The sequence below is a fragment of the Actinomycetospora cinnamomea genome, assembly GCF_003096675.1.
GTDB classification, from domain to species: domain Bacteria; phylum Actinomycetota; class Actinomycetes; order Mycobacteriales; family Pseudonocardiaceae; genus Actinomycetospora; species Actinomycetospora cinnamomea.
Genome location: NZ_QEKW01000001.1, coordinates 169,227 through 995,106 on the forward strand (window position 1 = coordinate 169,227; position 825,880 = coordinate 995,106).

The following is an 825,880-nucleotide window of genomic DNA, read 5'->3' on the forward strand; positions in this document are numbered from 1 at the left end:
CCGCGTCCACCCCGCCCACGCCCGCAAGGCGGTCGCCCGCCTGCGCGAGCAGGGCCACCGCGTCGAGTACTACGAGAACATCGAGGGCGGCCACGGCGGCGCGGCCGACAACGCCCAGCGCGCGTTCCAGTGGGCGCTCGTGTTCGAGTTCTGCTGGCGGCAGGTGGGCTGACTCGTATGTGCGTGATCTTCCGAGCTATAGCTCGGAAGATCACGCACATGGTCACCAGAGGTCGCGGGTGTACCAGTGGTGGGCGTAGGGGTTGGCGTTGTACGGCTCGGTCTCGACGAAGCCCTCGCGGGCGTAGAGCGCGCGGGCCTCGAGGAGGTCGTCGGCGGTGTCGAGGACGAGGCGCCGCAGCCCCGCCTCGCGGGCCAGGTCGGTCAGGTACGCGAGCAGCCGCGTACCCAGCCCCTGCCCGCGCACCTCCGGGTCGACCCACATGCGCTTGATCTCCCCCGCCCCGGGCGGCACGTCGGCGCCCTCGTAGCGCAGGCCCGCGCCCCCGACGACGCGGTCGCCCTGCTTGGCGACGACGAAGATGCCCGACGGCGGGGTCAGGGCCAGCGGGTCGTCGGCGAGGAACTCCTCGGTCCACGTCGGCGCGGGGGCCTTGTCGGGCCAGCGCCGGGCGAGCTCGCCGGCGTAGGCGCGCAGGGCGGCGAGCCCGTCGGGCGAGTCGGGACGCACGGCGGCCAGGGCGATCTCCACGCCCCCATCCTGCCGGGTGGCGTGATCATCCGTTCCAGTCCACCAACTGCACGATCACGCGGTTGGGGTCGCGGACCTGGAACGCGCGCTCGCCCCACGGCTCGGCGGTCAGGGGCATGGTGACCGTGACGCCCTCGGACTCGAGCCGCGCCAGCTCGCCCTCGAGGTCGTCGACCTCGAACGCGAGGATCAGCCCCGCGGCGTGCTCGTCACGCTGGTCGGGCGGTAGCGAGGGCAGGCCCGTACGCAGGAAGATCACCGACATCCCGGTGTCGGGCCGTCGCAGCGAGGCGAACCCGTCGGCGGCCATGGCCTGCTCGAAACCGAAGTGGTCGACGAGGAAGGCGGCCGACGCCTCGGGATCGGCGACGGTGAGGGAAACGGCGGACGCGGTGACCTTCATCGGAACCCTTTCTCCGTACGTCGTACATCGTACGTTGTACACGAATTTCTGAGACGATGGCGCCGATGAGCGCCGACCCCGCCCGCACGCTCGCGCTGCTGTGGCGCGAGCCCGATCGCGCCCGTTCCCGCGGACCTCGCCGCGGGCTCGACGTCGACACCGTGGTCGCGGCCACCACGGCGCTCCTCGACGCCCACGGCGCCGAGGCGCTGACCATGCGCCGGCTCGCCACCGAGCTCGGCGTGGCGCCGATGACGCTCTACACCTACGTCCCCGGACGCGAGGCCCTGCTCGACCTGGCCCTCGACGCCGCCTACGCCGCGATGCCGCGCACGAACACCGCGGGACGCCCGTGGCGCGAGCGACTGACCGCCGTGGCCGAGGACAACCGCGCCCTGCACCGGGCCCACCCGTGGACGGCGCACGCCGACCCGTCCCGGCCGGTCCTCGGGCCGGGCGAGACGGCCAAGTACGAGCACGAGCTGGCCGCCTGCGACGACCTCGCCGTGCTGGCGAGCCTCGACGACGTCGACCTTGACGCCGCGCTGACCTTCCTGCTCGACTTCTGCCGCGCCGCCGCCCGCGCCGAGCAGGACGCGGGGCCCGAGGACCCGCAGGCGTGGTGGTCGGCCCGCGAGCCGGTGCTGGCCCGCGTCCTCGACCCCGAGCGCTACCCCCGGGCCGTGCGCGTCGGCGCGGCCGCCGGCGCCGCGGCGGGAGCGGCGCGCGACCCGGAACGGGCGTGGCGCTTCGGCCTGGAGCGGGTGCTGGACGGCCTGGGAGCGCTCGTCAGCTGAGCACGTGCCGGTCGCGGCCGGCGCCGATGCCCATGAGCACGGTGGGCACGACGAGCACGGTCATCACCAGCAGCGGCACGGTCCAGCCGCCGGTGAGGTCGTGCAGCGCGCCGAGTCCCGACGGACCGACGGCAGCCAGCGTGTACCCGACGCCCTGGGCCATCGCCGAGAGCTCCGCGGTGTGGGCGGTGTCGGGCGAGCGCAGGGTGATCAGGAGCAGCCCCATCGCGATCATCGAGCCCTGGGCGACGCCGACCAGCACCATCCACAGTGCCGGGACGGTCGCGGGCGCGAGGATCAACCCGGCGTAGCCCGCGACGTAGAAGGCGCACAGGACCGTGATCAGGCCGCTCTGGCTGCGCCGGCGCATGGCCAGCGACGGCATGGTCGCGGAGAAGACCAGCCCGACGACGCCCGCGAGCGAGAGCAGCAGCCCGGCCTCGGCGGGGCTGCGGCCGGCGTCGACGTAGATGGTCGGGATCCAGGCCGACGTCGCGTAGAACTGCAGGGACTGCAGCCCCATGAACAGCGTCACCTGCCAGGCCAGCGGGTCGCGCACCATCGCCCGGCGCATCGCGGCGCCCTCCCCCGGTGGCTCCGGGGGCACCGTCCGCCGCCGGGCGCGGGGCACCCACACGACGAGCGTCACGAGGGTGAGCAGCCCCCACAGTCCGAGCGTGAGCCGCCAGTCCAGCCCCGTGACGCGTTGCAGCGGCACGGTGACGGCCGCCGCCAGCGCCCCGCCGCCGGTCAGCACCATCGAGTACGCGCCGGTCATCGCCCCCGTGCGGTGGGGGAAGTCCCGCTTGACCAGTGTCGGCAGCGACACGTTGCCCACCGCGATCGCCGTCCCGACCAGCACGCTGCCGGCGAGGATGACGGCGAGCACGTCGACCAGGCGCAGCGCGATGCCCGCGGCGAGCACGAGCATGGCGGTCACGAGCAGGCGCTCGAGGCCCCAGCGCCGGGCCAGCCGCGGGGCGACGGGCGCGAGCAGCCCGAAGCAGAGCACCGGCAGGCTCGTGAGCAGCCCGGCCACCCCGCTGGAGATGCCGAGGTCGGCCTGGGCCTGGTCGACCAGCGGCGCCACCCCGACCACCGGCGGGCGGAGGTTCGCCGCGAGCAGCAGCACCGCGAACGCGGCGAGGGCACCGCCGGGACGGACCGCGGCCGGTGCGCTGGAGGCCGGGGCGCTCACACCCAGCGCCGCGCGACCTCGTCGGCGGCGGCCCGTCCCTGCGCACGACCCGCGCGGGCCGAGGCCGGCATCGTCGACGGGTCCAGGACGTTCGTGCCGAAGGCCGCCACGGACTCCTCGTCCGCGACGATCGCCACCGCGTCGGTGTCCGGGTGCTGCTCCTGGCGGTGCTCGATCTCCTGGGCCACCGACCGGAACGGCCCGCCCGCGGGCGGATCGAGCGGCGCGACGACGAGCACGCGGTCGGCCGGGCCCCGGATCTCGAACCCGTCGTCGTCGGCACGCGCCACGTGCACCACCGACGCGACCCCGCCGTCCATGTAGCGCCGGCGGCCGGCCGTCATCGGCGGCCACACCCCGGGCACGGCGCAGCTCGCCGCCACGGCGTCGACCAGCGTGACCCGCGCGTCGCGGGTGAAGACGGCGAGCTCGCCGGTCTCCGCGTCGACGGCGGAGATCCGCAGGTCCGTCGCGGGCCACTCCTTGACGGGCAGCCGGACGTCGATGACGGCGCGCCGCTCGGACTCCGGCGGCGTCTCCGCCGAGAGCGCCCAGGTGCCCAGGCGCGCCCGCATCTCCCCGGCGTCGCGGGCGCCGGACATCGCGGCGGCGATCTCGGCGCCCAGGGCCTCCATGTCGAGAGCGGCGGGCCGCCCGGTGGTGTCGGCCGACCGCCCGTTGAGGTGCTCCTCGTGCACCGCCGCGAGGTCAACCCCCGTGGTCAGGAGGGCGCCGACGACGCTGCCGGCGGAGGTGCCCACGACGCGGTCGGCGAGCGAGAGGTTGACGCCGGCCTCGGCCAGCCCGACCAGCACGCCCACCTCCCACGCGATGCCGGCGAGGCCGCCCCCGCCGAGGACGAGGGCACGGACGGGTGACGAGGGAGCGTCGGCGGTCACCGCGCCACCTTCCTCCGCCATCCCGACGCCCGCACGGGCGGTGTCCGGGTTCGAGCGTGTGGCGTTGCGGACACTGGATGACAGCGATGGCCCACCGCTGACATCACAAACCCGGCGTGTCGCGCGCCCGGGCGTGGCGGGGCGGTCACGTCGTGCGGGACTCGGCCTCGGCGACGCGTTCGACGACGGTGAGGACGCTGTCGGGGTTGAGCGACATCGAGTCGATGCCCGCCTCGACGAGGAACTCCGCGAGGTCGGGGTGGTCGCTCGGGCCCTGGCCGCAGATGCCGACGTAGCGGCCCTTGGCGTGCGCGGCCTCGATCAGCATCGTGATCATCTTCTTGACGGCGGGGTTGCGCTCGTCGAACAGGTGGGTCAGGCGGTCGTCGTCGCGTCCGATGCCCAGGGTCAGCTGGGTCAGGTCGTTGGAGCCGATGGAGAACCCGTCGAAGCGGTCGGCGAACTCGTCGGCCTGCAGGATGTTCGACGGGATCTCCGCCATCACGTAGACCTGCAGGTCGTCGCGGCCCCGCTCCAGGCCGTACTGCGCCATCGTCTCCAGCACCCGGTCGGCCTCCTCCGGCGTGCGGCAGAACGGCACCATCACGACGACGTTGGTGAAGCCCATCGTCGTGCGCACGCGCTCGAGCGCCCGGCACTCCAACGCGAACGCCTCGCGGTAGTCGTCGCTGTCGTAGCGCGACGCCCCGCGCCAGCCCAGCATCGGGTTCTCCTCGTCGGGCTCGAACTGCGTCCCGCCGATGAGCCCCGCGTACTCGTTGGTCTTGAAGTCCGACAGCCGCACCACGACCGGCTCCGGGTACTGCGACGCCGCGATCGTCGCGATGCCGTGCGCCAGGTGGTCGACGAAGTACTCGCCCTTGTCCTCCCAGCCCGCGGTCAGCTCCTCGATCTGCCGGCGCGCGTCGGGGTCGGACACCTCGTCGAGGTGCAGCAGCGCCAGCGGGTGGGCCTGGATCACGTTGTTGACCAGGTACTCCATGCGCGCGAGCCCGATGCCGTGCGCGGGCAGGCGCCACCACTGCATCGCCGCGGCGGGGCTGCCGATGTTCATCATCACGCGCGTGCGGGTCTGCGGCACCGCCTCGAGGTCGAGCTCGCGCTCGGAGAACGCGAGGATGCCGTCGTAGACGTGCCCCTCGTCGCCCTCGACGCACGACAGCGTCACCTCGCGGCCGTCGGCGAGGACCTCGGTCGCGTCCTGGGTGCCGACCACCGCCGGCACCCCGAGCTCGCGGCTCACGATCGCTGCGTGCGACGTGCGCCCACCGCGGTCGGTGACGATGCCGGCGGCGCGCTTCATGATCGGCACCCAGTCGGGGTCGGTCATGCTCGTGACCAGGACCTTGCCGTCGGAGAAGCGGTCGGCGTCCTCGGCCGAGGAGATCATCTGGACCTCGCCGGCGGCCACCGCCTGCCCGATCGCGAGCCCGGAGACGAGCAGCTCGCCGGTCTCGTCGAGGCTGAACGTCGACAGCGTCCCGGCGCCCGCGCGCGACTGCACGGTCTCGGGACGCGCCTGGACCACGAACAGCTCGCCGGTGCGGCCGTCCTTGGCCCACTCGACGTCCATCGGGCGGTCGTAGTGGCGCTCGATCACCGCGCCCCACCGGGCGAGGTGGAGCACCTCGTCGTCGGTGAGGACGAGCGTGCGGCGCTCCTCTTCGGTGGTGTCGACGTTGACGGTGGGCGCGTCGCCGGAGTCGGTGTAGACGCGCTTGCGCTCCTTGGCCCCGACGGTGCGGGCCAGGATCGGGACGAGGCCCTCGGAGTCGAGGAACGGCTTGTAGACCGTCCACTGGTCCGGGGTCACCTCACCGCCGACGACGTTCTCGCCGAGCCCCCACGCGCCGTTGATGATCGCGGTGTCGGGGAAGCCGGTGTCGGTGTCGATGGTGAACATCACCCCGGCGCTCGCGAGATCGGAGCGCACCATCTTCTGCACCCCGATCGACAGCGCGACCTCATCGTGGTCGAACCCCTGCTCGACGCGGTAGCTGATCGCCCGGTCGGTGAACAGCGACGCGTAGCAGTCCTTGCACGCGGCGAGCAGCGCGTCGGCGCCCACGACGTTGAGGTAGGTGTCCTGCTGGCCGGCGAAGCTCGCCTCGGGGAGGTCCTCGGCGGTGGCGCTGCTGCGCACCGCGACGTCGACGTCGGTCGTGTCGTAGCGCTTGCCGAGCTCCTCGTAGGCCGCGCGGATCGCGTCCGCCGTGGCCTGCGGGAACTCGGCGGCGTCGAACAGGTCGCGGACGGCCTGCCCGGCGTCGGCGAGCTCGCGCCGCCCGTCGGCGAGCTCGCCCAGGATGCCGCGGATCTCCGCGTCCAGGCCGTTGGCCTCGACGAACGAGCGGAAGGCCGCCGCGGTGGTCGCGAACCCACCGGGTACCCGGATGCCCTGACCGGTCAGGTTGGCGATCATCTCGCCGAGCGAGGCGTTCTTGCCGCCCACCTCCTCGACGTCGCCCGCACCGACCGTCTCGAGCCATCGGACCTCGTCCGCCACCGCGTCCTCCTCCGTCGAGGCCGGGTGCACCGCCGCTGTCGCGACGGTTGCGCACGCCCGAACCACCGAGCGGTTTCCCCCATGTGGCACCCGGGGGAAACGCGGGAGCGATTCAGGAGGGCGGGCGCACCAACCGGGCGGCCAGGCGGTCGATCTCGGCGTCCGGGTCGGCGGTGAGCCCGGTGTGCACGGGGCCGGGCTGGAGGACGGTGCTGCGCGGTGCGGTCAGCCAGCGGAAGCGCTCGCCGGGCGAGAGCGCCCCGGCCGGTCCCTCGCCGCGCACCGCCCGCTCCCACGCGTCCAGGGCGTCGGTCAGGGCCTCGAGGTCGACGCCCGGGGCGAGCGCGCGCACGCGGTCGGCGTCGAGGTGGGCGCGAACGGCGAGATGCTCGCGATGGCGGCAGTACAGCAGCACCGCGACGTTGACGAGCTCCCCGCGCTCGATGTCGGGCACCACCCGCACCAGCGCGTACTCGAAGGTGTCCATCGCTGCGGTCACGTCGGCACCCACGCCTCCCGGGCGGCCAGCCGCGCGAGCAGGTGATCGACGTACGCCGCGCGGGTGGCGCCGGGCTCCTCGTCGAGCCACACCTCGGGGACGACGTCCACCACATCGGTGAGCAGGCCGCGGTCGACGCGCCCGGCCAGCTCGGCGTCGGCCTCGGCGCGGGCGGTCGCCACGGGCGCGAGGACGTGGTCGCCCGTGTCGTAGGGCCTGGCGACGACGGTCGCCGCCCGGGCCCAGGAGTGGTGGAAGTACAGGCAGGCACCGTGATCGATCAGCCAGAGGTCGCGGTGCCAGCGCAGCAGGTTGGGGTTGCGCCACGAGCGGTCGACGTTCTCGACGAACGCGTCGAACCACAGCACCCGCGACGCCTCGAGCGCGTCGACGCGGTGCGCGACCGGGTCGAACCCGATGGCGCCGGGCAGGAAGTCGAGGCCGAGGTTCTCCCCGCCGCTGCGCGCGAGGAGCTCCTGGACCTCCCAGTCGGGCTCGGACCGGGCGATGACGGGGTCGAGGTCGAGCACCACGAGCTCGGGCACCCGCAGGCCGAGCCGCCGCCCGAGCTCGCCCGCGACGATCTCGGCGACGAGCGCCTTCGGGCCCTGCCCCGCCCCGGTGAACTTGGCGACGTAGGTGCCCAGGTCGTCCGCCTCGACCAGCCCCGGCAGGGAGCCCCCCTCGCGCAGCGGCGTCACGTACCGGGTGGCCCTGACCCGGCGCAGCGCTGACACCGGTCCATCCTGGCGGGCCGTCCGCGCCCTCAGCGCTCCGGGGTGACCTCGTGCTCGACCGCGGGCGCGACCCCGATGCGGCGCAGCAGGAACAGGCACGCGACGGCGATGTCGTTCCACGCGGTGGCCGCCTCGGCCCGCGACCAGTCGATCTTCTCGCGCAACGCGCGCGCCGTCGGCAGCACCTTCGACAGGTCGCACGCGTGCTCGTTGAGCGCCGCCAGCTTGCCGATCAGCAGGTCGGTGGCGTCGAGGACCGGCATCTGCACCGACAGGACCTCCTGCTCGCCGGCCCGGGCGAGCAGCTCCTCGTCCACGGGCTCGCCGGCGAGGCGGAACAGCACGTCCACCAGCGCGCCGTCGCTGTAGACCTTGAACAGCCAGTCCTCGGGCGGCTGACGCACGTCCAGGCCGGCCTCGGCGAGCACCTCCGCGGCCCGCCCGGCCTCGGCCTCGGCGACGACGAAGTCGACGTCGTTCTCCGGCTCCGGCCCGCCGAGCGCCCACCCGGCGTAGCCGCCGGCCAGCGCGAACCCGACGCCGCCGTGACGCAGGGCCACCGCGACGCGTTTGAGCGCCTCGCGGCGTCCGTGCCCGTCCGGCGGGTGCTCGGCAGCGGCCAGGTCGCTCACCCCGAGGGCACTACCCCGGCTGATCGAGAGCGAACCGGGGCACCCTGGGCGGCGTGCGACTGGGGACCTGGAACGTGCTGCACGGCGCCGCGACGGCCACCGGCCCGGCCGACGTCGACGGCTTCGCCACCGCGGTCGGCGCGCTCGACGTCGACGTGCTGGGGCTGCAGGAGGTGGACCGTGCCCAGCCCCGGTCCGGCGGCGCCGACCTCACCGGGATCGCGGCCACGGCGATGGGGGCCGGCGAGCACCGGTTCGCCGCGACGCTGCTCGGCATGCCGGGCGACTGGGCGCCGTCCCCCGACAGCGAGCCCGGCGACACCCCGGCCTACGGGATCGCGCTCGTCTCGCGGCTGCCGGTGACCGATTGGCGGGTCCTGCCGCTGCCCCGCCTGCCCCGCCGGGTGCCGCTCCTGCTCGGGCGCCCGCGGCGCTGGGTGTGGGTCCGCGACGAGCCGCGCACGGCCGTGGCCGCCCGCGTGGTCGGCCCGCACGGGCCGGTCACCGTCGCGACCACCCACCTGTCGTTCATCCCGGGCTGGAACCTCGTCCAGTTGCGTCACCTCGCGCGCGCCCTGCGCGGTGACGGACCGGTGGTGCTCACCGGCGACCTCAACCTCGGGGTCCGGCGGGCCCGGCTCGCCAGCGGCCTGCGGGGGCTCGTGACCGGCCAGACGTTCCCTGCCCACGCGCCGGTCCGCCAGATCGACCACCTGCTCGGGCGCGGCGTCGTCGCCTCCGCCCCGCGCGTGCACCACCCGCCCCTCTCGGATCACCGCGCGCTGTCCGCCACCGTGGTGCCGGAGGGCTGAGACGGCACCGGCTGCGGGAGCGAGGGTCACCCTGGCTGCGTGGGGGACAGCGAAGGCGTCCCTCGGCTCCGCGACGTGGCGCCCGCGAGGGCCGCCGGTCAGACTCCGTCCTCGCGCGCGTCGCACAGACGGGAACGCAGGCCCGCGACCTCGGCACGCCAGTGCGGGGCGTCGAGGCGCTCGGCGAGGGCGTCGGCACGGTCGAGGGCGGCACCCGCCTCGCGGGGCTCGCCCGCGGCGAGCGCGGCGCGGGCGAGGACGAGGTCGACGGGCGCGAGGACGAGCTGGCCGTTCACGGTGTGCACCAGCCGGCCGCTCCACGGCGCGAGGTCGGCGCGGGTGCGGCGCAGGACGGCGCCGTCGCCGAGGCGGGCGGCGGCGAGGCACTGCAGCGCGGTGTCGAGCAACCACGTGCCCTCCCGCGGCCGCTGCGGCACCGGCCAGGCCGCCCGCGCGCGGTCCCCGAGGCCCGCATCGAGGCGGGCGTGCACGAGCAGCACCGCGACCCGCCGCGATCGCGGCCTCGCCGCCGAGCTCGGCCGCGGCGGTGCGGCTGGCGACCAGCCGGTCGATCTCGGCCGCGGCCCAGGGCTGGTCGGCGGACGCGGCGTAGGGCGGGCCGGTCCAGCGGGTCCGCGCGCGCTCGAGGTGGGCGAGGGCGGCGGCCGGGTCGCCCTCGGCGAGCGCGCGGCGGGCGGCCGCGACGAGGGCGACGTCGTGCCACGCGTCGACCGCCTCGACAGGGGAGATCGAGCCGGTAGCCCGGCGCCGCGCTGACCAGCACGGTCGCCGGTCGACGCGGTCCGCGGTCGGGTTCGAGCACCCACCGCAGGTGGGAGACGTAGGCCTGCAGCGCGCCCACCGGCCGCGGCGGCGGCTCGCCCGCCCACAGGTCCTCGACGAACCGCTCGGTCGGCACCACCGCTCCGCCGGCGGCCACGAGCAGCGCGAGCACCGCGCGCTGCCGGGGCCCGCCGAGGTCTAGACGCCGGCCGTCGAGGTGCGCACGCACCTCGCCCAGCACGCCGATCTCGAGCACGTCGCCAGGCTACGGCGATCATGCTCGCGGCCCGGGGTCAGGCGGGGGCGACCCGCTCCCAGAAGTCGGTGAACTCGACGGTGTCGAAGAACGCGATGACCTCGACGATCGCCTCGGTCTCCCGTGCGGGGTCGAAGCGCAGGTACCAGGTGTAGGTGTTGTCGTACGGCCGACCGTCGCGGGCGGTGGCGTGCGCGTCGAAGAGCACGACCACCCAGTCGCCGTCGGCGAGGAGGTGGCGCACCGTCGGCACCAGGCGCTCGGACATCCGCGCGTTGAACGGCTCGATGACGGTGCCGATGAAGTCGGCGCGGCTGGTGTAGGTCCGCGAGACGGGGCTCCGGCCGACGATCGTCCAGGTGGCGTCCTCGGCGAGGAGGGCGAACGGGCCGCCGGTGCCCGCGGCCCAGGCGTCGAACGCCTCGTGCACCTGGTCCTTGGCGGCCTGCTCGCGGGCAAGATCGCGGGAGACGGCGGTCATCTGCGGCCCTCCGGGGTCGTCCGAGGCGTGAGCCCGGAGTGTGACACCCCTGGCGCGAGGGGCGCCGCCGTCCGACGTGGACGGCAGCGCCCCTCGCGGAGCCGGGGAGCGGGCCCGGGTCAGCTGCAGCCGCTGGTGGAGCCGCAGCCCTCGCACACGTAGCAGGAGCCCGCGGGCCGCATCTTGGTGCCGCAGGTCAGGCACAGCGGCGCGTCGGCCGCCTTGCCCTGCTGCAGCTCCAGCAGCTCGGTGGAGCTGCCCACGGAAACGTCGGCCCGACGCTCCCGCGGCGACTCCCCGGGCTCGGACGTCGAGACGTCCACCGACGTGCGCAGCGACTCGACGTCGACCGGCTCGGCCGCCGGCGCCGCCGGTGCCGCAGCTGCGGCGCCGTAGTCGGTGGTCGCGACCTGGGCCGAACGCTCGTCCGCGGAGAAGATGCCCAGCTGGGCCCGCTTCTCGTAGGGCAGGTGGTCGAGCGCGATCCGGCGGAACAGGTAGTCGACAACGCTGGTGGCCATCCGGACGTCCGGGTCGTCGGTCATGCCGGCGGGCTCGAAGCGCATGTTGACGAACTTGGAGACGTAGGTCTCCAGCGGCACGCCGTACTGCAGAGCGATCGAGATGGCCATCGAGAACGCGTCCATGACACCGGCCAGGGTGGAGCCCTGCTTCGACATCTTGACGAAGATCTCGCCGAGCCCGTCGTCGGGGTACGAGCCCGCGGTCATGTAGCCCTCGGCACCGGCCACGGTGAACGACACCGTCTCGCTGGGGCGCTTCTTGGGCAGCCGCTTGCGCACCGGGCGGTGGTCCTGAGCGACCGCTGCGCCCCCGTCGCCGGTGGTCTTCTCCGCCGTCGTGCCGCCGGCCTTGCCGGTGGACAGCGGCTGACCGACCTTGCAGTTGTCGCGGTAGATCGCGAGCGCCTTGAGCCCCATCTTCCAGGACTCGAAGTAGATCTCCTCGACGTCGGCCACCGTCGCCTGCTCGGGCATGTTGACCGTCTTGGAAATGGCGCCGGAGATGAACGGCTGCACCGCGGCCATCATCCGCACGTGACCCATCGGGGCGATCGAGCGCTGGCCCATCGCGCAGTCGAACACCTCGTAGTGCTCGGGGCGCAGGCCCGGCGCGTCGACGACGTGGCCGTGCTCGGCGATGTACTCGACGATCGCCTCGCTGGTCTCGGCCGGGTAGCCCAGCGCCTCCAGAGCGCGCGGCACGGTCTGGTTGACGATCTGCATCGAGCCGCCGCCGACCAGCTTCTTGAACTTGACCAGCGAGAAGTCCGGCTCCACCCCGGTGGTGTCGCAGTCCATCATGAAGCCGATGGTGCCGGTGGGGGCGAGGACGCTGGCCTGGGCGTTGCGCCATCCGTCACGTCCGCCGACCTCGAGGCCGCGCTGCCACTCGTGGGTGGCGGCGTCGCGGATGCGGGCGTCCTCACGGTGCAGCGTGCGGATCGCGTCGTTGGCCGCCGCGTGCTTGCGCATCACCCGACGGTGGGCGTCCGCGTTGCGGGCGTAGCCGTCGTAGGGCGCGACGGCACCGGCGAGCTCGGCCGAGCGGCGGTACGCGGTGCCCGTCATCAGCGAAGTGATCGACGCGGCCAGCGCGCGGCCGCCCTCGGAGTCGTAGGCGTGGCCGGTGGCCATCAGCAGCGCCCCGAGGTTCGCGTAACCGATGCCCAGCTGGCGGAACGCGCGCGTGGTGTCGCCGATGGCCTGGGTGGGGAAGTCGGCGAAGCAGATCGAGATGTCCATCGCGGTGATGACCAGCTCGACCGACCGCACGAAGTCCTCGACACGGAACGCGCCGTCGTCGCCGAGGAACTTCATGAGGTTCAGCGAGGCGAGGTTGCAGCTGGAGTTGTCCAGGTGCAGGTACTCCGAGCACGGGTTGGACGCGGTGATGCGCCCCGACTCGGGCGAGGTGTGCCAGTCGTTGATCGTGTCGTCGTACTGCAGCCCCGGATCGGCGCACTCCCAGGCCGCCTCGGCCATCTCCTGGAACAGGGCCGTGGCGTCGACGGTGTCGATGACCTCACCCGTCGTGCGCGAGCGCAGGCCGAACTCGGTGCCCGACTGCACCGCGCGCATGAACTCGTCGGAGACCCGGACCGAGTTGTTGGCGTTCTGGTACTGCACCGAGGTGATGTCGGTGCCGCCGAGGTCCATGTCGAACCCCGCGTCGCGCAGCACCCGGATCTTGCGCTCCTCGTCGCGCTTGGTGGCGACGAAGGCGGCGACGTCGGGGTGGTCGACGTCGAGGACGACCATCTTGGCCGCCCGGCGGGTGGCGCCGCCGGACTTGATGGTGCCGGCGGAGGCGTCGGCCCCGCGCATGAACGACACCGGGCCCGACGCCGTGCCGCCGGAGGACAGCAGCTCCTTCGACGAGCGGATGCGCGAGAGGTTCAGGCCGGCGCCGGAGCCGCCCTTGAAGATCAGCCCCTCCTCGCGGTACCAGTTGAGGATCGACTCCATCGTGTCGTCGACCGACAGGATGAAGCAGGCGCTGACCTGCTGGGGCGAGGTGGTGCCGACGTTGAACCACACCGGCGAGTTGAAGCTGAAGTACTGGTGCAGCAGCATCCAGGCCAGCTCGTGGGAGAACACCTCGGCGTCGGCCGGCGTCGCGAAGTAGCCGTGACGGCGCCCCGCCTCGGTGTAGGTGTCCACCACCCGGTCGATGAGCTGGCGCAGGCTCGACTCGCGCCCGTCGGTGCCGAGCGCGCCGCGGAAGTACTTGCTGGTGACGATGTTGACGGCGTTGAGCGACCACGCCTGCGGGAACTCGACGCCACGCTGCTCGAAGTTGACCGAGCCGTCGCGCCAGTTCGTCATCACCACGTCACGGCGTTCCCAGGCCACCTCGTCGTAGGGGTGGACCCCCGGCGTGGTGTGGACACGCTCGATCGTCAGGCCCCGTCGCGGCGCGGCGGAATCCGACTCCTCGGACGTGGTGCCGACGGTCTCCGTCATCGGTGTCATCCCTTGTTCGTCGTTCTGACGGCCCGGCGACGCTTCCCCACGCTCCGACCCGCCACGATTTCCCCGACCGCTAGTCCCCGGCCGCGCTCGCCACCGCGTCCCCCGCACCGTCGTCCCCCGCAGTGTCGCCCCGACCCCCGACAGCGCCGACCGTGTCGACCGAGCCGGCCCGCACTCCGCGCAGGTCCGCGATCTCGGCCTCGAAGTCGGCCACCGACGAGAAGTTGCGGTAGACGCTGGCGAACCGCAGGTAGGCCACCTCGTCGAGCTCGCGCAACGGGCCGAGGATCGCCATGCCGACCTCCTGGCTGGGCACCTCCGCGGTGCCGCCGGCCCGCACGGTCTCCTCGACCCGGTGGGCGAGCCGGTCCAGGGCGTCCGGGTCGACCGGGCGTCCCTGGCAGGCCCGCGCCACACCGCGCACGACCTTGTCGCGGCGGAACGGCTCGGTGACCCCACTGCGCTTGACCACGGCGAGCACCGGCTCCTCGACCGTGGTGAAGCGCTTCCCGCACGACGAGCACGACCGGCGTCGCCGGATCGCCTGACCCTCGTCGGCCTCGCGCGAATCGACGACGCGGGAGTCCGCGTTCCGGCAGAACGGGCACCGCACGCGACCACCTCCTCCCCCGTGTGGACACCGGCCGGAGTTGTCCCCACCCCCGGGTGCCCGCACCCGGTCCCCGTCGCCCGCTGGGGACGGACCTGGGGATCGCCGGGCCCGGATCCGTGGATCGAGCGCCTCCGCCGGTGGACCACCACCGCCGACCGGTGGAGGACCCTGTGGAGGGGTCCGACCACCGTGTGCACAAGCTGTGGACTAACTACATCAGTGTAACCACTAGATGTTGGGGTGGGACGGTAGCGACGGGCCGACGCTCGATGCAACTCCACAGACGTGTGCCGGACACCCGCGCGCCGAACGGACGACGCGTCCGGGCCAGCGGCGCGCGCTCGCGACGAGGGGGACGGGCGGTGCCCGAGTGGGTGGCGAGCTCGGCGACGGTCCGCCCGCGGGGCGCTTCAGCCCGCGGCGGCGACCGGGACGACCAGGGGACGCCCGGGGGCCACGGCCGCATGCTCCAGGGTGTTGAGCTCGCGGATGCGGGCGACAACTGCACCCGTGTCGGCGCCGGGCGCCACGCGGGCGGCGACGTCGGAGAGCGACTCGCCGGCCTCGACGACCGCCACGGTGGTGCCCGCGGGGGCGGGCGCCGTCGCCGCCCCGACCGGGACCAGGAGGGCGACGAGCACGCCGAGCAGCACCCCGAGCACGACACCGAGGACCGCGGCGGCGAGGACCCGGCGCCGGCGCAGCACCGCGGGCGCGACCGCGGGGCGTGCGGGCCCGCCGGCCGGGCGGGGGTCGCGGCCCGCCGCGACGCGCGGGCGCACCGGCGGGAGGACCGCCGGGCCACGACGGCCGGCCGGACGCACCGGGCCGCGGACGTCGTCGGGACGCGCCGGACGGGAGCCGGCGGGCCGGGCCGGCGCCGGGCGCACGGGCGGCACCACCGCGTCCCCGTGCGGGCCCGCCACCTCGACGTCGCAGCGGCCCTGCGGACCTGTCGTCCCCACGGACATGTCGACCTCCTCGACTCGCACACGCGTTCGATCGAACGCGTGTGCGATGTCTAGCATCGACCCCCGACAACGTCGACGGATCGCCCGGCGTGTCGTTCGAACACGTGTTTGATCCCGTCGGTCCTCGGCGCTAACTTCGCGGCGTACCCCGTTCGCGGGCAGAGCCGCGTCCGGCGTCCGCGGGCGCCGGACGACGACGTCGGAAAGGACACGGTCATGGCACGCACGCCCCAGGGCCCGCGCAGCCCCGAGGACACCGGGGCGCCGCCGGCCGACGCCGTGGTGCCCGCTCGGGTGCACCCCTTCCCCGAGCCGGCGGACGCGGACGCCTCGCCCGGGCTCACCCCGCGGCAGCGCAGGGTGCTCGAGGTGATCCGCGACCACGTCGAGCGCAACGGCTACCCGCCGAGCGTCCGTGAGATCGGCGACGCGGTCGGGCTGACGTCGACGTCCTCGGTGTCCCACCAGATGCGCACGCTCGAGAAGAAGGGCTACCTGCGCCGCGACCCGAACCGGCCGCGCGCCCTGGACGTGCGCCTGCCCGAGGAGCTCGAGGGCGCGGAGACGCCCGACCACACCGAGGAGATCCGCGCCGACCGCCCCGCGCCCACGTTCGTCCCGGTCGTCGGCCGCATCGCGGCCGGCGGCCCGATCCTCGCCGAGCAGGCCGTCGAGGACGTCTTCCCCCTGCCGCGCGAGCTGGTCGGCGAGGGGTCGCTCTTCCTCCTGCGCGTCGCGGGCGACTCGATGGTCGAGGCCGCGATCACCGACGGCGACTGGGTGGTCGTGCGCCAGCAGCCCGTCGCCGACAACGGCGAGATCGTCGCCGCCATGATCGAGGGCGAGGCGACGGTCAAGACGTTCAAGCGCAAGGACGGGCGGGTCTGGCTGCTGCCCCAGAACCCCGACTACGAGCCGATCCCGGGCGAGGACGCCACCGTGCTGGGCAAGGTGGTCGCCGTCCTGCGCCGTCTCTGACGGCCCCGGCCGGCGACGGGACGTGCGCTCCTACCCGCCGCCGCGGCGCCGACCCCGACCCATCAGCGCGACGACCGCGGCGCCGACGGCGCCGGCGAGGAGCACCGCGCCGAGGGTCAGCAGCGGTCCGGGCAGCCCCACCCGCTCGGGCGTCGGCACGGCCATGGGTACGGCCATGGGTGCGGCCGTGGGTGCGGGTGACGGTGCGGGCGCCCCGCTGTCGACGAGCCCCGCGGCGCCGGGCACCACCCGCAGGGCGGCGGGCTCGCGGGCGGCCGGCGTCTCGCCGGCCGAGAGCAGGCTGCCGTCGGGCGTGAACGCGATCGCCTCGCCCTGGATCTCGCCGGGCAGCGGCACCCGCACGGGCGGGCCCTGCAGCGCGGCGACCACGTCCTCGGCGGACGCGGTGCCGTGCGGCGCCGCGTAGAGCCACGCGTCGGCGTAGGTGCGCAGGGCGACGACCCGCCCGTCGGACGAGATCGCTCCGCCGGTGTAGCTGCCCGCCCCGAGGTCGGTGAGCGCCTCGCCGGGCACCACGACCTCGCCGGCCCGCCGCAACGGGCGCGGCGTCAGCGCCGGCTCCTCCCCCACGGGATCGTCGGCGACGTAGATGCCGCTGCGCCCACCGAGGTCCTTGGTGACGATCACCGGGCGGTCGTCGCCCGGCATCAGCAGCGACTCCGCGTCGTGCCCCCCGTCGGGGTAGGCGAGGCGCGTGACGACCTCGCCGCCGTCGGGGTCGAGCCGCAGGACCGCCACCGAGCTGCGCCGGCGCCCGTTGTCGCCGATGTCGGCGATCCACAGCGTGCCGTCGGCCCGGCGCGCGAGGTCCTCGACGTCGCGCCCGTCGACCGGTACGGCACGCAGGCCCACCACCGCACAGGCGCCGTCGAGGCGGAAGACCGTGCTCGGGTTGCCGCTGTCGTTGACCACCTGCGGGCCCTCGGGGCCCTCGACGAGCCCCGAGACCTCGGCGAGCCGGGCGTCCTCCAGCGTGCAGCGCACCTGTGGGTCGGCCGACGCGGGCGTGGGCAGGAGCACCGGCAGGACGACCAGCAGGACGGTCACGCCCCGGAGGGCGGCGGTGCTCAGGACACGTGCGCCGGGTCGACGGCCGCGCGCCGCAGCGAGGCCGCGAGCTCCTCGGACACCCGGGCGTGCAGCACCGTGCCGTCCTCGGTGTGGCGCTCGGCGAGCACCTCGCCGTCGGAGTGGGTCCGCGCGACCAGCGCGCCCTCCGTGTAGGGCAGCAGCACCTCGAGCTCGACGTCGGGGTGCGGGAGCTCCTCGGCGAGACGCGCCCGCAGCCGGTCGAGACCCTCGCCCGTGCGCGCCGAGACGAACACCGCGCCGGGCAGCGCCGCGCGCAGCTGCGCGAGGGCCAGCGGCTCGGCCGCGTCGACCTTGTTCACCACGAGAAGCTCGTGCGGGGCGGACGACCCGGCCACCGAGGTCGAGCTCCGCGGCACGCCGTCTCCCGAGACCTCGGCGAGCACCTCGCGCACCGCCGCGATCTGGTCCTGCGCCGACGGGTCGGAGCCGTCGACGACGTGCAGGAGCAGGTCGGCGTCGGAGACCTCCTCGAGCGTGGAGCGGAACGCGTCGACCAGCTGGTGCGGCAGGTGGCGCACGAACCCGACGGTGTCGGTGAGCGTGACCTCGCGCCCGTCGGCGGTCTCCCACCGGCGCGTCGTCGGGTCGAGGGTCGCGAACAGCGCGTCCTGGACCAGCACGCCCGCGTCGGTGATGGCGTTGAGCAGGCTGGACTTGCCGGCGTTGGTGTAGCCCGCGATGGCCACCGACGGGACGGCCCGCTGCTGGCGGCGTCCGCGCTTGGTCTCGCGCACCGTCGACATGCCCTCGATCTCGCGCCGCAGCTTGGCGATGCGACGGTGGATGCGCCGGCGGTCGGTCTCGAGCTTGGTCTCGCCCGGCCCGCGGGTGCCCACGCCCCCGCCACCGGCGCCGCCACCACCGGCGCCACCGCCCTGCCGGGACAGCGACTCGCCCCAGCCGCGCAAGCGGGGCAGGAAGTAGCGGAGCTGGGCGAGCTCGACCTGGGCCTTGCCCTCCCGCGAGCGGGCGTGCTGGGCGAAGATGTCGAGGATCAGCGCGGTGCGGTCGACGACCTTGACCCGCAGCTTCTCCTCCAGCTGGCGCAGCTGGCCGGGCGAGAGCTCGCCGTCGGCGATGACCGTGTCGGCGCCCGTGGCCTGCACGGTCTCGCGCAGCTCGGCGAGCTTGCCCGAGCCGACGAACGTCGCCGGGTCGGGCGTCTGGCGGCGTTGGACGAGCCCGTCGAGCACCTCGGAGCCCGCGGTCTCGGCCAGGCGGGCCAGCTCGACCAGCGACGCGTCCGCCTCGCGGGCGGTGCCCTCGGTCCACACGCCGATGAGGACGACGCGCTCGAGACGCAGCTGCCGGTACTCGACCTCGGTGACGTCGGTGAGCTCGGTGGACGACCCCGCGAGCCCGGGCACGCGCCGCAACGAGGAGCGCTCCTCGAGGTCGAGGGCGCCGCCGGTGGGCTCGTCGTCGGGGCCGGGGTCGGACACCCCGGGGGTCGCGTCGAGCCGGATGTCGCTGCGGCGGTCGCGACGGCCGCTCACCGGGGCGGGCGCCGTCGTGGTGCGGGGGTCCTGCGCTGCGGGTCCTGTCATGTCACCTTCCATGGTTCCACGAGGCACAACGCGAAAACCACCGCGGCGCTTCCTCAGACCCCGATGGCCAGCGGCGCGCCCCAGGTGCCACGGGCCACGAGCTCGGCGGGCCCGGTGAGCGTGGTGGTGGCCCCGTCGACGCCGACCACGAGCGTGCCGCCGGGGGTGTGGACGGTGACCGCGCCCGTCCCGCGGCCCTCCGCGCCCAAGGCGGCGACCGCGCCGGCGACGGTCCCGGTGCCGCACGAGCGGGTCTCCCCCGAGCCGCGCTCGTGCACCCGCAGGCGCACGGCACCGTCGCGCAGCGGCGTCAGCACCTCGACATTGACCCCGTGCGGGAAGAGTGAGGTGTCGAACGCGGGTGGGCGGGCGAGGTCGAGGGCGTCCAGGTCGCGCAACGTCACGCAGGCCAGGTGCGGGTTGCCGACGTCCACGGCGACGCCCTCGAGCTCGACCCCGTCGACCACGGCGGTGGAGGCGGGACCGAGGACGGCAGCGCCCATGTCGACGGTGACCGGGCCGGTGTGGTCGACGGTCACCCAGCGGGTGCCGGCGCGGGTGGCGACGGGGTGGGTGCCGGGGCCGACGAGGCCCGCGTCGACGAGGTAGCGGGCGAACACCCGCACCCCGTTGCCGCACATCTCGGCGATCGAGCCGTCGGCGTTGCGGTAGTCCATGAACCACGTGGCCTCGGAGGCGTCGATCCCGGCCACGTCGGCCGGCGGCGCATCGGTGCGCACCACGCGCAGCACCCCGTCGGCACCGATCCCCCGTCTGCGGTGGCACAGCGCGCGCACCAGCGCCCCGTCGCCGTCGGCGAGGTCGATCTCCCCGTCGGGGTCGGGCAGGACGACGAAGTCGTTCTCGGTGCCGTGGCCCTTCACGAACTCCACGTGCCCCAGCGTATCGACGGGACGAAACCTGCGTGGTCCGCAGAACAGCCCGCTCCGCAAAAATGCAGACTCTGCAAGTTCGCGCGTAGGGTCGACGCCGTGACCACGGGACTGCGCGAGCGCAAGAAGCTGCGGACGCGGCGTGCCCTCGGCGCCGCCGCCCTGGAGCTCGCGGTCCGCCACGGGCTGGCCGAGGTCACCGTCGAGCAGATCGCCGAGGCCGCCGACGTCTCCCCGCGGACGTTCTTCAACTACTTCTCCTCGAAGGAGGAGGCCGTCGTCGCGGCGGACCTCGAGCGCGCCGGCGAGATGGTCGACCGGCTCGCGACGCGGCCCGCCGACGAGCCGGTGCTCGAGTCGGTCCGGGCGGTCACCCGCGCGATGCTCGGCGAGCCCGGCGCGCGCCGGAAGGAGTGGGTGCGGCAGGTCCGCCTCGTCCGCGCGAACCCGGCCCTGGTGCCCCACCAGCTGGCCGCCTACGCCGCGATCGAGCAACGCCTCGCGGCGGTCATCGCCGAGCGCGCGGGCATGGGCGCCGACGACCTCTACCCGGCGCTCACCGCCACCGCGGTCATGGCCGCGACCCGGGTCGCCACCACCCGCTGGCTCGACTCCGACGGCCGCACCGAGCTCGCGGACGGCATCGACGAGGCCCTGGACCTGCTCACGACCGGTCTCGGCCACCCGCCGTCGCGGGCGCCCTGACCCGCTCCCCCGTCCCGCGCGCCCCCGCCGCCCCCTCGCCTCCGGAGAGCCCACCCGTGTCCGCGCCCGCGACGTCGCCGTCCAGCCCGACCCCGACGTCCGCTCCCCCCACCACACGTCACGTCCTCGTGGCGCTGTCGGGCCTGCTCATGGCCCTCTTCGTGGCCATCCTGTCCTCGACGATCGTGTCGAACGCGCTGCCGCGGATCCTCGCCGACCTCGGCGGCACCCAGGCGCAGTACACGTGGGTGGTGACGGCGTCGCTGCTGGCGATGACCGCGTCCACGCCGATCTGGGGCAAGCTGGCCGACCTCTTCTCCAAGAAGCTGCTCGTCCAGATCGCCATCACGACGTTCATCGTCGGATCGATGCTCTGCGGCCTCACGACGGACACCGCCGAGCTCATCGGGTTCCGCGTGATCCAGGGCCTCGGGATGGGCGGGCTCATGGCGCTGGCCCAGGTCGTGATCGCCGCGATCATCCCGCCGCGCGAGCGCGGCCGGTACGCCGGCTACCTCGGCGCGATCATGGCCGTGGCGACCGTGGGCGGCCCGCTGATCGGCGGCGTCATCGTCGACACCATCGGATGGCGCTGGTGCTTCTACGTCACCGTCCCGATCGCCGTCGTGGCGCTCGTCGTGCTGCAGCGCACCCTGACGGTGCCGACGGTCAGGCGTGAGGTGCACATCGACTACCTCGGCGCCGTCCTCATCGCCGCGGGCGTCTCGGCCCTGCTCGTCTGGACCTCGCTCGCCGGCCACCAGTTCCCCTGGGGCTCGTGGGCCTCGGCGGCGTGGGTCGGCGGTGGCGTCGTGGCCCTCGTCCTCGCCGTGGTGGTGGAGTCGCGGGTGCGCGAGCCGATCGTGCCGCTGCACCTGTTCCGCAACCCCACGGTCGCGCTCGCGACGGTCGCCGGCCTGGCCGTCGGTGTCGCGATGTTCGGCTCGACGATCTACCTGAGCCAGTTCTTCCAGCTCGCCCGCGGGGCGACGGCCACCGAGGCCGGGCTGCTGACACTGCCGATGATCGGCGGCCTGTTCGTGTCGTCGACCGTCGTCGGCCAGCTGATCACACGCTACGGGCGGTGGAAGCCCTACCTCGTCGGCGGCGGCGTCCTGCTCACCGCCGGTCTCCTGCTCGAGGGCCTCTTCGTCAGCGCGACCGCGCCCTACCCGCTGCTCGCGGTGTTCATGGCCATGGTCGGCCTCGGTGTCGGCGCCACGCAGCAGAACCTCGTGCTCGCGGTGCAGAACCAGGTGGCGATGAGTGAGATGGGCGCGGCCAGCTCCGCGGTCGCGTTCTTCCGCTCGCTCGGCGGTGCCGCCGGCGTGGCCGCTCTCGGCGCCCTGCTGAGCTCGCACGTCACCGGCGCGATCAGCGACGGGCTGGCGAGGCTCGGCATCCCGGCCTCGGCCACCGCGTCCTCCGGCGGCCGGATCCCGGACCTGACCGCGTTGCCGGCCCCGGTCCGCGGCGTGGTCGAGAACGCCTACGGCGACTCCATCGCGCTGCTCTTCCTCGCGGCCGCGCCGGTCGCCGCGGTCGCCCTCCTCGCGATCCTCGGACTGCGCGAGGTCCCGCTGCGCCACACGATCGACCTCCCCGAGGAGGAGCCGGCGGCGGCGCCCCCGGTCGAGGACCCCGAGACCGCGCCGGCGACGTCGCCGCGACGACGCCCGTCCCTGTCGGGCACCGTCCGCCACGACGGCGCACCCGCCCCGGAGGCGGTGCTGACGGTGGTCGACACGGCCGGGCGCCAGCTGGGCCGCGCCGTCGCGGACCACGACGGGCGCTACGCGGTGCACGCGTCCGCGCCGGGGCGCCCGCACCTGCTCGTCGTGCAGTGGCGGGGCACGCCGCACGTCGAGGCGCTCGGCGGGTCCGCAGGGGCGCAGTACCGCGACGTCGTAATGGACGGAGCGGTCGACGCCGGGCGTCACGCCCGTCGGGACGGGGCGCCGGTCGCGGGCTCCTGACGATCCCACCGCCCGAGCACCACGGCGACGACGTCGGGGGCGGCGGCGTCGAGCCACCGGACGCGGTCGTCACGGCGGAACCACGAGCGCTGGCGGCGCACCAGCCGCCGGGTGGCGACGACGGTGCGCCGGCGGGCCTCGTCGAGGTCGAACGCGCCGTCGAGGTGGGCGAGCACCTCGCGGTAGCCGACGGCCCGCGAGGCGGTCACGCCCTCGCGCAGCCCGCGCTCCGCGAGCGCCCGCACCTCGTCGACCAGGCCCGCGGCCAGCATCCCGTCGACGCGGGCGGCGATCCGGTCGTCGAGCACGTCGGTGTCGCGGTCGAGGCCCACGAGCAGGGCGTCGTGCCGGGGCACGCCGGGGCGGGGCAGGCTCGCCGCGAACGGCCGGCCGGTGAGCTCGACGACCTCGAGGGCACGCACGATGCGCCGGCCGTTGCTGGCGAGGATGCCGCGGGCGGCGTCCGGGTCGCGGGCGGCGAGGCGGGCGTGCATCGCGGCCGGCCCGAGCGTCGCCAGGTCGTCGTCCAGCCGGGCGCGCAGCCTCGGGTCGGTGCCCGGGAACTCGAGGTCGTCGAGCACGGCCTGCACGTAGAGCCCCGAGCCGCCGACCACCAGCGGCACGCGTCCGCGGGCCCGCACCGCGTCCACGGCGGCGCGCGCGTCGCGCTGGTAGGCCGCGACCGTGGCGGTCTCGGTGACGTCGAGGACGTCGAGCAGGTGGTGCGGCACGCCGCGCCGCTGCCCGGGCGGCAGCTTGGCGGTGCCGATGTCCATCCCGCGATAGAGCTGCATCGCGTCGGCGTTGACGACCTCCGCATCCGCCCCGCGCCGGGCGAGCGCCTGGGCGAGGTCGAGCGCAAGGTCGGACTTCCCGGTGGCCGTGGGACCGACCAGGGCGATCGGGCGCACCGCTGCGCTGCCCGCCGCCATCAGCCCTCCCACAACGCCACGTGGTACGCGACACCGTAGGGCGCGGACGAGTGCACGAGGCGCGCCGACGACGGCCCGGGCAGGGCGCCGGCGAGCACCTGCCACGGCACCCGGCCCCCGACCAGCAGGGCGTCCGACAGTCCCGGGTCGAGACCGGCGAGCACGGCGGCGTCACCGGCGGCCAGGGCGTCGGCGACGGCCCGGTCGTAGCCGGCCGCGCGCTCGTCGAGCGCGCCCGGGGCTCTCGGGGTGTGGGTGGCCGCCCCGTCGGCGAGCACGAGCAGCACCGCGTCCCCGTGACCGTTGCTCGCGGCGAGCTCCTCCCCCGCCCGCCGCGCGTCCTGCGGCGCGGTGCCGGAGGGCAGGACGTGCGCGTCGATGCGCACCCGGTCGCCCGCCGAGCCGGCCTGCTCGCGCAGCCAGCCGGCCACGAGGACCGGTAGCGGCAGCTCCCGGTCGGGCTCGGCCGCGGGGTCGGCCCCGCCGAGCGCCACCCGCACGTCGACACCGAAGCCCGCGAACGTGCCGCAGGTGCCCGGCGGGTGGCGCGAGGCCGTGGGCGCGGCGCCCACGGCGATCCAGTGGTCGCCCGCGGCCGCGAGGTGCGCGGCGGCCTCGCGGCAGGCGTCGCGCAGGGCGGCCGTCTCCCGCGCCGCGGCGCCGGCGAGCTCGGCCACCAGCAGGGGCGGGTGGGGCACCACCGCCGCCGTCGCGATCACCGGACCGAGGCTAATCGGGGGCGGGGACCTCGGCACGGCTCGACCCGGTGGCGCCCGCGGCGGGAGACACCGCGGGGCGGAGCCGGACCCGAGGGCGGGGGAAGGGAGTTCCTGCGCGGTCGTCCCACCTGCTTGAATGCCCGGACCGTAGGAGCAGGAGGTGTCGGGGCCGATGACCGACGAGCAGGCTCCGGGCCTCGTGGACGGAGCCGACGGAGCCGGCGGGACGGTGTCCGGCGGCTCCGGCGACCACGCCCCAACGGGCCCGCCGGCCTCGACGACGCCGGAGCCGGGCCCGGCGGGCTCGCCGGCGCCGAGCTTCCCGTCCGTGGCGTCGGCGGCCGGCGAGCCCTGGCGCTGGGGGCGGGTGGACGACGACGGCACGGTCTACGTCCGCACCGCGGACGGCGAGCGAGCGGTCGGCTCGTGGCAGGCCGGCGACGCCCAGGAGGGCCTGGCCCACTTCGCCCTGCGGTTCGACGACCTGCGCACCGAGGTCGACCTGCTCGTCCGGCGCCTCACCACGGGTCGCGGTGACGCCCGGGCCGCGCTGCGCAGCGCGACGTCCCTGCGCGAACGCCTCGCCGACGCCGCCGTGGTCGGCGACGTCGTGGGGCTCGCCGCGCGGCTGGACGCCGTGGTGGCCGCCGCCGAGCGGGCCGAGGAGGCCGAGCGCGCGGCCCGTGCGGGCGCCCGCGACGACGCCGTGGCCCGCAAGGAGGCCCTCATCGCCGAGGCCGAGTCGCTGGCCGAGGAGACCACGCGCTGGAAGCACGCCGGCGACCGCTTCTCGGCGATGATCGAGGAGTGGAAGGCGGTCAAGGGCATCGACCGCAAGACCGACGACGCCCTGTGGAAGCGGTTCTCCCGCGCCCGCGAGACCTTCGCGCGCCGCCGCGGCGCGCACTTCGCCGAGCTCGACCGCGCCCGCTCGGCCGCGAAGGCCCGCAAGGAGGAGCTCGTCGTCGAGGCGGAGTCGCTCACCGACTCGACCGACTGGGGCCCGACCGCCGGGCGCTACAAGGAGCTCATGGCCGAGTGGAAGGCGGCCGGGCGCACCAGCAAGGACGCCGACGACGCGCTGTGGGCGCGGTTCCGGGGCGCGCAGGACACGTTCTTCTCCCGCCGCTCGGAGGCCTTCTCGGCCCGCGACGCGGAGTTCGAGGGCAACGCGCGCGCCAAGGAGGAGCTGCTCGCCGAGGCCGCGCGCATCGACGTGTCCGACGTCGACGCCGCGCGGGCGGCGCTGCGCGACGTGCAGGAGCGCTGGGACGCGATCGGGAAGGTGCCGCGCGAGCGGGTGCGGGAGCTCTCGGCGCGGCTCAAGGAGGTCGAGGACCGCGTCCGGGCCGCTGTCGACCGCCGCTGGCAGGCCACCGACCCCGAGACGGAGGCCCGGGTCGCGCAGTTCCGCGCCCGCGTCGAGGGGTTCGAGGCCCAGGCTGCCAAGGCCCACGCGGCCGGCGACACCCGCCGTGCGCGCGAGGCCGAGCGCCAGGCCGCGCAGTGGCGCGAGTGGCTCGCCGCGGCCGAGCAGGCGGCCCGGTAGGCGCGCGCCTACTGCCGGGAGAAGGCGTAGCCCGCCCAGCGGGCGGTGAGCACGAACATCGCCAGCAGGGCCAGGAACAGGCCCACGCCCGGGCCGTCGCCGGCGCTGGTGTTCTGTGACCACACGGCCCACAGGCCGGTGACCGAGGTGATCGCGCACCCCGCGGCCGTGACGAAGACGGCGGGCCAGCGCGCGGTGAGCAGCGTGACGGCGGTGCCGACCACGCCGAAGACCACCGCGAGCGTGCCGAACAGGCGCGGCAGCCCGGTGACGCCGGGACGGCCGAGCACGACCTCCCAGCCCGAGGCGCCCAGCCCCGTCCAGGGCAGGATCGCGGCGAGGAGCAGGACGAGCACGGCGACCGCGGCGAGGAGGACGCCGGGGCCGAAGTCGACGCGGGCGCCCGGGACCGGCCGGGTGTCGGTGTGTGGTTCGGTCATGACGAGACCTCCTGCAGGGCCGCCGAGCACCCGGCGGAGGGGACGCTCGCCGTGGCCTCGGGGGCGGGCGGGCCGAGGGCCGGCAGGCCGAGCCCGGTGGTGCGCGGGGTGGTCGGCCGCTGCCCGGCCTCGTGAGCGTCGCCGGCGCGCGTGCGGCGGTGGGACAGGACGGCACCGTCGGCGACCACGTGGTGCGGCGCGCCGTACGTCGCGCGGACGGTGACGACGTCTCCGGGACGCACGGTTCCCTCGACCGCGGGCCCGACCGGGGTGAAGTGCACGAGGCGCCCGTCGCGGGCGCGCCCGCTCATGCGCCGCGTCGCGGTGTCCTTGCGCCCCTCGCCCGTCGAGACGATGAGCTCGAGCTCGCGGCCGACCTGCTCCCGGTTGAGCTCCAGGGAGATCCCCTCCTGGAGCGCGACGAGGCGGTCGTAGCGGTCCTGCACGACGGCCTTGGGCACCTGGTCGGGCAGCGTCGCCGCGGGCGTCCCCGGCCTCGGCGAGTACTGGAAGGTGAAGGCCTGGCTGAAGCGCGAGGCCTCGACGACGCGCAGCGTCTCGGCGAAGTCCTCCTCGGTCTCGCCGGGGAAACCGACGATGATGTCGGTGGTCAGCGCCGCGTCGGGGAGGGCCCCGCGCACGTCGTCCACGATGTCGAGGTAGCGCCGCGCGCGGTAGGAGCGGCGCATCGCCCTGAGCACGCGGTCCGAGCCCGACTGCAGCGGCATGTGCAGCTGCGGGCAGACGTTCGGCGTCTCGGCCATGGCGGCGATGACGTCGGAGGTGAAGTCACGCGGGTGCGGGCTGGTGAACCGCACCCGCTCGAGGCCCTGGACGTGCCCGCAGGAGCGCAGCAGGTCGGCGAACGCGGTGCGCCCGCTGGCGCGGTCGTCGAACGAGACGCCGTAGGCGTTGACGTTCTGGCCCAGCAGCGTCACCTCGAGCACGCCCTCGGCGACCAGCGCCTCGACCTCCGCGAGGATCTCCCCGGGCCGCCGGTCGACCTCCTTGCCGCGCAGCGACGGCACGATGCAGAAGGAGCACGTGTTGTTGCAGCCCACCGAGATCGACACCCACCCCGAGTAGGAGGAGTCGCGGCGGGCCGGCAGGTGCGACGGGAAGGTCTCGAGCGCCTCGAGGATCTCGACCTGGGCCTCGCCGTTGTGGCGGGCGCGATCGAGCAGGGCCGGCAGGGACCCGGTGTTGTGGGTGCCGAAGACGACGTCGACCCACGGCGCCCTGCGCACCACCGTCTCGCGGTCCTTCTGCGCCAGGCAGCCCCCGACCGCGATCTGCATCCCCGGCCGGCGGGCCTTCTCCGGGGCGAGGCGTCCGAGCTGGCCGTAGAGCTTGTTGTCGGCGTTCTCGCGGACCGCGCAGGTGTTGAACACGACGAGATCGGCGCCGTCCGCGTCCGCGGTGTGCTCGTAGCCCGCCTCCTCGAGCACCCCGGCCAGGCGCTCGGAGTCGTGCACGTTCATCTGGCACCCGTGCGTGCGGATGTGGAAGCGGGGCGCTCCGTGTCCTGCGGTCATCGGGGTCCAGGGTAGGCGTCCGGGGTGCCACGATGCCGCGTGTGGTGCTCTCCCGGCGCGCGGTGCTCGGCAGTGCCCTCAGCGGTGTCCTGACGCTGGCCGGCGCGGCGGCCGCGGGCTGCGCCGGACCGGCCGCCGGGGAGGCGCCCGTCGTGGTGGCCACCGGGGGCCGGCAGGGCGTCTACCGGCGCCTCGGCGAGGCGCTGGCGGCGCTGTGGGCCGCCGACCCCGGGGTGGCGACGGGGGTGCTGGGCAGCGAGGGCTCGGTGGACAACGTCGGCATGCTCGTCTCCGGGCGCGCCCGGGTCGCGTTCTGCGCCGCCGACGTCGCGGTCGACGGGGCGGTCGACGGCGCGCGTCCCCGCCACCCGCTGCAGGCGCTGGCCCGTGTGCACGACGACGCGATCCACGTCGTGGTCCCCGCGGAGTCTCCGATCCGACGCCTCGCCGACCTCGCGGGCCGCCCGGGTATCGGTCGGCGCCCGCAACTCCGGGGTGCTCGTCATCGCCCCGCGCCTGCTCGCCACCGTGGGCCTGACCGCCGAGCGCGACATGAGTGCGGTGATGCTGGGGCTCGGCGACTCGGTGGCCGCCCTCGAGCGCGACGAGATCGACGCCTTCTTCTGGTCCGGCGGCGTCCCGACCGCGGGCGTCGACCGGATCGCCGCCACCCGCCCGGTGCGCCTGCTCGATCTCGGCGAGGAGACCGTGCGCCTGCGCACCCGCTACCCCGTCTACGACGTCACCACCGTCCCGGCCGGGACCTACGGGCTCGCCGACCCGGTGAGCACGGCCTCGGTGCGCAACGTCCTGCTGGTCACGGCGGACATGGCCCCGGCCCTGGCCGAGCCGCTGACCCGGGCCATGCTCGATCGCCGCGCGATCCTCGCCCAGGCGGATCCGGCCGGACGCAGCATCGATGCCCGCAGCGCCATCGGCACGCAACCCGTTGCCCTGCACGCCGGAGCGCGGGCCGCCTTCCGCGCCGCGAAAGGGTTGGCAGGTCCGTGAATGCTGACATGCTCGTGACGATCTGTGTGGCGCCCTTGATCCTGGGGTGTGAAACGTGCGTCACTCTGCGGTCATGTCCGATCTCGTCGCGTCCGTACCCACACCGGACGTCCTCGCATCCGCCGAGGGGGCCTCGTCCGGCGTCCTCGCCAGCATCGAGGACGCCATCGACGCCGTGTTCACGCCGATCTCCGACGGCCTGTCCGCCTTCGTCTTCGCCGAGGTCCCGCTCGGCGGCGACGCCTCCTTCCCCTGGATCGTGGCCTGGCTGATCGTCGCCGCGATCATCTTCACGATCTACTTCGCGGCCCCCCAGTTCCGGAACTTCCGGCTCGCCATCAAGATCGCCCGCGGGCGGTACACCGGCGACGACGAGCCCGGCGAGATCCCGCACTTCCAGGCGCTGACCTCGGCCGTCTCCGGCACGGTCGGGCTGGGCAACATCGCCGGCGTCGGCGTGGCCATGACCATCGGCGGCGCCGGGGCCACGTTCTGGATGATCATGGCCGGCCTGCTCGGCATGTGCACGAAGTTCGTCGAGTGCACGCTCGGCGTCCGCTATCGGGAGTACCACGCGGACGGCACGGTCTCCGGTGGCCCGATGCACTACCTGCGCAAGGGCCTGGCCGAGCGCATGCCCACGACCTTCGGACGCAACCTGGGCAAGGTCCTGGCCGTGCTCGCCGCGATCTTCATCCTGTTCTTCGGCGTGGCCGGCGGGAACATGTTCCAGGCCAACCAGACCTTCGCCCAGCTCACGGACGTCACCGGCGGCGAGACCGGCTTCCTGGGCGGGGACGGTGCCGCGCTGATCTTCGGGATCGTGCTCGCCGTGGTCGTCGGCTGGATCATCTTCGGTGGTGCGCGGTCGGTCGGGCGGGTCACCAGCCGCCTCGTGCCGGCCATGGCGATCATCTACGTCGCGGCGTGCCTCACCGTGATCATCGTGAACGCCCCGCTCATCCCGCAGGCGATCCAGGCGATCTTCGTGGGCGCCTTCACCAGTGCCGGGGTCGTCGGCGGTGCCATCGGCGCCCTGATCGTCGGCTTCCAGCGCGCCGCGTTCTCCAACGAGGCAGGCCTGGGCTCCGCGCCGATCGCGCACTCCGCGGTGAAGACCCGCAAGCCGGTGACCGAGGGCTACGTCGCGCTCCTCGAGCCCTTCATCGACACCGTCGTGATCTGCACCATGACCGCGCTGACGATCATCGTCGCGAACACGCCGTACTGGCGCGAGGCCCAGATCGCCTACGCCACCCAGGACGCCGACCCGGCCGGCGTCACCGTCACGTCCTCCGCGTTCGAGACCGTGCTGCCCTGGTTCCCGTACGTCCTCGCGCTGGCGGTCGCCCTCTTCGCGATCTCCACCATGATCACGTGGGGCTACTACGGGCTGAAGGCCTGGGGCTACCTCTTCGGCCGCAGCCCGCTCTCGGAGCGCACCTACTACGGCGTCTACTGCTTCTTCATCGTCGTCGGGTCGGTGCTCACCCTCGGTGCGGTCCTCGACTTCGCCGACTCGGTGCTCTTCCTGCTGGCCCTGGTCAACATCATCGGTCTGTACATCCTCGCCCCGGTGGTCAAGGAGGAGGTCAAGGCCTTCCGGGACGCGCGCCGCAGCGGCGAGCTCGTCGAGATGAGCCCGGCGGACCGCCGGGCGCTGGCCGCGCGCACGGGGGGCGGCGCGGACGCCGGTTCCGCCGGCTCCGCCACGGCGCCTTCCGAGTAGGACCGGCGAGCAGGACCGGCGAGCAGGACCGACGAGCAGGACCGACGAGCAGGACCGACGGCCGTGCCCTCCCGGGCGGCGCTCAGCCGCCCGGGAGGGGCTCGGCGGGCGGGCGCGCCGCGGCCGGCCCCGGGAAGCGCAGCACCACCCGCAGTCCGCCGTCGTCGGGGAGCTCGAGGGCGAGCTCGCCGCCGCCGCGTTCGGTGCCGCGCGCGGCGATGGCGAGGCCGAGACCGCTCCCCGTGTCGCTCGCCGTCGTGGCCCCGCGCCAGAACCGGTCGGTCGCCCGGGCGAGCTCGTCCGGGGCGAGGCCGGGGCCGTGGTCGCGCACCGCGATCTCCACCCGCCCGTCGACGCGCGCGGTGGTCATCACGACCTCGCCGCCCGGCGGCGAGTACTTGAGGGCGTTGTCGAGGACCGCGTCGAGCACCGTCGCGAGCAGCAGCGGATCGGAGCTGATGACCAGGCCGCCGGGCCCCCGCCGCGCGAGCGCCAGCCCGTCGTGCTCGGCGAGCACCCGCCAGGCCTCCAGCCGGTCGGCGAGCACGGGGTCGACGCGCACCGGTACGGGGTGGACGGGCCGGCCCTCGGCGCGCGCGAGGTCGAGCAACGCGTCGAGCACCCCGGCGAGCCGGTCGGTCTCCTCCAGCGCGGCCCCGTGCTCCTCGCGCAGGTCGTCGTCCACGCGGGCGTCGGGCGCGGCGAGCGCCGCCCCGACGTTCTGCAGCCGCAACCGCAGCGCGGTCAACGGGTTGCGCAGCTGGTGCCCGGCGTCGGCGACGAACGCGCGTTGCGACTCCAGCGCGTGCGTCACGCCGGCGGCCATCTGGTCGAAGTGCCGGCTGAGGCGCCGCAGCTCCGGGGGCCCGCGGCCGTCACCCACCGGCCGTGGCGCCCGGCCGGCGCGCACCGCGGCGGCGACCTGCGCGGTGCCCTCGTCGAGGCTCTCGACCGGCGCGAGGATCCAGCGCACCACCGGCACCGCGAGCGCCGCGGCGCCGCCGAGCGCCACGAGGCCCGCTCCGGCCAGCGCGGCCCACGCCCGCAGCGTCTCCGCGCGGGCTGGCGCGGTCGGTGAGACGGTGACCGCGGCGCCGCGGACCTCGCCGCCGACCAGGACGGGCTCGGCCAGCAGCAGCGGGTCCGCGTCCCACGGCCACACCGTGGCCGGCGTCTCCGAGCGCTGCCCCGCGAGCGCGAGCTCCACCCGGCGGACCGACGCCCCGGGCACCTCCGGGCGCGAGGCGGCCAGCACCCGGCCGTCGCGGTCGAGCACCACCGCGGCGATCCCGTAGAGCTCGTCGTAGCGCCCGAGTTCGGCGGCGAGCGCGCCCGGGTCGTCGTCGCTGACCGCCCGCTGCGCCAGCGCCGCGAAGCGCGTGGTGTCGCCGAGCCGGTCGGCGAACAGGCGCGACGTCGCCGCCGAGGCCGACGCCGCCGCCAGCGGCAGCCCGAGCCCCAGCAGGAGCAGCCCGGTCAGCACCGAGAACACGACGAGCAGCCGGGCGCGCACCGCTCACGTCCCCGTGCCGGCCGCCAGCCGGTAACCGACCCCGCGCACCGTCGCCACCATGCCGGGCCGACCGAGCTTGGTGCGCAGGGTGGCGACGTGCACGTCGAGCGTGCGATCGGCGCCGGGCCACCGCTGGCCCCACACCTCGGCCACGAGCCGGTCGCGGGTGCACACCGCCCCGTCCGCGTCGGCGAGCAGGGCGAGGACGGCGAACTCCTTGCGCGAGAGCGGCACCGCGGCACCGTCGACGGTGAGCACGTGGCGGGCGCGGTCCAGCACGACGCCCCCGCCGAGCTCGACGACGCCGTCGGCGGGCGTCGGGGCCACGGTCCCCCGGCGCCGGCGCACGGCGTGGATGCGGGCGACGAGCTCGCCGATGTCGTAGGGCTTGACGAGGTAGTCGTCGGCGCCGTGGTGCAGCCCGGCGATGCGCTCGTCCACCCGGCCCCGGGCGCTGACCACGATGACCGGGACGTCGCCCACCTCGCGGATGCGCCGACACACCTCGAGGCCGTCGACGTCGGGCAGGCCGAGGTCGAGCAGCACGACGTCGACCCCGGCGAGCCGGGGCAGCACGGCGAGGCCGTGGGCGACGCGCTCGACCTGGATCTCGTGCCGCGCGAGGGCGGCGTGCAGGGCCGCGGCGACGCGGTCGTCGTCCTCCACCACGAGCACCCGCACCCCTGACCCTCCTCCCGCCGGTGTCGGCCGCGTTGCGGAGCCGGGCGGCAACCCTAAGTCTTCCTCAAGAGCGTGGACGCCCAGCTCAGCGCACTGGCACCTTCCGCGGCACCGGACGGTGTCCGACGGAGCGGAGGGCCGGCGCAGATGAGCGACGAGACCGCGGGGGCCAGCAGCCCGCCGATGGTGCGCATGGCGGGGGTCGACAAGCACTTCGGTGACCTCCACGTCCTGCGCGACATCGACCTCGAGGTCGCCCGTGGCGAGGTGGTCGTCGTGCTCGGCCCGTCGGGGTCGGGCAAGTCGACGCTGTGCCGGGCGATCAACCGCCTCGAGCCGATCGACAGCGGCATCGTGGAGATCGACGGCGTGGCGCTGCCGGCCGAGGGGAGCGAGCTCGCGAAGGTGCGCGCCGACGTGGGCATGGTGTTCCAGCAGTTCAACCTCTTCGCCCACATGACGATCCTCGACAACATCACGCTCGCGCCGGTCCGCGTGCGCGGCGTGTCGAAGAGCGAGGCCCAGGAGCGCGCCCGCGCCCTGCTCGACCGGGTCGGCATCGGCGACCAGTCCGGCAAGTACCCGGCTCAGCTCTCCGGCGGCCAGCAGCAGCGCGTGGCCATCGCCCGCGCGCTGGCCATGCAGCCCAAGGTGATGCTCTTCGACGAGCCGACCTCGGCGCTCGACCCGGAGATGGTCGGCGAGGTCGTCGAGGTCATGTCCGACCTCGCGCGCGACGGGATGACCATGGTCGTGGTGACCCACGAGATGGGCTTCGCCCGGCGGGCGGCGCACCGCGTGGTGTTCATGGACGGCGGCGAGATCGTCGAGGACACGACGCCCGACAGCTTCTTCTCCCGGCCCGCCACCGAACGGGCCCGTGACTTCCTCGGGAAGATCCTCACCCACTAGTTCTCGGAAGGAGCCGTCATGAGACGCCTCGTCTCGCTCCGGTCCCTCGGCGTGCTCCTCGCGGTGCTCGCGATGGCGTTCGGCGCCGCGTGCGGCCGCGAGGGCAGCCCTGGCGCGCAGCCGGTCGCCGGTGTGCCGGTCGCCCAGAACGTCCAGGTGCCAGGCTCGCCGACGTTCGCCGCGATGCAGCAGCGGGGACGCGTGATCCTCGGGGTCAAGAACGACCAGCCGGGCCTGGGCCTGCAGGACCCGACCTCCGGTCAGTACACCGGGTTCGACGTCGAGATCGGCCGCATGGTCGCCGCCGGCCTGGGCTTCGCACCCGAGCAGATCGAGTACCGCGTCGTGCCGTCGGCGGCACGGGAGGACGCGATCTCGCGAGGCGACGTCGACATGTACGTCGGGACGTACACGATCAACGACAGCCGCAAGCAGCGCGTCGGCTTCGCCGGCCCGTACTTCGTCGCCGGCCAGGACCTCCTCGTCCGTGCCGACGACCAGTCGATCACCGGGCCGCAGACGCTGCAGGGCAAGCGGGTGTGCTCGGCCACCGGCTCCACGCCGATCCAGCGGGTGCGCGAGCAGAACCTGACCCAGAACGTGGTCGAGTTCCAGAACTACTCGCAGTGCGTCGACGCCCTGCGTTCCGGCCAGGTCGACGCCGTGACCACGGACAACGCCATCCTCGCCGGGTACGCCGCCCAGACCCCCGGCGAGCTGCGCGTCGTCGGGCAGGTGTTCTCCGAGGAGCCGTACGGCGTGGGCCTGCCCCGCGACGACGTCGCCCTGCGGAACAAGGTCAACGACATCCTCCAGACCGCCATCGACGACGGCACGTGGCAGCGGCTCTACGACCAGACGCTCGGCCAGTCCGGCACCCCGGCCCCCACGCCCCCGACCATCGAGCGCTACTAGGGGCGTTTGCGCTGCGCGCTCGTGAGTGCTTGTCCGTGCCCTGGCACGGACAAGCACTCACGGGGCCGACGAAGGAGGCCAACCGCATGGACGTCCTGCTCGACAACCTGAACCAGTTCCTGACCCGATTCGGCGGGACGATCGGGCTCTTCGTGCTCTCCGCGATCGCCTCGCTGGTGCTGGGCGTCCTGCTCGCCGCCCTGCGGGTCAGTCCCGTGCCGGCGATGCGGGCGGTCGGCACCGGCTACGTGACGCTGCTGCGGAACACCCCGTTGACCCTGGTCCTGTTCTTCTTCGCGCTCGGGTTCCCGCGCATCTTCTTCGACCTCCCGTTCTTCGTCCTCGCCGTCATCGGGCTCTCGCTCTACACCGCGGCGTTCGTGTGCGAGACCGTCCGGGGCGGGATCAGCACCGTGCCCGAGGGTCAGGCCGAGGCGGCGCGCGCGCTCGGCCTCGCCTTCCTGCCGACGCTGACCCTCGTGGTCCTGCCCCAGGCGGTCCGCACCGTGGTCCCCCCGCTCACCAGCGTCCAGATCGCGCTGCTGAAGAACACCACGGTCGCGGCCGGGTTCTCCGTGTTCGAGGCCGGCGGCTTCTACCGCGCCGTCAACGAGCAGGGCGGCTCCACCCTCGTCGCGCTGCTGTGGGTGGCGCTCGGGTTCGTCATCCTCGTCGTCCCCCTGACGGTGCTGCAGCGCCGGCTCGAGAAGCGCTGGAGCGTGGCCCGGTGAGCCTGCGAACGAGGGAGTCGACACCGTGAGCCTGCGAACGAGGGAGTCGGCACCGTGAGCCTGCGAACGAAGGAGTCGACACCGTGAGCGCCCCGACCGCGGTCCTGTTCGACGTCCCCGGCCCGCGGGCGCGGGCCCGCAACGCCGTCGCGGGCGTCGTCACCCTCGCCGTGGTCGCCGCCCTCGTGGTCTTCATCATCGTCCGCCTGGCCGTGACCGGGCAGTTCGACGCGGACGTGTGGGAGTGGGTGCTGTACGAGAACGTGCAGCTGGCCCTCCTCGACGGCCTGTGGAACACGCTGCGGGCGTTCGCGTCCGGCGCGGTGCTGGCGCTGGTGTTCGGCGCGGTGTTCGCCCTGGGGCGCCTCTCCGACCACGCCTGGCTGCGCCGGATCGCCACCTTCGTCGTCGAGGCCTTCCGCGCCGTCCCGCTGGTCGTGCTGATGTTCATCTTCTACTACGGCATGCCCTCGATCGGGGTCACCGTCACGACCTACGCCGCCGTGGTGCTGGGCCTGACCCTCTACAACGGGTCGGTGCTCGCCGAGGTGTTCCGGGCAGGGGTGCTCGCGGTGCCGCGGGGGCAGTCCGAGGCCGCCTACGCGCTCGGCCTGCGCAAGTCCGGGGTCATGCGCTTCGTGCTGCTGCCCCAGGGCGTGCGCTCGATGCTTCCCTCGATCGTCAGCCAGCTCGTGGTGCTGCTCAAGGACTCCGCGCTCGGCTTCCTCATCCTCTACCCCGAGCTGCTCTTCCAGGCCCAGTTCCTCGGCTCGAACGCGGCCCTCAACTCACCTCTGATCCCCGTGGCGATGGTGGTCGCGGTCATCTACATCGCGCTGTGCCTGATGCTCTCGGCCCTGGCGTCCTGGCTCGAGCGGCGCACCCGCCGCAGCCCGACCGCCATCGCCGTCGCCGCCGAGCGGCCCGACGACGCGTGAGCCGCGGCAGGATCCGTCCGGCCCGCCGCGACGAGGTCCCCGACCTGCAGGCGATCGAGGTCGCCGCGGGTGCCGCCTTCCGCGAGCTCGGGATGGATGCGGTCGCCGACGACCCGCCGCCGTCGGCGGAGGTGCTCGCCGGCGGGCGCGACCGCGGCGGCCTGTGGGTGCTCGAGGACGGCGGTGCCGTGGTGGCCTACCTCCTCGACGACGTCGTCGACGGCGACGCGCACCTCGAGCAGGTCTCCGTGCACCCGCGCGCGGCCCGCCGGGGCCACGGCGCGCAGCTGGTCGAGGACCTCGCCCGCCGCGCCCGCGAGGCCGGTCGTTCCGCGCTCACGCTGACCACCTACACCGACGTGCCGTGGAACGCGCCGTACTACGCGCGGCTGGGCTTCCGCCCGGTCGCGGACGACGAGCTCGGTCCGGAGCTGCGGGCCGTCCGTCGCACCGAGGTCGCCCGGGGCCTCGACCGCTGGCCGCGCACCGCGATGCGCCGCGACGTGGGGCCGGTCACGGGACGGCGCGGAGGCTGAAGGCGCGCCGGTAGCCCGTGGGCGTGGTGCCGGTCTCGCGCGTGAAGTGGTGGCGCAGCAGCTCCACCGAGGAGAACCCGCTGTGGCGCGCGACCTCGTCGATCGACAGCCGGTCCTGCTCGAGCAGCTGCTGGGCACGCAGGACGCGCTGGCGGACGAGCCAGCGGACCGGGGTCGTGCCCGTCGCCTCGGTGAAGCGGCGGGCGAAGGTCCGCGGGGAGAGGCGGGCGCGCCGGGCGAGGTCGGCGACCGTCATCGACGTGCCCAGGTGGGCCTCCATCCACTCCAGCAGCGGCGCGAGGTCGTCACCGACCCGCGCGCCGTCGGGGACGGGCAGACGGACGTACTGCGCCTGCCCGCCCTCGCGGTGCGGGGGCACGACCATGCGGCGCGCGATGCGGTTGGTGATGTCCGCCCCGAGCTCGCGGCGGACGACGTGCAGGCAGGCGTCGATGCCCGCTGCCGTCCCGGCGCTCGTGATGACCTGCCCGGTGTCGACGTAGAGCTCGTCCGGCCGCACCCGCAGCTGCGGGAACCGCCGCGCCAGCTGCGCGGCGTGGTGCCAGTGACAGGTCACCTCCCGGTCGGCGAGCAACCCCGCCACGGCGAGCAGGAAGACCCCGGAGCACACGCTCAGCAGCAGCGCTCCGCGGTCGAGGACGGCGTGGAGCGCCTCGGCCACCCCGGCGGGGAGCTCCGCGGCGTCGGTCTCCCACGCCGGCACCACGACCAGGTCCGCGGTCTGGAGGCGCTCGAGCCCGTGCGTGACCCGCAACGACGTCCCGCCCGGCCCGGGGAGCTCCGCGGCGGAGGCTCCGGCGACCGCGAAGTCGAACGGCGGCACGCCGTCGTCCGCCCGATCGATCCCGAAGACCTCGCTGACGACCCCGAGCTCGAACGGATGGATGCGGCCCTCGACGAGGGCGACGACGTCCCTGAGCACGTTGGCAGGATATCTCGCCGACCTGGCATCGCTGCCACTGTCGACGGGCCCGGACGCGGCGCAGGCTCGTCCCCGTCCTGCTCACGACCGCCATTCCGGTCCGCGCCCCGAGGAGGCCGCCATGGCCACCGCCTTCGCCAGCGTCCTGATGCTCGCTCTCGTCGTCGCCGCCCTCGCCGTGATCGGCCGCGGCGCGGTCCCCGATCGCGAGCGCCGTCCGATCGGCACCCGGACGCCGTCGGACCTCGCCATCGGGCTGGCCGTTGACGTCGTGCGCGGCCTGCGGGAGCTGGACCGCACCTCGCCCGTGGTCGCCCGCGTCGAGCGGGCCCTACCCCGGTAGCTGAGGACCGGGCGGCACCGGGCACGACCCGCCCCACGACGGTCGGCCGTGCCCGGCGTCGCGCTCAGGCCTGGGCGCTCCCCCGCGGCTCGACGTGCCCGATCTCGTCGGCGGGCAGTGCCGACCCGTTGTCCGGGCCGGGGTGATCGAGCGAGCGGGCACCGGTCGCGTCGCGCCGCTCGAGGTCCTGCCGCTTGAAGATCTTGCGCCCGAGCCACACCAGGGGGTCGTACTTGCGGTCGGCCACGCGCTCCTTCATCGGGATCAGCGCGTTGTCAGTGATCTTGATGTGCTCCGGGCACACCTCGGTGCAGCACTTGGTGATGTTGCAGTAGCCGAGGCCGTGGTCGTCCTGCGCGGCCTCCTGCCGATCACGCACGTCGAGCGGGTGCATCTCCAGCTCGGCGATCCGCATGAGATAGCGCGGGCCGGCGAACGGCTCCTTGTTCTCCTCGTGGTCGCGCACCACGTGGCAGACGTTCTGGCACAGGAAGCACTCGATGCACTTGCGGAACTCCTGCGAGCGGTCGACGTCGACCTGCGCCATCCGGTACTCGCCGGGCGCGAGGTCCTCCGGCGGCGCGAACGCCGGGACCTCGCGCGCCTTGTGATAGTTGAAGTCGACGTCGGTCACGAGGTCACGGATCACCGGGAACGTCCGGATCGGCGCCACCGTGATCGTCTCGTCCTCGGTGAAGGTCGACATGCGCGCCATGCACATCAACCGCGGGCGCCCGTTGACCTCGGCACTGCACGACCCGCACTTGCCGGCCTTGCAGTTCCACCGCACCGCCATGTCGCCGGCCTGGGTGGCCTGCAGCCGGTGCATGATGTCGAGGACGACCTCGCCCTCCTCGACCTCGACGCGGTAGTCGACGAAGTCGCCGCCGGTCGCGTCGCCGCGCCAGACCTTGAACTGCGCCTGGTAGCCCATGCCTACGCTCCCCCTCCGGTGATCTCGCCGCCCGGGTCGCCGCCGGCGCCCTCGGTGCCCCGCGACTGCCGGGGCGGGGCGTCCGACCGGTGCCCGCCCAGCTCGTCGCCGGTGTAGTACTTCTTCAGCTCGTCGAGCTCGAAGAGGTCGAACAGGTCCGAGCGCATGGCCGGCTGCCCCTGGTGCTCCAGGATCACCTCGCCGTCGCGCAGCGAGCAGACGAGCAGCTCGCGACGCCAGTTCTCGTCCATCGTCGGATAGTCGTCGCGGGTGTGGCCGCCACGGCTCTCCTGGCGCTCGAGCGCCGCCATCGCGATGCACTCGCTGACCATGAGCATGTTGCGCAGGTCGAGCGCGAGGTGCCAGCCCGGGTTGTAGGCCCGGCGCCCGTCCACGGCCACCCGCGGGATGCGGTCGCGCAGCTCGTGGAGCTTCTTGAGCGCCAGCTCCATCTCGTCGGCCTTGCGGATGATGCCGACGAGGTCGTTCATCGTCTGCTGCAGTTCCTGGTGCACCGTGTAGGCGTTCTCGCCGCCCGAGTTGTGGATCGGGCGCTCGACGTCCTCGCGAGCGGACTGCAGCGCCTCGTCGCTCACCGACGGCACACCGGTGAGCGTGTCGAGGTAGGCCGCCGCTCCCGCGCCGGCGCGGCAGCCGAAGACGAGCAGGTCGGACAGGGAGTTGCCGCCCAGCCGGTTGGACCCGTGCATCCCGCCCGCGACCTCGCCCGCGGCGAAGAGCCCCGGCACCGCGGACGCCGCGGTGTCCGGGTCGACCTCGACCCCGCCCATCACGTAGTGGCAGGTCGGCCCGACCTCCATCGGCCCGGCGGTGATGTCGACGTCGGCCAGCTCCTTGAACTGGTGGTACATCGACGGCAACCGCTTGGTGATCTCCTGGGCCGACATGCGGCTGGAGACGTCGAGGTAGACGCCGCCGGCCGGGGAGCCGCGGCCCTCCTTGACCTCGTTGTTGATGGCACGGGCGACCTCGTCGCGCGGCAGCAGCTCCGGCGGCCGGCGGTTGTTGTCCGCGTCGGTGTACCAGCGGTCGCCCTCGTCCTCGCTGGTGGCGTACTGCTCGCGGAACACCTCGGGGATGTAGTTGAACATGAAGCGCTCGCCCTCGGAGTTCTTGAGGACGCCGCCGTCTCCCCGGACCGACTCGGTCACGAGGATGCCCTTGACGCTGGGCGGCCAGACCATCCCCGTGGGGTGGAACTGGACGAACTCCATGTTCAGCAGCTTCGCGCCGGCCCGCAGGGCCAGCGCGTGGCCGTCGCCGGTGTACTCCCAGGAGTTGCTCGTGACCTTGAACGACTTGCCGACCCCGCCCGTGGCGAGAACGACCGCCGCGGAGTGGAAGCAGACGAGCTCGCCGGTGGGCCGGCGGTAGCCGAAGGCGCCGGCGATCCGGTCGACTCCATCCTTCCCGTCGCTCCGCTCGCCCGGGGCCTTGAGCAGCTCGGTGATCGTGTACTCGTGGAAGACCGCGAGGTCGGACTCGTAGTCGCCCGTGCGGGCGAAGTCCTCCTGCTGCAGCGAGACGATCTTCTGCTGCAGCGTGCGGATCAGCTCGAGACCCGTGCGGTCGCCGACGTGGGCCAGGCGCGGGAACTGGTGGCCGCCGAAGTTCCGCTGGCTGATCTTGCCCTCGGCGGTGCGGTCGAACAGCGCGCCGTAGGTCTCGAGCTCCCAGACGCGCTGCGGCGCCTCCTTGGCGTGCAGCTCGGCCATCCGCCAGTTGTTGAGGAACTTGCCCCCGCGCATGGTGTCGCGGAAGTGCACTTCCCAGTTGTCGTTCGGGTTCGCGTTGCCCATCGACGCCGCGATCCCGCCCTCGGCCATGACCGTGTGGGCCTTGCCGAACAGCGACTTGCAGATGATCGCGACCCGCTTGCCCCGCAACCGGGCCTCGATCGCGGCCCGCAGCCCGGCGCCGCCGGCCCCGATGACGAGGACGTCGTAGGTGTGGTGGGTGACCGGGGCGTCCACCGTGGTGCCCGCCTCGTGCGCGACGGCGTCGGACGCCATCGTCCCCTCGGCAGGGGACATCCCCTCGGTGCTCGGGTGTCCTGGGTTCGACACGGCGGCCTCCTCTCCGTGCTCTCGTGGCGCGTCCATCAGTTCAGGATCCGCAGATCGGAGATGGTCCCGCTGGCCACGAGCGCGATGTAGAGGTCGGTGGCGATGAGGGTGCCGATCGAGATCCACGCGTAGAGCATGTGCCGGGCGTTGAGCTTCGAGAGCTGGGTCCACATCCAGTACCGCGCCGGCGCCCGGGAGAAGTGCTTGAGCCGGCCTCCGGTGACGTGCCGGCAGGAGTGGCACGACAGGGTGTAGAGCCACAGAGCCACGACGTTGACCAGCAGGACGATGTTGCCCAGGCCCAGACCGAACGTCGCGGCGTCCCCGGTGCCGCTCTGGAACGCGATCACCATGTCGTAGGTGTTGATGATCGTGATGACGAACGCGATGTAGAAGAAGTACCGGTGCGCGTTCTGCAGGATCAGCGGGAAGCGCGTCTCTCCGGTGTACCGGCCGTGCGGCTCGGCGACGGCGCACGCGGGTGGCGACGCCCAGAACGCTCGGTAGTACGACTTCCGGTAGTAGTAGCAGGTCACACGGAACGCCAGCAGGAACGGCAGCGAAATGATCGCCAGCGGGATCCACGGCGGGAACTGCGGGAGGATCTGGCCGAAGTGGCTGGCGTCCTGGATGCACGACGCGCTCAGACACGGCGAGTAGAACGGCGACAGGTAGTGGTACTGCTCGACGTAGTACGCCGAGCCCCAGAACGACCGGATCGTCGCGTAGACGACGAACGTCGCGAGCCCCAGCGCGTTGGCCAGCGGCGGCAGCCACCAGCGGTCCTGGCGCAGCGTGCGCTGGCGGATGTCGGGGCGGCCCGGCGCCGGCGGCCGGTACGTCCCGGAGTCGTGTGTGGTGGTCACGGCACCCGGTCCTCGTCTGCGTCGACGGCGTCGCCGGCCGGGTGACGGCCACTGCGCCCGTGCTGGACGGCGACCGACGATCGGGACCCGGCAGGGCGACGCCCTGTGGTGCGCCGCACACTACGACGCGTCAAACCTCCGTGTCGCGCCGGTCACCCCCCTGTCGGCCCGTGATGATGGCCACTCCGGTGATCGTCCGGAAGGCGTGCCGGTGACGGGCTGACAGGACGGCCGGGAGGCGCGTCAGTCCTCCCGGTCGACCGCGTCGCGCAGGGCCTCCAGCGTGTCGTCGTCGCGGTCGGCGAGGGCCTCGCGGACCACGTCGTAGGCCACCGCGGCGCCGTAGCCCTTGCGTGCGAGCATCCCGACCAACCGCCGGGCGGCGACCGCGTCGTCGTGGCGGGCGAGGGAGGGCAGCCGGCGGTCCACCAGCGCCCGGGCGCGCGCCCGCTCGTCGTCACGGCCGATCTCGTCGACCGCCGCCGTCGCCGTCTCGCGGTCGACGCCCTTGCGGTGCAGTTCGTCGGCCAGCGCCCGCCGCCCCAGGCCCTGGTGGCGGTGCCGCGAGGACACCCACTGCTCGGCGAACGCGGCGTCGTCGACCAGGCCCACCGCGCCCAGCCGGTCGAGCACGCGCCCGGCGACGTCGTCCTCGACGCCCTTGCGAGCGAGCCCGTCGGCCAGCTCGGCGCGGGACCGGGCGCGGGTGGTGAGCAGGTTCAGGCAGATGGTGCGCGCGACCGACTCGGGATCGGCCTCGGGATCGGGCCCGGCGGCGTGCGTGCTGCCGGTGCCGTCGCGGTCGGGCGGCTCCGGCGCGCGCCCCCGCGGCGACCGGCGCCGCCCGGCCCCTTCGCGGACACCCACCCGGCTCAGAAGTCGACCGGCGCGGGCGCGGGCGCCTCGTCGTCGAGCTTGGGCCCGACGCCCAACTTCTCCTTGATGCGCTTCTCGATCTCGTCGGCGACGTCGGGGTTGTCGCGCAGGAACTTGCGGGCGTTCTCCTTGCCCTGCCCCAGCTGGTCGCCCTCGTAGGTGTACCAGGCCCCGGACTTGCGCACGATCGCCTGCTCGACACCCATGTCGATCAGCGACCCCTCCTTGGAGATGCCGTGACCGTAGATCATGTCGAACTCGGCCTGCTTGAACGGTGGGGCGCAGTTGTGCACGACCACGTCTTCTGCCACCAGGGTGTGGTGCTCCTCGATCTCCACGTCGAAGGTCCGGCGACGCTGCGCCGGGAGAACTTCAGCGACCGCGGCGTAGCCGACCTCCTCGGCCAGCACCTCACGCAGGAACGCGTCGTCGAGCGCGTCCGCGAGGCGGGCCAGACGGTCACGCCGGATGCGCCCGGCGCCGAGCACCTGCCGCATCCCTCCTCGCGGATCTCCGGCGCGCTCTCCGATGAGGGAGGCCGCGTCTCCGGCCGTGACACCGCGACGCGCGAGGTGCTCGAGCACCGGCGCGCTGTCCGCTCGGGAGAGGTAGACCGCTTGGGAACCGCGCTCGCGCGATGCGTCGTCCTCATCGAGGTGCTCGATCAGCACCTTTCCACGAGGACCCCACATCGGGATGTTCTGGGCGAACGCCCGCACGTTGTCTGAACCCGCAACGCGAACCTCCCAACACGGCCGACGACCGGAGATTCGGCGCCCATGGATGAGGCCGCCGCGCTGGACTCGAGGGTCACGCTTGCGGACGCTGCTCCCGATGCCCCACCGAAGCAGCAACCAATGCAGTTGATGGGCCAGCTGCTCAGACGTGGTCGCGTAGCCCAGCCGCAGGATCCCGGTCGATTCCCGGCCCACCCACCCGTCGGTCTCGAAGAGCCCGAACACGAGGTTCGCGGCCACCTCCGCCGACGTCTCGGGAGCGAAGAAGCAGGCCGGGATCTGCTTCTCCGGAGCTAGCTTCCCCCAGATTCCCGTCTTCTGACATAGTTCGAGCACGCCGTTCCGTTCGCCCTTGCGATGGGAGAAGGCGACTTCGAGTCCGCGGGATCGGCGTCGGGCCTCGCACCCGAGATCGGCCGCCAGAGCCGCGGCGTCGTCGTGCAGGGAAGGCTCGATGTTGATGAAGGAGACCGGGGTCCTCCCGCCGACATAGCCGTCCCCGATCAGGTAACCGAGCAGCCGGGCGTGCTCCGGAGGCATCGGCTCCTCCGTGCCGAACCCGGCGAACTCACGGGGCCTCGCCACACGGTCGCCGACACCGAGCTCGCCCGCCGGCCGCCAACCGTCTTCCGTGAGGACCTTGTGGTCCGGGGTCACCCACAGCTCCGGCCCTCCGCGGAGACGCAGGCCGATGACCTCCTGGTCCCCCTGATCGAACCATGAGACAACAGGACGCGGGTGGAGCCTCCGCGCCTTGTCGGACGCGACGACGTGCACCGGCAGTCGTCCATCGACGATGTCTTCGATCGCATGTGTGATCCCGGTGACCGGGTCGAAAACCTTCGTGCCCTCGGCAAGGCACTTGTTCTTCACGACCTTGACCCGAGTGCGGTTCCCGACTGCATCGGCACCGTCTTTCAGGGTTTCGATCCGGCGAATATCCAGCCGCACCGAAGAATAGAACTTCAATGCGCGGCCGCCCGTCGTCGTCTCAGGTGAACCGAACATGACTCCGACCTTCTCGCGCAGCTGGTTGATGAAGATCGCGGTGGTGCCCGAGGCGTTGAGCGCACCGGTGATCTTCCGCAGCGCCTGGCTCATGAGCCGCGCCTGGAGACCGACGTGGCTGTCGCCCATGTCGCCCTCGATCTCGGCGCGCGGCACGAGCGCGGCCACCGAGTCGACCACGATGACGTCCAGCGCGTTCGAGCGGATCAGCATGTCCATGATCTCGAGCGCCTGCTCGCCGGTGTCCGGTTGGGCCACCAGCAACGCGTCGGTGTCGACGCCGAGGGCCTTCGCGTAGTCCGGGTCGAGCGCGTGCTCGGCGTCGATGAACGCCGCGACGCCACCCTGGGCCTGGGCGTTCGCGACCGCGTGCAGCGTCACCGTCGTCTTGCCCGAGGACTCCGGGCCGTAGATCTCCACCACACGCCCGCGGGGCAGGCCGCCGACCCCGAGCGCCACGTCGAGCGCGATCGAGCCGGTGGGGATGACGTTGACCGGCGCCCGGCCCTCGTCCCCGAGGCGCATGACCGAGCCCTTGCCGAACTGCTTGTCGATCTGGGCGAGGGCGAGCTCGAGCGCCTTGTCGCGATCCGGTGCCTGTGCCATGGGTGTCACCTTGCTCGATGGTGGGGGTGTCAGGGCTCTGACTCTCGGCGCCGACGCTAGGCGGAGGGTCCGACAGCGCGGTGCCGGAGCCGGCCGCCCTGGGGACGGACGGGACGGTTGTGGACGGACGATGGCGACGCTGGGGCCGCACCGGGGCCGTACGGAGCAGCGTAGACGAACACGTGTTCGATACCGAGCCCCGGTCGCCGACCGGCGTGTCGCATCCGCGGACGGTCACCGGCGCTCGACCGGGACCTCGAACTCCGCACACACCGCCCGCCACACGTCGCGCGGCTCGTCCCCGTCCTCGAGGGCCTGCTCGACGGTGCGCCCGCCGAGCGCGCCGAAGACGTGGTCGCGCGCGATCGAGCCGGCGCGCACGGTGCCGAACTCGTCGTCCATGAGCCGGCGGAAGTGGGTCAGCCGCACGCGATCCAGCGTAGTGATCGCGCGGGGTCGCCCCGTCGGGCCCGTAGGCTCGGGGCGTGGACCCCCTCGCCCTCTCCGGCCTCGACCCGACCGGCGGCACCATCGGCACGGTCGTCGCGGTCCTCGGTCTGGTCGCGGCGCTGGTCGTCCTGCTGCGGTGGTGGTTCCAGAACCGGGGCCGCTGACCCGCGTCAACCGACGTCGAGGTGGCGCAGGGAGGGCCAGAAGCTCTCCCACGACACCAGTCGACCGGTGGCCAGCCACAGCCGCGCCCCGGGATCCCCCGCGTCGCCGACGTGGCCGACCGGCCGCACGTCGGCGAACCAGGGCCGCAGCTCGTCGGCGTCCGCGCCCACGTAGAGCACGGCGTGGACGTCGTCGGACGGCGGCGGGAACCAGCCGTAGCTGCGGTTGCTGCTCACCGCCGGCGGCAGCGTCCCCGCGGCCGCGTGCACGTCGAGGAACGCCGCGTAGATGTAGGACCCCGCCATCACGCCGGTGTGTGCGCGCTGCGCGGGGGGCAGCGCCTCGTACGCCTGCGTCGTCGCCGCGGCGACCTCGGCGCCCACGGTCGGGGCGGCCACGGGCACCGACAGCGCCAGGAACGGCACCGCCGCCGCGGCCGCCAGCACGCCGGCCGGCCACGCGGCCCGTCGCCGGCGGCCGTGGCCGGCCTCCCGCCGGTGCTGCAGGCCGACCGCGCCCACCGCGCCCAGCACCCCGTAGAGGCCGACCAGGTAGTAGGGCCGTCCCACGGTGACCACGAAGACCGCGTAGAGGACGATCGCGGTGACGCCGAGGTAGCGCAGGTCCCGCAGCCGGGCGTCCCGGAGGAGACGCAGGAGCCCGTGGAGGACCAGCGGGAGGCCCAGGACGCCGGCACTGCCCAGCAACCCGACCGCGACACCGAGCCGTCCCCCGTAGAGCGCCCCGGCCTCGGAGGCGACGACCGGCCCCATCCGCAGCTGCGGCCAGCCGTGGAGCGCCTGCCAGACGAGCGTCGGTGCGGCGATCGCCGCCGCGAGGCCCGCGCCGGTCCACAGGTGCGGGCGGCGCAGGAGCTCCCGCGGCCCGAGCGCGGCGACGGCGAGCAGCAGCACCGCCGCGAGCAGCAGGACCTGGAACTTCGTCTGCGCGCCGACGCCGACCACCACGCCGAGGGCGAGCAGCAGGCGGTCCTCGCGGACCCGCCACCAGCGGACCAGCAGCCAGCCCAGGGCCAGCCACGTGACCGGCTCGAGGGTGTAGGGCGTGAGCCAGTGCCCGCTGATCGCGGTCCAGATGCCGGTCGCCTGCGCGACCGCGGTCAGCGTCTGCGCCCGCGCGTCGCCCCCGAGCTCGCGGGCGATCAGCGCCGCCAGCACCACCCCCGCCGTCGTCGCCGCGATCGCGGGCAGCCGCAGGACGAGCACGTTCCCGGGCGCGAGGAGGTCCGTCGCCGCGGCGAGGAGCGGGGCCACGGGCGGCTGGTCGACCGAGCCCCAGTCGAGGTGGTGGCGCCCGATCGCCAGCATGAGGGCCTCGTCGAACCACCACCCCGGGATCCACGCCACCGCGAGGTGTGCCGCGGCGACGAGGCCCGCGACGACCCCGACGGGCCTGCGCGCGAGGCGGGGCACCGGGGGTGGCGCGGACGCGGTGGCGGGGGCGGCCGTGGCGGTCATGGCGGCGATGGTCGCGGCGCCGGGCCGCGGGGACCACGGCGCGACGGCCCGGGACCGATCACCGAAGGGAGCCGGGTCGATCGACCTTCGACCGAGGTCGGTCGTCGGACGGCGGCGCTAGCGTGCCCCCGTGCCGACCACCGGGCTCACGCCGCGCCTGTACGACGCGGGCGCGCTGGCCCTCGCCCTGCTCGGGGTCTACCTCGTGCTGTGGCCGGAGCGCCCGGTGCTGCCCGAGGAGGCGCCCGCGTGGTGGTGGATCGACCTGGTCGGCGGGGTCGTCGCCGCGCTGGTCCTCCTGGCCCGGCGGCGCGCCCCGGTCGCCTCGGCGCTCGTGGTCTACGGCCTCACGGTCCTCTGCACCTCGGCGTGGCTCGCCGGGGCCGTGGCCACCTTCTCGCTGGCGGTGCGCCGGCCGTGGCCCACCGCGGCCGCGCTCGGCGCCTTCTCCCTCGTCATCGGCCCGGTCCAGGGGCTCTTCCGTCTGCAGACCGAGGAGAGCACGTCATGGGGCAACCTCGCCTGGGTGGTCGCCATCACGGTGGCCCTCCTCGCGACCGGCGCCGCGATCCGGGCCCGGCACGAGCTGCTCGACTCCCTGATCGAGCGGGCCGAGCGGGCCGAGACCGAGGCGGCGCTGCGCGCCGAGGCCGCCCGCAGCGCCGAGCGCACGCGCATCGTCCGCGAGATGCACGACGTGCTCGCCCACCGCCTGTCGATGGTCTCCCTGCACGCCGGCGCGCTGGCGCACCGGCGCTCCGCCTCGCCGGACGAGGTCCGCGAGGCGCTCGAGGTCGTCCGGGCGGGCGCCCGCGACGCGCTGGTCGACCTGCGGACCATCCTGGGGGTGCTGCGCGACCCCGACGCCGACGGCCCCGAGGGCGGTGTCGACAGCGCCGCCCACCCGCCCCAGCCCACGCTCGCCGACCTCGGGCGCCTGCTCGACGGCGTCCGCTCGGCCGGCACGCCGGTCACGCTGCGGGACGAGCTCGCCGGTGCGGCCCTGCCCGACGAGGCCGGCCGCACGCTCTACCGGATCACCCAGGAGGCGCTGACCAATGCCGCACGGCACGCCCCGGGCCAGCCCGTCGAGGTCGTCCTGCGCGGCGCACCGGGTGCCGACGCCGAGCTGGAGGTCACCAACCCCCTGCCCGCCGTGGTGACCGCCGGAGCCCCGGGCAACGGTCTGCTCGGCATCGCCGAGCGGGTCGACCTCGCCGGGGGCCGCGTCCTCGCCCGCGGCCCCGAGAACCACCACTTCCGCGTGGCCGTCCGGGTGCCCTGGCCGGCGGCGGGACCCCGAGGAGCGCCCCGGTGAGCGCCCCCGTCCGCGTGCTCGTCGTCGACGACGACGCCCTCGTGCGCTCCGGCCTGCGCCTCATGCTCGGCGAGGCCGCCGACATCACGATCGTCGGCGAGGCCGCCGACGGCGAGGAGGTGCCGGCCGCCGTCGCGGAGCACCGCCCCGACGTCGTCCTCATGGACCTGCGGATGCCGCGGGTCGACGGTGTCCGGGCGACGGCCGACCTGATGGAGCGGGCCGACCCGCCCGCCGTCCTCGTGCTCACCACGTTCGACTCCGACCAGGACGTCCTCGCCGCCCTGCGCGCGGGGGCCACCGGCTACCTCGTCAAGGACACCCCGCCCGCCGACATCGAGGACGCGATCCGGCGGGTCGCGGCGGGCGGCACGAGCCTGTCCCCGTCGGTCACCCGCCGGTTGATCGCCGCCGCGACGGGACCGGGCCGGGGGCGTCCGGACGCCGCGGCCCGTCTCCGGGCCCTGTCCGAGCAGGAGCGGGCCGTCGCCGCGGCGGTGGGCCGCGGGTGGAGCAACGCGCGGATCAGCCGGGAGCTGCTGCTGTCGCTCTCCACGGTGAAGACCTACCTGTCGAGCGCACTGACCAAGCTCGACCTCGAGAACCGCACCCAGCTCGCGCTGCTGGCCCACGACGCGGGCCTCTCGGCGGACGGGGCCTGACTCACCCCAGCAGCCCGACGAGGCCCTTCGCGACGAGGTAGACCCCGACACCACCGACGAGCACCGCCCCGAGCACCCGCGCGTGGCGCGTGCCCCAGGCGTGGGCGGCCCGCACGACCTCCCGCGTGTGGTCGGGCCGCAGCACCACGAGGGCCAGCGCGGCCGCGGGGAGCGCGAAGCGCAGCAGGCCGTACACCAGCACCTGCACGATCCCGCCGACCGCGCTCGGGTGGGTCTGCAGGATGGCGACGAGGGCGGCGAGGAAGTACAGCCCGGGCAGGTTGGTCGCGACACCGGCGGCGGCGACCGTCGGCACGGTCGGGGCCCGGAGCCGGCGGTCGAGGGCGGCGGGGAGCACGCCCCGGCCCTCGGCGGACGGCCGGGCGCGGCGCCGCAGCGGGTCCCGACCGGCCAGGCGCAGGCCCGCCCAGGCGACCGCGACGGCCCCGAGTGCGAGGTCGAGCCCGAGGTGACCCGTCGTCGCGCCCGACGAGCGCGTGTCGGTGTGCAGCCACGTCACCACGACGATGCCGACGCCCAGGGTGACCGCCAGGCCGGCCGCGACGTAGGTGAGCAGCAGCCGGGCCGGGTGCGGGCTGAGCAGCAGGGCGTAGACGATCGCGAGCGGGACCCCGCGCACGGCGCTGAGCACGCCGAGGGCCAGCGCCTCGGCACTCACGCCGTGTCCTCGTCCACCGGTGCGAGGTGCAGGACGGCGGGGCGCTCGCCGGTGAACGCCACCGTGAGGACACCGGGGACGGGCGGGGCGTCCGGCGCGGGGCGCACGTGCACCCGCCAGGTGACCTGGTCGGCCACCAGCTCCTTGCGGGTGACGTCGCGGGCGACGAACGTGGCCAGCAGCGCCACGGCGTCGTCGCTCGTGATGCCGAACGCCTCGGCGCCGGTCACGAGCACGCCGCCGAGCAGCGCCCGCAGCGCGTCGGTTTCGCGGTCGTCCCAGGGCCGCTCGAGGCGCAGCGCGGCGAGGAAGACCTCGGCCTGCGCGGCGCCGCGGCGTCGCAGGTCGCGCAGGAACGCGACGTCCCGGTTGCTCTTCGACGCCGCGCCGAGGAACCCGGCGGCCGGCGAGCGCGCCAGCTCGAGGACCCGCACCGCGACCTGGCGGTAGCCGCTGTCGGGCCCGAGGGTGCCGTCGGCGAGGAGCCGGTCGATGCGCTCGACGGCGGCCAGCTCCTGGTACAGCGACAGGTTGCCGGCGAGCTCGTTGCGGCGGTCGGCGATGCCGACGGCGGTGCGCGGCTCGTCGTCGCGCCGCAGCGGGTTGATCTGCACCACCCACAGCTCGTCGGGGTCGTCGTCGAGCAGCGGGGCCACCGGCGGGTTCTGGGAGAACAGGCCGTCCCAGTAGGTCCCGCCGTCGATGTGCACGGCCCGGAAGAGGGTGGGGATCGCCGCGGAGGCGAGCACGGTGTCGGCGGTGATGCGGTCGCGGCGGCTGTCGAAGGCCCGGAAGGCGCCGGTGCGGACCTCGACGGCGCCGAGGACGAGGCGCGGGTGGCGGGCGTCGACGTCGACGTCCAGCGCGTCGAAGTCCACGTGGCGGCGCAGCAGCCGGCGGAACTCCGCCCGGCCGTCGAAGGGCGGGGGCACGAGGTAGGGGTTCAGCGGCGGCGCGAGGCCGAGGCTCTGGACGAACCCCGCGCCCACCAGCGCGGCGTTGCCGAGGCGCTCCAGGGGCGTGCTGGCCGCGTTGTCGTCCCAGAATGCCGCGAGCCGGTCGGGGATCGCCGACGGCCGGCCCTCGCGCAGCGCGGTCCAGGCCAGCAGCGCGTTGATCGCGCCGCCCGAGGTGCCGCTGACGGCCACGATCTCGTCGGCGTCGAACGCACCGCGCTCGACCCACCGCGCGACGACGCCCGCCGTGAACGCCGTGTGGCTGCCGCCGCCCTGGAACGCCAGCGCGATCCTCATCCGGCCACGCTATCCGGCCGCGCCATCCGGCCGCGCTGTCCGGCCGCGCTCGCCGGGACGCGGTCGCCGGGCCGCTGTCGGACCCCCGGGGCACCATGGACGCGTGACCCCGCCCGACGGCTCCGCGGCCCGCCCCACGGCCGGCTCCGCGTCCGTCCTCGACCGTTTCTCCCCCGCCACGCGCGGCTGGTTCACCGGCGCTTTCGCGGGCGCCACCCCCGCGCAGACGGGCGCCTGGGAGGCGGTCGCCGACGGCCAGCACGCGCTGGTCGTCGCGCCCACCGGGTCGGGCAAGACGCTGGCTGCGTTCCTCTGGGCGCTCGACCGGCTGGCCACCACGCCGCCGCCCGAGGAGCCCACCCGGCGTTGCCGCGTGCTCTACGTGTCGCCCATGAAAGCGCTCACGGTCGACGTCCAGCGCAACCTGCGCTCCCCGCTGGCCGGGCTGCGCCAGGCCGCCCACCGGCTGGGCCTGCCCGAGCCGGACGTCACCGTCGGCGCGCGCACCGGTGACACCCCCGCCGACGAGCGGCGGACGTTCCACCGCACGCCGCCCGACATCCTCGTCACCACGCCCGAGTCGCTGTTCCTGCTGCTCACCTCCGCGGCGCGCGAGTCGTTGCGCGGGGTCGACACGGTGATCGTCGACGAGGTGCACGCGGTGCTCGCGTCGAAGCGCGGGGCGCACCTCGCGCTCAGCCTCGAGCGCCTCGACGCCCTGCTCGACGCGCCGGCACAGCGCATCGGTCTGTCGGCCACCGTGCGCCCGATCGACGAGGTGTCGGCCTTCCTCGGGGGCGGGCGGCCCGTGCGGGTCGTGGCGCCGGGGTCGGCGAAGACGGTGCAGGTGCGCGTCGAGGTGCCGGTCGAGGACATGGCGGCGCTGGGGGCGGACGGCGCCTCGACGCCGGGGGGCGAGGAGGAGGTCGAGGGGTCGGCGGCCGGCGCCGCGCAGCGGGCGTCGATCTGGCCGGCGGTGCAGGAGCGCGTCCTCGACCTCGTCGGCGAGCACCGCTCGACCATCGTGTTCGCCAACTCCCGACGCCTGGCCGAGCGGCTCACCGCGCGCATCAACGAGCTCGCCACCGAGCGGGCGCACGCCGCGGCGGGGCGGGAGCCGGTCGAGCTGGACGCGGAACCGGTCGACGACGAGGCGGACGAGCTCGCGCCCGTCGTCGGGCCCTTCCCCGCCGAGGCGGTGGGCCAGTCCGGTGTGGCCGAGCCCGCCGAGGTGATCGTCGCCCGCGCCCACCACGGGTCGATGAGCCGCACGCAGCGCACGCAGGTCGAGGAGGCGCTGAAGTCCGGGCAGCTGCCGTGCGTGGTGGCCACGTCGAGCCTCGAGCTGGGCATCGACATGGGCGCGGTCGACCTCGTCGTGCAGGTCGAGGCACCGCCGTCGGTGGCCAGCGGGCTGCAGCGCGTCGGCCGCGCGGGCCACCAGGTGGGCGCGGTGAGCGAGGGCGTGGTCTTCCCGAAGTACCGCGGCGACCTCGTGTCCTGCGCGGTCGTGGCCGAGCGGATGGCGCACGGGGCCATCGAGGCGATGCGCTATCCCCGCAACCCCCTCGACGTCCTCGCCCAGCACGTCGTGGCCATGACGGCGATGGAGCCGTGGTCGGTCGACGAGCTGGCCGCGCTCGTGCGCCGCGCCGCGCCGTTCGCGGGCCTGCCCGACTCCGCGCTGGGCGCCGTGCTCGACATGCTCGCCGGGCGCTACCCCAGCGACGACTTCGGCGAGCTTCGCCCCCGCATCACCTGGGACCGCGTGACCGACCAGCTCGCCGGCCGGCCCGGCGCGCAGCGCCTCGCGGTCACCAGCGGGGGCACCATCCCCGACCGCGGTCTCTACACCGTCGTCACGCCAGGGGGTGGCGAGGGCGCCACCGGCGGCTCGCGGGTCGGCGAGCTCGACGAGGAGATGGTCTACGAATCCCGGGTCGGCGACACCTTCCTGCTCGGCTCCACCAGCTGGCGGGTTCTCGACATCACCCGCGACCGCGTGATCGCCGAGCCCGCGCCCGGCGTGCCCGCCCGCATGCCGTTCTGGAAGGGCGACGCGCCGGGCCGCCCGCTGGAGCTGGGGCGGGCGCTGGGGGCGTTCGTCCGCGAGGTCGCGGCCGCCGACGAGGAGGCCGCGCGGGGCCGCGCCGAGGCGGCCGGGCTCGACGGGTGGGCGGCGGACAACCTGCTGGCCTACCTGCGCGAGCAGAAGGAGTCGACGCGCCACGTCCCCAGCGACCGCACCATCGTCGTCGAGCGCTTCCGCGACGAGCTGGGCGACTGGCGCCTCGTCGTCCACTCCCCCTTCGGGGCCCAGGTCAACGCGCCGTGGGCGCTGGCCATCGCCGCGCGGTTCCGCGAGACCCGGGGCCTCGAGGTGTCCGCCGCGTCCGCCGACGACGGCATCGTGCTGCGCCTGCCCGACGCCCTCGACGACGCCGGCGAGGAGATCATGCCCACCGCCGAGGACGTGCTGCTCGACCCCGACGAGGTCGAGCAGGTGGTCACCGCAGAGGTCAGCAACTCGGCGCTGTTCGCCGCGCGGTTCCGCGAGTGCGCGGCGCGCTCGTTGCTGCTGCCGCGGCGCGACCCCACGCGGCGCACGCCGCTGTGGCAGCAGCGCCAGCGCGCGGCCCAGCTGCTCTCGGTCGCGAGCCGTTTCGAGCAGTTCCCGGTGGTGCTCGAGACGATGCGCGAGGTGCTGCAGGACGTCTACGACGTCCCGGGGCTGGCCGAGCTGATGCGCGACGTGCGCTCCCGGTCGGTGCAGGTGGTCGACGTGGCCACCGCGAGCGCCTCGCCGTTCGCGCGCACCCTGATGTTCGGCTACGTCGGGATGTTCCTCTACGAACTGGACGCGCCCCTGGCCGAGCGCCGGGCGGCGGCCCTGTCGCTCGACTCGACGCTGCTCGCGGAGCTGCTGGGCTCCGAGGCCATCCGCGAGCTGCTCGACGCCGACGTCCTGGCCGAGGTCGAGCGCCAGCTGCAGCGCACCGGTCCCGAGCGCCACGTCCGCGACGTCGAGGGCACCGCCGACCTGCTGCGCTTCGTCGGCGACCTCACCACCGCGGAGGCGCAGGCCCGGGGCGCGCGCGAGGAGTGGCTCACCGAGCTCGAGGCGGCGCGCCGGGCCATCCGGGTCCGGGTGGCCGGCGAGGAGCGGTGGATCGCCATCGAGGACGCCGGGCGGTTCCGCGACGCCCTGGGCGCCGGCCTGCCGGTCGGCGTACCGGAGGCGTTCACCGAGCCCGTGCCCGATCCGCTGGGCGACCTCCTCGCCCGCTTCGCCCGCACCCGGGGGCCGTTCCCGGTCGCGGCGGCGGCACACCGGTTCGGGCTGGGCGTCGCCGTGGTGAGCGGGGTGCTCGACCGGCTGGTGTCCTCGGGGCGTCTGGTGCGCGGGGAGCTGCGCCCGGACGGGGCGCCGCCGCTGCCCGGCGTGCCGGCCGACCTCGTGAGCACCGGGCAGGACGTCTGCGACGCCGAGGTCCTGCGCCGGCTGCGCCGCGGGTCGCTGGCGCGGCTGCGCGCCGAGGTCGAGCCGGTCGAGCCCGCGGCGCTCGGCCGGTTCCTGCCGGCCTGGCACGGTGTCGGTCGCCGCATCCGGCGCGCGCCGGGCGCCGACGACGTCCTCGGTGTGGTCGAGCAGCTGGCGGGCGCCCCGATCCCGGCCAGCGCGCTCGAGAGCCTGGTCCTGCCCGCCCGCCTGCCCGGGTACTCCCCCGCGCTGCTCGACGAGCTCACCAGCGCGGGCGAGGTCACCTGGACCGGCTGCGGCACGCTCGCCGGCGGCGACGGCTGGCTCGCGCTCGCGCCCACCGACCTCGCCGATCTCCTGCTGCCCGATCCGGAATCCGACCTCGTCGACACCCCGCTGCACCGGGCCCTGCTCGGTGTGCTCGACGCGGGCGGCGCCCTGTTCTTCCGCCGGCTCACCGAGCGCGCCCACGCCGCGCTGCGCGAAGACGGCACCGCCGAGGCCTCCCTGCCCGACGACGCCACCCTGGTCGCGGCGTTGTGGGACCTCGTCTGGGCCGGGCTCGCCACCAACGACACGCTGGCCCCGGTCCGGACCCTCGTCTCCGGCGGCTCCCGCGGTTCGGGCGGCTCCCGGGGCTCGTCGGGGGGAGCCCACCGCCAGCGGCGCACGGCCGCCCGCGGGCGGTACGCCCGCCTCGGCCGTGCGCCCATGCCCTCGCGCACCGGGCCCCCGACGGCCGCGGGCCGCTGGTCGGGCGTACCGGAGCGCGAGGCCGAGCCCACCCGGCGCGCCCAGGCCCGCACCGAGGCGTTCCTCGAGCGCCACGGCGTGCTCACCCGCGGGGCGCTCGACACCGAGCGCGTCACCGGCGGCTTCGCCGGCATCTATCCCGTGCTGCGCGCCATGGAGGAGTCCGGTCGCGCCCGCCGCGGCTACGTCATCGAGGGGCTGGGCGCGGCGCAGTTCGCCGTGCCCGGCGCCATCGACCGGCTGCGGGCGGAGTCGCGCGAGGACGACGGCCGGGGCGCGAACCGGGCCCTGGTGCTGGCGGCCACCGATCCCGCCCAGCCCTGGGGCGCGGCGCTGGAGTGGCCGCCGACGGTGGGTGGCCAGGACGGGAGCACCAGTTCGCACCGCCCGGGACGCAAGGCGGGCGCCCTCGTCGTGCTCACCGATGGGGAGCCCGCCATCTACGTCGAGCGCGGCGGCAGGTCGCTGCTGAGCTTCACCACCGACCAAGAGGTGCTCACCGCCGCCGCGTCGGCGCTGGCCACCGCGGTGCGCGAGGGCTGGCTGGGCAGCATCGCCGTGGCGAAGGCCGACGGCTCGGGAGCCCTCGACGGCGTGCTCGCCGAGGTGCTCACCGCGGCCGGGTTCCGCCACAGCCCGAAGGGCCTACGCCTGCGCGCCTGAACCCGGCGGCGGGGGCGTTCCCCACGGGCGGTCGAGGACGCCGCCGGGCCGTCCGGGGTCGCACCCGAGCTGGCGCAGCCGCGCCACCACGCCCCCGACCCCGCGCTCGACCTTCTCGGCGATCTCGCGGCAGAGGGCCTCGCGATCGGCGTCCGGCGCGGCCGCCACCCACGCCGCGCGCACGGTGCTCTCCTCCTCGGGCTCCCACGGCAGCCCGCTGCGGGCGGGGCCGGGACGCGGGGGCGGGAACGGGAACGGCACGACGCGGGGGTCGCGGAAGCCGTGCGGATCGCCGTCGCCGAGGTCGTCGGGCCACGGCTCGCCCAGCGGACCGAACCAGGCATCCTCCCGGTGCTCGCCGGACGGCCCGCCGTACCGGGGGACCAGCCGCAGGCCGTCCGCGCCGGTCTCCTCCGGGCCCGGTCACGCCAGGGCTCGAAGGACGGCGCGTCGTGTTCGTCCGCCCACGCCGCCCGCAGCGCCGCGACCAGGGCGCGGGCCGAGACCTCGACGGTCGGCGGCGGACCGGCGTCGTCGACGGTCGGATGGTGCAGGGCGAGGCGGGCGAGGTCGCCCACCACCTCGACGGTGAGGTCCAGCGGGTCGCCGCGCAGGTGCAGGGCTCGAGAGGTCATGGCGAGCAGCATCGGGCCCGGCGTGGCAGGACCGGGTGCGTTTCGGCGGGACTGGGGACGGTCCGGTCGCGGCGTGCGCCCGGCCGGCCCGGCCACCAGGGGCGGACGGCGGGCCGGGGGAACCGAGGAGCGCAGACGCCCGTCCCCAGTCGTGCCCCGGAGCGCGCCCGCGCGCCGCGCACGGCAGGGTGGGCGGCGACACCGAGCACCCGACGAGCAGGGAGTGCCATGGCGCTGGCGTGCCCGACGTGCGAGGAGACCGCGGCCGAGTACCTCGGCATGGCCGACGACGGCCGCAACATGATGCGTTGCACCAGCTGTGGGCACGAGTGGGTGCTCGGCGCCAAGCCGGTGTCGCCCCGGGCGGTCAGCCAGACCACGCGCCGCCGGAGCACGAGCGCCAGCACCAGCACCAGCACCAGCCGCTCGGTGTCGGGCACCCGGTCCCACGGCGCGCGCCGCCCGCCGGGCGTCGGCGCGACACGCGGCCCGCGCGTCGTCGAGGACGTCGAGACCGCACGACGACGCTTCCCCGGGGCCGACGCGGTGTCGCCCGCGACGTGGCGCCGGGTCGAGGCGCTGCGCGCCGAGTTCCTCGCCGAGGTCCCTCGCCCCGACCCGGAGGCCACGCGCTACCGCGACGTCTACCGCGAGGCGTTCAGCGCCGAGAACCTGCCGTACACGACGCCGAGCGCGCTCAAGGACTTCGCCAACAGCAAGGTCGTCGCCCGGCCCGGCAACATGAGCCGGTTCAACGACGAGTGGCGCGCGCTCGGCAGCCAGGCCGCCGCCGACGCCTTCCGCGGCGTCATCGAGCACCTCCTGCGCGGCGAGGACCCGCCGGCGCCGGAGGACCGCCTCACCGAGCTGATCACCTCCGACGAGCCGCCGGCGATGCCCGGCTTCCGCGAGGCGATGCTCACCCGCGTGCTGTGCATCGCCGAGCCGGAGCGCTTCCTGCCGATCCTGGTCTACACGAGCCCGGCGGGCGGCAAGCGCGAGCTCGCGCGGCGGATCTTCGGCCTGGAGCTCCCGGCCCCCGAGACGACCTCGCAGACGATCGGACGCCTCGCGTACTGGAGCAACGACCTGCTCGTGTCGCTGATCGGCGACCGCTTCGTCGACCTCGACCACGCGCGCGCGTTCCTGTGGTGGGCCAAGGACCACCCCGACCTCGGCTGACCCGGCCCGGTGCGGGCTACGACCGTGAGGCGGCCATGCACGGCGGACCGCCGACGGCGCCAGCCGCGACCGGGTGTCCGATCGACTTGCCCATGCGCACCAGCGGGATCCCGGCTCCGGTCACGTCCTCGACGACGTCCTCGATCGGGGCGAAGCCGGAGGAGCGGTACAGCCGGAGCCCGGACAGGGTCGCGAGCAGCTCGAGCGCCCGGAACCCCGCCGCGCGGGCCGCCGCCTCGGACAGCGAGAGGACGAGCCGCCCGACGCCCCGGCGCACGTGGTCGGGGTGGGTGTACATCGCACGGATCCGGGCCGGGTCGCGTGCCGGATCGAGCCGCGCCTGGTCCCTTCCCGCGCTGTGGTCGCCGCCGTACGTCGCGCGCCGCATGCTCCACCCGCCGCAACCGGCCAGCACCCCGTCGCGCTCGACGACGAAGTAGGTCCCGTCGGCCACGAGCCTGCTGTCGATGCCCATGATCTGCCGGCTGGCCACGACCTGCTCGGGGGTGAGGACGTCGCGCTGGAGGGTGTCGATCGCGAGACCGGCCAGCTCGCGAAGCTGCGGCAGGTCCTCCTCGCGCGCGAGACGGTGCGTCAGCAAAGGCCACCTCCGATCGCCGGCCCCCCGGACGCAGTGAAACACGTGTGTTTCATCGACGCAACAGTTATTATCGGACCGTGACGGCCACCCGCGACGCGATCGAGCCTCCCCTCCTGGACGCGGTGTCCCGGATTCTCGAGCGGGAGGGCCTGCGCGGACTGAACATCTCGGCGATCGCCGTCGAGGCCGGGGTCTCGCGGGTGACGCTGCACCGGCGCGGCGCGCGGCTCGACGACTACCTGGTGGCCGTGCTGGGCCGCGCGAGCGACGACCTGCGCGGGTCCCTGTGGCCGGTCCTCACCGGCACCGGTACCGCCCGCGAGCGCCTGGTCGCCGCAATGGCGGTCCTGTGCGACGTCTACGAGCGGCACGCCGGCATCGTCCGCGCGATGTACGGCGAGCCGGCCCGACCGCTGCCCGCGGCGCCCGGCGGCACCACCAGCCGGCAGTTCGTCGAGCCGTTCGAGCGACTGCTCGCCGACGGCCTCACCGACGGCTCCCTCACGTGCTCCGACCCTCGTGAGGACGCGCTCCTCCTCGCGAACACGGTCGCGTGGACGTTCCTGCACATGCGGCTCGCCCACCGGTGGCCGCGCGATCAGGCGGTCGCCCGTGTCGTGGACCTCGCCACGGCGCGCTTCCTGCCCGACCGGCCCGGGCCGGGCTGATCCTCAGCCCGAGGCACCCACCCAACCGAGGTGGGTCGAGAGGTCCTCGGCGGCAGCGCGCAGGTCGGGCACGATGGCCCGGGCGCGGCGCCGCGGCAGCCGGTAGGCCGGTCCGGCGGCGCTGAGCGCGGCGATGACCTCGTTGCCCGGCCCCCAGACGGGCACCGCGACCGCGTGCAGCCCGACCTCGAGCTCCTCGAACGAGCGGGCGTGGCCCTCGTCGACCACGCGGGCGAGCTCCTCGCGCAACGCGGCGGGCTCGGTGATCGTCGACTCGGTGAACCGCGGCAACCGCCGCCGCAGGATGGTGCGACGTTCGGCGTCACCCATGTACGCGAGCAGCACCTTGCCCGCCGAGGTCGCGTGCAGGGGCGTGCGCCGCCCGACCCAGTTACGGGTCGTCACCGAGGACGCGCCGAACTCCTGGGCGACGTTGATGGCCGCCTCGCCGTCGTGCACCGCGAGGTTGACGGTCTCGCCGACCTCCTCGGCGAGCTGCTGGCAGACCGGCTGGCCGAGGCGGGCGAGGTCCATGCTCCCGGTGGCGGCGGCGGCGAGGCGGACCACACCGAAGCCCAGCGCGATGCGCCCGCGGTCCCCCCGCTGCTCGAGCAGGCCCCGGCGCACGAGCGCCGCGACCAGGCGTGAGGCCGTCGACTTGTGGACTCCCAGCTCCTCGGAGAGCTCGGTGATGCCGATCTCGCCGCGGGCGGCGACCACCTCCAGCGCCGTCACGGCCCGGTCGACCGAGCGGACGAGCGCGGGTTCCTTGCCGCCGTCCTTGCTGCTGCTACCCCCGTCGCCGTCGGTGCGCGCCATCGCCGGCATCCTCTCCGACCGTCCGGGTCTCGTCCGAGCGGCGGGGGTCGGCCGTACCGCGCGGGCTGCGGGAGGGGCGACCCTATCGCTTGATCAGCGGGTCTGCCGCTGCTCGCGGGCTGGGACGCCGTTCGGCCCGCCGAGGTCCACCGCATAGGTGCCGACCGTGACGGCCAGCGCGTCGAGCATCCGGTCGAGGGCGACGCGGTCGATGTTGGCCGTGGTGTCGCAGGCCTGGTGATAGCAGCGGTCGTAGGGCACGCCCGCCTGGCCGCCCCACACCGCGGCCTGCTCCGGGGTCTTGACCTCCTCGGCGCCGGTGAAGAGCCCGCCCGCGGGGATGCCCGCCTCGATGAACGGCCCGTAGTCCGAGCGACCGTCGAAGTCGGTGCCGCGCGGGGGCACCCCCGTCGCGGTCAGGGCGCCGGCGAGGGTCCGCTCGATGCCGCCGGAACCGGCGGGGCCGGGCGGGGCGCCCTCGCGGTCGGAGTCGTCGCCGTCGTAGACGAGGTAGGCCGGGTTGGGCGAGCCGAGCATGTCGGAGTTGATCAGCAGGGCGATGTCCCGGCGGGCCTCGGGCGTCAGACCCTGCACGTAGGCGGTGGAGCCGAGCAGGCCGACCTCCTCGGCGCCCCACCAGGCGAAGCGCACGGCGTTGGTCACCGGCGGGGCCCCGCCGAGGCGCACCGCGAGCTCGAGCTGGGCGGCGGAGCCGGAGCCGTTGTCGTTGATGCCCGGTCCCTCGGCCACCGAGTCGAGGTGGGCGCCGCTCATGACGACCTCGTCGGTGCGCCCGGTGGTGGTCTGGGCGATGACGTTGCGCGTGGTCACGGTGGCCGACCGGGTGGCGAGGGTCAGCGTCACGGGTGTCCCGGCCCGCGCGAGCAGCGCGTCGAAGTCGCTCTGCAGCAGTCCGCCGGTGGGCAGCCGGCCCTCGGCCACCGAACCGAGCGTGCCGCCGAGCGGCCCCGGCGCGTTGTTGCCCACGAGGACCGCCGCAGCCCCGGCCTCCGCGGCCACCTGCTGCTTCTGGGTGAACGTGCAGGAGCCGCGCCGCACGAGCACCACCGCGCCCCGGGCGGGCAGGTTCGCGTAGTCGGTCGCCTCGCAGCCCGGGGTCGGGTCGCCCGGCGCGTCCGGGGCCACGACCAGCGGGGCGGTGACCCCGCCGGCCGGTGTGGCCGGCGAGTAGATCAGCGCGGTGACCGCCGGTCCGGGCGCCCCCGCGACGGCGAGCGCCTCGGTGTCGACCGCGAAGGTGTCGAACGGGAAGCTCGGGGTCTCGACGGTGAAGCCCGCGCGGCGGAGCTCGCCCGCGACGTACTCGACGCTCGCGTCGTAGCCCGGCTGCCCGGACGCGCGGTTGCCGCCGTTCGCGTCGGCGATGCGCTGGAACTCCTCCAGGCGGGCGAACGCCGCGTCTCCCGTGACCTGCTCGGCCAGCCGCCGGGCCAGCCCCGGGTCGCCCGGCGGCGCGGGAGCCGAGGGCGCGGCGGCGGCCGGCGAGGGGGTCGGGGCCGGCGCCGCAGCGCCGCCGCCGCAGGCCGCGAGCGTGAGGAGGGTGCCGAGGGCCGCCGCAGCGAGGGGACGCACGCCGCGTCGGGCCGGGATCATGCTCACGGACCGTAGCGGATCGGTCGGGGTGGCCGCGGCCGGATCGGCGCGGACCGGAACGGGCGAGCGACTCGAGAAGGGCGACGCGGGACACGTCCCCCGGTGCCGCCCCTCCCGGCTACAGTTGGTTGGCACAGCCAACGACCACGAGGAGGGCGCGTGCCGCACGCCGGTGTCCCGACGGCGCGGGACGCCGCACCCCGGCCCGCGCTGGTCGTCACCGTCCTGTCGTCGGTGGGCCTCGTCGCCTCGCTGTGCATGACGCTCGTCGTGCCCGTGGTGCCCCAACTGCCACAGCTGCTCGACACGTCCACCGCGACGGCGTCCTGGGTGATCACCGCGACGCTGCTCGCCGGCGCCGTGGCCACGCCGATCGCCGGCCGCCTCGGCGACATGGTCGGGAAGCGTCGCGTCCTGCTCGCCACGCTCGCGCTGCTCGTCGTCGGGTCCGTGCTCTGCGCCGTGACCTCGGCGCTGCTCCCGGTGCTGCTCGGCCGGGCGCTGCAGGGCGTGGCCGTGAGCGCGGTGCCGCTGGGGATCAGCCTCATGCGCGACACGCTGCCGCCCGCGCGGCTGGGTTCGGGCATCGCGCTGATGAGCGCCACGCTGGGCATCGGCGGCGGGCTGGGCCTGCCGCTCTCGGCGCTGATCGTCCAGGTGGCCGACTGGCACGCCCTGTTCTGGGTGGCGGGCGGGCTCGGCCTGGCGGGCCTGCTGCTCGTCGCCGTCGTCATCCCCGAGACGGCCACGCGCTCCGGGGGGCACTTCGACGCCGTCGGCGCCGTCGGGCTGTCGGTGGGCCTCATCGGGCTGCTCCTGGCCGTCTCCAAGGGCGGCGAGTGGGGCTGGACCAGCACGGCGACGCTCACCTCCGCCGGCGTCGCGGTGGTCGCGCTGCTCGCCTGGGGCGCCTACGAGATGCGGGTGACCGACCCCCTGGTCGACCTGCGGCTCAACGCCCGCCGCGCGGTGCTGCTGCCCAACCTCATCTCGATCCCGGTCGGCGTCGCCATGTTCACCGGCATGGTCGTCTTCCCGCAGCTGCTCTCCGCGCCGCTGGCCTCCGGCCACGGCCTGGGGCTGAGCCTGCTCGCGGCGGGTCTGACGCTGGCGCCCAACGGCCTGGTCATGATGCTGATGTCGCCGGTGACCGCGCGCATCTCGGCGAGGATGGGCCCGCGGACCTCCCTGCGCATCGGCCTCGTCGTGATCGCCGTCGCCTACGCCGCGAGCACGGTGCTGCTCTCCGCCGCCTGGCAGATCTCGGTGGTGATCTCGGTGATCGGCGCCGGCGTGGCCCTGTCCTACGGCGCCCTGCCCGCGCTGATCATGCGGGCGGTGCCCACCACCCGCACCGCCGCCGCCAACGGCCTGAACACCCTCATGCGCTCCATCGGCACCTCGACCGCCTCGGCGCTGGCCGCGGTCGTGCTCGCGGGCTCGACGATGCCGGTCGAGGGGACGCTCGTCCCCTCGCTCGGGGCGCTGCGCACGACGCTGCTCATCGCCGCAGGCTGCGCGGTCCTCGCGCTGCTGGTGAGCCTCGCGGTGCCGTCGCTGCCCGAGCCCGAGGTCGCCGCGGAGAGGGCCCAAGAGGAGGCCCCGGTGCCCGCCGGCGCCGGGACGGACGGGCACGAGGCGGACCGGCACGAGGCGGACCGGCACGAGGCGGACCGGCACGAGGCGGACCGGCACGAGGCGGACCGGCACGAGGCGGACCGGCACGAGGCGGACGGGCACGGACCCGCCGTGCTGCGCGGCCGGGTGCTGCACGACCACGGTGCGCCCGCGGCGGGTGCGCGCGTGACCCTCGTCGACCTCGACGGGCGGCAGCTGGCCGTGAGCCCGGTCGACGGCGACGGGGTGTTCGCCGCCGACCCCGGGCCGCACCGCCCCGTCCTGCTGATCGCCGGCCTCGCGGGCGCCCGTCCCGCGGCGGTCCACGTGGTCCCCGGGCAGGACACGCTCGACCGCCCCGTGGTGCTCTCGCCGCTGGCGCGCTGAGCCACCCGTCCCGTTTGGGTCGCCCGCCGGCGGTGGCATCCCCCGGGCACCGGCCGAGCCCAGGGAGGTGCGATGTCCGGCGACGACAACGCGGTCGTGGCCGTCCGCCAGGCCGTCTCGGCCCTGCGGGCGGGCACCGTGACCCGAAGTCCCGCCTCGGAGGACCACGCGGTGCTCGGCGCGGAGTCCCGGGCGCTGGTGGAGCAGCTGGTCGACCTGCTGCAGACCGTCGACCGCGCGACCACCGACCCGCGCGATCCGCACACCCGCGACCTGAGCACCCTGCGCGAGCGGCTGGCCACGGCGGTGGCGCCGGTGGACGTGGCCGGCGACCCGCGCGACCAGGTCACCGACCACGCGCCGCAGGCCCCGGCCCGGCCGGGCCAGCCCGACGACTGACGGGCCTCTCCCCCGCGCGTGCGGGACGATGGTCGCGTGCCCGAGGGTGACACCGTCTTCCTCGCCGGTCGGCGTCTCCACGACGCGCTGGCCGGCCGGGAGCTGACGCGCGGCGAGCTGCGCCACCCGCGGCTCGTCCAGCACGACCTCGCGGGTCGCTCCGTGCTGGAGGTCGTCAGCGTCGGCAAGCACCTGTTCACCCGCTTCGACGACGGCACGAGCCTGCACAGCCACTTCCGCATGGACGGCTCCTGGCACCTCTACCGGCCGGGCCGCCCGTGGCGCGGCCCCGACCACCAGGTGCGCGCGATCCTCGAGGTGCCCGACCGCGTGGCCGTCGGGTTCCGCCTGCACGACCTCGACCTGCTGCCGACCGAGCGCGAGGACACGTGGGTCGGGCACCTCGGCCCCGACCTGTTGGGCGACGGCTGGGGCTCCGCCGCGGCCGCCGAGGTCGAGCGGCGGCTGCGCGCCGACCCCGAGCGCGAGCTCGGCGCCGCCCTGCTCGACCAGCGGGTGGCGTGCGGGGTCGGGAACCTCTACAAGGCCGAGATCTGCTTCCTGCTCGGCGTCTCGCCGTGGACGCGGGTCGGCGACCTCACCGACCGGCAGGTCCACGACGCGGTCACCTGGGCCCACAAGCTGCTCGCCCGCAACGCCTGGCGTCCCGAGCAGTCCACCACCGGCGACCTCGGGGAGGGCGCCCAGCACTGGGTGTTCGAACGCGGCGGGCGCGGGTGCCGGCGCTGTCGTGACGTGGTGCGCACGGCGGGACAGGACGACGGCGGGGCCGACCGCGAGGACCGGATCGCCTACTTCTGCCCCACCTGCCAGCCGGGCCCCCACCCGCCCCCGGCCCGCCGCGGCGGCCGCCGACCGCAGCAGCAGTCGGGACGGCGCTCGCGCTACGGCTGAGCCACCTATGCGGGCCCCGACAGCGGCACACTGCCCTGATGGACGCCGTGCCGCCCGGGCGCGAGCACGAGACGGCGGTGCTCGTCTCGGCGCTGGACGACGCGTGCGCGGGTCAGGGCACCGCGGTACTCGTGGTCGGTGAAGCCGGGATCGGCAAGTCGACCCTGCTCGGGGCGCTGCTCGACGCGGCGGAGCACCGTGGGCTACCGGCACTGCTCGGGCGGGCCAGCCCCGACCTCGGCAGCCCCGCCTTCTGGCCCTGGACCCGCCTGCTGGGCAGCCCCGCCGCCCGCGATCGGGGCCTCGACCCGGCGGTGCTCGACCTCGCGGTGGCCGCCGAGGGCCCGGAAGCGAGCGACGCCCGGGCCCGCTTCCGCGCGGTCGCGGACACCGCCGACGCCCTCGCGGCGGCCGCCGACGCCGGGCTCGTGGTGGCCGTGGAGGACGTGCACGCCGCCGACGAGGCCTCCCTGACCCTGCTGCGCCACCTCGCCGGGGAGGTCGTCGCCACCCGGGGGCCCGCCCTGCTGCTGGTGGCCACGAGCCGCGAGCCCGTACCCGAGGGGCTCGACGAGGCCGTCCCCGTCGTGCTGCGCCCGGGACGTCTCGGGCGCGAGGCCGTCCGCGAGCTGCTGCGGCGGCGCGACGGGCACGAGCCCGACGAGGCGGGCGTCGACACCCTGCTCCACGTGAGCGCGGGGCACCCGCTGCACCTGCGGGAGCTCCTGCGGGCACCCGAGGTGCACGCCGGGGCGGTCGCATCCCTCGTGCGGCGTCGCGTCGCCGGGCTCTCCCCCGGCGCGACGGACCTGCTCGCGACGGCGGCCGTCGCCGGCGAGGAGGTGGAGCTCGGCCTCCTCGGCGCGCCCGAGCCCGCGGTCCTCGCCGAGGTGCTCGCGGCGGGCCTGCTGCACGCCGACCCGCGGGACGCGGGTCGGATGCGCTGGTCGCACGCGCTGCTGCGCGCCGCGTGCCGCGACGGGCTCCCGGCGGCCCGGCGCCGGGCCGAGCACGGCCGCCTCGCCGATGCCCTGCCGGCGACCCGGACGGGCGAGGTGGCGCGGCACCGTCTCGCCGCCGCCGTCTCGCCCGAGGGACGGGCCGCGGCCGCGGCCGCCTGCCGCGCGGCGGCGGAGTCGGCAACCGCCCGGCGGGCGCCCGACGACGCCGCCGGCTGGTACCGGCGCGCCCTGGACGTGACCGACGACCCGGAGCTCCGGACGGAGCTGCGCCTCGCGCTGGCCCGGGCACTCGTCCGCGCCGACCGCACCACCGACGCCATCGACGAGGCCGCCGCGGTACTCGACGCCGCCGAGCCCGCAGGTCGCGCCGACCTCGCGGCCGGCGCGGCCGTCGTCGTCCGCGGTATCGGCCCCGACCTCGTGGCCGGGCGGATCGAAGGGCTGGTGCAGCGCGCCGGCGCGCTGCTCGCCGGGGAGGACTCGGCCCGCCGAGCGCGTGTCCTCGCCCAGGAGGCCATGGTCGCGGCGGTGCGCGGCCGGCCGGACGAGGCGGCGGAGATCTCGGCCCGGGCGCTGGCGATGGCCGACCGGCACGAGCACGAGCCCGAGGGCGTCGACGCGGTCCTGCACGCGCTGCACGCCCGCTACGAGGTGTGCGGCGGGCCCGGGCACGTGGACGCCCGGCTCGCCGTCGGGCGGCGCACCATCGCCCTCGGCCAGGCCACGCAGCGTCCGGAGGCCCTGGTGTGGGGTCATGTGTGGCGCATCGACGACGCCTTCGAGCTCGGGGCGACGGACGTGGTCGACGTGGGTATCGAGGCCCTCGGGGCCGTCGCCGACCGGCTCGGCGGCAGCCTCGCCCGGTGGCACGAGCTGCGGGCGCGGGCCGCCCGAGCGCACCTCGTGGGCCGGTACGAGGACGCGTTCGTCCTGGCCGGACGTTTCCGGGACGTCGGCCGCCGCAGCCAGGACCCGACCGCCGAGCCCCTGTACGAGGCGTTCGTGAGCCTGCTCCACCGCGACCTGGGCAGCCTCGCGGCGTGGCGACCCGGCGGGGAGGCCTTCGCGCGCATGCGGCACCTCCCGATCTTCTGGGCCACCGCCGGCGTCGCGTACCTCGACCGCGGCGACGAGGAGCTGGCCCGCACGCTCTACGACGAGCTGCGCCCGCACCTGTTCGCCGTCCCGCACACCAACCGGTGGCGGCCGGTCGCCTGCTGCGGGAGCGAGCTGGCCGTCGCGTTCGGCGACACGGAGGTGGTGGGGGCGGTCCTCGCCCAGCTGCGCCCCCACACGGCGCTGCGCGGCGACAGCAGCACCGGCTGCCCCGGACCGGTGGCCCGCTTCGCCGCGGCTGCCGCCCGCCACGTCGGCGAGCACGACGAGGCCGTCCGGCTGGCCGAGCAGGCCGTGACCTCGGACCGGCGCCTCGGCGCGGTGCCGGGGCTGGCGCGCTCGGATCTGGAGCTGGGGCGCTCCCTCGCGTCGCGCGCCGGCACCGGTGATCGCGAGCGTGCCCGGGGGGTGCTCGACGAGGCGCGGACCGTGGCCCGCCGCCTGGGTCTGCGGCCGACGCTGGAGGGCGCGTCGGCGCTGCTCGCCGAGCTCACCGGGCTGGGACCGGGCGCGGGGTCGCTCACGGCACGCGAGCGCGAGACCGTCGCTCTCGTCGTCACCGGGCTGGCCAACCGCGAGGTCGCCGCCCGGCTGGTGATCAGCGAGCGGACGGTCGAGAGCCACGTCCGCCACGCGCTGGCCAAGCTGGGGCTGCACAACCGCACGCAGCTCGCCGCGTGGGCCGCCGACGCACTGTCCTGATCGTCCTGCCCGCCCCTCCTGCGTACCGCGTCCTGCGTACCAGCACGGAGGTCCGACCGCGCGCCGCGCGCCACGCTGGGCAGCGCTCATCACCCACCCGAGAGGACGTGGACGCCGTGTTCGCCCGATTCCAGACCGTGGCCACAGTGCCGCCCACCGACGACCCCGACGCCCGCCGCCGCGAGCTCACCGACATCCTGCGCCGCCATGCCGGGTACAGCGGGGCCTACTTCCTCGTGTCCGGGCCGACCGCGATGCGAGCGCTGGTGACCCTGTGGTCCACCGAGGAGGACGCCCGCGCCGCGTCGGACCGCACGCGCGCCGCCCAGGGAGGCGGACCGCGTCCGGTGACCCTCGACGAGGACACCGTCTACGAGGTCACCGACGACGAGCCCGGGGCCGCCGCCGACGGCGAGCCGGCGGTCGTGGCCGTCGCGGCGTTCGACGGGCCCTTCAGCGACGCCGGGCGGGCGGCGATCGACCGCGTCCACCGCCGGCAGGTCATCCCGGCCGCGCGGGCGGTGCCCGGCACGGTCCGGCTGCTGGTCCTGTGGGACCACCTGTCCCGCTCGATGCGCGCGCTGCTCCTGGCCACCGACGCGGCGTCGCTCCGCGCGGCCCACGAGGCGGTCGAGGCGACCGACCCCGCCGCGGAGGAGGACCCGGCCCTGGTCTCCCCACCGGACCGCGTGGATTCCTGGGAGGTGGCCGGCGCGGACGTCCCGGCCCGTCTCACGGGTGCATCCGCGCGCCCTTGACGATCTTGTCGACGGCGTTGCGCGGGCCGTGCCGCTCCGCAGGCCCCGGCCGAGGGCTCGGCCGTGGGCGGCCCGCAGCACCCCGGCGTCCGCCGCGAAGACCATCACCGGCCGGCCGAGCAATCGGCAGGTAGGCGGTGCCGTCGGCATCTTCCACGACCAGGCGCACCTCACGCGGCACTTCCGCCGTGTCGTCGGCACCACGCCGGCACGGTTCGCGCAGTGCGGCACCGTCCTGACACAGCGCGGCCGCCCGTCCCCGGGGGGCGACGGGCGGCCGCGGTGAGGAACTACTGGCGCGGCGCCTGCTGCTGGGTGGGCTGCTGCTGCGGCTGGGCCGGCTGGGGCTGGGCCTGCGGCTGGGCCGACTGGCCGGCCGGGATCTGCTGGGTGCCCTGGCCCATCGAGGCGCGGATCTGGTCGAGGCGGCTCTTGCCCGCGTAGTCGCGCGTGGCCTCCTCGACCTCGAGCATGCGGCCCTGCACGCTGTTCTGCGCGAGCTCGGCCTGGCCCAGCGCCGTCGAGTAGCGACGCTCGATCTTGTCGCGCACCTCGTCGAGCGACGGGGTGTTGCCCGGCGCGGCGACCTCGCTCATCTGGCGCAGGGACGCGGACACCTGCTCCTGCATCTTGGCCTGCTCGAGCTGGCTGAGGAGCTTCGTGCGCTCCGCGATCTTGGTCTGCAGGACCTGGGCGTTGCGCTCGACGGCCTGCTTGGCCTGCTGCGCCGCGCCGATCGCCTGGTCGTGCAGCGTCTTGAGGTCCTCGACGTTCTGCTCGGCGGTGACCAGCTGCGACGCGAACTGCTCCGCGCTCTGCTCGTAGCGCTGCGCGGACTCCTCGTCGCCCTTGGCCCGCGCGTCGTCGGCCATCACCAGCGCCTGGCGCGCCGAGGCCTGCAGCTTCTCGATGTCGGCGAGCTGGCGGTTCAGCTTCATCTCCAGCTGGCGCTGGTTGCCGATCACCGACGCGGCCTGCTGCGACAGCGACTGGTGCTGGCGCTGCGCGTCCTCGATGGCCTGCTGGATCTGCACCTTCGGGTCGGCGTGCTCGTCGATCTTCGAGGAGAACGCCGCCAGGAAGTACCGCCAGGCCTTGACGAAGGGGTTGGCCATCTGCTCCCGCCCAACTCGTGACGTCGATCCGGCTCAGGCCACGACATCCGCGCCTGGTCTCGCCGACCATGGTCTCACCTCCCTGCGGAGGCTTCCACCGACCCGCCGATCACGCCGCGGCGCGCACCACCGGGGCCGTGGGGCCGGGACCGGACGCCGCCGGCGGCAGGGTGACGAGGCCGACGAGCCGCGCCGGCGTCGCGCCCTCGACGGGCGCCACGACCTGCTCGCCGTCGTCGCGGGTGGGCGCGCCCTCGGGCTCGGGCAGCGCGACGGTGCGCGGCGCGGCCGGCTCCGCGGGCTCGGCCGGGGCGGGCAGGGAGGCCGACATGCTCGCCGACGCCGGGGACGCGGCCTCGTCGGACGCGGGCTCGAACGCCTCCTCCACCGCGGTGCGCAGCGCCTCGTCCATGCCCGGCTCGTCGCCTGCCCGACCGCGGGGCGCGGCGCCGACCCCCGCGGGCACGGGGCGCGGCGCGGGGCGCAGGGCGTCGGCGACCTCGTCGAGCAGCTCGGGCAGCGGCAGCTCGAGGGCCTCGCAGATGGCCGCCAGCAGCTCGCTGGACGGCTCCTTGCGGCCACGCTCGACCTCGGAGAGGTATCCGAGGCTCACGCGCGCCTCCCGTGAGACGTCGCGCAGCGTGCGGCGCCGCTCGGTCCGGGCCCGGCGGATGGTCCCGCCGATGGCCTCGCGCAACAGCAGCGTCATGCCGCACCTCCCAGCACCGGCCGTGGGTCCCGCTCGGGCGACGCCGCGGTCGGGGCGTCGACGACCATGTCGTTCCACCGTACCGACGGCGATCGTGCGGCGACGGGGACGCGGGCGCGGGGGCGTTCGCCGACGGCGAACCTCAGGTCGCGCGGGCCCGGGCGCGCAGGCGCAGGGCGCGGACCAGGTAGTCGACGCCGGTGACCACGGTCACGACCACCGCGGCGAGCATCAGCACGCCGACGCCGGGCGCGAAGAACGCCGGCAGCGGCATGATCGCGAGCCCCAGGGCCACGGTCTGCAGCACGGTCTTGATCTTGCCGCCGCGGCTGGCGGGGATGACGCCGTGGCGCAGCACCCAGAACCGCAGCAGGGTCACCCCCAGCTCGCGGACCGCGATCGTGATCGTCACCCACCAGGCCAGCTCGCCGAGCACCGAGAGCCCCACGAGCGCGGCGCCGGTCAGCGCCTTGTCCGCGATCGGGTCGGCGATCTTGCCGAAGTCGGTGACCAGCCCCCAGCGGCGGGCGAGGTCGCCGTCGAAGGTGTCGGTCAGCGACGCCACCGCGAACACCGCGAACGCCGCCCACCGCCACACGGGGCTCGACCCGCCGTCGACGAAGAGCACCACGAGGAACACCGGGACGAGCACCAGGCGCACGACGGTCAGACCGTTCGCGACGTTGACCAGCGGCACCGGCGGCACCACGGCGCTGGGGCCCGTGGCGGGCGCCGACCCGGGTCCCGGCCGGCGGCCCGGGCCGGAGGCCGTCACCGCGCTCCGGCGCCGACGGGCGCCCCGGCGGCGAGGTCGGCGGCACCGCCGTCCCCGGCGACCCCCAGCGCCTCGACGACCAGGTCGATGCCCTCGGCGTCCACGACGCGCCCGGTGACCACGACCCCCGGGGCGAGGCCGTCGAGCAGCGTCAGGTCGCCGACGAGACGGCACTCGCCGTCCACGTCGGGCCCCTGGTGGGCCGCGCGGCCCACCCAGCGCTCGTCGTCGGGCTCGTCGGCGTCCCACCGCTCCACGAGGACCTCGACGGTCCTGCCCACCCGCCGCGCGGCGCGGTCCTCGGCGACGTGCTCGGCGAGGCGGGTGATGCGCTCGACACGCGCGGCGACCTCGCCGGCGTCGACCTTGTCGGGCAGGCCGAGGGCCTCGGTGCCGTCCTCGTCGGAGTAGCCGAACACGCCGACGGCGTCCAGCTCGGCCTCGGCGAGGAACGCCTCGAGCTCGGCCAGGTCCTCCTCGGTCTCGCCGGGAAAGCCCACGATGACGTTGGAGCGGATGCCCGCCTCCGGGTCGAGCGCGCGGATCTCCCGGCAGAGCGCCAGGAACGTCTCCCGCGACCCGAAGCGCCGCATCCGGCGCAGCACGGGGGCGCTGGCGTGCTGGAACGACAGGTCGAAGTACGACGCGACACCCGGCGTGGTGGCGATCGCGCGCAGCAGCGGCGGGCGCACCTCGGCCGGCTGCAGGTACGACACGCGGACCCGGCGCAGGCCGGGCACGACGGTCAGCTCGCCGAGCAGGCGCTCCAGCGCCCCGCCCGCGGCCCCGCGGGCGTCGATGTCCTTGCCGTAGGACGTGGAGTTCTCGCTGACCAGCAGCACCTCGGCGACACCGTGGTCCGCGAGCCACGCGGCCTCGGCGACGACGTCACCCGGGTCGCGGGAGACGAAGGCGCCGCGGAAGGAGGGGATGGCGCAGAAGCTGCAACGCCGGTCGCACCCCGAAGCCAGCTTGAGCGGGGCGACCGGGGCGTCGTCGAGGCGCCGGCGCGGGACCGTCGGCACCCACTCGTGCCCGGGGATGCTCGTGTCACGCACCGCCTCGGGCCGCTTCACCGGGCTGATCGGCAGCAGCGTGCGGCGGTCGGTGGGGGTGTGCGACGCGAGCGGGCGGCCGGCCAGGACGTCGTCGAGGCGGGCGGGCAGGTCGCCGTAGTGGTCGAAGCCGAGCACCGCGGCCGCCTCCGGGAGCGCCTCGGCGAGCTCCGCGCCGTACCGCTCGGCCATGCAGCCCACGGCGACGACCTTCGCCCCGTCCGCAGAGCCGCCCCCGGCGGCCAGCACCGCGTCGACCGAGTCCTTCTTGGCCTGCTCGACGAACGTGCAGGTGTTGACGACGACGACGTCGGCGTCCCCGTCGTCGCCCGGGGCGACGTCCCAGCCCTCGGCGGCGAGCCGGCCGGCCAGCTCCTCGGAGTCCACGTCGTTGCGGGCGCACCCGAGCGTCACGAGGGCGACCCTCGGGTGCTCGCGGGCACGGGGAGAAGGGTCGGCCACCTCCCCAGCCTATCGGCCCGGGCGCTGGCCTACCCTCCGCTGGTGGTGAGCGCCCGGTGACCCCTGCGCACGACACCGCACCCGAGACGGCCGCGCCCGTGCTGCTGCGGCGGGCGCGCACGGCGGACGTCCGTGGGATCAAGACCCTGGTCGACTCGTTCGCCGACGACAACATCCTGCTGCGCAAGCCCCTGGTCACCCTGTACGAGACGGTGCAGGAGTTCCGCGTGGCCGTGCGCGGCCGCGACGTCGTGGGGTGCGGGGCCCTGCACGTGCTGTGGGAGGACCTCGCCGAGATCCGCACGATCGCCGTGCACCCGAGCATGCGGGGCGCCGGGATCGGCCACGGTCTGGTGCACGAGCTGCTCGCCCAGGCCCGGGCGCTGGGCCTGCGCAGCGTGTTCGTCCTCACCTTCGAGGTGGCGTTCTTCACCCGCCACGGCTTCCGCGAGATCGAGGGCTCGCCGGTGTCGCCCGAGGTCTACGCCGAGATGATGCAGTCGGCCGACGAGGGCGTCGCGGAGTTCCTCGACCTCGCCTACGTCAAGCCGAACACCCTCGGCAACACCCGGATGCTGCTGGATCTCTAGGTGCGCCGCGCGCACGTGGGTATCCGGCCGGGTGACCGCACCGACCTCCGCCCCCGCCCGTCCCTCGTCCGACACCTCCCGCGTGACGGTGGCCGTCACCGGCGCGACCGGCACGTTCGGCAGCAGCCTGCTGCCCCTGCTCGCCCTGGACCCGCGCGTCGCCGGTGTGGTCGGGGTGTCCCGGCACCCCGACAGCGGCACCGGCACCGACCGGCGCGCCGAGTTCCGCCGGGGCGACGTCCGCGACCAGGCGTCGCTGGAGAGCGCGTTCCGCGGAGCCGACGTCGTGGTGCACCTGGCCTACGACATCACCGGCACCACCAATCCCGGCGCGGTGGAGACGGTCAACGCCGAGGGGGCGCGCGCCGCGTTCCGCGCCGCCGTCGCGGCCGGCGCGCGCCGCTTCGTCTACGCCTCCTCGGTGGCGGCGTACGGCTTCTCCGACCGCAACCCGATCGGAATGCCCGAGAGCCACCCGCTGGGCGTCCACGACCGCTTCTTCTACGCCCGCGACAAGGCGCGCAGCGAGCAGCTGCTGGCCGCGGAGTCCGCCCACCACCCCGAGGTGGAGGTCCACGTGCTGCGCCCGTCCGGGGTCGTCGGGCCCGAGCTCGTCGGCGCCAAGCTCCCGCTGCCCGGACCGCTCGCGGCCCTCGGCGGTCCCCTGCTGGCCGCCGCCCGGCAGTACACGCGCCTGGGCCTGCCGCTGGCCGTGCCGGCGTTCCCGCTGCAGCTGGTGCACCAGGACGACGTCGGCGAGGCGCTGCGGCGCTGCGCGCTCGGCGACGGACCGGCCGGGCCGTACAACATCGCGGGTGACGGCGTCGTCACCCTGGCCGAGCTGGCCCGAGAGCTCGGCGCCCGCGTGCTGGAGCTGCCCGCCGAGGTGGCCGCGGTGCCCTCGCGGGCGGTGATGTCGCTGCCGCTGCCGCTGCCCTACCCGCTGCAGTGGATCGCGGCGGGCACCTACCCGGCGATCATGGACACGACGCGCGCGAAGGAGGAGCTGGGCTGGCGTCCGCGCTTCACCGGCCTGGGCGCGTGGCGCGACACCGTGCGCCGCTGACCCCGCGCCCACGACGTCGGCGCCGGCTCACTCCACCGTGACCGACTTCGCCAGGTTGCGCGGCCGGTCGACCTCGTGGCCGAGTCGCACGGTCACCTCCCGGGCGAACAGCTGCAGGGCCACCGCCGCCTCGAGCGGACCCCACGGCGGCTCCTCGGCGGGCAGGCACACCGGGAGGTCCGCGTCCTCACCGGACCCGACCAGTACGGTGCGCGCACCCCGGGCGGTGACCTCGGCGATCCCGACCGCGAGGCGCTCCCGGGGCTCGGCGCCCACCACGACGACGGGCGTGCCGGGCCCGAGCAGGGCGATCGGTCCGTGCTTGAGCTCGCCGGCCGGCAGGGCCTCCACCCAGCGGTAGGCGAGCTCCTCCAGCTTGAGCGCGCCCTCCTGGGCGTACGGCACCCCCGCGCCACGGGAGACGAAGACCGCTCCGGGCCGGTCGGCGAGCTCGTCGGCGAGCGCGGCTGCCGGCGCGGCGGCCAGCGCCGCCGAGGCGGCGAGGCGCGCCGGCAGCCCGTCCAGGACCTGCTCGAGCGCGGCGAGCCGGGCCGGCGCGAGCCGCCCGCTCGCCGACGCGATCGCCAGCGCCACCGCCACGCCCGCGATCACCTGCGCGGTGAACGTCTTGGTGGCCGCCACCCCGATCTCGGGCCCGCACCCGAGCCCGAGCACCGCATCCGCACGCCGGGCCAGGCTCGAGCGCGGGGCGTTGGTGAGCGCGAGCACCGGGTCGTCCCAGCGGTCGAGGGCGGCGAGCACGTCGGCGGTCTCGCCCGACTGGGACAGCGCCATGGTCAGCGTCCCCGGCTCGGGGACGGCGAGGTCGGCCTCGCTGGCGGTGACCACCCGTGACGGGACGCCACCCTCCACGGCGAGCACGCGGGCCACCACCTCGGCCGCGTGCCGGGAGGTGCCGCACGCGACGAGGCGGACGCGGTCGGGACGTGCGAGGCCCAGGTCGGTGAGCAGTCGGCCGTCGGCCAGACGCCCGAGCAGCCCGTCCAGGAGCCGGCGGGCCGCGGCGGGCTGCTCGTCGATCTCCTTGGCGGTGAAGTCGGGAGCGTCCCCGCGATCCGCGGTCGCGGCCCGCCCGGCCAGCGGCCACGGCAGGGGCGCCGGGACCGGCCGGGCGTCCGCGTCGAACCAGGTCACCTCGTCGCCGAGCGCGGCGAGGTGGCCCTCGGGGAGCTCGCGCGCCTCGGTCACCGCCGGGTCCAGGCCGAGCTCGTCGCTGGCCGCCATCCGCCGCCCCGGCGCGCTCCCCACGAGCAGCGGGGAGCCGCGTCGCGCCAGCACGACGCCGTCGACGCCCGCGACCAGCACCGCGAGGGCCCACGCGCCCCGCAGCCCCCGCACCGCCGCGGCGACCGCGGCCACCACGTCGGCCAGGGCCGGGACGAGCGGCAGGGCGTCCTCGATCCGGTGCGCGACGAGCTCGCTGTCCACCTCGGTGGCGACGAGGTGGCCCTGCGCGGCGAGCTCGGCGCGCAGACGGTTGGCGTCGGAGAGCGTGCCGTTGTGCACGAGGGCCACGCGCCCGGTGCAGTCGCGGTGCGGGTGCGCGTTGGCCGGCACCGGCGGGCCGTGGGTGGCCCACCGGGTGTGGCCGATGCCGGTCGTGGGCTCGTCGGCCTCCGGCGGCAGGGCGGCGACGAGGGCGGGCAAGCGTCCGGCGCTGCGGTGCACGTGCGGGGAGGCGCCGCCGCCGGGGTCGAGGGCGATGCCCACCGAGTCGTATCCGCGGTACTCGAGGCGGCCGAGGCCGTCGAGCAGCACGGGCAGGGCGGGACGGGTGCCGTGGTGGGCGACGATGCCGCACATCGGGTCCTCCGGGGTCGGGCGCGGATCAGGGCGCCGCGGTGGCGCCGGTCGAGGGTGCGGCGCCGCCCGGCCCCCGGGCGCTGGGGCGGACCCGCCGGTGAGCGGGGCGGTCCCGGGGGGACCACCCCGCGGCGGAGGTGGGGACAGCCCCCGCGGTCCGGGGGCCTGCACGATCGTCGGCGATCACGCCACGGCCGCAGGCTGGTGCCCGTTCGCAGGACACCCACCGCGCCCGCCGGGCCGGTCGGCACCCCGAGGAGCCACCGTGCACCCGTCCCCGCAGCCCACCCCGCCGGGGCGGGCCGTGCCGCGTCCGGTCCCGGGGACGGCCCCGGACGCCGGCACGTCGGTCATCCCGTGCTCGGGGCCGGCCGTGCCCCGACCCACCCCTCCGCCGGACCGTCCCCGGTCCCCCGGACCGGTGCCCCCGGGCCCGCCCGGGATCCGCCCCTGGCCGACCCACCCGGGGTCCTGGCCCCGTCCGGACCTCCGCCCGGGTCCGCGGCCGCACCCCCCGACCGGACCTCGTCGGCCGGACCCTGCGACGGGCCCCCGGTTCGCCGCGCCGCCCGTCACTCCGACCCCCGCCCGCCGGGCACCCGCGGCACTGCGCACTCCCCCGCCGGTCCCACCCCGGCGACCGGGACCGGGGGGCGCCCGCACGGCGGCCCGCTTCCTGCTGGGTCGACGCGACCCGGACGCCCAGCCCGTGTTCGTCGACGGCAGCGGCCGCCGCCGGCGCCTCGTGCGGCTCCTCGGCGCCGCCGTCGCCGCCGCCTGCCTCGCCTACGTCGTGCTCGTCGGGTGCGGCGCCGTCGCCGGCGCGCCGCAGCCCGCGGGCCCGGCCCCCGCTCCCGCACCCGGCTCGTCCGTCATCTCCACCGACACCCCCGGAGCCCCGTCGTGACCGCTCCCGCGCCCGGCGCCACCGAACCCGCCACCGAGCCCGCCACCGAGACCCCGGTCCGCTGGCGGCCGCGCCTGCCCGGCCCCGCGGTGTGGCTGGCCGTCCTGTTCTCGGTGATGCTCACGAGCGTCCTGGCGCTCAACGGCCTGACCAACGCCAAGGTGGCGGCGGACCAGGCGGCGGCCGAGCCCGCGGGCACGGCCACGGTCCCCGACACGCTCCTGAACGGCGGTCCGGTCATCTCGGCGGCGCCGGGCGGTCTGGAGTCGCGACGGCTGCCCGACCGGACGATCGCGCTCACGTTCGACGACGGGCCCGACCCCCGCTGGACGCCGGAGGTGCTGGCGGTCCTGCGCAAGCACAGGGTGCCGGCCACCTTCTTCGTCGTCGGCAGCGTCTCGGCCCAGCACCCGGAGCTGCTGCGGGCCATCCGCGACCAGGGCTCCGCGCTCGGGGTGCACAGCTTCACGCACCCCGACCTCACGACGGTCTCGGGCCTGCAGGCCGGGACCGAGCTCGGCGACACCCAGCTCGTCATCAACGGTGCGGTCCGGGAGTCGACCTACCTGCTCCGGCCGCCCTACTCGTCGACCCCGCGTGCGATCGACGACCCGCACTACGCGTCGCTGCGCGAGACCGCCGAGGACGGCTACACCACCGTGCTCACCGACTACGACAGCGAGGACTGGCGCCACCCCGGCATCGACGCCATCGTCGCGAACAGCACGCCGCCCGACGGCCGCGGCGGGGTCGTGCTCATGCACGACGCCGGCGGTGACCGCTCGGAGACCGTCGCCGCCCTCGACCGTCTGATCCCGACGTTGAAGGCGCAGGGTTACCGCTTCACCACGCCCACCGAGGCCGTGGGCCTCCCCGCGCCGGACCGGCCCGTCGGCCCCGTCCCGTACCTGCTCGGCCAGGGGCTCATGGTCGCCGTCGACACCGCCGGGATCGTCGTGTCGACCCTCACCTGGATGCTGCTGGTGCTCGGCGGCCTGGTGCTCTCCCGCCTCGTGCTGATGATGGTGGTGGCGGCCCGCCACCGCCGGAGGCGCGATCCGCGGCGCTTCCGCTGGGGTCCCCCCGTCACCGAGCCGGTCTCGGTGATCGTGCCGGCCTACAACGAGAAGGAGAACATCGCGGCCACGATCCGGTCGCTGGTCGCGAGCGACCACCCCGTCGAGGTCGTGGTGGTCGACGACGGCTCCGACGACGGCACCGCCGACATCGCCGAGGGCCTCGGGCTGCCGAACGTCCGGGTGGTCCGCCAGCCCAACGGCGGCAAGCCCTCGGCGCTGAACAACGGGATCGCCCACGCGCGGTACCGGCTCGTCGTGATGATCGACGGCGACACCGTGTTCGAGCGCGAGACCGTGCGGCGCCTGGTCCAGCCCTTCGCGGACCCGACGGTGGGCGCCGTCTCGGGCAACGCGAAGGTCGCCGCGAACGCCGCGGGGCGCCGCCGGCTCATCGCGAGCTGGCAGCACATCGAGTACGTCATCGGCTTCAACGTCGACCGGCGGGTCTACGACCTGCTCAGGTGCATGCCGACGATCCCCGGGGCCGTCGGCGCGTTCCGCCGCGACGTCCTGCTGGCCGTCGGCGGCGTCAGCGACGACACCCTGGCCGAGGACACCGACGTCACGATGGCCGTCTGCCGCCGGGGGTGGCGCGTCGTCTACGAGGAGACGGCGCGGGCCTGGACCGAGGCCCCGGCGACCCTCGGGCAGCTCTGGCGCCAGCGCTACCGCTGGAGCTACGGGACGATGCAGTCGATGTGGAAGCACCGCCGCGCGGTGTTCCACCGTGGCCCGTCGGGCCGCTTCGGGCGGATGGGCCTCGCACAGCTCGCGGCGTTCCAGATCGTGCTGCCGGTGCTCGCGCCGCTGGTCGACCTCTTCCTGGTCTACGGGCTGCTGTTCCTCGACCCCGTCAAGACCCTCGGCGCCTGGGGCGGCATGCTCGGGCTGCAGCTCTGCGGCGCGGTCTTCGCCTTCCGTCTCGAGCGCGAGAAGCTCGGTGTGCTGTGGCTGCTGCCGGTCCAGCAGCTGGTCTACCGCCAGCTCATGTACGCGGTGCTCATCCGGTCGGTGGTCACCGCCGTCGCCGGCATCCGCCTGCGCTGGCAGAAGCTGCGCCGCGTCGGCGGGCTGGACGAGCTGGTGGGCGGCGCCCCGGCCGATCTCCTGCCGCTCCCGCCCGCACGCGGCGTCCGGCCGGGAGCGTCCCCCGGCCGGCTCGGTCCCCCCGGCCCCGGCCGCCCCGGCCCCGGCGGCCCCGTCCCCGGCCGCCCCGGCACCGGCGGCCCCGGCACCGGCGGCCCCGTCCCCGGCGGCCCCGTCCCGCTCCGTCCCCCCGTGCCGGCCGTCGACGCCGGCCCGGTGCCCGCCCGGAGGCTCCCGTGAACCCCTACACCGACCCCACCGTCCGCCTGACGCTCGCCGTCCCGCCGCCCGGCCACCCGACGAGTCGTCCCGCCCCTCCCCCGGGGCGCCGGCTCCCGGCCCCGGCGGTGCACCCGATGACCGCGATGCCGCCCGGGCCGCGCCCGGGCCCGCGCCGGCCGGTCCCCGCTCCCGCGGCAGCGCCACGTCCGCCCGCGCCCGCGGGCGAGCCGGGGCACCCGCCTCCGTCCGCACCGCCGCCCCGCGGCGGGGACGAGCGACCGGGCGGGCGGGGCCGTCGCCTCGCGCTGCTGGCCGGCGGGTCCGCGCTGGTGGCGGTCCTGGCCGTCGTCGCCCTCCTGCTCACCGGTGTGATCCGGACCGGGCCGTCGGCGCCGCCGGTCCTCTCGGCCGGTCCCCTGCCGACCGAGCGGGTCACGCCGTACGCCGACATGAGCACCGCCACCCCGCCCGACCTCGCGGCGTACGTCCGCGACACGGGGCAGCGCGACGTCGTGCTGGCCTTCGTCCTCGCCGGCCCCGACGGGTGCGACCGGCCGGCCTGGGGTGGCACCGTCCCCGTCGGCGACCCGAAGGTCACGGAGCGCGTCGCGGCGCTGCGCGCGGCCGGCGGCTCCGTCGCCGTCGCCACCGGCGGCGCCCGGGCCCCGTACCTCGAGACCGCCTGCACCGACGCCGAGTCCCTGGCCCGGGCCTACCGGACCGCGCTCGACGTCGTGGGCAGCAACCACCTCGACGTCGACCTCGAGGCCGCGGTGGACAGCGACCTCGTGGCCGACGCCCTCGCCGCCCTGCAGCGCGAACGGGGCACCGCGATCACGCTGACGCTGCCGGTGGCCGGCCGGGAGTCGGCGCTGACCGCGGCCGGGCTGGAGATCCTGCGCGCGGTCGCCGACCGCGGCGTCGCGGTGCGCACCAACACCATGGCGATGAACTTCCCGCACACCGGGGACTGGCGCGGCGCCGTGCTCGGCTCGATGGACGCCGCCGCCCGCCAGCTCGGCGAGGTGTGGCCCACGGCGGACCCGGCCGAGCTGCGACGCCGCCTCGGTGTGACGGTGATGATCGGCCGCAACGACCAGGGCATGGTCACCACGCCCGAGGACGCCGCCGCCGTCGTCGACCGCGCCCGCGCATTGGGGCTCGGCTCGGTGGGCCTCTGGTCGGTGACCCGCGACGTGGGCTCCTGCCCCACCGCCGTCGAGGCCCGGCCGGACTGCAGCGGCGTCGCGCAGGGTCGGTACGCCTACACCGGCGTGCTCCAGGGCTTCGCCTGACCAATGATCAACGGGGACTCCGGACGCGTAGTAGCAGCGAACCGCCCGTTCGCTGCTACTGAGGCGGTGGGTCCCCGGCCCCGGCCCCGTCCCCGTCGCCGCCGTCGGTCGGCGGCGGGACGGGCGAGTCGGGGTCCGCGGCCGGTGCGGGCGCGGGCTCGCCGCGCAGCGACGCCAGCAGGTCGGGCAGCTCGTCGGGCTTGAACAGCACGTCGCGGGCCTTGGAGCCCTCCGACGGCCCGACGACCCCGCGGGTCTCGAGCAAATCCATGAGCCGCCCGGCCTTCGCGAACCCGACGCGCAGCTTGCGCTGCAGCATCGAGGTGGACCCGAACTGGCTGGTGACGATGAGCTCCGCGGCGGCGACCACCAGCTCCAGGTCGTCGCCGATGTCCGGGTCGATCTCCTTCTTCTCGCCCGCGGCCTCGGTGACGACGGCCTCGTCGTAGTCGGGGTCGGCCTGGGCCTTGCAGTGCTCGACGACCGCCGAGATCTCGTCGTCGCCGATGAACGCGCCCTGCAGGCGGTTGGTCTTGCCCGCGCCCATGGGCAGGAAGAGCGCGTCGCCCATGCCGATCAGCTTCTCGGCGCCGGGCTGGTCGAGGATGACCCGCGAGTCCGTCAGCGACGACGTGGCGAACGCGAGGCGCGACGGCACGTTGGTCTTGATCAGGCCGGTGACGACGTCGACCGAGGGGCGCTGGGTGGCGAGCACCAGGTGGATGCCGGCCGCGCGGGCCTTCTGCGTGATGCGGACGATCGCGTCCTCGACGTCGCGGGGCGCGGTCATCATGAGGTCGGCGAGCTCGTCGACGATCGCGAGGATGTACGGGTACGGGCGGTAGACCCGCTCGGACCCGGGCGGCGCGGTGATCTCACCCGACCGCACCTTGCGGTTGAAGTCGTCGATGTGGCGCACGCGGTTGGCCTGCATGTCCGCGTAGCGCTGCTCCATCTCCTCGACCAGCCACTGCAGCGCCGTGGCCGCCTTCTTCGGCGAGGTGATGATCGGCGTGATGAGGTGCGGGATGCCCTCGTAGGGCGTCAGCTCGACCATCTTGGGGTCGATGAGGATCATCCGGACCTCGTCCGGCGTGGCCCGCGTGAGCAGCGAGACCAGCATCGAGTTGACGAAGCTCGACTTGCCGGAGCCGGTGGAGCCGGCCACCAGCAGGTGGGGCATCTTCGCGAGGTTGGCCGTGACCATCCGGCCCTCGATGTCCTTGCCCAGCCCGATGACCATCGGGTGGGTCTCCTTGTGAGCCGTCGGGGAGTTGAGGACGTCGGCCAGGCGGACCATCTCGCGGTCGGTGTTGGGCACCTCGATGCCCACCGCCGACTTGCCGGGGATCGGCGCGAGCAGCAGCACCCGGTCGGTCGCCGCGGCGTAGGCCAGGTTGCGGTGCAGCGCGGTGATCTTCTCGACCTTGACCCCGTGGCCGAGCTCGACCTCGTAGCGCGTGACCGTCGGCCCGCGGGTGAACCCGGTGACCTCGGCGTCGACCTTGAACTGCTCGAGGACGCCACTGATGGCCTCGATCATCGCGTCGTTCGCCGCGCTGCGCGCCTTCGGCGGCTCGCCGGGCGTGAGCAGGTCCGGCGGGGGCAGCCGGTAGTCGCCCTCGACGCCGGTCTCGCGGTGCGAGCTGAACGACGTGGCGGCCTGCGGGTCGGTCTCGGTCTCGGCGGGCCCGGACGGCCCTGACGGGGAGGCCGGCGCGGGCTCGACCGGGGCGCGCCGGGCACGTCCACCTCCCTGCGGGGGAGGCGGGGCGGGCGGTCCCGCGGCCGGCGCGTCCGCGGCGGGTGTGCCGTCGGGCGGGGAGGTCAGGTCGGGCACGGCGGTCGCGCCGCGCTCGCGGTGGCGCGCCGGGTGGGCGGCGGCGTCCGGGTCGGCGGCCGGGTCGGTGTCGGCGTCCGGGTCCTCGCCGGTCGCGCGGCCGCGGCGGCGGCTCCGGCGCGGGATGGCCGTCGTCGGCGCGGTGCCGTCGTCGTCCGCGGCGTGCTCGTCGACGTCGACGTCGTCGGGCCCGCCCCACTCGTCGTCCGGGTGCTCACCGGTGACCAGGGCGCGCAGGCGGCTGCCGACCTCGCGCACCGGGGTGCCGGTGAGCACGAGCAGGCCGTAGAGCCCGACCAGCACGAGCACCAGTCCGGCGAGCCAGGGCGTGACGCCGCGGGCCAGCGGGTCGGCCAGCACCGCGCCGAGGACGCCGCCGCCCGCGCGCCGCCCCGGCAGGTCGGCGGGCGCGCCCACCACGAGGTGCCAGACGGCGAGCACGGCGAGGACGAGCAGCAGGGCGCCGACCACGGTGCGCGGGCGGGTCTCGGGCTCGGGGTCGGTGCGCAGGAGGATCACCGCGACGCCGAGCAGCACCACGGGCAGCACGAGCGCCGCGGCGCCGATCACCGTGCGCAGCCCGACGTCGAGCCCGGCGCCGACCGGGCCGCCCGCGCGCCACCACACCCCGGCGGCGGTCAGCAGCGCCAGGACGACGAGGGCGAGGGCGATCCCGTCGCGGCGGTGAGCGGCGTCGACGTCACGGGCGCGCCCGAGGGTGCGCACCAGGGAGCCGAGCCCGCGGGCCGTGAGCACCCAGCCGCCACGCAGCGTCCGGACGATCGGCCCGGGACCCGTGCGCCGGGCGGGCGCCCGTCCCCTGCCCGGGGAGCGCTTGCCTCCCCGCGCGGGCCGGCGCTGCTGCGGCGAGCGGGTGGTGGTGTCCGGGCCGGTGCCGTGGCGCCGCGGCGTGCGGCCCCCCGTGATCGGGCGGCTGCGCGACGCGCGCTTGTCTGCTGTCTCGGTCCGCCCGGCCATGGGGGTCACGGTATCCCGCGCGCCCCAGCGGTCCCGGCAGCCACACGCGCCCCGACGGGGTGTGTCAGCCGCGTCGCGGGGCCAGCTCGTCGCGCCACACCGAGGTCTTCGTGCGGTACTCCGGGGCCACGGTGACGTCGCGCTCGTCGAGCAGCTGCTCGAAGGCCTCGGCCGTCGCAGGCACCTCCTGCGGGTCGCACCGCGTGGACACCTCCAGCAGCTCGCGGCCGCTCGGGAAGCGGAAGTGCTCGAGGTCGGCCCGGCGCAGGCCCAGGCCGGTCGCCGCCACCTTGACCCGGCGGACCACCGCCGGCCCGTGCACCGCGAGCTCGCTGAGCCGCGCGTCGTCGAGGGTGTCGGCGCCCCCCGTGCACGCCCACGCGGACTGCGCGCCCGAGAGCAGCTCCCGCGCCTTGGTCGAGCCCGCGATCACGGCGGCCGCCGTCGAGGAGTCGATCTCGCGACGCACCTCGACGTCCTGCCAGACCGCGCCGGGGACGACGTCGAGCTCCACCCGCGCACCGCGCGGGACGGGCTGTTCCCGGTCGGTGCCGCGACGCTGCGCGGACACCGCGAGGTCGAACCGGCCCCGGGCACGACGCCGCAGACGGATCTCGACACCGACCCGGAGCAGGTCCATCTCGGGCGTGTCCAGCAGGTACGTCTGGCGCACGCTCCAGGTCGGCGCCCGCCGACCCGTCAGCGCCTCCGCCGCCGCTCCCGCCGGCGGCACGAGCAGCGTCTTCAGCTCGACGCTGTCGGCGTGGACCCCGCGCGCCGCCAGCCACGCGAGCGCCTCGGTCGACCCGAACCTGCCCACCTCCGAATCGACCTCCCACCGGGCGGGAGCCGGGCCCCGTCGCCGGCGTCCGCCCGGCCGGACCCTAGCCACGGTCCGTGATCCCCGACACCTCGCGGGCCGGAACCTGACCGGTCGGACAGGCCCCCGGTCGGACGGCCAGGGCGGTTCCGGCCGGGGCTTCGTTCCTCGGATCGGGTCACCGTCGATGACCACCGTGCGTCACAACCGCTGGTCGACCGGGTGACGAGACGCCGGCCTCGATGATCGAGTTCCGGAACCGTCGTCCGACCCCTTGCCGACGTCGGACCCGCTCCCTATGGTCGCCTGTGGCTCAGCACACACCGTTCGGCGGCCGGCGAGGTCCGGCCGCCGCCATGAACCGTGTGTCCTGCCGCCCAACGGTCGACGTCGTCGGCCGAACGGTCGAGTGGACCGGTGGCGGCACCCCCGCGCGGAGCCGCCGTGGCCCCTCGGTCGGACACGGCCAGGAGGAGCGCACGGGTGCCCGCATCGCGTGTCCCGACCGCGACTCCCGGCACCGACGGACGTCGACGAGCGACGGCACGCGGGCAGGAAGGGAATCCATGACGAGGAGGTACGGCTGATGACGTCCACGGACGATCGGGCGGACGAGCTGCACGCAGCGGGCCTGGACGGACAGAACAGGACCGCGCTGGGCCGTCTGCTCGGGACGGGCAAGGTCGGGCACGCCGAGGTGGGCGACGACGGGGTCATGCGGGCGACGGTCCGGATCCCGGAGGACGAGCTCATCTTCGAGCCCTCGATCCTCGTCTTCCCCCACGGCGGCTCGGTCGAGCTCACGCTCATCAACGACGACAAGAACACCCACTGCGCGGTGCTCCCCAGCAACGGTGACCCCAAGATCATCTGGCTGGTCAACCACTCCAAGGGGATCGCACGCCTCGAGCTGGGTGGCCCCGGCACCTACTACTACGGCTCCACGACCGGCAACGACGAGGGCCGCGGGCTGACCGCGGCGCTCGTGTTCGGCGGCGAGGTGCCGGACTCCGCGAAGCTCGACCGTCCCCCGCAGCCGCGCCCGTAAGGAGGAGCAACTCGATGACCGACTACGTGGACGCCGGCGAGGCCGTCCCCCACAAGACGCTCAGCGCCACCAAGGGCCAGGCGCCGCCGATCAACGACGTCAACTACGAGCGCATCCGGAACGCCCGCAACGAGCCGGCGAACTGGATGACCTACTACGGGACCTACGACGGTCAGCGCTACAGCACGCTGAACCAGATCAACAAGGACAACGTCAAGAACCTGGTGCCCGCCTGGGTGTTCCAGGCCGGGTCCGCCGGCCTGCACGCCGGCGCGTCGACCTACTCGTTCGAGGCGTCCCCGCTCGTCGTCGACGGCGTCATGTTCGTCTCCGGCCCCGACGGCAAGGTCTGGGCGATCGACCCCACCACGGGCGAGGAGCTCTGGCGCTACAAGCACGCCTCCCCCTACGACACCTCGCTGTGCTGCGGCAACGTCAACCGTGGTGTCGCCGTGGGCCACGGCAAGGTGTACATGTACACGCTGAACGCCCACCTCATCGCCCTGGACGCCCAGACCGGTGAGCTGGTGTTCGACACCGTCAACGGTGACGTGCGGGCCGGCGAGAGCGGCTCGGTCGCACCGCTGATCGTCAAGGACATGGTCGTCGTCGGCAGCGCCGGCGGCGAGTTCGGCACCCGCGGGCACATGGACGCCTTCGACGCCCAGACCGGTGAGCGGCGCTGGCGCTGCTACACGGTGCCGAAGCCCGGCGAGCCCGGCTCGGAGACCTGGGGCGACGAGAACGCCGAGGCGTGGCAGCGCGGCGGGGCGAACTGCTGGGTCACCGCGACGTACGACCCGGAGCTCGAGCTCCTGTACCAGGGCACCGGCAACCCGGCGCCCGACTTCGACGGCGAGGTCCGTCCGGGCGACAACCTCTACACCGACAGCGTCGTCGCGGTGGACGTGAACACCGGCGAGATCCGGTGGCACTACCAGTTCACGCCGCACGACCTGTGGGACTACGACTCCACGATGGAGAACCTGCTCTTCGACGCTCCGGACGGGCGCAAGCTGCTCGCCCACGCGGACAAGAACGGCTACTTCTTCGTGCTCGACCGCACCAACGGCGAGCTGGTCCGGGTGTTCCCCTTCGTCGACCGCATCACCTGGGGCGAGATCACGCCGGACGGCAAGGTCACGCCGAAGGTGTACCCGGACGAGGAGGGCGTCCCGGTGCACTTCTGGCCGGGTCCGGCCGGGGGCAAGGAATGGACGCACATGTCCTACAACCCCCAGACCGGGCTGATCTACGTGCCCGTCCAGGAGGTCGGGGCGACGGCCACCCGCCGTCGCCGCGAGTTCAAGGAGAGCATCCCCTACTGGGGTGCCGGCGTCGCGGTCGACCTCGACGACCACTACGGCTTCGTGGCCGCCATCGACCCGCTCACCGGCGAGGAGAAGTGGCGCTGGAACCACGAGTACCCGATGTGCGCGTCGACGCTGACCACGGCGGGCGGGCTCGTGTTCCAGGGCACGCCCACGGGTGAGTTCGTGGCCCTGGACGCCGAGACCGGCGAGAAGCTCTGGCAGTTCCAGTGCGGCAGCGGGCACCACAGCAGCCCGACCACCTACGAGGTCGACGGCCGGCAGTACATCGCCGTCCCGACCGGGTGGGGCGGCTGGGTGGAGGGCTTCCTGCCCGGCCTGCTCGGTGCCGCCGCGGGCGACGCGCTCTTCTGCTTCGCCCTTCCCCAGAGCTAGTCCGCACACCCCTTCGGAGAGGAGGACCGCATGGAGATGCACGTCTGGGAGACCCCGCAGTTCGAGGAGATCGGTGTCGCGCCCGAGGTGACGATGTACGTCGCCCAGATGGACGACTGACCGACGAGATCGCGAAGGGGCGCCGGGCCGAAGGCCCTCCGCCGACGTCGGTTCGGGCGCGACGAAGGAGCGACCGAGACGAAGTTCGGCTTGGAGGATCCAGGGATCCGGCGCCCCTTTGCGATGTCCGGCGCACACCCGGACGGAGTCACCCCCGAGGAGGCGATGTGACCGTCGAGCAGACTGAGGCGAGGCCCGAGGCCAAGCGCTGGCTCTGCGAAATGTGTGGCTTCATCTATGATCCCGAGGAGGGCGATCCCGACAGCGGCATCCCCCCCGGGACGCCCTTCGAGGACATCCCGGACGACTGGATGTGCCCGATCTGCGGAGCCGAGAAGTCGGACTTCCGCGCGCTGGAACCGGGCGAGTTCCCGGAGATGTGAGGTAGCGGAAAGAATGATCACCGGGTACGGCCACTTCGTCCAGCTCGCCGAGTCCCTCCAGTGGGACGAGACCGCCATCGACCTCACGGCCGACATCGAGGCCTGGCCCAAGCTCGAGCAGGAGGAGTCCGACCAGGTCCTGGGGCTGCTCGCGGGCTTCTGCATCGGCGAGACCTCCGTCGCCACCCACCTGACCTCGTTCCACGGCGCCGCGACCACGGACGACCGCATGGACCAGGTGTTCCAGGCCCAGGCCCGCGACGAGGCGCGTCACGCCCGGTTCTTCGACCGCGTCGTGCGGGAGGTCGTCGGGGTGCCCGGGGCGAACATGACCGAGCGCGTCGACGTCCTGCGCGACCGCGTCAGCCCCGACCTCGTCGAGCTGTTCGAGGAGCGCCTGCCGGCGGTCGCGGCCGACGTCGCCGAGGACAGCGACAACCTCACCGCCGCGGTCGGGCTGTACCACATGATCCTGGAGGGCGTGGTGCTCACGGCGGGGCAGCACGCCCTGCTCGAGACGCTCAAGGGCTGCTCGGTCGCCATGCCGGGGACGCACAAGGGAATGGAGCTGGTGCTCCGTGACGAGCGCTGGCACATCGGTTTCGGTTCCCGCGTGATCCAGAGTGCGGACATCGTGGACGACCAGATGGAAGAACTGCTGACCCAGGGCGTCAAGGCGGCGTCGGCGTGGGGTGACCTGATCTCCACCGACGACATCGGCAAGGTGGAGCACCTCCACCAGCGACGCCTCAAGTCCGTGGGGATCAAGTTCTGGTGATCTTCCGCTGCCGCGCTCGTGGCCGGCGGGTACGTTGTCGGTATCGGCGAAAGGAGGTGGCAGGAATCATGGAGTCGCTCTCCATCTGGGAGACCCCGGAGTTCGAGGAGTTCGGTGTCGCCCCCGAGGTGACGATGTACGTCGCTCAGCTCGACGACTGACGACATGCGCGACAGGGGCGCCGGAATGTGCTTTCCGGCGCCCCTGTCGCCGTCGCGGCCCTTTCTGCACGCGAGGAGGAACGGCGATGTGGGTGCGGGTGCTCGGCGCCGGCGCGGGCGGCGGCTTCCCCCAGTGGAACTGCGGGTGCCCGGGATGCCGCGCCGTCCGTGACGGCTCGCGGCCGGCCACGCCGCGCACGCAGTCGTCCGTCGCCGTCAGCGCCGACCGGGAGCGCTGGTACCTGGTCAACGCCTCCCCCGACCTGCGGGCCCAGATCGAGGCGAACCCCGCCCTGCACCCCCGTGCCGACCGCGACAGCCCGATCGCCGCGGTGCTGCTCACCGACGCCGAGCTCGACCACACCATGGGCCTGCTGCTCCTGCGCGAGGGTCCGGGCATCGAGCTGCACGCGACGCCGGCCACCGTCGAGACCCTCGTCGAGGGCACCGGGTTCCTGCCGACGCTCGAGCGCTACACCGCGGTCGACCGCCGCGAGGTGGTGCCCGGCAAGACGGTGTCGCTCGACGACCACCTGACCTACCGCGCGTTCGACGTGCCCACGGAGAAGCACGCTCGCTTCGGCGGCAGGGTCGACGAAGGGCGCGTGGTGGGCTACCGGTTCACCGACACCGCCACCGGCCGCTCGCTCGTGTACCTGCCCGGCGTCCAGACCGTGACGGCCGAGGTGCGCGCGGAGCTCGGCGACGCCGCCGTGGTGCTGGTCGACGGCACCTGCTGGCACGACGACGAGCTCGTGCGGCTCGGCCTGGGCCGCAAGACGGCCCGCGACATGGGCCACCTGGCGATGGCCGGTTCGGGCGGCAGCCTCGAGCTGCTCGCCGGCCTGCCCGCCGAGCGCAGGATCTACGTCCACATCAACAACACCAACCCGGTCCTGCTGGACGACTCCCCCGAGCGCGCCGAGGTCACGGCGGCCGGTGTGGAGGTCGCCACCGACGGGCTCGAGGTGGAGGTCTGACCCGGATGACCACGACGCACGCCACCAGCAACGAGGCCACGGGGACCAACGGCACCGGCCCGGTGAGCCCCGACGCGCTCGTCGAACGGCTCCGCGAGCAGGCCACCCGGTACCACAGCGAGCACGACTTCCACGTCCGGATGAACGCCGGCGAGCTCTCGCCCGACCAGATCCGGGGCTGGGTCGCCAACCGCTTCTGCTACCAGGAGGCGATCCCCCGCAAGGACGCGGCGATCCTCGGCAACTGCCCCGAGCGCGAGGTCCGGCGGCGCTGGATCCGGCGGATCACCGACCACGACGGGACCGAATCCACCGAGGGCGGCATCGAGGCCTGGTTGCGCCTCGGCGAGGCGTGCGGGCTCGAGCGCGCCGAGATGGAGGACGGCCGGCACATCGTGCCGGGGGTCCGCTTCGCCGTCGAGGCGTACGTGACCTTCACGCGCACCCGGCCCTGGGTGGAGGCGGTGGCGTCGTCGCTCACCGAGCTCTTCGCGCCGGGTCTCATGGCCGAGCGCCTGGCGGCGTTCGAGCGGCACTACACGTGGATCGACCGCGACGGCCTCGACTACTTCCGCAACCGCCTGCACCAGGCGCCGCGCGACTCCGAGCACGCGCTGGAGATCGTCAAGGAGCGCTGCCGGACCGTCGAGCAGCAGGACGCCGCCGTCGCCGCGCTCGCGTTCAAGAACGACGTCCTGTGGAGCATGATGGACGCCATCGACCGTGCTTACCCGGATGATCGGGCGTACCCCGCGTGAGGGGCACCGTGCCGCTCACGGGCCGGCCGACCCTCACCCGGGGCGCGAAGATGCGCTGGGACGCCACGCGCGAGCGCCACGTGCTGCTGGGCCCGGAGACGGTGGTGGTGCTCAACCCGACCGGCGCCGACATCCTCGGTCTCTGCGACGGCCACCGGTCCGTCGCGGACATCGTGGACGAGCTCGGCCGCCGCTACGACCGCGTCGTCGACGACGAGGTCTCGGGGTTCCTCGAGAAGCTCGTCGCCCGGCGCTGGGTGGTGATCAGCAGTGATTGACGGACCCCTCGGTCTCCTGGCCGAGCTGACCCACGCCTGTCCCCTGTCCTGCGCGTACTGCTCGAACCCCCTCGAGCTGACGAAGCGGTCAGCGGAGATCGGCACCGACGACTGGCGCCGCGTGCTCGACCAGGCCGCCGACCTCGGCGTGCTGCAGAGCCACTTCTCCGGCGGCGAGCCGTTGCTGCGGCGCGACGTCGTCGACCTCGTGGCCCACGCCGCCGGGCTCGGGATGTACACCAACCTCGTCACCAGCGCGATCGGGCTCTCCCGGCCGCGCGCGGAGGCCCTCCGAGACGCCGGTCTCGACCACGTGCAGGTCAGCATCCAGGCCGACGAGCCAGTGCTCTCGGACCGCCTCGCCGGCATCTCCTCGTTCGACAAGAAGATGGAGGCCGCGCGGCTGGTCAAGGAGCTGGGCTGGCCGCTGACGCTCAACGTCGTGCTGCACCGGCAGAACATCGACCGCATCGGCGCCATCCTCGACCGTGTCGAGGAGCTGGAGGCCGACCGCGTCGAGCTCGCCAACACCCAGTACTACGGCTGGGCCCTGCGCAACCGGTCGGCGCTGCTGCCCAGTCGGGCGCAGCTCGAGCACGCCGAGGAGGTCACGCGCTCCGCCCGCGAGCGCCTGCGGGGCCGCACCGACGTCATCTACGTCATCCCGGACTACTACGCGCGCTACCCCAAGCCCTGCATGGGCGGCTGGGGAGCCCGCCAGCTCGTCGTCGGACCCGAGGGCAACGCCTGGCCGTGCCTGTCGGCCCACGAGCTGCCGCTGCCCCGGGCCAACGTGCAGGAGCACGACCTGGCGTGGATATGGCGTTCGTCGCCGCTGTTCTCGGCGTTCCGCGGCACCGACTGGATGCCCGACCCGTGCCGCAGCTGCGAGCGCCGCGAGGTGGACCTCGGCGGCTGCCGGTGCCAGGCCTTCCAGCTCACCGGCGACATGACCCGCACCGACCCGGTGTGCCACCTCGCCCCCGACCGCGGGCTGGTCGACGCGGCGGTGGCCGAGGCGAACTCCGACGGCGGACCGTCCCGGTCCCCCCAGGAGCCCGCGCAGGAGCCCGTGCTCGTGCCGGTGCCCGCGCTCGTCTCCCGCCCGCACCGCGCCGACTAGAGATTCGCCCGGGCGGTGGCGGCCCGCCGGGGCGGGTCGCGGGACACTCGGGTCCCGACCCGCAGGGAGGTCCGCGATGTCGCGAGGCGAGATCGAGCAGAAGGCCAGGCTCTCGCGCCAGGAGGCCGCGCGCTGGCTCGGCGAGCTGGCGAGGGCCATCGGTGAGGGCGAGACCGTGGAGGTGGCGCTCTCCGGCGCCCCGGTGACACTGCACCTCGCCGACGAGCTCGAGTGCGAGCTGGAGCTCGAGCCCTACGGGGACGAGGTCGAGCTGGAGATCGAGCTCCGGTGGCGGGCGCCGCGCACCGCCCGGAGCACGGAGCCGGACCGGCCCTTCGCGCGCGCCGCGCGTCCCTGATCCCGGCGATACCCTCCTCGGGTCCTGAAGGTTGGTCCACGAGGAGGAATCCCGCATGTCCGGTGGCGGAGGAAAGATCGAACAACGGGTCGTCCTGACCCGCCAGGAGGCCGCACGCTGGCTCGGCGAGCTGGCGAAGGCCCTGGAGACCGGCGGCACGGCCGACGTCGCGCTCGTCGGGCCGACGGTGTCGCTGAACCTGCCCGACGAGTTCGAGTGCGAGCTGGAGCTCGAGCCCTACGGCGACAAGATCGAGCTCGAGATCGAGTTCATGTGGCCGAACACCCGCCGCGAGGCGTCGGCGGACCAGCCGCGGTCGACGGTCGCGGCGCCGCAAGCACTGCGCTGAGCAGGCGTTTCACCCGGCGCTTACACCCGTCCGTGCGAGCGCGTCAACCCGTTGCGCACGACGGGTGTTCCCGATCACCATCATCCCGCGATCACTCTGACGTCGGCGTGGTGAAGGAGCGGGGGCCTTGATCCCGATCATCGAGTTCGTACTGGGCATCGCCGTGCTGGTCTACAGCGCGGAGAAGCTCATCGGCTACCTGGTCGGCGTCGCCAGCCGCTGGGCGATCTCCCTGTTCCTCATCGCGGTCGTCTTCACCGGCATCGAGTTCGACGATCTCGCGTTCGGAATCGCCCTGAACCTCGAGGACCTCAGCGAGGTCGCCCTCGGCACCGTGGTCGGGACGACGATCGCGATGACCGGCATCGTGCTGGCCCTCATGGCGCTCATCGCGCCGGCCCCGGTGGACGTCCCCCGGAGCTACCTCGCGCTGTTCGTGGCCGCGCCGGTGGTGATGTACGCCCTCGCGCTCACCGGCGCGCTGACCCTCGTCACCGGCATCGTACTGCTGCTGCTGTTCGTCGCCTTCGTCGGCTGGATCGCCTACCGCGAGTACCGCGCCCGGCGCCCGGTGTGGCGCAACGCCGAGCTCTACGAGCAGCTCGAGAAGGCCGAGGTCGGCGCGGGGGGCGGCACGGCCACCCTGATCCGCGAGGGCGGGGGCGACGACACCCCCAGCCGCGGCGGCGGCACCGGCGCGGACGGCGGCGGCCACCGCGGTTTCGAGCTCCCGCCCGACCTGCGCGTCGACCAGGGCTTCCTCAAGGCGCGCCGCATGTCGCCGGGCGGCACGATTGCGCTCGCCGTGTTCGCCCTGGTCGGCCTCGTCGTCGGCGCCCTGGTCGCCGGGCAGGGCACCGAGGGGATCCTCGAGGAGTTCGCCATCGAGGGCACCGTCTTCGGCGTCACGATCGCGACCCTGGCCCTGACGTTGGAGGACATCTTCCTCAGCGTGGAGCCGTCCCGGCGCGGGGCGCCCGAGATCGGCATCGCCAACGTCGTCGGCAGCGTCGTGTTCTCGGTGACCGGCAAGCTCGGCATCATCCTGCTGGTCGGCGGGGCCATCACCGTCGACGACGACACGCTCGCCTGGCACATGCCGGTGCTGCTGGCGTTCACCGTGCTGTCCGCGATCTTCCTGGCCACCGGGCGGCTGCGCCGCTGGCACGGCGCCGTGCTGCTCGGTCTCTACGTCGCCTACTTCGTCGTGAGCCTGCTGGCCTTCGGCGAGGTCCCGGTCGACGACTGATCCCCGAGCCGCACGACCACGGAAGAGGTGATGTCGCCGTGCTGACGAAGGACCGCGTGGGGGCCGGCGCCGCGATCCTGGCCGCCGTCCTCGGCCTGGTGCTGGTGTTCAGCTTCCCCCAGTCCGAGGGCGGTGAGGACGACGACGACGCCCCGGGCGGCGCGCCGAGCAGCCAGGTCGAGCCGGCGCCGGGGCAGGTCGCTCCGGCGCCCGGTGGGCAGGTCCCGCCGGCTCCCGGGCAGGCCGAGCAGCCGGCGCCGGGTGGCGCCGACGGCGACGACGGCGACGACGGCGACGACGGCGACGACGGGGACGACTGACCGGCCCGGCCGCCGGGCCCCGACGTCCGTGACGGACGCCGGGGCCGGGCGGGGTCCGGTCAGGCCGCGATCGAGCCGTGCGGGTCGATGACGAACTTCTTCGCGACCCCGGAGTCGAACTGGGCGTAGCCCTGGGGGGCGTCGTCGAGGCCGATGACGCTGGCGTTGACCGCCTTCCCGATCTGCACCTTGTCGCGCAGGATCGCGTTCATCAGCTGGCGGTGGTAGCGCATCACCGGGCACTGCCCGGTGGTGAACGAGTGCGACTTCGCCCACCCCAGGCCGATGCGGATCGACAGGCTGCCCTGCTTGGCCGCCTCATCCGGTGCCCCGGGGTCGCCGGTGACGTAGAGCCCCGGGATCCCCAGCTTGCCGGCGGCGCGCGTGACTTCCATGATCGAGTTCAGCACCGTGGCGGGCTGCTCGTGGTCGGCGTCCTTGCCGTGCCCGCGGGCCTCGAACCCGACCGCGTCGACCGCCGCGTCGACGACCGGCTCCCCGACGATCTGCTCGATCTGCTCCGGCAGCGAGCCCTCCTGCGTGAGGTCGATCGTCTCGGCGCCGATGACGTCGCGGGCGTGCTGCAGCCGCTCGGCGTTCATGTCGCCGACGATCACCGCGGCGGCGCCGAGGAGCTGCGCCGAGGCGGCGGCGGCGAGGCCCACCGGGCCCGCGCCGGCGATGTAGACCGTCGAGCCGGTGGTGACGCCGGCGGTGACGCAGCCGTGGTAGCCGGTCGGGAAGATGTCCGACAGCATCGTCAGGTCGAGGATCTTCTCCATCGCCTGGTCACGGTCCGGGAACTTCAGCAGGTTCCAGTCGGCGTAGGGGACCATGACGTACTCGGCCTGCCCCCCTTGCCAGCCGCCCATGTCGACGTAGCCGTAGGCCGAGCCGGGGCGGTCGGGGTTGACGTTGAGGCAGACGCCGGTGTGCCCCTCCTTGCACATGCGGCAGCGCCCGCAGGCGATGTTGAACGGCGCGGACACCAGGTCGCCCTGCTGGATGAACTCGACGTCGCGGCCGACCTCGACGACCTCGCCGGTGATCTCGTGGCCGAGGATGAGCCCGGGCGGGGCGGTGGTGCGCCCGCGCACCATGTGCTGGTCGGAGCCGCAGATGTTGGTGGCGACCAGCTTGAGGATGACCCCGTGGGGGCACTGCCGCCCGACGTTGTCGGGATGCACCCCCGGCCCGTCCCGCAACTCCAGGCTCGGGTACTCGATGTCCTGGATCTCGACCTTCATGGGCTCGATGTAGGCGACGGCCTTCATGGGCGCTCCTCACTGGGTGGGCGCTGACCCCGGACGGCCCGGCAGGGCCGTCGCGGCGGTACTGACGTGGCGATTCTCCGATGCACGTCGGCGCATGTCATTCGTGCCGGGGAACCAAGGTGGTGGCAGTCAGCGGTGTCAGCGGACACCGGCCAGCAGGAGGACCGCGGTGCTCACCCCCGCGCCGACGACGAGGCCGGCGACCACCTGCGCGGCCGTGTGTGCCCGCAGCACGAGCCGCGCCCAGCCGACGAGGGGCACGGCCAGCCAGGACAACGCCCACCAGGAGCCGCCGAGCACCGTGAGGACGGCCGCCGCGGCCGCGACGACGGCGGTGTGGAAGCTGATCTTCCAGGCCAGCGTGATCGCCGTCGCGACCGCCACGGTGACCAGCACCGCCACCTGCAACGCGGTGATCTCCGGCGGCGCGCCGATCACCGCGAGCACGACGACACCGGTGGCGACCGACAGTGCCGCGAGCCCGAGGGGTACCGCGCGCTGCTCCCGCTCGCGCAGGTGGTGGTCGGTGTAGCGGCCGCGGCGCACCCCGTGGTCGACGATGAACGCGGGGATCGCCACCGCGAACAGCATCCCGACCAGCGACCACGCCACCCCCACCGGCCCGACCGCGAGCGCGCCCACCACCGGGTACAGCACCGCGAGCAGCAGGGTCGGCGACGTCGCGGTGGTCACGCGCACGGCGATCCGCCGGGCGGTGGGGGCGGGGGCGGCCACCCGACGGAGCCTAGGCGCGCCGGCCGGGGACGCAGCGCGGCGGAGCTCGATCCGCGGGCCCGGAGACGCAGCGGAGCAGTGCTCGACCCTCGTCGTGGTAGGAGGAACGCGTGAGTCGCGATGCGCAGCTCGTGCTGGCCGTGGTGACGGCACCGCCCGGGCGGGTCCTGCTCGTCCACCGGCCCGGCGAGGTGCCGCCGGCGGTGCTGCCGGGCGGGCGCCCGCAGGCCCGCGAGTCGCCGGGCGCCACCGCCGAGCGCGGGTGCCGCGAGGAGACCGGGATCGAGATCCGGGCCGGCCGCCAGCTCGGCCGGCTGCTGGACGACGGCATCGCGACGATCTACGTCGCCGCGACGCCGCGTCGCGACGTCGACCCCGAGGCCATCCCGCCGAGCGTGCGCGCGGGCTGGTACACGCTCGACCAGGTCGACCTCGTGCTCCCCGGCCTGTGGGCGCCGGTGCGGCACCACCTGTCCCAGACGATCCGGCTCCGCTGAGGGCCCGTCAGGAGCAGCGAACGCGCTGTTCGCGGCCTCTATGCGCACGAACGGCGCGTTCGCTGCGAGAAGCAGGGCTCAGACGGGCAGCACCGTCGGCACGATCATCGGCCGCCGGCGGTAGGTCTCGCCCACCCAGCGTCCGACGACGCGCCGCACCGCCTGGGCGATGCGGTGGGTGTCGGTGATGCCCTCGGCCTCGGTGCGCGAGAGCTCCATCTCCACGAGCGACACGACGTCCTCGAGCGCCTTGGGGTCGTCCGAGAAGCCCCGTCCCGAGATGCGCGGCGGCGCCACGGCCCGCCCGGTGGCGGCCTCCACGGCCACGGTGATGGAGATGAAGCCGCCCTCGCCGAGCACGAGGCGGTCCGAGAGCGTCGACTCGCCGACGTCGCCGACCTGGTTGCCGTCGACGTAGACGTGGCCGACCTCGACCCGCCCGGTGATCGCGGCGCGTCCCTCGACGAGGTCGACGACGACGCCGTCCTCGGCGATGACGACGTTCTCCACCCCGGTGCGCCGCGCGATCTCGGCGTTCGCCCGCAGGTGGCGCCACTCGCCGTGCACCGGCATCACGTTGCGCGGACGCAGCGCGTTGTAGAGGAAGAGCAGCTCGCCGGCCGACGCGTGCCCGGAGACGTGGACGCGCGCCACCCCGGAGTGCACGACCTCGGCGCCCAGCCGGGTCAGACCGTTGATCACGGCGAACACAGCGGTCTCGTTGCCCGGGATGAGGCTGGACAGCAGCACCACCGTGTCGCCGGGGGTGATCGTGATCTGGCGGTGGTCGCCGCGCGCCATGCGCCCGAGCGCCGACAGCGGCTCGCCCTGCGAGCCCGTCGACACGAGCACGACGTCGCGCTCGGGCATCGACAGCGCCTCGTCGAGGTCGACGAGCAGGCCCTCGGGCACGCGCAGCAGGCCGAGGTCGGTCGCGATGCCCATGTTGCGGACCATCGAGCGGCCGGTGAAGCAGACCTTCCGCCCGTGCTGGGCGGCCGCGTCGAGCACCTGCTGGACCCGGTGCACGTGGCTGGCGAAGCACGCGACGATCAGCCGGGTCGGCGCGTCCCGGAACACCTGGTCGATCACCGGGGCGATGTCGCGCTCCGGGGTCACGAAGCCGGGCACCTCGGCGTTGGTGGAGTCGCAGAGGAGCAGGTCGACCCCCTCGTCGCCGAGGCGGGAGAAGCCGGCCAGGTCGGTGAGCCGCCCGTCGAGGGGCAGCTGGTCGAGCTTGATGTCGCCGGTGTGCAGCACGGTCCCGCCCGGCGTGCGGACGGCGACGGCCAGCGCGTCGGGGATCGAGTGATTGACCGCGAAGAACTCGCAGTCGAACGAGCCGTGGTGGTTGCGCTCGCCCTCGCGCACCTCGAGCAGGTGCGGGGTGAGCTGGTGCTCGCGGCACTTGGCCGCGACGAGCGCGAGCGTGAACCGCGAGCCGACCACGAGCAGGTCGGGACGCTGGCGAAGCAGGAACGGCACCGCTCCGATGTGGTCCTCGTGCCCGTGGGTGAGGATCAGCGCGTCGACGTCGTCGAGACGGTCCTCGACCGCGCGGAAGTCGGGGAGGATCAGGTCGACGCCGGGCGAGTCCTCGGACGGGAACAGCACCCCGCAGTCGACGATCAGCAGGCGGCCGCCGTACTCGAGGACGGTCATGTTGCGGCCGATCTCGCCGATTCCTCCGAGGGCGACGACGCGCAGCGCGCCGTCGGCCAGAGGTGGGGGCGTGCCCTCGGACCCGGGGACCGACGAGGTCGGGACGCCGGAGCCGCGGGCGCAGTCGTGGTCGTGGGGGCTGCCGGACGTGCTGCCGGACGGGCTGCCGGACGGGCCCGCGGACGGGCTCCCGGACGGGCCGGAGCGGGGCGGTTCGGGACGGCGGGCGGTCGAGCGGCTCATCGAGCGGTCCCCGGGACGGGGCGCGACATGCGGGCGGTGATCGGTTCCTCCTGGTGCGGGCGGGCCGGGCGGTGCCGCGTCGGCCCGTGGTGCGGGTCTACAGACCGCGGTCGAGCGCCATCACCGCGGCCACGTCGGCGGGCTCGCCCTCGGGGTGCACGACGCACTCGTCGCGGCCCGCCGCGTGCAGCAGCAGCTCGCCCGGCTCCCCGGTGAGGATGACCGTGCGCGGGCCGGAGCGCACGGACTGCTCCGTGCCGTCCGGGCGCCGCAGCGTCACCGCCACCGGGCTCGACCGGTAGGTCAGGCGGCCGAGCAGGCCGGCCATCCGCCAGAGCACGCGGTCGCGCGCCTCGTCCGCGGGACGCGGCGACCAGCCGGGCTGCGCGCGGCGCACGTCCTCGTGGTGGATGAAGTACTCCTGGACGTCCACCGCGCGCAGCGGCGGCAGCGCCATCGGGCTCCAGAACGGGGGGCCGGAGCGCAACGTCGCGACCAGCTCGCCGAACTCGCCCTGCGCCACCTGGTCCTGCACGCGCTGCGTCCAGCCGGCCAGCGGCGGGATGAGGATGCCGGGCGCGGCGTCGAGCCGGCGCTCGCGGGTGATCAGGTGGGCGAGCAGGTCGCGCGTCGACCAGTCCCCGCACAGCGTGGGCTCGTCGGGGCCCAGGCGCAGGAACAGGTCGGCGAGATCGCGACGCTCGGCGTCGGCGATCTGTGCGGCGCTCATGGACTCTCCCTACCCGGACGTCGCCGGGATCAGCCCTCGGCGACGAAGGGGCTGCTGGCGACCTCGGAGCCGCCGGGCAGCCGGCGGATCTCGAAGTCGGCGAACACGTTGGGCACCTCGTCCTGCAGCACCCGCAGGCACGCGATGGCGAGGTCGCGGATCTCGACATCGGCGTGCTCGCTCGCGCGCATGGCGATGAAGTGCCGCCAGGCCCGGTAGTTGCCCGTGACGACGATGCGGGTCTCGGTGGCGTTGGGCAGCACGGCGCGGGCGGCCTGGCGGGCCTGCTTGCGGCGCAGGGTGCGGTTGGGCTCGTCGGCGAAGCGCTCCTCGAGGCCCGCGAGCAGCTTCTCGTAGGACGCCAGCGCGGCCTCGCTCGCCTCGGCGAAGAGCTGGTGCAGCTCGGGGTCCTCGGCGATCACCGCCGGCTCGACCATGGCGGCGTCGCGCTCGGGCACGTAGCGCTGGGAGAGCTGGGAGTACGAGAAGTGCCGGTGCCGGATGAGCTCGTGGGTGAGGCTGCGCGACATGCCGGTGAGGTAGAAGCTGACCGTCCCGTGCTCGAGCACCGAGAGGTGCCCGACCTCGAGGATGTGCCGCAGGTAGCCCGCGTTCGTGGCCGTCGCGGGGTTGGGCTTGCTCCACGACTGGTAGCAGGCCCGGCCGGCGAACTCGGCGAGCGCCTGGCCCCCGTCCGCGTCGGTCTCCCACGGCACCCCCGGCGGCGCGCGGAACTCGGTCTTCGCGATCAGCGTCACCTGCGGCGTCACGGTCTCCGGCACGGCCTCACGGTACGACAACCGGGTGCGGCCGCTGCGCTGCCGTTCGCCCGCAGCGAGAACGACACCATCGTGGTGGCGTCGGCGTCCTTCTGGTGTCACAGTGGTGTCATGGACCTGACACCATACGTCGCCGCACTGCGCGACGACCTCGCCGCGGCCGCCGCGGTCGGCGACGAGGCCACCAGCCGGGCGGGCACCTCGCTCGCCGCCGCGCTCGAGCCGGCCGTCCGGCTCGCGCTCATGAACGCCCTGTCCGACCTGGCCGGCGAGGTCTCCGACGCCCTCGGTGACCGCACGGTCTCCCTGCGCCTCTCGGGGCGCGAGGTGAAGGTCGTCGTCGACCGCGACACCGCGTCCGAGGAGGCGAGCAACGGGTTCTTCGCCGGCCCGGCGTCCTCCCCGTTCGCGGGCAGCCCCTCGGGCGGCTCCGGCGGCCCTGGCGGCCCGCACCGTCCGACTCCCCCGCCGCCGCCCGGCCCGGGTTACCCCGGCGGTGAGGGTCCCGGGTTCGGCGGTGGCTTCGGTGGTCAGGGCTTCGGTGGTCAGGGCTTCGGTGGTCAGGGCTTCGGTGGCCGGGGGGGCCCCGACGTCGGCGACATCTCGCGGATGACGCTGCGGCTCGTCGACCAGATCAAGGGGCAGGCCGAGCGCGCCGCCGCGGCCCAGGGCATGTCGCTCAACTCCTGGATCGCCCAGGCCGTGCAGGGCGCCCTGAACCAGCACGGCCGCCGTGGTGGCTGGGGCCGCTGGGAGGGCGGCTGGCCGCGCGGCGACCAGAGCTGGGGTGCCGGTGGGGGCTCCGGCGGGGAGACCGGTCGCCCCGACGGGCCGGCTGAGGACCGGCCGTCGGGAGCCGACACGCCCGAGCGGGGCGACGCCGCCGACACGGGCACGTCGGGCACCGACCAGGCCGCGGACCGGCCGGCCGACGGTGGGGACCGCGGGGACCGCGGGGACCGCGGGGACCGCGGCGACGAGGGCGGCGGCGTCGACGGCTGGGTGCGGGGATGACCGCCCCGGCACGGGAGGTCGCCGGGTCGGGCGCGGGCCCGGCGACCCTCGACCTCGCGCTCGACGCGGGCACCGTGCGCGTGCGCCTCGCCACGACGCCGGACACCGAGACCGTGCGGGCACGGGTCGATGCCGACCCCGACGCCCCGCTCGGATGGCTCCAGGGCCTGCAGGGACTCGCCGGGCTCACGGGTCTCGCGGGCCTGCTCGGCCTCGGCGACGACCGGGGCGCGCCCGCCGAGCCCGAGGAGCGGGCGGCCGCCGCGGTGGCGGCCACGACCCTCGACTGGGACGCCGACACCCGCCGGCTGACCGTCCGTGGCCCGCGCGACCTCGCGCTGCGCGGCGTCCCGCTCGCCGTCACCGTGCGCGCCCCCGAGGGCAGCGAGGTGCAGGTGCGCGCCGGTGCCGCCAGGGTCGTCGTCGACGGTTCGGCGGGCGAGGTCGCGGTGCGCGGGACCGGCGAGGTCACCCTCGATGAGGTCACCGGCCGCGCGGATCTGCGCTGCGGTGCAGGCGAGGTGCACGTCGCACGCCTCGCGGGGCCGCTGACGCTGCGCGGCGGCGCCGGTGGCGTGCGTCTGGACCGCGTGCTCGCGCCCGCCGAGATCACCACGGGTGCCGGGCGCATCCGGATCGGCGAGGTCCACGCCGACGTCGCGGTCCGGGCAGCTGCCGGGGACGTGGAGGTCGCCGACGCCGTGGCCGGCGACGTCGAGATCGGCACCGGCGTGGGCACGGTGTGGGTCGGCGTCCACGCGGGCGTCGACGCCCGGGTCGAGCTGCGGGCGGCGGTGGGCCGCGTGCACAGCGAGCTGCCGGTGCACCGCGAGCGACCGGCGGGCGAGCAGCCCGAGACCCGGCCCCTGCGCCTGCGCGCGCGCACCGGGGCCGGCGACGTCACCGTCGCCCCCGCCCGCCCGCGCCCGGCGCTCACGCCCTGAGCGGGTGCCTGGAGGAGCCCCGCGCGGACCAGCGAGGGACGCCCCCGCTGCGTCGCACGCACTCGGGGACGCCCTCGCTGCTCGGCGCCACGCAACCCCCGAAGCAGCGAGGGACGCCCCCGCTGCGTCCCACGCAGCCAGGGCGTCCCTCGCTCCCAACGATCGGGGCTGCGCGGGCCCTCAGTCCGAGCGCGCCCCCGCCAGGGTGGCGCCGAGGACGTCGTGGTTGAGCTGCGCGATCGACGCCAGCGGGATGCCCTTCGGGCAGACCTCGTGGCAGGCGCCGACGTTGGTGCAGCCGCCGAAGTCCAGCTCGTCCTGCTTGGCGAGCATGTTGATCGCGCGCGTCTGACGCTCCGGCTGGCCCTGCGGGAGCAGACCCAGGTGGGTCACCTTGGCCGCGGTGAACAGCATCGAGCTGCCGTTCGGGCAGGCCGCGACGCAGGCGCCGCAACCGATGCAGGTGGCCGCGTCGAACGCGTCGTCGGCGGAGACCTTGTCGACGGGGATCGCGTGCGCCTCGGGCGCGGACCCGGTGTTGACCGAGATGTAGCCGCCCGACTTGATGATCTCGTCGAAGGCGCTGCGGTCGACGACGAGGTCCTTCACGACGGGGAACGCCCTGGCCCGCCACGGCTCGATGTCGATCGTGTCGCCGTCGTTGAAGTGCCGCATGTGCAGCTGGCACGTCGTCGTGTACTGCTGCGGCCCGTGCGCGTTGCCGTTGATGACCATGCCGCACGAGCCGCAGATGCCCTCGCGGCAGTCGTGGTCGAACGACACCGGGTCCTTGCCGTCGAGGACCAGCTTCTCGTTGAGGACGTCGAGCATCTCGAGGAACGACATGTCCGGCTCGACGTCGTCGAGGGTGTAGGACTGCATCTTGCCCTTGGCCTCGGGCGAGGCCTGCCGCCAGATGCGCAGGGTGAGCTTCACGTCGTACTCCGCTACTTGTAGCTGCGCTGGGTCGGGTGCACGTAGGAGAACTCGAGGTCCTCCTTGTGCAGCACCGGAGGCTGGTTGTCGCCGGCGTACTCCCAGGCCGCGACGTACGAGAAGTTCTCGTCGTCGCGCTGGGCCTCGCCGTCCTCGGTCTGCGACTCCACGCGGAAGTGCCCGCCGCACGACTCCTCGCGGTGCAGCGCGTCGATGCACATGAGCTCGGCGAGCTCCATGAAGTCGGCGACCCGGTTGGCCTTCTCCAGCGACTGGTTGAACCCGTCGCCCGTGCCGACGATCTTGACGTCGCGCCAGAACTCGGCACGCAGCGACGGGATGCGGTCGAGGGCCTTCTCCAGGCCCTCCTTGCTGCGGGCCATGCCGCACTGGTCCCAGACGAGCTGGCCCAGCTCGCGGTGGAACGAGTCGACGGTGCGGTTGCCGTTGGCCGAGAGCAGCTTGTCGATCCGCGAGCGCGCCGCGTCGACGGCCTCCTGCACGGCCGGGTGGTCCTCGGGTACCTCGTCGAACGGTGCGTCGGCCAGGTAGTCGGCCACCGTCGTCGGCAGGACGAAGTAGCCGTCGGAGAGGCCCTGCATCAGCGCGGACGCGCCGAGGCGGTTCGCGCCGTGGTCGGAGAAGTTGGCCTCGCCGCCCACGAACAGGCCCGGGATCGTCGAGCGCAGGTCGTAGTCGACCCACAGCCCGCCCATCGTGTAGTGGATGGCCGGGTAGATGCGCATGGGGCGCTCGTACGGGTCGTCCCCGGTGATGCGCTCGTACATCTCGAACAGGTTGCCGTACTTGGCCTCGACCGCCGACCGGCCGAGACGCTCGATGGCGTCCTTGAAGTCCAGGTACACCCCGAGCCCGCCCGGGCCGACGCCGTGCCCGGCGTCGCACATGTTCTTCGCGGCGCGGGAGGCGATGTCGCGCGGCACCAGGTTGCCGAACGCCGGGTACTGGCGCTCCAGGTAGTAGTCGCGCTCGTCCTCTCCGATGTCGTTCGGGTTGCGGTCGTCCCCGCGCTCCTTCGGCACCCACACGCGGCCGTCGTTGCGCAGCGACTCCGACATCAGGGTCAGCTTCGACTGGTACTCGCCGCTGACCGGGATGCAGGTCGGGTGGATCTGCGTGTAGCAGGGGTTCGCGAACAGCGCCCCGCGCTTGTGCGCCCGCCACGCGGCGGTGACGTTCGAGCCCTTGGCGTTCGTCGAGAGGTAGTAGACGTTGCCGTAGCCGCCCGAGCAGAGGATCACCGCGTCGGCCAGGTGCACGTCGAGCCGGCCGGTGAACAGGTTGCGGGTGACGATGCCGCGCGCCTTGCCGTCCACGACGATCAGGTCGAGCATCTCCGTGCGCGGGTGGACCTCGACGGTGCCGGCGTGGACCTGCCGCTCGAGTGCCTGGTAGGCGCCCAGCAGCAGCTGCTGGCCCGTCTGGCCGCGCGCGTAGAACGTGCGCGAGACCTGCGTGCCGCCGAACGAGCGCGTGTCGAGCAGGCCCGAGTACTCGCGGGCGAACGGCACGCCCTGCGCGACGCACTGGTCGATGATGTTGAGGCTGACCTCGGCCAGGCGGTGCACGTTCGACTCGCGGGAGCGGAAGTCGCCGCCCTTCACCGTGTCGTAGAACAGCCGGTACACCGAGTCGCCGTCGTAGCGGTAGTTCTTCGCGGCGTTGATGCCGCCCTGGGCGGCGATCGAGTGCGCGCGCCGCGGGCTGTCCTGGTAGCAGAACGACTTCACGTGGTAGCCGGCCTCGCCCAGCGTGGCCGCCGCGGCACCGCCGGCGAGCCCCGTGCCGACGACGATGACGCTCATCTTGCGGCGGTTGGCGGGGTTGACCAGCCGCGCGGAGAACTTGCGGTCGCTCCACCGGTCGCCGATGGGGCTGTCGGGCGCCCGCGTGTCGGCGATCGGGTCGCCGAGGACGTAGCGGCCCTCGCCCTGCATGGCCGTCGGCTCCTGCTGCAATTCGGACACGGTCACCTCACCAACCCGGTCATCACGGCGAGCGGGACGATCGCGAAGCCGATCGTGATCACCGCCGCCACGACGAAGGCAAGAGTCTTGAGCGCGTTCTGCTTCAGCGCGCTGTTCGCACCGAAGGTCTGGATGGCCGACCAGAGGCCGTGCCGGATGTGGAAGCCCAGGGCCACCACCGCGAGGATGTAGAAGAGCGAGACGTACCAGCGGTCGAAGCTCGCCACGAGCTTCATGTAGGCGCTGGACTCGCCCGGCAGCGGGTTCACGGTCCCCGTGGTCAGGTCGAGGATGTGCCAGACGATGAAGAGGAAGATGATCACTCCGCCCCAGCGCATCGTCCGCGCGGCGTAGCTGCCCTCCCACCGCTGCCGGTGCTGGTAGCCCACCGGACGGGCCTTCTTCGCCTTGTACCAGAGCGAGAAGGCCGCCCACATGTGCAGCACCAGGCTGGTGAGCAGCACGACGCGGAGGATCCAGAGGACACCCTCGTAGCCGACGATCGCCTCGCCGATCTCGCGCAGGTGCTGCGCGTACGCGTCGAACGCCTGGATCCCGAAGAAGACCTTCAGGTTCCCGAGCATGTGGGCGATGACGTAGATCAGGAAGATCGCCCCGGTCACGGCGATGACCGACTTCTTCCCGACCGACGTGCCCCACGTCCTCGAGACGATGTTGCGCTGCGGGGTGATGACCACGTGAAAACGGTAAGCCGGGGACTCGCCAAGCGCTAATGCATGCAAGACGGGGATGGCATAGCTTCGAGCTATGGCGATGACCATCAAACAGCTCAGCTACTTCCTCGCTGTGGTGGACACCGGCCGGTTCACGCAGGCAGCGGCCCTGTGCCGGGTCGCGCAGCCCACGCTGAGCAAACAGATCCGCACGCTCGAGGAGGACCTGGGCGAGACGTTGCTCACGCGCGGTCACGACAACGTCACACCGACGGCAGCGGGGGAGGCCCTGCTCCCCCTCGCCCGGCGGATCGTCGCGGACTCCGAGACGGCGCGGATGGAGATCGCCGAGCTCGCCGGCCTGCGCCGGGGACGCCTGCGCCTCGGGGCGACGCCGAGCCTCTGCGTCAGCGTCGTGGCCGACGTGCTCGAGGTGTTCCACGGCCGCTACCCCGGCATCGCCCTGCAGATCGCCGAGGGCGGCTCGCAGGACCTCGTCGCCGACCTGCAGCGTGGCCAGCTCGACCTCGCGCTCGTCATCGACCGCGGCGAGACCGTGCGCGACCTCGCCCTCACGCCGGTGCTGCGCGAGGAGCTGGTGGTGGTCGCGGCGCGGGGCCGGCCGGACCTCGGCGAGCACATCGGCATCGTGGAGCTGGCCGCGCACCCGCTGGTGGTCAACCGCGAGGGCTACGAGCTGCGCGAGGTGACGCTCGCGGCCTGCGCCGCAGCCGGCGTGACCCCGCGGATCGCCGTCGAGGGGGGCGAGATGGACGCGGTGCTGCGGATGGTCGAGCGTGGCCTCGGCGTGGCGATCGTGCCCAGCCTCGTGCTGGCCGGGCACCCGACCCTGCGGGCGACCCGGCTCGACGAATCAGGGGAGCACGCCGACAGGGGCTGGAGCCACCGGACGATCTCGCTGGCCCACCGCACCGACGTCGCACCCACCCGCGCGGCCCAGGCCTTCCGCGAGGACCTGCTGAGCGTGCTGGCCCGGACCTCGCGCACGGGACACCTGCCCCCGGGCGTGCGCTACGTCCACCCGCCGACGCTGACGGCCTGAACGCCGGCGCGCGAGCCGACCGCGCGGTCCAGCGCCGGGGCGAGGTCGCCCCCGCCGTCGACGACGACGTCCTCGAGGTCGAGCCAGTGCGCCATCGTCACGAGCTCGGCGGCCAGCTCGGCGGCGACACGGGCCTCGCCCGCCCCGTCCTCGGCGAACGCCCCGGGGACCCGCAGCACCCCCGCCGCGCGGTCGGCCTTGAGGTCGACCCGGGCCACGAGCCGCCCGTCGAGCAGGAACGGGAAGACGTAGTAGCCGTGCGTGCGCTTCGCGGCGGGCGTGTAGATGCCGATGCGGTAGTGGAAGTCGAACAACCGCAGCGTGCGCGGCCGGAACCAGATCAGCGGGTCGAACGGCGCCAGCAGCGCGCGCCCCGTGACGCGTCGCGGCAGCCGCGCGTCGGGCGCCAGGTAGGCCGGCGAGGACCAGCCCTCGACGGCCACCGGCTCCAGCTCCCCCGCGTCGACCAGCTCGGCCACCGCGGCCTGGCACTCCGTCGCGGGCAGCCGGTAGTAGTCGCGCAGGTCGGCCTCGGTGGCCACACCCATCACCGCGGCGGCCTTGGCGACCAGCGCCCGCATCGCCTCGTCCCGCGCGGGCACCCGGGCGTACACCTCGGGCGGCAGGACGCGTTCGGGCAGCTCGTAGGCGCGTCGGAAGCCGCGGCGCGTGCCGGTGGTGAGCTCGCCGGTGGCGAAGAGGTGCTCGCACGCCACCTTGACGTCCGACCGCCGCCACCAGCCGCCGTGGGCACGGGCCCGCCGGTCGCCCGCGTCGCCGAGCACCTGCTCGACCTGCGCCGCCTCGAGCGGCCCGTGGGCGGCCACGGCGTCGCGCACGGCGTCGAGGACGTCGGGCCGGTGGTCGAGCGCGTTGCCGAGCCAGCGACTGTGCCGCGCCTCGTTGTCGCGCATGCGCCAGCGGAACAGCGGCCAGTCCTCCACGGGCAGCAGGCTCGCCTCGTGCGCCCAGTACTCCACCAGGGCACGGCGCCGGCGCTGCGCGGCCGTGCGCGGCCAGGCCAGCGCGTCGAGCGCGCCGCGGTCGTACGGACCGAGACGGGACCACAGCGGCGTGTAGTGCGCCCGGACCGCGACGTTCACCGAGTCGAGCTGGAGCAGCCCGAGGCGGTCGGCCGTCGCCTGCAGCGTGCCCCGCGAGGGCCGGGCCCGGCGGGCGGGGCCGGCCAGACCCTGGGCGGCCACGGCGGCCCGGCGCGCCTGCGCAGCGGACATCGTCTCCACGGTCGCCATCCTGCCGCAGGGGTCCGACAACGCCGGGGACGAACCCCGGAATCAACCAGGTCACACCGGCGTTGACCAGGGAAAAGAGGCTGAGGAGGGGCCATGGTCGGCGACCGTGTGGAGATCGTCGTGGACGCCGGGGGCACGACGCGGACATGGGAGGTCGAGGCCACCCGGGCCGGGCGACGCGTGGAGATCGCGCACGGCCGGGGCGTGGTGGAGGTCAGCGAGGTGACGCGCGGCGGAACGCCGGTGCGCACCGCGCGGTTCATGTCGTCGCGGGTGCTGGCGCTGGTCGAGCACCCGGCCCGCGCGACACGGCTCGCCGACGACGAGCCTCCGGCGCTGCCGCTGCCACGGCCCGCCATCGAGATGGGCGCTCACCTGCCGTAGGGACGCGGCCCCGGACAGCGATCGTGCTGGTCAGGGGCCTGCCGGTGGCCCAGGATCTCCCCGTGGCCTCCACGATCCCCGACATGATCGCCGCCGCGCGGCGTCCACCCGAGGCCGTCCTTGAGCACATCGGGCCGGACAGCAGGATCGTCGTCGGGGCGGCGAACGGGGAGCCGGCGACCCTGATCGACACCATCGAGGCCGCCGGCGACCGGTCCTCCGACGTCGAGCTGCACCAGATGCTCGCCCCGCGGCCCCGGCCGTCGATCGACGGCGGGGTGCCGGGCGTCCGGCACGTGTCGTGGTTCCTGTCCCCGTTCACCCGCGACGCGTTCCACGCCGGGCACTGCGACCTGGTGCCCAACACGTTCAGCGACGTGCCCCGGCTGTTGCGGCGCTCCGTCCGGCCCGACCTGGCCGTCGTCTCGGTGGCGCCCCCGGACGAGCACGGCTACTTCTCCCTCGGGACCAACGCCGACTACTCGGCGGCGTTCATCGGCGAGCTGCCGTTCTTCGTCGAGGTCAACGGGCGGATGCCGCGGACCTTCGGCGCCAACCAGCTCCACGTCGGCGACATCGTCGGGTGGTGCCCGGCGGACCGCCCGCTCGTTCCCCTGCCCCGGGCGGAGGTCACCGAGCGCGACCGAGCCATCGCGGCCCTGGTCGCCGAGCGCATCCCGCACGGGGCCACCCTGCAGGTGGGGATCGGCGCGGTGCCCGACATGGTGCTGGCCAACCTGCGTGACCACCGGGAGCTGGGGGCGCACACCGAGCTGCTGGTCAGCGGCTTCGCCGATCTTGTCGAGCAGGGGGTGCTCACGGGCACCCGGAAGGCGACGCACCGCGGCAAGATCGTCACGACCGCCGCGCACGGCGACGAGGCCCTCTTCGCGTTCGTGGGCGACAACCCCGGCGTCGAGTTCCACCCGGTGGACTACACGAACGACCCGTGGGTGATCGCGCGCGAGCCGATGCTGCGCGCCGTCAACGCGACCCTCGAGGTGGACTTCCTCGGCCAGTGCGCCTCGGAGTCGCTGGGCAGCCAGTACCTGTCCTCGTCCGGCGGCCAGCCCGACTTCGCCCGCGGCGCGGTGATGTCCGAGCACGGGGCGGCGTTCATCGTCCTGCACTCGGCCACCCACGACGACACGGTCTCCCGGATCGTCCCACAGCTGCAGCCCGGCGCCGCGGTGACGACCTTCAAGAACATCGTCGACAACGTCGTCACCGAGTACGGCGTCGCCGAGCTGCGCGGCGCGACGATCGCGGAGCGCACCCGCCGCCTCATCGCGATCGCGCACCCGCACTTCCGCGACGAGCTCACCGCGCAGGCCCGCACCCTGGGGTACCTGTGAGCCCGATCGACCCGGACTGCGTGCCACTCTCCGACGAGGACCGCGCCATCCTCGACCTCGAGTGCGCCACCGTCGTCGGGCACGTCCTGCACACCGTCCTGCTCCACGGACCCCCGCTGACGGCCGCCGCGCTGCGTGAGCGGATCGCGGCGCGCCTGTCCGCCGCGCCCGAGCTGCGGTACCGCCTGGCCGGCACCGCGGACGAGCCCGTGTGGATCGCGGACGCCGCGCTCGACCTCGCCCGTCACGTCACCGACGCGCCCGACGGGCCCTACGACGACCGCGGCCTGCGGGCCCTCGTCGCCGACCGGTTCGTCCGGCACCTCGACCGAGCGCGGCCGCTGTGGGCCATCGACGTGGCGCCCCTGGTCGGCGGCGGCACCGCGCTGCTCTGGCGGGTGCACCACGCGCTCGCCGACGGCGCCACCAACACGCGGCTGGCGCGCACCGTGCTCTACGACGAGGGCCCCGCCGACGGCACCGGCCGTCCCGCGACCGGTCCCGCCGTCTCCCCGCCGGCCACCGTCCACGCCGACCACCAGCGCCGCCGCGAGCACCTCATGGGCGTGCTCCGCCGGGAGTTCACGGTCGGGCCCGCCCGCTCCCCGTTCGACGGCGAGCTGTCCCTGCGGCGCGACGTCGCGTTCGTCGACACCGACCTGCCCGACCTGCACGCCGCGGCGCGGTCGGTCGGCGCGACGGTCAACGACGCGGTCCTCGCGGTGCTCGCCGGGTCCCTGCGCCGCTGGGTCGACCACCACGCCGGCCGGGTCACCGACCTGCGGGTGAGGGTCCCGGTGAGCCTGCCCCGCGACGACCCGTCGGCGGGCAACCGCGACTCCGCGTTCGACCTGCCGCTGCCCCTGCACCTGGCCGACCCGCTCGAGCGCCTGCGCGCCGTGCACGAGCTCACGAGCCGCCGCAAGGACGCCGGCGACGCGGCCCGGCTGGACACGCTGCTCCACCACCTCGCCGACGTCTCCCCGCCGCTGCGGCACGTCGTCGACCGGCTCCGCGCGACCGCTCGGGCGTTCGCCGTCAGCGTCTCGAACGTGCCGGGTCCGCGGACGCCCGTGGCCGTGCTCGAGCGCCGGGTGCGCACGATGTGGCCGCTCGCCGAGATCGGGTTCCACCACGCCCTGCGGGTCACGGCCGGGTCGACCGCGGACGTGCTGTCGTTCGGGCTGTGCGTCGACCCGGGCCTCGTCCCCGGCGTCGACGTGCTCGCCGACGGCCTGCGCACGGAGGCCGAGCTGCTGGTGTGCGCTGCGCGTACGTGAGCAGAACGACGTACTGGGGCACCTCTTTCTGCTCACGTGCCGACGGCACCCGCGAGACGCTGCGCGACCTCGCGGTAGCGGCTGACGGCCACGACGTGGACCCCGTCGACGCCGGCGTCGCGCAGGGCCAGCGCGTGCTCGCACGCCGCGTCGACGCCGGCGGTGCCGTCCTCGGCGAGCGCGTCGGTGAGCCCCGCGGGCAGCTCGAGGTCCATCCCCTCGGCGACGCGGCGGGCCATCCGCGGTCCCGTCGGCACGAGCACGCCGGCACGGACGGGCACGCCGAGGTCGGGGTGCCGGGCACGCCACTCCTCCACGGCGGGCACTGAGAACGTCGGCGCGAGCCAGACGACGTCGGCGTCGCGCTTCCACCGTGGGAGGTCGCGGCCCGGGGCGGCGACGACCCCGACCCGCAGCGCGGTGCCGTGCTCCTCGGCCAGCGCGCGGGCCTCGCGGAGCATCGCGCCGACGGTCAGCGGGCCGTCCTCCGCCTCGTCCTCGGGACGGTCGCCGCGCAACAGCAGCACCTCGTGCACCCCGAGGGCGAGCAACCCGAGCAGGTCGCGGTGCAGGCCGAGGGTGTTGCGGTCGCGCGCGTTGAGCACCGCCACCACCTCGTGGCCGCGGCCGCGGACCTCCGCGGCGACGACCAGGCCGGCGACCGCCGCACGCGCGGTGGCGTTGTCCGGCACGAGGAAGCGGGCGGCCACCGGCGCGAGCGCGTCCAGCTGGCGACCGATCGGCGCGAGGTCCGGGCGGTGCGGGACGTCGAGCTCGGCCGTGATGTCGAAGGGGACGTCGAGCGTCACGAGACCTCGGTGAGCGTGCCGCTGTCGACGTCGTAGACGAATCCCCGCACGGCGTCGGTGTGCAGCAGGAACGGACTCTCGCGCACCGCGGCCAGCGAGTCGCGGACGTCCTGCTCGGTGTCGGTGAACGTGCCCGGCGTCCAGGCCGGACGCTGCCCCGTGTCGGACTCGAGCTCCGCGACGAACTCGTCGTCGGTGAAGGTCGCCATGCCGCACTTCGTGTGGTGGACGAGGACGACCTCGCGGGTCTGCAGCTTGCGCTGGCTGACGGTGAGCGAACGCAGGACGTCGTCGGTGACGACGCCGCCGGCGTTGCGGATGACGTGGGCCTCGCCGTCGCCCAGGCCCAGCACGCGGTACACGTCGAGGCGCGCGTCCATGCAGGCCACGACGGCGACCCCGCGCGACGGCGGGCCGGGCAGGCCCGGCTTGTCGAAGCCCTGCGCGTAGATCTGGTTGGCCGCCAGCATGTCGTCGGTCGCGGTCATGTCCCCTCCGTCGTGTCGCGGCTGGGCGGTCGCCCGGGCTGCCATCCTGGCGGGCCGGCCCCCGCGGTGCACCGTGTGGTGATCGCGCCCACCGCGGGTGCCTAGGGTGCGGGCATGGCGCTCGCCTCGGTCCGCCCCGCCACCTCCGACGACGCGGCGGCGGTGGCACGCGTGCAGCGCGCGGTGTGGACGTCGGCCTACGCGGACCTGCTGCCGCCCGGCGCGGTGGAGGGGTTCGACGAGGACGCCGTCGCCCGGGGCTGGGCGGGACCGATCGCGGCGGGCGCGGTGTGGGTGGCCACCGAGGGGGACGCGCTGGTCGGCTTCTGCGCCGCCGCGCCCGCCTCGCCGGAGGACCTCGCCGACGCCGCGGGCGCGGTGCCCGAGGACGTCGGGGTGGTGGCGACGATCGCCGCGCTGCTCGTGGAGCCGCGGTGGGGGCGACGGGGCCACGGCGGGCGGCTCGTGGTCGAGACGGCGGCGGCGCTGCGGGCGGCGGGGGCGGTCCGGGGTGTGGCGTGGGTGCCCGAGCGCGACACCGCGTCACGCCGCTTCTGGGAACGCGCCGGGTGGGACCCCGACGGCACCGTGCGCACGCTCGACGCCGGCGGGCGGCCGCTGCGCGAGATCCGGGTGGCCGGGGCGCTGGACATGGAGTTCCGCCCCGAGCCGTCGCCCGGCGACCTGGACCTGCCGCTGCTGCCCTGAACCGTGCTCGAGGCGGGGACGAGCGTGAGCCCGGCGTGTCGTGTCGCGAGGATGTGGCGTTCCTGGCGTTGAACGCCAGGAAAGCCGCATTGCTGGCACACCCGTGTGCCACCTCCGTTGGCGGAGGTCGGCTGGGGCTAGTCGAGGTCGAGGAGGGCGTCGAGGCCGACGGTCACGCCCGGGTGGTCGGCCACGTGGCGGCAGGCCAGCAGGACGCCCGGCATGAACGAGCTGCGGTGCAGGGAGTCGTGGCGGATCGTGAAGGTCTCACCCTCGGAGCCCAGGAGCACCTCCTGGTGCGCGACGAGCCCGGCCATGCGCACCGCGTGCACCGGGACGCCGTCGATCCGGGCGCCGCGGGCGCCGTCGGGGTCGTGGGTGGTGGCGTCCGGTCCGGGGCCCAGCCCCGCCTCGGCGCGCGCGGCGGCGATCATCTGCGCGGTGCGCGTCGCCGTGCCCGACGGGGCGTCGGCCTTGCGCGGGTGGTGCAGCTCGACGACCTCGACGGAGTCGAAGAACCGGGCCGCCTGGGCCGCGAAACGCATCATCAGCACCGCGCCGATCCCGAAGTTCGGGACGACCAGCACGGCCTGGCCGGGCCGCAGGCGGCCGCGGACGTCGTCGAGGAGCTCCTCGCCCACCCCGCTCGTGCCGACCACCACGTGCAGGCCCGCGTCGACGCACCAGTGCAGGTTGTCGACCACCGCGGAGGGGTGGGTGAAGTCGACGACGACGTCGGCGCCGCGCAGGACGTCGCGGTCGTCGTCCATGTCCACGCGGGCGACGAGCTCCAGGTCGTCGGTGCCCTCGACGGCGGCGCACGCCTCCGAGCCCATGCGGCCCCGGGCGCCCAGCACGCCGACCCTGATACTCACTCCACCATCTCCCGCACCTCGCCCGGCAGCTCGTCGGCGTCACCGTAGGGGCCGACCACCGCGGCCACGCGGGGGCCCGTGAGCAGGGTCGACGCCAGCGCGGCGACGTCGGCGGCGCCGACGGCGTCGATGCGCTCCAGCGTGCCGGCGAGGTCTCCTCCGTGCTCGAGGCCACCGTGGTCGAGCTCGCGACGCCCGAGACGGTGCATGCGCGACGAGGTCTCCTCGAGACCCAGCACCAGCTCGCCGCGCAGCTGCCCCCGCGCGCGGGCCAGCTCGGCGTCGGTGATGCCGTGGGCGGCGAGGTCGCCGAGCTCGTCTCGCACCACCGCTGCCGCGGCGCCGAGACGCTCGGGCGCGCAGCCGAGGTAGACCGCGAGGGTGCCGGTGTCGCTGTAGCCGGTGGTCGCCGAGTACACCGAGTAGGCCAGCCCCCGCTGCTCGCGGACCTGCTGGAACAGCCGTGAGCTCATGCCCCCGCCCAGCACGGTCGAGAGCACCTGCAGCGCCGGCCACCGTGGGTCTGCGCGCCGCAGCGAGGGCACGCCGAGCATGAGGTGGGCCTGCTCGGTGTCCTCGTCGCGCACGGCGAGCCGGTCGGCGGGGCCGGCCGGCGCGTCGCCGGGGATGCGGTGCCACGCCTCGCCCGGCCCCGACGCCCGCGAGCCGTAGGCCGCGGCCACCGCGTCGAGGACCTCGGTGTGCGAGACGTTGCCCGCCACCGCGAGGACCGAGCGGGACGGGACGTAGTGGCGGGCGTGGAAGTCCGCGAGACGGTCGCGGGTCATGCCCACCACCGACTCCTCGGTGCCGATCACCGGCAGCCCGAGCGGGTGCGCGCCGAACAGCAGCGCGTCGAAGTCGTCGGCCAGCAGGTCCTCGGGGTCCTCGTCACGCCCGGCGATCTCGGAGAGCACGACGTCACGCTCGAGCTCGACGTCCTCGGCCGCCATGACCGCGTCGAGCACGACGTCGCCGAGCACGTCGACCGCGAGCGGCATGTCGCGGTCGAGCACGTGGGCGTAGAAGCACGTGTGCTCCTTGCCGGTGAACGCGTTGAGGTCGCCGCCGACGGCGTCGATCTCCTCCGCGATCGCCCGGGCCGAGCGGCGCCGCGTGCCCTTGAACAGCAGGTGCTCGAGGAAGTGCGCGGCGCCGTGCGTCCCGGCACCGACGGCCGGCTCGTCCCGCGAGCCGACCTCGACCCACAGGCCCACGGAGGCCGAGCGCGCCCCGGCGACGTGCTCGGTGACCACCCGCAGGCCCCCGGGCAGCACGGTGCGTGCCACTCCGGGGGCCGGGTGCTCGGTGACCTGCTCGCCGGGGCGCGGAGTGTCGAGAGCGGTCCCGATGGTCGAGCTCCGCTGCCCTGTCGGCGTGCTCCCCCTGTTGTCTCGCGTCACCCCTGCGACGCGCCCCCGATGGCGCCGGTGACGGCGCCGGTGGTGGCGGCCGGCCCGGTCGGGGCAGCCGGGGTGGACTGGGCCCCGTCGGCCGGGGCGTCGGAGCCGTCGCCGGCGGAGTCGGAGGGGGCCGAGGGGCCCGAGGGGCCCGAGGGGGCCGAGGAACCCGCCGAGCCGTTGCCGGCGGCGGCGTCCTCCTCCTTGACCGGAATCAGGCTGATCTTCCCGCGGTTGTCGATGTCGGTGATCTCGACGCGCAGCTTGTCGCCGACGTTGACGACGTCCTCGACCTTGCCGATGCGCTTGCCGCCGCCGAGCTTCGAGATGTGCACGAGCCCGTCGCGGCCCGGCAGCAGGGAGACGAAGGCGCCGAACGCGGCGGTCTTGACCACCGTACCCAGGAACCGCTCCCCGATCTTCGGCAGCTGCGGGTTGGCGATCGCGTTGATCTTGTCGATCGCGGCCTGGGCGCTCGGGCCGTCGGCCGCACCGACGTAGATCGTGCCGTCGTCCTCGATCGAGATGTCGGCGCCGGTCTCCTCGGTGATCGAGTTGATCATCTTGCCCTTCGGGCCGATGACCTCGCCGATCTTGTCGACCGGCACCTTCACCGTGGTGATGCGCGGCGCGAACTCGCTCATCTCGTCCGGGGTGTCGATGGCCTCGGCCATGACGTCGAGGATCGCCAGGCGGGCGCCGCGGGCCTGCGTGAGCGCCTTGCCCAGCACCTCGGACGGGATGCCGTCCAGCTTGGTGTCGAGCTGCAGCGCCGTCACGAAGTCCTTGGTGCCGGCGACCTTGAAGTCCATGTCGCCGAACGCGTCCTCGGCGCCGAGGATGTCGGTCAGCGCGACGAACCGCTGCTCGCCGTCGACCTCGCCGGACACGAGGCCCATGGCGATTCCCGCGACCGGCGCCTTCAGCGGCACACCGGCGTTGAGCAGCGACATCGTCGAGGCGCAGACCGACCCCATCGAGGTCGAGCCGTTGGAGCCCAGCGCCTCGGACACCTGCCGGATCGCGTAGGGGAACTCCTCGCGGGTCGGCAGCACCGGCACCAGCGCCCGCTCGGCGAGCGCGCCGTGGCCGATCTCGCGGCGCTTCGGCGAGCCCACGCGGCCCGTCTCGCCGGTGGAGAACGGCGGGAAGTTGTAGTGGTGCATGTAGCGCTTGGTCGACGTCGGCGTCAGCGAGTCGATCGACTGCTCCATGCGCAGCATGTTCAGGGTGGTGACGCCCAGGATCTGGGTCTCGCCGCGCTCGAACAGCGCCGAGCCGTGCGCCCGCGGGACGACCTCGACCTCGGCGGCCAGCGGCCGGATGTCGGTGGTGCCGCGGCCGTCGATGCGGAAGCCGTCACGCAGGATGCGCCGGCGGATCGCCTTCTTGGTCAGCGCGCGGAACGCCTCGCCGATCTCCTTCTCGCGGCCCTCGAACTTCTCGGCCAGCTCGGAGACCAGGCGGTCCTTGATGGCGTCCTGCGCGTCCTCGCGCTCGTGCTTGCCGGAGATCGAGAGGGCGCGGTCCAGCTCGTCTCCCACGGCCGACTCGACGGCGGCGTAGACGTCGTCCTGGTAGGCCGGGAAGGTCGGGTAGTCCTTGGTGACCGTCCCGACCGCCGTGTACAGCTCCTTCTGCGCGTCGCAGAGGGCGCGGATGAACGGCTTGGCCGCCTCCATCCCCGCGGCGACGACGTCCTCGGTGGGCGCCTGCGCGCCGTCACCGATGAGCTCGACGGCCCGGTCGGTGGCCTCGGCCTCGACCATCGCGATCGCGACGTCGCTGCCGTCGGAGGTCACCGAGCCCGCGATCACCATGTCGAACACGGCGCCCTCGAGCTGGTCCCAGGTGGGGAACGCGACCCACTGGGCGTCGCCGGTGGACTGCGGGATCAGCGCGACGCGGGTGGCGCCGATGGGGCCGTCGAAGGGCAGGCCCGAGATCTGGGTGGACGCGGACGCGGCGTTGATCGCCAGGACGTCGTAGGGGTCCTTCGGGTCCAGGCTCTGGATGGTGACGACGACCTGGACCTCGTTGCGCAGGCCCGAGGTGAACGTCGGGCGCAGCGGGCGGTCGATGAGACGCGCGCAGAGGATCGCGTCGGTGGACGGCCGGCCCTCGCGGCGGAAGAACGAGCCGGGGATGCGGCCCGCGGCGTACATGCGCTCCTCGACGTCCACCGTCAGCGGGAAGAAGTCGAAGTTGTCCTTCGGCCGCTTCGAGGCAGTGGTGGCGGACAGGAGCATGGTGTCGTCGTCGAGGTAGGCGACGACGGCGCCGGCCGCCTGGCGGGCCAGCCGGCCCGTCTCGAAGCGGACGGTGCGGGTGCCGAAGGCACCGTTGTCCAGGACCGCGGTGGTCTCGTGGACGGCCCCCTCGTTGGATGTGGCAGCGTTCTCGGTCATGGGTGGGTTCCTCCCTCAGGAGCCCCACCGGATCCCGTCCACGGCTCCCCCCAGCGACGCGGCGGACGACGAGCGGTCTTCGATCGAAGCCCACGGCAGTCCAGATCTCTCTGGGGTCGTCCGGGGGCCACTACCGAGGACCGGCCGACGCGCGGGCGCCCCGGGTTCGCGGGCGGTGACGGCGGGGCGGGGTGATGGTGGCTGCGGTGCGCACGCCGCCGCGCCGACCGGCGACTCGGCCGGTCGGCGCGGGGCGGGCGCGGGGTTCAGTGCGACTCCGTCGGCAGGGTCAGCGCCGCAGCCCCAGCCGCTCGATGAGCGAGCGGTAGCGGGCCACGTCGACGGAGGCGACGTACTTCAGCAGGCGCCGGCGGCGACCGACCAGCAGGAGCAGGCCGCGGCGCGAGTGGTGGTCGTGCTTGTGCATCTTGAGGTGCTCGGTGAGCCGCACGATGCGCTGCGTCAGCAGCGCGACCTGCGCCTCGGGCGACCCGGTGTCGGTCTCGTGGACCCCGTACTCGGCGAGGGTCGCCTTCTTCTGCTCGGTGGTCAGTGCCACGGGGGTGGTGCTCCTGTCTGTCTCATCGGTGCCGTGTCGACCGGCGGCGCTGGACGGGTCGCCCGTCACGGGCGTCGCACGTTCGCGGGGATCGAGATCACCCGCCGCCCGGCCGCCACGGACCGCAGCCAGGCACGTTCCCCCCGAGTGTACCGAGGCGTCGTCTGCCCCGATCAGCGGCCCGCGGCCCGACGCAGGAGGCTCGCCAGCGAGGGGAAGCCGCCGTCGAGCGTGTCCGCGGCCCGCGCCAGCTCGTCCGGGCCGGCGACGGTGCGCAGGAGGTCGTAGGAGCGGTCGTGGGACGTGCCGGGCGCGCGCGGCTCGGCGGCGCGCACCTCGGCGAGCAGGGCGGCGACGGTCGTCGGGTCCCGCGCCTCCCCCGCCGCGACCCGCTGTTCGAGCAGCACGAGGCGCCCGAGCACCGCCGGCGTGCCGATCTTCGCGCGCCGCCCGCTCATGAGCTGCGAGAGCATCGGCGGGCTGAGGCCGAGCGCGTCGGCCAGCACCGTCTGGGAGATCCCGAGGGCTCGCAGCAGGCGGCGCAGCCGGTCGCCGAGTGGCTCGCCGTAGAACCGGCGCTGCAGCTCCCGGTTCCGGCGCACCGCGTCGGCCTCCACGCACCCTCCCGGCGCCGTCGGGATCTCCCCGTCCGGCGGCGATGGTGGCACCCGCGCGTGCGGGGTGGGGCCGGTTCGGAGCAATGCGACCGGACGGCCGCGCGTGGTGCTCCCCGTGGCTGCTCAGAGGTCGAGGACCTCGCGGGTGCGCTCGACGTCGCGGTCCATCTGCTCGATCAGCTCGTCGACCGAGTCGAAGCGGTCCATGCCGCGCAGACGTTCGACGAAGTCCACCGCGACGCGGGCGCCGTAGAGGTCCTCGTCGGCATCCAGCACGAACGCCTCGACCGTACGCACGCGGCCCGAGAACGTCGGGTTGGTGCCCACGGAGACCGCCGCCGGACACGCCTGCCCGCGGTGGTGGAACCAGCAGGCGTACACCCCGTCGGCGGGGATGGCCGCGTGCTCGCCGCAGTCGACGTTCGCGGTGGGATAGCCGAGCTCACGACCGCGCTGGTCCCCGCGGACGACGACACCCTCGAGGCGGTGGGGGCGGCCCAGGGCCTCGGCCGCGGCGCGGACGTCACCGGCGCTGATGCAGGCGCGCACATAGGTCGACGAGAACGTCACCGTCGAACCCGCCGTCGCGGCGCCGAAGGGCTCGGTGACGAGGTCGACGCCCTCGGCGGCGAAGCCGAACCGCTGGCCCAGGCGCTCGAGCTCCGCGACGTCGCCGGCGGCGCGGTGGCCGAACGTGAAGTTCCGGCCGACCACGACCATCGCCGCGTGCAGGCGGTCCACCAGCAGCTCGTGGACGAACTCGTCGGGCGCCACCCGCGCGAGGTCGGTGGTGAACGGCAGCACCCAGAAGGCGTCGATGCCGAGCTCGGCGACCAGCTCGGCCCGCCGCGTCAGCGAGGTCAGGCGCGCCGGGTGGGTGCCCGGCCGCAGCACGGACGCCGGGTGGGGGTCGAACGTGATCAGCACCGTCGGCAGGCCGAGCTCGCGCCCGTACTCCACCGCCCGCCTGATCAGCTGCTGGTGGCCGCGGTGGACGCCGTCGAACACGCCGATCGTGACGACGCACCGACCCCAGCCCGACGGCACCCCGTCGAGTCCCCGCCAGCGTTGCACGCGGGGAGCCTACGGGCGGTGGCCGCGCGCCCGCCGATCGGTCATACGGGCGTCGGTCAGGCGGGCGCGAGCACCAGCACCGGGCGCGCGGCGCCGCGGTCGTCGGCGACCAGCCCGATGACGTGCCCGTCCGGGCCGAACACGCCGACCGTGCCCGCGGTGCCCGCCGCGGACAGGGGGCGGCCGTGGGCGAGCGCCGCGGCCTCGTCGGCGTCGGCGTCCCGGCGGGGGAACGCCGTGGCCACGGCGGCGTCGAGGTCCAGCGAGAGCGCCGCCCGGCCGTGCTCCTCCTGCTCGGCGGCGAGCGCGGCCAGGGTGCGCGCGTGAGCGAGCGTGAACGGCCCGACCCGCGTGCGCCGCAGCGCCGTCAGGTGCCCGCCGACGCCCAGCCCGGCGCCGAGGTCGCGGGCGAGCGCCCGGACGTAGGTGCCCGAGGAGCAGTCGACGAGCACGTCGAGGTCGCAGAACGGCCCCTCCGTGCGCGACGCGAGGACGTCGAACCGGCCGACCGTGACCGGACGCGCCTCGAGCCGGACCTCCTCGCCCGCCCGGGCCCGCTCGTAGGCGCGCCGGCCGTCGACCTTGATCGCCGAGACGCTGCTCGGGACCTGGGCGATCTCGCCGGTCAGTGCCGCGACGCCGGCGGCGATCGCCGGCTCGGTGACGTCGGCGGTGTCGGCTGGTTCGCCGAGCGGCTCGCCCTCGGCGTCGTCGGTGGTGGTGGCGAGCCCGAGCCGGATGGTCGCGAGGTAGCTCTTGGTGTCGAGCGCCAGGTGTCCGAGCAGCTTGGTGGCGCGTTCCACCCCGAGCACGAGCACCCCGGTGGCCATCGGGTCGAGCGTGCCCGCATGCCCGACCTTGCGCGTGCCCACCAGCCGGCGCACGCGCCCGACGACGTCGTGCGACGTCCACCCCGCGGGCTTGTCCACCACGAGCAGCCCCGGCGGTGGGGGCTCGCGCCGCTGTCGACCCTGCCGACCCTGCTGTCCCTGCCGACCTTCTCCGGACACGGCGGGCCATCATGCCCGCCGTCCCGGGGTCGGGCTCCGCCGCTCTCTGCAGCGTTCGGCGGTGCTCCGTCTCTCGTGATCGGGCCGCGCGCGGACGGAGCAGGCATCCTGGGGGCGTGAGCTCCCCGACGCGCACCGACGTCCTCGTCGTGGGCGCCGGCCCCGCCGGGTCGGCCGCCGCGGCCTGGGCCGCCGACGCCGGCCACGACGTCGTCCTCGCCGACGCCGCCGTCTTCCCCCGCGACAAGGCCTGCGGTGACGGGCTGACCCCGCGCGCGATCGCCGAGCTGGAGCACCTGGGCCTCGGCGACTGGGTGCGCGGGCGGGGCACGAACCGGGGGCTGCGCGCTGCCGGGTTCGGGCAGCTGCTGCAGCTGCCGTGGCCGGGCGGGTCGCTGCCCGCGTACGGCGGAGCGGTGGCACGCACCGAGCTCGACGCCCGGATCCGCACCGCGGCCCTCGAGCGGGGCGCGCAGCCCCTCGAGGGGGCCCGCGCCGTGGACGTCGTCCGTGACGGCGACCGGGTGTCCGGCGTCGTGTTCGCCACCGGCGACGAGACCACCACCCTCGCCTGCCGGCGTCTCGTCGTCGCCGACGGCGCCCGCTCCACGCTGGGGCGCGTGCTGGGGCGGGTGTGGCACCGGGACACCGCGTACGGGGTGGCCGCCCGGGGTTACGTGAGCTCGGGGCGCCACGACGACGAGTGGATTTCGTCGCACCTGGAGCTGCGGGGCGCCGGCGACGAGGTGCTCTCGGGCTACGGCTGGGTGTTCCCGCTGCACGACGGCCACGTCAACATCGGGGTCGGCACGCTGGCGACCGAGGCGCGGCCCGCGAACGTGCGGCTGCGGTCGTTGATCGAGCACTACGCGGCCCAGCGCCGCGAGGACTGGCAGCTCGAGGGCGAGGTCCGCGACGTCGCGTCGGCGCTGCTGCCGATGGGCGGTGCGGTCTCCGGCGTCGCCGGGCGCAACTGGGCGCTGGTGGGCGACGCCGCCGGCTGCGTCAACCCCCTCAACGGCGAGGGCATCGACTACGGCCTGGAGACCGGACGGACCGTCGCGGGCCTGCTCGGCAGCGACGACGACCTCTCCCTGGCCTGGCCCGCGACGCTGCGGGCGCACTACGGCTCGGCGTTCTCGATCGCCCGGCGCCTGGCCAAGCTGCTGACCGTGCCGCGCCTGCTGCCGCTGGCCGGGCCGGTGGGCATGCGCTCGCGGGCGCTGATGACGGTGGCCCTGCGGGTCATGGGCAACCTCGTCACCGAGGAGGACGCCGACGTCGTGGCCCGGGCCTGGCGGGCCGCCGGGCGGGCGTCCCTGGGGCGCGACGAGTTGCCCCCGTTCCCCGCCGCCGACCTGCGTCCCGCGGCCGCCGCGGGCTGACGGCCTCACCGGGGGCTCCGCTGGACGCGCTCCGGCGCCACGCGGGCCCGCGGGACGGCGATCAGGGGCTCCGGCGGGCGGGGCACGTCCTCGGGACCGTGGTGCCACACCTCGACCGCGGCGAGCCAGGGAGGCGTTCCCGGCGGGCCGGCGTAGGGCACGCCGAGCCAGCCCACCGTCGTCGCCCGGACCGGGTCGCCGCTCCACACGAGCACGAGGTGGTGCAGGCGGTCCGGGTCGTGGTCGGCGTCGCCGGGCACGAGGCCGGTCCACCACGTCTGGCCCGCCTGGTGCTCGAGGCGGGGCTCGTAGCGCGCGGCGTTGTCCAGCGCGGCGAGGCGGCGAACGTCGCTCTCTCCGTCCCAGCGCGTGCCCGTCCAGTCGAGCTCGCCGGGCCCCTCGGGATCGAGCCGGCGGTCGGGCGCCTTCATCAGCAGGACGCGACGCTTGCCGGCACGCAGGACCAGCGCCTGCTGCACCGACGTGATCAGCACGCCGCGGGAGGCCCAGGCGTCGACGTCCTCGCGCAGCAGGAGCGTGCGGATGTTCTCCGACGACGTGATGCCCAACGAGGTGGCGGTGTCGCCCGCGACGACGGGGTCGTACCGGTCGACGTTGCGCTCCCAGACCCGGGCCACCGTCTGCTCGACGAGCCCCGCCAGGCCGCTGGCGCGCAACGCCGCCAGCACGCCGTCGAGCCACCCCTCCACGTGCGCGTCCCACCGCATGGGGACAGGAGAGCACCGACCCCCGACAGTGGTGGCGCCGCTGCGTCAGCGCACGGCCACCACGCGGTCGCGAACCTCGGTCTCGGCCTCCGTTCAGGCCTCCCGATCGTCCGGGTGCCCCCGCGGCCGCTCGTTCCTTGATCGCGGCGTGCTCGGCGCGGAGGCACGGGTCGGCGCGGAGCCGGTCGCGGAGCAGCAGCTGGGCCTCCCAGCGGTCCTCACCGACCGGCAGCAGGTGCCGATGGGCGAGGCGTCCGCGCTGAGCGTCCGGCTGCACCAGGAAGTGACGCCACGGGCGACCGTCCAACGCCTGGGGCACGAGCACCCGGGCCGGCTCGTCAGTAGGGCGCCGGGTCGAGCAGCCCGAAGCCGTCGTCGTCGTACCCGTCGTGCTGTTCGCGCTCAGGCAGGGGCCGGGGGTGCGGGGCGGGGCGCGGCGCGGGCAGCGGCTGGAGGATCCGGGGTGGCTCGACGACGTGGCGGGCGCCGGCACGGGTGGTGATGTGGAACCGGCCCGGCGAGGGCTGGGTCACCCGCCAGCCTCCTTCGTGCTTCGCGAGGTGGTGACGGCGGCAGTACACGCCGGCGTTCCACGACACGCTCGGCCCGCCGCGGGCGTGGTCGACGGTGTGGTCGATATCGCCGGCGTGGGCCGGCCGCCGGCACCCCGGCACGACGCACTGGCGGTCGCGGACCCGCACCCACCGGTCGACCTCGGCGAGCAGACGCCGCCGCGCGGCCTGCTCAGCGGTGGCCGCCCGGTCGGGCGGGCCGCCGGATCCGACCGCCTCGACCAGGCGTCGTTGCAGCTCGCGCAACAGCCCGTCCCAGGCGCCGTGGTCGTCGGGAGCCAGAGCCGCCAGCAGCGTCGCCGGAGCCGCCAGCTCGACGATCGCCTGCCTGCCGCGCCCCCGCCGGTCGGTGTCCCGGCGGGGGCCGGGTGGTCGGGGGGGCGGTCGGGGTCGGCGACGCGCCAGCAGGACCCGCTGGAGCCGGCCGTTGTCGTCGGTGACCACGATCCGCCACTCGCCGTTGCGATAGCGCTCGAGCAGTTCGCGGGCGGTGCCGGCGAGCACCGTGCCCCATCCGGGCACCTGGGCGGGCAGATCGTCGAGCCCCAACGCGGTCGACAACCGCACCCGCACCTCGACCGTGCCCTCCCGGATCCCGCCCAGCCGCGGTGACGGGCACACGACCGGCTCGCTGTCGTCGTCCGCGTCCTGGGGCGAGGCATCGTTGGGAGCGTCCACGGCGCCGGCAGAGACTCCGCCTGCGTCCGCGTCGGCAGCATCCGAGTCGTCAGCGGGGTCACGAGCATCGGGGCCGCCGCCGTCGGGGCCGTCTTCGGGCCTCGCGCCATCGGGACCACCACCGTCGGGCCCACCACCGTCGGGCCCACCACCGTCGGGGCCGCCGAGGTCCGGGCCGCCGCCGTCCGGGCCCGGCGTCGGGCTGTCGGGTGGAGCGTCGTCCTCGTCGGGCGCCCCGAGGTCGGCGACGAGCAGCGGCACCAGGGCCTCGTCGGTCAGCCCGCGGCGAAACCGTCGAGCAGCCGCTCGTACACCCGCGTCGCAGCCAGTTCATCCGCCGCGTCACCCCACCCCGACGCACTGCCGCGGCCAGCGCGTCCACCCGCGCCATGATCGCCACTGCGCTGGTCATCGGCAGATCACAGCCCGCCACGTTCGCCGTCCCCGACGGGTTGCGCGAGGCCACCACCCGCGCTCGCCTCACCGCCGCCGCTCCCGCCGCGCCGCCCAGTCGGGATCGATCGACGCCGACACCTGCTGGATTCGCTCGATCAACGCCCCCACCGGCAACTCCTGCGCCTCGGGCAACACCTCGGCACACACCGCCCGCGCGTGATCGTCGGACAGGTCGCGCGTCCACTCCGAGAACACCCGCGCCTTGCCCTCGTCGAGCACCCCCGACGCCAACGCCGCCTGCACCTCGCTCAACCGCCGGTGCAGATCGTCGGCCAGCTCCAGCCACCGCCGCGCCATCGCCCACGACCAACCCAGCGCCAGCGCCACCTCGTCACCGGAGAACTCGTCCACCACCGCTCGACGCGTGCGCGTCCCGTCCTCCGCGCGCCCCACCTCGTGCACCGCGGTCAGGAACCGCGCCACCGCCCGGTTCCGCGCCCGCGCACACGCCCGCAGGTACTCGACCGACTCCGCGCCCTCCAACCCACCCGGGTCGATGCCCTCCAACGCCTCGACCAACACCGCCCCCGGCGCCAACCCCGCCAGATCGGCGACGTCCACCACGTCGCCGACCGGCAGGCCCTGGTCGATGCTCACCCAGGACGCTAGACCTGACCCCCGACAACCGATGTCGATCAAGGACGCGGGTGGAGCGAGGGCGTCCCCTACCGCCTCCTACGCAGCCAGGGCGTCCCTCGCTGCACAGCCGCCCCATCCGCCGACCCGCCGTCCCGTGCTCAGGGACCCCCGTCACGCCGCCCCCGTCACCGCCCATCCCTCGCCGCGCACGCGCCATCCGACGGCGACGGCGCGGGCGAGGATGAACAGGGTCAGGCCGGCCCAGATGCCCACGAGACCCCAGTCCAGGGCCAGGGAGAGCCAGATCATCGGCAGGAACGCGCCGATGGCCGAGCCCACGGTGATGAGTCGCAGGTAGGCCGCGTCCCCGGCGCCCAGCAGCACCCCGTCGAGCGCGAACACGTAGGCCGCGACCGGCTGCAGCGCCACGAAGAACCACCACGCCTGCGGGACGACGTCACGCACCGCCGGGTCGGGCGTGAACACCCCGGGCAGCACCCCGGCCGTCGCGGCGAACACCAGCCCGGCGACGACCCCGAGCACCAGGCCGTAGCGGGTCACGCGCCCGCTCACGCGCCGCGCCGAACCCACCGACGAGGCCCCGAGCGCCGCCCCCACCAGCGACTGCGCCGCGATGGCCAGCGCGTCGAGCACCGTGACCATGAACATCCAGAGCTGCAGGACGATCTGGTGCGCGGCCACCGACGGCGCGCCGAACCGCGCCGCCACCGCCGTCGCCGACAGGAAGCAGGCCTGGAACGCGAGGCTGCGCAGCAGCAGGTCACGCCCGAGGCCGAGCTGCGCGCGCATCCCGGCCGGGACGGGTCGCAGCGAGACCCCCTCACGCACCAGCGCCCCGACGAACAGCACCCCGACGATCGCCTGGGCGCCCACGTTCGCCACCGCCGAGCCCTCGAGTCCGAGCGCCGGCACCGGACCGGCGCCGTACACGAGCAGCGGGCACGCCAGCGCCGAGAGCCCGTTGCCCGCGAGCACGATGACGATCGGCCGGCGGGTGTCCTGCACCCCGCGCATCCAGCCGTGGCCGGCCAGGGCGACGAGGATGCCCGGCGCCCCGAACACCGCGATCCGCAGCCACCCCGTGGCGGCGTCGGCCACCGCTCCCCCACCGCCGAGCAGCGTCGCGAGCCACGGCGCCGTCAGCCACCCGGCGACCACCACGGCCGCGCCCACCAGCAACGCGATCCAGGTCGCGGCGACGCCCTCGGCGACGGCGGCGGGACGGTCGCCGGCGCCGTGGTGGCGCGCGGCGCGGGCCGTGGTGCCGTACGCGAGGAACGTGCCGAGGCTCGCGACCTGCGCCAGCACCACCCCGCCCACCGCGAGACCGGCGAGCGGCACGCCTGCCTGCGCTCCCGTCGCTCCGCCCGCCCCGTCGAGGTGCCCGACGACAGCCGTGTCCACGAGCAGGTAGAGCGGCTCGGCCACCAGCACGACGAGCGCCGACGACGCCAGTGCGAGGACCCGGCGAGCCCCCGGGTCGGCGTCGGCGTGCGATCGAGCGTGTGGCGTCACGGACACTCAGTGTCTGCGATGGCCCACCGCTGACAGACGCTCACCCCAGCAACGGGGCGTCGGCGAGGGCGCGGCGGAGGCGGTCGAGGATGGCCGGGGCGTCGCCGTCGACGGTGAAGCCCGCGGCCGCGCGGTGCCCGCCCCCGCCGAGCGCGGACGCCGCCGCGGCGACGTCGATGCGGCCCTTCGAGCGCAAGGACACGGTCCAGCGGCACTCGCCGACCTGCTTGAGGACGACGGCCACCTCGGCCTCGGCGGTGGTGCGCAACACGTCGATGACGCTCTCGACCTCCTCCTGGCGCCCGCCGTCGACGAGGTCACGGCGCACGAGGGCGTGCACCAGGCCCAGGCCGCGGGCCTCGTCGACCTCGAGGGTCGCCGTGGCCAGCACCGCGGAGAGCATCGAGAGCCAGGCGAACGGGTGGGTGTCGAGCAGCGGGCGCGTCACGGCCTCCGCGTCGACACCCGCCACGAGCAGGCGTGCGGCCATGGCGTGGGTGTCGGGTGACGCGGCCCGGAAGTTGCGGGTGTCGGTGACGAGCCCGGCGTAGAGGCACCGCGCGGTCGGGAGATCGACCGACGCGCCCATGGCGTCGAGCAGGTGCAGCACCATCACCGCGGTCGCCTCGGCCCGAGGATCGACGTAGTAGTGCGTGCCGAAACCGGAGTTCGAGACGTGGTGGTCGATGACCAGCGTCGTGCCCGCCGCGGCCGCCCGGTCGGCGAGGGGGCCGAGACGGTCGACGCTGCCGGTGTCGAGCACGACGAGCAGCTCGGGAACGTGCACCACCCGGTGCGCGGGCACGACGAGGCCGGCGACGTCGAGGTCACGCAGCGACTCGGCCGGACGCTCCGGGGCCCCGAACGACACCTGGACGTGCGCGCCGCGCCGGTGCAGCGCGAGCCCGAGGGCCAGCGCGCTGCCCAGCGCGTCGGCGTCCGGGTTGATGTGGGCGAGCAGCACCACCTGGCGGGCCGCGGTGAGCAGCTCCACCGCCTCGGCCAGGTCGACCGGACGGCTCACGACCTCCTCGCGCTGCTGCTCGGGCACCGCCATGTCCGGTGCGCTCCCCTCGTCCCGCGCCCTCTGTGGGCGTCGGCGTGACGGTACGGAGCAGTGGTCAGCGCGTCGACCGCGCCCCGTCACCGTCGACGGTGACGTCCGCGCGGTCGTCGCGCTCCGCCCCGTCCGCCTCGTCACCCACCGGCACCTCGTCGAGGTCGTCGTCCTCGCGAGGCTTGCGGTAGGGGTCCGCCTCGCCGGCGTAGGAGGCGCCGACCGCCAGGGTGGCGACCTCGGCGTCGGCGCGGCGGGCGCCCTCGAGCAGCTCGTCGAGGCGGGCGGCGCCCTCGGGCACCGCGTCCGGGACGAACTCGAGGGTGGGCGTGAACCGCACCCCGGTCTGGCGGCCGACGGCGGTGCGCAGCACCCCGCGGGCGCTCGCCAGCGCGGCGGCCGAGCCGGCACGTTCGGCTTCGCCGCCGTAGACGGTGTAGAAGACGGTCGCCTCACGCAGGTCGGCCGTGACGCGGGCGTCGGTGATCGTCACCATCGCCAGGCGCGGGTCCTTGACCTCGTGCTCCAGCGTGGAGGCGACGATCTGGGAGATCCGCTTGGCGAGCCTGCGGGCCCGTGGCGCGTCGGCCATGGCGGTGCTCCTTCGTGGGTTCGGCGCAGCGAACGTGGCGTTCGCTGCTTCTACGCGGACGAACTCCCCGTTCGCGCGGGCGGACGGGGCTCTCACTCGTCGTGCGGACCCAACCACCGGGTCCGCGCGGAGAGGAGCTGGAACTCGGGGTGGCCGGCCACGAGCCGCTCGCACCGCGCGAGCACGTCGGACACGTGCGCGGCGTCGGCGGCGACCGCGGCCACCCCGATGAGGGCGCGGCGGTGCAGGTCGAGGTGGCCGGCCTCGGCGACCGACACCCCGTACCGCTTGAGCTCCGCCACCACGGGGCGGACGACCGAGCGCTTCTGCTTGATCGAGCCGACGTCGCCGAGGAGCAGGTCGAGCTCGAGCGCACCTACGTACACCGTCGCCCTCTCGGGAGGTGTGAGTGCTCGCCCGTGCCGGGGCACGGGCGAGCACTCACGAGCGCGGAGCGCAAACGCCTACTCGCGCGGCTTCTCCCGCATCTCGTAGGTCATGACCTTGTCTTCGACCTTGATGTCGTTGAACGACCCGAGCGTCAGACCGCACTCGTAGCCGTCGCGGACCTCGGTGGCGTCGTCCTTGAACCTCTTGAGCGAGTTGATCGTGAGGTTCTCCGCCACCACGGCGCCGTCGCGGACCAGGCGCGCCTTGGCGTTGCGCCGGATGATCCCGTCGGTCACCAGGCAACCGGCGATCGTGCCCACCCGCGAGGAACGGAAGACCTCCCGCACCTCCGCGGTGCCGAGCTCGACCTCCTCGTAGATCGGCTTGAGCATGCCCTTGAGGGCCTGCTCGATCTCGTCGATCGCCTGGTAGATCACCGAGTAGTAGCGGATGTCGATGCCCTCGCGGGTGGCCAGCTCCGTGGCCTTGCCCTCGGCACGGACGTTGAAGCCCATGACGATGACGTTCGACGCGATCGCGAGGTTGATGTCGCCCTCGGTGATCGCACCGACCCCGCGGTGGAGGATCCGCAACTGGACCTCGTCGCCCACGTCGATCTTCGTGAGCGCGTCCTCCAGGGCCTCCACGGTCCCGGAGTTGTCGCCCTTGATGATCAGGTTGAGCTCGTTGGTCTCCTTGAGCGCCGCGTCGAGGTCCTCGAGCGAGACGCGCTTGCGGCGCGAGGCCAGCTCGGCGTTGCGCTCGCGGGCCCGACGGCGGTCGGCGATCTGGCGGGCCACACGGTCCTCGTCGACGACGAGGAAGGTGTCGCCGGCGCCGGGCACCGACGTGAAGCCGATGACCTGCACCGGGCGCGACGGCAGGGCCTCCTGCACGTCGTCGCCGTACTCGTCGAGCATCCGTCGCACCCGGCCCGAGGCGTCGCCGGCGACGACGGAGTCGCCGACGCGCAGCGTGCCGCGCTGGACCAGGACGGTGGCCACCGGGCCGCGGCCGCGGTCGAGATGTGCCTCGATCGCGACACCCTGGGCCTCCATGTCCGGGTTGGCCCGGAGGTCCAGCGAGGCGTCCGCGGTGAGCAGCACCGCCTCGAGCAGGCCGTCGATGTTGATGTTCTCGCGGGCGGAGATGTCCACGAACATCGTCTCGCCGCCGTACTCCTCGGCGACCAGGCCGTACTCGGTGAGCTGCTGGCGGATCTTCTGAGGGTTCGCGCCCTCCTTGTCGATCTTGTTGACCGCCACGACGATCGGCACGTCGGCCGCCTGGGCGTGGTTGATCGCCTCGACCGTCTGCGGCATCACGCCGTCGTCGGCCGCGACCACGATCACCGCGATGTCCGTGGACTTCGCACCACGGGCACGCATGGCGGTGAACGCCTCGTGACCCGGGGTGTCGATGAACGTGATCTTGCGGTCCTCACCGTCCAGCTCGGTGTCGACCTGGTACGCGCCGATGTGCTGGGTGATGCCGCCGGCCTCGCCCTCGGCCACCTTCGTCTTGCGGATGGTGTCCAGCAGGCGCGTCTTGCCGTGGTCGACGTGACCCATGACCGTGACGACCGGCGGGCGGGCCGCGAGGTCCTCCTCGCCGCCCTCGTCGGAGCCGTAGCTGATCGAGAACGACTCGAGCAGCTCGCGGTCCTCCTCCTCGGGGGACACGACCTGCACCGTGTAGTTCATCTCGGTGCCGAGCAGCTCGAGGACGTCGTCGGACACCGACTGGGTGGCCGTGACCATCTCACCGAGGTGGAACAGCACCTGCACCAGCGAGGCCGGGTTCGCGTCGATCTTCTCCGCGAAGTCGGTCAGCGAGGCGCCACGGGGCAGCCGGACGGTCTCGCCCTTGCCCTTGGGCAGGCGGACGCCGCCGACCGACGGCGCCTGCATGTTGTCGAACTCCTGGCGCTTCTGCCGCTTCGACTTGCGTCCACGACGCGCGGGACCACCCGGACGCCCGAAGGCACCCGCGGCACCACCGCCACGACCACGACCACCGGGACCGCCGGGACGGCCACCGCCGCCACCGCGGAACCCGCCGCCGCCCGCGGGAGCGCCGCCGCCACCGCCACCGGGGCGGAAGCCACCGCCGCCGGGACGACCGCCGCCGGGGCCACCACGGCCCGCACCGGGACCACCACGGCCACCACCGGGACCACCGGGACCACCGCGTCCGGGCGGGCCGGACGGGCGCGACGGCATCATGCCGGGGTTCGGACGCGGGGGCATGTTGCCCGGCGTCGCCGACGTCCCGGCACCACCGGTGCCGCCGGGACGGGGCATGCGGTCCGCCGCCGCCGGACGCTCGCCGTCACGCGGCGGGCGCGGCGCGGCGTTGGGGCCGGCCTCGCCGTCACGCGGCGGACGCGGGCCGCCCTGACCCGGCTGCGGACGCTGCGGGCGCGGCGGGGCGCCGGAGCCCACCCCGAAGGGGTTGTTGCCGACGCGCGGGGTCTTCGGCCCGGGCTTCGGGGCCTGCGGGCGCGGGGCGACCGTCGAGCCGTCACCGCCCTGGCCTGCGTCCGCCGCCGCGGCCGGACGCTGCTGCTGCTGACCGGGGCGCGGGGCCTGGCCGTCACGACCGTCCCGGCCGTCTCGACCTCCGCCCTGGCGCTGGTCGCCACCGCGCTCGGCGGGACGCTCGGCACCGGGCCGCGGCGCGCCACCCGGACGCGGGCGGTCGCCACCGGGACGGGGACGGTCCCCGCCGGGGCGCGGTGCGCTCGGCGCCTGGCCGCCGGTGGTGTCACCGGTCGCGGGAGCCTCCGGCGCCGCGGGGGCCGGGGACGCCGACGCCGCCGCGGGGGTCGCGCCGGGCTGGGCGCCGGGACGCGGGCCCGGGGTGGCGCCGGGACGGGGGCCGGGACGCGGGGCGCCGCTGGTGCCCGCGCCGTCGGCCGCGGGCGTCTGCCCGGGACGCGGGCCGGGGGTCGCACCGGGGCGGGGGGCGCCACCGGACGAGCCGCCGGACGGGCCCGGCTTGGGCGCGCCGCCGCCGGGCCGCGGACCCGGGGCCGCGCCGGGACGCGGCCGGCGGTTGCCGGCACCGCCGTTGCCGCCGCCGGACATGGAGTCGCGCAGCTTGCGCGCGACGGGGGCCTCCACCGTCGAGGACGCCGACTTGACGAACTCGCCGAGGGACTCGAGCTGGGTGAGTACTTGCTTGCTGGTGACGCCGAGCTCCTTCGCGAGCTCGTGCACCCGGGCCTTTCCTGCCACTGATCTCCTCATCTTCGAGGTCAGCGGGGGGCCCGCGACCTCGTGTCCTACGCCTGCGCCTTCATCGGGAGGGCTTCACGGCTGGCTCATGGGGGTCGACCTGCTTCCTGGTACGAGCGCGACGGTCGTCGCGCCTGTCGTGCGACCCGGTGGGCGTGGCGACGGGTTCCGGGTCGAGCAGTGCGTGCAGGGCACCGGTGTCCAGCGGCCCCGGGACACGTAGCGCCCGGGGGAACGCCGATCGGCGCTCCGCACGGTGGAGGCAGCCCGGATCGGGGTGCACCCACGCACCGCGACCGGGCGACCGACGCCGCGGATCGGGTCTCGCGACCCCGTCCGCGGCCACCACCCGCAGGAGTTCCGACGCCGAGGCCCGCGAACGGCAGCCGACGCAGGTGCGCACCGGGCCGGGATCGTCACCCCGACGACCACGATCCGGCGCCACCCCACGACCGGGCTCGCGGGTTCGGGCCACCGGTCACTCTACCGCGCCACTCGACGGCCGCTCGACCCCGCCACCGGGGACCCCGAGCGGGCCGGACGGATCACCGGTTCGGCCGCTTCCCTCGCCGGTGTCCCCACCGGTCTCGCCGCCGAGGTCCTCCGCGGGTGCCACCTCCGCGTCCGAGCGGATGTCGATGCGCCAGCCGGTGAGCCGCGCCGCGAGGCGAGCGTTCTGCCCCTCCTTGCCGATGGCCAGGGAGAGCTGGAAGTCGGGCACGACCACCCGGGCGGTGCGGGCGCGGGCGTCGACGACGGTCACCGAGACGACCTTCGACGGCGAGAGGGCGTTGCCGACGTAGGTGGCCGGGTCCTCCGCCCAGTCGATGATGTCGATCTTCTCGCCGTTGAGCTCGCTCATCACGCCGCGCACGCGCGCGCCCATCGGGCCGATGCACGCGCCCTTGGCGCCGAGCCCCGGGACCGTGGACCGCACCGCGATCTTCGACCGGTGCCCCGCCTCGCGGGCCACCGAGACGATCTCGACGGCCCCCGAGGCGATCTCGGGGACCTCGAAGGCGAACAGGCGCCGCACCAGGTTGGGGTGCGTGCGCGACAGCGTCACCTGCACCCCGCGCGGGCCCCGGTTGACCCCGACGACGTAGCAGCGGATCCGGGAGCCGTGCTCGTAGCGCTCGCCGGGCACCTGCTCCGCGGCGGGCAGCACGCCCTCGATCGACCCGATCTCGACCACGACGACGCCGCGGGCGTTGGCGCGGGCGTCGCGCTGGACCACCCCGGCGACGACCTCGCCCTCCTTCGCGGAGAACTCGCCGTAGGTGCGCTCGTGCTCGGCGTCGCGCAGCCGCTGCACCACGATCTGGCGCGCGGTCGCGGCGGCGATGCGACCGAAACCCTCGGGGGTGTCGTCGTATTCCCCGACGACCTCCCCGTCCTCGCTCGTCTCGGGCACGAGCACGGCCACGTCGCCGGTCTTGCGGTCGACCTCGACCCGGGCCTTCGGGTGCTCCCCGCCGTTCTGCTTGTAGGCGGTGAGCAGGGCGGTCTCGATCGCGGAGAGCACGGTCTCGAACGGGATCTCCTTGTCCCGCTCGATGGCGCGCAGCGCGGCGATGTCGACCTTCACGACCGTCCCTCCCGTCCCTCGGCGCCCGCCCCGTCGGTGGCGGTCGCGGCGGCGACCAGCGCCTCGACCTCGGCGGCCGGTGCCGGCTTGAACTCGACCTCGACCACGGCCTTGCGGACCTCGGCCAGCGGCAGCCGGTGCAGCACCGGCCCGCGCGGGGTGCCCTCCGCGAGCGTCACGGCCACCGCCTCCCCGGCTCCCGCGTCGTCGCCGCCCGGGTCGTCGCCGACCGGACCGACCCGCGCGGTGAGCGCCGAGCCGTCGGTACGGGTCACCGCCACGCGGCGCAGCCACGCCCGCCGCCAGTGATGCGGGCGGGTGAGCGGCCGGTCGGTACCCGGCGTCGTGACCTCGAGCGTGTACTCGCCCGCCGGAGCGGCGCCCTGATCGGCCTCGTCGTCCATCGCGTCGAGCACCCGTGAGAGCTCGCGGCTCACGCCGGCGACGGCGTCGAGGTCGGGGCCCGGCGCGGGCGGGTCGTGAGGGCCGGGGACCTCGGCGGTGTCCACCACGACGCGCACGACCTGGCGCCGCCCGGCCGGGCGCACCTCGAGGTCGTCCAGCACGAAGCCGGCCGCCTCGACGACGTCGACGACGGCCGGGCGCAACCGCGCGGCAGTCGGATCACGACTGTCGCCCGCGGGCGCGGGGGACGTCCCTCGGGACAACGGGGCTCCTCACGGGCGGGCCCGCCGTGGGGGCCGACGGCGTCGCGAGGGGGTCGCGACGACGGTCGGTGCGGGGCGGGCCGGGATGGTCGGCGGGGCGCGACGCGGTGGGCGTCGCGCAGTGGTCCAGCGTAGCGCTCGCCCCCGCGCGACCCCGGCGCGCGGCCGACGGCGGCGCGGGGGTCGGCTGGCACACTGGCCCGCCGTGGTCGCCGTGGAGAGCCCCGCCGCCGACGCCGCGCCGACGCCGGGGACCCCCCGGCGGACGGTGCTGCGGGGCGCGGGCACCGTCGCCCTGCTCGCGGGCCTCGCGGGCCTCGCCGGCGTCGGTTGCGCTCGCGCGCCGGAGGGTCCCGACGAGCTCGAGGCCCCGCTCGCCGCGGCCCGGGCGGACGTCGCCACCGCGGCCGCGGCCGTCGCCGCCTTCTCCGACCTCGCCGACCGCCTCACCCCGCTCGCCGACGCCCGCCGCGCCCACGCCGAGGCCCTCGCCGCCGAGATCCGGCGCGCCCGTCCCGAGCGGGCGCCCGCCGTCGACGCCGCCCCCGCCGCGCCCGCCGCACCGCCCGCGAGCGCCGCGGCCGCGGTCACCGCGCTGCGGGGCTCGCTCGCCGCGGCCCGCGACGGCGCCGGCGCACTCGCCCTGACCACCGAGCCCCATCGGTGCGGGCTGCTGATCTCGGTGGCGGCCGCGTGCGCCGGCTACGTGACGGTGCTCGCGTGACACCCCCGAGCCTCGACGACGACCTCCAGGACGCGGTTCTCGCCGCGCTGGGCACCGAGCACGCGGCGATCTGGTGCTACGGGCTGGTCTCGGCGTACCTGCCGACGGTCAGCGCCGCCGACCTCGCCGCCACCGCGCAGGCGCACCGGGAACGCAGGGACGCCGTCGTCGCGCTGCTCGCCCGTCGCGGGGTCACCGCGCCGCCCGCGGCCGCGGCCTACCGCCCGCCGTCGCCGGTCACCGACGCCACCTCCGCCGCGACACTCGCGATCGTGGCCGAGGACGACGTCGCGGCCGCATGGCGCGCCGTGGCGGAGCGCACGAGCGCCGACGAGGACGCCGAGCTGCGCCACCTCGCCCTCGACGCGGTCACCGCGGCGACGACCACGTCGGTGGTCTGGCGCCGCGTCGCCGGCCGGAGCCCGCTCGTGCCCGCGTTCCCGGGCGCCGGCGCGGGGGCGTAGCGCGGCTCAGCGCAGCGCGAGCCCCGCGCGCGAGATGCGGTCGAGCGCCTCGCCGTCGGTGAAGTCCGGGTCGATGCCGTCGGCCTCCGCGACGACCACGCGGTCGCCGAGCTGGGCCGAGGCGTAGCCCTGGCCGGACAGCGCTCGCGGGGCGCCGGGGTAGCCGCGCTGCTCGCGCAGCAGGTCGGAGATGTTGCCGGTGCCGTTGCTGTCGACCAGCGAGCGGAAGGCGCTCGCCGTCGTCGTGTCGGCCATCCGGACGGTGGCGACCGCGACCACGACCTCCTCGCCCTCGGCGACGCCGGACCACAGCGAGCGGTCGAGGTGCAGGCAGCCGCGCTCGCGCAGGAACGCGGCGGCCTGACCGTAGGCGTGCCCGTCACAGGACACGTCGGAGGTCGCGACCTGGCGGGTGAAGGTGACCCCGTCCACCGTGCGCGTCGCGCTCGGATCGGGCGTCGGCTCGCCGCCGCCGGTCGCCGCGCGGCCCACCAGGAACGCGAGGCCGAGGGCGAGGAGGAACGCGGCGATCGCGGCGACGGTCAGGCCCTGCCAGCCCCACACCCAGTCGGGCAGCGAGCCCCCGTAGCGGGCACGGGCGGCCCGTCCGGCACGGCGCGCCCGGCCGGGACCCGCGAGCAGTCCGATCGCCCCGCCCTGGGGTGGCCCGGACGACTCGGGCGCGTTCGCGGGGAGGCGGCCGGTCGGCGGGAGCCCGGGCACGGACGGGGACTGCTCCTGGACCGGGACCGGGGCCGTCCTCGGCGCCGCACCGGCGTGCACGGCCGGCGTCTCGGGGTCGAGGAACCCGGCGTCGGCGAGCTCGGCGGGCCCGGGCACGTGGTCGCCGAGCCGGAAGGCGGCGAGCAGGCGGCGCAGGTCCTCGACGTCCACCACGCGGAACGAGCCGACGGGCGCGACGAGGGCCTCCTCGGCGGTGGTGTCGTCGCGGCTGCCGAGGACCCGGCGCGGGGCGCTGCAGGCCGGGTCGGACAGGCCCAGGAGGCGGTCGAGCTCCTCGGTGGCCTCCCGCGCCGTCGGTCCGGTCACCCCGACGGCGGGCCGGGCCGTGCCCGTGGGCGGGGTGTCGAGACGACCGCCGCCGGCGGCGACCGCCTCGCGCGCCGCCTCCTGCTCGCCCGCGGGCAACGGCGCGAGGCCCAGCACCCCGTCGGGGCGCAGCACCACGGCGTCGAGCACGCCGTCGGGACCGCCGGGCAGCGCCACGACGACCCCCGGCACCGGGGCGCCCGCCGCCGCGTCGTCGAGGAGCGCGCGGACCCGCGCGACCCGCTCCGGAGCGATACCGAGGCGGGGATCGGGGGCGAGCACCAGCATCCGATCCTCCACGTTCGGGGGACAGGGACCGTGGTCAACGTAGCCGAGAGGGTCACGTTCCGATCACGACCCCCGGCCGGCAGGTCTAGCGGGAGAGGCGGCGCCGCTCGCCCACGCGGGCCACGATCGGCACCGCGAGGCGCGCCACGCCGGGCAGCGCGGCCGACGTGCGCTGCAGCGCCGCGCGCCACCCCGGCACCGTCCGCATCGCGCGGCGGGAGCCGAGGAGACCCATGCCGGCGTCGACGACCTCGTCGATCGAGAGCAGCCGGCTGCCGGTGAACAGCAGGGCGGCGCTGGGCCGGTGGGCGACGTTGCTCACCAGCGAGGTGTCGACGACGTCGGGGCACAGCGCGCGCACCCGCAGCGGCCGGCGCGCGGCGGCCAGCTCGATGTCCAGGGCCTGCGAGTAGCTCAGCGCGGCGGCCTTGCTCGCGCCGTACGCCGCGAACCCGGGCGTCGGGCCGAGGCCGGACAGCGAGACGACGTTGAGGATGTCGCCTCGGCGCATCACGTCGACCGCCGCACGGCTCCCGTGCACCAGCCCGAGGGTGTTGACCTCGAAGGTGGTGCTCACCTCGTCGTCTCCGGCCTCCCACGCGGCGGCCGTGGACAGCACCCCCGCGTTGTTGACCCACACCGTGACGTCGCCCAGCGCCGCCGCGGCCAGGGCCACCGCGCGGTGGGCCGAGGGGTCGCGCACGTCGAGGGGCATCGCCGTGGCGGGCCCGTCGAGGGTCTCGGCGGTCGCCTCCGCGGCGGCCGCGTCGACGTCGGTGACGACGAGGTGGTGCCCACGGGCCGAGAGCGCCGCGGCGAGGCCCGCCCCGATCCCCCGTCCGGCCCCGGTCACGACCGCGACGGCCACTCGTCCCTGTCCTGCTGCGGGCTGCACGGCGGGCATTCTGGACCCTCGCCCCGCGCGGTCCCCGCCTACCCTCGGTCGGCGTGTACAGCGAGGAGATCCAGGTCCGCACCGGCGACCACGAGACGGTCCGCGACATCACCGACGAGTGCGCGCGCTTCGTGCGCGGGGCGGGCTCCCCGGACGGGTTGCTGCACGTGTTCGTACCGCACGCCACGGCCGGGGTCGCGATCATCGAGACCGGGGCCGGCAGCGACGACGACCTGCTCACCCAGCTGCGCGAGCTGCTGCCCGCCGACGACCGGTGGGCGCACCGCCACGGCTCCCCCGGTCACGGGCGGGACCACGTGCTGCCCGCGCTCGTCGCCCCGTCGATGTCGGTGCCGGTGCTCGACGGGCGCCTGGCGCTCGGGACCTGGCAGTCGGTGTGCCTCGTCGACACCAACGGCGACAACCCGACCCGGAAGGTCCGCCTGAGCCTGCTCGCCGGTTGATCCCGCCCGTCAGTCCCCGCACAGCGCCGCGAGCCCCTCGGCGCTCGTCGCGTGGTCGAGGGCCAGCGCGGCCGCGCCGTGCAGCGCGCCGTCGTCGCCGTGCACCGCATCGAGGACGGGCACCGGCCGGTCACGGCGGAAGGCCATGAGCCCGCCGACGTAGGCGTCGTCGAAGCCCGGCGCCGCGCGCAGCGCGCGGGCCAGACCACCGAGCACGATGACGTCGGGGTCGTGGACGTGCACCACACCGGCGATGCCCCGGGCGAGGCACGCGGCGACGGCGCGGGTCGCCGCCACCGCGTTGTGCTCGCCCGCGGCGGCGCGCGCGAGGACCTCCTCCGCGCAGGAGCGCGGGTCGGCGGGCGGGGCGTCGCCCAGCCGGCGGGCCAGCGCGCGCCCGTCGACCTCGGGACCCCAGCAGCCGCTCGCGCCGCACGCGCAACGCCGGGCCGGGTCGCCGAAGGGCAGGTGCCCGTACTCCCCCGCCGCCCCGCGGGCGCCGAGGTGCGGGTGCCCGTCGAGCAGCATCGCGCCGCCGAGCCCGACCTCGACCGTGAGGTAGACCGCCGTGCCCGCCCCCGCCGCCGCCCCGGTGCGGGCCTCGGCGACCCCCGCGAGGGTGGCGTCGTTGCCCACGCGCAGCGGGACCCGGCCCAGGCCCGCGGTCACCGCGCCCAGGTCGACGGCGTCCCAGGCCAGCTCCCCGGCCTCCACCAGCCCGTCCGCCGACACCGGGGCGGGTGCCGCGAGGCCGACGGCGACGGCGCGGCGCCCGGCGGCCACGCGGGTCACGGCGTCGCGCAGGGCGACGGCCACCTGGTCGGGGTCGCCGTCGTGGCGGGCGCCGAGGACGCCGCCGACCTCGCCGTCGAGCCCGGCCAGGCCGACGCGCCAGTCCTCGTGACGCAGGTCGACCGCGACCACCTGCGGGCCGTCGGGGCACGGGACCAGCGAGGTCGTGGGACGTCCGCGCCCGTGCACGGGGGCCCGGTGCTCGTCCAGCCAGCCGGCCGTCCGCAGACGGGTGACGGTCTCGGTCACCGACGCGCTGGAGAGCGCGAGGCGGCGGGCGAGCTCGACGCGGGTCAGCCCGGGCTCGCGCCGGACCGCGTCGAGCACCTCCGCGCTGGTGCGCCAGCGGTCGACGCGGGCGCGACCGGGCTCACGTCCGGTCGGCGTTGACGTGCTCATGGGCGCGATTATGCTCGGAGAACGAGAATATTCGTCGTGCTGGGAGGCACCGTGACGCTGCACCCCGCGGTGCTGGACCGGCCGGACTCGTTCGCGGCCGTGTTGTTGGACATGGACGGCACCCTGGTGGACTCCGACGGCGCCGTCGAGCGCTCCTGGCGCACGTGGGCGCGGCGCTGGGGTGTCGACCCGCTCGCGGTGCTCGCCGTGATGACCGGACACCCCGCCGAGGCCACGGTGCGGCGCGTGCGCCCCGACCTCGACGAGGCGCTCGTCGCGATCGCGACGCGTGACCACCTGGAGCACGAGTACGTCGACCTCGACGACGTCGTCGCCGCGCCCGGCGCGGCAGAGCTCACCGCGGACCTGACCGCCACGTTCACCCCCTGGGCGGTCGTGACCAGCGCCGACACCCGCCTCGCCCGGGCCCGCCTCGGCACCGCCGGCCTCGAGTTCCCGGTGCTCGTCCCCCGCGACATGGTCGCGGCGGGCAAGCCGGACCCCGAGGGCTACCTCCGTGCCGCGGACTTCCTGGGCGTCGACCCCACCGACTGCCTCGTCGTCGAGGACACCCCGGTCGGGGTCGCCGCCGGCCGTGCCGCCGGGGCGACCGTCGCCGGGCTGCGCCGCTCGGCCGGCGGCGACGCCGACCTCGCGATCGACACCCTGCACGACGTCCTGACCCTGCTCTCCCGGGAGGTGACCGCGTGACCCCGCTGACCTCGACCGCTCCCGCGCCCGCGGCGGAGGCCCCGCGCCACAGCCCGGCCCGCGGCTCCCGCGTGCCCGCGGGCGTCAGCCTCGCCGCGCTCTCGCTCGGCGGGCTCGCCATCGGCACCACGGAGTTCGCGAGCATGGGCGTCCTGCCCGGTTTCGCCGCCGACCTCGGCGTCTCCGTGCCGGCCGCCGGCGCCGCGATCAGCGCCTACGCGCTCGGTGTGGTCGTCGGTGCCCCGCTCATCGCCCTCGTCGGCGCGCGCTGGCCGCGCAAGCACCTCGTGGTGGCGCTGGCGGTCTTCCTCGTCGTCGCCAACGCCCTGTCCGCACTGGCGCCGTCGTTCGTGCCGTTCGTCGCGCTACGCTTCCTCGCGGGCCTGCCGCACGGGGCGTACTTCGGCACCGCGGCCGTCCTCGGCGCGGCCCTCGTGCCCCCGGAACGGCGGGCACGCGCCCTCGCGACGGTGATGCTCGGGCTGACCATCGCCAACATCGTGGGCGTCCCCGCCGCGACCTGGCTCGGGGAGACGCTGGGCTGGCGCAGCGCCTACGTCGCGGTGACCGCGATCGCGCTGGTGACCGTGCTCGCCGTCGTCACCCTCGTGCCGAACCCGCGCGAGGCCGGCGGCGGCAGCATCCGCGGCGAGCTCACCGCGCTGACCCGCCCGCAGGTGTGGCTGACCCTCGGCGTGATCGCCGCCGGCTTCGGCGGGCTCTTCGCCGTCTACAGCTACATCAACCCGATCCTGACCAACCAGGCCGGCGTCGGGGCCACGACCGTGCCGCTCATGCTCGGCGCCCTCGGGGTCGGGATGACGATCGGCAACGTCGCGGGCGGCCGGTTCGCCGAGCGCGCCCCGCGGCGGACGATCGCCATCGCCCTCGCCGTGTACTCGATGGTGCTCGTGGCGTTCGTGTTCGCCGCGCACGACGCCCTGGCCGCCACCGTCGGCCTGTTCGCGCTCGGCTTCGTCGGCATGTCGGCGGGCCCGGCGCTCATGGGCCGGCTGATCGACTTCGCGGCCGAGGGCCCGTCGCTGGCCGCCGCCACCTTCCACTCGGCGTTCAACGTCGCCAACGCGGTCGGCGCCGCGCTCGGCGGGGTGGTGCTCGCCGCGGGGCTGGGCCTCGACGCCCCGGCCGCCGTCGGCGCCGCGCTGCCGCTGATCGGGCTCGTCGTGCTCGCGGTCTCGGTGGGGCTGGAGCGGCGCACCGCGCGCTGACCGGGCGCTCCCGCGGGGGTCCCGAGCCCGGTCGCACAACGCCCACGACCTCGTCGGCCAGGGGTGCGCGAGCCTCGCGCCCGTCGCCACCGCCCTCGGTGAGCCGGATCTCGACCTGGTCCTCGACGCGATGGCGTGCGCCGAGCCACTGGGGAGCACCGACGCCCCTGTGCTCCCGCGCGCGGTCGCCCGGATCTCGCTAACTCAGGGCCGCCACCACGTCCTCCAGCGGGACCTCGCGGCGCTCTCCGGACGCCCGGTCGGTGACCTCGACGACGCCGTGCGCCAGGCCCCGGCCCACGGTCACCAGGGTCGGCATCCCGAGCAGCTCGGCGTCGGCGAACTTGACCCCGGGCGAGGCCTTGCGGTCGTCGAGCAGGACCTCGAGGCCCGCCGCCGCGAGCCCGTCGGCGATCGTCGTGGCGGCCTCGGCCTGCGCCGGGTCCTTGCCCGCGATGACGATGTGCGCGGCGTACGGCGCGACCTCGACGGGCCAGACCAGGCCCTTCTCGTCCGCGTGCTGCTCGGTGATCGCCGCGACGGCCCGGGTGACGCCGACGCCGTAGGAGCCCATCGTCACGGTCACCGGCTTGCCGTCGGCGCCCAGCGCGGTGAGCCCGAGCGCCTCGGCGTACTTGCGGCCGAGCTGGAAGATGTGGCCCATCTCGATGCCGCGCGCGGCGACCAGCGGGCCGCCGCCGTCGGGCGAGGGGTCGCCCTCCCGGACCTCGGCGGCCTCGATCGTGCCGTCGGGGGTGAAGTCGCGGCCGGCGACGAGGTCGACGACGTGGCGGCCCTCCTCGTCGGCGCCGGTGACCCAGGCGGTGCCGGTGACGATCCGGGGGTCGACGAGGTAGCGCACCCCGTTCTTCGCCAGGCCGACCGGGCCGATGTAGCCCTTGGTCAGGAACGGGTTCGCGGCGAAGTCGGCGTCCTCGAGCAGCGCGACCTCCGCGGGTGCGACGGCGGCCTCGAGGCGCTTCATGTCCACCTCGCGGTCGCCGGGCACGCCCACGCCCAGCAGCGTCCACTCGCCCGCGCCGGGCAGCCGCGTCTTCACCATGACGTTCTTGAGGGTGTCGGCGGCGGTGAAGGTGCGCCCCAGCCCGAGGGTGTTGACGTGGTCGACGAGCGTCTCGATCGTCGGCGTGTCCGGGGTGTCGTGGACGACCGCCTCGGGCTTGTCATCCACCGGCTGCTCGGGCGGCGCCGGCGTCGTCACGGCCTCGACGTTGGCCGCGAAGCCGGTGGCGGGGCAGCGGACGTAGGTGTCCTCGCCGGCGTCGCAGGGCGCGAGGAACTCCTCCGACGCCGAGCCGCCCATCGCGCCCGACATCGCCGAGACGATCTGCACCTCGAGACCGAGGCGGGCGAAGATGCGCTGGTAGGCGACGCGGTGCGCGTCGTAGGAGTCCTTCAGGCCCTCGTCGGAGAGGTCGAACGAGTACGAGTCCTTCATCGTGAACTCGCGGCCGCGCAGGATGCCCGCTCGGGGCCGCTCCTCGTCGCGGTACTTCGTCTGCACCTGGTAGAGCGTCACCGGGAAGTCGCGGTAGGAGCTCGTCTCCCCCTTGACCATGAGGGTGAACAGCTCCTCGTGCGTGGGCCCGAGCAGGTAGTCGGCCTTCTTGCGGTCCTTGAGGCGGAACAGCGTGTCGCCGTACTCGGTCCAGCGTCCCGTCGCCTCGTAGGGCTCGCGGGGCAGCAGCGCCGGGAAGTGCACCTCCTGGGCCCCGATCGCGTCCATCTCCTCGCGGATCACGGCCTCGACGCGGCGCAGGACCTTCATGCCCAGCGGCAGCCACGAGTAGATGCCCGGCGCGACGCGGCGGACGTAGCCGGCGCGCACGAGGAGCTTGTGGCTGACGACCTCGGCGTCGGCCGGATCCTCGCGCAGCGTGCGCAGGAACAGACCCGACATCCGCGTGACGCCTCGTGCCATGTTCCGAGCGTAACGACGTGCCGGAAGCGGGTTGCCGGGCCGGTCCTCGTCCTGTTGCGGCGAACGCGCTCTCCGCTGCGTCCGGGCGCGCGAGGTCCGCGTTCACGGAGGCCGGAACCGCGTGATCGCTCCGGGTGCTCCGCCGAGCCGACGTGATCGGTCCGCGGGAGCACCGGGAGGGATCATCCACGCAGGAGGACGGCGTCCGGCTGCGCGGCGAGGACGTCACGGGGCTCGGCGTCGTCCGGTGGGACCACGACACCGCGCAGCACCGACGCCGGGGCCTCGGCCGCGCCGTGGACGACGAGGGCGACCTCGGCCGGCGCGGTCGCGCCGGCATCCGCGGCCGGGACGACGAGCAGCTTCTGCGGCAGGGCGGCCTGGCGGACGATCGCGGCGAGGCGGTCGGTCGTCGCGCCGACCTCCCCGGGCGGCAGCGGGGCGGGCGCATCGAGGGCGAGGCCGACGTCGGGCTCGTTCAGGAGGCGCTCCCAGGGGGCGATCGCGGCGACGACGCCGACGGGTCCGACCGGCACGGCGAGCAGCAGCACCTGCCGGTGGGCGCGGGTGACGGCGAGCCGCTGCCACGCGGCGGGCGCGTCGGCGGTGTCGCGCACGGGCAGCTCGAGGGCGGGCAGCACCGCACGGCCGGAGGCGGTGAACGGGGTGGCGGCGGCGTCGACGCGCTCCGCCGACTCCTCCGCGGGCGCCGCGGGGTCCACGCGGAGCGCGACGAGCCGCTGATCGGGCGCGATCGAGGTCCCGCCGCGCGGCAGCTCGGGGCGTGGCGCGTCCGGCGCCGCGGCGGCCGCCGCCGGGCTCTCGGTGGGCGGGTCGGGCTCAGAGGTCACCGCGCCACCGAGGGTGCTGACCAGCGCGAGCGCCAGGGCCACCAGGCGCGGGATGATCCACACCGCGGCCACGGCGACCACGGCCACGAGGAACGCCATCAGCACCCGGTGCCGCCGCCGCTTGCGGTCGGCCGCGGCGGCCTCCCGCGCCGCCGCCTCGCGCGCCGCCGCGTCCCGCGCCTGCGGGGGCGAGACGGCCTCGGCGCCCGGGACCGTGGTCACCCGGCTGAGCCGCTCGAGGCGCTCCCGCTCCTCCCGCTCGCGACGCTCCCGCTCGGCGCGCTCCTCCCGCTCACGACGGGCCTGCTCCTGACGGGCCGCGACACGACGCTCCTGCTCCGCGCGCTGCCGCTCCCGGCGCTCGCGGTGGATGCGCTCCTGCTCGGCCCTCTCTCGTTGCAGCCGCTCGACGCGCTCCCGTTCCGCGCGGTCGCGGTCCTCCTGCTCGCGCTGCTCCCGCTCCGCGCGTTCGCGTTCCTCGCGCTCCCGGCGTTCCTGCTCGGCCTGCTCCCGCTCGGCCCGTTCCCGCTCGGCCCGTTCCCGCTCGGCCCGTTCCCGCTCGGCCCGTTCCCGCTGCTCCTGTTCGGCGCGCTCCCGTTCCGCGCGCTCCCGCTCCTCGCGCTCCCGTTCGGCGCGCTCCCGCTCCTCGCGCTCGGCGCGCTCCCGCTCCCCCCGGGCCACGTCGCCCGCTGCGTCGCCCGCTCCGTTGCCCGCACCGTCGCCCTGACCGTCGCCCGGACCGTCCTCGAGAGCGCTGCGCGGCACGGGGGCGACCGTCACCTCGTCCGGTCCGCCCCAGACGTCCACACCGGTCTCGGTGTCCTCACGTCGCCACCACCGGGTCGCCACCCCCACGCGGCCACCTCCCCTCCGCCGCCGGGGCGTCACCCGGCCTCCCACGGCGCGCGGAGCCACGGTAGGGGGGCGACCAGCGGAAACCGGCGCGCCTCAGCCCGACACGCGGGAGGCGTTCGTCGCACCACCCGTACCACCCGCACCAGGGGCACCGGACGGATCAGGACAGTCCGAGCACCGCGAGCGCCGTCCGTGCCGCGTCTCCGCCGGAGTCCTCGGCGATCGCCAGCGCGCCCGGGACGTCGAGGTCGTCGAGCAGCCGCTCCATCACCGCACCCGCCGCGGCCCCGTCGAACGCGCCCACGTCGTGGCGGGCAGCCGCACCGTAGAGCCGTTCGAGCCGGGCCGCGGCGGCGTCCAGCGCGCCCCGCTCGACGTCCCAGGCCCGCGCCCACGGCCGGTCGAGCAGCAGCAGCCGCACGGCCGCCGCCGGGTGGGTCTCGAGCAGCTCGCCGACGAGCAGCAGGTTGCCCGCCGACTTCGCCATCTTCTGCCCGTCGACGCGCACCGTCCCGACGTGCAGCCGGGCCCGGGCGAAAGGCCGCACCCCCGTGAGGGCCTCGGCCATGGCGGCCTGGTGGGTGTGGTGGGGGTGGCGCAGGTCGGCGCCGCCGATGTGCAGGTCCACGGCCGGCCCGAGCACGGTCAGCGCCATCGCGGCGCACTCCGCGTGCCAGCCCGGCCGCCCGTCACCCCAGGGGCTGGGCCACGCGGCCTCCCCCGGCGTCGCCGGCCGCCAGACCAGCGCGTCGTCGGGGTGATCGGCCGCGGGCCAGGGCGCCTCGCTGGACGTCTCGTCCGGGTCGGCGGGCGCCTCCGGCGCCTCGATCTGGCCGGCGCGGAACAGCACCGCCCCGTCCCGTTCGTACGCCGCGCCCCGCTCGACCAGCGCCGACGCGAGGGCGACGACGCCATCGACGTGGTTGTGGGCGCGGGGCTCGTGGGTGGGGGCACGGACGCCGAGCGCGGCCATGTCCCGGTCGAAGCGGAACTGCCCGACCGCGGCGAAGCTGTCGAACCGGGCACCCGCCCGCTCGGCGGCGGCGTCGAGGACGTCGTCGACGTCGGTGACGTTGCGGCAGCTGACGACCTCGACCCCGACGCGGCGCAGCACGCGTGCCGCGACGTCGGCCCACACGAACGTCGCCGCGTGGCCGAGGTGGGTGGTGTCGTAGGGGGTGATGCCGCAGACGTAGGCCCGAGCCCGTCCGACGAGGGGCAGCGGCGCGCCGGCCAGGCGCAGCGAGGGGCTCACGAGCGGCCCCCACCGGTGCGACGGCCCGCCCGGCGCCACTGCATCATCCGTCCGAGGCCGGGGATGGCGAGCAGCAGCACCCCGGCGATCGCGGCGAACAGGAGCCAGATGCCCAGGGGCAGCGTGCCCTCGAGCCCGAGGAACACCACGCGGGCGGGCTCCAGGTTCTGCAGGATGAAGATCAGCAGGAACACGAGCACGACGGCTCCGAGGATGAGCCCGATCCACGTCCCGCCGATCCGTGTGCGCCCCGGCGACACCCGGGCCCGCGGGCGGGCGGCGGCCGCTCCGTCGGGGATCGTCGGCCGCTCGGCGGGTGGGGTCCGCTCGCCGGCGTCCGGGTCGGTCCGTGCCACCGCGCCGGTGCCGGGACTGGTGGGCCCGTCGGCGGGCGACGGCGCACCGTAGCGGGACTGCTCGCTCATGGGCACATCCTCCCGCGTCACGAGCCCGGACGTGAGTCCCATCGGGTCACGCCACGCCGCGGAGGGACCGGTCAGCGCGCCACCGCCACCGTGACACCCCGGCCGCGCTGCTTCGGGGTCACCAGCACGCCCTCGCCGACCTCGCGGGCGGCCAGGATCGCGGCCGCCTCGGCGACGCTGCCGGTGCCGGTGAGGCGGCGCACCACCGGGGAGGGGTGCGGGACGTCGACGGTGTCGAGCACGGCGGCCGGGTAGACCCGCAGGAGCCGGTCGCCGGCCAGGGCGGCGACCGCGGGTTCCCCGGCGCGGATGTCGATCGTGGCGACGACCGCGAACCCGTCGAGCCCCAGCGCGTCGACCGCGTCGGCCAGGTGGGCGAGCGGCGTGCCCGGCTCGATCCCCACGCCGAGGACCAGCATCTACGGCGTGGTGAGCGCGTCGAGGATCTCCGCCACGTGGTCCTGGATCGACAGGTGCCCGACGCCGGGCAGGCGGTGGATCCGCGCGACGCCGTCGGGGAGGCGGGACGCGATGTCCTCGGCGTGGTGCATCGGCACCATGCCGTCCTCCTCGCCCTGGAAGATCTCCACGGGTGTCGTCACCGCGGACCAGTCGAGGTGCCAGGCGCTCGCCCACAGCCGGTACTCGTCCATGACGCCCGCGGGACCCTGGCGCAGGGCCTCGACGAAGAACGCCATCTCCTCGCCCGGGGGCCGGCGGGCGAGGAACTCGCGGTCCGGCGCCGAGAGCTCGGAGGAGACCTGGTCGACCGCGGACGAGGGCGCGGCCTGCGTGGCCCACTTCTGGAAGCGCAGCAGGAGCGCCTCGCGGTGGGGGTGCTCCTCGACGAGACGGACCGCGTCGAGGTCGGACTTCGCGAGCCCCTCGCGGGCGCCGGGGCGGTCGTCGATCGGCCCGGCGCCGGCCATGAGCGCGGTGCCGGTGACGCGCGGGCCGCAGCCGGCGGCGCAGGACAGCGCGAACGGCCCGCCCGCGGAGTAGCCCAGCGTGGCGAACCGGTCGATCCCCAGCACGTCGGCCAGCGCGAGGATCTCCCCCGCGTAGCCGGCGACGGTGCGTCCGGGCAGGGGGTCGGAGGCGCCGATGCCGCCGCGGTCGGGGCAGAGGACCCGCAGGCCCCGCGCACGTGCCGGGGCGTCGGTGAACTCCTTGCCCACGCGGCTGTCGGGGGTGCCGTGGAACAGGAACACGGGTGCCCCGTCGGGGTCGCCGTGCTCGACGAGGGCGACGGTGCGTCCGTCGACGGTGACGCGGCGATCGGTCACGAGGGCCTCCGGCCAGGTGAGTGATCTGATTCACTGTGACGACCCGTACCACTCAGGTGGCGGAGCCATCGAGCGACACCCCCCGGACGCCCCGCGGGGTGGGTGTGCAGATAGGACGCGTGGACGCCGCCGGCGACGAAGCCCTCGGGGTCGGCGCCGTCCCAGCGCCAGGCGGCGGCACTCCCCGCCCGCGGCGAGGTCACCGTCCGGTGGAACTCGTGCCCGGTGACCGTCTCGCCCGCGGCGGCCAGCGGGGAGTCCGCGCAGGCGGTCGCCGTGCGGTAGCCCAGGGCCAGGCGGGAGCCCATCGCGGCGTCCGCGCCGAGCACCCCGCACATGGGCGCGCCGTCGAGCGACCGGGACAGGTACAGCAGCCCGCCGCACTCCGCGTGCACCGGCGCGCCCGACGCCGCGAGCGCCGCGACGGCCGCGCGCAGCGGGGCGTTGGCGCTCAGCGCGTCGGCGTGCTCCTCGGGAAAGCCGCCCGGCAGGACGAGGCCGGCGGTGCCCGGTGGCAGCGCCTCGTCGTGCACGGGGTCGACGGTGACGACGTCCGCGCCGGCGGCCGCCAGCAGTTCGCCGTGCTCGGGGTAGCCGAACGTGAACGCCGCCCCGCCGGCCACCGCGACCACGGGCGCGCCGGGGACGGGCTCGCCGACCGCGTGGACCGGGTCCCACGCGACCGCCGGGCTCGCGGGCGCCGCGCGGGCCAGGGCGGCGACGGCGTCGAGGTCGACGTGGGCGGCCACCAGCGCGGCCATCGCGTCGACCGCCGCCCGCGCCGCGCCCCCGTGCTCGGCGGCGGTGACCAGGCCCAGGTGACGCGACGGGACGGCCAGCTCCGCGCGGCGCGGCAGCACCCCGAGCACCGGCAGCCCGACCTCGTCGCACGCGGCCCGCAGCACCTGCTCGTGGCGGGCCGAGCCGACGCGGTTGAGCACCACCCCGCCCGGCCGCACGCGGGGGTCGAAGGCGCGGAACCCGGCCAGCAGCGCGGCCACCGATCGCGACTGGCCCCGCGCGTCGACGACCAGCACCACCGGCGCGTCGAGCAGGCGGGCGACGTGGGCGGTGGAGCCGTCGCGGTCGGGGTCGGCGTCGATCCGCCCGTCGAACAGGCCCATCACGCCCTCGACGACGGCGAGGTCCGCGCCGCGGGCACCGTGGACGACGAGGCCGGGCAGCGTCGCGGGGTCGACGAGGACGGGGTCGAGGTTGCGGCCGGGACGCCCGGCGGCGAGCGCGTGGTAGCCCGGGTCGACGTAGTCGGGGCCGACCTTGAACGGCGCGACGGCGGCGCCCCGGGCCGCGAGGGCTCCGAGCAGGCCGGTCGCGACCGTGGTCTTGCCGCTGCCCGACGACGGGGCGGCGATCACCACCCGGGGCGGGAGCGCTACCACTCGATCACCACTCGATGCCCTTCTGCCCCTTCTGCCCCGCGTCCATGGGGTGCTTGACCTTGGTCATTTCGGTGACCAGGTCGGCGGCGTCGACCAGCGCCGGCGGGGCGTCGCGGCCGGTGACGACGACGTGCTGGTAGCCGGGCCGCGCCCGGAACACCTCGACGACCTCGTCCGTGTCGATCCAGCCCCACTTCAGCGGGTAGGTGAACTCGTCGAGGACGTAGAAGTCGTGGGCCCCCGCCTCGAGCCGGCGCCGGATCTCCGCCCAGCCCTCGCGGGCCGCCGCCGCGTGGTCCTCCTCGGAGCCCTGCTTGCGCGACCACGACCAGCCCTCGCCCATCTTGTGCCACTCGACGGGCCCGCCCTGGCCGGTGTCGCGGTGGAGGTCGCCGAGGGCGCGCAGCGCGGTCTCCTCGCCCACCCGCCACTTCGCCGACTTGACGAACTGGAACACCGCGATCGACGACCCGGCGGTCCACTGGCGCAGCGCGAGCCCGAAGGCCGCGGTCGACTTGCCCTTGTTGACCCCGGTGTGCACGACGAGCAGCGGGCGACGCCGACGCTGCCGCGTCGTCAGCCCGTCCTGCGGGACCGTCGCCGGAACCCCCTGCGGCACGCTCTGCCTCCTTCGTCGGCACGTGCGCGATCTTCTGAGCTATAGCCCGGAAGATTGCTCACGAGGCCCGGAACTGCTCCACCACACCGGCGACCGACTCGCCGGTGAGGTCGTCGAGGGTGACCACCGTGCCCCCGGCCGTCGCGGCCAGGCGCCCGGCGAGGCACAGGCGCACGGGCCCGGACTCGCAGTCGACGACGACCGTGCTCATGCTCGCGCCCCGCCCTGCCGCGCCCGCGTCGCGCGCGAGCCCCCGCGCGGCGTCGAGGGCGGCGTCGAGGCCGCCGGACGCGGTCGCGCGCCCGTCGGTGAGGACGACGAGCAGCCCCCGCCGACGCGGGTCCCGGGTGCGCTCGGTGCGCAGCACGGCCCGCGCCGTGCGCAGCCCGTCGGCCAGCGGCGTGCGGCCACCCGTGCGCAGGTCGTGCAGGCGCGCGTGGGCCGTGTGCACCGAGGTCGTCGGCGGCAGGGCGACGGTCGCCGCCGACCCGCGGAACGTCACCACGCCCACCCGGTCACGCCGCTGGTAGGCGTCACGCAACAGGGCGGCGACGGCCCCGGTGACCGCGCTCATCCGCCGGCGCGCGGCCATCGAGCCCGACGCGTCGACGCAGAACAGCACGAGGTTGCCCTCCCGCCCCTCGCGCACGGCGTGGCGAAGGTCGGCCCGGCCCACCCGCGCGCCGCGCCCGGCGGCGGCCAGCACGGTGGCCGGGACGTGGAGCGTGGTCTCCTCGCGCGCCTCGGGCACCGTGCGCACCGTCCGGCCCCGCCGGCCCCGGGCCCGCGAGCGGCGCCCCGGGGCGCCCTCGCCCGTGCCGCGGACCTCGAAGCGCCGCGCGCGCAACCGCGTCCGCGCCGGCGCGCCCACCGGTACGCCGGCCGGCTCGGGCTCCTCGCGGCCGCCGCCCTCCGACGGGGTGCCGGTGTCGCCGTTCGTGCCCGCCGGCGAGCCCCCGGCGCCGTCGGTGGGCGGCGCGGCACCCCCGCCGGGGCCACCGTCGGGCCCGCCACCGTCGGGCCCGCCACCGTCGGGCCCGCCACCGTCGGGACCGCCGCCGTCGGGACCGCCGCCGTCACCCGGCCCGCCCTCGGGAGGCTCGGGTGGATCGGGCGGCTCCTCGGCCGCCTCCTCGTCGGCCCTCTCCATCGCCCGGTCGAGCTCGTCCTCGCCGAGGTGGGGCTCGTCGAACGGGTCACGGCGGCGCCGGTGCGGCAGGGCCAGCCGGGCGGCCGCACGCACGTCCGAGGCGTCGACGGCGTCGGCCCCGCGCCAGGCGGCGTGCGCGACGGCCGTCCGGGCGAGGACCACGTCGGCGCGCATCCCGTCCACCTCGACCTCGGCGCACAGCGCGGAGATCCGCACGAGCTCGGCGTCCGGCAGCGCCACGGACGCCAGGCGGGCGCGGGCGTCGACCAGCCGGGCGCGCAGCGCGTCGTCGTCGGTGGCGAAGCGGGCCGCGAACCGCTCGGGGTCGGCGTCGTGCGCCAGGCGCCGGCGCACGACCTCGGTGCGCTCGCCGACGTCCCGCGAGGCCGCGACGTGCACGGTGAGACCGAAGCGGTCGAGCAGCTGCGGGCGCAGCTCGCCCTCCTCCGGGTTCATGGTCCCGACCAGCAGGAACGCCGCCGGGTGGGTCAGCGAGACACCGTCGCGCTCGACGTGGGCACGCCCGGTGGCGGCGGCGTCGAGGAGGAGGTCGACGAGGTGGTCGTGCAGCAGGTTGACCTCGTCGACGTAGAGCACGCCCCGGTGCGCCGCGGCGAGCAGTCCGGGCCGCACCGTGGCCCGGCCGTGGGCGAGGACCTCCTCAAGGTCGAGCGACCCGATCACCCGGTCCTCCGAGGCGCCGACGGGCAGCTCGACCAGCCGCGCCGGGCGCCGCTCGCGGGGCGCGTCGGCGGGGAACGGGCCGTCGGGGCTCTGCTCGCCGGCATCCGCGTCGACCGAGAACCGGTCACCGACGACGACCTCGACCGGCGGCAGCAGCGTCGCGAGCGCGCGCACGACGGTCGTCTTCGCGGTGCCCTTCTCCCCGCGCACCAGTACGCCGCCGATGCCCGGGTCGACCGCGGTGAGCATGAGGGCCAGACGCAGGTCCTCGTGGCCGACCACGGCCGAGAACGGGAAGCCCAACAGGTGTCCTCACGGTTGGCGGCGACGGAGCGGAGCGGGACTCGATCCGTCGGCGGGTGCGGGGTCGGCCGACCCTAACCCACGACATCTGAGCGGTCGCTGAGATGAGCGCGACCTCAGACCCCCAGGACGAACACCCGGTCCGCCCGCCAGTGATCCGAACCGGGCGGTAGCTCCCGGAGATGGCGGCAGACGTACTCCCCCGAGCTGCCGTCGACCTCCACGGGACCACGGATCACCCACGAACGGTCCGGATACAGCCTCTCGGTGGAGTCCTGGTCCGAGAAGTCCGTGTCGGCCGTGTCCGGGAGCTCGTCGAGCACGAGGGCCTGGCAGGCGTTGCGCGCGGTCGAGCTCCGCGGGCTCGGGTCGTCCGCGAAGCCCGGGGAGACGTCGAACACGCCGGCGAGGTAGAGGATGACGAGGCCGATCAGCGCCGTGACCGAGGCGCCGACCATCACGTCGAACGCCCGGGTCCCGGGACGGCGGTGCCCTCGCTCACCCACCGAGGTAGCGCTCCACATCGGGACCCTCGCGCAGCCGGGCCCCGACCGGCAAACCCGCGAGCGAATCCAACATCGCTTTCACGGGCGGCGGGCCGTGGGTGCCGCCCGGCGCGCCACCGCGGTGCGGGACCCGGACCGGGGGCCTGGCCCGGGTCCCGCCACCGTCTCGCCGGACCGGCCTGCCCGCCGGTCCGTACGCCTCCCCGTGAGCTCACGTGAGCTGGGCCCGCAGCGCGTCGCTCACCGCAGCGATGCGGACGTAGTAGCCGGGCCGGCCGGCGCGGGCACAGCCGTCCCCGAAGGACGTCACCCCGATCAGCTTCCCGGCGGCCACGAGCGGGCCACCCGAGTCGCCCTGGCACGAGTCGACGCCGCCCCGGTCGAAACCCGCGCAGGTCAGACGACCCGCGTCGAAGGTCCGGTCGCCGGCCCGGCAGTACTCGTCGTCGCGCATCGGCACGGTCGCGGTCAACAGGTACCGCGAGGGCGCCCCGTTCTCCGCCGTCGCACCCCAGCCGTAGATCTGGGCCGCCCGCCCGTCGGCGTACAGCGCCTCGTCGCCCGGGCCGGCCAGCGGAAGCGGGGTGCGCGTGCTCGGGGTCGCCAGCGTCAGCACCGCGAGGTCCGTGCCCTGCCCCACGCCCTCGAACTCCGGGCTGATCCACGCCGAGGTGACCGCCGAGGTCTCCCCCGCCGTCGACTCCTTGTCGTCGCGCCCGGCCACCACCCGGACCTGCGACGCGGTCGTCGTCGCCATGCAGTGCGCGGCGGTGACGACCTTCGTCGGCGTGACGAGGGTGCCGCCGCAGAACTGGAAGCCCGCCGCGTCGGTGAGGAACACCGCCCACGGGTGCTCGTCGGTGGTGGTGCGCGCCCCGCCGACCACGCGGACCCCGGCCTCGACGACGAGCCCCTCACCCGACCCGCCGTCGGGACCGTCGCCCGTCCCCGGGGGCGTCACGACGACCGCCCACGCACCGGTCGCCCCGGCGAGCCCGAGCAGCAGCGCCACACCGGCGAGCACGAGGGTGCGTCCGGCCACGGTCAGCCCGCGCCGCGCGCTGTTCCTCATCCGTCCTGCCCCTCCGCTCGCCACCGTTCGGCGCCCTTCCCGAAGGGCCTTTCGGCCCAGCGGTCATCTGCCGTCGGCGGGAGACGACAGCAGCCGTCCGGACCTCGGACAAGGCGAGGAGGAGAAGGTTCGCCCCGCCGAGCGACGGTGAGCGGTCGACTTTCGTCGACAAACGTCACCATGGAGTGGTGCGGGGGCGGTGAGCGGTCCGGATCGGCCGACGAGTGGTCGATGACCGGACCGTTCGTCGCGGCGGGCGGCGAAGCTCCCGGGAGGGCGCCGTCGGCGTCCACGCCCCGCAGGCGCCACGGGCGCCGTCTACCGTGGACGGGTGCCCCACCACGACCTCGTCATCATCGGCACCGGCTCGGGCAACTCGATCCCGGACGAGCGGTACGCGGAGATGGACGTGGCGATCGTCGAGCACGGCGTGTTCGGCGGGACGTGCCTCAACGTGGGGTGCATCCCGACGAAGATGTACGTCTACGCCGCCGACGTGGCCGAGACGATCCGCCGCGCGAGCACCTACGGCCTGGACGCGAGCATCGACAAGGTCCGCTGGGCCGACATCCGTGACCGGGTGTTCGGGCGCATCGACCCGATCGCCGCGGGCGGGCAGCGCTACCGCCAGCACGAGCAGGCCAACACGACGGTCTACCTCGGCCACGCGCGCTTCACCGGCGAGCGGGCCCTCGAGGTCGCGCCCACCGACGGGGGCGCTCCCACGACGATCACCGGCGATCGCGTCGTCGTCGCGGCGGGCGCGCGCCCCGACGTCCCCGAGAGCATCGCCACCAGCGGGGTGCCGTACCACACCTCGGACACCGTGATGCGGCTCGACGAGGTCCCGCGGCGGCTGACGATCATCGGCGGGGGCTACATCGCGGCCGAGTTCGCCCACGTGTTCTCCGCGCTGGGCGCCGAGGTCACCATGGCCACCCGCGGCCCGGCGCTGCTGCGCGACCAGGACGAGGAGATCTCCGCGCGGTTCACCGCCCTGGCCCGGCAGCGCTGGAACGTCCTGCTCGAGGCCGCGCCCTCCGCCCCGCCGGAGCAGCGGGCCGACGGCACGATCGTCACCCACTCCCGCCACGGCGCGGTCGAGGCCGACGTCCTGCTCGTCGCCACCGGCCGCGTCCCCAACAGCGACACCCTCGACGCGGCCGCCGGCGGCCTGGCGCTGCACACCGACGGGCGGATCGCCGTCGACGAGCAGCAGCGCACCTCGGTGCCCGGTGTGTGGGCGCTGGGCGACATCAGCTCCGCCCACCAGCTCAAGCACGTCGCCAACCACGAGGCGGCGGTGGTGCGGCACAACCTGCTCCACCCCGAGGCCCCGCGGCGCACGGACAACGCCCACGTTCCCGCGGCGGTGTTCACCGACCCGCAGATCGCGACGATCGGGCTGCGCGAGCAGGACTGCCGCGCCCGCGGCATCCCCTACGTCACCAAGGTGCAGAACTACGGCGACGTCGCCTTCGGCTGGGCGATGGAAGACACCAGCGGCGTCTGCAAGGTCATCGCCCGTCCGGACGGCACCCTCCTCGGCGCCCACCTCATGGGCCCCGAGGCCTCGACGCTGGTGCAGCCGCTGATCCAGGCCATCACCTTCGGCCTCGACGCCCGGACCATGGCCGAGAAGCAGTACTGGATCCACCCGGCGTTGCCCGAGGTCATCGAGAACGCCCTGCTCGGCCTGCCGCTGGCGGCGGGCTGAGCCGGTCCGGCGGTCAGGGGAACAGCGGGTCGTCGGGCTGGCAGACGGTCCCCGGCGGCGGTGTCGCGAGGTCGACGAGATAGCGCACGCGCGCGGCGTCGACGCACGCGCTGGGGTCCTGGTAGGTCGGGTGGCCGTACCCCTCCGAGGTGAGCAGGACGGCGTTGCCCAGGGCGCGCTCGGTGGCCTGGGCGTTGCGGTACCCCGTCGCGGGGTCGTGCCGGTTGTTGATCAGCAGGATCGGCGCCTCGGTCCGGGCGTCCCACGGCCCGGAGTAGCGATCAGCGCCCTGGACCGGCCATCCGGAGGCGCACGGCGCCCACAGCCACCATCCGAGCACCGGCCCCCACAGCGTACTGCTGCGGGTGAACTCCGGGAGCACCGCGGGCCAGTCGGTGGAAGGCCGTCGGGCGGGACCGTCGAGGCAGGAGATGGCCGACGACGTGGTGGCGGAGCCGTAGGCCTCGGGCGTCGCCATCTGCCGTGCCGCGGTCTCCAGGCCGGAGGCGTCCCCGCCCGCGGCGGCGTCGAGGTCCGCCGCGAACTGCGGGTACTGCTCGGGGACCCGGATCGGGTTGAAGGTCGAGGTCAGCAGCTCGCCGTAGTGGAGCTCGCCGGGCGGATCCGCGTGCGGGGCGGGGATCGGCGCCCGGCGCGCCGCGTCGAAGAGCCGGGCCACGCGCTGGTCGACCGTCTCGGGGTGGCGCGCCAGCGCGCAGCGGGCGGGACCCGCGGCCTGGCACGCGGCGCGGAACGCGGCGAACACCTCGTCGGTGTGGGCGACACCCGCCACGGTCCGGGCCTCGGCGCTCGTGGTGTCCGCGGCGGCGTCCATGAGGCCGTCGAGCATCATCGCCCGCACCCGGTCGGGGAACAGGTTCGCGTAGGTCTGGCCGATGAGGGTCCCGTAGGACAGGCCGACGTAGGTCAGCTCCCGGTCGCCGACCGCGACCCGCAGTGCCTCGAGGTCGCGGGCGGTGTCCGCGGTGGAGATGTGGTCGAGCAGCTCCCCGCTCACCTCGCCGCACCGGCGCGCGAGATCGACGGTCCGCTGCTGGTAGGCCGCCGACTCCGCCTCGGTGCTCGGCACGGTGACCCCGCCCCAGAACTCCGCCGCGGCCGCACCGGAGGTGAAGCACTCCACCGGCGAGCTCGCGTTCGTACCGCGGGGATCCCAGCCCACGATGTCGAAGCGGCCACCGCCCCACCGGTCGAAGTCTGAGCCCCCGCCCTCCACCAGCTCGACGCCGCTCTGGCCCGGCCCACCCGGGTTGACCAGCATCGACCCGATCCGCTCCTGCGGCCTGCTCGCGAGGTGGCGGATGACTGCGAGGTCGATGCGCCGACCGCCGGGCCGGCTCCAGTCCAGCGGCACCGACACCGTGGCGCACTGCAGCTCCGGATCGTCGTCGTTCGGCGGCGCGCAGGCCCGCCAGGCGATGCCCGGAGGCGCCGTACCCGCCGGCGCGGTGCTCGCCGGCGCCGCCCCCGCCTGCTGCGTCGCCGGAACGCACGCCGCCGACACCAACGCGACGCACGCCACCGCCACCACCCACCGGACCGGACGCTGATGACGACGAAGATCGTCACTTTCGGTCATCGCGCACCACCCGATCGGGGGACAATGGCGCCAGTCTACGACAACTCAGCTACGTTCTGCGGCCTTCTTCTTCGCTGGGTGGCCGATCGGGGAACCGCGGCGGACGCCCGCGGGGCACGACCCCTACTCGGTGCGGCGGAACCGCACCACGGCGAGACCCAGCAGCGCGAGCGCGAACGCCACGGTGAGCAGCACCTGCACGCCCACCGGGACCGTCCAGCCGCCCCAGACGATGCCCGGGTCGAAGCGCGCGCGGGTGGCGGCGTCGACGTCGAGGTGGTCGAAGACGACCGACCGCAGGGGCTCGACGGCGTAGGTCATCGGGTTGATGTGGGTGAGCACGGTGAGCCAGGTCGGCAGGCCCGAGAGCGGGAACAGCGCCCCGGACAGGAACATCAGCGGCGTGATCACCAGCTGGACCAGCGGCATCGCCGACTGCACCTGACGCACCCGCGCGGCCAGCACCAGGCCCAGCGCCGTGATCATGAAGCCCATGAGGAAGATCAGGCCGATCATGGTCAGCAGCATCAGCGGGTCGTAGGGCACGCCGACCAGCCCGGCGAGGGCGAGCAGCACCAGGCACTGCAGCGTCGCCACCGTCGCGCCGCCGAGGGCCTTGCCGACCAGGATCGACGCCGTCGACACCGGGGCGACGAGCATCTCGCGCAGGAAGCCGAACTCGCGGTCCCAGACGATCGAGATGCCGGCGAACGCCGCGGTGAACAGCACGGAGATCGCCATGACGCCGGGGAACAGGAAGGTCTCGAAGCGCACCCCGCCCGCGGTCCCGCCGAGCAGCGAGCCCAGCCCGCTGCCGAGCACGAACAGGAACAGCAATGGTTGGGCCAGCGACGACAGGATGCGCGCCCGGTCCTTGACGAACCGGATCATCTCGCGCTCCCACACCACGGCGGCGGCACGCGCCTCGGTGGTGAGGCCGCTCTCGGGGACGCGGACGGCCTCGGTCCGCAACGTGGTGGTCATCAGCGTCCCCCTATCGGTGTGCTGTCCTCGATCGCAGCGCCATGGGGTGCATGCTCGGCCCCGCGCCCGCCTCCGCGTCGCGGATCGTCGTGCCGGTGTGGGCCAGGAAGACGTCGTCGAGGCTGGGCCGGGTGACCGTGACCGACCGGATGGCCACCCCGTGGCCGCCGAGTCGGTCGAACAGCCGCGGCACGAAGCCCGCGCCATCGGGCACGTTCACCGTCACCGCGCCCTCGCGCACCGCGCCCTCGAGCCCGAGCTCCGTCCGCAGGGCCCGTAGCGCCGCCTCGTCGTCATCGGTGGTGATCGCGACGCGGTCCGCCCCGACCTGGGCCTTGAGCGCATCCGGGGTGTCGAGGGCGACGATCCGCCCCTCGTTCATGATCGCGATCCGGTCGCAGTGCTCGGCCTCGTCCATGTAGTGGGTGGTGACGAAGACCGTGATCTCCTCGCTGCGGTGCAGCTCGGCCAGGTAGGCCCAGATCGAGCTGCGGGTCTGCGGGTCGAGCCCGATCGTCGGCTCGTCGAGGAAGAGGACCTGCGGGGAGTGCAGCAGGCCGCGGGCGATCTCGAGGCGCCGCCGCATCCCGCCGGAGTAGGTCGCGACGGGGTCGGCGCGGCGCTCCCACAGCCCGACGGTGCGCAGCACCTCCTCCCGCCGAGCGGCCGCGTGCCGGCGGTCGACGCCGTAGAGCTCCTGGTGGAAGCGCAGGTTCTGCTCGCCGGACATCGGGGCGTCGAGCGTGGGGTCCTGGAACACGAGCCCGATGCGCCGGCGCACCGCGGCGCGGTCACGGACGGCGTCGAGCCCGACGACGCGTGCCTCGCCGGCGGTCGGCTCGACGAGCGTGCAGAGGATGTTGATCGTGGTCGACTTCCCGGCGCCGTTCGGACCCAGGAAGCCGAACGTCTCCCCCCGCGCGACCTCGAGGTCGATCCCGCGCACGGCCTCCACGTCGCCGTAGCGCTTGACGAGGCCGCGGACCGCGACCGCCGGACTGTCCATGAGCCCTCCTCTAACAGCGTTAGGGACGCTACTCTCACACTGTTAGAGAGAGCAAGGAGGACCCATGGCGCTCACCCGCGACGCCGTCGTCGACGCCGCGGTGGACCTGCTGGGCGAGGTGGGCCTGGAGGGCCTGTCGCTGCGCCGCCTCGCCCGCGAGCTGGGTGTGAGCGCGCCGACGCTGTACTGGCACGTCGCGGACAAGCGCGCGCTGCTCGACCACGTCGCCGAGCGCCTGCTCGCCGACCAGTGGCGCGCACCCGGCCCCGCCGAGGGCCAGCCGTGGTGGGAGTGGCTGCACGAGCGCGCGCTGGCCCAGTACCGCGCGCTGGTCACCCACCGCGACGCCGCGCTCGTCGTCGCCGGCAACCGGCCCACCGAGGACGCGCTGCCGGTGGTGGAGGCGACGGTCGCGACACTCGTGGCGGCCGGCCTGAGCCCGCGGGAGGCGTTCTGGACGATCATGGCGATCGGCCACTTCGTCATCGGCTCGGCGGTCGAGTACCACGCCGAGCAGGACCGGGCCCGCACCGCGACGCCCCCGCCCCACTGTGACCACGAGCGGGGCCACGAGCGGGGCCACGAACGGAGCCACGAACGGGGCCACGACCCCGGCGCCCACCCGCACCTCGCCGCGCTCGCGGCCGACCTCGGCGCGGCGACGGGCGAGCGGCACGAGGAAGTGGTGAGCCACGGGCTCGACCTCATGATCGGCGGGCTGCGGGCGCGGTGGGGCTGAGCCGCTGACGGGCGACGGTCAGTCCCCCTCTGCCCGGTGGGTCCGGCGCTCGGTGGCCGCGAGCGACGGGGAGCCGCCGCCCGCCCGCTCGGCGTCGGCCTGCTCCTCGGCCTGCCGCTCGCGGTGCTCCGCGCCCGGCAGCGAGGGGCTCCCGGCGTCGGCGTCCTCGGCCGCCGCCCGGGCCCGCCGCTCGGCGGCGCCCAGTGAGGTGCCGGCGTCCTCGTCGGCCGAACGCTCCGTCGCGCGCTCCCGGCGCTCGGTCTCGGGCAGCGACGGCTCGTGCCCACGGTCCTGCTCGGCCATCTCCGGCTCCCTCGCGACGACTCCGCCGCCACCGTCGGGCTCCCCGGGCCGTCCGTCAAGCCTCAGGCCTCCGCGGGAAGCCCGACCGCCGTCGCCGCCTCGTCGGCGACGCGGTCGAGGAAGGCCTCGCGGTCGCGCACGACGTTCTGGTACTGGCCGAAGATCTCGAAGCCGACCGTGCCGAAGAGCTGGGTCCACGCAGCCACCGCCGGGATCGCGAGCGCGGGCGGGAGACCGGGCAGGACGTCGTCCTCGAGCACGTCGGCGTCACCGTCGTCGCCGTCGTCGTCGGGTGGCGTCCCGTGCTCCGCGATGATCGCGACCAGGACGAGGGCGGTCCGCCCCGCGGCGGGGATCGTCTCGGCGGGCGCGGCGTAGCCCGGCACCGGCGAGCCGTAGATCAGCGCGTACTCGCTGGGGTGCTCGAGCGCCCAGGTCCGCACCGCCCGCCAGACCGCCCGCCACTGCTCGCGGGGCGGGGCCGCCGGGTCGCGCGCGGCCTCGGCGCGCTCCCCCACGGCGTCGTAGGCCTCGATGATGAGGCGCGTCAGCAGCTCGTCGCGGCTGGCGACGTAGCGGTAGACCGCCGAGGACACCATCCCGACCTCGCGGGCCACCGACCGCAGCGAGAGCGCCGCCGCGCCGTGCTCGGCGAGCTGGCGGCGCGCCTCGTCGAGGATCGCGCGCGTGGTCTCGGCGCGGGCGCGGGCGCGGACTCCGTTCGGCACGCTCCGCATGGTGCCACACGGCGAGAGCAGTGCTCTTGACTCTGACCCCCACATCGTGAACACTGCTTCATATCGAGAGCAGTGCTCACAAAACGGAGGACACCATGGCCGCCGCTCACTACCGCGCCCCCGGCCGCCTCACCCGCAACGTGATGAACCCGCTGGTCGCCGGCCTGACGCGGCTCGGTGTGCCGCTCGCGGGCTCGGCGGTGCTCGGGGTACGCGGACGCACCAGCGGTGAGCTGCGCACCACGCCGGTGAACCCGCTGCGCCTCGACGGGCGTCGCTACCTGGTCGCCGCGCGCGGCCACACCCAGTGGGTGCGCAACCTGCGCGCCGCGGGCGAGGCCGAGCTGACCGTCGGCCGGCGCACCGAGACCGTCCGCGCGACCGAGCTCCCGGACGCCGAGAAGATCCCGGTGCTGCGCGCCTACCTGCGCGCATGGGCGTGGGAGGTCGGCGCGTTCTTCGACGGCGTGGACGCGGACTCCTCCGACGCCGACCTCGCCGCCATCGCCGACCGCCACCCGGTCTTCGCGATCACCCCCGTGTGAGCGGAACTCACGGCACGGCCGTGGATTCCGCCCACGTGGCGCGAACCTGCCGCGGCTCGGAGCCGCCGCTATCGTCGCCACATGTCCGATGATCGCGAGCACGAGCTGGTCCTGTTCGGCGCCACGAGCTTCGTCGGCGAGCTCACCGCCGCCTACCTCGCGCGGCACGCTCCGGCCGGGACGCGGATCGCGCTGGCGGGCCGGTCGCGCGAGCGGCTGGAGAAGGTCCGCGACCGGCTGCCGGCGCCGGGCGGGGACTGGCCGCTGATCATCGCCGACACCTCCGACGACGACGCGCTCGCCCGCATGGCCGCGTCGACCACCGCGCTCGCCACCACCGTCGGCCCCTACGCGAAGTACGGCCTGCCCGTCGTCGCGGCGTGCGCGCAGGCCGGCACCCACTACGCCGACCTCACCGGCGAGGTGCAGTTCGCCCGCGAGGCCATCGACCGCTACGACGAGACGGCCCGCGGCAGCGGCGCGCGCATCGTGCACTCCTGCGGCTACGACTCCATCCCCTCGGATCTCGCGGTGCTGCTGCTGCACAGCCGCGTGCAGGCCGACGGCGAGGGCGAGCTCACCGACGTCACCACGGTGGCCCGCATGCGCGGCGGGGTGTCGGGCGGCACGATCGACTCGATGCGGGGCCTCGCCGACGGCGCGCGGGCCGACCGCGCGGTGTTCCGGCTGATGCGCGATCCCTACGGCCTGAGCCCGCAGCGCGACGCGGAGCCCGACACCCGCCAGCCCAGCGACAACCCCGCCCCGCACCAGGTCGGCGGGCGCTGGGTCGCGCCGTTCGTCATGGCGTCCTACAACACCCGCATCGTGCGGCGGTCGAACGCGATCGCGGGCTACGCCTACGGCAAGGGCCTGCGCTACGGCGAGGTGATGGGTACCGGCAGCGGCCCCGTCGGCGCCGTCACCGCGGGCGCGGTCACCGCCGGGCTCGGCGCGGTGCTCGCGGGCCTGTCCACCCCGGGCGTGCGCCAGGTGCTCGACCGCGTCCTGCCCAAGCCCGGCGAGGGACCGAGCGAGAAGACGCGGGAGAACGGCTGGTTCCGCCACGACGTCGACGCGACCACCACCACCGGCGCCCGGTACACCGCGCGCGTCTCGGGCTCCGGCGACCCCGGCTACGCCGCCACCGCCGTCATGCTCGGCGAGAGCGCGCTGTGCCTGGCCCTCGACGGCGACCGGCTGCCGGACCGGGCGGGCTCACTCACGCCCGCCACGGCCATGGGTCCGGCGCTGGTCGAGCGCCTGCGCACCGCCGGCCACGTCTACGACGTCGCCCGCGCCTGACCGGTCGTCGTCCGGATGGCCGGCAGCCCCGCGGGTGCACCGTCGGTGATCAGCTGCTCCAGGGCCGCGGTGTCGAGGTGGCGCTCGACGAGGTCGCCGAGCAGGTCGAGCTGGGCGCCCCGCACGGCGGCGTAGGAGGTGTCGGGCGCCGGCGTGAAGTCCCGCCCGGCGGCCGCGGCGGCGCGGGTGAGCAAGCGCCGGCGGAAGGTGTCGTTCTCGAGCAGGCCGTGGGCGTGGGTGCCCAGCACGGCGCCGGCGTCGACGCCCTCGGCCGCGCCGTCGGCCAGCGTCACCAGCGGGGCGGGCCCCGGTCGCCCGACGCCGTCGCGCAGCTCGCGGCCGTGGTGGATCTCGTAGAACGCCACCGGCTCGCCCAGCGCGGTGCCCGTCGGCGTGCCCAGGTGCTTGGCGACGTCGAAGGTCACCTCGACGTCGAGCAGCCCGAGGCCCTCGACCGTCCCCGGCGCGGCCTCCACCCCGTGCGGGTCGTGGATGCGTCGGGAGAGCATCTGGTACCCGCCGCAGACGCCCAGCACCGGGCGCCCGGCGCGGGCGTGGGCGAGCACCGCGTCGGCGAGGCCCTGCGCGCGCAGCCAGGCCAGGTCGGCCACGGTGGCCTTGGAGCCGGGGAGCACGACGACGTCGGCGTCGGCGAGCCGCGAGGGGTCGGTCACCCAGCGGACCGCGACGCCCGGCTCCGCGCTCAGCGCGTCGACGTCCGTGCCGTTGGACACCCGCGGCAGGCGCACCACCGCGACCCGCAGCCACTCCCGCCCCCGCGGCGGCGCGGGCCGGCCGACGACACCGTCGGCGACGTGGCCCAGCGAGTCCTCCGCGTCGAGCCACAGCTCCGGGCTCCACGGCAGCACGCCCAGGGTGGGGCGGCTGGTGAGCGCGCGGAGCTGGTCGAGGCCCGGGGCGAGCAGGGCCGGGTCACCGCGGAACTTGTTGACCACCCAGCCCGCGACCAGCGCCTGGTCGGCGGGCTCGAGCACGGCGAGGGTGCCGAAGAGGTGCGCCAGCACCCCGCCGCGGTCGATGTCGCCGACCACGATCACGGGCAGGTCCGCGGCCCGCGCCAGGCCCATGTTGGCGATGTCGGTGGCCCGCAGATTGATCTCCGCGGGTGAGCCGGCGCCCTCGCAGATCACCACGTCGTGGTCGCGGCGCAGCTCGACGAGGGTCTCGACGACGACCTCGTGCAGCGCGGCCTTGCGCTCGCGGTAGCTCGCCGCCGACACCGTCCCGTCGACGACGCCGCGCACCACCACCTGCGAGGTACGGTCGCTGCCCGGCTTGAGCAGGACCGGGTTGAACCGCACGCTCGGCGCCAGCCCGCACGCGGCGGCCTGCAGGGCCTGCGCCCGCCCGATCTCGCCGCCGTCGAGGCACACCACGCTGTTGTTCGACATGTTCTGGGCCTTGAACGGCGCGACGTCGACCCCGCGGCGGTGCAGCCAGCGGCAGATCCCCGCGACGAGGACGCTCTTGCCCGCGTCCGACGTCGTGCCCGCGACGAGCAGCGCGCCCCTCACCACTCGGCCGTTCACCACTCCGGCAGCCCGGCGAGCCCCGGGAGGCCGTCGAGGGAGTGCTGGTTCTTCTCGGCGCGGTAGCCGCGCATCCACTCGGGGCTGTGGCGCTCGGCCCAGGAGTCGAGCAGCTCGCGGTCGCCCTCGAGCGTCATCCGTGGCACCGCGTACCCGCACGCGTCCGCGACCCGCGTGACGTCGACGGTGACGACGCCGCGGGCCTCCGTGCGCCGCGCGGCGAGGCCCATCACGAACGGCTCCAGCGCCTCGGAGAAGCCCGGCTCGCCATGGGTCACGACCCGCCCGCGCCCGTGGAGGCGCACGACGTTCGGGGTGCCGTCGAACGAGCAGAACATGACGCACACGCGCCCGTTCTCGCGCAGGTGGGCGATCGTCTCGACCCCGCTGGCGCTCATGTCGACGTAGGCGAAGGTGTGCTCGTCGAGCACCGCGAACGTGCCCCGCAGGCCCTTCGGGGAGACGTTGACCAGCCCGTCGCCGGACAGCGGCGCGGTGCCCACGAAGAACACGGGCTGCCGCTCGATCCAGCGGGCCAGCCGGGGCTCGATGCGCTCGTAGACCTTGGCCACGCCCGGCAATCTCGCACGCCGCCACCCCCCGGCGCACCGACGGTCACGTCACGCCCAGCTCGAGGTCGACGAGCACACCGCGGTCGCCGGCGTCGACGGCCTTCGGCACGGCCGAGAGGTCCCGGGTGGAGCAGGCGACGACGCGCTCGCCCGCTCCGTCCTCGCCCACGGTCTGCGTGACCAGGCGCAGGCGGTGGATGCGACCCGTCGTCGCCAGCCCGTCGAGGGGGTCGACGACCAGCTCCCCGCGCAGCCGCACCGGCCCGGAGACGGGGCGCGGCGCGTCCCACAGCGCGCGGAACCCGTCCCCGGCGAGCTCCGTGGGCCACGAGGGCCCGGCGCCGTCGTCCCGCGCCGTCGCCCCGGCCTCGACGACGTCGGACCACCCCGCCGGCCGCGCGAGGTCGTCGGGGACCTGCTCGACGAAGCGCAGCCGCCACGTGCGCACCTGGCGGATCGAGGCCAGCGGGCAGGCGCGGGCGTTGATCAGGGCGGCGGGCAGGAGGATCGGCAGCGAGCGCACGGGCGCCTCAGCGGTGCCGGTTGGGGCGGCGGGCCAGCTCGGTGAACTCGGGGCGCTCGACCACCGTGACGCCCGCGTCGGCCAGGCGCGCCACCCCCGAGGGCGCGCCGACGAACACGGGCGGCTCGCGCCACGCCATCACCACCCGCCCGATGCCGGCGTCGAGGATGTGCTGCGTGCAGGGCACCGGCCGCGAGGCCCGCTGGCCGCAGGGCTCGAGCGAGGTGTACATCGTCGCGCCGGCCAGCCGCGGGTCGTCGGGGTCGACGTCGCGCAGCGCCGCCTCCTCGGCGTGGTCGAGGACGTGATCGCGGCGGCTGTAGCCCGTCGCGAGCACGGTGCCGTCGGCGCCGACGACCACACAGCCCACCGAGAACGCCGACGGCGAGGGCGGGCAGCGCTCGGCGAGCGTGCAGGCCTCGGCGAGCCAGCGGCCGTCGGCGTCACCGAGGCGGTAGCGCAGCAGGACGTCCGCGCCGACGCGGCGGGTCTCCACGAGGTGGGCGTGGGCGGGGGCGCCGGTGAACCGCGGGCCGGCGCCGACCAGCCGCGGCGCGACCGCCAGCTGGATCTCGTCGACCACGGCCGCGGCGAGGAAGTCGTGGTGCACCGCGGCGCCGCCCTCGACCATGAGCCGCACGACGCCCTGGTCGGCGAGCCGGGCGAGGACCTCGTCGGGCGTGCCGCCCAGCACCACCGTGTCGGCCAGCTCGCGGCCCTCGGTGAACACCCGGGCGTGCGGATCCAGCGCGCCGGCCGACAGCACCACACGCAGCGGCGACGGGTCGAGGCCCCGGACGACGCGGTCGGCGCGCCGGCGCTCGGAGCGCACGAGCAGGCGCGGGTCGTCGGCGCGCACGGTGCCGGCCCCGACGAGGATCGCGTCGACGCCCGCCCGCTCGGCGTCGACGCGGTCGAGGTCGGCGGGACCGGAGAGCACGAGCCGGTCGGGGGTGTCGTCGTCGAGGAAGCCGTCGATCGACACCGCCGCGGACGCGAGCACGTGCGGGCGCTTCATCGGCGTGGCCGTCTGCAGAGCCTCACGGCAGCGTGAGGATCTCGCTGCCGGTGTCGGTGACGAGGACGGTGTGCTCGAACTGGGCGGTGTGCGACTTGTCCTTCGTCGTCACCGTCCACCCGTCGTCCCACACGTCGTAGTCGACGGTCCCGCGGGTGATCATCGGCTCGATCGTGAACGTCATGCCCGGCTCGAGCATCTCGTGGCGCGACGGGTCGTCGTAGTGCACGACGACCAGGCCGGAGTGGAACGCGCGGCCGATGCCGTGGCCGGTGAAGTCGCGGACGACGCCGTAGCCGAAGCGGTTGGCGTAGGACTCGATGACGCGGCCGACGACATTGAGCTCGCGGCCCGGCTTCACCGCCCGGATCGCGCGCAGCGTCGCCTCGTGGGTGCGCTCGACGAGCAGCCTGTCCTCCTCGTCGACGTCGCCGGCGAGGAAGGTGGCGTTGGTGTCGCCGTGGACGCCGCCGATGTAGGCGGTGACGTCGATGTTGACGATGTCCCCGTCCTCGATGATCGTCGAGTCGGGGATGCCGTGGCAGATGACCTCGTTGAGCGAGGTGCAGCACGACTTGGGGAAGCCGCGGTACCCCAGCGTCGACGGGTAGGCGTCGTGGTCGACGAGGAACTCGTGGACGACGCGGTCGACCTCGTCGGTGGTGCTCCCGGGCTTCACCGCCTCGCCCCCGGCCTGCAGGGCCTGCGCGGCGATGCGGCTCGCCACCCGCATCGCCTCGATCACCTCGGGGGTCTGCACCCAGGGCTCGGTGCTGCGGGCGGGCGCGGGCCTGCCGACGTACTCGGGACGGGTGATGTGCGGCGGCACCGGGCGCAGCGGGGTCTGCTGCCCGGGCCGCAGCGGGGCGCGGACCGGCATGACCCCAGCGTAGGCGTCCCGATCCCGGCGTGCCGCCGGCCTCGACCGGGATGCCGGGCCGTCTCAGCGGGTGACGCGGGTCCGCGCGGCGTGGCGGGCGAGCCGGACCACGGCCCGCCAGCCCAGCAGCAGGACGCCCAGGGCCACGGTCGCGACGATCGCGAACGACAGCGGGAGCCGTCCCGTGACCATCGCGCGCAGGACCAGCCCGACCACCACCGCGCCGCCCCAGACGAGGAGTCCCGAACGCCAGGACAGCGGATCGCGCCAGGAGCGGCCCACGAGCGTGCCGACGGCGGCCCCGGCCGCGAACGGCGCCGCGGTGAGCAGCGTGCCGGCGAGGTCCTCGGCGTGGCTCGCACGCCCGATCACGGCGAACGCCACCACCGCGGCGAGGTCGACCAGCAGCAGGACGGGCCGGCGCACTAGAACCCACCCATGATCAGAACAACACCGTCGCGAACGAGCCGACCTGCTCGAACCCGATGCGCTCGTAGGCGCGGCGGGCCGGGGTGTTGAACGCGTTGACGTACAGGCTGGCCACGCGCCGGGCCCGCACGAGGTGGGCGACGACGGCGGCCGTCCCGGTCTGACCGAGCCCCCGGCCCCGCCACTCCGGGTGCACCCACACCCCCTGGATCTGGCCCACGCGCGACGACAGCGCGCCGATCTCGGCCTTGAACACGACCTCGCCCTGCTCGAAGCGCACGAACGCCCGCCCGGCGCCGATCAGCTCCGCGACCCGCGCACGGTAGCCCGCGCCGCCGTCGCCGAGGCGCGGGTCGACCCCGACCTCCTCGAGGAACATCGCGATCGCCGCGGGCAGGTAGCGCTCGAGCTCGTCGGGGCGGGTCTGGCGCACCGCGGGGTCGGGCGCGATCGCCGGCGCGACGGCCGTGGCCATGAGCGGCTGGTCGGGCCGCACCTCGCGGGCGGGGTCCCAGTGCTCGCGGAGCTCGTCCCACAGCGGCAGCACGAGCTCGCGGCGCCCGACCAGCGACGAGCACGCGCGGCGCTGGCGGCGGGCGCGCTCGGCGAAGTGGCGCACCTCGGCGCGGTCGCCCCGCAGGGGGACGAGGTTGGCGCCGGAGAAGCAGAGGCCGTCGAGGCGGCCGCCGACGCCCCACAGCTCGCCGCCGAGACGCCAGGGCTCGACGCCCACGGTCTCGACCCGCGACGCGACCATGCACGAGGCCACCGGGTCGGCGTCGAGGGCGCTTCGCACCTTCGACCGGTCCCGGTCGTCGAGCAGCCGCGCACCGGCGGTACGGAGCACCCGTCCAGCCTGCCACGTCCGGGGACGCCGCGGGCAGCCGAGTCGCCCGTCTACACGAGTGCCGGCCGCTCCCACGGGCGACCGAGCACGTGGTGGTCGAGGAACGCCCACACCGTGCGGTACCAGAGCTTCGCGTCGCCGGGTCGGAGCACCCAGTGGTTCTCGTCGGGGAAGTACAGGAACTGGGACTCGACACCGCTGCGCTGCAGGTCGTACCAGAGCCGCAGGCCCTCCGAGATCGGCACGCGGTAGTCCTTGTCGCCGTGGATCACCAGCATCGGCGTGCGGATCGCGGCCACGTGCCGGTGCGGCGAGTGCGCGTCGTAGCGCTCGCGCTCGGTGAGCGGGTCGCCCCACTCGCGACGCCAGTGGAACGAGGCGTCGGTGGTGCCGACGAACCCGTCGAGGTGCCAGATGCTGGCGTGCGTGACGATCGCGGCGAAGCGATCGGTGTGCCCGGCGATCCAGTTGGCCATGTAGCCGCCGAACGAGCCGCCCATCGCCGCCACCCGCGAGGCGTCGACGTCCTCGCGGGCGAGCGCCGCGTCGGTGGTGGTCATGAGGTCGGTGTAGGGCAGCTCGCCCCACGCCCCGGTGGCCGGGTCGAGGAACTCCTGTCCGTAGCCGGTGGACAGCCGCGGGTCGGGCAGCAGCACCGCCCAGCCGCGCGCCGCCATCAGCCACGGGTTCCAGCGCCACGACCAGGCGTTCCAGCTCGACAGCGGGCCACCGTGGATCCAGAGCACGAGCGGGGCCGGGGACTCGGCCGACGCCCCGCCCGGCAGCACCAGCCACGCGCGCAAAGCGGTCCCGTCCGCCGCGGTGGCGGCCACCTCGGTCAGGGTGCCCGGCAGCGGGTCGATCGCGGTGACCCCACGCAACGGCAGCGGGTGCTGGTCGGCGGCGTCCGGGTCGAGCCGCACCGGGGTCGGCGGGGCGTCGACGGCCGAGCGCAGCGCGTAGAGCGCCGAGCCGTCGGAGGCGGCGACGACGTCGGTGTAGGCGCCGCTGTGGGTCAGGCGCCTGACGGTGCCGTCGGTGATCGAGACCCGCAGCACCGGCGCGTGCCCGGCCTCGTCGACCACGACGTAGACGACGTCGCCGCCGGGGGCGCCGGTGACGCCGCGGACCTGGTGGGCCTCCTCGGGCAGCACGTCGAGCTCGGGTCCCGAGACACCGTCGTCGAGTGAGCGCGCGCGCAGCGTGTGAGCCATCCCGCGACCGGGGCGGGGGTGGCGCTCGCGCACCCAGAGCAGCCACCGGCCGTCCGGGGTGAAGGTCGGGGACTCGTGGTCGGCGCCGGCCTCGTCGCCGACGACGACGCGGCCGGCGTCGGTGTGCAGCTCGAGCCGGCGGCGCCAGGAGGCGGGGTCCGCGGGGTCGGGCACGTCGACGACCACGGCGAGGGTGCGCCCGTCCGGGGCGATCGCGCTGCCCGCCAACCGCTCCTCCGCGCCGGGGGCGACGTGCTCGGGCTCGCCGTAGCCGGCCTCGGGGTCGGCGGGGTCCGGGGGCGCGCAGCGCTGCAGGTGCGCCCGGCCCGGCCCGAGGTCGTGGTCCCAGAACCGCACGGGGAACCGGGTGTGCAGCCGCGCGGACACGCCCTCCTTGTCCCGGGCCTCCCGCTGCTCCTCGGCCGGCTCCTTGCTGCCGACGGCCGGCTTCGGCGTGGTGAGCGCCAGCGTCCCGGCGTCGCGGGCGACGGCGAACGCGCTCACGCCGTCGGGGCGCTCGGCCACGGGCCGCGACTCGCCGCCCCCGGCGGGCAGGAGCCAGAGTGCGGTGCGGTCCTCGCTCGGTTTCTCGACCGCCGGGTCGGCCCGGCGCGACGTGAACAGCAGGTCGCCGGACGGGGTGAACGCCGCGGACGACTCCCCCGCCGACGACCGCGTCAGCCGCCGCGGCGCCCGCTCCCCCGCCGGGTCGATCTCCCACAGCGACGTGCCGTGGGACTTCCGGTCCGCGGAGAGCTCGGAGACGGTGGTGACGAGGCGCGTGCCGTCCGGGGACAGCGCGAGCCCGGCGCAGCGGCGGGTGGCGACGAAGGCGTCGAGGTCGTCGAACGTGCTCACGGGGTGCAAGCATGCACGTGGACACTTCGGAGTGCTCCGGCACTCCGACGTGCTCACACGGGCGTCAGCCCACCGTGACCGTCGGGGTGCCGCCGGCCTGGCCGCCCGCGAGCTCCTCCTCGCCGGCGTCCTCGGCGAGGCGCATGGCCTCCTCGATGAGGGTCTCGACGATCTGGGCCTCGGGCACGGTCTTGATGACCTCGCCCTTGACGAAGATCTGGCCCTTGCCGTTGCCGGACGCCACGCCCAGGTCGGCGTCGCGGGCCTCGCCGGGGCCGTTGACGACGCAGCCCATGACGGCCACGCGCAGCGGGACCTCCATGCCCTCGAGCCCGGCGGTGACCTCGTCGGCCAGCTTGTAGACGTCGACCTGCGCGCGCCCGCAGGACGGGCACGAGACGATCTCGAGCTTGCGCGGGCGCAGGTTGAGCGACTCGAGGATCGACAGCCCGACGCGGACCTCCTCGATCGGCGGCGCGGACAGCGACACGCGGATGGTGTCGCCGATGCCCTTCGACAGCAGGGCGCCGAACGCGGTGGCCGACTTGATCGTGCCCTGGAACGTCGGCCCGGCCTCGGTGACGCCGAGGTGCAGCGGGTAGTCGCACTGCTCGGCGAGCAGCTCATAGGCGCGCACCATCGTCACCGGGTCGTGGTGCTTCACCGAGATCTTGAGGTCGTGGAAGTCGTGCTCGGCGAAGAGCGACGCCTCCCACAACGCCGACTCGACCAGCGCCTCCGGCGTCGCCTTGCCGTGCTTCGCCATGATCGACGGTTCGAGCGAGCCCGCGTTGACGCCGATGCGGATCGGGGTGCCCGCGTCCTTCGCGGCGGCGGCGATCTCGCCGACCTTGTCGTCGAACTTCTTGATGTTGCCCGGGTTGACGCGCACCGCGGCGCAGCCGGCGTCGATCGCGGCGAAGACGTACTTGGGCTGGAAGTGGATGTCGGCGACCACCGGGATGTTCGACTTCGTCGCGATCGCGGGCAGCGCCGCGGCGTCGTCGGCCGACGGCACGGCGACGCGGACGATGTCGCAGCCGGCGGCGGTGAGCTCGGCGATCTGCTGCAGGGTGCCGTTGACGTCGGAGGTCAGCGTGGTGGTCATCGACTGCACCGACACCGGGTGGTCGCTGCCCACCCCGACCCCGCCGACGTCCAGCTGCCGGGTCCTGCGGCGCGGGGCGAGTACGGCGGGGGCTTCGGGCAGGCCGAGGTCGACGGTCATCTCTCTCCTCGACGAAGTGGACGCGTCGTCACCCAGTCTGCCGTAGCGCCCGCCGGCCCGCCGGTGTCCCCGGACACGCCGGTCAGAACGGCAGCGTGATCGGGTTGACGATGTCGGCCACGATCACCAGCAGGCCGTAGCCCATGATCAGCACCGCGAAGCCGACGCCGATCGGCATGAGCCGGGCCAGGTCGACCGGGCCGGGGTCGGGACGGCCGCGCAGCCGTGCGATGCGCTTCTTCACCGCCTCCCACAGCGCCGGCAGGATGTGTCCGCCGTCGAGCGGCAGGATCGGCAGGAGGTTGAGCAGGAACAGCGAGAGGTTCACCGCGGCGAGCAGGTTGAGGAAGGTCGCCACCTCGTCGAGCACGGCCTGGTCCCGCTCCAGCACCTGCCCGCCGAGCACCGACACGCCCACGACGCTGACCGGCCCCTCGACGTCCCGCTCCTCGCCGAGGAAGACCGCGCCGAACAGCCCCGGGATCTTCTCCGGCAGGCGGCCGACGGCCTCGGCGGTCCGCTGCAGCATGTAGCCGCCCGCGGTGACGACCGCGCCGGCGTCCTGGCGCTCGCGCGGGGTGATCGGCTCGATCCCCAGGAAGGAGGCGGTGACGTAGCGCCGCTCGGTCGACGACGCCCCCTCCGGCGGCGGGCCGAGGTCCGGCACCTGGTTGTCGATGAGGGTCGGCGTGAGCGGGATCCTCACCGGGCCCGTCGGCGTCTGCCGCTCGACGACGACCTGGACGGTGCCGCGGGCGTTGCGGATGGCGTCGACGAGCGGGGCCCACTCGGTGTACGGGCGGCCGTCGAAGCTGACGATGCGGTCACCCGGCTGGAACCCCGCCTGGGCGGCGGGGGTCGGGGGCGCTCCCGGCGGGCACTGCGCGGTCTGGGCCTGCGACGCGGGCAGCACGCAGGCGCTGACCGCCTTCACCACCGGCTGCGCGGTGGGCACGCCGATCGCCATCAGGACGATCGCGAACAGGACGATCGCCAGCACCAGGTTCATGAACGGCCCGGCGAGCATGACGATGATCCGCTTCCAGGGCTTGCGGGTCCAGAACTGGCGGTCCTCGTCACCCGGCTCGAAGTCGCGCACCGAGTCGGCGCGGACGTCGTCGACCATGCCCTGGAACGGGCCCGACCGGCGGCTGCGGCCGACCCTCTCTCCCGGTGCGGGCGGCACCATCCCGATCATGCGGATGAACCCGCCGAGCGGGATCGCCTTCACGCCGAAGCGGGTCTCGCCGATCTTGCGCGACAGCACCGTGGGCCCGAACCCCACCATGAACTCGGGCACGCGGATGCCGAACTTCCGGGCCGCGGTGTAGTGGCCGAGCTCGTGCCACGCGATCGAGAGCAGCAGCCCGAGCGCGAAGAGCACGATCCCCAGGACGAGCATCACGGACGACGACGGTAGCCCGCGCGGGATGAGCGACGCGTGGGGCCCACCGTCACCGCGTCAGGACGTCACGACCGGCCAGGCGCTCACGGGCGTGCCCGCGCGCCCACTCCTCGGCGGCGTGGACGTCGTCGACGTCGCGCGGGTCGGCCGCCCACTGACCGGCGTCGTCGAGGGCGGCGGCCAGCGTCTCGTCGATCCCGGTCCACGCACAGCGCCCGGCGAGGAAGGCCGCGACGGCCTCCTCGTTGGCGGCGTTGAACACCGCCGGGAGGCACCCGCCGGCGTTCCCCGCGGCGCGGGCGAGGTCGAGGGCGGGGAAGGTCGCCGTGTCGACGGGCTCGAAGGTCCAGCTCGTGGGGTCGGTGAAGGTCTCCGGGCGGCCCGCCCCGGCCAGGCGGTCCGGCCAGGCCAGGGCCAGGGCGATGGGCACGTGCATGTCGGGCGGGCTGACCTGGGCGAGGGTGGAGCCGTCGGTGAAGGTCACCATCGAGTGCACCATGGACTGCGGATGCACCACGGCGTCGATCCGCTCGTAGGGCACGCCGAACAGCAGGTGCGCCTCGATGAGCTCGAGCCCCTTGTTGACCAGCGTCGACGAGTTCAACGTCACCACCGGGCCCATCGCCCACGTGGGGTGCGCCAGCGCCTGCTCGACGGTGACCGCGGCCAGCTCCGCGCGCGTACGCCCCCGGAACGGGCCGCCCGAGGCGGTGAGCACCAGGCGCGCGACCTCCTCGGCCCGGCCCCCGCGCAGGCACTGCGCGAGCGCCGAGTGCTCCGAGTCCACCGGCACGATCTGCCCCGGTGTGGCCGTGCGCGTGACCAGCGGGCCCCCGGCGATCAGCGACTCCTTGTTGGCCAGCGCGAGCGTCGAGCCCGCTCCCAGCGCGGCCAGGGTCGGCGCGAGGCCCCGCGAGCCGTCCATGGCGTTGAGGACGAGGTCGGCGTCGCCGCCGGCCAGCTCGGCGGCCGCCCCGGGCCCGCCGAGCACGTCGACCCCCGCGCCGAGACGTCCGCGCAGGTCCTCCGTCGCGGCCGGTTCGGCGACCGCCACCGTCGGGACCCCGAACTCCACGGCCTGCTGGGCGAGCAGGTCGGGGCGGCCGCCGCCGGCGGCGAGGCCGGTCACGACGAAGCGGTCGGGGTGCGCGCGCACGAGGTCGAGGGCCTGGGTGCCGATCGATCCCGTCGACCCCAGCAGGACGAGCCGGCGCTGGTGGGGCTGCCCGGTGGGTGTGCTCATCGCGGCTCATCATCACGGGCGCGCGGGAGTCGCGGTAGGTTGGGCGCGCCCGTGACGACCGCGCACTCCAGGAGTCCCCCGTGGCCTCGAACAGCCCCGCCCGGCAGCACCGTGGTGGCGGCGACGTCGCCCACCGCGACGACGCCGCCGTGGTGGTCAACGGTGTGTCCTCGGACGACGAGCCGTCGGTCGAGTGGGGCTGGCACGGCCACTACCCCAAGGTGGCCCGCTTCGCCGGCTTCTTCGTGGCCGCGGTGATGCTGATCATGCTGTACGGCAACCACGAGGGCCAGCAGGAGGACGTCTGGCTCATCGTGCTGGCCGCCGGATTCTTCGCGCTCTCGCTCGGCGCCATCATCCGCTCCCGGACGTCCTGGCGGCGGTGACGGCCTGCGGCCTCGTCCCAGGCCCTCACACCGGTGAGGCCGGAATCTCGCCCTGGACCTCCTTGGCCGCCTTGCGGGCCGCGATGAGGACGGCGTCCCAGACCGGGGAGAACGGCGGGGCGTAGGAGAGGTCCATGAAGGTCATCTCCTCGACGGTCATGCCGTTCCAGATCGCGGTGGCGAAGACGTCGATGCGCTTGCCCGACCCGGTGCGTCCCACGATCTGCGCACCCAGGAGGCGCCCGGTGCGCTGCTCCGCGAGCACCTTGACCGTCATCTTCTCCGCCTCGGGCCAGTAGCCGGCGGTGGTCGTCGACTCGACGGTCGCGCAGACGTAGCCGTACCCCGCGGCGTCGGCGTCGACGGAGCCCAGACCGGTGCGCCCGATCTCGAGGTCGCACACCTTGCTGATCGCGGTGCCGATGACCCCGGGGAAGGCGCCGTACCCACCCGCGATGTTCGTCCCGATGATCCGGCCGTGCTTGTTCGCGTGGGTGCCCAGCGGGATGTGCACGTTCTTGCCCGACAGGCGGTGGTGCACCTCGACGCAGTCGCCACCGGCCCACACCCCCGGGACGGCCTGCATCCGCACGTCGGTGACGATCCCTCCGGACGCCCCGACCGTGAGGCCGGCGTCGGCGGCCAGCCCGGCATTCGGTCTGACCCCGAGGCCCATGATCACGATGTCCGCGGGCAGCACCGAGTTCCCCGCCCGGACCGCGCGGACCCGCCCGTCCTCGCCGACGTCGAAGCCGTCCACGGGAGTCCCGGTGAGCACGGAGATGCCCATGCCCTCCATGGCCTCCCGGATGATGGCGCCCATGTCCGGGTCGACCTGGGTGAACGGCTCCGGGGCCTGGTCGACGATCGTGGTCTCGAGCCCGCGCATCACCATCGCCTCGGCCATCTCGACGCCGATGTAGCCCGCGCCGACCACCACGGCCCTGCGCCGGTCGCCGTCGTTCTTCCCGTCGCTGCGCTCGCCCCGGACGAGATCCTCGACGATCTCCTCGCCCTGCTCCAGCGACTGCACCCCGAAGATGCCCTGCGCGTCGGAGCCCTCCAGTGGCGGCACCACCGGCATCGCACCGGTGGCGATGACCAGCTCGTCGTACGCGAGGTCGTAGGTCTCGCCGGTGTCGACGCCGCGGGCGCTGACCGTGCGGTTCTCCAGGTCGATGGCGGTGGCCTCGGTGCGCATCCGCACGTCGATCCCGGCCTCGCGGTGCTGCTCGGGCGAGCGCGCGATGAGCTGGTCGCCGTCGGCGACGTGCCCGGAGATCCAGTAGGGGATCCCGCACGCCGAGTACGAGGTGTAGTGGCCGCGCTCGAGGACGACGACCTCGATCTCACCCTCCCCCGCGTGGCGCAGGGCCGTCGAGGCCGCGGACATGCCGGTCGCGTCGCCGCCGAGGACGACCATCCGCTTGCTCATCTCGCTCCGTTCCGGGTCGGGGCAGGGCCGCCGCGGGAGTAGGTTGCCGGGTCGTGGCCGGCGACGCAGTGGAGATCGAGGTGGACGGCCGGACGGTCCGGCTCACCAACCCGGGCAGGGTGTACTTCTCGGCGCGGGGAGAAACCAAACTGGATCTGGCGTACTACTACCTCGCGGTCTCCGAGGGCATCGTGCGGGCCCTGCGCGAGCGGCCGTGCATGCTGCACCGTTTCCCCTCGGGAACCGACGGCGAGAAGGTGCACCAGAAGCGCCTGCCCAAGGGCGCGCCCGACTGGGTGCGCACGGTGCGGGTGCACTTCCCCCGCTTCAACCGCACCGCCGACGAACTGTGCGTCACCAGCCCCGCCGACGTCATCTGGGCGGTGCAGATGTCGACGGTCGAGTTCCACCCGTGGAACAGCCGCGCCGCCGACGTCGAGTCGCCCGACGAGTGGCGCATCGACCTCGACCCCATGCCCGGCGTCGAGTTCCCGACGGTGCGCCGGGTCGCCGCGGTCGCGCACGAGGTGCTCGACGAGCTCGGCGCCGTCGGCTTCCCCAAGACCTCGGGCGGCAAGGGCCTTCACGTCTACGTGCGCATCCGCCCCGAGCACTCGTTCGGTGAGGTCCGGCGGGCCGCGCTGGCGTTCGCCCGCGAGGTCGAGCGGCGCGCCCCGCACCTCGTCACCACGGCCTGGTGGCGCAAGGACCGCGAGCCGGGCACGGTCTTCCTCGACTGGAACCAGAACACCCGCGACCACACCATCGCCTCGGCCTACTCGGTGCGCGGCACACCGGAGGCGCGGGTCTCGGCGCCCGTGCGCTGGGACGAGATCGACGACGCCGAGCCCGGCGACTTCACCATCGCGACCATGCCGACCCGCTACGCGCAGGTGGGCGAGCTGCACGCGCGCATCGACGACGAGGTGTTCGACCTGGACGCGCTGCTCGCGTGGGCCGACCGCGACGACGGCGTGCCCGACGAGCCGCCGGAGGTGTGAGGGTGTGAGTGCGTGCCCGTGCCCTGGCACGGGCACGCACTCACCAGAGCGGAGCTCAAAAGCGGATCCCGTTCCAGGGCACGCTCGGAGCGGCGAACAGGCGCGCCAGACGGCCGGCGGCGCCGGGGGTGCGCTCCTCGAGGCGCCCGGCGCGGGCGAGCACGCGCGGGTCGACCCCGCCGAGGTACAGCGAGCCGAGGGCGGGGACGTCGAGCGCGACGTCGGGCTCGTCCCGGGTGGGTGAGGCCGCCGGGGCGACCGGGTCGGCCGTGTCGAGCGCCCACGTGCCCTCGGCGTGGCCCGCGGGGTCGTGAACGCGCAGCACGACCCGGTCGATCACGGGGTAGCGGCGGGCGGCCAGGGCCGCGGGGACGTCGAGGATCCGCAGCCAGAGCATCGCCCGGCTCGCGCCGAGGGCCAGCGGGCGCGGATCGTGCAGCAGCCACGGCAGCGGCTCGTCGACCGACGCCTCGGACCAGCTCACGGTGCCGACGAGGTCGAGCGAGGCGAGGTGGCGCCACAGCTCCCGGTAGGACTCCGGGGTGGTCGCCTGCAGGTCGAGCACGGCGACCTCGGCGGCGCCGGTCTCCGCCCAGCCCCGGGCGACGCGGTAGACGGCGTAGCCGCCCGGGCGCCCGGTCGCGTCCGACCACAGCACGGCGTGGCGGTGCCGGTCGGGAACCATGCCGGTCCACCCGGTCTCGCCGGTGAGCAGTGCGGTCCACGATCCCGCGTCGCGGTCCATCGAGCCCGGGTGGCGCCGACGGGCCCGGTCCTGCACCGGCGCGGCGGCCGAGGGCAGCGTCGCGACGTCGAGGGTGCGCAGCCGCCCGGTGGGGTCGGGCGCGCGGAAGCGGGCGGCCCGGGTCTCGAGGGAGACCGAGCGGGTCCACGTCGCGAGGCCGAAGCCGAAGCGCTCGTAGAGCGAGCCCTGGGTGGAGGTCAGCGCGGCCACCGGCGTGCCCGCGCGCACCGCCTCGGCGAGGTCGTCGACCAGCACCGCGCGCAGCAGCCCGCGCCGGCGGTGGGTGGACCGCACGCCGATCGACGAGATCGCGTCGACGGCGAGCTCCCCGCCCGGCACGGTCATCCGCGCGTCCCACGAGCGCAGGGTCGCGACCGGCGCGGGGTCGGCGGTCTCCCACACCCCGCGCAGTCGCTGGCCCGCGTACGCCGCCGCGGCCCGGGCCAGATCGCCCGCGTCCATCCGCGGGCCCAGGAACGCCGCCTGCATCGCGCGGGCCCACGTGACCGTGTCGGCGTCGGCCGTCCCGTCGGTGACGTGCGGGACGAGCCGGTGGACCTCGGGGGTCACGGGCAGCTCACGGGCGCGCGGTGGCGGCGAGCTGCCCGCAGGCCGCGGCGATCTCGCGGCCGCGGGTGTCGCGGACCGTGCACGCCACCCCGCCGTCGCGGACCCGCCGCACGAACTCGGCCTGCACGGGCGCCGGGCTCGCGTCCCACCGGCTGCCCGGCGTCGGGTTCAGCGGGATGAGGTTGACGTGCACCAGCCGCCCGAGGTGCTTGTGCGCGAGCTTCGCGAGCAGGTCCGCCCGCCACGGCTGGTCGTTGACGTCGCGGATCAGCGCGTACTCGATGGACACGCGGCGCCCGGTGACGTCGGCGTAGTGCCGGGCGGCGGCGAACACCTCGGCGACCGGCCAGCGGGTGTTGACCGGGACGAGGGTGTCGCGCAGCTCGTCGTCGGGGGTGTGCAGCGACACCGCGAGCGTGACCTGCAGCCCCTCGTCGGCGAGGCGGTGGATCGCCGGCACGAGGCCCACCGTCGAGACCGTCACCGAGCGCTGCGAGAGCCCGAGCCCGGCGGGCGGCGCATCGCAGAGCCGGTGCACCGCGTCGACGACACGCCGGTAGTTCGCCAGCGGCTCACCCATGCCCATGAACACGACGTTCGACAGGCGGTGCAGGTCCGGCCCCAGCCCACCGTCGCGCACGGCGGCCGCGGCGGAGCGGACCTGCTCGACGATCTCGGCGGTCGACAGGTTGCGCTCCAGGCCGTTCTGGCCGGTCGCGCAGAACGGGCACGCCATGCCGCACCCGGCCTGGCTGGAGATGCACACGGTGGCGCGGTCCGGGTAGCCCATCAGCACGCTCTCGACGAGCGCCCCGTCTCCCGCCCGCCACAGCGTCTTGCGGGTGGCACCGCCGTCGCACTCGACCACCGATGCCGGGGTGAGCAGCTCGGGCAGCAGCGCGGGCGCGATCGCCTCGCGGGCCGCCGCAGGCAGGTCGGTCATCGCCTCCGGGTCGCTCTCGAGCCGGGCGAAGTAGTGCCGCGAGAGCTGGTCGGCGCGGAACGCGGGCAGGCCGAGCTCGGCGACCGCGGCGCGACGGGCGTCGGGGTCGAGGTCGGCGAGGTGGCGCGCCGGGCGGGAGCGCCGGCTGCCCGCCGGCGAGAGGGAGAGCACGGGGCCGGGCGCGGCTGCCTCGGTGGCGGGCTCGGTGGCGGGCTCGGTGGCCGGTGCGGTGGCGGGCTCGGTCATCGCGTCCGGTCCCGCAGCATCTCCACGAGGCCGACGCGGTCGGCCGCGGACACCAGCACGAGCAGGCCGGCGAGGATCCCGAGCAGGCCCTGGGTGACGAAGCCGCCGGCGAGCATGGTGGACAGCAGCGCCGACAGCAGGCCCAGGCCGACGAACGCGAACCCGAGCCAGCGGGTCGGGCGCTGACCGGTCGCGCGGCTGAGCAGCGCGAACGCGGCCCCGGTGAGAACGAGCGCGAGCCCGGGCAGGAACGCCGAGCCGCTGAGCAGGCCGAGCGCGATCGAGGCGAGGACCACCAGCCCGATCACCCCGCCGGCGAGGCGCAGCACCTCGGTCGAACGGGTGGTGTCGAACGGGCGCGGCCCGCGGCGGCGGTTCTCCACGCCGATGCCGATGGCGACGGCGATGCCGACCGCGAGCAGCAGGGTGCCCGCGCCGTCGGCGCCGAGGCCGAGGGTGCCCACGGCGAGCCAGACGAGCCCGACCCCGAGCTCCACGAGCACGGGGTCGACGCGCACGGCCCGGCCGGGACGGCCGCGGCGGGGCGGCGGCCCGCCGTGACCGCCGTGACCGCCGGAGCCACCCGGGCCGCCGGGGCCGCCGAAACCGCGCCCGGGAGGCCCGGACGGCGGGCGGGGAGGGGGGTACGCCGACACGACCTCCACGGTAACCCTCCGTCCGGGTCGTCCCGGAGCGCGGCCCGGCAGGTGCTCACCGCCCGGAACGTCGCCGGAGCTCCTCCACCACGGCGGGCAGCACCTCGTGCACGTCGCCGATCACCGCCCACGTGGCGCGGGTGACCATCGGCGCCTCCGGGTCGGTGTTGATCGCCAGGATCGCCCGCGCGTTCATGCAGCCCACCCAGTGCTGGGTGGCCCCGCTGATGCCGCACGCCACGTAGAGGTCCGGGCTGATCCGGGTGCCCGTCAGCCCGACCTGGTCGCTGTGCGGGCGCCACCCGTTGTTCGTGGCGACCCGCGAGCACCCCACCGCGCCACCGATGAGGCCGGCCAGCTCCTCGAGCACCGCGTAGCCCTCGGCGCTGCCCACGCCCCGTCCGCCCGCGACCACCACCGGGGCGGTCGCCAGCGTCATGCCGGCCGCGCGCGGTTGCCGGTCCACCAGGCGCGCCCGGGGGACCGCGGCGTCCAGCTCCGGCACGACGACGTGCACCGTCACCTCGTCGGCCGCCGCCGTCTCGCTGGGCGACGGCGCCCCGGGGCGCAGCGTGGCGAAGCGGATCGGCGCGTCGAGCACCGCGTCCTCCAGGAGAATGCCGCCCGACCGTTCCCGGGTGACCTCCCACTCGTCGTCCCCGGAGCCCGGGCGGATCGCCGTGCACGCGGTGGCCAGCGGCACCCCGACCCGTGCGGCGGCCCAGGCCATCGCCTCGGTGCTGCGGTCGCTGTCGGCCGCGAGCACGGCCGTGGGCCGCAGGTCGGCCACGAGCCCGGCGAGGGCCTCGCCCGTGCACGCCGGCCCCCCGTCTGCGAGCAGCTCGTGCTGCAGCAGGTGCACCTGCGCGACGCCCTGCTTGGCGAGGTCCTCCGGGAGGTCCCCTGTCTCGCCCACCGCGACGGCGGCGACCGGGACGCCCAGCTCCTCGGCGAGGTCCCGCGCCGCGGCGAGGACCTCGGCCGACTCGGCGGTCAGCCGTCCCTCGCCGTCCCTCTCGACCACGGTCAGCACCATCACCGCACCACCCCCAGCTCGGCGAGGACGTCGGCCACGGCGGGCGCCGCCGCCGCGCCGCGCCCGAGCACGATCGTCTCCGCGTGCGCCTCGGACCGGTGGCGCAGCCGCAGGGTGCGCAGCCCCCCGACCGGCTGCGGAGCCTCGACGACCCGCACCACCGCCTTCTTCGCCCGCAGCCGCCCGCGGATCGTCGGGTAGCGCGGGAGGTTGAGGCCCTCGAGCACCGCGGCGACCGCGGGCAGCGGCGCCTCGTGGACCTCTGCGCCCTCCGGGGCCTCGCGGCGCAGCCGGACGCGGTCGGCGTCGACCTCGATCCCCTTCACCCCGCCGACCACGGGCCGGCGCAGCGCGCACGCCACCCGGAACCCGACCTGCGCGTGTCCCGCGTCGGCGGAGGCCTCGCCGAAGAGCACGAGGTCGTAGGGCGGGAGCTCCCGCAGCGCCGACGTGATCGCCGCCGCGGTGGCCTCCGGGTCGGGGTCGGCGACCGGAGCGTGCACCCGCACGGCGTGGTCGGCGCCCATCGACAGCGCGTAGCGCAGCTGCTCGTCGGCCTCGGGCGGGCCGACGGTGAGCACGCCCGCGGTCCCGCCCGCCCGTTCGACGAGGCGCACCGCCTCCTCGACGGCGCACTCCTCGTGCGGGCCGATCGTGAAGCCGAGGTGACGGGTGTCGATCGCCCTCGCATCGGCGGTCAGCAGGATCTCCGCGCCCACCGCGGGGACGCGTTTGACGCACACCAGGACGTCCAGCGGTCTCACCATGCCGGCTCACCCGCGCATCCGCGTGTCGTCGGGGTCGAACAGCGGCGTGCGCCCGGCCCGGGCGACCGTGACCGGGTACCGCTCCCCCAGGTACTCGACGAGCAGGCCCGCTCCCTCGGCGGCGTGCCACGGCGGGAGGTACGCCATCATGAGGTGCGTACCGAGCGAGGGCGCCCCGCCCGCGCTGGTCACATACGACGGCCGCCCGCGGCGGTCGGTGATGCGCCGCCCGTCCGGGGTGAGCACGGGCTCGCCGCCCTGCGGGCGTCGCCGCGTTCCGGGATCGAGCGTCAGCGTGCACAGCGTCGCCTCGGGCTCGCCCTCGCGCGCCTTGGTGTACGCGGCCTTGCCGACGAAGTCCTGCGCCTTGAGACCGGGCAGCGCGAGCCCGGCCTCGACGGGCCCGTGCTCGGCGTCCAGCTCGTGGCCCATGAGCCGGTAGCCCTTCTCCATCCGCGCCGTGGTGCCGTAGACACCGATGCCCGCGGGCACCAGGCCGTGCGGTCGGCCGGCCTCGGCGAGCGCGTCCCAGAGCGCCAGCCCGGACTCCGTCGCCGCGTGCAGCTCCCACCCGAGCTCGCCGACGTAGGACAGGCGCAGCGCGAGGACCGGCACCGAGCCGACGGTCAGCCACCGCGCGGTGGCGAACGGGAACGCCGCGTCGCCCAGGTCGTCCTCGGTGACCGCCGCCAGCACGTCCCGCGCCCGCGGGCCCCACAGCCCGAGGGTGCACACCGCCGAGGTGACGTCGTGCAGCGCCACCGACGCGTCGCCGGGCAGGTGGCGGCGGAACCACGCCAGGTCGCGCGCGCCGTCCGACCCGCCGGTGATCACGCGGAAGTGCTCGTCGTCGAGACGGACCACGGTCAGGTCGCTGCGGAACCCGCCGTCGGGGCCGAGAACGGGGGTGTAGATCACCCGCCCGACCGGCCGGTCCATCTGCGCGACCGTCAGGTGCTGGAGGTACGGGAGCGCGCCCGGGCCGCGGACGTCGAACTGCGAGAACGCGCTGAGGTCGATCATCGCGACGCCGCGGCGCATCGCGAGGTGCTCCGCGTCGATGATCGGCGACCACCAGCGCGCGTCCCACTCGTGCGGGCGGTCGGAGACCCCGAGCTCGTCGACGAGGTGCGCGTTCGACCGGTACCACTGCGGGCGTTCCCAGCCCGCGACCTCGAAGAACTCCGCGCCCAGCGCCTCCTCGCGCGGGTGGAAGGGCGAGCGCCGGACGCCGCGGTCGGAGGTCCACTGCTCGCGCGGGTGCGTGATGCCGTAGGTCTTGTTGAAGCCCTCGGCGGCGCGGGCGCGCACGTGCGCGCGGGTGCGCTCGTGCGGGGCGAACCGGGCGACGTCCGCTGCGTGCGGGTCGATCTCGGGGGCGCCGTCGGTCATCCACTCGGCGATCAGCCGGCCGACGCCCGGTCCCTCCTTGATCCACACGGCGGCGGCGGACCACAGGCCGCGCACCTCGGGGAGCTCGCCGAGCAGCGGGTGGCCGTCGGGCGTGAGGGAGAGCAGCCCGTTGATGGCGTGCCGGATGCCCGCGTCCGGTCGGTCGAGGACCTCGCCGAAGAGCTCGAGCGCCGCCTCCATCTGGGGGTCGAAGTCCTCGGCCGTGAACGGCAGCTGGGTCGGCGAGAGGGCCGCGGCCTGGAGCGACGGGATGTCGTCGGGGTCGACCAGGATGGGGCGGTGGGCGTAGGAGCCGATCTCGAGGTCGGGCCCGCTCTGCCGCTCGTACATCAACGGGTCCATGTCGCGGATGATCGGGAAGGCGATCTCCCGTCCGGTGGCCGCGAGCTCCGCGATCGGCCCGACGTCGATCATCTGGTGCACCGCGGGGGTGAGCGGGATCGTCGCCCCGGCCAGCGCCGCGATGCGCGGGCTCCACACGCCGCACGCGACCACGACGTACGCGGTGTCGACGTCGCCGCGGTCGGTGCGCACCCGCCGTACGCGGCCTCCGGACGTGTCGATGCCGAGGACCTCGGTCTGCGCCGAGACGGTCAGGGCGCCCGCCGCGGTGGCCCGCTCACGCATCAGCTCGCCCGCGCGCAGCGGGTCGACGACGGCCACCGACGGCGTCCAGAAGCCCGCGAGGACGACCGTCGGGTCGAGGAACGGGACCTTCTCCGACACCTCGGCCGGGCTGATCAGCTCGGCGTCGATGCCCCACGCGCGCGCCGAGGACATCCGTCGGTGCAGCTCCTGGACGCGCTCGGGGGTACGGGCCACCTCGATGCCCCCGCAGGTGGTCAGGGTCCCGAGCTCGGCGTACTGGCGCGTCGAGTCGCCGGTCAGCAGCGTGATCTCGCGCGAGTGGTCGACGGGGAAGACGAAGTTCGACGCGTGGCCGGTGGAGCCGCCCGGGTCGGGCAACGGCCCCTTGTCCACCAGCAGGATCTCGCGCCACCCCAGCTGCGCGAGGTGGTGCACGACGGCGTTGCCGACGATCCCGGCCCCGATCACGACGACCTGGGCCCGGTCAGGGAGTGGGCTCACGGCTCCTCCTCTCGGAGGTGCTCAGGCGGCCGCGCGGCGGGCCTGGGACAGCCACCGCACGGTCGGCTCGATCTGGTTGAACGTGTAGAGGTGCAGCTGCTCGAGGTCGCCGTCGCCCGCGGCGACGTGCCCGGCGAGCGCGCCGACGAGGGCGTCGGGGCGATGGCGGCCGGGTCGCAGGAGGGAGCCGGCGACCGCGCGGTGGGAGCGGGCGAAGCGCGCCGCGTCCGCGACGCCGATCCGCACGCTGATGCGCAGCAGCCGGGCGGTGTCGACGGCGCCGGGCACGCCGGCGACCACCGGCAGCGCGATCCCGCGCCGGCGGGCCTCGCCGACGAAGGCGGCGACGAGGTCGGCGTCGAAGCACAGCTGTGTCACCGTGTAGTCGGCGTGCGCCTGCTTGGCTGCGAGGTCCGCCCACAGCACGTCGGACGCGATCCGGTGGTGGCCGTCGGGGTACGACGGGACGCCGACGCGCGGCGGCCGGCCGAGATCCTCGATCGCGCGGAGCAGCGCGAGCCCGTCGGGAAAGGTCCCGGCGGGCTCGCGGGCGTCGCCGCCCACGACGAAGACGTCGCGGACGCCGGCCGCGGCGAGGCGGTCGAGGTGCTCGGCCAGCTCGCCGCGGTCGCGCAGGCTGCGCGCGGCGAGGTGGGGCACCGCGTCGAACCCCCGGGCGGCGAGGCCCTCGGCCACGGCCACGGTGCCCGCGACGCCCCGCGTCGGCGAGGCGGTCACGGGCACCGTGGCCCCGGCGGGGAGGTCCGGGACGGCGTCGAGCACGCCCCCCACCGGCGCCACCTCGAACCGCGGCCGCGCGAGCAGCGCGGCGAGGGCCCGGCGGGTGGCGGTCCCGGCAGCAGCGTCCAGGGGCTCCACGGCACGCCCCCTCGTCAGCCCTTGGGCGTCTGCTTGCGCGGGTCGACGAACGGCTTCTCCACCACGACGGCGTCCCGGACGTCGTCGAGGGTGGCGATCCGCAACGTCGTCCCGAGCGGCGTGGACGGGGTGGTCACCATCGCCAGCCCGATGTTGCGCTCGAGCCGCGGGGACCAGCAGGCGCTGGTCACCCGGCCGACGACCCGCCCCGCCTCGTCCCGGACCGTGAACGGCTCGATCATCGAGCCGTCGTTGAACGACCCGAGCGGCGCGCCGCCGATCTCGACCCCGACCATCGACCGCTCGAGGCCCCGCTCCTTGGCCCGGATCAGGGCCTCCTTGCCGACGAAGTCGGCCTCCTGGGCGAGGTCGACCATCCACGTGTAGTCGTAGCCCACCTCGAGCGGGTTGGTGTCGAGGGTGATGTCGCAGCCGTAGGCGAGCATCCCGCCCTCGATGCGTCGGATGTGGCACGGGCCGATGGGTCGCATGCCGTACGGCAGGCCCGCCTCCCACACCCGGTCCCACAGCCGGCCCGCGTCCCGGCTCGCGTGGTGCAGGTAGATCTCGTACCCGATCTCCGCGCTGTAGCCGGTGCGGCTGACCACGACCTCCATCCCGTCGATCACGGCGTGCCGCAGGTGGTAGTAGGGCATCTCGGCGACGTCGAGGCCGAACAGGTCCGTGATGACCGCCTTGGCCTTCGGCCCCTGGACCTGCACCGGAGCCACGTCGATCTCGCGGATGCGCACGTCCCACCGGCCGGCGTGGGCCAGGGCGAGCGCCCACAGCCCGACGTCGGAGTCGGCCAGGGAGAGCCAGAAGCGGTCCTCCTCGACGCGGAGCAGCACCGGGTCGTTGATGATCCCGCCGTCGGGCGCGGTGAGGAACACGTACTTGCACTGCCCGACCGCGCACTTGGTGAGGTCGCGCGGCACGAGCATGTTCGTGAACGCGAAGGCGTCCGGGCCGGTGATCTCGACCTGCCGCTCGACGCCGACGTCCCACAGGGTGACGTCCTCGAGCAACGCCCAGTACTCGGCGACGGGGTCGCCGTAGTGCCGCGGGTGATACGTGTGGTTGTAGACGCTGTACATGGCCACGCCGTGCGCCCGGGACTTCCAGAAGTACGGGGACTTCTTCAGGCGGGGGTAGAGCAGGACCGCCGGCGAGGGCACCGGCGCCGACGTGGGCACCGGCGCCGGCGCGGGGGCCGGCGGGCTGTGGAGGACGTCCGTCATCGCCACCTCATCTCGACTGCGTCCGCCGGCACCAGCGCTGAACCGCGTGGACGGGTGTTGCTTCATAGGCAACGGGTTGTCGTTGACGCAACGAGTCTGCGACGGTGACCGAGATCACGTCAAGGGAGGTGGGAAGCGCTCGCCGGTGGGCCGATCCCGGATCGGTCAAGGGCGCAGGAGGCCCGCCGGCTCGCGGCGGGTGTGCACCCGGTACGCCACCGACAGCGTCAGGCCGGGCGTCCCGTCGATCGCCCGCGCCGCGACGGCGGGGGTGAACTCGATGCGCAGCACGTCCGCGAGCGTGGCCCGGTCGGCGAACCGCCAGAGGGTGTCCACGCGGCGCAGCGCGAAGCCCTGGTCGGCGAAGAAGCGCTCGGCCGCGGCCGGGTCGTAGCGCGGCGCCGAGGCCCGCATCCAGGCGCCGTAGGAGTGGCGGGTGGCGTCGAGGTCGACGATCACGAGGACCCCACCGGGCCGTAGGACACGCGACGCCTCGGCCAGCCCGGGCTCGCAGCCGGGGCCGAAGAAGTAGGCGGTGCGGGCGTGCACGACGTCGGCGGCGTCGTCGGGCAGCGGCAGCGCGGTGGCGCTCCCCTGCTCCACGCGGCAAGCGGGCAGGCCCGCCGTGGCGGCGAGGCGCCGGCGGGCGCGGGCCACGAGCGGCGCGTGGGGCTCGACGCCGACCACCGAGCGGGCCCGCTGCGCGAAGCGCGGGAGGTGGTAGCCGTCGCCACAGCCGACGTCGACGACGTCGGCGCCGTCGTACGGGGCCAGCGCGGCGACCGTGTCCCACAGCGCGCCCGTCGCGTCCTGCGCGGAGTTCTCGCGCTCGTAGACCTCGGGCCAGCGCCAGATGTTGGGGGACTCGATCACGTCGCCGCGACGGAAGCGTGTCACCTCAGGTCGTCGGCACGAGGACGAGCAGCAGCAGCCACGCCATCGGGGCCGAGGTCACCAGCGAGTCCAGACGCTCCATCAGCCCACCGTGGCCGGGCAGCACCGAGCCCATGTCCTTGATGCCGAGATCGCGCTTGATCAGCGACTCGACGAGGTCGCCGGTCACCGCCGTGCCCACGAGCAGCGGGCCCACGATCAGGCCGTACCACCAGGGCGCGTCGAGCAGCAGCGCGAGGGACAGGCACGCGCCCAGCGAGCCGAAGAGGATCGAGCCGGCGAAGCCCTCCCAGGACTTCTTGGGGCTGACCTTGGGCGCCATCGGGTGCTTGCCGAACAGCGCGCCCAGCGCGTAGCCCCCGGTGTCCGAGCAGATGACGACGATGAGGAACGTCAGCACGCGCTGGGCGCCGTCGGCAGGGACGACCAGCATCGTCCCGAACGCCATGCACAGCGGGATCCAGCAGAGCACGAGCATCGAGGCGCCGACGTCGCGGACGAACCCGCCGGCCCCGAGCCGCATCCGCCAGAGGAAGCAGCCGAGCACCGTGACGAGCAGGGCGCCCAGGATGCCCTCCGTGCCGAACGGCCAGGCCAGCCAGATGATCGCCTGCCCACCGACGAGCACGGGCACGCGCGAGAGGCGGATGCCGGCGGCGCGGTGCAGCGCGCCGAAGAGCTCCCAGGTGCCGATCACCGCGCACACGGCGACGACGCCGATCCACGCCTGCCGCACGGTGAGCAGGGCGACGAGGACGACGCCGCCCATCGCGAGGCCGACCCCGATCGCCACGGGCAGGTTGCGGCCGGCGCGCGAGGTGCGGGGGGCCTCGCCGTTCCCCGCTCCGCTGCTCGCGGTGGCCACGCGGGTGTCGTCGGTGTCGTCGGTGCCCTCGGTCCGCGCCGGGTCCCCGTCACCCGAGGGGCCCGAGGGGGTGGCCGGCGTGGGCCGCCGGGGCCGTGACGCGGAGGAAGGCATGGGACCGGTGACCTCAGACCTCGAGGAGCTCGGCTTCCTTGTTCTTCACGAGCTCGTCGACCTGGGCGACGTAGCGGGCCGTCACGCTCTCGAGCTCCTTCTCCGCGCGCGCGGTCTCGTCCTCGCCGGCCTCGCCGTCCTTGACGATGCGCTGCAGCTCGTGCATGGCGGTGCGGCGCACGCTGCGGATCGAGACCTTGGCGTCCTCGCCCTTGCTGCGCGCGACCTTGACCATGTCGCGGCGGCGCTCCTCGGAGAGCTGCGGGAACACCACACGGATGATCTGCCCGTCGTTGCTCGGGTTGACGCCGAGGTCGGAGTCGCGGATCGCGCGCTCCATGTTGCCCAGCTGGCTGGCGTCGTAGGGCTTGATGACCGCCATGCGGGCCTCGGGGACCTGGACCGCGGCGAGCTGGTTCAGCGGGGTCCAGGCGCCGTAGTACTCGACGTTGATGCGGTTGAACATCGCCGGGCTCGCCCGCCCGGTGCGCACGCCGCCGAGGTCCTCCTTGGCGACGCTGACCGCCTTCTCCATCTTCTCCTCGGCGTCGAGGAGCGTCTCGTCGATCATGTGTCGCCTCTCCTCAGGGGCCGGAGGGGGTGTGGACCAGCGTGCCGATCCTCTCACCCCGCACCGCCCGCGCGATGTTCCCCTCGACCAGCAGGTTGAACACCATGATCGGCATGTTGTTGTCCATGCAGAGGCTGAAGGCCGTGGCGTCGGCGACCTTCAGCCCCTTCTCCAGCACCTCGCGGTGGGAGATCTCGTGGAACATCGTCGCCGTGGGGTCGAGCTTGGGGTCGGCGGTGTAGACGCCGTCGACGCCCTTGGCCATGAGCACGACCTCGCACTCGATCTCCAGCGCGCGCTGCGCGGCGGTGGTGTCGGTGGAGAAGTAGGGCATGCCCACCCCGGCGCCGAAGATGACCACGCGGCCCTTCTCGAGGTGGCGCATGGCGCGGCGCGGGATGTAGGACTCGGCGACCTGGCCCATGGTGATCGCGGTCTGCACCCGGGTGTCGATGTGGTGCTCGCGCTCGAGGAAGTCCTGCAGGGCCAGGCAGTTCATGACCGTGCCGAGCATGCCCATGTAGTCGGCGCGCTGGCGCTGCATGCCGTAGCGGTGCAGCTCCTCGCCGCGGAAGAAGTTGCCGCCGCCGATGACGACGGCGATCTGGACGCCGGAGCGCACGACGTCGGCGATCTGGCGGGCGACGGTCTGGACGACGACGGGGTCGACGCCCACCCCACCCCCGCCGAACATCTCGCCACCGAGCTTGAGCAGCACCCGCCGGTGACCGGAGCGGGCGTCGGGACCGGCGTCAGGCACGGTCTGGGGACTGGCCACGCTCTCCTCCACGGGAATGGGCGGGGGACTCGGCGGGGGAACCTCGGTGGGCCGCGTCACGCGGCCGGTGCCGGGACTCCCGGCACCGGCCACGCGGCGGACCTCAGGGCTGGCCGACCTCGAAGCGCGCGAAGGTGCGGACGCGGACGCCCGCCTCCTCCAGCACCTTGCCGACCGACTTCTTGTCCACCGACACCGAGTCCTGCTCGAGGAGCACGGTGTCCTTGTAGTAGCCGTTGAGGCGACCGTCGACGATCTTGTCGATGATCTTCTCGGGCTTGCCCTCCTCCCGGGCGGTGGCCTCGGCGACGCGGCGCTCGCCCTCCACCACGTCCGCGGGCACCTCGTCGCGGGTGGTGTAGAGCGGGCGGGCCGCCGCGACCTGCATCGCGGCGCCGCGGGCGGCCTCGGCCGCCTCGTCCCCGTCACCGGTGTAGGCGACGACGACGCCGATGGCCGGCGGCAGGTCCGAGGACCGGCGGTGCAGGTAGGTGGCGGTCGGCCCGTCGAGCACCGCGACGCGGCGCAGCTCGAGCTTCTCGCCGATGCGCGCCGAGAGCTCCTGGACCTTGTCCTCGACCGTGCCCTCACCGAGGGACGCGGCCTTGAGCGACTCGAGGTCCTTGGCGCCGGTGGACAGCGCGACGCCGAGGATGTCGTCGGCGAGCTGCACGAAGTCGGCGTTCTTGGCCACGAAGTCGGTCTCGGAGTTGAGCTCGATCATCGCGCCGTCACGGGCGGCCACCACGCCGTTGGCGGTGGTGCGGCCGGCCCGCTTGCCCACGTCCTTCGCGCCCTTGATGCGCAGGGCCTCGACGGCCTTGTCCATGTCGCCCTCGGACTCCTCGAGGGCCTTCTTGCAGTCCATCATCCCGGACCCGGTGAGGTCCCGGAGCTTCTTCACGTCCGCAGCGGTGTAGTTCGCCATGGTGCGGCTCTCGTCCGTCCCTGTCGATGTATGGGTCGTCGTCTCGTGTCGCTCGCGCGCCGGCCGCCAGGTGGCGGTCAGCCCGCCCCGCCCTGCGGGGTCGGGGTGCCGTTGGCCTGGCCGGCCTCCGGCGCCGCGGCGATCGCGTTGTCGTCGCTCTCGGAGTTCGCGTCGACGGTGCCGCCGGTGCGCTCGGGACGGCTGACCGGCGTGGTGTCGTCGCCGATCGCGTTCGTCGTCTCCTCCGCGGCCGGCGAGGCGACCGGCACGTCGCCCGGGGCGTCGACCGCGCTGCTGGTGCTGCCCTGCTCGAGGCCGGTCGGCGCCGCGGCGCCGTCGCCGCCCGCCGCCCCGCCGATCCCCGCGGCGAGCTCCTGCTCCCACTCGGCCAGCGGCTCGTCCTCGCCGCGCTCGGCGCCGTCGCGCTGGCCGCGGGCCTGGAGGCCGTCGGCGCAGGCCTGGGCGACCACACGGGTCAGCAGCGCCGCCGAGCGGATGGCGTCGTCGTTGCCCGGGATCGGGTAGTCGACCTCGTCGGGGTCGCAGTTGGTGTCGAGGATCGCCACGACCGGGATGCCCAGCTTGCGGGCCTCGCCGACGGCGATGTGCTCCTTCTTGGTGTCGACGACCCACACCGCGCTGGGCACGCGGCCCATGTCGCGGATACCGCCGAGCGTCTTCTCCAGCTTGTCGTGCTCGCGGGTGAGCATGAGGATCTCCTTCTTGGTGCGACCCTCGAAGCCCCCGCTCTGCTCCATGGCCTCCAGCTCCTTGAGGCGCTGGAGGCGCTTGTGCACGGTGGTGAAGTTGGTGAGCATGCCGCCCAGCCAGCGCTGGTTGACGAACGGCATGCCGACGCGCCGCGCCTGCTCGTCGATGGCCTCCTGGGCCTGCTTCTTCGTGCCGACGAAGAGCACCGTGCCGCCGTGGGCGACGGTCTGCTTGACGAACTCGTAGGCGCGGTCGACGTAGGACAGCGTCTGCTGCAGGTCGATGATGTAGATGCCGTTGCGCTCGGTGAAGATGAAACGGCGCATCTTGGGGTTCCAGCGGCGGGTCTGGTGTCCGAAGTGGACACCGGAGTCCAGCAGCTGTCGCATGGTCACGACGGCCATGGGGTGCTTCGACCTCGTCCTTCTCGTGGCCCGGCGTGCGGACACGTCCGGACCGGTGCGGTTGTCGCGACGGTCCCGGTCGGGCCGCCGCCCTGGTGCCCTCGTGACCGATCCGGAACCCGCTGACGCGGGACCGCCCGGACGCGGATCTGGCAGCGCCGCACGGGGCGGCGCTTGAGAAGGCACGCGAAGTCGGCCCGAGCGGCTCCCCGGGACGGGGAGACGACGGACCGCTGGTCAGGAGTGTACGCCGACCCCACCCCCGCCCTCCCCCGCACCCTTCCCCCGCCGGGGGTCCCGCACACGGGGTGTGCGAGCAATGCGGCTTTGCTGGCGTTCGACGCCAGGATCGCCACATCCTCGTCCGCGCGACACGCCGGGGTGGGCGTGCTCTCGGGTCGGCGTGGCCCGCCGTATCGAGGTCGAGGGAGCCGGCGGGGCCCCGGCTGCGTCCAACCCGGTGTGACCGTCTCCCGGACCCTGGCCGTCGCGCTGCTGGCCGGCGCGCTGCTGGCCGTCGCCCTGCCCGCCGTCGCCCTGCCCGCCGCCGCCCTGCCCGCCGGCGCTCTGCCCGCCGCGCGGTCCGCGCCCGCGCCCGACCCGCCGCTCGTGGTGTCCGCGGACGCGTTCGCGTGGCCGCTGGCGGGGGTGGACGGCACGGGCGCGCCGGAGCGGGCCGGGGAGACGGGGACGGCCACCCGGCTGTTCGATCCGCCGCCGCACTACTACGGGCGCGGGCACCGCGGGGTCGACCTGGCCGGACACCCCGGGCTCACCGTGCTCGCCGCCGGCGCGGGGACGGTGGTGTTCGCCGGGCGCGTGGCCGGGCGCGGGGTCGTCTCGGTGGAGCACGGCGCGGGCCTGCGCACGACCTACGAGCCCGTCACGGTCACCGTGGCCCTCGGTGCCGCGGTGCGCCGCGGCGACCCCCTCGGCGCCCTCGAACCCGGGCACCGCGGCTGCCCGGTCGCCGCCTGCCTGCACTGGGGCCTGCGCCGACCGTCCCCCACGCCCGCGGCGGACGCGCTGCAGTACCTCGACCCGCTCCTGCTGCTCGGCCTGGGGCGGGTGCGGCTCCTGCCCACCGACCCGTGAGCCCGTCAGGCGTGCTGGAGCTCGGCGAGCCGGGCGCGCAGCCGCATGACCGCGCGGGTGTGCAGCTGGCAGACCCGGGACTCGGTGACCCCCAGGACGCGGCCGATCTCGGCGAGCGTCAGGTTCTCGAAGTAGTAGAGGCCGACGACCGTGCGGTCGCGCTCGGCGAGCTGGCCGACCGCCTCGGCGAGCAGCCGCCGCGTCTCCTGGTCCTCCATCGCGGCGAGCGGGTCCTCGGCGCCGGTGTCGGGCAGCGAGTCGACCAACGAGGGCGTCCCGGTGCCGTCGGCCGACCCCGAGCCTCGGCCGGCGGCGACCAGCTCGTCGAGGGCGGCCACGCTGGTCATCGCGATCTGCCCGAACGTGGTCCGCAGGTCCTCGGTGGAGGTGTCGAGCTCGGCAGCGAGCTCGGCGTCGCTGCAGGAGCGCTGCTCGCGGCTCTCCAGGCGCTCGATGGCCCGCTCGATCTCGCGAGCACGCGAGCGCACCGACCGCGGCACCCAGTCCTGCGAGCGCAGCTCGTCGAGGATCGCGCCGCGGATGCGCTGCATCGCGTACACCTCGAACTTGCGGCCGCGGTCGGGCTCGAAGCGCTCGATGGCGTCGACGAGCCCGAAGATCCCGCACTGGATGAGGTCCGCGATGTCCACGTGGGCGGGCAGGCCGGTGCCGACCCGGCCGGCGACGTACTTGACCAGCGGCGCGTAGTGCAGCACCAGCCGGTCCTTGGTCGACTTCCGCGGATCGGCGGCGTACGTGGCCCAGAGCTCGGCGATGCCGGCCTCGACCAGCGCCTCCTCGTCGGCCGCGCCGGGGGCCACGGCGCCGAGGGTCGCGGGACCGGCGTGGGCGGGCGGCGGCTCGGCGTCGGGACCCTGCTCGTGGGCCGGGGCGGGCGCCGGCACGGGGGCGAGGGCCGTGGCGCCGTCGGTCGGTGCCGGGGCCGGGCGTCGCCGCCCTCGTCCCCCGGCCGTGCGCGAGGCCGTCTCGGCGGCCCGTACCGCGGTGTCGGCGTCGAGCCCGGGCAGGGCGGGCAGCGGCCCGGTGGGCGGGGCGTCCGCGCCGCCGGTCGCGCCGGCGGTCGCGGCGGCGGTGGCGGCGGCGGTGGCGGCGGCCAGCGTGGCCACCGGCGCACCGTCGCGCCGCGGGTCAGGCGCGGGGGTGGGCGGTGTCATGGATGGCCCTCAGGCGCTCGGCGGACACGTGGGTGTAGAGCTGCGTGGTCGCGGGCGATGCGTGCCCCAGCAGCTCCTGGACGCTCCTCAGATCCGCTCCCCCCTCGAGCAGGTGTGTGGCCGCCGAGTGCCGGAGGCCGTGCGGCGCGATGTCGGGTGCCCCCGGCACGGCGCCGGCCGCGTCGTGCACGACCGTCCGCGCGATCCGCGGATCGAGGCGCCCGCCGCGGGCGCCGAGCAGCAGGGCGGGCGGGGACGTCGGCACCGCCAGGTGCGGCCGCCCGTCCCGTCGCCACGCGTCGAGGGCGGCAGCCGCGGGCGTGCCGTAGACGACCGTGCGCTCCTTGCCGCCCTTGCCGAGCACGCGCAGCGTGCGCCGCGCGTCGTCCACGTCGTCCACATCGAGGCCGCAGAGCTCGGAGACGCGGACGCCGGTGGCGTAGAGCAGTTCGAGCAGCAGGTGGTCCCGCAGCGCCACCGGGTCGCCCTCGGCGGCTCCGAGAGCGGCCGCCCGCAGGGCTGCGGCGGCCTGGTCGGCGCGCAGCACCTCGGGCAGGCGCCGGTGGGCACGGGGCGACGCGAGCCGCGCGCCGGCGTCGGTGGGGGTGCGCCCGGTGCGGGCCGCCCAGGCGGTGAACGTGCGCGCGGCGGCCGCCCGGCGGGCCAGCGTCGTCCGGCTCGCCCCGCGGGCGCGGCCGGCGGAGAGCCAGGCGCGCAGGACACCGAGGTCGAGGCGCCCGAGGTCGGGCTCGGCGGCGCCGCCGTCCCCCGGGTCGCGCAGGTGCTCGAGCAGCGACGTCACGTCGCCCAGGTAGGCGCGCACGGTGTGCGGCGAGAGCGCCCGCTCGTAGCGCAGGTGCGCGGCGAAGGCGTCGAGGGGCGCGGACCAGGCGGCGTCGCTGGGGCGGGGCGCTGGCACGGCCGGCTCGGCGGCGTCGTCACGCGCAGCGTCCGCGCGGGGGCCGTCGGGGGCGGTCGAGCTCTCCGCGGCGGCCATCCTGGTGAATGCGGAGCGTGACGACGTGACCGGGTCGAAGGGGAACTCACGAGAGTCCCCTCGACCGGGTGACCGGGACGGCCCGGGCGGGCGTCCGGCCGAGCCGTCGGGAGAGAACGTGCCGGTCATCGCGGTGAAGACTCCCGATCCGGGCGCGACGGGTCAAGCACCGCCACGACGCGTGCGGTGACCGTGGGCCACCGTCGCGGAGCGGATCCGTTCGTCGCGCTCTGCAACCGTTCGTCGCGCTGTGCCTGTTCACCCGGGTCGGCGACGCCACCGCCCGCCCTCCTGGCCGACGAGCCCGCAGGCCTCGAGATCACTCAGGAGAGTGGCCACGACGGTCGGGTCGACGCCGCTGTCGTGGGCCAGACGTACGGCTGTGCGCGCCGCGTGGAGGGGCAGGGCCTCGTGCACACGGAGGGCATCCGGGTCAAGACCGTCCGTCCGACGCGTCGGGCTCCCCGGTGGAGCGGCGAGGCCGTCCCCCACTTCACTGACGCGCTCGACGACGTGGGCCACGCGCCCGGCCACGGTCACCTCCGGGCGCTGGGCGAGCTCGTGGCATCCCACCGAGAGCGCCGAGGTGACCGGCCCGGGCACCACCATCACCGCCCGCCCGAGGGCCTCGGCCACGAGCGCGGTGCGCGTCGCCCCGGACCGTGCCCCGGCCTCGACCACCACCGTGCCGGCGGACAGGGCGGCGACGAGGCGGTTGCGCACGAGGAAGCGGTGGCGCGCCGGCGTCGCGCCGGGCGGGTACTCGGTGACGACCAGGCCCCGGCGGCCCACGTGGTCGAGCAGCGTGGCGTGGGTGGGCGGGTAGGCCCGGTCGATGCCGCAGGCCAGCACGGCCACCGTGCGCCCCTCGACGGCGAGGGCCCCGCGGTGGGCCGCGCCGTCCACGCCGAGCGCCGCCCCGGACACCACGGTCTTCCCGCGGTCGGCGAGGTCGGCGCCCCAGTCGCGGGCGACCCAGAGGCCGTAGTCGCTCGCCGCCCGCGCGCCGACCATCGCGACCCACCCGCGCGGCGCCTCGGTGAGGCGGAGCGGTCCCCGGGCCCAGAGGGCCAACGGCACGGCGAGGCCGTCGCGGACCGACGCCCCCTCGAGCCCCAGCGTCCCGTCCACCCCCGCGGCGACGCCGAGACCGGCGAGCGCCATGGCGGGCCACTCGGGGTCCTCGGGCACCACCAGGCGCCCGCCGCGCGTGGCGAGCAGCGCGAGGTCGGCCTCGGCGCGGTCGGTGGCGCGCCGGGCGGCCGTCTCGCCCGCCACCGCCGGCGGAATCGCGCCGGGCCCGTGCACGGTGCCCTCGCGGACCCGGTGCGCGGCCTCGACCGGCCCGATCTCCTCGACCAGGGCAGCGAGAGCCGACGCCGGGGGCTCGGCGACGCGCGAGAGGTAGGCGCGAGCGAGCAGGACCTCCCGGGCCACGGGCGATGCCGCGCCCGTCACCGCCGGCGCCCTCACGCCACGTCCTCGTCGTCGCCCGCGGCGTCGCGCTCGCCGACGAACCCCTTGTACCCGACGGCTTCCACGACGTCGGGCAGCTCGGGACCTGTGGCGCCCCGGAGGTCCGCCAGCGTCCACGCGACGCGCAGCGCCCGGTCCGCGCCGCGGGCGGTCATGGTGCCGGTGCGCAGCTGGCCCTCGAGCACCGCCATGGCGTCACGCGGCAGGCGCCCTCGGCGGCGCAGCTCGGGGCCGGGCACCTCGGCGTTGGTGCGCCAGCCCGCGTCGCGCCACCGCTCGCGGGCCGCGGCCCGCGCCGCCAGCACGCGGGCCCGCACCGCCGCGGTGTCCTCGGTCACCGGCTCGAGCCCCTCGGTCGGGCCTCCCGCCCATGACAGCCCCTCGACCGCCTCCAGCGTCACCCGCAGGTCGACCCGGTCGAGCATCGGGCCCGACAGCCGCTGGGTGTATCGGCGCTTCTCGAGGCTCGAGCACGAGCAGTCGGTCTGCCGCGGCGGGGCGCAGGGGCACGGGTTGGCCGCCATGACCAGCTGGAAGCGCGCGGGGTAGCGGACGACGCCGTCGGTGCGCGCGAGGCGCACCTCGCCCTCCTCGAGCGGCGTGCGCAGCATCTCCAGCACGTGCGGGCCGAACTCGTAGATCTCGTCCAGGAACAGCACGCCGTGGTGGGCCAGGGAGACCGCGCCCGGCCGCGCCAGCCCGCTGCCCCCGCCCACCAGCGCGGCCGACGACACCGAGTGGTGCGGGGCGACGAAGGGCGGCGCGGCCGGCAGAGCCTCCTGCGGGTCCAGCGCCCCGGCCAGCGAGCGCACCGCGGCCACCTGCAGCGCACCGTCCACGTCGAGGTCGGGCAGCAGCCCGGTCATCCGGCGGGCGAGCATCGTCTTGCCCGACCCCGGCGGGCCGGTCATCAGCAGGTGGTGCCCGCCCGCCGCCGCGACCTCCACCGCCCGGCGCGCGGGACCCTGACCCACGACGTCGGCGAGGTCCTCCCGGGGGCCACCGCCCCGCGGGCGCGCCCGGCTCCGCACCGGCAGCAACCGGCCGCGGTCGCCGCGCAGCCAGCCCAGCACGTCGGACAGGTGCTCGGCACCGAGGACCTCCAGCCCCTCGACCAGGCCGGCCTCCACCGCCGCGGCGGCCGGGACGATCGCGCGCTCGACCCCGAGGCGACGGGCCGCGAGCAGCGCCGGCAGGACGCCGCGCACCCCGCGCACCCGCCCGTCGAGCGCGAGCTCGCCCACCAGCACGACACCCCGCAGCGCCGCGGCGGGCACCACCCGGGCCGCCGCCAGCACCGAGCAGGCCAGGGCCATGTCGTAGCCGCTGCCCTGCTTGGGCAGCGTCGCCGGGGACAGCGCGAGCGTGATGCGTCGCGCCGGCCACGACTCCCCCGAGTTGACCACCGCCGCGCGCACCCGGTCGCGCGACTCGGCCAGCGCCGCGTCCGGCAGCCCCACCAGCGAGACCCCGGGCAGGCCCTGCCCGATGTCGGCCTCGATCTCGACGACCTCGCCGTCGACCCCGCGCAGCCCGATCGACCACGCACACGCGAGCGCCACCTCAGAACGCCCCCTCGTAGTGCTCCACACGCGGCGGGGTGCCGGGCGCCAGCAGCACGGCCACGACGTCGAAACGGACCTCGTCGAACCCGGACCCGCCGGCCGCGTGGCGCGCGGCCAGCCACCGCTGCGCGAGCCGGCGGATGCGCCCGGCCTTCGCGGCCGTGACCGCCTCGGCGGGCAGGCCGTAGCCCGTGCCCGAGCGCGTCTTCACCTCCGCGACGACGAGGCGGTGCCCGTCGGCAGCGACGAGGTCGAGCTCGCCCTCGCGGCAACGCCAGTTGCGGTCGAGGACGACCAGGCCCCGGGCCGCGAGGTGCTCGACGGCGACGTCCTCGCCCCGTTGCCCCAGCGCCCGCCGGTCGGGCGTCCCGTGCGCGTGCGTCGGGTCGTGCGTGGTGGCCATGCCCGGCCCCCTCGTCCTCGCCGGGCCGTCGACCCGGGCCGGCCGGGCGGTCCGGCGGCGGGACCGAGCGTGCGCGGCGGGGCCGCCGCGGCGGGAGCGCCGCGTCGCGACCTGGGGACAGCCGGAGGGGGTGTGGACGGATCGCGGTCGCGCCGGGCGTGGTCAGCGGCCGCCCGGCGCAGCGTCAGCCGCTGAAGGGACCCTCGTCCAGGCGCAGGTCCGGCTTGTCGAGCTCCTCGACGTTGACGTCCTTGAACGTCACGACCCGCACGTTCTTGACGAACCGCGCCGGGCGGTACATGTCCCACACCCACGCGTCGGACATCGTGACCTCGAAGTAGACCTCGCCGTCGGCGTTGCGGACCTTCACGTCCACCGAGTTGGCCAGGTAGAAGCGGCGCTCGGTCTCCACCACGTAGGAGAACTGGGCGACGATGTCGCGGTACTCGCGGTAGAGCGAGAGCTCCATGTCGGTCTCGTACTTCTCGAGATCCTCCGCGCTCATCGCGGCTCTCCCCCCTCCGGCGCAGCGTCGATGTCGTCCGGGTCGCCGACCACCCCGGCGCCGGCGAGCTCGTCGGCCTCCTCGGCGTCCTGGGCGTCCTCGGGGCCCACCAGGTCGACCGTCACCGCCCCATTGTGTCGCACGCCGTGTGCCGGTCCGTCCTGGTCCCGCCCCCGAGCGGCCGCGGCCACGTTGACGAAGCTGAACCGGTGATCGGCGCTCGGGCCGTGCTCCGCGAGCGCTGCGCTGTGCGTCGGCGTGCAGTAGCCCTTGTGGACGTCGAAGCCGTACTCCGGGTGCTTCTCGTGGAGGGCCGTCATCAGACGGTCCCGAGTGGTCTTGGCGAGCACCGACGCCGCCGCGACGCATGCCGCCGCCAGATCGCCCTTGGGCACCGCCAGCGCGGGGACCCCGAACCCGGAGACCGCGAACCCGTCGGTCAGCACGTAGCCGGGACGCACCTCGAGGCGGGCGACGGCCCGGCGCATCCCGTCGATGTTGGCCGCGTGCACGCCACGACGGTCGACCTCGGGCGGATCGACGAGGACGACGTGCCAGTCCACGGCACGGCGGCGGATGAGGGCGGCGAAGCGCTCGCGCTCGTCGGCGGTGAGCAGCTTGGAGTCGGTCAGTCCCTCGAACCGCTTGGCGTCGCCCGGGCGCAGGATGCACGCGGCGACGGCCAGCGGGCCGGCGCACGCGCCGCGTCCCGCCTCGTCGACCCCGGCGACCGGGCCCAGCCCGTGGCGCTCGAGGGCCGATTGCAGGGCCCAGCTCTCGGTGCTGCGGCGGACGATCGCGCGCGGTGGCTGGACGCCTGTGCGCGGGGGCAGCGCCGCCCGGCGCCGGGGAGCTCGCCGACCGGCGCCGGCGACCCGGCGACGGCCGGCGTCGTGTCCGGCCGTCAACGGTCCGGGTCGCCGGGGGACGGTGGCGGCGCGGGACCGCCCTCGGCCGGGACGGGGCCGGTGGCGCCACGGTGCAGGGACCGCCGCCACCGCCGCGAAAGCACGACCAGCGGCGCCGCCCCGACGACCCCGGCGGCGAGCGGTGCCGCCGATGTCCAGGCGGGCGCGCCGAGCGCCGACGGTCGGGCCTGCGGGTCGGTGTCGGGCACACCGCCCCACCGACCCACGGGCAGCACGATGACCCGGGCCTTGCCGATCACGTCGTCGACGGCGATCGGGCCGTGCACGCGGGCGTCGGCGGAGTTGTTGCGGTTGTCGCCCATCACCCAGAGCTGGCCCTGCGGGACCTGCACGGGTGGGAAGTCGGCCTGGGTGCGGCCGAGGTTGGGCTGGAAGTAGAGGTAGGGCTCGTCGAGCGGCTGCCCGTCGACCGTCACCCGGTTCTGCGGGTCGCAGCACGCGACCGTCTGCCCGCCGACGGCGATGACGCGCTTGACGAAGTCCTTCTCGTCCGGCGGCGCGAGACCCACCAGCGACAGCCCGCTCTGCAGGCCGCGGACCAGCACGTTGTCCGAGCGCTGGCTGCCGGACACCTCGCCGTTGTCGCCCCACGCGGGTGGGCCGCGGAACACCACGACGTCGCCGGGCGCGGGGTCGGAGAAGCGGTAGGTCACCTTGTCGACGGCGACGCGGTCGTTGGCGCAGCCGTTGCAGCCGTGCAGCGTGCGCTCCATCGACGCCGACGGGATGACGTAGATGCGGGCGAGGAACGTCTGGATGACGAAGGTCAGCACGACCGCGACCACGATGAGCAGCGGCAGCTCGCGCCAGAACGAGCCCTTGCGCTTGCCCTTCCCCTTGCCCTTGCCGGCGCGACGGCCGGCGCCCCCGCCGGTGTCGTCGGCGTCCTCGGCGCCCTCCGGGGCGTCCTCGTCGTCGCGCCCGGGGCCGGTGCCCGCGCGGCGGTGCCGGCCCGGGCCGGTGCCCGCGCCGGAGGTCCGGGTGGTGCCGGTGGTGGTGGTGCTGGTCGTGGTGGTGCTCGTCGTCGCCGTGGCGGTGGACGTGTCGGGCGACGGGCGCGGGGGCCGGGAGGCGAAGCCGTCGGAGCCGGCCAGGCCACCGTCGTCGCTCCGCGACGGGGACGCCGGGGCCGACGCCGGGGATCCCGAGGACCCCGAGGACGCTGGAGACGCCGAGGACCCCGCGGTCGGTTCCGGCCGGGGGCCGGGACCGGGCCGCGACGAGCCGTCGGGTGGGGACGCGGCCGGGGACGCCGGTGGCCGGGCCGTCCCGTTCCCCGATCCGGGCGGGGACGGCGACCGGGCAGCGTCGGGTCGGGGCACGCCGAACGGCGGGGGCGGCGGGGACGCGGCCCACGGCGGGCCACCCCACCCCGGGCCGCCGGGGGGCACGGGCGCCGGAGCGCCGTGGGGACCGGGCCCGGACGGACCGGCGGTGGGAGCGCGCGAGCCGTGGCCGGGAGCGCCCTGCGACCCGCCGTACGGGGTCGCACCCCGGCGCCCGCCGTCGAGGGGACCCGGCGGCGCCGGCTCGTGACCGTCCGAGCCGCTCCAGCCGGACGCCCCGTAGGGCGCGCGCACCCCGTTGCCCGAGCCGTGGCCGGCGGGGGGCGGGGCCGGGACGTCGCCGTACGGGTCCTCGTCGTCCGGGCGGGCGTGCGCCGGGGCGCGTCCGCCGTAGCCGTCGGACCCGATCGGGCCCGGCGCGTCGGGACGGCTCGTCCCGCCCGGGCCGGTGGTCCGGAACGGGGGGACGGAGGGCTCCTGGGGGCGCACGCGACTCAGGTTAGGAGACCGGGGACGTCGGCTCAGGAAGCCGGCGTGGTCTCGCGCTTCTCGCGGATCTTCGCGGCCTTGCCCCGGCGCTCACGGAGGTAGTAGAGCTTCGCGCGCCGGACATCACCGCGCGTGACGACCTCGATGTGGTCGATGTTGGGCGAGTGGACCGGGAAGGTGCGCTCCACTCCGACGCCGAAGGACACCTTGCGGACGGTGAACGTCTCGCGGAGCCCGCCCCCGTGCCGGCGGATCACGACACCCTGGAAGACCTGTACACGGGAGCGTGAACCCTCGATCACCCGGACGTGCACCTTCACGGTGTCCCCGGCACGGAAGTCGGGGATGTCGGAGCGCAGCGACTTGGCGTCGAGCTCGTCCAGGGCGTTCATCGTCAGCGTCCTCGCGGGTCTCACGGGCCGGCGCGGAACCCGCGGTGGCGAGCTCCGGCGACCGGATCGGTTCTCGGGCGGCGGACGGCGCTCACCGACCCCGATCGGGCCGTGCGCCGTCCCCGGCAACCTCCCCAGTCTGCCATGCCGCCGCTCCTGCCCGTCCGGCCGGGTCGTACCCGCAGGCCGCGAGCACCTCGCGGTCCCGCGCGTCGAAGGCGTCCGGGCCGTGCCGGGCGACCAGCGCATCCAGCAGGTCGGGGCGCACGGCGGCGGTGCGCTCGAGCGAGCGGTCGCGGCGCCAGCGGGCCACGGCGCCGTGGTTGCCGCCGCGCAGGACCTCGGGCACGTCGAGCTCGCGCCAGCGCTCGGGGCGGGTGTAGGCAGGAGCCTCGAGCAGTCCGCCCGTCCCCTCCGCGAAGCTGTCGAGCTCGGCCGACGCCGGGTTGCCGAGCACCCCGGGTACGAGGCGCGACACCGCCTCGACGACGACGAGCGCGGCGACCTCGCCGCCGGCGAGCACGTAGTCGCCGAGCGAGACCTCCTCGACCGGCATCCGCCGCGCCGCGTCCTCGAGCACCCGCGCGTCGATGCCCTCGTAGCGCCCGCACGCGATCACCAGCCACGGCTCGACGGCCCAGGCCGCCACCCGTTGCTGGGTCAACGGCGGCCCGGCCGGCGTCGGCACGAGCAGCCGGGGGGCGCCCTCGCCCGAGGCCGTGACCTCGTCGAGGGCAGCACCCCACACCGGCGCGGTCATGAGCATCCCCGGCCCGCCGCCGTAGGGGGCGTCGTCGACGGCCTGGTGCACGCCGGTGGCCCAGCGGCGCAGGTCGTGCACCCGCAGGTCGAGCCGTCCCGCCCGCCGCGCCCGGCCGACGAGCGCGTCGTCGAGCGGGGCGAGGTAGCCCGGGAAGATCGTGACGACGTCGATGCGCATCGGGCACGATCCTGCCCCCGGCCGCGCACGGAGGGAGGCACCAGGGGTGGAGCAGTTCCTCTCGTACCCGCAGCAGTGGCGCCTGCTCGCGCCGCTGGGGCTGGCCCTGGTGCTGTGCACGCTCATCGGGCTCGAGCGCGAGCTGGCGGCCAAGAGCGCGGGGCTGCGCACGCACACGCTCGTCGGGGTGGGGTCGGCCGGCTTCATGCTGATCTCGAAGTACGGCTTCGACGACCTGCTCGCCTCCCCCGACATCACCCTCGACCCGTCCCGGCTCGCCGCCCAGATCGTGTCGGGGATCGGCTTCATCGGCGCGGGGCTGATCTTCGTGCGCCGCGACGCGGTGCGCGGACTCACCACGGCGGCGACGGTCTGGACGGCCGCCGCGGTCGGTACGGCGTGCGGCGCCGGGCTCCCGCTGCTGGCGGTGGCCGGCACCGCGGTCCACTACCTGGTCACGCGCGGGTACCGCCCGCTCGCCCGCTTCGTGACGCGTTCGTCGACCGTGCCGCGTGACGTGCACCTCTCCTACGCCGACGGGCGCGGGGTGCTGCGCGAGGTGCTGACGGTGTGCACCGCGCGCGGGTTCGCCGTGGCCGGCATGCACGTCGACCGCGAGGACGCGGTCGCCGACGACCCCGCCGGGCCACGGACGGCGTCGGTCACGCTGTCGCTGACCGGGCGCGGCGCGCTGGAGACGCTGTCGGGGGAGCTCTCCGAGCTCCCCGGGGTGCTGGCCGTGGGGGTTCCGGCCGAGGAGGAGTAGGCCCCTCAGACGTCGAGGAGGCCCTCGGGCGGGTCGAGGAGAACGCGTCCGCCGTCGAGGTCGACCTCGGGGACGATCGCGGTGACGAACGGGACGAGCGCCTCGTCGCCGCCGGGCCGGGCGACGGCGAGCAGCTCGCCCCCCACGCCGTGGACGACCGCGGTCACGGTGCCGACGGGGGTGCCGTCGAGGAGCACCGCGGCGAGGCCCTCGAGCTGGTGGTCGTGGAACTCGTCGGGGTCCTCGGGCTCCTCGGACAGGGCCGGGGCCGTGAGCTCGGCGGCGCGCAGGGCCTCCGCGCCGTCGCGGTCGGCGACCTCCTCGACCGCGACGAGCAGCCGGTCGCCGTGACGGCGCGCGGCGGTCACCGTCACCGTCGCGGGCGTGCGGCCCCGCACCGAGAGCACGGCACCCGGCGCGAACCGGGCGTCGACGTGGTCGGTGCGGGGCTCGACGACGAGCTCGCCGCGTAGGCCGTGCGCCTTGACGACGCGTCCGACGACACGGTCGTCCGCGGCGGGCGACGACACGGCGCTCAGCGGTCGGTGTCGACCACGTCGACGCGCACACCCCGCCCGCCGATGCCGCCCACGACGGTGCGCAGGGCGGTGGCGGTGCGCCCGTTGCGACCGATCACCTTGCCGAGGTCGTCGGGGTGGACCCGGACCTCGAGGGTGCGGCCGCGACGGTTGGTCACGAGGTCGACCGCGACGTCGTCGGGGTGGGCGACGATCCCCCGCACGAGGTGCTCGAGCGCCTCGGCGAGCTCGCTCACTCCGCGGAGCCGGTGACCTTGGCCAGCTCCTCGTTGAAGCGGGCCTGCTTGTCGACCTTCTCGGGCTGCGGCTGGAGCTTGCCCTCGGCGCCCGGGAGGCCCTTGAACTTCTGCCAGTCGCCGGTGACCTTCAGCAGGCCGTGCACCGGCTCGGTCGGGATCGCCCCGACGCCCAGCCAGTACTGCGCGCGCTCCGAGTCGATCTTGATGACGCTCGGCTGGTTCTTCGGGTGGTACTCGCCGATCGTCTCGATGACGCGCCCGTCACGACGGGTGCGCGCGTCGGCGACGACCACGCGGTAGTGGGGCTCGCGGATCTTGCCCATGCGGGCGAGCTTGATCTTGACGGCCACTGCTCTGTACTGCTCCTCGTCTCGGCATCGCGGGCCCCGGCGCCGGCCGCGGGGTGAGGCACCCGCGCCGTGCGCCGCTCGTGTTCAGGTCGCGACCTGGAGAGAGGGTGGCCACGACAACTTCCCGATTGTGCCAGACGTCGTTCGCGCTCCGCGCATGTGCGCCCTTGTCCGTCCTGGTGCACGGACAAGCGCTCACATCCGGATGAGCACACCGACAGGTCGTCAGGCAAAGGCCGCGAGGGTGACGCCGGCGTCCCGGAGGACCTCGGCGACGCGGCGGGCGGTGGCCACGGCGTCGGGGCTGTCCCCGTGGAGGCAGAGTGACGCGGCCTCGACGCGGATCGCGGTGCCGTCGACGGCCTCGATCACCCGCTCGGCGGCCAGGCGGCGGGCGCGCTCGACCACGGCGTCGGCGTCGGCCAGCAGCGCGCCGGGCTCGCGGCGCGGGACCAGCGTCCCCTCGGGGGTGTACCCGCGGTCGCCGAACGCCTCGGCGTGCGTCGCCACGCCGGCCTCGGCCGCCAGCGCCAGCAGTCGCGAGCCGGGCAGACCCAGGATCGGCAGCCCGGCCTGCTGCGCGGCGGCGACGACGGCGCCGGCGTGGTCGTCGTGGTGGACCACGGCGTTGTAGAGGGCCCCGTGCGGCTTGAGGTAGGCGACCTCGCCGCCGGCCGCGCGGGCGAACTCCCGCAGGGCCCCGACCTGGTAGAGCAGGTCGGCGGCGAGCTCGTCGGGGTCGGCGTCGACGAAGCGGCGTCCGAACCCGGCGAGGTCGCGGTAGGACACCTGCGCGCCGATCCGCACGCCGCGCTCGACGGCCAGGGTGCACACCCGGCGCATCGTGGCCGGGTCGCCCGCGTGGAACCCGCAGGCCACGTTGGCGGAGGTCACCACCTCGAGCAGGGCGTCGTCGTCGGTCAGCGACCAGGTGCCGAAGCCCTCGGCGAGGTCGGCGTTGAGGTCCAGCGTCGCGTCCACGATCCCGAGCCTAGGGCCGGCGCTACCACCCTCGGTTGACCTCGAGCGCACTCGAGGGCGCAGGCTGGTGGCATGACCGACCCCCGGCCGTCGACGGTCGAGCCCTCCCCGACCGTCGGTTCCCCGGAGGCCGCGCCGGTGCGCACCGGCCTGCTGCTCGGCGTGCTGCTGGTCGCGGTGGCCGTGGCCGTGCTCGCCAACAGCATGGTGCTCGTCCTCGTGCCGGAGATCGGACGGGACTACGCGGCCTCGCCGTCCGGTCTCGCCTGGGTGGTGACGGCGTTCTCCTTGTCCTTCGCCGTCGCCACACCCCTCTACGGGCGTATCGCCGACGTGTTCGGCGTCCGCCGCGTGTTCGCCGTGGGGCTCGCGATCTTCATCGTCGGCTCGCTCGTCGCCGGACTGGCGCCGGGGATCGGCGTGCACCTCGTCGGGCGCGTGCTGCAGGGTCTGGGCAGCGCCGCGGTCCCGGCGCTCGGGTCCGTCGCGGTGGCGCGCTCGCTCCCGCCGGGACGCCGCGGCTTCGGCTTCGGCGTGGTCGGCACCGGCGTCGGCGCCGGTCAGGCGCTCGGCCCGCCGCTCGCGGGGCTGGTCGCCGAGGTCGCCGGCTGGCGGTGGCCGTTCCTCGGCGCCGCGCTCCTCGTCGCCCCGCTACTGGTCGTCGCGCCGCGGGTGCTGCCCGACGGGCGCCCGGACGGCGGCGGGTCGTGGCGCCGGATCGACCTCGTGGGCGGGGTGCTGCTGGGCGGGGCCGTCGGTCTCGGCCTCTTCGGGCTCACGCGCGCCCAGCAGGTGGGCCTCGCGCCGTCGTCGTGGGGCGCGGTGGTCGCGGCGCTGGTGCTCGCCGCCGGGTTCGTCGTCCGTATCCGCACGACGCCGCGGCCGTTCGTGCCGCCGGCCCTGCTCACCCACGGCCCGTTCGTCGTCACCGTGGCCGTGGGGTTCCTGGCGATGTTCTGCTACCTCGGCACGATCCTGCTGGTGCCGCTGCTGGTGGCCACCGTGAACGGGCTCGGGGTCGGCCACGTGGGTCTCGTGCTGCTGCCGGGGGCGCTCGCCGTCGCGGTGCTCTCCTCGGTCGCCGGGCGCCTGTCCGACCGTCTCGGCCCGCGCACGCTCGTCGGCGTCGGGCTGGGCGTGCTGGGCCTGGCCGTCACGGCGCTGTCGACCCTGGCCGGCGGATCCGCGGTCGTCCTCGGGGCGATCACGCTGGCCGTCGGCGTCGGCCTGGCGACGATCACCTCGCCGCTGATCAACGCTGTGGCCGCGGCGGTGCCCGAGGAGCACGCGGGGGTGGGCCTGGGGCTCTACCAGGGCGCGTTCTTCCTCGGTGGCGGCACGGGCGCGGCGGTGCTCGGTACCGTCCTGGCCGCGCGCTCGGGCGCCGGCGGCGGGTCGTGGAACCCGCTGCACGACGGCGCCGGGGCCGCGTTCGCCGACGCGCTGCTGGTCATCGCCGCGGTGCTGGTCGTCGCGCTGCTGCTCTCGCGGCGGTTGCCCACGCGGACGTGACCCGCGTGCCGGCCTCCTCGAGTGGGCCGAGGGGACCTGCACGGCCACCGCTCACGGCAGCAGCCGCGTGCCCGCGCGCAGCACCAGCGCCGGCGCCCGCAGGGTGTCCGGGTCGACGCGGGGGTCGTCGGCGACGGCGATGAGGTCGGCGGGCGCGCCGTCGACGAGCCCGGGGCGTCGCAGCCACGCCCGCGCGTCGCCGCACGCCGCGGCGAGCGCCCGGGCCGACCCGAGCCCGACCCGCGCGAGCGCGGCGATCTCGTCGACGATCCGGCCGTGGACGATGCCGCCGCCGGCGTCGGTGCCGGCGAAGACGGGGACGCCGGCCTCGATCGCCGCCGCGATCGTCGCGGGTGCGCGGGCGTACAGCTCGCGCATGTGCGTGCCGTAGCGGGGGAACTTGTCGCCCGCCGCGTCGGCGAACTCCGGGAAGTTCTCGACGTTGATCAACGTCGGGACGAGGACCGTGCCGCGCTCGGCCATCATCGCGATGGTCGTGTCGGTCAGGCCCGTGCCGTGCTCGATGCCGTCGATCCCCGCCCCGATCAGGCCCGGCAGCGCGTCCTCGCCGAACACGTGGGCGGTGACCCGCGCGCCCTCGGCGTGCGCCGCGTCGATCGCGGCGCGCAGGACGTCGTCGGGCCACAGCGGGGCGAGGTCGCCCTCGCCGCGGTCGATCCAGTCGCCGACGAGCTTCACCCAGGGGTTCGCCCGCGCCTGCTCGGCCACGGCGGCGGGCAGCTCGTCGGGCTCGAGGTCGATCGGCAGGCCCCGGATGTAGCGCTTGGGACGCGCGAGGTGCCGCCCGGCCCGCACGATCTCGGGCATCCGCGGGTCGTCGTCGAGCGGGCGGGTGTCGACGGGGCTGCCGCAGTCGCGCACCAGCAGGGCGCCGGCGGCGGCGTCGGTGTGCCCCTGCTCGCGGGCGGTCTCGAGGTCGACCGCGCCCTCGGGTCCGATGCCGACGTGACAGTGCGCGTCGACCAGGCCGGGCAGGATCCAGGAGCCGTCGGCGACGGTCCGGGCGTCGGGCACCGGGTCGAGGCTGATGCGCCCGTCGGAGGTGACCCACAGCTCCCCGGTCCGCTCGCCCTCGGCGGTGCCGTCGAGCAGCACCCCGCGCAGGTGCAGCGCGCTCACCGGGCGGTCCCCGGGGCCGTCGGGGCGGGAGCGGGGTGCGTCGGCGGCATGCCGCGCAGGGTAGCCACGGGGTCGCCACCGGTGTCTACGCTCCGCCCGTGAGCGAGCCTGCGAGCGTCGCCGACGTCCACGCCCTGGCCCTGGCGATGCCCCACGTGACGCTCGTCCACGGGCCGAAGGGCAACGCGGTCTACCAGGTGGGCGGCAAGTCGTTCGTCTTCTTCCGGACCCCGCAGCCCGACGCCGCCGACCCCGTGACCGGCGAGCGCTACACCGACGTGATCATGTTCTGGGTGGAGTCCGAGGAGGACAAGGACGCCCTCGTGCGCGACCCGTCCACGCCGTTCTTCACCACGCCGCGCTTCGACGGGCACCTCTCGGTGCTGCTGCGGGGCGCGGACCTGGGACGTCTCTCCCGCGACGAGCTCGCCGAGATCGTCCAGGACGCCTGGCTCTCGCGGGCCTCGCACCGCCGCCGCGACCGGTGGCTGGCCGAGCACCCGGTGCGTTAGGCGCCGGGCGGGGTCAGGTTCGCCTCCAGCCGGTCGAGCACCCGCAGCACCGTCGCGCGTTCCTGCTCGTCCAGCCCGGCGACGGTGCGCTCCTCCAGCTCGGTCCACACCGCCTCCACGTCGTCGCGCAGGCCCCGGCTCGCGGGCGTCGCCGCGACCATCGTCACCCGGCCGTCGGTGGGGCTCGGGGTGCGGCGCACGAAGCCGGCGCGCTCGAGGCGCTGGATCGTCCGCGTGATCGTCGCCGAGTCCGCGTCCATCGCGGCGGCGAGGTCGGCCTGGCGCTGGGGCCCGGCCTCCCAGAGCCGCATCATCACCAGTTCCTGGTTCGGGTGCAGGCCCGTGCGGCGCAGCAGTTGCGCGGCGGTGAGCTTGTGCAGGCGCGCGAGCCGGAAGATCGCGTGGCTGACCGGTCCGCCGTGGGCCGCGGCGGGGGCGGGGACCGACGGCTCGCCCGGGTCCACGAGCACTCCTCTCACTGTTCGAGCAGTGTTCCCACCATCCTACTCATGACCAGCTATCTCGCACCCATGGAACACTCTTTGCTGTCCGGACAGTCACACCGGGGTCGACGCACTCGTCACGGCCGACGTATCACTGTTCGGACAGTAGATCGCCCCCGATCCCGGGAGGACCTCCCCGTGACCACCACCCTCGCCGTCCTCGGCGCCACCGGCCAGCAGGGCGGCGCCACCGCCCGCGCGCTGCTCGCCGCCGACCCCGCGGGCCCCGCCGACCTGACCGTTCGCGCCCTCGTCCGCGACCCCGCCTCGGGCGCCGCCCGCGCGCTCGCCGACGCCGGGGCCGAGCTCGGCCGGGCCGACCTCACCGACCAGGAGTCGCTGCGTGCCGCGTTCGCCGGCGTCGACGGCGTCTTCGCGATGACGACGTCGTTCACCCCCCGCGGGACCGACGGCGAGACCGCCGACGGCATCCGGATCGCGGACGCGGCGCTCGCCGCGGGCGTCCCGCACCTCGTCTACAGCCCCGTCGGCGGCGCCGAGCGGCACACGGGCATCCCGCACTTCGAGAGCAAGCGCCGGGTCGAGGAGCACATCGAGGGCCTCGACCTACCGGCCACGTTCGTGCGACCGGTGTTCTTCATGGAGAACCTCTCCCCGAGCAGCGAGGACGGCACGACGGTGCTGCGGCTGCCGCTGCCGGCCGGGGTGCCGGTGCAGATGGTCGCGGTGGAGGACATCGGGCGGGTGGCGGCCGCGGCGCTACGCGATCCCTCCCGCGTCCCGGAGGGTGCGATCGAGATCGGCGGCGACGAGGTGACCGGGGAGCAGGCCGCCGAGATCCTCGGGGGCCGCTACGAGGCCCTGCCGGTCACCGTGCTCGACGACCCGGACCTGAGGGCCATGTTCACGTGGTTCGCCGACGCCCGTCCGGCCTACCGGGCCGACTTCGCCCGCACCCGCGAGCTGGATCCGCAGGTGCTGGACCTGGCCGCCTGGGCGGCGACCAGACCGGCGACCGGGCCATCGACCTGAGCGATCACTTGCGCTTCTTCTTGTTGCCCTTCTTGCCGCCAGCGCCGTGCCCACCGCCGTGGCCGCCGTTGCCGCCGCCCCCACCGCCGGGGAAGGTCAGCGCGCCGGGGTCGAACCCGGGCGGGAGCTCGTTCATGCCGGCCAGGGCGGGCGGGAGCTGGTTGAGCCCCGGGGTCTGGTAGCTGCCGACCGATCGCTCGCCGCGGTCGCTCGCGCTCCCGGCGTTCTCCGCGGCGATGCCCGCGATCGCCGGCATCTGCTTGGGCCCCTTGCGGCCCTTGGCGGCCCCCTTGGCGGCCTTGGCCGCCTGGCGCTTGCCCTTGCGGCCGCCGCCCGCGCCGGGCAGCCCGAACTGACCCGCCATGTTCTTCATCATCTTGCGGGCCTCGAAGAACCGCTCCACCAGCTGGTTGACGTCGCTGACCCCGACACCCGAGCCGTTGGCGATGCGCAGCCGCCGGGACCCGTTGATGATCTTCGGGTCGGCCCGCTCGGCCGGGGTCATGCCCCGGATGATCGCCTGGACGCGGTCGAGGTGCTTCTCGTCGAGGCCGGCGAGCTGGTCCTTCATCTGGTTCGCCCCGGGCAGCATGCCGAGCACGTTGGCGATCGGGCCCATCTTGCGTACGGCCATCATCTGCTCGAGGAAGTCCTCGAGGGTCAGCTCGCCGGTGCCCATCTTGGCCGCGGCGGCCTCGGCCTGCCCCTCCTCGAAGGCCTGCTCGGCCTGCTCGATGAGGGTGAGCACGTCGCCCATGCCGAGGATGCGCGAGGCCATGCGGTCGGGGTGGAAGACGTCGAACTCGTCGAGCTTCTCGCCGTTGGAGGCGAAGAGGATCGGCTGGCCGGTGACCTCGCGGACCGAGAGCGCGGCGCCGCCGCGGGCGTCGCCGTCGAGCTTGGTGAGCACGACGCCGGAGAAGCCGACGCCGTCGCGGAACGCCTCGGCGGTGGTGACGGCGTCCTGGCCGACCATGGCGTCGAGCACGAACAGGATCTCGTCCGGCGACACCGCGTCGCGGATGTCCGCGGCCTGGCGCATCAGCTCCTCGTCGACGCCGAGGCGACCGGCGGTGTCGACCACGAGCACGTCGTACTGCCGGCTGCGCGCGTCGGCCACGGCGCGGCGGGCGACGTCCACGGGGTCGCCGACGCCGTTGCCGGGCTCCGGCGCGAACACCTCGACACCGGCACGCTCGCCGACGATCTGGAGCTGGTTCACCGCGTTGGGGCGCTGCAGGTCGCAGGCCGCGAGCATCGGGGTGTGCCCCTGGCCGCGCAGCCAGTGCGCGAGCTTGCCGGCCAGGGTGGTCTTCCCGGAGCCCTGCAGGCCGGCGAGCATGATGACCGTCGGTGGGGTCTTGGCCAGGCGCAGCCGCCGGGTCTCGCCGCCGAGGATGGCGACGAGCTCCTCGTTGACGATCTTGACGACCTGCTGGGCGGGGTTGAGCGCCTCGGAGACCTCGGCCCCGCGCGCCCGCTCCTTGACCTGCTTGACGAACGCCCGCACCACGGGCAGGGCGACATCGGCCTCGAGCAGCGCGATCCGGATCTCGCGGCACGTGGAGTCGATGTCCGTCTCCGACAGCCGGCCCTTGCCGCGCAGGTCGGAGAGGACCGACGTGAGACGGTCGGACAGGGTGTCGAACACGGTGGTCACTCCCGGAATGGCGCGCGCCGGGGCCCGATGTGCTCTGCATGTGCTCTGCCCGGCGTCCTCACCCAACCCTAACCGCCGGCCGATGGCGCTCCGCTCGCCGCCGAGCCGTGTCCGATCCGTGCCTTGCCGCACGGCGCCGCGGGAAGTGATAGTAACTCACACATGAGAGCCACTATCACGAGGAGGTCGTCGTGGAGAGCACGGACGTCGCGATCGTCGGAGCCGGGCCGACGGGGCTGGCGCTCGCCGCCGGCCTACGCGCGGCCGGGGCCGGCGTGCGGGTGCTGGACCGGGCGTCCGCCCCGGCGACGACCTCGCGCGCCCTCGGCCTGCAACCGCGCGGCGTGGAGGTGCTCGACCGGCTCGGCGCCCTCGGCGACCTGCCCGCGCGGTCCCTGCCCGTCGAGGAGGTCGCGGTCGCGGTGGACGGCGTGCCGCTCGCGCGGCTGGACCTGCGTCGCCCGACGCGGCTGGTCGACCGCCCGGGGATCCTCCTGTCGCAGGCCGAGGTGGAGGCCGCGCTGCGCGAGCGGCTCGAGGCCCTGGGCGGCGCGGTCACGTGGGGCTGGGAGCTGGCCACCCTGGCGCCGGACCCCGGGGGCGTGGTGCTCGGCGGGCCCGCGGGCCGGCTCCGCGCCGCCTTCGTGGTCGGCGCGGACGGGGCCCACAGCCGCGTGCGCGAGCTCGCCGGGATCGCCTTCCCCGGCGTGCCGCTGACCGAGCGCTTCGTGCTCGCCGACGTCCACGCCGACCTGCCGGTGCCCCGCACGGCGGTGAGCACGTTCCTGGACGGCGAGGAGATGCTCGCGCTCTTCCCGCTGCCCGGCGACGGACTCTGGCGCCTGCTCGCCGCCCGTCCCGGGACCGACACCCCGCCGTCCCACCCGGTCCCGGACCCCGACCGGGACGCGATCGTGGCCGCGCTGTCGGACGCCCTCGAGCGCACCGCCGGCCTGTCCGCCGCCGCGGTCCGCGACGTCGCGTGGGCCTCGTCGTTCCGCATCCACCGCCGGCTCGCCTCGTCCTACCGCGTCGGGCGGGTCCTGCTCGCCGGGGACGCCGCGCACGTGCACAGCCCCTTCGGCGGCCAGGGCATGAACACCGGGCTCGGCGACGCGGAGAACCTGGCCTGGAAGCTCGCGGCGGTGGTACACGGGCGGGCACGGCCCGCGCTGCTCGACACCTACGCCGCGGAACGCCGGCCCGTCGCCGCCGAGGTGCTGAGCTCGACCAGCGGGATGACCCGCCTGATGCTCGGCGGGACGCGCCCGTCGCGGCTGCTGCGCGACCACCTCGTCGTCCCGCTGATGGCCCGGCCGTTCGTGCAGCGACGGATCAAGGACGCCTCCTCCCAGCTCCGGGTGAGCTACCGGCGCGGGCCGCTCGGCGCCCGTCGGGTCCGGCCGGGACGCGCGCCGCAGCCGGGCGACCGGGTGCCCGACCGCCCGTGCCACCGCGAGGACGGCACCCCGACCCGTCTGTACGCCGAGCTCGGGGGCCGGTGGGCCCTGCTCGACGGGGACCTCGACGGGGACCTCGACGGGGACCTCGACGGGGACCTCGACGGGGACACTGCCGCCCTGCGCGCCGCCCGCCGGCGCCTCGGCGAGGAGGCCGTGGTCGCGCTCGCGACCGTTCGCGGCGGGTCCCCGTCGCCCGGGCTCGTGCGGCCCGACGGTCACCTGGCCTGCCGCCCGGACGCGGTCGACGCGTGGCTGGACCGCGCCCTCGGTGCGGCCGGCGCGGCCCCGGCGGACGCGCCTCCGCCGGCCCCGCGGGCGACACTGACCGGGTGACCGGGCTGCGGGAGCGGAAGAAGGCCGCGACACGCCGGGCGATCCAGGACCACGCCCTGCGCCTGTTCCTCGACCGCGGCTACGACCGCACCACCGTCGCCGACATCGCCGAGGCGGCCGGCGTGTCGCCGATGACGTTCTTCCGGTACTTCCCGACCAAGGAGGACGTCGTCGAGTACGACGAGTACGACCCGGTGCTCGCCGAGCTCGTGGTCGCCCGACCGGCCGAGGAGCACGCCCTCGCCGCGGTCGGGGCCGCCGTGGCCGCCGCCCTGGCCACCCTCGGTGAGGGCGAGCTGGCCACCGTCCTGGTCCGGACGCGCCTCGTCCTGCGCACCCCGGCGCTGCGCGCGCGCCGCAGTGCGGGCGAGGGGGCGACACGCGACCTCCTCGCCGGCGCCCTCGCCCGGCGCGAGGGGCGGGAGGACGCCACCCACGCGCACCGGGTCGCGGCCGCCGCCGCGGTCGCCGCCCTCACCACGGCCCTCGAGATCTGGGTCGACGAGGACGGGCGCCGGCACCTCGCCGCCGTCGTCGACGAGGCGTTCGGCGCGCTGCTCGACGGCGTCGGCCACCGGGCCCCCGGCGGCTGACCTCAGGGACCGGCGGCCGGGTCAGCGGGCGCCCCGGGCGGGGTGGTGGAGCCCGTGGCCGCGACGAGGACGGCCTCCTCGACGGCCCGTCGCCGCTCCGGCGGGAGGGCGGAGTGCTCGGCGGTCTCCAGGCAGAAGGCGTCGAGCACCGAGCTGCCCAGCGTCGACACCCGCGCCCAGCGCACGTCGAGCCCCTGGCCCTCCAGCGCGGCCGCGACCCGGTGGAGCAGGCCGATGCGGTTGCTCGTGCGCAGCTCGAGCACGACCGCACCGGTGGCCTCGTCGTCGAACCACACCACCCGGCTCGGCGCGGGGGCGGGGCCGGGACGGTCGTAGTCGCGCTCCTTGGCCGCGAGCCGGGCGGGCAGGTCGATCGAGCCGCGCAGCACGCGCACCAGGTCCTCGCGCAGCAGCGACGCCTCGGGCAGGCGCCCGAAGCGGGGCGACACCGAGAACGCGTCGACCGCGACGCCCTCGTGCTCGGAGAGGTCGGCGGTGTGCACCTGCAGCGAGTGCAGCGCGAGCACGCCCGCCGCCCGCGAGAGCAGCCCGGGCCGGTCGGGCGCGGCGACCGTCATCGTGATCTTGGTCAGGTCGCCCTCACCGGTGATCGCCACCTCGGGCTGCCCGTTCTCGGCCACCCGGCGGGCGAGGTCCACCGCCTCGTCCGACAGCGGCGACGGCCCGGGCGCCGGCCCGCCGGACATCACCACGCGGCAGCGGCGCACGAGGTCGCCCATGAGCGTCGCCCGCCACGGCGTCCACACCCCGGGCCCGGTGCCCAGCGAGTCCGCCTCGGCCAGCGCGTGCAGCAGCTCGAGCAGCACGGGGTCGGCGCCGAGGGTCTCGACGACGCGCTCGACGGTCGCGGGGTCCTCCGGGTCGCGCCGCGACGCGGTGTGGGGCAGCAGCAGGTGGTGGCGCACCATCGCCGCGAGCACCTCCACGTCGGCCGGCCACAGCCCCAGGCGCCGCCCGATGTGCCGGGCCAGGCGCTCGCCGACCTCCGAGTGGTCCTCGTCGCGGCCCTTGCCGATGTCGTGCACCAGCGCCCCGAGCAGCAGGAGGTCCGGGCGGGCCACCCGCGTCGTCAACGCCGCGGCGCGGCTCGTGACCTCGACGAGGTGGCGGTCGACGGTCCACACGTGCTGGCGGTCGCGCGGGGGCAGGTCGCGCACCGCGCCCCACTCGGGGAACAGCCGGCCCCACAGGCCCGTGCGGTCGAGCGCCTCGACGACGCCGACCATCCCCTCCCCCGTCCCGAGCAGGGCGAGCAGCTCGCTCAGGGCGGCGCGGGGCCACGGCTCGCGCAGCTCCGGAGCTGCTTCGGCGAGCCGGTGGAGGGTGCCCGCGGCGATCGGCAACCGTGTGCGCGCCGCGGTGGCGGCCAGGCGCAGCACCAGCGCCGGGTCCCGCGCCGGATGCGCGTCGCGGGCGAGCACCACCTCGCCGGCGTGCTCGACCACGCCGTCGTCGAGCGGCCGGCGCGCCGGGGCGCGGCGCAGCGCGGCGAGGCCCCGGCGCGGCAGGGCGTTGCGGGCCGAGCGCAGCGCGGTGTCGGTGGCGAAGACGACCGTGCGCGCGGCGCCGGAGACGGCCCGCGCGAGGTCGAACCGGTCGGTGACCCCCAGATCGGCGGCCGCCGCCGCGACGACCTCGTGGGCGTCCTCGGCCTGCAGCACGTCGCGGGCCCGCCCCGCGCGGCGGTGCAGCTCCACGCGCAGGTCGAGCATGAGCCGGCGGGCGTCCTGGACGTCGACGGTCGGGCGGTCCACCAGCTGCGCGGCGGCCAGCGCGTCGAGCAGCTGGATGTCGCGCAGCCCGCCGTGCCCGTTCTTGAGGTCGGGCTCGATGCGGTGGGCGACCTCGCCCGAGCGCTCCCAGCGCTCCCGGGTTGCGGCGACGAGGTCGTCGAACCGGCCGCGGATGCCGGCACGCCACGCCTGCCGCGCGGTCGCGGCCAGCCGTTCGCTGAGCTCCGGGTCGCCCGCGAGGTGGCGCACCTCCAGCAGGCCCAGGGCCACCCGCAGGTCGGTGGTGGCGACCTCGATGGCCTCCCCGACCGTGCGCACCGAGTGGTCGAGCCCGATCCCGGCGTTCCAGAGGGGGTACCAGAGGGCGTCCGCGACCTGGCCGATCTGCTCGCGGTCCCCGCGGCGCCCCTCGTGGACGAGCACGAGGTCGAGGTCGGAGTAGGGCGCCAGCTCCCGGCGGCCCAACGCCCCCACCGCGACCAGCGCCGAGCCCTCGCCCACCCCGACCGCCGCCGCCCGTGTCGAGAGCCAGAAGTCGTGCAGCTCCACCAGGGCCTCGCGCAGGGCCGCCGGCCCCAGGCGTCGGGCGCCCGGCGGAGGGTCCAGCAGCGCGGCGCGGGCCCGGACGAGGTCCACCGCGTCACCGTTGGTGGTTCCCCGCTCGTCGTCCAGGCTCGACGACACCGCGTCCCCGTCCCGAGGTCCGGCTCCGCTGCGCTGCGCGTCCGTGGCCATCCACCCGTCCTCTCGAGGCCTCGTCCCGACTGCTCGCGAGACGACGACGCCGGGCCCCGCGAGTGGAGCCCGGCGCCGTCGTCATCCGGTGGTGGCTACAGGGCGTCGGCCCCGCGCTCACCGGTGCGCACGCGCACCACGGTCTCGACCGGGGTCACCCAGACCTTCCCGTCACCGATCTTGCCGGTGCGGGCGGTCTCGGCGATGGCATCGACGACCTTGTCGGCCGCGGAGTCGTCGGTGACGACCTCGATGCGGACCTTCGGCACGAAGTCGACGGAGTACTCCGCGCCCCGGTAGACCTCGGTGTGGCCCTTCTGGCGGCCGTAGCCCTGGACCTCGCTGACGGTCATGCCCAGGACCCCCAGGCGCTCGAGGGCGCCCTTCACGTCCTCCAGCACGAACGGCTTGATGATGGCGGTGACCATCTTCATGGCGGTCAGCTCTCCTTTCCGGCGGTCGCGGACACCTGCGTCGGCGCGGACAGCGCCGAGTGCGACGACCCGAGGCTGCTCCCTCCGCGCAGGCTGGAGAAGTCGTAGCCCGACTCGGCGTGCTCACCCTCGTCGATGCCGGTGGCCTCGCTGTCGTCGTCGATCCGCAGGCCCATCGTGGCCTTGAGGATGCCGACGATGATCGCGGTGACCACCGCGCAGTAGACGATCACCGCGAGTGCCGCGATCGCCTGGATGCCCAGCTGGGAGAACCCGCCGCCGTAGAACAGCCCGTTCGCGCCGTCCGGCGCGACCTCGGTCGCCAGCAGACCGATCATCAGGGTGCCGATGACGCCACCGACGAGGTGGACGCCGACCACGTCGAACGAGTCGTCGAAGCCGAGCTTGAACTTCAGGCCCACCGCGTAGGCACACGCGACACCGGCGATGACCCCGATGATCATCGCGCCGATCGGCGACACGGACGCACAGGCGGGGGTGATGGCGACCAGGCCGGCCACGATGCCGGACGCGGCACCCAGGGAGGTCGGCTTGCCGTCGCGGATCTGCTCGACGATCAGCCAGCCCACGATCGCGGCCGCCGTCGCGGCGATCGTGTTCACGAAGGCGTAGGACGCCTCCCAGCCCGCGCTGCCCGCCGAGCCCGCGTTGAACCCGAACCAGCCGAACCACAGCATGCCGGCGCCGAGCATGACCATCGTGAGGTTGTGCGGGCGCATCGCCTCGCGGGGCCAGCCGCGGCGCTTGCCGAGGAAGATGCAGAGCACGAGAGCGGCGACGCCGGCGTTGATGTGGACGGCGGTACCACCGGCGAAGTCGAGGGCACCGAGACCGGCCGCGATCCAGCCGTTGTCGAGGTCGAAGACCCAGTGGGCGACCGGGAAGTACACCAACGTCGCCCAGAGCAGCGTGAAGACCATCCAGGTGTTGAACTTCATGCGGTCCGCCGCCGCACCGGCGATCAGTCCGGTGGTGAGGATGGCGAACATGCCCTGGAAGGCCACGAAGGCCAGGTCGGGCAGGCCGTCGGTCTGGGCCTCGGGGGTCAGCATGCTCGACAGGCCGAAGAACTCGACGGGGTTGCCCAGCAGTCCGGCGCCGACGTCCGTGCCGAACGCGACCGAGTAGCCGAAGAGCACCCAGAGGACGCCCACGGTCGCGAGGGTGCCGAACACCATCATCATCATGTTCAGCACGTTCTTCGAGCGGGCCTGGCCGCCGTAGAACAACGCCAGCCCCGGGGTCATGAGGAGGACCAGCGCCGCGCTGGTCAGGATCCAGGCGGTGTTACCGCTGTCCAGTTCTACGGGGGTCACGAGTTCCCTCCATCGCGGGTTCGACCGGAATCGGTGAGTGAGAATGGAGAGATCGTGTTTCGGTCGACGTCCTGCTCTGTTTCGCAGCAGTTAACAGGCCGCCCGGTGGTGTCACCATCATGTTGCGCGAGCGGACATCACGGTCTGCGGTGGCCGGCGTCACGCGCGGGCGGTGACGCTGCGCGGTGGCGCGGACCCCGCCCGTGGCGGTGGGTGTCACCCGGTTGCGGCCGGCCGCGCTCAGCGCAGCAGCGCGTCCACGAACGCCTCGGGCTCGAACGGCGCGAGGTCGTCGGGTCCCTCCCCGAGGCCGACGAGCTTGACCGGAACCCCCAGCTCGCGCTGGACCTGGAACACGATGCCGCCCTTGGCGGTGCCGTCGAGCTTGGTGAGCACGACGCCCGTGACGTCCACGACCTCGCGGAAGACGCGGGCCTGGGTCAGCCCGTTCTGCCCCGTGGTCGCGTCGAGCACGAGCAGCACCTCGTCCACGTCCGCCTGGCGCTCGACCACGCGCTTGACCTTGCCGAGCTCGTCCATGAGACCGGTCTTGGTGTGCAGGCGCCCGGCCGTGTCGAGCAGGACGGCGTCGACGCCCGACTCGGTGCCGCGGCGCACGGCGTCGAACGCGACGCTGGCGGGGTCAGCGCCCTCCTTGCCGCGCACGGTCTCCGCGCCGGCGCGCTCGCCCCACGTCGCGAGCTGCTCGGCGGCCGCGGCGCGGAACGTGTCGGCGGCGCCCAGGAGCACGACGTACCCCCCGGCGACGAGCACCCGGGCGAGCTTGCCGGTGGTCGTGGTCTTGCCGGTGCCGTTGACCCCCGCGATGAGCACGACCGCGGGGCGTCCGTCGTGGGCGAGCGCCCGCACCGAACGCTCCATGTCCGGGCCCAGGGACTCGACGAGCACCTCGCGCAGCAGCTCGCGCGCCTGCTCCGGGGTGCGGACACCGCGGGAGGCGATGCGCTCGCGGAGCTTGGCGACGATCTCCTGAGTGGTCGAGGAGCCGAGGTCGGCCATGAGCAGCGTGTCCTCGACCTCCTCCCACGAGTCCTCGTCGAGGTCGCCGGCGCCGAGCAGGCCGAGCAGGCCCTGGCCGAGCGTCGAGCGCGACCGACCGAGCCGTCCGCGCAGGCGCTCGAGCCGGCCCTCGGCGGGCGCGATCTCCTCCGTCGGCGCCGCGGGCGGGACGGGCGTGCCCGTGGAGGGCGCGATCGTCTCGGTGGTGCTCTCGGTGGTCGGGCCCGGCGGCGCTTCGGCCGGGGCCTCCGGCTCGGCGGTCGGGGCCTCCGGCTCGAGGGTCGGGGCCTCCGGCTCGGCGGCCGGGGCCTCCGGCTCGGCGGCCGGCGCCTCCGGCTCGACGGGCGCTTCCGGCTCGACGGGCGCTTCCGGCTCGACGGGCGCTTCCGGCTCGACGGGCGCTTCCGGCTCGACGGGCGCTTCCGGCTCGACCGTCGGCGCGGGCGGGGCCTCGGCGGCGGCCGGCGGAGCGGTGGCCTGCGGGCCGGCGACCTCGGGTTCCTCGAGGACCCCGGGGCCGGTGGTCCCGTCGCCGTCCGCACGTCCGGGGGCGGTCGGCGTCGTGGGCGGGCTGAGGTCCGGGGGCGCGGCGTCGGTCGTGGGCGCCGAGTCGGTCGCGGGGGCCGGTGGCGCCTCGGCGGCTCCGGGCGGGGCGGTGCCCTGCGGCCCGCCGGCCTCGGGGCGCTCCGCAGGCTCGGCGGGCGGCTCCTCGGGGGGCAGGGGCGCCGGGCCGCGGCGGGGTGGGGTGAGCGTCGAGCCACCGGTGCCGGCGGTGAAGTCGAAGCCGCCGCCGGCCTTGTAGGTGCCCTTGGTGGGCCTGCGCTCCTCCTCTTCCTCCTCGGCCAGGGACACCTGGCGGCTTCGGCGCAGGTAGAGGCCGATACCGAGGACGACGAGCAGGATGACGATGATCGCCGCGGCGACGATCGCGGCAACGACACCGGGCGCCAACCCGGTCCCGACCTGCGCGGCGAGCGCGACGTCGGTCGGGGCGGGGTCGAGCGGCGCGGTCAGCGAGGTCGGGGACGACACCGCGCCAGTCTCGCAGCCGCGCCGCGCGGGGGCGCGCGGTCGGGGCGGCGGGGCGGTCGGTCACGGGGCCCCGAGGCGCAGCGAACGCGCTGTTCGCTGCGTCTAAGCGTACGAACGGCGCGTTCGCTGCATCCGGGAGCGGCGCCTCCTCGCTGTCAGGCGACGAGCAGGACGACCGCGACGACGAGCAGGGCGATCAGGGCCGCGCCGGCCGCGGCGAGCAGCGCGACGCACAGGGCGAGGCCGGCGGTGCGCTGCCGTGCCGGCCCGAGCGAGCCGTCGAGGCGGGGCAGGGCGGGCGCGCGGTAGTAGACCTCCACGGTGTGGCCCGCGGCGACGGGTACCGCGTCGGCGACGTGCCCCCAGGAGCGCCGTCCGGCGATCCGGTGCTCGACCTCGATCTCGACGAGGTGGCGACCGGCCGGCAGGTCGATCGGCGTGCGGCCCCAGGCGAAGCGCAGCGGCAGGCCGTCGACGCTGACCGCGACCTTCCGGGCCCCGAGATGCGGGGTCAGGCGGCAGTACGAGGTGTCGACGACCAGGCGCCCGCCGGCGGGCTTCGGCGCGGGGGCGAGGGCCCGCAGCGGGACGAGCGGACCGGACGGGACGCCGGTCTCACGGCGGGCGTGGCGGCCGGTGGGGGCGGTCGAGCCGGTCGGGGCGGGCGCCGCGCGGTGGGTCGGTTCGGGTCGCACCGCCGTCATGTCCGCTCCCCCCGTCTCGCCCGCGTACGGGCACCGTAGAGGCGCCGGGCGCGCGCCGGGAGGCCACGACAGCGTCGACCTCGCCCCCCGATCCGGGACCCCCTGGATACTCAGAGCAACGTAGCAGCACTCTGGGTGATCACGACGGGGTGGTCCCCGCGAAGGGGCCGGGCGCCTCGGCGCCGCGCAGACGCTGGGAGATGACCGCCGTGATGCCGTCGCCCCGCATGCTGACCCCGTAGAGCGCATCGGCGATCTCCATGGTCGGCTTCTGGTGCGTGATGATCACCAGCTGCGAGCTGCGGCGGAGGTCGGAGAGCAGACCGATGAGCCGGCGCAGGTTGGCGTCGTCGAGCGCGGCCTCGACCTCGTCCATCACGTAGAACGGCGACGGGCGGGCCCGGAAGATGGCCACGAGCATCGCCACCGCCGTCAGCGACTTCTCCCCGCCCGAGAGCAGCGAGAGGCGCTTGACCTTCTTCCCCGGCGGGCGGGCCTCGACCTCGACGCCGGTGGCCAGCAGGTCATCGGGGTCGGTGAGCACCAGGCGCCCCTCGCCGCCCGGGAAGAGCACCGGGAAGACGGCCTCGAACTCGCGGGCGACATCCGCGAACGCGGACGCGAAGACCTCGAGGATGGTGGCGTCGACCTGCGAGACCACCTCGAGGAGGTCCTTGCGGCTGTTCTTGACGTCCTCGAGCTGGGTGGACAGGAACCGGTAGCGCTCCTCGAGCGCGGCGTACTCCTCCAGCGCCAGCGGGTTGACCTTGCCGAGCGTGCCCAGCTCCTTCTCCGCCCGGGCGGCGCGGCGTTGCTGGGCGGCGCGGTCGAAGGGCTCGGGCGGCGGCATGACGACCTGCTCGCCGCGCTCGCGGGCGGCCTCCACCTCGGCCACCTCACCGGCCGGGGGCGGGATCGGGACGTCGGGTCCGTACTCGGCGACGAGGTCGGACAGCCCGATCCCGAAGCGCTCGCCGATCCCGGCCTCCATCTGCTGCAGCCGCGTGCGCTGCTCGGCGCGCACGACCTCGTCGCGGTGCACAGCGTCGGTGAGCCGCTCGAGCGTCGCCTGCAACTCGCGCTGCCGCTCCCGCGCGGTGTCGAGCTCGCCCGCCCGCGCCGTGCGCACCGCGGCGGCGGCGTCGCGGGCCTCCTCGGCCCGGGCCAGCGAGTGCTCGAGGCGCGCCAGCGCGTCGCGGCCGTGGCGCACGGCCTCCTCGGCGACGGCCGCCGCCCGCGCGCGGACCCGCGCCCGCTCCTGGACGCGGGCCCGCTGCTCACGCTCCGCGGCGGCCCGGCGGCGCAGCCCCTCGGCGCGCCCGGTGACCGCGCGCAGGCGCTCCTCGGCGGTGCGCAGCGCCAGGCGGGCGTCGACCTCCGCGGCGCGGGCGGCGGTGAGCGCGGACGCCGCGGCGTCCCGGGCGGCGGCGTGCTCGTCGGCCATGTCGCCCGCGCCGTCGTCGGCCGCCTCGTCCTGGGCCATCGCCAGGCGCTCGGTGAGGTCGTCGAGCTCGGCGCGGCGCTCGTCGCGGGTGGCCTCCACCGCGGCCCGGCGCTCGGTGAGCCGCTGCGCCTCGGCCTCCGCGGCGCGCACGGTCTCCCCGAGCCGCCCCAGCCGGCGGGCGGACTCCGCACGCGCCTTGTCGTCCGCGGCCCGGCGGGCGTCGGCGGCCCGCCGCGCCTCGGCGTCGGCGCGACGGCGGTCGTCACGGACCTGGCGGGCGACGCCGACCTCCGCCCGTGCCGCGGACTCGGCCTCGCGTGCCGACGCGAGCGTCGCGTCGACCTCGCGCAGGTGGCGCTCCGCGGCCGCCAGCCGGTCGCCGGCCTCGTCCGCCGCGGCCTGCATCTCGAGCAGGCTCTGGCCCGAGGGCCCGCCGACGGCCCACTCGGCCCCCAGCAGGTCGCCGGCGCGGGTGACGGCGCGCAGGTGCGGGTGGTCGCGGACCACGGCGCGGGCGGCCGCGAGGTCGTCGACGACGACCGTTCCGGCCAGCACGCGATCCACCGCGCCGGCGAGCTCGTCGGGCGCCGTCACGAGGTCGGCGGCCCAGCGGGTGCCCGCGGGCGCCTCGCCCGGCCCCGCCTCGCTGCGTGTCCCGCCCACGAGCAGCCCCGCCCGCCCGCCCTCGGTGGCGTGCAGCGTCTCCAGGGCGTCGGCGGCGGCGTCCGGGCTCGCCACGGCCACGGCGTCGGCGGCCGGCCCGAGAGCCGCGGTGACGGCGTCCTCGTGGCCCGCCTCGACCCGCAGCAGCGCCGCGACCGACCCCAGCACGCCCGGCACGCGGTCGGTCGCGCCCAGCAGTGCCCCGGCCCCGTCCCGGCGCGTCAGCCCGAGGGCGAGCGCGTCGGTGCGGGCCTGCCAGTGCGCACGATCACGCTCGGCGTCGCGGTGCGCCGCGCCGGCGGCGTCGACCGCGGCGCGCGCCGCCTCGTGGCGCTCGACGGCGGCGTCGAGCGCGGCCTCGGGGTCGGGTGCCTCGGCGGCGTCGTCGACGGCGTCCTGCGGCGCCTCCTCGGGCGCCGACGCGGGCGGCGGCTCCGCCTCCTCCAGCGCCGCCAGCTCCTCGCGGGCCACGGCCGCGCGCTCGCCGGCCTGGAGGAGCGAGGCGGCGATCTGCTCGAGCTCCTCGGTGGAGGACGCCAGGCGCCCGCGGAGCGTCTCGACCTGCCCGGCCAGGCGCGCCACGCCCTCGCGGCGGTCTGCTGCCGCCCGCGTGGCGGCGGCGAGCCGACGCTCGGCGGTGGTCAGCGCGTCCTCGGCGGCCTCGCGCGTCTCGCCGTGCCCCTCGAGGGTGGCCCGGGCCTCGGCGACCTCGGACTCCAGCGCCGCCTCCTGGTCCGCGGCCTCCTCGGCGCGGCGCTCGAGGTCGTCGGGGTCGGGCCCGGCGGGCACGTCCTCCACGCCCGTCACGTGACGGTGGCGCTCGACGGCCAGCGCGACCGTGCCGCGCAGGCGCTCCTGCAGCGCCGAGAGGCGGTACCAGCCCTCCTGGGCGCGTGTGTGGGCCGGCGTCGCCGCCTCGAGAGCGGCCTCGAGCGCGGTGACCTGCTCGCCGACCTCGGCCAGGGCCCGCTCGGTCTCGTCGCGGCGGCGGCGGGCGGCGTCCTCGTCCGCCTGGTCCCGGGCGATCGTGCCGCGCAGCGTCACCAGCTCGTCTGCGGCCAGGCGCAGCCGCGCGTCGCGCAGGTCGGCCTGGATGGTCTGGGCGCGGCGCGCGATCTCGGCCTGGCGGCCCAGCGGCTTGAGCTGGCGGCGCAGCTCGGTGGTGAGGTCGGACAGGCGCGTGAGGTTGGCCTGCATCGCCTCGAGCTTGCGCAGCGCCTTCTCCTTGCGCTTGCGGTGCTTGAGGACCCCGGCGGCCTCCTCGACGAACGCCCGCCGCTCCTCGGGACGCGACTGCAGGATCGCGTCGAGCTGGCCCTGGCCGACGAGGACGTGCAGCTCCCGGCCGATGCCGGAGTCGCTGAGCAGTTCCTGGACGTCGAGCAGGCGGCAGCTGCTGCCGTTGATCTCGTACTCGCCCGCGCCGGACCGGAACACGCGCCGGGTGATCGACACCTCGGCGTACTCGACGGGCAGCGCGCCGTCGGCGTTGTCGATGGTCAGCGTGACCTCGGCGCGGCCCAACGGGGCGCGGCCGGCCGTGCCGGCGAAGATGACGTCCTCCATCTTGCCGCCGCGCAGCGCCTTGGCCCCCTGCTCGCCGAGCACCCAGCTGATGGCGTCGACGACGTTGGACTTGCCCGACCCGTTGGGCCCGACCACGCACGTGATGCCCGGCTCGAAGCGCAGCGTGGTGGACGAGGCGAAGGACTTGAAGCCCTTGAGCGTCAGACTCTTGAGATGCACGCCCGCGTCCCTCCCCCGCCGGTCGGGTCCGGACGCTACGCGAGGTCGGAGACACCGCGGTCGAAACCCCGTCCGGATCGGTCCGGACCGTGGTCCGTGTCGCGATCGTGGCCGTTTCCGGAGTGAGGGGCGCGTCAACCCGGCCGCATGGCTACCGCAACGCACTACCTCGAGGTCAACGCCCCGGCCACCCAGTGCTACCAGTGGTGGCGGCCGCTGACCCACCTGCCCCAGATCATGGACGACGTGCGCTCGGTCGAGCCCAAGGACGGGTCGGCGGACGTGACGCACTGGGTGGTCGACGGCCCGCTGGGCAAGTCGATCGAGTGGGACGCGAAGATCATCGACGAGGAGACCGACCGCAAGATCGCGTGGAAGTCGCTCGAGGAGAGCAACAACCACGTGGAGACCGGTGGTGCCGTGCGCTTCGACAACCACGGTGACAGCACCGGCGTCGAGGTCAGCCTGCACGTGAACACCCCGGGCGGGGCGATCGGCGACCTGGGCGCCAAGCTCTTCGCCGACCCGCAGAAGAAGGTCGAGAAGGCGCTCGAGGAGTTCAAGCAGCTCATGGAGTCCTCCGGGCAGACGCGCGCCTGACGCGCACCCGCACGTCCCGGGCCCCGGACCGCCGTCGCGGTACGGGGCCCGACGTGTCGGTGCGGGCTACGCTGGACACGTGACCGAGCCGGGATACACCGAGGACGGCGTGCCCACGTTCGAGCACGTCCGCGAGACGATCGAGCAGCGCTCCGCGACCGCCGCGGGCTACGAGGAGCTGGTCTCCGAGAGCCCCGAGGGGCGGGAGCGGGCCGAGCGCGAGGCCGACCACGCCGCGGCCGCCCGCGAGAAGCTCGACGCGATCCGCCGCTCGGTGCGCGGCGAGCAGTGACCATCGGCGGCCCACGGTGACGCCGTGGGCCGCGCCCGGGACGCTCGCCGGCCCCTCCGTCCGAGCTGAGGGGCGCTGAGCTCAGTCGGCGTTCGCGTCCACCAGCAGGGCCGCGGAGGTGCGGTCGTGCACACCGGGACGGCGTAGGCGTTCTCCAGGTGCTTGCCGACGGTCCGCCGGCTGATCCCCAGCTCGTGAGCGATCGCGCGGTCCGTGGCGCCGCGCGCGACCAGGGCCATGACCCGGAGCTGGCGGGGCGTCAGGGGGGACGGGCCGGCGCCGTGGGCGGCCCGCCACAGCGCGCCGCGCAGGTGAGGTCGGACGAGGTGCAGGAGCGCGAGGTCCTCCTCGTCGAAGGGGTCGCCGCGGTGCAGCGTCAGCCGCGCCCGCGTCCCCGCGTGCTCGAGGACGACGCGCGCGCGATACCCCGGGTGGTCCGGCGCCGTCGCGGACCCGCCCGGCCAGGACGTCCGCACCCCGTCGAACCCGACGACGACCACCCGGTCGCACCGCACGAGCTCGGCGAGGCGGGGCCACACGACGACGGCGAGGTCGCCGGCGCTGCGCACGCACGCCGTGGCGGCGGTGACGGCGAGGGCGTCGGCGAGGGTCGCTCCTGGTCTCATCGTGCACGCTCGCTCGGGAGGTGGGCCGGCCAGTGTGCTCCCATCCGCATCCGCGCGGTCACCCCCGTTCGGCCGTCGCCACCCGGACGGCCTACGGAGGCTTCCGTATCGCTCACGCTCGCGGTCTGCGGCTCCATGGACGCACCGCCGTCCGTGGTCCGGGTGAAGGAGGACCGTCATGTCACGCCAGATGCTCGACTGTCGCCAGGTACCCAGCGAGGTCGGGTGCTCGCTCACCCTCGTCGGCGAGGTCGACGAGGTCCTCGAGGCCGGCGTCGCCCACGCCGTGGCCGTGCACGGCCACACCGACGGCGAGGAGCTGCGCCGGACGCTGCGCGGCGCCCTGCGCGACGCCCCGCAGGCGACGGCCCCGGGCGCGTTCATGCAGGTCATCGAGTTCCGGACCCAGCAGTACGACCAGATCACCGCCCTGATGGACGGCTGGATGGCCGACATCGGGGCCGACCGCCCCACCGGGTGGATGGTCCTGGGCCGCGACCGGGACCGGGCCGACACCTACCTCCAGGTCGTCGCCTTCCCGAGCGCCGAAGCAGCACAGCGGAACTCCGACCACCCGGTGACCACGGCCTTCGCGGGCAAGATGCACGCGCTCTGCGACGGGCCCCCGACCTTCCACGACCTCGACGTCGTGCGCGCGGAGACCACCTGATCAGGCGTGTCGGCGCCGCGGGCGCGGCTGGCACGTCGGGCACCAGTACGACGACCGGTTCATGAATGGCGCCCGTCGCACCGGCGTCCCGCACCGGGGGCAGGGCCGGTCCTCCTGGCCGTAGACGGCCAGGGCGCGGTCGAAGTAGCCGGAGTCGCCGTGGACGTCGACGTAGAGGGCGTCGAACGACGTGCCGCCGGCCGCCAGCGCCTCGTCCATCACCTCGCGCGCCGCGACGAGCAGGCGGCGGCCCTCGGGGCGGGTCAGGGTCGCGGTGGGGCGCTCGTAGTGCAGCTTCGCGCGCCACAGCGACTCGTCGGCGTAGATGTTGCCGATGCCCGAGACCAGCGTCTGGTCGAGCAGCGCACGCTTGACGCCGGTGCGCCGTCGCCGCAGGCCGCCGACCGCGGCCTCCGCGTCGAACGCGGGGTCCATCGGGTCACGCCCGATGTGGGCCACCGGCACCGGTAGCGCGTCCGGCCCGGTGACGTCGGTGACCGTGAGCCCACCGAAGGTGCGCTGGTCGACGAAGCGCAGCTCGGGGCCGGCGTCGTCGAAGCGCAGGCGGATGCGCAGGTGCTTCTCGTCGTCGCGCTCGGCGGGCTGGACGAGCAGCTGGCCGCTCATGCCGAGGTGGGCGAGCAGCGCGGCCTCGGGGGCCTCGGCGTCGACGGAGGCCAGCTCCACCCACAGGAACTTGCCGCGCCGCTTCACGGCGCGCAGGACCTGCCCGGTCAGGCGCTCGACCAGCTCGGGGGCCCCGCCGGCCTGGCGCCGCACGGAGCGGGGGTGGAAGACCTCGACGGCGCGGACCCGGCGGCCGGTGACGTGCGCGGCGAGACCCCGCCGGACGACCTCGACCTCGGGCAGCTCAGGCATCCGTGGTGCCCGAGTCACCCTCCAGGTACTGGTAGGCGGCGCGCGCGGCCTTCTGCTCGGCTTCCTTCTTCGTCCGCCCGACCCCGGTCCCGCGCTCCTCACCGGCGACGACGACGGTCGCGGTGAAGACCTTGAGGTGATCGGGGCCCTCCTCGGCCATCCGGTACTCGGGCACGCCGAGGTCGGAGGCGGCGGTGAGCTCCTGGAGGCTGGTCTTCCAGTCGAGGCCGGCGCCCAGCAGGGGCGCGGTGCGCAGGAGCTCGCCGAAGAGCCGCTCGACGAGCGAGCGGGAGGTCTCGATGCCGTGCTGGAGGTGCACCGCGCCGAGCACGGCCTCCACGGCGTCGCCGAGGATGCTCGGCTTGTCGCGGCCGCCGGTGAGCTCCTCGCCGCGCCCGAGGTGCAGGCGCTGGCCGAGCCCGAGCTCGCGGGCGACGCCGGCGAGCGCGTGCATGTTCACCACGCTCGCGCGCAGCTTGGCCAGCTGCCCCTCGGGCAGGTCGGGGTGCTCGCGGTACAGCCGCTCGGTGACGACCACGCCCAGCACCGCGTCCCCGAGGAACTCGAGCCGCTCGTTGGTGGGCAGCCCGCCGTGCTCGTAGGCGTAGGAGCGGTGCGTCAGCGCGAGCTCGACCAGCTGGGGGTCGAGGTCGACCTGCAGGACCTCACCGAGCGTCGGCTCGATCGGGGGCTCCGCCGGCTCGGTGCTGGTCGCCGTCATGCCGCAGGGTCCTCCGCGCGGGGCCTCAGGCCGGGGTGACGGCGCGGCGGCCGTGGTACTGGCCGCAGTTGGGGCACGCCACGTGCGGCGGCTTCGGCTTGCCGCAGGCCTTGTTCGGGCACGCCATCAGCTGCGGCACCGACGCCTTCCACTGCGAGCGGCGGGCGTGGGTGTTGGCGCGGGACATCCGACGCTTCGGGACGGCCACGGTTGTCAGTCTCCCTATCGGCGTACTGTACTAGTTGATCTCGGTGCGGCCGGTGCCGCCGTACTTCTCCTGCAGCGCGGCCCAGCGAGGATCGATTGTCTCACGGACCTCTCCGGCCGGGACGAAGGCCCACGCCTCGGGGTCCGACGACGCCACGCCCGGGCAGTCCTCCCGGCACAACGGCGTCACCGGCAGCTCGAGCAGCACCGCGTCGCGCACGGCCGGCTCCAGGTCGATCCGCTCGTCGACGATGCGGCTGACCTCGTCCTCGTCGGCCGTGTCGTCGGTGACCGAATCCGGGTAGGCGTAGAGCTCGGTCAGCGTGACGTCCACGTGGTCGGTGAACGGCTCGAGACAGCGCGAGCACTCCCCCGCGACGTCGGCGCTCACCGACCCGGACGCCAGCACGCCCTCCATCACGGACTCGAGGCGCAGGTCGAGGTGGATCGGTGCGCCGACGGGCACCCCGACCATGTCGAGCCCGAAACCCTCGGGCGCCGGCACGTCGCGGCGCAGCTCCTTCATCTGGCCGGGACGGCGCAGGAGCTCGCGCGCGACGTCGACGACCCACGGGCTGGCCGCGTCCACGGCGTGCGCTGTGCGCGCTGAGGGCACTGCGGGTTCGGTGTGCTTGTCGGCGCCAGTCATTCGGCCTGTCATCTCGCTGATCGGGGAGGGGAGCCGCACGACGCGACCCGACCGACCAGTCTACGCGAGGAGGATCAGGCCCCCAGGCGCTCGCCCAGGCGCTCGCCCCACCGGCGCCAGCCCTCGCGCGGCTCGTCGCGGGGCGCGGGCTCGTCGTCCTCGCCGCCGCGCGGCGGGCCGGCCGCCACCGGGCCCGCGGGGGCGCTCATGCGCAGCTGGTGGCGGTGACGGCCGACGGTGTCGAGCACCGACTCCAGCGTCTCGGAGAAGTCGGCGAGCGTGCCGTCGACGTAGTGGTCGCACTCGGCGCGCCGGCGGTCGGCCTCGTCGGTGGCCGCGTCGACGATGCGCTCGCCCTCGGCGTGCGCCGCGCGGGTGACCTCATGGGCGTCGACGAGGCGGGCCTGCTCGGCGCGCCCCTCGGCCACCGATCGCTCGTAGTCCTGCCGCCCGGCCTCGGCCATCCGCTCGGCCTCGGCCTCGGCGCGCTCGGTGAGCTCGGCGTACTCGCGGCGCCCGCGGGCCACGGTCCGCTCGGCCTCGTGCTCGGCCTCGGCGATCATCTGCTGGGCCTGCTCGCGGGCCTCGGCCAGCACCCGGTCGGCCTCCTCCCGGGCGTCGGCCCGGGCGCGCTCGGCCTCCTCGGTGGCCTCCGCGATCAGCTTGTCGCGGTGGTCCAGGACGTCCTGCGCGTCGTCGAGCTCGCCCGGCAGCGCCTCGCGGACGTCGTCGAGCAGCTCGAGCACGTCGCCGCGCGGCACCACGCAGCTGGTGGTCATCGGCAGGCCGCGCGCCTCTTCGCAGAGGGTCACCAGCTCGTCGAGCGCCTCGAACACGCGGTACACGCGGGGAAGTGTGCCGCCGCACGGGGCGAGGGCCCGGGATTCGGACCGGGCCCCGGCGTGTCGCGATTGCTCAGCCCAGCCGCTCGCGCAGCCGTCGGTGCACCTCGGGGTGCAGGAACGCGCCCACGTCCCCGCCGCCGCGCGCCACCTCCTTGACCAGCGAGCTGGACACGAACGAGTGGGCCGGGTCGGTGATGAGGAAGACCGAGTCGACGCCGGTCTGGTGGCGGTTCATCTGCGCCATCGGCTCCTCGAACCCGAAGTCCGTGGACGACCGCAGGCCCTTGACCAGGGTGGCCGCGCCGATCGCGCGGCAGTAGTCCACGACGAGGCCCTCGAAGGCGTCGGTGCGCACGTTGTCCACACCTTCGAGGGCCGCGGCGAGCAGCTCGCGGCGCTCGTCGACGGTGAACAGGCCCTGCTTGGCGGGGTTGACGGCCACGGCCACGACGACCTCGTCGAACAGCGCCGCCGCCCGCGTGATCACGTCGGCGTGCCCGAGCGTGACCGGGTCGAACGAGCCGGGGCACACGGCGATGGTCACTGATGGCCTCCGGCCTCGTGAGTGGTATGGGTCGTCATGGCAACCCATATCACTCACGAGGCCGGAGGCCATGGACGCCGCTCTCCTGCGCGCCGACCTCGCCGCCCTCTACCCGCAGTACGGGCTGCGGGTGGCCCACGCCGGGACGGTGCTGATCGGGCCGACCGACGAGGAACTGCTCGAGCTGGCGGCGATCGTCGCTGAGCCCGGTGGCGTCGTGGAGCCGGGCCGCGAGGGCGAGCTCCTCGGATGGCCCCCGGATGCGGGGGACGACGCGGCCCGCCGGTTCCTGGAGTGGGCGTGGCGGCTGCGCGAGGCGCCGAGCCCCGTGCGATGGCGGGCGCCGCTCGCCGTGATCGACGGCGGGCGGGCCCTCGGTCTCGCGGTCCTGGCGCACGAGCACGACGACCCGGCCGGCACGGTCCGCACCTCGTCGTGGCTCGCGCGCGCCGAGCAGGGGCGCGGGCTGGGGCGCCGGGTGCGGCTGATGCTGCTGGAGCTGGCGTTCGCCCACCTCGGGGCGACGCGGGCGACGACCGGCGCCGCCGAGGGCAACGCCGCCTCCCTGCGTGTGTCCCAGCGCTGCGGCTACCGCGAGACCCACCGGGCGCCGGGCCCCGACGGCGTCGTCGAGGTGCACCTCGCCGTCACGCCCGCGGCCTGGCGGCGCCGCCGCCTGCCCGACGTCGACGTGGACGGGGTGGACGCGTTCCGGGACGCGATCGCGGCCTGATCGAGCGCCGAGTGTGCGTCAACGATGGTCGGCTCGCCCTGTCGAGCAGCATGTGCGCACATTCGCTGCGGGGCTGACCCGGCAGCCTGTGCCCCTGCGGTGATCAGGGGCCCTGGCTGCGCCGACCGGCCCCGTTTCCGCAGGTCGCCCCATGGTCGACCCTCGCGGGATCACCCGAGGAGGAGGCACACCATGGCCGCAGGAGGACCCGAGCGCCGCCGTCGGCGCGAGACCAGCACGTCGTCGGGGGACGGCGCCCAGCAGTCGCGCGAGGAGGGGCCCGACGCCACCCAGGCACGTCGCGGAGCGCGCACGGACGCGGCGTCGCGGCCCGACGTCTACCTCGACGTACCGAAGCTCGAGGTCGACCACATCGGGCTGGAGGTCGAGAACCTGCGCGCCCGGGTGTCCCTGCAGGCCGAGGTGCTCGACCTGCTCAAGCTCAACGTCGGTGTCGACGCGGAGCTGGGGCGCGTCGCGCTGGAGATCGACGGGGTGCAGGCCGAGGCGACGCTGAAGGTCCGCCTCGACGAGGTCGCGGGGATCATCGACCGCGTCCTGGACACCGTCGACCGGAATCCCCAGATCCTCGAGACGGTGGCCCGGACCGCGCAGAGCGCGGTGCAGGAGGTCGGCTCCGGCGTGGGCGAGGCGGCGGGCCAGGTCGGGCGCGCCGCGGGCGACGCGGTCGGCGAGGTCGCCGGCCAGGCCGGGGGTGCGGTCGGGCAGCTGACCGACCAGGCCGGCGAAGCCGTCGGGCAGGTCACCGACCAGGCCGGCGAGGCCGTCGGGCAGGTCACCGACCAGGCCGGCGAGGCCGTCGGCGACGCGACCGGCGCCGTGGAGGAGGTCGCGGGCGAGGCCGGGGAGGCGGCGGGCGACACGGCAGGAGATGCGGCCGGCACGGCCGCCGACACCACCGAGGACTCCGCGGGCACGGACGAGGACACGGCACCGGACGCGGACCGGGAGACGACCGACGAGGCCCGGGACGACGGGGACGCCCCGGACCCCGGCGAGACGCCGGGTCGCTCCGGCGACGACTCCGCGGAGTCCGACGACGCGACGCCGGCCCGGGCGCGTGGCTCGTCCGGGCGGTCACGCCGGTCGTCGTCGACGCGCTCGCGTCCCGCCCGCCGGACGACCGGGTGAGCGAGGAGCGCGAGCCGGACATCGAGTTCCGGAGCACGGTCAGAGGCCGGCGGCTGCGGTTCGAGGCGGTGCCCGACGTCCGCGTCGACCTCACCGGGGACCAGGACGACGCCTCGCGCTCCGGGAGCGAGCGGGAGAACCTCCCCGATCGCGTCCGGCGCCACGTCACCTACACCGACGTGCGCGTCGACCACGCGACGCTGTCCTGGCTCGACCCGCCCGACGCGTGACCGCCCCGGGCGGCCGGCGCACGGCCGGCCGCCCGGCGGCGGGTCAGCTGCCGGACTCGGTCGAACGGCGCCGGCGCGTCCCGGCGGTCCGCCCGCCCTCGTCACCCGTCTCCGGACGGCGCGCCGTGCGCGGCGACCGCGGCCGTGCCGGCGCCTCCGCGGTCCCGGAGCCCGTCGACCGGCGTCGCCGCGACCCCGCGCCCCGCCCCGGCTCGACGTCGGGTGTCTCCTCCGGACGCTTGGAGCGGCGGGAGGACGATCCGTCCGACTGCTGCGACGACTCCGACGACTCCGACGACTCCTCCTGCTGACGGGGGCGGCGCAGGTGGAGCCTCTCGGCGAGGCCCTGCCGCTGCTCTGCCCCGTCCTCGTCCTCCTGGTCGTCCTGCTCACCGGCCGCGTCCGCGGCCTCGTCGACGTCGACACCCTCGTCGCCCGACCCGGCCGCCACCTCGTCCGGCTCGAGGTCCTCGCCTTCGTCGACCTCGTCCTCGGCGACGTCCTCACCTTCGTCGACCTCGTCCTCGGCGACGTCCTCGCCTTCGTCGGCCTCATCCTCGGCGACGTCCTCGCCTTCGTCGGCCTCATCCTCGGCGGCCTCGTCCTCAGCGGCCTCGTCCTCGGCCTCGTCCTCAGCGGCCTCGTCCTCAGCGGCGTCGTCCTCAGCGGCCTCGTCCTCAGCGGCCTCGTCCTCGTCGACGTCCTCGGTCTCGTCGTCGGCCTCCCCGGCCGGCTCGTCCTCGGTGTCGTCCTCGGTCTCGGTCTCGGTCTCGGTCTCGGTCTCGGTCTCGTCCTCGGCGTCGTCCTCGGCCTCGAGGTCCGCGTCCTCGGCAGAGGTCTCGACGTCCTCCGAGTCCTCGTCCAGGTCCTGGTCGTCCTCGGCCAGGTCCTCGTCGAGGTCCACGAACTCGTCGGCGTCCTCGGTCGTGATGTCGATGAACACCGTGCGGCCGCCGATGACGAGGGAGCCGTGCAGGTCGATCGATTCGAAGTTCAGCGCGTCGGCCATGGGTGGTGGTCCTTCCCGGGAGCCGGACACCGCTGTCCGGTCGAGTGGGCGGGCCGCGGGGGTCGACCCACATGTGGAGGCCGGTGTTCCCGGGGGTCCGGCGACCGACGCCGGGCCGACGGCGCGTCGGGCGAAGTGGCTCCGTGCGGCCCAGCCGGTACGCCTCGCGGCCGTCGCGCGATCGTCCGGGGTGCGGCGGCGGGGCACCGCCGGTCGCCGTCAGGTGGTGAACGCGGTCACCGTGACGTCCGCCAGGCAGATGGGCGCGCGACGGCGGCCTCGCGGTACAGGATCGCCCCGTCGTGCACGACCAGCGCCCGGAGCACCGACCTCACGCCGCCGTCGCCAGGTGCAGCGTCGTCTCGCCGTACGTGCGCGGCTCCTCCGGCTCGAGGCCCTCGGGCCAGGCCGGCGCCGGGGAGCGGGCGTCGCGCTCGAGGACGACGAGCCCGCCGGAGCGCGTCCACCGCGGCAGCAGGGCGAGCACCGCGTCGAGGGAGTCGGCCGGTTCGCGGTACGGCGGGTCGAGGAGCACGAGGTCGACGGGCGCCGGCGTGCGCCGCAGGAAGGCCAGCACGGCGGAGCGGCGCACCGTGGCACCCCGCACGCCCGCCACCCGGGCGTTGGCCTGGATGACCGCGCACGCCCGCGGGTCGCGCTCGACGAGGACCGCGGTGGACGCCCCGCGCGAGAGCGCCTCGATCCCCAGCGCGCCGGAGCCGGCGTAGAGGTCGAGGACCTCGGCGTCCTCGATCACCCCACGGGCCTCGAGCGCCGAGAACAGCGCCTCGCGCACCCGATCCGACGTCGGGCGCGTGCCCGTGGGCGGCACCGCGATCCGCCGCCCCCCGGCGACGCCGCCGATGATCCTCGTCATCTACGCGAGCACGACCACCAGGTCGCCGCCCTCCACCTGCTGCACCGGGGCGAGGGCCAGCCGCTCGACGGTCCCGGCGCGCGGGGCGGTGATCGAGGCCTCCATCTTCATCGCCTCGATCGTCGCGACGGTGTCCCCGGCCTCGACCCGGTCGCCCTCGGCCACCTGCAGCGTGACGACGCCGGCGAACGGCGCCGGCACCTGGCCGGGGTCGCTGCGGTCGGCCTTCTCCGCGACCTTGACGTCGGTGGCGATCGCCCGGTCGCGCACCTGCAGGGGCCGCAGCTGCCCGTTGAGCGACATCAGCACGGTGCGCATGCCGCGCTCGTCGGGCTCGGAGATGGCCTGCAGCTCGATGAGCAGCTGGACGCCGGTGTCGATGTCGACCGCGCACTCGCGCTCGGGCTCCAGCCCGTAGAAGAACTCCTGGCTGCGCAGCACCGAGGTGTCGCCGTAGGCGTGGCGGTGCTCGCGGAACTCCTTCGTCGGCCCGGGGAAGAGCAGCTCGTTGAGCGTCGCGGCGCGGTCGGCCTCGAGGCCCTTGCGGTCGTCGTCGGTGAGCTCGGTGATCCCCGGGCGCCCAGAGCTCGACCCCGCGGCTCGGCCCTCCAGCGCCTTCGACCGCAGCGGCTCCGGCCAGCCCGCGGGCGGGTCGCCCAGCTCGCCGCGCAGGAACCCGATCACCGAGTCCGGGATGTCGTAGCGGCGCGGGTCGGCCTCGAACGCCGCCGGGTCGACGCCGGCGCCGACGAAGTGCAGCGCGAGGTCGCCGACGACCTTCGACGACGGGGTGACCTTCACCAGGTGGCCGAGCATCCGGTCGGCGGCGGCGTAGGCGTCCTCGATCTGCTCGAACCGGTCGCCCAGGCCCAACGCCACCGCCTGCGTGCGCAGGTTCGACAGCTGACCGCCGGGGATCTCGTGGTGGTAGACGCGCCCGGTCGGCGAGGTCAGGCCGGCCTCGAACGGCGCGTAGACCTTGCGCACGACCTCCCAGTACGGCTCCAGGGCGTTGACGGCGTCGAGCGACAGGCCCGTCTCGCGCGCGGAGTGGTCGGTGGCCGCCACCAGCGCCGAGAGCGAGGGCTGCGAGGTGGTGCCCGCCATCGACGCGACGGCCGCGTCGACGGCGTCCACCCCGGCGTCGATCGCCGCGGTCAGCGTCGCGAGCTGCCCGCCGGCCGTGTCGTGGGTGTGCAGGTGCACGGGCAGGTCGAAGCGCTCGCGCAGCGCGGTCACCAGCGTCCGCGCCGCCGGCGGGCGCAGCAGTCCCGCCATGTCCTTGATCGCCAGGATGTGCGCGCCGGCGGAGACGATCTGCTCGGCGAGGCGCAGGTAGTAGTCGAGGGTGTAGAGCCGCTCGCCGGGGTCGGACAGGTCGCCGGTGTAGCAGAGCGCGACCTCGGCCACCGCTCCGCCCGAGGCGCGCACCGCGTCGATCGCCGGGCGCATCTGGCTCACGTCGTTGAGCGCGTCGAAGATGCGGAAGATGTCGATGCCGACCCGGGCCGCCTCCGCGACGAAGGCGTCGGTGACCTCGGTCGGGTACGGCGTGTAGCCGACGGTGTTGCGCCCGCGTAGCAGCATCTGCAGGCAGAGGTTGGGGACGGCCTCGCGCAGGCGGGCGAGGCGCTCCCACGGGTCCTCGGCGAGGAAGCGCAGCGCCACGTCGTAGGTCGCGCCGCCCCAGCACTCGAGCGAGAGCAGCTCGGGGACGGTGCGCGCGACGTGCGGGGCGATCCCGAGCAGGTCGCGGGTGCGCACGCGGGTGGCGAGCAACGACTGGTGGGCGTCGCGGAAGGTCGTGTCGGTGACCGGGACGCCGGCCTGCTCGCGCAGCCACGACGCGAAGCCCTCGGGACCGAGCTCGGCGAGCCGCTGGCGGGACCCGTCGGGCGGGGCGACCGAGAGGTCGGCGTCCGGCAGCTTCTCGCGCGGGTCGGCGAGCTGCGGGGGCTCGCCGTAGGGCTTGTTGACGGTGACGTCGGCGAGGTAGCTCATCAGCCGGGTCCCGCGGTCGGCGGGCGCCCGCGCCGCCAACAGCTCGGGATGCTCGGCGATGAAGCTCGTCGTCACCCGCCCCTCGCGGAAGTCCGGCTCGTCGAGCAGCGCCATGAGGAACGGGATGTTCGTGGCCACCCCGCGCACGCGGAACTCGGCGAGGGCGCGACGGGCCCGGCGCACCGCGGTGGTGAAGTCGCGCCCCCGGCACGTGACCTTGACCAGCAGCGAATCGAAGTGCGCGCTGATCTCCGCGCCCGCGTAGGCCGTGCCGCCGTCGAGGCGCACGCCCGAGCCCGACGCCGAGCGGTAGGCCGAGATCATCCCGATGTCGGGGCGGAACTCGTTGGCCGGGTCCTCGGTGGTGATCCGGCACTGGACGGCGAACCCGTGCAGGGCGACGGTCTCCTGCGAGAGCTCGAGGTCGGCCAGGGTCTCCCCCGACGCGATGCGCATCTGGGCCGCCACGAGGTCGACGTCGGCAACCTCCTCGGTGACCGTGTGCTCCACCTGGATGCGCGGGTTCATCTCGATGAAGTGGTGGTTGCCGTCCGCGTCGAGCAGGAACTCGACGGTGCCGGCGTTCACGTAGCCGATCCTCTCGGCGAACCGGACGGCGTCCGCGCAGATCCGCTCCCGCAGCTCCGGCGACAGGTGCGGCGCCGGGGCGATCTCGACGACCTTCTGGTGTCGCCGCTGCACCGAGCAGTCGCGCTCGAACAGGTGCATCACGTGGCCCTCGCCGTCGGCGAGGATCTGCACCTCGATGTGCCGCGGGTCGATCACGGCCTGCTCGAGGATCACGGTGGCGTCGCCGAACGCGCTCGAGGCCTCGTTCATCGCCGCCTGCAGCGCGTCGCGCAGCGCGCGGGGCTCGCGGACCAGCCGCATCCCCCGCCCGCCACCGCCGGCGACGGCCTTGACGAACAGCGGGAAGGTCATCGACCCCGACGCGGCCAGCAGCGTCTCGAGGTCATCGGAGGGATCGCTGGAGTCGAGGACGGGCACGCCGGCCTCGCGCGCCGCGGCCACCGCGCGGTGCTTGTTGCCGGCCATCGCCAGCACCCGCGGGGGCGGGCCGATGAACGTGATGCCCGCGTTCTTGCAGGCGGTGGCCAGGCCCGGGTTCTCGGAGAGGAAGCCGTAGCCGGGGTAGATCGCGTCGGCGCCGGAGCGCCGGGCGGCGTCGATGATCGCGTCGATCGACAGGTAGGCGCGGACGGGGTGGCCGACCTCGCCGATCTGGTACGCCTCGTCGGCCTTGAGCCGGTGCTCGGAGTTGCGGTCCTCGTGCGGGAACACCGCCACCGTGGACGCGCCGAGCTCGTAGGCGGCCCGGAAGGCCCGGATCGCGATCTCGCCGCGGTTGGCGACGAGCACCTTGCGGAACATCGTCCGACATCCTCCTGGGGGTACGCCGCGACCGGACGGAGCACGCTACCGCGCACATCGTTCCCGGCGGCAGCGTCGCGAGGGCGACCTGCACCATGGTGGTGCGGTATCAAGGAGGGGTAGGACACACGCCGGGGAGGACATCGTGGACCGACCGAAGCGCTCCGCCGCCCCCTGGCTGTTCGGCATCGCGGTCCTGCTCACCCTGCTCGCCCCGGTGATCTTCCTTGGCGTGTGGGTCGGCGCCGGCACGGTCGAGGGCTTCGGCGTCGCGCTGCTCGCCGCCATCGCCGACCTCGTCGCCGCCGCCATCGCTGCGATCACCGCCACGGTCCTCGCCGTCCGCCGGGGCGTCACCCGCATCCGCACGGTGGTCCACGGCCACCCGCAGGGCCGGGTCGGGCGCATGGCCGAGCACGAGGCCGCGCGCTGGCGCCTCGCCCGCCGGCGCTTCAGCGAGCTGCAGGCCGAGTACGCCGCGTTCGAGGCCGACCGGCACGCCGTGGCCGCTCGCCCGGCGCTCGCCGACGTCACCGTGCCCGCCACCGCCCGCTTCGTGCAGGCGCTGGGCGACGCCGAGTTCCTCGTCACCGACGAGGAACCGGCGGGCCCCCGCCGCGCCGAGTTCGCCGCCGCGGTCGACCGGGCCGTCGAGGCGTGGGAGAACGCCCAGCGCGTGGCCGAGGGCCTCGCGCAGGCGCGTCGCGAGCACGCCGGCGTCCGCGACGACACCCGCGCCGTCGACCCCGCTCCGCCGCGTGTCCACCACACCGTCGCCCCCGGCGCGCCGGCCACCGGCGAACGCCCGGCCGCGCCGTCCGGGTCGGAGTACGCCCAGGCCGCCGACGCCGTGCGCCGCGCCGCCGCCCGCGGGGCCCGCGACCTGCGCGACCGCCTGCGCGCCTAGTCCCCCGACGCAGCGAACGGGCGGTTCGCTGCCTCTACGCGCGCGAACTCCCCGTTGATCACCGCGCGACGCGGCGCACGGCGTCGGCGAACGCCGTCGGTCGCTCGACCTGCACGTAGTGCCCCGCGCCGGGCACGACGACGACGCGCCGGTCCGGGCGCAACGGGGTGAGCGTGTCGGCGCCGAGGTCGGGCGCGCCGCCGGAGACGACGAGCACCGGCATCGCCAGCGGACGGGGGTCGGCGCGGTTCGCCGCGGCGTCGCGGTGCAGCGCCCGGTAGCGACCCATCGCCGCGTCCAGGCGCCCCGGCGGCGCGTAGGCGGCGACGGTGTCGTCGAGCGGGAAGGCCTGCGTCCCGGTGAAGCCGGCGAGGAACGCCTGCAGCCGGGGGCGTTCCGCGGCCTCGATCGCCCCGGGGGGCGCGTCGCCGAAGGTCCGCAGGTGCGGCGGGCCGCGCTCGGCGAGGCCGTAGCCGGGCACCCCGCCCCCGGAGATCACCAGGTGCGCCACCTGCGCGGGGCGCGCCCGGGCCCACGCCACGGCCGCCATCGCACCCAGGTCGTGGCCCACGACCGTCGCGGGCGGCAGGCGCAGGGCGCCGGCGAGCACGGCGAGGTCGGCGGCGAGGTCGCGCGTCGCGTAGGCGTCGGTGCCCGGCGGGGCGAGGCCGGAGCACCCGGCACCGCGGAGGTCGGGCACGACGACGCGGTGGTCGGCGGCCAGGTCGGTGGCCACCGCGCGCCACGTGGCGGCGGTCTCGGGGAAGCCGTGCAGGAGCACGACGACCGGCGCGCCGACCGGTCCCGCGGTGGTGACGTGCAGCCGCGTCCCGCTCGTGTCAACCGTCTGCACCGATCCACCGGGCACGGCGGGGGCGCACGGATCGGGCGCCGATCCGGGCGACCCGCAGCCGCTCACCACGACCAGGATGAGGGCTCCGACCAGCGCGAACAGGCTCGCGACGGGCCGTGGAGCGGTCACACGTCCCAGGATGGCCCAGGGCGCGGGAACCGACCGGGCGCCCCGGTCCGCGTGTTTGCGGTCACCGTCGGCGGGTCACCCGAGGGGTGTCGACCTGGTGAGTGGGAGCTGGGGAGCCTCCGCACACCGCATGGTCCGGGCCCGCCGTTCGGGGCGGCGGGCCCGGACCCCTTCACCTCGCGCTCAGGCGAAGCGGCGCGCGCCGACGGCGTCGTCCATCCGGCGGGCCACCGACGCGACCCGGACGTCCTTGCCGGACTGCGGCGCCTCGATCATCTGGCCGTCACCGATGTACATGCCGACGTGGCTGACCGGGCTGTTGAAGAAGATGAGGTCGCCGGGCTGCAGGTTGTCGAGGTCGACGTCCTCGCCGGCCTGTGCCTGCGCCCGCGAGGTGCGCGGCAGCTCGACGCCGGCCTTCTCGAAGGCCCACTGCGTCAGGCCGGAGCAGTCGAACCCGCTCGGGCTGGTGCCGCCCCACACGTAGGGCACGCCCAGCTGGCTGCGCGCAGCCGCGATGGCCTGCTGCGCGACGGACGAGCCGGCCGAGGACACCTCCTCGCCGTCCGACCCGCTCGACGAGGCCTCGCTGCTGCGCTCCTGGTCCTGCTGGGTGGTCCGGGCGGCCGCCCGCGAGTCGGGCGAGTCGTGCTTGATCGACGAGACGCCGGAGGCCGGGCTCGACGCCACGACCGGCAGCACCGAGGTCGTGGCGGCGTCGAGGGCCGGGGCGGCCGGGGCCAGCGCGAGGTTCGCCGAGGCGAGCTCCGGGGAGATCGCGGTCTCGCCGGTGACGGGCGCCGCCTCGTCGCCGAGGAGCCCGTGCGTCGCCATTCCGCCGGCGGTCGCGACCGCGCCGAGCGCGGCCAGCGACAGGCCCGCGGTGCGCGCGGCGCGGCCCCACGGGTGGGGCGGCTCGCCGTGGCCGGCCGGACGCCCGTGCCGCCCGTGCGCCGAGCGCGAGCGGCGGTCGACGGGGACGACGCCCATCGAGCCGGCCGTCGCGGCCTCGGGGGCGCGGTGGCGTCCCCCGGGGCGCGGGGCCGGGGCCTGCTTCGACACCGGGTCGGTCTCGGGCAGCACAGCCGTCATGCGCGATCTCCACGCCCGCCGGGCGGCACGCGACGGACCGGGGGCCGTGGGGACGACCCCGGGTCCGCGGACTCCCGCGCCGCTGGGGAGCTGCGGCGCGAGGTCGGTCACCCGCCCCGTCCTGGGAGGTCGTGCGCTCCGGGGAGGCCGCCGGACGGGGAACCGGACGGAGCGGCCGAGCGCGTCACCGGGCTGATGCTCGGCGACGACCAGAACGTAACCGATCCGTGACCACCCGGGACCACGCCACACCGTCCCAGCGCGCTCGCCGGTCGTCGCACCGCGCTCATCGGCGACCGTCGGAGCCACGGACCGCTCACCGCGCCACTGGCCCGTTCCGGTGACGACGAGCGGCCCCCCTCACCCCCGGTCGTGGTCTCGCGGCGGATCGGGGACGGCGCTCCGGGCTCCTACAGACGGTCGAGGAACGCCGCCTCGTCCTCGCCGACCACGGAGCGGACGAGCCCGGCGAGACCCGGGTGGTCGGCGAGCGAGGGGTCGACGGCCAGCACCGCGCGGGCCTCCTCGCGGGCCTCGGCGATGACGTCGCCGTGGCGCAGCACCGAGAGCATGTGCAGCCCCGAGTGGCGGCCGGACTGCTGGGCGCCGAGGACGTCGCCCTCGTCGCGCACCTGGAGGTCGAGGCGGGCCACCTCGAACCCGTCGGGCGTGGCGGCCAGCCGCTCGAGCCGCTCGAGCGCGGGCGAGCCCGGCAGGGCGTCGGTGACGAGCAGGCACGACGAGGGCGCCGAGCCGCGCCCGACCCGTCCTCGCAGCTGGTGGAGCTGGGAGACCCCGAAGCGGTCGGCGTCCATGATGATCATCATCGTGGCGTTGGGGACGTCGACGCCGACCTCGACGACGGTGGTGGCCACCAGCACGTCCACCCGGCCCTCGCCGAAGGCCCGCATGACCGCGTCCTTCTCGTCGGTGGGCAGCCGCCCGTGCAGGATCTCCAGCCGCAGCCCGGCGAGCGGGCCCTCGGCGAGCATCGGCCCGACCTCGCTGACCGCCAGCGGCGGGCGCGCGACCGGCGCCTCGGTCTCCTCGTCGCGCTCGGGGTCGAGCAGGTCGTCGGCCGCGGTCGGGGGCTGCTCCTCGCCCGGTTCGCCGCCCTCGTCGCCGATGCGCGGGCACACCACGTAGACCTGGTGGCCCGCACCGACCTCCTCGTGCACCCGCTCCCACGCCCGGTCGAGCCAGCGGGGCTTCACGCCCGCCGGCACCGCCGTGGTGGCGATCGGCCGGCGTCCCGCGGGCAGCTCGGTGAGCTCGGAGGTGTCGAGGTCGCCGTACAGCGTCAGCGCCACCGTGCGCGGGATCGGCGTGGCGGTCATGACGAGCACGTGCGGCGTCGTCTCCCCCGGCCGCGAGCGCAGCTCGTCGCGCTGGTGCACCCCGAAGCGGTGCTGCTCGTCGACCACGACGAGCCCGAGGTCGGCGAAGCCCACGCCCTGCTGGATCACGGCGTGGGTGCCGACGACGATGCCCGCGGCGCCCGACTGCGCGTCGAGCAGCGCCTCGCGGCGGGCCCTGGCACCCAGCGACCCGGTGAGGAGCGTGACCCGCGTCGCTCCCTCGGGGTCGGCGTCGAGCTCGCCCGCGCGTCCCAGCGGCCCGAGCATCGCCCGTAGCGAGCGCGCGTGCTGGGCGGCCAGGACCTCCGTGGGTGCCAGCAGCACCGCCTGCCGGCCGGCGTCGACGACCTGCAGCATCGCCCGCAACGCCACGATCGTCTTGCCCGAGCCGACGTCGCCCTGCAGCAGGCGGTTGAGCGGCTCCGTGCCCGCCAGGGCGGCGCTCAGCGACTCACCCACATCCCGCTGCGAGCCGGTGAGGGCGAACGGCAGCCGCGCGTCGAACGCGGCCGCGAGCCCGTCCTCCCGGCGCGGGCACGCGGGCGCGGGGCGGGTGGTGGCGCTGGCCCGTCGCCCGACCATCGCGAGCTGGAGCCCGAACGCCTCGTCCCACACGAGGCGCCGCCGCGCCGCCCGCTGCTCCTCGTAGGTGTCGGGCAGGTGCACCCGGCGCAGCGCGTCGCCCAGCGACGCGAGGCCGTGCGCGGCGCGCAGCGTGTCGGGCAGCGGGTCCTCGGGCTCGTCGAGCAGGTCGAGCACCTGGCGCACGGCCATCATCACCTGCCACGACCGCAGCCTGCGGGTGGCCGGGTAGACGGGGATGAGGCCGGGCAGGTGGGCACTCGCCCCCGCGTTGAGCACGATGAAGTCCGGCGCCGCCAGCTGCCACCCGCCCTTGTAGCGGCTCAGGTCGCCCGAGAACAGCGCCTTCGTGCCCGGCTTGAGATCGCGCTCGCGGTAGGGCTGGTTGAAGAACGTGCACGTGAACCACTGGGCGCCGACCGACACCCGTGCCTCGAGGACGTGGCCGCGGCGGTGGCGCATCCGCCGGCCCGTGACGCCCTCGACCGTCCCGAGCAGCGTGACGTGCTCGCCGGGGCGGAAACGCTGGTCCTCCCGGTCGGTGGCGCGGGTGACCGTCGCGTGCTCGATGTACTTGCGGGGGTAGTGCCGCAGGAGGTCGCCCACCGTGCGCAGCTCGAGCTGGCGGGCGAGCGGCCGCGCGGTCTTGTCGCCCAGGGCCGTGAGCAGCGACGTCTCCATGCCGACCACGCGGGAGAGGATGTCACCCCGCACCGACAGCGCCCGGGGTCGACCCGCGCCCGTCCCGCCCCGGCGACCCCGGCGCCCGGGGCCGCGCGCGTCCTCGGTTACGCTGGAGAGGAGTGCGCACCGCCGGTGACGGCGTGGGTGCGCGAGCGGAATCGTCAGCGTGTCGAGGAGTTCAGCCGTGAGTGCCGTCTGTGACGTGTGCGCGAAGGGCCCGGGGTTCGGGAAGTCGGTGTCGCACTCGCACGTGCGCACGAACCGCCGCTGGAACCCGAACGTGCAGGTCGTGCACACCCGTCTGGCCAACGGCAACCGGAAGCGGATGAACGTCTGCACGTCCTGCCTGAAGGCCGGCAAGGTCGCTCGCTGACCCAGCGACCCTCGTCCCACGGCGCCACCGGCGCACCGCGGGTCTCCGTCGGCGACGGCGCCGGGACGCACCGCGGGTCCGCGGTCGCCCGGTGATGGTCGCCGTCGACGCGCTCGTCGAGGTCGACCGAACCCGGCGCCGACCGCAGCGGCGGCCCCTCAGGCCGGTTCGAGCAGGTCGTCGAAGTCGCCGTCCTTGGCGCCGAGGAGGAACGCCGTGATCTCGGCGCGCGTGTAGACGAGGACCGGACCGTCGCGGTGGCGCGCGTTGCGCACGGCCGCCCCGCCGTCGGGCAACGGCGCGACCTCGACGCAGCTCCCCCGCGGTGTGGTGCGGCGGCTCTTGCGCCACGCCAGGCCGGCGGTGTCGGATTCGGTCATCTCGGGCACGGGCCCTCCCCCAGAACGTGCACCAGCTCTCGCCGGGTGCAGGTGTTCTTGCATCTGCAATCTACGTGGGTGAGACTCGGTCACGTCGCGAACGTCGGGTGGAGCGACGAACGGAGGTCCGCGTGAGCCAGCCGGGACGCCCACGGGCCGCGGGCCGCACGTCCGCACCGCTGCGTGTGTCGTCCGAACGGCTCACCGACGAGGAGGCCCGCGCCGCCGCGGCCACCCCTCCGGCACCCGCCGAGCCCACCGGTCCCGTCCGGACGGTCCCGCCGCCACACCCGGCGGCCTCACCACCCGCGGCCACGGCCGTCGCCGCGCCCGTCGTCGCCCGGCCGTCGCTGCCCGTGGTCGCCCCACGGCCCCGGCGACGCCTCGCCGACCTGTGGCGCCTGCTGTTCTCGCGCCGCCGCGCCGGGCGCCACCGTCCGGAGACGACGCCCCCGCAGGGCTGGAGCATGTTCGCCCCCCAGCGCCGGCGCCCGCCGGGGCGGCGCTGGGGCCGCCGGATCTAGGGCAGGCGCCAGTCGACCGGCTCGTCGCCGAGCTCGAGGAGGAACTCGTCGACCCGGCTGAACGGGTGCGAGCCGAAGAACCCGCGGTCCGCCGACATCGGGCTCGGGTGCGCCGACTCCACGGTCGGTACGTCCTCGCCCAGCAGCGGCTTGACCGTCTGCGCGTCGCGGCCCCACAGCACCGCCACGAGCGGCTGGTCGGGCCGCGCGACGAGCGCCGACACCGCGGCCTCGGTGATCTTCTCCCAGCCCTTGTTGCGGTGCGACCCCGGCGACCCGGGCTCCACGGTGAGGACCCTGTTGAGCAGCAGCACGCCGCGGGCCGCCCAGGGCGAGAGGTCACCGCTGGTGGGCGGCGGGTGCCCGAGGTCGCTCGTGTACTCGCGGAAGATGTTCTGCAGGCTCTTCGGCAGCGGGCGCACCTCGGGCGCGACCGAGAACGACAGCCCGACCGCGTGCCCGGGGGTCGGGTACGGGTCCTGGCCCATGACCAGCACACGCACCTCGTCGAACGGCTGCGCGAAGGCACGCAGCACGTTCGGCCCCGCGGGCAGGTACTTCCGCCCGGCGGCCACCTCGGAGCGCAGGAAGTCACCCATCGCCGCGACGGTGTCCGCGACCGGCTCGAGCGCCTCCGCCCAGCCGGCCTCGACGCTCTCGGAGAGTGGACGGGCCACGGTGGGAGCCTCCGCAAGGACGGGCACGGGTCATTCCGGTCGGCGAGCCGACCCGGGTTCGACGCTAGCGCCCGCCGCACGACGGTCCGCACCCACCCGTAGCCCCGCTGATCCCTCCCGGTGCTCCGCCGACCCGATCAGATCGGGTCGGCGGAGCACCGGGGGCGATCATGGTCGGGAGCGAGCCCGCGGGCGAAGCAGATGCTGCCCGGGGCGTCCCGGTAGACGCCGAACCCCGGCATCTCGTGATAGCCCCGCGCCCGGTAGAACGCGATCGCCTCGGGCTGGGCGCTGCCGCTCTCGAGCACCGTGCGCCCGCACCCCGCCGCCGCGGCGGTGCGCTCGAGCTCGGCGAGCACGGCCGTCGCCAGCCCGCGCCGACGGTGCGCCGGGTCGACCCACATGCGCTTGATCTCCGCGTCGCCCGGGCGCAGCACGTCGCGGTCCCTGGCCTCGATCGTCGCGGGCTCGTGGCGCCGCCAGCCCCCGCAGCACACCGGTCCGGTGCCGGGAAGGCTCCCGAGGAGGAAGATCCCGCGCGGCGGGCTGAACTCGGCCGGGTCGACGGGCGTGCGGTCGGCGCCGCCATAGCGCTCCACGTAGAACGCCTGCACGGCGTCGACGAACCGCACGCTCTCCGGGTCGTCGTACGCCGCGACCCGGAAGGTCACCGATACGGACGGGGCGAGGGACGCCCCCGGTGCGTCGCAGGCAGCCAGGGCGTCCCTCGCCCCCTCGCGGGGAGCCGTCACGCGTCCTAGTCGATCAGCTCGTAGGCCGGCAGCGTGAGGAACTCGACGTAGTCGTCGGCGAGCGCGACGGACTCGAAGACGTCGCGGGCGTCCTGCCAGCGGCCCTTCTCGAACACGTCCTCGCCCACCGTCTCCTTGATCTTCTGCAGCTCCTCGTCGATCACCCGGCGGACGAGGTCGGGCGTCACCTTCTGTCCGTCGTCCAGCGCGATGTCGTTGTGGATCCACTGCCACACCTGCGAGCGGGAGATCTCCGCGGTGGCGGCGTCCTCCATCATGTTGAAGATGCCGGCCGCGCCGGTGCCCGACAGCCAGGACTGGATGTACTGCAGGCCCACCGACACGTCGTTGCGCAGGCCCGCCTCCGTGATGTCCCCGGGCGTCGAGCGGACGTCGAGCAGCTCGGCGGCCCCCACACGGACGTCCTCGCGGGTCCTGTCGAGCTGGTTGGGCCGGTCGCCGAGGACCTTGGTGAACTCCTCGCGGCAGATCTCGACGAGGTCCGGGTGGGCGACCCAGGAGCCGTCGTAGCCGTCGCCGGCCTCGCGGGCCTTGTCCTCGTGGACCTTGGCCATGGCCTTCTCGTTGGCCTCGGGGTCCTTGCGCGACGGGATGAACGCCGCCATGCCGCCGATCGCGAAAGCGCCGCGCTTGTGGCAGGTGCGCACGAGCAGCTCGGAGTAGGCGCGCATGAACGGCACGGTCATACCCACCGAGTTGCGGTCGGGCAGCACGAAGTCGCGGCCCTGCTCGCGGAAGTTCTTGATCACCGAGAACAGGTAGTCCCAGCGCCCGGCGTTGAGGCCCGAGGCGTGGTCGCGCAGCTCGTAGAGGATCTCCTCCATCTCGAACGCCGCGGTGATCGTCTCGATGAGCACGGTGGCGCGGACGGTGCCCTGCGGGATGCCCAGCAGGTCCTGCGCCTTGACGAACACGTCGTTCCACAGCCGCGCCTCGAGGTGCGACTCCATCTTCGGCAGGTAGAAGTACGGCCCGCTGCCGCGGTCGACCAGCCCGCGGGCGTTGTGGAAGAAGTACAGCCCGAAGTCGACGAGCCCGCCGGCGATCTTCTCGCCGTCGACGGTGATGTGCTTCTCGTCCAGGTGCCACCCCCGGGGGCGCAGCACGACGGTCGGCTGCTCGTCCGCGGTGACCTCGTAGTGCTTGCCCTCGGGACTGTCGTAGGTCAGCTTGCCGTCGCCGGACTGCGCGTCGATGAGGTTGACCTGGCCGGAGATGACCAGCTCCCAGGTGGGCGCGTGCGAGTCCTCGAAGTCGGCCAGCCAGACCTTCGCGCCGGAGTTCAGCGCGTTGATCGTCATCTTGCGGTCGGTGGGACCCGTCATCTCGACCCGGCGATCGCGCAGGTCGGCGGGCGCCTCGGCGACCTTCCAGTCCCCGTCGCGGACGTCCTGCGTCTCGGGGAGGAAGTCGAGAGTGCCGGTGCGCGCGATCTCCGCGCGACGCTCCTTGCGGCGCTCGAGGAGCTGCCGGCGCGTCGGCTGCGCGTGCCGGTGCAGCTCGGCCAGGAACGCGAGCGCGTCGTCGGTGAGCACCTCCTCCTGCCGCTCGACGGTGTACCCGGACACCTCGACACCGGTGGTCGACATTGGCCAGCACTCCTCACGACGGGACCTGGTGCTGTTCGCTTTTCTACATCATGGAAGTTGACTTCCGCAATGCGGAATGATGGGGTGACCGCGTCGGTGATCCCCCTCATGGGCGTACCCGGGAAGGAGAACCCCGATGCCGTCGGTGCAGTCCCTGACCCGGGCCCTCGACCTGCTCGACCACCTCGCCGACGCCGGCGGGCGGGCCACGCTCTCCGAGCTCGCGGCCGCCTCCGGGCTGCCCGCGGCGAGCGTCCACCGGCTGCTCGCGACGCTGGTCGCGCAGGGCCACGTGCGCCGCGAGGCGGGCCGGCGCTACGCGCTGGGGCCGCGCCTCGTGCGTCTCGGCGACGTCGCGGGGCATGTGCTCGGGGAGGGCGTCGGCCCCGCCCTGCGCGAGCTGGTCACGGCCACCGGGGAGTCGGCCAACCTCGCGGGCCTCGACGGCGACACCGCGGTCTACCTCGCCCAGGCCCCGTCGCCGCACCCCATGCGCATGTTCACCGAGGTCGGGCGCCGCGTCCCGCTGCACGCCACGGGCGTGGGCAAGGCGCTGCTCGCGGCCATGACGCCCGAGGAGGTCGACGTGCTCGTGGCCCGCACGGGCATGCCTGCGCGCACCCCCGCCACGCTCACCGACCCCGCCGCGCTGCACGACGAGCTCGCCGCCGCCCGGGCCCGCGGATGGGTGCTCGACGAGGGCGAGCAGGAGGTCGGCGTGCGCTGCGTCGCCGCGCCCGTGCCGCGCGCGCCGACGCCGTGCGCGGTGTCGGTGTCCGGGCCCGCGGCGCGCTTCTCCCCCGCGGAGGCCGAGCGCGCGGGGCCCACCGTGGTCGCCGCGGCCGCGCGGCTGGGCGAGGAGCTCGCGGGGCTGCCCGACGACGACGCGGACGCCTCGGGAGGTGCGCGGTGACCCCGCGGGTCGCGGTCTGCTGGGACGTCGACGGCACGCTGCTGCACGGCGGGACGGTCGGTCGCGAGGTGCTCGCCGCCGCGTTCACCGAGGTCACGGGCCACCCCGCGCCGATCGACCGGATCGCGATGGGCGGGCGCACCGACTGGCTCATCGGCGAGGCGCTGCGCGACGCGCTGGCCGCCGAGCACGCGGCCGCCATCACCGCCCGCGGCGACGATTTCGGCCACGCCATGGTGGCCGCCGTCACCGCGACGTGGGAGCGGCGGGCGGACGACCTCGTCGCCGTCGCCCGCACCCTGCCCGGCGTGCGCGAGACCGTCGCCGCACTCGCCGCCGAGCCCGGCGTCGTGCAGACCCTGACCACCGGCAACGTGCCCGCCGGCGCCCGTGCCAAGCTGACCGCGGTCGGGCTCGCCGACTCCCCCATCGACCTCGACCTCGGCGGCTACGGCGTCGGCCCGGGCGCGCGCGTCCGCGTCGTCACCGCCGCCCGGGACGCCCTCGCGGCCCGGTACGGCACCGCGCCGGCCCTGGTCGTCGTCGGCGACACCCCGCTCGACGTCGAGGCCGCGCACCGGGCCGGCGCGGTCGCGGTGGGGGTCGCGACGGGCCGGTCGAGCACCGACGAGCTGCACGCCGCGGGCGCCGAGCACGTGTTCGCCGACCTCGCCGACCCCGCCCGTCTGGTGGCGGTGGTGCGGTCGGCGCGCGAGGATTCGTGGCACACCACCCGAGGAGGCTCGTGATGCCGGAGCGGACGATGGAGGCCCCCCACGGCGGCACCGGGAACGACGCCCCCGGAGCGGCGACTCCGCCCGTGGCCGTCGGGCCGGAGCTGGCCCGGGCGTTCCGCGACGTCCTGCCCGCGGACCTGGTGATCACCGACGAGGTGGGCCGGCGCAGCTACGAGTGCGACGGGCTCACCGGCTTCCGCCAGATCCCGGCCCTGGTGGTCCTGCCGCGCGACGCCGACGAGGTGGCCGCCTGCGTGCGGGTCTGCGCCCGCCACGGCGTCCCCTTCGTGGCGCGCGGTGCCGGGACGGGGCTGTCGGGCGGCGCGATGCCCGTCGCCGACGGCGTCGTGATCTCGCTGCAGAAGCTGCGCCGCATCCTCGAGATCGACGTCGAGAACCGGCGGGCCGTGCTGGAACCGGGCGTCTACAACCTCGAGATCTCCAAGGCCGCCGCCCCGTACGGCCTCTACTACGCGCCCGACCCGTCGAGCCAGCAGGTCTGCACGATCGGCGGCAACGTCGCGGAGAACTCCGGCGGCGCGCACTGCCTGAAGTACGGCTTCACCACCAACCACGTCCTCGAGATGGAGGTCGTGCTCGCCGACGGGTCGGTGGTCACGCTCGGCGGGCCGACGGGCGAGCAGGCCGGGCCGGACCTGCGGGGGCTGTTCATCGGCTCCGAGGGCACGCTCGGCATCTGCACCAAGGTCACCGTGCGGCTGCTGCAGACCCCCGAGACGGTGCGCACGGTGCTCGCGGACTTCCCGTCGATCGAGGCCGCGGGCGACACCGTCGGCGACATCGTCGACGCGGCGATCATCCCGGCCGCGGTGGAGATGATGGACTCGCTGTCGATGGAGGCCTCGGAGGCCGCCACCGGGGCCGGGCTGACCGTCGACGCGCCCGCAGCGCTGATCATCGAGCTGGACGGGCCGGCCGACGAGGTCGAGGCCGAGTTCTCCCACCTGACGGCCATCTGCGAGCGCCACGGCGCCACCCGGATGCACGTGCCGGCCGAGGCCGAGGAGCGCCAGAAGGTGTGGAAGGGCCGCAAGGCCGCGTTCGCCGCGGTCGGGCGGATCAGTCCCGACTACATCGTCCAGGACGGCGTGGTCCCGCGGACGCGGCTGGCGGAGGTGCTCACGCGGATCGCCGAGATGGGCCGCGACGCCGGTCTGCGCGTCGCCAACGTCTTCCACGCCGGCGACGGCAACCTGCACCCGCTGGTGCTCTACTCGGAGGCCGCGGGCGAGCACGACGCCGCCGAGAAGCTCTCCACGGACATCGCCGAGCTGTGCGTCGAGCTGGGCGGATCGCTCTCCGGCGAGCACGGCATCGGCACCGACAAGGCGTGCTCGATGCCGCGGATGTTCTCCTCCGACGATCTCGCCGTGATGCACCGGGTGCGGCACGCCTTCGACCCGGACGACCGCTGCAACCCGGGCAAGGTCTTCCCGACGCCGCGCCTGTGCGGCGAGCGCCCCGGGCCCTACCGCCCCCATCCCCTCGAGGAAGCCGGAGTGATCGAGCGCCTCTGATGACCGACACCATCACCCCGCGCTCGCTCGACGAGCTGCGCGACGCCGTCATCGACCGGCCGGGCACGATCCGCATCGCGGGCGCCGGCACCGCCCACGACTGGGCCGGGACCCCGGAGCCCGCCGACACGGTCCTCGACACCACCGGGCTGTCGGGCATCGTCACCCACAACCCCGGCGACATGACCGTCGAGGTGTGGGCCGGGACGCCGTTCGGCGCCCTGCAGACCGACCTCGGCGAGCACCACCAGCGCGTCGCGGTCGACCCCGCACGGGCCGCCGAGGGCGCCACGCTCGGCGGGCTGTTCGCCACCGCCGACGCCGGTCCCCGCTCGCTGCAGTACGGCTCGCTGCGCGACCTCGTCATCGGCGCGACCATCGTGCTCGCCGACGGCACCGTCGCGCGCTCGGGCGGGCACGTCATCAAGAACGTCGCGGGCTACGACCTGACCAAGCTGCTGCACGGCGCGCAGGGCACGCTCGGGGTGCTCGCCCGGCTGGTGCTGCGCCTGCACCCCACGCCGCAGGTCACCGCCACCGTCGCCGCGTCCTGCGAGCGCTCGGCGATGGCCGGCCTCGCGCGCCGCGTCGCCGACAGCCCGGTGGAGCCGACCGCGGTGGAGTGGCATGCCGGGCGGCTCCTGAGCCTGCTCGAGGGCTCGGAGAGCGGCGCCGAGGCCCGCGCGCGCCGGCTCGCCGAGATCCTCGGCTCCGACGCCGCCGTGCTCGCGCCCGACGACGCCACGCAGGCCTGGGAGGCCCACGCCGCGGCGGTGCGGGCCCGTAGCGACGACCGGGCGGTGTTCCGGTTCGGGGTGACGCCCTCCGAGCTCCCGCGGGTCCTCGACGCGCTGGAGTCGGCGACCGGGGTCACCGCCTCGCCGCGCACCGGCGTCGCGACCGTGGCACTGCCCGCCGACGCCGACGTCGTGGCCACCGCCCACCGGCGCGTGGCCGAGGCCGGTGGCACGTCGACCCTGCGGCAGCGGCCCGCCGGCGCCGCGCTACCCGCGTTCGGCCCGGCACCCGCGTCCGCGACGGTGCTGCGGGCCGTCGCCGCCTCCCTCGATCCCGACCAGCGCTTCGGGCGCGGGCGCCTCGCGCCGTGGCTCCCGCTGCCAGACCAGACCGGACAGCCGACCGGAGTGAGCGCATGACCACCCACCCCACGCCCGGCCCCACCCTCGACTTCTCCTCCGAGCGCGGCGAGAAGCCGGCCCCGGAGCGGGCCGACCTACTCGGCGGTGCCGGACCGTCGGAGTTCGGCTCGTTCGACGCGCACCACCCGCCGGCGCAGGAACTGCTCGACGACTGCGTGCACTGCGGGTTCTGCCTGCCCACGTGCCCCACGTACGCGCTGTGGGGCGAGGAGATGGACTCCCCGCGCGGGCGCATCTACCTCATGGAGATGGCGGAGAAGGGCGAGATCCCGCTCGAGGGCTCGTTCACCACCCACATCGACCGCTGCCTGGGTTGCATGGCGTGCGTGACGGCGTGCCCGTCGGGCGTGCAGTACGACCGCCTGCTCGAGGCCACGCGCCCCCAGATCGAGCGCAACGTGCCGCGTTCGCGGTCGGATCGCTGGTTCCGCGAGGCGATCTTCGCGCTGTTCCCCTACAAGCGGCGGCTGCGCGCGGCGTCGCTGGGCGGGGCGCTGTACCAGCGGTTGCGCCCGAAGAGCATGGACAAGCTGCTGGCCAGGGTGCCCGAGCGGTTCGGGCGGCTCGTCGCGATGGAGTCGCTGCTGCCGCCGGTGAGCGTGCGCGACGCGTTCCGCCGGATGCCAGAGCGCACGCCGGGGATCGGGCCGCGCCGTGGCCGTGTCGGGCTGCTCACCGGTTGCGTGCAGGACGTGTTCTTCCACCCGGTCAACGAGGCCACCGCCCGGGTGCTCGCCGCCGAGGGCTGGGACGTCATCGCGCCGCGGGAGCAGGCGTGCTGCGGCGCCCTGGGCCTGCACGCGGGCCGGGAGGCCGAGGCGATCGAGCGGGCGAAGAAGCTGATCGCGGTGTTCGAGCGCGCGCAGGTCGACACGATCGCCACGAACGTCGCCGGCTGCGGGTCGTCGATGAAGGAGTACGGCGAGCTGCTCGCCGACGACCCCGAGTGGGCGGAGCGGGCGGCCGCGTTCGCGGCGAAGGTGCGCGACATCTCCGAGGTGGTCGACGAGACACTCGCCGACGCCCGGGCCCGGCGGCACCCGATCGAGGCGCGCGTGGTCTACCACGACGCGTGCCACCTCGGGCACGCGCAGAAGATCCGTAGCGAGCCGCGGCGGGTGCTGCGGGCGATCCCGGGTGTCGAGCTCCTCGAGCTGCCCGAGGCGGAGATCTGCTGCGGGTCGGCGGGGATCTACAACATGCTCCAGCCGCAGGCGGCGAGCGACCTCGGCCACCGCAAGGCCGGCAACATCCGCGGCACCGGCGCCGACCTGCTCGTCACCGCCAACCCGGGGTGTCTGCTGCAGATCCGCAAGTACCTCGGCGCCGACCTGCCGATGCTCCACCCGATCCAGCTCGTCGACGCCTCCATCCGCGGCGTCCGGCCGCCGGAGATGGGCTGACCGTCCTACGTGCGTGATCTTCTGAGCTATAGCCCAGAAGATCACGCACGTACTACCGCCAGTGCAGGTAGCCCGGGTCGCCGGAGCCGCCCCAGCGGTCGGCGTCGACGGTGACGCCCGTGCCGGCGCGCACCTCGCCGCACACCACCCAGTCGGCGGGCACGACGTCCTCGCTCGGGAACGTGGCCACGAGTGCGTGGTCCTCGCCGCCGGTGAGCGCCCAGCCCAGGGCGTCGCCGCCGAGGGCCGAGGCGACGTCGCGCAGCTTGTCGGCCACGGGCACCAGGCGCGAGGACAGGTCGACGTGCACGCGCGAGGCGGCGGCGACGTGGCCCAGGTCGGCGAGCAGCCCGTCCGAGGTGTCGATCATCGACGTGGCACCGGCGCGCGCCGCGACCGGGCCGGCGCGCCACGGCGGGCGGGGGGTGCGGTGCGCGGCCACCATGGCCACCGGGGAGCGGAAGCCGCGCCGCAGCACCGCCATCCCCGCCGCCGACCACCCCAGCTGCCCGCACACGGCCACCACGTCGCCCGGGCGCGCCCCGGACCGCGTGACGGCCGCCCGGCCCTCCAGGTCGCCGAGCGCCGTGATGGACACCACCAGCGTGTCCGCCGACACGGTGTCGCCCCCGACCACGCCGATCCCGGCGTCCGCGGCGGCGTCCCACACCCCGGCGGCGAGCCCGTCGAGGACCTCCGTGCTCGTGTCGCCCGGGCAGGCGAGCGAGAGCAGCAGCGCGGTCGGCACCGCGCCCATGGCCCCGATGTCGGCGAGGTTCGCGGCCACCGCCTTGCGGCCGACCTGCTCGGGTGCCGACCAGTCCAGTCGGAAGTGCACGCCCTGGACCAGCGTGTCCACGGTCGCCACGACCCGCCCGTCGGGCGCCGCGACCACCGCGGCGTCGTCGCCCGGGCCCAGCAGCGTCTGCTCGGGCTGGAAGCGCTCCCCGGTCAGGCGGTCGATGACGCCGAACTCGCCGAGCTCCGCCGCGGTCTCGCCCGCCTCGGGCGCGCCGGTACCCCGGCGGGCGGTCCCCCCGGTTCGTCCGTGTCCCCCGCGCCCGTTCGCCGTCCGGCTCACCCCTCAGCTCCCTGCGGTACCTTGCCTGCCACGCCGTGCCGGTGCACCCGTCCGCCGGCCCCCGTCCCCGAGGAGGCACGTCCGTGGTCCAGGCCTACATCCTGATCCAGACCGAGGTGGGTCGTGCCGCCGCGGTCGCCTCGGAGGTGGCCGGGATCGACGGGGTGAACACCGCGCGGGACGTCACCGGACCCTACGACGTCATCGTGTGCGCGGAGGCCCACGACGTGGAGTCGCTGGGTCGCACGGTCGTGAGCGCCGTCCAGAAGGTGCCGGGCATCACCCGGACGCTGACCTGCCCCGTCGTGTCCGCCGACTGACCCGGTGGCGCCCACGCGCGCACCCGAGGTGGTGCGCCGGCTGCCCCGTGTCCTCGTCGGGATCGTCCTGACGCTGCCCGTGCTGGTCGTGGTCGGCGTCCTGGTGGCCTCGGTCGTGCTCGTCCGCGACCCCGTGCCCGACGTCGACACCGTGCGCCTGCCCGTCCCCGCGGTGCCCGTGCCCGCCGCGGCCAGCGCCGACTGCTCCCGGCTGCTCTCCGGGCTGCCCGGTGAGATCCCCACCGAGCGCGGCCTGATGCCCCGCCGGGTGCTCGCCGTCCCGGCGCCGGCGGCCACGGTCGCGTGGGGCGGGGAGGACGCCACCCCGCCCATCGTGCTGCGCTGCGGCCTGCCGCAGCCCGCGGAGCTGCACGCCGGCGCGTCCGTGCTCGACGTCGAGGGCGTCGAGTGGATCGCGGTGGACGACCCGGCGCCGGGCACGTCGACGTGGGTGACCGCCGACCGTGCCGTGTACATCGGGCTGACGATCCCCGCCGAGATGGGCACCGGCCCCATCGAGGACGTCTCGCGCGGGGTGAAGATCGCGCTGGTCAGCCGTCCGGCGGGCTGACATCGACCCGGTGGTCCGGCTCCGCTGCGTGTCCGGCTCCGCAGCGTGTCCGGCTCAGCGCGGTCCGACGCCGCGGGCCCGCGCCGTCTCGACCAGGGTGGCGAGCAGCGTCGGGTAGTCGACGCCGGCCGTGGCCCACATGCGCGGGTAGAGCGACGTCGAGGTGAACCCGGGCATGGTGTTGAGCTCGTTGACGAGCAACCGCCCGTCGGGGGTGAGGAAGAAGTCGACGCGCGCCAGGCCCTCGGCGTCCATCGCCCGGAACACCGCGACCGCGGCCTCGCGCACGGCCTCGGTCACCTCGTCGTCGAGCTTCGCCGGCACGTCGAGCTCGCACGCGTCGTCGAGGTACTTGGTGTCGAAGTCGTACCAGCCGGCGTCACCGCCGACGACGCGCACCTCGGCCGGCACGCTCGCCTCGACACGGCCGTCGGGGTGCTCGAGCACCCCGCACTCGATCTCGCGCCCGACCACCGCGGCCTCGACGAGCACCTTGGGGTCCTCGCTGCGAGCGGTGGCCAGGGCGGCGTCGAGGTCGGCCCAGTCGGTGACCCGGGTGATGCCCACCGACGACCCGGCGCGGGCGGGCTTGACGAACACGGGCAGCCCGAGGCGCTCGCGCTCGGCGTCGGTGAGCGTGTCGCGCTCGCGGCCCAGCACGACGACGTCACCGACCGCCAGGCCCGCGTCGCGCAGCAGACGCTTGGTGACGTCCTTGTCCATCGACGCGGCGCTCGCGCACACCCCGGCGCCGACGTAGGCCACGCCGGCCATCTCCAGCAGCCCCTGCACGGTGCCGTCCTCGCCGCCGGGACCGTGCAGGACGGGGACGACGACGTCGACGCGGCCCAGCGAGCTGCCGTCGTCGAGGGCGATGAGCTCGCGGCGCGTCGGGTCGGCGGGCAGCGCGACCGGGCGCCCGCCGGTCACCTCGGGCAGCTCGCGGCCGTGCAGGCGCAGGGCGTCGGGGTCGGTGGGACCGAGCACCCAGGCGCCCTCGGGCGTGATCGCCACGGGGAGCACGTCGTACCGCTGCGGGTCGAGGTGGGCGAGCACGCTGCCCGCGGACAGGCAGGAGATGCGGTGCTCGCTGCTGCGTCCCCCGAACAGGACGACGACGCGGGGACGGTTCGTCATGGCGGCGGAGCCTACGCACCCCTCACAGCGCCGTGCGGACGGCGTACAGCTCCGGGAAGAAGGAGAGGTCCAGGACGCGGCGCAGGAAGGACGCCCCCGTCGTCCCTCCGGTGCCGGTGCGGAAGCCGATGGTGCGCTCGACGGTCTTGAGGTGCCGGAAACGCCAGAGCTGCAGGTTGTCCTCGATGTCGACGAGCTCCTCGCAGGTCTCGTAGACGTCCCAGTGCCGCTCCGGCGCGTCGTAGATCGTGCGGAACACCTCGACCAGGCGCGGGTCCTCGCGGTGGGCGGCGCGCACGTCACGGTGCGCCACGTCGTCGGGGACGGGGTGGCCGCGGCGCGCGAGCAGGCGGAGGAACTCGTCGTAGAGGCTCGGGCGCTCCAGGGCCGCGGTGAGCAGGGCGCGCGCCGCGGCGTCGTCGGCGTGCAGCTCGAGCATCGCCGGGTCCTTGGCGCCGAGCAGGAACTCGACCGCCCGGTACTGGTAGCTCTGGAACCCCGACGACGTCCCGAGGAAGCCGCGGAAGCGCTGGTACTCGCTGGGGGTGAGGGTCGCGAGCACCGACCACTGCTCGATCAGCTGCTTCTGCACGTGCTTCACCCGCGCGAGGCGCTTGAGGGCGAGCGCGAGGTCGTCGCGCGCGAGGTCGTCGCAGGCGCCGGTGAGCTCGTGGAGCGCCAGCTTGAGCCACAGCTCCGAGGTCTGGTGCTGGATGATGAAGAGCAGCTCGTCGTGGGCCTCGGGGCGCGAGAGCGGGGCCTGCGCCGCGAGCAGCTCGTCGAGGTGCAGGTACCGCCCGTAGGTCAGGGGCTCGGTCGGATCTGCCACGCGCCGATCCTCGCCGCCGGGCCCGCCCGGCGCGAGGGCGTCAGCCGCCGAGGACGGTGGTCAGCCGTCGCAGGGCGTCGTCGAGCTCGGCGGCGGTCGGTCCGGCCCAGCCGACGAGCACGCCGCACGCGCGGGGCACGGCCGGGTCGAGGTGGCAGGGGCCGAGCGCGGTGAGGTGCACGCCGTGGTGGGCCGCCTCGTCGACGACCGCGTCCTCGGCCGCCCCGTCGGGCAGCGGGACGACGAGGTGGGCGCCGGCCCGGTCGCCGCGCACCGCGTGACCGCCCGCGGCGACGGCGTCGACCACCCGGGCGCGGCGGGCGGCGAGCTCGCGGCGCAGCCGGGCGAGGTGGCGGGCCAGCGCGCCGTCGGCGTGCAGTGCGGCGACGACCTGCTGGCCGGCCGGCGGGGGGCGCACGCCGGTCGCCCGGCGGCGGGCGAGCACGCGCTCGCGCCAGGCCGGGGGCGCGACCATCCAGCCGGCGCCGAGGGTCGGGGTCAGCACCTTGCTCGTCGTGCCCAGGTGCACGGTGACGTCGGGCCCCAGGCCGGCGAGCAGGGGCAGCGGGGCCACGTCGTAGCGCAGCTCGCCGTCGTAGTCGTCCTCGACCAGCAGCAGGCCCTCGTCGCGGGCGCGGGCGACGAGCGCGGCGCGCCGGGCCACGGGCAGGCGGGCACCGAGCGGGTACTGGTGCGCCGGCGTCACGTAGACGGCGTCGACGCCCCCGGGGACGTCGTCGACGCGCAGGCCCTCGTCGTCCACCCCGACGCCCACGACCTCCGCGCCGGCGTCACGCAACAGGGCCGTGGCGCGCAGGTAGCCGGGGTCCTCGACGGCGACGCGCGGCGGGCGCCCGCGATCCGCGGCCAGCAGCGCGATCACCTCGGCGCACCCGTCGGTGGTGCCCGAGGTCGCGAGGACGTCGTCGGGCGCGGCCGCGAGCCCGCGGTGGTGCAGGAGCAGGCGGGCGACGGCGTCGCGGTAGGCGGGGACGCCGGCGTGCTCGGGCCTGGTGGCAAGCTCGAGGTCCCCGGCCCGCCGCCAGGCCCGGCGCCACGCCCGCCGGTCGAGCACCTCCGTGCACGGCGCGCCGGGCCGTAGGTCGATCAGGGCTTCGCCACGTGCGTGATCTTCTGAGCTATAGCTCAGAAGATCACGCACGTGGGAGGTGGCCAGCACGTACGTGCCGGCGCCGCGGCGGGGGCCGAGCCAGCCCTCGGCGACGAGCTGGTCGTAGGCGGCGGCGGTCACCGTGCGGCTGACGCCCAGCTCCTCGGCCAGCGACCGGGTCGACGGGACGCGGTGCCCGACCCGGAGGACACCCCGCGCCGCCGCGTCCCGTAGCCCGTCGGCCAGCTGCACCGCGAGCGGGGTCGGCACCGACCGGTCGAGCGGGAGCACGAGCTCCGGGGGCAGCCCGCGCACGAGTGGCCTCCTCGGATCGCACGGAAGTGGCCGTTCGAGGATGCCACTCCACCCACCACGCTGGGAGCGTGACCACCACCCCCCTGTCCCCCACCGACCGCTCGCGGGTCCGGCGCCACCGCGACCGCCAGCGCGAGGACCGCGCCGAGCTGCACGCGGTGCTCGACGAGGCGCTGGTCGCGCACCTCGGGCGCGTGGTCGACGGCGAGCCGGTGGTGCTGCCGACGCTGCACGCCCGGGTCGGCGAGGTCCTCTACCTGCACGGCTCGAGCGGCGCGGCGAGCCTGCGCGGCGACGAGCCGGTGTGCGTGACGGTCACGGTGCTCGACGGGCTCGTCTACGCACGGCGCTGGTTCACCCAGTCGGCGAACTACCGCAGCGCCGTCGTCCGCGGCCGCGCGCGACGGGTGACCGACACCGGCGAGGTCCTCGGAGCCCTGCGCGCCCTGGTGACGCGCGTCGCGCCCGGCCAGGAGGACCACGCCGAGCCGCCGAGCCGCAGGGAGCTGGCCGCGACCGCGGTGATCGCCGTCGACCTCGCCGAGGCCAGCGTCAAGGCACGCAGCGGCCCGCCCGGCGACGCCGAGGCCGTCGCGGCGGGCGACCACCGGTGGGCGGGCGTGGTGGGGCTGGCCACCCGCGTCACCGGAGTGACCACCTGCCCGGCACTGCCGGCGGACACCCCGGTGCCCGCGCACGTGCCGACCGGGTAGCGGTCAGGCCATCGCCGCGGCCCGGCCGGCCTCGACCGGGGACGTCGCGGAGGCCGGCGCGATGCGGCGGCGCAGCTGCACCGTCGTGCCGCCCTCGTCGGCGAGCACGGCCGTGGAGTGCATGAGCTCGCGCATCAGCGGGAGCCCACGCCCGCGCCAGCCCGGCCCGTTGCTCGGGCGCCACGCGCCCTCGTCGAGGACCGTGACCACGAGGTCGCGACCGGTGAGCAGCGGACACGACACGACCGCCCACAGCGTCATGAGCCCCGGCGTGCCGCGCCCGACGTAGGCGTGGTCGACGACGTTGGCGAGGGCCTCGTACACCGCGAGCGCGAGGTCGTCGGCGGTGTCGGTGTCGGTGAGTGCGCCGACCCAGCCGCGGAACCGCCGCCGCAGCATCGCCGCGTTCTCGGTGGTCGCGAGTGCGCAGAGCTCCAGCGGGGCCACGGCGGTCCGTGGCGCCACCCTCGGGCCCATCCGCTGCAGCACGTCCATCGCGGCCAGTGTTCCCGGGGCCGGGGGCGGCAAACGTCGTCCCCACGGTCGGAGTCCCCACGGTCGGAGCACGCCGTCACTCCACCTTGAGCTCCCGGTTGATCAGCTCCTCGCCGACCTCCTTCGCCGACACCTCGCCCGCGCACACGCGGCGCACGGCGTCGACGATCGGGGCGTCGACCCCGTGGCGGCGGGCCAGCTCACCGATGGCGTCGCACGACTTGACGCCCTCGGCCACCTGGCCGTGGTTGGCCTCCTCCGCCTCGGCCACCGACATCCCCCGGCCGAGGGCCTCGCCGAACCGCCGGTTGCGCGACAGCGGGGAGGAGCAGGTGGCCACGAGGTCGCCCATGCCCGCCAGCCCCGCCAGCGTCAGGGGCTCGGCGCCGAGGGCCACGGCCAGCCGCGAGATCTCGGCCAGTCCCCGGGTGATCAGCGACGCCGCGGTGTTGTCGCCGTAGCCCAGGCCCGCGGCCGTGCCGCAGGCGAGCGCGATGACGTTCTTGCACGCCCCACCGAGCTCGCACCCGATGACGTCGGGGTTGGTGTAGGGCTTGAAGTAGCCGGTCGAGCACGCGTGCTGCACCGCGACCGCCCGTTCGTGGTCGGGGCAGGCGACGACGGTGGCGGTGGGCTGCTCCGCGGCGATCTCCCCGGCGAGGTTCGGCCCGGACACGACGGCCACCCGCCCGGCCTCGGCGCCGGTGACCTCGCGGATCACCTCGCTCATGCGCAGCAGCGTGCCCCGCTCGACGCCCTTGGCCAGGCTGACCAGCGTCACCCCGTCGGGCAGGTGCCCGCGCCAGCGTTCGAGGTTCTCGCGCAGCCGCTGCGCCGGCAGCGCCAGCACCACCGCCTCGGCGCCGTCGAGCGCCTCGTCGGCGTCGGCGGTGGCGGCGAGGTCGATCGGCAGGGTCACGTCGGGCAGGTACTCGGGGTTGCGGTGCTCGCGGTGCACGGCCTCGGCGACCTCGGCCCGGCGCGCCCACAGCGTCACCGGCGTCCCCGCGTCGGCGAGGACCTTCGCGAACGTCGTCCCCCACGAGCCCGCACCCAGCACCGCGACCCGCTTCAGCGGCGGCACGTCCTCCCGCGCGGTCACCGGCCCGTCCCCCGCTCGCCGTGGGCGCGCACGGGAGCCGGCTCGCCGCGCACGTCGGCGAGCAGGTCGCGCACCGCGGTCATCATCCGGTCGGTCGCCTCCCGCAGCGCCGACACCTCGGCCGACCGCTCCCGCCCGGGCTCGGCCTGCGCCACGCGGGCCCGCAGGTCGTCCATGGGGATCGGCGCTCCCGCCCGCACGGTGATCGTCGTGCGCCACGAGGGCCGGAAGCGGCGGCGGTAGTGGTCGTAGACCGAGAGCGTGCCCCAGTGCACGAGCGGGACGACGGGGACGCCCTCGCGCTGGAGGGCGAGGCGCGCGGCCCCGGAGCGGGCGGCCATCGGCCACCCCGCCTCGTCGCGGGTGATCGTGCCCTCCGGGTAGATCACGACGACGCCGCCGTCGTCGAACGACGCGCGGGCCGCCTCGAGGCTGGCCCCGGCGTCGGCCGACCCGCGGGTGACCGGGATCTGGCGGCTGCCGCGCAGCACCCGGCCGAACAGCGGGACCTTCCACAGCGACGCCTTCGCCAGGAACCGCGGCACGCGCCGCGCGCGGTGCACGAAGACCGCGGTGTACACGGGGTCGAGGTAGGAGACGTGGTTGCACACGAGCAGGGCCGGCCCCTCGGCGGGGACGTGCTCGAGCCCCTCCATCCGGCGCTTGGCCAGCAACCATGTCAGCGGGTAGAAGACCGCGGCCGCCAGGGCCACCCACGGCCCGCCCTTCTCGCGCGCCCGTGCCACCGGCTCGCCCACCTCCGCGGATCCGTGCGGGCACGGAGGGTCCGGCCCGATGCCGCGCAGTCTCTCCCGCGCCGCCGGGCCGGTCCAGCGAGACCCGTCACCCCGGTGGGTCCCCGCGCCCGGCCCCCTGCCCCGCCACGGCGCAGGGGGCAGACTGGTGCGGTGCACGAACGGGTCGACCTCGTGGTGCCGGTGAAGGAGCTGCGCCGCGCGAAGTCGCGCCTCGCCCCGGCCGTCGCCGGCCTGCCCGGCAGCGACACCGACCGCGAGCAGGCCCACCGCGCGCTGGCCCTCGCCATGACCCGGGACACGCTGCGCGCCGCGCGGGCCGCCGTGCGCACCGGCCGCCTGGTCGTGGTCACCGGCGAGCCCGGCATGCGGCTGGACGGGGTGGGCGAGACCGTGGCGGACACCGGCGCCGGCCTCAACGCCGCCGTGCGACGCGGCGCCGACCACCTCCGCCGCACCGGTGGCGCGCGCCGGGGGGTGGCGGTGCTCCAGGCCGACCTGCCCGCCCTGCGCCCCGACGAGCTCGACGACGCCCTGGCCCGGGCGGAGACCCTGTTCGCGACCGGCACCGGGGCGGCCTTCGTCGCCGACCACACCGGCACCGGCACGACCCTGCTCGTCACGGCGCCGGGGCGGGTGCTGCGGCCGCGGTTCGGGCCCGGGTCCGCCGCGGCGCACGCCCACGCGGGCGCGGTCGCCCTCGACGGCGAGTGGCCCGGCCTGCGCGGCGACGTCGACACCGTCGACGACCTCGCGCGGGCGCGGACGCTCGGGACCGGTCCGGAGACGAGGGCCTGGCCGGGCGCGCCCCCGGACCCGGCGGCCCTCGGCAGGCGCATGGCCACCCCCTGCGGCCCGCGCTGAGTGGCCGCCCGGCGAGCGACCGGTGTCCGGGCGGTGAACGCCTCCGACGCGGACCGTGGGCCGGATCGTCGGTGCCTCGCGGCGCCGCCGGGCCTCGGGCACCATCGGAGGGCGTGAGCCGCTCTGTGTCCTCCCCCGCGTCCGGGCCGGCCGACGGGGCCGACGCGCCCGCCGTCGACGACTTCGTCGACGACTTCGCCGCCGAGACCGTCGAGGGTCCCTCCGAGGCCGGGACGGCGACCCGTCGCGCGGGCAGCGGGGGCGGACGTCGCGACGGGGCCGGGTTGGCCGGACCCCTTCCCCCCGCCGCCGCCGACGAGCCGTCCCGCGGCACCCGGGGCCGCACTCCCGGGGCCCCGGCCGCCCCGACCGCGAGCCCGGCGTCGGCCGCGGACCTGCCCGCGGACCGCTACGACAGCCGCGAGCTGTCGTGGCTGGAGTTCAACGCGCGCGTGCTGGCGCTGGCCGAGGACCCCAGCCAGCCGCTGCTCGAGCGGGCCAAGTTCCTGTCGATCTTCGCGTCGAACCTCGACGAGTTCTACATGGTGCGGGTGGCGGGCCTGAAGCGCCGCGACCAGGCCGGTCTGGCCGTGCGCGGCGCCGACGGCCTGACCCCGCGCGAGCAGCTCGCCCGGATCTCCGCCCGCACCCAGGAGCTCGCGCACAAGCACGCGCGGGTGTTCCTCGACGAGGTCGCCCCGGCGCTCGAGGACGCGGGCATCCACCTCATCGACTGGTCGCAGGTCACCGAGGAGGCGCGGCCGCGCCTGTCCGAGTGGTTCGCCCGCCAGGTGTTCCCGGTGCTCACGCCGCTGGCCGTGGACCCGGCGCACCCCTTCCCCTACATCTCCAACCAGTCGCTCAACCTCGCCGTGGCCGTGCACGACCCGCAGACGGGCACCGAGCACTTCGCGCGGGTCAAGGTGCCCAACAACGTGCCCCGGCTGGTGCGCGTCGGGCGCGACCCGTCCAGCGAGGACGGCGCCGGCACCGACCGCGAGGCGTGGTTCCTGCCCATCGAGGACCTCATCGCCGAGAACCTCGACCAGCTCTTCGAGGGCATGGACGTCGTCGAGCACCACGTGTTCCGCGTGACGCGCAACGCCGACCTCGAGGTCGAGGAGGACCGCGACGAGGACCTGCTGCAGGCCCTCGAGCGCGAGCTCGCCCGGCGGCGCTTCGGGCCACCGGTGCGCCTGGAGATCACCGACTCGATGAGCGAGCACATGCTCGAGCTGCTGCTGCGCGAGCTCGACGTGGACCCGCACGACGTCGTGCAGGTGCCGGGCCTGCTGGATCTCTCGGCGCTCATGGAGCTGCAGAGCCTGTCGCGCCCCGACCTCAAGGACCCGGTGTTCGTGCCGGCCACCCACCCCGCGTTCAGCGAGGGCGAGACGCCGAAGAGCGTGTTCGCCACCCTGCGCGAGGGCGACGTGCTCGTGCACCACCCCTACGACTCGTTCTCCACCAGCGTCCACCGCTTCATCGAGCAGGCCGCGGCGGACCCCAAGGTGCTGGCGATCAAGCAGACGCTCTACCGCACCTCGGGCGACTCCCCGATCGTCGAGTCCCTCATCGACGCGGCCGAGGCCGGCAAGCAGGTCGTGGCCGTCGTGGAGATCAAGGCCCGGTTCGACGAGCGCGCCAACATCGGCTGGGCGCGGGCGCTGGAACGCGCGGGCGTGCACGTCGTCTACGGCCTCGTCGGGCTCAAGACCCACTGCAAGGCCGTGCTCGTCGTGCGCCAGGAGGGGCAGACCATCAAGCGGTACTGCCACCTGGGCACCGGCAACTACAACCCCAAGACCGCGCGGCTCTACGAGGACATCGGCGTCTTCACCGCCGACGAGACCGTCGCCGCCGACCTCACCGACCTGTTCAACGTGCTCACCGGCTACGCGCGGCGCCGCGCGTACCGCAAGCTGCTGGTGGCGCCGTACGGCCTGCGTCGCGGCATCGTCGAGCGCATCGACGGCGAGCGCGAGCGGGCCGAGCGCGGCGAGACCTCGGGCATCCGCATCAAGGTCAACGGCCTGGTCGACGAGCAGGTGATCGACGCGCTCTACCGGGCCTCGGCGGCCGGGGTGCCCGTCGACCTCGTGGTGCGCGGGCTGTGCTCGCTGCGGGCGGGGGTGCCGGGCCTCTCGGAGAACATCCGGGTGCGCTCGATCCTCGGCCGGTTCCTCGAGCACTCGCGGATCTTCCACTTCGTGGGGGCCGACGAGCACTGGATCGGCAGCGCCGACATGATGCACCGCAACCTCGACCGTCGGGTCGAGGCGCTCGTCCCCGTCACCGACCCGCGCCTGACCGCGCAACTGGACCGCATCATGGACTCCTCGACGGCCCCGTCGACGCGCTGCTGGGTGCTGCAGCCCGACGGCTCCTGGGATCCCTGGCCGGTCGCCTCCGGCGAGGGCCACGACGGCATGGCGGTGTGCGACCACCAGGTCCAGCTGCTGCGGCGCCGTGAGGCGGAGTGACGGGCGGCCGGTGAGCGCGCGAGACGCAGCGGAGCGGATTCCGAACGAGATGGCCACCGTCCACGCGGCCGGGGCCGTGCTGTGGCGCCCGGCGGGGGACGCGGCCGAGGTGGCCGTGGTGCACCGCCCGCACCACGGGGACTGGAGCCTGCCCAAGGGCAAGGTCGACCCCGGCGAGTCGCGGGTCGACGCCGCCGTACGCGAGCTGGCCGAGGAGACGGGGTTCGCCGCCGTGCTGGGCCGGCACCTGCACACGGTGCGCTACCCGGTGGGCGGCGACGAGAAGGTCGTCGACTTCTGGGCGGCGCGGGCCGGCGAGGGCCGCTTCACGCCGGGCGAGGAGACCGACGAGCTGCGGTGGCTGGCGCCCGCGGACGCCGCCGCACTGCTGTCGTACGCGTCGGACCGCGCCGTGCTCGACGCGTTCACCGCCCACCCGCCGGACCTGCGCACCGTGCTGCTCGTGCGCCACGCGCTCGCCGGCAAGCGGACGGAGTGGGCAGGGCCCGACAGCGAGCGTCCGCTGGTCGACGAGGGGCGGGTGCAGGCGCAGCAGCTCGCGCACCTGCTCGCCCGCTTCGGGGTGGGCGCGCTGTACGCCGTGCCCAAGACCCGGTGCCGGGAGACGCTCGCGCCCTACGCCGCGGCGGCGGGCCTGCGGGTCGAGGACGCCCCCGAGCTCGGCGACGGCGCCGTGGAGCGCGACGACGCGCCGGCGCTCGCGACGCTCGCGCGGCTCGCGGGCGGCGCGGTGACCGCTGCGGCCTGCGCGCAGGGCGACGGCATCCCGCACCTCGTGCGCGCGCTGGCCAAGGCGGCGCCGGAGACGCCGGCGTCGGACCGCGACCTCGCCGACCCGCCGTGCCGCAAGGGCAGCGTGTGGGTGCTGTCGTTCGATCCGGACGGCACGCTGGTGGCCGCCGACTACCACCGCGACGGCGTCTTCTGACGACCTGCGTCACGGGACGGGCCGGCCCGGCCGGTCACGGGAGCTCGAAGGTGAGCAGGCGGGGCACGAGGTCGGGCCGGGCCGTGCGCAGCAGCTGGTAACCGAAGCCGGCCGCGCCGGTGAACAGGCCGGGGATCGCGCTGCCGGGCGGGAGCGTGCGGCTGAACCGGTGACCGTGGCGGCGGGAGCGGGCGACGGCCCCGGCCATCGCGGCCCGGCCCTCCGCGACGAGGTCCGCCCGCCCGCGGTGGCGCCCGACCTCGAGCAGCAGCTCCGCGCGACCCGCGGTCCCGCAGCACAGGAGGACCTCGGCGCCGTGCCCCTCGCTCGAGAGCCGGCGTCGGGTGGTTCTCAGGGCCGCGTCGACCTCCCCGGCGAGCAGGGCGGGGTCGGCGGCTCCCGGCCCCCCGATCTCCAGGAGCGCGAGGCGGCCCAGCCCGATGCCGGGCGCACCGTGGCACCACGCGACCCCGAAGGGCCGCGGCGCCGTCGCCTCCTCGCCGTGGTCGCGCAGGTCGGGCCAGTTGGCGCGCTCGGGGTCGAAGAGGGCGCGTTCGTGGGCGAGCCCGCGCTCGACCGCCTCCGCGAGCGCTCCCGCGAGCGCCTCCGTCCCCGAGAGCCGGTGCAGGCGCGCCAGGGCGTGCACCACGCCGGCGGCCCCGTGGCTGTAGCCCGTGAGCAGCCGGCGGTCCGGGGCCGACCAGCCCCAACCCGTCCCGGCGCCGGCCCGCCGCTCCTCGAGCAGGCGCCGTCCGCAGGCCTCGGCGAGGCGCCGGACGTGGGGGTCCTCCCGGCGCCGGTGCAGGACCAGGAGCCCCGTGAGCAACCCGGCGGTTCCCCCGAGCAGGTCGTGCGCGCGGAGGTCGGCGAGCTCGTCCTCGGAGAGGTCGCCCGCCAGGGCGACGGCGTCGCGCCGCGGGAGGTCCTCGCCGAGGAGATCCGCCACGAGGACCCCCGCGTAGAGCAGCGAGCCCACGCCGTCCCCGAGTCCGGCGCCCAGGCCCTCGATCCGCCGGCCGGCGGGGACGTGGGCGAGCTGCTCGCGGACGGTGGCCCAGCAGCCGGCCGCCGCGACGGCCGAGCGGTCGTCGCCGGTCACCCGGTGGTGGGCGGCCAGGAAGACCGCGAGCCCGGCCGCGCCGTCGTAGAGACCGGGCCCGAGCGGGCCCAGCTGGAGGCGCCCGCTGCGCCCGAGCAGCTGGGGGGCGACCCAGGTGATCGTGCCGTCGGCGCCGTGCACGGCGTCCCGGAGGAGGGTCTCGACCAGGGCGGTCGCCTCACCGAGGGTGTCCAGTTCTCCGGGGTCGGCGGTGGGAGCGCAGGACGGGGTCGGGCTCCCGCTCTCCTCCTCGCCGTCGCGGGCGCGCACCCGCGCCGATCCCGCCGACAGGGCGGCCAGGAGGAAGTCGAGGTGGTCCCCCAGCGCGGCCTCGGACATCGCGGCCACGCGCTCGGTGAGCAGGTCCCAGCTCGACCGCGGGAACCAGCCGGGCACCTCCAGGCCGTCCTCGCCGCACAGCGTGGTGCCGTCGACGGGCGCGGAGAACACCGGGACGTCCAGCCGCGCGAGCGCCCGCCGCTCGCTCTCGAGCACCGGGCCCGGCAGGGGGCGCGTGAACATGGCGAGCTGGGGCCGCGCCAGGACCTCGGCCACCAGGCCGGCGTCGACGCCGTCGGCCAGGCGGCGCGAGGAACGGGAGAGCAGCCCGAGGACCCGGCCGTAGATCTCGGTGGGTCGCACGATGATGCGGGTGTGCGCGCCGCGGAGCGCGGCCAACGGGCCGGTCGGGCCGAGGAGATCCTCGCGGTGCGCGAGCAGGAACCGGTAGGTCGCGGCGAACCCGGCGAGGAGCTCGCCGGGGTCCGGCGTCATCGTGGTGCCGTCCGCGCGCCGGGGCAGGTTGTGCGTCGGGCGGCCCCGTGACGGTCCGGGCACGAGGGCCATGGCGTCGGTGTTGGGCGCCCGCCACCGCAGCCGGGAGCCGTCGGTCCGGGCGGCGCCGTCGCCGGAGAACCCGCCGATGTCGAACGCGGACTCCCCGTCGAGGTCGAGCTGCCAGGTCGGGAGCAGCGTGGTGCGCGCGGGCGAGCGGCTGTGTGCGAGCCAGGCGGAGTCGACCGCCGAGGCGGTCGAGGACGGGAGCTCCTCGGGGACCCGGTGGTGCAGGAGGGCCTCCGCGTCGACCAGGACGGGCGACGCCCCGTCGGCGATGACGTTCTCGTGGTGACCATCGACCAGGTCGAGCAGGTGGGCCACGCACAGCAGCGCGCCCGCCTCCCGCCCGTAGCGACCGGACGCGTCCGGCCCCTCGCACGGCCGGTGCTCGACGAACTCCACCCACCCGTGCTCACCGCGGTCGAGGATCCGCAGCACGGCCGGCGTCGCCGGGGCCCCGGCCGCGGCCATCGCGCGCACCACGTCCTGCAGCGCCGCCTCCAGGGCCACGGACCGGGGCTTGTGCACCGCGCGGAGCCCGTCGGAGAAGCGCACCACGACGACCCGCCGGCCACCCCGGTGCGGGTCGCCGTCGGTGAGGTCCACGGCCTCGACGCGCCCGGGCGCCCCGGGTCGCCCGAGCAGTGCGGCGAGCTCCGGGCCGTCGGTCTCGGCGTGGCACGCGAGGTCGAGGGCGTTGTCCCGTGCCCCGAGCGTGACCTGGGCCAGGGCCCGGGCCAGGACCGGCAGCCGCTCGAGCAGCCGGACGAATCCGCCGTCGAGCATCGAGGCGACGAAGCGGTCGTAGCGCGCCCGGCCTGCTCCCGCCCCGGCGAGGAAGGGCAGGGGTGTCCCTCCGCGGACGAGGGCGAACTCCTCGTACAGGGCCCGCCCGGCCCACCCGGAGAGCTGTCCCAGGAGATCGACCACGAGGTCCTCGACCGCCCCGGGCGCCAGGACCGGCCGGTCGGCCAGCGCGGCCGACAAGGTCGCCGCGAACGGCACGAGCAGCTCGACGAACGGGATCGCCCGCGCCCGGGCGGGCACCGGCGCCGCACGCGCGGGTCGGCTCAGCACCTCGTCGAGGAGGACGGCCCAGTCCGGCCAGGTCGCGGGCGCGACGTGCGCGGGATCCACGTCGAGCACGCAGCGGGCCGCGTCGCCGCGGGACAGACCCTGCTCGGCCAGCCGGCCGACGAGGGTGGGCCGGTCCACCGCCCCCGCCGACCCGACGACGTCGCCGGCCGGGCCCGCGTCCCGTCCGGCGACGTGCTGCGCCCAGGCGTGGGTCCGGGCGTCGACGACCTCGGCGGGGGTGGGGAGGGCGACGTGGTGGGCGCGCTCGCGCAGCAGCAGGGCGCGGGCGACGATCGCGGCGGTGCGGCCTGCCGTCGCGGTGGGGAGCGGGTCGGCCAGGGTCATCGCCGGTCCTCCGGAGCGGGTGCGGTGAGGGTGGGGAGGGCGTCGGTGGACTGGCGCTCGACGAGGTGACGGAACACGCCGTCGACGGCGACGAGCTCGTCGTAGGTGCCGGTCTGGACGATCCGGCCGGCGTCGAGCACGACGATGCGGTCGGCGTGGCGGATCGTGCTCAGGCGGTGCGCCACGACCACGCGGGTGACGTCGAGGCCGTCGAGGTGCGCCGAGACGCGCGCCTGGGTGAGGTCGTCCAGGGCGCTCGTGGCCTCGTCGAGCACGACGATCCGCGGCCGCCGGGCGAGCGCGCGGGCGATCATGAGCCGCTGCACCTGTCCGCCGGAGAAGGTCGTGCCCCCCTCCCCCACCACGGTGCGCAGACCCATCGGCATGCGGCGCACGTCGTCGGCGAGCGACGCGGCCTCCAGCGCGGCCCAGGCCCGCTGCTCGCCGTCCTCGCCGCGGGAGGTGCCCAGCACCGTGGTGAGGATCGAGCCGGGCATCGGCCGGGCCCCCTGGACGACCACCCCGATCTGGCGGCGGACCTCCGCCTGGTCCAGGGCGGTCAGGTCGGTGCCGTCGTAGCGGACGACACCGGTGTCGGGCCGCTCGAGGCCCAGCACCAGGCGCAGCAGCGTGCTCTTGCCGGAGCCCGACGGACCGGTGACGGCCACGAACTCCCCCGGGGCGATGTCGAGATCCACCCCGTCGAGCACGGGGCCGCGGCCGCGCTCGTCGCCCTCCGGCGGCGGCTCGGGCGGTGCCGTCGCGTCGTCGGGGGTCGGCGGGTCCCACGACGCGGAGGGGCGCGCCGTACCGCTGGTCGCACCCGAGCCCCGGTAGCGGAAGGACACCGCGCGCAGCGAGATGCGGCCGCCGAGCACGCCCGGGGGCTCCGATCCGACCGGCTCGACGGGTTCGGCGAGCAGCGGCCGCAACCGCTGCCACAGCGGGAGGACCGAGAGCAGCGGGGTCAGGGTCGAGGCCGAGGCCGCGAGCGCCCCCGCGAACTGCCCGACCGCAGCCGAGACCGCCAGGAACTCGCCGGCCGAGATGCGGCCGACCAGGGTCGCCGCGGTGACGGCGTAGAGCAGCAGGGCGAGCACGGCGGGACCGGCCACCACGAGCGCCGACACGAGCGCCTGCAGCCGCCCGGCCGCCAGGACGTGCTGCTCCTGGCGGCGGAACCCCCGGGCCCACCGCTCGGTCACCCGGTCGGTCGCTCCCGCGACCTGGACCTTGTCGATCGCGGCGAGGGACTGGAACAGGAGGGAGGAGAGCTCCCCGGCGACGGTGTAGCTCGCGGACTGGTGCGCCACCACGCGCCGTGTGAGCCGCAGCAGGACCACCGCCGCGACCGCGACGAGGACGGTCGCCCCGAGCCCCAGCTCCGGTGAGTAGACGTAGAGCACGACGAGGTTCACCAGGGAGGACAGCACCACCACCAGCGCGTCGAGTCCCCCGCCGGCGATCTGCTGGCGGAGCACCTGGAGGCCGGCCGCACGGGCGGCGAGGTCACCGGTGTCGTAGCGGCGGAAGAACTCGCTGGGCAGCCGCAGCCAACGATCCGTCAGGGCCGGGTCGAGCAGGTCGGACAGCCGGGCCGTCAGCCGCACCCCGGCCACCCCCCGGACCACCGCCACCGCGGCCCAGACCGCCGCGGCCCCGACCAGCAGCGCCGCCACCGCCGCCAACAGCGACGGTGACCGGGCGGGGAGGACGCTGTCGAACACCAGAGCGACCGCGGCGGGCGTCACCAGCGTGACCAGACCCGCGAGCACGCCCCACGCGGCCACCCGCACCAGGTCGCCCCGGGTACGCCGCAGCGCCGCCCGCAGCAGCGTCCCGGCCCAGACGTGGTCGGGGAGGCGGGGGTGGACGACGAGGGCGACCGGCGCGATCCGCGCGGCGGCCTCCCGGTCGACCCGCGCCGTCCGCCCCGTCGAGGGGTCGAGGACGTCGTAGCCCTCCCGGCGCGGGAGCAGGGCCACCGGCACGCGGCCGCCGTCCGCGGTGCCGAGCATCGGCGCCCCGGATCGTCGCCACCACTGCGGGTCCAGGCTGACGACCCGCCAGCGCCGCCCGCGGGCCCGGATGCGGGCGATCACCGCGTCGGCGTCGAGGACCCCGGCACGGCCACCCGTCTCCCCCGGCGCGCCGCGCGCCGCCCCGGCGCCGTCGGGCGCGTCGTCCAGGTGGCGGTCGAGCGCGTCGAGCGTCAGCTCCAGCTGCTCCGCGCCCCCGTGGGCCGCATCCGGCCGGGTGCCGTCGACGACGCCGCGCAGGCCGTCGAGCACGTCGCGCAGGCGGTCGCGCTGCTCGCGCGGGGCCCGCCGCAGCCGCCGGCCCTCGCGGTCCACGTCCCGGGCCAGGGCGGCGATCCGGCGGTCGAGCGCGTCACGCCACGTCGCGCGCCGCGAGACGCCGGCGCCGTCCGGCGCCGCGGACCCCGCGGCGAGGACGGCGAGGAGCTCTCCGGGATCGTCCGGCGGCGCGGCGAGCTCGACGATCTCGGTGTCGGGAAGACCGAGGCCGACGAGCCGCCACCCGGCCGGCACCGCACCCGCCGGGACGTAGAGCATCGTGCCGGCCGGCGGGGTGACGAGGTGGTGGCGGCGGCCGTCGAGCGCATCGCCGACGTCCTCCAGGAACAGGTCGAGCGCGCCCTGGACGACCACGCGCAGCAGCCCGTCGTCGACCGCGACGGGCGTGTTCGCCCCCACCCGCCGGGTCTCACCCCGCGGCGCGGACCGGGAGCCTGACGTCGCCGGTTCAGCCACGGCCGACCAGCTCCCGGTAGAGCCCCTCCTCGGCGAGGAGGTCGTCGTGGACCCCGCGCTGGACGACCCGCCCCCGGTCGAGCACGACGATCTCGTCGGCGTCGCGGATGGTGGACAGGCGGTGCGCCACGATCACGCAGGTGCAGGCGCGGCGGCGCAGGTGGGCGTCGATGCGGCTCTCGGTCGTCGCGTCGAGGGCGCTGGTGGCCTCGTCGAGCACGAGGACCGAGGGGTTCCCCGCGAGGGCCCGGGCGATGTCGAGGCGCTGACGCTGACCTCCCGAGAAGTTGCGTCCGCCTTCGTGCACCGCGGCCCCGAACCCCCCGAGGCGCGCCTCGATCTCCTCCGCCAGGCAGGCGTCCCGCGCGGCGCGGGTGATGTCGGCGGCCGGGATCGAGGGGTCGAAGAGGGTGATGTTCTCCGCGACGGAGCCGCTGAACAGCGCGACGGACTGGTCGACACGCGCGAGCGAGGCGTGCAGGAGATCGAGGTCGACCTCCTGGCGGGGGACCCCGTCGAGGAGCACCTGCCCCGACCAGGGCGACACGAGCCCGGTGAGCAGGTCCGCCACCGTCGACTTCCCGGCGCCCGACGGCCCCACCAGGGCGACCCGCCGCCCCGGCGCGACCTCCAGGCGGAAGTCCTCGAGCAACGGCGGTTCGAGCCGCGAGTAGCCGAACGTGACGTCCTGCAGGGCGACGTGCCCGCGCAACCGCGCGCGGGTGGTCGTCGGCCCGGTGCGACGCGGGCGTGCACCGTCGCCGGTGACCGGCGCGGCGCGCTCCGGAGCCTCGTCGAGCACGTCGAGCAGCTGCTGGGTCCAGGCCCGTGCGTTCTGGATCTGCCCGCCGGCCGCCACCAGCTGGCCCACGGGCGCGAAGAAGAACCCCGCCAGCACCTGGACGGCCACGAGCTCGCCGATGCTCGCGCGGTCCGCGAGGACGAGGGCGCCCCCGAGGGCGAGCACGGCGACCGTGTTCAGCATCGCGAGCACCGCCGGGGCGATCACCAGCGGCTGGGAGGCGGTCCCGAGACGCTGCTGGGTGTTGATCACCCGGGCCAGGCGGCCCGCCCAGCGGCCGAAGTACTCGTCCTCGCTGCCCGTGGCCCGGAGGTCGTCCCGCAGGTCGAGGCCCGTGTAGGTGAAGCCGTCGAGGGCGGTCGTCGCCATCTGCAGGTCCTGGTTGAGCGCGCGGCGACGCCGGGCGGTGCGGGCGAGGACGAGGGCGTTGAGCGAGGCGAGCCCCACGGCCGCGGCGCCGAGGACCGGGTTCCACCACAGCAGCACCGCCGCGTAGACCACCATCGACACCAGCCCGATGCCCCCGGCGGCGAGCTGCCCGGTCACGAGGGTGGCGAGCGAACCGTTCAGCGAGACCCGGCTCACCAGTGCCCCACGGGAACGGGCGTCGAAGAAGGCCGACGGCAGGGCCAGCAGGTGACGGAGGAAACCCGCCGTCGACCGGATCGTCACGACCGTGGCGAGGCGCACGAGCATCCGTTGCCCCAGCAGGGTCAGCCCGACCTGCAGGACGACGACGGCCACGGCGCCGACCAGGACGATCCCGCTCCACAGGAGGTCCCGCCCGCCCACCACCTGATCGACGAACAGGGAGGCCAGCAGCGCACCGACGATGATCGGGACGGTCCCGAGGACCCCCGCGGCGACCACGGTCGCGACGGCCGGCGCGGTGCCCCGCAGGAGACCGGGCAGCACCGTCGCCTGCCGGGGCGCGTGACGGACGGGTCCCGCCGAGCCGGCGCGGCGGGAGAACGTCAGGACGATCCCGCTGTAGCTCTCGGCGAACTCCCGGCGGGAGACGTGTCGCGGTCCGACCGCGGGATCGGCGAGCAGCACCGAGCGGCGGGTGAAGCGTTCCACGACGAGGAAGTGGTTCTGCTCCCAGTACACGATCACCGGTCCGGCCGCGCGGCAGATGCCGGCGAGCTCCTCGACCCGGGCCCGGCGGCCCTCGGCCTCCATCCCGTGGGCGCGGGCGGCGCGCACGATGTTCAGGGCGTTGACGCCGTCGCGGGAGACGCCGCAGTCGGCGCGCAGCCGTGAGAGGGCGACCGGCGCACCGAGGTGGTCGAGGACCATCGCGAGCGCGGCCGCGCCGCACTCGGCGGCCTCCATCTGCAGGACGGGCCGCAACCGCCGCCTGAACATGCTGATCATCCCTGGATCACGTACTCGAGGGGGTGACGGCTCTCGACGATCAGGCGCACCTCGGTGAGGCGATCGGCCACGGTGCCCGCCCGTGGGGTCGGGAAGGCGGCACCGGGCGCCGGGCGCAGGCGCACGGGGGTGAGCCCGTCTCGGGGCGCCACGATGGCGCCGAGGGCGGGACCGCCCAGTGACTGCGCGGCCTGCTCGGTCTCCACGGGCAACGACCCGACCGCGTCGACGAGCGCGTCGACCGGCCCGCGGTCCGGGAACGACACGACCGCCCGCGTCCCGGGCCCGATCCGGGCGGCGTCGTCCGGGGCGACGAAGGCGCGCACCACCGTCGCACCGTTCGTCCGCTCGAGGACCAGCACGCGCTCCCCCGCCTCGACGGGGTCCCCGACGTCCAGCGGCGCGTCGAGCACGACCGCGTCGACCGGGGCCGTCAGCGGCAGGACGCCGGCGGTGACCGACTCGACGACGGCGACGGTCTGACCGGACCGCACGACGGTGCCCGCCGCGGGACGAGCGGTCGCGAGCCGGCCCGGGACCGGGCTCTCGAGGCCGATCACCGAGCCGCCGACCACCGCGAGCCCGGGGACGACGACGCTGCGGTCCACCACCGCGGTCGCCGCCCACAGCACGATCCCGCCGGCGAGCAGCGCGAGGGCGAGGAGGGCCAGGACGGTGCGACCGGGGACGACCACGACGGGCCGGTCGACCCTCTCGGACTCCGGGACACGCTCGGGTGCCGCCGGGGTGAGGTCCGGAGGACGGGGGGAGGACATGCCGGGGTCACCTCCGTGTCGTCGCGAGGGGGGCCGGCTCAGGAGGTGGCCGGCCGGCCCGTGGCGTAGGGCATCCACTGGCAGTCGGCACGCTGGGCCGCTCCGCCGCGCAGGCCGGCGAGGTCGGTCTCGGACAGCCGACCCTCGTCGGGGGGCATCGCGGGCAGGACCAGGTGGAGCTCGGCGGCGGTGTCCTGCCGGACGTGCACGGTGAGCCCCTCGGGCAGGTCGGCGCCGGCCTCCCGGGCCACGGCGCTGCGGGGATCGCGACGCAGCTCCTCCCGGAACGCGGGGTCGGCCTGCGCGCGACGGGCGAGCGCGAGCTCCAGGTGCTGCCTGGACTCGTGGTTCGGCATGCGGGTCTCCTCCGGAGAAGGGGCCCGGGGCCGCCCGACGGCGGCCCCGGGGACGGGCCGTCGGTCAGCAGTCGCCGACGATGCTCCCGGCGGTGCAGGTGGTGGGGACCCAGCTCGCGCAGTCGGTGTGGTGGCTCTTGCCGGAGCCGCCGGCGACCCCGGCGAGCTCGGCGTCGGAGAGACGCCCGCTCTCCGCCGGCAGCGCCGGCAGGACCAGGTAGACCTCGCTGGCGGTGTCCTCCAGCACGTGGACCTCGAGGTCGGCCGGCAGCTCGCGGCCGGCCTCCTTGGCCACGGCCCCCCGCGGGTCGCGCAGCAGCTCCTCCTTGAAGGCCGGGTCGGCCTGGGCCCGACGGGCCAGGGCGACCTGCAGCTGGTCCTTGGACTCGTACGTCGTCTCGGACATCCGATCCCTCTCCTCGTGCTCGCTCGCGTCCCTGCTCGGTGGGTCTCGCTCGTCCGGGCGGGGACGGTGATGTGTCGGCCGCACTCGCTCTCGGTCCGCCGGCCGTGCGGTCACCGGCGACGACCACAGGGGACCCGGTCGCCCCCACGGGGAGCTCACGCCCGACCCTCGCTGCGGGGCCGGGCGTCCGTGTGTGTGCCGTGAGCGGCCCGTGGGTCCGCGAGCCAGGCGTCGCGCCGGGCCCGGGCCTGCGCGGCCACGGCCGGGTCGAGAGCCCGTGCGGCGTGGGCGCGCACCGCCGTGAGCTGCACGAAGGAGGAGTCCCGGGCGCCGTCGCCGCTGCGCAGCACGGACAGCAGCGAGCAGTGGACCAGCTGGCCCAGCAGCTGGGCGACCTCTCCCCGGGGGGCGTCGAGCAGGGCGGCCGCGAGCTCGGCGGGGAACGGGCCGGACACCACGGCGAGGACCGCGTGCAGGGCCCGGCACCGGGGGTCGAGCAGGCGCACCCCGGCGTCGACCGCCTCGTGCAGCGAGTGCCGCGGACGGTGCGGACCGCGCCCGACGGGGGCGAGCGAGGCCGCGTCGGCACGGACCTGGACGAGGATCTCCTCCAGGGTGTACGACCGCGCCCGGGCCGCCGCCAGCTCGAGGGCCAGCGGCAGCCCGTCGAGCGCTGCGGCGACCTGCTCGACCACGCCCCAGCGCTCCTCGTCGAGGTGCTGCTCGGGGACGACGCGGGCGAGGCGGTCGGCGAGCAGCACCGCGGCGGCCGGCCGCGCGCCCGGGTTCCCGGGGCGGACCGGCAGCGGCGAGAGCCAGGACAGCCGCTCGCCGGTCACCCCGAGCGGCTCCCTGCTCACCGCCAGCACCGCCGGTCGCGCGGTCGGCGGGCCGTGCCGCTCCCGGGTGAGCGCCTCGTCGAGCACCTCCGCGACGACGTCCAGGACAGGCTCCGCATGGTCGACGAGGACGAGGCTGCGTCCCGAGGGTCCGGCCGCCATCGCGGCCTCGACCCGGCGGCGGGTGTCCGCGTCGTCCGTGCCGGTCGTGACGGGAGCGGTCGTGTCGGGGGCGGTCGTGTGGGGGGCGGTCGTGTCGGGGGCGGTCGTGTCGGGGGCGGTGCCGGCGAGGTCGAGCAGGCGCACCCCACCGGGGAAGCGAGCCGCCACGCGCGCGGCAGCCGATCGTGCGAGGTGCGACCGGCCGACCCCGGGGGGCCCGCACACGGTCACGAGCCCTCCGGCGGGACGCAGGGCGTCGAGGAGAACACCGAGCTGCTCGAGCTCGACGTCGCGTCCGAGGCAGGGCCGCGGTTCCGGGTGCGTGTCCGCGGAGCCGGTGTCCGCACACCGCGACACCCCCCGGGCCCCGCGACACCTCCGGCGGAGGCGCGGACGGTCCGGGGAGGGTGAGGAGGTCGGGATCGCGGACGAGCACCCGTCGGTGCAGCTCGACGAGCGCGGGTCCGGGGACGAGGCCCATCTCGTCGGCGAACAGGGCCCGCACGGTCGCGTAGATGCCCAGGGCCTCGTCGATGCGCCCGCAGCGGTACGCGGCGACGATCGCCTGCTCCCAGGGCCTCTCGGTCAGCGGGGATCCGGCCAGCACCGGCTTGAGCTCCACCAGGGCCCGTTCGGCCTGACCGGTCGCCAGCAGGCCGTCGACGAGCTGCAGCCGCAGCCGTCCGTACAGCTCGTCCAGGCGGACCCTCGCGGGCCGGGCCCAGTCACGGTCGGAGATCCCGGGGTAGGGGTCACCGCGCCAGAGGGCCGCGGTCGCCTCCGCGAGCGCGAGGGCCTCCGCGGCCCGGCCCGCGCGAAGCAGGGACCCGACCTGCTCGACCTGCGCCGCGAACCGGTCCGACTCCAGCTCGCACTCCCCGGTCGCGAGGCGGTAACCGCCGTGGTCGTGCACCAGGATCCGCGGGGGCCGGCCGGCGTCCCGGCCGACCTCGAGGACCTGCCGCAGACGCCAGACCTGGGCCTCGAGGGCCCGCCGGTGGTCCTGTCGGGAGTCCTCGCCCCAGACGGCGTCGATGAGCGCGTCCGCGCCGACCCGCCGCCCGTTCTCCACGACGAGGCGGGACAGGGTCGCCGCGAGCCGAGGGGCCGCGAGCCGGACGACCTCGCGTCCGGTGTCGACCTCGAGCGCACCGAGGTCGCGGATGAGCGGTCGAGTCGATTCGGCCAGAAGACCCATACGACGACATCACCGGACGGCGCGGCCCCGAGCATCGGGGGAACCCCCCGATGCTCAACGATCAGCCGTGTGGGTCCGACCCGTGCTCGTCCACCGGGACGGCGCGGGCGAGGGCGCGCTTCGACCGGACGCCCAGCACCTGGTAGACGCGGGTGAGGTGGCTCTCCACGGTCTTCGGCGACAGGTAGAGGGTCGTCGCCATCTCGCGGGTGGTCAGACCGGCCGCGGCCAGCGCCCGGATCCGCTCCTGCTGGGGCGTGAGGACCGCGGTGGCGCCCCGTCGCCGCCGACGTCCGCCGGCCACCCGCAGCTCGTCGGCCGCCGCACGCGCGAGCGGCCGGGCGCCCGCCGCCTCCGCGAGCGCCAGCGCCTCGGCGAGCGCCTCCCGGGCCGGGCGCAGCTCCCCGCGGTGGCGCCGCCACCTCCCGTGGTCCAGCAGGACCTGGGCGCGATCGACGATCTGGACGACGTCGATCGTGAGCGCCTCGGCGAACGCGCCCGCGGCCGCGTCGTCGTCCCCGGTGGCCGCGGCGACGGCTGCCCGGCTCGCCGCGGTGACCATCCGCACCCAGGGCGCGGTCGACCGCGCGGCCCGGCGGGTCAGGGCGTCGCGGACCCGGAGCGCGTCGTCGAGCGCCTCCGCCGCGAGGTGGGCCGCGACGGCGGGCGGTGCCCACGGCACGCAGGCCGGATCGGTCACGCCGTACCGGTCGGCGAGCTGCTCCGTCGCCAGGTAGGCGGCCGCGGCCTGCTCCACGTCGCCGCGGGCGGAGGCCAGTCGAGCGCGCAGGAAGGCCAGCCACAGCTCGGACTGCCACGTGACCGCGGTCGTCGCCGCGACCACGCCCTCGGCCCGCTCGACGTCACCCATGACGATCAGCAGGACCGCCTCGGCGACCGCCACCGACTCCGCCAGCAGCGGTACGGCCTCGGCCGGGCGCACGAGTTCGTCGAGGACCCGGCGGGCGTCGGTGAGCCGCCCCCGTCGCAGCGACGCGTCGACGATCGAGAGCTGCAACGCGAGCCGCGCGTGGAGCCGTCCGCCGCTCTCGGCGACCCCGACGGCCCGGTCCAGGACGCGGTCGGCGGTCTCGTGGCGGTCGGTCATCCGGGCGATCGCGACCAGGCACAGCTCGGGGTCGAAGGGGGAGAACCGGTCGACCGCGGCGTCGCTCCCGTCGGGCGGCTCGTCGGGCGGCACCGCGTCGGGGAGCACGCGCACGAGCAGCCGGTCGACGGCGTCGGGGTCGAGCTCCGCGAGGTGGGCGGCGAGGCAGTCCAGGGCGACCAGGTCCGCCGGCCAGGGCCCGGGCACGTCGATCTCGCGCAGGCGCGCCAACGTCGGGCCGGGTCCGAGCATCTGCCACGTGGGGTGGAGCATCTCGACGACCGCTCCGGCGAGCGCGGCCGGCGCCTCGACCCGCGCGTCGGTGACCGCCGCGGTGGCCGCCCGCTCCGCGGCGGCGAGGTCCCCGGCCAGGGCGAGCGCCCGGACCTGCAGGCGTCGGACCCGCAGGCGCGGCTCGCCGGTCAGTCCCGGTCGGGCCAGGGCGGCGGCCGCGACGTCGGCCGCCTGTGCGGGTCGCCCGAGGGCCAGTGCCGCCTCGGCGCAGCGCAGCAGCGTCGGGGCGTCGACCCGCGCGCCGGCGAGGTCGACGGCCGCCCGGAAGTGGGCGAACGCGCCGCCGACGTCGCCCGCGGCGAGGTCCGCCTCCCCGGCGGCGGTCGCGGTGGCCACCGCCTCGACGTCGCCGGCGAGCCCGGCCGCCAGCGCGTGCCGGACCGCGGCAGCGTGCTCGCCGAGCGAGGCCAGCACCCGGAGGGCCCGCTCGTGGTGGAGGGATCGCAGGGCCGGGCTGAGCCGGTCGTAGAGCGCGTCCCGCACCAGCGGCGCGGTGAAGGCGAGCCTCCCCGGACCGCTCTCGACGGCCAGGCCGTGCGCGACGAGGACGTCGACGGCGCTCGCGACGGCGGGTCCCGGCACGCCGGTCAGCGCCGCGAGCAGCACCGGGCGGAACTCCACGCCCAGGACCGCGGCCGCCCGGGCCTGGTCGAGGACCGGCGGGGGAAGCGTCCCGAGCGACGCGCCCAGGCGGTCCGGACGATCGGGCCGGGGTGAGCCGACCAGGTGCTCGATGTAGAGCGGGTGGCCCCGGGCCCGGCGCCAGACCCGCTCGTCGGTCTCGTCGTCGGCCTCCTGCCCGAGGAGGTCCGCCACGAGCGCGGAGGACGACGAGCGGCCGAGCGGAGCCAGCTCGACCAGCGTGGCCGCCCCGTCGGCGACGAGCCGACCGAGCGGACCCGCGGTCGGCTCCGGCCGGGGACGGGTGGTCAGCACGAGTCCCAGCGGGACGTCGTGGAGGTGGCGCGCCAGCGAGACGAGCAACCGTGTCGACCCGGGGTCGGCCAGGTGCAGGTCGTCGATCAGGACCAGCACGGGTCCGGTCGCCGCACGGCGTTCGACGAGGGCGCGCCATCGCTGTCGGAGGGCGACCTCGGCGGCGTCGCTCTCCGGGGCGGCCGGCGCGAGGGGGTCGCAGCACCCCGCCGCGAACGCGGCGCGGACGAGCCCGTGGGGCACCGCGGACTCCTCCACGTGGCCACGGGCCTCGACGACGTCGAGGCTCGTGGCCGTGCGCCGGGCCTCCCGCAGGAGCGCCGACCGTCCCACACCCGCGGCGCCCGTGATCACCACTGTGCCGCCCCGGCCGACCCGCAACCCGGCGATCAGCTGCCGCAGGACCGCGACCGCGTCGTCGCGCTCGCGGAGGAACGCCCCGTCGTCGCGCTCCGTCGTCGGTACCCGCGCGACCACCCCCGGCCGGCGTCCCGCCCCGCGGGGGCCCGCCCCCTCCGGATCCGCCTCGATCCCCCTGTTCATGGCCGCTTCACTGTCGGCCGAGCGGTCGCTCGGCACAATCATTCGGACAGGTGCCTGATCATCACGGCGCGTGGCGACCCTTTCCTCGGAGGGGGTGATCGCGGCGCGGGCCCTCGCGGGAGGCGGTAGCACCCCGCAGCCCGCCCCCTCCAGACCCTCGTCACGGGACGAAGCGGGCGGTGCGGGACGGGGCGGGACGGGGCGGGACGGGACGGGACGGATCGGGGCGGGCACGGTGGGGCCGCTGAGCTGGGCTAACGTCGCCGCCGACCCGCTGTCGCCGATCGCTGGGAGCCCTGCCCGGTGCGCTCGTCGCCCACCCGACGCGTCCGCCAGATCGTCCTCGTCGTCGCCGCGGCGATCGTCCTGCTGGGCGTCAACGTCCCGCCGGCGTGGTCGTACATCAGCGCGTGGCGGCACGAGCAGCTGATCGACAGTCCGGAGTACGTGCGGCGGTACGGGCACTGGGACGTGGTCGACGTGCCCGAGCCCGATCGGGTCAACGCGATCCACGCCGCGCTCCTGTCCTCGGGCAGGATCCTGCTGATCGCCGGGTCGGGCAACAAGGAGGACATGTTCGCGACGCGGGCGCTCAAGAGCCTGCTCTACGACCCGGCCACGGGGTCGACCCGGATGATCCCGGTGCCCGACGACATGTTCTGCGGGGGGCAGACGACGCTGCCCGACGGGCGGCTGCTCGTCGCCGGGGGCACGCAGCGCTACGAGAAGCTCGACGGCGCGGTGACCAACGCCGGCGGGGCGATGGTGGTCAAGAACGAGGACCCGGACGCGCCGCGCGTCCTGCCGGCCGGCACGGTGTTCGTCTCCCCCGCCGGCGTGCGCTACCGCTCCACCCGCGACGTGTCCCTGGCGCCCGCGGCGAAGAGCGGACAGGGCCGGCGCACGGTCGTGACGGCGGCCGAGGAGCAGGTGTTCGTCGAGGCCGTGGACCCGGGGCCGGCCGCGGTGACCGAGACCCCAGCGCAGTACCAGGTCGAGGGGCTGCCGCCCGAGCAGGCGCGCAACGTGTACGGCCAGGGCCAGGCCATGACGCTGCGCAAGCAGGACTACCAGGGCACGGACCAGGCCTACACGTTCGACCCGGTGACCGAGACGTGGTCGCGGGTGCCCGACATGGCCTTCGCCCGCTGGTACCCGACGCTGACCCCGATGGCCGACGGCCGCGTGCTGACGATGGCCGGGCTGGACGGCGTGGGCGAGGTGCTCGACGGCCAGACCGAGATCTTCGATCCGGCGACGACCACGTGGACCGAGCGCAAGGACCTCCAGCACTACTTCCCGACCTACCCCGCGGTGTTCGAGACCGCGCAGGCCGGGCGCATGGTCTACACCGGGGCGAACGCGGGCTACGGGCCCGCCGACCGCGGCCGTGAGCCGGGCCTGTGGGACCTCGACCGCGGCGGGTTCACCCCGATCCCCGGCCTGCGCGACCCCGACCTGCTCGAGACGGCCGGCTCGGCCTGGGTCGGCCCGGTGCAGGACCAGCGCCTCGCCGTCGTCGGGGGCGGCGGTGTCGGCGAGAGCCCACGGTCCACCGGGCGCATCGACTACCTCGACCTCGACGACCCCGCGCCCCGCTTCACGCCCGGCCCGACGATGCCCGAGGGCGTGCGCTATCCGAACCTCGTCGACCTGCCCGACGACACGTTGCTGATCTCGGGCGGCTCGCGGGACTACCGGGGCAAGGGCGGGAGCAACAACCACCTCGCCCGCCTGCTGCACCCGGACACCGGCGAGCTCGCCCCCGCCGCCGACCCCGTCGTCGGCCGCGACTACCACACCGAGGCGCTCCTGCTGCCCGACGGCCGGGTGCTCACGGCGGGGTCGGACCCGCTGTTCGACGACCAGCAGAACCTGGTCCCGGGCACCTTCGAGCAGCGCATCGAGATCTACAGCCCGCCCTACCTCTACCGGGGCGCCCGGCCGACCATCGCCGACGCACCCCCGACGTTGGCGCGGGGCCGGACCGCGACCGTCGCGACGCCCGACGCGGCGCACCTCCGCGGCGCCCGGCTGATCAAGGCGTCCACGGCCACCCACGTCACCACGACCGACATGCGCTCGGTGGCCCTCGACGTCGCCCCCGCCCCCGGCGGCGTGGCCGTGACCGTGCCGGAGAACCCCGCCCTCACCCCGCCCGGCCCGTACATGCTCTTCCTCGTCGACGACCGCGGCGTGCCGTCCGTGGCGCGCATGGTGTCGGTGCGCGCGGGCGCCGGCGGACGAGGTGCGGACTAGGTTGCTAGGACGGCGCGAACGACACCCGCTCGACGCTCGTCGCGCGCTCGGCACCGGGGGCGGAGCCGCCGAGCCACGCGGGGAACCAGGTGTTCACGTAGAGGGGCAGCTCCTCCCCGGGGACGCCGTCGGCCCACGAGACCAGGACGCGCTCGTCGACCGAGAAGGCGACCCGACCAGGGCCGCGGGTGATGGCGTAGTCGTGGAAGTCGGCGGTCGGGTCGAAGCCGAGATCGTGCTCGGTGGTGTGGGTCGTCCGGCCCTCGTGGTGGAGCGTGAACAGGACCCTCCCCCGCGGGTCGCCGGGGATCTCGATGTCGATCTCGTGGGCGAGGTCGGGCGGCGCGTAGAGGAAGAAGCCGGTCAACGAGCCGGGGGCGTCGGCCACGCGGAGGCGCGCGGTCGCGACGCCCGCCGCCGGGAGCACCCCGGTCGTCGCCACCTCGGCACCGTCGAGGCTCCCCTCCCGCACGAGGAGGTCGAGCCGGCCGGAGGCGACGCGCACGTTGGCCGGGTCGACGCGGCCGAGCCCGAGGCGGTGGTCACCACGGGTCCACCGCTGCGGGTCGAGGCCGTCGAACTCCTCGACGAACCCCACTCGCTCCGGTCCGTCCACGGGCGCAGCCTCGCACGCGGGAGAGAGCGCGAGCAGGAGCACGACGACGAGCGCGGGCGCTCTCACGCGGACGGCAGGGTGATCGTGACGGCGGTGCCGCCGTCGAGCCCGTCGTCGAGCGAGATCGAGCCGCCGTGCGCGGAGACGATGCGCCGGCAGGTCGCGAGGCCGATGCCCGAGCCCCCGGCCACCGTGCCCGGTTCGTGCACCTGGCGCAGGAGCTCGAACGCCTCCTCGCGCCGCTCGGGAGGGACGCCGATGCCGTTGTCGGCGATCTCCACGATCCACCGGTCGCCGGCGGGACGGGCGCGCGTCCGCAGCACGAGAGGACGGTCCGGGCGGGCGCACCGGACGGCGTTGGCCACGACGTTGGCGAGCACCGCCCGCAGCTGCGTCGTGTCCCCCCGCACGGTGGGCAGGACCCCGAGGTCGAGCCGCGCGGCGTCGAACGTGCCGGGCGGGACGTCGTCGAGGACCTCGCGCAGCAGGACACCGAGGTCGACGCGCCCGGTCGACAGGGTGCCGCCGACCCGCGCGTAGGCGAGCAGGTCGTCGACCATCGCGCGCATGCGGCCGGCCGCCGCGAGCGCCCGCTCGACGTGGCGGCGCGCGGTGGTCTCGCCGGCGACCGCGGGGTGGTCGGCGAGCAGCTCGAGGAAGCCGGTGACCCCGGCGAGCGGGTTGCGCAGGTCATGGCTGACCTGGCCGGCGAAGGCGGCGAGCTGGCCGTTGGACCGCTCCAGCTCGACACGGGCATCCGCCAGGTCCCGCACCGTGGCGGTGAGCGCCCGGTACGCGCGGCGCAGCTCCAGGGCCGCGACGGCCTGCCCGGCGAGCAGGTCCAGGGCGTGGCGCTGCGGGGCGGTCAGCGCCCCGGTGGTCTCGTCGAACACGCACAGCGTCCCCAGCACCGCTCCGGACGGCGAACGGAGCTGGCTGGCGGCGTAGAAACGGACCAGGCCGAGGCGTCCGGTGACGAACGGGTTCGCCGCGAACCGCGGGTCGTCACGGGCGTCGGGAACCTCGACCGGTTCCGGCTCCCCGATGGTCACCGCGCACATCGCGTCCCCCCGGGCGCAGACCGACGGGGTGATGCCGACCGCGGCCACCTGGTGCTGGAAGTGCTCGCTGATGAGGTTGACCACCGCGTAGGGGACGGCGCAGACGTGGGTCGCGAGCTCGGCGACCGACCGCAGGTCGGGCTCGTCGAGGGGGCCGTCGACCTGGTACGCGGCGAGCAGCGCGTCGCGGTCGAGCACCTCAGCGGGCATCCGCGACCTCCGTGGGTCCGAGGACGGGGCCCGTGTCCGGGACGGGACCGGCGCCGGTGGCGTGCGGGGTCGCGGTGAACCCCTTGCGGGTCATCTGTCCCCACCGCGCCCGCCGCCGCAGCAGCGAGTCGGCGAGCCCGCGCAGGCGCCACCAGGCCGTCACCTGCCGGTAGCCGAGGTTCTCCACGACGGTGGCCCCGAGCGCCGCCGCGAGGTCGCGCCAGCCGCGGTAGCGGTGGAACGAGTACTCCTCGACGACGAGCGCGACCAGGCTCAGCACGACGCCGTAGCCGACGGCGACGAGGAAGAAGAGGACGGCGAACGTCCAGTCGATCGCACCCAGCAGGAGGCCGAGGAGCAGCGCGACCAGGCCGCCGATCTCGACGACCGGGGCGAGCAGCTCGAACAGGACGTAGAACGGCAGGGCGAGCACGCCGACCGCGCCGTAGCGGGGGTTGCCGATCATCGTCCGGTGACGCCACAGCGTCTGGACCAGGCCCCGGGACCAGCGTCGTCGTTGCCGGCCGAGCACGCGGACGGTCTCGGGCACCTCCGTCCACGCCACCGGCTCGGGGAGGAAGACCAGCCGGTACCGGCGACGCTCCCGTCGCAGGTGGCGGTGCAGGCGGACCACCAGCTCCGCGTCCTCGCCGAGGGTGTCCAGGTCGAACCCGCCGACCTCGACCACCGTGTCCCGCCGGAACAGCCCGAACGCGCCGGAGATCACGACCAGGGCGCCCACGGCCGACCACCCGGACCGGCCGAGCAGGAACGCCCGCAGGTACTCGACGACCTGGACGCGCGCGAGCCACCGGCGCGGCATGCGCAGCTCGGCGACCCGCCCGGCGGTGACGGGGCTGTCGTTGACCGCGCGGACGACCCCGCCCGCCGCCACGACGTGCTCGGGGTCGTCGGCGAAGGGCCTCGCCAACGCGAGCAGCGCGTCGGGGTCCAGGACGCAGTCCGCGTCCACCATGCAGACCAGCGGGTGGCGCGCGGCGTTGATGCCGACGTTGTTCGCCGACGCCTTGCCGCCGTTCTCGGTGTGCACCACCACGAGCGGCACGGCCGCCCGCGGGGCGTGCACCGAGCGCACGACCCCGCGCGTCGGGACGTCGTCCGGGACCACGCGGGGCACCTCGACGAGGTCGAAGTGCCGCTGCATCACCTCGAAGGTGCGGTCGGTCGAACCGTCCACGACGACGACCACCTCGAAGCGGGGGTGCTGCAGCGAGAGCATCGCCCGGACGCTCTCGACGATCGTCGCCTCCTCGTTGTACGCGGGCATGACGACCGACACCCCCAGGGTGAGGGGGTCGGCGTAGGCGTCGTCGAGCTCGGCCCAGGACCGCCGCCGCAGGTGGTGCCTGAACTCCCGCACGGCGAGCGCGATCAGCCCGAGATAGCTCGTGTTGAGGGCGACGAAGTAGGCCAGGACGAACCAGTTCGCCGCCACGACGAGGACCGACACGAGGTCGAGGACGGTCACGCCGCCACCCCCGGGGCCTTCCCGAGGGCCTCGCGCGCGTGGGCCGCGGCGCCGGGCCGGTCCGCGGCGTGGGCGAGGTCGCGCAGGGCCGCCACCCCTTCCGGCCCGATCGCGGCGAGCGCGGCCGCCGCGGTGTGGGCGACCCAGTGCTGCGGGTCGTCGACGAGCGCGGCGAGGACGGGAACGGCGCGGCGGGCGCCGATCGCGCCCGATGCGTGAGCCGCCGTGGCGCGCAGCGCGGGCGGCTCGTGCGCGGCGGTGGCGGCGAGGAGGGGGTCGACCGCCGAGGGGGTGCCGAGGCGCCCGAGGGCGCGCGCGGCCCGCAGTCGGACCTCCGCGGAGGGGTCCTCCTGCAGGGTGCGGACCAGACGCGGCGCCGCGTCGACCGCGCCGATCAGACCCAGCGCCTCGGCGACGCGGGCCCGCACGGCGGGGTCGGGGTGGTCCGCCGACGCCACCAGGGCCGACCGTGCCGGCGGCCCGACGCGGGCGAGCGCCGGCATGACCACGTGGTGCGGCAGCGCACGACCAGGGCCCGTGAGGCACCGCACGAGGGGCTGCGCGGCGAGCGGGTCGCGGAGGCGTCCCAGAGCGCGGGCGGCCACCGCGCGCACGTCGGGATCGCGGTCGGCGAGCAGGACGACCAGCCGCGCGGTGGCCCCGGGGCCGCCCACGACGCCCAGCAGGTGCGCCGCCCGGGCGCGGACCGTGGGCCGCCGGCGTCGGGAGTCGTGCAGCGCGCGCACCGCGGTGCCCCGCCGCTCGAGCAGGGCCACGATGGCCGCCCGGGCACCGCCCCGGAGCTTGCCGAGCATCGAGACCGCCACCGGCTCCAGCGCCCGCCACTGCGCCCGCGGCAGGGTGGCCAACCGGTCGAGCACCGCGTCGTCACCGTCACCCGCCGCGAGAGCGACCAGCAGGGGACGGCCGGGCGCGAGCCGGCGGGCGCGCCGCGCCTCGGTGCGCCGCCGCCACCAGCGCCCGGTCAGCAGAGCCACGGCGAGGGCCAGCAGCACCACGACCAGGCCGGCGACCGCCCCCACGAGCACGCCACGGTCCACGACCGGGCCCACCGGTGGTGGCATCAGCGCCTGCTCCGCGCGAGGACGGCGCGGACGCGACTGTCCAGCTCGCGCGGGCTGAACGGTTTGGTCAGGTAGTCGTCCGCGCCCCAGGCGAACCCGCTCTCGATGTCGCCCTCCTGGGCGCGGGCGGTCAGCAGGATCACGGGGATACCGGCGGTCGCCCGGTCGGCGCGCAGCTCGCGGCACACGTCCAGACCGGTCATGCGCGGCATCATCACGTCGAGCACCGCGAGGTCCGGCCGGGAGCTCCGCGCGAGGTCCAGGGCCGCGCCGCCGTCCTCGGCGACGAGCACCTCGTGTCCGGACTGCTGCAGCTTGAACACCACGACGTCCCGGACGTCCGGATCGTCGTCGGCCACCAACACCGTCGCCACTGCGCCACCCCCTCCGACAGATTGCACCATTCGGCACAACAGTCTGCTTCTTCTGTCGCCAGAAGGGGGACCGTGGCCCCTGGAGGGCGCGCGGCAGGCCGGCCTACGTCGTGAAGGTCACCGGCTTGTGCGCCGGCCGCGTCGCCTCGTAGGCGTCGATGTCCTCGGCGTGGCGCAGCGTCAGGTCGATGTCGTCGAGGCCCTCGATCAGGCGCCAGCGGGTGTAGTCGTCGACCGTGAACGACACGACGACGTCGTCGGCGGTGACGGTGCACGCATCGAGGTCGACGGTGAGCTCGAGGCCCGGGCGCTCCTCGATCTTCTTCCACAGCAGCTCGACGTCGGACTGCGCGACCGTGGCCGCGAGCAGGCCGGCCTTCGACGAGTTGCCCTTGAAGATCTCGCCGAACCGCGACGAGATCACGACGCGGAAGCCGTAGTCCATGAGGGCCCAGACGGCGTGCTCCCGGGACGAGCCGGTGCCGAAGTCGGGGCCGGCCACGAGCACGCTGCCGCGGGAGTACGGCTCGGTGTTGAGCACGAACTCCGGGTTCGAGCGCCAGGACGCGAACAGGCCGTCCGCGAAGCCCGTGCGCGTCACGCGCTTGAGGAAGACGGCCGGGATGATCTGGTCGGTGTCGACGTTCGACGCGCGCAGCGGCGTCGCGATGCCGGTGTGGGTGGTGAAGGCTTGCATGGTCAACTCCGCGGTGGTGGCGGCACGAACGCGCCGTTCGTGCGCGTAGACGCAGCGAACAGCGCGTTCGCTGCGGGATCGGGCCGGCTCAGGCGAACTGCAGCGTTGTCGGCGAGAGGTCCTCGGGCGAGGACAGGGTGCCGCGCACGGCGGTGGCCGCGGCCACCAGCGGCGACACGAGGTGCGTGCGCCCGCCCTTGCCCTGGCGGCCCTCGAAGTTGCGGTTCGACGTCGACGCGCACCGCTGCCCGGGGGCGAGCTGGTCGGGGTTCATGCCCAGACACATCGAGCAGCCCGCCGAGCGCCACTCCGCGCCGGCCTCGGTGAACACCTTGTCCAGGCCCTCCTGCTCGGCCTGCATCTTGACGCGCATGGAGCCGGGGACGACGAGCATCTGCACCGAATCGGCCACGTGTCGGCCCTCCATCACCGACGCCGCGGCGCGCAGGTCCTCGATGCGGGCGTTGGTGCACGAGCCGAGGAAGACCACGTCGACCCCGACGTCGCGCAGCGGCGTGCCGGGCTCGAGGGCCATGTACTCCAGCGCCTTGCGCGTGGCGACCGCGTCGGCGTCGTCCATCTCCGCCGGGTCGGGCACGGTCTCGCCCAGCGGGACGCCCTGGCCCGGGTTGGTGCCCCACGTGACGTAGGGAGTCAGCGACCCCGCATCGATGTGCACGACTTCGTCGAACACGGCGTCGTCGTCGGTGCGCAGCTCCCGCCACGCCGCGACGGCGGAGTCCCACTGCTCGCCCTGCGGGGCGTGCGGGCGGCCCTCGAGATAGGCGAACGTGGTCTCGTCCGGGGCGACCATGCCCGCGCGGGCACCCGCCTCGATCGACATGTTGCACATGGTCATGCGGGCTTCCATCGACATCTGCCGCACGGCCTCGCCGCGGTACTCGAGCACGTAGCCCGCCCCGCCACCGGTGCCGATCTGCGCGATCACCGCGAGGATCACGTCCTTGGACGTGACCCCGGGCCGCAGCTCGCCGGAGATCTCGATCGCCATCGTCTTGAACGGCCGCAGCGGCAGCGTCTGGGTCGCGAGCACGTGCTCGACCTCGGAGGTGCCGATGCCGAACGCGAGCGCGCCGAACGCCCCGTGGGTGGAGGTGTGCGAGTCGCCGCAGACCACCGTCGTGCCCGGCTGGGTCAGCCCCAGCTCGGGGCCGATCATGTGGACGATGCCCTGGTTGTCGTCGCCCATCGGGAAGAGCCGGATCCCGAACTCCTCGACGTTGCGCCGCAGCGTGTCGACCTGCGTGCGGGACACCTCGTCGGCGATCGGCGCGAGAATGTCGAGCGTCGGGACGTTGTGGTCCTCGGTGGCGATCGTGAGGTCGGGGCGGCGCACCCGGCGGCCGGCCAGGCGCAGACCGTCGAACGCCTGCGGACTCGTCACCTCGTGCACGAGGTGGAGGTCGATGTAGAGGAGGTCGGGCTCGGTGCCGCCTCCCGGGGCCGCTCCCCCTGCTCGGACCACGTGCTGGTCCCAGACCTTCTCCGCGAGCGTGCGTCCCACTTCTCCGCCTTCTTCCCCCGGCCTTGAATCCCACAGTCTGGGACTACGATGTCGTCCTGTGGGACAGGGTAGCGGCATCGGGGTGCTCGACAAGGCGGTGGTCGTCCTGTGGGCTGCGGCCGCGACGCCCTGTGCGCTGGGTGAGCTGTGCGAGCGCACCGGCCTCCCTCGGGCCACCGCCCACCGCCTGGCCGTCGGGCTGGAGGCGCACCGGCTGCTGGCGCGCGACGCCGACGGCCGCTGGCGTCCCGGTCCCGCGCTCGGCGAGCTGGCCCACGGCCACGGCGACCCGCTGCTGACCGCCGCCGAGGAGGTCCTGCCGGACCTGCGCGACCTCACCGGCGAGAGCGTCCAGCTCTACCGCCGCGACGGGGACGCGCGGGTCTGCGTGGCCGCGGCCGAGCCCGCGAGCGGGCTGCGCGACACGGTGCCGGTGGGGGTGCGGGTGTCGATGGCCGCGGGGTCGGGGGCGAAGGTGCTGGCGGCCTGGTCCCAGGAACCCTCCGCCTTCACCGAGCGCGTGCTCGACGAGGTGCGTCGTCGCGGCTGGGCGCAGAGCGTCGCCGAGCGCGAGGCCGGGGTGGCCAGCGTGTCGGCGCCGGTCCGCTCCCCCGACGGCTCGGTGATCGCCGCCGTGTCGGTGTCCGGTCCCGTCGACCGTCTCGGGCGGCGGCCCGGGGCGCGCTGGGCGGAGCCCCTGCTCGCCGCGGCCCGGAGCCTCGAGGTCCGGCTCGCGGAGGTCGACCGCGGATAGGTACGCAGCGTGGCGAGGTGTCGACGAAACGTGACGACCGCGTGGCCCGTTCCGTGATCCGACGGCGACAGGATCGACGGGTGTCGACCGTCCCCACCACGTCCGACGTGCTCGACGACGTCCCGTCCCCGCGGCGCACCATCGAGGACCTCCGCGCACTGTCCCGGGACCTCGAGCTCCTCATCCCCGTCGTCCGCGAACTCGTCGCGCTCCAGGCGGAGCTCGAGGCCGGGCTGCCACGCTTGCGCCGACCGGGGTAGACCGTCGGGGTGGAGCGCGACTTCGTCGGGCACGGCCCGCACACCGCGTTGCACCGCGATCAGGTGGTGGACTGGTGGATCGCGCTCGGCGGGGAGGGCGTACCGTCCGGCACTCCACCGTTCGAGTGAGACCGCACGTCCAGGGTTCACGGCCGCCGGGGACTACCCCGGCGGTGGCGGCGCGAGCGCGTACCGGTCGGCGAGCCAGCGCCCGATCTCGTCGGCGGCGAGCTGGTTGCCCGTCGGCTCGCCGGGCGCGATCGCGCCGCCGAAGTGGGTGCCGCGCACCGCGACGCGGGTGAGGTCGGCGGCGCCGAGCACGTCGGTCATGCGCCGCGAGTCCGCGGGGAACGCAGCCTGGTCGCCGGTCAGCTCGACGAACAGCGTCGGGACCGTGACGCCCGGCGCGCAGCGCACGAAGTCGGCCTGCGAGGAGAGCCCCGACCACGTCGACAGCCAGGCCTCCGGTGTGACGAGGCGCCCGAACCCGACGTGCCCGTAGTTGATGAGGTCGGGGCGCGCCCCGAACAGCGAGCCGTAGGGCCGCTCGCTGGGGTCGAGGGAGAGGTCGACCGTGCGCGGGTCGGCGTCGGTGCGGAACACGGTGAGGATGTGCGGGGTCAGCGCGCGGCGGCGGTCCGCGGCTGCACCGGTCTTCTCGTGCACGGCACGCGCGTCCGCGGTGCGGGCGAGGAGCTCACGGGCGCGGGCGTCGATCCGCGCGACCCGATCGCGCTGCGCGGCGCGGTAGCGGGCGAGGAACTCCTCGTCGTAGGACGAGCTCGCCGGCGGCTCCGCGAACCCGTTGCGCGGATCGAAGGCGTCGAGCTCGGGGACGGCGGCGAGGGGGTCGCGCTCGTCGGCCACCGACGGGTCGATGCAGCCCAGCAGCAGTCGGCCCTGACCGGGGTGCGGCGCGAGGAACACGACGCCGTCGGTGACGGGCATCGCGGCGTCGCCGAGCTTCGTGGGCCGCCCGCCGGGCGTGCGGGCGATCCGCCCCGGGCCGGGGAGCGCGGCCTGCTCGAGGTAGTACGCGAACAGCGTGCCGCCGCCGGAGTGCCCCAGCGCGACGACGGCCTCGAATCCACGCTCCCGCAGGAAGGCGATGCCCGCGGCGACGTCGAGCAGCGCCTGCTCGTGGACCAGCGTGAGGTCGTTGTTCACCGAGCGGGTGTGCTGGGTCCACACCGCGGCCCCGGCGGCGAGCAGCGCGGGCACGAGCGGGTGGTGCGTGAGGTCCTGGCGCGGGTGCATCAGCACGACCACGGTGCGGGCGTCGGGGACGGTCGCGAGCACCCCGCGCACCGCGGCGCCGTCGGCGGTCGTGAGCTCGTGGACGCTGGTGACGGTGGACGCGGGGCGCTCGCCCGCGGCGACGTGGCGGCCGGCTCCGAGCCCGGTGGCCTTTCCCGTCACCGCGCCCGCCCCGGCGGTCGGCGCGCTCATGCCGGGTCGACCCGCAGGGCGTCCTTGTCGTGCTGGACGATCCGGCCGCCCGCGACGCCGGCCACGCAGCTGTACCAGACCGCGTGCCGGCAGCCCGTCGCGCGGCGGTCCACGACGATCGCGCCGTCCGCGGTGATCTCGAAGTACGGCCCGACCCGTCCGACCCTCACCTCGGGGTCCTCGGCCGCGACCTTGGCCACCGCGGTGTTCTCCGGGACGTCGAGGACGTAGAGCGCCGTCACCGCGCGGCCTCCTCGACCCGCGCGAGGTCCCGCTGCGCCGATTCCCAGGGGCCGGCCCGCTCGACGATCAGCTCGGCCTTGCGGGCGAGCAGCTTGCCGAAGGTGGGCTCGGGCTCGGCGACCACGTCGAGCAGGGCGTCGATGGTGAGGTTCGCGTCGAGGTCCTCCTGCGGCGTCACGGGACGCATCGCACGGGTGAACTCGACCATGTAGCCGTTGGGGTCGTGGGTGTAGATCGACTCGATGGTCTCGTGCTGGATCTGCATCTCGACCGGCCAGGCGCTCTCGTCCAGGCGCCGGCGGTACTCGAGCAGGTCGTCCTGGTCGTCGACGTGGATCGCCAGGTGCCGCGACCGGACGAAGAACTCCGGGACCTCCGGGCCGAAGCCCGCGTAGGCGTCGCCACGCTCGTGGGCGTGCACCGGAGCGAGGCCGAAGTAGTAGAAGAACGCGATCCGGTCGTCGTTGCCGATGTCGAAGAAGAAGTGGATGAAGTCCGGGTGGTCCTCCGGCCCCCACCCCGCCGCGCAGATCGAGTGCACCACCGGGAAGCCGAGCACGTCGCGGTAGAAGCGCACCGTGCCCGCGGGGTCGAAGGTCGGGAACGCCGTGTGGTCCACGCCCCGCACCTTGTGCTCGAGGCGTGCGCTGCCCTCGTCCGTCATGGACCCAGGCTACGCGGACTTCGACGAGCCCGTCAATCTTTCGACGGCAGCGACGAGGAGATGATGCGCTCGAGGTAGTCGAGGTCCTGGCGCAGGAGGTCCAGCGCCGCGGCGGGATCGTCGGCGCGGGGGCTCTGCGGTGCGCGGTCCGGGGGCTGGGCGACCAGCGTCACCGCCATGTCGGCCATCTGTTCGGCGACCTCCTCGGCACTCTGCGACCCGCCGGGGTGGAACCACCACGCGATCCAGTTGCACATCCCGATCAGGGCGAGCGCGGTCGTCCGCACGGGCCGAGGACGGAACTCGCCGCTGCGGATCCCCTGGTCGACGACCCGCGCGAACCCGTCGAGCACCCGGCGCTTCGCGGTCTCGTGCGCCGACGCCAGGTCCGGGGGGAGCTCGGACTCCGACCGGATGACCAGGCGGAACCGCGCCGCGTGGTGGGCCTGGCGCGACGCGATGAGGTGCACGAGCCGGCGGAGCTTCTCCGTCGCGCCCGCGTCCGAGTCCGCGATCTCGGCCGCCGCGTCCGCCGGCCCCTCGGTGATCTCGGTGACCAGCTGGGCGAGCAGCTGGTCCTTGTTCCTGACGTAGTAGTAGAGCGCCGGCCGCGTCATGCCCATCGCGTCGGCGATGTCCTGCAGGCTCGTGCCCGCGAACCCGCGCTCGGCGAACAGCCGGGTGGCCTGCTCGTAGATCTGGGCCTCGACGAGCTCGCGCCGCGCCGACACCCGGCCGTTCTCCGACGGGCTCATGGCGAGCGACGATACCGACGGCGCGTCATCGCGCCGGGACGGTCGAGCGCGTCCGCAGCAGCGCGCCGGCGTCGGGGAGCTCGATGGGCAGGCCCAGTCCGCGGAGGAGGCAGAACGCCCCGGCGGTGGCGGCCGAGAGCACGGGCAGGCCGAACTCCTCCTCGGCGCGCGGGATGAGCGGCAGCGAGGGCATCTGCACGCACGCCGAGATGACGAGCGCGTCGGCGCCGCCGAGGTCCAGGCCCCGGGCGGCGGCGAGCACCCGGTCGCCGGGGATGCACCCGACCTCAGCGTTGTCGGCGACCTCGAGGGCGGCCCAGTCGACGACCTCCAGACCCTCGGCCTCGAGGTAGGCCACGACCTGCTCCGCCAGCGGCCGCACGTACGGGGTGACCAGGGCGATCCGTCGCGCCGACAGGGCGGCCAGCGCGTCGACCAGCGCGCCGGCGCTGGAGACGAGCGCCGGGTCCTGGCCGCGGGCGGCCGTCTGGGCGCGCACCAGCTCCTCGACCCGCCGGTGCTCCCCCGGCCCCTGCGCCATGATCGCGACGAGGCAGGCGTAGAGGACCGCGTCGACCCCCGCGTCGGCCAGCTCGTCGACGCAGCGCTCGCGCTGGGCGTTCATCGCGGCCAGCTCCTCGGCCGACACCCGGTGCATCCGCATCCGGCTGGCGTGGAAGGAGAACGACGCGCTCGGGTGCCGCGTCAGGAGCGCGGGCATCTCGGTCTCGACGGTGACGTTGGAGCTGGGCACGACCAGCCCGATGCGGTTCACGGGGCCTCTCCCTCGTCCTGCAACCTGGCCGTCACGTCCGCGACCATCGCCTTCTTGTCCACCTTGCCGACCCTGGTACGGGGCAGGGCCGCGACGACCTCGATCCGCTCGGGCCACTTGTACTTCGCGACGTCGAGCGCGCGAAGGTGCGCCCGGACGTCCTCGAGGGTCACCGGGACACCGTCGGTGACGAGGTAGGCGCAGCCGCGCTCGCCGAGTCGCGGGTCGGGCATCGCGACCAGCGCCGCCTCCACGACGTGCGGGTGGGTGAGCACCAGGAGCTCGACCTCCTCGGCGTTGATCTTCTCGCCGCCGCGGTTGATGAGGTCCTTGATGCGGCCCTCGATCGAGACCGCACGGTGCCCGTCGACGGCGTGGATCGCCGCGAGGTCGCCGGTGCGGTAGAAGCCGTCGGAGGTGAAGGCCTCCGGCCGGTCCTCGCCGTGGTAGGCGCGCAGCGTGTACGGGCCCCGGCAGCACAGCTCGCCCACCTCGCCGTCGGGGACCTCCTCCTCGCTTCCCGGCTCGAGCACCCGCACCTCGTCGAGCGGCGAGATCGGCACCCCGACCGTGGTGCGGCGCAGCTCGGCCGACGTGCCCTGCGGCGTCACCAGGAACATCCCCTCGGCCATGCCGAAGAGCTGGCCGACCCACGCCCCGCCCCGCCCCGTCGCGGCGAACAGCTCCTCCGACACCTTCGCCCCGGAGAGCAGGACGACGCGCAACGTCTCGGCGAGCGAGTCGTAGAGCGGGTGGGCCGGAGCGCGGTAGTGCACGTGCCCGAAGAGCACCGAGGTGGTGCGCTCCGCGGCGAGCAGGGGCAGGGCGGTGTCGAGGTCGTGGTCGGTGAGCACGAGGCACGCGCCGACGGCGTGCGGGGCGTGCACGCCGCACACGACCCCGGCGTTGTGGATCACAGGGATGAGGTGGCCGACGCGGTCGTCGGCGGTCCAGGCGAGCGCCGCGGCGTAGGCGCGGGCGTTGTACCAGTACTCGGCGTGCCGCCGCGGGATCAGCTTCGGGACGCCGGTGGTGCCGCCGGAGAGCTGGAAGACCGCGACGTCGTCGGGGTCGACGCCGCGCTGGATCTCCTCGACACGCTTGCGGGCCTCGTCCGGGTCGATCTCCGCGGTCGGGAGGTCGTCGAGGACGAGGACGTGGCGCAACGTCGGGTGGTCGTGCGCCTGCTCGCGGGCGAAGGCGAGGAGGTCGGTGCCGCGGGTGTCGGCCTCCACGAGGTGCGCCCGCGCCCCGACGGCCCGGCTGATGTGCGCGATCTCGTGCCCGCGGTGCGCGGCGAGGGTCGCGACGGGGACGAGCCCGGCCTTGAGCAGGGCGTACCAGGCGACGACGGTCTCGAGGCGGTTCGTCACCTGGATGATCACCGGCTCGCCCGGCCGCAGCCCGAGGTCGGCGAGGCCGAGGGCGATGCGGTCGGTCCGGGCGTCGAGCTCGGCGTAGGTCAGGCGGCCCTGGGCGGCGGCGACGGCTTCGTGGTCGGGGTGCGCGAGGGCGACCTCGTGGAACTCCTCGGCGATCGTCCTCGTGCCCCAGAGTCCCGCGTCGCGGTACCTCCGGACGCACTCGGCGGGGAAGGTCATCGGCCGTCTCCCCCGCCGCTCCGCTCTCCCCGGAACGCCACCAGGTGGGTGCGGTCGGCGGCGAGGCCGTCGGCGAGGTCCGCACGGAGCCCGTGCGGCCCGACGACCACGACGAGCGCGGGCGTGCGCCGCCGGAGGCGTTCGGCGACCTCGAGGCGGGTGAGGACGCTCGCGCGGTCGTCCCCGCCGGTCAGCCACACGCAGTCGATGATCCCGGCACCGCGTCGCACCCCGTCCTCGACCGTCTGCTCGCGGCCGGCCGGCCGATCGTCGGCGCCGAGGTCGAGCACGGTGGCGCCGAGGGCGGCCGGGTCGTCGGGCACGACGCGCCCGTCGAACCCGCGGGTGCCCACGGGCTCGTCCACCGCGTCCAGGTCGGGCTCCTGGCCCGGGGACGACGGGCGCAACGCCCGCTCCAGCGCCCACTCCACCAGCGACCCCTCCGCGGGAGGATCCTCCCCCGCCCACTGCCGCAGCGCGGTCGCGACGACGTCGGGGGTGCCGGCGGCGAAGCGGTCCAGCGGCACGTTGCCGGCACGGCTCATGTAAGCGACGAGGAGCTGCTCGACGGGCAGGTCCAGCCTCTCCGGGAACGTCTCCCACCAGCGGCGGGAGCGTTCGGCGATGTCCTGGATGCGGGTGACCGCGGGGCGGCGCGCGTCCTCGTACGCGGCGAGGGCCGTCGCGAGATCGTCGGAGGAGTCCAGGGCGTCGACCAGCGCGATCGCGTCCTCCATCGCCAGCTTCGTCCCCGATCCCACCGAGTAGTGCGCGGTGTGCGCCGCGTCCCCGAGCAGCACGACGCGGCCGTCGTGCCACCGCGCGCACCGCACCGTGCGGAACTGCAGCCACCGCGTGCGGTTGCCGATCAGCCGGTGACCGTCGAGGTGCCGGGCGAAGACGTCGGAGAGGTACTCGAGCGCGACGGCGTCGGAGGCGTCAGCGGGCGTCGTCGCCGTGCTCTCCCCGAACCCCGCCTTCCTCCACGTCGCCTCGTCGGTCTCGACGAGGAACGTGCTGCGGTCGGGCGCGTAGGGGTAGGCGTGGGTCACGAACACGCCGTGCTCCGTGCGCTCCGGCGCGAACAGGGCGTGCGGCAGGGCCACGTCGACCCCCGCCCAGAGGTACCAGCCGCTCCCGACCTCGACCTCCGCGCCGAACGCGCCGGCCGCCCGGGTCGCGCTCCCCACCCCGTCGGCCGCGATCACGAGGTCGGCGTCGAGGTCGTCGGCCGCGCGCCGGGTCCCGAACTCGAGCTTCACGCCGGCGTCGTCGGCGTGATGCTGCAGCACCCGCAGCAGCTCGGCCCGCCCGATCGCGACCAGGGCGTTCACGTCCATCCCGGCCTCGCGGTCGCCGACGCGCATGCGCATGTCGTGCGACCACGCGGCGGCGAGGATGTCGTCGAGCGAGGCGGGGTCGGCCTCGGCGAGCCGGCGCTGCGTCCGCGCGGCGAGCCCGACCCCGAACCCGAAGGTCTGGTCCGGCACGCCCTGCTCGTGGACGACGACGTCGCAGTCCGGCCGGGCGAGCTTGAGCAGCCGCGCGGCGTACAGGCCCCCGGGCCCGCCGCCGAGCACGGCGACACGACGGAGCGGACATCTGGGCCGCATCTACGACCTCGCGTCCGCGAGCACGCGGCTGGTCCGGGTCACGTCGTCGACGTGGTCGACGGGCACGACCGCCGTGGAGACAGCGGTGAAGCACCCGGGACAGCAGTACTGCCGGAAAGCCACCTCCACGTCGACGTACTCCCCCGCCCCGTCCACGACCTGCGGGCCCGCGTCGCTGACCGGCCCGTCGTAGCGCACGAGGTCGAGCTCGCCGACGGCCCCGGAGCCCAGCACGGTCGCGCAGTGCCGGCACGCCACCTGGTCGGCGCCTTCTCGACGGACGGCGACGAGGTTGTCGTCGAGACGCCGGCCCCCGGTCAGGTCGATCGTTTCCCGCGGGGTCCCGTTCGCGCCGCCCCTGGCCCGCCGCGCGTCGCGGAGGTCCCGACGGCGGGTCTCGGTCGCCTCGGCGTCGACCGTGCCCGACGTGTCGAGGACGACGCCGTAGGCCTGCTCCGCGGTGGCCGCGGTGACCTTCTCCTCCCGCACGTCGCGGGCGACGTCGTCGGGGTCGCGGGTCAGCGGGTCGCCGTAGCCCCCGCCGCCCTGCCAGAACATCGTGAACACCTCGCCGGGCGCCACGTACGTCTCGCCGTAGCAGGGCTGCAGCTCCGCCGAGCCCCCGACGTCGGCCAGGTCGGACGGCATCCGACCACTCCCGAGCATCGTCGTGACGTCGCCACCGCGGGCGATGTACTCGACGCCGGTGTTGCCCGGGTAGCCGCCGGCGAGCCCGTTGTTCTGGCTGACCGCCTTGCCGTTGGAGGCCAGGACGAGGCCGATGGGGAAGCTCGTGCCGTGCGGGGTGATGGCCATGCTCGCGGACACCCCGCCGCGACGGCGCCCGGGGCCGCCCGAGTCCGGCTCCTCGCGACGCCACAGCGCGAGCACCGGGTAGAGGAACTCGGTCATCTCGACGTCGGGCACGCGGCCGAGCGGGATGCAGAAGAGCCCGCCGGTGTCCATGCCGTCGGCGTGCGGCTGGGCGCCGTAGCCACCGGCCATCGGGTCCATGATGATCGAGAGGAACGGCGTCGGAACGGCGCCGCGCTGGTCGAGCCCGGCGATCACCGCCGTGTCCCAGGTGCCGCAGCACGTGGCCTGGACGTGCGCTCCCTCGTCGCCGGGGTCAGGCGCCTGGTCGAGCATCTGGCTCAGGCACTCGGCGACGAGGTTGCCGGTCAGCCAGGCCGGACCGATCGGGCCACGGCCGACCGCCGCCGGGAAGCTCGCGTTGTTGATCGTTCCTTCCTCGGCGACCAGGTCGAAGCAGCGCATCAGCCCGCCGGCCGACCACGGGATGTCGCCGGCGAGCAGCGGCAGCAGCGCGAGCATCACCCCGCCGCGCATCCCGGCGTAGGTGCAGTTCACGACGCCGGACTGGGGGTCGGTGCCGGTGAAGTCGAAGGTGAGGTGGTCCGCCGCCTTCGTCATCGCGACGGTGATCTTGTGCAGGCCGCGGTCGCCGGTGTGGGACTGGTCCTGGTAGCCGGTGGCGCGCCAGGTGCCGTCGGGCACGGCCGTGAGCTTGCCGCGCAGGCGCGACTCGGCGTCGGTCATCATCCGCTTCATCACGGCCTTGACCGTGTCCGCGCCGTACTGCGCGATCACCGCGAGCAAACGGTCGCGACCGACGGTGTTGGCGCCGACCTTGGCCCGCAGGTCCAGCCCGATCATCAGCGGCACCCGTGAGCGGCGCACCCACACGTCGGCGACGTCGTCCTGCAGCACGCCGTCGCGCACGACCTTCACCGGCGGGGTGGGCAGCGACTCGGAGAAGACGTCCTGCGCCGCCGGCGAGAACGAGCCGAGGCCGACGCCGCCGAGGTCGGGCTGGTGGGCGATCGCCGAGGTCCAGCCGAAGAGCTTCCCGTCCCAGAACACCGGCTGGTAGACCATCGCGTCGTTCTGGTGCAGACCACCGCCGACCCACGGGTCGTTGGTGAGGAACATGTCGCCCTCGGCGATGCCGGGGTTGGTGGCGCGGTGCTGCAGCGTCCAGTAGATGGCGAGGTCGACGGCGCCGACGAGCATCGTGTTGTACAGCCCGACCTGCACCTCCTGGCCGAGCTCGTCCGAGACCGCGAAGTCGAAGTCGTTGGCGTCGGTGACGATCGGCGAGCCGGACATGCGCTTGAGCGCCTCGCCCATCTCGTCGGTCACCGACCACAGGCGGTGGCGCACGACCTCGTAGGTCAGCGGGTCGACGGCGTCGATCTGCTCCTGGGTGACGGTGTGCACCGGGAGGCTCTCCGGCAGCTGCGCGGCGAGCTCGGCGGGGTCGACGGGCCGGCTCGAGAACCGCTCGGAGCCGGGGACGGCCATGGTCATCGTCAGGCTCCCTGCTGCGTCTGCGTGATGTGGAGGTTGCCGAGCTCGTCGACGGTGCCGGTACGGCCGGCCGGGACGACGACGGTCGTCGTCGGGACCTCGACGATCGCCGGGCCGGTGATGACGTGGCCCGCGCGCAGCGCGACGTAGTCGTGGATCGGGGTGTCGACGAACCCCTGGCCGATCTCGAGGTAGACCGGGCGCGTCCCCGACGTCGGGACCGGTCCGTCCGCCCGCTCCAGCGGCGGCAGCTCCGGGCTGAACGGGAGGACGCCGCGGCCGCGCACGCGGTAGGTGATGGCCTGGATGCCGGCCGCGCCGAAGCCGGAGCCCGGGCCGTAGAGCTCGGCGTACCTGGCCTCGAAACGCTGGGCGGCGGCGTCGAGGGCCGCCCGGTCGAGCGGGCCGTCGGCGACGGGCACGGTGACCTCGGCGAGCTGCATCGCGTAGCGCATGTCGATCTCGCGGACGATCTCGACGCGGTCGAACGCCAGGCCCTGCCGGTCGAGGCCGTGGCGGACCTGGTCCTCGAGCTGGGCGAAGTTCTTCTCCGCGCGGACGGGGTCGACCGGGAGCTGGGCGGGGTCGGAGAGCTCCTGGACGAGCGCGATGTCCGAGGCGGCGAGGCCGTAGGCGGAGAACGCCGAGGCGACCGGGCCGAGCGGGACCACGACCTCGTCGACGCCGAGGTGCGTCGCGTACTTCGCGCAGAACGCGGGACCGGAGCCACCGAAGGCGTAGAGGACGAAGTCGCGCGGGTCGTGGCCGGCCTCGACGACGCTCTTGCGCAGCAGGTCGCCGGTCTGGGCGTTCTGCGCGGCGTGGATGGCCGCGGCGGCATCGTCCGTGCTCAGGCCGAGGGGCTCCGCGATCCGCGTGCGGATGGCCTCTCTGGCCTTCTCCGCGTTCAGCGCCTTCCGGCCGCCGAGCAGACCGGTCGCCGGGAGGATGCCGAGGACGAGGTTGGCGTCGGTGTTGGTCGGTTCGGTGCCGCCCTGGTCGTAGCAGGCGGGCCCGGGGTCCGCCTGGGCCGAGTGCGGGCCGATCCTCAGGTTGCCGCCGGCGTCGACCCACGCGATCGCACCGCCGCCCGAGCCGATGGCGTGCACCCGCAGCGTCGGCACGTTGATCGGGTGGTGGTTGATGACGGTCGTCGTGTCGCGCTCGGGCTCGCCGTCGACGATGAGCCCGACGAGGAAGGTGGTGCCGCCGACATCGGTGGAGATGATGTTGCGGTGGCCGAGCCGCCGGCCCAGCGCCTGGGAGCCGACGACCCCGCCCGTCAGGACCGACCCGACGGTGGAGATGGCCTGCTGGGGTGCCTCGGACGCGGCGACCGCGCCCCCGTTGGACTGCATGACCAGCAGCGGACCGACGAGTCCCGCGTCCTTCAGGCTCGCCTCGAGATCGGTGAGGTAGCCACGCAGGCCGGGCCCGACCTGGGTGCTCATGATCGTGGTCGAGTTGCGGGCGAACTCGCGGATGCGGGGGCTGACCTCGCTGGAGAGCGCGACGAAGACGTCCGGGTCGATCCCGTGGACGATCTCGCGGATGCGACGCTCGTGCACCGGGTTGCGGAACGCCCAGAGCAGCGACACCGCGATGGCCCGGATGCCGTCGGCGAGCAGCGTCTCGACCTGCCGGCGCACCTCGTCCTCGTCGAGGGCGACGACGACCTCCCCGTCGCGGTCGATCCGCTCGGTCACCTCGAGCGCGTGGCGCTTGGGCAGGAGCCCGTGCTGCTTGTCCTGGGCCAGCACGTGCTGGAGCTCGTGCGGCGAGCGCCCGAGGTAGCGGCCCTCGACGTTCATGATGAAGATCGAGTCGCGGTGGCCCTTGGTCGTCAGGAAGCCGACGTCGGGCACCCGCCGCATCACCAGCGCGTTGAGCGAGGACGTCGTGCCGTGGGCGATGTGGTGGGTCTCGGCCAGCACGTCGGCGAACGGGCGGCCGAGCTGCTCGGCCAGCAGCCCGAGGACGTCGAGCACCCCGCGGGAGTAGTCCGGGGGCGTCGACGGCACCTTGGCGGCGACCACCGATCCCGCGTCGTCGTCGAGTACCGCGTCGGTGAACGTCCCGCCCACGTCGACGCCGATCACGAACGCCATGGCCACTCCTCGCTGGGTCCGGCGTGACCCGCGCCACGCTCTTGACGATAGTGTCAGATGTTCGACGCTCAAGACGATCCCGTCAAGGGTGCACCCTGCGCGTCCGCGGGTAGGCCCCGACCGACACCGGCCCTCGACCCCACCGGGTGGCCGCCCGACCACCGCGCTGGGGGCACCGTGACGTCCTACGGCTACTTCCTCTCCTCGGAGCAGTACGGCCCGCACGAGCTCGTCGACCAGGCCCGGCGCGCCGAGGCCGCGGGGTTCGACCGGCTGTGGATCTCCGACCACTTCCATCCCTGGCTCGACGCGCAGGGCCAGAGCCCGTTCGTCTGGTCGGTGATCGGCGCGTTGTCGCAGGTGACGGCGCTGCCGATCTCGACCGCCGTGACCTGCCCGATGATCCGCATCCACCCGGCGATCGTGGCCCAGGCCGCGGCGACCGCCGCCGTGCAGACCGAGGGACGCTTCGTCCTCGGGGTGGGCAGCGGCGAGGCGCTCAACGAGCACGTGCTCGGGGACCGCTGGCCCCCGGTCGGCGAGCGCCTGGCCATGCTCACCGAGGCCGTCGAGGTGATCCGCGCCCTGCATGCCGGCGGGGTCGTGAACCACCGCGGGACGCACTACCGCGTGGAGGACGCGCGGCTCTACACGCTGCCCGACCAGCCGGTGCCGATCTACGTCTCGGGCTTCGGGCCGCAGGCGGCGACGCTGGCGGGGCAGATCGGCGACGGCTACTGCGGGGTCGACCCCGACGCGTCACTGCTCGCGGCGTATCGCGAAGCCGGCGGCGAGGGACCGACGCAGGGCGGCACCAAGGTGTGCTGGGCCGGCAGCGTCGACGAGGGCGTGGACATCGCCCACCGGCTCTGGCCCAACGACGCCCTGACCGGCCAGATCCCCCAGATCCTGCCTCGCCCGCAGGACTTCGCCGCGGCGACGAGCCTCGTCGGGCGGGACGCGATCGCGAGCACGTTCGCCTGCGGCCCGGACGTCGACGCGCACGTCGGGCAGCTCGGCGCGTACGCCGACGCGGGATACGACGAGGTGTACGTGCAGCAGATCGGGCCGGACCACGACGGCTTCTTCGCTGCCTACCGAGACGAGGTGCTGCCCGCCCTGCGCCAGCATGGTTCCGGCTGACGGCCCGGGGCGTCCTCCCGAGGCGGCGGGGCCGGCCAGCGGGCGATCCGTCGACCGGCACCGTCTCCCGGGACGCGAAGCGCCCCGCTAGGTACGCCGCGCGCGGATGGGGCCGGACGGCAGCGGGCTCGTCGTACCCGGGCGGCGCCAGTGCCACACGGCCATGGGCACGGCCCCGAGCGCGATGAGCAGGAGGCCCGAGCCGACCGGACCGAGGGAGGCCAGGGCCAGGCCGAGCACGACGCCCGCCACGAGCGAGAAGACCGACCACCAGTACGACCGATGGCCGTGCTCGCGGCTCCCCCGCCGCACGAGCCCGGGATCGGTGCGCTCGAGGTGGGCTTCGATGTCCCGAAGGATGCGCTGCTCTCGGTCGTCGAGCACGGAGGCCTCCTCGACGTGGCGGCCCGCCGAGGGTGTGCGGGATCGGGCCGGGCAATGGGGGTCTTGCGAAAGGGATCCCCGACGTGGAGAAGGCAAAACGTTGTCATCGGGCCGGAGGTCGACGTCGTGCGGTCGTCGGTCCGCGCTCGGCGACGGGCGGCGCCCGGGGCCGGCGGCGCGCGGGTGACCCGTCCTCGACGGGGTGCCCCGACCGCTCGTCGCGAGGAGAATGGGTCGGGATGTCCTCCACGACCGCCGACCCGTCCAGGAGGAGCGGCGCCCGCGCCCGTCGGCGGTCTCGGCCCTCGGCTGTTCCTTCCGCCGTCATCGGCGCGGCGATCGCCGCCGGCCTGGCCCTCGTGATCGGCGCGCGAGCGGTCGACGACGCGTGGCTCCAGGCCTGCATGATCGCGATCGGGGCGTCGTTCCTCCTGCTCGCCCCCGTCGTGTACCTCGTGGAGCTCCTGCGCCGGTCGGTGGACGAGCTGACCTCGGCGCTGCGGACGTCGGGCACCGGGCACGACGGCCTGCGCCGCGTCGCACCGCACGGAGAGAGCCGGACGGCGTCGTCCGACGCCCTGCTTCACACCGGGCGCGATCGCGCGACGAACCATGAGTTCTCGGCAACCGAGGTCAGGACCTTGCTGGAGGGCTCCGGTGCCGAGCGGACCGTGGCGCTGGCGGCGATGCTCGGGCAGGCCGAGCTCGTCGACCCGGACGCGGTGCTCCGGTCCGTCCGTGACGCCGAGAGCGGGGACGAGCAGTACTACGCCCTCCGCGTGGCGTCCCGGTCGGGCGACGCCTTGCCGGCGGCCGTGCGGTCGGAGATCCTGGGGGTGATCGAGGAGGACCGACGGGGGCGAGGGCTCATCGACGGCGATCCCCACCGGCGGGCGATCGCCGAGGACCTGGCGAGGCGCTGGGGCAGCGCGCCGCCCGAGGGGTCGGGCTGATCGACCCCTGCTCGCGGCTCCGTGGCTGGAGCAGGGGATCGTCACCTCTCCCTGATCTCCCCGAGCAGGCGCTCCCGCCGATGATCGACGGTCCGGAACCTCGGCCGGGCCGGGTCCGCGACGGGACGTCGGAGCTGCGTCTGCGGCTGTCCACCGCGCTCGGGCTCGACCAGTACCCGGGCAGCGCGCCCGGCTTCGGGGGCGTCCTGGCCCACCACGCCCGCACCATGCTCGGTCAGCGCCTTCACGGCGAGTGGCGCATCGTGCTCACCGGCGACGACGGACGCCTCCAGCACGTCCTGCTCGCCCGCCGCCGACCCGCGCCCCGACGAACCCGACAGGACCGCCGCCCGCCCGGCCGGGCGGGTCCACCGGGTCGTGCCATCGTCGAGCTCCAGGTCCCCACGACGCTGCTGGCCGCCCTCGACCCCGACGAGCACGGCCCGTGGGCGCCCCTGCTCGCCGAGCTCCAGCAGCGGCTCGGCGAGCTCGGGGCGCGCCTCGGGCTGCCCCACCCGAGGACGCCGACGACCTCGCTCGCCGCCGACCGCGCGCCGCGATCGAGCGGTGGGTGCGGCTCCGCGACCGGCACTGCGTGGCGCCCTGCTGCCGGCGCCACGCCCACCGCGTCGAGCTCGGCCACACCCACGACCACGCCCGCGGCGGCCCCACCGCGCACTGGAACCTCGGCGTGTTCGACCGGCACCACCACGAGGCCAGACACCGCGGCGCCTGGCGGGTGCGCCAACCCCGACCGGGCCACTTCCAGATCCGCACCCGCGACGGGGTCAAGCACACCACCACCCCCAAGCCGATCATCGAACCGCTCCCCGCGCCCCGCCCCGCCGCCCACCCCCGCCCCTGCCCGACGACGGCTGGGGCCCCGACACGCCCCAACGACCGAACCGACGGCACCACCGCAACCCGCTGGACCGACCCCGAGCGAGCCGAAACCGAGCGGGCCGCAGCCGAAGCCCCCGAGCGGTGGCCACCGCCACCGGCCGCCCCAGACCACGCCCGAGCAACACCACCAGACGCCGACCGTCACCCCCCACCACCGACGACACCACCGACGACCCGCCACCGTTCTCGCGAGAGGACGATGCCCGTCGTGGCAGCGCAACAGCTCCCCGTGCACGTCCTCCACGTCAAGGACGGTCGGGCGCCGAGCTCTACGACGGTGCTGGTCGACCGGCTCTGGCCTCGCGGACGGCGCAAGGACGACGCTCCGTGGGACGAGTGGCTCCGGGCCGTCGCGCCGACGGACGAGCTGCGCCGGTGGTACGGCCACGACCCGGACCGGTTCGAGGAGTTCGCGCGCCGCTACCGCCGCGAGCTGGAGGACGGGCAGCAGGCCGATGCCCTCGCCGACCTGGTCCGGAAGTGCCACCACGGCCCGATCGCCCTCATGACCGCCACCCGCGACCTCGAGCACAGCCACGCCCGGGTCCTCGCCGACCTGCTCGCCGACCGGCTCCGGGCCGTCACCGGGCTGCAGCGCGACCGTTGACCGCCCGGCCGCGCACCAGGCCTTCGAGTGACGTCGGCCACGCGGCCTGGAGTGTGCCGTGGCGGCACGGACTCCGATGGCCCCATGACCGCGACGACCGGCACCACGGCCCGCCCCCGCCTCATCGACGTCGAGGAGTTCTTCGCCGATCCCGCGTTCGCCCACCCGAGGATATCCCCGGACGGGACGCGGATGGCGTATCTGGCGCCGCGGTACGGCCGCACCCAGGTGTGGGTACGCGGGATCGGCGAGCAGCACGAGGACGCGGTGTGCGTCACCCACGACGCCCGGCGGGGCGTCACGACGTACTACTGGACCGACGATCCCCGCTGGCTGCTCTACCTGCAGGACACCGACGGCAACGAGGACTGGCACCTCTACCGGGTCGATCTCGAGGCGCCCGGCGAGGTGGCCGTCGACCTCACGCCGCTGCCCCCCGGCTCGCGCGTGGTGGACACCGAACGGCTCCCGTCCTGCCCGGGGCAGGTGCTCGTCTGGATGAACCAGCGGCCGCTGTTCTTCGACGTGTTCCGGATCGACGTCGCCACCGGCGAGACGACCCTGCACGTCGAGCAGCCCACCCCGACGAGCACCTACCTGCTCGACCGCGAGGGTCACCCGGCGTTCCTCTCGACGTTGACCGACGACGGCAGCTACGAGTTCTCCGCGGTCGACCCGACCAACGGCGCGAGACGCCTCCTCCGCAGCGTGGGCGGCCCGGAGCACCCCCTGGGGGTCCCGGTGCAGCTCGTGACCCCGGACGGCACGGGCCTGCTGCTCGGCCTCTACCAGGACGGCGACGACCTGCGACTCGTCCGCGTCGACCGGGAGACCGGCGAGGAGACCGTCGTCGCGGCCGTCGAGGGGCAGAGCCTGGACACGATGGGGCAGATGGCGCCCGGCCTGCCGCCCACGGTGTTCGAGAGCGCCCGCACGGGCGAGGTGGTCGCCGCGCGCTTCGTGGGCGATCACCCGCGGATCGTAGTGCTCGACCCGCACACCGCCGAGGTCTTCGCCGCGCTGGAGGAACTCTCCGACGGCGTGCTGGGTTGGGTCTCGTCGGACGAGAGCGAGGAGCGGTGGATCGCGTCCTTCGTCCACGACCGCGAGCCCGGACTGACCTACTACCACGACCACGCCACGGGCGAGAGCCGGCTGCTCTCCCGCCCCCGTCCACACCTGGACCCGGCCGACCTGGCCTCCGTGACCCCGGTGGCCTTCGCGGCTCGCGACGGCCTGCCGCTGCACGGTTTCCTGACGGTCCCGCTCGGCGTCCCGACGCAGGGGCTGCCCCTGGTGCTGGTCGTGCACGGCGGCCCGTGGGCCCACGACACGTGGGGCTACGACCCGGAGACACAGTTCCTGGCCAACCGCGGGTACGCCGTGCTGCGCGTCAACTTCCGGGGGTCCACCGGCTACGGCCGGCGCCACGTCACGGCCGCGATCGGGGAGTTCGCCGGCGCGATGCACGACGACCTGATCGACGCCGCCGAGTGGGCCGTGGCGCAGGGCATCGCCGATCCCGAGCGCATCGGCATCTACGGCGGCTCCTACGGCGGCTACGCGGCGCTCGTCGGGGCCACCGTCACGCCCGACTTCTTCGCCGCCGCGGTCGACTACGTCGGCATCTCGGACCTCGCGAACTTCATGCGCACGCTGCCGCCGTTCGCCCGCCCGAACCTGGCCAACAACTGGTTCCACTACGTCGGCGACCCGGACGTCGGGGAGCAGGAGGCCGACATGCTCGCCCGCTCACCGATCACCATGGTCGACCGGATCCGCACCCCGTTGCTCGTCGCGCAGGGGGCCAACGACGTGCGCGTGGTGCAGGCGGAATCCGACAACATCGTGGCCTCGCTGCGGGCCCGCGGCATCCCGGTCGAGTACCTCGTGGCCGAGGACGAGGGCCACGGCTTCGCCAACCCCGAGAACAGGATCCGGCTGTACCGCACGATGGAACACCACTTCGCCGACCACCTGGGAGGACGTCGGAGCGGCTGAGGAGCATCCGTGGCGGCCCGGGCCGCGGCGTGGCCCGGATCACCGATCTTGCCGTGGTGGCCCGCCGGCTGCTCGAATCGTTCCCCGTGGCCCGTGTCGGCTCCGGCCAGCGAGCGGCCCGCACGGCGCCCGGCCTGGCGGTCGCGTTGGTCTCGGGGGCCTCCTTCGGGATGGCCGGGCCGTTCGCCGCCTCCCTGCTGGCCACCGGCTGGTCGCCCCTGGCGGTGGTCCTGGGCCGGCTCGGCGGCGCCGCGCTGCTGCTCGCGGTGCCGCTGGCCCTCCTGCTCGCCCGCGGGTGGCGGCCGCGCGCGGGCCACCTGCGCGCCGTGGCCGTCTACGGGCTGGTCCCCCTGGCCGGCGCCCAGGTCTGCTATTTCAGCGCCGTCGGCCGCCTGTCGGTCGGTGTCGCGCTGCTCATCGAGTACACGGCGCCGGTCCTGTTGCTCGGGTGGACGTGGGCGCGGACCGGTCTGCGGCCGCGCCTCGCGACCCTCCTCGGCGCGGTCCTCGCGATCGCGGGCCTCGGGCTCGTCCTCGACGTCGGGCGCGGCGCGGACGTCGACGTCGTCGGCGTGCTGTGGGGGCTCGGCGCCGCCGTGTGCCTCGCGGCCTACTTCCGCCTGTCGGCCGCCGCGGGCGGCGGCCGCGAGGGCGACCCGGCCGGTCCGCCGGCCCTGGTGCTCGTCGCCGGGGGTGCCGCCGTGGGCAGCGCCGTCGTGGTGCTCGTCGGGGCGGTGGGTCTGCTCCCGCTGGAGGCGACGGCGGCGCCGATCGAGCTGGGCGGCGCGACGGCCCCGTGGTGGGTCGGTGTCCTGCTCGTGGCCACGCTGTCGACGGCGCTGGCGTACCTCACCGGGATCGCGGCGGTGGGCCGCCTCGGGTCACGGCTGGCGTCGTTCGTGGGACTCAGCGAGGTGCTCTTCGCCGTCCTCGGCGCGTGGTGGCTGGTCGCGCAGCGCCCGACGGCGACCCAGGTCGCGGGCGGCGTGCTCGTCGTCGGGGCGATCGCGCTGATCCGCTGGGCCGAGCCGCCCGACGCGCCGATGGCGCGGACCGAGCCTTGAGACGACGAACGCGGCGCACCGAGGGTCGATGCACCGCGTCCGTGGATGTAGCCCCGAGGGGATTCGAACCCCCGCTACCGCCTTGAGAGGGCGGCGTCCTAGGCCGCTAGACGACGGGGCCCTAGGAGAACGGTGACGACCCTAGACGACGGTCGATCACCGCTCGCAGCTGGGGTACCAGGACTCGAACCTAGAACAACTGAACCAGAATCAGCCGTGTTGCCAATTACACCATACCCCATGGCGATCACCGTGCGTGACTGCTCGTCCCGCCCGGCGACGACCACCATCCTAGGACATCCCTGCGCGGCGGTTCGACACCCCCCGGGTGGGCCCGGTGCCGCAGGTCAGGGCACGGATATCCGCGTCGGCCCGCCCGGTAGCCTGGATGAGTTGGGCTACCGCACGACCAGGAAGATCGAGACGTGAGTTCATCGCCGGCCCCCCGCTCCGGGAGCGCGCCCGCGTTCGCCCCCCTCCCCGCGAGCGTGGACCTGCCCGCCGTCGAGCGCGAGGTCCTCGCCCGCTGGTCCGAGCGCGACGTGTTCCGTCGCAGCCTCGAGCGCACGGCCGGCGGCGAGCCGTGGATCTTCTACGAGGGCCCGCCGACCGCCAACGGCCAGCCCGGCACCCACCACGTCGAGGCCCGCGCGTTCAAGGACCTGTTCCCGCGGTTCAAGACGATGCGTGGCTACCACGTGCCGCGGCGTGCCGGCTGGGACTGCCACGGCCTGCCCGTCGAGCTCGCCGTGGAGAAGGAGCTCGGCTTCAGCGGCAAGGCCGACATCGAGACCTACGGCATCGCCGAGTTCAACGCGAGGTGCCGCGAGTCGGCGCTGCGCAACGTCTCCGCCTTCGCGGCCATGACCGAGCGCATGGGGTACTGGGTCGACCTCGACGAGGCCTACATGACGATGGCCCCGCGCTACGTCGAGAGCGTCTGGTGGTCGCTCAAGAAGATCTTCGACGACGGCCTCCTGGTCGAGGACCACCGCGTCACCCCGTACTGCCCGCGCGACGAGACGCCGCTCTCGGACCACGAGGTCGCGCTGGGATACGAGGACGTCGTCGACCCCTCGGTGTACGTCCGGTTCCCGCTGCTCGACGGTCCGTGGGGGGCGAGCGCAGCGACGGGGGACGGGGCCACGGGCGCCGACCTCCTGGTCTGGACGACGACCCCCTGGACCCTGCCGTCCAACACCGCCGTCGCCGTCGCCCGGGACATCGTCTACGTCCGGGCGCGCCCGGCGGACGCCTCCCCCACCCACCCCGACCTCGTGGTCGCCGAGGACCTGCTGTCCGTCCTCGGCGAGGGCGCGGAGGTCATCGACCGCCTCACCGGAGCCGACCTGCTCGGCAGCCACTACCAGCGGCCGTTCGAGCTCATCGACATCGCACGCTTCGGGAGCGGCGACCCGCACCGCGTCGTGCACGGCGACCATGTCACCACCGACGCCGGCACGGGCCTCGTGCACATGTCCCCGGCCTTCGGCGCCGAGGACTACGCGGTCTGCCGCGCCGAGGGTCTCGACATCATCAACCCGATCGGGCGCGACGGGCGCTTCGAGGCCGACCTGCCGCTCATCGGCGGCGCGTTCTTCAAGGACGCCGACCGTGCGCTGGTCGACGACCTGCGCAGCCGGACCGTGCTCTTCCGCGGCGAGGACTACGAGCACTCCTATCCGCACTGCTGGCGCTGCCACACGCCGCTGATCTACTACGCGCTGCCGTCGTGGTTCATCCGCACCACCGCGGTGCGCGACCGGCTGCTCGAGGAGAACGAGCGGACGAACTGGTACCCGCCGCACATCAAGCACGGCCGCTACGGCGGGTGGCTCGAGAACAACGTCGACTGGGCGCTCTCGCGCAACCGCTACTGGGGCACACCGCTGCCGATCTGGCGCAACGACGCCGACCCGTCGGAGATGGTGTGCGTCGGCTCGCTCGCCGAGCTCGGCGGGTACGTGGGCCGCGACCTCGCCGACCTCGACCCGCACCGCCCGTTCGTCGACGAGGTCACCTTCCCGGCCCCGAGCGGCACGGGCACGATGCGCCGCGTCTCCGACGTCATCGACGTCTGGTACGACTCGGGTGCCATGCCGTTCGCCCAGTGGGGCGCGCCGCACCACCACGAGGCCGACTTCGAGCAGGCCTACCCCGCGCAGTACATCTGCGAGGCCATCGACCAGACCCGCGGCTGGTTCTACTCGCTGATGGCCGTGGGCACGCTGGTGTTCGACCGGTCGTCCTACGAGAACGTCGTGTGCCTGGGCCTGCTGCTCGACGAGCAGGGCCGCAAGATGTCCAAGCACCTGGGCAACGTGCTCGACCCGTTCGAGCTCTTCGAGTCCCACGGCGCGGACGCGGTCCGCTGGCTGATGCTCGCCCAGGGCTCGCCGTGGGTCGACCGCCGCGTCGGCCACGAGACCCTGCGCGAGATCGTCCGCAAGGTCCTGCTGACGTACTGGAACACCGCCTCGTTCCTGGTCACGTACGCGAACGCCTCGGGCTGGCGTCCCACCGGCGAGCCGGCGGAGAGCGACCACCCGATGGACCGCTGGGTGCTCGGCGAGCTGGCGGCGTGCGTCCGCGAGGTCACCCGCGCGCTCGACGACTTCGACTCCTCGAGCGCCGGCCGGGCGATCACCGCGTTCGTCGACGGGCTGTCCAACTGGTACGTGCGCCGGTCACGACGCCGCTTCTGGCACGGCGAGCCCGAGGCCCTGGCCACGCTGCACACGTGCGTCGAGACGCTGTCCCGGCTGATGGCGCCGTTCACCCCGTTCACCAGCGACTATCTCTGGACGCTGCTCGAGGGTGACGTCGTCGACGGCGCGCCCGACTCGGTGCACCTCGCCGACTGGCCGGAGGTCGACGAGGCGGCGCTCGACGCCGGGCTCGCCGGGCGCATGGCCCTCGTGCAGCGGATCGTCGAGCTCGGCCGCGCCACCCGGGCCGCCAGCGGCGTGCGCACCCGCCAGCCGCTGGCCCGCGCCGTCGTGTCGGCGCCCGGGTTCGGTGATCTCGAAGAAGCCCTGCTCACCGAGATCGCCGAGGAGCTCAACGTCGGGCGGGTCGAGTCGGCCGGCTCGGACCTGGTCGAGGTCACCGTGAAGCCGAACTTCCGGGCGCTGGGCAAGCGCTTCGGCAAGCGGACCCCGGTCGTGGCCGAGGCCGTCAGGAGCACGACGGCGACCCCGGTCGACGGCGAGCTCACCGTGGTCGTCGACGGCGAGGAGATCGTGCTCTCCGGCGACGAGATCCTGGTCGAGGAGACGCCGCGCGAGGGCTGGGCGGTGCGCTCCGAGGGCGGCCTGTCCGTGGGCCTGGACACCGAGCTGACCGATGAGCTGCGTGCCGCGGGGCTCGCCCGCGACGTCGTGCGCGTCGTCCAGGAGGCCCGCAAGACCCGCGGCCTCGAGGTGTCCGACCGCATCGCGCTCACCTGGGCCGCCGAGCGCGCCGACGTGGCCGAGGCCGTGCGCGCCCACGCCGGCACCATCGCCGACGAGGTGCTCGCGGTGTCGATGACCGAGGGCAGCGAGGGCTCGGTCAACGGTGACGCCGCGGCACGCTCGGACGACCTCGCCCTGGCTGTGGCGATCACACCGGCGGTCACGTCGGCTGGCGGCTGACCTCCACGCTGCGGCGGGCCCAGGTCTCGAAGCGGCGCCAGAACAGACGCTGCGCGAGTTCCCACGGGCGCAGGAACACCGGGCGCACGTGGGCGTCGATCTGCAGCTCGACCGCGGTGCCGGCGGGAGCGTCGGCGGCGTCGTTGAGCCGGAACTGCAGGCGGGTGGGCCGCAGCAGCCGGAAGGACACCGCGAACGCACCGTAGAGGTACTGCAGGTCGCGGTACTCGCCGTCACGGATCTCGCCCAGGACGCCGGGCAGGTGCAGCAACGGCCCGTGGTGGGTGGTGAGGACGCCGGTCTCGAAGCCGCCGCCGAGGAACTCGACGCGGAACGGGCCGACCTGCGTGTCGGTGAACGTGGCCGGGTCGCACAGCCACGCCCAGACCCGCTCGCGGGGCGCCGCGACGGTGAAGCGGTGGACGTGGGTGTGGGCCCGCCACCCGGCCGGGTGGGGCTGGCCGGGTCCGGCGAGGTCAGCGGTCACCCAGCCCCTGTACCCCGAACTCGGCGAGCACCGCCGCGGTGTGCTCACCGACGTCGGGGATCGGGTCCATCCGGGCTGTGCCGCCCGCGAACCCGAGCGGCGGGAGCATCGCGGGCACGGGCCCGACCGGCGAGCCCACCGTGGTGACCCGGCCCCGCGCCGCGTGCTGCGGGTGGGCGAGGACGCCGTCGTCACCGACGAGGTCGCGCCGCCGCGCGCGGGCGATGCCCGCAGCGGCCAGGCGGGCGAGCACCGCGTCGCCGGTCAGGCCGCCGAGCACCGCGTCGACGGCCGCGTGCAGCTCGTCCCGGTGCTCGACGCGGGCGGAGCCGGTGGCGAAGCGGGAGTCGGCGGCCAGGGCCGGGTCGCCCAGGACCTCGGCGCAGAAGCGCTGCCACTCCCGCTCGTTCTGGACGGCCAGCACCACCTCGCTACCGTCGCCCGTGGTGAACGCGCCGTACGGCGCGATCGCCGGGTGCGCCGTGCCCGCGCGCACCGGCGCCCGCCCCGACCCGGCCGCGTAGGTGAGCGGGAAGCCCATCCACTCGGTGAGCGCGTCGAACAGGCTGACCTCGATCGCCGTCCCCTCCCCCGTGCGCTCGCGGCGGTAGAGGGCGGCGAGGACGCCGGAGAAGGCGTACATGCCCGCGCCGATGTCGGCGGCCGGGATACCGGCCTTGGCCGGGTGCTCCTCGGTGCCGGTGACCGAGACCAGGCCCGCCTCGGCCTGCACGAGCAGGTCGTAGGCCTTGGCGTCGCGGTAGGGCCCGGTCGCCCCGTAGCCCGAGATCGCGCAGGTGACGAGCCGGGGGTGCGCGGCGCGCAGCTCGGCCGCACCCAGCCCGAGGCGCTCGGCGGCGCCGGGCGCGAGGTTCTGCACGAAGACGTCGGCGCGGGCGACGATCCAGCGCAGGGCGGCGAGCGCGTCGGGGACCTTGAGGTCGAGGACCACGCTCTCCTTGCCGCGGTTGAGCCAGACGAAGTGGCTGGAGAGCCCGCCGACCACGGTGTCGTAGTCGCGGGCGAAGTCCCCGCCGCCCGGGCGCTCGACCTTGATGACCCGCGCGCCCAGGTCGGCGAGGTGCCGGGTCGCCAGCGGGGCGGCGACGGCCTGCTCGCAGGCCACCACGAGCACGCCGGCGAGCGGGAGGGCGGGATCGGTGTCGGCCACGCCCGGATCGTGCCCTGCCGCGTGCGCCGCGCGGGGAACCGGGCACGCCCGCGGTTCGTTGACTCTTCGTGTTCGCCGAGAGGATGATCTCTCCGCGTTCGCCCCCTGATGAGCACCGAGAGTCACGAGGAGACCCCGATGCGCAGCAACCTGTTCGCTCCCGAGAACCAGGAACAGGAGTCCGCCCAGCCGGGCCTGCGGCTGCAGAACTCGAAGATGCTCAAGATCGAGCTCAACGGCGAGTGCATGGCCCGGCAGGGCGCGATGGTGGCCTACCAGGGCCAGGTGCAGTTCGAGGCCAAGGGCTCGGGCGGCCTCGGCAAGTTCCTCAAGCAGAAGTTCACCGGCGAGGGCGTGCCGCTGATGAAGGTCTCGGGCCGCGGCGACGTGTTCCTCGCCGACGCCGCCGCGGATGTCCACCTCATCGACCTCGAGGGCCCGCAGGACGCCCTGTCGATCAACGGCGCGAACGTGCTGGCCTTCGAGCCGAGCCTGTCCTACGACATCCACATGGTGCAGGGGGCCGGCGTGGCCTCGGGCGCAGGCATGTTCAACTGCGTGTTCACCGGGCGCGGCCGGCTGGCGATCACGTGCAAGGGCACGCCGGTGGTGCTCGACGTCGACCAGCCGACCTACGCCGACCCCCAGGCGACCGTCGCGTGGTCGGCCGGCCTGCAGGTCGGCGTGCACCGCGCCGATTCCTTCGGCCTCGGCACGTTGATGGGCCGCACCACCGGGGAGGCCTTCACCCTCGGCTTCTCCGGGCGCGGGTTCGTCATCGTGCAGCCCTCCGAGGAGGCCCCGCCCGGCGCCGTCGGCGGCCACGGTGGTGGTCAGCAGCAGGAGGGCGGCGTGCTCGGCGGCCTGTTCAGCTGACCGGCGCCGGCCCGCCCAGCAGGTACCGCACGCGCTCGGGGCCCGCGGCCAGGAGCAGCGTGGGCAGGCGCGGGCCGGTGTCGGCGCCCACCAGCAGCCGGTAGACGACGACGAAGAAACGTCGCTGGGCGGCCTTGAGCTCGTCGGTGGGCTTGACGTCCAGCGGGAGGCCCGCCTGCTTCTTGGGCACGCCGTAGACGAGCGTGGTGAGGCCGTCCAGCGACCAGTCGTCGGTGAGGTGGTCACGCAGCATCGCGACGGCCTCGCGCTCCTGGTCGTCGAGACCGGCGAGGAACTCGGTGTCGGGCTCGGAGCGCAGCCGGGTGTGCGCCTCGTCGGGCATGTACGACGCGACCCAGTGCGCCGCCTTGTCCAGCCGCGGTCGGGCACCGTCGGGCGTGGCGTCCAGGCCGGCGAGGATCCGCTCGAGCTGGGCCGGGTCGCCCGCGGTGATGTCGACGACCGACGCCAGGGTCCGGTAGGCGACCGGCTGCGCGGTGCGCGGCAGGTCGCCCTCCGCCGTGGTGACCGCACGGACGTGTCCCGTGACCTCGATCCCGCCGGCCGTCCCGGCGGCGACCTTGCGCTCGAGGGCGTCCCACTCGTCGTAGAGCCGGTGGAGCTCCTGGTCGAACGCCACCTTGATGGCCTGGTTGGGCCGCCGGCGGGCGAACAGCCAGCGCAGCACCGGCACCTCGAGGATCTCCAACGCGTCGCCCGGCGTCGGCACCGACCCGCGGGAGCTGGACATCTTCGCCTGGCCGGTGATGCCCACGAACGCATACATCGGCCCGATCGGGGCCTCGCCGCCGAACACCTCGTCGACGATCAGGCCGCCCACCTGGTACGACGAGCCGGGCGAGGAGTGGTCGACGCCCGAGGGCTCGAAGTGCACGCCCTCGTAGGCCCACCGCATGGGCCAGTCGACCTTCCACACGAGCTTGCCGCGCGTGAAGTCGCGCAGCAGCACCGTCTCGGAGGACCCGCACGCGCAGGTGTAGGTCATCTCCGTCGTGTCGTCGTCGTAAGCGGTGATCGTCGTGTCGTCGCGCCCGCAGGCCCCGCAGTAGGGCTTGAACGGGTAGTACTCGCGGCCCGCCACCCGGTCCTCGTCCGCCCCGTCCTCGTCGTCGTTCTCCGGGACGTGCTTCTTCTTCGTCCGGAAGCGGCCGAGGATCGTGTCGATGCGGGCCCGCTCGCGCATGGCCAGCAGCACCTGGTCGCGGTAGGCGCCGGAGGTGTACATCTCGCTCTGGCTGATGCCGCGGTAGGGCACGCCGAGGTCGGTGAGCGCGGCGATCATCGGCGCCTTGAAGTGCTCGGCCCAGTTCGCGAAGGGGCTACCCGTGGGCGCCGGGACCTCCGAGAGAGGCTTGCCGACGTGCTCGGCCCACGCCGGGTCGATGCCGGCGGGCACCCGGCGGAAGCGGTCGTAGTCGTCCCAGGAGACCAGGTGCTCGACGGCGTGGCCGCGGCGTCGGATCTCGTCGGCGACGAGGTGCGGGGTCATGACCTCGCGCAGGTTGCCCAGGTGGATCGGACCGGAGGGGCTCAGGCCGGACGCGCAGACGATCGGTCTGCCGGGACTGCGGCGCTCGGCGGCCTCGATCACCTCGTCGGCCATCCGTGACACCCAGTCCGGCTCCGGACCTCCTCCCGGTCCTGTGTCCACCACCTGCGCGTACCCCTCTCCGGATCGATCCCGTCCAGGGTACGGGGCGCCGACCGGCTAGCGGGCGCGCACCGGGTTGGTCAGGGTGCCGATGCCCTCGACGGTGACGCTCACCTGCTGGCCGTCGGCCATCGGTCCGACGCCCGCGGGGGTGCCGGTGAGGATGACGTCGCCGGGCAGGAGCGTCATCACCCGGGAGATGTAGGCGATGAGCTCCTCGACGGGGTGCAGCAGCAGGTGGGTGCGCGACTCCTGGCGGACCTCGCCGTCGAGCTCGGTACGGATCGCGAGGTCTCCCGGGTCGATCGTCGTCTCGATCCACGGCCCGAGCGGGCAGAACGAGTCGTAGCCCTTGGCGCGGGTCCACTGCCCGTCGGCCTGCTGCAGGTCGCGGGCGGTGACGTCGTTCGCGACGGTGTAGCCGAGCACCACGTCACGGGCGCGCGCCTCGGGCACGTCACGGCACGGCATGCCGATGACGACGGCGAGCTCGCCCTCGTAGTCGACGCGCTGCGAGTCCGGAGGCATCTGGATCGGCAGGCCCGGCCCGATGACGGTGGTCGAGGGCTTCATGAAGATCAGCGGCGCGGGCGGGGTCTCGCCACCCATCTCGCTGACGTGGTCGGCGTAGTTCTTGCCGATGCAGACGATCTTGGTCGGCAGGATCGGCGCGAGCAGCCGCACGTCGGCCAGCGGCCATGTCCGGCCGGTGAAGGTGGGGTCGCCGAACGGGTGCTCGGCGATCTCCGCGCAGACGTCCCCGGCCTCCGGCTCACCGCCCGCGGTGGTGGGCGACTGCAGGGCGGCGAACGAGACGCCCTCGGCATGGGCGATCCGGGCGAGGCGCACGGCGCCGGACCCTATCCCCCGGCGACGGTCGCGGCGCGCCCGCGGCACCGCTCCCGCGTCAGACGGGGGTGCGGGTGCCCGCGGCCGAGGACACAAGAGCGGCGAGGCGGTCGCCGACCGCGTGGGTGCCGCCCGGGTTGGCGTGGTCGCGCGTCGCGAGGTCGAAGGCCACCGCGGCCTCGACGCGCCGGGCCAGCTCGGGCTCGCCCAGGTGGTCGAGCAGCAGCGCCACCGACAGGATCGCGGCCGTCGGGTCCGCGATGCCCTTGCCGGCGATGTCCGGCGCCGAGCCGTGGACCGGCTCGAACATGCTCGGGTTGGCGCGCGAGACGTCGAGGTTGCCCGACGCCGCCAGGCCGATGCCGCCGGTCACGGCCGCGGCGAGGTCGGTGAGGATGTCGCCGAAGAGGTTGTCGGTGACGATCACGTCGTAGCGCGACGGGTCGGTGACGAGGTGGATCGTCGTCGAGTCGACGTGCTGGTAGTCCACCGAGACGTCGGGGTGCTCGAGGGAGACCTCCTCGACCACGCGCGACCACAGCGACCCGGCGTGGGTCAGCACGTTGGTCTTGTGCACCAGCGTCAGCTTGCGCCGCGGGCGCGCGGCGGCGCGCGCGAACGCGTCGCGCACCACGCGCTCGACCCCGAACGCGGTGTTGACGCTGACCTCGGTGGCGATCTCCTGCGGCGTGTCCTTGCGCAGCAGCCCGCCGGTGCCCGCGTACGGGCCCTCGGTGCCCTCGCGCACCACGACGAGGTCGATCTCCGAAGCGCCGGACAGCGGCCCGCGCACACCGGGGTAGAGCCGGGCCGGACGGAGGTTGACGTGGTGGTCGAGCTCGAAGCGCAGGCGCAGCAGCAGGCCGCGCTCGAGGATGCCGCTGGGCACCGAGGGGTCGCCGACCGCGCCGAGCAGGATCGCGTCGTGCTCGCGCAGCTCGGAGAGCACGGACTCGGGCAGGAGCTCACCCGTCGAGTGCCACCGGGCCGCGCCCAGGTCGTACTGCGTCGTCTCGACCGACGGGGCGACCTCGTCGAGCACCTTCAGCGCTTCGCCGACGACCTCGGGACCGATGCCGTCGCCGGGCACCACCGCGAGCCGCATCCGCAACAACCTCCACGAGCGGGTCGCCCCGCGACGGGGTGACCGGGGCCGACCCGCGGAGACTACTAGGCGTGTCGGTCGATCACGGAACCGGATCGCCGGATCGTAGGAACGCGCCCTCGGTCGGGGTTGCTGCGCCCGGCGGGGTGTGGGGCGCGCCCGCCCTCCCCGCCGGGGCAACCACGATTAGCCGAAGCTGATCAACCGGGTCGTCCGGGCGCCGAGCGCCTCGCCGATCGGCTCGAGGACCTCGGGGGCGACGGCCTGGTCGACGCGCAGCAGCATGATCGAGGAGGCGCGGTCGCGCAGCTGGGAGAGCTGGGCGGCCTCGATGTTGACGTTCGACTCGCCGAGCATGGTGCCGACGGTGCCCATCGCGCCGGGGCGGTCGGAGTACTCGAAGAGCAGGACGTGGCCCTCGGCGCGCAGGTCGAAGCTGCGGCCGTTGATCTCGACGAGCTTCTCGACCTCGTCCGCGCCGGTCAGCGTGCCCGACACGGTCACGGCCTCGCCGTCGCGCACCGCGCGCAGGGTCACCAGGCTGCGGTGGTTCGGGCTCTCGCTGGCCGTCTCGACGGTCGCGGTGACGCCGCGCTCCTCGGCCAGTGCCGGGGCGTTGACGAACGTGACCGGCTCGTCGACGACCTCGCCGAACACACCGCGCAGCGCGGCCAGCGAGAGCACCGAGACGTCCTCGTTCGCCAGCTCGCCGCGCACCTGGACCTGCAGCTCGCTGGGGGCGCCGACCAGGTCCGACAGGAGGGTGCCGAGCTTCTGGGTGATCCCGAGCCACGGCCGGACCTCCTCGCCGACCGCGCCGCCCGAGACGTTGACGGCGTCGGGGACGAAGTCGCCGCGCAGGCCCGCGAGCACCGAGTGCGCGACGTCGGTGCCGGCGCGGTCCTGGGCCTCGGCGGTGGAGGCGCCCAGGTGCGGCGTGACGGTGACCTGCGGGAGCTCGAACAGCGGGCTCGAGGTGGTGGGCTCGGTGACGAAGACGTCGACGCCGGCGCCGGCGACGTGGCCCGAGCGCACGGCCTCGGCCAGCGCGTCCTCGTCCACCAGCCCGCCGCGAGCGGCGTTGACGATGATGACGCCCGGCTTGGTCCTGGCCAGCGCCTCCTTGCCGATGAGGCCCTGGGTCTCCGGGGTCTTCGGCAGGTGGATGGTCATCATGTCGCTGCGGCGCAACAGCTCGTCGAGCTCGACGAGCTCGATGCCGAGCTGCGTGGCGCGCGCCTGCGGCAGGTACGGGTCGTAGGCGATGACATGGGTGCCGAACGCGGCGATCCGGCTGGCGAACAGCTGCCCGATCTTGCCGAGGCCGATGACGCCCACGGTCTTGCCCTGGATCTCGACGCCGGAGAGCTTGCTGCGCTCCCACTTGCCGGCGCGCAGGCTCGCGTCGGCCTGCGGGATGTGCCGCGCGGTGGCCAGCAGCAGGGCCAGCGCGTGCTCGGCGGCGGAGACGATGTTCGAGACCGGGGCGTTGACCACCATGACCCCCGCCGCGGTGGCCGCGGGGACGTCGACGTTGTCGAGGCCGACGCCGGCGCGACCGACGACGGTCAGCTGCTTGGCGGCGCCGAAGACCTCGGCGTCGACCTGCGTCGCCGAGCGGACGAGCAGCGCGTCCGCTCCTCCGACGGCGTCGAGCAGAGCGGCGCGGTCGGTGCCGTCGACGGTGCGGATCTCGACCTCGTCGCCGAACACCTCCAGCGTCGACGGCGCGAGCTTCTCGGCCATCAGCACGACGGGCTTGGTGGCGGCGGGACTGGTCACGGGCGTTCGCTCCCCGAAGGTCGGCGGTCGGTCGGTCACGCCGACGAGCCCTGCACCTACCGAGATCACACGCCGACGTGCTCGCGGGTCATCGTGCCCGCACCGTGGCGATCCTACCGACAGCTCGTGAACCGATTCACATGCCTGGGGCTGCCGGATCCGTGGCAGCGAACGGGTATCTCGCTGCGTCTATGCGCACGAGATACCCGTTCGCTGCGGGGACGAGACGACCCTCGACTAGGTGGTCGGGCGCGCCATCCACGGCATGAGGCCACGCAGCTTGGCCCCGACCTGCTCGATCTGGTGGGCCTTGCCCTCCTCCTCGAGCTTGGTGAAGTTCGGACGGCCGTTGTCGTCCTCGGCCACCCACTCGCGGGCGAAGGTGCCGTCCTGGATCTCGCCCAGGATCTTGCGCATCTCCTCCTTGACCGCGTTGTTGACGATGCGCGGCCCGCGGGTGAGGTCGCCGTACTCGGCGGTGTCGCTGATCGAGTACCGCTGGCCCCAGATGCCGTTCTCGTACATCAGGTCGACGATCAGCTTGAGCTCGTGGAGGCACTCGAAGTAGGCGATCTCGGGCTGGTAGCCGGCCTCGACCAGCGTCTCGAACCCGGCCTGGACGAGCGCCGACGTGCCGCCGCAGAGCACGGCCTGCTCGCCGAAGAGGTCGGTCTCGGTCTCCTCGGTGAACGTGGTCCTGATGACGCCGGCCCGCGCGCCGCCGATGGCCGCGGCGTAGGACAGCGCGAGCGCCTGGGCCCCGCCCGTCGCGTCCTGCTCGACCGCGATGAGGCACGGCACGCCCTTGCCGTCGACGAACTGGCGGCGCACCAGGTGGCCCGGGCCCTTCGGCGCCACCATGGCCACGTCGACGTCCTTCGGCGGCTCGATGAGGCCGTAACGGATGTTGAAGCCGTGGCCGAAGAAGATCGCGTTGCCCGACTCGAGGTTCGGCGCGATGTCGTCGGCGTAGATGAACCGCTGCTTCGTGTCCGGCGCCAGGATCATGATGACGTCGGCCTCGGCGGCCGCCTCGGCGGGCGTGACGACCCGCAGGCCCTCCTCCTGCGCGGTCGCGCGGCTCTTCGACGACTCCGGCAGGCCCACCCGCACGTCGACGCCCGAGTCGCGCAGCGACAACGCGTGGGCGTGGCCCTGGCTGCCGTAGCCGATGACGGCGACCTTGCGCCCCTGGATGATCGAGAGGTCGGCGTCGGCGTCGTAGAACACAGCAGCATTCCCTGTCGTGGGGCTACTGCCGTTGTCCGGGGCACTCATGATGCGGGACTACTTCCTTCCGGGAACGACTGACGGGAACGGCAATCTAGCGGTGGTGCGCAGCGATGGAGCGCGGCCCGCGGGCCAGCGCCACCATCCCCGACTGCACGATCTCGCGGATGCCGTAGGGCTCGAGCATGCGCCGCAGCGCGGCGAGCTTGTCCTCGGTGCCCGTCGCCTCGACCGTGACCGCCTCCGGCGAGACGTCGACGACCTTGGCGCGGAACATCTGCGTGACCTCGAGGACCTGCGAGCGCACGCTCGCGTCCGCGCGCACCTTCATCATCACGAGCTCGCGCTGCACCGACGTCGTCGGCTCCAGCTCGACGATCTTGATGACGTGCACGAGCTTGTTGAGCTGCTTCGTGACCTGCTCGAGGGGGAACTCGTCGACGGTCACGCAGATCGTCATGCGCGAGATCCCCTCCTCCTCGGTGGGGCCCACGGCCAGCGACTGGATGTTGTAGCCGCGGCGGGAGAACAGGCCCGAGATACGGGCCAGCACGCCGGGCTTGTCCTCGACGAGGACCGACAGGGTGTGGTGGGTCACCGGGCCGGCTCCTCACCGTCGACGGGGTGGTCGGCGCGGGAGACCTCGTCGGCCTGGACGGCCTCGGGGTCGTCGAACAACGGCCGGATGTTGCGGGCGGCCATGATCTGGTCGTTGCCGGTGCCGGCCGCGACCATCGGCCAGACCTGCGCGTCGGCGCCGACGGTGAAGTCGATGACCACCGGGCGGTCGTTGATCGACATCGCCTGCTGGACGACGCGGTCGACGTCGTCCTTCGACTCGCAGCGCAGGCCCTCGCAGCCGAGCGCCTCCGCGAGCATCACGAAGTCGGGCACGCGGTGCTTGTGCGTGCCGAGCTCGGTGTTCGAGTAGCGCTCCTCGTAGAACAGGGTCTGCCACTGGCGGACCATGCCGAGGTTGCCGTTGTTGATGACCGCGACCTTGATCGGGATGCCCTCGATCGCGCAGGTCGCGAGCTCCTGGTTGGTCATCTGGAAGCAGCCGTCGCCGTCGATGCACCACACGGTGGTGTCGGGGCAGCCGACCTTGGCGCCCATCGCCGCGGGCACGCCGTAGCCCATCGTCCCGGCACCGCCGGAGTTGAGCCACGTGCGCGGCTTCTCGTAGGAGATGAACTGCGCGGCCCACATCTGGTGCTGGCCGACGCCCGCCGCGTAGATCGCGTCCGGGCCGGCGATCGCCCCGATCCGCTCGATCACGTACTCCGGCGACAACGTCCCGTCGGCCGGGTCGTCGTAGCCGAGCGGGAACGTCTGCCGCCAGGTCTCGAGCTGCTCCCACCAGGGCCGCAATCGCTCGTGGCGGGCGTCGCGGCCGTCCCGGGCGCCGCGCAGCGCCGACGTGAGCTCGGTGATGACCTCCCGCGCGTCGCCGACGATCGGGACGTCGGCCGGCCGGTTCTTGCCGATCTCCGCCGGGTCGATGTCGGCGTGGACGATCTTCGCCTCGGGGGCGAACGTCGACAGGTCGCCGGTGACGCGGTCGTCGAACCGTGCGCCCAGCGCGACCAGCAGGTCGGCCTTCTGCATCGCCGCCACGGCGGCGACGGTGCCGTGCATGCCCGGCATCCCCAGGTTCTGGCGGTGGCCGTCGGGGAAGGCGCCGCGGGCCATGAGGGTGGTGACCACGGGCGCGCCGGTCTCGTCGGCGAGGTCCGCGAGCTCGGTGGAGGCCTCGGCCTTGATCACACCGCCGCCGACGTAGAGGACGGGACGACGCGCCTCGCCGATCAGGCGGGCGGCCTCCCGGATCTGCTTGGAGTGCGGCCGGGTGGTCGGCCGGTAGCCGGGCAGCCGGGTCTCGACCGGCCAGCTGAAGGTGGTCTGGGCCTGCAGGACGTCCTTGGGCAGGTCGACCAGGACCGGGCCGGGACGCCCGGTGGAGGCGATGTGGAACGCCTCGGTGATCGCCCGGGGGATGTCCGCCGGGTCGGTCACCAGCATGTTGTGCTTGGTGATCGGCAGCGTGATGCCGCAGATGTCGGCTTCCTGGAACGCGTCGGTGCCGATGAGCTTGCGCCCCACCTGCCCGGTGATCGCGACGACCGGCACCGAGTCGAGCATCGCGTCGGCCAGCGGGGTCACCAGGTTGGTGGCGCCCGGGCCGGAGGTGGCGATGCAGACACCGACCCGGCCCGTGGCCTGCGCGTACCCGGTCGCCGCGTGGCCCGCGCCCTGCTCGTGGCGCACGAGGACGTGGCGCAGGAGCGTCGAGTCGAACAGCGGGTCGTAGGCCGGGAGGATCGCGCCGCCGGGGATGCCGAAGACGACCTCGCAGCCGACGGCCTCGAGCGCGCGGACCAGCGACTGGGCGCCGGTGGCGGGCTCGGGGTCGACGTGGGTCGGACGGGGGGCGTCGGGGCGCAGCGGCGCCTGCAGGGCGGTGTCCTGCTGCTCGCTGGGGACGCCGGCGCGCGGCGCGGGACGCCGGGTGCCGTTCGCCGCGGGCCCCGGGGTACCGGGGGGCGCGGTGGGTCTGGCGCTGGTCATCGGGTGTGTGCCTCGAGTGGTCGATTCCGGGTGCGGAACGTGGGCCGGACATGAAGCCGAACAAGAAAAAGCCCCCACCGCCTCGAGGCGGGGAGGGCAGGCGCGTCAGCAGGTACTCGCGGCGGGCGCGGAGTGATCCGCGAGCCCGTCAGGCGCTGACGCGCCCCGGGAGTACGAGAATTCGCCGCTGGATCACGCCGCGAGAGTATGCGGCGTCGCGTCGCGCCGTCAAACCGCCCCCGACGTTGCGCTGGTGGCACCATCGTGGGGTGACGAGCGAGGAGACGGCGACGTCGGCGGCATCCCCGCCGGAGCCCCCACCGGCGGCGCACCCCGCCACCTTCCGGGCGGTGCCCCTGCCCGCCCTGGTGGCGGTCGGGGTCGTGGCCATCGGGGTCTCGCCGATCGCCTTCCTGGGCGGACCGTGGTTCCTGATGTTCCTCCTGCCCCTCGCGCTGGCGTGGTGGGTCATCCGCACGCGCACGGTCGTCGACGTCGACGAGCTGCGTGTCGTCTCGGCCCTGGGGTCGCGGCGGCTGCCGTGGAGCGAGCTGGCGACGCTGCGGGTGGTCCCGCGCGGGTGGGTGCGCGCGGTGCGCGGGGACGACGACGAGCTGGCCCTCACCGGGGTGCGCGCCCGCGACCTCGGCCGCATCGCCCAGGCCAGCGGCGGGCGCATCACCATGCCCACCCCCGAGGAGGTCGAGGCGGCCCGCGAGCACCAGCGCGAGCTCGAGGCCACCCGGCTGCGGATCGCCCGCCTGCGGGAGGCACAGGAGCAGCAGGAGGCACAGGAGCGCTCCGGCGAGACTCCGGACGAGGGTGCCGAGAAGCGGGCGTAACCTCGCGGCCAGCCCACCACTGATCACCTTCCTGCGAGGTCACCCGTGCCGCCGCTGCGCTCACGCGTCACCACCCAGGGCCGCAACGCCGCCGGGGCTCGCGCCCTCTGGCGCGCCACCGGTCTCACCGACTCCGACTTCGGCAAGCCGCTCGTCGCGATCGCCAACTCCTACACCCAGTTCGTGCCGGGGCACGTGCACCTCAAGGAGCTGGGCGAGCTGGTGGCGGGCGCGGTGCGCGAGGCCGGCGGGATCGCGCGCGAGTTCCACACCATCGCGGTGGACGACGGCATCGCCATGGGCCACGGGGGGATGCTGCACTCGCTGCCCAGCCGCGAGGTGATCGCGGACGCCGTCGAGCACATGGTCCAGGGCCACGCGGTCGACGCGCTGGTGTGCATCTCGAACTGCGACAAGATCACGCCGGGCATGCTCAATGCCGCCCTGCGGCTGAACATCCCGACGGTGTTCGTCTCCGGCGGGCCGATGGAGGCGGGCAAGGCGGTCGTCGTCGACGGTGTCGCCCAGGCGCCCACCGACCTCATCACCGCGATCTCCGCCTCGGCGTCCTCGCAGGTCAGCGACGACGGCCTGACCGAGGTCGAGCGGTCGGCCTGCCCCACCTGCGGGTCGTGCTCGGGCATGTTCACCGCCAACTCGATGAACTGCCTCACCGAGGCGCTGGGGCTCTCGCTGCCCGGCAACGGCTCGACGCTGGCCACGCACGCCGCGCGGCGCGAGCTGTTCCTGCAGGCCGGGCGCACCGTCGTCGACCTGGCCCGGCGGTACTACTCCGAGGACGACGCCTCGGTGCTGCCGCGGAACGTCGCGAGCAAGCACGCGTTCGAGAACGCGATGGCCCTCGACGTCGCCATGGGCGGCTCGACGAACACCGTGCTGCACATCCTCGCCGCCGCCCACGAGGCCGAGCTGGACTTCTCGCTCGCCGACGTCGACGCGGTGAGCCGGCGGGTGCCGTGCGTGTCGAAGGTCGCGCCGAACTCCAGCCACCACATGGAGGACGTGCACCGCGCCGGCGGCATCCCCGCGATCCTCGGCGAGCTCGACCGCGGGGGGCTGCTGCACCGCGACGTGCACGCCGTCCACGCCCCGTCGCTGGAGCAGTGGCTGGGCGCGTGGGACATCCGCGGCGTCGCGCCCTCGGCCGTGGCCGTCGAGCTCTTCCACGCCGCGCCCGGTGGAGTGCGCACCGTCGAGCCGTTCTCGACCACCAACCGCTGGTCGTCGCTCGACACCGACGCCGCCACCGGCGTGATCCGCGACGTCGAGCACGCGTTCTCCGCCGACGGCGGGCTCGCCGTGCTGCGGGGCAACCTCTCCCCCGACGGCGCGGTCATCAAGAGCGCCGGCCTGCCCGAGGACGGTCGGCTCTTCCGCGGCCCGGCCCGGGTGGTGGAGAGCCAGGAGGAGGCCGTGTCGGTCATCCTGGGCAAGCAGGTGCAGCCCGGCGACGTGCTGGTGGTGCGCTACGAGGGCCCGGCGGGCGGGCCCGGCATGCAGGAGATGCTCCACCCCACCGCGTTCCTCAAGGGCGCGGGCCTCGGCGCGGTGTGCGCCCTGGTCACCGACGGACGGTTCTCGGGCGGCTCGAGCGGGATCTCTGTCGGCCACGTCTCCCCCGAGGCGGCCGCGGGCGGCGCGATCGCGCTCGTGCAGGACGGCGACGAGATCCTCCTCGACGTCGACGCCCGGCGGATCGAGCTGCTCGTCGACGACGAGGTGCTGGCCGAGCGCCGCGCGAAGATGGAGGCCTCGGAGCGCCCGTGGCAGCCCGTCTCCGAGCGCCACCGGCCGCTGACCAGCGCGCTGCGCGCCTACGCGAAGCTCGTCACCTCGGGCGCGACGGGCGCGGTGCGCTCGCTCTGACCTCCGGTCGGGTGCCGCAGCGCCCGCACCGCGCCCGCCGTGGTCCCGCCGAGCATGACCGCCCCGGCCCCGACGCCGGCGACGAACGCCGCGAGCGGCGCCGACCCCGCCCCGCCCACGATCCCGACCGCGCCCCCGGCGAGGGCGAGCGGCACCAGGACCGCGGCGAGCAGCGCGAAGGGCCGCCCGCTCATCGGCCACCACCGGGCGAACGCGAGGAAGTGCACGCCCACGACGAGCACGTACGCACACGGTCTCCTCGCCCGCCCCCGTGGTGACGCTCCGGACGTCGACGCGCACGCGGTCGCCGTGGCCGTCCTGGGCCAGCTGCGCGGGAGCGGCATGCAGCACCGGCTCACGCCGGACGCCGTGGACACCGACCGCGTCGGCGCGCTGGTCGCGGAGAGCTGGCGCCGGGCCCTGGAGGCCTGACCCCGGGTCCCGGTGCCCGGCCCTCACCCCGCGGGATCGTCGATCGGCATCGCGAGCAGGTGGTAGCCGAGCGTCTTGCCGTGCCCGTCGAGCGTGGGCGAGCCGGTCACCCCGCCGCCCAGGGCCCCGGGCAGCACGAGCACGAGCGCCCCCAGTGCCGGGACCTCGCGCAGCTCGACCGGCCCGGTGAGCGCGTCCCCGAAGTGCCGAGCCACCCGCTCGGGGGTCACCGCGTCCCGGAGCCTCGCGAAGCCGCCCTCCTCCCGGGCGCGCAGGGCGAGGATGAGCGTGTCGCCCTTGTCCCCGGCGCGGACGTGGGCGATGTCGTCGACGAGCACCTCAGGCCTCCCGCACGCTGACCTCGGGACGGACGTCGCGGCGGTCGAGCAGGCACGACCGCACGGCCACGACCTCGCGTGCCCCACGCCGCGCGCCGCCCCCGCCGGCGGGCCCGTTGGTGTACAGCGACTCCACCTCCCACCCGACCGCCTCGGCGGTCTCGGGGTCGGGGGTGCGCGCGACGACGCGCACCCGCACCTCGAGCGGCTCGCCCGGCCCGGCGAGACCGCGGAACGCCGCCCCCGCGCCGACGTACTCGACATGGACGTCGTCGGCACCGATCCCGTGGACCCGGTCGAGCCGGGACACGACGACGTCGGCCGCCAGCCGCGCGCGTTCCAGTGCCCGCGGGCCGGCGTAGCTGATCTGGCCCTCGCCCTCCCATCCCTCGCGGAACCCGAGGGTGACCTTGAGGGACCCGGGCCGCTCGGACCCCGACGCACCACCGACCCGGACACGGTCCGGACCGTCCTGCTCGAGGTGTACCGACGAGAAGTCGGCGACGACGTCGGGCGTCACGTAGGCGGACGGGTCGCCGACCTCGTAGAGCAGCTGCTCGGTGGCGGTGGCGACGTCCAGGAGGCCACCGGTCCCGGCGAGCTTGCCCAGCACCGCCGATCCGTCCGGCGCCACGTCGGCGTACGGAAAGCCCAGCTCGGCGAGGCGGGGGACCGGTTTCGTCACGGGGTCGGCGAAGTAGCCGCCGGTGAGCTGGCCGGCGCACTCGAGGAGGTGCCCCACGGCCGTCCCGCGGCCCAGGAGACCGGGATCGCCGGTCAGCGACCACCCGAAGGCGTGCACGAGCGGCCCGAGGTAGAGCGCGGGGTCCGCGACACGTCCCGTCACCACGACGTCCGCGCCCTCGGCGAGCGCGGTGACGATGGGCTCCGCGCCGAGGTAGGCGTTGGCGGCGACCAGGGTCTCCGGGTGCTCGGAGAGCTTCCGGCCGGTCTCCCAGACCACGGGGTCGGCGCGGCGGACCGCGGCGAGGACGTCGTCGCCGGTGACCGCGGCGACCCGCACTCCGGCCAACCCGAGCTCGCGGGCGACCGCGCGGGTGACGTCGGCGGCGGCCGGGGGGTCCGCGGCCCCCGCGTTGCTGACGATCCGCGTCCCCGCCGCCCGGCACGGCGCGAGGACGGCGCGGACGCGCCGCGCCCAGAGAGGGTCGATCCCGGCCGTCGCGTCGGCGCTGCCCGCGCGGCGGGCATGGGCGGCCGCGATGGTCCGCTCGCCGAGGCACTCGAAGACGAGGTGGTCGAGCCGCCCCCGCCGCGCCAGGTCGACGGCCGGGTCGACCCGGTCCCCCGCGTAGCCCGCCCCCGCACCGAGGCGCAGCGTCGGCGTGCCGCCCGGTGTCACCTCAGGACCCGTCACCACAGGGCCACCGCGCCGGTCAGGGCCGCGACGGCGAGCATGACGAGCGAGACCAGCCACGCCCAGCCGAGCAGGGCGCGGATGTGCCGCCCGATCTCGACCCCGCCGAGCCCGACGAGGAGGTAGAACGCGCCGGTGAGCGGGCTGATCGGGAAGCCGACGGTCTCCTCTCCGAGCAGCGACGCCCGGGCCAGGTCGAGCCCGTTCACGCCGACCTGGTTGCCGACCTCGACGAGCACCGGCAGCACGCCGAAGTAGTAGGCGTCGGGCCCGAAGAGCAGGCTCAGCGGGACCCCGAGGACACCTACGACGAGCGGGAGGGCGGGCGCGAGCCCGGCGGGCACCGCGCCGGCGAGCGTGCCGGCCATCGCGGCCACCATGCCGGTGCCGTCGAGGACGCCCAGCAGCACCCCGGCGGCCAGCAGCGTCGTCGCCATGAGCATCGCGCCCTGCGCGTGCGCCTGGATGCGCGCCGTCTGGACGTGCAGCCCGCGGTAGTTGATCAGCAGGGCGAGGACGGCCGCGGCCAGGAACACGGTCTCCGGCGACGCGAGCCCCAGCACGAGGGCGACCAGCACGAGCAGGGTGAGCCCGGCGTTGACCCACCGCAGCCGCGGACGGGTGAGGTCCTCCGCGTCGGAGGGGCGCGCGGCGGTGGCGAGGCCACCTGGTGCGGTGCTCGACGCCGCGGCCTCCGGGCCGGCGGACGACGGTCCGGCCGGGTCGGTGTCCGCCGGGTGCGGGATCTCGGTGGCCGTCCCCGAGCGCGCGTCCCCGGAGGAGCCCCCGGACCCGCCCGGATCGTCGCCCGGGCTCACCCCGTTGGCCAGGGCCAGCCGTCGGCGCTCCCGTAGCCCCAGGAAGGCCGCGACGCCGAGCGCGGCGACGACACCCGCGATCTGGGCGGGGATCAACGGCACCCACAGCTCGGTGGCGTCCGCCTGCACCACCGTCGCGGCGCGGGCGGTCGGCCCGCCCCACGGCAGCAGGTTCATCACGCCGGCGCCGAGTCCGACGCAGGCCGTGAGGACGAGACGGCTCATGCCGAGCCGGTCGAACACCGGGAGCATCGCGGGCACCGCGATGAGGAAGGTCGTCGCGCCGGCGCCGTCGAGGTGCACGACGCAGGCCAGCGCGGTCGTGGCGACACAGACACCGACCGGCGCGCTGCCCGCCGCGCCCACCAGACGCCGGATGACCGGGTCGAAGAGCCCGGCGTCCCGCATCACCCCGAAGAAGACGATCGCGAAGACGAACATGGTCGCGACGCCGACGACGCCCTCGAGGCCCTCGCCCACGAAGTCGCCGATCTCCCCGGGGGAGAAGCCGGCGGCCAGCGCGGCGACCAGCGGGACCCCGACGAGCGCGACGACGGCCGCCGCCCGGTTCCACAGGAGCAGGACCAGGATCAGGCCGATCGTCAGGAAGCCGAGAGCAGCGAGCATCGGTGCCCCTCACGCGCAGGGATGTGGTGCGCACGACAGTGTTCGGGGACCACCTCACCTGCATCTACCATCAATCCCGGATCAATCGATGCGGCACACTCATGGACGCGGAGGCGGATGTGCTCGATCTCGGGGTCCACCACCTCCGGGCGCTCGTCGCGGTCGCCGACGCGGGGGGCTTCACCGCGGCCGCCGCGCAGCTGGGCACGACCCAGTCGGCGGTGAGCCGCGTCGTCGCCGAGGCCGAGCGTCGGCTGCGTACGCCCGTGTTCGTCCGCACCACCCGTCGCGTGCGTCCGAGCGAGCAGGGGCGGGCGCTGTTGCCGCTGGTCCGGCGCCTCGTCGACGACCTCGACGCGGGCCTGCACCACCTCGAGGGCTACCTGGCCGGCACCCGCGGCTCGGTGACGGTCGCGGCCCTGCCCTCGGTGGCCGCCATCCTCCTGCCGCCGGTGATCGCCGCCCACCGTGCGCGGCACCCGGACGTGGAGGTGCGGGTCGCCGACGGTCTCGCCGACACCGTCGCCGAACTGCTGGCGCGCGGGGAGGTCGACCTCGCCGTCACCGTCGCCGCAGCCGTCCCGACGAGTGCGCGGAGCGCCGGGGCCGCTCTGGGGCGCGACCGCTTCGTTCTCGCCGCGCACCCCGACCACCCGCTCGTGGTGCGGTCCTCGGTGCCCTGGTCGGCGCTCGACGGCGAGTCGCTCGTGGTGTTCGGGCCACGGAGCAGCATCCGGGGTCCCGTCGACCGCGCGCTGCACGACGCCGGCGCGGTGCCCGCCGTCGTGCACGAGGCGCAGAACGTCGCCGCGGTGGCCGGGATGGTCGGGGCCGGGCTCGGCGTCACGGTGGTGCCCGGCCTCGTGCTGCCGCTCATCGCGTTCGCCGGGCTGCGGTCGGTGCCCCTGACGCCGACGGTCGAGCGCCACCTGCTCCTGCACCGCGATCCCGCCCGGCCGGCGGCGCCGGCCGTCGCCGCCTTCGCCGAGACGCTCGCGACCGCCCCCGGCACGCTCCTGGCGGACCTCCCGGCGGTGAGCTGGACGCGGTCTCAGTAGCCGTTGATCACCAGGTTGGGCGGGTCCTCGCCGCGGGCGACGGCCTCGAGCTGGGTGCGCACCACGCGGTAGGCGCGGTCGAGGTGCCCGGGAACGCTGCCGCCGACGTGGGGGGTGATCAGCAGGTTCGGCGCGGTCCAGAGCGGGTGGTCGGCGGGCAGGGGCTCGGGATCGACGACGTCGACGGCGGCGCGCAGGCGCTCGGCCTGCAGCTCGGCGAGCAGCGCGTCGGTGTCGACCACGGGTCCGCGCGCGGCGTTGACGAGCAGGGCGCCGTCGGGCATGGCCGCGAGGAAATCGGCGTCCGCCAGGCCCCGCGTCTCGTCGGTGAGCGGGACGAGCAGCACGACGACGTCGTGGTGGGGCAGCAGGTCGGGCAGCTCGCTCGTCGCGTGCACGCCCTCGCGGGCCCGCCGCCCGACGCGGGTGATCACCTCGACGTCGAAGGTCTCCATCCGGCGGGCGGTCTGGTCGGCGAGGTCCCCCGCGCCCACCAGCAGCACGCGCTTGCCGGTGAGCGTGTCGGTGATGTGCTGGTCCCAGCGCCGCTCGTCCTGGGCGCGCACGAACGGCGGGATCTCGCGCAGCACGGCGAGGGTCGCGGCCAGGACCCATTCGGCGGTGACGCCGCCGTGCGCGCCCTGGCAGTCCGAGAGCTGGACGCCCTGGGGAAGCCGGCCGACCCACATCTCCGCGCCGGCCGAGAGCAGCTGCACGAGCCGCAGCCGGGGGCACCGCTCGACCAGGCGCAGCGCCTCGCTGGTGGCGAGGAAGCCCGGGATGAGCACCGCCGCGCGTTCGGCCGCGTCGGGGAGCTGGTCGGCCTGCTCGTCGTAGCGGACGAGCTCGAGGCCGTCGATGTCGGCGAGCGCGGCCTCGCCCTCGTCGTGGGGCACCAGGACGGTCACCGGTTCGCTGCTCACGGTCGACGGACGCTAGTGCACCCCACCGACCCGTCTCACGGCCGGCACAGTCGTCGGCGCCTACTGTGGCGCACCGTGTTTGGTCCGGACGGCCGGAGGGGTCGGGCTCCGCTGCGTGTCGTGTCCCGGCGCGCGCGGCCGGCGTCGGCCCTCGTCGCACTGCTGGCTCTCGTGGGCCTGCTGGCCGGGTGCGCCCAGTTCCCCGACGCCGGGTCCCAGCCGTGGCGCGAGCGCCCGGAGCTCGGGCCCGAGCGCGCACCGCGACCCCACCTGCCCGAGACGGGCGAGCCGACCCCGGCGCCGGGTTCGGGCGGACCGTCGGTGCCCCCACCGTGCGTCGATCCGGATCCGCAGGTCGTGGCCACGTGCCTCGCCCCGCTGTCGGCCGTGGTGACACTGCCGGGCGGGGCGGCGGCGCTGGTGGCCGAGCGCACCACCGGCCGCATCCTGCGCGTCGCGCCGGAGGAGACCCCGGAGACCGTGGCCACCGTGCCGGTCGACGCGGCCGGCGACGGGGGGCTGACCAGCCTGGCGCTGTCCCCGACGTACGCCGAGGACCAGCTCGTCTACGCCTACGCCACCACCGCGGACGGCAACGCGGTGATGCGCATCGCGCCGGGCGACGTCCCGAAGACCGTGCTGGGCGGGATCCCGCGCGGGTCGGCGGGCAACCGGGGCGCCATCGGGGTCGAGCCCGACGGCACTCTGCTCGTGGCCACCGGCGACGGCGGGGACCGCGCGGCCGCGTCCTCGCCCACCTCACTGGCGGGCAAGCTGCTGCGCATCGACCCGTTCGGCCGGCCGGCGCGCGGGACGCCCGACCCGGGCTCGGCGGTGGTCGGGAGCGGACTGCACGCCCCCGGCGACGTGTGCACCGACCCCGCGGCGGGTGTCAGCTGGGTCACCGACCGGGCCGGGTCGCGGGACGTCCTGCTGGCCGTGCGGCCCGGGGCGGCGCCGGGCCCGGAGGCGGCGGCGGCCCCGGCCTGGACGTGGCCCGAGCGCCCCGGCGTCGCGGGGTGCGCGGCGCTGCCCGGCACGCTCCTCGTGGGGCTCGAGGGCTCGTCGGCGATGTTCGTCCTGCGCCCGACGCCCCAGGGCTCGTTCGTCGGGACCCCGCAGTCCGTGCTCGCCGGCGCCTACGGGCGGATCACCGGCACGGACGTCGCCTCCGACGGCCTCATCTGGTTCACCACGGCGAACAAGGGCGGCGGCGGGCCGGAGACGCCGACCGATGACCGCGTCGTGCGCATCCGGCCGCCGTCGGGCGGCGCCAGCGGGGCGGACTGAGCGCACACCACGCTCCTGGCGAGCGTGTGGCGTCACGGACACTGAACGTCAGCGATGGCCCACCGCTGACACGACACGCCGCCCGCGACACGCCGCAGCCCCGGTCCTCCACCTCGGGGGTGCGGAGGGCCGGGGCCGCGGGGCGCCTGATCTGGGGAGCGGATCAGGCGGATGTCAGGACGTGTCAGGTCACGCGAAGGACAGGAAGCTCTCGGCCTGCTCGTCGAGGGCGGCCGCGCCGGAGCCGGTCGCGTGGTGCACCTGCTGGGAGAGCTCGCCGGCGGCGCCGGAGAGGGCCTCCTCGCCGTCGGTGATCGACGAGTCCACGGGCACCCCGGCGCCGTTGAGCGTGTGCTCCAGGTCGCCGGCGCCGCGCTCGCCGATCGTCGTGACCTTGTCCTCGACGCTGGCGGCGTGGTCGCCGACGAGGCCCTCGAGGTCGCGGGCGCTGTCGGGCGCCTCGGTCTCGGGCAGGGCCTCGAGATCGCCGGCGAGGTCGGTGACCGCCGTCTGCGTGGTGTGTGCGGTCGCGTCGAAGTTCGGCTCGTCGGCGAACGCGAACGACGCGGTCCCGCCGGTCAGCGCGAGCGCCGCCGCAGCGGTGAACGCGCCGCGGCCCGCGACCTTGCCGACCGTGCTGGGCTGGCGGGCACGGTGTGCACCCATTCGACCCTCCTGAGGATTCCGTGTGGCGTCGGGGGATGGACCGGACGGTGGCACGTGCTCACAGCCGGTCCGGGAGCGGCTACACGCTGCTCCCTGAATCCCCCAACGGGAGGAACCCGGTCGGGTTACGGGAAGGTCTCGAAAAAAGATGTTGGTCGGGCGCAACCGGCTCAGCGGCAGCGCTCGAGCACCAGCTCCTGGACGCGCGCCGCGTCCGCCTGTCCGCGGGTGGCCTTCATCACCGCGCCGACGATCGCGCCCGCGGCCTTGGTCTTCCCTGCGCGGATCTTCTCGGCCACGGCGGGCTGTGCCGCCAGGGCCTCGTCCACCGCGGCGGTCAGCGCGCTCTCGTCGCTGACCACGGCCAGCCCCCGTCCGGCGACGACCTCGTCGGGGTCGCCCTCCCCCTCCAGGACGCCGTCGACGACCTGGCGCGCGAGCTTGTTGGTCAGCGTCCCCTCGGCGACCAGCGCGATCACGCGCGCGACCTGCGCGGGAGTGATCGACAGCTCCGGCAGCGTCACCTCGCGCTTGTTCGCCTGCTGCAGCAGGTAGGACACCCACCACGACCGCGCCGCCTCGGGCGGCGCGCCGGCCTCCACGGTGTCGGCGACCAGGTCCAGCGCGTTGGCGTTGACCAGGTCGCGCAGCTCCTCGTCGGACAGGGACCACTCGGTCTGGATGCGGGCGCGCCGCTCCCACGGACGTTCGGGCAGGCCGGCGCGCAGCGACTCGACCCACGCGCTGCCGGGCTCGAGCGGGGGCAGGTCGGGCTCGGGGAAGTACCGGTAGTCGGCGAGCGTCTCCTTGGCCCGCCCCGGCGAGGTGGTGCCGGACTGCTCGTCGAAGTGGCGGGTCTCCTGGCGCACGGTGCCGCCGGAGAGCAGCACGCCGGCCTGGCGGCCCATCTCGTAGCGCACGGCGCGCTCCACCGAGCGCAGCGAGTTCACGTTCTTGGTCTCGGTGCGCGTGCCGAAGACCGGCGAGCCCTTGGGCGTCAGCGACACGTTCGCGTCGCAGCGCATCGAGCCCTGGTCCATGCGCACGTCGGAGACGCCGAGCCCGCGCAGGATGTCGCGCAGCGCCGTGACGTAGGCGCGCGCCACCATGGGCGCACGGTCGCGCGCTCCGACGATCGGCTTCGTGACGATCTCGATCAGCGGGACGCCGGAGCGGTTGTAGTCGAGCAGCGAGTAGTCCGCGCCGTGGATGCGCCCGGTGGCCCCGCCGACGTGCAGGGACTTGCCGGTGTCCTCCTCCATGTGCGCGCGCTCGATCTCCACGCGCCACGTGCCGCCGTCGTCGAGCGGCACGTCGAGGTAGCCGTCGAAGACGATCGGGTCCTCGTACTGCGAGATCTGGAAGTTCTTCGGCATGTCCGGGTAGAAGTAGTTCTTCCGGGCGAAGCCGGAACGTTCCCGGACCCGGCAGTTCAGCGCCAGGCCGATCTTGATGGCCGACTCGACGGCCGCACCGTTGACCCGCGGCAGCGACCCGGGCAGACCCAGGCACACGGGGCAGATGTTCGTGTTGGGTTCGGCGCCGAACGCGTTCGCGCAGCCGCAGAACATCTTGGTGGCCGTGTTGAGCTCCACGTGCACCTCGAGGCCCATGACGGGGTCGAAGTGCTCGCAGACCTCCTCGACGGTGTAGGGCGCCGCTTCGACGCCCGGGGTGCTCACAGCGGTCATCGGGTCGTCTCCAGGGCACGCAGTTCCGGGATGCGCGGCGCGGCATCGGGGGTGGAGGAGCGTGCCGTCTCGTAGGCCGCGGCCACGCGGTAGGCGCGGTCGTCGGCGAGCGCGGGCGCCATGACCTGCAGGCCGACCGGCAGACCGTCGTCGGGTGAGGTCCCGCACGGCACCGAGAGCGCCGCGTTGCCCGCGAGGTTGGCGGGGATCGTGCAGAGGTCGGCCAGGTACATGGCCAGCGGGTCGTCGACGCGCTCGCCGATCGCGAACGCCGTGGTGGGCGTCGTCGGCGAGACGAGCACGTCACACGTCTCGAACGCCGCGGTGAAGTCGCGGACGATCAGCGTGCGGGCCTTCTGCGCCTTCCCGTAGAGCGCGTCGTAGGAGCCGGCGGACAGGGCGTGGGTGCCGATCATGATGCGGCGCTTGACCTCCGCGCCGAAGCCCGCCTCACGGGTCAGCGACATGACCTCGTCGGTCGAGCGCTCGCCGTCGTCGCCGACACGCAGGCCGTAGCGCATCGCGTCGAAGCGGGCGAGGTTGCTCGACGCCTCGCTCGGCGCGATGAGGTAGTACGCCGGCAGGGCGTAGGAGAACGACGGGCAGGACACCTCGACGACCTCGGCGCCCAGCTCGCCGAGCGTCCGCACGGCGTCGGTGAACGCCGCGAGCACGCCGGGCTGGTAACCCTCGCCGGACAGCTCGCCCACCACCCCGACGCGCACGCCGGCGAGGTCGCCGCGGGCGCCGGCCAGGGCGGCCTCGACGACGGGCGGCAGCGGCGCGTTCACCGAGGTCTGGTCGCATCGGTCGTGCCCGCCGACCACCTCGTGGAGCAGGGCGGCGTCGAGCACCGACCGCGCGCACGGCCCGATCTGGTCCAGCGACGAGGAGAACGCGACGAGCCCGTACCGGGACACCGTGCCGTAGGTCGGCTTGACCCCGACCGTGCCGGTGACGGCGCCCGGCTGGCGGATCGAGCCGCCCGTGTCGGACCCGAGCGCCAGCGGCGCCTCGCCCGCCGCGACGGACGCCGACGAGCCGCCGCCGGAGCCGCCGGGGACGCGCGTGAGATCCCAGGGGTTGCGGGTCGGGCCGAACGCGGAGTTCTCGGTCGAGCTGCCCATGGCGAACTCGTCGAGGTTGGTCTTGCCCAGCGGCACGAGGCCCGCGGCGCGCAGCCGGGCCACCACCGTCGCGTCGTACGGCGGGCGCCAGCCGTCGAGGATCCGCGAGGCGCACGTCGTCGGCATGTCGGTCGTGGTCAGGTTGTCCTTGAGCGCCACCGGGACACCGGCCAGCGGCGAGACGGGCCCGCCCTCGGCGATCGCCCGGTCGGCGGCCTCGGCCGCGGCCAGCGCGCCGTCGGCGTCGACGTGCAGAAACGCGTGCACCCCGTCGGGACCGGCCGACCCGTCGGAGGGGCCGTCCACGGCCTCGATGCGCTGCAGATGGGCCCGGGTGACCTCCACCGAGGACACCTCGCGGGCGTGGATGCGGCGCGCGAGCTCGGCGGCGTCGAGGGAGATCATGTCGCTCACAGCTCCTCCCCCAGGATCCGGGGCACGCGGAAGCGGCCCTCCTCGGCGGCCGGCGCACCGGCGAGCGCCACATCGCGGGGCAGCGACGGCTCGGTCGCGTCGGCGCGCAGGACGTTGGTCTGCGGCACCACCTGGGCGGTCGGCGGCACGTCGTCCGGGATGTCGCCCACCGCCGAGACCGTGTCGACGATGGCGTCGATCTGTCGCGAGAACGTGTCCAGCTCCTCGTCGGTGACCGCGAGCCGGGCCAGACGGGCGAGGTGGGCGACGTCGTCGCGGGTGATGTCGGACATGGTCCTCCGGGGTGGGTGAGCCGCGAACATCCAGTCTAGGACCGCCGCGAGCGGGGCCTCGACGAGGATTCGCGCGCCACGGCGTGATCGGCGCTCGCCCCCGCGGGGGTCCGCCTGGGAGGATGCGCGGGCCCGCCGACGGGGTACCTCGGCGCGGTCGACCGGGGCGGCCCCGCACACCGCGGGGGCCACCGGGTCCGCGGGAGGAGCCGGGGCCGCGCACGGACGACGAGTGTCCGCGCGGGAGTCGTTTCGGGAGTCCGGACGTCGAGGAGGGCCGTGACCTACCTGCTGCGCGTGGTGCTGCCCGACCGACCCGGCACCCTGGGGGCGCTCGCCTCCGCGCTCGGCGCCGAGGGCGCGGACATCCTCTCCGTCGACGTCGTCGAGCGGGGCGCCGGTTCCGCGGTGGACGACCTCGTCGTGGAGATGCCCAGCTCCCGACCCCCCGACGTCCTGATCACCGCGGCCGAGGCGGTGCGGGGTGTGGTGGTGGAGTCGGTGCGCCCGTTCGCCGGCGCGCTGGACACCACCCGGGAGCTGGAGCTGGTCGAGGCGGTCGCCGCCCACCCCGAGCAGGGCGTGACGCTGCTGGCCGAGGGCGTGCCCGGCCTGTTCCGCTCTGCCTGGGCACTGGTCACCGAGGCCACCGGGGAGGGCGCCCGCGTGCGACGCGTCGCCTCCAGCGCGGCCGCCCCGGAGACCGAGGCGGCCGAGCTGCGCTGGCTGCCGCTCGACAAGGCCACGGTCCTCGACCCCGCCGGCGGCCACGCCGTGCCCGAGGCCTGGACCGACCTCGACACCGAGCTCGCCGCCGCCCCGGTGGGACGTCCCGAGCGCGCGCTGGTGGTGGGACGCCCGGGCGGTCCCGCGTTCCGACCGTCCGAGCTCGCCCGGCTGTCGCACCTCGCCGGCATCGTGGCGACGATCGTCGGCTGACCTCCGATGCTGACGGCCCACGACCCGCGGAGACCGGGGCCGTGGGCCGCTCGCCCGAGCGCGTCGCGGATCAGCCGACTGCGACGGCCCGGTCGTCCCGACGCTCGGCGTCGCGCCCGGACGGCCGCCGCCGGGCGATCCCCGTGCGGGCGGCCAGGACGACGTAGGCGGCGACGAGGAGGTCGAAGCTGACGCAGGCGATCACCCAGGACCGGGGCGCGAACTCGTGCCCGGCGCCGATGTGGTGCAGGAGCACGTCCCAGAGCGGGTGGACCGCCCAGCCCGCGGCGAGCCAGTAGGGGGAGCCGCGGAGGCCGAGCAACCCGAGGACCCCGAGGGCGATGGCCTGGACGAGCTCGGCGAGCGCCCACCCGCCGGAGGCGCCGGCCCCTACCGCGAAGCCCAGGTACACGCCGCCGGCGATGAACAGGACGATCGCGAGGAGGGCGCGGCCGTGGATCTCGCCGGCGAACCGGGAGACCAGGAAGGCGGCGACGATCAGGAGCAGCGCGTTGACCGCTCCGCCGACGAGGAACTGTCCGATCACGGCGTGGTCTCCGTCCGGGACGTGGTGGGTGTCGGGATCACGGCGTCGACGCTAGGAAGGTCCGCGAGTCGCGGCGCCGGCGAAACCGCCGGGTTCACTGCGGGACGACGCGGCCCAACTCGCCGCGGCTGCTGACGCCGAGCTTCGTGAAGACGTTGCGCAGGTGGAAGTCGACGGTGCGCGGGCTGACGAACAGCTGCCCGGCGACGTCCCGGTTGGACCGGCCCTGCGCGACGAGGGTCGCGACCTGCAGCTCCTGGGGCGTCAGCTGCGGGGTCCCGGCGCCCCCGCGACGGCGCGCGGACTCCCCCGACGCGCGCAGCTCCTGGCGGGCCCGCTGCGCCCACGGCTCGGCGCCGACCTCCTCGAACACGGCCAGCGCCGCCCGCAGGTGGGTGCGCGCGTCCACCCGACGTCGTGCACGACGCAGGTGCTCGCCGTAGGCGAGGCGGGTCCGTGCGGCGTCGACCCGGCGTGGCGAGAGTGCGTGGTGGCGGAGCGCGGACCTGAACAACGCCTCGGCGTCGTCGGCGTCGGCCACGAGGGCACGGCCGTGGGAGGCCACGGCGGCCGCCCACGACGAGCCCGTGGCCGCCGCGAACGACGCGAGCTCGTCGGCCCACGCCGCGGCGGTGTCGGGCCGTCCGGCGCGGACCGCGGCCTCGAGGCGGTCGACGGCCGCGAGGTGCCGGGCGACGGACAGCGACATCTGCTCCAGGTGCACCAGCGCCGCGTCCGGTCGGGCCTCGACGACACCGCGGACCCACGCCACGAGGTCACCGGCCAGGTTCCCGGTCGAGCCCGTCGGATGGGCGGAGAGCCGCTCGACCTCGGCCACGAGGTCGTCGGTCCCGTCGCCGCGCAGGGCCGCCAGCAGCGCGTCGTACGCGGCGGGCAGGATCGCGAGGCTGGGGAGGCCGATCCGGTCGGCGAGCTGGCGCGCCTCGGCGACGTCGGCCCGCGCCGCCGACCAACGGCCGGTGGCGATCGGGGCGCCGAGTCGCCGCGTGAGGGCGTAGAGGACGAGGCTCGGCGAGCCGGAGTCGCGCGCCCTGTCGAGCAGGAGGGTGCCGTACCGCAGGACGGCCTCGTCGTCCTGCAGGTGCATGCCGGCGAGGACGAGGTTCGGGACCAGATCCTGTTCGGCGTCGGTGAACCGGTCACCGACCGCGACCGCGTCCTGAAGATGGACGGCGACGGCGGGCCAGTCGCCGCGCGGCACGGCGGCGAGGCCGTACCGGAGGCCGTCGAAGCAGCGCGCCCGGGCGTCGCCCTCGCACGCAGGCGGCACGGCCTCCGGGTCGAGGTCGGCTCCGGCATCGGGAGCGGCGGCGAACGAGGCCATGGCCGCCCCGAACATGGCCAGCTCGCGCGCCCGGTCGGGATCGAGGGCGGCGACGTCCCGTGCGACCGCGAGGACCATGCGACGGCCGAGGGACAGCGACCCGGTGTTCCACTCCACCCGGGCCCGCAACAGTCCGACGTCGGCCCGCAGGTGCGGGTCGGACACCTCGGCCAGGGCGGTGTCGGCGAGCGCCCGGGCACGCACCGGTCGACCGGCCGACCAGGCGGCGAGCGCGGCGGCGTATCGCCGCCGTCCGCGCTCGTCGCCGACCGCGGGCGTGAGCTCGGCAGCACGCTCCAGCGCCGCGCTCGCCGCCTCCTGACCACCTCGTCCACGCGCCCGGTCGGCCACGCGCTCGAGGTCCGCGGCGACCGCCTCGTCGACGTCCTCCGCCGCGGCGGCGAGGTGCCACGCGCGTCGGTCGTCGTCGGTCACCGCCGCGAGGGCGCGGTGGACCCGGCGGCGGGCCGCGCTGGTCGCCGCACCGTGGACCGCCGACCGCACGAGTGGGTGGCGCAGCGCGATCTCGCCACCGTCGACCCGGATCAGTCCCGACCGCTCCGCCGCGTCCAGCGCGTCGTCGCCGGCACCGAGCGTGGCCGCGGCCCGCCGCACCGTGCCGATCCGGCCGGAGTCGTCGGCCGCGGCGACGAGCAGGAGCGTCCGGGCCGGCTCCGGCAGGCGCCGGGCGCGGTCGAGGAACACCCGCTCGACACCCTCGGTCACCGGTAGCCGCGGCGGCATCGGCGCCCGGCCGGCCAGCTGCGCCGCGGACAGGGCCCCGGGGAGCTCGACCAGCGCGAGCGGGTTGCCGCCGGTGCGGGCGACGAGCCCCTCGCCGACCTCGGCGGGGACGGCGACACCACTGCGCTCGGCGAGCAGGGCGAGGGCCGCATCGTGGTCCAGCCCGGCGACGGTCCGCGTGGGCAGGTCCACGTCGTCGAACCCGTCCGGGCGGGTCCCGAACAGCAGGGCGACGCGCTCGGCGGCCACCCGGCGGGCGACGAAGAGCAGCGCGGCGGCCGAGGCGTCGTCGAGCCAGTGCGCGTCGTCGACGACGGCGAGCACCGGCGCGTCCCCGGCGACCTCCGCGAGCAGGCTCAGCGCCCCGAGGAAGGCCAGGAACCGGTCGGTGTCGGCCTCGTCCTCCTTGCCGACCGCGGCGCCCAGCGCCCGCGCCTGGCGGGCCGGCAGCCGCCCCAGGAGAGGCGTGACCGGTCGCAGCAGTCGCTGCAGCGCCGCGAAGGCCAGGGGGGACTCGGACTCCACGCCCTGGGTCCGCAGCACGCGCATGCCCTCGGCGTTCGCGACGGCATCGGCCAGCAGCGCCGACTTCCCCGTCCCCGGCTCCCCCCGCAGCACCAGCGCGCCGCCGCGCGACGACCAGGCCTCGTCGAGGAGCTGCGTGATGGCGGCCCGCTCCGCGGCGCGCCCGTGCAACACGGGGGCGACCCTACGTCGGGCGCGCACGACCCGGCGATCCCGCCGGTGCGACCACCGACGGCCTCGTGGACGGCGTCAGCGCCGGTGCTCGGCGCGCGAGCCACCCGGCCACAGGCTCGAGCCGCGCAGCCCGCCGGCACGCCCACCGGAGCGGCGGCGCTCGTAGCGGCCGGCCACGTCCTTGCCCTGCGCGTAGCGCACGAGCTCCTCGTTGCCGGTGGCCAGCCAGGTGCCGTCGGGGCCCTTGAGGGTGTCCTCGAAGCCGATGCGGGTGTCGAGGTGGTTGCGCTTGGCGTACTCGAGCACCGGCCAGGCGCCGCCCTCCTCCCCGTGCAGCAGGATCGGCGCGGGCACGGGCCCGAGGGCCTTGAGGATGCGCACGGCCTCGGCGACGGCGGTGTCGGGGTCGGTGACGGTGACCTCGGCCAGCACCCGGACCGTCCCGCGCGGCAGCCCGGCCTGCTTGAGCTGCACGGCGTCGCCCGTGGTCCAGACGCCGAGCTCGACCCCGATGCCGACCGCGTCGAGGGCGGCGCACACCCGCTGCCACCCGCGCTCGTGGACGTTCACCGAGGCCACGTCGGGGCGCGCGTGCGGCGGGAGCTTGCCCCACTGCCCGATGAGCTCGGTGCGCTTGAGGGGATCGGGCTCGACCCAGCGCGCCGTGGTCACGCCGATCTCGAGCTCGGGGGCCTCGCGCCGGATCGTCCCCACCACCGTGCCGATGACACCGGGGGCAAGGCTCTCCTGCCCGTCGCGGTCGCGCGGGTGCACGTGGAGGCTCTCGACGCCGAGGGCCGCGACCGCCCGCGCGTCGCGCGCGAGGTGGCGCGGGCTCATGGGTACGGCGGGGTACACGTCGGCAGGGCGGGCACCGTTGGGGCAACACTGCAGCACCGCCGCGTCCCTCCCTCCACCCTCGACCGTTGTGTCCAGCTTCAACCTTCCCGGCGACGAGGGCAACGCCTACCGGTCGGCGGCCGGGTCCGGGCCGCGACGCCACCTGGACGTCGCAGGCGCCGTCACCCGACGGTGTGAGTGTGCCCGACGTCGGCGACGGGCGTTGCGGCAGCTCCGCGCCGCTGGTCGCCGCGGGGCGGCCCGCCGGCCCTCACGCGTCCCCGGCCGCCGCCGGACCGGCCCCCGGGGCGAGCGCCGCGTCCCCCGCGGCCTCCGGCCCCTGCTCGAGCAGGACACGGAAACCGTCCTCGTCGAGGATGGGTACGCCCGCGGCCACCGCCTTGTCGTACTTGGAGCCCGGCTCGTCGCCGACCACGAGGAACGCCGTCTTCTTCGACACGGACCCGGCCGCGCGCCCGCCGCGGGCGAGGATCGCCTCCTTGGCCTCGTCCCGCGAGAAGGTCGGCAGCGAGCCCGTGACCACGATCGACAGGCCCTCCAGGGTGCGGGGCACCGACTCGTCGATCTCCTCGGCCAGCTGGACCCCGGCGGCGCGCCACTTCTCCACGACCTCGCGGTGCCAGTCGACCGAGAACCACTCGCGGACCGCGTGCGCGATCGTCGGGCCGACCCCGTCGACCGCGGCCAGCTCCTCCTCGCTCGCGGCGTCGATCGCGTCGATCGAGCGGAAGTGCCGCGCCAGGGCCTGGGCGGCGGTGGGGCCGACGTGGCGGATGGACAGGCCGACCAGCACCTTCCACAGCGGGCGCTGCTTCGCGGTCTCCAGGTTGGCCAGCAGCTTCTGCCCGTTGGCCGAGACGTTGCCGGCCTTGGTGCGGAAGAGGTCGACCTGGATCAGGTCGTCGCTGGTGAGCCGGAACACGTCGCCCTCGTCGTGGACGACCCCGGCGTCGAGCAGCGCCGTCGCCGCCTCGTAGCCGAGCACCTCGATGTCGAACGCGCCGCGGCCCGCGACGTGGAACAGACGCTCGCGCAGCTGGGCGGGACAGGACCGGGCGTTGGGGCACCTCAGGTCCTTGTCGCCCTCGCGCATCTGGCGCAGCTCGGTGCCGCACTCGGGGCAGTGCGTGGGCATGACGAACGCGCGCTCGTCGCCGGTGCGCGCCTCGACGACCGGGCCGAGCACCTCCGGGATGACGTCGCCGGCCTTGCGGATGATCACTCGGTCGCCGATGAGGACGCCCTTGCGCTCGACCTCGCCCGCGTTGTGCAGCGTCGCGAGCGACACCGTCGAGCCCGCGACCAGCACCGGGTCCATCTCCGCGAACGGGGTCACGCGCCCCGTGCGCCCGACGTTGACGCTGATGTTGCGCAGCGTCGTCGTGGCCTCCTCCGGCGGGTACTTGTAGGCGATCGCCCAGCGCGGGGCGCGCGCGGTGGAGCCGAGACGGCGCTGCAGCGCGACGTCGTCGACCTTGACCACCACGCCGTCGATCTCGTGATCGGAGTCGTGGCGGTGCTCGCCCCAGTACTCGACGTGCTCGAGGACCGCGTCGACGCCGTGGAGCACCCGGGTGTGCGACGACACCGGCAGCCCCCAGGCGGCGAGGGCCTCGTAGGCCTCGGACTGGCGGGCGGGCGTGAACCCGGAGCGCTTGCCCAGCCCGTGGCAGATCATCCGCAGCGGGCGCGTCGCCGTCACCCGCGGGTCCTTCTGGCGCAGCGAGCCGGCGGCGGAGTTGCGCGGGTTGGCGAACGGCTGCTTGCCCGCGGCGACGAGGCCGGCGTTGAGCTCCTCGAAGTCGGCGAGACGGAAGAACACCTCGCCCCGGACCTCCATGAGCCGCGGCACCGGGAACGCGTCGGTGCCCGTCAGCTCGGTGGGCACGTCGGCCAGCGTGCGCATGTTGAGCGTGATGTCCTCGCCGGTGCGCCCATCCCCGCGCGTGAGCGCCCGCGTCAGGTGACCGTCCTCGTAGAGCAGGTTGACCGCGAGCCCGTCGATCTTGAGCTCGCAGAGGTAGAGCAGCTCCTCGGTGGGGAAGTCGAGCTCGCGCTGCACCCGCAGCACCCACTCGCGCAGCTCCTCGGCCGTGAACGCGTTGTCGAGCGAGAGCATGCGCTCGAGGTGGTCGACCGCGACGAAGTCGGTGGAGAACCCGCCCCCGACCCGCTGCGTGGGCGACGCGGGCGTGACCAGCGACGGGTGCGCCTCCTCGAGGCGCTGGAGCTCTCCGAACAGCGCGTCGAACTCGCCGTCGCTGACGATCGGTGCGTCGAGCACGTAGTAGCGGAACTGGTGGTCCGACACGACCTCGGACAGCTCGCGGTGGCGCTGGGCGGCGTCGGCGGGCACCGGTGTCTGCTCCGGGCTCTGCCCGATCGGCCCCGTCGGCACGGTCTCGCTGGTCACGGGGCCGAGACTATCCGGGAGCCCCGACGGCGAACCGCTACGTGACCCGGCCGAGGTGCCGCTCCACCGAGGCCACGAACCCGGCCGCGATGCCGGCATAGGACGTCGCGGTGACGCCGCCGACGTGCGGGGTCACGACGACGTTCTGCGCCAGCAGCGCGTCGTCGGGGTCGATCGGTTCGACCCAGGTGACGTCCAGCCCCGCTCCGGCGAGACGCCCCGAGCGCAGCGCGTCGAGCAGGGCGTCGCGGTCCACGACCGGGCCGCGGGCGACGTTGACGACGTGGCCGCCGGGGCCCAGCGCCGCAAGGGCGGCGGCGCCGACCAGCCCGCGCGTCTCCGCGGTCAGCGGACAGCAGACGACGAGGTCGTCGCAGCCGTCGAGCGCGCCGGCCAGGTCCGCGGTGCGGTGGTAGTGCGCGTCGTCGAGCAGGTCGGCGGCGTGGGGCGTCTCCGTCCGCGGACGCCGGCCGATGCCGACCGGCTCCGCGCCGAACGCGCGCAGGCGCCCGATCACCTCGGCGCCGATGTCGCCCACGCCCAGCACCGCGACCGTGCGCCCGGCGAGCGTCGTGCCCGACGGCACCCCCACCACCCCGGCGCGCCACGTTGGCCCGGGCCTGCTCGAACCGCCGCAGCAGCACCAGCAGGTGCAGCAGGGCGATCTCGGCGACGGCGACGGCGTTGCCGGACGCGGCGCCCGACACGTTGTCGACCGGGAGACCACGGGCCTCGGCCGCGGCCAGGTCCACCCCCGACAGCCCGACCCCGAACTGCTGGATCAGCCGCGGCGCGGTGGCGTCCATCAGCACCCCGGAGATCGTGCTGCCCATGGGGCACAGGACGTCGACCCGCGCCACGCCCTCGACGGGCACGCCGACCGGCACGTCGACGATCTCGACCCCCGTCCAGCCGGCCTCGTCGAACGCCGTCTGCAGGGCTCCGCGCAGCGCGGCGAACCCGCCGCCGACCAGTCCGATCCGCACGCCGGTCAGTGGATCACCAGCCGTGGGGTCACCAGCTCGCGGGTGGGTCGGCGAACGCGCGGGCGAGCTCGACGGTCGTGCTCGTCGCGCGCCGCGCCCACCCCGGGTCCGCGCCCGCCAGCCCGCACGCCGGGGTGACCACGGCGCGGTCGGCGAGACGGGCACGGTCGAACCCGAGACGGTCGGCGAGGTCGAGCGCGGGGCGGGCGAGGTCGTGGAGTGCCGGCGGGGTGGCCGGATCGGTCGACGGCACGATCCCCAGCCACAGCTCCGTGCCGGCCTCCCAGAGCTCACCGAGCGCGTCGAGCACCTCCGCCGGCGCCTCCGCTCCCCCCAGGGCCCCGAGGTCCACCGCCACCGCGTCCGCGCCCGCGGCCCCGAGCAGGGCCAGGGGCGGGGTGGGATGGCAGCAGTGCACGGCGACCGACGCCGCCCCGGCCTCCCGGGCGGCCGTGATCGCGTCCGCGAGCAGGGCGCGGGCCTCCGCCCCGGGCACCGCGCCGACCGTGCCGTAGCCCGACGGCGTGGGCAGCGAGCCGGCGAGGACGGCGGGCAACGTCGGCTCGTCCAGCTGGACGACGACGGGCGCGCCGGTGCGCCGGGCGAGCTCGGCGACGTGGGCGCGCAGGCCCTCGGCGAGGCTGGCGGCGAACTCGGCGACGGCGCCGCGGTCGGTCAGCACGCGGTGCCCGGACCGCAGCTCCACGCCGGCGGCGAGCGTCCACGGCCCGACGACCTGGACCTTCACCGCCGCCGGTGTGGCCCCGGCCTCGCCGAGGGCCTCGTCGAGGGCGTCGACGTCGCGAGCCAGCAGCTCGACGGCACGCCGGTGGTCGCTCCCGGGGCGGCGGGCCACCCGGTAGCCCGAGGGCCACACCTCGACCGCGAGGTCGACGAGCATCGCCGCCCCGCGTCCCACCATGTCCGCGCCGACGCCGCGGGCGGGCAGCTCGGGGACGTACGGCATCCCGGGGAGCTCGCCGACCACCGTCCGCGCCGCCTCGCGACGGTCGGTGCCCGGCCAGGAGCCCAGGCCGGTGGCGCGGTCGCCGGGCTGCGGCGCGCGCGGCTGCGGGGCCCGCGCCGGGTTCGCCGTCGGGGTGGCCGGGTCGGTCGTCTCGCTCACGGGTCCAGGATCCACCGCGGGACGAGCGGCGCGTTCGCTGCCCCCGACGCAGCGAACGCGCCGTCCGTCCCGCGGCGCGCCTACTCGTCGTCGACCAGGTGCTCGGTCTCGCTCGCCTCGCCGATCGGCAGGACGTCCTCGGGGTTCGGCTGGTCGGGCTCGGCGGGCTCGCCGCGCAGCGGAGCGGCGTCCGGCACGACGGTGGCGGGGTCGGTGTCTCGCTGCTCGGACATCGGTGGTGGCCTCCCTGTCCTGGTGACCCTCTGACGGTGACCCGGGGCGGTTACCCGGGTCACACCGCGTCGGACCGCCTGAATCGATGCGGCAGCGCGGCGAGACGAGCACGCTCGGCGGCCGTCCGCGGGACGGTCGTCGAGCACGGCCACCGCACCCGTCCGCGCCGCGCGCTGGCACCATCGAGGTCGTGCGGGTGCTGGCGGGACCGGAGTGGCGGGCGCGCGCGGACGCGCACGCCGCGCGGGCCGACGCGCTCACCGCCGGGCACCGCGCACGCCGGGCGCGCGGCGAGGCGCACCCGGTGGAGGACTTCCTCTACACCTACTACCCCACCCGTCCGAGCCGGTTGCGGCGCTGGCACCCCGGCGCGGGCGTCGTGCTCGCGGACGCGGACGAGCGCGCCGCGTGGCGCCACTACGTCCGCGACGGCGGGGTCGCCGGTGTCCGCGTCGACGACGCGGGGCTGCGCGCCGAGCGCGGGGCGACCGTCTCCTTCGTCGCCGGCCTGCTGCGGGCGACGGCGGACCGGGCGCCGCAGCTGGGCTGCTTCGGCCTGCACGAGTGGGCGATGGTCCACCGCGACGACCGCACCCGGCACCCCGTGCCGCTGCGCCTCGGTGCGGCGGGCACCGACGCGGTGGTCGAGTCCCACCGCATCCGCTGCTCCCACTACGACGCGTACCGCTTCTTCACCCCGTCCGCCGCGCCGCGCAACACCCTGCGGCCGACCCGGGCCCGCCAGGTCGAGCTCGAGCAGCCCGGGTGCCTGCACGCGGGGATGGACCTCTACAAGTGGGCCGACAAGCTCGGCCCGCTGGTGCCCGGCGAGCTGCTGCTCGACGCGTTCGCCCTCGCCCGCGAGATCCGCGCGCTCGACATGCGCGCCTCGCCCTACGACCTCGCCGACCTCGGCTACGAGCCGGTGCGCATCGAGACCGCCGAGGGCAAGGCCGCCTACGTCGACGCCCAGCGCGCCTTCGCCGCCCGCGGTGCCGCGCTGCGGCGACGGCTGCTCGCGGTGCTCGAGCCTCAGCCGGCCGCGTCGCGCCGCCCGTAGGCCTCGACGGCATCGAGGTGCGCCGGCAACGGGCCGGCGGCGCCGGCGGCGAGCCAGGCGCACAGGTCGTCGACGTCGGCGGGCTCGTGCAGCGGGCCCGCCATCACGGCGGGCCGGGTGGGGGTGCGCTCGTGGTCGCAGGGCTGGACGAGCACGAGGGCGCCCGCCCCGCGCGGGGCCGCGCCGTGGGCGCACGCGCCGGTCGTGAGGCAGGACGCGCTGATGAGCAGGCCGTGCGGGCAGCGTCGGACCGCGCGGCACAGCGCCTCGTTCACCGCGTCGCCGTCGGGCGCGGGACGCTGGTGGTGCGGGCAGGCCGCGTTGCCGCAGCGCACGGCGGTGAACCCGACCGTCGCCACCCCCTCCGCCGGCGGGGTCACCGCGCACCGCCCTCGTGCCGACCCGTGACGGGGCCGGCCTCGCCCGCGAGGTCCTCGCAGGGGTCGGCGTGGCGGTGCTCGAACGGGTCGTCGAACCGCCGCCAGGCGTCCTCCCCGAGGGCCAGCTCGTCGTCGGTGAGCAGGGCCGCGTCGAGCGCCTCGACGATGCCCGCCGGGTCGGCGTCGTGGACCAGCACGACCAGCTGCTGCTCGCGGTCGCCCCAGCGCTCGTCCCACCGCAGCGCGGCCGCGGCGCGGTGCTCGTCGTCCGCGTCGTCCCAGGCGTCGGGGTCGGCGGCGAGCCACGTGCCCGCGACGCCGATCTGCAGGGCCCCGCCCGCGGACTCGAGCCACAGGACGTGCTCGGGCTGCGAGGCGACCCACACCCGCCCGCGTGCCCGCACGGTGCCGTGCAGCAGCACGTCGAACGCCGCGTGCAGGCGCTCGGGGTGGAACGGCCGGCGGTGGCCCACGTGCAGCAGCGACACCCCCGCGTCGCGGGCCAGCGGCGGCTGGCCCCGCAACAGCGGCGCCTGCGTGTCCTCGGGCACTCCGCGGCGCGCGTCGGGCGGCAGGGCGGCGAGCAGGGCGGTGACCTCGGCGCCCAGCGGCCCCGGGTCGCCGACCGCGGCGGGCGCGACGACGGTGGCCGCGCGCGGGGCGAGGCGGGCGAGGACGGCGTCGAGGCGGACACGCTCCCAGGCGCCGCCGCAGCGCCCGGTGACGACGAGGACGTCGGCGAACTCGGCGTGACCCACGACGAGCCGGGCCACCGTCCGCTCGTCGTCGGCGGTGAGGGCGAGCCCGCGCTCGGCCAGCGCGTCGTCACTACCCGCGTCATCGAGCCAGGTGGCGGCGTCGAGCACGCCGACGACGCCGTGCAGCTCGAGGAGGTCGGTGACGGGCCCGTCGGTGCCGTCGGGCACCACGGCGTGCAACGCCTCGCAGGCGATCTCGACCTCGAGCCCGGGGTCGAGCAGCAGCACGACGTGCTCGACGTCGGGGTCCCGGGCCAGCCGCACCAGCAGCGGCAGCAGGTCCTCGCGCAGCGTGCAGGAGACGCAGCCGTGCGCGAGCTCGAGCACCGCTGTGTGCTCGACGGGCTGCTCGCCGTCGTGCTCCACGACCCGGCGGTGCAGCACGCCCTCCCCCAGGCCCCGCAGGTCGTGGGCGACCAGCGCCCCCCGCGGCGGTCGCAGCGCGGCCGCCACGGTCGCCGACGCCGGCCGATCGACCCCGCACACCACCGTCAGCCCGGTCCCCGGACCGTCAGGCATACCGATCCCTCCCTCTGCGTTGTCGTGAACGATAATCATTGCCACGAAGGGAGAGAAGAGTGGCCCGCAACGACGTCCGCCCGATCGTGAAGCTGCGCTCGACGGCCGGGACCGGCACGACCTACGTGACCCGCAAGAACCGGCGCCACGACCCCGACCGCCTCGTGCTGCGCAAGTACGACGCCCGCGTCGGCCGGCACGTCGACTTCCGCGAGGAGCGCTGAGCCCGGCCGTCAGGGCCGGCCGAGGGGGTCGGTGACCCGCAGGAGCAGGGCGACGAAGGCGTCCGCCTGCAGCCGCCCACCGCTGCGGGGCACCACGTCACGGCGCTCGTCGTCGGCGCGGAGCTCATCCGCGACCGCCCCATCGCGCGGACGAGGGGCCCGGCGAGGTGGGGCGGGACCTCGCCCTCGAGCTCGAGCGATCCGTCGGAGTTGGTGGTGGTGGACAGGTGGGAGAGCGCCTCCCGCAGGAGCGCCCGCGGCTCGCCGCCCACCTCGTCGTCGGGGTCCATCGTCAGGCGGTCTCGTCGATCCCGTCGGCGACCTCGTCGAGCAGCGAGGACCAGAAGCGCAGCGCGGCGTGCTCCATCTCCAGGCCGAGCCGCAGCGTGATCATGCGTTTGGCGACGGCGTCCAGGTCGGCGTACCGGGCCTGCATGTCCTCGTAGACGGCGATGCGCTCCCGGTGCGCGGCGACCTGCTCACGGGCGAGCCGGGCGACGTCACCGGGCTCGCCGACCTCGTTGAAGAACAGCTTCAGCTCGGCGATGTCGCGCATCTGGAAGTGCTCGGGCGTCGGCTCGGCCAGCCACGCCTTCAGCTCGGCGCGGCCCTCCTCGGTGAGCCGGTAGGTCCGGCGCCTGCGGCCCTCGGTCTCGGTCTCGGCCTCGAGCAGGCCGAGCTCGGCGAGCCGCTGCGGCTCGGAGTACAGCTGCGCGTGCGGGAAGTGCCAGAAGTAGCCGATGGAGCGGCCCACCGCCCGCTTCAGGTCGTAGGACGTCGACGGGCCGCGCAGCGCGATCGTCCCCAGGACGACGTAGGAGGTCGGGGACAGCCGGTCGGCCACGGGTCCGGAGGGTACCGATCCTTGCCACGCGGTGGTGCGTGCCATACCGTCCGAAGCAGACGGTATGCAGCGTATCATGATCGGGAGGCGGCGCCCATGGACCTGGCGACGGCCTGGGCGTGGACGGTCGAGCGGCACCCCGCGCGGCGCGCCGTCGGCGGCCCGCACCCGATGACGTTCGCCGCGTGGGACGCCCGCACCGCCCGCCTCGCCCACGCCCTGGTCGACCTGGGCGTCCGCCGCGGCGACCGCGTCGCGCTCGTGCTCAACGGCGGCGAGCCGGCGGCGTCGCTGCACGTCGCGGCCCAGCGCCTCGGCGCGGTCGCGACGCCCCTGTCCCCACGCTTCGGACCACCCGAACTGGCGCACTGCCTGGTCGACGCCGCCCCCGCGCTCGTGGTCAGCGAACCCGCCACTGCCGAGACGGTGGTCGCGGCGCTCGGGGACGAGCGCATCCGGCCGGTCGCCCACCTCGACCTCGCCGACGTCGAGCGCCGCGCCCGCGACCAGCAGGACACCCCGCCGCCCGACCCGCCCGGCCCGCCCGACGTCAGCGTCATGCTGTTCACCTCCGGCACCACGGGGCGGCCCAAGGGTGTCCCGCGCACCCACGCCGCCGAGCACGCCGCGGCCGTCGCACACCTCGTGCAGACCGGCCAGCGCCCCGGCGACGTCGTCCTGGGCGTGATGCCGCTCTTCCACACGATGGGTGTGCGGACGTTGCTCGCCACCGTGCTGGCCGGCGGGACCTGGGTGCCGCAGGCGCGGTTCGATGCGGCCGAGGCCACCGAGCTGATCGTCGGCGAGGGCGTCACGTCGCTCTACCTCGTGCCGACGATGTACTGGTCGCTGCTGCGCGAGGCCGACCCGGCACGGCTCGCCGGGGTGCGACGGCTCGCCTACGCGGGTGCGCCGATGGCGCCGGCCCTGGCCGAGAGGCTGGTCGAGGCCGTGGCGCCGGAGGCGTTCGTCAACCACTTCGGCTCCACCGAGGTCTACACCTTCACGATCGGCCCTGACGTCGCGGCGAAGCCGGGCTGCGCGGGGCGCGCCGGGCTGTTCAGTCGCGTCCGGCTCGTCGACCCGTCGCCCGGCGCCTCCCCGCACGACGAGGTCGCGCCCGGCGAGCAGGGCCAGGTCGTCGTGTCGATGACGAGCCCCGAGGCGTTCGCCGGCTACTGGATGCGTCCCGACGCCACCGCGAAGGCGGTGCGCGACGGCTGGTACTTCACCGGCGATCTCGCCGTGACCGACGACGACGGCGACCTGTGGGTGGCCGGCCGTGTCGACGACATGATCAACACAGGCGGCGAGAACGTCTACCCGGACGAGATCGAGGCCGCTCTCGTGCGCTGCCCGGCGGTCGTCGACGCCGTGGTGGTCGGGCTCCCCGACGAGCGATGGGGCCAGGCGGTGACGGCGTTCGTCGTCCCCGCGGTCGGGGTGCCGCCCGACGAGGCCGTGGCCGCGACCGACGAGTGGGGCCGTGAGGCCCTGCCCTCCCTGCGCCGCCCGAAGCGGGTCATCGCGGTCGATGCCGTGCCCCGGTCCGCGGTCGGCAAGACCCTGCGTCGCGTGCTCGTCGCCGGCGACTACGAGCCACTGGCCGACACCGCGGAGGGGGCCCGGTGAGCTGGACGCCGGCGCGGGACGAGGACGCGGCGCTCGTGGCCGGCGCCGGTCGGTTCGTCGACGACCTCGATCCCCTGCCCGGCACGCTGACGGCCGCGGTGGTGCGCAGCCCGCACCCGCACGCGCGAATCCGCGCGGTCGACCTCGAGCGGGCCCGCGCGCACCCGGGCGTGGCGGCGGTGATCGGTCCCGACGAGGTGCGGGCCGCGGTGCGCCCGTTCCCGCTCTCGACGGCGGCGCCGATGCCCTACCTCCCGTCGGCCACGGACACCGCGCGCTACGTCGGCGAGCCCGTGGCCGTGGTCGTCGCGAGCGACCGCTACGTCGCCGAGGACGCCGCCGAGCTGGTCGAGGTCGACTACGAGCCGCTCGACGTCGTCGTCGACACCCGCCGGGCCCTCGAGGACCACGCGCCGCAGCTGCACCCCGACGCCGGCACCAACGTCGCCACCGACCGCACGTTCTCCTTCGGCGACGTCGACGGGGCGTTCGCTCGGGCCGCCCACGTCGTGCGCGGCGAGTACACGTTCCCGCGCTACTCGTCGGTGCCGATGGAGTGCTACGGGGTCGTGGCGCACTGGACCCAGGGCTCCGACGGACCCGGTGTCGAGGCGTGGGCGAACTTCCACGGGCCGTTCACGATGGTGCCGGTCGCGGCCGGGGCGCTCGGCGTGCCCGTCTCGCGGTTCCGGCTGCACGTCCCGGCCGACATCGGCGGCAGCTTCGGTATCAAGTCGGGAATCTACCCCTACGTCGTGCTCATGGCGCTCGCCTCGCGGCACGCGGGGCGGCCCGTGCGCTGGACCGAGGACCGCGTCGAGCACCTGCTCGCCAGCTCGTCGGGCGCCGGGCGGGTGATGGGGTTCACCGCGGCGGTATCGGCCGACGGCGCGGTCGAGGCCCTGCGCGTCGACCTCGTCGACGACGTCGGTGCCTACCTGCGCCCGCCCGAGCCCAGCACGCTCTACCGCTGCTTCGGCAACATCACCGGCGCCTACGACGTCCCCGCCGTGGCGATCCGCGCCCGCGCCGCCGTCACCAACCGCGCCCCGACCGGCCTGAACCGCGGCTTCGGCGGCCAGCAGCTCTATTTCGGCCTGGAACGGCTCATGGACGCCGTCGCCGACCGCGTCGGGCTCGACGTCGCCGAGGTCCGCCGCCGCAACCTCGTGCGCTCCTTCCCGCACCGCACACCGACCGGCGGGCTCTACGACTCCGGCGACTACGCGCGGGCGCTCGACCTGCTGCTCGTGAAGGGCGGCTACGAGGTGCTGCGCCACCGGCAGCAGAGCGCCCGGGCCGAGGGGGCGTACTACGGGGTCGGGCTCGCGCTCGTCGTCGACCCGTCGGGCACCAACATCGGCTATGTCGGGCTGGCGACGCCGGCGTCGGAGCGCAAGCCGGGGCGGGACAAGTCCGGGTCCACCGAGATCGTGCGCGCGTCGGTCGACGTGCAGGGCGTGGTGACGGTGGCGCTGGGCTCGGTCCCGCAGGGTCAGGGGCACGCGACCGTCGCCCGGCGGGTCGCGGCCGCGCGACTCGGGCTGCCGGTCGGGCAGGTGCGGGCGCTGGTGGACATGGACACCGCCACAACGCCCTGGACCGTGACCTCCGGCAGCTATTCCTCGCGCTTCGCACCGCTGGTCACCAGCGCGGTGGTCGCGGCCTGCGACCGGCTGGCGGAGACGGTGAGGGCCGGGGCGGCGGTCCTGCTCGGCGTCGACCCGGGTGGCCTGGAGCTCGCCGACGGGACGGTCCGTGACCCGTCGTCCGGGGCGTCGTGCCTCTTCCGCCACGCGGCCGGGGTGGTGCACTGGGACCCGGGCGCCCTGCCGGACGGTGCGCCCCTGCGCCTGGCCACCGAGGGCGAGTTCGTGCCGCCCGAGTCCGTGGCCGCCACCGCGGAGGACCGGATCAACTCGTCGCTGTGCTACGGGTTCGTCGCCGAGATGGTCGGGGTGCGCATCGACCCGGACACCCTCGAGATCACCCTCGACCGCGTCGCGAGCGTGCACGACGCGGGTACGGTGCTCGACCCCGTGCTGCTCGAGGGCCAGGTGCTCGGGGCGCTGGTGCACGGGCTCGGCGGTGCGGCGTTCGAGGAGTTCCGATACTCCCCGGCCGGACAGCCGACCTCGGCGACGTTCCTGGACTACCTGTGCCCGACCAGCGCGGAGACCGCCTTCGACCTGGTCTCCGACCACGTGTCGTCGCCTTCCCCGCTGACGCCGCTGGGCGCCAAGGGCTGCGGCGAGGGCAGTTCGATGAGCTTCCCGGTGGCGTACGCCAACGCCGTCGCCGACGCCCTCGCCCCGGCCGGCGTCGCGATCGACTCCCTGCCGGTGCACGGCTCGGTGATCCACGACCTCCTACGTGCGTGATCTTCCGAGCTATAGCTCGGAAGATCACGCACGTACCGACGACGGAAGGCATCGACACCCATGGCACTGACCGGCGGCGAGGTCCGGCTCGAGCGGTCGCACGACGGGCGGGTCGCGGACGTCACGCTCTCCCACGGGCGCTACACCGTGATCACGTGGGAGATGCGCGCGCTCATGGCGGAGCGCTTCGCCGAGATCGACCGCGACCACGACGTGCAGGTCGTCGTCATCCGCTCGGACGGCGAGCACTTCTCCTCCGGTGGCGACATCGCCGGGTTCATGGAGGTCGACCCGATCGACTTCACCGACCTCGGGCACGACGTCACGGCACCGTCGCGCAGCACCAAGCCGGTGATCGTCGCCGTCGACGGCTACTGCTTCGGCGTCGGCCTCGAGCTGGCGCTCTCCTGCGACATCCGCCTCGCCACCGAACGCAGCCGCTTCGCCCTCCCCGAGATGAACCTCGGCATGATCCCCGGCTCCGGCGGCACCCAGCGCCTGTCGCGGCTGATCGGGCTCTCGCGCGCCAAGCACCACATCATGACCGCGAAGCGGATCACCGGGCAGGAGGCCGCCGACTGGGGCGTGGTCGCCGAGCTGCACCCCGACCGCGCGGCGCTCGACGAGGCCACCGAGGCACTCGTGACCACGATGCTCGGCTTCTCGCCGCTCGCCCTGCGCACGGCCAAGGAGGTCCTCGACCGCGGGATCGACGCGCCCCTCTCCTCGGGCATCGAGCTCGAGCGGAAGGCCTACGCGATGCTGCGCGCCAGCCACGACTTCGCCGAGGGCGTGGCGGCGTTCGGCGACAAGCGTGCGCCGGCGTTCACGGGGCGGTGACCTGGTCGTGAAGGCCGCGCCGTTCGCCTACCACCGCCCGGACACCGTCGACGAGGCGGTGGAGGTTCTCGCCACCGGCGACGCCAAGGTCCTCGCCGGGGGCCAGTCGCTCGTGCCCGTGCTCGCGATGCGCCTGGGCCGGCCCGGCACGCTCGTCGACATCAACCGCCTGCCGGGGCTCGACACGCTGGTCGTCTCCGGGGGTGAGCTGCACCTGGGCGCCGCGGTCCGCCAGCGACGGGTCGAGCGCTCGCCCGAGGTTCGCGGGGTTCCGCTGATCGCCCGCGCGATGCCCTTCGTGGGCCACCGCGAGCTGCGCAGCCGCGGCACCGTCTGCGGCAGCCTGGCCCACGCCGACCCCGCCGCCGAGCTGCCCGCCGTCGCCGCGTGCCTGCGGGCGACCGTGGTGGTCCGCGGCCCGGACGGCGAGCGGACGGTCGACGCGCGGGACTTCGTCACCGGTGCGATGACGACCGCGGTCGGTGCCGACGAGCTCGTCACCGGGGTGCGGTTCCCCCTGTCGCGGGAGGGCGAGGGCTTCGGGTTCGCCGAGATCGCCCGGCGTCACGGCGACTTCGCGCTGGCGGGGGTCGCCGTCCGCGTCCGGCGTGACGGGGAGGCGGTGCTCGCGGCGTTCGGGGTGTCCGACCGCCCGGTGGTGCGGGACGTCACGGCGCTCCTCGACGACCCGACCGAGGCCGCGCTGCGCCCCGCCACCGACGCCCTCGCGGCCGAGGTCGTCGACACCGACGGCGACGCCCACGGGTCGCGCGGCTACCGCGCCCGGCTGCTGGGAGTGCTCGCCGCGCGAGAGCTGGCGCGGGCACGCCGGGAGGCGCACGCATGAGCGGCCTGCACATCGCCGCCGACGCCACCGTCGACGTAGCGATGACCCTCAACGGGCGCGACGTCGCCGTGACCGTCGCACCTCGCACGACGCTCTCGGACGTCCTGCGCGACCACCTCGGGCTCACCGGCACCCACGTCGGGTGCGAGCACGGGGTGTGCGGCATGTGCACGGTGCTCCTCGACGGTGAGGCCGTGCGCGCCTGCCTGCTGTTCGCCGTGCAGTGCGAGGGCGCGGCGCTGACGACCGTGGAGGGGCTCGGCACGGCGGACGACCAGCACCCGCTGCAGCAGGCGTTCGCCCACCACCACGCGCTGCAGTGCGGGTTCTGCACGCCCGGAGTGCTGATGAGCTCCTACGACCTGCTCGCCGGCGGGACCTACGACGAGGCGACGCTGCCCGAGGACATGTCCGGTGTGCTGTGCCGGTGTACCGGCTACCGAGGGATCCTCGCGGCCGTCGCCGACGTCGCCCGCACCCACCCCGACGGCGTCCCCCCACCCGCCGGCTCCGCGCCCCCCGTGCTGGTCGGGCGCGCGGGGCGCGCGAGCAATGCGGCGTTGCCGGCGTCGGACGCCGGCGACGCCACATCCTCGGCTCGCGAGGCGATCGCGGCACCGACGGGCCCGCCGACGGTCACCGTCGAGGTGCGCAGCGCGCTGACGTCGCCCGTCAGGGACGTGTGGGCGGTGCTGGCGGACGTCTCGCGGTTGGTCGCGTGCCTGCCCGGCGCGGAGATGACCGCCGACCTCGGCGACGACCGCTACCACGGGCGCGCGACCGTCGCCCTCGGACCGGTGTCGCTGCGGTTCGAGGGCCTGGCGCAGGTCGTCGAGCGCGACCCGGAGGCGCGCCGAATGCGCGTGCTCGCCCAGGGCGCCGACCGCGGGGGGTCGAGCACGCAGGCCGTGATCCGCCTGGCCGCCGACCCGGCGCACGACGGCGGCACCGAGCTGTGGGCCGACGCCGACGTGCACCTCGCCGGGCGCGTGGCGCAGTTCGGCCGGGCGCTGGCCGGCGACGTGTCGCGGCGGCTGTTCGAGCGTTTCGCGGCGGCCGTCGACGAGGCAGCCGGCACCGGGCAGGCCCCGCGTCCGCGGAGTCCCCTACGGACGGTCCTCGGCGCCGCCCTCGCCGGCGTGCGCGCCCGGGTCCGGCGGCTGCTGGCCCGACGATCTCAGCAGTCCCGGTAGCGGGGCCGGCACTTCTCGACGAAGTAGTGAGGGCGGCAGGGGGACTTCGCTCAGCGCCGGGCCAGCCGGCGGGCGCTGCCCGTGGTCGCCGTCGGGAGGCCGTAGTGCTCGAACACCGCCGGCTCGTCCTCGGCGGCGAGCTCGCCGTCGGTGTCGATCGACGGGGCGTGCCGGGCGAGGTCCTTGGCGACGGTGACGCGCACGTGGTCCGGCGAGACCGTCGCGCCGGCCAGCGGGACGAAGGCCAGGCGCCGCCGGCCGATCATGCCGACGGTGACCGTCGCGAACGCCGGCTCGTCGGACACGGTGTCGACGTAGATCGCCTCCAGGTCGCCGATCTTGCCGCCCGCGGGGTCGACGACGGCCTTGCCCTGCCAGTCGCGGATGTTCTCGGCCTCGAAGCCCATGAGGGCAGACCCTAGCGGCGGGGCGCGGACAGGACGCGGACGACGAGCGCCTCGGTGATCCCCAGACGGGGCGTGTTCCGGCGGGCCCGCTCGACGATCTGCCGAGGCGAGAGGCCCATCTCGGCGTAGAGCCGGACGACGTTCTCCTGGGCGGGTGTCCAGGTCGGTGCCTCGCGCCGGGCGGCCTGCCTCGGGCGGGGCCGACGCGGGGCCGGGACGCGCGGGACGTCCTCGTGCCCGGTGCCCAGGCCGGTGTTCTTGGCCCCGAACTCGCCTGCCGCGGCCCGCGCGGCGATCTCGTCCGGCTCGGCGACCCGGTAGGCGTCGCCGCTCTTGTTGACGGCCACGGCGGTGACCGTCGGACCCCGGCGGTGGGCGGCCTGGCAGGCCGGGGCGGTGCAGTAGGTGTAACCCAGCTCGGCGCGCTCCGCGGGGATCCCGCGGCCGCACCCGACACAGCTCGTGCTCATTCCACGAGCCATCCTACTCCCGCGATGACATGCCCTGCGGCTATCGCGTTTCGGGCGCACGCGGTGATCAACGGGGACTTCGGGCGCCTAGACGCAGCGAACAGCGCGTTCGCTGCGATCCGGCTGGCTCAGGCGGTCGCGGCGATCGTGGCACTGCCGAGCACGACGTCGCCGCCGCCGTCCGGGCGGTAGAACACCGCCGCCTGGCCGGGGGCGACGCCGCGCAGGGGCTCCGCGAGCGCGACGTCCACACCGTCGGCCGTCACCCGCACGGTGGCCCCCGCCGTGCCCCCGTGCGCGCGGACCTGTACGACGCAGTCCAGCGGCCCGGAGGGCGGGTCGACGAGCCACACCGGGTCGGCGCCCGACAGCGTCGTCACGTCGAGGTCCTCGACGGGCCCGACGCGCACCGTGCGGCTCACCGGCTCCAGCCCGAGCACGTAGCGCGGGCGCCCGTCGGGGGCGGGCCGGCGGATGCCGAGGCCGTGGCGCTGGCCGACGGTGAAGTCGTGGACGCCGCGGTGGTGGCCGACGACCGCGCCGGACGGGTCGACCATCTCCCCCGGCGCCTCGTCGATCCGCTCGGCGAGGAAGCCCCGGGTGTCGCCGGAGGGGATGAAACAGATGTCGTGGCTGTCGGGCTTCTCGGCCACGACGAGCCCCCGCGCGGCGGCCTCGGCGCGCACCTCGGCCTTCGGGGTGTCACCGAGCGGGAACAGCGCCCCGTCGAGCTGGTCGGGGCGCAGGACGCCGAGGACGTAGGACTGGTCCTTGTCGGGGTCGGCGGCCCGGCGCAGGACCGGACGGGTGGGCCCGGTGGCGCTGCCGGAGAGCCGGGCGTAGTGACCGGTACCGACGGCGTCGAACCCCAGCGCCCGCGCCCGCTCGAGCACCGCCGAGAACTTGATCTTCTCGTTGCAGCGGAGACACGGGTTGGGCGTGCGGCCCGCGGCGTACTCGGCGACGAACGGCTCGACGACGTCCTCGCGGAACCGGGCGGCGAGGTCCCAGACGTAGAACGGGATGTCGAGGACGTCGGCGCAGCGCCGGGCGTCGCGGGAGTCCTCCACCGAGCAGCAGCCCCGCGCGCCCTCGCGCATCGTCGCGGGCTTGGCCGACAGCGCCAGGTGCACGCCGGTGACGTCGTGCCCGGCGTCGCGCAGCCGCGCCGCCGCCACGGCCGAGTCGACCCCGCCGCTCATGGCGGCCAGGACCCTCATGGGGCCCTGCCCGCTCACGTGCGCTCCAGCGCCTGGCCCGCCCGACGGGCCCGCTCGACGACCGGTCCGATCGCCTCGACGACCGCGTCGACGTCCGAGGGCGTCGAGTTGTGGCCGAGCGAGAAGCGCAGCGAGCCGCGGGCGAGGTCCTCGTCGAGGCCCATGGCCAGCAGGACGTGGCTCGGGCGGGCGACGCCGGCGGTGCAGGCCGAGCCCGTCGAGCACTCGATGCCGCGGGCGTCGAGCAGCATGAGCAGGCTGTCGCCCTCGCAGCCGGGGAAGGACAGGTGCGCGTTGCCGGGCAGGCGCTCGCCGGGGCGGTCGAGCGGGACGCCGTTGAGCCGCGCGTCGGGGACCCGGGCGACGACGCGGGCGACGAGGTCGTCGCGCAGCGCGGTGAGCGTGGCGGTGCGGCGGTCGACGTCGGCGACGGCGGCACGGACGGCGGTCGCGAGGCTCATGGTGCCCGGGACGTCGAGGGTGCCCGAACGGACGTCGCGCTCCTGGCCGCCGCCGTGCAGCAGGGGGGTGCAGCCGGCGTCGCGGCGCAGCAGCAGCGCGCCCACCCCGACCGGCCCGCCGAGCTTGTGCCCGGTCAGCGACAGCGCGTCGACCCCGCTGGTGGCGAAGTCGACCGGCACGGCCCCCACGGCCTGCACGGCGTCGGTGTGGAACGGGACGCCCGCGGCGTGGGCGACCTCGGCCAGCGCCCGCACGTCGTTGACCGTGCCGACCTCGTTGTTGGCCCACATCACGCTGACCACGGCGACCTCGTCGGGGTGGTCCGCGAGGGTGGCGCGCAGCGTCTCCGGGTCGACGCGGCCCTGGGCGTCGACCTCGAGCACGTGGAGGACGGCGCCCTCGTGCTCGGCCAGCCACTCGGCGGCGTCGAGCACGGCGTGGTGCTCCGCGGCCGAGACGACGACGCGGGTGCGGCGGGGGTCGTCGGCGCGGCGCGCCCAGTAGAGGCCCTTGACGGCGAGGTTGTCGGCCTCGGTGCCGCCGGTGGCCAGCACGACCTCCGAGGGCAGCGCGCCCACGGCCTGGGCGATCGTCTCGCGGGACTCCTCGACCGCCCGTCGAGCGCGTCGGCCCGCGGAGTGCAGGGACGACGCGTTCCCGACGCGCCCGAGCGCCTCGGTGAGGGTGGCCGCCGCCTCCGGCAGCATCGGCGTGGTCGCCGCGTGGTCGAGGTAGGTCATCGACCGGCCAGCGTAATCCCCTCGTGCACGATCGGCTCCCCCCGAGGGGTGACGAGAAGAGCGAAGGGCCCCGCCGCTCGATCCACTCGAGCGACGGGGCCCTCCGAGGGGGGTGCGGCGCGCCCTACGAGCTGCGCTTGGCGACCTCCTCGGTCAGCTGCGGGCTGATCGAGAACAGGTCGCCCACGACACCGAAGTCGGCGATCTCGAAGATCGGGGCCTCGGGGTCCTTGTTCACCGCGACGATCGTCTTCGAGGTCTGCATGCCCGCGCGGTGCTGGATCGCCCCGGAGATGCCGAGCGCGATGTAGAGCTGCGGCGAGACGGTCTTGCCGGTCTGCCCCACCTGGAACTGGTTGGGGTAGTAGCCGGAGTCGACCGCCGCGCGCGAGGCGCCGACCGCGGCGTGCAGCGAGTCCGCGAGGGTCTCGACGACGTTGAAGTTCTCCGCCGAGCCCACGCCGCGGCCACCGGCCACGACGACGTTGGCCTCGGTGAGCTCCGGGCGGTCCCCGCCGACGATCGGGGCCCGGTTGGACACCTTCGCCGAGGTCGACTCGTCGATCGCCGGGAGCTCGACGGTCTCCTGCGTCCCGGCCCCGGCCTGCTCCTCGATCTCGATGGAGCCGGCGCGCCACGAGACGACCGCGGTGTCCGAGGTCGCGCGGGCCTGCACCGTGAACGCCCCACCGAAGATCGAGTGGGTCGCCTCGCGGTCGCCGGAGATGTCGACGATGTCGTTGAGCCAGCCGGAGTTGGTGCGCACCGCCAGGCGCCCGGCGACCTCGCGGCCGTCGGCGCCCGCCGGGATCAGCACCGCGGGCGGCGAGACGCGCTCGACCAGCGTGGCCAGCGCGTCGACCTGCGGCGTCGACAGGTAATTCACCGCGTCCTCGGACTCGGCGACGTAGACCTTCTCCGCGCCGTGCGCGGCCAGGCCCTCGGCGAGCTTCGCCGCGGTGCCCGGCGTGCCGACGACGACCGCCGACGGCTCGCCCAGGCGGCGGGCCGCCGTGAGCATCTCGTAGGTGTTCTTCTTGATCTCCCCGTCGACGTGGTCGACGAGGACCAGGACCTCGGCCATGGGTTCTCCTCTTCGCTGTCGGGGGTGATCAGATGAGCTTCTGGCCCACGAGGAACTCGGCGATCTTCTGGCCGCCGTCCCCCTCGTCGGAGACCTTCTGACCGCCGGACTTCGGCGGGCGCGGGGCGAAGGAGTCCACCTGGGTCAGCGAGCCGGCCAGGCCGACCTCGCCCGCGTCGAGCCCGAGGTCGCCGATGCCGAGCGCGTTCACCGGCTTCTTCTTCGCGGCCATGATCCCCTTGAACGAGGGGTAGCGCGGCTCGTTGATCTTCTCGGCGACGCTGACGACCGCGGGCAGCGACGCGGTGACGTCGCACGTGCCCTCGTCGGTCTCCCGCTTGATGCTCGCGGTGCCGCCGTCGACGGACAGCTCGTTGGCGTGGGTGAGCGACGGCCAGCCGAGCAGCTCGCCGAGCATGCCGGCCATGGCGCCGCTGCGGCCGTCGGTGGCCTCGTTGCCGGCCAGGACGAGCTGGACGTCCTCGACGGTGCCGATGGCCTTGGCCAGAATCCGGGCGGTGGTCACCGCGTCCGAGCCGTGGATGGCGTCGTCGTTGACGTGGACGGCCTTGTCGGCGCCCATCGACAGCGCCTTGCGGATGGCGTCGGTGGCGCGGTCCGGGCCGACGGTGAGGACGGTGATCGTCGCGTCGCCGGCCTCCTTGATCTTGAGCGCCTCCTCGACGGCGCGCTCGTTGATCTCGTCGAGCACGGCGTCGGACGACGCGCGGTCGAGGGTCTTGTCCGCGTCGGAGAGCGTGCGCTCCGACCAGGTGTCGGGCACCTGCTTGATCAGCACGACGATGTTCATGGGCCTGCTGCGACCTCCTGTGCTCGCGTCCGTCCGACCGACGTCTGAGCTACCGACCGGTAGCTTACTCGTCGGTAACATGACCTCTGTCCTGACTCTCCCACGCCCCGTGCCGATGGGCAGCGTGGCGTACACCTCTCATGTTACCGGTCAGTAGGGTGTATGGCTCTACTGACGAGTAACCTCGGCGTGCCCGATATGGGCGATACCGTGGGGCTGTCGGGGCGGACGGACCGTCCCGCGCGCGTCACAGGGAGTCGTCGTGCCCGGTCTCTTTCAGAAGGTCCAGCAGTTCCTGCGCAGCCCGCAGGGCCGCAAGTACGCGGACCAGGCAAAGCGCTACGCCTCGGACCCCAAGAACCGTGCGAAGGCGCAGGACATGATCAACAAGTTCCGCGGCAAGGGCGGCGGGCACGGCGGCGGCCACCGCTGAGATCGGCCGGTGACCGGTGGGGCGCCCCACCGGTCACCCGCTGATCAGGTCAGGTAGTCGCCCATCCGACGGAAGTAGTCGCCCGCCACGTGCTCGGTGCCCCCGGCGTCGAGCACCCGCTGCAGTACGAGGCCGTGCTGCCCGCCACGCCACGCCTCCGGCCCCGCGACGACGATCACCCCGCGGCCCTCGCGGGCGAACACCCGCCCGTTCGTCCCGCCGCAGCGTTCCCGCGACACCGAGGCCTCGAGCACCCGCAGCCGTTGCCCCTCGTGCAGGCACCAGGCGTTGGGGTACGGCCCGGTCTGGGCGCGGACGAGGTTGACGAGGTCCCGCGCCGGGCGCTCCCAGTGGATCCGGTTGTCCGGGTCGGCTCGCTTGTGGAAGAACGACGCGTGCGCCGGGTCCTGGCGCAGCCAGTCGTGCGGGCCGTGCTCGATCCGGTCGAACGCTTCGAGCGAGAGCGGGCCGAAGAGCTCCACGGTGCGGTGGAACAGGTCCTCGGTGGTGTCGGTCGGGGTCACCGGCACGGTGCGCTGGACGATGATGTCCCCGCGGTCCAGGTCGGCGTCCATCCAGTGCGCGGTGATCCCGACCTGGCTCTCGCCGTTGATCAGCGCCCAGTTGAGCGGGGAGAAGCCCGCGTACTTCGGCAGCAGCGAGTCGTGGGTGTTGACCGTGCCGCGGGTGGGTGCGGAGAACACCCCCGGGCTGATCCACGTGCGCCAGTTGCAGGCCAGCCCGATCTCGGCCCCGGACTCCTCGATCGTCGCCGCGAGCTCGTCGTCGACGGCCTTCTCGCGGTAGACGACGGGAATCCCGTGCTCGCGCGCGAGGTCGCCCATCGACTCGGCGAAGATCGCCGGCGCCCACTCCCCCTCCTCGGGGTGGCTGACGGTCAGCACCACCTCGTGCCGCGACTCCAGCAGCGCGGCCAGCAGTCGCGCTCCCCACTTCTGGTAGCCGAACAGGACGACGCGCATCGACGGGCTCCCCTCCGGTGACGACCGACGCTCAGACGCTCTGGACCCGGGGCACGATCGTCTCGAGGTGGCTCAGGACCGCCTCGCCCTGCTTGTAGTGGCTGCAGTAGTAGTTCGGCAGCGGGAACAGCCGACCCTCGCGCACGGCCCGCACCTGCTGGAACGCCGGCTGGGCGAGCAGGGTCCGGGTGTTCGCGTCGACCCCGCCCTGGGTGTCGGCGAGGTGCAGGATCACGTCGCAGTCGTCGAGCCGGGTGGCCTGCTCGTAGGACAGCCGCCCGCCCGCGCCGGTCTTGCCCGCCGCGAACTGCCCGAACTGGAAGCCCGCGTCGGCGAGGACCACGCCGCTCCACGAGGTCGGGTAGTCGGAGAAGAACACGCCGCCCGACGACCCCCGCACGAGCGCCCACCGCGTCTGCCCGAGCGTCGGTGCGAACTGCTCGCGCACCCGCTGAGCGTGCTGGTCGTACGAGGCCTTGACCTGCTCGCCCTGGGGCAGCCGGTTGACCGTGTCGGCGGCCTGCAGCGCCCGCTCCTGCCAGCTGCCGGGCACCGAGCCCGACGGCAGGAGCACGGTGGGCGCGATCCCGGAGAGCTGCGGGCCGAGGTCGGCGGGCAGCGACGGCACCTTGGTCCCGAGGATGAGATCGGGGCCCTGCGCGGCGATCGCCTCGAAGTTCAGCGCGGTCGGCTTGCCCACCTTGGGGATCGAGTCGTAGACCTGCTGGTACTCCGGCAGGACGCCGCCCACGGTGGCCTCGGCCGTGCCGTTCGGGGTGACGCCGACGTCGAGCAGGGCGTAGGTGGTGTAGAAGTCCGTGCACGCGATGCGCTGGGGGTTCGCGGGGATCTGGACCGGGCCGTCCGCGCCCTGCACGGTGCGCGTGCCGCCGCCCCCGCCCCCGCCCCCGGACTCGCCTCCGCCGCCGCAGGCCCCGAGCGCCAGGGCCGCGGCGACGCCGCCGGTCCCGGCCAGGAAGCCGCGTCGGGACAGGCCGGCTCGGACGTTGGGTGCCATCAGGCGGTCTCCTCGGGGGTCGGGGTCGGGGTCGGGGTCGGGGTCGGGGAGTCGAGGGGAGCCGCACCGTCGGGTGCGGTGTCGAGGGTCCGGGCGAGCAGGTCGCCGACCTGCTCGACCGCGCCGGGCCGCAGCAGCCCGTGGTGGGTGGCAGCGACCGCGACGAACCGTGCGTCCGGGGGGAGCGCGCCCGCCCAGCGGTGCCGGGCGTCGGCGAGGCGGTGATCCTCTCGCGCGCCCTCCGGCACCGCGACGACCACCGTGACCGTGACGTCCGGGTCGGTCAGCGGCGCCGGACGGTGCGTGGCGAGCGCCGCCGCGGCGTGCCGGACGTGACGCAGGGCGCCGGCCAGCACCGGCGGCGGGAAGAGCCCGGCGAGGCCGGGGTCGCGCGCGACCAGCGCGGCGAGCTCGTCCGCCCCGTCGGGTGCGGGCAGGTCGAGCGCCTCGGCGAGGAACGCGACCGGGTCGATCGCCCCGCCGGTGCCCGCGCCCGCGCCGGGCCAGGCGTCGAGCAGGGTCAACGAGGAGACGGTCTCGCCCGCGTCGACCAGCGACCGGGCGGCGGCGTGGGCCACCACGCCGCCGAACGACCAGCCGGCGAGGTCGTAGGGCCCGTGGGGGGCGACCTCGCGCAGGCGGGCGAGCTGGTCGGCGGCGACCTCGTCGAGCGTGGTGGGGGCGAGTTCGGGGTCGGCCAGCTCGCGAGCGGGCACCGCCCACACGGTCCGGCCGGCGGGGATCGACGCGGTCAGCCCGGTGTACGGGTACACGACGCCGCCGGCGCCCGGGAACAGCAGCAGCGGGCGGCCCCCGGCGCGGCGCAGCGGGACGGGGTGGGCGGGGTCGGTGCCCGTGCCGGCGCCGGCGTGGAGGGCGGCGACGTCGGCGACCGTCGGGTGGCGCAGGAGGTCGGCGACCGACACCGGGAGGTCGAGGCGCTCGGCCAGGCGCGTGCGCAGCACGGCGAGCAGCAGGGAGTGCCCGCCGAGGTCGGCGAACGCGGTGTCGACGCCGATCCGGCCGGCCGGGACGTCGAGCACCTCGGCGAACACCGCCGCCACCGCCCGCTCGGCGTCGGTGCGGGGCGGCGTGCGGGCGCCCGCCCCCCGGGTCGGTGCGGGCAGCGCGGCCCGGTCGACCTTGCCGGTGGGCAGCACCGGGATCGCGTCGAGCGCGACGAGCTCCGAGGGGACGAGGTGCGCGGGCAGGGTGTCCTCGAGGTGGCGGCGGACGGCGTCGAGGTCGGCCTCGCGGTCCGGCACCACCCACGCCACGAGGCGTTGCTCGCCGCCCGGGCCGGGCCGGGTGTCGACGACGGCCCGATCGACGCCCGGGGCGGCCGACACCGCGGCGGCGACCTCGCCGAGCTCGATGCGGAACCCGCGGACCTTGACCTGGTCGTCGGCGCGGCCGAGGTAGTCCAGCCGGCCGTCGTCGAGGCGGCGCACGAGGTCGCCGGTGCGGTACATCCGCGTGCCCGGTGGGCCGAAGGGGTCGGCGACGAAGCGTCCGGCGGTCAGGGCGGGGCGGGCGTGGTAGCCGCGCGCCAGGCCCGCGCCCGCGAGGTACAGCTCGCCGACCGCGCCCGGCGCCACCGGCCGCAGGGCGGCGTCGAGGACGTACGCGCGGGTGTTCGGGTCGGGCACGCCGATGGGGACGCGACCGGTCGCGCCGCTGTGCGTGTCGGTCTCGCCGAGCGTGGAGTTCACGGCGACCTCGGTGGGCCCGTAGGCGTTGAACACCCGCAGGCGCGCGGCCCACCGCTCGACGATCGCGGGCGGCACGGCCTCGGTGCCCACGAGCATCACCGCGCCGTCGGGCAGCTCCGCGTCCGGCGGCAGCGCGGCGACCAGGGACGGCGGCAGGATCATGACGTCGCCGGCGCCGAAGCCGCGCTCGGCCAGGAACGTCGTGAGCACGGGGTCGGCGAGCCGCACCCGCGGCGGGGCGACCACGAGCGTCGCGCCGGTGAGCAGCGACATCGTCAGCTCCCAGAACGCGACGTCGAAGCTGACCGAGGCGAACTGCAGCACGCGCGCGCCCGCCCGCACGCCGAGCCGGTCGACCGCGGTCGCCACGAGCGAGGGCGCGACGCGGTGGGGCAGCACGACGCCCTTGGGGCGGCCGGTGGAGCCCGAGGTGTAGATGACGTAGGCGGCGTCGTCGGGGTGCAGGACGGGGTCCGGGGTCGCGTCCGACTGCGCGTCGGGCAGGGCGTGGACGTCGAGGCGCTCAACACCCGGGACGTCGGGCAGGCCGCCGGCGGTGTCGGCGGTGGTCAGCACGACCCGGGCGCCCGAGTCGGTGAGCATGAACTCGAGCCGCGCGGCCGGGTAGTCGGGGTCGAGCGGCAGGTAGGCCGCGCCGACGGTGAGCACGCCGACCAGGCCCGCGACCAGCTCCGCCGAGCGCGGCAGGGCGACCCCGACGAGGTCGCCGCGCCCGATCCCGCGTCCGTGCAGCGCGGCGGCGACCCGCCCGGCCTCGACGGCCAGCTCGGCGTAGGTGCGGGTCTGCGTCTCCCCCGTCACCGGGTCCTCGGCCACGACGGCGCGCGCGTCCGAATGCTCGGCGAGGGTCGTCGCGAACAGCTGCGGCCACGTCGCGTCGGGCACGGCGACCGCGGTGTCGTTCCCGTCCTCGAGCACGCGCCGGCGCTCGTCGTCGGCGAGCAGGTCGAGACGCGCGAGCGGGGTGTGCGGGGCGTCGGCGACCGCGGTGAGCAGGCGGACCAGGCGCCCCGCCCACGCCGCGGCGGCGACGTCGTCGAGGGCGTCGGGACGGTGGGCGAGGTGGAGGGTCGGGGCACCGTCCGGCCCCAGCGCGGCGACGAGCACCAGCGGGTAGTGGGTCGCGTCCCGGCCGCCGACGTGCTCGACGGTCACCCCGGCGGGCCCGCGCTCGCGGACGGCGTCGCGGTCGACGGGGTAGTTCTCGACGACGAGCAGGGTGTCGACGAGGTCGTCGACACCGATCGCGCGCTGGATCGCGGCGAGCCCGACGTGGCCGACGTCGAGCAGCGCGGCCTGCTCGGCGCCGACGCGGGAGAGCAGGTCGGCGAGGGTCTCGGCGGGGCGCTCGGTGACCCGGACCGGGACGGTGTTGATGAACAGGCCGACCGCGTCGGCGGTGGTGGCGGGCTCGCCCGGACCACCGAGGCCTCCGCGGCCGGAGACGGTCTGGCCGAACACGGCGTCCGGGCTGCCCGCGGCGCGCCCGACGAGGACGCCCCAGGCCGCCTGGAGCACCGTGGCGACCGTGACGCCGAGGCGCCGCGCGGTGGCGGCGACGCGGGAGGCGACGTCGTCGTCCAGCGGCACCGCGGTGCGGTGCGGGAGGACGGTCCCGTCGGTGTCCGGGGTCTCCACCGCGCGGGTCGGGGCGATGATCCCGGCGAGCGCCTCGCGCCACACGGCGAGGTCGACCTCGGGGTCGCGGGCGGCGAGCGCGGCGAGGTGGTCGCGGTAGCGCGGCGGCGCCGGGAGCTCGCGACCCTCCCAGGCCGACAGCAGCTCGCGGAGCACGATCGGCATCGACCACCCGTCGATCGCGACGTGGTGGACGGTGAGGACGAGGCGGTGGCGGCCGTCGCCGCGGTGCACGAGCACCGCGCGCACCATCGGGCCCGCCGCGACGTCGAAGGGACGCGTGCGCTCGGCGTCGGCGACGGCGTCGGGCGCGTCGTCGCTGGTGGTGAAGGGAACCTCGGTGTGGGCGAGGACCACCCCGACCGGCCGCCCGTCGGGGCCGTCCGGGTAGACGGTGCGCAGGGCGTCGTGGCGGTCGACGACGGTCTGCACCGCTGCGCGCAGGGCGTCCGCGTCGACGGGCCCGGCGAGGTCGACCACCAGCTGGACGGTGTAGACATCGCCGCCCGCGTCGGCCCCGAGCCGGGCGAGGAACAGCAGGCCCTCGGCCAGCGGGCTCGGGGGCACCACGTCGACGAGGTTCGCGGGCCCCCCGGGCACGGCCGCGGCGAGGGCCTCGAGGCCGGCGTCGTCGACCTCGGCGAGCACGTGCGCGCGGGTGGGGCGGGGCAGGCCGAGGTCCTGCGGACCGTCGAGGTTCGCGAGACCGGCGAGGTCCCGCGCGGCGTGGGCGAACGCGTCGGCGAGGGCATGGCCGTGACCGCCGGCGTCGTCGAGCACCGCCTCCGGCCAGGCGAACCCGGCGACCAGCGTCGGGCCGTGGGGACCGTCCTCGACCACGGTGTCGAGGGCGAGCGGGTGCGCGGCGGGCATGTCGGGGTCGCCGCCGCCGGCCAGGCCCGGGGCCTCGGGGGCGGGGGCCCAGGGCTGCGGGGTCGTCGTGCCGTCGGACCGGTAGCGACCGAGGTGGTTGACCGCCACGTCGGGAGCGGGCGCGGCGGCGAGGCGCTCGGCGCCGACGGGGTCGAGGTGGCGCAGCAGGCCGAAGCCGACCGCGGGACCGGGCAGCGCGCGGCGCCGGGCGACGACCGCGCGCAGGGCGCGCAGGAGGGCCCGCTGGTCGGTGCCGTCGCGCACCTCGAGGCGGACGGGGACGGCGGTGGTGAACCAGCCGACGGTGCCCGAGAGGTCGGCGCCGAGGTCGAGCTCGTCGTCGCGCCCGTGACCCTCGACCTCGACGACCAGCGGCCTCGTCTTCTTCGGGCCGTGCATGCGGGCGACCGCGAGCGCGAGAGCGGTGAGCACGACGTCCTCGACGCCGCCCGCGGCCAGCCCGCCGACCCGGCCGACGAGCGCGGCGGCGTCGGCGCCGTCGATCCGGACCTCGGCGTGCCGCAGGGTGCGCGAGACGTCCCGGGCGGGATCGAGGGGCCGCGCCGGCAGCGCCGGGGCGGGGCGGTGGAGCAGCGCGGACCAGCCGTCGAGGTGGACGCGCTGCCCGGCGGCGGCGTCGGCGAGGGCCCGCGACCAGGCGCGCAGCGAGGTGCCGGTCGCGTCCCGCCGCGGCGCGCCCTCGAACGCCGCCTGCAGCTCGGGCAGGAGCACGCGCCACGACACGGCGTCGACGACGAGGTGGTGGGCGACGAGCACCATGCGCCCGGGTTCCGAGGCCCCGCGGTCCTGCCACACGGCCTGCAGCACCGGCCCGTGCACCGGATCCAACCGGTCCGCCGCGGCGCTCGCGAGGTTCCGGAGTGTCAGCGGTGGGCCATCGCTGACGTTGAGTGTCCGTATCGCCACACGCTCGATGAGGTCCGAGCCTCGGTCGGCGCCCGTCTCCGGGATCACGAGCGTCCGCGCGTCGGGGTCCAGGCGGGCACGCAGGGCCGGGTGGCGGGCGAGCGACGCGTCGAGCGCCGCCGCCAACCGGTCGCCGATCTCCCCGGCCGGCACGACCACCGCGACCGACTGGTGGAAGCGTCGCCAGCGCCCGCGGTCGAGCAGCGCGTGCGCGATCGGCAGCAGCGGCGCGGTGCCGGTCGGCTCGTCGTCGACGGCAGCGGGCGTGGCGCCCGTGCCCGCGATCTCCGCCAGCGCCGCGACCGTCCGGCGCTCGAAGACCTGCCGCGGCGTGACCACCACCCCCGCCGCGCGCGCCCGCCCCACCACGGCGATCGCGAGGATGCTGTCGCCGCCCAGGGCGAAGAAGTCGTCCTCCGCGGTGACCTCGCGCTCGAGGACCGCGGCGACGGCACCCGCCAGCGCCTCCTCGATCGGGTCCTGCGGCGCGCGCCCGGCCGGCGCGAGGTCGCCGTCGGGGGCGGGCAGGCGTCCGCGGTCGACCTTGCCGCTGGGAGAGAGCGGAAGCTCGTCGAGCACCGCGACCGCCGACGGCACCATGTGCTCGGGCAGCGCGCGTGCCGCGTGCGCGCGCAGCGCCGCCGGGTCGACGGTCGCGCCCGGCGCGGGCACGACGTGGGCGACGAGACGCGCCGAGCCGTGATCGGTGCGCACCGAGGCGACGGCCTGCCCCACCGCGTCGTCGGCGCCGAGGACGGCCTCGACCTCCCCGAGCTCGATGCGGAACCCGCGGACCTTGACCTGGTCGTCGACCCGGCCGACGTAGTCGAGCACGCCGTCCCACCGGCGGCGGACCACGTCACCGGTGCGGTACATGCGCTCACCCGGGCCGCCGTGGGGGTCGGCGACGAAGCGGCCGGCGGTCAGCGCCGGGCGCCCCAGGTAGCCGCGGGCGAGCTGGACGCCGGTGAGGTACAGCTCGCCGGGCACGCCCGGCGGGACCGGGCGCAGGGCCGCGTCCAGTACGCGCACCCCGGTGCCGGGCACCGGCGCGCCGATGGGGATGACGCCGGCCGCCGCGTCGTCGGGCCCGACCTCGATCGCGGTGACGTCCACGGCCGCCTCGGTGGGCCCGTAGAGGTTGTGCAGCGCCACCCCGGGCAGCCGTCGGTGGTGCTCGGCGACCAGCGGCGCGGGCAGGGTCTCGCCGCTGGTGATCACCCGACGCAGCGACGGCGGAGGCGTGTCGGTGGCGGCCAGGAACGGGCGCAGCATCGAGGGGACGAAGTGCAGCGTCGTCACCCCGTGCGTCTCGATCAGGGCGCGCAGGTGCTCGGGGTCGCCGTGCCGGCCGGGCTCGGCGAGCACCAACCGTGCCCCGGTGACCAGCGGCCAGAAGAACTCCCACACCGAGACGTCGAAGCTCGACGGCGTCTTCTGCAGCACGGTGTCGCCGGCGTCGAGGGCGAAGCGGTCCTGCATCCACGCGAGCCGGTGGCCGATCGCCCGGTGGGTGACGACGACGCCCTTGGGGCGCCCGGTCGATCCGGAGGTGTAGATGACGTAGGCGGCGTCGTCGGCACGCGCCGGGCCGGCGGCGGGCGCGCCGGAAGGCGCCGGCCAGTCGGTGGTGACGAGGACGTCGGCGCCCTCGGGGAGCGCCGCTTCGGGCGTCGCGAGAACCAGTGCCGCGCCCGCGTCGGCGAGCATGAACGCCACGCGGTCGGGCGGGTAGTCGGGGTCGAGCGGCAGGTACGCCGCCCCCGCCCGCAGCACGGCGAGCAGCGCGACGACGAGCTCGCTCGAGCGGGGCACGGCGACGCCGACGACGTCCTCGCGGCCGACGCCCCTGCAGGTCAGCGCGTCGGCGAGGGCGGCGACGCGGGCGTGGAGCTGGGCGTAGGTCAGGGTGTCGTCGGCGAACGCGACCGCGGTCGCGTCCGGGGTGCGCCCGGCCTGCGCGGCCAGCATCGCCGGCGGCGTCGACGCGTCGCCGGAGGGCGGACCGCCGTCGGCCAGGGCGGCCGCGAGCTCGGCGTCGGTGAGCAGGTCGCGGTGCGCGAGGGGCCCGTCGGGATCGTCGAGCAGGGCGTCCAGCGCGCGCTCGACGCGGTCGAGCAGGCCCTCGGCCGCGTCGTCGGGCACGGCGCCGGTGCGGTGGTGCAGTTGCAGGGTGAGGCCGTCGGGTCCGGGGGTGGCGACGAGGCTCGCGGGGTAGTGGGGGGCGTCGTGGTTGCGCACCGCGGCCACCCGCAGCCCGTCGGGCAGGGCGGCGTCGACAGCGGCGGGGTCGAGGGGGTAGTTCTCGACCACGAGCAGCGTGTCGAACAGCTCGCCGAGCCCGACGGCGCGCTGGATCGCGGGCAGGCCGACGTAGGGGTGGTCGAGCAGCGCGGCCTGCTCGGACTGGACGCGGGCGACGAGCCCGGTGGCCGTGTCGTCGGGGCGCACCCGGACGCGCACCGGGACGGTCGCGATGTAGAACCCGACGGCGGTGTCGATACCCTCGACCTCGGGCGGACGCCCGGACACGGTCTGGCCGAACACGACGTCGTCGCGCCCGGTGGCCGTCGCGAGCACCAGCGCCCAGGCCACCTGCAGCACCGAGGACGGGGTGACGCCCCGCGCGCGGGCGACCGCCGTGAGCCGGTCCCCGGCCACGACCCGCGTGCGCGTGGCCGCCGGACCGGCACCGGGGTCGGTGCCGGCCAGGCGCGTCGGGGCGTCGAGGTCGGCGAGGGCGTCGCGCCAGGCGGCGAGCCCGGACGCGTGGTCGGCCGCGGCGAGGCGGTGCAGGTGTGCGCGGTGGGGCAGCGCGGGCGGGAGGTCGGCGCGCTCGAGCAGCGCCGCGGGGTCGTCGGCGCCGGTGTCGCGCGCGACGGCCCAGAGGGTGAAGAGCTCGCGCACCAGGACCGGGATCGACCAGCCGTCGAGCACGGCGTGGTGGCTGACGAGGTGCAGCGTCGCCCCGCCGCCGCCGTCCCGCCGCTCCACCTCGAGCCTGACCAACCCACGTGCGTGATCTTCTGAGCTATAGCTCAGAAGATCACGCACGAGGGTGACCGGGCGGCCCGAGGAGACGGTCGGGAAGGTCTCGCGCAGGGCGTCGTGGCGCGCGGTGAGGGCGGCGAAGGCGCGGTGCAGTGCCTCCTCGACGGTGTCGTCGACCCTGCCGTCGAGGTCGACCTCCAGGCGCACCGCGTAGGCGTCGTCCGCGTCGAGCGTCGGCTCCCCCGCGCCCTCGAACCGCGAGGTGAACAGCATCCCCTCGGCCAGCGGCGCGGGGGCGACGACGTCGACGATCCCGCCCGGCGCCCGGGCCTCCAGCGCGTCGACGTCGTCCTGGGTCAGCGCCACGGTCGGGAAGTCCGACGGCGTGTGCCCGCCGACCGCGTCCCGGGCCGCCGCCAGCGCCCGGCAGGCGTCGACGAACGCCTCGGCCAGCGCGGCCACGTCGTCGTCGCCCAGCAGGCCGGCGGGGTGGGACCACCGCGCCACCAGGTGCGGGCCGTCCGCCCGGTCCTCGGTGCGCGCGTTGATCTCCAGCACGTGCGCGGCGGGCATCGCGTCGTCGCCGCCCCCGGTCATCGCCGGGGCCTCGGGCGCCGGCGCCCAGTCGCCGCCGGTTCCCGCCGCGGCCCGGCCCAGGTAGTTGACCAGCAGCTCCGGCCCGTCGCCGAGGTCCACGCCCGCGACGTCGCGCAGCAGCCCGAACCCGAGCCCGTCGCCCGGCACTGCGCGCAGCGCTTCCTTGGCCGCCTTGAGCACGCGGTCCGGGTCGGCGTCGGGCGCCGGCAGGGGAACCCGCACGGGGTGGGTGGCGGTGAACCAGCCGACCGTGCGCGTCAGGTCCGGCTCCCCGGGCACGGCGGTGGGCTCGCGGCCGTGGCGCTCGCGGTCGAGCAACAGCGTCCCACCCGACCCCGACCACCGCGCCAGCGCCAGCGACAGCGCCGCGACGACGACGTCGTCCACCCCGCCGTGCACGGCCGCGGGCAGGGCGCCGAGCAGCACCTCGGTGACCGTCGGCTCCACCTCGACGTGGTGGTGGCGCATCGTGGCGAGGGTGTCGCGGTCGGGATCGAGCGCGCGGCTCCCCAGCGTCACGCGGTCGCCGGCGAGCACCTCGCGCCACGCGTCGATCTCGTCCCGCCGGTGGTCCGCGGTCGCGACGAACGCCTCCGCCCACACCCGGAACGGGGTGGGCACCGGCTCGAGCGCCCGTCCCGCGGCCGCGGCCGCCAGGTCACCGGTGAGGACCGGCCACGACACCCCGTCGACGACGAGGTGGTGCACGGCCAGCACCAGACGGTCGGACCCCTGTGCCGCGGCCACCATTCGCCCGGCCGCGGGGTCGAGACGGGCCGCGACGTCCGCCCCGTCCACGTCGCCGGGCACGACGACGTCCTCGGCCCGCACCGCGCCCGCCGGCGGCACCTCCAGCGCGGCTCCGTCGTCGCCGTCGACCAGCCGCGCCCGCAGCAGGTCGTGGGTGTCGAGCACCGCCTGCAGCGCGGGCCGTGCATCGACCCCCGACGGGACGGCCAGGACCACGCGCTGGTGGTAGGTCCGGATCGGGCCCGGACGCGCGAGCAGCCAGCGCTGGATCGGGGTCAGCGGCACGCGCCCGGTGCCGTGGGCCGGTGCGGCCGGCGCGGGACGCCCACCCACCGGCACCGCCACCGACGCCAACCCCGCCGCGGTGCGCGCCTCGAAGATCTGTCGCGGCGTGATGGTCCAGCCCGCCCGCCGCGCCCGCGAGACCAGCTGGATCGAGACGATGCTGTCGCCGCCCAGGGCGAAGAAGTCGTCGTCGACCCCGACCTCGTCCATACCGAGAACGGCCGCGACGACGCCGGCGAGGTCCCGCTCGGCCGCGGTGGCGGGCGCGCGGCCGTCGGCGGCGGTGCGCTCCGGTGCGGGGAGCTTCTCCCGGTCGATCTTGTTGTTGACCGTCAGCGGGAACGCCTCGAGCACGACGACGTCGCCCGGCACCATGTGCTCGGGCAGCGCCCCGGCCGCCCGGGCCCGCAGCGCGGCCGGATCGGGCGTCCCGGTGCCCGGCGTCACGTACGCCACCAACCGTGCCGACGGCCCGTCGCGGCGGACCACGGCCACCGCCTGGCCCACCGTCGGGTCGGCGGCGAGCACGCTGGACACCTCGCCCAGCTCGACCCGGAACCCGCGCAGCGACACCTGGTCGTCGCCGCGCCCCAGGTACTCGAGCTGCTCGGGCCACGGGTCCGGGGCACCGTCGCGCGTCGTCGCCGGGCGGCGGCGCACCAGGTCACCCGTGCGGTACATCCGCGCACCCGTCTCGCCGAACAGTGACGCGAACGGGTCGGCGACGAACCGCTCCGCGGTGAGGTCCGGCCGGCCCCGGTAGCCGCGGGCCAGGCCGGCGCCGGCGAGGTAGAGCTCGCCGACGACCCCTGGTGCGACCGGACGCAGCCGGTGGTCGAGCACGTAGGCGCGCCCGTTGACGTCGGGCACCCCGATCGGCGCCGCGTGGTGGGCGGCGACCGCCTCGGCGCCCGCCTGCCCGGACAGGTCGCCGAAGGTCGCGTTGACGGTGACCTCGGTGGGCCCGTAGGCGTTCACCAGCCGCCGGCCCGGCGCCCACCGCGCCACCAGCTCCGGGGGTACCGCCTCGGTGCCCACCAGCAGCGTCATGTCCTCGGGCAGCTCGACCTCGGCCGGCAGCGCGCCCGACACCGACGGCGGCAGCGCGGCATGGGTGACGCCGTGGCGGGTCAGGTACGCGACGAGCTCGAAGTCCGGCGCGCGCAGCTCGGTCGGCACCACGACCAGCGTCCCGCCGACGGCCAGCGCCATCGACATCTCGAACACCGCGAGGTCGAAGCTGACCGACGCGAAGTGCGAGATCCGCGACGACGGCGCGACGCCGAGGCGGGTGCGGGCGGTGGCGACGAGGTCGGCCACGCCGGTGTGCGGGACGACGACGCCCTTGGGGCGCCCCGTCGACCCGGACGTGTAGACGAGGTAGGCCGCGTCCCAAGGGTCCGGCGCGGACAGGGCCCGGTCGGGCTCGGCCGGCGCGGCGTCGGGGGCGATCGTCGGGACGTCCGCGGGCGCCTCCCCGACCAGGACGACGGGCCCGGCGTCGGCGAGCATGAAGGCGAGCCGGTCGGGCGGGTAGTCGGGATCGAGCGCGAGGAACGCCGCGCCCGAGCGCAGCACGGCCACGAGGGCGACGAACAGGTCGGCCGAGCGCGGCAGCGAGACGGCCACGACGCGGTCGGGCCCCGCACCCGCCTCGACCAGCGCGCGGGCCAGGCGCCGGGAGCGCTCGGCCAGCTCGCCCCAGGTGAGCTGCTCGTCGCCGTGGACCAAGGCGGTCGCGCCGGACCCGGCGGCGGCGCGGGCCGCGTCGAACATCGCCGGCCAGGTGCGCGGCCCGACCTCGGCGCGGGTGTCGTTGAGCTCGACGACGAGGTGGTGGCGCTCGGCGTCGTCGAGCACGTCGAGGTCGTCGACCGGGGCGTCCAGGTCGGCGACGACGGCGCGCAGCACGCGCTCGACGCGGGTGAGCAGGGCGCGGGCGTCGGCGTCGCCGACCCGCTCGGGGCGGTGCACCAGCCGCAGCCGCGCGGGCTCGTCGCCGTGGGCGGGCAGGGCGACGACGCTGACCGGGTAGTGGGTGGCGTCGCGGATGCCGAGGTGGTCGACGCCCAGGTCCGGGGCGAGCCGGGCGAGGGCGGACGGGTCGAGGCCGACGTTCTCGACGACGAGCAGCGTGTCGAACAGCTCCCCGATCCCGGCCCGGCGCTGGATCTCGGCGAGCCCGGCCTGGTGGTCGGGCCAGCGCGCGGCCTGCTCGTCCTGCACGCGGTCGAGCAGCTCGCCCACCGTCTCCCCCCGGCGCAGCCGCACCCGCACCGGGACCGTGTTGACGAACAGGCCGAGGATCGACTCGACGCCGGCGACCTCGGGCGGGCGCCCGGAGACCGTGGTGCCGAAGACGACGTCGTCGCGGCCGGTCAGGCGGGCCAGGACGACGCCCCACACCACCGACAGCACGGTCGCGGTGGTGACGCCGCGGGCGCGGGCGAGCGCGGCGAGCCCGTCGCCGAGCGCGCCGTCCAGGGCGGTCTCCACCGTCGCGGGCAGGTCGGCCGGCGCCCCCTCCTCGGCGCCCGGGGCGGGCGCGAGGCGGGTGGGCTCGCCGAGGCCGGCGAGGTCGTCGGCGAAGCGCTGCGCCATCGCCGCGGTGTCCTGCGCGCCGAGCCACTCGAGGTAGCGCCGGTAGGGCACCGCCTCGCCGGCGGGCTCCCGGCCCTCGGCGTGGTCGAGCAGCTCGGTGACCAGCGGGCCCAGCGACCACCCGTCGACGACGAGGTGGTGCAGCGTGATCGCCAGGTGCCACCGCCCGTCGGGGCGGCGCACCAGCAGGGCGCGCACCAGCGGCGGGCGGCCGAGGTCGAACGGGCGGACGCGTTCGGCCTCGCACGCCTGCTCGGCGGCCTGCTCGTGCGGCGCGTCGACCTCCCGCCACGGCACGCGGGCGGCGTCGGGGACGACCGCGACGGGGCGGCCGCGCTTGCGGTCGCGCACGGCGGCGCGCAGCACGTCGTGGCGGGCGAGCACGGCGTCGAGGGCGTCGCGCAGCCGCTCGGGCCGCGGGCCGTGGCCGTCGAGGCGCAGCTGGACGGTGTACGGGTCGACGCCGCCCGCGCCGTCCTCCCCGGCGGCCCACCGGGAGAGGAAGAGCAGGCCCTCCTGCAGCGGCGAGAGCGGCAGGACGTCGGAGATCCCGGGGCCGGACGACGAGCTCGACGACGGGCCCGACGACGAGGCGTCGCGCCTCGAGGTCACGGGGCGCTCCACTCGGTGTCCCACCCGTCGGCGAGGTCCTCGAGCTCGTCGTCGTCGAGCGACACCAACGGCTGGAGGGCGGCGCCGTCACCCGTCGGCTCGGGGGCCGCGTCCTCGACCGCGTCCTCGACCGCGTCCTCCACCGCGACCTCGGCCAGCGCGGCCGGGGTGCGGCGGGTGAAGACGTCGCGCGCCGCGATCGTCCAGCCCGCGGCCCGGGCCCGACCGACGACGCGGATGGAGGCGATGCTGTCGCCGCCGAGGGCGAAGAAGTCGACATCTGCCGGCGGCGCCGGGACCCCGAGGACCTCGGCGAACACGGCGCACAGCGCGCGCTCGGCCGCGGTCTCGGGTGCGCGCCCGTCGGTGGGGGTGCTCGCGGCGTCGGGCTCGGGCAGCGCCTTCGTGTCGATCTTGCCGTTGGGCGTGGTCGGGAACGCGTCGAGGACGGTGACCGCGAGCGGGACCATGTGCTCGGGCAGCCGGTCGGCGACGGTCGCGCGCACCGCCTCGGGCTCCGGGGACGCCCCGGGCGCGGGGACGACGTAGCCGAGCAGGCGGGCCGGGGCGTCCCCGATCCCGGGGCGCACGACCGCGGCGGCCGCGGCGACGCCGTCGGCGGCCTCGAGCGCGGCGGTGACGTCGCCGAGCTCGATGCGGAAGCCGCGGACCTTGACCTGCTGGTCGACGCGGCCGAGGTAGTGCAGGGCGGCCTTCTCGTCCGGATCGTGGCCGCCGCCGCGGCGGGCGAGGTCCCCGGTGCGGTACATGCGCGTGCCGGGCGCGCCGAAGGGGTCGGCGACGAAGCGCTCGGCGGTGAGGTCCGCGCGCGCGTGGTAGCCGCGGGTCACCCCCGCGCCGGCGAGGTAGAGCTCGCCGACCACGCCGTCGGGCACCGGCCGCAGCCCCGCGTCCAGCACGTAGGCACGCTCGCCCGGCAGGGGGGCCCCGATCCCATGTGAGTGATCTTCCGAGCTATAGCTCGAAAGATCACGCACGTGGGACGCCGTCGACCAGATCGTCGTCTCGGTCGGGCCGTAGACGTTGGTGACCTCGGAGGCCGCGGCGGCCAGGCGCCGGCCCAGCGCCGGCGGCAGGGCCTCGCCGCCGACCAGGACGCGCACGCCGGCGAGGGTCGCCGCGAGGTCGACGGCCTCGTCCGACGCGAGCGCCTGCCACAGCGTCGGCGTCGCCTGCACCACCGACGCGCCCGCGACCAGCCCGGCGAGCGCCGGCGGCTCGAGCACCTCCTCGGGCCGCGCCAGCACCACCTCCGCGCCACCGACCAGCGGCAACCACAGCTCGAGGGCGGCGATGTCGAAGGACACCGTCGTCACCGCCACCCACCGGTCGCCGGGGCCGAGGGCGAGCCGGTCGGTCATCCCGGCGAGGAACGCGTCCAGCGCGGCGGCGGGCACCACCACGCCCTTCGGGCGGCCCGACGAGCCGGAGGTGTAGATCGTGTAGACGGCCTCGTCGCCGACGGGGCCGCCCGCCACGACCCCCGACCCCGGCGCATCCGGCGTGACGACGCGGACCCTGCCCGCGTCGAACCCCGCCTCCGCGACGACCGCGGCCGGCGCCGCGTCGGCGAGAACCTGATGCGTGCGCGCGGCGGGGTGGTCGGGGTCGAGCGGCAGGTAGGCCGCACCGGTGGACAGCACGGCGAGCAGGGCCACCACGAGCTCCGGCGACCGCGGCAACGCCACCCCGACGAGCGCGCCCGGCCCCGCGCCGGCGTCCGCGAGCGCCCCGGCCAGCGCGCCCGCGCGTCCCACCAGCTCCGCGTACGTCGTGGTCTCCCCGCCGCAGCGCACGGCGACCCCGTCCGGTTGCTCCGCGGCCACCGCCGCCACGCGCTCCGGGAGACCACGGCCGTCGGCGCCGACGCGCGGGCCGACCCCCGCGCTGATCAGCCGGTCCCGCTCGGCGCCGTCGACCAGCGGCAGCGTGTCGACGACGCGGTCGGGCTCGGCGACGAGCCCGGCGAGCAGGCGCAGGTACCGGTCCACGAGCGCCTGCGCGGTGGCGGCGTCGTAGAGGTCGAGGGCGTGCTCGACGAAACCCTCGAGACCGTCCACGCCGCGGGTCTCGGTGAGATCGACGGTGAGGTCGAACTTGGCCGTCCCGGTCTCGCGCAGCTCGAGCGAGGCGTCCAGCCCGGGCATGTCCGGGCCGCCGGCGCGGACCTCGCGGTAGGACAGCATCACCTGGAACAGCGGGTGGCGGGCCAGGGCGCGGCCGGGGTCGAGCGCCTGCACCACGCGCTCGAACGGGACGTCGGCGTGCGCGACGGCGTCGAGGTCGACCTCGCGCACCCGGCGGAGCAGCTCGCGCCCGGTGGGGTGGCCGCCGGTGTCGACACGCAGCACGACGTCGTTGACGAACAACCCGACCAACGGGTCCAGCCCAGGATCGGTGCGTCCGGTGACGGGGCTGCCGACGACGACGTCGGTGCCCGCCCCCAGCCCGGTGAGCAGGGCCGCGAACGCGGCGTGCAGCACCATGAACGTGCTCGTGCCCGAGTCGCGGGCGAGGACGCGCACGCCCCGGTGCAGGCCGGCGTCGACGGTGAACCGCAGCACGCCCCCGTCGCCCGAGGGCTCCGCCGGGCGCGGGCGGTCCGTGGGCAGGGCGATCTCCTCCGGGATGCCCGCGAGGCGCTCGCGCCACCACGCCAGCTGCGCCCCGGCCCGCGAGCCGGGGTCGCCGGGCTCACCGAGGCGCTCGACGTCCCAGACGGTGTGGTCGGCGTACTGGATCGCCAGCGGCCCCCGGTCCGGGGCGTGGCCCGCGCGGCGCGCGGCATACGCGGCGGCGAGGTCGTCGGCGAGCGTCGTGAGCGACCATTCGTCGGCGGCGAGGTGGTGCACGACGAGCACGAGGACGTGACCCTCGGCGCCGGCGTCGATCAGCCTGGCGGCCACGGGGATCGCCGTGGCGACGTCGATGACCGTGCGCGCGGCCTCGTCGATGGCCGCCTCGACGTCGTCCGCGGTGACCGCGGACCACGGCACGTCCGGCTCGGCCACCACGTGCTGGCGGGCGACGCCGTCGGCGTCCTCGACCGGCACGGTGCGCAGGGCCTCGTGGCGGGCGACGAGGTCGCCGACCGCGGCACGCAGCGCGCCCACGTCGAGGTCGCCGCGCAGGCGCAGGACGGCCGGGATGTTGTAGGTCGGCGACGGCCCGTGCAGGCGGTGCAGGAACCACAGCCGCTGCTGGGCGGGCGAGAGCGGGGGCTCGGTCGTGCGGTCGGTGCGCGCGACCAGGGGCGGGTCGTCCGTCGCGACGGTCCCCGAGACGTCCAGCCGTGCCGCCAGCGCGGCGGGCGTCGGGGCGTCGAAGACGTCGCGCACGGTGAGGGTGCCGCCGACCCGCTCGGCGGCGCGGGCGACGAGCCGGGTCGCGAGCAGGGAGTGCCCGCCGAGGGCGAAGAAGTCGTCGTCGGGGTCCACCGACGCGAGCCCGAGGACCTCGGCGGTGATCGCGCAGAGTGCCTCCTCGACCGGGCCGGCCGGCGCCCGGCGGGTCTCGGTGGCGTCGGCGGCGGGCGCGGGCAGGCGGGCCTTGTCGACCTTGCCGTTCGCGGTCAGCGGGAAGGCGTCGACCACCACGACCGCGCCGGGCAGCAGGTGCTCGGGCAGCGTGTCCGCGAGGCGGGCGCGGACGTCGGCCGTGGTGGGCTCGGCGCCGGGCTCCGGCACCACGTGGGCGACGAGCCGGTCGGCGTGCAGCGAGACCACGGAGCGGGCGATGCCGTCGAGGGCGTCCAGCGCGGCCTCGACCTCGCCGGGCTCGACGCGGTGACCGCGCACCTTGACCTGGTCGTCGGCGCGCCCGACGTAGTGCAGCGTGCCGTCCGCGTCGCGGCGCACGAGGTCGCCGGTGCGGTACATGCGCTCGCCCGGGCTGCCGGTGGGGTCGGCGACGAACCGCGCGGAGGTCAGCGACGGGCGGCCGAGGTAGCCGCGGGCGAGCCCGGCGCCGGCGATGTAGAGCTCGCCGACGACGCCGTCGGGCACGTCGTGCAGCGCGCGGTCGAGCACCCGCGTGCGCGTCCCGGTGATCGCCGTCCCGATCGGCGGCGCGCTACGTGCGTGATCTTCTGAGCTATAGCTCAGAAGATCACGCACGTGGGCGGCCGTCGACCACACCGTCGTCTCGGTGGGGCCGTAGAGGTTGGTGACGTCGGCGCCGGCGTCGGCGAGGTCGGCGGCCAGCGACGCCGGCAGCGCCTCCCCGCCGACCAGCGCGGTCACCCCGGCCAGCGCGTCGGGCGCGACGTCGACGAGGGCGCGCCACAGCGTCGGTGTCGCCTGCACCGTGAGCCCGGCCTGCGAGCGCAGCACGTCGGCGAGCGCCGCCGGGTCCTGCACCGTGCGCCGCGGCGCGACGACCACCGTGGCCCCGGCCAGCACCGGCACCAGCAGCTCGAGCGCCGCGATGTCGAAGCCCACGGTGGTGACCGCGACGAGCGTGCGCCCCGGCGCCAGGCCGGTGCGGGCGTGCATGTCCAGCAGGAACGTGCGCAGCGCCGAGCGCGGCACGACCACGCCCTTGGGCCGGCCGGTCGAGCCGGAGGTGTGGATGACGTGCGCCGCATGGGCGTCGTCGACGGGGGGCAGCGCCGGGGGCTCGGCCGGCAGGTCGGCCAGCGCCTCGGCCACCTCGAGCGTCGCGACCGCGGGCAGCGCGTCGCGGGTGTCGGCGCTGACCAGCGCCACCGCCGGGGCCGCGTCCTCCACGACGAGCGCGAGCCGCGTCGGCGGGGCGTCGGTGTCCAGCGGCAGCCAGCCCGCGCCCGCGTGCACCGCCGACAGGATCGCCACGACGAGGTCGGGCGTGCGCGGCAGGGCGATCGCGACGAGCGCCCCGGGGCCCGCGCCCTCGGCCCGCAGCCGGGCGGCCAGCCCCCGGGCGCGGCGGTCCAGCTCGCGGTGGGTGAGCCCCGCGCCGTCCGGGCCGGCCACCGCGAGCCGGTCGGGGTGCTCGCGGGCCGCCGCGCCCAGCAGCGTGCTGAGGTCCCCCGCGGGCAGGGACGTGGTCGGCGACCCGGTGCCCACGGCCAACGCCGCCGCGCGCTCGTCCTGGTCGAGCAGCTCGACCGCACCGAGGGGCCGCTCGGCCGGGGTGTGCGCGAGCGTGCGCAGCAGCCCCGCGAGCCGGCGGTGGTGGGCCTCGACGGCGGCCGCGTCGTAGGTCGCGGGGTTGGCGTCCACGTCGAGCACGAGGCTGCCGTCCGGCTGGCGCTGCACGTTGACCGCGAGGTCGTGCACCGGACCGCCGGAGACGGGCCGGGCGGTGCCGACGGTCTCGGCGCCGAAGCGCAGCTTGTCGGCGAACGGCTTGACGTTGACCCACGGGCCGACGAGCGTCGCCTCGCCCCGGGTGCCGCCGGCGGCGTCGAGGCGCAGGTCGCGGCGCAGGTCCTCGAAGCGGTAGCGCTGGTGGTCGCGTACGGCGGCGAGCTCCGCGGCCACCTCGCCGACCAGGGCATCCACCGTCGTCGCCGGGGTCGGGGCCAGCCGCAGCGGCACGATGTTGACGAGCATCCCGGGGGTGCGGGCGGCGGGCCCCGAGCCGCCGAGGCGTCCCATCATCGGCACGCCGAGCACGACGTCGGGCGCGCCGGAGAGCCGGTGCAGGTACAGGGCGACGGCGGCCAGCACGAGCTCGGGCCAGTGCCCGCCCGCGGCCCTCGCCGCGGCCTCCATCTCCTCGACGGCCTCGCCGGGCAGGACGCCGCCCACGCGCAGGAACGTCGACGACGACCGCCGGGTCCCGCGGCCGAGCGTCGCCGGCTCGGGCGGGCCGGGGAAGCGGGTCGCCCAGAAGGCGCGGTCGTCGTCGCGGGCGCGCTCGCGGGCCTCCGCGTCGGCGGTGACCAGCTCGGCGAGCGTGCCGGCGCGGGCCGTGGGCGGGTCGTCGACGGCCAGGCGGGCGGCGTAGAGCGCCGCCACCCGCCGGGCGACGAGCGAGAAGCCGTACGCGTCCATGACCACGTGGTGGTAGCTGTGGAACCAGATGTGGTGGGCCTCGCCGAGGCGCAGCACGGCCTGGGCGAACAGGGGCCCGCGGTCGAGGTCGACGGGCTCGGCGAGTGCCCGGCGCATCCAGTCCTGCGCGGCCGCCTCGGGATCGGGCTCGTCGCGCAGGTCGACGCGGGTCACGGCCCACGCCGCCCGCTTGCCCGGCGGCACCGGCTCCTGGCGCGGCTCGCCGTCGCGGGTGACGAACCGGACGTGCAGCGCCTCGGTCTCCTCGACCGCGTCGCCGATCGCCGCCACGAGCACGTCCGCGGCGAGCGGGCCCACCAGGTCGATCCGCTCGCCGGTGTTGTAGATCGGGTTGGCGGGGTCGAGGTGCTGGGCGAACCAGATGCCCTCCTGGGCACCGGTCAGGGGCAGATCGCGCGCCTCGGCCACGCCCACCTCCTCGCCTCCGTCGGCCCGGGCCGCGGCGAGTTTGGCAAGGCTTACCTCGCAGAAGCAACCCGATCACGGCGCGACGAAGACCACGCCGGATCCACGGGCCGTGTCCGGCCGTGCACGCCCCGCTGGGTCTCCGACCTCCGAGGTGGTATGGATAGCCTCACCTACCGCCAACGGAGGGGAGCGCGGGTGCAGGCCTCGCGGCTCATGATCGATCTGTCCCCCCTGCGCACCAGCACGGCGTTCCGGCTGGTGTTCTCCGCCCGGGTGGTCTCGCTGCTCGGCATCGCGTTGACCACCGTCGGGGTGCCCTGGCAGGTCTTCGACATGACGCGCTCGTCGTTGCAGGTCAGCGTCGCCGCCGCGGTCGTCGGCACCACCACCTTCGCGGGCACGCTGGCCGGCGGCGTCATCGCCGACCGCTTCGACCGGCGCAAGGTCATCCTCGTCTCCCGCGGCGGCGCGACGGTCGTGTTCGCGGCGCTGGCGGTCAACGCCGTCCTGCCCGACCCCCAGCTCTGGCTGATCTACCTCTGCGTGGGGCTCAACGGGGCCACGGCGGTCAGCCAGTCCGCGCTCATGGCGGTGACGCCCGCGATCGTGCCCCGCGAGCAGCTCGCCGCGGCCGGAGCGCTCGTCGCGCTGTCCACGCAGGTCGGCGCGGTCATCGGCCCGTCGGCGGCCGGCGTGCTCATCGCCGGGCCGGGGCTCGCGGTGAACTTCGGGCTCTGCGCGGCCGGCTCGCTCGTCACCACCGCGCTGCTGTGGTTCCTGCCCGCGCTGCCGCCGCAGGGCGCGCCGACGGCCCGCCCCCTGCACTCGATCGCCGAGGGCGCCTCGTTCGTCGCGAAGCACCCCGTGGTGCGCGGCGTGCTGCTCATCGACGTCGCCGCGATGGTGTTCGCGCTGCCCTACGTGCTGTTCCCGCAGCTGGCCATCGAGGTGTTCTCGGCCGGCCCCGAGGCCGTCGGGCTGCTCTACACCGCGCCCGCGGTCGGGGCGATGGTGGCCGCGCTGACCAGCGGCTGGACCACGCACGTGCACCACTCGGGCCGCGTGCTCGTGGTCGCGGTGCTGGCGTACGGGGCGGCGATCGCCGGCGTCGGGTTCGCCGGCTCGCTGCCCCTGGCGCTGGCGTTCCTCGCGGTCGCGGGGGCCTGCGACATGATCTCCGAGGTGCTGCGCCGCGCTCTGCTCGCGCACTGCACCCCCGACCATCTCCAGGGCCGCGTGTCCAGCGTCTGGCTCGCGCAGGCCACCGTCGGGCCCTCGGCCGGCGGGGTCGAGGCCGGTGTCGCGTCGCGGCTGCTGGGGCCCGGCCCGGCGGTCGCCACCGGCGGCGCGATCTGCGTCGTCGCGACGGCCGCACTCGCCGCCTCCCTGCCGCCGCTGCGCCGCGTGAGCCTGCGCGCCGACGCGTGGGCGGCCCATCCGGCCGAGCCGACCCCGGGCATCCCGGAGCGCGCCCCGCTCGAGCCCGAGGCGGAGATCGAGGGCGCCGTGGAGGACCCCGTGGAGGGACTGCCCGAGCAGCGAGGGTGACCCTCGCTGCGTCCCACGCACCCAGGGGGTCCCTCGCTCCGCGCTTCCGGCCCGAGACCACTCCCGGTCCGATGTGTCGGGCGCACCCCGACCCGGGCATCCCCGACCTCCGCACCCGAGGAGAAGGGACTCCCCCATGGCGGACACCGGCAGCGAAGGCAAGGCCGACGAGGTCAAGGGCAAGGTCAAGGAGACCGCGGGCCAGGCCACCGGCGACGACGAGCTCAAGAGCCAGGGCAAGGGGGACCAGGCGAAGGGCGACGTCAAGCAGGCGGGTCAGAAGATCAAGGACGCGGTCACCCCGAACAACAAGTGACACCTCGGGCCAGGCGGACCCGCACCTGACCGTCGAGCCGCACCGGGCCCCGCCCGGTGCGGCTCGACGTCGTCGGGGCCCTACTCGGGGGCGCCGTCGTCCCCGCCGGGCGCGTGGTGGTCGTGGTTCACGACGCCCCGGCGCCAGTAGCCGTCGACGTCGAGGTGGCGTGAGCACACGTCCTCGCGGGCGCGCAGCATCCGCCGCACGGGACGCAGCGCGCCCGCCTCCCCCGCCACCCAGACGAACCCGCGTCCGGCGGGCGGGGTCATCGCGGCGAGTGCGTCGTGGAGCAGCGTGGCCTCGCCCGCGGGCACGCCGTCGCGGTGCAGCCAGTGCACCGTGAGATCGGCGGCGGACGCGAGCTCCTGCTCCTCGGCGGCATCGGCGACCTCGCAGAACACCTCGGCACGCGCGCCGGCGGGCAGCTCGGCGAGCCAGCGCCCGATCGCCGGCAGCGCGGTCTCGTCGCCCGCGAGCACGTACCAGTCGAGGCTGTCGTCGACGACCTCCGAACCCCGCGGGCCCAGCACCCCGACGCGCAGGCCGGGACGCGCCGACGCCGCCCACGCCCCGGCGAGCCCGCCGGCGTGGACGACCATGTCGAGGTCCAGCTCGCCGGCCTCCCGGTCGAGGCGACGCACGGTGTAGTCGCGGTAGTTCCGCGGCGTCCCGGGCGGCGGCGGCACGAGCCCGTGCTCGCCGACCTGCGGCATCACCGGCAGCTCGTCGCCCGGCGACGGGAAGAAGACCTTGACGTGGTCGGTGGCCGCGGCGCCGGGCAGCTCGGAGAAGTCCCCCGCGAGCGTCACGCGGGCCATCCGCGGGGTCAGGCGCTCGACGCGCACGACCTCCGCGAGGCGGGGCCGCAGGCCGTAGAGGACGCGGGAGACGGGGGCCGGCGCCCCGTCGATCCACTGCCGTGCCGGGGCCGGTGTGTCGACGCTGGTCATCGCGATCGCTCCCTACTCGGCGGCCGTGCGCTCGACGAGGCTGCGCGGCCGCAGGTCGGTCCAGTGCGTCTCGACGTACGACACGCACGCGGCGCGCGTCTCGCCCTCGGGTGCCTCGCCGAGGACGACCCGCCACCCGTCCGGGACGTCGGCGAACACGGGCCACAGGCTGTGCTGGCCCTCGTCGTTGACGAGCACGAGGAACCGCCCGTCCTCGTCGTCGAAGGGATTGGTCACGTCGTCGCTCCCCGCTGCTCGCCGCCCAGCAGGCGCACCCAGGCGTCGAGCGTGGGCGTCTCGGCCAGATCGATGAACCCGACCTCGCTGCCGCCGGAGCGCCAGGACTCGACGAGGCTCATCAGCCGGATCGAGTCGAGGCCCCGGTCGAGCAGGTCGTCGTGGTCGCCGATGGCCTCCGGCGGCTCCTCGAGGGCCGCGGCGACGTCGGCGCGCATGCGCTCGATGTCGACAGCGGCGGCCGGGTCTCCGTCCGGGGTGGCCACGGGGACGTCCTCTCCGTCGAGATCGGTTCCTGTAGGGGAGCCTAACCTAAGGAGTACGCCCGGGCAGTGGCACGGGCCACGAAGGTGTCACGGGCCGGTCGCGGCGCGAGCGGCGACGTCCTGGTGCTCGCGGCGCGTCTCCCGGCCCGCGGGCACGATCATCGGGGTGCCGGTCTGCGGGTCGGGCACGACCTGGCTGGTGATGCCGAAGACGGCCTTCACCAGGTCGGCGTCCACGATCTCCGCCGGCGGCCCCTGCGCCACGATCGCGCCCTCGCGCATGGCGACGAGGTGGGTGGCGTAGCGGCAGGCGTGGTTGAGGTCGTGCAGCACCGCGACGAGCGTGCGCTCGCCGTCGGCGTGCAGGTCGGCGCACAGGTCGAGCACGTCGAGCTGGAAGGCGATGTCGAGGAACGTCGTGGGCTCGTCGAGCAGCAGCAGCGGGGTCTGCTGCGCGAGCACCATCGCGATCCAGACCCGCTGGCGCTGGCCGCCCGAGAGCTGGCCGACGTCGCGTTCCGCGAGCTCGGCGACGCCGGTGGCCGCCATGGCCTCGCGCACGGCCTCCTCGTCGGCGACCGACCACTGCCGCAGCAGGGACTGGTGCGGGTAACGCCCGCGGGCCACGAGGTCGAGCACCGTGATCCCGTCGGGCGCGGTCGGGCTCTGCGGCAGCAGAGCCAGCCGGCGCGCCACCTCCTTGGGCCCGTAGGAACCGATCGGACGACCGTCGAGCGTCACCGACCCCGCGGCCGGCTTGATCATGCGGGCCAGCCCGCGCAGGAGCGTCGACTTGCCGCACGCGTTCGGGCCGACGACCACGGTGAAGGAGCCGTCGGGGACGGCGACGTCGAGATCGCGGATCACCGTGCGCTGCTCGTAGGCCAACGTCACGCCGTCGGCGCGCAGACGAGCGCTCATCTCCCGGCCCTCCACTCCCGCGCCAGCAACCACACCAGGTACAGCCCGCCGATCGCCGCGGTCATGGTGCCCGCGGGGAACTGGGTGGGCGCGGCGAGGCGCTGCCCGAGCACGTCGCCCGCGAGCAGCAGCACCGCGCCCATGAGCCCGGCCGCCAGCATGCCCGGCCCGGTGGTGCCGGTGATCCGCCGGGCCAGCTGGGGCGCCGCGAGCGCGACGAACGCGATGGGCCCGACGGCCGCGGTCGCCACGCCGACGAGCGCGACGCCGACCAGCAGCGTCGCCACCCGCGTGCCCTCGACGGCGACGCCGAGGCCGCGCGCCACGTCGTCGCCCATGCCGAGGAGGTCGAGCCGCCGGCTGCCCGCGGCGGCGATCGGCACGAGCAGCACCAACGCGACGGACACCGCGACGACCTCCGGCCACCCGCGGGCGTTGAGCGTGCCGACCAGCCAGCTCTGCGCGGCCACCGCGGTCTGCAGGTCGGTGCGCAGGATGAGGAGGTTGTTGAGCGCGGCGAGCACGGCGTTGACGCCGATGCCCACGAGCACCAGGCGGTAGCCGCCGACCACGCCGCCGAGCAGGGCCTGGACGGCGAGCGCCGTGACCAGCGTCCCGACGACCGCGCCGAGCGTGGTCCCGGCGGGCCCGCCGCCGGCGAGCACGATCGCGACGAGCGCGCCGGACGCCGCGCCCGTGGTGAACCCGAGCAGATCGGGGCTCGCGAGGTTGTTGCGGGCCAGCGACTGGAACACCGCACCCGCCACCCCCAGCGCGGCGCCGACCACCAGGGCGAGCACCACCCGCGGCGCGCGCAGCCCCAGCACCACGTACTGCTGGGCCTGCGAGCCGGAGCCCGTCAGCGCGCCGATCACCTCGCCGACCGACAGCTGGTAGTCCCCGAGGGTCATGGCCAGGGCCCCGAGCACGACGGCCGCCGCGATCAGGGCGAGCGTGGCGGTGACCGCGCGCGGGCGCACCCGCACCGAGACCCGCTCGGTGCGCACCACGGGTCCGGTGGGCAGGGTCGGGACGTTCACAGCGCTACCACCCGCCGTCGACGGGCGATCGCGAGGAAGACGGGGGCGCCGACGAACGCGGTGACCACCCCGACCTCGAGCTCGGCGGGGATCACGACCACGCGGCCGACCACGTCGGCGCAGACCACGAGCAGGCCGCCGAGCACCATCGACCAGGGCACCACCCAGCGCTGGTCGGGGCCGGTGACCACCCGCGCGAGGTGCGGCACGGCGAGTCCCACGAACGCGATCGGCCCGCAGGCCGCCGTCGCGCCGCCGCAGAGCAGCACGATCCCGACGCCCGTGAGCGCGCGGATGCGCCCGACCCGCACGCCCAGCGCGCGGGCCGTCTCCTCCCCCAGCGCCAGCGCGTTGAGGGCGCGCGCGAGGCCGACCGCGAGCAGGAACCCGACGAGCAGGAACGGCAGGACCTGCACCAGCGCCTGCGGGTCGCGGCCGGTGAGCGACCCGACGCGCCACACGCGGTACTGGTCGAAGGTGGTGGCGTCGACGAGCACCGCCGCGTAGATGACGCCCTGCAGCGACGCGCCGACCGCGGTGCCGGCCAGCGCCAGCCGCGCGGGCGTGGCCCCGCTGCGGCCGGTGGCGCCGAGCAGGTAGACGAGCACGGCCACGATCGCCGCACCGGCCAGCGAGAACCACACGTAGCCGTTCAGGGAGGTGATCCCGAACAGCATGATCCCGGCGACGATCGCCGCCGCGGCGCCCCAGTTGATGCCCAGCACGCCGGGGTCGGCGAGCGGGTTGCGCGTCAGCGCCTGCATCAGCGCGCCCGCCGCACCGAGGGCGACGCCGACGGCGAGGCCCAGCAGCGTGCGCGGGAGCCGCTGCTCGAGCACGACCACCGCGTCGGTGTCGGTGGGCGACGCGGGCCCGGAGAGCAGCGCGTCGAGCACGACCCCGGGCGCGATCCCGCGGCTGCCGACCATGAGGCTCGCCACGACGGCCAGCGCGAGCAGTACCAGGGCGACCACCAGCCCGCCGGCGCGCAGCGAGGTGGGCCGGGTCGGCGGGGCGTCCGCGCCCGGGGTGATGTCGGGGGTGCGGGTGGACGGCACGGTCACGCGGGCGCCTCCCGGGCAACGGCCACGGCGCCGTCACCCGGCCCGTCACTCAGCCCGTCACCCGGCCCGTCACCCGGCCCGTCACCCGGCCCGTCACCCAGCCCGTCACCCAGCGCCTCGAGCGCGTGCGCGGTGGACGTGACCACCCCGCACCGCTGGGCGGTCCAGGCCAGGGCCTGCTCGTGGTGGCCGCGGGAGAAGTCGGCGACGGCGTCGGCGACGAGGAACGGCTGCACGTCGCGCATGAAGGCCTCCACGGCGGTCACCATGCACCCGATGTGGGCGTAGATGCCGGTGATCAGCAGCTGGTCACGGCCCCACCGGTCGAGCAGCTCGGCCAGCGGGCTGCGCTGGAACGCGCTGTAGCGCCACTTGGTGAGCACCTCGTCGCCGGGCTCGGGGGCGAGCTCGTCGACGATGGCCACCACCTCGGGATCCTCGGCGTACGCGGCGGCCGGGCCGCGGCCCCAGAAGTCGTCGAGCAGGCCGCGCTCGGCGGGCGGCTGCTCGCCCGGCTGCGCGGTGTAGACCACGGGCACGCCGCGGGCGCGCGCCCGGCCCGCCAGCGCGCCGATGTGCTCCACCAGCAGGCTCACCGGCTCGTCGGTCCGCGAGAACGGCGCCAGGAAGTAGCGCTGCATGTCGTGCACCAGCAGCACCGCGCGGCGGGGATCGGGCGACCAGTCCGGCCGGCTGGCGGGCAGCTCGCCGGCCCGCGGCATCGGGTACGGCGCGATCGACGGCAGGCTCACGGGTTCCCCTCCTCCTGGTCCTCCTGGTCGGACGCGGTCCTCCCCGCACGCCAGTGATCGGCCAGGGCCGCCCGCAGGGCCCGGCGGCTGGTCTTGCCCACCCCGGTCACCGGGAACGCCTCGACGACCTCGACCGTGTCGGGGACCTTGTAGGCGGCCACCCCCCGGTCGCGGACGAAGCGGCGCAGCGCGGCGCTGCGCGGCGGCTCGCGGTCGGCCACCGGGATGACGTAGGCGTGGGTGCGCTCGCCGAGGAAGTCGTCGGGCACGCCCACGATCGCGGCGTCGACGACGTCGGGATGGGCGAGCAGGTGGTTCTCGACCTCCTCCGCGGCGATCTTCTCGCCGCCGCGGTTGATCTGCTCCTTCACCCGCCCCGAGACCACGACGTCGCCGCGGTCGGTGATCCGGACCAGGTCGCCGGTGCGGTAGAAGCCGTCGGGGGTGAACGCTCCCGCGTTGTGCCCCTCCGCGCGGTAGTAGCCGCGGATCGTGTACGGCCCGCGGGTGAGCAGCGCCCCGACCTCGCCGGGCGCGACCTCGCGCTCGTCCGGGTCGTCGGGGTCGACGACCCGGATCTCGTCGTCGGGCGAGATCGGCCGGCCCTGGGTGTGCAGCACGACGTCGGCGGGGTCGTCGAGGCGCGTGTAGTTCACCAGCCCTTCGGCCATGCCGAACACCTGCTGCAGGCGCGCGCCGAGCGCCGGCTCGATCCGCCGCGCCAGTTCCGGCGCGCACTTCGCCCCGCCGACCTGCAGCACCTCGAGGCTCGTGAGGTCGCGCTGCGTCCGCGGGGCGGCCTGCACCCACGCCGCAGCCAGCGGCGGCACGACCGCGGCCATCGTCACCCGCTCGCTCTCGATCAGCCCGAAGCAGGTGTCGGGGTCGGGCGCCGGCGCGAGCACCGACGTCCCGCCGGCGTGCACCACCCCGAGCAGCCCGGGGGAGCTCATCGTGAAGTTGTGGGCGGCCGGCAGCACCGCCAGGTACACGGTCTCCGGGGAGAGCGCGCAGATGTCCGCGCTGGCCCGCACGCTGTAGAGGTAGTCGTCGTGGGTCCGCGGGATGAGCTTGGGCAGCCCCGTGGTCCCGCCCGAGAGCTGCAGGAACGCCACCGATGACGGGTCGGCGCCGTCCCCGGGCAGGTCCCCGGGCGGTGGGCGGCGCAGCGCCGAGAGCCCGAGCGCCCCGGCGGGCAGGTCGGGGGCGGCGGTGGGGGCGGCGACGAGGACGTGCCGCACGCTCGGCACCTCCGCGGCCACCTCCGCCGCGGCGACCGCGTGATCGAATCGGTCGTGGCGTCCGACGGTCACGATCGCCCTCGCCTCGGCGTGCTCGGCGAAGTAGCGGATCTCGCTGGCGCGGTGCGCGGGCAGGGCGAACACCGGCAGGGCGCCGAGCCGGAACAGCGCGAACACGACCTCGAGGTACTCGGGGACGTTGGGCAGCCACACGACCACTCGGTCGCCCGGTGCCACCCCGACCTCGACCAGCCCCGCGGCCAGCCCGCGGGCGCGCGCGTCGAGCTCGGTGTAGGTCCAACGCTGCGGGCCCGACGGCCCGGTGCCGACGACCGCGGTGCGCTCACCGTGGGCCGCGACGGCCTCGTCGAGCAGGTCGGGCAACGTCCGGCCCGTCCAGTACCCGGCGGCCCGGTAGCGCTCGGCGACCTCCGGCGGGTACGGGACGACGCCCTCGCCCACGGGGCGCGGGGTGCGCGTGGCGGTCACGGCGTGGCCTCCAGCCCCAGCGCCGCGAGCAGCGTGCGGAACTTGGCGCCGGTCTCGGCCAGCTCCGCCTCCGGCCGCGAGCCCTCGACCACCCCGGCACCGGCGTAGACCCGGGCGGCGCGCCCCGACACCTCGGCGCAGCGGATCGCGAGGGCCCACTCGCCGTCGCCGTCGGCGTCGCACCACCCGACGAGCCCGGCGTAGAAGCCGCGCGGGAACTCCTCGAGCTCGGCGATGGCCTCGCGCGCCGCCCTCGTCGGCTCCCCGCACACCGCGGGTGTGGGGTGCAGCGCCTCGGCGAGCTCCAGCGAGGTCGGCGCGGGGTCGCGCAGCCGCCCCTCGATGCGGGTCGCGAGGTGCCACAGCGCCGGCGTGTGCGTCAGCGACGGGGCCTCGGGGACGTCGAGCGAGGTGCAGAACGGGGCGAGGCGCTCGGCGACGCGCTCGACGACCAGGGCGTGCTCGCGCCGGTCCTTGGCCGAGGCGGCCAGGGTCTCGCCGCGGCGCGCGTCCTCGTCGGGGTCGGGGCTGCGGGGCGCGGTGCCGGCCAGCGGCTGCGAGAGCACCGCGGCACCGCGGCGGGAGACGAGCAGCTCGGGGCTGGCGCCGAGGAGGGTGCGGGCGTCGGCCTCGTCGGCCTCGTCGGGGTCGGCGACATCGACCGCGAACGCGTAGCCCGCGGGGTTGCGGGCCGCGAGCCGCTCGAGGACCGCGGCGACGTCGAGCGGCTCCGGCGCGGTCAGGGTCGCCGCGCGGGCCAGCACCACCTTCTCCAGGCGGCCCTCGGCGATCATCTCCAGCGCCCGGCGCACGGCGGCCGCGTAGCGCGGGGGCGGCGGCTCGGCACGGAAGTCCCACCGGGTGCCGATCGAGGCGGGTGCGGACGGCGGTGCGGTCAGCGGTGGCGCCGGCGGCGCGTCCTCGGCGCTGCGCGACAGGGTGGGCGTGCGGTGCACGTGCGCGGGCACCACGAGGCGCGCGAGGCCGGGCGCGAACCCGACCGCGCCCACCACCAGCGGGTCCGGGTTGCCGGCGTCGCGGTCGGCGGCAAGGGTCGCGGCGGCTGCCGCGCCGACCGCGCCCGGGGCGGTCGCGGGCACGCGCGCCCGCACCCCGGCCGTGCGCAACGTCGCCTCGCGGGTGGAGAAGAGGAACGAGCCCGGACCGGAGCCGGGCGCGGGCGGGATGCCGGCCGCCACGTCCCCCGCGGGTGCGAGCTCCGGACCGGCGTCGGTCGGGGTGCTGGTCATGCGGTCCTCCCACGGTGCGGGCCGAGCGGTGTCGTCGAGACGTGCGGGGACAGGGGTGGTGGTCGGCGGAGGAGGTCAGGGTCCGAGCGCGGCGCCGCCGTCCACGTAGACGGTCTGCAGGGTCACGTGGCGCGCGGCGTCGGAGGCGAGGAACGCGACGACCTCGGCGACGTCCTCGGGCGCGGCGACCCGCCCCAGCGGGATGCCCGTCTTGAACGACTCGGGCGCTCCGCGCACGAGGGCGGCATGGTCGGCGGGCAGGTCGCCGGTCGCCCCCATGCCGCGCAGCATCGCGGTGTCGGTGGAGCCGGGGCAGACGACGTTGGCGCGCACGCCCCGCCCGGCCAGCTCGAGGCCCAGGCAGCGGGTGAGCGCGACCGCCGCCGCCTTCGACGCCGCGTAGGCGGCCATGCCGATGCGCGGCACCCCCGCCGCGTTGGAGGCGACGGTGACGACCGAGCCGCGGCCCCGCTCGGCCAACCGCGTCCCGACCGCCCGGCAGGCGTGCATGACCCCGGTGACGTTGACGTCGAAGCAGTGCCGCCAGTCCGCGTCGTCCTGCTCGGTGACCCGCCCGACGTGCAGCACCCCGGCCACGTTCGCCAGCGTCGCCAGCGGACCGAGGGCGTCCTCCGCCGCCGCGACCGCCTTCGCCACCGCCGCGGCGTCGGTGACGTCGGCGGGCACCGCCACCGCGGTCCCGCCGCCGGCGCGCAGGGCCTCGGCGACGGCCTCGACCGCGTCGGCGTCGCGGTCGAGCAGCGCCACGGGCGCTCCCGCGTCGGCCAGACGCCGGCAGACCACCGCGCCGATGCCCCCGGCGGCGCCGGTGACCAGTGCTGCGTCTCCCGTCACGGGGTGGCCACCCCCGGGTCGCCCCAGCCGTGCCCCATCGTCGCCGGCTCCCCGGTGCCGCCGTCGTGGTCGACGGCGAGCTCCGGCGCGGGCCGGCGGTGTCCGAGCACCGAGTCGAGGATCTCCCCCGCACGCACTGCGGTGGTCGAGAGCAGCGTCGAGCTGATGCCGTGCGTGTGCTCGGTGGGCCCCTGCAGGTAGATGCCCGCGCGCAGCGGGTCCACGGTGTGGAGGCGGTAGTCCCGCTCGACGAGCAGCTCGCCGTCCCCGGCCCGCCGGCACCACGCGCCCACGTCGCCCAGCAGCCCGCTCGGGTCGATCGGCCGGTACCCCGTGGCGTACACGACGACGTCGGCGGCGATCGTGTGCGCGCGCCCGGTGGGCAGGAACTCGACGTCGACCTCGATGTCCGGGCCGTCGGTGCCCGGGCCCGGGCCGTCGCCGTTGCCGGCGGGGTCGGGGGCGCGCACCGCGGACACCCGGCACGCGCCGTGCACGTGCAGGCGCCGGGGCCCGTGCACCTGCTCCTGGTAGGCGCGCCGGTACAGCTCCGCGATCAGCTCCGGGTCCACCACCGAGTAGTTCGTGTTCGCGTGGTAGTCCATGAGCATCTGCTTGACCTCGCCCGGGGCCGCGTAGAAGTGGTCCACGGCCTCCGGGTCGAAGATCCTGTTGGCGAACGACGTGTCGTCGGCCGGGCTGTAGCCGTAGCGCGAGAACACGGAGTGGACCTCGGCGGCGTCCTCGCGGTCGTGCAGGTACGCCGTCGCCTCGGCGGCGCTCTGGCCCGCGCCGACCACGACGTAGCGCCGCCGCCGCGGCTCCGCCGGCGCCAGGCGCGCCAGCCGCGGCAGGAGCTCGCTGTTGTGCCAGACGCGCTCGCCGCGCTGCACGCCCGCGGGCAGCCAGGGCACGAGGCCGGTACCGAGCACGAGGTTGCGGGTGCGCACCACGCGCGAGGCGACCCGGTCGCCCGCGGCGTCGCGCAGGACGACGTCGAGCTCGCCGACGATGCCGTCCGGGCTCGTCACCGGGTGCACCGCGACCGCGCGCGTGCCGTAGGACACGAGGTGGCGGACGTCGGCGGCGCACCACTCGAGGTAGTCGTGGAACTCGATCCGCGACGGGAACATCGTCTTGGTGTTGATGAAGTCGGCCAGCCGGCCCTGGCCCTGCAGGTAGCTGAGGAACGACCGCGGGCTCGTCGGGTCGCGCATCGTCACGAGGTCCTTGAGGAAGGACACCTGCATGGTGGCCCCCTCGAGCAGCATGCCCCGGTGCCAGCCGAAGGCGGCCTGCTGCTCGACGAACGCCGCGCGCAGCCGACGGGAGGCCGGCGACCGCTCGTTGTGCTCCTGCACGGCGAGGGCCAGCGCGAGGTTCGACGGCCCGAAGCCGACGCCCAGGACGTCGACGACGTCCGCCGGCCCTGCGCCCTCCGCGCCGTCGGGCCCGGCGCGCCCCGGCTCGCGACTCACTCGCTCTCCTCGCCGTCGGCAGCAGTCGTTAGGGGAACCTAACCTAACCGGCCCAACGGTGCGAGACAGATGTCGGCCCGCCCACACGGGTCGTGTCCACCCGACGACGGAGGGAGACGTCCGCCGGAGCTCGAGACGATCTCCGGCCGCTCAACCCGTGTGATCACGCTCACCATGGGCTAGCGTGCCGGGTGGCGCCGGTACCGCGGGGCTGCGAGCGAGGAGGTTCGACGAGATGGTGGACCCGGCGGACGACCCGTCCCGCGCGACGTTCCGGCTGATCTACCGCAGCCACATGCGCATCCCGGAGCACGAGCGCAAGGCCGAGCTCGGCGAGATCTTCAGCACGGCGCGGTCGAACAACAAGCGGCTCGGCGTGAGCGGGGCGCTCCTCGTGTGGCACGACCAGTTCGTCCAGACACTGGAAGGCGACGAGAACATCGTCCGCGACCTGTACGCGACCATCCACGACGACCCCCGCCACGAGCGGGTGACCGTCCTGGAGGAGGAGATGGTGCCCGCGCGCGTGTTCGGGCGCTGGTCGATGGCGCGCGTCTCCGACGACGACGGCCCCGACATCCCGCTGCTGATGAACCGGGACAAGGGCGGCATCACGCCCGCCGCCCCGAGGGAGACCACGCCGGAGCAGGACGACCTGGTCGCGACGATGCGCGAGTACGTCCGCACCACCACCACGGCCTGACCCTCCCCCGCCCGGGCGCGCGGGAGCGCCCCGCCGGCGACGCACACAGGGGTGTGCGAGCAATGCGGCTTTGCTGGCGTTCGACGCCAGGATCGCCACATTCTCGACCGCGCGACACGCCGTCGAGGGGAGACGTCGCGGGTGCCAGGATGGCGCGGCCATGACGAACGCCGACGCGACGCTGCCGCTGACCGGCGAGCGCACCGTGCCCGGTGTCGACGTCGAGAACTACTGGTTCCGGCGCCACGAGGCGGTCTACCTCGCGCTGGTGCCCGCGTGCGCCGGGGCCGTGGTGCTCGACGCCGGGGTCGGCGAGGGCTACGGCGCGGCGCTCCTGGCCTCGTCCGCGCGTCGCGTGATCGGCCTCGAACTGGACCCGGGCGTGGCGTCCCACGTCGGGGCGCGCTACCCACGGATCGGCGCCGTCCGCGCCGACCTCCAGGCCTTCCCCGTCGCCGACGGGAGCGTCGACGCCGTCGTGAACCTGCAGGTCATCGAACACCTGTGGGACCAGCCCGGCTTCCTCGCCGAGTGCGCCCGCGCGCTGCGCCCCGGCGGACGGCTGCACTGCGCCACGCCCAACCGCCTGACGTTCTCGCCCGGCGCGGGCCCCGCCGACCGTCCACTCAACCCGTTCCACACCCGCGAGCTGACGGGCGCCGAGCTGGCCGCGCTGGTGGTCGACGCGGGCCTGGTCGTCGAGTCGCTCGTCGGCCTGCACCACGGACCCGGCCTGCGTGCGCTCGACGCCCGCCACGGCGGTTCGCTGATCGACGCCCAGATCGCGCTGGCGCTCTCGGGCGCGCCGTGGCCGGAGGACCTCGCCGTGGACGTGGCGGCGGTGACGACCGACGACTTCGAGCTCCGCGCCGACGACCTCGACGCCTCCCTGGACCTGCTGGTCACCGCGCGACGGCCGGCGTGACGTCGGTGTGGACGAAGCCGTCGCCCGGGACCAAGCGCGGGAGTCGATGACGAGGTCGACTTCCAGGCACGTCACCGCCGGGGTTCGGTGAGGCCCGTGGTGCGCCAGGAGCGACTCGACCACGTGCGCTTCCGGCTCTCCACGGAGGACGGGACCGAGGAGGGGCCGACGATCGTCGCGGCAGCCCGGTCCCCTCGTCGTGGAGGAACGACGCGGGTCCTCGTCCGGTGGCACAGGACCCGTAGCGCGCGGCGGCATCGCAGCGCGAGGGGGTGGGTCTGCTCGTTCTTGATGTTCAGGCTCAACAGCGTCGTGCGAGACTCGGGCCGCTGGGGGTCGACGAGAGGGGCGTGCTTGACGAGGGAGCCGGTGGGCACGTTCTGCCTGGTCCTGCACTCGCACCTGCCGTGGCTGCTGCGCCACGGCGCCTGGCCGGTGGGCGAGGACTGGCTCTACCAGGCGTGGGCGCACTCGTACCTGCCCGTCGTCGAGGTCCTCGAACGCCTGGCCGCCCGGGGACGGCACGACGTCCTGACCCTCGGCGTGACGCCGGTGCTCGCCGCGCAGCTCGACCACCCGGCGGCCCTGCGCTCGATGCACACCTGGCTCGCCGACTGGCAGCTGCGCGCCCACGAGGCACACACCGACCACCCCGCCCTGGCCACCCGGGAGCACCGCGCCGCCGCCCACGCGCTCGCGACGTTCGAGTCCGACTGGTGCCACGGCGCGTCGCCCGTGCTGCGGCGGCTGGTCGACGCCGACGTGATCGAGCTGCTCGGCGGCCCGGCCACCCATCCGTTCGCGCCCCTGCTGCCCGGGCGGGTGCGCCGGTTCCTGCTCGACGCGGGGCTGCGCGACACGGCGCGGCGGCTCGGCGCGCGGCCGGGCGGCATCTGGGCCCCGGAGTGCGGCTACGCGCCGGGGCTCGAGCAGGACTACGCGGCCGCGGGCGTCGAGCGCTTCCTCGTCGACGGGCCCGCACTGCGCGGGGACACCGCGGCGGCGCACCCCGTCGACGGCACCGACGTCGTCGCCTTCGCCCGCGATCTCGACGTCACCTACCGCGTGTGGTCCCCGCGCGCCGGCTACCCGGGCGCCGCCGACTACCGCGACTTCCACACCTACGACCACGCCACCGGCCTCAAGCCCGCGCGCGTCACCGGGCGCCGCGTGGCCCCGCAGGACAAGAAGCCCTGGGATCCCGGCCGGGCGGCGGCGGCGGTCGCCCGCGACGCCGGGGACTTCGTCGGCGTGGTCCGCGCGCGGCTGGAGGACCTGCGTGCGCGGCGCGGCCGGCCCGGGCTCGTGGTCACAGCGTTCGACACCGAGCTGTTCGGCCACTGGTGGCACGAGGGCCCGGCGTGGCTGGAGGCCGTGCTCACCGCGCTGCCCGAGGCCGGGGTGCGGGTGACGACGCTGCGCGGCGCGGTGGAGGCCGGGCACGTCGAGGAGCCCGTGGTGCTGCCCGCGTCGTCGTGGGGCTCGGGGAAGGACTGGCGGGTGTGGGACGGGCTCGCGGTCCGCGACCTCGTGGCCGACAACGCCGACGTCGCCGCCCGCCTGCTCGCCGCCGTCGACGGGGCCGAGCCGACCGTCGGGCGCGACACCACCCTCGACGCCCTGGCCACGCAGGCGGCGCTGGCGCTGTCGAGCGACTGGGCGTTCATGGTCACCAAGGACTCCGCCGCCCACTACGCCCGCCGGCGCGCCGCGCAGCACCGCGACCGCGTCCGCGAGCTCACCGACCTCCTGCCCGCGGGCCGCCATGCCGACGCCGCCGCCCGCGCGGCGGCCTTCGCGGCCCAGGACGACGTGTTCGGGCAGCTCGACGCCCGCGCCCTGCGCCGCCGCCTCCCCGCCGACCGCCGCCATCCGGACTTGGCCTACTCCGGAGTAGGATCCTCGACCGCCTGATGTCAGCGGTGGGCCATCGCTGACGTCGAGTGTCCGTATCGCCACACGCTCGATCGGCGAGCTCCGGCGGGGAGGAGGACGGCGTGCGCGTGCTGATGCTGTCCTGGGAGTACCCGCCCGTGGTCGTGGGTGGGCTGGGGCGCCACGTGCACGCGCTCTCGGTCGCCCTCGCCGAGGCCGGGCACGACGTGGTGGTCGTCGCCCGCCACCCCGCGGGCACGGACGCCGAGACCCACCCCACCGGCCTCGAGCACGTCGACGGGGTCCGCGTCCTGCGCGTCGGGGAGGACCCACCGCACCTGGAGTTCGTCCGCGACCTCGTCGCGTGGACGCTCGGGCTCGGGCACGCGATGCTCCGCGCCGCGGCGGGCCTGCTGCGCGACTGGACACCCCACGTCGTCCACGCCCACGACTGGCTCGTCGCCCATGCCGCGATCGGGCTCGCCGACCTGACCGGCGCCCCGCTGGTCGCGACGATCCACGCCACGGAGGGCGGCCGGCACGGCGGCTGGCTCTCGCAGCCCCTCAACCAGCAGGTGCACTCCGTGGAGTGGTGGCTCACCCGCCGCGCCGACGCCGTCGTCACGTGCTCGCAGGCGATGCGCGCCGAGGTGACGGGGCTCTTCGACGTCGACCCCGACGACGTCACCGTCCTGCACAACGGCATCGAGCCGCAGGGGTGGGTCCGTCCACGGCGGGTCGCCGACGGGCCCCCGACCCTGCTCTACCTCGGACGGCTCGAGTGGGAGAAGGGCGTGCACGACCTCGTCGCCGCGCTCCCGGCGATCCGCCGCGCCCACGCGGGCACCCGGCTGCTGGTCGCCGGGACGGGCTCGTGCAGCGACTGGCTCGCCGAGCGGGCCCGGGCCGCCCGGGTGCGCCGCTCGGTGCGGCTGCTCGGGCACGTCGACGACGCCACCCTGCGCGACCTGCTCGCCTCCGCCGACGCCGCCGTGCTGCCCAGCCGCTACGAGCCGTTCGGCATCACCGCGCTCGAGGCCGCGGCCGCCGGCGCGCCCCTGGTGGCGTCACGCGCCGGGGGTCTCGGCGAGGTGGTGGTCGACGGTGTCACGGGCCTGTCCTTCGCGCCCGGCGACGTGCCCGGCCTCGCGGCGGCCGTCGTGCGCTGCCTCGACGACCCCGTCGCCGCCCGGACACGCGCCGACGCCGCCCGCGCCCGGCTCGACACGGACTTCGCCTGGCCGGCGATCGCCGACGACACCGCCGCGCTCTACGCGGCGACCCGCCCGCGTCCGCCGACGATCCTCGGCCGTCCCAAGATCCCGACGGGGAACGTCTTCGGCACGTGAGCAATCTTCTGCGCTATACCTCAGAAGATCACGCACGAGTCAGCGCTGCGCCGGCTCCCCCGCCGACGTGCCCGGCGCGCCCTCGTCCTCGGGCTCCTGAACTGCCCGTCCCGCCGCCAGTGCCGTCTTGCGGGCGATGTCGGCCAGGGCCTCGCGCTGGGCGGCCGCGGCCTCCCAGTCGGCCATGCGGTCGCGGACCACGCGCGCCGGGGCGCCCACGGCCACCGACCAGTCCGGCACGTCTCCGCGGACCACCGCGTGCGCGCCCAGCACGCACCCACGCCCCACGCGGGCGCCGCGCAGCACCGTCACCTTGGTCCCGATCCACGTCTCCGGCCCGATGCGCACCGGCGACTTCACGATCCCCTGGTCCTTGATCGGCACGTTGACGTCGGCGTAGCGGTGGTCGAAGTCGCAGACGTAGATCCAGTCCGAGAGCAGCGTCGCCTCGCCGAACTCGATGTCGAGGTAGCAGTTGATCGTGTTCTCGTTGCCGAACACCGACTTGTCCCCGATGCGCAGCGAGCCCTCGTGGCAGCGCACGCGGGTGTTGTCGCCGATGTGCACGAACCGCCCGATCTCCAGGCGCCCGAACCCCTCGCGGGCCTCCAGCGACACGCCCCTGCCCAGGAACACCAGCCCGTGCAGCACGATGTGCGGCTGGCGCACCCGGACCTTGAGCATCCGCCAGTACCGCACCAGGTAGAACGGCGTCCACGCCCGGTGGCGCACGATCCAGCGCAGCGACGCCCAGGTGACCAGGCGCGGCTGGCGCGGGTCCGACCTCACGGCGACGACCCTACGATCGGCCCGTGCCCGGTCACGCTCCCAGGGTCGCCGTCGTCGGCAGCGTCAACCTCGACCTCGTCGCCCGGGTCGAGCGCCTGCCCGCGCCCGGCGAGACGCTCACCGCCCACGGCGTCACCCGCGTCCCCGGCGGCAAGGGGGCCAACCAGGCGCTCGCGGCGGCCCGGCTCGGCGCGCGGGTGCGCCTGCACGCCGCCGTCGGCGGTGACCCGTTCGCCGGCGAGGCGCTGGCCCTGCTGCGGGCCGGCGGTGTCGAACTCACCACCCTGCAGACCGTCGACCGCCCCACCGGCACCGCGCTGATCCAGGTCGACGACGCCGGCGAGACCACGATCGTCATCGACGCCGGCGCCAACGAGGCGCTGGCGATCGCCGCGGACGACCTCGACGCCGACGTCGTCATGACCGTGCTCGAGGTGCCCGACGACGCCGTCGCGACCGCGATGGCCGCCCGCGCCTACACCGTGCTCAACGCGGCCCCGGCCCGGGAGCTCCACGAGGACGTCCTCGCCGGCGTCGACCTGCTCTGCGTCAACACCGCCGAGCACGACGCGCTCGCGGCGCACGCCGACCTCGACGCGCTCGCCGCCGTGGCCGTCACCCACGGGGCCGCGGGCGCCGAGCTGCGCCGCCACGGCCGGGTCGTCGCCCGGGCCGAGCCACCGGCCGTCGACGTCGTGGACGGCACCGCCGCCGGCGACGCCTTCACCGCCGCCCTCGCGCTCGCCCTCGTCACGGGCACCGGCGACGACGCCGCCCTGCGCCGCGCCTGCCGCGTCGGCGCGCTCACCGCCACCCGCGTCGGCGCCCAACCGTCGCTGCCCACGGCCGAGGAGGTCGACGCATGGCCGTCGGACTGATCGTCGACACCGACCCGGGCGTCGACGACGCCTTCGCGCTCGCCGTCGCCGCGCACTCGGCCGAGCTCGACCTGCGCGCGGTCACCACCGTCTTCGGCAACGTCGACCTGCCCACCACCACCGACAACGCCGGGCGGGTGCTCGGCCTGCTCGGGCGCCGCGACGTCCCGATCGGCCGGGGCGCCGGGCGCCCGCTGATCCACCCGACGACCCGGCGCGCCGTCGACGTCCACGGCGACGACGGTCTCGGCGGGACGGCGGAGGCGTTCGGCCCGGTCGGCGACGGACCGGCCGGGCGCGCGATCGACGTGGCGACCCGCGTGCTCGAGACGGCCGACGAGCCCGTCGTCCTCGCCGCGATCGGGCCGCTGACCAACGTCGCGCTGCTGCTGGCCACCCGCCCTGACCTCGCGGACCGTATCGACCGGCTCGTCGTCATGGGCGGGGCGCTGGGCGAGGGCGGCAACATCACGATGGGCGCCGAGTTCAACGTCTGGAGCGACCCCGAGGCCGCCCGCCGGGTGCTCGTCGAGGAGCGCGTGCCGACGACGCTCGTCCCCCTGGACCTCACGCACGCGGTCACCGTCGACGAGCCGTGGCTCGACGCGCTCGGCCGGTCGGGCCCGGTCGGCGCCGCGCTCGCCGGCACGCGGGCGCCCTATCTCGCGCACTACGGCCGGCGCCTCGGCGCGCCCCGGATCGCGATCCACGACGCGGTCGCCCTGCTCGAGGCCGCCGTGCCGGGGACGCTCGCGACGACGCCGCTGGCGCTGGAGGTCGACACCTCACTCGGGCCGGCGCGCGGCACCGTGCTCGCCGACCGCCGACCCGACGCCGATCCGGGGGCCCACCGCGTCGACGTCGCGCTGCCCGCGGGCACCGGCCTCGACGCCGTGCGCGAGGCCCTCTTCCACCGCCTGACCGGGGACCGTGCCGGCTGACGACATGGCCGGGCGGCCCGCCGGGTAGCCACGCGCATGACCGAGCCCGAGCACCGCGACGAGGTCCCCGAATCGCCCGACCTGGGCGCGAGCGTCCAGCTGGAGTCCGGCGAGTCCCTCGACGGCCGCCCCGGCACCGACGGCCTCGACGCCGGCTACGTCTCGCCCAACCGGCCCTTCGGCCTCGACGACCCCGACACCACCCCCGAGGGCCAGCGCGAGCGCGAGACCATCGACGACCGCCTGACCCGCGAGATCCCCGACGACACCGGCGGCGCGGCGACCGCGCCCGGCCCCGAGCTCTCCGAGGGCGAGATCGCCTCGGAGGCGGGCCAGGGCCGTTCGGGCCGGCTCGCCGCCGCCGAGCCCGACCCGGACCAGGTGCCCGGACGTTCGCTGGCGGCCGAGGACGTCGGCATCTCCGGCGGCGCCGCGTCCGCGGAGGAGGCGGCGATGCACGACCTCGAGGAGGACGAGATCGTCGACCTCGACGACCCCGACCCCGACCCCGGAGCCGGACCGGGTGAGCGGCTCGAGGGACCCGAGGTGCGCCTGCGCGACGAGGACGTCGACCCGGCCAGCGGGGTCCCCGACCGGCGGCTCTGACCACGCCTGCGGCCCGGCGGTGGCCGGGCCGCAGGTGTCGCCTCACGCGGCGTCGGCGTGCTCCCGGCAGGTGTCGACCTGCGGGCGCGCCTCCAGACGCTCGTCGTCGATCTCCCGCCCGCAGACACGGCAGCGGCCGTAGGTGCCGTCGTCGATGCGGCCGAGGGCGGCGTCGATCTCGGCGACCTGACGGTCGCTCTCGGCGGCCAGCGCCTGGCGGTCCATCGACTCCTCGACCTCGGAGCCGTAGTCGCCCGGGTGCTGCCCCATCGAGCCCTCCTGCTGCACCGACGGGGACGGGGCGTGCTCCCGGTTCCACGAGGCCATCTCGGTGAGACGGTCACGCTCCTCGGTCAGCAGGCGACGGGCCTTGTCGGCGTCCATGCGGTGAGGTCCTCCTACGGTGTCCCATGCGTCGTGCACGATGGCTCGGAGCGGGCGGATACCCGGTCACCGACCGCCTCGCACACGAACGCCTCCGGCCCGCTCGCGAGGCGCGCGAGGACAATCGTGGCTTCCCGGTCGCCGCGCAGGCGCAGCCGCGGGCGCAGCGTGTTCGGGTCGACGTCCAGGCCGCGCACGAGGACCTCGGCGCGCCCGACGCCCCGGGCGGCCAGGGTCCGGCGCAGCGCCTTCTCGCCGTAGCGGCCGTGCTCGAGCACCCGGAACGCGCGCACACCGGGTGGGCGCACGTCGCCGGTGAGGTAGGCGAGATGCTCCTCGAGGCGCCACAGCCCGTGTCGCGCGCCCCACTGGCGCACCAGGCCCGCGCGGACCACCGCGCCGTCCGGGTCGACGATCCACTCCCCCACCGGGCCCACCGGGCACGTGTCGTCCTCGGCGTCGGTGACGGTCCAGGCCCCGCCCCGGGACGAGAGCACCGTCGCCCGGCGAGCCGTCGTCGCCAGCCCCGCCGACCACAGCGCCGCCTCGCGTACCCGCCCGTCGAGGGACACCAGCTCCACCTCGCCCGCCCAGGGCGCCAGCGCCGGATCGAGCCCCGGCGCCGTCGACACGACCAGCTCATGTGTGTGGCGATACGGACGTTCAACGTCAGCGATGGCCCACCGCTGACGAACCCCGGAGGCTTCCGCTAGGCCGTCCAGCGGAGGTTTGAAGTCGTCCGGACGCCAGGTGCGGCGGCCGCCGGCGGTGCGGCGGGCGGGGTCGGCGACGAGGACCGTGTCGCGGGTGACGGGGGCCAGGGCGTCGGCGCGCGCCAGGGCCACGCCCGGCACGTTCACCGCGGCCATGGCCAGTCGCACGGGGTCGAGGTCGGAGCCGACGAGACGTGCGGCGGTGCCCCGCAGGGCGTGCAGCTCCGCGCCCACCGAGCAGGTCACCTCGTGGACGTCCCGCCCGGCCAGCCGGGCGGCGCGGTGGGCGGCCACGGGTGCGGCGGTGGCCTGCTCGGCGGCGTCGGCGGTCAGCAGCCACCCGTCGGGCACCCGCCCGCGCACCCGCTCCTGCAGCAGCGCGGTCTCGAGCACCGGGGCGGCGCGGTCGCCGAGGCGCTCCCGCAGGGCCGTCACCGCCCGCAACCGGTCGCCGGTCAGCAGCGGCGCCGCGCCCGCGACGGCGTCGCGCCCGGCCTCCGAGGCCAGGTACGCGACGTCGTCGAGGGTGAAGGCGTACGGCACTACACGCGCACGGGATCCAGCCGAAGAGGATTCTCCGGCCGCACGCCGGTGACCAGCGCGTTGTAGAACAGCGAGCGCGGCACGACCCGGGAGAGCACGCGCGCGTCGAGCCACGACAGCCGCTGCCAGGTCCGGTAGGCGAACATCGCCCAGCCCATCCCCAGCTTCTCCGGTGGCACCGCGGCCTCGAACGTCCGCACCGGCCAGCCGAACACCGCGGCGGCGAGCTCCTCGGTGACCACCCGGACGTCGACCGCGCCGGCCGCGTGGGCGTAGCGCTCGAGCCGGTCGGGGTCGAACACGTGCTGGTCGACCACCGACTCCAGCGCCGCCGCCCGCGACGACTCGTCCAGCTCGGCCTGCGGCCGCAGCCAGGACGCGGGCGCCAGCCGTGTCGTCGCCCACCACGTCGCCTGCCCGAGCTTGCGGGCGTAGAGGTCGCCGAGGCGCGTCGGCTCGCCCGCGAAGACGAACCGCCCGCCGGGCCGCAGCACCCGCAGGATCTCGCGGAACGCCCGGTCGAGGTCCGGGATGTGGTGCAGCACCGCGTGCCCGACGACGAGGTCGACCGACGCATCGGGCACCGGGATCGTCTCGGCGTCGGCCACGCGACCGGCGACGTCGAGCCCGAGGTTCGCCGCGTTGCGCGTCGCGACCTCGACCATGCCCGGCGAGAGGTCGGTCACCGTCCCGCGCCGCGCGATCCCGCCCTGCATGAGGTTGAGCAGGAAGAACCCGGTCCCGCAGCCGAGCTCGAGCGCGTGGTCGAACGGCCCCGCATCGCCGGCCACCGCCCGGAACCGGTCGACGGCGAACGTCGTGCAGCGCCCGTCGAACGAGATCGACCACTTCTCGTCGTAGGTCTCCGACTCCCAGTCGTGGTAGAGGACGTTCGCGAGCTTCGGGTCCTCGCGGGCGGCGTCGACCTCGGCCTGTGACGGAGCCATCAACGCCCCAGGAACTGGGCCTTGCCGGGCCCGTTCTCGACGAACGAGCGCATGCCGATCGTCTGGTCCTCGGTGCCGAACAGCGCCGCGAACACCTCGGACTCGAACGCGAGTCCGTCACGCAGGTCCATGTCCATGCCGCGGTCGATCGCGTACTTGGCGGCCGCGAGCGCGCGGGTGGGCCCGTTCGCGAACTGCTCGGCCCAGGCGCGGGCCCGGGTGTAGACCTCGTCGGCCGGCACGACCTCGTCGACCAGCCCCATGTCCAGGGCCTCGGCGGCCTTGACGAAGCGGCCGGTGAAGATCACGTCCTTGGCCTTCGCCGGCCCGACGAGCCGCGTGAGCCGCTGCGTCCCGCCGCCGCCGGGGATGATCCCGAGCAGGATCTCCGGCTGGCCGACCGTGGCGTTGTCACCGGCGATGCGCCGGTCGCACGACAGCGCGACCTCGAAGCCGCCGCCCAGCGCGTAGCCGGTGATCGCCGCCACCGTGGGCTTCGGGATCTCGGAGACCGCGCCGAAGCCGCGCGAGAGCTGGTGGGTGCGCTCGGCCATCTCGGAGTAGGTCATGTCGGCCATCTCCTTGACGTCCGCGCCCGCCGCCAGGGTCTTCTCGCCGCCGTAGACGACGACGGCGCGCACGTCGCGGCGGCTGGTCGCCTCCGCGGCGACCTCCACCAGCTCGTCCTGCACCTGGCGGTTGATCGCGTTCATCGGGGGACGGTCCAGCCGGATGGTGCCCACCCCGCCGTCCACCTCGAGCCGCACGAACTCCGTCACCGACGATCCTCCTCGATCTCCGAACCCCCTGCGCGCCGGACCCTAACGCCGGAACGCGGTGAAGCGACGGCGCCGGCTGGTGAGCTCGAGCGGTTGGTCGAACGTCGCCGACAGGTTCTCCGAGGTCATCACGTCGTCGAGCAGGCCCTGGGCGACGACGCGACCGTCGCGCAGCAGCATCGCGTGGCTGCAGCCGGGCGGGATCTCCTCGACGTGGTGGGTGACCATGACCGTCGCCGGGCCCTCCGCGTCGGCGGCCAGCTCGGAGAGCAGGGCGATCAGGTCCTCGCGCGCCCCGAGGTCGAGGCCCGCCGCCGGCTCGTCGAGCAGGAGCATCTCGGGGTCGGTCATCAACGCGCGCGCCAGGAGCACCCGCTGGCGCTCTCCGGTGGACAGGGTCGCGTAGGGCCGCCGGGCCAGCCGGAGCACGCCCATCATGTCCATGAGCACCGAGGCGCGGCGGTCGTCCTCGGGGTCGTAGCGCTCGCGCCAGGTGCCGACGACGCCGTAGCCGGCGCTGCGCACGACGTCGTGGGCGGTCTCGTCGCCCGGCACGCGCCCGGCGAGGCTCGGGCTCGCCAGCCCGATGCGCGGGCGCAGCTCGAACACGTCGACCCGCCCGAGGCGCTCGCCGAGGAGCTCCACCGAGCCGGTGGTGGGGTGCATCTCGGCGGCCGCCAACCGCAGCAACGTCGTCTTGCCCGCCCCGTTGGGACCGAGCACGACCCAACGCTCGTCCAGCTCGACGGTCCAGTCCAGGTCGGCGAGCAGGTCGGCGCCGCTGCGGCGCACGCCCACGCCGGCCATGCGGATCACGGTGTCCGCGTCGGTCACGGGGGCCTGCGCTGCGGTCACCGCGCCATCCTGACGGATCGGGCCACTCGGCGGGCGACGGCCCACCGCCTCATCGGGCACGATCTCGCCCGATGACCCGCTCCCCCTCCGCCCCACCCGACGCGCGCGGCGCCCGGCTCGACGGCGACGTGCTGCGCGTCGCCGTCCCGGCCACGGCTTCCGCGGAGGCCGTGGAGCTCTGCCTGCTCCCTCGCGGGGGGTCGAGCTCCGCCGCGCTCCCTCTCCCGGGCCCGGACGGTGAGCGGCGCGTCGAGCTGAGGCGCACCGCCGAGGGTTGGTGGCAGGGCGAGGCCGACGGTGTCGCGGCCGGCACGCCGTACGGGCTGCGGGTGCACGGCCCGTGGGATCCGGTCCGTGGCGTACGCACCAACCCGGCGAAGCTGCTGGTGGACCCGTGGACCCGCCGCGTCGCGGGCAGCCTGACCTCGCTCGCCGCCGCACGCCCGTTCGCCGGCGACGACCCGTTCTCGGCCCGCCGCAGCGACGAGGACTCCGCCCGCGCCGTCCCGCACGGGCTCGTCACGCCCGCGCCCGAGCCGGCGACGTCGGCCCGCCCGGACGTCCCCTGGCCCGACACCGTGATCTACGAGACCCACGTGCGCGATCTCACGATGCGCCACCCCGAGGTCCCCGAGCACCTCCGCGGCACCTACGCGGGGGTCGCGCACCCCGCGGTCGTCGACCACCTCGTCGCGCTCGGCGTGACGACGCTCGAGCTGCTGCCGATCTTCGCCAGCCAGGCCGAGCCGTCGCTGCTCGCCCGCGGGCGGGGCAACCACTGGGGCTACTCGACGCTCGCCTACCTCGCCCCGCACCCGCGCTACGCCTCGACGCCCGGGCGCGAGGTCGAGGAGGTCCGGGCGATGGTGGCGACGCTGCACGCCGCCGGGCTCGAGGTCGTCCTGGACGTCGTGTTCAACCACACCTGTGAGGGCGGCGTCGACGGGCCGTCGCTGTCGTGGCGCGGCCTCGACGCGGCCGGCTGGTACGCGCTCGACTCCCGCGGCCGTGACGTCGACCTCACCGGCTGCGGCAACACCCTCGACCCGGCGTCACCGCTGGTCCGGGCCCTGGTGGTCGACTCGCTGCGGTACTGGGTGACGGTCATGGGCGTCGACGGCTTCCGCTTCGACCTCGCCTCGACCCTCGGCCGCCCCCGCGGCGGCGCCTTCGACCCGGCCGCGCCGCTGCTCACCGACATCGCGACCGACCCCGTGCTCTCGACGGTCAAGCTCATCGCCGAACCGTGGGACGCGACGGGCGAGGGCTACCGCGTGGGCGGGTTCGGGCCGGCCTGGGCGGAGTGGAACGGGCGCTTCCGCGACGGCGTGCGCGACTTCTGGCGCGGCCACGGCCCGCTCTCGGAGATCGTGACCCGGCTCGCGGGCTCGTCGGACCTCTACTGGCCCGCCCGCACCCCCGCCGCGTCGGTCAACTTCGTGACCGCCCACGACGGCTTCACCCTCGCCGACCTCGTCTCCTACGAGCGCAAGCACAACGAGGCCAACGGCGAGCAGGGCCGCGACGGCACCGACGACAACCGCTCGGCGAACCACGGCGTCGAGGGCCCGACCGACGACCCGGCCGTCCTCGCGCTGCGGGCGCGGCAGGCGCGCAACCTGCTGGCGACGCTGCTCCTCTCGGCGGGCACCCCGATGCTGCTCGGCGGGGACGAGCTCGGCCACACGCAGCACGGCAACAACAACGTGTACTCGCTGGACGACGAGACCTCGTGGCGGTCGTGGACAGCGCTGCCCGACCCGGACCTCGTCGACTTCGTCGCCCGCGCGCTGTCCCTGCGCCGCGCGACGCCGGCGCTGCGGCGCACCGACTTCTTCTACGGACGCGAGGACACCGACCCCGACGGCGCCGTCCCGGACGTCGCCTGGCTGCACCCCGACGGCCGCGAGCTCGTCGAGCCCGACTTCCACCACCACGGCCGCACGCTGGTGGTGCGCGTCGACGGCGCGGGCGCGGGGCCGGCGCTGCTGGTGGTGCTGCACGCGGACTCGTCGTCGGTGGACGTGCGCCTGCCCGACGCCTACGGCGACGCCGCGTGGACCCCGGTGCTCGACACCGGCACGGCGAGCGGGGCGCCCGGGTCGGCGCAGACCCGCCCGGCGGGCGAGACGATCGACGTCCGGGGCCACACGACGCTGGTGCTGCGCGCGGCGCCGGGCGCGTGACACCCCGGTGACGAAGTCCGCGGTCGGCGCGGACTTCGTCACCGAGGTCCGGGGAGCTACGCCGGCAGCACCACGCGCCCGAGCTCCGCGGGCGCGGCGAGGAGGTCGTGGCGGGGCAGGACCCGCACCGTGTAGCCCAGGACGCCGGCGTGGGGCAGGGCGACGACGGCCTCGAAGCGGTGCGAGCCCTCGTGCCCCTCGCCGATGAGGGTCATCGGCTCCACCGTGGACTCCGTGAGCTCGTCGGCGTCGTCCGCGCGCCCGACGACGGCCTGCACCAGCACCTCGTCGGGGTCGAGGCCCCCGAGCACGACCTCCGCGCGCACGGTCATCGGCGCCCCGAGCACCGGGGTGTCCGCGCCGCCCGAGGCATCGACCTCGGCGACGGCCACCGACGACCACGCCTTGTCCAGGCGCGCACGGTAGGACGCCAGCTCCTTGGCGCCCGCGAACCCGTCCGCCACGACCCGCGCCGCCGACCGGGCGGCGGGCGCGTACCACTGCTCGACGTACTCGGTGACCATCCGCGTCGCCTGCACCTTCGGCGAGAGCGTCGCGAGCGTGTGGCGCACGAGGGCCGTCCAGCGATCCGGGACGCCGTCGGTGCCGCGGTCGTAGAACAGCGGCGCGACCTGCGTCGACAGCAGGTCGTAGAGCGCGTTCGCCTCGATGTCGTCGCGGCGGTCGGGGTCGTCGACGCCGTCGGCGGTCGGGATGGCCCAGCCGTTGCGGCCGTCGTAGAGCTCGTCCCACCAGCCGTCGCGCACCGACAGGTTCAGCCCGCCGTTGAGCGCCGACTTCATCCCCGAGGTCCCGCACGCCTCGAGCGGACGCAGGGGGTTGTTGAGCCACACGTCGCAGCCCCAGTACAGGTAGCGCGCCATCGACATGTCGTAGTCGGGCAGGAAGACGATGCGGTGGCGCACGGCGGGGTCGTCGGCGAAGCGCACCATCTGCTGGATGAGCCGCTTGCCCTGCTCGTCGGCGGGGTGCGACTTGCCCGCGATCACCAGCTGCACCGGCCGCTCCGGGTCGAGCAGCATGGCCTTGAGCCGCTCGGGGTCGCGCAGCATCAGCGTCAGGCGCTTGTAGGTCGGCACGCGGCGGGCGAAGCCGATGGTCAGCACGTCGGGATCGAAGACGCGCTCGGTCCAGGCGAGCTCCGGCTCCGACGCGCCGCGCTGCAGCCACGACGCCTTGACCCGCCGGCGGACCTCCTCGACGAGGCGGCGCCGCAGCGTGCCGCGCATCTCCCAGAGCAGCGCGTCCGAGACGCCGAACAGCTCCGGGCTCCCGGCGGCCGACGCGCCGGCGGTCAGGCCCGCGATCTCCCGGGCGGTCCACGTGGGGCCGTGCACGCCGTTGGTCACCGAACCGATCGGCACCTCCGGCGCGTCGAACCCGCCCCACAGGCCCTGGAACATCCCGCGCGAGACCTCGCCGTGCAGCGCCGAGACGCCGTTGGAGCGCTGGGCCAGACGCAGGCCCATGTGGGCCATGTTGAACATCTCGCCGGACGGCTCGCGGCCCAGCGTCAGCACCCGTCCGGGCTCGATGCCCGGCAGCATGTCCGGGGTGAAGTAGTGCTCGACCAACCCGATCGGGAAGCGGTCGATGCCCGCGGGCACCGGGGTGTGCGTGGTGAACACGGTGCCGGCGCGGACCGTCGCCAGCGCCTGGTCGAAGTCGAGGCCCGCGTCGCCCCCTTCTCCCGTCGCTCCGCCCGCCACGTCCACTCCCCCCGTCGCTCCGCTCGCCCCGTCCACTCCCCCCGTCGCTCCGCTCGCCCCGGAGACCAGCTCACGGATGCGCTCGAGGCCCAGGAAGCCGGCGTGGCCCTCGTTGGTGTGGAACACGGCGGGCGCCGGGTGGCCCGTCAGGCCGCAGAAGACACGGACCGCGCGCACGCCACCGATGCCCACCAGGATCTCCTGGCGGATCCGGTGCTCGGCGTCGCCGCCGTAGAGGCGGTCGGTGATCTGGCGCAGGTCGGCGTCGTTCTCCTCGATGTCGGAGTCGAGGAGCAGCAGCGGCACCCGCCCCACCGACGCCTGCCACACCCGCGCGCGCAGCGTCCGGCCCTCGGGCATCGCGATCCCGACCAGCACCGGGGTGCCCGAGGCGTCGGCCAGGAGGTGCAGCGGCAGGCCCTGCGGGTCGAGGGCCGGGTAGTGCTCCTGCTGCCAGCCGTCGAGCGAGAGCGACTGCCGGAAGTAGCCGGAGCGGTACAGCAGGCCCACGGCGATCAGCGGCACGCCGAGGTCGCTGGCCGCCTTGAGGTGGTCACCGGCGAGGATGCCGAGCCCGCCCGAGTAGTTCGGCAGGACCTCGCTGACACCGAACTCCATGGAGAAGTAGCCGATCGCCGCGGGGACCTCGTCCGCCCCGTCACGATCTCTGGCCAGCCCCTGGTACCAGCGCGGCTCGGCGAGGTAGGTGCGCAGGTCCTCCGCGCGCTCGCGCACCCGTCCGACGAACTCCTGGTCCTCGGCGAGCTCGGCGAGGCGCTGCGGCCGGACCTCGCCGAGCAGCCGGACCGGGTCCCCGCCGCACGAGCGCCAGACCGCGTCGTCGACGGTCGCGAACAGGTCCTGGGTGGGCCCGTGCCACGTCCACCGCAGGTTCGTGGCGAGCTCCTGGAGCGGCGCGAGGGGGGCCGGGAGCTGGGCGCGGACGGAGAAGCGACGCAGTGCCTTCACGCGCCGGGAGACTACGGCGCACCCCCCGACGCGCCGTGCGGCCCCACCTCGGCTGGATCGATCCCACGACTACGCTGCGTCGCGTGAGCGCGTTGGGGAGATGGTGGCGGTCGGGACGGCGGACGAGCGGGGCGGGAGCCGCCTCCGAGGCGCGCCCCGATACCACCGGTGAGCAGCCCGCGGTCGGATCCGACGGCGCGAGCACCCCGCCCTTCGAGGGCTACGACGACGCGCGCTCCCGGCAGCGCCAGGCCGCGCGCGCCGAGGCCGTGACCGGCCCGCCGTCGGGCTCCTGGCGTCGGCGCCGGCGCGGCTGGGGATCGGCCGACGACGTCGAGGTCGGCCCGCCCCCGCCGCCCGACGCGCGCCCCCACGGGCCCTCCACCGGCGGTTTCCCCGTCCCCGGCCGGGGCGCCGGCACGCCGGCGGGCGGGTTCCCGGCGCCGTCGTCGGTCGCGCCCTCGGGTCCCTTCGCCTCGCCCGACCCCGCCGACCACCCCGCGTCCGGTCCGTTCCCCGCGCCGAGCCCGGACGGCGAGATCACGCCCCCCCACGGTTTCCGGGCCGTCGGCGCCGACATGCCCGGGCTCGACGCCACCCGCTCGCCCGCGCCCACGCTGCCGCCGTGGCGCCGCCCCGCGACCCCGCCCTGGGGCTTGGCGATCGGGGGGGCCACCGGCCGTCCCGCCGCCCGCACGTCGTCGACCCCCGGACGACCGCCCGCATCGAACCCGGCGGTTACGGGTAGCGGACGCGACATGAGCTCGTCGTCGGACCGCGACCCCGACCAGGCGACCGGACGCGCGGCCCCGCCTCCCGCCGGTGGCGCCCGCCCCGCGTACGCGCCCACCGACCGGACCCCTGCGACCGGCGACGAGCGCTCCGGGGACGGTCAGCAGGCCCGTCCGGCCTCCTCGACGGCCCCGTCCGCCGACCGGTCCTGGTTCTCCCCGCGCACGCCCTACGCGCCCGTCTCCTCCCCCGTGTCGCCGCCCGACGCCACCGACGCCGACGCCGGCGCCGACAAGAGCCCTTCCGACTCGCCCGCGACCACCGTCTCCGCCGGCCCCGCCCCTGACGACGCCGCGAGTGACGGGACGACGGGTGCCGCGACCCCGTCGGCCGCGTCGACGCCGTCCGCGTCCCCCGCGGAGCCGTCCGCGTCCCCCGCGGAGCCGTCCGCGTCCCCCGCGGAGCCGTCGGCGTCCCCCGCGGAGCCGCCGGCGCCGACCGTCTCGCCGGGCGACGCCGACGACGCCGACGACGCCGACGACGCCGACGACCCCGACACCACCGGCACCCCCGGCGCGCCGACCGTGTCCTCGGGACATGGTTCCGACGACCCCGACACCACCGGCACCCCCGGCGCGCCGACCGCCTCCTCCGGGGACGACTCTCCCGGCCCCGGCACCCCCGCGGCGTCGACCGTGTCCTCGGGACGCGGGTCGCCGCGCAGCGGCGCCGTCCCCGACGACGACCCGCTGGGCGTCGGGCCGATCACGGTGAACCCCGACGACCACGTCCACAGCCTCGCGCCGGACACCCCGCGCGACGAGGTGCCCGCGGTCGACCAGGGCCCCGCCGCGATCCGCTCCGCCGGCGGTGCTGGCGGTGCCCCCGGCGACGTCACCGCCGACGCCGACATCGCCGACGCCGCGGACGTCCCCGCGGAGGAGCCCGCCGGCGCACCCGCCACCGACCCCGGGTCGGCCACCACCACGACCACTACGACCACCCCGACCAGCACCCCGACCCCCACCGACACGGGCGAGACCCTGGACCGCCACCGGGTCGCGCAGGGCCGCATCGGGATCGACGAGGTCACCCCGGAGGTGTCGAACGGGCGGTTCCCGTCGAAGGCCGTGGTCGGCGAGGTCGTGCCGATCGAGGCCACCGTCTGGCGCGAGGGCCACGACGCCGTCGCCGCGACGGTGGTGTGGCAGCGCTGCTCGACCTCGGGCCACGCGCACGTCGCCGACGTCGCGATGCCGTGCGGGGACGAGGCGCCGCGCAGCACGCGGATGGTGCCGACCGGTCCGCTGACCGACCGCTTCGCCGGGCAGGTCGTGCCGGACGCCGAGGGCCTGTGGAGCTTCCGGGTCGACGCCTGGAGCGACCCGTGGGCGACCTGGCGCCATGCCGTCGAGGTGAAGACGCGCGCCGGTCAGGGCGCCGCCGAGCTGGCCAACGACCTCGAGACCGGGGCGCGGCTGCTCGACCGTGGCGCCGAGGGCATCCACCAGCGCCTGCGCGACACGCCCCGCGCCACCGACGACGACCACGCCGGCGAACGCACGGGCGGCATCGCCATGCCCCCGGTGCTCGAGCTCGCCCGCAACCTGACCAAGGCCGCGGAGGAGCTCCGCGCCACCGAGCGCGACCTGCCCGAGCGGCTGAGCCGGGCCCTCTCCGAGCCCGTGCACCGCACGATGACCGAGCACCCGGTGCGCGAGCTCGTCACCGCGGGCGAGACCCACCACCTGTTCGTGGAGCGCTCACTCGCGCTCGCAGGCTCCTGGTACGAGTTCTTCCCGCGCTCGACGGGCGGGTGGGACGCCGAGGGCCGCCCCGTGCACGGCACGTTCGCCACCGCGACCCGCGAGCTCGACCGCGCTGCGGCGATGGGCTTCGACGTCGCCTACCTGCCCCCGATCCACCCGGTGGGCACGGTGAACCGCAAGGGGCCGAACAACACGCTCACACCGGGGCCCGACGACGTCGGCTCGCCCTGGGCGATCGGGTCCGCCGCGGGCGGGCACGACGCGATCGACCCGGCCCTCGGCACGATCGAGGACTTCGACGCCTTCGTCGCGCACGCCCACGACCTGGGCCTCGAGGTGGCGCTCGACCTCGCCCTGCAGTGCGCGCCGGACCACCCGTGGGCCACGGAGCACCCGGAGTGGTTCACGATCCAGCCCGACGGGACGATCGCGTACGCGGAGAACCCGCCGAAGAAGTACCAGGACATCTACCCGGTCAACTTCGACAACGACCCCGACGGCATCTACGCCGAGGTCCTGCGGATCGTCCTGTACTGGATGGAGCACGGGGTCCGCGTCTTCCGGGTCGACAACCCGCACACCAAGCCGCCGGACTTCTGGACCTGGCTCATCGCCGAGGTGCACCGCCGCGACCCGGGCGTGGTGTTCCTCGCCGAGGCGTTCACGCGCCCGGCGCGGCTGTTCGGGCTGGCGAAGGCCGGGTTCAGCCAGTCCTACACGTACTTCACGTGGCGGACGGGGCGCGACGAGCTGCGCGAGTTCTTCGAGATGCACCGCGACCGGATCGACGAGTGCCGACCGAACTGCTTCGTCAACACCCCGGACATCCTCCACGAGTCGCTGCAGACCGGCGGCCCGGGCATGTTCGCGCTGCGGGCGGCGCTGGCGGCCACGCTCTCGCCGAGCTGGGGCGTCTACTCGGGCTTCGAGCTGTTCGAGCACCAGCCCGTGCGCCCCGGCAGCGAGGAGTACCTCGACTCGGAGAAGTACCAGCTCCGGCCGCGGGACTTCGCCGGCGCGCTCGCCGAGGGCCGCAGCCTCGAGCCGTGGATCACGCGGCTCAACCAGCTGCGCCGCGACCACCCGGCGCTGCGCCAGCTGCGCACGCTGCGGTTCCACGAGACCGACAACGACGCGCTGTTGGCGTACTCGAAGACCGACCCGCTCTCCGGCGACACGGTGCTGTGCGTCGTGACGCTCAACCCGTTCGGCATCGAGGAGGGGACCCTGCACCTCGACATGCCGGCGCTGGGGCTGGAGTGGCACGACCGCTTCGGCGCCTTCGACGAGGTCAGCGGGCAGACCTTCGAGTGGGGGGCCACGAACTACGTGCGCCTCGAGCCGTGGCGCGACGTCGCCCACGTCATCTCCGTGCTGCGTCGCTGACCTGAGCATGCCCTGAGGATCCGGGCGGATCGGGCACGATCCGGCGCAGCGCGGCGTTGGACGGGGTGAGCACCACCTCGGAGGTCAGATGCGCATCCTCGTCGCCCTCGCGGTCTACCTGGCCGTCGAGATCACCGTCCTGGTCCTGGTCGGCCAGGCCGTCGGGTTCTGGGGCCTGCTCGGGCTGCTCGTTCTGTCCGCGGTCGTCGGCGCGTGGGCGATCAAGCGGGAGGGCCGGCGGTCGATGTCGGCGCTGGTCGAGGCCGCGCGGCGGGGCCGGCCGGCCGAGGCCGAGGTCGCCGACGGCATGTACCTCGCCCTCGCCGGCGTCCTGCTGGTCGTCCCCGGCCTGCTGTCGACGCTCGCCGCGCTCGTGCTGCTGGTCCCGCCGGTGCGCCGGGCGCTCGCCCGCCGCGCCGCCGCCCGCGCCGTGCGGGCCGGCAGCGCGCGCAGGGGCCCGAGCGTGACCGTCGTCGGCGTCGCCGGCCCCGGTCCGCAGGGTCCCGCGGGCGACCCGTCGGGCCCCGGCGCGTTCCGCGGGACGGTCGTGGAGGGCCACGTCCTCGACAGCCGCGAGGCCGGCCGGGACACCACCTGATCAGCGCGCCGGGGCGTGCAGCGATCGGATCTCCCCGACCACTAGCGTGACGGGTGATGAACGAGGGAGTCAGCGCGGGTGCGGTCACCCCTGCGCACGTCAGCACCGCCGCCACCGGGGAGAACGACGTGGCTCGCGACCACGTGCGCGACCACACCGACGACCACGGCGCGCACGCCGTCGAGGAGCCCAGCGCCGCCGACTTCCGCCATGCGCGGACGCTGCCGGTCGAGCAGGACTGGTACAAGCGCGCCGTCTTCTACGAAGTGCTCGTCCGGGCGTTCGCCGACTCCAACCGCGACGGGTTCGGCGACCTGCGCGGGCTGACCGACAAGCTCGACTACCTGGCCTGGCTCGGGGTCGATTGCCTGTGGCTGCCGCCGTTCTACGACTCCCCCCTGCGCGACGGCGGCTACGACATCCGCGACTACCGCAAGGTGCTGCCGGAGTTCGGCACGGTCGCCGACTTCGTCGAGTTCATCGACCAGGCGCACGCCCGGGGCATTCGCGTCATCACCGACCTGGTCATGAACCACACGTCGGACCAGCACCACTGGTTCCAGGAGTCCCGCCGCGACCCCGAGGGGCCCTACGGCGACTTCTACGTGTGGTCCGACGACGACACCCGCTGGTCCGAGGCCCGGATCATCTTCGTCGACACCGAGTCGTCGAACTGGACCTACGACTCGGTGCGGGGGCAGTTCTACTGGCACCGCTTCTTCTCCCACCAGCCGGACCTCAACTTCGACAACCCCGCCGTGTGCGAGGCCATGATCGATGCGCTGCGGTTCTGGCTGGACCTGGGCATCGACGGGTTCCGCCTCGACGCCGTGCCGTACCTCTACGAGCGCGACGGCACCAACGGCGAGAACCTCCCCGAGACCCACCAGTTCCTCAAGCGGGTCCGCAAGGTCGTCGACGACGAGTACCCCGGGCGGGTGCTGCTCGCCGAGGCGAACCAGTGGCCGTCGGACGTCGTCGAGTACTTCGGCGACCCGGAGGTCGGCGGCGACGAGTGCCACATGGCGTTCCACTTCCCGCTGATGCCGCGCATCTTCATGGCCGTCCGCCGCGAGTCACGGTTCCCGATCTCGGAGATCCTCGCCCAGACGCCGGAGATCCCGTCGAACGCGCAGTGGGGCATCTTCCTGCGCAACCACGACGAGCTCACGCTCGAGATGGTCACCGACGACGAGCGCGACTACATGTACGCGGAGTACGCCAAGGACCCGCGGATGAAGGCCAACATCGGCATCCGCCGGCGCCTGGCCCCGCTGCTCGACAACGACCGCAACCAGCTCGAGCTGTTCACCGCCCTGCTGCTCTCCCTGCCCGGCAGTCCCGTCCTCTACTACGGCGACGAGATCGGGATGGGCGACAACATCTGGCTCGGCGACCGCGACGGCGTGCGCAGCCCGATGCAGTGGACCCCGGACCGCAACGCCGGGTTCTCCACGTGCGACCCGGGGCGGCTGAACCTCCCCGTGATCATGGATCCGGTCTACGGCTACCAGGCGGTCAACGTCGAGGCGCAGTCGAACTCGACGGCCAGCCTGCTGCACTGGAACCGCCGGATGATCGACATCCGCAAGCAGCACCCCGCGTTCGCGCTGGGCACCTTCCACGAGCTCGGCGGATCCAACCCGAGCGTGCTGGCCTACGTGCGTGAACACACGGGCGAAGAGGGCACCCAGGACATCGTGCTCTGCGTGAACAACATGTCGCGGTTCCCCCAGCCGGTGGAGCTCGACCTCATCGCGTGGAAGGACTGGGTCCCCACCGAGCTGACCGGGGGTGTGCCGTTCCCGCCGATCGGGGAGCTGCCGTACCTGTTGACGTTGCCGGGGCACGGTTTCTACTGGTTCTCGATCCACCCGGCGGAGGAGCGCTGATGCCCCCCACGAGCCCGCACGACGGGTCCGCCGATCCCCTCGGCGACCTGCACGACGCCCTGCTCGCCTGGTTGCCCGGGCAGCGGTGGTTCCCCGCCAAGGGCCGCCAGATCGCCGGCCTGCGCACCGTGGGGCACAGCGTGGTGTCGGCGCCGGGTGACACGCCGACGGTCGAGCACGCGGTGATCGCGGTGTCGTTCACCGACGCCGCCGGCGGGAGCGCCGAGGAGCGCTACCAGCTGCTGCTCGGCGCGCAGTCCAGCCCGCCCGGGGACCTCGAGCACGCCGTGATCGGGCGGCGTCGGAGCTCCCACGGTGGGGACGACGTCGTCTACGACGGGCTCGCCGACGGGCGGATCAGCCGGCTGCTGCTCGCGCTGATCACCGAGAACGCGACGCGGGGTCCGCTGCGGTTCGTCGCCGAGCCGGACACCGAGGCCCCGATCGTGGGGCCGGGCCGCCCGCTGTTCGGCGAGCAGTCGAACAGCTCGGTGATCTACGGCGAGCGCGCCATCCTCAAGCTCTTCCGCCGTGCCACCGCCGGCCTCAACCCCGACCTCGAGCTGCACCGCGCGCTCCGGCGCGAGGGCAGCGACGAGGTGGCGCCCCTGCTCGGCGCGATCGAGGGCGAGCTGCCCGGAGAGTCGGGTGGGGTCGAGGCGATGACCGTCGCCATGCTCCAGGGCTTCGCGGCCAACTCCGCCGACGGATGGTCCATGGCTCTGACGAGCGTGCGTGACCTGCTCGCCGAGGCGGACCTGCGCGCCGACGAGGTGGGCGGGGACTTCGCGGGCGAGGCCCACCGCATCGGCAAGACCGTGGCCGCGGTGCACCAGGAGCTCGCCCACGCCCTGGGCACCCGCCCGCTGGACGCCGTCGGGGCCCGCGCGGTCGAGGAGTGGATGCTCGAGCGCCTCGACCGCGCCGCCGCGGCCGTCGAGGGCGTCGCCGAGCAGCGCGAGGAGATCGCCGCGGTGCTGCACGGGGTCACCGAGGCGGGGCCGTCGACGGTGCAGCGCATCCACGGCGACCTGCACCTCGGCCAGGAACTCCGCACGCCGACGGGCTGGCTGGTCATCGACTTCGAGGGCGAGCCGTCGAAGCCGCTGGCCGACCGCGTGCGTCCCGACTCCCCGATGCGTGACGTGGCCGCGATGCTGCGCTCGTTCGACTACGCCGCGTTCCACCAGCTCGCGGAGTGGGAACAGTCCGCTGACGAGCCCGATCCGCAGCTCGAGCGCCGCGCGCAGGAGTGGGCCGACCGCAACCGGTCGGCGTTCTGCGACGGCTACGCCGAGGTCGCCGGGACCGATCCCCGGGAGAACCCCGAGCTGCTGCGGGCCTACGAGCTGGACAAGGCGGTGTACGAGGTGCTGTACGAGACCCGGAACCGACCGGGCTGGGTGTCGATCCCGCTCCGGTCGATGCGCCGGTTGCTGACCGGGGTCGGGCGGGCCGAGCGGTGACCCGCGCGCGTCCCCACTCCCCCGCGCCCTCGGACCTCGACGTCCACCTCCTCATGGAGGGCTCGCACCGCGACCCGCACGGCGTGCTCGGCCCGCACCGCGACCCCGACTCACCGGGCACGGTGGTCGTCCGCGCGCTGCGCCCGGGCGCCGACGCCGTGGACGTCGTCGTCGACGAGGGCCCCACGGCCGGTCGCTACCCGCTGGCCGAGGTGCACGCGGCCGGCGTGTTCGCCGCGGGCGTGCCCGGGCCGCTGCCGCGGTACCGCCTCGCGACCCGCTGGACCGACGAGACCAGCGGCGAGACCGTCGAGACCATCACCGACGACCCGTACCGGTTCTCGCCGGTGATCGGGCCGGTCGACCTGCACCTCATCGGCGAGGGCCGCCACGAGCGGCTGTGGGACGCCCTCGGCGCCCACTTCCGCCGCTGGCCGACCCCGTCGGGGCCGGTGGAGGGCACGTCGTTCACCGTCTGGGCGCCGCACGCCCGCGGGGTGCGGGTGATCGGCGACTGGGATCCGGACCACGGCAGCTGGGACGGCACCGCGACGCCGATGCGCTCGCTCGGCTCCGGCGTCTGGGAGATCTTCCTGCCCGGCGTCGCGGACGGCACCCGCTACCGCTTCCGCATCCTCACGCCGGACGGCCAGTGGCTGGACAAGGCCGACCCGATGGCGTTCGCCTCGGACCTGCCGCCGGCGCCGGCGTCGATCGTCACCACCTCGAGCCACGAGTGGGCCGACCAGGAGTGGATGGCGCGGCGCGCCGCGTCGGTGTCGGACGGTGGCCCGCACGCCGAGCCGATGAGCGTGTACGAGCTGCACGCGGGCTCCTGGAGGCAGCGGCCGGATGGTGGGGCGCTGAACTATCGCGAGCTGGCCGACGAGCTGGCCGACTACCTCACCGAGACCGGCTTCACCCACGTCGAGCTGCTGCCCGTGGCCGAGCACCCGTTCGGCGGCTCTTGGGGCTACCAGGTCAGCTCGTACTACGCGCCCACGTCGCGGTTCGGCACCCCGGACGACTTCCGGTACTTCGTCGACCGGCTGCACCAGGCGGGCATCGGGGTGATCGTCGACTGGGTGCCGGCGCACTTCCCGCGCGACGCGTGGGCGCTGGCCCGCTTCGACGGCACGGCCTGCTACGAGCACGGCGACCCGCGGCGCGGCGAGCAGCTCGACTGGGGCACGCTCGTCTTCGACTTCGGGCGCTCGCAGGTGCGGAACTTCCTCGTCGCCAACGCGCTGTACTGGCTCGAGGAGTTCCATGTCGACGGGCTCCGGGTGGACGCCGTGGCCTCGATGCTCTACCTGGACTACTCGCGCACCGAGTGGACGCCTAACCGCTACGGCGGCCGTGAGAACCTCGAGGCGGTGTCGTTCCTCCAGGAGGTCAACGCCACCGTCTACAAGAACCACCCCAGTGCCGTGACGATCGCCGAGGAGTCGACGGCCTGGCCCGGCGTCACACGGCCCACCCACCTCGGCGGCCTGGGCTTCGGATTCAAGTGGAACATGGGATGGATGCACGACACGCTCGACTACGTCGGGCGCGATCCCATGTACCGCGGCTACCACCACAACCAGATGACGTTCTCGATGACGTACGCGTACAGCGAGAACTACGTGCTGCCGCTCTCGCACGACGAGGTCGTGCACGGCAAGGGCTCGCTGTGGACCCGCCAGCCGGGCGACGACGAGCGCAAGGCCGCCGGCGTGCGGGCGCTGTTCGGCTACATGTGGGCGCACCCGGGCAAGCAGCTGGTGTTCATGGGCGGCGAGTTCGGCCAGGTCCGCGAGTGGTCCGAGGAGCGCTCGCTGGACTGGGAGCTGCTCGACGACCCGCGCCACGGCGGCCTGCGCCGGCTGGTCGCCGATCTCAACGCGGCCTATCGCGCCCTGCCGCCCATGTGGCAGCTGGACACCGACCCGGCCGGCTTCTCGTGGATCGACGCCAACGACGCGGGCGGCAACGTCCTGTCGTTCCTGCGCCTGGACCGCGAGGGCAACGCCGTGGCCTGCCTGGTGAACTTCGCGGGCGTCGACCACCCGAACTACCGGGTGGGCCTCCCGGCGACCGGCCGGTGGCGCGAGGTCGTCAACACCGACGCGGAGGTCTACGGCGGGCGCGGGGTCGGCAACTACGGCGCCGTCTTCGCCACGTCGTACCCGTGGCACGGCCGCCCGGCCTCCGCCGAGGTGACCCTGCCCGCGTCGGGGGTGCTGTGGCTGCAGCTCGACGCCGCGAGTCCGCCCGAACGGCCCGCACGCGGGTGATCGTCCCGGCATGATGGCGCCCGTGGGGGGAACGCTCGGACGGGCGCTGGTCGTGACGGTCGCCGTGCTCGCGGTGCTGCTGACGTCGGGGTGCGCGTTCCCCGTCACGGGTCGGGCGATCGCGGGCCCGGAGGTCACCGCCGGCATCGATCCCTCGTTCATCGAGGGCACCGACGGCGGCGAGGAGGACCGCCTGGCCGCCGCGGTGCTGCGCGACCTCGAGCGCTTCTGGGGCGAGGCCTACCCGCCGCTGGCGGGCGACCGGGCGTTCCCGCCGCTGCAGGGCTACTTCTCGGTCGACCCCCGCCGCGGCGGCGCGGGCGGCCGGTCGGTGCCGTGCCTGCCGGACGTGGGGGACATCGAGGGCACGGCGTTCTACTGCCCGAGCGCGGACGTCATCGCCTGGGACCGCGCGGGCCTGCTGCCCCAGCTGCGGCGCGACTTCGGGGACGCGGCCGTGGTCGTCGTCCTGTCCCACGAGTTCGGGCACGCGGTGCAGGGCCGGCTCGACCGCGACGGGACGGTCGCGGCCTCGCCGACGATCCTGCTCGAGGCCCAGGCCGACTGCTACGCGGGCCTGTTCCTGCGCCGGGTGCGCGACGGCGCCCTGCCCGACCTGCGCACGGGCGCCGACGGCATCGACGGCGCCATGGGTGCGCTGATCACCTTCCGCGACCCCGTCGGCACCTCGCCGCGCAACGCCGACGCCCACGGCAACGCGTTCGACCGCGTCTCGTCGTTCCAGGACGGGTTCGACGGCGAGCCGGGGACCTGCGCGGCCATGGGGCGCGAGCGCGTGTTCACCCAGCAGTCGTTCCGTTCGGCGGCCGACGAGAGCTCGGGGGGCAACCTCGGGCTCGACGAGCTGCTCCGGGCGATGCTGCCCGACCTCGACCGGTACTTCGGCGCGGAGGTCCGCCGGCGCGGCGCGCAGTGGACGCCCCCGACCGCCGAGACCGGCACCGCGACCTGCCCGGGTTCCGACGGGGCGCTGCAGGGCCCGGTGGCGTGGTGTGCGGGAGAGCCCTCGGCCCTGCGGATCGACGGGAACGGCCCCCTCGCGGCCGATCATCGGCGCATCGGCGACTACGCCACGGGCACGCTGCTGGCCTCGCGGTTCGGCGCGGCGGCGCTCGCGGCCCTGGACCGACCCACCGCCGGCGCCGAGGGCGGGCGCGCCGCGCTGTGCCTGGCGGGCGCCTACAGCGCCGCGGTCGGCACCGGCGACAGCGCCTTCGGCCTCTCCCCCGGCGACCTCGACGAGTCGGTGACGATGCTCCTCGACGAGGACACCGCCTCGCGCGGCACCGACGGCGTCGCCGCCGCGAGCACGGGCTACGAACGCATCCGCGTCTTCCGCGCCGGCGTCACCGGCGGCCCCGACGCCTGCCTCCGCGGGGTCTGAACGGCGGAGCCCGAAAGTCAGCGGTGGGCCATCGCAGACGTTGAGTGTCCGTGACGCCACACGCTCGATCCGGAGGCGCTGCGACGAGCGGACTAGTAGAGCGCGCGGGCCAGAGCGCGTCGGGCCGTGGTGACGCGCTCGTCGTCGGTGCCGAAGAGCTCGAACAGCTCGACGAGGTGGGTGCGTGCGCGGTCGCGGTCGTCGCCGGCGGTGCGGGCGACGGTCTGCACGAGGCGGTCGAACGCGCCGGTCACGTCCTGCGCCGCGATCTGCGCGTCGGCGGCGGCGATCTGGGCGTCGACGTCGGTGGGCGCGGCGTCGGCCCGGGCGATCGCCGTCGGGTCGGCCGACTCGGCCCGCTCCAGGAACTTCACCTGGGCCAGGGCGGCCTGCGCCTCGGCGTTCTGCGGCTCGACAGCCAGGATCTGCTCGTAGGCCTGCTGCGCGGCCGCGTAGTCACCCCGCTCGAGGGCGTCCTCGGCCGCGACGAACCGCGGGTCCTCGGGCTCCTCGACCGGCGCCTCGCCGTCGCCGTCACCCTGCGCCTCGGCCGCGGCGATGCCCGGCATCTGGTCGCGCAGGGCGTCGAGCAGCTGGGCGATCCACTGCCGCAGCTGCGGCTCGGGCTGGGCGCCCTGGAACGACGTCACGGGCTGGCCGCCGGCCACGACGACGACCATCGGGATCGACTGGACCTGGAACGCCTGCGAGATTCGCGGGTTGGCGTCGACGTCGATCTTCGCGAGCACCCAGGCGCCGCGGCCCTCGGCGGCGAGCTTCTCCAGCACCGGTGAGAGCTGCTTGCACGGCCCGCACCACTCGGCCCACAGGTCGACCACGACGGGCACCTGCATGGAGCGCTCGATGACGTCGGCCTGGAAGCTGGCCTCGGTGACGTCGATGACGGTGGCCGACGCGCCGGCCGCCGCACCGCCACCACCGGCGGCGTCCGCGCCGTCGGCCGGCGGGCCCCCGGCGGGGCGCTGCGGGGCCGCGGACCGGGCCTCGGCGCGGGCCTTCAGTCCGGACAGGTCGACGGCTCCGGCCATCGCGGAGGACAGGGCAGCGGCCTGAGCCGCCTGGCGGGAATCGGGACGTGCCACGAGACCAGTCTGCCACTCGTGCGTGACGGGCGGCTCAGCCCTGCAGGCGCTCCTCGACGCGCGCCACCTTGGCCGCGAGCTGGCCCGTGTGACCGGGGCGGATGTCGGCCTTGAGCACGAGCGAGACGCGCGAGCCGTAGCGCCCCGCCGCCTCGGTGGCGCGGCGCACCACGTCCATGACCTCGTCCCACTCCCCCTCGATCGAGGTGAACATCGACGAGGTCTCGTGCGGCAGCCCGGACTCGCGCACGACCCGGACCGCGGCCGCGACGGCCTCCGACACCGACCCGTCCTCGCCCGCCGACCCGTCCACGCCGACGCCGGACGGGGCCACGCTGAACACCACGATCACGGGATCCAGCCTGCCACGCGGTAGGTTCGCGGCCGTCATGACCGCGTCCGCGCCCCTGCCCTTCGACCCCATCGCCCGGGCCGCCTCGCTGTGGGGCGAGCGGATCGGCGAGCCGCGGGCGATGGCCGCCGTCACCAGCGTCATGCGCGTCCAGCAGATCCTCCAGCAGGCCGTGGACACCGCGCTGCGCCCGCACGGGCTGACGTTCGCGCGGTACGAGGCGCTGGTGCTGCTGCGGTTCTCGCGGGTGGGCTCGCTGCCGATGCGGATCATGGGTGAGCGGCTGCAGCTGCACCCGACCTCGATCACCAACATCGTCGACCGCCTGCAGGGCTCCGGGCTCGTGGCGCGCCGCCCGCACCCCACCGACGGGCGCACGACGCTCGTGGAGATCACCGAGGCCGGGCGCGAGCGGTGCGCGGCGGCCACCGCGTCGGTCACCGCGATCGACTTCGGCCTCGTGGGCCTCGACGACGAGCAGACCGAGACGCTGACCGACCTGCTCGCCCGCGTCCGTCACGCGGCCGGCGACTTCGCGTGAATCCTCGTCAGGACCCCGCCGGCGAGGTGGCGGACCTCGTCGACGAGGTCGAGGCCCTCGCCGCGGTGGGCGAGGAGCACGACGGTGCGACCCGCCGACGCGTCGAGCAGGTCCGCGACCAGCTCCCGCGCGGTGGCCGGGTCGAGCCCCTCGGTCGGCTCGTCGAGCACGAGCACGGCGGGGTCGACCAGCAGGGCCCGGGCCGCGGCGAGGCGCCGGCGCTCGCCGCCCGAGATCGTGCCGGCGTCGAGCCAGGTGTCGAGGCCGTCGGGCAGGCCCTCGAACCACGCGCCGAGGTGGACCCGCCGCAGGACGGCGACGAGGTCGGCGTCGCCGGCCGCCGGGTGGGCGAAGCGCAGGTTCTCCCGCAGCGTGGTGGCGAAGACGTGGTCGTGCTCGCCGACCAGCGCCACCCGTCGCCGCCAGGTGTCGCCGGGCAGCTCGGCGGCGTCGAGCCCGTCGAGGGTGACGGTGCCGGCGCGGGGGTCGAGCAGGCGCAGCAGCACCGCGGCGAGCGTGGACTTGCCCGAGCCCGACGCGCCGGTGATCCCGAGGCGGTGGCCGGCGGGCAGGTCGAGGTCGAGGCCGCGCAGGGCGGGCTGGTCGCCCCAGCCGGCGACGATCCCGCGCAGGCGCAGGTCGGGGTGGGAGCCGGGGCGCGCGTCCGTGGGGTGCTCGGGGTCCGCGGCGGGAGGCGCCGGCGCGGCCAGGGCGGCGAGCCGGGCCCGGGCGCGCCGGCCGCGGACGAGGGCGCCGGCCGCGGCGGGCAGGGCGAGGACGGTCTCGCCGAGCGCGAGCGGGGCGAGCACGGCGACGGCGGCGAGCTCCGGTGAGGTGCTGCCCGGGGCGGCGAGCGCGGCGGCGACGACCGCGGCGCCGACGCCGAGCTGGGCGAGGGCCGAGGCCACCGCCGTGCCGGCCGCGTCCCGGCGGCGGGCGCGGGCGAGCTCCGCGGCGCGGGCGCGGGGCACGGCGCGCAGGGCCTCGGGACCGCGGGCGGCGAGCTCGTCGCGGGCGGCGTGGGTCTCCACCATTGCGGCGCGCAGCCCGTCGGTGCCCCGCTCGATCGCGGGCGCGGTGCGGCGCGCGGCGACGGCCGCGACCAGCGGCGCCGCGATCGCGGCGACGGCGAGGCCGGGCAGCAGCGCCGCGGCCACCGGCGGGCTGGCGAGGGCTGCGCCGGCGAGGAGCAGCGGGAGCGCTAGCGCCGCCACGACCAGCGGCAGCGCCCCGCGCACGAGGCCGTCGAGGCGGACGTCGACGTCGTCGACCACGCGGGCGAGCAGGTGGCCCCGTCGCCCGGCGACCGCGCCGGGGACCCGCCGCGCCAGCGCCGCGACCACCCGCCGGCGCCAGCGCACGACCCGCGCGAGCCCGTCCTCGTGTGCCGCGAGCCGCTCGAGGTAGCGCAGCAGCGGGCGCGCGACGGCGAACGCCCGGACGGCGGCCACGGCGACCGAGAGCGCGAGCACGGGCGGCTGCGCCGCGGCGCGGGCGATGAGCCACGCGGCCGAGGCCGTCAGCGCGACGCCTGCCAGTGCCGCCCCGGTGCCGAGCACCGCCGCGGTGGGCAGGCCGCGCCGGCGTGCGGGGGTCGTGGTGGTGGTCGAAGCGAGGGCGTCCTCCGCTGCCTGCGACGCAGCCAAGGCGTCCCTCGCTGCACGGGAGTCGGCGGGCATCGCGGGAGCGAGGGGCGCCCCCGCTGCCTGCGACGCAGCCAATGCGTCCCTCGCTGCACGGGGCCCCGCCGGCACCCCGGAAGCGAGGGCGTCCCCCGCTGCCTGCGACGCAGCCAAGGCGTCCCTCGCTCCACCCGGAACCGGCGCCGCGCCCAGGTCGACGACGCGGTCGGCGCCGGCGCGCAGGGCCTCGCGGTGGGCGACGGCGACGACGAGGGCGCCGGCGCGCGCCAACGCCCGCAGCTCGGCGACCACGGCCCGTTCGGCATCGGGGTCGAGGTGGGCGGTGGGTTCGTCGAGCAGGACGACGGTGCCGGCGGGGTCGGCGAGCGCGTCGCCGAGCACGCGGGCGAGCGCGAGCCGACGGCGTTGGCCGGCGGACAGGGTCGACCCCGCCTCGCCGAGCGGGGCGCCGGGGTCGAGCTCGATCCCGAGGCGACGCAGCAGCGCCGGCGTCCCGGCCCCGAGCGCATCGCCGACGGTCGCGGCGTGCGGGAGCTGCGGGTGCTGCCCGAGCACCACGACGCGCCCCGTGACCACGACCGAACCACGCGCGTCGGCGGCGTCGTCCAGCGTGCCGGCCAGGGCCCGCAGCAGCGTCGTCTTCCCGACACCCGACGCCCCGGCGACGACGAGCAGCTCGCCGCCCGCCGCGTCGAGGACCGGCATCGAGGGCGTCGCGTCCCGGCGCCCCGGGTGGCGCACGGCCAGGTCGTGCACCCGCAGCCGCGCGGGCCCCGGCGCCTCGGTGCGCGCCACCCGCCCCGCCTGCGCGCGGGCCAGCAGCGCGTCACGCTCGTCGAGCACCGCGGTCGCGCGGGCCGTGTCGTGGAAGCGCGCGCCGGCCTCGCGGACCGGGCGGTGCGCCTCGCCGGCGAGCAGGATCGCGACGAGTGCCGGGTAGAGCGCGAGCGAGCCCTCGACGAGCCGGATGCCCGCGCCCACCGCGACGAGCCCCACCGACAGCGTGCCCAGCAGCTCCAGCGCCGTCGAGGACAGGAACGCGACCCGCAGCACGCGCGCCGAGGCCTGCCGGTGCCGCTCGCCGAGCTCGCCCACCGACGCCACGGCCCGCGCGCCCCGCCCGAACAGCCGCAGCGTGGCGAGGCCGGCGACGGTGTCGAGGAAGTGCCCGGCCAGGCGCTCGCCCGCCGCCCATTCGCGCCGCGCGCGGGCCTGCGCCGCCCAGCCCAGCAGCGCGGCGAACACCGGCACCAGCGGCAGGGTCACCGCCACGACCGCCGCCGTCGCCAGGTCGTTGACGGCCAGCACCACGAACACCGCCGGCGGCAGCACGACGGCCAGCACGAGCGCGGGCAGCGTGCCGGTGAACCACCCCCGCAGCGCGTCCACCCCGTGCCCGGCGAGCGGCACCACCTCCGGGGCGTCGTCGTGACCGAGCCGCTCGAGCAGGCGCTCGCGCTCCCGCTCGACGACCCGCTCCCCGGTGCGCGCCGCCAGCCACGGCTCCGCCCACGCCAGTAGCGCGCGGGTGACGACGACGCCGGCGAGCACCGCGACCGCGCCACGCGGGACCTCGCCCGGCCCCGTGACCAGCGCCGTCACCACCGACGCGGCCGCCAGCGCCACCGCCACCGTGCCGGCGGCCTGCGCGACGCCCACCAGGACCAGCCCGGTCACCCCGGGCCAGGCGCCGCGCGCGAGCCGCAGCAGCCGGGGATCGACAGGGCCGCGGGACCGACTCACGTCGCCACCCGCTCGCTGGCCACGCGCCGGCGGAAGACCCAGTACGAGAAGACCTGGTAGGCGACGACGCCGGGCAGCACGAGCACGGCCGCGAGCGTGATCAGCCGCAGGGCACCCGGGCTCGCTGCCGCGCCGGCGATCGTCAGCGACGCCGCCGGATCCAGCGTGCTCGGCAGCACCACCGGCAGATGCGCGGCGAGGACTCCGACCACCCCGGCGGCGACCGCCACCGACGCCGCCGCGAACGCCAGCACCTCGCGCCGCACGGCCACGAGCACTGCCACCACGGCCACGGCCACGAGGCCGACCGGCGCGACGAGGGCCACGAGCACCGCGGTCGGCACCAGGGCCGCGAGCGCCGCCGTCCGCGCCCGGGCCCGCAGCGGGCCGGTCGTGCGCAGGCCGAGGAACGTCGCGCCCTGCACGAGGGCCACCGTCACCCCGAGCGCTGCCCCGAGCAGCGCGGGCGGCTCGACGAGCGGCGCCAGCGATCGCCCGAGCCCGTCACCGACGACCTCCCCGCCCGGCCCGAGGGCGAGCCCCGTCGCGAGGACCCCGAGCACCGCGCCCCACAGCGCCGCCACCGCCAGCGACGACCCGGCGAGCACCGCGTCGCACACGGCACGGAAGCGAGTGGTGCCGCCCTTGCCGCGGAACTCCAGGGCCACGCCGCGCGCGGCCAGCGCCAGCAGGATCAGCACGAACGGCAGGTAGAGCCCGCTCATCAGCGCCGCGTACCAGTCGGGGAACGCCGCGAAGGTCACGCCGACGGCGGCCACGAGCCAGACCTCGTTGCCGTCCCACACGGGGCCGATCGTGGTGACCCCCGCGCCGCGCTCGTGGTCGTCGCGCCCGAGGGCGCCCGCGAGCACGCCGACCCCGAAGTCGAAGCCCTCGAGGACGAAGAACAGCACCCAGCAGGTGACCGCCAGGGCGAACCAGAGGGTGGGCAGGTCCATCGTCGGCTCCTAATAGGTGGGGACGAGCGGGCGCTCGTCCGCCTCGGCCGTCTCGTCCGCCTCGGCCTCGGGGCCGGGGTCGTCGCCCGACGTGCGCGCCACACGCAGCACCAGCCGCACCCAGACCACAGCCAGCACCCCGTAGACCACGGCGAACCCCGCCAGCGACGCAGCGATCTCGCCGGCCGTGAGCCCGGGCGAGACACCGTCGGCGGTGCGGAAGAGGCCGAACACGAGCCAGGGCTGGCGGGCGGTCTCCGTGAACAGCCAGCCCGCGGTCGCCGCCAGCGCGGGCAGCACGGGGACGACCCACAGGCCGCGCAGCAGCCAGCGGTCGGCGAGCCCGGACAACCCGGTGCCGGGCGCCAGGTCCCGCCCCCGCCGCGTACGCCAGAGCACCCAGGCGGCGACGGCCGCCGCCAGGACCCCGAAGCCGATCATGAAGCGGAAGCTCCAGTAGGCGACCGGCACCACGGGCACGTACTCGCCCGGGCCGAACTGCGCGACGTACTGCGCCTGCAGGTCGTCGATGCCCTGCACGGTCGCGGTCGGGTCGCCGGTCGCGAGGAACGACAGCAGCCACGGGACGTCGAGGGAGAAGAACGGCTCCTTCTCCCCGGGCGCGCCCACCGCGAACAGCGAGAACGGCGCCCCGGCCTGCGTGGCGTACAGGGCCTCCGCGGCGGCCATCTTCATCGGCTGCACCGCCGTCATGACCTTGCCCAGCAGGTCGCCGGTGCCCGCGACCGCCACGCCGCTGACCAGCGTCGTCCACGCGCCCACGCGGGTGAGCAGCCGCCACCGCCCGTCCGGGTCGCCGCCGTCCGCGCGCCAGGCCCGGAACGCCCCGATGGCCAGCAGGAGCGCGCCGCCGCCGGCGAAGGCGCCGGCGATCGTGTGGGGGAACGCGGCCAGGACGACCGGGTTGGTCAGCAGCTCGGTGAAGTCGCCGAGCCGGGCCCGGCCCGTCTCCGGGTCGAGCGTGTAGGCCACGGGGTTCTGCATGAAGGCGTTGGCCGCGAGGATCACGTAGGCGGAGATCAGCGTGCCCACGGCGACGACCCAGATCGTCGCGAGGTGCAGCGCCGGCCGCAGCCGGTCCGCGCCGAACCACCACAGGCCCAGGAACGTGGCCTCGAGGAAGAACGCGAGCATGCCCTCGATCGCCAGCGTCGGGCCGAACACGTCGCCGTAGAAGCGGGCGAAGGCCGACCACGAGAGCCCGAACTGGAACTCCTGGACCAGGCCCGTGACGATCCCGACGGCGAAGGTGATCATCAGCAACTTGCCGGCGACGAGCGTCAGCCCCTGCCACCGCGCGGCGTCCGGGCGGCCCCGCCTCCGCGCGCGGTACGCCAGGGTCTGCAGCACCGCGGTCAGCGTCGCCAGGCTGATCGACAGTGGGACGAACAGGTAGTGGTACACGGTCACGACCGCGAACTGCAGTCGGGACAGCTCCAGGGCGGTCATCGTCGACCCCTCCTACCTACGACACAGCGTCGTATCTACGACCTAGCGTAGTACGACGGCTTGCGTTGGCGAGGGGATCCCTCGGTAGGATGCGTCACGTGGCCTTGGGTGAGCTGGAGCGCGCGGTGATGGCGCAGCTGTGGGCCGCCCCCGGCCCCCTGACCGTCCGGGAGGTGCACGACGGGCTCGAGCGCGAGCTCGCGTACACCACGGTGATGACCGTGCTCGGGCGCCTGGCCAAGAAGGGCGTGGTCCGCCAGGAGCGGGACGGCAAGGCCTACCGCTACGCCGCGGCCTCCACGCGCGAGCAGATGGCGGCCGAGCTCATGCTCGACGCGCTCGGTGACGTCGGCGAGGACCGCACGGCCGCCCTCGTGGCGTTCGTCGACCGCGTCGGCCCCGAGGAGGCCGCCGCCCTGCGCGCAGCGCTGCTGAACGGGCGCGGCGACGTCCCGGCGCCCCGCGAGGGCCCCGAGAACGACGGCGCCGCGACCCCCGAGTCGTGATCTCGGTCCCACCGGGCCCAGACTGAACCACCATGGCCTCGGTGTGGCTGGCCGTGCTGGCCCTCGCGCTGGCCGGCCCCGTCCCGTCCGCGCTGGCCCGTGCCCGGTGGCCCCAGCGCGTGCCCCGTGCCGCCATCGTGCTGTGGCAGGCGATCGCCCTCGCCGCCGTGCTCGCCGCCGTGGGCAGCGCCCTCGCCGCGCCCGAGGAGCTGCTGCGCGCCCTCGACCCCGAGGACCGCGAGGGCACGCCGATGATCGTCGCGGTGGTCGTGGCCGCGACGCTCGCCGGGCTCATCGTGGTGCGGCTGGTCGGCGTCCTCGTGCTGCTGGCGGTGCGCACCCGGCGCCGGCGTGCCCGCCACCGGGACATGGTCGACCTGCTCGACCGCGCCGAGCGCAGCGCCCTGCTCGGCCAGGCGGGCGCGAAGGCGGTGCTGCGCGTGCTCGACGGCGCGGTCCCGTTCGCCTACTGCGTCCCCGGGCGCGCCCCGCGCGTGGTGATCACCGAGGCGGCCCTCGACACGCTCGACGCCGACGAGCTGCGCGCCGTCCTCGCCCACGAGCAGGCCCATCTCGACGCCCGCCACGACCTCGTCCGCGAGGGCTTCGTCGCCCTCCACCAGGCCTTCCCCGTGCTCGTGCGCAGCCGCCAGGCGCGCGACGTGGTGGGCCTGCTGCTGGAGATGCTCGCCGACGACGCGGGGCGACGCCGCTGCTCCGACGCGGCGATGGCCGGCGCGCTCGAGGCGTTCGTCGCCGCCGGCGACACCGAGACCGTCGCGCGCCTCGAGCGCGTCCGCGCCCGCCGCTGCGGCGGCCGGGCCCTGGCGACGGGGACCTACCTCGCCGCGGCCGCCGTCGTCGTCGTGCCCACCGTCGCTGTCGTCATCCCCTGGCTCTCGGAGGCCCTGCCCGCCGCGGGCGTGCTGCGCTGATCGCGCGTCACGCCCGCACCGAGGCGACGACCTCGTCCGCGGCGGTGTAGGGGTCCAGCTCGCCGGCGACGACGCGCGTCGCGAGCTCGCCGAGGGCCGAGTCGGAGCCGAGAGCGCCGGACAGGTCGCGGATGCGGGCGCGCAGGTCGGCCAGGGCGATGGCCTCGATCTCGGCGCGGGCGCGGCGGCGCGGGCCCTCGGCGAGGCGGCCGTGGTCGGCCAGGAAGGCGCGGTGGGCGTCGAGCGCGCCGACGAGCTCGTCGATGCCCTGCCCCGACGACGCGACCGTGCGCACGACCGGCGGGCGCCACGACGGCCCCGACACCTCGCGGCGGTTCAGCGACATCATGTGCTGCAGCTCACGCACCGTCGCGTCCGCGCCGTCGCGGTCGGCCTTGTTCACCACGAACACGTCGGCGACCTCGAGGATCCCGGCCTTGGCCGCCTGCACGCCGTCACCCATCCCGGGGGCGAGGAGCACGACCGTCGTGTCGGCCAGGGCCACGACCTCGACCTCGGACTGGCCCACCCCGACCGTCTCGACCAGCACCACGTCGCACCCCGCCGCGTCGAGCACCCGCAGCGCCTGGGGTGTGGCGGCCGCGAGCCCGCCGAGGTGCCCACGGGTGGCCATCGAACGGATGAACACCCCGGGGTCGGTGGCGTGCTCGCCCATGCGCACACGGTCGCCCAGCAGCGCGCCGCCGGAGAACGGGGAGCTGGGGTCGACGGCGAGCACGCCCACCCGTCGCCCGTCGGCGCGCAGGGCCGTGACCAGCGCGGACGTCGTCGTCGACTTGCCCACCCCCGGCGAGCCGGTGAGCCCGACGACCCGCGCGTGGCCGGTGTACGGGGCGAGCGCGGCGGCGAGCTCCCGCAGCGGTGTCTCGTCGCCGCCCACCCCGCCGTCCTCCACGAGCGAGATCAGGCGCCCCACCGCCCGCGGCACGCCCTCGCGCGCGTCGGCGACCAGCCGGTCCAGGTCCACGGCGCGGCACGTTACCCACCGCGACCGGCGTGACCGGCCCCGGAAGTGATCGATGTGGCGTTCCTGGCGTCGAACGCCAGCAACGCCGCATCGCTCGCACGGGGGTCCGTGCGCTGCGTCACTTATCAAGCAGAGCGATTCAGATGGTTAGGGTGCCCGCCATGGCTTTCGACGGGGCAGCGGACGAGCTGGGCGCGAGCGGCATCACGACGATCGACCACGTGGGGATCGCGGTGCCCGACCTCGACGCCGCGATCGCCTGGTACGCCGAGAACCTCGGTCTCGTGGCGTCGCACCAGGAGACCAACCAGGAGCAGGGCGTGCGCGAGGCCATGCTCCACGCCCCGGGCGACGAGTCGGGGCCCGCGGTGCAGCTGCTCGCGCCGCTGGACGAGTCGTCGACCATCGCCAAGTTCATCGACCGCAACGGCCCCGGCCTGCAGCAGGTGGCCTACCGGGTCACCGACGTCGAGGCCAGCGCCGAGGCCCTGCGCGCCAAGGGCATGCGCCTGCTCTACGACGCCCCGCGCCGGGGCACCGCCGGCTCGCGAGTCAACTTCGTGCACCCGAAGGACGCCGGCGGCGTGCTCGTCGAGCTCGTCGAGCCCGCTGCCGACACCACAGCCGGCCCCGCCACCGACCACGACTAGACGGCCCGCTCACACCCTGGTCCCCGTGGCCGTTACCCGTCGGTAGCCTCGCGCCACCGCACCACATCCGGAGGCAAGAACGTGCAGGACATCCGCGACGCCATCCTCGCCGACGACACCAGCGCCCTCGCCGGCGTCTCGGTTCCCGAGTCCTACAAGGGCATCACCGTCCACGCGGACGAGGCCGGAATGTTCGAGGGGATGCCCTCGCGCGAGAAGGACCCGCGCAAGTCGTTGCACCTCGACGACGTCCCCACCCCGGAGGTCGCCCCCGGCGAGGCGCTCGTCGCCGTGATGGCCAGCGCCATCAACTACAACACCGTGTGGACGTCGATCTTCGAGCCCGTCTCGACGTTCAGCTTCCTCAAGCGCTACGGCAAGATCTCGCCGCTGGCCAAGCGCCACGACCTGCCCTACCACGTGGTCGGCTCCGACCTCGCGGGCGTCGTGCTCAAGACCGGCGAGGGCGTCCAGATGTGGAAGCCGGGCGACAAGGTGGTGGCGCACTGCCTGTCGGTCGAGCTCGAGGCCCCCCAGGGGCACGACGACACGATGATGGATCCCGAGCAGCGCATCTGGGGCTTCGAGACCAACTTCGGCGGCCTGGCCGAGCTGGCGCTGGTCAAGACCAACCAGCTGATGCCCAAGCCGGACCACCTGACCTGGGAGGAGGCCGCCTCCCCCGGGCTGGTCAACTCCACCGCCTACCGGCAGCTGGTCAGCCAGCACGGCGCCAACATGACCCAGGGTGACGTCGTGCTGATCTGGGGTGCCTCGGGCGGCCTGGGCTCCTACGCCACCCAGTTCGCGCTCAACGGCGGCGCGACCCCGGTCTGCGTGGTGTCCAGTCCCGAGAAGGCCGACATCTGCCGCAAGATGGGCGCCGAGCTGATCATCGACCGCTCGGAGGAGGGCTACAAGTTCTGGTCCGACCCCGAGACCCAGGACCCGCGGGAGTGGAAGCGCTTCGGCCAGAAGATCCGGGAGCTGACCGGCGGCGACGACCCCGACATCGTCTTCGAGCACCCGGGCCGCGAGACCTTCGGGGCGAGCGTCTACGTCGCCAAGCGCGGCGGAACGGTCGTCACCTGCGCGTCGACCTCGGGTTTCATGCACCAGTACGACAACCGCTACCTGTGGATGAACCTCAAGCGGATCATCGGCTCGCACTTCGCCAACTACAAGGAGGCCTACCTGGCCAACCGCCTCGTGGCGAAGGGCCAGATCCACCCGACCGTGTCGCGGGTCTACCCGCTGCACGAGACGGGCGAGGCGGCCAACGACGTGCACCACAACAGCCACCAGGGCAAGGTCGGTGTGCTCTGCCTCGCGCCGGAGGAGGGCCTCGGCGTCACCGACACCGAGAAGCGCGAGCAGCACCTGGAGGCCATCAACCGCTTCCGGGGGGTCTGAGACCCTGTGCCCTCCTCACCCGTCCGTGGAACGGTCGCGGGGCCGTCGGTACCGTGAACCGCATGCCGTCCGACGAGCACGAGCTGTTGCCGCTGGGGACCGGCTTCGACGTCGTGCGCCGCGGTTACGACCGCGGTCAGGTCGAGGAGCACCTCGACCGCGTCGAGGCCGACCTGCGCATCCTCACGGCCGACCGTGACGCCGCCGTGGCCCAGGCCGCGGAGCTCGCCCGCGCGCTGGACCACCACCGGGCGCACGTCGAGGACCTGCGCGCGCAGGTCGACCGGCTCTCGGCGCCGCCGGACACCATGGAGGGCCTCTCCGAGCGCCTCCAGCGCATGCTGCGCCTCGCCCAGGACGAGACGCGGGCCATGCGCGAGGAGGCCGCGCAGGCGGCGCAGCGGGTGCGCGAGGAGGCCGACGACTACGCCCGCCGCACCCGCAACGGCGCGGACGAGCACGCCCGGCGCACCATGGCCGAGGCCGACGAGCACGCCCGCAGCACCGTCGCCGAGGCCGAGGAGCACGCCCGCGGCACCGTCGCGGAGGCCGACGAGCGCGCCCGCCGCACGGTCGAGCACGCCGAGGAGCAGGCGCGCGCCACGCTCGACGAGGCGCGCCGGCAGGCCCGCGAGGTCCACGAGCGGGCCGAGGCCGAGGCGGCGGAGGCGCGCACCCGCTACGACGCGGGCATCGCCGACAACGAGCGCCGGCGCCGCGAGATGGAGGAGGAGCACCGCGGCCTGATGGACGGCGCGCGCGCCGAGGCCGCCCGCATCCGCCAGGACGCCGAGCGCGAGCGCGACCGCCTGGACGAGGAGGGGCGGGCGACGCGCACGCAGGTCGAGAACGACTTCGCCGTGGCGATGGCCTCCCGCCGCCGGGAGGCGATGCGCCAGCTCGAGGCCGACGAGGCGGTGTCGAAGGAGCGGGCCGAGAAGCACGTGCACGACGCTGCCGAGGAGGCCCGCCGGCGCCTGCGCGAGGCCGACGCCGAGGTGGCCGAGATGCGCCGCCTGCGCGACCGGGTGGCCCAGCAGCTGGCCACCCTGCGCACGGCGCTCGGCGCCCTGCCCACGCTCGACGCGCTCCCCGACGAGGACGGCGGCGACGGGCGCCCCGTCCTGCCCGAGCCGCCCGCTGCGGGTGCGCCCGTGGCCGGCCCGCGCCCGGTGAGCCCCCAGGGCGGCGGGCGCGGCGGTGGCAACGGCGGTGGCAACGGCGGTGGCAACGGCGGTGGCAACGGCGGTGGCAACGGCGGTGGAAACGGCGGTGGCAGCGGCACCGGTGAGCTGGGCGGCGCCTCGGCGCCGGAACAGCGCAGCGCCGCGTCGCGCTGAGCTCGCCCCTTCGACCTCCGGTCTCGTGCGTGCTTGTCCGTGCCCTGGCACGGGCGAGCACGCACGAGACCGGAGGTCAAACGCGGCGGCGCCAGCACCCCGTGTGCCAGTGCCGCCGTTCCACGGTCTCCTCGTCGTCGCCGGCCGGCCACGCCACCACGTGCGGCGTCCCGGGCACGATCTCCTGGTCGCAGCCCGGGCAGCGGTAGGTCTTCGTCGCGGCCGTGCCGCTGATCGACCGCACGGTCCAGCCGCCCTCCTCGCGCACCCAGCCGCCCCGCAGCGGCGGGGGCGCCGGCGCGGGGCGGGCGGGGTGCGGAGGGCGACGGCCGGTGCGCTCGGCACGCGGTCGGGGCCGTCGGGGCACGCCTACTTCTTCTGGTAGTCCCGGAAGCCCTGGCCGGTCTTGCGGCCCAGGCGCCCGGCGGTGACCAGGTGCTCGAGCAGCGGCGCCGGCGCGAACCCGGGCACGCGGAACTCCTGGTACAGCGAGCGCTCGATCGCCAGCGACACGTCCAGACCGACGACGTCGAGCAGCGCGAACGGCCCCATCGGCAGGCCGCAGCCGTTCTTCATGGCCGAGTCGATGTCGTCGGCGCTCGCGTAGTTCGTCTCGAGCATCGTCGTGGCGTCGTTGAGGTACGGGAAGAGCAGCGCGTTGACGATGAAGCCCGCGCGGTCGCCACACAGCACCGGGTGCTTGCCGATCGTGGCGCACACCGCCCGCACGGTGGACGTGACGTCGGGGGCGGTGGTGATCGGGCTGACGATCTCGACGAGCTTCATCACCGACGCCGGGTTGAAGAAGTGCATGCCGACCACGTCGTCGGGCCGCTGCGTCGCCGCCGCGCACTCGACCACCGGCAGCGAGGACGTGGTCGTCGCGAGGATGGCGCCGGGCTTGCAGACGTCGTCGAGCGCGCCGAACACGGCCTGCTTGACCTCGAGGTCCTCCGCGACGGCCTCGACGACGAGGTCGCAGTCCGCGAGGTCGTCGAACGACGTCGTGGGCCGCACGCGTGCGAGGGTCTCGTCGCGGGCCGACTCGGCGAGCTTGCCCTTGACCACGGCCTTGTCCAGCGACTTGCGGATGGCCGCGACGACGCCCTCGCCCTTGGCCTCGGTGCGCGCGCGGACGACGACGTCGTAGCCGGCCTTGGCGAAGACCTCGGCGATGCCGGTGGCCATCGTGCCGGTGCCGACGACGCCGACGGAGCGCACCGTGCGCTGCTCGCCGGTCTCCTGGCCGGGCGGGGGCGGGGTGAGGGCGTCGGCGACGACCTCGGGCGAGCCGGGCGCGGCGTAGGTGTAGAAGCCACGCCCGGTCTTCCGGCCCAGCAGGCCCGCGGTGATCATCTGCTTGAGTATCGGGGCCGGCGCGTGGCGCTGGTTGCGCGACTGCCGGTACATCGTGTCGAGGATCTCGTAGGCGGTGTCGAGGCCGATGAGGTCCATGAGCGCCAGCGGGCCCATCGGGTAGCCGCAGCCGTAGCGCATGGCGGCGTCGAGGTCCTCGCGGCCGGCGTAGTGGGACTCGAACATCCCGACGGCCTGGTTGAGGTAGGTGAAGAGCAGGCTGTTGGCGATGAAGCCGGCGCGGTCGCCGCACACCACCGGGCTCTTGCCCAGCCGCACCGCCAGGTCGCAGACGTCGGAGAGCACCTCCGGGTCGGTGACGACCGTGCGCACCACCTCGACCAGCTTCTGCACCGGCGCCGGGTTGAAGAAGTGCATGCCGACGACCTGCGACGGGCGCTCGGTGCGCACCGACAACTCGGTGATCGACAGCGACGAGGTGTTCGACGCGAAGATCGTGTCGGGTCCGCACACCTTCGACAGCGCCGCGAACACCTCGGCCTTGAGCTCCAGGCGCTCGGGCACCGCCTCGACCACGAGGTCGACGTCGGCGAGGTCGTCGAGGTTGGTGGTCACGCGCAGGCGCCCGAGGAGGGCCTCGCGGTCCTCGGCGGCCAGCTTCGAGCGGTCGACGGCCCGCTGGGTGGAGGCCTCGACGATCTCGCGGCCGTGGGCCACGGCGGCGTCGTCGACCTCGACGGCGATCACTTCGATGCCCGCCTTGGCGAACACCTCGGCGATGCCCGCCCCCATGGTGCCGAGACCGACCACTCCCACCCGGGCGAATTCGCGCGCCACGTCCGAGACCTTCCTGCCGACGACCGGTGTCCGGGTCCGACCGAGATCGTGCGCGGGCCGGTCCCGCGGCGCGATCCTGCCATGCGTGACCGCGTCTCACCCCGGTCCGAGGGAGGGGGCGGTACCCACGGGTAACTTGACCGTTCCGGTTAGTCCCTCGTCAGCCCCCGTCGAGCGCGACCGCGGCCAGCTCGCCGGCCGGGACACGGTCGTCGGGGCTGCGGGGGTTCCAGCGGGCGACGGCGACTCCACCGCGGACCACCGCGTCACCCCCGAGCTGGCGGGTATCCTCCACGGGCGCTCCGCTCCCGTGACCCCACCGGCCCCGCCGCGCGGCCCGCAGGTAGATCGCGATCGTGCCCGGCGAGTACACGCGCCACCAGGGCGCGCGCCCCAGCCCGAGGTCGCGGTAGAGACGGCGCTCGGTGTCGGCGAGGAAGCGCCCCCGCCACCCGAGGTGCTCGGCGAGCGGGGCGAGGGCGTCGGGCGGGCTGAACCCGACCGCGACGGCCTCCACCGCCGATCCCGCCACGGCCTCCTGCACCCGGACCAGGTGCTCCTGACACGGCAGTCAATACCGGTGGCGGATCGCGGTCAGCACGACCGCCGCGTCCCGCCCGAGCTCGCCGAGGTCCACCGGGTCGCCGGTGCGGGCGTCGGGCAGGACGATGTCGTGCAGGTCGACCGGACGGTCGTCGCGACGGGGCACGCACCGGATCGTGCCGGGGAGGGAGACCGGGTGCAGCACGGCCACCAGCACCGCCGTCAGCACCGCCGTCAGCACCGCCGTCAGCACCGCCGTCAGCACCGCGACCAGCTCATCGACCTGCTCGTCGTCGGGGGCGGCACGGCCGGGCTGGTGGCGGCGCGCACCGCCGCACGGCTCGGGGCGCGGGTGGTGCTGGTCGAGCGCACCCGCACCGGCGGCGACTGCCTCTGGACCGGATGCGTGCCGTCCAAGGCTTTCCTCGCCGCTGCCGCGCACGCCCACGCGGTGCGCGACGGCGCCCGGTTCGGGGTCCGCGCGGCGGCGCCGCACGTCGACCTCGCCGCGGTCATGACCCATGTGCACGCCGCCCGTGAACGGATCGCCCCGGTCGACTCGGTCGAGGCGCTGGCCGCCGACGGCGTGGAGGTCCGTCACGGCACGCTGCGCTTCAGCGGCCCCGGGCGCGCCACCCTCGACGGCGAGGTGGATGGCGCCCCGCTGCGCTTCCGGCGCGCGGTCATCGCGACGGGTGCCGATCCGGTGCTGCCGGGGATCCCCGGCCTGGCCGACGCCGCGCCGCTGACCACCGACTCGGTGTGGGACCTGGACGCCCCGGTCCCCTCGCTGGTCGTGCTCGGCGCCGGACCGATCGGCTGCGAGCTCGGCCAGGGGTTCGCCCGGCTCGGGACGGCGGTGACGCTGCTCGAGGCGGCCGATCGCGTCCTGCCCGTCGAGGAGCCGGAGGCCTCGGCGCGCCTGGGTGCGGCGCTCGCCCGCGACGGGGTGGACGTCCGCACCGGGCGGCGCGCCGTGGCGGTGTCGGCCGTGCGTCCCGCCGGTGACGGGTGGGAGGTGGAGCTCGACGACGGTGCCCGGGTGCGGGGCGCGCGCGTCCTGGTCGCCCTGGGCCGGGCCCCGGCGACCGCGGGGCTGGGCCTGGACGCCCTCGGCGTCACGCGGGCGTCCACGGGGCACGTCGTCGTGGACGACCGGCTGCGCACGAGCGCGCCCGGGGTGTTCGCGGCCGGCGACGTCGTCGGCGACCTGCCCTCGGGCGGCGCACTGTTGCCGAGGCCGTTCACCCACGTCGCCGGGGTGCACGGGAGCGTGGCGGCGACCAACGCGGTCCTCGCCCCGCTGCGCCGCGTGGACCACCGGGCCATGCCCCGGGTGACCTACACCGCCCCGGAGGTCGCCCACGTCGGGCTGACCGAGGACGCGGCCCGGGAGGGCCACGACGGCGTGCGGGTTCGGACGCTGGAGCACGGCGAGGTGGACCGGGCCGTGACCGAGGACGAGACCGCCGGGGTGACCCGCGTGGTGCTCGACCGGCGGGGGCGCGTGCTCGGCGCCACCGTCGTGGGCCCGCGGGCCGGGGAGGTGCTCAACGAGCTGACCGCGCTCGTCGCCCGCCGCGGCCGGCTGCGCGAGCTCGCCGGCGTCACCCACCCCTATCCGGGCTGGGGCGACGCCGTGTGGAACGCCGCCCTCGCCGAGCTCGGCGACGCCCTCGCGACCCAGGCGGCGCGGCGGGCGGCCCGTCTCGGCGTGCTGGCGCGGCGGGTCGTGCCGCTCAGCCGCGCATCCGCCGGGCGAGCAGCGCCCCGCCCACGGTGAGCGTGGCGAACCCCCCGGCGGCGGCGAGGAACGCCGGTGAGGTCGGGTCGTCGGCGCTGCCGCCGAGCACGACGAGGGCGACGACGCCGGGCACGATGCCCAGCGCGGTGCCCGCCAGGTAGGGCCGCAGGCCGACGGCCGTGGCCGCCGCGCCGTAGTTGACGAGCACGAACCCGAACAGCGGGACCAGCCGGACGAGGAGCACGGCGAGGAACGCCCGGCGCGCCGTGTGGGTCAGGAACCGGTCGAACCGTTCGAGGCGCTCGCCGGCGAGCGCCTCGACCGCCGGTCGCGACAGCACCCGCCCGACCGCGAACGAGCCGCCCGCGCCCAGCATCGCCCCCGTCCAGACCACCGCGACCCCGGCCACGGGCCCGAAGAGCACCCCGGCCACCGCGGAGAGCAGCGAGACCGGCAGCAGGGCCATGGTGGCGACCGCGTAGACCAGGACGAACGCGACCGCGCCGGCCGGGCCGAGGCCCGCGACCCACGCCCGGGTGTCGGCGACCAGCGAGCTCCCGCGCGTCACGGCCAGGACGCCGGCCGCCGCGAGCAGCACCGCGAAGAGCGCCAGCCGCGGCCAGGGCGAGCGCAGGACCCGCACCCAGCGGCGGCCCGGTGCGGTGGTGGCGGGCCCGGTCACCGGTCACGCTCGGAGAGCGGCAGCAGGCGGCGCAGCGCGGCGTTCTCGGCCGGATCGAGCACGGCGTGCTGCACGCAGGCCGGCACGATCGTGCCGTCCTCGGGGTGGGCCATCGCGTAGTGGCACGCGGCGAGGCGTTCCTGGGTCGCGCGCACGCGCGGGTCGTCGGCGGTCTCCCCGCGCCGGGTGAGTGCCCAGGCCGGAGCGACGTCGGCGGCGTCCATGAAGCTGTGCATGACGAACGTCAGCGGTCGCGGGCGGTGGCGCAGCACCCGGCGCGGGCCGACGCGGCGCACGGTGCGCGCCAGCCAACCGGCGGCCACGGCGACCACCGAGGGGTGGCGGGCCACGACCCGTGCCAGGCGGACGGCCAGCAGGGCCGGGGGCACCCCGGTGAAGGTCACCGCCCCGAGGTGGCGGAAGAACGCGTCGCGCACGGCGAGGTCACGCGGGTCGTCGCCGTCGAGCAGGGGGAACCAGCGGTCCCCGAGCCGGACGCCGTAGGCCACGCGGTTGCAGCGCACGTCCCCGTGCTGGAACAGCGTCGGGTCCAGCCGCGTCCCGGCGCCGGACTCGATGCGCGCCCACACCGCGTCGGCGTCGTGGTCGCGGTAGTCCTCGCGCCACCGGCGCTCGTCGCCCACGAACGCCGCGGGCTGGAACGACAGCATCCCGAACCCCAGCGGCAGGCAGTCGCGCACCACGTCGGGCACCTGGTCGAGGTTGGCCGGGGTGACGGTCATGGTGTGGGCCACGAAGGAGCGCACCCCGTGGCGGCGCAGCGCGGCCATCGCCTCGACGAAGCGGCGGCGGTAGGGGGTCAGCGAGCGCTCGTCCGGCGGCCGCGGGATGCCGCGGCGCCCGTACATCAGCGAGTCGACGTGCACCGCGAACGACAGGCGCCGGAAGCGGCGACGCCCGTCCGGCCCGAGGGCGAGCCGGCGCAGGTGGTCCGGGTCGACGTCGCCGTGGGTCATGCTCATCGGCTCCCGGCCGTGCCGGCGCATGATCTCCAGCGCGGCCGCGTGGTCGTCGGGATCGAGCAGGGTGACCTCGCCGCCGATGAGCTGGGCGTGCGCCACCGGGCCCCGCTCGCGGTGCAGCAGCGCCATCTGGGCCTCGACCTGCGCGAGGGTGTGCGGGCCGTCGACGCGCACCCGGTTGGCGTCGCGGGAGTGGTAGCAGGGCGTGCAGGCCAGGTCGCAGCGCGGGAACACGCCGTGGGTGCCCTCGCACCCCACCGCGTGCCGCCCCAGCACCTGCCCGGGCGTGCGCGCACCGTCGGGCAGCTCCGCCCACCGGCGCGCCAGCGCGTCCGCGAAGGCGGGGTCGACCGGGCGGAGCCTCCGGCGAAGGGCCCGCAGGCGGCCCTCGCGGCGGGGCGCGGTGTAGCGCCGCCGGATCTCCTCGGGCGGGACGCCGCGGAAGTACAGCAGCTTGCACCACTGCATCCGCACGATCATGCGCACCGTCCCGTGCTCGTCGAAACGGCGGGCCGACGCGACGCAGGGCGGGTCGAGGACGACGACCCGGCCCCGGCCGTGCAGTCGCCTGCTGAGCTCGAGGTCCTCCATGAGCACCAGGCCGCCGAACCCGCCGACAGCGTCGAAGTGCCGGCGGCGCACGAACATCGCCTGGTCGCCGAACACCCAGCCCAGCCGGCGCGCCCGCACGTTCGAGGTCCACTCCAGCCAGCGCAGCGCCGGGCCACCCCGGTCGAAGCGCAACCGGAACCCACCGCCCACGACGCGCGGGTCGGCCAGGGCCGCCGCCATCGCCGCCAGGGACGCCGGGTCGGGGCGGGTGTCGGCGTGCACGAACCACAGCACGTCGCCCGTGGCGGCGGCCGCGCCCGCGTCGCCCTGCCGGCCACGGCCCGTCGGTGCGTGCACCACGGTGGCCCGCGGCGCGGCCCGCGCCACCAGGTCCAGGGTGTGGTCGGTGCTGCCGCCGTCGGCGACGACGATCTCGCAGCCGGCGAAGTGGGTGCGCAGGTGCTCGAGGAGCCCGGCCACGCGCTCCTGCTCGTCGAGCACCGGCACGACGATCGAGACGCGCACCGGCGTCACACCGCGCACTGGTAGATCGTCGGCAGCGACCCGTCACGGCGGCGCAGCTCGAGGAACCGCTCGACGACGCGGCGCTTGGCCTCGGCCATCGGCACCTCCGGCCCGCCCAGGTGCATGTCGGGGCTGGTGGCGACGTCCGCGCCCGCGGGGTGCCAGTGCCAGCCGTCGGTGGTGACGGTGAGCTCGGGGACCGTGTCGTCCTCGCCGATCGCCATGCCCGCGTCGGAGTGGCCCCGGGCGATCAGCGGGCGCACCGCCACCCGCTCCGGCGGCACGCCGTGCCCGGCGAGCAGCGTGCGCAGCGCGTCGCCCTGCCCGGCGTTGTGCTCGGTCTCGGTCATCCCGACGCGCACCGGCAGCCCGAGCGACACCGCCAGGTCGAGGCCCTCCATCGCCCGCACCCACGACCCGCGGCCGCGCAGCGCGTCGTGGGCGGCGGGGTCGGGGCCGTCGAGCGAGGTCTGCAGGGTCAGCCCCTCGACGCCGGCGAGCCGGGCGAGCTGCTCGCGGCGCCGCCCGCGGTAGAGCATCGCGTTGGTCAGGCAGACCACGTCGAGGCACTCGGTGGCCTCGAGCAGCATGTCCACGAGGTCGGCGACCAGGAACGGCTCGCCGCCGGTGACGTAGAGCTCGGTGAACCCCTCGGCGACGGCGTCGGCGAGCAGGGCCGAGAAGCGCTCGCGGTCCAGGCGCCGCGGCCGCGCCCGCGGCGACGACGCGACCGAGCAGTAGTCGCAGGCCAGGTTGCAGTCGAAGTTGGTGTACAGCCAGAGCCGGGGCGGGAAGAGCGCCGAGCCGAACAGCGGCATCACCGGGCGCCCGTCGTCGGGTACCGCGAGGTCGGCGCCCCACGAGCCCGCGGCGGCGCGGAAGTCGGGCACGGCGGACTTGTAGAGCTGGAAGCGGCCCCGGGACCGCTCCGCGGGCGGCAGGATCTCCAGGCAGGTGGTCAGCCAGCCGGTCTCGATCGACTCGGCGAACGCCTCGGGCAGGCCCGCGGCCCGGATCGACGCGGCCTGCGCCGCCCAGTCGTACTCCAGGGGCACCAACGTCGCGCTCGCCGAGCCGTCCTCGAGGTCGAGCAGCGCGTACCAGACGTGGGTGCCGCCGTCGTTGGCCGGCCGCCCGAGCACGCCCACGTTGACCACCAGCGTCTCGCCGCCGTCGGAGCGGGTGATGCGACGGGTCCAGGGCAGGCCGGAGTGGGTGCAGCACACGACGTCGGCCCCGGACGCGTCGACCCGGGCCCGGTGCGCGTCCTCGTCGAGCGAGGACCACCAGAAGTCGTTGACCGCGAGCGTGGAGCCGTGGACCAGGTGCAGGTCGACGCCGGCGACGGTCTCGCGGTGCTCGGTCGGGAGCGTGCGCATCCACGCCGCGAAGGCGACCGAGGTGTTCGCGAACGTGTAGTCGTAGGCGATCTGGGCGAACGCGTTGTCGGCGTCGTCGGCGTAGCCGCAGCCGCAGTCGGTCTGCCCGGAGCCGATCGCGACCTCGTAGTTGCCCGCCAGGCACTCGACCCCGCCCTCGCGCAGCAGCGGGAAGACCGCCTCCGGTTCGGCGCCGTAGGCCCCGAAGTCACCCAGGCACACCAGGCGCTGCGCGCCCCGGGCGCGGGCGTCGGCGAGGAAGGACCGCAACGCGTAGGGGTTGGAGTAGACGCCGCCACACAGGGCGATCCGCACCACGGGCGCCTCCTGGGGCGTCGATCGGTTGCGCCCGTCCCATGGTGCCCGGTGCCGGCGGTCCGCGCTCTCCGGCGCGTGCCGACCTCCCCTGGCGTCAGCGGCCGTAGATGACGCTGACGAGCTTCGCGAGGACCTTCACGACCCAGTTCGGGCGGTCGAAGGTCATGACGTTGACGCTGCGGAAGCGGCGCTCGGAGATCGCGAGGGGGCGGGTGAACTCGCGCAGCCCGTCGACGCCGTGGATGCGCCCGAACCCGGAGTCGCCGACGCCGCCGAAGGGCAGCGACGGGATGCCGGCGAACGCGATGACGCCGTTGACCGAGACCATGCCGCACCGCAGCTTGCGGGCCACCTCGTGGCCGCGCGCCTTCGCGAACACCGAGGCGCCAAGCCCGTAGCGCGAGGCGTTGGCCCGCTCGACGGCCTCGTCGAGGTCACGCACGCGGTTGACGACGACCGTCGGCCCGAACGTCTCGTCGGTCACCGCCGAGCTGTCCTCGGGGACGTCGGCGAGCACCACGGGGTCGACGTAGGGCGCGCGAACCGAGCCGGGACCGCCGACCACCGCGCGGCCGCCGCGGGAGAGCGCGTCGTCGATCTGGCCGGAGATGATCCCCAGCTGCGAGGGCATGGTGATCGGGCCGTACGGCGAGTCCGGGCGGCCGCCGGGCCGCACCTGCGCCGCGCGCGCGGCGACGCGGTCGAGCAGGTCCTCGGCCACCGCGTCCACCACGTAGACGCGCTCGACGCCCACGCACGTCTGGCCCGCGTTCGACATCGCGCCCCACACGACGGCCGCCGCGGCGTCGTCGAGGTCCGCGTCGGCGTCCACGAGCAGCGCGTCCTTGCCACCGCACTCCACGAGCACCGGAGTGAGCGACTCGGCGCAGGTGGCCATCACCTTCTTCGCGGTGGCCGTCGAGCCGGTGAACGCGACCTTGTCGACCCCCGCGCGGCACAGTGCGCCGCCGGTCTCGCCCTCGCCGGTGACGACCTGGAACACCGCGTCGGCGTTGATGTCGCCCGGCACGTCGCCCACGGCCTCGGCGAAGCTGTCGGCGAGCCAGGTGCCGACGCCGGGCGTGAGCTCGCTGGGCTTGAACACCACCGTGTTGCCCGCGGCCAGGGCGTAGGCGATCGAGCCCATCGGCGTGAACACCGGGTAGTTCCATGGCCCGAGTACGCCGATCACGCCCATCGGCGGGTACTCGACGGTGGCCTTGTGGTTGATCATGAGCAGGCCCGCCGCGGCGTTGCGCGGTCCGAGGACGCGCCGCGCGTGCTTCGCGGCCCAGTGCAGGTGGTCGAGCGCGAGGATGCCCTCGATGCGCGCGTCGTCCATCGGCTTGCCGGTCTCGCGGCTGACCACCGCGGCGAGCTCGTCGCGCCGCGCGTCGAGCAGGCGCCGCCAGGCCCCGAGCTTCGTCGCCCGCCCGTCGAACCCGAGGTCGTTCCACCACCGCGCCGCCCGCCGTGCCCGGGCCACGACGGCCTCGACCTGCTCGGGCGTGTGCCTGGGGTAGGAGGCGATGACCTCGCCCGTCCGCGGGTCGAGGGAGTCGAAGGTGTCCTGCTGCGCGTCCTGGCCTGCCGCGGGCGCCGACACCGCGTCGCGCGTGCTCGTCATACGCGGAGGCTACGCAGGAGTAGCCGTCAGGCGCGACTGCCGGAACGTGTCAGCGGTGTGGCACCGCTGACGTCCAGTGTCCGTATCGCCACACGCTCGATTGCTGTTCAACCTAGAGGTTTAGTACGGTGTCGGGACTTCGCGTGACACGCGACGAGAGAAGGGACGAGCCGATGCCGACCCTCACGATCGACGTGATCGCCTCGCTCGACGGCTACGGCTACGCCGAGGGGTGGCCGGGCTACTGGGGATTGGAAGGACCCGAGTATCTCGGCTGGCTGGACGCCCAGGACGAGCACACCGCCCTGCTGGGGGCGACGACCTACCGGCTGATGTCCGGGCTCGCCGCCGAGGCGCCCGAGGAACTGGCTGGTCTGACCGCCCAGCCCAAGATCGTGTTCTCCTCGACGCTCGCGCCACCTCTGACGTGGGCGAACACGGAGCTGGTCGCGGGCGACGCGGTCGGCGCCGTCCGCGCCCTCAAGCAGGACCACCCGCGACCCCTGCGCACGGTGGGCAGCCTCGCCCTCGGCCGGTCGCTGCTCGGCGCCGGGCTGGTCGACCGCCTCCGTGTCGTCGTCTTCCCGGTGATCACCGGCGCAACCGGCAGCGACCGCGTCTTCGACGGCTACCCCGACGTCGCGCTCGAGATGGTGGACCGGCGGACGTTCGACGGCCGACTCCAGATGCTCGAGTACGTCCCGACGGTGCTCGACGGTCCCCCGCTCGCCGCCTGACATGCGCCGGGACGGCTCACGCGACCGCGGCGCGGATGTGCTCGGCGATGGCGTCCAGGCGCGCCCGCCCCGGGCGGGTCCAGGCGGCCAGCAGGCGCAGCCCGTCGCCGCGCCGGCGCGGGATGACGTGCAGGTGCACGTGCCACACCGTCTGCCACGCCACTGCGCCGTCGGCGAGCAGCAGGTTCACCCCGTCCGCGAGGCCGGCCGCCCGCAGCCCCGCGGCCACGCGCCGCGCGAGCGCCCACACCGCGGCGCCGTCCGCGTCGTCGACGTCGGCCAGCCCCGCCGCGTGCGTCCGCGGCACGACGAGCACGTGGCCCGGCGTCACCGGCTGCAGGTCCAGGAACGCCACCGCGCCGTCGGACTCGGCCACCACGCTCGCCTCGCCCCGGCCGTCGACGATGCGACAGAACACGCACTCGCCGTCCACCTCGGCCGGCAGGTGCTCGCGGACCCGGCCCCGGGTCACGCGCCGGACCCGCCGCACCAGCCTGCGCAGCAGACGCCCACCCATCGGACCCGACCGCTCAGAACAGCCGGAACTCGTCGACCTCGGCACCGCGCAGGGTCTCGTAGTCGAGCGTCACGCACCGGATGCCCCGGTCGGTGGCCAGCGTGCGGGCCTGCGGCTTGATCTGCTGCGCGGCGAAGACCCCGGACACCGGCGCGAGCAGCGGGTCACGGTTGAGCAGTTCGAGGTAGCGGGTCAGCTGTTCGACCCCGTCGATCTCGCCGCGCCGCTTGATCTCGACCGCGACGGAGCCCCCGGAGTCGTCCCGGCAGAGCAGGTCGACCGGGCCGATCGCCGTCGGGTACTCGCGGCGCACCAGCGACCACCCCTCCCCCAGCGTCGTCACGTGCGCGGCGAGCAGCTCCTGCAGGTGGGCCTCGACGCCGTCCTTGACCAGCCCGGGGTCGACGCCGAGCTCGTGGGTCGAGTCGTGCTGGATCTCCTCCAGGGTGATCGTCAGCGTCTCGTCGGCCTTGTTGCGCACGGTCCATCGGCTCTCGGGCGCTCCCGCCGCTCCGCTCGCCCGAGGCTCCTCGGTGAGCCAGCAGGGCGGGCTCATCCAGTTCAGCGGCTTGTAGGCGCGGTCGTCGGCGTGGACGCTCACCGACCCGTCCGCCTTGACCAGCAGCAGGCGCAGCGCGCTCGGCAGGTGCGCGGTCAACCGGCCGTCGTAGTCCACCGTGCACCGGGCGATGACGAGACGCACGGGCGTCAGCGTAGGAGACGGGCGACGTGGATCATCGGCGGGCGTGGAGCCACCCCTGACCACCAGCACCCGCGAGGTCTACGCCAACCCCTGGATGAGCCTGCGCGAGGACACGTTCCGTCGCCCCGACGGCGGCGAGGGCCTGTACGGGGTCGTCGACAAGCCCGACTACGCGCTGGTGATCCCGCTCGACGGCGACCGCCTGGGGCTCGTCGAGCAGTACCGCTACCCGATCGGCCTGCGCCGTTGGGAGTTCCCGCAGGGCACCGCCCCGGACCGGGCCGCGCTGCCTGCCGACCAGCTCGCCGCCCGCGAGCTGCAGGAGGAGACCGGCCTGCGCGCGGGCACGTGGACCTACCTCGGGCTGCTCGACGTGGCGCCCGGCCTGTCCTCCCAGCGCGGCCGCGCCTTCCTCGCCACCGACCTCACCGCCGGCGCGCCCGCCCGCGAGGACACCGAGGCCGACATGCGCTTCGCCTGGCTCACCCGTGACGAGTTCGAGCACCGGGCCCGCTGCGGGGAGATCACCGACGCCCAGTCGCTCGCCGCCTACGCCCTGCTGATGCTCCGCGCGTCGTAGTGCCCGTCGTGGCGAGAGCGTGGATCCGGCGGGCACGGGCACAGTAGAGGCATGGCCTTGGTGCGGCTCGGTCCGCTGGCGGTGCCCTCTCCGGGCGAGGTGGTGGACACCGGGCGCTCGGTGTTCGGCTGGTTCGGCGAGGTCGTCGACGTCGGCGCCCGCCTGCCCTCGCGGGTCGACGCGCTGCTCGAGGAGGTGACGCGCCTGGTCGGCGTCCTCGGCACCCTGGCCGACCGCGTCGACGGGCTCGTGGATCGCGCCGACACCATCGTCGGGAGGGTCGACGGCGTCATGGAGCGCGTGGACGGCGTCCTCGGCGAGGCCCGGCGGATCACCGCCGGCGCCGAGGAGGTCGTCGGCTCCGCGCGCTCGATCACCAGCGGCGCCGACGAGGTCGTCGGCAGCGCCCGGCGCATCACCGCCGGGGCCGAGGAGGTGGTCCGCTCCGCGCGGACGATCACCAGCGGCGCGGAGGGGGTCGTCGACGACGCCCGCAAGATCACGAGCGGGGCGGACGAGGTCGTCGCGTCGGCCCGCGGGATCACGGGCGGTGCCGCCGAGGTGGTCGAGTCGGCGCGCCGCATCACCGACGGCGCCGACGAGGTCGTCACCTCCGCCCGCAGCATCACCAGCGGCGCCGACGAGGTCGTCACCTCCGCGCGCAGCATCACCAGCGGGGCGAACGAGGTCGTCACCTCCGCGCGCAGCATCACAAGTGGGGCGAACGAGGTCGTCGAGTCCGCGCGCACGATCACCACCGGCGCGGAGGGCGTCGTCGGCGACGCCCGCGAGATCACCGGGGGCGCGCGGGAGATCGTCGAGGGGGCCGGGGCGACGAGCCGCTCGGCCCAGGAGCTGCTCGACCTCTACCGTCCGATGCTCGAGCGCGGCGCCCCGCTGGCCGGCCGCTTCGTGGAGGAGCTCAGCCAGGAGGAGGTGGACGCGGCGATCAAGCTGGTCGACGAGCTGCCGCAGTTCACCGAGCACATGGTCACCGACATCATGCCGATCCTCGCGACCCTCGACCGCGTCGGACCCGACCTCCACGAGCTGCTCGACGTCACCAAGGACCTGCGCCAGGCCATCGACGGCATCCCGGGCTTCTCGTTCCTCAAGCGCCGCGGCTCGAAGGACGACGAGAACGCCTGACCCCCGGGACGACGGTCAGGCCGGGATCACGGCCTGCGTCTGCGTCGTGCGCGCGACGAGGCGGCCGCGGTCGTCGGTGACGTCGGTCTGCACGACGACCTGCGTGCGCCCGGCGTGCACGGGACGTGCCGTGGCGCGGACCTCGCCGCCGGACACCGCGCGCAGCAGGTGGGTGCCCGACTGCGTCGTGGCCGTCCGCGCGCCCGGCGGCAGGCCGAGGAAGGCGCAGACGGCGCCGGCGGTGTCGGCGAGCGTCATCAGCGCGCCGCCGTGCAGCAGCCCGCCGGCGGTGGTGTGCGCGTCGGACCACGCCAGAACGGCGACGGTCTCGTCGGGCCCGGCGGTCTCCACCCGGATGCCGAGGCCGGCGGCGAAGGGCATGGAGGCGATGAGCTCGTACGGGGTCACGCACCGGAGCGTCGGGCCGGCACGTGCTGATCGTCCATGACCCACGAGGTCATCGACCGGCCTACCGGACGGCGGCCACCGTTCTCCCCGTCACCACGACGGAGGAGGACCCGATGACCACCGCCACCGACACCGCCGCCCTCGTCGACCGCTACCTCGCGGCCTGGAACGCCGGGGACCCCCAGGCACGCCGGGAGGCGGTCGCCGCGGCGTTCACCGAGGACGCCCGCTACGTCGACCCGCTCGCCGACGTCACCGGCCACGAGGGCCTCGACGGGCTGATCGCCGGCGTCCAGGAGCAGTTCGCGGGCCTGACCTTCTCCTGCGGCGAGCTGCTCGACGCCCACCACGACGTCGTGCGCTTCACCTGGCACCTCGGCCCGGCGGGCGCGGAGCCCGTCGTGATCGGGTTCGACGTCGCGGAGATCGCCGACGACGGCCGCCTCCGGCGCGTCCACGGCTTCCTGGACCGCGTGCCGGGCTGATCCGATTCCTCTGCACAAGCCCGCATGTGACTGGTATCATCGAACACATGTTCGACAGTGGATGGGTCGCGGTGGCCGAGGAGCCGCGTCCCTCCGCTGTGCCCGTGTGGTCGTCGTGGCGGCCCGGTCCGGAGCTCGCGGCGGCTCTCGAGGCCACGGAGCCGGTCGACCTGGCCGACGACGAGGGCTTCGACGCCGCCGAGCGGCTGGCGGGGTGGGAGGCCCTGGCGCACTGGGCCACCGGCCGGCTCTACCGCGAGACCGCGGACTACACCCGCGCCCGCGAGGCCCGCGCGCGGGGCGCCGGCCGGGGCGAGCTCGCCTCCGAAGCGGTCGCGATGGAGGTCGCGACGTTGGCCCGTGTCGCCCCGCGCACCGGCGAGCTGCGCGTCCACCAGGCGGTGACCCTCGTCGAGCAGCTGCCCTCGACGCTCGCGGCGCTCGAGGACGGCCGCATCTCCCTGGGCCACGCGCGGGTCGTGCTCGAGCAGACCGAGCTGTGCGACCCGGGTACCGCGCGGGCGGTGGACACCGAACTGTGGTCCCGCCCGCCGCGTGATCGGACCCCCGCCCAGCTGCGCGACCTCGTGCGCCGCATCGTCACCCGCCTCGACCCCGAGCTGCTGCGCCGCCGCCCCGAGCACGCCCGCCAGCAACGCGAGATGCGCTACTGGTCCGACGACCACGGAGCCACGGGCGTGCTGCAGCTGCGCCTGCCCGCCGACGAGGCCCGCGGGGTGTTCGCGGTCGTCGACGCCGTCGCCCGCAGTGCCGGCGACCCACCCGGCGGACCGCGGCGCGAGCTCACGCAGAAGCGCGCCGACAGCGCCCGCGACCTCATCCTCGACGGCGCCACCGCCCGACGGGACGGCTCGGGCTGCTGCTCCTGCACGACGGACGGTGCGACCTCGGACAGCTCGACCGGCGCTCCGGCCGACGACACCCCGAACGGCGCTCCCGCCGACGACACCCCGAACGGCGCTCCCGCCGGCGACCCCCCGGACGGCGCTCCCGCCGACGACACCCCGAACGGCGCTCTCGACGGGGACACCCCGGTCGCCGACGAGGCGCAGCGCAGCGAGCCCGTCGAGCACGCGGCGGAGGCGGGCGCGCCGGTCGCGCCGACCCCGGGCGACGACGAGGGTGACCCGGCCGGCGGTGCTCCCGGCGATGATCTGGGCCCGGCGGGCGCAGCGGCCCGGCCGAGGGCCGCGTGTGGCGCGGAGCCGGCGCGGGAGCCCGCACGCGGTCTGCTCACCGGTGTCCCGTCGCCGGTGCGCACCGAGGTGCGGGTGACCATCGGTTGGGACGTCCTGGCCGGGTTCTCCGAGCGCCCGGGCGAGCTGGAGGGCCACGGACCGATCCCCGCGCCCCTCGCCCGGCGCCTCGCCGGCGGCCCCGACGCCTGGTGGCGCCGTCTGATCACCGACCCGCTCACCGGCACCGCCGCGCACCTCGACGCCAAGCGCTACCGACCACCCGGCTCGATGCAGGAGTTCGTCCGTGCCCGTGACGTGACGTGCGCCGCACCCGGCTGCCGCGTGCCCGCAGCCCGCTGCGATCTCGACCACGTCGTGCCCTACGAGCACCACCGGCCCGGCGGCGGCGCCGGCGCCACCACCGCAGCCGGCCTCAAGCCCGGCTGCCGCCGGCACCATCGGCTCAAGACGCTGTCGGAGTGGTCCGCCGAGCTCGGCCCCGACCCCGAGGGCGGTAGTGCGCCCGTGATCATCTGGACCTCGCCCTCCGGGCATCGCTGGTGGGTCCGCTCGCCCGCTCTCGACCCACCACCATGGGACGACGACGCCCACGCCGACCGCCCGGAGAGGGGCGACGACGCTGCCGGGCACGACGCGCGCCCGCGCCCGGGCCCCGAGGACTGGCCGCACGACATCGACTCGTGGCGCCGCCGCGAGGCCGTCGCCCGCCCTGCCGACCCCCGGCGGCGGGCGGTCTGACCGCCGCTCAGGCCCCGGCGACCGGCGCCGCGGACGTGGCGGCGTCGGCGCCGGGGGACAGGCCGTTCACCTCGCGCACGACGTCGACGAACTCGCCCATGATCCCGGTCAGCGAGTACGTCTTCGGCGTGACGACGCGGTGCACGCCGAGGCGCCGCAGCTGCTCGGCGTCGTCGGGCGGGATGATCCCGCCGACGACGACCGGGATGTCCTCGGCGCCGGCGCGGGCCAGGCCGTCGAGCACGGCGGGCACGACCTCGAGGTGCGAGCCCGAGAGCACCGAGAGCCCCACCACGTGCACGCCCTCCTGCACCGCGGCCGCAACGATCTCGGCCGGGGTCAGGCGGATGCCCTGGTAGATGACCTCGAACCCGGCGTCGCGGGCCCGCACGGCGATCTGCTCGGCGCCGTTGGAGTGCCCGTCGAGGCCGGGCTTGCCCACGAGCATGCGCAGGGAGGACGTCCCCATCTCCTCGGCGGTGGCGCGCACGCGGGCCCGGACGTCGGCGAGCTCCTCGGGGGCCTCGCCCGAGCCCGACGTCGCCGCCGAGACGCCCGTCGGCGCGCGGTAGGAGCCGAAGACGTCGCGCAGCGCCGCGGCCCACTCGCCGGTGGTGACGCCGGCCCGGGCACACGCGAGCGTGGCCTCCATGAGGTTCTCGTCGGTCGAGGCCGCCTCGCGCAGGCGGGCGAGCGCGGCGTCGGCGGCCTCCTGGTCCCGCGAGGACCGCCACTCCTGCACGGCGCGGCACGCCTCGTCCTCGACCGACCTCTCCACGGTGAAGATGGCCTCGGCGCCCTCGGCCTGCAGCGGGCTGGGCTCGGTGGAGGTGTACTTGTTGACGCCGACGACGGTGTCCTCGCCCGACTCGAGCCGCATCCGGCGCTGGGCCAGCGACGACACCAGCTGCGACTTCATGTAGCCGGAGTCGACCGCGGGCACGGCTCCGCCCATCTCGGCGACCTTGGCCATCTCCGCCCGCGCGCCCTCGACGATGGACGCGGTCTTGGCCTCCATGACGTGTGACCCGGCGAAGATGTCGTCGTAGTCGAGCAGGTCGGTCTCGAAGGCCAGCACCTGCTGCATGCGCAGCGCCCACTGCTGGTCCCACGGCCGCGGCAGGCCCAGCGCCTCGTTCCACGCCGGCAGCTGGACGGCACGGGCGCGGGCGTCGCGCGAGAGGGTCACGGCGAGCATCTCCAGCACGATGCGCTGCACGTTGTTCTCGGGCTGGGCCTCGGTGAGCCCGAGCGAGTTGACCTGCACCCCGTAGCGGAAGCGGCGCAGCTTCGGGTCCTCGACGCCGTAGCGCTCGCGGCACAGCTCGTCCCAGAGCTGCCCGAACGCCCGCAGCTTGGCGATCTCCTCGATGAAGTGCAGCCCGGCGTTGACGAAGAACGAGATGCGCCCGACGACCTCGCCGAAGCGTTCCGGGGGCACCTGGCCGGAGTCGCGGACCGCGTCGAGCACGGCGATCGCCGTCGACAGCGTGTACGCGACCTCCTGGGTCGGCGTGGCCCCGGCCTCCTGCAGGTGGTAGCTGCAGATGTTGATCGGGTTCCACCTGGGGACGTTGGTGTACGTCCAGGCGATCATGTCGGTGATCAGGCGGACGCTGGGCGCGGGCGGGAACGCGTAGGTTCCGCGCGAGAGGTACTCCTTGACGATGTCGTTCTGCGTGGTGCCCGCGAGCCTGGCGCGCACCTGCTCGACGTCGAGCCCGGCCTCGGCCGCCTGCTCGTCGGCGACCGTGATGTAGAGCGCGAGCATCCACATCGCCGTCGCGTTGATCGTCATCGAGGTGTTGGCCTCGTTGAGCGGGATCCGGTCGAACAGCGCGCGCATGTCCCCGATGTGCGACACCGGGACACCGACCTTGCCGACCTCGCCGCGGGCGAGCTCGTGGTCGGGGTCGTAACCGGTCTGCGTCGGCAGGTCGAAGGCCACCGACAGGCCGGTCTGCCCCTTCGAGATGTTGCGCCGGTACAGCTCGTTGGACGCCCGCGCCGACGAGTGGCCGGCGTAGGTCCGCATGACCCAGGGTCGGTCACGGCTGTCGTCGCTGGGGTAGGGCACGAGAGACCTCCGCGTCGTCGGCACCCTCGAGGGTGGCTGACCCGGGGAATCTACCGGCGGGTCACCGCGGCGGGGAGCGCAGCGTGACGCACGTCGGGTGCCCGTTGGATGCCGTTGCCCACAGGATCGGTCACGATGGACCCGCCGCACGCGAACGGGAGGTGCCGGCATGGTCGGGTCGATCGGTGAGCTCCTGCTCGCGATGGCGTTCGTGGTCATGCTCATCGGCCTGCTGCGCTGGACGTTCGGGCAGGGCCCGCAGGGCGCGCTCCCCGACGAGCACGGCGACGTCGGGCTGCTCGAGACGGTCGCCGTCGTGCCGACCCGCGAGGCCGCCGACCTGCTCGTCGCGAAGCTCGCGCGGGAGAGGGTGCGGGTGACGGTCAGCCGTGGCGAGGAGGGCTGGCGCCTGCTCGCCTTCCCCGGCGACGCCGACGACGCCCGCCTGGTGCTGCGCAGCACCTGACGGCAGCACCTGACGGCAGCACCTGACGGCAGCACCTGCGGTAGCACCTGACCGGCAGCACCTGACGGCAGCACGTGACGGCAGCACGCCTGCGGGAGTAGGACAGCACCGCTCTCGGGTAGGCCCGGACGTCGGTTGACACCCCGCAGCCGCCCGTGACGACCCCTTCCCGGGAGGCCCATCCGTGTCGACGTCCTCCGGTCCTGCCCGCTCCTCGGGCCCGTCCCGCGGCGCCGTCGGCCCGGTCTCCACGGAGCTCGTGCCACGCCTCGGCGTCGCCGACACCCTGCGCGTAGCGCTGGGCGTGCTCGCCCCGACCGTCGCCCAGGGCGCCATCGCGCGCCGGCCCCGCGCGATGGCGCTGGCCGAGCGCCTCGACCTCGACGCCCGGGCCGTCGCCACCGTGCAGGATCTCCACCGCCGGTACGGCGACGTGCCCGTGCGCCTCGCGCTGCCCGGGCGGCGCCTCGCCCTGGTGCTCGGACCCGACGACGTGCACCAGGTGCTTCAGGACTCGCCGGAGCCGTTCGCGCTGGCCAACCGCGAGAAGAAGGGCGCGCTGGGGCAGTTCCAGCCGCACGGTGTGCTCGTCTCCCACGGTCGGGTGCGCGAGCAGCGGCGCGCGGTCAACGAGACCGTGCTCGACACGCCCCGGCCCGTGCACCGCCTCGCCCCCACGGTGGTGGCGGCGGTGCGCGAGGAGGCCCGCGCCGTCGCCGAGCGGGCGGCGTCGTCGCACCGGCTCGACTGGGACACGTTCTCGGCGGGCTGGCGCCGCATGGTCCGCCGCGTCGTGCTCGGCGACACGGCCCGCGACGACGAGGCGCTGCAGCGCGACCTCGACGCCCTGCGGTACCGCGCCAACTGGTCGTACTTCGCGCCCCGCGACCGCTCCCGCCGCGACCGGCTGCGTCGGCGGCTGGCCGCGTACGTCGAGCGCGCCGAGCCCGGCAGCCTCGCCGGCCTGCTCGCGGAGACGGCGGGTGGAGATGAGGAGGTCGATCCCGTCGACCAGCTCCCCCAGTGGCTCTTCGCCTTCGACCCCGCCGGGATGGCCACGATCCGCGCGCTCGCGCTGCTCGCCGTCGAGCCCGACGAGCGCACCCGGGTGCGCGCCGAGATGGACGAGGGCGACCCCGGCGCCCCGCGGGAGCTGCGCCGCCTGCGCGCCGCGGTGCTCGAGTCGGTGCGGCTCTGGCCGACCACGCCGATGATCCTGCGCGAGACGACCCGGGACACCGAGTGGGCGGGCGCCCGCGTGCCCTCGGGGACGGCGATGCTGGTCTACACGCCGTACCTGCACCGCGACGACGACGACCTCGCCGTCGCCCACCGCTTCGCCCCGGATCTCTGGCTCCGCGACGGCCCCACCGGCCCTCCCGACGGTGCGCGCACCGACTGGCCGCTCGTGCCGTTCAGCGAGGGCCCGGGTGTCTGCCCCGGTCAGAACCTCGTGCTGCTGACGGCGAGCACGTTCCTCGCCACGCTGCTCGAGCACCACGACCACGCGCTGACCCACCCGCGCGCGCTCGACCCGGCGTACGTGCCCGGTGTCATCAGCCCGTTCCGCGTGCGCTTCCGGACGAGGGCCCGCTGACGCGGGCACGCGCGGGGGGTCAGCGGGTGGGCGGGGCCACGATCCGCGCGATGTCGCCGCCGAGCGCGGCGAGGTTCTCGACGAACAGCGGGTAGCCGCGATCGATGTGGGCGACGTCCCACACCTCGGTCTCGCCATCGGCGCACAGCCCGGCGAGCACGAGACCCGCGCCGGCGCGGATGTCCGAGGCCCACACCGGCGCCGACGACAGGCGGCGCACGCCGCGCACGACGGCGTGGTGGCCGTCGGTGCGCGCGTCGGCCCCGAGTCGCACCATCTCCTCGACGAACCGGAAGCGGCCCTCGAAGACGTTCTCGGTGATCATCGACGTGCCCTCGGAGATGGCCGACAGCGCGATGGCCATGGGCTGGAGGTCGGTGGCGAAGCCCGGATAGGGCAGCGTCACCCAGTCCACCGAGCGCGGACGCCCGTCCATCAGCACCCGGAAGCCGTCCTCCTGCGCGGTGACCTCCGCGCCGGCCTGCCCCAGCTTGTCGAGCACGAGGTCGAGGTGGTGTGCGTCGACGCCGCGCACCGTGACGTCGCCGCCGGCCATCACCGCGGCGAACCCCCAGGTCGCGCCGACGATGCGGTCGCCGATGACGCGGTGCGTCGTGGGCGTGAGCGGGCCGCCGCCGTGCACGGTCAGCGTCGAGGTGCCGCCACCCTCGATCTTGGCGCCCATCTGCTGGAGCATCGTCACCAGGTCGACGATCTCGGGCTCGCGGGCCGCATTGTCGATGACCGTGGTGCCCTCGGCGAACACCGCGGCCATGAGGATGTTCTCGGTGGCCCCGACGCTGGGGAAGTCGAGCCAGATCTGCGCGCCGCGCAGCGTCTCGGCCCCCGCCACCACGCAGCCGTGCGAGATCTCGCTCGACGCACCGAGCAGGCGCAGGCCCGCCTGGTGCATGTCCAGCGGGCGCGAGCCGATCGCGTCGCCGCCGGGCAGCGGCACCACCGCGCGGCGGCAGCGGGCCACGAGGGGGCCCAGCACGCACACCGAGGCGCGCAGCCGCGACACCGAGCGGTAGTCCGCCTCGGGGGTGAGCTCGGCCGGCACGTCGATCGTCACCGTGTCGCCCTCGACGGTCACCGCACAGCCGAGGCTGCGCAGGACGTCGGCCATCAGCGGCACGTCGAGGATCTCCGGACAGTTCGTGATGACGGTCCGGCCCTCCGCGAGTAGCGCCGCCGCCATCAGCTTGAGCACACTGTTCTTGGCGCCGACGACGTCGACCGCCCCCGCCAGCGGACCCGAGCCGCGCACCACGAAGTGCTCGTTCATCGCGGCGGAACGCTACCCGTCGGCCCGCACGACCCCGTCGGCGGAACCCCCGCGGCCGTTGGTCGCAGTCGTGCTGCGCGCGGGCCGGCGGGGCACGACCATCGGCGTCCCGGTCTCGGGGTCGGGCAGCACGCGGCAGGCCAGCCCGTAGACGTCGGTGACGAGCTCCTCGGTCAGGATCTCGGCGGGCGGCCCGCTCGCGGCCACCTCCCCGCCGCGACGCAGCGCGACGAGGTGGGTGGCGTAGCGCGCGGCCTGGTTGAGGTCGTGGAGCACCGCGACGAGCGTGCGCCCCAGGTCGGCGTGCAGGCGCGCGCAGAGCTCGAGCACGTCGACCTGGTGGGAGATGTCGAGGTAGGTCGTCGGCTCGTCGAGCAGCAGGATCGGCGTCTGCTGCGCCAGCGCCATCGCGAGCCACACCCGCTGGCGCTGGCCACCGGAGAGCTCGTCGACGAGCCGCTCGGCGAGGTCGGACGTGTTCGTCAGGGCCATCGCCTCGACGACGGCCTCCTCGTCGGTGTCCGACCACTGGCGCAGCAGTTGCTGGTGCGGGTAGCGGCCGCGGGCGACGAGGTCGCCGACGGTGATGCCGCCGGGCGCGGTCGCGGTCTGGGGCAGGAGCCCGAGGCGCCGGGCGACCTCCTTCGACCGATAGTTCGCGATCTGTTGCCCGTCGAGCAGCACCGCGCCGGCCGACGGACGGAGCACCCGGGCCAGCGCCGCGAGCAGGGTCGACTTGCCGCAGGCGTTCGGCCCGACGATCACGGTGAACGAGCCGTCGGGGATCGCCACCGACAGCCCGCTGGTCACGGTGCGTCCCTCGTAGCCCAGGGTCACGTCCCGCGCGAGCAGGCGTGGCATGGGGCCTCCCGTCCTCACGTGGTGCTCCCCCGCCACATCCGCACGAGCAGCGCGCAGAGGTAGAGCCCGCCGAACAGGCCGGTTGCGACGCCGACCGGCAGCGGGACCGGGGCGAACAGGCGGGTCACCGCGAGGTCGCTGACCAGCAGCATCGCGGCCCCGAGCAGCGCCGACGGCACGAGTACCGGCGTCGCCGCGCCGCAGAGCCGGCGGGCGATCTGCGGCGCGGCGAGGGCGAGGAAGGGGATCGGGCCCGCGGCCGCGGTCGCGGCGGCGGCGAGGCCCACCGAGGCCAGCAGCAGCACCGTGCGGCTGCGGCCGACGTCGACGCCGAGACCGCCGGCGGGCCGGTCGCCGAGCTCGAGCAGCGCCAGGCGCCGGCCGTACGCGAGCACGGCGGGCAGCAGCAGCGCCACCAGCCCGCCGAGCGCGGCGACCTGGGGCCAACCGCGGTTGCCGAGGTCGCCGAGGAGCCAGGACTGCGCGTCGACCGCGGTTTGCAGTACGGCCCTGGTGATCAGCCAGCTGTTGATCGCGAGCAGCATGGCCCCGATCCCGATCCCGATGAGCACCAGCCGCAGGCTCTGGGTGCCGCGCCCGGCCGAGAGCGCCACGACGAGGAGCGCGGTGACCACCCCGCCGACCAGGGCCCCCACCGACACCCCGAGGGTCGAGGCGCCGAGGCCGACGATCGCGATCAGCGCGCCGGTGGAGGCCCCCGTGGTGAAGCCGATGACGTCGGGACTGCCCAGGGCGTTGCGCGACAGGCTCTGCAGCACCGCGCCGCTGACCGCCAGCGCCGCCCCCACCCCGACGGCGAGCAGCAGGCGCGGCAGGCGCAGCGTGAGCACGACGAACTCCGTGGCGCGGCTGCCCTGCCCGGCCAGCGTCTCGCCGACCTCCGCGAGCGTCAGCGGGAACTCGCCGGTGGTCAGCGAGACGAGCGCCCCGACCACCACCACGACCGACGACGCCGCCCCGACGGCCACCGAGCGCGGGCCCACGCGCAGCGTCACCCGCCCCCCGGCGAGGCGGACGAGGCGACCGGTGACGGGCGAGCGGGGTGGCGCGCTCACACGCTCACCAGCCGGCGCCGGCGGCACAGGGCCACGAAGACCGGAACGCCGAGCACGGCGGTCATCACCCCGACCTGGATCTCCCCGGGCGGGGCGACCACGCGGCCGATGACGTCGGCGACGAGCATGACGATCCCCCCGAGCAGGGCGGTATAGGGCAGCAGCCAGCTGTGCGCGGGCCCGACCACGAACCGCACGGCGTGCGGCACGGCCAGCCCGAGGAAGGCCACCGGGCCGACCGCGGCAGTGGCGGCGCCCGCCAAGACCGTGGCCGCGCCCCCGGCGAGCAGGCGCGTGCGCTCGACGTCGAGGCCGAGGGCGGTGCCGGCGCGGTCGCCCAACGCGAGGGTGTCCAGCGCACGGGACAGGGCGAACGCGGCCACCACCCCGACGAGCAGGAACGGGGCGACCGAGACGAGCACGTCGGTGCGCCGCCCGTCGAGCGAGCCGAGGTTCCAGAACCGGAAGCTGTCGAACGTGCGCGGCGAGAGCACGAGCGCCGCGTTGACCAGGGCCACGAGCACCGCGGCGACCGCGGCACCGGCGAGCACGAGGCGGTCCGGCGTGCCCGACGAGCGGCCGGTGGCCCCCAGCACGTGCACCGCCGCCATCGTCACCGCGGCCCCGGCGAGCGCGAACCACACATAGCCCGTGACGGTGCCGATGCCGAACACGCCGATCGCGACGACCACGGCGGCCGACGCGCCCGCGTTGACCCCGAGCAGCCCGGGGTCGGCCAGCGGGTTGCGCGACAGGCCCTGCATCACCGCACCGGACAGGGCCAGCGCGGCGCCCACGCCGAGGGCGAGCAGGCCGCGCGGCACCCGCAGGTCGCGGACGACGGCCGCCTCGGTCCCCGAGGTGCCCGCCGTCCCCGGGTCGCCGCCGACGAGCAGCGCCCAGGACTGGGCGAGCCCGATGTCGCGGGAGCCGATGCCGATGCTGACCAGGAGCACGACCAGGGCCAGCGCGGCGAGTGCGAGCAGCCCGACCGCGCGCAGGGACGCGCCGCCGGCCGAGCCGGTCCGCGTCCCGGCCGCCGTCACCTGCACCACCTCGTCACCGCCCGCGTGTGTGTCCGTGCCCGTGTCCGGTTCGTCGTGATCCGGCACCTCGGCGGCGCCGGGCGTGAGGGTAGCCTTCGCACCATGCTTTAGGGTTGCCTACCCTCACGTCTCCTGCCCCACCCCCGACAGCCAGGAGCCCCCGTGCCACGTCCCGCCGGAGCCGTCCGCCGCCTCGTCCTCGCGGCGTGCGCCGTCGTCCTGCTCGCGCTCGCCGCGTGCGGCGGGGGCGGTGCGGGCGGTGAGGGCGGTGGCGGGGCCCCGGCCGCCGGGGTGGGCACGGTGTTCCCGGCCACCGTCGACACCGCCTTCGGGCCCGTCACGGTGCCGGAGGCTCCGCAACGGATCGTGGCCCTGGGCTGGTCGGACGCCGAGACCGCGCTCGCGCTCGGCGTGGAACCGGTCGGCGCGTCGGACTGGCTCGGCTTCGGCGGCACCGGCGTCGGCCCGTGGTCCCGCGGCTACACGAACCCGCCGGTGATCCTCGGGACCACCCAGCTCGACTACGAGGCCGTCGCCGCCCTGCGCCCCGACCTCATCCTCGACACCCGCTCGTCGGGCGAGCGGCAGCGCTACGACACGCTCTCGCGGATCGCGCCGACCATCGCCCCGCCGCCCGGGCTCACGGCCGCGTACGGCACGTCGTGGCGCCAGCAGATGACGATGGTGTCCACGGCGCTGGGCAAGCCCGACGAGGGCGCCCGCCAGGTCGCCGCGCTGGAGGACCGGTTCCGCCAGGCGCAGGTCGCGAACCCCCAGTTCGTCGACCGCACCGTGGGCGTCGGGGCGTTCTTCGGTGGCCAGTGGGGTGCCTACGTCCCGGGCGACCAGCGGATGGACCTCATGACCGAGCTCGGGTTCCGCCCCTCGCCGCAGATCCAGCAGCTCGCGACGCAGGCGAACGGCTCGTTCTACGTGACGCTCTCCGGCGAGCAGGTCTCGCAGCTCTCGGCGGACCTCACCGTCGTCTTCCCGATCAACGCGAGCGCCGACCCGATCCGCACCGACCCGGTGCTCTCGCGGACCCCCGCCGCGCAGGCCGGGCACCTCGTCGTGCTGGACGACCAGACCACCAGCGACGCCTTCTCGTCGGGTTCGGTGCCGGGCACCCGGGCGGCGCTCGAGCGCGCGGTGCCGCTGTTCGCGGGAGCGCTCACTCCCTGACCTGGCACCCTGGCGCCACGTGACCCTCCCGCCGTGGCTCGCCGCCGAGATCGCCGCCGTCCCGCCCCGCCGCACGCTGGCGAGCGCCGACGAGCTCGCGGCGGCGTCCGCACGGCTGGCCGCCGAGTACCCGGAGGTGGTGACGCACCGTCGCGTCGGCACCTCGGGGCTCGGCGAGCCGCTGACGGCCCTGACGATCGGCGACGCCGCGGACCGGCCGTGCGCGTTGATCATCGGCCTGCCCCACCCGAACGAGCCGGTCGGCGGGCTCACCGCGCTGCACCTCGCGCGACGCGTCGCGGAGGACGACGCGCTGCGCTCCCGGCTGGGGCTGACCTGGCACGTCGTCACGTGCATCGACCCGGACGGGCTGCGGCTCAACGAGGGCTGGCTCGCCGGGCCGTTCACGCGCGAGCACTACGCCCGGCACCTGTACCGGCAGGCGGGCACCGAGCAGATCGAGTGGAGCTTCCCTCTCGCGCACAAGGAGGCGTGGTTCGACGCGGTGCTGCCCGAGACGCTCGCGCTGATGCGGCTGATCGACGAGCACAGACCGGCGCTCATGGCGTCGCTGCACAACGCCGAGGTCGGCGGGGTGTACCACTACCTGTCCCGCCCCGAGCCCACGCTCCACCCGGCCCTGCAGGCGATCCCGGGGCAGGTCGGCCTGACGCTGCACCGCGGCGAGCCCGAGGCGCCGTGGATCCCGCTGCTCGCCGAGGGAATCTACCGCGCGCTCGACATCCGCGACGCCTACGACCACCTCGAGCTCACCGGCGAGCACGGCACCCTGGCCGGCGGCAACTCCACCGGCGCCTACGCCGCCCGCCACGGCACGCTGACGCTGGTCAGCGAGGTGCCGTACTGGCGCGACGACCGCCTCGGCGACGACTCCCCGTCCGGCGCGGGCCGGGCCGGCCTGCTCACCGCGGCCGGGCGGGACGTCGCGGACCTGGCGACCGTGCTGACCGGCACCCTCGACGCCGTCGCCGGCACCGTGCACGACTCCCCGTTCGTCCGTGCGACCCGGTTCTTCGCCCCGTTCCTCGCCGACACCGCCGCCGACCTCACCCGCCGCGGCGGCGAGCCGGACCGCGGCGCCACGGTCGCCGAGCAGGCCTCGCTGACCGAGCTCGTGGACATGTCCCGGCTGCGCTACGCCGGCATGCTGCTGCGGGCCCTCGACGCCGAGGTCGCCCTGGGCAACGTCCGGCCGGCCGTGCGGGCGGCGCGGGCGATCCTCGACGAACGGTTCACCGCGTGGTGCGCCGAGGCCGCCGGTCGCGCGCCGACGGACACCGTGCCGCTGCGCGACCTCGTCGCGGTGCAGGCCGCGTCGGTACTCGCGGCCGCGGATCACCTCGCCGGCTCTCTAGACTGACGCCGTGGCCGTACACCTCACCCGGATCTACACGCGCACCGGCGACGACGGGACGACCGGCCTGTCGGACTTCTCGCGGGTGCCCAAGACCGATCCGCGGCTCGCGGCCTACGCCGACTCCGAGGAGGCCAACGCCGCCATCGGCGTCGTGCTGTCGGTGGGCGCCCCGCCGGACGCGATCGTCGCACCCCTTCGCCAGATCCAGAACGACCTGTTCGACGTGGGCGCGGACCTGGCCACGCCGGTGGTCGACGAGCCCGAATATCCGCCTCTGCGGGTCACCGAGCGCCAGGTCGAGCGCCTCGAGGGCTGGTGCGACGCGTTCAACGCCGACCTGCCCAAGCTGGACTCGTTCATCCTGCCCGGCGGCACCCCCGCGGCCGCGTACCTCAACGTCGCGCGCACCGTCACCCGCCGCGCCGAGCGCAGCACCTGGGCGGTCATCGCCGCCGACCCCGACCGCACCAGCCGGCTCCCCGCGCACTACCTCAACCGGCTCTCCGACCTGCTGTTCATCCTCGGTCGCGTCGCCAACCCCGGCGGCGACGTCCTCTGGGTCCCCGGCGGCCCGGAGGAGCAGCAGGACTAGAGCCGTGTTCGACGAGCGCTTCACCGAGGGCCTCGACCCCTCCGTGTGGACGCCCGCCTACCTGCCGGCCTGGAGCTCGCGCGCCGCGGCCGCCGCGACGTGGCGGGTCGACGACGACGGCCTGCACCTGTCGATCCCGCCCGACCAGCCGCTGTGGTGCCCCGACGACCACGACCCGCCCCTGCGCGTGTCGGCGGTGCAGTCGGCGAACCGTTCCGGGCCCGTGGGCAGCACCGAGGGGCAGCAGCCGTTCCGCGCCGGGCAGACGGTCCGCGAGGAGCAGCCGACCGTCCTGGGCCTCACCCCCGGTGACGGGACCGTGGAGGTCGAGTGCCGGGCACGCCTCGGGCCGTCGGCGATGTTCTCCGCCTGGATGATCGGCCTCGAGGACGCGCCCGACCGCTGCGGCGAGATCTGCCTCGTCGAGGTCTTCGGCGACACCGTGGCGGGCGCGCACGCCGCCGTGGGTTCGGGGATCAAGGCGTTCCGCGACCCGCACCTGGTCGAGGACTTCGTCGTCGAGCCCCGCGACCTCGACGTCACCGGCTGGCACACCTACGCCGCCCACCGGCGCCCCGGTTCCGTCGACCTGGCGATCGACGGCGTCACCACCCGCAACCTGCGCCAGGCACCGGACTACCCGATGCAGCTCATGATCGCGGTGTTCGACTTCCCCGACCACTCCGCCCACGACCCGTCCGACGTACCCGAGCTCGTGGTGCGCCGGGTCCGGTATCACCCGTAGCCGGTCAGCCGAACGCCTTGGCCTCCCCGCGGTAGGTCGGAACGGTGGCGACGACCCGGTCGCCCTCGACGAGGTGGTACGCGGTGAGGTGTTCGGCGAGCTCGCCGGCCTTCGCGTGCCGCATCCAGACGCGGTCGCCCGGCGCCGGGACCGCCCGGCCGCGGACGGGCGTCTGCACCTCCCCCGCGCCCTCGGTGCCGGTCAGCGACAGCCCGGCGGGCCACGTCGGCGTCGGGAGCCGTGAGGACGCGGCGGGCCCGGACGCCACCCAGCCGCCACCCGCCAGCGTCGCGGTCCGCGCGTCGGGCCGGCGGACGACCGGCAGCGCGTAGACCGCGGCGGGGCGCGGCCGCATGCGCGTGTAGCCGTCGAAGAGCGTCGCACCGATCAGCGCCGAGCCCGCGGCGATCTCGGTGACCGACGGGTCCGCCCGCGTGGTCTCCACGCTGCCGCTGCCACCCCCGTTGACGAACTCCAGGTCGGCGACGTCACGCACCGCCCGCACGGCCGCGCCCCGGCGGCCGGCGAGCTCGGCGGCCGAGCGCCGCTGCATCCAGCGCACCGCCGCGTCACGAAGCCGCGAGCCCGTCGCGTCCGGGACCCCCGCGATCTGCCCCTCGTAGGCCATCAGGCCCACGAGCCGGAACCCGGGGCGCGCGGCCACCGCGCGGGCCAGCCGGCCCGCGTCCCGCGCCGTGTGCACCGGGGAGCGGCGGGCGCCCACGTGCACCCCGGGCAGCGGGCGCCACGCGGCGTCGAGCTCGAGGCAGACCCGCAGCTCGGGACGGTCCGGGCCCAGCACCGCGTCGATGAGGTCGAGGTGCTCGGTGGAGTCGATCATGAGCGTCACGGTCTCGCGGGCGCGGTGGCCCGCGGCGAGGGCGCGCAGCGCGCCGCGGTCGACGGTGGGGTAGCCGACGAGCACGTCGTCGCTCATCCCCTGCTCGACGTGCCAGAGCGCCTCGGCCAGCGCGTAGCACATGAGCCCGGCGACCCCCGGCCGCGCGAGCGCGCGCTCGATCAGCGCCCGGCAGCGCACCGACTTCGTCGCGAGCCGGACGCGGCGTCCGGCCGCGCGGCGCAGCAGGTCGTCGAGGTTCGCGTCGAACGCCTCGAGGTCGACCACGCCGAACGGCGGGTCGAGGTCGGCCGTCGCGCGATCCCAACGGCTGGTCACGGCGCGGACGCTACGGTGCGCTCATGGGCCCGGGCAGCACCCGTCGCACGGCGGACCGCCGCCCCGCTCCGTCCCCCTGGCGGAACTGGTCCGGCACCGTCACCGCCGTCCCTGAGCGGGTGCACCTCCCCCGCTCGGTACCCGACGTCGTGGCGGCCGTGCGTGACGCGACCGTCGCCGGCGCGCGGCTGCGCCCGCGCGGCAGTGGCCACTCCTTCACCTCGCTGGCGGCCACCGACGGGCACGCGATCGACCTGCGGGGCTTCGCCGGCATCGAGGCCCTGGACACGGCCACCGGCGTCGTCCGGGCCCGCGCCGGCACCACCCTCCGTGCCCTGAACCGCGCCCTCGAGGCCCACGGCCTCGCGCTCGCCAACCTCGGCGACATCGACGCCCAGACCATCTCGGGCGCGGTGGCCACCGGCACCCACGGCACCGGCGCCCGCCAGGGCGGGTTGGCCACGCAGGTCCTCGCGCTCGACCTCGTGCTCGCCGACGGTACGGCCGTGCGTTGCTCGGCGGACGCCGAGCCCGACCTGTTCGCCGCCTCCCGCGTGGGCCTCGGCGCGCTCGGAGTGGTCACCCACGTCACGCTGCAGTGCGTGCCGGCCTTCGTGCTGCACGCCGTCGAGCGCCCCGAGCGCCTCGACACGGTGCTGTGCGACCTCGACGGGCTGTTCGCGAGCGCCGACCACGCCGAGTTCTACTGGTTCCCCTACGGCTCCCGCGCCATGGTCAAGCGCAACCACCGCGTGACCGCGGACGCCGCGCCGGCGCCGCTGTCCCCCGTGCGGCGGTTCGTGGAGTACGACGTGGTGGAGAACGCCGCGTTCGGGGCGGTGTGCCGGGTCGGCCGCGCGGCGCCCTCGACGGCACCGGCGCTGGGGCGTCTGGCGTCGTCGGTGCTGTCCACGCGCGAGTACGGCGACCGCTCCCACCGTGTGTTCACCACGCGGCGACGGGTGCGCTTCGTGGAGTCGGAGTGGGCCGTGGCGCGCGAACGCCTCGGTGACGTGCTGGCCGAGCTGCGCGCCGTCGTCCCGCGCCTGGAGCACCCGGTGCTCTTCCCCGTCGAGGTGCGCGTGGCGGCCGGCGACGACGTGTGGCTGTCCACGGCGTACGGCCGCGACACCGCCTACGTCGCGGTGCACCAGTACGTCGGAGCGCCGCGCCGCGAGTGGTTCGACGCCGCCGGGGCGATCGCCGCTGCGGCGGGTGGACGCCCGCACTGGGGCAAGGAGCACCACCTCGACGCCACGGCCCTGCGCGAGCGCTACCCGTGCTTCGACGCCTTCCGGCGCGTGCGCCGCGACGTCGACCCCGGAGGGCTGTTCACGAACGCCCACCTCGACCACGTCCTCGGCGCCGTCTGAGCGCCACCGGGGTCCTCTCCGGCGTTGACCTCCCCGCCCCGCTCCAGCACCGTGGCGCCGTGGCCCGCAACCTGACGTCCGGGGCCGTCACGGTCGACGACCTGCCGCCCGTGACGGTCGCGTTCATCCGGCGTCAGGGGACGACGCGAGGGTTGGACCGCGACCCGCTGGCCGAGGTGACCCACGGCTTGCGCGTCGACGAGGAGACGATGAACCGGCAGCGCGTCGGCCCGCGCTCGCAGCGGCACACCACGGAGCTCCTGCTGACGCCCGAGCTGCTGATCATCTCCTACCGTCAGGGCAGTGACGACGCGCCGCACGTCGACCCCGCTGCACGGGTCGGCTTCCACCGGCTGGACCAGCTCGAGGTCGCCGTGCCGGCCGCCGGACTGCAGAAGCGCGCCCCGGGCGCCGCGCCCGCGGCGGGTGTCGTGGCGGTGACGAGCACGCCGCTGGGGGGCACCCGACGCACGACGCGCCACGTCGCGTCGGGTATCGGCCCCGAGGTCACGCGCTTCTGGGACGCGCTGCAGACCGCCGTCGCCCGGACCCGCCCGGCTTGACGCGCAGCGTCGTGCAGGAGCCGCTCCTCAGTGCGGGATGCGGGGTCGTCCGCCGGGTCTTCGTTGTCGGTCGGGGTCGATCCAGGGTCGATCCAGGGTGGGGGGTGAACCACGGCAGCCCGTCGAGGATCTCGACGGTCCGAACCCCTCCCGGAGGATCTCCGCGCCGACGGCGTCGGCGATCACCGCGGTCATCCACAGCGTCCCGTCACGGCGCGAGACCAACCGCACCTCGTCGTGGCGGGCCTCCCGCTCATCGGGGGCCACCCCGTCCGGATCCAGATACGCCAGCAACCGGGCGGCGACCTTCTCCAACCCCCGCGGCGACAACCTCGTCGCCGCCTGCGCCAGCCCGACCTCGGCCTCACCCCACACGGCCGCGTGGTTCGGCGGAGCCCGTACGAGGCGGCGGACCGTGGAGCTCCTGCCGACCCGCGAACTGGAGCACATCGGGGGCACGCACCGCGCGACGCGCTACGTCCCCGCCGGTACCGGACCCGATGTCGTGAGCGTCGGGAGGCGCTGCTGACGGCCGTCGACCGCTCGCGGAGCCGCCCCGGGACGTGAGGGGTCAGCTCGCCTGGCGGTAGCCGGTCGAGCGCCCGGGCGGGATGGACTCGAGCCAGGACGCGAACCCGGTCAGCGCGTCGGCGCTGATCGCGAGCTCCCACGTGGTCCCACCCTCACGGCAGGACAGCACGGTGGAGCCCGGAGGGTGCATCTCGCCCGCCACCGGGCTGCGGCGGTCGACGATCTCGAGGCGGGTGCGGTCGAGGACCACGTTGGGTCCCGAGCGCAGGCCGCCGACGCGATACCACCGGAACTCGTCGCCGCGGTAGCGGGCGAGCCCCGAGTGCCAGCCGCGCGGGTCCTCCGCCGCCCGCGACTGGCGCAGCGCGACGTCGACACCACCCCGGCGGAGGAGCCGGATGCGGCGCAGCATCAGCAGGGCCACGACGAGCAGCACCGCGAGCACCACGATGGCCGCCAACTCGGCGATCATCACGGGGCCCACCGGTGCTGCTCGCCGTTCCTCAGCGGTCCGGGTTCTCGCCGGCCGCCCGCAGGCGCGCCCGCGCGCGGGCCGCGGCGGCCCGGCTCTCGTGGTCGTCCTCGTTGCCGCCCTCGGCGCGCTGCAGCTCGTCGCGCGCCGCGGAGACGTCGATCTCCGACGCGATCTCGGCCTGCTCGGCCAGGATCGTGACGGACTCGGCGGTGACCGACAGGAACCCGCCGAACACCGCGGCGTGGAACGACTCGCCGTCGGTCGGGTCGATGCGCACCACGCCGGCCTCGTCGAGGGCGGCGATCACCGGCTGGTGCCCGGGCAGCAGACCGATGTCGCCCTCGACCGTGCGGGCGGAGACGAAGTTCGCCTGGCCCGACCACAGCCGCTTCTCGACGCCGACGATGGCGACCTCCATCTCCGCCATCAGGAGGAGTACTTCTTCGCGTTGGCCTCGACGTCCTCCAGGCCACCAGTCATCGCGAAGGCCTGCTCGGGGTAGTCGTCGTACTCGCCCTTGGTGATCTTGTCGAAGGCCTCGACCGTGTCCTTGACGTCCACGAACGAGCCCTCCTCACCGGTGAACTGCTCGGCGGCGTACATGTTCTGGCCGAGGAAGCGCTCGATGCGCCGCGCGCGGGCGACGGTGAGGCGGTCCTCCTCGGAGAGCTCGTCGATGCCGAGGATGGCGATGATGTCCTGCAGGTCGTTGTAGCGCTGCAGGATGCGGATGACCTCGCGGGCGACCCGGTAGTGGTCCTCGCCGACGTACTGCGCGTCGAGGATCGTCGAGGTCGAGGTCAGCGGGTCCACCGCCGGGAAGATGCCCTTGGCGAACACGCCACGGGAGAGCTCCGTGGTGGCGTCCAGGTGGGCGAAGGTGGTGGCCGGCGCCGGGTCGGTGTAGTCGTCGGCGGGCACGTAGATCGCCTGCATGGAGGTGATCGAGCGGCCGCGGGTCGAGGTGATCCGCTCCTGCAGCTCGCCCATCTCGTCGGCCAGGGTCGGCTGGTAGCCCACGGCCGAGGGCATGCGGCCCAGCAGCGTGGAGACCTCCTGGCCGGCCTGCGTGAACCGGAAGATGTTGTCGATGAACAGGAGGACGTCCTGCTCCTCCTGGTCACGGAAGTACTCCGCCATGGTCAGCGCCGACAGGGCGACGCGCATGCGGGTGCCGGGCGGCTCGTCCATCTGACCGAACACCAGCGCGGTGTCGTCGAGCACGCCGGCCTCGCGGAGCTCGACCCAGAGATCGTTGCCCTCACGGGTGCGCTCTCCCACGCCGGCGAACACCGAGGTGCCACCGAAGTTGCGGGCGATGCGAGTGATCATCTCCTGGATGAGCACCGTCTTGCCGACACCGGCGCCGCCGAACAGGCCGATCTTGCCGCCCTGCACGTACGGGGTCAGGAGGTCGACGACCTTCAGGCCGGTCCAGAGCACCTCGGTCTTGCCCTCGAGCTCCTCGAAGGCCGGCGGGTCGCGGTGGATCGTCCAGCGGTCGGCGTCCGCCGCGTAGCCCGGCTCGTCGAGGCAGTCGCCGAGCGCGTTGAACAGGTGGCCCTTGACGACCGGGCCCACCGGCACCGAGATCGCGTGGCCGGTGTCCTGCACGTCGGAGCCGCGCACCACACCGTCGGTGGGCTGCATCGAGATCGTGCGCACCTGGTTGTCGCCGAGGTGCTGCGCGACCTCGAGGGTCAGCTTCTTGGTGTTGTCGCCGAGGGTGACGTCGAGGGTGAGGGCGTTGAAGAGCTCGGGCACCTCGCCGCGCGGGAACTCCACGTCGACGACGGGGCCGAGGATGCGGGTGATGCGGCCGACGGCACCCTGCGAGCCGTTCTGCGCGGTGCCCTCGGACGTGGCGGTGGACTGGGTCATCGTCAGCTCCCCTACTCGGCGAGGGCGTTGGCGCCGCCAACGATCTCGCTGATCTCCTGCGTGATCTGTGCCTGGCGGGCCTGGTTCGCGTCCCTGGTCAGGTTGTCGACCAGGTCGTTCGCGTTGTCGGTCGCCGCCTTCATGGCGCGCTGCCGGGCCGCCGACTCGGACGCCGCGGCGTCGAGCAGCGCCGCGAACACGCGCGCGCGGAGGTACTTGGGCATGAGCCGGTCGAAGAGCACCTCGGGCTCCGGCTCGAACTCGTACTCGGCCTGCCGCTCCTCGGAGTCACCGGACTGCCCGGACGACTCGTCGTCCGACGCGCCGTCGGCCTCGTCGAGCTGCAACGGCGCGATCTGGCGGGAGGTGACGGTCTGGCTGGAGATCGAGTCGAACGCGGTGAACACGACGTGCAGCTCGTCGACCCCGGACAGGCCCTCGGCCTCTTCCGGGGGGACGAACGAGGACGACCGGGAGGCGCCCTCGCCCTCACCGCCCTGGTCCGAGCCGGAGCTGCCCGCCCCGGACCCCTCGTCGTCCGACGGTCGCTGCACGCTCTCCTGGCCGCCGGCCAGGAAGACCGCGGTCAGGGTGTCGGCGGCGCGGGTGGCGTTCGGGTAGTCGGGGACCTCGGAGAAGCCCGTCCACTCACCGGACACCTCCCGGTTGCGGAACCGGAAGTACGCGGTGCCCTTGCCGCCGATCACGAACAGCGCGGTCTCCTTGCCGGCGTCCGACAGCTCGCGCATCAGCCGCTCGGCCTCGCGCAGGACGTTGGCGTTGTAGCCGCCGGCGAGTCCGCGGTCGCTGGTGACCACGAGGACGCCCGCCCGGCTCGGCTCCTCGCGGGCCACCAGCAGCGGGTGGTCGCTCGCGCCGGCCCGCGCGGCCGTGGTCAGCACGTGGGTGAACTCGTCGGAGTACGGCCGGGCGGCCTGGACGCGGGCCTGCGCCTTGGCGATACGCGAGGCCGCGACCATCTCCATCGCCTTGGTGATCTGGGCGATGTTCTTCGTCGACCGGATGCGCCGACGCAGGACGCGGAGGGAAGCGGGCATGCGGTCAGCTCTCCGAGCCGGAGTCGTTCGACGAGTCCTCGGACGACTCGTCGGACGAGTCGCCGCCGGTGGCGAGCTCGCCGGAGCCACCGTCGTCGGCCACGCCCTCGCCGGAGCCGGTCTGGAACTGCTCCTTGAACTCCGAGACCGTCTTGTTCAGGCGCTCCTCGAGCTCGTCCGAGAACTTCCCGGAGTCGCGGATCTCGGCGAGGATGCCGCCGTCGCGGCGCACGTGCTCGAGGAACTCGGTCTCGAAGCGGCTGACGTCCTCGACCGGCACCGAGTCGAGGTGACCACGGGTGCCGAGGAAGATGCCGACGACCTCCTCCTCGACCGGGTACGGCTCGCCGTTGCCCTGCTTGAGCAGCTCCATCAGGCGGGCACCGCGGTCGAGCTGCGCCTGGCTGGTCGGGTCCAGGTCGGAGCCGAAGGCCGCGAACGACTCCAGCTCGCGGTACTGGGCCAGCTCCACGCGCAGGCGACCGGCGACCGTCTTCATCGCCTTGATCTGCGCGTCGCCGCCGACGCGCGACACCGAGTTCCCGACGTTCAGCGCGGGCCGCTGGCCCTGGTTGAACAGGTCGGCCTCGAGGAAGCACTGGCCGTCGGTGATCGAGATGACGTTGGTGGGGATGTAGGCCGCGATGTCGCCGCCCTTGGTCTCCACGATCGGCAGCCCGGTCAGGGAGCCGGCGCCGAGCTCGTCGGAGAGCTTGGCGCAGCGCTCGAGCAGCCGCGAGTGCAGGTAGAAGACGTCGCCCGGGTAGGCCTCGCGGCCCGGCGGGCGGCGCAGCAGCAGCGAGATCGCCCGGTAGGCCTCGGCCTGCTTCGACAGGTCGTCGAAGACGATCAGGCAGTGCTTGCCCTGGTACATCCAGTGCTGCGCGATGGCCGAGCCGGCGTAGGGGGCGATGTACTTGAAGCCCGCCGGGTCGGAGGCCGGGGCGGCGACGATGGTGGTGTACTCCATCGCGCCGGCGTCCTCGAGCGCCTGGCGCACGCCGGCGATCGTGGTGCCCTTCTGGCCGATCGCGACGTAGACGCAGCGGACCTGCTGCTGCGGGTCGCCGGTCTCCCACGCCTCGCGCTGGTTGATGATCGTGTCCGTGCAGACCGCGGTCTTGCCGGTCTTGCGGTCACCGATGATGAGCTGGCGCTGGCCGCGCCCGATCGGGGTCATGGCGTCGATGGCCTTGATCCCGGTCTGCAGGGGCTCCTCGACGCCCTGGCGCTGGACGACCGTGGCCGCCTGCAGCTCCATCTCGCGCTCGCCCTCGGACTCGATGTCGCCGAGGCCGTCGAGCGGCTGGCCGAGAGGGTTCACCACCCGGCCGAGGAACCCGTCGCCGACGGGCACCGAGAGCACCCGGCCGGTGCGGGTGACCTGCTGGCCCTCCTCGATGGTCTCGTACTCACCGAGGATGACGACGCCGATCTCGCGCTCCTCGAGGTTCTGGGCCAGGCCCAGGACGCCGCCGGGGAACTCGAGCAGCTCGTTGGTCATGGTCGAGGGCAGGCCCTCGACGTACGCGATGCCGTCACCCGTCGAGGTGACGATGCCGACCTCCTGACGGGAGGAGTCCGCGGAGTACGAGGACACGTAGTCCTCGATCGCACTGCGGACCTCGTCGGAGGAGATGGTCAACTCGGCCATGGCTTCCGCTCTCGCTAGTCGTATAGGGGTGTCGGGGTGCCGGGGTCAGCCGAGCCTGCGGCCCAGCTCGTCGAGCCGCCCGGCGACGCTGCCGTCGATGACCTCGTCGCCCACCTGGATCACCAGACCGCCGACGATCCGGGGGTCGACCTCGAGGTGGAGCGTGATGTCCCGACGGTAGATGCGCGTGAGGGCCCCGGCCAGTCGCTCCTGCTGCTGCTCGGAGAGGGCGATGGGCGAGCGCACGGTCGCCACCGAGCGCTCGCGGCGCTCGGCCGCGAGCTCGGCGAGCCGCTCCAGGCCCTGCGCGATGCTCCGCCCGACGGGGTGGGCCACCAGCTGGGCGGCCAGCTTGCGGGTCGTGGGCTCGGCGCGGTCGGCGAGCAGCCGCTCGAGCACCCGCTGCTTGCCGTCCGCGTCGGCGGTGGGGTCGGCCAGCAGGCGCTCGAGGTCGGGCTCGGCGCCCACGATGCGGCCGAGGCGGAACAGCTCGTCCTCGACGGCGTCGAGGCGGCCGTCGCGCTCGGCCGACACCAGCAGCGCCTCGCGGGCGACCGTGCGCAGCGCGGTGACGAGGTCCTCCGCGCGGGACCAGGACGACGAGACCGCCGCCCGGACCACGTCGGCGGTGGCCGTCGTGACCTGCTGGCCGAACAGCCGGTCCGCGAGGCCCTCACGGTCCTCCACGGACCGCGAGGAGTCCGCCAGCGTCCGACGCAGCACCGGCTCACGGGTGAGCACGTCGGCGACGGCGTCGAGCTGGTCGGTCACCGTGTCGAGGTCGCCGGAGCCCGCCTGCGCCGTCGACTCCGACAGCCGGTGGCGGGTGTTCTCCAGCGCGTCGCGGCTCGCCGCGTGGAAGTCGGCGAGGACGCCCGGCGCGCTCATGCCTGAGCTCCGTTCCCGCGGGTACCCGCGCCGTCGGTGCTGCCGGACCCGCCCGTACCGGCGCCCATGGCCTCGAGCTCGTCGAGGAAGCGGTCGACGCTGGCACCCCGGCTGGCGTCGTCGGACAACGACGACTCCACGATGCGCCGCGCCAGCTCCACCGACCGGTGACCGGTCTCGGCGCGCAGGTCGGACACCGTCCGCGACCGCGAGGCCTCGACCGACTGCCGCCCCTGGGCGACGATCCGGTCCGCCTCCTCCTGCGCGCGCCGATCCATGTCCTGCCCGATGCGCTCGGCGTCGGCCCGCGCGTCGTCACGGATGCGCGCGGTCTCGCCGTCGACACCGGCCAGCCGCTCGCGGCTGCGGGCGAGCTCCGCCTTGGCGTCGGCCTCCATGGCCTCGGCGCGCGCGATGCCCGACTCGATCTGCTTCTTCGTGTCCTCGTGCGACGACACGACGTTCGGCCACGCGTACCGGTAGAGCACGAAACCGAGCAGCGCGAACGCCACCAGGCCGAGGATGATCTCGCTGGTGTGCGGCAGCGTGGCGTACGGATGGCCGGCCGGTTGCTCGGCCAGCAGCGCGGTCACGCTCATCGGTTCACCTCCCGTCCCTGCGGTGTCGACCGGTCAGGGGGACTCAGATGGCGAACGCGAGGACCAGACCGATGATCGCCAGCGCCTCGGAGAGGGCGAAGCCGATGAAGGCGATGGTCTGCAGCTGGCCGCGGGCCTCGGGCTGGCGGGCGACGCCGTTGATGAACGCCGCGAACACGATGCCGACGCCGATACCGGGGCCGACGGCCGAGAGACCGTAGCCGACCATGTTGAGGCTGCCCTGGACCATGAGGTGGTTCCTTCCTGGAGGAGTCGTGCGCGGGAGGGGAGGGACGGACCCGCCGGCTCAGTGCTCTTCGGCCAGCGAGGCGCCGATGTACGACGCGGTGAGGATCGTGAAGATGTAGGCCTGCACCACCTGGACGAAGGCCTCGAAGAACGTCATGACGATCGCGAAGAGGAACGCGAACGGCGAGAGCACGTTCAGGACGATCGAGTCGGCGGTGGTGAGCATGTACTCGGCGCCGAAGACGAACAGCAGCAGCAGCAGGTGGCCGGCGAACATGTTGCCGAACAACCGCAGGGAGAGCGTGACCGGCCGCAGGATGAAGTTCGAGATGAACTCGATCGGGGTCAGGATGATGCGGACCGCCCACGGCACCCCGGGCGGCCAGGTCTGCAGCTTGAGGTAGTCGAGCGCGCCGTGCTTCCGCAGCCCGACGTAGTTGAAGATGATCCACGTGACCGCGGCCAGCGCGTACGCCATGCCGGGGTGCGCGAAGGTCGGGAACTGGACGAACGGGAAGATCCCGAAGACGTTGTTCACCAGGAGGAACGCGAACAGCGTCACGAGGTAGGGCACGTACTTGCGGAACTCGGGACCGATGTTGTCGCGCGCGATCTGGTCGCGCACGAGGCCCTGGAACTTCTCCGCCAGGAACTGCAGCCGACCCGGCACGATGCTGGGTGCCTTCGTCGCCAGGGCGAAGAAGCCGAAGACGATGAGGGCCGCCAGGATGAGCTGGAGCGTCGGCTTGTCGAACCACTCGAGGACGGGGACGCCCTCGAAGATGGGCGGGATGTCGAAGTCCGAGGTGCCGGGCGGCTTGAAACCCTCCGCGGGCGGGGCCGGCGGGGACGGCGGGACCGGTGGCACCTGCGGCCAGACCGACGAGATCACCCGTGCTGCTCCTTCCGGTCCTCCGGGCCGGCGGGTCCACCGGGTCGAGGGAGAGGGTCGGGGGGGACGTAAAGGTAACGGATGTAGATCAGGGCGAAGGACGCACCCAGGCCGAGCAGCAGCCCGACGAGCAGGAGCCATCGCGTCCCGAGCAGGGTGTCCAGCCCCCATCCCGCCAGACCGAACACCAGGATCCCGGTGATCAGGTGGGAGAGGATCGTCCACGCCTCCGACGGCGAACCGGGACCGTTGCCCCTGGTCGGGGCGCGGTCCGCATCACCGCGGAGGCTGTCCTGCGCCATCGAGGCGCACCATATCAGCACGTTCGTCGTAGTCCACTACGGGACGTCGGAGGTGTCTGGATCGATCCCGATGCGACTCCCCCGACAGGGGGTCAGACCGCGATCGTCGGGGTGCGCATCCGGGCGAAGGCGATGACCTCGCCGGCGATGAACGCGATCGCCGTGGGCCCGAGGGCGAGCGCGGCGATGCGGGTGTCGACGAGGCCGAGGCCGTCGAGCACCAGGAAGATCACCAGCAGCACGCCGAGCTTGGCCATCATGCTCACCATCGCCGCGGCCATCACGACCATCGGGTCCGCGGCCGCGGTCCAGCGCATCACGAGCGGCCCCAGCGAGCAGACCGCGACGACCACCACCGCACCGACGACCGCGGCGACGACGCCGGTCGCCCCGGCGAGGAACCCGGCGACCACCGCCGCCAGCACGGCGACCACCGCGGCGGGCCACAGCCCGCCGCGGAGCATCACGCGGCTCGCGTCGAGGATCTGGGCGGTGGTGGCGGGGGTGCTCGTGGGTGTGGGGCCAGGAGTCGCGCCCTGGTCCGGCTGGTCGGGACTGTCGGGGGTGGTCATCTCCAACTTCCGTGTCGAGAGGGGACGGGTCAGGCGCGGGAGCGCAGACGGGGCACGGCCGACGCGAGGACGGCCACGAGCAGGCCGACGGTGACCATCCAGACCACCAGGAACGCGTTGTCGACCAGGGCGAGGGCCACGGCCCCGAAGGACAGCACCCCGGCCCACAGGTAGATCAGCAGGACGGCGCGCCGCTGGGAGTGCCCGATCTCGAGCAGCCGGTGGTGCAGGTGCATCTTGTCCGGCGCGAACGGGCTGGTGCCCGCACGGGTGCGGCGGATGACCGCGAGCAGCAGGTCGAGCAGCGGGACGAAGACGACGGCCGCGACCACGATCAGTGGCGTGACCAGGGCGAGCGCCCCCGTGGCGCCCGTGGTCGTGTAGTTGGTGCGGCCCGAGGCCGTGGTGGTGGCCGCGGCGAGGGTCAGACCGATGAACATCGAGCCCGAGTCGCCCATGAACAGCCGCGCGGGCTGGAAGTTGTGGGGCAGGAAGCCCGCGCACGCCCCGGCCAGGACCGCGGCGATGAGCGCCGGCGGGTAGGCGTTCACGTCACCGTTCTGCTGGCCGAGCAGGCCGAGCGCGAAGGCGCAGGTCGCCGTGGCCGCGATCGTGCCGATGCCCGCGGCGAGCCCGTCGAGCCCGTCGACGAAGTTCATCGCGTTGACGAGCACGACGCAGAGGAACACCGTGATGAGCACGCCCTGGTCCTGCCCGAGCAGCAGCACCGAACCGGTGCTGCCGCCGGTGCCGCCCCACGGCAGGTACACCGCGGTCCACTGCACGCCCATCAGCACGAGGACCCCGGCGGCGGTGGCCTGGCCGGCCAGCTTGGTGAGCGCGTCGAGGCCGAACCGGTCGTCCAGCGCCCCGACCAGCACGATCAGCCCGCCCGCGACGAGCACGGCCACCGTCTCGCTGGAGTAGTCGAACGCCCGGCGCAGCACCGGCAGCTGGCTCGCGACGAACACCCCGCCCAGCACGCCGAGGTAGATCGCGACCCCGCCGAGGCGCGGGATCGGGATGGTGTGCACGTCGCGCCCGCGCGGCACGGCGATGGCGCCGACGCGCAGCGCGAGGCGGCGCACCAGCCCCGTGAGCAGGTAGGTCACCACCGCCGCGGACAACCCGACCAGGAGGTACTCCCGGATCGGCAGCCCCATCGGGGCGAAGTCCGGTGACGGGCCCACGGAGCCCGAGGGTAGACCTGCGCGGACAACGGGGACGCGGCGGCGCCGCGCACCCGGCGTGTCAGCGGGGGTACGCGGGGAAGCGCGAGACCAGCGTGCCGACCTCGTCGCGCACGTCGGCGAGGGCCTGCTTGCCGTCCTCACTGGTCTCGTCGGCCGTGACCGCCGCCGCGATGAGCCGGGCGACCTCGGGCATCTCGGCCTCGGTCATCCCCTGCGTGGTGATCGACGGAGACCCCACCCGGATGCCCGAGGCGGTCATCGGCGGCTGCGGGTCGTACGGGATCGCGTTCTTGTTCAGCGTGATCCCGGCGAGCCCGCTGCGCGCCTCGGCCTCCTTGCCGGTGACGCCGAGGGGCTGCAGGTCGAGCAGCGCGAGGTGGGTGTCGGTGCCGCCCGAGATGGCGCGCATGCCGTGCGTCTCGAGCGCCGAGGTCAGGGCCTGGGCGTTGGCGATGACCTGGCGGGCGTAGCGCTGGTAGTCCACCGTCGCGGCCTCGGCGAGCGCGACCGCCTTGCCGGCCACCGCGTGCATCAGCGGGCCGCCCTGCAGGAACGGGAAGACGGCCTTGTCGAGCGCCTTCGCGTGCTCGGCCTTCGAGACGAGCATGCCGCCGCGGGGTCCGCGCAGGACCTTGTGCGTAGTGAAGGTGACCACGTCGGCATAGGGCACCGGGCTGGGGATGGCCTGCCCCGCGACGAGGCCGATGAAGTGCGCCGCGTCGACCCAGAGGATCGCGCCGGCCTCGTCGGCGATCTCGCGGAACCGCGCGAAGTCGATGAGACGCGGGTAGGCGGTGGCGCCGGCCACGATCATCTTCGGTCGGTGCTGCAGCGCGAGGTCGCGCACCTGGTCGTAGTCGATCAGGCCGTCGTCCTCGCGGACGGTGTAGGGCACCGGCTCGAACCACTTGCCCGAGAAGCTGACCTTGGCGCCGTGCGTGAGGTGGCCGCCGTGCGGCAGGCTCATGGCCAGCACCTTGTCGCCCGGCTGGCAGAACGCCGCGTACACGGCGAGGTTGGCGTTGGCTCCCGAGTGCGGCTGCAGGTTGGCGTGCTCGGCGCCGAACAGGGCCTTGGCCCGGTCGACGCCGATCTCCTCGGCGCGGTCGACGACCTCGCAGCCGCCGTAGTACCGCCGGCCCGGGTAGCCCTCGGCGTACTTGTTCGACAGCGTCGAACCGAGTGCGGCGAGCACGGCGGGGCTGGTCAGGTTCTCACTGGCGATGAGCTGGAGTCCGCCGCGCAGCCGACCGAGCTCGTCGTCCACGACCTGCGCGATCTCGGGGTCCACGGCCCGCAGCGCGTCGTAGTCCGGGCCCCAGAAGTGTGAGTCGGCTGCCATGTGGCCTCACGTTACCGGCCATTCACGAGCACGCGCCCCGCCCCTGGAACGTGGGTCACAGTGCCCACGTGAGCGAAGTTCCCGGCGATGGCCGCGAATTCCGCTCACATGGTGACGGGGATGCCGACCACGCGGGAGACGTCGTCGGCGCTGACCGCGCCCTCCCGGCGCAGGCGGGGGGTCTCGCCGGTGAGGTCGACGATCGTCGAGGCCACACCCGTGGCACAGACCCCGCCGTCGAGGTACACCTCGACCGACTCCCCCAGCTGCTCGCGCGCTTCCTCCACGGTGGTCGCCGGCGCCCGCCCGGAGACGTTCGCGCTGCTCACGGCCATGGGCCCGACGTCGCGCAGCAGCTCGAGGGCCACCGGGTGCAGCGGCATCCGCAGCATGACCGTGCCGCGGGTCTGCCCGAGGTCCCACGCCAGCGACGGCGCGTGCGGCAGGACGATCGACAGCCCCCCGGGCCAGAACGCCTCGACGAGGTCGCGCGCGACGGGCGGCACGGAGCCCACCAGCCCGTCGATCGTCGACCAGCTGCCGACCAGCACCGGGACGGGCATGTCCGGCCCGCGGTGCTTGGCGGCGAGCAGGTCGGCCACCGCGCGCCCGTTGAAGGCGTCCGCCCCGATGCCGTAGAGGGTGTCGGTCGGGACGACGACGAGCCGCCCCGCGCGGACCGCGGCCGCCGCCGCGGCCAGGCCGGTGGGGCGGGTGGCGGGGTCCTCGCAGTCGTACACCGTGCTCACGGCCGGCCAGCCTAGGACCGGCGCGCCGTGACGACGCGCGGGCGTCCCGTGAGGTCGTCGTGGGTGGCGACGTCGACCAACCCGGCGCCGGCGAGGACCTCGCGCACCGCCGCGGGGTGCGAGTCGTCGTGCTCCACCGCGACCGCTCCCCCGGGCCGCAGGAGGCGGTGGGCCAGGACCGCGACCGGGCGGATCACCGCGAGACCGTCGGCGCCGGCGAACACGGCGTCGTGCGGATCGGCCCGGACCTCGTCGGGGACCGGCACGTCCTCGGGCACGTAGGGCGGGTTGCAGGTGACGAGGTCGACGGTGCCGGTGAGGTCGGCGAGGACCCCGGGCGACGTCACGTCGGCGACGTGGAGGGTGACCCCGGAACCGGCGAGGTTGCGCTCCGCCCAGGTCAGGGCGCCGGGGGCGACCTCGACGGCGTGCACGACGGCGTCGGGACGCATGCGGGCGACGGCCAGGGAGAGGGCGCCGGTGCCCGTGCACAGGTCGACGACCACCGGCGTGGTGCGGCCGCGCAGGCGTTCGACGGCGAGCTCCAGCAGCACCTCGGTCTCGGGGCGGGGCACGAACACCCCGGGGCCGACGGCCACCTCGACGGGCCCGAGCACCGCGGTGCCGAGCAGGTGCTGCAGGGGCTCGCGCGCGGCGCGCCGGTCTGCGAGCGCGTCGATCGCCCGCTCCTGGGCATCGTCCGGCGGGTCGGCCAGCAGCAGCCGCCCGCGCGGGACCCCGAGGACGTGGGCGACGAGCAGCTCGGCGTCGACGCGCGACGAGGCGACCCCGGCCTGCGCGAGCCGCGCGGCGACGCGGGCGACCGGCCCGGTCACGACCCCGCCCCTCAGGTCGCGCCCTCGTCCGCCGCGCGGGCCATCCGCTCGGCACGGTCGGCAGCGCGCAGCCCGTCGAGCACCGCGTCGAGGTCGCCGTCGAGCACGCGGTCGAGGTCGTGGGACTTGTAGCCGATGCGGTGGTCGGAGATCCGGTTCTCGGGGAAGTTGTAGGTGCGGACGCGCTCGGAGCGGTCCACCGTCCGGATCTGGCTGCGCCGGTCGGCCGAGGCCTGCGCCTGCTCCGCCTCGTCGGCGATGGCCTGCAGTCGCGAGCGCAGCACCTCCAGGGCGCGCGCCTTGTTCTGCAGCTGCGAGCGCTCCTTCTGGCACGACACCACGACGCCCGTCGGCAGATGGGTGATCCGGACCGCCGAGTCGGTGGTGTTGACGCCCTGCCCGCCCTTGCCCGACGAGCGGAAGACGTCGATGCGCAGGTCCTTCTCGTCGATCTCGACGTCGGAGGTCTCGGCCTCGGGGTAGACGAGCACCCCGGCCGCCGAGGTGTGGATGCGGCCCTGCGACTCGGTGACGGGGACGCGCTGCACGCGGTGCACCCCGCCCTCGTACTTCAGCCACGCCCACACGCCGTCAGGCTCGTTGCCCGGAGCGGTGACGGTGACCGTGACGTCCTTGTAGCCGCCGAGGTCGGACTCGGTGGCCGAGAGGACCTCGACCTTCCAGCCGCGGCGCTCCGCGTAGCGCGAGTACATGCGCAGCAGGTCGCCGGCGAACAGCGCGGACTCCTCGCCGCCCTCCCCCGACTTGACCTCGACGACCACGTCGTCGGCGTCCTTGGGGTCACGCGGCACGAGCTGCTCGGCCAGGCGCGCCCGCAGGGTCTCGACGCGCGCCTCGAGCTCGGTGGCCTCCGCGACGAACGCGGGGTCCTCGCGGGCGAGCTCGCGGGCGTCGGCGAGGTCGGCCTCGGCGCCGGTGAGCTCGGAGACCGTGGCGACCACGGGCGAGAGGACGGCGTAGCGCCGGCCGAGCGAGCGTGCCAGCGCCGGATCGGCGTGCACGTCGGGGTCGGCGAGGCGCGCCTCCAGCCCCGCGTGCTCCTCGAGCAGCGCGGTCACGCCGGGCGACCGTGTCATCCCCTGACTCGTCGACTCCGTCTGCTGGACCATCCCCGTCCCTCCCCTCGCCCGTCATGCAGAACGCCCGCCGCCCCGCGCCGTGGTGGGCGCGGGACGACGGGCGTCGCGGGAGCTACTTGCGGCCGGCGCGCTTGCCGTAGCGGGCCTCGAAGCGGGCCACGCGACCACCGGTGTCCATGATCCGCTGCTTGCCCGTGTAGAACGGGTGGCAGGCGGAGCAGATCTCGACGGTGATGTTGCCGCCCGGCTTGGCGCTGCGGGTGGTGAACGAGTTGCCGCAGCTGCAGAGCACCTGGGTCTCGACGTACTCGGGGTGGATGCCGCTCTTCACGGAATCGGGGTCCTCTCGCCTCGTGGTCGCCGGGTCCCCGCGGCCGATGCCCGACGGGGTGAACCGGAACCTGGTCTGCGGGCCATTCTCGCAGGACCGCCCGCTGGTCACGTCAACCACCTCGGGGTCGCGGATGTTCCCGCGCCCCGACCCTCGCTCGGTCGCAGCGAACGCGCTGTTCGTACGCGTAGAAGCAGCGAACAGCGCGTTCGCTCCGGTCCGGGAGGTGCCTAGTCGTCGTCCTTGCCGGGGGTCGTCTTGGCCACCTGCATGAGGAACTCGATGTTCGTCCGCGACTTGCGCAGGCGGTCGAGGACCAGCTCGATGGCCTGCTGGGAGTCCAGCGCGGCCAGGACGCGACGCAGGCGGTGGGTCACCGCCATCTCGTCCGGCGAGAGCAGCAGCTCCTCCTTGCGCGTGCCCGACGGGTCGGGGTCGATCGCGGGGAAGATGCGCTTGTCGGCGAGCTTGCGGTCGAGCTTGAGCTCGGCGTTGCCGGTGCCCTTGAACTCCTCGAAGATGACCGTGTCCATCGTCGACCCGGTCTCGACCAGGGCCGTGGCGAAGATCGTCAGCGACCCGCCGTCCTCGATGTTCCGCGCGGCGCCGAGGAAGCGCTTCGGCGGGTAGAGCGCGGTCGAGTCGACACCACCGGACAGGATGCGCCCGGACGCCGGGGCCGCGAGGTTGTAGGCGCGGCCGAGACGGGTGATCGAGTCGAGCAGGACGACGACGTCGTGACCCATCTCGACGAGGCGCTTCGCACGCTCGATCGCGAGCTCGGACAGCGAGGTGTGGTCCGACGGCGGCCGGTCGAAGGTCGAGGCGATGACCTCGCCCTTCACCGAGCGCTGCATGTCGGTGACCTCCTCCGGCCGCTCGTCGACGAGCACGACCATGAGGTGGACCTCGGGGTTGTTCGTGGTGATCGCGTTGGCGATCGCCTGCAGCACCATCGTCTTGCCGGCCTTCGGCGGCGAGACGATCAGCGCGCGCTGGCCCTTGCCCACGGGCATGACCAGGTCGATGACACGCGTGGTGAGCAGGTGCGGCTCGGTCTCGAGACGCAGTCGCTCGTTCGGGTAGAGCGGCGTGAGCTTGGTGAACTCGGGCCGGCGCTTGGCCTGCTCGGGGTCGAGCCCGTTGATCGAGTCGATGCGGACCAGCGGGTTGAACTTCTGCCGGTTCTGCTCGCCCTCGCGCTGCTGGCGCACCTGGCCGGTGACGGCGTCGCCGCGGCGCAGTCCGTGCTTGCGCACCAGCGACATCGACACGTAGACGTCGTTCGGCCCGGACGCGTAGCCCGAGGTGCGCACGAACGCGTAGTTGTCGAGGACGTCGAGGATGCCGGCGACCGGGATGAGGACGTCGTCCTCGCGGACCTCGGGCTCGCCGCCGCCCTGCCCGCGCTCGCTGCGCTCGCCGCGGTCGTTGCGGTTGCGGCGGCGGTCGCGGAAGCGCCGGCCGCGCCGGCGGCCACCGCCCTCCTCGTCGTCGTCCGTGTCGTCGCGCTGCGTCTGCTGCTGGCCGCCCTGCTGCTGGGTCTGCTGCTGGCCACCCTGCTGCTGGCCACCCTGGCCACCCTGGCCGCCCTGCCCGTTCTGGTCGGGCCGACCCTGCTGGCGGTCGCGCTCGCGCTGGCGACGGGACTGTCCGCCCTGGTCACCGCCCTGCTGGCCGCCCTGCTGGCCGCCGTCGGGCGTGGTGTCGGGGCGCTCGGTGGCGGGCGCGCTCGACGTGGAGCTGGTGGCCTCGGTGGCCTCGGCGTCCGCGGCGGCCGCGGGCTGGGCGTTCGCGTCGACACCCGGGCCCGCGTCGCGGCGGGCACCACGGCGGCCACGGCGCGACGACGGCGCGCCGCCCTCGGCCGTGGCGCCATCGCCCGCAGAGCCCGCAGAGCCCGCAGAGCCGGTCGACGCGGGCTGCGCGGTCTCGGTGGCCGGAGCGGCTTCCGTGGCGGCGGCCGCGGCGGACTCGGCACCGGGCACGGCGTCGGTCGCGGCGGTCACCTCGGCGGACGCGGGGCCCGCCTCGGCGGGCGCGTCCGTCGCCGGGGTGCCGGTGGCCTCCTCGATGGTGGGCTCCGGCGGCGTGCCCGCGGCGGCGGTCGCGCGGCGGCGGCCACCGCGGCGACGCGGGGCCGCCGTGTCGGCGCCGTCGCCGGACGGGCCCGTCGCGGGCGCCTCGGCGGGCGCCTCGGCGGGGCCGGCCGCGCCGTCCGCGTCGGCGGAGGCGCCGTCGCCGCTGAGCGGGAGCTGGTCGCCCCCGCCGGACTGGCGCTTCTTGATCTCGGCGATGAGGTCGTTGCGCCGCATCCCCGTGGTGTCGGTGACGCCGAGTGAGGTCGCGAGGTCGCGCAGCTCGGCGAGCACCATGCCGGAAACACCTCCCCGCCGGCGCCGCTCGGGCGCGGTCGCCCCCGAGGCCCCGGCGTCGGCAGGGGTGGAGGCGTCGGTGGAGATGACGTCGGTTTCGGTCACGCAGGTCCTTCCTGACCGGCCCGGGGACCACCCGGACCAGCGGACGTGTCCGCCCCGCGGGGCGGGACTGCTCGCGGGTCGCTGCTGGCCCGGAGGGCCGACGGAGATCGGCCCCGGACGGTACGGCCCGCGGTGTTCACAGCGATCATGACGTGCCCCTCCGCCGGGCCGACCCGACGGATCAAGGAGAGGGCGTCCCGGACGGAGCGGGGACCAGGCACCGACGCGGACACGCGTGGTCGCTGTGGCCGCCAATGTAGACCCCACCGGAGGGAGCAGCAACAACCACCCCCACCTCGGCACGCAGTGCGTGTCAGAGGGCGTGTCAGAGGGTCTCGGCGCGTGCCCCGTCGGTGTCGACGGGTAGCGCCCGCACCGTGAAGCCCGTGGTGTCGAGGTCGTCGGGCAGGCGCCCGTCGAGGGTCAGCGCCAGCACCGTCGGCCCGGCGCCGGACACGACGGCGGCGATTCCGGCCGCCCGCAGCCGGTCCACCGCGGTCGCGGTCTCCGGGTACGCGGGGCGCCGGTAGGGCTGGTGCAGGCGGTCCTCGGTGGCCGCCAGCAGCAGCTCGGGTGCGCTGGTCAGGGCGTGCACGGCCAGTGCGGCGCGGGCGGCGGTGAACGCCGCGTCCGCGTGCGGGACGCGGTCGGGCAGCAGCCCGCGGGTGGCCTCGGTCGAGCTCGAGCGCGCGGACACCAGCGCCACGGGCCGCAGCGTGGGGTGGGGCGTCAGCCGCGCGGCGTGCCACGTGCCCTCGTGTCCCCAGGCGACGACGAGGCCGCCGAACAGGCAGGCCGCGACGTTGTCCGCGTGACCGTCGAAGCCCGCGGCCAGGTCGAGCACCGTGTCGTCGTCGAGCGGGTGCGTGTCGGCGAGCAGCGCCCGCGCCGCGACGATGCCGGCGACGGCCGCCGCCGCGGACGACCCGAGGCCACGGCTGTGCGGGATGACGTTGCGGCACCGCAGCCGCAGGGGCACCCGCGGGGCCCCGGCCCGGTCGAAGGTCGCCTGCGCGGCCCGCAGCACCAGATGGCGCTCGTCGCGGGGCAGGCGCCCCGCGCCCTCGCCCTCGACGTCCACGGTGCACGCGGGGCCGTCGGCGACGGCGAGCTCCACGTCGTCGTACAGCCCCAGCGCGAGCCCGAGCGTGTCGAAGCCCGGGCCCAGGTTGGCCGACGTGGCCGGCACCCGCACGCGCACGCCCGCGCGGGCCGGCACCGCCGGCTCGCGCGCGACCTGCGGCCCGGCGCTCAGCGCAGGCCCAGGGCGTCGGCGACGGCGTCCACGTCCGGCGGGAGCACGACGGGCTCGGGGGCGTCGGCGAGCGCGGTCGCCGGGTCCTTGAGCCCGTGGCCGGTCACGGTGCACACGACGACCTGCCCGCTGTCGAGACGGCCGGCCCGCGACCGGGCGAGCAGTCCGGCCACCGAGGCCGCCGAGGCGGGCTCGACGAACACGCCCTCGCGGGCGGCGAGCAGGCGGTACGCCTCGAGGATGGCGTCGTCGTCTACCGCCGTGATGTGGCCCCCGGACTCGTCGCGCGCAGCGATCGCGCCGTCCCAGGAGGCGGGCGACCCGATGCGGATGGCAGTGGCCAGGGTCTCCGGGTCGGTGACGGGCGCGCCGTGCACGAGCGGCGCGGCGCCGGCGGCCTGCACGCCGAGCATTCGCGGGGTGCCGGCCACCACGCCGTCCCCGGCGTACTCGGTGTAACCGCGCCAGTAGGCCGTGATGTTCCCGGCGTTGCCGACGGGCAGGGCGTGCACGTCGGGCGCGCGGCCCAGCTGGTCGCAGATCTCGAACGCCGCGGTCTTCTGCCCCTCGATGCGCGCCGGGTTCACCGAGTTGACCAGCGCGACCGGGTACTGCTCGGCCGCGCGGCGGGCCAGCTCGAGGCAGGCGTCGAAGTTGCCCTCGAGCGCCAGGATGCGCGCGCCGTGGACCGTGGCCTGCGCGAGCTTGCCCAGCGCGATCTTGCCCTGGGGCACGAGGACCGCGCAGGTCATCCCGGCGCGCGTGGCGTACGCGGCGGCCGAGGCCGAGGTGTTGCCCGTCGAGGCGCAGATGACGGCCTGGGCGCCGCCGGCGAGCGCCTCGGTCATGGCCACGGTCATGCCGCGGTCCTTGAACGAGCCCGTCGGGTTGGCGCCCTCGATCTTGAGGTGGACCTCGCAGCCCGTGAGCTCCGACAGGTGCGGCGCCGGCAGCAGCGGGGTGCCACCCTCACGCAGGGTGACGACCTCCCAGCCGGGCTGCACGCGGGGCATGCGGTCCCGGTAGGCGGGGATGATCCCGGGCCACTCGACGCGCGCGCCGAGCGCGACCGTCCCGGCCCCACCGATCACGCCGGTCACGACACACCCCCCAGCTCCGTCACGGGCCGCCCCAGACCCTCGACCCGCAGCACGCCGGCGACCCCCTGCACCGCGTCGAGCCCGGTCAGCGCGTCGACCGTGGCCGCGAGGGCGGCGTCGGGCGCGCTGTGGGTCACGATCACCAGTGTGGCGTCCCGGGCGTCCCGCGCGCCATCACCCTCGTCACGTGCGACACCGTCCTCGAGCCCGGTGCCGTTCCGGCCCTCCTGGCGCACCGTCGCGATGCTCACCCCGTGCTCGGCGAACACGCCCGCGACCTGCGCGAGCACGCCCGCGCGGTCGGAGACGTCGAGGGACACGTGGTATCGGGTGCGGGTGTCGCCCATGGCGACGATCGGCAGGTCGGCGTGGGCGGAGTCGCGCGGCCCGCGCCCGCCGATCACGCGGTTGCGTGCGGCGGCGACGAGGTCGCCGAGCACGGCGCTCGCGGTCTGCGGCCCGCCCGCGCCCTGCCCGTAGAACATCAGCTGCCCGGCGGCCGCGGCCTCGATGAACACCGCGTTGTAGGCGCCCGAGACCGAGGCGAGGGGGTGCGAGCGCGGGATCATCGCCGGGTGCACGCGGGCCGAGACGCTCGGCCCCGCCGGCCCCTCGACCTGCTCGCAGATGGCCAGCAACTTCACCGTGCAGCCCAGCGCGCGGGCCGCGGCGATGTCGGCCGCGGTGACGTCGCGGATGCCCTCGCGGTGCACGTCGTCCGCGGTGACGCGGGTGTGGAACGCGAGGCTGGCGAGGATGGCGGCCTTGGACGCGGCGTCGTAGCCGTCGACGTCGGCGGTGGGGTCGGCCTCGGCGTAGCCCAGGCGCCCGGCCTCCTCGAGGGCCTCGGCGTAGTTCGCGCCCGTGGAGGCCATCGCGGAGAGGATGAAGTTCGTGGTGCCGTTGACGATCCCCGCGACGCGCACGATCCGGTCGCCGGCGAGCGACTGCTGGATGGGGCGCAGCAGCGGGATCGCGCCCGCCACCGAGGCCTCGTAGTACAGGTCGGCGCCGGACTCGGCGGCCGCCGCGGCCAGCGCCGCCCCGTCCTCGGCGAGCAGCGCCTTGTTCGCCGACACCACCGACCGGCCGTTCTTCAGCGCGGTGAGCAGCAGCCCGCGCACCGGCTCGATGCCGCCGACGAGCTCGACGACCACGTCGACGTCCTCGCGGGCCACGAGGCCGGCGGCGTCGGTGGTGATGAGGTCGGCGGGCACGTCGGGATGGCGCTGGGGGCGGCGCACGGCCACCCCGACCAGGCGCAGCGGCGCGCCGACGCGCGCGGCGAGCTCGTCGGCCTGCTCGGTGAGCAGCCGCACCACCTGGGAGCCGACGACACCGCAGCCGAGCAGTGCGACGCCGACCGGCCGCCCGTCATTGCCGACCATGCTCACCCCACCTCCAACCGCGCCAGGTCGTCGAGCGTCTCGCGTCGCAGCAGCGGGCGCGACGTGCCGTCGGCCACGGCCACCACGGCGGGACGCGGCACCTTGTTGTACGCGCTCGCCATCGCGTAGCAGTAGGCGCCCGTCGCGGCGACGGCCACGAGGTCGCCCGGCGCGAGGTCGGCGGGCAGCCAGCAGTCGCGGACGACGACGTCGCCGGACTCGCAGTGCTTGCCGACGACGCGGGACCGGACGGGCGGGGCGGTGCCCGCCGTGCGGGACACGACACGGCAGTCGTAGTGCGCGTCGTAGAGCGCGGTGCGGATGTTGTCGCTCATCCCGCCGTCGACGCTGACGTAGCGCCGCCGCGCGCCGCCGCCCAGCTCGACGTCCTTGACGGTGCCGACCTCGTAGACGGTGACCGTGCCCGGTCCGGCGATGGCGCGCCCGGGCTCGACGGCGATCCGCGGCGGGGCGAGGCCCACGCGGGCGGACTCCCGCTCGACGATGGCGCGCAGCTCGGCGGCCATCCAGGCGGGCGAGCGCGGCGCGTCCGCGGTGGTGTAGGCGATACCCATGCCGCCGCCGAGGTCGACGGTGCCCAGGGCGTCGGAGACGGCCTCGCCGTGCTCGTCGCGGAGCTCGGCGAGCAGGCCGATCACCCGACGCGCGGCGAGCTCGAAGCCGTCCGCGTCGAAGATCTGCGAGCCGATGTGGCTGTGCAGCCCGACGAGGTGCAGGCCCGGCGACTTGAGCACGCGCCGCACGGCCTCCGTGGCGTCGCCCGAGGCCAGCGAGAACCCGAACTTCTGGTCCTCGTGGGCGGTGGCGATGAACTCGTGGGTGTGCGCCTCGACCCCGACGGTCACGCGGACCATGACGTCGGCGCGCACGTCGCGGGCGCGGGCCAGCTCGTCGAGGCGCGCGATCTCGACGTAGGAGTCGACGACGACCGCGCCGACCCCGGCGTCGAGGGCGGCGGCGAGCTCGTGGCGGCTCTTGTTGTTGCCGTGCACGGTGATGCGCTCGGGCGGGAAGCCGCCGCGCAGCGCGGTGCGCAGCTCGCCCTCGGTGCACACGTCGAGCCCGAGCCCCTCGTCGGCCACCCAGCGGGCGGTCTCGGCGGTGAGGAACGCCTTGGCCGCGTAGTGCACCAGCGAGGGGTCGCCGTACGCGGCGGCGTGCTCGGCGCAGCGGGCACGGAAGTCGGCCTCGTCGACGACGAACAGCGGCGTGCCGTACTGCTCGGCCAACGCCGTGACGTCGGCCCCGGCGAGACGGACGGCGCCGTCGGCACCGCGCGCGGCGTGCCGGGGCCAGACGGCGGTCGGCAGCACGTCGAGGGCGGCCCCGTCGGGTGGGGCGCCGCCGTCCTCGTGCTGCGGGATGACGTCGGCGTGGCGGGGCCCGGCGGGATGGGCGCGGGTCATCGGGGGATCACCACGGTGTGTTCAGCTCCGGAGAGGTCGTCACATGCGCTCGGGCGCGCTCACGCCGAGCAGGCCCAGGCCGTTGGCGAGCACCTGACGGGCCGCGGAGCACAACGCCAGCCGGGCCGTGTGCAGTCCCGTGGGCTCCTCGTCGCCCTGCGGCAGGACGCGGCAGGTGTCGTAGAAGCGGTGGTAGGCGCCGGCGAGCTCCTCGAGGTAGCGCGCGACGCGGTGCGGCTCGCGCAGGCTCGCGGCCGACGCCAGCACCCGCGGGAACTCGCCGAGGGTGCGGATGAGGTCGCCCTCCCGCGGGTGGGTGAGCAGCGCGAGATCCGGGTCGTCGGCGGTGACGCCCAGGTCGGCGGCGTGGCGGGCCAGCGACGCCAGCCGCGCGTGGGCGTACTGCACGTAGAACACGGGGTTCTCGTTGGTGCGGCTCGAGATCAGGTCGAGGTCGATCTCGAGCACCTGGTCGACCGACGAGCGCGCCAGCGTGTAACGGGCCGCGTCCACGCCCACGGCGTCGACGAGGTCCTCCAGGGTGATGATCGTCCCGGCACGCTTGGACATCTTCACCGGCTGCCCGTCGCGCACGAGGTTGACCAGCTGGCCGATGAGCACCTCGACGCGCGCCGGGTCGTCGCCGAACGCGGCGGCCACCGCCTTGAGCCGGTGGATGTAGCCGTGGTGGTCGGCGCCCAGCATGTAGATCGCGAGGTCGGCGCCGCGGGCGCGCTTGTCGCGGTAGTAGGCGATGTCGCCGGCGATGTAGGCCGGGGTGCCGTCGGACTTGATGACGACGCGGTCCTTGTCGTCGCCGTGCTCGGTGGAGCGCAGCCACCACGCGCCGTCGGCGAAGTACAGGGCGCCGTCGTCCTTGAGCTGCTGCACCGAGCGCTCCACCGCGCCCGAGCTGTGCAGCGCGAGCTCCGAGGACCAGACGTCGAAGTGCGTGCCGAACGACTCCAGGCTCGCTCGCATCTCGTCGAGCATCACCTCGACGCCGAGGCGCTTGAACGCCGCGAGCTTCTCGGGCTCCGGCTGGGCGAGCACGTCCTCGTCCGCCTCGACCACCTTCTGCGCGACCTCGGCGACGTAGGCCCCGCCGTAGCCGTTCTCGGGCACCGGGCGCCCCTCGGCGGCGGCGATCAGCGACTCGGCGAACCGGTCGATCTGCGCGCCCGCGTCGTTGACGTAGTACTCGCGGGTGACCGCGGCCCCCTGGGACGCGAGCACGCGGCCCAGCGCGTCGCCCACCGCCGCCCAGCGCGTGCCGCCGAGATGGATGGGACCCGTGGGGTTGGCCGAGACGAACTCGAGGTTGATCGCCTGGCCCGTGAGGTCGTCGGTGTGGCCGTAGTGCTCGCCCGCGGTGAGCACGGCATCGACGATGCCGGCCTGCGCGTCGGCGGCCAGGCGCAGGTTGAGGAAGCCCGGGCCCGCGACCTCGGCCGTGGCGATGGCGTCGGAGCCCTCGAGCTTGGTGGCGAGCCAGCCCGCGAACTCGGCGGGCGCGACCCCTGCCTTCTTCGCCGAGCGCAGCGCCAGGTTGGTGGCGTAGTCGCCGTGCTCGGGGTTGCGGGGGCGCTCGACCGTGACCGTCTCCGGCAGCACGGCCGTGTCGAGGCCGCGCTCGGTGAGCACGTCCACGGCGACGGCGTGCAGGAGGTCGGCCAGGGCAGCGGGGGTCACCCCCCGATTCTAGGGACGGGTGGTCATCGGTCCGACGCTCGGTGGTGGTCACGGGGGGTGCGCACCCATGACCGAGGGATCACCGGCTGCTCCGTATGCTCGGGGCCATGGCGAGTGGTGGGTCCGGGCGTCCGTCGGGGTCGCGTTCCGGGTCGCGCCCGGGCTCCGCGTCGAGGTCGTCCTCGGGGTCGACCTCGGGGTCGACGCGGCCGGGACGTGACGGCGGCGGTGCGCGCAACGGGCAGCGGGGCGGCGGCTCCCCGTCCGGCAAGGGCGCAGGCCAGCGCACCGGCCAGCGGCCCGACGCCAAGCGCGGGCCCAACCCCGTCACCCGCGGCAAGCGGCCCAGCACCGCGACCCGGCGCCAGGTGCCGTGGCTGCTCATCGGCGCGGTCACGGTGATCGTGGTGCTCGCCGTCGGGGTCATCGGGTTCGCGCTGATGCGCGAGGGGGAGGTCAGCGCCTGGCGCCCCAGCGACGACAACCGCGACCCGTCGCTCGCGATCCCGGGCATCGTCACCGGGCAGTACGCGGGCCAGCAGCACGTCACCGCCGAGCAGCGGGTGGCCTACGACCGCTCGCCCCCGTTCGGCGGCCCGCACGACGCGTACTGGGCGGCCTGCAACGGTGTCGTGTACCCCACCCCGGTGCGCACCGAGAACATGGTCCACTCCCTCGAGCACGGCGCGGTGTGGATCGCCTACGACCCCGCGCGCATCACCGGTCCGGCGGTGCAGACCCTGGCCGCCAGGGTCCAGGGCCAGGACTACACGATGATGTCGCCGTACCCGGGGCTCGACCAGCCGATCGCGCTGATGTCGTGGGGCCACGAGCTCAAGCTCTCCGACCCGAACGACCCGCGCATCGACCAGTTCATCTCCTCGCTGCGGCAGAACCAGTACCAGTACCCCGAGGTCGGGGCGAGCTGTGACGCGCTCGGCCCGGGCTACTTCGACCCCGACAACCCGCCGCCGTTCGACGCCTCGCCGCTGCCGCCGGACGCGGTGACGATGGACGGCCGCGGCGCGGCCGCGGGGGCCGGCGGATGAGCGCGCCGAGCTCGACATCGGAGTCGTCCGGGAGCCCCGAGGTCGACGTGACCGACCCGCCCCCGCCGGTCGACGACGAGGGCGGCGGCTCCGGGGGCTCCGGGGGCTCCGGGGGCTGGTGGTCGGCGAGCCCCACCTGGGCGAAGGCCTTCCTCGCCGGCGGGCTCGCGCTGCTGCTCGTGCTGGTCGGGGTGATCGGCGGCATCGCGCTCGGCCGCTCGACGGCGGAGACGTACGGACCGGCCGAGGACTCGATCGACGTCGGGTTCCTCCAGGACATGGTCGTCCACCACAGCCAGGCGGTGGAGATGGCCGTGTGGGCGCGGAGCAACACCGCGGACCCGGAGGTCCGCCAGATCGCCTTCGACATCGAGTCGACCCAGACCTCGCAGGTCGGGCGAATGGAGGGCTGGCTCACGCTGTGGGGCGAGCCGCTGCGGCCGCCGTCCGGGCAGTACATGGGATGGATGGGTATGCCGACGGCGTCGATGCCTGGAATGGCGTCGCCCGAGGACCTCGCCCGCCTGCGCGCCGCCACCGGCCGCGAGCTCGACGTCACCTTCCTGCAGCTCATGCTGCGCCACCACCAGGGCGGCCTGCCGATGATGCAGGCCGCCGAGGCCGAGGCGTCGGTGCCCGCCGTGCGCGCCCTCGCCGCGAGCATGGTGGCGTCGCAGTCGGCCGAGGCGGCGACGATGACCCAGATGCTCGCCGAGCGCGGCGCCGCCGCCCTCCCGGCGCCCGACGTCCACGCCGGCCACAGCATGCCGATGAACTGAGCGGGCTCCGCGCTCGACCCCACCGCCCCACGGGCGTGCGCCTGGTCAGCAGCGGGTGCGTGCGGCTGGTCGGCACAGGGGGTGTGCGAGCAATGCGGCTTTGCTGGCGTCCAACGCCAGGATCGCCACATCCTCGCGAGCGCGTGTGTCCGCCGGGCGTGTCCGGAGCGAGGCAGGCGTTCCGATCGCGGGCCGCGTCGCGAGCACCCCGGTGGCGCCCGGTCCCTGCCCCGGTGAGCGACGCTCAGGGAGTGCGTCCGGTCCGATGTCGATCTCCGTGGCGACCGTTGCGAGCTCCCTGACCACGAGACCCACCCGAAGATCTCCAGTCCTGGAGCGTTCGTTGCGCTCAGGAGAACGTTGGCTCCACTCGTCGAGATCTTCGCGACGTCGGTGACGCAGGACCCCTGCGCGGGTCGCCGAGGCGCCGAGCTACTCCCCCAGCCGCGCGCGCACCTCGGCCTCCGCCACGGCCAGGGGCGTCGCGTCGGCCTGACGGCGCATGGCGTCGAGCCGCTCACCGGCCTCCGGACGGCTCCACTCCCGCGCGAAGGCCCCGGACAGGATGTCCTCGTGCATCACGCGCGCGAAGCGCGTCGCGAGCTCGCCGTCGTCCTCGAGCGCTGCGAGCGACCGCAGCTGCCCGTACTGCGAGGTCCGCGAGTGCAGCCCCAGCTGCCCGAACAGCCCGTCGCGGGCGACGCGCGCGAACACCTCGGCCGGCTCGGCGGACAGGTACAGCTCGTTGAGCACCGCCTCCTCCGTGAATCCGGCACTGACGGCCACGCGGTGCGCGGTGCGCACGACGTCGAGGATCGCGGGCCACACGGCCTGCTCGCTGAACAGGTCGAGCGCGGCCTCCTCGCGGGCGCTGGAGACGATCGCGCCGCCGAGCGTCCCGCCGATCGCCCGCGCGAGCGCGAGCGTCGTCTCCCACGCGCGGCCGGTGGCGTCGCGCTCGACGGAGACGAAGCAGGGGAAGCCGGAGCGGTCGACGTAGCGGTCGCGCACCGCGGCGCCGATCATGCGCGGCGCGACCATCACGACGTCGACGCCGTCGGGAACCTCGAGCAGGCCGAAGTGCCAGTTGTACCCGCTCGCGACGACCAGGGTGTCGCCCGCGCGCAGGCCCGGCGCCACCTCGTCGCGGACGAGCTCGGGCTGGACCTCGTCGGGTACCAGCAGCAGCGCGACGTCTGCCTCGGCCGCGGCCTCGGCGATCGGATGCACGTCGAAGCCCCGCTCGCGGGCGGCCGTCGCGTACGCGTCGTCGCGGTTGCCGACCAGGGGCGTGAGTCCCGAGTCGCGCAGGTTCGCCGCCTGCGCCGCGCCCTGGTTCCCTGCACCGAGCACGGCGATCGTGCGGTCGGCGAGCACGGCGAGGTCCGCGGTCTCGATGCTGCGGTCCTGGTGGATCTCTGCGTGTGCCATGGCCCGAGCGTCGGGGCTCGGAGCGCCGTGCGCTAGGCTCGTGCGCGGTCCGCCCCCGTAGCTCAGGGGATAGAGCACCGCCCTCCGGAGGCGGGAGCGCAGGTTCGAATCCTGCCGGGGGCACCACGCGCTGATCATGTGTGTTCACGTGGCGCGCCTCGACGCGTCGCACGCCACCGCCGCCCGGTTCGTCCATGGGCCAGATCCGATCGCTGGTCGTCACGGCGGCCGCTGTCGGGCTGCCCCGGGACCGACCACAGGGACGCATGAACGTCACCTGCACCTCCACCGCTCCCACAGGTGCGGTCCTCGCCGTCGCGCCCGCCTCCCTGGGTGTCGCCGGCGACCACTTCGCCCGGCGGGCTGGCGGTCGAGACCGACGCCAGCGACGTCCACGGCGACCTCACCGCCCGGACCGGCGACATCGTCGTCATCGACGTGCACTCGCGCGAGGCGTGGGACCAGGTCCACATCGCCGGTGCCGCGCACTGCCCCACGCCGAGGTCCCGGGACGGAGCCAGGAGGTCGCGCCGGCCGGCAAGACGGCGGTCGCCTACTGCTGGGGCACGGGGTGCCACGGCGCCACGCGGGCCGCGTTCCGCCTCGCCCGCCTCGGTATCCCGGTCAAGGAGATGATCGGCGGCTTCGAGTGGGGGACTCGGGAGGGCCTGCCCGCCGAGTACGCCGACGTCGGCCGGTGTGGGCAGGTCGACCGCCTCACCGGCCTGCCGGACCCTCCACGACATCGTCCGCCACGGCGACACGGGTGCCGCTCGCCGGCACCGGATCGCGGTGCTGCTCCACCAGGGCATGGGTACGGTCGAGACCGGCACCGTCAGCGACGTCTTCGGGCTGTGGCGGAGCGATGACGGCGGCGTCAGCGCCTACGAACTGATCCTGTGCGCGCCCGATGGTGTCGTGCACGGCCTGGGCGGCATGACCTTGCAGGCCGGCTACGGCCTCGACGATCTCGCTCGCGGCGCTCGATCGCCGGAGCGGCGCGGTCGCCCGGGCGATGGCGCACGCGATCGCCCACCTCGCGGAGTCACCGTCGAGCGACTGGCACGCGAGGCCGGCAGGTCGACCCGCACCTTCGCCGCCATTTCCGGCACCTCCCCGATCCGCTGGCTCGACGCGCAGCGCGTGCGGGCCACGCTGCCGATGCTGGAACTCGGGCTCCTCGGGGTCGAGGTCGTCGCCGGCCACGTCGGGATGGATCGGGACGGACCTCGAGGCCCGCTCGTGTCTCGACGCCGAATCGCGACAGCAGTCATGGGATCCGCGCCTACCGTGGGGCCATGCGCGGTGATGACGTCCACGGGGAAGCGGCGCCCGGCGCGCTGCAGAGCGCGATCCGGTCTGCTCACGCACGAGGTGGCCACGGCCCCGCACCCCGGTTCTCCGAGGACGGGGGCGGGTCGGTCTTCGACGACTGGGGGCGCTGTGCCCGCGTGCAGCCGCTCGGCACGCGCACCCGCATCACCCTCTCCGAGGACGACCGGATGGTCGCGGAGGGTGAGGTGGACGCCGGCCACCTCATCGACCGGATCAGCACCTCCGGTGGGACCTACGAGACGATCGCCGCCGTGCTGAACGAGGAGAACGGCCCCGGCAGACATTCAGGCTGAGCGTGACGTCCCGCGCCTCCGGGCGCTGACGCGAGGCCCGGAACGTGTGCGACGTCGCGGCGGCCGGGCCCGCCCCGCCGACGGGGCCTCGCGCCGCGCGCGACCGAGTACGGTGGAGCACACCGAGGACCCCCTTGCACGCCGGCACTCGAGCAGGCGTCGTCGTCGGCGTACGCCTCGTCCGGTCCACGGGCCGGAGACGGGAGTGCCGGCATGAGCCCGGCCCCGACCACCTCGCCCTCCACCACCACCGTCCCGCCCGTGGACGGCTCGCACTCCGTCCGGCTGCGGCTGAAGGCGGCGGCTCCTGTGTCGGGATACGTCGACGGCGGTTGGTGGCCGCGCTCGCGTGACCTGACGGCCGAGCTGCCCCCGATGATCGCCGAGCTGGGCGACCGCGTGGGGCCGGTGACGCGCATCAGCTTCCACCTCGGCGCGTGGGAACCGGCGCCGCGGCGGCTGCCGACGGGCCCGCGGCTGGAGGGATTCCGCACGACCGACCCGCGCACGCTGACCGTCGTGGGACGCTCCGGGGCCCGACTCGTCCTGCTCGTCGTCCCGCCGCCGACCGACGGCCCCGCGGCGGAGGCGGCCCTGGACGCGGCGGCGACCGCGGGCGACGTGCGCTCCCCCACCGACCTGCTGGGCGACGGGCCCGGAGCGAGCCCACCCTCCTGACCCCTCGCGACCCGACGCACCCGCCCGCACGACGAAGGACATCATGAGCGCGACCGAAGCCCCGACCGTCACCACCGAGCACGACGCGAAGACGTCGTGCACCGTCTGCCCGCATGCCTGGTCGGCCCACGACGCGCTCGGGCGACGCTTCTGCACCGCCACCCGGGACGTGCGCTGGTCACGAGGCTGCATCTGCCCGGCGCTCACCCTCCGAGGGACCTGAGGGCCCGCGTCGCTCACTGCCGCCACGCGGTCTGGTGCTCCGACGAGCGTGCGAGCCGCCCGACCGGGCAACGCGGAGTCACGGTCCTCTCACGAGGGCGGCGGGTACTGCGTCCTTCCGACGGCTCCGTCGTCTGTGGGACTGTCCATCTCCATCCCGAACCCGTGTACGGAGGGGTCGGCGTGACGACATCAACCCACGAATCCGTGGTCGGCCCGGGCAGCCGGACGACCGAGGACGTCTGGCGGGAGTTCGGGGCGCAGCTGCGCGCGTTCGTGCATCGGAGGGTCGCCGACCCGCAGCGGGCGGAGGATGTCCTCGGTGAGATCGTGCTGAGCATCCACCGCGGCCTCGGCCGCGTCGGTGATCACGAGCACCTGACGCGGTGGGTCTATCGCATCACCCGCAACGCGATCGTCGACGAGTATCGACGGGCGGAGCGCGAGTACGCCCGGGAGCGGGCCCTCCCCGACGACGCCGTCGAGCTCGTCGGCGAGGTGGGGGATGGTGGCGACCCGACGGTGCTCCGGGAGCTGGCGGTGTGCCTGCGGCCGCTGCTCGATGAGTTGCCGCCGGATCAGCGTCGAGCGTTGGAGCTGACCGATCTGGAGGGGCTGACCCAGGCCGACGCTGCCGGGCGCGAGGGAATGTCGGTCTCGGGGATGAAGTCGAGGGTTCAACGTGGCCGGCGTCGGCTGGCGGAGTTGCTCGGCCGGTGCTGCGAGCTGACCCTCGATGCCCGGGGCACGCCGATGGACTACTCCCGACCGGCCGGCTGTCGGTGTGGCTGAGCCCCGGGCCGGGGCCCGCTGACGGCGGGATCCCGGCCCGGCACGGTCAGCGACAACACGTGCCGCCGGCATCGGCGGCCCCGCTCTCGCACGCGGTCGCGCACGCCGATGTCGTCTGCCCGTCGGGATCGGCCGGCGAATCATCGGTGACGGCGTAGTACTCCCACCAGCCGGTGGGCACGTCCGGAGCGGTGACGAAGACCTTGTCCTGCACCGCGTGACAACAGACGTCCTGCTCGGCCGGCGTCGCGTCCAGACCGGCGTCGCGGAACCGGGTCAGCGCCGCCGTGACCTCCTCGGGGGTCTCAGCCTCGACCCCCAGGTGGTTGAGGCGCTCCCCCTCCCCCGGCTTCTCGATCAGCACGAGCTTGAGCGGCGGGTCCTCGACGGCGAAGTTCGCGTAGCCCTCGCGCTGCTTGTGCGGCGGCACGCCGAACAGCCTGGTGTAGAAGGCGGTTGCGGCCGCGAGGTCGGTGACGTTGAGCGCGAGCTGGACGCGGGTGGTGGGCATGGCGTGCCTCCCTGATCTGCGGCACCCGGCCGGGTCGCCCCCGTCGGGTCCCGCACGCCGTGGTGTCGCTGCTACTGACGTCGAGACGGGGCGAGGGACGCAGCTGCGTCCTTCGCCGGGGGTCGTCGTCAGTACCGGCGTCACAGGACGTCTCGGAGGTGCCCCATGAACGGACAGCTGCAGGTCATGCCGGAGGAGTGGAGTCGGGCGATGGCCGTCGTCGCCCATCCCGACGACCTGGAGTACGGCGCAGCCAGCGCGGTCGCGCGCTGGACCCGGGCCGGCCGGTCGGTCGCCTACGTCATCGTCACCGACGGCGAGGCCGGGATCGACGGCCTCGACCCGGCCGAGGCGGGGCCGGTGCGGCAGAAGGAGCAGATCGCGAGCGCCGCGCTCGTCGGGGTCGACGATGTGACCTTTCTCGGACGCCGTGACGGTGTCGTCGAGACCGGCCTGGACCTGCGCCGCCACATCGCGCGCCACATCCGCCGCTTCCGTCCGGAGGTGCTGGTGACCGCGACCTTCGAGATGACCTACGGCCTGGCGGACGGACAGCGAATCCTGAACCAGGCTGACCACCGGGCCGTCGGCGTCGCGGTGCTCGATGCCGCCCGTGACGCCGGCAACCGATGGGTCTTCCCGGAGTTGCTCGATGAGGGCTACGCGCCGTGGACCGGGGTGCGGCACGTCTACGTGGTGGGCGCATCCGACCCCACCCATGCCGCCGACGTCACCGACACCCTGGAGCCCGGAGTGGCGTCGCTCCGCGCACACGAGGCGTACCTGCGCGGACTCGGCCGCGACTTCGACCCCGAGACGTTCGTGCGCGCCACGACGGCAACGGCCGGGGCGGCCCTCGGTGTTCCGCACGCCGTCGCGTTCGGACAGATACGCCTTCAGGGCGTGTGACGACTGCTCGGGCCGCCCTACCGACCCCGGGTGGCGTCAGGCCGGCTGATCGCGGCGCCGGCGGAGACGGGTGGCTCGAGGTGGGACCGGCAGAGGCCCCTCCCCGACGACATGGCCGTCGATCTCGGCGGCCCACCGATGGTCGGCGCCGGCGCGCTCGCAGAGGCGCGCCGTCACGGCTCACCGTGCTTCGTCGTCCTGCCACGGCGACCAACCGTCGGGAACACGGTCCCGGTGTCGAGACCGCTCGCCTTCTTCGCCTTCTTGGCCGCGCGCTTCTCCTTGATGGACTTGTCGGACTTCTTGCTCGGACTCTGGCGCGGTGACTTGTCGGACATCAGAGAGCGCTCCTCGCGGACCGAACCCGGCGGTATCCGCGCCGAGTGGTGACGACCGGCACGGGTCCCGTCTGAGTTGTGCGCACCCATCTGTTCGTCTCAGGCCGGAGCTCGGCTCCGGAGCCGGCTCACCGAGCAACCTACTCTCGAGGGTGGAGAAAACCGACCCTTCCGGTTCTCCGATCTCCCGCCGTCCGTCCCTCCGGGTCCCACCGGCAGGACTGCACACCGGCGGGGATCGGGGTTCGAGCCAGCGCAACGGTGGGCGACCGAAAGAGGGTGACCGAGGATGAGCAGGCGAATGACGATCCTCCTGCGAGGGGGACACGAGATCGTCCTGCAAGGTGTCGACGACGAGGATGCAGAACGACTGCTGCACCGATTCGCCGAGATCTTCGAACAGGGCGAACCGAAGGGCTGCACGACGACCCCCGACGGCACCTTGATCCGGCACTCGGAGGTGGTCGGCGTGCGCGACCTGAGCGAGCAGGCGTTGAGCAACCGCTCCGGTCGGTACCACTGAGAGCCGCTGCGGGGTGCGACGACCCCGGTGAGCGCCCGACGTGGCGGACCCGTGGGCGCGTGGCGGTCACACCGTTTCTCGACGACCCGCCGGGGCGGGCAGCCCTCCCGCCGCGCTCCGCCCCGCCGCACCGGCCCCCTCGGCCGGTTGGAACAGCTCGATCAGGTTCCCGTCCGGGTCGGCGATCAGCACCTGGCGCCCACCGGGACCGGTGACGAGGTCGCTGCGGAAGGTCAGCCCGGCGCGCCGGAGGCGGGCGATCTCGTCGTCGAGGTCGTCGACGACGAGGTGGATGCGGTTGTGGCCCGGGGCCGCGGCGCCGCCGGGGGTGGCCCGCGCGCCGGAGCTGGCCGGGCCGGACAGCAGGAGCCGCAGCGGCCCGCGCAGGACGTCGGCGAACGCCGGCGCGGCCGTCGTGTGGAGCGTGAACCCGAGATGGGTCGTGTAGAACGCGATCGCCGCGTCGACGTCCCGGACGAGGTACCGCACGCTGGCGTGCTGGTGGTGCTCGGTCATGGTGGATCCTCCGGTCTTCCTGTCGTGGCGAGGACGGGGAGCAGGTGCCTGACACGGGTGTCGATGTCCGCGGCGGTGCGGCGGAACGCTCCGTCGCCGGGCCCGGTGGGGTCGGGCGCGGCGGGGTCGCGGACGCTCCAGTGGATCTTCTGCCACTGGCCGGGGAACTCCGGACACACCTCGCGCGCCTTGTCGCACAGGGTGACCACGACGTCGAACTTCCGGTCGGCGAGGGCGTCCAGGTGTCGTGGCCGCCGGCCGGACACGTCGATGCCGAATCCCTCCCGCAGGGCGCGGACGGCCTCGGGATGCAGCTCGTCCCTGGGTCGGGTGCCCGCGCTGGTGGCCGACACGCGACCGGCGGAGTGGCGGCGCAGCAGCGCCTCGGCGATCGGTGAGCGGGCGCTGTTGCCCGTGCACACGAACAGCACCTCGAGGCGTCGGGCGCTCGGCCCGGCCGCCGGCTCGGGGGGCTGCGCCGGCCGCAGGGCGGGGTGGAGTGCGGCGCCGGTGTCGCGCAGGCCCTCGCCGCAGCGATCCAGGTCGAGGTGGTAGTAGCTGTCGCGCCCGTCGAAACTGCTGCGGGAGCTGGTGACCAGGCCGCCGTCCCGCAGCAGCCGCAGGTGGTACGAGACCAGGTTCTGGGGTTCCCCGACCCGCGCGACCAGCTCGCGGACCCGGTGGTCGCTCACCGCGAGCTCGGTCATCAGCCGCCACCGCAGCGGATGTGCGGCGAGCCGCACGAACGCCGGCAGCTCGGCTTGACCCGTGGACGACATGGCCGGGAGTATGCGCGCGCGGCACGAATGCATCAAGCTCCTTTGATGCATCTCGACGACAGGAGCCGGATGACCGACCACGCGGGACTCGTTCGCCGGCTCGGCGTCGCCGACGCGGTGGTCATCGGTCTCGGCTCGATGATCGGCGCGGGGGTGTTCTCGGCGTTCGCGCCGGCCGCGGCGGCCGCCGGGGGCGGGCTGCTCATCGGGCTGGCGATCGCCGCCGTCGTGGCGTACTGCAACGCCACCTCCTCGGCGCAGCTCGCCGCGCAGTACCCCACGTCGGGCGGGACCTACGTCTACGGTCGCGAGCGCCTCGGCGACTGGTGGGGCTTCCTCGCCGGTTGGGGATTCGTGATCGGCAAGACGGCCAGCTGCGCGGCGATGGCCCTGACCTTCGCCGCCTACACGGTGCCGCCGGCGTGGCAGCGCCCCACCGCGGTGGCGGCCGTGCTCGTGCTGGCCGCCGTGAACTACCGCGGCATCACGCGCACTGCCCGCCTCACGCGCGTGATCGTCGTCGTCGTGCTGCTCGCGCTGGCCGTGGTCGTCGCCGCGGCGCTCCTCGGCGGCCAGGCCGGTCCCGACGACGCGGCGCCGCTGTGGTCCCCCGGTGCGGCGGGGCCCTACGGGGTCCTGCAGTCCGCGGGCCTGCTGTTCTTCGCCTTCGCGGGCTACGCGCGGATCGCCACGCTGGGCGAGGAGGTCCGCGACCCGGAGCGCACGATCCCGCGCTCCATCGTCATCGCCCTCGCCGTCGCGGTCGCGGTGTACGCGCTGGTCGCGGTGACCGTCCTGCTCGCCCTCGGGCCGGAGCGGCTCGCCGTGTCGCGGGCACCGCTGGCCGACGCCGTCGCCGTCGGGAGCTGGGGGTGGGCCCTCCCCGTGGTGGCGGTCGGCGGGGCGGCCGCCACCCTCGGGGCCCTCCTGGCGTTGATCGCCGGGGTCGGCCGGACGACGCTGGCCATGGCGCGCCAGGCCGACCTCCCCCGCTGGGTGGCCGCCGTGCACCCCCGCCACCAGGTCCCGCACCGCGCCGAGATCACCGTCGCCGTCGTCGTCTGCCTGCTCGTGCTGACCACCGACCTGCGCGGCGCGATCGGGTTCTCCTCGTTCGGCGTCCTGCTGTACTACCTCGTGGCCAACCTCTCGGCCTTCACCCAGCCGCCCGACCAGCGACGCTTCCCCCGATGGCTGCAGGTCCTCGGCGCCGCCGGCTGCCTGCTCCTCGTGGCGACCCTGCCGTGGCAGGCCGTGCTGGCCGGGCTCGCCGTGTTCGCCGTGGGCATCGCCTACCGCCTCGCGCGGCTCGCCGGCCCGGGGACGTGACGACCTACAACAGCCGCGTGGCGAGGAGGGACTGCCCCGGCCCGGAGAGCTCGTCGACGGCGTCGGCGCGGCCGGCCATGGCCATCAGCAACGGCTCGGCCGGACCCTCGACGACCGGGCCGCTGCCGGACGTCCAGCCGATGTCGGTGGCGACCAGGCGCAGACCCCGAGCCCGCGACCACGCGCGGATGGGCGGGGCGACCCGGGCGAAGGACAGCGCCGCGGAGAGCCGCTCGGCGGGCACCTCGCGCGGTGCGCCGAGCGCGCGGCGGATGTCCTGGTGGTGGATGAGCCCGTCGACCAGTCCGATGCGTCCGCCGAACCGCGCGGTCAGGCCGGCAGGTCGGAGACGGGTCTTGAGCTCGGTGAGCAGCTCGTGCGGGGCGAGGGAGGCGTACGAGTCGACGCCGACCTGGTTGACCCGGTCGGGACGGAACCGGCCACGGGCGAAGCGTCCGACGAAGGCGGCCGGGCCGAGGTCGTCGTAGCTGATGACGTGGGCGACGACGTCACGCACGCTCCACCGGTCGCACAGGGTCGGCGAGTCCCAGTGCTCGGGGGCGAGTCCGGCGAGGAAGTCGGCCAGGTCGGCACGCTCGTCCTGCGCGAGCCGGAGCGTGTCCGGCCTGGTCAAGACCGTTCCACCATCTGCGCGTAGGCGGTGAGCAGCGCGACCCACCCGCCGCCGCCGTGCTCGATGGCACCGTGGACACCCTCGCCGCCGACCAGGCGCTCGAAGTGGCGCTGCTCGACCTCGACGGTGGTCTGCTCGGGTCCGTCGGCGTGGAAGCGGACCTCGATCTCGCTGGCGTGGGCCGGGTCGGGGTCGAACCGCCAGTCGCCGCCGATCTGCCAGGTGAACACCACCCGCTCCGGGGGCTCCCAGGCGAGCACCCGGCCCCAGTCGCACTCGCTGCCGTCGACCCCGCGCTCGAACCACCGCCCGCCATGGTGGGGTTCGAGGACGACGTCGGCGACCTCGGCCGCCCCGATGTGGTACTGGCGCGGCCACCAGGCACCGAAGTGGCCTGTGAACAGCTCGAACGCGCGGTCACGCCCGATGTTGACGGTGGTCTTGCCCTCGATCGCCGGGATCGGTGTGGTCATGGCTGCCCCCTGCGGACTGGTGGGTGTGCTCGTCGGCGACGGCTTGCTCGGCGAACTTGTGGAAGTCCGCCAGGGCGTGCTCCCAGACACCGTCCAGCCACGACCGCAGCGCGGCGACGCCGTGAGGGTCGAGGCGGTAGATGCGGCGCGTGCCCTCGGCGTGCGAGACGACGAGACCGCCGTCCTTGAGCGCCTTGAGGTGCTGGGAGACCGCCGGCCGGCTGATCGGGAGCTGCTCGGCGAGCTCGCCGACCGAGCTGGGCCGGCGCGCCAGCGTCTCGAAGATCGCACGGCGCATGGGGTCGCCCAGCAACCCCAGCCCGGCGTCTCGGTAAGCTGACACGAACGGTAAGCCTAGAGCGACCGAGCAGTCCGCGGTAGCCCCTGAATCAGCGCACGAGCGGCGTCAGCCGGGCAGCCGCGCGACGAACGCGTAGCCGCGGACGTCGAACGTGCGGGCGTTGGCCTCCCCCTCGGCCCCGCCGAAGGTGTCCCACTCCGGTCCGATCTCGACGTCGACGAAACCGGTCTGCTCGAGCATGTCCTGCCAGCCCTCACGGGGCAGCCCGCCCGCGATTCAACCGGTCCACAGGTCGATGTCGCGCCTCGCCTCCTCGGGCACCGGGCGTCCGTTGGCGATGTCGGCGAACTGCAGGCGTCCGCCGGGCCGCAGGACGCGGCGGATCTCCTGGAGCACGGCCGCCTTGTCGGCGCACAGGTTGATGACGCCGTTGGAGATCACCACGTCGGCCCAGTCGTCGGGCACGGGCAGGTCCTCGGCGAGGCCCGCACGGAACTCGACGTGCCCGAGCCCCAGCGACGCGACGGTCGCGCGCGCCCGGTCGAGCATCTCCTCGGTCATGTCCACGCCCACCACGCGGCCCTCGGGACCGACCTGGTTCGCAGCGACGACGCTGTCGAAGCCGCCACCGCTGCCGACGTCCACGACGGTCTCGCCGCGACCGAGGGGGCCGGGCGCGAAGGGATTGCCGACCCCGGCGAACGACTCCACCACGGCCTCGGGCAGGGGGTCGACGGTCTCGGCGGGATAGTCGAGCCGCTCGGCGAGCGACCGCCCGGTGTGGAAGTGGAAGGCCCCTTGGGGCTGGGTCGCCACCTCCCGGTACTTGGCGCGGACCTCGTCCCGCAGCACGCCGGGATCCACCAACAGGTCACCCATGGCCGTCCCTCGCTGTCCCTCGTCGTCGAGCGGTGGAGCGGCGCCGGGCGTGGACGCCGCCCGATCCGGACAAATCCGACCGTCCCGCGGGTCGCTCCGCGGTGTCAAGGGCGTGGTCGCCGCGGCGGTTCATGCGGCCGCCGTCTCCACGGGGAGCCCGGCGAGGGCCCAGTCGGCCCAGCCGCCGGGCAGCAGACGTGCGTCGCGGCCCGCCGCGCGCAGCAGCCGCGCGGCCTCGGGTGCGTAGACGCAGTAGGGCCCGCGGCAGTAGGCCACGATCTGCGCGTCGGGGGGCAGGTCGTCGATGCGGGCGGCGAGCTCGTCGAGCGGCATCGAGCGCGCCCGGGGGATGTGGCCGGCGTCGTACTCGGCCCTGGGGCGCACGTCGAGGACCACGGTGGCGCCGTCGCGCAGGCGGGTGGCGAGCTCGTCGCGGTCGATCGCCTCCAACCCGGCGGTGTCGCCGAGGTAGGCCCGGACGGCGCGTTCGGCGCCGGCCGCGCGGGTGTTCGCGACCCTGGTGAGCGTGGCCAGCAGGTCGAGCACGTCAGGGCCGGCGAGCCGGTAGTACACGCGGTTGCCCTCGCGGCGCGTCACGACGAGCCCGGCCTCGCGCAGGGCGCGCAGCTGCGCCGAGGTGTTGCCGACCGTGGCCGCGGCGACCGTCGCGAGGTCCTCGACACTGCGCTCGGCCTGGGCGAGCAGATCGAGCAGCTGCAGCCGCAGTGGGTTGCCCAGCACCTGCCCGACGCGGGCGAACTCGCCGTACATCGCGAGCTTGTCGGCGGTGCCGCCGCCTGCCGTCTCCATGGCACTACCGTACAACTCTACAAATCTTTTGAACAGTGTGTCAGAGTGGCGAGGTGGAACCGATCGCGGTGGTCGACGAGGGCCTCGGCAACAGCAGCTACATGCTCGACCTCGGCGACGGTCGGGCAGCGGTCATCGACCCGGCGCGCGACCCGCGCCCCTACTCCCGCCACGCCCGACGACGCGGGCTGGGCGTCGCCTACGCGGTGGAGACCCACGTGCACGCCGACTTCGTCACCGGCACCCGCGAGCTCGCCGCGGACGGCGCGGAGATCGTGGCCGCAGCCGGCGCGGAGCTCCGCTATCCCCACCGCGGTGTCCGGGACGGGGACCGGGTCGATCTCGGCGGGCTGGTGCTGGAGGTCTTCGCGACCCCGGGGCACACCCCGGCGCACGTGGCGTGGCTGTTGCGTGACGGCGAGGCCCCCCTCGGGGTGTTCACCGGCGGCGCCCTGGGGGTCGGCGGGATGGCCCGCACCGACCTGGCCGGGCGGGAGCGCACCGAGGAACTCGCCCGGGCCGCGTACCGGTCGATCCACGATCGGCTGCTGGCCCTGCCCGACGAGCTGCCCGTGTGGCCGACCCACGGGGCGGGCTCGTTCTGCTCGACCGACGCCGGAGGTGAGCGCGCGAGCACCATCGGCGCGGAGAAGGACCACAACCCGTTGCTCACCGGGGACCCCGACGAGGACACCTTCGTCGCCCGGCTGACCGCCGGGTTCGGGTCCTACCCCGCCTACTTCGACCGCCTCCCGACCGAGAACCAGGCCGGCCCGCGCGTCCTCGGCAGGCCGTGGCCGGCGCTGCCCCTGCCCGACCTCGACGTCAACGCCGTGCAGGACCTGCTGGCCCGCGGGGCGCAGGTCGTCGACGCTCGCCCGATCGACCGCTTCGCCCGCGGACACCTGCCCGGGGCGATCTCCGACGAGCTGCGCGGGCAGTTCGGGACCTGGCTGGGCTGGGTCGTCGACCCGACCCGCCCCGTCGTGCTCGTCGTCGACGACGACCAGGACCTCGACGAGCTGGTCCGCCAGGCCCTCACCGTCGGCGTCGAGGACCTCGCCGGTCGTCTGGCCGGCGGGGTCGAGACCTGGCGTGCCGAGGGACTCCCGCTGCAGACCCTGCCCCTGATCGACGTCGACGCGATCGACCGCCAGGACGTGCTCGACATCCGCCAGGACGCCGAGTGGCAGGCCGGACACCTCCCCCACGCCGCCCACGTGGAGCTCGGGGCGCTCGCCACCGGCGCCGACGTCCCGGTCTCCGGGGCGACCGCGGTGATGTGCGCCCACGGGCAGCGCTCGATGACCGCCGCCAGCCTGATCGCCCGCGACCGCGGCACCGACCAGGGGCTGGAGGTCGTCGCGGGATCCGCCCAGGACTGGGCGGAGGTCACGGGCCGCGACCTGGAGCACGGCGCGTGAGGATCCCGCCGGTCGTCGGCGGACGACCTGTCCGTCTGGGGCTGCGGGCCAACGCGGGCCAGTTCGCCCTGCTCGCGCTGGTCAACCTGTTCGTCGGCGGCATGGTCGGCCTCGAACGCACCGTCACCCCGCTCGTGGGCACCGAGCAGTTCGGCCTCAGCGAGCTGACCGTGTCGATGTTCGTCGTGGCCTTCGGGGTCACCAAGGCGCTGACCAACCTCTACGGCGGGCTGGTCATCAACCGGTTCACCCGCAAGACCGTGCTCACCGCAGGCTGGGTGATCGGGCTGCCGGTGCCACTGATGCTGGCCTACGGCCCCGCCTGGTGGTGGGTGATCGCCGCCAACGTGCTGCTCGGCGTCAACCAGGGCCTGACCTGGTCGATGACGGTGAACATGAAGATCGACCTCGTCGGCCCCCGCAACCGCGGGCTGGCGCTGGGCATCAACGAGACCGCCGGCTACCTCGGCGTCGCCGTCACCGCCCTGCTGACCGGCGCGCTGGCCACCCGCTACGGGCTGCGCCCCGCCCCCGAGCTGCTCGGCCTGGCCTACGTCGTCGCCGGATTGCTGCTCACGGTGCTGGTGGTGCGCGACACCGGCGACCACGCCGAGCTCGAGCGCCGGAACCACCACAGCCCCGACCCCGGCAGGCCACCCAGGCTGGGCGCGATCATGGCCGAGACCTCCTGGCGGAACCGGACCGCTGCCGGCGCCAGCCAGGCCGGCCTGGTCAACAACCTCAACGACGGCCTGACCTGGGTCATCCTGCCGGTGCTGCTGGTGGCGCACGCCGTCTCGGTCGGCGGCGTCGGGCTGATCAAGGCGCTCTACCCGTTCCTGTGGGCGGTCGGGATGCTCGGCACCGGCTGGCTCGCCGACCGCGTCGGGCGCAAGCTGCCGTCCGTGGTCGGGATGTGGGTCCAGGCGGCCGGGCTGGTGGTGATCGTGGCCGGGCTCGCGCGTCCCCTGGCCGCGGGCGTCGTCGGCGCGCTGCTGCTCGGCATCGGGACCGCCCTGGTGTATCCCGCACTGCTCGCCGTCGTCTCCGACGCCGTCCACCCGTCCCACCGGGCCGCGGCCCTCGGGGTCTACCGCTTCTGGCGTGACGCCGGCTACGCCGTCGGCGCCCTCGTCGGCGGCCTCGTCGCCGCGTTCGCGTCCCTCGAGGCCGCCGTCCTCACCGCCGCGGGGCTCACCGCCGCCTCCGCGATCGCCGCGCAGCTGCTCATGAGCGAGACGAACCCCACCGCCGCCGCCCACCCCGACCACGCCGACGGGACCGGACGATGACCGCCTCCTCCTCTCGTCCGGACCGCTCCCCGGCAGACGAGTCGCCCTCCGGGAGCCCGCCGTCTCCCGCCGACGCGCCCGAGCAGCGACGCATCCTGGCCGTGCTCGTCGGGGCACAGGTGCTCAGCGGCGCCGGACTGGCCGCGGGCATCACCGTCGGCGCGCTGCTCGCCGAGCGGATGCTCGGCTCGACCGGCCTCGCCGGACTCCCCGCGGCGCTGTTCACGCTCGGCTCCGCGCTGACCGCGCTCGTCGTCGGCCGGATCAGCCAGGCCCGGGGACGACGCCCCGGCCTCGGCGTCGGGTACGGCGCCGGCGCGCTCGGCGCCCTCGGGGTCGTGGCCGCGGCCGCCCTCGAGAGCCCGGTCCTGTTGTTCGTGGCCCTGTTCGTCTACGGCGCCGGCACCGCGACCAACCTGCAGGCCCGCTACGCCGGCGCCGACCTCGCCCACCCCGCCCGCCGCGGTCGAGCGGTCAGCATCGTGCTGCTGGCCACCACCGCCGGGGGTGTGGCCGGACCGAACCTCGCGACCACCACCGACGCGGTCGCCACCGGGATGGGCCTGCCCCCGCTGACCGGCCCGTTCGCGCTCGCCGCGGTCGCCTACGGCGCCGCCGCCCTCGTGCTGGCCACGCTGCTGCGCCCCGACCCGTTGCTGACGGCCCGCGCCCGCACGTCCCCGGCGACGGACCAGGCGCGGGCCTCCGAGCGACCCGACGAGGACGCGGGCCCGGCGCCCACGAGCTCGGGCGCGTGGTCACCGCCCGTGCTGGCCGGGGCCACCACCATGATCGTGACCCAGCTGGTCATGGTCGCGATCATGACCATGACCCCGGTGCACATCATCGGCCACGGGCACGGGGTCGGCGCCGCGGGAGCGGTCATCGGCGTGCACGTCGCCGCGATGTACCTCCCCTCCCCGCTCAGCGGCTGGATCGTCGACCGGTGGGGTTCCGCGGCGGCCGCGGTGCTGGCCGGGTTCGTGCTGCTCGCCTCCGGGCTGCTCGCCGCGCTCGCACCGACCGACGCCCTGGTCGCCCTGACCATCGCCCTTGCCCTGCTCGGTCTCGGGTGGAACCTCGGGCTGCTCAGCGGCACCACCGCCCTGGCCCACGCGCTGGACCCCGGCACCCGCGCGCGCACGCAGGGCAACATCGACGTGGCCGTCGCCTTCGCAGGGGCCGGGGGCGGGCTGGGCTCCGGACTGGTGGTCGCCGCCTCCGGCTATCCCGCCCTCGCCCTGGCCGGTGGGCTCCTGGCGGTGGTAACCCTGCTCGCGGCCGCGGCCGCGGCCGCGGCCGCCGGCCGACGCCGACCCTCGACGTCACCGCGGGAAGCATCGACCACGACGGGAGGGCCCGGAGGCTGACCGGGGCCGACGACCGTCACCCGCCCGGCCCGCGTCCTCACGAGGCGGCCAGGGCACCGTTCTCGACGAGGAGGTCCCGGACCTCGGGGAGGTCACCGAACGCGGCGGCGACGTCCGCAGGGGCCGCCACCCGATGGGCGTTCCCGCGCAGGTAGGCGCGCAGGGCCCGGTCGAAGCGCTCCTCCCCGGCCCGCTGTCGCGCCTCGACGAGGGCGGCGCCGCCCTGGTTGTAGACCACCTGGACGTAGCGGTCGAAGCCGAAGTAGTAGCCCCAGTAGCTCATGGGTCGTCCGACCTCGCCGAGGGAGTCGTCGGGGATGTCGGCCAGCACGTAGCCGCCCTCCTGATCGGTGGCCACGGCCTGGGCCATCGTGGTGAAGGACTCGTCGATCCAGGGGTCCCGGGCCTGGTTGTTGCCCACGAGCCCGTAGAACCACTGGTGGGCGAGCTCGTGGGCCACCAGCGAGTCCAGCTGACCCCGGCCGAGATCACCGAACTGCAGGGCCGAGGGGAACTCGATGCCCGAGCTCTGCGCCGGGATGACACTGATCCACAGCTCCGGGTAGGGGAACGGCCCGAGCTGCTCGCCGAGTCGGTCGACGTACCGTTCGACCCGATCGAGCCACTCCTGCGGCGGCACCGCGGTCCCCGCGACGGGGGTGCCGAGGTGCACGCGGGTGCCGCCGACGTCGCGCTCGACGACGTCGAGGCGGCCGACGGTCACCGCGACATTGCGCACCGCGTCCGCGGCGAAGCGGTGGGTGGTGGTGCCGGGCGCGGCCCCGGGCGACGCGCCGGCCGGGGTACCGGTGCCGAGCACCGCGAGCCCCTCCGGCGCGGTGACCGCGAGATCCCGGAGCCGGAAGTCCTCGCTGGTCGCGGTCTCGCCGGCGATGGACACGGCGTCCTCGCGCGCCCACCCCTCCCCACGGACCCAGGCGAGCAGCGGGAAGCCGGTGGCCCACCACGCCATGAGGGGTGCGCGGGAGAAGCCGATCCGGTCGTTCGCGTCCTCGCCCAGCACCAGCGTGAAGTCGAGCTCGGCGGTGATGGTGCGGCCCGCCGGGGCGCAGCCGGTGAGGGGCAGCTCGATCAGGGTGCCGGGGGCGTTCTCCGGTGCGCCGGCGGGGAGGACGCGGGGAGCGACGGCCCGACCGTCCACGGCGGCGGCGGTGACCCGCATCGCCGTGCCGTCGCGGGCCATCACCGGCTTGTTGGGCCACGCGCGGAACACCAGTTCGCAGACGGGCAGGTCGGGAGTGAACACCACCCGTTCCCGGCCGGTGACGCGATCCAGGCCGGGCGCGACGTCGAACGCGAGGTCGACGACGGGACGGTCGTCCCAGAGGCTGTCCGCGTACTCGGCGGCGCCGTCCTCGACGGTCCGGCCACAGCCGGCGCTCACCACCAGCAGGGCGGCGAGCAGGGCGACGACCCGGCGGAGCGCCGGCGCGCGGGAGCGCGGGCGCCGGGGTGCTGTGGGTGCTGTGGGTGCTGTGGGTGATGTGGGTGATGTAGGCGCTGTGGGTGCGTGATCGACGGACATGCGCCGGGCCTCAGACCGGACCCGGGGCGTCGATCCGGGTGGACGAGAGCGACCCGGCGAGCGCGTCGGCGCGGTACCACCGCACGGCGCGGGCCAAGCCCTCCTCGAGCGACGTGCGCGGCTGCCACCCGAGGGTGGTGCGCGCCGCGCTCAGGTCGGCGACCTGGGCGGCGTCGTGGCGCCGGTCCTCGATCTCCCCGAAGCCGAGATCCCCGTCGTACCCGATCAGCGACGCGGCGAGACGCACGGTCTCGGCGATGCTCACGCCCCGGCCCGAGCCGATGTCGGCCACGAGTCCGGGTGCGTCGGGGTGCGTGGCCGCGACCAGGAAGGCCTCGCAGACGTCGTCGACCTCGATCCAGTCGACGAGCCGCCGACCGCTCGACAACTGCGGCGCACGTCCCTCGAGCATGGTCGTGACCACGTAGGGGATGAGCTTGCGGCGATCCGGTTGGTCCGGCCCGTAGACCATCGAGGGGCGCAGCACGGTCACGGCCACGTCCCACTGGGAGTGGAAGAGGCGGGCGTACCCCGTGGCGGCCGCCTTCGCCGCGGCGTACGGCGAGACCGGTGCCTCGTCAGGACGGTGGGGTTCCTCGACCGACCCGGCGAGCACGACACGCGGCCGGTCGCGTCCGCGGACCGCAGCCAGCAGGTTCACCGCGGCGCGCACATTGGCCTCGAGCATCGGCCCCACCAGATCCACGACCCGCGAGCCCTCCACGCGGCTGGCGAGGTGGAACACGACGTCGGGCTCGACGGACCCCACGAGCCGGTCCACCTCGACGGCATCGGTGAGGTCGGCGGTGTGCCAGCGCACGGCGGGCCCGCCGGGGAGCGTGGCGGGCTCGGGACCCGGCCGGGTCACGGCGTGCACCTCCGCGTCCAGTCGGAGCAGGTGCCCGGTCAGGTGCCGGCCGATGAAGCCGCGGGCGCCGGTGACCAGCACCCGACGTCCGACCAGGGCTGCGGCGGCCGAGGAGGCCGGGGTGGGGACGACGGGGTGTCGGGGCAGGGGGACCTCGGCGCCGGCGGCGCCGTCGGGTGATGCAGGCATGAGGGAACCTCACGGGGAGCGCCGGCCCTCGGCGGGGCACCGGCGTGATGACGGGGGCACCGGTGGTCCGCGGTCGCCGCAGCACGGGGCGCGACCCCTCCTCGACGTGCACCGCAGCGCCGGCCGGCGGATCGGGCGGCGGGCTCGGCGGTCCGGGACGGGCCGGACGGGGGTCCGTGAGGTCAGGCGGCGAGCGCGGGCGCCAGGGGCGGCCCGCGCCGGCTCAGGCTCCGGCTGTGCAGCAGCTGCCGGACGAGGCCGGGTGGTTCGTCGTGCCGCGGGCACCTGGTCGTCGACGGCGTCTCGACGGCGCCGGGAGCCCTGGTCGGCAGCACCAGGTGCGCGACGATCGCGGTGGCGAGGTAGGCACACGCGGGTTCGCCGGCGGAGATCGCCACCACGAGCAGCGCGACGACCACGTGCAGGGCGATGCCGGAGAAGTCCTGGGGCCAGCCGTGGGAGTGCGGGACGACGTCACCGACGTGGGTCAGCTTTCCCAGGGCGTGGACGGCCGGCTGGCCGATCACCGCGAGGTTGACCGCGGCGAAGACCCCTCGCATCCGCCCCTGCATCCAGACGCGACCGACACCGACGATCGCTGCGGCGAGCGCCACCGTCGCGGTGTGCAGCGGCCGCTCGTCGGCCAGGAGGTCGAAGCCCACCGCCGTGAGCAGCACGAGCAGCGAGGACGTGACCAGGGCGAGCGTCCGTACGGCGCTCCGCTGCGACGGCGTCGCAGGGCTCCCGAGCACGGACCCGACGCTACCACCCGATCGGCGAGCGACGGTCGGGACGATGCGCACGGAGCGTCACCCTCCGGCGGGTTCACCCCGTGCGGGCCGACCCCCGGGACATCAGGTCCCGGCGGTGCCGGTACTCCTCGTCGTCGATCTCTCCTCGGGCGAAGCGTTCGTCGAGGAGCTGTTCGGCAGTCGGCCGGGACGTCGGGGCCTGACCGCTCCGGCCCATCCAGCGGATCAACGCCACGATCCCGACGATGATCAGGGCCCAGAACAGCACCATGCTGACGGTCATCAGGCCGAAGCCCCAACCGTTCATGCCGGGGCCGTACCACCACATCATCTCGCTCACCCTCCTCGCGGGCCCCCGCGCTGCGCGAGACGGCCCTGCGCCCGTCCGGACACGTCCCTCAGCGTCGGCCCCGGGAACACGGCCCCGGCAGGGCACGGCGTCGGGATACCGCCGAGTCGAAGGACCCGACGCGGGGTGACGTCGGTCCCTCCACACGTGAGGGCACAGGGGCGACGGTCGACCGGCCTGTGGGTCGCTCCGGCCGGTGAGGGGTGCGCGGTGAGCACGGACGAGGTCGTGGTGGTGGTGGCCGCTGTCGTGATCCTCGCCGCCCTGGGCTGGTACTTCTTCGGCCCTCGTCACGCCCTGGCCGCCACGCTCACCGAGGGTGTCCAGCGTGTCGAGGTCACCGTGCACGGCGGCTACCAGCCCGAGGTCGTCCGCCTGCGACAGCACGTGCCCGCCGAGCTGGTGTTCGACCGGCGGGAGAGCGGCGACTGCACCTCGCGCGTGGTGTTCCCCGACCTCGGGGTCGACGCCGCGCTGCCGGCGTACTCCCGCACCACCGTGCACCTCGACCCTGCGAGGGAAGGGCGATTCCCGTTCGCGTGCGGCATGAACATGGTCCACGGCACGCTGGTCGTCGAGACCGCCGCGGAGGCGTCCGAGGAGGTGCAGGACACTCGCCCCGCGGCGCCGGGGCCGCCACGCGCTCCGACGCCGACCCGCGGCGCCGCCGACGAGGAGGCCGCGCAGGCCCGGGAACGGCGGGCGGAGATCGGCGACCTGACCCGACGGTTTGCCGTCGGCGCCATCCTCACCCTCCCGGTGCTGGTCGCGGTGATGGCGCACGAGCTGTTCGGCGCGGAGTGGGTCCCTGCGGTACTGCTCGACCACTGGGTGCAGTTCGCGCTGATCACTCCGGTGATGCTCTACACCGGCTGGCCGATCCACCGCACCGGGTGGCTCAGCCTGGCCCATCGCAACGCGGACATGAACAGCCTCATCACCCTCGGCACCCTCGCCGCCTACGGCTACAGCCTCGTGGTCACGGTCGCCCCCGGACTGCTGCCTCTGGACGTCCGGGAGGTCTACTTCGAGGCCGTCGGCGTGATCCTCACCCTCATCGTCCTCGGTCGGCTGCTCGAGGCCCGCGCGAAAGCGGGCACCGGGGAGGCCATCAGGGCCCTGCTCGGGCTGCAGGCGCGGACCGCCCGGGTCGTGCGGGACGGCGCCGAGACGGAGATCGGGGTCGACGAGGTCCTCGTCGGCGACGAGCTCGTCATTCGCCCCGGCGAGAAGGTCCCCGTGGACGGCACGGTGGTGTCGGGCAGCTCGGCGGTGGACGAGTCGATGATCACCGGAGAGCCGATCCCGGTCATGAAGCAGGCCGGCGAGACGGTCATCGGGGCCACCATCAACACCACCGGCTCCCTGCGGATGCGTGCCGCCAAGGTCGGCGCCGACACCGCCCTCGCCCAGATCATCCGCCTGGTCCAGCAGGCACAGGCCTCGAAGGCACCGATCCAGCGCCTCGCCGACGCCGCCTCGGCCTACTTCGTGCCCGCGGTCATCGGGGTCGCCGTCGCCACGTTCGTCGTCTGGTACGTCGCCGGCCCGCCGCCGGCCCTCACCCTCGCGCTGGTGTCCGCGGTCGCCGTGCTGATCATCGCCTGCCCGTGCGCCCTCGGCCTCGCCACGCCTCTGTCCATCATGGTCGGCACCGGCCGGGGCGCCCGCGCCGGCATCCTCTTCCGCTCGGCCGAAGCCCTCGAAGCCGCCCACGAACTCGACACGATCGTGCTGGACAAGACCGGCACCATCACCGCCGGCCGGCCGGCCCTCACCGACATCCGCGCCACCGCCCCGTTCAGCGAGGACGATCTCCTGCGGCTGGTCGCCGCCGCGGAAGCCGACAGCGAGCACCCCCTCGCCACCGCAGTGGTCGCGACAGCCCGCGCCCGTGGCCTCACCGACACGGTCGCGACGGCGTTCGACTCGGTCACCGGCAAGGGGGTACGCGCCACCGTCGACGACCACCGTGTCCTCGTCGGGACCCACCGCCTCCTGGACGACGCCGGGATCGACGCCGGCCCGCTCGAACCCGTCGCGGCCGAGCTCGCCGCTGAGGGCAGGACACCTGTACTGGTCGCCGTCGACGGGCGACCCGCGGGGGTCCTCGCGGTGGCGGACACCGTCAAGGACGACTCCGCCGCCGCGATCGCCGCGATGCACGGACTCGGCCTCGATGTCGTCATGATCACCGGGGACAACGAGCGCACTGCTGCCGCCATCGCTCGTGACGTCGGGATCGACCGGGTGCTCGCCGAGGTCCTCCCGGAGCGCAAGGCCGACGAGATCCACCGGCTGCAGAGCGACGGCCGTCGCGTCGGCATGGTCGGCGACGGCATCAACGACGCTCCCGCCCTCGCCCGGGCCGACATCGGCCTGGCCATCGGCACCGGCACCGACGTCGCCATCGAGGCCGCCGACATCACCCTGATCGCTGGTTCCCTCAGCGGGGTCGTCACCGCGATCCGGCTCTCGCGGGCCACCATGCGCAACATCCGCGAGAACCTGTTCTTCGCCCTCGTCTACAACGCGGTCGGCGTCCCCGTGGCCGCCGGCGTGCTCTACCCCCTGCTCGGGCTGCGGCTGAGCCCCATGCTCGCCGCGGCCGCGATGGCCCTGAGCTCGCTGTCGGTGGTCGTCAACGCCAACCGGCTCCGCCGGTCCTCCGCCGGGAGACGGGCGGGCAGCGGCGTGGCCGTGGGCGTGCACGACGACGCGGCGGTCCGTGGGAGGCCGCGCGGCGCGGGTCCAGTAGCGTCGTCGCCGTGATCCGCCGGCACGGTTGCCCGCGGCACCGCTCCGGCCGCGCGGTGTCGATGCAACTGCTGTCCGACTGGCCTGCGCGCCTCGTGCTGCTCGCGACCGCGTTCGGGCTGGTCGTCATGCACCACGTCGTGAGCGATCGGCCACACGCCTCGACCGACGCCGTACCGGTCGAGACGGTGGTGGAGCAGTCCGTCCTCGGCGGCACGGCGGCGATGACGTTCGCCGGTGACACCGATGCGCATGGAGGCCCTCCGACAGCGCACCACGGGTCGGGCTCCGTCGGCCCAGCGGCCCTGCCACCGGACCCCGCGGGCGGGAGAGGCCACGATCACGGGGCCTCGCTCCTGCACCTGTGCCTCGCCGTGCTGATGGGTGCGGCGGTTGTCCTGGTACTCGTCCTGGCGGCACGGTGGTGGCGGTCCGCTCGCCGGCCGACCGTGGGGACCGGCATCGCGACGGTGCCGCGCGCTCCCCCGACCACGGCGAGACTCGCGGAACTCCAGATCCTTCGGCTGTAGACCGGCCCACCGCCTGCACGCGCGCTCGTCGAGCGCCCCGTGCAGCGGCCCCGCGTCATGGCATCCACCGGCGCCGGCTTCGTGCGCCCCGGCCGGTGCCCAGCCGAAGGAGATCACTCGTGCGTACCCGCCTCGTCGGCGGCATCCTCGCCGCCACCATTGCTGCCCTCGCTCTCGTCGCGTGCTCCGCCACGGCGCCACCGGCGCCGCAGGCCGTCGAGGCGACGGCGCCTCCCTTCGGCCACGTCCACGGTCTCGGAATCGATCCCGGCGACGGTCGCGTCCTGGTGGCGACCCACCGGGGACTGTTCCGCGACGGCGCCCGGGGTCTGGAGAAGGTCGGCACGTCCGCGGCGGCGGATCGGGACCTGATGGGATTCCTGGTCGTGGGCCCGGGGACCTTCCTCGCCGGCGGGCACCCGTCTCCGGAAGAATCCACGCCGGACCCTCTCGGGCTGGTGCGCAGCAGCGACGGCGGCACGTCATGGCAGGCCGTCGGTCTCTCCGGAGAGGTCGACTTCCACGCTCTGGACCAGGGCGCCGGGACCATCTACGGCGTGGACGCCGACGGAGGACTGCTCGCAAGCCGGGACGGCGGAGCCCGGTGGAGCCCGTGGCCGGCGCCGCCCGCGCTCGACGTCGCCGTCGACCCGACCGGCGGCGGCCGCGTGGTGCTTGCCGTCCTCGGCGGTGTCGCCACGGCGATCGACGACGGGGGGGTCGTCCGGGAGCAGGAGTTCGTCGTTCGTCCAGGACCACAGCTGGTGCACCTGTCGTGGGCCGCGGACGGCGCGCTCTACGGGCTCGCGCCCGACGCCCGCCTCTACACCAGCCTCGACGGCGGGACGACCTGGCGACCCGAGGGCGTGGTCCCGGGTGGGCGCCCACAGGCGGTGGCCGCCCTCGGCCAGGGACGCGCGCTGGCGGCAACCGCAGGCGGCATCCACGAGACGCGCGACGGCGGCCGAACCTTCGCGACCGTCGCCGAGATGCCCTCGTAGGACTTCCGAAGACACTGACGGAATCCCGCCCGCGAACCCACCGCGGGGACCCGGGAGACGGGACGGCATGGCCGGTGGAGGCCGAGCCGGGGCGCCGGGAATCGTCGGCGGCCCCGGACCCGCACTGCATGACCGAGAACGACGAGGGCGAGCACGAGGTCGAGGTGGCCGGGATGGAACGCCTGCTCCCGACTGCCGGACCGTCACGCCGCCGTCGACAGCAGCGCCGACGAGCGATGGGGCATCACCCCACCGCTGAGGAGTATCCATGATCGACATTCAGACGATCGCCACCCCCGGGCTGGGCGACCGCAGCTACCTGGCCCACGACGGCGAGGTCGCGCTGGTGGTCGACCCGCAGCGCGACATCGACCGCGTCACCGAGATGGTCGAGCAGCTCGGCGTGCGGGTCACGCACGTCGCCGAGACCCACATCCACAACGACTACCTGACCGGCGGGCTCGACCTGGCCGAGCGCACCGGCGCCGCGTACCTGGTGGATGCCCGCGACGAGGTCGGGTTCGCGCGGACCCCGGTCTCGGAGGGCGACGAGATCATCGTCGGGTCGATGCGGCTGCGCCCGATCGCAACCCCCGGGCACACCCACCACCACCTGTCCTACGCCCTGGAAGACGAGTCGGGCGCCGTGGCGGCGGTGTTCACCGGGGGCTCGCTGCTCTACGGCACCACCGGGCGCACCGACCTGGTCTCGCCCGACGACACCGACGAGCTCACCCATGCCCAGTACCACTCGGTGCGCCGTCTGGTCGACGAGCTCCCCGCCGAGGCCGCGGTGTACCCGACCCACGGCTTCGGCAGCTTCTGCGCCGGCACCCCCGCCTCCGGCGCCGACAGCTCCACCATCGGCGAGGAGGCCGAGGCGAACCCGGCGCTGACGAAGGACGAGCAGCAGTTCGTCGACGACCTCCTCGCGGGGCTCGGTGCCTACCCCGCCTACTACGCGCGCATGGGCCCGGCCAACGCCGCCGGGCCCGCCCCGGCCGACCTGTCCGCGCCCGAAGAGGTCGACACCACCGAGCTGCGGCGCCGCCTCGAGGCCGGACAGTGGGTCGCCGACCTGCGTGACCGCACCGCGTTCGCCGCCGGGCACCTGCCCGGGTCGCTGTCCTTCCAGCTCGCGCAGCCGTTCGTGACCTACCTGGGCTGGCTGTTCCCCTTCGACCAGGAACTGACGCTGATCGGGGAGACCCCCGAGCAGGTCGCCGACGCCCGGCGCGAGCTCGTGCGCATCGGCATCGACCGCATGGCCGCCGCCACCGGCAGCATCGACGACCTCGCCGACGGGCAGGGTCTCGAGTCCTACCCGGTGTCGGACTTCGGCGGGCTGGCCGAGCGTGACCCGGACCAGGTGTTCGTCATCGACGCCCGCACCGACGGCGAACGCGCCGGTGGCGGCGTCCGCGGATCGGTGCACATCCCGCTGCACGAGCTCCCCGCCCGCCGCGACGAGGTCCCCACCCGGGGCGAGGTCTGGGTCTACTGCGGCTCGGGCTACCGCGCGTCGATCGCCACCTCGATGCTCGCCGCCGGCGACGCCACCGACCGACACCTCGTCGTCATCAACGACGAATGGGCGAACGCCGCCGACGCCGGCCTGCCCATCACCACCGACACCCGCTAGCCGGCGGGTCGTCGACACCGTGGCCGCCCCCGGGTCGCCCGGCCCGCGATGGCCGGGCACCGCCGGGGGATCGCGCCGCGCCGTCCTCAGGAGGGGAATGATCGTCATGATGGGTTCGATGGGCATGCTGGGCTGGCTGTGGCCGACCCTGGTCGTCGTCGGGCTGGTACTACTCGCCGTCGGCGTGGTCGCGCTCACCCGGCGTTCCGGCACCGCGAGCTCGGGGCCCACCGCCCGCGAGCTCCTCGACCAGCGATACGCCCGCGGGGAGATCGACGACGCCGAGTACCAGCGCCGACGGGACCAGCTGTCGTGACCCGGCGGCCGGCGGTGTACAGACCACGATGCACACGTCGGCGTCGGGGCCTCTCGCGCCCCTGGCCCGAGCAGGCCCATGATGGGTCATGGACCGGCAGGTGGTTCACCAGGAGTTCGAACGCGCGCGGTCGACCTTTCACGCCCTGCACGACCACGCCACGCCCGCAGGCCTGAAGCGGCCCTCGAACGGCACCCGGTGGAACAACCAGCAGCTGCTGTTCCACATGCTGCTCGGCTACCTGATCATCCGCGCCCTCAGCAACCTGGTGCGGGTGTTCGGCCGGCTGCCGCCAGGGGTGAGCCGCGCTTACGCGACCCTCCTGGATGCCGGGACCCGCCCGTTCGACGTGGTGAACTTCGCCGGCTCCTGGGCGGGCGGCACCGTCGTGGGCCGACGCGGCCAGATCGCGCTCTTCGATCGCGTGATCGCAGCGCTGCACCGGCGGCTCGATGCCGAGACCGACGTCGACCTGGCTCGAGGGATGCACTACCCCGCCCGATGGGACCCGTTCTTCGAGCCGTACATGACCCTCGCCGACGTCTACCGGTTCCCCACGCGGCACTTCGACTTCCACCGCCGACAGCTCACCCTGGACCGCACGGACGCGCCCTGAACCCTCGAGGGGAGGGGCGGGGCGGGGCGGGGCGGGGCGGCGTCCGCCGGTAACGTCGACGTGGTGATCCACCGGCACGGCAGCCCGCGGTTCCGCACGGGTGACGCCGTGTCGGTGCCGTTGCCGGCCGACCGGACGGGGCGTCTCCTGCTCCTCGCGGTCGCGCTCGGACTGGTCCTCATGCACCACGTCGTCGGAGCACACCAGCACACCGCCGCCGAGGTGGCCGTGACCGCGGCGCCGTCCGCCCACCCGGGCGGCGAGCACCCGGCGGCGCACGAGGCGCAACCGGGCATGACCGTGGCGAGCAGCGCCGCGCTCCTGCACCACCACCCCGACGGGGGCGGGCACGACCACGCCGATTCGCTGCTGCACCTGTGCCTCGTGGCGCTGGTCGGCGCGGCGGTCGTCCTCCTCACGCTGGTCCTCGCCGCCGCGTGGTGGCGGTCCCCGGCCCGCCCGTCGGCGCAGGGCGCCCGATGGGCGGCGGCGCCGCGCGCTCCCCCGACCTCGTCGAGACTCGCGGAACTCCAGGTCCTCCGGCTGTAGGCCGGCCCACCGTCTGTGCGGACGTCTCCGGACGTGACGTGCAGCGGCGCCGCGTCCTGTCCTCAGCGCCGGCCCTGACGCACGGGTCGGCGCTCAGCCGAAGGAGACTCCATCGTGCGTGTCCGTCTCGTCGGCGGCGCCCTCGCCGCCGCCACCGCCGCCCTCGTGGCCGCGGGATGTTCCGGATCCACCACCGCGGCGCCCCCGGCCGCTCCCCCTGCGGCGCCGCCGGTCGCGCCGTCGTCGGCGACCGCGCCGATCTCGCCCGAGCACAACCAGGCGGACGTGGCGTTCGCCCAGGGCATGATCCCTCACCACCTGCAGGCCATCGCCATGTCCTCGCAGGCCTCCGACCGCGCGGCGTCGCAGGAGGTGAAGGACCTCGCCGCCCGCATCGACCAGGAGCAAGGGCCTGAGATCGAGCAGATGAAGCAGATGCTGGACGCGTGGGGCGCGCCCCACCCGCAGCCGGGATCCACGGCGATGCCCGGCATGCCGGGCATGCCCGGGATGCCCCCGGGCGACATGCCGATGACCGGGATGATGAGCCCGGAGCAGATGCAGCAGCTCGGGACGCAGTCCGGCCCCGGCTTCGACCGGATGTTCCTGCAGATGATGATCGAGCACCACGTCGGCGCGGTGCAGATGGCCCGGACCGAGCAGGCCCAGGGCCTGAACCCACAGGCCAAGGAGCTCGCCGGCGCGATCGCGTCCGATCAGCAACAGGAGATCACCGAGATGCAGGCCCTGCTCGGCAGGGTCTGACCGGCGCCCGCGAGAGCGCCCGCCCGGTCACGGGACCGGGCGGGCGTCTCGTCGGCTCACGCCGTCACGCGGGGACGGAAGCGGCGCAGGCGGAGGCTGTTGGCCACGACGAAGACCGACGAGAAGGCCATCGCGGCGCCGGCGAGCATCGGGTTGAGCAGGCCGGCCGCGGCCAGGGGCAGCGCTGCGGTGTTGTAGGCGAACGCCCAGAACAGGTTGCCCTTGATGGTGGAGAGCGTGCGGCGGGAGAGCCGGATGGCGTCGACCGCGGCCCGCAGGTCCCCGCTCACGAGGGTCAGGTCACCGGCCTCGATCGCCACGTCCGTGCCGGTGCCCATGGTTAGCCCCAGGTCGGCCCGGGCGAGCGCGGCGGCGTCGTTGACGCCGTCGCCGATCATGGCCACGACCCTGCCCTCCTCCTGGAGGCGGGCGATCTGGTGGTCCTTGTCGGCGGGCATGACCTCGGCGATGACCCGCTCCGGGTCGATCCCGACCTCCGACGCGACGGCGCGAGCGGGAGGCTCCGCATCGCCGGTGAGCAGGACCGGGGTCAGACCGAGGGCACGCAGGCCGCGCACGGCGTCGGCGCTTCCCTGCTTGACCGTGTCGGCGACCGACAGGAGGCCGCGAGCCCTCCCGTCCCACGCCACGGCCACCACGGTGTGTCCCCGGGCCTCGGCGTCCGCCTTGGCCTCGGCGAGGTCGGCCGGCATCGCCACCGACCAGTCCTCGAGCAGGCGCGGCCGGCCGACGAGGACCGCGTGGCCGTCGACGGTGCCGTGCACCCCGAGGCCCTCGTCGTTGGCGAACTCCTCGACCGCCGGCAGCGGCCGGTCCGAGCGGCCGCGGGCCGAGGTCGTGACGGCCCGGGCGATCGGGTGCTCCGAGGCGTCCTCGAGCGCACCCGCGATCCGGAGGACCTCCACGGCGTCCTCCCCCGCCGCGGGGTGCACGTCGACCAGCGACATGCGGCCCTCGGTGATCGTGCCGGTCTTGTCCAGGACGACGGTGTCGACGCGACGCGTCGACTCGAGCACCTCGGGGCCCTTGATGAGGATGCCCATCGCGGCGCCCCGTCCGGTGCCGACCATGAGCGCCATCGGTGTCGCCAGCCCCAGCGCGCAGGGGCAGGCGATGATCAGGACCGCGACCGCGGCGGTGAACGCGCCGGCCGCCCCGACCCCGGCGGCCAGCCAGAACCCGAGCGTGGCGGCCGCGAGCACGATGACGATCGGGACGAAGACACCCGAGACGCGGTCGGCGAGGCGCTGGACCGCGGCCTTCCCGGTCTGGGCGTCCTCGACGAGGCGCGCCATCTGGGCCAGCTGGGTGTCCGACCCCACCCGCGTCGCCCGGACGACGAGGCGGCCGCCGGCGTTCACGGTCGCGCCGATGACGGCGTCGCCGACCCCGACCTCGACCGGTACCGACTCGCCGGTGACCATGGAGGCGTCGACCGCGGAGCTGCCGTCCTCGACCTCGCCGTCGGTGGCGATCTTCTCGCCGGGCCGGACGACGAAGCGGTCGCCGACCGCCAGCCGCTCGACCGGGATCCGCTGCTCGACGCCGTCGCGCAGGACCGCGACGTCCTTGGCGCCGAGCTCGAGCAGGGCACGCAGCGCGGCTCCGGCACGGCGCTTGGCCCGGGCCTCGAACCAGCGGCCGGCCAGGATGAACGTGGTGACCCCGGCCGCGACCTCGAGGTAGATGTTGCCGGCGCCGTCGGTCGGCTCGATGGACAGCTCGAAGGGGTGGGTCATCCCGGGCACCCCGGCGGTGCCGAGGAAGAGCGCGTAGAGCGACCAGCCGAAGGCGGCGAGGGTGCCCAGGGAGATCAGGGTGTCCATCGTCGCGGTGCCGTGACGCAGGTTCGCCCAGGCGGCGCGGTGGAACGGCAGGGCGCCCCACACGACGACCGGGGCGGCGAGCGCGAGCGACGCCCACTGCCAGTAGGTGAACTGCACCGCCGACACCATCGCCAGGACGATCACCGGGACCGAGAGGACGAGGGAGACCAGCAGCCGGGTCCGCAGGCCGTCCGCCTCGCCGCCGTGGTCGCGGTCCGTCCCGGTGTCGGGCTCCGGCTCCGCGGACGGCGGCGCCGGGATCGTGGCCGTGTACCCGGCCGCCTCCACGGCCTCGACGAGGTCGTGGGTGGTGACGTCCGAGGTGACGGCGACGCGTGCCTTCTCCGTGGCGAAGTTGACCGTCGCCTCCACCCCGTCGAGCTTGTTGAGCTTGCGCTCGATGCGGTTCGCGCACGACGCGCAGGTCATGCCGCCGAGGACGAGCTCGACCTCGTGCCTCGTCGCCGCGTCCTGCGCCATCGCGCGAGCGTTCTCGGTGACGGTGCTCATCCCGCGTGTCCTTCCTGGGCTGCCTCGGAGGGGTGGCCCTCGACCGTCGGCGCTGCTCGATCAGTGGCCATGGGGCGTCGAGTCGCCGTGGCCGCTCGGGGCGCCGTCCGGCGTTCCGGCACCGGCCGCGGCCACGACGGTGAACTCCGCGGTGCGCACGACACCCTGGTGGGCGAAGTCGAGGTAGAGCCGGTAGGGACCGGCCGACGGCACCTCGGCGAGGAACTCGATGGCCGGCCCCGCGGCGGTGCGCCCGTCGCCAGGGGTCCCGGTGGGGTGCACGTGGAGGTAGGCGAGGTCGCCGGTGCGCAGGGCGACGAGGTGGCCGTACGCGGCGAGGTAGGGCTGCAGGTCCGTGACGGGTGCTCCGTCCCGCGAGACCGACAGGGTCACCGGGCTCGCGGTCCCGGGGACGAGGTCGCCGGTCAGCGTCACCGTGTAGCCGTCCGCGGTCGTGGCCGTGGCCGACGCCGGCGGCAGGGGCACCGGGCGGTAATCGCCGGCGACCGCGATGTCGCGCCCCAGCGTCAACGCCTCGCTGCGCCCCTCCGGCGCGAAGTCCGCGAAGACCCGGTGGTCCCCGGCGGTGAGGGACGTCGTGGTGCGCCAGGTGCCGTCGGGATCCATGACCGGGTGGAGGTGCTGGAACCCGCTCTGGTCGCGTCGCACCAGGATCAGGTGCAGCGGCTTGTCGTGGGTCGGGGTGAACGCCGTCACCGGTGCTCCGGTCGGGCCGAGGATGCGGAACGCCAGCTCGCCGGGGGTGTCGACCCCTCCGGGGGTCGCGAGGACGTCCAGGGTGTAGCCGTCACGGGAGATGGCGAGGCCGCTGACGTCCGCTCCGGTGGCCGGGTCGGTGACGGCCGGCGCCGGTGCCGGACCGGGTGGCGGCGCCGCCACGGGCTCCGCGGTGGGTCCTGCGATCGCCCCGACGCCTCCTCCGACGACCAGGGCGAGCACGAGCGCGAGGGCGAACCCGACGAGACGGACGACAGGGCGATCGAGCCGTGACCGCCACGACGCACGGCGCCCGGACGCCGGCGCGCCGACCGCGGGGTCCGCGGTCGAGGTCCTGGTCGCCGGCGCGCCGACGGTGCGCTCCGGGCTCGCGGTGGTCACGACGCCCTCCCTGCGACCTCGTATCCGGCCTCCTCCACGGCGGCCCGGATCGCGCCGTCGTCCACCGGACCTGCGACGGTCACGACGACGCGGCCGCTCGAGAGGTCGACGTCGACGTCCGTCACGCCCGGCACCTCGCCGACCTCCTCGCGCACCGACGCCACGCAGTGGTCACAGGTCATCCCGGTCACGATGTACGTGCTGGTCTGGCTCACGGGACCTCTCCGTCCTAGGACCGGACGAGGCGAGCGATGGCGGCGCTGGCCTCGGCGATCTTCTCGTCGGCCACGTCGCCGCCCTCCGCCGCTGCCTGGGCGACGCAGTGCCCGAGGTGGTCGTCGAGGAGGCCGAGGGCGACGTTCTCGAGCGCCCGTGTCGCGGCGGAGACCTGGGTCAGGACGTCGATGCAGTACTTGTCGTCGTCGACCATCTTCGCGATCCCGCGCACCTGGCCCTCGATCCGGCGCAACCGCTTGAGGTAGGCGTCCTTCTGCCCGGCGTAGCCGTTCATCCCTCGGCTCCTCTCGACGGCCCGAGCATACCCCTAGGGGGTATCTAGTCAAGACGGACGCCGTAGACCTCTTCGACACCGCAGCTCGACCGCTCATCGAGGCGCCGAATCTGCCACGACGGCGGTCGGCGGGCGCGGGAGGATCGAGATCATCCGTGTATCCGGTACCCCTACGGCGTACCCGCCGCGAGGTACCGGTACGCCCCAGGGGTACGGGTCACTCCGCCGCGACGGGAAGGCTGTCGAGCGCGGCCCGCAGCCGGGTGCCGGCGTCGGACGCGGTCTCGCCCAGCTCGGCACCGGTTCCGGCGGCGACACCGAGCAGGGCGCCGGGATCGACGGCCTGGACGATGGTGCGGCCCTCGGCGCGCCGGACGGTGACGTTGCACGGCAGCAGCAGCCCGACCTCCGGGTTGGCCGAGAGCGCCGCGTGGGCAAGGGCCGGGTTGCAGGCGCCGAGGATGGTGTAGGCGTCGATGCGCTCACCGAGTTTCGCCTGCAGGGTGGCCTGGACGTCGATGGTGCTGAGCACGCCGAACCCCTGGTCCGCGAGCGCGGCGGTCACGGCCTCGACCGCCGCGGCGTGGTCGAGGTCGACCTCGACGGTGTGGGCGATGTCGGACATGGTGCGGTGTTCCTTCCCAAGGCCTCGAGTTCGGGCTACCCCCATGGCGTTCCCGCCGACTCGACCACCAACTCGTCGCGCGGGACCAGAGACCGGTACGGAGTGGGCCGGCCGGCCCGTACGCCTGGTCCGCCCGTCACTTCACCCTCGCGCTCACGAGTGGAAGGACGAATCCCATGACCGAGCGCTCCGGCTCCGGGCGCCGGATGAGCCGCCGCCAGGCCCTGGGACTGCTCGGGCTCGGCGCCGCCACCGTCGCCGTCGGTGCCACCGGGTGGGCCACCTCAGGCGCAGCCGGCCCTACGCGGTCGGGAATCGCCCCGCCGAGCGGTGAAACCCTGCAGGTCCCGGCCGAGCTCGCCAGCCGGCAGGGCCGGCTCGGTCTCGACCTGTCGGCCGCTCCGGGCGCACCGCTGGCCGGACGCGACGCGTCCGCATGGGGCTACAACGGCTCCAGCCCCGGCCCGACGCTGCGGGTGCGGCCGGGCGACCAGCTCGCTCTGCGGCTGCACAACCGGCTCGACCAGCCCACGAACCTCCACACCCACGGGCTCCGGGTCTCCCCCGAGGGCAACTCCGACAACCCGTTCCTCCACATCGCGCCCGGCGAGTCGTTCGACTACCGCATCACCGTCCCCAGCGAGCACCCACCAGGGACGTTCTGGTACCACCCCCACGCCCATGGCCACGTCGCCGATCAGCTCTCGGCCGGACTGGCCGGAGCCCTCATCGTCGACGACGGGAGCGAACCGTCCGTCACGACCGACCGCGTCCTGGTCGTCACCGACGCCACCCTCGGCACCGGCGGTCCGGTCCCCGCCGACGGCCGGAGCCGCATGGCCGGTCGACAGGGCGAGCTGCTGCTGCTCAACGGTCAGCACCAGCCGACCATCCCCTGCGCCACCGGCGACGTGGAACGCTGGCGGCTGATCAATGCCACCACCTCGCGCACCCTCACCCTGCGCCTCGACGCCCATCCCCTGACCCGCATCGCCCTCGACGGGATCACCCTGCCGACCGCCGTCCGGAGCGACACCGTCCGGCTCGCCCCCGGCAACCGCACCGACGTGCTCGTGCGCCCCGACCGACCCGGGACGTTCGCGCTGATCGCCACCACCGAAGCCCGCAGCGCGATGGGTATGGGGATGGGCCCGGGGGGCGCCGCCGTCGATGCGGAGACGACGACGGTGGCCACGCTCGCCCCCAGCGGCCCCCCGCGGCCGCCGAGCGCGCTGCCGACCTTCCCCGCCGGTGAGGGCCCGACCCGGGACGCAACCACCGGTACTCGTCGACTCGCCTTCTCCATGGGGATGGGTCCGGGAGGGATGGGTCCGGGTGGCATGAATCCCGGTGGCATGGGCCCGGGCGGGCAGGGCATGACCTTCGGGTTCGACGGCCGGGCCTACGACGCCGACCGCACCGACCAGACCGTCGCCCTGGGCGCGGTCGAGGAGTGGACGGTCACCAACCCCACTCCGATGGCCCACCCCTTCCACCTCCACGTCTGGCCGTTCGAGGTCCTGGCGGACAGCGCCCGCACACCGACCACCGCCACGCTGCAGGACGTGGTCCTCGTGCCCGCCCAGGGCTGGGTCCGGTTGCGCATCCCGTTCACCGCCCAGACGGGACGCAGCGTCTACCACTGCCACGTCCTCGACCACGAGGACCTCGGCATGATGGCGACGATCGCCGTCAACTGACCTGGGCCGACGAGAGATGCTCCCGGCCGACACCTGGTGCCGACGAGAACCACGAGACCGGGAGAGCTCACCCGGTTCGGGGGGAGCGCTCCGCGCACGAGAGACGTCACCATCACTGGACGTCTCCGCCCACGCCGACGGTTCGTCGAGGAGCACCATGACCGACATCCCGGCGGACCGGCCGGCTCGCCCGCGCCGCATGCCGTTGGAGGACTACGCGGCGATCACCGCGACGGTCCTGGTCGTGCTCGCACTGGCCGGCGCGGTCGTGGTCGCGCGGGGCGCGATCGTGCTGGTCTTCGTCGGCTTCTTCCTCGCGACCGGGATCGAACCCGCGATCCGGTGGCTCGTGGCCCGCGGCCTGCGCCGGGGGCTGGCCGTCGCCGTCGTCGTGCTGCTCGTGCTGCTGGTCCTGATCGGGCTGGCCGCCGTGTTGATCGTCCCGGCCGTCACCGAGATCAGCTACCTCGTCGCGGAACTGCCGGACCGGCTCGCCGCCCTCGGCGAGCGCCTCGGCGGCCCCGGCAGCACCGTCGGCGGCGCGCTGTCCGACCCGGCGGCGCACCAACAGCTGCAGCAGTCGCTCTCCGGCCTCGGCACCGTCGTCGCCGCCTCGGCCGCCGCGGTGTTCAGCGTCCTCGGTGCGCTCTTCGGCGGTGTCTTCGCCACCATCACCGTGCTGGCGCTGCTGGTCTACTTCTCGCTGGCCATGCCCCGCATCCGTGCCGGCATGGACCGGCTGCTGGCCCGCGAGGAACGGGTCACCGCCGCCGAGGCCGCACTCGGTCGCATCGGTGGCTACGTCTCCGGTCAGTTGGTCGTGTCCGGGATCGCCGGCCTGAGCGCCTTCGCGTTCTTCCTCATCGTCGGCATCCCCTACCCGGCGCTGCTGGCGATCGTGGTCGCCGTCCTCGACGCCGTCCCCCAGATCGGCGCGACCCTGGCCTCGTTCGTCGCGGTGGCCGCGGCCCTGACCGTCAGCTTCCCCCTGGCGATCGGCACGCTCGTGTACTTCATGGTCTACCAGGGCGTCGAGAACTACCTCATCGCGCCGCGGGTCTTCTCCAAGGCCATCGAGCTCTCGCCCGTCGGCGCGTTCGTCGCCATCCTCATCGGCGGCGCCGCCGCCGGCCTGCTCGGGGCGATGACCGCCCTCCCGCTGACCGCGGCCGGCAAGGTCGTCATCGGCCACGTCCTCTCGGAACGCGCCCGGCGCCACGGCCGACCCGCCCCCGCGCTCACCCCGGACCCGTCGGCCGTCGGCGGCCGCGACAACCACACGAAGGAGGACGGCCATGGCTGACGCGCCACGACCCCGGCGGACCTCGACCGGGCGCGGCAAGGTCAACCCGCGCTGGGTCGTCGGCGGGGTCCTGCTCGTCCTGGCCGTGATCTTCATCCTGGAGAACCGCGACCCGGTGGGTATCCGGCTGATCATCCCGCTCGTGGTCATGCCCCAGTGGGCGGCGCTGACGCTGACGCTCGTCATCGGCTTCGTCCTCGGCCTCCTGGTCTCGCGCCGCCGTCGGTGAGACGACCGGCCCACCCCGCCCGGGTGAGGGGTCGAGCGCCCCGTGCGCGCGGCTGGTCACCGCCCGAGGTCGGGGTTCGAGGGCAGTCGCAGCGTGGCGGTGGTGGTGGTCCCGGAGACCTCGGTGTGGACGGAACCGAAGTGGCGCAGGAGCGCGAGCAGAGCGTGGTTGTCGGTGAGGACCTCGGCGCTGATCGTGGTGACGTCCTCCTCGCGGGCACGGCGCAGGAGCGCGCGCAGGAGTTGGAAGCCGACGCCGCGTCCCTGCCAGGCGTCGGCGACGACGATGGCGAGCTCGGCGCTGTTCGGCTCGGAGTCGCTGCGGATGAACCGAGCGATGCCCACCCCCTGCCCCGTCTCCGTCTCCACCGCTCCGAGTGCTTCGTGGTCGCGGTGGTCGACCTCGGTGAAGAAGCGCACCTGCTGGTCCGAGAGCCGCGGCATGACGGTGAAGAACCTCTGGTAGGCGCTGGTCTCGCTCAACGACTGGTAGCGGGCCGCCAGCTCGTCCGCGTCACAGGGCTCGACGCTGCGCACCAGCACCGTGGTGCCATCGGTCAGCGCCACCTCCTCCGACACCGACCGAGCAGCAGCGTCCGGGGTACCTGGCTCGTCGTCGCCGTCGGTCGCCGACCGGTTCGGTGCGGGCACCCGCCCATCGTGGCGCGCGCCGCGACCGATCGACACCCCCGAGACGCGATCAGCGGGCGGCCGCCGTCGGAACTTCCGGCAGCGGCACCGACGGGTCGGCGAGGCGCGCGCGGTCGACGGGCGCCCCCGACCGGACGAGGTCGCCGATCGGGCCGGTCACGTCCCAGACGTTGACGTTCATGCCCGCGCGGACCCGGCCGTCGGCGAGCCAGAACGCCACGAACTCGCGGGCGGAGAGGTCGCCGCGGACGACCACCTCGTCGTACTGGCCGGGCGCCGCGTCGCCGCTGTACTCCATCCCCAGGTCGTACTGGTCGGTGAAGAAGTACGGCAAGCGGTCGTAGGCCGACCCCGTCCCGAGCATCGCGCGCGCCGCCGCGGGACCGCCGTTGAGGGCGTTGGCCCAGTGCTCGACCCGCAGGCGCCGGCCGAGGGCGGGGTGCCAGATGCGCGCGACGTCGCCGGCCGCGTGGATGTCAGGGTCGGAGGTGCAGAGCGACTCGTCGACGACGACGCCGTCGTCGACCTCGAGCCCGGCCGTCTCGGCGAGCGCGGTGTTCGGGGTGATCCCGATGCCGACCACCACCGCGTCGGCGTCGATCTCGGTGCCGTCGCCCAGCCGGACGCCCGCCACCCGCCCGTCGCGACCGAGGATCTCGACGAGGTCCGCCCCGCAACACAGGTCCACGCCGTGCTCCTCGTGCAGGTCGGCGAAGACCTGCGCCATCTCGGGACCGAGGACCCGCAGCAGCGGCAGCGATGCGGACTCGAGCACCGTCACCGCGACCTCGGCGACCCGGGCCGCGGCCGCGACCTCGAGACCGATCCACCCGCCCCCGACGACGACGGTCCGGGACGAGGAGCGCAGCGCGGCGGCGATCCGGTCGCTGTCGCCCAGTGTGCGCAGGTAGTGCAGGCCGTCGAGGTCGGCGCCCGGGAGGGCGAGCCGTCGCGGCGACGAGCCGGTGGTCAGCAGCAACGTGCGGTAGCCGAGCCGGTCGCCGTCGGCCAGCACGACCTCGTGGGCGTCGCGGTCGAGCGCCGTGACCGGGACGCCGGTGCGCAGGTCGACGCCGTGCTCGGCGTACCAGTCGGGCGGGTGGACGTAGGTGCTCGCGCGGTCGGCGCGGCCCTGCAGGTACTCCTTCGACAGCGGCGGGCGCTCGTAGGGTCGCTCGTCCTCGTCCCCGAGCAGCACCACCCGCCCCGGGAACCCCTCCTCGCGCAGTGTCTCCGCGGCCTTCGCCCCGGCCAGCCCCGCCCCGACGATCACGATCGTCCCGTCGTCGTCCGCCATCTCCTCGTCCCTTCCGCGGTGCCCTGCGGGCGGCACACGGGAGATGCTCCACCACCCGGGCGGGCTCCGACAGCCCCGAGGTGCGGGGGTCAGGCGGGGTCGGGTCCCGCCGACGGCGAGGCGCGGTGACCTCCGTCCTCCACGCCGAGCACTTGACGAGCCTCCTGCCACAGCCGCGTGGTGATCGCCCCGGCGGGCTCGGCCCGGGCGAGGCGGGCGGCCTGCCCCGCCCACTGATTGACCGCGTCGACGCCGCCCGGACCGGACGACCCGGTCCGCCCGCGGCGCCACTGCGCGACCAGCCGACGCTGGACGGGGTAGCGCGCCGGCGGCGGCGCGTCGGGCGCCGACCAGGACCGGACGAACGCGGTCGGCAGCGCCCGGCCCGGCCGCCCGGAGTAGGCCCGCGTCAGGACCGAGGTCTCGGGTGCCGCGGCCGCGAGGCCCTCGGACCAGGGCTGGGCGATGCCGACCTCGGGCGAGCGGAGGTACGCCGTCCCCACCTGCACGGCGCTGGCCCCGAGCGCGAGGGCTGCCGCGACGGCACGTCCGTCCGCGATCCCCCCGGTGGCCACGACCGGGACGGTCAGCGCATCGACCAGTTGCGGGACCAGCGCCACCAGGCCGATCGCCGTCCTCCCGGCCGCGTCGGGGTCGAACGTTCCCCGGTGCCCGCCCGCCTCGATCCCCTGGGCGACCACCACGTCGGCCCCGGCGCGCTCGGCCTCCAGCGCCTCCTCGAGCGTCGTCGCGCAGGCGAACCAGGCGACGCCCGCGGCGTGCATCCGCTCGACCATGGCCGGCTCGAACACGCCCATGATCGAGGAGATGGCGGTCGGCGAGGCCGCCAGGAGCTCCTCGCACTGCTCGTCGAACGAGGGCGGTGATCCTCCCGCCTCGCCGGGGTCGCCGAACCGCTCGAGGAACCGTCGCGCCTCCTGCTCACCCGTGTCCGCCACGGCGGGCGGATCGGGGATCCACAGATTGATCTGGTACGACCGTGACGACCCCTCACGGAAGCGCCGGACCCACTCGCGGATCCTGTCCGGGTGGTCGAGGACGGCCCCGGCCGCGCCCATGCCCCCCGCCTCGGCGACGGCGACGGCGAGCTCCGGCGGGCACGCCCCCGCCATCGGCGCCTGCAGGATCGGGACGTCGAGCCCGTACCGCTCGCAGAACTCCGCGACCCGCGTCGCCACCGCCATCGCCGGCCTCCTCGAATCGCTCGCGTCCCCATCCTCCGCGGGGACGTCCGCCCGGCGAAGGACACGCCTCGCCGGACACCGCCGAGGGCGGCCACGCGGTCAGGTGGTCCGTGGTCGGCTGCCACCCCGCGGCCGGAGCGTCACCCCGGCGTCGACGAGGAGGCGCCGGACGTGACCGAAGCTCCGGCCCGTGTCCTCGCTGAGCCGCATGAGGCTCGCACCCGCGGCGTACCGCTCGACGAGGTACCCCACGAACGCCGCGCGATCGCGTTCGCCCGCGCCACCGGAGTGAGTCCTGCCCGCTGCCGCCACCCGTGACCTCCATCCGTCGAACCCGCGCCGACACTAGGTCGGGCGGGCGCCGCGCGGCGGGCCTGTCCCGGATCGAGACACCCGGATCAGCGCGCGGCGGCGCGCGCCGCGTCCTCCTCCGAGGCGTTGACGACCTGGACCTTGTCGCCGTCCTGGAGCTCGGCGAAGGTGGCCCGCGCGTCGGCGGTCTCCATGCGGATGCACCCGGCGGACGAGCGTGAGGGGTCGCCCGCGTGGAAGGCGATCCCGCCGTCGGCGAAGAACGTCGAGTACGGCATCGGGGCGGGCCGCCCCTCGCGGGTGGTCGACTCGCCGCTCACGTGGTGCTCGTCCTTGCGGTAGACGCGGAACGAGTGCCCCACGGGGGTGGGGGTGCCCTCGCCGCCCGACGAGATGGTCATCGGCCCGCGGACGACCCGGCCGTCACGGATCAGCCAGGCGCGCTGCGACTCGAGGTCGACGCAGGCGCGCGTGGACACCGAGCACGGCGTGCCGGGCACCGCGGCCTCGGCGTGCGCCTCCCGCGCCACGGGGCTGGTCTCCGGGTTCGCGGGAGTGGCGCTGTCCGCCAGCGCCGGGACCGCGAGCGCGCCGACAGCCGTCATGATCGTCGCCGAGACCCCGGCCGCGGCCCACCACGAGGTGGCCCGGGAGCGACGGGGACGGGGCGCCGTCGGTGCGCGGTGCCGGCCGGTCCGGGATGCCGTCGTCTCGGTGATGGTGCGACCTCCTCCTCGGGGAGGGCCCGGTCCGAGGCGGCCCTCCGGGTCCGTCGCCCCGTGCATCGGCGCGCCACGGCGCGGGGTGGACCCTCCGACCGGGCGATGGACCGGCGGGGATCCGCGACGGAGGGTCACCACGACGGTGGTGGACGACCGCCGGTGCCGGTGGCGAAGATGTCGCTCCTGGAGCACCCACCCCGCACACCGAGGACCCCGTGGACCCCGTGGACCCCCAGCGCCTGCAGCACCTCACGCGGTTGCGCCGCGTGCGCGACCGCATCGACCGCGAGTACGCCCAGCCCCTCGACGTCGAGGCGCTGGCGCGCGGGGTGCACATGTCGGCGGGGCACCTGAGCCGGGAGTTCCGGCGCGCGTTCGGGGAATCGCCGTACAGCTATCTCATGACCCGGCGCATCGAGCGCGCGATGGCGCTGCTGCGTCGCGGCGACCTCGGCGTCACCGAGGTCTGCTTCGCGGTCGGCTGCTCGTCGGTCGGCACGTTCAGCACGCGCTTCACCGAGCTGGTCGGCATGTCGCCGAGCGCCTACCGGCGTCTGGAGGCGCACCCCGTCGCGGAGATGGCGCCGTGTGTCGCCCGGAAGGTCACCCGACCGGTCAGGAATCGAGAAGCACGGGACGGGGCGCCGCGGCCAGCATGAGCGGCATGAGCGACACCGACATCACCATCCACCAGGCCTACCTCCCCCACGACGACCACGAGGCCTCGCTGGCCTTCTACCGCGACACCCTCGGCTTCGAGGTGCGCAACGACGTCGAGTACCAGGGCATGCACTGGCTCACGGTCGGGCCCGTCGACCAGCCCGGGACGTCGATCGTCCTGCACCCGCCGTTCGCCGACCCCGGGATCACCGAGGAGGAGCGGCGCACGATCGCCGAGATGATGGCCAAGGGCACCTACGCCGGCATCAACCTCGCCACCACGTCGCTGGACCGCACCTTCGAGCGCCTGCAGGCCGGGGACGCCGAGGTCGTCCAGGAGCCGACCCAGCAACCCTGGGGCATCCGCGACTGCGCGCTGCGCGACCCCGCGGGCAACATGATCCGCATCTTCGAGGTGCGCTGACCGTCCGCCGGAGGGACGACACGATGAGCACGGCCACGACGACGGACACCGCGACGGGCACGGCGGGGCCGACGCCGCACGTCGCCGACACGCACGACCGCATCCGCGTGCACGGCGCCCGCGAGAACAACCTGCGGGACATCGACGTCGAGCTCCCGAAGCGCCGGCTCACGGTGTTCACCGGCGTCTCGGGCTCCGGCAAGAGCTCCCTGGTGTTCGGCACGATCGCCGCCGAGTCGCAGCGGCTGATCAACGAGACCTACAGCGCGTTCGTCCAGGGCTTCATGCCGACGCAGGCCCGCCCGGACGTCGACGTCCTCGACGGCATCACCACGGCGATCATCGTCGGCCAGGAGCGGATGGGCGGCGACGTCCGCTCCACCGTCGGCACGGCCACCGACACCGGCGCCATGCTGCGGATCCTGTTCAGCCGTCTCGGGCAGCCCCACATCGGCTCGCCGCAGGCGTTCTCGTTCAACGTCGCGTCGATCAGCGGCGCGGGGGCAGTCACCTTCCAGCAGGGCGGCAAGACCGTGAAGGAGCGCCGCGACTTCTCGATCACGGGCGGCATGTGCCCGCATTGCGAGGGCCGGGGCTCGATCTCCGACATCGACCTGACCGCCCTCTACGACGACTCGAAGTCGATCAACGAGGGCGCGATCACGATCCCCGGCTACAGCATGGACGGCTGGTACGGCCGCATCTACCGCGGCGTCGGCTGGTTCGACCCCGACAAGCCGATCCGCGACTTCACCCCCCAGGAGCTGCACGACCTCGTGTACCGCGAGGCGACCAAGGTCAAGATCGAAGGGATCAACCTCACCTACACGGGCCTGGTCCCGCAGGTCCAGAAGTCCTACCTGTCGAAGGACGTCGAGGCGCTCCAGCCCCACATCCGCGCCTTCGTCGAGCGCGCGGCGGTGTTCACGCCCTGCCCCGAGTGCGGCGGCACCCGCCTGTCCGAGGCCGCCCGCTCGTCGAAGATCGACGGGCTCTCCATCGCCGACGTCAACGCGATGCAGATCAGCGACCTGGCGGAGTGGGTGCGGGGTCTGGACGAACCGTCCGTCGGGCCGCTGCTGGAGGCCCTGCGGGACACGCTCGACTCGTTCGTCGAGATCGGGCTCGGCTACCTCGCGCTCGAACGGCCCGCAGGGACGCTGTCGGGCGGCGAGGCGCAGCGCACGAAGATGATCCGCCACCTCGGCTCGTCACTCACCGACGTCACCTACGTCTTCGACGAGCCGACGATCGGGCTGCACCCGCACGACATCCAGCGGATGAACAACCTCTTGCTGCGGTTGCGCGACAAGGGCAACACGGTGCTCGTCGTCGAGCACAAGCCCGAGACGATCGCCATCGCCGACCACGTCGTCGACCTCGGGCCCGGCGCGGGTACCGAGGGCGGGACGATCTGCTTCGAGGGCAGCCTCGAGGGCCTGCGCGCCAGCGACACGGTCACGGGGCGCCACCTCGACGACCGGGCGCGCCTCAAGGACACCGTCCGCACGCCGAGCGGCGCGCTGGAGGTCCGCGGGGCGACGGCGCACAACCTGCGCGGTGTCGACGTCGACATCCCGCTCGGGGTGCTCGTCGTGGTCACCGGGGTGGCCGGGTCGGGGAAGAGCTCGCTGATCGACGGGTCGGTGGCCGGACGGGAGGGCGTGGTCTCGGTCGACCAGGCGCCGATCAAGGGCTCGCGGCGCAGCAACCCGGCGACCTACACCGGGCTGCTCGATCCCATCCGCAAGGCGTTCGCCAAGGCCAACGGCGTGAAGCCGGCCCTGTTCAGCGCGAACTCCGAGGGCGCCTGCCCCAACTGCAACGGCGCGGGCGTCGTCTACACCGACCTCGGGATGATGGCCGGCGTCGCGACCACCTGCGAGGTGTGCGAGGGCAAGCGGTTCCAGGCCGCCGTGCTGGAGTACACGTTCGGCGGCCCGTCCGACCCCAAGGACATCAGCGAGATCCTCGCGATGCCCGTCGCCGAGGCGCAGGCGTTCTTCTCCGCCGGCGACGCGAAGACCCCGGCGGCGGCGAGGATCCTGACGGCGCTGGCCGACGTCGGGCTCGGCTACCTGCGTCTCGGTCAGCCGCTGACGACGCTCTCGGGCGGCGAGCGCCAGCGCCTCAAGCTCGCGACCCACCTCGGGGAGAAGGGCGGGACGTTCGTCCTCGACGAGCCGACCACGGGCCTGCACCTCGCCGACGTCGAGCAGATGCTGGGCCTGCTCGACCGGCTCGTCGACGCGGGCCGGTCGGTGATCGTCATCGAGCACCACCAGGCGGTCATGGCGCACGCCGACTGGATCATCGACCTCGGGCCGGGTGCGGGCCACGACGGCGGGCGGATCGTCTTCGAGGGCACACCCGCCGACCTCGTCGCGGGGCGCTCCACGCTCACCGGCGAGCACCTCGCGCAGTACGTGGGGGCCTGAACCCGGCCCGGACGGGGAACCACCGGCCGATGGTCGACCCCGCGCCCCGCCGTGCCCCCGAGCCCCTGCCCGCGCCGCCGCCCGATCCCGGGGACCGGTGGGTCGACGCGGTCGCGGGCCGGGTCGCCGGCGCGGCCTTCGGCGTCGCGTCCTGGTTCCGCGCGGCGCGGTCGTTCCACCCCCGCGGGCGGTCGTTCCGCGGGACGCTCTCGGTCTCCGGTACGGACCCCGCCGGCGCGACGGTGCTGGACCTCCCCGGCGACCACCGGGCCGTGGTCCGGCTCTCCCGCGGCGCGGGGCTTCCCGAGCCGTTGCCCGACGCGCTGGGCCTCGCGGTGCGCCTGCTCGACGCCGACGGCCGCGGGGGCCGGCAGGACCTGCTGCTGGTGTCGTCGGGCACCGCCGTCGGCGCGCGGCACGTGATCGTCCCCGAATCCCGCTACGACGTCGCGACCTACTCGAGCCTCACCCCGTTCCGCGTCGGCACGGAGCGGCTCGTGCTGGGGGCCCGGGCGCTGGAGGGCGTCGGGGGCCGGGCGGGGTGGCCCCGCCTGGACGACGTGGCCGACGCCGTTACCGCCGGGACCGCGGCCTTCGCGCTGTGCACCGCCACCCCGACCGGCGGGTGGACCCGGCGCGGGATCCTGCGCCTGGGCGACGAGCTCACCGGGGCGGAGAGCGAGTCGCTGCGCTTCACCCCGTTCCACCACGCGGGCGGCATCGAACCGGTCGGTGTGGTCAACGCCCTGCGTCGGCGGGCCTACGCCGAGAGCCAGGCCGCACGACCCACGCCCTGAGCGTCGCGCTCGTCCTCACTCGAGGGGCTCGGCGAACGCGCGTGTTCGCGGGTGTGTGGTGCTCACCGATCGGGCAACGCTCGGCGAACTCGTGGGCGCGGTCGTGGAGACCCCGGCGGCGCGCCCTCCGTACCCGGGTCCGCGGCCGGACCGCCGACCCGTCACGAGGAGCGCGCGATGAGCGAACCGGATCGACGTCGAGGAGCGGTCGCCGCGGGCGGTGCCGGGGGCACCGGTGGCGCTGCCGGTGGGGCTGGTGCTGCCGGTGGTGCCGCCGGGACCCGCCGGCGTCGCCCGTGGTGGGCGTGGCTGCTGCTGGCGATCCTGGCCGTGCTGATCATCCTGGCGATCCTGCTGCTCAGCCGCTGCAGCAGCGGGGCCGAGGGCCCGCAGCCCGGCGCGACGGGCGGGACGGCGGCACCCGCCGCACCCGGTGCTCCCGGTGGCGCGCCCGCTCCGGGCGTCGCGCCTCCCGCCGGCGCGGGTGCGCCCGGTGCCCCCGGCGCCCCGGGTGATCCGGGTGCTCCCGGTGCTCCCGCCACCCCGGGCGCCGGCAGCGGCGACACCGGGAGCGGTGGAACGGGCGGCGGAACAGGCGGCGGAACAGGCGGCGGTGGCGACATCGCCGCCGTCTCGGAGCGCGTGCAGGAGCTCGTCGAGGCGAGCCCGGTGACGTTCGGGCCCGACAGCCCGGAGCTGACCGCGTCGGGCGCCGAGACCGTCGACGAGGTGGCTCGCGAGCTGGCGAGCGTGCCGTCGGCGCAGGTCATCGTGACCGGCTACGTCGCCCCGGTGGCCCGCGGCATCGGCCCCGACGCGCAGGCCCTCTCGGACCAGCGTGCCGCCACCGTCGCCCAGCGCCTGGCGAGCCAGGGCGTCGACCCCGCCCGCATCCAGACGCGCGGCGCCGCGGACCGCGACCCGCAGTCCAGCACCGCGGCCAGCCGCCGCGTGGAGATCGCGGTCTCGTAGAACGCCGCGCCGGGTTGCCGGGCCGCGGAGGTGGGGTAGCCGAACCGGCACCCGGTGGTGGACCAGCCGGCCGTCCGGCGTGCACCGGTCCGGGCGATTCTCGAGCGACGCCCGGCGAGCCCCTGGGGGGATCCGATGCGCATCGCCGTCACCGGCGCGACCGGCAACGTCGGGACCGCGCTCCTGCGCCGCCTGGCGCGCGAGGACCACGAGGTGGTGGGACTCGCGCGCCGGGTGCCCGGCGGCACGGTCGACGGCGCGCCGGTGACCTGGCGGTCGGTGGACCTCACCCGCGTCACCGGCCACGAGCTCGCCGAGGTGTTCGCCGGTGCCGACGCCGTGGTCCACCTCGCCTGGGGCTTCCAGCCCTCCCAGGACCTCGCCTACCTGCGGGAACTGGGCGTGGGCGGCACACGACGCGTCGTCGGGGCGGTCGCGGCGGCGGGCGTGCCGCACCTCGTGCACATGTCCTCGCTCGGCGCCTACTCGCCGCGGCGCGACGACACCCCCGCCGACGAGGCGTACCCGACCGACGGCGTGCCGACCTCGCGCTACAGCCGCCACAAGGTCGCCGCCGAGCGCCTCCTCGACGAGGCCGAGGCCGGGAGCGCGCTCGGCACCGTCACCCGCCTGCGCCCCGGCGTCGTCGGGCAGCGGGCCGCCGGTAGCGCCCTGCTGCGCTACGGCGTGCCCGGTTTCGTGCCCGCCCGCGCCCTCGGGTGGCTCCCGGTCCTGCCACTGGACCGCGGACTCGCGATCTCCGTCGTGCACGCCGACGACGTGGCCGACGCCGTGGTGCGGGTGCTCGACGGCCGGGTCGGCGGCGCGTTCAACCTCGCCGCGGACCCGCCGCTGACTGCGGCGGACATCGCCGAGGTGCTCGGCGCCCGCCTCGTCCACGTCCCGTCGTCGGTGCTGCGGCCGGTGGTGGACCTCGCGTGGCGCCTGCGCCTGCAGCAGGTCGACACCGGGTGGCTCGACATGGCCTTCGCCCTGCCGCTGCTCGACTCCGGCCGCGCCCGTACCGAGCTCGGGTGGGCACCGACGCAGGACGCGGTCGCGGTGTTCCGCGAGGTCCTCGCGGGGATGCGGGCGACCGCCGAGGGCCCGACGCCGGTGCTGCGCCGCCGCACCGTCGCCGGCACCGTCCGCGACGCCGTGCGCCACGGTGCCGTCGAGCGGCGGCACCGGCCGTGACGGCGACGCCGACCACGCGGCGCGGGACCGCCGCCGGCCTGGTCACGAGCGCCCACCCCGGACCCGCGGTCGCCGTCGCGACGATCGCCGCGCTGCTCGCGGCCGACGCCGGCCTGCCCGCCGGCACCGCCGTCGTCGTCACCGCTGCCGTCTTCACCGGGCACCTGACGATCGGCTGGGTCAACGACCTCGTCGACGCCCCCCGCGACCGCGCCAGCGGGCGCACCGACAAGCCTCTGGCCACCGGCCGGGTCGGCGCCGGCCCGGTGGCCGCCGCGGTGGCCGTCGCCGGTCTCGCCTGCGTCGTCCTGTCCTTCGCGGCGGGCTGGCGCAGCGGGGTCGTGCACCTCCTGCTCGGCATCGGCTCGGGCCAGGCCTACAACCTCGGCCTCAAGCGGACGGCCCTGTCCTGGCTGCCCTACGCGGTGACCTTCGGGACGCTGCCGGCCGTCGCGTCCCTCGCCCGCGACGCCCCGGCCTGGCCACCGTGGTGGATGCTCGCCGCCGGCGCGGCGCTCGGGGTCGGCGCCCACGTGGTCAACGCCCTGCCCGACCTCGCCGACGACCTGCGCACCGGCGTCCGCGGCCTGCCGCACCGCCTCGGCGAGCCGACGGCGCGCCCGCTGGCCGCCGGCCTGCTGGTCGCCGCGTCGCTCGTGGCCGCCCTCGGTCCCGCCGGCACCCCGCCGGCGTGGGTGTGGGTGGTGCTCGTGGTGGTCGGCGCGCTCGCGGCGTTCACCCTCGCCGGACACGGCCGCGGTCCCTTCCGCGCCGCGATCGCGATCGCCCTGCTCGACGTCGTGCTGCTCGTGGCGGCCGGGTGATGGCCGGCCCCCTCGACCGGCCCGACCTCGCCGTCGTCGGCGCCGGGCCCGCCGGCGCGGCGGCCGCGCTCGGTGCGCTGCACGCCGAGCCCGGCCTGCGGGTGGCGCTGCTCGACCGCGCGGACTTCCCCCGTGACAAGGCGTGCGGGGACGGCGTCGCCCCGCACGTGCTCGACCGGCTCGCCGAGGTCGGCGTCACCGGCCTGCTCGACGACCGGGTACCGGTCGCGCGCCTGCGCCTCGACCGCGGCGGTCGCGGCGCCGAGCGGACGATGGCGCGACCGTCCTACGTCGTGCCCCGCCGGGTGCTCGACGCCCGGCTGGTCGAGGCGGCGCAGGAGGCCGGCGCCGTGCTGCGGCGCCACCGGGTCCGCGACCTCACGGTGGACGGCGGAGCCGGCGGCGGGGGCGTCGTGCTCGACGGGGAGATCGCGGCCCCCGTGGTGGTCGGCGCGGACGGCGCCCGCTCGGTGGTGCGCCGCCGGGTCGGGTGGGCGCCGGGCGCCACGGCGCTCGCCCTGCGCGGCTACGCCCCCGTCACCCCCGCCCGCGAGGGCGCCCAGGTGATCGCGTTCGGCACCGCCCGCCAGCCGTCGTACGCCTGGTCGTTCGACCGCGGCGACGGCTGGGCGAACGTGGGGTACGGCGAGGTGCTCGGCGACGGGCAGGCGCCCGGCAAGGGCGAGCTGATCGGGCACCTCGAAGACCTGCTGCCCGGCACCACCCGCGACGCCACCGATTGGCGCGGCCACCACCTGCCGCTCTCGGGGCTGCGCTGGCGCCCACCGAGCGGACGCGTGCTGCTGGTCGGCGACGCCGCGGGCCTGGTCAACCCCATGACCGGCGAGGGCATCTACTACGCCGTCACCACCGGCATCGCCGCCGGACGGGCGGCGGCCCGGGCCCTCGCCGAGGGACGGCCCGCGCGCGCCGGGCACCGCTACCGGCGCGACGCCCGCGCGCACCTCCTCCCGCACCTGCGCCACACCGCGGCCGCCGGCCGGCTGAGCCGCAGCGCGCCGATGCTCGACGCCGGGCTCGCCGCCTCCGCCCGCGACCAGCGCGTGTTCGACGACCTCGTCGAGCTCGGGCTGGCCCGCGGCCGGATCAGCCCGGCCGTCGTCCGCGGGCTGGTCACGTCGCTGGCCAGGGCCCTCCTGCGCCCCCTCCCCGAGGAGAGATGAGCATGCGCATCCTGAGCGTCCGGGGCACCCTGCCCGAGCACCGCCACCCCCAGGCGGAGATCACCGAGGCCTTCGCCACCTCGATGGTCCGCGGCGTCGACCGGGGCCTGGTCGAGCGGTTCCACGGCAACGCCGGCGTCGCGACCCGCCACACCGCGCTGCCGCTGGAGCGCTACGGCGGGCTGCGCGACTTCGGGGAGGCGAACGACGCCTTCATCGCCTCCGGCGTCGAGCTCGGCGCGCGGGCGGTCGTCGACGCGCTCAAGGCCGTCGACCTCGCCCCGTCCGACGTCGACCTGATCGTCTCCGCGACCGTCACGGGGCTCGCCGTCCCCTCGCTCGACGCCCGGGTCGCCGCGCTGATCGGGATGCGCGACGACGTGGTGCGCGTCCCGATCGTCGGCCTGGGGTGCGTCGCCGGGGCGGCGGGGGTGGCCCGGCTGCACGACCACCTCGTCGGCCACCCCGACGCGGTCGCGGTGCTGATGAGCGTCGAGCTGTGCTCACTGACGCTGCAGCGCGACGACGCCTCGGTGCCCAACCTCGTCGCCAGCGGGCTGTTCGGCGACGGGGCCGCCGCCGTCGTCGCGGCCGGCGAGCGCCGGGCCGCGCAGCTCGTCGATGCCGGGCGCGTGCAGCCCGAGGTGCTGGTCGCCCGCAGCCGCCTCTACCCCGACTCGGAACGCACCATGGGCTGGGACGTCGGCGCGGGCGGGCTGAAGATCGTGCTCGACGGAGCCGTGCCCGACGTCGTCCGCCGCCACCTCGGCGACGACGTGCGCCGCTTCCTCGCCGACCAGGGACTCGGGCCGGGCGACGTCGAGTGGTACGTCGCGCACCCCGGAGGGCCCAAGGTGCTCGAGGCGCTGCAGGACGCGCTCGGGGTGGACCGCGAGGCGCTGGCCGTCACCTGGGACTCGCTGCGCCGCATCGGCAACCTCTCCTCGGCGTCGGTGCTGCACGTGCTGGCCGACACCCTCGCCGCCCGGCCGCCCCGGCCGGGCTCGTACGGGCTGATGCTGGCCATGGGCCCGGGGTTCTGCTCCGAGCTGGTGCTGCTGCGGGTGCCGGCATGAGCGCGCTGCTCTACACCCTGCTCGTGGTCGCCGTCGGAGTGGAGCGCCTCGTCGAGGTCACCATCTCGCGGCGCAACGCCGCCTGGGCGCTCGCCCGCGGCGGCATCGAGGCCGGCCGCGGCCACTACCCGGCCATGGTCGTGCTGCACACGGGCCTGCTCGTCGGGTGCGTGGCGGAGGTGTGGCTCGCCGACCGGCCGTTCCTCCCCGCCCTGGGGTGGCCGATGCTCGGCCTTGTCCTCGCCTGCCAGGCGGTGCGGGCGTGGTGCGTCTCCACGCTCGGGCGCCGGTGGAACACCCGCGTGATCGTCGTACCCGGGCTGCCGCTGGTGTCGTCCGGGCCCTACCGGTTCCTCCGCCACCCCAACTACGTCGTCGTCGTGATCGAGGGCCTCGCGCTGCCGCTGGTGCACACCGCCTGGATCACCGCCGCCGTCTTCACGGTCGCGAACGCGGTGCTGCTGACCGTGCGGGTGCGCGCGGAACGGCGCGCCCTCGACGACGCGGCCGGGACGGTGGCCGCGTGAGCCCGGTCGACCTCGTGGTGGCCGGCGGCGGGCCCGCCGGGCTCGTGACCGCCCTGCACGCCGCCCGCGCGGGTCTCGACGTCGAGGTGTGGGAGCCGCGCGCCGGCGCGGTCGACAAGGCCTGCGGCGAGGGCCTGATGCCCGGGCCCCTCGCCTCGCTGCAGGCGCTCGGCGTCGACCCGCCCGGGCACCCGTTCCACGGCATCCGATACGTCGACGCCGGCGGGGCGGCGGACGCGGACTTCCGCCACGGCGCGGGCCGCGGCATCCGCCGCACCGTGCTGCACGACGCCCTGCGCGGCGCGGCGGTGGCGGCCGGCGCGCGCATCGCGCAGCGGGCCGTGGGGGCCGTGACCCAGGACGGCGAGGCGGTGACCGTCGACGGGACCCGGGCGCGGCACCTCGTCGCCGCCGACGGGCTGCACTCGCCGCTGCGCCGCGCGCTCGGACTCGACGCCGCGCCGGCGCGGCAGCGCCGCTACGGGTTGCGCCGGCACTTCCGCACCGCGCCCTGGTCGCCCTACGTCGAGGTGTACTGGGGCCGCGAGGTCGAGGCCTACGTGACACCGGTGGCCGGCGACCTCGTCGGCGTCGCGGTGCTCGGCGCGCGGGCGGGCTCGTTCGACGAGCGGGTGCGCCTGCTGCCGGGCCTCGGCGCGCGGCTGGGCGACGCCGCGCCCGTCGGCGCCGTCCGGGGCGCCGGCCCGCTGCGCCGGGGGGCGCGGGCGCGCGTGGCGGGCCGGGTGCTGCTGGTCGGCGACGCCGCCGGCTACATCGACGCGCTGACCGGCGAGGGGCTGGCGCTGGCGTTCGCCCAGGCCGAGGCGGCGGTCCGCGCGATCACCGACGGGGTGCCGCAGCGCTACGAGCGGGACTGGGCGCGTCTCACCCGGCGCTACCGCTGGCTGACCGCCGCGTTGCTCGCCGGCACGCGGCCCGCCGCGGCCCGCCGGGTCCTCGTGCCCGCGTCCCGGGTGCTGTCACCGGTGTTCTCCGCGGCGGTGAACGCGCTGGCACGGCCGGTGGGGACTTCCTGAGCGGCCCGGATAGGACGAATGGGTGGTACGGCCTGGACGTGTGTCCGGTTTCGCGTCACCCTCGGTGACCACCGTCGCCGGAGGAAGGCTCCGCATGTCACTCAGCAGCACGCTCCGCCCCGTGCCCGCCGGGCCCGCCCACGAGCACACCCGCGCCTGCTGGTGGGACCACCTGGCCGGCCGCTGGGCCGGGCCGGCGCACCCGGCGCCGGTACCGACCCGGGCAGCCGCGCCCGGCATCCCCGAGCCCCGGCCCGCCCCCGACATCCGCAGCTGAGCACGTCGGCTGTCCGGCTCACCGTCCCGCGACCGGCGGGCCCCCCGCCTCCCCGCGGTGCAGGTGGTGGTCGGCGACCAGCGCGAGCACCCGGCGCGCGGCGTGCGGTGACTCGACCACCCCGGCCGGCACCGCCGCCCCCGCCCGCGCGTAGGCCCGGCCGGCGAGCTCCTCGAGCAGCTCGGTGACCGGGCCCTCCCGCGGCCCCGCGAGCGTCGCGAGCCGTGCCGTGCCCGCGCCGGCGAAGGTCCGTTCCGCGTACTCGGGGAAGACCCCGGCGAGGAACAGCGCGCCGTCGCCGAGCCGCCTGTACCCGCCGGGGCGCTGGTCCTCGGGCAGCGCGACGATCAGCTCGGCCAGGCGGGGCAGGTCGAGCTCGTCCCACCGCTGCCGCCGCCACCCGGTCGGGTCCCGCCGCCACACCACCCCCGAGGCCAGCCGCGCGTAGGACGCGAGGAGCTCGGCGAGGAAGAGCCGGTGGGCGGGGTCGGCGGCGAACGCGGCCAGCACGGGGCCGTCGAAGATCGGCACGCGGGAGCGCGGCGCGGTGCGGTCCGGGACGTGGGTGCGCCCGACGAGCGCCCCGGCCGTCCGGTGCACCGCGGCCGCGAGGACGAGGAACGGCGAGACGTGGCGGAACCGCCCGCCGCGGTCGCGGTCCGCGCGCAGCACGGCGTCGGCGACCGCGGGCCGGTCGAGCAGGTCGAGCACCAGCGCGGGGTGCCGGCGCAGCGCGGGGACCTGGTCGGGCCGGTCCCCCGACAGCGCCAGCAGGTCGGTGTCGGTCAGGTGCTCGCCGTAGCGGCGGGCCACCGTCTCACGGGTGTCACGCACGTCCACCCCGCCATGATGCGCCGCGATCAGGCCGTGCGGCGCATGCTCAGCGCGAGACCGATGTCCATCGCCCCGCGGAAGAGGAAGCCGAGGGCGATGAACAGCGCCAGCACGCCGACCGCCGTGCCCGGCGAGACGAGCAGGACGAACGCGACGATGAGGCTCAGCACGCCCACGACGATGTTCCAGACCCGGTGCTCGCGCTGGGAGCCGGCGATGATCAGGTCGTGCACCCCGGCGAGGACGAACCAGAGGATCAGGCCCCAGACCAGCACGAGGATGCCGCCGCCCGGCCGGAACAGGACGAGGATGCCCGCCACGAGGACCAGGACGCCGAAGGCGGCGAGCCAGCCGCGTCCCGTCGAGCCGGTGCCGGCGCGCCAGGCGACCCCGATCTCCAGGGCGCCCTGCACGATCAGCACGATGCCGAGCACGATGGCCGCACTGAGGATGGCCAACCCGGGGAAGAACAGCGCGATCACCCCGACCAGCACACCGAGGATACCCGAGGCCAGCACCCAGCCCCACCCGCTCGACGCCCGGCGTACCCCCGGGCCGCCCACCGCGCTGGTCATGTCCGCTCCCCTCCGCCGCAACCCGCGTCCAGGTGCCATCGAATCGTCGCGATCACCGCGTGTCGAGGGGCTGCGCTTGACCGGTCTGCTGCGATGACCACGTGGGTGACCCGCTGCTCGACCCGGCCGTCGGCGCGGACGCGCACGCCGGGCAGCGGCTGGCCACCGATACGATCATCTGGCTCGGCACGGTGGCGCCCGACGGCCGGCCGCACACGGTGCCCGTGTGGTTCACCTGGGCCGATCCCGTGGTGACGGTGTTCAGCCGGCCGGACACCGCGAAGATCGCCCACCTGCGGGCGCACGCGGCCGTCAGCGTCGCGCTCGACACCGCCGAGCAGGGCACCGACGTCGTCACCGGTGGGGGCCGGGCGAAGCTGTCGACCTTCGCCCGGGTCGAGGACGCCCTCGACGCCTTCGGACGCAAGTACACGCCGCTGCTCGGCGACCAGCCGCTGGACGCCTGGCTCATGACGTTCTCGCAGCCGATCGTCGTCACCCTCGACCGCCTCGTGGTCTGGCGCAGCACGGCGGCGGGGCTGGAGTACCGGTCGCTGGCCTCCGACGGGGGGTAGCTCGTGGAGTACACGGTCAGCCGCGACGTGGGCGTCGACGCGGGAACGGTGTGGGCGGTGATCGCCGACGTCGAGCGCATGCCGACCTGGACGTCGACGATGACGCGGGTGCGCCTGCTCGACGGCGGGCCGCTGCGGGTCGGCGCGCGGGTGCGGGTCGAGCAGCCCTGGCTGCCGCCCGCGACGTGGGAGGTCACCGAGCTCGAGCCCGGCCGGTCGTTCACCTGGGCCGCGCCGGCACCGGGCCTGCGCAGCGTCGCGTGGCACGCCGTCGAGCCCCTCGGCGAGAGCCGAAGCCGCGTCACGCTCGGCATCCGCCAGAGCGGACCGCTGGGGCTCGTCGCCACCCTCGCCGGGCCGCTGACCCGCCGCTACGTCGACACGGAGATCGCGGGGCTCGTGAGGGCGGCCGTCGAGGCCGCCGGCGGGAGCTGAGCGGGAGCGCGACGGCGCCGGCCGCACCGTCGCGCTCCCGTCGCCGACACTCCGGCCGGGCGAGCTCGCGGACGGACCTCAGGCCGCGGGGGATCCGACCAAGTCGGCGACCGGGCCGCCCGTCACGGCGGTGGGCCCGGGGACGACCCTCAGGATCCGGGAGCCGAAATCCGTGAACTGCGGGCTGTTCACCAGCACCTGGGCGAGGCCCTCCCGGGTGTAGATCTCGGCGTCCTCCCGGGCGCGCCACAGGTAGACCCCACCGAACGCCTCGGGGTCGTCGGGGTCGGCGACGAAGATCTTGCTGATGAGCCCGGGGACGTCGGCGTACTCGGGCGCGATGGTGTCGCACAGCGAGGCGAACTCCGCCGGGTCCATCCCGTCGAGCCGGAAGGTGATCAGTTGGACGTACATGGTGGCCTCCGATGAGGGTTCCGATCTGGACGTCGACCACCGTCACGGACGTCGCGTGCAGACCGGTCACGGTCCTCGCACGAGGGCGCCGGCCGCCGCCGGGAGGGCATGGTCGAGCGCGTAGGCGATGACGTCGGGCGTGGTGAGCCCGCTGCTCCGGGCCCCGGCCCGCTCCATGGCCTCGTCCCCGAGCCGCTCTCGCAGGGTCTCGCGCAGCGCGTCGAGGCGCTGGGCGTCCGCGCCCACCACCGCCGGGGCGTCGGGAGCGGCGTCGGCGGCGGTGATGAGCACGGCGGCGGGGACGTGCACCTCCAGCCCGACGAGCAGTTCCACGAGGATGCGCAGGGTCGTCCACTGCTGGACGCGCATCCCCGTCCGCGCCCAGTGCCGGATCGCCTCGGGGAACCCGTCCATCGCACGACGAGTGTCCCCGGACCGCATCGCGGCCGAGACCAGCCCGACGGTCGCGACCCCCTCGACGAACGTCGCGTCAACACCGCGGGCGATCGTCACCGCCTCGCCCAGGCTCCGCGCCGCGCGGACCGGGTCGGTGGGCAGCGCCACCTCCCCGTCGACGTAGCGCGACCAGGCCAGACCGGTGGGACCGGCGAGGGCCGCGGCGGCCCGACGGCACGGTTCCACCGCGGCCCGGGCGGCGTCGGTGTCACCGCGGTAGGTGCGGGCCAGCGCGATGTTCCCCAGCAGCACCACCCGCCAGGTCGGCGAGACGCCCTCGTCGGCCTGCAGGAGGCCGGCGAGGCGTTCGGCCTCGGCGTAGCTCCCGCGGTACATCGCCAGGATGTGTCGCGCCGCGAGGCACCACCAGCGGCGGGGCGCGCCGGGGGCCCCGGCCAGTCCGCTCTCCGCGTACCGGGCCGACGCCGACAGATCCCCCTGGAGGTAGGCGGCCTGCGCCGCGGCGCCGTGGACCGCCACCCGCAGCTCCGGATCCGGAACCTCGCCCTCGGCGAGCCGGCGCGCCCATCCCCACAGCTCCGAGCGGCCCTGCCATTGCGCGTAGCCGGCGAGCGCCACCGAGAGCCGGGCCGCGCCGTCGACGTCCCCGGCCTCGTGGAGCCGGTGCCAGGCCGAACGGATGTCGGGCAGATGGGCGTCGAGCCGCCGCACCCAGGCCGCCTCGTCCGGACCGTCCAGCCCCTGCTCGGCCGCCGCGACGAGCCGGTCCACCCACATCGCGTGCCGGGCGAGGACCGCCGGCCGTGCGCCGCGAGCGGCGAGCCGCTCCCGGCCGTAGGTCCGCAGCGTCTCCAGGAGGTGGTACCGCAGCCGCTCGCCGCCCTCGGGGGTGGCTGCGACCAGAGAGGCGTCCACCAATCGGGCCAGATGACATGCCACCGCGCCGCCGGACGCGTCGCCGGCGACGTGCTCCGCCGCGTCGAGAGGGAACCCGGCGTCGAACACCGACACGGCCTCGAACGTGCGCCGCCCCTCCTCGCTCAGCAACCGGTAGGACCAGTCGACCACCGCACGCAGGGTCGCGTGCCGGTCGCCGTCGAGGGCGACCAGCAGGTCGAGACGGTCGTCCAGGCGGTCGCGCAGGTCCGCCAGGCCGAGGGCACCGACCTGCGCCGCGGCGAGCTCGACCGCCAGCGGGAGCCGGTCGAGGCGGTGGCAGAGTTCCTCCACGAGAGGGAGCGCCGACCCGTCCGCCGGGAAGGATTCCCGGGCCCGACGGGCACGGTCGGTGAAGAGCTGCACCGCGGACGCCTGGGACAGCGGTTCCAGCGGCAGCACCTGCTCGCCGACCACCCCGAGCCGGCGGCGGCTGGTGGTGACGACCCGGACCGTCGGTGCCCTGGCCACGACCGCGTCCACCAGAGTGACGACCTCGGTCGCGAGGTGCTCGCAGTTGTCGATCACCAGCAGCAACCGGCGGGTACCGAGGTGTGCCAATACCGCCTCCGCGAGGGTCGCACCCGAGCCCTCGCGGACGCCGAGCGCGGCGGCCAGCGCCGGCACGACCGCCGCGCCGCGGCGCACGGAGGCGAGCTCCAGGACGAGCGGGTCCAGGCCCGCCGCCACCTGCGGGAGCGCCTCGAGCACGAGCCTCGTCTTGCCGACACCACCGGGGCCCGTGACGGTCACGAGGCGCGCATCGCGCACCGCCGCGGCCAGCCGGGCGACGTCGTCGGCACGACCCACGAAGGACGACGAGGGGACCTCCTGGAGGACGGGTCCGACCGGCGCCACGGTCTCGGGGCGGGGCGCCAGCGCGGGGTCGTGGCCCAGGATCGCCTGGTGCAGCGCCGCGAACTCGGGAGACGGGTCGAGACCTGCCTGGTCGGCCAGCCGGTCACGGTAGCGACGCAGCACGTCCAGGGCGTCGGCCTGCCGGCCGCTCCGGTAGAGCGCGAGCGCCAGGAGCCGATGGGGCGCCTCGTGCGTCGGCGAGGAGTGCGCCGCCCGCTCCAGCTCCGGGAGCGCGGCGAGGTGCCCGCCGGCGCGCACGCGGGCCTCGAGCAACTCCTCGCACACGCTGGACTCCAGCTGGTCCAGGCGGGCCCGCTCGGCGGCGAGCCCGGACAGCTGCCACCCGGGGAGATCGGCGAGGTCGGCGAGGGCGGGCCCGCGCCAGCACGACCGGGCCTGGTCGAGGAGCACGACCGCTCGGGCCGGAGCGTCCTCCCGGACCGCCCGCGCCCGTGCGAGCAGCGCCTCGACGCGCGGCACGTCGAACTCGGTGGCCGCGACCCGCAGGCGGTAGCCACCCGGCTCCCGGCGCAGGCGATCGCCGGTCGCGCACGCCCCCGCCGCGGCGAGGGAGGTCCGCAGGCGGGACACGTGGCTCTGCAGGCTGTTGCGCGCCCCCCGCGGCGGCGCGTCGCCCCACACGACGTCCACGAGCGCGTCCTCGGACACCGCCGCGCCGCGTGCGAGCAACAGCATCGCCAGCACCCCGCGCGCCCGTGGACCACCGAGCGGCACCGCTCGTCCGGCGACCGTGACCTCCAACGGCCCCAGCACACCGAACGCCACCGGATCCGGGTCCTGTCGATCCGCCACCACGGACCTCCGCTCCGACGGGGGCGTGCGCCGCCCGTACGGGCGGTCGTGCGCGACGTGCACGCGATCCGTGCGTGCCCCCGCCGAACGTCGTGACGTCGATTGAACCACCACGGAGGTGCATGACCATGACCGCGACGCAGCAGATTCCGGCGGCCCCCGACGCGGACGAGGTCGGAGCGTTCGCCCAGCGCGTGCTCGCCGATCAGGGGACGATCTTCCTCGGCGTCCTGACCTACCTCGGGGACCGCCTCGGGCTCTACCGCGCGATGGCCGGGGCCGGACCGCTGGACGCCGACGAGCTCGCCACCCGCACCGGCTGCGCCGAGCGCTACCTCCGCGAATGGCTCGCCGCGCAGGCGGCGGGCGGATACCTCACCCACGACGCCGGGACGGGACGCTTCGCCCTCCCGGACGAGCACGCCGCGGTCCTCGCCGTCGAGGACACCCCTGCGTCGGTCGTCGGCGGCATCCTCGTCGGTGCCGCCGCGTGGGCCGACGCCGACCGGCTGGCCGAGGCCTTCCGCAGCGGCGCGGGCATCGGCTGGCAGGACCACGACCCGCGTCTGTTCGAGGGGACCGAGCGCTTCTACGCCGCCGGCTACCGGGCGAGCCTCCTGCCGACGTGGCTGCCCGCACTCGACGACGTCGTCGGGCGGCTCGAGCGCGGTGCGCGGGTGCTGGACGCCGGCACCGGCCACGGCGCCCCGGTGCTGATGATGGCGGGGGCCTTCCCGGCCTCCACGTTCGTCGGGGTCGACGCCCACGCGGGCTCCGTGGCCACCGCCACCGAACGGGCCGCCGCGTTGGGGCTCGCGGATCAGGTGCGCTTCGAGGTCGCCTCGGTGACCGGCTACGACCGCCCGGTGGGCGGCTACGACCTCGTCTGCATGTTCGACGTGCTGCACGACCTGGGCGACCCCGTCGCCGCCGCCGCGCACGCCCGTGCCTCGCTCGCCCCCGACGGCGTCCTCATGCTCGTGGAGCCCCGGGCGGGCGACCGCGTCGAGGACAACCTGCACCCCCTGGGGCAGCTGTTCTACGCCGCGTCGACGGCGTTCTGCACCTCGGTGGCCCTGTCGCAACCGGGTCCGGCCGGTGGGGCCGGGGTGGCGCTGGGCGCGCAGGCCGGTACCCGGCGGCTGCACGACGTGCTCCTCGACGCCGGCTTCACCCGCGTCCGCCAGGCCGCGGCCACCGAGGTCAACGTCGTCATCGAGGCCCGCCCCTGACGGGCAGAACTCTCAGACCGTGAAGGCGAGGCTCGACTCCCGGCCCGCGCGCCGGGTCGCGCGGTGCTCGACGAGCGTGGTGTGGTCGGCCAGCGAGCGCCCGCCGCGCATCCCGGCGAGCACCGCCGCCTCGGCGCGCTCGACCTCCTCGGCGCCGGGCAGCAGGGCGCGGATCTCGGCGGGCGAGGCCACGGCGAGGCCGTCGTCGTCCCCCAGCACGAGGTCGCCGGGCGCCACGGGCACCCCGCCGAGCGCGACGGTCTGCTCGTCCCAGCCGCGGGGATCGCGGGCCGAGCCCGACGCGGGCGTCGACCCGCGGGCGAACACGGGCAGCCCGAGCGCGCGCAGGCCGGCCACGTCGCGGCAGTACCCGTCGACGACGATCCCGCCCAGACCGCGCCGGCGGGCCTCGGCGGCGACGAGCTCACCGGCCACCGCGCGGGCCCCCCGCGGGTTGACCGCCACCAGCACGGCCCCCGGCGGCGCCTCCCCCACGGCCGCCAGCACCGGCAGGTGGTCGTCGGGCGCGACGACGGTGACCGCGGGACCCGCCATCCGCACGCCGGGGACGATCGCGCGGATCGCCGGGTCGGGCAGGCGCAGCGACTTGTCGGCGTCGCAGAGCGAGGACGTCGCGAGGGCCCGGACGCGGCCGAGCTCCTCGGAGGTGAGGGGATCCACGGGGGTCATCGTGCTCGACGCGGGTGGCGCGGGCGACCATGCGCCGACCATGCTCGGTCCTCGTGCCCTCCCCCGTGATCCTCGAGGTCGCCGTCAACGGCGCCACCCCGCGGTCGGTGAACCCCCACGTGCCGCTGACGCCGGCCGAGGTCGCCGACGAGATGCTGGCCTGCGTGGCCCGCGGGGCGAGCATCGCCCACGACCACCACGAGGCGATGTTCGTGCCCGACGGCGTGCACCCCGTCGAGCCCTACCTCGAGGCGTGGGCGCCGGTGCTCGCCGCCCACCCCGACGTACTGCTCTACCCGACGATGGCCGCGGGGGCGCGCGGCATCCCGGTCGAGCGCCGCTGGGCCCACGTCGAGGAGCTCGCGCGCCGCGGGATGGGCGGGCTCTCGCTCGTCGACCCCGGGTCGGTGAACGTGGGGCTGACCAGCGACGGCGTCGTCCCGGAGGCGGCGGCGCCGGGGCCGTACGCCAACAGCTACGCCGACACGGAACACATGTTCGCGCGCTGCTCCGTGCACGGCACGGGGCCCAGCATCTCGATCTTCGACCCGAGCTTCCTGCGCACCGCGCTGACCCTGCACCGCCACGGCCGCGTGCCGTCGGGCGCCATCGTCAAGCTGTACTTCGGCGGCGAGCTGGAGTTCGGGCTGCCGCCGACGCCCACGGCGCTCGAGGCCTATCTGGAGATGCTCGAGCCGTCGGGGCTGCCGTGGTCGGTGGCCGTGCTGGGTGGCGACGTCGTCGGGTGCGGGCTGGCCGAGGCGGCGGTGCGCCGCGGGGGACACCTGCGCGTCGGTCTGGAGGATCACGCCGGGCCGTCGACGCCGACGAACACCGAGCTCGTCGAGCGGGCCGTGGCGCTGCTCGCGGACCTGGACCGGCGCCCGGCGACGCCGACCGAGGCCCGCGCGATCCTCGGGCTGCCGGTCTCCCGTGACCGCTGACGTCGTGAGCCGCCTGCGGGCCGCGGGGTGCGTGTTCGCCGAGGAGGAGGCGGCGCTGCTGGTCGCGTCGGCGCGTGGCGACCTCGGTGCTCTCGTCGCGCGCCGGGTCGCCGGCGAGCCGTTGGAGCAGGTCGTGGGGTGGGCGGCGTTCGCGGGGCTGCGGGTGGCCGTGGCGCCGGGGGTGTTCGTGCCGCGGCGGCGCAGCGAGTTCCTGGTGGCGCGGGCGCTGCCCGTCCTGCCCGCGGCGGCGACCGTGGTCGACGTGTGCTGCGGCACCGGGGCGATCGGGGCGGCGATGCTCGCGGCGCGCCCCGACCTCGTGCTGCACGCCGCCGACCACGACCCCGCCGCCGTGGTCTGCGCGCGCGGGAACCTGCCCGGGGCGGCCGGCGTGCACCTCGGCGACCTGCTCGCCGCGCTCCCGCCGGAGCTCGCCGGGCACGTCGACGTCGTCGTCGCGAGCACCCCGTACGTCCCGAGCGATGCCGTGGCGGCCATGCCGGCCGAGGCCCGCGAGCACGAGCCGCGCGCGGCCCTCGACGGCGGCGGCGACGGGCTGGACGTCGTGCGGCGGCTCGCGGACCAGGCGCCGGCGTGGCTGCGTCCCGGCGGGTGGCTGCTCATCGAGTGCGCCGAGCACCAGGCGGAGCCCGCCCAGGCGGAGCTCGTCCGTGCAGGGTTCGACGCATCGGTGACGCGCGACGAGGACCGCGACGCGACGGTCGTCGCCGGGAGCCTCGTGCACCCGCTGTGACCGGGCCCTGGGTGCGGCTCGGTGAGCGTGTGGCGTTACGGACACTGGACGTCAGCGGTGGCCCACCGCTGACACGATCATGATCGCGGGCGACTACGGGGTGTCGCCGGCGGCGCGTTTGCGGCGTTTCCCCTCGTGCATGGCCTGGACGCGGGCGACGGGGATCGTGCGGCCCTCGGCGACGAGGTCGTCGGGCAGTGTCTGGGGTGCCGGGACGGCGTCGGGGTCCTCGACCCAGGGGTCGCGGCGGTCGCGGGCCGTGTGCACGGTGATCTCCGCGGGCACGACGGTGTCGAGCTCGTCCCACGACACCGGGAACGACACCGGCAGGCCGGGGCGCACGCGCGGGCTGTAGACGGACACGATCGTCGCCCCGCCGGCTCGGGTGGAGTCGACGAACACCTTGCCGCCGCGGTCGGCGCGGATGAACGCCGTGGTGGCGACCTCGGGATCGAGGCGCTCGGTGCGAGCCGCGAGCGCGCGCGTGGCGCCGGCGACGTCCTCGTGGCTCGGCCCCGGCGCGAGCGGGACGAGCACGTGGACGCCCTTGGCGCCCGTGGTCTTCACCGCACCGGCGAGCCCGGCCTCGTCGAGCGCGCGGCGCACGAGGTGCGCGGCGGCCACGACGACGTCGAAGCCCGCGCCCTCGGGCGGGTCGAGGTCGAGCACGAGCTGCTCGGGCCTGTCCATCGACGCCGCGTGGGTCAGCGTCGGGTGGTACTCGATGGCCCGCTGGTTGGCGAACCACAGCAGCGTCGGCAGGTCGTCGCACAGCGCGTAGGCCACCTCGCGGTGCGACGACTCGGCCCAGAACGACACGGTGCGCACGAAGTCCGGTGCGTACTTCGGGACGTTCTTCTGCATGAACGGCTTCTGCCCCCGCAGCGCGCGCACCACCGACAGCGGGCGCCCGGCGAGCGCGGGCAGCATCCGCGGTGCCATCGCCTCGAGGTGCTCGACGAGCTCGCGCTTGCTCACCCCGGCGCCGGCGAAGAGCTCCTGGTCGAGGTTGGTCAGGGCGACCCCCGCCCGTTCCTCCCCGCTGTCCGCCACCTGAGCGACCCTCCCGGGATCGACGACCGGGGGCAAGCCGCCACAGCCGCCGATCGGGACGTGGCCGCCCACAGGTTCCTCGGAGGTGCGCGCGCGATCGTCCCGACATGACCGACATGCTGCAGTTCGACACGGAGACCGCCCGACGGGTCGAGGCGGTCTACAGCACGCCCGACGTGATCGCCCAGCGCGCCGAGGTGCGCGCCCTCCTCGCCCTGCGACCCGGCGAGGACGTCGTCGACATCGGCGCCGGTCCCGGGTTCCTCGCCGCCGAGATGGCGGACGAGGTGGGGCCACACGGTCGTGTCCACGCCGTCGACCCGAGCGCGAGCATGCGGGGGCTGGCCGCCGGGCGCGAGGCGCCGATCGAGGTCGACGACGGCTCGGCCGAGGCGCTCCCCCTGCCGTCCGCCAGTGTGGACGTCGCGGTGGCGACCCAGGTGCTCGAGTACGTCGTCGACGTGCGTCAGGCTCTGGGAGAGATCCGACGGGTCCTGCGGCCCGGAGGACGCGCCCTGGTGCTGGACACGGACTGGGACTCGATCGTCTGGCACTCGACGGACGACGCCCGCACGGCGAGGGTCCTGGCCGCGTGGGAGGAGCACCTCGTCGATCCGCACCTCCCCCGCACGCTGGGGCCGGCCCTGGCCGCGGCGGGCTTCGAGGTCGCGCCACCCCGGGTGATCCCGCTGCTGAACACCGGCGATGACCGTGACACCTACAGCGCCGGTCTGGTCCCGATCATCACGGCGTTCGTCCGGGGTCGAGGCGGTCTCGACGACGACGAGGTGCAGGCGTGGGCGGACGACGTCGCAGCACTCGACGACGCGACGTTCTTCAGCCTCAACCGCTACGTGTTCGTCGCCACCTCCGGGCGCTGAACGGCGCGGCGCAGGAACCGGCGGGTCGCGGCGAGGACGGCAGCGGTGTCGCCCACCCAGGGATCGTGGTCCACTCCCGGGAGCTCCAGCAGCCGTGCCCCGGGGATGTGGGCCGCGAGGTAGCGGCTGTTGCCCGGGTGGAGCCACACGTCGTCCTCGCGCACGAGCACGAGACAGGGCACCCGGAGCCCGGGCAGCAGGTCCCTCACGTCGGCACGGGCGTTGGCCTCGGCGAGCTGCCGCGCGGTGAAGGGGCTCGCGGCGAGCCGCACGTAGCGGGCGAACCAGTCGCGGTACCGCGGGTTGCCGGCCAACCCCGGGTTCCGGCGCTGCGGGGTGCCGCCGGTCAACCAGGCCTGCTCGAAGGCCGCGAGGAAGCGCTCGTGCTGCTCGTACGTCCAGCCCCACGGGTAGTCCTCGGCCCGGAGGATCTTCGCGGCGGCGCCGAAGAGGATCAGGCCGAGAGTGCGGTCCGGGTGCTCGGCGGCGAACCGGATGCACTGCGACCCTCCGCCACAGACCCCGAACAGCACCGCTCGCTCGATGCCGGCGGCGTCGAGGACGCTGCGCACGTCCGCGACCCTCTCCCCGCTCGACGGGGGATCGACGACGGGGTCGGACAGCCCGGTGCCCCGCTTGTCGAACAGCACGAGCCGGGACAGCCCGGCGAGTCGTCGCAGGAAGGACGCGTAGGTGGGGTCGTCCCAGGTGGCACCGAGGTTCGTCACGAACGACGGGACGAACACGAGGTCGGGAGGGCCGGTGCCCACGACCTGGTAGGCGATGCGCGTCCCGCCGCTGTCCGCGTACCGCACCGGCGCGACGACACGGTCCTGGGCCGGCTCGGCCACACCGCGCGTGATCGCCCGGCACAGGGACGCCGTGGCCGAGGACGGCGCCACGCCCAGCGTGTCGGCCAGCGCCTGCCGACACCGATCGTGGACACGCAGTGCCGCCGCGGTGTCGCCGCGGCGGTGATGGGCGGCCATCGCGACCCGCGCCGCGCGTTCGGCGCCGGGGTCGTCCGTCAGGACCTCCTCGGCCGCCGCCACCGCCGCGCCGAGCTCGCCGAGTCCGAGCGCGCACTCGGCGAGGTCGACCTGAGCCTGCTGCCGACGGGCCCGGTGGTGCTCGCGCGGGCCCTGGACCCACGATGCGTAGGGCTCGTCGGCCAGCAGCTCGCCGCGCCCGAGCGTCAGGGCCGCGCACAGGGCCTCACGTCTGGCGGACCCGGTGGCCACCGCCGCCTCGGCGAGCAGCGCGTCGAACCGGTCCAGGTCGGTGTCGACGACCTCCCGTGGGACGCGGTACCCACCGGTCTCGGTCCCGATCAGCGAACGTCCGAGCTTCCGGCGGAGCAGCGACACGTAGGTCTCGACGGTGGCCGACGTCGACCGTGGCAGGTGCTCTCCCCACAGCTCGTCGGCGATGCGGTCCTTCGGGACGATCCGACCGCGGTCGAGCAGGAGGATCTCGAGCAGTTGCCGGGGCTTGATCCCCCCGAGGTCCCGGGGCCCCCAGGTGCGGCCGGCAACCGTCACCGCCAGCGGCCCGAGCAGACGGACCACCGAGCGCTGCGGGTGACGTTCCATGGGCTGCACCTTCGCCGGGCACCGACGGTAGCGCCGCCGGCGGCGTGCGGGAACCACCGCAGGCGAGCATGCCCGGGTCGTCCCCTCGTGCCCGGACGGACGCGGGAGCACGCCGGCACGACCCCGGGGGGCCCGCAGCGTCGGCGATCACCGGTGAGAGAGTGCCGCCCCGGCTCGCATCGGCACCGCACGCATTCGCCCGGACAGACCACTCGTCCGTGGCGCTCGGCGTGCCGTTGAGAGGGAGGCACCGCGCGGGCGGTGCGCACCGTCGGGAGGAGCAGGGTGGGTCGGCACACGTGGATGGACGTCCGGTCCGAGGCGCGCGAGGGCGCCCGGAGGGCGGGACGGCGGCTGGGGCGGCGCGTCGCGGCCCTCGGGCTCGGGCTGGCCGCGCTCGCCGGGCTGGGCGGTGTCGGCGCCGTAGCGGTGGCGGCCCCGCGGGCGGCCATGCCGTGCGAGGACAACGTCAAGGCCTGCGCCCGCCTGTCGACGAACGAGGCGTGGCTCTCCGACGGCCGCGGCACCATCCTGCGCGGACCGGTCCGGATGAGCCACGGCGCGCCCGGCCAGGAGACGCCGGTGGGCATCTTCGCCGTGCAGCGCAAGGAGGAGGTCCACCTCTCCAAGGAGTACAACAACGCGCGCATGCCGTGGTCGGTGTTCTTCGACGACAACGGCCGCGCCTTCCACGGCGGCGACCCGGCGCGCCAGTCCGCGGGCTGCGTGCGCATGGCCGACCCGGACGCCCAGGCGTTCTACAACGGCCTCGAGGTCTACGACCGGGTGCAGATCGTCCCGTAGTCCCCTGTGGGCGAGCTTCGGGGTGATGGCCCCGAAGCTCGCTCACACGCCCTTCAGCCGCAGCGACCGGAGGCGGTTGAGGGCGGCGGCGACCTCGTGGCGGCGGGGGCGGGCGACGTCCTCCGACCGGCCGTCGAGCAGGGCCTCGAGTCCCCGGCGGTCGAGCTCGGCGTCGAGCAGGTCCAGGCCCTCGGCCAGCGTGACCGTCCCGTCGAGGACCCCGTCGGAGAGCAGCGCGAGCGCCCGCCCGATGCCCGCGACCTGGGAGCGGTCGGCGATCTGCTCCACCGCGGACAGGTCGATGTCGTCCTCGCCGAACGTCAGCCGGTCGCGGCCCCGGGCGCTCACCTTGCGCTTGCCCCGCGCCGTCGGGTCCAGCGACGCCGGGTCGACGACGCGCGGCGCGACGGCGGGGAAGCCGGTGTGCTCGACCGCTCGTGACGGCCCGGACGCCGCGATCTCGTGGGCGCGGGCGGTGACGTCGGAGGCCCGGTAGGCGTCCATCATGATCACCGTGTCGGCGACGCCGAGGTAGTCGCCCGACCCGCCCATCACCAGCACCGTCGAGACCCCGTGCTCGGCGTGCAGCGGCCGCACCCGCTCCACGAACGGCACGAGCGGCTCGGTGGCGATGAGCTGCTGCATCCGCGCGTCGCGGATCATCATGTTGGTCGCCGAGGTGTCCTCGTCGATCAGCAGCACGTCCGCGCCCGCCTCCACCGCCTCGACGGTCGACGCCGCCTGGCTCGTCGAACCCGACGCGTTCGTGGTGGAGAAGTCGTCGGTCGGCTCGCCGGACGGCAGGTGCGCGACGAAGGCCGACACGTCGTCGTGGATCACCGCGCGCCCGTCCTCGGCGCGCAGCTTCACCGCGTCGGGCCGCGTCACGACCTGCTCGCGCCCGTCGCCGGGCACGTGGTCGTACACGCCGGCCTCCAGCGCGCGCAGCAGCGTCGACTTGCCGTGGTAGCCGCCGCCGACGATCAGCGTGACGCCCTCGGGCACCCCCATACCGGTCACCGGCCCCGCGTTCGGGGCCTCGAGCGTCACCGACCGCTCCGACGGTCCGGAGAACGGCGTGGCGCCCTCGAGCGGGCGGTCGTCCACGCCGCTGCGCCGCGGCAGGACCGCGCCGTCGGCGACGAACGCGACGAGCCCCCGCTCGCCGAGCGCGGCACGCAGCGCGACGGCGTCCTCGACGGTCTCGACGAACGCCCGCGCGGCGCGCTGGTCCACCGACGCCCAGCGCAACGACGCGTGCGCCGCGTCCGGCAGGGTCTCGCCGAGCAGCGTCGCCGCCTCGCGCCCGAGGATCCGCCGCTTCGGCCCGGGGAACGGGACGCCGAGCTCCACGACGACGACGCCGTCGTCGCGGACCGTGCCCGCGGAGCGCTCGAGCACCTCGGGCCCGCCGGCGTCGACCTGCACGGGCGTGCCCCGCAGCGCCCGGCGCAGGCCGCGCAGCAGGAACGACGCGAGCGCGCGCCGGCGGTCGGCGGTGCCGTACAGATCGGCGGGCAGGCCGGCGTCGGACACCGTCAGCCGCACCCGGCTCGGCGGGGCGAAGGGGTCGGCCTGGACGCGCAGCACCTCGAGCTGCACGCCCGCGACCGACCACCGCCCCGACAGGGACTTGTAGCGGCCATAGCTCGCCCCGTCGAGCGAGCGCAGGGTGGAGGCCAGGTCGTCACGGGGAGCCACGGCGGACCTGTGCCCGGCGGCGCCGCCCGTCACTCTCCCGCCCTGGTCCGCGTTCTGGCCTCCCCGGCGGTCCGACCTGTCCGATCCGTCCCTTCGTGATCACTGCCGGTAGTGACGCGATCGCCGACGATGACCCCGCGCGAACGTGGTGATCACTGGCGAGCGATAGTGAGCACTCACATCGTCGTGGAGCGCGTTCCTGGGGGGAGCACGGTGATCGTCCTGGCCGGACCGGTGCAGCTCGAGCGGACGTCCGGGACCGCGGTGGAGGGCACGGGCGCGGCCGCATGAGCACGACCCGCCCGCTGACCCGCGCCGACGTGCCCGCGGTGGCGTCGCTGCTCGAACGGATCACGCGGTCCGGCTCCACGACGCCGCCCGCGGGGCTGGTCGAGTACGTGGCACGCACGTGCCTCGACGCCTCCTGGGTCGACCCCGACATCCCCTCCCTGGTCAGCGAGCGGGACGACGGCACGATCGTCGGGTTCCTCGGCTCCTACCCGCGGCGGGTGCGCCTCGACGGGCGCAGCCTGCGGGTCGGGTGCTCGGGCCACCTCGTCGCGGACCCGTCCGCCCCGGGCGTCGGCGCGGTCCTCACGCGGAGCTACCTGCGGGGTCCGCAGGATGCGACGATCACCGACGGCGGGACGGACCTCATGGTGCGCCTGTGGCGCACGCTGCGCGGGCGCGTGCGCACGGCCCCGTCGTTCGCCTGGTACCGCATCCTGCGCCCCGCCTCCGCCGTCGCCGCCCAGCTCGGCAACCGGGGGCGCCCGGTGTCCCCGCTCCTGCGCCGCGCCGGGGCCGGTGCCGACGTCCTCGCCCGCCGGGTGCCCCGGATCGGCGCGCGCCCCGCGCCCGCCCCCCGTGACGACGTCACCGCAGAGCCGCTGACCGTCGACCTGCTGCTCGAGCAGATGTCGAGCGCCCCCCGGCACTGGCGGCTGCACCCCGACTACGACGCGGCCCACCTGCGCACCCTGTTCGCCGAGCTGGACGCGGTGGCGCCGGCGCGCGGCGAGGTCGTGCGCCGGCTCGTGCGCGGGGCCGGCGGGCGCGTGCTGGGCTGGTACGTGGCCTTCGCGCCGGCGGGCGGGATCGTGCAGGTCCAGCAGCTCGCGTCCACGGGACCCGATCCCGGCCCGGTGCTCGACCATCTCGTGGCCGACGCCGACGCCCGCGGCGCCGCGGCGGTCACCGGGCGGCTCGAGCCGTCGCTGGCCGAGGCCGTGCGCGACCGGCGCTGTCTCGTCCGGCCGGCGGCCTGGGCGCTGGCCGACACCGACGACACCGGCGTGCTCGCGGCCCTCGACGCCGAGGACACGCTCCTGACCCGGATGGACGGCGAGTGGTGGATGGGCCACCACGTGCTGTGGCGAGGAGGCGACACCACTTGAGTCCGACCGTCTACTCGACGTGTCCCCAGTCCAAGGACGTGCCGGCGCGCGACTACCTCGACGCCGTCGCGGCCACGGCCCGATGGAGCGAGGAGGCCGGCTGCGCGGGGATGCTCGTCTACACCGACAACGGCATCGCCGACCCGTGGCTGGTCGCGCAGGCGGCGATCGCGGCCACCGAACGGCTCGCGCCGCTCGTCGCCGTGCAGCCGGTGTACATGCACCCGTACACGGCGGCCTCGATGGTCTCGTCGCTCGCGTACCTGCACGGGCGCGCGGTGCACCTCAACTTGCTGGCGGGCGGGTTCAAGAACGACCTCGTCGCGCTCGGCGACCACACCGCCCACGACGACCGCTACGCCCGCACCGTCGAGTACACGCGGATCCTCACCGCGCTGCTGCGCGGCGAGACCGTGACCCACCACGGCCGGTGGCACCACGTCGAGAACCTGAGGCTGGCGCCCTCCCTGCCGCCCGAGCTGATGCCCGAGCTGCTGATCTCGGGGTCGTCGCCCGCCGGCCGCGCCGCCGCGGGAGAGATCGGCGCGACCCCGATCCGCTACCCCGAGCCGCTGGGCGCGGAGACCGCCGAGGTGCCCACCGGCGGCGGTGTGCGCGTCGGCATCATCGCCCGCGACGACGCCGACCAGGCCTGGCGCGTCGCCCATGAGCGCTTCCCGCCCGACCGCGCGGGCCAGGTGGCCCACGCCATGGCCATGCGCGTCTCGGACTCGCACTGGCACCACCAGCTCGCGGCCCGGGCGGGGGCGCCGACCCCGCAGGCCGACCTCGACGCCGAGCCCGAGCCCTACTGGCTCGGCCCGTTCGAGAACTACAGGACGTTCTGCCCCTACCTCGTCGGCTCGCACGACCGCGTCGCCGCCGAGATCGCCCGCCACCTCGAGCGAGGCACGGAGGTCTTCGTGCTGGACATCCCGCCCGACCCCGACGACCTCGGCCACGCCGGCGAGGTGTTCGCCCGCGCCACCGCGGCGGTGCAGGTATGAGGACCGACGTGGGGCACCTGCAGGACCTACTCGCGGCGTCGGCCGAGCGCCACGCCGACCGGACCGCGATCGTCGGCACCGACGAGGCGATGACCTACGCCGAGCTCGACGGCGCGGTCAACCGCGTCGCGCACGTGCTGCTCGCCCACGGCGTCACCGCGGGCGCGCGCGTGTGCGTGCTCGCCGAGAAGGCGCCGTGGACGATCGCGGCGCTGATCGGGACGCTGCGCGCCGGCGGCGCGTACGTGCCCGTCGACCCGGCGGGCCCGGCGACGCGGGTGGCGCGGATCATCGGGGCGGCCGAGCCGGCGGTGGTCCTCGTCGACGCGCCGTCGCGGCCCCTGCTCGACGAGGTCCTGGCCGAGCTACCGGGACCGGGGCGGGTGGGGGGACCGACGGTGGGCTCGCTCGACGACGCGCCGGGGGAGTTCACGCGCGCGGACCTGTTCGGGGCCTCCCCCGAGGCCCCGAACGTGGCCCCGGCCGACCTCGCGCACCTGCTGTTCACCTCGGGCTCCACCGGTGCGCCCAAAGGCGTGATGATCACCCACGACACGGTGCTCGCGTTCGTCGACTGGGCCGTCCGGCACTTCGGCACGAAGGCCGGCGACCGGATCTCCGGGCATCCGCCGCTGCACTTCGACCTGTCGACCTTCGACATCTACGCCACCCTCGCCGCCGGCGCGGAGCTGCACCTCGTGCCCGGGTCGCTCGGCGTCGACCCTCGCGGCACCGCCGCGTTCATCCGCGACCGCGCGCTCACCCAGTGGTTCTCCGTGCCGAGCGTGCTGACCTACCTGGCGCGCTTCGACGCCGTCGCCCAGGACGACTTCCCGGCCCTCGAGCGGCTGCTCTGGTGCGGGGAGGTCCTGCCGACCCCGGTGCTCGCGCACTGGATGCGCCGTCTGCCGCACGTGCGCTTCACCAACCTCTACGGGCCGACCGAGGCGACCATCGCGTCCTCGTTCCACGACGTGCCGCAGGTCCCGGCCGACGAGACCGTGCCCGTGCCCATCGGGCGGGCGTGCGACGGCGAGCGCCTGCTGGTGCTGTCCGACGGCCGCGAGACCCCACCCGGCGAGATCGGTGAGCTCTACCTCGGCGGGGTCGGTCTGTCTCCGGGCTACTGGCGCGACCAGGAGAAGACCGACGCCGCGTTCGTCACCGGCCCCGATGGCGAGCGGATCTACCGCACCGGCGACCTCGCCCGCGTCGACGACGACGGGGTCGTGCACTTCCTGGGCCGCGCGGACTCGCAGGTCAAGAGCCGCGGCTACCGGATCGAGCTGGGCGAGATCGAGGCCGCGCTGGCGACCGTGCCCGGCATCCGCGAGTGCGCGGTGGTCGGCGTCGACACCGGCGGCTTCGAGGGCACCACGATCTGCTGTGCCTACTCGGTGGCCGAGGGCCACGTGCTCCCCGCCACCGACGTGCGCCGCCAGGTCGGCGACCTCGTCCCGAAGTACATGGTCCCGGCCCGGTGGGCGGAGATGGACGACCTGCCCCACAACGTGAACGGCAAGATCGATCGACCGGCGCTGCGCGAACGCTTCGCGCCCGCCGGCGCCACGACGGGAGGACGGTGACCGTGCCCGAGGCCACCACCGAGGCCGTGACCGCGCAGCTGACCGACCTGGTCCGCGACCAGATCGGCGTCGACGTGCCCTCGCCCGACACCGACCTCGTCGCCGCAGGGTTGCTCGACTCGCTGGCCCTCGTGACGCTGATCGTCGGGATCGAGGACACCTTCGGCTGCCGGCTGCCGCTCGACGACTTCGACATCGAGCGCTTCCGCAGCGTCGACGCGATGGCGGCGTTCCTCGCCGAGGCGGGCGTCACGGGGTGAGCGCCGGGTCGCCGACCGCCCCCTAGGCTGCCGCGCGTGATCGTCGGCCTCACCCTCGCGGTGCTCGTGCTCGCGCTGGCGTGGGCGCTGTGGTGCGCGGTGTCCGCTGCCCTGGGCCAGGCGCCCACCATCCGCCACCGCATCGGCCTCCTCGTCCTCGAGGCCGTGGCACTGGTGCAGGCGCTGGTGCTCGTCGTCGGGCTGTTCGTGGAGCCGGCGCGCTCCGGCGGGGCGGTGCTCGAGATCGTCGGCTACCTGCTCGCGACGCTGGTGGTGCTGCCGATCGGCGCCGCCCTGGCCCACGGCGAGCGCACCCGCTACGGGTCGATCGTGCTCGCCGTCGCCGGGGTCACGCTGGCGGTGCTGTCCCTGCGTACCGGGCAGGTGTGGACGGTGACCCGTGCCGGCTGACCGCCGGCTCGCCGCCGGCCCGGGCCGCGTGCTGCTCGTCGTCTACGTCGTGTTCGCGATCTCGGCGGGCGCCCGGGCGCTGTACCAGATCGCGGTGCAGTTCGAGCGCGCGCCGGAGGCCTACCTGCTCTCGGCGTTCGCGGCGGCGGTGTACCTCGTGGCCGCGGTGGCGCTGGCCCGGGGCGCCCGGCGGGTGGCCCTGGTCGCGGTCGTGATCGAGCTCGTCGGGGTGCTCGGGATCGGCACGCTGTCGCTGCTGCGCCCCGAGGACTTCCCCGACCCGACCGTGTGGTCGGACTTCGGCATCGGCTACGGCTTCGTCCCCGTCGTCCTGCCGGTCCTGGGCCTGCTGTGGATCCTCCGCGCACGTGCGTGATCTTCTGAGCTATAGCTCAGAAGATCACGCACGTGGGCCGATCAGCCCAGGCCGGTGCCCTCGACGCCGCGGCGCCAGTAGCCGTCGAGGTCGACCGCGGCGGTCGGGAGGATCGCGCGCAGGCGCCGGCGCACCGGACGCAGCGTGCCGGCCTCGGCGCCCATCCACGCGAACCCCTCCCCCATCGGCGGGGTGAACGCGGCGACGGCGTCGTCGAGCAGGGTCGTCGTGCCCGGCGCGGCGCCGACGCGGTGGCGCCAGTCGACGGTGACGTGCGCCGGGACCTCGCCGAGGTAGGCCTCCTCAGCGACGTCGGCGACCTCGACCACCACGTGCACCGGCACGGCCGGCAGCCGCTCGATCCAGCGCGCCAGCGCCGGCAGGGCCGTCTCGTCGCCCCCGAGCAGGTACCAGTCGCGCGGGTCGACGACGGCGCTCGACCGCGGCCCCAGGAGCCACAGCGCACCCCGCGGGTCCTCGATCCACGCGCCGGCGAGCCCGCGACCGTGGCGTACGAAGTCCACGTCGACGGTGCCGGCGGCCGCGTCGTGGCGGCGCAGCGTGTACTCGCGGTAGGGCCGCGGGGCGCCCGCCGGCGGGGCGACGAGCCCGCGGGTCGAGAAGGCCGGCTCCGGGGGCTCCTGCCCCGGCGCGGGCGGGAAGAACAGCTTGACGTGGTCGGTCGGCCCGGAGACCGCGAGGTCGGCCAGGTCCCCGGCGAGGCGCACGCGGCGCATCCGCGGCGTCGGGTCGTCGACGTCGACGACCTCGACCCGCCGCGGGCGGCGTGCCTGCTCGGGGTGCTCGACGTGCGAGACGACCGGGGCGTCACGGACCACCATGCGACCACGCTATCGAGCGCGCCGAAGCCCGCCGGGAGGTCAGTCCCGCACGCGATAGCTCAGGTACACCGCGCCGCCCCTGAACCGGCGCTCGTCGAGGAGCTCCAGATCCAGGCGCACGCCCTCGGGCAGGAAGCGCGTGCCCCCGCCGACCGCTACCGGGACGACGACGGGCGCGACCACGTCGACCAGCCCGGCCGCGAGGGCCGCGGCGGCGAGGCCGGGACCGTCGACGGTGAGGTCGCCGTCGCGGGCCTTGAGCTCGCGCACGGCGTCCGGGTCGAACTCGCGGACGAGGCGGGTGCGCTCGCTGGACACGGTCTCCAGGGTGCGCGAGTAGACGATCTTGTCCGCCGCCTGCCAGGTCCGCGCGAACTCCGCGACGAAGTCCGGGGCGTCCGGCAGGGTGTCGGCCGTCTCCCAGAACACCATCGTCTCGTACATGCGCCGGCCGTAGAGGAACGTCGTCACCGGCCGTGTCAGCTCCTCGAAGAAGCGGTGCAGCTCCGGGTCGGGCGCGCCCCAGTCGAAGTCCCCCTTCTCGTCGGCGACGTAGCCGTCGAGCGAGGTCAGCATCGAGTAGATCAGTCGGCTCATCGTCGCCTCCGGTGATTGCAAACTGCAAGCGGTTCGCACACTAGCGGATCGTGCTAGGACACGGGGATGCTTCCCGACCTCGTCGACGCCGTCGGCGCCGAGCACGTCGTGGCGGGTGACGACCCGGCGGTCGCGGACCTCTGCGCGGACGAGGCGCTGGGCGTGCCCGCCGGCAAGCCGGCATACGTCGTGTGGCCTGCCGACCGCGACGAGGTGGCCGCCGTCGTGCGGGCGGCCCGGGCCGCCGGTGCGTCGGTGACCGCTCGCGGGGCGGGCACGGGGCTCTCGGGCGCGGCGACGCCCGACGACGGCGCGGTGCTCGTCTCGTTCGCGCGGATGGACCGGATCCTCGAGGTCGACCCGGTCGATGCCGTCGCGGTCGTCCAGCCGGGGGTGTCGTTGGAGGCCCTGGACGCCGCCGCCGGCGAGCACGGCCTGACCTACCCCGTGCACCCCGGCGAGCAGTCGGCGTCGCTCGGCGGGACCGTCGCCACCAACGCGGGCGGGATGCGGGCGGTGCGCTACGGCGTGACGCGGGCGCACGTGCTCGGGCTCGAGGCGGTGCTGGCCGACGGGTCGCTGGTGCGCACCGGTGGGCGGCTCGCCAAGGTCTCGGCGGGCTACGACCTCACCCAGCTGCTCGTGGGCTCGGAGGGCACGCTGGCGCTGGTCACCGAGGTGATCGTGCGGCTCCACCCCGCGCTGCCGTGCCGGCGCACGGTGCTGGCGCCGTTCTCCTCGGCGCAGGCGGTGACCGGGGCCGTCGCGCGGGTCGTCGGTGCGGGGCTGGCGCCGTCGGTGTGCGAGTACCTCGACGGGCCGACCATGCGCGCGATCTGCGACAACGCCGGCCTGGCGCTGGGGCTGCCCGAGGGCCTGCTCGACGCCGACCACCTGCTCGTCGAGCTCGCCGGGCGTCGACAGGAGCGGGTCGACGAGGACGCCGAAGAGCTCGCCGAGGTGCTCGGGTCGCTCGGCGCGGCCGAGGTCTTCGACCTGCCCGCGGGCTCGGCGCGCCGGCTGGTCGAGGCGCGGGAGAAGGCGTTCTGGGCCGTGAAGGCGGCGGGGGCGGACGAGGTCGTCGACCTCGTCGTGCCCCGCTCGGCGATGGCGACGTTCCTGTCCCGGGCCCGCGCAGCCGGCGGGACACACGGCGCGCGGGTGCTCGGGTGCGGGCACGCGGGAGACGGCAACGTGCACCTCGCGGTGTTCCAGCCCGACCCCGAGCGGCTGGCGGCGACCCTGCACGACGTCTTCGCCGCGGGCATCGCGCTCGGCGGGGCGGTGTCGGGCGAGCACGGCGTCGGGCGCGCCAAGGCCCACCAGTTGGCGGCGTTCGGCGACCCGGTCGCGCTCGACGTCCTCCGGCGCGTGCGGGGCGCGATGGACCCCGACGGGACGCTGAACCCGGGGTGCTCGATCCGCTGAGACCGGCGCGCGTCGTAGGGTGGCCCGCGTGGCGGAGCTCGTCATCGCCCGCAACCCCGACCCGGCGTCATCACTGGGCTTCCTGCTCTGGCTGCCGGTCGGCGACGGCCTGCTGTTCCGCACCTCGGGGACGTGGCCACGCACCAAGGCGCTGTACTGCCACCCCGCGGCGGTGGACGAGTGGCCCGCCGAGGGCGACCTCGAGGTCGTCGAGCGCGTCGCGCTGCGGTCCTGCGCCCGCCGCGGGGCCGCCATCGACGTCGTCCTCGACCGGGCGCGGGAGAACCGCTCGCAGATCGTCTACACCCGCGGGCGCGGCCGGGACATGGTGTTCTGGCAGTCGCCGCGGACCCGCAAGCAGGCGCGCCCGCAGGTGCGCGTCCCCACGGCGCGGGCGGGTCCGGACGAGGTCGAGATCGTCGTCGACGCCCACGAGCGCTACCCCTACCGGTTCGCGTCCCAGCAGACCCGGGTCGTGCGCCGCGCCCTCCCCGCCGGGGACTACGGCGTCGTGCTCGGCGACACGTTGGTGGCCTCGGTCGAGCGCAAGTCGCTGCCGGACCTCGTGTCGAGCCTGGGCAGCGGGCGGCTGCGCTTCGCCCTCGGGGAGCTCGCGGCCCTGCCCCGCGCGGCGGTGGTCGTGGAGGACCGGTGGTCGCAGGTGTTCGCCCAGCGGCAGCTCCGGCCGGCGCAGGTCGCGGACTCGTTGGCCGAGCTGCAGGTGCGCTGGCCCGGAGTGCCGATCGTGTTCGCCGAGACCCGGCCCCTGGCCGAGGAGTGGACCTACCGCTACCTCGCCGCGGCGTTGGCCTGGGCGAAGGACGAGCAGGCCATCGGCGCCCGGCTCGCCGGGGCCTCGCCGGAGCTCCCGCCGGTCCCCGCGCCCGAGCCCTCGACCGCGGAGGTCCGGGCGTGGGCGCGCGCCCAGGGGATCGCGGTGCCCGACCGCGGGCGCCTCCGGCCGGAGGTGTGGGATCGGTACCGCGAGGCGCACGCGGGCGCGGACGGCGAGCCCGCCGGGAGTACTCCGGAGTGATCGCGAGCGTTCCCCGGCGTCCCGACGTCGGCGCGGCTCGCCGATCTGGAGCGCCCCGGCGTGTCGCCCGCCGAGGATGTGGCGATCCTGGCGTCTGACGCCAGCAAAGCCGCATTGCTCGCACACCCCGTGTGCGACCACCCGAACGGACGGGGAGGGCGAGGTCAGGTCTGGAGCGCCGGGCGGTCGGGGTGGTCGGCGCGGACGACGAGGTCCGCGACGGCCAGCGGGTCGACCTCCTCGGCGTAGCGCGCGTAGGCGGGCAGGGTCCAGGCCTCGTCGGGCGGGGTGCGGCGCTCGAGCACCGTCGCCGAGAGCGCGAGGTGCACGGTCAGCTCGGCGGGCAGGCCGCGCCCGAGCAGCAGCGGCCCGTCGACGACCACCACGCCCGGCGGCGGCAGCGCCACCCGCTCCGCGCGCGCGGCCCGCTCGACGGCCACGTCCCACAGGCGCGGGAGCACCTGCCCGCTGCCGCCGGGCCCGAGCGGGCCGAGCACCTCGCGGACCAGCCCGCCCGCGTCGAGCCAGTCGTCGTAGAACGAGTCCGGGTCGGTGCGCCCCCGCTCGAGGCGCACCGACGCCGGGCGCAGGAAGTCCCACGCCGACACCCGCACGACGGGTCGTGAGCGCACGCGCAGCGGGTCGACGAGCGCGTCGGCGAGCACGTCGGGCCGGACGGGCGGCGCCCCGTCCACCAGCACCCGCACGTGGCCGGGACCCGCCCGCTCGACCGCGTCGACGATCTCGGTGGCCAGGGCGTCGGGCGTGAGCGGGTGGATCGGCATCGCCTCCAGGATGCCGCCCCTACGCCCGCGTGGCGCCCCGGACGGTGTGCTGGCCGGCCCCGTCCTCGGACGCGGCGTCGGCCTCGTCGGCCTCCGGCGGACGGGGGTGCATCGTCGCGAGCGCCGCGAGGGTGACAGCCGCGCAGATGATGATGTAGATCGAGATCCACGTGGTGGACCCGGTGCCGGCCAGGATCGCGGTGGCGATCAGCGGCGCGGGCCCGCCGGCGGTGATCGAGGCGAGCTGGTAGCCCAAGCCCGCGCCGGTGTAGCGGATGCCGGTGCCGAAGCTCTCGGAGATCAGCGCCGCCTGCGGCCCGTACATCATGTCGTGGAAGATCAGGCCGAGGATGATCCCGAGCAGGATCAGGCCCCCCGTTCTCGTGTTGAGCAGCGCGAAGTAGGGGAACGCGTACAGGCCGGTGAGGACGGCCCCGGCGCCGTACACCAGCCGCCGTCCGAGGACGTCGGAGAGCCAGCCGAAGAACGGGACGCTGATGATGCCGAGGCAGGCCGCGAGGATGAGGTAGAGCAGCAGGTCCTGCCGGTCCAGGTCCAGCTGCTGGGTGCCGTAGGCCAGCACGAACGAGGTGATTCGGGGCAATACTTCACAAGGACCACACGAGCTGGACCGTTCAGATCACGGAGAAGCGATCGGTCAGTCGCTCTCCGTCGTCACGGGAGACGACGCAACTGACCTGGCGACCGCCGGAGGCCGAGCCCGCCGAGCGCGGGTCGGCGAAGGCCGCCCGGGCGGGGACGACCGCGGTCATGCGCAGGTCGTCGCGGTCGACGCCACCCGCGGTGGGGACGAGGAGGTCGGAATCCGCGTAGAGCGCGCAGTACGCGCGGCCGAACGCGGCCAACCCCTCCTCGCCCGGATAGGACACAGGCCGCCCCTCGCGGACGGGCGCGATCGAGGCGACGACCTCGACGTCGTGCGGCACGCCGCACCGCGCGTCCGCCTCGGGGCCGAAGCTGCCGCCGCTCGCCAAATCACCGTTCGCGCACTGGCCCTCGAAGAGCACGAACTGCTCGAGGTCGCCGTCGGGTCCGTACGTCAGGACGTCGGGCTGGGCGGTGAACGGGCGCCAGCCGCCCATCAGCGCACCGACCAGGAGCAACAGGACCGCGAGGGCCGCCGCGCCGGCGGCGAGCGCGACCGGCCGGCTCACCTGCGGGATCGCGGCGCGGCGCGGCGCCCCGGCGGCGCTCAGCGCTCCTGCTCCACGCGCAGCGCCTGCTCCTCGACCGTGCCGGGCTCACGGTCGATCGCGGCGACCTCGCCGATCGCGTCGTCGGCGGGCAGTCCGGTCGGCTCGGCCGCGCCGGGGGCCGACGAGAGGCCGAGCTCGACCTCGCGGCCCTCGGCGGCGAGCTGCTCGTCGGCCGCGACCCCGTCGGCCCCGTCGGCGGAGAGCACGACCTCCCCGCCCACCCCGTCCACGGCGTTCGCCGGGTCGTCGACCGACTCGTCGAGATCGTCGATCGGCGTCGCGGCCAGCGGACGCTCGGGCGGCTGCTCCGTCGTGGCCTCGGGCTGTTCCTGGGGGAGGCGGTAGTCGATGCTGGGCGAGGTCCGCTCCCACTCCTGGGTGCCGCCGAGCCGCACGTCCCGGCTGTAACCCTCGGGGGCGTCCATGCCGTCCTCGAGCGGATCGGCGCCCATGCGGTCCTCGTCCATCACGACCGCCGGCTCGGTGTCCAGGGTCGTCATGTCGTTGTCGAGCACGGCCTCGCCCCGCTCGACAGACTCCTCGCTCACGCGTCCTCGCTCCTCGTCGGTGAAGGGCAGGCGGACATCCTCCGCCGTCCGGGCCCCGTTCCCGCGACCGGGGTAGGCCATGCCCCGCGACGCCGCGCCTCGCGCATCGAGCGTGTGGCGCTACGGACACTGGGTGTCAGCGATGGCCCACCGCTGACATCGACACGCCGGAACGACACGCCGACACGCGTGGTCGGCCGGTCAGCCGCGGATGCGGGTGGAGGCGTCGCCCCACTCCTTCGCGCGGAGCTCGAACTTCTGGATCTTGCCGGTCGAGGTCTTGGGCAGTTCGCTGACGATCTCGACGTCGCGTGGGGCCTTGTACCGCGCGATGGCGCCCTTCACGTGATCGATGATCGCGTCCGGCTCGGCGTCCTTCCCCTCGCGCAGGACCACGAACGCCTTGGGCCGCTCGCCCCAGCGCTCGTCGGGCACGCCCACGACGGCGGCCTCGAGCACGGCGGGGTGGCTGAGCACCGCCTGCTCGACCTCGACGGTCGAGATGTTCTCGCCGCCGGAGATGACGACGTCCTTGGCGCGGTCGCGCAGCTCGACGTAGCCGTCGGGGTGCATGACCCCGAGGTCGCCCGAGTGGTACCAGCCGCCCGCGAAGGCCTTCGCCGTCGCCTCGGGGTCGCGGTAGTAGCCCGACATGACGTTGTTGCCGCGCATGACGATCTCGCCCATCGTCTGCCCGTCGGCGGGCACGTCGACGAGCGCGACGGTGGCGGGGTCGTACTCCTCGGGAAGGACCTCGACCACCCGCACCGGCTCGGCGACGAGCATCCCGACGCCCTGGCGCGCCTGTAGCTTCGCCCGCGCGTGCTCCTCGAGCCCGCGCCACTCCTCCTGCCACTGGCACACCGTGTACGGCCCGTAGGTCTCGGTCAGGCCGTAGACGTGCACGATCCGGAAGCCCATCCCCTCCATCTCGAGGATGGTCGTGGGGCTCGGCGGGGCGCCGGCGGTGGTCACCACCAGCGCGTAGTCCAGGGTCGACGCCTCCGGCGCGTTCATGATCGTGGTGACGACGGTCGGGGCGCCGTTGAGGTGGGTGACCCGGTGCTCCCGGATCAGCGCCCAGATGGCGTCGCCGCGGACCTCGCGCAGACAGACGTGGGTGCCGCCGATCGCGGTGATCGCCCAGGGCGTGCACCAGCCGTTGCAGTGGAACATGGGGAGCGTCCAGAGGTAGACGCTGGACGGGTCGTGGTACGAGTGCACGATCTCGCCGAACGAGTTCAGGTACGCCCCGCGGTGGTGGTACTGCACGCCCTTGGGGCGCCCGGTGGTGCCGCTCGTGTAGTTGATGCTGATCGTGGAGCGCTCGTCGGCGACCTCCCACGGCAGGCGGTCACCCTCCTCCCCGCGCGCGAGCAGGTCGTCCCAGGAGGTGCCGTCGACCGAGCGCCCGGCGTCGGGGCCCTGCGGGTCGACGAGCGTCACGATCTCGCGCACCGTCTCCAGCGAGCCCGCGACCGGCTCGACCGTGCCCCACAGCGTCGAGTCGACCACCAGCACCGTCGCGCCGGAGTGGTCGAGGATGTAGCGCACCTCCTCGCTCGACAGGCGGGTGTTCACCGCGACGAGCACGGCCCCGGCCAGCGGCACACCGAAGTGCGCCACGAGCATCTCCGGGACGTTGGGCAGCAGGCACGCGACGCGGTCCCCGGGCGCCACGCCGCTCGCGCGCAGCCCGCGGGCCAACCGCTGGGCCTGCTCCGCGAACTGCGCGTAGGTCGTGCGCTGCTCGCCGTGGACGATCGCGACCTTGTCCGGGTAGACGTCGGCCGAGCGGCGCAGGAACGCCAGCGGGGTGAGCGGGGTGATCCAGGTCTCCGGGGTGTCCACCCCCGGGATCATCGCGCGTCGTCGGGTGACGGGCCAGGGCCCTGCCCGTGACGGGGCCGTGCGTACTCGGGAGGTGCGTCCGAGCCGGGCTCGGTCGGCAGGCCGGCGGCCGCCCACGCGCGGAAGCCCCCGGCGACGTCGGTGGCCCGGTGCAGGCCGAGGTCCTGCAGCGCGGCGGCGGCCAGCGAGGACGTGTAGCCCTCGGAGCACAGCACGATCCACTGCCGGTCGTGGTCGGTCGCCTCGGCGATGCGTGCGTCGGACGTCGGGTCGAGGCGCCACTCGAGGTGGTTGCGCTCGATCACCAGCGCGCCGGGCACCTGCCCCTCGTCGCGGCGCTGCCAGCCCGGTCGGATGTCGACCAGCAGCGCCCCGCTGTCGAGCGCGGCGGCGGCGTCGCGGGGGTCGAGGCGCGCCAGCCGTTCCCGGGCCCGCGCGAGCACCCGGTCGATGGCGCTCACGCCGGTGCCTGCCCCGGGGCCACCAGCTCCGACCGCGTGCGGCGCAGCACGCCCGCGCCGACGTCGTAGAACGACATCGCCGACAGGGGCGGCGAGTAGGCGTGCACGCTGACGGCCGTCGCGACGGCCCGGTTCGTGACGTCGTGCACGTGCCCGAGGCCGAACGCGGCGCTGCGGCCGGTGTCGAGCACGCGCCGGCGCAGCCCGGGGCCGCGCGCGGGCAGCTCCTCGGCGGGGCAGGTCCCGTCGTCCTCCGCGCCGGCGGTCCAGCGCCACTCGGTGAGGGCGCCGCGGATGACGGTCAGCGCGCCGAGGGAGCCGCCGTGGTCGTGCAGCTCCGCGCCCTGGTCGGTCACCCAGGAGACGAGCCAGACGTCGAGGTGGTCGTCGGCGTGCAACCGCCGCGACCAGCGAGAGGCGGGGTCGACCTCGACGGCCCGGTGGCCGGCGGCTTCACGGGCGGAGACCTCCGCGGCCACCTCGCGGGTGAGCGCGACGAGGTCGGCGAGGCTCGCGGGTGTCGGCCCGTCCTGCCAGCGGCGCCGGTCGGGGCGGCGGGAGCGCGGTCGGGTGAAGGGGGTGCCGAGTCGGGCGGGTTCGACCAGGGCGGTCACGGATCTCGTCCTCCGGGTGCGGGCGCCCGCGCACGCCCGGGACCGGCGGTCGGCCGGGGACCTCGAGGGGTGCGTCGCGGGCGAGGGGACGTCGCGGCCGGGCGGCACGCGACGATCGGCTCGTCAGGCCCGCGGACACCACTGGTCGAACACGTGCGCGCGGCGGCTCTCCCAGAGGGGGCCGAGGAAGGGGTCGCGCACCGGGTCATTGGACCACGTCGTCCCGCGGCGGTCTCCCCGGGGTGACCGGGCCCGCCGTCGGTGATCGGGCGGGCTGTCGGGGTCCCGGCCTAGCCTGGAGGAGACCGACGGCGGCCGAGCTCGGCCCGGGGTCCGCCACGCCGTCCCGCACGCCACCACCACCTCCCGGAGGGCACCACGGAGCGCACCACGGAGCGCAGCACGGAGCGGACCGCCCATCGCCCGGGCCGCGGCCGCGGCTGGGTCCGCCGTCTCGCCCGCGACTGCTGGGCCCACCCGATGCTCACCGTCGCCGCCCTCACGGCCTCGGTGCTGGGGGTGAGCCTGGAGGCCGTCGGCCCCCTGCTCATCGGCACCGCGGTCGACCGTGCCGTCGCCGGGTCCACCGACGGGCTCGGCCTGCTCGTCGCCGCGATGGCGGCCATCGCCGTCGTCCGGTTCGGGGCGGCGTTCCTGCGCCGCTACCTCGGCGGGCGCCTGTCGCTGGGCGTCCAGCACGACCTGCGGCGCCGGGTGTTCGGGTCGGTGTCCCGCCTCGACGGGCCGAAGCAGGACGCGTTGCGCACCGGCCAGGTCGTCTCGCGGGCCAACTCCGACCTCCAGCAGGTCCAGGGCCTGCTCGGCATGGTCCCGCTGGTCGCGGGCACGGTCGGCCAGCTGGTGGTCTCGATCGCGATCATGCTGTGGCTCTCGCCGCTGCTCACGGTGGTCGCCCTGGTCGTCCTGCCGGCCGGGATCGTCTTCACCGGGCGGATGCGCCGCCGCCTCTTCCCCGCGACGTGGTCGGCCCAGCAGCGCGCCGCGGAGGTCGCCCAGCACGTCGAGGAGGCCGTCACCGGGGTCCGCGTCGTCAAGGGCTTCGGGCAGGAGGCACGCGAGACCGGGCGGCTGCGCGACGCCGCACGCCGCCTCTACGCCGACCGGCTGCGCGCCGCGCGGCTCAACTCCCGCCTCACGCCCACGCTCTCCGCCCTGCCGACGGTCGGCCAGCTCGGGGTGTTCGCCCTCGGTGGCGCGATGGCGCTGGACGGCCGGATCTCCCTCGGCGTGTTCATCGCGTTCACCTCCTACATCGCGGCCCTGGTGGGCCCGGCGCGCCTGGTCGCGGGCCTCGTCGTCACGGGACAGCTGGCGCGGGCCGGCGTCGAGCGCGTCTACGAGCTCATCGACTCCCAGCCCGAGATCGTCGACACGCCCGGTGCCCGCGAGGTCCCCGACGGGCCGCTGGGCGTCGAGCTCGACGACGTGCGCTTCGGCTACGCCCGCAGCGAGCCCGTGCTCGACGGGTTGTCGCTGACGATCACGCCCGGCGAGACGGTGGCGCTCGTCGGCACGGCGGGGTCGGGCAAGTCGACGGTCGCGCTGCTCACGCCCCGGTTCTACGACGTGCAGGGCGGGGCGCTGCGCCTCGGACCGCCGGGCGGGGCCGTCGACGTGCGCGAGCTGCGCCTCGACGCCCTGCGCCGCGCGGTCGGCGTGGTGTTCGAGGAGGCGTTCCTCTTCTCGGACACCGTGCGCGCCAACATCGCCTACGGCTGCCCCGACGCCACCGACGAGCAGGTCCGCGCCGCGGCGGTCGCCGCGCAGGCGGACGCGTTCATCGCCGACCTCCCCGAGGGCTACGACACCCGCGTCGGCGAGCGCGGGCTGACGCTCTCAGGCGGCCAGCGCCAGCGCGTCGCCCTCGCCCGCGCCCTGCTCTACGACCCCCGGGTGCTGGTCCTCGACGACGCCACGTCGGCGGTCGACGCCACCACCGAGGCCGCCATCGGCGAGACCCTGCGCTCGGTCACCGCCCAGCGCACCACGGTGGTCATCGCCCACCGGCGCTCCACGCTGTCGCTGGCCGACCGCATCGCGGTGCTCGACGGCGGACGGGTCGTCGACGTCGGCACCCACGCCGAGCTCGAGGGCCGCTGCCGGTTGTTCCGCGAACTGCTCGCCGGGCCCACCGAGCGCATCGACGAGCCCGGGCGCGTGGACGACGAGGACGCCCCGGCCCCCGGCGCGGTCCCCGACGACGGCGCACCCGGGAGCGCCATCACCCCGTCGCTGTGGCCCGACGCCCCCGACCCGGACCGTCCGGTGCCGCCCCCGGCACCGTCCGTGGTCGTGGCGGGCGCGGAGGCGCTCGGCGGGGTCGACGGCACGGCGCGGCCGGAGATGCGGGAGGCGATGGAGAAGCTCCCGCCCGCCACCGACGAGCCCGCGCTCTACGGCGAGGACCCCACGGCTCCCGACCCGGGCTTCCGGCTCGGGCGGCTGATGCGCCCCGTGCGCTGGGCGCTGGTGCTCGCCACCGTGCTCGTCGGCCTCGACGCCGTGGCCACCGTGGCGTTCCCGTCGCTGGCGCGCCTCGCCGTCGACGGCGGCATCCAGGCGGGCTCGCTCGACGTGCTGTGGCTGGCGGTCGGGCTGGGGGTGGTCGTGGTCGCCCTCGACTGGGTGGTGGTCGCCGCGCAGACGGTGCTCACCGCCCGCATCGGCGAGGGCCGGCTGTACCTGCTGCGCACGCGCAGCTTCGCCCACCTCCAGCGCCTCGGGCTCGACTTCTACGAGCGCGAGCTCGGCGGCCGGATCATGACGCGGATGACCACGGACGTCGACGCCCTGTCGTCGTTCCTGCAGACCGGGCTGACCCAGGCCGCCGTGGCCGTCCTGACCATCGTCGGCGTGGCGGTCGCCCTCCTGGTCACCGACCTCGAGCTGGCGCTGGTGTCGCTCGCGGTGATGCCCGTCCTCGTCCTGGCCACGGTGATCTTCCGCCGGTTGTCGTCGGCGGCCTACGCCGAGGCCCGCGAGCGGATCAGCGTCGTCAACGCCGACCTGCAGGAGAACGTGGCGGGCCTGCGGGTCGCCCAGGCCCACACCCACGAGGAGCTGTCGGCCGCCACGTTCGCCGACAACAGCGACGCGTACCGCCGTGCGCGCCTGCGGGCCCAGCGCCTCATCGCCACCTACTTCCCGTTCGCGGCGATGCTCTCCGACCTCGCCCAGGCCGCCGTGCTCGGTGTCGGCGCCGCCCGGGTGGCCACCGGCGGCCTCTCCCCCGGCGTGCTCGCCGCGTTCCTGCTCTACCTGGCGATGTTCTTCGGGCCGGTGCAGCAGCTCTCACAGGTCTTCGACGGCTACCAGCAGGCCCGCATCGGCCTGACCCGCATCGGCGAGCTGCTGCGCACGCCGACGTCGGTGCCGCCGCCGGCACACCCCGTGGTGCTCGACGACCTGCGCGGCGAGGTCGAGCTGCGCGACGTCGAGTTCTCCTACGCGGGCGCGTCCACGCCGGCGCTGTCCGACTTCTCGCTGCACGTCCCGGCCGGGCAGACCGTGGCGCTGGTCGGGGCGACCGGCGCGGGCAAGTCGACGGTGGTCAAGCTCGTCGCGCGCTTCTACGACGCCACGGGCGGCACGGTGCTGGTCGACGGCGTCGACATCCGCGAGCACGACCTCGCGACGCTGCACCGGCGCCTCGGCGTCGTCCCGCAGGAGGCGCACCTGTTCGTCGGCGACGTCGCCTCCAACATCGCCTACGGCGACCCCGAGGCCACGCCCGCCCGCATCGAGCAGGCCGCCCGCGACGTCGGCGCCTTCGAGATGATCGCCTCGCTGCCCGCGGGGTTCCGCCAGCCGGTGGGTGAGCGCGGCGGCGGCCTGTCCGCCGGGCAGCGCCAGCTCGTCGCCCTGGCGCGCGCCGAGCTGGTCGATCCGCGCCTGCTGCTGCTCGACGAGGCCACGGCGGCGCTCGACCCGGCCACCGAGGGGGCGGTGCTGGCGGCGGGCGAGCGGCTCTCGCGACGCGGAGCGGGCGGCACCGACAGCGCCGACACCGTGCGGAGCGCACCGCGCACCACGTTCGTCGTCGCCCACCGCCTGGCCACGGCCGCGCGGGCCGACCACATCGTCGTCATCGACGCCGGGCGCATCCTCGAGGAGGGCACGCACCAGCAGCTCCTCGAACGCGACGGCGCCTACGCCCGGTTGTGGCGCGCGGGCGTGGGGACGGTCGACGACGCGGTCGGCGAGGAGGGCCTCGCCGAGGCCGGTGACGACCTGGCCCGCGCCGGCTGAAGCGGTCACACCCGGACGGCGTGGACGACGAGGTTGTCGGTGTAGCTGCGCGCCCCCCGGTCGAAGGCTCCCGCGCACGTCACCAGGCGCAGCACGTCGTCCGGGGTCGCGCCGAACACGGCGAAGGTCGGGAAACGGTCCTTGGCCACCTGCTCGGTGCGCGCGACGACGTAGCGCGCCACCTCCCCGCCGGCGACGCCGACCTCGACCACGTCGCCCGGGCGCAGGTCGCGCAGCCGGTAGAACACGGCCGGGCCGGCGCGGGAGTCGACGTGACCGAGCAGCACCGTCGGTCCCCGTGCGCCCGGCACCGGGTCGCCGCGCGCGGGGTCGAACCACCCGACGCGTCCGAAGTCCTGCGGGACCTCGGCCGTGCCGTCGGGTGCGACGCCGAGCGACTGGACCGTGTCCTCGTCGACGCCGATGGCGGGCACGTGCAGCGACACGGGGACCACGCGCCCGTCGGCGGGGAACGTGGGCGGGACCGCGGCCGGTAGCGCCGGAGCCGCCGGTGCGGTGGCTCCGGCGCAGCCCGCGAGGACGATCGCCACGAGGAGGACGAGCGCCCCGGCGCCCGGGGTGCGCGACCCCGGGCGCCGGATCCCGGTGAGCACGCTCAGGAGCGGGCCCCGCGCCGGCGCAGGACCGCCACCCCCGCCCCGAGGGCGGCGAGCGCACCCGCGCCGAGGGCCACCGCGGGACCCGCCTCGACCCGGTCGTCCGCCGTCGCCCCGGCACCGGTCTCGACACCGCCCATCGGCACGGGGGTGAGCTGGCCGCGGACCGCGCCCGCGGTGTACTCGGCGGTGTGGGTGTCGCCGAAGAACGCGGCCGGGTCCTGCTCGATCTCACGCAGGGAGAAGCCGGCGCCCGTGTCCTGGCCGTTCGCCGTCACGCCCGTGGTGAACGGACCCTGGAGGCAGCCGGAGCTCGTGCGCGTCTCGCCGTCACCCTCCGGGTCCGGGAACGCGAGGCGGGGTGGGCCGGACGTCCCCGACCGGGCCTCGTGGATGTGCGTCGCCGTGCGCGCCGGACTCCGGTACTCGCCCGTCACGCCGCGCAGGGTGAGGTCGTAGCAGATGATCTCCTCGTCGCTGTTGATGCGGTAGTTGAACGTGCCGCTCGCGCCCGGTTGGCCCGGCGCGGGCTGGTCCTGCATCCCCACCACCGCGTCCGGGGTCGCCATCACGGTGAACATCGAGGTGAAGGTCGCCGGCTCGTCCACCCCGGTGTCGGCGGCGTACGCGGCGCCCCCGGAGAGCGTGAGCGCTCCGGCGGTCAGGACGGACAGGGCGGCGAGTCTCGGGGCACGGCGCACGGGACCTCCAGGTGGGTGATTCGTCCGCAACGCCCCTCGCTACGGAGACCGGGACGTCCGGCGTTCACGTGACAGCGATCACACACCCCCGGTTCAACGCGACGCCGGTCCGCGCCGTAGTCACGCCCGTGACCCGCGCCGTCCCCCCGCCCGCGCACGTCACGGGGCGATCACGTCGCGGCGGCGAGGATGCGGTCGCGACGGCGCACGGGGGAGATCGGGTGGGCGAGGCAGCAGGGACTGCGCGGGCCCCGGTGGACCTGCGGCGCACCGAGGACCTCGAGGCCGCCTACCGCGCGCACGCGGGCGAGCTCGAACGCTTCGCCACCCGCCAGCTGCGCGATCGCGGCGCCGCCGCCGACGTGGTGCAGGAGGTGTTCGTCCGCGCGTGGCGCCACGCCGAGCGCTACGACGCCGGCGTCGCGAGCCTGCGGGTGTGGCTGTTCACGATCGCCCGCAACGTCGTGGTCGACCACGTGCGCCACGCCCGCAGCCGTCCGGGGACACCCACTCCCCCCGACGACCTGCCGGGGGTGGCCGACCGCGCGGCCCGGGGTGGCCGGTCCGGGGACACGTTCAGCGACGACCTCGTGACCGCCTGGTTCGTCGAGGAGGCGCTCGGCAGGCTCGCCCCCGACCAGCGCGGGGCGATCGTCGAGACGTACGTGCGCGGGAGGCCGTACGCCGAGGTGGCCGCCGAGCAGGCCGTGCCCGTCGGCACCCTCCGCAGCCGGGTCTTCTACGGCCTGCGCAACCTGCGGCAGATCATGGACGACATGGGGGTCCCGCTGTGAGCACGACGCCCGGCGGTGCCGGGCACCCCGACGACGCCGGGCACACGGCGCTGCGCGAGCTGCTCGGCGCGCACGTCCTCGGACAGCTCGACGACACCGAACGTGCCGCGGTGGACGCGCACCTGCACACCTGCCCGTCCTGCCGCGCCGAGCGGGCGGCGCTCGCCCCGCTGGCGGGGCCGCTCGCCCACGTCGACCCGGACCCCGGCCCGGGAACGGCCGACGAGCCGACGACCGCGGGCTTCGCGGCGCTCCTCGACCGCCTGCGGGAGGAGGACCGGGAGGAGGACCGGGCGCAGCGCGGGCCCGCGCCCGCGCGCCCCCTGACGGCACGCCCCCGGCTCGCCGCGCGCCTGGCCATGGTGGCCGCCGCCGTGGCGATCGCCGCCGCGGGGGTCGGGGTCGGGCTGGCCGTGGGCGCGGCGGGCGAGCCGCCCGTCGAGTCCGTGCCCGTGCAGGCGCTCGACCCGGCGATCCGGGCCAGCGCCGGCGCCATCGACCACACGTGGGGCGTGGAGATGGTGCTGACCGCGTCGGGGTTCACCGACGGCGAGGTGTACGAGGTCACCGTGCTCGACCGCACCGGCCGCCCGGTGCCGGCCGGGGCGTTCCTCGGCACCGGTCCGGACGAGATGGTGTGCCACCTGAACTCCTCGGTGCTGCGCGACCAGGCGAGCGGGTTCGTGGTGACGGATGCGGACGGCGACGAGGTGCTGCGCTCACGCTTCACCTGATCCGTGACCCACCGGAGGGCACGGTCGGCGCAGCCCCGACGTCCAGATGTCGCAGGGCCGTCACCGGGGGCCGAATCCGTCCGATGAACCGGTGCAGTGCACGACAGGGGCGCCACCCCGCGGTACGGAGAGCGCTAATCTGGACACCGCTCCCGACGGAAACCGCAGCGACTGATTGAGGCGATCCCTAGTCGTGTCGAGTAGTAGTTCGACCGCGCAGTTCGGACCCAACGAGTGGCTGGTCGACGAGATGTACCAGCGCTACCTCGCCGACCCCGGCTCGGTCGACGCGGCCTGGCACGAGTTCTTCGCCGACTACGCCCCCTCCGACGGTGCCGACGCCGCCGACGGCGCCGGCCAGGGTGGCGGCCAGGGTGCCCCGGCCACGGGCGCCGACGCGTCCACCGGCGCGCCGGCCACGAGCGGTGCCACCGCGCCGCCGGCGCCGACCGATGCCGCGCCCTCCGGGGCGCCGAGCGCCACCGCGTCCACCACAGCGTCCACCACCGAGACGGGCTCCACCGGCTCCTCCACCGCGTCCGCCCCGTCCGGGAGCAACGGCCAGGCCGACGGCGGGTCGAGCAGCGGCACCGGCACGTCGAGCAGCACCTCCACGACCTCCGGCAACGGCAGCGCGCCCACCCGCAGCGGCAGCTCCGGTGGCGGCACCGGCTCCCAGGCCTCGGCCGCGGGCCGGGCGACGTCGTCGCGCACCGGTGAGGACGCACCCGCGAGCAAGCCCGCCGCGGGCACCACGAGCCCGGCGAAGTCGGCGCAGCCCGGCGCGGGCGACGGCACCGCCGAGACGACGAAGCCGCTGCGTGGCGCCGCGAACGCGATCGCGAAGAACATGACCGCGTCGCTGCAGCTGCCGACCGCCACGAGCGTGCGCGCGGTGCCGGCGAAGCTGCTCGCCGACAACCGGATCGTGATCAACAACCACCTGCGGCGGACGCGCGGCGGGAAGGTGTCGTTCACCCACCTGCTGGGCTACGCGATGGTCAAGGCCCTCGCGGACTTCCCGAACATGAACCGCCACTTCGGCGAGGACGACAAGGGCAAGCCCGCCGTCGTCGACCCGGGCCACGTCAACCTCGGCCTGGCGATGGACCTGCAGGGCAAGGACGGCTCGCGCTCGCTGGTGGTCGTGGCCCTCAAGGGCTGCGAGCACATGAGCTTCTCGCAGTTCTGGGCCGCCTACGAGGACATGGTGCGCAAGGCGCGCACGAACAAGCTGACCGCGGAGGACTTCTCCGGCGTCACGATCTCGCTGACCAACCCGGGCACCATCGGCACCAACCACTCGGTGCCGCGCCTGACCGTCGGGCAGGGCACGATCGTCGGCGTCGGCGCGATGGAGTACCCCGCCGAGTTCCAGGGGGCGAGCGAGGAGAAGCTCGCCGAGATGGGCATCAGCAAGATCATCACGCTGACGTCCACGTACGACCACCGGATCATCCAGGGCGCGGAGTCGGGCGACTTCCTGCGCCGGATCCACCACCTCGTGCTCGGCGAGGACGACTTCTACGACGAGATCTTCGCGTCGCTGCGCATCCCGTACGAGCCGATCCGCTGGCGCCAGGACCTGCCGTCGTCGCAGATCGACCGCACCGCCCGGATCATCGAGCTGATCGACGCCTACCGCACGCGCGGCCACCTCATGGCCGACACCGACCCGCTGTCGCACCCCCAGCGCAAGCACCCCGACCTCGACATCGCGTCGCACGGGCTCACGCTGTGGGATCTCGACCGCGAGTTCCCCGTCGACGGGTTCGCGGGCAGCAGCTGCATGAAGCTGCGCGACGTCCTCGGCCGGCTGCGCGACTCGTACTGCCGCACCATCGGCGTCGAGTACATGCACATCCTCGACCCCGAGAAGCGTGCGTGGCTGCAGGAGCGCATCGAGAAGCCGCACGAGAAGGTGCCGGTCGCCGAGCAGAAGTACATCCTCTCCAAGCTCAACGCGGCCGAGGCGTTCGAGGCGTTCCTGCAGACCAAGTACGTCGGGCAGAAGCGGTTCTCGCTCGAGGGCGCCGAGACCGTGATCCCGCTGCTCGACGCCGTGCTCGACACCGCGGCGGCGCACGAGCTGGACGAGGTCGTCATCGGCATGCCCCACCGCGGGCGGCTCAACGTGCTCGCCAACATCGTCGGCAAGCCCGTGTCGCAGATCTTCCGCGAGTTCGAGGGCAACCTCGACCCGGGCCAGGCGCACGGCTCCGGCGACGTGAAGTACCACCTCGGCGCCGAGGGCAAGTTCTTCCGCATGTTCGGCGACGGCGAGACGACGGTGTCGCTGACCAGCAACCCGTCACACCTCGAGGCCGTCAACCCGGTGCTGCAGGGCATCGTGCGCGCCAAGCAGGACATGCTCGACAAGGGCCCCGACGGCTTCACGGTGCTGCCGGTGACCCTGCACGGCGACGCCGCGTTCGCCGGCCAGGGCGTGGTCGCCGAGACGCTGAACCTCGCGCTGCTGCGCGGCTACCGCACCGGCGGCACGGTGCACGTGGTCGTCAACAACCAGGTCGGTTTCACCACGGCGCCCGAGCACACCCGCTCGTCGCAGTACTGCACCGACGTCGCGAAGATGATCGACGCGCCGGTCTTCCACGTGAACGGCGACGACCCCGAGGCCTGTGTCTGGGTGGCCCGGCTGGCGGTGGAGTTCCGCGAGCGCTGGAACTCCGACGTCGTGATCGACATGATCTGCTACCGGCGCCGGGGCCACAACGAGGGCGACGACCCCTCGATGACCCAGCCGGAGATGTACGACGTCATCGACAGCAAGCGCTCGGTGCGCAAGACCTACACCGAGTCGCTGATCGGCCGCGGCGACATCTCGCTCGAGGAGGCCGAGCACGCGCTGCGCGACTACGGCAGCCAGCTCGAGCACGTGTTCAACGAGGTCCGGGAGCTCGAGAAGGCCGACCCCGAGCCCAGCCCCTCGGTGGAGTACGAGCAGGCGGTGCCGAACTCCCTGCAGACCGCGGTGCCGCTCGACGTCATCCAGCGCATCGCCCGCGCGCACACCGAGCTCCCCGAGGGCTTCGCGGTGCACCCGCGGGTCAAGCCGGTGCTCGACCGGCGCGGCAAGGCCGCGGCGACCGACACCGAGGAGGGCATCGACTGGGCCTACGCGGAGCTGCTCGCGTTCGGGTCGCTGCTCATCGACGGCAAGCTCGTGCGCCTGTCCGGCCAGGACTCGCGGCGTGGCACGTTCGTCCAGCGCCACTCCGTGGTCATCGACCGCCACGACGGCGAGGAGTACGTGCCGCTGCGCCACCTGACCGCCGACCAGGGCCGGTTCATGCCCTACGACTCGGCGCTGTCGGAGTTCGCGGCGGTCGGCTTCGAGTACGGCTACTCGGTGGCCAACACCGACGCGCTGGTGCTGTGGGAGGCGCAGTTCGGCGACTTCGTCAACGGCGCCCAGTCGATCATCGACGAGTTCATCTCGTCCGGTGAGGCCAAGTGGGGTCAGACCTCGGACGTCGTGCTGCTGCTGCCGCACGGCCACGAGGGTCAGGGCCCCGACCACACCTCGGGGCGCATCGAGCGGTTCCTGACGCTGTGCGCCGAGGGGTCGATGACGGTCGCGGTGCCGTCGAGCCCGGCGAACTACTTCCACCTGCTGCGCCGCCACGCCACCGACGGCGTGCGCCGCCCGCTCATCGTGTTCACCCCGAAGTCGATGCTGCGGAACAAGGCGGCGGTCAGCCGCGTCGAGGACTTCACCTCGGGCGGCTACCGGCCGATCCTCGACGACCCGGCCTTCGCCGACGGCAGCACCGGTCACAGCACCGACGGGGTCACGCGCCTGCTGCTCTGCGCCGGCAAGATCTACTACGAGCTGGTCGCGGCGCGCGAGAAGGCGGGCCGCACGCACGACACCGCGATCGTGCGCATGGAGCAGCTCTACCCGGTGGCCACCGAGGAGCTGACCGCGGTGCTCGACCGGTACCCGAACGCCGGCGACGTCCGGTGGGTGCAGGAGGAGCCGGCGAACCAGGGCGCCTGGCCGTTCCTGGGCCTGTGGCTGCCGGAGCGGATGAACGGCCGCCTGCCCTCCCTCAAGCGCGTGTCCCGGCGCCGCATGGCCGCCCCGGCGGCCGGTGTGGCCAAGGTGCACGAGGTGGAGCAGAAGGCGCTCATCGCCGAGGCCCTGGCCGACTGATGGGGCAGGACTAGCCGGCCGTGTACTTCACGGACCGCGGGATCGAGGAGCTCGAGGACCGGCGGGGCGAGGAGGAGGTCAGCCTGGCGTGGCTGGCCGACCGCCTCCGCGCCTTCGTCGACGCCCACCCCGAGCACGCCGGCGCGGCCGACCGCTTGGCGACCTTCCTCGCCCGCGACGACGAGGACCTCGACTAGCGCCCCGCCTGTTGCAGCGAACGGGTATCTCGCTGCTTCTATGCGTACGAGATACCCGTTCGCTGCGGGGGCGAGCCGGACGCCGACCCGGTCAGACGGCGTCGAGCCGGTCGGACTCCTCGTACCGCAGCACGGGCAGCAGGGACGGCTCGCCGGTCGCGGGGTCGGCGGCGCAGGCGTCGAGTGCGGAGCGCAGTTCGGCCTCGTCGAGCCCAGCCCCGAGGAACACCAGCCGGACGCCGGCGACGTCGACCGAGCGTGGCGCCGGCCGCACCCGGATCGCCGCCCCGACGGTCTGCACCACGAACGGCGCGGCGCCCGGGAACCGGACCACGCCCTTCGACCTGAACACGCCGGTCGGACCCGCCTCGAGGAACGCGGCGAACCGTGCCGGGTCGAGGGGGGCGTCCCGTTCGACAGCGACGCTCTCCGCCGCACTGTGCGGGTGCTCGTGACCGGGGTCCTCGCGCAGCAGCGCGTCGAACGAGAGCTGGCCCGACCGGGACCGGCGACGGCGGGCCGGCGGGTCGACGAGCAGCGCCGGGTCGAGAGCCCCGCGGACCACTGGGAGCACCGGTCCGGGAGCGATCGACCGCAGGGACGCGAGCAACGGAGTGGGGTCCTCGACGCGGTCGACCTGGTTGAGGACCACGAGGTCGGCGAGGCGGACCGAGCCGTCGTGCTCCGCGCCCACGGCCCCCTCCACGGCCCCCTCCACGGCACTGACCACCACGACGAGCCCGCCGTACGCCGCGTGCCGCGCCTCCCCCGCGATCGCGTCGAGCAGCAGGCGCACGAGCTCGCGGGGCTCGGCGAGGCCGCTGGCCTCCACCACGACGAGATCGAGGCGCGTCCGCGGCGCGGTCAGCTCGGCGAGCAGCGCGGCGAGCCCGTTCGCGTCGGTGGTGCAGCACAGGCAACCGTCGGCCAGCGACGTCACGGCGCTGGCCTGCCCGGCCACGAGCATCGCATCGATCCCGATCGCCCCGAAGTCGTTGACCACGACGCCGATGCGGACACCGTCAGCCTGGCGCAGCAGGTGGTTGACCACCGTCGACTTGCCCGAACCCAGGTGGCCGGCGATCAGCACGACCGGGACGCGACGTGACACGCCGCCCACTCTGACACGCAGCTCGCCGGCCTCGGGCCCCCGGTGCGAACGGGGAGTTCGCGCGCCTAGAAGCAGCGAACAGCGCGTTCGCTGCGAAGGGCAAGGGCAGGGTCAGCCGATGCCGGCCGAGGCGAGCCAGTCGCGGGCGACCGTGGCCGGGTCGGGGCGGTCGGGGCCCGCGAGGCGGCGGTTGAGGTCGGTGAGCGTCGCGGTGTCGAGGCGCGCCGAGATCTGGTTCAGGGTGTCCGGCACGCGGGGGTCGGAGGTCTTGGCGCGGTTGATCAGCGGCACGACGTTCTGGGCGGCGAAGTTCGACCGTGGGTCCTCGAGCACGACGAAGTCGTTCTCGGGGATGGCGGCGTCGGTGGTGAACAGGTCGGCGGCCTGGACGGTGCCGTCGCGCAGGGCGGCCACGGTCAGCGGGCCACCGGCGTCGAGGGCGCGGAACTCGCGGAACGTGCAGTTGTAGTTCCGCTGCAGGCCGGGGATGCCGTAGGGCCGCTCCTGGAACTCCGGCGGCCCGCCGAAGGTGATGGTGGGGCAGAGCGGGGCGAGGTCCTCGATCGACTGCAGGTCGTTCTGCGTCGCGAACGCGCGGGTGACGACGACGGCGTCCTTGTCCTGCGCGGCGCTGGGCTGGAGGAGCTGCAGCTGGGGCGGCAGCGCGGCGGTGAGCTGCTGGTAGACCTGGTCGGGCGCCGTGGCCGTCGCCTGCGGGTTCAGGAACTGCAGCAGGTTGCCGGTGTACTCCGGCACGAGGTCGATCTCGCCGCGCTCGATCGCCGGGTAGTAGGTCTCGCGGCTGCCGATGCCGAAGCGCCGCTCGACGGTGACGCCGCGTATCTCCAGGCCGGTCGCGTAGATCTCGGCGAGCAGCCGGCTCTCGGTGAAGTTGGCCGAGCCGATGCGGACCGTGCCCTGCGCGGAGGGGCCGGCCGGCTGCGTGGCCAGCGGATCGGAGTCGGCGCCGCACCCGGCGAGCAGCGCGCCGACGGCGAGGACGGCCGCGGCCAGCAGGGCGCGTGGGGATCGGATCACGGTCGGGCCTCTCTGGTGGGGACGGGGTCGCTCTCGGGGCGGGCGGGCCGCAGCCGCAGGCGGTCGGGGCCGGGCGTGACGAGGCGCCCGAGGCCCTGGAGGACGAGCTCGACGACGATCGACAGCACCGCGACGACCAGCGCGCCGCCGAGCATCTGAGGGAAGTCGCGCAGGGCGAAGCCGTCGATGATGTAGCGACCGAGGCCGCCGAGCCCGACGTAGGCGGCGATGGTGGCCGTCGCGATCACCTGCAGCGTCGCGAACCGCACGCCGCCGAGCACCAGCGGCACGGCGGCGGGGACCTCGACCTGCAGCAGGATCTGCCGCTCGCGCATGCCCATGCCGCGCGCCGCGTCCACGGCGCCGCCGTCGGCCCCCGCCACGCCGGAGTAGGCACCGGCGAGCATCGGGGGGATCGCGAGCAGCACGAGCGCCAGGGTGGGGGCGAGCAGCCCGAGACCGAGCAGCAGGACGAACAGCACGAGCACACCGAGCTCGGGCAGCGCGCGCAGGCCGTTGGCCACGCCCACGACGGCCAGCCCGCCCCGGCGGGTGTGACCGATGACCGCGCCCAACGGCAGGGCGATCACCGCGGCGATGAGCACGGCCAGGGCCGTGTAGCCGAGGTGCTCGAGCACACGCACCGGGATGCCGTCGTCGCCGCTCCAGCGCCCGGGGGCGCCCAACCACTCCACGAGCCCGCCGAGCACGCCTACACCCCCGCCCGCGACCAGGGCGTGAGCCCGCGACCGAGGCCGAGCCACAGCGCGTCGAACAGGAACGCCAGCGCCACCGAGCCGACGACACCGGCGGCGACCATCAGCGGATAGGCCTGCTCGAAGCCGGAGGTCATCAAGGTGCCCAGAGAGTCGATGCCGACCAGCGCCCCCACCGTGACCAGCGAGAACGACGACACCGACGCGACGCGGACCCCGGCGGTGAGCACCGGGACGGCGAGCGGGAGCTGCACGCCGAGCAGCAGCCCCGCCGGCCGGTAGCCGACCGCGACCGCCGCCGTGGTGACCGTGTCGGGCACCGCGTCGAGGGCCTCGGCGACGCTGCGGACCAGCAGCGCGACCGTGTAGATCGTCAGCGTCAGCCCGACGTTGAGCGGACTGAGGATCGGCGTGCCCAGCACCACCGGGATGACGACGATCAGGGCGAGCGACGGGATGGTGTAGAGCGCGCCGGACAGCGGCACGAGGACCCGGCGCGCGACGGGCGAGCGGTGGGCCCACCAGCCCAGGGGCAGCGCGACGACCAGGCCCAGCAGCACGGGCACCACGGCCAGCAGCACGTGGGCGACGACGAGCTCGTCGATCTCATAGCCGAAGGCCCTCACCGCGCGGGTTCCCGCTCCAGCAGGGCGAGCACGTCGTCGGCGGCGACCCCGCCGCGGTAGCGCCCCTCGGCGTCGACCGCGACCCCGCAGCGCGCCGGCGAGCTGAGCGCGGCGTCGAGGGCGCCGCGCAGCGTGCCGGCGCCCTCCTGCACGCCGTCGCCCGCGTCGGTGGTGTAGACCGAGCCCAGGTCGTGGCGCCCGCCGTCCGGGGCCAGCCAGGCGACCGGACGCTCGGCGCCGTCGAGCAGCACCGTCCACTCCCCCGGCGGGTCGGCGCCCCCGTCGCGGCGCGTGGGCAGGTCGACCAGCGGGAGCGCCCCGGCCTCGACGAAGCCCAGCCGCCGGTACCCGCGGTCGCGCCCGACGAACTCGGTGACGAACCCGTCCGCGGGGTGCGCGAGCAGCTCGGCGGGCGGCGCGAACTGCGCCAGCCGCCCGCCGACGCGCAGCACGGCCACGCGGTCGCCGAGGCGGATGGCCTCGTCGATGTCGTGGGTGACGAACAGGATGGTCTTGCCCAGCTCGGCCTGCAGTCGCAGCAGCTCGTCCTGCAGCTCGACACGCACCACCGGGTCGACCGCCGAGAACGGCTCGTCCATCAGCAGGACCGGCGCGTCGCCGGCCAGCGCGCGGGCGACGCCGACGCGCTGCTGCTGCCCGCCGGAGAGCTGCGCGGGCCAGCGCTGGGCGAGCGCGCCGTCGAGGCCGACCCGCTCGAGCACGGCGGCGGCCCGCGAGCGCGCCTCCCGACGCGACAGGCCCTGCAGCACCGGGACCGTCGCCACGTTGTCGATCACGCGGCGGTGCGGGAAGAGACCGGCCTGCTGGATGACGTAGCCGATGCCCAGGCGCAGCTGCGCCGGGTCGGCGTCGGCGACGTCCCGGCCGTCGAGGTGCACCGACCCCGAGGTCGGCTCCACCATGCGGTTGACCGTGCGCAGCGAGGTGGTCTTGCCGCAGCCCGAGGGCCCGACCAGCGCCGTGATCTCGCCCTCGCGGGCCGTCAGCGACAGCGACTCCAGGCCCACCGTGCCGTCGGCGAAGCGCTTCCCGACGTCCCGGAACTCGATCACGTGCAGGCCCCCGGGCTCCGCCGGCGGCACCGGGTCGGCCACCGAGTCGTCGCGAGGCTAGCCGGACCCCCCGACACCCGCGACCGATCACGGGTGTCTCACCCCGCGGCGCGGTCCTCCGGGATCAACGGGCCGCGGCGCAGCACCTCGGTGAAGGCCTCGGCCGGCATCGCGCGGGCGAACAGCCAGCCCTGGTAGGCGTGCACTCCCAGGTCGCGCAGGACGGCGAACTGGTCGGCGTCCTCGACGCCCTCCGCCACGCACACCTGCCCGATCGCGGCGGTGAGGTCGACGACGGCGCGGGCGACGGCGCGGTCGGACTCGCCGGTCGCGACGCCCCGGACGAAGCCGCGGTCGAGCTTGACGATCTGGGCGGGCAGCCCGGTGAGCCGCGACAGCGACGAGTAGCCGGTGCCGAAGTCGTCGACGGCGAAGCGCACGCCGGCGGCGATGAGCTCGTTCATCTCCCGCAGCGTCTGCGGGGGCAGGTCCGCGAGGCAGGTCTCGACCAGCTCGAGCACCAGGCGGTCCCACGGCAGGCCGGCGTCGGCCACCGCGGCGCGCACCTCGGGCAGGAAGTCCGGGTCGCCGGGCAGCAGACCCGCGAGGTTGACCGCGACCGACGGCGGGACGCCGCCGGGGCCGGCGGACGGCCACGTCGCCGCCTCGCGGACCGCGGCCCGCAGCACCCAGCGGTCGAGGTCGCCGAGCAGGTCGGCGGCCTCGGCCACCGGCAGGAACTTGTCCGGGAAGAGCAGGCCGTGCTCGGGGTGCTGCCAGCGCACCAGCGCCTCGGCGGTCTGCACGCGCCCGTCGGGCCCGACGACGGGCTGGAAGTGCAGCACGAGCTCGTCGTTGACCATCGCCTCGCGCAGCTGGGTCTCCATCCGCAGCGCCTCGTCGGCGCCGCGCATGATCGCCTCGTCGGCCAGCGCGAACCGGCCGTTGCCGCCGCTCTTGGCCTCGAACAGCGCGGCGTCGGCGAAGCGCATGAGGTCCCCGGTGCCGGGGTGGGTCGGCGCGGGCTCGAGGCCGGCGAGCTCGGTGGCGCGCTCCTGGCGCAGCACCTGGGCGACCGGGTCGTCGGTCGGGTCGATCTCGGGACGGGAGGGATCCGACCGCTGCGGGTCCGCCTGCGGGTCGGACGTCGGGGGTCGGGCACCGCTGCGCGGTGTCTCCCCCGCGCCCGCGCCGATGCCGATCGTCGCACCGACCGCGGCCCCGACCGTCGCGGAGATGCGGACGAGCTGCCCGTGCACCGGGATGGCCGTGCGCAGGATGCCGGCCACGGTCGCCGAGAGCGCGTCGAGGCCGCCGTGCAGGTCGACGTCGGCGCAGACCACGACGAACTCGTCGCCTGCGCTGCGGGAGGCCGCGCAGCCCGCGGGCAGGCGCTCGCGCAGCCGCTGCGCCAGCTCGACGAGCAGCTCGTCGCCGGCGTCGTGGCCCAGCGAGTCGTTGACCCGCTTGAAGTTGTCGAGGTCGCAGAACAGGACACCGGTGCGTCGCGCGGTGGGCCCGGCGAGCAGGCGCGAGACCGTGGTGGTGAGCGCCCGGCGGTTGGGCAGGCCGGTGAGCTCGTCGTGCATGGCCTGGTGGCGCAGGCTCGCCTCGACCCGCCGGGCGTCGGTGACGTCCGTGAACACCACGAGGTGGGTCGCGCCGCCGTCGTCGTGCACCGAGACCGACACGTGCAGCTCGCACCACACCGGCGGCACGTCCGCCCCGCCCGCCCCGCGCTCGCGGCGGCGCAGCGCCCGCGGGGAGCACGACCAGCTCACCGACCCCGCCGACCCCGCGGGCCGCGCCAGCAGCGGCGTCACGGGCCCGTTCCCGGCGGCGGCCTCGGCGCCGAGGTCGAGCAGCTCGTCGGCGCGGCGCCCGCGCAGCGCCTCGGGGCCCTGACCGAGCAGCCGGCACAGCGCCTGGTTGGCCTTGATCATGCGCTCGTCGTCGTCGAACAGCGCGATCCCGACCGGGGCGACGGCGAGCAGGTCGGTGAACCGCTGGGTGGAGGCGCGCAGCCGCTCCTCGGCCTGGCGCCGCGCGGTGACGTCGGCGGCCGTGCCGAGCACCGTCCCGGCGCCGCCGTCGACCGCCCGACGGCCCGCGTTGACGTGCAGGATGCGCCCGCTCCCGTCGCCGAGGCGCACCTCGTCGTCGAGCGGGGTGCCGTCGGCCAGCAGGGCCGCCCAGCGCCGCGCCAGCCCGCCGCGGTCCTCGACGTGCACGGCCTCGAGCAGGTCCTCGGGCCGCCGCACGGCCGCCCGGTCGACGCCGAGCAGCTCGGCGAGCACCGGCGAGAGCGACGCGGTGCCCGAGCCGAGGTCGACCTCCCAGTGCCCCAGCCCCGCGACGCGCTCCACGTCGGCGGCGGAGGGCGCCGACGGCGCGACGGGGGCGGCCGGGACAGCGGGCGTCGCGTCCGGGACGAGGACGAGGACGAGGACCGCACCCCCGCCCCGCTCGGGCCACACGACGGCGCGCACCGGCAGCGGAGCCGCCGCGACACGGCGCAGGCGTCCGACGAGCAGACCGTCGGGGCCGGGAGCCGCGTCGGCGAGCAGCTCGCCGACCGGTCGCCCGAGCATGCGGCGCGGGTCGAGGCCGCCGGTCGGGTCGACGAGGCGGGCCACCTGCTCGCGCACGTCGACCAGGCAACCCTGCGCGTCGTGGCGCAGGGACGCGCCGGGGGGCAGCGGGGCGGTCTCGAGAGCGGTCTCGAGAGCGGCGGCGGGGGCGGGGTCGGCGGTGGGCAACGGCGCGCGCGTGCCGGGACGGCGGGGCGCCGTCGTCGCACCGACGACGGCGAGGCCCCGCGAGCCCGGCGCCGGCGCGCTTCTGCTCACGGTCGTCTCCTCGCCCGCGGGGCCGTGCCGTCCCGGGGTGGAACGGGGCGTCCGCGTCTGTCTCAGCAACGAAGAAGACCCGGTCCGGGTCCGGGTGGATCACCCCGTGGAGGGACCTCGCGCGGCGACCGTGGCGTCGGACGCGTTCTGCTGCACGACCCCTCCGGTGGACCTTGAGGCCACCGACCGGTCGTCGCGCCGAAGCGGACGGGGGCCACGACGAACGGCGAGCGGCCCAGCGTCACTCGGCCGATGGGTCGCTCATCGGACCCGGCGTCACCCACCTGCGGCTCACCGCCCTACCGACGGTTGATCACCGCGCCGTGAGCGGTCCGTGCCGCGCCGCGAGCGCTCCGCGACCGCCGTTCCGGTGATCCACCGTGCGCCGGGCGGGCGACACCGGCGCACGTGCGACACGCGCGAACCGGCTTCCCGGCACGCCGGTGCCGCACACCCGGTATGACGGGGGTCACCGGTGCTCGGCCGCCACCTCGGCGACGTGCCGGCGCACGACGCCCTCCTCGGCGGCGGCGCGGGCCACGGCCTCGGCCACCGCGGGTGCGACGCACGGGTCCAGCGCGCTGGGCACGATGTGGTCGCGGCCGAACTCCTCGTCGCCCGCGGCGATGTCGGCGATCGCCTCGGCGGCGGCGAGCTTCATGGCCTCGGTGATGCGCCGCGCCGCGGCGTCGAGCGCCCCGGCGAACACCCCCGGGAAGGCCAGCACGTTGTTGATCTGGTTCGGGTAGTCGCTGCGGCCGGTGGCGACGACCGCGGCGTGCTTGCGCGCGACGGCGGGGTCGATCTCGGGGTCCGGGTTGGACAGCGCGAAGACGATCGCGTCGTCGGCCATCGAGGCGATGACCGCCTCGGGGACCGTCGAGCCGGACAGGCCGAGGAAGACGTCGGCGCCCTCGAGGGCCGTGGCGAGGTCGCCGCGCACCCCGCGGGGGTTGGTCTGCTCGGCGAGGGCGATCTTCTCGACGTTCATGCCCTCGCGGCCCGCGTGGATGACGCCGCGGGAGTCCAGCACCACGACGTCGGAGGCACCGGCCAACATCAGGATCTTCGCGCAGGCCACGCCCGAGGCCCCGGCGCCGCTGACCACCACCCGCAGCGAGGCCAGGTCGCGGTCCAGCACGCGCACGGCGTTGCGCAGCGCGGCGAGCACGACGATCGCCGTGCCGTGCTGGTCGTCGTGCATGACCGGGCAGTCGAGGGCCTCGATCAGCCGGCGCTCGATCTCGAAGCACCGCGGGGCCGCGATGTCCTCGAGGTTGACCGCCCCGAAGCTGGGGCGCAGGTGCACGAGCGTGTCGACGATCTCGTCGACGTCGGTGGTCTCGAGCACCAGCGGGATGGAGTCGAGGTCGGCAAACGCCTTGAAGAGCGCCGACTTGCCCTCCATGACCGGCAGGGACGCCCGCGGCCCGATGTCGCCGAGGCCGAGGACCGCCGTGCCGTCGGAGACGACCGCCACGAGGCGGTGGGTCCAGGTGTACCGGGCGGTGAGGGCCTTGTCGTCGGCGATCGCCCGGCAGACCTTGGCCACCCCGGGGGTGTAGGCGATGGCGAGGTCGCGACGGCCCGCGAGCCCCACGGTGGGCGCCACCGAGAGCTTGCCGGCCTCATGGGCGGCGAACACCTCCTCCTCGGTGATGTCGCGGCCGTCGAGGTGCGGCTGGTTGTCGGTGGTGTCGGTCGAATCGACGGTGGGACCAGCGGGGTCGCTCACGGGGACTCCAAGCGGGGTCGGTGGGTCGCGCGATCCTGGCGTGCGGGTGGGGGCCGTGTCCGGAGGGCACGCGCGTCGTCCGCGTCACCCGTCGTGGCGAGCGGTGCGGGGCGCGGGGCCCGGAGGCGCCCGGCGCGGGGCCGATCGGCCCGCCGGTGGTCCCCGATGCGTGCGGCGCGTTCGCGGCGCCCTCCCGGGCGGGGGTGTTCGCCGACGTGGTGGGCACCCGCTGCATGTTGCGCAGGCCGCCGTGAGCGTAGCCCGCCGCGGGGTCCCGCGCGGGGTGCCGCCCGGCTCAGCGCGCCCGCAGCCGCGCCGGGTGGGGCCACAGGCGCCAGCGCACCGGCCCCAGCGCTTCGGCCGGGCCCAGGGTGCGGGAATCGGTCGAGGCCGCCGGGGCGTCGCCCAGGGCGAACCACCCGTCGTCGAACGCCAGGGCCGCCCGCTTGACCGAGAGCTGCCCGGGACGCGCGGGCCAGCGCACGAGGGCCAGCTCGCCGGGCCGCACCGCCGCCCCCGGGAGGGCGACGACGACGTCGCCGTCGCGCAGGGTCGGCAGCATCGACGAGCCGCGGACGAGCACCCGGCGCGGCCGGCGCCGCCACCGGTCCCGCAGCCGCTCCCGGACCAGCTGTACGACCCGCGTGACCAGCGGCTCCCGGGCCCCGCTCACCGGCGCTCCACGTGTCGCCGCTCCGGCGCAGGGGTACGTTCCCTGACGTCGGAACGATCACCATTCCCCACCATTGAGAGGGAGGCGAGATGGGACTGCTCACCGGCGTCCTGCGACCGCGTCTGGAGGCCACCGCGCACTGCGACCTCCCCTGCGGTGTGTACGACCCGGCCCAGGCCCGGATCGAGGCCGAGTCGGTCAAGGCGATCCAGGAGAAGTACCAGGCCAACGAGGACCCGGCCTTCCGGGCCCGCGCGATCCAGATCAAGGAGGAGCGCGCGGACCTCGTCAAGCACCACCTCTGGGTGCTGTGGACGGACTACTTCAAGCCACCGCACTTCGAGAAGTACCCGCAGCTCCACGAGCTGTTCAACAAGGCCACCAAGGCCGCCGGCGGCGGTGAGGGCGGCGCGAAGTCGTCCATGGACCCGCAGTCGGGCCAGCAGGTGCTCGACTACATCGCCGAGATCTCGGACATCTTCTGGGAGACGAAGAAGGGCTGAGCCGCACGACCGAGCGCAGCCCGCGCCCGCGCGGCACCGACGCGCCCGTCCCCGCTCCGCAGAGCCGGGGGCGGGCGCGTCGTCGTTCCGGGGCGCAACGGGTAGAGGGAGGCCGTGAGCGCCAGCCCCACGGGACGCATCTACGTCCTGCGTCACGGCGAGACCGAGTGGTCCCGCGCCGGACGCCACACGAGCCGGACCGACCTGCCGCTGACCGACGCCGGGCGGGAGGCGGCACGGTCGGCCGGGCGCCTGCTGATGACGCTGCGCGGGGAGGACGCGCCCCGGCCGGCGGTGTGGACGAGCCCGCGACGGCGCGCGACCGAGACCGCCCGCCTGGCCGGGCTGGAGCCCGACGCCGTGCGCGAGGACCTGGTCGAGTGGGACTACGGCGCCTACGAGGGCCGCACGACCCCGGAGATCCGCGAGGACGAGCCGGGCTGGACGGTGTGGACCCACCCCAGCCCCGGCGGGGAGACGGCGCCGGAGGTCGCCGCGCGCCTCGACCAGGTGCTGGTCGACGCCGAGCGGGTGCTCCCCGAGCGCGACCTCGTCCTCGTGGGCCACGGCCACGCCGGACGCGTGCTCGTCGCCCGCTACCTGGGCCTCGACGCCCCGGCCGGGGTCGGGTTCGCGTTCGACGCCGCGTCGGTGACCGTGCTGGGCCACGAGCGGGGCGAGCCGCGCATCGACCTCCTCAACGCCCCCGCCGGCCTCCTCGAGGCGCCCCCGCCGCCGGCCGAGCGCTGGCCCGACCGCTAGCCGCCCGCCCACTCCCGCGCCGGGCGCGAGACGAGGCCGGCCAGCACCGCGGCCGCGACGAGGAACACGGGGAAACCCCACTCCGGGCGGCCGGAGGGCACCGCGGCGTAGAACGCGCAGCCGATGGCCAGCAGCTGCGCCACCACCGCCGGTCCGCGCGCGCCCCGCTGACCGAGCAGCAGCGCGACACCCGCCACCCCGACCCCGATCGCGAGGAGGGCGACGAAGCCCCAGACCGCGAAGGCGAGGCCCGCGATCACCATGAGCACGACCACGACGGCGCCGACGACACCCTCCGCGAGCACGCCGAGCGCGGCCAGGCGCACGGGGCGGGGCGGTGTCACGCCGCCAGCCTAGGCGTGGGCACCCTCGGGTCGGGCCGCTCCCCCGAGAGATCGGCGACATCCGGGACCCGCACCCCCCGACCGGAGGGGGCCCGGCGTCTACGGTGAGCGCCGTGCGCGCGCTGCTCGTGGCCAATCCGTCGGCCACCACGACGACGGCCGCAGGCCAGGACGTCATCGCGCACGCGCTCGCCAGCGAGATCAAGCTCGACGTCGTCGCGACCCGCTACCGCGGGCACGCCGCCGAGCTCGCCGCCCGCGCCCGCGCGGAGGCCGTGGACCTCGTCGTCGTCCTCGGCGGCGACGGCACCGTCAACGAGGCCCTCAACGGGCTGCTCGCCGAGGGTCCCGGCGAGGGGGTGCCCGCGCTGGGGGTCGTGCCCGGCGGCTCGGCCAACGTGTTCGCCCGCGCCCTCGGTGTGCCCCGGGAGCCGCTGGAGGCCACGCACACCCTGCTGGGCGCCATCGCCGGCGGCCGCTCGCGCACGGTCGGGCTCGGGCGCGCCGACGAGCGGTGGTTCAGCTTCAACGCGGGGCTCGGCTGGGACGCCGACGTCATCGCCTCGATGGAGCGGGCCCGTGGCCGCGGCCACGACGCCACCCCGGCCCGCTACGTGGCCACCTCGATCCGCCGCTGGACGCGCGCCCGCCTCGACCCGCCCGACCTCACCGTCGAGCTCGCGGGCGAGGAGCCGATCCGCGGCGTGCGCCTGGCGCTCGTGTCCAACACCGACCCGTGGACCTATCTGGGGCCGCGGCCGGTGCGCACCAACCCGGGCTGCTCCTTCGAGGACGGGCTCGGGGTCTTCGCGCTGCGCTCGCTCGGGCTGCCCACGGTCCTGCGCCTCGTGCACCAGGTGATGCGCCGCGACGGGGCCACCGGCCTGCGCTCGGTGGTGCGCCGCGACGACGTGCCCGCGCTGCGCATCACCTCGGACGAACCGGTCAACCTCCAGGTCGACGGCGACCACCTCGGTCAGCGCAGCGACGTCGAGTTCGTCGCGGTCCCGGACGCGCTGCGGGTGGTCGTGTGAGGCCCGGAGGGCCGTCGGCGGCGTTCTGAATCGAGCCGTGCTGCGACCGCTCGTCGCGCGGTCACGGACGGGTGGACGTTTCGTCGTGCCGGGATCGTCGCTCGTCGCAGCCGGGCGGTCATGACGGTGCGCGCCATTCCACTCACCGACCGAGTTCGCCCGTCGAGCCGCTTGGCACTCGATCTCCCTGGTGCCGTCCTGCAGATTGAGTCGCATCCCCCGCGAATACCGGGAAGGACGCGCGGCTCGAGAGGGACGCGCACTCCGGACCGGACGGGTCCGTCGTCCGAGAAGTGATCGGACGGCGGGCGGGAGACCGCGAGACGGTCTCCGTGCCAGGTCGTGGGCCCGACGGAGGGCCCGCGACGAGGTCGAGAAGACGACGACCACGACGGGCGCGCGCCCCGAAGTGCGCCCACCGAGGAGCTCAGCAACGATGGACTGGCGGAACGACGCTGCTTGCCGCGACGAGGACCCGGAACTGTTCTTCCCCGTCGGTACGAGCGGCCCCGCACTTTCCCAGATCGCGCGTGCGAAGAGTGTCTGCCGGCGTTGCCCGGCGATGACCGAGTGCCTGAAGTGGGCGCTCGAGTCGGGGCAGGACGCGGGCGTCTGGGGCGGTGCGAGCGAGGACGAGCGCCGCGCGCTCAAGCGCCGTGGCATCCGCCCCGAGGTGCACACCAGCGCCTGGTAGGGCGGTCCGCCCGCCCGGGACCGGACGCTCGCTCCCCACGCGTCCGTTCCCGGACGGCATCCCCAGCGACCCGAGGGCCCCGGCCCCGTCCCCGTGGACGGTGCCGGGGCCCTCGCGCGTGGCCCGCGCATCATCGTCCGCGGTGCTGCAGCGGCACGCGCAGCACCGCGCGGGTGCCGACGTCCTCGCCGGGGCGGATGCTCAAGGTGCCGGCGAGCTCGGAGTCGACGAGCGTGCGCACGATCTGCAGGCCGAGCCCCGGCGCCCGCTCCAGCGAGAACGTCTCGGGCAGCCCGCGCCCGTCGTCGCGGACCTCGACCTCCAGCGTCGCGGCCGTTCGCGTCGCCGTGATCACCACGCACCCCGACGCCCGCTCGGCGAAGCCGTGCTCGAGGGCGTTCGACACCAGCTCGGTGACGACCATGACGAGCGGCGTCGCCATGACCGCGGGCAGCACCCCGACCTCGCCCTCACGACGCATCGACACCCGCATCCCGGGGCGTGAGAGGTCGTTCATCATCGGCAGCACGCGGTCGAGGACCTCGTCGATGTCGACCCGCTCGTCCACCGACGCGGCCAGCGCCTCGTGCACCAGCGCGATCGACGCCACCCGTCGCACCGACTCCGTGAGCGCCTCCTGGGCCTCGGCGTGCGGCGTGCGGCGGGCCTGCAGGCGCAACAGGGCCGCGACGGTCTGCAGGTTGTTCTTCACGCGGTGGTGGATCTCGCGGATCGTGGCGTCCTTGCTCAACAGGGCACGGTCGCGGCGGCGCACCTCGGTGACGTCGCGGACCAGCACCAGCGCCCCGCTGGGCACCCCGCGCGGGTGCAGCGGCAACGCCCGCAGCACCGCCGACGCTCCGTGGCCCTCGAGCTCGGCGCGCTGCGACGGCGTGCCGGCCAGCGCCCCGCGCACGTGCTCCGCGGCCTCGCCGCCCTCGAACGCGTCGTCGGCGACCTCGCGGACCACCGCGGCCAGGTCCGCGCCCACCAGCTCCTCGGACCAGCCCAGCCGGTGGAAGGCCGAGGCGGCGTTGGGGCTGGCGTAGAGCACCCGCCCCGACGTGCTGATCCGCACCAGCCCGTCGCCCACCCGCGGCGTCGAGGTGCCCTCGTCGCGCCCGGCGGCGGTCGGGAACGTCCCGTCGGCCACCATCTGGCACAGGTCGGCGGCGACGGCGAGGTACGAGACCTCCAGCGTGCTCGGCACCCGGGGCGCGGCGAGATTGGTGTCGCGGCCGAGCACGGCGACCACGCCCTCCCCGCCCGGCGCGCGGACCGGTACCACCTCCCGGCGGACCGACCGGCCCCGGTGCCAGCGCGGCTGGTCCTCGCGGCGCAGCGCGGCGTCGTGCAGCGCCCGCTCCAGCTGCGGCGCCTGGCTGGCCGACGCGACCGTGCCCACCATGTCCTCGGGATGGGCGGTCGCCGTCGTCGTCGGGCGGCACTGGGCGACGCACAGGAATCGGCCAGCGCCCTCGTCCCCCACCGGCACCCACAACAGGAAGTCCGCGAACGACAGGTCGGCGAGCAGCTGCCACTCCGCGACCACCCGCTGGAGGTGGGCGACGGCCGCGCCGGTCAGCGCGGTGTGCGCGGCCAGGAGGTTCGACAGCGTCGACACCGGACGACCGCGGTTCCCCACGCCGATCATCCAACCACCGAGCCGGTGGGGTGCTGCCGACGTGCGACGATGGAGACATGTCGAAGCGTGCGCGCCAGAAGCGGGACCGCAAGAAGAAGGCCAGCAACCACGGCAAGCGCCCCCACGCCTGAGCGCCTGCCCCGCGAACGACGAAGGGCCCGCCCCGCGGACGTCGCGGGCGGGCCCTTCGTGTGCGTAGGGCTCAGCCGCGCCAGGACTCGACGCGGGTCTGGTTGACCTCGACGACGGTGCCCCCGGGGCCGCGGTCGACGGAGACCTCGGCCTGCTCGAGCACCGTGGCGCGGATCTGCTCGCGCAGGCGCTGGTGCAGCCCCTCGGGCGCGTGCTCGGAGCCGCAGCTGCGGCTCAGCAGCGTCTTGACCTTCTCCTCGAGGCCGTAGCGCGCCAGGCACGGCCCGCACTCCTCGAGGTGGCGGCGCAGCTGGGCGTCGCGTTCGGGCTCGCACTCGTGGTCGAGCAACAGCCAGACCTCGGCCAGGACCTCCGAGCAGTCCGTCTCGTGGGGCTTCCCGCAGCTCATCGCGCCGCCCCCTCTCCGGTCGTCACCCGCGCGCCGGTGCCGTCGCGCAGGAAGCCACGGTCGCGGGCGGTGTCGGTGAGCGCCTCGCGCAGCTGCTTGCGGCCGCGGTGCAGCCGCGACATCACGGTGCCGATCGGCGTGCCCATGATCTCGGCGATCTCCTTGTAGGCGAAGCCCTCGACGTCGGCGAGGTACACCGCCATCCGGAAGTCGTCCGGCAGCGCCTGCAGCGCGTCACGGATATCGGTGTCGGGCAGGTTCTCCAGCGCCTCCGCCTCGGCGGACGGCAGGCCCGTCGAGCTGTGCTCGCCGGCCTGCGCCAGCTGCCAGTCCTGGATGTCCTCGGTGGGCGACTGCTGGGGCTGGCGCTGCCGCTTGCGGTAGGTGTTGATGTAGGAGTTGGTCAGGATGCGGTACATCCACGCCTTGAGGTTGGTGCCCGGCGTGAACGAGGCGAACGACGAGTACGCCTTGAGCACCGTCTCCTGCACCAGGTCCTCGGCGTCGGACGGGTTGCGGGTCATCCGCAGCGCCGCGGCGTAGAGCTGGTCGACCATCGGCATCGCGTCCCGCTCGAAGCGGGCGGCCCGCTCCTCGGGGGTCTCGGTGGCCAGGTCGACGGCCTCGCCGTCCGTCTGGCTGCGCCGGCTGCGGTCGGTCGTCGCGTCGGCCTCGGCCGGGTCCGTACCCGTGCTCGCCGCGCTCGCACCGTCGGCCACGGGGCTCCCTCCACGCCGCCCGCGCTCCGCGGGCGGGACATCCTCGGATCCCGCGGAGACTACCCGGATGCGCGCGAGGTCACCCCGGGTCGCGGGGGACGTCACGCGGCCGTCGAACGCCGGGATGATCGACGTGAGCGTGATCCCCGCCGTCCCGACCGGTTCGGTCACCACTGCTGGCATCGCACCTCTCCTCGTCCTCACCGCGCCCGATCACCGCCGGACACGGCGTAGGAGATGGAACGCGGAGCCGGGGTGGTCGATTCCCGCTTGCGGCCCGAGGGGCGGTCCTGGTGGGCTCCTGCGCCGTGGCCGGCCGTGCGACCCCCGCGACGGCGGCGCTGGAGGCCGCCGGCGTCGCCTACGCGCTGCACCCGTACACCGCACCGGGCCGCACCGCCTACGGCACGGAGGCCGCCGACGCGCTCGACGTCGACCCGGCGCGGATGCTCAAGACCCTGGTCGCGGAGGTGGACGGGACGCCCGTGCTGGCGATGGTGCCCGTCGCAGGGACCCTCGACCTCAAGGCCCTGGCCGCCGCGCGGGGCGGCAAGCGGGCGGTGATGGCCGACACCGGCGCCGCGCAGCGCCTCACCGGTTACGTCGTCGGCGGCATCGCCGCACTGGGGACGCGGCAGCCGCTGGAAGTGGTGATCGACCTGTCCGTCGCCGAGCACGCGACCGTCTACTGTTCCGCCGGCCGTCGGGGACTGCAGATGGAGCTGACCCCCGACGACCTCCTCGCCGCGACCGGCGGCGAGCTGGCGGAGCTCTGTGCCGGCTAGCGCTCCGTGGCCACCCACCTGCCGGGCTGCGCGCCGTCGCCGGACGGGCCTTCGCCCGGGTGAGGCGGGTCAGGGGCGGACCGCGGTGACCGTGCGCTCCAACCACCCACCGACCGCGTCGCGGACCGGTCCGCGGGCCTTCAGGGCGTGGTCGCCGGCGAGCACGACGACCTCGCGGGTGGAGGTCTCCCCGGGGATGCCGAAGCGGTCGCGCGCGCCCGACACCGCAAGGACCGGGACGGTGACCGCGTCGATCTCCGGACGGCGGTCGGAGCGGGTGCCGTCCTTGCGGGCGGGTGCGAGCAGCGGGAAGGCGAGCGCGAGCACGGCGACCGGGCGCAGCGCCGGGTCGAGCGTCGCGGCCCCCCGGCACGCCACCCGCGCGCCCGACGAGCGCCCGCCGTGAACCCGGGGGACGCCGGGGTGCGACGCCGTCAGGTGCCCGACCACCGCCGCCCACGCCTCGTCGAGCTGGGCGGCCGGCGGGGGTGCCTTCCGCCCGGCGACCCGGTAGGGCTGGAGCACCCGGGCCACGGCCAGCCCGTGCGCGAGGGCGGCGGCGCGGGCCCCGAGCAGGTCGGGCGCCTCGACGCCCCCGCCCGCCCCGTGCCCGAGGACGAGCAGCCCCCGCGGGGCGGCGTCGGGCTCGTCGAGGTGGACGTGCGCCGGGCCGTGGACCGTCGCGATCTCGAGGACGGAGCTCACTGCGTCGCCGGCACGTCGGCGTCCAGATCGAGGTCGAGCCCCACCTGCTCGGGCTCGTCGTGGGTCTCGGTGAGCAGCTCGGGGCCGTGGTTCTCGACGCTGTTGACCTTGCGGGACACCTGGCGGAGCTCGAGCGAGCTCAGGAACTCCGGGGGCGGGGGCTCGAGCAGGCCGGTGGGGTCGTCGTTGTCCGGGTCGAGCCACGCCTTCCACCGCTCGGCGGGCAGCACGAGCGGCATCCGGTGGTGGATGGCGGTGAGCGGGCCGGCGGCGTCGACGGTGACCACCGTGGTGCTGATGAGCGGCGACGTGCCCTTCGGCGCGTCCTTGGGACGCCAGGTCTCCCACAGCCCCGCGAGGGCGATCGAGCGGCCGCCGGGCAGCGTGATGAAGTACGGGACCTTCCGCCCGCCCGGCCCGTCGCGCTGCCACTCGAACCACCCGTCGGCCGGCAGCAGGCAGCGGCGCCCCTTCGCCGCGCGGCGGAAGGCGGGCTTGGAGGTCAGCGAGTCGGCCCGGGCATTGATCATGCGGTTGCCGACCTTGGGGTCGTCCGCCCAGCCCGGGACGAGGCCCCACCGCATGGGGCGCAGGCTGCGCTCGAGGCGCTGCGGGTCGGGCGTGCCGTGGGCGTCGCGCGGGTGCCGGTCGACCACGGCGATCACCGTCGTGGTGGGCGCGACGTTGTGGTCGGGCCCGGGCCACGCGCCGTCGGTGGCGTCGACGGCGTCGAACTCCTCGGCGAGGGTGGCCGGGTCCTTGGCCTGGCTGTAGCGGCCGCACATGCCGTCCATCCTGGCACCGGGCTCCGACGCCCCGCCGTTCGCGAGAGGATGGGGCCATGAGCGATCAGCCCTGGTCCGCCCCGACGGCGGACGGCCCGGTCCGCGGCACGGTGTCGGTGCCGGGGTCGAAGTCGGTGACCAACCGCGCCCTCGTGCTCGCCGCGCTCGGCGCCGACGGGGCCACGCGCCACGTGCGCGGCGCCGCACGCTCGCGGGACACCACCCTGATGACCGGGGCGCTCGCGGCCCTGGGGGCGACGGTCGGGACCGCCGCGGGGCGCGCCGGCACCGTCGACCTCGCCGTCACCGCCCCGCCGACCTTCCACGGCGGGCACGTCGACTGCGGGCTCGCGGGCACCGTGATGCGCTTCGTGCCGCCGCTCGCCGCCCTCGCCGACGGCCCGGTCGTCCTCGACGGCGACGCGCGCGCCCGCGAGCGGCCCATGGGCGGCATCGTGGCCGGCCTGCGCGGGCTCGGCGTCGAGGTCACCGGCGAGGCGCTGCCCCTGACCGTCGCGGGCGGGCCCCACCCGCCGGGCGGCGAGGTGACGGTCGACGCCTCGGCCTCGAGCCAGTTCGTCTCCGGGCTGCTCCTCTCGGGCGCCCGCTACGCGCGGGGCGTCACCGTGGCCCACGCGGGCGAGCGCGGCGTCCCGTCGCTGCCGCACGTCGCCATGACGGTGGCGATGCTGCGGTCGGCGGGCGTGGAGGTCGACGACGGCCGCGACCGGTGGCACGTCGCCCCCGGACCGGTGCGTGCCCCGGTGGTGCTCGACGTCGAGCCCGACCTCTCCGGCGCCGCGGTGTACCTGGCCGCGGCCGTCGTCACCGGCGGCGAGGTGACGGTGGCGGGCTGGCCCGACACCGACCTGCAGCCCGGCAGCACCGTGCGGCGGGTGCTCGAGGCGTTCGGTGCCCGCGTGGAGCTCTCCGGCGACGGCCTCACCGTGCGGAGCCCCGACCGGCTCGACGGCGTCGACGTCGACCTCACCGAGGTCAGCGAGCTCACCCCCACCGTCGCCGCGATCGCCGCGGTGGCCGCCCGCGACGGGGCGCGCTCGCGGCTGCGGGGCGTCGGGCACATCCGGGGGCACGAGACCGACCGGCTGGCCGCCCTGGCCGCCGAGCTCGGCACGGTCGGGGCGCGCGTCACCGAGACCGAGGACGGCCTGGTGATCGACCCCGCGCCGCTGCGCGCGCCCACCCGGACCTGGCAGGCCTACGCCGACCACCGCATGGCCACCGCGGGCGCGATCGTCGGCCTCGTCGTGCCCGGGCTCGCGATCGACGAGGTCGCGGCCACCACCAAGACCCTGCCCGACTTCGCCGACGACTGGCCCGCCCTGGTGACCGCGCGGGTGGGGGCCTGAGGGCGTGGCCCGGGGCGGACGGGGCGGCGGTCGCGGGGAGACGTCGCGGCTCGACGAGTCCGACGTCCGGGTGCGCCCGGGCCGGGGCACGCGCCCGCGCAGCAAGCGCCGTCCCGAGCACGCCGACGCGGTCGAGGCGATGGTCATCGGCGTCGACCGCGGCCGCTGGACCTGCGCGCCGGACGAGGACCCGCAACGCCGGGTCGTCGCCATGCGGGCCCGCGAGCTGGGCCGCACACCGGTGGTCGTCGGCGACCGGGTGGGACTGGTCGGCGATGTCTCCGGCGGCGAGGACGCGCTGGCGCGCATCGTGCGGGTGGCCGACCGCGTGAGCGTGCTGCGCCGCACCGCCGACGACACCGACCCCTACGAGCGGGTGGTCGTGGCCAACGCGTCGCACCTGGTGGTGGTGACGTCGCTGGCGGATCCGGCGCCGCGCACCGGGTTCGTCGACCGTGCGCTCGTCGCCGCCTACGCGGGCGGGCTGACGCCGGTGCTGTGCCTGACGAAGGCCGACCTCGCCGACCCCGCGCCGTTCGCCGCCCAGTACGCCGAGCTCGACCTGCCCGTCGTCGTCACCCGGGCCGGCGTCGACCCCACGGGGCTGCGCGAGGTCGTCGACGGACGGGTGACCGCGCTCGTCGGGCACTCCGGGGTCGGCAAGTCGACGCTGGTCAACCAGCTGGTCCCGGACGCCGACCGGGCCGTCGGCGAGGTCTCGGGCGTCGGCAAGGGACGGCACACGTCGACCTCGGCGGTGGCGCTCGCGCTGCCCCACCAGCGTGGCTGGGTGATCGACACCCCGGGCGTGCGGTCGTTCGGCCTGGCGCACATCGCCGTCGACGACGTCGTGGCCGCCTTCGGCGACCTGGCCGAGGCCATCGAGGAGTGCCCCCGCGGCTGCGCCCACCTCGGGCCGCCCTCGGACCCCGAGTGCGCCCTCGACGCCGAGGTCGCCGCCGGGCGCCTGTCCGCAGGGCGGTTGGAGGCGCTGCGCCGGGTCCTCACCGCCCTGCGCATCCCGGCGTGGGAACTGACCTGACCGTCGGCGACTACGCCGGCGCCGGCACCGCACCCAGCTGGACCAGCATGCCGAGGATGTCCTGGTGGTGGCGGTTCGCGACGATCTGCCCGTCGCGCCACGTCTGCCACATCGTCGACCACATGGTGAACGAGCGTCCCGACGGCGGCAGGGTGGTCGAGCCCGCCGCGAGCGGTCCGGACTGCGTGCCACGCCAGACGACCTCGAGCACCGCCAGGTCGCCGTCGGTCACGAGGCGGACGACCTCGCCGGTGACGTCGGGGACGCCGGTCCGCCAGTCCTGCAGGGCGGCGAGGATCTCGTCGGGGCCGTGCAGCGAGCGCCCGGTGGCGGGCTCCTCGTAGGTGCCGTCGGGGGCGCTCATGGCGCGGATCGCGGCCCAGTCGCCGCGGTTGAAGGCCTCGATCGACTCGCGGGCCTGCTGCTCGAGCTTCGTGTCCGTCATCGGTCCCCCTTCATTGTGGTGTGGGTCACCCATGATGGGACGGGTCGCGCGCGTCGCGTACCACCGAACGTAGCCACCACCGCCATGCTGCTGGGCCGTCCGAGGTACTCCTCACCCGCGATGGACGACGTCGGCACGGTGCGCGGTCCTGGCGATCATCCGGGCGTTCGCGGCGTCGCTGCCGTCCGCGCGGGCGACGGCCTCGGCGTGGCTGCGGCCGTGGTGCTCGTGGCGGGCGATGAGCCGCGCGCGGCGCACGTCCTCGTCGGGTTCGACGAACCATGCCTCGTCGAGCAGGGCCCGGATGCCGTTCCAGGGCGGCTCGTCGAGCAGCAGGTAGTTGCCCTCGGTGACCACGACGAGCGCGTCGGGCGGGACCTCGAGAGCGCCGGCGATGGATTCCTCCACCTCGCGGCGGAACTCGGGAGCCCAGACGCTCGTCTCCCGGGACCGGACACGCTCGAGGAAGGCGACGTAGCCCGCGGCGTCGAAGGTGTCGGGGGCGCCCTTGCGGTCGCGACGGCCGAGGCGGTCGAGCACGGAGTTGGCGAGGTGCCAGCCGTCCATCCCCACGACCGCGACCCCGGGCCCGGCCAGCGACGCCGCGAGCGTCGACTTGCCCGACCCGGGGCCACCGGCGATGCCGAGGACGCGGCGGCGGCCGTCCGCGCGGGCGGCGGCGAGCAGGTGGGCGATGCCGGGGGCGGGCCGTGCGGAGGACACGAGACGCATGATCGCGCATCGGCGGGGTACGGCAGGGTGGTGCAGCTGCCCGTCCCCGACCCCGGTCCGGAGGCCGCGGTGGCGTTCGTCCGCGAGCACCTCGCCGACCTCGCCTGCGACACCCCGGCCGCGTCCGAGGCGATCCGCGGGGGCCAGAGCGCCGCCGACGCCGCCCTCGCCGCACTCGACGTCACCGGATACGCGGGCCGGCGCAGCGTGGTGTGGCCGCCGGAGCGGCGCGGGGCGACCAGGATGTCGCCGTACGTCCGCCACAACCTCGTCGACCTGCCGACGCTGTGGGACCACGTCGCGGACGCGCGGGCCAACGACCGGCGCAAGTACCGCGACGAGCTCGCGTGGCAGGAGTTCACCCGCCACCTCTACGCCCGCCTCGGCCGCGACGGCGCTGCCGCCCTGCGCGAGGAGCTGCGCGCCCACCCGCCGCAGCCGCCCGAGGGATGGGACGAGCCGTGGCCGCGGGACATGAACTGCATGGACGTCACCGTCGGCGAGCTCCACACCGACGGCTGGCTGGTCAACCAGACGCGCATGTGGCTGGCGAGCCAGTGGACCGTGCGGGCCGGGGCGCGGTGGCGCGACGGGGAGGAGGAGTTCTTCACCCACCTCCTCGACGGCTCGCGCGCGGCGAACCGGTTGAACTGGCAATGGACGGTCGGCGCCGGCAACGGCAAGGCGTACGGGTTCTCGCGCTGGCAGGTGGAGAAGCGGGCGCCGGGCCTGTGCCGGCGATGCGTGCTGCGCGTCGCCTGCCCCGTCCGGTCGTGGCCGGCCGAGCAGCGCACGACGCGGGTGCCCGTCCCGGAGCTGCTGCGCCACGACCCGGATCCCTCCGTGACCGCCGGGCCCGCCGAGCCCTCCGGGTCCCTCAATGACGTGGATGCCGTGTGGCTCACCGCCGAGTCCCTCGGCGACGCCGACCCCGCCCTCGCCGCACATCCCGACGTGCCCGCGGTCTTCTTCTTCGACGAGCCGTTGCTGCGCCGGCTGATGCTCTCGGGCAAGCGTCTGGTGTTCCTCGCCGAGACCCTCGCCGACCTGGCCGCGCGCCGGCCCGTGGAGATCCACCGGGGGCGGGTGGCCGACGAGCTGGGCGGGCGGCGGCTGGCCGTCACGTTCGCGCCGGTGCCGGGCTTCCGGCGGCGCGCGGCCGCCCTGGAACCGGCGGTGGTGCACCCGTGGCGCTGGCTCTTCCGCCCGCGGTCGGGGCGGATGCAGTCGTACACCGCGTGGCGCAACGGCATGCCGGCGGGGCGGGACGCGTGAGCTGACTCGCCGGCGCTGCCCGCGGGGACGCCCCGACCGGGGCTGATGCGCGCGACGGTGTCGGTCGCGCGTGCGACGCTGCCCGCGCAGCGGCAGCGAGGGGGTCGGCGTGGTGCGCGAGCAGCAGCCGTGGTTGGACGTGCCGTACGCGGAGAAGGACGAGGCCCGGGCCGCGGGCGCGCGGTGGGACTGGCGGGCCAAGCGCTGGTACGCGCCCCGTCCGGGGATGGCCGAGCTGGAGCGGTGGCTGCCGGTGCCGCGCCCCGCGCCCGACGCGGCGGCCGGGGACCGTCCGCTCCACTCGCCGGGGCCAGGGGCCGCGCAGGAGGCGGCGGCGCAGGGGGACGTCGGCGACGATTCCCGGCGCGCGGGCGCCGAGGGCGAGGTCCGGCTCGCCGAGGCGCTGCGTGGCCTGACCGAGCCCACCGTGCTGGCGCGGCTGACCCGGCGCCGCCCGCCCTGGCGCGTGCTGCACGCGGTGCCCGTCGGCATCGGTCGCCGCGACGTCGACCACGTCCTCCTCGGCCCACCGGGGGTCGTCACGGTCACCACCGCGCACCACGCCGGCCGGCTGGTGCGGGTCGACGGCGACCACCTCACCGTCGACCGGCTCCCCACCGCTCACGTCCCGCGCGCCCGCGCCGAGGCCGAGCGCGCCGGGCGCCTGCTGGCCGCGGCCCGCGGCGGTGGCGACGAGGCGGTGCCGCCGGTGACCGCGGCGCTGGCCGTCGTCGCCGCTTCCGTGACCACCGCGGTGGGTGGCCACCTGCCCGGAGGAGTCCTCGTCGCGACCCCGGCGAGGCTGCCGCGGCTGGTCACCGCCCTGCCCGCGGTGCTCGCCGACGTCGAGATCGACGAGCTCTACGCCGTGGCCCGGCGCCTGAGCACCTGGACACGCGAGGTCTGAGGGTCGCGCGGCGCCTGTTCAGCCCGCGGGCTCGAAGACACCGTCGAGGAGCGTGGGGACGGCGGTGCTCCGGTCGAGCTCGGCGGCCACGTCGACGTCGTCGGCGAAGCCGTGCTCGCGGAGCTCCACGCCGCTCGTGCAGCGGTGCAGGGCACGGGGCAGGTCGTGGGCGACCGCGTCGAAGGCCGCCGCCGCGGCCCGGGCGTCCGGTGACGGCTCGACCGGGCCGATCTCGGACAGCGCCCGGATCACGGCCCCGGCACCCCACAGGTCCTCGCTCGCCCGGCGTCGAGAACCGTCGGGGCGAACCTCGCCGGCCGGGACCACGACGACCCGCCGCGGCGGTCCGTCCGCGCCCCGGTGATGGAGCCACTGCGCGACGGCCCGACGGTTGCGAAGGCAGCCCCCGACGACCTCGGTGTCCCGGTCCGCGAGCTGCGCGCTGATCGTGGACCCGTTGGGCGACGGCAGCACCAGGCGCGGCAGCGGACCCGCGGCGCGCACCGTCACCGGGGACAGGCTGACCCGACCGGGCCCGGCCTCCCCGCGCCGCACGGCGAGCTCCGCGTCGTGCTCGCGAGCCAGGGCGTTCGCGCGCTCGTCGAGCCAGGGGCACGGCACCACCCGCGTGCCGCGGTCGGCCGCGACGCTCAGCGTGGTGGTGAAGCTGAGCACGTCGACCACGACCGCGAGGTCACCGCCCGTCGCCACCCTCGACACGCCGGTGGCGCCCCAGGCCGACGACACGGCGAGCCGGGGCGACCGGGTTCTCGCCCCTCCGGCACTCATTCCCGAGACCGTAGGACCCGGGACGGCGAGCCGCCGTGCCCGAGACCCGCGGAACGGGACGGTCGGGGGCCGGGGTCGGGGAGGTCGTCGGTGAAGCGCCCGGACAGACCGGCAACCCCCGCGCGGCCCCGCACCCTGCCGAACAAGCCACCCAGCTCAACGATCAGCACCAAAGATCGCCGCTGGGTCGAGGCCCAGTCAGGACTGTTGGTAGATCGACTTGAGCGACTGGTACGAGGAGAGCCCTTCGGGGCCGAGCTCACGGCCGATACCGCTCGCCTTGACGCCACCGAACGGCGCGCCGATGTCGAGCATGTAAGAGTTGATTCCGACGGACCCGGACCGGACACGCGCCGCGACGGCCATCGCGCGGTCCGGGTCGGACGACCACACGCTCCCGCCCAGCCCGTAGTCGGAGTCGTTGGCGATCGACACCGCCTCGTCCGTGTCCCGGTAGGGGATCACCGCGAGGACCGGGCCGAAGATCTCCTCCTGGGCGATCGCCGACCTGTTGTCGACCTCGGTGAAGATCGTCGGCTCGACGAACCAGCCGCGGTCCAGGTGCGCCGGTCGCCCGCCCCCCGTCACCAGCGTCGCCCCGTCCGAGACGCCCTTGGCGATGTAGCCTTCGACCCGGTCCCGCTGACGCGCACTCACGAGCGGGCCGATCTGCGTCGCCGGGTCGAGTGGATCACCGATGGTCAACGAGCCGGTGAGCGCTGTCAGGGCTTCCACGACCTCCTCGTAACGGGTCCGCGGGGCGAGCACGCGGGTGCAGAGGTAGCACGTCTGCCCGTTGTTCAGCATCGTCGCCGCGAACACGGCGTCGAGCCGGGGCAGGAGGTCAGCGTCATCGAGGACGATCGCGGCCGACTTGCCGCCGAGCTCGAGGGTGACCGGGCGCAGCAGCCTCCCGCACGTCTCGGCGATGGCCCGGCCGACCGAGGTGGAGCCGGTGAAGGCCACCTTGTCCACGCGCGGGTGCGCGGCGAGGTAGGCGCCGATCTCGCCCCGGCCCGAGACGATGTTGACGACCCCGGGCGGCAGCCCGGCCGCCTCCACGGCCTCGGCCAGCAGGTACGCGTCGAGCACCGTCGAGGACGACGGCTTCAGCACCACCGTGCAACCCGCCGCGAGCGCAGGAGCGAGTTTGAAGAATGTGAGGGTCTGCGGGTAGTTGAAGGGGATGATGGCGGCGACCACACCGACCGGCTCACGGCGCACGACCGTGCTGCCGCCGAGCAGGCCCGGCCGCGTCTCCTCGGACGGCGAGGCCTCGATCAGGTCCGCGTAGTACCCGAGCAGCGTCGCGGGCAGGACCGCCTCGGACATCGCGCCGATCTGCACGGGCATACCGTTCTGGCTGCTGACCCGCCGCACCGTCTCGTCGCAGCGGGCGGACACCTCGACCGCGAGGCGCCGCAGCGCGGCGGCCCGTTCGGCCGGGGCGAGGCCCGACCATCGGGCAGGATCGTCGAACGCCCGGCGCGCGGCCTCGACGGCGGCGTCGGCGTCAGCCTCGACGGCCTCCGGGACCCGCCCGATCACCTCCTCGGTACTCGCGGAGACGACCTCGATCTCCCGGTCCGACGCGGGCTCCACCCACGACCCGTCGATGAACAGCTTGTCGTAGACCTCGTACACGGCATCCCCCGCGTGCTCCAGTTCCGGTTCCGACGACTCGGTACCGTTGCGAGGAGCCATGAGCCCACCCAGAGCCAAGAGTCCCTGCGTCGCTCGACCGTCCGGCCCGACTCCCAACCGCCGGTGGGCAGCGCCTGCACGAGCGCGGAGCGGGCTGCGGTGCACCCGCTCGCACGTCAACGGCGACGCCCGCCCTCGGAGACGGTCGCCCGTCGGGGATGGGACTTGCGACCCTGGTAGGTGGAGCGCTCCCACGGCCTGCTGCAGATGTGGGGCCAGTCAGCAGTGCCTCCCGAAGCCTGCCTGCCCACCTTGGCGACGATGAGCGACCGACAACTTCGAGGAGATCACCGATGAGCGGACTCGGTCCCTTCGACCCCACCACGGCTCCGTACTGGTGGGCACACATGTGGAAGGAGATGCGCGAACACCAGGAACGGGTGCTCACCGAGACGCACACGCAACAGGCTCCGAAACCGGCCCACCCGGACTACGTCGACCGCGATGGCGACCTCTGGCTCTATCTGCCGCACTGCGACCGCTACATGTACACGGCGAAGACCGGGCAGTTCTCCACCGCGGCGGAACGCGACCATGTGCGGCACTACTGGGGAAACATGGTCGACCGTGACAACGTGCGGGACTTCATGGATTTCTGGGATCGTATGCTGTTGACGAAACAGGACCTTCACGAGCATTTTGGCCCGCTTGCCGAAGCCTAAGTAACTCGGTTTGGGGTTGGCCCCTGGCACCGGGCACGTCAACTGAGGTGGACCCGGTCGGCCAGGGAGGATGTCGTTCGTGCCCGCACCTCGCCCGCCGGAGTTCCGGCGTCGCGCCGTCGAGCTGGCTCGCCTAGGCGAGCAGCCGGTCGCCGCGATCGCCAAGGACCTCGGTATCTCTGAGGCGTGTCTGCGGAACTGGATGGCCCAGGCCGACGCCGATGGCGGCACCAACACCGATCGGTTGACCAGCAAAGAGCGCGCCGAGCTCGCCGAGCTGCGCAAAGACAAGCGTCGCCTCGAGGTGTCGAAAACGAAACCTCAAGCGCGCGGCGGCCCACTTCGCGCGGGTGAACGTCCTCCCGAAGTAGTCTTCCCGCTGGTCTGTGAACTCGCGACGACGGTCTCGACGTCGCGGTGACTGTCGAGTGCTCAATGGTCGTCGTCAGTGCTACTACGAATGGCTCGCGGGGCGAAGTCTGTCCGCGCGCAGGTTGCACCGTCCGCAACCCGGCCGCCGACCCCTACTCGCGAAGAGTCATCGGCTGGTCCATCGATGACAACATGCGCACCGCGCTGGTCACCGAAGCCCTCGGCATGGCCATCACCCGCCGGCGCCCGGCTCCACCACCCGCAGCGCGACCGGCACCACCGACACACGCCGAGCACCCCCGAGCAGGTGCCCGGCCAGCCGCGACGACGCCAGGGGCGGGCCGACCCTCGCCGGGGCGTGGACGGTGCACGCGGGCGTGTGGGTCCTGGTCGTGGCCGTGCCCGCCGTGGCCGGGTGGCCGCTGGTCGCGCCCAGCTCGCCCACCGACGCCGGCAGCAGGCCGAGACCGTGGCCCACCCGCCGGCCGACCGGCGCTCCATGCCTCGTGCACGACCGACCGTAGAGATCGCCGCCTCCCGGCGAATCCCTCCGCGGGCCCACGACCAGCCCCTACATCAGCTCCAGGACGAACGGCAGCTCCTGCACCCCGTACCAGGCCAGCTCGTGGTCCTCGACGTCACCGAGGGTGAACTCGGCGTCGTGATCGCCGAGGTCGGCGGCGTCCACGACCGCGGCGGCCGCCCGGACGGCATCGGCGGCCTCGGCGAGGTCCATGTGCACCGCCGCCAGCTTGGCCATCGGTACGGGGCCGGCCACGCGGACCACGGCGTCGTCGAGGTCGGGGCGCAGGGTGACGTCCTCGACGTCCGCGCTCACGACGACGCGGCGCGGCGGGGTCTCCGGGTCCTCGGCGAGCTCGGCGGCCAGCAGGCGCAGCGAGGCGCGGGCGGCCTCCGACATCGCGACGTACTCGAGCTCCTCGTCGTCGCCCGACGCGTAGGACTCGCGCAGTCGCGGCGTCAGCGCGAACGCCGTGCCCGACAGCGGCTGCAGCTGCTCGGTGTCGAGCAGCCGGCGCAGGCCGGCCACGGTGGTCGGGACGTAGATCCTCACCGTTCCCCCGTCTCGAGCTCCGCCCACCGCTCCGCCGTCGTCCGCAGCGCCACCTGCGCGACCTCGGCCTGCTTGCGGGGGTCCATGACGTTCCAGCCGGTGACGGCGCGATCCTCGACGCCCGGGGCGTGCTCGGTCACCGCGATCCCGGCCTCGCGCAGCCGCCCGATCTCGTGCGCCGTGCGCCCGCCGATCAGCCCGCGCAGCCAGCCGTCCGTGGCGCCCACCGGGTCCGACCACGGCTTCGGCGCCGCCCCCGTGCGCGCCAGGGGCACGAGCACGAGGGCCTCGTCGACGCGGGGGAGGTCGCCGTCGAGCAGGAGGTCGGCCGACGTCGCCGAGCACACGCCGCCGTCGACGTAGCGGCGCCCACCGATCCGGACCGGCGAGAACCATCCCGGCACCGCGCACGACGCCGTCGCCGCCTCGGCCATCGACGCCGGCGGTGCGCCCCGCCGCCCGAACGGCACCCGGTGCCCGTTGTCGTAGTCCATGGACACGATGCGCACCTGAGGGTGCTCGGGCCACGTCTCGTGCGCCCACTTCGTCACCCACCGGGTCAGCCCGGTGGTGTCGCCGCGTCCGGTCGGCAGCAACGCGGCCCCGAACGCCAGCGGTGGGAACCGTCGCGGGCGGCGCGCGATCTTGCCCAGCAGCCGCAGCGACCCCGGACCGACGCGCGGCACGGGCGGCAGCCCCCGCCGCGCGGTCGACGGCGGTGCCCCCGGCGGGCGCGGCCGGGGCGGCGGCGGGTCGAGCAGGTCGTCGAGCATGTCCGACACCGGCACCCCGCTGGCCAGTGCCGCGGCCACCACCGAGCCCGCCGAGGTCCCCACCATCACCTCGGCCTCGCGCGCGTCGCGCCCCGTCGCGCGCTCCCACGTCGACAGCGCCGCGACCATCCAGGCGTAACCCAGCTGACCGCCCGTCCCCAGCACGAGGCCCAGGCTCACCGCGCCGACCCCTTCGGCACCGTCGCCACGAGCTCGGCCAGAGACTCGGTGACGAGCTCGCCGAGCTCGTCGACGTCGGCCATGGAGTCGCGGTCGGCGTTGAAGCCGTAGAACACTCCGCCGTCGTAGGACGTCAGGCCCACGGCCAGCGACTGCCCCTTCGCCAGCGGCACCACGGGGTACATCTCGAGCATCCGCGCCCCGGCCGCGTACAGCGCGTGCTGCGGGCCGGGGACGTTGGACACGACGAGGTTGAACAGCCGGCGGGCGAACCCGTTCGCGGCCCGCGCACCCAGCGCGTGCAGCGTCGGCGGCGCGAAGCCGCCCACCCGCACCAGCGCGTTCGCGCCCACCGACTGCCCCGACTCCTTGTGCTCGCGCATCGCGTGGGCGACGTGGTGCATCCGCAGCACGGGGTTGGGCTCGCCCACGGGCAGGTCGACGAGGAAGGACGCGATCTGGTTGCCCAGCAGCGCGGCCCCCGCGATCGACCCGGTGGTCTCGGCGTCCCCGCGCACCGACAGCGGCACCATCGCGCGCATCGTCGTCGTCGGCGACACCGTCGCCCCGCGGGAGAGCAGCCAGTTGCGCAGGGCCCCGGAGACCACCGCCAGCACCACGTCGTTGATCGTCCCGCCGTGGGCGCGGCGCACCGCGCGGTAGTCCTCGAGGTCGGTGCGCGCCATCGCGAAGCGTCGCTGCGTGGAGATCGGGACGTTGAGCGGGCTCACCGGGGCCGGGCGCACCGCGGTGCGCACCGCCGAGAACAGGCCGCCGGCCACGCCCGCGACCTTGGCGACGGTGTCGGCCGCGTCGCGCACCGCGTCCCGGGCCGCCTCGACGGCGTTGCCGGGCCGCGCGACCGCCTCGCCCACCGCGTCGTAGACCAGCCGCCACGACGAGGGCTCCCGCCGCGCGATCCACTCGTCGTCGGGGGTGGGGCGCCCGGAAGCGGTCGTCGATGCGCGGCCCGCCGCGGTCGTCGATGCGCGGCCCCCCGCGGTGTCGTCCAGCACCACCTGCCCGATGTCGATCGACGCGACCCCGTCGACCATCGCCTGGTGGGTCTTGGTCACGAGCGCCACACGCCCACCGGCCAGGCCGTCGACCAGGTACATCTCCCACAGCGGCCGCGTGTGGTCCAGCGGACGGGACATGAGCCGGGCGACGAGGTCGCACAGCGCCCGCTCGGTGCCCGGCCCGGGCAGCGCGGAGCGGCGCACGTGGTAGGTGACGTCGAAGTCCACGTCGTCGATCCACACCGGTCGCGCCATGCGCCCGGGCACCTGGCGGATCTTCTGACGGTAGCGCGGGACGAGCCCGATGCGGCTCGAGATGAGATCGACGAGGCCGTCGTAGTCGAAGCCGGTGCGCGGCTTGCGGAAGATGGACACGCTCCCGACGTGCATCGGCGTCGTCGGTTGATCCATGTAGAGGAAGGACGCGTCCAGCGCCGACAGGCGGTCCGGCATGGCCTCGATCGTCGCACAGGGGCGCGCGCCGGGTCGGGGGTCGGCGTCTCTGCCAGGCTGGAGGTGATGACGCCCTCACCCACCTCCCCGGGCCACGAGCAGTGCGCCGCGCCGGGCTCCGGACGATCCGTGTCGCCCAAGGACGCGTTCGTGACGGTCTACGGGCGCAAGCCGGTGCTCGAGGCGCTCGGCGACCCCGGGCTGGTGGTCGACAAGGTCGTCCTCGCGGAGGGAGCCGATCGCGACGCGGTCCGCACGTTCACCGAGGCCGCCCGGGCCCGCGGCCTGGTGCTGCAACGGGCGTCGGCCCAGCGCGTGAAGGTGCTCGCGGGCAACGGGCGCCAGGACCAGGGCGTGCTCGCCGACGTCGTCGCCCCGCGGATGCGCCCGCTGGAGCACTTCCTCGCCGACCTCGGGCCGGGTGGGGAGCGACCGGCCGCCGACGCCCGGGTGCTCGTGCTCGACGGCCTGACCAACCCGTCGAACGTCGGGATGATCCTGCGCTCGGCCACCGGCGCCGGCCTCGAGGGCGTCCTGCTGCCGCGACGGGGCGTGCCGGCCATCGACCCGCTGGTGGTGAAGGCCTCGGCCGGGGTGGCGTTCCACGCCCCCGTGCTGCGGACGCGCACCGCGGCCGACGGCCTCGCCGCCCTCGCCGACGCGGGGTTCGTGCTCTACGGGCTGGACGGGGCGGGCGATCTGTCGCTGTTCGACGCGGAGCTGCCCGGACGCGTGGCGCTGGTGGTGGGAGGCGAGACCGACGGGCTCACCGACGACGTCCGGGCCGAACTGCACGGGACGCTGACGATCCCCCTTTCCGCCGGGGTGGAGTCGCTCAACGCCGCCTGCGCGGCCACCGTCGCCTGCTTCGAGCTCGCCCGACGCCGGGGCTGAGTTCCTGGAACGTGCCCCGCCGGCGACGGCGCGCGCCTAGCGTGGGACGCGTCGCCGGGCCCGGTTCTCCCCCGGGTGCCCACGAGCTCCGTCGTGCTGTCCGGGAGGACACGTTGGTCGTCGCCGGGTCCCTCGTCCCGTCCCTCGCGCCCGCCCGGGTCCGCCGTGTCGGCGAGGTGCCCGCGCCCCGGGTCCGGCCGCTGGCCGACGTGCTCCCCGCGCCCGCCCCGCGGGCCGTCGACCCGGGGCCGGCGGCGCGGACCCGCCACGCGCAGGACGAGCTCGACCGCCTGGCCGCCGCCCTGCGCCCGGTCGCGGCGCGCCTGCTCTCCGCCGTCGCCGACGTGCTCGCCGGGCGACGCCCGCCGGGTCACCTCGACGCCCTGTTGACCCCGGACGCCCTCGCGACGCTGGTCCGGGCGGCCCCACCCCCGGGCCCGCGGCGTCCCGATCGCGTGTCCCCGGGGACCGTCACGCCCGCCGCCGGGCTCCGCGGGCTGCGGGTGTGCGCGGTCGGCCGGGACACGGCGGAGGTCACGGCCGTGGTGCACGGCCGCGACCGCGTCCGGGCGCTCGCCGGGCGCCTGGAGCGGGCCGGCGCCGGGTACGCCGCCCCCGGGCGCTGGCGGCTGGTGGCCCTGTGGCCGGGCTGACCCGGGCTGGTCAGCCCACCGTGCGGGGCGGGGCCCCGTGGCACTGCTTGTACTTGCGGCCCGACCCGCAGGGGCACGGCGCGTTGCGCGACGGGGTGTCGGCGCGGCGCGCCTGGTTCGGGTTCGCGCGGGCCGCGCGCGCCCCGTCCCCGTCGCCCGCGGCGTGCCGCGAGGCGCGGCCGTCCTCGTCGGGGCCGCTGTAGTCGAGCTGCTGCGGGCGCCGCCCGCCGAGGCCGGCCCCGCGGAAGGCGTTCGGGACCGACTCCTGCCCGAGCTGCGAGAGCGCCGGCCCGGCCGCGGTGGCGGGCCCGGTCTCCGGCGCCGCGTGCGCACCGGCACGCTGGCCGTCCCGCTGGCCCCGCGGGGCGTTGCCCTGGCCCCCGCGTCCCCCCGGACGCTGCGAGCCCGCGGACGGGCCGCGTCCGGGCCGCCGTGGCCCGCGCGCCGCCGGCCCGGTCGGGGTGGCCGGGCTGGTCGGACCGGCCGGGGGCGGCGGCGGGACCGAGGGACCCGCCGGGGCGCCCGGCGCCCGCTGCGCCACGGGGATCGCGCCGGTGGGCGCGCTCGCCAGCCGCGGGTCGACCGGCAGCGGCGCGGCGCCCGACGTGCTCGGCGTCTGCCCGGTGCGCGGGTCCGGGGTGTCCGGTGTGATCGCAGCCTGCACGCTGGTGTCCGTCGAGGGGTTCGCGCCCGGGACGGCGTCGACCGGCGCCGGCTCCTCGACGTGGATCGTCAGGTTGAACAGGAACGCGACGGACTCCTCGCGGATGCCCTCCATCATGGAGGTGAACATCTCGTAGCCCTCGCGCTTGTACTCGATCTTCGGGTCGCGCTGGGCCATCGCTCGCAGACCGATGCCCTGCTTGAGGTAATCCATCTCGTACAGGTGCTCGCGCCACTTGCGGTCGAGCACCGAGAGGACCACCTGGCGCTCGAGCTCGCGCATCCCGCCCTCGGGGGCGATGCGGTCGATCTCCTCCTCGCGCCGGGCGTAGGCGTCGAGCGCGTCGGTGGTGAGCACCTCGACCAGCAGGTCGCGGTCGACGTCGTCGTGCTCCTCGACGAGGTCCTCCCACGCGACCCCGACCGGGTAGAGCTGGCGCAGCCCCGTCCAGAGCTTCTCGAGGTCCCAGTCCTCGCTGTAGCCCTCGGCGGTGGCGCCGTCGACGTAGGCGGTGACCACGTCGACGATCATGTTCTGCACCTGCTCGGAGAGGTTCTCGCCCTCCAGCACGCGGTGGCGCTCGGCGTAGATCACCGTGCGCTGCTGGTTCATGACCTCGTCGTACTCGAGGATGTCCTTGCGGGCCTCGAAGTTCTGCTGCTCGACCTGCGTCTGCGCGCTGCGGATCGCCCGCGAGACCATCTTGGCCTCGATCGGCATGTCCTCGGGCAGGTTGAAGCGGGTCATGATCGACTCGACCATGGCGCCGTTGAACCGCCGCATCAGCTCGTCACCCAGCGACAGGTAGAACCGCGACTCGCCCGGGTCGCCCTGCCGGCCGGAGCGGCCGCGGAGCTGGTTGTCGATGCGCCGCGACTCGTGGCGCTCGGTGCCCAGCACGTAGAGGCCGCCGGCCTCCTTGACGTCCTCGGCCTCGCGCTGGACCTCGTCCTTGACCTCGGCCAGCGTGTCGTCCCACGCCGCCTCGTACTCCTCGCGGGTCTCGACCGGGTCGAGGCCCTTGGCGCGCAGCCGCTGGTCGGCGATGAAGTCCGGGTTGCCGCCCAGCACGATGTCGGTGCCGCGGCCGGCCATGTTCGTGGCCACCGTGACCGACCCGCGCCGACCGGCCTCGGCGATGATCTGGGCCTCCTGCTCGTGGAACTTGGCGTTGAGCACCGAGTGCTCCACGCCGCGCTGGGTGAGCAGCTTGGCCAGGTACTCCGAGCGCTCCACGCTCGTCGTACCGATGAGCACGGGCTGGCCGCGCTCGTAGTGCTCGGCCACGTCGTCGGCGACGGCCTCGAACTTCGCGGCCTCGGTCTTGTAGACCAGGTCCGGCTGGTCGACGCGCTGGGGCGGCTTGTTGGTCGGGATGGTGACCACGCCGAGCTTGTAGGTCTTCGACAGCTCCGCCGCCTCCGTCTGGGCGGTACCGGTCATCCCGCAGAGCTTGTCGTAGAGGCGGAAGTAGTTCTGCAGCGTGATCGTGGCCAGCGTCTGGTTCTCGGCCTTGATCTCCACGCCTTCCTTGGCCTCGATCGCCTGGTGCAGGCCCTCGTTGTAGCGCCGCCCCACGAGCACACGGCCGGTGAACTCGTCCACGATGAGGACCTCGCCGTCGCGGACGATGTAGTCCTTGTCGCGGAGGAAGAGCTCCTTGACCTTGATCGCGTTGTTCAGGTAGCCGACGAGGGGGGTGTTGGCGGCCTCGTAGAGGTTCTCGATGCCGAGCTGGTCCTCGATGAAGGACACGCCCTCCTCGGTGACACCGATCGTCCGCTTGCGCTCGTCGACCTCGTAGTGGACGTCGCGCGTCATCTTCGGGGCCAGCCGCGCGAACTCCGTGTACCAGCGGGCGCTCTGCTCCGCGGGACCGGAGATGATCAGCGGCGTGCGGGCCTCGTCGATGAGGATCGAGTCGACCTCGTCGACGATCGCGTAGGCGTGTCCGCGCTGCACGCACTCGGCCTTCGACCAGGCCATGTTGTCGCGCAGGAAGTCGAAGCCGAACTCGTTGTTCGTGCCGTAGGTGATGTCGGCCCGGTAGGCCTCGCGGCGCTGGTCGGCCGGCATGCCGGAGTAGATGGCGCCGACCTCGAGCCCGAGGAACCGGTGCACGCGGCCCATCCACTGCGAGTCGCGCTGGGCCAGGTAGTCATTGACCGTGACGACGTGCACGCCGTCGCCGGCGATCGCGTTGAGGTACGCGGGCAGCGTCGAGACCAGCGTCTTGCCCTCGCCGGTGCGCATCTCGGCGACGTTGCCCTCGTGCAGCGCCGCCCCGCCCATGATCTGCACGGGGTAGTGGAACTGGCCCAGCGTGCGGGACGCGGCCTCGCGCACCACGGCGAACGCCTCGCCCAGCAGGTCGTCGAGCGACTCGCCGTCGGCGTAGCGCTCGCGGAACTCGTCGGTCTTGCCCCGCAGCTCCGCGTCGGTCAGCTCGGCGGTCTCGTCGGCGAACGTGTCGACGTAATCCGCGATCTTGCCGAGCCGCTTGACCGTGCGCGTCTCGCCGGCGCGCAGCAGTCGGTTCAGGACCACGGTGGTGACCTCGCTCGTACCTCGTCGGCGCCAGTGACGCGGGCTGCCGGCACGCGCCGGCACGGGCCCGTCCCCCATGGTAGGCGCTCGGGAGACGGGCCCCGTGCCCGCGTGTGGCGCGCGTGCACGGCCGCCGGTGCTCGGCCGGCGGTTCAGACGAGGGCGATGACGCCGTAGTCGTAGCCGTGCCGGCGGTAGACCACGCTCGGACGGCCGGTGGCGGCGTCGGAGAACAGGAAGAAGTCGTGGCCGACGAGCTCCATCTGCGAGAGCGCGTCGTCCACCGTCATCGGCACCGCGTGGTGCTCCTTGCGGCGCACGATCTGGCCGGGGCGGTGCCCGTCGGCATCCGTGTCTGTGTCGGTCGCGGTGTCGGTCGCGGTGTCGGTGGCGGTGTCGGTCGCGGTGTCGGTGGCGGTGTCGGTGGCGGTGTCGGTCGTGGTGCCGGTCGTGGTGCCGGTCGCGGTGCCGGTCTCGACACCGGTCCCGGTGGCGGTCGCCGTGTCGGCGTCGTCCGCGGGCGGCCGGGCCGACGGCACGTCGGTCGACCACGGGGAGCGCATCTCGACCGTCGCGTCCTCGCGCTCGAGGAGACCCGTCGGGGCGTGGCCGTTGCGCTCGGAGAGCTCGCCCGTGGCGCGGGCCACGGAGATCGGCACGCGGCGCCCGTGGCTCACACGCCGACGGTCGTGGGCGCGGCGCAGGCGGGCCTCGAGGCGTGCGACGGCCTGGTCCAGCGCGCAGTAGAAGTCCGCCGAGCCGCCCTCGGCACGCACGACCGGGCCGCGGCCGCGACCGGTGATCTCCACGCGCTGGCAGTCCTTGCTGCGGCGCGGGTTCGGCTCGTGGGAGAGCTGGACCTCCATCCGCACGATCTTGTGGTCGTAGCGCTCCAGGCGAGCGAGCTTGTCGGACACGTGCTCGCGGAAGTGCTGAGGGACCTCGACGTTGCGTCCACAGAGAACGATCTCCACTGACGACCTCCCGGTCTGGGGGACGGTGCACGGTCGCGCCACCCGGGGAGGATTCGGTGTGCCCTCGGCCAGGCTCGCGACCGCGTCGACTGCGACGTTCGCGCCTCCTGTCGTTCACCGAGTCAGGATGTGGGGCGACACGGTAGTGACCCCGACCCCGTCCGCGGAAGGTCCGACCTGCCCGATGCCGGTCCGCCGGAGGACACCCGGGCGGACGATCGACGCAGCGTTGCGGCCGTCTCACGGGTGAGGCCGATCGGCCGTGCCGCCGCCCACCCGGACGAGGGAGCGCGGCGCCCGGCGGTCCGCGAGCGTGAGCACGACGACGACGTCCACCGGCCGTCCCGCCGCGGCGAGCAGGGCGGTGGCCGCCCGCGCCGTGGCGCCGGTGGTCAGCACGTCGTCGAGCAGCACCACCGCGCACCCCGGCGGCGGGAGGCCCCGCGGCCGCACCCGCAGGTGCCGCGCGAGGTTCTCCGCACGCCCGGCGGGGTCGAGCCCGACCGAGTCGGCGGCGCGCCGCCCCAGCGCGAGCGCCCGGGACACGCACGGCACGGGCGCACCCCCGGACCGCGCCACCACGGCCCGGGCCAGGCGCAGCACGTGGTCACCGCCGCGGGCGCGCGCCGCGGCGGGCCGTGACGGGGCGGGCACGAGCGCGGCGGGCGGGACCGCGGCGGCGCGCAGGGCCCCGGCGACCTCCGCGGCGAGCGGGCGGGCGAGCTCGCGGCGCCCCCGCTCCTTGTAGGCCAGCACGACCTCGCGGGCGCTGCCGGCGTACGGCGCCAGCGCCAGTACCGGCGGCAGCCCCGGCATTTCGACCAGCGCGGGCCGGCGCCACCGCGCCCGGCACGCCGGGCACCAGCGGTCCCCGTCCGCCCCGCACCCCGCACACGGGGCGGGCAGCAGCAGGTCGGCGAGGGCCCAGAAGGCGGAGAGGGCGCCCGACACCCGCGATCCGTCCCCGCTCGATCCGTCCACGGCCCCAGCCTCGCGACCCCGTGGCGCGTCCGGCCAGGACAACGTCCCGGGCCTGGGGACGCGTCCGGCCGATGGGGACGGCGAACGGACCAGCCCGGCGAGGGCTCAGCCGGGGTACGCGGGCACGGTCGCGGCCCCGAAGCCCGGCACCGCCTGCCACACGTCACCGCCGGAGCCGCCGCTGCCGTCCCCGGTCAGCGGCAGGGTCCAGGTGCCGCTCTGGTCGGCGACGACCAGCGGCCGTCCCGGGCGGGCGGCGACGGCGGTGACCGGCGGGGTGAGGTTGGTGCTGGACAGGGAGTCCAGGTCGAGCCCGTCCACCGAGACCAGCGTGACCGGGCGGTCGGCGCGGTTGCCGACCGCGACCAGCTGATCGGTCCGCGTCCAGCCGACGTCGAGCACCTGGTCGAGGGAGTCGGGCCGCAGCGCGGTCACCGAGCTCAGCCGCGTCCCGCCGGCGGAGTCGCGGGCGACCGCGGCGACCAGCACCCGCCCCCCGGCCACGAGCGCCACCCGCGCACCGTCCGGCGACAGGCGCAGCGCCGCCAGCGGTCCGGCGCTGCCCGGCGTCTCGGTGACCCCGGCCGCGGCCAGCCCCGACGCGTCGACGGGCAACGGCCGCACCGGCCCCGACGCGCCCTCGCGACCGGCACGCACCACCGTCGTGCCGTCGACCACCGACCACACCTCGGACCCGTCGGGCGTCCAGGACGGGCGCGCCAGCGCGCGGCCCTCGATGCCGCTGTCCGCGAGCTCCGACCCGCTCGGCCCCGTGAGCAGCCGGGCGCGCGCCGGCCTCGGCTCGCCGGAGGGCGTCGTGCCGCCGGACCGCTCCTCGGCGACCACGGCGACGTCGCCCTGCGGGCTCGCGGACGCGGACTGCACGCGATAGCTGCCGCGGCCGGCGGGGCCCCCCGCGGGCTCGCCCGAGAGCAGCCGCAGGAGTCCCTGGTCGGCCACGAGCACCGGGGCCTCGGAGTCGCCGGGTCCGCCGACGATCGGCTCGACCGGCAGGTCCGGGCGTCGCGCGACCTCCGGCGGCAGCCCGGCGAGCGCCTCGGTGACGGTGACCTCGGGTGTCGCGGCGAACAGCGGCTCGCCGTCGACCAGCAGCCGCACGCGCGACACCCCGATCCCGGCGAGCGTCAGCGTCACCTGCCGGGCCACGCCCCGGCGCCGCGCCTCGTCCAGGGGGCCGGTGCGCGCGAGGTCCACCACGGCCGTGCCCTCGGGCGTCAGCACGACGTCGGAGCGCAGCCCGCTGCCCGCGGGCAGGGCGCTCACCGCGGCGCCCGCCAGGGCCGCCGACGGCCCGGCGAGAAGGAACTGCATCGTGCGCGTCGCCACGCTGCGCGCGGGGCTCGTCCCCAGGTAGCGGGGGTCGGAGACGGGCTCGCCGCGCTGGGGGTCGAGGAACCAGGCGCGCACCGGGCGGGTGTTGGCCCGGAGGTCCGAGCGCCGCACGATCGTGCCCGGCGGCAGCGAGGAGATGCGCCACTGCCCGTTCTGTTCGACGAGCCCCACGGTGAACTCGATCGGCCGGGGTCCGGCCTCGAACACCCCTTCCGGGGTGAGCACGCCCAGCGCGGTCGCCCGGATGCGCACCGCGGCCTGGCCCACGGGCACGGGCCGGTCGGCGAACACCGTGTCGACCTGGTCGGTGACCACCGAGGGACGCGCACCGTCGTCCCAGGTCCCGGCCGCCGCGGGGGTGAGGAACGCGCGGGCGGCCCGGTGCCGCTCGGCGGCCGCCCCGGACGCGAGCACCCACCCGCGCACCGTCTCCAGCGGGCCCGCGTCGCGCGCGGGGCCGGGCGGCGCGGTCGGCTCCGCGGCGTCGCCCACGCGTCGCAGCACGGTGACGTCGGACGAGCCCGGCACCGACGCGCAGCCGCCGAGCACGAGCGCCAGGACGACGAGGAGCACGACCCGCCGCACGCCGTCACGCCTCCCCCGCGCCCGCCTCACCGGACCACCGACGGGCCGGGGTCCGCGGGCGGCGCCGGTGCGGGGAGCGCCGCATCCTGGTCGTCATCGGGCGTGGTGTCGGGCTCGCGCTCGGGATCCGGCGGCGGCAGCGCCGTGCCCGCGGTGGGCGCGGCGTCGTGGATGCCCGGCTCGGCGGCGGCCGGGGCGGCGGCGACGGGCAGCAGCGGCAGCGGGCTGGTGCGCAGGCGCTCGCCGTGGCGCAGCGGCAGCGTCAGGCGGAACACCGCGCCGCGGTCGACCTCGCCCCACGCCTGCAACCAGCCGCCGTGCAGGCGGGCGTCCTCGAGGCTGATCGCGAGGCCGAGCCCCGTGCCGCCGCTGCGGCGCTGCCGGGACGGGTCGGCGCGCCAGAAGCGGTTGAACACCAGCCCCGCCTCGCCGGGCTTGAGGCCGACACCGTGGTCGCGCACGACGACGGCCAGCGCGGAGTCGTCGGCGGCCAGGCGCACCTCGATCGGCCGGCTCTCGCCGTGGTCGATGGCGTTGGCCAGCAGGTTGCGCAGGATGCGCTCCACCCGGCGCGGGTCGATCTCGGCGATGACCTGGTCACCGTCCTGGTCGCCGAGGTCCAGCAGCAACGGGGTCCGCGTGTCCTCGACGAGCGGGCGCACCGTCTCCGCGGCGCGGCGCACGAGGCCGCCGACGTCGACGAGCTCGAGGCCGAGCTCGGCCATGCCGGCGTCGAGGCGGCTGATCTCGAGCAGGTCGGCGAGCAGGCCCTCGAACCGGTCGAGCTCGTCGACGAGCAGCTGCGCCGAGCGCGCCGCCGTGGTCTCGGACGGGTCGACCTGGGCGTGCAGCACCTCGGCGGCCATGCGCACGGTGGTCAGGGGCGTGCGCAGCTCGTGGCTGACGTCGGAGGTGAACCGGCGCTGCAGGGCCCCGAACTCCTCGAGCTGGCGGATCTGCGACTGGATGCTCGCGGCCATCTCGTTGTACGACTCGGCGAGGCGCGCCACCTCGTCGTCGCCGTGCACCGGCATGCGTTCGTCGAGGTGGCCGTCGGCGAAGCGCTCCGCGACGTCGGCGGCCTGCCGCACCGGGCGCACCACCTGGCGCGTGACCACCGAGGAGATGCCTGCCAGCAGCACGAGCAGCACGCCGCCGGCGAGCGCCAGGGTGCTCTGGACCAGCGCGAGCGTGCGCTGCTCCGCCGAGAGCGGGAACAGCAGGTAGAGCTGCAGGTTCCGCCCCGCCGTGCGCACGGGCTGGCCGACGACCAGCGTCGGCACCGGCGCGGCCTGCCCGGACGAGGCGACCGTGAGGTACTTCGTGGCCAGGAAGCCCTGCAGCACCGGCGCGCGCAGCTGGGGCGGGATGACCTCCGCCGGCCCGGCGCTGACCTCGACGGGGGCGCCACCGGGCACCGTCGGCAGCGCACCGGGGTCGCCGCCCACGGTGTCCGAGCCCGCGATGAGCACCGCGTCGAACGCGCCGGCGTCGCTGGCCGGGTCGCTGCCGCGCGCCAGCCCGTTCGCCTCGGAGTCCTGACCGCTGGTGGACAGGCGGTCGAGCACGTCGTCGAGCACGGCCTGGGCACCGTCGCGGTCGGGGTCCACCCGCGCGAGGTCGCGCTCGAGGGCCTGGCGGGAGATGTCGGCCTGGATGAGGGCGGCCTGCTCCTTGCCCTGCACCAGCCGGTCGGCGATCTGCGTCTGCAGGACGAGACCGAGCACGGCGACGACCACGATCGACATCGCCAGCGTCGACAGCACGACACGCAGCTGCATCGAGCGTCGCCACAGCACCCGGACCTGACCGACCCGCTCGGCGGCGAACCGCTCGAGCCGGCGGCGCGGTCCGGTCAGCACGGTGTCCCCCGGGACGGGTCGATCAGGGCGGGCCGGCCTTGTACCCGACGCCGCGCACGGTCAGCACGACCTCGGGGTGCTCCGGGTCGAGCTCGACCTTGGAGCGCAGCCGCTGCACGTGGACGTTGACCAGCCGGGTGTCGGCGGCGTGGCGGTAGCCCCAGACCTGCTCCAGCAGCACCTCGCGGGTGAACACCTGCCGCGGCTTGCGGGCCAGCGCCACCAGCAGGTCGAACTCCAGTGGCGTCAGCGGGATCGTGCGCCCCCCGCGCCGCACCTGGTGGGCCGGGACGTCGATGGTCACGTCGCCGATCTGCATCTGCTCCGCCGGCTCGGCCGGGAACTGGCGCAGCCGCGCCCGGATGCGGGCGACGAGCTCCTTGGGCTTGAACGGCTTGACCACGTAGTCGTCCGCGCCGGACTCCAGGCCCAGCACCACGTCGACCGTGTCGGTCTTCGCCGTCAGCATGACCACCGGCACCCCGGACTCCGCGCGGATCGCCCGGCAGACGTCGATGCCGTTCATCCCGGGGAGCATGAGGTCGAGCAGGACGAGGTCCGGCTGGTTCTCGCGCAGCGCCGGCAGCGCCCCCGTCCCGTCGCCGACGACGGTGGTCTCGAAGCCCTCGCCCTGCAGGACGATCGTCAGCATCTCCGCCAGGGAGGCATCGTCGTCCACCACGAGGATCCGCGCGCTCATGTCTCAATGGTGTCACTTCTCACCGACGATCCGGAGGCGACGTCGCACCTGGAGGACCCGGAGAGCCAGAACTCCACCATCGCTTCCGCCGTTCGGGTGACCTCCGCGCGGTCGCCCTCGGCCCCGACGACCGACCAGGGGGCGAGCCACGAGCGCTCGACCAGCTGGTCGTAGACCGCGGCGCAGCGGGCCTGCAGCGCCGCATCGGCCTCGTACCCGTCCGGCGTGCGGGTCGGGTCGGCGGCGGCACGGTCGCGCACGCGCTGCGCGGCGAGCTCGCCCGGCACGCGCACGAGCACCTGGGCGTCGGGCACCGGCACCCCGAGACGCTCCACCTCGAGCGCGTGCACCCACGCCACGAACGGCCCGTCGACGTCCTCGCCACGCCGGGCCGCGCCGTAGGCGGCGTTGGAGGCGACGTAGCGGTCGACGAGCACGAGGTCCTGGGTCGCGCGGGCCCGGCGGACGTCCTCGGCGGCGCCGGCCCGGTCGAGCGCGAAGAGCACGGCCATCGCGTGCACCGAGTCGCGCAGGTCGCCGTGCGCGCCGTGCAGCGCCTCGCCCGCGAGCCCCGCGTGGACGTCGGCGTCGTAGCGGGGGAACGCGAGCGTCTCGACGACCGCGCCCCGGCGGAGGGCGGCGTCGGCGAGCGCCCCGACCAGCGTCGCCTTGCCCGCCCCGTCGAGCCCCTCGACGGCCACCACCACACCCACGACAGCACCCTATGCGCGCTCCCGGGAACGACCGAAGGGCCCCGCCGCTCGAACGATCCGAGCGACGGGGCCCCTGGTGATTCAGCCCGCGATGATCAGCCGGTCATCTCAGTAGCGGTAGTGATCGGGCTTGTACGGGCCCTCGACGTCGACGCCGATGTACTCCGCCTGGTCCTTGGTGAGCTTGGTCAGCTCGCCGCCCAGGGCCTCGACGTGCACCTTCGCGACCTTCTCGTCGAGGTGCTTGGGCAGGCGGTAGACGCCGAGCGGGTACTCGTCGTTCTTCGTGAACAGCTCGATCTGGGCGATCGTCTGGTTCGAGAACGAGTTCGACATGACGAAGCTCGGGTGCCCGGTGGCGTTGCCGAGGTTCAGCAGCCGGCCCTCGGACAGGATGATCACCGAGTGGCCGTCGGAGAAACGCCACTCGTCGACCTGCGGCTTGACGTTGAGCCGCTGCGCCTCCCCCGACTTCTCCAGCTTCTCCATCTGGATCTCGTTGTCGAAGTGCCCGATGTTGCCCAGGATCGCCTGGTGCTTCATCCGGCGCATGTGGTCCAGGGTGACGATGTCCTTGTTGCCGGTCGTCGTGATGACGATGTCGGCGGACTCGATGACGTTGTCGAGCGTGTCGACGTCGTAGCCCTCCATGAGGGCCTGCAGCGCGCAGATCGGGTCCGCCTCGGTGACGGTCACGCGGGCGCCCTGGCCGCGCAGCGACTCGGCCGAGCCCTTGCCGACGTCACCGAAGCCGCAGATCACGGCCTTCTTGCCGGAGATGAGCACGTCCACGGCACGGTTGATGCCGTCGACGAGCGAGTGCCGGCAGCCGTACTTGTTGTCGAACTTCGACTTCGTGACCGAGTCGTTGACGTTGATCGCCGGGAAGAGGAGCTTGTCCTCGTTGAAGAACTCGTAGAGCCGGTGGACGCCGGTCGTCGTCTCCTCGGTGACGCCGCGGATGCCCGACGCGACCTTGGTCCAGTGCTGCGGGTCCTCCTCGAGCGAGCGGCGCAGGGTGGCGAGCACGACCTGGTACTCGGCGGGGTCGTCGTCGGTGGCCGAGGGGACGACGCCGGCCTTCTCGAACTCGACGCCCTTGTGCACGAGCATCGTGGCGTCGCCGCCGTCGTCGAGGATCATGTTGGGCCCGCGGGTGTCGCTGTCACGCCACGCGAGCATCTGCTCCATGCACCACCAGTACTCCTCCAGCGTCTCGCCCTTCCAGGCGAAGCAGGCGATGCCCTGGGGGTTCTCGGGGGTGCCGTGCGGGCCGACGACGACCGCGGCGGCGGCGTGGTCCTGGGTGGAGAAGATGTTGCAGGAGGCCCAGCGGACCTCGGCACCGAGCTCGACCAGCGTCTCGATGAGCACGGCGGTCTGGACCGTCATGTGCAGCGAGCCGGAGACGCGCGCGCCGTGCAGCGGCTTCGCCTCCGCGTACTCGCGGCGCAGCGCCATCAGGCCGGGCATCTCGTGCTCGGCGAGCCGGATCTCGCGGCGCCCGAAGTCGGCCTCCGAGAGGTCGGCGACGGCGAAGTCGATGCCGTTCCGTTCCGTGTACTTGTCGTTGACGGTGCCCACTGCGTTCGTCATGACTCCTCGTCTTCTCGGGTCGTCTTCTCGGGGTCGCGGCGGTGGACCGTGGGGCCCCACCCGTGCCGAGGCGTGTCTCGACCGAGAGCTCTCGACCGGCGGGTCGGGACACGCCGGGAGGTCACGGGAGCGGGAGCACGGTTCACCACCATCCACAGGCGCCCTTGCGATGGTGCGGACCACTGACGAGCGTGGCGGACGGTCCGGGGTGGCCCCGGGGCGTCCGTTGCAGCGCCACTCGCCAGCTTCCGTTCGCACGTGACGTGCGATCGATGCCGTGCACCAAGTGCAGCACAGGCCCCATACCCGGTCAACCGTGCCGGGCCGGTGTCGGCGTCCGGACCTGCGACGACGTGCCGCGTCCCCGCAGGTCGTCGACATCGGCGCCGCTTCGGCGTCAGCCCGGTCACACCGCTCGGTCGGGCGGCCACCCGCCGTCACCGGTCGTACGACGACACGGCGACGACACGCGCCGGAGCCGTAGGATCAGTGACCGGAACCACACGACAGGGAGGCCCCGCCAGTGCTCGGACAGATGCAGGACTACCCCCTCGCCCTGCCCCACGTCTTCCACCGCGCGGAGCAGCTGTTCGCCCACAAGCCGATCGTCGGCGTCGGCGCCGGCGGCACGGTGCACCGCACCGACTACCGGGCCTGGGCCGAGCGCGTGCGCCGCGCCGCCGCCGCCCTCGACGCCCTCGGGGTGTCCGCGGAGGGCCGCGTCGGCACGTTCTGCTGGAACACCCCGGCCCACCTCGAGCTCTACTTCGCCGTGCCGTGCAGCGGACGCGTGCTGCACACGCTGAACATCCGCCTGTTCACCGAACAGCTCGTCTACATCGCGAACCACGCCGAGGACGAGGTCGTCTTCGTCGACCGCTCCCTGTTCGGCCAGTTCTGGCCGCACGTGGACCAGATGACCACGGTCCGCAAGGTGATCGTCATCGACGACGGCTCGGACACCGCGATCCCCGACGACGAGCGCATCACCCGCTACGACGCGCTGCTCGACTCCGTGGAGCCGTTCCCGGGCCGCTTCGAGATCGCGGACGAGAACCAGGCCGCCGCGATGTGCTACACGTCGGGCACCACCGGCAACCCGAAGGGCGTCGTCTACTCGCACCGCTCGACGGTGCTGCACTCCATCGCGGTGCTCATGGCCGACGTCGCCGGCCTCGTCGAGCGCGACGTGCTGCTGCCGGTCGTGCCGATGTTCCACGCCAACGCGTGGGGCACGCCCTACGCCGCGGTCTTCGCCGGCTCGTCGCTCGTCATGCCCGGCCCGAACATGACCCCGCCGGCCATCGCCGGCATCCTGCGCGACCACCACGTCACGGTCACCGCCGGCGTCCCGACGATCTGGATGGGCGTGCTGCCCGAGCTCTCGGAGGGCGACCTGCCGGACCTGCGCCTGCTGCTCTGCGGCGGCTCGGCGGTGCCGAAGTCCCTGTCGGAGGGCTGGCGGAAGAAGATCGGCCTGCCCATCACCCAGGCGTGGGGCATGACCGAGACCAGCCCGATCGCCACCACCGGCGTGCTGAAGAGCGTCCACGACGGGTTGTCCGACGACGAGCTCGCCGACGTGCGCGCCACGGCGGGCACCCCGTCGCCGCTGGTCGACCTGCGCATCTGCGACCCCGACACCGGCGAGGTCCTGCCCTGGGACGGCGAGACCTCCGGCGAGCTCCAGTCCGCCGGCCCCTGGATCGCGGCCTCGTACTACCGCAACGAGGACGGCGGAAAGCAGTTCACCGAGGACGGCTGGCTGAAGACCGGTGACGTCGCCGTCATCGACCCGTACGGCTACGTCAAGCTCGTCGACCGCACCAAGGATCTGGTGAAGTCCGGCGGCGAGTGGATCTCCTCGGTCGACCTGGAGAACGAGATCATGGCGATGGACGGGGTCGCCGAGGCCGCGGTCATCGCGATCCCCGACGAGAAGTGGTCGGAGCGTCCGCTCGCCTGCGTGGTGCCCGAGGAGGGCGTGGAGCTCACCCGCGAGGCGGTGCTCGAGCACGTCGCCACGCGCGTGGCGAAGTGGCAGGTGCCCGACGACGTCGTGTTCATCGACGAGGTGCCCAAGACCTCGACCGGCAAGTTCTCGAAGAAGACCCTGCGGGAGAAGTTCGCGGGCCACCAGGCCTGACGGTGACGGCGGGGGCGCCGCGTCGGCGCCCCCGCCGCACCGTCACTGCGGCTGGGTGGGCGCGGGGGTCGGGCCCGTCTCGCCGCGCTCCCGGCGCCCGAGCACCGAGTTCCGCCGCGAGTACACGAAGAAGATCACGACTCCGAGCACCATCCAGACGACGAACCGGATCCACGTCTCGACGGTCAGGTTGATCATCAACCACACGCAGCTGAGCACCGCGAGCGCGGCGACGACGGGCAGCCCCCGGACGGTGAAGCTGCGCGGCAGGTCGGGGCGGGCGCGGCGCAGGTAGACCGTGCCGGCGGCCACGAGCACGAACGCGAACAGCGTGCCGATGTTGACCATCGACTCGAGCTCGTCGGCGGGGAAGAAGCCGGCCAGCACCGCGCAGAACGTCCCGATGATGACCGTGATCTTCACGGGCGTGCCCCGCGATCCCACGCGCGCGAGGGTGCGCGGGAGCAGGCCGTCGCGGCTCATCGCGAAGAACACCCGGCTCTGGCCGAGCATGAGCACGAGGACGACGGTGGTGAGGCCGGCGATGGCGCCGATCGAGATGATCGTGGACGCCCAGTCCGCCCCGACCAGCGAGAACGCGGTGGCGAGCGTGGCGGTGTCACCGGTGGCGGGGTCGGTCGCCAGCTCGGTGTAGGGCACCATCCCCACGACGACCAGCGACGTCGCGACGTAGAGGACCGTGACGACCCCGAGCGAGCCGAGGATGCCGCGCGGCAGGTCCTTCTGCGGGTTGCGCGTCTCCTCGGCGGTGGTGGACACCGCGTCGAAGCCGATGAACGCGAAGAAGACCAGCGACGCACCCGCGAGCAGGCCGTAGATCCCGAAGGTCGAGCCCTCGCTGCCCGCCACCAGCGAGAGCAGCGAGGCGTCGAGCCCGCCCTCCGACGCCCGCTCGCCGCCCGACGGCGGGATGAACGGCGAGTAGTTCTGCGCCTGCACGTAGGCCAGACCCACGCCGATGACGAGCAGGACGACGAGCACCTTGATGCCGGTGACGACGGCGCTCACCCGGCTCGAGAGCTTGATGCCCGCCACGAGCACGGCCGTGAGCACCGCGATGACGAGGATCGCGCCCCAGTCGAACGTGAGCGGTCCCAGCTCGACCGACGCCCGCTCGGGCAGCCCGACCAGCGCGAAGATCTCGCCGAGGTAGGACGACCACGCCTTCGACACCACCGCGGCCCCGAGCGCGTACTCCAGGATGAGGTCCCAGCCGATGATCCACGCGATGAACTCGCCGAACGTGGCGTAGGAGAACGTGTACGCGCTGCCGGCCACCGGCACCGTCGAGGCGAACTCGGCGTAGCACAGACCGGCGAACCCGCAGGCGATCGCGGCGATGACGAACGAGATCGCGATCGAGGGACCGGTGATGTCCCCGGCGACCCGCGCGGTGATGGTGAAGATGCCGGCGCCGATGAGCACCGAGACACCGAAGATCGTGAGGTCCAGTGCGCCGAGGTCGCGCCGGAGCTTGCTGTCCGGCTCGTCGGTGTCGGCGATGGACTGCTCGACCGACTTCGTCCGGAAGATCCCGGATCGTGGGGTGGTCGCCGTCATGCCCGCTCCCCCGCTCCCGCGTGCCCGCACGCGGCCGCCACCCCCTGTGGCGACGGCGGGGACGTTACGCCCGGCAGGGCTCCCGCGAGGTCACCGAGGCCACCTTGCGTGGCGGAATCGTCACGCTGCGTGGGTGATTTGGGCGGATTCCCCCGCGGCGCCCGGACTCAGCTCGGCGTCGGGACTCAGCTCGGCGTCGGGACTCAGCTCGGCGTCGGGACTCAGCTCGGCGTCGGGACTCAGCTCGGCGTCGGGTCCAGGGCGTCGTCGAGACCTGCCTCGGAGCCGGTGCGGTCGAGGTCGGGCTCCAGGTACACGATCCGGGCCTCGGGCATCGCCGAGCGCAGCCGTTCCTCGGCGTCGTCGATCGCCCGCGCCACGTCGGCCGTGGACAGCGAGGCGGGCACCGCGATCTTCGCCGCGACCAGCAGCTCCTCCGGACCGATGTACTGGGTCCGCAGGTGGATCACCCGCTCGACGGGCCCGCCGACCAGCGCGTCGGTGATCGCGTGGGCCCGCCGGTCGCTCACGCCCTCGCCGAGGAGCAGGCTCTTCGTCTCGATGATGAGGATGATCGCGATGACGCCGAGCAGGACACCGATGCAGATCGTGCCGATCGCGTCCCAGATGACGTCACCGGTCAGGACGGACAGGCCCACGCCGCCGAGGGCCAGGATCAGACCGACGAGCGCCCCGAGGTCCTCGAGCAGGACGACCGGCAGCTCGGGGTTGACCGAGTTCCGGATGAAGCCCCACCACGACTGGTCGCCCTTGAGCTCGCGCGACTCCTTGACCGCCGTGCGGAAGCTGTAGGTCTCCAGCGCGATCGCGACGACGAGGATCACGACGGCGACGATCGGGCTGGTCAGCTCGTCGGAGCCGGAGAGCTTGTGGATGCCCTCGTACAGCGCGAACACGGAGCCGAGCGTGAAGATCAGCAGGGCGACGACGAACGCGTAGAAGAACCGGTCGCGCCCGTAGCCGAACGGATGCTCGCGGTCGGCGGACCGCCGGGCCCGCTTGCGCCCGAGCAGCAGCAGGCCCTGGTTGCTCGTGTCGGCCACCGAGTGCACGCCCTCGGCGAGCATCGACGACGAACCGGTGATCGCGAAGCCGATGAACTTGGCCACGGCGATGCCGGCGTTGGCCGCGAGCGCGGCGAGGATCGCCTTGCCGCCTCCGGATGCGGACACGGGCCCTCCAGGTGGACCGGTCGGGGTGTGGTGCCCGTGAAGGTAGCGCGAGCAGCGGCGCGGGGGTCAGGCGCGCCCGGGACTCACGGGCAGAGGCCGTCGGCGGCGACGAACGCCAGCGCCGGGCGCTCGACCGGCTCGACCGTGACGGGCCCGTCGCAGGCCGGCACCCACGCCGCCGTGCCGCGCGCGACGACGTGCTCCTGCCCCCGCGCCGAGCGCAGGCGCACGCTGCCCGCCACCGCGATCGCGATGCGCGGGCCCTCCACGCCGAGGGCGACGGGGTCGGGCGGCGCGTCGTCGTCGGCGTCGTCGAACGCGCACCGCGCCAGGCTGAAGTACTCCGACGGCGCGTACCGCGTCACCGCGCCGGTCCCGTCCCCCTGCAGCAGCGGCGGCTCGCCCGGCGCGAAGTCCAGCACGCGGAGCAGCTCGGGCACGTCGACGTGCTTGGGTGTCAGGCCGCAGCGCAGGACGTTGTCGGAGTTGGCCATGAGCTCGACGCCGCAGCCCGACAGGTACGAGTGCGGCGAGCCCGCCGGTTGGTAGAGGCACTGTCCCGGCGCCAGGGACACGCGGTTGAGCAGCAGCGCGGCGAGCACGCCGGCGTCGCCGGGATAGCGCTCGCCGAGGTCGAGCAGCGTGCGGGCCTCGGCCGTGAAATCCCCCCGCTCGCGCACGTGCGCCACGCAGCCCTCGAGCAGCGCGGGCACGAGCTCGTCCACCGCGCGCTGGGGCAGCGTGATCCACGTGGTGAACAGCGCGCGCAGCCCGTCGGCGTCGGGCTGGGCCGCGAGCAGCTCGGTGTGGTGGTCGAGCGCACGCACGTCGAGGGCGCGCAGCAGCCGCACCGTGCCGTCCGCAGGCCGGAAGCCCGCGAGCGCGTGGAACTCGGTGAGCGCGCAGAGGATCTCCGGCTTGGGCAGCGGGTCGGGGTAGTTCCGCTCCGCCGCGGTGCGCGGCACGCCCGCGGCCTCCTCGCGCGCGTAGCCCGCCGCGGCCTGCTCGGCCGACGGGTGGGCCTGCAGGCTCAGCGGTTCCTCGGCGGCGAGCACCTTGAGCAGGTAGGGCAGCCGGCCCGACCAGCGCTCGCGGCGCGCCGGGCCGAGCGTGCCGAGGGGATCGGCCGCCAGGACGTCGGTCAGCGTCCGCACGCCGTCGGTGCCACCCGTGCCGCCGTCGGTGCCGTGCCCGTTCAGGCGCGAGGGCTCGTCGCGGTGCGCGCCGAGCCAGAGCTCGGCCTGCGGGTGCGGCGACGGGACCTCCTCGCCCAGCAGCTCGGCGAGGTGCGTCCGTGAGCCCCACGTGTACGTGCGCACGCTGCCCCTGAGGACCTCCACGTCACAGTGCCTCTCTCGAGTACGGGTGTCTAACCCGTGCGGACACCCGGCACGCGGGCCCCGAGGGCCAGGCCGAGGTAGACCGCGGTGAAGTCGAGGCGGGTGGCCAGCACGGCCGCGCGCAGCGCGTCGGCGACCGGTCCCTCCCCGGCCAGGTCGACGTCGTCGATCTCCACGACATCCGCGCCCGGGTGTCGGGCACCGACGTCCGCGACCAGTCGCCGCACCGCGAGGTCCTCGCGCACGGCGAGCAGCACCAGCCGGGGCGGCGGGGCCGCCGGGGCCGGGTCGTCGAAGGGGTCGGCGAAGATGGACGCCTCCCCGGAACTCTCCTGCAGGCGGGCCCGCAGCGCCGGCTGCATCGCCGCGGCCGCGATGGTGCTGGCCTGGGCCACGACCCCCGCGTGGGTGGCCAGCACGGTGGCCCCGTAACCCGCGACCAGTCCCGCGATCGGGTCGGCGCCCCACAGCAACGGCGTGCGCTCGGCCAGGCGCAGCGCCAGGCTCTTGGCCGGGTTGACGAACGCCTCGCCGCGGGGGCCGTCGCGCTCGGCCTCGGCGTCGAGACGGTCGGCCAGCACGTCGGGGTCGAGGCCGAGCAGGTCCAGCGACCGGGCCACGACCAGCCCGGTGGCGAGAACGGTGGCGGTGTCGAGGCCGTCGAGGTCCTCGCCGGGGACCCCGACGCTCAGCCGCGGTACGACGGCCAGCGCGCGCCCGGCGCCCGCGGCGGCGGCCGGTCCGTCGCCGGGGCCGGTGAGCACGACGTGGGCCCCGCGGCGCACCGCGCGGTCCACCGAGTCGGCCACCTCCGCCTCGACCGGGTCGCCCTCCCGGCCGCGGTGGGTGGCGACGACGACGTCGAGCGGGCCGAGCCACGGCGGCGCCACGGTCGTGACGATCACCGGCAGCGGCGCCGTCGGCGTGAGCAGGGCGGCCATCAGGCGGCACGCGGACTCGGTGGTGCCCGGGCGCGTCAGGAGGATCAGGGCGCGGGGGCGCAGGCCGGCGAGGTCGCCGGGGACGCCGGCGTCCTGCGCGGCCGACCACGTGGCCCGGACCTGGGCGCCCGCGGTGGCCACCGCGCGCAGCGTGCCGTCACGGTCGGCGGCGATCAGGCGCGGCTCGTCGGAGAGCAGGGCGTCGTCGAGCACGCGACTCACCCCTTCTGGAGGTCCGGCTCCGCGGCGTCCTCCGGGGGTCCCCCGGTGGCCTCGGACAGCAGGAGCACCGGGATGCCGTCCGTGACCGGGTAGCGCCGGCCGCAGACGGTGCACGTCAGCGCCGCCGCCTCGGGGTCGTCGGGCGTGCCGGGGCGCAGCGCCCCGTGATCGGGCGCGGGGCACGCCAGGATCTCGAGCAGGTCGGCGTCCAGACCGAGCGGCACGGTGGGTCTCCTCTCGGTCTCGATCAGCGGCGCACGAGCGCGAGGACCTCGTCGCGCAGCGCCGCGACGGCGTCCTCGTCGGCCGCCTCGACGTTGAGCCGCAGCAGCGGCTCGGTGTTCGACGGCCGCAGGTTGAACCAGGCCCCGTCGGGCAGCACGACCGTCAGGCCGTCGAGGTCGTCGGTGGTGACGCCCTCGCGGGCACCGTACGTCTGCTCGACCTCGGCCATCACCGCCTGCGCGTCGTCCACCGTCGAGTTGATCTCGCCGGAGGCCGCGTAGCGGGAGTACTGCGCCATGAGCTCGGACAGCGGGCGGTCCTGCTCGCCGAGCGCGGCGAGGATGTGCAGCGCGGCGAGCATGCCGGAGTCGGCGCGCCAGAAGTCGCGGAAGTAGTAGTGCGCCGAGTGCTCGCCGCCGAAGACGGCGTCGGTCTCGGCCATGGTCGCCTTGATGAACGAGTGGCCCACGCGGCTGCGGCGCGGCGTACCCCCGGCCTCGGTGATGATCTCCGGCACGGCGCGGGAGGTGATCAGATTGTGGATCACCGTGGAGCCCGGGTGCTTGCCCAGCTCGCGGGTGGCGACCAGCGCGGTGATGGCGCTCGGGCTGACCGCGTCGCCCTTCTCGTCGACGAGGAACACGCGGTCGGCGTCGCCGTCGAAGGCGAGCCCTGCGTCGACGCGGCCGAGGGTGATGACCTTGCGCTGGAGGTCCTGGAGGTTGTCCGGGTCCAGCGGGTTGGCCTCGTGGTTGGGGAAGGTGCCGTCGAGCTCGAAGAACAGGGGCTCGACCTCGATCGGGAGCGGGTCGAGTACCGCGGGCACGGTGTGCCCGGCCATACCGTTGCCCGCGTCGACCACGATCGACAGCGAGCGGATGCCCGACAGGTCGACCAACGAGCGCAGGAACGCCGCGTAGTCGTCGAGCAGGTCGCGGTGGGTGACGCCGCCGCGCTCACCGCCGCCGACGTCGGGGGTGGCCTCGCCGGGTCCGCGGTCGAGCATCGCGGCGATCTCGTCGAGCCCGGAGTCCTGCCCCACCGGCGACGCGCCGGCGCGGCAGAGCTTGATGCCGTTGTAGGTCGCGGGGTTGTGGCTCGCGGTGAACATCGCGCCGGGCATCTCGAGTGCCCCGGAGGCGTAGTACAGCATGTCGGTGCTGGCGAGGCCGATGTGCACGACGTCGACACCCAGCGCCGTGACGCCGTCGGCGAACGCTCCGGCGAGCTTCGGCGACGACTCGCGCATGTCGTGCGCGACCACGACGCCCTCGCCCCCGCCGAGACCGGAGCCCGGGCCATCCCGCTCGTCGAGCAGCAGGCGCGCGAACGCCGCACCGACGTCGCGCACGAACGTCTCGTCGAGCTGGGAACCGACGAGGCCGCGGATGTCGTAGGCCTTGATGACCTGGTCGATCACCTGGGCACGGTCGGGCGCCGTGGCGGCGGACGGTGTGCTGGACACGACACCAGCCTATCGGCCGGGCCCACGGGGGTGTGCCCGACGGGACGGCGCGTCCGCCGAACGGTGGGTCGCCCTCGGGCGTGTCAGGAGGACGCGGGATCGGGCAGGACCCGCAGGTGGCCGCGGCGTCCGGTGGGGGCGCCGGTCATGCCCGCGGCCACGCCCGGCGAGGCCACGGGCGGCAGGCCCGCGGACGACGCGGTCGCGGCACCGTGGCCCGCGGTGATGCGCCGGCCCTCGGTGGTCCCCAGCGGGCGGTCGGCCCGCCCGGCCTCGCGGACGGCCTCGGCCAGGGCGGTGAGATCGTCGGCCGACGGCTCGGCCGGGAAGTCGCCCTCGTAGCGCACGACCTCCCATCCGCGCGGAGCGGTGAGGCGTACGGCGTGACGCTCGCAGAGGTCGTAGGAGTGCGGCTCGGCGCTCGTCGCCAGCGGACCGACCACGGCGGTCGAGTCCGAGTAGACATAGGTCAGGGTGGCCACGGCCGCATGACCACACCCGGTCCGTGAGCACTTCCGCACTCCTCGCACATCGCGCACGATAGCCCGGACGGACGCGTGGACCGCGCAGGCGCGCGGGGCGCGTCGGTCCGCGGGGGTCCCGCCGCGCGTACGCTTCCCGGTCGTGACGAGGAGCGCGAGCCGCCGCAGCGGCACGCCCGCCGCCCGGCCGCGCCGGCGGCGCCGCGACCGCCGCGGGCGGGGTCTGCGGATGCCGCTCTACCCGTCAGGATCCCCGGCCGCGCGCACGCGCGCCGAACGCTTCGACGCCCTCGTCCTCGAGGCCCTGGAGCCGATCGAGGAGCGCTGGAGCGCCGAGCTCGCCGACCTCGACGTCGCCGTCGACGACGTGCCCGAGGTGCCCGCCGCCACCGACCACTCCCCGGTGGACGACGACGCCGTCCTGGGCGACGGCGAGGTGCCGCTCGCGCGCCTCGTGCCCGCGGGCATGGACCGCCGCGGCGCGGTGACCCGGGCGCGCATCGTGCTCTACCGCCGCCCGCTGGAGGCGCGCGCCCTCGACGGTGAGGACCTCGCCGACCTCCTGCACGACGTGCTCGTCGAGCAGGTCGCGGGCTACCTCGGCGTCGAGCCCGACACCATCGCGGGCGACGAGGACTAGGGGCCCACGCCCTCGAAGGTGTGGTGGACGGCCTCGACGTTGTGGCCGTCGGGGTCGCGCAGGAAGACGCCGTAGTAGCCCGGGTGGTACTCGGGCCAGACCCGCGGGGCGTGGAGCACCTCCGCCCCGTGGGCGAGGGCGGCGTCGTGCACCGCGTCGACGGCGGCCCGGTCGGGCGCGCGGAAGGCGATGTGCAGCTCCTGCTCGACGGCGTGGCCCGGCGCGAGCCAGAACGACGGGTGGCCGTCGGCACCGAGCCCGACGACCTCGGGCGCGCCGGGCGGGCCCGTGGGGATGCGCAGGCCGACGGCCATGCCGAGCGGCGCGAACACCGCGGTGTAGAAGGCGACGGAGGTCTCGACGTCGCGACAGGGGAAACCGACGTGGTCGAACACGTCGCCGACCGTAGGGCCGACCCCTGACGGCGCACCCTCTAGCTGCCGGTCACCGACCTGCTGTGCTCCGGCCCGTCGGACGCGAGGCCCGCCAGGACCCGACCGACGAACTCGTCGACGGGCACCGCGTGGGCACCGAACCGCTCGAACGACGGCCTCACCAGCCCGACGTCGACCAGCTGCCACCGCAGCCCGTCGCCGACCTGGTTCACCATGGCGATGAGCGCCATCGAACCGGCGTGGTCGACCCGGTGGAACACGCTCAAGAGCCCGAAGCTGCTGCCGACCTCGATCCCCCACAGCCCACCGACGAGCTCATCGCCCTGGTAGACGGCGATGGACGACGCGAACCCCAGCTCGTGCAGGCGCAGGTACGCCGCCTTGATCTCGTCGGTGATCCACGTGTCCTCCCGCCGCGTGGCCTCGAGCACCGCTTCGAAGTCATGGTCGTACCGCACGTCGAAGCCCAGGCGCCGCTCGATGGTGCGGATGCGCTTCGGGATCCGCTTCGACTGCTCGTCGATCACGCCGCGCTCGGGATCCCAGCGGTAGTGGAACCGCACGTCCTGACGGCCGGGCAGGCCCAACAGCACCCCACCCCGCAGATAGTTGGCCACGACGTTGGCCGGCTCGGGCGGTATCAGAGCATCGATCTCCGGCAGGACGCGGGCGGAGGCCTCTGCCGGGTTCCGCGCACCGCGCATGAGCCAGATCGCGATCGGGCCCGGGTCGACCACCCGGGCGACGACGCGTGCGGCGCCGAGCATCACGGTCCGGACGGCAACGACCGCGACCCTCCGGGCACGCTTGGTCACGGCGGCACGAGTCGCTGAGCTCGTCACGACCCCGGACGCTACCGAACCGTGGCTGTCGCCCCGGCCCGACCGGGCATGCCCTGGTGGGGCTGGTCAGGGGCTCCGCGCCACCCGGCCCTGGACCCCACGGCCCGTCGGACCCGCTCTAGTCCAGCCGCGTCCGCGACGGCAGGGCCGAGATCGCGGTGAAGAGCACCAGCGCGAGCTGCAGGAGCAGGAGCAACAGGCGGGTGGTGCTGTCGCGGTCGACGACCACCGGGCCGCCCTCGGGCCCGACGGTGACGCCGACGAGGTGGCCCCAGGCCGGCACGATCGGGGCGGGTGCGCCGCCGACCGTGGCGCTCCAGCCGGACTCGAGCTCCGCGGCCACGACGAGCAGGCGCCGGTCCGCGCCCGGGGACACGCGCGCTGCGACCGTGGGCAGATCGGAGGGGACCGGGGTGATGCCGGCGGCCCGTCGCGGCGCGGCGCGGGCCTCGGTGGCGTCGTCGGAGATCGGGGGCTCGAGCAGCACCGCGCTCGCGACCGGCAGCGCGACCCGGACCACGGGGCGTCCGTCGGAGACCGGCGGGGCGTCGGCGAGCAGCGGGCCGGCCGCCGCGCGCACGGCGCGGGCGGTGGCCGCGTCGGGAAGCACGACGGCGCCGGTGCCGGCCGTCGCGAGCTCGGCCACACCCGCCTGCACCGTGGCCGGGTCGCCCGACAGCAGGGCCCGCACGTCGCGCTGCAGCCGGGCCGGCGCCGCGCCGACCGGGGCGTGGTCGTCGTCGCCGTAGCGGGGCAGGCCGGGCCCGGCGCGGCGGGTGGTGTCGGCGTCGCGGGTGACCACGGCGACGCCGGCCCCACTGCGCGCCAGCTCGTCGGCCAGCGGTGCCGCCAGGGTCGGCGCGCGGGTGTCGGCGAGCGGGCCCGCCCCGCCGCCCAGCACCGTCACGACGGCGAGCGTCGCGACGGCCACCGCGAGCACCGGTACGGCGACGCCGCGGGCCCGGCGGGCGCTGCGGTCCCGCTCGCCGGTCTCGCTCCGCCGGGGTCGCAGTCGCCGGGCCAGCCCGGAGGCCCCGGCGCCGACCCGTTCGGCCGCGCCGGCCAGGCGTCCGGTCAGGCCCGCGCCCCCGAGGTCGAGCTCCGACTCGCCCCGGCGCAGTGGCGCGCGCTCGGGTCGGTCCCGGCGGCCGAGCAGCTGCCCGAGCGGCTCGGTGCGCGCCGCGGCGACCTGGGCCAGCACGCTCCACAGCGCGCCGGCGGTCGCCAGGGCGAGGGCCGGGCCGGTCCAGCCCGGGCGCGGGTCGCCGCCCGGGAGCGGGGGTAGCGCGAACGACCCCACGACGCCGGCGGCGACGATGCCCAGCACGAGCAGCGCCAGACCGGGGATCGCCGCACGTCGGGGGGCGATCAGCGCGCCGCCGACGGCCGCGACGACGAGGGCGAGCCCCGCCCAGGGCACCGTGCCGGGCCCGCCGGGGTCGAGGGCGAGGACGTCGAGGGCGGCGACGTAGCGCTCGGGTACCGGGGCGCCGGTGCCGTGCAGCAGCACCTCGGGTGAGGTGAGCAGCACGGTCGGCCAGGGCAGGAGCAGCAGCACCGGCAGCACGACGATCACGGCCAGCGACATGGCCCGCCGCCCCGCGGCCTTCGGCGGCGCGGGGACCAGCACGAAGCCGACGACCACGACGACGAGCACCAGGGCGTGCACGAGCGGCGCGAACGCGCTGACGACCCCGAGGGCGAGCGCGGTGCCGGCCGCGGTGCTCCACCACGAGCCGCGCCGGCCGGACGTGCGGACGCCGCGCAGCACGGCGACGACGCCGGCGAGCACGAGCGGGAGGAGCACCGCCGCCACGACCCCGTCGAGCCGGCCCTGCGCGACCGCCCCCGCCGGCACGCCGAGCAGGGCGTAGGCCGCGCCGGCGAGCGCGCGCAGCACGCGCCCGACGCGCAGCTCGCGGGTGGCGAGGTAAGCGCTCAGCCCGGCCAGGGGCAGGGCCGCGACGAGCAGGATCGACACGGCGGCGGGCGGGCCGCCCAGGGGCACCGCCGGCCCGCCGAGGGCCCCGACCACGGCCAGCGCGGCGGGTGCGGGCGCCCCGGTGCCGCCGGCCGCGGGGTGCCAGGCCGCGAGGTAGGACGACCAGAGCTCGCGCAGCCCCGGGACCTCCGCGATCCGCCCGCCCGCGAGCCCCAGGCCGAGCCGCGCGCGCTGGGTGGCGAGCGAGACCAGGGTCAGGCCGATGACGAGCAGCAGCGGCGGGGCGAGCAGCAGCTCACGGGCGACCCGGCCCGCCGTGATCGGGACGACGACCACGCGCTCACCCGGCGCGGTGGGGGGCTCCGACGTGGCCGGGGTCGCCGAGGTCGCCGAGGTCGCGCCGATGAGCTCGGTGGCGTCGCCGGCGGCGGAGGTGTCGTCCGCGGGCGTCCGCGGCCCGGGCAGCGCGACGGCCAGGGACTCGCCGGGGCGACGCAGGCCCGCGGTGCGACGCGTGCGGCGCACGCCCGCGCCCGCCCCCGCCGCGAGGGCCTCGGGACCCACGGCCCGCCGCGGCGCGGCCCCGTCCCCGCTCCCGGCCGTCCCGGGCCGGGAGCCGCGCTCGGCCCACTCGGGCAGGCGGCCGAGGTCGAGCTCCTCGCGCAGGCGTCCGCGCACCAGCGAGGTCAGCCCGCCACGCACGGCGTTGCGCAGCCGCGTCGTGCGGCTGGTCAAGAGTCCGCGCAGCTCGCGGGGCAGGGCGGTGGCGCCGGTGCTGCGCCGGCGCCGGGCGTCGGCGAGGTCCGCGACGCCCGGTCCGGAACCGAGGACCCGGGCCACGCCGGCCAGCTCGGCGCCCGCCGCGCGGGCCCGGCGCACCAGCAGCAGGCCCAGGGCGCGCAGGACGGCGAGCACGGGCAGGCGCACGAGGCCCAGCACGAACGCCGGCGTCGAGCAGTTGGCCAGGAACGTCCGGACGCCATGGGCGCGGTCGGTGGCGCGGTAGCGGGGGTCGACGCCCGCGGTGTCGAGGGTCCGCGCACGCACCGAGAGCGCGCGGGCGTGGCGCAGCCGGGCCGAGGGGGTGCACAGGACCAGGCCGCCGGCGCGGTTGACCCGCCAGCCGTAGTCGACGTCCTCGCGCAGCAGGCCCAGCGCGGTGTCGAAGCCGCCCAGGGAGTCCCACTCGCGGCGCCGCACGAGCGAGCCCGCCGAGCCGACGGCGAGCACCTCGGAGTTGGTGGCGAACTGGCCGAGGTCGAGCTCGTCGGCACCGATGCCGGTCTGCCGCGAGCCCGAGGCGTCGATCGACACCCCGGCCTCGACGACGAGGCGGGGCTCGTCCCAGTCGAGGACGAGCGGTCCGAGCACGGCCGCGGACGGGGAGGCGTCGGCGACCGAGAGCAGGACCTGGAGGCAGTCCGGGGCGGGCGCCGCGTCGTCGTGGAGGACCCAGATCCAGTCGCCGGAGCCCGAGGAGCCGGCACCGCGTCCCCAGCGGCGGTCGGCGTCGTCGACGGCGGTGTGCACCGCCTCGGCGAACCCGGTGTCGTGGGGCATGCGCAGCACCACGTCGACCTGGTTGCTGGCCGCGAGGAGGCCGGCGGTGCCGTCCGTGGAGCCCGTGTCGACCGCGATCACCCGGCGCGGGCGCCGTGTCTGGCGCGCGAGGGCCGCGAGGGTCTCGGGCAGCCAGGTCTCGCCGTCGTGGCACACCAGCACGCCGAGCACCGGCGCCACCGGGGAGGCTCCAGCCACGGGCGCGTCGTCCTTCCCCCTCGGGTCGCCACCCGAGGGGCGCCCACGCTCCGATCAGGCGGCCGACGATAGCCGCCGGGATCGCGCGGCCCGGCCCGGGGCGGGGCGCTCAGACCACGCGACGCTTGAGGCGACGGCGCTCGCGCTCGGAGAGCCCGCCCCAGATCCCGAAACGCTCGTCGTGCCCGAGCGCGTACTCGAGGCACTCGGTGCGGACCTCACAGCTGTTGCAGATCTGCTTGGCCTCCCGGGTGCTGCCGCCCTTCTCCGGGAAGAACGCCTCGGGGTCGGTCTGCGCGCACAGCGCGCGCTCCTGCCACTCCTGCTCGTCCTCGGTCACCATGGCCAGCTCGGACAGGACGTCCCTCAGCCCCGTCTGTGGCCCGCGTCCTGCCTGCCCTGTACCGCCCAGCACCACCGACCCGCTCTCCGCACCGTTCACGACGCTCCCCTCGCCTCCGACTCCCCCCGGCCCCCACTGAGACGGACGAGGCGCCGGCCCCGCACCGACGTGTCATCGCGTACGAATTACACCGGTGTCGTTCCATCCGGGTCAAGGCGGGGGCCCCGTGTGGCCGCATGTCGCGACGGACGGTCGTCACGTGCGGTGAACGTCATGCGCTGTCCGTAGCAACGCACTGGTGCCGCACCGTCGGGGCGGGCGGGCGGGGCACGCCCGCCCGCGGGGACACTGGAGCCCGTGGCTCCCCCCGTCTCCCGGCTGCGCTCCCCGGTCAGCCCCATCTTCCTGGTCCTCGTGGCGCTGACCGTCGCGGGGGGCGCGCTGACACTCGTGCCCGCGCGGGGCGCCGTCGTCGGCGGGACCGTGCTGCTCGTGCTCGCCGGGTGGGCGGTGTCGCTGTGCCTGCACGAGTTCTCCCACGCGCTGACCGCCGACCGTTGCGGCGACCACTCGGTGCGCGACCGCGGCTACCTCACGCTGGACATCCGCCGCTACGCCAACATCGGGCTGACGCTGGTCCTGCCGCTGCTCTTCCTGCTCATCGGGGGTATCCCCCTGCCCGGCGGCGCGGTCTGGATCCAGCGCGCGGCGCTGCGCTCGCGGGTGGCGATCAGCGCGGTGTCGCTGGCCGGGCCGCTGGCGAACCTCCTGCTCGCCGCCGTGATCGCGATCGGGATCGCGCTCACCGCCCCGCCGCTGCCGCTCGCCGCCGCCCTGGCGTTCCTCGGCATCATCCAGGTCCTGACGTTCGTGCTGAACGTGCTGCCGATCCCGGGCCTCGACGGCTGGGGCGTCATCGACCCGTACCTGCCGTGGGGCACGCGCACGACCGCGGCGCGGGTCGCGCCCTACGCCCCGTTCGCGATCATCCTGCTGATCTTCCTGCTCCCCGGCGCCTCCGCGCTGCTCTTCGCGGTGTCCGAGTCGCTGTGGTCGCTCGTCGGCGGCGACGGGACGCTCGCGCGGCTGGGCAACGTGCAGTTCGCCCGCCTGCTGGGCTGAGCCGGCGCGGAGAGGACGATGGCACCGTGAAGGTCACCGTTCTGGTCGGGGGCGTCGGCGGCGCCCGGTTCCTGCAGGGCGTCAAGGCCGCCGCGGCGCCCGGCGACGCCATCCGCGCGGTGGTCAACATCGGCGACGACATCTGGCTGCACGGCCTGCGCGTCTGCCCCGACCTCGACACGTGCATGTACACGCTCGGTGCGGGCATCGACCCGGAGCGGGGCTGGGGCCGGGCCAAGGAGACCTGGTCGGTGCGCGAGGAGCTCGAGGCCTACGGCGCCGACCCGACGTGGTTCGGCCTCGGCGACCGCGACGTCGCCACCCACCTCGTGCGCACGCGGATGCTGCGCGCGGGCTACCCGCTCTCGCAGGTCACCGCCGCGCTGTGCCACCGCTGGGCCCCGGGGGTCGACCTGATCCCCGCCAGCGACGACCGGATCGAGACCCACGTCGTGGTGGACACCGGCGACGACCCCCCTCAGCGCAAGGCCATCCACTTCCAGGAGTGGTGGGTGCGCCACCGCGCGGCGCTGCCCGCGCACTCGTTCGCCTCGGTCGGGCGCGACCAGGCGACGGCGTGCCCCGACGCGCTCGCCGCCGTCGCCGACGCCGACGTCGTGCTCGTCGCGCCGTCGAACCCGGTGGTCAGCATCCACACGATCGTCGACGTGCCGGGCATGCGGCCGGCGCTGGCCGCGGCGCCGGGGAGGATCGTGGGCGTGTCGCCGATCGTCGGCGGACAGGCGGTGCGCGGGATGGCCGAGGCCTGCCTCGCGGCGGTGGAGGTGCCGGTCAGCGCCGAGGGCGTCGGCCGCTGGTACGGCGCGCGGAGCACCGGCGGGCTGCTGGACGGGTGGCTCGTGGCCCCGGGCGACGGGGCGGACGTGCCCGGGGTCGAGGTCCGCGAGGTGCCGCTGATGATGACCGACCCCGACACCACCGCGGCGATGGTCCGCGCGGCGTACGAGGTCGCGGGTGTCTGACGGACCCGCCGACGCAGCGAGGGGCGCCCCCGCGGCGTCGCACGCGGTCAGGGCGTCCCTCGCTCCCCCGCACCCGGACCACGCCGCCGGCGGGCTGACGCTCTGGGGCGTCACGGGGCTGCCCGAGTTCCGCCCCGGCGACGACCTCGCCGCGGCGCTGGCCGCCGCGCTCGACGGCACGATCGCCGACGGCGACGTGGTGGTGGTCACGTCGAAGGTGCTCTCGAAGATCGAGGGCCGGCTGGTGCGCGTGCCCGCCGACCCCGAGGACCGCGACGCGGCCCGTCGCGCGCTGGTCGACCGGGAGACCGTGCGCCTGCTCGCCACCAAGGGCCGCACCAAGATCGTCGCCAACCGGTTGGGGATCGTGCAGGCCGCGGCCGGGATCGACGCGTCGAACGTGGCCGGCGACGAGGTGGCGCTGCTGCCCGAGGACCCGGACGCGTCGGCCGCGGCGCTGCGCACGGCGCTGCGGGCGCGGCTCGGGGTCGACGTCGCCGTGGTCGTGACCGACACCATGGGCCGGACGTGGCGGACGGGCCAGACCGACGCGGCGATCGGCGCGGCGGGCCTGGAGGTCGTGCACGCCTACGCCGGGGCGGTCGACGCGCAGGGCAACGAGCTCGTCGTCACCGAGGTCGCCGTGGCCGACGAGGTGGCCGCGGCCGCCGACCTCGTCAAGGGCAAGCTCGGCGGCGTCCCGGTCGCGGTCGTGCGCGGGCTGCCGGCGACCCTGCGCTCGGAGACCGCCCGGGGTGCCGACCTCGTCCGCCCGGTCGAGGAGGACCTGTTCCGGCTGGGCACCGCGGAGGCCCTGGCGCAGGGGCGCCGTGACGCCGTCCCCGCGCGGCGCTCGATCCGGGAGTTCGCCGACACGCCCGTCGACCCCGACGCGCTGCGCCGGGCCGGGGCCGCCGCGCTCACCGCGCCGGCGCCGCACCACACCCGGCCCGTGCGGTTCGTCCGCCTGGTCTCGGCGGAGGTGCGCACCCGCCTGCTCGACGCGATGGCCGACGCGTGGCGCGCGGACCTGCGGGGGGACGGCCTGTCCGAGGAGGCCGTGGCCCGGCGGGTGGCCCGCGGCGACCTGCTGCGCACCGCGCCCGAGGTCGTGCTGCCGTTCCTCGTCGCCTCTCCCGCAGCCGGTGCCCACGCCTACCCCGACGCGCGCCGGACGGCGGCCGAGCACACGATGTTCACCGTCGCCGGCGGTGCGGCGGTGCAGGGCCTGCTGGTCGCGCTGGCCGCCGAGGGGCTCGGCTCGTGCTGGGTCTCCTCGACCATCTTCGCCCCGGACGTCGTCCGCGCGGTGCTCGCGCTGCCCACCGACTGGGAGCCGCTCGGCGCCGTCGCCGTCGGGCACCCCACGACCGCACCGCCGCCCCGCGGCGAGCTGACCGTCGACGACCGGTGGGTGGAGATCCCGTGACCCACGAGCCGACCCTGGCCGCCGCCACCCGCGCCGCCGTGCGCACGGCCGCGGTGCACGCCGACGCCCGCGCCGTCCTCGCCGGCTGGCGTCCCGCCGCGCGCGAGCTCGACTCGGTGCGCCAGGCCCTGTTGGCCTACCTGGACGCGCGGCCCGACGCGTGCGCCCGGGCCTGCGTGCCCGGCCACCTCACCGCGTCCGCACTGGTGCTGGACGCCGCGGGCGAGCACGCCCTGCTCACGCTGCACCCGCGCATCGGTACCTGGGTGCAGCTCGGCGGGCACATCGAGCCCGACGACACGACGCTCGCCGGCGCCGCGCTCCGCGAGGCGACCGAGGAGTCGGGCATCGAGGGCCTCGTCGTCGACCCCGAGCCCGTGCACGCCGAGGTCCACCCGCTGACGTGCTCGCTGGGTGTGCCCACCCGCCATCTCGACGTGCGGTTCCTGGTCCGCGCCCCCGCCGGCGCCGTCGAGACGATCAGCGAGGAGTCCCTCGACCTGCGCTGGTGGCCGCTCGCCGAGCTGCCCGACAGCGTCGCCTTCGGGCGGGCGCCGGCCTGAGACGGCCGGTCACCAGCTCCGGTAGTCCTTGGGCGAGAACCGCGGGCCGAAGCGCGGGCGCCGGAAACCCGAGGCCTCGATGTAGCGCACGGCGCGCTGGCGCTGCGGCGCGTAGCAGGCGAGCACCTCGAGCATCCCGTCGTCGTCGAGCTTGCGGCCCACGAGGGCCCAGCCGACCGTCGCGGGGATGTGGAAGTCGCCGACGCTCACCGCGTCGGGGTCGCCCCAGGACCGCTGGGCCACCTCCGCGGCGGTCCACACACCGATCCCCGGCACCTTCTGCAGCAGCGCGCGCCCGGCCTCGCCGCGCAGCTCGGCGGCCTTCTCCAGGCGGTGGGCCACGGCGGCCGCGGCGAGGATCGCCCGGCGGCGGGCCTGGTCGACGCCGGCGCGGTGCCACTCCCAGTCGGGGACGGCCCGGATCTGCCGCGGGGTCGGCGGCAGCTTCATCCCGCGCGGGACGGGACCGGGCGCGTCGTCGCCGAAGCGCCGGCACAGCTCGCGGAACGACCGCCGCGCCTCCACGCCGGTCACCTTCTGCTCGAGGATCGCGGGCAGGAGCACGTCCCACACCGTGCGCGTCGCCCCGAGGCGCAGGCCCGGCATGCGCCGGCGCGTCTCGGCGACCAGCGGGTGGTGCCCGACGAAGCCGGCGTCGTCGTCCTCGGCACCGAGCAGCGCCGGCACCCCGTCGAGCACCCACGCCGCACCGGGCCCCCAGGCCCGGGCGTGCACCTCGCCGTCGCGCCGCGACAGCGCGAGCGTGCCCGGCCCGTCCGGGGTGTGCGTCGCGCGCCAGAGCACCCCGGCCCCGCCGGAGGCGTCGGTGCCGGTACGGAACGTGGGATCGCCCTTCCCGCGGCGCAGCGGCGCGAGCAGGGCGCGGACGTCGAGCACGAAGTCGGGGCGCCAGGTCCGCTCGGCGACCGGTGGGACCGGAGCAGCACCGACCTCAGGCACCACCCGAGAATCGCAGACCGCCGTCGGGGACGACGAGGCCGGGCCAGACCCGCAGGCCGGCGAGCAGCTCGCACGACGCGCCGATCGCGGCACCCTCGGCGACGACGGCGTCGCGCACCACCGTGTCGTCGCCGATGGACGCGCCCGGCCCGATCACCGAGCGCTCGACGAGGGCGCCGTCGCCGATCCGCGCGCCGTCCATGAGCACCGAGCCCGAGACGCGGCTGCCCTCCCCGATCTGCACCTCGGCGCCGACGGTGGTGCCGTCGGTGAGCGACGCCGACGCCGCGACCTTCGCGCCGGGCAGCAGCAGCGCCGTGCCGACGGGCCCGGGCAGCGCCGCGGTGGGGGCCGCGCCCTGGACGAGGTCGGCGCTGCCGCGCACGAAGGAGGCCGGGGTGCCGAGGTCGAGCCAGTAGGAGGACTCGACGTGGCCCTGCAGCCGCGCGCCGCCCTCGAGCAGGCCGGGAAAGGTCTCGCGCTCCACCGACACCGCCCGCCCGGCGGGGATCGTGTCGAGGACGTCCCGGCGGAAGACGTAGCAACCGGCGTTGACCTGGTCGGTCGGCGGCGCGAGCGTCTTCTCGAGGAACGCGGTGACCCGCCCGTCGTCGTCGGTGGGCACGCAGCCGAAGGCGGTGGGGTCGGGCACGCGGACGAGGTGCAGCGTCGCGTCGGCGCTCGCGGCCCGGTGCTCGCCGACCACGGCGCGGACGTCGACACCGGAGAGGATGTCGCCGTTGAACACGACGACCTCGTCGTAGTCGGGTCCCAGGGCCTCCGCGGCGTAGCGGATGCCGCCGCCGGTGCCCATCGGCTCGGGCTCCTCGCGGCACTCCAGGTCGAGGCCCTCGAGGCCGCCGGGGACGCCCCCGCCGAGGAACGCCTCGAACACCTCCGCGCGGTAGGCCGTGCCGAGCACGACCCGCCGGATGCCGGCCGCCGCGATACGCGAGAGCAGGTGGGCCAGGAACGGCACCCCGGCCGTCGGCAGCATCGGCTTCGGCGTGCGGAGCGTGAGCGGGCGCAGCCTGCTGCCCTGCCCGCCGACCAGCACGACCGCGGCGGTCCCCGCCGGGTCGATGACCGCCGTGTCCCCGGCCGTGTCCCCCGCGGTGTCCCCCGCCGTGTCCCCTGTGAGCACCACCCGTGACCCCCTCGTCGATGACGAATCGTGACCGCGGGCGATAGTGTGGACCCTCCCCGGGGGCCGGACGGCGCTGACCGGGGACGGACCCGCCCGTCGGGGGAACGAGCAGGAGGGTCGTGGTGGCCTCGAACGCGTGGGAGCGTGCCCAGGAAGCCATCGCGCACGCGTCCCAGCGCGCCACGGAGCGTGACGAGGACGTGATCACGCCCGACACCGCCGTCTCCCCCTTCGACGCCTCGATGACCACCGTCCTGCCGCACGCCACGGCGTCGGGGTACCGCGGCGGTACCGACCCCGACCTCACCCAGCGCCTGCCCCAGGACGGCCGGCGCCCGGCCAACGGGCACCACCGGACGCCGCCGGACGGGCCGGACGGGCAGGACCCGGCCACGGTGCGCCTCGGCGCCCAGCGCGGACCGGCCCACCCCGGCACCTCGCCGTTCCCCGCCAGCCCCTTCCCCGCCGACGAGGCCCGCCCCGAGGACGGGCGCGACGGCCGGGACGACACCCCCGCGCCCCGCCGGTCCTGGTGGCGCCGGCTCTTCGGCCGCTAGCCGAACAACCAGCTCCCGGTGCACCGGGCGGCGCAGCAGCACCTGGGTGACCACCTGCAGGACCACCAGCAGCACCACTCGGCCCCGGGCCGTGGTCACGGGCACCACGTCGACGGGCGCCGAGTAGGCGAGGACGACGCCCAGCACGGCGTCGAGCAGCAGACCCGCGCCCCCGGCGCGCCGGGGTCACCGGTCCGCCCGCGCGTGGAAGGCGGCCAGCCGCTCGTCGACGCGCTCGGCGTGCGAGCTCGGCAGCGCGTGCGTCGCCTCCGGCCACACCTCGACCTCGACGTCGGCGATCAGCGCCCGCGCCCGTCGGGCACCGCGCGCCGCGTGCCCGACGGTGCTGCGCCCGCCGAGCAGCGCCAGCACCGGCATCCCCAGCGAGCGCAGCGCCGCGTCGGACGGGTAGCCGGGCGGGGCGAGTCGCAGCCGGTAGGCCGTGCCGCCGAGCACCAGGACCGGGGTGAGCGGGTCGTCCGCGGGCGGTGACCCGCCGCCGGCGTGGCGCAGGACGAGCCCGTGCAGTCCCGGCACCGCCGCGAGGAGCGACGTCGCCACGAACCCGGGCCGCAGGCGGGAGAGGGTGTGCGCCGGTTCGAGCAGGGCGAGCGAAGCCACCCCGGCCGGGTGGCGCACGGCCAGCTCGAGGCCCCACCGCGCACCCAGTGACGCCCCGACGACGTGCAGCGGGCCGCCGAGGGCACCCACGACCTCGGCCAGCCAGGCGGCCTGGTCGGCGTCCCCGGTGATCGGCGCGGTCTGCTCGCTCGCGCCGGGCTCGCCGAGCGGATCGAGCGCCCACACCGGCCGGCGCGCGACGAGGGCGGGCAGGTTCGGCGCCCACATCGCCGTCGTGCCGAGGCGTCCGGGCAGCAGGAGCACCGGCCGCCCGGGACCGCCGTCGGAGTGGTGGCCGCCGAAGCGGTGGACGCGCACGATGCCGAACACCGTCGGGACGTCGTGGGACGCGTGCGGCGGCAGCACCGCCATGGCCGCGTCCAGCGCGCTGCGGTGGCGCGTGCGCGCCGCTTCGTCGACGAACCCGCCGATCCCCATCGCGCCTCCCCGCTTCACGATACGATCGGACCGTAAAGAAGGGTCCACGCTCGTCGCAAGCCGATCGGACCGTGATGCCGAAGATCGTCGACCACGACGCGCGCCGGCACGAGATCGCGGCGGCGCTGTGGCGCCTCGCCGCGCGCGAGGGTCTGGAGGCGGCGAGCCTGGCCTCCGTCGCCACGGAGGCCGGGGTGTCGAAGGGCCGCGTGCAGCACTACTTCGGCAGCCGCGAGGAGCTGCTGGCCTTCGCCGCGACGGCGCTGCGCGAGCGCCTCGGCGAGCGGGTGCGGGCGCGCGTGCTCGCCGCCGGGAGCGAGCCGCTCGCCGTCGTCCGCGCCCTGCTCGCGGGCCTGCTGCCGCTCGACGACGACGCCCGGGCGGACGCCCTGGTGGGGTCCGCGTTCCTGGTCCGCGCGGTGGTCGACCCGGTCGCGCGCGAGCGCCTGCGCACCGGCGAGGAGGAGATCCTCGCCGCGCTCGCCGACGGGCTGGCGCGCGCCCGGGACACCGGCGCGCTGGCGGCCTCGGTCGACCCGGTGGGGGAGGCCGAGGTGCTGCACGCGCTGGTCGGGGGCCTGGCCGACTCGCTGCTCGTCGACCGGCACACGCCCGACTCGGCGCTGGCCGCGCTCGACCGGTACCTCGAGCGTCTGGCCTAGGGGCTCGCCCGCACCCCGGTGCGCGCCCGCAGCCCCAGCCCCGCACGCAGTGCGACGCGCAGCGGGGCCCAGCGGGCGCCGCGGTAGCGGTCGGCGAGGAAGCGGTAGGCGCTGCGATGGTGCTCGGCGAGCATCCGCGCCGAGGTCGGGGCGTCGCGCTCGGTGGCGTGCCCGCCGGTGTGCACGACCTCGGCGTCCGGCACGTAGACGTTCAGCCAGCCCGCGTGCCCGAGGCGGTCGCCGAGGTCGACGTCCTCGAAGTACATGAAGTAGCGCGGGTCGAAGCCGTCGACGGACTCCCAGGCCTCGCGACGCAGCAGCACGCAGGACCCCGACAGCCAGCCGGCGGCGCGCTCGGCCACCGCGCCCTCCTGGCGGTACGAGCGCGTCCACGGGTTGGCGGGCCACACCGCGGCGAACAGCGCGTGGCCCAGCCCGCGACCCAGCGAGGGCTGCAGGCGCGCGGAGGGGTAGACGTCGCCGCCCGTGCGGATGAGCGGCCCGAGGCTCCCCGCACGCGGCCACCGCTCGCCGGCCGCGAGCAGCGCGTCGAGCGCCCCCGGCCCGCAGACGATGTCGGGGTTGGCGACGAGCACCCACCCGACGTCGGCGGGCAGCCCCGCCACCGCCCGGTTCGCGGCCGCCCCGTAGCCGACGTTCTCGCCGATCCGGAGCAGCTCCACGCGCTCGTCGGCGGCCGCGGCGGCCTCCGGAGCACCGTCGACCGAGCCGTTGTCGGCCAGCACCACGCGGTACGGGCGTGTCGTGGCCTTGTCCAGCGACGTGAGGAACTCGCCGAGCGACTCGCCCGGCGAGTAGGTCACGCAGACGACGGCCAGACCGGGTCCGTAGGCGGGAGGGGTCACGGCCCGCATCCTGCACGTTCAGTCGTCGTACTGGTCCACCAGCCCGCGGTACTCGGCCTCGAGCACGGCGACGGCGTCCGGGTCGCCGTGCCAGGCCGCCTCCTCGAAGTAGGGCGCCGCCTCGTCCGGGCGGCCGTGGTCGAACAGGAAGCGTCCGAGGTGGAAGGCCGCGCCCGGCTCGCCGACCTCGTGGGCCCGGCGCAGCTGCTCCTCCGCGCCGGCGAGGTCGTCACGGCGGTCGCGCAGGAACCAGCCGTAGTAGATGTGCGCGCACGCCCCGCCGCCCTCGGCCGCGCGGCGGTACAGCTCGCCGGCCTCGTCGATCTCGCCGGCCGCGAGGCGGCAGTCGGCCAGCGCGACGAGCGTCGAGGGCTTGGCCTCGTCGTGCAGACGCTCGGCGAGCTCGGTCGCCGTCACCGGGTCCTCGAACTCCTCGAGATGGAGCGCGACGAGGTTGAGCGCGGCCAGGTCGTCCCCGGCACGCACCGCGCGGTCGAGGACGTAGAGCGCCTCCTGGGTGCGGCCTCGGTCGCGCAGGAAGACCCCGTAGTCGTTCATCGCCGCCGCGTCGCCGCCGTCGAGCCCGACGAGGAAGGCCTGCTCGGCACCGTCGTGGTCACCCATCGCGGCCAGGGTCTCGCCGAGCAGGCCCGCGAGCCCGGCCCGGCGCTGCCCCAGGACGAGGGGGCCGAGCAGGTCGACGGCATCGCGACGCTCGCCGTGGTCGAGGTGCACGGCGGCGAGCAGGCCCGGGGCCGACGGCTCGCCGCTGGCCAGCGCCCGCCGCAGCAGGGTGACGAGCTCCTCGTGGTGCTCGTCCGTCCCGGCGACCGGGGACTCCCGCAGCCGGCGGGCCTCGTCGCACAGGGGCTCGGCGTCCTCCGCCATCGCGCCAGCCTGCCAGGTGGCGTGCCGGAAGGGCAGCTACAGGCGCGGCCCGCGGGACGTGTCGTCGACCGAGGGCAGGGTCAGCGGCCAGTAGCGCCAGGCGTCCGGGCCCGCCGCGGCCTGCGCCGCCCGGCGTGCGCTGCGGCGCCGCTCGGCCCGCCACCGCTCGTCGCGCGCCACGCGGGCCCGCAGGCGATGGCGTTCCCGCCCGGCGTCGATCACGAGCCACACGGCGACGAGCCCGAGCAGCGCGAGGAGCACCGTCTCCACAGCCATGACCGTTCAACGCGCGACGGTGCGCCGAGGACACGCGAATGACACCGATGGGATTACGAGACTGCTCCGATCAGCCCTGCAGTAGCTCCGGGTGACGGGTCACGGCCGCGTGCAGGGCCTCGCGCCACGGTGGTAGGGGCCGCAGGCCCGCGGCGCGCCACGACGCGTCGGAGAGCACCGACCACGCCGGGCGCGGCGCCGGGCGCGGGAAGGACGCGGTGTCGCAGGGGCGCACGCGCCCGGGATCGGCGCCCAGTTCGGCGAACACCGCCCGCGCCAGGCCGCACCAGGTCGTCGCCCCGCCGCCCGCCGCGTGTCGCGTCCCGGGCGGGGCGGACGAGCGGGCCAACGCGACGAGCCCGTCGGCGAGGTCGGCGGACCACGTCGGCGACCCGTGCTGGTCGTCGACGACGTCGACGGTCTCGCGCTCGCGGGCGAGGCGGGCCATCGTGCGCACGAAGTTGGCCCCGACCGAGCCGTAGACCCAGGCGGTGCGCACGACGTGGTGGGCGCCGGGCAGCGCGGCGCGCACGGCCTGCTCCCCGGCGAGCTTGCTGCGCGCATAGACCCCGGCCGGCGCGGTGGGGTCCTCCGGCTCGAGGGGACGCGTCTCGCCGCCGGGCAGCGGGCCCAGCACGTAGTCGGTGGAGACGTGGACCATCGTCGCGCCGACCTCGGCGCACGCGGCCGCGAGCAGCCCGGGCGCCTCGGCGTTGACCGCCCACGCTGCCGCGGCCGCCTCCGGGTCGGTCTCGGCCCGGTCGACGGCCGTGTACGCGGCGGCGTTGAGCAGCACCGCGGGGCCCTCGCCCGGCGCCGCCGCCCACGCGTGCACCGCCTCGCGCACCGCGCCCGCGTCGGTGACGTCGAGCCCGGCGCGATCGTGGACACGCACGGTGTCGCTCGGCGGGACGTCCTCGGCGGCGAGGCGCGCCACCAGGTCCGACCCGAGCGCGCCCCCCGCCCCGGTCACCATCCACCGCACCGGACCCCACCCCCCATCGATCACGGTCCGCAGTGTCGCACCGCCGCGCCCCACGGCTCCCCCGGCCGTGATCACCGTCCACCTCGGTGACGCGCAGGTCGCGGCCGGGTTCCTCACCCGGCGTGGCCGCGACGCGCCGACGAGCCGTCGGACGGGTGAGAAGCCCCGACGGCGTCGGAGTCGGTCTAGCCTGCGAGGTACGACGATCTCCGCGCCGGCGGGTACCCAGCGGGAGCGCCGCGGCGGGCGGGATCGCACGGAGACCGAGGACGAGCGCCACGACGGGGACGGGTGCGGCCCGTGGCGGCCCCGGACGGGCGGAGGGGGGTGGGACCGGTGGACGTCGACGACGCGGACCGGTCGCGCCGCGATCCCGCCCGCCGCTACGGCCCCTCGACAGCGCGGCGCAGCCCGGGCCGCGCCGGCGGCCCGCCGCTCGACGACGGCCCCACCCCCGCCCCGGCCCGCGGCCGCGCGCCCGACGCGGGCCGCGACGGCGCCGCCGACGCGCGCCTGCGCCGCCGCGACCTCGCCGAGCTCTCCGCCGTCCCGGCCGGGGCCCGCGGCCCCGCGGCCCGTCGCCGGGAGCCGCCACCCGGCGAGCGGCCCCGCCGCCCCGCCCCGCCGCGGGGGCGTGACGACCCGCGCGACTCCTTCCGCGACGACCACCGCGACGGCCCGCGTGACGGACCCCGCGACCGCCCGCTCCGCGACCCCCGACCCGGCCGCCGACCCGCGGACCGGGACCGCGACCGTGCCCGGGACCGGGACCGGGACCGGGACCGGGACCGGGACCGTCCGCCCGGCCCACCGCCACGGCCACCCCGCCCGCCCCGGCCCGCACGGGAGCCCTGGCCCGACGACGGCACACCCCGGCGCCGGTTCGCGCGCACGCTGCGCCTGGGCGTCATCGTGCTCTCGGTGCTGGTGTTCGCCCTGAGCGGCACGGCCTGGGCGGCGCTGTCCGGCAGCGTCGGCACCATGTCCGGGGCCCTCGGCAGCGGCCCGGTCGGCAACGCCGCGGACGGGGCCACCGACATCCTGCTCGTCGGCGTCGACAGCCGCACCGATGCGCAGGGCCGGCCGCTGCCCGCGGAGGCCCTCGCGGCGCTCGGCGCCGGCGCGGCCGACGGCGTCGTCAACACCGACACCATGATCCTCGTGCGGGTGCCCAACGACGGCAGCCGCGCGGTCGCGTTCTCCATCCCCCGCGACAGCTACGTCTCCATCCCCGGCGCCTTCCGGCGCGACAAGATCAACTCGGCGTACCCGGGCGCGAAGTCCGAGGAGGCCGTGCGGCTGGTGCAGTCCGGGGTCACCGACCCGCACGAGGTGGACGTCCGCTCGTCCGAGGCCGGCCGCCAGGAACTGGTGCGCGCCGTCGCCGACCTCACCGGCCTGACGGTCGACCATTACGCCGAGGTCAACCTCATGGGCTTCTTCACGCTGACCAACGCCATCGGCGGCGTCGACGTCTGCCTGAAGAACCCGGTCGACGACGAGCTCTCGGGCGCCCGGTTCCCGGCCGGACCGCGCACGGTCGCCGGCCACGACGCGCTCGCGTTCGTCCGCCAGCGCCACGGGCTCCCGGGCGGCGACCTCGACCGCATCCGCCGCCAACAGGCCTTCCTCGCCTCCATGTCGCGCAAGGTGCTCTCCAGCGGCACCCTCGCCGACCCGGTCACGCTGACGCGGCTGCTCGACGCCGTGCGGCAGTCGGTGGTGCTCGACGGCAACTGGGACCTCCTGCGCTTCGGCCAGCAGATGCAGGACGTCAGCGCCGGCGCGGTCGCGTTCCTGACGATCCCCACCAACGGGACGCGGTTCGTCGAGGGCCGCGGCGAGGTGGTCGACGTCGACCCCGGCGCGGTGCAGCGCTTCGTCGACGACGCCATCGGTCCCGAGGAGTCGTCGGCCGCCGACGACGGCCCGCCGCCGGGGACGATCCCGGTCGACGTGCGCAACGCGTCGGGCGCCGAGGGCGCGGCCGCCCGCGTCGTGGCCGTGCTGTCGGCCCAGGGCTACGCGCAGACCGTCGCCGGCAACGCGGAGGATCCGGCCCCGCGCTCGGAGGTGCTCTTCGGCCCCGCGGGCGACGCCGCGGGCGCGCGGGTCGCCGGCAGCCTCGGGAACCTGCCCGCGCGCTTCGATCCGACCGTCCCCCCGCACAGCGTGCGCGTCCTGCTCGCCGCGGACTACACCGGTCCCGGCGCCGCGCCGCCGCCCTCGCCGTTCGAGCGCGCGAGCGAGAACACCGGGAGCCCGACGAGCGCGGCCGGCGCCGAGGTGTCCTCGCCGGCGCCGCCGCCCCCGCCCGCCATCACCGCCCAGGGCGTCCCCTGCGTCGATTAGCGTTCGCCACGATGACCGTCACCGACGCCCTGCTCGGACCCCTGCTCGCCGACGATCCCGCCCGCCCCCTCATCACGTTCTACGACGACGTGACCGGTGAGCGCATCGAGCTCTCCGGGGCCACGTTCGCCAACTGGGTGGCCAAGACCGCGAACCTGCTCCGCGACGAGTGCGACGTCGAGCCGGGCACCCCGGTGGCAGTGCTGCTGCCGGCGCACTGGCAGACGGCGGCCGCGCTGCTCGGGCTGTGGTGGTGCGGCGCCGAGGCCGTCGCCGACCCGGCCGGCGCCGAGGTCGCGCTCGCCACGGAGGACGCCCTCGACGCCGCGAGCGGCGCCGGGCTCGTCGTCGGCTTCTCCCTCGACGCCTTCGGCCGCGGGCTCGACAGGGCGGCCTCCGGCGGGGCCCTGCCCGGCGACGCCGTCGACTACGCGACCGAGGTGCGGGTGCACGGCGACCACTTCGCCCCGCTCGCCCCGGTCCCCGACGACGCCCCCGCGCTCGCGGGCACCGACGTCGCCGGCGTCGTGGCCGCCGCCCGCTCCCGGGCCGCCGAGCTGGGGCTGGCCGCCGGCGACCGGGTGCTCTCCACCCTCGACTGGCCCCTGGCGACGACCGGCGGCCTGGTCGACGGCCTGCTCGCGGTGCTCGCCGCCGGCGCCTCACTGGTGCACGTGCGCCACCCCGCCGGCGACCAGGAGCGCCGCGCCGGCACCGAGAAGGTCACCCGCGTCCTCGGCCCGACGTGAGCATCGACCTGCGCGTCACCCCGATCACGCCGGACCTCGTGCGCGGGGCCCTGACGCTGGAACCGACGGAGCACGGGCTGGCGCCGCACCGCCTGCCGGCGCGGGCGCGGGCGCAGGGCGACGGCCAGCTCGCGATGGCCGAGGCGCAGCCCTCGGGCGTCCGGCTCGTGCTGCGCACGGCGGCGACCGTCGTCGAGCTGGACACGCTGCGCACCCGCGTCGGCTACCGCGACCTGCCGCTGCGCCCCGACGGCGTGTACGACCTGCTCGTCGACGGTGTCCTCACCGCCCGCGCGAGCACGACGGGCGGGCGGGTCCTGCGCCTCGACCCCGCGACCGGTGTCGCCGAGACCGAGCCGGGGCCCCTCGGCACCGTCCGCTTCGAGGGGCTGCCGGCGCGGGACAAGGAGCTCGCGATCTGGCTGCCCCACACCGAGATCACCGAGCTGGTCGCGTTGCGGACCGACGCGCCCGTCGCGGCCGCGCCCCGCGGCGACCGACCCGTCTGGGCGCACCACGGCAGCTCGATCAGCCACGGGTCGAACGCCGCGAGCCCGTCGACGACCTGGCCCGCGCTCGCCGCGGCGACGGGCGGCGCCGAGCTGGTCAACCTCGGGTTCGGCGGCAGCGCGATGCTCGACCCGTTCACCGCCCGGGCCCTGCGCGACACCCCCGCCGACCTCATCAGCGTCAAGATCGGCATCAACCTGGTCAACGGTGACGTCATGCGCCGGCGCGCCCTCGGACCGGCCGTGCACGGCTTCCTCGACACGATCCGCGAGGGGCGGCCGACGACACCGCTGCTCGTCGTCTCGCCGATCCTCTGCCCGATCCACGAGGACACCCCGGGCCCGGGCGCCGTGGACCTCGACGGCGTCGGCGCGATGCGCTTCCGCGCCACCGGCGACCCGGGTGACGTGCCCGCCGGGCGGCTGACATTGCGGGTGGTGCGCGAGGAGCTCGCGCGGATCGTGGCGCAGCGCGCCGCCGACGATCCCTGGTTGTCCCACGTCGACGGCCTCGAGCTCTACGGCGAGTCCGACGCGGCGGACCTGCCGCTGCCCGACCGGCTGCATCCCGACGCCGCCACCCACGCCCGGATCGCCGAGCGCTTCGCCGCGCGGGTCTTCGGCCCCGGCGGGCCGTTCGCCGCGTGAGTGAGGACGGCGCTCACCCGGTCGCCGACCCCCGGGAGGAACGAACGGCGCCCTCGCTGCTTCGGGAGCAGCGAGAGCGCCGTTCGTGTCAGAGCTGAGGGCTCGGCTCAGGCCTGCGGCTGCTGCGGGCCCTGCTGCGGCTGCTGCGGGTAGCCGGCCTGCGGGTAGCCGCCCTGCTGCGGGTAGCCACCCTGCTGCGGGTAGCCGCCCTGCGGGTAGCCGCCGCCGGCCATCGCGTCCTGCTTGGGGTCCGGGCCGTACTGGTTCGGGCCGGGCGTGCCGGCGATGCAGTAGAACACCAGCAGGACAATGCCGCCCACGATCGGGACGAGGCCGATGAGGATCCACCAGCCGGTGCGGTCGGTGTCGTGCAGACGGCGCACGGCGACCGCCAGGGACGGGATCAGCACGGCGAGCGAGTAGAGACCGCTCAGCAGGCCGCCACCGAACTGGAAGCCCGTGCCCGTGGTGGTGAAGCTGGCCGTCCCGATCAGCACGTCGATCAGGGCGAGCACGATGTACGCGATCGCGTTGAACAGCACGAACATCCAGAACTCGGTGCGCCGGGCACGCCCCTTGAAGTCGGCGTACTGCTTGAGCACCTTCAGGTACCACTGCATGGCGAGGACCTCTCACGGAGCGTGTGGCGAGACCGCTCCCGTCGCGGTCCCTGTCGCCCGAGGAGGCTAGCGCCCCGCACGCTCCGTGAGCATTAGGCCGAACGGGTCACTTCTTCAGCAGGCTGCGCGCCATGACCATGCGCTGGATCTGGTTGGTGCCCTCGTAGATCTGCGTGATCTTGGCGTCACGCATCATCCGCTCGACCGGGAAGTCGACGGTGTAGCCGGCGCCGCCGAAGAGCTGCACGGCGTCGGTGGTCACCTGCATGGCCGTGTCCGACGCGAAGCACTTCGACGCCGAGGCGATGAGCCCCATCCGCTTCACGCCCCGCTCGGCCCGGGCCGCAGCCGCGTACACCAGGTGCCGCGACGCCTCGGTCTTCATGGCCATGTCGGCGAGCATGAACTGCACGCCCTGGAAGTCGGCGACGGCCTTGCCGAACTGCCTGCGCTCCCGGACGTAGTCGACCGCGGCGTCGAGGGCCCCCTGCGCGATGCCGACGGCCTGCGCCCCGATGGTCGGACGCGTGTGGTCGAGGGTGGCGAACGCGGTCTTGAGACCGGTGCCGGGCTCGCCGATGATCCGGTCGCCGGGGATGCGGCAGTTCTCGAAGTAGATCTCGGTGGTCGGCGAGCCCTTGATGCCGAGCTTGTGCTCCTTCGGGCCCACCGAGAAGCCCGGGTCGTCGCGGTGCACCACGAACGCCGAGATGCCGTTGGCGCCCTGGTCCGGGTCGGTCTTCGCCATGACCGTGTACCAGTCGGAGACGCCCCCGTTGGTGATCCAGGCCTTGGTGCCGTTGAGCACCCAGCCGTCTCCGTCCCGCTCGGCCCGCGTGCGCATCGAGACCGTGTCCGAGCCGGCCTCCCGCTCCGAGAGCGCGTAGCTGATCATGGACTCGCCGGAGGCGATCGACGGCAGCACCTTCTGCTTCAGCTCCTCGGAGCCGGACAGGATGATGGGCATCGACCCGAGCTTGTTCACCGCCGGGATCAGCGACGCCGACGCGTCGACGCGCGCGACCTCCTCGATGACCATGCAGGCGACGATCGAGTCACCGCCCTCGCCGCCGTACTGCTCGGGGATGTGGATCGCGTGGAAGCCGGCCTGCGTCAGGGCGGTGCGCGCCTCCTGCGGGAACCGCGACTGCTGGTCGACGTCGAACGCGTGCGGCGCGATCTCCTTCTCCGCGAGCGCGCGGACCGACTCGCGCAGCGCGTCGCGCTCCTCGCCGAGGCTGTACAGGTCGAACTCCGGATCCACGGCGGTCCCTCCACACACGACGGCGTTGCGCCCTCACGATACTCGGACGTCCGACCATCGGGGGCGTCCACGGTCCGCGGGGAGTGTGGTCCCGGCGACGGCCGCTCGGCGCCGGCGCGGGGTGGCACCCCGGGGGTCAGCCCCCGGCGGCGTCCTCCCGGGCGCGTGCGGCGAGCGCGGCGTCCTTCGTGGCGACGGTCTCGGCCAGGCCGCTCTGGAACCGCTCCATCGCCCGTGCGAGCGCGGGGTCGGACGCCGCGAGGATGCGCACCGCGAGCAGGCCCGCGTTGCGCGCCCCGCCGATCGACACCGTCGCCACCGGGACGCCGGCAGGCATCTGCACGATCGAGAGCAGGGAGTCCATCCCGTCGAGGTGGGCCAGTGGCACGGGCACGCCGATCACCGGCAGCACCGTCGCCGAGGCGACCATCCCCGGCAGGTGCGCCGCCCCGCCCGCGCCGGCGACCACGACCCGCACGCCACGACCCGCCGCCGCGCCGGCCCAGTCGAGCATCGCGCGCGGGGTGCGGTGCGCGGAGAGCACGCGCGCCTCCCAGCGCACGCCGAACTCGTCGAGCGCCACCGCGGCCGCACGCATCGTCGGCCAGTCGGAGTCACTGCCCATGACGATCCCCACCGGCGGGGCGGGCTCCGGGCTGCTCATGAGTGCGGGTCCCATCCGTCGCTCCACACGCCGGTGGAGAGGTGGTCGGCGGCCATGCGGGCGCGGGAGCGCACCGCGTCGAGGTCGTCACCGCGCACCGTCACGTGGCCGATCTTGCGCCCGGGCCGCTCGCCCTTGCCGTAGAGGTGCACCCGCGCATCGGGGAAGCGGGCGAAGGTGTGGTGCAGGCGCTCGTCGAGCTTCGTCGCCGGCACGGGGTCGCCCCCGAGCACGTTGGCCATCACGGTCACGGGCGCGGTGGTCGTCGTCGCGCCCAGGGGGTAGTCGAGCACGGCCCGCAGGTGCTGCTCGAACTGCGAGGTCACCGACCCCTCGATCGTCCAGTGCGCCGAGTTGTGGGGGCGCATCGCGAGCTCGTTGACCACCAGCCCGTCGGCGGTCTCGAACAGCTCGACGGCCAGCAGCCCGACGACGCCCAGCGCCTCGGCGATGCGCAGGGCGAGCTGGTCGGCCTCCTCGCCCCGCCCCGGGTCCAGGCCGGGGGCGGGCGCCAGCACCTCGGTGCAGATGCCCTGCTCCTGCACCGTCTCGACCACCGGCCACACCGCGGCCTGCCCGAACGGCGAGCGGGCGAGGACGGTGGCCAGCTCGCGCCGCAACGGCACCCGCTGCTCGACCATGAGCGGGGTGCCCGCGGCGAGCAGCTCGGTCACGGTGGCCCGGGCGGCCTCGGCGTCGTCGAGCATCCACACCCCGCGCCCGTCGTAGCCGCCGCGCACCGCCTTGAGCACGACCGGCCAGCCGTGGTCGGCGGCGAAGGCGGTGACGTCGTCGACGCCCTGCACCGCGGCGAACGGCGGCACCGGCTCGCCGAGCTCCGCGAGGCGTGTGCGCATCGCGAGCTTGTCCTGGGCGTGGTGCAGGGCGTCGGGGCCCGGGTGGACGGTGTGGCCCTCGGCGACGAGCGCGCGCAGGTGCTCGCCGGGCACGTGCTCGTGGTCGAACGTCAGGGCCTCGGCGCCCGCGGCCGCGCGGCGCAACGCGTCGAGGTCGCGGTGATCGCCCAGCACGACGTCCGGAGCGACGAGCGCGGCGGGCTCGTCCGGGCCGGTCGCCAGCACCCGCAGCGACTGCCCGAGCGCGACGGCGGCCTGGTGCGTCATCCGCGCGAGCTGGCCGCCGCCGACCATCGTCACCACGGGCAGACCGGTGCGCTCGTCCACGGTGGGGAGACGGTACGCGTCCTGGTGATCAGGGGTGCGACGCGGCCGGGTCGGGCGCCGGCACCTCGTCACGCAGCCGCTCGAGCAGCGCGCACGCCTCGTCATGGGTGGCCGGCAGGGGCTCGATCCGCACCGACGGGGGCCCGGCGAGGCCCTCCGCGGCGGCCAGCCGGCGCTCGGCGAGGCGGCGCAGCACCCCGACGCGCTCGATGAGCCCCTCGCGCGGGGCGAGCACGACGAGGGTGCCGCGACCGACCACCGCGACCGACTCGCCCGCGTCGAACACGACGCGAGCGGCGTCGCCGGCGATCGTCAGCGGTGCGACCCGGCGCCAGTCCCGGACGTCGAGCGTGAGCACCACGAGCGCCCGTCCCTCGCCCGCGTCGCGGCCGTGGGCGCGCGCGGCGCGGTAGACCTCGGCGAGGCGGGTGCGCAGGTAGCGGACGCTCGCCAGCCCGGAGAGCGGGTCGACCGCGGCGGTCTCGGCCAGGTCGCCGCACGCCACGTCGGTCCACGCGAGCGACACCGCGCGCAGCAGCCGGACGCCGTCGGGACCGCGGCCGGCGCCCGCCGGGTCGGCGCCGCGCCCGGGGAGGGCGACCGCGGTGGCGACGCCGGCGCCGCCGCAGACGGCCGTGTTGAGCGCGGCGAGGTCGGTGAGCGTCTCGGCGAGCCCCACCCCCGCGCCGGCCCGGGCACCCGCCCAGCCCGCGAGCGCCCGCTCGACCGCGCGGTCGCGGGCCTCCCGGTCCTCGTACCGGGCGGTGACGACCTCGCACACCGCGTCGACGGACGGGTCCGGCCAGTCCGCGGCCGAGGCCCAGCCCAGCGCGCTGCTGCAGGCGAACCACCGCTCCCGCAGCGCCGCGGCCCTCTCGGCCCCACCTGGCCCGCCCACCAGGTGCGGCCTCCTCCCGGTGGCCCGCGTGTCCTGCTCGGTACTCACGTCCATCCGGCTGGCCCACCTCCGGCGTCGCATGGTGCCCGTTGCCCGCGGGGACGTGCGTCCCGGGCCGGAGACGCGCGACGGCGTCATCCATGACGGTGACGGTCACCGGTTCGGCCGTACGGGCGAGAGAAACTCCGCCGACGGGTGGGGAGGTGGTCGGGGCGATGACGGCCGACGAGGGCGGACACCCCGGCGCCCGCGACGGCGGCACGGGCGGGGGCACCGGGGGCTCCGGGGGTGCTGACCCGCGCAGCGACGCCGACCTCATCGCCCGCCTGCGCGGCCGCGGGGCCGACCACGACTCCACCGCCGCCTTCGCCGCCCTCTACGCCCGCCACCACGACGCCGCGCGGGCCCTGGCCCGCCAGCTCGCCCGCTCCCCCGCCGACGCGGACGACCTCGTCGCCGGCGCCTTCATGCGCATGCTCGAGGTCCTGCGGGCCGGACGAGGGCCGACCGAGGCGTTCCGGGCGTACCTGCTGACGTCGGTGCGCCACCTCGCCTACGACCGCAGCCGCGCCGAGCGACGCCTCGACCTCACCGACGAGATCGCCGACGTCCACGGTGTCGACCCCGACGGCACCGTCGTCCCGTTCACCGACCCGGCCCTCGCGGGCCTGGAGCGCACCCTCGCTGCCCGTGCCTTCGCGACGCTGCCCGAGCGCTGGCAGGCGGTGCTCTGGCACCTCGAGGTCGAGGGGGACACGCCCGCCGACATCGCGCCCCTGTTCGGGCTGTCGGCCAATGCCGTCTCGGCCCTGGGGTACCGGGCACGCGAGGGCCTGCGTCAGGCCTACCTGCAGGAGCACCTCGCCGCCGGTTCCGGACGCTGGGACCGGCGCCACCGCGACACCGGCGAGCGGCTCGGCGCCTACACCCGCGGCGGTCTGTCCCGCCGCGACGCCCAGCGCGTCGAGGCCCACCTCGCGGAGTGCGCCGAGTGCCGCGCCCTGGCCGACGAGCTCCGCGAGGTCAACTCCGGGATGGTCCGCGCCGTCGTCGCGCCGCTCGTGCTCGGCGGCGGCCTCGTCGGCTACCTCGCCTCGCGGGGCGGGACCGGCAGCCTGGCCCTCGACGCGAGCACCGGCGAGCTGGCGGTCGTCGGCGGCGGGGCGCTGGGCGTGCTCGGCGCACTCAGCGGCCTGACCGGCGCCGTACGGCCCACCCTCCCGAACCGGCTGGGCACCGTCGGCGCCCTCGGCCTCGCCGGCGCGGCGGGGATCGCGGCGTTCGTCCTCGGCGACGCCCTCGAGCCGCCGCCCGTGCCGCCGGTGGCGGGCCCCGCGTGGCCGGCCGGCCTCCCGCCGGTGGGGAGCCCGGCGCCGCCGTCCCCGGGTCCGCCCGCTCCGCCCCCGACCCCGTCGCCCGTGGCCCCGTCGCCCTCCGCCGCGCCGGTCCCGGCCGCGCCGCCCCTGGCCGCGCCGGCCCCCGGTGCGTCCGTCCGGGGCACACCGAGGTCCGCCCGTACCGAGGCCGCCCTCGACGTCCCCGGCCTCTTCGGCCCCGGGGCCGTGCCCCGGGGCGCGTCCGCCGAGGGTCCGGAGGAGACCGGACGGGAATCGCGGGCCACGCGCGCCGGGTCGGTCGACGACCGCCGCGCCCCGCAGGAGGACGACCGGTGGGGCCAGGCGCCCGCCGAGCGGTCCCGCGCGACCGGCCGGGACACCACGGGGTGGGCGGCGGACACCGGCCCGGTCCCGTCCGGCATGTCTCGAGACTGTGCGCTCACCGTGCGCCTTCCCGTCCTGGGTGCGGCCGCGGCACTCTGCCCGACCGGCCCGCGCTGAGCGCGCCCGTCACTACACTGCGCGCGGTGACCGATCGCCGCGCAGCCGTCGGGGCGGATCCCGTCCCGTCCGGGCCGTGGGGCCGGGCAGCGCGGCTGGCCGACCGGCACGGCGAGCTGGTCAAGTTCGCCACGGTCGGGGCGATCACGTTCGTGGTGGACACGGCGGTGTTCGTCACCGCCAAGTCCACCGTGCTCGAGCCGAAGCCGGTCACCGCGAAGGTCCTCGCGGTGCTCATCGCCACGATCGTCGGGTACGTGCTCAACCGCGAGTGGTCGTTCCGGCTGCGCGGGGGCCGGGGCCGGCCGCACGAGGCGCTGCTGTACTTCGCGGTGTCGGGTGTCGCGCTGGCGGTCAACGCCGCCCCGCTGGGGGTCTCGCGCTACGTGCTCGACCTCGCCCAGCCCGCGGTGTCCTCGCTGACCGAGCACGTGGCCGACCTCGTCAGCGCGCAGGTCGTGGGCACGCTGCTGGCGATGGTGTTCCGGTGGTGGGCGTTCCGCCGGTGGGTGTTCCCCGACGAGGTCGGCCCGCTGCGCTGAGCCGCACGCGGGCCCCGGACGTGCCGGACCAGGGACGATGCGATCCGGCCGCCCGCCGTCACCGCGTCGCAACCCGAACGGGCGACGCAACTGCCCCGTCGGAGGCGGCACGGCGCGCCCGGTCGGGGCCACGACGACCGCCGGTCTCCGACCGTGCGCCGGTCGTCGCCCGAACGCGCTGTCAGAAGCAGGGTTCTTGATACTTTCGGGCCCGCCTGGCCGGCCGGTCGGAGAGGTCGGGAGCGCACCGGACGCGGAGGAGGACCTGCTGTGCCCAAGCTGCCGTGCCCCCACCGACACCCCGGCCGAGCCACGCGCGCCGCGCGCGAGCCCGACGAGCTCGAGCACTGCGACGGCCTGATGGTCCTCGTGCTCGACCCCGTCACCGGGGCCGCCGACACCTACGGGCCCTACCCGGCCGGGCGTGCCCGCGCCGAGGCCGACGGGCGCCGCCAGGAACTCGACGCCGAGGACCTCACGGACGTCACCGTCGCGCTCGTCCGCCACCACCGACCCCGCTGACCGGCGCCCGACCGCCTCACCGCGGGGTGCTCGGCAGGGGGCGCGCGGCGGCCACGGTCCGGTCGGTGCGCGGGACGGGGAGGAAGACGGCGAAGACGGCGGGGCGCGTGCGCGCGAGCTCGAGGCGTCCCCCGTCGGCCTCGATCAGCGCGCGGGCGAGGGCGAGGCCGACACCGGTGGACGCGGCGCCGGACACCCCGCGGTCGAAGACGTGCGGCGCGAGCTCGGGCGGCACGCCGTCGCCGTGGTCGCCGACCTCGACGACGATCGTGTCGTTGTCCGACAGCCGTGCGGTGAGCGTGACCGTGCCCCGGCCGTGACGCAGCGCGTTGTCGACGAGCACGCCCAGCGCCTCGCGCAGACGTCCCGACGTGGCCCGCGCGACGAGCCCCTCGGGCGCCCGCACGCGCACCGCCCGGCTCTCGGCGTGCAGCGGGTCGTGCCACTCGGCCGCGACGGCCTCCAGCTCGCCCGCGACCTCGACCGGTGCCGCACCCGACGCGCGGGCCTCCCGGGCCGAGGCGAGCAGCTCGTCGAGCACCTCGGCCAGGCGCTCGGCCTGCTCGAGCGCCGCGGCACCCTCGGCGGACACGTGCTCGTCGGGGTTCGCCGCGAGCTCGTCGAGGCGCAGCTGCAGCGCGGTGAGACGGCTGCGCAGCTGGTGGGACACGTCGCCGACGAGGTCGCGCTCGCGCTGCAGCAGCTCCGCGAGCGCGGTGGCCGAGGAGTCGAGCACGTCGGAGACGCGGTCGAGCTCCGGGATGCCGTGGCGGTGCGGAGCGGGCCGGAAGTCGCCGGCGCCCAGCCGGGCGGCCCGCCCGGCGACCTGCTGGAGCGGGACGGCGAGCCGCCGGGCGGTCAGCGTCGCCACCACCGCGCCCACGGCCACCGACAGCAGCACCGCGGCGACCACCAGCGCCGTCGCCTGCAGCTGGCGCGCCCGCATCTCGGCGGTCGGCTCGGAGAGCACCGCGGTGCCCGACAGCCCGAAGGGCAGCGTCTCGCTCACCGTCGGGCCCGGCTCCTGCTCGCCCAGCGTGCTCGTCCCGCGCGGCGTCCGGACCACCAGCGACCCACCGGGCGGGACCGCGATCCCGACGGCGCTGAGGTCGACGGGGCGGTCCGACGAGGCCTGCGCGTCGAGCGTGGCGACCACCTGTCGGAGCCGGGAGTTGATGTCGGCGCGCGTGAAGTCCTCGACGAGCTGCCATGTCGTGAGTGCCAGCGGCCCGCCCAGCACCGCGACGGTGATCGTCACGACGATGAGCGTGGAGACGAGGATCCGGCGCCGCACCCGCGCGCTCCTAGGTGTTGAAGCGGAAGCCGACCCCGCGCACCGTGCTGATGCGCTTGCCGTTGCCGCCGCCCTCATCGACGAGCTTGCGACGCAGCCACGACATGTGCATGTCGAGCGTCTTCGAGGTCTTCATCTCGGGGTCGTTCCAGACCTCGCGCAGGATCTCCTCGCGCGAGACGACCTGCCCGGCGTGGGCCATGAGCACGCGCAGGAGCTCGAACTCCTTGTTGGCCAGCCCGACCTCGACGCCGTCGACGGTGACCCGGCGCGCCGAGGGCTCGAGCCGCACCCCGCCCGCGTCGAGCACCTCCGGCGCCCGCCGGCGCAGCAGCGCCCGCACCCGCGCCAGGAGCTCTGCCAGCCGGAACGGCTTGCCCACGTAGTCGTCGGCGCCCGCGTCGAGGCCGACGACGAAGTCCACCTCGTCGGTGCGGGCGGTCAGCATGAGCACCGGCAGGTCGGGCTGCTCGGCGCGCACCCGCCGGCACACCTCCAGCCCGTCCATCCCGGGCAGGCCGAGATCGAGCACCATGAGGTCCGGCCCGGCCGCCCCCGCCCGGGTCAGCGCGGCCGGCCCGTCGCCGACGACGTCGACCCGGTAGCCCTCGCGCTGGAGCGCCCGCGACAGGGGACCGGCGATCGCCGCGTCGTCCTCGACGAGCAGCACCGTGGTCACGACGCCACAGTAGACCTGGGGGACACGGCCCCTGGCACGATCGCCGCCCATGAGCCCCGGGACCCCCGCGACCGGGCGCGCCGCCGACCTCGCGCTCGCCCTGGCCCTCGCCGACGCCGCCGACGCGGTGACCCTGCCCCGCTTCCGCGCGGTCGACCTGCGCGTGGAGCGCAAGCCCGACCGCACCCCGGTCACCGACGCCGACACCGCCTGCGAGGACCGGCTGCGCGCCGTGCTCGCCGAGCGTCGCGCCGGCGACGCCGTGCTCGGCGAGGAGCGCGGCGGGCACCTCGGCACCGGGCGGGTGTGGGTGATCGACCCGATCGACGGCACCAAGAACTTCTCCCGCGGGGTGCCGGTGTGGGCGAGCCTCGTCGCCCTGGTGGACGACGGGCGGCCCGTCGTCGGCGTGGTCAGCGCCCCCGCCCTGGGCCGGCGGTGGTGGGCCGCGCAGGGCGAGGGCGCGTTCACGCGCGACCCCGCCCGCGGGGTCGAGGAGGGGCGGCTCGCCGTGTCGGGCGTCGGCGACCTCGCCGACGCCTACGCCTCGACCACCGACCTGGACCACTGGCGGGCCCTCGACCGTCAGGAGCAGTGGCTCGCGCTGACCCGGGCGTGCTGGGAGAGCCGCGCGTTCGGCGACTTCTGGCACCACTGCCTCGTCGCCGAGGGCGTGCTCGACGTCGCCGTGGAGCCGGCGGCCAACACCTGGGACCTCGCCGCGACCCAGGTGCTCGTCGAGGAGGCCGGCGGGCGGCTCACCGACCTCACCGGCGCCGTGCGCCCCGACGGCGGGGACTCCCTGACCAGCAACGGCCTGCTGCACGACGCGGCCCTGGCCCTGGTCGCGCGTCAGGGCTGACCGGCCCCGGCGAGCCGCGCCCACACCAGCCGGCCGAACAGCGAGAAGCAGGCGGCCGACTCGTCGTCGAACCGCGTCCACTCGAAGCGACCACCACCGTCGCACCAGAACACCTCCCACTCCCCCGTCCCGTCGGGGCCGTCGGGCACGGCACGCACGCACCACGCCCGGTCGGCCTCCGCTCCCACGCTGACCGCCGCGTCCGGCACACCGGCCGCGGCCAGCCAGCCCGCCAGCTCACCGGCCCGCACACCGGTTCCGACGCAGCCGGGTCCCGCACGGTTCCCTCCGGCCGCCGCGGGACGGGCTGGCACGATCACCGCCGTGACCACCCCCGAGGTCTGCTTCGAGGACCTGCCCGCCGGCCGGCGCATCGCGCTGGGCACGGTGGTCGTCGACCGGGACGAGATGCTCGCGTTCAACCGCCGTTTCGACCCGCAGCCCTTCCACGTCGACGAGGACGCGGCGCGCGCCTCGCTGTTCGGGGGGCTGTGCGCGTCGGGGTGGTTCACCGCCTCGCTGTGGATGCGCTGCTACGTCGACGGGCTGCTGTCGCGGGCCGCGTCGCTGGGCTCGCCGGGCGGCGACGAGATCGCCTGGCCGGCACCGGTGTTCGCCGGGGACCGGCTGGACGCGGCGATGGAGGTCGTGGCCGCGCGGGTGTCGGCGAGCCGCCCGCAGCTCGGCCTGGTGACGCTCGTCGGGACCCTGACCCGGGGCGCGGGCACCGACGAGGCCGTCGACGTCTACCGCGGGCGCTTCACCGGGATGTTCGGGCGGCGCGGGTCCGACGGAACCGCCGGCGTCTGACGCGCCCGGCCCGCCCCGGCCCGGGGTCGTCCGCCGGCTCCTCGTCGTCCGGGTCGTCCGGGTCGTCCGGGTCGTCCGGGTCGTCGTCCCGGTCCTCCGGCCCGTCCTCGGCCGACCACGCGCCCCAGTCGTCGTCGCCGGTCCGCTCCTCCCGGTCGAGCCCGCCGCGCTCGGCGGCGACCCCCTCGACCATCGTGGCCAGCCGCTCGACGCCTCCGAGCCCCGCGAACTCCCAGGGCTCCTCGGTGCCCACCGTCGACACGACCAGCGTGCCCGCGCCCAGGGCGCGCTCGAGCGCGGTACGCCGGGTGCGCACGCCGGTGATCGTCGAGCCGGCCAGGTCGACGCTCTCGCGCGTGAGCACGCCCTCGCGCACGAGCAGGCGGCGGTCGGTGACGACGAGGTGGGTGCAGCGCCAGCGCACCAGCGGCAGCACCGCGAGCCACACGACCGCGATCACCGCGAGCAGGACGAGCGCCAGCCGCAGCGCGGTGCGGGTGCCCTCGGCGGGCACGGCGGTCGCCAGCGCGGCGAGGAAGGCGGCGAGGAACGCCGCGACCGGCGGGACCAGGGCGGGCACGACGAGCATCCGCCAGTGCGGGCGCCTGTGGGCGAGCACGTGCTCGCCGCGGCGCAGGACGGCGTCGGGGTAGGCCACGGGCACCTCCTCGACCGCCGACCCCGGCGAGGCTAGCGACCCGCGGGCCGCACGTGGACCACGTCGCCCGCCGACACGACGGTCGTGTCCCCGCCCGTGTCACGGACGGCGAGCCGCCCGTCGCGGTCGACGTCCACCGCACGGCCCTCGAGCACGCGCCCCCCGGGCAGCGTCACCGTCACCTCCCGGCCGAGCGTGGCGCAGCGGGCGCGGTAGTCGTCGACGAGCCCGGCCGCGGCGACGTCCCCGTACGCCGAGCGCCAGCGGCCGTCGAGGTCGGCGAGCGCGCGCAGAACGGCGACCAGCACGGTCTCCCGCCCGAGGTGCCCCGCGCCCTCCGCGGCCAGCGACGTCCCCCCGGCCGGCAGGTCGGCGGCGGCCGTGCCGACGTTGAGCCCGATGCCGACCACCAGCGCGCGCTCGTCCCCGCCCTCCGCGACCTCGGCGAGCACGCCCGCGCCCTTGCCCTGCCCGGGACCGAGCAGCAGGTCGTTCGGCCACTTCAGGGCCGCCGGGACGTCACCGCCGGTCACCTCGCCGACCGCCTCCACCAGCGCCAGCCCGGCCAGCAGCGGCGCCCACCCCCAGCGTTCGACGGCCACCTCGCGCGGGCGCAGGAGCACCGAGAACGTCAGGCCCTCCCCCGCCCGGTCGGACCACACCCGGTCGCGGCGGCCCCGCCCGGCGTCCTGGTGCTCGGCGACCAGCACGGTGCGGTCGGGGGTGGCCGGGTCGGCGGCCCGGGCGGCGAGGTCGGCGTTGGTCGAGCCGGTGCGCGTCACGACCTCCAGCGACGCCCACGGCCCCGACGGCGGGGCCAGGGCACGTCGCAGGGCGTCGCGGTCCAGGGGTGCGGCCTCCACGCCCGCGCACCGTAGTAGTGCCCCTGATCACCTCCCCTCCCACGAACCCGGGCGGTGTCGGGGCCGGTCGCTACAGTGCCGCTCCATGACCGCCGCGACGGAGCCGTTGCCGGAGCCCGACAGCCCTGCCGGTGGGGCTGCCGGGGAGCCCGACATCCACACCTCGGCCGGCAAGCTGGCCGACTGGTACCGGCGCCAGGACGACGTCGTGCACGCGGGCAGCGAGCGGGCCGTCGAGCGGCAGCACGCCAAGGGCCGCAAGACCGCGCGCGAGCGCATCGACCTGCTGCTCGACGAGGGCTCGTTCCTCGAGTTCGACGCGATGGCGCGGCACCGGTCCACCAACTTCGGCCTCGAGCAGAACCGCCCCTACGGCGACGGGGTGGTCACCGGTCAGGGCACGGTCGACGGGCGCCCGGTCTGCGTGTTCTCCCAGGACGCGACGGTGTTCGGCGGCGCGCTCGGCGAGGTCTACGGCGAGAAGATCGTCAAGGTCATGGACGTGGCCATGAAGATCGGCTGCCCGGTCGTCGGCATCAACGACGGCGGCGGTGCGCGCATCCAGGAGGGCGTGGTCGCGCTCGGCCTCTACGGCGAGATCTTCCGGCGCAACGTGCACGCCTCGGGCGTGGTCCCGCAGATCTCGCTGGTGATGGGTCCCGCGGCCGGCGGCGCGGTGTACTCCCCCGCGCTCACCGACTTCACGGTGATGGTCGACGAGACCTCGTTCATGTTCATCACCGGGCCCGACGTCATCAAGACCGTCACCGGTGAGGACGTGGAGTTCGAGGCGCTGGGCGGGGCGCGCACCCACAACACCACCTCGGGCAACGCCCACTACCTGGCCTCCGACGAGGAGGACGCGATCTCGTTCGTGCAGGAGCTCCTGGGCTACCTGCCGTCGAACAACCTCACCGACCCGCCGCGCATCGCCGGCGAGGAGGAGTCCGGCTCGGTACCGGAGGGCATCGGCGAGACCGACCTCGAGCTCGACACCCTCGTGCCCGACTCGCCCAACCAGCCCTACGACATCCGCGAGGCCATCACGCGGGTCGTCGACGACGGCGAGTTCCTCGAGATCCAGGCGCTCTACGCGTCCAACATCGTCACCGGCTACGGCCGGGTCGAGGGGCGCCCGGTGGGCATCGTCGCGAACCAGCCCACCCAGCTGGCCGGCTGCCTCGACATCGGCGCCAGCGAGAAGGCCGCGCGCTTCGTGCGCACCTGCGACACGTTCAACATCCCGGTGCTCACCTTCGTCGACGTGCCGGGGTTCCTGCCGGGCACCGACCAGGAGTACAACGGCATCATCCGCCGCGGCGCCAAGCTGATCTACGCCTACGCGGAGGCGACGGTCCCGCTGGTCACCGTCATCTGCCGCAAGGCCTACGGCGGCGCGTACGACGTCATGGGCTCCAAGCACCTGGGCGCCGACGTCAACATCGCCTGGCCCACCGCGCAGATCGCGGTCACCGGGGCGTCCGGCGCGGTGAGCATCCTCTACCGCAAGGAGCTGGCGAAGGTGGCCGAGGAGGGCGGCGACGTGGAGGCCCGGCGCGCCGAGCTCCAGCAGGAGTACGAGGACACGCTGGCCAACCCCTACATCGCCGCCGAGCGCGGCTACGTGGACGCCGTGGTCCCCCCGTCGCACACCCGCGGCTACGTCGCCCGCTCCCTGCGGATGCTCGAGACCAAGCGCGAGACGTTGCCGCCGCGCAAGCACGGGAACGTGCCCCTGTGAGCGCAGCGAACGACGAGGTGACGCTGTGAGCGCAGGCGAACGACGAGGTGACGCTGTGAGCGCAGCGAACGACGAGGTGACGCTGTGAGCGCAGCGAACGACGAGGAGTCGGCCCGCCCGGTGCTGCGCATCGTGCGCGGCGAGCCCGACGCCGTGGAGATCGCGGCGCTCACGGCCGTGCTCGCCGCGGCGGGAGGCGGGGGTGACCCCGAGGGCGAGGCCGTCGCGCCGGTCGCGCCGTCGACCTGGGCGCGCCCGGTCGACCTCGTGCGTGGCCCCGTCCACCCCGGCCCCGGCGGCTGGCGGGCCTCGGCCCGTCCCCGCTGACCGCCTCGAGCTCCCCAGGTGACCTGATGGCCCTGTTGCGCCGACGTCGTCGCACGCTCGTGGGTGGCGAGTCCTACCGGGACGCCGACCACGCCCTCATGCCGATCCCGCCGACGGGCGGGCTCGTCAGCGCGCAGCTCCGCAACGTCGAGGGCCGGCCGCTGCCCGGCGTCAGCGTCGCGATCGTGGAGACCGAGGGGCTGCGGCGGGTGGTCACCCAGTCGCCCACCGACCCCTTCGGTTTCTACACCTCGGCCGTGCCCAGCGGCTCCTACACGCTGCGCGCCTCCCTCGGCGGCTACCGCACGCTGACCCGGGAGCTCGCCGTGGGCCGCGGCGACCACGCCGCCCTCGGCGCGCTCACGATGACCGCCGACCAGGGCACCACCCGCCCGCCGCCCGGGGAGTGGGTGATCGACGACGCCCACAGCCGGCTGGGGTTCGTCGCGCGCCACATCGCGCTCTCCCGGGTGTACGGCGAGTTCACCCGGTTCCGCGGGTCGATCGTCATCGCCGAGGAGCTCGAGGACTCCAGCATCGATGTCGTCATCGACGCGGCCAGTATCGAGACCCACAACGCCCAGCGCGACGCCCACCTGCGCTCGCAGGACTTCCTGGCCGTCGACGACCACCCGCAGCTGCAGTTCTCCAGCACGCGCTTCGCGGTGCGGGCGGGCAACTCGTGGACGATCGACGGCGACCTGACGATCCGGGGGCGCACCAACGACGTCCGGCTCGACACCACCTACCTCGGCACCCAGACGTGGAACGGCACGCGCGTGGGGGCGACGGCCACCACCTCGCTGCACCGGGAGCACTTCACGCTCAACTGGCAGCAGATGGTCGCCCGCGGCATCCCCGTCGTCGGCTCCACGATCCAGATCCACCTGGACGTCCAGGCGGTCCTCCAGCTCTGACGCGTCACTCGCCGGCGTCGACCAGCGCGGCCGTCCAGAGCTGTCCGAGCCAGGTGGCGTAGGCCTCATCGGACCAGCCGCGCCGGTCGACGAGGGTGAGCCACAGCGAGCCGTCGGTGGTGGCGAAGAGGACGTCGCGGCAGGTGTCCGCGGGCACCGCCAGCCGGCCGGTGGCCTCGGCGGCCCGGGCGTGCTCGCCCATGCTCGCCAGCCGCGCCTCGTCGATCTCGGCGAGGAGGGCGGCGGCCGCGGGGTCGGCGCCGGCGGCGCCCTGGATGACCAGGCGAAGCCGTGCCGTGCGACGCATGATCGTCGTGTTGACGACGGCGAAGCGCAGGAGCCGGGCCCGGAGGTCCGGCTCGGCGAAGACCGCGCGCAGCTCCGGCCGGTCCAGGAGGTGGACGTCGCGGTCGTCGCCCCCGACGGCGACGTCCCAGACGCGGTGCAGCACGGTAACCTTGTTCCGGAACGCCGCGTAGATCGTCGGCGTCGCGAGCCCGGCGGCATCGGCGATGTCGGCCAGCGTCGTGGCGCCGTAGCCGCGGGTCACGAACAGCTCGTGCGCGGCGGTCAGCGCGCGCGACCGGGTCTCCCGCGCCTGCTCCTGCCGGCGCGTGGAGTCGTAGCGCCTCTTGACGCCGTCCGACATCGGGTAGAGCCTTTCTCTATTCGATCCACCACAACTATATCGGAGTTGAGGACGATGGCGGCGACGACCGAGGTCGAGGAGTTCCTCGCGACGATGCTGCCGCGGCAGCGGGACGCCGAGCAGGCGCTCTGCCGTGGTGACGCGCGGGCGCGCACGGCGACGTGGTCGCGGCACGACCCGGTGACCCTGTTCGGTGCCGCCGTCACGCTGCGGCAGGGCTGGGACGCGGTCGACGCGACCTCCCGCGCGATCGCCGAGCGGGTCGCGGACAAGCACCTGCGCGACTACGAGCTCCAGGTCGTCGCGGCCGGGGCCGACGCCGACCTGGCCTACACGGTGGCCTTCGAGCACAAGACGTTCGTGGTCGACGGCGAGCCCGTGTCCTACACGCTCCGGGTCACGCACGTGTACCGGCGAGAGGACGGCGAGTGGCGCATCGTGCACCGGCACGGGGACTTCCCACCGCCCGGCCAGGACGCTCGGTCGCCGGTGACCTCGCGAGAATGGCCGGCCTCACTACGGTGACGCCGTGCACGGGGGCCGACGGTGACCGACGGGTTCGACAGCGACGTGCCCTCCCCCGCGCGGATGTACGACTACTACCTCGGGGGCCGGGACAACTTCGCCGCCGACCGCGAGGCCGCTGAGGCGGTCATCGCCAGCCACCCCGAGCAGCGCCAGCTCGCCCGCAACAACCGGGCGTTCCTCGTGCGCGCCGTCGAGCACCTCGCCGCGGCCGGGATCACGCAGTTCGTCGACGTGGGCACCGGCATCCCCACGTCGCCGACCGTGCACGAGGTCGCCCGGCGCACCGCCCCGGACGCGCGCGTGGTGTACGTCGATGACGATCCCGTGGTGCTCGCGCACGCGCGGGCCCTGCTCGCCGAGGACCCCACGCGCGCCGTGGTCGAGGCCGACATGCACGACCCGGCGGCGATCACCACGCACCCGGACGTGGTGCGGCTGATCGACCCGGAGCGCCCGGTCGCGGTGCTGTTCGTCGCGGTCCTGCACTTCTCCGCGGGCGACGAGCCCCGCCGGATCGTCGAGCACTTCCGGCGCCGCATGGCCCGCGGCTCCTACCTGGTGATCTCGGCGGGCAGCTCCGAGGGGCTCTCCGAGGGCGAGCTCGCCGAGCTCCGCGCGGCCTACGCGCGCACCCCGCGCGGCGGGCACCTGCGCACGCGGGACGAGATCGCGGCGCTCTTCGACGGCTTCGAGCTGGTCGAGCCGGGCCTCGTCGACGTCTGCCGCTGGCGGGGCCTCGAGCGGCCGACGCACGTGTCGATCCTCGCGGGTGTGGGCCGTCTCGAGGACGGCCACGCGGACGGGACGCCGACCCCGACGTAGGGTGCCCCATCGTGCGTCTGGTGCTCGCGTCCGCGTCCCCCGCCCGCCTGGCGATCCTGCGGGGCGCCGGGGTCGAACCCCTGGTCGAGGTGTCCGAGATCGACGAGGACGCGCTGCTCGCCGAGCTCGGCCCCGACGCGACGGCGGTGGACACGGTCACGGCGCTCGCGCTGGCCAAGGCGCGCACCGTCGCCGCGCGCGTCGCCGCGGTGGAGCCGGAGTGCGTGGTGATCGGGGCGGACTCGATGCTGCTGCTCGACGGCGAGCTGGTGGGCAAACCGGGTTCGGTGGACGCGGCGCGCGGGCGGTGGGACCAGATGTCCGACAGCTCCGCCGAGCTCTTCACCGGCCACGCCCTCGTCCGCGTCAGCGGTGGAGCGCCGGGGCAGGAGGTCGCCGGGCACGCCCGGACCGTCGTCGCCTTCTCGTCCCCCACCCCCGACGAGCTCGAGGCCTACCTGGCCAGCGGCGAGCCGCTCGCCGTCGCCGGCGCGTTCACGCTCGACGGGCGGGGTGGCTGGTTCGTCGAGGGCGTCGAGGGCGACCCGTCGAACGTCGTCGGCCTGAGCCTGCCCCTGACCCGCCGGCTGCTCGCCGAGATCGGCCTCGGCGTCGACGCGCTGTGGGCCGCCTCGGCGACCGTCCCGACGGCGATCCCGGGACCGGCCGCGCGCTGAGGCGACCCCGTCCCGTGGGGGCCCAGCTCGCCGGTGCCCGGAGTCGTCAGGGCGCGGGCTCGAGGCGCAGCGAGCGCACCAGCGCGTCGGCGGCGTCACCCTCGGCGTCGATGTCCGGGGCGGGCCGTGCGACGGCGAGCACCGCGACCGTGCGCCCCGGCGCCGCCAGCGTGCTGACGCGCACGAGGGCTCCGTCGAGGCCGCCGCCCTCCACCTCGCGCACCGAGGTGCGCGTCGGCAGCTCCGCGATCGCCTCCGCGTTGTCGGTCAGCGCGGCGGTGTCGGCGCCCGGCGCGAGCAGGTCGGCGTAAGCGTCGGCCAGCCGCCGCGCCTCTGCGTCCAGCGCCTCGTCCAGCGCCCCGTCCTGCGCCGGATCGGGCACGGGCGCGGCGCGCGGCGACACCCGGGCCGGGTCGGCGAGGCCCACGAGCACCACCGTGCCCGCGCCGCGCTGCAGGATCGTCGCGCCCTCGAAGCGGCCCGGCGGCACCTCGACGACGTCCTGGGACGGCACGGTCCGCCAGCCGGGCAGCAGCGCGAGCGAGGTGGCCGACACCGCGTCCGGGATGCGTGCCTCGGCGGGAGCGGGCTCCGGGGCGGGGGCGGGCTCCGGCGTCGCGGGGGCGTCCGCGGTCCCGGACCGCGGGGCGGCGGTCGCCCGGTCGGCTGCCCGGTCCGCCCCGACAGCGCCGGCGAACGCCGCGACGAGGCCGGCGAGCACCAGCACGGACGCGCACGCGGCCACCGACCGCCACCACCAAGGCTGCATCGGTCGCCGACCGTAGCCGCGGGCTCCGTGGGGCCTGCACCGGGGCGACCTCGAGCGCTCCTCGTCGTGCGTGTGGTCATGACCACGCCGCCGCCCGCGACGGGCCACGGTCGAGTACGAGAGAGTGACCGCGCCGGACCTCCGTCCGGCCGCACCTACACTGCCCCGACCGTCCCGGTTCAGCGAGGATCCCCCAGGAGGTCAATCCATGGCCGCGTCCGCCCCGACGGGGTTCGACCCGCTGCACACCGTCCTGATCGCCAACCGGGGCGAGATCGCGGTGCGGGTGGTGCGCGCGTGCGCCGACGCCGGCCTGACGAGCGTGGCCGTGTACGCCGACCCCGACCGAGACGCCCCGCACGTGCGCCTCGCCGACCAGGCGTTCGGCCTCGGCGGGGAGACGGCGGCCGAGTCGTACCTCGACATCGAGAAGATCCTGGAAGCGGCGCGGGAGAGCGGCGCGAACGCCGTGCACCCCGGTTACGGGTTCCTGTCGGAGAACGCCGACTTCGCCCAGGCCGTCATCGACGCCGGGCTGATCTGGATCGGGCCGTCGCCGCAGGCCATCCGCGACCTGGGCGACAAGGTCACGGCCCGCAAGATCGCCGAGCGCTCCGGGGCACCCCTGGTGCCGGGCACGAAGGACCCGGTCGCCGACGCCGACGAGGTCGTCGCCTTCGCCGACGAGCACGGGCTGCCGGTGGCCATCAAGGCGGCGTTCGGCGGCGGCGGGCGCGGCATGCGGGTCGCCCGCGAGCGCGACGAGATCCCCGAGATGTTCGACGCCGCGGTCCGCGAGGCCGTCTCGGCGTTCGGGCGCGGCGAGTCGTTCGTCGAGCGCTACCTCGACCGGCCGCGCCACGTCGAGGCGCAGGTGCTCGCCGACCAGCACGGCAACTGCGTCGTCGTCGGCACCCGCGACTGCTCGCTGCAGCGGCGCCACCAGAAGCTCGTCGAGGAGGCCCCGGCGCCGTTCCTGTCCGACGAGCAGCGCAAGCGCATCCACACCTCCGCCCGCGACATCTGCCTGGAGGCCGGCTACTCCGGCGCCGGCACCGTGGAGTTCCTCGTCGGCGAGGACGGGACGATCTCGTTCCTCGAGGTCAACACCCGCCTGCAGGTCGAGCACCCCGTCTCCGAGGAGACCAGCGGCGTCGACCTCGTGCTCGAGCAGTTCCGCATCGCCGCGGGCCAGCACCTGCGGTTCTCCGAGGACCCGGCACCGCGCGGGCACTCGATCGAATTCCGGATCAACGGCGAGGACGCCGGCCGCGGTTTCCTGCCCGCGCCCGGCACCGTCACCCGCTTCGTGGCCCCGGACGGCCCGGGCGTGCGCGTCGACTCGGGCGTCGAGACCGGGACGGTGATCGGCGGGCAGTTCGACTCGATGGTCGGCAAGCTCATCGTCACCGGCGAGGACCGCGAGCAGGCGATGGCCCGCTCCCGGCGCGCGCTGGCCGAGCTCGTCGTCGAGGGCCTGCCGACGGTCGTCCCCTTCCACCGGGCCGTCCTCGACGACCCCGCCTTCACCGCCCCGGACGGCGCCGAGTCGTTCACGGTGCACACCCGGTGGATCGAGACGGAGTTCGACAACCAGATCGCGCCGTACGAGGCCGCGCCCGCGGAGGACGACGAGGAGGTCGCGCCCCGCCAGACCGTCGTCGTCGAGGTCGGCGGCAAGCGCCTCGAGGTCTCGCTGCCCGGCGACCTGGTGCTGGGCGGGGGCGGCGGCGGGAGGCCCGCGGCACCGAAGAAGAAGCGCAAGCGCTCCGGCGGCGGGGCCAAGGTCTCGGGCGACGCCGTGACCGCGCCGATGCAGGGCACCGTGGTCAAGGTCGCGGTGTCCGAGGGCGACACGGTCTCCGCCGGCGACCTCGTCGTGGTCGTCGAGGCCATGAAGATGGAGAACCCCGTGACCGCCCACAAGGACGGCGTGGTCACCGGCCTGACCCTCGAGCCCGGCGCGAGCGTGAACCAGGGCGCGGTGATCTGCGAGATCCCCGACGCGGGCTAGTCGGCGCATACTGGGCCCCATGGCGGACGTGGGGGCGCACGAGCGCGAGCTGGCCATGGAGGCCCTCGACGCCCACCGCCGCGACGGGCGGCTCGAGCGCGGCGAGCACGCCGACCGCTGCGCCGCGGCCTCCCGGGCCACCACGCGGGCAGAGCTCGACGTGCTGTTCCGCGACCTGCCCGAGCCGCACCCGGTCTACCCGAGCCCTGTCCGCTCGGCGCCCTCGCCGTCGGCGCGTCCCGAGCCGGCCGGCCCGCCCGCCGCGCCCGACCTCCCCGAGCTCGTCGGCCCCTCCGGTGCCGCGATCGCCCGGCACGCCGGGCTGATCTCGCTGCTGACGCCCGCGGTCGCCGCGGTGCTGTTCGCCGTCAGCGGTGGCCGGTTCCCGTGGATCTTCGTGCTCGTGCCCGTCGTGATCGCGGGCGTGGCCTGGATCTCACATCGTCACCAGCCCTGAGCGATCACGGGAATAGGCGGCCCGGCCCGCGCGCTGCGCCCCAGGTCCGGCCGGGTGCGCGACGGCGCGTGCCCGGCCACACCGGTGGTACGCCCGGAGCGGAACTCGCTCGCCTGTCGGGGGTCGGTGTGATGCTCTGGAGATCGCCCCGTGACGGTCACGGGTGCCGCCGTGAGGGAGAACGATGACCGCCCCGAGCACTGCCGGAACCGACCGGGGGGACACGTCGTCGGCGCGTCCCATGGTGATCATCGCGATGCTCGTCGTGTCGGCGTTCGTGATGATCCTGAACGAGACGATCCTGTCCGTGGCGCTGCCGCACCTCACGGGCGACCTCGGGGTCAGCGCCACCACCGTGCAGTGGCTGACCAGCGGGTTCCTGCTCACGATGGGCGTGGTCATCCCGACCACGGGGTTCCTGCTCGACCGCTTCACGCCGCGACAGATCTTCCTCGCGGCGATGACGCTGTTCAGCGCGGGCACGCTGGTCTGCGCGCTCTCGCCGGGCTTCCCGCTGCTGCTCACCGGCCGGGTGGTCCAGGCCTCGGGCACCGCGGTGATGATCCCGCTGCTCATGACGTCGGTGATGCGTCTGATCCCCGCCGACCGGCGCGGGGCGACCATGGGGACGATCTCAATCGTCATCGCCGTGGCGCCCGCCATCGGCCCGACGATCGGCGGCCTGATCCTCTCCTCGCTCGACTGGCGGTGGATGTTCTGGAGCGTCCTGCCGCTGTCGATCGCGGCCCTGGTGGTCGGCTCCGTCGTGTTCCGGTTGTCGGACGAGAAGCGTCGCTCCCCGCTCGACCTGCTGTCGGTGCTGCTGTCCGCCCTGGGCTTCGGCGGCATCGTCTACGGGTTCTCCACCCTGGGCCACGGCGGCGACGCCGTCGTCCCGCCGTGGGCGGCCCTGGTCGTCGGCGTGGTCGCGCTGGCCGTGTTCATCGCGCGCCAGCTGCAGCTCCAGCGCTCCGAGTCCGCGCTGCTCGACCTGCGCCCGTTCGGTCACCGCCCCTTCGTCGTGGCCGTCGTGCTCGCCGCGCTGCTGTTCATGACGCTGCTCGGCGCCGGCGCGATCCTGCTGCCGATCTACCTGCAGAACGTGTTGGGGGTCAGCGCGGCGGCCACCGGCCTCGCGGTCCTGCCCGGCGGGCTGGTCCTCGGCTTCATGGGCCGTCCCGTGGGCCGCGTGTTCGACCGCGTCGGCGCACGCCCGCTGGTCATCCCGGGCGCGATCGGCATGGCCGTGTCGATGTGGCTCTTCGCCGCGCTCGGCGCTTCCGCGGCGCTGTGGATGGTGGTCGTCGTCCACGTGCTGCTCATGGCCTCGCTCGGCCTGATGATGACGCCGCTGCTCACCGAGGGCCTCGCGGTCCTGCCCGAGCGGCTGTACTCCCACGGCAGCGCGATCATGGCCACGCTGCAGCAGGTGGCCGGGGCAGCCGGCACGGCCGGGTTCGTCACCGTCGCCGCGATCGGGTCGGCCGCGGCGGGCGGCACGCCCGACGCCGCGGGCCTGCGGCTGGCGTTCATGGTCGCCGGGGTCATCGGGGTGATCGCGGTCGGCGTCGCCTTCATGATGCGGCGCCGGCCCGCCGGCGACGCCCCGGGCGGCGGGAGCGGTCCCGAGGCCGACCAGGCCGAGCCGGCCGGCGAGGTCCCCTCCTCCACGCCGGTCGCCGGTCACTGACCCGCGGGACCTCACGCCGCCAGCAGGGCCAGCGCGCCCATGGTCGTGATCGTCGCTCGTACCCGGTGAGCCCGGGTCCACGGGCGCTCGAAGGCCTCGCGGGCCCGGACGACGTCGTCGGCGTCGTCCGGGTCCGCGCGGTCGAGGGCTTCGTTGCGGGGCACGTGCACCACGACCGTCATCACCAGCGACGCCACCTGGAGCACACCGCCGACACCTGCGAGCACCACGGAGGTCGCGGGCGCTCCGTGCACGAGCAGCAGCACCACGGCCGCCACCGCGGTCAGCGGGGCGCCGAGGAACAACAGCAGGAAGGCCGGCCGCAGGATGACGCGGTTGACCGCCTGCATGACGGTGACCAGCACCCGGTCGGGCATGCGGGCCAGCGCCGGCATGATCGTCAGAGAGAACGCGAGGTAGAGACCCGCCAGGAGGGCGGAGAGCGCGCCCGCCACCAGCACCACCGCGGGGACCAGGACCGTCATGGGTCCAGCGCAGCGCCCGGCTGGGCCCGCGACCAGTGCCGGACGTCCGGCGTCCCTGCCCGCCCGTCCGAGGCTCGCCCTGCGGAGCGAGGGTCACCCTGGCTGCGCCTGACGCAGCGAGGGCGTCCCTCGCTGCCCCGACGCGCCACCCCTCCTACGGAGCGAGGGTCACCCTGGCTGCGTCCCACGCAGCGAGGGCGTCCCTCGCTGCACCCTGCCGCGGGTCAGCCCGTGCCGAGGGCCGCCAGGCGCGGGGCGCGGGGGTCGGGCGCGGCGAGGCGGCGCTTGTCGGCCTCGACGTCGGTGTCGACCGACTGCGAGTCCCGCTCGGCCTGGACGCGCTCGATGTAGGAGCGCACCTCGTACTCGCGCTGCTCGTCGGTCCAGCCCAGCAGCTCGGCCATCTGTGCGCCGACCGCCGCGGCCGAGTCGACGCCGCGGTGGGCGTACTCGATGGAGATGCGGGTGCGGCGTGCCAGCACGTCGTCGAGGTGCAGCGCGCCCTCGTAGGCCACCGCGTAGGCGATCTCCGCCCGCAGGTAGTCCGGGGCGGCCTCCACCGGCTCGAGCAGCGAGGGGTCCCCCCCGTTGGCACGGTCGCCCATGGCCAGCAGGCCGTGCAGCAGGGAGCCGTAGCGGTCGAGCAGGTGGCGCACGCGGTGCGGGTGCAGGCCGTGGCGCAGGCCGAGCTGCTCGGCCTGGTTGACCAGCGCGTAGTACCCGTCGGCGCCGACGAGCGGCACGCGGTCGGTGACCGACGGCGCGACCCGCGTGGGGATGTCCTCGGCCGCCGCGTCGATCGCGTCGGCGGCCATCACGCGGTAGGTCGTGTACTTGCCGCCCGCGATCGCGACGAGCCCGGGCATCACGCGCGACACGGCGTGCTCGCGGGAGAGCTTCGAGGTCTCCTCGCTCTCGCCGGCCAGCAGCGGGCGCAGGCCCGCGTACACGCCCTCGATGTCGTCGTGGGTCAGCGGCGTGACGAGCACGCGGTTGATGTGCTCGAGCAGGTAGTCGAGGTCCTGGCGGGTGGCCGCGGGGTGGGCCAGGTCGAGGTTCCAGTCGGTGTCGGTGGTGCCCACGATCCAGTGGTTGCGCCACGGGATGACGAACAGCACCGACTTCTCGGTCCGCAGGATCATGCCGGTGTCGGACGGGATCTTGTCGCGGGCGACGAGGAAGTGGACGCCCTTCGACGCCTTCACGCGGAACCGTCCGCGGGTGCCGGCCGCGTGCTGCATCTGGTCGGTCCAGACCCCGGTGCAGTTGACGACCACCGACGCGCGGACGTCGGTCTCCCGACCCGTCTCCACATCGCGCACGCGCACGCCGGCCACCCGGTCGACCTCGTGGAGGAAGTCGACGACCTGGGTGGAGGTGCGGACCACGGCCCCGTACTGGGCGGCCGTGCGCCCCACCATCATCGTGTGCCGGGCGTCGTCGGCCTGGGCGTCGTAGTAGCGGATCGCGCCGACCAGGGCGCTGCGCTTGAGCGCCGGCGCCATGCGCAGCGCGCCGGAGCGGGTGAGCTGCTTCTGGTGGGGGAGCGAGCTCTTGCCGCCCATCGTGTCGTAGAGCGTCACGCCGGCGGTGACGTACGGGCGCTCCCAGTGCGCGGTGAGCGGGTAGAGGAAGCTGACCGGCTTGATCAGGTGCGGTGCGAGGCGCGTCATGTTGAGTTCGCGCTCGCGAAGCGCCTCGCGCACCAGCCCGAAGTCGAGCTGCTCGAGGTAGCGCAGCCCGCCGTGGAACAGCTTCGACGAGCGGCTCGACGTCCCCGACGCCAGGTCGCGCGCCTCGACCAGGGCCACCTTGAGCCCTCGGGTCGCCGCGTCCAGCGCCGCCCCGGTGCCGACCACGCCGCCGCCCACCACGACGACGTCGAACTGCTCGGAGGCCAGCCGGTCCCACGCCCGCGCCCGCGAGGCCGGCCCGAGACGCGACGGCTCGGCGGCCGCGTCCAGCGCCTCCGCCTCGGCCTGTGTCCCGGCGTCCGGACGCGCCGCGCCGTCGCCGGTGTTGCCGTCGCCGCCTCGTCCAGCACCCACGTCCGACCCCTCTCTCACGTGTCCGTCACCACGCTAACCCCCGGCACCAGCCCGCACCCGATCACGCGGCGCAAGCGATTGCGCTCCCCGCGGTGACCGATCGACCGGTGGGCGACCCGCCACGCCCGGATCCACCCGCAGAGCGTGGACACGCCGTGAGGCACGCCACTACCGTCCTGCCCGATCACGTCCGTTCCGGATCACCGCGGCCCGCGGGCGGACGCGTCGCAGGGGCCGGGTCATCGTCGACGGGAGTCCTCGTGAGCGCGTGGAGCATCATCTTCTCGGAGTTCCTCGGCACCGCCGTGCTGCTCCTGTTCGGTTGCGGTGTCGTGGCCACGGTCCTGCTGCCACGCACCAACTCCGACGGGGACACGGCGTCGTGGGTGCTGATCACCTTCGGCTGGGGCCTGGGCGTGTTCGCCGGCGCCAGCATCGCCGACGCCTCGGGCGGCAACATCAACCCCGCGGTCACGATCGGCGCGGCCCTGTCGGGCGCGACGCCGTGGTCGCAGGTGCCGTGGTACCTCATCGGCCAGTTCGCCGGGGCGTTCGTGGGCGCGGTGCTGGCGTGGCTGGCCTACAAACTGCAGTTCGACGCCAACGAGGACAACAGCGGCACGCTGAACATCTTCTCCACCAACCCGCCGATCAAGCGCTACGGGTGGAACATGGTCACCGAGATCATCGCGACCTTCGCGCTGGTCCTGTTCCTCCTGGTGGCGCCCTACGGCGACAGCCCCGCGATCTACGCCGCCGCGGCGGCGGTCGTCGTCGGCATCGGGCAGGTGCTGGGCGGCCCCACGGGGTACGCCATCAACCCCGCCCGCGACCTCGGTCCGCGCATCGCCTACGCGATCCTGCCGATCCGCGGCAAGGGCTCCCCCGACTGGGGCTACTCCTGGGTCCCGGTCGTCGGCCCGCTCATCGGCGCCGCCCTCGCCGCCCTGGTCGCCGCCGGCGCCCCGGTCGCCGCGCCGTGACCCCCTCGTCGCCGGCGCGCGACGACACCGTCCGTCCCGTCCCACCCCGTCCCGCGAGGAGCGTCCCCGCATGACCCAGTACGTCGCCGCGATCGACCAGGGCACCACCTCGACGCGGTGCATGATCTTCGACCACTCCGGGCAGGTCGTCGCGGTCGACCAGCTCGAGCACCAGCAGATCTTCCCGAAGGCCGGGTGGGTCGAGCACGACGCCGCGGAGATCTGGGGCAACACCCGCCAGGTGTGCGGCGGAGCCCTCGCGCGCGCCGACCTCAACGCGGACCAGATCGCGGCGGTGGGCATCACCAACCAGCGCGAGACCACGGTCATCTGGGACAAGGCCACCGGCGAGCCCATCCACAACGCGATCGTCTGGCAGGACACCCGCACCCAGGCGATCTGCGACGAGCTCGGCGCCCTCGGCGGCGGCGCCGAGCGCTACCGCGGGCGGACCGGCCTGCCGTTGGCCACCTACTTCGCGGGTCCGAAGGCGCGCTGGATCCTCGACAACGTCGAGGGTGCGCGCGAGCGGGCCGAGCGGGGCGAGCTGGCGTTCGGGACGATGGACACCTGGGTGCTGTGGAACGCGACCGGCGGCACCGAGGGCGGGCTGCACGTCACCGACCCGACCAACGCCTCGCGCACCCTGCTGATGAACATCGACACCCTCGAGTGGGACCCCGAGCTCTGCGAGGAGATCGGGGTGCCGATGGCGATGCTGCCGGAGATCCGGTCGTCGTCCGAGGAGTACGCCAAGATCCGCGCCCGCGGCACGTTCCGCGACGTCCCCGTCGCCGGCATCCTCGGCGACCAGCAGGCCGCGACCTTCGGCCAGGCGTGCCTGGAGGTCGGCCAGGCGAAGAACACCTACGGCACCGGCAACTTCGTGCTGCTCAACACCGGCACCGAGAAGGTCGAGTCGAAGAACGGTCTCATCACCACGGTCGGCTACAAGATCGGCGACGCGGCGCAGGTGTACTGCCTCGAGGGTTCGATCGCGGTCACCGGCTCGCTGGTGCAGTGGCTGCGCGACAACCTCGGGATGATCGCCTCGGCCCCCGAGATCGAGGAGCTCGCACGCTCCGTCGACGACAACGGCGGCGCGTACTTCGTGCCGGCGTTCTCCGGCCTGTTCGCGCCGCACTGGCGCTCCGACGCCCGAGGGGCGATCGTCGGCCTCACCCGCTACGTCAACAAGGGCCACCTCGCGCGGGCGGTGCTCGAGGCGACGGCGTTCCAGACGCGTGAGGTCATCGACGCCATGAACGCCGACTCGGGCGTCCCGCTGACGACGCTCAAGGTCGACGGCGGGATGGTCGGCAACGACCTGCTCATGCAGTTCCAGGCCGACCTGCTCGGGGTCGAGGTCATCCGCCCGAAGGTCTCGGAGACCACCGCCCTCGGGGCCGCCTACGCGGCGGGCCTGGCCGTCGGCTACTGGAACTCTGAGCAGGACATCCGCGACAACTGGGCCCAGGACAAGGTCTGGACGCCGCAGATGGAGGAGAGCCTGCGCGACGAGACCTACGCGCAGTGGAAGAAGGCCGTCACGCGCACCTTCGACTGGGCCTAACCGACCTGGCCCGTGGGGGCGCCGCCGCCTCCGCGGGCCTGGTCCGCTGCGTCGGGGTGCCCTGGCTCGCCGGGCGTGAGGCTGTGCCACGTGTGCAGCGCGATCGCGGCCGCGCCGTCCACGTCGCCGCCGGCGCACCGCCGGATGAGCTCGTCGTGGCGTCGGAGGGACTCCTGCGCCTCGGGGGACGCGAAGCGTAGCCGCACCGCGCGCCGCAGCACGGGCGTGAACTGGTCGAGCACGGTCACGACCGCGCGGTTCCCCGCGACGACGACGGGGATCCGGTGGAGCTCGGCGTCGGCCCGGAGCGCGGCGCGGAGGTCGCGGGCCTCGATCGCCGCCGCGAACCGGTCGTTCGCCTCCCGCATCTCGCGCAGGTGCGCCTCCGTGAGGGCCGGCACCGCGTCGCGGACGGCGAGCTGGTGCATCGCGGCGACGACGGCGGCGGCGTCCCGGACGGCCTGCAGGTCGAGAGCGCTGACGCTGGTCGAGCGGCCCGGCTGCGCCACGACGAGTCCTGCCTGCGCGAGCCGCAGGACCGCCTCCCGCACCGGCGTGCGGCTCACACCGAGCCACGCCGCCAGCTCGGCGTCCCTGAGCTGCTCGCCCGGCGCGAACGTGCCGTCGACGATCGCGTCGCACAGCCGCTCGTAGACGTCGTCGCGCAGCAGCGTGCGGTCGACCGTCGGGCCGTCGGTAGGCACCGGCACTGCGTGCTCCTCTCGCCTGTTCCCGCGGTGGACGCCCTTGACCCTACACCATGCAGAGTGCAATATATTGCATGCTCCGAACCGGAGCGCATCGGTCGGGCGAGTCGCCCGCGGAGAGAGGGATGAACATGAGCGACACCGGGAAGCAGACCGTCGTCCTCGTCCACGGCGCCTTCGCCGACTCGTCGAGCTGGAACGACGTCATCGCGCCGCTCACCCGCGCGGGCCACACCGTGATCGCCGCCGCCAACCCGCTGCGCGGGCTGCAGGGCGACGCCGCCTACGTGCGCAGCGTCCTCGAGAGCATCGACGGCCCGATCGTCGTCGCCGGGCACTCCTACGGCGGGACCGTCATGACCGTTGCCGCCGAGGGCAACCCGAACGTCACCGCGCTCGTCTATATCGCGAGCTTCCTCCCGGAGGTCGGCGAGAGCACGGGAGAGCTGGCGAACAAGTTCCCCGGCAACCAGCTCGGCACGGCGTTGAAGGCCGTCCCGTACCCCCTCCCCGACGGCGGGACCGCGACGGACCTCTACGTCGAGCAGGACCAGTTCAACGAGATCTTCATCGGCGATGTCACGCCCGACGTGGCCGCGCGACTGGCCGTGATCCAGCGCCCGATCGCCCAGCACGCCCTCGCCGACCCGGCCACAGCGTCGGCGTGGAGGTCGATCGAGTCGTGGAGCCTGCTCGCCCGGCAGGACCTCGCGGTCCCCGCCGAGGCCGTGCGCTTCATGTCCGAGCGTGCGGGGGCCCACCTCGTCGAGGTCGACGCGTCCCACGGCGTGACCGTCTCGCAGCCCGGCGCGGTCGCCGACCTCATCCTCGAGGCGGCCGACGCGACGGCGCGGTGAGCACGGCCCGGCCCTAGTCCAGGTCGTCGTGCTGCATGAGGCGCCGGCCCGCCTCGGTCACCGACCCCGACAGGGAGGGGTAGATCGAGAACGTGTGGGCGAGGTCGTCCACCGTGAGGTTGTTCTGCACGGCCATGGCCAGCGGGAGGATCAGCTCGCTGGCCACGGGGGCGACGATCACGCCGCCGATGACGACACCGGTCGCCGGCCGACAGAAGATCTTCACGAAGCCCTCGCGGAGCCCCGACATCTTCGCCCGCGGGTTGGTCCCCAGCGGGAGGATCACCTCGCGGGCGGAGAACTCGCCCGACTCGACCTGCGCATGGCTGATGCCCACCGTGGCGACCTCGGGTCGGGTGAACACCGCCGACGCCACGGTCTTGAGCCGCAGCGGCGCCACGCCCTCCCCCAGCGCGTGCCACATCGCGATCCGGCCCTGCATCGCCGCGACCGAGGCCAGCGGGAGCAGCCCGGTGCAGTCGCCGGCCGCGTAGACGCCCGGGACATCGGTGCGCGAGACCCGGTCGACGGTGATGTGGCCGGTCTCGCGCAGCGTGAGCCCGATGTTCTCGGCGCCGAGCTCGCCCGTGTTGGGCACCGAGCCCACCGTCATCAGCGCGTGCGAGCCCTCGACCTCGCGGCCGTCGGACAGCGTGACGCGCACGCCGTCGGCGGTGGCCACGACCTTGTCGGCACGGGAGCGGGGCTCGATGGTGACGCCGCGCTCGGTGAAGACCTCCTCCAGCGTCGCGGCCGCGTCCGGGTCCTCGTGGGGCAGGACGCGGTCGCGGCTGGAGATCAACGTCACGGGCACGCCGAGCTCGGCGTACGCGGAGACGAACTCGGCGCCGGTGACGCCGGAGCCGACCACGACGAGGCGTTCGGGCAGCGTGTCGAGGTCGTAGATCTGGCGCCACGTCAGGATGCGCCGGCCGTCGGGCTGCGCGTCGGGCAGCACGCGCGGCGAGGCGCCGGTGGCGATGAGGGCCACGTCGGCGGTGACCGTCTCGGTGGCCCCGTCGGGGTACGTGATCCGGACGTCGTGGGTGGCGCTGTGGCGGTCGCGTTCCTCGAAGCAGGCGCGTCCCTGCACGACCCGCACGCCCTCGGCCTGCAGCTTGGACCGCACGTCGGCCGACTGGGCCAGCGCCAGCCCGTGCACGCGGCCGTTGACCCGCGGCAGGTCGACGCGGGGATCGTCGACGTCGACGCCCATCTCCGCGGTGCGCCGGAACCCGGCGCGCACGCCCGCCGACGCGATGAAGGTCTTGGAGGGCACGCAGTCGTAGGCCACGCAGTTGCCGCCGAGGCTGTCCTGCTCGACGACGGTGACGTCCGCCCCGTGCTGGGCGGCCACGAGCGCCGCCTCGTACCCGGCCGGTCCTCCCCCGAGGATGACGATGCGGGTCATGGTGGTGGTTCCCTCCTGTTCGTCACCCTCCATCGTCCACCACGGGGATGACGCACGCGCACCGATCGTGTTCCACGGTCCCGCGGACCGGGTCCGGGCCCACGCCTACCCGAACTGGCTACCCTGTCCGCCGTGCCGCTCTACGCCGCGTACGGATCCAACATGGACCCCGCGCAGATGATGCAACGGGCGCCCCACTCGCCGATGGCGGGGACGGGCTGGCTCGAGGGGTGGCGTCTGACCTTCGGCGGTGAGGACTACGGCCTCGAGGGCGCCCTGTCCACCGTCGTGGAGGACCCCGAGTCGCGGGTGTTCGTCGTGCTCTACGACGTCAGCCCGCTCGACGTCGACCAGCTCGACCGCTGGGAGGGCGGCGAGCTCGGCATGCACAAGAAGCTGCGCCTGCGCATCCAGACCATGGACGGGCCGCAGCTCGCGTGGGTGTACGTGCTCGACGCCTACGAGGGCGGGCTGCCGTCCGCGCGCTACATCGGCGTGCTCTCCGACGCCGCCGAGGCCGCGGGCGCTCCCGACGACTACGTCCGCGCGCTGCGCGAGCGCCCCTGCCGCTCCGTGGGACCGGGGCCCAGCTCCGACCTGTAGGGCGGTGACCTCGTGACGGAGTCCGCGCCGAGCGCGGGATCCGTCACCGAGGTCCGCGTCAGCCGCTGTACCCGGCCCGGCGCAGGGCGTCGGCCATCGCGCCGTTGGTGGGAGCCGGACGACGGTCACGCCCGCCCCGCTGGTCGCGGCCGCCCTGGCCGCCGCGCTGACCACCCTGACCGCGACCGCCCTGGCCACCCTGGCCACCCTGGCCGCCACCGCGCTGCCCGGGACCGCCCTGCTGACGGCCCTGACCACCGCGCGGGCCGCCCTGGCCCCTGCCCCCGCGCTCGCCGCGCTCGCGTCCGGTCCGCTCGCCCGGGGCCTGCCCACCCTGCTCCGTGCCACCCTGCTGCGGGCGACTCTGCTCCGGGCCACCCTGCTCCGTGCCACCCTGCTGCGGGCGGCTCTGCTCCGGGCCGCCCTGCTCCGGGCCACCCGCGGCCGCCGCCGGCCGGGTCTCCGGACGGCCGCCGCCCCGACCGCGTCCGCCACGACCCCGGCCACCCCGGCGCTCGCCGCCACCCCCGGTGGGTGCCGCGTCACCCGCGGCCGGCGCGCCCTCGGCGGGCGTCTCGGCTGCTCGGCCGCCGCGCCCGCGACCACCTCGACCCCGACCACCTCGACCGCCGCCCGGGCGCCCGCCGCCGGCCTCGGCCGGCTCCTCCTCGTCGATCCGCAGCGTCAGCGAGATGCGCTTGCGCTCGACGTCCACGTCGAGCACACGGACACGCACGACGTCGCCGGGGCCGACCACCGAGCGGGGGTCGGACACGAAGTCCTTGGACATCGCCGAGATGTGCACGAGGCCGTCCTGGTGCACCCCGACGTCGACGAACGCGCCGAAGGCGGCGACGTTGGTGACCTGGCCCTCGAGGACCATGCCCGGCGTCAGGTCGGTGATCTGTTCGACGCCCTCCGCGAACTCGGCGGTGGTGAACTCGGGGCGCGGGTCGCGGCCCGGCTTGTCGAGCTCGTGGATGATGTCGATCACCGTGGGGCGCCCGACGCGCTCGTCGGTGAAGGCGTCCGGGTCGAGCCTCTCCAGCAACGGGGTGTTGCCGACGAGCCCTTCCACGTCGGTGCCGGTCGCCTCGACGATGCGGTGCACCACGGGGTACGACTCGGGGTGCACCGCCGAGCGGTCGAGCGGGTCGGCCGCGTCGGGGATGCGCAGGAAGCCCGCGCTCTGCTCGAACGCCTTGGCGCCGAGGCGGGGCACGTCGCGCAGCGCCGTGCGCGACGCGAACGGGCCGTGCTCGTCGCGGTAGCCGACGATGGTGGTGGCGAGCCCCGAGCTGATGCCCGACACCCGGCGCAGCAGCGGCGCCGAGGCGGTGTTCACGTCGACGCCGACCGCGTTCACGCAGTCCTCGACGACGGCATCGAGGGAGCGGGACAGGGCGGTGCCGGCGATGTCGTGCTGGTACTGACCGACGCCGATCGACTTCGGGTCGATCTTCACGAGCTCGGCCAGCGGGTCCTGCAGGCGCCGGGCGATCGACACCGCGCCGCGCAGCGACACGTCGAGGTCGGGCAGCTCGGCCGAGGCCTGCTCCGACGCGGAGTACACCGACGCGCCCGCCTCCGAGACCACCGCCGCGGTGAGCCCGAGCTCGGGCTCCCGGGCGATGAGGTCGCGGACCAGGGCGTGGGTCTCCCGCGAGGCCGTGCCGTTGCCGATGGCGACCAGCTCGACGCCGTGCTCGCGCGCCAGCTCGCCGAGCCGGGTGCGCGAGGCCTCCCACTGCCGGCGCGGGACGTGCGGGTGGATCGTGTCGGTGGCGACGACCTTGCCGGTGCCGTCGACCACGGCCACCTTCACCCCGGTGCGCAGGCCCGGGTCCAGACCCATGGTGGGGCGGGCGCCGGCCGGGGCGGCGAGCAGGAGGTCGCGCAGGTTGCCGGCGAACACCAGGACCGCGCCCTCCTCGGCGACCTCGCGCAGCCGCACCCGCAGGTCGACCACCAGGCGCGACAGGATGCGCGTGCGCCACGCCCAGCGCACGGCCTCGGTGAGCCAGCGGTCGGCGGGACGCCCGCGGTCGGCGACGCCCACGGCGGCGGCGATGCGCGCGAGGTAGACCTCGCCGATCGCGGACTCGTCGTCGTCGGCGGCCAGCGGGTCGAGCGTGAGGGCCAGGACCTCCTCGGCCTCCCCGCGCAGCACCGCGAGGATGCGGTGCGAGGGCAGGCGCGTGAACTTCTCGTCGAACGCCGCGTAGTCGGAGAACTTGGCCGCCGCGGTGTCACCCTCGCCCCCGCGCCCCTCCCGGTAGGTGGCGGTGAGCCGGCCACGGCGCCACATCTGCTCGCGCAGGTCCTCGATGAGGTCGGCGTCCTCGGCCCAGCGCTCGACGAGGATCGCGCGGGCGCCCTCGAGGGCGGCGTCGCGGTCGGGCACGCCGCGGTCCGGGTCGACGTAGGCGCCCGCCGCGGTGCGCGGGATGTGGGTGGGGTCGCTCAGCAGGGCGTCGGCCAGCGGCTCGAGCCCGGCCTCGCGGGCGATCGCCGCCTTGGTGCGCCGCTTGGGCTTGAACGGCAGGTAGACGTCCTCGAGCCGGCTCTTGGTCTCCGCGCCGAGGATCCGGGCCTCGAGGGCCTCGTCGAGCTTGCCCTGGGCGCGCACCGACTCGAGCACCGCGGCCCGGCGCTCCTCGAGCTCGCGCAGATAGGTCAGGCGCTCCTCGAGCGTGCGCAGCTGCGCGTCGTCGAGCCCGCCCGTGGCCTCCTTGCGGTAGCGGGCGACGAACGGGACCGTCGCGCCGCCGTCGAGCAGCTCGACCGCCGCGCGCACCCGGGCCTCGCCCACGGCGAGCTCGTCGGCGATGCGGCGCGTGACCGGCGGCAGGACGTCCCGCTCGGCGTGCTCCGTTCGCTCGGGGGCGTCCGGGACGCCGTCGGGGCCGGGCGCGGGCACGTCGGTGGCGGTCGCCGTCGCATCGCTCACGGGGGCCATCGTGCCCGACAGGACCGACGGCGTGCGACGAGGATCAGCCCGTCAACCCGCCAGGGCGGCCAGGGCGGCGTGGACGAGGGTCCGCACGCCGATCGGGAGGGCCCGCTCGTCGAGGTCGAAGGTGGGCTGGTGGATGTCGGACATCTCGCCCACGCCCGACCACACGCCGAGGCGGCCCATGGCGCCGGGCACGTGCTCGAGGTACCAGCCGAAGTCCTCGCCGCCGCTGGACTGCTCGGTGCCCACCGCCGCGCCGGGGCCCGCGGCACGCTCGGCGGCCAGGGCGAGCAGGTCGGACGACACCGCGTCGTTCACCACCGGCGGGACGCCGCGGCGGTGCTCGAGCACGTACCCGACGCCGGTGGGTGCGAGCAGGGCGGTGACGAGCGAGCGCACCAGCGGCTCGAGCTCGTTCCAGGTCGCGTGCTGGGCGGTGCGCAGGGTGCCGGCGAGGACGCCCTGCTGGGGCACCGCGTTGGCCGCGTTGCCGGCCTGCACCGTGCCCCACACCAGCACCGTGCCCGAGCGCGGGTCGACGCGGCGGCCCAGCAGGTCGGGCAGCCCGGTGATCACGGTGCCCAGCGCGTGCACGAGGTCGGCGGTGAGGTGGGGGCGCGAGGTGTGCCCGCCCGGCGAGGTGAGGCGCAGCTCGAGCATGTCGCACGCGGACGTGATCGCGCCGGTGCGCGTGCCGACCTGGCCGACCTCGAGACGTGGGTCGCAGTGCAGGGCGAAGATGCGGTCGACGCCGTCGAGGCCGTCCGCGCCGATGACGTCGAGCGCGCCACCGGGCTGGACCTCCTCGGCGGGCTGGAAGATCAGGCGCACCCGCCCCGGCAGCTCCGGCGCCGACGCCATCGTCAGGCCGGCGCCGAGGAGCATCGCGGTGTGCGCGTCGTGGCCGCACATGTGCGCGACACCGGGCACCCGCGAGGCGTACGGGGCGTCGGTCTGCTCGGTGAGCGGCAGCGCGTCCATGTCGGCGCGCAACGCGACGGTGCGGGGCCCCTCGCCGACGTCGCAGACGAGGCCGGTGCCGGGGAGGAGCCGGGGCCGCAGCCCGGCGGCGGCGAGCGTCTCGGCGCAGCGTCGCGTCGTCTCGTGCTCGTGGCGCGCCAGCTCCGGGCGCGCGTGGATCGCGCGGCGCCAGGCGACCAGGTCGCCGGTGTGGTCGGCGAGCCAGCGGTCGATCCACTCCGGGCCCTGGCCGGCGCCGAGGTCGGCCACGGGGGCCGACGCGGGGCGGGGCTCCGCCAGAGTCATCGAACACACCTCCTGTGCCGGGCCCGTCGCGGGTCCGACTGTCCGGCCCAGCATGCCTGCGCCGGACGGCGGTTGCGGGCGATCCGCGGACCCTCGCGCCGAGGGGTCGCGACCACGCTGTGTGCGGCACACCACCCGGACGACCGGACCGCCGAACGGGCGATCGGCGCAGGTCACCGGCACGACTCACCGCTACTCGGCAGTCGCCCCCCGTCCGTCGCAGGGCCTGGATCCGGGGGTACCCCGGGGGCGGTCCGCTCAACGGTCGACGTTGCCATGATGGTCGGGTGACCCCCACGACCACCGACGCGCCCGGCCCGCGCCGGATCGTCGGGCGCTACCGCCTCGAGCACGAGCTCGGCCGCGGCGCCATGGGCACCGTGTGGGCGGCCTACGACGAGGTCCTGCACCGCGCCGTGGCGGTCAAGGAGGTGCGGCTCTCGTCGGTGCCGGTCAACGAGCGGGCGATCGTGCGCGAGCGGACGCTGCGCGAGGCCCGGTCGACGGCGATGCTCAGCCACCCCAACGTCGTCACCCTCTACGACGTCGTCGAGGTCAACTCCGAGCCCTACGTGGTCATGGAGCTGCTGCCCTCGCGCAGCCTCGCGAGCTACATCGGCGACCGCGGCACGCTCACCCAACCCGAGGCGGCGGAGATCGGGTCGGCGGTCGCGTCGGCCCTCGCCACGGCGCACCGCGCGGGCATCACGCACCGCGACGTGAAGCCCGGCAACGTCCTCATCGGCGAGAACGGGCAGATCAAGCTCACCGACTTCGGCATCGCCCGCAACGCCGCCGAGCAGTCGATGACCCAGACCGGCACCGTGCTCGGGTCGCCGCCCTACATCGCGCCCGAGGTGGCGATGGGCCGCGCGGTCGGCCCCGCGGCCGACCTGTGGGGCCTCGGCGCGACGCTGTTCGCCTGCCTCGAGGGGCGCCCGCCCTACGACGCGGGCGACCCGGTCGGCACGGTGACCGAGGTCGTCCACGGCGAGGTGCCGGTGCCGTCCGGGCGGGGCCCCGTGACCGACGTCATCCGCGGGCTCATGGTCAAGGACCCGGCGCTGCGGATGCCGCTCGAGGCGGTGCGCCGGCGGCTGCGTCCCCTGCTCTCCGACCCGGAGGGCCCGGTGCTCGCCGTCTCGACCGGCCCGCGCACGGCCGCCTTCCGCGTGCCGCGGACCGGCGAGGGCAGCGACCAGGCGGGCCTGATCCCGGTCTCGTCCTCGCGCGGCCCGGCGGGAACGCTGGTCGACGGCGCCGCCTCCGTCGGCGACCCCGCCGGTTCCGACGAGCCGCCGTCGACCGCCGCGTCCCCGCGGCCCTGGCCCGCGCGCCGTCCCTCGCCCACCCCCCGCTCCGGGTCCGACGCGCCGAGCAGCGGGGAGACACCGGTCGCCGACGCGGAGAACGGTGCCTCCGGGCCCGCGGCGGCCGCCGTCGGGGCGGGCGCGGCCGCCGGAGCCGCAGCCGCGGCGGGTGACGGGGACGCGCCGGGTGACGCGGCCGATGCGGCCGCGGCGGAGCCGCCCGCGGCGGAGGCGGCCGCGGCGGAGGCGGCCGCGGCGGAGGCGGCCGCGGCGGAGGCGGCCGCGGCGGAGGCGACCGCTCCCGAGACGCCGGGCGACGAGGACGAGGACGCCGCCCCGGCCGAGGACTCCGGAGCGGCGGCCGACGACGGGGGCACGGGGTCCCCGGCGGGCCCGTCGCCGGCCGAGGACGAGGCCGGGGCGGACGACGCGGAACCGGCGACGGCGGACGAGGCGTCGGAGGTTTCGGAGGCCTCGGGGGCCTCGGGAACGGCCGAGGACACCGGGGAGGCCGGGGACGGGCCCGCGAGCGCGGCCGAGACCGGCGACGAGACCCCGGCCGGGACCCCGGAGCCCGCCAGGGGGACGTCCGCCGAGACCCCTGACGGAGACCCGGCTGATCCCGGCACCCCGCGCGCGGCCGACGCCGACGCCGACGCCGACGCGGTGCCGGACCCACCGTCGGAGGAGCCCTCGGAGGCGACGTCGGAAGCGACCTCGGACGAGGCACCGGAGAAGGCTCCCGCCCCCGCGCAGGACGCCGAGGAGCCGGGCGGCTCGGGTGCGGCCCGTGAGGACGCGCCGGGGGGTCCGGCCGAGGACACCGGAGAGGGGGCACCCGAGGAGCCCGCCGCGAAGGCTCCGGAGGGAGCTGCGGAGAGGCCCGGCGAGCCCACCGAGAAGCCCACCGACGAGCCTTCCGCGGAGCCCGCCGCCGAGCCCGCCGCCGAGCCCGCCGCCGAGTCCGCCTCCGAGCCCGGCCGCGCGACGAAGGGCCGTCCGGCCCCCGCACGCCCGGCGGCTCGCGACAGGCGGGTTCCGGCCCCGACCGACGCCGAGACGACGATGGTCGGCCCGCGGGTGCCGTCGGAGGACGTGACGCGCGCCGTGCGCCGCCCGCCCGCCCCGCGTCCCCGCACCGCGGGACCGCCGACGCCGCCGCGTTGGACACCGCCGCGGGGCGCGCCGGCGCCGGGGTGGCGTCCACCTCCGCCCCGCCCCGCGACGATCGGGTCCCCGACCGGTAGCGGCCAGCCGTTGGCGGCCGACCCCGGTCCGCTGCCCTTCACGCCGTCGTCGCGTCCCGCGAGCCCGCCGCGGCGCTCGCCGTGGGTGGTGGTCGCCGTCGTCGCGCTGCTGGTGCTCATGGCCACGATCGGGGCGGTCGGGGCCTACGCGCTCACCCGCTCGCTGGCCGGCCAGCCGGCGACGTCGACGTCGCTGGCGCCGACGGGCCCGGAGGTCGCCGACACGGTGCTGATCGCGCACGCGGACACCGACGAGCGCTACAGCGGCACGGGGCTGGGCTTCAGCGCGCTTGTGCCCGCGGGGTGGCAGCAGTTCCGTCTCGAACAGGCCGGCGGGGACGTCACGGTGCGGTTCGTGTCGCCGGACGCGCACCGCGAGCTGCGCGTCGACCGCGTCACCGGCTTCTACCCGTCCCAGCGCGCGGCCGACTACGTCGCGCTGCTCTCCCGGCCCGCGAGCCTGGGTGTGGACGCGAGCGCGGTCGGCCCGGTCGAGGTGGTCGGGCCGGCCGCCCCGGGCGCGGAGCCGGCGCAGCAGACCGTCTACCGCACCACGTCCGGCCCGGCCGACGACCGCACCACGTGGACGCGGCTGGTGCCGTCGGGCAACGACCTGTGGGTCGTGCGGCTGACGGCGCGCAGCAGCGACGTCGCCGGCGCCCCCGAGCAGTTCCGCGCCGTCGCCGACAGCTTCGCCGCCCCGCCCGCCTAGGCTGCGCGACGATGACGGAGATCGACACCGGGCCGGCGCCGCTGCCCTCGCCCGAGGACGCGGCCGCCGAACTGGCCCGGCGCACCGGGGCCCTCACCCACGAGGTCGCGGTCGTCCTGGGCTCGGGCTGGCGGCCCGCGGCCAACGCGTTCGGGCCACCGGTCGTCGAGGTCCCGGTCGCCGAGCTGCCGGGTTTCACCCCGCCCGGGGCGCCCGACCACGTCGGGGTCGCCCGGTCGGTGGAGGTCGCGGGGCGGCGGGTGCTCGTGCTGTTGGGGCGCACGCACCTCTACGAGGGCCACGGCCCGGCGCAGGTGGTGCACGCGGTACGCACGGCGTGCGCGGCCGGGGCGGGCACGGTCGTGCTCACCAACGCCGCCGGCGGGATCGACCCGTCGTACGCGGTGGGCCAGCCGGTGCTCGTCGCCGATCACCTCAACCTCACCGGCCTCTCGCCGCTGGTCGGCCCGGCGTTCGTCGACCTCACCGACACCTACGACCCGGGCCTGCGGGCACTCGCCCGCACGATCGACCCCGACCTCGCGGAGGGTGTGTACGCCGGGCTCCGGGGACCGCACTTCGAGACGCCGGCCGAGATCCGCATGCTGCGGGCGATGGGCGCCGACCTCGTGGGCATGTCCACGGTGCTGGAGACGATCGCTGCGCGGGCGGCGGGGGCGCGGGTGGCGGGCGTCGCGCTGGTCAGCAACCCCGCCGCGGGCACCGTCGACGCGTCCATCGACCACCTGGCGGTCATCGACGCGGTGCACGCGGCCGCGGCGCGCACCGGCGAGCTCCTGTACCGGCTGGTCGCGGCGGTCCTGGAGCAGGCGTGACCCGGCTGCTCGTCGTCCACCACACGCCGTCCCCCGTGCTGCACGAGCTGCTCACCGCGGTGCTCGAGGGCGCGGGTACCGACGAGATCGACGCCGAGGTGGAGGTCGTGAGCCGTCCGGCGCTCACCGCCGGCGCGGCGGACGCGCTGGCCTGCAACGGCATCGTGCTCGGCACGCCGGCCAACATCGGCACGATGTCGGGCGCGCTCAAGCACTTCTTCGATCAGGTCTACTACCCCTGCCTGGACCAGACGGACGGTCGGCCGTTCGGGCTGTACGTGCACGGCGGGTCCGACACCGCGGGCGCGGTGCGCGACGTCCTGCGGATCACCGGCGCGCTCGGGTGGGAGCAGGCGGCCGAGGTCGTCACGTCCACCGGCGCGATCGGGAGCGCCGAGCGCGAGGCCGCGTGGGAGCTCGGCGCCACGGTGGCCCTGCGCGCGGTCGAGCGAACGGGGAGTTCGGACGCGTAGACGCAGCGAACAGCACGTTCGCTGCCCCGGGGCGGGCGCGGGCATGCCCCGAGCGGCGGCGGCGTTGGGCGGGGCATGACGTCACGTGCCGTGCAGTACGCCCGCTTCGGCGGCCCCGAGGTCCTCGAGCTCGTCGAGCGGGAGGATCCCGTCCCGGGCGAGGGCCAGGTCCGTCTCGCCGTCCGCGCCGCCGCGGTGAACCCGCTGGACTGGAAGCTGCGCAGCGGCGCCATGGCCTCGGGCGACGCTCCGCCCGAGCCGCGCGTGCCCGGGTTCGACGTCGCGGGCGTGGTGGACGCGGTCGGCGTGGGCGTGACCGACCTGGCCGTCGGCGACGAGGTGCTGGGCAAGGCCGTCGGGGGCGCCTACGCGGAGAAGGCGCTGGCGTCGGTCCGGACGCTGGTGCGCAAGCCGGCCGAGGTGTCGTGGGAGGTCGCCGCCGCGGTGCCGGTCGTCGCCACCACCGCCTACCGCGTGCTGGCCCTGCTCGGGCTCGGCGAGGGCGACCACACGGGGACCACGCTCGTCGTGGACGGCGCGGCCGGCGGGGTCGGCGTGATGGCCGTGCAGGTCGCGGTCGCGCGCGGGGCGAGGGTGATCGGCACCGCGGGCGAGGCCCACCAGGACGAGGTGCGCGCGCTGGGGGCCACGCCCGTGGTCTACGGCGAGGGGCTCGCCGAGCGCGTGCGCGCCGTGGCCCCGCAGGGCGTCGACCGGGCCCTGGACACCGCGGGCAAGGGCGCGCTGCGCGACCTCGTCGCCCTGACGGGCGCACCGGAGCGGGTGGTCACGATCGCGGACTACGCCGGCGCGCAGGAGCTCGGCGTCACGTTCAGCTCGGGCGGCGACCCGGACGAGGAGACCCGGGCCCTCGCCGACGCCGTCGCCCGCCTCGCCGACGGCCGCCTGCGCGCGCCGACCGTCGTCACCTACCCGCTGGCCGACGCCGGCCGGGCCCAGGACGACAATCAGCACCGGCGCGTGGCCGGCAAGCTGGTCCTGCTCCCCACGTGAGTGATGTCGTGAGCTATAGCTCACGACATCACTCACGAGCGCGGAGCGCCGCGTCGTAGAGCGCCTTCGTCGACACGCCGTGGGCGGCGCCGACCTCGCGGGCGGCGTCCTTGAGCCGCCGCCCGTCGGCGACCAGCCCGAGGACCTCGGCCACGAGGTCCTCCGGCTCCGGCGTCACCACGACCGCGGGCGCGAGCACGACGGTCACCTCGCCGAGCACGTCGCGCTCCCCCGCCCACGCCGCGAGCTCGCCCAGCGACCCCCGGACGACCTCCTCGTGGGTCTTGGTCAGCTCCCGGCACACCGCGGCGCGCCGCTCCGCGCCCAGCTCCTGCACGGCGACGGCCAGCAGCGACGCGAGCCGGCGCGGGGACTCGAAGAACACCGCGGTCCGCGGCTCGCTCGCCAGCGCCCGCAGCCACGCGCGTCGGCGACCGTCGGCGCGGGGGGCGAAGCCCTCGAAGCAGAAGCGGTCGGTCGGCAGCCCGGACACCGCGAGCGCCGTCAGCACCGCCGAGGGGCCCGGCAGGCAGCGCACGGCCAGCCCCGCGTCGACGCAGGCCGTCACGAGCCGGTAGCCGGGGTCGGACACCGAGGGCATGCCACCGTCGCTCACGACGAGCACGGTCGCCCCGCCCCGCACCGCGTCGACGAGGCCCGGGACGCGTGCGGCCTCCACGTCCTCGTAGAAGCTGACCACCCGCCCGCCCACACCCACCCCGAGCGCGGTCGCCAGCCGCGCCAGCCGCCGGGTGTCCTCGGCGGCCACGACGTCGGCGCTCGCCAGCGCCTCGCGCAGCCGCGTCGACGCGTCACCCGGGTCGCCCAGGGGCACGGCGGCGAGCAGGAGCACCCCGTCCGACCCCGTCGCCACCCTCCGAACCCTACGATCGAGCGCCGTGACGGCCTCGAGCACCATCGCGCGGCCCGGCCCGGCGGCCACTGCGCGGCCCGCGCCGCAGGACGCCCCGGCCGTCGCCCAGGTCCTCGGCCGCCCGATGCCCACCGACCGGCTGCGCGGCTGGGTCGTCGCCCTCGTGCTCACGCTGGTGGGCGGTGTGGTGCGGTTCTGGGATCTGGGCCGGCCCACCGACCAGGGCACGCCGATCTTCGACGAGAAGCACTACGTGCCGCAGGCCTGGCAGGTGCTGCGCAACGGCGGGTACGAGGACAACCCGGGCTACGAGCTGGTCGTCCACCCGCCGTTGTCCAAGCAGCTCATGGCCGTCGGACAGTGGATCTTCGGTTACGACCCGGTCGGGTGGCGGGCGGCCTCGGCGTTGGCCGGGACGCTGTGCATCCTCGCGATCGTCCGGATCGCGCGGCGCCTGACGCGCTCGACGCTGCTCGGCGGGCTGGCCGGGGTGCTGCTCATCGCCGACGGGGTCAGCCACGTCTCGGCGCGCGTCGGCATGATCGACGTCTTCCCCGCCCTGTTCGTGCTGCTCGCGTTCGGCGCCCTGCTGGTCGACCGCGACGACGTCCGCGCGCGCCTGGCCACCGTGGTCACCGAGGGGCGCATCGGCGAGAGCGTCTACGGGCCGCGACTCGGCGTCCGGTGGTGGCGCGTCGCGGCCGGCGCGTGCCTGGGCCTGTCGCTGGCCGCCAAGTGGTCGGGCCTGTACTACATCGTCTTCTTCGGTCTGCTGCTCGTCGGCTTCGACGCCGCCGCCCGCCGCGCCGCGGGGGTGACCCGGCCGTTCGTGGGGACGCTGGTGCGCGACGTCGCGCCGGCCCTGTGGGCGTGCCTCGCACTGCCGATGCTGATCTACGTCGCGAGCTGGCTGCCGTGGATCGCCAGCGAGACCGGCACCGACCGCCACGCCGTCGGGCAGCAGCTGCCGGTCGGCGGCCCCGGGGCGCTGCTGCCCGACTGGCTGCGCGGGCTCGTGTACTACAGCACCAAGGTCCTCGAGTTCCACGCCACGCTCGACACCCCGCGCGGGTCGCCGCACCCGTGGGAGTCCAAGCCCTGGACGTGGCCGATGGGCCTGCGCCCGATGCTCTACTACTACGAGTCGGGCACGGCCGAGGTCGGCTGCGGCTCGTCGTCGTGCGTCTCGGCGGTGATGCTGATCGGGACGCCCGCGATGTGGTGGCTCGCGCTCCCGGCGCTCGGGTGGTCGATCTGGCGCGTCGTGACCGCGTTCGACTGGCGCCACGCCGCGGTGCTCGTCGGCTACGGCGCCGGCTTCCTGCCGTGGTTCACCAACCTCGACCGGCAGATGTACTTCTTCTACATGACGCCGGTCGCCCCGTTCCTCGTGCTGGCGATCGTCCTCGCGCTCGGGGAGTTCCTCGGCCGCCGCGAGCAGGGCCTGGAGCGGCGGCGCACCGGCACGCTCGTCGTCGGCATCTACACCGGGCTCGTCGTCGCCAACTTCGTGTGGCTGTGGCCGATCCTGGTGGGCACGTGGATCACCGCCGACCGCTGGAACGCGGAGCTCTGGCTGCCGTCCTGGCGATGACGCGGGACATCTCCGGCCGTCGTCGGGCACGCTGCAGGGCGTGCCCCCCGAGCAGCACCTCATCCGCTACGCCGGCCACGGCGACTTCGCCCCCGACGTCATCGCGCGCGCCGCGGGCAGCTGCGTGGTCACCACCGACGGACGCGAGCTCCTGGACTTCACCTCCGGACAGATGAGCGCGATCCTCGGGCACTCCCACCCCGAGATCGTCGCGACCGTCCGCGACCAGGTCGCCCGGCTCGACCATCTCCACAGCGGGATGCTGAGCCCGCCGGTCCTCGACCTGGCCGAACGGCTGACCGGGACGCTGCCGCCGCCGCTGGACAAGGTCCTGTTCCTGACCACGGGCGCGGAGGCCAACGAGGCCGCCCTGCGCATGGCCAAGCTCGTGACCGGCGGCCACGAGGTGGTGTCGTTCGCGCGGTCCTGGCACGGCATGACCCAGGCCGCCGCCAGCGCGACCTACAGCGCCGGCCGCTCCGGCTACGGGCCCGCCGTGCCCGGGAACGTGGCGCTCCCGGTGCCCGACCGCTTCCGGCCCGGCATCGTCGACGCCGACGGCCGGCTCGACTGGCGGCGCCAGCTGGACCTCGGGTTCGACCTGGTGGACGCCCAGTCGGTCGGCAGCCCGGCGGCCTGCCTCGTCGAGCCGATCCTCAGCTCGGGCGGGGTCGTCGACCTGCCGCCGGGCTATCTCGCGGCGCTGCGGGACAAGTGCCACGAGCGGGGCATGCTGCTCGTCCTCGACGAGGCGCAGACCGGGCTGTGCCGCACCGGCGACTGGTACGCCTTCGAGCGCGACGGCGTCGTGCCCGACATCCTCACGCTGTCCAAGACCCTGGGCGCCGGACTGCCCCTGGCCGCCGTGGTCACCAGCGCCGAGATCGAGGCGCGGGCCCACGAGCGCGGCTTCCTGTTCTTCACCACGCACGCGAACGACCCGCTGCCGGCCGCCGTCGGGCTCACCGTCCTGGACGTGCTCGCCCGTGATCGGCTGGACGAGCGTGCCCGCGTGCTCGGCGAGCGCCTGCAGGCGGGGCTGCGCGAGCTCGCGGGTCGCCACCCCGTGATCGGGGACGTGCGCGGGCGTGGGCTCCTGGTGGGGCTCGAGCTGACCGCCTCGGGTGACGGGGCCGCCGACGAGCTCGGCGGTGCCGTCACCCGGCGGTGCGCCGAGCTCGGGCTGCACATGAACATCGTCCAGCTGCCCGGCCTGGGCGGGACGTTCCGCATCGCACCGCCGCTGACCGCCACCGACGCCGAGATCGACCGCGGGGTCGCGATCCTCGGCACCGCCCTGGAGTCCGCGCTGGCGACGACCGCCGGCTGATCCGACCCGGGAACGACAACGGCCCGGGCGGTGTCGCCCGGGCCGTCGGGTTCGCGCAAGGGTGGAGCTGAGGGGAATCGAACCCCTGACCTACTCGATGCGAACGAGTCGCGCTACCAACTGCGCCACAGCCCCTGGTGCGGCGCCCACTCTAGCAACGCCGGGGATCACCGTCGGGAGCCGGGTCAGGCGCCCGCCGCGCGGCGGTAGCCGTAGGTGCGCTCGCCGTCGAGGTCGTGGAACGCGGGGTCGTCGTCGGTGTCGTCGACCAGCTCGAGGTCCTCGGGCACCGGCGGCGCGGGCGTGCGGGGCGCCGCCCAGCGGGGCGCCTCGTCCCCGATCTCGTCGGCGTACCGGTCGTCGTCGGCGTCGCGGTCGTCCTCGTCGTACTCGGCGTCGATCCAGTCCTGGTCGCGCAGCGCGGACATCCGGGCGTCGTGCTCGGCCTGGCGGGCGCGGCGGGCCTCGAGGGCGCGGCGCTCGCCGGACAGGCGTGCGGCCCGCCGGGCACGCACCTCCTCCTCGATGCGCGTCTGGCGGCGCAGGAAGACGAGGTAGCCGACGAGGACGACGTCGGCGGCGCCGTGCACCCACCACAGGGCGCTCGAGACGACCATGGCGGCGAGCGCCGAGAGCACCGCGACCGAGATCAGCCCGAGCGCGATGCGCTGGCGGTAGGTGTAGCGGGCGCGCGCGGCGGCCGCCGCGGCGTCGGGGTCGAAGCCGCCCCGGCCCGGGCGGTAGACCCGCGGCGCGCGGTCCACGGGCTCCTCGTCGAGGTCGTCCTCGTACGCGTCGTCCTCGTACGCGTCGTCCTCGTACGCGTCGTGCTCGGCGGCGTACCGGTCCTCGTACCGGTCCTCGTACCCGTCGTCGTGCCGGTCGTCGTACCTGTCGCCGGGCCGGTCGTCGTACCCGTCGTCGTCCCGCTCGTCCCCGGCCTCGGGCGACCGGCGGGGCAGGACGCGCTCGCGGCCGGCGCGCGGGGCGTCATCAGGGTCGCGGCGGTCCCCGGCACGGTCGTCCAGGTCGTCGAGATCGTCGTAGCCGTCGAGGTCGTCGAACTCCTCGAACTCGTCACGGTCGAGGTCGAGCTCGGCGTCGACCGCCTCGGGGGTCTCGTCGGCGCGCTCGGCGAGGGCGGTGGCCGCGACGGCACCGGTCGTCGCGGCCGCCGTGCCGTGGGTCGAGGAGCCCGTCGGTCCGGCCGCCGTCGTGCGCTCGCCGCCGGTGCGTCCGTCCGCCTGCGTCGTGGTCACGGGGACCTCCTCGATCAGGGGTGCTGCGGCCGTCCTCGGCAACACCCGCGCGCTCAGGTCGGCCTCGGCGGGGCGCGGGACCATCTGGCGGCGGCGGGCCACGACGGGAACGAGGACCACCAGCCACGCGAGGACCAGGGCCGCGAACACGACCGAGCTCGGCACCGCACACCTCCCGCCCCGGGACGACCGGCGACGGCCCGGATCCGGCTCGTCGCAGGCGCCACGCTAGTCACACGAGCCCCGTGTGCCCCGCAGCCGCGGCGGCGTGTCGTGTGCGAGCGGTGACCGGATCCCTCCAGTAGGGGAACCGAGGGCGCAGGGGTTTGCGCCTCCTACCACTCGACCGGATGGTCTGCCAGCGCAAATCCCTGGGCCATGTGGGTGGACACTCAGGCCCGCTCGGCACGTCCGGCGCGCAGGAGCCGGGCCACGAGGCCGTCGGGCAGGACGTCCTCCGTGGTCAGGGCCAGCACGAGGTGGTCGCGCCAGTCGCCGTCGACCTCGAGGTACCGGCGCAGCAGTCCCTCCTCCCGGAACCCGAGCTTGGCCAGCACGCGGCGACTGCGCACGTTCTCGGGGCGCACCGTCGCCTCGACGCGGTGCAGGCCGACACGGGAGAAGCAGTGGTCGACGGCCAGCGCGACCGCCGCCGTCGCCGCGCCGCCCCCGACGACGTGCGCGCCGACCCAGTAGCCCACGTAGGCCGACAGCAGCGGCTCGCGCACGACGTCGCCCACGACCACCTGGCCGGCGAACGCCCCGTCGACGAGCAGGGCGAACGGCAGCGCCCGGCCCGCGCGCCCCATCGACCGCAACGCGCTCCACCGTGCCGGCCACTCGGCGAGGGCGTTGCGGTCGGCCCACGGTCCGGGCGGTGTCGGTTCCCAGGGCGCGAGGTGTTCCTCGTCGCGCAGGCGGATCCGCGCCCAGGCGGCCCCGTCGCGCAGCCGGATCGGGCGCAGCTCGACGACACCAGCCGGGACGCGCAACGCCCGGGTGCGCGCGGGCCACCCCGGGTGACGACCGGTCGGACGGGCCTCGCCCCGGGGGGAGCGCGCCACGCGCGTCAGTGGCGGGGCGCGAGGAACGACACGCGCACCGCGGCGTCCATGCCGGCCTCGGTCGTGTCCTCGTCGAGGACGATCAGCGCGTTCGCCTCGGCCAGCGACGACAGCAGGTGCGAGCCCGAGCTGCCGAGCGGCTGGGCGAGGTAGTCGCCGGTGCGCCGGTCGCGCAGCAGGCGCCCGCGCACGTAGCTGCGACGCCCGGCCGGCGAGCTCACCGGCGAGAGCAGGGCGGCCGTGACCTCGCGACGGTGCAGCTCCTGCTTGCCGAGGGTCAGGCGGATCAGCGGGCGCACGAGCACCTCGAACGCCACGAGCGCCGAGACGGGGTTGGCGGGCAGCAGGAAGGTCGGGATCTCCTCGCTGCCCAGCCGTCCGAAGCCCTGCACCGAGCCGGGGTGCATGGCGACCCGCGAGATGTCGACCGGCCCGAGCTGCGCGAGCGCGTCCTGGACGTCCTCGCCCAGGCGCCCGCCGACGCCGCCGGCCAGCACGACGATCTCCGAGCGCGCCATCGCCGACTCGACGGCCTCGCGCAGCGCCGCCGGCTCGGCGGACGTGAGCGGCAGGCGCGTCACCTCGGCGCCGGCGTCGGCGGCCGCGGCGGCGAGCGCGTAGGAGTTGACGTCGACGACCTGGCCCACCCCGGGCGTGCGGTCGAGGTCGACGAGCTCGTCGCCGACGGCCATCACCGCGACCCGCGGGCGGGGGTGCACCAGCACCTTCGTCCGGCCGACGGCGGCCAGCAACCCGACCTGCGCGGGCCCGACCGTCGCCCCGCGGCGCACCGCGACGTCGCCGGGCGCCACGTCCTCCCCGACCCGGCGCACCCAGGCCGCCGAGGGCACCGGCGTCTTCACGGTCAGCCGGGCGCGGTGCCCGGTGCCCCGCGTGCTCGGGTCGTCGGCCGCGTCGGTGTGGTCGTGGGGGGCGACCGCGTCGGCGAGCGTGGGCAGCGGCGCGCCCGTGGCCACGCGGACGGCCTGCCCGGGCTGCAGCCGGTGCGCCTGCCGCGACCCGACGGCGACCTCGCCGACGACGGGGAGCTCGACCGGCTCCTCGGCCGCCGCGCGGACGTCGACGCTGCGCACGGCGAACCCGTCGACCGCGGCCTGGTCGAAGCCGGGCAGCGCCCGGTCGGCGACGACCTCCTCGGCGCACATCAGCCCCTGGGCCGAGGAGATGTCCACCCGCACCGGCGCCGGGCGCACCGCGGCGTCGAGCACGCGGCGCAGCTGGGCCTCGACCGTCCTCACCGTGTCAGCCCTCCCTCTGGCCGCTCCTCGTCCCCCACCATCGTCCTACGCCGGGCGCGCCCCGGCGGGGACCGACGCGCCCGAGGGCGTGGTTCGCCCGCGGCCGGTGCGCGGCACCATGGGCGCATGTCCTACGTCGACGCGGCCCTGGCGGCCCTGACCGAGCGCGACCCCCACCCCGCCGAGGTCGAGGCCTTCCGCCGGCGGCTCGAGCAGCTCGCCGAGCCCGACAGCGCGGTGCTCCCCGGGGATGCGCTCGAGCCCGTCACCGATCTGCCGACGCTGGACACGCTCGACGAGCCGTCCGACGCGGCGGCGCGCGACGCGCTGGACCGGCTCGCGGTGATCAAGCTCAACGGCGGGCTGGGCACGAGCATGGGGCTCGACGGGCCGAAGTCGCTGCTGGAGATCAAGCCGGGCACGAGCTTCCTCGACGCCGTCGCCCGCCAGACCCTCGCGCTGCGCGAGCGTCACGGCGCGCGCCTGCCGCTGCTGCTGATGGACTCCGAGGGCACCCGCGGGCCGTCGCTGGCGGCGCTGCGGCGCCACGCGGGGCTCGAGGACCCCGACCTGCCGCTGGACTTCCTGCAGGGCACCGAGCCCAAGCTGCGCGCCGACGACTGGCACCCCGTGGAGTGGCCCGCCGACCCGCGCCTGGAGTGGTGCCCGCCCGGTCACGGCGACATCTACACGGCGCTGACCGCGTCGGGGGCGCTGGAGCGGCTGCTCGCGGCCGGGGTGCGGTGGGCGTTCGTGTCGAACTCCGACAACCTGGGTGCGGTCCCCGACGTGCGCGTGGCGGCGTGGCTGGCGGCACAGGAGGTGCCGTTCTGCCTCGAGGTGGCCCGGCGCACCCCGATGGACCGCAAGGGCGGGCACTTGGCCTCCCGCGACGGGTCGCTCGTGCTGCGTGAGACCGCCCAGGTGCCCGAGGGCGACGACTCGTTCACCGACATCGAGCGGTTCTGCTTCTTCAACACCAACAACCTCTGGATCGACCTCGAGCACCTGCGCGCGATGCAGTCCGACGACCCGGCCGCGCCGTACCTGCCACTGATCGTCAACAGGAAGACGGTCGACCCGACGGACAAGTCGTCGACGCCGGTGCTGCAGCTGGAGACGGCGATGGGCGCGGCGATCGGGTCGATCCGCGGCGCCCGGGCCCTGGAGGTGCCGCGCGCCCGCTTCGCCCCGGTGAAGACCACCGACGACCTGCTCGTGGCGCGCTCGGACCTCTACGACCTCACCGACGACGGCCGGATGGTGCCCACGTGGAGCGGCGAGGCCCCGGTGGTCGCGCTCGACAAGGAGACCTTCGCGATGCTCGGTGACTTCGAGCGCCGCTTCGCCGGCGGGGCGCCCTCGCTCGCGAAGGCGTCGGCGCTGACGGTCACCGGCGACGTGACCTTCGGCGCGGACGTGGCCGTGGAGGGTTCGGTGACCGTCGAGGGGCCGCGGCACGTCGAGGACGGGGAGGTCCTGGCGGGGTGAGCCCGCCGTCGTCGAAGGCCGAGCTGCGACGGGCGTTGCTCGCCGCGCGCCGGGCCCGGACGGGCGAGCAGCGCCGGGCCGACGCGGCCGCACTGGCCGCAGACCTGCCGGCGGTGCTCGAGGGCCTGGAGATCGGCCCCGACGAGCCGGTCTGCCTGTTCGTGGCGGTCGGCGGCGAGCCCGGGGCGACACCCGACGGGGCGCTGCCCGTGCTCGACGCGGCCCGAGCGACGGGCCGGCGGGTGCTCCTGCCGGTGACGGTGGGCGCGGCGCCGCTGGACTGGGCGCCGTACGACGGACCGGGCTCCCTGGTCCCCGGCCCGCACGGGCTGCTCGAGCCCGCTGGTCGCCGGCTCGGACCGGACGCGCTCGCGGGCGCCGGGCTCGTCGTGGTCCCCGCGCTGGCGGTCGACCACCGCGGTGTGCGCCTGGGCCGCGGCGGCGGGCACTACGACCGCTCGTTGCCCCTCGCGGGGCCCGCGACCCGCCTGGTGGCCCTCGTCGGCGACGACGGGCTCCGCGCCGAGCCCCTGCCCGCCGAGCCCCACGACGTCCCGGTCCACGCCGCCTGGCGCCCCCGCACCGGCCTGACCCCGCTCCCCCTGCCCCCCGACCACTGAGGTACCTCGAGAACCCCGGGGGGGGGGGGGGCGTACTCGAACACGGCCGTGTTCGAGCAATGCGGCTTTGCTGGCGTCCAACGCCAGAAACGCCACATCCTCGCTCGCGCGACACGCCGGGCGCCGCCGAGTGGACCGCGCCGCGAGGTACCGGTGGAACAGGCGTGACGTCCCCGGCGTTGGCACTCGGGTGGCGCGAGTGCCATCTACACTGCGCGCGGACACCACCACCCCCGCACGGGGGCGGACGACACCGGGAGTGCACGTGCCGACCTATCCCTACGCCTGCACCGCCTGCGACCACCGCTTCGAGCAGGTCCAGGCGTTCTCCGACCCGTCGCTGACCGAGTGCCCGGTGTGCGGCGGGCGGCTGCGCAAGGTGTTCTCGTCGGTGGGGATCGTGTTCAAGGGCAGCGGCTTCTACCGCAACGACGCCCGGGCCGGCAACGGCTCCTCCTCGGAGAAGGCGCCGGCGGAGTCGTCCGCGGGCTCCTCCGACACGAAGGCCTCGCCGGATGCGGGCGCCACGAGCGGCTCCGGGTCGACGAGCGACTCCGGCGCCTCGTCCGCGACGTCCTCGACCGCGAGCTCGACGAGCTCGTCCGGCTCGTCGGCGAAGTCGGCCTGAGGCGCGACCCGGCGGAGCGAGGGAAGGTCCGGGACGCCGACCCCGAGCCGGTGTCCCGGACCGTGCTCGACGCCCACCCGCTCCCCAGCGGCCGGCGTCGAGGTTCCTCGCACCCGGTAAGACGGCTGGAGGGCCCGGTGGTTGCGGTTCCGGGCAAGCATCACCCCGTCGAGTGACACGGGCGGAGGTTTCCGCGTCCGTGACGGCGGTCAGAGCGGGCGCCGGCGGGCGGTGCCGACGCTGCCCGACGTGTCGCGGGGCCCGCCCTCCTGCGCCGCGAGCAGGGGCGAACGCGACAGCAGGAACACACCGACGGTCAGCAGCACGGCGCCGACCAGCCCGCCGAGCAGCGCGGCGCCCCCGTTGACCTCCTCGCCGAGCAGCCCGATGCCCCACGTCGACGCGAGGATCGGGTTGCCCAGGATCAGCCCGGGCTGTGACGCGAGCAGGCGCCCGGCGCGCAGCGCGTGCTGCAGGACGAGGAAGGCCGCCGGCGCGACGGGGATCAGCAGGTAGCTCTGCCAGGTCGTGAGCACCTCGCCGAGCCCGCCGAGCGCCAGCGCCTCGGACATCGCCTTGACGATCACCGCCACGAACCCCGACCCGATGCCGGCCGCGACGCCGTACCACGCGGCACGGGCGACGGGACGCGAGCGCTCCGCGATCGCGCTGGTGAGGCCGAGCAGGCCGAGGGTGACGATCGTGCCGGGGATCCACACGCCGGCGCCCGCGCCGAGGGCGTCGCCGCCCGTGGGCTGGAGGCTCACGAGCAGGACGACGAGTCCGACGGACATGATCCCGACGGAGATCCACTCGCGCCGCCGCAGCGCTCCGCCGAGCACGAACCAGCCCAGGAGCAGCGTGAACGGCAGCTCCATGACCAGCACCGGCTGGACGAGGGCGATCGACCCGAGACTCAGCGCCAGCACCTGCAGGGTCACGGCCACCGCGAAGATCGAGGTGCCGACGAGCCACGCCGGGCGCTGGACCATGTCGCGCAACGTGCCGGCGCTGACCCCGCGTGCCCGGGCGCTGTCCTGGGCGGCCTTCCGCTGGAGCACCAGGGCCGTCGCGTTGGCGATGGTCGCCAGCAGCACGAGCACCACGGCCATGCCTGCGCCCGCCCTCTCCCGATTCCCCTGTCTCCCGGCCCTCGGAGCCGCAAACTACCGGGCGCTCCGGTGCGGACGGCCCGGCGGGCCGGTGGCGCGGCAGCGTCCACAGCCGTGGGCGTTGCTCCGGATGCCCGTCCCCATCGTCCGGATGCGTCCACAGGGTCGGGAGGCGAACCGTGCGTCGAGCCCCGCGGCGGCCCTAGCGTCGCTGCCGTGGGTGGACGGGACGAGCCGGGCGGCGGGCCCGGACGGGGCCGACGGCACTGGCGTCTGCCGCCACCGGGGTGGCGGCGGGTGGTCGCGCTGCGCCGCGCCGCGGCCGGGCTGCTGGCGCTGGTGGCCGTCGGGCTGCTCGCCGCGCCCGGCGTCGTGCCGGCCGGGACGCCGGTGCTGGTCGCGGCGCGGGACCTCGCGCCCGGGGTCGCGCTGGGGCCCGCGGACGTGGTGGTACGCGCGCTGCCCGGAGACGTCGTGCCCGCCGGGGCGCTCGCGGATCCGGCGGCGGTCGCCGGGCGCCAGGTCGTCGGCGGGGTACGGACCGGGGAGGCCCTCACGGACGTGCGCCTGCTCGGCCCGGCCGCAGCGGTCGCGGCCGCCGGCGTCCCCGACGCGGCGGGGGTGCCGGTGCGCCTCGCCGACGCGGGCGTCGCCGCGCTCCTCGCGCCGGGGACACGGGTCGACCTCGTGGGCGCGGCCGACGCACGCGCCGGCGGCCCGGCCGAGGACCCGCGGCCCGTCGTGCTGGCGTCGGGCGCGGTGGTCCTCGCCGTGCTGCCCGCGCCGGACCGCACGGCCGGGGCCGCCCCGGTGGTGGTCGTCGCCCTGCCCGCGGAGCTCGCCGCGCGGGTGGCGACCGCGTCGCTGCGGGAGGAGGTGACCGTGACCCTGCGCTGAGGGAACGGTCAGGGACGGTCGTGGTGCGGCGGACGCTCGGCCTCGTAACGGCGGCGGGCGTCGTCGCCGCCCCCGGCGTCCTCCCCCGGCTCACGCTCGTCGGCCGACGAGACCGGCTCGTCACCGAAGATCGCCGCACGTCGGGCCGCGCGGCGCCGGGCCTTGTCGTCGAACCCCCCCGACGCGGAGCTCAGCTCTCCTCCATCCCGGACAGCTCGGCGATGACGTGGGAGATCAGCGGGGTCAGCGTCGCCATCCCGTCGCGTACGGCCGCACGTGAGGACGCGAGGTTGACCACGAGCGTGCTGCCCGAGACGCCGACCAGGCCGCGGGAGAGACCGGCGTCGACGGCGCCCGCAGCCAGACCCGAGGCGCGGATGGCCTCGGCGATGCCGGGGATGGGGCGGTCGAGAACGCCGGCGGTGGCGTCGGCGGTCACGGCCCGGGGCGAGACACCGGTGCCGCCGACGGTGACGACGAGGTCCACGCCGCCGATCACCGCGGTGTTGAGGGCGTTGCGGATGGCCACCGCCTCACCCGGCACCACGATCGTCCCGTCCACCACCAGCCCGGCCTCCCCGAGGAGCTCGGTGACCAGCGGCCCGATCGTGTCCGAGGACTCGCCCCGGCTGACCCGGTCGTCCACCACGACGACCAGGGCGCGTCCCAGCAACTCCTCCGCGCCGCCGACCAGCGGCTCGTTCTCCATGCCGCCCAACGTAGTGGGGACCGTTCCGCCGGGCCGAAGCGGAGAGCCTTGCGGGGAGCCACGGCGGACCCCGGCCGGCTCGACCCGAGAAGCTCCGCGCCGCGCTCCGCGATACCGTTCGCCGGCCCGGCGAGGCGGCCGGGCCGTCACGGAACGTCGATGGATAGCGTGCCCACGTGCGCGTTCTCCTCACCGGCGGGGCCGGGTTCATCGGCTCGCACGTCGCCGACCTCCTCGCCGAGCAGGGCCACACCCCGGTGCTGCTCGACGCCCTGCTGCCCCAGGCCCACGCGGCCGGCAAGGCACCGTCGTGGCTCGACCGCTACGAGGTGGTGCACGGCGACGTCCGCGACGCTGACCTGCTCGACCGGCTGCTGCCGCAGGTCGACACCGTGTGCCACCAGGCGGCGATGGTCGGCCACGGCGTCGACCCCGACGACGCCCCGGCGTACGCCGAGAACAACGACCTCGCCACCGCGGTGCTGCTGGCCGCGATGTACCGCTCGGGACACCGCGAGCTCGTCATGGCCAGCTCCATGGTGGTCTACGGCGAGGGCCGCTACTCCTGCACCGAGCACGGCGTCGTCCCCCCGCCGGCGCGCTCGCAGGCCGACGTCGACGCCGGGCGCTACGACCTGCCGTGCCCGCAGTGCGGGCGCGACCTCGCCGGCGAGCTCATCCCGGAGGACGCGCCGCTCGAGCCCCGCAGCACCTACGCCGCAACGAAGCTCGCCCAGGAGCACCTCGCCGTGGCGTGGGCGCGCGCGACCGGCGGGCGGGTGTGGGCGATGCGCTACCACAACGTCTACGGCCCGCGGATGCCCCAGAACACCCCGTACGCGGGCGTCGCGTCGATCTTCCGGTCGTCGCTCGAGCGCGGTGAGGCCCCCCGGGTCATGGAGGACGGGCGCCAGCGCCGGGACTTCGTGCACGTCTCGGACGTGGCCGCGGCCAACGTCGCCGCGCTGGAGACGCCGGCCGAGGCGGGGCGCTGCGTCCCGCTCAACGTGTGCTCCGGCGAGGTGCGCACCATCGGCGAGCTCGCCACCACGCTGGCCGACGCCATGGACGGGCCGGCCCCGCAGGTCGTCGGCGGTGCCCGCCCCGGCGACGTCCGCCACATGACCGCCGACCCGGCCCGCGCGGCCGAGCTCCTCGGGTTCCGCGCCCGCACCGGGTTCGCCGAGGGCATCGCCGCCTTCGCCACGGACCCGCTGCGCGACGCGGTGGGCTGACGGTGGGCTGACCCCGCCGCCGCGAACGCGGAGTATCGGCGCATAGAAGCAGCGAACCGCACGTTCGTTGCTTCAGAAGACCCCTACCAGACCGTCAGCAGCAGGTGGTTGACCGCGAGGGCGAGGGCCGCCTGCGCGAGGAGCCACCAGCGCACCGCGGGGCGGGGCAGCAGCGCGGCGAGGGGCACGATCCACACCGCGAAGGGCAGCCAGATGCGCTCCACCTCGGACTTCGACAGCCCCGAGAGGTCGGCCACGAGGACCGCGCCCAGACCCGCCGCGGCGAGGGCGAGCAGGGCGGCGGGCACCGCGCGGGGACGCCAGGCCGCGCGGCGCAGACCGGCGATCACCGCGGGCCCGAGCACCAGGACCAGCGCCGCGAGGTTGCCCCACACCCAGTACTCGTAGGGGCGCAGCAGGCCGTACTCGCCCGGCTCGTAGTAGCGGACCGTCACCTGCTCGTAGCCCTCGTACCACCAGAAGCCGGCGGCCGCGAAGGCCGCGACCACCAGCGCGGCGCCCACGCCCCCGACGAGCAGCGGCGCCACGCGGCGCGCCACCAGCGCCACGGCGATCGGCAGCAGCCCGGCGAGCACCAGGCCGTAGGAGAAGAACAGCGCGAGCCCCAGCACGACGCCGGCGAGCAGGCTGAGGGCGTGCCCGCCGGCGCCCCGGCGCACCGCGCCCGCCGCGAGCAGCGCCACCCCCCAGGCGAGGATCGCCGCGAACATTCCGTCCGCCGACACCCCGACCCACACCGCGCCCGGCATCAGCACGCCGAAGGGCAGGTAGGCGCGGGCGAGGTCGCGGTCGCCGAGGGCGGCGAGGGTCAGGGCGACGGCCACGACCGCCGAGGCACCGATCGCCGTGGTGACCACGCCGGCGTACTCACCACCGCCGAGGCCCAGGCGGTCGAGCAGGACGTAGAACAGTGTCGCCGCGGGCGGGTGCCCGGCGGAGTGGGTGACGAGGCTCTCGGGCGTCTGACCGGCGATGCGGTCGGCGAACGTCTGCAGGAAGACCGCGATGTCGGGGGCGCGGGGGATCTCGGCCAGGTACTCGGTCGGGGTGGCCAGCCGCTCGGCGACCCCGACGTACCACCCGTCGATCGTGGCAAGGGCGAACGTCCACGCCAGTGACGCGACGTAGGCGACCCCGAGCAGCGGGCCCCACGGCATCGTGCGGGCGAGCGCGGGACCCCCGAGCGCGACGAGCAACGCCACCACGACCGCCGGCACGGTGCCCGGACCGACGTGCGGGAGCCACTGCGCGAGCAACGGCGGCCACCCGACGAGCACCGGCACGCCGGCGTCGATCAGCGCCCATCCGATCACGGACGATGCCGTGACCAGCAGCGCGGCCACCGCGACGGCGATGAGGTCGCCCCGCAGGCGCAGGGGCCGGCGCACCGGCGAGGGGGGCTCGTCGGCGGAGCCGGGACGTCCGCGCAGCACGCTGGTCATCACCGCGGACCGTACGGAGGTGCCGTGACCCCTCGGTGAGGAGGGCCGCTCGGCGCACCCCTGTCGCCCGTCCGGGGCACGTGAGGTGAGCGTGAAGATTCTGTTGTGGGCTACCGACCCCGCGCGGCGGGTTCACGACCGACCTCATAGCGTGACCGCGATGGAAGGTCATGTGGACGTGGTGCTCCCCTGCCTCGACGAGGCGGAGGCGTTGCCGGGCGTCCTCGCCGCCCTCCCGGAGGGCTTCCACGCGGTCGTCTGCGACAACGGTTCGACCGACGGGACCCCCGAGATCGCCGAGCGCCTGGGCGCGCGGGTGGTGCACGAGACCCGCAAGGGCTACGGCGCCGCGGTCCACACCGGGCTGGAGGCGACGGGCACCGAGGTCGTCGCGGTGATCGACGCCGACGGCTCGCTGGACCCCGCCGAGCTGCCCGCGATGGTGCGGCTGCTCCTCGACACGGACGCCGACCTCGTGGTCGGGCGCCGGGTGCCGCAGGCGCGCGGGGTGTGGCCCTGGCACGCGCGGATGAGCAACCTCGTGCTCTCAAGGCTGATGCGCACCCGCGGGGTCGGCGTCCGCGACATCGCCCCGATCCGGGTGGCCCATCGTCGGGCGCTGCTCGACCTCGGGATCACCGACCGGGCCTTCGGCTACCCGCTCGAGCTGCTGATCCGGGCCGGCGCCGCCGGCTGGCGGATCCGTGAGGTCGACGTCGCCTACCGCCCGCGCGCCGGGGGCCGGTCGAAGGTCTCGGGATCGGTCAGGGGCACCGCGCGCGCGGTGCGGGACATGTCGGCCGCGATCGCCCGCACCCGCCCCGCCGCGACCGTGGACGGGCGGGGCACGCGCCGATGAGCGACGGACGCGAACCGCTCGGTGCCCCCCGCGCGAACGCGCCCATCATGCGGACCAGTGCGCCCGTCACGAGGGTCGTCCTCGTGCTCGCGAAGGCCCCCGTCGCGGGCCGCGTGAAGACCCGGCTGATGCCCGTCGCGACGCCGGAGGGCGCGGCCGGCATCGCCGCGGCCGCCCTGCTGGACACGCTCGACGCAGCCGGCACGGTGCCCGGCGCCCGGACGGTCGTGGCCCTCGAGGGCGACCCCGCGGCCGGCGAGCGCGGCACCGAGCTCGCCGATGCACTGGCCGGGACGGTCGTCGTCCCCCAGCGTGGCCGCACGCTCGGCGAGCGCATCACCGCCGCCCACGACGACGTCGCGGCCGCGTTCCCCGGCGCCGCGACCGTGCAGGTCGGGATGGACACCCCCCAGCTCGACCCCGCCCTGCTCGACGACGCGCTGCGGCTCGTCGCGGGCGACGCGGACGCCGCGCTCGGCCTCGCGCTCGACGGCGGCTGGTGGGCGCTCGCGCTCGCCGACCCGAGCCGCGCCGGCGTGATCGCCGAGGTCCCCACCTCGCGCGACGACACGGGCCGCCGCACGCTCGCCGCCCTGCGCGCCGGCCACGACGGGCTCGACCCCGGCCGGGTGCTCGAGCTCCCGCCCCTCTCCGACGTCGACACGCCCGACGACGCCGTCGCGGTCGCCGACCTCGTCCCCACCGGCCGCTTCGCCCGCGCCGTCGCGGACCTGCTCCCCGTTCCCGGAGGCCTCCCCCGATGACCCCCCTGTCGCCTCCCGCCGCCGACACGCCCCGGGTCCTGCGCGCGTGCCCGGAAGCGTTCGACGCGGGCGCGGTGTTCGACGCGGCGCTGGCGGGGCGGCGTCAGCGCCTGGTGCGCGGCGACGGCGTCGTCCTGCCCCTGGCCGTGCAGCGCTGGCACGACGACGCGGACGACGAGGACGAGTGGCTGCTCGGGCGCTGCACCGGCCCCACGCTCGACCTGGGCTGCGGGCCCGGCCGGCTGGTCGTGGCGCTGGCCGACCGCGGCGTCCCCGCGCTCGGCGTCGACGTGTCGATCCAGGCCGTGCAGCGCTGCCTCGAGCGCGGCGCCGCGGTGCTGCACCGCGACGCCTTCGAGCGCCTGCCCGGCGAGGGCCGCTGGCAGCACGTCGTGCTGGCCGACGGCAACATCGGCATCGGCGGCGACCCCGTGTCGCTGCTGCGCCGCTGCCGGGCCCTGCTCGCCTGCGGCGGCACCGTCCTGCTCGAGCTCGAGCCGGGCGCCGGCCTGTGGTGCGGCACCGCGTACCTGGAGAGCACGGGCGTCGACGACCCGGTGGACGAGCTGACGGTGTTCGGGGCGCTCGCCGACGGCTCCCTCGACGCCGGTCCGTGGTTCCCGTGGGCCGTGCTCGGCCCGCACGCGGTGGAGGACGTGGCCGCCGAGGCCGGACTGACCGTCGGCGCCCGGGCCGAGGGCGGGCGCTGCTTCGTCGAGCTCAGCCCCGCCTGAGCCTCACCGCCCGCCGATCACCCGGCTGCCCAACGTCACGGTGACCTGGCGCGTGCCGCCGCCGGGGGCCTGCAGCGTCAGGGTCACGGTCTGCCCCGGCGCCCGGGACTGGATCGCCGCGACGAACGCGTTGGCGTCCTCGATCGGACGGTCGTCCACCCGGACGACGACGTCGCCCGCCACCACGCCCGCGGCCTGCGCCGGCGAGCCGGGCTGGACGTCGGCCATCGCGGCGCCGCGCGGGGCCGCGTCGGCCACCCCCACCCCGATGACCGCCTGGGTGGCGCGCCCGGTGTCGACGAGCTCGGTCGCGAGCCGGCGCGCCTGGTTGATCGGTATCGCGAAGCCGAGGCCGATGGAGCCGGCCTCCCCGCCGGAGCTGCCGGTGACGCTGGCGATCGCGGTGTTCACGCCGATCACCTGGCCCTGACCGTCGACCAGCGGTCCACCGGAGTTGCCGGGGTTGATCGCGGCGTCGGTCTGGATCGCGTCGAGGACGCTGCTCTGGCCGGCGCCGGACCCGCCGGCCTCGACGGGGCGCCGCAGGGCGCTGACGATGCCGGTGGTCACCGTGCCGGAGAGCCCGAGCGGGGAGCCGACGGCGATGACGGTCTGGCCCTGCACGAGCTGGTCGGAGTTGCCCAGGTTCGCCGGTCGCAGGTCGTTGACCCCGCTCGCGCGCACCACCGCGATGTCGGCGGCAGGGGCGGTGCCCACGATCTGGACGGGCGCCACGCGTCCGTCGGAGAACACGGCCTCCAGCCCACCGCCCTGGCCGGCCTGCAGGACGTGGTTGTTGGTCATGATGAGCCCGTCGGCCGAGAGCACGATCCCCGAGCCCTCGCCCGCCGCGCCGCGGATCTGCACCGCGCTGGGCAGCACCGCCGCCGCGACCTGCTCGATGGAGCCCGGCGGCGCCGCCGACGGCACACCCTCGGGCACCGGCTCCTCGAGCGCCGTGCCCTGCGAGGAGCTCGACGACCCGCCGAGGTTGCCGACCGCGACCGCCGAGAGCGCGCCGCCGATGAGTCCCGCGACGAGCGCCAGCGCGACGAGCCCGAGCGTCCCGAGGCGCTTGCCGCCCGACGCCGGCGGCGGCTGCTGTCCACCCCCGCCCCAGCCGCCGCCCCAACCGCCACCCGGGTCCCGGGGGTAGCCGCCGGGCGGCGTCGCGGGGCCCGCCGCGGCGCCACCCCAGCCGTAGCCACCGCCGCTCTCGCCGCCCGCGCCGTGGCCGCCCCCACCGGGGCCGCTGGGCGGGCCGTAGCCGCCGGGCACGGTCTCGCGTGCGGTCGGCGGACCCGCAGCCCGGGGCGCGGTCGAGGGGTACGTGCCGCGGCCCGTCCCGGACGCCGAGGCGCCGAGACCGAACGCCTGGGTCGGGCCCTGCGCCGGCCCCTGCGGCCCGGTGGGTACCTGCGCGGGCGCGCTGTAGGGCGTGGCGCTGGTCGAGGAGCTGGTCGACGTGTCGTACTCCCGGCCCGTTCCTTCGGCCCAGCGCACACCCCCGGGCCCGGGGGACCGGGCGGTCGTCTCCGTCCCCCCGGACGGTCCAGCGCCGTGGGGCGTCGTGCGCGACGACCGGTCCGCGGCGGGCACCGACGTCGCTCCGTGCGGCGCGTCGGACCCCGAGGCGGGGCCGTCCGGGTCGGCGGACGCGGCGTCGTTCTCGCTCATGTCCCCCAGCCTCCCGCATCGCCTCCGCGGCCGCGTCGACAGGCGCCCGGTCCCGGCGGCCGGGCGGAAGGGGGAAGCTTGAGGGGTGGAGCGTTCCCTGCCCGGCCCGACGACCGGTGCCCCGGCCGCCGCGGAGCCGGACGACGGGCACGCCGCCGCGCCGCCGCCCGACGACAAGGACGGCCGCCCGGTCCCGGGTCCGCCCGACGACGAGCCGCCACCCGGCCTGGTCCGCCACGTCCTGCAGGGCATCCCGTTGCGCCGCCGCGTCGGCATCCTGGTCTCGGTGGGCGGCGGCCTGCTCGTCGCGCTCATCGCGGTCGCGGTGTACCTGACCGCGCAGCGGGCGCTCTACGACCAGCTCGACGAGAGCCTCGTCCAGCGCGCGACCGTCGCCGCGTCCGGCGACCTCGCCGACCCCGCACTGCTGCTGCGGGTGTCGCAGGACGCGCTGGCGGCCGGCGAGGTGCGGGTGGCCATCGTCACGGCGGGCGGCGAGGCCGTCACGATCGCCGGGAACAGCCCGCCGCTCGGGGCCCCGGAGGTCGCCGCGGCCCGCCGCGACCCGGCCACGTCGGTGCGCACGGGCGTGGTCGACGGCCAGCTGCACCGCGTCGTGGCGGTCTACGCCGGCGAGGGCCGGGCGCTCGTGCTCGCCCAGGAGCTCGACCCGACACGCCGGACGCTCTCCAAGCTGGCCGTGGTGTTGCTCGTCACCGGGGCCTCGGGCGTGCTGCTCGCCGCGCTGACCGGCGTCGCGATCGCCCGGGCGGGCCTGCGCCCGGTCGAGCGGCTGATCTCGGCGACCGCGCGCGTCGCACGCACCGGCGACCTGCGCCCGATCCCGGTCACCGGCGGGGACGAGATCGCGCGGCTGACCAGCAGCTTCAACGCGATGCTCGCCGCGCTCGCGTCGTCGATCGAACGCCAGCGCCGCCTCGTCGCCGACGCGGGGCACGAGCTGCGCACGCCGCTGACGTCGCTGCGCACCAACCTCGAGCTGCTCATGGCCTCGGAGCAGGCATCGTCGCACCCGGACGCCCCGCGGCTGTCCGACGAGGACCGCGCGGAGCTGCAGGCCGACCTGCGGGCCCAGGTCGACGAGCTCGCCACCCTCGTCGGCGACGTCGTCGAGCTCGCTCGCGACGACCCGCCCGAGGTGGCCGCCGAGCCCCTCGACCTCGCCGACGTCGTCGAGCGCGCCCTGGACCGCGCCCGGCGCCGGGCGGCCGCGGAGAACGTCACCTTCGACGTCGACCTCGCCTCCTGCGAGGTGACCGGCGACGCGAACGCCCTCGAGCGCGCGGCGCTCAACCTGCTCGACAACGCCGCGAAGTGGAGCCCGCCGGGCGGGCGGGTGCGCGTGACGCTGCGTCACGGCGTCGCCCCCGAGCGGCCGGGCACCGCGGTGCTCGAGGTGGCCGACGCCGGACCGGGGATCGCCGACGAGGAGCTCGACCTCGTCTTCGAGCGCTTCTACCGCTCGCTGGACGCGCGGACGATGAGCGGCTCGGGTCTCGGGCTCTCGATCGTCGCCCAGGTCGCCGGGCGCCACCACGGCGGTGTCTCGGCGGGCCGCGCCCCCGAGGGCGGCGCCCTGCTCCGGTTCTGGATCCCCCGACGCTGACGGACCGTCGTCAGCTCTGTACGCGGTGCTGTGACGCGCCTTACGGTCGGGGTGAGGGGGGACACGACGACGTTGGACACAGCACTTCCGACTGGGAGGCCCTTCGGTGAGCAGACTGCGCTTCGGCACGTTCCTGGCCCCGTTCCACCGCGCCGGTGAGAACCCCACGCTCGCCCTGCAGCGCGACCTCGAGCTCGTGGAGCACCTCGACGCGCTCGGCTACGACGAGGCGTGGATCGGCGAGCACCACTCGGCGGGCAGCGAGATCATCGCCTCGCCGGAGATCTTCATCGCGGCGGCGGCGGAGCGGACGAAGCGGATCAAGCTCGGCACGGGCGTGACCTCGGCCAGCTACCACAACCCGCTGTGGGTGGCCGACCGCATGGTGATGCTCGACCACCTGACCCGCGGGCGCTCGATGCTCGGCGTCGGGCCCGGCTCCCTGCCCAGCGACTCGTCCATGATCGGCCTGAACCCCACCGACACCCGCGAGCTGCTCGACGTCAACCTCGACATCATCATGCGGCTGCTCGCCGGCGAGGTCGTCACCGAGCAGACGCGGACGCACAACCTCATCGAGGCCCAGCTGCAGCTGCGGCCGTACACCGAGCCGTGCTTCGACATCGCGGTCGCGGCCGTCGCGTCGCCGACCGGGCCGCGCATGGCGGGCCGGCACGGGGTGGGCCTGCTCTCGATCGGGGCGACGCTGACCCAGGACGGCTTCGACGCCCTGGCCCACCACTGGAACGTCGTCGAGGAGCGCGCGCAGCACTACGGGCAGCCCACCCCGGACCGGGAGAAGTGGCGCCTGGTCGGGCTCATGCACATCGCCGAGACCAAGGAGCAGGCCTACCGCGACGTCGAGTACGGCATCGAGTCGTGGTTCCGCTACTTCCAGAAGACCGCGGCGTTCCCGCAGATGGCGGTCGAGGGCGGCGACCGCAAGGAGATGATCGACTTCATCAACGAGGCCGGCATCGGGGCGATCGGCACGCCGGAGGACGCCCGTGCCCAGGTCCAGCGGCTCGCCGACCAGTCCGGTGGGTTCGGCGCCATGCTGCTGCTCGGGCACGAGTGGGCCAACCCGCAGGCGACGAAGCGGTCGTGGGAGCTCATCGCCCAGGAGGTCATGCCCCACTTCCAGGGCGCGACCTGGGGCGGGCGGACGCACGCGGAGTCCACCCAGGCGGCCAAGGAGCGCGCGGGTCTGCGGCGCGACGAGTTCGCCGCCACCCAGCTCGAGGCCGTCGACCACATGACGAAGAAGTACGCCGAGGAGGTCGCGGGCTCCTGACCCTCCTGTGTGCGTGATCTTCCGAGCTGTAGCTCCGAAGATCACGCACATGGGAGCGGGACGGGAGTCCCCGGCCGGCCGTGACCTCCGCCCCTCCCCCGGCGCGCCGGGCCCGGGTCCCGTGGGCTCCCGAGCCGGCCGGGGGAGGCACGAGATGGCGGATCCGGAGCGCACCCGGGAGCACGTCCTGCCCGCGACGGTGCGGCTGACGGTCCCGCAGCCCCGCACGCCCGCGGACCTGGCCGGCGGACCGACCCGCACCCCGGTCCGCGACCTGCCGGACGACCTGCCGGACGACCTGCCGGACGACGACGTGCGCACCCAGCTCGTCGACTGCGTCGAGGCCCGCCTGCCCCTGGAGGAGCGCGTCGAGCGGCTGCGGCCCGCGGCGGACCACCTCGCCGAGCGGGCGCACACACTGCAGCGCGGGCACGGCGACCCCGACGTGCTGCGGGAGGTGCTGGCGCGCCTGCGCGCGGTCCGGGCCCGGCGGGACGAGGCCGTGCGCGCCCGGTCGCGCCTCGCCGAGCGGGAGGAGCGGCTGGAGGCGGTGCTGCGCGCGAGGTCGGCCGGGAACGGGTAGCGCGGCCGGCGAGCCGGGATCAGGAGATCGCGCCGGGCCTCACGGGGCCGTCTCCCGCAGCACGTAGCCCACACCGCGGACGGTGTGGATCACCCGCGGCTCGCCCTCCGCCTCGGTCTTGCGCCGCAGGTAGCCGACGTAGACCTCGAGGGCGTTGCCCGTGGTCGGGAAGTCGTAGCCCCAGACGTCCTCGAGGATGCGGCTGCGCGTGAGCACGCGACGCGGGTTGGCCATGAACAGCTCGAGCAGCGAGAACTCGGTGCGGGTCAGGCTGATCGGGCGCTCGCCACGGCGTACCTCGCGCGTCACGGGGTCCAGCGAGAGGTCGCCGAAGCGCAGCGGCTCGGGATCGGGGGCGCCGCCCCGGTCGTCGGGCGTGGTCCGGCGCAGCAGGGCCCGCAGCCGGGCCAGGAGCTCCTCGAGGGCGAAGGGCTTGGCCAGGTAGTCGTCGGCGCCCGCGTCGAGGCCCGCGACGCGGTCCGAGACCGCCTCACGCGCGGTGAGCACGAGCACGGGGATGTCGTCGCCCGCATTGCGCAGCCGCCGGCACACCTCGAGCCCGTCGACCCGCGGCATCATCACGTCGAGCACGAGGGCGTCGGGCCGCTGACCCTCGATGGCGTCCAGCGCCTGCTGCCCGTCGGCGGCGAGCTCGACCTGGTAGCCGTTGAACGCCAGCGAGCGGCGCAGCGAGTCGCGCACCGCCCGGTCGTCGTCCGCGACGAGGATCCGCATGGTGCCCAGTGTGGCGTCACGGCCTGAGACATCCCTGAGACGATCGCCCGGTGCTCACCCGACCGGGGCAGCCGGTGACGGCGGGGAGTGGTGCCGCGATGCCCGGTTCGTCGTGAGACCGGATCGACACCACACGACACGCAACCGGATCACTCCCCCCACGTCTCGGACGGGGAGGATGTCGGGGCAGGATCTCCCGGATCGGGGACGAGGGGGACGGTGTGGCGAGGACGGAGCGCGGCCGGACGGGGCCGGAGCGACCGTGGCGATGGCTCGATCGGGCGTGGAGGGCGCCACTCGCGGTGCTGCTGGCGCTGCTCGCCCTCGTGGGTGGCTGCAGCGCGATCCCCGGGGGCTCCGCTCCACCGCCGCCCGTCACCCTGGCCGCCTCCGTGGGCCCGGGCGCGGTCGACGTCGCGCCGGTCGAGCCCCTCGTCGTGTCCGCTGCCGGTGGCCGGCTGACCTCGGTGACCGTCACCCCGGCCGGCGGTGCCCCGCTGACGGGCACGCTCGACCCGTCGGGCACCCGCTGGACCAGCGCGACACTCGCCTACGACACCGAGTACCGCGTGCAGGCCGCCGGCGTCGACGAGCGCGGTACCCCGGGTGCCCCGCTCGACCAGACCTTCCGGACCGTCGCTCCCGAGCAGACCCTGGAGATCGAGAGCATCCGGCCCACCGACGGCCAGACCGTCGGCATCGCCATGCCGGTCTCGATCACCTTCGACGCGCCGGTCAGCGACCGGGCCGCCGTCGAGCGGCGCGTCTCGGTGACCACCTCCGTGCCCACCGAGGGCTCGTTCCGCTGGATGTCCGACGAGCAGCTGAACTGGCGACCCAAGGAGTACTGGCGGCCGGGCACGCAGGTCAGCGTCCAGGCGCGGCTGTTCGGCGTCGACGGCGGCGAGGGCCTCTACGGCGCCGAGGACCGGTCGTTCGCCTTCACCATCGGCCGCGACCAGCGGGCCCGGGGCGACGTCAACGAGCACACGCTCGTGCTCTACCAGGACGGCCAGGAGCTGCGGACCCTGCCCGCCTCGTACGGCCGTGACGTCTACCCGACGCAGTACGGCGTGCACGTCGCGTTCGAGAAGCACGAGGTCAAGAGGATGCGCTCGGACACGTGGGGCGGCCCCGGCGAGGGCCAGCCCGGCTTCTACGACGAGAACCTGCCGCTGGCGGTGCGCATCTCCAACAACGGCGAGTTCGTGCACGTCAACCCGGACACGGTGCGCCAGCAGGGCCGCAGCAACGTCTCGCACGGCTGCGTCAACCTGTCGCCGGCCAACGGACGCTTCTTCTACGACTGGGTGCAGATGGGCGACCCGGTGGAGATCGTGGGCTCCAGCCGCCCGCTGACGACCCGCGACGGGGACATCGCCGACTGGACGATCCCGTGGGAGGAGTACCGCCAGGGCTCGGCGCTGGCCTCCGCGTAGGGACCCCGCCGACGGGGAGCGAGGGTCGCCTCCGCTGCGTGGCACGCAGCCGGGGTGACCCTCGCTCCCCGTCGAGCGGGGCCCGGCAGGTCAGAACTCGGCGCGGACCAGGCCGAGCACCTCGGCGCGCCAGTCGGCGTAGGCCTTGCCGATCGCCTCGCGGTTGCCGGTCTGCACCGGGGTCGACGAGCCCTCGGGCTCGGGACCGTCGATCTTCGCGGCGATGTCCGCCCCGCTCCAGTCCGGCCCGGCGGTGCGCACGCGCAGGTGGGCCGGCGCCCGCTCGGCGCGCAGGGCGTGGGCGAGCACCCGCATCAGCGCGGTGCGGGCCTGCTGGTCGTCGGGGGCGTCGATGTCGACGTTGGTCTGCCCGCCGACCAGGATCACCGTCGCCGAGTCCGCGAGGTGGGGCAGGACGGTCTCGGCGGCGCGGAAGCGGGACAGCAGCCCCTCGGAGAGGAACTGCTCCACCCGCGAGACCAGGCTGCCGCTCCGCGGGGTCATCGCGACCGGGAGCTGCACGTAGGCGTCGAACGTCGTGTCACGCACCGCCTCGCCCAGCCGGTCGAGGGTGTCGACCACCGTCGTCTCCGCCCCCGTCGCCCGGATGGCCTCGGCCACCTCGTTCAGTCGCTCCCCGCCGCCGGTCACCAGCACGCTCGTCATGGCGCGTGACCCTAATCGGGCGGGCGGGGCTCCGGCAGGAGTGATCGATCGAGCTGACGCGGATCACGGGTCGCGTAGAGGGCCACCACCCGCGCCGCGGCCGCGGCCATCTCGTCGCGGAGCTCCGGCGGCTCGAACACCTCGACGGCCTCCGCGTACCCCAGCAGCGCGGCCCGGGCGGCGAGCAGCGAGCGGAACGGGGCGACGAGGTGCTCGCGGCCGTCGGGCGCGGTGTTCTCGGTGCGCCACGGCCCGGCGAGCACGGCGAGGGGGACGCGGCGCAGCGTCCCCGCCCACGCCGGGTCCACGAGCACCCGCACCTCGACCTCCGCGCTCGGCGCCTCCAGACGGTCCCGCAGCTCGGCCCACACCTCCGCGAGGTCCCGCTCGTCGGGCCGGCGCGCGGGCACGCCGGTGGCGGCGACCTCGCGCACCCGGCTGACCCGGTACATCTTCGGCGTCCCGCGGTGGGCGGCCACGAGGTACCAGGTGCCGGCCTTGCTGACCAGGCCGTACGGGTCGACGGTGCGCCACGTCGCCGTGGCCGCGTCCCCGGTGGCGTAGCGCAGGCGCACCCGCTCGTCGGCCACGAGCGCGGCGTCGAGGCCGGCCAGCGCGGGGAGGTCCTCGGGCGCCCGCCGCCAGCCCTGGTGCTCGACGAGCAGGCGCCGCCGCGCGCGGTCGACGCCGGGGCGCCGGGCCTCGGGCAGGGCGGCCAGCAGCTTGCGCGACGCCGAGGCGAGCGCCGGGCCCAGCACCCCGCCGTCGGCGGACGAGCCGAGCGCCACGAGGGCCCGCACCTCCTCGTCGGTCATGCCCGTGACGTCGGTGCGGTAGCCCTCGACGAGGACGACCCCGCCGCGCCGCCCGCGCTCGCAGTACACGGGCACCCCGGCCGCCGAGAGGGCCTCGACGTCGCGGTGCACGGTGCGCGTCGAGACCTCGAGCCGCCGGGCGATCTCGGGTGCGGGCAGGCGCCCGTGGGTCTGCAGGAGCAGCAGGGTGGCGAGCAGCCGGTCCGAGCGCACGCCCCGAAGGATGCCCGAGAAACACGACAACACGTGTCCCGTATGGGGGCGCACGCTCTCCTCGACCCCGATCCGAGGAGGCTCCCGATGACCGCTCCCGACCCCCGCCCGCTGCTGGCCCGCGCGCTCGACCAGGTCGGCACGCTCGTGGCCGACACCCCGCCCGACGCCCTCGACCGCCCCACGCCGTGCGACGGGTGGGACGTCCGCACGCTGCTGCGCCACCTCGTCGGCGTGCACCGCCGGGTCGGCCACGTCGGCACCGGCGGCCACTTCGCCGACGTCGACGCAGTGCCCGAGGTCGCCGACCACGACCTCGTCGCCGAGGTGCGCGCCGCGCGCGCCGAGCTCGAGCGGGTGTGGGGCCTCGACGGCGCCGACGACGCGGTGCTGGACCGCGAGCTGACGCTGCCCTGGGGCACCATGCCCGGCCGTCTCGCCGGGTTCGGCTACGTGCAGGAGCTCACCGTGCACGCGTGGGACCTGGCCGCGGCCACCGGCCGCACGGCCGCGCTCGACGACACGCTCGCCGCGGCGGTCGAGGAGGCGGCGCGCCGGATGGTGCCGGCGGAGACCCGCGGCGGCCCCGTGCCGTTCGGCCCGCCGGTGCCGGTGGCGCCCGACGCCGGGCCGTACGCCCGGCTGGTGGCCTGGCTGGGCCGCGACCCGGCGGCCGCCCGGACCGGCGAGCGGGCGCCCGCGCCGCGATGAGCCCGCTCCGTGACGTCGGCGACCCACCACCGTTCGATCCGGGCACGTACTGTCGGTGGTGGGGCGACGACGGGTGGTGCCCGGGGGACCGTCCGCTCCGCGGTCGAGACCCTCCCCGGGCGGCACCGACGACCGGGCGAGGTGGGCCGTGACGAGGTCGACGAGCGGCGAGAGCACACGCACGCCTCCGCGCGGAAGGGTCAGCCCCGCCCCGCCGCCGGACCTGGTCGCCGCCCCGGGCTACGGGGCCCGCCGGCTGTACCAGGCCTACCTCGCGGCCTGGAGCCGTCACGTCGACGCCGTGCTCACCGGCCCGCAGTTCGCCGTGCTCTCGGCCATCCGCGCCTATCCCGACGCCGACCAGACGGCCCTCGCCGGTGCGGTCGCGCTGGACACGTCGACCATGGCCGACGTCTGCCGCCGCATGGAGCGCCGCGGCCTCATCACCCGCCACGCCGCGCCGCACGACGCCCGGGCGAAGGTCCTGGAGCTCACCGAGGAGGGCGCGGCGGCCCTGGCCGAGGTGTTCCGGCGGGCCCGTCGGCTCGACGAGGCGCTGCTCGAGGGCTGTCCCGCCGAGCTGCGTCCACACCTGGCCTCCCTGTTCAACGACCTCGGGGCCCACTGGGAGGGCGTCGCCGAGCGCGACGAGCTCTGAGGGCCCGCCCGTCGGGCGAGCGCTCTCCGCCCCACGGCGCAGACACGGGGCCGTCTCTCGGTTACGGCCACATCTCGGGACCCCCGAGGGTATTGCGTCCTCGGATAGTACGTGCTCGGATTGAACTCACGCGGAAGCGAGCACGTCGCGAGGAGGTCGTCGAGATGGCGAGCCAGTCGTTCGAGGTCACCGTCGTGGGGGGAGGCCTGGGCGGGCTCTGCGCGGCGCTGTCGCTGCGCCAGCGCGGCCTGCGCGTCACCGTCGTCGAGGCCGCGCCCGAGCTCGGCGAGATCGGCGCCGGCATCCAGACCGCGCCGAACGCCAGCCGCATCCTCATCGGGTTGGGGCTGCGCCCGCAGCTCGAGGCGGTGCGCACCCAGCCCGAGGACCAGGTACGCCGCCGCTGGGCCGACGGCAGCATCATCGCCCAGCTGCCCCTCGGGCAGCGGGTGATCGACCAGTACGGCGCCCCCTACTGGCACTACCACCGCGCCGACCTGCACCGCGTCCTGCTCGACGCATGCGTCGACCCGGACCTCCCGGGCCCGCTCGTCACGCTCCACACCGGCGCCAAGGTCACCGACCTCGACCGCACCGACCCACTGCGCCCGGTCGCGGTCGCCGAGGACGGCCGTCGCTTCACCGGCGACGTGCTCGTCGGCGCGGACGGCATCCGCTCCGCCGTGCGCGACCTCGCCGGGTTCGACGACACGCTGGTCTTCTCCGGCGAGATGGCCTACCGCGCCCTCATCCCCGGCGAGCTCATCGCCGCCGACCCGGCCACCCGCTTCCTCGTCGACCGCTACCACTCGACGATCTGGTACGGCCCGGACAAGCACCTGGTGCACTACGTCATCCGCGGCGGCGAGTACCTCAACGTCGTGGCCATCGTGCCGTGCTCCGACACGATCGCGCGCGACTGGAGCGGCCCGGCCACGCCCGAGCAGCTCGCGGCCGACTTCGCCGACTGGGACGACCGCGTGCCCGCGATGCTGGCGAAGGCCAAGCCCGAGGACGTCTCCCTGTGGGCGATGTACCGGCGCCGCCGCGACCCCGTGTGGGTCGACGGCCGGGTCGCCCTGCTCGGCGACGCCTGCCACGCCATGCTCCCCTACCAGGCCCAGGGCGCCTCGCAGTCGATGGAGGACGCCGCGGTGCTGGCCGAGGAGCTGGGCCGCGTGACCCGCGACGACATCGACGGCGCCCTCGTGCGCTACGTCGACCGGCGCGCGAAGCACGCGGGCATGGTGCAGGACGCCTCGCTGCAGAACATGTCCTTCTACCACCTGCCCGACGGCCCCGAGCAGCGCGAACGCGACGAGAAGCTGCGCCGTTTCGACGGGGAATCCGACGTGTCGTACGACTGGCTCTGGAACGGCAGCCCGTTGCACGACCCCGACACCGAGTCCATCCACTACCAGTTCGCCCGCTGACGCGCGGACCGAGAAGACCCCCACCCACCCGCGACGGGAGCGAACCCATGCGCACCGGAGACCAGATCGTCCAGGACCTTCCCTGGCGCTGGGGCGTCCAAGGAAAGATCTTCCTCATCGGCGGCCTCGGCTACATGTTCGACGCCTGGGACGTCGCCCTCAACGGGTTCCTCACCCCGTTGGTGGGCACCGAGTTCGGGCTGACGCCGGCCCAGCGCGGCCTCGTCGCCACGGCCAACCTCATCGGCATGGCCGTCGGCGCCGTCGCCTGGGGCACCGTGGCCGACCGCATCGGCCGCAAGAAGGCCTTCAGCATCACGCTGCTGATCTTCGCGCTGTTCTCGGTGCTCGGGGCGGTCTCGCCGAACATCGAGTGGTTCCTGCTCCTGCGCTTCCTCGCCGGCGTCGGGCTCGGCGGCTGCATCCCCGTCGACTACGCCATCGTCAGCGAGTTCTCCCCCAAGCGGTCACGCGGCCGGGTGCTCGCGGCGATGGACGGCTGGTGGCCGATCGGCGCCACGCTGGCCGGGGTCTCCGCGACACTGCTCGTCCCCGTCACCGGCAACTGGCGCTGGATGCTCGTGCTCATGATCCTGCCCGCGCTGCTGCTGTTCTGGGTTCGCCGCGGGGTGCCCGAGTCGCCGCTCTACCTCTCCCGCAAGGGCCGTGAGACCGAGGCCCGCGCCGTCATCGACGACCTCGTCGCCCGCACCGGCGCGACCCCCGAGCCCTACGTGATCCCCGCGCCGGTCGAGGAGGACAAGCGCGGCGGCGCCTGGGCCGCCGCCGTCGACCAGCTGCGCCGCGTGTGGGCCTTCAACCCGCGGATCACCGCCGTCGCGTGGTCGCTGTTCATGTCGGTCATGCTCGTCTACTACGCCGCCCTGAGCTGGATGCCCTCGATCCTGCGCTCGCAGGGCTTCGGCCAGATCGCCGCCTTCGCCTCCACCACGCTGATGAACGCCCTGGGCATCGTCGGTGTCGCGATCTCGGTCCTCGTGGTCGACCGCTACGGCCGCAAGCGCGTCATCGCGATCTCGGGACCGCTCGCGGCGGCCACGCTGGTGGCGTTCTCGCTGCTGCTCGGTGCCCCGACGGCCGCCGTGGTCGCGATCGGCGCGTTCGGGCTCTTCGCCCTGATCGTCATCCCGGTCATGTACGCCTACGTCTCCGAGCTCTACCCGACCGAGCTGCGGGCCTCGGGCTTCGGCTGGGCCTCGTCGTCGAGCCGCGCGGTCACCGGCTTCGCCCCGCTGCTGTTCGGCAGCGTGCTCTGGCCCGTGCTCGGCCTGCCCCTGACGTTCACGCTGCTCGGGCTGCTGGTGCTCGGCGCCGTCGCCTTCATGTGGGTGGGCGCACCCGAGACCGCCGGCCGCGAGCTCGACCGGATCACCACCGACGTGCCGGACGCCTCCACCGGCACCGCCACCCCGGAGCGCGCGAGCTCCTGACGCCCGCCGCACGGCCGGGCCGGACACGCGTCCGGCCCGGCCGTCGCCGGATCCCCCACCCATCAGGGAGCGGAGAGAGATGAAGCCCGCCGCGTTCACCTACCACCGCGCGCACGGCGTGCCGGACGCGGTCGGCCTGCTCACCGACCTGACCGCGGCCGGCGAGGACCCGAAGCTCATCGCCGGCGGGCAGAGCCTCATGCCGATGATGACGTTCCGGCTGGCCCGTCCCTCGGCGCTCGTCGACCTCGGGCCTCTGCGTCGGGTGCCCTCGATGACGGCGATCAGCGAGTCCGGCGGGACGCTGAGCCTCGGCGCCCTCGTCACCCACCACGCCGTGGAGACCGCCGCCCTCTCCCCCGGCTTCGCGGTGCTCGCACGCGCCATGCGCTGGGTCGGGCACCTGCCCATCCGCAGCCGCGGCACCGTCGCCGGCAGCCTCGTGCACGGCGACGCGACCGCCGAGTGGTGCCTGCTCGCGCTGCTGCTCGACGCCGAGGTCGTCGCGGAGGGCCCGGCCGGGCGCCGCACGATCCCCGCCGGCGAGCTCTTCCACGGCTTCTACGCCACAGCCGTGGACCCCGACGAGGTCGTCGTCGAGGTGCGCTTCACCAGGCCCGCCCCGCACGCCGCCCTGACCGAGTTCGCGCGCCGCCACGGCGACTTCGCGATCGTCGACGCGGCGGTCGCGCTCGACCTCGACGAGGACGGCCGCACCAGCGGCGGGCGCGTGGTCCTCGGCGGCGTGGCGCCCGCGCCGGTCCGCGTCCCCGAGGCCGAGGAGGTGCTCGCCGCCGGGGCACCCGCCGACGACGCGCTCGCCGCCGCCGTGGCGGACGCGGCCGCCGGCGCGATCGACCCGCCCGACACCGACGACGGAGCGGGCGTCTCCGCCGCCTACCGCCGGCGCCTCACCCGCACCCTCGTCGCCGACGCCTGCCGCCAGGCGAGCGGAGCCGCCCGATGACCAGCACGCCCACCGTCCCCGCCGACGCCGACCCCGACCGCCCCGAGCGCGGCGACCACCCCGGCGACCACCCCGGCCACCACCCCCCGTCCACCGGACCCCGGTTCGACGGGCACCGCGGCCGCTGGGTCGGGGCGTCGGTGCCCCGCCACGAGGACCCGCGCCTGCTCACCGGGCGCGGCCGCTTCGTCGACGACATCGCCCTGTCCGGGATGCTGCACGCCGGGTTCGTGCGCGCCACGGTCGCGCACGCCCGCCTCACCGGGATCGACCTCACCGCGACCCGCGAGGTCGAGGGCGTCGTCGCCGCCTACGACGCGGCGGATCTCGCCCTCGGCGACATCGTCGCGATCCTGGACCGGCCCGCCGAGGAGTTCACGCCCACCGCGATGCCGATCCTCGCGAAGGACAAGGTGCGCTTCGTCGGCGAGCCGGTCGCGCTCGTCGTCGCCCGCGACCCGTACGCGGTGGAGGACGGCATCGAGGCCGCGCAGGTGTCCTACGACGTGCTCGACGCCGTCACCGGCGAGGAGTCGGCCCTGGCCTCGGACGCGCCGCGGGTGCACGACGAGGCACCGGACAACGTGCTGCTCGACGTCTCGATGTTCGACACCCCGGGCGTGGACGAGGCGTTCGCCGACGCCGCCGTCACCGTCGACGTCGTCACGCGCAGCGGCCGCCAGAACGCGCTGCCGCTGGAGACCCGCGGCGTCGTCGCGGCGTGGGACGCGCGCGACGACCAGCTGCACGTCGCGACCACGACGCAGGTCCCCCACCAGGTCCGCACGGTGCTCGCACGCTGTCTGGACGTCCCGGAGCGCACGGTGCGGGTGACCGTGCCGGACATGGGCGGTGGGTTCGGGCAGAAGTGCGTGGTCGGCCGCGAGGAGATCGCCGCCGCGGCCGCCGCGAAGCGGCTCGACCGGCCGGTGAAGTGGATCGAGGACCGCCGCGAGGCCCTGACCGCGGGCTTCCTCGCCCGCGAGCAGCGCTACCGCACCCGCGCCGCCTTCGACGCCGACGGGCAGATCACCGCGCTCGACGTCGACATCGTCTGCGACATGGGCGCCTACTCCTGCTACCCCTTCACCGCCGGCATCGAGCCGCTGATGGCGTCCGCGGAGATGCCCAGCGTCTACCGGGTGCCGGCCTACCGGGTCCGGGGCCGGGCGCTGACCAGCAACAAGGCGCCCACCGCGCCCTACCGCGGGGTGAGCCGCCCGCAGTACGTGGTGGCCATCGAGCGCGTCATGGAGCGCGCCGCGCGCGAGCTGGGCCTGGACCCGGTCGAGGTGCGCCGCCGCAACGTCATCACGCAGTTCCCCTACACCGGGGTCAACGGGGTCACCTACGACCCCGGGACCTACCGCGAGTCGCTCGACCTCGCCGAGGCGACGATGCGCGACGAGGGCTGGTACGAGGAGCGCGACCGCGCGGCGGCGCAGGGTCGGCACCTCGGCATCGGCTACTGCTGCTTCTCCGAGCGCACGGGCTACGGCTCCGAGGCCTTCGCGAAGCGCAGGATGACCGTCGTCCCCGGGTTCGACATCTCCGAGATCCGGATGGACACCAGCGGCGCGGTGGTCGTCACCAGCGGCACGATGAACCACGGGCAGTCGCACGAGACGACGTTCGCGCAGATCGTCGCCGACCGGCTCGGCATCGACGTCGGCCTCGTCAAGCTGCGCCAGGGCGACACCGAGCGCATCTCCTACGGCTGGGGCACGTTCGCGTCGCGGTCGGTGACGATCGGGGGCTCGGCGGTGGCGCTGGCCTCCGAGCGGCTGGGCGAGCTGCTCTGCCGCATCGCCGCGCACCTGCTGGAGACCCGCCCGGAGAACGTCGCCCTCGACGGCGACGGCGGCGTGGTGCAGCTCGACGACCCGACCCGGCGGCTGTCGTTCACCGACATCGCCGACGTCGCCCACCTGCGCGCGCACCTGCTGCCCAAGGACGTCGACCCGACCCTCACCGCCACGGCGAGCTTCGACGTCCCCGGCGACGGGACCTTCTCCAACGCCACCCACGCCGTGGTGGTCGAGGCCGACCCGGGCACCGGGCAGGTCCGGATCCTGCGCTACGCGTGCGTCGAGGACTGCGGGGTCGTGGTCCACCCGCAGGTCGTCGACGGGCAGTGCCGCGGCGGGATCGCCCAGGGCATCGCCGGCGCGCTGTTCGAGGAGGTCACCTACGACAGCCACGGCGAGCCGTCGGCGGCGTCGTTCATCGACTACCTCGTGCCGACCGCGTCGGAGATCCCCGACGTGTCGATCGCACACCTCGAGACGCCGTGCGCGTTCACCGCCAACGGCGCGAAGGGCGCCGGCGAGGGCGGCACGATCGGCGCGCCGGCCGCCGTCCTCAACGCCGTCAACGACGCCCTGCGCGACACCGGCGTCGAGCTCGACTCCACGCCGATCCATCCGTGGACGGTGCTGGCCGCACTGGAGGGCACACCGTGACCGACCCCCACCTGCTGTCCCTGACCGTCAACGGCGCCGAGCACGAGGTCGTGGTCGAGCCCCGGCGCACGCTCGCCGACGTCCTGCGCCACGACCTGCGCCTCACCGGCACCCACGTCGGCTGCGAGCACGGCGTCTGCGGCGCCTGCACCGTGCTCCTCGACGACGCCCCGGTGCGCGCGTGCCTGGTGTTCGCCGTGCAGGCCGAGGGCAGCGAGGTGCGCACGGTGGAGTCGCTCGCCGGCCCCGACGGCGGGCTGTCCGATCTCCAGCAGGCGTTCACCGACCACCACGCCCTGCAGTGCGGGTTCTGCACGCCGGGGTTCCTGTTGCTCGCCGAGGGCGTGCTGGCCGAGCAGCCGGACGCCTCGCGCGAGGAGGTGCGCGAGGCGCTCTCGGCGAACCTGTGCCGCTGCACCGGCTACCAGACCATCGTCGACGCCGTGTGCGCGACGGCTCGTGCTCGACAGGAGGCGCGATGATCCTCGACAACCACCTCGACGTCCCCGCCGACCCGGACGCCGTGTTCGCGCTGCTGGGCGACGTCGAGCGCGTCGCCGGCTGCCTGCCCGGTGCCGTGCTCGAGGGCCGTGACGGCTCCGACGGCAAGGCCTACCGCGGCCGCGTGAAGGTCAAGGTGGGGCCGATCAGCGCCGCCTACGCCGGGACGCTGCGGTTCACCGAGATCATCCCCGAGCAGCGGACGATGCGGATGTCGGCGCGCGCGTCGGACGCCCACGGCGCCGGCGACGCCGAGGCCGACGTCCTGCTGTCGGTCCTCGAGTCCGAGGGCGGCGCGCGCCTCGACCTGCGCACCGACCTGCTGATCCGCGGCAAGATCGCGCAGTTCGGCAAGGGCGCGATCACCACGGTCTCGAGCCGCCTGCTCGACCAGTTCGCCCGCAACCTCGCCGGCGAGCTCTCGAGCGCACCCGACCCCGCGAGCAACGGCACGGCGGCCGGCGGCTCGGCGGGGGATGGCACCTCCGGTGCCGGCAATACGGCTCTGCCGGCGGATTCCACACAGCACGCCGATAGGGCCAGGAACTCCGCATCCTCGCCGAGCGCCACGCCGGCCCCCGCGCCGTCCGCCCGGTCCGCGCCCGCCGACGACGCCCTCGACGGGTTGGCGATGCTGCTACCCCCGAACGCCGGGCGCTGGGCCGCGCTCGCGGCCGTCGCCGGCGTGGGACTGTTCCAGGGCTGGCTGCTCGGCCGGCTGCAGGGCCAGAAGATGCTGATCGAGGAGCTGCGACGCCATGCCCGACGCTGACGGTCTGCACGGCGCCGACACCGACGCCGTCCTCGCGCGCGCGGGCTTCGGCGCCGCCGTCCCCCGCGGCCCCCGCCCGGCGCTGGTCGTCGTCGACCTCACGCGCGGCTTCACCGAGCCCGCCTCCCCCTCCGGGTCGGACCTCACCGCCGAGGTGGCCGCGACGAACCGTCTCGTCGCCGCCGCACGCGCCGGCGGCGTCCCGGTGATCTGGACCGTCATCAGCTACACCCCCGCCGAGGCCGACGGCGACGCGATCGCCTGGCTCCGCAAGGCCCCGGGCATGCGCGCGCTGCGCGCGGGCAGCGACGCCGTCGCCCTCGATCCGCGCCTGCACCCGCGCGACGAGGACCACCTGATCGTCAAGAAGGGCGCCTCGGCGTTCCACGGCTCGGCCTTGACGGCACTGCTGACCGGCCTGCACGTGGACACCGCCGTCGTCTGCGGCGCCACGACGTCCGGGTGCGTGCGCGCGACGGCCGTCGACGCCGTGCAGTCCGGCTTCGACACGCTCGTCGTCGCCGACGCCTGCGGCGACCGCGCCCGGGGCCCGCACGACGCCGCGCTGTACGACCTGCAGGCGAAGTACGCCGACGTCGTCGCCCTGGACGACGCGGTGCCCTACCTCGACGACCCCTTCCGGAAGGCCGACCGGTGACCGAACCCGCACAGCAGCGCGTCCTGACCCAGCCGGCGCTGGCCGACCTCGCCGACGTCCCCGCGACCAGCCGGTGGGTGCGCTCCCGGGGGCCGCGCCTGCACCTGCTGGACTACGGCCCGCCCGGACGCCCGCCGATGCTGGTGGTCCCGGGGATCACCAGCCCCGCGATCACGATGGACTTCGTGGTGCGCGGGCTGACCGACCTCGTGCACCCGGTCGTCCTCGACGTCCGCGGCCGCGGGCTGTCGGACGGTGGGGACGCCTACGACCTCGCCACCTACGCCGGTGACGTCGAGGCCGTCGTCCGGGGACTGCGCCTGGAGGAGCCGATCCTGCTCGGGCACTCGATGGGCGCGCGCATCGTGGCGCAGGTGGCCGCCGATCGTCGGGTGCCCGTCGGCGGCACCGTCCTCGTCGACCCGCCGATGAGCGGCCCCGGACGCGGCCCGTACCCGACCTCGCTCGAGGCCTTCCTCGGCCAGCTCGACCAGGCCCGTCGCGGCACCGACGCCGACGAGGTGGCCGCGTCCTGGCCCCGCTGGCCCCGTCGCGAGCAGGAGCTGCGCGCCCGCTGGCTGGGCTCCTGCTCCCGCGACGCGATCGTCGCGACGCACGCCGGCTTCGAGTCCGAGGACTTCTTCGCCGCCTGGCCGTCGGTCCCCGCTCCGACCGTGCTGATCCACGGCGGGGACAGCCCGGTGGTCACCGCCGCAGGCGCGGAGGAGGCGGCCAAGGCCAACCCGGCGGCCTCGGTCGTCGAGGTCCCCGGCACCGGCCACATGGTCTTCTGGGACGACCCGGCGGCCGCCCTCGGGGCCACCCGCGACGTCCTGCGCACGATGTCCTGACGCCGCGACGAGCGTGACCGCTCCGGGTGCTCCGCCGACCTCACCACACACAAGGGGTCGGAGGAGCACCGGGAGTGATCTCCTCGACGGCCGGCGTGCTCGCGCACGGAGCGGGCGTCAGGGCCCCGACACGGTCTCCGCGGTCTTGTTCTTCCTCTTGTCCATCTCGTTCTGGACCGCCCCCCAGGCGAGGACGGCGGCGACAGGAGCCATCGCCAGCGCGACGGCCTTGACGCCGGGACCGAGCGCTCTCAGGGCAAGACCAAGGATGACCATGACGCTCCTCGGGTCGTGGGGTCCCGAGGGTACCGTCGCGACGAGAGGCATCGCTCGGTGTCGTCGGCGCGCAAGCGAGGGAGCGCCCGCCCCGGAACCCGGAGCGGGCGCTCGTGCGTGGACGGGGTCAGGCCGCGCGCGTGACGGCACCCGGGTCGGCGACGGCCCCGCTGAGCAGGTGCCCCGCGCCGGGGACCCGGGTCTCGAGGCCCAGCTCGGAGAGGATCCGGAACGTCGTCGCGGTCGCCGCCGACAGCACCGGCATGCCGACCTCGTCCTGCACCGCCTCGATCGAGGGCAACGAGGGCATCTGCACGCACGCCGACAGCACGAGCGCGTCGGCGCTGCTCAGGTCCAGCCGGCGGTGGTGCTCCCGCAGGTCGGCCGGGTCGAGCCGCGCGACCGCCAGGTTGTCCGGCACCTCGAGCGACAGGGCGTCGACGACCTCCACCCCGGCGTCCTCGAGGTACGCGACGACGGCCTGCGTGAGCGGCTTCATGTACGGCGTCACGATCGCCACCCGACGCGCCCGCAGCGCCGCGATCCCGGAGAGCAGCGCGCCCGCCGACGAGATCACCGGCGCCTCGGCGCCCTCGGCGCGCAGGGCGCGGGTGATGTCGTCCTCGGCGGTGCAGTGGAACCCCGGCCCTTGCGCCATGATCGCGACGAGGCACGCCGTCGCCACCACGTCCGGGCGGGCGTCGGCGAGCTCGGTCGCGGCGCGCGCCGCCTGCGCGTTCATGGCCTGCAGCTGCTCGGGGGTCACGTGCTGCATGCGCGCGCGGGCGGCGTGGAAGACGAACCGGTCGTCGGGGACCACCTGCTCGCGCGCGGCGAGCATGCGCGGGAGCTCGGTCTCCATCGTCAGGTTGGAGCTCGGGACGATCATCCCGATGTGGTGGTCCCTCATCGCTTCACGGTAGGACGCATCTCGGGGATCGTCAGCTCGCCCTTGTCGACGATCAGCTCGTCGTCGAGGTACAGCGAGTTCCCGCGCATCGGGATGTCGAAGTGGCAGGGCGTGTCGTTCGGGCCGCCCAGCTCGTTGTTCGGCCCGATCGAGAACATGACGTTGCCGTAGAAGCTGCGCAGCTCCATGCCCATGCCGCCGGGGAACTGGGTCAGCCCGTGCCAGTGGGCGCGCTCGTCGAGGCCCCAGCCGACATGGCTCATGCCGTAGCCGCGCGGGTCGTCGAAGCTCTGGATGTACGACGAGAGCAGGTCCGCGTCGAGGCTGGACTGCCCGGGCACACCGCGGATGTCGCGGATGAAGCCCTGCTCGATCGTCAGCGTCACCGGCGTCTGCACGTAGGTGTTGAACGGCAGCAGCACGTCGCCCGGGGAGAGCACGATCTGCCCGTCGACGCCGTCGTCGGCGCCGCCGGTGAACACGAACGCGGCCGGCCAGTGGTCCCAGCGGCCCGGGGTGTCGGTGTAGCCGTACTCGCTCATCGTCGGGTAGACGCCGAGCCGGTAGGTGACGTCGGTGCCCGCGGGGCTCGTGATGCGCATCGACCGCGCCTTGGCCAGCAGGTCGGCGCCGTACTCGACGCGCTCGCGCAGCTCGGTGGTCGGCATGAGGCGGGCCAGCAGCTCGGGCGGCTCGACGGCGGTGAGGATGCGGGTGCCGGCGTCCTGGATCGCGAACTGCTCAGGGCTGAAGAGCAGGAACGTGGAGTCGACGACCATGTCGACCGCCTTGAGCGCCTCGACGGCCAGCGGGTTCTGCCCGAGGCCGGAGTCGCCGACCGCCCACGCCCCGCTCGCGCTCGCCGGGGCGGGCAGGCGCATGTGGTAGCCCGCGGCGCCCAGCTTCTGGATCGCCCAGAGGAACGCGTCGGCGTACTCGCCGCGTTCGGCGCCGCGGGTGAGCACCGCGACGGTCTCGCCCTCGCGCACACCGGAGAGCGTCAGCTGCTGCAGGCAGATGTCGTTGAACAGGTTCTGGTCCATCGCGACCACCTCCGCCCTCAATCCGAGCACGTACTATCCGAGCACGCAAGGAGTGCAACAGGATCGTCACCGGCATGACGCCGCACGGCCCAGCCCGCGCGTCCGTGTCACCGGCGCGCCCCTACGCTGCCCCGATGGCCCCGGAGGACGAACGCATCGCCCTGTTCCTCGACTACGAGAACCTCGCGATCGGGGCGCGCGACGGTCTCGGGGTCTCGCCGTTCGACTTCGGACCCGTCGCCGACGCGCTCGCCGAGCGCGGGCGGGTGGTGACCCGCCGGGCCTACGCGGACTGGTCCGCGTTCGACGAGGACCGCCGCCTGCTCGCCCGCGCCCAGGTCGAGCTGATCGAGATCCCGCAGCGCCTCGGGGGATCCCGCAAGAACGCCGCGGACATCAAGATGGCCGTCGACGCCATCGAGCTGGCCTACGAGCGCGGGTTCGTCACCACGTTCGCCATCGGCACCGGCGACTCCGACTTCACGCCGCTGATGCACAAGCTGCGGGAGATGGACAAGCGCGTCATCGGCATCGGCGTGCAGTCCTCGACCTCGAAGCTGCTGCCCGCGGCGTGCGACGAGTTCCTGTTCTACGACCGCCTGCCCGGGGTGGAGGGCCGCCCGGTGCCGGCCCGGCCGTCGCGGCGCCGACCGACCACTCCGGCAGCCGCCCCCGCCCCCGAGCCGGAGCCGGTCGAGCCGGTCGAGCCGGTCGAGCCCCCCACGCAGGAGGAGGCCGAGTCCGACGGGCCCGACCCCGACCTCGCCACGGTCGTCACCAGCACCCTCGCCGGGCTCGCGCGGGCCACCGACGGCCCGGTCCGCGCCTCGACGCTCAAGCGCGCGATCCTGCGCAAGGACCCCACGTTCGACGAGGGCGACCAGGGGTTCCGCGGCTTCGGCGAGCTCCTGCGCCACCTCGAGGGACGCGGGGTGCTGGCTCTCACGCCGGGCACCGCCGCCGGCGACCCCGAGGTGGCGTTCCCCGAGGACACCTCGGCCGAGGACGAGGCGTTCGCCCTCTTCGCCACCACCGTGCGCGACCTGGAGGACTCCGGCGGCGGACCGCCCCAGCTCTCCGGGCTCAAGGACCAGATGCGCAAGCGCGACCCGGGGTTCTCGGAGAAGCGCTACGGGTTCAACGGCTTCCTGTCCTTCGCCCGCGCCGCGCGTGCCCGCGACCTCGTCACGATGGAGTGGGACGAGGGCCGCGGCGACTACCAGCTGTCGGTGTACTGAGCGACGGCGCGGTCACCGGTGCTGCCGTCGGCTCCCGCCGTGCCAGTCCTCGACCACGCCGACCTCGCCGGCCGCGACGCCGAACGCCGGCAGCTGCGGCTGCTCGCGCAGGCTGCGCTTGAGCTCGGCGAACCCCGGGAACCGGGCCAGCCCGACGGCGTGGTCCCACAGCTCGCCCGCCTGCTCCTCGGTCGGCATCCGGCTGATCACGGGCCCGAAGAACGCGAGGCCGTCCGGCGGGTCCACCTGGATGATCGGGGTGCCGACGTCGCGCCCGGTGGCGGCCAGCGCCTCGTCGGTCTCGGCCTGGACCACCGTGTCCCAGGCGGTGTCCTCGACGGTCTCCGCGAGCTCGGGCGGGAGCCCCGCCGTCGTCAGCACGCCCGCGACGAACGCGTCGGTGCCGCGCGCGCCCTTCGCCTCGGCGGTGTCGGGCACCGGCTCCTGCTCGAAGACGTGGCGCCCGAAGGCCTCCTGCAGACGGTCGAGGGCCTCGGGCCCGTGCTCCTTGCGCACCCGCGCCGCGACGCGCAGCGCCCGCAGGCCCGCCGTGTGGCCCGCCTCGTACTCGGGCGGGAACTGCGCGTCGTAGTCGACGTGGGCGTTGAGCAGGCGCAGCGAGATGAAGCGCCACTCGATCGCGAGGTCCCGCTGCGGGGCCACCAGGCGCAGCCACTTGCTCGTCATCCAGCAGAACGGGCAGACGGGGTCGAACCAGAAGCGGACGTCCATGCCCGCGATCTTCTCCTCCGACCGCCCCGTCCCGCCGTGCGAGGGGACGAGGATGTGCCCCGTGACCGCCTACTGGATCAACACCTTCACCGCCGTGCACGACGACGAGAAGCTCGCGGCCTACATCGCGCTCGCCGGACCCGCGATGACCGGCGCCGGCGGGCGGTTCCTCGCCCGGGGCACCCCGGCCGCCGTCTTCGAGCAGGCGACGGTGCAGCGCACGACGCTCATCGCGTTCCCCGACGTCGACACGGCCGTCGCCGCCTACCACTGTCCGGCCTACCAGGAGGCGCTGCGCGCGCTCGGTGACGGCGCCGAGCGCGAGATCCGGATCATCGAGGGGCTCCCGACCTAACTCCCGCCCACCCGGTCCTGCAGGCGGCGCATCCCGGCGAGCCAGCGCTCGTAGTCCTCGCCCTTGCGCCGGAAGAAGGCCAGGACCTCGGCATGTGGCAGCACGAGGAACTGCTCGCGCCCGATGCCCTCGACCACGGCGGCGGCGACGGCCGCGGGCGACAGCACCTCCCCGGCGGCGCGGACCGCGCCGGTGGCCGTGGCGCCCATGCCGTCCGGGTCGGTCTCGAGCATCGGCGTCGCCACGCCCATGGGGCAGACGGTGGTGACGCGGACCCCCCGCGAGCCGTAGGTCACCGAGAGCCACTCGGCGAAGGCCACGGCCGCGTGCTTGCTCACCGCGTACGGCGCGGAGCCGATCTGGGTGAGCAGGCCGGCCGCCGACGCGGTCGAGACGAAGTAGCCCTCGCCGCGCGCCAGCCAACCCGGGAGCAGGAGGCGCGCGGCGGTGATGTGCGCGCGCAGGTTGACGTCGAGCACCGTGTCCCACACGGCGTCCGGGGTCTCGACGGGATCGGTGCCGGCGCCGACGCCCGCGTTGGCGAGGTAGACGTCGACCGGGCCGACCTCGCACGCGACCTCGTCCAGCAGGGCCGCCGTGGCGTCGGCGTCGGTGACGTCCAGCGCCCGGGACAGCACGGCGTGCTCGTGGTCGGGGGCGGTGAGGTCGGTGGCCGCGACCCGGGCGCCGGCGTCGGCGAGCGCGGTCACCAGCGCCCGCCCGATCCCCCCGCCGGCCCCGGTGACGACGGCGACGCGATCACGCAGCTCCATGGGCGGAGCGTGTCAGACCCGCTCGATGATCGTGGCGTTCGACTGGCCGCCGCCCTCGCACATGGTCTGCAGGCCGCGCGTGCCGCCGGTGCGCGCCAGCTCGTGAACGAGCTTGGTCGCGAGGACCGCGCCGGTGGCGCCCAGCGGGTGGCCCATGGCGATCGCCCCGCCGTTGACGTTGGTGCGCTCGAGCGGCGCGCCGGTCTCCTGCGCCCACGCCAGCACGACGGGCGCGAACGCCTCGTTGCACTCGAAGAGGTCGACGTCGTCGACGGTCAGCCCGGCGCGGCGCAGCACGGCGCGCGTCGCGGGGATCGGGCCGGTGAGCATGAGCACCGGGTCCTCCCCCACCACGGCCATCGTCGACACCTTCGCCACCGGCGTGAGCCCGTGCGTGCGCACCGCGTCCTCCGACGCCACGAGCAGCGCCGCGGCGCCCACCGAGACCTGGCTGGACACCGCCGCGGTGAGGTCGTAGCCCTCGCGGAGCGGCGGCAGCGTCGACATCTTCTCGACGTTCGCGTCCCGCCGGATGCCCTCGTCGCGGTCGAGGCCCTCGAGCGGCGCGATCTGTCCGGTGAACCGGCCCTCGTCGGTGGCCCGGGCGGCGCGGCGGTGGCTCTCGACCGCGAACTCCTCCATCTGCGCGCGCGAGAAGCCCCACTTCTCGGCGATCAGCTGGGCGCCGCGGAACTGGCTGATCTCCTGCTCGCCGTAGCGCTCGATCCACCCGGCGCCCTCGCGGCGGGTGCCCATGCGCTCGAGCACCGCGGCGTTGGCGTCGAGGGGGACGATCGCCATGTTCTCGACGCCCGCGGCGATCACCATGTCCTGGGTGCCCGAGAGCACGGCCTGCGCGGCGAAGTGCAGCGCCTGCTGCGAGGAGCCGCAGGCACGGTTGATCGTCGTCCCGGGGACGTGCTCGGGGTAGCCGGCCGACAGCCAGGCCGTCCGGCCGATCACCCCGGCCTGCGGACCGAGCTGGGAGACGCAGCCCATGAGCACGTCCTCGACCGCGCCCGGGTCGATCCCCGTGCGCTCCACCAGGGCCCGCAGCGCGTGCGCCCCCAGCTCGGCCGGGTGCACGTCGGCCAGCGCGCCCTTGCGCGTCCCGACCGGCGTGCGGACGGCGTCGACGATGTACGCCTCGGTCAGGGGCACGGAGGTCCTCCTCGGGAGCGCGAGCGTGTGGCGTGACGGACACCGAGTGTCTGCGATGGCCCACCGCTGACACCAGCGGTGATCTCAGCCGGCGGCGCCGGCCTCGCGGACGAGGCGGCGGGCGCGGTCGATCTCCGGCGGTGCGGGGAGGTCGGGCAGCAGGGTCGTCGCCGTCCGCAGGGCCCGCAGGGCGACGGTGACACCGAGGTCGGTGGTCGGCAGACCCGGCAGGCCGTACATCCGCCGGGCCCAGCGCGGCAGGGTCGCGAAGGACACCGCGGCGATCGACGACAGCGCCACCGCGATCCCGGTCGGGGCGCTCGGCTGCGGGGTCAGCAGCCCGCCCACGCCCCACCGCGCCTCGTCGGTGAGCCGCAGCTCCGGGCGGATGCGCGCGAAGTAGGCCGCGAGCTCGGCCCGCGACGCCGGCACCGTCGGCGGGTCGAGCCCCAGGAGCTCCGCCGCGCGCACGCTCTCCGCGACGTAGGCGTCGGCCTCCTCGTCGTCGACCACGCCCGCCCGCCGCGCCACGTCGACGTACGAGTCGATCTCGGCGTTGTGCACCCAGAGCAGGTTCTCCGGGTCGTCGAGGGCGAAGGAGGTGCCGTCGGGCTCGCGGCCGCGCAGCATCGCGTGCATCCGGCGCACCCGCGCCGCGGCGTTCTCCACGTCGGCGCGCGAGCCGAACGTCCGGGTGCCGACGAAGCCGACCGTGCGCTGGAAGCGCGGCCACGCCTTCTTCGGGTCGAACAGCGCCGAGTTCTGGTAGGTCCCGCGCATCACCCGCGGGTGCAGCGACTGCAGCAGCAGCGCCCGCATGCCGGCGACCCACAGCACCGGCTCCAGCTGCACCCGCCACGTCACCGACCTCGGCCCGAAGAGCCCGAGGTCGGTGGCGTCGGGGCCCCCCTCGAACGTGTCCACGGCACCCGTCGTCATGTCGAGGGGGTCTCCGATCCGGCGCGCGTCAACCGCGGACGCTGAACGTGGAGTCGGGAAGTCCACACCGCTAGTTTGCCCGCGTGGTCGCGCTGCCGATCTGGCTGCTGTTCGTGCTGCTGGTGGTGGTGGCCCCGGCGGCGGCCATCGGCCTGCAGGTGCTCGTGCGGCGCCGCTGGCCCCACCTCGCCGAGGGCGACCACAACGACGTCGCCGGGTTCATCATCGCGATCGTCGGCGTCATCTACGCCGTGCTGCTGGCGTTCGTGGTCATCGTGTCGTGGGAGCAGTTCAGCCGCGCCGAGAGCGTCGTGGGCCAGGAGGCGAGTGCCCTGCGCGGCCTCTACCGCGAGAGCCACGCGTTCCCGCCCGACGTGCGCGAGCGCCTCGAGGTCGACGTGCGCGCGTATGCCGAGGCGGTCGTGACCCGTGAGTGGCCCGCGATGGGTCGCGGCGAGCCCGGCGACCCGGCGGTCGCGGCCGTCATCGACCGCACCGCCGCCGACCTCGCGACCCTCCCCGCCGACACCCCGGTGCGGGAGGCGTACGTCGGGGTCGAGGCCGACCGGTTCGCCGAGCTCGTCTCGTCCCGCTCCCACCGGCTCGACTTCGTCGAGCAGGGGCTGCCCGGCGTGCTGTGGGTCGCGCTCGTGTTCGGCGGCGTGGTGACGGTCGGCTTCGCGATGATCTTCGGCCTGCGCAGCACCGCCCTGCACACGATCATGACGGGCAGCCTCGCCGCGGTGATCGGTGTGCTGCTCTTCGTCGCCGTGGCGATCGACCGCCCGTTCGCCGGCGACGTCGCGGTGCGCCCCGTCCCGATCGAGCGCGTGCTCACCGACTTCGGGCGCTGACGATCACTCCCGCACGGTCTCCAGGTCGCGCACGAGCCGGGGCAGGATCTCCCCGACCCCGCCCCGCAGCACGGAAGTGGCGACGTCGTCGTACGGGGTCGGCTCCCCGTTGACGATGATGACGTCCGCACCCGCGGCCGCGGCCAGGTCGACGACGCCCGCCGCCGGGTGCACTCCCAGCGACGTGCCCACCGCGAGCAGGACGTCGGCCTCGACGGCCGCGCGCCGGGCGCGGAGCAGCACGCCGGCGTCCAGCTCCTGGCCGAACGAGATCGTCGCGGACTTGAGGATGCCGCCGCAGCCGGGGCACGCCGGGTCGTCCTCCCCCGCCGCGACCCGCTCGAGCGCCTCGCCCATCGGCGCGCGCCGGCCGCACGACAGGCACTCCACGTGGTGCAGCGTCCCGTGCAGCTCCACCACGAGGTCGGGCGACGAGCCCGCGGCCTGGTGGAGCTCGTCGATGTTCTGCGTGAGCAGGGCGAACAGCCGGCCCGAACGCTCGAGGGCGACCAGGGCGGTGTGCGCCGGCCCGGGGCGCGCCCGCCACACCGGGTGCGCGGCCCTCTGGCGCCAGGACTCCCGGCGCACCTCGGGGTCGGAGACGTACGCCTGCAGCGTCGAGAGGCGCTCGGCCCTCGGGTCCCGCGTCCACACGCCCTGAGGGCCGCGGAAATCGGGGATGCCGGAGTCCGTGGACACGCCCGCCCCGCTCAGCACCGTCACGCGGCGCGCGCGAGCCAGCATGTCCGCTGTGCGCTCGATGTCCGGTTCGGCGACGTGGTCGGTCATACCTCCACGATTCCAGCGTTCACTCGACCGTGGACCTGCTGTAACGCACACCGGACTCACCTCGACCACACCCGTGCGGCGTCGCGAGCACCCCCGGGTGACGGAACCCCCGGCTCCGGCCCGCGGAGTGGGGAGGGGTGTCGTGGGGACCCACCGCAACCTGTCGTCGCGCGTCATCGGTGTGCACGGACTTCCGGCACCGGTCATCTCGCTGATCCAGGAGCAGGCGGAGGCACGCGGGCTGTACCGCGACCCGCTGCCCCACGTCACGCACGGGCTGCGCACCGACGAGGTCGTCAGCGCCGGGCGGCGGTTCGGCCGTGCGCGGCCGCGCCGGCACGCCACCGAACTCCTGCTGACCCCCGACGTCCTCGTCGTCAGTGACCGTGACCCCGACCGGGACGGGGCCGACCCCGACGCCCAGGTGACGTTCCACCACCTGCACCAGATCGAGGTCACCGCGGCCGGTGAGGGACAGGCCGGCGCGACGCTGCTCAGCACGCCGGTCGGCTCCACCGAGCGCAGCACGTACGCCGTGCCGTCGGACGGGGGCCCCGAGACCGTGCGCTTCCTGGAGGCCCTCGTCGACGCCGCGGCACAGGCCCGCGGGACGGCCGACGTGCCGTCGTCGCGGACCCCGGTGGAGTCGTTGTCGCCCGAGTACTCCTAGCCCTCCGGCCGTCCCGCGCGCCACGGTGACGTTGCGGCGACGACCCCGCCGGTGCTGTGGGCTCAACCGCCGGCGGAGCCGCCCCGACCACCAGCCCTCGGCCGGCGGCGCACGACCGATTCCCGATCCGCATGCTCGACCAAACCGCCCCGAGCCCGGTGCCGCCGACGTACGCCGCGCGGGCGAGATGCCGGCGCCTCGCGGGAGACTCCGACCGTGACCCCTGCCGCCGACGCCGAGGCCGTCCTCGCCGGTCTCGTGCGGCCGCCGATCGCGCCCGCCGACATCCCGACGCGAGTCCCGCGGGAGCCAGGCGTCTACGCCTGGTGGGCACACCCGACGATCCTGCCCGGCGTGCCGGGCCCGGCCCATCCCGACGAGGCCGGACTGCGGCTGCTGTACGTCGGCCGCGCGACGGCGCTCCGATCGCGCCTCGGCCGGAACCACATGCGGCGGACGGGCAGCTCGACACTTCGCCGGACGCTCGCGGGGCTGCTCCTCGACGAGGAGGGGTACCGGACGCGGTGGACCGACCGTGTCGTCCTGGTCGACGAGGACGAGGCGAGGCTGACGACGTGGATGGGGGCCAACCTCCGCGTGTCCTGGTGCACCCACACGGAGCCGCGCCAGGTCGAGGGCGACGTCATCAGAGCACTCGGGCCGCCGCTGAACGTCGACCATGCCTCGGGTCCCTCCCGTGCGGCCGTCAAGGCGGCGCGGAAGCGGTACCACGGCAGCGCAAGCCCTCGTCCGTAGCGGTGACACCCACGTCGAGGGCCGCGTGACCGGAGGGGAACCACCGGTAGTCTGCGGTCGAGGGCCCCCGTAGCTCAGGGGATAGAGCACCGCTCTCCTAAAGCGGGTGTCGCAGGTTCGAATCCTGCCGGGGGCGCTGGGCCTGACGGCAAGTCAGAGAGGGCGGCCACGCCGAGCTCGGGTGATCTGTCGGTGCCATCCCTTCGCCCCGCGGGTCGGGGGCATGGAGTGCTGTGGCAAGCACCCCGCGGCCGCTGCCGCGGCCGGTCTGCGACCGATCGTCGACCCCGACGCGGGCCCAGGCGCGCCCGCAACCCGAACGGAGACGACGTAAGAAGATCAAGAACCGAAGCGAGCAGGGGTTGACCGGCCCCGCTCCTCCAGAAATGACCTCTGCTCCGGCACCACCCCCTTGGTCCGGGAGTCGCCACCGCACCATGCCGTCGGGGCTCGCCAGTACTTCATGTCGTCACTTCATGTCGTCGCGGGAAGTGCGCTGGCAGCGGCAGTCGGCCGAGGGCCAGTTCGGCGAGCCGTTGCACAGCCGCGGGTTCCATGAGCAGGTCGACCAGTGGTTGGTCCTCGAGGATGAGGAAGTACACGATCCCGGCGCCGTCCGAGAACGTCACTGTGCGCATCGGGGCCCTCGGGGTTGGCAGCCGTGTAGGGCGGCCACGACCAGGGCGACAGCGCCTCGGTCAACGACGCTGCGGCACCCGGAGGCAACGCGGCGATCTGCTCGTCGACCGCATCGCTGGTCCGTACCTCGTACACCTACATCCCGGCTTTGGCCCGCGTGACCGCCAGCGGCTCGTCCGGCGGAGATGACTGCCCAGTCACTTGCTCCGCTGCCCGCCGGGCCACTCGCGCGAACCACTGCGGGTCGGACTGCAGCGCCGCGATCCGCCGCCACTGCTCGAGCATCGTGAACAGCTCGGTGAGGTCCAGGCTGGACCTTGTCGCCTCGAGCGCCGGGAACCAGCCGCCACGTCGTCAGTTCTGGCAGCCCCTCGCACCGGTGGAAGGATCGACGACCATGACCGACGCCGGAGCGCTGGGCGCCGACGAGGCCACGTTCATCGCGGCGGTCCGTTCAGGCGACGCGGGGCGGTTCGCACTCATCACGGAGCGCCACCGGCGTGAGCTGCAGGTGCACTGCTACCGGATGCTCGCGAACTACGAGGACGCCCAGGACGTGACGCAGGAGACGTTCCTGCGAGCGTGGAACAAGCGGGAGTCGTTCAAGGGCCACGCCGCGCTGCGGACCTGGCTGTACCGGATCGCGACGAACGCCTGCCTCGACTTCCTGGAGAAGCGCAACGACCGCACGCCGGTACCGTCCGGGCTGCCCGACGTCGGCTCCGAGGTGCTGTACCTGCAGCCGTACCCCGATCGGATGCTGCCCGAGGACCCGCAGGAATCGGTGGTGGCACGGGAGACGATCGAGCTGGCGTTCATCGTCGCCGTCCAGCACCTGCCGCCGCGGCAGCGGGCGGTGTTCGTCCTGCGCGACGTCCTCGGTTGGCCGGCGTCGAAGGCCGCCGACGCCCTCGATCTGACCGTCGCATCGGTGACCAGCGCTCTGCAGCGGGCGCGCGTGACGATGCGCGAGCAGCTGCCCGACCGCCGCCTCGACTGGCGGAGCCCCGCCACCCACGAGCTGTCGAGCGACGAGCGCGGCGTGGTGAGGTCGTACATCGATGCCCACGAGCGCAACGACCTCGAGGGTCTGACGTCCCTGCTGCGCGAGGACCTGCGCTTCGCGATGCTGCCCGAGCCGGGCACCGTGCTCACGACGGCCGAGGACGCGGTGGACGGCTGGGTCTCCGGTGGGCTCTTCCGGCGCGGCCACGACGACTGGCGCGGGACCACCACGACGGTCAACGGCATGCCCGCCGCCGCGCTGTACCTGCGCACCCCCGACGACCCGCAGTACCGGTTGTTCGCCGTCGCGGTCCTGCACGTCGTCGACGGGAAGATCGCCGAGCTCACCGGATTCGACGCCACCGACAAACCATGGCTGGGCCTGCCCCCGACACTGTGATCAGAGCGTGCGGCCCCGTGCTCATCGCCTCGGCTCGTACCGGGTCAGCACCACCCCGCCGGGGAACGTCCGCGTCTCCACCAGGTCCAGGTTCACCCAGCTGTCCAACGCGGTGAAGAATGGCGTGCCGCCGCCCACGAGGACCGGATGGGTGACGATCGCGTACTCGTCGATCAGCCCGACCCGCATGGCGGCCCCGGCGAGCGTTGCGCCACCGACCCTCATCGGCCCGCCGTCCTCGGCCTTGAGCCGGGCGATCTCGGCGATCGCGTCGCCGGTGGCCAGGCGCGCGTCCCCGTCGACCTCGTCGATCGTCGAGGAGAACACCACCTTCGGCGTGTCCCGCCAGTTCCGCGCGAACTCGACCTGCGCCGGGGTGGCGCCCGGCTGCTGGTCGCCGGTCGGCCAGTAGGCGCTCATGGTCTCCCACAGCCGGCGCCCGTACAGGAACAGGCTGATCGAACGCTCCTGATCGAGCCACCACTGGAACAGCTCGTCGCTCGGTGCGCTCCAGCCGAGGTCCTCGCCGGGCGCGGCGATGTAGCCGTCCAGGGTCGCGTTCATGCCGAAGATCAGTTTCCGCATCGTGCCGGCCTCCCGTGTCGATCTCACACGTACAGACGGGCGCGGCGCGGAAACCTCATCGGTGACCGACCGGGCAACGCACCTTCTCGATCGGCTTCCCCACCTCGATGCCGAGCGTCGAGACGTCACTCCGCGGGTGGCTCCGGGGGTTGCTGGTCCTCCGACTCCTCGGCACGAGCCGCCCGAACGCGCACGACGCCGCTCTCGAGGTCGAGCCCGACGACACGGCCGCGCTCACCGGTGTCCTCGGAGCCCTCGACGCCCTCGAGGTGCGGGGACCGGAAGATGCCACCGAAGGCCGTCATGGCGCCAGGATAGACATCGGCTCCGCAGCGGGTCTCCGCTCGCTCAGCGCCCCGTCCGCTGCCGCACCCGCGCCGCCTCGCGGGTGAGGTGGTCGCGCTCGGGCACGCTGGTCGCGGCGCGGGACGCCTCGGCGTACAGGTCCGCGGCGCGCTCCAGGTCGCCGGCGCGCTCGTGCAGGTAGGCCGACGCCGCGGCGTGGCGCGGCACGCCGGGGTCCACCTCGGCGAGCGCCGCCAGGCCCGCGTGTGCGCCGTCGGCCTCGCCCACCGCCACCGCGCGGTTGAGCCGGACCACCGGGCTCTCGGTGAGGCGGAGCAGCTCGTCGTACCACTCCACGATCTGCACCCAGTCCGTCTCGGCCGCGCTCGGGGCGTCGGCGTGCAGGGCGGCGATCGCGGCCTGCGCCTGGTAGTCGCCCAGACGGTCTCGGGCCAGCGCCGCCTGCAGGATCGCCACCCCCTCGGCGATCAGCCCGGTGTCCCAGCGTGACCGGTCCTGCTCGGCGAGCGGCACCAGGCGACCTCCCGGCCCGGTGCGCGACACGCGCCGCGCGTGGTGGAGCAGCATCAGCGCGAGCAGCCCCGCGACCTCGGGCTCGTCGGTCAGGGCGGCGAGCTGGCGGGTGAGGCGGATGGCCTCGGCCGCGAGGTCGGTGTGGTCCGGGCTGTCCCCGCCGTAGCCCTCGTTGAACACGAGGTAGAGCACCCGCAGCACGGTCGCGAGGTCGCCGGGCCGGTCGAGCGGCCGCCCCGCGATCCGCCGCTTGGCCCGGCTGATCCGCTGCGCCATCGTGGCCTCGGGGACGAGGTACGCCTCCGCGATCTGCCGGGTCGTCAGGCCGCCGACCGCGCGCAGGGTCAGGGCCACCGCCGACGCCGGCGCCAGGTCGGGGTGTGCGCACAGGAAGTACAACCGCAGGGTGTCGTCGGCGGCGGCCCCCGGTTCGGCGGGCGGTTCGGCGTCCACCGCGACCTCGCGCCCGCGCCGCGACGCCTCGGCGCGCGTGGCGTCGAGGAACTTCCGCCACGCCACCGCGACCAGCCACCCCTTCGGGTCGTGCGGCGGGTCGTCCGGCCAGGTCTCGAGCGCCTTGATCAGGGCTTCCTGCACGGCGTCCTCGGCCGACGCGAAGTCCGCGCCGCGCCGGCCGAGGACACCGATCACCGCGGGGACGAGCTCCCGCAGCAGGGCGGAGTTCACTCCGGCGATCCGGGCACGCCGGTGAGGAACGGGCGGACCTCGAGCCACTCGTGGATCGGCTCCCCACCCGCACCCGGCGCCGCGGACAGCTCCCCGGCCAGCTCGACCGCGCGGTCCCACGACTCCACGTCGACGATCATCCAGCCGGCGATGAGGTCCTTGGTCTCGGCGAACGGGCCGTCGGTCACCGGCGGGCGCCCCTCGCCGTCGAAGCGCACGAACGCGCCCTCGGCCGCGAGCGCCTGGCTGTCGACGAACTCCCCGGTCTCGACGAGGCGCTGCGCGAAGTCGCTCATGTACTGCATGTGCGCGTCGACCTCCTCGGGCGTCCACTCGTCCATCGGCGCCCAGTCGACGGCCGGGGCCGGGCCGCCGCGGTAGTGCTTGAGGATGAGGTACTTCACGGCGTTCCTCCTTCGTCGTGGCGGCCCCCGTGGCCGCTCGTGCTCCGGGGACGGAGCCGGCGCCGCGTCCTCGACATCGCCACGAGGAACACCCCGCCCACCGTCCGCGTTGTTCCGGTGAACGGAAGTCCGGATCGATGCTGGAGGGAGACGTGGTCGTGGTGCGGGGCGTCGGCAACGGGCTGAAGACCGCGGTGTTGTTGGGTGGTCTGTCGGCGTTGATCCTGCTGGCGGGCCAGTGGATCGGCGGGACGACCGGGCTGCTGGTCGCCGGTCTGATCGCGCTGGCGATGAACGGGTTCTCGTACTTCTACTCGGATCGCCTCGCGCTGCGCGCGATGCGTGCCGTCGAGGTCGGACCGCGCGAGGCACCGGGACTCCACCGCATGGTCCGCGAGCTCTCCGCGCGGGCGGGCATGCCGATGCCGCGGCTCTACATCTCGCCGACCTCGGCGCCGAACGCCTTCGCCACGGGACGCAGCCCCGAGCACGCCGCGGTGTGCGTCACCGAGGGCATCCTCGGCCTGCTGAGCGAGCGGGAGCTGCGTGGTGTGCTGGGACACGAGATCAGCCACGTCGGCAACCGTGACGTCCTCATCGCCTCGGTGGCCGCCGGGCTGGCCAGCATGGTCATGATCCTCGCGAACCTCGCCCAGCTCGGCGCGCTGTTCGGGTTCGGCTCCGTCGACGACGACGGGCCGGGGCTGCTGGAGGTGCTGCTCTTCGCGCTGCTGGGGCCCGTGGCGGCGGGTCTGATCCAGGCGGCGATCAGCCGCTCCCGCGAGTTCGAGGCCGACGCCTCCGGGGCGCGGGTCACGGGCGACCCGCTGGCCCTGGCCGCCGCGCTGGCGAAGATCGAGCGGGCCGCCCGCGCCCGTCCGCTGGTCGCCGACGGCCGGACCGCTCCGGTGAGCGCCCTGATGATCGCCAACCCGTTCTCGGCCGCGTCCGCCGCGCGGTGGTTCTCCACCCACCCGGACACCGCCGAGCGGATCGCCCGGCTGCAGGCGATGAGCCGGGGCGTCGCTCGCGTCTGAGATCGCGGTCCGAGGCCTGGACCGGGCCCGTGGTGGTCGCCCTGGGGCGGTGGCCCCACAACTCAGGGAGGTGGCCGGCACGCGCCGTCAACGGCGCGCGCCCAGCTCCCGGGCCCGGTGGAGCACCGCGTCGAGCATCGACGGCGTGAGACGGCCGGTGGCCGTGTTCTGCGGGCCGGGGTGGTAGCAGCCGAGGAGCGCGAGGCCCTCCCGCGGCCCCGCCGCGACGACGTGCTCGGCGCCGTGCCCGAACCGCGGCCGCGGCCGCACGCCGGCCCAGGTCGCGGCCGCGTCCCAGGCGAAGCCGCCGAGGCACACCAGCACGCGCACCCGGCCCAGCGCGTCGACCTCCTCGGACAGCCAGCGCAGGCACGTGTCGCGCTCCTGCGGCGTCGGGCGGTGGTCGGGCGGCGGGCAGCGCACGGCGGAGGACATCCACGCCCCGTGCAACCGCAGCCCGTCGTCCACGTGGCGCGAGGTCGGCTGGTTCGCCAACCCCGTCCGGTGCAGCGCGGCGACGAGGACGTCGGCCGTGCGGTTGCCGGTGAAGGCGCGACCGGTCCGGTTCCCACCGTGCGGCGCCGTGGCCAGGCCGAGGACGTGGACCGTCGCGTCGGGGTCGCCGAACCCGGGCACCGGCCGCGCCCACGAGGTCGCGGCGGGCTCGGCCTCCCGGCGCGCGGCCACCAGCCGCGGACAGGCCTCGCAGTCGGCGATGCGGGCGGCGAGGTCGGCGAGGCGCCGCCCGCGCGGGTCGGTCAGCGCACCAGGAGCGAGCGACCGCGGCGGATCGCACGCCCGACCCGGAGCGGCACCCACCGGGCGAGCACGCGCACGAGCTGCGTGTAGCCCGGCGTCGGTCCGACGTAGAAGGCGACGCCCTTCGGACCGCTGACCATCTCGCCGTTGCGCACGTCGTAGCGGGCCCCGTGCCAGGGGCAGACCAGGCAGCCCTCGTCGTCGACGCGGCCGTCGGAGAGGTCGCGGAGCTGGTGCCGGCAGCGCCGCGTCACCGCGAACGGCTCGCCGCGGCTCTCCCCCACCGCATACCTGCCGACGCGACGGACCCCGCCCGGCGGCGGGGCCTCGACCTCGGCCCAGCCCTGGGTGTCCTCGGCGTGCGTCACGCTCCCGGCCCCCGTTCGTCGGGCGCCGGCGTCACGCCGCCGCCGGTGTGGTGGTCACCGCGGGGTCGCCGGAGCGGAGGACGGCGAAACGGCACGCGTTCCTCCCGCCGTACCGAACGTATAGCGCGGGACGGGTCTTGCCGCAAGACCCGGGTCCTTCGGCACCATCACCCGCCGTCAGCGGCCACGACGACGTGAGGGGGCCCGTGACGGCGCGGGAGCACGACCAGGAACTGCGGGGCGAGCAGGCCTACGTGGCCGGGCTGTATGCGCGGCTCGACGCCGAGCGTGCACGGGTGCAGGGCGAGTACCGGACGGCCCTGCGGGGCACCGGCGGGACACCGCTGGAGCGCGACGACCGGGTTCGCGCCGCGGCGAAGCAGGTGCGGCGCCTCGACGTCGCGGACGACGGGCTGTGCTTCGGGCGGCTGGACGACGCCGCGGGTGAGCGGTCGTACATCGGGCGGATCGGAATCCTCGACGAGGACGACGACTACGCGCCCCTGCTGCTCGACTGGCGGGCGCCGGCGGCGCGCCCATTCTACGTCGCCACCGGCGCGCATCCGGAGGGCATGCGCCGGCGCCGGCAGTTCCACACTCGTGGGCGGCGGGTCGTCGACTTCACCGACGAGCTGCTCGGTCGCCCGGACGGTGCGGGCAGCGACCCGGACGACGGCGACGCGGCGCTGCTGGCGGCGGTCAACGCTCCGCGGGGCGAGGGCATGCGCGACATCGTCGCGACGATCCAGGCCGAGCAGGACGAGATCATCCGGCTCGACCACCCCGGGGTGACCGTGATCGAGGGCGGGCCGGGGACGGGCAAGACCGTCGTGGCGCTGCACCGCGTCGCGTACCTGCTCTACACCCAGCGGGAGCGGATGGAGCGCCACGGCGTGCTGGTCGTCGGACCGAACCCGGCGTTCCTGCACCACATCGGGCGCGTGCTGCCGTCGCTGGGCGAGTCCGACGTGGTGTTCACGACCACCGGCGGCCTCGTGCCCGGCCTCCGCGTCACCGCCGAGGACACCCCGGACGCGGCGCGGCGGAAGGGGTCGCTCGCGGTGCTCGACGTGCTCGCGGCGGCGATCGCCGACCGGCAGCGCCTGCCCGCCGAACCGATCCCGATCCCCCTCGAGGACACCACGGTGCGGATCGACGCCGAGACCGCCGCGTGGGCGCGGGAGGAGGCGCGGGCGGGCGGGCTCGCCCACAACCCGGCGCGGGCGGTGTTCACCGAGATCGTCACCTATGTGCTCACCGAGCGGGCGACCTCGCGCATCGCCCGCGGCTGGCTGACCCGCGACGACCGCGACGCCTGGGAGCAGATCCGGGCCGACGTCGGCGGTGAGCTCGCGGAGAGCGAGGCGCTGGCCGCGGCGCTCGACGCGCTGTGGCCGGTCCTCACGCCGGAGACCGTGCTGGCCGACCTGTACGCCTCGCCCGAGCGGCTGCGGGCCGCCGGCGCGGACGCGGCGCTGCACCGGGCCGACGGTGCGGCCTGGACGGTGTCGGACGTCCCGCTGCTCGACGAGCTGGTCGACCTGCTGGGGCCGTCGGCGCCGCCCGACCGGTCGGCCGAGCAGGAGCGCCGCGCGGAGGCCGCCTACGCCGCGGGCGTCATGGAGATCCTGGCCCTGGACCGCGAGGAGCTGGACGAGGACCTGGGCGTGGCCGTCGGGGACCTCATCCACGCCGAGGGCCTGGGCGAGCGGTTCGTCGAGCGCGACACCCGCGAGCTCGCCGAGCGTGCTGCCGCCGACCGCGACTGGACCTACCGCCACGTCGTGGTCGACGAGGCCCAGGAGCTCTCGGCGATGGACTGGCGGGTGCTCATGCGGCGCTGCCCGAACCGCTCGTTCACCGTGGTCGGCGACCTCGCCCAGCGCCGGTCGCCGGCCGGGGCGACGTCGTGGGGTGCCGTGCTCGACCGCTACGTGCCGGGCCGCTGGGTGTACCGCTCGCTGACGGTGAACTACCGCACCCCGGCCGAGATCATGGCGGTGGCGGCCGGGGTGCTCGCCGAGTTCGCGCCGGGGGTGTCGCCGCCGGAATCGGTGCGCGCGAGCGGCGTACGGCCGTGGGCGCGCCCGGTCACCGACGACGACCTTCCCGCCGCCGTCGAGGAGTTCGTCGCCGACGAGGCCGGGCGGGAGGGCACGAGCGTCGTCATCGGGCCGCCGGAGGTGCCCGGCGCGGTCGCGGCGTCGGCGACGAAGGGCCTGGAGTACGACGCCGTGCTGGTCGTCGACCCGGCGCGCATCCTCGCGGACGGTGTGCACGGCGCCGCCGACCTCTACGTGGCGCTCACCCGCGCCACCCAGCGCCTCGGCGTGCTGCACCGCGACCCGCTGCCGGTCGCCCTGAGCGGGTTCGCGGAGGCCCCGGCGGGGGCCGGGACCGGTCAGGGGTGGTAGTCGTTGGCCACCCGCTCGGCGGCGAGCAGAGCGGCGAGGTCGGGCTCGGCGGTGGGCGCCGGGGTGTGGTCGGGGGTCTCGTCCGGGGTCACGGCATCCGCCGTCCCGGGGGACGCCCCCTCCGGGGGTGTCGTCTCGGGGATCATCCGCGTCTCCTCACCGCTCGCCGGATGTCCCAGCCTGCCCGATGCCCCGGGCCCGCGACAGGGGGACGAGCGCTGCGCTCAGCGCGCGCGGCGGCCCCGGCTGCACGTGGTGAGGGCCTCGAGCAACGGGGCGAGGCGGTGGCCCTCCGGCGTGAGCACGTACTCGGTACGCGGCGGTCGGGCGTCGAGCACGCGGCGCTCGATCAACCCCGCCGCCTCGAGGTCGGCCAGGCGCGCCGCGAGCGTCGCGGGCGGCACCTGACCGAGCGCCTGCTCGAACTCGGAGAAGCGGGCCGCCCCGAGGTGCGCGGCGTAGAGCACCGAGAGCGACCAGCGTCGCTCCAGCAGCGCCGTCAGCGCGCGCACCTCGGGCGGCACGGGTTCCCGCGAGCACATGTCAGACGGCCACCTCGAGGGCCGGCCCCTCGACGGACTCGGCAATCGGCTCGAGCGCGACGTCGAGGACCTCGCCGATCGTCATCGACGGGTGGAACTCGAGCTGCCCGGCCACGTCGGCGGGGACGTCGTCGAGGTCCGCGCGGTTGCGCTCCGGGACGACGATCTGCGTCAGGCCCGCCGCGTGCGCCGCCAGCACCTTCTGCTTGACCCCGCCGATCGGGAGCACGCGGCCCTGCAGGGTCAGCTCGCCGGTCATCGCGACCGTGTGCCGCACCGGACGCCCGGTCAGCAGCGACACCAGGGCGGTGGCCATGGTGACGCCGGCCGACGGGCCGTCCTTCGGGATCGCGCCCGCGGGGACGTGCACGTGGAACGAGCGTCCCTCGAACGCGTCCTCGGCGATCCCCAGCTCCGCGGCATGCGCGCGCACCCAGGACAGCGCGATCCGGGCCGACTCCTTCATCACGTCACCCAGCTGACCGGTGAGCACGAGGCCCTCGCCCGGCATGGACGCCGCCTCGATGAACAGGACGTCACCGCCCGCGCCCGTCACGGCCATGCCGGTCGCGACACCCGGCACCGCGGTCCGCTCGACGGCCTCGGTGAAGAACCGCTGCCGGCCGAGGTGCCGGCGCACCACGTCGCTGTCGACGACGACCCCGCCGGAGCCGCCCGCCACCTCCGTCGCGATCTTGCGGACCAGCTTGCCCAGCTCGCGGTCGAGCTGGCGGACGCCGGACTCGCGGGTGTACTCGGACACGACCAGACGCAGCGCCGACTCGTCGGCGGTCACGTCGCCATCGACACCGCCGGTGAGGCCGGCGCTCGCGATCTGCCGCGGCAGCAGGTGGTCCCGCGCGATGGCGACCTTCTCCTCGACGGTGTAGCCGTCGAAGGAGATGACCTCCATGCGGTCGAGCAGCGGGCCCGGGATCGTCTCCAGCTGGTTGGCCGTCGCGAGGAACACCACCTGCGAGAGGTCGATCTCGACGTCGAGGTAGTGGTCGCGGAAGGCGTGGTTCTGCGCCGGGTCGAGGACCTCCAGCAACGCCGCGGACGGGTCGCCGCGCCAGTCGGCGCCGACCTTGTCCACCTCGTCGAGAAGGATCACCGGGTTCATCGTGCCCGCGTCGCGCAGCGCCCGCACCAGGCGGCCGGGCAGGGCTCCGACGTAGGTCCGCCGGTGACCGCGGATCTCGGCCTCGTCCCGGACGCCGCCCAGCGACATGCGGACGAACTCGCGGTTCATCGCCCGGGCGACCGACTCGCCGATCGAGGTCTTGCCGGTGCCGGGCGGCCCGACCAGCGTGAGGATGGTGCCGGCCCTGCGGTCGTCCTCGACGCCGCGGTCACGACGCAGCTTGCGGACGGCCAGGTACTCGACGATGCGGTCCTTGACGTCCTCGAGGCCGGTGTGATCGGCGTCGAGCACGCCCCGGGCCGCGACGGGGTCGAGCTGCTCCTCGGAGCGCTCCGACCACGGCAGGGCCAGCAGCCAGTCGAGGTAGGTGCGGATCATCGAGGACTCGCCGGACTGCTCGCCGGTGCGCTCCAGGCGGGCGAGCTCGCGCTCGGCCTGCTCGCGCACGTGGTCGGGCATGCCCGCCGCCTCGATCTTCGCGCGGTAGTCGTCGCCGCCGTCACCGGAGCCCTCGCCGAGCTCCTTGCGGATCGCCTCGAGCTGGCGGCGCAGCACGTACTCGCGCTGCTGCTTCGCCGCGCCGGACTCGACGTCCTCGCGCAGCGACTTGCGCACCTGCAGCTCCGCGAGCCGCTCGCGCTGCACGCCTACGGCCAGCTCCAGGCGCTCGCGAACGTCGAGCGTCTCGAGCAGGCTCACCTTCTCGTCGTAGGAAATCTCCGGCACCCAGCCGGCCGTGTCCGCCAGCGCGCCGGGCTCGTCGATGCCGCGCAGGAACGCGGCCACGCGGCCGTCGTCCTCGCGCAGCTCGAGGATCTCGTCCACCACCGCGCGATACGTGGATTCCAGCTCGCGGATGCGCCCGTCGCGCTCCGTGCTGTCCGGGTAGGGCGTCACCTCGACGCGCAGGTGCCCTGCGTCGTCGGGACTGCCCGTCCCGGCCTTCCCGCGGTGCACGCCGGTCAGCTGCACGGCGGTCACGCCGTTCGGCAGCCGGGTGCGGCCCGTCACGTCGGCGACGGTGCCGACCGCCGCGAACTGCCCCTCGTGGCGCGGGACGAGCAGCACCTGCTCGCCCTCCTCGGCGCCGACCTCGGCGGCCGGGACCACGACGGTCATGCCCGGGAAGATCACATTGTCGTCGACGGGGACCAGCAGCAGCTCGGTCATGCGTCACTCCATCACTCGTACTCGGTAGAAGCTACAAGTGTTGAAGTGGCTACGGTATTCCGTGCCGACGAGCGCCGGCCGGCCCGCACAGCTCGCGGCCCGGCCGGCGCTGCGCGCGTCAGCCGACCACGGTGTCGATCCCCTCGTGGTGCTTCTCGAACTTCACGTAGTCGTCCTCCATGATCGCCCGCGGATTGAACATGGGGTCGGCGAGGACGCCGTGGACACGGCGGCGCTGCATGCCCATGTTCCCGCCGTCGTAGATCGGGAGCACCGCGGCCTCCCGGAGGATCTTGCCGAAGCCGTTCTTGGTCTCCAGGCTGTTGACGCCCACGATCTGCAGGCACTTGTAGACGCAGTCGAACATCAACTCGGTGACCTGGATCTTGTTCATGGCACCCACGAGCTCGGCGTGCTGGTCGTGCTTGTCGAGGTAGTCCGCGGCGCGCCAGGAGAAGTACCGACCCATCTCGATCTTCGCGGCGACGTCGCCGAGCACGTAGCCGACGTTCTGGAAGCCGATGATCGGCCTCAGGGCACCGGCGGTGTTGCCCTTGGCGAACTCCAGGGCCATCTCGTAGGCCGCCCGTGCCATGCCGACGGCGGCGATGGCCGCGACCGGGCCGGACCACGCGAAGTTGCGGTTGATCACGAGGTCGCCGTTGCCCTCGGCGCCCGGGAGCAGGTTCGCCGCGGGGATGCGGGCGTCCTCGAAGACGATCTCGGCGTTCGAGGCGAGCCGGTGGCCGACCTTGTCGAGGTGCTTGTAGGTGACCCCGGGCGTCCCCCGCTCGAGGACGAGCGCCGAGAGCCCCTCGGTGCCGCCCTTCTCGGAGTCGGTGCGGACGATCAGCGTCCCGGCGTTGACGCCCTGCTCGTCCCACCCGGCCGAGGACGGCCAGTACTTGCGCCCGTTGACGACGAACTCGTCGCCGTCGCGGACGGCGGTCAGCCGCACGCCGGCCGGTCGCGGCAACGGGATGTCGAAGTTGGCGGTGCCCGACGGGTTGCCGGGCGGCTCGCTCGCGGTCCAGCCCCCGAGGTACTCCCCCGCCGGGTCGGACGTCGCGGCCCGCAGGAAGCGCTCCTTCTGCTCATCGCTCCCGTACCAGGCGATCGGCATGAGCCCGAGCCCGTTGCACAGCACCGTGCACGCGAACCCGGGGTCGACGACACAGATCTCCTCCGCGGCGATCACCAGGTCGACGCAGGACACACCCCCGCCCCCGTACGCGGCCGGCAGCATGCACATCGCGATGCCCGCCTTGTACGCCTCGACGTAGGCCGGCTTGGTCATCTGGAAGCCCTTCAGCGGGTCGGGCTCCGCGTCGGCGTCGGCCACGACGGGCTTGAGGACGTTCTCGGCGAACGCCCGGACCTCGTGCTGCAGCTTCTTCTGCTCGTCCGACATCGTGAAGTTGACGGTCATGGTGACGCTCCTGCTCTCGGTACATCTCCCGCCACGTGCGAGCGGGATCAGAGGTATCCGCCGTGCGTCTTCTCCTCGACACGGCGAGCCGGAGGGTCGCGCCGTGCCCGGTGGCTGCGGAAGCCATGCGGCACGGACGACCCCACATCGGTCACGAGTGGCGGATCCGGTGTCACGAGCGGCGTCAGGGCCGTCCGGCGGTGTCCTCGCCGGCCGGACGAGAACTAGCATCCGCGATACTCCTTCCGAGGCCCGCGAGGACAGCCCGATGACCCAGGACGAGCACGGCCCGGCGATCGGCCCGGTGGTCTCCCGGACGCGGCGCGGGCGCGAGCCGACCCGGGCCCGATCGAGACGAGCAGGTCATGAGGCACACGAGCCACGCCGACTTCGCGCTGCGGGTCCTGCTCTACCTCCGCGTGGCACCCGGCCGCCGGGGCTCGGTCGGCGACATCGCGCAGGCCCACGACATCTCTCGTCACCACCTGCTCAAGGTCGTGCAACGGCTGGCCGGTGCCGGCCTCGTCACGACCTCACGGGGTCGCGGGGGCGGTGTCCGGCTGATCCGCGACCCGTCCTCGATCAGCGTCGGCGAGGTGATGCGGGTGATGGAGAAGGACTTCGCCGTCGTCGAGTGCCTGGGGCCGGCACGCTTCTGCCGCGTCGCGGGCGTCTGCGGGGCCCGCAGCGTCTTCAGCCGTGCCCTCGACGCGTACTTCGAGGTCCTCGACCGGGCGACGCTGGAGGACATCGCGGCCAACGACCTCGGTCTGCGGGGTGCCCTGGGGCTGGTGCCCGGGGCCGGCCGGTAGTCCCGGCGCCGTCGACCGAGGCCCGGCACCGCACCCCGACCGGGATCCATGACGACGGCGGCCGGGAGGACGCACGGTGCCCATCGACTTCTCCCTGACGGCCGAGCAGAGGAAGCTGAAGGCCGACGCCCGGGAGTTCGCCCGGGAGGTCCTGCGCCCCGTGGCCGAGCGCGCCGACGCCCTGCCGGACCCGCAGGACGCGTTCCGGGCGATGAAGCCGGTCTACGAGCAGGCGGCCGCCCGCGGGTACACCAGCATGTTCCTCCCGGAACGGTACGGCGGCGGCGGCGCGTCGATGGTCGACTTCCTCCTCGCGATCGAGGAGCTGTGCGCGGTCGACCCGGGCTTCCCCACCGTCCTGCTCGTCAACGGCCTCGCGCTCATGCCGCTGCTCCGCCACGGCACCGAGGCCCAGCGCGAGAAGTGGATCGGGCGGGCGGCCGCGGACGTGCGCGGCGACTTCCTCGCCGGATGGGTCGTCAGCGAACGCGGGGGCACGGCGAACTTCGACCACCCGAGCCCCCGCGCCGGCATCCAGCTGGTCGCCGACCACGACCGCGCCCGCGGGGAGTACGTCCTGCACGGCGAGAAGCACTGGCCGTGCAACGCCGGGGGCTGGGACCTGCAGGGCGCCGACGTCAACCTCTGCGTCGTGCGCACCGACCGCGCCAAGGGCGGCAAGGACGCCCTCAGCGCCGTGCTCGTCGAGCGCGGCACGCCGGGGGTCGAGTACGCCGTCATCGACAAGATGGCCCACCGCACGTGCCAGAACGTGACCATGACCTTCCGCGGCGTGCGGGTCCCCGCGGAGAACCTCCTCGCGGAGGGGGACGGGGACCTGCTCGTGAACCGGAACTTCACGTGGTCCGCGCCGATCGCGGGCATGGCGGCCGTCGCCGTCGCCCGCGCCGCCTACGACTTCGCGCTGAAGTGGGCCAAGACCTACACCGGCGGCGGCTCCGGCCCGATCATCGACCACCAGGCGGTCGGGCACCTGCTGGCCGAGGTCGCGGCCAAGATCGAGGCCGGCCGGTACCTGTGCTGGAAGGCCGCCCACGACCTGGACGCGTGCGACGGCGAGGCCCACGCGATCGGCGGGATGAGCAAGACGTTCTGCGGCGACCTCATGCAGAGCGTGGTGTTCGACTGCATGCGGATCGTGGGCGTGAACGCCCTCGACCGGAAGTTCCCCATGGCCAAGCTCTTCCGGGAGTCGATGGTCTTCCCCCTCTACGACGAGGGCAACCTGGCGATGCAGCGGCGCCGGACGTGGGGCGTCATGGCCGACCCGTCGTTCTCCCCGGACACCGTCGTCGACGGTGAGCGGCTCACGTTCACCAAGTCGATGGAGGGCTACGGAGTGATCTCGGAGGTCCGCTGACGTGGACACGTCCGCACCTCCCTCGCGCTCGTTCGACCGGGCCTTCTCCCGTACCTACGCGGCCTGGGAGCGGTTCGCCTCCGGGAGCGGCGACGCCTCCGGGGTGCCGCGCTCCATCGCCCTGTCGTGGCACCGGTGTCGCGACGTCTACCGGATCGACCCGACCACCGCGCAGGCCGAGGCCGTCCGCGGCGCTCCCGCCGGCCCCGTGCACGGCCGCGTCCTGGCCGAGCTGGGCGCCCTCGCCGCGTCGTTCATGGCCGGCGCGGAGAACCGGTTGGTGGCGGTGTCGGACGGGGCGGGCGCCGTCCTGGCGGCGTGGGGCTCCGGTCCGGCGGGCCGTCGCGCACCGGACACCGGCTTCTTCCCGACCATGCGCTGGTCGGAGGCCGTGACCGGCACCAACGCCATCGGCACCACGATCGTGCAGCGGCGGGTGTGCTCGGTCTGCGGACCGGAGCACTGGAGCACGGTCCTGCACCCGTGGAGCTGCACGGGCGTCGCCGTCCCGGACCCGGTGACCGCCGCGCCCCTGGCGACGCTGACGGTCGCGAGCTGGCGGGAGATGGTGTCGGTCCGGCCGAGGGACCTCCTGCTCGCGACGGAGCCGCTCGTGACGGCCCTGCACGAGGCGGCCGCGCGTCACCGCCGGCTGATCGCGGAGGCGTTCGTCGACCTCGACCGACGCAGTTCGGGTGCGGTCGTGGCGCTCGACCTGTCGGGCCGCGTCGTCGCCGCGAACGACGCGGCCCGCCGGCGCGGAGCCGTCCCCGGGGAGCACGCCGTCGAGCGGCCGGTCACGTCCCGGCACGACATCCGCAGCCTCGGCCACCTCGTCCACGAGGTCCGCGAGCGTGTCCGCGAGGACCCCGGCTGGCAGGGCACGGTGTCGCTGTGGTCGGCGCTCACCGCCGACGACGAGACGTATCGCGTCGTGCCCGTCGTCGCCGGCGCCGACCCGATCGCGTTCCTGGCGTGTACCGACGCCCGCGTCGGGGCCGGAGACCCGCTCGATCGTCTCGTGGCGACCCCGGACCGTCCGCGCCACCCGGCCCCCCGCGTGCCCGCCCTCGGCGCGGGTGGACAGCTCGTGGTGCTCCATCCCTCGGAGGTCCGCTACGCGCGATCGGACGGCCACGCCGTGTGGCTGGTCACCGATCACGGGCCGATGCGCGCCACGACGCGGGGCATCGACCAGGTCGAGCACGAGCTGTCGCCGCTCGGCTTCCTCCGCGTGCACCGCAGCTACCTCGTCAACGTCGGCCGCGTCCGGGACATCGCCTCCGTCAAGGACCGGCTCGTCCTGAGCACCGCGCCCGGTGAGGACGAGCGCATCCCGGTCTCCCGGCGGTACGTGCCGGTGGTGCGACACGCCCTGGGCCTGTGACACCGCGTGGACCTTCCCGGGGAACCCGGGCGGTGGTGCACTGTGCCGGTGACGCACACACGCCCGGGGACGGCACCGTCCGCGCCGGTGCCGGGCTGGCGGGCCCTCAGCGCGGTGTTCCTGCTGGCGATGGGCGGCATCCACCTCTACCTGGTGTTCAACGGCACCGGCGGCGTCCTCGGCGACCTGTTCGTGCTCAACGCGATCGGGGGCCTGGTGCTCGCCGTCGCGATCCTGGCCGCGCGCGGGCGGCTGGTGCCGGTCGCCACCGTGCTGGGGCTGCTGTTCCTCGGGGGGTCGTGGCTGGCGCTCGTGCTCGCCCTGACCGTCGGCCTCTTCGGCATCCGCTCGAGCCTGGACTACGACCTCGCGCCGACCACGTTGGTCGTGGAGACGATCGGCACGGTGGTCCTGGCCGTCACCACGGTCCTGGTCCTCCGGCGGCGGTCGGGCTGACGGAGCCCTCGCGTCCCCTCGTTGCCCGGACCGCACGAACGTGTTCGGATTCCGGCGTGGGACCGGGCGACGCAGGAGCGTTCGACGTCGTGGTCGTCGGCGCCGGGTTCGCCGGGCTGGCGGTGCTGCACCTGCTGCGCGAGCGGGGGCTGCGGGTCCGCGCCTTCGACGCGGCGGGCGACGTCGGCGGCACGTGGTGGTGGCACGCCTACCCCGGCTCGCGGCTGGACACCGAGTGCGACCTCTACCAGTACTCCTTCTCCGAGTCGCTCTACCGCGACTGGGGCTGGAGCGAGCGCTATCCCGCGGGCTACGAGGTGCAGCGCTGGTTCCGCTTCGTGGCCGACCGGCTCGACCTGCGGCGTGACATCGCGCTGTCGACCACCGTCACCGCCGCCCGCTACGACGACGGCGCCTGGACCGTGCGCACCGACCGCGACGACACGGTCCGCACGCCGGTGCTCGTCACGTGCACCGGGCGGCTCCCCGTGGAACCGGGCCTCGGCACGGGCGGCTTCAGCGGCACGGTCCTGCGCACGGCGTCCTGGCGGGAGGACGGCCACGACCTGGCCGGGCTGCGTGTCGGGGTGGTCGGGACGACGGCGGCGGCGATCCAGCTGGTCCCGGCGGTGGTCGACCGGGTGGCCGGGCTGACCGTCGTGGCGGACCGGGCGCGCGACGTCGTCGCGCGGTCCAACCCGGTGTACGGCTGGCGCGAGCGCGAGGACTACCGGGCACGGTTCGCCGAGCTCCGCGACGCCCAGGCACCCGCCCCGCCCGCATCCGACCGGGCGGCGATGCGCGCCCGGCTCGGCGACGAGCGGCTCGCCGAGGTGCTGGTGCCCCACGGCGGGCCCGGTCCGGTCGCCCGGGACTCCGGGTGGCTCGAGGCCTTCGGCCGGGACCACGTGCGCCTCGTCCGGTCCGAGGAGGTCGCGCGCGTCGGGCCCACGGGCCTCGAGCTCACCGACGGCGCGGCGACCGAGCTCGACGTCCTCGTCGTCACCGACGACCCCGACGCCGGCCCGCCGGCACGCGAGTACCTCGGGCTGCCCGCGCGCCACCCGGCGCTGTTCACGGTGACCGCATCCGGTGCGGCGCCCTGCCGGCAGCTCGAGCGTGACGCCACCCGCGTCGCCGGGGCCGCCGCCGACCTGGTCGCCACCGGCCCGGGTCCGGCCGCCCCCGCCGTCCCCACCCCCGAGCTCCAGGAGCGATGACCGTGCGTGTGGCCACGCTGACCCGCTACCCCGTCAAGTCGATGCTCGGCGAGCGGCTCGAGCAGGCCGACCTCGACGCCGCGGGCCTGCCGCTCGACCGGCGCTACGGGCTGCTCGACGCCACCACCGGCTTCGTCGCCACCGCCAAGCACCCGCGGCTCTGGCGCCGGCTCCTGCAGTACTCGGCCACGACGGCCGACGACCGGGTGCGGGTCACCGCGCCGGACGGGCGCACGCGCGACGTCGACGACCCGCGCCTCGTCGACGAGCTCACCGCGGACCTGGGCCGCGCGGTCACCGTCGCGGCGAGCCGCGCCGCCGGGTCGGCGGTGGAGCGCCCCGACCCCGAGGACGTGCTCGAGCACGGCGTGGAGGCCACCGTCGCCGCGCCGACCCTGGAGATCGCCCAGGGCAGCGCCGCGGACACGTTCGTGGACTACGCGCCGGTGCACCTGATCACCACCGCGACACTCGACCGCATCGGCGTGGACCCCGTGCGCTACCGCCCGAACCTCGTCCTGGACACCGGGCCCGACACCGCCACCGACACCGAGGCCGACGCCGCGCCGTTCGCCGAGACCGACTGGGTGGGCCGGGAGCTGGCCGTCGGCGACGCGGTCCTGCGGGTCGTGCTGCCCACCCCGCGCTGCTCGGTGCCGACGCTCGAGCACGGCGACCTGCCCCGCGCCCCCGAGGCGCTGCGGCCGCTGCTGAGCGGCAACCGCATCGAGGTGCCCGGCTTCGGCGTGCTCCCGTGCGCGGGCGTCTACGCGGAGGTCGTGCGGGGCGGCACGGTGCGGCGGGGGGACGCGGTGACCCTGCGGTGACGGTCCACGGAGCGCCCATCCACGGAGCGCCCATCCACGGAGCACCCATCCACGGAGCACCCATCCACGGAGCACCCATCCACGGAGCACACTGGGGCACCTTCCGGCCGCGCGTCGAGGACGGCCGTCTCGTCGCGGCGGTGCCCTTCGAGCACGACCGCGACCCGTCGCCGCTGCTGGGCTCGCTGCCCGGCGCCGTGCACGCCGCCGGTCGCGTGACGCGCCCCGCGGCGCGGGCCCCGTGGCTGCGCGGCACCGGGGGCCGGCGCGGGGCGGACCCGTTCGTCGAGGTCTCCTGGGACACCGCGCTCGACCTCGTGGCCGGGGCCCTGGCGGGGACGCGCGAGCGCCACGGACCGGAGGCGATCTTCGGCGGGTCCTACGGCTGGGCCAGCGCGGGGCGGCTGCACCACGCGCGCACCCAGCTCCACCACTTCCTGGCCTGCCTCGGCGGGTTCTCCGGCCAGGTGTCGAACTACAGCTACGGCGCGGCCGACCGGATCCTGCCGCACGTCGTCGGCGACGCCTCGGCGGTCACCGGCCAGGTCGCGACGTGGGACGACATCGCCGCCGAGACCGACACGTTCCTCCTGCTCGGCGGCGCGCCGGCCAAGAACGTGCAGATGGAGTCCGGGGGCACCGGCGACCACCTCGCGCGCGACGGCCTGGCGCGCGTGCTCGCGGCCGGGACGCGGGTCGTGAACGTCAACCCCGTGCGCGGCGACGCCCCCGACCATCCGGGGGTGCAGTGGGTGCCGATCCGCCCCGGCAGCGACACCGCCCTGCTGCTGGCCCTCATGCGCTGCCTGGACGCCGACGGCGCGGTCGACGAGGGCTTCGTGGCACGCGCCACGGTCGGCGACGCGCGGCTGCGCGCCTACCTGCGCGGCCACGCCGACGGCGTCGACAAGACCGCCGCCTGGGCCGAGGCGATCACCGGCGTCCCGGCGGAGACGATCACCGACCTGGCGCGGCGGCTGCGCTCGGGCCGCACGCTGATCACCGCTACCTGGGCGCTGCAGCGCGCCGAGCACGGCGAGCAGCCCTACTGGGGCGTGATCGCGCTCGCCGCCTATCTGGGGCAGATCGGGCTGCGCGGCGGCGGGTTCGGCTTCGGGTACGGCTGCGTAGGGCGCACCGGCGGCACGTACCGGCCGTTCGGCACCCCGGCGTTCCACCCGCGGCCCAACCCGTGCCCGGTCCGCGTGCCGGTCGCGCGGCTCGCGGACATGCTGCTGCAGCCCGGCGAACCCTACGACTTCGACGGCGCCGTGCACCGCTACCCCGACGTGCGGCTCGTGTACTGGGCCGGGGGCAACCCGTTCCACCACCACCAGGACCTCAACCGGCTCGCCCGCGCCTGGCAGCGCCCGGAGACGGTCGTCGTCCACGAACCGTGGTGGACCCCGACCGCGCGCATGGCCGACGTCGTCCTGCCCGCCACGACGACGCTCGAGCGCGACGACATCGCCGCCACCTCCGGCGACCCGTGGCTCGTGGCGATGAAGGGCACGGTCGACCCGCCGGGCGAGGCCCGCAACGACCGGACCATCCTCGCCGCGCTCGCCGAGCGCCTCGGAGTCGCCGACGCCTACACCGGCGGGCGGGACGACGCGGCGGCGCTGCGCGCGATGTACGAGGAGGCGCGCCGGTCCGCCGCCGGGCGCGGCCACCCGCTGCCCGCCTTCGACGCGTTCTGGGCGCACGGGCACCACCGCTACGACCTCCCCGCGCCCCCGCCCCCGCTCGCCGCGTTCCGGCGCTCCCCCGCCGACGCCCCGCTGGGCACGCCGTCGGGGCGCATCGAGCTGTTCTCGGCCACCGTCGACGGCTTCGGCTACGACGACTGCCCGGGCCACCCGACCTGGCTCGAGCCCACCGAGTGGGCCGGCACCGCGACCGCCCGCACGCCGATCCACCTGCTCTCGCCCCAGCCCGGGACGCGGCTGCACAGCCAGCTCGACATGGCGGGGGTGAGCGCGGCATCCAAGATCGCCGGCCGCGAGCCGTGCGTGGTGAGCCGGCGCGACGCGCAGGAGCGCGGCGTCGCCGACGGCGACGTGCTGCGGGTGTGGAACGCGCGCGGTGAGACCCACGTCGGCGCCGTGGTGTCCGACGGCGTCGTCCCGGGCGTCGCGCTGCTGGCCACCGGCGCCTGGTGGACGCCCCTCGACCCCGGCGCGGACGACAGCCCCGAGCTGCACGGCAACCCCAACGTCCTGACCCGCGACGTCCCCGCCTCGCGGCTCTCGCAGGCCACGGCGGCGCAGTCGGTGCTGGTCGCGATCGAGCGTGTGGCCGCGCCGGTGCCCTATCGCGACCCCCACGCGCCGCCGGCGTTCGCCGATCCCCCGCCCGCCGATCCCCCACCCGCCGATCCCCCGCCCTGGCCGTAGCCGCCGAACGCGACCCGCGCCCGCTCCAGCTGCTCGGCGTCGAGGAGGCGGGGCTCGCCGAGCGCGCGGGCCTGCGCGTAGAGCCGGCAGAGCCACTCGAGCAGGACGCCGCGCTCGTAGGCCTGGGCCAGGTCGTCGCCGTACGTCGTGGCCCCGTGGTTCGCCAGCAGCACCGCCGAGCGCCCCGCCAGCCCCTCGACCCCGAGGCGCGCGAGCTCCTCGGTGCCGTACGGCGCGTAGGGCGCGACGCGGACCGGACCCCCGAGCAGCACGACCATGTAGTGGATCGGCGGCAGCTCGTCGAGCAGGGTCGACAGGGCCGTCGCGTGCACCGGGTGCGTGTGCACGACGGCGCCGGCGTCGGTGCCCCGGTAGACCGCGGTGTGCATCGGCACCTCCGACGACGGCCGCAGGCGGCCCTCCACCGGCGTGCCGTCGAGGTCGACGACGACGACGTCCTCGGCGGTCAGGACGTCGTACGGGACGCCGGTCGGGGTGATCGCGACCAGGTCGCCCGCCCGCGTCGAGAGGTTGCCCGACGTCCCGACCGCGAGCCCGTCGGCGGCCATCCGCCGGGCGTGGGCCACGACGGCCTCGCGCTCGGCGCGCAGCCTCACGACAGGCTCACGGGACGGGCACCGGGGTCTCGACCGTCCAGGCGCCGTGGCGGAACGTGGCCGCCTCGGTCACGACCGCGGCGAGCAGCCGGGCCGGGGTGACGTCGAACGCCGGGTTGTAGACCGGGGTGTCGGGCAGCGTCGTCGGTACGCCCGCGACCGTGCGGACCTCGTCGGCCGCCCGCTCCTCGATGACGATGTCGGCGCCCGAGGCCGTGGCGTGGTCGACGGTCGAGTCGGGCGCCACCACGACCACGGGGACGCCGCTCTGCGCGGCGGCGCAGGCCAGCGCATAGGTGCCGATCTTGTTGGCGGCGTCGCCGTTGGCGGCCACCCGGTCGGCGCCGACGACCACGGCGTCGACGAGCCCGCGCGCGATCGCCGAGGCGCCCGCGGAGTCGACGCACAGCCGGTGGGCCACGCCCATCTCGTGGAGCTCCCACACGGTGAGGCGCGCGCCCTGCAGGAGCGGGCGGGTCTCGCACGCCAGGACCTCGTCGACGAGCCCGCGCTCGGCGAGCTCGCGCACCGCTCCCAGGCCGGTGCCCCACGCGACCGTGGCGAGCGCCCCCGAGTTGCAGAGGGTGAGCAGGCGCAGGGGGCGTCCCGGGCACAGCTCGGTGAGGAGGTCCGCGGCCCGCCGCGACAGGCGACGGTTGGTGGCCTCGTCCTCGTCGAGCACCGCGCGTGCCTCGGCGACCACCGCGTCCGTGCCGTCGTCGAGCCGCCGGAGCGCCCGCTCGACACCGCGGCGCAGGTTCACCGCCGTCGGGCGGACCGCCGCCACCCGCTCCGCCTCGGCCCGGACACGGTCCGGGTCTCCCGGGTGGGCGCGGGCGGCGAGAGCGACGCCAAGCGCCCCCGACGCGCCCAGCGCGGGCGCGCCCCGGATCGTGAGGTCGGCGATCGCCGCGACCAGCGCGTCCACCGTGCCGAGGCGCAGGACGCGGAACTCGGCCGGCAGCGCGCGCTGGTCGATCGCTGTGATCACCCCGTCGTCGTCCCAGTCCACCGTGCGCGCCATGGCCCCACTCTCGCCACCACCCGCCGGCGGCGCCAGCCCCGGTGTCGTCAGGCGTGGCCCGCGTCGTGCGCGGCGTCCTCGGGATGGGCGTGGGCGACGACGGACAGGAAGCGGATGGGCAGGGTGAGCAGCTCGCGCGGCCCGTGCACGCCCTCGCCGTCGAGCTGCAGCGCGTCGCCGGGGTGCAGGGTGTAGCTGGAGGAGCCGTGCCCGTAGACCATCGAGCCCTCGAGCACGTAGAGCAGCTCGGTACCCGGGTGCTGGAACAGCGGGAACACCTCGCTGCGCTCGGTGAGGCTGACGAGGTGGGCCTCCATGCGCTGGTGCGGGCCCCGCAGGCCGCCGAGCAGCGTGTAGTCGTGCCCCATCCGCGTGCCCCGGGCGACGATCCGCGCCCCGGCGCCGGCCGGCGTGTGCACCGCCTCGCGCGGCCCCTCGGCGCCGCGGAAGAACGAGGTGACGGGCACGTCGAGCGCCTCCGCGAGCCCGGCGAGCGTCGTCAGGCTGCAGGAGATCTGCGCGTTCTCGATCTTCGACAGGGTGGCCTTGGAGATCCCGGCGCGCGCCGCGACCTCCGCCACCGTCGCCCCGCCCAGGCGGCGCAGCTCCCGCACGCGCACGGCGATGGCCCGTTCGAGCCAGCCGCGGGAGTCGACCGGGCCGGTGATCTCGCGGGCCGCGGGACCGGGCGGAGGGGTCTCCTGGGGCTCCCCCTCGTTCGCCGCGTCGTTCGCCGGCCGGCTCACGACCCCACCGTAACGCGGTGCACCCGGGCGGCCGGTCAGCTGCCGGGGATCCAGGACGTGCCCGCCAGCGGCACCCGGGCCATCGCGGCGGACTCCACGGTGAGCGCCACGAGGTCCTCGGGTTCGAGGTGCTGCACGTGGGCCTTGCCGCAGGCGCGGGCCAGCGTCTGGGTCTCCATCGTCAGCACCCGCAGGTAGTTGGCGAGCCGGTGACCGGCCTCGACGGGGTCGAGCCGGGCGGCGAGCTCCGGGTCCTGGGTGGTGATCCCGGCCGGGTCCCGCCCGTCCTGGAAGTCGTCGTAGTAGCCCGCGGCCGAGCCGATCGCCTCGTACTCGGCGGCGAAGCGCGGGTCGTTGTCGCCGAGGGCGATGAGCGCGGCGGTGCCGATCGCCACCGCGTCCGCGCCCAGCGCCAGCGCCTTGGCGACGTCGGCGCCGGTGCGGATGCCGCCGGAGACGACGAGCTGCACCTTGCGGTGCACGCCGAGCTCGCGCAGCGCCTGCGCCGCCTGCGGGATGGCCGCGAGGATCGGGATGCCGACGTGCTCGATGAACACCTCCTGCGTGGCGGCCGTGCCACCCTGCATCCCGTCGACCACGACGACGTCCGCGCCGGCGGCCACCGCCAGCTTGACGTCGTAGTAGGTCCGGGTGGCGCCGACCTTGACGTAGACCGGCTTCTCCCAGTCGGTGATCTCCCGCAGCTCGCCGATCTTGATCGCGAGGTCGTCCGGGCCCGTCCAGTCGGGGTGGCGGCAGGCGGAGCGCTGGTCGATGCCGGGCGGGAGCGTGCGCATGTCGGCCACGCGATCGGAGATCTTCTGCCCCAGCAGCATCCCGCCGCCCCCGGGCTTCGCGCCCTGGCCGAGCACGACCTCGATGGCGTCCGCGGCCCGCAGGTGGTCCGGGTTCATCCCGTACCGGCTCGGCAGCAGCTGGTAGACCAGCGTCTTCGACTCGCCGCGCTCCTCGTCGGTCATCCCGCCGTCGCCGGTGGTCGTCGACGTGCCGACCTCGCTGGCCCCGCGTCCCAGCGCCTCCTTCGCCTGCGCGGAGAGCGCGCCGAAGCTCATGCCGGCGATGGTCACCGGGATGTCGAGGTGCAGCGGACGGGTGGCGTGGCGGTCGCCGAGGACGACGTCGGTGTCGCAGCGCTCGCGGTAGCCCTCGAGGGGGTAGCGCGACATCGAGGCACCGAGGACGAGCAGGTCGTCGAAGTGGGGCACGGCGCGCTTGGCGCCCCAGCCGCGGATGTCGTAGACGCCGGTGCGGGCGGCGTGCTGGATGGCGGCGATGGTGGCGCGGTCGAACGTGGCCGACTCCCGCAGCCCCCGCTCGGCGGGGTCCTTCATCCGTAGCTCCCGTGGTCGCCCGTGAAGTGGTAGAGGGTCCGCGCCGAGCCGTACCGGCGGAACTCCTCGGGCCGGTGGTCGAGACCCGCCGCCGCGAGGAGCTCGGCGAGCTCGGCGCGGTGCTCGTCGCGCATCTCCTTCTCGACGCAGTCCGCCCCGAGCGTGCCGGTCCTGCCGCGGACGTAGAGCCGCGCCTCGTAGATCGAGTCACCGAGCCCGTCGCCCGCGTCGCCGCAGACCACCAGCCGGCCCGCCTGCGCCATGAACGCGCCCATCGCGCCGATGTCGCCGCCGACCACGATGTCGCTGCCCTTCATCGAGATCCCGCAGCGCATCGACGCCCGGCCCTCGATCACCAGCAGCCCACCGCGGCCCGTGGCGCCGGCGGACTGCGACGCGTCGCCGCGCACCCGCACCGAGCCCGACATCATGTTCTCGGCGACGCCGTTGCCCACCGAACCGTCGACGACGACGTGCGCGCGCTGGTTCATCCCCGCGCAGAAGTAGCCCGCATGGCCGCGCACGCGGACGTCGATCTCGTCGTGGACGCCCGCCGCGATCGAGTGGGCCCCGGCGGGGTGGAGCACCTCGTAGGACCGCGCGGTCGGGGCGTGGAGCTCGGCGTTGAGCGCGCGGACCCCCACCTCGTGCAGGTCGACCGTCACCGCCGGGGCGGGGTCCCGCTCCCCGGCCTCGGCCCGGCTCAGCGCTGCCACGTGTAGACCTTGCCGGGATCCGGCTCGAAGATGCGGGCCTCGCCGATGCCGGGCAGCTCGGCCAGTGCCCGGAACTCCGAGGCCATGGCGACCCAGCGCGGGTGCTCGGCGATCACGGCCGGCTTGCAGGCGATCTCGTCGCGGACCACCGCGAAGCCGTCGGCGGTCGTGACGAGCAGCGTGTAGAAGCCGTCGAAGGTCTCCCCGAGGCGCAGCAGGGCCTTCTCGAGGTCGTCGCCGTCGGCGAGGCACGCCGCGACGAAGCGGGCGCCGACCTCGGTGTCGTTCTCGGAGTCGAAGGTGACGCCCCTGCGCTCGAGCTCCCGGCGGATCGTGGCGTGGTTGGAGAACGACCCGTTGTGCACCAGGCACTGGTCGGGCCCCACCGAGTACGGGTGGCAGCCCTCCGGGTTGATCGCGGACTCGGTGGCCATGCGGGTGTGGGCGAGGCCCTGCCAGCCGCTGACCTCCCGCAGGCCGTAGGTCCGGGCGAGGTCCTGCGGGTGGCCCGCGCCCTTGTAGACCACGACGTCGTCGCCCCGCCCGACGACGAGCGCCTCGGGAGCGGCGGCGGTCACCGCGGCGGCGAGCGTCTCCCCCGTCACCGGTGCGGTGAGCACGGTGGTGTCCCCCGCCCGGCTCGCGGTGACGTCGGGTGTCCCGGGCAGCAGCGCGGCCACGGAGCGGTCGAGATCGCCGGGAGCCCGCAGGACCGACACGGCGGCCTGGCCCCCCGGGTTGCGACGGTCGTCGCCGTACACGGCGACGCCCACCGAGTCGGGCCCGCGCTCGGACACGCCGCACAGCATGTCGTCGAGGAGGCGGCCGAGCATCGGGTGCAGCTCGGGATCGCGGAGGTGGAGACCGATGATGCCGCACACGGGGCTCACCTTCCTGCGTCCAAGGAGGACCGGGTCGGAGTACTACCACGAAACTACGTTGCGCCGTACGAAACGTCGAGGCCTCCCCGACGCGGCGTCGCGGGTGCACCCGATTTTGGTCTGAAAGGCAGACCAAGACGAACGGCAACGATAGGAGTCCCACCCCACACCGTGTCCAGGCCGTGGGCGGCGTGGCTCAGCTGGCGGGCCACTCCGCGTCGTCCACCCCGTCCTCGTCGGCGCCGAAGACGATGATCCTCAGCTGGCGGCGCGAATGCTCCAGGTGCGCGCGCATCGCCTCGGCCGCACCGTCGGCGTCCCCCCGGCGGACGGCGTCGAGGACGGCCTGGTGATCACGCAGGGTCTCCTCGACCGGCTCCCGGAACGGCAGGAGGTCCCGCGGGCTGAAGAGCTCCCCGCGAGCCGTCTCGACGGCCTCCTCCAGCCGCTCGTTGCGGGCGGCCCGGGCGAGGGCGATGTGGAAGCGGGAGTCGGCCTGGCGGAAGGCGGTCCGGCCGATGACGTCGTGCAGGGCCTCGACCGCCTCGCGCACGGGGACCAGGCTGCTCTCGGTGTGCCGGCGCGCGGCGAGCACCGCGGTCTCGGTCTCCAGCGCGATCCGGAAGTCCAGGATGTCGTCGATCTCGCCCACCTGTGCCCGCATGCGCGCCCGCCACGCCTCGGCCGGCCGGCGGAGCTCGGTGACGTAGGTGCCTCCGCTCGAGCCGCGTCGGACCTCGACGTAGCCGTCCTCGCGCAGCTGGCGGATGGCCTCGCGCAGGCTGATGCGGGCCACACCCAGCTGCTCGGCGAGCTCCCGCTCCGCAGGCAGGCGCTCTCCCGGGCTGACGTCACCGCGGTGGATCCGCATCCTGAGGTGGTCGGCCACCGCCTGCGCCAGCGTGGTGGACGTGACCTGGCGGGCCATGAGCCGGAGGGTACCGCGAGCCGTCACCCTGCGTGATCCACGCGCGAGCGGCGGGTGTGACGGGGTTGACACTCCGCCCCCGGCCCGGTTGCCTGACCAATGGTCCTAAGTCCACACCTTGCAGGCCCGACGAGGTCGTCGGTCGTCGCGACGGAGGAGGCCGCCATGGGTGACGCACGGAGCGATCTACGGGAACGCGCCGAGGCCGACGGCATCGAGTTCTTCCTGGCCATGTTCGTGGACCTCCACGGCAAGCCGTGCGCCAAGGCGGTCCCGTTCTCGTCGTTCGACCTGCTCATGGACGGGGGTGCCGGCTTCGCCGGGTACGCCGCGGGCGACCTCGGGCAGTCCCCGGCCGACCCGGACGTGCTCGCCGTCCCGGACCCGAGGTCGTACACGCCCCTGCCGTGGAAGCCCGGTGTCGCGGTGCTGCACTGCGACCCGCACGTCGACGGCCGCCCGTGGCCCTACGCGCCCCGGGTGATCCTGCGCCGCCAGCTCGACGAGCTCGCCGAGAAGCGCGGCTGGATCCTCAACACCGGCACCGAGCTCGAGTACAGCCTCCTGCGCCGCCGCGAGGACGGGACCCTGGAGATCGCCGACCCGCACGACACCGCCGCCAAGCCCTGCTACGAGGTCAAGGGCCTCACGCGCATGTGGGACCACCTGTCCACCGTGTCGAAGCACCTGAACACGTTGCAGTGGGGCAACTACGCGAACGACCACGAGGACGGCAACGGCCAGTTCGAGAACAACTGGCACTACGCGGACGCGCTGACCACCGCCGACCGCACGATCTTCTTCCGCTACATGATCCACATGCTGGCGCACGACGCCGGCATGGTCGCGACGTTCATGCCCAAGCCGTTCAGCCACGTCACCGGCAACGGGCTCCACGTGCACCAGAGCCTGTGGACGCAGGACGGCACACCGCTGTTCGAGGACACGTCGGACGCGCTCGGCCTGTCGCCCCTCGCGTACCACTACCTGGGCGGGCTGATCGAGCACGGCCGGGCGGTCGCGGGCGTCATCTGCCCCACCGTCAACTCCTACAAGCGCATCGGCGTCGGCGCCCCCACCTCCGGCTCGACCTGGGCGCCGGCCTACGTCGCCTACGGCGGCAACAACCGCACGGTGATGCTGCGCGTGCCCGAGGGCGGGCGCATCGAGCACCGGGGGGTCGACGGGTCGGCGAACCCCTACCTGGCCGCCACCGCGCTGCTCGCCGCCGGCCTCGACGGCATCGACCGGGAGCTCGACCCGGGCGCGGTCACCGACGACAACCTCTTCGCCCTGCACCCCGACGAGGTGCGCGCCCGCGGCATCCAGCACCTGCCGCGCACGCTCGACCGGGCCGTCGAGGAGCTCGTCGCCGACGACGTCCTGCGGGCCGCGTTCGGCAAGACCTCGGGCGGCGACTTCATCGACTACTTCGCCGCGGTCAAGCAGCAGGAGTTCGACGAGTACCACGCCTCCGTCTCGGACTGGGAGGTCCGGCGGTACCTGACCCAGGCGTGAGACCCCGGACCGGAACGGACTGGAGGACCTCGGTGTCCACCTCGCACGGCACAGCCCGCACGAACGGCAACGGGCACGCGCGCACCAGGTCGGGGCTGCGCGGCTACTCGGCCTGGAGCCTGCTGCGTCACGGGCTCTCGCGGTCCGGGTGGCCGCGGGCGTGGCGGGAGCACGAGCTGCGCGACCGCTACGACGCGGTGATCATCGGTGGCGGGGTGCACGGTCTGGCGACGGCCTACTACCTGGCGCGGGACCACGGCATGCGCCACATCGCGGTGCTCGAGCGCGCCTACGTGGGCAGCGGCGGGTCGGGGCGCAACACGGCGATCCTGCGGTCGAACTACCTCACGCCGGAGGGTGTGCGCTTCTACGACCGGTCGATCCAGCTCTACGAGCACCTGGCCGCGGACCTGAACTTCAACGTGATGTTCTCCCAGCGCGGGCACCTGACGTTGGCCCACAACGACGCCTCGTTGCGCACGATGCGCTGGCGCACCGAGGTCAACAAGCTCCAGGGCGTGGACTCCGAGGTGATCGGCCCGGACCGCATCGGCGAGCTGGTGCCGTACCTGGACACCTCGGCCGAGACCCGCTATCCGATCCTGGGGGCGCTGTACCACCCGCCGGGCGGGATCGTGCGCCACGACGCGGTGGTGTGGGGCTACGCCCGCGGGGCGGACGCGCACGGGGTGCACATCCACCAGCAGACCGAGGTCACCGGCATCGACGTCGAGCACGGCCGGGTGCGCGGGTTACGCACGAACCGGGGACGGATCGCGACCCCGGTGGTGCTCAACGCCACCGCGGGCTGGTCGAGCCTGGTCTCGCACCAGGCCGGGGTCGAGATGCCGGTGCAGACCTTCCCGCTGCAGGCCGCGGTGACCGAGCCGGTGCGCCCGTTCCTCGACACCGTCGTGGTCTCGGGGACGCTGCACGTCTACGTGTCCCAGACCGACCGCGGCGAGCTGGTGTTCGGCGCCTCGGTGGACCCGTTCGCCTCGTACTCGATCCGGGGGTCGCTGGAGTTCACCGAGGGCATCGCCGGGCACGTGCTGGAGCTGATGCCCGCACTGCACCGGATGCGGCTGCTGCGTCAGTGGGCCGGGTTGTGCGACATGACCCCGGACTACTCGCCGATCATGGGCCCGACCCCGGTGGAGGGGTTCTACGTCGACGTCGGGTGGGGCACCTACGGCTTCAAGGCCGGCCCGGTCTCCGGGGAGGCGATGGCCGCCTGCATCGCCGACGGCAAGCCGCCCGAGATCATCTCCGCGTTCGGGCTCGACCGCTTCGCCGACGGACGTCTCGTCGGCGAGAAGGGAGCGGCCGCGGTGGGCCACTAGCCCGACTCCCGCCGACCCGCCCCTTCCCGTGCCCTTCCCGAGGTGATCACTGTGATGCTGCTCCCCTGCCCCTGGTGCGGGCCCCGCCACGCGGGAGAGTTCCGGTTCCACGGCGCGGCCGGGACCCGACCCGACCCCGCCACGACCACGCCCGAGCAGTGGCGGCGCTACCTGTACGTCCACGACAACCCCCGCGGCTGGCAGACCGAGTCCTGGTACCACTCCGCCGGCTGCCGCCGATTCCTCACCGTCGAACGGAACACCCTCACCCACGAGGTGCGCTCGGCCCGCGACACGCAGCTGGACGCAGCGCCGAACGCAGCGGAGGACGCCCGATGAGCATCCTGCCCACCAGCCGGCGCGCCCGATCCGCCACCGGCGCCGGTGGGGCCGGTGGTCCCGCCCCGATGCGGCTCGCGCCCCGCGAGGGCGAGGTCATCGACCGGAAGCGCAGCGTGGAGTTCCGCTGGAACGGCACCCCCTACACCGGCCACCCCGGCGACACGATCGTCTCGGCGCTCGCCGCCGCCGGGGAGCGGGTGTTCTCGCGCAGCTACAAGTACCACCGGCCGCGGGGGGTGCTGACCGCGAGCTACCTCGACCCCGGCGCCATGGTGCAGGTCGGCGACGAGCCCAACGTGCGCGCCGCGCACCGGCTGGTCGCCGCCGGGATGGACGTGCGCTCGCAGAACACCTGGCCCTCGCTGCGCTACGACGTCAAGGCGGTCAACGGGCTCGTCGAACGCTTCCTGGCGACCGGCTTCTACTACAAGACCTTCATCAAGCCCGAGCCGCTGTGGCCGCTCTACGAGAAGGTGCTCCGCACGTTCGTGCACGCCGGGGAGATCCCGCCCGACAGCGCCCCGGGCTGCTACGACCAGCGCTACGCCCACCCCGACGTCGTCGTCGCGGGCGGCGGCCCCGCGGGCATGGCGGCCGCGGTGGCCGCCGCGCGGGCGGGAGCGACGGTGATGCTGGTCGAGGAGGAGCACCAGCTCGGCGGGCACCTGCGCTTCGGCGGGCCGGCCGAGCGGGCGCGGCTGCGCGAGCTGGCCGCCGCGGTCGCCGCCCAGCCCGGCATCGAGGTGCTCACCGACGCGGTGGTCGAGGCGCGCTACGACGACAACTGGATCCCGATCGTGGCGCGCAGCCTGCCCGGGATCGACGAGCGGCTGATCAAGGCCCGCGCCGGCACCCTGGTGGTCGCCCCGGGCCTCGTCGAACGGCCCTACGTCTTCGCCGGCAACGACCTGCCCGGGGTGATGCTGTCCACCGCCGCCCGCCGGCTGATCAACCTCTACGCGGTCAGGCCCGGCCACCGGGCGGTGGTGCTCACCGCCAACCCCGAGGGCGACGCCGCCGTGGCCGACCTCGAGTCCGCGGGGGTCGAGGTCGCCGCGGTGGTGGACGCCCGCCGCGGCGAGACCGTCACCGCCGCCCACGGCCGCCACGGGGTGCGGGCGGTCGAGCTCGGCGACGGGCGCCGCGTCGAGGCCGACCTGCTGGTCACCGCGGTCGGGTGGACCGCACCGACCTCACTGCTCAACCAGTCCGGCGACCAGCCGGTCTACGACCCGCGCGCCGCGCGGTTCCGGCCCGACCCCGCCCGGATGCCCGACGACGTGCTCGCCGCCGGCGGCATCGCCGGCGACGGCGACCTCGACCAGCTCGTCGCCCACGCCGACGCCGTCGGCCGCGAGGCCGCCCGCCGTGCGGGTGCCGCGGGTGGCGCGGGTGCCGGCTCGGCGGTCGCGGTCCCCTCACTCGCCGTGGACGAGCACCCCGAGCTGTTCTCGGCCGGCACCGGCGGCTTCGTCGACCTGTCCGAGGACGTCTCGGCCAAGGACATCACCACTGCGGTCGCCGAGGGCTACGACTCGGTCGAGCTGGCCAAGCGCTACACCACCGCCACCATGGGCCCCACCCAGGGCAAGCTCGAGACCGTCAACACCGTCGCGATCCTCGCCGCCGCCACCGGCCGCAGCATCGCCGAGACCGGCACCACCACCTGGCGCCCCATGTACGCCCCGATCACCCTCGGCGCGCTGGCCGGACGCCCCCACCAGCCCGTGCGGTACTCCCCGATGCAGCCCTGGCACGAACGCCACGGCGCGGTCCCGCTCGTCGCCGGGCAGTGGATCCGCCCCGAGCACTACGGCGACCCCGCCGCCGAGGTGACCGCCGTGCGCACCGGCGTGGGGATCATCGACGTCACCCCGATCGGCAAGCTCGACCTGCAGGGCCCCGACGTGGCGAAGCTGCTCGAACTGCTCTACGTCAACAAGTGGCAGAAACTCGGCATCGGCCGGGTGCGCTACGGGGTCATGTGCGCCGAGGACGGCGTCGTGCTCGACGACGGCGTCACCGGGCGCCTCGGCGAGCAGCACTACCTCATGTCCACCACCTCCTCCGGGGCGGCGACGGTGTGGGAGTGGGTCGAGAACTGGCTGCAGACCGCGCACCCCGACTGGCGGGTGCACGTCACCCCGGTGACCACCGCCTACGCCAGCATCAACATCGCCGGCCCCCGCTCCCGTGACCTGCTCGCCCGCCTCACCACCGACGTCGACCTCTCCGCCGAGGCGTTCGGCTACATGAACGTGCGCACCGGCACCGTCGCCGGCATCGCCGACTGCGTCCTCTGGCGCATCGGGTTCACCGGCGAGCTCTCCTACGAGATCCACGTCCCCGCCTCCTACGGCCTGCACGTGTGGCAGCGCCTCCTCGACGCCGGCGCGGACCTGGGCGTGCGGCCCTTCGGCGTCGAGGCCCAACGCGTCCTGCGCCTGGAGAAGGGCCACGCCATCGTCGGCCAGGACACCGACGGGCTCACCCAGGCGTTCAGCGCCGGCGTCGACGAGCTCATCAAGCTCGACAAGCCCGACTTCCTCGGCAAGCCCGAGCTCGTCTGGCAACACCAGCGCGGCACCCACCCCCGCCTGGTCGGCCTGCAGCCCCTCGACGGGTCGATCGTGCCGCCCGAGGCCAGCCAGATCCTCGACCGCGCGGGAGGGATCGCCGGGCGCGTGACGTCGAGCCGCATGTCCCCGACCCTCGGGCGCGCGATCGGGCTGGCCCAGCTCGACCCGGAGCTCGCCGTCGTCGGCACCCACGTCACGGTCCGGCTGCCCGACGGCAGCGACGTCACCGCCGAGGTCACCGAGCGCGTCCACGTCGACCCCCAGGGGGAACGCCAGCGTGTCTGAGGAAACCGTCCCGCTCGCCCGCAGCCCGATCGCCACGGACCCGACGGTCGTCGTCGCCGGGTGGGAGGTCTGCGCCCGCGTGTCCACCGCACCGCTGACGCTCTCCGACGAGACCCCGCTGGCCAAGGTGCTCGTGCGCGCCCCGTTCGGCGGGGCCGCGCGGGACGCCCTGGGGGTGTCGTTCGGCCGCACCGCGCGTGTCGGCCTCGGGACGGCGGGCGAGGTCCTGCTCGTCGGCTCCGCGCCGGGCGAGTGGCTGGCGCTGGGCGCCCCCGGCACAGCGGCCGCGATCCGGGCGGCGCTCGAGGAGCGCCTCGCCGGCACCGGGGAGTTCGTCTCGGTCCTCGACCTCACCCACGGCCGGGCCCTCGTGCGCCTGCACGGCGCGGCCGCGCCGGTCGTGCTGGCCGGGGTCTGCGGGATCGACCTCGCGGACCACGTCACCCCCGACGGGACGGCGCTGCGGACATCGGTCGCCGCGGTGGTGACCGACCTCGTGCGCGACGACGACGGCGGCGTCCGGTCCTACCTGCTGCACTGCGAGCGCTCGTCGGGTCAGTACCTGGTCGACGCGCTGCGGGACGCCGGGTCGCCGTCGGGGCTCGAGGTCACCGGGTTCCGCGGGCTGGTCCCGTCGTCAGCGTGACCCCTCAGCCGGACCGTCATCCTGACCGCGGCGTCACGGCTCGCGCGGCACGCCTCCGCAGGCGGCCCACACCATCGCGGCCGTGCGCCGGGCCCAGTCGCCGGTCATCGGTTCGCCGCGTACCGCGTGCGCGAGCCACGACCCAGTGAGCAGGTCCTCGGCCATCGCGTAGTCGGTCCGGCCGCGCAGCGCGCCGGCCTCGACCCCCGCCCGCAGGCACGCGCGGAAGCGCCGGTGCCGGGGCTCCACCACGTGGCGGCGGAACTGCTCGCGCACCCGCGGGTCGGTGCCGTCGAGCAGGGCCGTGGCCGCGAGCGCGGTGGCGTCCGACTCGACGACGAAGTCGCGGAACCGCGCGAGCTCGGCGACGAGGTCGGCGAACGGGTCCCCGGTGGGCTCCGGCGGCACGTCGTGGCCGATCGTCCCGATCGCTGCGATCGCGAGCTCGGTGCGGCCCGCCCAGCGCCGGTAGACCGCGGCCCGCGTGGTGCCGGCCTCCTCGGCCACGGCCGCCACGGACAGCCCCTGCAGACCGGACGCCCGCAGGTGCCGCAGCGCCACCGCGAGCACCGTGCGGTCGATCTGGGCGTTGCGCGGACGACCCGCGACCGTCACGGGCCCGTCGGCGGTCGCGACCCGCTGCGCCCGCGGCGCGCCCGGCCCGGAGGCGATCTCGTCGGCGGGGTGCACCACGGCAAGGTGTCCAGCGGGCGGGACGGGACAAACACGGTGTCTCACCGCGTGGTGCGGTGTCGTCACGCTCGCGGTACCCGGGAGTGCTCGCCCTGGTGGGCCGTCCGTGTGAAAACCCGGCCGAAGGCCGGGGGTCACCTCTCGTTTCGATACCGAGCGTGTTGCTCCCCGGTGGCGGACCGGCTACCGTCGCTGTGATCCGATACACACCTGATCCGTATCGGAGCTGCGCCCAGGACCTCGCGAAAGGGGAGCCTCGTGATCACCAATCGCGACCTGGACCTCATCGCCCCCGGGGTGATCGCCACGCCTGCGTCCGACGCGCCGATCGAGTACGTGCTCGTCCGCGAGGAGCTCCCCGCCCCCGAGGGCTGGTCGCTGCAGTGCGTGCGCCGCGGACGGGTCGCCGCGGCGATCCCGCTCGCGCCGCGCGGTGCGGCGCCGCGGGTGCGCGCCGCGGTGGCCCAGGCCGTCGCCGTGCGGGTGCTCGCCGAGCGCGGGGTGTTCGTCAGCGGCTGGAACCAGCTCGACGACGGTCCGCCCGCGGCCGCGCGCTTCCTCGCCCGCTGCCCCCGCGGGGTCGACGCCCTGCCGGTCTGAGGGCACCCGAGCGGCCGGCTCCGTCGACCACGCCGACGCGTGCCAGGCTGATGCCGTGGGCGCGGAGGTGTGGGTCGTCGCCGGCGCGCCGGGGGCGGGCAAGAGCACCGTCGCCGACCGGCTGCTCGCCCTCCGGCGTCCCGTCCCGGCGTTGCTCGACAAGGACACGCTCTACGGCGGGTTCGTCGCGGCGACGCTCGCGGCCGCCGGGCGTCCCGACGGACAGCGCGAGGGACCCTGGTACGACGAGCACGTCAAGGTGCACGAGTACGCGGGGATGACGGCCGCCGCGCGCGAGATTCGCGAGCGCGGGTGCCCGGTGCTGCTCAGCGCGCCGTTCACCGGACAGATCCGCGACCCGGAGCGCTGGCGCGCGTGGGTCGACGAGCTCGGCGGGGAGCCGGTGCGCCTGGTGTGGGTCTCGTGCGATGCCGCGACGCTGCGGCGGCGACTCGAGGTCCGGGGGCGGGCGCGGGACGTCGGCAAGCTCGAGGACTTCGACGCGTTCGTGGCACGGATGCGCCCCGACGTCCCGCCGCCGGTGCCGCACCTCGTGGTGGACACCGCCTCGGGCACGATCGACGGCCAGCTCCGGCGCGCTCTGCGGCAGCAACGGTGAGCGCGACGACGACGGCGGTGCTCGGTTGCGGCGGCGATCGATAAGCTCGAGTCCGCCTTGTGCTGCGACTCATCACGCCGCACGATGAATCGGTGGAGCTGCGCCAGCTCGTCTCCCTCGACGCCGTGGTGCGGTACGGCGGGTTCAGCCGGGCCGCCGAGCACCTGGGCACCGCCCAGCCCGCGATCTCGGCCCAGGTCCGACGGCTGGAGGACGAGCTCGGCGTGCGCCTGCTCGCCCGCACGACGCGACGGGTCGGGCTCACCGAGGCGGGCGAGCTCTTCCTCGCCCGCGTGCGGCGGGTGCTCACCGAGCTCGAGACCGCCCGAGACGAGGCCGCCGACCTCGCCGGCGCGCTGCGGGGACAGGTGGTCCTGGGCGCGGCGCCGGTGCTCGGCGGGCTCGACCTCGCGGCGGCCCTGGCCGATTTCGCCGCCCGCCACCCGGGCGTGCTGCTGACCGTGCGCTCCGGGAGCGTTGCCGCCCTGCTGGCCGACCTCGCCGTCGGCGAGGTGGACCTCGTCCTGGGTCCCGTCCACGACGACCTCCCCCGCGGCCACACCACGACGCCGCTGCTCGAGGACGCGCTGGTGCTGCTGACGCCGCCGGGACACCGGCTCGGACGGTCGGCGCGCATCGACCTCGCCGACCTGCGCGACGAGGCGTTCGTGTGCCTGCCGCCCGACAGCGATCTGCGCCGCGCCCTCGACGCGGCGGCCGCCGACGCCGGCTTCCGCCCCGACGTGCCCTTCGAGGCGGCGACGCCCGAGGCCGTCCAGGCGTTCGTCGCGGCGGGCCTCGGCGTCGCCGTGCTCGCCGCGTCGACCGTCCGGCACCCCGGTCCGGCGGTCGGCCTCCACCGGGTCCGCCCCGCGCTGCACCACCCGCCCGTCGGCCTGGTCCACCGCGGCGAGCGGCACCTGTCGCCCGCCGCCCGGGCCCTGCACGCCCACCTCGAGCAGGCGCCGGAGGGCGGGGGCACCGGCGGCCGGCCGGACGGGGGAACGCGCCATCATCAGGGCCCATGAGCAGCTCTCGTCCCCTCGCCGTGGCCGTCGACGCGCGCGACCCGGAGGCGCTGGCCGCCTTCTGGTGCGCGGTGCTCGACACGTCGGTGGTGCAGCGGTGGACCGACGCCCACGGCACCGACTACATCGGCGTCGGGCTGGTCGGGGACGTCGTGCTGCTGTTCCAGGCCGTGGCCGACCCGACGCCGGGCAAGAACCGCGTGCACCTCGACGTCGCGGCCACGGACGACCAGCGGGCCGAGGTCGAGCGCCTCGTCGGACTCGGTGCGCGCGTGCTCGACGAGGCGCCCGATCACCCCTGGGTCGTGCTCGCCGACCCGGAGGACAACGAGTTCTGCGTGCTGGCGCCGCGGTGACCCTCCGCCGACCTACGGGTCGACCGCGTCGTCCGCCTTCGCCGCGCCGCGGATGCCCATCGGCTGCGGCTCGCCCCTGGTCGTGTCCCGCTCGGTCTGGTACTCGGCCTCGGAGTTGATCTCCGCCCCCAGCAGCACGATGTAGCTCGTGAGGTAGAGCCACAGCAGGAACACCACGATGCCGGCGAGGGCGCCGTAGGTCTTGTTGTAGCTGCCGAAGTTGTCGACGTAGAAGCTGAAGGCGATGCTGCCGACGATCCAGAGCACCGTCGCGAGGAACGACCCCGGCGTCACCCAGCGGAAGCGGGGCGCGTCGCGGTCGGGCGCGACGCGGTAGACGACCGCCAGACCCAGGACGACGAGCCCGACCAGCAGCACCCACCGCACGACCTGCCCGAGGACGCGCCCGGTCGTCCCGAGCGCGTCGAGCACGACCGGCGCGACGGCGACGAGGACGATCGACACGACGACGAAGACGACCGCCCCGGCGGTGAGCAGGAGCGCGATCGCGCGCAGCTTCACCGCGCCGCGGCTCTCGGTCTCGTCGTAGGCGATGTTGATGGCCGCCATGAGGTTCTGGGTGCCGCTCGAGGCGCTGAACAGTGCGGCCAGCACCGAGATGACCAGTCCGGTGGTGAGGCTGCCGGTACCCGCGCCGACGACCGCGCCGATCTGGTCGGCCACGAGTTGCTGCGCGCTCTCCGGCAGCGCCTCGCTCAGGCCCTCGATCGTCGCCGCGACCTGGGCGGGGTCGGCCACGAGCCCGTAGAGCGACACGAGCGCGATGAGCGCCGGAATGATCGCCAGGAACCCGAAGAACGCCACGCCGCCGGCGAGCATGCTGACGTTGTCGGCGCTGCTCTCCTTGAACGCGCGGCGCACGATCTGCCACCACCCGCGGGCCGGCACCTGCGCCGGGGTCCCGGCGCGCGCGCCCGGGACACCGGTGCCCTGGCCGGCCAGCGGGTCGGACCGCCGTCGCGGCGGGGCGTCCGCGTCGCGGCCCTGCACGACGGAACGGACGACGAGCAGGGCGGAGAGCAGTCGGACGACGACACCCACGATCGGTCTCCTCGGGTCGGCTGCCGGCGCTGGTACCCGATGCGTGCCCTCCCCATCACCGCCTCGGAGGCCGAGTCCCCGCAGCCGCGGGCGGCGACCGCGTGCGGGTCGGGCGCGAGTGCGGCCGGGCCGAGGCCCCCGCCCGCCCTCTCGACCCCGGTCCGGCCGTCAGTCGGGCACCAGCTCGATCCACCCGCGCACCACGTCCGGGGTCACCTGGCCGACGAGGTCGGGGTGAGCGCTCCGCACGTGGGAGAGGACCTGGTCGACGACCTGTCCCTCGGCCGCGCCCCGCGCCTCGAACCCGCACTCGCACGTCACCTGGTTCATCGCCCTGCTCCCCTCGTCCGGTGCTCCGCCACCGAGCAGCCTCCCGGGACGGCGTTGCCGGAACCTTGTCGTCGGACGGTCGTCACGACGGTCCTCGGCCGCGGCCGGCCGCACTAGACTCCGGGCCGTCCACGCGGCACGGGGGAACTGTCATGGCGGAGACCGACGGCCCTCCCCCGGTGCGGGTCCAGCTGCACGGCCGGTTCGCCCTCGCGGTGGAGGGACGGGGCGTCGAGCACCTGCTGCCCGGGCGTCGCGCCCGTCTCCTCGTCGCGGTGCTCGCGCTCTCGCAGCGCTGCGCGGTCGAGCGGTCGACCCTGATCGACGTGCTGTGGAGCCCCGCCCGCCCCGGCGAGGGCGCGTCCGGGACGTTCTCGGCGCTGCTGTCGAAGGTGCGCACGGTGCTGGCACCGGCCGAGATCCGCGGTCGGCGCAGCCTGCAGCTCGTCCTGCCGCCCGGGTCGATCGTCGACGCCGTCGTGGCGGCGGGCGCGTTGCACGCCGCCGAGTCGGCCGCGGCGCACGCCGACTGGCCGCGTGCATGGACCGACGCCCTCACCGCGCTCTTCGTGACCCAGCGCGGGCTCCTCGGCGACTTCGACGACCCGTGGAGCGAGGAGCGGCGCCAGGAGGCGGCGCACCAGCACCGCCGGGTCCTCGCGTGCTACGGCGAGGCGTGCCTGCACCTCGGACCCGGGGAGCTCGCCGGCGCCGAGCGCAGCGCCCGCGCCCTGGTCGCACTCGATCCCCTGTCCGAGACGGGCTACCGGCTGCTCATGCGGGCCCACCTCGCGCAGGACGACCGGGCTGCCGCCCTGGCGGTCTACGAGCAGATGCGCCGGGCGCTGCGCGAGCAGCTCGGCGTCCTGCCCAGCCCGACGACCCAGGAGCTCCACGCGGAGCTCCTGGGGTGACGATCAGCCGTCGAGGAACGTCGTCACGACGTCGAGCACGAGCGCCGTGCGGGCGAGGCCGAAGAAGTGCGTCGTCCCCGGCAGCACCGCGAGCTGCGACGTCGGGACGCCGGCGAAGTCGCCGTTGACGTCGCCGCCGCGCAGGCGCAGGAAGCGCACCGCGTGCTCCAGGCGCACCGCGTCGCAGTCGCCGACCGTGATCAGGGTCGGCGCCGCGATGCCCTCGATGTCCGCGTCGCTCCAGCCCGGACCGTCGTCGAACGCGCCGAGCTTGTCCAGCAGCCCCTGCAGACCCTCGGGGTGCGGCGACTTCGCGCGGTAGGAGTCCGCCATCGGCGTCCCCTCGATCATGTCGACGGTCATGGCCGCCACGGCCTCGGCGTTCTCCGGACGCATGCCCTCGGGGTGGAACGACACCGACGACACCACGAGCTTGCGCACCAGCTCGGGGTGCGTGATCGCCAGGTGCAGCGCGACCGCGCCGCCGATGCTGAAGCCGAACACGTCGACCTGCTCCAGGCCGAGGTGGCGCAGCAGCCCGACGACGTCGTCGGCGAGGGCCGCACTGCTCAACGGGCGGTCGAGGTCGTTGGTGCGGCCGTGCCCCTGGAAGTCGGCGGCGACGACCCGCCGCCCCGCCGACAGGCCGGGCAGCAGGGCCCCGAACTGCAGGTCGATGTCGAACAGGCCGCCGTGCAGGAGCAGCAGCGGGGTGCCCTCCGCGTCGTCGGCGCCGTGGACCTCGTAGTACATCCGCAGGTCGCCGACGGGGGCGTAGCCGGTGCGGCGGGCGATCGTCTCGGTGCTCATGGCGGGGCTCCGTCCGGGGCTCGGGTGGCTCTGCCCGGGCGTCGAACGGCCGTGGCGGTCTTCGACACGACCTCGCAGAGAATTCTCGGGCGGCTTGCATTCGAGCGCGCTCGAAGTCCTAGCGTCACCGACGTGCCTGGCTCGATCATGGGAACGGCCGTGCGCCGTGTGGAGGACCCCGAGATCCTCCGCGGTCGCGGGACCTACGTCGACGACCTCGTCCCGGACGGGGCGCTGCACTGCGTCTTCGTCCGCTCGCCGCTGGCGCACGCGCGCCTGGGCACCGTGGACACCGCCCCGGCGCGCGCGGCGCCCGGCGTCGTCGCGGTGCTCTCCGGCGAGGATGTCGCCGACGTGGGAGACCACCGCCCCTTCATGGTGCTCAACGACGCCTGCGCGCGTCCGCTGCTGGCGCGCGGCAAGGTGCGCTTCGTCGGCGACATGGTCGCCGCCGTCGTGGCCACCACCCGCGTCGCGGCCGTCGACGCCGCGGAGCTCGTCGAGGTCGACTACGACCCGCTCGACCCCGTGGTCGACCCCGAGGCCGCGCTCGCCGACGGGGCACCGCTGCAGTTCGAGGAGCTGGGGACGAACCTCGCGGCCGGGTTCCGCGACCCCGACGACGTCGCCCCGTTGGCGGACGCCGACGTCGTCGTGCGCGCGCGGATCGTCAACCAGCGCCTCGCCGTGGCGCCGATGGAGGGGAACTCGGTCACCGCCGCGCCGGGCGACGGCATCCACGACATCACCGTCCACGTCTCCACGCAGATGCCGCACGGGCTGCGCGACCAGGTCGCGCGGCAGTGGGGGTGGGAGCCCGAGCGGGTGCGTGTGATCGCCCCGCACGTCGGCGGCGGCTTCGGCGGGAAGGCCGGGCTGGCGCCGGAGCACGCGGTGGTCATCGAGGCCGCCCGGCGCCTGGGGCGTCCGGTGACGTGGACCGAGACGCGCTCGGAGAACCTCACGGCGATGCCGCACGGGCGCGGCCAGGTGCAGTACGGCGAGCTCGGGCTTCGCCGCGACGGCACGATCGTCGGCCTGCGGGCGCGGGTGGTCGGCGACGCCGGGGCCTACGCGGGGTTCGGCGGCGCGCTGACCCTCGGCCCGACCCGGAGCATGGCGCAGGGCGTGTACCGCATCCCGACCGTCGCCTACGACGGCGCCGCCGCGCTGACCACGACGACGCCGATGGGCGCGTTCCGCGGCGCCGGGCGCCCGGAGGCCGCGGCGATGCTCGAAAGGCTGGTCGACATGGCCGCGGCGGAGCTCGGCACCGACCCCGCGGCGCTGCGCCGGCAGAACTTCCTGCAGCCCGAGGAGTTCCCGCTGACCACGCGCACGGGGGCGTCGTACGACTCCGGCGACTACGGCAGGGCGCTGGACGAGGCCCTCGAGATCGCCGGGTACGAGGAGCTGCGCCGGGAGCAGGCCGCGCGTCGCGAGCGCGGCGACCGGGTGGCGCTGGGCATCGGGCTCGCGGTGTACGTGGAGGTCACGGCGGGTGGCGGTGGGCAGGAGTACGGCGCGGTGCGCCTCGATGCCGACGGCGGCGCGACGGTGTCGGTCGGCACCTCGGCGCACGGCCAGGGGCACGCGACCTCGTTCGCAATGATCGTCGCCGACCGCCTGGGCATCGCGATGGAGCAGGTGCGGTTCGTGCAGTCCGACACCGCGGCCGTCCCGCGTGGCGGCGGCACCGGCGGCTCGCGCTCGCTGCAGCTCGCGGGCTCGAGCGTGCTCGTCGCCGCGGACACGGTGCTGGCGCGGGCGCGCGAGGTGGTGGCGACCGCCCTGGAGGCCGACCCCGACGACGTCACCGCCGTCGACGGCGGGCTGGGCGTCGCCGGCGTCCCGGACCGGGCGTTGACGTGGCACGAGGTCGCCGCGGCCGCCGACGCGCAGGGCGTGTCGCTGGCCGCGGCCCGCGACGAGTCCCAGCCCGGCGCCACCTACCCCTTCGGCGCGCACGTGTCGGTGGTGGAGGTCGACCTCGACACCGGCCGGGTCACGCCGCTGCGCCATGTCGCGGTGGACGACTGCGGCACCGTGCTCAACCCGGTCCTCGTCGCGGGCCAGCAGCACGGCGGGCTCGCGCAGGGCATCTCGCAGGCGTTGTGGGAGGGCTTCGGCTACGACACGGACGGCAACCCCACGTCGGCCTCGTTCGCCGCGTACCTCCTCCCCACCGCGGCCGAGCTGCCGAGCTACGAGGCGGCGAGCACCGAGACCCCGACGCCCCACAACCCGCTCGGCGCGAAGGGGATCGGCGAGGCCGCGACGATCGGCTCGACGCCCGCGGTGCAGAACGCCGTCGTCGACGCGCTCGCGCCGCTGGGCGTGCGCCACCTCGACATGCCGCTCACGCCCGAACGGGTGTGGCGGGCGATCCGCGACGCCGAGGCCGGGACGCTCGCCGACCCGTGGACCGAGCCGCCCGCGTTCTTCGCCACGCTGCCGGTCCGCGGCGCCACCGCCGACCCGGAGGCGGCGTCGGTCGACGTGTGAGGGCCCCGCTCCGGGGTGGTGGGGCCGATCAGTCGTGGGCGCGCGGCGCCGGCGCCACGGCGCGAGGGGTGCAGACGCCGCAGAGACGCCGCTGGGCGTCGGGCTCCGCGCCGGCGGCCCACGCGCGCACGACGTCGAGCGCGTGCGACCGGCGGTCGTCCGGCACCTCCTGCGGCGGGTGGTGGTGCAGGGAGCCGTCGGCGATCGCCCGGCGCAGACGCGCGACGCCGTCGCGGACGCGGGCGGTGTCGGGGCGGTCGGACGCGAGGTCGGGAGAGACGGTCATGGTCCCGACAACGTCAGGACACGCCCGGGACTCGATCCCCCACATGGTGCGGACCCGCTCGTCTCGTCCGTCCGGGCGCGCCTGTCACACAGGGTCTCGCCCCCGGGGCCGCGGAGCGTCATCATCAGAGGTGTGCGCCGTCAGGTGCCGGTGTGACGGGAGGTGCGGATGCACGCGGAGCTGCTGGCCCAGCGCGTGGTCGACCTGATCGAGGGCGCGTCCTTCCCGTACCTCGACCCGGGAGCGGTCGTGGGCGTCATCGCCCTGGTCCTCGCCGGCGCCGGGCTGGTGATCGTGCGTGACTACGCCCTCGGCGGCGGCGACGTCCTCCCGCTCCTCGTCGCCGAGCCGTTCCCGCGCGTCGAGGCGTCGATCGGCGTCGTCCCCGCGCTCGAGGGCGTGACCGAGCCGGTGCTGCGGCAGCTGGCCCGCCACGCCCAGCACCCCGCCGTCGACTCCCTCGTCGTCGTGGGGTCCGGGGCCCTCGCCACGCCGCTCCCCCGTCGCGTCGGCGGGGTGCCCCTGCGGCTGGCCGTGGCCGGAGCGCGGGCCACGGCCACCTGAGGCCGCTCAGTCGCCCAAGAGCTCCATCGCCCCGTTGAGCGTCGGGAGCAGCAGCGAGCGCGGGGCGAGCCGGCCGCCGAGAGCGCTGAGCTGGTTGACCAGGCCAGGGGTGACGCTGCGGTGCCCGGCGGCCATCGCCGCCACCCCCGCCTCGGCGACGTCGGCGGCCTCCCCCACGACGAGGTCAGGGGCCCGGTCGAAGGCGTCGGTGCCGGCTGCGTCGGCGAACCCGGTGCGCGTGAGCCCGGGGCTCAGCGTGGTGAGGGTGATGCCGGTGCCCGAGAGCTCGGCGTGCACGGCCTCGGAGAACGACTGCACGAAGGCCTTGCTCGCCGCGTAGCTCGCCGCGCCGGGCAGCGGCTGGAACGCCGTGATCGACGAGACGTTGAGGATCGCCGCGGCGTGCCCGCCGCGCTGCACCCGCCGGGTGAACGCTGCCACGGCCGCGAGGGTCAGGTCGTGCAGCGCCAGGACGTTGAGCCGCACGAGGTCGTCGAGGGCCTCGCGCTGGGCGTCGTCGGCGACGAGGTCGGCGACGCGACCCGTCCTCCCGAAGCCCGCGGCGTTGACCAGCCCGACGACGCGCTCGTCACGCCGGACGATGTCGCGGACCGCGGCGAGGCCGCCGTCGGTGCCGAGGTCGGCGACGTGCACCTCCGCCGCGAGCCCGGACAGTCCGCGCAGCTCCCCGGCGAGGTCCGCGAGCGCGTCGGCCCGGCGGGCGACGAGCAGCACGGGATGGCCACGCGTCGCCAGGACCCGGGCGATCGCGGCGCCGATCCCCGACGAGGCACCGGTGACGAGGACGTGGCTGTCGGGGCCCGGCGGCGGCAGCGGCATGGCGGGCCAGTACCCCACCGGGCCCTCCGGCACCCGCCCCCGACCCGCTGATCAGGGCCGGCGGCGCAGGAGCGCGAGCTCGGCGAGGTCGCGGCGGGTGAGGACGAAGTCGGTGATGTCGAGGTTCTCGCGCAACCGCTCCGCGCTCGACGCCTTCGGGAAGACGATGAACCCGTGCTGCAGGTGCCAGCGCAGCACCACCTGCGCCGGCGTGCGGGCGTGCCGGTCCGCGACCCGCCGCACGATGCGGTCGCGTGTCAGCGTCCCCTCCCGCAGGGGCGCCCAGGCCTCCGTCGCGATGCCCCGGCGTCGGTGGTACCGGCGCAGCGGTCCCTGCGGGCTGCGGGGGTTGAGCCGGACCTGGTTGACCGACGGCACGACACCGGTCGCCTCGACGAGGCGGTCGATGCGGCGCGGGTCGAAGTTGGACAACCCGATCGAGCGCGCCCGGCCGTCGGCGCGCAGCGCGGTGAACGCCCGCCAGGTGTCGACGTCGTCGCCGTCGCCGGGCCGGTGGATGAGGTAGAGATCGACGTAGGACGTGCCGAGACGCTCCAGGCTCCGCTCGAGCGCGGCGATCGCTCCGTCGTGGGTGTGCCCGGGGTCGTCGAGCTTGGTGGTGATCCAGACGTCCTCGCGCGCGACACCGGCGTCGCGCAGCCCTTGCCCGACGCCGGCCTCGTTGCCGTACGCCTGTGCCGTGTCAACGTGCCGGTAGCCGAGCTCGAGCGCCGTGCGCACCAGTCCCGCGGTGTCGTCGGGCGGGACCTGGTAGACCCCGAGCCCGAACTGCGGGATCGCCGTGCCGTCGTTCAACGTGACCTGCGGGACCGTGACCATCCCCCGAGTTCCTACCCGCCGCGCGCGACGCCGTGCGGAGAGGGTGGCCGGGAGGCCCCTCTGGCCGGTGTACTCGGCACGTGACCACCCAGGACGGGCCGACCGAACGGCGGGGGCTGCGCCGCGCCCTGGTCGACGACCGCGACGGGCCGCTCCCCGCGATGCTCCTGGCGTTCACGGTGCTGGCCGGCGTCGTCGACGCGACGAGCATCCTCGCGCTCGACCACGTCTTCGTCGCCGCGATCACCGGCAACATCGTCTTCCTGGGGCTCGGGGTCGCGGGGACGGGCTTCTCGGTGGTGTCGCCGGCCGTCGCGGTCGGGGGGTTCATGGTGGGTGCCGTGGTCGGCGCCCGCGTCTGCCGGCGGCCCGGGGGACACCACCGCGGACGGGCGGTGCGCGACACCGCGATCGGGAAGACGGTCCTCGCGGTGCCCGTGACCGTCGCCGTGATCGCCGTCGAACCCCTCACCGCGGACGTCCGCCTCGCCGTCACGGCCCTGCTGGCCGCCTCGATGGGCCTGCAGCTGGCGCTGATCCGCTACCTCAAGGTGCCCGACATGGTCACGACCGTGCTGACGCTGACCGCGGTCGGCGTGCTCACCGAACGGGGCAGCGGCCGGCACGACCCGCTGGTGCTGCGGCGGGCGCTGGCGCTGTCGGCGTTCGTCGTCGGCGTCGTCGCGGGCGGCCTCCTCGCGCACCACGTCTCGCCGGGCGCCGCGCTGGCGCTCGGCCTCGCGATCATCCTGGCCGTCGGCGCCGGCAGCCAGGCGGTGGCGCACGTCGACGCGCCCTGGGCGACGCCCCGCTGAGGCTCGAACACCGGATCGGACCAGTCGCCGACGCGAGATCGTTACACGGAGCGAGCCACCGGGCGGACAGATCCCTTGTCCCCCTGCACCTCCCGCGCCCATGCTGACGCAGAGTCACCATCACACCGGCAGGAGGCCGTCGTGCAGAAAGCCGCCGTCTTCCTGGGCTTCGTGCCCTGGATCGTGTTCTCCGTGGTCGCGGGACCGAGCACCTGGGAGTGGGCGGCGCTCGCGGCGCTGATCTGCTCGTTGGTCCTCGCGGTGCCCGACTGGCGGCGGAGCCGGTCGATCAGCCTCCTCGACGCCGCCGCTCTCGTGTTCTTCGCCGTCATGCTGGTGCTCGCGCTCGTGCTCGACCGCGCGGCGCTGCAGCCGATCGAGGACCGCGCCCAGCTGCTGTCGAGCGTCGTGATCGCGCTCGTCGCGTTCGGCTCGCTCGCGGCGGGCCGGCCGTTCACCGAGTTCTACGCGAAGCGGGAGGCCCCACCGGAGGTCTGGGACACCCCGACCTTCAAGAGGGTCAACCGCGTGCTCACCGCACTCTGGGGCGGCGTCTTCGTCATCAACGCCCTCTGCGACCTCGCGGTGGCCGGCGGCGCCAGCCCCGACCTCTTCAACTGGGTCGTGCCGATCGTCGTCATCGTCGTCGCCGTGAAGGTCACCGCCTGGTACCCGGAGCACGTCCGCAGCCGCGTGCGGGGTCACGGCTCCCACGAGGCCCCGGCCCAGCCGGCCTGAGGAGGACGCGATGACGACCACCCCGCGCCCCGGTCCTCCGCCGCCCGTCGACGCCGGCCACGACCCGCACCTGTCCGGCGTGTTCGAGCCGGTGATCCACGACGGACAGCACGGGGCGTGGCTGCCGACCGAGGAGTGAGCGAAGGACACCCCGGCTGCCACGTGCGCAGCCGGGGCGTCCCTCGCTCGAAACGAGCTCGATCAGACCAGGTCGTACCGGTCCAGCATCATGACCTTGTCCCACGCCTTGACGAAGTCGCGGACGAACTTCTCCGCGCCGTCGGAGCTGGCGTAGACCTCGGACACGGCGCGCAGCTCGGAGTTCGACCCGAAGACGAGGTCGTTGCGGGTACCGGTCCAGCGGATCTCGCCGTCGGCGCCGCGGGCCTCGTAGAGACCCTCCTCCTCGGCCATCTTCGCCCACTGCGTGTTCATGTCGAGCAGGTTGACGAAGAAGTCGTTCGTCAGCCGGCCCGGACGCTCGGTGAGCACGCCGTGGGCGGAGCCGCCCGTGTTGGCGCCCAGCACGCGCAGGCCGCCGACGAGCACCGTCATCTCGGGGGCGGACAGGTCCAGCAGGTTCGCGCGGTCGACGAGCAGGTACTCGGCGGGCAGCTGGTGGCCCTTGCCCAGGTAGTTGCGGAAGCCGTCGGCCGTCGGCTCGAGGTGGGTGAACGAGTCGACGTCGGTCCACTCGAGGGAGGCGTCGGTGCGCCCCGGGGTGAAGGGGACGCTGACGTCGTACCCGGCGTCCCGCGCCGCCTTCTCGACCGCCGCGCAGCCACCGAGGACGATCAGGTCCGCGAGCGAGACCTGCGTGCCCGAGGCGTTGAACGCCGACTGCACGCCCTCGAGCGTGCTCAGCACCCGGCGCAGCTCCTGCGGGTCGTTGACCTCCCAGTCGATCTGCGGGTCGAGGCGCACGCGCGCGCCGTTCGCGCCGCCGCGCTTGTCGCCGATGCGGAACGTCGAGGCCGACGCCCAGGCGGCCTTGACGAGCTCGGAGACCGTGAGGCCCGAGTCGAGGATCTGCTTCTTCAGCTCCGCGATCTCGGTGGAGCCGACCACCGGGCCCTCGTGCGCGGGCACCGGGTCCTGCCAGATCAGAGTCTCCTGCGGCACCCACGGGCCGAGGTAGCGCTGGATCGGGCCCATGTCGCGGTGGGTGAGCTTGTACCAGGCGCGGGCGAACGCGTCGGCGAACTCATCGGGGTCCTGGTGGAAGCGCCGAGAGATCTGCTCGTAGACCGGGTCCATCCGCAGCGAGAGGTCGGTGACGAGCATCGTCGGCTGGCGGGTCAGCTCACCGGTCTCGGGGTCGGGCACGGTGTTCGCGCCCCCGTCATTCACGGGTCGGTACTGCCACGCCCCGGCAGGCGACTTGTGGAGCTCCCACTCGTAGCCGAACAGGTTGTCGAAGTAGGCGTTGCTCCACTGCGCCGGCGTCGAGGTCCAGGTGACCTCGAGACCCGAGGTGATGGTGTCGCGGCCCTTGCCCTTGCCGAACTTCTGGTTCCAGCCCAGGCCCATCTCCTCGATGGACGCGCCCTCGGGCTCCGGGCCGACGTACTGCTCGGGGTCGGCGGCACCGTGGGTCTTGCCGAAGGTGTGCCCACCGGCGATGAGGGCGACGGTCTCCTCGTCGTTCATCGCCATCCGGCCGAACGTCTCGCGGATGTCGCGCGCGGCGGCCAGCGGGTCGGGGTTGCCGTCCGGGCCCTCCGGGTTGACGTAGATGAGTCCCATCTGCGAGGCGCCGAGCGGCTTCTCGAGCTGCCGGTCGCCGGTGTAGCGCTGGTCGCCGCCCAGCCAGTAGTTCTCCGGGCCCCAGTAGGTCTCGTTGTCGGGCTCCCAGACGTCGGGACGGCCGCCGGCGAAGCCGAAGGTCGTGAAGCCCATGGTCTCCAGGGCGCGGTTGCCGGTGAAGATCATCAGGTCGGCCCAGGAGACCCGCTTGCCCCACTTCTGCTTGACCGGCCACAGCAGGCGGCGTGCCTTGTCGAGGTTGCCGTTGTCCGGCCAGCTGTTGAGCGGGGCGAAGCGCTGCATGCCCATCCCGGCGCCGCCGCGGCCGTCGGCCAGGCGGTAGGTGCCGGCGGAGTGCCACGCCATGCGGATCATGAAGCCGCCGTAGTGGCCGAAGTCCGCGGGCCACCAGTCCTGCGACGTGGTCAGGACCTCGTCGACGTCCCGCGCGAGCTCGTCGAGGTCGACGGTCTTGAACGCCTCGGCGTAGTCGAAGTCCTCGTCCATGGGGTTCGAGGCGGGGGTGTGCGCGCGCAGGACGCGCAGATTGAGCTGGTTGGGCCACCAGTCGACGTTGCCGCCGCCCTCGGTCGGGTGCGCGAGGCGGCCGGCGTGGACCGGGCAGCCACCGGCCTCCTCGGTGTTCATCTCTGTCTCGCGGGTGACGTGGCTCTCGCTCACGAGGAGTCCCTCCGGGTCACTGGGTCGTCAATGCGGTGGGGCACGGCCGGGGCCGGGCGGTGACGCGGACCGCAGTGTGCACCCCTTTTCTGGAAGGGATCAAGTTTCGGGGCCGGGGCGTGCAGCATCTGCCGGGCCCTCGGGTTGCCGCACCCCCCGCACGCTCCTACCGTCGACGCGTCGGTTGACCACCTCAGCCCTCACACCGTCACCGGCACCCTGGGGGCTCCGTCGCGATGTCGACCACCTCTGACAGGCCTGCGCCCGCCACGCCCGCGGCGATCACGACGCCGCCGCACCCTCCCCGCCGGACGCTGCGGGGCTCGCTCGTCGGGCGGATGCTGCGGACGACGGACCCCAAGGACATCGCGATCCTCTACATGGTCACGTCGTTCGGGTTCTTCCTGATCGGCGGGCTGATGGCGCTGCTCATGCGCGCGGAGCTCGGGCAGCCCGGGCTGCAGATCCTGTCGGTGGACCAGTACAACCAGCTGTTCACCATGCACGGCACGATCATGCTGCTGCTCTACGCGACCCCGATGGTCTTCGCTTTCGGCAACTACATCCTGCCGCTGCAGATCGGTGCCCCCGACGTCGCGTTCCCGCGGCTGAACGCCTTCTCGTACTGGCTGTTCCTCTTCGGCGGCACCATCGTCGTCTCCGGGTTCTTCACCCCGGACGGCGCCGCCTCGGCGGGGTGGTTCGCCTACACACCCCTCTCGACCGAGATGTACACCCCCGGGATCGGGATGAACCTCTGGATCGTCGGCCTGGCGGTGTCCGGCCTGGGCACGATCCTCGGCGCGGTCAACTTCACGACGACGATCGTCTGCCTGCGTGCCCCGGGCATGACGATGTTCCGGATGCCGATCTTCACCTGGAACATCCTCATCACGATGATCCTGGTGCTCCTGGCGTTCCCGATCCTCACCGCCGCCCTGTTCGGCCTCGCCGCCGACCGCGTGCTGGGCGCGCAGATCTACGCCCCCGAGGCGGGCGGCGCGGTCCTCTGGCAGCACCTGTTCTGGTTCTTCGGGCACCCCGAGGTCTACATCGTCGCGTTGCCCTTCTTCGGCATCGTCAGCGAGATCCTCCCGGTGTTCAGCCGCAAGCCGATCTTCGGCTACAAGACCCTGGTGTTCGCGACGATCGCGATCGGGGCGCTGTCGGTGGCGGTGTGGGCGCACCACATGTACGCGACCGGGGCGATCCTGATGTCGTTCTTCGCGTTCACCACGTTCCTCATCGCGGTGCCGACCGGCATCAAGTTCGTCAACTGGATCGGCACGATGTGGCGCGGGCAGATCACCCTCGAGAGCCCGATGCTGTTCTCGATCGGCTTCCTGCTGACGTTCGTGCTGGGCGGGGTGACGGGCGTCATCCTCGGTGCCCCGGCGCTCGACTGGCACCTCTCGGACACCTACTTCGTGGTCGCGCACTTCCACTACGTGCTGTTCGGCACGATCGTGTTCGCGACCTATGCCGGCATCTACTTCTGGTTCCCCAAGATGACCGGCCGGATGATGGACGAGCGGCTCGGCAAGCTCCACTTCTGGGCGACGTTCATCGGTTTCCACCTGACGTTCATGGTGCAGCACTGGCTGGGCAACGAGGGCATGCCGCGCCGTTACGCCGAGTACGCCGCGACCGACGGGTTCACCACGCTGAACACGATCTCCACGATCGGTGCGTTCCTCCTCGGCGCGTCCACGCTGCCGTTCCTGTGGAACGTGTTCCACAGCTACCGCTACGGGCGCCCGGTCGACGTCGACGACCCGTGGGGCTTCGGCAACTCCCTGGAGTGGGCGACCTCGTGCCCGCCGCCGCGGCACAACTTCACCGAGCTGCCGCGCATCCGCTCCGAGCGGCCGGCGTTCGAGCTGCACTACCCGCACGTGGGCGAGCGGATGCGCATGGAGCAGCACGTGGGGTCGCACGCGCCGAGCGTCGGGGAGGCCGCCGCCGGGCGGACCGGCCAGGAGGGCATCCCGGGCTCGGACCCCCGCAACCGCTGAGGTTCCGACCACCGGGACTGGTCCGCGCGCCTCCTCTCGGCCACCCTCTCGGGGTCGGCGTCTGACGGCGCCGGGGGACCCCGTCGGCGGAGGAAGCATGCCCAAGTACGTCTACTCGTTCAGCGAGGGCGACAAGGACCAGAAGGACCTGCTCGGTGGCAAGGGCGCGAACCTGGCCGAGATGACGAACCTGGGCCTGCCGGTCCCGCCCGGGTTCACCATCACCACCGAGGCCTGCCGGGCCTACCTCGCCGACGGCCACGAGCCGGCGGGTCTGGCCGACGAGGTGACCCGGCACCTCGTCGCGCTCGAACAGACGATGGGCAAGCGGCTGGGGCAGGCCGACGACCCGCTCCTGGTCTCTGTCCGCTCCGGCGCGAAGTTCTCGATGCCCGGGATGATGGAGACGGTCCTCAACGTCGGTCTCAACGACGCCTCCGTGCAGGGTCTGGGCGCCCAGGCCGGGGACGAGCGCTTCGCCTGGGACTCCTACCGGCGCCTCGTGCAGATGTTCGGCGCGACGGTGCTGGACATCGAGGCCGAGCACTTCGCCGAGGCCCTCGACGCGGCGAAGCGGGCCAAGGGCACGGACAACGACCTCGACCTCGACGCGTCGGACCTCGCGGCGCTGGTGGAGACGTTCAAGGGCACCGTGCGCGAGCACACGGGCCGGGACTTCCCGCAGGATCCCCGCGAGCAGCTCGACCTGGCCGTGCGGGCGGTGTTCGAGTCCTGGAACTCCCCGCGCGCCCACGTCTACCGCCGCCAGGAACGCATCCCGGCCGACCTCGGGACGGCGGTCAGCGTGTGCTCGATGGTCTTCGGCAACCTCGGGTCGGACTCGGGCACCGGCGTCGCCTTCACGCGCGACCCGGCCTCGGGAGCGCACGGCATCTACGGCGACTACCTGCAGAACGCGCAGGGCGAGGACGTCGTCGCCGGCATCCGCAACACCCGGCCGCTCGCCGAGCTCGAGCAGATCGACAAGTCCTCGTACGACGAGCTGCTCGAGATCATGGCGACCCTGGAGAACCACTACCGCGACCTGTGCGACATCGAGTTCACCATCGAGCGCGGCAAGCTGTGGATGCTGCAGACCCGCGTCGGCAAGCGCACCGCGGCGGCCGCGTTCACCGTCGCCTGCCAGCTGGTGGACGAGGGCCTGATCGACATGGACGAGGCCCTGCAGCGGGTCACCGGCGCGCAGCTCGCGCAGCTGATGTTCCCCCGCTTCGACCGTGACGCGGACAAGGAGCTGCTCACGACCGGGATGAACGCCTCGCCCGGCGCGGCCAGCGGCATCGCCGTCTTCGACTCCCCCACCGCGGTCGCCCGTGCGAAGGCCGGCGAGAAGGTCGTGCTCGTGCGCCGCGAGACCACGCCCGACGACCTCGACGGCATGATCGCCGCGCAGGGGGTGCTCACCAGTCGGGGCGGGCGCACCTCGCACGCCGCTGTCGTCGCGCGCGGCATGGGCAAGACGGCGGTGTGCGGCGCCGAGGAGCTCGAGGTCGACCTGCGGGCGAAGAAGATCACGCTGCCCGACGGGCGCGAGGTCGCCGAGGGCGACACGATCTCCATCGACGGCACGAACGGCGAGGTGTACCTGGGCGAGGTGCCGGTGATGGCGAGCCCGGTGATGTCCTACTTCGAGGGGTCCACGGGACTCGCGGAGAACGACGACCTCGTCGCGGCCGTCGACCGGATCATGCGGCACGCGGACGGCGTGCGGCGCCTGCGGGTGCGGGTCAACGCCGACACGGGCGACGACTGCGTCACGGCCCGCGCCTTCGGCGCCGAGGGCGTCGGCCTGTGCCGCACCGAGCACATGTTCCTCGGCGAGCGCCGTGAGCTGGTCGAGCACCTCGTGCTCGCCGAGACGCGCGAGGACCGGGAGAAGTCGCTGGCCGCGCTGCTGCCCCTGCAGATCGAGGACTTCACCGCGATCTTCCGCGCGATGGAGGGGCTGCCGGTGACGATCCGGCTGCTCGACCCCCCGCTGCACGAGTTCCTCCCCGACCTCATCGACCTCTCGGTCGAGGTCGCGGTGGCCCGCGAGCGCGGCGAGGTCACCCAGGAGCAGGAGGATCTGCTCGTCGCCGTGCGGCGCCTGCACGAGCAGAACCCGATGCTGGGCCTGCGCGGCGTGCGGCTGGGGATCGCGGTGCCCGGCCTGTTCGCGATGCAGGTCCGGGCGATCACCCGCGCCGCCGCCGCGCTCGCCGCCGAGGGCGTCGCGGTGGAGCCGGAGATCATGGTCCCGCTGGTGGGCACGGTCCAGGAGCTCCAGGCCGTCGCCGCGGAGATCGCCGAGGTGGTCGCCGAGCCCGAGTCGCAGGTCGACGGGGCGCCCGTGCGCCACCAGATCGGGACGATGATCGAGCTGCCCCGCGCGGCGCTGGTCGCCGCACAGATCGCCGAGGTCGCGCAGTTCTTCTCGTTCGGCACCAACGACCTCACCCAGACGACGTGGGGGTTCTCCCGCGACGACGTGGAGGGGGCGTTCTTCTCCGACTACCTGGAGGCGGGCATCTTCGGCGTGTCGCCGTTCGAGTCGCTCGACACCGAGGGGGTCGGCGAGCTCGTCGAGATCGCGTCCTGGCGTGGCCGGGAGGTGCGCCACGACCTCAAGCTCGGCATCTGCGGCGAGCACGGCGGCGACCCGGACTCGGTGCACTTCTTCCACCGGGCCGGCCTGGACTACGTCTCGTGCTCGCCGTTCCGGATCCCGGTCGCGCGCCTCGAGGCGGCCCGGGCGGCGGCCGCCGGCGAGTGACCGCCGGCCGGACGTGCTCGCCGCAGCCGCTCGCGGTACCGGCGGTACCTGATAGATAGGCTCGGGTGATGGCCTCCCCGGACCGCGGCACGGTGCACCGCGACCTCCGGTTGAGCACCAAGGCGCTGGTCGGCGCGCAGGTCATGGCGTCGAACCTGGTGGGCGCGAGCACCGTGCTCTTCCTCGCCGGCTACGTCCTGCCGACCCAGTCGCTGGTGTCCGACCTCGACGAGGCCCTCGAGTGGAACCTGGCGGCGTTCACCTACTACGTCGCGATCGCGGTCGTCGTCGGGCTCGTGTGGGGCTGGGCCTGGGTGCGGGTGCCGTCGCCCCCGACGGCGGATGCTCGCGAGGAGGCGTGGCAGCGACACCGGCGGTCCGCGCGTCACGCGGTGCTCTCCATGCCGCTCCGCATCAGCGTCATCCAGGCCGTGCCCTGGCTCGTCGCCGTCGCGCTCTTCGCCTCGATCAACGCCATGTTCTCCTTCACCGTCGCCCTCACGGTGGGCTGCGTGGTCGCCCTGGGCGGGATCGCGACCGTCGCCGTCGGCTACCGCCTCAGCGAGCTCGCCCTGCGCCGCGAGGTCGCGCGAGTCCTGTCCGAGGACCCGCCGACCCGTATGGGGCTGCTGCCCGGGATCGCCGCCCGCTCGCTGGGCGCCTGGGTGCTCGGCACCGCGGTGCCGCTGCTCGGCGTCGCGCTGGCCGGGGTGGCGGCGCTGCTGTGGGACGACTACTACACGGTGACCCAGCTGGGGTGGGTCGTGCTCGTGCTCGCCGTCGTCGCCCTCGGCGTCGGTCTCCTGCTCACCGCGCTGACCTCGACCTCGCTGGCCGCCCCGGTCATGTCGGTGCGGCGGGCGCTGCGGCGCGTGCAGGACGGCGATCTCGACGTGACGCTCGAGGTCACGGACCCCACCGAGCTCGGCGTGCTCCAGGCCGGGTTCAACGAGATGGCCGCCGGACTGCGCGAGCGCGACCAGATCCGCGAGCTGTTCGGGCGCCACGTCGGCCAGGAGGTCGCGCGGGCCGCGATGGACGGCGACCTCGAGCTGGGCGGCGAGGTGCGCGAGGTCGCCGTGCTGTTCGTCGACCTCGTCGGTTCCACCGAGATGGCGTTCGACCGCCCGCCCCAGGAGGTCGTGGCCGTGCTCAACGCGTTCTTCGCCGAGGTGGTCGACGTCGTCGAGAGCCACCGCGGCTGGATCGACAAGTTCGAGGGCGACGCCGTGCTGGCGGTGTTCGGCGCACCCCACGACATGGTCGACGCGGCCGGGGCCGCGCTCTCCGCCGCCCGCGCTCTCGCCGACCGGCTCGATGCGCCCGAGTCCCCCGCCAGGGCGGGCATCGGCGTCTCGGCCGGCCCGACGGTCGCGGGCAACATCGGCGACGCCCGCCGCTACGAGTACACGGTGATCGGCGACCCGGTGAACGAGGCCGCGCGCCTCTGCGACGTGGCGAAGGGCCTCGACGGGCGCGTCGCGGCCTCCGGGGCCGCGATCGACCGCGCCGACGACGGGGAGGCCGCCCGGTGGACCGAGGTCGACGTCGTGCGCCTGCGCGGGCGGCAGCGCGCCACCCACGTCCACGCGCCGCGGGAGCGCGCCGGCACGGGCTGATCGGACAGCGGGTGCGGAGGCCGTCGGGGCGACGTGCTTCGCTGACGGTGTGGTGCACGCGAGCGACCCGGACGGAGACGCGGGCTCGGACACGCGCCGCCGCCCCTCCCCCGCCCTCGCCGCCGGGGTCGTCCTGGTCCTGCTCGCCGCGGCGGCGGCGTTCGTCCTGCTCGCCGCGCTGACCGCGCTGATCCCGGGGTCGGCGCTGCTCGGCGCGACGATGTCGCCGGTGGTCGTCACGGTGTGGGGCCCGCTGCTGGTGGTCCTCGGGCTCGTCACGACCGTCGTGACGTGGCTGCTGCGCCGCGCGCACCGGCGCCTCGCCACCGCCGTCACCGCCACCGCCGCGCTCGGGACGCTGGCGCTGGCGGGCGCGGTCGCTGCGGTGGTCGCGGCGACGCTGGGTGCCGGCGGCAGCGTCGACCCGCTGCGCGCGATCGCGCTGACCGGCGGGGGCGGCAGTGCCCGTGACGGGGCCCCCGACGCACACCCGGTCTACCTGACCACGCCCGGGGGCCAGGAGCTGCACCTCGCGGTGACGCGGCCGCGCGGCGCCGCCGCCGATCGGCCGGCGCCGGTGTTCGTCTGGGTGCACGGCGGCGGGTGGGCCACCGGTTCGGAGCTCGACCGCGCCGCCGACCTGCGCCGGCTCGCGGAGGCGGGCTGGCTCGTGGTGTCGGTGGAGTACACGCTGTCCGCGCCCGGACGCCCGACGTGGGACGTCGCCGGACCGCAGGTCGCGTGCGCGCTCGCCCGCGTCGCCGAGCGCGCGGGCGGGTACGGCGGCGATCCGGGGCGGATCGTGCTCGCCGGCGACTCCGCCGGCGGCCAGCTCGCGACGTCCGTGGGCTACCGCGCCGCGTCCGGCTCCCAGGGCTCGGCGTGCACGACGCCGGTGCCCGTCCCGGTCCCCCGCGCGATCGCCACGCTGTATCCGGCGGTGGACCTGGCCGACACCCACCGCCGCGGCGAGGGCGCCCAGGCGTTCGCGGTCGGCTACACCGGCGGCACGCCCGACCAGGTGCCCGAGCGCTATCGGGCCGTCTCCGGCATCGACGTGATCACCCCCGCCGCGCCGCCGACGCTCGCCCTCGTCCCCACGCGCGACCAGCTCGTCCCGCCCGCCGGCGCGGAGCGGTTCGTCGACGCCGCGCGGGTAGCGGGCGTCGCGGTCGAGCGCGTCGACGTCCCGTTCGCCGACCACGCCTTCGACCTCGGGCCTGCGGGCTCGCTGGGTCACCAGACGGCGTGGTCGGTGCTGGAGCGCTGGGCGGGCGAGCAGGTGAGCGGGTAGCCCGCCGTCGTGCAGACGGATCGGTTCGACGGGTGGATCGCCGGCGTGGGGACGGCGGCGGGGCTGCGGGTGGTCATCGGGCACTGGCCCCGCTCGCCCTTCGGCGCGTTCACCGACGTCATGGTCGAGCGCCCCGACGGCCACCGGATCCTGCTGGCGCCCGACGAGCGCGTCGCGGACTTCGTCTCCTCGACCTACACGTTCGACGAGACGCGCCTGGGACCGGTGACGCACTCCGGTTCCGGCGCGGAGCACCACGTCACCACCGTCGAGCTCGACCTGATCCTGCGCGTCGGCGGTCGGCCCGCGCTGGGGTGGCTGCTGCGCGCCGTCCCCGCCCGGCTGGCCACGGCGCCGGCCTGGATCGCCACCGTCGACGCGATCGCCCGTCGGGTGCTGCCCGGCGTGCGCACGACGGGCAGTGCCGGTGGCGGGCGCCGCGAGTACTACGGCGCCCGCGACCTGCACCGCGTCGAGCACGCGGTGACGCGATGGGAGGGCGAGGACCAGGGCGCGCTCGCGCCCGTCGACCCGCCGGTGCGCTTCGGCTTCGGGTCCACGCCGCGGGTGCCGTCGCTCGTGCGCATCACGACGCTGGTCAGGAGTACCGATCGGTCGTCGCGGTTAGCCTCGGATCCATGACCGTCACGGACGCCCGGCCCCTCGCCCTGGACGACTGGTTCGTCCGCGACCTCGGCGGGCTCTACCGGCCGTGGCAGGCGGCGCCGTCCCCCGCACCCGAGCTCGTCGCCCTCAACGACGGCCTCGCCGCGGAGCTCGGCCTCGACGCGAGCGCCCTGCGCAGCCCGGAGGGCGTCGCGGTGCTCGCCGGCGCGGCCGTCCCGGCCGGGGCGACACCCGTGGCGATGGCCTACGCCGGCCACCAGTTCGGCAACTACTCCCCACGCCTCGGCGACGGGCGCGCGCTGCTGCTCGGCGAGATCACCGACAACGCCGGGCGGCACCGCGACCTGCACCTCAAGGGCTCCGGGCGCACCCCGTTCGCGCGCGGCGGCGACGGCAAGGCGCCGCTCGCGCCCATGCTGCGCGAGTACGTCATCGGCGAGGCGATGCACGCGTTGGGCATCCCGACCACCCGCGCGCTGTCGGTCGTCACCACCGGCGAGGAGGTGATCCGCGAGACGGTGCAGCCCGGCGCGGTGCTCGCCCGCGTCGCGTCGAGCCACCTGCGCGTCGGCACGTTCCAGTACGCGGCCGCCACTCAGGACGCCGACCTCCTGCGCCGGCTCACCGACCACGCGATCACCCGCCACCACCCCGAGGCCGCGCAGGCCGAGCGCCCGGCGCTCGCGCTGCTCGAGGCGGTCGTCGAGGTGCAGGCCTCGCTGGTGGCGCAGTGGATGGCGGTCGGGTTCGTCCACGGCGTGATGAACACCGACAACATGACGATCTCCGGCGAGACCATCGACTACGGACCCTGCGCGTTCCTCGACGCCTTCGACCTCGCGACCGTGTTCAGCTCCATCGACCAGGGCGGGCGCTACGCGTACGGCAACCAGCCGCGGGTCGCCGCGTGGAACCTCGCACGCTTCGCCGAGTCGCTGCTGTCGCTGATCGGCAGTGAGATCGGTGGGGACGCCGAGCGCGCGGTCGAGCTCGCGAGCGAGGTCGTGTCGTCGTTCGGCGAGCGCTACACGCGGCACTGGTCCGCCGCGCTGCACGCCAAGCTCGGGCTGACGGGCGAGCACCCGCAGCTCGTGCAGGACCTGCTCGAGCTGATGGCGGGCCAGCACCCCGACCACACGCGCTTCTTCCGGGCGCTGTCCGCGGCGGCGCGCGGGGACGCGGGGCCGGTGCGCGACCTGGTGATCGACCGCGAGGCCGTCGACGCGTGGGTCGAGCGGTGGCGCGCGGCGCTGGCCGAGCAGGACCGGCCGGTCGAGGAGTCCGCCGCGGCGATGGACCGGGTCAACCCCGTGTACGTCCCGCGCAACCACCTGGTCGAGGCGGCGCTGGCCGCCGCGGTCGCGGGCGACCTCGACCCGTTCCGCAGGCTGGTCGACGTGCTCGCCGCGCCGTTCGAGGAGCGACCGGGTCTGGAGGAGTACGCCCGCGCCGATCCCGCGGCCACCACCCCCTACGTCACCTACTGCGGGACCTGAGCCGGCGCGCCCGTGATCGTGGCCAGGTGCGCGGCGAGCGCCGGCTCGGAGAGCGGACGGGCCGTCCACCCGACGTAGCCGTCGGGCCGGACGAGCACCGCGTCGCCGCCGCGCATGCCGTAGGCGGCCGCGAGGTCGCCCGCGCCGTCGACGAGGCACGGCTCGTCGGCCTCCGCGAACGCGGCGGCGAGCGCCGGCGCCACCACGGCGTGCACGCGCAGCGGCAACCCGGACGACGTCGCGAGTGCGCGCACCGCACCGATCTCGGTCAGCTGGGCGGCGTCGTCGACGTAGCAGAGCAGGGCGAACTCGGTGGCGGCGAGCACGGCGTGCAGCCGCAGCGGGTCGGTGGCGGCCTCGCGACGCAGGCCGCGGGCGTCGGGCGCGCGGTCACCGGGGCGCACCGCGAGGGCCTCGCCGTCCGCACCGACGATCGGGCTGTCCGGGTAGCCCACCAGCAGCTGCGCCTCGCGCCGCAGCATCGTCGCCGGGTCGTCGGCGTCGAACCCCTCACGGGCGTGGCGCACGGTGCGCCCGACGACCTCCTCGCCGATCGGGTGGCGCTCGGCGTGGTAGCTCTCGAGCAGCGCGGGCGCGGCGTGCCCGTCGACGACCAGTGCCAGCTTCCAGGCGAGGTTGAGCGCGTCCTGGATGCCGGTGTTCATGCCCTGGCCGCCGGTGGGCGGGTGGATGTGCGCCGCGTCGCCGGCGATGAACACCCGCCCGACGCCGTAGCGGTCGGCGAGGCGGTGGCTGATGCGGAACACCGACGACCAGCGCAGGTCGGACACCGTCGTCGGTTCGGGAGCCAGGCGGTCGACCACGGCCTGGAGGTCGGCGAGCTCGGGAGCGCGGCCGGACTCGAGCCCGTGGGCGATCCCGTCACCGGCCCCGTCGACGGGCCGGGTGTGCAGCTCCGGCGGGGCGAGCATCGAGATGCGGTAGCGGCCGTGCTCCGGCAGCGGGACGGCGACGAGGACGTCGTCGGGGGCGCCGGGCACCGCGCGGGTGATGCGCACGCCGTACCCGGCGGGCAGGGACCAGCCGAGCACGACGTCGCCGAGCATGTACTCCTCGGCGAAGGCGTCGCCCTCGAAGCCGATCCCCAGGCCCTTGCGCACCACGCTGTGGGCGCCGTCGGCCCCGACGAGGTAGGCGGTCCGCACGGTCCGGTCGCCCGCGGGCGAGCGCAGCTGCAGCGTCACCCCGTCGGCGTCCTGCGCGAAGCTCACCAGCGTCGTCCCGCGCTCGACCGCCCCGCCGTGGCGGTGCAGCTCCTCGGCGAGCAGGCGTTCGGTCGTGTACTGCGGCAGCGTCGTGAAGCCGTAGGGCACGTCCGGGGGCAGGGCGAGCTCCAGGCGCGCCGCCTGCGCGCCGTCGCGGTACACGATCTGGCCCCGCATCGTGCGCACCTCGTCGAGCGCGGCGGTGAGCATCCCGGTGCGCTCCCAGTGCTCCAGCGTGCGCGGCTGGAGCCCGACGGCCTTGGCGTAGTGGCGCGGCTCGTCGAGCTGGTCGATCACGAGCGGGCGGATGCCCCGGCGGGCCAGCTCGGTGGCGGCCGTGAGGCCGACCGGGCCGGCCCCCACGACGACGACGTCCAGGTCCACGGCCGACTCCTCTCCGTCACCGTCGGAGCGGTCCTGACGGCGGTTGGTCACCTGTCCGGCCCAGGATCGAGATCCTTCCAGCCACCACGAGTAGAGCGCACCCATCTTCGCGCCGTCAACGGCCGGCGATGCGGGCCCGCACCTCGTCGGTGACCCCGATGAGGGCGTCGACCTGCTCGGAGGTCAGCCCGTCGAACACGAGCTCGCGGACCGCGGCGACGTGTGCCGGGGCCGCCGCCTCCTGCGCGCGCCGACCCGCCGCGGTGAGGACGACGAACGCGCCGCGCGCGTCGTCGGGACAGTCCTCGCGGGCCACCAGGCCGCGGCGCTCCATCCGCGCCAGGTGGTGGGACAGCCGGCTCTTCTCCCACTGCAGGAGCGCGGCCAGCTCCCCGGCGCGGACGGGCTCGCCCCCGCGGTCGGTGAGGGCCACGAGGACGTCGAAGTCGGCGAGCGAGAGCCCGGCGTCGGCCTGCAACCGCCGGTGCAGCGTCGCCTGCAGCTGGGCCTGCATCGCGAGGTAGCCGCGCCACGCGCGCTGCTCGCGGGCGTCGAGCCAGCGGGGCTCTTCCTCCATGCGTCGAGGCTACCGGAATAGTTGACGCGTCACCCAACGTTCGGCACGATGCACGTTGAAGGTTCAACGAGATGGAGTGAGGGTCATGCAGTTCGGTGTCTTCTCGGTCAGCGACATCACGCCCGACCCCACGACGGGCCGCACGCCCACCGAGGCCGAGCGCCTCCAGGCCGTGCTGCGCATCGCGGAGAAGACGGAGGAGGTCGGCCTCGACGTCTTCGCGCTCGGCGAGCACCACAACCCGCCGTTCTTCTCGTCCTCGCCGACCACGACGCTGGCGTACATCGCGGCCCGTACCCGGCGCCTGCAGCTCTCGACGGCGACGACGCTGATCACCACGAACGACCCGGTGAAGATCGCCGAGGACTACGCGATGCTGCAGCACCTCGCGGGCGGCCGCGTCGACCTCACCCTGGGCCGCGGCAACACCGGACCGGTCTACCCCTGGTTCGGCCAGGACATCCGCCAGGGCCTCCCGCTGGCGGTCGAGAACTACGCGCTGCTGCGGCGCCTGTGGGACTCCGACGTCGTCGACTGGGAGGGACGCTTCCGCACGCCGCTGCAGGGCTTCACGTCCACGCCGCGCCCGCTGCACGGAGTCGCACCGTTCGTGTGGCACGGCTCGATCCGCAGCCCCGAGATCGCCGAGCAGGCCGCGTACTACGGCGACGGCTTCTTCCACAACCACATCTTCTGGCCGGCCGACCACACCCGGCGGATGGTCGACTTCTACCGCCGCCGCTTCGAGCACCACGGGCACGGCAACGCCGACCAGGCGATCGTCGGTCTGGGCGGCCAGGTGTTCATGCGGAAGAACTCGCAGGACGCGGTGCGGGAGTTCCGCCCGTACTTCGATGAGGCGCCGGTGTACGGCCACGGGCCGTCGCTGGAGGACTTCGCCCGCGAGACGCCGCTGACGGTCGGCAGCCCGCAGCAGGTCATCGATCGGACGCTGGGCTTCCGCGACTACGTCGGCGACTACCAGCGTCAGCTGTTCCTCATCGACCACGCGGGCCTGCCGCTGAAGACGGTGCTCGAGCAGCTCGACCTGCTCGGCGAGGAGGTCGTGCCGGTGCTGCGTCGCGAGTTCGCGGCCCTCAAGCCCGCGCACGTTCCCGACGCCCCGACCCACGACACGCTCGTCGCGGCCCGCAACGCGCAGCAGGGGGTGGCGGCCTGATGACCACCCGCACCCTCGCGGTGGTCAGCGCCGGGTTGTCGACGCCCTCGTCGACCCGGCTGCTGGCCGACCGACTCGCCGACGCGGCGGTCGCCGCACTGGCCGAGCGGGGTGCCGAGGTCCGGACCGAGACGATCGAGCTGCGCGAGCACGCCCGCGACCTCGCCGACCACCTCGTCACCGGCTTCCCGAACGCGGGCCTGCGCCCGGTGCTCGACACCGTCGCCGGCGCCGCCGGGCTCATCGCCGTGACTCCGATCTTCTCGGCGTCCTACAGCGGCCTGTTCAAGACCTTCGTCGACGTCCTCGACCGCGACGCGCTGTACGGCACCCCGGTGCTGCTCGGCGCGACCGCGGGTACGGCGCGCCACCAGCTCGCGCTGGACCACGCCATGCGCCCGCTGTTCGCGTACCTGCACGCCGCGGTCACGCCGACCGCGGTGTTCGCCGCGTCCGAGGACTGGGGCGCCGGCGGCGCGAGCCACGAGCTGGGCGAGCGCATCATCCGGGCGGGCGGTGAGCTCGCCGGACTCGTCGCGGCCCGCCCGGCGAGCAGCACCGCCGACCCGTTCGCGGACGTCCCCGACTTCACGACCCTGCTGTCCCGCTGATCGTGCTACCGGAGGAGGACCAGCCATGAGCAACACCCCGGCCGTCGACACCACGGGCGTCGAGAACCGCCGCGCCGAGATCCGTGACCGCTACCTGCGTCCCGTGGACGAGCGGCCGGCGTCGACCGCGCGCGGCCTGCACCACACGGCGCTCGTCTCGAGCGACGTCGAGCGCACCGTGCACTTCTACCAGGACGTCCTCGGCTTCCCGCTCACCGAGCTGATCGACAACCGCGACTACCCCGGCTCGTCGCATTTCTTCCACGACATCGGCAACGGCAACCTGCTGGCGTTCTTCGACTTCCCGGGGCTCGACCTCGGGCCCTACGCCGAGGTCCTGGGCGGCCTGCACCACGTCGCCATCAGCGTCGACCCCGAACGCTGGCAGGAGCTGGTGGCACGCCTGGAATCGGCGGGCGTGGAGCACGAGGTGCACAGCGGTGTCTCGGTGTACTTCCGCGACCCCGACGGCGCGCGCATCGAGCTCATCGCCGACCCGCTCGGTGAGATGTACGGCCACCAGGTGCTGTAGTCCTCGAACGCTCTCCCGCCCGGCCGGGGCGGCGACCACGGTGACCTAGGTTCAAGATCGCGTCGAGACTGCACCGCGCTGCCTGAGCGGCCGGTGAGCGAGAGGCGCGTCTTCTCGAAGTTCTGTGCTGCGCCTCCCACCACCAGCTGATCCACCACGGACACTGGACCGTCGAGATCCTCAACGGGCTCCCGTGGTTCACCCCACCACCCTGGATCGACCCCCACCGACAACGAAGACCCGGCGGACGACCCCGCATCCCCACCTAATGGGACCTGTCGGTCCTGGTTCTGCCAGGCTCGGCTGCGGTAGCGGCCGGCGGGTCAGCACTCACCTCTCCAGGGCGCAGATCAGCTCTAGCCTCAGATCGTGCGCCCGCCGGTCGTGAGCAGACGTGGACCGCTGATGGGATGACGTGCCCCGACGCTGGCTTCGGCGCGGTGAGCACTTGACCATGAGGTCGCGGCTGGTCTGCTCCGCGCTGCCGAACGAGAAGGTGGTGAGCGCGATCAGGAGGCCGGCGCGTGGTGCTGTTCGTGGGCGATGACTGGGCCGAGGACCACCACGACGTGGAGGTCTGTGACGAGACCGGACGCCGGCTGGCCAAGGCTCGGTTGCCCGAGGGCATGACCGGGATGGCCCGGTTGCACGAGCTGCTGGCCGAGCACCTCAGCGAGGACGCGATCAGCGCTGAGACCGGAACTCTGGCCGAGGGGGAGGTGATTGTCGGGATCGAGACCGATCGCGGCCCGTGGGTGGCCGCGCTGATCGCGGCGGGCTACCAGGTGTTCGCGATCAACCCGCTCTCGGCGGCCCGCTACCGGGAGCGGCACTCGACCTCCGGGGCGAAGTCCGACCCCGGCGATGCGCACGTGCTCGCCGAGATCGTGCGCCTGGACCGGGCCCACCACCGACCGATCGCCGGGGACAGCGACGCCGTGGAGGCTCTGAAGCTGGTCGCGCGCTCGCACCAGTCGCTGATCTGGGAACGGACCCGGCATCTGCAGCGGCTGCGCCAGGCGCTGCGCGAGTACTTCCCGGCTGCGCTCGATGCGCTGGCCGCGGGAGGCCTCGAGCTCGCCGACCCCGATGCGCTCGAACTCGTCGAGCGCGCCGGCGACCC

765 protein-coding genes, 5 tRNA genes and 11 pseudogenes (1 of these 781 running past the window's edge) are annotated in these 825,880 nt (G+C 75.1%); 321 read left to right on the forward strand and 460 right to left on the reverse strand.

Annotation, left to right across the window (positions count from 1 at the left end):
• A protein-coding gene (locus C8D89_RS00850) for a prolyl oligopeptidase family serine peptidase (RefSeq protein ID WP_116706189.1) crosses the window boundary here: on the forward strand, window positions 1-172 show its 3' end. Its footprint begins 1,919 nt before the window's first position; the window shows 172 of its 2,091 coding nt (coding positions 1,920-2,091); the start codon falls outside the window, past its left edge; it ends in the stop codon at window positions 170-172.
• A 51-nt stretch (window positions 173-223) separates the two neighbouring features.
• Here the strand turns inward: C8D89_RS00850 and C8D89_RS00855 are convergent, their stop codons facing one another.
• The gene (locus C8D89_RS00855) at window positions 224-712 is read right to left on the reverse strand and encodes a GNAT family N-acetyltransferase (protein ID WP_116706190.1); all 489 of its coding nucleotides are present in this window, start codon (window positions 710-712) and stop codon (window positions 224-226) included.
• A 25-nt stretch (window positions 713-737) separates the two neighbouring features.
• Entirely contained in the window at window positions 738-1,115 is a 378-nt protein-coding gene (locus tag C8D89_RS00860; protein ID WP_116706191.1) for a VOC family protein, read from the reverse strand.
• 65 nt (window positions 1,116-1,180) lie between these two features.
• Here C8D89_RS00860 and C8D89_RS00865 point away from each other — a divergent pair, with 65 nt between their 5' ends.
• The gene (locus C8D89_RS00865; protein WP_207786987.1) at window positions 1,181-1,912 is read left to right on the forward strand and encodes a TetR/AcrR family transcriptional regulator C-terminal domain-containing protein; all 732 of its coding nucleotides are present in this window, start codon (window positions 1,181-1,183) and stop codon (window positions 1,910-1,912) included.
• On the opposite strand, the gene C8D89_RS00870 is transcribed toward C8D89_RS00865, so the two are convergent.
• From C8D89_RS00870 to C8D89_RS00895, 6 genes are all read right to left on the reverse strand, one after another.
• Window positions 1,905-3,110: a CynX/NimT family MFS transporter gene (locus C8D89_RS00870; protein WP_116706193.1), complete on the reverse strand. Its 1,206-nt coding sequence runs from the start codon at window positions 3,108-3,110 to the stop codon at window positions 1,905-1,907. The genes C8D89_RS00865 and C8D89_RS00870 overlap by 8 nt on opposite strands.
• Entirely contained in the window at window positions 3,107-4,009 is a 903-nt protein-coding gene (locus C8D89_RS00875; RefSeq protein ID WP_207786988.1) for a patatin-like phospholipase family protein, read from the reverse strand. The genes C8D89_RS00870 and C8D89_RS00875 overlap by 4 nt, the downstream gene beginning before the upstream one ends.
• A gap of 145 nt (window positions 4,010-4,154) precedes the next feature.
• Window positions 4,155-6,536 (reverse strand): phosphoenolpyruvate synthase, encoded by a 2,382-nt coding sequence (gene ppsA, locus C8D89_RS00880; RefSeq protein ID WP_116706823.1) that lies wholly within the window; start codon window positions 6,534-6,536, stop codon window positions 4,155-4,157.
• A gap of 112 nt (window positions 6,537-6,648) precedes the next feature.
• The gene (locus C8D89_RS00885; protein WP_243417672.1) at window positions 6,649-7,035 is read right to left on the reverse strand and encodes a DUF3037 domain-containing protein; all 387 of its coding nucleotides are present in this window, start codon (window positions 7,033-7,035) and stop codon (window positions 6,649-6,651) included.
• Window positions 7,032-7,772, reverse strand: coding sequence for a HipA family kinase (locus C8D89_RS00890; RefSeq protein ID WP_243417674.1), 741 nt, complete (start codon window positions 7,770-7,772; stop codon window positions 7,032-7,034). The genes C8D89_RS00885 and C8D89_RS00890 overlap by 4 nt, the downstream gene beginning before the upstream one ends.
• A 29-nt stretch (window positions 7,773-7,801) precedes the next feature.
• Window positions 7,802-8,404, reverse strand: coding sequence for a nucleotidyltransferase (locus C8D89_RS00895; protein ID WP_116706195.1), 603 nt, complete (start codon window positions 8,402-8,404; stop codon window positions 7,802-7,804).
• Window positions 8,405-8,457: 53 nt separating this feature from the next.
• On the opposite strand from C8D89_RS00895, the gene C8D89_RS00900 reads away from it, so the two are divergent.
• On the forward strand, window positions 8,458-9,216 hold the full coding sequence (locus C8D89_RS00900; protein ID WP_116706196.1) for an endonuclease/exonuclease/phosphatase family protein: 759 nt from the start codon (window positions 8,458-8,460) through the stop codon (window positions 9,214-9,216).
• A gap of 98 nt (window positions 9,217-9,314) precedes the next feature.
• On the opposite strand, the gene C8D89_RS00905 is transcribed toward C8D89_RS00900, so the two are convergent.
• From C8D89_RS00905 to C8D89_RS30015, 7 genes and pseudogenes are all read right to left on the reverse strand, one after another.
• The gene (locus C8D89_RS00905) at window positions 9,315-9,716 is read right to left on the reverse strand and encodes a hypothetical protein (protein ID WP_165825474.1); all 402 of its coding nucleotides are present in this window, start codon (window positions 9,714-9,716) and stop codon (window positions 9,315-9,317) included.
• A gap of 55 nt (window positions 9,717-9,771) precedes the next feature.
• Window positions 9,772-9,966 (reverse strand): annotated as a pseudogene (locus C8D89_RS31030) (BTAD domain-containing putative transcriptional regulator); the annotation flags it as partial.
• Between the two features lie 61 nt (window positions 9,967-10,027).
• Window positions 10,028-10,255 (reverse strand): annotated as a pseudogene (locus C8D89_RS31035) (AfsR/SARP family transcriptional regulator); the annotation flags it as partial.
• 37 nt (window positions 10,256-10,292) lie between these two features.
• Window positions 10,293-10,736 (reverse strand): nuclear transport factor 2 family protein, encoded by a 444-nt coding sequence (locus C8D89_RS00915; protein ID WP_116706199.1) that lies wholly within the window; start codon window positions 10,734-10,736, stop codon window positions 10,293-10,295.
• Between the two features lie 119 nt (window positions 10,737-10,855).
• The gene (locus C8D89_RS00920) at window positions 10,856-13,723 is read right to left on the reverse strand and encodes a vitamin B12-dependent ribonucleotide reductase (RefSeq protein WP_116706826.1); all 2,868 of its coding nucleotides are present in this window, start codon (window positions 13,721-13,723) and stop codon (window positions 10,856-10,858) included.
• 79 nt (window positions 13,724-13,802) lie between these two features.
• Window positions 13,803-14,345, reverse strand: coding sequence for a transcriptional regulator NrdR (nrdR, locus tag C8D89_RS00925; protein ID WP_243417676.1), 543 nt, complete (start codon window positions 14,343-14,345; stop codon window positions 13,803-13,805).
• Window positions 14,346-14,755: 410 nt separating this feature from the next.
• Window positions 14,756-15,316: a LysM peptidoglycan-binding domain-containing protein gene (locus C8D89_RS30015; protein ID WP_243417859.1), complete on the reverse strand. Its 561-nt coding sequence runs from the start codon at window positions 15,314-15,316 to the stop codon at window positions 14,756-14,758.
• Window positions 15,317-15,532: 216 nt separating this feature from the next.
• Between C8D89_RS30015 and lexA the strand changes: the two genes are divergently transcribed.
• Entirely contained in the window at window positions 15,533-16,294 is a 762-nt protein-coding gene (gene lexA / locus C8D89_RS00935) for a transcriptional repressor LexA (RefSeq protein ID WP_116706200.1), read from the forward strand.
• Between the two features lie 30 nt (window positions 16,295-16,324).
• On the opposite strand, the gene C8D89_RS00940 is transcribed toward lexA, so the two are convergent.
• The 3 genes from C8D89_RS00940 to dapF are packed head-to-tail and all read right to left on the reverse strand — an operon-like array spanning window position 16,325 to window position 19,856.
• Window positions 16,325-17,362 (reverse strand): NHL repeat-containing protein, encoded by a 1,038-nt coding sequence (locus tag C8D89_RS00940; protein WP_116706201.1) that lies wholly within the window; start codon window positions 17,360-17,362, stop codon window positions 16,325-16,327.
• 20 nt (window positions 17,363-17,382) lie between these two features.
• On the reverse strand, window positions 17,383-18,954 hold the full coding sequence (gene hflX, locus C8D89_RS00945; protein ID WP_116706202.1) for a GTPase HflX: 1,572 nt from the start codon (window positions 18,952-18,954) through the stop codon (window positions 17,383-17,385).
• A 53-nt stretch (window positions 18,955-19,007) separates the two neighbouring features.
• Window positions 19,008-19,856, reverse strand: coding sequence for a diaminopimelate epimerase (gene dapF / locus C8D89_RS00950; protein WP_116706828.1), 849 nt, complete (start codon window positions 19,854-19,856; stop codon window positions 19,008-19,010).
• A 90-nt stretch (window positions 19,857-19,946) separates the two neighbouring features.
• On the opposite strand from dapF, the gene C8D89_RS00955 reads away from it, so the two are divergent.
• Window positions 19,947-20,552: an acyl-CoA-like ligand-binding transcription factor gene (locus C8D89_RS00955; RefSeq protein ID WP_165825492.1), complete on the forward strand. Its 606-nt coding sequence runs from the start codon at window positions 19,947-19,949 to the stop codon at window positions 20,550-20,552.
• A 149-nt stretch (window positions 20,553-20,701) separates the two neighbouring features.
• Entirely contained in the window at window positions 20,702-22,528 is a 1,827-nt protein-coding gene (locus tag C8D89_RS00960) for an MFS transporter (protein ID WP_116706829.1), read from the forward strand.
• Here C8D89_RS00960 and miaA read toward each other — a convergent pair.
• Together miaA and C8D89_RS00970 are read right to left on the reverse strand one after the other, a co-directional pair.
• On the reverse strand, window positions 22,489-23,460 hold the full coding sequence (gene miaA / locus C8D89_RS00965; protein WP_116706204.1) for a tRNA (adenosine(37)-N6)-dimethylallyltransferase MiaA: 972 nt from the start codon (window positions 23,458-23,460) through the stop codon (window positions 22,489-22,491). The genes C8D89_RS00960 and miaA overlap by 40 nt on opposite strands.
• Entirely contained in the window at window positions 23,460-24,179 is a 720-nt protein-coding gene (locus C8D89_RS00970) for a class III extradiol ring-cleavage dioxygenase family protein (protein WP_116706205.1), read from the reverse strand. Before C8D89_RS00970 ends, miaA begins: the two co-directional genes overlap by 1 nt.
• A gap of 172 nt (window positions 24,180-24,351) precedes the next feature.
• On the opposite strand from C8D89_RS00970, the gene C8D89_RS00975 reads away from it, so the two are divergent.
• A complete protein-coding gene (locus C8D89_RS00975; protein WP_116706206.1) occupies window positions 24,352-25,728 on the forward strand; it encodes a DUF349 domain-containing protein in 1,377 nt (458 codons plus the stop codon).
• A gap of 8 nt (window positions 25,729-25,736) precedes the next feature.
• Here C8D89_RS00975 and C8D89_RS00980 read toward each other — a convergent pair whose 3' ends face one another.
• Together C8D89_RS00980 and miaB are read right to left on the reverse strand one after the other, a co-directional pair.
• A complete protein-coding gene (locus C8D89_RS00980) occupies window positions 25,737-26,168 on the reverse strand; it encodes an Rv2732c family membrane protein (RefSeq protein ID WP_116706207.1) in 432 nt (143 codons plus the stop codon).
• Window positions 26,165-27,703 carry a tRNA (N6-isopentenyl adenosine(37)-C2)-methylthiotransferase MiaB gene (miaB, locus tag C8D89_RS00985; protein WP_116706208.1) on the reverse strand — a complete coding sequence of 513 codons (1,539 nt, stop codon included), beginning with the start codon at window positions 27,701-27,703 and terminating at the stop codon, window positions 26,165-26,167. Before miaB ends, C8D89_RS00980 begins: the two co-directional genes overlap by 4 nt.
• 32 nt (window positions 27,704-27,735) lie before the next feature.
• On the opposite strand from miaB, the pseudogene C8D89_RS31040 reads away from it, so the two are divergent.
• The 3 genes and pseudogenes from C8D89_RS31040 to C8D89_RS01000 all read left to right on the forward strand — a co-directional run.
• Window positions 27,736-28,104 (forward strand): annotated as a pseudogene (locus tag C8D89_RS31040) (TAXI family TRAP transporter solute-binding subunit); the annotation flags it as partial.
• A gap of 94 nt (window positions 28,105-28,198) precedes the next feature.
• Window positions 28,199-28,714 carry a TAXI family TRAP transporter solute-binding subunit gene (locus C8D89_RS30650; protein ID WP_165825493.1) on the forward strand — a complete coding sequence of 172 codons (516 nt, stop codon included), beginning with the start codon at window positions 28,199-28,201 and terminating at the stop codon, window positions 28,712-28,714.
• Between the two features lie 73 nt (window positions 28,715-28,787).
• Window positions 28,788-30,443: an alanine/glycine:cation symporter family protein gene (locus C8D89_RS01000; RefSeq protein WP_116706210.1), complete on the forward strand. Its 1,656-nt coding sequence runs from the start codon at window positions 28,788-28,790 to the stop codon at window positions 30,441-30,443.
• Between the two features lie 82 nt (window positions 30,444-30,525).
• Here the strand turns inward: C8D89_RS01000 and C8D89_RS01005 are convergent, their stop codons facing one another.
• A complete protein-coding gene (locus C8D89_RS01005) occupies window positions 30,526-31,956 on the reverse strand; it encodes a sensor histidine kinase (protein ID WP_116706211.1) in 1,431 nt (476 codons plus the stop codon).
• Window positions 31,957-31,959: 3 nt separating this feature from the next.
• A complete protein-coding gene (locus tag C8D89_RS01010; RefSeq protein WP_116706212.1) occupies window positions 31,960-32,637 on the reverse strand; it encodes a response regulator transcription factor in 678 nt (225 codons plus the stop codon).
• A gap of 183 nt (window positions 32,638-32,820) precedes the next feature.
• Between C8D89_RS01010 and C8D89_RS01015 the strand changes: the two genes are divergently transcribed.
• The 5 genes from C8D89_RS01015 (at window position 32,821) to C8D89_RS01035 (ending at window position 36,669) form a co-directional block, all read left to right on the forward strand.
• Window positions 32,821-33,549, forward strand: coding sequence for an amino acid ABC transporter ATP-binding protein (locus tag C8D89_RS01015; protein ID WP_116706830.1), 729 nt, complete (start codon window positions 32,821-32,823; stop codon window positions 33,547-33,549).
• An 18-nt stretch (window positions 33,550-33,567) separates the two neighbouring features.
• The gene (locus C8D89_RS01020) at window positions 33,568-34,464 is read left to right on the forward strand and encodes a glutamate ABC transporter substrate-binding protein (RefSeq protein WP_116706213.1); all 897 of its coding nucleotides are present in this window, start codon (window positions 33,568-33,570) and stop codon (window positions 34,462-34,464) included.
• A gap of 86 nt (window positions 34,465-34,550) precedes the next feature.
• Window positions 34,551-35,195 (forward strand): amino acid ABC transporter permease, encoded by a 645-nt coding sequence (locus C8D89_RS01025; protein ID WP_116706214.1) that lies wholly within the window; start codon window positions 34,551-34,553, stop codon window positions 35,193-35,195.
• Between the two features lie 83 nt (window positions 35,196-35,278).
• Window positions 35,279-36,133, forward strand: coding sequence for an amino acid ABC transporter permease (locus C8D89_RS01030; protein ID WP_116706215.1), 855 nt, complete (start codon window positions 35,279-35,281; stop codon window positions 36,131-36,133).
• Entirely contained in the window at window positions 36,130-36,669 is a 540-nt protein-coding gene (locus C8D89_RS01035; protein WP_243417680.1) for a GNAT family N-acetyltransferase, read from the forward strand. The genes C8D89_RS01030 and C8D89_RS01035 overlap by 4 nt, the downstream gene beginning before the upstream one ends.
• Here the strand turns inward: C8D89_RS01035 and C8D89_RS01040 are convergent.
• Window positions 36,647-37,612, reverse strand: a complete 966-nt coding sequence (locus C8D89_RS01040; protein ID WP_116706216.1) for a helix-turn-helix domain-containing protein — start codon at window positions 37,610-37,612, stop codon at window positions 36,647-36,649. The genes C8D89_RS01035 and C8D89_RS01040 overlap by 23 nt on opposite strands.
• Window positions 37,613-37,733: 121 nt before the next feature.
• Here C8D89_RS01040 and C8D89_RS01045 point away from each other — a divergent pair, with 121 nt between their 5' ends.
• On the forward strand, window positions 37,734-37,955 hold the full coding sequence (locus C8D89_RS01045; RefSeq protein WP_116706217.1) for a hypothetical protein: 222 nt from the start codon (window positions 37,734-37,736) through the stop codon (window positions 37,953-37,955).
• 64 nt (window positions 37,956-38,019) lie between these two features.
• Here C8D89_RS01045 and C8D89_RS01050 read toward each other — a convergent pair whose 3' ends face one another.
• The 6 genes from C8D89_RS01050 to C8D89_RS01075 form a co-directional block, all read right to left on the reverse strand.
• Entirely contained in the window at window positions 38,020-38,889 is an 870-nt protein-coding gene (locus C8D89_RS01050; RefSeq protein ID WP_116706218.1) for a succinate dehydrogenase/fumarate reductase iron-sulfur subunit, read from the reverse strand.
• A 2-nt stretch (window positions 38,890-38,891) separates the two neighbouring features.
• Window positions 38,892-40,922, reverse strand: coding sequence for a fumarate reductase/succinate dehydrogenase flavoprotein subunit (locus C8D89_RS01055; RefSeq protein ID WP_116706219.1), 2,031 nt, complete (start codon window positions 40,920-40,922; stop codon window positions 38,892-38,894).
• 89 nt (window positions 40,923-41,011) lie between these two features.
• Entirely contained in the window at window positions 41,012-41,842 is an 831-nt protein-coding gene (locus tag C8D89_RS01060) for a hypothetical protein (protein WP_116706220.1), read from the reverse strand.
• Between the two features lie 243 nt (window positions 41,843-42,085).
• On the reverse strand, window positions 42,086-42,709 hold the full coding sequence (locus C8D89_RS01065; protein ID WP_116706221.1) for a regulatory protein RecX: 624 nt from the start codon (window positions 42,707-42,709) through the stop codon (window positions 42,086-42,088).
• Between the two features lie 5 nt (window positions 42,710-42,714).
• Entirely contained in the window at window positions 42,715-45,069 is a 2,355-nt protein-coding gene (gene recA / locus C8D89_RS01070) for an intein-containing recombinase RecA (RefSeq protein ID WP_116706222.1), read from the reverse strand.
• 234 nt (window positions 45,070-45,303) lie between these two features.
• Complete coding sequence (locus C8D89_RS01075) at window positions 45,304-45,498, reverse strand: DUF3046 domain-containing protein (RefSeq protein ID WP_116706223.1); 195 nt, start codon at window positions 45,496-45,498, stop codon at window positions 45,304-45,306.
• Between the two features lie 56 nt (window positions 45,499-45,554).
• Here C8D89_RS01075 and C8D89_RS30655 point away from each other — a divergent pair, with 56 nt between their 5' ends.
• Complete coding sequence (locus C8D89_RS30655; RefSeq protein WP_279323343.1) at window positions 45,555-45,683, forward strand: hypothetical protein; 129 nt, start codon at window positions 45,555-45,557, stop codon at window positions 45,681-45,683.
• 6 nt (window positions 45,684-45,689) lie between these two features.
• Here C8D89_RS30655 and C8D89_RS01080 read toward each other — a convergent pair whose 3' ends face one another.
• Window positions 45,690-47,162: a glycosyltransferase family 39 protein gene (locus C8D89_RS01080; protein ID WP_116706224.1), complete on the reverse strand. Its 1,473-nt coding sequence runs from the start codon at window positions 47,160-47,162 to the stop codon at window positions 45,690-45,692.
• A gap of 130 nt (window positions 47,163-47,292) precedes the next feature.
• Here C8D89_RS01080 and C8D89_RS01085 point away from each other — a divergent pair, with 130 nt between their 5' ends.
• Both C8D89_RS01085 and C8D89_RS01090 read left to right on the forward strand, forming a co-directional pair.
• Window positions 47,293-48,480, forward strand: coding sequence for a sensor histidine kinase (locus tag C8D89_RS01085; RefSeq protein WP_116706225.1), 1,188 nt, complete (start codon window positions 47,293-47,295; stop codon window positions 48,478-48,480).
• Window positions 48,477-49,142 (forward strand): response regulator transcription factor, encoded by a 666-nt coding sequence (locus C8D89_RS01090; RefSeq protein WP_116706226.1) that lies wholly within the window; start codon window positions 48,477-48,479, stop codon window positions 49,140-49,142. The genes C8D89_RS01085 and C8D89_RS01090 overlap by 4 nt, the downstream gene beginning before the upstream one ends.
• Window position 49,143: 1 nt before the next feature.
• On the opposite strand, the gene C8D89_RS01095 is transcribed toward C8D89_RS01090, so the two are convergent.
• Together C8D89_RS01095 and C8D89_RS01100 are read right to left on the reverse strand one after the other, a co-directional pair.
• Entirely contained in the window at window positions 49,144-49,821 is a 678-nt protein-coding gene (locus C8D89_RS01095; RefSeq protein ID WP_165825494.1) for a GAP family protein, read from the reverse strand.
• Entirely contained in the window at window positions 49,818-51,074 is a 1,257-nt protein-coding gene (locus C8D89_RS01100) for a patatin-like phospholipase family protein (RefSeq protein ID WP_116706227.1), read from the reverse strand. The genes C8D89_RS01095 and C8D89_RS01100 overlap by 4 nt, the downstream gene beginning before the upstream one ends.
• A 103-nt stretch (window positions 51,075-51,177) precedes the next feature.
• Here C8D89_RS01100 and C8D89_RS01105 point away from each other — a divergent pair, with 103 nt between their 5' ends.
• On the forward strand, window positions 51,178-55,971 hold the full coding sequence (locus C8D89_RS01105; protein WP_116706228.1) for an ATP-dependent helicase: 4,794 nt from the start codon (window positions 51,178-51,180) through the stop codon (window positions 55,969-55,971).
• On the opposite strand, the gene C8D89_RS01110 is transcribed toward C8D89_RS01105, so the two are convergent.
• Window positions 55,954-56,232, reverse strand: coding sequence for a hypothetical protein (locus C8D89_RS01110; RefSeq protein WP_116706229.1), 279 nt, complete (start codon window positions 56,230-56,232; stop codon window positions 55,954-55,956). The genes C8D89_RS01105 and C8D89_RS01110 overlap by 18 nt on opposite strands.
• A 602-nt stretch (window positions 56,233-56,834) precedes the next feature.
• On the opposite strand from C8D89_RS01110, the gene C8D89_RS01115 reads away from it, so the two are divergent.
• On the forward strand, window positions 56,835-57,788 hold the full coding sequence (locus C8D89_RS01115; protein WP_116706230.1) for a hypothetical protein: 954 nt from the start codon (window positions 56,835-56,837) through the stop codon (window positions 57,786-57,788).
• Between the two features lie 16 nt (window positions 57,789-57,804).
• Here the strand turns inward: C8D89_RS01115 and C8D89_RS01120 are convergent, their stop codons facing one another.
• Window positions 57,805-58,389: a GNAT family N-acetyltransferase gene (locus C8D89_RS01120; protein WP_116706231.1), complete on the reverse strand. Its 585-nt coding sequence runs from the start codon at window positions 58,387-58,389 to the stop codon at window positions 57,805-57,807.
• Window positions 58,390-58,466: 77 nt separating this feature from the next.
• Here C8D89_RS01120 and C8D89_RS01125 point away from each other — a divergent pair, with 77 nt between their 5' ends.
• A complete protein-coding gene (locus C8D89_RS01125) occupies window positions 58,467-59,057 on the forward strand; it encodes a TetR/AcrR family transcriptional regulator (RefSeq protein WP_116706232.1) in 591 nt (196 codons plus the stop codon).
• Window positions 59,058-59,060: 3 nt separating this feature from the next.
• On the opposite strand, the gene C8D89_RS01130 is transcribed toward C8D89_RS01125, so the two are convergent.
• Window positions 59,061-59,876, reverse strand: a complete 816-nt coding sequence (locus tag C8D89_RS01130; RefSeq protein WP_116706833.1) for an IclR family transcriptional regulator — start codon at window positions 59,874-59,876, stop codon at window positions 59,061-59,063.
• 93 nt (window positions 59,877-59,969) lie between these two features.
• The gene (locus C8D89_RS01135) at window positions 59,970-61,490 is read right to left on the reverse strand and encodes a M28 family metallopeptidase (RefSeq protein ID WP_116706233.1); all 1,521 of its coding nucleotides are present in this window, start codon (window positions 61,488-61,490) and stop codon (window positions 59,970-59,972) included.
• Between the two features lie 159 nt (window positions 61,491-61,649).
• On the opposite strand from C8D89_RS01135, the gene C8D89_RS01140 reads away from it, so the two are divergent.
• The 5 genes from C8D89_RS01140 (at window position 61,650) to C8D89_RS01160 (ending at window position 68,346) form a co-directional block, all read left to right on the forward strand.
• Window positions 61,650-63,494 carry an MFS transporter gene (locus C8D89_RS01140; protein WP_243417682.1) on the forward strand — a complete coding sequence of 615 codons (1,845 nt, stop codon included), beginning with the start codon at window positions 61,650-61,652 and terminating at the stop codon, window positions 63,492-63,494.
• Between the two features lie 72 nt (window positions 63,495-63,566).
• Entirely contained in the window at window positions 63,567-63,893 is a 327-nt protein-coding gene (locus C8D89_RS01145; protein WP_116706234.1) for a hypothetical protein, read from the forward strand.
• 36 nt (window positions 63,894-63,929) lie between these two features.
• On the forward strand, window positions 63,930-64,808 hold the full coding sequence (locus tag C8D89_RS01150) for a DNA-formamidopyrimidine glycosylase family protein (protein ID WP_116706235.1): 879 nt from the start codon (window positions 63,930-63,932) through the stop codon (window positions 64,806-64,808).
• Between the two features lie 38 nt (window positions 64,809-64,846).
• On the forward strand, window positions 64,847-67,588 hold the full coding sequence (locus tag C8D89_RS01155) for an ATP-binding protein (RefSeq protein WP_116706236.1): 2,742 nt from the start codon (window positions 64,847-64,849) through the stop codon (window positions 67,586-67,588).
• Window positions 67,589-67,704: 116 nt separating this feature from the next.
• Entirely contained in the window at window positions 67,705-68,346 is a 642-nt protein-coding gene (locus tag C8D89_RS01160) for a hypothetical protein (RefSeq protein WP_133251791.1), read from the forward strand.
• A gap of 290 nt (window positions 68,347-68,636) precedes the next feature.
• Here the strand turns inward: C8D89_RS01160 and C8D89_RS01170 are convergent, their stop codons facing one another.
• The 4 genes and pseudogenes from C8D89_RS01170 to rimO all read right to left on the reverse strand — a co-directional run bounded on the left by C8D89_RS01170 (window position 68,637) and on the right by rimO (window position 72,462).
• Window positions 68,637-69,461, reverse strand: a complete 825-nt coding sequence (locus C8D89_RS01170) for a PspA/IM30 family protein (RefSeq protein WP_116706238.1) — start codon at window positions 69,459-69,461, stop codon at window positions 68,637-68,639.
• 492 nt (window positions 69,462-69,953) lie between these two features.
• Window positions 69,954-70,170: pseudogene (locus C8D89_RS29655) on the reverse strand (helix-turn-helix domain-containing protein); the annotation flags it as partial.
• A gap of 142 nt (window positions 70,171-70,312) precedes the next feature.
• The gene (gene pgsA, locus C8D89_RS01180; protein WP_116706240.1) at window positions 70,313-70,945 is read right to left on the reverse strand and encodes a CDP-diacylglycerol--glycerol-3-phosphate 3-phosphatidyltransferase; all 633 of its coding nucleotides are present in this window, start codon (window positions 70,943-70,945) and stop codon (window positions 70,313-70,315) included.
• Window positions 70,942-72,462, reverse strand: coding sequence for a 30S ribosomal protein S12 methylthiotransferase RimO (gene rimO / locus C8D89_RS01185; protein WP_165825495.1), 1,521 nt, complete (start codon window positions 72,460-72,462; stop codon window positions 70,942-70,944). The genes pgsA and rimO overlap by 4 nt, the downstream gene beginning before the upstream one ends.
• 56 nt (window positions 72,463-72,518) lie before the next feature.
• Here rimO and C8D89_RS01190 point away from each other — a divergent pair, with 56 nt between their 5' ends.
• Complete coding sequence (locus tag C8D89_RS01190) at window positions 72,519-73,052, forward strand: amino-acid N-acetyltransferase (protein ID WP_116706242.1); 534 nt, start codon at window positions 72,519-72,521, stop codon at window positions 73,050-73,052.
• A gap of 82 nt (window positions 73,053-73,134) precedes the next feature.
• Window positions 73,135-74,118, forward strand: coding sequence for an NAD-dependent epimerase/dehydratase family protein (locus C8D89_RS01195; protein ID WP_116706834.1), 984 nt, complete (start codon window positions 73,135-73,137; stop codon window positions 74,116-74,118).
• A gap of 27 nt (window positions 74,119-74,145) precedes the next feature.
• Here C8D89_RS01195 and glmS read toward each other — a convergent pair whose 3' ends face one another.
• Entirely contained in the window at window positions 74,146-75,942 is a 1,797-nt protein-coding gene (gene glmS / locus C8D89_RS01200) for a glutamine--fructose-6-phosphate transaminase (isomerizing) (RefSeq protein ID WP_116706243.1), read from the reverse strand.
• A gap of 709 nt (window positions 75,943-76,651) precedes the next feature.
• On the opposite strand from glmS, the gene C8D89_RS28965 reads away from it, so the two are divergent.
• Genes C8D89_RS28965 through C8D89_RS01215 form a run of 3 tightly spaced genes read left to right on the forward strand, consistent with a single transcriptional unit; the run spans window position 76,652 to window position 80,531 of the window.
• Complete coding sequence (locus C8D89_RS28965) at window positions 76,652-76,849, forward strand: hypothetical protein (protein ID WP_165825496.1); 198 nt, start codon at window positions 76,652-76,654, stop codon at window positions 76,847-76,849.
• Window positions 76,846-79,254: a bifunctional polysaccharide deacetylase/glycosyltransferase family 2 protein gene (locus C8D89_RS01210; RefSeq protein ID WP_243417684.1), complete on the forward strand. Its 2,409-nt coding sequence runs from the start codon at window positions 76,846-76,848 to the stop codon at window positions 79,252-79,254. Before C8D89_RS28965 ends, C8D89_RS01210 begins: the two co-directional genes overlap by 4 nt.
• The gene (locus C8D89_RS01215) at window positions 79,251-80,531 is read left to right on the forward strand and encodes a glycoside hydrolase family 18 protein (RefSeq protein ID WP_116706245.1); all 1,281 of its coding nucleotides are present in this window, start codon (window positions 79,251-79,253) and stop codon (window positions 80,529-80,531) included. Before C8D89_RS01210 ends, C8D89_RS01215 begins: the two co-directional genes overlap by 4 nt.
• A gap of 55 nt (window positions 80,532-80,586) precedes the next feature.
• Here C8D89_RS01215 and C8D89_RS01220 read toward each other — a convergent pair whose 3' ends face one another.
• Both C8D89_RS01220 and C8D89_RS01225 read right to left on the reverse strand, forming a co-directional pair.
• A complete protein-coding gene (locus tag C8D89_RS01220; protein ID WP_116706246.1) occupies window positions 80,587-83,349 on the reverse strand; it encodes a DNA translocase FtsK in 2,763 nt (920 codons plus the stop codon).
• A gap of 64 nt (window positions 83,350-83,413) precedes the next feature.
• Window positions 83,414-84,169 (reverse strand): hypothetical protein, encoded by a 756-nt coding sequence (locus C8D89_RS01225; RefSeq protein WP_116706247.1) that lies wholly within the window; start codon window positions 84,167-84,169, stop codon window positions 83,414-83,416.
• A gap of 586 nt (window positions 84,170-84,755) precedes the next feature.
• Here C8D89_RS01225 and C8D89_RS01230 point away from each other — a divergent pair.
• The 14 genes from C8D89_RS01230 (at window position 84,756) to C8D89_RS01295 (ending at window position 93,780) form a co-directional block, all read left to right on the forward strand.
• Window positions 84,756-85,217 (forward strand): MSMEG_3727 family PQQ-associated protein, encoded by a 462-nt coding sequence (locus tag C8D89_RS01230; protein WP_116706248.1) that lies wholly within the window; start codon window positions 84,756-84,758, stop codon window positions 85,215-85,217.
• A gap of 14 nt (window positions 85,218-85,231) precedes the next feature.
• Entirely contained in the window at window positions 85,232-86,923 is a 1,692-nt protein-coding gene (locus C8D89_RS01235; RefSeq protein WP_116706249.1) for a PQQ-dependent dehydrogenase, methanol/ethanol family, read from the forward strand.
• Between the two features lie 30 nt (window positions 86,924-86,953).
• Window positions 86,954-87,043 (forward strand): pyrroloquinoline quinone precursor peptide PqqA, encoded by a 90-nt coding sequence (pqqA, locus tag C8D89_RS01240; protein WP_116706250.1) that lies wholly within the window; start codon window positions 86,954-86,956, stop codon window positions 87,041-87,043.
• A 167-nt stretch (window positions 87,044-87,210) separates the two neighbouring features.
• Window positions 87,211-87,426, forward strand: a complete 216-nt coding sequence (gene rd, locus C8D89_RS01245; RefSeq protein WP_279323345.1) for a rubredoxin — start codon at window positions 87,211-87,213, stop codon at window positions 87,424-87,426.
• Between the two features lie 13 nt (window positions 87,427-87,439).
• Window positions 87,440-88,204, forward strand: a complete 765-nt coding sequence (locus C8D89_RS01250) for a ribonucleotide-diphosphate reductase subunit beta (RefSeq protein WP_116706251.1) — start codon at window positions 87,440-87,442, stop codon at window positions 88,202-88,204.
• Between the two features lie 68 nt (window positions 88,205-88,272).
• On the forward strand, window positions 88,273-88,365 hold the full coding sequence (gene pqqA / locus C8D89_RS01255) for a pyrroloquinoline quinone precursor peptide PqqA (protein ID WP_116706252.1): 93 nt from the start codon (window positions 88,273-88,275) through the stop codon (window positions 88,363-88,365).
• An 86-nt stretch (window positions 88,366-88,451) separates the two neighbouring features.
• Window positions 88,452-89,345: a pyrroloquinoline quinone biosynthesis protein PqqB gene (gene pqqB, locus C8D89_RS01260; protein ID WP_116706253.1), complete on the forward strand. Its 894-nt coding sequence runs from the start codon at window positions 88,452-88,454 to the stop codon at window positions 89,343-89,345.
• 5 nt (window positions 89,346-89,350) lie between these two features.
• Window positions 89,351-90,103: a pyrroloquinoline-quinone synthase PqqC gene (gene pqqC / locus C8D89_RS01265; protein ID WP_116706254.1), complete on the forward strand. Its 753-nt coding sequence runs from the start codon at window positions 89,351-89,353 to the stop codon at window positions 90,101-90,103.
• The gene (gene pqqD, locus C8D89_RS01270; RefSeq protein ID WP_243417686.1) at window positions 90,100-90,381 is read left to right on the forward strand and encodes a pyrroloquinoline quinone biosynthesis peptide chaperone PqqD; all 282 of its coding nucleotides are present in this window, start codon (window positions 90,100-90,102) and stop codon (window positions 90,379-90,381) included. Before pqqC ends, pqqD begins: the two co-directional genes overlap by 4 nt.
• Window positions 90,377-91,504, forward strand: coding sequence for a pyrroloquinoline quinone biosynthesis protein PqqE (gene pqqE, locus C8D89_RS01275; protein WP_116706838.1), 1,128 nt, complete (start codon window positions 90,377-90,379; stop codon window positions 91,502-91,504). Before pqqD ends, pqqE begins: the two co-directional genes overlap by 5 nt.
• Before the next feature lie 76 nt (window positions 91,505-91,580).
• A complete protein-coding gene (locus C8D89_RS01280) occupies window positions 91,581-91,862 on the forward strand; it encodes an amphi-Trp domain-containing protein (RefSeq protein WP_116706255.1) in 282 nt (93 codons plus the stop codon).
• A 55-nt stretch (window positions 91,863-91,917) separates the two neighbouring features.
• Window positions 91,918-92,211 (forward strand): amphi-Trp domain-containing protein, encoded by a 294-nt coding sequence (locus C8D89_RS01285; RefSeq protein ID WP_116706256.1) that lies wholly within the window; start codon window positions 91,918-91,920, stop codon window positions 92,209-92,211.
• A gap of 127 nt (window positions 92,212-92,338) precedes the next feature.
• Entirely contained in the window at window positions 92,339-93,460 is a 1,122-nt protein-coding gene (locus C8D89_RS01290; RefSeq protein ID WP_116706257.1) for a sodium:calcium antiporter, read from the forward strand.
• A gap of 38 nt (window positions 93,461-93,498) precedes the next feature.
• The gene (locus C8D89_RS01295; protein WP_116706258.1) at window positions 93,499-93,780 is read left to right on the forward strand and encodes a hypothetical protein; all 282 of its coding nucleotides are present in this window, start codon (window positions 93,499-93,501) and stop codon (window positions 93,778-93,780) included.
• A gap of 59 nt (window positions 93,781-93,839) precedes the next feature.
• Here C8D89_RS01295 and fdhA read toward each other — a convergent pair whose 3' ends face one another.
• Window positions 93,840-95,054, reverse strand: coding sequence for a formaldehyde dehydrogenase, glutathione-independent (gene fdhA / locus C8D89_RS01300; RefSeq protein ID WP_116706259.1), 1,215 nt, complete (start codon window positions 95,052-95,054; stop codon window positions 93,840-93,842).
• A 138-nt stretch (window positions 95,055-95,192) separates the two neighbouring features.
• Window positions 95,193-95,789: a hypothetical protein gene (locus C8D89_RS01305; RefSeq protein WP_116706260.1), complete on the reverse strand. Its 597-nt coding sequence runs from the start codon at window positions 95,787-95,789 to the stop codon at window positions 95,193-95,195.
• A gap of 110 nt (window positions 95,790-95,899) precedes the next feature.
• Here C8D89_RS01305 and C8D89_RS01310 point away from each other — a divergent pair, with 110 nt between their 5' ends.
• Window positions 95,900-96,286, forward strand: coding sequence for an NUDIX hydrolase (locus C8D89_RS01310; RefSeq protein ID WP_116706261.1), 387 nt, complete (start codon window positions 95,900-95,902; stop codon window positions 96,284-96,286).
• A gap of 78 nt (window positions 96,287-96,364) precedes the next feature.
• Here C8D89_RS01310 and C8D89_RS01315 read toward each other — a convergent pair whose 3' ends face one another.
• From C8D89_RS01315 to thyX, 3 genes are all read right to left on the reverse strand, one after another.
• Entirely contained in the window at window positions 96,365-98,191 is a 1,827-nt protein-coding gene (locus C8D89_RS01315; protein WP_243417688.1) for a ribonuclease J, read from the reverse strand.
• A 97-nt stretch (window positions 98,192-98,288) separates the two neighbouring features.
• A complete protein-coding gene (locus C8D89_RS01320) occupies window positions 98,289-98,921 on the reverse strand; it encodes a TIGR03085 family metal-binding protein (protein ID WP_116706262.1) in 633 nt (210 codons plus the stop codon).
• 29 nt (window positions 98,922-98,950) lie between these two features.
• On the reverse strand, window positions 98,951-99,703 hold the full coding sequence (gene thyX, locus C8D89_RS01325) for an FAD-dependent thymidylate synthase (protein WP_116706263.1): 753 nt from the start codon (window positions 99,701-99,703) through the stop codon (window positions 98,951-98,953).
• A gap of 108 nt (window positions 99,704-99,811) precedes the next feature.
• Between thyX and C8D89_RS30025 the strand changes: the two genes are divergently transcribed.
• Both C8D89_RS30025 and C8D89_RS01335 read left to right on the forward strand, forming a co-directional pair.
• Window positions 99,812-100,714 carry a toxin-antitoxin system HicB family antitoxin gene (locus C8D89_RS30025; protein WP_423716613.1) on the forward strand — a complete coding sequence of 301 codons (903 nt, stop codon included), beginning with the start codon at window positions 99,812-99,814 and terminating at the stop codon, window positions 100,712-100,714.
• The gene (locus C8D89_RS01335; RefSeq protein WP_116706264.1) at window positions 100,711-101,658 is read left to right on the forward strand and encodes a DUF4097 family beta strand repeat-containing protein; all 948 of its coding nucleotides are present in this window, start codon (window positions 100,711-100,713) and stop codon (window positions 101,656-101,658) included. The genes C8D89_RS30025 and C8D89_RS01335 overlap by 4 nt, the downstream gene beginning before the upstream one ends.
• 180 nt (window positions 101,659-101,838) lie before the next feature.
• Here C8D89_RS01335 and C8D89_RS01340 read toward each other — a convergent pair whose 3' ends face one another.
• Genes C8D89_RS01340 through C8D89_RS01350 form a run of 3 tightly spaced genes read right to left on the reverse strand, consistent with a single transcriptional unit; the run spans window position 101,839 to window position 105,280 of the window.
• Entirely contained in the window at window positions 101,839-102,594 is a 756-nt protein-coding gene (locus C8D89_RS01340) for a succinate dehydrogenase/fumarate reductase iron-sulfur subunit (RefSeq protein ID WP_116706265.1), read from the reverse strand.
• A gap of 11 nt (window positions 102,595-102,605) precedes the next feature.
• Window positions 102,606-104,552: a fumarate reductase/succinate dehydrogenase flavoprotein subunit gene (locus C8D89_RS01345; protein WP_116706840.1), complete on the reverse strand. Its 1,947-nt coding sequence runs from the start codon at window positions 104,550-104,552 to the stop codon at window positions 102,606-102,608.
• 32 nt (window positions 104,553-104,584) lie between these two features.
• Window positions 104,585-105,280 (reverse strand): succinate dehydrogenase cytochrome b subunit, encoded by a 696-nt coding sequence (locus tag C8D89_RS01350; RefSeq protein ID WP_243417690.1) that lies wholly within the window; start codon window positions 105,278-105,280, stop codon window positions 104,585-104,587.
• Between the two features lie 76 nt (window positions 105,281-105,356).
• Between C8D89_RS01350 and C8D89_RS01355 the strand changes: the two genes are divergently transcribed.
• The gene (locus C8D89_RS01355) at window positions 105,357-106,319 is read left to right on the forward strand and encodes a LysR family transcriptional regulator (RefSeq protein ID WP_116706841.1); all 963 of its coding nucleotides are present in this window, start codon (window positions 105,357-105,359) and stop codon (window positions 106,317-106,319) included.
• On the opposite strand, the gene C8D89_RS01360 is transcribed toward C8D89_RS01355, so the two are convergent.
• Window positions 106,289-107,554 carry a winged helix-turn-helix domain-containing protein gene (locus C8D89_RS01360; protein WP_116706842.1) on the reverse strand — a complete coding sequence of 422 codons (1,266 nt, stop codon included), beginning with the start codon at window positions 107,552-107,554 and terminating at the stop codon, window positions 106,289-106,291. The genes C8D89_RS01355 and C8D89_RS01360 overlap by 31 nt on opposite strands.
• 111 nt (window positions 107,555-107,665) lie before the next feature.
• On the opposite strand from C8D89_RS01360, the gene C8D89_RS01365 reads away from it, so the two are divergent.
• The 3 genes from C8D89_RS01365 (at window position 107,666) to C8D89_RS01375 (ending at window position 110,591) form a co-directional block, all read left to right on the forward strand.
• Window positions 107,666-107,956: a hypothetical protein gene (locus C8D89_RS01365; protein WP_116706267.1), complete on the forward strand. Its 291-nt coding sequence runs from the start codon at window positions 107,666-107,668 to the stop codon at window positions 107,954-107,956.
• 62 nt (window positions 107,957-108,018) lie between these two features.
• Window positions 108,019-109,311: an acetyl-CoA hydrolase/transferase family protein gene (locus tag C8D89_RS01370; protein ID WP_243417692.1), complete on the forward strand. Its 1,293-nt coding sequence runs from the start codon at window positions 108,019-108,021 to the stop codon at window positions 109,309-109,311.
• On the forward strand, window positions 109,308-110,591 hold the full coding sequence (locus tag C8D89_RS01375) for a wax ester/triacylglycerol synthase domain-containing protein (RefSeq protein ID WP_116706268.1): 1,284 nt from the start codon (window positions 109,308-109,310) through the stop codon (window positions 110,589-110,591). The genes C8D89_RS01370 and C8D89_RS01375 overlap by 4 nt, the downstream gene beginning before the upstream one ends.
• A gap of 32 nt (window positions 110,592-110,623) precedes the next feature.
• On the opposite strand, the gene C8D89_RS01380 is transcribed toward C8D89_RS01375, so the two are convergent.
• Together C8D89_RS01380 and C8D89_RS01385 are read right to left on the reverse strand one after the other, a co-directional pair.
• Complete coding sequence (locus tag C8D89_RS01380; protein ID WP_116706269.1) at window positions 110,624-111,400, reverse strand: methylenetetrahydrofolate reductase; 777 nt, start codon at window positions 111,398-111,400, stop codon at window positions 110,624-110,626.
• Window positions 111,397-111,888 (reverse strand): beta-class carbonic anhydrase, encoded by a 492-nt coding sequence (locus tag C8D89_RS01385; RefSeq protein WP_116706270.1) that lies wholly within the window; start codon window positions 111,886-111,888, stop codon window positions 111,397-111,399. Before C8D89_RS01385 ends, C8D89_RS01380 begins: the two co-directional genes overlap by 4 nt.
• 114 nt (window positions 111,889-112,002) lie before the next feature.
• On the opposite strand from C8D89_RS01385, the gene C8D89_RS01390 reads away from it, so the two are divergent.
• A complete protein-coding gene (locus C8D89_RS01390) occupies window positions 112,003-112,596 on the forward strand; it encodes a GNAT family N-acetyltransferase (RefSeq protein WP_116706271.1) in 594 nt (197 codons plus the stop codon).
• A gap of 137 nt (window positions 112,597-112,733) precedes the next feature.
• Here the strand turns inward: C8D89_RS01390 and dapB are convergent, their stop codons facing one another.
• The 7 genes from dapB to truB all read right to left on the reverse strand — a co-directional run bounded on the left by dapB (window position 112,734) and on the right by truB (window position 120,539).
• On the reverse strand, window positions 112,734-113,471 hold the full coding sequence (gene dapB, locus C8D89_RS01395) for a 4-hydroxy-tetrahydrodipicolinate reductase (RefSeq protein WP_116706272.1): 738 nt from the start codon (window positions 113,469-113,471) through the stop codon (window positions 112,734-112,736).
• Window positions 113,468-114,760 (reverse strand): M16 family metallopeptidase, encoded by a 1,293-nt coding sequence (locus tag C8D89_RS01400; protein WP_116706273.1) that lies wholly within the window; start codon window positions 114,758-114,760, stop codon window positions 113,468-113,470. Before C8D89_RS01400 ends, dapB begins: the two co-directional genes overlap by 4 nt.
• A gap of 110 nt (window positions 114,761-114,870) precedes the next feature.
• Complete coding sequence (locus C8D89_RS01405) at window positions 114,871-117,279, reverse strand: polyribonucleotide nucleotidyltransferase (RefSeq protein ID WP_116706274.1); 2,409 nt, start codon at window positions 117,277-117,279, stop codon at window positions 114,871-114,873.
• 289 nt (window positions 117,280-117,568) lie between these two features.
• A complete protein-coding gene (gene rpsO / locus C8D89_RS01410) occupies window positions 117,569-117,838 on the reverse strand; it encodes a 30S ribosomal protein S15 (RefSeq protein WP_116706275.1) in 270 nt (89 codons plus the stop codon).
• A gap of 173 nt (window positions 117,839-118,011) precedes the next feature.
• A complete protein-coding gene (locus tag C8D89_RS01415) occupies window positions 118,012-118,455 on the reverse strand; it encodes a helix-turn-helix domain-containing protein (protein ID WP_116706276.1) in 444 nt (147 codons plus the stop codon).
• A 123-nt stretch (window positions 118,456-118,578) separates the two neighbouring features.
• Window positions 118,579-119,529 (reverse strand): bifunctional riboflavin kinase/FAD synthetase, encoded by a 951-nt coding sequence (locus C8D89_RS01420; RefSeq protein WP_116706277.1) that lies wholly within the window; start codon window positions 119,527-119,529, stop codon window positions 118,579-118,581.
• A 56-nt stretch (window positions 119,530-119,585) separates the two neighbouring features.
• Window positions 119,586-120,539: a tRNA pseudouridine(55) synthase TruB gene (truB, locus tag C8D89_RS01425; RefSeq protein WP_116706278.1), complete on the reverse strand. Its 954-nt coding sequence runs from the start codon at window positions 120,537-120,539 to the stop codon at window positions 119,586-119,588.
• Between the two features lie 116 nt (window positions 120,540-120,655).
• Here truB and C8D89_RS01430 point away from each other — a divergent pair, with 116 nt between their 5' ends.
• Window positions 120,656-121,924, forward strand: a complete 1,269-nt coding sequence (locus C8D89_RS01430; RefSeq protein WP_243417694.1) for a geranylgeranyl reductase family protein — start codon at window positions 120,656-120,658, stop codon at window positions 121,922-121,924.
• 5 nt (window positions 121,925-121,929) lie between these two features.
• Here C8D89_RS01430 and C8D89_RS01435 read toward each other — a convergent pair whose 3' ends face one another.
• The 11 genes from C8D89_RS01435 to rimP all read right to left on the reverse strand — a co-directional run bounded on the left by C8D89_RS01435 (window position 121,930) and on the right by rimP (window position 134,007).
• Entirely contained in the window at window positions 121,930-122,652 is a 723-nt protein-coding gene (locus C8D89_RS01435) for a hypothetical protein (RefSeq protein ID WP_116706280.1), read from the reverse strand.
• 338 nt (window positions 122,653-122,990) lie between these two features.
• Window positions 122,991-123,902 carry an HNH endonuclease signature motif containing protein gene (locus tag C8D89_RS30030; protein WP_243417696.1) on the reverse strand — a complete coding sequence of 304 codons (912 nt, stop codon included), beginning with the start codon at window positions 123,900-123,902 and terminating at the stop codon, window positions 122,991-122,993.
• 480 nt (window positions 123,903-124,382) lie between these two features.
• Complete coding sequence (locus tag C8D89_RS01450) at window positions 124,383-124,955, reverse strand: DUF222 domain-containing protein (RefSeq protein WP_165825497.1); 573 nt, start codon at window positions 124,953-124,955, stop codon at window positions 124,383-124,385.
• A gap of 153 nt (window positions 124,956-125,108) precedes the next feature.
• Window positions 125,109-126,473: an MATE family efflux transporter gene (locus C8D89_RS01455; protein ID WP_116706844.1), complete on the reverse strand. Its 1,365-nt coding sequence runs from the start codon at window positions 126,471-126,473 to the stop codon at window positions 125,109-125,111.
• Between the two features lie 40 nt (window positions 126,474-126,513).
• A complete protein-coding gene (locus C8D89_RS01460; RefSeq protein ID WP_116706282.1) occupies window positions 126,514-127,530 on the reverse strand; it encodes a DHH family phosphoesterase in 1,017 nt (338 codons plus the stop codon).
• Window positions 127,531-127,594: 64 nt separating this feature from the next.
• Window positions 127,595-128,122, reverse strand: coding sequence for a 30S ribosome-binding factor RbfA (gene rbfA, locus C8D89_RS01465; protein ID WP_116706283.1), 528 nt, complete (start codon window positions 128,120-128,122; stop codon window positions 127,595-127,597).
• A gap of 92 nt (window positions 128,123-128,214) precedes the next feature.
• Window positions 128,215-128,508, reverse strand: a complete 294-nt coding sequence (locus C8D89_RS01470) for a DUF503 domain-containing protein (protein ID WP_116706284.1) — start codon at window positions 128,506-128,508, stop codon at window positions 128,215-128,217.
• Window positions 128,509-128,586: 78 nt separating this feature from the next.
• Window positions 128,587-131,751: a translation initiation factor IF-2 gene (gene infB, locus C8D89_RS01475; RefSeq protein WP_207786991.1), complete on the reverse strand. Its 3,165-nt coding sequence runs from the start codon at window positions 131,749-131,751 to the stop codon at window positions 128,587-128,589.
• Window positions 131,752-131,812: 61 nt separating this feature from the next.
• A complete protein-coding gene (locus tag C8D89_RS01480; protein ID WP_479731918.1) occupies window positions 131,813-132,226 on the reverse strand; it encodes a YlxR family protein in 414 nt (137 codons plus the stop codon).
• Window positions 132,227-132,229: 3 nt separating this feature from the next.
• On the reverse strand, window positions 132,230-133,339 hold the full coding sequence (gene nusA / locus C8D89_RS01485) for a transcription termination factor NusA (RefSeq protein WP_116706287.1): 1,110 nt from the start codon (window positions 133,337-133,339) through the stop codon (window positions 132,230-132,232).
• Window positions 133,336-134,007, reverse strand: a complete 672-nt coding sequence (gene rimP / locus C8D89_RS01490; RefSeq protein ID WP_116706288.1) for a ribosome maturation factor RimP — start codon at window positions 134,005-134,007, stop codon at window positions 133,336-133,338. Before rimP ends, nusA begins: the two co-directional genes overlap by 4 nt.
• A gap of 205 nt (window positions 134,008-134,212) precedes the next feature.
• On the opposite strand from rimP, the gene C8D89_RS01495 reads away from it, so the two are divergent.
• Window positions 134,213-134,731, forward strand: a complete 519-nt coding sequence (locus tag C8D89_RS01495; RefSeq protein WP_116706289.1) for a hypothetical protein — start codon at window positions 134,213-134,215, stop codon at window positions 134,729-134,731.
• The gene (locus tag C8D89_RS01500) at window positions 134,728-135,195 is read left to right on the forward strand and encodes a DUF4439 domain-containing protein (protein WP_116706290.1); all 468 of its coding nucleotides are present in this window, start codon (window positions 134,728-134,730) and stop codon (window positions 135,193-135,195) included. Before C8D89_RS01495 ends, C8D89_RS01500 begins: the two co-directional genes overlap by 4 nt.
• Window positions 135,196-135,201: 6 nt before the next feature.
• Here the strand turns inward: C8D89_RS01500 and C8D89_RS01505 are convergent, their stop codons facing one another.
• Window positions 135,202-136,533: a hypothetical protein gene (locus C8D89_RS01505; RefSeq protein ID WP_116706291.1), complete on the reverse strand. Its 1,332-nt coding sequence runs from the start codon at window positions 136,531-136,533 to the stop codon at window positions 135,202-135,204.
• 85 nt (window positions 136,534-136,618) lie between these two features.
• On the reverse strand, window positions 136,619-137,428 hold the full coding sequence (locus tag C8D89_RS01510; protein WP_207786992.1) for an SDR family NAD(P)-dependent oxidoreductase: 810 nt from the start codon (window positions 137,426-137,428) through the stop codon (window positions 136,619-136,621).
• A 53-nt stretch (window positions 137,429-137,481) separates the two neighbouring features.
• On the opposite strand from C8D89_RS01510, the gene C8D89_RS01515 reads away from it, so the two are divergent.
• A complete protein-coding gene (locus tag C8D89_RS01515; RefSeq protein ID WP_116706293.1) occupies window positions 137,482-137,892 on the forward strand; it encodes a secondary thiamine-phosphate synthase enzyme YjbQ in 411 nt (136 codons plus the stop codon).
• A 9-nt stretch (window positions 137,893-137,901) separates the two neighbouring features.
• Here the strand turns inward: C8D89_RS01515 and C8D89_RS01520 are convergent, their stop codons facing one another.
• The gene (locus C8D89_RS01520; protein ID WP_116706294.1) at window positions 137,902-139,083 is read right to left on the reverse strand and encodes an ROK family transcriptional regulator; all 1,182 of its coding nucleotides are present in this window, start codon (window positions 139,081-139,083) and stop codon (window positions 137,902-137,904) included.
• Between the two features lie 36 nt (window positions 139,084-139,119).
• On the opposite strand from C8D89_RS01520, the gene C8D89_RS01525 reads away from it, so the two are divergent.
• Together C8D89_RS01525 and C8D89_RS01530 are read left to right on the forward strand one after the other, a co-directional pair.
• Window positions 139,120-139,794 (forward strand): HAD-IA family hydrolase, encoded by a 675-nt coding sequence (locus C8D89_RS01525; protein ID WP_243417700.1) that lies wholly within the window; start codon window positions 139,120-139,122, stop codon window positions 139,792-139,794.
• Window positions 139,791-141,023, forward strand: a complete 1,233-nt coding sequence (locus C8D89_RS01530; protein ID WP_243417702.1) for an MFS transporter — start codon at window positions 139,791-139,793, stop codon at window positions 141,021-141,023. Before C8D89_RS01525 ends, C8D89_RS01530 begins: the two co-directional genes overlap by 4 nt.
• 199 nt (window positions 141,024-141,222) lie before the next feature.
• Here C8D89_RS01530 and C8D89_RS01535 read toward each other — a convergent pair whose 3' ends face one another.
• From C8D89_RS01535 to C8D89_RS01585, 11 genes are all read right to left on the reverse strand, one after another.
• Window positions 141,223-142,965, reverse strand: a complete 1,743-nt coding sequence (locus C8D89_RS01535; RefSeq protein WP_116706295.1) for a proline--tRNA ligase — start codon at window positions 142,963-142,965, stop codon at window positions 141,223-141,225.
• 182 nt (window positions 142,966-143,147) lie between these two features.
• Entirely contained in the window at window positions 143,148-144,671 is a 1,524-nt protein-coding gene (locus C8D89_RS01540; protein WP_116706296.1) for a hypothetical protein, read from the reverse strand.
• 160 nt (window positions 144,672-144,831) lie between these two features.
• Window positions 144,832-145,926: a cysteine--tRNA ligase gene (locus tag C8D89_RS01545; protein ID WP_116706847.1), complete on the reverse strand. Its 1,095-nt coding sequence runs from the start codon at window positions 145,924-145,926 to the stop codon at window positions 144,832-144,834.
• On the reverse strand, window positions 145,923-146,351 hold the full coding sequence (locus C8D89_RS01550; RefSeq protein ID WP_116706297.1) for a LapA family protein: 429 nt from the start codon (window positions 146,349-146,351) through the stop codon (window positions 145,923-145,925). The genes C8D89_RS01545 and C8D89_RS01550 overlap by 4 nt, the downstream gene beginning before the upstream one ends.
• 71 nt (window positions 146,352-146,422) lie before the next feature.
• Window positions 146,423-146,770, reverse strand: coding sequence for a cobalamin biosynthesis protein (locus C8D89_RS01555; protein WP_116706298.1), 348 nt, complete (start codon window positions 146,768-146,770; stop codon window positions 146,423-146,425).
• Window positions 146,771-147,637 carry an alpha/beta fold hydrolase gene (locus C8D89_RS01560; RefSeq protein WP_165825499.1) on the reverse strand — a complete coding sequence of 289 codons (867 nt, stop codon included), beginning with the start codon at window positions 147,635-147,637 and terminating at the stop codon, window positions 146,771-146,773. It abuts the gene before it with no gap.
• The gene (locus tag C8D89_RS01565) at window positions 147,634-149,037 is read right to left on the reverse strand and encodes a cobyrinic acid a,c-diamide synthase CobB (protein WP_116706300.1); all 1,404 of its coding nucleotides are present in this window, start codon (window positions 149,035-149,037) and stop codon (window positions 147,634-147,636) included. Before C8D89_RS01565 ends, C8D89_RS01560 begins: the two co-directional genes overlap by 4 nt.
• Window positions 149,038-149,041: 4 nt before the next feature.
• A complete protein-coding gene (cobO, locus tag C8D89_RS01570; RefSeq protein WP_116706301.1) occupies window positions 149,042-149,656 on the reverse strand; it encodes a cob(I)yrinic acid a,c-diamide adenosyltransferase in 615 nt (204 codons plus the stop codon).
• A gap of 58 nt (window positions 149,657-149,714) precedes the next feature.
• Entirely contained in the window at window positions 149,715-151,739 is a 2,025-nt protein-coding gene (locus tag C8D89_RS01575; protein ID WP_116706848.1) for a VWA domain-containing protein, read from the reverse strand.
• A gap of 170 nt (window positions 151,740-151,909) precedes the next feature.
• The gene (locus C8D89_RS01580; RefSeq protein ID WP_116706302.1) at window positions 151,910-152,299 is read right to left on the reverse strand and encodes a hypothetical protein; all 390 of its coding nucleotides are present in this window, start codon (window positions 152,297-152,299) and stop codon (window positions 151,910-151,912) included.
• Between the two features lie 211 nt (window positions 152,300-152,510).
• A complete protein-coding gene (locus tag C8D89_RS01585; protein ID WP_116706303.1) occupies window positions 152,511-153,371 on the reverse strand; it encodes a S1 family peptidase in 861 nt (286 codons plus the stop codon).
• A gap of 331 nt (window positions 153,372-153,702) precedes the next feature.
• Between C8D89_RS01585 and C8D89_RS01590 the strand changes: the two genes are divergently transcribed.
• On the forward strand, window positions 153,703-155,088 hold the full coding sequence (locus tag C8D89_RS01590; RefSeq protein ID WP_116706304.1) for a mycothione reductase: 1,386 nt from the start codon (window positions 153,703-153,705) through the stop codon (window positions 155,086-155,088).
• Between the two features lie 13 nt (window positions 155,089-155,101).
• Here C8D89_RS01590 and C8D89_RS01595 read toward each other — a convergent pair whose 3' ends face one another.
• The 3 genes from C8D89_RS01595 to C8D89_RS01605 all read right to left on the reverse strand — a co-directional run bounded on the left by C8D89_RS01595 (window position 155,102) and on the right by C8D89_RS01605 (window position 158,678).
• Window positions 155,102-156,688 (reverse strand): alpha/beta hydrolase, encoded by a 1,587-nt coding sequence (locus C8D89_RS01595; protein ID WP_116706305.1) that lies wholly within the window; start codon window positions 156,686-156,688, stop codon window positions 155,102-155,104.
• Between the two features lie 123 nt (window positions 156,689-156,811).
• Window positions 156,812-157,672: an ABC transporter permease gene (locus tag C8D89_RS01600; protein ID WP_116706306.1), complete on the reverse strand. Its 861-nt coding sequence runs from the start codon at window positions 157,670-157,672 to the stop codon at window positions 156,812-156,814.
• Window positions 157,673-157,682: 10 nt separating this feature from the next.
• A complete protein-coding gene (locus tag C8D89_RS01605; RefSeq protein ID WP_116706307.1) occupies window positions 157,683-158,678 on the reverse strand; it encodes an ATP-binding cassette domain-containing protein in 996 nt (331 codons plus the stop codon).
• Window positions 158,679-158,742: 64 nt separating this feature from the next.
• On the opposite strand from C8D89_RS01605, the gene C8D89_RS01610 reads away from it, so the two are divergent.
• Entirely contained in the window at window positions 158,743-159,417 is a 675-nt protein-coding gene (locus tag C8D89_RS01610; RefSeq protein WP_116706308.1) for a TetR/AcrR family transcriptional regulator C-terminal domain-containing protein, read from the forward strand.
• Window positions 159,418-159,435: 18 nt separating this feature from the next.
• Here the strand turns inward: C8D89_RS01610 and C8D89_RS01615 are convergent, their stop codons facing one another.
• Both C8D89_RS01615 and C8D89_RS01620 read right to left on the reverse strand, forming a co-directional pair.
• Window positions 159,436-159,720: a hypothetical protein gene (locus C8D89_RS01615; RefSeq protein ID WP_116706309.1), complete on the reverse strand. Its 285-nt coding sequence runs from the start codon at window positions 159,718-159,720 to the stop codon at window positions 159,436-159,438.
• Window positions 159,721-159,782: 62 nt separating this feature from the next.
• Complete coding sequence (locus C8D89_RS01620) at window positions 159,783-160,457, reverse strand: TetR/AcrR family transcriptional regulator (RefSeq protein WP_116706310.1); 675 nt, start codon at window positions 160,455-160,457, stop codon at window positions 159,783-159,785.
• A gap of 95 nt (window positions 160,458-160,552) precedes the next feature.
• Here C8D89_RS01620 and C8D89_RS01625 point away from each other — a divergent pair, with 95 nt between their 5' ends.
• Both C8D89_RS01625 and C8D89_RS01630 read left to right on the forward strand, forming a co-directional pair.
• Entirely contained in the window at window positions 160,553-161,002 is a 450-nt protein-coding gene (locus C8D89_RS01625; protein WP_116706311.1) for a nitroreductase family deazaflavin-dependent oxidoreductase, read from the forward strand.
• An 81-nt stretch (window positions 161,003-161,083) separates the two neighbouring features.
• Window positions 161,084-162,307: a saccharopine dehydrogenase family protein gene (locus C8D89_RS01630; protein ID WP_116706312.1), complete on the forward strand. Its 1,224-nt coding sequence runs from the start codon at window positions 161,084-161,086 to the stop codon at window positions 162,305-162,307.
• Here C8D89_RS01630 and C8D89_RS01635 read toward each other — a convergent pair.
• The 11 genes from C8D89_RS01635 to dxr all read right to left on the reverse strand — a co-directional run bounded on the left by C8D89_RS01635 (window position 162,286) and on the right by dxr (window position 174,074).
• A complete protein-coding gene (locus C8D89_RS01635) occupies window positions 162,286-163,842 on the reverse strand; it encodes a cobyric acid synthase (RefSeq protein ID WP_116706849.1) in 1,557 nt (518 codons plus the stop codon). The genes C8D89_RS01630 and C8D89_RS01635 overlap by 22 nt on opposite strands.
• A gap of 11 nt (window positions 163,843-163,853) precedes the next feature.
• Entirely contained in the window at window positions 163,854-164,429 is a 576-nt protein-coding gene (locus C8D89_RS01640) for a pyridoxamine 5'-phosphate oxidase family protein (RefSeq protein ID WP_116706313.1), read from the reverse strand.
• Window positions 164,430-164,472: 43 nt separating this feature from the next.
• Window positions 164,473-164,952: a hypothetical protein gene (locus C8D89_RS01645; protein ID WP_116706314.1), complete on the reverse strand. Its 480-nt coding sequence runs from the start codon at window positions 164,950-164,952 to the stop codon at window positions 164,473-164,475.
• Window positions 164,953-164,959: 7 nt separating this feature from the next.
• Window positions 164,960-165,970: a dihydrofolate reductase family protein gene (locus tag C8D89_RS01650; protein ID WP_116706315.1), complete on the reverse strand. Its 1,011-nt coding sequence runs from the start codon at window positions 165,968-165,970 to the stop codon at window positions 164,960-164,962.
• A gap of 22 nt (window positions 165,971-165,992) precedes the next feature.
• A complete protein-coding gene (map, locus tag C8D89_RS01655) occupies window positions 165,993-166,850 on the reverse strand; it encodes a type I methionyl aminopeptidase (RefSeq protein WP_116706316.1) in 858 nt (285 codons plus the stop codon).
• A 63-nt stretch (window positions 166,851-166,913) separates the two neighbouring features.
• Window positions 166,914-167,276 (reverse strand): DUF3054 domain-containing protein, encoded by a 363-nt coding sequence (locus C8D89_RS01660; protein ID WP_116706317.1) that lies wholly within the window; start codon window positions 167,274-167,276, stop codon window positions 166,914-166,916.
• 16 nt (window positions 167,277-167,292) lie between these two features.
• Window positions 167,293-168,126, reverse strand: coding sequence for a GNAT family N-acetyltransferase (locus C8D89_RS01665; protein ID WP_116706318.1), 834 nt, complete (start codon window positions 168,124-168,126; stop codon window positions 167,293-167,295).
• A 50-nt stretch (window positions 168,127-168,176) separates the two neighbouring features.
• Window positions 168,177-170,198 carry an alpha/beta hydrolase family protein gene (locus tag C8D89_RS01670; RefSeq protein WP_116706319.1) on the reverse strand — a complete coding sequence of 674 codons (2,022 nt, stop codon included), beginning with the start codon at window positions 170,196-170,198 and terminating at the stop codon, window positions 168,177-168,179.
• Window positions 170,199-170,262: 64 nt separating this feature from the next.
• Window positions 170,263-171,426 carry a flavodoxin-dependent (E)-4-hydroxy-3-methylbut-2-enyl-diphosphate synthase gene (ispG, locus tag C8D89_RS01675; protein ID WP_116706320.1) on the reverse strand — a complete coding sequence of 388 codons (1,164 nt, stop codon included), beginning with the start codon at window positions 171,424-171,426 and terminating at the stop codon, window positions 170,263-170,265.
• Between the two features lie 82 nt (window positions 171,427-171,508).
• The gene (locus C8D89_RS01680; protein WP_243417843.1) at window positions 171,509-172,828 is read right to left on the reverse strand and encodes a M50 family metallopeptidase; all 1,320 of its coding nucleotides are present in this window, start codon (window positions 172,826-172,828) and stop codon (window positions 171,509-171,511) included.
• A gap of 52 nt (window positions 172,829-172,880) precedes the next feature.
• Entirely contained in the window at window positions 172,881-174,074 is a 1,194-nt protein-coding gene (gene dxr / locus C8D89_RS01685; protein ID WP_116706322.1) for a 1-deoxy-D-xylulose-5-phosphate reductoisomerase, read from the reverse strand.
• 80 nt (window positions 174,075-174,154) lie between these two features.
• Between dxr and C8D89_RS01690 the strand changes: the two genes are divergently transcribed.
• Window positions 174,155-174,460 carry a DUF2631 domain-containing protein gene (locus C8D89_RS01690; RefSeq protein ID WP_116706323.1) on the forward strand — a complete coding sequence of 102 codons (306 nt, stop codon included), beginning with the start codon at window positions 174,155-174,157 and terminating at the stop codon, window positions 174,458-174,460.
• A 25-nt stretch (window positions 174,461-174,485) separates the two neighbouring features.
• Here the strand turns inward: C8D89_RS01690 and C8D89_RS01695 are convergent, their stop codons facing one another.
• Window positions 174,486-175,895, reverse strand: a complete 1,410-nt coding sequence (locus C8D89_RS01695) for an FAD-dependent oxidoreductase (protein WP_116706324.1) — start codon at window positions 175,893-175,895, stop codon at window positions 174,486-174,488.
• 53 nt (window positions 175,896-175,948) lie between these two features.
• On the opposite strand from C8D89_RS01695, the gene ligD (C8D89_RS01700) reads away from it, so the two are divergent.
• Window positions 175,949-176,896: a non-homologous end-joining DNA ligase gene (ligD, locus tag C8D89_RS01700; RefSeq protein ID WP_116706325.1), complete on the forward strand. Its 948-nt coding sequence runs from the start codon at window positions 175,949-175,951 to the stop codon at window positions 176,894-176,896.
• Between the two features lie 55 nt (window positions 176,897-176,951).
• Here ligD (C8D89_RS01700) and C8D89_RS01705 read toward each other — a convergent pair whose 3' ends face one another.
• The 14 genes and pseudogenes from C8D89_RS01705 to rpsB form a co-directional block, all read right to left on the reverse strand.
• Window positions 176,952-178,211 (reverse strand): GNAT family N-acetyltransferase, encoded by a 1,260-nt coding sequence (locus tag C8D89_RS01705; RefSeq protein ID WP_116706326.1) that lies wholly within the window; start codon window positions 178,209-178,211, stop codon window positions 176,952-176,954.
• Window positions 178,212-178,218: 7 nt separating this feature from the next.
• On the reverse strand, window positions 178,219-179,400 hold the full coding sequence (gene rlmN, locus C8D89_RS01710) for a dual-specificity RNA methyltransferase RlmN (RefSeq protein WP_116706327.1): 1,182 nt from the start codon (window positions 179,398-179,400) through the stop codon (window positions 178,219-178,221).
• Window positions 179,397-180,056: a hypothetical protein gene (locus C8D89_RS01715; protein ID WP_133251792.1), complete on the reverse strand. Its 660-nt coding sequence runs from the start codon at window positions 180,054-180,056 to the stop codon at window positions 179,397-179,399. Before C8D89_RS01715 ends, rlmN begins: the two co-directional genes overlap by 4 nt.
• A 55-nt stretch (window positions 180,057-180,111) precedes the next feature.
• The gene (locus C8D89_RS01720) at window positions 180,112-181,092 is read right to left on the reverse strand and encodes an electron transfer flavoprotein subunit alpha/FixB family protein (RefSeq protein ID WP_116706329.1); all 981 of its coding nucleotides are present in this window, start codon (window positions 181,090-181,092) and stop codon (window positions 180,112-180,114) included.
• Window positions 181,092-181,859 carry an electron transfer flavoprotein subunit beta/FixA family protein gene (locus tag C8D89_RS01725; RefSeq protein WP_243417706.1) on the reverse strand — a complete coding sequence of 256 codons (768 nt, stop codon included), beginning with the start codon at window positions 181,857-181,859 and terminating at the stop codon, window positions 181,092-181,094. Before C8D89_RS01725 ends, C8D89_RS01720 begins: the two co-directional genes overlap by 1 nt.
• 6 nt (window positions 181,860-181,865) lie before the next feature.
• Window positions 181,866-184,361, reverse strand: coding sequence for a GcvT family protein (locus C8D89_RS01730; protein ID WP_116706330.1), 2,496 nt, complete (start codon window positions 184,359-184,361; stop codon window positions 181,866-181,868).
• 21 nt (window positions 184,362-184,382) lie between these two features.
• Window positions 184,383-185,240 carry a methylenetetrahydrofolate reductase gene (locus C8D89_RS01735; protein ID WP_243417708.1) on the reverse strand — a complete coding sequence of 286 codons (858 nt, stop codon included), beginning with the start codon at window positions 185,238-185,240 and terminating at the stop codon, window positions 184,383-184,385.
• A gap of 14 nt (window positions 185,241-185,254) precedes the next feature.
• Entirely contained in the window at window positions 185,255-186,481 is a 1,227-nt protein-coding gene (locus tag C8D89_RS01740) for a glycine cleavage T C-terminal barrel domain-containing protein (RefSeq protein WP_116706331.1), read from the reverse strand.
• Window positions 186,482-186,646: 165 nt separating this feature from the next.
• A complete protein-coding gene (locus C8D89_RS01745) occupies window positions 186,647-187,354 on the reverse strand; it encodes a class I SAM-dependent methyltransferase (RefSeq protein WP_116706852.1) in 708 nt (235 codons plus the stop codon).
• 25 nt (window positions 187,355-187,379) lie between these two features.
• Window positions 187,380-188,354 (reverse strand): phosphatidate cytidylyltransferase, encoded by a 975-nt coding sequence (locus C8D89_RS01750; RefSeq protein ID WP_116706332.1) that lies wholly within the window; start codon window positions 188,352-188,354, stop codon window positions 187,380-187,382.
• 13 nt (window positions 188,355-188,367) lie between these two features.
• On the reverse strand, window positions 188,368-188,925 hold the full coding sequence (gene frr, locus C8D89_RS01755) for a ribosome recycling factor (protein WP_116706333.1): 558 nt from the start codon (window positions 188,923-188,925) through the stop codon (window positions 188,368-188,370).
• Window positions 188,926-188,938: 13 nt separating this feature from the next.
• Window positions 188,939-189,685, reverse strand: a complete 747-nt coding sequence (pyrH, locus tag C8D89_RS01760; protein WP_116706853.1) for a UMP kinase — start codon at window positions 189,683-189,685, stop codon at window positions 188,939-188,941.
• Between the two features lie 121 nt (window positions 189,686-189,806).
• Window positions 189,807-190,631: a translation elongation factor Ts gene (gene tsf, locus C8D89_RS01765; RefSeq protein WP_116706334.1), complete on the reverse strand. Its 825-nt coding sequence runs from the start codon at window positions 190,629-190,631 to the stop codon at window positions 189,807-189,809.
• A 317-nt stretch (window positions 190,632-190,948) separates the two neighbouring features.
• Window positions 190,949-191,746 (reverse strand): annotated as a pseudogene (rpsB, locus tag C8D89_RS01770) (30S ribosomal protein S2); the annotation flags it as partial.
• Window positions 191,747-192,208: 462 nt separating this feature from the next.
• On the opposite strand from rpsB, the gene C8D89_RS01775 reads away from it, so the two are divergent.
• Window positions 192,209-192,841, forward strand: a complete 633-nt coding sequence (locus C8D89_RS01775) for a M23 family metallopeptidase (RefSeq protein WP_243417709.1) — start codon at window positions 192,209-192,211, stop codon at window positions 192,839-192,841.
• A 5-nt stretch (window positions 192,842-192,846) separates the two neighbouring features.
• Here the strand turns inward: C8D89_RS01775 and C8D89_RS01780 are convergent, their stop codons facing one another.
• The 10 genes and pseudogenes from C8D89_RS01780 to trmD form a co-directional block, all read right to left on the reverse strand.
• Complete coding sequence (locus C8D89_RS01780) at window positions 192,847-193,746, reverse strand: FliA/WhiG family RNA polymerase sigma factor (protein ID WP_116706855.1); 900 nt, start codon at window positions 193,744-193,746, stop codon at window positions 192,847-192,849.
• A 244-nt stretch (window positions 193,747-193,990) separates the two neighbouring features.
• Window positions 193,991-195,013: a tyrosine-type recombinase/integrase gene (locus C8D89_RS01785; RefSeq protein ID WP_116706336.1), complete on the reverse strand. Its 1,023-nt coding sequence runs from the start codon at window positions 195,011-195,013 to the stop codon at window positions 193,991-193,993.
• Between the two features lie 258 nt (window positions 195,014-195,271).
• The gene (gene dprA, locus C8D89_RS01790; RefSeq protein WP_243417713.1) at window positions 195,272-196,486 is read right to left on the reverse strand and encodes a DNA-processing protein DprA; all 1,215 of its coding nucleotides are present in this window, start codon (window positions 196,484-196,486) and stop codon (window positions 195,272-195,274) included.
• The gene (locus C8D89_RS01795) at window positions 196,483-198,051 is read right to left on the reverse strand and encodes a YifB family Mg chelatase-like AAA ATPase (RefSeq protein ID WP_116706337.1); all 1,569 of its coding nucleotides are present in this window, start codon (window positions 198,049-198,051) and stop codon (window positions 196,483-196,485) included. The genes dprA and C8D89_RS01795 overlap by 4 nt, the downstream gene beginning before the upstream one ends.
• A gap of 1 nt (window position 198,052) precedes the next feature.
• A complete protein-coding gene (locus C8D89_RS01800; protein ID WP_116706338.1) occupies window positions 198,053-198,457 on the reverse strand; it encodes a YraN family protein in 405 nt (134 codons plus the stop codon).
• A gap of 184 nt (window positions 198,458-198,641) precedes the next feature.
• Entirely contained in the window at window positions 198,642-198,962 is a 321-nt protein-coding gene (locus tag C8D89_RS01805) for a DUF2469 domain-containing protein (protein ID WP_116706339.1), read from the reverse strand.
• A complete protein-coding gene (locus C8D89_RS01810) occupies window positions 198,959-199,795 on the reverse strand; it encodes a ribonuclease HII (RefSeq protein WP_207787029.1) in 837 nt (278 codons plus the stop codon). The genes C8D89_RS01805 and C8D89_RS01810 overlap by 4 nt, the downstream gene beginning before the upstream one ends.
• A gap of 71 nt (window positions 199,796-199,866) precedes the next feature.
• A pseudogene (gene lepB / locus C8D89_RS01815) lies at window positions 199,867-200,808 on the reverse strand (signal peptidase I); the annotation flags it as partial.
• 890 nt (window positions 200,809-201,698) lie between these two features.
• Window positions 201,699-202,058, reverse strand: coding sequence for a 50S ribosomal protein L19 (gene rplS, locus C8D89_RS01820; RefSeq protein WP_116706340.1), 360 nt, complete (start codon window positions 202,056-202,058; stop codon window positions 201,699-201,701).
• 91 nt (window positions 202,059-202,149) lie between these two features.
• Window positions 202,150-202,998 (reverse strand): tRNA (guanosine(37)-N1)-methyltransferase TrmD, encoded by an 849-nt coding sequence (gene trmD, locus C8D89_RS01825; RefSeq protein ID WP_116706341.1) that lies wholly within the window; start codon window positions 202,996-202,998, stop codon window positions 202,150-202,152.
• Window positions 202,999-203,044: 46 nt separating this feature from the next.
• Between trmD and C8D89_RS01830 the strand changes: the two genes are divergently transcribed.
• Window positions 203,045-203,764 (forward strand): MgtC/SapB family protein, encoded by a 720-nt coding sequence (locus tag C8D89_RS01830; RefSeq protein WP_243417714.1) that lies wholly within the window; start codon window positions 203,045-203,047, stop codon window positions 203,762-203,764.
• Between the two features lie 5 nt (window positions 203,765-203,769).
• On the opposite strand, the gene rimM is transcribed toward C8D89_RS01830, so the two are convergent.
• From rimM to C8D89_RS01850, 4 genes and pseudogenes are all read right to left on the reverse strand, one after another.
• Window positions 203,770-204,294, reverse strand: coding sequence for a ribosome maturation factor RimM (gene rimM, locus C8D89_RS01835; protein WP_116706342.1), 525 nt, complete (start codon window positions 204,292-204,294; stop codon window positions 203,770-203,772).
• 5 nt (window positions 204,295-204,299) lie between these two features.
• The gene (locus tag C8D89_RS01840) at window positions 204,300-204,539 is read right to left on the reverse strand and encodes an RNA-binding protein (RefSeq protein ID WP_116706343.1); all 240 of its coding nucleotides are present in this window, start codon (window positions 204,537-204,539) and stop codon (window positions 204,300-204,302) included.
• Between the two features lie 20 nt (window positions 204,540-204,559).
• Window positions 204,560-204,892: pseudogene (gene rpsP, locus C8D89_RS01845) on the reverse strand (30S ribosomal protein S16); the annotation flags it as partial.
• 225 nt (window positions 204,893-205,117) lie between these two features.
• Entirely contained in the window at window positions 205,118-205,873 is a 756-nt protein-coding gene (locus C8D89_RS01850; RefSeq protein WP_116706345.1) for a LamB/YcsF family protein, read from the reverse strand.
• A gap of 72 nt (window positions 205,874-205,945) precedes the next feature.
• Between C8D89_RS01850 and C8D89_RS01855 the strand changes: the two genes are divergently transcribed.
• Window positions 205,946-207,385, forward strand: coding sequence for an MFS transporter (locus tag C8D89_RS01855; protein ID WP_116706346.1), 1,440 nt, complete (start codon window positions 205,946-205,948; stop codon window positions 207,383-207,385).
• Window positions 207,386-207,436: 51 nt separating this feature from the next.
• On the opposite strand, the gene C8D89_RS01860 is transcribed toward C8D89_RS01855, so the two are convergent.
• Entirely contained in the window at window positions 207,437-208,525 is a 1,089-nt protein-coding gene (locus tag C8D89_RS01860; protein ID WP_116706347.1) for an amidohydrolase family protein, read from the reverse strand.
• A 98-nt stretch (window positions 208,526-208,623) separates the two neighbouring features.
• On the opposite strand from C8D89_RS01860, the gene C8D89_RS01865 reads away from it, so the two are divergent.
• Window positions 208,624-209,037, forward strand: a complete 414-nt coding sequence (locus C8D89_RS01865) for an MmcQ/YjbR family DNA-binding protein (protein ID WP_243417717.1) — start codon at window positions 208,624-208,626, stop codon at window positions 209,035-209,037.
• Here the strand turns inward: C8D89_RS01865 and C8D89_RS01870 are convergent.
• On the reverse strand, window positions 209,034-209,501 hold the full coding sequence (locus C8D89_RS01870) for a MarR family winged helix-turn-helix transcriptional regulator (RefSeq protein ID WP_243417719.1): 468 nt from the start codon (window positions 209,499-209,501) through the stop codon (window positions 209,034-209,036). The genes C8D89_RS01865 and C8D89_RS01870 overlap by 4 nt on opposite strands.
• Before the next feature lie 177 nt (window positions 209,502-209,678).
• On the opposite strand from C8D89_RS01870, the gene C8D89_RS01875 reads away from it, so the two are divergent.
• Window positions 209,679-210,533 carry an NmrA/HSCARG family protein gene (locus C8D89_RS01875; protein WP_116706349.1) on the forward strand — a complete coding sequence of 285 codons (855 nt, stop codon included), beginning with the start codon at window positions 209,679-209,681 and terminating at the stop codon, window positions 210,531-210,533.
• Window positions 210,534-210,537: 4 nt separating this feature from the next.
• Here the strand turns inward: C8D89_RS01875 and ffh are convergent, their stop codons facing one another.
• Window positions 210,538-212,184, reverse strand: a complete 1,647-nt coding sequence (ffh, locus tag C8D89_RS01880) for a signal recognition particle protein (RefSeq protein WP_116706861.1) — start codon at window positions 212,182-212,184, stop codon at window positions 210,538-210,540.
• Between the two features lie 200 nt (window positions 212,185-212,384).
• Between ffh and C8D89_RS01885 the strand changes: the two genes are divergently transcribed.
• Together C8D89_RS01885 and C8D89_RS01890 are read left to right on the forward strand one after the other, a co-directional pair.
• Complete coding sequence (locus C8D89_RS01885) at window positions 212,385-213,989, forward strand: FAD-dependent monooxygenase (RefSeq protein ID WP_116706350.1); 1,605 nt, start codon at window positions 212,385-212,387, stop codon at window positions 213,987-213,989.
• Entirely contained in the window at window positions 213,986-214,582 is a 597-nt protein-coding gene (locus C8D89_RS01890) for a TetR family transcriptional regulator (protein WP_116706862.1), read from the forward strand. Before C8D89_RS01885 ends, C8D89_RS01890 begins: the two co-directional genes overlap by 4 nt.
• 2 nt (window positions 214,583-214,584) lie before the next feature.
• Here C8D89_RS01890 and C8D89_RS01895 read toward each other — a convergent pair whose 3' ends face one another.
• The 6 genes from C8D89_RS01895 to smc all read right to left on the reverse strand — a co-directional run bounded on the left by C8D89_RS01895 (window position 214,585) and on the right by smc (window position 225,451).
• Window positions 214,585-217,071 (reverse strand): [protein-PII] uridylyltransferase, encoded by a 2,487-nt coding sequence (locus C8D89_RS01895; RefSeq protein WP_116706351.1) that lies wholly within the window; start codon window positions 217,069-217,071, stop codon window positions 214,585-214,587.
• Between the two features lie 95 nt (window positions 217,072-217,166).
• Window positions 217,167-217,505 carry a P-II family nitrogen regulator gene (locus C8D89_RS01900; RefSeq protein ID WP_116706352.1) on the reverse strand — a complete coding sequence of 113 codons (339 nt, stop codon included), beginning with the start codon at window positions 217,503-217,505 and terminating at the stop codon, window positions 217,167-217,169.
• 5 nt (window positions 217,506-217,510) lie between these two features.
• On the reverse strand, window positions 217,511-218,827 hold the full coding sequence (locus C8D89_RS01905; protein ID WP_207787030.1) for an ammonium transporter: 1,317 nt from the start codon (window positions 218,825-218,827) through the stop codon (window positions 217,511-217,513).
• 255 nt (window positions 218,828-219,082) lie between these two features.
• Window positions 219,083-220,894, reverse strand: a complete 1,812-nt coding sequence (gene ftsY / locus C8D89_RS01910) for a signal recognition particle-docking protein FtsY (protein WP_423716621.1) — start codon at window positions 220,892-220,894, stop codon at window positions 219,083-219,085.
• A gap of 155 nt (window positions 220,895-221,049) precedes the next feature.
• A complete protein-coding gene (locus C8D89_RS01915; RefSeq protein WP_116706354.1) occupies window positions 221,050-221,598 on the reverse strand; it encodes a hypothetical protein in 549 nt (182 codons plus the stop codon).
• Window positions 221,599-221,737: 139 nt separating this feature from the next.
• Window positions 221,738-225,451 (reverse strand): chromosome segregation protein SMC, encoded by a 3,714-nt coding sequence (gene smc / locus C8D89_RS01920; RefSeq protein WP_116706355.1) that lies wholly within the window; start codon window positions 225,449-225,451, stop codon window positions 221,738-221,740.
• 147 nt (window positions 225,452-225,598) lie between these two features.
• Between smc and C8D89_RS01925 the strand changes: the two genes are divergently transcribed.
• The gene (locus C8D89_RS01925; protein ID WP_116706356.1) at window positions 225,599-226,051 is read left to right on the forward strand and encodes an SRPBCC family protein; all 453 of its coding nucleotides are present in this window, start codon (window positions 225,599-225,601) and stop codon (window positions 226,049-226,051) included.
• 79 nt (window positions 226,052-226,130) lie between these two features.
• Window positions 226,131-226,343: a hypothetical protein gene (locus tag C8D89_RS30035; RefSeq protein WP_116706357.1), complete on the forward strand. Its 213-nt coding sequence runs from the start codon at window positions 226,131-226,133 to the stop codon at window positions 226,341-226,343.
• 155 nt (window positions 226,344-226,498) lie between these two features.
• Here the strand turns inward: C8D89_RS30035 and C8D89_RS30660 are convergent.
• Window positions 226,499-227,149 (reverse strand): annotated as a pseudogene (locus tag C8D89_RS30660) (response regulator transcription factor); the annotation flags it as partial.
• Here C8D89_RS30660 and C8D89_RS01940 point away from each other — a divergent pair.
• Window positions 227,148-227,639 carry a DUF1059 domain-containing protein gene (locus C8D89_RS01940; RefSeq protein ID WP_116706359.1) on the forward strand — a complete coding sequence of 164 codons (492 nt, stop codon included), beginning with the start codon at window positions 227,148-227,150 and terminating at the stop codon, window positions 227,637-227,639. The pseudogene C8D89_RS30660 and the gene C8D89_RS01940 overlap by 2 nt on opposite strands.
• On the opposite strand, the gene mutM is transcribed toward C8D89_RS01940, so the two are convergent.
• The 6 genes from mutM to coaD all read right to left on the reverse strand — a co-directional run bounded on the left by mutM (window position 227,640) and on the right by coaD (window position 231,484).
• The gene (gene mutM / locus C8D89_RS01945; RefSeq protein WP_116706360.1) at window positions 227,640-228,518 is read right to left on the reverse strand and encodes a bifunctional DNA-formamidopyrimidine glycosylase/DNA-(apurinic or apyrimidinic site) lyase; all 879 of its coding nucleotides are present in this window, start codon (window positions 228,516-228,518) and stop codon (window positions 227,640-227,642) included.
• Window positions 228,511-229,239 (reverse strand): ribonuclease III, encoded by a 729-nt coding sequence (rnc, locus tag C8D89_RS01950; protein WP_116706361.1) that lies wholly within the window; start codon window positions 229,237-229,239, stop codon window positions 228,511-228,513. The genes mutM and rnc overlap by 8 nt, the downstream gene beginning before the upstream one ends.
• 25 nt (window positions 229,240-229,264) lie before the next feature.
• Complete coding sequence (gene rpmF / locus C8D89_RS01955) at window positions 229,265-229,447, reverse strand: 50S ribosomal protein L32 (protein WP_116706362.1); 183 nt, start codon at window positions 229,445-229,447, stop codon at window positions 229,265-229,267.
• Between the two features lie 30 nt (window positions 229,448-229,477).
• Window positions 229,478-230,035 (reverse strand): YceD family protein, encoded by a 558-nt coding sequence (locus C8D89_RS01960; protein WP_423716622.1) that lies wholly within the window; start codon window positions 230,033-230,035, stop codon window positions 229,478-229,480.
• Window positions 230,036-230,169: 134 nt separating this feature from the next.
• The gene (locus tag C8D89_RS01965; RefSeq protein WP_243417721.1) at window positions 230,170-230,940 is read right to left on the reverse strand and encodes a DivIVA domain-containing protein; all 771 of its coding nucleotides are present in this window, start codon (window positions 230,938-230,940) and stop codon (window positions 230,170-230,172) included.
• A gap of 70 nt (window positions 230,941-231,010) precedes the next feature.
• A complete protein-coding gene (gene coaD, locus C8D89_RS01970; protein WP_116706364.1) occupies window positions 231,011-231,484 on the reverse strand; it encodes a pantetheine-phosphate adenylyltransferase in 474 nt (157 codons plus the stop codon).
• A 70-nt stretch (window positions 231,485-231,554) separates the two neighbouring features.
• On the opposite strand from coaD, the gene C8D89_RS01975 reads away from it, so the two are divergent.
• The 3 genes from C8D89_RS01975 to C8D89_RS01985 all read left to right on the forward strand — a co-directional run bounded on the left by C8D89_RS01975 (window position 231,555) and on the right by C8D89_RS01985 (window position 233,599).
• Entirely contained in the window at window positions 231,555-232,217 is a 663-nt protein-coding gene (locus C8D89_RS01975) for a GNAT family N-acetyltransferase (protein ID WP_165825500.1), read from the forward strand.
• A 192-nt stretch (window positions 232,218-232,409) separates the two neighbouring features.
• Window positions 232,410-233,369 (forward strand): hypothetical protein, encoded by a 960-nt coding sequence (locus C8D89_RS01980; protein ID WP_116706365.1) that lies wholly within the window; start codon window positions 232,410-232,412, stop codon window positions 233,367-233,369.
• Window positions 233,366-233,599, forward strand: coding sequence for a hypothetical protein (locus tag C8D89_RS01985; RefSeq protein ID WP_116706366.1), 234 nt, complete (start codon window positions 233,366-233,368; stop codon window positions 233,597-233,599). Before C8D89_RS01980 ends, C8D89_RS01985 begins: the two co-directional genes overlap by 4 nt.
• 43 nt (window positions 233,600-233,642) lie before the next feature.
• Here C8D89_RS01985 and C8D89_RS01990 read toward each other — a convergent pair whose 3' ends face one another.
• The 3 genes from C8D89_RS01990 to C8D89_RS02000 form a co-directional block, all read right to left on the reverse strand.
• Window positions 233,643-234,608 carry a hypothetical protein gene (locus C8D89_RS01990; RefSeq protein ID WP_116706367.1) on the reverse strand — a complete coding sequence of 322 codons (966 nt, stop codon included), beginning with the start codon at window positions 234,606-234,608 and terminating at the stop codon, window positions 233,643-233,645.
• 331 nt (window positions 234,609-234,939) lie between these two features.
• Window positions 234,940-235,485: a 16S rRNA (guanine(966)-N(2))-methyltransferase RsmD gene (gene rsmD / locus C8D89_RS01995; protein WP_116706368.1), complete on the reverse strand. Its 546-nt coding sequence runs from the start codon at window positions 235,483-235,485 to the stop codon at window positions 234,940-234,942.
• Window positions 235,486-238,878: a pyruvate carboxylase gene (locus C8D89_RS02000; protein WP_116706369.1), complete on the reverse strand. Its 3,393-nt coding sequence runs from the start codon at window positions 238,876-238,878 to the stop codon at window positions 235,486-235,488.
• Between the two features lie 145 nt (window positions 238,879-239,023).
• Between C8D89_RS02000 and C8D89_RS02005 the strand changes: the two genes are divergently transcribed.
• Window positions 239,024-239,785 (forward strand): hypothetical protein, encoded by a 762-nt coding sequence (locus tag C8D89_RS02005; RefSeq protein WP_116706370.1) that lies wholly within the window; start codon window positions 239,024-239,026, stop codon window positions 239,783-239,785.
• Window positions 239,786-239,843: 58 nt separating this feature from the next.
• On the opposite strand, the gene C8D89_RS02010 is transcribed toward C8D89_RS02005, so the two are convergent.
• From C8D89_RS02010 to recG, 3 genes are all read right to left on the reverse strand, one after another.
• A complete protein-coding gene (locus tag C8D89_RS02010) occupies window positions 239,844-240,767 on the reverse strand; it encodes an alpha/beta fold hydrolase (protein ID WP_165825501.1) in 924 nt (307 codons plus the stop codon).
• Between the two features lie 183 nt (window positions 240,768-240,950).
• Complete coding sequence (locus tag C8D89_RS02015; protein ID WP_116706372.1) at window positions 240,951-241,859, reverse strand: C40 family peptidase; 909 nt, start codon at window positions 241,857-241,859, stop codon at window positions 240,951-240,953.
• Window positions 241,860-242,269: 410 nt separating this feature from the next.
• Window positions 242,270-244,480: an ATP-dependent DNA helicase RecG gene (gene recG, locus C8D89_RS02020; protein WP_116706865.1), complete on the reverse strand. Its 2,211-nt coding sequence runs from the start codon at window positions 244,478-244,480 to the stop codon at window positions 242,270-242,272.
• A gap of 187 nt (window positions 244,481-244,667) precedes the next feature.
• Between recG and rpmB the strand changes: the two genes are divergently transcribed.
• Window positions 244,668-244,856 (forward strand): 50S ribosomal protein L28, encoded by a 189-nt coding sequence (rpmB, locus tag C8D89_RS02025; protein ID WP_116706373.1) that lies wholly within the window; start codon window positions 244,668-244,670, stop codon window positions 244,854-244,856.
• Between the two features lie 158 nt (window positions 244,857-245,014).
• On the opposite strand, the gene C8D89_RS02030 is transcribed toward rpmB, so the two are convergent.
• Window positions 245,015-245,236 carry a DUF397 domain-containing protein gene (locus tag C8D89_RS02030; protein WP_116706866.1) on the reverse strand — a complete coding sequence of 74 codons (222 nt, stop codon included), beginning with the start codon at window positions 245,234-245,236 and terminating at the stop codon, window positions 245,015-245,017.
• A gap of 131 nt (window positions 245,237-245,367) precedes the next feature.
• Between C8D89_RS02030 and C8D89_RS02035 the strand changes: the two genes are divergently transcribed.
• Window positions 245,368-245,760: a hypothetical protein gene (locus C8D89_RS02035; RefSeq protein ID WP_116706374.1), complete on the forward strand. Its 393-nt coding sequence runs from the start codon at window positions 245,368-245,370 to the stop codon at window positions 245,758-245,760.
• Here C8D89_RS02035 and C8D89_RS02040 read toward each other — a convergent pair.
• The 3 genes from C8D89_RS02040 to aceB all read right to left on the reverse strand — a co-directional run bounded on the left by C8D89_RS02040 (window position 245,757) and on the right by aceB (window position 248,799).
• The gene (locus C8D89_RS02040; protein WP_116706375.1) at window positions 245,757-246,437 is read right to left on the reverse strand and encodes a uracil-DNA glycosylase; all 681 of its coding nucleotides are present in this window, start codon (window positions 246,435-246,437) and stop codon (window positions 245,757-245,759) included. The genes C8D89_RS02035 and C8D89_RS02040 overlap by 4 nt on opposite strands.
• Window positions 246,438-246,574: 137 nt before the next feature.
• Window positions 246,575-247,108 (reverse strand): GNAT family N-acetyltransferase, encoded by a 534-nt coding sequence (locus C8D89_RS02045; RefSeq protein ID WP_116706376.1) that lies wholly within the window; start codon window positions 247,106-247,108, stop codon window positions 246,575-246,577.
• Between the two features lie 86 nt (window positions 247,109-247,194).
• Window positions 247,195-248,799 carry a malate synthase A gene (aceB, locus tag C8D89_RS02050; RefSeq protein WP_116706377.1) on the reverse strand — a complete coding sequence of 535 codons (1,605 nt, stop codon included), beginning with the start codon at window positions 248,797-248,799 and terminating at the stop codon, window positions 247,195-247,197.
• A 136-nt stretch (window positions 248,800-248,935) separates the two neighbouring features.
• On the opposite strand from aceB, the gene C8D89_RS02055 reads away from it, so the two are divergent.
• Genes C8D89_RS02055 through C8D89_RS02075 form a run of 5 tightly spaced genes read left to right on the forward strand, consistent with a single transcriptional unit; the run spans window position 248,936 to window position 254,550 of the window.
• Window positions 248,936-249,712, forward strand: a complete 777-nt coding sequence (locus C8D89_RS02055) for an IclR family transcriptional regulator (RefSeq protein ID WP_116706378.1) — start codon at window positions 248,936-248,938, stop codon at window positions 249,710-249,712.
• The gene (locus C8D89_RS02060) at window positions 249,709-250,461 is read left to right on the forward strand and encodes an HAD family hydrolase (RefSeq protein WP_165825502.1); all 753 of its coding nucleotides are present in this window, start codon (window positions 249,709-249,711) and stop codon (window positions 250,459-250,461) included. The genes C8D89_RS02055 and C8D89_RS02060 overlap by 4 nt, the downstream gene beginning before the upstream one ends.
• Complete coding sequence (locus C8D89_RS02065; protein WP_243417723.1) at window positions 250,461-251,987, forward strand: FAD-binding oxidoreductase; 1,527 nt, start codon at window positions 250,461-250,463, stop codon at window positions 251,985-251,987. The genes C8D89_RS02060 and C8D89_RS02065 overlap by 1 nt, the downstream gene beginning before the upstream one ends.
• The gene (locus C8D89_RS02070) at window positions 251,987-253,144 is read left to right on the forward strand and encodes an FAD-binding oxidoreductase (protein ID WP_116706380.1); all 1,158 of its coding nucleotides are present in this window, start codon (window positions 251,987-251,989) and stop codon (window positions 253,142-253,144) included. Before C8D89_RS02065 ends, C8D89_RS02070 begins: the two co-directional genes overlap by 1 nt.
• Window positions 253,141-254,550, forward strand: a complete 1,410-nt coding sequence (locus C8D89_RS02075; RefSeq protein ID WP_116706381.1) for a (Fe-S)-binding protein — start codon at window positions 253,141-253,143, stop codon at window positions 254,548-254,550. The genes C8D89_RS02070 and C8D89_RS02075 overlap by 4 nt, the downstream gene beginning before the upstream one ends.
• Window positions 254,551-254,602: 52 nt before the next feature.
• On the opposite strand, the gene C8D89_RS02080 is transcribed toward C8D89_RS02075, so the two are convergent.
• Complete coding sequence (locus C8D89_RS02080) at window positions 254,603-255,631, reverse strand: thiamine-phosphate kinase (RefSeq protein WP_116706382.1); 1,029 nt, start codon at window positions 255,629-255,631, stop codon at window positions 254,603-254,605.
• 83 nt (window positions 255,632-255,714) lie between these two features.
• Between C8D89_RS02080 and C8D89_RS02085 the strand changes: the two genes are divergently transcribed.
• Entirely contained in the window at window positions 255,715-255,951 is a 237-nt protein-coding gene (locus C8D89_RS02085; RefSeq protein WP_116706383.1) for an Lrp/AsnC ligand binding domain-containing protein, read from the forward strand.
• A 4-nt stretch (window positions 255,952-255,955) separates the two neighbouring features.
• Window positions 255,956-256,522, forward strand: a complete 567-nt coding sequence (locus C8D89_RS02090; protein ID WP_116706384.1) for a DUF3515 domain-containing protein — start codon at window positions 255,956-255,958, stop codon at window positions 256,520-256,522.
• Between the two features lie 54 nt (window positions 256,523-256,576).
• On the opposite strand, the gene C8D89_RS02095 is transcribed toward C8D89_RS02090, so the two are convergent.
• Genes C8D89_RS02095 through pdxR form a run of 3 tightly spaced genes read right to left on the reverse strand, consistent with a single transcriptional unit; the run spans window position 256,577 to window position 259,914 of the window.
• Entirely contained in the window at window positions 256,577-257,659 is a 1,083-nt protein-coding gene (locus C8D89_RS02095) for a D-alanine--D-alanine ligase family protein (RefSeq protein WP_116706385.1), read from the reverse strand.
• Window positions 257,660-257,681: 22 nt separating this feature from the next.
• A complete protein-coding gene (locus C8D89_RS02100) occupies window positions 257,682-258,488 on the reverse strand; it encodes a tryptophan 2,3-dioxygenase (RefSeq protein ID WP_116706386.1) in 807 nt (268 codons plus the stop codon).
• A gap of 40 nt (window positions 258,489-258,528) precedes the next feature.
• On the reverse strand, window positions 258,529-259,914 hold the full coding sequence (gene pdxR / locus C8D89_RS02105; protein WP_116706387.1) for a MocR-like pyridoxine biosynthesis transcription factor PdxR: 1,386 nt from the start codon (window positions 259,912-259,914) through the stop codon (window positions 258,529-258,531).
• 68 nt (window positions 259,915-259,982) lie between these two features.
• On the opposite strand from pdxR, the gene C8D89_RS02110 reads away from it, so the two are divergent.
• Window positions 259,983-260,627: a pyridoxamine 5'-phosphate oxidase family protein gene (locus C8D89_RS02110; RefSeq protein WP_116706388.1), complete on the forward strand. Its 645-nt coding sequence runs from the start codon at window positions 259,983-259,985 to the stop codon at window positions 260,625-260,627.
• 3 nt (window positions 260,628-260,630) lie between these two features.
• On the opposite strand, the gene C8D89_RS02115 is transcribed toward C8D89_RS02110, so the two are convergent.
• From C8D89_RS02115 to C8D89_RS02125, 3 genes are all read right to left on the reverse strand, one after another.
• On the reverse strand, window positions 260,631-261,122 hold the full coding sequence (locus tag C8D89_RS02115; protein WP_116706389.1) for an ATP-binding protein: 492 nt from the start codon (window positions 261,120-261,122) through the stop codon (window positions 260,631-260,633).
• Window positions 261,123-261,198: 76 nt separating this feature from the next.
• Window positions 261,199-262,197, reverse strand: a complete 999-nt coding sequence (locus C8D89_RS02120) for an NAD(P)H-dependent glycerol-3-phosphate dehydrogenase (protein WP_116706868.1) — start codon at window positions 262,195-262,197, stop codon at window positions 261,199-261,201.
• A 23-nt stretch (window positions 262,198-262,220) separates the two neighbouring features.
• Entirely contained in the window at window positions 262,221-262,970 is a 750-nt protein-coding gene (locus tag C8D89_RS02125) for a lysophospholipid acyltransferase family protein (RefSeq protein WP_243417725.1), read from the reverse strand.
• A gap of 162 nt (window positions 262,971-263,132) precedes the next feature.
• Here C8D89_RS02125 and cofC point away from each other — a divergent pair, with 162 nt between their 5' ends.
• From cofC to C8D89_RS30665, 3 genes are all read left to right on the forward strand, one after another.
• Window positions 263,133-263,843 (forward strand): 2-phospho-L-lactate guanylyltransferase, encoded by a 711-nt coding sequence (cofC, locus tag C8D89_RS02130; RefSeq protein ID WP_116706390.1) that lies wholly within the window; start codon window positions 263,133-263,135, stop codon window positions 263,841-263,843.
• Between the two features lie 113 nt (window positions 263,844-263,956).
• Window positions 263,957-266,326: an RNA degradosome polyphosphate kinase gene (locus C8D89_RS02135; RefSeq protein ID WP_423716624.1), complete on the forward strand. Its 2,370-nt coding sequence runs from the start codon at window positions 263,957-263,959 to the stop codon at window positions 266,324-266,326.
• 49 nt (window positions 266,327-266,375) lie between these two features.
• Entirely contained in the window at window positions 266,376-267,275 is a 900-nt protein-coding gene (locus tag C8D89_RS30665) for an NUDIX hydrolase (RefSeq protein WP_116706391.1), read from the forward strand.
• Between the two features lie 34 nt (window positions 267,276-267,309).
• Here the strand turns inward: C8D89_RS30665 and lanM are convergent, their stop codons facing one another.
• From lanM to C8D89_RS02190, 9 genes and pseudogenes are all read right to left on the reverse strand, one after another.
• Window positions 267,310-270,633, reverse strand: a complete 3,324-nt coding sequence (lanM, locus tag C8D89_RS02145; protein WP_116706392.1) for a type 2 lanthipeptide synthetase LanM — start codon at window positions 270,631-270,633, stop codon at window positions 267,310-267,312.
• A complete protein-coding gene (locus tag C8D89_RS30050) occupies window positions 270,630-273,350 on the reverse strand; it encodes an ATP-binding cassette domain-containing protein (protein WP_133251793.1) in 2,721 nt (906 codons plus the stop codon). Before C8D89_RS30050 ends, lanM begins: the two co-directional genes overlap by 4 nt.
• Window positions 273,351-273,399: 49 nt before the next feature.
• Complete coding sequence (locus C8D89_RS30670; RefSeq protein ID WP_165825503.1) at window positions 273,400-275,577, reverse strand: cysteine peptidase family C39 domain-containing protein; 2,178 nt, start codon at window positions 275,575-275,577, stop codon at window positions 273,400-273,402.
• Between the two features lie 5 nt (window positions 275,578-275,582).
• The gene (locus C8D89_RS02160) at window positions 275,583-276,362 is read right to left on the reverse strand and encodes a biotin/lipoyl attachment domain-containing protein (RefSeq protein ID WP_116706395.1); all 780 of its coding nucleotides are present in this window, start codon (window positions 276,360-276,362) and stop codon (window positions 275,583-275,585) included.
• Window positions 276,363-276,400: 38 nt separating this feature from the next.
• Window positions 276,401-276,718, reverse strand: a complete 318-nt coding sequence (locus C8D89_RS02165; RefSeq protein WP_116706396.1) for an NHLP leader peptide family RiPP precursor — start codon at window positions 276,716-276,718, stop codon at window positions 276,401-276,403.
• A 64-nt stretch (window positions 276,719-276,782) separates the two neighbouring features.
• On the reverse strand, window positions 276,783-277,124 hold the full coding sequence (locus C8D89_RS30065; protein ID WP_116706871.1) for an NHLP leader peptide family RiPP precursor: 342 nt from the start codon (window positions 277,122-277,124) through the stop codon (window positions 276,783-276,785).
• Window positions 277,125-277,279: 155 nt separating this feature from the next.
• Window positions 277,280-278,293: a hypothetical protein gene (locus C8D89_RS30070; RefSeq protein ID WP_165825504.1), complete on the reverse strand. Its 1,014-nt coding sequence runs from the start codon at window positions 278,291-278,293 to the stop codon at window positions 277,280-277,282.
• A 274-nt stretch (window positions 278,294-278,567) separates the two neighbouring features.
• A pseudogene (locus tag C8D89_RS31045) lies at window positions 278,568-279,323 on the reverse strand (AfsR/SARP family transcriptional regulator); the annotation flags it as partial.
• Between the two features lie 61 nt (window positions 279,324-279,384).
• Entirely contained in the window at window positions 279,385-282,204 is a 2,820-nt protein-coding gene (locus C8D89_RS02190) for a helix-turn-helix transcriptional regulator (protein ID WP_165825505.1), read from the reverse strand.
• A gap of 303 nt (window positions 282,205-282,507) precedes the next feature.
• On the opposite strand from C8D89_RS02190, the gene glxA reads away from it, so the two are divergent.
• On the forward strand, window positions 282,508-284,463 hold the full coding sequence (gene glxA, locus C8D89_RS02195) for a radical copper oxidase GlxA (RefSeq protein ID WP_116706400.1): 1,956 nt from the start codon (window positions 282,508-282,510) through the stop codon (window positions 284,461-284,463).
• Window positions 284,464-284,467: 4 nt separating this feature from the next.
• Here glxA and C8D89_RS02200 read toward each other — a convergent pair whose 3' ends face one another.
• The 7 genes from C8D89_RS02200 to leuC all read right to left on the reverse strand — a co-directional run bounded on the left by C8D89_RS02200 (window position 284,468) and on the right by leuC (window position 291,520).
• Entirely contained in the window at window positions 284,468-285,145 is a 678-nt protein-coding gene (locus C8D89_RS02200; protein WP_116706401.1) for a glycoside hydrolase family 16 protein, read from the reverse strand.
• Window positions 285,142-286,350, reverse strand: a complete 1,209-nt coding sequence (locus C8D89_RS02205; RefSeq protein ID WP_116706402.1) for a sensor histidine kinase — start codon at window positions 286,348-286,350, stop codon at window positions 285,142-285,144. The genes C8D89_RS02200 and C8D89_RS02205 overlap by 4 nt, the downstream gene beginning before the upstream one ends.
• Window positions 286,340-287,839: a glycosyltransferase family 2 protein gene (locus C8D89_RS02210; RefSeq protein ID WP_207786994.1), complete on the reverse strand. Its 1,500-nt coding sequence runs from the start codon at window positions 287,837-287,839 to the stop codon at window positions 286,340-286,342. Before C8D89_RS02210 ends, C8D89_RS02205 begins: the two co-directional genes overlap by 11 nt.
• Window positions 287,836-288,924 (reverse strand): HEAT repeat domain-containing protein, encoded by a 1,089-nt coding sequence (locus C8D89_RS02215; protein WP_116706403.1) that lies wholly within the window; start codon window positions 288,922-288,924, stop codon window positions 287,836-287,838. Before C8D89_RS02215 ends, C8D89_RS02210 begins: the two co-directional genes overlap by 4 nt.
• Entirely contained in the window at window positions 288,924-289,298 is a 375-nt protein-coding gene (locus C8D89_RS02220) for a response regulator transcription factor (RefSeq protein WP_116706404.1), read from the reverse strand. Before C8D89_RS02220 ends, C8D89_RS02215 begins: the two co-directional genes overlap by 1 nt.
• A gap of 103 nt (window positions 289,299-289,401) precedes the next feature.
• Complete coding sequence (leuD, locus tag C8D89_RS02225; RefSeq protein ID WP_116706405.1) at window positions 289,402-289,995, reverse strand: 3-isopropylmalate dehydratase small subunit; 594 nt, start codon at window positions 289,993-289,995, stop codon at window positions 289,402-289,404.
• A gap of 88 nt (window positions 289,996-290,083) precedes the next feature.
• A complete protein-coding gene (leuC, locus tag C8D89_RS02230; protein WP_207786995.1) occupies window positions 290,084-291,520 on the reverse strand; it encodes a 3-isopropylmalate dehydratase large subunit in 1,437 nt (478 codons plus the stop codon).
• 58 nt (window positions 291,521-291,578) lie between these two features.
• On the opposite strand from leuC, the gene C8D89_RS02235 reads away from it, so the two are divergent.
• Window positions 291,579-292,274, forward strand: coding sequence for an IclR family transcriptional regulator (locus C8D89_RS02235; protein WP_116706407.1), 696 nt, complete (start codon window positions 291,579-291,581; stop codon window positions 292,272-292,274).
• A gap of 80 nt (window positions 292,275-292,354) precedes the next feature.
• Window positions 292,355-292,534: a hypothetical protein gene (locus tag C8D89_RS02240; RefSeq protein WP_116706408.1), complete on the forward strand. Its 180-nt coding sequence runs from the start codon at window positions 292,355-292,357 to the stop codon at window positions 292,532-292,534.
• A 162-nt stretch (window positions 292,535-292,696) separates the two neighbouring features.
• Here C8D89_RS02240 and C8D89_RS02245 read toward each other — a convergent pair whose 3' ends face one another.
• The 9 genes from C8D89_RS02245 to C8D89_RS02285 are packed head-to-tail and all read right to left on the reverse strand — an operon-like array spanning window position 292,697 to window position 304,073.
• Entirely contained in the window at window positions 292,697-293,983 is a 1,287-nt protein-coding gene (locus tag C8D89_RS02245) for an alpha/beta fold hydrolase (RefSeq protein WP_116706409.1), read from the reverse strand.
• Complete coding sequence (locus C8D89_RS02250; protein WP_116706410.1) at window positions 293,980-294,225, reverse strand: hypothetical protein; 246 nt, start codon at window positions 294,223-294,225, stop codon at window positions 293,980-293,982. The genes C8D89_RS02245 and C8D89_RS02250 overlap by 4 nt, the downstream gene beginning before the upstream one ends.
• Window positions 294,222-294,890, reverse strand: coding sequence for a VOC family protein (locus tag C8D89_RS02255; RefSeq protein WP_116706411.1), 669 nt, complete (start codon window positions 294,888-294,890; stop codon window positions 294,222-294,224). The genes C8D89_RS02250 and C8D89_RS02255 overlap by 4 nt, the downstream gene beginning before the upstream one ends.
• Window positions 294,891-294,922: 32 nt before the next feature.
• Window positions 294,923-295,645: a TetR/AcrR family transcriptional regulator gene (locus C8D89_RS02260; protein ID WP_116706412.1), complete on the reverse strand. Its 723-nt coding sequence runs from the start codon at window positions 295,643-295,645 to the stop codon at window positions 294,923-294,925.
• Window positions 295,646-295,670: 25 nt separating this feature from the next.
• Window positions 295,671-296,366 (reverse strand): maleate cis-trans isomerase family protein, encoded by a 696-nt coding sequence (locus tag C8D89_RS02265; protein ID WP_116706873.1) that lies wholly within the window; start codon window positions 296,364-296,366, stop codon window positions 295,671-295,673.
• A 50-nt stretch (window positions 296,367-296,416) separates the two neighbouring features.
• The gene (locus tag C8D89_RS02270) at window positions 296,417-298,021 is read right to left on the reverse strand and encodes a (2,3-dihydroxybenzoyl)adenylate synthase (protein WP_116706413.1); all 1,605 of its coding nucleotides are present in this window, start codon (window positions 298,019-298,021) and stop codon (window positions 296,417-296,419) included.
• Window positions 298,018-299,601: an FAD-dependent monooxygenase gene (locus C8D89_RS02275; protein ID WP_243417727.1), complete on the reverse strand. Its 1,584-nt coding sequence runs from the start codon at window positions 299,599-299,601 to the stop codon at window positions 298,018-298,020. The genes C8D89_RS02270 and C8D89_RS02275 overlap by 4 nt, the downstream gene beginning before the upstream one ends.
• Window positions 299,602-299,634: 33 nt before the next feature.
• The gene (locus C8D89_RS02280; RefSeq protein WP_116706415.1) at window positions 299,635-301,965 is read right to left on the reverse strand and encodes a hydantoinase B/oxoprolinase family protein; all 2,331 of its coding nucleotides are present in this window, start codon (window positions 301,963-301,965) and stop codon (window positions 299,635-299,637) included.
• A 2-nt stretch (window positions 301,966-301,967) separates the two neighbouring features.
• On the reverse strand, window positions 301,968-304,073 hold the full coding sequence (locus tag C8D89_RS02285; protein WP_116706416.1) for a hydantoinase/oxoprolinase family protein: 2,106 nt from the start codon (window positions 304,071-304,073) through the stop codon (window positions 301,968-301,970).
• A gap of 177 nt (window positions 304,074-304,250) precedes the next feature.
• On the opposite strand from C8D89_RS02285, the gene C8D89_RS02290 reads away from it, so the two are divergent.
• Complete coding sequence (locus C8D89_RS02290; RefSeq protein WP_116706417.1) at window positions 304,251-305,216, forward strand: TIGR03557 family F420-dependent LLM class oxidoreductase; 966 nt, start codon at window positions 304,251-304,253, stop codon at window positions 305,214-305,216.
• Window positions 305,217-305,303: 87 nt separating this feature from the next.
• On the opposite strand, the gene C8D89_RS28970 is transcribed toward C8D89_RS02290, so the two are convergent.
• On the reverse strand, window positions 305,304-305,600 hold the full coding sequence (locus C8D89_RS28970; RefSeq protein WP_165825506.1) for a DUF3040 domain-containing protein: 297 nt from the start codon (window positions 305,598-305,600) through the stop codon (window positions 305,304-305,306).
• Between the two features lie 239 nt (window positions 305,601-305,839).
• On the opposite strand from C8D89_RS28970, the gene C8D89_RS02300 reads away from it, so the two are divergent.
• Window positions 305,840-306,553, forward strand: a complete 714-nt coding sequence (locus tag C8D89_RS02300) for a hypothetical protein (protein WP_116706419.1) — start codon at window positions 305,840-305,842, stop codon at window positions 306,551-306,553.
• 41 nt (window positions 306,554-306,594) lie between these two features.
• Here C8D89_RS02300 and C8D89_RS02305 read toward each other — a convergent pair whose 3' ends face one another.
• On the reverse strand, window positions 306,595-307,068 hold the full coding sequence (locus C8D89_RS02305) for a hypothetical protein (RefSeq protein WP_116706420.1): 474 nt from the start codon (window positions 307,066-307,068) through the stop codon (window positions 306,595-306,597).
• A 596-nt stretch (window positions 307,069-307,664) separates the two neighbouring features.
• Here C8D89_RS02305 and C8D89_RS02310 point away from each other — a divergent pair.
• The 3 genes from C8D89_RS02310 (at window position 307,665) to C8D89_RS02320 (ending at window position 311,128) form a co-directional block, all read left to right on the forward strand.
• Window positions 307,665-308,063, forward strand: coding sequence for a DUF488 domain-containing protein (locus C8D89_RS02310; protein WP_243417730.1), 399 nt, complete (start codon window positions 307,665-307,667; stop codon window positions 308,061-308,063).
• Between the two features lie 84 nt (window positions 308,064-308,147).
• Entirely contained in the window at window positions 308,148-310,064 is a 1,917-nt protein-coding gene (locus tag C8D89_RS02315; protein WP_116706422.1) for a S9 family peptidase, read from the forward strand.
• Between the two features lie 29 nt (window positions 310,065-310,093).
• Entirely contained in the window at window positions 310,094-311,128 is a 1,035-nt protein-coding gene (locus tag C8D89_RS02320; RefSeq protein WP_116706423.1) for an EamA family transporter, read from the forward strand.
• Between the two features lie 48 nt (window positions 311,129-311,176).
• Here the strand turns inward: C8D89_RS02320 and C8D89_RS02325 are convergent.
• Window positions 311,177-311,249, reverse strand: a tRNA-Glu gene (locus C8D89_RS02325).
• A 48-nt stretch (window positions 311,250-311,297) separates the two neighbouring features.
• Window positions 311,298-311,369: transfer RNA gene (locus tag C8D89_RS02330), tRNA-Gln, on the reverse strand.
• 247 nt (window positions 311,370-311,616) lie between these two features.
• Here C8D89_RS02330 and ileS point away from each other — a divergent pair.
• A complete protein-coding gene (gene ileS, locus C8D89_RS02335) occupies window positions 311,617-314,763 on the forward strand; it encodes an isoleucine--tRNA ligase (protein WP_243417732.1) in 3,147 nt (1,048 codons plus the stop codon).
• On the opposite strand, the gene C8D89_RS02340 is transcribed toward ileS, so the two are convergent.
• Complete coding sequence (locus C8D89_RS02340; protein ID WP_116706425.1) at window positions 314,744-315,250, reverse strand: SRPBCC family protein; 507 nt, start codon at window positions 315,248-315,250, stop codon at window positions 314,744-314,746. The genes ileS and C8D89_RS02340 overlap by 20 nt on opposite strands.
• Window positions 315,240-316,421 (reverse strand): CaiB/BaiF CoA transferase family protein, encoded by a 1,182-nt coding sequence (locus tag C8D89_RS02345; RefSeq protein WP_116706426.1) that lies wholly within the window; start codon window positions 316,419-316,421, stop codon window positions 315,240-315,242. The genes C8D89_RS02340 and C8D89_RS02345 overlap by 11 nt, the downstream gene beginning before the upstream one ends.
• A gap of 138 nt (window positions 316,422-316,559) precedes the next feature.
• Here C8D89_RS02345 and C8D89_RS02350 point away from each other — a divergent pair, with 138 nt between their 5' ends.
• Window positions 316,560-317,297, forward strand: a complete 738-nt coding sequence (locus tag C8D89_RS02350) for an AIM24 family protein (RefSeq protein WP_116706874.1) — start codon at window positions 316,560-316,562, stop codon at window positions 317,295-317,297.
• Here C8D89_RS02350 and lysS read toward each other — a convergent pair.
• The 7 genes from lysS to C8D89_RS02385 all read right to left on the reverse strand — a co-directional run bounded on the left by lysS (window position 317,290) and on the right by C8D89_RS02385 (window position 326,503).
• Window positions 317,290-318,972 (reverse strand): lysine--tRNA ligase, encoded by a 1,683-nt coding sequence (gene lysS / locus C8D89_RS02355; protein ID WP_341477298.1) that lies wholly within the window; start codon window positions 318,970-318,972, stop codon window positions 317,290-317,292. The genes C8D89_RS02350 and lysS overlap by 8 nt on opposite strands.
• A gap of 54 nt (window positions 318,973-319,026) precedes the next feature.
• Window positions 319,027-319,818, reverse strand: coding sequence for a fumarylacetoacetate hydrolase family protein (locus C8D89_RS02360; RefSeq protein WP_116706428.1), 792 nt, complete (start codon window positions 319,816-319,818; stop codon window positions 319,027-319,029).
• 58 nt (window positions 319,819-319,876) lie between these two features.
• Window positions 319,877-320,923, reverse strand: a complete 1,047-nt coding sequence (locus C8D89_RS02365; protein WP_116706429.1) for a 3-isopropylmalate dehydrogenase — start codon at window positions 320,921-320,923, stop codon at window positions 319,877-319,879.
• 186 nt (window positions 320,924-321,109) lie between these two features.
• Window positions 321,110-322,669, reverse strand: a complete 1,560-nt coding sequence (gene serA, locus C8D89_RS02370; RefSeq protein ID WP_243417849.1) for a phosphoglycerate dehydrogenase — start codon at window positions 322,667-322,669, stop codon at window positions 321,110-321,112.
• Between the two features lie 273 nt (window positions 322,670-322,942).
• Window positions 322,943-323,983 carry a ketol-acid reductoisomerase gene (gene ilvC, locus C8D89_RS02375; RefSeq protein ID WP_116706430.1) on the reverse strand — a complete coding sequence of 347 codons (1,041 nt, stop codon included), beginning with the start codon at window positions 323,981-323,983 and terminating at the stop codon, window positions 322,943-322,945.
• Window positions 323,984-324,029: 46 nt separating this feature from the next.
• Window positions 324,030-324,533 carry an acetolactate synthase small subunit gene (gene ilvN / locus C8D89_RS02380; protein WP_116706431.1) on the reverse strand — a complete coding sequence of 168 codons (504 nt, stop codon included), beginning with the start codon at window positions 324,531-324,533 and terminating at the stop codon, window positions 324,030-324,032.
• Window positions 324,530-326,503: an acetolactate synthase large subunit gene (locus C8D89_RS02385; protein WP_116706432.1), complete on the reverse strand. Its 1,974-nt coding sequence runs from the start codon at window positions 326,501-326,503 to the stop codon at window positions 324,530-324,532. The genes ilvN and C8D89_RS02385 overlap by 4 nt, the downstream gene beginning before the upstream one ends.
• 269 nt (window positions 326,504-326,772) lie before the next feature.
• On the opposite strand from C8D89_RS02385, the gene C8D89_RS02390 reads away from it, so the two are divergent.
• Both C8D89_RS02390 and ilvD read left to right on the forward strand, forming a co-directional pair.
• Window positions 326,773-327,345: a PH domain-containing protein gene (locus C8D89_RS02390; protein ID WP_116706433.1), complete on the forward strand. Its 573-nt coding sequence runs from the start codon at window positions 326,773-326,775 to the stop codon at window positions 327,343-327,345.
• A 45-nt stretch (window positions 327,346-327,390) separates the two neighbouring features.
• Entirely contained in the window at window positions 327,391-329,232 is a 1,842-nt protein-coding gene (gene ilvD / locus C8D89_RS02395) for a dihydroxy-acid dehydratase (protein WP_116706434.1), read from the forward strand.
• Here the strand turns inward: ilvD and C8D89_RS28975 are convergent.
• Window positions 329,181-329,474: a hypothetical protein gene (locus C8D89_RS28975; RefSeq protein WP_165825507.1), complete on the reverse strand. Its 294-nt coding sequence runs from the start codon at window positions 329,472-329,474 to the stop codon at window positions 329,181-329,183. The genes ilvD and C8D89_RS28975 overlap by 52 nt on opposite strands.
• A 67-nt stretch (window positions 329,475-329,541) precedes the next feature.
• On the opposite strand from C8D89_RS28975, the gene C8D89_RS30675 reads away from it, so the two are divergent.
• Window positions 329,542-329,664: a hypothetical protein gene (locus C8D89_RS30675; protein ID WP_279323349.1), complete on the forward strand. Its 123-nt coding sequence runs from the start codon at window positions 329,542-329,544 to the stop codon at window positions 329,662-329,664.
• A 23-nt stretch (window positions 329,665-329,687) separates the two neighbouring features.
• Here C8D89_RS30675 and C8D89_RS02405 read toward each other — a convergent pair whose 3' ends face one another.
• Genes C8D89_RS02405 through C8D89_RS02415 form a run of 3 tightly spaced genes read right to left on the reverse strand, consistent with a single transcriptional unit; the run spans window position 329,688 to window position 332,825 of the window.
• Window positions 329,688-330,002, reverse strand: coding sequence for an AtuA-related protein (locus tag C8D89_RS02405; protein WP_116706436.1), 315 nt, complete (start codon window positions 330,000-330,002; stop codon window positions 329,688-329,690).
• A gap of 1 nt (window position 330,003) precedes the next feature.
• On the reverse strand, window positions 330,004-331,380 hold the full coding sequence (locus tag C8D89_RS02410) for an acyclic terpene utilization AtuA family protein (protein WP_243417734.1): 1,377 nt from the start codon (window positions 331,378-331,380) through the stop codon (window positions 330,004-330,006).
• A complete protein-coding gene (locus tag C8D89_RS02415) occupies window positions 331,377-332,825 on the reverse strand; it encodes a CitMHS family transporter (protein WP_116706437.1) in 1,449 nt (482 codons plus the stop codon). Before C8D89_RS02415 ends, C8D89_RS02410 begins: the two co-directional genes overlap by 4 nt.
• A gap of 119 nt (window positions 332,826-332,944) precedes the next feature.
• Between C8D89_RS02415 and C8D89_RS02420 the strand changes: the two genes are divergently transcribed.
• Entirely contained in the window at window positions 332,945-333,883 is a 939-nt protein-coding gene (locus tag C8D89_RS02420) for a LysR family transcriptional regulator (protein ID WP_243417737.1), read from the forward strand.
• On the opposite strand, the gene C8D89_RS02425 is transcribed toward C8D89_RS02420, so the two are convergent.
• The gene (locus C8D89_RS02425; RefSeq protein ID WP_116706439.1) at window positions 333,877-334,806 is read right to left on the reverse strand and encodes a 2-hydroxyacid dehydrogenase; all 930 of its coding nucleotides are present in this window, start codon (window positions 334,804-334,806) and stop codon (window positions 333,877-333,879) included. The genes C8D89_RS02420 and C8D89_RS02425 overlap by 7 nt on opposite strands.
• A 120-nt stretch (window positions 334,807-334,926) precedes the next feature.
• Between C8D89_RS02425 and C8D89_RS02430 the strand changes: the two genes are divergently transcribed.
• Window positions 334,927-336,096, forward strand: coding sequence for a PQQ-dependent sugar dehydrogenase (locus C8D89_RS02430; protein WP_116706440.1), 1,170 nt, complete (start codon window positions 334,927-334,929; stop codon window positions 336,094-336,096).
• A gap of 189 nt (window positions 336,097-336,285) precedes the next feature.
• On the opposite strand, the gene C8D89_RS28980 is transcribed toward C8D89_RS02430, so the two are convergent.
• The 4 genes from C8D89_RS28980 to gatC all read right to left on the reverse strand — a co-directional run bounded on the left by C8D89_RS28980 (window position 336,286) and on the right by gatC (window position 340,287).
• Entirely contained in the window at window positions 336,286-336,762 is a 477-nt protein-coding gene (locus C8D89_RS28980; RefSeq protein WP_165825508.1) for a hypothetical protein, read from the reverse strand.
• 170 nt (window positions 336,763-336,932) lie between these two features.
• Entirely contained in the window at window positions 336,933-338,453 is a 1,521-nt protein-coding gene (gene gatB, locus C8D89_RS02440; protein WP_116706441.1) for an Asp-tRNA(Asn)/Glu-tRNA(Gln) amidotransferase subunit GatB, read from the reverse strand.
• Complete coding sequence (gene gatA, locus C8D89_RS02445; RefSeq protein WP_423716630.1) at window positions 338,450-339,985, reverse strand: Asp-tRNA(Asn)/Glu-tRNA(Gln) amidotransferase subunit GatA; 1,536 nt, start codon at window positions 339,983-339,985, stop codon at window positions 338,450-338,452. The genes gatB and gatA overlap by 4 nt, the downstream gene beginning before the upstream one ends.
• A 5-nt stretch (window positions 339,986-339,990) precedes the next feature.
• A complete protein-coding gene (gatC, locus tag C8D89_RS02450; protein ID WP_116706443.1) occupies window positions 339,991-340,287 on the reverse strand; it encodes an Asp-tRNA(Asn)/Glu-tRNA(Gln) amidotransferase subunit GatC in 297 nt (98 codons plus the stop codon).
• Between the two features lie 279 nt (window positions 340,288-340,566).
• Between gatC and C8D89_RS02455 the strand changes: the two genes are divergently transcribed.
• Complete coding sequence (locus tag C8D89_RS02455; protein ID WP_116706444.1) at window positions 340,567-341,226, forward strand: ACT domain-containing protein; 660 nt, start codon at window positions 340,567-340,569, stop codon at window positions 341,224-341,226.
• A gap of 70 nt (window positions 341,227-341,296) precedes the next feature.
• Here the strand turns inward: C8D89_RS02455 and C8D89_RS02460 are convergent, their stop codons facing one another.
• From C8D89_RS02460 to C8D89_RS30075, 8 genes and pseudogenes are all read right to left on the reverse strand, one after another.
• Entirely contained in the window at window positions 341,297-341,773 is a 477-nt protein-coding gene (locus tag C8D89_RS02460; RefSeq protein ID WP_116706445.1) for a DUF6010 family protein, read from the reverse strand.
• Between the two features lie 94 nt (window positions 341,774-341,867).
• Window positions 341,868-344,561, reverse strand: a complete 2,694-nt coding sequence (locus C8D89_RS02465; RefSeq protein ID WP_116706446.1) for a helix-turn-helix transcriptional regulator — start codon at window positions 344,559-344,561, stop codon at window positions 341,868-341,870.
• 75 nt (window positions 344,562-344,636) lie between these two features.
• Window positions 344,637-345,458: a 3-keto-5-aminohexanoate cleavage protein gene (locus tag C8D89_RS02470; RefSeq protein WP_116706447.1), complete on the reverse strand. Its 822-nt coding sequence runs from the start codon at window positions 345,456-345,458 to the stop codon at window positions 344,637-344,639.
• 214 nt (window positions 345,459-345,672) lie between these two features.
• On the reverse strand, window positions 345,673-347,835 hold the full coding sequence (gene ligA, locus C8D89_RS02475; protein WP_243417740.1) for an NAD-dependent DNA ligase LigA: 2,163 nt from the start codon (window positions 347,833-347,835) through the stop codon (window positions 345,673-345,675).
• Window positions 347,836-347,872: 37 nt separating this feature from the next.
• Window positions 347,873-348,421 (reverse strand): NAD(P)-dependent oxidoreductase, encoded by a 549-nt coding sequence (locus C8D89_RS02480; protein WP_165825509.1) that lies wholly within the window; start codon window positions 348,419-348,421, stop codon window positions 347,873-347,875.
• A gap of 31 nt (window positions 348,422-348,452) precedes the next feature.
• Window positions 348,453-348,821 (reverse strand): annotated as a pseudogene (locus tag C8D89_RS31050) (hypothetical protein); the annotation flags it as partial.
• Between the two features lie 28 nt (window positions 348,822-348,849).
• Window positions 348,850-349,854 carry a uroporphyrinogen decarboxylase/cobalamine-independent methonine synthase family protein gene (locus tag C8D89_RS02490; RefSeq protein WP_243417850.1) on the reverse strand — a complete coding sequence of 335 codons (1,005 nt, stop codon included), beginning with the start codon at window positions 349,852-349,854 and terminating at the stop codon, window positions 348,850-348,852.
• Window positions 349,855-350,027: 173 nt separating this feature from the next.
• The gene (locus C8D89_RS30075) at window positions 350,028-350,180 is read right to left on the reverse strand and encodes a hypothetical protein (protein ID WP_165825510.1); all 153 of its coding nucleotides are present in this window, start codon (window positions 350,178-350,180) and stop codon (window positions 350,028-350,030) included.
• A 182-nt stretch (window positions 350,181-350,362) separates the two neighbouring features.
• Here C8D89_RS30075 and C8D89_RS02495 point away from each other — a divergent pair, with 182 nt between their 5' ends.
• Entirely contained in the window at window positions 350,363-351,241 is an 879-nt protein-coding gene (locus C8D89_RS02495; RefSeq protein ID WP_207787036.1) for a 3-methyladenine DNA glycosylase, read from the forward strand.
• Here the strand turns inward: C8D89_RS02495 and C8D89_RS02500 are convergent.
• Window positions 351,214-351,621, reverse strand: a complete 408-nt coding sequence (locus C8D89_RS02500; protein WP_116706451.1) for a hypothetical protein — start codon at window positions 351,619-351,621, stop codon at window positions 351,214-351,216. The two genes, C8D89_RS02495 and C8D89_RS02500, sit on opposite strands and share 28 nt — an antisense overlap.
• Entirely contained in the window at window positions 351,618-352,898 is a 1,281-nt protein-coding gene (mrf, locus tag C8D89_RS02505) for a ribosome hibernation factor-recruiting GTPase MRF (protein ID WP_116706452.1), read from the reverse strand. The genes C8D89_RS02500 and mrf overlap by 4 nt, the downstream gene beginning before the upstream one ends.
• Before the next feature lie 59 nt (window positions 352,899-352,957).
• Between mrf and rpmG the strand changes: the two genes are divergently transcribed.
• Window positions 352,958-353,122, forward strand: coding sequence for a 50S ribosomal protein L33 (rpmG, locus tag C8D89_RS02510; RefSeq protein ID WP_116706453.1), 165 nt, complete (start codon window positions 352,958-352,960; stop codon window positions 353,120-353,122).
• A gap of 292 nt (window positions 353,123-353,414) precedes the next feature.
• Here the strand turns inward: rpmG and C8D89_RS02515 are convergent, their stop codons facing one another.
• Window positions 353,415-353,966 carry a PadR family transcriptional regulator gene (locus tag C8D89_RS02515; protein ID WP_243417742.1) on the reverse strand — a complete coding sequence of 184 codons (552 nt, stop codon included), beginning with the start codon at window positions 353,964-353,966 and terminating at the stop codon, window positions 353,415-353,417.
• A 96-nt stretch (window positions 353,967-354,062) separates the two neighbouring features.
• Between C8D89_RS02515 and C8D89_RS02520 the strand changes: the two genes are divergently transcribed.
• From C8D89_RS02520 to C8D89_RS02540, 5 genes are read left to right on the forward strand one after another with little or no spacing between them, the layout of a single operon-like run.
• Window positions 354,063-355,598 (forward strand): class I adenylate-forming enzyme family protein, encoded by a 1,536-nt coding sequence (locus C8D89_RS02520; protein ID WP_116706455.1) that lies wholly within the window; start codon window positions 354,063-354,065, stop codon window positions 355,596-355,598.
• Window positions 355,595-357,979, forward strand: coding sequence for a xanthine dehydrogenase family protein molybdopterin-binding subunit (locus C8D89_RS02525; protein ID WP_116706456.1), 2,385 nt, complete (start codon window positions 355,595-355,597; stop codon window positions 357,977-357,979). Before C8D89_RS02520 ends, C8D89_RS02525 begins: the two co-directional genes overlap by 4 nt.
• Window positions 357,980-358,039: 60 nt before the next feature.
• Entirely contained in the window at window positions 358,040-358,819 is a 780-nt protein-coding gene (locus C8D89_RS02530; RefSeq protein WP_116706457.1) for an enoyl-CoA hydratase/isomerase family protein, read from the forward strand.
• A gap of 7 nt (window positions 358,820-358,826) precedes the next feature.
• Window positions 358,827-359,666 (forward strand): FAD binding domain-containing protein, encoded by an 840-nt coding sequence (locus tag C8D89_RS02535; RefSeq protein WP_116706878.1) that lies wholly within the window; start codon window positions 358,827-358,829, stop codon window positions 359,664-359,666.
• Window positions 359,663-360,859 carry a xanthine dehydrogenase family Fe-S subunit gene (locus tag C8D89_RS02540; RefSeq protein ID WP_116706458.1) on the forward strand — a complete coding sequence of 399 codons (1,197 nt, stop codon included), beginning with the start codon at window positions 359,663-359,665 and terminating at the stop codon, window positions 360,857-360,859. The genes C8D89_RS02535 and C8D89_RS02540 overlap by 4 nt, the downstream gene beginning before the upstream one ends.
• A gap of 50 nt (window positions 360,860-360,909) precedes the next feature.
• On the opposite strand, the gene C8D89_RS02545 is transcribed toward C8D89_RS02540, so the two are convergent.
• The 6 genes from C8D89_RS02545 to C8D89_RS02570 all read right to left on the reverse strand — a co-directional run bounded on the left by C8D89_RS02545 (window position 360,910) and on the right by C8D89_RS02570 (window position 366,053).
• Window positions 360,910-361,266: a PRC-barrel domain-containing protein gene (locus C8D89_RS02545; protein ID WP_116706459.1), complete on the reverse strand. Its 357-nt coding sequence runs from the start codon at window positions 361,264-361,266 to the stop codon at window positions 360,910-360,912.
• 11 nt (window positions 361,267-361,277) lie between these two features.
• Window positions 361,278-361,736, reverse strand: coding sequence for a hypothetical protein (locus C8D89_RS02550; protein ID WP_116706460.1), 459 nt, complete (start codon window positions 361,734-361,736; stop codon window positions 361,278-361,280).
• A gap of 128 nt (window positions 361,737-361,864) precedes the next feature.
• The gene (gene mnmA / locus C8D89_RS02555) at window positions 361,865-362,956 is read right to left on the reverse strand and encodes a tRNA 2-thiouridine(34) synthase MnmA (RefSeq protein ID WP_116706461.1); all 1,092 of its coding nucleotides are present in this window, start codon (window positions 362,954-362,956) and stop codon (window positions 361,865-361,867) included.
• 14 nt (window positions 362,957-362,970) lie between these two features.
• The gene (locus C8D89_RS02560; RefSeq protein ID WP_116706462.1) at window positions 362,971-364,158 is read right to left on the reverse strand and encodes a cysteine desulfurase family protein; all 1,188 of its coding nucleotides are present in this window, start codon (window positions 364,156-364,158) and stop codon (window positions 362,971-362,973) included.
• 124 nt (window positions 364,159-364,282) lie between these two features.
• Window positions 364,283-365,242, reverse strand: a complete 960-nt coding sequence (locus C8D89_RS02565) for an electron transfer flavoprotein subunit alpha/FixB family protein (protein ID WP_116706463.1) — start codon at window positions 365,240-365,242, stop codon at window positions 364,283-364,285.
• Between the two features lie 28 nt (window positions 365,243-365,270).
• A complete protein-coding gene (locus C8D89_RS02570; RefSeq protein ID WP_116706464.1) occupies window positions 365,271-366,053 on the reverse strand; it encodes an electron transfer flavoprotein subunit beta/FixA family protein in 783 nt (260 codons plus the stop codon).
• A gap of 262 nt (window positions 366,054-366,315) precedes the next feature.
• On the opposite strand from C8D89_RS02570, the gene C8D89_RS28990 reads away from it, so the two are divergent.
• A complete protein-coding gene (locus tag C8D89_RS28990) occupies window positions 366,316-366,486 on the forward strand; it encodes a hypothetical protein (protein WP_165825511.1) in 171 nt (56 codons plus the stop codon).
• A 44-nt stretch (window positions 366,487-366,530) separates the two neighbouring features.
• Here C8D89_RS28990 and C8D89_RS02575 read toward each other — a convergent pair whose 3' ends face one another.
• Genes C8D89_RS02575 through C8D89_RS02590 form a run of 4 tightly spaced genes read right to left on the reverse strand, consistent with a single transcriptional unit; the run spans window position 366,531 to window position 387,922 of the window.
• Entirely contained in the window at window positions 366,531-367,469 is a 939-nt protein-coding gene (locus tag C8D89_RS02575) for a methionyl-tRNA formyltransferase (RefSeq protein WP_116706465.1), read from the reverse strand.
• A gap of 31 nt (window positions 367,470-367,500) precedes the next feature.
• A complete protein-coding gene (locus C8D89_RS02580; protein WP_116706466.1) occupies window positions 367,501-368,487 on the reverse strand; it encodes an ABC transporter substrate-binding protein in 987 nt (328 codons plus the stop codon).
• Window positions 368,487-381,494, reverse strand: a complete 13,008-nt coding sequence (locus tag C8D89_RS02585) for a non-ribosomal peptide synthetase (RefSeq protein WP_133251795.1) — start codon at window positions 381,492-381,494, stop codon at window positions 368,487-368,489. Before C8D89_RS02585 ends, C8D89_RS02580 begins: the two co-directional genes overlap by 1 nt.
• Complete coding sequence (locus tag C8D89_RS02590; RefSeq protein ID WP_165825512.1) at window positions 381,491-387,922, reverse strand: non-ribosomal peptide synthetase; 6,432 nt, start codon at window positions 387,920-387,922, stop codon at window positions 381,491-381,493. The genes C8D89_RS02585 and C8D89_RS02590 overlap by 4 nt, the downstream gene beginning before the upstream one ends.
• Window positions 387,923-388,117: 195 nt before the next feature.
• Here C8D89_RS02590 and entS point away from each other — a divergent pair, with 195 nt between their 5' ends.
• Window positions 388,118-389,470: an enterobactin transporter EntS gene (entS, locus tag C8D89_RS02595; protein WP_243417744.1), complete on the forward strand. Its 1,353-nt coding sequence runs from the start codon at window positions 388,118-388,120 to the stop codon at window positions 389,468-389,470.
• Between the two features lie 136 nt (window positions 389,471-389,606).
• Window positions 389,607-389,786 (forward strand): CsbD family protein, encoded by a 180-nt coding sequence (locus C8D89_RS02600; RefSeq protein WP_116706469.1) that lies wholly within the window; start codon window positions 389,607-389,609, stop codon window positions 389,784-389,786.
• Between the two features lie 80 nt (window positions 389,787-389,866).
• On the opposite strand, the gene C8D89_RS02605 is transcribed toward C8D89_RS02600, so the two are convergent.
• From C8D89_RS02605 to C8D89_RS02655, 11 genes are all read right to left on the reverse strand, one after another.
• On the reverse strand, window positions 389,867-390,739 hold the full coding sequence (locus C8D89_RS02605; protein ID WP_116706470.1) for a siderophore-interacting protein: 873 nt from the start codon (window positions 390,737-390,739) through the stop codon (window positions 389,867-389,869).
• A gap of 12 nt (window positions 390,740-390,751) precedes the next feature.
• Complete coding sequence (locus C8D89_RS02610; RefSeq protein WP_116706471.1) at window positions 390,752-390,976, reverse strand: MbtH family protein; 225 nt, start codon at window positions 390,974-390,976, stop codon at window positions 390,752-390,754.
• Window positions 390,973-391,242 (reverse strand): phosphopantetheine-binding protein, encoded by a 270-nt coding sequence (locus C8D89_RS02615; RefSeq protein ID WP_243417745.1) that lies wholly within the window; start codon window positions 391,240-391,242, stop codon window positions 390,973-390,975. Before C8D89_RS02615 ends, C8D89_RS02610 begins: the two co-directional genes overlap by 4 nt.
• Window positions 391,243-391,329: 87 nt before the next feature.
• A complete protein-coding gene (locus C8D89_RS02620) occupies window positions 391,330-392,163 on the reverse strand; it encodes an ABC transporter ATP-binding protein (protein ID WP_116706881.1) in 834 nt (277 codons plus the stop codon).
• Window positions 392,160-393,203: a FecCD family ABC transporter permease gene (locus C8D89_RS02625; RefSeq protein ID WP_116706472.1), complete on the reverse strand. Its 1,044-nt coding sequence runs from the start codon at window positions 393,201-393,203 to the stop codon at window positions 392,160-392,162. The genes C8D89_RS02620 and C8D89_RS02625 overlap by 4 nt, the downstream gene beginning before the upstream one ends.
• Window positions 393,200-394,267 (reverse strand): FecCD family ABC transporter permease, encoded by a 1,068-nt coding sequence (locus C8D89_RS02630; RefSeq protein ID WP_341477299.1) that lies wholly within the window; start codon window positions 394,265-394,267, stop codon window positions 393,200-393,202. The genes C8D89_RS02625 and C8D89_RS02630 overlap by 4 nt, the downstream gene beginning before the upstream one ends.
• The gene (locus C8D89_RS02635; RefSeq protein WP_243417747.1) at window positions 394,264-395,019 is read right to left on the reverse strand and encodes an isochorismatase family protein; all 756 of its coding nucleotides are present in this window, start codon (window positions 395,017-395,019) and stop codon (window positions 394,264-394,266) included. Before C8D89_RS02635 ends, C8D89_RS02630 begins: the two co-directional genes overlap by 4 nt.
• A complete protein-coding gene (locus C8D89_RS02640) occupies window positions 395,016-396,749 on the reverse strand; it encodes a (2,3-dihydroxybenzoyl)adenylate synthase (protein ID WP_243417749.1) in 1,734 nt (577 codons plus the stop codon). The genes C8D89_RS02635 and C8D89_RS02640 overlap by 4 nt, the downstream gene beginning before the upstream one ends.
• Window positions 396,746-397,999 (reverse strand): isochorismate synthase, encoded by a 1,254-nt coding sequence (locus tag C8D89_RS02645; RefSeq protein ID WP_116706473.1) that lies wholly within the window; start codon window positions 397,997-397,999, stop codon window positions 396,746-396,748. The genes C8D89_RS02640 and C8D89_RS02645 overlap by 4 nt, the downstream gene beginning before the upstream one ends.
• Window positions 398,000-398,074: 75 nt before the next feature.
• Window positions 398,075-398,854: an SDR family NAD(P)-dependent oxidoreductase gene (locus tag C8D89_RS02650; protein WP_207786998.1), complete on the reverse strand. Its 780-nt coding sequence runs from the start codon at window positions 398,852-398,854 to the stop codon at window positions 398,075-398,077.
• A complete protein-coding gene (locus C8D89_RS02655; RefSeq protein WP_116706474.1) occupies window positions 398,851-400,332 on the reverse strand; it encodes a lysine N(6)-hydroxylase/L-ornithine N(5)-oxygenase family protein in 1,482 nt (493 codons plus the stop codon). The genes C8D89_RS02650 and C8D89_RS02655 overlap by 4 nt, the downstream gene beginning before the upstream one ends.
• Before the next feature lie 235 nt (window positions 400,333-400,567).
• Between C8D89_RS02655 and C8D89_RS02660 the strand changes: the two genes are divergently transcribed.
• From C8D89_RS02660 to C8D89_RS02675, 4 genes are all read left to right on the forward strand, one after another.
• Window positions 400,568-401,035, forward strand: a complete 468-nt coding sequence (locus tag C8D89_RS02660; RefSeq protein WP_116706475.1) for a BLUF domain-containing protein — start codon at window positions 400,568-400,570, stop codon at window positions 401,033-401,035.
• A 160-nt stretch (window positions 401,036-401,195) separates the two neighbouring features.
• Window positions 401,196-401,960: a class I SAM-dependent methyltransferase gene (locus C8D89_RS02665; RefSeq protein ID WP_116706476.1), complete on the forward strand. Its 765-nt coding sequence runs from the start codon at window positions 401,196-401,198 to the stop codon at window positions 401,958-401,960.
• 354 nt (window positions 401,961-402,314) lie between these two features.
• Window positions 402,315-403,874, forward strand: coding sequence for a 1,4-alpha-glucan branching protein domain-containing protein (locus tag C8D89_RS02670; RefSeq protein WP_243417751.1), 1,560 nt, complete (start codon window positions 402,315-402,317; stop codon window positions 403,872-403,874).
• 83 nt (window positions 403,875-403,957) lie between these two features.
• Window positions 403,958-405,184: a glycosyltransferase family 4 protein gene (locus C8D89_RS02675; protein WP_116706478.1), complete on the forward strand. Its 1,227-nt coding sequence runs from the start codon at window positions 403,958-403,960 to the stop codon at window positions 405,182-405,184.
• 39 nt (window positions 405,185-405,223) lie between these two features.
• Here C8D89_RS02675 and C8D89_RS02680 read toward each other — a convergent pair whose 3' ends face one another.
• Window positions 405,224-405,973: an acyltransferase gene (locus C8D89_RS02680; RefSeq protein WP_116706479.1), complete on the reverse strand. Its 750-nt coding sequence runs from the start codon at window positions 405,971-405,973 to the stop codon at window positions 405,224-405,226.
• A gap of 23 nt (window positions 405,974-405,996) precedes the next feature.
• Here C8D89_RS02680 and C8D89_RS02685 point away from each other — a divergent pair, with 23 nt between their 5' ends.
• From C8D89_RS02685 to C8D89_RS02695, 3 genes are read left to right on the forward strand one after another with little or no spacing between them, the layout of a single operon-like run.
• Window positions 405,997-406,851 carry a PfkB family carbohydrate kinase gene (locus tag C8D89_RS02685; RefSeq protein WP_116706480.1) on the forward strand — a complete coding sequence of 285 codons (855 nt, stop codon included), beginning with the start codon at window positions 405,997-405,999 and terminating at the stop codon, window positions 406,849-406,851.
• Window positions 406,836-407,792, forward strand: a complete 957-nt coding sequence (locus C8D89_RS02690) for a nucleoside hydrolase (RefSeq protein ID WP_116706481.1) — start codon at window positions 406,836-406,838, stop codon at window positions 407,790-407,792. The genes C8D89_RS02685 and C8D89_RS02690 overlap by 16 nt, the downstream gene beginning before the upstream one ends.
• A gap of 36 nt (window positions 407,793-407,828) precedes the next feature.
• Window positions 407,829-408,398: a DUF5709 domain-containing protein gene (locus tag C8D89_RS02695; protein ID WP_116706482.1), complete on the forward strand. Its 570-nt coding sequence runs from the start codon at window positions 407,829-407,831 to the stop codon at window positions 408,396-408,398.
• A 42-nt stretch (window positions 408,399-408,440) separates the two neighbouring features.
• Here the strand turns inward: C8D89_RS02695 and C8D89_RS02700 are convergent, their stop codons facing one another.
• Genes C8D89_RS02700 through C8D89_RS02720 form a run of 5 tightly spaced genes read right to left on the reverse strand, consistent with a single transcriptional unit; the run spans window position 408,441 to window position 412,571 of the window.
• Complete coding sequence (locus C8D89_RS02700; protein ID WP_116706483.1) at window positions 408,441-408,782, reverse strand: TraR/DksA family transcriptional regulator; 342 nt, start codon at window positions 408,780-408,782, stop codon at window positions 408,441-408,443.
• 14 nt (window positions 408,783-408,796) lie between these two features.
• Window positions 408,797-410,038 (reverse strand): THUMP-like domain-containing protein, encoded by a 1,242-nt coding sequence (locus C8D89_RS02705; RefSeq protein ID WP_116706484.1) that lies wholly within the window; start codon window positions 410,036-410,038, stop codon window positions 408,797-408,799.
• Window positions 410,038-410,985, reverse strand: coding sequence for a class I SAM-dependent methyltransferase (locus C8D89_RS02710; protein ID WP_116706485.1), 948 nt, complete (start codon window positions 410,983-410,985; stop codon window positions 410,038-410,040). Before C8D89_RS02710 ends, C8D89_RS02705 begins: the two co-directional genes overlap by 1 nt.
• Complete coding sequence (locus tag C8D89_RS02715; RefSeq protein ID WP_116706486.1) at window positions 410,985-411,764, reverse strand: enoyl-CoA hydratase/isomerase family protein; 780 nt, start codon at window positions 411,762-411,764, stop codon at window positions 410,985-410,987. The genes C8D89_RS02710 and C8D89_RS02715 overlap by 1 nt, the downstream gene beginning before the upstream one ends.
• Before the next feature lie 42 nt (window positions 411,765-411,806).
• Complete coding sequence (locus C8D89_RS02720) at window positions 411,807-412,571, reverse strand: ABC transporter ATP-binding protein (RefSeq protein WP_116706886.1); 765 nt, start codon at window positions 412,569-412,571, stop codon at window positions 411,807-411,809.
• A 119-nt stretch (window positions 412,572-412,690) separates the two neighbouring features.
• Here C8D89_RS02720 and glgX point away from each other — a divergent pair, with 119 nt between their 5' ends.
• Window positions 412,691-414,805: a glycogen debranching protein GlgX gene (gene glgX, locus C8D89_RS02725; RefSeq protein ID WP_116706487.1), complete on the forward strand. Its 2,115-nt coding sequence runs from the start codon at window positions 412,691-412,693 to the stop codon at window positions 414,803-414,805.
• Between the two features lie 56 nt (window positions 414,806-414,861).
• Here the strand turns inward: glgX and glgP are convergent, their stop codons facing one another.
• Window positions 414,862-417,504, reverse strand: coding sequence for an alpha-glucan family phosphorylase (glgP, locus tag C8D89_RS02730; RefSeq protein ID WP_165825513.1), 2,643 nt, complete (start codon window positions 417,502-417,504; stop codon window positions 414,862-414,864).
• A 220-nt stretch (window positions 417,505-417,724) separates the two neighbouring features.
• On the reverse strand, window positions 417,725-418,180 hold the full coding sequence (locus C8D89_RS28680) for a hypothetical protein (protein WP_133251796.1): 456 nt from the start codon (window positions 418,178-418,180) through the stop codon (window positions 417,725-417,727).
• A 1,099-nt stretch (window positions 418,181-419,279) separates the two neighbouring features.
• Here C8D89_RS28680 and C8D89_RS02735 point away from each other — a divergent pair.
• The 6 genes from C8D89_RS02735 to C8D89_RS02760 all read left to right on the forward strand — a co-directional run bounded on the left by C8D89_RS02735 (window position 419,280) and on the right by C8D89_RS02760 (window position 429,031).
• Window positions 419,280-421,391 (forward strand): maltotransferase domain-containing protein, encoded by a 2,112-nt coding sequence (locus C8D89_RS02735; protein WP_116706888.1) that lies wholly within the window; start codon window positions 419,280-419,282, stop codon window positions 421,389-421,391.
• 88 nt (window positions 421,392-421,479) lie between these two features.
• On the forward strand, window positions 421,480-421,989 hold the full coding sequence (locus C8D89_RS02740; RefSeq protein WP_116706488.1) for an FxsA family protein: 510 nt from the start codon (window positions 421,480-421,482) through the stop codon (window positions 421,987-421,989).
• Between the two features lie 56 nt (window positions 421,990-422,045).
• Window positions 422,046-423,881 carry a maltose alpha-D-glucosyltransferase gene (gene treS, locus C8D89_RS02745; protein WP_116706889.1) on the forward strand — a complete coding sequence of 612 codons (1,836 nt, stop codon included), beginning with the start codon at window positions 422,046-422,048 and terminating at the stop codon, window positions 423,879-423,881.
• Window positions 423,881-425,347 (forward strand): maltokinase N-terminal cap-like domain-containing protein, encoded by a 1,467-nt coding sequence (locus C8D89_RS02750; RefSeq protein ID WP_165825514.1) that lies wholly within the window; start codon window positions 423,881-423,883, stop codon window positions 425,345-425,347. Before treS ends, C8D89_RS02750 begins: the two co-directional genes overlap by 1 nt.
• Complete coding sequence (glgB, locus tag C8D89_RS02755; protein ID WP_423716632.1) at window positions 425,344-427,626, forward strand: 1,4-alpha-glucan branching protein GlgB; 2,283 nt, start codon at window positions 425,344-425,346, stop codon at window positions 427,624-427,626. The genes C8D89_RS02750 and glgB overlap by 4 nt, the downstream gene beginning before the upstream one ends.
• A 22-nt stretch (window positions 427,627-427,648) precedes the next feature.
• Window positions 427,649-429,031, forward strand: coding sequence for a neutral zinc metallopeptidase (locus C8D89_RS02760; RefSeq protein WP_243417753.1), 1,383 nt, complete (start codon window positions 427,649-427,651; stop codon window positions 429,029-429,031).
• A 92-nt stretch (window positions 429,032-429,123) separates the two neighbouring features.
• Here C8D89_RS02760 and C8D89_RS02765 read toward each other — a convergent pair whose 3' ends face one another.
• Together C8D89_RS02765 and C8D89_RS02770 are read right to left on the reverse strand one after the other, a co-directional pair.
• Window positions 429,124-430,080 (reverse strand): tetratricopeptide repeat protein, encoded by a 957-nt coding sequence (locus tag C8D89_RS02765; RefSeq protein ID WP_116706489.1) that lies wholly within the window; start codon window positions 430,078-430,080, stop codon window positions 429,124-429,126.
• A gap of 88 nt (window positions 430,081-430,168) precedes the next feature.
• Window positions 430,169-430,486: a thiamine-binding protein gene (locus C8D89_RS02770; RefSeq protein ID WP_116706490.1), complete on the reverse strand. Its 318-nt coding sequence runs from the start codon at window positions 430,484-430,486 to the stop codon at window positions 430,169-430,171.
• Window positions 430,487-430,523: 37 nt separating this feature from the next.
• Between C8D89_RS02770 and C8D89_RS02775 the strand changes: the two genes are divergently transcribed.
• The gene (locus tag C8D89_RS02775) at window positions 430,524-431,027 is read left to right on the forward strand and encodes a MarR family winged helix-turn-helix transcriptional regulator (protein WP_116706491.1); all 504 of its coding nucleotides are present in this window, start codon (window positions 430,524-430,526) and stop codon (window positions 431,025-431,027) included.
• On the opposite strand, the gene cydC is transcribed toward C8D89_RS02775, so the two are convergent.
• The 3 genes from cydC to C8D89_RS02790 are packed head-to-tail and all read right to left on the reverse strand — an operon-like array spanning window position 431,003 to window position 436,842.
• Window positions 431,003-434,413 (reverse strand): thiol reductant ABC exporter subunit CydC, encoded by a 3,411-nt coding sequence (cydC, locus tag C8D89_RS02780; RefSeq protein WP_116706492.1) that lies wholly within the window; start codon window positions 434,411-434,413, stop codon window positions 431,003-431,005. The genes C8D89_RS02775 and cydC overlap by 25 nt on opposite strands.
• Entirely contained in the window at window positions 434,410-435,372 is a 963-nt protein-coding gene (cydB, locus tag C8D89_RS02785; RefSeq protein ID WP_243417755.1) for a cytochrome d ubiquinol oxidase subunit II, read from the reverse strand. Before cydB ends, cydC begins: the two co-directional genes overlap by 4 nt.
• Window positions 435,373-435,381: 9 nt before the next feature.
• Window positions 435,382-436,842 carry a cytochrome ubiquinol oxidase subunit I gene (locus tag C8D89_RS02790; RefSeq protein WP_116706493.1) on the reverse strand — a complete coding sequence of 487 codons (1,461 nt, stop codon included), beginning with the start codon at window positions 436,840-436,842 and terminating at the stop codon, window positions 435,382-435,384.
• A gap of 98 nt (window positions 436,843-436,940) precedes the next feature.
• Here C8D89_RS02790 and C8D89_RS02795 point away from each other — a divergent pair, with 98 nt between their 5' ends.
• Window positions 436,941-437,348: a BlaI/MecI/CopY family transcriptional regulator gene (locus tag C8D89_RS02795; protein WP_341477300.1), complete on the forward strand. Its 408-nt coding sequence runs from the start codon at window positions 436,941-436,943 to the stop codon at window positions 437,346-437,348.
• 32 nt (window positions 437,349-437,380) lie between these two features.
• A complete protein-coding gene (locus tag C8D89_RS02800; RefSeq protein WP_116706495.1) occupies window positions 437,381-438,283 on the forward strand; it encodes a M56 family metallopeptidase in 903 nt (300 codons plus the stop codon).
• A 7-nt stretch (window positions 438,284-438,290) separates the two neighbouring features.
• On the opposite strand, the gene meaB is transcribed toward C8D89_RS02800, so the two are convergent.
• Window positions 438,291-439,271 carry a methylmalonyl Co-A mutase-associated GTPase MeaB gene (meaB, locus tag C8D89_RS02805; RefSeq protein WP_116706496.1) on the reverse strand — a complete coding sequence of 327 codons (981 nt, stop codon included), beginning with the start codon at window positions 439,269-439,271 and terminating at the stop codon, window positions 438,291-438,293.
• Window positions 439,272-439,432: 161 nt separating this feature from the next.
• On the opposite strand from meaB, the gene mce reads away from it, so the two are divergent.
• From mce to C8D89_RS02820, 3 genes are all read left to right on the forward strand, one after another.
• Window positions 439,433-439,921: a methylmalonyl-CoA epimerase gene (gene mce, locus C8D89_RS02810; protein WP_116706497.1), complete on the forward strand. Its 489-nt coding sequence runs from the start codon at window positions 439,433-439,435 to the stop codon at window positions 439,919-439,921.
• An 81-nt stretch (window positions 439,922-440,002) separates the two neighbouring features.
• Window positions 440,003-441,334: a crotonyl-CoA carboxylase/reductase gene (gene ccrA, locus C8D89_RS02815; protein WP_116706498.1), complete on the forward strand. Its 1,332-nt coding sequence runs from the start codon at window positions 440,003-440,005 to the stop codon at window positions 441,332-441,334.
• Window positions 441,335-441,396: 62 nt separating this feature from the next.
• The gene (locus tag C8D89_RS02820) at window positions 441,397-442,674 is read left to right on the forward strand and encodes a DivIVA domain-containing protein (RefSeq protein WP_116706499.1); all 1,278 of its coding nucleotides are present in this window, start codon (window positions 441,397-441,399) and stop codon (window positions 442,672-442,674) included.
• A 76-nt stretch (window positions 442,675-442,750) separates the two neighbouring features.
• Here C8D89_RS02820 and C8D89_RS02825 read toward each other — a convergent pair whose 3' ends face one another.
• The 4 genes from C8D89_RS02825 to C8D89_RS28995 all read right to left on the reverse strand — a co-directional run bounded on the left by C8D89_RS02825 (window position 442,751) and on the right by C8D89_RS28995 (window position 445,537).
• Window positions 442,751-443,041, reverse strand: coding sequence for a hypothetical protein (locus C8D89_RS02825; RefSeq protein WP_116706500.1), 291 nt, complete (start codon window positions 443,039-443,041; stop codon window positions 442,751-442,753).
• A 2-nt stretch (window positions 443,042-443,043) separates the two neighbouring features.
• Window positions 443,044-444,828, reverse strand: coding sequence for a 3-hydroxyacyl-CoA dehydrogenase family protein (locus C8D89_RS02830; protein ID WP_116706501.1), 1,785 nt, complete (start codon window positions 444,826-444,828; stop codon window positions 443,044-443,046).
• 160 nt (window positions 444,829-444,988) lie between these two features.
• Window positions 444,989-445,372 (reverse strand): AhpC/TSA family protein, encoded by a 384-nt coding sequence (locus C8D89_RS02835; RefSeq protein ID WP_165825515.1) that lies wholly within the window; start codon window positions 445,370-445,372, stop codon window positions 444,989-444,991.
• Window positions 445,373-445,399: 27 nt separating this feature from the next.
• Complete coding sequence (locus tag C8D89_RS28995; RefSeq protein ID WP_165825516.1) at window positions 445,400-445,537, reverse strand: hypothetical protein; 138 nt, start codon at window positions 445,535-445,537, stop codon at window positions 445,400-445,402.
• A gap of 30 nt (window positions 445,538-445,567) precedes the next feature.
• On the opposite strand from C8D89_RS28995, the gene C8D89_RS02840 reads away from it, so the two are divergent.
• Complete coding sequence (locus C8D89_RS02840) at window positions 445,568-447,154, forward strand: dihydrolipoyl dehydrogenase family protein (protein WP_243417757.1); 1,587 nt, start codon at window positions 445,568-445,570, stop codon at window positions 447,152-447,154.
• On the opposite strand, the gene C8D89_RS02845 is transcribed toward C8D89_RS02840, so the two are convergent.
• From C8D89_RS02845 to C8D89_RS02860, 4 genes are all read right to left on the reverse strand, one after another.
• A complete protein-coding gene (locus C8D89_RS02845; protein WP_116706503.1) occupies window positions 447,111-447,797 on the reverse strand; it encodes a TVP38/TMEM64 family protein in 687 nt (228 codons plus the stop codon). The genes C8D89_RS02840 and C8D89_RS02845 overlap by 44 nt on opposite strands.
• Entirely contained in the window at window positions 447,794-449,866 is a 2,073-nt protein-coding gene (locus C8D89_RS02850) for a TIGR04283 family arsenosugar biosynthesis glycosyltransferase (RefSeq protein WP_165825517.1), read from the reverse strand. Before C8D89_RS02850 ends, C8D89_RS02845 begins: the two co-directional genes overlap by 4 nt.
• Window positions 449,863-451,554 (reverse strand): radical SAM protein, encoded by a 1,692-nt coding sequence (locus C8D89_RS02855; RefSeq protein ID WP_116706504.1) that lies wholly within the window; start codon window positions 451,552-451,554, stop codon window positions 449,863-449,865. Before C8D89_RS02855 ends, C8D89_RS02850 begins: the two co-directional genes overlap by 4 nt.
• Before the next feature lie 94 nt (window positions 451,555-451,648).
• Window positions 451,649-453,181 (reverse strand): aldehyde dehydrogenase family protein, encoded by a 1,533-nt coding sequence (locus C8D89_RS02860; protein ID WP_116706505.1) that lies wholly within the window; start codon window positions 453,179-453,181, stop codon window positions 451,649-451,651.
• Window positions 453,182-453,354: 173 nt separating this feature from the next.
• Between C8D89_RS02860 and C8D89_RS02865 the strand changes: the two genes are divergently transcribed.
• Complete coding sequence (locus C8D89_RS02865; protein ID WP_116706506.1) at window positions 453,355-453,918, forward strand: dihydrofolate reductase family protein; 564 nt, start codon at window positions 453,355-453,357, stop codon at window positions 453,916-453,918.
• A 16-nt stretch (window positions 453,919-453,934) separates the two neighbouring features.
• On the opposite strand, the gene C8D89_RS02870 is transcribed toward C8D89_RS02865, so the two are convergent.
• The gene (locus C8D89_RS02870; RefSeq protein WP_116706507.1) at window positions 453,935-454,435 is read right to left on the reverse strand and encodes an HIT family protein; all 501 of its coding nucleotides are present in this window, start codon (window positions 454,433-454,435) and stop codon (window positions 453,935-453,937) included.
• 13 nt (window positions 454,436-454,448) lie between these two features.
• Complete coding sequence (gene nucS / locus C8D89_RS02875; protein ID WP_116706508.1) at window positions 454,449-455,138, reverse strand: endonuclease NucS; 690 nt, start codon at window positions 455,136-455,138, stop codon at window positions 454,449-454,451.
• A gap of 94 nt (window positions 455,139-455,232) precedes the next feature.
• Between nucS and C8D89_RS02880 the strand changes: the two genes are divergently transcribed.
• A complete protein-coding gene (locus tag C8D89_RS02880; protein WP_243417851.1) occupies window positions 455,233-455,718 on the forward strand; it encodes an NUDIX domain-containing protein in 486 nt (161 codons plus the stop codon).
• Between the two features lie 51 nt (window positions 455,719-455,769).
• Window positions 455,770-456,867 carry a methyl-accepting chemotaxis protein gene (locus C8D89_RS02885; RefSeq protein WP_116706509.1) on the forward strand — a complete coding sequence of 366 codons (1,098 nt, stop codon included), beginning with the start codon at window positions 455,770-455,772 and terminating at the stop codon, window positions 456,865-456,867.
• A 15-nt stretch (window positions 456,868-456,882) separates the two neighbouring features.
• Here the strand turns inward: C8D89_RS02885 and C8D89_RS02890 are convergent, their stop codons facing one another.
• Window positions 456,883-457,275, reverse strand: a complete 393-nt coding sequence (locus C8D89_RS02890) for a PaaI family thioesterase (RefSeq protein WP_116706510.1) — start codon at window positions 457,273-457,275, stop codon at window positions 456,883-456,885.
• Window positions 457,276-457,388: 113 nt separating this feature from the next.
• Between C8D89_RS02890 and C8D89_RS02895 the strand changes: the two genes are divergently transcribed.
• Both C8D89_RS02895 and C8D89_RS02900 read left to right on the forward strand, forming a co-directional pair.
• Window positions 457,389-457,760 (forward strand): nuclear transport factor 2 family protein, encoded by a 372-nt coding sequence (locus tag C8D89_RS02895; protein WP_116706511.1) that lies wholly within the window; start codon window positions 457,389-457,391, stop codon window positions 457,758-457,760.
• Window positions 457,761-457,807: 47 nt separating this feature from the next.
• A complete protein-coding gene (locus C8D89_RS02900) occupies window positions 457,808-459,718 on the forward strand; it encodes a DUF222 domain-containing protein (RefSeq protein WP_116706512.1) in 1,911 nt (636 codons plus the stop codon).
• A 7-nt stretch (window positions 459,719-459,725) separates the two neighbouring features.
• Here C8D89_RS02900 and C8D89_RS02905 read toward each other — a convergent pair whose 3' ends face one another.
• Window positions 459,726-461,795, reverse strand: a complete 2,070-nt coding sequence (locus tag C8D89_RS02905; protein ID WP_116706513.1) for a protein meaA — start codon at window positions 461,793-461,795, stop codon at window positions 459,726-459,728.
• A 169-nt stretch (window positions 461,796-461,964) separates the two neighbouring features.
• Here C8D89_RS02905 and C8D89_RS02910 point away from each other — a divergent pair, with 169 nt between their 5' ends.
• Both C8D89_RS02910 and C8D89_RS02915 read left to right on the forward strand, forming a co-directional pair.
• On the forward strand, window positions 461,965-462,261 hold the full coding sequence (locus C8D89_RS02910) for a hypothetical protein (RefSeq protein WP_116706514.1): 297 nt from the start codon (window positions 461,965-461,967) through the stop codon (window positions 462,259-462,261).
• Window positions 462,262-462,520: 259 nt separating this feature from the next.
• Window positions 462,521-463,858, forward strand: a complete 1,338-nt coding sequence (locus C8D89_RS02915) for a cytochrome P450 (protein ID WP_133251797.1) — start codon at window positions 462,521-462,523, stop codon at window positions 463,856-463,858.
• A gap of 19 nt (window positions 463,859-463,877) precedes the next feature.
• Here the strand turns inward: C8D89_RS02915 and murA are convergent, their stop codons facing one another.
• The 4 genes from murA to C8D89_RS02935 are packed head-to-tail and all read right to left on the reverse strand — an operon-like array spanning window position 463,878 to window position 468,129.
• Window positions 463,878-465,146: a UDP-N-acetylglucosamine 1-carboxyvinyltransferase gene (murA, locus tag C8D89_RS02920; RefSeq protein ID WP_116706516.1), complete on the reverse strand. Its 1,269-nt coding sequence runs from the start codon at window positions 465,144-465,146 to the stop codon at window positions 463,878-463,880.
• A 12-nt stretch (window positions 465,147-465,158) separates the two neighbouring features.
• A complete protein-coding gene (locus tag C8D89_RS02925; RefSeq protein WP_116706517.1) occupies window positions 465,159-466,007 on the reverse strand; it encodes an ABC transporter ATP-binding protein in 849 nt (282 codons plus the stop codon).
• 14 nt (window positions 466,008-466,021) lie between these two features.
• A complete protein-coding gene (locus C8D89_RS02930) occupies window positions 466,022-467,083 on the reverse strand; it encodes a FecCD family ABC transporter permease (protein ID WP_243417759.1) in 1,062 nt (353 codons plus the stop codon).
• On the reverse strand, window positions 467,080-468,129 hold the full coding sequence (locus C8D89_RS02935; RefSeq protein ID WP_207786999.1) for a FecCD family ABC transporter permease: 1,050 nt from the start codon (window positions 468,127-468,129) through the stop codon (window positions 467,080-467,082). The genes C8D89_RS02930 and C8D89_RS02935 overlap by 4 nt, the downstream gene beginning before the upstream one ends.
• A 162-nt stretch (window positions 468,130-468,291) precedes the next feature.
• Between C8D89_RS02935 and C8D89_RS02940 the strand changes: the two genes are divergently transcribed.
• The 4 genes from C8D89_RS02940 to C8D89_RS02955 are packed head-to-tail and all read left to right on the forward strand — an operon-like array spanning window position 468,292 to window position 472,026.
• Window positions 468,292-469,311: an iron-siderophore ABC transporter substrate-binding protein gene (locus C8D89_RS02940; RefSeq protein ID WP_165825518.1), complete on the forward strand. Its 1,020-nt coding sequence runs from the start codon at window positions 468,292-468,294 to the stop codon at window positions 469,309-469,311.
• A gap of 19 nt (window positions 469,312-469,330) precedes the next feature.
• Complete coding sequence (locus tag C8D89_RS02945) at window positions 469,331-470,692, forward strand: M14 family zinc carboxypeptidase (protein ID WP_116706519.1); 1,362 nt, start codon at window positions 469,331-469,333, stop codon at window positions 470,690-470,692.
• A gap of 4 nt (window positions 470,693-470,696) precedes the next feature.
• Window positions 470,697-471,281, forward strand: a complete 585-nt coding sequence (locus C8D89_RS02950) for a cob(I)yrinic acid a,c-diamide adenosyltransferase (protein WP_116706520.1) — start codon at window positions 470,697-470,699, stop codon at window positions 471,279-471,281.
• Window positions 471,282-471,285: 4 nt separating this feature from the next.
• Window positions 471,286-472,026 (forward strand): glycoside hydrolase family 16 protein, encoded by a 741-nt coding sequence (locus C8D89_RS02955; protein ID WP_116706521.1) that lies wholly within the window; start codon window positions 471,286-471,288, stop codon window positions 472,024-472,026.
• A gap of 4 nt (window positions 472,027-472,030) precedes the next feature.
• Here C8D89_RS02955 and C8D89_RS02960 read toward each other — a convergent pair whose 3' ends face one another.
• On the reverse strand, window positions 472,031-473,203 hold the full coding sequence (locus C8D89_RS02960) for an amino acid deaminase/aldolase (RefSeq protein WP_116706522.1): 1,173 nt from the start codon (window positions 473,201-473,203) through the stop codon (window positions 472,031-472,033).
• A gap of 23 nt (window positions 473,204-473,226) precedes the next feature.
• On the opposite strand from C8D89_RS02960, the gene C8D89_RS02965 reads away from it, so the two are divergent.
• Entirely contained in the window at window positions 473,227-474,576 is a 1,350-nt protein-coding gene (locus C8D89_RS02965; RefSeq protein ID WP_116706523.1) for a D-arabinono-1,4-lactone oxidase, read from the forward strand.
• A gap of 59 nt (window positions 474,577-474,635) precedes the next feature.
• Entirely contained in the window at window positions 474,636-475,139 is a 504-nt protein-coding gene (locus tag C8D89_RS02970; RefSeq protein WP_116706524.1) for a hypothetical protein, read from the forward strand.
• Between the two features lie 27 nt (window positions 475,140-475,166).
• Here C8D89_RS02970 and C8D89_RS02975 read toward each other — a convergent pair whose 3' ends face one another.
• The 24 genes from C8D89_RS02975 to argS all read right to left on the reverse strand — a co-directional run bounded on the left by C8D89_RS02975 (window position 475,167) and on the right by argS (window position 499,133).
• The gene (locus tag C8D89_RS02975; protein ID WP_207787000.1) at window positions 475,167-475,514 is read right to left on the reverse strand and encodes a DUF222 domain-containing protein; all 348 of its coding nucleotides are present in this window, start codon (window positions 475,512-475,514) and stop codon (window positions 475,167-475,169) included.
• A gap of 196 nt (window positions 475,515-475,710) precedes the next feature.
• Window positions 475,711-476,154, reverse strand: coding sequence for a DUF2550 domain-containing protein (locus tag C8D89_RS02980; RefSeq protein ID WP_243417762.1), 444 nt, complete (start codon window positions 476,152-476,154; stop codon window positions 475,711-475,713).
• A 19-nt stretch (window positions 476,155-476,173) separates the two neighbouring features.
• Window positions 476,174-476,572: a F0F1 ATP synthase subunit epsilon gene (locus tag C8D89_RS02985; protein WP_116706525.1), complete on the reverse strand. Its 399-nt coding sequence runs from the start codon at window positions 476,570-476,572 to the stop codon at window positions 476,174-476,176.
• Window positions 476,572-478,032: a F0F1 ATP synthase subunit beta gene (gene atpD / locus C8D89_RS02990; protein ID WP_423716662.1), complete on the reverse strand. Its 1,461-nt coding sequence runs from the start codon at window positions 478,030-478,032 to the stop codon at window positions 476,572-476,574. The genes C8D89_RS02985 and atpD overlap by 1 nt, the downstream gene beginning before the upstream one ends.
• 5 nt (window positions 478,033-478,037) lie before the next feature.
• Window positions 478,038-479,084, reverse strand: a complete 1,047-nt coding sequence (locus tag C8D89_RS02995) for a F0F1 ATP synthase subunit gamma (RefSeq protein WP_116706527.1) — start codon at window positions 479,082-479,084, stop codon at window positions 478,038-478,040.
• A 4-nt stretch (window positions 479,085-479,088) separates the two neighbouring features.
• Window positions 479,089-480,738: a F0F1 ATP synthase subunit alpha gene (gene atpA / locus C8D89_RS03000; RefSeq protein ID WP_116706528.1), complete on the reverse strand. Its 1,650-nt coding sequence runs from the start codon at window positions 480,736-480,738 to the stop codon at window positions 479,089-479,091.
• A 45-nt stretch (window positions 480,739-480,783) separates the two neighbouring features.
• Window positions 480,784-481,626 (reverse strand): F0F1 ATP synthase subunit delta, encoded by an 843-nt coding sequence (locus tag C8D89_RS03005; RefSeq protein ID WP_116706529.1) that lies wholly within the window; start codon window positions 481,624-481,626, stop codon window positions 480,784-480,786.
• Entirely contained in the window at window positions 481,623-482,225 is a 603-nt protein-coding gene (gene atpF, locus C8D89_RS03010) for a F0F1 ATP synthase subunit B (RefSeq protein WP_116706530.1), read from the reverse strand. The genes C8D89_RS03005 and atpF overlap by 4 nt, the downstream gene beginning before the upstream one ends.
• 43 nt (window positions 482,226-482,268) lie before the next feature.
• Window positions 482,269-482,475: an ATP synthase F0 subunit C gene (atpE, locus tag C8D89_RS03015; protein ID WP_116706531.1), complete on the reverse strand. Its 207-nt coding sequence runs from the start codon at window positions 482,473-482,475 to the stop codon at window positions 482,269-482,271.
• Window positions 482,476-482,532: 57 nt separating this feature from the next.
• Window positions 482,533-483,366, reverse strand: a complete 834-nt coding sequence (gene atpB, locus C8D89_RS03020) for a F0F1 ATP synthase subunit A (RefSeq protein WP_207787062.1) — start codon at window positions 483,364-483,366, stop codon at window positions 482,533-482,535.
• Window positions 483,363-483,668: an AtpZ/AtpI family protein gene (locus C8D89_RS29675; protein ID WP_133251798.1), complete on the reverse strand. Its 306-nt coding sequence runs from the start codon at window positions 483,666-483,668 to the stop codon at window positions 483,363-483,365. The genes atpB and C8D89_RS29675 overlap by 4 nt, the downstream gene beginning before the upstream one ends.
• A 92-nt stretch (window positions 483,669-483,760) precedes the next feature.
• On the reverse strand, window positions 483,761-484,240 hold the full coding sequence (locus C8D89_RS03030; protein WP_116706534.1) for a Cg1360 family ATP-synthase-associated protein: 480 nt from the start codon (window positions 484,238-484,240) through the stop codon (window positions 483,761-483,763).
• 29 nt (window positions 484,241-484,269) lie between these two features.
• Window positions 484,270-485,403: a glycosyltransferase family 4 protein gene (locus C8D89_RS03035; RefSeq protein ID WP_207787044.1), complete on the reverse strand. Its 1,134-nt coding sequence runs from the start codon at window positions 485,401-485,403 to the stop codon at window positions 484,270-484,272.
• An 88-nt stretch (window positions 485,404-485,491) separates the two neighbouring features.
• Complete coding sequence (locus C8D89_RS03040; protein WP_116706536.1) at window positions 485,492-486,775, reverse strand: serine hydroxymethyltransferase; 1,284 nt, start codon at window positions 486,773-486,775, stop codon at window positions 485,492-485,494.
• A 104-nt stretch (window positions 486,776-486,879) separates the two neighbouring features.
• Window positions 486,880-487,524, reverse strand: coding sequence for an L-threonylcarbamoyladenylate synthase (locus tag C8D89_RS03045; RefSeq protein WP_116706537.1), 645 nt, complete (start codon window positions 487,522-487,524; stop codon window positions 486,880-486,882).
• 11 nt (window positions 487,525-487,535) lie between these two features.
• Window positions 487,536-488,360, reverse strand: coding sequence for a peptide chain release factor N(5)-glutamine methyltransferase (prmC, locus tag C8D89_RS03050; protein ID WP_243417764.1), 825 nt, complete (start codon window positions 488,358-488,360; stop codon window positions 487,536-487,538).
• Between the two features lie 11 nt (window positions 488,361-488,371).
• Window positions 488,372-489,439, reverse strand: coding sequence for a peptide chain release factor 1 (gene prfA / locus C8D89_RS03055; protein ID WP_243417766.1), 1,068 nt, complete (start codon window positions 489,437-489,439; stop codon window positions 488,372-488,374).
• A 133-nt stretch (window positions 489,440-489,572) separates the two neighbouring features.
• Window positions 489,573-489,791 (reverse strand): 50S ribosomal protein L31, encoded by a 219-nt coding sequence (rpmE, locus tag C8D89_RS03060; RefSeq protein ID WP_116706539.1) that lies wholly within the window; start codon window positions 489,789-489,791, stop codon window positions 489,573-489,575.
• A 230-nt stretch (window positions 489,792-490,021) separates the two neighbouring features.
• On the reverse strand, window positions 490,022-492,166 hold the full coding sequence (rho, locus tag C8D89_RS03065; protein WP_423716664.1) for a transcription termination factor Rho: 2,145 nt from the start codon (window positions 492,164-492,166) through the stop codon (window positions 490,022-490,024).
• 430 nt (window positions 492,167-492,596) lie between these two features.
• Window positions 492,597-493,490 carry a homoserine kinase gene (gene thrB / locus C8D89_RS03070; RefSeq protein ID WP_116706541.1) on the reverse strand — a complete coding sequence of 298 codons (894 nt, stop codon included), beginning with the start codon at window positions 493,488-493,490 and terminating at the stop codon, window positions 492,597-492,599.
• Between the two features lie 32 nt (window positions 493,491-493,522).
• Entirely contained in the window at window positions 493,523-494,539 is a 1,017-nt protein-coding gene (gene thrC, locus C8D89_RS03075) for a threonine synthase (RefSeq protein WP_116706902.1), read from the reverse strand.
• 83 nt (window positions 494,540-494,622) lie between these two features.
• Window positions 494,623-496,014, reverse strand: a complete 1,392-nt coding sequence (locus C8D89_RS03080) for a homoserine dehydrogenase (protein WP_116706542.1) — start codon at window positions 496,012-496,014, stop codon at window positions 494,623-494,625.
• A 2-nt stretch (window positions 496,015-496,016) separates the two neighbouring features.
• Window positions 496,017-497,441: a diaminopimelate decarboxylase gene (gene lysA / locus C8D89_RS03085; protein ID WP_116706543.1), complete on the reverse strand. Its 1,425-nt coding sequence runs from the start codon at window positions 497,439-497,441 to the stop codon at window positions 496,017-496,019.
• Between the two features lie 39 nt (window positions 497,442-497,480).
• A complete protein-coding gene (argS, locus tag C8D89_RS03090) occupies window positions 497,481-499,133 on the reverse strand; it encodes an arginine--tRNA ligase (protein ID WP_116706544.1) in 1,653 nt (550 codons plus the stop codon).
• A gap of 107 nt (window positions 499,134-499,240) precedes the next feature.
• Here argS and C8D89_RS03095 point away from each other — a divergent pair, with 107 nt between their 5' ends.
• Together C8D89_RS03095 and C8D89_RS03100 are read left to right on the forward strand one after the other, a co-directional pair.
• Entirely contained in the window at window positions 499,241-500,182 is a 942-nt protein-coding gene (locus tag C8D89_RS03095) for a DUF3105 domain-containing protein (RefSeq protein ID WP_116706903.1), read from the forward strand.
• A gap of 47 nt (window positions 500,183-500,229) precedes the next feature.
• Window positions 500,230-500,961 (forward strand): DUF305 domain-containing protein, encoded by a 732-nt coding sequence (locus tag C8D89_RS03100; protein WP_243417771.1) that lies wholly within the window; start codon window positions 500,230-500,232, stop codon window positions 500,959-500,961.
• 432 nt (window positions 500,962-501,393) lie between these two features.
• On the opposite strand, the gene C8D89_RS03105 is transcribed toward C8D89_RS03100, so the two are convergent.
• Complete coding sequence (locus tag C8D89_RS03105) at window positions 501,394-502,392, reverse strand: NAD(P)-binding domain-containing protein (RefSeq protein ID WP_116706546.1); 999 nt, start codon at window positions 502,390-502,392, stop codon at window positions 501,394-501,396.
• Between the two features lie 51 nt (window positions 502,393-502,443).
• Here C8D89_RS03105 and C8D89_RS03110 point away from each other — a divergent pair.
• Window positions 502,444-502,518: transfer RNA gene (locus tag C8D89_RS03110), tRNA-Arg, on the forward strand.
• 591 nt (window positions 502,519-503,109) lie between these two features.
• Here the strand turns inward: C8D89_RS03110 and C8D89_RS03115 are convergent.
• Window positions 503,110-503,598 carry a hypothetical protein gene (locus tag C8D89_RS03115; RefSeq protein WP_116706547.1) on the reverse strand — a complete coding sequence of 163 codons (489 nt, stop codon included), beginning with the start codon at window positions 503,596-503,598 and terminating at the stop codon, window positions 503,110-503,112.
• 92 nt (window positions 503,599-503,690) lie between these two features.
• On the opposite strand from C8D89_RS03115, the gene C8D89_RS28685 reads away from it, so the two are divergent.
• The 4 genes from C8D89_RS28685 to C8D89_RS03130 all read left to right on the forward strand — a co-directional run bounded on the left by C8D89_RS28685 (window position 503,691) and on the right by C8D89_RS03130 (window position 505,712).
• Window positions 503,691-504,020, forward strand: a complete 330-nt coding sequence (locus C8D89_RS28685) for a hypothetical protein (protein WP_133251799.1) — start codon at window positions 503,691-503,693, stop codon at window positions 504,018-504,020.
• 213 nt (window positions 504,021-504,233) lie between these two features.
• A complete protein-coding gene (locus C8D89_RS03120; RefSeq protein WP_116706548.1) occupies window positions 504,234-504,698 on the forward strand; it encodes a DUF5994 family protein in 465 nt (154 codons plus the stop codon).
• Between the two features lie 43 nt (window positions 504,699-504,741).
• Window positions 504,742-504,921, forward strand: a complete 180-nt coding sequence (locus C8D89_RS03125) for an RGCVC family protein (RefSeq protein WP_116706549.1) — start codon at window positions 504,742-504,744, stop codon at window positions 504,919-504,921.
• Between the two features lie 182 nt (window positions 504,922-505,103).
• Complete coding sequence (locus C8D89_RS03130) at window positions 505,104-505,712, forward strand: sigma-70 family RNA polymerase sigma factor (protein WP_207787001.1); 609 nt, start codon at window positions 505,104-505,106, stop codon at window positions 505,710-505,712.
• 46 nt (window positions 505,713-505,758) lie between these two features.
• Here the strand turns inward: C8D89_RS03130 and C8D89_RS03135 are convergent, their stop codons facing one another.
• Entirely contained in the window at window positions 505,759-506,223 is a 465-nt protein-coding gene (locus C8D89_RS03135; RefSeq protein WP_116706551.1) for an ArsI/CadI family heavy metal resistance metalloenzyme, read from the reverse strand.
• A gap of 165 nt (window positions 506,224-506,388) precedes the next feature.
• Between C8D89_RS03135 and C8D89_RS03140 the strand changes: the two genes are divergently transcribed.
• Entirely contained in the window at window positions 506,389-507,132 is a 744-nt protein-coding gene (locus tag C8D89_RS03140; protein WP_116706552.1) for a PIG-L deacetylase family protein, read from the forward strand.
• A gap of 173 nt (window positions 507,133-507,305) precedes the next feature.
• Here the strand turns inward: C8D89_RS03140 and C8D89_RS29000 are convergent, their stop codons facing one another.
• Window positions 507,306-507,470: a hypothetical protein gene (locus C8D89_RS29000; protein ID WP_165825520.1), complete on the reverse strand. Its 165-nt coding sequence runs from the start codon at window positions 507,468-507,470 to the stop codon at window positions 507,306-507,308.
• Between the two features lie 301 nt (window positions 507,471-507,771).
• Between C8D89_RS29000 and C8D89_RS03145 the strand changes: the two genes are divergently transcribed.
• A complete protein-coding gene (locus tag C8D89_RS03145; RefSeq protein WP_116706553.1) occupies window positions 507,772-507,993 on the forward strand; it encodes a hypothetical protein in 222 nt (73 codons plus the stop codon).
• Between the two features lie 66 nt (window positions 507,994-508,059).
• Here the strand turns inward: C8D89_RS03145 and C8D89_RS03150 are convergent, their stop codons facing one another.
• Complete coding sequence (locus C8D89_RS03150; protein ID WP_116706554.1) at window positions 508,060-508,509, reverse strand: VOC family protein; 450 nt, start codon at window positions 508,507-508,509, stop codon at window positions 508,060-508,062.
• On the reverse strand, window positions 508,506-509,288 hold the full coding sequence (locus tag C8D89_RS03155) for an arsenate reductase/protein-tyrosine-phosphatase family protein (protein WP_116706555.1): 783 nt from the start codon (window positions 509,286-509,288) through the stop codon (window positions 508,506-508,508). The genes C8D89_RS03150 and C8D89_RS03155 overlap by 4 nt, the downstream gene beginning before the upstream one ends.
• A 69-nt stretch (window positions 509,289-509,357) precedes the next feature.
• Here C8D89_RS03155 and C8D89_RS03160 point away from each other — a divergent pair, with 69 nt between their 5' ends.
• Window positions 509,358-510,617, forward strand: a complete 1,260-nt coding sequence (locus C8D89_RS03160; protein ID WP_116706556.1) for an APC family permease — start codon at window positions 509,358-509,360, stop codon at window positions 510,615-510,617.
• Between the two features lie 4 nt (window positions 510,618-510,621).
• On the opposite strand, the gene C8D89_RS03165 is transcribed toward C8D89_RS03160, so the two are convergent.
• The 6 genes from C8D89_RS03165 to C8D89_RS03185 all read right to left on the reverse strand — a co-directional run bounded on the left by C8D89_RS03165 (window position 510,622) and on the right by C8D89_RS03185 (window position 513,714).
• Window positions 510,622-511,251 (reverse strand): maleylpyruvate isomerase family mycothiol-dependent enzyme, encoded by a 630-nt coding sequence (locus tag C8D89_RS03165; RefSeq protein ID WP_116706557.1) that lies wholly within the window; start codon window positions 511,249-511,251, stop codon window positions 510,622-510,624.
• The gene (locus tag C8D89_RS03170; RefSeq protein ID WP_116706558.1) at window positions 511,248-511,724 is read right to left on the reverse strand and encodes an SRPBCC family protein; all 477 of its coding nucleotides are present in this window, start codon (window positions 511,722-511,724) and stop codon (window positions 511,248-511,250) included. Before C8D89_RS03170 ends, C8D89_RS03165 begins: the two co-directional genes overlap by 4 nt.
• A complete protein-coding gene (locus C8D89_RS03175; protein ID WP_165825521.1) occupies window positions 511,669-512,067 on the reverse strand; it encodes an ArsR/SmtB family transcription factor in 399 nt (132 codons plus the stop codon). The genes C8D89_RS03170 and C8D89_RS03175 overlap by 56 nt, the downstream gene beginning before the upstream one ends.
• Window positions 512,068-512,130: 63 nt before the next feature.
• The gene (locus C8D89_RS31295; RefSeq protein ID WP_279323350.1) at window positions 512,131-512,265 is read right to left on the reverse strand and encodes a hypothetical protein; all 135 of its coding nucleotides are present in this window, start codon (window positions 512,263-512,265) and stop codon (window positions 512,131-512,133) included.
• 36 nt (window positions 512,266-512,301) lie between these two features.
• On the reverse strand, window positions 512,302-512,904 hold the full coding sequence (locus tag C8D89_RS03180; protein WP_116706560.1) for a methyltransferase domain-containing protein: 603 nt from the start codon (window positions 512,902-512,904) through the stop codon (window positions 512,302-512,304).
• A 129-nt stretch (window positions 512,905-513,033) separates the two neighbouring features.
• Window positions 513,034-513,714 (reverse strand): ArsR family transcriptional regulator, encoded by a 681-nt coding sequence (locus C8D89_RS03185; protein WP_116706561.1) that lies wholly within the window; start codon window positions 513,712-513,714, stop codon window positions 513,034-513,036.
• 53 nt (window positions 513,715-513,767) lie between these two features.
• On the opposite strand from C8D89_RS03185, the gene C8D89_RS03190 reads away from it, so the two are divergent.
• The 3 genes from C8D89_RS03190 to C8D89_RS03200 are packed head-to-tail and all read left to right on the forward strand — an operon-like array spanning window position 513,768 to window position 517,800.
• Window positions 513,768-515,138 (forward strand): MBL fold metallo-hydrolase, encoded by a 1,371-nt coding sequence (locus tag C8D89_RS03190; protein WP_243417773.1) that lies wholly within the window; start codon window positions 513,768-513,770, stop codon window positions 515,136-515,138.
• A complete protein-coding gene (locus C8D89_RS03195; protein WP_243417775.1) occupies window positions 515,135-516,430 on the forward strand; it encodes an MFS transporter in 1,296 nt (431 codons plus the stop codon). The genes C8D89_RS03190 and C8D89_RS03195 overlap by 4 nt, the downstream gene beginning before the upstream one ends.
• Window positions 516,427-517,800, forward strand: a complete 1,374-nt coding sequence (locus C8D89_RS03200; RefSeq protein WP_116706562.1) for an MFS transporter — start codon at window positions 516,427-516,429, stop codon at window positions 517,798-517,800. The genes C8D89_RS03195 and C8D89_RS03200 overlap by 4 nt, the downstream gene beginning before the upstream one ends.
• Window positions 517,801-517,837: 37 nt before the next feature.
• Here the strand turns inward: C8D89_RS03200 and C8D89_RS03205 are convergent, their stop codons facing one another.
• The 4 genes from C8D89_RS03205 to C8D89_RS03220 form a co-directional block, all read right to left on the reverse strand.
• Window positions 517,838-519,205 (reverse strand): M1 family aminopeptidase, encoded by a 1,368-nt coding sequence (locus C8D89_RS03205; RefSeq protein WP_243417777.1) that lies wholly within the window; start codon window positions 519,203-519,205, stop codon window positions 517,838-517,840.
• A 151-nt stretch (window positions 519,206-519,356) separates the two neighbouring features.
• The gene (locus C8D89_RS03210; protein WP_116706564.1) at window positions 519,357-520,403 is read right to left on the reverse strand and encodes an NAD-dependent epimerase/dehydratase family protein; all 1,047 of its coding nucleotides are present in this window, start codon (window positions 520,401-520,403) and stop codon (window positions 519,357-519,359) included.
• A gap of 182 nt (window positions 520,404-520,585) precedes the next feature.
• Window positions 520,586-521,155, reverse strand: coding sequence for a hypothetical protein (locus C8D89_RS03215; protein ID WP_116706565.1), 570 nt, complete (start codon window positions 521,153-521,155; stop codon window positions 520,586-520,588).
• Window positions 521,156-521,228: 73 nt separating this feature from the next.
• A complete protein-coding gene (locus tag C8D89_RS03220) occupies window positions 521,229-521,486 on the reverse strand; it encodes an SHOCT domain-containing protein (RefSeq protein ID WP_116706906.1) in 258 nt (85 codons plus the stop codon).
• Window positions 521,487-521,714: 228 nt separating this feature from the next.
• Here C8D89_RS03220 and C8D89_RS03225 point away from each other — a divergent pair, with 228 nt between their 5' ends.
• The 8 genes from C8D89_RS03225 to C8D89_RS03260 all read left to right on the forward strand — a co-directional run bounded on the left by C8D89_RS03225 (window position 521,715) and on the right by C8D89_RS03260 (window position 529,680).
• On the forward strand, window positions 521,715-524,276 hold the full coding sequence (locus tag C8D89_RS03225) for a heavy metal translocating P-type ATPase (protein ID WP_116706566.1): 2,562 nt from the start codon (window positions 521,715-521,717) through the stop codon (window positions 524,274-524,276).
• A 47-nt stretch (window positions 524,277-524,323) separates the two neighbouring features.
• Entirely contained in the window at window positions 524,324-524,791 is a 468-nt protein-coding gene (locus C8D89_RS31055; protein ID WP_423716667.1) for a DUF6153 family protein, read from the forward strand.
• Window positions 524,792-524,910: 119 nt separating this feature from the next.
• Window positions 524,911-525,792 (forward strand): F510_1955 family glycosylhydrolase, encoded by an 882-nt coding sequence (locus tag C8D89_RS03235; protein ID WP_116706568.1) that lies wholly within the window; start codon window positions 524,911-524,913, stop codon window positions 525,790-525,792.
• Between the two features lie 268 nt (window positions 525,793-526,060).
• Entirely contained in the window at window positions 526,061-527,434 is a 1,374-nt protein-coding gene (locus tag C8D89_RS03240) for an MBL fold metallo-hydrolase (protein ID WP_207787002.1), read from the forward strand.
• A 118-nt stretch (window positions 527,435-527,552) separates the two neighbouring features.
• Window positions 527,553-527,750 (forward strand): SHOCT domain-containing protein, encoded by a 198-nt coding sequence (locus C8D89_RS03245; RefSeq protein WP_243417779.1) that lies wholly within the window; start codon window positions 527,553-527,555, stop codon window positions 527,748-527,750.
• Window positions 527,751-527,838: 88 nt separating this feature from the next.
• The gene (locus tag C8D89_RS03250; protein WP_116706569.1) at window positions 527,839-528,366 is read left to right on the forward strand and encodes a DinB family protein; all 528 of its coding nucleotides are present in this window, start codon (window positions 527,839-527,841) and stop codon (window positions 528,364-528,366) included.
• Between the two features lie 63 nt (window positions 528,367-528,429).
• The gene (locus tag C8D89_RS03255; RefSeq protein ID WP_133251800.1) at window positions 528,430-528,915 is read left to right on the forward strand and encodes a DUF6153 family protein; all 486 of its coding nucleotides are present in this window, start codon (window positions 528,430-528,432) and stop codon (window positions 528,913-528,915) included.
• 114 nt (window positions 528,916-529,029) lie between these two features.
• Entirely contained in the window at window positions 529,030-529,680 is a 651-nt protein-coding gene (locus C8D89_RS03260; RefSeq protein WP_243417780.1) for a DUF305 domain-containing protein, read from the forward strand.
• A 56-nt stretch (window positions 529,681-529,736) separates the two neighbouring features.
• On the opposite strand, the gene C8D89_RS03265 is transcribed toward C8D89_RS03260, so the two are convergent.
• The 5 genes from C8D89_RS03265 to C8D89_RS03285 form a co-directional block, all read right to left on the reverse strand.
• Window positions 529,737-532,037, reverse strand: coding sequence for a heavy metal translocating P-type ATPase (locus C8D89_RS03265; RefSeq protein ID WP_116706572.1), 2,301 nt, complete (start codon window positions 532,035-532,037; stop codon window positions 529,737-529,739).
• 60 nt (window positions 532,038-532,097) lie between these two features.
• Window positions 532,098-532,997, reverse strand: a complete 900-nt coding sequence (locus tag C8D89_RS03270; protein ID WP_116706909.1) for a hypothetical protein — start codon at window positions 532,995-532,997, stop codon at window positions 532,098-532,100.
• Between the two features lie 155 nt (window positions 532,998-533,152).
• On the reverse strand, window positions 533,153-533,371 hold the full coding sequence (locus C8D89_RS03275; RefSeq protein ID WP_116706573.1) for a heavy-metal-associated domain-containing protein: 219 nt from the start codon (window positions 533,369-533,371) through the stop codon (window positions 533,153-533,155).
• A gap of 14 nt (window positions 533,372-533,385) precedes the next feature.
• A complete protein-coding gene (locus C8D89_RS03280) occupies window positions 533,386-533,667 on the reverse strand; it encodes a metal-sensitive transcriptional regulator (protein ID WP_116706574.1) in 282 nt (93 codons plus the stop codon).
• Window positions 533,668-533,884: 217 nt separating this feature from the next.
• Window positions 533,885-534,292 (reverse strand): DUF302 domain-containing protein, encoded by a 408-nt coding sequence (locus tag C8D89_RS03285; RefSeq protein ID WP_116706575.1) that lies wholly within the window; start codon window positions 534,290-534,292, stop codon window positions 533,885-533,887.
• Window positions 534,293-534,468: 176 nt separating this feature from the next.
• Between C8D89_RS03285 and C8D89_RS03290 the strand changes: the two genes are divergently transcribed.
• The 3 genes from C8D89_RS03290 to C8D89_RS03300 all read left to right on the forward strand — a co-directional run bounded on the left by C8D89_RS03290 (window position 534,469) and on the right by C8D89_RS03300 (window position 537,524).
• Window positions 534,469-535,992, forward strand: a complete 1,524-nt coding sequence (locus tag C8D89_RS03290) for a multicopper oxidase family protein (protein ID WP_243417782.1) — start codon at window positions 534,469-534,471, stop codon at window positions 535,990-535,992.
• Between the two features lie 157 nt (window positions 535,993-536,149).
• Entirely contained in the window at window positions 536,150-537,295 is a 1,146-nt protein-coding gene (locus C8D89_RS03295) for an AI-2E family transporter (RefSeq protein WP_165825522.1), read from the forward strand.
• Window positions 537,288-537,524: a LapA family protein gene (locus C8D89_RS03300; RefSeq protein WP_116706577.1), complete on the forward strand. Its 237-nt coding sequence runs from the start codon at window positions 537,288-537,290 to the stop codon at window positions 537,522-537,524. Before C8D89_RS03295 ends, C8D89_RS03300 begins: the two co-directional genes overlap by 8 nt.
• Before the next feature lie 56 nt (window positions 537,525-537,580).
• Here C8D89_RS03300 and C8D89_RS03305 read toward each other — a convergent pair whose 3' ends face one another.
• From C8D89_RS03305 to C8D89_RS03325, 5 genes are all read right to left on the reverse strand, one after another.
• Complete coding sequence (locus C8D89_RS03305; RefSeq protein WP_165825523.1) at window positions 537,581-538,174, reverse strand: GNAT family N-acetyltransferase; 594 nt, start codon at window positions 538,172-538,174, stop codon at window positions 537,581-537,583.
• Between the two features lie 49 nt (window positions 538,175-538,223).
• The gene (locus C8D89_RS03310) at window positions 538,224-539,471 is read right to left on the reverse strand and encodes an NAD(P)/FAD-dependent oxidoreductase (protein WP_116706579.1); all 1,248 of its coding nucleotides are present in this window, start codon (window positions 539,469-539,471) and stop codon (window positions 538,224-538,226) included.
• An 89-nt stretch (window positions 539,472-539,560) separates the two neighbouring features.
• A complete protein-coding gene (locus C8D89_RS03315) occupies window positions 539,561-540,676 on the reverse strand; it encodes an NAD(P)H-dependent flavin oxidoreductase (RefSeq protein WP_116706580.1) in 1,116 nt (371 codons plus the stop codon).
• Window positions 540,677-540,775: 99 nt separating this feature from the next.
• Complete coding sequence (locus C8D89_RS30080; protein ID WP_116706581.1) at window positions 540,776-540,988, reverse strand: helix-turn-helix domain-containing protein; 213 nt, start codon at window positions 540,986-540,988, stop codon at window positions 540,776-540,778.
• Between the two features lie 86 nt (window positions 540,989-541,074).
• Window positions 541,075-541,593 carry a L,D-transpeptidase gene (locus C8D89_RS03325; protein WP_116706582.1) on the reverse strand — a complete coding sequence of 173 codons (519 nt, stop codon included), beginning with the start codon at window positions 541,591-541,593 and terminating at the stop codon, window positions 541,075-541,077.
• Window positions 541,594-541,925: 332 nt separating this feature from the next.
• Between C8D89_RS03325 and C8D89_RS03330 the strand changes: the two genes are divergently transcribed.
• The 12 genes from C8D89_RS03330 (at window position 541,926) to C8D89_RS29005 (ending at window position 553,123) form a co-directional block, all read left to right on the forward strand.
• Window positions 541,926-542,369, forward strand: coding sequence for a helix-turn-helix transcriptional regulator (locus C8D89_RS03330; protein WP_116706583.1), 444 nt, complete (start codon window positions 541,926-541,928; stop codon window positions 542,367-542,369).
• A gap of 5 nt (window positions 542,370-542,374) precedes the next feature.
• A complete protein-coding gene (locus tag C8D89_RS03335) occupies window positions 542,375-542,794 on the forward strand; it encodes a VOC family protein (protein ID WP_116706911.1) in 420 nt (139 codons plus the stop codon).
• Between the two features lie 23 nt (window positions 542,795-542,817).
• On the forward strand, window positions 542,818-545,232 hold the full coding sequence (locus tag C8D89_RS03340; RefSeq protein ID WP_116706584.1) for an ATP-binding cassette domain-containing protein: 2,415 nt from the start codon (window positions 542,818-542,820) through the stop codon (window positions 545,230-545,232).
• A 29-nt stretch (window positions 545,233-545,261) separates the two neighbouring features.
• A complete protein-coding gene (locus C8D89_RS03345; protein WP_116706585.1) occupies window positions 545,262-546,029 on the forward strand; it encodes a hypothetical protein in 768 nt (255 codons plus the stop codon).
• A gap of 177 nt (window positions 546,030-546,206) precedes the next feature.
• Window positions 546,207-547,001, forward strand: a complete 795-nt coding sequence (locus tag C8D89_RS03350; RefSeq protein WP_116706586.1) for an OmpA family protein — start codon at window positions 546,207-546,209, stop codon at window positions 546,999-547,001.
• A 135-nt stretch (window positions 547,002-547,136) separates the two neighbouring features.
• Window positions 547,137-548,198: an NAD-dependent epimerase/dehydratase family protein gene (locus C8D89_RS03355; protein ID WP_116706912.1), complete on the forward strand. Its 1,062-nt coding sequence runs from the start codon at window positions 547,137-547,139 to the stop codon at window positions 548,196-548,198.
• The gene (locus C8D89_RS03360; RefSeq protein WP_207787004.1) at window positions 548,195-549,022 is read left to right on the forward strand and encodes a UbiA family prenyltransferase; all 828 of its coding nucleotides are present in this window, start codon (window positions 548,195-548,197) and stop codon (window positions 549,020-549,022) included. Before C8D89_RS03355 ends, C8D89_RS03360 begins: the two co-directional genes overlap by 4 nt.
• Complete coding sequence (locus C8D89_RS03365) at window positions 549,022-550,206, forward strand: NAD(P)/FAD-dependent oxidoreductase (protein WP_116706587.1); 1,185 nt, start codon at window positions 549,022-549,024, stop codon at window positions 550,204-550,206. Before C8D89_RS03360 ends, C8D89_RS03365 begins: the two co-directional genes overlap by 1 nt.
• 2 nt (window positions 550,207-550,208) lie before the next feature.
• Complete coding sequence (locus tag C8D89_RS03370) at window positions 550,209-551,282, forward strand: type III polyketide synthase (RefSeq protein WP_207787005.1); 1,074 nt, start codon at window positions 550,209-550,211, stop codon at window positions 551,280-551,282.
• Window positions 551,279-551,809: an isoprenylcysteine carboxyl methyltransferase family protein gene (locus tag C8D89_RS03375; RefSeq protein WP_116706589.1), complete on the forward strand. Its 531-nt coding sequence runs from the start codon at window positions 551,279-551,281 to the stop codon at window positions 551,807-551,809. The genes C8D89_RS03370 and C8D89_RS03375 overlap by 4 nt, the downstream gene beginning before the upstream one ends.
• Entirely contained in the window at window positions 551,806-552,846 is a 1,041-nt protein-coding gene (locus C8D89_RS03380) for an NAD(P)/FAD-dependent oxidoreductase (RefSeq protein WP_116706590.1), read from the forward strand. The genes C8D89_RS03375 and C8D89_RS03380 overlap by 4 nt, the downstream gene beginning before the upstream one ends.
• A gap of 121 nt (window positions 552,847-552,967) precedes the next feature.
• Window positions 552,968-553,123: a hypothetical protein gene (locus C8D89_RS29005; RefSeq protein ID WP_207787006.1), complete on the forward strand. Its 156-nt coding sequence runs from the start codon at window positions 552,968-552,970 to the stop codon at window positions 553,121-553,123.
• A gap of 18 nt (window positions 553,124-553,141) precedes the next feature.
• Here C8D89_RS29005 and C8D89_RS03390 read toward each other — a convergent pair whose 3' ends face one another.
• A complete protein-coding gene (locus C8D89_RS03390) occupies window positions 553,142-553,963 on the reverse strand; it encodes a hypothetical protein (RefSeq protein WP_243417784.1) in 822 nt (273 codons plus the stop codon).
• Window positions 553,964-553,983: 20 nt separating this feature from the next.
• Window positions 553,984-554,532, reverse strand: coding sequence for an HdeD family acid-resistance protein (locus C8D89_RS03395; RefSeq protein WP_165825524.1), 549 nt, complete (start codon window positions 554,530-554,532; stop codon window positions 553,984-553,986).
• Window positions 554,533-554,633: 101 nt separating this feature from the next.
• Here C8D89_RS03395 and C8D89_RS03400 point away from each other — a divergent pair, with 101 nt between their 5' ends.
• Together C8D89_RS03400 and C8D89_RS03405 are read left to right on the forward strand one after the other, a co-directional pair.
• Complete coding sequence (locus tag C8D89_RS03400) at window positions 554,634-555,107, forward strand: pyridoxamine 5'-phosphate oxidase family protein (protein ID WP_116706594.1); 474 nt, start codon at window positions 554,634-554,636, stop codon at window positions 555,105-555,107.
• A gap of 3 nt (window positions 555,108-555,110) precedes the next feature.
• Window positions 555,111-555,542 carry an SRPBCC family protein gene (locus C8D89_RS03405; RefSeq protein WP_116706595.1) on the forward strand — a complete coding sequence of 144 codons (432 nt, stop codon included), beginning with the start codon at window positions 555,111-555,113 and terminating at the stop codon, window positions 555,540-555,542.
• A gap of 78 nt (window positions 555,543-555,620) precedes the next feature.
• On the opposite strand, the gene C8D89_RS03410 is transcribed toward C8D89_RS03405, so the two are convergent.
• Window positions 555,621-555,956: a YdhR family protein gene (locus C8D89_RS03410; protein ID WP_116706596.1), complete on the reverse strand. Its 336-nt coding sequence runs from the start codon at window positions 555,954-555,956 to the stop codon at window positions 555,621-555,623.
• A 66-nt stretch (window positions 555,957-556,022) separates the two neighbouring features.
• Window positions 556,023-558,980: an AfsR/SARP family transcriptional regulator gene (locus C8D89_RS03415; RefSeq protein ID WP_133251802.1), complete on the reverse strand. Its 2,958-nt coding sequence runs from the start codon at window positions 558,978-558,980 to the stop codon at window positions 556,023-556,025.
• 128 nt (window positions 558,981-559,108) lie between these two features.
• Between C8D89_RS03415 and C8D89_RS03420 the strand changes: the two genes are divergently transcribed.
• Window positions 559,109-560,212, forward strand: coding sequence for a class I SAM-dependent methyltransferase (locus C8D89_RS03420; protein ID WP_116706914.1), 1,104 nt, complete (start codon window positions 559,109-559,111; stop codon window positions 560,210-560,212).
• A gap of 12 nt (window positions 560,213-560,224) precedes the next feature.
• Here C8D89_RS03420 and C8D89_RS03425 read toward each other — a convergent pair whose 3' ends face one another.
• Window positions 560,225-560,893: an RraA family protein gene (locus C8D89_RS03425; RefSeq protein ID WP_243417786.1), complete on the reverse strand. Its 669-nt coding sequence runs from the start codon at window positions 560,891-560,893 to the stop codon at window positions 560,225-560,227.
• A gap of 62 nt (window positions 560,894-560,955) precedes the next feature.
• Between C8D89_RS03425 and C8D89_RS03430 the strand changes: the two genes are divergently transcribed.
• Both C8D89_RS03430 and C8D89_RS03435 read left to right on the forward strand, forming a co-directional pair.
• A complete protein-coding gene (locus C8D89_RS03430) occupies window positions 560,956-561,846 on the forward strand; it encodes a beta-keto acid cleavage family enzyme (protein ID WP_243417789.1) in 891 nt (296 codons plus the stop codon).
• Window positions 561,836-562,600, forward strand: a complete 765-nt coding sequence (locus C8D89_RS03435) for a putative protein N(5)-glutamine methyltransferase (RefSeq protein ID WP_116706599.1) — start codon at window positions 561,836-561,838, stop codon at window positions 562,598-562,600. The genes C8D89_RS03430 and C8D89_RS03435 overlap by 11 nt, the downstream gene beginning before the upstream one ends.
• 93 nt (window positions 562,601-562,693) lie before the next feature.
• Here the strand turns inward: C8D89_RS03435 and ligD (C8D89_RS03440) are convergent, their stop codons facing one another.
• Window positions 562,694-563,653: a non-homologous end-joining DNA ligase gene (ligD, locus tag C8D89_RS03440; RefSeq protein WP_116706916.1), complete on the reverse strand. Its 960-nt coding sequence runs from the start codon at window positions 563,651-563,653 to the stop codon at window positions 562,694-562,696.
• 107 nt (window positions 563,654-563,760) lie between these two features.
• Here ligD (C8D89_RS03440) and C8D89_RS03445 point away from each other — a divergent pair, with 107 nt between their 5' ends.
• Entirely contained in the window at window positions 563,761-564,534 is a 774-nt protein-coding gene (locus C8D89_RS03445) for a methyltransferase domain-containing protein (RefSeq protein ID WP_116706600.1), read from the forward strand.
• On the opposite strand, the gene C8D89_RS03450 is transcribed toward C8D89_RS03445, so the two are convergent.
• On the reverse strand, window positions 564,504-566,126 hold the full coding sequence (locus C8D89_RS03450) for a bifunctional AfsR/SARP family transcriptional regulator/alpha/beta hydrolase (RefSeq protein ID WP_116706601.1): 1,623 nt from the start codon (window positions 566,124-566,126) through the stop codon (window positions 564,504-564,506). The genes C8D89_RS03445 and C8D89_RS03450 overlap by 31 nt on opposite strands.
• 285 nt (window positions 566,127-566,411) lie before the next feature.
• Between C8D89_RS03450 and C8D89_RS03455 the strand changes: the two genes are divergently transcribed.
• A complete protein-coding gene (locus tag C8D89_RS03455) occupies window positions 566,412-566,930 on the forward strand; it encodes a L,D-transpeptidase (RefSeq protein ID WP_243417791.1) in 519 nt (172 codons plus the stop codon).
• A 42-nt stretch (window positions 566,931-566,972) separates the two neighbouring features.
• Here C8D89_RS03455 and C8D89_RS03460 read toward each other — a convergent pair whose 3' ends face one another.
• Entirely contained in the window at window positions 566,973-568,631 is a 1,659-nt protein-coding gene (locus tag C8D89_RS03460) for an ABC-ATPase domain-containing protein (RefSeq protein ID WP_116706917.1), read from the reverse strand.
• A 287-nt stretch (window positions 568,632-568,918) separates the two neighbouring features.
• Here C8D89_RS03460 and C8D89_RS03465 point away from each other — a divergent pair, with 287 nt between their 5' ends.
• The 6 genes from C8D89_RS03465 to C8D89_RS03490 are packed head-to-tail and all read left to right on the forward strand — an operon-like array spanning window position 568,919 to window position 573,668.
• Entirely contained in the window at window positions 568,919-570,028 is a 1,110-nt protein-coding gene (locus tag C8D89_RS03465; RefSeq protein ID WP_116706603.1) for a GNAT family N-acetyltransferase, read from the forward strand.
• Window positions 570,025-571,035, forward strand: a complete 1,011-nt coding sequence (locus C8D89_RS03470; protein ID WP_116706604.1) for an LLM class flavin-dependent oxidoreductase — start codon at window positions 570,025-570,027, stop codon at window positions 571,033-571,035. The genes C8D89_RS03465 and C8D89_RS03470 overlap by 4 nt, the downstream gene beginning before the upstream one ends.
• A complete protein-coding gene (locus tag C8D89_RS03475; RefSeq protein ID WP_243417793.1) occupies window positions 571,032-572,621 on the forward strand; it encodes an amino acid adenylation domain-containing protein in 1,590 nt (529 codons plus the stop codon). The genes C8D89_RS03470 and C8D89_RS03475 overlap by 4 nt, the downstream gene beginning before the upstream one ends.
• Window positions 572,618-572,881, forward strand: a complete 264-nt coding sequence (locus tag C8D89_RS03480) for an acyl carrier protein (RefSeq protein ID WP_165825525.1) — start codon at window positions 572,618-572,620, stop codon at window positions 572,879-572,881. The genes C8D89_RS03475 and C8D89_RS03480 overlap by 4 nt, the downstream gene beginning before the upstream one ends.
• Before the next feature lie 36 nt (window positions 572,882-572,917).
• Window positions 572,918-573,292 carry a hypothetical protein gene (locus C8D89_RS29010; protein WP_165825526.1) on the forward strand — a complete coding sequence of 125 codons (375 nt, stop codon included), beginning with the start codon at window positions 572,918-572,920 and terminating at the stop codon, window positions 573,290-573,292.
• The gene (locus C8D89_RS03490) at window positions 573,282-573,668 is read left to right on the forward strand and encodes a hypothetical protein (RefSeq protein WP_116706607.1); all 387 of its coding nucleotides are present in this window, start codon (window positions 573,282-573,284) and stop codon (window positions 573,666-573,668) included. The genes C8D89_RS29010 and C8D89_RS03490 overlap by 11 nt, the downstream gene beginning before the upstream one ends.
• 41 nt (window positions 573,669-573,709) lie before the next feature.
• On the opposite strand, the gene C8D89_RS03495 is transcribed toward C8D89_RS03490, so the two are convergent.
• Window positions 573,710-574,510 carry a siderophore-interacting protein gene (locus C8D89_RS03495; RefSeq protein WP_116706608.1) on the reverse strand — a complete coding sequence of 267 codons (801 nt, stop codon included), beginning with the start codon at window positions 574,508-574,510 and terminating at the stop codon, window positions 573,710-573,712.
• 39 nt (window positions 574,511-574,549) lie between these two features.
• Entirely contained in the window at window positions 574,550-575,107 is a 558-nt protein-coding gene (locus tag C8D89_RS03500) for a dihydrofolate reductase family protein (RefSeq protein WP_116706609.1), read from the reverse strand.
• 66 nt (window positions 575,108-575,173) lie between these two features.
• On the opposite strand from C8D89_RS03500, the gene C8D89_RS03505 reads away from it, so the two are divergent.
• Complete coding sequence (locus C8D89_RS03505) at window positions 575,174-576,535, forward strand: FAD-binding oxidoreductase (RefSeq protein WP_116706610.1); 1,362 nt, start codon at window positions 575,174-575,176, stop codon at window positions 576,533-576,535.
• A 28-nt stretch (window positions 576,536-576,563) separates the two neighbouring features.
• A complete protein-coding gene (locus C8D89_RS03510; protein ID WP_116706918.1) occupies window positions 576,564-577,571 on the forward strand; it encodes an ERCC4 domain-containing protein in 1,008 nt (335 codons plus the stop codon).
• Between the two features lie 164 nt (window positions 577,572-577,735).
• Here C8D89_RS03510 and C8D89_RS03515 read toward each other — a convergent pair whose 3' ends face one another.
• The 7 genes from C8D89_RS03515 to C8D89_RS03545 all read right to left on the reverse strand — a co-directional run bounded on the left by C8D89_RS03515 (window position 577,736) and on the right by C8D89_RS03545 (window position 583,047).
• Window positions 577,736-578,356, reverse strand: a complete 621-nt coding sequence (locus C8D89_RS03515) for a nucleoside/nucleotide kinase family protein (protein ID WP_116706611.1) — start codon at window positions 578,354-578,356, stop codon at window positions 577,736-577,738.
• 19 nt (window positions 578,357-578,375) lie between these two features.
• A complete protein-coding gene (locus C8D89_RS03520) occupies window positions 578,376-578,960 on the reverse strand; it encodes an MFS transporter (protein WP_243417794.1) in 585 nt (194 codons plus the stop codon).
• A 31-nt stretch (window positions 578,961-578,991) separates the two neighbouring features.
• Entirely contained in the window at window positions 578,992-579,531 is a 540-nt protein-coding gene (locus C8D89_RS03525; protein WP_116706612.1) for a hypothetical protein, read from the reverse strand.
• Between the two features lie 38 nt (window positions 579,532-579,569).
• A complete protein-coding gene (locus tag C8D89_RS03530) occupies window positions 579,570-580,121 on the reverse strand; it encodes a hypothetical protein (RefSeq protein ID WP_133251804.1) in 552 nt (183 codons plus the stop codon).
• 201 nt (window positions 580,122-580,322) lie between these two features.
• Window positions 580,323-581,972 (reverse strand): acyl--CoA ligase family protein, encoded by a 1,650-nt coding sequence (locus C8D89_RS03535; RefSeq protein WP_423716639.1) that lies wholly within the window; start codon window positions 581,970-581,972, stop codon window positions 580,323-580,325.
• 8 nt (window positions 581,973-581,980) lie between these two features.
• Window positions 581,981-582,433 (reverse strand): rhodanese-like domain-containing protein, encoded by a 453-nt coding sequence (locus tag C8D89_RS03540; protein WP_116706615.1) that lies wholly within the window; start codon window positions 582,431-582,433, stop codon window positions 581,981-581,983.
• Window positions 582,430-583,047, reverse strand: coding sequence for a cysteine dioxygenase (locus C8D89_RS03545; RefSeq protein WP_243417796.1), 618 nt, complete (start codon window positions 583,045-583,047; stop codon window positions 582,430-582,432). The genes C8D89_RS03540 and C8D89_RS03545 overlap by 4 nt, the downstream gene beginning before the upstream one ends.
• 480 nt (window positions 583,048-583,527) lie before the next feature.
• On the opposite strand from C8D89_RS03545, the gene C8D89_RS03550 reads away from it, so the two are divergent.
• Window positions 583,528-587,316 carry an ABC transporter ATP-binding protein gene (locus tag C8D89_RS03550; RefSeq protein ID WP_116706616.1) on the forward strand — a complete coding sequence of 1,263 codons (3,789 nt, stop codon included), beginning with the start codon at window positions 583,528-583,530 and terminating at the stop codon, window positions 587,314-587,316.
• Between the two features lie 5 nt (window positions 587,317-587,321).
• On the opposite strand, the gene C8D89_RS03555 is transcribed toward C8D89_RS03550, so the two are convergent.
• The gene (locus C8D89_RS03555) at window positions 587,322-587,930 is read right to left on the reverse strand and encodes a class F sortase (RefSeq protein ID WP_243417798.1); all 609 of its coding nucleotides are present in this window, start codon (window positions 587,928-587,930) and stop codon (window positions 587,322-587,324) included.
• Between the two features lie 2 nt (window positions 587,931-587,932).
• Complete coding sequence (locus tag C8D89_RS03560; RefSeq protein WP_207787007.1) at window positions 587,933-588,634, reverse strand: CHRD domain-containing protein; 702 nt, start codon at window positions 588,632-588,634, stop codon at window positions 587,933-587,935.
• Window positions 588,635-588,855: 221 nt separating this feature from the next.
• Here C8D89_RS03560 and C8D89_RS03565 point away from each other — a divergent pair, with 221 nt between their 5' ends.
• The 4 genes from C8D89_RS03565 to C8D89_RS29015 all read left to right on the forward strand — a co-directional run bounded on the left by C8D89_RS03565 (window position 588,856) and on the right by C8D89_RS29015 (window position 594,536).
• Window positions 588,856-589,428: a sigma-70 family RNA polymerase sigma factor gene (locus C8D89_RS03565; RefSeq protein WP_165825527.1), complete on the forward strand. Its 573-nt coding sequence runs from the start codon at window positions 588,856-588,858 to the stop codon at window positions 589,426-589,428.
• The gene (locus C8D89_RS03570) at window positions 589,425-590,162 is read left to right on the forward strand and encodes a zf-HC2 domain-containing protein (RefSeq protein WP_116706618.1); all 738 of its coding nucleotides are present in this window, start codon (window positions 589,425-589,427) and stop codon (window positions 590,160-590,162) included. Before C8D89_RS03565 ends, C8D89_RS03570 begins: the two co-directional genes overlap by 4 nt.
• A gap of 193 nt (window positions 590,163-590,355) precedes the next feature.
• A complete protein-coding gene (locus C8D89_RS03575) occupies window positions 590,356-594,339 on the forward strand; it encodes a multifunctional oxoglutarate decarboxylase/oxoglutarate dehydrogenase thiamine pyrophosphate-binding subunit/dihydrolipoyllysine-residue succinyltransferase subunit (protein WP_116706619.1) in 3,984 nt (1,327 codons plus the stop codon).
• 20 nt (window positions 594,340-594,359) lie between these two features.
• Window positions 594,360-594,536: a DUF6104 family protein gene (locus C8D89_RS29015; protein WP_165825528.1), complete on the forward strand. Its 177-nt coding sequence runs from the start codon at window positions 594,360-594,362 to the stop codon at window positions 594,534-594,536.
• 91 nt (window positions 594,537-594,627) lie between these two features.
• Here C8D89_RS29015 and C8D89_RS03580 read toward each other — a convergent pair whose 3' ends face one another.
• From C8D89_RS03580 to C8D89_RS03620, 8 genes are all read right to left on the reverse strand, one after another.
• A complete protein-coding gene (locus C8D89_RS03580; protein WP_133251805.1) occupies window positions 594,628-595,647 on the reverse strand; it encodes a CobW family GTP-binding protein in 1,020 nt (339 codons plus the stop codon).
• A gap of 111 nt (window positions 595,648-595,758) precedes the next feature.
• Entirely contained in the window at window positions 595,759-596,685 is a 927-nt protein-coding gene (locus C8D89_RS03585) for an ABC transporter substrate-binding protein (protein WP_116706621.1), read from the reverse strand.
• On the reverse strand, window positions 596,682-597,395 hold the full coding sequence (locus C8D89_RS03590; protein ID WP_116706622.1) for an ABC transporter permease: 714 nt from the start codon (window positions 597,393-597,395) through the stop codon (window positions 596,682-596,684). Before C8D89_RS03590 ends, C8D89_RS03585 begins: the two co-directional genes overlap by 4 nt.
• A 2-nt stretch (window positions 597,396-597,397) precedes the next feature.
• Window positions 597,398-598,027, reverse strand: a complete 630-nt coding sequence (locus tag C8D89_RS03595; protein ID WP_116706623.1) for an ABC transporter permease — start codon at window positions 598,025-598,027, stop codon at window positions 597,398-597,400.
• A complete protein-coding gene (locus C8D89_RS03600) occupies window positions 598,024-599,100 on the reverse strand; it encodes an ABC transporter ATP-binding protein (RefSeq protein WP_116706922.1) in 1,077 nt (358 codons plus the stop codon). The genes C8D89_RS03595 and C8D89_RS03600 overlap by 4 nt, the downstream gene beginning before the upstream one ends.
• Window positions 599,101-599,198: 98 nt before the next feature.
• Window positions 599,199-601,949, reverse strand: coding sequence for a putative bifunctional diguanylate cyclase/phosphodiesterase (locus C8D89_RS03605; RefSeq protein WP_116706624.1), 2,751 nt, complete (start codon window positions 601,947-601,949; stop codon window positions 599,199-599,201).
• A gap of 469 nt (window positions 601,950-602,418) precedes the next feature.
• Window positions 602,419-603,609: an NAD(P)-dependent malic enzyme gene (locus C8D89_RS03610; protein ID WP_207787050.1), complete on the reverse strand. Its 1,191-nt coding sequence runs from the start codon at window positions 603,607-603,609 to the stop codon at window positions 602,419-602,421.
• Window positions 603,610-603,979: 370 nt separating this feature from the next.
• Window positions 603,980-604,357 carry a S24 family peptidase gene (locus C8D89_RS03620; protein ID WP_243417800.1) on the reverse strand — a complete coding sequence of 126 codons (378 nt, stop codon included), beginning with the start codon at window positions 604,355-604,357 and terminating at the stop codon, window positions 603,980-603,982.
• An 89-nt stretch (window positions 604,358-604,446) separates the two neighbouring features.
• On the opposite strand from C8D89_RS03620, the gene sodN reads away from it, so the two are divergent.
• Window positions 604,447-604,860: a superoxide dismutase, Ni gene (sodN, locus tag C8D89_RS03625; protein WP_116706627.1), complete on the forward strand. Its 414-nt coding sequence runs from the start codon at window positions 604,447-604,449 to the stop codon at window positions 604,858-604,860.
• A gap of 114 nt (window positions 604,861-604,974) precedes the next feature.
• Complete coding sequence (locus C8D89_RS03630) at window positions 604,975-605,622, forward strand: histidine phosphatase family protein (protein ID WP_116706628.1); 648 nt, start codon at window positions 604,975-604,977, stop codon at window positions 605,620-605,622.
• On the opposite strand, the gene C8D89_RS03635 is transcribed toward C8D89_RS03630, so the two are convergent.
• A complete protein-coding gene (locus C8D89_RS03635; protein ID WP_116706629.1) occupies window positions 605,619-605,966 on the reverse strand; it encodes a hypothetical protein in 348 nt (115 codons plus the stop codon). The two genes, C8D89_RS03630 and C8D89_RS03635, sit on opposite strands and share 4 nt — an antisense overlap.
• Before the next feature lie 113 nt (window positions 605,967-606,079).
• Here C8D89_RS03635 and C8D89_RS03640 point away from each other — a divergent pair, with 113 nt between their 5' ends.
• Together C8D89_RS03640 and C8D89_RS03645 are read left to right on the forward strand one after the other, a co-directional pair.
• Entirely contained in the window at window positions 606,080-607,000 is a 921-nt protein-coding gene (locus C8D89_RS03640; protein ID WP_116706924.1) for a diacylglycerol/lipid kinase family protein, read from the forward strand.
• A 436-nt stretch (window positions 607,001-607,436) separates the two neighbouring features.
• Entirely contained in the window at window positions 607,437-607,694 is a 258-nt protein-coding gene (locus C8D89_RS03645) for a WhiB family transcriptional regulator (protein ID WP_116706630.1), read from the forward strand.
• A 130-nt stretch (window positions 607,695-607,824) separates the two neighbouring features.
• On the opposite strand, the gene C8D89_RS03650 is transcribed toward C8D89_RS03645, so the two are convergent.
• Window positions 607,825-609,318: a sensor histidine kinase gene (locus tag C8D89_RS03650; protein WP_116706925.1), complete on the reverse strand. Its 1,494-nt coding sequence runs from the start codon at window positions 609,316-609,318 to the stop codon at window positions 607,825-607,827.
• A gap of 77 nt (window positions 609,319-609,395) precedes the next feature.
• On the opposite strand from C8D89_RS03650, the gene C8D89_RS31060 reads away from it, so the two are divergent.
• The gene (locus C8D89_RS31060) at window positions 609,396-609,470 is read left to right on the forward strand and encodes a 50S ribosomal protein bL37 (RefSeq protein ID WP_373695073.1); all 75 of its coding nucleotides are present in this window, start codon (window positions 609,396-609,398) and stop codon (window positions 609,468-609,470) included.
• Window positions 609,471-609,541: 71 nt separating this feature from the next.
• Here C8D89_RS31060 and rsrA read toward each other — a convergent pair whose 3' ends face one another.
• Together rsrA and C8D89_RS03660 are read right to left on the reverse strand one after the other, a co-directional pair.
• A complete protein-coding gene (gene rsrA / locus C8D89_RS03655; protein WP_116706631.1) occupies window positions 609,542-609,880 on the reverse strand; it encodes a mycothiol system anti-sigma-R factor in 339 nt (112 codons plus the stop codon).
• Entirely contained in the window at window positions 609,877-610,494 is a 618-nt protein-coding gene (locus C8D89_RS03660) for a sigma-70 family RNA polymerase sigma factor (RefSeq protein WP_243417855.1), read from the reverse strand. The genes rsrA and C8D89_RS03660 overlap by 4 nt, the downstream gene beginning before the upstream one ends.
• A 413-nt stretch (window positions 610,495-610,907) precedes the next feature.
• Between C8D89_RS03660 and C8D89_RS03665 the strand changes: the two genes are divergently transcribed.
• A complete protein-coding gene (locus tag C8D89_RS03665) occupies window positions 610,908-611,384 on the forward strand; it encodes an aminoacyl-tRNA deacylase (protein ID WP_116706927.1) in 477 nt (158 codons plus the stop codon).
• 69 nt (window positions 611,385-611,453) lie between these two features.
• Here C8D89_RS03665 and C8D89_RS03670 read toward each other — a convergent pair whose 3' ends face one another.
• Together C8D89_RS03670 and C8D89_RS03675 are read right to left on the reverse strand one after the other, a co-directional pair.
• Window positions 611,454-612,089, reverse strand: coding sequence for an alpha/beta hydrolase family protein (locus C8D89_RS03670; RefSeq protein WP_116706632.1), 636 nt, complete (start codon window positions 612,087-612,089; stop codon window positions 611,454-611,456).
• The gene (locus tag C8D89_RS03675; RefSeq protein ID WP_116706928.1) at window positions 612,086-612,874 is read right to left on the reverse strand and encodes an SOS response-associated peptidase; all 789 of its coding nucleotides are present in this window, start codon (window positions 612,872-612,874) and stop codon (window positions 612,086-612,088) included. Before C8D89_RS03675 ends, C8D89_RS03670 begins: the two co-directional genes overlap by 4 nt.
• Window positions 612,875-612,930: 56 nt before the next feature.
• On the opposite strand from C8D89_RS03675, the gene aroA reads away from it, so the two are divergent.
• Window positions 612,931-614,244 (forward strand): 3-phosphoshikimate 1-carboxyvinyltransferase, encoded by a 1,314-nt coding sequence (gene aroA, locus C8D89_RS03680; RefSeq protein WP_116706633.1) that lies wholly within the window; start codon window positions 612,931-612,933, stop codon window positions 614,242-614,244.
• 4 nt (window positions 614,245-614,248) lie between these two features.
• The gene (gene rsgA, locus C8D89_RS03685; protein ID WP_116706634.1) at window positions 614,249-615,286 is read left to right on the forward strand and encodes a ribosome small subunit-dependent GTPase A; all 1,038 of its coding nucleotides are present in this window, start codon (window positions 614,249-614,251) and stop codon (window positions 615,284-615,286) included.
• Window positions 615,287-615,296: 10 nt separating this feature from the next.
• Here rsgA and C8D89_RS03690 read toward each other — a convergent pair whose 3' ends face one another.
• On the reverse strand, window positions 615,297-615,731 hold the full coding sequence (locus C8D89_RS03690) for an ester cyclase (protein WP_165825529.1): 435 nt from the start codon (window positions 615,729-615,731) through the stop codon (window positions 615,297-615,299).
• Window positions 615,732-615,842: 111 nt separating this feature from the next.
• The gene (locus C8D89_RS03695; RefSeq protein ID WP_243417802.1) at window positions 615,843-616,454 is read right to left on the reverse strand and encodes a nucleoside/nucleotide kinase family protein; all 612 of its coding nucleotides are present in this window, start codon (window positions 616,452-616,454) and stop codon (window positions 615,843-615,845) included.
• A gap of 39 nt (window positions 616,455-616,493) precedes the next feature.
• Here C8D89_RS03695 and C8D89_RS03700 point away from each other — a divergent pair, with 39 nt between their 5' ends.
• Together C8D89_RS03700 and C8D89_RS29020 are read left to right on the forward strand one after the other, a co-directional pair.
• The gene (locus tag C8D89_RS03700) at window positions 616,494-617,738 is read left to right on the forward strand and encodes an FAD-binding domain-containing protein (RefSeq protein ID WP_116706929.1); all 1,245 of its coding nucleotides are present in this window, start codon (window positions 616,494-616,496) and stop codon (window positions 617,736-617,738) included.
• Between the two features lie 70 nt (window positions 617,739-617,808).
• The gene (locus tag C8D89_RS29020) at window positions 617,809-618,645 is read left to right on the forward strand and encodes a DUF5710 domain-containing protein (protein ID WP_165825530.1); all 837 of its coding nucleotides are present in this window, start codon (window positions 617,809-617,811) and stop codon (window positions 618,643-618,645) included.
• Between the two features lie 18 nt (window positions 618,646-618,663).
• Here C8D89_RS29020 and C8D89_RS03710 read toward each other — a convergent pair whose 3' ends face one another.
• Both C8D89_RS03710 and C8D89_RS03715 read right to left on the reverse strand, forming a co-directional pair.
• Complete coding sequence (locus C8D89_RS03710) at window positions 618,664-619,434, reverse strand: 2-phosphosulfolactate phosphatase (RefSeq protein ID WP_116706637.1); 771 nt, start codon at window positions 619,432-619,434, stop codon at window positions 618,664-618,666.
• 198 nt (window positions 619,435-619,632) lie between these two features.
• The gene (locus C8D89_RS03715; protein ID WP_116706638.1) at window positions 619,633-621,138 is read right to left on the reverse strand and encodes an aldehyde dehydrogenase; all 1,506 of its coding nucleotides are present in this window, start codon (window positions 621,136-621,138) and stop codon (window positions 619,633-619,635) included.
• Between the two features lie 293 nt (window positions 621,139-621,431).
• Here C8D89_RS03715 and C8D89_RS03720 point away from each other — a divergent pair, with 293 nt between their 5' ends.
• Together C8D89_RS03720 and C8D89_RS03725 are read left to right on the forward strand one after the other, a co-directional pair.
• Entirely contained in the window at window positions 621,432-621,800 is a 369-nt protein-coding gene (locus C8D89_RS03720) for a hypothetical protein (RefSeq protein WP_116706639.1), read from the forward strand.
• A gap of 70 nt (window positions 621,801-621,870) precedes the next feature.
• Window positions 621,871-622,221 carry a transposase gene (locus C8D89_RS03725; RefSeq protein WP_116706640.1) on the forward strand — a complete coding sequence of 117 codons (351 nt, stop codon included), beginning with the start codon at window positions 621,871-621,873 and terminating at the stop codon, window positions 622,219-622,221.
• Between the two features lie 183 nt (window positions 622,222-622,404).
• On the opposite strand, the gene C8D89_RS03730 is transcribed toward C8D89_RS03725, so the two are convergent.
• The 4 genes from C8D89_RS03730 to C8D89_RS03745 form a co-directional block, all read right to left on the reverse strand.
• The gene (locus tag C8D89_RS03730; protein WP_116706641.1) at window positions 622,405-622,650 is read right to left on the reverse strand and encodes a hypothetical protein; all 246 of its coding nucleotides are present in this window, start codon (window positions 622,648-622,650) and stop codon (window positions 622,405-622,407) included.
• A 93-nt stretch (window positions 622,651-622,743) separates the two neighbouring features.
• Window positions 622,744-623,247, reverse strand: coding sequence for a DUF6912 family protein (locus C8D89_RS03735; RefSeq protein ID WP_116706642.1), 504 nt, complete (start codon window positions 623,245-623,247; stop codon window positions 622,744-622,746).
• A complete protein-coding gene (locus C8D89_RS03740; RefSeq protein ID WP_116706643.1) occupies window positions 623,244-624,200 on the reverse strand; it encodes a patatin-like phospholipase family protein in 957 nt (318 codons plus the stop codon). Before C8D89_RS03740 ends, C8D89_RS03735 begins: the two co-directional genes overlap by 4 nt.
• Entirely contained in the window at window positions 624,197-625,672 is a 1,476-nt protein-coding gene (locus C8D89_RS03745; RefSeq protein ID WP_116706644.1) for a WS/DGAT/MGAT family O-acyltransferase, read from the reverse strand. Before C8D89_RS03745 ends, C8D89_RS03740 begins: the two co-directional genes overlap by 4 nt.
• Window positions 625,673-625,738: 66 nt before the next feature.
• Here C8D89_RS03745 and C8D89_RS03750 point away from each other — a divergent pair, with 66 nt between their 5' ends.
• Window positions 625,739-626,566, forward strand: coding sequence for a TrmH family RNA methyltransferase (locus tag C8D89_RS03750; protein ID WP_116706645.1), 828 nt, complete (start codon window positions 625,739-625,741; stop codon window positions 626,564-626,566).
• Window positions 626,567-626,679: 113 nt separating this feature from the next.
• Window positions 626,680-627,219 (forward strand): Rv3235 family protein, encoded by a 540-nt coding sequence (locus tag C8D89_RS03755; protein ID WP_116706646.1) that lies wholly within the window; start codon window positions 626,680-626,682, stop codon window positions 627,217-627,219.
• A 10-nt stretch (window positions 627,220-627,229) separates the two neighbouring features.
• On the opposite strand, the gene secA is transcribed toward C8D89_RS03755, so the two are convergent.
• The 8 genes from secA to ahcY all read right to left on the reverse strand — a co-directional run bounded on the left by secA (window position 627,230) and on the right by ahcY (window position 639,194).
• Complete coding sequence (gene secA / locus C8D89_RS03760) at window positions 627,230-630,430, reverse strand: preprotein translocase subunit SecA (RefSeq protein WP_116706647.1); 3,201 nt, start codon at window positions 630,428-630,430, stop codon at window positions 627,230-627,232.
• Window positions 630,431-630,582: 152 nt separating this feature from the next.
• Window positions 630,583-631,404, reverse strand: coding sequence for a ribosome hibernation-promoting factor, HPF/YfiA family (gene hpf, locus C8D89_RS03765; RefSeq protein WP_116706648.1), 822 nt, complete (start codon window positions 631,402-631,404; stop codon window positions 630,583-630,585).
• A 240-nt stretch (window positions 631,405-631,644) separates the two neighbouring features.
• Window positions 631,645-632,385 (reverse strand): ComF family protein, encoded by a 741-nt coding sequence (locus C8D89_RS03770; RefSeq protein ID WP_243417804.1) that lies wholly within the window; start codon window positions 632,383-632,385, stop codon window positions 631,645-631,647.
• 105 nt (window positions 632,386-632,490) lie between these two features.
• The gene (locus tag C8D89_RS03775) at window positions 632,491-634,323 is read right to left on the reverse strand and encodes an LpqB family beta-propeller domain-containing protein (RefSeq protein ID WP_165825531.1); all 1,833 of its coding nucleotides are present in this window, start codon (window positions 634,321-634,323) and stop codon (window positions 632,491-632,493) included.
• Window positions 634,324-634,349: 26 nt separating this feature from the next.
• Complete coding sequence (gene mtrB, locus C8D89_RS03780) at window positions 634,350-636,104, reverse strand: MtrAB system histidine kinase MtrB (protein WP_116706930.1); 1,755 nt, start codon at window positions 636,102-636,104, stop codon at window positions 634,350-634,352.
• 103 nt (window positions 636,105-636,207) lie between these two features.
• Window positions 636,208-636,885: an MtrAB system response regulator MtrA gene (gene mtrA, locus C8D89_RS03785; RefSeq protein ID WP_116706651.1), complete on the reverse strand. Its 678-nt coding sequence runs from the start codon at window positions 636,883-636,885 to the stop codon at window positions 636,208-636,210.
• Window positions 636,882-637,598 carry a dTMP kinase gene (locus C8D89_RS03790; protein WP_116706652.1) on the reverse strand — a complete coding sequence of 239 codons (717 nt, stop codon included), beginning with the start codon at window positions 637,596-637,598 and terminating at the stop codon, window positions 636,882-636,884. The genes mtrA and C8D89_RS03790 overlap by 4 nt, the downstream gene beginning before the upstream one ends.
• Before the next feature lie 108 nt (window positions 637,599-637,706).
• Window positions 637,707-639,194 carry an adenosylhomocysteinase gene (ahcY, locus tag C8D89_RS03795; protein ID WP_116706653.1) on the reverse strand — a complete coding sequence of 496 codons (1,488 nt, stop codon included), beginning with the start codon at window positions 639,192-639,194 and terminating at the stop codon, window positions 637,707-637,709.
• Between the two features lie 523 nt (window positions 639,195-639,717).
• On the opposite strand from ahcY, the gene C8D89_RS03800 reads away from it, so the two are divergent.
• Window positions 639,718-641,340: a long-chain fatty acid--CoA ligase gene (locus C8D89_RS03800; RefSeq protein WP_243417808.1), complete on the forward strand. Its 1,623-nt coding sequence runs from the start codon at window positions 639,718-639,720 to the stop codon at window positions 641,338-641,340.
• A 42-nt stretch (window positions 641,341-641,382) separates the two neighbouring features.
• Here the strand turns inward: C8D89_RS03800 and C8D89_RS03805 are convergent, their stop codons facing one another.
• The 7 genes from C8D89_RS03805 to C8D89_RS03835 form a co-directional block, all read right to left on the reverse strand.
• Window positions 641,383-642,921, reverse strand: a complete 1,539-nt coding sequence (locus tag C8D89_RS03805; protein ID WP_116706654.1) for an amino acid permease — start codon at window positions 642,919-642,921, stop codon at window positions 641,383-641,385.
• 239 nt (window positions 642,922-643,160) lie between these two features.
• Window positions 643,161-644,114 (reverse strand): cation diffusion facilitator family transporter, encoded by a 954-nt coding sequence (locus C8D89_RS03810; RefSeq protein ID WP_116706655.1) that lies wholly within the window; start codon window positions 644,112-644,114, stop codon window positions 643,161-643,163.
• Window positions 644,115-644,197: 83 nt separating this feature from the next.
• Window positions 644,198-645,454 carry a mannose-6-phosphate isomerase, class I gene (gene manA / locus C8D89_RS03815; protein ID WP_116706656.1) on the reverse strand — a complete coding sequence of 419 codons (1,257 nt, stop codon included), beginning with the start codon at window positions 645,452-645,454 and terminating at the stop codon, window positions 644,198-644,200.
• A gap of 29 nt (window positions 645,455-645,483) precedes the next feature.
• Window positions 645,484-646,608 carry an SIS domain-containing protein gene (locus tag C8D89_RS03820; RefSeq protein ID WP_243417810.1) on the reverse strand — a complete coding sequence of 375 codons (1,125 nt, stop codon included), beginning with the start codon at window positions 646,606-646,608 and terminating at the stop codon, window positions 645,484-645,486.
• Between the two features lie 5 nt (window positions 646,609-646,613).
• Window positions 646,614-646,841, reverse strand: a complete 228-nt coding sequence (locus C8D89_RS03825) for a Trm112 family protein (protein ID WP_116706658.1) — start codon at window positions 646,839-646,841, stop codon at window positions 646,614-646,616.
• A gap of 23 nt (window positions 646,842-646,864) precedes the next feature.
• A complete protein-coding gene (locus tag C8D89_RS03830; protein ID WP_243417812.1) occupies window positions 646,865-648,307 on the reverse strand; it encodes a phosphomannomutase/phosphoglucomutase in 1,443 nt (480 codons plus the stop codon).
• A gap of 83 nt (window positions 648,308-648,390) precedes the next feature.
• Window positions 648,391-648,837, reverse strand: coding sequence for a DUF3499 domain-containing protein (locus tag C8D89_RS03835; protein WP_116706933.1), 447 nt, complete (start codon window positions 648,835-648,837; stop codon window positions 648,391-648,393).
• A gap of 181 nt (window positions 648,838-649,018) precedes the next feature.
• On the opposite strand from C8D89_RS03835, the gene C8D89_RS03840 reads away from it, so the two are divergent.
• Window positions 649,019-649,429 carry a metallopeptidase family protein gene (locus C8D89_RS03840; protein ID WP_116706659.1) on the forward strand — a complete coding sequence of 137 codons (411 nt, stop codon included), beginning with the start codon at window positions 649,019-649,021 and terminating at the stop codon, window positions 649,427-649,429.
• On the opposite strand, the gene C8D89_RS03845 is transcribed toward C8D89_RS03840, so the two are convergent.
• From C8D89_RS03845 to C8D89_RS03860, 4 genes are all read right to left on the reverse strand, one after another.
• A complete protein-coding gene (locus C8D89_RS03845; RefSeq protein WP_116706660.1) occupies window positions 649,426-649,824 on the reverse strand; it encodes a VOC family protein in 399 nt (132 codons plus the stop codon). The genes C8D89_RS03840 and C8D89_RS03845 overlap by 4 nt on opposite strands.
• 38 nt (window positions 649,825-649,862) lie before the next feature.
• On the reverse strand, window positions 649,863-650,666 hold the full coding sequence (locus C8D89_RS03850) for a leucyl/phenylalanyl-tRNA--protein transferase (protein WP_133251806.1): 804 nt from the start codon (window positions 650,664-650,666) through the stop codon (window positions 649,863-649,865).
• 118 nt (window positions 650,667-650,784) lie between these two features.
• The gene (locus C8D89_RS03855) at window positions 650,785-654,366 is read right to left on the reverse strand and encodes a glycosyltransferase family 2 protein (protein ID WP_116706662.1); all 3,582 of its coding nucleotides are present in this window, start codon (window positions 654,364-654,366) and stop codon (window positions 650,785-650,787) included.
• A gap of 109 nt (window positions 654,367-654,475) precedes the next feature.
• A complete protein-coding gene (locus tag C8D89_RS03860; RefSeq protein ID WP_116706663.1) occupies window positions 654,476-654,709 on the reverse strand; it encodes a WhiB family transcriptional regulator in 234 nt (77 codons plus the stop codon).
• A 357-nt stretch (window positions 654,710-655,066) separates the two neighbouring features.
• On the opposite strand from C8D89_RS03860, the gene C8D89_RS03865 reads away from it, so the two are divergent.
• The 4 genes from C8D89_RS03865 to C8D89_RS03880 are packed head-to-tail and all read left to right on the forward strand — an operon-like array spanning window position 655,067 to window position 658,806.
• Window positions 655,067-655,831, forward strand: a complete 765-nt coding sequence (locus C8D89_RS03865) for a site-2 protease family protein (protein WP_116706664.1) — start codon at window positions 655,067-655,069, stop codon at window positions 655,829-655,831.
• A 26-nt stretch (window positions 655,832-655,857) separates the two neighbouring features.
• On the forward strand, window positions 655,858-656,814 hold the full coding sequence (gene cofD, locus C8D89_RS03870; protein ID WP_116706665.1) for a 2-phospho-L-lactate transferase: 957 nt from the start codon (window positions 655,858-655,860) through the stop codon (window positions 656,812-656,814).
• Window positions 656,807-658,243, forward strand: coding sequence for a coenzyme F420-0:L-glutamate ligase (locus tag C8D89_RS03875; RefSeq protein WP_116706666.1), 1,437 nt, complete (start codon window positions 656,807-656,809; stop codon window positions 658,241-658,243). The genes cofD and C8D89_RS03875 overlap by 8 nt, the downstream gene beginning before the upstream one ends.
• Window positions 658,240-658,806 carry an NUDIX hydrolase gene (locus C8D89_RS03880; protein ID WP_423716643.1) on the forward strand — a complete coding sequence of 189 codons (567 nt, stop codon included), beginning with the start codon at window positions 658,240-658,242 and terminating at the stop codon, window positions 658,804-658,806. The genes C8D89_RS03875 and C8D89_RS03880 overlap by 4 nt, the downstream gene beginning before the upstream one ends.
• Window positions 658,807-658,815: 9 nt before the next feature.
• On the opposite strand, the gene C8D89_RS03885 is transcribed toward C8D89_RS03880, so the two are convergent.
• Window positions 658,816-659,769, reverse strand: coding sequence for a DNA-3-methyladenine glycosylase family protein (locus C8D89_RS03885; RefSeq protein ID WP_423716644.1), 954 nt, complete (start codon window positions 659,767-659,769; stop codon window positions 658,816-658,818).
• Window positions 659,759-660,850 (reverse strand): mannose-1-phosphate guanylyltransferase, encoded by a 1,092-nt coding sequence (gene manB / locus C8D89_RS03890; protein ID WP_116706936.1) that lies wholly within the window; start codon window positions 660,848-660,850, stop codon window positions 659,759-659,761. The genes C8D89_RS03885 and manB overlap by 11 nt, the downstream gene beginning before the upstream one ends.
• A gap of 185 nt (window positions 660,851-661,035) precedes the next feature.
• Here manB and C8D89_RS03895 point away from each other — a divergent pair, with 185 nt between their 5' ends.
• Window positions 661,036-661,470 (forward strand): hypothetical protein, encoded by a 435-nt coding sequence (locus tag C8D89_RS03895; protein WP_133251807.1) that lies wholly within the window; start codon window positions 661,036-661,038, stop codon window positions 661,468-661,470.
• A 186-nt stretch (window positions 661,471-661,656) separates the two neighbouring features.
• Here C8D89_RS03895 and C8D89_RS03900 read toward each other — a convergent pair whose 3' ends face one another.
• Window positions 661,657-662,547 (reverse strand): alpha/beta fold hydrolase, encoded by an 891-nt coding sequence (locus C8D89_RS03900; RefSeq protein ID WP_116706668.1) that lies wholly within the window; start codon window positions 662,545-662,547, stop codon window positions 661,657-661,659.
• Between the two features lie 56 nt (window positions 662,548-662,603).
• Here C8D89_RS03900 and C8D89_RS03905 point away from each other — a divergent pair, with 56 nt between their 5' ends.
• On the forward strand, window positions 662,604-663,191 hold the full coding sequence (locus tag C8D89_RS03905; protein WP_116706669.1) for a TetR/AcrR family transcriptional regulator: 588 nt from the start codon (window positions 662,604-662,606) through the stop codon (window positions 663,189-663,191).
• On the opposite strand, the gene C8D89_RS03910 is transcribed toward C8D89_RS03905, so the two are convergent.
• From C8D89_RS03910 to rfbD, 4 genes are all read right to left on the reverse strand, one after another.
• Window positions 663,188-664,066: a glycosyltransferase family 2 protein gene (locus C8D89_RS03910; RefSeq protein WP_116706670.1), complete on the reverse strand. Its 879-nt coding sequence runs from the start codon at window positions 664,064-664,066 to the stop codon at window positions 663,188-663,190. The genes C8D89_RS03905 and C8D89_RS03910 overlap by 4 nt on opposite strands.
• A 9-nt stretch (window positions 664,067-664,075) precedes the next feature.
• Window positions 664,076-664,945 carry a tetratricopeptide repeat protein gene (locus C8D89_RS03915; protein ID WP_116706671.1) on the reverse strand — a complete coding sequence of 290 codons (870 nt, stop codon included), beginning with the start codon at window positions 664,943-664,945 and terminating at the stop codon, window positions 664,076-664,078.
• 36 nt (window positions 664,946-664,981) lie between these two features.
• Window positions 664,982-665,221, reverse strand: coding sequence for a hypothetical protein (locus C8D89_RS03920; protein WP_133251808.1), 240 nt, complete (start codon window positions 665,219-665,221; stop codon window positions 664,982-664,984).
• Between the two features lie 70 nt (window positions 665,222-665,291).
• A complete protein-coding gene (gene rfbD, locus C8D89_RS03925) occupies window positions 665,292-666,197 on the reverse strand; it encodes a dTDP-4-dehydrorhamnose reductase (RefSeq protein WP_116706937.1) in 906 nt (301 codons plus the stop codon).
• Between the two features lie 345 nt (window positions 666,198-666,542).
• Here rfbD and C8D89_RS03930 point away from each other — a divergent pair, with 345 nt between their 5' ends.
• Genes C8D89_RS03930 through C8D89_RS03940 form a run of 3 tightly spaced genes read left to right on the forward strand, consistent with a single transcriptional unit; the run spans window position 666,543 to window position 670,464 of the window.
• On the forward strand, window positions 666,543-668,558 hold the full coding sequence (locus C8D89_RS03930; protein WP_243417816.1) for an LCP family protein: 2,016 nt from the start codon (window positions 666,543-666,545) through the stop codon (window positions 668,556-668,558).
• Between the two features lie 11 nt (window positions 668,559-668,569).
• Window positions 668,570-669,307, forward strand: a complete 738-nt coding sequence (locus C8D89_RS03935; RefSeq protein ID WP_116706673.1) for a TIGR03089 family protein — start codon at window positions 668,570-668,572, stop codon at window positions 669,305-669,307.
• An 8-nt stretch (window positions 669,308-669,315) separates the two neighbouring features.
• Window positions 669,316-670,464, forward strand: coding sequence for a GDSL-type esterase/lipase family protein (locus tag C8D89_RS03940; RefSeq protein WP_116706939.1), 1,149 nt, complete (start codon window positions 669,316-669,318; stop codon window positions 670,462-670,464).
• Window positions 670,465-670,571: 107 nt separating this feature from the next.
• Here C8D89_RS03940 and C8D89_RS03945 read toward each other — a convergent pair whose 3' ends face one another.
• The 5 genes from C8D89_RS03945 to C8D89_RS03965 all read right to left on the reverse strand — a co-directional run bounded on the left by C8D89_RS03945 (window position 670,572) and on the right by C8D89_RS03965 (window position 675,148).
• Window positions 670,572-671,084, reverse strand: a complete 513-nt coding sequence (locus tag C8D89_RS03945) for a DUF805 domain-containing protein (protein WP_116706674.1) — start codon at window positions 671,082-671,084, stop codon at window positions 670,572-670,574.
• Between the two features lie 106 nt (window positions 671,085-671,190).
• Window positions 671,191-672,348: an acyl-CoA dehydrogenase gene (locus tag C8D89_RS03950; protein WP_116706675.1), complete on the reverse strand. Its 1,158-nt coding sequence runs from the start codon at window positions 672,346-672,348 to the stop codon at window positions 671,191-671,193.
• A gap of 136 nt (window positions 672,349-672,484) precedes the next feature.
• Entirely contained in the window at window positions 672,485-673,027 is a 543-nt protein-coding gene (purE, locus tag C8D89_RS03955; RefSeq protein ID WP_243417817.1) for a 5-(carboxyamino)imidazole ribonucleotide mutase, read from the reverse strand.
• Window positions 673,009-674,196: a 5-(carboxyamino)imidazole ribonucleotide synthase gene (locus C8D89_RS03960; protein ID WP_207787008.1), complete on the reverse strand. Its 1,188-nt coding sequence runs from the start codon at window positions 674,194-674,196 to the stop codon at window positions 673,009-673,011. The genes purE and C8D89_RS03960 overlap by 19 nt, the downstream gene beginning before the upstream one ends.
• Window positions 674,197-674,224: 28 nt before the next feature.
• Window positions 674,225-675,148, reverse strand: a complete 924-nt coding sequence (locus C8D89_RS03965; RefSeq protein WP_133251809.1) for a GGDEF domain-containing protein — start codon at window positions 675,146-675,148, stop codon at window positions 674,225-674,227.
• Window positions 675,149-675,309: 161 nt separating this feature from the next.
• On the opposite strand from C8D89_RS03965, the gene C8D89_RS03970 reads away from it, so the two are divergent.
• From C8D89_RS03970 to C8D89_RS03980, 3 genes are all read left to right on the forward strand, one after another.
• Window positions 675,310-676,932 (forward strand): sigma-70 family RNA polymerase sigma factor, encoded by a 1,623-nt coding sequence (locus tag C8D89_RS03970; protein WP_165825532.1) that lies wholly within the window; start codon window positions 675,310-675,312, stop codon window positions 676,930-676,932.
• Window positions 676,933-677,027: 95 nt separating this feature from the next.
• Window positions 677,028-677,474: a GtrA family protein gene (locus C8D89_RS03975; RefSeq protein ID WP_207787054.1), complete on the forward strand. Its 447-nt coding sequence runs from the start codon at window positions 677,028-677,030 to the stop codon at window positions 677,472-677,474.
• 270 nt (window positions 677,475-677,744) lie between these two features.
• Window positions 677,745-677,996: a hypothetical protein gene (locus C8D89_RS03980; protein WP_116706681.1), complete on the forward strand. Its 252-nt coding sequence runs from the start codon at window positions 677,745-677,747 to the stop codon at window positions 677,994-677,996.
• 16 nt (window positions 677,997-678,012) lie between these two features.
• Here the strand turns inward: C8D89_RS03980 and C8D89_RS03985 are convergent, their stop codons facing one another.
• Window positions 678,013-679,290, reverse strand: a complete 1,278-nt coding sequence (locus C8D89_RS03985; protein WP_116706682.1) for an ATP-binding protein — start codon at window positions 679,288-679,290, stop codon at window positions 678,013-678,015.
• Window positions 679,291-679,300: 10 nt separating this feature from the next.
• The gene (locus tag C8D89_RS03990) at window positions 679,301-679,969 is read right to left on the reverse strand and encodes a response regulator transcription factor (RefSeq protein WP_116706683.1); all 669 of its coding nucleotides are present in this window, start codon (window positions 679,967-679,969) and stop codon (window positions 679,301-679,303) included.
• Between the two features lie 49 nt (window positions 679,970-680,018).
• Here C8D89_RS03990 and C8D89_RS03995 point away from each other — a divergent pair, with 49 nt between their 5' ends.
• Window positions 680,019-680,831, forward strand: coding sequence for an inositol monophosphatase family protein (locus C8D89_RS03995; protein ID WP_116706684.1), 813 nt, complete (start codon window positions 680,019-680,021; stop codon window positions 680,829-680,831).
• On the opposite strand, the gene C8D89_RS04000 is transcribed toward C8D89_RS03995, so the two are convergent.
• Complete coding sequence (locus tag C8D89_RS04000) at window positions 680,822-681,082, reverse strand: hypothetical protein (protein ID WP_116706685.1); 261 nt, start codon at window positions 681,080-681,082, stop codon at window positions 680,822-680,824. The two genes, C8D89_RS03995 and C8D89_RS04000, sit on opposite strands and share 10 nt — an antisense overlap.
• Before the next feature lie 73 nt (window positions 681,083-681,155).
• Between C8D89_RS04000 and C8D89_RS04005 the strand changes: the two genes are divergently transcribed.
• The gene (locus C8D89_RS04005; protein WP_243417819.1) at window positions 681,156-681,641 is read left to right on the forward strand and encodes a MaoC family dehydratase; all 486 of its coding nucleotides are present in this window, start codon (window positions 681,156-681,158) and stop codon (window positions 681,639-681,641) included.
• Here C8D89_RS04005 and C8D89_RS04010 read toward each other — a convergent pair.
• Together C8D89_RS04010 and C8D89_RS04015 are read right to left on the reverse strand one after the other, a co-directional pair.
• On the reverse strand, window positions 681,592-682,299 hold the full coding sequence (locus C8D89_RS04010) for a PH domain-containing protein (protein WP_116706686.1): 708 nt from the start codon (window positions 682,297-682,299) through the stop codon (window positions 681,592-681,594). The genes C8D89_RS04005 and C8D89_RS04010 overlap by 50 nt on opposite strands.
• A 32-nt stretch (window positions 682,300-682,331) precedes the next feature.
• Window positions 682,332-683,162, reverse strand: a complete 831-nt coding sequence (locus C8D89_RS04015) for a biotin--[acetyl-CoA-carboxylase] ligase (protein ID WP_116706687.1) — start codon at window positions 683,160-683,162, stop codon at window positions 682,332-682,334.
• Between the two features lie 85 nt (window positions 683,163-683,247).
• Between C8D89_RS04015 and C8D89_RS04020 the strand changes: the two genes are divergently transcribed.
• From C8D89_RS04020 to C8D89_RS04030, 3 genes are all read left to right on the forward strand, one after another.
• The gene (locus tag C8D89_RS04020; RefSeq protein WP_116706688.1) at window positions 683,248-684,903 is read left to right on the forward strand and encodes an acyl-CoA carboxylase subunit beta; all 1,656 of its coding nucleotides are present in this window, start codon (window positions 683,248-683,250) and stop codon (window positions 684,901-684,903) included.
• A gap of 84 nt (window positions 684,904-684,987) precedes the next feature.
• A complete protein-coding gene (locus C8D89_RS04025) occupies window positions 684,988-685,230 on the forward strand; it encodes an acyl-CoA carboxylase subunit epsilon (protein ID WP_116706689.1) in 243 nt (80 codons plus the stop codon).
• A 26-nt stretch (window positions 685,231-685,256) separates the two neighbouring features.
• Window positions 685,257-686,147, forward strand: a complete 891-nt coding sequence (locus C8D89_RS04030; protein WP_243417821.1) for a YceI family protein — start codon at window positions 685,257-685,259, stop codon at window positions 686,145-686,147.
• A gap of 4 nt (window positions 686,148-686,151) precedes the next feature.
• On the opposite strand, the gene C8D89_RS04035 is transcribed toward C8D89_RS04030, so the two are convergent.
• Entirely contained in the window at window positions 686,152-686,796 is a 645-nt protein-coding gene (locus C8D89_RS04035; RefSeq protein ID WP_116706690.1) for a TetR family transcriptional regulator, read from the reverse strand.
• Window positions 686,797-686,850: 54 nt separating this feature from the next.
• On the opposite strand from C8D89_RS04035, the gene C8D89_RS04040 reads away from it, so the two are divergent.
• Genes C8D89_RS04040 through C8D89_RS04050 form a run of 3 tightly spaced genes read left to right on the forward strand, consistent with a single transcriptional unit; the run spans window position 686,851 to window position 688,823 of the window.
• Complete coding sequence (locus tag C8D89_RS04040) at window positions 686,851-687,321, forward strand: nuclear transport factor 2 family protein (protein ID WP_116706691.1); 471 nt, start codon at window positions 686,851-686,853, stop codon at window positions 687,319-687,321.
• 21 nt (window positions 687,322-687,342) lie between these two features.
• Window positions 687,343-688,146 carry an SAM-dependent methyltransferase gene (locus tag C8D89_RS04045; RefSeq protein WP_207787009.1) on the forward strand — a complete coding sequence of 268 codons (804 nt, stop codon included), beginning with the start codon at window positions 687,343-687,345 and terminating at the stop codon, window positions 688,144-688,146.
• A gap of 11 nt (window positions 688,147-688,157) precedes the next feature.
• Window positions 688,158-688,823, forward strand: a complete 666-nt coding sequence (locus C8D89_RS04050) for a Maf family protein (protein ID WP_207787010.1) — start codon at window positions 688,158-688,160, stop codon at window positions 688,821-688,823.
• A 46-nt stretch (window positions 688,824-688,869) separates the two neighbouring features.
• On the opposite strand, the gene C8D89_RS04055 is transcribed toward C8D89_RS04050, so the two are convergent.
• Window positions 688,870-689,592 (reverse strand): hypothetical protein, encoded by a 723-nt coding sequence (locus tag C8D89_RS04055; RefSeq protein ID WP_133251810.1) that lies wholly within the window; start codon window positions 689,590-689,592, stop codon window positions 688,870-688,872.
• Between the two features lie 208 nt (window positions 689,593-689,800).
• Here C8D89_RS04055 and C8D89_RS04060 point away from each other — a divergent pair, with 208 nt between their 5' ends.
• The 3 genes from C8D89_RS04060 (at window position 689,801) to C8D89_RS04070 (ending at window position 693,753) form a co-directional block, all read left to right on the forward strand.
• Window positions 689,801-691,606: an acetyl/propionyl/methylcrotonyl-CoA carboxylase subunit alpha gene (locus C8D89_RS04060; RefSeq protein ID WP_116706694.1), complete on the forward strand. Its 1,806-nt coding sequence runs from the start codon at window positions 689,801-689,803 to the stop codon at window positions 691,604-691,606.
• Between the two features lie 19 nt (window positions 691,607-691,625).
• The gene (locus tag C8D89_RS04065; protein ID WP_116706695.1) at window positions 691,626-692,063 is read left to right on the forward strand and encodes a DUF1707 SHOCT-like domain-containing protein; all 438 of its coding nucleotides are present in this window, start codon (window positions 691,626-691,628) and stop codon (window positions 692,061-692,063) included.
• A gap of 184 nt (window positions 692,064-692,247) precedes the next feature.
• Complete coding sequence (locus C8D89_RS04070) at window positions 692,248-693,753, forward strand: MDR family MFS transporter (protein WP_116706696.1); 1,506 nt, start codon at window positions 692,248-692,250, stop codon at window positions 693,751-693,753.
• Between the two features lie 11 nt (window positions 693,754-693,764).
• Here C8D89_RS04070 and C8D89_RS04075 read toward each other — a convergent pair whose 3' ends face one another.
• Together C8D89_RS04075 and C8D89_RS04080 are read right to left on the reverse strand one after the other, a co-directional pair.
• Window positions 693,765-694,238: an anthrone oxygenase family protein gene (locus C8D89_RS04075; protein ID WP_116706697.1), complete on the reverse strand. Its 474-nt coding sequence runs from the start codon at window positions 694,236-694,238 to the stop codon at window positions 693,765-693,767.
• A 224-nt stretch (window positions 694,239-694,462) separates the two neighbouring features.
• Complete coding sequence (locus C8D89_RS04080; RefSeq protein ID WP_116706943.1) at window positions 694,463-696,202, reverse strand: glycerol-3-phosphate dehydrogenase/oxidase; 1,740 nt, start codon at window positions 696,200-696,202, stop codon at window positions 694,463-694,465.
• A gap of 344 nt (window positions 696,203-696,546) precedes the next feature.
• Here C8D89_RS04080 and C8D89_RS04085 point away from each other — a divergent pair, with 344 nt between their 5' ends.
• A complete protein-coding gene (locus tag C8D89_RS04085; RefSeq protein ID WP_116706698.1) occupies window positions 696,547-697,269 on the forward strand; it encodes an MIP/aquaporin family protein in 723 nt (240 codons plus the stop codon).
• A 70-nt stretch (window positions 697,270-697,339) separates the two neighbouring features.
• On the forward strand, window positions 697,340-698,842 hold the full coding sequence (gene glpK, locus C8D89_RS04090; RefSeq protein ID WP_116706699.1) for a glycerol kinase GlpK: 1,503 nt from the start codon (window positions 697,340-697,342) through the stop codon (window positions 698,840-698,842).
• Here glpK and C8D89_RS04095 read toward each other — a convergent pair.
• Window positions 698,839-699,552, reverse strand: coding sequence for a GntR family transcriptional regulator (locus C8D89_RS04095; protein WP_116706700.1), 714 nt, complete (start codon window positions 699,550-699,552; stop codon window positions 698,839-698,841). The genes glpK and C8D89_RS04095 overlap by 4 nt on opposite strands.
• 128 nt (window positions 699,553-699,680) lie before the next feature.
• Here C8D89_RS04095 and C8D89_RS04100 point away from each other — a divergent pair, with 128 nt between their 5' ends.
• Entirely contained in the window at window positions 699,681-700,406 is a 726-nt protein-coding gene (locus C8D89_RS04100; protein WP_116706701.1) for an alpha/beta fold hydrolase, read from the forward strand.
• Window positions 700,407-700,419: 13 nt separating this feature from the next.
• Here C8D89_RS04100 and C8D89_RS04105 read toward each other — a convergent pair whose 3' ends face one another.
• A complete protein-coding gene (locus tag C8D89_RS04105) occupies window positions 700,420-701,817 on the reverse strand; it encodes an NAD(P)H-quinone dehydrogenase (protein ID WP_116706702.1) in 1,398 nt (465 codons plus the stop codon).
• Between the two features lie 132 nt (window positions 701,818-701,949).
• Between C8D89_RS04105 and C8D89_RS04110 the strand changes: the two genes are divergently transcribed.
• Window positions 701,950-702,420, forward strand: a complete 471-nt coding sequence (locus C8D89_RS04110; protein ID WP_116706703.1) for a gamma-glutamylcyclotransferase family protein — start codon at window positions 701,950-701,952, stop codon at window positions 702,418-702,420.
• A 58-nt stretch (window positions 702,421-702,478) separates the two neighbouring features.
• Here the strand turns inward: C8D89_RS04110 and C8D89_RS04115 are convergent, their stop codons facing one another.
• Window positions 702,479-705,271 (reverse strand): Tex family protein, encoded by a 2,793-nt coding sequence (locus C8D89_RS04115; RefSeq protein ID WP_243417858.1) that lies wholly within the window; start codon window positions 705,269-705,271, stop codon window positions 702,479-702,481.
• A 150-nt stretch (window positions 705,272-705,421) separates the two neighbouring features.
• Complete coding sequence (locus C8D89_RS04120; RefSeq protein ID WP_243417822.1) at window positions 705,422-706,642, reverse strand: amidohydrolase; 1,221 nt, start codon at window positions 706,640-706,642, stop codon at window positions 705,422-705,424.
• 287 nt (window positions 706,643-706,929) lie between these two features.
• Here C8D89_RS04120 and C8D89_RS30930 point away from each other — a divergent pair, with 287 nt between their 5' ends.
• From C8D89_RS30930 to C8D89_RS04145, 4 genes are all read left to right on the forward strand, one after another.
• Complete coding sequence (locus tag C8D89_RS30930) at window positions 706,930-709,911, forward strand: protein kinase domain-containing protein (protein WP_341477301.1); 2,982 nt, start codon at window positions 706,930-706,932, stop codon at window positions 709,909-709,911.
• An 11-nt stretch (window positions 709,912-709,922) separates the two neighbouring features.
• Window positions 709,923-710,747, forward strand: a complete 825-nt coding sequence (locus tag C8D89_RS04135) for a purine-nucleoside phosphorylase (protein WP_116706706.1) — start codon at window positions 709,923-709,925, stop codon at window positions 710,745-710,747.
• Window positions 710,744-711,220 carry a flavodoxin family protein gene (locus C8D89_RS04140; RefSeq protein ID WP_116706707.1) on the forward strand — a complete coding sequence of 159 codons (477 nt, stop codon included), beginning with the start codon at window positions 710,744-710,746 and terminating at the stop codon, window positions 711,218-711,220. Before C8D89_RS04135 ends, C8D89_RS04140 begins: the two co-directional genes overlap by 4 nt.
• Window positions 711,221-711,295: 75 nt before the next feature.
• Entirely contained in the window at window positions 711,296-712,234 is a 939-nt protein-coding gene (locus C8D89_RS04145) for an NADP-dependent oxidoreductase (RefSeq protein ID WP_116706708.1), read from the forward strand.
• A gap of 28 nt (window positions 712,235-712,262) precedes the next feature.
• Here the strand turns inward: C8D89_RS04145 and rsmI are convergent, their stop codons facing one another.
• Window positions 712,263-713,153 carry a 16S rRNA (cytidine(1402)-2'-O)-methyltransferase gene (rsmI, locus tag C8D89_RS04150; RefSeq protein WP_116706709.1) on the reverse strand — a complete coding sequence of 297 codons (891 nt, stop codon included), beginning with the start codon at window positions 713,151-713,153 and terminating at the stop codon, window positions 712,263-712,265.
• Window positions 713,154-713,232: 79 nt separating this feature from the next.
• Here rsmI and C8D89_RS04155 point away from each other — a divergent pair, with 79 nt between their 5' ends.
• Complete coding sequence (locus tag C8D89_RS04155; RefSeq protein ID WP_116706944.1) at window positions 713,233-714,702, forward strand: dolichyl-phosphate-mannose--protein mannosyltransferase; 1,470 nt, start codon at window positions 713,233-713,235, stop codon at window positions 714,700-714,702.
• Window positions 714,703-714,742: 40 nt separating this feature from the next.
• Window positions 714,743-716,032, forward strand: coding sequence for an aspartate aminotransferase family protein (locus C8D89_RS04160; RefSeq protein ID WP_165825533.1), 1,290 nt, complete (start codon window positions 714,743-714,745; stop codon window positions 716,030-716,032).
• A 62-nt stretch (window positions 716,033-716,094) separates the two neighbouring features.
• Here C8D89_RS04160 and C8D89_RS04165 read toward each other — a convergent pair.
• From C8D89_RS04165 to glp, 4 genes are all read right to left on the reverse strand, one after another.
• A tRNA-Ala gene (locus C8D89_RS04165) sits at window positions 716,095-716,167 on the reverse strand.
• A 50-nt stretch (window positions 716,168-716,217) separates the two neighbouring features.
• Window positions 716,218-717,456 carry a divisome protein SepX/GlpR gene (sepX, locus tag C8D89_RS04170; protein WP_116706711.1) on the reverse strand — a complete coding sequence of 413 codons (1,239 nt, stop codon included), beginning with the start codon at window positions 717,454-717,456 and terminating at the stop codon, window positions 716,218-716,220.
• Window positions 717,457-717,683: 227 nt separating this feature from the next.
• A complete protein-coding gene (locus tag C8D89_RS04175; RefSeq protein WP_116706712.1) occupies window positions 717,684-718,355 on the reverse strand; it encodes a GNAT family N-acetyltransferase in 672 nt (223 codons plus the stop codon).
• A gap of 5 nt (window positions 718,356-718,360) precedes the next feature.
• The gene (glp, locus tag C8D89_RS04180) at window positions 718,361-719,614 is read right to left on the reverse strand and encodes a molybdotransferase-like divisome protein Glp (protein WP_116706713.1); all 1,254 of its coding nucleotides are present in this window, start codon (window positions 719,612-719,614) and stop codon (window positions 718,361-718,363) included.
• Between the two features lie 126 nt (window positions 719,615-719,740).
• Between glp and C8D89_RS04185 the strand changes: the two genes are divergently transcribed.
• From C8D89_RS04185 to C8D89_RS04195, 3 genes are all read left to right on the forward strand, one after another.
• Window positions 719,741-721,105 (forward strand): UTP--glucose-1-phosphate uridylyltransferase, encoded by a 1,365-nt coding sequence (locus tag C8D89_RS04185; RefSeq protein ID WP_116706714.1) that lies wholly within the window; start codon window positions 719,741-719,743, stop codon window positions 721,103-721,105.
• Window positions 721,102-721,725: a 5-formyltetrahydrofolate cyclo-ligase gene (locus C8D89_RS04190; RefSeq protein WP_116706715.1), complete on the forward strand. Its 624-nt coding sequence runs from the start codon at window positions 721,102-721,104 to the stop codon at window positions 721,723-721,725. Before C8D89_RS04185 ends, C8D89_RS04190 begins: the two co-directional genes overlap by 4 nt.
• A 265-nt stretch (window positions 721,726-721,990) precedes the next feature.
• Window positions 721,991-722,353, forward strand: a complete 363-nt coding sequence (locus tag C8D89_RS04195) for an FmdB family zinc ribbon protein (RefSeq protein WP_116706945.1) — start codon at window positions 721,991-721,993, stop codon at window positions 722,351-722,353.
• A 209-nt stretch (window positions 722,354-722,562) separates the two neighbouring features.
• Here the strand turns inward: C8D89_RS04195 and C8D89_RS04200 are convergent, their stop codons facing one another.
• Window positions 722,563-723,465 carry a DMT family transporter gene (locus C8D89_RS04200; RefSeq protein ID WP_116706716.1) on the reverse strand — a complete coding sequence of 301 codons (903 nt, stop codon included), beginning with the start codon at window positions 723,463-723,465 and terminating at the stop codon, window positions 722,563-722,565.
• 216 nt (window positions 723,466-723,681) lie between these two features.
• Between C8D89_RS04200 and C8D89_RS04205 the strand changes: the two genes are divergently transcribed.
• Window positions 723,682-724,362 carry an SAF domain-containing protein gene (locus C8D89_RS04205; RefSeq protein WP_243417824.1) on the forward strand — a complete coding sequence of 227 codons (681 nt, stop codon included), beginning with the start codon at window positions 723,682-723,684 and terminating at the stop codon, window positions 724,360-724,362.
• Window positions 724,363-724,552: 190 nt separating this feature from the next.
• On the opposite strand, the gene C8D89_RS04210 is transcribed toward C8D89_RS04205, so the two are convergent.
• Window positions 724,553-725,071, reverse strand: coding sequence for a MogA/MoaB family molybdenum cofactor biosynthesis protein (locus C8D89_RS04210; protein WP_116706717.1), 519 nt, complete (start codon window positions 725,069-725,071; stop codon window positions 724,553-724,555).
• 176 nt (window positions 725,072-725,247) lie between these two features.
• On the opposite strand from C8D89_RS04210, the gene C8D89_RS04215 reads away from it, so the two are divergent.
• Window positions 725,248-726,306, forward strand: coding sequence for an NAD-dependent epimerase/dehydratase family protein (locus tag C8D89_RS04215; protein ID WP_116706718.1), 1,059 nt, complete (start codon window positions 725,248-725,250; stop codon window positions 726,304-726,306).
• A gap of 83 nt (window positions 726,307-726,389) precedes the next feature.
• On the opposite strand, the gene C8D89_RS04220 is transcribed toward C8D89_RS04215, so the two are convergent.
• Window positions 726,390-727,769: a hypothetical protein gene (locus C8D89_RS04220; protein WP_243417825.1), complete on the reverse strand. Its 1,380-nt coding sequence runs from the start codon at window positions 727,767-727,769 to the stop codon at window positions 726,390-726,392.
• 160 nt (window positions 727,770-727,929) lie between these two features.
• Between C8D89_RS04220 and C8D89_RS04225 the strand changes: the two genes are divergently transcribed.
• Genes C8D89_RS04225 through C8D89_RS04235 form a run of 3 tightly spaced genes read left to right on the forward strand, consistent with a single transcriptional unit; the run spans window position 727,930 to window position 730,126 of the window.
• Window positions 727,930-728,628, forward strand: a complete 699-nt coding sequence (locus C8D89_RS04225; RefSeq protein ID WP_116706948.1) for a glycosyltransferase family 2 protein — start codon at window positions 727,930-727,932, stop codon at window positions 728,626-728,628.
• 47 nt (window positions 728,629-728,675) lie between these two features.
• On the forward strand, window positions 728,676-729,392 hold the full coding sequence (locus tag C8D89_RS04230; protein WP_116706949.1) for a TIGR04282 family arsenosugar biosynthesis glycosyltransferase: 717 nt from the start codon (window positions 728,676-728,678) through the stop codon (window positions 729,390-729,392).
• Window positions 729,389-730,126 carry a class I SAM-dependent methyltransferase gene (locus tag C8D89_RS04235; RefSeq protein ID WP_116706719.1) on the forward strand — a complete coding sequence of 246 codons (738 nt, stop codon included), beginning with the start codon at window positions 729,389-729,391 and terminating at the stop codon, window positions 730,124-730,126. The genes C8D89_RS04230 and C8D89_RS04235 overlap by 4 nt, the downstream gene beginning before the upstream one ends.
• Window positions 730,127-730,129: 3 nt before the next feature.
• Here the strand turns inward: C8D89_RS04235 and C8D89_RS04240 are convergent, their stop codons facing one another.
• Window positions 730,130-731,803, reverse strand: coding sequence for a S1C family serine protease (locus tag C8D89_RS04240; protein ID WP_116706720.1), 1,674 nt, complete (start codon window positions 731,801-731,803; stop codon window positions 730,130-730,132).
• A gap of 85 nt (window positions 731,804-731,888) precedes the next feature.
• Here C8D89_RS04240 and C8D89_RS04245 point away from each other — a divergent pair, with 85 nt between their 5' ends.
• From C8D89_RS04245 to C8D89_RS04255, 3 genes are all read left to right on the forward strand, one after another.
• Window positions 731,889-733,430: a HAMP domain-containing sensor histidine kinase gene (locus C8D89_RS04245; RefSeq protein WP_243417826.1), complete on the forward strand. Its 1,542-nt coding sequence runs from the start codon at window positions 731,889-731,891 to the stop codon at window positions 733,428-733,430.
• Window positions 733,431-733,536: 106 nt separating this feature from the next.
• Window positions 733,537-734,724 carry an LLM class flavin-dependent oxidoreductase gene (locus C8D89_RS04250; protein WP_116706721.1) on the forward strand — a complete coding sequence of 396 codons (1,188 nt, stop codon included), beginning with the start codon at window positions 733,537-733,539 and terminating at the stop codon, window positions 734,722-734,724.
• Window positions 734,725-734,878: 154 nt separating this feature from the next.
• Window positions 734,879-735,307 carry a hypothetical protein gene (locus C8D89_RS04255; RefSeq protein ID WP_116706722.1) on the forward strand — a complete coding sequence of 143 codons (429 nt, stop codon included), beginning with the start codon at window positions 734,879-734,881 and terminating at the stop codon, window positions 735,305-735,307.
• A 39-nt stretch (window positions 735,308-735,346) separates the two neighbouring features.
• Here the strand turns inward: C8D89_RS04255 and C8D89_RS04260 are convergent, their stop codons facing one another.
• Complete coding sequence (locus tag C8D89_RS04260; protein ID WP_116706723.1) at window positions 735,347-736,042, reverse strand: response regulator transcription factor; 696 nt, start codon at window positions 736,040-736,042, stop codon at window positions 735,347-735,349.
• 302 nt (window positions 736,043-736,344) lie between these two features.
• Between C8D89_RS04260 and C8D89_RS04265 the strand changes: the two genes are divergently transcribed.
• On the forward strand, window positions 736,345-737,481 hold the full coding sequence (locus C8D89_RS04265; protein WP_116706724.1) for a L,D-transpeptidase: 1,137 nt from the start codon (window positions 736,345-736,347) through the stop codon (window positions 737,479-737,481).
• A gap of 90 nt (window positions 737,482-737,571) precedes the next feature.
• Here C8D89_RS04265 and C8D89_RS04270 read toward each other — a convergent pair whose 3' ends face one another.
• Window positions 737,572-738,147, reverse strand: a complete 576-nt coding sequence (locus C8D89_RS04270) for a hypothetical protein (protein WP_133251811.1) — start codon at window positions 738,145-738,147, stop codon at window positions 737,572-737,574.
• Window positions 738,148-738,158: 11 nt separating this feature from the next.
• The gene (locus tag C8D89_RS04275; RefSeq protein ID WP_116706726.1) at window positions 738,159-739,175 is read right to left on the reverse strand and encodes a helix-turn-helix transcriptional regulator; all 1,017 of its coding nucleotides are present in this window, start codon (window positions 739,173-739,175) and stop codon (window positions 738,159-738,161) included.
• 87 nt (window positions 739,176-739,262) lie between these two features.
• On the opposite strand from C8D89_RS04275, the gene C8D89_RS04280 reads away from it, so the two are divergent.
• The 10 genes from C8D89_RS04280 (at window position 739,263) to C8D89_RS04325 (ending at window position 749,639) form a co-directional block, all read left to right on the forward strand.
• Window positions 739,263-739,886 (forward strand): TIGR03086 family metal-binding protein, encoded by a 624-nt coding sequence (locus tag C8D89_RS04280; protein ID WP_116706727.1) that lies wholly within the window; start codon window positions 739,263-739,265, stop codon window positions 739,884-739,886.
• Between the two features lie 223 nt (window positions 739,887-740,109).
• On the forward strand, window positions 740,110-740,544 hold the full coding sequence (locus C8D89_RS04285; protein ID WP_423716673.1) for a MarR family winged helix-turn-helix transcriptional regulator: 435 nt from the start codon (window positions 740,110-740,112) through the stop codon (window positions 740,542-740,544).
• A 164-nt stretch (window positions 740,545-740,708) separates the two neighbouring features.
• Window positions 740,709-741,977 (forward strand): FAD-dependent monooxygenase, encoded by a 1,269-nt coding sequence (locus C8D89_RS04290; protein ID WP_116706728.1) that lies wholly within the window; start codon window positions 740,709-740,711, stop codon window positions 741,975-741,977.
• A 47-nt stretch (window positions 741,978-742,024) separates the two neighbouring features.
• Window positions 742,025-743,428: an MFS transporter gene (locus tag C8D89_RS04295; RefSeq protein WP_116706729.1), complete on the forward strand. Its 1,404-nt coding sequence runs from the start codon at window positions 742,025-742,027 to the stop codon at window positions 743,426-743,428.
• A 79-nt stretch (window positions 743,429-743,507) separates the two neighbouring features.
• Window positions 743,508-744,395: an FAD binding domain-containing protein gene (locus C8D89_RS04300; RefSeq protein WP_116706730.1), complete on the forward strand. Its 888-nt coding sequence runs from the start codon at window positions 743,508-743,510 to the stop codon at window positions 744,393-744,395.
• Window positions 744,392-746,857, forward strand: coding sequence for a xanthine dehydrogenase family protein molybdopterin-binding subunit (locus C8D89_RS04305; RefSeq protein ID WP_116706731.1), 2,466 nt, complete (start codon window positions 744,392-744,394; stop codon window positions 746,855-746,857). The genes C8D89_RS04300 and C8D89_RS04305 overlap by 4 nt, the downstream gene beginning before the upstream one ends.
• The gene (locus C8D89_RS04310) at window positions 746,854-747,339 is read left to right on the forward strand and encodes a (2Fe-2S)-binding protein (RefSeq protein ID WP_116706732.1); all 486 of its coding nucleotides are present in this window, start codon (window positions 746,854-746,856) and stop codon (window positions 747,337-747,339) included. Before C8D89_RS04305 ends, C8D89_RS04310 begins: the two co-directional genes overlap by 4 nt.
• Window positions 747,336-748,130: an SRPBCC family protein gene (locus C8D89_RS30935; protein WP_116706952.1), complete on the forward strand. Its 795-nt coding sequence runs from the start codon at window positions 747,336-747,338 to the stop codon at window positions 748,128-748,130. Before C8D89_RS04310 ends, C8D89_RS30935 begins: the two co-directional genes overlap by 4 nt.
• On the forward strand, window positions 748,117-748,788 hold the full coding sequence (locus C8D89_RS04320) for an isochorismatase family protein (RefSeq protein ID WP_116706733.1): 672 nt from the start codon (window positions 748,117-748,119) through the stop codon (window positions 748,786-748,788). The genes C8D89_RS30935 and C8D89_RS04320 overlap by 14 nt, the downstream gene beginning before the upstream one ends.
• The gene (locus tag C8D89_RS04325) at window positions 748,785-749,639 is read left to right on the forward strand and encodes an alpha/beta fold hydrolase (protein WP_116706734.1); all 855 of its coding nucleotides are present in this window, start codon (window positions 748,785-748,787) and stop codon (window positions 749,637-749,639) included. Before C8D89_RS04320 ends, C8D89_RS04325 begins: the two co-directional genes overlap by 4 nt.
• A 117-nt stretch (window positions 749,640-749,756) precedes the next feature.
• On the opposite strand, the gene C8D89_RS29025 is transcribed toward C8D89_RS04325, so the two are convergent.
• The 3 genes from C8D89_RS29025 to C8D89_RS04340 all read right to left on the reverse strand — a co-directional run bounded on the left by C8D89_RS29025 (window position 749,757) and on the right by C8D89_RS04340 (window position 751,868).
• On the reverse strand, window positions 749,757-749,915 hold the full coding sequence (locus C8D89_RS29025; protein WP_165825534.1) for a hypothetical protein: 159 nt from the start codon (window positions 749,913-749,915) through the stop codon (window positions 749,757-749,759).
• A 127-nt stretch (window positions 749,916-750,042) separates the two neighbouring features.
• Window positions 750,043-750,825 (reverse strand): maleate cis-trans isomerase family protein, encoded by a 783-nt coding sequence (locus C8D89_RS04335; RefSeq protein WP_116706736.1) that lies wholly within the window; start codon window positions 750,823-750,825, stop codon window positions 750,043-750,045.
• A complete protein-coding gene (locus C8D89_RS04340) occupies window positions 750,822-751,868 on the reverse strand; it encodes a 2,5-dihydroxypyridine 5,6-dioxygenase NicX family protein (RefSeq protein ID WP_116706953.1) in 1,047 nt (348 codons plus the stop codon). The genes C8D89_RS04335 and C8D89_RS04340 overlap by 4 nt, the downstream gene beginning before the upstream one ends.
• Before the next feature lie 134 nt (window positions 751,869-752,002).
• Here C8D89_RS04340 and C8D89_RS04345 point away from each other — a divergent pair, with 134 nt between their 5' ends.
• The gene (locus C8D89_RS04345; RefSeq protein ID WP_116706737.1) at window positions 752,003-753,106 is read left to right on the forward strand and encodes a PIN domain-containing protein; all 1,104 of its coding nucleotides are present in this window, start codon (window positions 752,003-752,005) and stop codon (window positions 753,104-753,106) included.
• Window positions 753,107-753,118: 12 nt separating this feature from the next.
• On the opposite strand, the gene C8D89_RS04350 is transcribed toward C8D89_RS04345, so the two are convergent.
• Window positions 753,119-753,838, reverse strand: coding sequence for a mycothiol-dependent nitroreductase Rv2466c family protein (locus C8D89_RS04350; protein WP_243417827.1), 720 nt, complete (start codon window positions 753,836-753,838; stop codon window positions 753,119-753,121).
• A gap of 61 nt (window positions 753,839-753,899) precedes the next feature.
• Between C8D89_RS04350 and C8D89_RS04355 the strand changes: the two genes are divergently transcribed.
• The gene (locus tag C8D89_RS04355) at window positions 753,900-754,193 is read left to right on the forward strand and encodes a DUF1330 domain-containing protein (RefSeq protein ID WP_207787011.1); all 294 of its coding nucleotides are present in this window, start codon (window positions 753,900-753,902) and stop codon (window positions 754,191-754,193) included.
• On the opposite strand, the gene C8D89_RS04360 is transcribed toward C8D89_RS04355, so the two are convergent.
• The 3 genes from C8D89_RS04360 to C8D89_RS04370 all read right to left on the reverse strand — a co-directional run bounded on the left by C8D89_RS04360 (window position 754,190) and on the right by C8D89_RS04370 (window position 757,051).
• Complete coding sequence (locus C8D89_RS04360; RefSeq protein WP_116706739.1) at window positions 754,190-754,966, reverse strand: SDR family oxidoreductase; 777 nt, start codon at window positions 754,964-754,966, stop codon at window positions 754,190-754,192. The two genes, C8D89_RS04355 and C8D89_RS04360, sit on opposite strands and share 4 nt — an antisense overlap.
• A 12-nt stretch (window positions 754,967-754,978) precedes the next feature.
• Window positions 754,979-756,121, reverse strand: a complete 1,143-nt coding sequence (locus C8D89_RS04365; RefSeq protein WP_116706955.1) for an acetyl-CoA C-acyltransferase — start codon at window positions 756,119-756,121, stop codon at window positions 754,979-754,981.
• A 90-nt stretch (window positions 756,122-756,211) separates the two neighbouring features.
• Window positions 756,212-757,051: an oxygenase MpaB family protein gene (locus C8D89_RS04370; RefSeq protein ID WP_243417828.1), complete on the reverse strand. Its 840-nt coding sequence runs from the start codon at window positions 757,049-757,051 to the stop codon at window positions 756,212-756,214.
• Between the two features lie 98 nt (window positions 757,052-757,149).
• On the opposite strand from C8D89_RS04370, the gene C8D89_RS04375 reads away from it, so the two are divergent.
• Window positions 757,150-757,920: a bestrophin-like domain gene (locus tag C8D89_RS04375; RefSeq protein ID WP_116706741.1), complete on the forward strand. Its 771-nt coding sequence runs from the start codon at window positions 757,150-757,152 to the stop codon at window positions 757,918-757,920.
• 3 nt (window positions 757,921-757,923) lie between these two features.
• Here the strand turns inward: C8D89_RS04375 and C8D89_RS04380 are convergent, their stop codons facing one another.
• Window positions 757,924-758,709, reverse strand: coding sequence for an SIR2 family NAD-dependent protein deacylase (locus C8D89_RS04380; protein WP_116706742.1), 786 nt, complete (start codon window positions 758,707-758,709; stop codon window positions 757,924-757,926).
• A 142-nt stretch (window positions 758,710-758,851) separates the two neighbouring features.
• Here C8D89_RS04380 and C8D89_RS04385 point away from each other — a divergent pair, with 142 nt between their 5' ends.
• The 3 genes from C8D89_RS04385 (at window position 758,852) to C8D89_RS04395 (ending at window position 760,271) form a co-directional block, all read left to right on the forward strand.
• Window positions 758,852-759,379 (forward strand): hypothetical protein, encoded by a 528-nt coding sequence (locus tag C8D89_RS04385; RefSeq protein WP_116706743.1) that lies wholly within the window; start codon window positions 758,852-758,854, stop codon window positions 759,377-759,379.
• Between the two features lie 216 nt (window positions 759,380-759,595).
• Window positions 759,596-760,135 (forward strand): GIY-YIG nuclease family protein, encoded by a 540-nt coding sequence (locus C8D89_RS04390; RefSeq protein WP_116706744.1) that lies wholly within the window; start codon window positions 759,596-759,598, stop codon window positions 760,133-760,135.
• Between the two features lie 63 nt (window positions 760,136-760,198).
• Window positions 760,199-760,271 (forward strand) — tRNA-Arg (locus C8D89_RS04395).
• Between the two features lie 325 nt (window positions 760,272-760,596).
• On the opposite strand, the gene C8D89_RS29030 is transcribed toward C8D89_RS04395, so the two are convergent.
• A complete protein-coding gene (locus tag C8D89_RS29030; RefSeq protein WP_165825535.1) occupies window positions 760,597-760,764 on the reverse strand; it encodes a hypothetical protein in 168 nt (55 codons plus the stop codon).
• A 145-nt stretch (window positions 760,765-760,909) separates the two neighbouring features.
• Window positions 760,910-761,104, reverse strand: a pseudogene (locus C8D89_RS30085) (DUF6247 family protein); the annotation flags it as partial.
• A gap of 67 nt (window positions 761,105-761,171) precedes the next feature.
• On the opposite strand from C8D89_RS30085, the gene C8D89_RS04400 reads away from it, so the two are divergent.
• On the forward strand, window positions 761,172-762,179 hold the full coding sequence (locus tag C8D89_RS04400) for an RNA polymerase subunit sigma-70 (protein WP_116706745.1): 1,008 nt from the start codon (window positions 761,172-761,174) through the stop codon (window positions 762,177-762,179).
• Window positions 762,180-762,200: 21 nt separating this feature from the next.
• On the opposite strand, the gene C8D89_RS04405 is transcribed toward C8D89_RS04400, so the two are convergent.
• From C8D89_RS04405 to C8D89_RS04420, 4 genes are all read right to left on the reverse strand, one after another.
• The gene (locus C8D89_RS04405; RefSeq protein WP_116706746.1) at window positions 762,201-762,764 is read right to left on the reverse strand and encodes a dihydrofolate reductase family protein; all 564 of its coding nucleotides are present in this window, start codon (window positions 762,762-762,764) and stop codon (window positions 762,201-762,203) included.
• 125 nt (window positions 762,765-762,889) lie between these two features.
• Entirely contained in the window at window positions 762,890-763,069 is a 180-nt protein-coding gene (locus C8D89_RS04410; protein ID WP_116706747.1) for a hypothetical protein, read from the reverse strand.
• 43 nt (window positions 763,070-763,112) lie between these two features.
• Window positions 763,113-764,270 carry an RNA polymerase sigma factor gene (locus tag C8D89_RS04415; protein ID WP_116706748.1) on the reverse strand — a complete coding sequence of 386 codons (1,158 nt, stop codon included), beginning with the start codon at window positions 764,268-764,270 and terminating at the stop codon, window positions 763,113-763,115.
• Window positions 764,267-764,674: a YciI family protein gene (locus C8D89_RS04420; protein ID WP_116706749.1), complete on the reverse strand. Its 408-nt coding sequence runs from the start codon at window positions 764,672-764,674 to the stop codon at window positions 764,267-764,269. Before C8D89_RS04420 ends, C8D89_RS04415 begins: the two co-directional genes overlap by 4 nt.
• 137 nt (window positions 764,675-764,811) lie before the next feature.
• Here C8D89_RS04420 and C8D89_RS04425 point away from each other — a divergent pair, with 137 nt between their 5' ends.
• Window positions 764,812-765,711 carry a M48 family metalloprotease gene (locus tag C8D89_RS04425; protein WP_116706750.1) on the forward strand — a complete coding sequence of 300 codons (900 nt, stop codon included), beginning with the start codon at window positions 764,812-764,814 and terminating at the stop codon, window positions 765,709-765,711.
• A gap of 87 nt (window positions 765,712-765,798) precedes the next feature.
• On the opposite strand, the gene C8D89_RS04430 is transcribed toward C8D89_RS04425, so the two are convergent.
• Both C8D89_RS04430 and C8D89_RS04435 read right to left on the reverse strand, forming a co-directional pair.
• Window positions 765,799-766,530 carry a uracil-DNA glycosylase gene (locus tag C8D89_RS04430; RefSeq protein ID WP_207787012.1) on the reverse strand — a complete coding sequence of 244 codons (732 nt, stop codon included), beginning with the start codon at window positions 766,528-766,530 and terminating at the stop codon, window positions 765,799-765,801.
• Window positions 766,470-766,838, reverse strand: a complete 369-nt coding sequence (locus tag C8D89_RS04435; protein WP_116706751.1) for a Rieske (2Fe-2S) protein — start codon at window positions 766,836-766,838, stop codon at window positions 766,470-766,472. The genes C8D89_RS04430 and C8D89_RS04435 overlap by 61 nt, the downstream gene beginning before the upstream one ends.
• A 206-nt stretch (window positions 766,839-767,044) precedes the next feature.
• Here C8D89_RS04435 and helR point away from each other — a divergent pair, with 206 nt between their 5' ends.
• Window positions 767,045-769,252, forward strand: coding sequence for an RNA polymerase recycling motor ATPase HelR (gene helR, locus C8D89_RS04440; protein ID WP_207787013.1), 2,208 nt, complete (start codon window positions 767,045-767,047; stop codon window positions 769,250-769,252).
• On the opposite strand, the gene C8D89_RS29035 is transcribed toward helR, so the two are convergent.
• The 4 genes from C8D89_RS29035 to C8D89_RS04455 all read right to left on the reverse strand — a co-directional run bounded on the left by C8D89_RS29035 (window position 769,240) and on the right by C8D89_RS04455 (window position 773,537).
• A complete protein-coding gene (locus C8D89_RS29035; RefSeq protein WP_165825536.1) occupies window positions 769,240-769,398 on the reverse strand; it encodes a hypothetical protein in 159 nt (52 codons plus the stop codon). The two genes, helR and C8D89_RS29035, sit on opposite strands and share 13 nt — an antisense overlap.
• Window positions 769,399-769,476: 78 nt before the next feature.
• Entirely contained in the window at window positions 769,477-769,794 is a 318-nt protein-coding gene (locus C8D89_RS04445) for a winged helix-turn-helix transcriptional regulator (protein ID WP_116706752.1), read from the reverse strand.
• Between the two features lies 1 nt (window position 769,795).
• Window positions 769,796-772,108, reverse strand: coding sequence for an endopeptidase La (gene lon, locus C8D89_RS04450; protein WP_116706753.1), 2,313 nt, complete (start codon window positions 772,106-772,108; stop codon window positions 769,796-769,798).
• A 118-nt stretch (window positions 772,109-772,226) separates the two neighbouring features.
• Window positions 772,227-773,537 carry an acyl-CoA dehydrogenase family protein gene (locus C8D89_RS04455; RefSeq protein WP_116706754.1) on the reverse strand — a complete coding sequence of 437 codons (1,311 nt, stop codon included), beginning with the start codon at window positions 773,535-773,537 and terminating at the stop codon, window positions 772,227-772,229.
• Window positions 773,538-773,902: 365 nt separating this feature from the next.
• On the opposite strand from C8D89_RS04455, the gene C8D89_RS04460 reads away from it, so the two are divergent.
• The 7 genes from C8D89_RS04460 to C8D89_RS04490 all read left to right on the forward strand — a co-directional run bounded on the left by C8D89_RS04460 (window position 773,903) and on the right by C8D89_RS04490 (window position 782,016).
• Entirely contained in the window at window positions 773,903-774,349 is a 447-nt protein-coding gene (locus C8D89_RS04460; protein WP_116706755.1) for an RrF2 family transcriptional regulator, read from the forward strand.
• Between the two features lie 76 nt (window positions 774,350-774,425).
• Window positions 774,426-775,730: an acyl-CoA dehydrogenase family protein gene (locus tag C8D89_RS04465; RefSeq protein ID WP_116706756.1), complete on the forward strand. Its 1,305-nt coding sequence runs from the start codon at window positions 774,426-774,428 to the stop codon at window positions 775,728-775,730.
• Window position 775,731: 1 nt separating this feature from the next.
• Entirely contained in the window at window positions 775,732-777,117 is a 1,386-nt protein-coding gene (locus C8D89_RS04470; RefSeq protein ID WP_116706757.1) for a DNA-binding protein, read from the forward strand.
• A 48-nt stretch (window positions 777,118-777,165) separates the two neighbouring features.
• A complete protein-coding gene (locus tag C8D89_RS29040) occupies window positions 777,166-777,573 on the forward strand; it encodes a hypothetical protein (protein ID WP_165825537.1) in 408 nt (135 codons plus the stop codon).
• A 56-nt stretch (window positions 777,574-777,629) separates the two neighbouring features.
• A complete protein-coding gene (locus C8D89_RS04475) occupies window positions 777,630-778,793 on the forward strand; it encodes a flavin-containing monooxygenase (protein WP_165825538.1) in 1,164 nt (387 codons plus the stop codon).
• Complete coding sequence (locus C8D89_RS04480; RefSeq protein ID WP_116706759.1) at window positions 778,790-779,620, forward strand: MOSC domain-containing protein; 831 nt, start codon at window positions 778,790-778,792, stop codon at window positions 779,618-779,620. The genes C8D89_RS04475 and C8D89_RS04480 overlap by 4 nt, the downstream gene beginning before the upstream one ends.
• A complete protein-coding gene (locus C8D89_RS04490; protein ID WP_423716650.1) occupies window positions 779,617-782,016 on the forward strand; it encodes a molybdopterin-dependent oxidoreductase in 2,400 nt (799 codons plus the stop codon). Before C8D89_RS04480 ends, C8D89_RS04490 begins: the two co-directional genes overlap by 4 nt.
• Here the strand turns inward: C8D89_RS04490 and C8D89_RS04495 are convergent.
• From C8D89_RS04495 to C8D89_RS04525, 7 genes are all read right to left on the reverse strand, one after another.
• Window positions 781,932-782,633, reverse strand: a complete 702-nt coding sequence (locus C8D89_RS04495) for a class II aldolase/adducin family protein (protein ID WP_207787014.1) — start codon at window positions 782,631-782,633, stop codon at window positions 781,932-781,934. The genes C8D89_RS04490 and C8D89_RS04495 overlap by 85 nt on opposite strands.
• A 7-nt stretch (window positions 782,634-782,640) precedes the next feature.
• The gene (gene mtnA / locus C8D89_RS04500) at window positions 782,641-783,657 is read right to left on the reverse strand and encodes an S-methyl-5-thioribose-1-phosphate isomerase (protein ID WP_116706760.1); all 1,017 of its coding nucleotides are present in this window, start codon (window positions 783,655-783,657) and stop codon (window positions 782,641-782,643) included.
• A gap of 47 nt (window positions 783,658-783,704) precedes the next feature.
• On the reverse strand, window positions 783,705-784,403 hold the full coding sequence (locus tag C8D89_RS04505) for a helix-turn-helix domain-containing protein (RefSeq protein ID WP_207787015.1): 699 nt from the start codon (window positions 784,401-784,403) through the stop codon (window positions 783,705-783,707).
• Between the two features lie 35 nt (window positions 784,404-784,438).
• Window positions 784,439-785,755, reverse strand: coding sequence for an FMN-binding glutamate synthase family protein (locus C8D89_RS04510; protein WP_116706761.1), 1,317 nt, complete (start codon window positions 785,753-785,755; stop codon window positions 784,439-784,441).
• Window positions 785,752-786,471, reverse strand: a complete 720-nt coding sequence (locus C8D89_RS04515; RefSeq protein WP_243417830.1) for a glutamate synthase — start codon at window positions 786,469-786,471, stop codon at window positions 785,752-785,754. The genes C8D89_RS04510 and C8D89_RS04515 overlap by 4 nt, the downstream gene beginning before the upstream one ends.
• On the reverse strand, window positions 786,459-787,352 hold the full coding sequence (locus tag C8D89_RS04520; protein ID WP_116706762.1) for a class II glutamine amidotransferase domain-containing protein: 894 nt from the start codon (window positions 787,350-787,352) through the stop codon (window positions 786,459-786,461). Before C8D89_RS04520 ends, C8D89_RS04515 begins: the two co-directional genes overlap by 13 nt.
• 196 nt (window positions 787,353-787,548) lie before the next feature.
• Complete coding sequence (locus C8D89_RS04525; protein ID WP_116706763.1) at window positions 787,549-788,280, reverse strand: FadR/GntR family transcriptional regulator; 732 nt, start codon at window positions 788,278-788,280, stop codon at window positions 787,549-787,551.
• A gap of 165 nt (window positions 788,281-788,445) precedes the next feature.
• Here C8D89_RS04525 and glnT point away from each other — a divergent pair, with 165 nt between their 5' ends.
• The 5 genes from glnT to C8D89_RS04550 are packed head-to-tail and all read left to right on the forward strand — an operon-like array spanning window position 788,446 to window position 794,993.
• Window positions 788,446-789,798, forward strand: coding sequence for a type III glutamate--ammonia ligase (gene glnT / locus C8D89_RS04530; protein WP_116706764.1), 1,353 nt, complete (start codon window positions 788,446-788,448; stop codon window positions 789,796-789,798).
• A gap of 32 nt (window positions 789,799-789,830) precedes the next feature.
• Entirely contained in the window at window positions 789,831-791,141 is a 1,311-nt protein-coding gene (locus C8D89_RS04535) for an FAD-dependent oxidoreductase (protein ID WP_243417831.1), read from the forward strand.
• 42 nt (window positions 791,142-791,183) lie between these two features.
• Window positions 791,184-791,480, forward strand: coding sequence for a sarcosine oxidase subunit delta (locus C8D89_RS04540; RefSeq protein WP_243417832.1), 297 nt, complete (start codon window positions 791,184-791,186; stop codon window positions 791,478-791,480).
• Window positions 791,477-794,347: a 2Fe-2S iron-sulfur cluster-binding protein gene (locus C8D89_RS04545; protein WP_243417833.1), complete on the forward strand. Its 2,871-nt coding sequence runs from the start codon at window positions 791,477-791,479 to the stop codon at window positions 794,345-794,347. Before C8D89_RS04540 ends, C8D89_RS04545 begins: the two co-directional genes overlap by 4 nt.
• Complete coding sequence (locus C8D89_RS04550) at window positions 794,340-794,993, forward strand: sarcosine oxidase subunit gamma (protein ID WP_116706766.1); 654 nt, start codon at window positions 794,340-794,342, stop codon at window positions 794,991-794,993. Before C8D89_RS04545 ends, C8D89_RS04550 begins: the two co-directional genes overlap by 8 nt.
• Before the next feature lie 33 nt (window positions 794,994-795,026).
• On the opposite strand, the gene C8D89_RS04555 is transcribed toward C8D89_RS04550, so the two are convergent.
• On the reverse strand, window positions 795,027-795,683 hold the full coding sequence (locus tag C8D89_RS04555) for a TetR/AcrR family transcriptional regulator (RefSeq protein ID WP_165825539.1): 657 nt from the start codon (window positions 795,681-795,683) through the stop codon (window positions 795,027-795,029).
• A gap of 261 nt (window positions 795,684-795,944) precedes the next feature.
• Here C8D89_RS04555 and C8D89_RS04560 point away from each other — a divergent pair, with 261 nt between their 5' ends.
• The 4 genes from C8D89_RS04560 (at window position 795,945) to C8D89_RS04575 (ending at window position 798,289) form a co-directional block, all read left to right on the forward strand.
• The gene (locus C8D89_RS04560) at window positions 795,945-796,286 is read left to right on the forward strand and encodes a hypothetical protein (protein WP_116706768.1); all 342 of its coding nucleotides are present in this window, start codon (window positions 795,945-795,947) and stop codon (window positions 796,284-796,286) included.
• A gap of 55 nt (window positions 796,287-796,341) precedes the next feature.
• A complete protein-coding gene (locus C8D89_RS04565; RefSeq protein WP_116706769.1) occupies window positions 796,342-796,905 on the forward strand; it encodes a P-loop nucleotide/nucleoside kinase family protein in 564 nt (187 codons plus the stop codon).
• Between the two features lie 92 nt (window positions 796,906-796,997).
• Complete coding sequence (locus C8D89_RS04570) at window positions 796,998-797,933, forward strand: LysR family transcriptional regulator (RefSeq protein WP_116706770.1); 936 nt, start codon at window positions 796,998-797,000, stop codon at window positions 797,931-797,933.
• Window positions 797,930-798,289, forward strand: a complete 360-nt coding sequence (locus tag C8D89_RS04575; RefSeq protein WP_116706771.1) for a VOC family protein — start codon at window positions 797,930-797,932, stop codon at window positions 798,287-798,289. The genes C8D89_RS04570 and C8D89_RS04575 overlap by 4 nt, the downstream gene beginning before the upstream one ends.
• A gap of 12 nt (window positions 798,290-798,301) precedes the next feature.
• Here C8D89_RS04575 and C8D89_RS04580 read toward each other — a convergent pair whose 3' ends face one another.
• Together C8D89_RS04580 and C8D89_RS04585 are read right to left on the reverse strand one after the other, a co-directional pair.
• Window positions 798,302-799,351 carry a YihY/virulence factor BrkB family protein gene (locus tag C8D89_RS04580; protein ID WP_243417834.1) on the reverse strand — a complete coding sequence of 350 codons (1,050 nt, stop codon included), beginning with the start codon at window positions 799,349-799,351 and terminating at the stop codon, window positions 798,302-798,304.
• 168 nt (window positions 799,352-799,519) lie between these two features.
• Window positions 799,520-799,681: a DUF1059 domain-containing protein gene (locus C8D89_RS04585; protein WP_116706772.1), complete on the reverse strand. Its 162-nt coding sequence runs from the start codon at window positions 799,679-799,681 to the stop codon at window positions 799,520-799,522.
• Between the two features lie 152 nt (window positions 799,682-799,833).
• Between C8D89_RS04585 and C8D89_RS04590 the strand changes: the two genes are divergently transcribed.
• Window positions 799,834-800,595, forward strand: coding sequence for an AfsR/SARP family transcriptional regulator (locus tag C8D89_RS04590; RefSeq protein WP_116706773.1), 762 nt, complete (start codon window positions 799,834-799,836; stop codon window positions 800,593-800,595).
• 3 nt (window positions 800,596-800,598) lie between these two features.
• Here the strand turns inward: C8D89_RS04590 and C8D89_RS04595 are convergent, their stop codons facing one another.
• Window positions 800,599-801,405 carry an alpha/beta fold hydrolase gene (locus C8D89_RS04595; RefSeq protein WP_116706774.1) on the reverse strand — a complete coding sequence of 269 codons (807 nt, stop codon included), beginning with the start codon at window positions 801,403-801,405 and terminating at the stop codon, window positions 800,599-800,601.
• 132 nt (window positions 801,406-801,537) lie between these two features.
• On the opposite strand from C8D89_RS04595, the gene C8D89_RS04600 reads away from it, so the two are divergent.
• Entirely contained in the window at window positions 801,538-803,910 is a 2,373-nt protein-coding gene (locus tag C8D89_RS04600) for a xanthine dehydrogenase family protein molybdopterin-binding subunit (RefSeq protein ID WP_116706775.1), read from the forward strand.
• Between the two features lie 28 nt (window positions 803,911-803,938).
• Here the strand turns inward: C8D89_RS04600 and C8D89_RS04605 are convergent, their stop codons facing one another.
• A complete protein-coding gene (locus C8D89_RS04605) occupies window positions 803,939-804,196 on the reverse strand; it encodes a hypothetical protein (RefSeq protein WP_116706776.1) in 258 nt (85 codons plus the stop codon).
• 168 nt (window positions 804,197-804,364) lie between these two features.
• On the opposite strand from C8D89_RS04605, the gene C8D89_RS04610 reads away from it, so the two are divergent.
• The gene (locus tag C8D89_RS04610; protein ID WP_116706777.1) at window positions 804,365-804,760 is read left to right on the forward strand and encodes a hypothetical protein; all 396 of its coding nucleotides are present in this window, start codon (window positions 804,365-804,367) and stop codon (window positions 804,758-804,760) included.
• Between the two features lie 6 nt (window positions 804,761-804,766).
• Here C8D89_RS04610 and C8D89_RS04615 read toward each other — a convergent pair whose 3' ends face one another.
• Together C8D89_RS04615 and C8D89_RS04620 are read right to left on the reverse strand one after the other, a co-directional pair.
• The gene (locus tag C8D89_RS04615) at window positions 804,767-805,618 is read right to left on the reverse strand and encodes an SDR family NAD(P)-dependent oxidoreductase (protein WP_207787016.1); all 852 of its coding nucleotides are present in this window, start codon (window positions 805,616-805,618) and stop codon (window positions 804,767-804,769) included.
• Between the two features lie 33 nt (window positions 805,619-805,651).
• Window positions 805,652-806,440: an aldo/keto reductase gene (locus tag C8D89_RS04620; protein WP_116706778.1), complete on the reverse strand. Its 789-nt coding sequence runs from the start codon at window positions 806,438-806,440 to the stop codon at window positions 805,652-805,654.
• An 80-nt stretch (window positions 806,441-806,520) separates the two neighbouring features.
• On the opposite strand from C8D89_RS04620, the gene C8D89_RS04625 reads away from it, so the two are divergent.
• The 3 genes from C8D89_RS04625 to C8D89_RS30685 all read left to right on the forward strand — a co-directional run bounded on the left by C8D89_RS04625 (window position 806,521) and on the right by C8D89_RS30685 (window position 808,132).
• Window positions 806,521-807,255, forward strand: coding sequence for a YoaK family protein (locus tag C8D89_RS04625; protein WP_116706779.1), 735 nt, complete (start codon window positions 806,521-806,523; stop codon window positions 807,253-807,255).
• A 141-nt stretch (window positions 807,256-807,396) separates the two neighbouring features.
• On the forward strand, window positions 807,397-807,993 hold the full coding sequence (locus C8D89_RS04630) for a DUF3159 domain-containing protein (protein ID WP_116706780.1): 597 nt from the start codon (window positions 807,397-807,399) through the stop codon (window positions 807,991-807,993).
• Window positions 807,994-808,003: 10 nt separating this feature from the next.
• Entirely contained in the window at window positions 808,004-808,132 is a 129-nt protein-coding gene (locus C8D89_RS30685; RefSeq protein ID WP_279323351.1) for a hypothetical protein, read from the forward strand.
• A 62-nt stretch (window positions 808,133-808,194) separates the two neighbouring features.
• On the opposite strand, the gene katG is transcribed toward C8D89_RS30685, so the two are convergent.
• Window positions 808,195-810,387: a catalase/peroxidase HPI gene (katG, locus tag C8D89_RS04635; protein ID WP_116706966.1), complete on the reverse strand. Its 2,193-nt coding sequence runs from the start codon at window positions 810,385-810,387 to the stop codon at window positions 808,195-808,197.
• Between the two features lie 269 nt (window positions 810,388-810,656).
• Here katG and ctaD point away from each other — a divergent pair, with 269 nt between their 5' ends.
• The 6 genes from ctaD (at window position 810,657) to C8D89_RS04665 (ending at window position 820,247) form a co-directional block, all read left to right on the forward strand.
• Window positions 810,657-812,435 carry an aa3-type cytochrome oxidase subunit I gene (ctaD, locus tag C8D89_RS04640; RefSeq protein ID WP_116706781.1) on the forward strand — a complete coding sequence of 593 codons (1,779 nt, stop codon included), beginning with the start codon at window positions 810,657-810,659 and terminating at the stop codon, window positions 812,433-812,435.
• Window positions 812,436-812,532: 97 nt separating this feature from the next.
• The gene (gene ppdK / locus C8D89_RS04645) at window positions 812,533-815,211 is read left to right on the forward strand and encodes a pyruvate, phosphate dikinase (protein WP_116706782.1); all 2,679 of its coding nucleotides are present in this window, start codon (window positions 812,533-812,535) and stop codon (window positions 815,209-815,211) included.
• A 68-nt stretch (window positions 815,212-815,279) separates the two neighbouring features.
• Window positions 815,280-816,830, forward strand: coding sequence for an adenylate/guanylate cyclase domain-containing protein (locus C8D89_RS04650; protein ID WP_116706783.1), 1,551 nt, complete (start codon window positions 815,280-815,282; stop codon window positions 816,828-816,830).
• A gap of 49 nt (window positions 816,831-816,879) precedes the next feature.
• On the forward strand, window positions 816,880-818,124 hold the full coding sequence (locus C8D89_RS04655; RefSeq protein WP_116706784.1) for an alpha/beta hydrolase: 1,245 nt from the start codon (window positions 816,880-816,882) through the stop codon (window positions 818,122-818,124).
• Between the two features lie 9 nt (window positions 818,125-818,133).
• The gene (locus tag C8D89_RS04660; protein WP_116706785.1) at window positions 818,134-818,766 is read left to right on the forward strand and encodes a hypothetical protein; all 633 of its coding nucleotides are present in this window, start codon (window positions 818,134-818,136) and stop codon (window positions 818,764-818,766) included.
• Window positions 818,763-820,247 carry a protein adenylyltransferase SelO gene (locus C8D89_RS04665; RefSeq protein ID WP_116706786.1) on the forward strand — a complete coding sequence of 495 codons (1,485 nt, stop codon included), beginning with the start codon at window positions 818,763-818,765 and terminating at the stop codon, window positions 820,245-820,247. Before C8D89_RS04660 ends, C8D89_RS04665 begins: the two co-directional genes overlap by 4 nt.
• Here the strand turns inward: C8D89_RS04665 and C8D89_RS04670 are convergent.
• A complete protein-coding gene (locus tag C8D89_RS04670) occupies window positions 820,232-821,857 on the reverse strand; it encodes an FAD-dependent monooxygenase (RefSeq protein ID WP_207787017.1) in 1,626 nt (541 codons plus the stop codon). The two genes, C8D89_RS04665 and C8D89_RS04670, sit on opposite strands and share 16 nt — an antisense overlap.
• A gap of 115 nt (window positions 821,858-821,972) precedes the next feature.
• Complete coding sequence (locus C8D89_RS04675) at window positions 821,973-822,434, reverse strand: MarR family winged helix-turn-helix transcriptional regulator (RefSeq protein WP_116706788.1); 462 nt, start codon at window positions 822,432-822,434, stop codon at window positions 821,973-821,975.
• Window positions 822,435-822,519: 85 nt separating this feature from the next.
• Between C8D89_RS04675 and C8D89_RS04680 the strand changes: the two genes are divergently transcribed.
• The 4 genes from C8D89_RS04680 to C8D89_RS04695 form a co-directional block, all read left to right on the forward strand.
• Window positions 822,520-823,614 (forward strand): LLM class flavin-dependent oxidoreductase, encoded by a 1,095-nt coding sequence (locus C8D89_RS04680; RefSeq protein WP_116706789.1) that lies wholly within the window; start codon window positions 822,520-822,522, stop codon window positions 823,612-823,614.
• The gene (locus C8D89_RS04685) at window positions 823,614-824,225 is read left to right on the forward strand and encodes a CE1759 family FMN reductase (protein WP_116706790.1); all 612 of its coding nucleotides are present in this window, start codon (window positions 823,614-823,616) and stop codon (window positions 824,223-824,225) included. The genes C8D89_RS04680 and C8D89_RS04685 overlap by 1 nt, the downstream gene beginning before the upstream one ends.
• 25 nt (window positions 824,226-824,250) lie before the next feature.
• Entirely contained in the window at window positions 824,251-824,757 is a 507-nt protein-coding gene (locus C8D89_RS04690; protein ID WP_116706791.1) for a VOC family protein, read from the forward strand.
• 527 nt (window positions 824,758-825,284) lie between these two features.
• The coding region (locus C8D89_RS04695) for an IS110 family transposase (protein ID WP_133251812.1) at window positions 825,285-825,880 on the forward strand (596 nt) is incomplete at its 3' end.

Bases quoted from the DNA above. Each gene is read 5' to 3' on its own strand.
- C8D89_RS00860 (WP_116706191.1), bottom strand. From the start codon at position 1,115: ATGAAGGTCACCGCGTCCGCCGTTTCCCTCACCGTCGCCGATCCCGAG.
- C8D89_RS00865 (WP_207786987.1), top strand. From the start codon at position 1,181: ATGAGCGCCGACCCCGCCCGCACGCTCGCGCTGCTGTGGCGCGAGCCC.
- C8D89_RS00915 (WP_116706199.1), bottom strand. From the start codon at position 10,736: ATGACCGCCGTCTCCCGCGATCTTGCCCGCGAGCAGGCCGCCAAGGAC.
- C8D89_RS00920 (WP_116706826.1), bottom strand. From the start codon at position 13,723: ATGACGGAGACCGTCGGCACCACGTCCGAGGAGTCGGATTCCGCCGCG.
- C8D89_RS30015 (WP_243417859.1), bottom strand. From the start codon at position 15,316: ATGTCCGTGGGGACGACAGGTCCGCAGGGCCGCTGCGACGTCGAGGTG.
- lexA (WP_116706200.1), top strand. From the start codon at position 15,533: ATGGCACGCACGCCCCAGGGCCCGCGCAGCCCCGAGGACACCGGGGCG.
- hflX (WP_116706202.1), bottom strand. From the start codon at position 18,954: ATGACAGGACCCGCAGCGCAGGACCCCCGCACCACGACGGCGCCCGCC.
- C8D89_RS00960 (WP_116706829.1), top strand. From the start codon at position 20,702: ATGGCCCTCTTCGTGGCCATCCTGTCCTCGACGATCGTGTCGAACGCG.
- miaA (WP_116706204.1), bottom strand. From the start codon at position 23,460: ATGGCGGCGGGCAGCGCAGCGGTGCGCCCGATCGCCCTGGTCGGTCCC.
- C8D89_RS00975 (WP_116706206.1), top strand. From the start codon at position 24,352: ATGACCGACGAGCAGGCTCCGGGCCTCGTGGACGGAGCCGACGGAGCC.
- C8D89_RS00980 (WP_116706207.1), bottom strand. From the start codon at position 26,168: ATGACCGAACCACACACCGACACCCGGCCGGTCCCGGGCGCCCGCGTC.
- miaB (WP_116706208.1), bottom strand. From the start codon at position 27,703: ATGACCGCAGGACACGGAGCGCCCCGCTTCCACATCCGCACGCACGGG.
- C8D89_RS01000 (WP_116706210.1), top strand. From the start codon at position 28,788: ATGTCCGATCTCGTCGCGTCCGTACCCACACCGGACGTCCTCGCATCC.
- C8D89_RS01015 (WP_116706830.1), top strand. From the start codon at position 32,821: ATGGTGCGCATGGCGGGGGTCGACAAGCACTTCGGTGACCTCCACGTC.
- C8D89_RS01020 (WP_116706213.1), top strand. From the start codon at position 33,568: ATGAGACGCCTCGTCTCGCTCCGGTCCCTCGGCGTGCTCCTCGCGGTG.
- C8D89_RS01025 (WP_116706214.1), top strand. From the start codon at position 34,551: ATGGACGTCCTGCTCGACAACCTGAACCAGTTCCTGACCCGATTCGGC.
- C8D89_RS01045 (WP_116706217.1), top strand. From the start codon at position 37,734: ATGGCCACCGCCTTCGCCAGCGTCCTGATGCTCGCTCTCGTCGTCGCC.
- C8D89_RS01050 (WP_116706218.1), bottom strand. From the start codon at position 38,889: ATGGGCTACCAGGCGCAGTTCAAGGTCTGGCGCGGCGACGCGACCGGC.
- C8D89_RS01055 (WP_116706219.1), bottom strand. From the start codon at position 40,922: ATGGCGTCCGACGCCGTCGCGCACGAGGCGGGCACCACGGTGGACGCC.
- recA (WP_116706222.1), bottom strand. From the start codon at position 45,069: ATGGCACAGGCACCGGATCGCGACAAGGCGCTCGAGCTCGCCCTCGCC.
- C8D89_RS01080 (WP_116706224.1), bottom strand. From the start codon at position 47,162: ATGACCGCCACGGCCGCCCCCGCCACCGCGTCCGCGCCACCCCCGGTG.
- C8D89_RS01100 (WP_116706227.1), bottom strand. From the start codon at position 51,074: ATGAGGATCGCGCTGGCGTTCCAGGGCGGCGGCAGCCACACGGCGTTC.
- C8D89_RS01115 (WP_116706230.1), top strand. From the start codon at position 56,835: ATGGCGCTGGCGTGCCCGACGTGCGAGGAGACCGCGGCCGAGTACCTC.
- C8D89_RS01130 (WP_116706833.1), bottom strand. From the start codon at position 59,876: ATGGCGCGCACCGACGGCGACGGGGGTAGCAGCAGCAAGGACGGCGGC.
- C8D89_RS01135 (WP_116706233.1), bottom strand. From the start codon at position 61,490: ATGATCCCGGCCCGACGCGGCGTGCGTCCCCTCGCTGCGGCGGCCCTC.
- C8D89_RS01145 (WP_116706234.1), top strand. From the start codon at position 63,567: ATGTCCGGCGACGACAACGCGGTCGTGGCCGTCCGCCAGGCCGTCTCG.
- C8D89_RS01155 (WP_116706236.1), top strand. From the start codon at position 64,847: ATGGACGCCGTGCCGCCCGGGCGCGAGCACGAGACGGCGGTGCTCGTC.
- C8D89_RS01170 (WP_116706238.1), bottom strand. From the start codon at position 69,461: ATGGCCAACCCCTTCGTCAAGGCCTGGCGGTACTTCCTGGCGGCGTTC.
- glmS (WP_116706243.1), bottom strand. From the start codon at position 75,942: ATGTGCGGCATCGTCGCCCACCACGGCACCCGTCCCGCCCTGCCCGTG.
- C8D89_RS01220 (WP_116706246.1), bottom strand. From the start codon at position 83,349: ATGGCCGGGCGGACCGAGACAGCAGACAAGCGCGCGTCGCGCAGCCGC.
- C8D89_RS01230 (WP_116706248.1), top strand. From the start codon at position 84,756: ATGACGTCCACGGACGATCGGGCGGACGAGCTGCACGCAGCGGGCCTG.
- C8D89_RS01235 (WP_116706249.1), top strand. From the start codon at position 85,232: ATGACCGACTACGTGGACGCCGGCGAGGCCGTCCCCCACAAGACGCTC.
- pqqA (WP_116706250.1), top strand. From the start codon at position 86,954: ATGGAGATGCACGTCTGGGAGACCCCGCAGTTCGAGGAGATCGGTGTC.
- C8D89_RS01250 (WP_116706251.1), top strand. From the start codon at position 87,440: ATGATCACCGGGTACGGCCACTTCGTCCAGCTCGCCGAGTCCCTCCAG.
- pqqA (WP_116706252.1), top strand. From the start codon at position 88,273: ATGGAGTCGCTCTCCATCTGGGAGACCCCGGAGTTCGAGGAGTTCGGT.
- pqqB (WP_116706253.1), top strand. From the start codon at position 88,452: ATGTGGGTGCGGGTGCTCGGCGCCGGCGCGGGCGGCGGCTTCCCCCAG.
- pqqC (WP_116706254.1), top strand. From the start codon at position 89,351: ATGACCACGACGCACGCCACCAGCAACGAGGCCACGGGGACCAACGGC.
- C8D89_RS01280 (WP_116706255.1), top strand. From the start codon at position 91,581: ATGTCGCGAGGCGAGATCGAGCAGAAGGCCAGGCTCTCGCGCCAGGAG.
- C8D89_RS01285 (WP_116706256.1), top strand. From the start codon at position 91,918: ATGTCCGGTGGCGGAGGAAAGATCGAACAACGGGTCGTCCTGACCCGC.
- fdhA (WP_116706259.1), bottom strand. From the start codon at position 95,054: ATGAAGGCCGTCGCCTACATCGAGCCCATGAAGGTCGAGATCCAGGAC.
- C8D89_RS01315 (WP_243417688.1), bottom strand. From the start codon at position 98,191: ATGAGCCGCTCGACCGCCCGCCGTCCCGAACCGCCCCGCTCCGGCCCG.
- C8D89_RS01320 (WP_116706262.1), bottom strand. From the start codon at position 98,921: ATGAGCGCCGCACAGATCGCCGACGCCGAGCGTCGCGATCTCGCCGAC.
- C8D89_RS30025 (WP_423716613.1), top strand. From the start codon at position 99,812: ATGGACCTGACACCATACGTCGCCGCACTGCGCGACGACCTCGCCGCG.
- C8D89_RS01335 (WP_116706264.1), top strand. From the start codon at position 100,711: ATGACCGCCCCGGCACGGGAGGTCGCCGGGTCGGGCGCGGGCCCGGCG.
- C8D89_RS01345 (WP_116706840.1), bottom strand. From the start codon at position 104,552: ATGCAGGGCGAGGGCCGCTACGTCCTCGGCGACCCGATCGCCGACACG.
- C8D89_RS01355 (WP_116706841.1), top strand. From the start codon at position 105,357: ATGACCATCAAACAGCTCAGCTACTTCCTCGCTGTGGTGGACACCGGC.
- C8D89_RS01360 (WP_116706842.1), bottom strand. From the start codon at position 107,554: ATGTCCGCTGCGCAGGCGCGCCGGGCCGCCGTGGCCGCCCAGGGTCTG.
- C8D89_RS01365 (WP_116706267.1), top strand. From the start codon at position 107,666: ATGGTCGGCGACCGTGTGGAGATCGTCGTGGACGCCGGGGGCACGACG.
- C8D89_RS01385 (WP_116706270.1), bottom strand. From the start codon at position 111,888: ATGACCGCGACCGACGACATGCTGGCGGCCAACCAGATCTACGCGCAG.
- C8D89_RS01390 (WP_116706271.1), top strand. From the start codon at position 112,003: ATGGCGCTCGCCTCGGTCCGCCCCGCCACCTCCGACGACGCGGCGGCG.
- C8D89_RS01405 (WP_116706274.1), bottom strand. From the start codon at position 117,279: ATGACCGAGAACGCTGCCACATCCAACGAGGGGGCCGTCCACGAGACC.
- C8D89_RS01435 (WP_116706280.1), bottom strand. From the start codon at position 122,652: ATGCGGTGGGACGCGCACGTGGAGGGGTGGCTCGACGGCGTGCTGGCG.
- C8D89_RS01460 (WP_116706282.1), bottom strand. From the start codon at position 127,530: ATGGCGGTGCCCGAGCAGCAGCGCGAGGAGGTCGTGAGCCGTCCGGTC.
- rbfA (WP_116706283.1), bottom strand. From the start codon at position 128,122: ATGGCCGACGCGCCACGGGCCCGCAGGCTCGCCAAGCGGATCTCCCAG.
- C8D89_RS01505 (WP_116706291.1), bottom strand. From the start codon at position 136,533: ATGCTGGTGCTCGCCCCCGATCCCCGCCTCGGTATCGCTCCGGAGCGG.
- C8D89_RS01520 (WP_116706294.1), bottom strand. From the start codon at position 139,083: ATGAGCACGTCAACGCCGACCGGACGTGAGCCCGGTCGCGCCCGCGTC.
- C8D89_RS01535 (WP_116706295.1), bottom strand. From the start codon at position 142,965: ATGGCACGAGGCGTCACGCGGATGTCGGGTCTGTTCCTGCGCACGCTG.
- C8D89_RS01550 (WP_116706297.1), bottom strand. From the start codon at position 146,351: ATGAGCGAGCAGTCCCGCTACGGTGCGCCGTCGCCCGCCGACGGGCCC.
- C8D89_RS01555 (WP_116706298.1), bottom strand. From the start codon at position 146,770: ATGCTGGTCCTCGGCGTGGGGATCGAGCCGGGCACGCCGCTCGCCCAC.
- C8D89_RS01575 (WP_116706848.1), bottom strand. From the start codon at position 151,739: ATGCTCACCGCGGTCGACCCGGGCATCGGCGGCGTACTGGTGCGCGGG.
- C8D89_RS01585 (WP_116706303.1), bottom strand. From the start codon at position 153,371: ATGAGGAACAGCGCGCGGCGCGGGCTGACCGTGGCCGGACGCACCCTC.
- C8D89_RS01595 (WP_116706305.1), bottom strand. From the start codon at position 156,688: ATGACCGAAAGTGACGATCTTCGTCGTCATCAGCGTCCGGTCCGGTGG.
- C8D89_RS01600 (WP_116706306.1), bottom strand. From the start codon at position 157,672: ATGACCACCACGTTGCGGACCGAGGCCGTCCGCGTCCCCGAGAGCGGC.
- C8D89_RS01605 (WP_116706307.1), bottom strand. From the start codon at position 158,678: ATGGACAGTCCGGCGGTCGCGGTCCGCGGCCTCGTCAAGCGCTACGGC.
- C8D89_RS01610 (WP_116706308.1), top strand. From the start codon at position 158,743: ATGGCGCTCACCCGCGACGCCGTCGTCGACGCCGCGGTGGACCTGCTG.
- C8D89_RS01615 (WP_116706309.1), bottom strand. From the start codon at position 159,720: ATGGCCGAGCAGGACCGTGGGCACGAGCCGTCGCTGCCCGAGACCGAG.
- C8D89_RS01620 (WP_116706310.1), bottom strand. From the start codon at position 160,457: ATGCGGAGCGTGCCGAACGGAGTCCGCGCCCGCGCCCGCGCCGAGACC.
- C8D89_RS01625 (WP_116706311.1), top strand. From the start codon at position 160,553: ATGGCCGCCGCTCACTACCGCGCCCCCGGCCGCCTCACCCGCAACGTG.
- C8D89_RS01630 (WP_116706312.1), top strand. From the start codon at position 161,084: ATGTCCGATGATCGCGAGCACGAGCTGGTCCTGTTCGGCGCCACGAGC.
- C8D89_RS01650 (WP_116706315.1), bottom strand. From the start codon at position 165,970: ATGAAGCGCCCGCACGTGCTCGCGTCCGCGGCGGTGTCGATCGACGGC.
- map (WP_116706316.1), bottom strand. From the start codon at position 166,850: ATGCCGGTCCGCGCCCCGCTGCGGCCCGGGCAGCAGACCCCGCTGCGC.
- ispG (WP_116706320.1), bottom strand. From the start codon at position 171,426: ATGACCGTCGACCTCGGCCTGCCCGAAGCCCCCGCCGTACTCGCCCCG.
- C8D89_RS01680 (WP_243417843.1), bottom strand. From the start codon at position 172,828: ATGCTCGTCCTGGGGATCGTGCTCTTCGCGCTCGGGCTGCTGCTCTCG.
- dxr (WP_116706322.1), bottom strand. From the start codon at position 174,074: ATGAGCACACCCACCGGGCAGCCCCACCAGCGCCGGCTCGTCCTGCTG.
- C8D89_RS01695 (WP_116706324.1), bottom strand. From the start codon at position 175,895: ATGAGCAAGCGGATGGTCGTCCTCGGCGGCGACGCGACCGGCATGTCC.
- rlmN (WP_116706327.1), bottom strand. From the start codon at position 179,400: ATGACCGAGCCCGCCACCGCACCGGCCACCGAGCCCGCCACCGAGCCC.
- C8D89_RS01720 (WP_116706329.1), bottom strand. From the start codon at position 181,092: ATGGTGCTGACCGTGGTCGAGAGGGACGGCGAGGGACGGCTGACCGCC.
- C8D89_RS01725 (WP_243417706.1), bottom strand. From the start codon at position 181,859: ATGGTGAGACCGCTGGACGTCCTGGTGTGCGTCAAACGCGTCCCCGCG.
- C8D89_RS01740 (WP_116706331.1), bottom strand. From the start codon at position 186,481: ATGACGGACGTCCTCCACAGCCCGCCGGCCCCCGCGCCGGCGCCGGTG.
- C8D89_RS01750 (WP_116706332.1), bottom strand. From the start codon at position 188,354: ATGCCTTCCTCCGCGTCACGGCCCCGGCGGCCCACGCCGGCCACCCCC.
- frr (WP_116706333.1), bottom strand. From the start codon at position 188,925: ATGATCGACGAGACGCTCCTCGACGCCGAGGAGAAGATGGAGAAGGCG.
- tsf (WP_116706334.1), bottom strand. From the start codon at position 190,631: ATGGCGAACTACACCGCTGCGGACGTGAAGAAGCTCCGGGACCTCACC.
- C8D89_RS01785 (WP_116706336.1), bottom strand. From the start codon at position 195,013: ATGGCCGCCGCGGAGAGCTCGACCGCCCCCGACGGCCCCCGCGCGGAC.
- C8D89_RS01800 (WP_116706338.1), bottom strand. From the start codon at position 198,457: ATGGCCACCACGCACGACCCGACGCACGCGCACGGGACGCCCGACCGG.
- C8D89_RS01805 (WP_116706339.1), bottom strand. From the start codon at position 198,962: ATGAGCGCGGAGGATCTCGAGAAGTACGAGACCGACATGGAGCTCTCG.
- rplS (WP_116706340.1), bottom strand. From the start codon at position 202,058: ATGAACGCCCTGGACGAGCTCGACGCCAAGTCGCTGCGCTCCGACATC.
- trmD (WP_116706341.1), bottom strand. From the start codon at position 202,998: ATGCGCATCGACGTCGTCACGATCTTCCCGGGCTACCTCGCCCCGCTC.
- C8D89_RS01855 (WP_116706346.1), top strand. From the start codon at position 205,946: ATGACCGACCCCCGGCCGTCGACGGTCGAGCCCTCCCCGACCGTCGGT.
- C8D89_RS01895 (WP_116706351.1), bottom strand. From the start codon at position 217,071: ATGGCCACGGACGCGCAGCGCAGCGGAGCCGGACCTCGGGACGGGGAC.
- C8D89_RS01900 (WP_116706352.1), bottom strand. From the start codon at position 217,505: ATGAAGATGGTCACCGCCATCATCAAGCCGTTCGTGCTGGAGGACGTG.
- C8D89_RS01915 (WP_116706354.1), bottom strand. From the start codon at position 221,598: ATGACGGCGGTGCGACCCGAACCGACCCACCGCGCGGCGCCCGCCCCG.
- C8D89_RS01925 (WP_116706356.1), top strand. From the start codon at position 225,599: ATGGCTACCGCAACGCACTACCTCGAGGTCAACGCCCCGGCCACCCAG.
- C8D89_RS01940 (WP_116706359.1), top strand. From the start codon at position 227,148: ATGTCACGCCAGATGCTCGACTGTCGCCAGGTACCCAGCGAGGTCGGG.
- mutM (WP_116706360.1), bottom strand. From the start codon at position 228,518: ATGCCTGAGCTGCCCGAGGTCGAGGTCGTCCGGCGGGGTCTCGCCGCG.
- rnc (WP_116706361.1), bottom strand. From the start codon at position 229,239: ATGACGGCGACCAGCACCGAGCCGGCGGAGCCCCCGATCGAGCCGACG.
- C8D89_RS01975 (WP_165825500.1), top strand. From the start codon at position 231,555: ATGGACGCCGCTCTCCTGCGCGCCGACCTCGCCGCCCTCTACCCGCAG.
- C8D89_RS01980 (WP_116706365.1), top strand. From the start codon at position 232,410: ATGGCCGCAGGAGGACCCGAGCGCCGCCGTCGGCGCGAGACCAGCACG.
- C8D89_RS01990 (WP_116706367.1), bottom strand. From the start codon at position 234,608: ATGGCCGACGCGCTGAACTTCGAATCGATCGACCTGCACGGCTCCCTC.
- rsmD (WP_116706368.1), bottom strand. From the start codon at position 235,485: ATGACGAGGATCATCGGCGGCGTCGCCGGGGGGCGGCGGATCGCGGTG.
- C8D89_RS02000 (WP_116706369.1), bottom strand. From the start codon at position 238,878: ATGTTCCGCAAGGTGCTCGTCGCCAACCGCGGCGAGATCGCGATCCGG.
- C8D89_RS02015 (WP_116706372.1), bottom strand. From the start codon at position 241,859: ATGACGGCTGTGCTGCCCGAGACCGACCCGGTGTCGAAGCAGGCCCCG.
- recG (WP_116706865.1), bottom strand. From the start codon at position 244,480: ATGGAGACGTCGCTGCTCACGGCCCTGGGCGACAAGACCGCGCGGCCG.
- C8D89_RS02030 (WP_116706866.1), bottom strand. From the start codon at position 245,236: ATGACCGAATCCGACACCGCCGGCCTGGCGTGGCGCAAGAGCCGCCGC.
- aceB (WP_116706377.1), bottom strand. From the start codon at position 248,799: ATGTCGACCACCGGTGTCGAGGTGTCCGGGTACACCGTCGAGCGGCAG.
- C8D89_RS02055 (WP_116706378.1), top strand. From the start codon at position 248,936: ATGCCGTCGGTGCAGTCCCTGACCCGGGCCCTCGACCTGCTCGACCAC.
- C8D89_RS02065 (WP_243417723.1), top strand. From the start codon at position 250,461: ATGCCGGAGCGGACGATGGAGGCCCCCCACGGCGGCACCGGGAACGAC.
- C8D89_RS02070 (WP_116706380.1), top strand. From the start codon at position 251,987: ATGACCGACACCATCACCCCGCGCTCGCTCGACGAGCTGCGCGACGCC.
- C8D89_RS02075 (WP_116706381.1), top strand. From the start codon at position 253,141: ATGACCACCCACCCCACGCCCGGCCCCACCCTCGACTTCTCCTCCGAG.
- C8D89_RS02095 (WP_116706385.1), bottom strand. From the start codon at position 257,659: ATGACGAACCGTCCCCGCGTCGTCGTCCTGTTCGGGGGACGCAGCAGC.
- C8D89_RS02115 (WP_116706389.1), bottom strand. From the start codon at position 261,122: ATGGACGTGCTGCAGCGGATGGGCCCGAGGGTGGCGCCACGGACCGCC.
- C8D89_RS30665 (WP_116706391.1), top strand. From the start codon at position 266,376: ATGGCCACCGTCCACGCGGCCGGGGCCGTGCTGTGGCGCCCGGCGGGG.
- lanM (WP_116706392.1), bottom strand. From the start codon at position 270,633: ATGACCCTGGCCGACCCGCTCCCCACCGCGACGGCAGGCCGCACCGCC.
- C8D89_RS30670 (WP_165825503.1), bottom strand. From the start codon at position 275,577: ATGTTCAGGCGGCGGTTGCGGCCCGTCCTGCAGATGGAGGCCGCCGAG.
- C8D89_RS02160 (WP_116706395.1), bottom strand. From the start codon at position 276,362: ATGTCCTCCCCCCGTCCTCCGGACCTCACCCCGGCGGCACCCGAGCGT.
- C8D89_RS02165 (WP_116706396.1), bottom strand. From the start codon at position 276,718: ATGCCGAACCACGAGTCCAGGCAGCACCTGGAGCTCGCGCTCGCCCGT.
- C8D89_RS30065 (WP_116706871.1), bottom strand. From the start codon at position 277,124: ATGTCCGAGACGACGTACGAGTCCAAGGACCAGCTGCAGGTCGCCCTG.
- C8D89_RS02190 (WP_165825505.1), bottom strand. From the start codon at position 282,204: ATGAACAGGGGGATCGAGGCGGATCCGGAGGGGGCGGGCCCCCGCGGG.
- C8D89_RS02205 (WP_116706402.1), bottom strand. From the start codon at position 286,350: ATGCCCGCTGAGGTGCTCGACCGCGACGCGCTGCTCGCCGCGTACCAG.
- C8D89_RS02215 (WP_116706403.1), bottom strand. From the start codon at position 288,924: ATGCCACCACCGGTGGGCCCGGTCGTGGACCGTGGCGTGCTCGTGGGG.
- leuD (WP_116706405.1), bottom strand. From the start codon at position 289,995: ATGCAAGCCTTCACCACCCACACCGGCATCGCGACGCCGCTGCGCGCG.
- C8D89_RS02245 (WP_116706409.1), bottom strand. From the start codon at position 293,983: ATGAGCGCGCCGACCGCCGGGGCGGGCGCGGTGACGGGAAAGGCCACC.
- C8D89_RS02255 (WP_116706411.1), bottom strand. From the start codon at position 294,890: ATGACGGACGAGGGCAGCGCACGCCTCGAGCACAAGGTGCGGGGCGTG.
- C8D89_RS02260 (WP_116706412.1), bottom strand. From the start codon at position 295,645: ATGAGCCCGTCGGAGAACGGCCGGGTGTCGGCGCGGCGCGAGCTCGTC.
- C8D89_RS02265 (WP_116706873.1), bottom strand. From the start codon at position 296,366: ATGCCCGCGCTCCTGACGCGGCACCCGAGCGCGTCGTTCTCCTTCCAC.
- C8D89_RS02270 (WP_116706413.1), bottom strand. From the start codon at position 298,021: ATGACCTTCCCCGCCGAGTGCGTCCGGAGGTACCGCGACGCGGGACTC.
- C8D89_RS02280 (WP_116706415.1), bottom strand. From the start codon at position 301,965: ATGACCATGGCCGTCCCCGGCTCCGAGCGGTTCTCGAGCCGGCCCGTC.
- C8D89_RS02285 (WP_116706416.1), bottom strand. From the start codon at position 304,073: ATGGCGTTCGTGATCGGCGTCGACGTGGGCGGGACGTTCACCGACGCG.
- C8D89_RS02300 (WP_116706419.1), top strand. From the start codon at position 305,840: ATGTCCTCCACGACCGCCGACCCGTCCAGGAGGAGCGGCGCCCGCGCC.
- C8D89_RS02315 (WP_116706422.1), top strand. From the start codon at position 308,148: ATGACCGCGACGACCGGCACCACGGCCCGCCCCCGCCTCATCGACGTC.
- C8D89_RS02350 (WP_116706874.1), top strand. From the start codon at position 316,560: ATGCGCAGCAACCTGTTCGCTCCCGAGAACCAGGAACAGGAGTCCGCC.
- C8D89_RS02365 (WP_116706429.1), bottom strand. From the start codon at position 320,923: ATGCGGCTCGCGGTGGTGCCCGGCGACGGCATCGGTCCCGAGGTCGTC.
- serA (WP_243417849.1), bottom strand. From the start codon at position 322,669: ATGGCCGAGAAGCTCGCGCCGTCGACGCTGGAGGTGTTCGGCGACGAG.
- ilvC (WP_116706430.1), bottom strand. From the start codon at position 323,983: ATGAGTGCCCCGGACAACGGCAGTAGCCCCACGACAGGGAATGCTGCT.
- C8D89_RS02385 (WP_116706432.1), bottom strand. From the start codon at position 326,503: ATGACCAGCGCCAGACCCACCGCGCCCCCCGGTACCCCGGGGCCCGCG.
- C8D89_RS02415 (WP_116706437.1), bottom strand. From the start codon at position 332,825: ATGCTCGCTGCTCTCGGCTTCCTGACGATCGGCCTGATCCTGGTCCTG.
- C8D89_RS28980 (WP_165825508.1), bottom strand. From the start codon at position 336,762: ATGGGTGCACACCGTGCCCGCCAGCCCAGCACGGTCGGCAAGGTCGCG.
- gatB (WP_116706441.1), bottom strand. From the start codon at position 338,453: ATGACCGCTGTGAGCACCCCGGGCGTCGAAGCGGCGCCCTACACCGTC.
- gatA (WP_423716630.1), bottom strand. From the start codon at position 339,985: ATGATCTCCCTCGACGCCGCCGAGCTCGCGCGCCGCATCCACGCCCGC.
- gatC (WP_116706443.1), bottom strand. From the start codon at position 340,287: ATGTCCGACATCACCCGCGACGACGTCGCCCACCTCGCCCGTCTGGCC.
- C8D89_RS30075 (WP_165825510.1), bottom strand. From the start codon at position 350,180: ATGTCCGAGCAGCGAGACACCGACCCCGCCACCGTCGTGCCGGACGCC.
- mrf (WP_116706452.1), bottom strand. From the start codon at position 352,898: ATGCCTGACGGTCCGGGGACCGGGCTGACGGTGGTGTGCGGGGTCGAT.
- C8D89_RS02520 (WP_116706455.1), top strand. From the start codon at position 354,063: ATGGACCTGGCGACGGCCTGGGCGTGGACGGTCGAGCGGCACCCCGCG.
- C8D89_RS02530 (WP_116706457.1), top strand. From the start codon at position 358,040: ATGGCACTGACCGGCGGCGAGGTCCGGCTCGAGCGGTCGCACGACGGG.
- C8D89_RS02540 (WP_116706458.1), top strand. From the start codon at position 359,663: ATGAGCGGCCTGCACATCGCCGCCGACGCCACCGTCGACGTAGCGATG.
- C8D89_RS02545 (WP_116706459.1), bottom strand. From the start codon at position 361,266: ATGGGCTTCGAGGCCGAGAACATCCGCGACTGGCAGGGCAAGGCCGTC.
- C8D89_RS02550 (WP_116706460.1), bottom strand. From the start codon at position 361,736: ATGAGCACGAGCTGTGTCGGGTGCGGCCGCGGGATCCCCGCGGAGCGC.
- mnmA (WP_116706461.1), bottom strand. From the start codon at position 362,956: ATGAGGGTCCTGGCCGCCATGAGCGGCGGGGTCGACTCGGCCGTGGCG.
- C8D89_RS02560 (WP_116706462.1), bottom strand. From the start codon at position 364,158: ATGACCTACCTCGACCACGCGGCGACCACGCCGATGCTGCCGGAGGCG.
- C8D89_RS02565 (WP_116706463.1), bottom strand. From the start codon at position 365,242: ATGGCCGAGGTCCTGGTCCTCGTCGACCACGTCGACGGGGAGATCAAG.
- C8D89_RS02570 (WP_116706464.1), bottom strand. From the start codon at position 366,053: ATGAACATCGTCGTGCTGATCAAGCAGGTGCCCGACACCTGGTCGGAG.
- C8D89_RS02575 (WP_116706465.1), bottom strand. From the start codon at position 367,469: ATGCGCGTCGTCCTGTTCGGCTACCAGAAGTGGGGAGCGCGACTGCTG.
- C8D89_RS02580 (WP_116706466.1), bottom strand. From the start codon at position 368,487: ATGGCACCCAACGTCCGAGCCGGCCTGTCCCGACGCGGCTTCCTGGCC.
- C8D89_RS02600 (WP_116706469.1), top strand. From the start codon at position 389,607: ATGGCGGACACCGGCAGCGAAGGCAAGGCCGACGAGGTCAAGGGCAAG.
- C8D89_RS02605 (WP_116706470.1), bottom strand. From the start codon at position 390,739: ATGACCAGCGTCGACACACCGGCCCCGGCACGGCAGTGGATCGACGGG.
- C8D89_RS02620 (WP_116706881.1), bottom strand. From the start codon at position 392,163: ATGAGCGCTCGTCTGCGCGCCGACGGCGTGACGTTGGCCTACGAGCAG.
- C8D89_RS02645 (WP_116706473.1), bottom strand. From the start codon at position 397,999: ATGACCAGCACCCCGACCGACGCCGGTCCGGAGCTCGCACCCGCGGGG.
- C8D89_RS02660 (WP_116706475.1), top strand. From the start codon at position 400,568: ATGGTGGACCCGGCGGACGACCCGTCCCGCGCGACGTTCCGGCTGATC.
- C8D89_RS02665 (WP_116706476.1), top strand. From the start codon at position 401,196: ATGACGAACGCCGACGCGACGCTGCCGCTGACCGGCGAGCGCACCGTG.
- C8D89_RS02690 (WP_116706481.1), top strand. From the start codon at position 406,836: ATGGCCGTCGGACTGATCGTCGACACCGACCCGGGCGTCGACGACGCC.
- C8D89_RS02695 (WP_116706482.1), top strand. From the start codon at position 407,829: ATGACCGAGCCCGAGCACCGCGACGAGGTCCCCGAATCGCCCGACCTG.
- C8D89_RS02700 (WP_116706483.1), bottom strand. From the start codon at position 408,782: ATGGACGCCGACAAGGCCCGTCGCCTGCTGACCGAGGAGCGTGACCGT.
- C8D89_RS02710 (WP_116706485.1), bottom strand. From the start codon at position 410,985: ATGGCTCCGTCACAGGCCGAGGTCGACGCCGCCCGCGAGGACCCGAAG.
- C8D89_RS02720 (WP_116706886.1), bottom strand. From the start codon at position 412,571: ATGGCCGGCGTGGGCGTGCGCCGCAGCGGCGCCGACCTGCTCGCCGAC.
- glgX (WP_116706487.1), top strand. From the start codon at position 412,691: ATGACCCGCTCCCCCTCCGCCCCACCCGACGCGCGCGGCGCCCGGCTC.
- C8D89_RS02740 (WP_116706488.1), top strand. From the start codon at position 421,480: ATGCGCATCCTCGTCGCCCTCGCGGTCTACCTGGCCGTCGAGATCACC.
- treS (WP_116706889.1), top strand. From the start codon at position 422,046: ATGAACGAGGGAGTCAGCGCGGGTGCGGTCACCCCTGCGCACGTCAGC.
- C8D89_RS02750 (WP_165825514.1), top strand. From the start codon at position 423,881: ATGCCCCCCACGAGCCCGCACGACGGGTCCGCCGATCCCCTCGGCGAC.
- C8D89_RS02765 (WP_116706489.1), bottom strand. From the start codon at position 430,080: ATGGCCGGAGCCGTCGACCTGTCCGGACTGAAGGCCCGCGCCGAGGCC.
- C8D89_RS02775 (WP_116706491.1), top strand. From the start codon at position 430,524: ATGACCGCGTCCGCGCCCCTGCCCTTCGACCCCATCGCCCGGGCCGCC.
- cydB (WP_243417755.1), bottom strand. From the start codon at position 435,372: ATGGACCTGCCCACCCTCTGGTTCGCCCTGGCGGTCACCTGCTGGGTG.
- C8D89_RS02790 (WP_116706493.1), bottom strand. From the start codon at position 436,842: ATGACCGCCCTGGAGCTGTCCCGACTGCAGTTCGCGGTCGTGACCGTG.
- C8D89_RS02800 (WP_116706495.1), top strand. From the start codon at position 437,381: ATGGCCTCGGTGTGGCTGGCCGTGCTGGCCCTCGCGCTGGCCGGCCCC.
- mce (WP_116706497.1), top strand. From the start codon at position 439,433: ATGGCTTTCGACGGGGCAGCGGACGAGCTGGGCGCGAGCGGCATCACG.
- C8D89_RS02820 (WP_116706499.1), top strand. From the start codon at position 441,397: ATGCCGTCCGACGAGCACGAGCTGTTGCCGCTGGGGACCGGCTTCGAC.
- C8D89_RS02860 (WP_116706505.1), bottom strand. From the start codon at position 453,181: ATGACGAGCACGCGCGACGCGGTGTCGGCGCCCGCGGCAGGCCAGGAC.
- C8D89_RS02865 (WP_116706506.1), top strand. From the start codon at position 453,355: ATGCCGACCCTCACGATCGACGTGATCGCCTCGCTCGACGGCTACGGC.
- C8D89_RS02870 (WP_116706507.1), bottom strand. From the start codon at position 454,435: ATGGGTGGGCGTCTGCTGCGCAGGCTGGTGCGGCGGGTCCGGCGCGTG.
- C8D89_RS02880 (WP_243417851.1), top strand. From the start codon at position 455,233: ATGAGCCTGCGCGAGGACACGTTCCGTCGCCCCGACGGCGGCGAGGGC.
- C8D89_RS02885 (WP_116706509.1), top strand. From the start codon at position 455,770: ATGGCCTTGGTGCGGCTCGGTCCGCTGGCGGTGCCCTCTCCGGGCGAG.
- C8D89_RS02895 (WP_116706511.1), top strand. From the start codon at position 457,389: ATGACCACCGCCACCGACACCGCCGCCCTCGTCGACCGCTACCTCGCG.
- C8D89_RS02900 (WP_116706512.1), top strand. From the start codon at position 457,808: ATGTTCGACAGTGGATGGGTCGCGGTGGCCGAGGAGCCGCGTCCCTCC.
- C8D89_RS02910 (WP_116706514.1), top strand. From the start codon at position 461,965: ATGGTCGGGTCGATCGGTGAGCTCCTGCTCGCGATGGCGTTCGTGGTC.
- murA (WP_116706516.1), bottom strand. From the start codon at position 465,146: ATGAACGAGCACTTCGTGGTGCGCGGCTCGGGTCCGCTGGCGGGGGCG.
- C8D89_RS02925 (WP_116706517.1), bottom strand. From the start codon at position 466,007: ATGCCACGCCTGCTCGCGCGGGACGTGACCCTGGGCTACGAGGGACGC.
- C8D89_RS02965 (WP_116706523.1), top strand. From the start codon at position 473,227: ATGGGCCCGGGCAGCACCCGTCGCACGGCGGACCGCCGCCCCGCTCCG.
- C8D89_RS02985 (WP_116706525.1), bottom strand. From the start codon at position 476,572: ATGGCGGAGATGGAGGTCGCCATCGTCGGCGTCGAGAAGCGGCTGTGG.
- C8D89_RS02995 (WP_116706527.1), bottom strand. From the start codon at position 479,084: ATGCCCGCTTCCCTCCGCGTCCTGCGTCGGCGCATCCGGTCGACGAAG.
- atpA (WP_116706528.1), bottom strand. From the start codon at position 480,738: ATGGCCGAGTTGACCATCTCCTCCGACGAGGTCCGCAGTGCGATCGAG.
- C8D89_RS03005 (WP_116706529.1), bottom strand. From the start codon at position 481,626: ATGAGCGCGCCGGGCGTCCTCGCCGACTTCCACGCGGCGAGCCGCGAC.
- atpF (WP_116706530.1), bottom strand. From the start codon at position 482,225: ATGAGCGTGACCGCGCTGCTGGCCGAGCAACCGGCCGGCCATCCGTAC.
- atpE (WP_116706531.1), bottom strand. From the start codon at position 482,475: ATGGTCCAGGGCAGCCTCAACATGGTCGGCTACGGTCTCTCGGCCGTC.
- C8D89_RS29675 (WP_133251798.1), bottom strand. From the start codon at position 483,668: ATGGCGCAGGACAGCCTCCGCGGTGATGCGGACCGCGCCCCGACCAGG.
- C8D89_RS03030 (WP_116706534.1), bottom strand. From the start codon at position 484,240: ATGACCACCCCCGACAGTCCCGACCAGCCGGACCAGGGCGCGACTCCT.
- C8D89_RS03035 (WP_207787044.1), bottom strand. From the start codon at position 485,403: ATGGGGCTGCCGATCCGGGAGTACCTCCTGGTCGGGTTGTCCGCGGCG.
- C8D89_RS03040 (WP_116706536.1), bottom strand. From the start codon at position 486,775: ATGGCAGCCGACTCACACTTCTGGGGCCCGGACTACGACGCGCTGCGG.
- rho (WP_423716664.1), bottom strand. From the start codon at position 492,166: ATGGTGCTCGCCGAGCTGCGCGACCTCGCGACCTCACTCGGCGTCACC.
- thrC (WP_116706902.1), bottom strand. From the start codon at position 494,539: ATGCCCCGCGTGCAGCCCGGCTGGGAGGTCGTCACCCTGCGTGAGGGT.
- C8D89_RS03080 (WP_116706542.1), bottom strand. From the start codon at position 496,014: ATGGTCGGCAATGACGGGCGGCCGGTCGGCGTCGCACTGCTCGGCTGC.
- lysA (WP_116706543.1), bottom strand. From the start codon at position 497,441: ATGACCCGCGCCCATCCCGCCGGGCCCCGCCACGCCGACGTCATCCCG.
- C8D89_RS03095 (WP_116706903.1), top strand. From the start codon at position 499,241: ATGGCGAGTGGTGGGTCCGGGCGTCCGTCGGGGTCGCGTTCCGGGTCG.
- C8D89_RS03105 (WP_116706546.1), bottom strand. From the start codon at position 502,392: ATGGCACACGCAGAGATCCACCAGGACCGCAGCATCGAGACCGCGGAC.
- C8D89_RS28685 (WP_133251799.1), top strand. From the start codon at position 503,691: ATGCGCGGTGATGACGTCCACGGGGAAGCGGCGCCCGGCGCGCTGCAG.
- C8D89_RS03120 (WP_116706548.1), top strand. From the start codon at position 504,234: ATGAGCCCGGCCCCGACCACCTCGCCCTCCACCACCACCGTCCCGCCC.
- C8D89_RS03125 (WP_116706549.1), top strand. From the start codon at position 504,742: ATGAGCGCGACCGAAGCCCCGACCGTCACCACCGAGCACGACGCGAAG.
- C8D89_RS03135 (WP_116706551.1), bottom strand. From the start codon at position 506,223: ATGCCCACCACCCGCGTCCAGCTCGCGCTCAACGTCACCGACCTCGCG.
- C8D89_RS03140 (WP_116706552.1), top strand. From the start codon at position 506,389: ATGAACGGACAGCTGCAGGTCATGCCGGAGGAGTGGAGTCGGGCGATG.
- C8D89_RS29000 (WP_165825520.1), bottom strand. From the start codon at position 507,470: ATGTCCGACAAGTCACCGCGCCAGAGTCCGAGCAAGAAGTCCGACAAG.
- C8D89_RS03145 (WP_116706553.1), top strand. From the start codon at position 507,772: ATGACGATCCTCCTGCGAGGGGGACACGAGATCGTCCTGCAAGGTGTC.
- C8D89_RS03150 (WP_116706554.1), bottom strand. From the start codon at position 508,509: ATGACCGAGCACCACCAGCACGCCAGCGTGCGGTACCTCGTCCGGGAC.
- C8D89_RS03155 (WP_116706555.1), bottom strand. From the start codon at position 509,288: ATGTCGTCCACGGGTCAAGCCGAGCTGCCGGCGTTCGTGCGGCTCGCC.
- C8D89_RS03160 (WP_116706556.1), top strand. From the start codon at position 509,358: ATGACCGACCACGCGGGACTCGTTCGCCGGCTCGGCGTCGCCGACGCG.
- C8D89_RS03170 (WP_116706558.1), bottom strand. From the start codon at position 511,724: ATGACCACACCGATCCCGGCGATCGAGGGCAAGACCACCGTCAACATC.
- C8D89_RS31295 (WP_279323350.1), bottom strand. From the start codon at position 512,265: ATGCTCGAGCAGACCGGTTTCGTCGACGTCGAGATCGGACCGGAGTGG.
- C8D89_RS03180 (WP_116706560.1), bottom strand. From the start codon at position 512,904: ATGGGTGACCTGTTGGTGGATCCCGGCGTGCTGCGGGACGAGGTCCGC.
- C8D89_RS03185 (WP_116706561.1), bottom strand. From the start codon at position 513,714: ATGGAGACGGCAGGCGGCGGCACCGCCGACAAGCTCGCGATGTACGGC.
- C8D89_RS03200 (WP_116706562.1), top strand. From the start codon at position 516,427: ATGACCGCCTCCTCCTCTCGTCCGGACCGCTCCCCGGCAGACGAGTCG.
- C8D89_RS03210 (WP_116706564.1), bottom strand. From the start codon at position 520,403: ATGCCTGCATCACCCGACGGCGCCGCCGGCGCCGAGGTCCCCCTGCCC.
- C8D89_RS03220 (WP_116706906.1), bottom strand. From the start codon at position 521,486: ATGATGTGGTGGTACGGCCCCGGCATGAACGGTTGGGGCTTCGGCCTG.
- C8D89_RS31055 (WP_423716667.1), top strand. From the start codon at position 524,324: ATGCAACTGCTGTCCGACTGGCCTGCGCGCCTCGTGCTGCTCGCGACC.
- C8D89_RS03240 (WP_207787002.1), top strand. From the start codon at position 526,061: ATGATCGACATTCAGACGATCGCCACCCCCGGGCTGGGCGACCGCAGC.
- C8D89_RS03245 (WP_243417779.1), top strand. From the start codon at position 527,553: ATGGGCATGCTGGGCTGGCTGTGGCCGACCCTGGTCGTCGTCGGGCTG.
- C8D89_RS03250 (WP_116706569.1), top strand. From the start codon at position 527,839: ATGGACCGGCAGGTGGTTCACCAGGAGTTCGAACGCGCGCGGTCGACC.
- C8D89_RS03265 (WP_116706572.1), bottom strand. From the start codon at position 532,037: ATGAGCACCGTCACCGAGAACGCTCGCGCGATGGCGCAGGACGCGGCG.
- C8D89_RS03280 (WP_116706574.1), bottom strand. From the start codon at position 533,667: ATGAACGGCTACGCCGGGCAGAAGGACGCCTACCTCAAGCGGTTGCGC.
- C8D89_RS03285 (WP_116706575.1), bottom strand. From the start codon at position 534,292: ATGTCCGACATCGCCCACACCGTCGAGGTCGACCTCGACCACGCCGCG.
- C8D89_RS03290 (WP_243417782.1), top strand. From the start codon at position 534,469: ATGACCGAGCGCTCCGGCTCCGGGCGCCGGATGAGCCGCCGCCAGGCC.
- C8D89_RS03295 (WP_165825522.1), top strand. From the start codon at position 536,150: ATGACCGACATCCCGGCGGACCGGCCGGCTCGCCCGCGCCGCATGCCG.
- C8D89_RS03300 (WP_116706577.1), top strand. From the start codon at position 537,288: ATGGCTGACGCGCCACGACCCCGGCGGACCTCGACCGGGCGCGGCAAG.
- C8D89_RS03310 (WP_116706579.1), bottom strand. From the start codon at position 539,471: ATGGCGGACGACGACGGGACGATCGTGATCGTCGGGGCGGGGCTGGCC.
- C8D89_RS03315 (WP_116706580.1), bottom strand. From the start codon at position 540,676: ATGGCGGTGGCGACGCGGGTCGCGGAGTTCTGCGAGCGGTACGGGCTC.
- C8D89_RS03325 (WP_116706582.1), bottom strand. From the start codon at position 541,593: ATGACGGCTGTCGGCGCGCTCGCGGTCCCGGCGCTGGCGGACAGCGCC.
- C8D89_RS03335 (WP_116706911.1), top strand. From the start codon at position 542,375: ATGAGCGACACCGACATCACCATCCACCAGGCCTACCTCCCCCACGAC.
- C8D89_RS03340 (WP_116706584.1), top strand. From the start codon at position 542,818: ATGAGCACGGCCACGACGACGGACACCGCGACGGGCACGGCGGGGCCG.
- C8D89_RS03345 (WP_116706585.1), top strand. From the start codon at position 545,262: ATGGTCGACCCCGCGCCCCGCCGTGCCCCCGAGCCCCTGCCCGCGCCG.
- C8D89_RS03350 (WP_116706586.1), top strand. From the start codon at position 546,207: ATGAGCGAACCGGATCGACGTCGAGGAGCGGTCGCCGCGGGCGGTGCC.
- C8D89_RS03355 (WP_116706912.1), top strand. From the start codon at position 547,137: ATGCGCATCGCCGTCACCGGCGCGACCGGCAACGTCGGGACCGCGCTC.
- C8D89_RS03365 (WP_116706587.1), top strand. From the start codon at position 549,022: ATGGCCGGCCCCCTCGACCGGCCCGACCTCGCCGTCGTCGGCGCCGGG.
- C8D89_RS03370 (WP_207787005.1), top strand. From the start codon at position 550,209: ATGCGCATCCTGAGCGTCCGGGGCACCCTGCCCGAGCACCGCCACCCC.
- C8D89_RS03375 (WP_116706589.1), top strand. From the start codon at position 551,279: ATGAGCGCGCTGCTCTACACCCTGCTCGTGGTCGCCGTCGGAGTGGAG.
- C8D89_RS03395 (WP_165825524.1), bottom strand. From the start codon at position 554,532: ATGACCAGCGCGGTGGGCGGCCCGGGGGTACGCCGGGCGTCGAGCGGG.
- C8D89_RS03410 (WP_116706596.1), bottom strand. From the start codon at position 555,956: ATGTACGTCCAACTGATCACCTTCCGGCTCGACGGGATGGACCCGGCG.
- C8D89_RS03420 (WP_116706914.1), top strand. From the start codon at position 559,109: ATGACCGCGACGCAGCAGATTCCGGCGGCCCCCGACGCGGACGAGGTC.
- C8D89_RS03445 (WP_116706600.1), top strand. From the start codon at position 563,761: ATGACCGACATGCTGCAGTTCGACACGGAGACCGCCCGACGGGTCGAG.
- C8D89_RS03450 (WP_116706601.1), bottom strand. From the start codon at position 566,126: ATGGAACGTCACCCGCAGCGCTCGGTGGTCCGTCTGCTCGGGCCGCTG.
- C8D89_RS03465 (WP_116706603.1), top strand. From the start codon at position 568,919: ATGAGCACGACCCGCCCGCTGACCCGCGCCGACGTGCCCGCGGTGGCG.
- C8D89_RS03475 (WP_243417793.1), top strand. From the start codon at position 571,032: ATGAGGACCGACGTGGGGCACCTGCAGGACCTACTCGCGGCGTCGGCC.
- C8D89_RS03495 (WP_116706608.1), bottom strand. From the start codon at position 574,510: ATGGTGGTCCGTGACGCCCCGGTCGTCTCGCACGTCGAGCACCCCGAG.
- C8D89_RS03500 (WP_116706609.1), bottom strand. From the start codon at position 575,107: ATGAGCCGACTGATCTACTCGATGCTGACCTCGCTCGACGGCTACGTC.
- C8D89_RS03505 (WP_116706610.1), top strand. From the start codon at position 575,174: ATGCTTCCCGACCTCGTCGACGCCGTCGGCGCCGAGCACGTCGTGGCG.
- C8D89_RS03515 (WP_116706611.1), bottom strand. From the start codon at position 578,356: ATGCCGATCCACCCGCTCACGCCCGACGCCCTGGCCACCGAGATCGTC.
- C8D89_RS03550 (WP_116706616.1), top strand. From the start codon at position 583,528: ATGCTCACCGTCGCCGCCCTCACGGCCTCGGTGCTGGGGGTGAGCCTG.
- sodN (WP_116706627.1), top strand. From the start codon at position 604,447: ATGGGACTGCTCACCGGCGTCCTGCGACCGCGTCTGGAGGCCACCGCG.
- C8D89_RS03645 (WP_116706630.1), top strand. From the start codon at position 607,437: ATGGACTGGCGGAACGACGCTGCTTGCCGCGACGAGGACCCGGAACTG.
- rsrA (WP_116706631.1), bottom strand. From the start codon at position 609,880: ATGAGCTGCGGGAAGCCCCACGAGACGGACTGCTCGGAGGTCCTGGCC.
- C8D89_RS03675 (WP_116706928.1), bottom strand. From the start codon at position 612,874: ATGTGCGGCCGCTACAGCCAGGCCAAGGACCCGGCCACCCTCGCCGAG.
- aroA (WP_116706633.1), top strand. From the start codon at position 612,931: ATGAGCGATCAGCCCTGGTCCGCCCCGACGGCGGACGGCCCGGTCCGC.
- C8D89_RS03690 (WP_165825529.1), bottom strand. From the start codon at position 615,731: ATGACGGACACGAAGCTCGAGCAGCAGGCCCGCGAGTCGATCGAGGCC.
- C8D89_RS03710 (WP_116706637.1), bottom strand. From the start codon at position 619,434: ATGAGTGCCGGAGGGGCGAGAACCCGGTCGCCCCGGCTCGCCGTGTCG.
- C8D89_RS03715 (WP_116706638.1), bottom strand. From the start codon at position 621,138: ATGGCTCCTCGCAACGGTACCGAGTCGTCGGAACCGGAACTGGAGCAC.
- C8D89_RS03720 (WP_116706639.1), top strand. From the start codon at position 621,432: ATGAGCGGACTCGGTCCCTTCGACCCCACCACGGCTCCGTACTGGTGG.
- C8D89_RS03725 (WP_116706640.1), top strand. From the start codon at position 621,871: ATGTCGTTCGTGCCCGCACCTCGCCCGCCGGAGTTCCGGCGTCGCGCC.
- C8D89_RS03745 (WP_116706644.1), bottom strand. From the start codon at position 625,672: ATGCCGGACCGCCTGTCGGCGCTGGACGCGTCCTTCCTCTACATGGAT.
- C8D89_RS03750 (WP_116706645.1), top strand. From the start codon at position 625,739: ATGACGCCCTCACCCACCTCCCCGGGCCACGAGCAGTGCGCCGCGCCG.
- mtrB (WP_116706930.1), bottom strand. From the start codon at position 636,104: ATGCAGCTGCGTGTCGTGCTGTCGACGCTGGCGATGTCGATCGTGGTC.
- mtrA (WP_116706651.1), bottom strand. From the start codon at position 636,885: ATGAGCGCGCGGATCCTCGTGGTGGACGACGATGCCTCCCTGGCGGAG.
- ahcY (WP_116706653.1), bottom strand. From the start codon at position 639,194: ATGACGAACGCAGTGGGCACCGTCAACGACAAGTACACGGAACGGAAC.
- C8D89_RS03805 (WP_116706654.1), bottom strand. From the start codon at position 642,921: ATGACGGCGACCACCCCACGATCCGGGATCTTCCGGACGAAGTCGGTC.
- C8D89_RS03840 (WP_116706659.1), top strand. From the start codon at position 649,019: ATGCCGCTCTACCCGTCAGGATCCCCGGCCGCGCGCACGCGCGCCGAA.
- C8D89_RS03860 (WP_116706663.1), bottom strand. From the start codon at position 654,709: ATGGTGACCGAGGACGAGCAGGAGTGGCAGGAGCGCGCGCTGTGCGCG.
- C8D89_RS03905 (WP_116706669.1), top strand. From the start codon at position 662,604: ATGCCGAAGATCGTCGACCACGACGCGCGCCGGCACGAGATCGCGGCG.
- C8D89_RS03910 (WP_116706670.1), bottom strand. From the start codon at position 664,066: ATGCGGGCCGTGACCCCTCCCGCCTACGGACCCGGTCTGGCCGTCGTC.
- C8D89_RS03915 (WP_116706671.1), bottom strand. From the start codon at position 664,945: ATGGCGGAGGACGCCGAGCCCCTGTGCGACGAGGCCCGCCGGCTGCGG.
- C8D89_RS03920 (WP_133251808.1), bottom strand. From the start codon at position 665,221: ATGGCTGTGGAGACGGTGCTCCTCGCGCTGCTCGGGCTCGTCGCCGTG.
- rfbD (WP_116706937.1), bottom strand. From the start codon at position 666,197: ATGGTGACCGGGGCGGGGGGCGCGCTCGGGTCGGACCTGGTGGCGCGC.
- C8D89_RS03935 (WP_116706673.1), top strand. From the start codon at position 668,570: ATGACCGTCACCGACGCCCTGCTCGGACCCCTGCTCGCCGACGATCCC.
- C8D89_RS03945 (WP_116706674.1), bottom strand. From the start codon at position 671,084: ATGCAGTGGTACCTGAAGGTGCTCAAGCAGTACGCCGACTTCAAGGGG.
- purE (WP_243417817.1), bottom strand. From the start codon at position 673,027: ATGGGACCCGCACTCATGAGCAGCCCGGAGCCCGCCCCGCCGGTGGGG.
- C8D89_RS03965 (WP_133251809.1), bottom strand. From the start codon at position 675,148: ATGGACGTGAGTACCGAGCAGGACACGCGGGCCACCGGGAGGAGGCCG.
- C8D89_RS03970 (WP_165825532.1), top strand. From the start codon at position 675,310: ATGACGGCCGACGAGGGCGGACACCCCGGCGCCCGCGACGGCGGCACG.
- C8D89_RS03995 (WP_116706684.1), top strand. From the start codon at position 680,019: ATGAGCCCCGGGACCCCCGCGACCGGGCGCGCCGCCGACCTCGCGCTC.
- C8D89_RS04020 (WP_116706688.1), top strand. From the start codon at position 683,248: ATGACCGCCGCGACGGAGCCGTTGCCGGAGCCCGACAGCCCTGCCGGT.
- C8D89_RS04030 (WP_243417821.1), top strand. From the start codon at position 685,257: ATGGCCCTGTTGCGCCGACGTCGTCGCACGCTCGTGGGTGGCGAGTCC.
- C8D89_RS04035 (WP_116706690.1), bottom strand. From the start codon at position 686,796: ATGTCGGACGGCGTCAAGAGGCGCTACGACTCCACGCGCCGGCAGGAG.
- C8D89_RS04040 (WP_116706691.1), top strand. From the start codon at position 686,851: ATGGCGGCGACGACCGAGGTCGAGGAGTTCCTCGCGACGATGCTGCCG.
- C8D89_RS04055 (WP_133251810.1), bottom strand. From the start codon at position 689,592: ATGCAGCCTTGGTGGTGGCGGTCGGTGGCCGCGTGCGCGTCCGTGCTG.
- C8D89_RS04060 (WP_116706694.1), top strand. From the start codon at position 689,801: ATGGCCGCGTCCGCCCCGACGGGGTTCGACCCGCTGCACACCGTCCTG.
- C8D89_RS04065 (WP_116706695.1), top strand. From the start codon at position 691,626: ATGGCGGACGTGGGGGCGCACGAGCGCGAGCTGGCCATGGAGGCCCTC.
- C8D89_RS04070 (WP_116706696.1), top strand. From the start codon at position 692,248: ATGACCGCCCCGAGCACTGCCGGAACCGACCGGGGGGACACGTCGTCG.
- C8D89_RS04075 (WP_116706697.1), bottom strand. From the start codon at position 694,238: ATGACGGTCCTGGTCCCCGCGGTGGTGCTGGTGGCGGGCGCGCTCTCC.
- glpK (WP_116706699.1), top strand. From the start codon at position 697,340: ATGACCCAGTACGTCGCCGCGATCGACCAGGGCACCACCTCGACGCGG.
- C8D89_RS04100 (WP_116706701.1), top strand. From the start codon at position 699,681: ATGAGCGACACCGGGAAGCAGACCGTCGTCCTCGTCCACGGCGCCTTC.
- C8D89_RS04105 (WP_116706702.1), bottom strand. From the start codon at position 701,817: ATGACCCGCATCGTCATCCTCGGGGGAGGACCGGCCGGGTACGAGGCG.
- C8D89_RS04120 (WP_243417822.1), bottom strand. From the start codon at position 706,642: ATGACTCTGGCGGAGCCCCGCCCCGCGTCGGCCCCCGTGGCCGACCTC.
- C8D89_RS04135 (WP_116706706.1), top strand. From the start codon at position 709,923: ATGACGGAGATCGACACCGGGCCGGCGCCGCTGCCCTCGCCCGAGGAC.
- C8D89_RS04145 (WP_116706708.1), top strand. From the start codon at position 711,296: ATGACGTCACGTGCCGTGCAGTACGCCCGCTTCGGCGGCCCCGAGGTC.
- rsmI (WP_116706709.1), bottom strand. From the start codon at position 713,153: ATGGTGCTCGAGGCCGTCACGGCGCTCGATCGTAGGGTTCGGAGGGTG.
- C8D89_RS04155 (WP_116706944.1), top strand. From the start codon at position 713,233: ATGCCCACCGACCGGCTGCGCGGCTGGGTCGTCGCCCTCGTGCTCACG.
- C8D89_RS04185 (WP_116706714.1), top strand. From the start codon at position 719,741: ATGTCCTACGTCGACGCGGCCCTGGCGGCCCTGACCGAGCGCGACCCC.
- C8D89_RS04200 (WP_116706716.1), bottom strand. From the start codon at position 723,465: ATGGCCGTGGTGCTCGTGCTGCTGGCGACCATCGCCAACGCGACGGCC.
- C8D89_RS04210 (WP_116706717.1), bottom strand. From the start codon at position 725,071: ATGGAGAACGAGCCGCTGGTCGGCGGCGCGGAGGAGTTGCTGGGACGC.
- C8D89_RS04220 (WP_243417825.1), bottom strand. From the start codon at position 727,769: ATGACCAGCGTGCTGCGCGGACGTCCCGGCTCCGCCGACGAGCCCCCC.
- C8D89_RS04225 (WP_116706948.1), top strand. From the start codon at position 727,930: ATGGAAGGTCATGTGGACGTGGTGCTCCCCTGCCTCGACGAGGCGGAG.
- C8D89_RS04230 (WP_116706949.1), top strand. From the start codon at position 728,676: ATGCGGACCAGTGCGCCCGTCACGAGGGTCGTCCTCGTGCTCGCGAAG.
- C8D89_RS04235 (WP_116706719.1), top strand. From the start codon at position 729,389: ATGACCCCCCTGTCGCCTCCCGCCGCCGACACGCCCCGGGTCCTGCGC.
- C8D89_RS04240 (WP_116706720.1), bottom strand. From the start codon at position 731,803: ATGAGCGAGAACGACGCCGCGTCCGCCGACCCGGACGGCCCCGCCTCG.
- C8D89_RS04255 (WP_116706722.1), top strand. From the start codon at position 734,879: ATGGCGGATCCGGAGCGCACCCGGGAGCACGTCCTGCCCGCGACGGTG.
- C8D89_RS04260 (WP_116706723.1), bottom strand. From the start codon at position 736,042: ATGCGGATCCTCGTCGCGGACGACGACCGGGCGGTGCGCGACTCGCTG.
- C8D89_RS04270 (WP_133251811.1), bottom strand. From the start codon at position 738,147: ATGACGAGCGTGCTGGTGACCGGCGGCGGGGAGCGACTGAACGAGGTG.
- C8D89_RS04280 (WP_116706727.1), top strand. From the start codon at position 739,263: ATGACCGCTCCCGACCCCCGCCCGCTGCTGGCCCGCGCGCTCGACCAG.
- C8D89_RS04290 (WP_116706728.1), top strand. From the start codon at position 740,709: ATGGCGAGCCAGTCGTTCGAGGTCACCGTCGTGGGGGGAGGCCTGGGC.
- C8D89_RS04295 (WP_116706729.1), top strand. From the start codon at position 742,025: ATGCGCACCGGAGACCAGATCGTCCAGGACCTTCCCTGGCGCTGGGGC.
- C8D89_RS04300 (WP_116706730.1), top strand. From the start codon at position 743,508: ATGAAGCCCGCCGCGTTCACCTACCACCGCGCGCACGGCGTGCCGGAC.
- C8D89_RS04305 (WP_116706731.1), top strand. From the start codon at position 744,392: ATGACCAGCACGCCCACCGTCCCCGCCGACGCCGACCCCGACCGCCCC.
- C8D89_RS30935 (WP_116706952.1), top strand. From the start codon at position 747,336: ATGATCCTCGACAACCACCTCGACGTCCCCGCCGACCCGGACGCCGTG.
- C8D89_RS04320 (WP_116706733.1), top strand. From the start codon at position 748,117: ATGCCCGACGCTGACGGTCTGCACGGCGCCGACACCGACGCCGTCCTC.
- C8D89_RS29025 (WP_165825534.1), bottom strand. From the start codon at position 749,915: ATGGTCATCCTTGGTCTTGCCCTGAGAGCGCTCGGTCCCGGCGTCAAG.
- C8D89_RS04335 (WP_116706736.1), bottom strand. From the start codon at position 750,825: ATGAGGGACCACCACATCGGGATGATCGTCCCGAGCTCCAACCTGACG.
- C8D89_RS04340 (WP_116706953.1), bottom strand. From the start codon at position 751,868: ATGGACCAGAACCTGTTCAACGACATCTGCCTGCAGCAGCTGACGCTC.
- C8D89_RS04345 (WP_116706737.1), top strand. From the start codon at position 752,003: ATGGCCCCGGAGGACGAACGCATCGCCCTGTTCCTCGACTACGAGAAC.
- C8D89_RS04350 (WP_243417827.1), bottom strand. From the start codon at position 753,838: ATGGACGTCCGCTTCTGGTTCGACCCCGTCTGCCCGTTCTGCTGGATG.
- C8D89_RS04360 (WP_116706739.1), bottom strand. From the start codon at position 754,966: ATGGAGCTGCGTGATCGCGTCGCCGTCGTCACCGGGGCCGGCGGGGGG.
- C8D89_RS04380 (WP_116706742.1), bottom strand. From the start codon at position 758,709: ATGACCGACCACGTCGCCGAACCGGACATCGAGCGCACAGCGGACATG.
- C8D89_RS04400 (WP_116706745.1), top strand. From the start codon at position 761,172: ATGACCGACGCCGGAGCGCTGGGCGCCGACGAGGCCACGTTCATCGCG.
- C8D89_RS04405 (WP_116706746.1), bottom strand. From the start codon at position 762,764: ATGCGGAAACTGATCTTCGGCATGAACGCGACCCTGGACGGCTACATC.
- C8D89_RS04410 (WP_116706747.1), bottom strand. From the start codon at position 763,069: ATGACGGCCTTCGGTGGCATCTTCCGGTCCCCGCACCTCGAGGGCGTC.
- C8D89_RS04425 (WP_116706750.1), top strand. From the start codon at position 764,812: ATGCTGGAGGGAGACGTGGTCGTGGTGCGGGGCGTCGGCAACGGGCTG.
- C8D89_RS29035 (WP_165825536.1), bottom strand. From the start codon at position 769,398: ATGATCCCCGAGACGACACCCCCGGAGGGGGCGTCCCCCGGGACGGCG.
- C8D89_RS04445 (WP_116706752.1), bottom strand. From the start codon at position 769,794: ATGTGCTCGCGGGAACCCGTGCCGCCCGAGGTGCGCGCGCTGACGGCG.
- lon (WP_116706753.1), bottom strand. From the start codon at position 772,108: ATGACCGAGCTGCTGCTGGTCCCCGTCGACGACAATGTGATCTTCCCG.
- C8D89_RS04455 (WP_116706754.1), bottom strand. From the start codon at position 773,537: ATGACCGTCAACTTCACGATGTCGGACGAGCAGAAGAAGCTGCAGCAC.
- C8D89_RS04460 (WP_116706755.1), top strand. From the start codon at position 773,903: ATGAGGCACACGAGCCACGCCGACTTCGCGCTGCGGGTCCTGCTCTAC.
- C8D89_RS04480 (WP_116706759.1), top strand. From the start codon at position 778,790: ATGACCGTGCGTGTGGCCACGCTGACCCGCTACCCCGTCAAGTCGATG.
- mtnA (WP_116706760.1), bottom strand. From the start codon at position 783,657: ATGGCGCGCACGGTGGACTGGGACGACGACGGGGTGATCACAGCGATC.
- C8D89_RS04510 (WP_116706761.1), bottom strand. From the start codon at position 785,755: ATGAAGGACCCCGCCGAGCGGGGGCTGCGGGAGTCGGCCACGTTCGAC.
- C8D89_RS04525 (WP_116706763.1), bottom strand. From the start codon at position 788,280: ATGGCCCGCCAGGTCACGTCCACCACGCTGGCGCAGGCGGTGGCCGAC.
- glnT (WP_116706764.1), top strand. From the start codon at position 788,446: ATGGGTGACGCACGGAGCGATCTACGGGAACGCGCCGAGGCCGACGGC.
- C8D89_RS04545 (WP_243417833.1), top strand. From the start codon at position 791,477: ATGAGCATCCTGCCCACCAGCCGGCGCGCCCGATCCGCCACCGGCGCC.
- C8D89_RS04575 (WP_116706771.1), top strand. From the start codon at position 797,930: ATGAGCAGCTCTCGTCCCCTCGCCGTGGCCGTCGACGCGCGCGACCCG.
- C8D89_RS04585 (WP_116706772.1), bottom strand. From the start codon at position 799,681: ATGAACCAGGTGACGTGCGAGTGCGGGTTCGAGGCGCGGGGCGCGGCC.
- C8D89_RS04590 (WP_116706773.1), top strand. From the start codon at position 799,834: ATGGCGGAGACCGACGGCCCTCCCCCGGTGCGGGTCCAGCTGCACGGC.
- C8D89_RS04595 (WP_116706774.1), bottom strand. From the start codon at position 801,405: ATGAGCACCGAGACGATCGCCCGCCGCACCGGCTACGCCCCCGTCGGC.
- C8D89_RS04605 (WP_116706776.1), bottom strand. From the start codon at position 804,196: ATGACCGTCTCTCCCGACCTCGCGTCCGACCGCCCCGACACCGCCCGC.
- C8D89_RS04610 (WP_116706777.1), top strand. From the start codon at position 804,365: ATGCACGCGGAGCTGCTGGCCCAGCGCGTGGTCGACCTGATCGAGGGC.
- C8D89_RS04620 (WP_116706778.1), bottom strand. From the start codon at position 806,440: ATGGTCACGGTCCCGCAGGTCACGTTGAACGACGGCACGGCGATCCCG.
- C8D89_RS30685 (WP_279323351.1), top strand. From the start codon at position 808,004: ATGACGACCACCCCGCGCCCCGGTCCTCCGCCGCCCGTCGACGCCGGC.
- katG (WP_116706966.1), bottom strand. From the start codon at position 810,387: ATGAACACCGAGGAGGCCGGTGGCTGCCCGGTCCACGCCGGCCGCCTC.
- ctaD (WP_116706781.1), top strand. From the start codon at position 810,657: ATGTCGACCACCTCTGACAGGCCTGCGCCCGCCACGCCCGCGGCGATC.
- ppdK (WP_116706782.1), top strand. From the start codon at position 812,533: ATGCCCAAGTACGTCTACTCGTTCAGCGAGGGCGACAAGGACCAGAAG.
- C8D89_RS04650 (WP_116706783.1), top strand. From the start codon at position 815,280: ATGGCCTCCCCGGACCGCGGCACGGTGCACCGCGACCTCCGGTTGAGC.
- C8D89_RS04665 (WP_116706786.1), top strand. From the start codon at position 818,763: ATGACCGTCACGGACGCCCGGCCCCTCGCCCTGGACGACTGGTTCGTC.
- C8D89_RS04675 (WP_116706788.1), bottom strand. From the start codon at position 822,434: ATGGAGGAAGAGCCCCGCTGGCTCGACGCCCGCGAGCAGCGCGCGTGG.
- C8D89_RS04680 (WP_116706789.1), top strand. From the start codon at position 822,520: ATGCAGTTCGGTGTCTTCTCGGTCAGCGACATCACGCCCGACCCCACG.
- C8D89_RS04685 (WP_116706790.1), top strand. From the start codon at position 823,614: ATGACCACCCGCACCCTCGCGGTGGTCAGCGCCGGGTTGTCGACGCCC.
- C8D89_RS04690 (WP_116706791.1), top strand. From the start codon at position 824,251: ATGAGCAACACCCCGGCCGTCGACACCACGGGCGTCGAGAACCGCCGC.